This window comes from Streptomyces sp. 17_S59, from assembly GCF_056930295.1.
The window spans coordinates 2,675,001-3,581,740 of the sequence record NZ_JBXOWD010000001.1 but is presented as its reverse complement, the minus strand read 5'-3'; the positions used below and the strand labels follow the sequence as shown (position 1 = coordinate 3,581,740).

Here is a 906,740-nt window from a genome sequence, read left to right as displayed (position 1 = left end):
GCATCTCGTCCCGGCCGACGGGGTCGAGGCCGTTGGTGGGCTCGTCCAGGAGCACCAGGCGGGGGTCGTGTACCAGCGCCTGGGCCAGCTTGACCCGCTGCTTCATTCCGGTGGAGTAACCGCCCATGGGGCGGTACCGCTCCTCGTAGAGCCCCACGTGGCGCAGGGTGTCCGCGGTCCGCTCGCGGGCGGCGGTGGGCGGCAGGCCGGACATGCGCGCCATGTGCACGACGAACTCCGTCGCCGACACGTCGGGCGGCAGGCAGTCGTGCTCGGGCATGTAGCCGACCTGCTCGCGGATCCTCGCGCCCTCGGTGGCCACGTCCAGGCCGAGCACGGCGGCGCGGCCCTCGCTGGCCGGGGAGAGGCCGAGAAGGATCTTGATCAGCGTGGACTTGCCCGCTCCGTTGGCACCCACCAGACCGGTGACTCCGGGGGTGATGTCGACGGAGAGCCGGTCCAGGGCGGTCACCCGGGGGAACCGCTTGCTGAGACTTTCGGTAGCGATCACAGTCACGCCTTCGACGGTAGTTGCGCGTCCCATGACAGTCGTCAGACCAGATGGCTGGTTGTGTGTAGTCCTCGGGTCTGACACCCCCGTAAGGGCACCCCGCAGGGGAGGACGAACTCGGGAGGACGAACTCTTGACGCAGCCGTCGATCATTGTCACATTCATTGCTGTCAACTTGGGGATGTGGCCCAGAGGTTGGCTTTCACCTGGTTTCTCCTGATGGTCGGAGGCGGCATGGCAGGCGCGGGGACCGGTCCGGGGACCGACGGCGAACTGCGCGGGTTCCGGGAGGTGCAGCGGCTCGCCTACGACTGCGCGGAAGCGGTCGCCGCGCAGCTCGCACCCGGCGTGACCGAGCGCGAGGCGGCACGGATGCAGCGGGACTGGCTCCGCGGGCACGGGGTGCGGGACTGGTTCCACCTGCCCTTCGCCTGGTTCGGCGACCGCACGGCCTTCACGGGCTTCCGGATACCGCTCCAGTTCTTCCCCACCGGACGGAGGCTCGAGCCGGGGATGCCGTTCATCCTCGACATGGCCCCCGTGCACCGGGGCTTCACCGCCGACATCGGCTACTCGGGGAGCCTCGGCCCCAACCCGCTGCACGACCGGCTCATGACGGACCTCGCGGACCACAGGGACCTGATCCTCCGCGAGGTGCGCGAGCGCCGCCCGCTGCGGGAGATCTACGAGGACGTGGAACGGCTCATGGTGCGCCAGGGCTACGTCAACCGGCACCGCGCGTATCCCTTCGGTGTCATCGCCCACAAGGTGGGGCGAGCCCGGGAGCGCCGCTGGTCGCCCCACCTCTTCGGGTTCGGCACCCAGGCCCTCAAGGGGCTGGCCTCCGATGCCCTGCGCGGCCACCGCGAGGGCTGGTCGCCGCTGTGGAGCCCGCACCGCTTCTCCGACCACCCGCCGCAGCCAGGGCTGTGGGCGGTGGAGCCCCACCTGGGCTTCCGCGGCACGGGCGCGAAGTTCGAGGAGCTGCTGGTGGTGACCGACTCCCGGGACCCCGAGGAGAGCGCGTTCTGGCTGGACGACGACCTGCCGCACGTGCGGCGCAGACAGCAGCACCGGCAGAGGGAGAAGGAGATCGCATGAGCACGGGCGGCACGGGGATCGAGGGCGCCCGCGAGCGCCGGGTCCGGACGGGCGGGATCGAGCTGTGCGTGGCCGAGCTGGGCGACACCGCGAACCCCACGGTGCTGCTGCTGCACGGCTACCCGGACACCAAGGAGGTCTGGGCCGAGGTGGCCCGGCGGCTGGCGGACCGCTTCCACGTGGTCCTCTACGACGTGCGCGGCCACGGCCGCTCCACGGCGCCCCGCCCGCTGCGCGGCGGCTTCACCCTGGAGAAGCTGACGGACGACTTCCTGGCGGTGGCTGACGCGGTGAGCCCTGACGCCCCGGTCCACCTGATCGGCCACGACTGGGGGTCGGTGCAGGGCTGGGAGTTCGTCACGGTCGGGCGCACCGAGGGCCGCGTCGCCTCGTTCACCTCCGTTTCCGGGCCTTCGCTCGACCACTTCGGGCACTGGATCAAGCAGCGGATGGCCCGGCCCACACCACGCCGGGTGGCCCAGCTCCTCGGCCAGGGCACCCGCTCCTGGTACGTGTACGCGCTGCACACCCCCGCTCTGCCGGAGGCCTTCTGGCGCGGTCCGCTCGGCAGACGGTGGCCGACCATGGTGGAGCGGTCGGAGAAGCTGCCCCGCAGGGCTCCCGGCCTCCCCGGCGGCTACCCGACGGCTTCCCTGCCGGACGACGCCGCGCACGGCGCCTGGCTCTACCGCGACAACGTACGGGCCAGGATGCGCAACCCCCGCACGGACGCCTACGCCCATGTGCCCGTGCAGCTGATCACCCCCACCGGCGACGTCTTCCTGTCCGAGCGGCTCTACGACGACCTGGAGCGCTGGGCCCCGCAGCTGCTGCGGCGGACCCTGTCCGCCAAGCACTGGGTGCCGAGGACCCGGCCCGACCAACTGGCTTCCTGGATCACGGAGTTCGTCACTACCCAGGAGGCCGCGCGGCAGGAGGGCATCCCCGCGCGCACCGCCGCGGGCACCGGTCGGCACGCGCCGTGGTTCGGCGGCCGGCTGGTCCTGGTGACCGGTGCGGGCAGCGGCATCGGCCGGGCGACCGCGTTCGCCTTCGCAGAGGCCGGGGCGCGGGTCGTGGCGGTCGACCGGGATGCGGAGAGCGCGGCGCGCACGGCCGAGCTGGCCCGGCTCATCGGTGCGGCGGACGCCTGGGGCGAGTGCTGCGACGTCTCTGACGAGCAGGCGATGGAGAAGCTGGCCGCCCGCGTGGCCGCCGAGTACGGCGTGGTCGACGTGCTGGTCAACAATGCGGGCATCGGCGTGTCGGGCACGTTCATGGACACCACCGTCGAGGACTGGCGCAACGTCCTCGACGTCAATCTGTGGGGCGTCCTGCACGGGTGCCGGATCTTCGGCAGGCAGATGGCCGAGCGCGGGCAGGGCGGCCACATCGTCAACACCGCGTCCGCTGCCGCGTTCCAGCCCTCCAAGGCGCTGACCGCCTACAGCACCTCCAAGGCGGCCGTGCTGATGCTGAGCGAGTGCCTGCGCGCCGAACTCGCCGAACGGGGCATCGGGGTCAGCGCGATCTGCCCCGGCATCGTCAACACCGGGATCACCGCCACCACCCGGTTCACGGGCGTCCCGGAGGAGGAAGAGCAGCGCCGCCGCGACCGGGCGGTGCGGCTGTACGGCAAGCGCAACTACCCGCCGGAGAAGGTCGCCGAGGCGATCCTGGACGCCGTGGTCAACGACCGGGCCGTGGTGCCGGTGACCCCCGAGGCGCACGTCATGCGCTTCGTATCCCGCTTCGCTCCCCGGCTGACGCGCGCCCTCGCCCGGACCGACCTCCCGTTGTAAGCCGCCGCCGCGCGCGGAGCGGAATCCGCACGGCGAAGAGGAGTACCCATGAACCACGAGTACAGGACCGACGAGCACAGGTCTGATGAACACAAGCCCGATGAACACAAGCCTGATGGACGCAAGTCCGACGAGTACAAGAGCCAAGGGAAACGCCGCCCCCAGGATCACGAACACCGAATAGCCCCCCGCCGCGTGTCGTTCGACTGGGACGAGACGCCCCTGCACTGGATACCGGGCGAGCCCGTCGCCACCCATGTCATCAACGTCCTGCACCTCCTGCTGCCTGCCGGGGAGCGGTGGTTCGTCAAGGTCTTCAAACAGGCCCTTCCGCTCGTCACCGACGAGGCCCTGCGGAAGGACGTCAAGGGCTTCATGGGGCAGGAGGCCACCCACAGCGTCCAGCACTCCTATGTGCTGACCCACCTCGCCGAACAGGGCCTCGGCACCGCCCCCTACATCCGGCACGTGGAGTTCCTCTTCGACGTGCTGCTCGGCGAGCAGCCCCCGTTCGGTCTGCCCCTGACCGAACGCGAGTGGCTGCGCTTCCGGCTGTCCCTGATCGCCGCGATCGAACAGTTCACGGCCGTGCTGGGCAACTGGGTGCTGCACGCCGAGGGCCTCGACCGTGCCGACCCCGACCCCGTGATGCTCGACCTGCTCCGCTGGCACGGGGCCGAGGAGGTCGAACACCGCGCGGTGGCCTTCGACATGTACGAACACTGCGGCGGCGACGATCCGGGGCGCTACGCCCGCCGCGTCCTCGGCATGGCGGTCACGGCCCCGGTGCTGGTGTACCTGTGGGCCTGGGGCACGGCCTATCTGCTCCGGCACGACCCCTGGCCGGCGGGCCGGCTGCGCTACTCGCTGCGCGAGCACAACCGGGCCGTGGCGAAGGGCCTCCTGCCCACCTGGCGCGAGCTGGGCTCGGCCGTACCGCGCTACCTCCGGCGGTCGTACCATCCTTCGCAGGAGGGGTCGCTGCGAAAAGCCGTCGACTACCTGGCGACCTCGCCCGCGGCGCGCGCCGCGGCGGGCGCCCTGGGCCGCGCGGCCATCTCGTAAGGAGCGACCTTGTCCGACACCCTGCCCGGCGCCAGGCCCGGCTCCCCTCCCCCCGTCGAGTACCGGATCGAGGACCTGGCCCACCACAGCGGCGCCACGGTCCGCACGATCCGCGCCTACCAGGACCGCGGGCTGCTGCCGAAGCCGGAGCGGCGCGGCCGGGCCAACGTCTACCGGGAGACCCACCTCGCCCGGCTCCGCCAGATCGCCGGCCTCCTGGACCGCGGCTACACCCTGGCCAGCATCAAGGAGCTGCTGGACGCCTGGGACACCGGCCGCGGCCTCGGCGGGGTGCTGGGCCTGGTCGCCGAGGTCGACGGGCCGTGGACCGACGAGCAGTCCGGCCGCATCACCCGTGCCGAGCTGGACGTGAAGTTCGGCGGCACCTCGGACGACGAGGCGGTCGAGGACGCCGTGGAACTCGGCATACTCGTGCGCCTGCCCACCTCGCCGGAGGCATTCCTCGTGCCCAGCCCGCAGGAACTGGCCGTCGCCGCGGAACTCCACGCCGCCGGGGTGCCGCTCCCCGCCATCTCAGCCCACCTGCGCGAACTCCGCGCCCAGGTGGAACACATCGCCGCCCGCTTCCTCGACTTCACCACCGAACACGTCTTCCATCAGTACTTCGACCATCCCCCCACCGACGAGGAGGCCGCGGAGGCCGCCTCACTGGTACGCCGGCTGCGCCCGCTCGCCCAGCAGACCGTCGACGCCGAACTGGCCCGCGCCATGCGCACGCTGGCCACGCGCTACCTCCGCCAGCACCTGGGCGAGGCCGTGGACCTGCCCCCCGGGGAATCCCCGGCACCCGCCCTCGAGCACGTGGCGCTTCCCACCGGAACGGTCCGGGCCGTCCGGGAGCTGGTCGGCCCCGAGCACACCGGGGCGTTCATCACGGCGGCCGCCGAGCGCGAGGTCCGGGCCCGCACCATGGACGGGCTCGTGGCCCGGCGCTGAGAGCGGGGCTCCTCAGCGGCTCCTCAGCGGTCGGCCAGCCAGTTGCCGTGGAAGCCGTAGGGCACGCGCTGCGGCAGATGTATGACGGCAACCGGCGGCGCCGCGAGGTCACCGGCGTCGAGTATGACGAGGTCGCTCCTGTCCGTGGCGGCGTCATAGACGTAGGTCAGCAGCCATCCGGGGCCGCCGGGCCTGTCGTCGGCGGGGGCGAAGGCCGCCTCGGCGGGCGTCCGGCCGGGCCCGAACACATGGCGGGCGACGGAGCCCGTCTCCAGGTCGTAGCGGATCAGCTCGCCGGGCACGGGACCCGTATTCGGCTGCTCCGCGACCGTGACATGGCCGTGGCGGGCCGCATGCCCGGCCAGCCGGTCGTCGATGCGCGGGAACTCGCAGGGCCGGTCATCGAGTTGTTCCTCGGTCACGGTGCCCCTGGTCAGGTTCAGGGTCCAGCGCCACAGCGAGGGGAGTGCCGGGCCCAGCTCGCTGCCGCCGTAGAAGTGCGGGTAGCGGATGACGTGGAGCACGATGCGCTCGCCATTGGCATCGCTCTCGTCGTAGGCGTTGAGGGCGTGGAAGACGTAGCAGGGCTCTATCGGCAACCACCGGACTTCGCCGAAGGGGTCGTCGCGCCGCAGCACGCCCAGCCGCGCGCCGTAGTCGGGATCCCATGCGTACGGCATCCCACCCTGGCGCTCCGGGTCGAAGACGACGGGCAGGTCCATGAAGACGACGTGGCCGGCGGTGAGATGGAAGTCGTGCATCATCGTGTGCGCGGGGACGTCGATGGGCCTGCTGACGGTCAACTCCCCGTTGGCGTCCGCCCGGTGGTAGGTCAGGTAGGGCGGAGTGAGCCCACCGTATCCGAAGAAGTGCAGCTCGCCCGTGGCGGGACAGGTCTTGGGGTGGGCGGTCATCGGCATGGCCAGCCTCCCGGCGAAGTCGTACGGCCCGACCGTCTCCAGCTCGCGGCCGGACCGGAGGTCCAGCTCGTACGGCAGGGACGACTCGACCAGCGCGAGCGTGCGCCCCGCGTGCCGGACCACATGGGTGTTGGCACGCGCCGCGGTGAGGTCGCGGTTGCCCTCGTCGTCGTATGCACGGGCGCCGTGCGTGAACGTCGTCGTACGGACCCAGCGATTGCGGTAGGCCGTGGCGCGACCGCCCTCGAGGCGGACCCCGTGGACCATGCCGTCGCCGAAGAACCAGTGCTCGGAGGCGGCGTCGTGCGGGTTGGGCCCGTTGCGCAGGTACCAGCCGCTGAGTTCGGGCGGGACGGCTCCGGTGACCGGGAGTTCGTACGCGGTCAGTTCCTCGGTGACGGGAGCGAAGTTTCCGGCGAGGTGGCCGGGTGTGGCTGTCATCGGACCTCTACCTCCTGCGGTGCTTCGGGGACTTGGATTCGGTGGTTTCGGCGGCTCTGCGCTACCGGTCGGCCTGGGCCATACGGGCGCGGACGCGGTCGGGGTAACGGGAGGTGAAGGCGGCGGGCAGTACGAACCCCGCGACCTGGACCGGTACGGAGACCCCGCTGCCGAGGTGCGCCACGGAGACCGCGCCCAGGGCCGCGGCAGTCAGCGTGAAGGCGGCGGCCCACACCGAGGTGATCACCACGTTGGTGCGGCGGAAGACGGGGTGGTTCCAGACCTCGGGCGGCGCCTGGCGCTTGGCGATTCCGGTGGTGAAGGGCCGGCCGATGAGCAGCGTGCCCCAGGCGGTGAGGGCGAGCCAGCCGAGCGACATCGCGCCGTTGTAGCCACGCAGCCCGCTGTGCGGAAGGGCGAAGGCCACGGCCGCGAGGGCGGCGAAGTAGACGACCGTGCTGCACTCCAGGATCAGCGACTCGGCGGAAACCCCCGCCGAGCGGTCCTTGATCAGCAGCGCGATGGCTATGACGAGCGCGGTCACCGCGCCCCACTGCCAGCCGACCGAGGACACGATCGCGAAGGCGATCCAGGGGAGGAAACCGCGCAGGTAACTCATGAGATGCCTCCTCGGCAATCGGTCGGTGTTCTCCGGTCGGCCGCCCCGACCGCCGCGCCGACATTCCAACTGTGACATGTCGAAGTTAGAAGGTTCAGCATTGACGTGTCAAGAGTGGAATGTAGAGTGGGGGCATGAGCCTGAGACACGCGATGCTGGGCCTGCTGGCCGAGCGCCCCGCCAGCGGATACGACCTGATGAAGGTGTTCGAGTCCTCGCTGGCCAACGTCTGGTCGGCCACTCAGAGCCAGGTCTACGGAGAGCTGGGCAAGCTCACCAAGGCCGGGCTGCTCGAGGTCACCGCGGAGGGCCCGCGCGGCCGCAAGGAGTACGCGATCACCGAGGAGGGCCTGGCCGAGCTGCGTCGCTGGCTCTCCGAGACCCGGCCGGAGTTCGTGCGGCGCAGCGAGGCCATGCTGCGCGTCTTCTTCCTCGACCTCCTCACCCCGCTGGAGGCGGTCACCTACCTCACCACCGAGGCCGAGCGCGCCGCGGGCCGACGCGCCGCGCTGCAGGAGGTGGAGAAGAGCGTCGAGTGGGACGACCACCCGCTGTCGTCCAACGGCCGTCTGGCCCTGGAGTACGGCCTACGCGTCACGGCCATGTACGAGGAGTGGGCCCGCTGGGCCGCCGAGCAGGTCGCGGCCAGGGGCACGGCCCAGGGCACGGAGGGGTCCGAGGACCGCGCGCAGGACCGGCAGGAGAGCTGACGGTCCGCCTCTGTGCCCCCTGGCTCAACGGCGCTGTCCGCCCAGGCCCGGCGCTCCCCAGACCGGGAACCAGCGGCTCAGGTCCTCCTCGATCCGCAGGTCGTCCCCCAGCAGGGCCCGCACCTGCAGTTCAAGCCCGTTGTCCCGCTTGTCCCCACCGCCCGGCAGCGGTGCGAACGGATAAAAGGTGCCGCGCTTGTAGAGGTAGACGAGCGCCAGCGAGCGCCGGTGCTCCCTGTCCTGGAAGCCCATCAACGAACAGAGCAGCTGAGGGCCGAAGCCGCCGTCCTGGAGCAGGGTGTTCACCGCGTGCATGTCGTTGACCAGGGCCGCCGTGTCGTCCGCGGGCTGCCGGGCGAGCAGCCAGGTGTAGCCGTAGGAGTCCCGGCTGAACTCCACGGGCAGCCCGCCCCGCTCCGTGTCCGCGTCCAGCAGGGCCCGTACGTCCTGCTGGAGCCGGTCGAACGCGCCGCCCTCCACGCTCGCGAAGCACACCGAGCCGAGGCCCGTCGGCCCGAGGCCGGCGCCCGCCTGGAGAGTGAGCGCCGCGGACGGCAGGGCGAAGAGCTGATCGAGGTCCGGGCGCACCGGCTTGGTGCGGCCGAGGATGATGTCCAGGAGGCGGCCCATCATGCGCGCCCCAGCTGTGCCGCTATCCGGCCCAGCTGCTCCAGGCGCTGCTCCAGCGTCGGGTGCGACGACAGCAGCCTGTTCACGCTGTCCTTGGAGAAGGCGGGCGCGAAGTAGAAGGCGTTGAACGGCTCCGCCTGCCGCAGGTCGCGCGTCGGAATCCGCGCCATCTGCCCGGTGACCTTGGTCAGCGCCGACGCCAGCGCCGAGGGCCGGCCCGTCAGGAGCGCGGCCGCGCGGTCGGCGGACAGCTCGCGGTAGCGGGAGAGCATCCGGGTGAGGAGGAAGCTGATCGCATAGACCACCGCGCTGATCAGCGGAATCAGCACCACCAGCACGGCGGTGCTGCTGTCCCGCCCGCCGATGCGGCGCAGCCCGCCCCACAGCCCCACCCGGGTGATGATCCCGGCCAGCACACCCAGGAAGGAGGCGATCGTCATCACCGCGACGTCCCGGTGGGCGACGTGGGACAGCTCGTGGGCCAGCACGCCCTCCAGCTCCTCGGGCTCCAGTCTCCGCAGCAGCCCGGTCGTGGCGCACACCACGGAGTTCCGCTGGTTGCGGCCGGTCGCGAAGGCGTTCGGCACATCGGTGTCGGCGATCGCCACCCGCGGCTTCGGCATGTCGGCCAGCGCGCACAGCCGGTCGACGGCGCCGTGCAGCTCCGGCGCCTCCTCCGGAGTCACCTCGCGGGCTCCCATGCCGAAGGCCGCGATCCGGTCGCTGAACCAGAACTGGGCGACGAACAAGCCGCCCGCGAGCACCAGGATGATCGGCCACGCCCCGCGCAGCAGGGCCACCAGCACGCCCACGAAGACCACGTAGAGCAGCCCGATGAAGAACATCGTGCTCACCATGCGGGTGGTCAGCCCCCGGTCGGGGGTGAATCGGGTGCCTTGCACGGTGCACCTCCAAGGCTCTGCGGACCGGCCCGTGCCCCAGTAGCTGCCTCTGTCCCGATTCTCCCTCGCCGCCCGTCGTCCCGGAGTAAAAGTCCGGCAAGCCCCGGATAGACCCGGCCCAAGACCCGGCCGAAGACCCAGCTGCCGGAGATCCGGACCGGCGCGGTCCCCACCCTGACCGCCGCCGCGGCGGCCACCGAGCGCCTGCGCCTGGGCACCCTCGTGACCTCGGTCAAGCCTCGTTCACCCATCACGGTCTGACCGTAGGTGGGGGTGCACGGCCACTGGGCGTGCGAGTCTCTTCGATGTTCGGGGCCGGCTCCGCCCGGCGGCGCGGGCGGAGCGGGGCTGCCGTTCAGGAGGAGAGGCGGTTCAGAGCTGCGGTGGCGATGCCTTCGACGTCGGTGGGCTGGCTGTTGAGCTCGACGATGGCGACCTTGGTGCCGCTGCGCAGGACCGCGGCCCCGCCGCTGACGCTGCCGTCGCCGTTGTAGGACGGGTACCAGTGGGCGGTGCCGCCGGTGACGGTCAGGGTGTGGGCCGCGCCGTAGTACCAGTGGCCGGCGGGCTCGTCCTGGCAGTCCTCAACGAGCGCGACGAGCTGCTTCTCCCAGGTGTCGGCCGCGGTCCCGGTGGGGGCGCTCGCGGCCGACTCGGTCAGCATGCGGTGGTTGTCGAAGGTCCAGTTCACGGACGCGTACGCGGTGGCCTTGTCCTTGGTCAGGTCGCGCATCGTCGTCTCGCCGGAGCACGCGGACAGCCCCTGGCGTCCGGTCAGCTCAATGGTCGCGCCGACCGGGTTCATGCCCTTCTGGAAGTCCTCGCTCTGGACGAGGTGGGCGGAGCCGAGTCCGGGCGCGGCGACCGCGGTGCGGTGCGGTGCGTTGTGCGCGGCCCCGTCGGCGGTGGCCGACTGGGCGCCGACGACGCCGGCCGTGATCAGTGCGGCGGCGAAGCAGGCCGCGGCGGCGACCCGGTTGCGGCGAACGGACTTCTGCTGGACGGTCTGGTTCTCGGTCATCTGGTCCCCCTACTGGTCGGGACGCCTGCTGCGTCCTCGTACAACCGGGGAGATTCCGCCGGAGGAGGAAAAGTTGGAGCCCTGACCGGCTGTTTCACAGCTGTGACAGAGCGGTCCTGACGACGCGGTCCATCGCGGCCGTCCCCAGGCAGGCATCGACCTCCAGCACCCCGTAGTGGCTGCCGCTGCGCAGCACGGCGATGCCGCCGCAGGGCTCCTTGCCCTCGGGCGCTCTGCCGGTGGTGTTGAGCGATCCCTGGTAGACGCCCATCCAGCGCGCGGTGACGTCCGGGGCGAGCTGCAGCGTCGTGGTCTTTCCGTAGACCCAGTGCCCTGGCGTTTCCTCCTGGCAGGGCACCTGCTCCAGCAGCAGGCGTTCGCTGTAGTTCTGCGCCAGGGAAGGGCTCCGGGCGTCGGCGGCGACCTCGCGGGCGACCTGGCCGCCTCTGTCGCCGCTGTCGCCGGCCACGGTGGGGTCGTCCGGGCTGGTGCGGGGGCTGGTCATCAGTCCGCGGAAGTGGGCACCGGGCCCGCCCAGGGTCTGCTTGAAGGTCTTCTCGCCGGAGCAGGCCGCGTTGGCGTAAGACCCGTCGCCGTACCGGTCGATGACGTGGATCCGCCCGATGCCGACGTCCGGGCTGAACGCCGCGGGTTCCAGCAGGTTCGCGGTCGTCACCGGCCCGGTCGCACCGGTCGGCGAGGCGGAGCCGGAGGCCGAGGGCGCGGGCGTCGGGACGGACCCGCCCGGCGTCGCGAGAGCGGACGCGCCCTGGGATGCTCCGCCGACCGCGGCACCCGACCGCGCTGCCGGGTGCGCGGTAGCGCCGGGGGGCGGTGGCAGGACGAATCGGCCGGTCGCCAGCCCGAGCGCGGCGGCTGCCACCAAGGCGGCAGCGGCGGACCGGAGCCGGACGACGGCGTGGCCGCCGCCCGCCGCGGGACCACCGTTCACAGACTGGTGACCAGGCGCTCGCGCATGAAGCGGCGAGCCTGGTGGATACGGTCCTTGACCGTGCCCAACGGGGCGCCCAGTACCTCGGCCACCTGGACGTAGGTCAGGTCGCCCAGGTCGCGCAGCACGAAGGACTCCACCAGGGTGGGGTGCTGCTGCTCCAGCGCGGCCAGCGCCTCCATCAGGTCGAGCCGGGTTCCGGCGATGACGCTGGTGGTGCGCGGGTCGACGGACTCGGGGAGGTCGGCGTGGCTGTCCTCGGCGCGCCGGCACATCGAGCGGTAGGTGGACCGGGCGGCGTTCGAGGCGATCACCGTCACCCAGCCCAGGAAGGAGCCGCGGCCGCCGTACTCGCCCAGGTGCGTGCTGATGGACAGTAGCGCGTCCTGCGCTGCCTCCTCCGCGTCGGCGTGGTGGGGCAGGAAGCGCGAGCAGCGGCGCAGCACCACCGGCCGCAGCTTGGCCAGCAGGTACTCCATCGACCCCGGGTCCCCCGCCTGAGCAGCCGCCACGAGCCGTTCCAGCTCGCCTTCCTCGAACACCCGGATCCCCCGTTTCGTCCCGCCTGGCACCCCACCCCGTCGAACGGGAGTTCCACACTCCCCCCGACTCCGGCAGAATGCTGCCACATGCGCAAGCTCGGCCGTTACCTCCTCCTGGAGCGGCTCGGAGCCGGCTCCTTCGCCACGGTCTGGAAGGCCTACGATCCGGAGCTCGACACCGAGGTCGCGGTGAAGGTGCTGGCCGAGAACTGGGCCGCGAACGCCGATGTGCGCGAGCGGTTCCTGGCGGAGGCGAGGCTGCTGCGCCGGATCGCCAGCCCGCGGGTGGTCCGGGTGCACGACGTCGGGGTGCAGGAGGACCGGCCCTACTTCGTCATGGACTACGTACGCGGCGGCACCCTGGCGGACCGGGTCGGGCAGTGCGACCCGCAGGAGGCGCTGCGACTGGCCGCGGAGGCGGGCTACGCGGTCCAGGTCCTGCACGAGGCGGGCGTGGTGCACCGCGACGTCAAGCCGTCCAACCTGCTGCTCGCCACCGGCTCTGCGCCCGCCGCGGTGCTGGTGGCGGATCTGGGCAGCGCGAAGCAACTGGCCGACGCATCCGGGCTGACGGTGACCACGGGCACGCCCGCGTACATGGCACCGGAACAGGCCTTCCAGACCGGCGGGTTCGACGGGAGGGCCGACGTGTACGCGCTGGCCGTCGTGGCCTACGAGCTGCTGACCGGGCAGAAGCCGTTCGGCCCGGGCGGACGCGCCACGGCCATGATGACCGACCAGCCGACCGCCTCGACGCTGCCGGCGCTCCCAGCCGGAACGGAGCTCCCACCGAACGTCGCCCTGTTGCTACGGACCGCGATGTCCGTCGAGCCGGCGGACCGACCGCCGACCGCCCAGGCCTTCGCAGACGCGCTGCTGGCTCCGGTCCCGCAGTCCCAGCCCCTGGAAGGCCCCGGGTGGCTGACCCCGCGCGCGGTCTGTCTGGCGTCGGGCACGGTGTTCACGGCGACGACCCTGCTGAGCTGGCTGCAGCGTTGAATCCGACAGGGGGCGGTCCGCACCGGCGGTCGTGTCCTGGAGAGGAACCCGGCCGCAAACGAGTGAAGGATCCTGACCGCTGACGGCTACCGTAGGGTCGGCGGTATGCGACTGAGCACGGTGATCCTGCCCATCCACCGGTGGGGCGAGGGACAGAAGATCTGGCGGCGGGCCGAGGATCTCGGGTTCCACGCCGCGTACACCTATGACCACCTCTCCTGGCGGTCGTTCCGGGACGGGCCGTGGTTCGGTGCGGTCCCCACCCTGACCGCCGCCGCGGCGGCCACCGAGCGCCTGCGCCTGGGCACCCTCGTGACCTCGCCCAACTTCCGGCACCCGGTGACCCTGGCCAAGGACCTGATGTCCCTCGACGACATCTCCGGCGGCCGGATCACCCTCGGAATCGGTGCCGGGACCAATGGCTTCGACGCGACCGCACTCGGCCAGGAGCCCTGGACGCCGCGCGAACGGGCCGACCGCTTCGCGGAGTTCGTCATGCTGCTGGACCGCCTGCTCACCGAGGGCGACGTCAGCCACGAGGGCGACTTCTACTCGGCGAACGAGGCCCGGAACCTCCCCGGCTGCGTCCAGCGGCCCCGCCTCCCCTTCGCGGTCGCGGCCACCGGGCCGCGCGGGCTGAAGCTGGCCGCACGGTACGGCCAGGCGTGGGTGACCACGGGCGACCCCAAGCTCTTCGAGACCGGCACGCCCGAGGAGTCCCGCGCGGCGATCCGCGGGCAGCTCGAGAAGCTGGAGGCGGCCTGCGCGGCAGCCGGCCGGGACGCCGCCGACCTGGACAAGGTCCTGCTCACCGGCTTCACCCCGGACCGGAACCGCCCGCTGGAGTCCCTCGACGCGTTCGTCGACTTCGCGGGGAAGCACTTCGAGCTGGGCTTCACCGAGATCGTCATCCACGCCCCGATCCCGGACTCGGATTTCGCGGCCGACGAGAAGGTCTTCGAGCGCATCGCGACGGAGGCCCTCGGCCAGCTGCGCCCGGGGCGCTGACGAGCCCGGCGGGCCGCCGCACGGCCGTCCGGCGCGCTCCGCAGGGAACGGCCGGAAGAGCCCGAACAGCCCGAACGGCCGGAACAGCTGCAGGCACCCTGCGCTCGGGCCGGCAGTGAGGCCGGATACAGGCGCACGTTTGTACGCCCGTCTCCGGCCCGTGGTCGAGAATGGAAGGGTGACTTCAGCTATCGAGCAGCCCGAGACACCGGCCACCGGCCGGCCAGCCGCCACTCCCCGGCTGATCGCCACCGACCTCGACGGCACCCTGCTGCGCGACGACAAGACCGTCTCCGAGCGCACCGTCGCGGCCCTGGCGGCGGCCGAGGAGGCCGGCATCGAGGTCTTCTTCGTCACCGGCCGCCCGGCACGCTGGATGGACATCGTCGCCGACCACGTGCACGGCCACGGCCTGGCGATCTGCGCCAACGGCGCCGTCGTCGCCGACCTCCACGACGGGGGCCGGTTCATCGAGGTCCGCCCGCTGGCGCCCGCCGCCGCCCTCGCCATCGTCCACGCGGTGCGCGCCGCCGCCCCCGGCGCCGCGTTCGCCGTCGAGCGCACCACGGGCTTCCACTACGAGCCGCAGTACCCGCCCTTCCAGCCCGACCCCGACTCGGTGACCGCACCCGCCGAGGAACTGCTGGACGGCGAGCACGCGGCGGGCGCCGGGCCCATCGTCAAGCTGCTCGCCTTCCACGACGTGCTCGCCCCGGACGAGTTCCTGGAGGTGGCCCGCACGGCGGCCGGCGAGCACGGCTCCTTCACCCGGTCCAGCCCCACGGCGCTGCTGGAGATCAGCGGCCCGGGCGTCAGCAAGGCCAGCACCCTCGCCCAGTGGTGCGCCGACCGCGGCATCACGCGCGACGAGGTGGTGGCCTTCGGCGACATGCCCAACGACCTGGAGATGCTCGGCTGGGCAGGCACCTCGTACGCCATGGCCAACGCGCACCCCGAGGTGCTGGCCGCCACCACGCACCGCACCGCCGGCAACAACGAGGACGGCGTCGCAATGATCATCGAGCAGATCCTACGCGCCCTGCCGTAGCGCCGTCGCGCGGCCGGTCCCGGCATTACAGCCGTACGCCGTGCGTGCGCAGCCACTCCACCGGCTCGACCGCCGAGCCGAACTCCGGGGTCCGGCGGATCTCGAAGTGCAGGTGCGGGCCGGTGGAGTTGCCCGTGGTCCCGGACAGCCCGATCCACTCGCCCGCGCGCACCTGCCGTCCCGGCGCCGTCAGCGGCGCCGCGAGGTGTGCGTACTGCGAGTACCAGCCGTTCTCGTGCCGGACGACCACGCTGATGCCGAAGGGGCCGCCGCACCCCGCCGCCACCACCGTCCCGGCACCCACCGCGCGGACGGGCGAACCCGCGGGGGCGGCGAAGTCCTGCCCGGTGTGGCCGCCGGTCCAGTGCGCTCCGGTGCCGCCGAAACCGGCGGACAGCTCGTACGACACCAGCGGGCGCGTCCAGCCGCCCGGGGAGATCCCCGCCGTGCGGTCCGCGACGCTCTGCCCCTCCCGGAGGTCGCCCAGGTCGCCCAGGTCGACGGGCTCGCAGTGCCCGCTGCGGACGGCGGCCGCGGCCATGCCGTTCAGCTCGCCGCGCGCGCCCGCCAACCGGGCCTCCAGCGCGTGCTCGTCGGAGCGCAGCCGTGCGACGTCCGCCGCGAGGGCGCGCGAGGCGGCGGCGGTCGAGCGCTCGTCCGCCGCCAGCGTGCGGCTCGTGTCGTCGGTCTCGGCCAGCATCCGGCCCAGCCGCTCCCGCCGACCGGTGTCGTCCGCCTGCAGCTCCAGCAGCTCGAAGGGGTCGTCGGAGACCGCCGGGCTGCCCATGGCGGTGAATCCGCCGGTCCGGTACTGCGCCCGTGCGACGGCTCCCGCGTCCTCGTGGAGCACCCCGGCCACCACCTGCTGTCCGCGCAGCTGCCGGTGCAGGCGCTCGGCCTGCTCCTTCCGCTCCTCGGCCGCCCGCAGCCCGCGCTCGTACCGCTGCTGCACCCGCCCCGTCTCCCGGGAGAGCCACAGCACCTCGGAACTGACGTGCGCGAGCCGCCTCTGCGCCCGGACAGCGGCGGAGGGCTCGGCAACGAGAAGAGGTGACACCACCGCACACAGCGCGCACAGCGCACAGAACGCCGCTCCACCGCGCCGGTGCGCCCGGCGCCCGCGCGGGAGCGGACGGCCCGGACGACAACCTGTACGACGAGCTGAACGACGGTCCGAACATCGCAACGTATGTCGCATGGAGGCGAGCCTGGCGCGCGCCGCGCCCCCGCGCGCCCAGGGGCAGCCGTTCGGAGGAAAAGATGCGGCTGGACGGTCGAGAACGCCACCCCGGCGCCACAGACGCGGCGGCCGCTACAGAGGCGCCTCCCACACCACCTTCGTACCGCCCCCGTCCGCGCCGATCCCCGGCCCGTACGAGCTGGAGCCGCCGAGCGACTCGGCCCGTTTGGCGAGGTTCCGCAGCCCGCTGCGGCGGCCCCCCTCCGGAATGCCGACGCCGTCGTCGGCGACGGTCAGCCGGACGCCCTCCCGCCCGTCCGGGAGGACGACCGTCGCGTCGACCAGGACCTCGATGCGGGAGGCCCGGGCGTGCCGGAAGGCGTTGGAGAGCGCCTCGCGGAGGGCTGCGATGAGGTTCTTGCCGGTGCGTTCGCCGACCTTGGCGTCGACCGGCCCGATGAAGCTCGCGGAGGGCTGGAAGCCGAGCGGCACGGCGGCCGTGCCCAGCTCCCGCAGGACGCGCGTCCGCAGCCCCGCGGGCGCCTCCGTGGGCTCCTGCTGAAGCGCGAAGATGGCCGTCCGGATCTCCTGGATAGTCGCGTCCAGTTCGTCGACCGCCTGCCCCATCTTCGTCCGCACCTCCGGCACGACGGCCAGTCGCTGGGCGCTCTCCAGCAGCAGCCCGGTCGCGAACAGCCGCTGGATGACGAGGTCGTGGAGGTCCCGGGCGATCCGGTCGCGGTCCTCGAAGACGGCGAGCCGCTCCCGGTCGCGCTGGGCCTCGGCCAGGACGAGCGCGAGGGCGGCCTGCGCCGCGAACTGCGTGGCCAGGGTGCGCTCGGTCGCGGTGTACTTGCGCGCACCGCGCCGCCGGGGGATGGCCAGCGTGCCCAGCACGCGGTCACCGCTCTTCAGGGGCAGCAGCATGCTCGGGCCGAAGCGCGGGGCCACTTCGGTGATCATGCGGGGGTCGGTGGCGGAGTCGTCGATGAACACCGGTTCACCGGCCAGCAGCCGGTCGACGACCGGACTGTGCGGCGGTATCACCGTCCCCAGCAGCCCCGCGGGATCCTCGGCGGAGACGGCCACCATCTCCAACCCGCCCTCGCCGTCGGGCAGCAGCACGATTCCGGCCGCCGAGTCCGCAAGTCTGCGGGCCTGTTCGGCGACGACCGAGAGCGCGTCCTCGGCGTCGCTGCCCGACAGCAGGGCCGTGGTGACGGCCACCGAACCGTCGATCCAGCGCATGCGCCGGCCGCGTTCCTCGTGCACGCGCGCATTGCCGATCGCGATGCCCGCCTCCGTCGCGAGGATCTTCATCATGTGCAGGTCCGCGATGCCGAACTCGCCCCCGCCGCGCTTCTCGGTGAGGTAGAGGTTGCCGAAGATCTCACCGCCGACGCGGATCGGCACGCTCAGCGCGTGCCGGCCGTCCGGGAAGGCGGCCACGTCCTCGTACTCCTCCTCGGCCGTGCCGTAGGTGATGAAGTCCGACAGCCCCTCGCCGCCGGGGTCGACGACGCCGATGGCGGCGTACGTCGCGTCGGCCAGCTCGGCGGCGGTGCGGGCGATCCGGTCGAGGGTGGTGTGCAGCTCCAGCCCGGTGCCGACCGAGCGCATGGCCTCCAGGAGCTGTGGCACGCGGCCGGTCAGCTCGGTGGAGAGGCCTTGGAGACTGCGCGTGGCCTCCGTGGCGGCGTCCAGCGAGTGCATGGGGCCCGAGGCGGCCGTGGGGTCCTGTGGGGCGGAGGAGCCTGCCGTGGCTGACATGCGTCGAGCCTAATAAGTACCTTTTGCCGTGGAAAGGGTTTTGCGGCCGGTGTCCGCGGCACCTGCCTGGGCCGGCAGCTCCAGGTCGGCCGCGGCCTCCCGCTCCAGCATCCCGCGGAACGGCCCGGGAGCGCTCGCCAGCTCTCCGTACGCCCCTCTCTGCACCACCCGCCCCCGCTCCAGCACGATTACTTCGTCGACTTCGGCCAACGCTGTGAGCCGGTGTGTGATCAGTACGGTGGTACGGCCCTCGGTGGCCCTCAGCAGGTCGGCGGTCAGCGCGTCGGCCGTGGCGAGGTCGAGGTGCTCGGCAGGCTCGTCCAGCACCAGCACGGGGAAGTCCGCGAGCAGCGCCCGGGCCAGGGCCAGCCGCTGCCGCTGACCACCGGACATGCGCGCCCCGTGCTCGCCGACCAGCGTGTCCAGCCCCTGCGGCAGCCCGTCCACCCACTCCAGGAGACGGGCGGCGCGCAGGGCACCGCGCAGCTCCTCGTCCGCCGCGCCCGGGCGGGCCAGACGCAGGTTCTCCCGCAGCGAGCTGTCGAAGATGTGCGCGTCCTGGGCGCACAGCCCCACCAGCCGCCGCACCGCGTCGCCGTCCATCCCGGCCGCGTCCTCGCCACCGAGCGTGTACGAGCCCGACTCGGCGTCCACGAACCGCAACAGCGCCTGCGCGAGCGTGGTCTTGCCCGATCCCGACGCCCCCACCACGGCGACCCGGCGCCCCGCCGTCAGCTCCAGCCCGACCCCGTCCAGGGCCGCTGCCGGACGCCCCGCGTACCGCACCGTCAGGTCCGTCACCCGCAGCGGGAACGGCGACTCCGGCGCGGGCCGCGAACCGTCCCGTACGGGCAGGGGCGCGTCCAGCACCTCGTACACCCGCTCCGCCGAGCGCCGGACACGCTGCCGGTACTGCACCGCGAGCGGAATTCCTGCCACCGCCTCGAAGGCGGCGAGCGGCAGGAGCACCACCACCGCCAGCCACACGCCCCCGAGCCGGCCGTCGTGCACGGCCCCGACCCCCGCCCGGGCCGTCGCGGCCACGGTCAGCCCGCAGGCCAGGGCCGACAGCCCGGCGCCGAGCGCCGTGGCCGCGGCGGCGCGCCGGGCGATCCCGGTGAGCGCGGCGTCGGTCCGGCGCAGCCGCGCCAGCCTCGCGGGCAGCGCACCGGCGACCGTCAGCTCGGCCGTACCCGCCAGCAGTTCGACCACATGAGCCGACAACTCCCCGCGCACCGGCGCCAGTTGCCGCTCCGCACGCCGCGCGAACGCCGCCGACAGCACGGCCGCACCCGGCCCCGCGATCAACAGCCCTACGGCCAGGGCCGCGCCCGCCTCCGGCACCAGCCAGGCGGTGAAGCCCACCGAGGCCGCACCGACGAGCACGGCCGAGCCGAGCGGCAGCAGCCAGCGCAGGAAGTAGTCCTGAAGCGCGTCCACGTCGGCGACCAGGCGGGAGAGCAGATCACCGCGGCGGACGTCCCGCAGCCCGGCCGGGGCGAGCCGCTCCAGCCGGCGGTAGACCGACACCCGCAGCCCGGCCAGGACGCGCAGCACGGCATCGTGCGAGACCAGGCGCTCGGCATAGCGGAAGACGGAACGACCGATGCCGAAGGCCCGCGTGGCGGTGACGGCGACCATCAGGTACAGCACGGGGGGCTGCTGCGAGGCCCGCGAGATGAGCCACCCGGAAACGGCCATCAGCCCGACGGCACTCCCCAGGGCCAGCGCGCCCAGCAGCAGCGAGAGGGCGAACCGGGACCACCACGGACGCCCCGCGGCCCGCACGCGGGCCAGCACCCCCGCGCTGCGCCCGGCGGCAGAACCGCCCGCCTGCCCGGCACTCGGAACGTCATGGGGCACGTTCGCGGCAGCAGCTTGCACTTCCGGGTGAACGGGCGGGAGTGAGGGAGGAACACCCGGCCCGGAGGGCCTGGGCGCCCCCAGCCGCACCACCCGGTCCGCCACGGCGAGCAGCGCCGGGCGATGCACCACCAGCACCACGGTGCGCCCGGCCGCCAGCCGCCGCACGGCCGCCACCACGGCGGCCTCGGTCTCCCCGTCGAGATTCGCCGTCGGCTCGTCGAGCAGCAGCACCGGCCGGTCGGCCAGGAACGCCCGGGCCAGGGCGAGCCGTTGCCGCTGCCCGGCGGAGAGCCCGCTTCCGTCCTCGCCGAGGCGAGTGTCAGTGCCGTGCGGCAGCATGGAGACGAACTCGAGCGCCCCGGCAGCCCGCAGTGCCTCCCGCACCTGTGCGTCCGTGGCGTCCGGCCGGGCCAGCCGTACGTTCTCGGCGACCGTCCCGGTGAAGAGATGGGGCCGTTGCGGGACCCAGGCCAGCTGGTCCCGCCAGCTTTCGGGGGAGAGCGATGACAGATCCGTGCCACCGACCGACACCCGCCCGCTCGTGGGCCGTTCGAGGCCCAGCAGCACGTTCAGCAGGGTCGACTTCCCGGCCCCGCTGGGCCCGGTCACCGCGACCGTCTCGCCCGCCCGCACCTCGAAGGAGGTCTCGGCGAGGGACGGCCCGGTCCGGCCCGCGTGCCGCACCACCAGCCGGTCCACGGTGAGCGCCGCGCTCCGGGCGTCCGGGGCCGGGAGCGTGCCCGCGGGGGCGGGCTCGGTCTCCAGCACCGCGAAGACCTCGTCGGCGGCCGCCAGCCCCTCGGCCGCCGCGTGGTACTGCGCGCCCACCTGGCGCAGCGGCAGATAGGCCTCGGGCGCGAGGACGAGCACCATCAGGCCCGTGTACAGGTCGAGTTCACCGTGCACGAGCCGCATGCCGATGCCGACGGCCACGAGCGCGACCGACACGGTCGACAGCAGCTCCAGCGCGAAGGAGGAGAGGAAGGCCAGCCGAAGAGTCCGCAGCGTGGCCCGCCGGTAGTCGGCGGTGATGGCGCGGATCGACTCGGCCTGCGCCTTGGCCCGGCCGAAGACCTTGAGCGTGGGCAGTCCGGCGACGACGTCGAGGAAGTGCCCGGAGAGCCGGGACAGCAGCCGCCACTGCCGGTCCATCCGGGACTGGGTGGCCCAGCCGATGAGGGCCATGAAGAGGGGGACGAGGGGAAGGGTGAGGACGATGACGAGCGCCGAGAGCCAGTCGGCGGAGACGATACGGGCGAGGACGGCGACGGGCACCACGGCCGCCAGCCCGAGTTGGGGCAGATAGCGGGCGAAGTAGCCGTCCAGCGCGTCCACTCCGCGCGTGGCGAGGCCGGTCAGCTCACCGGTGCCGCGCGCGCCGGGCCCGAGCCGCACGGCGTGCGCCAGCAGCCGGGTGCGCAGCTGGGACTTGACCGCCGCGCTCGCGCGGTGCGCGGCCAGCTCGGTGAGCCAGGACACCGCCGCCCGGCCCACGGCCACGGCGGCCAGCAGCGCCAGGGGCACGGCCAGGCCGGCGGTGGTGCGCCCGTCCTGGAAGGCCCCGGTCACCACCTCGGCGATCAGCATCGCCTGGGCGACGACCAGGGCCGCCCCCGCCAGCCCCAGGGCGACGGAGGCGGCCAGGAAGAAGCGGGTTGCGGAGGCGTACCTCAGCAGCCGGGGGTCGACGGGCTTCACCGGGCTGTCCTCGCCGTCCTCAGTGCGCGGCCGGGATGTGCTGGGTGCCGATCCGCTTGCGGAACACCCAGTAGGTCCAGGCCTGGTAGGCCAGGATCAGGGGGGTCATGAAGCCCGCGACCCAGGTCATGATCCTCAGCGTGTAGGGGCTGGAGGCCGAGTCGGCCACGGTGAGGCTCCACGCCGGGTCGGTCGAGGAGGGCATCACGTCGGGGAAGAGCGCGAGGAACACCATGGCGAAGGCGGCCGCGACCGCCGCTCCCGACAGGGCGAACGCCCAGCCCTCACGCCCGGCCCGGTTGAGGGCGAGCGCCACGAGCAGGGCCGCCACCGCGACGACCGTCGCGGGCAGGCTGCGGCCGTTGCCGGAGTCCGCCTGCGTCCAGGACAGGAAGCCGGCGGCGAGCACGAGGGCCGCCAGGCCGTACCAGGTGGCGTGGGCCCGGGCCCGGTGGCGGATGTCGCCGGCGGTCTTGAGCGCGGCGAACACCGCGCCGTGGAAGGTGAAGAGCACGAGGGTGAAGAGGCCGCCCAGCAGGGCGTAGGGGTGCAGCAGGTCCAGCACGCTGCCGGTGAAGTTCTTGTCCGCCCCGATCGGCACCCCGCGCACCATGTTGGCGAAGGCGACACCCCAGAGGAAGGCGGGGATCAGCGAGCACCAGAAGATCGCGCGCTCCCAGTTCCGCTGCCAGCGCTCCTCACTGCGCTTGTGGCGGTACTCGAAGGCGACGCCACGCACGATCAGGCAGCCGAGGATCACGAGCAACGGCAGGTAGAAACCGCTGAAGAGGGTGGCGTACCAGTCGGGGAAGGCGGCGAAGGTGGCACCGGCCGCGGTGATCAGCCAGACCTCGTTGCCGTCCCAGACGGGGCCGATCGTGTTGATCAGCACACGGCGTTCGGTGCGGTCCCTGGCCAGCGTCCTGGTCAGGACGCCGATGCCGAAGTCGAAGCCCTCGAGGAAGAAGTAGCCGATCCACAGGACGGCGATGAGCAGGAACCAGAAGTCGTGGAGGTGCATGGTCGGGTTCTCCGTTCCGCCGCGTCAGTAGGCGAACGTCATCGGCTTGTCGGCGTCCTCGGGCTGTTCGGCGGCACCGGCTCCGCCGGTCGGCAGCCGCAGCCTGGGGTCCTTCGCGGGCGGCTGCTCGTCGGTGTCCGGGCCGGCCTTGGCGTACTTCACCAGGAGCTTCACCTCGACCACGGCGAGCACGGCGTACAGCAGCGTGAAGAACGACATCGAGGCGAGGACTTCGCCCTGGCTCACGCCGGGCGAGACCGCGTCGCCGGTCTTCATCAGCCCGTACACCACCCAGGGCTGGCGGCCCATCTCGGTGAAGATCCAGCCGAAGGAGTTGGCGAGGAGCGGGAAGCCCATGGTCAGGATGCCGATGCGCCACGACCACATGGTGAGGAAGGGGCTCATCTCCCGGGTGCGGGTGAGCATCAGCCGCGGGATCTCGCCGTCGGCCGCCCGGTACTCGGGGGCCAGCCAGAGCTTTCTGCGGGTGGTCCACAGCCCGATGAGGCCGGCGACGAAGGAGGTCATCCCGAAGCCGATCATGAGGCGGAAGCCCCAGAAGGTCATGAAGATGCTGGGGATGTAGTCCTTCGGGTCGCCCCCGTACCGCGCGGCCTCCATGGCGGCGATGTCGTTGATGCCGGGGACGGGGTCGGAGAAGTTGTTGTGCGCGAGGAAGGAGAGCAGGCCGGGAACCTCTATCTCGACGCTGTTGTGCCCCTTCGACACGTCGCCGACCGCGAAGACCGAGAACGGCGCGGGCGCCTGGGTGTCCCACAGGGCCTCGGCGGCGGCCATCTTCATCGGCTGCTGCTCGAACATCACCTTGCCCAGCTCGTCACCGTTGATCGCCGTGCCCAGACCCGCGATCACCGCCACGACCAGCCCGACGCGCAGCGAGGTGAGCATCGCCGGGATCTGCTTCCGCTGCTTCTCGCCCAGTTCCTCGCCCCTGATCTGCTTGCGCTTGGCGCGCCAGAGGTGGAAGGAGGCGATGCCCACGACGAAGGCGGCGCCCGTGAGGAAGGCGGCGGTCAGCGTGTGGAAGACCACGACCAGGGTGGTGTTCTGGGTGAGTACGGCCCAGATGTCCGTGAGGTGGGCCTTGCCGGTGGCCTTGTCGATCGAGTAGCCGGTCGGATGCTGCATCCAGGAGTTGGCGGCCAGGATGAAGTACGAGGAGAGGATGGTGCCCACGGCCACGATCCAGATGCACGCGCAGTGGAGCTTCTTGGGGAGCTTGTCCCAGCCGAAGATCCACAGCCCGATGAAGGTGGACTCGAAGAAGAAGGCCAGCAGCGCCTCCATCGCGAGCGGGGCGCCGAAGACGTCACCGACGAAGCGCGAGTAGTCCGACCAGTTCATGCCGAACTGGAACTCCTGGACGAGGCCCGTGACCACGCCCATCGCGATGTTGATGAGGAAGAGCTTTCCCCAGAACTTCGTCGCGTGGAAGTACTTCTCCTTGGCCGTGCGGACCCAGGCCGTCTCCAGGCCGGCCGTGATCGCGGCAAGGCTGATCGTGAGCGGTACGAAGAGGAAGTGGTAGACGGTCGTGATACCGAACTGCCACCGTGCGAGCGTCTCCGGAGCCAGGGCCAGATTCACCGGGTCTCTCCTTGCCTCTTGCGTCGCCGGTGGCGCATGCCGCCGACGTTATGCCCTTGTATGCCCCAGTTAAAGCAGGACATAAAGGCGAGCTTGTGAACGCGTTCACATTCACAAGCAATTATGGCCCACCCACTTTTCGGACAAGCAGCCGGGGTACCCCATTGGACCCTTGCGCGCCCTGGTAAGCCCCGCAACGCAAAGCGCCCCGTACCCCGGAGAAGGGGTACGGGGCGCTCGCCGGGCGGATGACCGGCCCGGCGACAGCTCTCCTGTGGCTGCTACGGCTGCTACGGCTGCTACAGCTCCTTGCGGAACTCCTCGGCAGCCCGCAGGAACAGGTCGTTCGCCTCGGTCTCCCCGATCGTCACCCGCACGCCCTCCGGGAACGGCCGGACGACCACGCCCGCCCGCTCGCATGCAGCCGCGAAGTCCTGCGAACGCTCCCCCAGCGGCAGCCAGACGAAGTTGGCCTGCGAATCCGGCACCGACCAGCCCTGCCCGGCCAGCGCCTCCAGCACCCGCGTACGCTCCGCCACCAGCGCGTCCACCCGCTCGCGCAGCGCCTCCTCGCTGCGCAGCGAAGCCACCGCCGCGTCCTGCGCGACCTGGCTCACGCCGAACGGCACGGCCGTCTTGCGCAGCGCCGCCGCCACCGGCTCGTGCGCGATCGCGAAGCCGATCCGCAGGCCGGCCAGCCCGTACGCCTTGGAGAACGTCCGCAGCACACAGACGTTGGGACGGTCCCGGTAGAGGTCGATGCCGTTCGGGACGGACTCGTCGCGGATGAACTCCAGGTAGGCCTCGTCGAGCACCACCAGTACGTCGGAGGGCACGCGGTCCAGGAAGGACTCCAGCTCGGCCCGGCGTACGACCGTACCGGTGGGGTTGTTGGGGTTGCAGACGAAGATCAGCCGGGTCCGGTCGGTGATCGCGGCGAGCATCGCATCGAGGTCGTGCACATGGTCCTCGGTCAGCGGGACCTGCACGGGAGTGGCGCCGGAGACCTGGGTGATGATCGGGTACGCCTCGAAGGAGCGCCAGGCGTAGATCACCTCGTCGCCCGGCCCCGCCGTCGCCTGCACCAGCTGCTGGGCGACGCCGACCGAGCCGGTGCCGGTGGCCAGGTGGGAGACCGGCACGTCGAAGTGCTCGGCCAGCTCGGCCATCAGCCCGGTGCAGGCCATGTCGGGGTAGCGGTTGAGGGAGGCGGCGGCGCCCACCGCACTCTCCAGCACGCCGGGCAGCGGCGGATACGGGTTCTCGTTGGAGGACAGCTTGTAGGCGACCGGGCCACCGGTCGCGGCCGGCTTGCCGGGCTTGTAGGTAGGCACGCCGTCCAGCGCAGCACGCAGCTTCGGGGTCTTCTCGGTCACCGCGGGTCCTCCTCCACCTGTTGCTTGAATACTGCACACCTTATGAGGATTGACCGGGGCGGCGTCCAGAGTTTCGAGGGCGCTCCTCATTTCTCCGCGCGCCCTGGCGGACGCCGTGGCGCGCATCCCCCGTGAAGGTGAGTTGAGACCTCTTCGAGACCTGGACCAGTCACGAGGTGCGGATATGCCGGAGAGCCACGGTCCCCTGCGCCTCCCGTCAACTGCCTGTGTTTCCAAGGTCATTATCGGAAATCCAGGCCGCAGAAACGTGCCTGTCAACAGTCAAATGCGGTGCCCTGCCAAAGGACCAACCGAGCCCTACTATCGGCTCGCCATGACAGCAGCAGGGAAGCATCAGGTGAGCCGGGCGGATCCGTCCCGCAAGGGCAGCCGGCAGGGGCGGGCGGGCATCCGGGACGTTGCCGCCGCCGCCGGGGTTTCGATCACGACCGTCTCCGACGCGCTCAACGGCAAGGGCCGGCTACCGGACGCGACCCGCCGCCACGTCCGCGAGGTCGCCGACCGGCTGGGCTATCGCCCGTCCGCCGCGGCCCGCACCCTCCGTACGGGCAAGTCGGGGCTCATCGGCCTCACGGTGACCACATACGGGGATGAACCTTTCACCTTCACCGAGTTCGCCTACTTCGCCGAGATGGCCAGGGCCGCCACCTCCGCCGCCCTCGCCCGCGGCTACGCCCTCGTCATCCTGCCCGCCACCTCCCGGCACGACGTGTGGTCGAACGTGGCCCTCGACGGCACCGTGGTCGTCGACCCCTCGGACCACGACCCCGTCGTCTCCGACCTGGTCCGCCAGGGCATTCCGGTGGTCTCCGACGGGCGGCCGGCCGGCACCCTGCCCGTGACGGCCTGGGTCGACAACGACCACGAGGCCGCCGTCCTGGGCATCCTCGACCACCTCGCCGCCGCCGGGGCCCGCCGCATCGGCCTGCTCACCGGCACCACCACCGACACCTACACCCGGCTCTCCACCACCGCCTACCTCCAGTGGTGCGAGCGCATCGGCCAGGATCCGGTGTACGAGGAGTACCCCGCCCACGACCCGTGCGCCGGCGCCGTGGCCGCCGACCGGCTGCTGGCCCGCCCCGACCGGCCCGACGCCGTCTACGGCCTCTTCGACCCCAACGGCACCGACCTGCTCGCCGCGGCCCGCCGCTACGGTCTGCGCGTCCCCGACGACCTGCTGCTCGTCTGCTGCAGCGAGTCCACGGTCTACGCCACCACCGAGCCGCCGATCACCACCCTCTCGCTCAAGCCGCGCCGCATCGGCACCGCCGTCGTCCAGCTGCTGATCGACGCCATCGAGGGCCTGGACACCGGCCGCCCGGTGGAACAGGTCATACCCACCGAACTGATCGTGCGCACCTCCTCGGAGAGACGCCCGCCGCGGACGGCCGTCAGCGCACCCCGCGGCCCGGCCGCCACCTGACCCGTCCCACGGCCGCCCGGGACCACCCCGCCCCGCAGGACGCGCCCGACCCGCGTCAACCGGGGGTGAACCCACATCCGGCGCACGGGGAGGCGCGACATGAGCCGACGAGAGCCCCCAGCAGGCGGCTGACCGGCGCGAACGGCTCATTTAACGGCTCATTTGGGGAGAAATGACCGGCGATCCCGGCCTCCCGCCCCGATTCACCGCCCCTGGTGCGTCACAAGCCGCGACGGTCATTCCTATGATGGGCGCACGACACCACGGACCGCCGTCGACCAGGCAAGGTCCACAAGGTGCACGGCGGCGCGATGGTGGAGGGGTCGATGACTCAGGGGGCCGGTCAGGGACCTGCGGCACGGACCACGGCGGCGATGCCGCCCTTCCCCGGGTACGCCGCGCCCCCGCCCATGCCCGGATACGGGCACCCCGCCCCGCCCGCGGAGCCGGAGGCCGTCCGCCCCCGCCCCGAGTACCCCGAGGGCTACACCCCGACCGAGCGCGACCTGCCGGTCATCGTCCGCAGCGCGCCGCAGCCCGTGCCCCAGGACGTGCCCACCGTCGAGCTGACCCCCATCGTCGCCCCCCAGCCGCACCCCGCGCCCACGCCCACGCCCGCCGGCCCCGGACCGCTCTACGTGGTCGGCGACGTGCACGGCTACCTGGACGAGCTGCACCAGGCGCTGTTCGACCAGGGCCTCATCGACGCAAACGGATCCTGGGCCGCGGGCAACGCCCGGCTGTGGTTCCTCGGCGACTTCACGGACCGCGGTCCGGACGGCGTCGGCGTGATCGACCTGGTCATGCGGCTGTCCGCCGAGGCCGCCGCGGCCGGGGGCTACTGCAAGGCCCTCATGGGCAACCACGAGCTGCTGCTCATCGGCGCCAAGCGGTTCGCCGACACGCCGGTCAACTCCGGGGCGGGCACCGCCTCCTTCCAGGCCGCCTGGCTGCTCAACGGCGGCCAGCGCACCGACATGGAGCGCCTGGAGGACCACCACCTCCAGTGGATGTCGCGGCTCGACGCGATCGCCGAGGAGGACGGGCACCTGCTCGTGCACTCCGACACCACCGCCTACCTCGAGTACGGCGACTCCATCGAGGCCGTCAACGACGCCGTCACCGAGGCGCTCCAGCGCAACGACCCGGACGAGTGCTGGGACCTCTTCCGCAAGTTCACCAAGCGGTTCGCCTTCCGCGACGAGGACACCGGCCCGGGGGCGGTGCGGGAGCTGCTCCAGGTCTACGGCGGCCGGCGCATCGTGCACGGCCACAGCCCCATCCCCTACCTCCTGGGCGAGGTGGGCACCGAGGACGCGGACGGCGAGGCCGGCACGCCGCTGGTGGACGGCCCGCACCTGTACGCCGACGGACTGGCGCTCGCGATGGACGGCGGGGTCACGATGGCCGGAAAGCTCCTGGTCGTGCAACTTCCCCCGGCCGTCTGAGGGTTCACCGGGGCGATCCACGGGCAGATGAGAGGTTCCACCGTCGCGGGGTAATTCGCAAAACACGCTGTCACCCCGCGCCGGTGCGGCTCTACCATCGGCTTATCCGTAGCAGGCTCTCCTCCGTTTCCGCCCACCCGCCGGTGCCAGCCGGCACCAGGCCCTACGGAGCATCGGGGGATGCACATGAACAGCGCTCCGCACCTGCTGGCCGAGGACCGCCCGGAATTCGAGCGGGTTCTCGACCAGGCGTTGCGTGCCGCGAACCATGACCCGGAACTCGCCGCCTCGATAGGACGGCGGCTCACTACCGAACAGCTGCGCACCATGGCGCTCAGCGCCATGACCGCCATCTCCGCCTGCGCGACGGCGGAATACGAGGATTTCGTCACGGCCCGCGAGGAGCTGCGCACCCGGTCGGCCACCGACCGCCCCAGGACGCCCGGCAGCGGCTTCCCTTCCGGTGACGGCGGTGAGGGGCACGGCATGCCCTCCCCCGCCGCCACAGCCGTCGGGCTCACCGAGGAGCGCGGCGCGGGCGCGGGCGCGGTGCTGGCCGTCCTGGCGCCGGTGCTGGCCGGGATCGCCGCCCTGCTCTTCCTTCTGATCGGCTATGTCATGCGTACGGTCGGGGCGAGCGAGCCCGCGGCCGATTCGATGATCACCGTCGGCTGGTGGTTCGCCGGCTTCACGGCGGCCGGGGTGCTGGCCGCCACGGCGGCCATGCTGCTCACGGCGCTGCGCAACGGCCGGGAGCCGGAGGAGGTGCCGCCCGCCGACCCGCTGGCCGACGAGGCGTCCCGGGCCCGGGACGTCTGGCGGCAGGCGCTGCTGGACCGCGGCGTGCGCCCGTTCCTCCGCGAGGCATTGGCCAACGGATCGGCCGCGCCCCGGCGCCCGTACGTCGCCGAGCAGCACGACGGCCCCGGCCGCACGCCTCACCTGGGCTACTCCCGTCCCGGCTTCTCCAGCCCGGACGAGAACGCCTCCTCGTCCGCCCGCACGGGCTTCACCAGCCCGGACTACACCAGTCCGGAATTCGGCAGCCCGGATCACCGGCCCGATCAGGGCCGGTGATCCGGGCTCCGCAGGTCAGTCCACTCAGTCCACGACGGGCAGATAGACCCGGTTGCCGGCAGCGGCGAATTCCTCGGACTTGCGGGCCATTCCGGCTGCCACGTCCGCCGCATCCGCGGTGTCCGTCGCGAGATCGCCACCGTGCTCGCGGCGGATGTCCTGCGAAATCTTCATCGAGCAGAACTTGGGCCCGCACATCGAGCAGAAGTGCGCCGTCTTCGCGGGCTCGGCCGGCAGCGTCTCGTCGTGGAAGGCGCGTGCCGTGTCCGGGTCGAGGGCCAGGTTGAACTGGTCCTCCCAGCGGAATTCGAAACGCGCGTCGGACAGCGCGTCGTCCCACTCCTGGGCGCCCGGGTGGCCCTTGGCCAGATCCGCCGCATGGGCGGCGATCTTGTAGGTGATGACGCCGGTCTTGACGTCGTCGCGGTCCGGCAGGCCCAGGTGCTCCTTGGGCGTGACGTAGCAGAGCATCGCCGTGCCCCACCAGGCGATCATCGCGGCGCCGATGCCGGAGGTGATGTGGTCGTACGCGGGCGCGACGTCCGTCGTGAGCGGGCCGAGCGTGTAGAACGGCGCCTCCTCGCAGATCTCCTGCTGGAGGTCGATGTTCTCCTTGATCTTGTGCATCGGGACGTGGCCCGGGCCCTCGATCATCGTCTGCACGTGGTGGCTCTTGGCGATCGTGTTCAGCTCGCCGAGGGTCCTCAGCTCCGCGAACTGCGCCTCGTCGTTGGCGTCCGCGATCGAGCCCGGGCGCAGGCCGTCACCGAGGGAGAACGTGACGTCGTACGAGGCGAGGATCTCGCACAGCTCCTCGAAGTTCTCGTAGAGGAACGACTCCTTGTGGTGCGCCAGGCACCACGCGGCCATGATCGAGCCGCCGCGCGAGACGATGCCGGTCTTGCGGCGGGCGGTCAGCGGCACGTAGCGCAGCAGCACGCCGGCGTGGACGGTCATGTAGTCGACGCCCTGCTCGGCCTGCTCGATGACCGTGTCCTTGTAGATCTCCCAGGTCAGCTCCTCGGCCTTGCCGTCGACCTTCTCCAGGGCCTGGTAGAGGGGCACGGTGCCGATGGGGACGGGGGAGTTGCGCAGCACCCACTCGCGGGTGGTGTGGATGTTGCGGCCGGTGGAGAGGTCCATGACCGTGTCGGCGCCCCAGCGGGTCGCCCAGGTCATCTTCTCCACCTCCTCCTCGATGGAGGAGGTGACGGCGGAGTTGCCGATGTTGGCGTTCACCTTGACCAGGAACTTCTTACCGATGATCATCGGCTCGATCTCCGGGTGGTTCACGTTCGCCGGCAGCACGGCGCGCCCCGCCGCGATCTCCTCGCGGACGGTCTCGGGCGAGACGTTCTCACGGAGGGCCACGTACTCCATCTCCGCGGTGATCTCTCCGCGGCGGGCGTACGCGAGCTGGGTGACCGCGGCGCCGTCGCGGCCCCGGCGGGGCTGGCGCGGACGGCCCGGGAAGACCGCGTCGAGGTTCCTCAGGCCGCCGCGCGGCGAGGTGTGCTTGATGCCGTCGTCCTCCGGGCGCAGGGGACGTCCGGCGTACTCCTCCGTGTCTCCGCGGCCGATGATCCAGTTCTCCCGCAGCGGCACGAGGCCGCGCCGGACGTCGGTCTCCACGGTCGGGTCGGTGTACGGGCCGGACGTGTCGTACAGGCGTACGTCCTGCCCGTTGGTGAGGTGCACTCGGCGCACCGGGACCCGCAGGTCCGGCCGCGATCCCGTCACATAGTCCTTGTGCCAGCCGATCCGCTCGGCGGACAGACCGGTGGACATGCGTGCATCCTGCGAGGTCATGAGACCAGAACTCCCTACGCCGGCATTACCCGGTAACAGGTTCGGCGGTCGACGCAGCGGCTTCCGTACGTCCGTACGGAGGTCAGCGCCCTCTCAGCCCGGTGCTCCGAGCTCCCGCGATTGCAAAGGTGGCACCACGCTAGCGCCTGCGCCGGAGAGAGGGCCAGGGGGGCTTGGCATCATCTGGGGGTGACCCGCACCGACCCCCCGCCCCGCACCGCACCGTCCCATGATCATCCCCATGGGCATTCCCCTGAGCCTGCGCACAGCCATGCGCACGGCCACTCCCACGGCCATTCGCATGCTCACGGCCACGGCCCCGCGGCCCCCGTCTCCAACCGGCTCCGCAAGGTGATCGCGGCCGTGCTCATCCCGTTCGCCGTGGCGGTGCTGGCCGGCCTCGTCGTTCTCTGGCCCGGCGGTGCGCCGCCGCACCGGCACTCGGGGCTGGGGCTCGACCAGCAGCGGGAGTCGGGCCGGGTGGTGCAGGTCGAGGAGATCGACTGTGCCAAGGTCGGCGCCCAGCCCCCGCAGCAGCCCCCGCAGCAGGGGGGCCTGCCGCCCGCCAAGCAGGGGCCGTGCGAGAAGGCCACGGTGGAGGTGGCGTCGGGACCGGACAAGGGGCAGACGTTCCCCGAGATCGTGCGCCCGGACTCCTCGCGCCGCTACGACGTGGGCGAGAAGGTGGTCCTGGCCTACGCCCCGAAGGCCCCGGAGAACCTGCGCTACTCGGTCACGGACGTGGACCGGACCATGCCGATGGCGCTGCTCGCCGCGGTGTTCGCGCTCGCGGTGGTGGCCGTGGGACGGCTGCGCGGGCTCTTCGCGCTGGTGGCGCTGGCCATCAGCTTCGGCGTGCTGACGCTCTTCATCCTCCCGGCGATCCTCCAGGGCTCGGACCCGCTGCTGGTCGCGGTGGTGGGCGGCAGCGCGATCATGCTGATAGCGCTGTACATGTGCCACGGGCTCAACGCCCGTACGTCCGTGGCGGTGCTGGGCACGCTCACCTCCCTGCTGGTCATCGGGCTGCTCGGCGCGCTGTTCACCGTCTGGGCACGGCTGACGGGCAACACGGACGACCAGACGGGCCTCGTGCACGGCCTCTACCCGGAGATCGAGATCAGGGGCCTGCTGCTGGCCGGGATCATCATCGGCTCGCTGGGCGTGCTCGACGACGTGACGGTGACGCAGACGTCGGCGGTCTGGGAGCTGAAGGAGGCCGATCCGACGGCGAATTGGCGGAAACTGTACGGTTCCGCGATGCGGATCGGCCGGGACCACATCGCGTCCGTGGTGAACACGCTGGTCATGGCGTACGCGGGCGCCTCGCTGCCGTTGCTGCTGCTGTTCACGATCGCGGACAGCGGGGTGGGAGCGGTGGCGACCAGCGAGATCGTCGCGGAGGAGATCGTACGGACGCTGGTGGGCAGCATCGGCCTGGTGGCCTCGGTGCCGGTAACGACCTTCCTGGCGGCGCTCGTTGTCAGTGCCGACCGGCACAATACGAAGACCGGGAGTGCCGGGAGGACCGGGAGCAGGCGGGGCGGCCGGCGCCGCCGTGCCAAGTGACCGGGCACGGACGGCATACGGACGGTGCTTGCGGTACGGACGGGGCGGGCCGGATTCGGGAGACGGGGGGGGCTGCCGTGGTCGGGGAGCTGGGCAGAGTGACGGGGACGATCGGCCCGGGGCTGGTCGGCGAGGTGATGGTGCGCGTGCGGGGCGGCGCGGAGGCGTTCCTGGCGTACGCGGCGGAGGCGGGCGAGCGCATAGAGCGGGGCACCGTGGTGACGGTCGTGGAGTATCTGCCGCCGCGCACGGTGTATGTGGCTGCCGTGTACGGCTGATGGGGCATGGCCGGTTCCGGGCTGCTGATTCCGGCCTTCCACGTTCAAGATCGGCGCGAGGGGGTAACAGCGTTTCACCCAGGCACACCTGGGCGCACACTTCTTGATCGAACGGGCCCTCGCGGCCCGCAAAGGGGGCGTGACGCATGGTCATTGGCATCGTGGCGGGGGTCGTTCTCGTCGCGGTCGCGATCCTGGTCGGGCTGTTCAAGCTCATGTGGCGGGTCGCGGAGCCCAACGAGGCGCTGATCATCTCCGGATCCAAGCACCGTACGGACGGCTTGGAGGAGGGGATGGGGTTCCGGATCGTCACGGGGCGGGGGACGCTCGTGCTGCCCGGGGTGCAGGCGGTGCGCAAGTTGTCACTGGACCTCAACGAGGCCGATCTCAACGTGGATTGCGTGACCAAACAGGGCATTCCGCTCAAAGTTCATGGCGTGGTCATATTCAAGGTCGGGGACGACTTCGTGTCCATCGCCAACGCCGCCCGCCGCTTCCTCGACCAGCAGAAGTTCATGGGCGACCGCGTACACAACGTCTTCGCCGGTCATCTGCGGTCGATCGTCGGCGGGTTGACCGTCGAGGACATGATCCGCGACCGGGAGCGGCTGACCGGTGAGACCCGGGCCGCCTCGGGCACGGAGATGGAGAAGCTGGGCCTGATCATCGACTCCCTCCAGATCCACGAGATCCAGGACCCCACCGGCTACATCAAGAACCTCTCCGCCCCGCACGCGGCAGCCGTGCACCGGGACGCGCGGATCGCCCAGGCGGAGGCGGACCGGCTGGCCACCGAGGCCGAGCAGCAGGCCGCCGCGCGGATGGCGGAGGCGCAGCGCGACAGCGCGATCCTCCAGGCCGGCTACCAGGCGGAGCGGGACAGCGCGGCCGCCAAGGCCCGCCAGGCCGGCCCGCTGGCGGACGCCGCGGCCCAGCAGGAGGTCGTGGTCCAGGAGACGCGGGTGGCCGAGCTGGCCGCGCAGCGGCGGGAGCAGCAGCTCCAGGCGGACGTCCGCAAGCCTGCGGACGCGGCGGCGTACGAGAAGCGGACGCTCGCGGAGGCGGAGCGCGACGCCCGCATCTCCGCGGCCCAGGCGAAGGCGAGGGAGACCGAGCTGGCGGCCGCCGCCGAGGCGACCCGCGTGAAGACGGCCGCAGCCGCCGAGGCGGAGGCCACCAAGGCACGCGGCACCGCCGCGGCGGAGGCGACCCGGGCGACCGGCGAGGCCGAGGCCGCGGCGGCGCAGGCGAAGGGTCTGGCGACGGCCGAGGCGGCCAGGGCGCAGGGTCTTGCCGAGGCCGAGGCGATCAAGGCACGGGCGGCGGCGCTGGCGGAGAACCAGGACGCGGTCGTCGCCCAGCAACTCGCCGAGAACTGGCCCGAGATCGTCCGGGCAGGGGCTCAGGCTTTCGGAAGCGTGGATCACATGGTGCTGCTGAACGGGGCGGACGGCATGTCCGACCTGTTCGCAAAGGCCCTGACGATGGGGGGTACGGGTCTGGGACTGGCACGGCAGCTGCTCGCGGCCATGGGGACGCCCGACGGGCCGGGCCCGGGCGCGCACGGCGGCGGCAGCGACGGCGCCACCGGCAAGGGCGGCGGAGGGACGGGCAACGACCGGGACGGCCGCAGCGGCGGTCCGGGGGTCCGGGTTCCGGCGGCCACGTCGCAGGGCACGGCCCCGCGCACCGAGCGGGTGCCGATCGAGGAGGACGGCGGCATGCCGGGCCCGGGGGCGCGCTAACCGGCGTTCTGCCCTTCCGGGTTGCCGGCGAGGATGCTGTCGAGAGCCGCGGCGAGGTCGTAGTCGAGGTCCGCGACGGTGTGCTCCTCGCCGAGCGGGGCGACGCGGTCGGTGCGGTCGAGGAAGGCCACCAGAGGGGCGGCCCCGGCCCGGAACAACGCCCCTTCGCCGCCCACTTGCAGCCGGATGAACACGTCCGACAGGTGCTGCGCCGAGGCGGGGGCGATGTGCACATCGCCCTCGCCGGAGGGCTGGCTCAGCCCGTCCAGCAGCAGCTCCCGGGCGAAGGCCCAGGTCACCGGGGCGTCGCCGGGAAGGTGGAAGGTGAACTTCACCGCGTAGGGGTCGCTGCTGTCGTAGCCCAGCTCCACCGGGATCCGGAAGGACAGCTCCTCGGAGACGAGGAACGTCATGACCACTTCTGCCTGAACTGTGTCGCGCATCGCCCAATGCCCCGTCTTCGTCGGTTTGGCAGGGATTGAAGCCTGATGGCCCCAATGACGCCATAGTCTGACAAGAACGCCCGGTGGATCACAAGGAGTGATTTTCCCGTTACTCATGGAGACCGAGGGTGAGCATACGAGTTCTCCGACTCTGGAGCGTAGCGACTCGGCTACTCACTGGAGTCGTAACGTGGGATTTGATGGCACGGACCGGCCGAGAACTGGCCAAAGTGGCCCTAGCGGACACGGATTACCGAAGAGGACTGGGCAGATCGCCCTCAGGTTGACGGAGAAAAGTTGACGAGGGAGATAACTCCTCGCCTTCCGCTTCGTTGAGTTGACCGAGCGGACACCGGCCGGTGGCGTGGGCGACGTCGCCTGCCGGTGGGGCGTTCCCGGGCGTCCCCCGCCGCCCGGGTCGACCGGCCCTACCAGTCGCCCCTCGACGACGAGGACGACGTGAACTTCTTGACGACGAAGATCAGGCCACCGACGAGCACCGCCAGCAGCAGTGCCTTGAAGAGCAGGCCGACGACAAAGCCGAGCACGCTCATGATGAGGCTGCCGAATACCACCAGCACGAGAACCGGCACGGCAATCCACTTCACCCACCACGGCAGTCCTGCGAATATCCCCTTCTCAACCATGTCGACCCCTGCTCTCCGCTTCGCGCGCACTCTCGCGCGCCCTTGTCACGTCATGGCCCGGTGCCGCCGGGGGCGCTCGACGCACCCTGCTTCCCGTGCCGCCCGGAGCGGAATGCCCCGGCCTGCTCTCGATGCTAGGGCGGACAGGCACGCCGATGGGGCTCGCAAAGCCCCCGTCCACCCCTGAGCGTCCCCCTACGGGATCCCGGGGTGCGACCCTCAGCTCTCGGGCGGAGAGAAGACCACCAGCACCCGGAGGTCCTCGCTGATGTGGTGGAACCGGTGGACCACTCCGGCCGGCACGTACACCACGCTCCCCCGGCCGACCTGCGTGGTCTCCTCGCCGACCGTGATCGCCGCCCGGCCGCTGACCACTACGTAGACCTCGTCCTGGGCATGCGGGCCCTGGGGGTCGGCGTCGCCGGCGTCCAGCGCGTACAGCCCGACGGACATGTTCCGCTCGCGCAGGAACTGCAGGTACGCGCCCTCGTTCGCGGCACGCTCCGCCTCCAGCTCGTCCAGCCGGAACGCCTTCATGGGTCGTCACTCCTCGCCTCGGCGACCGCGCCGGCCGCGCTCGTCTGCAACGATCTCACCATGAAGAATTTCGTAGTCAAGACGATCGCCAACGCGGCGGCCCTGGCGGTCGCCATTTGGCTGCTCAAGGGCATCACACTGTCCGGCGAGAACACCGCCCGCAAGGTGGTCACGCTCTTCCTCGTCGCGCTCGTCTTCGGCGCGGTCAACTTCATCGTCAAGCCGGTCGTGAAGCTGCTGTCGTTCCCGCTCTTCATCCTGACCCTCGGCCTGATCACGCTGGTGATCAACGCGCTGATGCTGCTGCTGACCTCCTGGCTGGCGGGGAAGCTCGACCTCGCCTTCCATGTGGACGGCTTCTGGTCCGCGTTCGTCGGCGGCGTGATCATCTCGATCGTGGCCTGGGCGATGCATGTGATCCTGCCGGACGAGAAGGACTGACCGGGAGCCCACGACACCAGCGGCGCCAGGGACAGGAGGGGGGCGGCCGGGCCGGCACGGGAGGACGGCTCGAGCCTCCCCCCTCTTGGCTCGAGCCGTCGCAGTTCCCCGCGCGCCGCACCGCTGCGCGAAACCGCTACGCGAAGAACCGTGCGAACAAGGCTAGTTGACTTAGCGTCAGTGTCCAATCACGCTGGCAGCACAGCCCTATCGACTTATTTATGGTTCCCCTACCATCGGTGACGGAAAGCAGGGGGAGAAATTATGGATCTGGCCCTTTTACGCACATTCGTCACGGTGCACCGGGCCGGTTCCTTCACCCGGGCCGCCGCGCTCCTCGGGCTCTCCCAGCCCGCCGTCACCAGCCAGATCAGGACGCTGGAGCGGCAGCTGGGGCGCCCCCTCTTCCTCCGGCAGGCCCGCGGGGTTCTGCCCACCACCATCGGCGACGAACTCGCCCACAGGATCGCCCCGCACGTGGACGCCCTGCTGGAGATCGCCGAGGCCGATCTCGACGACCAGTGGGCCACCCGCACCCTGCACCTCGCCGGGCCGCCCGAGTTCACCGCCCTGCGCGCCCTGCCCGCCCTGACCCCGCTGATCGCCCAGGGGCTGACCGTGCGCGCCGCCCACGGCGTGGCGGAGGAACTCTTCGAGGGCCTCGCCGACGGCCGGCACGACCTCGTCATCACCACGTCCCGCCCGCGGGGCCGGCTGCTCACCGCCACCCCGCTCTGCGACGAGGAGCACGTCCTGATCGGGGCGCCGCGCTGGGCGGCCCGGCTGGGCGGCGCGGCCGTCGTCCGCGACAAGGGGGTCCCGGCCCTGGAGCACCTGCCGGTGGTCGAGGTCCACGAGAGCCTGCCGCTCGTCACCCGCTACTGGGCCGCCGTCTTCGACTCCAAGCCGCTGGCCACCGGCAGCGTCGTCGTCCCCGACCTGCGCGCCGTGCTCGCCTGCGTCGCCGCCGGAGCGGGCATCGGCGTGCTGCCCCGCTACCTCTGCGGCGACGCCCTCGACACCGGCGAGGTGGTGGACCTGCTGGACCCGCCCGTACCGCCGCTGCGCACGTACTTCCTCGTCGTACGCGCCGGGAGTCTCGCCCTTCCGCATTTGGCGCGGGCGCACGAGTGGCTGTTGCGTGCTGCCGTTTCCTGGTGAGAAGGGGTTTCACCGAGGTACTCGCGCGGCAGATGTCCCGTATGACCGAACGGCCAGTGGTCAAACGCACCGCCCGCGCCATCCTGCTCGACGGCGAGTCCGGGGCCGGCCCCCTCGAGATGATCCTCATCAAGCGCACCAAGCCCGGCGAGGACCCGTACTGGATCACCCCCGGCGGCGGGGTCGAGCCCGAGGACTCGACCGTCGTCGCGGCGCTCCACCGCGAGGTCGACGAGGAACTGGGCGCGAAGGTCGTCGACGTGGTGCCCGCCTTCGTCGACACCGTCTCGCACTCCCTGCACCACGCCGCGCACGGCGTGAAGGTCCAGCACTTCTTCGTCTGCCGGCTGGCGTCCATGGACCTCTCGCGGCGCCACGGCCCGGAGGTGGACGATCCGGTGGGGACGTACGAAGTGGTGCGCATCCCCTTCACCAGAGCGGGCATCGCCTCGGTGACCGTGGTCCCGCCCTCCTTGCGGGACTACCTCGGCGCGAACATCGAGGGCGTCCGGGCGCTGCTGGCGGCCGATCTGGGCTGAGGGGTCATTGCACGGGCGCACGTCCGCGGTGGCCCGCCGCGGCGCCGAAGAAGTCGCCACCCTTGCGTCCGGTGTCGTCCGTTCCCCAGGCGCGGCCGTCCTCGTCCCGGCCGCGGGAGACCTTGCGCAGATGCGGAATGTGCTTGGCGCAGTGGATGTACGCCTCCTCGACGGTGACCTCCACCCACACCACGGCCCGGCGGCCCGGGACCTCTTCCCGGGGCAGGCCGGGGTGGACCGCCCGCAGGACCGTGTCGTCGACGAGCCGGGCCCGGCCGTTGATGTGCAGGCCGATGCGGTCCCCGCAGAAGTCGATCAGCAGGATGCCGACGTGCGGGTTCTCCTCGATGTTGCCCAGGCTGGCGAGGACGCCGTTGCCGCGGTACTCCGGGTAGGCGAGCGTGCGGTCGTCCAGCACGCGCAGGAAGCCGGGCGGACCGGCCCGGAAGGTGCTGTCGCACGCGCCGTGCCGGTCGGCGGTGGCCAGGAAGAACATCTCCTGGCGGGCCACGAACTCCCGCATGCGGGCGTTGACATGGGAGAGCACCTGCTCGTCGTAGAACCTCTGCGCGCGAGCGTCCGTGCCGAGCCGCTGCTGGAGGAGGTGCTCCCCGTCGCTGCCGGGCTGCCCCGGTCGCCAGTACCCGGTGGTGTGTTCCGCCGCCGGGTCGCCGTGCTCCACCGTCGTCATCGAACCTCCCTGCTCGGGTTCCGTCAGCTCCGTCCGGCCGGCTCGTCCTGCGCAGCCGGTGCAGGCAGTTCGTCGATCGGGTCGTGCCTGATGCGGTGGGCCGGCATGCCGGTGCCGACCAGCACGTCCACCCCGCTGCGGATCATTCCGGGCGGCCCGGAGAGGTAGGCGTCGCAGGCGTGCCAGGGCCCGTGGCGGCGGACGACCTCGGGAAGGCGGCCGCCGAGCCCGAGGGTCGGCCCGTCGGAGACGACCGGGCGGACCTCCAGCCAGGAATGCGACTTCTGGAGCCGCAGCAGGGTGTCGATGTCGTAGAGGTCGTCATGGTGACGGGCGCCGTAGAAGACCTCGACGGGGCGGCTGCGGCCGTGCCGGGCGACGTCCTCGATCAGCGCCTCGATGGGCGCGATGCCGGTGCCGCCGCCGAGGCACAGCATGCCGTCCTCGGTGGTGTGGTCGACGGTCAGGGAACCGGCGGGCGGGCCGAGCCGGATCACGTCGCCGGGACGGGCGCGGTGGACGAGGGACCGGGACACCCAGCCCGCGGGCACGGCCTTGACGTGGAAGGACAGCAGCCCGTCCGCGCGGGGCGCGCAGGAGAAGGAGTAGTTGCGCCATATGCGGGGCCACCAGGGGGTCTCCACGCTCGTGTACTGCCCGGCGACGAAGGGGTAGGGCCGGTCGGGCCGCACCGTCACGACGGCGACGTCGGGGGTGCGCTGCTCGTGGGAGACGACCTCGGCGTGCCACCAGGCGGGGGACGTCTGCGCGTCCTGGGCGGCGGCGTCGATCATGATCTGGGAGATCGCGGAGTACACCCGCACCCACGCGGCCTGCGTCTCCTCGTTCCACGAGTCCGTGGCGTAGCGGGAGAGGGCATCGATCAGGCACTCGCCGACGGCCGGGTAATGCGCGGGCTCGGTGCCGTACTTGCGGTGGCCGCGGCCCAGCCGGGAGAGGTACTCGGTGAGCACGGCGGGGTCGTCGGCGTGCCGGGCGGCGGTCAGCAGGGCCTTGAAGAGCCGGTCGCGCTGGGTGTCCATGGCCGGGGGGAAGAGGGCGCGCAGCTCCGGGTTCCGCAGGAAGAGCAGCGCGTAGAAGTACGAGGTGGCCTTGTCGGCGATCGGCTCGATCTCGCCCAGGGTGCGGCGGATCAGGACGGCGTCGGGGGAGGGGGCGCCGGAGGAGGGGGCGGAGGCGGCCGTGGCGGGGGCCGCCTCCACGGGTAAGGCACCGGCTTGCGGCCGGGCGGTGGCCGCTTCCGTTTCCGTCGACGGCTCGGCCGGGCGCCGGTGCTCGGGCTCCCCGGCCTCGTGGCGTCCCCGGTGCCGTTCGTACGCCAGAGGCCGCCAGCGGTGCCCCGGGGACGGCCGGGGGGACGGTTCCGCCCCGGGGGGCGCGGGCCGGTCGGGGCGTGCGGCTCCCTCCGACGGGGCGAACCACACCCAGTCGGCCTCTTTGCCGGACGTACCTCCGTCGGCCGACGGGGTGGTCGGAGCGTTCATCGTTGCCTCGCCGCTCTGATGGTGAGTCGCGGTTCCCGGGGTTCCCGGACGCGCAGCATTCCACCGTCTGTGCGCGCCTCGGTGAATTTGTGCGAAGTCCCGGTGAAGAGAGGCGAGTTGCAGCTATCCTGGCCGACTCGGCACACCCCGGACCGGCGTACGAGGAACAAGCCGGCGATCGGCCGACTACACCTGACTGCCGACCAGTTCGTACGCCTCGCGCAGATCGCGGCCGTTGTATGCGTGCGAGGCGATGTCCCGCACGTGGTGGTCTGCGTTCACCGCGACCGACACCGGGACGACGGCGAACAGCCGGGCGTCCGACATCGAGTCGCCGTAGGCCACGCAGTCGGCCCGGGTCAGCCCGAACCGGGCACAGAGTTCGTCCGCGATCCGCACCTTCGCCGAGGCGTCCAGGATCCCCGCCGGGTCCACCGGATCCCGGAACGGCACCGAAGGCCAGCGCGAGCCGTGGGCCGCGTCGGCGCCCCAGTCCAGCAGGCGTTCCACGAAGAAGGACGGGGACAGCGAGATCACGGCGCACCGCTCGCCCCTCGCCCGGATCTCCGCCCAGACGTCCCGGATGCCGGCCAGCCAGGGGGCGCCCTCGAAGGCTGCCGTCACCTGTGCCTCGGTCAGCTCCCCCCACAGCTCCATCGCCAGTTCGGCGAAGCGCGGGGGCGTCAGCCCCCCGGCCGCGAAGGCCCGCTCCAGCTCGCCGATCTCGGGCTCCAGCCCCATCTGGCGGGATATCTCGACAGCGGCGGCCGAGCCGTGGATCAGCGTCCCGTCGAGGTCGAACAAGTGCAGTCTGCTCATGAGGACCGAGCGTAGGCGCCCTCCTCCGAACCGGCATCGGCCACCACGGTGGACCCGGCCGCGCCACGGGACCGTGCCCGCTCCCGGTGCGCCTTCTGCCGGCAGGCCCCGCCGCAGTACCGGGCGGGCCGCCCCGTACGCGCGGCGGCGACCGGCCCGCCGCACACGGCGCAGGCGGTTTCGTTACGCCTCACGACCGGATTCCGGGGCAGTTTCGTCACGCGCCGCCCCGGCCGGAGGCTGTCGCACGCAAGCGCCGTCATCCGCCCCGGAGCCACTCCGGGGGCGCGTCGCTGCTCCATCGACAGGCACCCGAGGAGCAGGGCCATCACGTCGTCGATGGTGACGTCCTTCCTTACCGCGTCGGCCTGTTGGGCCCGCTCGAGCAGCACGCGCAGGGCCGCCCGGAAGTCCTCCTCGACGCCGGGAGAGGGCTCGAAACTGCCCTCCAGTGCATCGCACAGCCCCTTGTTCCGCACGGACAGCCGCACCACCGCCGCCAGGAAGCGGAAGAACACCTCTCCCGGCTTCTCCGTGGTCGCCAACTCCCGTGCCGTATCCGTGAAGAGCTGCACCCGGTCCGCGACCGTCGCCCTGAACAGGGCTTCCTTGGACGGGAAATGGCGGTACACCGTGCCCGGGCCGACGCCCGCCCGGCGTGCGATCTCCCCCAGCGGAACCGCCAACCCGACTTCCTCGAAGGCGGATCGGGCCGCCTGCATCACCAGTACGCGATTGCGCCGCGCATCGGCACGGAGCGCGGAGGACGCCTGCCTGGGCACCGACGGTTGCCTGGACTGGGCCATGCGTGGACGCCTCCGGGAGCCGGATCGGGAAACGGAGTATGAGTTCCGATTCTATCCGCGCACGTGAGCGAGGGGCCGCGCCGCCATACCGGTAAAAACTTCCCAATTCCATAAACCAGTAAGAGAAGGCGCCAAAAGCACTTGAAGGAAACAAAAAGGCCGTCATCGGCGCCAAAAGCACCGATGACGGCCCGAAGTGACCGCCCTCTCCGGCGGTTCAGCCGGTCAGCACGGCGTCCCACGCCTCGCCCGCGGCCGGAACGGCCCCGTCCGGCGCCAGGAGCGGCACACCCAGGGCGCGCAGGCCCTCTCCGAGCGCCTCCACCGTGGCCAGTACGACCTCGCGGTCCGCGTCGAGCCCGTAGTGATTGACCCGGATCATCTCCTTGGCGAGCGACCCGCCCGCCGCCTGTACGGGCACGGAGGCATCGGCAGCCAGGGCCGCCGCCACGACGTCCCGCGCATCCGTGCCGTCCGGCGCCCGCAGCGTGGTGGCCACGGGCGCGGCGTCCTGGTCACGGACGACGTACGGGGCTACTCCGCCCAATGCCCGGGCGCCCGCGCGCATGGCCGCCGCGGCGGCACGGTGCCGGGCGATGACGTTGTCCAGGCCGTCCCGCTCGATCCGGTCCGCGGCCTGCTCCAGGGCCAGCATCTCCAGCTGCGCCGGAGCGTGCGGCAGGACGGCGCGGCCGGCGTCGATCCAGCGCTCCTTCCAGTCCAGCAGGGACAGGTACGAGCGGCGGGGCGCCTGCTCGTTGGCGGCGATCCGCTCCCAGGCGCGGGCGCTGACCGAGACGGCCGACACGCCCGCCGGACCCGCCATCGCCTTCTGGCCGCCGATGACGCACAGGTCGACGCCCCACTCGTCGGTGAGCAGCGGTTCGGCGCCGACGGACGCGACCGCGTCCAGCATCAGCAGGGCACCGTGCGCACGGACGACCTCGCCGATCGCGGCCACGGGGTTGGTGTTGCCGGTGGCGGCCTCGGCGTGGACCAGGCTGACGAAGTCGATCGCCGGGTTCGCACGCAGCGCCTCGGCGACCTGCTCCGGGGTGACCGCGCCGCTGAACGGCGCGGTCACCGTGACCACTTCCGCCCCGCAGGACCGCAGCCAGCCGCCGAAGGTCTCGCCGTACGGCCCGGTGATGATGTTGAGCGCCGTGCTGCCGGGCCGCACGGCCGAGCGGATGCAGGCTTCCAGGGGCAGGAGCGCCTCCCCCTGCATCGCGACGACGGTCTCGCGGGTGCGCATCAGCGCCGCGACCTTGTCCTCGATGCGGGCGAAGTGACCCGCGCCGAGGGGCGCGAGGTCGAGCAGGTCCGGTGCGGTGTTCGCAGTCACGGTGCCTTCCAGGTGTGTCGCGCCGGAGTCCGGCGCCGCCGATCTCCCGTCGACTCTACGTCTGCCCCCGGCACAGACCGACCATCCGACTAACGCCAGCCGCCCGTGTCGACCCCGCCCGGCACGGCGTCCCCGCGCTCGTACGGCTCACGGGTCAGGACGAACGTGCCGATGTCCAGGTGGCTCACCGTCCCGTCCCCGTTCCGCACGACCTTGAGGGTCTCCCCCGCGTAGTAGTCGTCGAGCCCGGTCCAGGTGCCGTCCGCCTCCGCACGGAAGCGTGCCGCGCGTCCCCGCCCGCCGAGCGGCGACAGGTCCAGCCCCCTGTCGGCGCCCAGCCGCAGGGCGAACGGGGCCGCGCCCCAGTACCAGGGCCCGGTCAGCTCCAGCAGCGCCGGATCGGCGCCCTCGAGCGGACGCCACGGCTCCGGGATCCTGGGCTCGTACTGCGCGACCGTCGTCACGAGGTCGGCCGCCACCGCACCCACCGTGGCGAGGGACGTGAGGTTGCCGAGCACCACGGCCCCGACCCCGTCCGCCGGACTGATCCACAGCGTCCCCCCGAAGCCCGGCATGGATCCGGTGTGCCCGCAGAAGAACCGGCCGCCCCGGCGGGCCAGCTGCATCCCGAGGCCGTAGCCCTCCGACCAGTCCGAAGCCTTGGGCTCGGTCTGCGGGGCCCGCATCTCCGCCACCGTGCCCGCCTTGAGCACCCGGTCGTCACCGTTCATCAGGAACGCCGCGAAACGGCAGAGATCGGCGGGCGTCGACCACAGCTGTCCGGCCGGCGCCATCCGCCCGGTGTCCACCGCGGGCTCCGGAAGGAGCACGTCCGCCCACGGGTGCACAGCCCAGCCCTGCGCATGCGGTGCCGCGGGCGCGAGCGTCGTGCGGTTCATGCCGAGCGGCTCCAGCACCTCACGCCGCAGCACGTCGTACCAGCCCTCCCCGCGCACGCGCTCGACGAGCGCGCCGAGGAGCGCGAAGCCGGGGTTGGAGTAGTGGTGGACGCGCCCCGGGGCGTGGATCTGAGGGTTCTCGCCGAAGATGTCGGGGAGTTCGGGGCGCAGGGACCCTTCCGTGCGCTCCCACCACGGGCCGCGCGCCTCCGCCGCCAGCCCGGACGTGTGCGAGAGGAGCTGGGCGATGGTCGCCCCGCCGCCCTCGGGCGTGTCCAGGTGCTTGCCGAGCGGCTCGTCCAGGTCGATCAGCCCTTCGTCGCGCAGCCGCATGACCAGGACGGCGACGAAGGTCTTGGTGATCGACCCGATCCGGTACTGCGTGTCGGCGCCGGGCGCGGCGCCGCCCACCTCACCCCACCCGGCGGACCACACCATGCGGCCGTCCCGCATCACCGCCCCCGCCAGGGAGGGCGTGCGCCCCTCCACCTGGCCGGTGGCGAGCCGGTGCAGCAGGGCGCGTCGGGTGCTGGGCAGCAGTTCGGCGAACTGCGGGGCTTCGGCGGACGTTCCGGCCGCCGTCGCGGCTTCGTACGGAGGGGTCATGGCCGTACCGTAGCCACGGTCGTGGCCACCGGCACTCCTTTATCGGGGCCGCCGCAGCGGTCCGTCAGGTCTGCGCCATGTCCACGAAGCGTGAGTAGTGGCCCTGGAAGGCCACCGTGATCGTGGCCGTGGGGCCGTTACGGTGCTTGCCGACGATGATGTCCGCCTCGCCCGCGCGGGGCGACTCCTTCTCGTACGCGTCCTCGCGGTGGAGCAGGATGACCATGTCGGCGTCCTGCTCGATGGAGCCCGACTCACGCAGGTCGGAGACCATCGGCTTCTTGTCCGTGCGCTGCTCGGGGCCACGGTTCAGCTGGGACAGCGCGATGACCGGCAGCTCCAGCTCCTTGGCCAGCAGCTTGAGGTTACGGGACATGTCCGAGACCTCCTGCTGGCGGCTCTCGGCCCGCTTGGAGCCACCGGACTGCATCAGCTGGAGGTAGTCGATGATGACCAGCTTGAGGTCGCTGCGCTGCTTCAGCCGGCGGCACTTGGCGCGGATCTCCATCATCGACAGGTTCGGCGAGTCGTCGATGTACAGCGGGGCCTGCGAGACGTCGGGCATCCGGCGCGCCAGCCGCGTCCAGTCGTCGTCGGTCATGGAGCCGGACCGCATGTGGTGCAGGGCCACGCGCGCCTCGGCGGACAGCAGGCGCATCGCGATCTCGTTGCGCCCCATTTCGAGGGAGAAGATCACGCTCGGCATGTTGTGCTTGATCGAGCAGGCCCGCGCGAAGTCCAGGGCCAGCGTGCTCTTTCCCATCGCGGGACGGGCCGCGATGACGATCATCTGGCCCGGGTGGAGGCCGTTCGTCAGCGCGTCGAGGTCGGTGAAGCCGGTCGGGACGCCCGTCATCTCGCCGCTGCGCGAGCCGATGGCCTCGATCTCGTCGAGGGCGCCTTCCATGATGTCGCCGAGCGGGAGGTAGTCCTCGCTGGTCCGCTGCTCGGTGACGGCGTAGACCTCGGCCTGGGCCTTGTTGACGATGTCGTCGACGTCGCCGTCGGCCGCGTATCCCATCTGCGTGATGCGCGTGCCGGCCTCGACGAGGCGGCGGAGCACCGCGCGCTCGTGGACGATCTCGGCGTAGTACTCGGCGTTGGCGGCGGTGGGGACCGACTGGACCAGGGTGTGCAGATAGGCCGCACCGCCGACGCGGGTGATCTCACCGCGCTTGGTCAGCTCGGCCGCGACCGTGATGGGGTCGGCGGGCTCGCCCTTGGCGTAGAGGTCGAGGATGGCCTGGTAGATCGTCTCGTGCGCCGGGCGGTAGAAGTCCTGGCCCTTGAGGACCTCCACGACGTCGGCGATGGCGTCCTTCGACAGCAGCATGCCGCCGAGGACGGACTGCTCGGCGTCGAGGTCCTGCGGCGGGACGCGCTCGAAGCCGCCGCGGTCCCAGGAGCCGCCCTCGTCGCCCTCGCGGTCGTGCTGCTCGCCCCGGCCCCTGCCGTCGCCGCGGCGGGCACGGGAGAAGGGGAGCCGGTCGCCCGGGCCGGCGTCGGCCCAGGGGTCGTCCATGGGCTCGGGAACGCTCACCCGGGCCACCTCCTCCCGTCCGCGACGCGGACCTCGCCGTGCCCTCTTTCTTACGGCACGGCTCTGACAAATAGGCCGCCCGGCTCCGGTCCTCGTACGTCGGGTTCGCGGCGGGTGCGGGTCGATCTCTCGGGGTCCGCGGGGACGGGAACGCGACGGAAAACAGGCGGCGGGCGCCGGTCCACGGTAGGCCCGCGGGCACCGTCAGCCAATCTGGTTATCCACAGGGGGTGTGGACGAGCGGCCCCAGTCTGTGGAGAACCCCCCGGATCCTGTGCACGACACGGGGGAAAGCGCTGTGGACAAACACACAATCACCCCGAGCACACTGCCCTGACCTGCACGTTTGTCGTCCACCGGCTGTTGAGGAGAAAAACTTTCCAGGCCGGGCGGAGATCGCGACAAACGGCACAGAGAAGATCACACACAACGCCACCGGGTAAGGGGCTTAAGCTGGAAGCACTGATTACCTGTGGAAGATTGGACGGGCACGGTGACCCAGGCCCCCGCGCACGCCTCACAACGCGCGCCGCACAGCGCGCCGAACAGCGCCCGGCAGCACGACCGCGAGATCATCGCGCTCGCCGTGCCCGCCTTCGGCGCCCTCGTCGCCGAGCCCCTCTTCGTGATGGCCGACAGCGCCGTCGTGGGCCACCTCGGCACCCCCCAGCTCGCCGGGCTGGGCATCGCCGCGGCCCTCCTCACGACCGCCGTCAGCGTGTTCGTCTTCCTGGCGTACGCCACCACCGCCGCCGTCGCCCGCAGGGTCGGCGCGGGGGACCTCCAGGCCGCCATCAGGCAGGGCATGGACGGCATCTGGCTGGCGCTGATACTCGGGGCGGCCGTGACCGCCACCGTGCTGCCCACCGCACCCGCGCTCGTCGACCTGTTCGGCGCCTCCTCCACCGCGGCACCGTACGCCACCACGTACCTGCGCGTCAGCGCCCTGGGCATACCCGCCATGCTCGTCGTGCTCGCCGCCACCGGCGTGCTGCGCGGTCTCCAGGACACCAGGACCCCGCTGTACGTGGCCGTCGGCGGCTTCACCGCCAACGGCGCGCTCAACGCCGCCCTTGTCTACGGCGCCGGGCTGGGCATCGCCGGGTCGGCCTGGGGCACCGTGCTAGCCCAGTGGGCCATGGCCGCCGTCTACCTCGCCGTCGTCGTCCGGGGGGCGCGCCGGCACGGCGCCACCCTGCGGCCCGACGCCGCCGGCATCCGGGCCTGCGCCCAGGCGGGCGTGCCGCTGCTGGTACGCACGCTCTCGCTGCGGGCGGTGCTGATGATCGCCACCGCGGTCGCGGCCCGGCTCGGCGACACGGAGATCGCCGCGCACCAGATCGTCCTGACCCTGTGGAGCCTGCTGGCCTTCGCGCTGGACGCGATAGCCATCGCCGGGCAGGCGATCATAGGCCGCTACCTGGGTGCCGGGGACTCCGACGGGGCCCGGGCGGTGTGCCGCCGCATGGTGCAGTGGGGCATCGCGTCGGGCGTGGTGCTGGGGGCGCTGGTGGTGGCCGCGAGGCCGCTGTTCATTCCCCTGTTCACCGCCGACGGCTCGGTGCGCGACGCGCTGCTGCCCGCCCTGCTGGTGGTGGCCCTGGGGCAGCCCGTCGCGGGGGTCGTCTTCGTGCTGGACGGGGTGCTCATGGGCGCCGGGGACGGCCCGTACCTCGCCTGGGCGATGCTGCTGGTCCTGGCCGTCTTCGCACCCGTCGCGCTGCTCGTGCCGAGCCTGGGCGGCGGGCTGACGGCGCTGTGGTGGGCGATGACGCTGATGATGGCGGTCCGGATGGTGACCCTGTGGCTGCGGACGCGCTCCGGTCGCTGGATCGTCACCGGAGCGGTGCGTTCCTGACGCCCCGGCCTGCAGGAGGCCCTGACGGCCCCGGTGCCGGAAACGGCGAGAGGGCCGCACCCCCGAAGGAGTGCGGCCCTCTCTGGGCTTTGCCGAGCGCAGCGATTACGCGGCGACGACCTCGATGCCGAGCTTGGCAACGACGTCGGCGTGCAGACGCACGGACACCTGGTGCGCGCCCAGGGTCTTGATGGGCGAACCCAGCTCGACGCGGCGCTTGTCGACCTCGGGACCACCGGACGACTTGATCGCGGAGGCGACGTCGGCCTGGGTCACGGAGCCGAACAGGCGGCCGGCCTCGCCGGCGCGGACGGCAAGGCGGACCTTGACGCCCTCGAGCTGGCCCTTGACCTCGTTGGCCTGCTCGATCGTCGCGATCTCGCGGATCTTGCGAGCGCGGCGGATCTGAGCGACGTCCTGCTCGCCACCCTTGGTCCAGCGGATCGCGAAACCGCGCGGGACCAGGTAGTTGCGGGCGTAGCCGTCCTTGACGTCCACGACGTCGCCGGCGATGCCGAGGCCGGAGACCTCGTGGGTGAGGATGATCTTCATTATTCGGTCACCCTTCCCTTATCGCGCGGACGAGGTGTAGGGCAGCAGCGCCATCTCACGGCTGTTCTTCACGGCCGTGGCGACATCACGCTGGTGCTGGGTGCAGTTGCCGGTCACGCGACGGGCACGGATCTTGCCGCGGTCGGAAATGAACTTCCGCAGCATGTTCGTGTCCTTGTAGTCCACGTAAGCGGTCTTGTCCTTGCAGAATGCGCAGACCTTCTTCTTGGGCTTGCGCGGCGGGGGCTTCGCCATTGTCTTATCTCCTGTGAATCAAGAAGTTTGTGTGCTGTCGCCCTCGGGTCTTCGCAGACCCGGGCCCGCGAGGGCCTAGAAGGGCGGCTCGTCGGAGTAGCCGCCGCCGGAGTTGCCGGAGCCGCCGCCCCAGCCGCCTCCGCCGCCGCCCGGCTGGTTGCCGGACGGAGCACCGGTCGCCCAGGGGTCGTCGGCGGGAGCCCCGCCGCCCTGCTGGCCGCCGGGACCGGAGCCCCAGCCACCACCCTGGCCACCGTTGCCGCCGCCATAGCCACCCTGGCCACCGCGACCCGCGGTCTTGGTGACCTTCGCCGTGGCGTTCTTCAGGCTGGCGCCGACCTCTTCGACGTCGAGCTCGTAGACCGTGCGCTTGACGCCCTCGCGGTCCTCGTAGGACCGCTGCTTCAGACGGCCCTGCACGATGACGCGCATGCCGCGCTGGAGCGACTCGGCGACGTTCTCCGCCGCCTGCCGCCACACCGAGCACGTGAGGAAGAGGCTCTCGCCGTCCTTCCACTCGTTGGTCTGGCGGTCGAAGGTGCGGGGAGTGGACGCGACGCGGAACTTCGCGACCGCCGCACCGGACGGGGTGAAGCGCAGCTCGGGGTCGTCGACAAGATTGCCGACGACCGTGATGACGGTCTCGCCTGCCATGGATGAACCTCTCGGCGGGTGTTACTGCTGGCTGCTTGCTACTCGTGGAGTTGCAGCCCGATTACCTCTGAACCGCTGGGATTCAGTGGGTCTCGGGACGGAGGACCTTGGTCCGGAGGACCGACTCGTTCAGGTTCATCTGGCGGTCGAGCTCCTTGACGACCGCAGGCTCGGCCTGCAGGTCGATGACCGAGTAGATGCCCTCGGGCTTCTTCTTGATCTCGTAAGCGAGACGACGACGGCCCCAGGTGTCGACCTTCTCGACCTTTCCGTTGCCCTCACGGACGACGGAGAGGAAGTTCTCGATCAGCGGGGAGACAGCGCGCTCCTCGAGATCGGGGTCGAGGATGACCATCACCTCGTAGTGACGCATGTGGAACCCACCTCCTTTGGACTCAGCGGCCACGGTCGATCCGTGGCAGGAGGGTCGTGATGCGTGAACAACGGTATCGGCCGACACTGACAATCAGCGGAGAGTCCCTGGGTTGCCCCTGGGACCGAAGCTGGGTCTGGGCAGACACCGGTGCAGACCGTACAGAGTACCCGCTCTTCGATGTGCGGTTGAAATCGGGCGGCCCGCCCCCGCACAGTGGACGCAACGGGTGTGACCGGCGCCATAACGCGCCGCGTGCCTTCAGGAGGTGCCCCCATGACACAGGCAGCACGGCAACCGCACGGGCTCAGGGCTCTGATCAGCGGAGTGCTGAACAGCGACGGGAAGCCCCACCCCGTCGAGAACACTTTCGTCGCCGTGACGGTCGTGCTCGGTGCGCTCGCATTCGTCTCCTCGGCCTTCTCCAACCTCCACCTGCTCAGCTCGTGGAGCGGCCTGGTGGGCGTCCTCAGCGGGGCCTGGGGCCAGTTCATCTCGGCCACCACGGGAGAACGCTTCCTGCTGATCATCGGGCTCGGAGCCTCGGCGATCGGCTTCTTCCTGGGCATGGCGCACGGCGGGCTCTTCGGAGGTGTGATCGGATAACGGGCCGTACGCCCAAACGGGGCGCTCCCCTGTCGCAGTAGGCTTCGGCGCGAGAGCCGGAGCCCCGACCATGGGGACACACCTGCCGAGGAGCGCCCCGCATGAGCCTGACCCTGAGGACAATCAGCCGAGAGCAGCATCTGGCATACATCCAGAGCCTGCCCGCGGCCAGTCACATGCAGGTGCCGGGATGGGCCGACGTGAAGGCCGAGTGGCGCTCGGAGAGCCTGGGCTGGTTCGACAAGACGGGCCAGCTGGTCGGCGCGGGCCTGGTGCTCTACCGCCAGCTCCCCAAGATCAAGCGCTACCTGGCCTACCTGCCCGAGGGCCCGGTCATCAACTGGTACGCCCCGAACCTGCGCGACTGGCTGGAGCCCATGCTGGCCCACCTCAAGCAGCAGGGCGCCTTCTCCGTGAAGATGGGCCCGCCGGTGGTCATCCGCCGCTGGGACGCCGACGCGATCAAGAAGGGCATCGCCGACCCCGACGCCAAGCGCCTGCGTGACGTCGAGGCCACCTTCATCGAGCCGCGCGCCTTCGAGGTCGCCGACCAGCTGCGCCGCATGGGCTGGCAGCAGGGCGAGGACGGCGGTGCGGGCTTCGGCGACGTCCAGCCGCGCTACGTCTTCCAGGTGCCGCTGGAGAACCGTTCCCTGGAGGACGTCCACAAGGGCTTCAACCAGCTGTGGCGGCGCAACATCAAGAAGGCCGAGAAGGCCGGCGTCGAGGTCGTCCAGGGCGGTTACGAGGACCTGGCCACCTGGCAGCACCTCTACGAGATCACCGCCGAGCGCGACAAGTTCCGCCCGCGCCCGCTGAGCTACTTCCAGCGCATGTGGACGGCCCTCAACTCCGAGGACCCCAACCGCATGCGGCTGTACTTCGCCGTGCACGAGGGCGAGGCCGTCGCCGCCGCGACGATGCTGATCGTCGGCGGGCACGTCTGGTACTCCTACGGCGCCTCCGCCAACCACAAGCGCGAGGTCCGGCCGTCCAACGCCATGCAGTGGCGGATGCTGCGCGACGCCTACGCCCTGGGCGCCAGCGTCTACGACCTGCGCGGCATCGGCGACTCGCTGGAGGAGAGCGACCACCTGTTCGGCCTGATCCAGTTCAAGGTCGGCACGGGCGGCCAGGCGGCCGAATACCTCGGCGAGTGGGACTTCCCGCTCAACAAGCTGCTGCACAAGGCCCTGGACATGTACATGTCCAGGCGCTGATCCAACAGCTTCATCCACACTCAGGGAAAGGTTCCGGGACCGGCCATGGCGCTCACGCTCTATGTCGACACCGCGCGCTGGCGGGCACACCAGCAGTCCGTCATCCAGCAGTTTCCGGGGATCATCCCCGTCTGCAAGGGCAACGGCTACGGCTTCGGCCATGAGCGCCTGGCCGAAGAGGTCACGCGCATGGGCGCGGACATCCTCGCCGTCGGCACCACCTACGAAGCGGCCCGGATCAAGGACTTCTTCAGCGGCGACCTGCTGGTGCTGACGCCCTTCCGGCTGGGCGAGGAGCCCGTACCGCTGCCGGACCGGGCCATCCGGTCCGTCTCCTCGGTGGAGGGCGTGCGCGGCCTGGTGGGCGCCCGCGTCGTCGTCGAGGTCATGAGCAGCATGAAGCGGCACGGCATCAGCGAGGAGGACCTCCCCAAGCTGCATGCCGCCATCGAGGACGTGCGCCTGGAGGGCTTCGCCATACACCTCCCGCTCGACCACACGGACGGCATCAGCGGCGTCGACGAGGTCGCCGCCTGGATGGAGCGGCTGCGCAACGCCCGTCTGCCACTGCACACGATGTTCGTCAGCCACCTCAAGGCCGATGAACTGGCCCAGCTGCAGCATCAGTTCCCGCAGACCCGCTTCCGCGCCCGCATCGGTACGCGGCTGTGGCTCGGCGACCACGACGCGACTCAGTACCGCGGCGCGGTCCTGGACGTCACGCCCGTCTCCAAGGGCGACCGCTTCGGCTACCGACAGCAGAAGGCCGCCGGCGACGGCTACTTGGTCGTGGTGGCCGGCGGCACCTCGCACGGCGTCGGACTGGAGGCGCCGAAGGCGCTGCACGGCATGATGCCGCGCGCCAAGGGCGTCGCCCGGGCCGGTCTGGCCACGATGAACCGCAACCTCTCGCCGTTCGTCTGGGCGGGCAAGCAGCGCTGGTTCGCGGAGCCCCCGCACATGCAGGTCTCGATCCTGTTCGTGCCGTCGGACGCCCCCGCCCCTCAGGTCGGCGACGAGCTGGTGGCCCATCTGCGGCACACCACCACGCAGTTCGACCGCATCGTCGACCACTGATCAACCCCCGTTCGAACCGGGGCGGGGAACCGTGACTACACGGTGCGGTTCCCCGTGCCCCACTGGACGCGCATGCCCTCCGAAGGCGCCGCCTGCCGCTCCCGGCGGGCGGCACCGAGGACGAATATGTCCGGCGCCCCGTCCAGAACACCCCCGGAGGGGTCGTCCGAGCCGTCCCGGCGCACGACGTCCCGCTCGGGCAGCAGGATGTCCCGCACGACCAGCGCGCACAGGTACAGCGTCCCCAGCAGGTGGACGACGATGGCCAGTTGGTACCCCTCGGGCGGCAGCCCCTGGTGCTTGTCGCCGCTTCCCGTGTAGGCCAGGTAGAACCAGATGCCCAGGAAGTACAGGACCTCGCAGGTCTGCCAGACCAGGAAGTCGCGCCACTTCGGACGGGCCAGCGCCGCGAGCGGGACGAGCCACAGCACGTACTGCGGCGAATAGACCTTGTTCACGAGGATGAACAGGGCCACCACCAGGAAGGCCAGCTGCGCGAAGCGCGGCCGCCTGGGGGCGCACAGCCCGAGGGCTCCTATGCCCAGACAGCCGAGGACCATCAGCAGCGTCGCATAGGTGTTGGCGTCGTCCAGCGGGTTGCCCGTGCGCTGTGAGATGAAGAGCCAGACCGACCCGAAGTCGACCGGCCGGTCCTTGCTGAAGTTGTAGAACTTCGCCCAGCCCTCGCGGATGTGGAAGCCGGTGGCGTCGTGCGTGAACATCACCGGCAGGTTCACCACCAGCCACGCCCCCACGGCGCCGCCCGCCGCGGCCAGGAAGGCCCGCAGGCGCCCGGCTCGCAGGCACAGCACGAACAGCGGCCCCAGGAGCAGAGCGGGATAGAGCTTGGCCGCGGCGGCCAGGCCGATCAGCACGCCCGCCGGGACCGCCCGCCCCCGCGTCCACATCAGCATCGCGGCGGCGGTCAGGGCGACGGCGAAGAGGTCCCAGTTGATGGTGGCGGTGAGCGCGAAGGCCGGGGCGAGGGCCACCAGCAGTGCATCCCACGGCCGGCGCCGGTGCGTACGGGCGACGCACACGGCGATCACCGCCGTGCAGACCAGCAGCATCCCGGCGTTGACGAACCAGTACGCCTGCTCACGGTGCTGGAGCGTGCCGCCGCCCGGTGTGAGCAGCGCGGCGATCTCCATGAACAGGCCGGTCAGGACCGGGTACTCGAGGTAGTCCATGCCGCCCGAGACGGACTGCGGGATCTTGTCGAAGTAGGGGAGGAGGCCCTGGTCGAAGCCCCGCCCGCTGTACAGGTGCGGGATGTCGGAGTAGCAGGCGTGCGTGTACTGCGTGGTGGCGCCGAAGAACCAGCCGTGGTCGTAGCACGGGAGCTTCTGCACCATCCCGAGCGCGAACATCCCGATGGCCACCAGCGCGACCACGCGCACCGGCGTCCACCAGCTCACCCCGAGCAGCGCACGCCGCCCCACCGGCCCGCCGATGAGCTCGCTGCCGGCGGCCGCCACCCCGTCCTCGAGGGTGGGCCGTACAAGCTGGTCGTCCCGCACGCTCCTCATGCCCACATCCTGCCGTACGTGCCGCGAGCCCGCCGGAGCCTGTGGACAACGACGAGGGCCGCCCCGCGCGGATGCGGGACGGCCCTCGAAAAGCCGTGCTCAGACGACCTGTGCCGGATTCATCGGATCATCAGCCCTGTGGGCCGCCGAAGAGCCCGCCACCACCCGGAGGACGCCGGGTCTGCATGGGTGTCGGGGACTCGACCGGGTCGCCGGTGGGTCCACCCGTGGCGCCTTGATCAGTGCCGCCGTTCTTGCCGCCGCCGTGCTTGCACTTGGGGTCGAACAGCCCGCAGTCCCTGCTGGGCGACGGCGAGGCGGACGGGGACTTCGACGGCGAGGGGGAGGCCGACGGCGAGGCCGCGGGCGAGGCCGAAGGCGAGGGAACCGCGCTGGGGGAGGGACTGGCGCCGTCCCCGAAGACCTTCTCGCCGATCGGCTGAGGCGCGTCGAACTGGAGAACCGGCTGCCCCTTGAGGGCCTTGCCCATGTAGTCGGCCCAGATCTCCGCCGGGAACGACGCACCGTGGATCGTGGGCTTGCCGCCCACGCCGCGCATCGACAGGAACTCCTGCTTCTTGGCGTTGGGGTCGACGCGGTACATGCCGATGGCCGTGGACAGCTGGGGGGTGTAGCCCGCGAACCAGGCGGAGCGGTTGCCGTCGGTCGTACCGGTCTTGCCCGCCACCGGACGGTCTCCGAGCTGCGCCGAGGTGCCGGTGCCCGCCTGGACGACGGTCTTCAGGACGTCGGTGACGTTGTTCGCCACGTTGGCGTCGAAGGCCTGGGCGGTCTTCTCCTCGTGCTCGAAGGCCGTCTTTCCGTCCTTCTCGACCTTCTCGACCGAGTAGGGGTCCGCTTGCTTGCCGCTGGCCGCGAACGTCGCGTAGGCGCCCGCCAGCCGGATCGCGCTGGGCGCCGAGGTGCCCAGGGAGAAGGTGGGGGTGAGCGAGGCGAGCTGGTCCTTGTCGAGACCCGCCTTGAGCGCGGCCTGCTTCACCAGGTCCGTCCCGACGTCCATGCCGAGCTGGATGTAGGGCGTGTTCACCGAGAACTGCATGGCGGTGCGGAGGCTGATGGGCCCCTTGTCCTCGTCACCGTCGTTCTTCTGGTGCCACTCGCTGCCGTCCGTGTCGTGCCAGACCGCGCCGGTGTACGTCCGCAGCGTCACCTTGTTGTTGCCGTTGTAGATGCTCTCCGGCGAGACGAGCGTGCGCTGGCTGTCGCTCTGCTGCTCCCCGAGCTTGGGGTTGCGCTTGCCGTGCGACATCGCGGCCGCCAGGACGAAGGGCTTGAACGTGGAGCCGACCTGGACACCGGTGTAGTCGGCGTTGTTGGTGAAGTGCTCCAGGGCGTTCTCGCCGCCGTAGATGGCCACGAGCTTGCCCGTCTTGGGCTCCACCGAGGCGCCGCCGAACTGCACGAACTGGTCGACGGGGCGCACATCCGGCTTGATGTTCGCCTTGCGCACCTCCTCGACCGACTGCGACAGCGCGTCCACCTTGTCCCGGTCGAACGTGGTGTAGATCTGATAGCCGCCCTTGTCCAGCTCGGCCTTGCTGATCTTGGAGTGGGCGATGATGTAGTTGTCGGCGAGGTCGGTGAGATAGCCGATCTGGCCGGCCCGGTTCGTCGCGGGCTTCGGCTTCTGCGGCATCGGGAAGCCCTGCTGGACCCACTTGTCGCGCTCGGGCGCCTCCATGCGGCCGACCTGGACCTCGCGGTCCAGCGTCCACTTCCACCGGTCCGTCGCGCGCTTGAGGTTCTTCTCCGGGGTCGCCGCCGGCCCCTGGCCACCGTACGGGTCGTAGAGGTTGGGGCCGTTCAGCGTCGCTGCCAGGAAGGCGCCCTCGCTCGCCGTCAGCTGGGTGCAGTCCTTGTCGAAGTACGCGCGGGCCGCGGCCTGGATGCCGTACGCACCACGTCCGTAGTAGGCGGTGTTGAGGTAACCGGCGAGAATATCCCTCTTGTCCTGGGTGGCGCCGACCTTTATGGAGATGAGCAGTTCGGTGGCCTTGCGCTTGAGCGTCTGTTCCTGGCTCAGATAGGTGTTCTTCACGAACTGCTGGGTGATGGTCGAGCCGCTCTGGGTCTCACCGCCCTGCGCCATCTTCACGACCGCGCGCGCGATGCCCATCGGGTCGACGCCCCAGTCCTTCTCGAAACTGGCGTTTTCGGCGGAGATCACCGCACTCTGCATCGACTTGGGGATCTGCGCGTACTGCACGATCTGCCGGTTGAGATTGCCGCCGCCCGCGACGACCATCTGTTTGCCGTCGGCCCAGTAGTAAACGTTCTTCTGGACGACCGACGCCTTCTGGGCGCTCGGCACCTGGACCACGGCCAGCGCCACGCCCACGGTGCCGATGATCAGCCCCACGAAGGAGATGCACAGGCCCGCGACCAGCTTCCAGGACGGTATCCAGCGCCGTACGCCGGTCTTGCCCGCCCGCGGGTAGTCGATGAAGCGCTTGGCCGCCGGGCGGCCGTTGTCCCTGCGCCCCCGGCCGCCGGGGCCGGCCTCGGGCGTACGTCTCCGGCCGGCACCGGGCCCGCCGCGCTGGGAGGCGCGGCGGGACTCGGTGCGGCTGCCGTAGCGGTTTTCCTCACCTCGGCTTCGCCCCGGGGCGCTGCTGGGCGACGCGGCGCGGCGGCCGGGCGCCGGCTGCTGGGACCCGCGACGGGCTGCGGCTCGACCGCCCCCTTGGGGTGGTGGCGGCTTGCGGCGGTGCTCGCTCATCGAACGGTTACTCCTCGGGCAGGCGCTATCGCCTGACAGCGGCAGGTGGCTTGCGTTCCCCCCGACGTGCGGTCCGGCTGTCCCCCTGAACGACGGGCCGCACTGCATACGGGACGAGGACGCCCGACGACGTCACCCGGTTCCCAGTGGTCTGCATGCCGCACAGACTACGCACGGCCAAATCCCGCCCACTGCGGATGTTCACTCCAAATCAGGCCTGTTGTGTCCCACGAATCGGTGATGTGACCTCGTTCACCGTGCCTCCCCTTGTCGACTCGGGACGCCCGTTCTATCGTCTGGATGTATCGAGTCGATACATCAGCTCAGTACATCAGCTCGGCACAACGGCACGGCATAAGGGACCAATAAGAATTAGGGATCACAAGGACTAGGCTGTGGGGGACAAGGAGGCGAAACATGAGCAGACGCTCCGGCATCCTCGAGTTCGCCGTCCTCGGCCTGCTCCGCGAGTCCCCGATGCACGGCTACGAGCTGAGGAAGCGTTTGAACACCTCGCTCGGCGTGTTCCGTGCGTTCAGCTACGGCACCCTCTACCCCTGTCTGAAGTCCCTGGTGGCGAACGGATGGCTGGTCGAGGAGCCCGGGAGCGCTCCGGAGGACGCCCGTGCGGCGTCCCTGGCCGGGCGGCGGGCGAAGATCGTCTACCGCCTGACGGCAGAGGGCAAGGAGCATTTCGAGGAGCTGCTCGCCCACACCGGCCCGGACACGTGGGAGGACGAGCACTTCGCCGCCCGCTTCGCGTTCTTCGGGCAGACCTCACGGGACGTGCGGATGCGGGTGCTGGAAGGCCGCCGCAGCCGTCTGGAAGAGCGCCTCGAGAAGATGCGCGCCTCCTTGGCCCGTACCCGGGAGCGCCTGGACGACTACACCCTCGAACTTCAGCGACACGGCATGGAGTCCGTGGAGCGCGAGGTCCGCTGGCTGAACGAGCTGATCGAGAGCGAGCGGGCCGGGCGTGACAAACGCAACGGCCCGGACCAGTGAGTCCTGCACTTGGGCAGGGCTTCGTCGAGTACTAACAGGGAGCAACCGGAATGGGTTCGGTTCGCGTAGCGATCGTCGGTGTGGGCAACTGCGCCGCCTCGCTGGTGCAGGGCGTCGAGTACTACAAGGACGCCGACCCGAACGGCCGCGTGCCGGGTCTGATGCACGTGCAGTTCGGCGACTACCACGTGCGTGACGTCGAGTTCGTGGCCGCCTTCGACGTCGACGCGAAGAAGGTCGGTCTCGACCTCGCCGACGCCATCGGTGCCAGCGAGAACAACACCATCAAGATCTGCGACGTGCCGGCGACCGGCGTCACCGTCCAGCGCGGCCACACCCTCGACGGCCTGGGCAAGTACTACCGCCAGACCATCGAGGAGTCCGCCGAGGCCCCCGTCGACGTCGTCCAGGTCCTCAAGGACAAGCAGGTCGACGTCCTGGTCTGCTACCTGCCGGTCGGCTCCGAGGACGCCGCCAAGTACTACGCGCAGTGCGCCATCGACGCCAAGGTCGCCTTCGTCAACGCCCTCCCGGTCTTCATCGCCGGCACCAAGGAGTGGGCGGACAAGTTCACCGAGGCGGGCGTCCCGATCGTCGGCGACGACATCAAGTCGCAGGTCGGCGCCACCATCACGCACCGCGTGATGGCCAAGCTGTTCGAGGACCGGGGCGTCATCCTGGACCGCACGATGCAGCTGAACGTCGGCGGCAACATGGACTTCAAGAACATGCTCGAGCGTGAGCGCCTGGAGTCCAAGAAGATCTCCAAGACGCAGGCCGTCACCTCCCAGATCCCCGACCGCGACCTGGGCGAGAAGAACGTCCACATCGGCCCGTCGGACTACGTGGCCTGGCTGGACGACCGCAAGTGGGCCTACGTGCGCCTCGAGGGCCGCGCGTTCGGCGACGTCCCGCTGAACCTGGAGTACAAGCTCGAGGTCTGGGACTCCCCGAACTCCGCCGGCGTCATCATCGACGCCGTGCGCGCCGCGAAGATCGCCAAGGACCGCGGCATCGGCGGCCCGATCCTCTCCGCTTCCTCGTACTTCATGAAGTCGCCGCCGGTGCAGTACTTCGACGACGAGGCTCGTGAGAACGTCGAGAAGTTCATCAAGGGCGAGGTCGAGCGCTAAACCCCGCGCCGCACAGAGCCTTTCGCGCACCCATGGGTCCCCGGGCAAATCCGCCCGGGGACCCATGTGCTGTGTGAGGCTGGACCGTATGCCAGTTGTGCGTGATCTTCGCATCCTGCTCCGCCTGCGGGATTTCCGCCGCCTCCTGGCAGTCCGGCTCCTCTCCCAGGCAGCCGACGGCGTCTACCAGGTCGCCCTCGCCACCCACGTCGTCTTCTCCCCCGAGAAACAGGCGTCCCCCGCGGCCATCGCCTCCGCCATGGCCGTGCTGCTCCTGCCGTACTCCCTCCTGGGGCCCTTTGCAGGCGTCCTGCTCGACCGCTGGCGCCGCCGCCAAGTGCTGCTCCACGGCAACCTCCTGCGCGCGGGCCTCGCCGCCGTCACGGCACTGCTCGTCGTCGGCCGCGTGCCCGACTGGCTCTTCTACGTCTCCGCGCTGTCCGTCACCGCCGTCAACCGCTTCGTGCTCGCCGGGCTCTCGGCCGCCCTGCCCCGCGTCGTCGACTCGCCCGAGCGCCTGGTGATGGCCAACTCCCTCTCCCCGACCGCCGGCACGCTCGCGGCGACCGCGGGCGGCGGCCTCGCCTTCGCCGTCCGCCTCGCCGTCCCCGAGGGCACGGCCGCATCCGACGCCTGGGTCGTGCTCGTCGGTGCCGTCCTGTACCTGTGCGCCGGCCTGTGCTCGCTGCGCATGCCCGCAGGTCTCCTGGGCCCCGACGCTGCAGCCCCCACGGCCCGGGTGCGCACGGCCCTCGCGGTCGCCACCCGCGGCCTGGCCGACGGGCTGCGGCATCTGGCGGAACGCCGCGTCGCCGCCTGTGCGTTGACGGCAATGGCTCTGATGCGTTTCTGCTACGGGGCGCTGACGGTCACCCTGCTGATGCTCTGCCGGTACGCGTGGGCGGGCGGCCGCTCCGGCGGACTGGCACTGCTCGGCTACGCCGTCGCCGCCTCGGGGGCGGGGTTCTTCGCGGCGGCCGTGGTGACTCCGTGGGCGGTCGCCCGGCTGGGGCGGTTGGGCTGGATGACGGCCTGTGCGACGACCGCGGCAGTGCTCGAACCCGCCCTGGGCCTGCCCTTCGAGCCCGTCCCCATGCTGGTCGCCGCCTTCGTCCTGGGACTCACCACCCAGGGCGCCAAGATCGCTACGGACACGGTGGTCCAGCAAGCAATCGACGACGGATTCCGGGGCCGGGTCTTCTCGCTCTACGACGTCCTGTTCAACGTGGCGTTCGTGGGCGCGGCCGGAGTGGCGGCCGTCATGCTGCCACCGGACGGGCGGTCCGCCGCACTGGTCATAACGATTGCCGTGATCTACGCGGCAATTGCTGGCGCTTTGGCCTGTTTTAAACGTCGATAAGTGTCACATCAAGGCCACAGGATTTCCATGAACTGCAGAAATGTCATGGACACCGGATACCTTACGGGCTGCATTCAAACCCGATCACGCTCTTCCACGGGGGTCTCCTTGTCCACTCCGCCGCCCAACCAGAACCCGTACGGCCCGCAGGGCGGCGCACCGTACCCCCCGCAGCCGGGCCCGTACGGCCAGCAGCCCGGACCGTACGCCCAGCAGCCCCAAGCCCCCTACGGCCAGCCGGCTCCCGGCCCTTACGGCCAGCCCGGCCCCTACCAGGGCGCACCGGTGCCGCCGCCGGCCCCGAAGCGCTCCTTCAAGAAGATATTCCGGAACATCGTGGTGCCGATCGTCGGCCTCATCGTCATCGTGGGCGGCTGGCTGTTCAACAAGAGCGACGACACCACCAAGCTCGCGGTCGGCGACTGCCTGCAGAACACCGGCACGGACAACAAGCCGGAGATCAAGAAGCTCGACTGCACGGACAGCAAGGCGAGCTTCAAGGTGCTGAAGAAGGTGGACGGCTCCACGCTGTACACCCTGGCCTGCCAGAACGTCGAGGGCACCACTGCTGCGCTCACCTGGAAGGAGCGCTCCAACCGGTTCACGCTCTGCCTGGGCGACAACAAGAAGTAAGGGCTCCCGAGCGGCCCGAAAGCGCCGAGGGGCGGTGTTTCACGTGAAACACCGCCCCTCGGCGCTTTCTCCGCGTGATGTTTCACGTGAAACATCACCCTCAGCGCATCAGCCCTGCTGCGCCGCCCACCACTCCTTGAGCGCGGCCACGGCGGCATCCCGTCCCATCGGGCCGTGCTCGAGCCGCAGCTCCAGCATGTGCTTGTACGCCATGCCGACCTCCGGACCCGGCCGGATGCCCAGGACTTCCATGATCTCGTTGCCGTCCAGGTCCGGGCGGATCGAGTCCAGCTCCTCCTGCTCCTTCAGCCGGGCGATGCGCTCCTCAAGCCCGTCATAGGCGCGGGACAGCGCATTCGCCTTGCGCTTGTTCCGCGTCGTGCAGTCGGATCGCGTCAGCTTGTGCAGCCGGTCCAGCAGCGGCCCGGCGTCACGCACATAACGGCGCACGGCCGAGTCGGTCCACTCGCCGGTCCCGTAGCCGTGGAAGCGCAGGTGCAGCTCGACCAGCTTGGAAACGTCCTTCACCAGGTCGTTCGAGTACTTGAGCTTGGTCATCCGCGACTTGGTCATCTTGGCGCCGACCACCTCGTGGTGGTGGAAGGAGACCCGGCCGTCCTTCTCGAACCGCCGCGTCCTCGGCTTCCCGATGTCGTGCAGCAGGGCCGCCAGGCGCAGCACCAGGTCCGGCCCGCCTCCCGGCTGGTCACGAGGGGCTTCGAGGGCCATGGCCTGCTCGAGGACGATCAGCGTGTGGTCGTAGACGTCCTTGTGCCGGTGGTGCTCGTCGCGCTCCAGCCGGAGGGCCGGCAGCTCCGGCAGGACGAGGGCGGCGAGCCCGGTGTCGACGAGAAGCTTGAGGCCCTTGCGGGGGCAGTCCGAGAGGATCAGCTTGTTCAACTCGTCACGGACCCGCTCGGCCGAGACGATCTCGAGGCGGTCGGCCATGTCGGTCATCGCGGCCACGACCTCGGGCGCGACCTCGAAGTCCAGCTGCGCGGCGAAGCGCGCGGCGCGCATCATGCGCAGCGGGTCGTCGGAGAAGGACTCCTGGGGGGTGCCCGGGGTGCGCAGAACGCGCGCGGCCAGGTCCTCCAGGCCGTTGTGGGGGTCGACGAACTGCTTCTCCGGCAGCACGACGGCCATCGCGTTGACCGTGAAGTCCCGGCGGACCAGGTCCTCCTCGATGGAGTTGCCGTAGGAGACCTCGGGCTTCCGCGAGGTCCGGTCGTACGCTTCCGACCGGTACGTCGTGATCTCGATGTCGAAGTCCGACTTGCGGCACCCCACGGTGCCGAAGGCGATGCCGACCTCCCAGACGGCGTCCGCCCACGGCCGGACGATCTTCAGTACCTCGTCCGGACGAGCGTCGGTGGTGAAATCCAGATCGTTGCCGAGTCGGCCGAGCAGCGCATCCCGTACCGAGCCGCCGACCAGGGCGAGCGTGTGTCCGGCGTCCCGGAAGCGGCGAGCGAGGTCGTCGGCCACGGGGGACACCCGCAGAAGCTCGCTCACGGCGCGTCGCTGCACCTGGCTCAGCTCGTTGGTCGACGACGGGGTGTGGCTGTCATTGTTGGCGTTCGGCACAACAGAAGAGGGTACGTGCCCGCGCGCGGGAGGGCCTCCTCGTTATGGGGCGCTTTCCGACAGCTGCCCCAAAGCAGGCGCAGCCCGGACAACGGCCCTCGGTGACGATCTTGTAGTGCGGTCCGCAGCACTTCGCCACAGCGGGCCTCGTTACCATTCGGGGACGCACCATCCGACGACCAGTGACGACGACGAGGGACGGGCGAGCGCGTGGCCGAGGCGGCAGAGTTCCAGGAGGCCTTCCGGGGGACAACGCCCACTTCCGGCTGCCGGTGGTACCGGCACACCGCAATCCTGCTGGCCGGAGTGCTGGTGTTCCTCGGCCTGGTGCAGCTGCCCGCGGCACCGGCAGCGCACGCGGAGCCGGACGAGTCGTCCGCCTCGCGCTCGGTCGGGGTCTCTGTCGACACGGTGACCCCCGTCGCCCCGAAGCAGGACGACACGCTCACCATCTCCGGCAAGGTGACCAACACCGGAAAGTCGACGGTCAGCGACGCCCACGTGGGACTGCGGGTGGGCCCGCAGATCAGCACGCGCAGCGACATCGACGACGTGGCCGACCGGAGCCCCTTCTCCCCGGGCACCGACGGGTCCGAGGTGGGCGGGAACCACTCCCAGAAGATCGACAAACTGCCTCCGGGCATCAGCCGGGACTTCCTCCTGACCGTGCCGGTCAAGGACCTCTCACTGGGCAAGGACGGCATCTACCAGCTCGGCGTCACCCTGTCCGGGCAGACGCCCGACCAGCCGTACGAGCGGGTGCTGGGGATCCGCCGGACCCTGCTCCCCTGGCAGCCGTCCGCTGCCGAGGGCAAGAAGACCCAGCTGACCTTCCTGTGGCCGCTGATCTCGGCCACCCACCTCACCGCGCGCACCGAGTCCGACCAGCAGCAGACGCCGATCTTCCCCAACGACGACCTGGCCGCCGAGCTGGCGCCGGGCGGCCGGCTCCAGCAGATGGTGGCCCTCGGCAAGGGGCTGCCGATCACCTGGGTCATCGACCCGGACCTGCTCGCCACGGTCGAGGCCATGACCAAGAGCTACCGGGTGAGCGGCCCGAACGGACAGAACACCCCCGGGCGGGGCCAGGCGGTCGCCAAGCAGTGGCTCAGCCAGCTCCAGGCCGCCGTGGCGGGCCACCAGGTGGTGGCCCTGCCCTTCGGCGACCCCGACATCGCCTCGCTCGCCCACCAGGGCAAGGACGTCTCCGGCACGCTCAGCCACCTGCAGTCCGCCACGGAGCTGTCCTCGACCACCGTGGACACCATCCTCGGCGTGAAGCCGCGCACGGACTTCGCCTGGCCGGCCGACGGCGCGGTGGACTCCTCGATCGTGGACGTGGCCACCTCGGCCGGTGCCCACAACGTCATCGCCCGCAGCGACAGCCTCCATGAGACCGGCGGAACTTCCTACGCCCCCACCGCGGCCCGCCAGATCGGCGGCGGCAACACCGCGATCGTGGCGGACGCGCGGCTCTCCACCGCCTTCCAGGGCGATCTGGTCCGCGCCGACGACTCCTCGCTCGCCGTGCAGCGCTTCCTCGCCCAGAGCCTCATGATCAACAAGCAGGCCCCGGAGAACGAGCGCAGCATCGTCGTCGCACCGCAGCGCATGCCCACGGCCGGCCAGGCGCAGGCGATGGCGGAAGCCCTCAGGGGACTGTCGGACGGCCGCTGGACGCAGCCCCTGGACCTGGGCGACGCGGCCAGGTTCCAGCCCGATCCCGCCGCCAACCAGCAGGTGCCCGGCCCCGGCTCCTACCCCGACTCGCTGCGCGCGCAGGAGCTGACCACCGAGGCGTTCGAGGCGATCCAGAAGACCCAGAGCACCCTCGACAGCTTCAAAGTGATCCTCACCGCCCAGGACCGCGTGGTCACCCCGTTCGGCAGCGCGATCATGCGCGAGATGTCCACGTCGTGGCGCGGCAACCCGCGGGGAGCCGCGGCGTTCCGCGACGCCGTGCAGTCCTACCTGGATCAGCTCACCCGCCGGGTGCACCTGATCAAGAAGTCCGACGCGACCCTCTCGGGACGCAGCGCGACGATCCCGGTGACCGTGCAGAACGACCTGCTCCAGGGGGTCCACGGGCTGCGACTGGTCCTCACCTCGATCCAGCCGAACCGCCTCAAGATCGACGCCGCTCAGCCGGTGGAGATCGCGGGCGGCCGGTCGCAGTCGGTGAAGTTCGAGACCCGGGCAAATGCCAACGGTCCGGTACAGGTGACGGCACAGCTCTACACCGATGACGGCCAGCCCTACGGTGAGAAGATCACCTTCACTGTGCATGTCACCTCCATCACCCCTATGGTTCTGCTCGTCATCGCCGGTGGGGTCCTCCTCCTGGTCCTCGCGGGACTGCGCATCTACCTCCAGCGCAAGCGGGCCGCCGCTCGCAAAGCAGCAGGTGGCGAGGGTGAAGCGGAAGACGGCGGAAACCCGGGCACAGGCGGTGGCTCCGGCGACGACAAGCCCGAGCAGCCGGGTGATCCGGCGCCGGAAACCGGCGCACGAAACGGTGGCCAGTCCGGCTCAGGTGAGAAAGTGGAACATTGACGTGTGGTGGGGCCGGCTGGCCGCGGACGATGAGGTGGGGTAGCGATGAACGCGCCGTACGACGGTGACCGCGGTCAGGGCGCGGGCGGTGAGCAGCAGCGGGACCAGCACCCGCCGGTGCCGCCTGCTCCGGCGCCCCCCGGCGCCCCCCTGACCGGTCCGTACCCTCCGGCGCCGGGCATGCCGGAGCAGGGGCCGTACGCCCGTGACCCGTACCTCCGCGACGCATACGCGTCCGACCCGTACCCCGCGCAGGCCCCGTCCGCCCAGGACCCGGTGACCGACGCCCGGTACGACCTGACGGCACCGCCCACGCAGCCCTACCAGCAGGCGCCGGCCAACCAGTACGCCTCCGATCCCCGGATGTGGGCGACGGCACAGGCACCGCGTGCCGAGCAGGCCCCGCCCGCATACGGCGAGGAGGACGCGACCCAGCTCATGAGCGTGGGCGGATTCGGCGAGCAGCCGACCGCCGCGCCCGGGGGGCAGCCCCGCGACGCCTTCGCCCACCTGTACCGCGACCAGCAGCAGCCGTACGAGCCCCAGCGCCCGGCCGGCCAGCAGATCCCGGCTCCCGGGCAGTACCGCTCCCCCGTGCCGCCCCCGCAGCCGCCCGCGGCCGAGCCCGCTCCCGAGCAGGAGCCCGCGGCCGCGGAGCCGGCGAAGGGCGGCGGCCGGGCGGCCGGCCTCCTGAAGTCGAGCGCGCTGATGGCGGCGGGCACCCTCGTCTCGCGCGTCCTGGGCTTCGGCCGGAACCTCGTCATGGCGGCGGCTATCGGCGTCGGCACGCTCAACGACGACTACCAGGTCGCCAACGTCCTGCCGACGATGATCTACATCCTCGTGGGCGGCGGCGCCCTGAACGCCGTCTTCATCCCGCAGCTGGTCCGCTCGATGAAGAACGACGAGGACGGCGGCGAGGCCTACGCCAACCGGCTCCTCACCCTCGTCGTCGTGCTGCTGGCGGGCGTCACCACCGTCTGTGTGCTGGGAGCACCGCTCTTCATCCAGGCGATGTCGCCAACCATCGCCGGGGACCCGGACCGGATGGACGTGGCGGTCGCGTTCGCCCGCTACTGCCTGCCCACGATGTTCTTCATGGGCGTGCACGTGGTCCTGGGTCAGATCCTCAACGCCCGGGGCAGGTTCGGCGCGATGATGTGGACCCCGGTCCTCAACAACATCATCATCATCGCCACCTTCGGCGCCTTCATCTGGGCCTTCGGCCCCTTCAGCGACAGCAAGGTCAGCGCCGCCACCATCACGCCCGAGGGCGTGCGGCTGCTGGGCATCGGCACCCTGCTGGGCCTGGTCGTCCAGGCGCTGGCGATGTTCCCCTACCTGCGCGACGCGGGCTTCCGGATCCGGCCCCGCTTCGACTGGCGGGGGCAGGGCCTCGGCAAGGCCGCCGGCCTCGCCAAGTGGACGTTCTTCTTCGTGCTCGCCAACCAGCTCAGCATGGTGGTGGTCACGCAGCTCGCCACCAAGGCCGGCGCGGTGGCCGAGAAGGCCAACCACACCGGCACCGGCATCGCCGCCTACAACTTCGCGCTCCAGCTCTGGCAGATGCCGCAGGCCATCATCACCGTTTCGGTGATGACCGCCGTGCTGCCCCGGATCTCGCGCGCCGCCCATGACGGGGACGTCTCGGCCGTCCGCGACGACCTCTCCCACGGGCTGCGCACCTCGGCCGTTGCGATCGTGCCCTGCGCCTTCGCCTTCGTCGCGCTCGGCGTGCCCATGTGCACGCTGATGTTCTCGGGCGGCTCGGGCACGGAGGGTGCCACCAACATCGGTTTCATCCTGATGGCCTTCGGCCTCGGTCTGATCCCGTTCTCCGCCCAGTACGTCATCCTGCGCGGGTTCTACGCCTACGAGGACACTCGCACCCCCTTCTACAACACGCTGATCGTCTCCGCCGTCTTCGCGGCGGCCGCCGGGGTGAGCTACCTGGTGCTGCCCGCCCGCTGGGCCGTCGCCGGCATGGCCGCTTCCTACGGCCTCGGCTACGCCGTCGGCGTCGGCGTGGCCTGGCGCCGGCTGCGCACGCGGCTGGGCGGCGACCTGGACGGCTCGCACGTCATCCGCACCTACGCCCGCCTGGGCGGCGCATGCGTCCCCGCGGCGCTGATCGGCGGAGCCGTCGCTTACGGAATCGGTCAGGTTCTGGGCAGCGGCGTCATCGGATCGCTCGCCGCCCTGGTGGGTGGTGGACTGATCCTGATCGCCGTCTTCTACATCGCCGCGAAGCGGATGCGGATCGAGGAGCTGACCGCCATGGTCGGTATGGTTCGGGGCCGACTGGGGCGCTGACCGGAGCACAACCATCGCCCGCCGCCGCGTGTCGTGCATAGCGTCGGACTGTGGGCACAATTGTCTTGGCTGTGGACAGCGTGCAACGGATGGGGAGGCAGGAGCGACGGTGGCGGAACGGAGCACGACTGCCGTCGACGTGGCCGACAACAGCGGCGACAAGCCGCTGACCGCCGAGGCGGGCCGGGCCACGACCGACGGGGCCGAGGCCGACCGGAAGGCCGGCAAGCAGAAGGAGACGAAGCGCGCGGAGAGCGAAAGCCCCGCGCGCGACGCACAACCGCCCGAGCTGCACAGCGGTCACAAGCTCGCCAGAAGGTACCGCCTGGAGGAGTGCGTCACCCGTCTGGAGGGATTCAGCAGCTGGCGTGCCGTCGACGAGAAGCTGCGTCGCGCCGTCGGGGTCCACCTGCTGCCCGCCGACCATCCACGGGCCCGCCCGGTGCTCGCCGCCGCGCGCTCCGCGGCCCTGCTCGGCGACCCGCGCTTCGTCCAGGTCCTCGACGCGGTCGAGGAGAACGACCTCGTCTACGTCGTCCACGAGTGGCTGCCCGACGCCACCGAGCTGTCGGCCACCCTGGCCTCCGGCCCGCTGGAGCCGCACGACGCCTACCAGCTCGTCAGCCAGGTCTCCCAGGCCATGGCCGCCGCCCACCGCGAGGGCCTCGCCCACCTGCGCCTCAACCCCGGCTCCGTCCTGCGCACCGAGACCGGCCAGTACCGCATCCGCGGTCTCGCCGTGATGGCGGCGCTCCGGGGGATCACCTCCGACCGCCCCCAGCGGACGGACACCGAGGCCATCGGTGCGCTCCTGTACGCCGCGCTCACCCAGCGCTGGCCGTACGAGGGCAACGCCCACGGTCTGTCCGGCCTGCCGAAGGGCGTCGGGCTGATCGCACCCGACCAGGTCCGCGCCGGGGTCCACCGGGGCCTGTCCGAGCTGGCCATGCGCGCGCTCGTCAACGACGGTGCGACCGCATCCCGTCAGGAGAAGCCCTGCGCGACTCCGGAGGAGCTGGCCAAGGCGGTCGCCGCGATGCCGCGCATCCGGCCCCCGGAGTCCGCGTACGCCACGCCGCCGGCCTACCCCCGCGTCCAGCCCGGCCCCCGGGGCGTCGGCCCCGCCCAGCCCCTCCCGGCCGTCCCGCCGCCCCCGCTCCAGAGCCGCACGGGCAGGGCGCTCAAGTGGACCGTCTCCGCCATTCTCATCGCCGCGCTGGGCCTGGGGAGTTGGCAGCTGGCGGATACGCTGCTGAAGGACGGGGAGCCGGACGAAACGCCGCGGTCACAGTCGTCGGGGGACGATGCGCCGACGAAGGCCGAGAGCAAGCCCGTTGAGATCAAGGGCGGCACGGAATACGCACCGGACGGCAGTCCGCAGCACCCGGAGCTGGTGAAGGACAGCTACGACCACGACACTCGGACCGCTTGGCGTTCGCGGTCATTCGATGACGGACCCAAGCTCACTCCGTACAAGGAAGGCTTCGGGATCGTCTACGACCTCGGCACCGCAAAGATGATCGACAGCGCTTCCGTGCAGCTGCAGTACGAGGGCGACCACACCGCCATGACGTTCTACGCGGCCGACTCGCCCAGCCAATCGCTCAAGTCGATGAAAAAGCTGACGACTGTGAAGACGTCCGCCAATGCCGCGAAGGCGTCCTGGAAGCCGACACAAGCACGCTACGTCCTTGTGTGGATCACCGAGGCGCCCTACTCCGGAGCCGCCAACTACAGCGGAGCCGGCTACAAGCAGGGCATCACCGAAGTGGAATTCACCGGCTGACCGCGAGGTCACCGCGTCACTCAGGGGGAGGGCTCGACGTTGGACGACGTCACGCGTGGCCGCGCCAGCGACGCCGAGCTTCTCTCGATGCACCTCGACGGTGACCCCGACGCCTTCGGCGAGATCGTGCGGCGGCACCGCGACCGGCTGTGGGCGGTGGCGCTGCGGACGCTGGGGGACCGGGAAGAGGCTGCCGACGCCGTTCAGGACGCGCTGGTCTCCGCCTATCGGGCCGCCCACACCTTCCGTGGGCAGTCGGCGGTCACCACCTGGCTGCACCGCATCACCGTCAATGCCTGCCTGGACCGGGCCCGCAAGGCCGCCTCGCGGCGGACCGCACCCCTCGCCGAGACCGAGCGGCTCGAGCAGCTCCTCGAGCCCCATGAGTCGGCCGCCGCTCCCGCCGAGCGGGGGGATCTGCACCGGGAGCTGATCCGGGCCCTGGGCAAGCTGCCGCCGGATCAGCGTGCCGCTCTCGTGCTCGTCGACATGCAGGGCTATCCCGTCGCCGAGGCGGCCAGAATGCTGGACGTCCCGACCGGCACCGTGAAGAGCCGGTGCGCCAGAGGCCGGGCACGGCTGCTGCCCATGCTCACCCATCTGCGCCCGGACGGCAGGGGTAGCCCACCTATGGACAGGGAAAGGAACCGGTCGCAGGGGACGTCCGTCCCACCACCGGCAGGACAGAGCGACGCAGATCCAGTGAAGGGCGGAGGTGGGCGAGCGTGACTTCGAGGACCGGCACGGATGGGCACCCGGAGGTCGCGGAGATTTCCGCCCTCACCGAGGGCATCCTCCCCCCCTCGCGCACGGCGGACGTACGCGAGCATCTGGAGGACTGCGAGCTGTGCGAAGACGTACGGACGTCGCTGGACGAAATCCGGGGGCTGCTCGGCACGCTTCCCGGACCGGTCCGGATGCCGGCGGATGTCGCGGAACGCATCGACGCCGCTCTGGCAGCGGAGGCGCTTCTCGACGCAACCGCGCCCGAGGCGGATCCTCATGCTGGTGTTTCACGTGAAACGACGGCTGTTTCACGTGAAATCGCGGGGGAGGACGCCGCGCCCGAGCCTGTTTCACGTGAAACAGGAACCCGCGACGCCCGCCCCGCAGGCCACCCGCGAGCTGCAACGGGCCCCGGCCGCCGCACGCCCGCCGCGCAGAGTCCGCACTCCCGGCGTCGCAAGCGCTGGCCCCGGGCGCTGCTCGGCACCGCCTGCGCCGCCGCTGTGATCGGCGTCGGCGGCTTCTTCCTGCAATCAGGCGACGACGGGGGCACCCGCGCGGGCTCGCCCGATGCGGACAGGAGCGAGTCGGCCTACTCCCCTCTCGCCTCCGGAAATCTGAAGGCGCGCGTCCACGATCTTCTGCAGGGCTCGAAGACAGCCGAGTCCCGGGGGATGAGTGCCCAGAACTCCCCGGAGACGACGCTGCGCGACTTCGGCAGCACGCCCCCGGCCTGTGTCCGGCAGGGCATCGGCCGCTCGGAGATGCCGTTGGCCACCCAGCAGGAGAAATACAAAGGAGAGGACGCCTATCTGATCGTCCTCCCCAATGCCGCCGACACCACGCTCGTCGATGCTTACGTCGTCTCTTCCGCCTGCGAAAGCAGTTCCCCCTCCGCCAAGGGAAAGATCCTGCTGACTCAGACTCTGCCGCGTTCCTGAACGGTCACACGCCGTGCTGTCGGCACCCGAGGGAATGCTCGCCCCGTAGGATCCGTTGGGTGGGGTGAGACCCAGCAAGGACCCAGACAGCTGTCGGCAGAGACAAGGAAGACACCCGTGAGCGACGTCCGCAACGTGATCATCATCGGCTCCGGGCCCGCGGGCTATACGGCCGCGCTCTACACCGCCCGTGCCTCCCTGAAGCCTCTGGTCTTCGAGGGCGCCGTGACCGCCGGTGGTGCGCTGATGAACACCACCGACGTGGAGAACTTCCCCGGGTTCCGCGAAGGGATCATGGGCCCGGACCTGATGGACAACATGCGCGCCCAGGCCGAGCGTTTCGGCGCCGAGCTGATCCCGGACGACGTCGTCGCCGTCGACCTGAGCGACGAGATCAAGACCGTCACCGACTCCGCCGGCACCGTCCACCGTGCCAAGGCCGTGATCGTCACCACCGGCTCCCAGCACCGCAAGCTGGGGCTGCCGCGTGAGGACGAGCTCTCCGGCCGCGGTGTCTCCTGGTGCGCCACGTGCGACGGGTTCTTCTTCAAGGACCAGGACATCGCCGTCGTCGGCGGTGGCGACACCGCGATGGAGGAGGCCACCTTCCTCTCGCGCTTCGCCAAGTCCGTCACCGTCGTGCACCGCCGTGACGCCCTGCGGGCGAGCAAGGCGATGCAGGAGCGCGCCTTCGCCGACCCGAAGATCTCCTTCGTGTGGGACAGCGAGGTCGCCGAGGTCCACGGCGAGAACAAGCTCTCCGGTCTCACCCTCCGCAACCTCAAGACCGGCGAGACCTCCGAGCTGCCGGTGACCGGTCTGTTCATCGCCATCGGGCACGACCCGCGCACCGAGCTGTTCAAGGGACAGCTGGAGCTGGACGACGAGGGCTACCTGAAGGTGCAGGCCCCGTCCACCCGGACCAACCTCACCGGTGTGTTCGCCGCCGGTGACGTCGTGGACCACACCTACCGCCAGGCGATCACCGCCGCCGGTACGGGCTGCTCCGCCGCTCTGGACGCCGAGCGCTACCTCGCCTCGCTCGCCGACGGCGAGAGCGTCCGGGAGCCCGAGAAGACCCCCTGATCCTCCCTGCCCCACGCACCGAAAGATTCAAGGAGACCGCAATGGCTCTCAAGGCCGTGACCGACGCATCCTTCGACGAGGACGTCCTCAAGAGCGACAAGCCCGTACTGGTGGACTTCTGGGCCGACTGGTGCGGCCCGTGCCGCCAGATCGCCCCCTCCCTCGAGGCGATCGCCAAGGAGTACGGCGAGAAGATCGAGATCGTCAAGCTGAACATCGACCAGAACCCGGCCACGGCCGCGAAGTACGGCGTCATGTCGATCCCGACGCTCAACGTCTACAAGGGTGGCGAGGTCGTCCAGACCATCGTCGGTGCCAAGCCCAAGGCCGCCCTCGAGCGCGAGCTGAGCAACTTCATCCACGCGTAAGCACCGCAGCGCGAGAGCGACAAGCAAGCGCTGTTTCACGTGAAACAGCGCAACGGGCCCGCCCCTCACCGAGGGGCGGGCCCGTTTCGTATCTCCTGCTACAGCGCCTAGAGGGGCCTCAGCGCCGGTTCCTTCTGAACCGCGCCCAGCAGCCGATCCAGTGCCAGCTCGACATCCTCCTTCCAGGAGAGCGTCGACTTCAGCTCCAGCCGAAGGCGGGGATAGCGCGGATGCGGCCGCACGGTCTTGAAGCCCACCGCCAGCAGATGATCGGCCGGCAGCACACAGGCCGGGTCCTTCCAGCGTGCATCGCCGAATGCCTCGATGGCCTTGAAACCGCGCCGGAGCACGTCCTTGGCCACGGTCTGCACCATCATCCGGCCCAGCCCCTGTCCCTGATAGGCAGGAGCCAGCCATGCGGTCATCAGCTGCACGGCATCCGCAGCCACCGGGCTCGTGGGAAAGGCCGTCGAACGGGGCACATAGGCGGGCGGCGCGTACAGCACAAAGCCCACGGGCACCTCATCGACATACACCAGCCGACCGCAGGAGCCCCACTCCAGCAGGACCGCTGAAATCCATGCCTCTTTCTCCAGCTCCGGGCGGCCGGCCCTCAGCGCGGCCTCGCCGCTGACGGGGTCCAGCTCCCAGAAGACACAGGCGCGGCAGCGCTTGGGGAGGTCGGGGAGGTTGTCGAGAGTGAGCGGTACGAGCCGACGACCCATGCAGTCAGTACCTCGCTTCCATCGCGCGCCGCGTTCCGGGCGGCGCTCAACGTACTGCGTTCCCTGAGAAGACTGCCGACGAATCCGCCGACTGCTCCCAGGCTCAAGCCCGCTGCCACCAGTCCGGTCCGGCTCACCGTTCGCATGGCGCCGCCCCTCCGTGAACTGAGTCCAACGTGGATGTGCCATACCCCAACGCATCGTATCCGCACGTCGATTGGGCCGATAGCTCGACAAGGCAAAGGGCGGGTTGTGTCCCACGCAAGGTTTCACGTGAAACTCAACCCGCCCGAAGCATTGATTGCCCGGTGAATTACCCGGCGTCTTCCTCGTCCCCCGCGGAGAGCTTCTGCTCCAGGACCCTTCCCTCACCCGGGGCGAGCGTGCTCAGGATCCGCTCCAGATCGTCCATCGAGGCGAACTCGACCACGATCTTCCCCTTCTTCTGACCGAGGTCGACCTTCACCCTGGTCTCGAAGCGGTCCGACAGCCGCGACGCGAGATCGGTCAGCGCCGGAGAGATCCGCGCGCCGGCCCGGGGGCTCTTGGACTTCCCTGCCTTGGGCCGCGAACCCATCAGCGTCACGATCTCTTCCACCGAACGCACCGAGAGACCCTCGGCCACAATGCGGCGGGCGAGCTCGTCCTGTTCGTCGGATTCGTTGACGGAGAGCAGGGCACGGGCATGTCCAGCGGAAAGGACACCGGCAGCGACCCGCTTCTGCACGGCCGGCGACAGCTTCAGCAGCCGCAGCGTGTTGGAGACCTGGGGGCGGGAGCGCCCGATCCGGTCCGCCAGCTCGTCATGCGTGCAGTTGAAGTCCTTGAGCAGCTGGTCGTAGGCCGCAGCCTCCTCCAGCGGGTTCAGCTGGGCTCGGTGCAGATTCTCCAGCAGGGCGTCCAGCAGAAGCTTCTCGTCGTCGGTCGCCCGGACAATGGCGGGGATCTTCTCCAGTCCGGCCTCGCGGCAAGCACGCCAGCGGCGCTCGCCCATGATCAGCTCATAGCGCTCCGGCGTGAGCTGCCGCACGACGACGGGCTGGAGAAGGCCGACCTCACGGATGGAGGTGACCAGCTCGGCCAGGGCGTCCACGTCGAAGACCTCGCGCGGCTGCCGAGGATTGGGAGTGATCGAGTCCAGGGGCAGCTCCGCGAAGTGGGCACCGGCGGCCTCCCCCGTGTACGGCGCCGCAGACTCCACACCCCGCATGCCGTCCACGGCATCCGTTTCACGTGAATCGGGCTCGTGGAATCCGGCCTCTGGCGAAACAATGGCGTCTTCCATGGGGAGCGTGGTGACCTTGGACACGGCCACGCCTCGTTCCGGCGTCATCACCGGAACCGCGGTAGGGGACGTCACACCGGCACCGACCGCCGGTCCACCCTTGTCCGACGCCTTCGGCGCCGGCGGGATCAGCGCACCGAGCCCCCGGCCCAGTCCTCTACGTCGCTCACTCACTGCAGCCCCTCCGCCATGCTGTGCTGGTCTTGCTGTTGCTGATGACCCACGGTGTGGGCCGCCGTGCCGTCGTAGTGCACGCCCACCCCCCGTAGTGCCATTTCCCGGGCGGCCTCCAGGTAGGACAGAGCGCCACTGGAACCCGGATCATAGGTAAGAACTGTCTGCCCATAGCTGGGCGCTTCGGAGATGCGGACCGAGCGCGGGATGCTCGTTCTCAGCACCTCATGACCGAAGTGGCTGCGCACCTCCTCAGCCACCTGCGAGGCGAGCCGCGTCCGGCCGTCGTACATCGTCAGCAGAATCGTCGAGACATGAAGCTTGGGGTTCAGGTGACCCCGTACCAGCTCGACATTGCGCAGCAGCTGGCCCAGCCCCTCCAGCGCGTAGTACTCGCACTGGATGGGGATCAGCACCTCGGCACCGGCGACAAGGGCATTGACCGTCAGCAGGCCGAGCGACGGCGGGCAGTCGATGAGGATGTAGTCCAGCGGCTGCTCGTATGCCTTGATCGCCCGGTCCAGCCGGCTTTCCCGGGCCACGAGCGAGACCAGCTCGATCTCGGCGCCCGCCAGGTCGATGGTGGCGGGGGCGCAGAAGAGGCCCTCCACATCGGTGACCGGCTGCACCACGTCGGAGAGCTGCTTGTTGTCGACGAGGACGTCATAGATGGACGGCACCTCGGCGTGGTGGTCGATGCCCAGCGCCGTCGAGGCATTGCCCTGCGGGTCGAGGTCGATGACCAGCACCCGGTTGCCGTGGAGAGCCAGTGACGCAGCCAGATTGACGGTGGTCGTGGTCTTGCCGACGCCGCCCTTCTGGTTGGCGACGACCATCACCCGGGTCTGCTCCGGGCGAGGCATCGGCGGTGGCGGCGTTTCACGTGAAACGATCTCGCCAGGGGTCAGGGGACCAGGGACAGCCACCGGCTGGGAGTCGGAGGGGCGGGGGCCGGGGACCGGGTCGGTCATCGGCCCCGCGGTATTGGCGTCGGACCGCAAGGATTCACTCTCCTCGACATCAGGCTCGCAATGGACAGAGCCTGCCATGCTTTCGGGGTCGTGAACCAGCGAGGCCCGTTCTCCTGTGGATGAATCGCGTGGGCCTGTGGATGAATCCGCTTCCTCGACCGGGTGACGGCCACCCGGCACGGAAGCGGCAGCGGTGGCCGCGCGACCGCGGCCGAGGATTCCATGCAGCAGGGAGCGACGTTTCACGTGAAACACGATGCATGGCACACGCCGCTACCCGACCGCGACACTCCGTTATGGATAGTTTTGCCAGCTTGTATGGAGCATGGCGAGGCGTGTCTCAGCGCCGACGGCGGGAACGGCTCACCCGGGCGGCCTTCGCCCGCTTGGCCGCGAAGCGCACGCCGCCCGGGCTCTCCCCGACCTCGACCCGCACCACGGTGGACATCGGATCCACAACGCCCTCGCCGACCTGGAGCACCGAGGTGTGGACAACCCCGAGCTTGCTCAGTGCGGCCCGGGCACTCTTCAGCTCTTCCTCCGCGGTGTCGCCCTTGAGAGCCAGCATCTCGCCGTAGGGACGCAGCAGCGGCACGCCCCAGCTCGCCAGCCGGTCCAGCGGCGCCACGGCCCGCGCGGTGACGACATGCACGGGATCGATCTTGCCGAGCATCTCCTCGGCGCGGCCACGGACGACGGTGACATGGTCCAGGCCGAGCAGTTCCACGACCTCCTGGAGGAACGTGGTGCGGCGCAGCAGCGGCTCCAGCAGGGTGATCTGCAGATCAGGCCGGACCAGGGCGAGCGGGATGCCGGGCAGGCCGGCTCCCGAGCCCACATCGCACACCGAGACCCCGTCGGGCACGGCCTCGGAGAGCACCGCGCAGTTCAGCAGGTGGCGTTCCCAGAGCCGGGGGACCTCACGGGGGCCGATCAGCCCACGCTTCACTCCCGCGTCGGCGAGCAGCTCCGCGTAGCGGACGGCCTCCGGAAAGCGGTCACCGAATACCGCCCGTGCCGCCGGGGGCGCCGGGGGAAGCTCCGCTGCCTCTTCCACGGGGAACCGTCCTTCCGTACATCATTGTCTGAAAGCGTCTGGATGCGTCTGCGGGCGTCCGGCAGCAGGTGGAGCAAGCGGTCGGAACAAGCAGTTAAAGCACGAGATAAAGCACGGTGTCAGAGTCTGAATATCAGCCTGACAAGGATCGGCCCCGCCTGCGAGCAGACGGGGCCGTACACACCTGGAAGTGCGACCGGGGGTCAGGCCGGGAGTACGACCACTCGGCGCTGGGGCTCCTCGCCCTCGGACTCGCTGCGCAGGCCCGCGGCGGCCACCGCGTCGTGGACGACCTTGCGCTCGAAGGGCGTCATCGGGTCCAGCTTGACCGGCTGGCCGGTGTTCTTGGCCTCCGTAGCGGCCTTCGCACCCAGCCCGGCCAGCTCGCGGCGCTTGCGCGCCCGGAAGCCGGCGATGTCGAGCATCAGACGGCTGCGGTCACCGGTCTCCCGGTTCACGGCCAGCCGGGTCAGCTCCTGGAGCGCCTCCAGCACCTCACCGTCGCGGCCCACCAGCTTCTGCAGGTCACGGCTGGTGGCGTCGTCGCTGATGATCGACACCGAGGCGCGGTCGGCCTCGACGTCCATGTCGATGTCACCGTCGAGGTCGGCGATGTCCAGCAGCCCCTCGAGGTAGTCGGCCGCGATCTCGCCTTCCTGCTCCAGGCGGGACAGGGTGTCAGTGCCCTCGGCGACTGCCTCGGTCTGACTCTGCGTGTCCGTCACAGTGGACTCCTTCATCACTTCTTGGACGGGTGCGACGGGCGCTTGGGCCGCTGCGGGCCGCCCTTGCGCTGCCCGGACTTGGCGCGGGAGGAACCACCGGCCTGCTGGGACGTGTCGTCACCGGGCTCCGGCTTCTCCAGGGTGGTCTTCTCGGAGTCGGCCGTGGCCCGGGAGTGGCCGGTCGTGGACCGCTTGGACTTGGTCTGGCGCTTCGGCTGCTGACGGGCCGCACGGGCGGCCTCGGCCGCCTTCTTCGCCTCGACCTCGGCCGGCTCCTCCTTCAGCTTGCCCTTGGCACGCAGCCGCTCCTGGCGCTGCTTGTAGGCGAGGCTGCCCGGGGTGGGGTTACGCCGGATGACGTACATCTGCTGGCCCAGGGTCCACACGTTGGTGGTCAGCCAGTAGACCAGGACACCGACCGGGAAGTTGATGCCGAAGACGGCGAACATGATCGGGAAGACGTACATCAGCATCTTCTGCTGCTGCATGAACGGCGTCTTCACCGTGAGGTCGACGTTCTTCGTCATCAGCTGGCGCTGCGTGTAGAACTGCGACAGCGACATCAGGACGATCATGACGACCGTGACGACCCGGACGTCGGTGAGCGAGGCGCCCAGGGACTCCACCTTCGAGGCCGAGTCCAGGAACTTCACGGACAGCGGGGCGCCGAAGATGTGTGCCTGACGCGCGCTGTCGAGCAGCGACTTGTCGATGACGCCGACCGTCTTGCCCTGCGCGATGTGGTTCAGGACCTGGTACAGCGAGATGAAGAACGGCGACTGGGCCAGGATCGGGAGACAGCTCGAGAGAGGGTTGGTGCCCGTCTCCTTGTAGAGCTTCATCATCTCTTCGGACTGGCGCTGCTTGTCGCTCTTGTAGCGCTCCTGGATCGCCTTCATCTTCGGCTGGAGCGCCTGCATGTTCCGCGTCGCCTTGATCTGCTTCACGAAGAGCGGGATCAGGCAGATACGGATCAGAACCACCAGCGAGACGATGGACAGACCCCACGCCCAGCCGCTGTTCTTGTCGAAGACAAGGCTGTACAGCGAATGGAACTGGACGATGATCCAGGAAACGGCGGTATAGAGAGGACCGAGGATCGTGTCCACGAATCAGGCTCCTTGGGCGTTGGGCTGAGTCTCGGGCTGTGCGGCGGACCCCTGGACGGGGTTCCCACCCAGTCGGCTCCTCAGCCGCTGGTGCCAGACCGGACGCTTCCGGGGAGGGACGTGATCGACGCCACCGAGCGACCACGGGTTGCAGCGCAGGATGCGCCAGGCGGTCAGTACCGTGCCTTTGACCGCGCCGTGCACATTGATGGCCGTGTACCCATAGTGCGAGCACGACGGGTAGTACTTGCAGACCGGGCCCAGCAGCGGGCTGATGGTCCACTGGTAGAGCTTGATCAACCACAGCAGCGGGTACTTCACTGTGCGCTCCCTCCCGGGGGACCGGGGTTCCGGGGGTCACCCCCCGGGGGATTGCTTCGCGGCGCCCCTCCCAGCAGCCGCTGCAGTGCGGTGTCGAGGTCGCGGGCCAGCTGCCCGTGGTCCGCCTCGCCCGCGCCCGGCAGGGCTCGCACCACCATCAGGCTACCGGCGGGCAGCTGATCCAGCCGGTCACGCACCAGGTGGCGCAGCCGTCGCTTGACCAGGTTGCGGACGACGGCACCGCCCACGGCCTTGCTCACGACGAAACCCGCACGCACCGAGGGAGCGTTCCCCCCAGGTGTGTGCGGGTCCGTTGTACCGCTGCGTAGGTGGACGACGAGGAGCGGGCGCCCGGCCCTGCGTCCTCGGCGAACCGCGGTCGCGAAGTCCTCGCGCCGCCTCAGCCGAGACTCGGAAGGCAGCACGTCATGGACCTTGACGTCAGGCTGGTCAGGCCGACAGGCGGGCGCGACCCTTGCCACGGCGGGACGCGAGGATCGCGCGGCCGGCACGGGTACGCATGCGCAGGCGGAAGCCGTGGGTCTTCGCGCGACGGCGGTTGTTCGGCTGGAAGGTGCGCTTGCTCACTCGGGGGCTCCAGAAATGAATCGGGTGATGGCGGTACATCGCCTGGCTGTCACCGTGCGCCCACGAGGAGACTCGCAATACGCCCAAGTGCACCGCTTCATGATCGCGAACCCGGAAGGCCCGCGATCTTTGCCCATCGGAGGCAGGCGGCAGCAGCCATCGACAACTCGACCTGGTCACGGTACGCGCCGTTACGCCATCCGGTCAAACCGGCAGCGCACCCGGCATACACCGTAGCCTCCCCGGGCCCGGGACGACGCCAGGGCGCGCCTCGTGGCACATTTGTACACACCCTGTGGACAACGACTTGAACCGCACACCTCGCCCTGACTACCGTGACTGAACTCCGAATCCTTCCCGCCCGTCCCGAGAACCACACATTCGTGGGACTCCGGGGCACCCCCCGTGACTGAGAGAGCGTGCCCTGTGGCTGACCTGCCCGCCGATCTTGCCGCAGTGTGGCCGCGCGTACTCGAACAGCTCCTGGGCGAGGGGCGCGGCGGCGTGGAGAGCAAGGACGAGCACTGGATCAGGCGCTGCCAGCCCCTTGCGCTGGTGGCCGACACGGCACTGCTGGCCGTGCCGAACGAGTTCGCCAAGGGCGTACTCGAGGGCCGGCTCGCGCCGATCGTGAGCGAGACCCTGAGCCGCGAGTGCGGCCGCCCCATCCGGATCGCGATCACGGTCGACGACTCGGCGGGCGAGTCCCCGGCCCCGCAGCCCCAGGAGAGCCGCCAGCCCACCACCCACACGGGGGGACAGGGCCGCGATGCCCGCGACACGTACGAGGGCTACGAGAACCACGGCGGCTACGAGGCCCGGGAGGGCTACGGCCGTCCGTCCCCCGGCGACGAGCTGCCGAGCGTGCGGCCCGCCTACCCGGACTACCAGCCCCAGCGCTCCGAGCCGGGCGCCTGGCCGCGCCACTCGGCGCCGTCGGGCCCGTCCGTGCCCGACCGGGGCGACTACAGCTGGCAGCAGCCGCGCCTGGGCGCCTTCGCCGAGGGCGAGCGCGACCCCTACGCCTCGCAGTACGAGCAGCAGCCGGACTACCGCGCTCCGGAGCGACCGGAGCGCATGCCGTACGAGCAGCAGCAGCGCCGCGAGCTGCCCGAGCCGCCCGCCCGCGGCGGATCGGGTTCGGGCGGCGGCACCGCTGCGCCGACCGGTGGCGGTGGCGGTGAGCCGACGGCGCGGCTGAACCCGAAGTACCTCTTCGACACCTTCGTCATCGGCGCGTCCAACCGCTTCGCGCACGCGGCCGCCGTGGCGGTCGCCGAGGCGCCGGCCAAGGCGTACAACCCGCTGTTCATCTACGGCGAGTCGGGACTGGGCAAGACCCACCTGCTGCACGCCATCGGGCACTACGCACGCAGCCTCTACCCGGGCACGCGCGTGCGCTATGTCAGCTCCGAGGAGTTCACGAACGAGTTCATCAACTCCATCCGCGACGGCAAGGCGGACGCGTTCCGCAAGCGCTACCGCGACATGGACATCCTGCTGGTCGACGACATCCAGTTCCTGGCGAGCAAGGAGTCGACGCAGGAGGAGTTCTTCCACACGTTCAACACCCTGCACAACGCCAACAAGCAGATCGTCCTCTCCTCGGACCGGCCGCCCAAGCAGCTGGTGACCCTGGAGGACCGGCTCCGCAACCGCTTCGAGTGGGGGCTGATCACGGACGTCCAGCCGCCGGAGCTGGAGACACGGATCGCGATCCTCCGGAAGAAGGCGGTCCAGGAGCAGCTCAACGCCCCGCCGGAGGTCCTGGAGTTCATCGCCTCCCGCATCTCGCGCAACATCCGCGAGCTGGAGGGCGCGCTGATCCGGGTGACGGCGTTCGCGAGCCTCAACCGCCAGCCGGTGGACCTCGGGCTCACGGAGATCGTCCTCAAGGACCTCATCCCCGGCGGCGAGGACGCCTCGCCGGAGATCACGGCGACCGCCATCATGGCGGCCACGGCCGACTACTTCGGCCACACCGTGGAGGACCTGTGCGGAGCCTCGCGCAGCCGGGTGCTGGTGACGGCCCGGCAGATCGCGATGTACCTCTGCCGCGAGCTGACGGACCTGTCGCTGCCGAAGATCGGCGCGCAGTTCGGCGGCCGCGACCACACGACCGTCATGCACGCCGACCGCAAGATCCGTGCGCTGATGGCCGAGCGGCGGTCCATCTACAACCAGGTGACCGAGCTGACGAACCGCATCAAGAACGGCTGACGAGCGGGTCGGCAGGGCTTGTGAAGACCCGTCCGAGGGCGCTTCGGGACGCTTCCCGAAGCGCCCTTCGGCGTTCCGGGAGGCGTCCGGGATGCCGTCGAGAGCCTGTCGAGAGGCCGTCAAGAGGCCTGTGCACGGCCGTCGCGAGGGTGCCGGACGGCCCTCGGGAGGCGGTCGGGAGGCCGTCCGACGCCCGGCGCGTGTCCCCAACTCGTCCCCAGCCTGTTCGAATGAGGTCGCTGAGCTGCGGGTTCTCCACAGATTCGGGCCGGAACCGCCGTCCACACCCTGGGGACCCGGGAAGTTATCCAGATGATGTCCACAGACCGGGCTGTTGATATGCCATCAGGCGAGGTCAGCGGGGTGTGGATTTGTGGCCGACGGGATTCCACAACCTGTGGACGGACAAGATGACCGCGGGGCCCGCGAGCGTTGTCCACCGGCCGCCCACAGGAGGACCGGTCTTATACACAGCCTTTCCACATGGCTGTCCACTGTTCGGCAAGGAAACGCCCGAGGTCACCGCACCGAGTGAAAGGCGTCACACCAACGCGCCGGGTTGGGCTGTGGGCAACGTGGGTAAAGCTGGGGACAGGCCTGGGGAGAAGTGCGCCCTGCCTGTGCACCGGGTGTGCAGAACTTTTCGTGCTCCACAGACCACCCCGGTTTTCCACGGCCCCCGCCCACAGGCCCGGTGGACAAAAAATCTGCTCTGACCTGCGCAAAGGCAGTTTTCCACGGTTTCCACAGGCCCTACTACTACGACCACAGAGATCAAGCAGGGAACTCGTTTCGAAGTGGGTCCTGTGCACAACTCGGCCGCGGGCCGCGCCACGCCCCGGACCTCGACTTGACCGCCAGCCGCACCGACTGTCAGCGGTGTGCGTCAGACTGGTCTCCGGCGCCTGTCGCCGACGAAGAAGCCAGCAGGGCGAGCCAGCAACAAGCAGGAGGCGGTTCCGGTGAAGATCCGGGTGGAGCGCGATGTACTCGCGGAGGCAGTGGCCTGGGCGGCCCGCAGCCTCCCGGCCCGTCCGCCGGTACCGGTCCTCGCGGGCCTGCTGCTGAAGGCGGAGGACGGCTCCCTGAGCCTCTCCGGCTTCGACTACGAGGTCTCCGCCCGCGTCTCGGTCGAGGCGGACGTGGAGGAGGACGGCACCGTCCTCGTCTCCGGCCGTCTGCTCGCCGACATCTGCCGCGCACTTCCCAACAGGCCTGTGGAAATTTCCACCGACGGTGTGCGCGTGACCGTGGTCTGCGGTTCCTCGCGATTCACACTCCACACACTGCCTGTGGAGGAATACCCGGCGCTGCCCCAGATGCCGACGGCCACGGGCACGGTCCCGGCCGAGGTCTTCGCCTCGGCGGTCGCCCAGGTGGCCATCGCCGCCGGCCGCGACGACACGCTGCCGGTGCTCACCGGTGTACGCATCGAGATCGAGGGCGACACCGTCACGCTGGCCTCCACCGACCGCTACCGCTTCGCGGTCCGCGAGTTCATGTGGAAGCCCGAGACCCCGGACACCTCCGCGGTCGCCCTGGTGCCCGCCAAGACGCTGCTGGACACCGCCAAGTCCCTCAGCGGCGGCGACACGGTCTCGCTCGCGCTCAGCGGCTCGGGCGCCGGTGAGGGCCTCATCGGCTTCGAGGGCGCCGGCCGCCGGACGACCACCCGCCTGCTCGAGGGCGACCTGCCGAAGTACCGCACGCTCTTCCCAACCGAGTTCAACTCCGTCGCGGTGATCGAGACCGCCCCGTTCGTCGAGGCCGTCAAGCGCGTCGCGCTGGTCGCCGAGCGGAACACCCCGGTCCGGCTCAGCTTCGAGCAGGGTGTGCTCATCCTGGAGGCCGGTTCCAGCGACGATGCACAGGCTGTGGAAAGGGTCGACGCCCAGCTCGAGGGCGACGACATCTCGATCGCGTTCAACCCCGGCTTCCTGCTCGAGGGCCTCTCCGCGATCGACTCGCCCGTGGCGCAGCTGTCCTTCACGACGTCCACGAAGCCCGCGCTGCTCAGCGGCAAGCCCGCGGTCGACGCGGAGGCGGACGAGGCGTACAAGTACCTGATCATGCCGGTGCGGCTGTCCGGCTGATGATCCGGCGGGGCTCCGCCCCGGTGGCCTGCGGCTGGGAGCGCGAGGGTCGTCCCTCGCAATGACGCAGCATGCCGGTGCGGCTGTCCGGCTGACGATCCCCGCAGGCTCCGTGGGCCGGAGTGGGGGCGCCCATCCTTTGAGCGCCCCCGCCCCACAGGTGTGCGGCCGCCCTCCGGCGTAGGCTCGGACTCAGGTACGAACCGCAATCACGGCATAAAGGATCACCCATGGAGCTCGGTCTCGTCGGTCTCGGCAAGATGGGCGGCAACATGCGCGAGCGCATCCGCCGCGCAGGCCACACCGTCATCGGATACGACCGCAACCCGGACCTCGCGGATGTCCACAGCCTGAAGGAGCTTGTGGATTCCCTCAAGGGACCGCGCGTCGTGTGGGTCATGGTCCCGGCGGGCGCCGCGACCCAGTCCACCATCGACGAGCTGGCCGAGCTGCTGTCCCCCGGCGACCTCGTCGTCGACGGCGGCAACTCCCGCTGGACGGACGACGAGAAGCACGCCGAGGAGCTGGCGGCCAAGGGCATCGGCTTCGTCGACTGCGGTGTCTCCGGTGGTGTCTGGGGCCTGGAGAACGGCTACGCCCTGATGTACGGCGGCGCCGCCGAGCACGTGGCGATGGTCCAGCCGGTCTTCGACGCGCTCAAGCCCGAGGGCGAGTTCGGCTCGGTCCACGCGGGCAAGGTCGGCGCGGGCCACTTCGCCAAGATGGTCCACAACGGCATCGAGTACGCCATGATGCAGGCCTACGCCGAGGGCTGGGAGCTGCTGGAGAAGGTCGACTCCGTCACCGACGTGCGCGAGGTCTTCCGCAGCTGGCAGGAGGGCACGGTCATCCGCTCCTGGCTGCTCGACCTGGCCGTCAACGCCCTGGACGAGGACGAGCACCTCGACAAGCTGCGCGGCTTCGCCTCCGACTCCGGCGAGGGCCGCTGGACCGTCGAGGCGGCGATCGACAACGCCGTGCCGCTCCCCGCGATCACGGCGTCCCTCTTCGCGCGCTTCGCCTCCCGCCAGGAGGACTCCCCGCAGATGAAGATGATCGCCGCGCTGCGCAACCAGTTCGGCGGCCACGCCGTCGAGACCAAGAAGTAACACCCAGCAGCCGGGGGAGGTCGGCTCGCCACCTATGCACGTATCGCATCTGTCGCTGGCCGACTTCCGCTCGTACGCCCGGGCCGAGGTCCCGCTCGACCCGGGCGTCACGGCCTTCGTGGGCCCCAACGGCCAGGGCAAGACCAATCTCGTCGAGGCGGTCGGCTATCTGGCCACGCTCGGCAGCCACCGGGTCTCCTCCGACGCACCCCTGGTGCGTATGGGGGCCGAGCGGGCGATCATCCGCGCGGCGGTGGTGCAGGGCGACCGCCGGCAGCTGGTGGAGCTGGAGCTGAACCCGGGCCGGGCCAACCGCGCCCGGATCAACCGGTCGTCCCAGGTCCGGCCGCGTGACGTGCTGGGCATCGTCCGCACGGTGCTGTTCGCCCCGGAGGACCTGGCGCTGGTCAAGGGCGACCCCGGGGAGCGCCGCCGCTTCCTGGACGAGCTGATCACCGCGCGTTCCCCCCGGATGGCAGGGGTGCGCTCCGACTACGACCGCGTCCTCAAGCAGCGCAACACCCTGCTGAAGTCCGCGGCGATGGCCCGCCGCCACGGCGGCCGGGGCATGGACCTCTCCACCCTCGACGTCTGGGACCAGCACCTGGCCCGGGCCGGCGCCGAGCTCATGGCCCACCGGCTGGACCTGATCGCCACCCTCGCGCCGCTGGCGGACAAGGCGTACGAGCAGCTGGCGCCCGGCGGCGGCCCGCTCGGCCTCGACTACCGCGGCCCGGCCGGCCTCGAGGGCGTCCATACCCGCGAGGAGCTGTACGAGGTGCTCATCGGCGCGCTGGGCGAGGCCCGCAAGCAGGAGATCGAGCGCGGCGTCACGCTGGTCGGCCCGCACCGCGACGACCTGCTGCTCAGGCTCGGGGAGCTGCCCGCCAAGGGCTACGCGAGCCACGGCGAGTCCTGGTCGTACGCCCTCGCCCTCCGCCTGGCCTCGTACGACCTGCTCCGTTCGGAGGGCAACGAGCCGGTGCTGGTGCTGGACGACGTCTTCGCGGAGCTGGACGCCCGGCGCCGGGAGCGGCTGGCGGAGATGGTCGCGCCGGGCGAGCAGGTGCTGGTGACGGCGGCCGTGGACGACGACGTCCCGGGAGTGCTGACGGGCGCCCGGTACGCGGTGTCGGAGGGCACGGTCGAGCGCGTATGACCGAGCAGCACGGCGCGCCGCGCCCCGCACCCGAGCCTCCCCCAGCCTCCGGCCGGGAGGTGCCCCCAGGAGTGGATCTGGCCCGGGTGGCGCTGCGCGCCGCCAAGGAGCAGGCGCGGGCGCGTGGCAACGCCGCCCAGCAGAAGAAGCAGGCGCGCCGCGGCGGCCTGCGCTCCGGCGCGCGCGCGGACGGGCGCGACCCGCTGCCGCTGGGCACCGCGATCAACCGGCTGATCACCGAGCGCGGGTGGGAGACGCCTGCGGCGGTCGGCGGGGTGATGGGCCGCTGGCCGCAGATGGTCGGCCCGGAGGTGGCGCTCCACTGTGTGCCGCAGAAGTACGACGAGGACGCGCGGGTGCTGACCGTGCAGTGCGACTCGACCGCCTGGGCGACCCAGCTGCGGCTGCTGGCGCCTCAGCTGGTGGCCCGGCTGAACACGGATCTCGGCCAGGGCGCGGTGAAGACGATCAAGGTGCTGGGGCCGGGCGGCTCCGGGCGCCGGTACGGGCCGCTGCGCGCCCCCGGGAGCACCGGGCCGGGCGACACCTACGGGTGAGTCTTGGGCCCCGGTTGACCGGAGCTTGACCAGGTGGTGACGCGAGTGGCGCCCGGGTGGCCTGAGACTCCGCTCACGGTAGCGGGTGGTTGACAGCCGGAAGCGCTGAGTGCCGCTGTGAGCCTCTTGGAGCCCGGGCCCACATATAGGGAGTCGGCTGATGCCGGTTCAGGGCGGCACATGGGGACTCAGGCGCCGCCAAACCCCCATTCATGTCAGTGCCACCGGTACACTGGTAGTAATCCCGCCGGATCGCGGGAGTCGTCGACCAACACTGAACGACGCAGCCGCTTCTGCCTGCCCCGGAAAACCCCGCTGCAGCAGGAATGGCCTGTGCTGTGCCAGAAAGGGCGCTTCGTGGCCGATTCCGGCAACCCCAACGAGAACACCACCCCCTCCGAGGCCGTGGGCGCCGCATCGGGCGCCCCTGGCGGTGAGACGTCGTACGACGCCAGTGCGATCACCGTGCTGGAGGGCCTGGACGCGGTCCGCAAGCGGCCCGGCATGTACATCGGCTCCACCGGCGAGCGAGGCCTGCACCACCTGGTGTACGAGGTCGTCGACAACTCCGTGGACGAGGCACTGGCCGGCCACGCGGACACCATCGACGTGACGATCCTGTCCGACGGCGGCGTGCGCGTCGTCGACAACGGCCGTGGCATCCCGGTCGGCATCGTCCCCTCCGAGGGCAAGCCCGCCGTCGAGGTCGTGCTGACGGTGCTGCACGCGGGCGGCAAGTTCGGTGGCGGCGGCTATGCCGTCTCCGGCGGTCTGCACGGCGTCGGCGTCTCCGTCGTGAACGCGCTGTCGTCGCGCGTCGCGGTCGAGGTCAGGACCGACGGCTACCGCTGGACCCAGGACTACAAGCTCGGTGCCCCCACCGCCCCGCTGCAGCAGAACGAGGCGACCGCCGAGACCGGCACCTCCGTCACCTTCTGGGCCGACGGCGACATCTTCGAGACCACCGAGTACTCCTTCGAGACGCTCTCGCGGCGCTTCCAGGAGATGGCCTTCCTCAACAAGGGCCTGACCCTCTCGCTGACCGACGAGCGCCCGGCCCACGTGGACGAGGAGGGCAAGCCCCTCTCCGTCCGCTACCACTACGAGGGCGGCATCTCCGACTTCGTCCTCTACCTCAACTCGCGCAAGGGCGAGGCCGTTCACCCCTCGGTGATCGCGTTCGAGGCCGAGGACAAGGAGCGGATGCTCTCCCTCGAGATCGCGATGCAGTGGAACACCCAGTACAGCGAGGGTGTCTACAGCTTCGCCAACATCATCCACACCCATGAGGGCGGTACCCACGAGGAGGGCTTCCGCGCCGCGCTGACCTCGCTGATCAACAAGTACGCGCGCGACAAGAAGCTGCTCCGCGAGAAGGACGACAACCTCACGGGCGACGACATCCGCGAGGGCCTGACCGCGATCATCTCGGTCAAGCTGAGCGAGCCGCAGTTCGAGGGCCAGACCAAGACCAAGCTGGGCAACACGGAGGCGAAGACCTTCGTCCAGAAGGCGGTCTACGAGGAGCTCAACGACTGGCTGGACCGCAACCCCAACGAGGCCGCGGACATCATCCGCAAGTCCATCCAGGCGGCCACCGCCCGTGTGGCGGCCCGCAAGGCGCGCGACCTCACCCGCCGCAAGGGCCTGCTGGAGACGGCCTCGCTGCCCGGCAAGCTCTCCGACTGCCAGTCGAACGAGCCGGCCAAGTGCGAGATCTTCATCGTCGAGGGTGACTCCGCCGGCGGCTCGGCCAAGTCCGGCCGCAACCCGCAGTACCAGGCGATCCTCCCGATCCGAGGCAAGATCCTCAACGTCGAGAAGGCCCGCGTCGACAAGATCCTCCAGAACCAGGAGATCCAGGCGCTCATCTCGGCCTTCGGCACCGGCGTGCACGAGGACTTCGACATCTCGAAGCTCCGGTACCACAAGATCATTCTGATGGCGGACGCCGACGTCGACGGCCAGCACATCAACACCCTGCTGCTCACCTTCCTCTTCCGCTTTATGAGGCCGCTGGTCGAGGCCGGGCACGTCTACCTCTCCCGTCCCCCGCTCTACAAGATCAAGTGGGGCAAGGACGACTTCGAGTACGCGTACTCCGACCGCGAGCGCGACGCCCTCATCCAGCTCGGCCGGGAGAACGGCAAGCGGGTCAGGGACGACTCGGTCCAGCGCTTCAAGGGTCTCGGCGAGATGAACGCCGAGGAGCTGCGCGTCACCACCATGGACGTCGACCACCGTGTGCTCGGCCAGGTCACCCTGGACGACGCCGCGCAGGCGGACGACCTGTTCTCGGTGCTCATGGGCGAGGACGTCGAGGCACGGCGCTCCTTCATCCAGCGCAACGCCAAGGACGTCCGCTTCCTCGACATCTGAGCCTGTCGGCCACTCGAAACAGCCGCAGCGCGAAAGGACTTTGAACAGCAATGGCCGACGAGACCCCTGAGACTCCCACCGCTCCCGTCCCCGAGGTCACGCCCGAGGGCGCCCCGGCGCCCCTGGAGGGCGTGGGCATGCGTGTCGAGCCCGTCGGGCTCGAGACGGAGATGCAGCGCTCGTACCTCGACTACGCGATGAGCGTCATCGTCTCGCGTGCGCTCCCCGACGTCCGCGACGGCCTCAAGCCGGTGCACCGCCGCGTGCTCTACGCGATGTACGACGGCGGCTACCGGCCCGAGAAGGGCTTCTACAAGTGCGCCCGCGTCGTCGGTGACGTCATGGGTACGTACCACCCGCACGGCGACGCCTCCATCTACGACGCCCTCGTCCGCCTCGCCCAGCCCTGGGCCATGCGGATGCCGCTGGTGGACTCCAACGGCAACTTCGGCTCCCCGGGCAACGACCCGGCCGCCGCCATGCGCTACACCGAGTGCAAGATGGCGCCGCTGTCGATGGAGATGGTCCGGGACATCGACGAGGAGACCGTCGACTTCCAGGACAACTACGACGGCCGCAACCAGGAGCCGACGGTCCTGCCGTCGCGCATCCCCAACCTGCTGGTGAACGGCTCCGCCGGTATCGCCGTCGGCATGGCCACCAACATCCCGCCGCACAACCTGCGCGAGGTGGCCGAGGGCGCCCAGTGGTTCCTGGCCAACCCCGAGGCATCCGCCGAGGAGCTGCTGGACGCGCTCGTCGAGCGGATCAAGGGCCCCGACTTCCCGACCGGCGCCCTCGTGGTGGGCCGCAAGGGCATCGAGGAGGCCTACCGCACCGGCCGTGGCTCGATCACCATGCGTGCCGTCGTCGAGGTCGAGGAGATCCAGAACCGCCAGTGCCTGGTGGTCACCGAGCTGCCCTACCAGGTCAACCCGGACAACCTCGCGCAGAAGATCGCCGACCTGGTGAAGGACGGCAGGATCGGCGGCATCGCCGACGTCCGTGACGAGACCTCCTCGCGCACGGGGCAGCGTCTGGTGATCGTCCTCAAGCGGGACGCGGTCGCCAAGGTCGTCCTCAACAACCTCTACAAGCACACCGACCTCCAGACGAACTTCGGCGCCAACATGCTGGCGCTGGTCGACGGCGTGCCGCGCACCCTCTCGCTGGACGCGTTCATCCGCAACTGGGTGACGCACCAGATCGAGGTCATCGTCCGGCGCACCCGCTTCCGCCTGCGCAAGGCGGAGGAGCGCGCCCACATCCTGCGCGGTCTGCTCAAGGCCCTGGACGCCATCGACGAGGTCATCGCGCTCATCCGGCGCAGCGACACCGTCGACGTCGCCCGCACGGGCCTGATGGGCCTGCTGCAGATCGACGAGGTCCAGGCCAACGCCATCCTCGAGATGCAGCTGCGCCGCCTGGCCGCCCTGGAGCGCCAGAAGATCACCGCCGAGCACGACGAGCTGCAGGCGAAGATCAACGAGTACAACGCCATCCTGGCCTCCCCGGAGCGGCAGCGCGGCATCATCAGCGAGGAACTGACCGCCATCGTCGAGAAGTTCGGCGAGGACCGGCGCTCCCAGCTGGTGCCCTTCGAAGGCGACATGTCCATCGAGGACCTGATCGCCGAGGAGGACATCGTCGTCACGATCACCCGCAGTGGCTACGTCAAGCGCACCAAGACCGAGGACTACCGCTCGCAGAAGCGCGGCGGCAAGGGCGTGCGGGGCACGAAGCTGAGGGAAGACGACATCGTCGACCACTTCTTCGTCTCCACCACCCACCACTGGCTGCTGTTCTTCACCAACAAGGGCCGGGTCTACCGGGCCAAGGCGTACGAGCTGCCGGACGCCGGCCGGGACGCGCGCGGCCAGCACGTGGCCAACCTGCTGGCCTTCCAGCCGGACGAGAAGATCGCCCAGATCCTCGCCATCCGCGACTACGAGGCGGCGCCGTACCTGGTGCTGGCCACCAAGTCCGGCCTGGTGAAGAAGACCTCGCTCAAGGACTACGACTCGCCGCGCTCCGGCGGTGTCATCGCCATCAATCTCCGGGAGACCGAGAGCGGTGCCGAGGACGAGCTGATCGGCGCCGAGCTGGTCTCCGCCGCGGACGACCTGCTGCTGATCAGCAAGAAGGCCCAGTCCATCCGGTTCACCGCATCGGATGAGGCGCTCCGGCCCATGGGCCGTGCCACGTCCGGTGTCAAGGGCATGAGCTTCCGCGAGGGCGACGAGCTGCTCTCGATGAACGTGGTCCGGCCCGGTACGTACGTCTTCACCGCGACCGACGGCGGTTACGCCAAGCGGTCGAACGTCGACGAGTACCGCGTCCAGGGTCGAGGCGGCCTCGGCATCAAGGCCGCCAAGATCGTGGAGGACCGCGGTTCGCTGGTCGGTGCCCTGGTGGTGGACGAGAGCGACGAGATCCTCGCGATCACCCTCGGCGGTGGCGTGATCCGCACCCGGGTCGCCGAAGTCCGTGAAACCGGCCGTGACACCATGGGCGTCCAACTGATCAACCTGGGCAAGCGCGATGCCGTCGTCGGCATCGCCCGGAACGCCGAGGCCGGTCGCGAGGCTGAGGGTGTCGACGAGTTGGCCGACGCAGCCGAGGACGACCGGTCCGAAGCCGCCGAAGGCGTCGCGCCCCCGGTCGAGGACACCGAGGAGTAAGTCGTGAGTCGAGCCACGGGCACCGCCAGCGGCGGTGCGGGTGCCAAGCGGCGGGAATCCGCCCGGCCCGCCGCCGACAAGACAGGTGCCCGTGGCTCGACTGCCGACGGTACGGCCGATGAGGGGAGTGCCGGCCCGGGGGGCAGCGGCACCAGGCCCGCAGGCAGGGGGAAAACCATGACGGAGACCCGAGGTCCGCAGCCCTACCACCCGCCGAAGGCGTACGAGCCTCCGGCGCAGCGTTCCGGTTCCGATTCCGATTCCGATTCCGACTCCGGTACCGGTTCCGAGCAGGGCGACGCGGAGACCCCGGGCAAGGGGGACGGCAAGCCCGGCAAGGCCGGTGCGGCCGACCGGGCCGAGAAGGCCGCCGGTACCGACAAGACCGGCAAGGCCGGTAAGGCCGGCAAGCCCGCCAAGGGGGCCCCGGCAGGCGAGCGGGTCGCGGAGCGGGCCGGGGCGGACGACGCCCGCAAGCCCCGTCCCGAGGTCCGTACGGGCCCGCGCACGCGCATGGCGCGGCTGCGGGTGGCCAAGGCCGACCCGTGGTCGGTGATGAAGGTCAGCTTCATGCTCTCGCTGGCGCTGGGCATCTGCACGATCGTGGCCGCGACCGTGCTGTGGACGGTTCTGGACGCCATGGGCGTCTTCTCGGCCGTGGGCGGCACCATCAGCGACGCCACGGGCTCCGAGGGCGGCGGCTTCGACCTGGAGTCCTTCCTGTCGCTGCCGAACGTCCTGCTGTTCACGTCGGTCATCGCCGTGATCGACGTGGTGCTGGCGACGGCTCTGGCGACGCTGGGGGCCTTCGTCTACAACCTCTCCGCCGGGTTCGTGGGCGGTGTGGAGCTGACTCTCGCCGAGGACGAATAGCGGCTCCGGTGCCCTGGGGCCCGGACGATTTTGGGACTGGGCCCCAAGTGCGCTAATCTTTCGGTGTCGCGAGGGGCTATAGCTCAGACGGTTAGAGCGCTTCCCTGATAAGGAAGAGGCCACAGGTTCAAGTCCTGTTAGCCCCACCGAGACGATCGGCCCGGACGGAATTATCCGTCCGGGCCGATTGCTTTTGGGAGTTCACGTCCTCGTGCACCTCCCGGCCGGACGGACGAGGTGATCGCGGACGGCCGGACGGACGGCTGGGCAGACGACCGGACAGTCGATCGGACAGGCGACCGGATACAGGTCACCGATCGGTATCGGCCGGTGTGTATCATCGGCCACCAGAGGTCCCCTTACGTCAAGGAAAGACGAGGTCGCGCGGTGAAGAAGCTGCTCCTGGTCGCACTGGCCGCCATCGGCGGGCTCCTCGTGTACCGGCAGATCCAGGCGGATCGCGCCGAGCAGGACCTGTGGACGGAGGCGACCGACTCCGTGCCCGCAGGTTCGGGTGTGTGAGCCCCGGCGAGTCGAAGACAAGAACTGACGCGGGACCCCGGCCGCAGAGCGGCCGGGGTCCCGTTTTTGATTGCAGTCGCAAATAAAATGATTGCGAACGTGAACTGCTTCACGTTCCGGCGCCGGTCGGCCCGGCTCAGCCGACGCTGAGCGCCCACACCCCCACCGTCAGGCACAGCAGCGCCAGGACCAGCACCGGCACGACGACCTTCGCGGGCGGCCCCGGACGCCTCCGGACGGCCGGCGGAGGAGGTGTGGCGGGTGCCCGCCCTGGCGGCCCGGGAAGGGCCCCGGGGGCGGGCCGAGGGGCCGTGTACGGGCGTGTGGGCGGGTAGTTGGGGCGCGGCGGTGCCGGGGGCGTGTGCTCCGGCCCCGTGCCCGGCCGGGGCGCCGGGGGTGGCGGCAGGGGTTCCGTTCCGGGTTCCGGTTCGGGCCGCTGCGGTTCGGGGCCGGCCGGGCCGAAGCCCGGCGGCAGAGGGCCCAGCTGGTCGAAGACCTCGATGCGCTCCTCGTCGGCGGCCGGTTCGCCCAGCAGCTCCACGGCCGCCGCCAGGGCCTTCCGCGCCCCCGTGGCCGTACGGAAGCGGACGGCCGGATCCGGGTGCAGCAGGTGGGCGACGACCTCCCAGAGCGGCTCCGGCACCTCCTCGGGCGGGCCGGGCACGCCCTGCGCCGGGAATCGCTCGACGAGCGCCTCGGCGTCCGGTTTCCGCCCGGTGAGCAGATACAGCGCCACCAGGCCGGCGGCGAAGAGGTCGGCGGGGAAGTCGGGTTCCTCGCCGAGTAATTGCTCCGGCGCGAAGTAACCCGGCGTGCCCATCACGAAGTTGGTTTCGGTCAGCCGCGGCTCGCCCTTGCGCATGGCGATGCCGAAATCCGAGAGCCGTAAATGCGGCCGCCCCGTACCGGTCACCTCCAAAAGGAGGTTGGCGGGCTTGATGTCGCGGTGCACGACGCCCTCGGCGTGCACGGCGGTGAGCCCGGAGAGCAGCTGGTCGAGCAGGACGCACACGAAATGCGGGGGCAACGGACCGTAGTCGCCGATGAGATGGGCCAGCGAGCCGCCGCCCACCATCTCCATGGTGAACAGCACCTTGTCGTCGTCCGCCGCCCAGTTCATCGGCGCCAGCACGTGGGGGTGGTCGATGCGCAGCGCCTGCTCGCGGACGAACCTCAGCAGCGTGTGGGCGTCGCTCTGCTGGAGCACCTTGGCCGCCACGTAGCGCCGGCGGCGCCGGTCCCAGGCCCGCCAGACGGCGCCCGCCCCGCCCCGCGCGATCGGGTCCACCAGCTCGTACCGCCCGGCGAAGACCTCGCCCATGGCGCTCGCGTCACCCCCGTCCCGGCCGGCCGCACCGCGGCACCCGTCAGTTCTGGTGCGCCTCGTAGTGGGCGACCGCCTCGGCGGTCCGGCCGGCGCCGTACACCCGGAGGAACTCGGCCAGTTCGGGGTGGGTGGGGGCGAGGGTGTCGGCGGCCTCGATGATGTCCCCGGCGCCCGCCACCGAGCGCAGCAGGGACTGGATCTCGCGCACCACCCGGCGGACGGTCGGGGCGCCGCTGCTGGCCGTGGTCTGGGTGGAGTTGAGGACCGACCCGCCCGAACTCTTCTTGACCTCCTCCATGCGCTCGGCGGCCTCGGCGGCGCTCACGGTGCCGTCCGCGACCTGGCTGGACAGCTCCTGGAGCGCCTGCACCCGCTGCACCACGGCGGGGTTGCCGATCTTCGCGCGCTGACCGCTCATCAGCTGGGAGAGCATGGGTGCGGAGAGGCCCAGGACGGAGGCGAGGCGGGCCTGGTTGAGGCCGAGGTCGTCGATGAGACGGCGGAACAGGGCGCCCAGCGGCTCCCCGTACCAGCTGCGCTGCAGTTCCCGTGCGCGGGCGGTGGCTTCCTGCTGTGCTGCGTCCATCTCGCTCTCCCCTTCGCTTCGCTGCAGCGAATCTTGCGGTGCATCCTACGGAGAGTGGTGGCACCCGGCGATACCCGGTCGGGAAACACTGCCGGTACCGGGTAGTCTGGTCCCCGACGGGGCCTTAGCTCAGTTGGTAGAGCGCTGTCTTTGCATGGCAGATGTCAGGGGTTCGACTCCCCTAGGCTCCACAGAGGAAACCCCTCCGACCTGCGGAAACGCAGTCGGAGGGGTTTTTCGTGCACCCGCGTGGCGGGACCGGGCCGGTCAGGGGCGGTCGTTGTCCCCCTCGGGAGCGGCTTCCGTGTCCGCCCGGTCCTGCTTGGCCTGGACCTCCGGGTCGAGGGCGGCGTCGGCGCTGCCGTCGACGGCGGACAGGTGGGCGCGGTCGCCGGGCTCGGTGGCCTCCGGAGGCTCGACGAGCCAGTCCGGGTTGGCCTGCTTGTCCCACCACTTCCATGCCGCGAAGGCGCCGCCCGCGAGCAGTCCCAGCACGGCGAGGCGCTTGGCCGCCCGCCCTGCCCGGCAGCGGCGGTTCCGCTTCCGGGCGAGCTTCTCGACGTCCGCGGCGGAGACCTGGCCGCGCAGCGCGGCGAGGGCGACCGTGCCCCGGGCGAGGGCCTCGTCCCGCACCGGCTCGGCGGCGGCGCGGGCCCGGACGGCCGCCTGGTCGAGCTTGGGCGGCAGGGCCTCGCGGGCGTGGGCGATCCGGGGCTGCAGATGGGTGTCGTACTGCGTGCGGGCCTGGTGGGCGGCCTCGACGACCTTGGGGGCCAGCCGTTCCCGGGCTTCGTGCGCATAGTGCACGGCACTGTCCCTGGCCGTGCCGGCGTAGGGCCCCACCACCTCCACGGCGTGGCGCACGCTGTCCTTCGCGGTGCTGGTCGCGGCGCGCACGCTGTCCTTGCGGGTCACGAGAACCTCCTCCTCGGTGGCATATGGTTTGTCGCCTTTCCACCCATTGGAAAATCATGCCTTCGGATGGGCGGTCCGGCATGTGCGAGCGGGCATCCGGGTCAAAGGGGAGCTTCGGTCGACGATGCCACGGCTCGCCGCCGTGCGCGGAGCTTTGCCGACTACTCGTGGGGTACCGCTCGTGCGAGGATCGGTAGCCGTCAGTGAACACTATGGAAGGTAGATCGTGGCCGAGCAGCTGTACGCCACCCTGAAGACCAACCAAGGCGACATCGAGATCCGGCTCTTCCCGGACCACGCCCCGAAGACGGTGAAGAACTTCGTCGAACTTGCCAAGGGCGAGCGCGAGTGGGTCAACCCGGAGACGGGCGCGAAGACCACGGACAAGCTGTACGACGGCACGATCTTCCACCGTGTCATCGAGGGTTTCATGATCCAGGGCGGTGACCCGCTGGGCAACGGCACCGGCGGCCCGGGCTACAAGTTCGCCGACGAGTTCCACCCGGACCTCGCCTTCACCAAGCCCTACCTGCTGGCCATGGCCAACGCCGGCCCGGGCACCAACGGCTCGCAGTTCTTCATCACCGTCTCCCCGACCGCCTGGCTGACGGGCAAGCACACCATCTTCGGCGAGGTCACCAACGACGCCTCGAAGAAGGTCGTCGACGCCATCGCGACCACCGCGACCAACCCGCGCAACGACCGCCCGGTGAACGACGTCGTCATCGAGTCCGTCGTCGTCGAGATCCGCTGACGATCCGGTCCCACGGGAACCCAGCGCCCCGCCCGTCCGTATGACGGGCGGGGCGGCGTCGTGCCGACACGGCACACCGGGCCCCTGAACGGGCGAGGGGAGAGCATGAACGACCAGGCTGTCTGCTGCTACCGGCACCCGGACCGGGAGACCGGCATCCGCTGCACCCGCTGCGAGCGTCCGATCTGCCCGGACTGCATGGTCAGTGCCTCGGTCGGCTTCCAGTGCCCGGAGTGCGTGAGCAGCGGTTCGGGCACCGGGCATCCGCCGCACGCCTCCGCGCCGCGCACCATCGCGGGCAGCGCCCATGTGCACGACCCGCGCCTGGTGACCAAGGTCCTGCTGGGGGTGAACATCGCCCTGTGGTTCGCCGTGCTGGCCACGGGCGACAGCCTGGTGGAGGCCCTGGAGCTGTTCGGGCGGGCGTCCCTGTCGGACTTCGGCCCGCTGGAGGGCGTCGCCGAGGGGCAGTGGTACCGCCTGCTGACGGCGACCTTCCTGCATCAGGCGCCGATGCACATCGCCTTCAACATGCTCTCGCTGTGGTGGCTCGGCCCGCCGCTGGAGGCTGCCCTCGGCCGCGTCCGCTACCTGGCGCTCTATCTGCTCTCCGGCCTCGGCGGCAGCGCCCTGACCTATCTCGTCGCCGCCCCGAACCAGCCCTCGCTGGGCGCCTCCGGCGCGATCTTCGGTCTGCTGGGGGCCACGGCGGTGCTGATGCGCCGGCTGAACTACGACATGCGGCCGGTCATCGCGCTGCTCGTGCTCAACCTGATCTTCACCTTCACGTGGGCCAACATCGCCTGGCAGGCCCACGTCGGCGGCCTGGTGGTGGGCACGGTGGTGGCGTACGGGATGGTGCACGCCCCGCGGGACAAGCGCGTGCTCGTCCAGCGCCTCACCTGTGCGGCGGCGCTGCTGGTGATCGCCGCCGTGGTGCTCGTACGGACGATGCAGCTCTCCTGAGCCCGGCCTTCCCGGGGCACGTCACCCACATCGGTGGGTGCACAGGTTGTCCACAACGGGTGCCGGATCTTGTGCACGCTGTGGGGAACATGTGTTCAAAGCCTGCGCGGGCCCTCTGAGCTGCGTTTCTGCAGGAAAGAGCCGGTGTGGCCGTGGATACGCAGCGCTTGCGGTCAGTCACACCGGTGTCAACTTCCCGGAGGTTATCCACAGATCTTCTGAGTTTTCCCCACTGTGGACGAGGGTGTGGATAACTCCCCGGAAAGTCTGGGCCCGAGCTTTGCTCAGGGTTGACGGGCGGGTGCCCCTACTTCCACTGCGTGGAGACCACGAAGCCCGCCGCGATGAAGCCGAAGCCCACCACGATGTTCCAGTTGTGCAGGGCCTGCACGGGCATGTCGCCGCTGGTCACGTAGAAGATGACGATCCAGGCCAGCCCGATCAGGAACATCGCCAGCATCAGCGGCGCCACCCAGCGGCGCCCGGTGTCCAGCTTCAGGTTCTGCTGCTTCACCGGCGGCGGTGTGAAGTCGTCTTTCTTGCGGATCCGTGACTTCGGCACGAGGGAACTCTCTCCTGTCGATGCGCTGCGTGACCGCGCTGGGCTGTAAGGGGGCTGGTCGGCCGGGCTGGGGAGCGATGGGAACGCTTCCTTCCCCCGGGCGTCCGTTAGCGTAGTGCTTCCGCGGCGTGGGAGAGGATAAGGGTACGGTGAGCAATTCGGCGGACTCCACCAGAGAACCCGTCCGGCGGTTCCGTCCCGCGCGGCTGCTGACCGGTGGGGTCTTCGCGCTCGCCGGCCTCATCTTCTGGATGAGCTTCAACACGGCCCAGGGCACCAACATCCGCACCGACGCCTCCATGCTGCGGCTGTCGGACCTCATCCAGGAGCGCAGCCACAAGAACGGCGAGCTGGAGGACGGCGCCGCGGCGGTCCGCGCCGAGGTCGACGCCCTGGCCCGGCGCGACAACGGCAATACGGCCGCCGAGGACAAGAGGCTCACCGCCCTCGAGAACGCCGCAGGCACCAAGAAGCTCGGCGGCCCCGGCCTCACTGTCACCCTCACCGACGCCCCGCCCAACGCCACTGCGAAGATTCCCGGCGTCCCCCAGCCCCAGCCCAACGACCTCGTCATCCACCAGCAGGACCTCCAGGCCGTCGTCAACGCCCTGTGGAAGGGCGGCGCCCAGGGCATCGAGGTCATGGACCAGCGGCTGATCTCCACCAGCGCGGTCCGCTGCGTCGGCAACACCCTCATCCTCCAGGGCCGCGTCTACTCCCCGCCCTACAAGATCACCGCCGTCGGGGACCGCGGCGCCCTGCGCAAGGCCATGGACGCCTCCCCGGCGATCCAGAACTACCTCCAGTACGTGGCCGCGTACGGGCTCGGCTGGAAAGTCGACCAGCACGACACCGTGACTCTGCCGGGCTACTCCGGCACAGTGGATCTCCACTACGCCAAGCCCGTGGGATGACGCCCGGGAGGGGGCCGGCCGGTGCGGTTACGACTCGTCGTCCGAACGCTCACCGAACTCTGCCTCACCATCGGCACGTTGATCGTCCTCTTCGTCGTCTACCTCCTGTTCTGGACCGGCATCCGCGCCGACCGGGCGATGGACGGCGAGATCGACCACCTCCGCGACCAGTGGGCCTCCGGGGCCCTCGCCGGGCCGCCCGCGCCCGGCGGCCCCGCCCCGCCCGCCGCCGACGGCCCTGACACGGCCGCGGGGCCGGGCCCGGACGCCCCGCGGGGCACAGACCGCCCGGCCCCGCCCCCAGGCGCGCAACCGGCGCCCGGCGCGGCCTCCCCCGCCCCTCCCGCTACCGGCTACCGGCCCGGCGCGCCCTTCGCCGTCATGTACGTCCCCCGCCTCGGCTCCGGCTGGGCCAAGCCCGTCCTCCAGGGCACCGGGACCGAGCTGCTCAAGAAGGGCCTGGGCCACTACGAGCGCACCGCCGGGCCCGGCGAGACGGGCAACTTCGCGGTCGCCGGCCACCGCCGCACCTACGGTGACCCGTTCAAGGACCTCGACGAGCTGCGCCCCGGCGACGCCGTGGTGCTCACGGACGGGACCACCTGGTTCACGTACCGGGTCGACACCCGGCCGTACCGGACGCTGCCCACGGACACCGCAGTGCTCGATCCCGTGCCCGCCGCGGCCGGTTACCGCGGACCCGGCCGCTATCTGACGCTCACGACCTGCGACCCGGAGTGGGGCCACAGCCACCGGCTGATCGTCTGGGCGCACCTGGAGGACACCCGTCCGGCGGCGGAAGGCAAGCCGAAGGCTTTGCTCGGCTGAGCCCCACGCCACGGTGCCGACCCGTAGTCTGGTGCTGGAAAAAATGACCAATTCATCGTCGAGTGGGTAGAGCATGTACGTCTGGATCTGGCGTCATCTGCCGGGCAACGCATGGGCGAAGGCGCTGATCTCGCTCCTGCTCGTGCTGGCGATCGTCTACGTCCTCTTCCAGTACGTCTTTCCGTGGGCGGAACCGCTGCTGCCGTTCAACGATGTGACGGTGGACAACGGCATGCCGGCCGGCGGCGGAATGGCGGTAACCCAGTGAGTGCGCGCATCCTCGTCGTGGACAACTACGACAGCTTCGTCTTCAACCTCGTCCAGTACCTCTACCAGCTCGGCGCCGAGTGCGAGGTCCGGCGCAACGACGAGGTGGAGACCTCCCACGCCCAGGACGGCTTCGACGGCGTCCTCCTGTCCCCCGGGCCAGGGGCGCCCGAACAGGCCGGTGTCTGCATCGACATGGTGCGCCACTGCGCGAACACCGGGGTGCCCGTCTTCGGCGTGTGCCTCGGCATGCAGTCGATGGCTGTTGCGTACGGCGGGGTGGTCGACCGGGCGCCCGAGCTGCTGCACGGCAAGACCTCGCAGGTGGTCCACGAGGGCAAGGGGGTCTTCAACGGCCTTCCGTCGCCCTTCACGGCCACCCGCTACCACTCCCTGGCCGTGGAGAGGGCCGGCTGGCCGGACGAGCTGGAGATCACCGCCTGGACCGACACGGGCATCGCCATGGGCCTGCGCCACCGCGACCTGCCGGTGGAGGGCGTGCAGTTCCACCCGGAGTCGGTGCTCACCGAGTGGGGGCACCGGATGCTCGCCAACTGGCTCGTCGCCTGCGGTGACATGGGGGCGGTGGAGAGGTCGGCCGGGCTCGCCCCGGTCGTCGGCAAGGCCGGGGCGTGACCGCACTCCGGCCCGAACAGCTTTCGCGGCCGTCCGCCGGGGACGTCTTCCCGGCGGGGCGGCCGCACCCGTCCGAGCCCCTCCCGCCCGCCGCGCCGACGCACCGCGGCAGCGGATTCGTGTCGCAGCCGCTGCCTCCCGAGCGGCGGCCGGCCGAGGATGACGCGACCATGTCCCTGCGCCGGGTCGAGCCCGCGCCGCCCGTCGTGACCGGGGGGCGTGCGGAGCGCCGCCGCGCCGCTCAGCGCGCCGCGCGCGCCCGCAGGGAGAGCATCGGAGTGGTCGTCAGCCGCCTGGTGGGCGAGCTGTTCATCACGCTGGGCGTCGTGATGCTGCTGTTCGTCGCCTACCAGCTGTGGTGGACGAACGTCATAGCCCACCGGCAGGCGGGCGGCGCCGCCAAGAGCCTCCAGCACAGCTGGGACAACGGCGGCGGCGCGGACCGGGACGCGGGGGCCTTCTCGCCCGGCCAGGGCTTCGCGATCATCTACATCCCCAAGCTGGACGTGAAGGCGCCGATCGCCCAGGGCATCGGCAAGCACAGCGTGCTGGACCGCGGCATGGTCGGCCACTACTCCGAGGGAGCGCTGAAGACGGCGATGCCCTGGGACAAGGAGGGCAACTTCGCGCTGGCCGGGCACCGCAACACCCACGGCGAGCCGTTCCGCTACGTCAACCAGCTGAAACCCGGCGACAAGATCGTTGTCGAGACGCAGAGCACGTTCTACACCTATGAGATGACGAGCCGTCTGGACCAGACGTCCCCGGCGAACGTGCGGGTCATCGAGCCCGTACCGCCCGGCTCCGGTTTCACCGGCCCCGGTCGGTACATCACACTGACCACCTGCACCCCGGAGTTCACCAGTACGTACCGGATGATCGTGTGGGGCAAGATGGTCGACGAGCGCCCCCGGAGCAAGGGGAAGCCGGACGCGCTCGTCGACTGAGACACGCAAGAACAGCGAAGCGGGGTACGAACGTCCGTGGAACGGCCCGACCGCGTACGGGGGCGTATCGCCGCCATCGTCAGCGTCATAGGCGAACTGCTCATCACCGCGGGTGTGATCCTGGCCCTCTTCGTCGTCTACTCCCTGTGGTGGACGAACGTCCTCGCCGACCGCGAGGCGAAGAAGCAGGGCAACCACGTCCGCGACAACTGGGCCAGGTCCGGGACGAAGCCCACCGGGCCGGGCGCCCTGGACACCAAGGACGGCATCGGCTTCCTGCACGTACCGGCGATGCGGAACGGCGAGGTGCTGGTCAAGCCGGGCACCGGCACCAAGGTCCTCAACGAGGGCGTCGCGGGCTTCTACCGCGACCCGGTGAAGGCCGGCATGCCCTGGGACAAGGAGGGCAACTTCACGCTCGCCGCGCACCGCGACGGACACGGCGCGAAGTTCCACAACATCGACAAGATCAAGACGGGTGACGCGGTCGTCTTCGAGACCCGCGACGTCTGGTACGTCTACAAGGTCTACGCCGAGCTGAAGCAGACCTCGCGCTACAACGTCGACGTGCTGGACGCCGTGCCGAAGGAGTCCGGGAAGACCGTGCCGGGCCGCTATCTGACGCTCACCACCTGCACGCCCGTCTACACCTCCGACTACCGCTACATCGTCTGGGCGGAGCTGGAGCGCGAGGAGAAGGTCGACGCCCAGCGCACTCCGCCGAAGGAGCTGCGCTGACGCCGCAGGAGGCGGGCTGTGCGCACGACGAAGCCCCGGTGGCCACGGGATGTGGCCGCCGGGGCTTTCGTCATGCGCTGGGGCCGCTCAGTGCTTGCGGCCGCCGATCAGGTTGCCGCCGAAGAAGCCGCCGCCGTCCTGACCGCCGGTCTGGCCGGTGGTGTCGCCGCCCGGACCGGCGTTGGAGCCGCCCGGCACCCCGCCCAGGGTGGTGAGGTTGACCGGGGTGTCCCTGTTGAGCTGGGTGCCGGGCTGCGGGTCGCTCGCCAGCACCAGGGCGTTGTCGTCCTGCGGGCCGTTGATGGTGCCGACCTTCAGACCGGCGTCGGTCAGGGCCTTCTTGGCGTCCTTGAGTTTCTGCTGGAGCACCATGGGCACCGCGGTCTTCTGCGGCGCGCCCTTGGAGACGAAGAGCGTCACCGTGGAGTTGGCCCTGGCGGAGGTGTTGCCGTCGGGGCTCTGCCGGGAGACGGTGCCCGCCGGCTGGGTGGAGTCCTCGTCCTCCCGCTTCACGTCGAAGCCGAGGTCGGTGAGCTGCTTCTTGGCGGTGTCGAAGGGCTGGCCGACCACGGACGGGACGGTCTTGCTGGCCGGGGCCGCGGCGACCGTCAGCGTGATCTCCGTGCCCTTCTCGGCCATGGAGCCCGCCTCCGGGTCCTGGCTGAGCACCAGGCCCGGGGAGGAGGTGGACTCCTGCTGCTTCTGCTTGTAGGAGAAGCCCTGCTTCTCCAGCGCCGCCTTGGCCTCGTCGAACTTCAGGCCGGTGACGTCCGGGACCTTGAGCTGCGCGGCCCCCTCGGACAGGGTCACCTTGACGTCGCCGCCCCGGCCCACCTTGCCCCCGGCCTCCGGGTCCTGGGTGCAGATCTTGTTCTTGGGCACGCCGTCGCAGGGCTTGGTGCCGCTCTGCACGACCTTGAAGTCGCCGTTCTCCCCGAGCTTCTGGGCGTCGGCGAGCGTCTGGCCCTTCAGACTGGGCACCTTCACCTGGGAGTTGTCGGCGCCGCCGCCGAACAGCGACTTGCCGATGAAGATGGCGCCGACGAGCACCAGGATGCCCGCGACGACCAGCAGGATCGTCGAGAGGTTGCTCTTCTTGCCGCCCTGCCCGCGGCGGCCACCGCGGCCGGAGCCGTCGTCGTAGCCGCCGTAGCCACCGCCATAACCGCCGTCGGAGACCGGCGGCATCATCGACGTCTGGCCGACGGCGCCCGCGTGGTCCTGCGGGCGCAGCATGGTGGTCGGCTGGTCCTCGGAGCCGTAGCCCACGACGCCCATGGAGGCGGTGGCGGCGACGGGCTGGCCCTCCAGGGCCGCCTCGATGTCGGCGCGCATCTCGTCGGCCGACTGGTAGCGGTAGTCCGGGTCCTTGGTCAGCGCCTTGAGGACGATGGCGTCGATCTCGGGCGTGATCTCGGGTTCGTAGGTGCTCGGCGGGTTCGGCTCCTCCCGCACGTGCTGATAGGCGACGGCCACCGGCGAGTCGCCGATGAACGGGGGCCGGACCGTCAGCAGCTCGTAGAGCAGGCAGCCCGTGGAGTAGAGGTCGGAACGCGCGTCGACCTGCTCGCCCTTGGCCTGCTCGGGCGAGAGGTACTGGGCGGTGCCGATGACGGCCGCGGTCTGGGTCATGGTCATGCCGGCGTCGCCCATCGCGCGGGCGATGCCGAAGTCCATCACCTTGACTGTGCCGGTGCGGGTCAGCATGACGTTGGCCGGCTTGATGTCGCGGTGGACGATGCCGGCCCGGTGGGAGTACTCCAGCGCCTGGAGGACGCCGATGGTCATCTCCAGCGACCGCTCGGGCAGCAGCTTCCGCCCGGAGTGCAGCAGCTCGCGCAGGGTGGACCCGTCGACGTACTCCATGACGATGTACGGGATCGAGACCCCGTCCACGTAGTCCTCGCCGGTGTCGTACACGGCGACGATCGACGGGTGGTTGAGCGAGGCGGCCGACTGGGCCTCACGGCGGAACCGGGCCTGGAAGGACGGGTCGCGGGCGAGGTCCACCCGCAGCGTCTTCACGGCGACGGTGCGGCCGAGCCGGGTGTCGTGCGCGAGGTAGACCTCGGCCATGCCACCGCGGCCGAGCACCGAGCCCAGCTCGTACCGGCCGCCGAGGCGACGCGGCTCTTCCATAGCTCCAGCCCTTCCGTGTTCCTGACCTCACCGGCGTGGGTCCGGCGGTGTGCTGTCCGGCATACCGTACCCGGCGTGCCGTTCCCCTTCGGGGCGCCACCGGCACCCGATATACGACCGGTATCGACGGATGCGGCGTTCGACTGCGGAGAGTGAGCCGGGTCACTTCTCCGAGTGGATCACCGCTTCCATGACGCTCTTCGCGATGGGGGCGGCCAGCCGGCCACCGGCGATGTCGTCGCGGTCGGTGTCCGAACCCTCGATCACCACCGCCACGGCGACCGGGGAGCCGTCACCGGTCTTCGCGTAGGAGATGAACCAGGCGTAGGGGTTGCCGCTGTTGTCGACACCGTTCTGGGCGGTACCGGTCTTTCCCCCCACCTTGACGCCGTCGATCTTGGCGCTGGTTCCGGTGCCGCTCTCGACCACCGTCTCCATGATGCTCTGCAGCTTCTGCGCGTTCTCCGCGGTGAGCGGCTGGCTCATCTGCTTGGGCTGGTGGGTCTCGATGACGTTCAGGTTCGGCGCGCGCAGCTTGTCGACCATGTACGGCTCCATGAGCTTGCCGTTGTTGGCGACGGCCGCGGCCACCATGGCCATCTGCAGCGGGGTGGCGCGGTTGGACGCCTGGCCGATGCCGGCCATGGCGTTCTGCGGGCGGTTGTCCTTGGGGAAGACGGAGGGAACGGCGCGCACCGGGGTGTCGATCGGCTTGTTGAAGCCGAACTTCTCGGCCTCCTCCATCATCTTCTTGTTGCCCAGGTCGGCGCTGACCTTGCCGAAGACGGAGTTGCAGGAGATCCGCAGCGCCTCGCGCAGCGGGACGTCCTTGCACTGGATCCTGCCTTCGTTCTTCAGCTCGACGCCCGCGGTGTCGGGCAGCATCCACGGCACCGGGGAGTCGGTCTTGGAGTCGACGTCCTTGTAGAGGCCGTTCTCCAGCGCGGCGGCGGCGGTGACGACCTTGAACGTGGAGCCCGGCGGGTAGGTCTGCTTGAGCGCCCGGTTGAGCATGGGCTTGTTCTTGTCGTCGTTGAGATCCTTCCAGGCCTTGCTGTCCCGGGCGCCGGAGATCCGCGAGGGGTCGTACGACGGCGTGGAGGCCAGGGCCAGGATCTTGCCCGTGCGCGGGTCGAGGGCGGCGACCGCGCCCTTCTTGTCGCCGAGGCCCTTGAAGGCGGCTTCCTGCGCCTTGGCGTTGAGGGTGGTGATCACGTCACCGCCCTTCTTGCCCTTGCCGGTGATCATGTCGATCGTCCGGTTGAAGAACAGCCGGTCGTCGTCGCCTGTGAGGACCTTGTCCTCGAGCTTCTCGATCTGGTTGGCGCCGAAGACCTGCGAGGAGTAGCCCGTGACCGGGGCCCACATCTCGCCGTTCTTGTAGGTGCGCTTGTACTTGTAGTCGATGCCGCCGGTCTCCTGGGAGCCGGTGATCTCCTGGCCGTCGACGATGATGTTGCCGCGGGGCTGGCTGTAACGGGCGATGTCGACGCGGTGGTTGTACTTGCTGGTCTTGAGTTCGTCGGCCTGGACGAACTGGAGCCAGTTGTCGCGGATCATCAGGGCCAGGACGAGCAGACCACAGAAGATCGCGATCCGGCGCACGGGCTTGTTCACGGGCGGACCACCTGGGTCATCTCGGCGTCGGGGGACGGGGCGGGGGCCGGGGCCGGACGGCGGGCGGTGTCGCTGATCTTGAGGAGGATCGCGACGAGGGCCCAGTTGGCGAGCACGGACGAACCGCCGTACGCCATGAACGGCATGGTCATACCGGTCAGCGGGATGAGGCCCATCACACCGCCGGCGACGACGAAGACCTGGATGGCGAAGGCGCCGGACAGACCGACGGCGAGCAGCTTGCCGAAGGGGTCGCGGGCGGCCAGGGCGGTCCGTACGCCGCGCTCCACGATCAGGCCGTAGACGAGCAGGACGGCCATGATGCCGGCCAGGCCCAGCTCCTCGCCGACCGTGCCGAGGATGAAGTCGGAGTTGGCGGCGAAGCCGATCAGGTCGGAGTTGCCCTGGCCCCAGCCGGAGCCGAAGACACCGCCGGAGCCGAAGGCCATCAGCGCCTGGCCGATCTGCTCGGTGCCCTTGTGCGTCTCGAACACGGCGAAGGGGTCCAGCCAGGCGTCGACGCGCTCCTGCACGTGGTGCTCGAAGGAGGCGACGCCGACGGCACCCGCCGCCGACATCAGCAGACCGAAGACGATCCAGCTGGTGCGCTCCGTCGCGACGTAGAGCATCACGACGAACATGCCGAAGAACAGCAGCGAGGTACCGAGGTCGGTCTCGAAGACCAGAATGAGGATGGAGAACGCCCAGACGGCCAGGATGGGACCGAGGTCGCGGCCGCGCGGCAGGTACATGCCCATGAAGCGGCGGCTGGCCAGGGCCAGGGCGTCCCGCTTCACCATCAGATAGCCCGCGAAGAAGACCGCGAGGACGATCTTCGCGAACTCACCGGGCTGGAGGGAGCCCAGGCCCGGGATGGTGATCCAGATGCGGGCACCGAACTTCGCGGGGAAGAACATCGGCGCGATCAGCAGGACCAGCGCCACGACCATGGAGATGTAGGTGTAGCGCTGCAGGACGCGGTGGTCCTTGAGAAAGATCACAACGGCCACGAAGAGCGCGATGCCCAGGGCCGAGTAGAGCAGCTGGTTGGGCGCCGAGGGGACGAACTTGAACCCCTGGTTCTTGGCGAGCTGGGCGAGCCGCGGCGACTGGTCGAGCCGCCAGATGAGGATCAGGCCCAGCCCGTTGAGGAGCGTGGCCAGCGGCAGCAGCAGCGGGTCGGCGTACTTGGCGAACTTGCGGACCACCAGGTGGCCGACGCCGGCCAGCAGGCCGAGGCCGATCCCGTAGCCGAGCAGCCCGGAGGGCAGCTCTCCTTCGAGGGCGAGGCCCACGTTGGCGTAGGCGAAGCACGGGATGAACACGGCGAAGGCCAGCAGCGCGAGTTCCGTGTTGCGCCTGCTCGGCGGGCCCACGGTGCTGATCGTCGTGGTGTTGTTCGGCATGGGTGAAATGGCTGACATGGCTGTGGTGGCCCCTACGGCTGCACTATGGAGTGTTGCTGCACTGCTGGACCAACTTCTGCTCTTCCTCGCTGAGGGTGGGGCCCGGTGCCGGAGTGGCCTGGGTGGCGGTGTTCTTGGCGGCACCCGAGACGCGGTCGCCGGCCTGCTTCTCGTTCTCCCGCTTCTGCTGCTCGGCCTTCTGCCGCTCCGCGTCCTTCTTGCACGCGGCGGCCTGCTTGCCCAGTTCCTCGGCCTTCTTCTCGGCCGCATCACGGCTGCCGACCGCGATCGTGTCGACGACACGGCTGCGCTGGTCGACGGGGAGGTACTTGAGTTCGATCTCGGGGTGGTCCTTGGCGAGCTTGCTGAGGCTCACCCACGCCAGGTCCTGGTTGATGCCCTGGTAGACGGCCACGTGGTCGTTGTCCTTGGCGCCCACGTAGTACTGCGTCTGGGTCCAGGCGTAGCCCGCGTAGCCGCCGCCGGCGATGACGCCCAGCACCATCGCGATGATCAGCGACCGCTTGAGCCACTTGCCCTTGGGCCGGGCCTTGACGAAGTCCTCGTCGGTGAACGGCCCGAAGCCGCCGGCGTCCGGCATGCCGCCCAGGGCCGGGTCGCCGCTGCCGGGCGGGCCGAAGCCGCCGGGGGCGCCGTTCTGCGGGGGCACGGGCCGGTTGGCGCGGCCCAGCTCGGCGGCGCGGCCGGCCGGGGTCTGCATGGCGCCGTTGTCGTTGATGTGCAGCTGGTTCTCGGCCACCGCACCGACGATCACCGGCGTGTCGTTGAACTGCCCGGCGACGGTGTCCCCGCCGTCGACGTCGAGGACGTCGGCCACGATGCAGGTGATGTTGTCCGGGCCACCGCCGCGCAGGGCGAGCTGGATCAGCTCCTGCACGGTCTCGTGCGGACCCTGGTAGCTGCCGAGCGTCTCCTCCATCGTCTGGTGGCTGACGACGCCGGAGAGCCCGTCGGAGCAGATCAGATAGCGGTCGCCGGCCCGCACTTCGCGGATGGAGAGGTCCGGCTCCACGTGGTCGCCGCTGCCCAGCGCGCGCATCAGCAGGGAGCGCTGCGGGTGGGTGGTGGCCTCTTCCTCGGTGATGCGGCCCTCGTCGACCAGCCGCTGCACCCAGGTGTGGTCCTGGGTGATCTGGGTCAGCACGCCGTCGCGCAGCAGGTAGGCGCGCGAGTCGCCGACGTGCACGAGGCCGAGCCGCTGCCCGGTCCACAGCAGGGCGGTGAGCGTGGTGCCCATGCCCTCCAGCTGCGGGTCCTCCTCGACCATGAGGCGCAGCTGGTCGTTGGCACGCTGCACGGCAGTGCCGAGCGAGGTGAGGATGTCGGAGCCCGGGACGTCGTCGTCGAGCTGGACGAGGGTGGAGATCACCTCGGAGGAGGCGACCTCGCCCGCGGCCTGGCCGCCCATGCCGTCGGCGATGGCGAGCAGGCGGGGGCCGGCGTAACCCGAGTCCTCGTTGCCCTCCCGGATCATGCCCTTGTGGGATCCGGCGGCGAAGCGCAGTGAAAGACTCATGCGCACCTCGCCTGTCGGCTCCGGGTACAGCCCCTTCCCAGCCACGCTGCCCACCCTCCGGTCGTCATGGTCCTACTACTTCCGCAGCTCGATGACGGTCTTGCCGATGCGGATCGGCGCGCCGAGCGGGATCGGGGTCGGGGTGGTCAGCCGGGTCCGGTCGAGATAGGTGCCGTTGGTCGACCCCAGGTCCTCGACGATCCACTGACCGTCGCGGTCGGGGTAGATCCTGGCATGCCTGCTGGAGGCGTAGTCGTCGTCCAGCACGATCGTGGAGTCGTGGGCACGGCCCAGTGAGATGGTCTGGCCCTGGAGGGCCACCGTGGTCCCGGTGAGGGTGCCTTCCGAGACCACCAGCTTGGTGGGGGCGCCGCGGCGGCCCCGGTCGGCACGGCGGCCGCCGGACTGCTGCTGGCGCTGCTGCGGAGGAGCGGCCTGCGGCGCGCGCTGCGCCTGACCCGCGGCGGCCCCGCGGCGGGAGCCGCGCTGGGTCACGCGGGTGCCGAAGAGATCGCTGCGGATGACCTGGACGGCCACGATGACGAACAGCCACAGTACGGCGAGGAAACCCAACCGCATGACCGTGAGGGTCAGCTCTGACATTGCCCCCGCTTCACCCTTCGGCTTGCCGATAAACGATGGTGGTGCTGCCCACGACGATGCGTGAGCCGTCGCGGAGCGTAGCGCGCGTGGTGTGCTGTCCGTCCACCACGATGCCGTTGGTCGACCCCAGGTCCTGGATCGTCGCGGGGGTGCCGACCCGGATTTCGCAGTGCCGGCGGGAGACGCCGGGGTCGTCGATGCGTACGTCCGCTTCGGTGCTGCGGCCCAGTACGAGGGTGGGCCGCGAGATCTGGTGACGGGTGCCGTTGATCTCGATCCAGCGGCGCGTCTGGGTGCCCGGCACCGCTCCCGGACCCGGTCCGGGGCCGCCCGTGCGGGGCAGGGGACGGACGCCGGGGGGCGGGGAGCTGGGCATGGGCGGCGCGCTCGCGGGGCGCGCCGGGTAGCCGGCGCCGTGGGTGACGGCACCGGGGGCGCCCGGCATCGCCGCGCGCTGGGCGTGCGGGTCCTGCGACTCGCTGGCGGCCAGGGTGCGGCTGCGCACCCGGTACAGACCGGTGTCGAGGTCGTCGGCCTTCTCCAGGTGGACCTTGATGGACCCCATGAAGGTGTACCGCTGCTGCTTGGCGTAGTCGCGGACCATGCCCGACAGCTCGTCGCCGAGCTGGCCGGAGTACGGGCTGAGGCGCTCGTAGTCCGGGGCGCTCAGCTCCACGATGAAGTCGTTGGGGACGACGGTCCGGTCGCGGTTCCAGATCGTGGCGTTGTTGTCGCACTCCCGCTGGAGTGCTCCTGCGATCTCGACCGGCTGCACCTCGGACTTGAACACCTTGGCGAAGGTGCCGTTCACGAGACCCTCGAGTCGCTGCTCGAAGCGCTTCAGTACTCCCACGGGGCACCTCCTTCCCTCAGTGACGTCTCTGATGCTCAGTGTCGTTCCTGATACTGCTTACTGATCGTATCCACGCGTCGGGAAAACGGCTGGTTCCCCTTCGGCGGCAGGAGTGACGAGTGTCGCCCTCGCCGGGCCGCACGTCGTCGCGGTCCCTTCCCCGTCGCCGCACTACGGATCGTAGAGGCGGCTCCGAGTCAGTGTCCCGAAGTCAGTGTCCCGCAACCGGAGCGGTCCCCGCGGCCCCTCGGAGGGCGGCCGGGGACGACGGGTGTGAACACACCCTCCAGGGCGTGCTAATGTTCTGGGTGTCGGAAGGCGAACGGACGAAAACCGGGCGGAAACGCCGGGGGATCGGATGAAAACCGGAAGACGCACCCATGCGCGGGTGGCGGAATAGGCAGACGCGCTGGATTCAGGTTCCAGTGCCCGCAAGGGCGTGGGGGTTCAACTCCCCCCTCGCGCACCATGAGGTACGAAACGGACCTCTCCGAGGTGACATAAGTCACTGCGGAGGGGTCCGTTTCGCTATGTGCCCACACAAGCTCACTGGCCCCGGTGGCCCGGCGGGTCGCTCCCGGCCCGCCCGGGAACGAGCGGGCGGGCCGGGAGCGATCGGCTCAGAGGCCGGGCGGGCGGTGGAAGCCGCCGAGGAGTCGGCCCAGGTGGGCCGCGAAGGCCGTGACGGTGCGGTCGTGCAGGTGGGGGCCGATGATCTGGATGCCCACGGGCAGGCCCTCGGGCGTGCTGCCCGCCGGGACCACGGCCGACGGCAGGGCGGCCAGGCCCGCGAGGTTGGCCCAGGCGGACTGGTCCCAGTACGGGCGGCTCCCGCCGTTCACGGTGATGGTGCGGGCGCCGGCGTTCGGGCTGTGGTCGTGGGGGATCGCCGCGGTCGGGGTGACCGGGCACAGCAGCACGTCGTGGGTCTCGAAGTACGCCGCCCAGCGGGCGCGCAGCTGCGCGCGCTTCTCCTCCGCGAAGTGCCAGTCGCGCAGGCGCTGGGTGATGCCGCGCAGGAACAGCGCGCCCGGGGAGCCGTCGTCGGCGGGCAGCCGGTCCGCGGCGCCGCAGGCCCGCTCGTAGTCCTCGTCCGTCCAGCCGACGCTGCCGACGCCCAGCAGCATCCGCTGGAAGAGGTCGCTCGACTCGGCGAAGCCGACGGGGCGCGTCACCGGGTCCAGGTCGGCCCCGGCGGCCTTGAGCGCGGCCACGGCGGCGTCCAGGACGGTGGCCACGGAGCCGTCGACGGGGCAGTGCGGGTCGTCGAGCCAGACCCCGGTCCGGAAGCCGGCCAGGGTCGTGGCGCGGGGGGCGGGCAACCGCAGGCGCCAGGCGGCGGCCTGCTCGTCGGCGGGCCCGGCCAGCACGTCCAGCCCGAGTTCGAGGTCCTCGGCGGTGCGCCCGAGCGGACCGGCCACGGACATGTCGCTGCTGGTCAGCCAGCCGGGCGCACGGGGGATGTGACCGCGCATGGGGACGATGCCGTAGGAGGGCCGCAGCGTGTACACGCCGCAGTAGGCGGCCGGGAGGCGGAGCGATCCGGCGAGGTCGCTGCCGAGTTCGAGGCCGGTGAACCCCGCGGCGACGGCGACTGCGGAGCCGCCCGACGAGCCGCCCGGCGTACGGCCGTGGTCCCAGGGGTTGTTGGTGGTGCCGAAGACGGGATTGTGGGTCTGCACGTCGCGGGCGAGCGTGGGCACGTTGGTCTTGCCGAAGACGATCGCGCCCGCCGCGCGCAGCCGGGCGACGGGGACCGCGTCGTGCGCGGGCAGGTGGTCGGCCAGGTCCTCGGCGCCCGCGGTCGTCCGCAGGCCGGCGGTCTCGAAGGTGTCCTTGACCGTCATGGGCAGGCCGTGGAGCGGGCCCAGGCTCTCGCCCCGGGCGGCGGCCTCGTCCGCCGCCGCGGCCTGTGCGCGGGCGCGCTCCGGGTCGAGGGTGACGACGGCGTTGACGGCCGGGTTCAGCCGCTCGACGCGGGACAGGAAGTGGTCGAGCAGCTCGACGCTGGAGAGTTCGCGGCGGCGCAGCGCGGCCACGAGTCGGCCCGCTGGCCAGAAGGCCGGGTCGGCATCGCCGGCGGGCGCGGGGGAGGCCGCGCCGGGGGCGTCGTCGGGAGCTGCTTCGTGCGGGGAAGGCATGGCTATCTCCGGGGGTTTCCGTCGGATACGGACTCGGGTGCCGACTCGGCTGCGGAACCCGTCGAGGGCTCCGCCGTCGGCTCGGGAGCGGGTACGGGCTCCGGTGTGCGCCGTGGTGCGCGCGCGGGGGCGGGCACGGACGCGGGCTTGTGGTGGGGGTGGTGCAGGGCGGCCTCGGCTGCGATCGGGGAGCCGGTGAAGGCCCGGGTGACCTTGACCAGGCGGGCCGTCTCCGCGGCGAGGCCGGAGTGCTCGGCGGCCGGTGCCGGGGCCGGGGGCGGGGGCGGGGTGGGAGCGGCGGCCGCGGCGGTGCCCGGGGCCTGTTCCCGGGCGCGGAGCGCGGATCTGAGCTGTGCCGCTTCCACGGTCGCCGTGATGTCCTCCGGGGACAGGCCGGCCGCCCGGCCCAGGCGCTCCACGGCCTCCGTGACCGCGGGGTCGACGTGGCTGCGCAGCGCGAGCTGCCCGTCGCGGATCTCGATGACCCGGCGGTAGAGGTGGAAGTCCGGGCTGCGCAGCGCAAACCTTTCGGAGAACGCCGAGGAGGGCGGCTCCAGGGCGATTTCCGGCGCGACCCGGTAGAGGGCGCGCCACAGGGGGTGCAGGCGGTAGTAGTCGAGGCTGTTCCGGTACCACTGGTGAGCCCGGCTCAGATACGGCCCCCACCCCGGCAGGGTCCAGCCGATGATGGAGAGCAGGGCACCGACGTCGCCGAAGGTCCAGGCGTACTCGCCCCATTTGTAGAGGTCGAGATCGAGCAGATTGCCGATGGTGTTCGCGGCCCGGATGACGCTGAACATCAGGGTGAACCAGCAGCCGACCGCCGTGACGTGCAGTCCGCGCTTGAGCCAGGGATGGCTGCAGATCTTCGCGTAGCGCCTGCACAGATATCCGGTCTCCACCTGGCCGAAGGTGTACATGGCGAGGTAGAGCAGCAAATAGATCGCGTGATACTTCTCGCCGATGTGCCGGAGCACGAAATCCTTGGGGTGCTGCGTCTGCGCGTTCATCAGGAAGAACAGGACGACGAGCGCGGCCATCACGAGCGCGGCCGCCAGCATGCGCCCGGCGGCCGTACGCCGGGCTTTCTCCGGAGGGTGGACCCAGTAGGCGAGCAGCACCTGCTGGCCCACGATGAGGGCCATCACACAGCACTGGGCCAGCAGGGCGGCGACATTGGGGAGGCCGAGTAACCGGTCGATGCGCACCCATATCGGCGGGATCGAGATGACGAAGCTCAGCAGCGAGAAGCCGAGCACCGAGCAGAGGGCGACGAGGGCCGGATCGCGCGGCGAACCGCGCAGGTGCCGCGCTTTGTAGAGCAGGCCGGTGAGGGCGAAGAAGGCACAGACGCTGTGCAGGGTCGAATTCATTCCTTGTTCCTGGGCCGGTGCAGCAGGGAACGCTCCACCCTTTCGACGACCGCGGCCTCGGCGCACGGGACCGGAGGCTCGCTTTGCGGGGAACTTCTGACCGCCTTCTTGAGGATCAACGAGGCGATCAGCTCGGCCTCTTGTTCCTCCAGCGCGCTGTAATGGGTCCGGCTCAGCACCCGTTCGATCAATTCCGGTGAGAGGGTGGGCATGACCAGCCGCGACGTCTCGAGACTCGTGACCGTGGCGGCATTGTGGTCGCACAGCAGATGGCCCAGTTCGTGGGCGATGATGTGTTCCTGGTGGAGCGTGCTCGTGCGCTCCTCGTAGAAGATGTAGTCGACGTCCGCCGCGGAAATCCACAGCCCGGAGGGCGTGCCGGGCGCCATCGCCATCGGCTCCAGGTGGATGGGCCGGCCGTTCCGCTCGGCGATGTGACGGGCCAGCGCCCGCACGTCGAAGGGGCTCGGTATGTCGAGCCCGCGCACGATGGCGGTGCAGCGGCGGTGCAGGTTCCTACGACTCATGTGCCCTCCCCAGCACCCGGCCAACCCCGCTGCGCAGTGGCTCCCGGCGCCGTCTGCGTGACAAGAGCGTAACCTTCTGCGCCACTGCGCGATGCCCCATTCCGCCTGGTACGTACCGATGGGGGGCCGGGGCGGGGCTCCGCTGTCAGCGGATGGCGGTACCTTCGGGGGCAGTTGACGTCTGTGCAAGGCGCGCCGTGGTGAAGGGGGAGGTGGCGCCGCGATGTCGCGACTGCCGTACGTACCGGGGTTCGCCCGGCCGGTGGCCGAGGGTGTCGGCCGCAAGGGGGCCAGGGCGGCCGGGAAGGCCCTGCGCGAGAGCGTGCCCCGCTCGGCGCACGGCGACTGGAAGCCGGACGCCGGGCGGCCCGGCGCCGTGGAGACCGTGCAGGCGTCCAACGCCGGGCGGCTGCCGGAGCTGACTCCCATACGGGTGGGCCGGATGGCGGCCTCGCCCTTCGCCTTCCTGCGCGGCTCGGCCGGGCTCATGGGGTACGACCTGGCGGGCACGGCCGTCACGGGCGTCGGCGCCCAGCTGTGCGGTGACGCGCACGCGGCCAACTTCGGGCTCTACGGCGACGCCCGCGGCGAACTGATCATCGACCTCAACGACTTCGACGAGACCCTGTACGGGCCCTGGGAGTGGGACGTCAAGCGCCTCGCCGCCTCGCTGGTGCTGGCCGGGCGGGAGACCGGGGCGGACGAGGACGCCTGCCGTGCGGCCGCGCGGGACGCGGTGGGTGCCTACCGGCACACCATGCGGCTGCTGGCCCGGATGCCGGTGGTCGAGGCGTGGAACGCCATCGCCGACGAGGAGCTGGTCTCCCACGCCGACGCCCACCAGCTGGTGGGCACGCTGGAGCGCGTCGTCGAGAAGGCCCGGCGGAACACCTCCGCGCGCTTCGCGGCGAAGGCCACCGAGCGGGACGGCGAGGGCGGCCGCAGGTTCCTGGACGCCCCTCCGGTGCTGCGCCGCATACCCGAGCGGGAGGCCGCCGCGGTCGCCGCGGCGCTGGGCGAGTACCTGGGCACGCTGCCGCCGGAGCTGCTGCCGCTGCTGGCGCGGTACGAGGTGCAGGACGTGGCGTTCCGGGTGGTGGGCACCGGGAGCGTCGGCCTGCGCTCGTACGTGGTGCTGCTGCTCGACCACCGGGGCGAGCCGCTGGTGCTCCAGGTGAAGGAGGCCCGGGCCTCGGTGCTGCTGCCCTATGCGGAAAAGGCGGGCTTCGAGGCGCCGGCGGCCGGGCACGAGGGGCGGCGCGTGGTGCTCGGGCAGAAGTCGATGCAGGTCGTCAGCGATGTCCTGCTGGGCTGGACGACGGCCGAGGGGCGGTCGTACCAGGTCCGGCAGTTCCGCAATCGCAAGGGCAGCGTGGACCCGGCGGCCCTGGCCCCCGACGAGATGGACGACTACGGCCGGATGACGGGCGCCTTGCTGGCCCGCGCCCATGCGCACAGCGCGGACCCGCTGCTCATCAGCGGCTACTGCGGCAAGAACGAGGAGCTGGACGAGGCCGTGGCCGCGTTCGCGGTGAGTTACGCGGACCGCACGGAGCGGGACCACGCGGAGCTGCTCGCCGCAGTGCGCGGTGGCCGGATAGCGGCGGAACTGGGGGTCTAGAAGGACACCCGGGTGGCGGGCCTGCCGGAACCGGTGCCCCGGGCCGGCGGCCACCTCGTACCCTTGGCCGGGTGACGAATCCGGAAGCCGAAATTTCCGACGAGCCGCACGCGGAGGAGCCCGGCACCGAGCGCCTCGCGGCGGCCGTGCGGGCCGCCGAGCAGGCGCTGATCGAGTTCGAGATAGCGGTGGAGACCTTCCGCGTGGAGGTGGAGAACTTCTCCCGCCTCCACCACGAGCGGCTCGGCCCGATGTACGCCCGGCTCGACGAGCTGGAGGCGCGGATCGCGGAGGCGGTCGCGGCGCGCACGGGCGACCCCGAGGACCTGCGGCGGGCGCGCGAGGCGCGCTCGCTGGTGCAGCCCCTGCCGGGAGCGGAGGAGCTGCTCGGCGGCTGGCTGGACGAGCAGGGCTTCTCGCCCGAGGCGGCCGCCATGCTGACCGGGAAACCGGTGAGCCCGCCCAAGCGGGTGCGGCCCAGCGACGAGGCCCGCCGGGCCTATCGCGAGCTGGTCCGCAAGGCCCACCCGGACCTGGCCCTGGACGAGCCGGACCGGCTGCGGCGCGAGGACTTCATCGTGCGGGTCAACGCCGCGTACGGCGACGGGGACGAGGCGCGGCTGCGCGCGCTGGCCGAGGAGTGGGCGGCGGGCCCGGCCCCGGCCGAGCCCCGGCCGAGCCGCAGCGAGGAGCTGTACGCGCGCCTGGAGTGGCTGGCCCGGCGCAAGGAGCTGCTGTCCGTGGTGGCCGCCGACCTGGAGTCGTCCGCGATCGGCGCCATGATCAAGATGGCTCCGGAGGACCCGGACGGGCTGCTGACGGAGATCGCCGACGGGCTGCTGGCGCAGATCGCCGAGCGTGAGGCGCAGCTGGCCGGACTGCTCGGCGGCGCCGGATAGCGGACGTCGGGTAGCGTCGGAGGCATGCATTTTGGTTCCGGTATCCCCACGGTCGGCGTCGACACCCTCTCGTCCGACGATTTCCTGCTGGACGTGCGCGAGGACGACGAGTGGCGGGCGGGGCACGCCGAGGGCGCGCTGCACATCCCGATGAGCGAGTTCGTCGCGCGCTTCGGCGAGTTGACGGAGAAGGCGCCCGACGGCGGCCGGATCAACGTCATCTGCCGTTCCGGCGGCCGCTCCGCGCAGGTCACGGCCTACCTGGTGCAGCAGGGCCTGGACGCGGCCAATGTGGCCGGCGGCATGCAGGACTGGGCGGCCAGCGGCCGCCCGGTGACGGCCGAGGGCGGCGCTCCCGGCGCCGTGATCTAGGGAGTCTGCTTCAGGCCGGAGGGTGGGCGGCCAGCAGGTCGCCCAGGGCCTCCACATGCGCGGCCGCCGGGCCGAGGGACAGCTCCAGCTGCTTGGCCCAGGCGTGATAGCGGTGCAGGGCGTATTCGGTGTCCGCGCCGAAGCCGCCGTGGAGGTGGTGGGCGGTCTGGACGACCCGGCGCACGCCCTCCGAGGCCCAGACCTTGGCCACGGCGATGTCGGCGGCCGCCGGCAGGGCATCACCGGCCGCACCGCCGGACTCGATGCGCCAGGCGGCCTGCCAGAGCGTGGCCTCCATCGCCCGCAGGTCGATGTAGCGGTCGGCCGACTGGACGGCCACCGCCTGGAAGGTGGCGAGCGGGAAGCCGAACTGCTCCCGCTTGCTCGTGTACGCGCTCGTCATCGCAGCCGCGGCCTCGCCGAGGCCGAGTGCCAGGGCGCAGGTGCCGGTCGTCAGCAGTGCGCGCAGCTCCTCCCAGGCCCCGTCGGCGGTGATCACTTCGCCGCTTCCGGCGCGCACCGAGTCCAGGTGCACTTCCGCCTGGCGCTCGCCGCTGGTGGAGACCTGGTCGGCGAGGCGGATGCCGGGGCAGTCGCGGGGGACCAGGGCAAGGACGGGACGGTCCTGCCCGGAGCGGGCGGGCAGCAGGATCCGGTCGGCGGTGCGGGCCCAGGGCACGGCGGTCTGCATCCCGTCGAGGAGCCAGCCGTCGCCGTCGGGGCGGGCGGTCACGGCCCGCTCGGCCGCGTCGTGGCCGGTGCGGCCGTGGGCGGCCACGGTGACGACGAGGTCGCCCCGGCCGATGCCCGGCAGCAGCGGCTGTATGCCGGCGCCGCCGTGGGTGCCCAGGGTGCGGGCGGCGGCGCTGTGCTCCAGCAGGGGGACGCGGGCCAGGACCCGCCCGGCCTCCCGCAGGACCAGGCACAGGGCGATGGGCCCGAGCCCGGCGCCGCCGTGCGCGGCCGGGAGCAGGAGGCTCAGCAGGTCGGCTGCGGCGAGCCGGCGCCACAGCGGGCGGTCGAAGTCCTCGGCGACCGCACCGGGGACGAGGGCCGGGCTGGGCACCCCGTCGGGGGCGACCCCGGCGAAGACCGCCTCGGCCGCCTCGGCGGCGGCCTGCTGCTCCTCGGTGAAGGCGAAGTCCACGGCCCGCCCCTTCCATCTCTGGGCGATTGACTGACGGATTAGCTGACGATCCGTCAAGTTAGATGAGATGGTGCCAATGGGGAACAGTGGCGGCCGTGTTCGGCGTGCGGGTGTGTCAGCGGTCGAAGTCCAGCTCCACCTGCTCGGTGACCGGATGGGACTGGCAGGCCAGTACATATCCGGCGGCCAACTCCTCCTGCTCCAGCGCGAAGTTGCGGTCCATTCGCACCTCGCCCGACACCAGGAACGCCCGGCACGTCCCGCACACCCCGCCCTTGCACGCATAGGGCGCGTCGGAGCGGTTGCGCAGCACCGTCTCCAGGAGTGGCTCGCCGTCCTGCACCGGCCAAGTGCCGCTGCGGCCGTCGAGCTTGGCGGTGACCGTGCTGTGGGCCGGGGCCTGGGCGGTCACGCGGCCGGAGACGGCGTCCGCCGGTATCTCCTCGGCGTGGAAGATCTCCTCGTGGATCCGGTCCCGGCCGACACCGAGCCCGCGCAGCGCCTTCTCGGCACCCCGCACCAGACCGTGGGGGCCGCACAGGTACCAGCCGTCGACGCTCTCGACCCGGAGCAGCGCGGGCAGCAGCTGCCGCAGCCGCTGCTCGCCGAGCCGCCCGGACGCCGGGCCCGCGTCCTGCTCCTCGCGGGAGAGGGTCTGGACCAGCTGAAGCCGGTCGGGGTAGCGGTCCTTGAGGTCGGCGACCTCGTCCAGGAACATCGTCGACGCCGTGGTGCGGTCGCTGCGCACGAGGCAGAAGCGGGCTTCCGGCTCCCGGGCGAGCAGGGTGGCGACCATGGACAGGACGGGCGTGATCCCGCTGCCGCCGACGATCGCGGCGAAGTGCCCGGGGCGCGGCTCCAGCACGAACCGCCCGGCCGGGGCCATGACCTCGACGCTGTCCCCCGCTGCCAGTTCCTTGAGCGCATAGGTCGAGAACGCGCCCCCGTCCACCAGCCGCACCCCCACCCGCAGCGTCTCGGGCCCCTCGGGGCCGGTCGCGGGGCCGCAGATGGAGTACGTGCGGCGTATCTCGGCGCCGTCCAGGGTGCGGCGCAGGGCCAGGTGCTGGCCGGGGGCGTGCCGGAACTCCGTGCGCAGCTCGGGGGGCACGGCGAGGGTCACGGCGACCGAGTCGTCGGTGAGCGGTTCGACGGCCGTCACCCGGAGCGGGTGGAAGGCGCCATGACGGGCCGCTGCCATCTACAACTCCTTGAAGTGGTCGAAGGGTTCGCGGCATGCCTCGCAGCGGCGCAGGGCCTTGCAGGCGGTGGAGGAGAAGCGGCTGAGCAGCGTGGTGTCGGCGGAGCCGCAGTGGGGGCACCGCACCGGTTCGGCCGCGGCGGCCGTCCGGGTGGGGCCGAGCTGCACTTCCACCGGGCCCGGGGCCTGCGGGCCGTGGCGCGGGGGCGCTATGCCGGACTCGGCGAGCTTCCGGCGGCCCTCGTCCGTGATGTCGTCCGTGGACCAGGCGGGGGCCAGCACGGTCCGGACGGAGACCTCCTGCTGCCCGTGCTCCCGGAGCACCCGCTCGATGTCCGCCGACATCGCCTCCACGGCGGGACAGCCGGTGTAGGTGGGGGTCAGCTCGACCTCCACCCTGCCGGGGCCGGTGACGTGCAGGCCGCGCAGCACGCCCAGCTCGGCCAGGGTGAGGACCGGCAGCTCGGGGTCGGGGACGGCTCCGGCCAGTGTGCGGAGTTCCTCCTCGAGGGGGGTGGGCCCCGTGGGCGTGGTCACCATGTCGCCCCCGGGTGGCTGCGGTGCAGGTGCTGCATCTCCGCGAGCATCCGCCCGAACGGCTCGGTGTGGACGCCCTGTCGGCCCGCGCCCGCCGCCCACGCCCCGGCCTGCGGGCCTTCGGGGAGGGTGAGCGTGGCGTCGGCCACCACGTCCGTCACCCGGGCGAGCCAGCCGTCCCGCAGCGCGGCCCAGTCCACGGACAGGCCCTCGACGGGTTCGAACAGCTCGCCGGTGTACCGCCACAGCGCGTCCAGGGCGCGCTGCATCCGGCCGTGGCTCTCCTCGGTGCCGTCGCCGAGCCGCAGGGTCCAGTGCTCGGCGTGGTCGCGGTGGTAGTCGACCTCCTTGACGGCCTTCGCGGCCAGCGGCGCCAGCGGCCCGTCCCCGGCGGCCAGTTGCCCGTAGAGCAGGTGCTGGTAGACGGAGAAGTACAACTGGCGGGCGATGGTGTGGGCGAAGTCGCCGTTGGGCTGCTCGACGAGCTGGACGTTGCGGAACGCACGCTCCTCGCGCAGGTAGGCCAGCTCGTCCTCGTCGCCGATGAGGGAGAGCAGCGTGCGGGCCTGGCCGAGCAGGTCGAGGGCGATGTTGGCGAGCGCGACCTCCTCCTCCAGGACGGGGGCGTGCCCGGCCCACTCGCCGAGCCGGTGGGAGAGCACGAGCGCGTCGTCGCCGAGAGCGAGTGCGGCGGTCACAGGTGGCGCACCCCCTCGGGAATGTCGTAGAAGGTCGGGTGGCGGTAGGCCTTGTCGGCGGCGGGCTCGAAGAAGGGGTCCTTCTCGTCCGGCGAGGAGGCGGTGACGTACGCGGAGGGCACCACCCAGATGGAGACGCCCTCGGAGCGCCGGGTGTAGAGGTCGCGGGCGTTGCGCAGGGCCATCTCGGCGTCGGGCGCGTGCAGGCTGCCGGCGTGGGTGTGCGAGAGCCCGCGCCTGCTCCGGACGAACACTTCCCACAGCGGCCAGTCGGTGCCGGTCATGCCTTTGCCTCCCCGTGTCCGGCGGTGTGCTTGGTGGCGTACGCGGCCGCCGCCTCGCGTACCCAGGCGCCCTGTTCGTGGGCCCTCCTGCGCTGGCCGAGGCGCTGGTCGTTGCAGGGGCCGTTGCCGCGCAGTACGTCGTGGAACTCGTCCCAGTCGATGGGGCCGAAGTCGTAGTGCCCGCGCTCCTCGTTCCAGCGCAGGTCGGGGTCGGGGAGGGTGAGTCCCAGCGACTCGGCCTGGGGGACGCAGATGTCCACGAAGCGCTGGCGCAGCTCGTCGTTGGAGTGCCGCTTGATCTTCCAGGCCATGGACTGGGCGGAGTGCGCCGATTCGTCGTCGGGCGGGCCGAACATCATCAGGGACGGCCACCACCAGCGGTCCACCGCGTCCTGCGCCATCGCGTGCTGGGCCGCCGTGCCCCGGCTGAGGGTGAGGAGGAGTTCGTAGCCCTGGCGCTGGTGGAAGGACTCCTCCTTGCAGATGCGGATCATGGCGCGGGCGTAGGGCCCGTAGGAGCAGCGGCAGAGCGGCACCTGGTTGGTGATGGCAGCGCCGTCCACCAGCCAGCCGATGGCGCCCACGTCGGCCCAGGTCAGGGTGGGGTAGTTGAAGATCGAGGAGTAGCGCTGGCGGCCCGCGTGCAGCTTGTCGAGCAGCTCGTCGCGGCCGGTGCCCAGGGTCTCGGCGGCGCTGTAGAGGTACAGGCCGTGGCCCGCTTCGTCCTGCACCTTGGCCATCAGGATCGCCTTGCGGCGCAGCGAGGGCGCCCGGGTGATCCAGTTGGCCTCCGGCTGCATGCCGATGATCTCGGAGTGGGCGTGCTGGGCGATCTGCCGGACGAGGGTGGCGCGGTAGGCGTCGGGCATCCAGTCGCGTGGCTCGACGCGCTCGTCCGCGGCCACCGTGGCGTCGAACGCCGTCTCCAGTGCTTTGTCCGGCGCCGCTGTTTCCGGCGCGGTCGTCGTCATGCCGTGGCCCCCTCGCTCTGGGCGAATCCCAACCGACCGATCGTTCGGTTCAATGGTGGGCCGGGTCCGGAGAGGTGTCAAGCCTGTGGATAACCGTGGGTGGCTGGGCCTCGTGGGGCGTCATCGGTACCGTTCGGGTGCACGCGGGCGCACGGAGGCGCACACGAGGGCGGCACGGCTGCGCGCGGACGCGGCACGGCGCCGGGGGACCGGCACGGCATCGGGAGACGGGGCGGGGCATGGAGAAGGACACGGGGCACGAGCGGACCGGCGGCGATGCCGGGCTCTTCGAGCTGTCCCTCCCCGCGCGCCTGGTCGTCGCCGCGGGCATCGCCGTGGTCACCCTGGCCACGGCCGTGCACCTGACGATGATGTTCCTGCACGTGGCACCGCCGAACACGGTCAGCAAGCGGCACGCGGCGGCCATCGACGACTACGTGTACCCGGAGTTCGAGCAGAACTGGAAGTTCTTCGCGCCCAACCCCCTTCAGCAGAACATCGCCGTCCAGGCGCGCGCCGAGCTGCGCGGCCCCGACGGCCGGACCGCCGTCACCGCCTGGACGGACCTGTCGGCCCGGGACGGCGCCGACATCCTCCACAACCCCCTCCCCAGCCACACCCGGCAGAACGAACTGCGCCGCGCCTGGGACTTCTACACCGCCAACCACGACGCCCAGGAGCGGCCCAGCGGACTGCGCGGGCGCCTGTCCGAGCAGTACATCCGGCGCATCGTCGTATCCCGCCTGGGCGCGGAGCGGGAGGGCCGGCCGGTCGGCCGGGTGCAAGTGCGCTCCGCGGCCACGCCCATCGCCCCGCCGCCCTGGAGCGACGAGAAGATCGAGGCCAAGCCGGTGTACCGGGTGCTGGACTGGTGGCCGGTCACCACCGCCGACCTCACGGAGGCGAGGAACCGATGATCGACACTCTTTCCCGCGGGCTCGCCCGCGTCACCGGAGCCTCCCTCGGCCCGTACCAGACGGCCGTCGTCCGGATCGGGCTCTCCTTCACCTGGCTCTGCTACCTGCTGCGCGAGTGGCCCAACCGCCATGAGCTGTACGGCCCCGACGCGCCCTGGAGCTGGGGCATGGCCCGGGAGCTGACCACCGACAACCACGCCTTCACCGCGCTGATGTGGTCGGACAGCCCACTGTGGTTCGAGGCCGTCTACGGGCTCGCCATGGTCTCCGCGGCGCTGCTGATGCTCGGGTGGCGCACCCGGACCGTGTCGGTGCTCTCCATGGTCGCCGTGCTCTCGCTGCAGAACCGCAGCGTCTTCATCGGGGACGGCGGCGACAACGTCATCCATCTGATGGCGCTCTATCTGGTGCTCACACGCTGCGGGCAGGTCTGGTCCCTCGACGCGCGGCGTGCGGCCCGGCACGAGGCGCGGCGCGGGAGCGACGGCGCCGGGCCCGGTGCCGCGCCCGGTGCCGACGTGACCGGCATCGTGCTCTGGGCGGTGTGCGGCCTCTCCCTGGCCGCCGCGCAGATCCTCTGCGACACCGGAATGTCGTGGACGGCCGAGGGCCCGCTGCCCGGCATCGGCTGGGCGACCGCCCTCTGGGGGCTGTGGCTGGTCCAGGCCCTGTGGTGGGCGGTGCGGCGGTACGCTCCCGGCGAGCCCCGGACCGTCCTGGACGCCCTGGCCCATCTGGCGCACAACGCCGCCCTGTTGGTCATCATGGCGGAGGTCTGCCTGATCTACGCGACCGCCGGCTGGTACAAGATCCAGGGCAGCCGCTGGCAGGACGGCACCGCGCTCTACTACCCGATGCACATCGACTACTTCTCGCCGTGGCCCTGGCTCTCCCACGCCCTGGCCGCCAGTGGAACTCTTGTGCTGCTGCTCAGCTACGGCACGGTGGCCGTGCAGGTCGCCTTCCCCTTCACGCTGCTCAACCGGCGGGCGAAGAACATCCTGCTGCCGCTGATGATGGCCGAGCACCTGGGGATCGCGGTCATGCTGGGGCTGCCCTTCTTCTCCCTCGCGATGATCGTCACGGATGCGGTCTTTCTGCCCACCTCCTTCCTGCTCCGCCTGGGCGCCCTTGCCGGGTGTGCCCGCGACCGGCTGCTCCCCCGCCGGGCGGGCGCCGTCCCGGCCCAGCGGCGGGAGGAGCCCGCCGGGCGCGGCAGCCTGGTCGGCTGACCGGTGGTCTCCTCCCGCCGCGTCGGTCCGCGGGCCACGTAGGCTGCCGGTCATGGAAGCCGGCACCGAGGACGCAGCAGGAACCGCCGTACGGCACTGGGGTGAGCGGGCCCCCGACGCCGTGCTGCTCGACGGCTTCCATGCGCTCAAGCACGCCCTGCGCTTCGGGGCGGTCGTCCGCCCCGCGCTGACCAGCGACAAGGCCGCCGCGCTGGCGCTTGCGGCCGAGCTGGCCGAGGACCTGACGGACGTCCTCGACCGGCTGCTGGTGGAGGTGCCCGCGCAGACGCTGCGCGAGCTGGTGCCCCGGGTGCACCCCACGGGCGTGGCCGCGCTGGCGGACCGGCCCAGCCGGACGGCGAACCTCGACACCCTGTCCCGGGCGCCCAGGACGGCGCCCGTCGTCGTCCTGGACAACCCCCGCAACCTCGGCAACATCGGTGCGGTGGTCCGTCTCGCCGCGGGCTTCGGGGCCACGGGCGTGGTCACCACCGGGGACATGGATCCCTGGCATCCCAATGCCGTGCGGTCCGGGGCCGGGCTGCACTATGCGACGGCGGTCGAGCGGCTGCCGCTGGAGGAGCTGCCGGTGGGGCCGCTCTATGTGCTGGATCCGGAGGGTGACGACATTCGGTCCGTGGTCCTGCCCGACGATGCGTTGATCGCTTTTGGGTCGGAGAGGCATGGGATCTCGGCCGAGTTGAGGGAGAGGGCGACCCGGTTGGTCGCCCTTCCCATGCGGCCGCAGGTTTCCAGCTACAACCTGGCGACCAGCGTTGCCATGGCGCTGTTCCACTGGGGTGGGCCGGGCGGGTGCTGATCGGGTGATCGTGGGTGGGCGGGGTTTCCAGTCCTCCTCAAACGCCGGACGGGCTGGATATCAGGCCTCCCGGCGTACCTCCACCACCCTGAAGCGCGTTGCCACGAAGGCGCTGTCGCACAGGACCGCGTTGGCTGCCGGGTTGCCGCCCGAGCCGTGGAAGTCGGAGAAGGCCGCCGTCTGGTTGACGTACACGCCGCCCGTGAGGTTCAGGGACAGCTGGGCGCACTCCTCCAGGCAGGCCTCCTCGATCAGGCGCTCGGCCTCCGCGGACGTCGTGTAGGCGCCGACCGTCATCGCGCCCTTCTCACGGACCGTGCGCCGCAGCAGCTCCACGGCGTCCGCCGTGGAGTCGACGGCCACCGCGAACGACACGGGGCCGAAGCACTCGGAGAAGTAGGCCGCCTCGGAGTCGGGCTTGGCGCCGTCCAGCTTCACGATCACCGGCGTGCGGACCGTGGCCCCGGGGAAGTCGGGGTTGGCCACCGTCCGGGAGGCGAGGGCGACTTCGCCGAGCTGGGCGGCGGCGTCGATGCGGGCCTTCACCTGGTCGTTGACGATGGCGCCGAGGAGGGCGTTGGCCCGGGCGTCGTCGCCCAGCAGCTTCTCCACGGCAGTGGACAGGTCGGCCACCACCTCGTCGTACGACTTGTGGCCGGCGTCGGTCCCGATGCCCTCACGCGGGATGAGGAGGTTCTGCGGGGTGGTGCACATCTGGCCGCTGTAGAGGGACAGCGAGAAGGCGATGTTGGAGAGCATGCCCTTGTAGTCGCCGGTGGAGTCGACGACGATCGTGTTGACCCCGGCCTTCTCCGTGAAGACCTGTGCCTGGCGGGCGTGGGACTCCAGCCAGTCGCCGAACGCGGTGGAGCCGGTGTAGTCGATGATGCGGATCTCCGGGCGCACGGCCAGGGACTTGGCGATGCCCTCGCCGTCCCGCTCGGCGGCCAGGGCGACCAGGTCGGGGGAGAAACCGGCCTCGCCCAGCACCTCGCGCGCGATGCGCACGGTCAGCGCGAGCGGCAGCACCGCGCGCGGATGGGGCTTGACCAGCACGGCGTTGCCAGTGGCGAGGGAGGCGAAGAGGCCGGGGTAGCCGTTCCAGGTGGGGAAGGTGTTGCAGCCGATGAGCAGTGAGATGCCGCGCGGTACGGCCGTGAACTCCTTGCCCAGCTTCAGGGGATCGCGCTTGCCCTGTGGCTTCACCCACTCCGCGGACTCCGGGGCGGCGGTGGTCTGCTCGGCCAGGGCGTAGACCACGGCCTCCAGGCCGCGGTCCTGGGCGTGCGGGCCGCCGGCCTGGAACGCCATCATGTACGCCTGGCCGCTGGTGTGCATGACCGCGTGCGCGAACTCGTGCGTACGGGCGTTGATCCGGGCCAGGATCTCCGCGCAGACCGCGGCGCGCGCCAGGGGCCCGGCCTTGCGCCAGGCGGGCATGGCCGCGCGCATGGCGGGCAGCAGCACGTCGGCATCCGCGTGCGGATACTCGACGCCCAGCTCCGGGCCGTAGGGCGAGACCTCCGAGCCCGCCCAGCCGTCCGTCCCCGGCTGGTCCAGCTCGAAGCGCTTGCCGCGCAGGGCCTCGAACGCCGCCTGCCCCTGCGCCGCGTCCAGGCTGCCGGGGACGCCGTCGGGGCCGTAGGCCTTCGGGTGCTCGGGGTGCGGGGACCAGTAGGCACGCGTGCGGATGGCGTCCAGGGCCTGGTCGAGGGTGGGGCGGTGCTTCTCGATCAGCTGGGCGGTGGTGAGTCCGGCGGTCACGTCAGACCAACTCCTCGTCGAGCGGGGCTCCGATACGGGGGACCAGATGCACCCCCGATGGATACAGTAACCGAACGATCGGTCGGGACAAGGGGGCCCGGCGAACCTGTGGACAACGCATCGGGGAGGATCACTGCCATGACCGCAATCGACCCGGCCCGCACCGTCGCCGTCGTCGGCACCGGCACCATGGGCCAGGGCATCGCCCAGGTCGCCCTCGTCGCGGGGCACCTCGTACGGCTGTACGACGCGGTGCCCGGCCGTGCGGAGGAGGCGGCCCGGGCGATCGCCGCCCGGCTCGGCCGCCTGGTGGACAAGGGCAGGCTCGACGCGGTCGGCCGGGACGCCGCTCTGGCCCGTCTGCGGCCTGCCGCGCGGCTCGCCGAACTCGCCGACTCCGCGCTCGTCATCGAAGCGATTGTGGAGCGGCTCGACGTCAAACAGAAGCTCTTCGCAGAGCTGGAACCGGCCGTTGGTGACGACTGCCTGCTCGCCACCAACACCTCGTCCCTGTCGGTGACCGCCGTCGCCGGCACCCTGCGCCTGCCCGGCCGCTTCGTCGGCCTGCACTTCTTCAACCCGGCCCCGCTGCTCCCCCTCGTCGAGGTGGTCCGCGGCCACGCCACCGACGACGCGGCCGCCGAGCGGGCCCGGGCCACGGTCGCGGCCTGGGGCAAGACCCCGGTGAGCTGCGCCGACACCCCGGGCTTCATCGTCAACCGGCTCGCCCGGCCCTTCTACGCCGAGGCCTTCCGCGTGTACGAGGAGCGCGGCGCCGACCCGGCCACCATCGACGCCGTGCTGCGGGAGAGCGGCGGCTTCGCGATGGGCCCGTTCGAGCTGACCGACCTCATCGGCCAGGATGTGAACAACTCCGTCACCCATTCGGTGTACGAGGCGTTCTTCCACGACCCGAAGTTCACGCCCTCGTTCGCCCAGGGGCAGCTGGTGCGGGCCGGGCTGCTCGGGCGCAAGAGCGGGCGCGGCTGGTTCACGTACGGGGAGGGCGCCGAGCCGCCCGCGCCGAGCACCGCCGAGCCGTGCCCGCCGCCCGCCGAGATCGCCTGGCACGCCAAGGCGCCCCGGGCCTGCGCCCCGCTGCGCGCGATGATCGAGGAAGCGGGCATCAAGATCGTCCGGGACCGTACGCCCTGCGCGTCCGACTGGTACATCGGCCTCCCCGGCGGCGCGCTGCTCACGCTCACGGGCGGGGAGGCGGCCACCCCCGAGAACGGGGGGCCGTACATCTACTTCGACCTGGCCCTCGACTACCGCAGCTGCACCCGCATCGCCCTCGCCCCCTCCGAGAAGGCCTCCGCGGCGGACGTGCAGGCCGCCGTCGGCCTGTTCCAGGCGCTCGGCAAGGAGGCCAGCGTCATCGGGGACGTCCCCGGCCTGATCGTCGCCCGTACGGTCGCGATGCTCGTCGACTTCGCCGAGGACGCCGCCGGCCGGGGCGTGGCGAGCCGCGAGGACATCGACACCGCCATGCGACTGGGCGTGAACTACCCGCGCGGGCCGCTCGAGTGGGGCGAGGAGCTCGGCCTCGACTGGGTGCGGAACACGCTGTGGGGCCTGGCCCAGGACTACCCCGGCGGCCGCTACGAGCCGTCCCTGTCCCTCCGCCGCCGTGCGGCCGTCAAGGAGAGCCTGCTGTAATCATGACCATGGCCAAGCGCGACACCTACACGCCCGAATCGCTGCTCGCGGTCGCCGTCAAGGTGTTCAACGAGCGGGGCTACGACGGCACCTCGATGGAGCACCTCTCCAAGGCCGCCGGCATCTCCAAGTCCTCGATCTACCACCACGTCAAGGGCAAGGAGGAGCTGCTCAGGCTGGCGATAAGCCGTGCGCTCGACGGGCTCTTCGCGGTGCTGGGCGAGCCGGGCGCCACCGAGGGCCGGGCGATCGACCGGCTGGAGCACGTCATCCGGCGGACGGTCGAGGTGCTGATCGCCGAGCTGCCCCACGTGACGCTGCTGCTGCGGGTCCGGGGCAACACGGACACCGAGCGCTGGGCCATGGAGCGCCGCCGCGAGTTCGACCACCAGGTGGCCGAGCTGCTGAAGGAGGCCGCAGCCGACGGCGACCTCCGCGGGGACGTGGACGTACGGCTCGCGACCCGGCTGCTCTTCGGGATGATCAACTCGGTGGCGGAGTGGTACCGGCCGGAGCGGGCGGGTGCCGCCACCAGCGAGGAGGTCGCGGACGCCGTGATCCTCACGGCTCTGGCGGGGCTCAGGGCGCGGCAGCCGTGAGGGCCGCGCGCCCCGAACTCAGTCGTGCTTGAGGTCCGTCTCCTCGAAGACCAGCAGCGTCCGGGTGCTCAGCACCTCGTCGATCGCCTGGATGCGGCTGAGCACCAGCTCCCGCAGGGCGCGGTTGTCCCTGGTGTGGACCAGTAGCAGGACGTCGAAGTCCCCGCTGACCAGGGCGATGTGGGCGGCGCCCGGCAGTTCCCGGAGCTTCTCGCGGACCGTGCGCCAGGAGTTCTGGACGATCTTCATCGTGATGTACGCCGACGCGCCGTGCCCCGCCCGCTCCTGGTCTATGCGGGCGCCGAAGCCGCGTATGACGCCGTCGTCGATGAGGCGGTTGATGCGCGCGTAGGCGTTGGCCCGCGAGACGTGTACCTGCTCGGCGACGGACCGTATCGAGGCCCGGCCGTCGGCCTGGAGCATGCGCAGGATCGAGCGGTCGATCTCGTCGAGCGGGCGCGCGGGCGGTCTGCCGCCCGAGGTGGCCATCTGTTCGTCCGCCATACCGCCCTGCCTCCCCTTCATGGACGTCCTGTCCATATCTCAAGTTGTGGAGAACCGTTTGTCCACAGGCTCGGGCCGCCTGTAGCCAAAAAGTGCCGACGACCGAACAATCGGTAGGGAGAGCGCAGGACGCTTTCAGGTCAAGCTCGTCCCAAGAGGAGGTGCTCGCCATGACGGTTCTGGAGCAGCCCGGCTCGTACCGGCCCACCCCGCCCCCGGCCTGGCAACCCCGTACCGACCCCGCCCCGCTGCTGCCCGACGCGGAGCCGTACCGCCTCCTCGGCACGGACGGCGCGGCGGCCCTCGACCCGCAGCTGCTCCTGCGGCTCCACGGCCAGCTCGTGCGCGGCCGGCGCTACAACACCCAGGCCACCAACCTGACCCGGCAGGGCCGCCTCGCCGTCTACCCCTCCTCCACCGGGCAGGAGGCCTGCCAGGTCGGCGCCGCCCTGGCGCTCGAGGAGCGCGACTGGCTCTTCCCGAGCTACCGCGACACCCTGGCCGCCGTCGTGCGCGGGCTGGACCCGGTGCAGGCCCTGACCCTGCTGCGCGGGGACTGGCACACCGGCTACGACCCCCACGAGCACCGCGTGGCACCCCTGTGCACCCCCCTGGCCACCCAGCTCCCGCACGCGGTCGGGCTCGCGCACGCCGCGCGGCTCAAGGGCGACGACATCGTCGCGCTCGCCATGGTCGGCGACGGCGGCACCAGCGAGGGCGACTTCCACGAAGCGCTCAACTTCGCCGCCGTCTGGCGGGCCCCCGTCGTCTTCCTTGTGCAGAACAACGGCTTCGCCATCTCCGTCCCCCTGGCCAAACAGACCGCCGCGCCCTCCCTGGCCCACAAGGCCGTCGGCTACGGAATGCCCGGCCGCCTGGTCGACGGCAACGACGTGGCGGCCGTCCACCAGGTGCTCTCCGAGGCCGTGCACCGGGCCCGGGCCGGCGGCGGCCCCACGCTGGTGGAGGCCGTCACCTACCGCATCGATGCCCACACCAACGCCGACGATGCCACCCGCTACCGCAGCGACGCCGAGGTCGAGGCCTGGCGCGCACACGACCCCATCGCCCTGCTGGAGCGCGAGCTGACCGCCCGGGGCCTGCTGGACGACGGGGCGATACAGGCGGCACGGGACGTCGCCGAGCGGATGGCCGCCGATCTGCGCGAGCGCATGAACCAGGATCCCGTGCTCGATCCGATGGAACTGTTCTCACATGTTTACGCCGAGCAGACTGCCCAACTGCGCGAGCAAGCAGCACAATTGCGTGCTGAGCTGACCGCCGCAGGGGAGTTCCCGGCCGTCCGTGAGGCCGGCCCCCAGGAAGGAAGGCAGCGATGACCACCGCGGCTGTCGGGACCGCCCGCAAGCCCGCCACGATGGCCCAGGCCCTCTGCCGGGCGATGCGCGACGCCATGGCCGACGACCCCACCGTCCACGTCCTCGGCGAGGACGTCGGCACGGCCGGCGGCGTCTTCCGGATCACCGACGGACTGGCCAAGGAGTTCGGCGAGGACCGCTGCACGGACACCCCGCTGGCCGAGGCGGGCATCCTGGGCACGGCCGTCGGCATGGCCATGTACGGGCTGCGGCCCGTCGTGGAGATGCAGTTCGACGCCTTCGCCTACCCCGCCTTCGAGCAACTGGTCAGCCACGTCTCCCGGATGCGCAACCGCACCCGGGGAGCCATGCCCATGCCGATCACCGTCCGGGTGCCCTACGGCGGCGGCATCGGCGGCGTCGAGCACCACAGCGACTCCTCCGAGGCCTACTACATGGCCACCCCGGGCCTCCACGTCGTCGCCCCGGCGACCGTCGCCGACGCCTACGGACTGCTGCGCGCCGCGATCGCCTCCGACGACCCCGTGATCGTCCTGGAGCCCAAGCGGCTGTACTGGTCCAAGGCCGACTGGGACCCCGAACACCCCGACCCCGTGCCCGGCATCGGGCGCGCGGTCGTCCGCCGCCCCGGCTCCTCCGCGACGCTCGTCACCTACGGGCCCGCCCTGCCGGTCTGCATGGAGGCGGCCGAGGCGGCCGTCGCCGAGGGGTGGGACCTGGAGGTCGTCGACCTGCGCAGCCTGGTGCCGTTCGACGACGAGACCGTCTGCGCGTCCGTGCGCCGGACCGGCCGGGCCGTCGTCGTCCACGAGGCGACGGGCTTCGGCGGGCCGGGCGGGGAGATCGCCGCCCGCATCACCGAGCGCTGCTTCCACCACCTGGAGGCCCCCGTGCTGCGGGTCGCCGGGTTCGACATCCCCTATCCGCCCCCGATGCTGGAGAAGCACCATCTGCCCGGCGTGGACCGGGTGCTGGACGCGGTGGCCAGGCTCCAGTGGGAAGCCGGCTGGACCGCCACCGATCACGAGACCGCCGCCGAATACGAGAGTGGTGCGCGCTGATGGCCGTGGTGCGCGAATTCACGCTGCCGGACCTGGGCGAAGGCCTCACCGAGGCCCAGGTCGTCCGCTGGCTGGTGAGCGTCGGCGACGTGGTCGCCGTCGACCAGCCCGTCGTCGAGGTCGAGACCGCGAAGGCGATGGTCGAAGTTCCCTGCCCCTACGGGGGCGTGGTCACCGCCCGCTTCGGCGAGGAGGGCGAGGAGCTGCCCGTCGGCGCCCCGCTGCTGACCGTCGCGGTGGGCGAGCAGCAGCCCGCCGCGCCCGGGCCCGCCGACGACGCCGAGGGCTCCGGCAACGTCCTCGTCGGCTACGGCACCCAGGCGCCCATGGCGCGCCGCCGCCGGGTGCGCCCCCAGGAGCGCGAGACGGGCCGGCCCGCGGAGGCGTCCCCTGCGGCCGCGTCCATAGCCGTCATCTCCCCGCTCGTGCGGCGGCTCGCCCGTGAGCGCGGCGTGGACCTCAGCCGGGTGCGCGGCACGGGCCCGGACGGGCTGATCAACAGGGCGGACGTGGAGGGGGCGGCGGCCGCCGCCGCGGCAGCCTCGGCGCCGCCGGTGGCCGGGCCCGTGCACGCCGCGCATGCCGCCCAGGCTGCGGCCACGGCCCGGACGGCGCAGGCCGCGCGCCCCGCGACCCGCCCCGAGCTGCCCCGGACCGGCCGCCGCACGGGCAACGGGCGGCGCACCGCCGCCGGGCTGCGCGTACCGCTGCGCGGGGTGCGGGGCGTGGTGGCGGAGAAGCTCAGCCGCAGCCGCCGGGAGATCCCCGACGCGACGTGCTGGGTGGACGCGGACGCCACGGAGCTGCTGGCCGCCCGCAGGGCCATGAACGCCTCCGGCGGCGCCAAGGTCTCCCTGCTCGCCCTCCTGGCCCGCATCTGCACGGCGGCCCTGGCGAAGTACCCGGAGCTGAACGCGACCGTCGACACCGACGCGCAGGAGATCGTCACCCTGCCCGACGTCCACCTGGGCTTCGCGGCCCAGACCGACCGCGGCCTGGTCGTCCCCGTCGTGCGCGACGCCAACGCGCGCAACGCGGTCGAGCTGTCCGTGGAGATGGCCCGGCTCACGGAGTCCGCGCGGGCGGGCAAGCTCAGCCCGGCCGAGCTGACGGGCGGCACGTTCACCCTCAACAACTACGGGGTGTTCGGGGTCGACGGCTCCACGCCGATCATCAACCACCCCGAGGCGGCCATGCTCGGCGTGGGCCGGATATCCCCCAAGCCGTGGGTGCACGAGGGGGAGTTGGCGGTGCGGCAGGTGGTGCAGCTGTCGTTCACGTTCGACCACCGGGTGTGCGACGGCGGGACGGCCGGGGGATTCCTGCGGTACGTCGCGGACTGCGTGGAGCAGCCGGCGGTGCTCCTGCGGACGGTCTGAGGGCAGGCTGAGGCGTTCTACGGATGGCGGTCCGAGGGCGGTCCGCGGGCGGTCCGGCCGGGTGGCCCGGCCCGCCCGGCGCCGTCCCCCCTCATACTCGACCCGTGAGCGAATACGACGCGGTGGTGCTCGCCGGAGGCACTGCACGGCGGCTCGGCGGGGCCGACAAGCCCGGGCTGACCGTCGGCGGCCGGGCCCTGCTCGACCGGGTGCTCGGCGCCTGCGCCGACGCCTCGCGGACCGTGGTGGTCGGGCCGCGCCGGGCCACCGCCCGCCCGGTCGTCTGGGCCCGTGAGGACCCCCCGGGCGGGGGCCCCCTCGCCGGGCTCGGCGCCGGGCTGCGCGGCGTCTCCGCCGGGCACGTGCTGGTCCTCTCCGCGGACCTGCCCTTCCTGGAGCCCGCGGTCGTCCGGGCCCTCCTCCGCGCCGTGAGCGGCCCGGACGGGGCCGAGGGCGCCGTGCTCACCGACCCGGACGGCAGGGACCAGCCGCTGGTCGCCGCCTACCGGGCCGAACCGCTCCGCCGCGAGCTGGGACTGCTCGTCGCCGAGCACGGCACCCTCACCGGCCTGCCGGTGCGCCTGCTCACCGCCGGGCTGTCGCCGGCCCGGGTCCACCACCCCACCGCCTCCTTCGACTGCGACACCTGGCAGGACATCGGCACGGCCCGCGCGATCGTCAGGGACGATAGGAGCGTGCTGGATGAATGGATTTCCGCGGTCAAGGCCGAACTGGGCATCGACCTCGACGTCGACACGGCCGGGCTGCTCGACCTCGCGCGCGATGCCGCCCACGGGGTGGCCCGCCCCGCCGCCCCCCTGACGACCTTCCTCGTGGGATACGCCGCGGCGCAGCGCGGCGGCGGCCCCGAGGCCGTCGCCCGGGCCGCCCGCGAGGCGGTGGCCCTGGCCGCGCGCTGGGCGGCCGAGGAGGCCGAGCGCGACCGGAAGTCCGACGGTCTGTCATGACGGACCACCACGGCCCGAGGAGCCACGGAGACCACAGGGACTGCGCAGACCACGGAGACCACAGGGACCGCGCGGACCGCGGAGACCACGCGGACCACAGGGGCCGCAGCGAATCCAGGGACCACGACGCCGACGCCGCACTCGACCGCGCCACGGACGAGGCCCTGGCGCTGTTCGCCGACGACCGCGCGGCACGCCGGAGCGCGGCCCGCCCCGCCGCCGGCCGTCCGCCCGCCGCCCGCACCGGCGGCGGGTACTTCCCCTTCGACTCCCCCTTCGACTTCGCCGAGGACCCCTTCGCGCCCCGCCCGCCCGCGCGGATCCCCCGGCCGTCGGCCGGACCCGACAGCCCGGAGGAGACGGCGGTGACCAGAGTCCGGCAGCCGGTGCGGAGGCCGGACGAGCCGCCCGCCACCCCCTGGCACACCGCCCGTCGCACCGCCGCCCGCGCGGCCGAGCCCCTCCCCCCGCGCGAGCACCCCCTCGGCGAGACCCTCGGACACCTCCTCGCCGCGCCCCTCGGGGCGCTCACCGACCTGCCGGCCTTCGACACCTCCGCCATGGACGGCTGGGCCGTCTCCGGCCCCGGCCCCTGGCGGCTGCCCGGCGACGGCGCCGTGGACGGCCCCGGCATCCTCGCCGGTCACGCCGCCGGTACCCCGCTCCGCGACGGCGAGGCCGTCCGCATCGCCACCGGCGCCCGCGTGCCCCCCGGCGCCACCGCCGTTCTGCGCAGCGAGCACGGCACCGTCCGGCCCGACGGCGAGCTGTACGCGAGCCGGCACCTCGTCCAGGGCCAGGACATCCGCCCCCGGGGCCAGGAGTGCCGCGCCGGGGACGAGCTGCTGCCGGCCGGGACCGCCGTCACCCCCGCGGTGCTGGGCCTGGCCGCCGCCCTCGGCCACGACGGGCTGCACGTCGTCCCCCGCCCCCGGGTCGAGGTCCTCGTGCTCGGCGACGAGCTGCTCCACGACGGCCTGCCCCGCGACGGCCGCATCCGCGACGCCCTCGGCCCGATGCTCGCCCCCTGGCTGAGCGCGCTCGGCGCCGACGTGACCGCCACGCGGCCGCTCGGCGACGACGCCGGGGCGCTCCGGAGCGCCCTGGAGGAATCCGACGCCGACGTCGTTCTCACGACCGGCGGCACCGCCGCGGGCCCCGTCGACCACGTCCACCCCATCCTGCGGGCGCTCGGCGCCGAGCTGCTGGTCGACGGCGTGGCCGTGCGCCCGGGCCACCCCATGCTGCTGGCCCGCCTGGCCCCCGGCCGGCACCTGGTCGGGCTGCCCGGCAACCCGCTGGCCGCCGTCGCCGGGCTGCTGACCCTCGCCGAGCCCCTGCTGCGGACGCTTGCGGGCCGTCCCGTGCCCGCCCTCCCGCGCGCCGTGCTCAGCGAGGCCGTGCCCGGCCACCTCACCCTCACCCGGCTCGTCCCCGTGGCCCGCGAGGACCGCGGCCGGGTCCGCCCGCTGCGCTTCCACGGCCCCGCCATGCTGCGCGGCCTCGCGGCCGCCGACGCGCTGGCCGTCGTCCCGCCCGGCGGTACGGACCGGGGCGGGCGGGCCGAGGTCCTGCCCCTGCCCCGGCGGGCCGCGGCCCCGGGCGGCGCCCCGTGAAGCTGCCCCCGCACGACGCCGCCGCGCACGGCGCCCGCTCCGAGGCCGAGTACCGGGTCCTGCTGCCCCGCTACACCGTGCCGCCGATACGGCAGGTGGGCCGCAGGCTCCTCATGGCGCTGCTGGTCATGGTCGCCACGGTGGGCATCGTCTACGCCGACCGCGGGGGCTACCACGACAACGCCGACAACGACGTCGGCTTCCTCGACGCCGTCTACTACGCCACCGTCACCCTCTCCACCACCGGATACGGCGACATCGTCCCGTACAGCGACAGCGCGCGGCTGACGAACGTGCTGCTCGTGACGCCCCTCCGTGTCCTCTTCCTGATCATCCTGGTCGGCACCACCCTCGAGGTCCTCACCGAGCGCACCCGCGAGCAGTGGCGCATCGCCAGGTGGAGGTCCGCCTTGCGCGAGCACACCGTCGTCGTCGGCTTCGGCACCAAGGGCCGGTCCGCCGTGCAGACCATCGTCGGTCCCCACGCCCCGGCCAGGGAGCGGGAGAAGGTCGTCGTGGTCGACCCGGACCCCAAGGTCGTGGAGTCGGCCACCGCGCAGGGCTACGCGGGCGTCATCGGCGACGCCACCCGCAGTGATGTGCTGCTGCGTGCCGAGGTCCAGAAGGCCCGTCAGATCATCGTGGCCACCCAGCGGGACGATACGGCCGTGCTCGTCACGCTGACCGCCCGCCAGCTCAACCGCGGCGCGAAGATCGTGGCGGCGGTGCGGGAGGAGGAGAACGCGCCCCTGCTGCGGCAGTCCGGCGCCGACTCGGTGATCACCAGCGCCAGCGCGGCGGGCCGGCTGCTGGGCCTGTCCGTGCTCAGCACCGGGGCCGGCACGGTCATGGAGGACCTCATCCAGCAGGGCAGCGGCCTCGACCTCGTCGAGCGGCCGGTCGTCAAGTCCGAGGTGGGGCACGGCGTGCGGGAGACGGACGACCTGGTCGTCTCCGTCCTGCGCGGCCACCGGCTGCTCGGCTACGACGATCCGGAGGCGAGCCCGCTCAAGGCCACGGACCGCGTGATCACGATCGTGCGGGCGCGGCCGGTGGCCGCCGAGGAGTGAGCGCCGCCGGGTGGTGAGCAGGGCCCGCGGGCGAGCGGTTCCCGCGCGTGCCCGGGGAATTCCGGCTTCCCGGGGGTAGTTTCGCTGGCATGCATGCGATCACCATTCCCGTACCCGGCGGACCCGAGGCCCTGGTGTGGGCCGAGGTCGCCGACCCCGTCCCCGGCAGCGGAGAGGTCCTCGTCGAGGTCGCGGCCAGCGGCGTCAACCGCGCCGACCTGCTGCAACGGCAGGGCTTCTACGACCCGCCGCCCGGCGCCTCGCCCTACCCGGGGCTGGAGGTCTCCGGCCGGATCGCGGCGCTCGGGCCCGGGGTGAGCGGCTGGGCGGTGGGCGACGAGGTGTGCGCACTGCTGAGCGGCGGCGGGTACGCGGAGAAGGTCTGCGTGCCGACCGGGCAGCTGCTGCCCGTGCCCGACGGCATGGACCTGGTCTCTGCGGCCGCGCTGCCCGAAGTCACCGCCACCGTCTGGTCGAACGTGTTCATGATCGCCCACCTGCGGCCGGGGGAGACGTTCCTGGTGCACGGCGGCGGCAGCGGGATCGGCACCATGGCCGTGCAGCTGGCGAAGGCGGTGGGCGCGCGGGTCGCGGTCACGGCGGGCGGCCCGGAGAAGCTGGAGCGCTGCCGCGAGCTGGGCGCGGACATCCTCATCGACTACCGCCGGCAGGACTTCGTCGAGGAACTGCACAAGGTGACGGGCGGCATCGGGGCGGACGTCATCCTCGACATCGTCGGGGCGAAGTACCTCGACCGGAACATCGACGCCCTGGCCGTCAACGGCCGCCTCGCCGTCATCGGCCTCCAGGGCGGGCGCAAGGGCGAGCTGGACCTGGGCAAGCTGCTCGCGAAGCGGGGCGCGGTCACGGCGACCACGCTGCGCTCCCGGTCGTCCGCGGAGAAGGCGGCGATCGTGGCCGCCGTGCGGGAGCACGTCTGGCCGCTGATCGCCGGCGGGCGGGTGCGGGCGGTGGTCGACCGCACCCTGCCGATGACGGAGGCGGCGGCTGCGCACCGGGTGGTGGAGGACAGCACGCATGTGGGGAAGGTGCTGCTGACCACCTGAGGGCTCTCTGCGTTCCGAGGGCTCTCTGCGTCGTGCCGAGGTTGTGCCGGGTCACTCTTCCGGCCGCTCAGCGCGCTTCGGGGCGGGGCGCGTGTGAGGGTTGGGGTGTCCGTGGGGGGTGACTCTTGCGGAGGATGGCGACGACATGGGCGGCGGTGGGTCTCTGGGCGGATCGGCGCTGGCGGCGGTGGTGACCGTGCTGATGGCGCCCTGGCCGGCGGCGCGGGCCGAGGAGCCGGGGCCCACGCCGCCGGGCCCGCCGCCGCCGGTCGCGGCGACCACCTCCACGACGGTGTTCCCCTCCCTGCCGCCCTCGCCGGGCGCCGGGCAGCTCGCCGGGACCGTGGCCGGGGAGGGCCGCAGGCACCCGGGACGGGACGCGGAGCCGCCGTCCGCGGGGGCCGCCCCGGCGGACGGGCCCCGGCCGGGGGCCAAGCCGCGGGGGCCTCGGCGGCCGCCGGGCGGGCCGGTGCCGCGGGATGACGGTGCGGGGGAGGAGGCGGACGGGTCGGAGGAGGCGGACAGGCCGTACGGGCCGTACGGGGCCGAGGGGACGCCGCCGGTTTCCTCCCGTGGGCCGCGGCCCGGGCTCGGCGGGGCTGCGGCGGTGCCGGTGCCGGGGCGGCGGGGGGCGGCGCGGCGGGCGGTGGGGGGTTCGGGGCGGGTGATGCGTGTGCTTCCGCTGGGGACGGGGATGGCGTTGACGGGGTTGGGGCTGGGGTTCTTTGCGTTGCGGTTGCGGCGGCGGTGAGTGGGGTTCTTTCCCCGATCCCGCCCCTTCCCGAAACCGGGGGCAAGCCCCCGGCCCCCCCGGCCCTCGCGCTCCGCGCGGGGGCAAGGCTCGGGGGCTCCGCCCCCGGACCCCCGCTCCTCAAACGCCGGAGGGGCTGAAATTGCCCCCCGGAACGGGGGCCTGGGGGCGAAGCCCCCAGTTCTCTCATGGGGTCTGGGGCGCAGCCCCAGTCTCGGGAAGGGGCGGGGTGGGGAAGGAAACGGCCCGTTCCGGGGCGGTTGTGCGCTCCCCCGCGCTTCGTGCGCCCCCTGGGGTGGATCAGGCGTGTACGGGGGCATCAACGGGGGGAAATCACTTGTGCGAGAGAATGGCGGCATGGATATGCCGAGGAATGAACGGTCGCAGGAGAGCCCGCACATCCTGGTCGTAGGGCCGGACGGCATGGCTCTCGGCAGCGCCAGCCCCGGCGGCGGGGAGGGCGAGGATGAGCCGCGCGAGGTCCCGGTGACGGAGATGGTGGAACAGCCCGCCAAGGTCATGCGCATCGGCAGCATGATCAAGCAGCTGCTCGAGGAAGTGAGGGCGGCTCCCCTCGACGAGGCGAGCCGGGTCCGGCTCAAGGAGATCCACCACAGCTCCGTCAGGGAGCTGGAGGACGGCCTCGCGCCCGAGCTGGTGGAGGAGCTGGAGCGTCTCTCCCTGCCCTTCACCGACGAGACGGTGCCCACCGAGGCCGAACTGCGCATCGCACAGGCCCAGTTGGTCGGGTGGCTGGAAGGGCTCTTCCACGGCATCCAGACCACGCTGTTCGCCCAGCAGATGGCCGCCCGGGCCCAGTTGGAGCAGATGCGCCGGGCGCTGCCGGCCGGCGTGATGGGTGACGACGAGGGCGAGGGCCACCAGCACGGCGGAGCGCGCTCGGGTCCGTACCTGTAGGCCCGCACGGCCCCGTACGGCCACGTACGACAGAACGGAAAGGCCTGTTGCCCCCGCTTCCGGTGGGGGCAACAGGCCTTTCCGCTGTCAATCCGATTACGAGGCCGGGTCGCCCGTCGACACCGTCAGGACGAACATCTGGCTCGGCGACTTCGGGTCGAACGGGTCGTTCGCGTCCGGGGTCTGGCTCATCACCGTGCCCTGGCCCCAGGTGTTCTCGCTCACCGGGTCGATCCGGTACTTCCAGCCCGCGGCCTGGAGGCACTCCTTCACGGAGTCGACGTACATGTAGCGGAAGTCGGGCGCGCTCTTCTTCGTCTTGTCGTTGTAGACGTCGTAGGCCTTGGTGCACTTCTCCTTGTCGATGGTCTTCGACTTGTCGCCGTCCTTGTGCTTGGCCTTCGTGCCCGAGCCGCCCGTGCCGCCCGCGCTGCCGTCGCCCGTGCCGCCGGAGGTGACCGCTCCGCCGCCACCCGGGTTGGCCGTGGCAGGGGGCGTGGAGGGCTTGTTGTCGGCCTTGTCGTTCGAGGAGCCGCCGTTGAGGGCGATCGCGGCTATGACGCCGATGACGGCCAGCACGGCGACGACGGCCGAGCCGATCAGCACCGGCTTGTTGCCCTTGCCGCCGGACCCGCCGGACCCGCCGGAGCCGGCCGCGGGCGTGGCGTACGGCGGGGTGCTCGGGCCGCTCTGGTAGGCCGGGGGCGGGGGCGGGGTCTGGTAGCCCACCGGGCCGGGCGGCGGCGTGGAGGGCCCGTAACCGCCGTTGTACGGGCTCTGGACGGTCTGCTGGGGCTGGTAGGGCGTCTGGATGCCCTGGGGGCCCGGCGCGTGCGCCTGGGAGCCGTCCAGGGGCGGGAAGACGGTCGAGCCCACTCCGGCGCCGTTGCTCGGCATCGGCGCGCCCGCGACGATGGTGGGCGCGGGCGCGGCCTGCGCCGTGGAGGCCACCCGTGCGCACTCGTCGCGCATGGCCTCGGCGCTCGGGAAGCGCTCGTTCGGGTTCTTCTTCAGCGCCCGGGCCACCAGCGCGTCGACGGCCGGCGGGATCGAGCGGTTGATCGTGGAGGGCGCGACCGGCTCCTCCTGGACGTGCGCGTAGGCGATGGCCAGCGGCGAGTCCGCGTCGAACGGCAGCCGGCCGGTGAGCAGCTCGAAGAGCATGATGCCGACCGAGTACAGGTCGGACCGGGCGTCCACGCCGCGGCCCAGCGCCTGCTCCGGCGAGAGGTACTGCGGGGTGCCGACGACCATGCCGGTCTGGGTCATCGAGGTGACGCCGGACTGCATGGCGCGGGCGATGCCGAAGTCCATGACCTTGACCACGCCGCGCTTGGTCATCATCACGTTGCCGGGCTTGATGTCGCGGTGGACCAGGCCCATCTCGTGGCTGACCTCGAGCGCGGCCAGCACGTCCGCCGTGATCTTGAGCGCCTTGTCGGCGGGCATCGCGCCGTACCGGGCGACGTCCTCGTCCAGCACCGAGCGCAGCGGGCGGCCCTCGACGTACTCCATGACGATGTACGGCATCGTCGAGCCGTCTATCTCGTCCTCGCCGGTGTCGAAGACGGAGACGATGTTGGTGTGGGTGAGCTTGGCCACGGACTGGGCCTCGCGGCGGAACCGCTCGCGGAAGGACGCCTCGCGGCCCAGCTCGGTGTGCAGGGTCTTGATCGCGACGTGCCGGTCGAGGACCGTGTCGTGGGCCAGGTGCACGGAGGCCATGCCGCCCTCGCCGAGCAGGTCGCGCAGCTGGTAGCGGCCGCCGCCGACCGATCGTCCCGTGTAGCGGCCCTGTGCGCCGTCCTGGCTCATCGTGTTGCTTCCCCCTCGGCGCACTGCCTGGCGTACTGATCCAGCTCGCAGCCGGTCCGGCTCATCGCTCTGATCCAGCTGTTCTTCGTCGTATCCCGGCCAAGTCTGCCCCAGGTCCGGGGCACGTCAAGCCGCGTGCCCGTTCCGTGACCGGATGCGCGACAAGCCGTCACGGGATTTGCCTTGCTCGTACCGGTACGGGTTTGATAGCCGGTCCATCCCGGACCGGGGCGCGGTGCAAAGCCTGTAGCGTGCCCTAGAGGAAGACAGCTTTCTCGAGTTACCCCGCGCAACGCCCCCCACGCGAAGCGGCCAGACACGACGGCGAGGACTGATGGCACAGACGCAGAGCGCCCAGGGTCCATCCGACCCTGACGCCAACGGGGGCGGTATGCCCGATGTGCCGGAAATGTGGGGTAACGGCGGTCTGGTCGGAGACGGCCGCTACCGCCTGACCCACCGGCTGGGCCGCGGCGGCATGGCCGAGGTCTTCGCCGCCGAGGACGTGCGCCTGGGGCGCACGGTCGCCGTGAAGCTGCTGAGAGCCGACCTCGCCGAGGACCCGGTCTCCAAGGCCCGCTTCACCCGCGAGGCACAGTCCGTGGCCGGCCTGAACCACCACGCCGTGGTCGCCGTCTACGACTCCGGCGAGGACACCGTCGGCCGCAACGTCGTGCCGTACATCGTGATGGAGCTGGTCGAGGGCCGCACCATCCGCGATCTGCTGCTCAACGCCGAGGCACCGCCGCCCGAGCAGGCCCTGATCATCGTCTCCGGGGTGCTGGAGGCGCTGGCCTACAGCCACCAGCACGGCATCGTGCACCGCGACATCAAGCCCGCGAACGTGATCATCACCAACACGGGCGCCGTCAAGGTCATGGACTTCGGCATCGCCCGCGCCCTGCACGGCGCGGCGTCCACCATGACCCAGACCGGCATGGTCATGGGCACCCCGCAGTACCTCTCCCCGGAGCAGGCCCTCGGCAAGACCGTGGACGCCCGTTCCGACCTCTACGCGACCGGCTGCCTGCTCTACGAACTGCTGGCGCTGCGCCCGCCGTTCACCGGTGAGACGCCGCTCTCGGTCGTCTACCAGCACGTCCAGGACATCGCCGTGCCGCCGTCCCAGGTGCGGGAGAACGTCCCGCCGGAGCTGGACGGGCTGGTGATGCGCTCCCTGGCCAAGGACCCGGACGACCGGTTCCAGAGCGCCGAGGAGATGCGCGGGCTGGTCCAGTACGCGCTCCAGATGCTGCACGACGCGGGCAGCCACACCGGCCAGTGGGACACCGGCCCGATCGACCACGCCACCGCTGCCACCCAGGTCATCGGCGGCATGGGGGCGGGCATGGGCGCCACCACGGCCATGCCGCACCCGCAGCACGGCTCCACCTCGCAGCAGCCGATCCTGCCGCCCCGCCGGAACGACGGTGGCTTCGACGGCGGCGGCCGCGGCGCCGGGAGCGGCGGCGGCAAGAGCAAGCTGTGGCTGGTCGCCGTGCTCGCGGTGGTCGCAGTCGTGCTGGGCGGTTACTTCGTGCTCAACAACAAGAACACCGGCAACGCCAAGGACTCGCAGAACAACCCGAAGAGCGAGCAGAAGAGCAGCGCGCCCAGCAGCACCCCGAGCAGCACGCCCAGCAAGTCGCCGTCCAAGCACACCGGTCCCTCGGCCGGCCAGGGCGGCGACCAGGGCAGCGACAGCAACGAGGGTGACGGGTCCGACTGGTCGCGCACGCCCTCCGGCGAGTCCTCCAAGCGCGGCAGCCACTCCAAGCCGCCGACCGCGAACCCGTCGGGCGAGCCCTCGGGCCCGCCCCAGCCCTCCACGGACCCGACGAGCAAGCCGTCGAGCGACAACAAGCCGCCGACGCAGGGCCCGCCGCCCACCGGTGGCACCACCGTCAACGGCTCCGAGGGCGGCACCACCAAGGGCACCACGGGCGGCTGACAAGCCTGCTGCACTACCGGGGCCCGGTCCGTCACGGACCGGGCCCCGCTCCGTTTTCCGGCGGCCTTCCGGTCAGTCCGTGAAGGCGGCCCGCACGGCCTCGTACGAGCCCGTCCACCACACCGACAGCGCCGCCGACGCCGGGAAGCCGGGGTCGGCGCGGTGGTCGCCCAGCTGGTAGCGCCAGCGCAGCATCCAGAAGTCGTTGAGCCGCTCCCACCACACGCGGTGCACGGCCGCCCCCAGCTCCGCCGCGTCCGCGCCGGTCGCCGTGCGGTAGGCGCGGGCGTACGGGCGCACCTTCGCGAGGTCCAGCGTGCCGTCGGGGCGCAGGAAGAAGATCACGGCGGCCCGTACCGCCTCCTCGGCGCGCGGCTGGACGCCCAGCCGGTCCCAGTCGACGATCGCGGCGGGCTCGCCGCCCCGGTAGAGCAGGTTGAGCGGGTGGAAGTCGCCGTGCACCCAGCCCCGGGCGGGGATGGCGGCCGCGGGCGGGCGGCGGTGGGCGTGCCGCTCCAGCAGCGCGCGGCGCTCCACCAGGCGGTGCTCGGCCAGCTCGTCGAAGGCGTCGCGGGGGCGCCGGCGCAGGATGCCCAGCAGCTCCTCGATGAGGGCGAAGGTGTCCTCGGGGTCGGCCGCCGCGTCCGGGGCCGGGCCGGGGCCCTCGGCGGCCCCCTCGGGGCCGTCCATGACCTCGTCCAGGCAGGTGTGGACGTGGCCCAGGAGCGCGCCGAGGCGGCGGGACTGGGCGGCGGTCAGCTCGCCACCGTCGCGGTGCCGCCCGTCGATCCACGGGTGGAGGGCGTAGCAGCGGCCGCCGAGGACGGTGACGGTGTTGCCCTCCGTGTCCGGCACGGGCGGGGCGACGGGCAGGCCCATGGCCTCCAGACGCCGGGTCACCCTGTGCTGGCGGGTGATGGCCTCGTGGTCGCCGTCGAGGTGGTGCTTGAGGAAGAAGCGGCCCCTGGTGGTGGAGAGGCGGTAGCCGCGGTTCAGCAGCCCCTCGGTCAGGGTCTCGCAGGTCACGGGCTCGCCGACGCGGTCGTAGCGGTCCAGGAGCGAGCACAGGGTGCCGCTGTCCGGTGGGGCGTGGGTGACAAGTGAGCGCGGCACGCCCCAAATGTTAGTTCACGCAGAGTGCGCGGCCCGTCGCGCGGGTACGCCTTCGAGGTGGTGCAAGGTGATGAACTGGGGTTCTATGCACAGGTATTCGGGGACGAAGGGGGTGTCGTCCGCCGAGTGCGGGGCCCGGCCGAAGAGTTCCAGTTCCTCGGGGCCGGGCGTGAAGGTCCGTGCCGTGCCGACGAATTGCACGGTCCAGACGGACTCGTCGCCCTCCTCGCGCTCCGCGAGGTTGTCCGCGCCGTAGGCCACGACGCTGCCGTCGCACGCCCGGGCGTAACCGAAGCCGCCGTGCAGCCGCAGCAGCACCTTGCCGTCGCGCACGATGTGCCGGGCGACGGTGACGAAGGGGAGCGCGCGCAGGCTCACGGAGATCCTGCCGTAGGGCGTGCTGCCGAGCAGTTCGAGTGCTCGGAATTCCTCGTACGACGCGGAGTGCGTGGCGGTCGTCGAGGACGCGGGCGAAGCGGAAGGCATGGACATCACTCTGCACGGTGGCCGGGCGGCCACGTAGGGGCACCCGCCCCTGATCGGAGGGACGTAAGTCCTCCGTATCGGGGCGAGGACGAAACGGCCGGGGTCAGCGCTTTTCCGCCTGGAGGCGGGCCACATACGCCGCCGCCTGGGAGCGGCGTTCCATGCCGAGCTTGGAGAGCAGGCTGGAGACGTAGTTCTTGATGGTCTTCTCGGCGAGGTGCAGCCGCTCGCCGATGGCGCGGTTGGTCAGGCCCTCGCCGATCAGGTCGAGGATGCGGCGCTCCTGATCGGTGAGGGAGGCGAGCCGGTCGTCGCCACGGGAGCCCTTTCCGGCGCGCAGCCGTTCCAGCACGCGGGCGGTCGCCACCGGGTCCAGCAGGGATTTCCCGGCCGCGACGTCCCGTACCGCGGAGAGCAGCTCATTGCCGCGAATGGCCTTGAGGACATAGCCCGCGGCGCCCGCCATGATGGCGTCGAAGAGCGCTTCGTCATCGGCGTAGGAGGTGAGCATCAGGCATTTGATGCTCTCGTCCTGTGAACGGATCTCACGGCATACTTCGACTCCACTGCCATCCGGAAGACGAACATCCAGTACGGCGACGTCGGGCCGGGTGGCGGGAATACGGACCAGTGCATCCGCCGCGGTGCCGGCCTCCCCGACGACTTCGATGTCGGCCTCGGAGGAGAGCAACTCGTGGACGCCGCGACGTACGACTTCATGGTCGTCGAGCAGAAATACCGTGATTTTTCCCTGTTCGCGCACGCTGCCAGTCTCACACATCGACTCTTCCCCTGCTCTTGTCCTCCGGGATAACGTGCCCCCGTTCCGGCGGCCCGCAAGGCGCTGACCAGTGGATTGGCACCCGCATTGACCCGGCTTTGACGATTTACTTGGAAATCCAAGCAAAATCGCAGGTCAGGCGGGGTTTCGCAGGAATGCCCCCCACTGGGTAACGTGCATATTGCAGGCCATTCGCCGGGGCACCTGTCACGCCCGGTTCCGGCCTCGGCACACCCACCCCGTGTGCCGTCGGGGATCGAGCGAGCCTCTCTCCGCCTCACGGCGGAGGGACCCCCTCTGGCCGCCGGCGACCCCGGGGGCCGGACAGACGGAGGAGCACACGTGACCGTGGACAGCACTGCCGCGCGCAAGCCGCGACGCAGCAGCAAGCGCGCCGGCGCCAAGAAGGCAGCCGGTGAGCCCGAACTCGTACAGCTGCTGACGCCGGAAGGCGAACGGGTCGAGCACCCCGACTACTCCATCGACCTGTCGCCCGAGGAACTGCGGGGCCTGTACCGGGACATGGTGCTGACCCGCCGCTTCGACGGCGAGGCGACCACCCTCCAGCGCCAGGGCGAACTGGGGCTGTGGGCCTCGCTGCTGGGTCAGGAGGCCGCCCAGATCGGCTCCGGCCGGGCGACCCGCGACGACGACTACGTCTTCCCGACCTACCGCGAGCACGGCGTGGCGTGGTGCCGCGGGGTCGACCCCACCAACCTGCTGGGCATGTTCCGCGGCGTGAACCACGGCGGCTGGGACCCCAACGAGAACAACTTCCACCTCTACACGATCGTCATCGGCTCGCAGGCGCTGCACGCCACCGGCTACGCCATGGGCGTGGCCAAGGACGGCGCGGACTCCGCCGTCATCGCCTACTTCGGCGACGGCGCCTCCAGCCAGGGCGACGTGGCCGAGGCCTTCACCTTCGCGGCCGTCTACAACGCGCCCGTCGTGTTCTTCTGCCAGAACAACCAGTGGGCGATCTCCGAGCCCACCGAGCGGCAGACCCGCGTCCCCCTCTACCAGCGCGCCCAGGGCTACGGCTTCCCCGGCGTCCGGGTCGACGGCAACGACGTGCTGGCCGTGCTGGCCGTCACCAAGGCCGCCCTGGACCGTGCCCGCAACGGCGAGGGCCCGATGCTGATCGAGGCGTTCACCTACCGCATGGGCGCCCACACCACCTCCGACGACCCCACGCGCTACCGCCGCGACGAGGAGCGGGAGCTGTGGGAGGCCAAGGACCCGATCCTGCGCCTGCGCACCCTGCTGGAGCGGGAGGGCTGGGCGGACGAGGCATTCTTCGCCGGGCTGGAGAAGGAGAGCGACGCGCTGGCCAAGCGGGTACGGGACACCGTGCGCACCATGCCCGACCCCGACGACATGGCGATCTTCGAGCACACCTACGCCGACGGGCACGCGCTCGTCGACGAGGAGCGGGCACAGTTCGCCGCGTACCAGGCTTCGTTCGCAGAGGAGACCAAGTAGTCATGGGCATCGAGAAGCTCACGATCGCCAAGGCGATCAACGCCTCCCTGCGGACCGCCCTGGAGACCGACCCCAAGGTCCTCGTCATGGGCGAGGACGTGGGCAAGCTGGGCGGCGTCTTCCGGGTCACCGACGGGCTCCAGAAGGACTTCGGCGAGGACCGGGTCATCGACACCCCGCTCGCCGAGTCCGGCATCGTCGGCACGGCCATCGGCCTGGCGCTGCGGGGCTACCGGCCGGTCGTGGAGATCCAGTTCGACGGCTTCGTCTTCCCGGCGTACGACCAGATCGTCACCCAGCTCGCTAAGATGCACGCCCGGGCGCTCGGCAAGGTCAAGATGCCGGTCGTCATCCGCATCCCCTACGGCGGTGCCATCGGCGCCGTCGAGCACCACAGCGAGTCCCCCGAGGCGCTGTTCGCGCACGTCGCGGGCCTGAAGGTGGTCTCCCCGTCGAACGCCGCCGACGCCTACTGGATGCTCCAGCAGGCCATCCAGAGCGACGACCCGGTGATCTACTTCGAGCCCAAGCGCCGCTACCACGACCGCGCCGAGGTCGACACCGCCGCGATCCCGGGCCCGCTGCACGCCGCCCGCACCGTCCGCGAGGGCACGGACCTGACGCTGGTCGCGTACGGGCCGATGGTCAAGACCTGCCTGGAGGCCGCCGCGGCGGCCGCGGAAGAGGGCAAGTCGCTGGAGGTCCTGGACCTGCGGTCGGTCTCGCCCATCGACTTCGACGCGATCCAGCGGTCCGTGGAGAAGACCGGCCGGCTGGTCGTCGTCCACGAGGCCCCCGTGTTCTTCGGCTCGGGCGCCGAGATCGCCGCCCGGATCACCGAGCGCTGCTTCTACCACCTGGAGGCCCCCGTCCTGCGGGTCGGCGGCTACCACGCGCCCTACCCGCCGTCCCGGCTGGAGGACGAGTACCTGCCCGGCCTGGACCGGGTGCTCGACTCCGTCGACCGCGCGCTGGCGTACTAGGGACCGAGGAGAGTCGTGACGATGACAAGCACCGCCAACACCGGCCAGCGGTTCCGCGAGTTCAAGATGCCCGACGTGGGCGAGGGGCTCACCGAGGCCGAGATCCTCAAGTGGTACGTGAACGCCGGCGACACCGTCACCGACGGGCAGGTGGTCTGCGAGGTCGAGACCGCGAAGGCGGCCGTGGAGCTGCCGATCCCCTTCGACGGCGTGGTGCACGAGCTGCGCTTCCCCGAGGGCACGACGGTGGACGTCGGCCAGGTGATCATCTCCGTGGACACCGACCCCGGGGCGGGCCCGGCGGCACAGGCCCCCGCGGCCGCGCAGGCCCCGGCCGCCGCCGAGGAGCCCGAGCCGGAGCAGCAGGGCCGCCAGGCCGTGCTGGTCGGCTACGGCGCCGCGCCGTCCTCGACGAAGCGGCGCGCGCGGAAGGCGCCCGTCACCGCGGGCAAGCCGCCCGTGGCCGCCGCGCTCCAGGCCGAGCTGAACGGCCGCCCGGCCGCGGCGGCGCCTGCGGCGCCCGTGGCGCCCGCTCCGGCCGCCGTGCCCGCTCCGGCCGCGCCCGCCGCCGCACGGCCGCTGGCCAAGCCCCCCGTGCGCAAGCTCGCCAAGGACCTGGGCGTCGACCTGGCGACGGTCGCCCCCACCGGTGCGGGCGGCGTCGTGACGCGCGACGACGTCCATGCCGCGGCGAACGCGCTGGTGGCCGTGGAGGCCCCGACCGCCCCGGCCGCCGTCACGCCCGCCGCCGAGGCGCCCGTGCCCGCGCCCGCACGGGAGACCCGCATCCCCGTCAAGGGCGTCCGCAAGGCCACCGCCCAGGCCATGGTGGCCAGCGCCTTCACCGCGCCGCACGTCACGGAGTTCGTCACCGTCGACGTGACGCGCACGATGAAGCTCGTGCAGAAGCTCAAGGACGACCCGGACATGGCCGGGCTGCGCGTCAACCCGCTGCTGATCGTCGCCAAGGCCCTGCTCGTGGCGATCAGGCGGAACCCGGACGTCAACGCCGCCTGGGACGAGGCCAACCAGGAGATCGTCCGCAAGGACTACGTGAACCTGGGCATCGCCGCCGCCACCCCGCGCGGACTGATCGTCCCGAACATCAAGGAGGCCCAGGCCAAGACGCTCCCCGAGCTGTCGCAGGCGCTGGCCGGGCTGGTGGCCACCGCCCGCGAGGGGAGGACGAGCCCGGCGGACATGACCGGCGGCACGGTGACGATCACCAACGTGGGCGTCTTCGGCGTGGACACGGGCACGCCCATCCTCAACCCCGGCGAGTCCGCGATCCTGGCCTTCGGCGCGATCAAGCTCCAGCCGTGGGTGCACAAGGGCAAGGTCAAGCCGCGTCACGTCACCACCCTGGCGCTCTCCTTCGACCACCGCCTCGTCGACGGCGAGCTGGGCTCGAAGGTCCTGGCCGACATCGCGGCGGTGCTGGAGAACCCCCAGCGGCTGATCACCTGGGGCTGACGTACGACAAGGGCAGAGGGCCCGTACAGTCTCTCCTCACCCCCCTCCAGCGAGGAGAGCGGCTGTACGGGCCCTCTGCCCTTTGTGCAGAGCGGCCTACGGGCACCACCTTGACAGCGGGTGGAATGGCCCGTGCTGGGCAATTTACTTAAGATTGACCGACACTTGCAGTGTCGGAATTGGAGGATCCGGTGGATCGCGCGGATCGCCACGACGGCGAATCCATCAGCCGCCTGCTCCGTGCCTGGCGCGCGAGGGTCGACGCCAGGACCGTGCCCGAGCTGCGCTACGTCTTCCCCCGGCCGGGCCGGCGGCTCTCGCAGAAGCACGTCGCCCGCATGACCGGGGTGAGCGAGGGCTGGTACCGCGCCCTGGAGGCGGGCCGGCGGCAGGACTTCTCCGAGAGCTTCCTGCTGCGCGTCGCGCAGGCGCTGCGGCTGAGCGACGCCGAGACGCTGACGCTCTTCCTCGCCGTGTGCGGCCGAAGACCCCCGGGGCCCGGCCGGGACCGGTCCGATCTGCCGCAGGGCGTGAAGGCGCTGCTGGAGCAGCAGACCTCCTACCCGGCCTACCTCTCCGACGTGGCCTGGAACGTCATCGCGGCCAACTCCCTCATGGGCGAGTGGTTTCCCTGGGTGCTCCGCCCCCGCCCCAACCTGATGCGCTGGACCCTCCTCCACCCCGAGGCCCGCGAGCAGATGCTCGACTGGGACGACACCTGCGCCCGCACCTACCTCGCCATGCTCCGCGTCGCCACCAACAGCAACCCCGGCAACGAGGAACTCCGCTCCCTCGTACAGGAGATCCTGGAGTCCGACGCCGACTGCCGCCGCATATGGGCCGAGGAACACGACGTGGTGGAGCACCGCGACGGCCACGTCTTCCGGCTGCGCCTGCCGTACCACGGCCATGTGGAGACGCGGGTGACCAGCCATGTGCTGCTGCCCATACAGCGCCCGGACCTGCGGTTCGTCTTCATCACCCCGGCGGAGGGCTGGGCGGGGGTGCCTGGGTAGCCTCGGGCCCCGAGTCCGAAAAGCCTCGGTGAGGCAGACCAACGGGGAGAGGCACTGATGGGGGACAAGGACGAGCATGGGCACCACGAATTGCCGAAACCGTTCCTGCTGCCGGCCGGTCCGGGCCAGCAGGGTTTCGCTCCGGCGCCCGGGAGCACGCTCAGCAGATTCGACCCGAATCTCTACGATCCCTACGCGCCGCCGCGGCTGAGCCAGAACCTTCCCGGCCTGTGCCCGGCCAGGCCGGACCTGAAGATCGAGCCCAAGGTCCTGACCGACGCATCCGGAAAGGCGGGCGAGATACGCACGGCATTCGCCGACCCCGCCGCGTCGCTGGAGGAGCCCACGCAGACGGCGAAGCGCGGTCTCGACGGGCTGGCCACGAAGAAGGCCCTGGAGACCATGCACCACCAGTGGGAGAAGCAGGCCGGCACGGTGGCGGCCTGGCTCGACAACATCGCGCAGAGCCTTCAGCTCGCCGCCAATGACTACTCCCGCACCAACCACGGCATCAAGGACTACTTCAAGAATCCCGGAGGCGGTTCCTGATGCCTTCCTTCTACCAAGAGCTGATGAAGGCCGACTTCTCCGGGCTGGAGGGTCTGGCGGGGAAGTGGGAAGAGGTCCACGGGAAGATCAACGGTCTTCCGGGGCGGATCCTCGACGAGGTGCTCAAGCCGCTGCGCGACAAGGGCTACTGGGAAGGCGCGGCGGCCCCGTACGCCTGGACCCAGATCGACGACATGCAGCGCCAGGTGGAGTCCGCGGCCAAGGTGGCGGAGGCCGTCGGCAAGGTGATCAAGGACGGCGCGGGCCAGCTGAAGTCCGTGCAGAAGGAACTGAAGGACGCGGTCGACCGCATCGGGAAGCAGAAGGGCTTCTCGGTGGACAACGAGGGAAAGGTCTCCTACACGGGAGAGATCGGTCCCGACACGCAGAAGAACGTCGACCACGCCCAGGACGAGATCATCGAAATCCTCAAGCGGGCCATTCTCGTGGACGAGAACCTGTCGACGAGCATGATGGCCGACGTCGGCGTCGACACCTGGTTCAACGGCAAGCCGCAGCTGACCGACATCAGCCACACGGGCACGCTGAGCATCGGCGAGTACAACGCGATCGGCCTCGCCCTCAAGGACAAGGACCCGCACCCCGACCGCGACAGCCAGAGCCCCTACGGCATCGGCTGGGACTGGGCCACGGGAGAGGGCCCGAAGGACCGGGACTACACCGCCGGCGACAAGCTGACGGAGCTGATCCGCAACAGCAAGAGCATGGGGGACATCCGCAACCAGACCCTGGACCAGTGGCAGAAGGGCGAGGGCACGGGCAGCATTCCCTTCTCCATTGCCAAGGGCGGCAAGTGGAATGCCATGAAGAAGCTGTTCACCGAGGACCTCCCGGCCATCGCCACCGGCGACGACGCCAAGCTCGGTGAGGCGTTCATGGGCTCGTACAACCTCGACTACGAGGTGAAGGGCACCGACAGCGACGGATCGACGATCGTGGAGTACTCGATCAAAAACACCACGAGCGTGGCGTCGCTGCTGCATTACGTCGGCTACGGGAAATGGCTGGAGAACCTGAACCCGGACTCGGGTCCGGGGTCGAATGTGTCGCAGAACGTCGTCTGGACCGAGAAGATCCCCCCTCATGGCAAGCCTCATGACAAGTAAAGACGGAAAGCTCCGGGCGGTCCGCCGGTTCCTGTTCGGATCGAAGCGGCGGATCCTGCTCTCCTCGCTGGTGCTCGCACCGGTCGTCCTCGTGGCCGCCGTGGCGGGCTACGTGGCCGCCTCCGGGCCGGTCGCGTGTCCGCGCCCGGCCGACGAGGTCGCCGGCTCCGAGCTCGCGGGCTCCTACGAGGGACCGAACGGCATGGAGATACGGCTCCGGGGCGTGGCGACCGACGGCGCCAAGGGGGCGTTCGCGGTGAAGGACTGGCGCTACGAGAAGTCCTACCGCGACAAGCGCGGGGCGCGCTTCGACGGATCCGGCGAGTGGCGGCTGACGACGCCGGTCCCGGGTGCGAAGGGCATGCGGCTGGAGCTGGACTTCACCGACGCGCCGGACGCATCCCCGTCGGTTCCCCTGAAGCACTTCACGCTCGGCCGTGACGGCGACGACCTGGTGCTGTTCCAGGAGACCGACCCGGACAACTGCCCGGAGGTCGTCCTGCGGCGCACCGGCAGCTGACGCACCCACAGGAGGAGTCCCGGATCGTGGACCGGGGCTCCTCGCGCGGAGCTGTTGTATCTATCCTGTGCGCATGCCTTCCGCCCCCGCCGTCCGTGCCAGCAGACCCCCCGCCGCCGAGCGCGTGTACGCGCACGTCAAGGACGCCGTACTGCAACGGCACTACGAGGGCGGCACGCTCCTCACCGAAGGCGATCTGGCCGAGGCCGTCGGGGTGTCCCGGACGCCCGTCCGCGAGGCGCTGCTGCGGCTCGAGGGCGAGGGGCTGCTCAAGCTCTACCCGAAGAAGGGGGCGCTCGTGCTGGCCGTGTCCGCACAGGAGGTCGCGGATGTGGTGGAGACCCGGCTGCTGGTGGAGAAGTACGCGGCCGCCAAGGCCGTGCCCGCGGCGCCGGGGCTCATCGCCCGCCTGGAGGAACTCGTCGACGACATGCGGCGCCAGGCCGGGGCCGGCGACCTGGCCGCCGTCTCCCTGAGCGACCGCGCCTTCCACGCCGAGATCGTGCGCAGCGTGGGCAACCGGATCCTGTCCAGCCTCTACGAGCAGCTCCGCGACCGCCAGTTGCGCATGGGCGTGGCCGTGATGCACGCCCACCCCGACCGCATCGCCAAGAACATCGCCGAGCACACCGAGATCCTCGAGGCGCTGCGTTCCGGGGACGCCGGGGCCGCCACCGCCGTCGTCGAACGGCACGTCGGCTGGGTGCGCAACCTGGCCCGGGGGGACATCCGATGAGTCCGGGGGCACGAGCACTGCCCGGCGACCCGCCCGGCGGCCCGCGGGCCGTGGCCGTGTGGGGGACCGGCGTCGCGGTCTACTTCGTGGCGATCATCTTCCGCACCAGCCTGGGCGTCGCCGGCATCGACGCTGCCGAGCGCTTCCACATCAGCGCCTCCGCCCTGTCCACCTTCTCCATACTCCAGTTGCTCGTCTACGCGGGCATGCAGATACCCGTCGGCCTGATGGTCGACCGGCTGGGCACCAGGAAGGTGCTGGCCCTGGGCGTGGTCCTGTTCACCGCCGGCCAGTTCGGCTTCGCGCTCTCGCACTCCTACGGCACCGCGCTCGCCTGCCGGGCGCTGCTCGGCTGCGGCGACGCCATGACGTTCATCAGCGTGCTGCGCCTGGGCGCGCGCTGGTTCCCCGCCCGCACCGGGCCGATGATCGCCCAGGTGGCGGCGCTGTTCGGGATGGCGGGCAACCTCGTCTCGACGGTCGTGCTGGCCCGGCTGCTGCACGACCACGGCTGGACGGCCACCTTCGCGGGCAGCGCCGGGGCCGGCGTGGTCGTGCTCGTCCTGCTGCTGGCCTTCCTCCAGGACCACCCGGAGGGCTTCGCGCCGGCTCCCGGCCCCCGTTCCGGCAACGGCTCCGTCGGCCGGCAGATCGCGCTGGCCTGGCGCGAGCCCGGCACCCGGCTGGGCCTGTGGGTGCACTTCACCACCCAGTTCCCCGCGATGGTGTTCCTGCTGCTGTGGGGGATGCCGTTCCTGGTGGAGTCCCAGGGGCTGTCCCGCGGCACGGCCGGGTCGCTGCTGACGCTGGTGGTCCTGGTGAACATGGCCGTCGGCCTCGTCTACGGGCAGGTCATCGGCCGGCACCACGCGGCCCGGCTGCCGCTCGCCCTGGGCACCCTCGCGGCCACCGCCCTGACCTGGGCGGCGGCCATCGGCTGGCCCGGCACCCACGCACCCATGTGGCTGCTGGTCACGCTGTGCGCGGTACTGGGGGCCTGCGGCCCGGCCTCGATGATCGGGTTCGACTTCGCCCGGCCCGCCAACCCGCCCGAGCGGCAGGGCACCGCCTCCGGCATCGTCAACATGGGCGGCTTCATCGCCTCCATCACCACGCTGCTGGCCGTCGGCGTGCTGCTGGACGCCACCGGCGACGACTACGGGGCCGCGTTCGCCTCGGTGTTCGTCCTCCAGGCGCTGGGGCTCTCGCAGATCCTGCGGCTGCGCGGCCGGGCGCAGCGGCGGGAGCGGGAGCGGATCGTGGCGTCGCGGGTGGAGACCGTGCACGTACCGGAGCCCGCCCGCACGGATCTGACGTAGAGTCAGGAAAAGGTCGGGAGGCAGTCGCGTCAGGGCGTGACGGCGAACTCCCGCAGGATCGCCCCCGCCAGCTCCCGGTCCCCCTCCACCTTGATCCGGGCGGCCATCGTCTCCGGCCGCACCCGGCCGCACGCCAGCCGGGCGAACGCCTCCCAGTCCAGCGCGAACGTCACCGTCGGGCCCAGCGAGACGCTGCCGTCGATGGTGCCCTTGCCCTGCGGCCCCACCCGCACCGTCCGCATGAACTCCAGCGGCCCGTGCACGTCGAAGACGACCGTGGAGCCCGGCCGCGCCCCGGCGTCCCGCGCCACCACCTTGGGCAGCGCCCCCAGCAGGAAGTCCCGGGTCAGGTGCGCGGCGGGCGAGTCGAGGTTCCCCGGGACACCCAGCGCGCGGCGCAGGTCCTGCTCGTGCGTCCACACGTCGAAGGCCCGGAGCGTGAGCGTGCGTTCGAGCGTCTGCTCGTTGGCGCTGCCCAGCGGCCAGCGGACCGGCGTCTGCGGCGACCGCGTCTCGTTGCGCAGCTGACGGCACCGCCGGATGATCGTGTACTCCAGCTCGGAGGTCATCTCCAGGGCCGTGTGGCAGCGCCGCACGTCGACCTGCACCTCGATGTAGCGCGAGAACTCGTCGGTGACGTGGCGCAGATCGCGCGGCAGCGTGTGAATCGGCCTTGGTTCGCCCAGCATTTCGCACTCGACGCCGATGATGTGCGAGACCACGTCCCGCACGGACCACCCCGGGCACTCCGTGGCCCGGTTCCAGTCGCTCTCGGCGAGGGGTTTCACCAACTCGTTGACGGATTCGACGGAGTGGGTCCAGGCGTCGATGGCGGGCTGAAGGCTGGGATGGACTGTCACGGGCGGATCCCTCGGGCGGTGCTGAGCGGCGGTTGCGTGCGAGGCAGGGCTGTCTGGGCTCTCCGCAGTTAAGTTACGCTGCGGACGGTCGCCGTGGCAGAGGTTTCGGGTGAGGGATGCGGAGAGTGGTGGTACCGTGCGCGCTTCTTTGATCCAGTTCGAAGTGAACCCGTTCGAGACCGTGGACGCCCGCCGGGAGCGTGCCGCCCGGCTGGTGCGGGAGCAGCGGGGCAGCGATCTGGTGGTGCTCCCGGAGCTGTGGACCGTGGGCGCCTTCGCGTACGAGTCCTTCGCCCCCGAGGCGGAACCGCTGGCCGGGCCGACGGCCGCGGCCATGGGGGACGCCGCGCGGGACGCGGGCGTCTGGCTGCACGCCGGCTCGGTGGTCGAGCGCGACGAGCAGGGCGCCCTCTTCAACACCTCGCTCGTGTTCTCCCCGGACGGCGAACTCGTCCGCAGCTACCGGAAGATCCACCGCTTCGGCTTCGACAAGGGCGAGGCGGTCCTGATGAGCGCGGGCGACGAGCCCGTCACGGTGCCCCTGCCGGAGGCCGTGGTGGGCCTGGCGACCTGCTACGACCTGCGCTTCCCGGAGCTGTTCCGGGCCCTGGTCGACGCGGGCGCCCAGGTCTTCGCCGTACCGGCCGGGTGGCCCGAGCAGCGGCGCGGGCACTGGACGCTGCTCGCCCGGGCGCGGGCCGTCGAGAACCAGGCGTACGTCCTCGCCTGCGGCACCGCGGGCACCCACGCGGGCGTGCCGCAGGCCGGGCACAGCATCGTGGTCGACCCCTGGGGCGACGTCCTCGCCGAGGCGGGGCCGGACGAGGAGGTCCTGACCGTGGAGCTGGACCTGGCGCGGCTGGCCAGGACCCGCGAGGAGTTCCCGGCGCTGAAGGACCGCGTCCTCGGCGTCCCCGGCCGCTGAGGCCGTTGTGAACGCCGTGTGACGGCTCCCCGCCGGGGGAATGCCGTGCCGGACGCATGTTGTTGGATGGGGGCATGGCACCCCGAGCACGCGTCCGCGCCCCCGAACTCGCCGGAAAGGGCGGCTGGCTGAACACCGGCGGCACCGCCCTGTCCCTCGCCGATCTGCGGGGACGCATCGTCGTCCTCGACTTCTGGACGTTCTGCTGCGTCAACTGCCTGCACGTCCTCGACGAGCTGCGCGAGCTGGAGGAGAAGCACCGCGACACCCTGGTGATCATCGGGGTGCACTCGCCGAAGTTCGTGCACGAGGCCGACCACCAGGCCGTCGTCGACGCCGTCGAGCGGTACGGGGTGCACCACCCGGTCCTGGACGATCCCGAGCTGGCGACCTGGAAGCAGTACGCGGTGCGGGCCTGGCCGACCCTGGTCGTGATCGACCCCGAGGGCTACGTCGTCGCCCAGCACGCGGGCGAGGGCCACGCCCACGCCATCGCGAAGCTGGTGGAGGAGCTGGAGGCCGAGCACGGCGCCAAGGGGACGCTGCGGCGCGGATGGGGGTACCGCCCATGCCGTCAAGGCAATGGGGGAGGGCCCTACGTGCCGCCGGAGCCGGTCGCCACCGACCTGCGCTTCCCCGGCAAGGCGCTGCTCCTGCCCTCCGGGAACTTCCTGGTCTCCGACTCCACCCGGCACCAGCTGGTGGAGCTGGCGGCGGACGGCGAGACCGTCGTGCGCCGCATCGGCACCGGCGAGCGCGGCTTCACGGACGCGCCCGCGAGCTTCAGCGAGCCGCAGGGCCTGGCACTGCTGCCCGACGGCAAGGTGATCGTCGCCGACACGGTCAACCACGCGCTGCGCACGTACGACCCGGGGACCGGCGCCGTGGAGACCGTCGCGGGCACCGGCCGCCAGTGGTGGCAGGGCTCGCTGACCAGCGGTCCGGCCCGCGAGGTGGACCTCTCCTCCCCCTGGGACGTGGCCTGGTTCGCGGACCGGGTGTGGATCGCGATGGCGGGCGTGCACCAGCTGTGGACGTACGACCCCGAGAGCGGGGCGGTCGCGGTGGGGGCCGGGACGACCAACGAGGGGCTGGTGGACGGCCCCGCGGACGAGGCGTGGTTCGCCCAGCCGTCCGGGCTCGCGGCGGCCGGGGAGCGGCTCTGGCTCGCCGACTCCGAGACCTCCGCGCTGCGCTGGGTGGATCCCGACGGATCCGTCCACACCGCCGTCGGCTCCGGGCTCTTCGACTTCGGCCACCGGGACGGGGACGCCGCCCAGGCGCTGTTCCAGCACCCGCTGGGCGTCACCGCCCTGCCCGACGGCTCCGTCGCCGTCTCGGACACCTACAACCACGCGCTGCGCCGCTACGACCCGGCGTCCGGCGAGGTGACGACCCTGGCCACCGACCTGCGGGAGCCGTCCGACGCGGTGCTCGCGGGCGAGGACATCGTCGTGGTCGAGTCCGCCCGGCACCGGCTGACGCGGCTGCGGCTGCCGGAGGAGGCGGTGCGGGTCGAGTCCGTGGCCCACCGCACGCAGCGCGAGGCGACGGAGATCGGCCCCGGGAAGCTGCTCCTGGACGTGGTGTTCCAGGCCCCCGAGGGCCAGAAGCTCGACACCCGCTACGGCCCGTCGACGCGGCTGCTGGTCGGCTCGACGCCGCCGGAACTCCTTGCGGAGGGGGCGGGGCAGGGGACGGAGCTGCGGCGGGAGCTGGTGCTGGCGTCCGGCGTCGTGGAGGGGGTGCTGCACGTGTCGGCGATGGCGGCGTCGTGCGACGACGATCCGGCGAACGAGTACCCGGCGTGCCATGTGCACCAGCAGGACTGGGGAGTTCCGGTGCGGGTGGTGGCGGGGGGTGCGGGGCGCTTGCCGCTGGTACTGGCGGGGCTGGACGCGTAGGGGCGCCTGCGGCGGGCCTCACCCCGCCCCGCCCCTTCCCGGCTGTATCGATTTGCGGCTCCGCCGCGTGGGGGGGGCAAGCCCCCGGACCCCCGGATCGGGGGGCAGTTTCAGCCCCTCCGGCGTTTGAGGAGCGGGGGCCCGGGGGCAGAGCCCCCGAAGCTTTGGCCCCCGCGCGCAGCGCGAGGGGCCCAGGGGCCCGGGGGCTTGCCCCCGGTTACGGGAAGGGGCGGGGTGGGGAAAAGAACCCCCTACCCCCTCAGCGCATCCGCCTCGCTCCCCACCCAGTACGTCGTCCGCGCCGCATCGTCCACGCGCAGCTTCCCGCCCGGCAGCTGCGGCATCGACGGGTCGCCCGACAGCGGGTCCCCGCCCGGCGTCTGGAAGCCGATGGACAGCTGCTTGACGTCGCGGGCCTGGCCGCCCGATCCGTCCGCGGCCACCGTCAGCAGGCCGGCGTAGGCCGCCTTCCCGGGAGCCAGCTTCACCTTCTCCTTCGGCTTGCTGTCCTCGCTCACCCCGGACGTGGCCTGGTCCTCGTCGAAGCGGACGAACGGGAAGCCGTAGGCCGTGCACGGGCTGCCGGAGGTGTTGGTGGCCACCAGGAGCACGTGGTTGGCGGGCGACTTCACCTCCCGGGCCTCGACCTTGACCGAACCGGGCGCACAGGCGTCGCCCTTGTCCTGCGGCTTGCCGTCGCCCTCGACGTCGCCCTCCGCGTCGCCCCCGTCCGCCGCACCGCTCCCGTTGTTCCCGTCGCTCTGCGCCGCGGCCGGCTTGGCCTCCTTGTCGGCCTCCCCGCCACTGCCGCAGGCGGTGAGGGTGAGGGCGGCCACGGCGGTGAGCACGGCGGCGGCGGTCCGCAGGGTACGGGTGGTCATGAGGATTCCCCCGGTGGGACGTTGAGTGGTGATGACGGGCACAGGGGGGCTGTATATCAGCCTTCGAGGAAGGCCGTGAGCGCGGCGGCGAGCAGGTGCGGGTCGTCGGCACCGCACAGCTCGCGCGCGGAGTGCATGGACAGGATGGGCACGCCGATGTCGACCGTGGCGATGCCGTGCCGCGCGGCGGTGATGGGGCCGATGGTGGTGCCGCAGGGCACGGCGTTGTTGGAGACGAAGTGCTGCCAGGGCACGCCCGCCCGCTCGCACGCGGCGGCGAAGACGGCCCGGCCGCTGCCGTCCGTGGCGTACCGCTGGTTGACGTTGACCTTGAGGATGGGGCCGCCGTTGGGCATCGGGTGGTGCCCCGGGTCGTGGCGCTCGGCGTAGTTGGGGTGCACGGCGTGGCCGGTGTCGGAGGACAGGCACACGGTGCCGGCGAAGGCGCGGGCCTTGTCCTCGAACGTGCCGCCGCGGGCGAAGACCGAGCGCTCCAGGACGTTGCCGAGCAGCGGGCCCTCGGCGCCGGTGTCGGACTGGCTGCCGTTCTCCTCGTGGTCGAAGGCGGCCAGCACCGGGATGCAGGGCAGGCTCGCGGAGGCCGACGCGGCGACGAGCGCGGCGATGCCGGCGTGCACGGACAGCAGGTTGTCCATGCGCGGACCGGCCACCAGCTCGCGGTCGCGGCCGAGGTAGGCGGGCGGCTCGACGCTGTGCAGCATCAGGTCCCAGCCGCTGATCTCGTCGGCGGCGACGCCGGTCTCCTCGGCCACGAAGCGGATCAGGTCGCCCTGGCCGACCTCGCCCAGGCCCCAGAGGGGCGTCATGTGACGCTGCTTGTCGAGCTTGAGCCCGTCCTGGTTGACCCCGCGGTCCAGGTGGATCGCGAGCTGCGGCACGCGCATCAGCGGGCGGTCGACGTTGACCAGGCGGTGGCTGCCGTCCCGCAGGGTGATCCGGCCGGAGAGGCCCAGGTCGCGGTCCAGCCAGGTGTTGAGGAGGGTGCCGCCGTACAGCTCGACGGCGACCTGCCGCCAGCCGTGCGCACCGGTGTCCGGCAGCGGCTTGATGCGCAGGTTGGGGGAGTCGGTGTGCGCTCCGACGATCCGGAACGGGCTGGCGGCGGTGGCCCCTTCCGGGACGAACCAGGCGATGACGGCACCGCCGCGCCGTACGTACTTGCCGCCGGCCTGTCCGTCCCAGGCGTCGGTCTCCGCGACTTCGCGGAAGCCCGCCTTCTCCAGCCGCTCCGCGGTGTTGGCCACCGCGTGGTAGGGCGAGGGACTGACGGCGAGGAAGGACATCATGTCGTCGGTGTGGCCGCGGTCGAAGCGGTGCGCAGAGCTCATGGCCTCAGGATAAGGATCAGGGCAAGAGCCGGACGGGCCTTTTCACGTCCGGCTCTTGCCCTGTGCTGCTCGGGGAGCGGCTGCCTCGGAAGGTTGCTTCCGAGGTTCTTTACAAGGTTCCTCGGTAGGTTCCTCGGAAGGTTCCTTAGAAGGCGGCCTCGTCCAGCTCCATCAGCGACTGGTCGACGCCCTCGGCCAGCGCGCGCTCGACGGCCAGGGCCGGCAGCACGGTGCGGGCGAAGAACTTCGCGGCCGCGATCTTGCCCGTGTAGAAGGCCTTGTCCTTGGCGGACGCGGTCGGCAGCTTCTCGGCCGCCACGGCCGCGCCCTTGAGGAGCAGGTAGGCGACGACGACGTCACCGGAGGCCATCAGCAGGCGGGTGGTGTTCAGGCCCACCTTGTAGATGGACTTGACGTCCTTCTCGGTGGCGGCGAGGTCGGTCAGCATCGCGCCGACGATCCCCTCCAGGTCCACCGCGGCCTTGGCGAGCTGGTCGCGGGCGTCGGCCAGGTCCTCGCCGCCGGCGGCCTCGGCGAGGAACTTCTTGATCTCCTCGGAGAGGGTGGTCAGCGCCTGGCCCTGGTCGCGGACGATCTTCCGGAAGAAGAAGTCCTGGCCCTGGATGGCCGTGGTGCCCTCGTAGAGGGTGTCGATCTTGGAGTCCCGGATGTACTGCTCGATCGGGTACTCCTGCAGGTAGCCGGAGCCGCCGAAGGTCTGCAGCGACTGGGCCAGCAGCTCGTAGGACTTCTCCGAGCCGTAGCCCTTGACGATCGGCAGGAGCAGGTCGTTGAGGCCGTGCAGGGCCTTGGCGTCCTCGCCCGCGGCCTCCTTGACGACGATCTCGTCCTGGACGGTGGCGGTGTAGAGGACCAGGGCGCGCATGCCCTCCGCGTACGCCTTCTGCGTCATCAGCGAGCGGCGCACGTCGGGGTGGTGGGTGATGGTGACCTTGGGCGCGCTCTTGTCCATGAAGTTCGCCAGGTCCGGGCCCTGCACGCGCTCCTTGGCGTACTCCAGCGCGTTGAGGTAGCCGGTGGAGAGGGTGGCGATGGCCTTCGTGCCGACCATCATCCGGGCGAACTCGATGATCATGAACATCTGGCGGATGCCGTCGTGCTTGTCACCGATGAGCCAGCCCTTGGCGGGGTGCTTGTCGCCGAAGGTCATCTCGCAGGTGTTGGAGGCCTTCAGGCCCATCTTGTGCTCGACGTTGGTGGCGTAGACGCCGTTGCGCTCGCCCAGCTCGCCGGTCTCGAAGTCGAACTCGTACTTCGGCACGAGGAAGAGGGACAGGCCCTTGGTGCCCGGGCCGGCGCCCTCGGGGCGGGCGAGGACGTAGTGGAGGATGTTCTCCGCCATGTCGTGCTCACCCGAGGTGATGAAGCGCTTCACGCCCTCGATGTGCCAGGAGCCGTCCTCCTGCTGGACGGCCTTGGTGCGGCCGGCGCCCACGTCCGAGCCGGCGTCGGGCTCGGTGAGGACCATGGTGGAGCCCCACTGCTTCTCCACCGCGAGCTTCGCGATGTGCTTCTGCTGCTCGGTGCCCTCGTCGAAGAGGATGCCCGCGAAGGCGGGGCCCGAGGAGTACATCCAGACGGCCGGGTTCGAGCCCAGGATCGACTCGGCGTACGCCCAGATCAGGGAGCGCGGCGAGGTGGTGCCGCCGATCTCCTCCGGGATGCCCAGACGCCACCACTCGGCGTCCATGTACGCCTGGTAGCTCTTCTTGAACGAGTCGGGGACCGGCGCCGTGTTGGTCTCGGGGTCGAAGACCGGCGGGTTGCGGTCGGTGTCCGCGAAGGACTCGGCCAGCTCGTTCTCCGACAGCCGGGTGATCTCCGCGAGGATGCTCTTCGCGGTCTCGACGTCCATCTCCGCGAACGGGCCGGAGCCGTACGCCTTGTCGCGGCCGAGGACCTCGAAGAGGTTGAACTCGATGTCGCGAAGATTCGACTTGTAGTGGCCCATGACAGACGGCTCCGTAGGTGACGGGAGGGCGATCCTCTGTGCGTACCGGTCAGTAATCAGCATGATGCTACCCGCCGGTAATAAGGCGCAAGACCTGTTCGGCCAACTGTGACCCTTGCGACCCTCTACTCTTTGGGCCATGTACGGCTACGACCAGAACGCGGCACAGCAGGGTTACGCTCCTCCCCAGCAGCCCGGCGGCTACGGGGAGCAGCCGCTGTATCCGGAGCCGTCGCCCCCGTCGCTGGCCGACGCGGTACGCGCCTTCACGACGGGTCAGATGGCCGCCGAGGACTTCCAGACGATCTTCGCGGGTTCCAAGGTCTACTGTCCACGGGGGGAGACCCCGGGTTTTCTGGCTCTTCACAACACCCAGCAGCCGGTTATCCCGATGTTCACCTCCCTGAAGGAACTGCGCCGGTACGCGGGCAAGGAGTCCAAGTACTTCGTGATCACCGGGGCGGAGGTGATCGACCTGCTGCCGACGGGCTACGGCTTCGTGCTGGACATGGAGGGCGACCACCGCATGGTCTTCGACGCGAAGTCGGTGGAGCAGATGGTGGACTTCGCGATGCGCCGGATGTACGGCTGACCGCAGCTCTCCCGCCTACTGCGTGGCGCGTTCGTACAGCCGCTTCACGCCGTCGCCGAAGTACGTGCTGTACGACGTCTCGTCGTCCCCGCCCTCGTCCTTGCCGCCCAGCACGCCCGCGACCGTGCCCAGCCCCGTGGCCGGGTCCACGTCCGTGAGGAACGGGCTGCCGCTGGTCCCGTTCGGCAGCCCCGCGCAGTCGAAGCGCAGCTGCGTCTCGCTCTCGCTCTCCGTCGTGTTCTGGCAGCCGAGCGGGCGTTCGCCGTCGCTGGGGTAGCCCAGCACCCGGGCGGCGGTGCGGCGCGGCGGGTCGAAGCGGATGCGCTCCGCGCCCGTGACGCGCTCGATCGGGGTGTCCTCCGCCTCCCCGTCCGGGTCCGCCGGGCGCACGTGCACGAAGGCCACGTCGTGGTCGGGGTCGCGGTCCTCCGCCCACTCCGGGTCGATGTCGACGGCGGTCGGCACCCACACCCCGTACGGCGCCTCGCCGTCCTTGTAGCCCGGTGCGAACGCGAGGTCCGTCCGGAAGCCGCCGATGTACACGCAGTGCGCGGCCGTGACGATCAGGTCGCCCTTCGGGCTGTGCACGACGCTCGCCGTGCAGCCGTGCCCCGGCTCGCCCCGCCCGGTGTAGAACAGCGGCCCCACCGCGGCCGACGGCGGTGCCTCCGCAGCGACCAGCGGGTTCGACGGGGGCAGCGCGTCGGTGCGGGACCCCTGGGCCACGGGGGCCGCCTGCGGCCGGGGCGGGCTCGTGGTCCGTATCGCCGAGCGCATCGCGGCCGCGGCCTCGTCGCCCAGCCCCTTGGGCTGCTTGTAGTGCCCGGAGGAGTCGCCGTCCGCCAGTGGGGAGTCCGCCGCCGGGCCGACGTTCGCCACGACCAGGCCGGCGGCGGCCAGGGCGAGCAGGGCGACGACGGCGGTGAGGGCGACCGGACCGGGGCCGCCGCGTCTCGGGCTCTTCCGGCTCTTCGGGTGGCTCTTCGGGCGCATTGATCAAGTGTCCACCCTTGGCCCGGAATCTCGCGCTCCGAGGCCGGGGACGAGCCCGGGAATGGAATCGGCATTGCAGGTTGTTCAGTGTTCAACTAAATTGGAACAGAACGAGCCGAGGAGGCCGAGATGCCCGCAGTGACCGTCGAGAACCCGCTGACTCTGCCGCGCGTGGCCGCGCCCACCGAGGGTGTGCGGCGGCCGGTGCTGTACGTCGGCACCGCCCCGAGCGGATTCGAGGGCGAGGGCTTCCCCGTCCGCCGCGCCTTCGCGGGGATCAACTACCGGTACCTCGACCCGTTCATCATGATGGACCAGATGGGTGAGGTGGAGTACGCGCCGGGCGAGCCCAAGGGCACCCCCTGGCACCCCCACCGCGGCTTCGAGACCGTCACCTACCTGATCGACGGCACCTTCGTGCACCAGGACTCGCACGGGGGCGGCGGCACGATCACGGACGGTGACACCCAGTGGATGACGGCGGGCTCCGGTCTGCTGCACATCGAGGCCCCGCCGGAGTCGCTCGTCGTCAGCGGCGGGCTCTTCCACGGCCTCCAGCTGTGGGTGAACCTGCCGAAGGCGGACAAGATGCTGCCGCCGCGCTACCAGGACATCGGCAGCGGGAAGGTCCGGCTGCTCACCTCCCCCGACGGCGGCGCGCTGCTGCGGGTGATCGCGGGCGAGATCGACGGCCACCGGGGGCCGGGCATCACCCACACGCCCATCACGATGGCCCACGTCTCCCTCAGCCCCGGCGCCGAGCTGACCCTCCCCTGGCGGGCCGACTTCAACGCCCTGGCGTACGCGCTCGCCGGGCGCGGCTCCGCCGGAGACGGGCAGCGGCCGTTCCGCATGGGCCAGACGGTGGTCTTCGGCGACGGCGACTCGCTGACGATCAGGGCGGACGGGACGCAGGAGTCCCGCAGCCCCAACTTCGAGGTCGTCCTGCTGGGCGGACTGCCGATCCGGGAGCCCATGCGGCACTACGGGCCGTTCGTGATGAACACGGACGCCGAGCTTGCGCAGGCGTTCGAGGACTTCCAGGCGGGACGGCTGGGGACGATACCCGCGACCTGACGGGCGGGACGGGGCCGGCGGCGGCCGGCCCCGTGCCCGAGTGGTCCCGGGCCTCCGGCGGGCGCACGGTGGAAAGGAAGGCACACCGAACCGACTCCTCCGGGAACGCGGGAACGGAGGCCACAGCCATGCCGATCAACCCCTACGGAGTGCTGGTGGGCCGTGCCACCGGCAAGCAGCGCGAGGGAAGCACGGACAAGCCGCACTACGAGATCTTCCTCGCCGACGCCCACGGCGCCCAGTACCGCGCCGCCGTGAACGTCCTGTCCGACACGGCCCCGAACCAGGTGCTCTACCTGGCGGACGACGACTTCCGTCATCCGGTGACGCAGCTCCTCCCGGCCGCGGGCAGCGGGTGGACGAGCATCCCCTCGCAGGCCGGGACGGGCGCCCTGGACTACGTCCGCGGCAACCTGTTCGACCCTTCCCTGATGCGTCCGCTGCCGCCCGACCTCCCGGGCGTGGACAACGATCTGGCCGACTTCCTCGACCACTACGTGGAACGCGCGATCGCCGACCCCACGGTGGCCGTCTACTGCTTCGGCGAGCACTTCCCCAAGCCCTCCGTGCTCCGCAGGCTCTTCCGCCTCCTGGTCGGCCGGGCCGCCCACGGCGGCGGTGGCGGCGGTGGTGGCGTGGGCGTCCACGACATCCACATGAACCAGGGCAACGGCCAGAAGCACCGCCCCGACGACGGCGTGTGGCAGGACGGCGGGCTGCTGTTCCACCTGCCGGCCGAGCAGCGCTGGGTGGGGATCTTCCTGGCCTTCCAGTCGCAGTCCTGGCACACCGACGACACCACCGGGCACAGCATCGGCGGGGCACCCCGGCTCGGGGAGGCCGCGGCGCCGCTGCGCATCGTCGCCGCCCGGATCGGCACCCCGGGAAGGGCCGCGGACGCCGAGTCCGTCACCTTGATCAACGCCTCGCCCGAGCCCGTCGACATGGGAGGCTGGCGGCTCGCCGACGGACAGGGACACGTCCTTCCGCTGCCCGCGCAGGCCCTGGCGTCCGGGACCACGGTCACCGTCGCGGGCGGCAACGGATTCCGGCTCGGCCGGCAGGGCGGGGCGGTCAGCCTCCTCGATCCGGCGGGGCTCAAGGTGCACGGGGTCGCCTACACCGGTGAGCAGGCCCGGCAGGCGGGGTGGACGACGACCTTCTGAGGCCGCTGGGTTCTTCCGAGGGCCGCTACGTGACCCCCTCGAACGTCACCGCCGCGCCCGGCGGCGCCTCGTGCAGCTCGAACCAGATGTTCTTGCCCTCGCCGCGCGGGTCCACCCCCCACGCCTCGGCGAGCATCTCCAGCAGCACCAGGCCGCGGCCCGACGAGGCCATCTCGCCGGGATGGCGGCGGTGCGGCAGCTCGTCGCTGCCGTCGGCCACGTCGACGCGCACGCAGCGGGTCCCGCGCTCGCCCGATATCTCGGCGATGAACAGCGCGTCCCCGTCCGTGTGCACCAGCACGTTCGTGACGATCTCGGAGACCATCAGCACGGCCGAGTCGGTCTGTTCCGGGTCCGGCCAGTCGTGCATCAGCTCGCGTATCTGCTGCCGGGCCTCCGCGATGCGCTCGGGCTCGGCCTGGGCGATGGTCATGACCGTGCGGCGCGGCGGGTGCAGGACGGCCGGGGCCACCCCGGCCGCCGGGGCCGGCAGCTCCCGGTGCAGGAGCAGCAGGGCGATGTCGTCCTCGCGCCGGTCGATGAGGGGGCCGGTGGTGTAGTGCGAGGGCGGGCCGTGGACGGCCTGGACGAGGGCGTCGGCGAGGTGCTCCAGGGAGTCCTCGTCCTCCTCCGCGAGCGGATGCCCCTCGACGACCTCGCGCAGCCGGGCCCAGCCGGTCTCCAGGTCGTGGCCGCCGGTCTCGATCAGGCCGTCGGTGCAGACCAGCATCGTCTCGCCGGGCTCCAGGACGAGCCGGGTGGTGGGGTAGTCGGTGTCCGGGACGATCCCCAGCGGCAGGCCACCCGCCGTGGGGCGGACGAGCATGGTGCCGTCGCTGAGCCGGATGGCCGGGTCCGGGTGGCCCGCGCGGGCGATCACCAGTGCCCCGCTGGAGGGCGAGGCCTCGATGTAGAGGCAGGTGGCGAAGCGCTGGTCGGCGGCGTCCTCGGAGCCCTCGTCCCCGTTGATGCCCGCCAGGAAGCGGGAGGCGCGGGAGAGCACCGCGTCGGGATGGTGCCCCTCGGAGGCGTACGCGCGCAGCGCGATCCGCAGCTGGCCCATGAGCCCGGCGGCCCGTACGTCGTGGCCCTGGACGTCCCCGATGACCAGGGCGATCCTTCCTCCCCCAGAGGCTTCGCCCTGGGAGGTACCCCCAGGCAGCGGGATCATGTCGTACCAGTCGCCGCCCACCTCCAGGCCGCCGCCGGTCGGCACGTACCGCGCCGCGACCTTCATGCCCGGGACGTCGGGCCGGACGGTGGGCATCATCGAGCGCTGGAGGCCCACGGTCAGCTCGCGCTCGGACTCGTGGAGGCTGGCCCGGCCCAGCGCCTGGGCCAGCATCCGGGCCACCGTGGTGAGCACCGAGCGCTCGTCGGGGGTGAAGGCGACCGGGACGCTGAAGCCCGCCATCCACGCCCCTATGGTCTGCCCCGCGTTGATCAGCGGCAGGAAGGCCCAGGACTTGCGGCCGAAGCGGGCCACCTTGGGATAGACCTCGGGGAAGCGGCGGTCGTAGTCCTCGGGGGAGGGGAGGTAGACCGCCCGGCCGGTGCGGATGACCTCGGAGGCCGGAGCGCCGGCGTCCATGGGCTGGTCCATGAAGTCCGCCAGGTCGCCGGGCTCGTAGCCGTGCATGCCGATGAGCCTGACCCGGCCCGCCTCGCCCGCGAAGACGGCCAGCCCCGAGGGCTCGAAGCCCGGCATCGACAGCGTGGCGGCCACCCGCAGCACCTCGGAGGTCGAGCGCGCCTCGGCCAGCGCCCGCCCGGCGTCCAGCAGGAACGCCTCGCGGTTGCGCCGCCAGTCGCCGGTGACGGCCGTGCGCGAGGCGGAGGTGCCGGGCTGCGGCTCGGGGACCTCCTCAAGGGTGCCGACCAGCCGGGAGGACTCCCCGTGCCCGTGGGGCCTGGCGCGGGTGCGCACGGTCCGCAGCACCCGGCCCGCCTCGTCCACGACGCGCATCCGGGCCTCGGCCAGGGTGCCCTCGGCCGCCGCGAGCCGGATGATGCCCTGGACCTCCACCCAGTCCACCGCGTGGAAGCGGGCGCGCGCGGCGGACTCGGACAGCTCCACCGGCTCGGCGGGCAGCCCCAGCAGCCGGGCGGCCTCCGCGTCGAAGGAATAGGTGCGCGAGGCGTCGTTCCAGTGCCACAGGCCGGTGGAGACGGCGGCCAGTACGTCCTCTGTGCGCATTGCCCCACTTTATGCAGGTCTGTCCCTTCGGGACCACCGATGGTATGCGCGGGCAGTACCCTTACGTGGTGCTGTATGCACGCTGACGCGGTGTGCTGGGCAGCACGGCCACTCTCGATCTGACCGATCAAAGCCTTCGACCACGACTTGGATGAACGATGCATCGTTACCGGTCCCACACCTGCGGCGAGCTCCGTGCGGCTGACGTCGACACCGACGTGCGACTGAGTGGCTGGCTGCACAATCGTCGCGATCTGGGCGGCATCCTCTTCATCGACCTGCGCGACCACCACGGCATCACCCAGCTGGTGGCCCGCCCCGGCACCCCGGCGAACGAGGCGCTGAGCCACCTCACCAAGGAGACCGTCGTCCGCGTGGACGGCAAGGTCGCCAGCCGCGGCACCGAGAACGTCAACCCCGACCTGCCCACCGGTGAGATCGAGGTCGAGGTCACCGAGGTGGAGGTGCTGGGCGCCGCCGAGCAGATCCCCTTCACCATCAACGCCGAGGACGGGGTGAACGAGGAGCGCCGCCTGGAGTACCGCTTCCTCGACCTGCGCCGCGAGCGCATGCACCGCAACATCCTGCTGCGCTCGGCCGTCATCGCCGCCATCCGCCGGAAGATGACCGGCCTCGGCTTCAACGAGCTGGCCACCCCGATCCTGTCCGCCACCTCCCCCGAGGGCGCGCGCGACTTCCTGGTGCCCTCGCGCCTGCACGCCGGCAAGTTCTACGCGCTGCCGCAGGCCCCGCAGCAGTTCAAGCAGCTGCTGATGATCGCGGGCTTCGACCGCTACTTCCAGATCGCGCCCTGCTTCCGCGACGAGGACGCCCGCGCCGACCGCTCGCCGGGCGAGTTCTACCAGCTCGACATGGAGATGTCCTTCGTCGAGCAGGAGGACGTCTTCCAGGTGATCGAGAAGGTCATGACCGAGCTCTTCGAGGAGTTCGGCAACGGCCGCCACGTCACCTCCCCCTTCCCGCGCATCCCCTTCCGCGAGGCGATGCTGAAGTACGGCTCCGACAAGCCGGACCTGCGCGCCAAGCTGGAGCTGAACGACGTCACCGACGTCTTCGAGGGCTCGGAGTTCAAGGCGTTCGCCGGCAAGCACGTCCGCGCCCTGGCCGTGCCGGCCGTGCAGGACCAGCCGCGCAAGTTCTTCGACGGCCTCGGCGACTTCGCGGTCGAGCAGGGCGCCAAGGGCCTGGCCTGGATCCGCGTCGGCGAGGGCGGCCAGCTGACCGGCCCGATCGCCAAGTTCCTCACCGAGGAGAACGTCAAGGCCCTCACCGAGCGCCTCGGCCTGGAGGCCGGCCACGCCGTCTTCTTCGGCGCGGGCGAGTTCGACGAGGTCTCCAAGATCATGGGCGCCGTGCGCGTCGAGGCCGCCAAGCGGGCCGGCCAGTTCGAGGAGAACGTCTTCCGGTTCTGCTGGATCGTCGACTTCCCGATGTTCGAGAAGAACGAGGACACCGGGCAGATCGAGTTCTCCCACAACCCGTTCTCCATGCCGCAGGGCGGCCTGGACGCCCTCAACACGATGGACCCGCTGGACATCCTCGCCTGGCAGTACGACATCGTCTGCAACGGCGTCGAGCTGTCCTCCGGCGCCATCCGGAACCACGAGCCCGACGTCATGTACCGGGCCTTCGAGATCGCCGGTTACTCGAAGGAGGACGTCGAGCGCGAGTTCGGCGGCATGCTGCGCGCGTTCAAGTTCGGCGCCCCGCCGCACGGCGGCATCGCCCCGGGCGTCGACCGCATGGTCATGCTGCTGGCCGACGAGCCGAACATCCGCGAGACCATCGCCTTCCCGCTCAACGGCAACGCGCAGGACCTGCTGATGGGCGCGCCCAGCGAGGTCGACGACGCCCGCCTGAAGGAACTGCACCTGAGCATCTACAAGGGCCCGGCGAAGGCGACGCCGTACAAGCCGACGAAGTAGAGCTGGGCAACAACGCAAAGGGCGGGGCCCGGGACCATCACGGTCCCGGGCCCCGCCCTTTCGCGTCGGCCGTTCCGGTCGTTCCGGCTCAGAATCCGGTCTCGCCGTCGGTCAGTTCGCGCAGCAGGTCGGCGTGCCCGTTGTGCCGGGCGTACTCCTGGGCCATGTGAAGGTAGATCCAGCGCAGCGAGACCTGCTTGCCCCGCCACTCCCCGGTGGCGTCGAGCGACAGCGATGCCGCGTGGGCGTCGGCGAGCGCGGTCTCCTCGCGCCAGGCGGCCAGCGCCGCGGAGAGCGTCGCGTCGGCGGGGACGTCGAATCCCTCGTCCTTCGGGCTAGACGTCGGCACGTCCTTGTCCAGCACCGTGCGGAACCAGTGCTTCTCGACCTTGGTCAGATGCCGGACGAGCCCCAGCAGGCACATCCCGGACGGCGGCGCGGCGGCGGTGCGGGCCTGCTCGTCAGTGAGGCCCGCGCACTTGTGGGCGAGGGTGGCCCGCTGGAAGGCCAGCCAGCTCTCCAGCATGGTGCGTTCGTCGGAGAGCGGCGAGGGCAGGGTCCGGCCGCCCGGGAGCGCCGGTATCGGGCTCGCGCCCTTCTCGTCGTCGGTCATCGCATCGGACATGCCATCAGGCTTACACAAGAGCCGTGGCCATGGGCAGTCGAGGACAGCAACCTGCAGCGTTGTGCACGGCCCGGGACAGCCGGCCCGGCGTCAGCCGGTGCGCCCACAGCACGGAGCGCACTCCGTACTCGGCCACGGCCATCAGCTCGGTCTCGCCCAGCTCCTCGGCCACCACGACCAGCGGCGCCCGGTCGGCCCGGGACAGCCGCCGCAGGGTGCCCGGGGCGTCCTCGTCGTGCCGTCCCATGAGCAGGACGTCGACGGCCGGGACCTCGCCGCCGCGGACCACGTGCACCCCGGGGAGGGCACGCAGCTGCCGGACGATGCGGTGCCGGCCCACCTCGTCGCCGGCGTGGACGGTCACGGTGATGCGTTTGCTTGCGGTGATGCGATGCTCGAACACTGCTCTTCCTCGTCTCCCCCATGGACCAACGCGTTCATGCTGGCGGGACGGGCTCAACGAACGATTGCCGATCGATCAACGCGAACGGCGCGGGGCCCGGGACCGTCGTACGGTCCCGGGCCCCGCGGGCACGGTCGTGCAGTGTCCTGCCGGTGTCCTACGCCTCCGCGTCGGTGCCGCCGAAGCGCTCGCGGTACGCGGCCAGGTCGTCCTCGGTGATCTTCGCGAACAGCACCGGGGGCACCGTGAAGGCCGTGCCGGCGGGGACGAACTCCAGGGAGGCGGCCTCCTCGCCGGTCACCCACGTGCGGGTGTCGTCGGCGAGCGCGAACGCCGAGCGCATGGCGGCCGCGGAGGCCGGGATGAACGGCTCGGACACCACCGAGTAGAGGTGGATGAGGTTCATCGCGGTGCGCAGGGTCAGCGCGGCGCCGTCCGGGTTGGTCTTGATCTCCAGCCAGGGGGCCTTGGTCTCCAGGTAGGAGTTGCCCGCGCTCCACAGCGCGCGCAGCGCCTGGGCGGCCTTGCGGAACTGCAGGGCCTCCATGTGCTCCTCGTACTCCTGGAGCAGCCGGGCGATCTCGCGGCCCAGGTCGGCCTCGGCCTCGCCCGCCTCGCTGCCGGCCGGGACCTCGTCCCCGAAGCGCTTGCGGGAGAAGGACAGCACGCGGTTGACGAAGTTGCCGAGCACGTCGGCGAGGTCCTTGTTCACCGTGGCCGAGAACAGCTCCCAGGTGAAGGACGTGTCGTCGGACTCGGGGGCGTTCGCCATCAGGAAGTAGCGCCAGTAGTCGGCGGGCAGCAGCTCCAGGGCGGCGTCGGTGAAGATGCCGAGCTTCTGCGAGGTGGAGAACTTGCCGCCGTAGTACGTCAGCCAGTTGAAGGCCTTGACGTAGTCGACCTTCTTCCAGGGCTCACGGGTGCCCAGCTCGGTGGCCGGGAACATCACCGTGTGGAAGGGGACGTTGTCCTTGGCCATGAACTGGGTGTAGCGGACGTCCGTGGCCTCGTACCACCAGGACTTCCAGTCGCGGCTCTCCGGGCTCTGGTCCGCCCACTCCTTCGTCGCGCCGATGTACTCGATCGGGGCGTCGAACCAGACGTAGAAGACCTTGCCCTCGGCCGCCAGCTCCGGCCAGGTGTCGGCCGGGACCGGGACGCCCCAGTCCAGGTCGCGCGTGATGGCGCGGTCGTGCAGGCCCTCGGTCAGCCACTTGCGGGCGATGGAGGAGGCCAGCACCGGCCAGTCCTTGCCGTGCTCGTCGATCCACGCCTCGACCTCGCCGGCCAGCTTGGACTGGAGCAGGAAGAGGTGCTTGGTCTCGCGCACCTCCAGGTCGCTGCTGCCGCTGATCGCCGAGCGCGCGTCGATCAGGTCGACCGGGTCGAGGACCCGGGTGCAGTTCTCGCACTGGTCGCCGCGCGCCTTGTCGTAGCCGCAGTGCGGGCAGGTGCCGACGATGTAGCGGTCGGGCAGGAAGCGGCCGTCGGCGAGCGAGTACACCTGGCGGATCGACCGCTCCTCGATGAACCCGTTCTTCTGCAGCTGCCGCGCGAAGTGCTGGGTGATCTCCCGGTTTTCGGCGGAGGAGCTGCGGCCGAAGTAGTCGAAGGACATCCCGAAGCCCTCGTAGATCGCCTTCTGCGCATCGTGCTGCTGGGCGCAGTACGCGCCGACCGGCAGCCCCGCCTCCTTGGCGGCCAGCTCGGCGGGGGTGCCGTGCTCGTCGGTGGCGCAGATGTACAGCGTCTCGCGGCCGGTCTGGCGCAGGAAGCGGGCGTACACGTCCGCCGGGAGCATGGACCCCACCATGTTGCCCAGGTGCTTGATCCCGTTGATATAGGGAAGGGCGCTGGTGATGAGGTGTCGAGCCATTGCGGCTGCTCCCTGGTAGAGGTGTATGCGGTGTGGGTGCACCTTTAGCGTATCCGAGGGCCAGGGGCGTACCGCGCGGCGTTTATTGCGGCGATGTCAATGCTTCCGGGGGCCGCGGCAGGTGTGATCACGGCCGCATCCAGGCCCGCCAGGGCCTGCTGATCACCTCCCGGTAGGTGTGGTGCGAGGGGTTCCGCCCGGCGTGCTGGAACGTCCAGCTCTGGGCCCGTCCCGCGTCCTCGCCGACCGCGGAGGTCTCCCCGCACACGGCGCACTCCATGGCGTAGGTGATCGGCTCCGCGTCGGGCTCCCGGTCGGGGGCGAGCGTCCAGGTGCCGAACAGGAAGACCGTTCGCGCGGTCACGGCCGCCCCCCGGCCTCGGCCGCCGCATCCTGCGGCGGATCGGCTTGCCGCACGTGCTCGGGAGGGCAGTTCCACTCCAGGCCGCCGCGCGGTGGTCGTAGCTGTACGTAACCGGCGTGGTGGTCCATGACTTGTCCGAGCCGGCCGGTGCGGGTGTCGATTGCGTACGTCCCGCGGGCGGGAGCCGGGAGCTGTGGGGGGATTTCGGTGCTCACCCTTCTAAGAGTGCCCACTCAGACGCGAACTGATCGGTTCCGCGGCGCATACGGAGGGTGATATCGGGCGGGCCCGGATGACTCCCGGGTGCACCGCCCGTAAGCCGCTCAGAACTCGTACCGCAGGAGCCGCGCGAAGTCCCACCCCCCGGGCATGCGCGCCATCACCCACATGCCCAACTGCCCTGCTGGGGACAGCCGGTCCCGGCCCGGCAGGTCGGTGGCCCGCAGCACGTCGGTGCAGCGCAGCCCGGGGTGCCAGCCCTCCAGCTCGCGCGGGTCGTCGACGGCCCAGTGGAGGGTGGCCCCGGCGCGGCGCACGGGGGTCACCAGCTTCTGCATCCTGATCCCCAGGCCGGTGAAGCAGTCGAAGAGCAGCTGTCCGTGCGGGAACCGCCCGGTGATCCCCTGCACCAGCTGCCTGCCGTCCTCCTTGTGCAGGTACATCGACAGGCCCTCGAAGACGGCGGCGACGGGCCGGTCGGCGGGCACCCCGCCGAGCCAGGCGCCGTCGGTGACGGAGGTGCCGACGGTCCGGTAGTCGCCGGCGGGCCGGGGGAGCAGCCGTTCCCGCAGCTCCACGACCTCGGGGTAGTCGACGTCCACCCAGCGCACCCCCGGCCCCGGCGCGAGCCGGTGCACGCGGGCGTCCAGGCCGCACGCCAGGTGCAGCACGGTGGCCTCCCGGTGGTCCGCGAGGAACTCCCGCGTCCAGTCGTCCAGGAGCCGGGCCCGCATCGCGACGGCGGCGGCGTTGCCCCGGGTGATCCCGGTGCGGCGGAAGTCGTAATCGATGCGCAAGACGGTCCCGGCGGCCAGCGGGTCGCCGAGGACGGGGTCCGGGGAGCGGCTGTCGAGCGCCCGCCCGTAGAGAGTGGCCAGCATGGTCTCGGGGGCGCCTCGGAGAGCGACCGTTTCGCGGGCGTCCGACCGGTTTGCGCGGTCCATGGATCCACGCTACTGCGGTCAACGGAGACATTTGCGAAACATCGGTGAAGGTAGACCCGCATTCTGGAAGGAAGGGGGCGTGCCGGACGAGAGGAACGCGGACACCATGCGAGTGCTTGTCGCCGAGGACGAAGAGGTACTGGCCGAACTGGTCGCCACCGGGCTGCGCCGGGCGGGCTTCGCCGTCGACACGGTCTACAGCGGCGATGCCGCCCTCGCCTATCTGGGGCTGCACGACTACGACGTGGTCGTCCTCGACCGCGACCTGCCCCGCGTGCACGGCGACGACGTCACCCGGCGCCTCGTCGCCTCCGGCTCCCGGACCCGCATCCTGATGCTCACCGCCGCCGGCTCCATGGAGGACCGGGTCGCGGGGCTGGACCTGGGGGCGGACGACTACCTGCCCAAGCCCTTCGAATTCCCCGAGCTGGTCTCGCGCGTGCGGGCACTGCGGCGGCGCAGCGCCCGGCCCGCGTCCCCGCTGCTGGAGAAGGCCGGGCTGCGGCTGGACACCGTGCGGCGGACGGCCGAGCGGGACGGGCGGGAGCTGGACCTGTCGCCCAAGGAGTTCGCCGTGCTCCAGATCCTGCTGGAGGCGGACGGCGCGGTCGTCAGCGCCGAGGAGCTGCTGGAGCGGGCCTGGGACGCCCACGCCGACCCGTTCACCGGCGCCGTGCGCGTGGCGATGAGCAAGCTGCGCGGCAAGCTCGGCGAACCACAGCTGATCCGCACCGTGCAGGGCGTCGGGTACGCCCTGTGAGGCGGCCTGTCCTCGCCGCCCGCACCCGGATCGCCGTCGCCTTCGGGGCGCTCTTCCTGCTGCTGGGCGGGGGCCTGCTGACCGTCGTCAACGTCCTGTCGCGGGCGGGCACGCAGGAGCAGGCCACCAGACTCGCGCGGACGGCCGTGCCGGTGGAGATGGTGCGGCCGGGGGAGCCCGTGGCGGTGACCACCCTGGTCCGGCTCTCCGGCGACGTCAGCGAAGCCGCCTCCCACGAGCTGGTGTTCTGGTCGGCCGTGGCGCTCCTGGGCACCGCGCTGCTCGCGCTCGGCGTGGGCTGGTGGACGGCCGGGCTCTTCCTGCGGCCGGTGCAGGACGTGCTGGACAGCCAGCGGCGGTTCATCGCCAACGCCTCGCACGAGCTGCGTACCCCGCTGGCCACCCAGCGGGCCGCCATCCAGGTCGGCCTGGAGGGCAGCCCGTCCGCCGCGGAACTCGCCCGTACGAAGGCGACGCTGCTGAAGGCGAACCGCCGGACCGAGCGGCTGATCGACGGCCTGCTGCTGCTCGCCCGCAGCGAGCGCGGCCTCGACCGGCGCGAACGCCTCGACCTGGCCGAGGTGGTGGCCGAGGAGGTGGCCGCCGTGACCGAACGGGCCGGGCGGGAGGGCGTGCGGCTCTCCGTGCACCCCTCGCCCTGCCCGCTCACCGGCAGCCGCGTGCTGCTCGCACAGCTCACCGGGAACCTCCTGCGCAACGCCGTCGGCTACAACCACCGGGGCGGGGTGGTGGAGGTGAGCGTGCACCCGGGACGGCAGTCGGTCTTCCTGACGGTCGCCAACACCGGTCCGGTCGTGCCCGCGAGCGAGATCGGCACGCTTTTCGAGCCCTTCCGGCGGGGGAGCGGGCGGGAGCGGCTCGGCGGCGGCTCCGGGCTGGGGCTGTCCATCGTGCGGTCGATCGCCCGGGCCCACGGGGGGACGGCGAAGGCCGCCCCCCGGTCCGGGGGCGGCCTCCGTGTGGTGGTCGAACTGCCGCGCGGGGAGCGGCCGGCCGGCTAACGGACGATTCCGGCGGCCCGCGCCTCCGCCAGCCACTCGGGGAACTCCACCATCAGTTCCCTGTACAGCTCGCCGTCCGGCAGCAGCCGCGGCTCGCGGCCGGCGTGGAAGAAGCCGGCGTTGTCGACGACGCGCTTCTCCGGCACCGGCAGGTCGTCCAGCTTCCGCAGGAAGTCGAAGCCCTTGCCCTCCGGGTCGCCGAAGCCGACGAACTGCCAGAAGATCGGCAGCTTCGCGGCCTCGCACAGCGCCCGCTCGGCGGCGGGCTTGCTGTAGGGGGCGCCGTCGGTCTGGAAGATGACGAAGGCCGGGTCGGCCGAGCCCGACTTCTTGTAGTGGTCGACGACGGCCTCGATGGCCCAGTGGTAGTTGGTGCGGCCCATGTGGCCGTAGGACTCGTGGAGTTCCTGGATGCGGCCCCGGTAGTCGGTCAGGTCGAGTTCGGCGGTGCCGTCGACGTCCGTGGAGAAGAAGACGACGGGGACGACGCCGTCGTCGTCGAAGTTGGCCGCCAGGCCCAGCGCCTGCTCGGCGAGGTGCTGGACGGTGCCGTCCTTGTAGTAGGTGCGCATGGAGCCGGAGCGGTCGAGCACCAGGTAGACGGCTGCCCGCTGCCCGGCCAGGCCCTGTTTGGCCAGCGAGACGCCCGCCGACTCGTAGAGGCCGACCAGCCCGGGCGCGGTCTCGCGCACCTTCTCCAGGCTGATCGCGGCGGCTCCGGCGGCTGCCGGTGCGTCCTCGAACGCGGGCGAGGGCTCGGGCTTGGGGCCCGGGGGCGGCTCCGGGACGGGGTGGGGCTCGGGCCGCGGCGCGGGCTCCGGCTCGGGCACCGGCTTGGGCTCGGGCATCGGGGTCGGCTGCGGCTCGGGTTCCGGGACCGGTTCGGGGCGCGGCGGGCCGGGGGTGGGGATGGGGCCGAGCGGGCCGGGGTCGGGGACGGTCGGACCGACGCGGTCGGCGGTCTCGGCGGTCGGCTGGGCGGGGACGGACACGGCGGCCGGGGCGGTGCCCGCGGCGCTGTCGGGTCCCGCGCTCTGCTGGGGAAGGCTCGGTTCGTCGCGCCCGGCTGTTTTCGAGCGGCCGAAAGCGTTCCGCAGCAGACTCCGAATGCCCATGGGGAATTTGTCCTTCATGTCTCTCGGTGTTATTGATTGTCCGTACTGCGGGGAAAAGTCCCCGGGCTTGACGACTACGTAAGGCTAGCCGTCAAGTCCGGTCCAGGGTGTTCACACCCGACACGCCGTGGGGCGCGTGTCCCCGTCGCGCAGTCGTACGCCGTCCGCCTTCCGGGCAAGGAAGGGTTCGGCCGGACTCCACTTGTGTGTCGCCTGTCCTTCACCGGGCGCGGGGAACCGCCTTGCGCGGGGAATCACCGGTGTTTCGCGCACGGGTTCGGCTCGGGGGCCTTCGTTCCGCTTGTGTTTCGGGGCCGGGAACGCCGGGGGAAGCGCAGGACACGGAGAGGACAAGAGCAGGGCAATAAATGAGTCCAGGGCAACCCTCTCCGCCCCTTCCCGCCTCTTTATCGGTGAGTATTACCGGACCGAACACGAGTACCCACCACGGGGGCAGGGAGTTGAGAGGCGCATGGGCCTGACCAGCCGGTCACTCTTGTACACGGTGGTTTTCGCGGCCGTGTTGTGCATCGGGCTCACGGTGTGGGTCTGGCCGCGCCTGGCCGGGCGTGGTGTGCTGCCCGTGCTGGGACGACTGGGCTCGATCCTGACGACCCAGTTGGCGATCATGGCGGCGCTGTTGCTCGCGGTGAATTCCTGGGGCGAGTTCTACGGAACCTGGAATCAGTTGCTCGGACGCGTTGACAAGGCCCCCGTCAACGTGAATGAGATGGGCAAGGGCGGGCCGTACGCCACGGTCGGCGGCACGAAGGACGGGCTGGTGCAGCCCGCCGGTCCGCAGGGCCTCGACAAAGTAGGCGGAATTCCGCACGGCGCGGCCGACAAGGAGGGCAAGGTCCAGTCGGTCCGCATCATCGGCACCCGCTCCCGGGCGGTCAACCCGGCATTCGTGTATCTGCCGCCGCAGTACTTCCAGAAGCAGTACGAGCGTCACCGCTTTCCCGTGATGGTCGTGATCAGCGGTTATCCGGGCGGCATCATGAATCTCGCCCAGCACCTCCAGGTGCCGCAGACCGCGGGCAAGCTCCTGGCGGAGAACAAGATGCAGCCGACGGTCATCGTGATGGTCCGGCCCACCATCGCGCCGCCCCGCGACACCGAGTGCGTGGACGTGCCGGACGGCCCGCAGGCCGAGACCTTCTTCACCAAGGACCTGCCGGACGCGCTCAGGAGCACCTACCGGGTCGGCCACGACCCGAGCGCCTGGGGCGTCCTCGGCTACTCCTCCGGCGGCACCTGCGCCCTCCAGCTCGCGATGCGCCAGCCGGACGTCTACCCGGCCGCCGCCGCCCTCTCCGGCGACTACAAGGTCGGCAACGACCTCACCACCGGCAACCTCTTCGGCAGCGGGGCGCAGGCGAAGCAGAAGCAGCACGAGCACGACCTGATCTGGCGGCTCCAGAACATGCCCGTCCCGCGCGTCAACGTGCTGGTGACCAGCAGCAAGAAGGGCGAGAAGAACTACGGCGAGACGGAGAAGTTCCTCAAGGCCGTCAAGGAGCCCATGACCGCGTCGTCGATCATCCTGCCGGAGGGCAGCCACCACTTCACGACCTGGCGGCGGGAGATCGGGCCGGTCCTGGAGTGGATGAGCCAGCAGCTCACCTTCCCGCAGGACACCGCGGACAAGCCCAAGGAGCCGGAGAAGAAGCCGGCGGACAAGCAGGACACGCAGGGCGACGGCACCACGCAGGACGGGCAGCCCGCGGTCTCCCCCGCACCCGCATCCCCCTCTCCCTCGTCCTCTCCCTCCCCCGAGGCATCGGCCTCCGAGGAGCCGAAGGACGAGTGAGCGCCCGGGCAACCGTGGGGAGCTACCCCGGGCCGCCCGTCAGCTGCTCCCCCAGCCACCCGAAGGCCGCCGGATACAGCGTGATCCACGTGCCGTAGTTGTGGCCCCCGGAGGCGAGCAGCATCGTCTTCAGCCGGGCGCGGCTGCCCGCCGCCTCCCGCTGGAACTCCTCGATGTAGCGCGGCGGACTGTCCCGGTCCTGCCGCGAGGTCGCCAGGAACAGCCCGACGTCGGAGGCGGTGTGCCGCACCAGCCGCGTCGGGCTGTTCTGCGCCCGCAGGGCCGGGTCGCTGAGCGCGCCGCCCTCGCCGTTGAGGGGGTCCGGGTCGAGCGCCGCCCCGGCCGCGAAGACCCGGGGGTACTGCAGCGGCAGCTTCGCCGCGCAGAAGCCGCCGGTGGAGATGCCCAGCACGCCCCACGACCTGGGCGCGGGGCCGGTGCGGAAGTGGTCGCGGATCAGCTCGGGCACGTCCGAGGAGAGCCAGGTGGCGACCTTGCGGTCGCGGACGTCGGAGCAGTCGGTGTCCACGCCGCCCGGGTTGATGATCGGCACGGCGAGGATGAACGGGCGCGTGGCCCCGCTCCTGAGCAGCCGTTCGTAGGCGTCGGGCATCCGTCCCTGCTCCACCCAGGACTGCGGCGAGCCGGGGACGCCGTGCAGCAGCACCACCACGGGGAACGCGGTGTGCCGGTACCGGGGGTCGCGGTACTGCGGCGGGGTCCAGACCATGACCTGGCCGGAGAGCCCGGAGCGGGAGCCGTGGAAGTACGTCTCCTGCATGCCGTTGTCGCCGCGGATGAACTTGGCGCGCTGGGCGGGCGGGCCGGGCATCGCCACCGGCCCGGTCTCGCCGGTCCGGCCGAGCAGGTCGTTCCAGGAGGCGTAGAGCCCGTAACTGGTGTTGATCCACACCGCGACCACGCAGATCGCGGTCGCCTGGCAGAGCGCGATGAGCAGCACCCGGGCCGGCCAGCGCACGGCCGGCGGCCCCGGGACCCTCGCCCAGAGGAGCAGGGTGGCGAGGACGGCCAGCACGCACAGCGCGATGAGCAGAGCGAAGAACCCGGTTCCGGTGAGACTCATCCCGCGGGCGCTCCCTCGGCTCGACGACCCGGCGTCTGCAGACGCAGCAGACCCTAACGAGCAGCGGAGGAAGGCGCTCCGGAGATGCGGCCGGCCCATGCTTTCGGGTCAGGCCCGCCCTGCGGGTCAGGCCGCGACGACGTCGCGGAGGGCCCCGGCCCGCTCGGCGAGGGTGCAGGTGAAGACCGGTTCGCCGGCCTGGGCGCCCGTCACCTCCACCGTTACCCCATCGGGCGACCGGCCGTCCGCGACGGTGACGTCGATCGTGGTGGGGCCGTCCAGCTCCGCGTACCGGTGGAAGGTGACGGCGACGGAGGACAGCCGCACGGCGCGGGGGCGCAGGGCCGCGAACGCGGCCTGGCGGGCGGCCTCCACGAGGACCATGCCCGGGATGTGGTCGTCGGGGTGGTCGAAGAGTATGGGGTGGTTCAGATCGGGGCAGACCACCCAGCCGCCGTCGCGGCCGGCCGGCGAGAGCACGACGTCGAGGGGCAGCTCCCGGCCCACCTCGGCGGCGCCCGCCCGGACCGGGGGGAACCAGTCGGGCACGGGACCGGCGGTGCTGCCGCGGGTGCCGCGCATCCGGCGGTAGAGCGCGGGCGGGACGCAGGTGAACCGGCCGCCGCCGGTGGCGACGGGCCGCCCGTCGCGGTGGATGGTGATGTCCATGCGGAAGGCGAAGCGCCGCTCCCGGCCGTCCAGGACCTGGCAGGAGGCGGTGATGCCCAGGTCGGTGGGGGTGCGCCCGATGGAGAGCTGCTCGTCGTGGACGGCGAATTCCATTTCCTGCATCAGGAAACGGTGCCCTATCGGTACATTCAATTCCGTATGGGCCAGGAACAGGCCGACCTGACGTATCGTTTCCGCGGCCAGCAGCGGGTCGTGCCGGGTGCCCCCGTCCGAGCAGAAGAAGGTGTGGGCACGGGGCCACTGGGCGGAGAGCCTGAAATGGGTGTCGTCCACTCCGGTGCAGCCGGTCAGAAAGACCTCGGCGACGGCCGCGCGGTGGACGAACTCCTTGGGCACCGTGCTGGTCAGGGCGGGCCGGACGGCTGGCGGGTGCGGCGCCGCGATCCCATTCGCGATGGCTGACTGATGCACCGAACTCTCCATCAAAGCCGAAGTGAGCCAGAGGTCAAGGAACATGAGAAATCTTGTCTTAATCTAAGATAATGGCTGGCCGGTTTTCTTCAAGGCCGGGAGGCAAGGATCACGGCACCGAGCAGTGATCCCGCACGGTGACCGATTGGAGACTGATGCAGCACCAGTCCTGCCCCATCGTCCTGGACCCGACCGGGCGCGACGTCCGCGGCGAGGCCGCCCGGCTGGCCGCCACGGGGCCGGCGGTCCGGGTCGAACTCCCGGGCGGTGTGGCCGCCTGGGCGATCACGAGTCATGAGCTGGCCGAGCGCCTGATGCTCGACCCCCGCGTCTCCAAGGACGCCTACCGGCACTGGCCCGCCTGGCGGGACGGGGAGTTGGACGACAGCTGGCCGCTGGCCATGTGGGTCTCGGTGCAGAACATGCTCACGGCCTACGGCGACGAGCACCGCCGCCTGCGCAAGCTGGTGGCCAAGGCCTTCACCGCGCGCCGCACGGCCGCGCTCCGGCCGCGCGTCGAATGGCACGTGGCCCGGCTGGTCGACCGGCTGGCCGCGCTCCCGGCGGATGAACCGGTCGATATCCGCGCCGAATTCGCCTTTCCGCTGCCCATCCAGGTGATCTGCGAAATGCTCGGCATTCCGGAGGACGTCCAGGGCGATCTGCACCGCGTCATCGACACCACCTTCCGTACCTCGGTCACTCCCGAGGAGGCGATGGCCAATCAAATCGAGCTGTACGAACTGCTGTCCGGGCTGATCGAGTCCAAGCGGTCGGCTCCCTCAGCTGATATGACGGGTGATCTGATCGCAGCCCGGGACGATGCCGAGGGGCAGTTGAGCGAGAAGGAACTCGTCGACACCCTGCTCCTGATCATCGGCGCCGGGCACGAGACCACCGTCAACCTCATCGAGCAGGCGGTGCTCGCGCTGCTGACCCATCCCGAGCAGCTGGCGCGGGTGCGGGCCGGCGAGGCGTCCTGGGACGACGTGGTCGAGGAGACGCTACGCGCCCGGGGGCCGGTGGCCAACATCCCGATGCGGTTCGCGATCGAGGACATCCGGGCCGGGGATCAGCTGATAGCCGCCGGTGACGCGATTCTGATCTCCGTGACCGCCGCCGGGCTCGACCGTGATCAACACGGTGACGACGCCGATCGATTCGACCTTTTCCGGACCACTCGCCGCGATCACCTTGCTTTCGGGCACGGGGTGCACCACTGCATCGGCGCCCCGCTCGCCCGGCTGGAGGCATCACTCGCTCTGGAGGCTCTTTTCAGCCGATTCCCCGAACTCTCGCTGGCCGTACCGGCGGCGGAACTCGAACCGCTGGAGTCCTTTATCTCGCACGGGCACCGGCGACTTCCGGTCATCCTGGGACCCGGCAGAAACGATTAGCCGAATTACGCCCTTCGCGCTTGCGACTGGGTCAGTCCGAGAATGACCGGACGGGTAACATGCGTCGCGTTCGGTTTGGTTTCAGTGGAGGGGGCTTCCCCTCCGGCCCGGCGCGAAGTCGCCACTGCCGGAGGGCGGGAGCAGGACGACATATCTGGAGGTCGCGGATGGCGCAGCAGGAGCGCGGTATCAGAACTCGCCGGGCAGCGCTGGAAGCGGCCGCGGTGCTCTTCGCCGAGCGCGGCTACGAAGCGTGCACGATCTCCGAGATCCTCGCCCTGGCCGGGCTGACCAAGGGCGCGCTGTACTTCCACTTCGACTCCAAGGAGGCCCTGGCCCGCGGGGTGCTCGAGGAGCAGGTGTCCGTGGAGTGGGTGGCCGAACAGACCACCAAGCTCCAGGAGTGGGTGGACGTGGGCATGGCCCTCGCCCACCGGCTGCCGGAGGAGCCCCTGCTGCGGGCCGGCGCCCGGCTGGCCACGGACCCGCAGATGCAGAAGCTGGTCAGCGCGGGCCCGTGGGCCACCTGGAGCGAGGTCTCCTCCCAGCTGCTGAGGGAGGCCAAGGAGCGGGGCGAGGTGCTGCCGCACGTCGAGCCGGAGACCACCGCGCGCTTCGTGATCAGCGCCTGGACCGGCGTCCTGCTGGTCTCGCAGGTGACCACGGGCCTGGCCGACCTGGAGGAGCAGATCTCCGTCCTCTTCCGGCACATCCTGCCGGCGCTTGCCACGCCCGCGATCCTCGTCCAGCTCGACACCTCCCCGGACCGGGGCTCCCGGGTCGTCGCCGAGGGCCGCCGCCGCCGCGAGGCCGAGGCCGCCGAGGCCGCCGCAGCGGTGGGCTGAGCCCCGTACCGGGCCTCCGGCGGACCCTGCTTCCGCTTTCCTTGCTCCCGCTTTGCGGCATGAGTCATGATCGCGCCATGAACAGCAGCCAGCAGGGAATGCTCTCGGGCAAGACGGTGATGATCACCGGTGCCTCCAGTGGAATCGGTGCCGCCGCGGCCCGTCTCTTCAGCGCCGAAGGGGCAGCGGTCGTCCTGCTGGCCCGCCGCGGCAACTTGCTCGAGGACCTCGTCGCCGAGCTGAAGGCCGCGGGCGGCGCGGCCGTCGCCGTGACCGGCGACGTCACGGTGTCCGCCGACGCGGCCCGCGCGGTGGACGTCGCGGTGGAGACGTTCGGCCGGCTCGACGGCGCGTTCAACAACGCGGGCTGGGGCACGGCACGCGAGCCCATGCACCTCACGGACGACGCGGTCTTCGACGCCATCATGGACGTCAACGTGCGCGGCGTATGGAACTGCATCAAGCACCAGATACCCGCGATGCTCGAGAACGGCGGCGGCTCGATCGTCAACACCTCCAGCACGGCGGGCCTGGTGGACCCCGTGGTGCCCTCGGCCGCCTACGTCGTCGCCAAGCACGCGGTGATCGGCCTGACCAAGGCCGCGGCCGGCGACTACGGTGCCCAGGGCATCCGCGTCAACGCCCTCGCCGTCGGCGTGACCCGCACCGAGCTGATGCAGGCGGGCTTCGACGCCAACCCGGGCGTCGAGCAGTTCCTGACCGGCGGCTCCATGCTGCCCCGCGTGGCGGAGCCGGTGGAGATCGCCCAGGCCGCCGCATGGCTTCTCGCGGACCGCTCCTCCTTCGTCACCGGCGCCACCGTGCCGGTCGACGGCGGGTTCACCGCCAAGTGAGCGCCCGGGTCCTGGTCACGGGCGCGAGCGGCACGGTGGGCCGGGCGACAGCCCGGCTGCTGGCCGAACGGGGCCGTGCCGTACGGCTGCTGGGCCGCGACGCCGCACGCCTCCCGGGACCGGGACCCGGCATCGAGCCGGTCACGGGGGACTTCGCCGACCTCGATTCCCTGCGGTCGGCGATGGCGGGCATCCACGCGGTGCTGGTCGTGACGGCCGACCCCCGCGAGCCCGGCCACGACGCCAACGTGGTGCGCGCGGCCCGCGAGGCCGGCGTGCGCCACCTGGTCAAACTCTCCGCGCTGGCGGTCACCGACCCCGGCGCCCAGGACCTCATCACGCGCCGGCAGCGCGCCGCCGAGGAGGGCGTCCGGGCCTCCGGCCTGGACTGGACCCTGCTGCGCCCCCGGGCCTTCATGACCAACACGCTGTCCTGGGCCGAAGGCATCAGGGCGAAGGGCGTGGTGCACGCCCGGCCCGCCGACGCCCCCAACGCCTGTGTGGACCCCCGGGACATCGCCGAGGTGGCGGCCCGGGTGCTGACCGAGCCCGGCCACGCGGGGCAGGCGTACGCCCTGACCGGCCCCGCCGCGGTGACGGCACGTCAGCAGACCGCGTTCCTGGCCGAAGCACTGGGGCGCCCGCTGACCCTCGTCGAGCCCGCTCCCGAGCAGCTGCGCCGCGCGGCCGAGGCCCGCTACGGGCCGGAGATCGCCCAGGCGCTCCTGGAGAGCGCCGAGCGGCAGGCCGCCGGGGCGAAGGGCCGGGTGGACCCGACCGCCGAGCGGCTGCTGGGCCGCCCGGCCCGGTCCTACGGCGAGTGGGCCCGCGAGCACGTCGCCCTCTTCACCGCCCCCGGGAACTGACCCCGGGAACTGTCCGGCCGGTCCGGGGTCTGTTTCGGCTTCCGGCGAGGGGCGTTAAAAAACCGCAGGAGCGGTCCGCCAGCGCGGAGGACCGCCGGGCGGCGCAGTCACGCCGACGGGCGACCGGGCAACCCTTCCGGGTGATACCGGCCGTCATTCCCGCGCTGACCGGGTCATTCGCCCGGCACCGTCGAGTCGATGATCTCCAGCGCCACGTCGAGCAGCATGGCGCGCCTGACCTCCGGGTCGATGTGCAGCGCGTCCAGGGTGAAGGCGCCGAAGTGGACCGTCAGCATGGCGCTGGAGAGCCGGACCTTGGTCTCCGGCGACTGGTCCTCGCCGGTCAGCAGCAGCTCGGTGAAGGTCTTGACGCGGTTCACGAGCGTCTCGCCGATGCTCAGCTCGCGCAGCGTCGCCTGGTTCTCCAGCAGGATGTGGTAGATCGGCGCGGCCTCGGTCAGGGCCGTGCTGTAGCGGCGCAGCAGCTCCCGCTTGGTCTCCAGGGTGGACGGCTGGCTACGGCCCCAGGCGATCAGCTCGTCGACCGGTTCCCCGAGCCGCTCGGAGAGCGCGCCGAGGATGTCCTCCTTGGTCTTGAAGTGGTAGTACAGGGCCGCCTTCGTCACCCCCAGCTCCTCGGCGATCTCCCGTAGCGAGGTCTTCTCGTAACCGCGGGATACGAAGAGGTCGAGGGCCGTCTTCTGAATGCGCTCGCGGGTGTTGCTCCTGCGAGCCCTGGGGGTGCTGGCCATGCTCTGTCTCCCGCTTTCCGTCTTCCGTCGCGAACCGGCCGCCCGGGCCCGGAGCCGCGTCGCTCCGGGCCGCCCGCGGCCCCCCTTGTCCATGTTCCGCACGCATAACTAGCCCGTCGGCAAGTTAGTTCCGGGTCGGGCCCCCGATCACGTTAGGGCGGCGGGGCCCTTTGTGCAGACGACCGCCCGTCTTGGAGGGCGATCCTCGGGGGCAATACCGTACTTGACGCCCGGCAAGTCCGTGCATAATCTTCCGGCTACGCTGACTGGCCAGGCGGCCAGTACGGAAACCCGAACCGGACCGAGGGGATGGTGGGCGTCGACATGGCACGACACGTTGCTGCCGCAATCGACTTTTACGCCTACGCCGCACACGACGACTCCACCGCGGGCGGCTCCGCGACGGGCACCGGCACGGTGGCCGGCAGTACCGCGGAGGGGTCCATGCCGGCGGTCTTCGAGGGGCTGAGCGTCCCGATACGCACCGCGGCCTCGCTGCTGGGGCTCTCGCCGTGGACCATCGCGCATCTGATAGAGCGTGGGGAACTGCGCAGCGAGCGTGGCGGGCAGTACCGCTATGTCACCCTGACCAGCATTTTTTCTTATCGGCGAAACACTCGATAATTTCCTTCTGGTCGATGCCGTCCGCACTGGCTCGAATGAGTGAAAGCTCGGAACTTCCGGAATGGGTCGGAGTTATTCAGAACGCTTTCTCAGTGGGGGCGCTACTCGATCGAAAGGCAATACCGTGCTCAAGCAGGTTCTCACCACGGCGGCCGTGACCGCTTCCGCGGTCGGCGCCATCGCCTCTCCCGCGATGGCCATCGGCAACGACCAGGACGTCCTGAACGCCAACGGTGCCAAGACCGGTTACGGCAACACGCACACGGACGGCAAGGAAAGCCCGCAGATGAGCCTCATCCAGGGCACGCTCAACAAGCCCTGCCTGGGCATCGGGAAGATCAACATCCAGTCCGTGATCGCCCTGCTCAACATCGGCGTCCAGGACATCCCGATCCTCACGTCGCAGCAGCAGCAGCAGTGCACCGACAACTCCACGATCAACGACGGTGACGACCCGCTGTCGCACATCCTGGACGAGATCCCGATCCTGTCGGGCAACGGCTCCGGAAACTCCGAGCACGAGTTCGTGCACGGGCAGGTGGAGGAGCACGGTCACTGACCGGCCCGGGCCGAACATTCGGGAAAATCCCCCTGCGGCGGGTGTGCGGGACCCGCTGCGGGGGGATTTCCGTGTGCCTGCCGGGGCGGTTGCAGTCTCCCTATTTATTCTGATAGCGCCGCCGGATGGGGCCGAACGAATGAAGCCCGATAACCTTCCGAGGGTGCCCCGGGTTAGGCAGACAGTTCTTGGAATTCGTCGACCCGGAGCGAAGGAACCACTGTGATCAAAAAGGTTGTGGCCGCGACCGCGCTGGCATTCTCCGCCGTCGGCGCCACCGCGGGACCCGCCCTGGCGGCGGGTGACGGAAGGGACGTCGCCAACGCGAACGGCGCTGCCCAGATGTACGGCAACACCTGGACCGGCGGCTATATGAGCCCGCAGATGGGGCTGATCAACGGTTCGCTCAACAAGCCGTGCATCGCCATCGGGAAGCTGGGCGCCCAGTCGATCGTCGGCCTGCTGAACATCGGCCTGCAGGACATCCCGATCCTGTCCTCGCAGCAGCAGCAGATGTGCACCGAGAACTCCACGATCAACGACGGCGACGATCCGCTGTCGCACATCCTCGACGACATCCCGATCCTGTCCGGAAACGGCTCCGGCAACGGGGACCTGATCGACGAGGTGAACGACTGGCGGCACCACGAGCACCACGAGCACCACCACCGCGGACACGACGAGGACCGCGGACACCACGAGGGCCACTGACCCCGGCTCGCCGACCGGCGCTACCGGTGAACAGGAGCCGCCCCCGGCGATCCCGGGGGCGGCTCTTCGTGCGCCGTACGCGGCTCAGCTCTCGTAGTAGACGGTGAGCACGGCGCCCCCGGCCGTCACGCGGCGCCCGCCGAGCCGTTCCCCGCTGCGCAGCTCCCGCAGGCATTCGCGGAACATGTCCATTTCCTCGCCGGTCAGCACGGCGGCCGCCAGGTCGAGGAGTTCGGCGACGCTCCGATCGGTGAGCACGTCGGGCAGTTCGCCGGAGAGCAGCACCACGGACTCCCCGGTGCGCCCCCGTACGACGGCGTTGGACGTCGAGCCACCACTGACAACGAGCACTCATTCCCCCTGGCTTTGGCAGGTCGAGACGATAGCCGGGAAGGGGCATGATCCTGGGCCGGACGGGAATATTCACCGGATTCAACTGCTCCGGGAACCGGTGGCGCGGGGGCGGCGTCCGCATACGAACCGCCGTGTGCGCAGGGCCTGTTCAGCGCGTCCGGTCGTCGTCCTTGGGGGCGCGCTCGAGGAGTGACTCCACCAGGGCCGCGACATGTCTGCGGTCGTCCGCCGACAGCCGCTGGACACTGGCGATCAGCAGGTCGACCTCGGGGTCCGGGCGGTCGGCGGGCTCGTCCTCGGCCGTCGGGTAGAGGTGGATCCCACAGGTCTCGGCGGCGGCCCGCCGGACGGTGTCCAGCGGGATGTCGAGCCCGCGGGACAGGCCCTCGAGCGTCGACGGCTGGGGCATGCGCACCAGGCGGTCGGTGGTGGCCAGGTGGTGCACGGTCGAGCGGGGGATGCCGCCGCGGCGGGCGACGTCCCCGTAGGACCACCCCTGCTGGTCGAGGCGCTGTCTGATGATCTGCTGCAGTGCGTTGGCCACTGACGGTCGCTTCCTGCTCTCGGCTGGCTCGGGCGCGCTCGGGTGGAACCGATTCTACGGGGGCGGTTCCCGGGAACGGCTTGCGCGGTGCCGGTGGACGCCACTACTGTCCAATCTCGTTGGACAGCTCGTCCGACCGCATCGGACGCGGGCCGGGGGGTCCTGCCCGTGCCGCCGGCGCTCTTCATGAACCACCGAACCACCGTCCCGGAGGGGGAAACCCATGCTCGACATGCACGAGATGGAAGCCGAGTCCGCCGAACTGCTGCCCGGCCGTGAGGCCCTCGGGAAGCTGAAGTTCAGCTTCACCCGCACCACCAACGTCACCAAGCACGTCGCCCATGTCTCGGCACACAACTCCTCGGTGGCGCTGAACGTCTGCTCGCCGGAGGCCGTGGCCCAGTCGTCCGCCACCCAGGCGATCGCCATCCAGCAGTAGCCGGTCCCGGCATCCGTCCGTCGCATACCCAGATCCGAAAGGCATAGCCATGAGCATGAACCCGCGTGAGCTCGACGCCGAGTCCGCCGAACTGCTGCCCGGCCGTGAGGCCCTCGGGAAGCTGAAGTTCAGCTTCACCCGCACCACCAACGTCACCAAGCACATCGCCCACGTCTCGGCGCACAACGAGTCGCTGGCCGTCAACGACAACTCGCCCTTCGCGGTCGCGCAGTCCGAGGCCACCCAGGCGATCTCCATCAAGCAGTAGGCCTGGCCCACACGCTCGGCGGGCCGCGCTCAGGGGAAGGCGCGGCCCGCCGACAGGGGGGACAGTGCGGTTTCGTCGAGGGGGAGGAACCAGATGACGGTGGTCGGAGACCACGAGGCCGGCCGCAGCCGCCATCGCACAACCGACGAGACCGCCACGCTTCGCACCGGCAGTGTGCTCGCCGACATCCGGACAGGGGACGTCGGCGCTCCGGTGCCGGGGCTCGGAGGCTTCCCGTACGCCGAACCGGCGGTGTACGGGGACGGGGAGTCCGAGACCCTGAAGCTGCCCGTCGTACGGCAGCCCGTACCGCCGTCGCAGTCCGAAGCGGAGGGCCGCGTCCCACGGCTCGGCGCCGGACTGCGGCTGCACGGCGAGTACCAGGGCTCGGGATTCACCGAGCCCAAGTACATCGCCCGCCGTGGCGACGGTCAGGTGGTGCAGCTGTCCCGCCTGCTCCACCTGGTCGCCTCCGCCATCGACGGCACCCGCGACATGCGGGCCGTCGCCCGCGAGGTGAGCCTCGGCTACGGGCGTGAAGTCAGCGCCGACAACATCGCCTACCTGGTCGAGAACAAGCTCGAACCGCTCGGCATCACCGTGCCGCACGGTCAGGAGAGCGACGAAGTGACGGGCCCGCGCAGCGACTTGCTGCTCGGGCTCAAGGGCCATCGCGTCATCTTCAACGAGCGGCGGGTGGCCGTCATCGCCCGTGCGCTGGCCTGGCTGCACCGGCCGCCCGTGGTGGCGGTCGTCCTTGCGCTCGCCGCCGCCATGGACATCTGGCTGTTCGGCATCCACGGCGCCATGACGCCCGTGCTCCGGGTCCTCGACCAGCCCCTGCTGCTGCTCGTGGTCTTCGGGCTCACCGTGGCCTCGCTGGTCTTCCACGAGTTCGGGCACGCCTCGGCGTGCAGATACGACGGCGCCCATCCCGGCTGTATCGGCTGCGGCCTCTTCCTGATCTGGCCGTCGATGTACACGGACGTCACCGACGTCTACCGGATCGGCCGCGCCGGGCGGCTGCGCACCGACCTCGGCGGCGTCTACTTCAACGTCGTCTTCATGCTGCTGCTGACCGGCGCGTACTTCGCCACCGGTCAGCCCTTCCTGCTGTGTGCCGTCTACCTCGGCCACTTCGAGGTGCTGGAACAGCTGATGCCCGCCGTCCGGCTCGACGGCTACTTCATCCTCGGCGACCTCGCCGGGGTCCCGGACCTCTACGGCAAGATCAAACCGATCCTGCTCAGCATGGTCCCCGGCCGGCGGCCCGACCCGGCCGTCGCCGAACTCAAGCGCAGGACCCGGGTGATCGTCACCTCCTGGGTGCTGACCATGGTCCCGCTGCTGGCCGCGGAGCTGTTCTACGCGCTGTGGAACCTGCCCCGTCTCGTGGCCACCGGGGTGCGCTCGCTCACCCTCCAACTCATCGGCACCTACGAGGCGTTCGCCGACGGGGAGCTGCTGAGCGGGCTCGCCGGTGTGCTCGGCAGCCTCATGCTCGTCTGCCCGCTGGCCGGCATGACCTATCTGTCCGTCCGGCTCAGCGGACGCCTCGGCCGCAACGCGCTGCGCTACACGGCCGGGCGGCCGCGGCTGCGCATCGGGCTGGCGGCGGGGCTCACCGTGGTGGCCGCGGCGCTGGGCTTCGCCTGGCTCAGCGGAGTCACGCCCAAGCCGCTGCCGCCCAAGCCGCCCATCGCGCCCATCCTCCAGCCCCACGTGCCCACGGTGCTGCCGCCCGAGCCCACCACTCGTCCGACGCTGCCCGGCCACGAACCGGTCCGGGGCTCCATGCCCGGGGTGTGGACCCCGGACGGCGCGCAGCCCCCCGTCTCCCCGCTGCCCTGGCGCACCCCGCCGCCCGCCCCCGGGCTGCCCAGCCCAGCCCCGCCGATCGCCGCCCCCGCCTCGCCTGCGGCGGCCCCACCGGACCCGCACGGCCCGGCCCCGAAGCCCACGGCCGCCGCCCCGGCGCCCAGCCCCGCCGCGCCGCTGCCGCCCGCCACGGCGGCCCCGACTTCCCCGCCCAAGCCGGCGCCCACCGGCACCGCCGCGCATCCGTCGGCCGTGCCCCCGACGAGCCCGGCCCCGGCCCCGTCCGCGGTCACCTCCCCGCCCGTGGCGGCCACCACGGCCCCGGCGCCCACCGCCCCGGCGGCCGCTCCGTCCGCAACACGCTGAGAACCACCAGGAGACCCTTGTGAACCTGCACATCTCCCGTAACTTCCTGCGCCTGGGACTGCTCGCCGCCGGCCTCGCCGCGGCCGCCACCGCCGGCCCGGCCCAGGCCTCCGAGGGCATCGCCGTCACCCACGACGACGTCCGGACCCTTGCCAACCACCGCCACCACACCTCGTACAGCGACAGCTTCACCGTCCACCAGTTCGGCACCGTCTCGGGCGCCCGGGTCGGTAACGAGGCCATCGCCACCTCCGCCGGGTGCACCGCCGACGACGCCTGCCGCTCGGTGGCCCTGTCCTTCCAGATCGTCACCCTCGCGGGCGATCACGTGCACCTCACCGCCGTCAACGACGGCCGCGCCCGCAACGAGCACTGCACCGGCTGCCAGACCCTCGCGGGCGCCTACCAGTTCGTCGTCTCCACCCCCCGGCCCACCCGCCTCACCCCGTCGGCCCAGCACCGGCTCGCCGACATCCACCGCCGGCTGGACGCCCTCACCCGCTCCGGCATCCCCGCCACCGACCTCAAGCAGCGGGCCGACGCCCTGGCCGCCGAGGTCAAGGAAGTGCTGGCCGACCCGTCCTCGACGACCGCCGCGGCCTCCACCCGGCCGGAGGTCACGGTGCACCGTCATCTGGAGGGGTGGTCGGGGCGCTGAGCGGCGCGCTTCGCGCGGGGGCGGCGGGATAATCGCGGCCATGCCGCCCGAGTCCGTCATCTCCGTCCGGTCGGGGCCGAGCCCCTTCGGCCCCGACCGCGAGACCGCCGCGTGAACTTTTCCGAACTGCAGTGCCGACTGCTCGCCGACGTGCTCGACGTGGGTTCGCCCTACCCACTGGTCCTGACCGGCGGCCATGCGGTACGGGTGCACGGCCTGGTGGACCGCTGGAGCGACGACCTGGACCTCGCCACGGACACCCAGGCGCCGATGAGCGACATCGTCCAGGCCCTGCGCACCGGGCTGGAGGCCCGCGGCTGGCAGGTCGAGGAGGTGGAGTCCGCACCGCTGTCGGCCCGCTTCGCGGTCACCGATCCGGTGCTCGACGCGCACTGCGAGGTCGACGTCCTCAAAGAGACGATGTGGCGCCCGGCCCTGGACACGAAGTACGGGCCGGTGCTCGCCGTGGAGGACTTGGTGGGCACCAAGATGCGCGCCCTCGTCGGCCGGGGGCTGGCCCGGGACCTCATCGACATCCGTGCCGCGTCCGATCGCTGGTCCCGCGCCGAGCTGGAGGAGTACGGGCGACGTCACGCCTGGGACGAGTTCGACCTCGCAGACCTGCAGGCACGGCTCGGCGGCGCCGAGTGGATCGACGACCGCGAGTTCGCCGCCTACGGCCTCGACGATGACGAGATCGCCGATCTGCGGCGCTGGGCCCAGGAGTGGGCCGACGACATCGGCGAGCGGCTCGCCGAGGAGGCGCCGTACGAGGACGAGGGCGAGAACGAGGAGTAGCCGCCCTCCAAGGAAGCAAGGGATCCGGCCCGCCCGGGATCAATCCGACACTCCCCGCCAAATCACGCGTTATTCAGCCGGACGCGTGGAAGATGGGGGCATCGTGCCAGAGATGGCGTCATTTGCGGTAATTGTCGGATAAAGGGGCAGGCCGGGGCGCGCTGCCCACCAGGTTCCGGGAGCGCGGCGCATGACCAGTACGCAACACACCCCTGCAGCCGGGCCGGGTGCCGGCGCTCCGCCGTCGAAGGGCGAGCGGCTCGCGACCTGGGCCGACGGCCGGGTCGGGATCTACTCGCTCGCCAAGGCGAACCTCCGGAAGATCTTTCCCGACCACTGGTCCTTCATGCTGGGCGAGGTCGCGCTCTACTCCTTCCTGATCATCATCCTGACCGGCGTCTATCTGACGCTGTTCTTCAAGCCGAGCATGAACGAGGTCGTCTACCACGGCAGGTACACGCCGCTGAACGGCCTCCTGATGTCGGACGCCTACAAGTCGACCCTGGACATCAGCTTCGACATCCGGGGCGGACTGCTGATCCGTCAGCTGCACCACTGGGCTGCGCTCGTCTTCATCATGGCGATGCTGGTGCACATGATGCGCGTCTTCTTCACGGGCGCCTTCCGGAAGCCGCGCGAACTCAACTGGCTGTTCGGCGCCGGGCTGTTGATCCTCGGCATGTTCGACGGGTTCATGGGCTACTCGCTCCCCGACGACCTGCTGTCCGGCACCGGCATCCGGTTCATGGAGGGCGCGATCCTGTCGCTGCCGATCGTCGGCACGTACATCGTGATGTTCCTGTTCGGCGGGGAGTACCCCGGCTCGATCTGGGTGCCGCGGCTCTTCACCGTCCACGTGCTGCTGATCCCCGGCATCATGGTGGGCCTGCTGGCGGCCCACCTGATCCTGGTCTTCTACCACAAGCACACCCAGGGCTTCGGGCCCGGCAGGAACAACAAGAACGTGGTGGGCATGCCCCTGATGCCCGTCTACATGGCGAAGGCGGGCGGCTTCTTCTTCCTCGTCTCGGGCATCCTCGCCGTCTTCTCCGCCATCGCGCAGGTCAACCCGATCTGGTCGTACGGGCCCTACCGGCCCGACGAGGTGACCACCGACGCACAGCCCGACTGGTACATGGGCTACTCGGAGGGCCTGATCCGCGTGATGCCGGGCTGGGAGGTCGACTTCGCGGGGCACACCCTGGTGCTCGGGGTGCTCATCCCGCTGATGATCTTCCCGCTGATCCTGCTCGCCCTGTGGTGCTACCCCTTTTTCGAGGCGTGGCTCACCGGGGACAGGCGTGAGCACCACATCACCGAGCGCCCCCGCAACAACCCCACACGCACCGCGTTCGGCGCGGCCTGGATCTCCGAGTACGCGCTGCTGCTGGTGGGCGGCGGCAACGACCTGTTCGCGACGCACTTCCACCTGTCGCTCAACGCGATCACCTGGATGGTGCGGATCGGCTTCTTCGTGCTGCCCGTCCTGGTCTTCGTCATCACCAAGAGGTGGTGCCTCGGCCTCCAGCACCGCGACCGGGAGAAGGTCCTGCACGGGCGCGAGTCCGGCATCATCACGCGCATGCCGCACGGCGAATACGTGGAGATCCACGAGCCGTTGCCGCAGGAGGACATGTACTACTTCACCGCGCACGAGCAACCCGCGCCCCTCGCGTTGGCGCCGGAGGTGGACGAGCACGGCACCCGGCGGCAGATCACCTGGTCGGAGCGGATGCGCACCCGCCTGTCGGGAGCCTTCTTCGGCCCGGGCGGCCAGATTGCCAAGCCGACCGCGGAGGAGTACCGGGAGGCCGTCGAGGCCCATCCGCACGAGGCCGAGGTACAGGCGGTCGCCGAGGGCCACCACTGACCTGCCGGTCACCTCGCACAGGGCGGTTCCACCGGTGAGATATCTGGCCCGACTGGGCATCCGCTCCCCGCTGCTCGGCGGGGGCGGGCGGCCCTATCCGTACGGACTGCTGGTGCCGGTGGCCCGCGTGGCCACCGCGGCGGCCGCCGACGAGATCCGCGCGTTCCTCGACACCTGCGGGATCCGGTCCACGGTCGCCCCCTGCCCCCGGCGCCGCCGCCCGGCCGGCCCGCCCTGGCGGCTCCAGGTGCTGGTCTTCCCGGACGACGCCGGGCGGGCCAGGCGGCTCGTCAACGACTGGACGCTGCCGGTGTCCGGGGGCGGCCCGGACGGCGCATGACCCCCCGGTCCCCGGACCGGGGGGTCGTCTCGCGGTGGGGTCAGCGGTGGAGCGCGTTCAGCACCGCCTCGCCCCGGACGCGCTCACCCGTGGCGTTGGGGTGCAGCGGCAGGGTGGGCGCATGGGGGAGGAGTCCTTCGATCCAGGGGTCGGCCGAGCAGCTGTCGTGTCCGGTCGTGGGGGTGAGCGTGTCGACGTACGTGGCACCACCCGCGGCCGCGGCCGAGGCGACCGTGTCGTTGAGCCGGTCGACGACCGAGCGCAGGTACGTCAGATCGCCGCTGGTGACCGGCAGTTTGCCGAGGCACTGCTTCGGGTCGTCCGGTATCACCGACGGGTAGCCGACGACCAGCACCTTGGCCCCGGGCGCCTTGGCGTGGATCCGCCGTAGGGCGTCGGTGAGCTTCGGCGTGACGGCGTCCAGCCGCTTGGCGAGGGTGTCCCCGTAGAAGTCGTGGCAGGGGGAGCCGAGGGGTTTGGTCGCCGAGAGGGTCGAGCAGGCGACCACGACGTCGACGAAGCCGAGGTCCGAGGTGCCGAGGTTGTTGCCGCCGGCGGTGAGGGTGACCAGTCCGGTGTCCGCGCCGACGGCGTCCAGCTGGGGCCGGTTGACGGGGATCCCGGCGTCGGTCTGCACGGCGGTGAGGGCCTCCGCCTTCGCCCCGGCGCAGGACGCGTCCGTATACGACGCGGAGGCCAGGGAGGCGGCGACGACGTGGCTGTAGCTGTGGTCGGAGCGCAGGCAGAGACCCCCGGTGGACAGGGGGATCCCGGAGCCCGCGGCGAAGGAGTCCCCGAGCGCCACGTACGACGTGCCGCGGCCGGTGCCGGCCGGGGCCTGCCCGGTGGCGTGGGCGGGGGTGGTCACGGTGGTGAGGGCGGTGGCGAGGAGAGCGCAGCCGGCCAGGGATGGCAGCCAAGTCCTGGTGGTGGTGTGGGGGTTGACGCCCTTGGTGCTCTTGTCGCTTGTCGATGCGGCTCTGGGCACGGTTTCTCCTGAGGAGGGGGGCGAGGTGGAACAGGACTGCGATACCGGCCGGTAACGTTCCCGTTATCGTGGCGGCCCGCCGCCCCGCGGGCCATGTGCCGGGGCACAGCAATCGCGGGGTGCTGCTTGTCCCTGTGCACAACACCGCTCGGCGCGGGCGCCTTTGTAACCTGCGGGTCATGAGCCGAACTCCGATTCCACCGGCCGAGGTCGCCCCCGTCGCGGCCGAGCTGCTGGGCCGCGCACGGGAGTTGGGCGAGCGCATGGCCCGCCGCATCCGTGCCGAGGTGGCCTACTACGGCAGCGGGGACCGCATCCCCCTGGAGGAACTGGGCGCTTCCTGCCGGCGCAATGCCGAGCTGGTCCTGGGGCAGCTGGCCGACGGCCGGGTCACCGACATGGCGCCGGCCCGGGACACGGGCTGCGAGCGCGCCCGCCGGGGAGTGCCGCTGGGCGAGCTGCTGCACGCCTACCGCATCGGGTCCGAGTTCCTGTGGTCCGAGCTGGCCGAGGCCGTCCGGGGCGCGCAGGGCGTGACCGTCGACACCGTCGCGTCACTGGCCGCGTGGTGGGTGAACGAGGGGCTCGCCGCGGCGGCCGGCGACGCCTACCGCGAGGAGGCGTCCGAGCTGCTGCTCCAGCGCGAGCGCGAGCGCTCCGTGCTGGTCGAGGCCCTGTTCACGGGCCTGCTCGCGGACCGCACCACGCTCTGGGAGGCCGCCGACGTGCTCGGCCTGCCCGCGGAGGGGCCGTTCGTCGTGGTGGCGGCCGAGGTGCCCGCGCCGGGCCGGGAGGCGCTGCCGGGCATCGAGTCCCGGCTGCTGGCCGAGCAGGCGCACTCGGCCTGGCGGCTGCTGCCGGACCTCCAGGTCGGCGTGGTCGCGGTGCGGCACCCGGGCGGCGAGGAGGCGGCCCTGCGCGTCCTGGGCCGGGCGGCGGTCGGTGCCCGGGTGGGCGTCAGCCCCCGGTACGAGGCGCTCCAGGACACGCCCCGGGCCCTGCGCCTCGCGCGCCTCGCCCTGGCCGGGCTGCACGGGCGGGCGAGTGGCGTGGCCCGCTTCGACGACAGCCCGGTCGCCCTGCTGGTGGCCGCCTCGCCGGACGAGGCCGGGCGCATCGCCCGGACGGTCTTCGGGCGCGTGCTGGAGCTCCCGCCGGGCGAGCGGGCCCGGCTGCTGGAGACGCTGGAGCACTGGTTCGCGGCCCGCGGTTCGGCGGCCGAGGCGGCGGGGCTGCTGTACTGCCACCGCAACACCGTCCGCTACCGGCTGCGGCGGCTGGAGGACCTCACCGGCCGCTCCCTGCGGGACCCGGCCGCCGTGGCCGACCTCGCCGTGGCCCTGCGGGCGCTGCGGCTGCTGCGTTGAAGTTCACGCTGAGCATCTGCTCCAGGAGTCGTCGGCACCGGCGGGCACGGCCAGCAGCCCGATGAGTGCGGCGGCTCCCAGCAGGACGGCGGTGACAGGGCGCATGGCATGCCTTTCGGGAAAGGACAGTTGGGTCCCGTCCGGTCTGCCCAGGTCGGCGCACCGGCATGCGCCCGTCACCCGTATGTGAGCGCCGAATCGATCCTCTGCCCCGGCGGTGGAAGTTGCGCTTCCGTCACGGACGTCACCGCGCCGCCGCGGGAACGCATCAGGGGCGTCCGCAGGGGGGACGTGGCCCTTCTGACATGGCCGCGCCGTCCGTACTGTTCCGTTCAAAGATCAACTTCACCGAACGGGGGAGACATCCAAGTGCTCAAGAGATATACAGCCAAGGCAGGCCTCGTGCTCGGCACGGCCGCCCTGGTCGCCGGGGGACTCGGCGGCACGGCCAACGCGGCCGAGGACGCGGACTACGTCGGCTACGGCAACACCACCCGGGGCTCCGCGGTCTGGTGCGTTCAGCACCAGCTCAACAGCTACGCGGCCCAGGTCGGCCACGCCCAGGTCTCCGAGGACGGCGTGTGGGGCCCGCGGACCGCCGACCAGGTGCGGTGGTTCCAGCAGACCTTCTACGACACGTGGGACAACGCCGACGGCATCGTCGGCCCGTCCACCGGCAACAACCTGCTGCGCTACGGCGACCAGTACTACGGCGGCATGAACGGCTACTGCTCCGCCCTGATCCCGAGCGACTCGCGACTCCCCGGCAAGTACGTCTCCACCCGCCTGGACTGACGGGCCGCGCCCGGGACGGGCGGCCCGGCCGTTTGGGGGCGGCCGGCCCGTGGGCTCCCGGGTGCGTGAGAAGCAGCCATGTGAAAAGCAGCAGAGCCGGTCTCCGCGAGGTGCGGAGACCGGCTCTGGCCGAGTCTTTCAAAAGAGCGGGCGACGAGAATCGAACTCGCGCTCTGAGCTTGGGAAGCTCATGTTCTACCATTAAACTACGCCCGCGCGAAGGGACCCGTTGGGGTCTCGCATCGTCGCACACTCTACCCCATCGAAGGCCCCCGGTGTACTCGCCGTGGTGGCCTTCTCGTCGTGTGAGGGGGGTGTGGGGGCCGCGGGATGCGGGCGCGGGGTGCGGGAGTTGGGGCGTACCGTGGGGCGCGGCAATCGGCGCGGGGGCTTGTCGGGGTGCCGCATTCAAGCTGGCCCAATGCATCCCCTAATGTGGCTTTTGTCTTTTATGTCGTGCCGGAGGCACGCATTCAGTAGGACCTGGGGAAAGGGAGCTCTATGGAGCGCACCGTCGTTCGTTGTGCCGAGGGGCACGTGTTCAGCACCGCTTCGTTCCCGATGCAGAACCTCGGCGCCGGCCGGATCGGTCCGGGACGGCTGCTGCGCTGCCCGCGCTGCGCACGGCTGCGGCATTCGGTGCCCGTGGAGTCGCAGAAGCGATGAGCCCGGTGCGGGCCCGGTCCGCAGCCGGTCCGGGCCCGCGTTGTCAGGTTGTCCGTCTTCTCCGCGTACCATCGAGGCGTGCTTCTCTCAGACAAGGACATCCGGGCCGAGATCGATTCCGGCCGAGTCCGGATCGACCCGTACGACGAATCGATGGTCCAGCCGTCGAGCATCGATGTGCGCCTCGACCGCTACTTCAGGGTGTTCGAGAACCACCGGTACCCGCACATCGATCCCGCGGTCGAGCAGGCGGACCTCACGCGCGAGGTGGTGCCGGAGGGCGACGAGGCGTTCATCCTGCACCCGGGCGAGTTCGTGCTGGCCTCGACGTACGAGGTGATCACCCTCCCCGACGACGTCGCCTCGCGGCTGGAGGGCAAGTCCAGCCTCGGCCGGCTCGGTCTGCTGACGCACTCCACGGCGGGCTTCATCGACCCGGGCTTCTCCGGCCACGTGACGCTGGAGCTGTCGAACATGGCCACGCTGCCGATCAAGCTGTGGCCGGGGATGAAGATCGGCCAGCTGTGCATGTTCCGGCTGACCTCCCCCGTCGAGCATCCTTACGGGTCCGCGAAGCACGGTTCCCGCTATCAGGGCCAGCGCGGGCCGACGCCCTCGCGGTCCTTCCAGAATTTCCACCGCACGCAGGTCTGACCGTACGCAGGTCGGACGGACCAGGGAACAGGGCGAAGAGCAAGTGAGCGAGATCCGCGAGAACCTGACCTACCCGATCTTCGGGCAGGCCATCCGTGAGCTGGCACAGACCATCGCGGACGACGGCTACGAGCCGGACATCATCCTGTCGATCGCCCGTGGCGGCGTCTTCGTCGCGGGCGGCCTCGCCTACGCGCTGGACTGCAAGAACATCCACCTGGTGAACGTCGAGTTCTACACCGGTGTGGGCTCCACGCTGGAGATGCCGGTCATGCTGGCCCCGGTGCCGAACGCGATCGACTTCTCCAACAAGAAGGTCCTCATCGCGGACGACGTCGCCGACACCGGCAAGACGCTCAAGCTGGTGCACGACTTCTGCCTGGAGCACGTTGCCGAGGTGCGCAGCGCGGTGATCTACGAGAAGCCGCAGTCGCTGGTCAAGTGCGAGTACGTGTGGAAGCGCACCGACGACTGGATCAACTTCCCGTGGAGCGTCGAGCCCCCGGTGGTGCAGCGCGAGGGCCAGATCCTCGACGCCTGATCCCGCTCCGCAAGCACGGAAAAGCCCTGGTCCCCGCCATCGTGGCGGGGACCAGGGCTTTTCCGTGGCCGGTGCCGCGCGTCCGCTACAGCGTGCCCAGCTTGATCAGCGACAGCAGCGCCACCAGCTGGATGGCCGACGCCCCGAGTGCCCTCGGCCACGGCAGGTCGTGCGACTTGCTCACCATCGAGGTCAGCAGCGCGCCGCCCGCGATCCAGGTGGCCCAGCCGACCACCTGGACGGCCGTGCTGTCGCCGCCCAGGAACATCGCGAGGAACAGCCGGGGCGCGTCCGTGAGCGACATGATCAGCATGGACAGGCCGATCGTCGGCTGCCATATGCCGTCGCCGCCCAGCTGCCGGGCCAGGGTGTGGGTGACCGCGCCGAGGATCAGCCCGGCGAGCACCACGATCACCCCGGTGACCAGCACGGCGGGCAGGGCGTCGGTGAGGGAGGCGTGCAGTACGTCCTTGCGGGCCTTGTCGAAGCCGAAGACGGCGAGCAGGCCGTAGACGAAGGTGACGATCAGCGCCGGGGCCCACACCTGGTGGTCGCGCATCTGCCAGAAGGTGGCCGACGGGCGCAGCACGATGCCGCTCAGCAGGTCCTTCCAGTGCAGCCGCGGGCCGGGCGGCGGTGCCGGCGCGGCGGGGGCGCCGTCGTACGGGCCGTCGTACGAGCCGTAGGCGTCGGGCGCCTCGCCGATGCTGAACTGCTGGGTGCGGCCGGGGTCGCCCGAGGGGCCGCCGTGGTACGGGTCCCGGGCGCCGCCGGGGCCGTACTGGGTGGGCTGCCCGTACTGCCCGTAGCCGGGCTGGGGCTGCGGACGGCCGCCGTCGAAGTACTCCGGCCCGTCGTACCCGCCCGGCTGCTGCTGCCACTGCTGCTGCCCGCCGCCGTGCCCGCCGGGGTACCCGGGCGCACCGCCCTGACCGCCGTAGGGCGCCTGCTGTCCTTGCCGCGCGGAACCGGGGCCCTGGTCGTCCCGTCCGCGTCCCATCCTGAATCCAGCCACGCCTTCGAACGTACCCGTTCCGGGGAGGTCCGGAAGCCAGGCCCGGGTACCGGGGCCCGCCTTTGCGGCTGAGCTGTGACATCCCCTAGGGGGGAGTTCAGGGTGCCGGGGGTGTTTGGGGCCGGGAGTGGCGCAGACGGTTCACGCGCCCACGACGACGGCCGGGCCCCGCGAGTGGTCGCGGGGCCCGGCCGTGTGTCCTTGCGCTGACGGTTACTTCACCGGCTCGGGGTCCGGCTCCGGTGCGTTCGCCGTCTCGCCGTCACCGTTGTTCTCCGGGTCCACCGGGGTCTTGACCGACTCCAGCAGAAGCTGGGCGACGTCGACGACCTGGATGGATTCCTTGGCCTTGCCGCTGTTCTTCTTGCCGTTGACGGAGTCCGTCAGCATGACGAGGCAGAAGGGGCAGGCGGTGGAGACGATGTCGGGGTTGAGCGACAGTGCCTCGTCGACGCGCTCGTCGTTGATGCGCTTGCCGATGCGCTCTTCCATCCACATGCGGGCACCGCCGGCGCCACAGCAGAAGCCGCGCTCCTTGTGACGGTGCATCTCCTCGTTCCGCAGGCCCGGCACCTTGGCGATGATCTCGCGCGGCGGGGTGTAGACCTTGTTGTGGCGGCCCAGGTAGCAGGGGTCGTGATAGGTGATCAGACCCTCGACCGGGGTGACGGGGATCAGCTTGCCCTCGTCGATGAGGTGCTGGAGCAGCTGCGTGTGGTGGATGACCTCGAACTCGCCGCCCAGCTGGGGGTACTCGTTCGCGATCGTGTTGAAGCAGTGCGGGCAGGTCGCGACGATCTTCTTCTTGGACTTCGGCTTCTTCGTGGACTCGTCCTCGGAGTCCTCGCCGAAGGCCATGTTCAGCATCTCGACGTTCTGCTGGCCGAGCTGCTGGAAGAGGAACTCGTTGCCCAGGCGGCGGGCCGAGTCGCCGGTGCAGGCCTCCTCGCCGCCCATGATGGCGAACTTCACGCCCGCCATGTGCAGCAGCTCCGCGAAGGCCTTGGTGGTCTTCTTGGCGCGGTCCTCCAGGGCGCCGGCGCAGCCGACCCAGTAGAGGTAGTCGACCTCGGTGAGGTCCTCGACGTCCTTGCCGACGACGGGGACGGGGAAGTCGACCTCCTTGGTCCACTGCAGGCGCTGCTTCTTGGCCAGGCCCCAGGGGTTGCCCTTCTTCTCCAGGTTCTTGAGCATCGTGCCCGCCTCGGACGGGAAGGCGCTCTCGATCATGACCTGGTAGCGGCGCATGTCGACGATGTGGTCGACGTGCTCGATGTCGACCGGGCACTGCTCGACGCAGGCGCCGCAGGTGGTGCAGGACCACAGGACGTCCGGGTCGATGACGCCGTTCTCCTCCAGCGTGCCGATCAGCGGCCGCTCCGCCTCGGCCAGGGCCGCGGCGGGGACGTTCTTCAGCTGCTCCGCACTGGCCTTCTCCTCGCCCTCCATGGTCTTGCCGCCACCCGCGAGGAGGTACGGGGCCTTGGCGTGGGAGTGGTCGCGCAGCGCCATGATGAGCAGCTTCGGCGACAGCGGCTTGCCGGTGTTCCAGGCGGGGCACTGGGACTGGCAGCGGCCGCACTCGGTGCAGGTGGAGAAGTCCAGCAGGCCCTTCCACGAGAAGTGCTCGATCTGCGAGACGCCGAACTGGTCGTCCTCGCCCGGGTCCTCGAAGTCGATCGGCTTGCCGGCGCTGTACATCGGCGGCAGGGCACCCAGCGCCACGTCGCCGCTGGACTCGCGCTTGAACCAGATGTTCGGGAACGCGAGGAAGCGGTGCCACGCCACGCTCATGTCGATGTTCAGGCTGATGGTGATCGCCCAGATCGTCGTCACGCCGAGCTTGATCATCGCGGCGAGGTAGGTGAGGTTCTGGAGCGTCCCGGTGCTCAGTCCGCGGAAGGCGGCGACCAGCGGGTACGAGGCGAAGTACGCGGCCTCGTAGTGGTCGACGTGCTGGAAGGCGCCCTCCAGGCCCCGCAGGGTCATGATCGCGGCGCCGATGATGAGGACGACGTACTCGACGAAGTACGCCTGCCAGGCGGTGGAGCCCGCGAAGCGCGACTTGCGGCCCGCCCGGGAGGGCAGGTTCAGCAGGCGGATCACGATCAGCACGGCGATGCCGAGGGTCGTCCCGAGCGCGATGAACTCGGTGTAGAGCTCGTACGGCAGCCAGTCGCCGATGATCGGCAGCATCCAGTCGGCCTTGAAGAGCTGGCCGTAGGCGTTGACGATCGTCAGCCCGAGCGTGAGGAAGCCGACGGCCACGAACCAGTGGGCGACGCCGACGACCCCCCACTTGTTCATGCGGGTGTGGCCGACGAACTCCTTGCCCACGGTGATCGTGCGCTTGACGGGCTCGTCGGTGCGGGTGCCGGCCGGGACCTTGGCGCCGAGCATGAAGTAACGGATGAACTGCACGGCGGCCCGCCCGACCAGCGCGGCGGCGACCACTGTGAGGACCAGCGACACGATGATCGCGGCGAGTTGCATGGTGGGGCTCCTCGTCCCTGCGAGAGCTGGTGGAGAGCGAACTATTGAGGATTACTAAGCAGTAACTTATCGGGTCCTCGCCGAGATTACCCAGGATTCAGCGGCCCAAGAACCCGACCGGCCGGTGATCTGTGTCGCGCAGGCAACCCTTCGCCGCCCCTCCCTGTCCGCGAATGAACGTAAGACTGACATAAAAGTTGAGCGGGTCCGACTCAGGTCTGTTGACAGGTTTGGATCGGTACTGCACCCTTGAGTCTGTTCCACTCAAGTCAGCTGGAGGAATCGACATGGCACGTGCGGTCGGCATCGACCTGGGTACGACGAACTCCGTCGTCAGTGTTCTCGAGGGCGGTGAGCCCACCGTCATCACCAACGCCGAGGGCGCCAGGACCACGCCGTCCGTCGTCGCCTTCGCCAAGAACGGCGAGGTGCTGGTCGGCGAGGTCGCCAAGCGCCAGGCCGTGACCAACGTCGACAGGACCATCCGGTCGGTCAAGCGCCACATGGGCACCGACTGGAAGATCAACCTGGACGGCAAGGACTTCAACCCCCAGCAGATCTCCGCCTTCATCCTGCAGAAGCTGAAGCGGGACGCCGAGGCGTACCTGGGTGAGAAGGTCACGGACGCGGTCATCACCGTCCCGGCTTACTTCAACGACTCCGAGCGCCAGGCCACCAAGGAGGCCGGCGAGATCGCGGGTCTGAACGTCCTGCGCATCGTCAACGAGCCCACCGCGGCCGCCCTGGCCTACGGTCTCGACAAGGACGACCAGACCATTCTCGTCTTCGACCTCGGTGGCGGCACCTTCGACGTCTCGCTGCTGGAGATCGGCGACGGCGTCGTCGAGGTCAAGGCCACCAACGGTGACAACCACCTCGGTGGTGACGACTGGGACCAGCGCGTCGTCGACTACCTGGTCAAGCAGTTCGCCAACGGCCACGGCGTCGACCTGTCCAAGGACAAGATGGCGCTCCAGCGTCTGCGCGAGGCCGCCGAGAAGGCGAAGATCGAGCTGTCCTCCTCCACGGAGACCACGATCAACCTGCCGTACATCACGGCGTCCGCCGAGGGCCCGCTGCACCTGGACGAGAAGCTCACCCGCGCCCAGTTCCAGCAGCTGACCGCGGACCTGCTCGAGCGCTGCAAGACCCCGTTCCACAACGTCATCAAGGACGCGGGCATCGCCCTGGGCGAGATCGACCACGTGGTCCTGGTCGGCGGCTCCACCCGCATGCCCGCCGTCGCCGAGCTCGTCAAGGAGCTGACCGGCGGCCGCGAGGCCAACAAGGGCGTCAACCCGGACGAGGTCGTCGCCATCGGCGCCGCCCTGCAGGCCGGTGTCCTCAAGGGTGAGGTCAAGGACGTCCTGCTCCTCGACGTGACCCCGCTGTCCCTCGGCATCGAGACCAAGGGCGGCATCATGACCAAGCTGATCGAGCGCAACACCACGATCCCGACCAAGCGGTCCGAGATCTTCACGACGGCCGAGGACAACCAGCCGTCCGTGCAGATCCAGGTCTACCAGGGCGAGCGCGAGATCGCGGCGTACAACAAGAAGCTCGGCATGTTCGAGCTGACCGGCCTCCCGCCGGCCCCGCGCGGCGTCCCGCAGATCGAGGTCGCCTTCGACATCGACGCCAACGGCATCATGCACGTGACCGCCAAGGACCTGGGCACGGGCAAGGAGCAGAAGATGACCGTCACCGGCGGCTCCTCGCTGCCGAAGGACGAGGTCGACCGCATGCGCCAGGAGGCCGAGCAGTACGCGGAGGAGGACCACAAGCGCCGCGAGGCCGCCGAGACCCGCAACCAGGGCGAGCAGCTCGTCTACCAGACGGAGAAGTTCCTCAAGGACAACGAGGACAAGGTCCCGGCCGAGGTGAAGACCGAGGTCGAGACGGCCGTCGCCGAGCTGAAGGAGAAGCTCAAGGGCGAGGACTCGGCCGAGATCCGCACCGCGACCGAGAAGGTCGCCGCGGTCAGCCAGAAGCTGGGCCAGGCCATGTACGCCGACGCCCAGGCCGCGCAGGGCGCTGCCGCCGGTGCCGGTGCTGCGGGCCAGCAGGCCAAGGCCGAGGACGACGTCGTGGACGCCGAGATCGTGGACGACGAGAAGCCGAAGGGTGGTGCGTCGGCGTGACGGAGGAGACCCCGGGCTTCGACGACAACGAGAAGCCTGAAGGCCCCTCCGACGCCACCACCCCCGACGACGCGGCAAAGGCCGCCGGGTCCGCCGACAAGGCGGGCCCGGCCGGTCCGGCCCAGACGGGCGAGGAACTCGTCGAGGTAGGCCTCCAGGCACAGCTGGACCAGGCCCAGGCTGCGCTCAACGAGCGCACCGCGGACCTCCAGCGGCTCCAGGCCGAGTACCAGAACTACCGTCGCCGCGTGGAGCGGGACCGGGCCACGGTCAAGGAGATCGCCGTCGCGAACCTCCTGTCCGAGCTGCTCGCGACGCTCGACGACATCGGCCGCGCCCGTGACCACGGCGAGCTGGTCGGCGGCTTCAAGTCCGTCGCCGAGTCGCTGGAGACGGTCGTGGCCAAGATGGGCCTGCAGCAGTTCGGCAAGGAGGGCGAGCCCTTCGACCCGCTGGTGCACGAGGCCCTGATGCACAGCTACGCGCCCGACGTCACCGAGACCACGTGCGTGCAGATTCTGCAGCCGGGGTACCGGATCGGCGAGCGTACGATCCGCCCGGCGCGGGTCGCCGTCGCCGAGCCGCAGCCGGGCGCGAGCCCGAAGGCGGAAGAGGCGTCGGACGAGGAGAGCGCCGGCCCCGAAGAGGGCTGACGCCATGGCTGACCGGAAGGACCGGGAGGAGGGACGTCGGGGATGAGCCTGAGCAGGGACTTGCTGGAGAAGGACCTCTACAAGGTCCTCGGCGTGCCCAAGGACGCCACCGAGGCGGAGATCAAGAAGGCGTACCGGAAGCTCGCCCGCGAGTTCCATCCGGACGCCAACAAGGGCGACGCCTCGGCCGAGGAGCGCTTCAAGGAGATCTCCGAGGCGAATGACGTCCTGGCCGACTCCAAGCGCCGCAAGGAGTACGACGAGGCGCGCGCCCTGTTCGGCAACGGCGGCTTCCGTCCGGGGCCGGGCGGCGGCGGGTCCTTCAACTTCGACCTGGGCGACCTCTTCGGGGGCGCCCAGGGCGGAGCCGGGGCCGGGGCCGGCGGCTTCGGCGGGGGCCTGGGCGACGTCTTCGGCGGTCTCTTCAACCGGGGTGCGGGCACCCGCACCCAGCCGCGGCGCGGCCAGGACATCGAGTCCGAGGTGACGCTCAGCTTCGCCGAGGCGGTGGAGGGCGCCACCGTGCCCCTGCGCATGTCCTCCTCGGCGGCCTGCAAGGCGTGCTCGGGCACGGGCGACAAAAACGGTACGCCTCGGGTCTGCCCGACCTGCGTCGGCACCGGCCAGGTATCCCGCGGGGCGGGCGGCGGCTTCTCGCTGACCGACCCCTGCCCCGACTGCCGGGGCCGCGGGCTCATCCCCGAGAACCCCTGCGACGTCTGCCACGGCAGCGGGCGCGCCAAGTCCTCCCGCACCATGCAGGTCCGCATCCCGGCCGGCGTCTCCGACGGGCAGCGGATCCGGCTGCGCGGCAAGGGTGCACCGGGCGAGCGCGGCGGGCCCAGCGGCGACCTCTACGTCGTCGTGCACGTCGGCTCGCACCCGGTCTTCGGGCGCAAGGACGACAACCTCACCGTCACCGTGCCCGTCACCTTCGTGGAGGCGGCGCTCGGCGGCGAGGTCCGGGTGCCCACGCTGGGCGGCCCGCCGGTCACCCTCAAGCTGCCGCCGGGCACGCCCAACGGCCGGACGATGCGGGCCCGGGGCAAGGGCGCCGTGCGCAAGGACGGCACCCGCGGCGACCTCCTCGTGACGGTCGAGGTGGCCGTGCCCACGGACCTGGGCGACAAGGCCCGGGAGGCCCTGGAGACCTATCGCGAGGCCACGGCGGGTGAGGACCCGCGGGCGGAGTTGTTCGAAGCCGCGAAGGGAGCGTGACCCCCATGGAAGGCGCCGGACGCCGACGCAATCCGTACTACGAGCTGACCGACGAGTCGCCGGTCTACGTCATCTCGGTCGCGGCCCAGCTGTCGGGTCTGCACCCGCAGACCCTGCGGCAGTACGACCGCCTCGGCCTGGTCTCCCCCGACCGCACGGCCGGGCGCGGCCGGCGCTACTCGGCACGCGACATCGAGCTGCTCCGCCAGGTGCAGCAGCTGAGCCAGGACGAGGGCATCAACCTGGCCGGCATCAAGCGCATCATCGAGCTGGAGAACCAGGTGGCCGCGCTCAAGGCGCGCGTCGCCGAGCTGCAGGCCTCGGTGGAGGGCGCGGCCACGGCCATGCGCCAGGCGGAGGCCGCCGTCCACGCCTCGTACCGCCGGGATCTGGTCCCGTACCAGGACGTCCAGCAGGCGAGCGCGCTGGTGGTGTGGCGGCCCAAGCGGGAGCAGAAGAAGCACTGAGGCCGCGGCCCGCGGGACGACGAAGGCCCGTCACCCACCCGGGTGGCGGGCCTTCGCGCTGCCGGAGGCGCCGGCGCGCCGGGGGATCGGCTAGGGGATCACCACGTCCAGGGCCATGTCGACGGCCTCTCCGGCGAACTCCCGCCACACAGCCGCCGCGCCCGTGCCGAACGCGGCGGCGAGTGCGTAGCCGAGGGCGGCGTCGCGGGGGCCGACGGGTGCGTCCTTGTGCCAGTCGGCGCTCACGACGCCGTTGCCCGGGCAGGTGAACTCCCCGAGCACGCGGTCGTCCTTCAGCAGCCGGCTCTTCTTCTTCGTGCAGGGCACGAGCCGGTACACGGCATCCGGGCACTGGACGTCGACCGTGTAGGAGCGGCGGGTCAGGCGGGCCTTGTGCGGCAGGACGGTGGCGGGGGTGCCGTCCACGGTGACGGCGAGCCGCTTGGGGTCGCGGGTGCCGATGGGGACGGAGTCCACGCGCTTGCCGCCCGTGCGGCGCAGGGTGACCGTCGGGACGGCCGGGCCGGACACGGCGAGGTGGCCGGCGTCGTGGTCGAACCGGACGGCTAAGGGGCCGTACAGGGAGTCGTCGGTCAACGTCGTTCCTCTCAGCCGCGGCCCAGCGCCCGTGTCACCGTGATCTCTATCAGGACGCGGTCCGGGTTCGCCGAGGGCACCCGCCCGTACCGCTCCGCGTAGCGGCGTACGGCATCGGCCACCGCGTCCGCCTCCGTGCGGACGGCGGCGCGGCCCTCGAGCGTGGCCCAGCGCTTGCCCTGGTGCTGGGCGACCGCGACCCGGGCGCCGCCCGGGCCGGCGGCCTGGACGTTGGCGACCTTGCGGCTGCTCTTGTTGCAGATGACCCGCGCGGTGCGGGTGGCCGGGTCGTAGGTGACGCCGACGGGCACGACGTGCGGGGAGCCGTCGGGGCGCAGGGTGGTGAGCGTGCAGATGTGCCGCTCCTGCCAGAAGGCGAGGTAGGCGGGGTCGAGGTCGTCGAGGTCGTGGGCCATGCCGGTCAGGTTAGGTCAGTGCCGCCGCCGAGGGGCGCGGTCCCCCGGGGCGTCGGACCATGGTCGAAGCGGGGGGTCCCGTACTTTTCGGGCGGAGGGGCTGCGTCCCCAGGGTTGAGTGGAATAGACTCAACTTATTGCAGGTTGCCTCAAGCAAGACCGGCATATGAGCACTGTGAGCACGAGGAGGAGCCCGACGCCGTGGATGCCGAGCTGACCAACAAGAGCCGGGAGGCGCTGAGCGCCGCCAACGACCGGGCCGTGTCGGCCGGGCACGCCGATATGACGCCCGCCCACCTGCTGCTGGCCCTGCTCGCCGGGCAGGACAACGAGAACGTGATGGACCTCCTGGCCGCCGTCGAGGCCGATGCCGCCGCCCTGCGGTCGGGGGCCGAGCGGCTGCTGGCGGGGCTGCCGAGCGTGCAGGGATCCACCGTGGCGCCGCCGCAGCCCAACCGGGAACTGATGGCGGTCCTCGCGGACGCCGCCGAGCGGGCCCGCGAGCTGGGCGACGAGTACCTCTCCACCGAGCACCTGCTCATGGGCCTCGCCGCAAAGGGCGGGCGCACCGGCGAGCTGCTGGACCAGCAGGGCGCCTCCGCCCGGAAGCTGCTCGCCGCCTTCGAGAAGGTGCGCGGCGGCCAGCGGGTGACCACGCCGGACCCGGAGGGCACGTACAAGGCGCTGGAGAAGTTCGGCACGGACTTCACGGCCGCGGCCAGGGACGGCAAGCTCGACCCCGTCATCGGGCGGGACCACGAGATCCGCCGCGTGGTGCAGGTCCTCTCCCGGCGGACGAAGAACAACCCCGTGCTCATCGGCGAGCCCGGCGTCGGCAAGACGGCCGTCGTCGAGGGGCTCGCCCAGCGGATAGTGAAGGGCGACGTCCCCGAGTCGCTGAAGAACAAGCGGCTGGTCGCGCTCGACCTCGGCGCGATGGTCGCGGGCGCGAAGTACCGGGGCGAGTTCGAGGAGCGGCTGAAGACGGTCCTTGCCGAGATCAAGGCCAGCGACGGCCAGATCATCACCTTCATCGACGAGCTGCACACCGTCGTGGGCGCCGGGGCCGGCGGTGACTCCGCCATGGACGCCGGGAACATGCTCAAGCCCATGCTCGCCCGCGGCGAGCTGCGCATGGTCGGCGCGACCACGCTCGACGAGTACCGCGAGCGGATCGAGAAGGACCCCGCCCTGGAGCGCCGCTTCCAGCAGGTCATGGTCGCCGAGCCCTCCGTGGAGGACACGATCGCGATCCTCCGCGGCCTCAAGGGGCGCTACGAGGCCCACCACAAGGTGCAGATCGCGGACTCGGCGCTGGTCGCCGCCGCCACCCTCTCCGACCGCTACATCACCTCCCGCTTCCTGCCCGACAAGGCCATCGACCTGGTCGACGAGGCCGCCTCCCGGCTGCGCATGGAGATCGACTCCTCGCCCGTGGAGATCGACGAGCTGCAGCGCGCGGTGGACCGGCTGAAGATGGAGGAGCTGGCCCTGCGCAACGAGTCCGACGAGGCCGCCAAGGAGCGGCTCGCCAAGCTGCGCCGCGACCTCGCCGACAAGGAGGAGGAGCTGCGCGGTCTCACCGCCCGCTGGGAGAAGGAGAAGCAGTCCCTCAACCGGGTCGGCGAGCTGAAGGAGCGCCTCGACGACCTGCGCGTCCAGGCCGAGCGCGCCCAGCGCGACGGCGACTTCGACACCGCCTCCAAGCTGCTCTACGGCGAGATCCCCGGCGTGGAGCGGGAGCTGGAGGAGGCCGCCCGGGCGGAGGCCGAGGCCGAGCAGGAGGCCGCGGCCAAAGACCTCATGGTCAAGGAGGAGGTCGGGCCGGACGACATCGCCGACGTCGTCGCCTCCTGGACGGGCATCCCCGCCGGCCGCCTGCTGGAGGGCGAGACGCAGAAGCTGCTGCGCATGGAGGACGAGCTGGGCAAGCGGCTGATCGGGCAGGCCGAGGCGGTCCGGGCCGTGTCCGACGCGGTGCGGCGCTCGCGGGCCGGGATCGCCGACCCCGACCGGCCGACGGGCTCGTTCCTCTTCCTCGGCCCGACCGGCGTCGGCAAGACCGAGCTGGCCAAGGCGCTCGCCGACTTCCTCTTCGACGACGAGCGGGCCATGGTCCGCATCGACATGAGCGAGTACAGCGAGAAGCACTCCGTCGCCCGGCTGGTCGGCGCCCCGCCCGGCTACGTCGGTTACGAGGAGGGCGGCCAGCTGACCGAGGCGGTGCGCCGCCGCCCGTACACCGTGGTGCTGCTGGACGAGGTGGAGAAGGCCCACCACGAGGTCTTCGACATCCTGCTCCAGGTCCTGGACGACGGCCGGCTCACCGACGGCCAGGGGCGGACGGTCGACTTCCGCAACACCATCCTCATCCTGACCTCCAACCTCGGCTCGACCTTCCTGGTCGACCCGCTGCTGAAGGAGGAGCAGAAGAAGGAGCGGGTCCTGGAGACGGTCCGGGCCGCCTTCCGCCCGGAGTTCCTCAACCGGCTGGACGACGTGGTGGTCTTCCACCCGCTCGGCACCGAGCAGCTGGAGCGGATCGCCCGTATTCAGATCGGCCATCTCCAGCGCCGCCTCGCCGACCGCCGGCTCACCCTGGAGGTCACGGACGCGGCCCTGGCCTGGCTGGCCACGCTGGGCCACGCCCCGGAGGCGGAGGGCGGCGCCGCGCCGGACCTCAGCTACGGCGCCCGGCCGCTGCGCCGCCTCGTCCAGACCGCCATCGGCGATCAGCTGGCCCGGGCGATCCTGGCCGGGGAGGTCCGCGACGGCGACACGGTCCGCGTGGACCGGGTGCCCGGCCCTGGCGAGGGCCTGTCGGTCACGGCGGCCGAGAAGCAGCCCGCCTGAGCGGTCGGCCTCCGGGAGGCGGCACACGGCTCCCAGAGGCCCGTCGCACGGGGCGGCAACCGGCCCAAGCGGGTCCCCGGGCGGATCACCTCTGCGCGAGGGGGTTGCGGCCCGGGGGCCGGTGTGAGGGAGGATGGCCGCATACCGTACGAAGGGAAGAACCGGTGAGCATCGACCCGTCCTCGATTCCGAATTTCGGGGGCCAGCCCGAACCGCAGCCTGAGGCGGGCCCGACCGGCCCCGTCATCCCCGACCAGGACCTGGTCAAGCAGCTCCTCGAGCAGATGGAGCTGAAATACGTGGTGGACGACGAGGGCGACCTCGCCGCCCCGTGGGAGCAGTTCCGCACGTACTTCATGTTCCGCGGCGAGGAGGAGCAGCAGGTCTTCTCGGTGCGGACGTTCTACGACCGTCCGCACGGCATCGACGAGAAGACCAAGCTTCTCGAGGTCATCGACGACTGGAACCGCCGCACCCTGTGGCCCAAGGTCTACACCCACACCCACGACGACGGCACCGTCCGCCTGATCGGCGAGGCCCAGATGCTGATCGGCGTCGGGGTGTCGCTGGAGCACTTCGTGTCCAGCACCGTCAGCTGGGTGCGGGCCTCGATCGAGTTCGACAAGTGGCTGGTCGAGCAGCTGGGCCTGGAGGCCGAGATCGAGGGCGACGGCGAGGACAAGCCGGACGACGAGGCATAAGGCCTGCCCGGGTCCCCCGCGGGACTCACATCGGGACCCTGGCCACCGTCAGCAGGTACGTCCCGTAGAAGAACGACAGCCCGGCCAGCGCACCCGCCGTCACGGCGACCGTGCGCGGCCGGGCTTTCGCCATCGCCAGCGCCGCCGGGAGCAGCAGCGGGAAGGCCGGCAGCAGGAAGCGCGGCTTGGAGGCGAAGTAGCTGGAGCCGCCCACCGCGATGACCGTCAGCACCAGCGTGTACACCAGCAGCACGGCCGGCGGGCGGTCCAGGACCAGGCAGACCAGCGCCACCAGGGCCACGCCGAGGACCCACACCGTCGCGTAGTACGCCAGCGAGTCGTGCGCGGTGATCAGGTGGCGGACGAACCGCAGCGCGTCCAGCCCGAAGTCGAAGCGCGAGCCCCACAGCCGCTGCACGTGGAAGTAGCCGAGCGGCCCGCCCCCCGAGTGGATCCCGGCCCACAGCACATAGCCGGCCCAGCCCAGCGGCGCCACGGCCGCGCCCGTCCACACCCGCCAGTCCCGGCGGGCCTGGGGGTCCCGCCACAGCGTGAGCGCGGCCGTACCGCAGACGGCCGCCGCCACGGCGATGGCGTTGGGCCGGGAGAGCCCGGCCAGCAGGGCCAGCCCCCCGGCCCACAGCCGCCGCCCCGTGAGCACGGCGTAGAGGGCCCACGCGGCGAGGGCGGTCATCAGGGACTCCGTGTACGCCATGGTCTGCACGATCGCGTGCGGCAGCAGCCCCCACAGCAGCACCAGCAGCGTCCCCACCCGGCGGCCGTGCAGCCGCTCGCCCACCGCGTAGATGCCCCAGGCCGCGGCGCCGGCCGAGAACCAGGCGACGAGCAGGCCCGCGCTGACGACGGTCAGCGGCAGCACGGTGGCCACGGCCCGCACCAGCCCGGGGAAGAGCGGGAAGAACGCCAGGTCGTTGAAGATCACCCCGCGGGTGGTGGGCGAGGGCAGGATCAGCCCGTAGCCGTGGCGGGCGATGCCCGCGTACCAGATGCCGTCCCAGAGGTGGCCCAGCAGCGTGCGCGGGTGCTTGCCGATCCACCAGGCCCAGGCGGCCATGGCCGTCATGCCGGTCAGCCGTGCGGCGGCGTACAGACCCAGCGCGGGCAGGGCCCGGCGCAGTGCCTCCCGTACCCGGTCCACGCGGCCGGAGGGCCGGCGGGAGCCCGGGGCGCGGCGGGGCTCGGGGGTGCGTAGCGGCGCTGCGTCGCTGTGAACGGCCGGTCCGGCGGACACGGGGCACCTCCGGTGCTGGTACGGGGCACTTCGGGACTGCTAACCGACGATGCGGCCCCCGTCTCGCGCGCGCGGCAAGGAACGCCCGGAAGCCACGCGGCTTCCACCCGCTCGGGCGCACGCCGGAGTGCGTCCGGGCGCCCGGACGGCCGGTGGAGCGGTTCCGTGCGCGCACGGCGCGACCCCGCCTAAGGTGAGCCCGATCGGCTGAACTGATGGTGGACAGAGGGGAAGGCGGGAGCGGGGATGACCAGCGGAGAGTGGGGCCCGGCGGCGCGGGTGCGGGGGATGGGCACCTCGGTCTTCACGGAGATGACCGAGCTGGCGCGCAGCACGGGGGCGGTCAACCTGGGGCAGGGGGTGCCCGAGCTGGACGGGCCCGCCCCGCTGCTGCGGGAGGCGGCGGAGGCGGTGCTCGGGGGCGCCAACCAGTACCCGCCCGCCTACGGCTTCCCGGCGCTGCGCGAGGCCGTCGCGGAGCACCAGCGCCGCCGGTACGGGCTGGACTACGTGCCGCAGGGCGAGGTGCTGGTGACCACGGGGGCCACCGAGGCGCTGGCGGCGGCGCTGCTGGCGCTGTGCGACCCGGGGGACGAGGTGATCGCCTTCGACCCCTGCTACGACGCCTATCCGGCCGGGGCCCGGCTGGCGGGCGCCCGGCTGGTGCCCGTGCCGCTGGCGGAGGACGCGACCGCCGAGGGGTCGGGCTTCGTGCTGGACGCGGACGCGCTGCGGGCCGCCGTCACCCCGCGCACCCGGGTCCTGCTGCTCAACACCCCGCACAATCCCACCGGCAAGGTGTTCACGGCCGCGGAGCTGGCCGAGGTGGCGGAGGTCTGCCGGGAGCACGACCTGACGGTGGTGACCGACGAGGTGTACGAGCACCTGGTCTACGACGGCGGGGTGCACCGGACCATCGCCGCTCTGCCGGGGATGCGGGAGCGGACGCTCACGATCTCCTCGGCGGGCAAGACCTTCAACGTCACCGGCTGGAAGGTGGGCTGGGTGTGCGGGCCGGTGCGGCTGGTGGGGGCGGTGGCGGCGGCGAAGCAGTTCCTCACCTACGCCTCGGGGACGCCGTACCAGGAGGCGCTCGCGCGGGCACTGGGGGGCGTGGAGGAGTGGGCCGCAGAGCTGCGGCGGACGCTGCGGCGCAACCGGGACCTGCTGAGCGAGGGGCTTGCGCGGGCCGGTTTGCGGCCCTATCGCGCGGAAGCCGGTTATTTCGTACAGGCCGACATCCGCGCGTGGGGGCACTCGGACGGCGTGCGATTCTGCCGTGAACTCCCTTTGCGCGCCGGGGTGGTGGCCATTCCCACATCCGCCTTCATGTTGCGCCCGGACGCCCCGTCCTATCTGGTGCGTTTCTCCTTCTGCAAGACCGAGAAGTCGGTGACGGAGGCCGTGGAGAAGCTCGTAAGCGCGGCCTGAACAGCGGACTTGCAAGCGGCTCATGCTTGACCGCATATGCGTCCGGCGGATGTTCGGTATCCGCCGGACGCCGGTCTGTTGAACATTTGAACTGTATGGCCCTCGCGTGGATGGAAAGTTGCAGATGATGGGTAAAACCGCTGTGGGCGCCGCTCATTCGTGATTCCCTCTCTTTCAGAGCCACGTTGAGAGACAACTCCTCGGAATCCCCTGAAGTCCGGAATCGCATCCACCGGTACGGCGCGGTCCGCCGGTATGGAACGAACGGAAGAACGGAGCCAGGAGCCTCGAATGTGGGCATGAGCCGGCGCACTCGAAAGGAAGCCCACCCTCCTGGGAGCGGGCCGGCCCACCCTCCACTGCCGCTCGCGGAGCCGACCCATGCTCACCACCCTCAAGACCACCTACACCGATACCCGCGCCGCCGACCTCGCCTGGTGTCTGGGGAAGGACCCCCTCCCGGCCCTGGCGGTCCTCGACCTCCGACTCGAGGGCGCGGCCGTGCAGTTGCGCCTGCTGGGCGCCTCTCACCAGGTCATACTCGAAGAGGAGAGCGGAGTCTGCTCGGAGACGGTCGCCTGCATACCCGGCAGCCAGACCCCGCTGCCCCTCGGCGTGGCCAAGCGCGTCGGCGCCTGGGAGTACGAGTTCGCCGCCCGCGTCGAGACCCTCTCGCGCTGCTCCTTCGCAGGCCGGGCACAGGAGTTGCTGGCCCTGGTCGCCGAGCACCCGCAGGGCCTGGCCGGAACGTTTCCCGGCAGCCCGCACGCGTTCACCGCGCTCCTCGCCCAGCGCTGCGACGGCCAGGTCGGCTGGCGCACCTGGCACGCGTATCCCCAGGAGGGACGGCTGGTCGCCACCCGGACCCGGGTCGGCGTCAGAGCGGCTGCGCCCCTCTGACGGTCACCCAGAGGCATGAGCATTAAACCCGTGTGGGTGACAAGGGGGTGCTGGCTCGTGACGTAGCGTTCCGGCATGGTCCCCCGCCCGGTCTCGGCGCGGCTGCCCGTACCGGCCGGGCTCGGCCGCCTCCTCGTTCTCGGCACGGTCTTCGTCTGCGCCGCCTGCGGGCTGGTGTACGAGCTGGAACTGGTCGCCCTGGCCTCCTACTTGATCGGCGACTCCGTCACCCAGGCGTCCGTCGTCCTCTCCGTGATGGTCTTCGCCATGGGCGTCGGCTCGCTGCTCGCCAAGCGCCTGCGCGGCCGGGCGGCGCTCGGCTTCGCCGCGGTCGAGGCGGTGCTCGCGCTGACCGGCGGCATGTCCGCCATGGCGCTCTACGCCTGCTTCGCCTGGTACGGGCAGGCCCGCCCGGCCCTGGTGGGCTTCTCGCTGGCGATCGGGGTGCTGACCGGGGCCGAGGTGCCGCTGCTGATGACCCTCATCCAGCGCATCCGCCGCCAGGACGCGGGCGGTGCGGTCGCGGACCTCTTCGCCGCCGACTACGTGGGTGCGCTGGTCGGCGGGCTCGCCTTCCCCTTCCTGCTGCTGCCCGTGCTGGGGCAGCTGACGGGCGCCCTGCTGACCGGGGCGATCAACGCCGTGGCGGGCGGGGCGCTGGTGCTCTGGCTCTTCCGCCGCGACCTGAGCGCCCGGGCGCGCTGGCTGCTCATCGCCGCCAACGCCCTGGTGCTGGTGCTGCTGGCCGTCTGCTCGGTGCTCACCGGCCCGTTCGAGCGGGCGGCGCGGCAGGCCGTGTACGGGGCGGACGTCCGGGTGGCCGTGCAGACGGACGTGCAGGAGGTCGTGCTCACCGGGGGCGGGGGGAGCGGGCAGCCGCTCTCCCTCTTCCTGGACGGGCGGCTGAGGGTCAGCGGGGGCGACGCGTTCCGCTACCACGAGGCGCTCGTCCACCCCGCCATGGCCGGCCCGCACCGCCGGGTTCTCGTCCTCGGCGGCGGCGACGGCCTCGCCGTGCGCGAGGTGCTGCGCTACGCGGACGTCGCCTCGGTGACCGTCGTCGAGCAGGACGCCGCCGTGCTGCGGCTGGCCCGCACCGACCGGGACCTCATGGCCCTCAACGGCGACGCCTACCGGGACCCGCGCGTCCGGGTCGTCGCCGCGGACGCGTTCGACTGGCTGCGCTCGCCGCACGGCCAGCTCGAGGGCCCGTACGACGTGGTGATCTCCGACCTGCCCGACCCCGGCGTCACCCCCAGCGCCAAGCTCTACTCTCAGGAGTTCTACGGGCTGGTGACCCGCTTCCTCGCCCCCGGCGGGCGCATGGCCGTCCACGGCGGCGATCTCGGCACCCGCCCGCACACGTTCTGGACCGTGGACGCCACGGTCCGCTCCGTGGGGCTGCACACCGCGCCCTACCGGGTCCTGACCGGGCCCGGCCACGGGGGCCGCCAGGAGGGCTGGGGCCTGCTGCTGGCTTCCCGCACGCCTGTGGTGCTGCGGCTGCCCGCCGTGCGGCCGGAGCTGCAGTCCCTGACGCCGGCGCGGCTGCGGGCGGACGGCCGGGCCGCGGACCGGTGCCGGCGGCAGGGGCTGCTGCCGTCGACGCTGATGCACCCCCGCTACGGGGAGCCCTGACGCCCCGCGGCCGGATCCCCGTGCCGGCAGCTGCGGCGGAAGGCGCCCGGGGACAGGCCCTCGCGCTGCTGGAAGAACTTCGAGAAGTTGGCGGCGTCGTCGAAGCCCAGGTGCTCGGTGATCCGGGCGGCGGGCAGGTCGCTGTGCGCGAGCAGCCGCTTGGCCTCCAGCATGATCCGGCAGTCGAGGAACTCCTTGGCCCCCACCCCGGCCGCCGCCTGCGTGGCGCGCGAGAGCGTGCGCGGCGAGTAGCCGAGCGCACGGGCGTAGTCGGCGACCCGGTGGCAGGTGGCGAAGTCCCGCTCGACGGCCGCGCGGAAGCGGAGGAACGGCTCGGCGGGCGCGGGGACCGGGCTGCCCGCCGGGACGGCGAGGTGGGTCAGGCGCAGCACCAGGACGGACAGCAGGTGCCGCAGGACGTCCGCGTGGATGCCCGCCGGGAGCGCGGTGCTGCCGGTGCGGTAGTCGGTGGCCAGGTGCCGCACGGCGCAGAAGACGGCCTCCCGGTCCGCGCCCACCGGCTGCCACAGCACCGGCCGGAAGGGGGCGTCGGCCATGGCCGCCTCACTCGTGCCTCTTGGCAGGAAGCCGGGCTGTACGAGGACGACGGTGCCTTCGATCCCGGCGACCTCGCCGAAGCGCTGGACCTGTCCGGGGCGGACCCACAGGAGGGAGCCCGGCCCGAGGGGGAGGTCCGTGAAGTCCACGGTGTGCACGGCGGACCCGGAGTCGACGGCGACGATCTGGTGGAAGCGCAGCCGCTGGGGCGTGGCCAGCAGCCCCTCGGGCGCGCGCTCGCGCAGCTCGGCGAGCGTCATCACCTCCACGCCCGCGGGGGCGCCGGGCGGGGCCGCGTAGCCGAGGTCGAGGATCTCGGTGCCGCCATCGGGGCCGTCATGTCGCTTTTTCACCATACGGAGACGCGAGCCTACCTCGTCGGGCACGGGCGCCGGGCTTAGCGTGGAGAACTGGTACGGACCGGCGGATTCCCGCCGCCAACTGCGGTTTCAAGGAGACACCCCCATGGCCAAGATCGCCCTCTTCGGCGCCACCGGAACGATCGGCAGCCGCGTCCTGCGCGAGGCGCTGGACCGCGGTCACCAGGTCACGGCGGTGGTCCGCGACCCCGCGAAGCTCACGGAGCAGCACCCCGCCCTCACGGTCACGACCGGCGACGTCCTCGACCCGGCGTCGGTCGCGTCGGCCGCCCGGGGCCAGGACGTCGTGGTCAGCGCGGTCGGCGGCGGGGACGGGCCCGGCCACGTCGCCACCATCGAGCCGTCCGCGAAGTCGCTGGTCGCGGGCCTGCGGACGCTGGGCGACGGGGCCCCGCGGCTGATCGCGGTGGGTGGCGCGGGCTCGCTGCGCACGCCCGACGGCAAGCAGGTGTGGGACGCCGAGGGCATCCCGGAGTTCCTCCTGCAGATCATGCACGCGCACGGTGACGCGCTGGACTTCTACCGCTCGGTGGGCGACGTGCGCTGGACCAACCTCAGCCCCGCCGGGCAGATCGCGCCCGGCGAGCGCACCGGTACGTACCGCACGGCGCTCGAGGACCTGGTCGTGGACGCGGAGGGCAACAGCCGGATCTCCGCCGAGGACTACGCGGTGGCGCTGATCGACGAGATCGAGACGCCGAAGCACGTGGGTGAGCGCTTCACGGTCGGATACTGACCATCTTCTGACGGAAAGTTCGATCGGATTCGACCGGGGCGGCACCCGTGCGGGGCACGGTGGGTAGGCTCGCTTGCTATGGAGCATGAGGTGTTCGTTCCGTTTCCCGTCGGTGCGGTGCGGCGGGTGCTCAGCGACCCTGCGCGCGTGGCCCGGTGCGTTCCCGGTCTTCAGCAGGACGCTTCCGCCGGCGCCGCGCTCTCGGGGCGTCTGCGGCTGCGCATCGGCGGTTCCACGATCACCTACCGGGGGGCGCTGAAGCTGACCGAGCGGGACGGCTCCTACGAGCTGTCCGGCGAGGGCACGGAGGCGCGGGGCACCGGCACGGTGACGCTCGCGGTGAGCGCGCTGCCGGAGGAGACGCCGGGCGGCACCCGGCTGTGCTGCCACGGCACCGTCGGCAGCGCCGGGCGGCTCGCCGAGTTCGATGCGAAGACGGCGGAGTCGGCGGCGCGGCGGCTGCTGGACCGGTTTGCGGCGGCGCTGGTGGAGGAGCTGCGGGAGGATGCGACTGCTTCTGCCTCCGCCTCTGCTTCCGCCTCGTCCTCCGCCTCCGGCGAGGGTGACGACGATCTGGAGGGCTTCGACGACCTCGGGCCCGAGGCCGAGGGCGACGTCGACGGCGGCTTCACGGCTGCGGAGGCGGCTCTGGAGGACGCCGGCCTGGACGCGGACGGGGAGCCCCCGGCCGAGGCGGCGCATGCCCGCCGCACGATGATCGGGCGCAGCGCGGAAGAGGTGGACCATGCGCCGCCGCGCGGGCGCTATGCGCCGGTTCCGGCGCCGGAGACGGCGACCGGTACCGCCACCCTTCGCTGGGCGGCGCCGGCTGCGGCTCTTGCGCTGGCGGGTGCGGTGGTGGTCTCGCGGGTGCTGCGGCGACGGCGCTGAGCAGTCGACCGGGCGGGGTGGGTTCGGCACCGCCGGTCAGGCCGGTGGGGGTTGCGCGCCGCTGCGGCGGAGTTGGATTCCCCGATCCCGCCCCTTCCCGAAACCGGGGGCAAGCCCCCAGACCCCGCCGGTTGCGCCCACCCGGGGTCTGGGGCGGAGCCCCGGTTTCGGGAAGGGGCGGGATCGGGGAAACACTCTCCGCCGCGACGGCGCGCAACCCCCGCGCGCCGGGTCCGGCGGCAGGAAATGCCGCCGCAATCGGCAGGTATGCCCAGGCCACAGGCCCTATCGTCAAAGCGTGAGCGATGACGTGACGAAGGACCGCGGCCCCGCGCCGCAGACACACGCGCAGGACGTACGCCTGGCGGCCGGGGACGCCGAGCTGACCCTGTCCCCCCGCAACGGCTGCCGCCTCTCCAGCCTCCGGATCGCCGGCATGGAGCTGCTCCGCCAGGGCCCCCGCTACGGCGCCTTCCCCATGGTCCCCTGGTGCGGCCGCATCGAACTCGGCCGCTTCCGCAACGGCGGCGACACCCACCAGATGCCCATCAACTCCGCGCCCCACGCCATTCACGGCACGGGCCGGGACACCGCCTGGCGCACCGCCCGCACGGACGGCCGCAGCGCCGCCTTCACCTACGACCTCGCCGACCCCTGGCCGTACCCCGGCCGCGTCACCCAGCTGGCCGAGCTGACCGAGGATTCCCTCACCCTCACCATGGGCGTCGAGACCTATGGCGACTCCTTCCCGGCGCAGGCCGGCTGGCACCCCTGGTTCCTGCGCAACCTCGGCGCCGGCAAGGACGTGGAGATCGACTTCAGCCCGGACTGGCAGGAGGAGCGCGGTGAGAACCACCTCCCCACCGGCCGCCGGATCGACCCGCGCCCCGGCCCCTGGGACGACTGCTTCGGGATGCCCGACGGCGTCGACGTCACGCTGACCTGGCCCGGTGCGCTGGAGCTGAAGGTCGCCAGCCGGGCCGAGTGGGTCGTGGTCTACGACGAGCAGCCGGAGGCCGTCTGTGTCGAGCCGCAGTCCGGTCCGCCGAACGGGCTCAACACCCGTCCGCGCCTCGTCACCCCCATCGACCCCCTGGAAATCTCCACGACGTGGACCTGGCGGACCCTGGCCTAAGCTCGTGGCCATGACGGATGCGCGTGACGCCCTGCTTCAGCAGATCAAGGACAAGGCCGTGGTTCACGGCAAGGTGACCCTCTCCTCCGGCAAGGAGGCCGACTACTACATCGACCTGCGCCGGATCACCCTGGACGCCGAGGCCGCGCCGCTGGTCGGCCAGGTGATGCTGGACGCCACCGCGGACCTGGACTTCGACGCGGTGGGCGGCCTGACCCTCGGCGCCGACCCGGTCGCCACCTCGATGCTGCACGCCGCCGCGGCGCGCGGCCGCAAGCTGGACGCGTTCGTCGTCCGCAAGGCCCAGAAGACCCACGGCATGCAGCGCCGGATCGAGGGCCCGGAGATCAAGGGCCGCCGCGTCCTGGTCGTCGAGGACACCTCCACCACCGGCGGCTCCCCGCTGACGGCCGTGGAGGCCGCCCGCGAGGCCGGTGCCGAGGTCGTCGCCGTTGCGACGATCGTCGACCGCGGTGCCGAGCAGGCGATCCAGGACGCCGGGCTGCGCTACATCACCGGCTATTCCCTGGGTGACCTCGGTCTGGCCTGACGGGGCTTGCTGGCCTGACCTGCTGTTTTGCCGATGGCGTCGATGGAGGGCGCGTGGTTTCACGTGAAACCACGCGCCCTTCTCATATGAGCGCCGCAATCCTCATGTGGAGTAATTCGGAGAGTCTGGAAGGATGGGGTCGACGATGACCGTCGCCCCCTAGGTCAGGGCCCCGAATTACGCCCGTACCCGCACATCACAAGGAGCGGACAGATGCCCATCGCAACCCCCGAGGTCTACAACGAGATGCTCGACCGGGCGAAGGCAGGCAAGTTCGCCTACCCGGCCATCAATGTGACCTCGACGCAGACTCTGCACGCCGCGCTGCGCGGTTTCGCCGAGGCGGAGAGCGACGGCATCATCCAGATCTCCACCGGTGGTGCGGAGTTCCTGGGCGGCCAGTACAGCAAGGACATGGTCTCGGGCGCCGTTGCGCTGGCCGAGTTCGCGCACGTCGTCGCCAAGAAGTACCCGGTGAACATCGCGCTCCACACCGACCACTGCCCGAAGGACAAGCTGGACGGCTACGTCCGCCCGCTGCTGGCCATCTCGCAGGAGCGCGTCGCCAACGGCCAGAACCCGCTGTTCCAGTCCCACATGTGGGACGGCTCCGCCGAGAAGCTCGACGAGAACCTGGCCATCGCCAAGGAGCTGCTCGCCGAGGCCGTGAAGGCGAAGATCATCCTCGAGGTCGAGATCACCCCGACCGGTGGCGAGGAGGACGGCGTCTCCCACGAGATCAACGACGACCTGTACACCACCGTCGCCGACGTCGAGAAGACCGCCGAGGCGCTGGGCCTGGGCGAGAAGGGCCGCTACCTGCTGGCCGCCTCCTTCGGCAACGTCCACGGCGTCTACAAGCCGGGCAACGTCGTGCTGCGCCCCGAGCTGCTCCGTGAGCTGCAGGACGGCATCGCCGCCAAGCACGGCAAGGCCGACCCGTTCGACTTCGTCTTCCACGGCGGCTCCGGCTCCACGGAGGAGGAGATCCGCACCGCGCTGGAGAACGGCGTCGTGAAGATGAACCTCGACACCGACACCCAGTACGCCTTCACCCGTCCGGTGGCGGCCCACATGTTCAGCAACTACGACGGCGTCCTGAAGGTCGACGGCGAGGTGGGCGACAAGAAGGCCTACGACCCGCGCACCTGGGGCAAGCTGGCCGAGGCGAGCATGGCCGGGCGCGTCACCAAGGCCTGCGCCGACCTGCGCTCCACCGGCACCAAGCTGAAGTAACCAGCAGCCGTGGCGAGGGGCCCGGCACCGTCCGTACGAACGGACGGCGCCGGGCCCCTCGCGCATGTCCGTCGCATGTCCGTCGGCTGCCCCTCGCACGTTCCGTGCATGTCCCTCGTATGGCCGGGGCGGTCCCCGCGAGGGATGATCCGGTCATGAGCGACTCCGCTCCGGACCCCGGACGGGTCTCCCGCCCGGCGGCGGCAGGGCCGGGCGGCGCACTGGGCGACGGTACGCCCGCGGCGCGCCTGGGCACCCCCACCGGGCGCTGGGTCCTGCTGACGGCCGTCCTCGGGTCCGGCATGGCCATGCTCGACAGCACCGTCGTCAACGTGGCCCTGCCCCACATCGGCCGCGACCTCAACGCCGACCTGGCCGTCCTCCAGTGGACGGTCAACGCCTACATGCTCACCCTCGCCGGGCTGATCCTGCTGGGCGGGGCGCTGGGGGACCGGTACGGACGGCGCAAGGTGTTCGTGCTCGGCGTGGTGTGGTTCGCACTCGCATCGTTGCTGTGCGGGGTGGCGCCGAACGCCGGAGTGCTGATCGCCGCGCGGGCGCTGCAGGGCGTCGGCGGGGCGCTGCTCACCCCCGGCTCGCTCGCGCTGATCCAGTCCGTCTTCCACCCGGACGACCGGGCGGGCGCGGTGGGCGCATGGTCCGGGCTGGGCGGCGTCGCCTCGGCCGTCGGCCCGTTCGTGGGCGGCTGGCTGGTGGACGGACCCGGCTGGCGCTGGGTGTTCCTGATCAATCTGCCGCTGGCGGCGATCTGCGTCCCCGTCGCGCTCCGGTACGTGCCGGAGACGAGCGACCCCGCCGCGCACGGCCGCTTCGACGCCCTGGGCGCGGCCCTGGGCGCGCTCGCGCTCGGCGCGGTGACCTACGCCCTCATCGCGGCGCCCGACCAGGGCGCCTCCCCCCGGGTGATCGTCCCGGCGGTGCTGGGCGTGCTCCTGGGCGTTGCATTCGTGTACGTGGAGGGGCGGCGGGCCGAGCCGATGATGCCGCTCGGGATCTTCCGGATCCGGCTGTTCTCGTCGATCAACCTCGTGACGTTCTTCGTCTACGCGGCCTTCAGCGGCTTCTTCTTCCTCTCGGTCCTCCAGCTCCAGGTGGTCGTGCGGTGGTCCGCCCTGGTGGCCGGCACGGCGCTGCTGCCCACGACCGTGCTCATGCTGCTGCTGTCCGCCCGCTCGGGGCGGGTCGCGCAGCGCATCGGGCCGCGCATTCCGCTGACCGTGGGCCCGCTGCTGTGCGCGGCCGGGATGCTGCTGATGGCCCGGGTCGGGGCGGGGGCCGTGTACGGGCGGGACGTGCTGCCCGGGCTCGTCGTGCTGGGGCTGGGGATGGTGGTGCTGGTGGCGCCGCTGACCGCGACGGTCCTCGCCTCGGTGGACGTCGCCCGGGCGGGCCTGGCCAGCGGCATCAACAACGCCGCGGCGCGGGCGGCGGGCCTGATCGCGGTGGCGGCGCTGCCGCTGGCGGCGGGGATGGGCCCGGACGCGTACCGGGATCCCGCGATGTTCTCGGCGGCGTTCACGCGGGCGATGGTGATGAGCGCGGGGCTGCTGGTGGTCGGGGCCGTGCTGGCCTGGGTGACCGTGCGCGAGCCGCGGCGCCCGGTCTGCCACCCGGAGTGCGAGTACCACTGCGGGGTGTCGGCCCCGCCGCTGGACCCCGGCGACGTGTGAGCGCGCTCCCGCGGGACCTCCGGGAAAGATCCACCCCATGGCCTGGGGCACCCGGCCGCGCTGCGGCAGACTGGAGGCCATGGCCATTCACGAGAACCTGCTCGGGGGACCGCCCCCGACCCACCTGCCCGACGACCCCGAGCCGCGCGAGCTGCTCGCCTCCGGGGCGGCCCCCGCCGAGGTCGCCGCCAAGTACCCGGCGTCCTCGCTCGCCTGGGCGCAGCTCGCGGACGAGGCGTTCGAGGCCGGCCGGGTCGTCGAGTCGTACGCCTACGCCCGCACCGGCTACCACCGGGGCCTCGACGCGCTGCGCCGCAGCGGGTGGAAGGGTCACGGCCCGGTGCCGTTCGAGCACGAGCCCAACCGCGGCTTCCTGCGGGCCCTGCACGCCCTCGCGCGCGCCGCGCAGGCGATCGGCGAGCAGGAGGAGTACGAGCGCTGCTCGACGTTCCTGCGCGACAGCTCCCCGACGGCCGCCAACACGCTGGGCTGAGCCGCAGCACGAGCACGAGCACGGACCGGAACGCCCCGCCGCATCGGCGGGGCGTTCCGATTGTCCGCGGGACCTTGCCGCGAGCGGCTGCCGCGACGCATGATGCGCGCAGGGGACCGGGGCTCCGATGCCGACAGGAAGGGGCGGACCGCTACCCGGGAGCACGCACGAGGAGTACGCGATGCCGCGTCCGCAGCCACCCCTGCCCCCAGCCGCCGTCCACGGCCCCGGCCGTCCGGAGACCGCAACGGCCGCAGCGACCGCAATGGCCGCAGTGGCCGCAACGGTCACCGTGGTTCCGCCGGTCACGCCGACCGCGCCGGCCGCATCGGTCACGCCGGCCGTCACGGCCCCGAAGCTCGACTTCCAGGGCACGACCCCGTACGAGGACTACGTCCGGGCCTCGGTCCTGTCCCAGCTCCAGGAGACCCGCTCGGGCGACCCCGGCGAGATGGTCTTCCTCGTCACCACCCAGGTGATGGAGCTGTGGTTCGTCGTCATCCTGCACGAGTGGCAGACCGCCGCGCAGGCCCTGCGCCGGGACGACCTGCCGGTCGCGATGGCCGCGCTCAAGCGCTCCACGTACGAGCTGGCGGCGCTCAACGCCTCCTGGGAGCCCCTCGCGCACCTGACGCCCGCCCAGTTCAACGCCTACCGATCCGCGCTCGGCGAGGCGTCCGGCTTCCAGTCGGCGACCTACCGCCGGATGGAGTTCCTGCTGGGCGACAAGTCCCGCGCCATGCTGGTCCCCTACCAGGGCGCGCCGCGCTTCCACGCGGAGCTGGAGCGGGCGCTCCACGAGCCGGGCCTGTACGACGACGTGCTGCGCTGGCTCGCCCGCCGCGGCCACGCGATACCCGGGTCCGTGCTCGACCGCGACGTCTCCGAGCGGTACGCCGCCGACCCGGCGGTCGAGGAAGTCTGGCAGCGCGTCTACTCGGGCGACCAGCACAGCGACGAGTGCCGCCTGGGCGAGGCCCTCACCGAGGTCGCGGAGCTGGTGTGGCGCTGGCGCAACGACCACCTCGTCGCCACGCGCAGAGCGATGGGGGCCAAGGTGGGCTCGGGCGGCTCGTCCGGGGTGGCGTGGCTGGAGAAGCGCGCGGCGAAGAACGTCTTCCCCGAGCTGTGGACGGCGCGCAGCCATGTCTGAGACGCCCGGGACGACCGCACTCGCGGCCGAGGCACTGGCCCTCGACGCCGCCGACGGACTCCGCGCCAAGCGCGAGGAGTTCGTCCTGGACGATGCCGACGGAACGGACGCCGCCGAGGGCACCGTCTATCTCGACGGCAACTCCCTCGGGGCCCTGCCCCGCGCCGTCCCCGGGCGCCTCGCCGACGTCGTCGGCCGGGAGTGGGGGCGGCTGCGCATCCGGTCCTGGACCGAGTCCGGCTGGTGGACCGCGCCCGAGCGGGTCGGCGACCGGATCGGTCGGCTCGTCGGGGCCGCACCCGGGCAGGTCGTGGCCGGCGACTCCACAAGCATCAACGTCTTCAAGGCGGTTGTGGCCGGGGTCCGCCTCGCCGGCCCGGCGGAGAGCGGCCGCGACGAGATCCTCGTCGACGCGGCGACGTTCCCGACCGACGGCTACATCGCCGAGTCCGCGGCCCGCATGACGGGCTGCCGGATCCGCGCCGTCGACGCCGCGGACATGGCCGGCGCCGTCGGGCCGCGCACCGCGGTGGCCCTCGTCAACCACGTCGACTACCGCACCGGGCGCCTCCACGACCTCCCCGGCACGACCGCCGCCGTGCACGAGGCGGGGGCCCGGGTCGTCTGGGACCTGTGCCACAGCGCGGGCGCGCTGCCCGTCGAGCTGGACGCGCACGGCGTGGACCTCGCGGTCGGCTGCACCTACAAGTACCTCAACGGCGGCCCCGGTTCGCCCGCGTACCTGTACGTGCGCGGCGAACTCCAGCCCCGCTTCGACTCCCCGCTGCCGGGGTGGAACTCCCACGCCGACCCCTTCGGCATGGCCCCCGCCTACGCCCCCGCCGACGGCGCCGTCCGCGGCCGCGTCGGCACGCCGGACATCCTCTCCCTGCTCGCCCTGGACTCCGCCCTGGACGTATGGGAGGGCGTCGACATCACCGCCGTACGGGCCAAGAGCCTCGCCCTCACCGACTTCTTCCTGCGCTGCGTGGACGCGTACGTGCCGGAGGGGCGGGTGGAGTCCGTGACGCCGGACGCCCACGACGAGCGCGGCAGCCAGGTCTCGCTGCGGTGCGCCGAGGCGGGCGAGGTCATGGCGGAGCTGATCCGCCGGGGCGTCGTCGGCGACTTCCGCCGCCCGGACGTGCTGCGCTTCGGCTTCACCCCGCTCTACACGGGCTTCGCGGACGCGGAGCGGGCGGCGCGGGTGCTGGCGGAGGTCCTGGCGGAGGTCCCGGCGCCGTGACCGTGCCGGACCGCACGGTGGCCTACGGACCGCATCCCAGCCAGGTCGTCGACTTCTACCTGCCGCGGGGCGGTGGCACCGCCGCCCGGACGCGGGTGACGCTGCTGCACGGCGGCTTCTGGCGCGAGACGTACGACCGCGAGCACCTGGTGCCGCTGGCGGTGGCGCTGGCGGCGGAGGGGTTCGAGGTCGCGCTGGCGGAGTACCGCCGGGTGGGCGGGGGCGGCGGCTGGCCGTCGACCTTCGACGACGTCGTACGGGCCGTACGGACGGCTGCCCCGGGTGCCGGCCGGCACGTCCTCGTCGGGCACTCGGCCGGCGGCCACCTGGCGCTGTGGGCGGCGTCCTCGCCGGCGGCCGCGGGCATCGGCGTCGACCGGGTCGTGGCCGTCGCACCCGTGGCGGACCTGGCGCGGGCGCGGACGCTGGGGCTGAGCGCGGGGGCGGTGGGCGAGCTGGTCGCCCCGGCGGACGAGTCCCACGCCGACCCGATGCGGCTGCTGCCGCCGCGGGTGCCGGTGGTGCTGCTGCACGGGACGGCGGACGAGGACGTTCCGGTGGCCCTGTCCGCGGCGTACGCGGAGGCGGCGCGGGCGGCGGGGGCGGAGGCGGAACTCCACGTGCTGGAGGGGGCGGGCCACTTCGAGCCGGTCACTCCGGGGACGGGGGAGTGCGCGGTGCTGACGGCTGCGGTGGGCCCGCGTAGTACTTGAGACGGACCCCCGGATATCCACATCCGCGCGGACGACAGCACCCGCCCGCCCTGCCTACGGTTGATGCCGTGAACGACACCCTCCGCACCGAGCGCCACCTCGCCCAGAGCGGCCTCGCACGCCTCCGTGAGGACCTCTTCAGCGACCCGTTCGCGTTCCGCCCGCTGCCGCCGCTGGCGCCGACGCACCTGTTGGTGCGCGCCTTCCCGCGGTCCGCGGCGCGGTACGCGCGGTGGCTGCCGCACGGCGTCCTCGTCGGCTTCACGGGCCTGGTCATGCTCGCGCTGCTCGATCTCGGCGGCATCCCGTACGGCGCGTTCGCGGCGCTGTTCACCGGCGTGCCGATGCTGCTCACGCTGGTCCGGCCGGTGGCCGCCTGGTGGCTGTCCGCCGCCGCGGTCTTCGTCGACGGCATCGGCCTGTACCCCCTCGGCTCCGGCGGTGCGGCGCTCTTCGGGCACCTTCTCGTGATGGTGCTCGTCGCGCTGCGCACCCGGCCCCGCGTGGCCGCCGAGATGTGGCTGCTGACCGGCCTGCTGAGCGTGTTCCTGATGTTCTTCGACCGCGCCGTCCGCGGCAGCGACTACATCGGCTCCGGCCTCTTCCAGCTGCTGGCCCTGTCCGGGATCGTCCTCTTCGCGGTCACCGCCACGCGCAGCCTGCGCGAGTCGAAGCAGCAGGTCGCCGCGCAGGCGGCCGTCACCGAGGTGGAGCGGTCGCGGCGGACGGTGCTGGAGGAGCGGACCACGATCGCCCGCGAGCTGCACGACGTGGTCGCCCACCACATGTCCGTGGTCGCGATCCAGGCCGAGGCCGCGCCCTACCGGGTCGCGGACACCCCGCCGGAGCTGGCCGCCGCCTTCGCCACGATCCGGGAGAACGCCGTGGCCGCCCTCACCGAGCTGCGCCGCGTGCTGGGCGTCGTGCGGTCCGAGAACCCGGACGCGTTCGGCCCGGCCGAGCCCGAGGCGCCGCAGCCGACGCTCGCGGACCTGGGCGGGCTGCTGGCGAACGTCCGCGAGGCCGGGCTGCACGTCGAGCAGGTCACCACCGGCGCCGTGCGCCCGCTGCCGCAGGGCGTGGAGCTGTCCGCGTACCGGATCGTGCAGGAGGCGCTCAGCAACGTGCTGCGGCACGCGCCCGGGGCCTCGGCCCGGGTGGAGATCGGCTACGTGCTCGGCGGGCTCGGCCTGCGCATCGTCAACGACCGCCCGGACCGGCTGGCCAAGCCCTCCCCGGGCGCGGGCCACGGCGTGCTGGGCATGCGGGAGCGGGTGTCGATGCTCGGCGGCGGGATGACGGCGGAGGCCACCGCGGAGGGCGGCTTCGAGGTCGTGGCCTTCCTGCCGGTGCCGGCCGAGGAGGCGGCCGCGTGACCATCAGGGTGCTGATCGTGGACGACCAGATGATGGTCCGCGAGGGTTTCTCCGTGCTCCTCAACGCGCAGCCCGACATCGAGGTGATCGGGGAGGCGGTGGACGGCCGTCAGGCCGTCGAGAAGGTCGCGGAGCTGTGCCCCGACGTCGTCCTCATGGACATCCGCATGCCGGGGATGAACGGCCTGGAGGCGACCCGCGAGATCGTCGCGGCCGACGCGGAGGCGAAGGTGCTGGTGCTGACCACCTTCGACCTGGACGAGTACGTGTACCAGGCGCTGCGCGCCGGGGCGAGCGGCTTCCTGCTCAAGGACGCGTCCGCGCGGCAGCTCGCCGACGGGGTGCGGGTGGTGGCGGACGGGGAGGCGCTGCTGGCGCCGACGGTCACCAAGCGGCTGATCCAGGAGTTCTCGCGGCTGGGCGCGCCGAAGGCGCCGACGCAGGAGCGGGTCGGGGACCTGACCGAGCGGGAGACGGAGGTGCTGGTCCTGGTCGCGCAGGGGCGCTCGAACGCGGAGATCGCGGGGCGTCTGGTGGTGGCGGAGTCGACGGTGAAGACGCACGTGAGCCGGATCCTGGTGAAGCTCGGCCTGCGGGACCGCACGCAGGCGGCGGTCTTCGCGTACGAGGCCGGCCTGGTGACGCCGGGGGGTTAGGGGGCTCTTTCCCCACCCCGCCCCTTCCCGAAAGTCCTCAAACGCCGGACGGGCTGAAAAATCAGCCCGTCCGCCCCCGGACCGGGGGTCCGGGGGCGGAGCCCCCGAGTCCTGCCCCCGCGCGCAGCGCGAGGGGCCCGGGGGCCTGGGGGCTTGCCCCCAGTTTCGGGAAGGGGCGGGGTGGGGAAAGAACCCCGCCCCCTACCCCCGCGGGAGCGTCAGCCGCCACGCCTCCCCCCGCGCCGTCCACGTCCGCGTCCGCACCGGCCCCCGGATCCGGTTGTCCGCCCGGTAGCGGAAGTCCGGGCCCGAGACCGTCACCGTGCGCGCCCTGGCCCGCAGGGGTTCGTCGCCCGTGCGGTGCTGGATCACCACCTCGGCCATGCCGTCCACCGCCGACACCGCGACACGCCCGACGGGCCGGTCGAGGTCCGCCAGCAGCACCCCGTCCGCCTCGACCCGCAGCCGCGTGCACGCGGGCAGCGTGTGCGGATGGCGGCCGGCGGGGCCGGAGAGCAGGGTCAGCGCGGTGCGGGCCGTCCGCGCGGCGGGCGACCACCACGGCTGGTGGCCCCCGGCGGAGGCCCGGGCGGACACCGGGGCCGGGGCCGCGGCGGGCGCGGCCGCCGGGCCACCCCGCCCGCCGCCACCGCCGCCGCCCCCCGCGGGCACCCAGAGCCCGCCCAGCACCACCCCGTCGCTGTCGTCGGACAGCAGCCCCAGCCGCCGCTCCGCGCCGTCCAGGACGGCCCTGGCGGCCGCCACGGCCCCCAGCGGGACGCCCAGGACCCGGGCCACCGACACCGTGGGGAGCGCCCCGACCGGCACCCACGCCAGGGGCGCCTCGGCCAGCTCCCGGCGCCGGTACAGCAGGCCGACGACGCGCAGCAGGGCGCGGTCGTCCCCGATCACGACGGTGCGGCGGCGGCCGCGTCTGACGACGGCCCGCGCCACTTCCTCCGGCCCGTTCGGGAGGCAGATTTTCGCCACCGATCCGGCGCACAGGACGTCCTTCGCGATCCGTGTGGATTCGCCGTCCACCCGCCTGGCGACAGGGTCGATGACGACGAGCAGCTGCCGTCCGGCGGGGTCTGCAGCCGACACCTTCGTCCTTCCTCAGGTAATCTCTCGGTGCAAGAGCCCCTGTCGCTGTTGCGTCAGGGGCTTCGTCTATCCGGGGCACCGGTTCGACGGCTCCAGCAGTGGTGAAGGCCCGTATCGTGCGGGCTTCCGCCACCTGTGCACGTTGGACATGCCCCGCCCGGAAGGGGTGTACGCCTGTGCCCGCACTTGTGCTGCTCGGTGCTCAGTGGGGTGACGAGGGCAAGGGAAAGGCCACCGACCTGCTCGGTGGATCCGTTGACTATGTGGTGCGCTACCAAGGTGGCAACAACGCCGGCCACACGGTCGTCGTCGGCGACCAGAAATACGCGCTCCACCTTCTCCCTTCCGGAATCCTCTCGCCGGGGTGCACCCCGGTGATCGGCAACGGTGTCGTCGTCGACCCGGCGGTCCTGCTCTCCGAGCTGAGCGGGCTGAACGAGCGCGGCGTCGACACGTCCAAGCTGCTCATCAGCGGTAACGCGCACCTGATCACGCCCTACAACGTCACCCTCGACAAGGTGGGCGAGCGCTTCCTCGGCAAGCGCAAGATCGGCACCACCGGCCGCGGCATCGGCCCGACCTACGCCGACAAGATCAACCGCGTGGGCATCCGGGTCCAGGACCTCTACGACGAGTCGATCCTGACCCAGAAGGTCGAGGCGGCCCTGGAGCTGAAGAACCAGCTCCTGGCGAAGCTCTACAACCGCCGCGCCATCGAATCCGGCAAGATCGTCGAGGAGCTGCTGGGCTACGCCGAGCAGATCAGGCCGTTCGTCGCCGACACCACGCTGATCCTGAACAACGCCATCGACGAGGGCAAGGTCGTCCTCTTCGAGGGCGGCCAGGGCACCCTGCTGGACGTCGACCACGGCACGTACCCCTTCGTCACCTCCTCGAACCCGACCGCGGGCGGCGCCTGCACGGGCGCGGGCGTGGGCCCGACGAAGATCAACCGCGTGATCGGCATCCTCAAGGCGTACACGACCCGCGTGGGCGCCGGTCCGTTCCCGACCGAGCTGTTCGACGAGGACGGCGACAAGCTCCGCACCATCGGCGGCGAGCGCGGTGTGACCACCGGCCGCGACCGCCGCTGCGGCTGGTTCGACGCGGTCATCGCCCGCTACGCGACCCGCGTCAATGGCCTGACGGACTTCTTCCTCACCAAGCTCGACGTGCTGACCGGCTGGGAGCAGATCCCGGTCTGCGTCGCGTACGAGATCGACGGCAAGCGCGTCGAGGAACTGCCCTACAGCCAGACCGACTTCCACCACGCGAAGCCGGTCTACGAGATGCTGCCGGGCTGGTCCGAGGACATCTCGAAGGCCAAGACCTTCGCCGAGCTGCCGAAGAACGCCCAGGCGTACGTGAAGGCGCTGGAGGAGATGTCGGGCGCCCCGATCTCCGCGATCGGCGTCGGCCCGGGCCGTGACGAGACGATCGAGATCAACTCGTTCCTGTCGTAAGCGGCACGCGCACTACATGCGCACCAGCCGAAGGCGCCCCGATGGCATGAAGCCGTCGGGGCGCCTTCGCGTTCAGCCGGCCCCGTTCAGCCGGTCCTGCTGTAGACCAGCGACGCGTCCCTGGTGCCCGAGTCGGTGAAGTCGCGCCGCATCCGCCCGTCCGGCAGCAGGACCAGTTCGGAGGCGGAGCCGGGCTGGCAGGCCGAGGCGGGCTGGGCCCGGGTGACGGCGGAGGGGCCGAGGTGCATCGTCGTCGTGCCCCCGACCGTGTCGTCGTCGCTGCCGGTCGCGGACCATTGGCAGCTGTAGGAGCTGCCGTCGTCGAGGGTGCCGCCGCCCTGGATGGTGACCTGGACGACCTGGCCCTTCCGGATGGTGATGGTGCGGCTGCTGGAGCCCGAGCCGGTGGTGAAGCCGGACTGCCAGGTGCCGAGGAAGACGGAGCCCGCTCCGCCCTGCGGCGGGGTCGGGAGGGCCGGCGTGGGCGTCGGCGCCGGGTTCGCCCCCGGAGCCGGGGCCGGCGGTGTGGTGCTCGCCCCCGGGGCCGTGGCGGGGCCGACCGGGGCCGAGGGGGTGCCGGCGGGGGAGGCGGCCGCGCCCCGGCCCTCGTCGCTCGTCTGCCGGTTGAGCAGGAACACCGTCCCGCCGCCCGCCAGCAGCCCGGCGACCACGACGGCGGCCACGATGTAGGGCGTGCGCGAACGCTGCGGCGGCGCGGGCGCGGGCACGAGGACGACGGGCTGGTACGGGCTGGTGCCGTACGGGCCGGGTGCGGGGGCGGCCGGGGGCAGGGGCTGCGACGCGGCGGGCACGGGCACGGTGACGGTCGGCGGCTCGGGCGGCGGGGCGTCGCGGGGCGGGTCGACGACCGTGGTGGGGGTCCCGGCGGGCCGGGGTATGGGCTCGGCGGCGGCCGCCGCGGGCTCCTCCTCCGCGTTCAGCAGCCGCACCGCGTGCCGGGCCAGCTGTGCGACGAGGCCGCCGGGCAGCCAGGGCTCGCCGGTGCGCAGCCCGGCCAGCTCGTCCGCGACGCCGCTGCGGGCCAGGACCTGCTCGGTCGTGGGCCGCTCGGCGGGGGCCTTGGCGAGGCACGCGGAGATCAACGGCTGCAGCGCCTCCGGCACTTCGGCGAGGTCGGGCTCCTCCTCGACGATGCGGTACATCAGCGCGTGGACGCCGCTGTCGGCCGTGCCGAAGGGCATCCGGCCGGTGGCCGCGTAGGCCAGCACCGAGCCGAGGCAGAAGACGTCGCTGGCGGGCGTGACCTTGCCGCCGCGCACCTGCTCGGGCGACATGAAGCCCGGCGAGCCGACGGCCGCGCCGGTCCGGGTGAGACCGCCGTCCGTGACGTCCCCCATTGCCTGAACGGCATGGGTGGTACCCCCACCCAGCGCGCGGGCGATGCCGAAGTCGATGACGCGCGGGCCGTCGAGGGTGACCAGCACGTTGGACGGCTTGAGGTCGCGGTGGACGATCCCGGCGGCGTGGACGTCCTGCAGGGCGCGGGCGAGCCCGGCGGCGAGGATGCGCACCGACCGCTCGGGCAGCGGCCCGTGGTCGTGGCCGACGACCTCGCGCAGCGAGGGCCCGGCGATGTAGCCGGTGGCGACCCAGGGCACCGCGGCCTCGGTGTCGGCGTCCAGGACCGGCGCGGTCCACTCCCCGCCGACCTGCCGGGCGGCCCGCACCTCGTGCCGGAAGCGGCGCCGGAACTCCTCCTGCCCGGCCAGCTCCGGCTGGATCAGCTTGACGGCGACCGTGCGTCCGCGTTCGGAACGGGCGAGGTAGACCCGCCCCATGCCTCCCGCGCCCAGCCGGCCCAGCAGCCGGTACGCCCCGAGTGTCCGTGGATCCTCCGGCGACAGACGTTCCATGCCGGGCGCTCCTTCCCCCATGTTTCCTGGCCGGAGAATAGCGGCACGGCAAAGGGCCGGGTATCCGCACGGAGGAAGTGCGGTCCCCGGCCCTCCAGGGGGGCCGCCGGGCCGGCCCGGCGGGCTGCGGCGTCGGACGGTCGGACGTCAACCGGTCGGGCGGTCAGACGGGAATGATGTTCTCCGCCTGCGGGCCCTTCTGGCCCTGGGCGATGTCGAAGGTGACCTTCTGCCCCTGCTGGAGTTCCCGGTACCCCTGGGTGGCGATGTTGGAGTAATGGGCGAAGACGTCGGCGCCACCGCCGTCCTGCTGAATGAACCCGAATCCCTTTTCCGAGTTGAACCACTTCACGGTGCCGCTGGCCAAGACGATCTCCTCGATGGGGTCGTACGGCGGAAATTCCGTACGCCGTGGAAAACGCAAGTGCGCCCGAGGTCACCTGCCTTCGGGCGCACATGACAAATGGATCCCAAACTGCAACTGCAAATTGACCGTAGCAGCGCAAATGCCATCGAACGGGGATTTCCTGTACGGCGATTTGCAGGCCCGGGCGCGGTACGGGCCCGCCCCACCCGGCACTGTGTCGGCGGCCCCGGCGAGCGGGCGACACAGTGCCGGTGTCGGGCGCGGGGCCGCACTTCCTAGGCTCGGCGCAGTCCGTCCGCCGCCCCGGCCCGTTCCGCGCCCGGCCCGTTCCGACAGAGGTCACGCCCGTGAGCACGCAGCCCCCGCCCTCCGACGCCGCGGCCGTCAAGGCCGCCGACCGCGCGCACGTCTTCCACTCCTGGTCCGCGCAGGCCCTCATCGATCCGCTCGCCGTCGCGGGGGCCGAGGGCTCCTACTTCTGGGACTACGACGGCAACCGCTACCTCGACTTCTCCTCTCAGCTGGTCAACACCAACATCGGCCACCAGCACCCCAAGGTCGTGGCCGCGATCCAGGAGCAGGCGGCGCGGCTGTGCACCATCGCGCCGGGCTTCGCCGTGGACGTCCGCTCCGAGGCCGCGCGGCTGATCGCCGAGCGCACCCCCGGCGACCTCGACAAGGTCTTCTTCACGAACGGCGGCGCCGAGGCGGTCGAGAACGCCGTCCGCATGGCCCGGCTGCACACCGGCCGTCCCAAGGTGCTCAGCGCCTACCGCTCGTACCACGGCGCGACCGCCGCGGCCATCAACCTGACCGGCGACCCGCGCCGCTGGCCCTCCGACACCGCCTCCGCGGGCGTCGTGCACTTCTGGGCGCCCTTCCTCTACCGCTCGCCCTTCCACGCGGAGAACGAGCAGCAGGAGTGCGAGCGCGCGCTGCAGCACCTCGAGGACACCATCGCCTTCGAGGGCCCGCAGACGATCGCCGCGATCGTCCTGGAGACCGTGCCCGGCACGGCCGGGATCATGGTGCCGCCGCCCGGCTACCTCCCGGGCGTCCGGGAGCTCTGCGACCGGCACGGCATCGTCTTCGTGCTGGACGAGGTCATGGCGGGCTTCGGGCGCACGGGCCGCTGGTTCGCCGCCGAGCACTTCGGCGTCACGCCCGACCTGCTGACCTTCGCCAAGGGCGTCAACTCCGGCTATGTACCGCTCGGCGGCGTCGCGATCTCCGCCGAGATCGCCGCGACCTTCGACCGGCGCCCCTACCCGGGCGGGCTCACCTACTCCGGCCATCCGCTCGCCTGCGCCTCGGCGGTGGCGACGATCAACGCGATGGAGGAGGAGAGCATCGTCTGGAACGCGGCCCGCATCGGCGAGCAGGTCCTGGGCCCGGGCCTGCGCGAACTCGCCGAGCGCCACCCGTCGGTGGGCGAGGTGCGCGGCCTGGGCGCGTTCTGGGCGGTGGAGCTGGTGCGCGACCGGGCCACGCGGGAGCCGCTGGTGCCGTACGCGGCCTCGGGCGAGGCGAACGCCCCCATGGCGGACTTCACCGCGGCCTGCAGGGCGGCGGGCCTCTGGCCGTTCGTGAACATGAACCGCACACACGTCGCCCCGCCCTGCACGATCACGGCCCCGGAGGCGAAGGAGGGCCTGGCGGCCCTGGACGAGGCACTGACGGCGGCGGACGCGCACGTGGCCTAGGCCCTGTCGTCAAAATCCCGCCTGCCCCGCGGCGCTATTTTGACGACAGGGCCTGGGGGCCGGGGCGCCCGCGCCCCCGCCCCCTGTCACCGATCAGGTAGCGTTCCCCTGCCCGTGCGCACGGTCATATTGCTCAGCCACGGCCCTCGCTTATCGTTGCGGGGGCCGTTCGCATGCCAGGCGTGCGGCGGTCACGGAAGGGGACCACGAAGACCATGCCCGGCAGCGAGCCTGTCAAGCGCACGACCCTGCGCTCACAGATCGCCGACGCCCTGCGCGAGGAGGTGATCGCGGGGCGGCTCCCGGCGGGACGGCAGTTCACCGTCAAGGAGATCGCCGAACAGTACGGAGTCTCGGCCACCCCCGTCCGCGAGGCCCTGCTGGACCTGTGCGCGCAGGGGCTGCTGGACGTGGAGCTGCACAAGGGCTACCGGGTGCGCGAGTTTTCGTACGCGGACTTCCGGGACATGGTCGAGGCCCGCACCCTGATCGTCGAGGGCATGTTCCGCCGCTCCGCGGAGCGCGCGCTGCTGGCGGCGACGCCGGAGTCGCTGGGCTCGGTGCGGCGCCGGGCGGAGGAGGCCTCGCGGGCCGCGCTCGCCGGGGACCTCGACATCCTCATCGGCTACGACCTCCGGTTCTGGCGGGAGATGGCCGGCCTGGTGGGCAACCCGTACATATCCGACTTCCTGGACCGGGTGCGGGTGCAGAGCTGGGTCTTCACAGTGCCGCTGCTGCGGGCGCTGAGCGATCTGCGCGGGCGGCTGTGGCACCGCCACACCGAGCTGGTCGAGGCCATAGCCCGCCGGGACGTGGAGTGGGCGCAGCGCGTCGTCGCCGCCTACAACGCCCACACGCTGGCCCTGATCGACGAGCTGACCCGGCGGACGCCCCAGGCACCGGCACCGGCACCCGCGCCGGACGCAGCCCCGGACTCGGACCCGGACGCCGCCCCGGGCCGGGACATTTGACACACCCGGTCTTTGCCCGACGTTGATCTGCCATTGATCGACAGCTGACCGAATAGGGTCGATCTCGCTCCTTGTCGTCGACAAACGGATCGTGATGTCAAAAACCCAGCCGTCGGAGACGCCCATGGCAACCGATGCCGGAACCCTCGACCTCACGGTGGTCGTGCCGGCGTACAACGAGGAGGACCGGCTCGCCCCCACGCTCGCGGCGATCCGCGACCACCTCGGCGCCCGGGAGGGAACCGACTGGGAAGTGATCGTCGTCGACGACGGCTCGACCGACGGCACGGCGGCCGTCGCCGAGGCCGCGGCCGGGGACGAGCCCCGCATCCGCCTGCTGCGCACCCCCGCCAACCGCGGCAAGGGCCACGCCGTGCGCACCGGCGTGCTCGACTCGCGCGGCCGCCGCGTACTGATCACCGACGCCGACCTGGCCACCCCCATCGAGGAACTGGCCCTGCTGGAGGAGCGGCTGGACGCGGGCGCCACCGCCGCCGTGGGCTCGCGCGCCCTGCCCGGCTCGCGCATCGCCGTGCGCCAGCACGTGCTCCGCGAGTTCCTCGGCCGCCTGGGCTCCCGGCTGATACGCGCGGCGGCGGTGCCCGGCATACGCGACACTCAGTGCGGCTTCAAGCTCTTCGACGGCGGCAAGGTGCGCAGCGCCTTCGCCGGCTCCCGGCTGGACGGCTGGAGCTTCGACGTCGAGATCCTGCGCTTCTTCCACCAGAAGGACTGGGAGGTCGCCGAGGTGCCGGTCCGCTGGGCCCATCAGCCGGGCTCCAAGATCCGCCCGCTCGCCTACCCCACCGTCCTCGCCGATCTCATACGCATACGCTGGCGCGCGCTGCGGCCCGTACAGCTGCTCATACCCGCGCTCTTCCTCTTCTCGTCCTTCCTGCTGTACGCCGGGCTGTGGGGCAGCCCGGCCCACCGCTACCTCGTCGACTCGGGCTCCGACCAGCAGCAGTGGGAGTGGTTCTTCGCGGTCACCGCGGACAACGTCGCCCACCTCCGGAATCCGCTCTTCAGCGATCTGCAGAACTTCCCGCTGGGCGTGAACCTCATGGCGAACACCGCCATGCTGGGCCTCTCCGTCCCGCTCACGCCCGTCACGCTCGCCTTCGGCCCCCAGGTCACCTGGGTGCTGGTGCTGACCGGCGGGCTTGCCGCCACCGCCTGGTGCTGGTACCGGCTGCTCGCCCGGTGGTTCGTGCGCTCCCGATGGGCCGCGGCGCTGGGCGGCGCGTTCTGCGCCTTCGCGCCGCCGATGGTCTCGCACGGCGTCGCACACCCCAACTTCGCGGTGCTCTTCATGATGCCGCTGATCATCGACCGGGCGCTGCGGCTGTGCGAGGGGAAGCGCCCCACGCGCGATGCCGTCGTCCTCGGCCTCTTCCTCGCCTACCAGGTCTTCCTCGGCGAGGAGGCGCTGCTGCTGGCCGCGACCGGCCTCCTCCTCTTCGCCTTCGGCTACGCCGTGGCCGCCCCGGACGTCGCCCGGGCCCTGACCAGGCCGCTGCTGCGGGGCCTCGGCATCGCCGCGCTCGTCGCCGTGCCGCTGGTGGCCGTCCCCCTGATCTGGCAGTTCCACGGCCCGCAGAGCTACCGCAGCGTGCTGCACGGGCAGGTCGGCAACCACCCCATGGCCCTGCTGGAGTTCGCCACCCGGTCGCTGGCCGGCGACGACGGGATCGCCGCGTCGCTGTCCCTCAACCGGACCGAGGAGAACGCCTTCTTCGGCTGGCCGCTCGTCGCCCTCGCCGTCGCCCTGGTGAGGTATCTGCGCGACCAGCCGCGCGTGCGCGCCCTGGGCTTCACCGCGCTGGCCGCGGCCGTCCTCTCCCTCGGCCAGAACATCCCGCTGCTCGGCACGGACAAGACCCTGCCCGGCCCCTGGCGCCTCGTCGCGCACATGCCGTTCTACGAGTCGGTCATCGAATCCCGCGTGTCCATGGTCTGCGTGCCCGCGCTGGGCATCCTGCTCGCCCTGGCCTGCGACCGGCTGGCCGTCCGGCGCGCCCGCAGCGAGCGCGAGGCATCGCGGCGGCTGCTCGGCTGGGCCGCCCTCGCCGTGGCGCTCGTCCCGCTGGTCCCGACGCCGTACCGGACCGTCGAACGGACTCCCGTGCCCGCGTTCTTCGCGGACGGCGGCTGGCGCGACTACGTACGGCCCGGCCACTCGCTGGTGCCCGTGCCGGTGCCCGGCCCCTCCGACGCCGCCGCCCTCGGCTGGCAGATCGAGGACGACCTGGGCTTCGCCTTCCCCGGCGGCTACTTCAACGGGCCGTGGGGGCCGGACCGCATCGGCATCTACGGGCCCCAGCCGCGCCCCACCTCCGACTTGCTGAACAAGGTCCGCGAGACCGGCGAGGTCCCCGCCGTCGGACCCCAGCAGCGCCGCGAGTTCCACGGGGACCTCGACTTCTGGCGCGCGGACGCGCTCGTCCTGCCCGCCCGGCACGAGAAGGCCGCTCCGTTGCGCGAGGCGGTCACCCGGCTGGTGGGGAGTCCGCCGAAGCGCGTGGATGACACGTGGGTGTGGGACGTGCGCGGGGAGAGTTGACGATGTCCGTCGCGGCTGTATGACAACCGGCTGAGCGGCACTACTCTGGCCCGACCATCGCATGAAACGGCCCACACGAGAGTGAGTTCACGTGGCGTGTGATCTCTGGCTAGTGCCCCTTGTCGATGTGCTGTGCCACAGTCCCGAGAACCCCTTCGCCGAGGAAATCGCCGCGTACGACAAGGCGCTCGGCGCGGCCGGGCTGCCCCCGGTGCCCGTCTTCGGCTACATGCCCGGCCTCTCGGGGGACGTCGCACCGGTCGCGGGCTTCGACTACGACGCCCTGCACTTCCTGCGCCGCGCCTACCTGCTGAACCTGTGCGGGCTGCCCGTCGCCCCCGTCGACGAACTCGGCGGCGACTACGAGCAGTTGCTGGAGATGTTCGAGGCGACGGCCAAGGAGTCGCACCTGGTGTGGCACTACGACCACGCCGGGGCGTACGTTCCGGTGGACTTCGCGCACCCGCTCTCCAGCGACGAACTGCTGGAGGGCGGCGGCCCGTTGGGTTCCAGCCACGGCCTGCTGCGCGAACTCGACGCGGTGGCCCCGGTGCTGGGCATCGACCCGGTCAACCCCCCGGCGCCCCCCGCCGCCCCCGACCGCCCCACGGCCCTGAACGAAAGGGCGGCCCCCGGCCCGGCCGACGACAGCCCTTTCGCAAGAGAACGCCACGTCTGGCTGGGCCTCCACGCAGCAGCAACAAGAAGCCTGGGTCAAGGCTCAATGATCGTCTTCAGCTGAGCCGCGCTGTCTGGTTGTGGGCAATCGTTCCGCAGGGCGGAACGGGTGGGCACAACCAGACAGCGCACCCGCACCGACCCGGGGGTCTGGGGCGAAGCCCCAGTTTCGGGAAGGGGCGGGATCGGGGAAACAACCCCCAAGGCACCCCTACCGCGGAGACTCCGGCGGCCTCTGCCGAGGCATATTCGGTCGAGTCCCCGGCGGCATCGGAAACCGCCCCACCGGCCCCGCATCCCCCCGCGGCCCCCAAGCCACAAGCGACTGCGTCAGCAACGGCGCAGGCCCCGCCCGGAACTCCACCATCCAGTCCGCCGTCTCGGCCCGCACCAGCTCCGACACGTCCTCGGAGAAGCGCCGCAGCACCGTGAGACAGCGCTCCGCCGCCTCACTGGCCGTCCCCTCCGTCGGCCCCAGCACCTCGCGCACGCACTCCGACGCCCAGTCGAACTGCAGCGCCTCCAGCCGCCGTTGCACCGCCTGCGCCGTGGCCACGGCCCGCATCCAGCCGGACGTCAGCCCGAAGTACCGGTCGCAGGCCACGCACGCCACCGCGCCCAGCAGCGCGAGAAACGCCCAGGCCGAGCCGGTGCGCAGCACCTTGGTCAGCTCCAGCAGCGGCAGCGCGGCGCCGACCACGGCACAGAACGCGGCCCCGATCCGCAGCCCGCGCGCCCAGCGGCGCTTCCAGGCGCGGTCGGTCAGATACCAGTCGGCCAGCTTCAGCGCACCGCCCTCGACCCATCTGTACAGCTCGTCCAGCCGCTCGGCGGGCTCTCCCCAGTCGCCGAGCGGGAAGGTCCGGCCGCGCAGGTCATCCCGGAGCTTCCCGTCCTGCTCCCTCGGGAGCCCCTCGGGTTGCATCTCAGGCTGGCTCACCCCTGCACTCCCTCTCCGCCGCATGTGCGCCATGTGCGTTAACCGTGATCGCAGCCTCCTTACTACCGCCGAACGGTTGGCGTTGGGCACATGATCCGGCCTTTTCCGTCCGTAAGTGCAGCGGGATCAGGTATAGGTGCCCTTCGATGCCCACCCGAAAGAGTGAGTGCCCGCCGGGGCATGGACGCTGTAGGGGCGCGGAAACGTTCTGACGAGAGGGTTCCCGGGAGGCCCCACGAAGGCTCCGCAGAGTGGCCCAGGGCGGCTCCGCAGAGGCCCCGAGAAGGCTCCCGGCCGCCGCACCGAGAGGTTCCTACGAGTCTCCCCCTGCCCCCGAGTCGTACTGATCCACAAGACGGGCAATAGAGTGACCCCCGTGAAGGTCCTCGTCATCGGCGGCGGCGCCCGCGAACACGCCCTGTGCCGCTCCCTGTCCCTCGACCCCGACGTCACCGCGCTGCACTGCGCCCCCGGCAACGCCGGGATCGCGGAGATCGCCGAGACGCACTCCGTGGACGCGCTGGACGGCGCGGCCGTCACCGCGCTGGCCGAGTCGCTGGGCGCGGACCTCGTGGTCGTCGGCCCGGAGGCGCCGCTGGTCGCGGGCGTGGCCGACGCGCTGCGGGCGGCCGGCATCCCCGTCTTCGGCCCGTCGGCGGAGGCGGCCCGGCTGGAGGGCTCGAAGGCGTTCGCCAAGGACGTCATGGCCTCCGCGAACGTCCCCACCGCCCGCAGCTACGTCTGCACCACCCCGGCCGAGGTCGACGAGGCGCTGGACGCCTTCGGTCCCCCGTACGTGGTCAAGGACGACGGCCTGGCGGCCGGCAAGGGTGTCGTGGTCACCTCCGACCTGGCCGCGGCCCGCGAGCACGCGCTCGGCTGCGACCGCGTGGTGATCGAGGAGTTCCTGGACGGCCCCGAGGTCTCCCTCTTCGCGATCACCGACGGCGAGACCGTCCTGCCGCTGCGGCCCGCCCAGGACTTCAAGCGCGCCCTGGACGCCGACGAGGGCCCCAACACCGGTGGCATGGGCGCGTACTCCCCGCTGCCCTGGGCCGACCCCAAGCTGGTCGACGAGGTGCTGGAGACCGTGCTCCAGCCCACCGTGGACGAGCTGCGCCGCCGCGGCACGCCCTTCTCCGGGCTGCTCTACGCGGGCCTGGCGATCACCTCGCGCGGTGTGCGGGTCATCGAGTTCAACGCGCGCTTCGGCGACCCCGAGACCCAGGTGGTGCTGGCCCGGCTGCGCACCCCGCTCGCGAGTGTCCTGCTGAACGCCGCCACCGGCAACCTCGCGGCCGAGCCCCCGCTGCGCTGGAACGACGAGGCCGCCGTGACCGTCGTCATCGCCTCCCACAACTACCCGGACACCCCCCGCACGGGCGATGTGATCGAGGGCCTGGCGGACGCGGCCGGGGTGACCGGGGCGTACGTGCTCCACGCGGGCACGAAGCAGAACTCCGAGGGCCGCGTGGTCAGCGCGGGCGGGCGGGTGCTCTCCGTGACGGCCACGGGCGAGGACCTGGCCACCGCCCGGGAGCGCGCGTACGAGGCGGTCTCCCGCATCCGGCTGGACGGCTCCCACCACCGCACGGACATCGCGGCGAAGGCGGCGGCGTCGGCGGCCTCGGCCTGAGCCGACCGACCCTGCCGGCGGGCGGACCCCCGGTCATCCCTTCCCGCAGAGGCTTTGCCCAAAGCCATTCCATCGGGTGACCACTTCGCCAACCGGCTGACGCGCGCCCCACCCCCAACTATGGTGCGGCGCAGGTCGGCGGCCGCGTGGCTGACCCGTCGGCTCAACCGGCCCACCGGCATTGCGATGTCAGAGGCCGGTGCCACAGTGGGGGAGGTAAGGCAACGCACCTCGGCAGAGCACTGACAGGCAACTGGGGGTGATCGGTCTCGTGGCAGGTCCGGAAGCAGGCGTGCTGACCGCGCGCACCCGAGCCCTCGCCGTGCTGCGCGTCCGCAGCGCCGGCCTGGCCGTCGCCATGGTGCCGGCCGCCGCAGCCGTGGTGCTGGCGGCCGGCTCCGCCATGGGGCGGATCCCGGACGGCTCCGTCTGGGGCGTCGTCCGCCCCGCCGTGACCGCCCTCGCCGTGCTCGCCCTGCTGCTGGCGGCCGCCGTCGCCATGGTGGTCGCCCGGGCCCGCCCGGCCCTCAGCCCCACCGTGCCGATCCCGGAGGAGACGGCGCCCGACCTCTACCGCCTGGTCCGCGACCTCGCCGACCGGCTGGACGTCCCGGCGCCCTCCGCCATGGCCCTCACCCCCGACTGCGACAGCTGGCTCGAGGACCGTACGCACCCGGCGCACGCCCCGCCGCGCGAGGGCCTGTTCACGCGCCGCCGCGCCGACGGGGCGGCGCCCGTGCTGGTGATCGGCTCGCCGTTCCTGTGGTGGATGCGCGTCGCCGAGCTGCGCGCCCTGCTGGCCCCGGTGGTGGCGGGCACGGGCCCGGCCGCCCACCCCGACATAGCGGCCGCCCGGCGCTTCGTCCGGGGTCTGGACGCCGCCGTGGCCGTGGCCGCCGGGCGGCCGCTGCTGGGCTTCGTCGGCTGGGCGGCCCGGCTGCTGCTGCGCTCCTGCCGCGACCACGCGGCCGAGATGGAGCGCGGGGTCGCCGCGGCCGCCTCCGAGCGTGCCCAGGCGGTGGACTACGGGCTGCGGATCGTCGCCCAGGAGCAGGTCGGCCTCGCCTACGCCGGCTGGGACCGGCTGCTGAACCGGGTCGCGCTGCCCGCCTGGCGGATGGGCCGCTGGCCCTCCCGGCTGGACGCGGGCGTCGTCTCCGCGCTCACCGAGCTGTCCCGCCGCGACCGGCTGGCGGAAGGCTTCGCCTCCCGGCTGGGCGAGCGGCCCGCCTGCGACCTCCTGGAGGAACCCGGCCTCATCGACGAGGCCGCCTCCCTGCTCGCCGCCCGGCTCTTCCACGGCGGCCCCTGCGAGCCCGGCCCCGACTGGTCCCCCGTCGCCTGGAGCCAGTACCCGGAGGAGGTCGTGGACCGTAAGTGGCGGCTGGAGGCCGCCCGGCTGCACCGCGTCCTCGACGACATCGCCGCGACGGGCGCGGCGCCCGGCGCCCTGCCCGGCCCCGCTCCGGACGCCCCCGCCGCCCCCACGGTCGCCAGGGTCCTGGAGCGCCTCACCGGCCCGGCCGGCGGCGGGGTGGGGGAGGAGCTGGAGGTGCGGCTGAGCGCCGAAGTGGCGCGCGAGGCGGCCCGGGAGGAGCGGGCGGCCAGGCGGGGGCTGTTCGCCGCTGTCGGCGGCTCCTGGGTCGACGGGCTCGCGCCGCTGTTCCCGCTCCAGCCGCCGCGGAGCGGCCGGGAGCTGCTCACCGACCACGTCACGGCCATGGTGTGCTGCGCGGCCGTGGACACCGCCGGGGCCGCCCCCGGCCTGGACTGGCTGGACGGCCCGGCGCTGCTCGTCGGCGGCGCCCGGCGCGCCGGCCTCGCCCGCTCGGTCCTCAGCCTCATCGAGGACGGGGACGGCGAGCCGCTGCGCGCCTGGCTCGGCGAGGTGGGCGTGCGCCCGGAGAAGCCGGTCCGGCTGGGGTGACGGACGGGCGCCGCACCGCCCTCACGGAGCGTGATGCGGTCACGCTGCGTAGAGGCCGAGCCATCACTTTCGGGGAATTTCCCGACGAACGGCGACGAGCCGGGCGTGCCGTGTGATCTGCTGGGGATCCGCTGGGAAACCGAATGGGTATCCGGGTGCCAGGGGAGGGAGCGCACATGGGGATGGACCAGATCCGCCGCTGGGAGTCCGGGGCACTCGCACACGCCGTGTCGGACCCCTTCGGGCAGGGCCCGCTGCCCTGGCTCCGCGGCGACGAGTACTACTTCGACGACACCGGCCAGATCATCCCCTGGTACGTGGACCCGGTGGCCGCCGCTCCCCCCTTGCCCGGGCGGCACAGGGGCGCCCCCGTGGCCCTGCGGGTCCCGCCGCCCCGCAGACCCGGCCCCCGCACCGCCGACGACGTCCACTGCCAGATCAAGGGCTTCGCCACCCACAGCGCCGTCGCCCCCGGCGAGTCCATCGACTTCCGGATCACCGTGGACCCGCCGCAGCAGTTCGGCGTGGACGTCTACCGCATCGGCCACTACGGCGGCGTGGGCGCCGCCAAGACCACCAGCAGCCCCCGGCTGTCCGGCATCGTCCAGCCGCCGCCGCTCGTCTTCGACCGCACCGTCTCCTGCCACCACTGGTGGCTCTCCTGGCGGCTGCCGATCCCCTCCTTCTGGAGCACCGGCGCCTATGTGGCCGTCCTGACCACCGCCGACGGCTACCGCAGCCACATCCCGTTCACCGTCCGCGACGCCGCCCCCGCCGACCTGCTGCTCGTCCTCCCCGACATCACCTGGCAGGCCTACAACCTCTACCCCGAGGACGGCCGCACGGGCGCCAGCCTCTACCACGCCTGGGACGCCGACGGCCGGCTCCTCGGCGAGGAGGGCGCCGCCACCACGGTCTCCTTCGACCGCCCCTACGCGGGCGCGGGCCTGCCCCTGCACGTGGGCCACGCCTACGACTTCATCCGCTGGGCCGAGCGCTACGGCTACGGCCTCGCCTACGCCGAGACCCGCGACCTGCACGCCGGGCGAATCGATCCGGCACGCTACCGCGGCATGGTCTTCCCGGGGCACGACGAGTACTGGTCGCCCGCCATGCGCCGGGCCGTCGAGGACGCCCGGGACCACGGCACGTCACTGGTGTTCCTCTCCGCCAACACCATGTACTGGCAGGTGGAGCTGGCCCCCTCGCCCGCCGGCCCCGACCACCTGCTCACCTGCCGGAAACGCCGGGGCCCCGGCCGCTCCGCGCTCTGGCGCGACGCCTCGCCCCCCGAGCAGCAGCTGCTCGGCATCCAGTACGCGGGCCGGGTGCCCGAGCCCGCCCCCATGGTCGTCCGCAACGCCGACCACTGGCTGTGGGAGGCCACCGGCGCCGGCGAGGGCGACGAGCTGCCCGGCCTGGTCGCCGGCGAGGCCGACCGCTACTTCCCCCGCACGGCCCTGCCCGAGCACACGCGCCGCATCCTGCTCGCCCACTCCCCGTACGAGGACGGCGAGGGCATCCGGCGCCACCAGGAGACCTCCCTCTACCGCGCCCCCAGCGGCGCCCTGGTCTTCGCCTCCGGCACCTTCGCCTGGTCCCCGGCCCTGGACCGGCCCGGCCACGTGGACTCCCGCATCCAGCGCGCCACGGCCAATCTCCTGGACCGCATCTGCAAGCGGGTCTGACAAGCGGGTCCGACCCCCTGCCCGGGCTTCCTCCGCCGGTACGGCAGAATCGAGGTGTTTGGACAAACCACCGGGAGGACGCGTGTCCGGATTCGTCGAGAAGCCCAAGCCCGTCGAGGTGCCGGGCCTTGTGCATCTGCACACGGGCAAGGTCCGCGACCTCTACCGCGACGAGGCCGGCCGGCTCGTCATGGTCGCCAGCGATCGCATGTCCGCGTACGACTGGGTGCTGCCGACGGAGATCCCCGACAAGGGCCGCATCCTCACCCAGCTCTCCCTCTGGTGGTTCGAGCACCTCGCGGACCTGGTCCCCCACCACGTCATCTCCACCGAACTGCCCGCCGGGGCCCCCGCCGACTGGGCCGGCCGCACGCTGATCTGCCGCTCCCTGGACATGGTCCCGGTGGAGTGCGTGGCCCGCGGCTACCTCACGGGCTCGGGCCTCGCCGAGTACGAGCAGACGCGCACCGTCTGCGGCCTCGCCCTCCCCGAGGGCCTGGTCGACGGCTCCGAGCTGCCCTCCCCGATCTTCACCCCCGCGACCAAGGCCGAGGTCGGCGAGCACGACGAGAACGTCGCCTACGAGGAGGTCGCCCGGCAGGTCGGCGCCGAGACCGCGGCGCTGCTGCGCCAGACGACCCTCGCGGTCTACGGCCGGGCCCGCGACATCGCCCGGGACCGCGGCATCATCCTCGCCGACACGAAGTTCGAATTCGGCTTCGCCGACGGCGACCTCGTCCTCGCGGACGAGGTCCTGACCCCCGACTCCTCCCGCTTCTGGCCCGCCGACGAGTGGCAGCCGGGCCGCACCCAGCCGTCCTTCGACAAGCAGTTCGTCCGCAACTGGCTGTCGTCGAAGGAATCGGGCTGGGACCGCACGGGCGACACCCCGCCGCCGGCGCTCCCGGAAGAAATCGTGGACCGCACGCGAGCGAAGTACGCGGAAGCGTACGAACGCCTGACGGGCCAGCTCTGGTCCTGAGTCGGGGGGTTTCTTCCCCACCCCGCCCCTTCCCGCTGTATCCGATATGCGGCTCCGCCGCAGGGCGGGGGCTCCGCCCCTGGACCCCCGCTCCTCAAACGCCGGAGAGGCTGGATTTGCCCCCCCCGAGCTTCGCCCCCGCGCGCAGCGCGAGGGGCCCGGGGGCCAGGGGGCGGAGCCCCCAGTTCTCTCTTGGGGTCTGGGGCGCAGCCCCAGTTTCGGGAAGGGGCGGGATCGGGGAATCACCCCCCCCAACAACCACCCGCACCCTAAGAGCCCTCTCAGACAACGTCTGCCATCGTGGGGAGCCGGCACGATCACCCACCCCCGCCCCCCGGAGCGCAGCGCCATGCCCGAAACGCCCGTCCTCGTCGTGGACGACGACCCCGACGTAAGGGCGGCCGTGGTCGACGGCCTGACCGTCGAGGGCTACACCGTCCGCTCCGCCGCCGACGGCCTCGCCGCCCTCTCCGCCGTCGCCGCCGCCCCACCCGCCGCCATCGTCCTCGACCTCGCCATGCCCGTGCTCGACGGCCTCGCCGTCTGCCGCCGCCTCCGCGAGCTGGGCGACCGCACCCCCGTGCTCGTCCTCACCGCCCGGGACGCCGTGTCCGACCGCGTCGCGGGCCTGGACGCCGGGGCCGACGACTACCTCGTCAAACCCTTCGCCCTCGACGAGCTGCTGGCCCGGCTGCGCGCCCTGCTCCGCCGCGCGGCCCCGGCCGAACCCGTCGGCGGCCCGGCGGACTTGGCCTTCGCCGACCTCACCGTGGACCCCGTCACCCGCACCGGGGAACGCGCGGGCGTCGACCTCGAGTTCACCCGCACCGAATTCGCACTGCTGGAGGTGTTCCTGCGCCACCCGGGCCAGGTACTGGCCCGCGAGGTCATCCAGGAGCGCGTCTGGGGCGCCGACTTCGGCCCGGAGTCCAACTCCCTCGCCGTCTACATCGGCTACCTCCGCCGCAAGCTGGAGGCGGGCGGCGCCTCCCGCCTCGTCCACACGGTGCACGGCATCGGCTACCGCCTGGCGGAACGGTGAACCCGCCGGAGGCGGAGCGAAAGGAGCAAGAACAAAAGGAGCAAGAACAAAAGGAGCAAGAACAAAAGCCGGGACGCCTCGGCCTCCGCCGCAAACCCCTCCGCGCCCGCCTCGCCCTGATCACCTCCGCCGCCGTCGCCTTCGTCGCCCTCGGCGTCCTCGCCGCCGCGTTCGTCGTCATCCGCTACGAACTCGTCCGCCAGCTCGACCTCCAGCTCAAACAGCAGGCCCAGCTCATCGCCCAGCAGACCCGCGGCGGCACCGACACCGGCGTCCTCGGCGACGAGTGCGTCTGGCGGGCCGCACCCGCCTGTGCCCAGATCGTCCGCGCCGACCCGGCCGCACCGGGCCGACAAGGCCTGGTGCTGCCCGTGACGGGCGCCACGCGCCGCGTTGCGGCCGGCACCCTCGGCGCGTTCTACAGCGACATCACCCACGACGGCCACCCGATGCGCATGTTCACCACCCCGGTGCCGGGCAAGGACGGCCGCGCCCTCCAGGTCGCGGCCCGTTCGGACGCCGTCGACCAGGGAGTGCGCCAGGCCGGCTGGTACCTGGGTGCCGTCGGCGCCGTGGGCGTCCTGCTCGCCGCCGCGCTCGGCTACCTCGCCTCGCGCACCTCGCTGCGCCCCGTCACCCGGCTCACCGCCACCGCCGAGCGCATCGCCGCCACCCGCGACCCGGCCCACCGCATCGAGCTGCCCCGGTACGGGAAAAGGGGGGAGCACCGCCAGGACGAGATCACCCGCCTCGCAGCCAGCTTCAACACCATGCTCGGCGAGCTGGAGGAGGCCGTCGCCGCCCAGCGCCGCCTGGTCGCCGACGCCTCCCACGAGCTGCGCACCCCGCTCACCGCACTCCGCACCAACGCCGAGCTGCTGGCCCGCGCGGAGCGGCTCTCCCCGGCCCAGCGCGCCCGCGCCGCCGAGGCCCTGGGACGGCAGCTGCGCGAAGTGACCGGCATGGTCAACGACCTCATCGAGCTGGCCCGGGACGAGGAGCCGCAGCCGCTCGTCGAACAGGTGCGGCTCGATCTCCTCGCCGAGCGCTGTGCGGCGGCCGCGCGCGGGCACTGGCCCGGCACGGTGTTCACCACGGATGTGATCGAGGCCACGGTTCCGGGCGTACCCGCCCGGCTCGCCCGGCTGCTGTCCAACCTCCTGGACAACGCGGCCAAGTTCAGCCCGGCCGGCGGTCTGGTGGAGGTGCACCTGGCGCGCACGGAAAGCTCGCTCGACCTCACCGTGCGCGACCACGGCCCCGGCATCGCGGCCGAGGACCTGCCGCACGTCTTCGACCGGTTCTACCGCTCCCGCCAGGCCCGCGCCCTGCCCGGCTCCGGCCTGGGCCTCGCCATGGCCCGCCAGATCGCCCGCGCCCACGGCGCCCGGCTGACCGCGGAGCAGGCCGGGACGGGCGGCGCCCGCTTCCGCCTGAGCTTTCCGGACCGAGGCTTTCGGGACCGAGGCTTTCCGGGCTGAAGCGCGAGCAGGAACGCAGAAGGCCCCGGTCGTTCCCGACCGGGGCCTTCTTTCCTTGAGCGGACGACGAGGCTCGAACTCGCGACCTCAACCTTGGCAAGGTTGCGCTCTACCAACTGAGCTACGTCCGCATGTGCGCCGCTCTTCCGTGCGGTGCGAGTACCACTATAGCCAACGCCGAGCCCCTCCGATGACACCCTCGGGCTCAAACGGGGCAAAGGTGACGACGGTCACATCTTTCGCGCAGGGTGGCCGGCCGGGTAGCTGTGCAGGGAAACGCAGAAGGCCCCGGTCGTTCCCGACCGGGGCCTTCTTTCTCTGAGCGGACGACGAGGCTCGAACTCGCGACCTCAACCTTGGCAAGGTTGCGCTCTACCAACTGAGCTACGTCCGCATTGCCTCCGACCGGCTTTCACCGGGCGGCGCGAGCACCACTCTACCTGATCCACAGCAGTGGTCGGTAAGTGATGAGAGCGGGTGACAGGAATCGCACACTGCGCCTCCCCCTTGGAAAGGGGGCGCTCTACTACTGAGCTACACCCGCAGGTCGACCGCCGGATCCACTGACGTGGACGGCAGACGAACAGAGCGGGTGACAGGAATCGCACACTGCGCCTCCCCCTTGGAAAGGGGGCGCTCTACTACTGAGCTACACCCGCGCGTCCACCCAGACGATCCACAGTTGTGGATCGCTGGACGGTCAGAGCGGGTGACAGGAATCGCACACTGCGCCTCCCCCTTGGAAAGGGGGCGCTCTACTACTGAGCTACACCCGCATGACCCCGAAGTTCCGGCCGGTTTCCCGGCGTTGCCCCTCGGCGTGATCCAGACTCTAGCTGATCACCCGGGGCGGTTGGCAAATCCGATGATCGGCAGGCCGCGACCGGATGCCGGCCGCGGCCCCTGGCGGGTGGCGGAGACGAGCGTCAGAGGGGAGCGGGGGCGCTCACCCCGCGGCGTTGAACGCCTCGTAGACCTTCTTCGGGATCCGGCCGCGGGGCGGCACCTCCATGCCGTGCGAGCGCGCCCACGCGCGCACCGCCGCCGGGTCGGGCGCCACGGCCGTCCGGCGGTAGGCCTTGCCCGAGCGGGACTGCTTGCGACCGGCCTCCAGGTAAGGCGCGAAGACCTCTCGCAGTTTCTTCGCATTGGCAGAGTTCAGGTCGATCTCGTACGACTTGCCGTCGATCCCGAAGATGACGGTCTCCGCGGCTTCCCCGCCCTCGATGTCGTCGGAGAGTGTGACCACTACGCGCTGCGCCACGGAAATCGGTCCTTTCGGCCAGTTCACCGCGTTGACCTGCGGTGATGTGAGGTTTGCGGTTGTTCTCGGTCAATACATATTCATTTGTACAGCAAAGGACTATGCGTCGTGGGGCCCAGTTAATTCCGTCCCCCCGCCCCTTTGCAATCAGGACGGTGCGATCCCCAGCTCTTTTTTCCGGAATTTTCCCGGGGTGGCCCGCGGCCCCGGCTCCGTAAACCCGGAGGATAAGCCCAGCATATCTATGCGCGTAGATTTTTGGGGACTGTACTCTGGCCGTACCGCTTCAGCTCACGCACCACACACCGGGAGTGCCAGTGGCACGCGTCGTAGTCGACGTCATGCTCAAGCCGGAGATCCTCGACCCGCAGGGCCAGGCGGTGCAGCGCGCGCTGCCACGCCTGGGTTTCGAGGGGATCGCCGACGTCCGTCAGGGCAAGCGCTTTGAACTCGAGGTGGAGGGTCCGGTGGACGACGCCGCCCTCGCCCGAATCCACGAGATGGCGGAAACGTTTCTCGCCAACACCGTGATCGAGGACTTCACCGTGCGAGTGGACTCGTGACCGCACGCGTAGGAGTCGTCACCTTCCCCGGCACCCTGGACGACCGCGACACCCAGCGCGCCGTCCGCATCGCCGGGCTCGAGCCCGTGCCGCTCTGGCACCGCGACAAGGACCTCAAGCAGGTCGACGCCGTGGTCCTGCCCGGCGGCTTCTCCTACGGCGACTACCTGCGGGCGGGGGCGATCTCCCGCTTCTCGCCGGTGATGGAGACCGTCATCGGGCAGGCGAAGGCGGGCATGCCCGTCCTCGGCATCTGCAACGGCTTCCAGGTGCTCACCGAGACCCACCTGCTGCCCGGCGCGATGCTGCGCAACAACCACCTGCACTTCGTCTGCCGCGACCAGAAGCTCCGTGTGGAGAACGCGGACACCGCCTGGACCACCGACTACGCAGCGGGCCAGGAGATCTCCATCCCGCTGAAGAACATCGACGGCCGCTACGTGGCCGACGAGCGCACCCTGGACGAGCTGGAGGCCGAGGGCCGCGTCGCCTTCCGCTACCTGGACGGCAACCCCAACGGCTCGCTCCGCGACATCGCGGGCATCACCAACGCCGCCGGCAATGTCGTCGGCCTGATGCCGCACCCCGAGCACGCGGTGGAGCCGCTCGTCGGCACCGGCCGCACGGACGGCCTCGGATTCTTCACCTCGATCCTGAAGAAGCTGGTCGCATGAGCGTCGCACGTGCGGCCGCCCAGCCGCAGACGAATACGAAAGCCGCACCTCTGCGCCGCACGGGCGGAGAAGCGAAGAATGTAGGTGCCGCATGACTCTCGACACCGTCAAGCACGCCGCCGAGACCCCGGACGACGCCCAGCCCTGGGCCGAACTCGGGCTCAAGGAGGACGAGTACGCGCGCATCCGCGAGATCCTCGGCCGCCGCCCGACCGGCGCCGAACTCGCCATGTACTCCGTCATGTGGTCGGAGCACTGCTCGTACAAGTCCAGCAAGGTCCACCTCCGCCAGTTCGGCGAGAAGGCCCCGGAGAACGACGCCCTGCTCGTCGGCATCGGCGAGAACGCCGGCGTCGTCGACGTCGGCCAGGGCTACGCGGTCACCTTCAAGGTCGAGTCGCACAACCACCCCTCGTACATCGAGCCCTACCAGGGCGCGGCCACGGGCGTGGGCGGCATCGTCCGCGACATCCTCGCGATGGGCGCCCGCCCGGTCGCCGTCATGGACCCGCTGCGCTTCGGCGCCGCCGACCACCCCGACACCAAGCGCGTCCTGCCGGGCGTGGTCGCGGGCATCGGCGGCTACGGCAACTGCCTGGGCCTGCCCAACATCGGCGGCGAGGTCGTCTTCGACGCCTGCTACCAGGGCAACCCGCTGGTCAACGCCCTGTGCGTGGGCGTGATGAAGCACGAGGACATCCACCTCGCGAAGGCGTCCGGCGCGGGCAACAAGGTCATCCTGTACGGCGCCCGCACGGGCGGCGACGGCATCGGCGGCGTCTCGGTCCTCGCCTCCGAGACCTTCGACGACTCGAAGCCGACGAAGCGCCCCGCCGTCCAGGTCGGCGACCCCTTCCAGGAGAAGCTCCTCATCGAGTGCACCCTGGAGGTCTTCCGCGAGGACCTGGTCGACGGCATCCAGGACCTCGGCGGCGCCGGTCTCTCCTGCGCCACCAGCGAGCTGGCCAGCGCCGGCTCCGGCGGCATGCGCGTCGAGCTGGACCGTGTGCCGCTGCGCGACGCGACGCTCTCGCCCGAGGAGATCCTCATGAGCGAGTCGCAGGAGCGCATGTGCGCGATCGTCGAGCCCGGCAAGGTCGACCGCTTCCTCGAGATCTGCGAGAAGTGGGACGTCATCGCCACCGTCATCGGTGAGGTCACCGACGGCGAGCGGCTGGAGATCTTCTGGCACGGCGAGCAGATCGTGGACGTGCCGCCGCGCACCGTCGCCCACGAGGGCCCGGTGTACGAGCGCCCGTACGCCCGTCCGGACTGGCAGGACGACCTCCAGGCCGACGACGCGAACAAGCTGGCCCGCCCGGAGACCGCCGAGGAGCTGCGTGCGCAGGTCCTGAAGGTGATCTCCTCCCCGAACCAGGCCTCCAAGTCCTGGATCACGGACCAGTACGACCGCTTCGTCCAGGGCAACACGGTCCTCGCCCAGCCCGAGGACTCCGGCATGGTCCGCGTCGACGAGGACACCAACCTCGGTGTCGCCGTCTCGACGGACGGCAACGGCCGGTACGCCAAGCTCGACCCGTATGCGGGCGCGCAGCTCGCGCTGGCGGAGTCGTACCGCAACGTCGCCGCGACCGGCGCCCGGCCGCTGGCGATCTCCAACTGCCTCAACTTCGGCTCGCCGGAGGACCCGGCGGTCATGTGGCAGTTCGCCGAGGCCACGCGCGGCCTGGCGGACGGCTGCCTGGCCCTGGGCACGCCGGTGACCGGCGGCAACGTGTCGCTGTACAACCAGACGGGCGAGACGGCCATCCACCCGACCCCGGTCGTCGCGGTCCTCGGCGTCATCGACGACGTCAACCGCCGTACGCCGATGGCGTTCTCGGACGAGGGCCACCTGCTCTACGTGCTCGGTGACACCAAGGAGGAGCTGGGTGGTTCGGCCTGGTCCCAGGTGATCCACGACCACCTCGGCGGGCTGCCGCCGGCCGTGGACCTGGACCGCGAGAAGCTGCTTGCCGAGATCCTGATCGCCGCCTCGCGCGACGGCATGATCGACGCGGCGCACGACCTCTCGGACGGCGGCCTGATCCAGGCCCTGGCGGAGTCGTGCCTGCGCGGCGGCAAGGGCGCCCGGATCGTCGTACCGGAAGGGACGGACCCCTTCGTCTTCCTGTTCTCGGAGTCCGCGGGCCGCGCGATCGTGGCCGTGCCGCGCAGCGAGGAGCTGCGCTTCACGGACATGTGCGGGGCACGGGGCCTGCCGGCGACGCGGATCGGCGTGGTGGACGGCGAATCGATCGACATCCAGGGCCAGTTCGAGATCCCCCTGCCGGAACTCCGCACGACCCACGAGTCGACGATCCCGGCGTTGCTGGCGTAAGCGGGGTCCGGGGGCAGAGCCCCCGAATCTCGCCCCGCGCGCAGCGCGAGGGGCCCGGGGTGCAGGGGGCTGCGCCCCCTGCACCCCGCCCGGGGGTCCGGGGGCGGAGCCCCCGCCCTGCGGCGGAGCCGCATATCGGATGCTGCGGGAAGGGGCGGGGTTGGGGAAAGATCCCCCCATGGCACCCCGCACCCGCACCTACAACCACCCCAGAACCCGCACCGCCCTCACCACCCAGCTCCACAACATCCGCACCGCCCTGACCCCCCTCCCCGAAGACCAGCTCGCCCTCCCCGCCCGCGAGTTGATCACCCGCATCACCCAAACCGTTGCCGCGGTCAACCGTGCCCTCGAGCAACCCGCTCCTCCCGCACGGGAGATCACCCTCACCGAGTGGCCGGCAGTGGTGTCAGCCATGCCCGCAGAGCCGCCGGCGGAAGCGGACGAAGAAGCGGCAGCAGCCCCCCTGGCCCTGCTCGACCGCGTAGCGGCCCGCTTCGCCGAACTCACCACCACCGCACCGCCGGACCGCCTCCTCGCCACCCCCACCGGCGCGATGCGACTGGACGATTTCCTGGTCACCCGCTGTGCCGTGCTCATCGCCCACACGGACGACCTCGCCACCGCCCTCGGCGCCGAGATCCCTTACGACCGCCAGGCGTTGGCCACCGCCACCCGGCTGCTCGCCGACGCGCTGGCCGCCAAGGCCCCCGGCGGCTCGGTCGAGGTGCGTATTCCGCCGTTCGCCGTGGTGCAGTGCGTGGCGGGGCCGCGGCACACCCGCGGCACGCCCCCGAATGTCGTGGAGACCGATCCGTTGACCTGGATTCGCCTTGCCACGGGCCGTACGGAGTGGTCCGCGGCCCTCGACGCAGCCGCCGTCACGGCGAGTGGCGAGCGCGCGGATCTTTCGGGGCAACTTCCCTTGCTCGGCTGAGGGAAAGCCGGGAGAAGCCGGGAGAAGGCCGTTAAGACCTAGGTCATTAAGGCCAATACGAAAACCGGGAGATCGGTGATTCGCTGTGTGTGTCACGTGGCTGTGCGTGGTGTGAGGCATCACCGGTCGTCCCCGGTTCGGATGAACCTCATCCCTGCCATAGACTCAAGGTGTGCCTCGTGGTGACGGACGACTCAACCACGACCTGCTTCCCGGCGAAAAGGGCCCCCAGGACGCTTGTGGCGTCTTCGGTGTCTGGGCTCCGGGTGAAGAGGTCGCAAAACTCACCTATTTCGGGCTGTATGCGCTGCAGCACCGTGGACAGGAGTCCGCGGGCATCGCGGTGAGCAACGGCTCCCAGATCCTCGTTTTCAAGGACATGGGACTGGTGTCCCAGGTCTTCGACGAAACTTCCCTGGGCTCTCTCCAGGGCCATATCGCGGTCGGTCACGCCCGCTACTCCACCACCGGAGCCTCGGTGTGGGAGAACGCGCAGCCGACCTTCCGCGCGACCGCCAACGGCTCCATCGCGCTGGGCCACAACGGCAACCTGGTCAACACGGCCGAGCTGGCCGAGCTGGTCGCCGCCCTCCCCCGGGAGAACGGCCGGGCCACCCAGGTCGCGGCGACCAACGACACCGACCTGGTCACCGCCCTGCTCGCGGGCCAGACGGACGACGACGGCAAGCCGCTCACGGTCGAGCAGGCCGCCGCCAAGGTCCTGCCGGTCGTCAAGGGCGCCTTCTCCCTCGTGTTCATGGACGAGCACACGCTCTATGCCGCCCGTGACCCGCAGGGCATCCGCCCGCTGGTGCTGGGCCGCCTGGAGCGCGGCTGGGTGGTGGCCTCCGAGACGGCCGCCCTCGACATCTGCGGCGCCTCCTTCGTCCGCGAGATCGAGCCCGGCGAGATGATCGCCATCGATGAGGACGGGCTGCGTACCTCCCGCTTCGCCGAGGCGAAGCCGCGCGGCTGCATCTTCGAGTACGTGTACCTCGCCCGCCCCGACACCGACATCGCGGGCCGCAACGTCTACCTCTCCCGCGTGGAGATGGGCCGCCGGCTGGCCGCCGAGGCCCCGGTGGACGCCGACCTGGTGATAGCGACCCCGGAGTCCGGCACGCCCGCCGCCGTGGGCTACGCCGAGGCCAGCGGCATCCCGTACGGCACGGGCCTGGTCAAGAACAGCTACGTCGGCCGGACCTTCATCCAGCCCAGCCAGACCATCCGCCAGCTCGGCATCCGGCTCAAGCTCAACCCGCTCAAGGAAGTGATCAGGGGCAAGCGCCTGGTGGTCGTCGACGACTCGATCGTCCGCGGCAACACCCAGCGCGCGCTCGTCCGGATGCTCCGCGAGGCCGGTGCGGCCGAGGTCCACGTGCGGATCTCCTCCCCGCCCGTGAAGTGGCCGTGCTTCTTCGGCATCGACTTCGCCACCCGCGCCGAGCTGATCGCCAACGGCATGACGGTCGAGGAGATCGGCAAGTCGCTGGGCGCGGACTCCCTCGCCTACATCTCCCTCGACGGCATGATCGAGGCGACCACCATCGCCAAGCCCAACCTCTGCCGGGCGTGCTTCGACGGCGAGTACCCGATGGAGCTGCCCGATCCCCAGCTGCTCGGCAAGCAGCTGCTGGAGACGGAGCTGGCCGGCGGCGCCGATGCCGCCGATGCCCTGCGCCGCCCGTGACGGCCTGCAGCCCCGTAGTCCCCGTAGTTACGAACGACACGAAAGATCTCAAGATGTCCTCAGCGTCCTCTGAGACTGCCAGTGCCGAAGGCGGCGCCAGCTACGCAAGCGCGGGCGTCGACATCGAGGCGGGCGACCGCGCCGTCGAGCTGATGAAGGAGTGGGTCAAGAAGGCCACCCGCCCCGAGGTCGTCGGTGGCCTCGGCGGTTTCGCCGGCCTCTTCGACGCCAGTGCCCTCAAGCGTTACGAGCGCCCGCTGCTCGCCTCCGCGACGGACGGCGTCGGCACCAAGGTCGACATCGCCCGCCGCATGGGCGTCTACGACACCATCGGCCACGACCTCGTCGGCATGGTCGTCGACGACCTGGTGGTCTGCGGCGCCGAGCCGCTGTTCATGACCGACTACATCTGCGTCGGCAAGGTCTACCCGGACCGCGTCGCCGCCATCGTCAAGGGCATCGCCGAGGGCTGCGTCCTCGCGGGCTGCGCCCTGGTCGGCGGGGAGACCGCCGAGCACCCGGGCCTGCTCGGCGCGGACGAGTTCGATGTGGCCGGCGCCGGTACGGGCGTGGTCGAGGCCGACCGGCTGCTGGGCGCGGATCGCATCCGCAAGGGTGACGCGGTCATCGCGATGGCCTCGTCCGGACTTCACTCGAATGGGTACTCGCTGGTTCGCCATGTGCTCTTCGACCGGGCCGGCTGGGAGCTGGACCGGGAGGTTCCGGAGTTCGGCCGCACCCTGGGCGAGGAGCTGCTGGAGCCGACGAGGATCTACTCGCTGGACTGCCTGGCCCTCACCCGTACGGCGGAGGTGCACGCCTTCTCGCACATCACCGGCGGCGGGCTGGCCAACAACCTGGCCCGGGTGATCCCGGACGGGCTGCACGCGGCCGTCGACCGCTCGACCTGGGCGCCGGGCGCGGTCTTCGACCTGGTGGGGAAGCTCGGCGGCGTCGAGCGGCTCGAGCTGGAGAAGACCCTGAACATGGGCGTCGGCATGATGGCCGTCGTGCCGCAGGAGTCCGTGGACGTGGCGCTGGCGACCTTCGCCGACCGGGGCGTGGACGCCTGGGTCGCGGGGGAGATCACCGAGCGCGGCGGGCACGCCGAGGCCGTGGCCTTGAACGGTGACTACGCGAGCTGATCGAGGGGGGTCCGGTTGTGGGCAGGCGTTCCGCAGGGCGGAACGGGTGGGCACAACCGGACCACCGGCCCGCACCCGCACGACGGCCTCAGCTACGCGCAGCGACCTGCACGGCCCAGCTCAGCGCCAGCGTGCACGCAGCACAGAACCCGGCCCGGGGCGAAGCCCCGGACCGGGTCGGTGAAAGTCAACGCGTCAAGCGCGGCGACGGTACGCGGACTGGTCGGAGACCTGCTCGTCCTCGTCCTCGTCCTCGTTGTAACGCGCCGCGTACTGAGCGTACGGGTCGTCCTCCAGCTCGTCCTCGAGCGGCTCGCTGTTCGGCGGCTGCTTCGTCGACGGCTGCGTTGCGCCCAGCTCATTGGCCAGACGTGAGAGGTCGGTCCCGCCGCTGTTGTACTTCAGCTGGCGGGCGACCTTTGTCTGCTTGGCCTTGGCCCGGCCGCGCCCCATGGCTCGACCCCCTCATTGACGGGGCTCGACGGCCCCAGAGTCTTGACACGCGTTCACGTTCATGAGTCAGAGCGGACCCCTGTGGGAGGGTGTCCGGCCTGTAGAGCTTCAACGGTACCTGCTTCCGCGGCCATACGGTACGTCGCCCGCATGACGTGCCACGCAGCCGGGCCCGCAAGGGGCCCAGTACTCGCTGGTCAGCTGCGATTTTAACGTGTCCTGGACGCCGACCCGCCGAGGGGTGGTGAGAGATCTCTCGTTCACCACCTCCCGGCGGTGCGTCTGTGGGGACCGCTGTGCGGATGCCGTGCACCCGCCCGGGTGACACAACGGCCGGGCGGGTTGACGGAAGGTGACCGTCGTGACGGATTACCGGGGGGCCGGGACCACCGCCCTGGCCTCGGCCATGCGCTGCTCGGCGAGCCGGTCGGCCGCGGCGGCCGGCGGGATGCCGTCCGCCTTCGCCCGCTCGAATATGGCCAAAGTGGTGTCGAAGATCTTGGTCGCCTTGGCCTTCGCCCGGTCGAAGTCGAAACCGTGCAGCTCGTCGGCGACCTGGATCACACCACCCGCGTTCACCAGGTAGTCGGGGGCGTAGAGGATGCCCCGGTCGGCCAGGTCCTTCTCGACGCCGGGGTGGGCGAGCTGGTTGTTCGCGGCGCCGCAGACCACGGTCGCGGTCAGCGCGGCCACCGTCCCGTCGTTCAGGGCGCCGCCCAGCGCGCAGGGGGCGTAGACGTCCAGCGGGGTGCGGACCAGCACGTCCGCGTCGGCGACCGCGGTGACCTGCGGGTGCCGGGCGGTGATCCGCGCGACGGCCTCGGCCCGCACGTCCGTGATCACGACCTCCGCGCCGTCCTCGACGAGGTGCTGGACGAGGTGGTGGCCCACCTTCCCGACGCCCGCGATGCCCACCCGGCGGCCGCGCAGCGTCGGCTCGCCCCACTGGGTCTGCGCGGCGGCCCGCATGCCCTGGAAGACGCCGAAGGCGGTGAGCACCGAGGAGTCGCCGGCCCCGCCGTTCTCGGGGGAGCGGCCGGTGGTCCAGCGGTTCTCGCGGGCGATGACGTCCATGTCCTGGACGTAGGTGCCGACGTCGCAGGCGGTGACGTAGCGGCCGCCGAGGGAGGCCACGAAGCGACCGTAGGCAAGCAGCAGCTGTTCGGTCTTGATCGAATCGGGATCGCCGATGATCACGGCCTTTCCGCCACCGTGGTCGAGGCCCGCCAGGGCGTTCTTGTACGACATGCCGCGCGACAGGTTCAGCGCGTCCAGCACCGCCTCCTCCTCGGAGGGGTACGGGTAGAAGCGGGTACCGCCGAGGGCCGGGCCCAGGGCGGTGGAGTGGAGGGCGATGACGGCCTTGAGGCCGGTCTCGCGGTCCTGGCAGAGCACGACCTGCTCGTGGCCGCCCTGGTCCGATCGGAACAGGGTCTGCAGCACGCCGTCGGCGGCGCCGGTGGTGGGACGTACGTCAGTCACGGTGGTGACTCCATATGTCGCGGAGGTCGCCCTCCCGGGGGTGGTGGAGGGCCGGTTGCCCAAGAGGGTAAGACCTGCCGGGCCCGCTGACCGGTCCCGTGCCGAGGATCACTCTCCCGTGCTCCGGCGCCATGGGACGATTTGGACAGGGCGGGGAGGGGCGGCCGCAACTCCCCGGTGGAGTCCTCCTGCTTGAGGGAGCGAGCGTGGGCCTGGCGTCGTCGGTGACCGTCCCGTACGCGGCATACCTGCGGGTCTACGAGCCGCTGGGCGCGTTCCCCGAGCCCGAGCGCACGCACTGGGCCCGCTACGCCCGCCGGGAGGACCTCCCCGGGGCTCAGGACGAACTCCGACGCTCGCTGGCGGACTTGCTGCCCACCCCGCCCGTGCCCGTGCCGGTGCACGAGAGCGCCGACGCGTTCGTCGCGGTCGTGGACGGCGTCGTGTGCGTCTGCCCCTGGCGGACCCGGCTGCGCGGCTGGCTGGCGCTGGAGGAGCTGGCCGAGCGCTTCCCGGCGCCGGTGCTGGACGCGGTGCTGCCGCCGGTGGTGCGCCGCCAGGCCGAGGCGGACTACGCCCGCTGGCTGGAGCGGAACCCGGACGCCCGGCCGTGGATCAGGACCGCCACCTGGCAGGTCCCGCTGCGCTGGTTCGTGCTCTTCTCCGACGAGGAGCGCGAGTACGGCAAGGGGGACGCCGCCCGCCCGGGCACGGAGCCGCTGCTGCTGCGCTACCGGACGCCGATGGTCCAGGCCCGGCGCAGGGTGGCCCGCGGGCTGCGTACACTCCGGGACGCCATCGAGGAGGGTCCGCTGATCGACGGACTGGTGGAGGTGGGCAAGTGGCTGGAAGAGTTCCACCCGCGCTCGCTGGTGGAGCTGGACTACGGCGGACTTGTGCATATGGTTCCGGAGGCACAGCTGGCCGAGGACCACTCCGCGGCCGACACCGCGGAGGGGCTGGCCGCGCTGCGGGCCGGTGACGGTGCGCGGGCGGGGGCGGCCTACGAGCGGCTGACGGAGCGTTGGCGGACCATCAGGGACCGGCAGTTCGCGAACTGAGGGTCGCCCGGACGGGTGGTGCCGGGACCTAGGTCCTGATCCGGGCTATTGCGGCAACCGTGACCTATCGCACTTACGTCAGGTCTTGCGCCCATCACCAATCCTCGTGGCAAAATAGGACAAGGAGTCCGGGAAGGGCTCCTTCCGCCCAAGTAAGGGCGGATAGATCGGTATTGCACTCCTTGGCGGGCCTGGTGACCCCTGATCTCTTTGATCCCGCTGTGACTGATCGTCACGGTGGCGTGACTGTCCGCTATGGCATGGTGAGTCGGCTTCCGTCGAGGTTGAACACCTGAGAGGGCAATTCCATCGGTTTGGCCGACGTGGCTGGACAGATGGTGTAGTTGTAGTGCCGAGGACAAGCCGTTCGTCCTATAACCGACTCGGCCCGCGTCCGCCATTTCGGGCAACGTGGGTCAAGGTGCAGAATTTAGAGGAAAGAACCGACGCGATGTTCGGTTCTCCCGAGGAGGCCGCTCATGACCGCTCGCACCCCTGATGCCGAGCCGCTGCTGACCCCGGCTGAGGTTGCCACGATGTTCCGCGTTGACCCCAAGACGGTCACCCGCTGGGCCAAGGCAGGCAAGCTCACGTCCATCCGTACGCTCGGAGGACACCGGCGTTACCGCGAGGCAGAGGTCCGCGCACTGCTGGCGGGTATTCCGCAGCAGCGCAGCGAGGCCTGAACAACCGAATAACCGGGTGATTTCCGGGGCCCCCAACCCGGCGACCGCCCAAGCAGAGCTCAACAGCTCCACAAGCAGCAAACGACGGGATGCCTGCCCCAACAGGCGTCGAGCCCACCGACTTGGGCGAGTGTCGTCGATCGCGCTGGACTCCGCCGGGTCCAGCGCGATCTTTTTATGCCCGGCGGCGGTCCGGGCGGCCGGCCTGCCGGTCGCACCCGGGCGGTCCGGGGTGGCGCCGGCGCGGGCTTCGGGCCGTCCTCCGGGACGGTGCAATTGCACATATTAAATTGACTGGGCGTAGGGAGGGGGTAAGTTCCCTCACTCCGGCAAGACTTTCGGTGAGCCCCGTCACAGTGCAACGTGCTTGTCGCTCAGCGTGCCCGTGGGGTAAAGGGCTTGCGCGGCCGTAGCGGCGGCCGACTGCCGCCCCGCCGACCGGCGTTGCTCACCTCGCCGGGGCTCCCTCGCCCGGTGCGGCGCCCCGGCGGCGCTCCCGGAGCGCGGGGAACGGCTGCACCTCGCCCCCGGCCTCCTGGACGAGGCGCAGGAGCCGGTGACAGACCGCGCAGTGCCGGGTCAGGTGCCGGTAGCCGACCGCGGCGGAGAGGTGGGCACGCAGCAGCGCCCGCGTCTCATGCCGGATGCTCTCGGTCCGCTTGTCGTCGGTCCGGGTGGTCGTCGTCATGAAGCGCAGCACCTCCCACTGACTGGGTACCCCTGGCACGTGTCGCAGTCAAGGTGCATGCGCGAAGGCCCGGATCCGTTAACCGGATCCGGGCCTTCGTTCACTGCGGTCCTGACGGGATTTGAACCCGCGGCCTCCACCTTGACAGGGTGGCGAGCACTCCAAACTGCTCCACAGGACCTTGCTTGCTTTCCCGCTCTCGCGGGGCTGCGAAGCAAGACTCTACAGCAGGTCAGGGGGTGCGGTCGAACTCGATCGACGAGACCTGGAGCACACCCCCCCGCCACCCGCTAGGGCGCCAGCTGGTCGATGGCCTTCACGATCCGCTTGTCCGAGACCGGGTAGGCCGTGCCGAGCGCGTGGGCGAAGTAGCTCACCCGGAGTTCCTCGATCATCCAGCGGATCTCCAGGGCCTCCTGGGGCACCGGACGCCCCTTGGGGAACTGCTCCAGCAGCCACGCGTACTCGTCCTGCATCTCGTGCACCTTCGCCATGCGGGACCGGTCCCGCTCGGCGTTGGTGGGCAGCTGGGTGAGCCGCCGGTCCACGGCCACGAGGTAGCGCAGCAGGTCCGGGAGCCGGCGGACGCCGTGGGCGGTGACGAAGCCCGGCTTGATCAGTCCGGCCAGCTGCTCCTTGACGTCGGTGAGGGACGGCACCAGCACCAGGCTGGTGGTCGCCTTCAGCCGGCGCTCGCACGCCTGCCAGGCGGCCAGCACCTCCTGCACCCTGCGGATCGCGTCCAGCGTCGCGTCCACGATGTCGGCGCGCACCGCGTCGAAGAGTTTGCGGAAGGACTCCTCGTCCCAGGCCGGGCCGCCGTGCGCCGCGATCAGCTTGTCCGCCGCGCCGGAGACGCAGTCCTCGAAGAGGGCCTGCACCGAGCCGTGCGGATTCCGCGACAGGGCGAGCTTCTGCTGGTTGCCGAGCTTGTCCTGGGCGAATTTCGCCGGGTTGGACGGCAGGTTGAGCAGGATGAGCCGGCGGGTGCCGCGCCACATCGCCTCACGCTGCTCCGGCTCGGTGTCGAAGAGCCGTACGGCGACGGACGCGCCCTCGTCGACGAGCGCCGGGTACGCCTTGACGGGCTGGCCCGCGCGCCGCGTCTCGAAGGTGCGGGGCAGAGTGCCGACGGTCCACTGGGTCAGCCCCGAGCGCTGCTCGGGCCCGGCCGTGCCGGACGACTCGGCGGCCTTCTCGAAGGCCTTGGTGATCGCGGCCTGCGTCTTCGGCTTGAGCCGGAGCCGCAGCGCCTCCAGGTCCTTGTCCTCGGCGATCTTGCGCTTGCGCTCGTCGACCACCCGGAAGGTGATCTTCAGGTGGTCCGGGACCTTGCCCAGGTCGAAGTCCTCGGCCTCCATCCGCACGGCCGTCATCCGGTGCAGCCCGCGGGCCAGGGCGGCCGTCAGGGGCTCCTGGAGGGGTACCGCACCGTCCAGGAACCGCTGGGCGAAGTTCGGCGCCGGGACGCAGTTGCGGCGGATCGGCTTGGGGAGCGACCGGATCAGCTCCGTGACCAGGTCCTCGCGCAGCCCGGGGATCTGCCAGTCGAAGCCCTCGGCGGAGACCTGGTTGAGCACCTGGAGCGGGATGTGGACGGTCACACCGTCCGCGTCCGCACCCGGCTCGAACTGGTACGTCACCTTGAACTTCAGCCGGCCCTGCCGCCAGGAGTCCGGGTAGTCGGCCTTGGTGACCGCCTCGGCGTTCTCGTTGATGAGCATGGAGTGCTCGAAATTGAGCAACTCCGGCTCTTCGCGTCGCTTGTGCTTCCACCAGGAGTCGAAATGCGCCCCGGAAACGACGTGTTCGGGCAGCCGCTGGTCGTAGAAGTCGAAGAGCGTCTCGTCGTCGACCAGGATGTCCCGGCGCCGCGCCCGGTGTTCCAGCTCCTCGACCTCGCCGAGCAGCTTGCGGTTGTCGTGGAAGAACTGATGGTGCGTCCGCCAGTCGCCCTCGACGAGCGCATTGCGGATGAACAGCTCACGGCTGGTCTCCGGGTCGATCCGCCCGTAGTTGACCTTCCGCTGCGTCACGATCGGCACGCCGTAGAGCGTCACCCGCTCGTAGGCCATCACCGCCGCCTGCTTCTGCTCCCAGTGCGGCTCGCTGTACGTGCGCTTCACCAGGTGCTGCGCGAGCGGCTCGATCCACTCCGGGTCGATACGGGCGTTGACGCGCGCCCACAGCCGGGAGGTCTCCACCAGCTCCGCCGACATCACCCAGCGCGGCGGCTTCTTGAACAGCGCCGACCCGGGGAAGACCGCGAACTTGGCGCTCCGCGCTCCCACGAACTCGTTGTTCTTCTCGGTGTCCTTGAGCCCGATGTGCGACAGCAGACCGGCCAGCAGCGACTGGTGCACGCGCTCCGGCGCGGCCTCCTCCTCGGCGAGGTGGATGCCCATGGTCTTGGCGACCGTACGCAGCTGGTAGTAGATGTCCTGCCACTCGCGTATGCGCAGGTAGTTCAGGAACTCCGACTTGCACATGCGGCGGAAGGCGGAGGACGACAGCGTCTTCTGCTGCTCGCGGATGTAGCGCCAGAGGTTGAGGAAGGCGAGGAAGTCGCTCGTCTCGTCCTTGAACCGGGCATGCTGCTGATCGGCCTGCGCCTGCTTGTCCGAGGGCCGCTCGCGCGGGTCCTGGATCGACAGCGCGGCCGCGATGACCATGACCTCGCGGACGCAGCCGTTGCGGTCGGCCTCCAGCACCATCCGGGCCAGCCGGGGGTCCACGGGCAGCTGCGAGAGCTTGCGGCCCAGCGGGGTGAGCCGCTTCTTCGGATCCTTCTGCTGGGGGTCGATCGCCCCCAGCTCCTGGAGCAGGTCGACGCCGTCCTTGATGTTGCGCCGGTCCGGCGGGTCGATGAAGGGGAACTTCTCGATGTCGCCGAGCCCGGCCGCCGTCATCTGCAGGATGACCGACGCCAGGTTCGTCCGGAGGATCTCGGCGTCCGTGAACTCCGGCCGCGCGAGGAAGTCGTCCTCCGAGTACAGCCGGATGCAGATGCCGTCGCTGGTACGGCCGCAGCGGCCCTTGCGCTGGTTGGCGCTGGCCTGCGAGACCGGCTCGATCGGCAGCCGCTGGACCTTGGTGCGGTGGCTGTAGCGGGAGATGCGGGCGAAGCCGGGGTCGATCACGTACTTGATGCCGGGGACGGTCAGGGACGTCTCGGCGACGTTCGTGGCGAGGACGATCCGGCGCCCGGTGTGCCGCTGGAAGACGCGGTGCTGCTCGGCGTGGGACAGGCGTGCGTAGAGCGGCAGGACCTCGGTGAACCTGTACTTGCGCTTCTCCAGCGCGTCCGCCGTGTCCCGGATCTCCCGCTCGCCGGAGAGGAAGACCAGGATGTCCCCGGGGCCCTCCTTCTGCAGCTCGTCGACGGCCTCGCAGATCGCGGTGATCTGGTCGCGGTCGGAGTCGTCCCCGCCCTCCTCCAGCAGCGGGCGGTAGCGGACCTCCACCGGGTACGTACGGCCCGAGACCTCGATGATGGGCGCGTCGCCGAAGTGGCGGGAGAAGCGCTCGGGGTCGATCGTCGCGGAGGTGATGACGACCTTGAGGTCGGGGCGCCGGGGGAGCAGCCGGGCGAGGTAGCCCAGCAGGAAGTCGATGTTGAGGCTGCGCTCGTGGGCCTCGTCGATGATGATCGTGTCGTACTGGCGCAGCTCGCGGTCCGTCTGGATCTCGGCGAGCAGGATGCCGTCGGTCATCAGCTTGACCATGGTGGTGCCGCCGACCTGGTCGGTGAAGCGGACCTTCCAGCCGACCGCCTCGCCCAGCGGCGTCCGCAGCTCCTCGGCCACCCGCTCGGCCACCGTGCGGGCGGCGATCCGGCGGGGCTGGGTGTGCCCGATGAGGCCCCGGACGCCCCGGCCCAGCTCCATGCAGATCTTGGGGATCTGGGTGGTCTTGCCGGAGCCGGTCTCACCGGCGACGATCACGACCTGGTGGTCGCGTATCGCCTCGAGGATGGTGTCCTTCTTCTGGCTGACCGGCAACTGCTCCGGATAGCTCACCACGGGCGCGGCGGCGCGCCGGTCCGCGACGCGCAGCTCGGCGGTGCCGACCTCCGCCGCGATCTCGGCCAGCACGGCCTCGCGGGCCTCGGGCTTGCGGATGCGGCGCGCACCGTCGAGCCGCCGCCCCAGCCGCTGCGCATCGCGCAGCATCAGCTCGGGCAGGCGGGCGGCGAGGCCGTCGAAGGTGGCGGGGGCGGCAGGCTGCGTAGACATACGGGGTCCAGGATCGCACCACGCGCCACGAAGCGGCGAACGCATTTGAGGGCTGTGGCGCCCTCGCCCTCCGGCGGGCGGGGCGGGTCCGGCGGTGCCGAACCGGGCGTGCCCGGGAAAAACACTGAGCCCCCCGTCCGAGGACGGGGGGCTCACCGTGGCTGGGGCCGGGGTCGAACCGGCGACCTTCCGCTTTTCAGGCGGACGCTCGTACCAACTGAGCTACCCAGCCACGCGATCTTCGAGAGATCGCAGCGGTCCTGACGGGATTTGAACCCGCGGCCTCCACCTTGACAGGGTGGCGAGCACTCCAAACTGCTCCACAGGACCAAGCTGTGTGCGAGCACTAGTCTCGCACAGGGTATTGCGTGCCCCCAACGGGATTCGAACCCGTGCTACCGCCTTGAAAGGGCGGCGTCCTGGGCCACTAGACGATGAGGGCTGTATGGCCCACCTTGTCGCTTCGCAGCGCCTCGGGGACGTGAGAAGCATATGGGATGCAGGGAGGGATCGCCAAAACGGTTTGCCGGAGGCCCTCGCCCGGCCCGCCCGGAAGGCCCCGGTGCCGGACAATGGCCGCGTGCTGGAGATGACGCGCGAGGACTTCGAGGAACTGGTCGCCGAGGGCCTGGACCGGATCCCGCAGGAGCTGACACGGCTGATGGACAACGTCGCCGTGTTCGTCGAGGACGAGCCGCCGGCGAGCGACCCGGAGCTGCTCGGGCTCTACGAGGGCACGCCGCTGACCGAGCGCGGCGAGTGGTACGCCGGGGTGCTGCCGGACCGGATCACGATCTACCGGGGACCGACGCTGCGAATGTGCGCCACGCGGGACGAGGTCGTGGCCGAGGTCGAGGTGACCGTCGTGCACGAGGTCGCCCACCACTTCGGCATCGACGACGCGCGACTGCACGCGCTCGGCTACGGGTGAGGCACCGCCGGGACACCCCCAGGGCGGGGCCGGTGACCGGTGACGGGCGGTGGCTGACCGCTGCGGAGTGGTGTGCGACCGGGTCGGTCCACGGATGACCGATGGCTGACCGGCGGCCGCCCGGCGTGTCCTGGGCGGGGCGGGGTCAGTTGGGCAGGTCGCCTGTTCCCCTGCACGAGCACTCCTAAGGCGGTCCCTCCCATGCGCGCAAGGTCAGCGCACGCGGCATCCACCAGCCGCATTCCGGCGGTCACCCGTATCGCGGCCGTGGCCGTCGTCACCCTCGCCCTCGGCGGGTGCATGAGCGTGAGCGACCCGGGACGGCCCGCTCCCTCGGGCTCGGGCCGGCAGCGCGAGACCGGGGCGCAGCCGGACGGTGGGCTGCAGCTGCCGGGCGGCCGCGTGGGCCGGGCGGCGGACGGGAAGGCGGCCAAGGGCGGCGCGAGCGGGAGCCCGGCGGTCAAGGGCGGGCACGGGGAGAGCGCCTCGGCCTCGCCGTCCGCCGACGCCGGGGCCTCGCCCTCGGCCGGACGCGCGGGCAAGCCGAGCGCGCAGCCGAAGCCGCCGAACGGCGGCGGGCCGGGCACCTCGGCGGCGCCGGGCAGGCCCTCGGCCTCGCCGCGCCCGCCCGCCCAGTCGTCCAGCGCGCCGGCCCAGCCGTCGTCGCCCTCGCAGACGCCGGGCTCGCCCTCCCCGCCGGCACCGCAGCCCGGACCCCAGGCGGGCTCGGCTTCCTAGAGCGCGTCCTGGAGCGCATCCTGGTGAATGTGGCGCGGGCCATGCGGGACCGGCTTGCGCTGCCGGGGTCGGAGTGCGTATGGTGGTAGATCGTTTGATCCCATTTGCCCGGCGCCTGACAGAAGCGCGCCGTGTGGCGCGTTCCTTACCTTGCCGTGGCTGACCGCATCGAGGCGGTCATTTGTGAAGCCGACACGGAGCTTGGGCGCGTGCCGAAACTCCGGAAGGTTTCGCATTTCGCATGTCCATTTCCACTGAGCAGACCGTCATGCCCGCCGCCGACGAGATGATCGTCGACGCTGCCGAGGCTGCCGCCGTCACCGAGTCCGTCGACACCGTCGAGTCCGCCGAGACCGTCTCCGAGCCTGCCGCGCCGGAGATCACCTTCGGTGACCTGGGCCTGGACGACGCGATCGTCCGCAAGCTCGCCCAGAACGGCGTGACCACCCCCTTCCCGATCCAGGCCGCGACCATCCCGGACGCCCTGGCCGGCAAGGACATCCTCGGCCGTGGCCGCACCGGCTCCGGCAAGACCCTCTCCTTCGGCCTGCCGCTGCTGTCCACCCTGGCCGGCGGCCACACCGAGAAGAAGCGCCCCCGCGGCCTGATCCTCACCCCGACCCGCGAGCTGGCGATGCAGGTCGCCGACGCCCTCCAGCCGTACGGTGACGTGCTCGGCCTGAAGATGAAGGTTGTCTGCGGCGGTACGTCCATGGGCAACCAGATCTACGCCCTGGAGCGCGGCGTCGACATCCTCGTCGCCACCCCGGGCCGCCTGCGCGACATCATCGACCGCGGCGCCGCCTCGCTCGACAAGGTCCAGGTCGCCGTCCTCGACGAGGCCGACCAGATGGCCGACATGGGCTTCCTGCCCGAGGTCACCGAGATCCTCGACCAGGTGCCGACCGGCGGCCAGCGCCTGCTGTTCTCCGCGACGCTCGAGAACGAGATCGACACCCTGGTCAAGCGCTACCTGGTCGACCCGATCACGCACGAGGTCGACCCCTCCGCCGGTGCCGTCACGACCATGACCCACCACGTCCTCGTCGTGAAGCCGAAGGACAAGGCGCCGGTCACGGCCGCCATCGCCGCCCGCAAGGGCCGCACCATCATCTTCGTCCGCACCCAGATGGGCGCCGACCGCGTCGCGGAGCAGCTGCTCGACGCCGGTGTCCGCGCGGACGCGCTGCACGGCGGCATGACCCAGGGCGCCCGTACCCGCGTCCTGGAGGACTTCAAGGGCGGCCGTGTGAACGTCCTGGTCGCCACCGACGTCGCCGCCCGCGGCATCCACGTCGACGGCATCGACCTGGTCCTGAACGTCGACCCGGCCGGTGACCACAAGGACTACCTGCACCGCTCGGGCCGCACCGCCCGCGCCGGCCAGTCCGGCACGGTCGTCTCCCTGGCCCTGCCGCACCAGCGCAAGCAGATCTTCCGCCTGATGGAGGACGCGGGCGTCGACGCCTCGCGCCACATCGTCGGCGGTGCCGGCGCCTTCGACGAGGACGTCGCCCGCATCACGGGTGCCCGCTGCCTGACCGAGGTCCAGGCCGACTCCGCGGCCAACGCCGCCAAGCAGGCCGAGCGTGACCTGCAGGACCTGACCCGCCAGCTCGAGCGCGCCCAGCGCCGTGCGACGGAGCTGCGCGAGGAGGCCGACCGCCTGCTCGCCCGCGCCGCCCGCGAGCGCGGCGAGGACCCCGAGGCCGCGGTGGCCGCCGCCGCCGAGGAGGCCCAGGCCGAGGCCGCTGCCGCCGCGAAGGCGGAGGAGGAGCGCGCCGCCGCCCAGGCCGTCCCGGCCCAGCGCACCGCGCCCGCGAACGAGCGCCGCGACGAGCGGGGCAACTTCGACCGCCGCGGCGGCGACCGCGGTGGCTTCCGTCGTGACGACCGCGAGGACCGCGGTGGCGACCGTGGCGGCTTCCGCCGCGACGACCGTCGCGATGACCGTGGTGGCTTCCGTCGTGACGACCGTCCGTCCGGTGGTTTCCGTCGTGACGACCGCGAGGGCGGTTTCCGTCGCGACGACCGTCGTGACGACCGCGGTGGCTTCCGTCGCGAGGACCGCGGCGGCGACCGTGGTGGCTTCCGTCGTGACGACCGTCCGACCGGCGGCTTCCGCCGCGACGACCGTCGCGATGACCGTGGTGGCTTCCGTCGTGACGACCGCCCGTCCGGTGGCTTCCGTCGTGACGACCGCGAGGACCGCGGCGGCGACCGCGGTGGTTTCCGTCGTGACGACCGTGGCGGCGACCGTGGTGGCTTCCGTCGTGACGACCGTCCGACCGGCGGCTTCCGCCGCGACGACCGTCCCTCCGGCGGCTACCGCTCGGCCGGCGGCGACCGTCCGTTCAACCGCGACCGCCGCGACGACCACCGTCCCTCGGGCGGCGGCTTCCGCTCCGGCAGCAGCGACCGCCCGTACGGCCGTCGTGACGACCACCGCGGTGGGAACTCCTCCTTCGACCGCCGCGCCGACAAGCCGCGCTGGAAGCGCAACGGCTGATAGCAACGGCTGATACACACAGCTGATCTGAGGGCCCGTACGGCGTTTCGACGCCGTACGGGCCCTCGCGCATCGCACCCTGTGCGACCACTTGAGCCATAAGGACTCGGGCTCCGGCGGTCGGCCGGGCTATGCTGCGGTGTGCGGGCCGTTAGCTCAATTGGCAGAGCAGTGGACTTTTAATCCATTGGTTGTGGGTTCGAGTCCCACACGGCCTACCGCCCGGGGCCCGGGCCGGATCCGTTCCGGCCCGGGCCTCTTCGTGTCCCGGGTGTCTCTGCGGGGTCTCTCCGGCCGTGCCGGGAGCGTGTACGGGCGCCGGTGTCGCGGTATCGCGCCCCGGTTCCCCCGGTCTTCCCTCCGCCACGCCACGCCGTCCGGGATCCGGTCGGTGTCCGGGGGCGGGCGATAGCGTGTCGGTCGGGAGCGGGGCCGCCGGTTGGGCTCCAGGGTCCTCTGGCCAGCGGCCGGTGCCGCCCCGTTCCCGCCTCTTGCGCGCGTCCTGCGCGCCCTACGCGGTGATCTTCGTGACCTGACCCGCGCCGACCGTGCGGCCGCCCTCGCGAATGGCGAACTTCAGGCCCTCCTCCATCGCGATCGGCTGGATCAGCTTGACCGACATCGTCGTGTTGTCGCCCGGCATGACCATCTCCTTGTCCTCGGGGAGGGTCACGACGCCGGTCACGTCGGTCGTGCGGAAGTAGAACTGCGGGCGGTAGTTGTTGAAGAAGGGCGTGTGCCGGCCGCCCTCGTCCTTGGAGAGGATGTAGGCCTGCCCCTCGAACTCGGTGTGCGGGGTGACCGTGCCGGGCTTGATGATGCACTGGCCGCGCTCGACGTCCTCGCGCTTGATGCCGCGGAGCAGCAGGCCGACGTTCTCGCCCGCCTGGCCCTCGTCGAGGAGCTTGCGGAACATCTCGATGCCGGTGACCGTCGTGGTCGTCTTCTCCGGGTGGATGCCGATGATGTCGACGGTCTCGTTGACGCGGAGGACACCGCGCTCGATGCGGCCGGTCACGACCGTGCCGCGGCCGGTGATGGTGAAGACGTCCTCGATCGGCATCAGGAACGGCTTGTCGACGTCACGCTTGGGCTCCGGGATGGCCTCGTCCACCGCCTTCATGAGCTCCAGGACGGACTTGCCCCACTTCTCGTCGCCTTCCAGCGCCTTGAGCGCCGAGACCTTGACGACCGGGGTGTTGTCGCCGTCGAACTCGTACTCGTTGAGCAGCTCCCGGACCTCCAGCTCGACGAGTTCCAGGATCTCCTCGTCGTCCACCATGTCGGCCTTGTTGAGCGCGACGACGATGTAGGGGACGCCGACCTGGCGGGCCAGGAGGACGTGCTCCTTGGTCTGCGGCATCGGACCGTCGGTCGCGGCGACCACGAGGATCGCGCCGTCCATCTGGGCGGCACCGGTGATCATGTTCTTGATGTAGTCCGCGTGGCCCGGGCAGTCGACGTGCGCATAGTGCCGGTTCTCGGTCTGGTACTCGACGTGGGCGATCGAGATGGTGATGCCGCGCTGGCGCTCCTCGGGCGCCTTGTCGATGTTCTCGAACGCCGAGACCTCGTTGAGGTCCGGGTACGCGTCGTGGAGCACCTTGGTGATCGCCGCGGTGAGCGTCGTCTTGCCGTGGTCGATGTGACCGATGGTGCCGATGTTGACGTGCGGTTTCGTCCGCTCGAACTTCGCCTTCGCCACTTGGAGCCTCCTGTTCCGCGTCCTTGATGCTTGATGTCGACATCGCGCTCGCGCGCCTGACACGAGCAGACCCGTGGATACGCGGAGCAATGCTTCCGTCACTCTATGTCGATGAAGCCTCAAGAGGCGCGCGCCACGTCCCCGGATGGCGGAGCGGGCCGTCAACCCCGGGCGCACGGTCGCGGGCCCGCCCGCTGCGCCGGGCGTCCGGGAGGGCCCGGGTCCGGGTCGGCTCGCCCCGCGCACCGCCCGTGCGCGGTCGGTCCCGGCGCGGGTCCGCCGGATGCCGTCGTCCCCCTGCCAGTTGGTGAAAACCCCGCCCCCGCCCCGTGTTCACGCCGCTACGGTAAGTGCGCGGGGTGGGTGTCGGGTGTGACGAGGCCGGGAGGTCGACAGGCATGGCGATGAGGCGAACGGGCGGGGGCGAGGGCGGGAGCACGGGCCGTGGCGAGCCGGACGGCCTCGACGGCCGCGAGCCCACGCCCGCCGAGCACGTCGAGGAGCTGCTGAAACGGGCCCAGAACGGCTTCGAGATCGGCGAACGCGTGCTGGACCGGCTGTGCACCGCGCTGATGCACCAGGCCGAGCTGCGCTCGTACCGCCAGCGCAACGACGAGCGGCGGCCCCTGCGCTGCAACACCTACCGGCACATCTTCCTGCTCGCCGACGGCAGCAGCCTGGTGCTCTACGAGCTGGAGCACGACACCGGCCCGCAGGAGCGCTTCCTGTACGAGCTGTACACCCACGAGGACGCGCTGGACGCCGCCGAGCGCCGGGTGCACGAGCGGATCGGCGGCGGTGGCATCGGCCCGGGCAGCGAGGCCGAGGAGCTGCCGGCCTGGCTGGCCGAGGAGCTGCTGCTGGCCATGGGCCCGACCCGGCCGCGCAGGGAGTACGTCTCCGAGGCCTCGCCCGACCACGCCCGGCGGCTCCTGCGCCGGGCCGAGAACGCGGACGGGCCCGGGGAGGTGGTGCGCGAGCTGCTCCAGGGGGCGCTCGGCCACCACATCGCGCTGATCACCAAGCCCAGGCGCCGGGGCGCGGGCCGGGACGCCACGTGGTGCCGCTTCTACGAGCACGCGTTCCTGCTGGAGGGCGGCGGCGAGGTCAGCCTGTGGGAGCTGGAGCACAACATGACGGCCGACGGCCGGCTCGTCTGCGAGGTCTACCTGGACGAGACGGAGGCGGAGGTGGCCGCGGACCGGCATGCCCGCGCGCAGGGCGTGGAGTTATAGGGCCGAGCGGGAGAGGCGGGGGAGGGGAAACAGAGGGAAACAGAGGGAAACAGGGGCACCGGGGGCGCGAAGGGGTTGGGGCGGGCCGCGCTGTATGCTACGGTTGTTCGAGTTGCAGTTGTGGTACCCATGAACTCGTGTGCGCCTCGGTTATGTAGCCGGTGGCGCATTTTTGTTTGCGCCGGTCTCTTCCGGTCTGGCGGTGTGGGTCCACGCCATTCACTAAGGAGACTGACATGGCGACTGGCACCGTGAAGTGGTTCAACTCGGAAAAGGGCTTCGGCTTCATCGAGCAGGACGGCGGCGGCCCCGACGTCTTCGCCCACTACTCGAACATCACCTCCAACGGCTTCCGTGAGCTGTTCGAGGGCCAGAAGGTGTCCTTCGACGTCGCGCAGGGCCCGAAGGGTCTGCAGGCGGAGAACATCACCACCATCTGACGAACCGATGCTCCCGATGGGGCCCGCACCACTGGTGCGGGCCCCATTGTCACGCCCGTCCACACCGAGCCCGTCCGCATCCAACCGAGCCTGTCCGCACCCAGGGGGCTTGGCACCCGTCGAGGGAAGGTCCCCAATGACTCGCTCTGCCGCACGTCCCGATGGCTCCGGTCGCCGCCCCGACGGATCAGGGCGCCCCAGCCGCGCCTCCCGCCCCTCCCGCGCGCCCCGCAACCAGGGCTCGCCCCGCAACCAGGCCCCTTCGGGCCCCGCGCGCCGCAGGCCCGCCGCGCCCCAGGGCGGTGAGTTCGAGGTCCCGGTCACCACGACGCCGGCGCTGCCGCCCGTCGACTCCTTCGCCGCGATGGACATGCCCGCGGCCCTGCTCTCCACCCTGACCCGGGAGGGCGTCACCGAGCCCTTCCCGATCCAGGCGGCCACCCTCCCCAACTCCCTCGCCGGCCGCGACGTCCTCGGCCGCGGCCGTACGGGCTCCGGCAAGACCCTCGCCTTCGGCCTGGCGCTCCTGGCCCGCACCGCGGGCCGACGGGCCGAGCCCGGGCGCCCGCTCGCGCTCGTGCTCGTCCCCACACGGGAACTGGCCCAGCAGGTCACCGACTCCCTCGCCCCGTACGCGTCCGCCGTCAACCTGCGGACCGCCACCGTCGTCGGCGGCATGTCCATCGGCCGGCAGGCCCAGACCCTCGCGCGCGGCGCGGAGGTCCTGGTCGCCACGCCGGGCCGGCTCGCGGACCTCATCCAGCGCGGCGACTGCAAGCTCGGCGACGTGACGATCACGGTCCTGGACGAGGCCGACCAGATGGCCGACATGGGCTTCCTGCCGCAGGTCACCCGGCTGCTCGACCAGGTCGCCCCGGACGGCCAGCGGATGCTGTTCTCCGCGACCCTCGACCGCAACGTCGACCGGCTCGTGCGCCGCTTCCTCAGCGACCCGGTGACGCACTCCGTCGACGCCTCGGTGGGCGCGGTCGTCACGATGGACCACCACCTGCTGCACGTCGCGGACATGGACGCGAAGAAGGACACGGTCACGCGCATCGCGGCCCGCGCCGGGCGCGTGATCATGTTCGTGGACACCAAGCGGGGCGCCGACCGCCTGGTCAAGCGGCTGCTGTCGCAGGGCGTACGGGCGGCGGCGCTGCACGGCGGCAAGAGCCAGCCGCAGCGCAACCGGGTGCTCGACCAGTTCCGTACGGACCAGGTCACGGCCCTGATCGCGACGAACGTGGCGGCGCGCGGCATCCACATCGACGGCCTGGACCTGGTCGTCAACATAGACCCGCCGGTCGACCACAAGGACTACCTGCACCGGGGCGGCCGCACGGCACGGGCGGGCGAGTCGGGAACGGTCGTCACGCTCGTACTGCCGGAAGAGCGGCGTGAGATGAGCCGGATGATGGCCACGGCGCAGATCACCCCGAACACGGCCCGGGTCCACCCGGAGGACCCGGAACTGGCCCGCATCACGGGCGCCCGCGAGCCGAGCGGAATCCCGGTGACGATCGCACCTCCGCCCCAGCCGCAGCCGAAGCAGAAGACGAAGCCGAACGCGATCTCGAAGCGCACGGACACCCCGTCCCGCTCCCGCCGCCGGCCGCGCCCGGGCGCCCAGCAGCCGGACGCCCCGCGCAGCGAGGGCACCCAGGCGCGCCGTCGGCGCCCCCGCCGCCCCTCGTCGAACAACGGCTGAGCCAACGCCGGACGGGCTGGAAAATCCAGCCCGTCCGGCGCTTGAGGACCGGGGGTCCGGGGGCGGAGCCCCCGGTTACGGGAAGGGGCGGGGTGGGGAAAGACCGCCGGAGGCCGACCCGCCCCCACCGCCCCACCGCCCCGCCACCCACCCCCGTACCGTCCGTATTCATCCGCATGCAGAGCCATAACAACTGACGAACGCTCAGTTCGCACGAACTGCAAAGACTCCCCAAGAGCGTTGTGGATTCACGCTTTCGGCTTGGATTTCGGCCGCCGTGTCTATTAACGTTCGATAACGCAGCGCGGTTGTTGTCACCGCCGCAAGGGGCGGCGCCGTGCGCCTTCGCCGAATCCCGTCGGTGGAACCGGGGAACCACACTCTGGGGTGAGTCGGGCCGCACGCCGGCCCGTAGGGGACCTTCCTGCTCCGAACCCGTCAGCTAACCCGGTAGGCGAGTAGGAAGGAAAGGAGTGCGCCTCCGTGGCGTCCAACATGCCTGCTGACGACGGCAGTTCGTACGACCCCCTGTATGACCCCTCGTACGCCCCCTCCGAGGAGACCGCGGCCCCGGCCGGCCGGGGCCGGCACCGCGTGGTGAAGCAGCGCGGCGGCACGATGGCCCGCAGCGGTGCGGTGCTGGGCGTGGGCATGATCGCGGCCGTCGGCGCGGGCGGAATGGCGAGCGCCCAGGAGCGGCAGGCGGCGCCGATATCCGTGCCCGATCTGGCGCAGAAGATTCCGGGAGTCGGCTCGCTGATAGGCGGCGAGGAGAACGGGCATTCGGATTCCGCCGCGCAGGGCGCAGCAGCGGACGGGACGGCCGTCGTCCGGGACACGGCGGATGCGGGCGAGGCCCTGCGCAACCGGATCCTCCAGCAGGCGGAGCACCAGCAGGCCGCGGCCGACCGGGCCGCGGAGGAGGGCGAGCTGCACGCGGCGGCGGAGCGGCAGCGGCAGGCCGCGGCGGAAAGAGTCGAGGCCCACAAGGCGGAGCAGGCGCAAGCGCAGCAGGCGCAGCAGGCGGAAGCAGCGGCAGCGGAGGCCCGGCAGGAGCAGGCCGGGCACGGACAGACCCACCCCGCGGCGGGAGCGGCAGCCGAAAAGCCCTCGGCCGCCGGGGAGTCCGGGGCGGAGGACGCCTCCGAGGGCGCGTCCAGGACCTCCGCGTCCGGCTCGTACGTCCTCCCCGTGGCCTCGTACACCCTCACCGCGGGCTTCGGCCAGGCCGGGAACATGTGGTCCGCGAACCACACCGGCGAGGACTTCGCGGCCCCGACCGGCACCCCCGTGAAGGCGGTGTCCGGCGGCACGGTCACCCAGGCGGGCTGGGCGGGCGCGTACGGCTACCGGATCGTACTGACGCTCGACGACGGCACCGAGGTCTGGTACTGCCACCTGTCGTCGATGGTCATCACCTCGGGCCAGGTCGGCACCGGCACCGTCATCGGCCGGGTCGGCGCGACCGGCAACGTCACGGGCCCCCACCTGCACCTGGAGGTGCGGCCGGGCGGCGGCTCGCCGGTGGACCCGCTGCCCTGGCTGCGGGCGCGAGGACTCCAGCCGTAAGGGCCGTCCGGCCGTAAGGGCAGCTGTAAGAGGAGCCGCCCGGTCGTAGGAGCCGTCCACTCGTATGAGCGCTCCCGTCCCGGGACGGCTCCTGCAACCGCAGCGAGGCAGTCGGGCGACAATCGCATAAGTCGTCCTATTAGCCCTGATTCCCGTGAATGTTCTGAGTTCGATCGGGAAATCAGAGAACGTGACGACGACTGCGAGGACGATCACCACGTCCGTGCCCGCCCGCCTGGACCGGCTCCCCTGGTCCCGGTGGCACTGGACCGTGGTGATCGGACTCGGCACGGTGTGGGTCCTCGACGGCCTCGAAGTCACCGTCGTCGGCAACATCGCCGGCCGCCTCTCCGAGCGGGGCAGCGGCCTGCCCATCACCTCGGGCGGCGTGACGGGCCTCGCCGCGGCGCTGTACGTGGCCGGGGCCTGCTCCGGAGCGCTGTTCTTCGGGCGGCTGACGGACCTGTTCGGCCGCAAGAAGCTCTTCATGGTCACGCTCGCCGTCTACCTGACGGCCACCGCGCTGACCGCGCTGTCCTACTCCTCCTGGTGGTTCTTCGCCTTCCGCTTCTTTACGGGCTTCGGCATCGGCGGGGAGTACGCGGCCATCAACTCCGCGATCGACGAGCTGATCCCGGCCGCCTACCGGGGCCGCGTCGACCTGATCATCAACGGCAGCTTCTGGCTGGGCGCCATCGCGGGCTCGCTGCTGTCGATACTGATGCTCGACACGAGCATCTTTGCGAAGGACGTCGGCTGGCGGCTGACGTTCGGGCTCGGCGTCGTCCTGGGGCTGGTCATCCTGTTCGTACGCCGCCATGTGCCGGAGAGTCCGCGCTGGCTCTTCATCCACGGCCGGGGAGAGGAAGCCGAATCGCTCGTCACCGCGATCGAGCAGCGCGTCACGGCGGAGCGGAAGACCGCGCTCCCGCCGGCCAAAGGGCGCTTCGCCATCCGCCAGCGCAAGAGCTTCGGCTTCCGCGACATCGCGCGCACGGTCTTCTCCGACTACCGGCGGCGGGCCGTGCTCGGGCTGGCGCTCTTCATCGGCCAGGCGTTCCTCTACAACGCGATCACCTTCGGCTTCGGCGCGATCCTCACCCGCTTCTTCGGGGTCTCCACTTCCCGTACCGGCTACTTCTTCGCGGTAATAGCGGTGGGCAACTTCCTCGGCCCGCTCTTCCTGGGGAAGCTCTTCGACACGCTCGGCCGCCGCATCATGATCTCCTCGACCTATCTGCTGGCCGGGTTGCTGCTGTTCGGCACGGCCTGGCTCTTCGGCGCCGGGCACCTGAACGCCGTCACGCTCACCGCGTGCTGGGCGGTTGTGCTGTTCTTCGCCTCCGCGGGCGCGAGCAGCGCGTACCTCACCGTCTCCGAGATCTTCCCGATGGAGACCCGGGCGATGGCCATCGCCTTCTTCTATGCGGTGGGCACGGCGGCGGGCGGCATCAGCGGCCCGCTGCTCTTCGCCTCGCTCACGAAGAGCGGGGTCGTCATGGACACGGTCCTGGCCTTCGACATCGGCGCGGCCCTGATGTGCGTGGGCGGCGTGGTGGCGGCCTTCCTGGCGGTGCGGGCGGAGGGCCGCTCGCTGGAGGACATCGCGGCACCGCTGTCCGTGGGGCCCGGCCCCCCGGAACCCCTGCCGGCCCCGGCGCCGGCGGAATGAGGAATCCCAGGTCTCGCGTGACGGCCGAGGCGGACGAGGCAAGCAAGGCAGACGAGGTAAGCGAGGCGGACGAGGCAAGCGAGCCGGAATAGCAACTACGTTACGTGCGTTGACGTATGTCATGGCTGACAATCACCGCAAGATCGGCAAGCTCACGGTCCACCCGCTGAACCTCGGCGGCAACGTCTTCGGTTGGACGGCGGACGAGAAGCAGTCCTTCGCCGTCCTGGACGCCTACGCCGAGGCGGGTGGCAACTTCATCGACACCGCCGACGTGTACTCGGCCTGGGCACCCGGCCACAAGGGCGGCGAGTCCGAGACCGTCATCGGCAACTGGCTGGCGGCGCGCGGCAATCGCGCCGACATCGTCGTCGCGACGAAGGTCGGCCACGGCTTCCCGGAGCACCGTGGCCTGGCGCCCGCCACCGTCAAGGAGGACGTCGAGGCGTCCCTGCGCCGCCTGCGCACGGACTACATCGACCTCTACTACACGCACGTGGACGACACGTCCGTGCCGGTGGAGGAGATCATCACGACGCTGGACGGCCTGGTGAAGGAGGGCAAGGTCCGCGAGATCGCGGCCTCCAACATCTCGCCCGAGCGGCTTGCGGCCTCGCTCGAGTTCTCCGACGCCGCGGGCCTGGCGAAGTACGTGGCGATCCAGCCCCACTACAACCTGGTCTCGCGCGACACGTACGAGGGTGAACTGGCGGACGTGGCCGCCCGCCACGGCCTGGCCGCGATTCCGTACTTCGCGCTGGCGTCGGGCTTCCTGACGGGCAAGTACCGCCCGGGCACGACGGTGGAGAGCGCGCGTTCCGGTGGCGCCGCGAAGTACCTGGAGGAGGATCGGGGCCTGAAGGTCCTGGCCGCCCTGGACGAGGTGGCGGCCGCGCACGACGCCGAGATCGCCACGGTGGCCCTGGCCTGGCTGGCGGATCGGCCGACGGTGGCGACGCCGCTGGCGAGCGCCCGCACGGTGGAGCAGCTGCCGGCGCTGCTGGCGGTCGCGGACCTGAAGCTGACGGAGGCGGAGCTGGCGCGGCTGACGGAGGCGTCGGCGTAAGGGCGTAGTGCTGTAACGCTTCTTCGGGCTGACGCGCTGACAGACTTGCGGGCGTACGGACACACGGGGGTCCGTACGCCCGCAATTTGCTGCGTCGTACTGGTTACTGCTTCCGCTCGACGGCCCAGGAGGCGAGCGCCACCCCACCGGCCACGGTGAAGACGGACGGCCAGGCCCCGATCTTCTTGGCGAGCGGATGCGATCCGGCGAAGGCGGCGACGTAGAGCCCCGTCAGCGCGGCGGCGGCCCCGGCCCCGGCCCGCTCGTGCCACTGCCGGGCGGCCACGGCCCCGGCGGCGGCGAGGGCGATCCCGCCCAGCGGCCGCTTCTTCGTCCAGCGGGCGATGCCGTAACCGCCGACGAGCCCGCTCGCGGCGATCAGGGACGCAGGAACCTCTGCTGTTGCCGCCATGGCCGCAACCTCCGCATCAAAGAGTCGTTGATCTCGGTCCCAAGCTACGCCGCGGCCGCACGGCTACGCCGTTCGGCTGCGCCTGCCTGGCGGGGGGCGCGCGGGCACCGAAGGATGCTGCGTACAAGTGATCCACGACGCCGGGCGGCAAGCGGCAGCCCAGTCAGGAGACACGGTGGACGGCGGCCCGGAGAACAAGGACAGCGCTGCGCCCGAGCGCGACGGTCGCGCACGGCTGACCGGGGCCATCGCCCAGTGGTGGTACCGCAGGTCCGTCACGCACCGGCGGTTCGTCGTGGCGGGCGTCTGCCTGGCCGTGGGCGCGGTCGGCCTCGGCGGGCTGGCGACGGTGGAGGGCATCAGGCTCTCGGGCGAGGCGTGCGACACCAAGCCGACGGGGGCCGTCGCGGAGGACGACAAGCTGGAGTTCACCGTCCCCTCCGGCCTCATGCCGGACCCGCAGTTCGCCGGGCAGAAGGCGTACCTGCAGGTGCACCGTGTACGGCCGGCGTACGAGCACGGCAGGTGTGACCAGACGCCCGCGCGGGCCGCGGTGCTGATCCACGGCCGTACGGTCCCCGGACCGCCGGTCTTCGACCTGAAGGGCATGGACCAGAGCAACAACAAGCTCAGCCTGCAGGACGCGCTCGCCCGGGCGGGCATCGACACCTTCGTGCCGGATTTGCTCGGCTACGGGAAGTCCACGCGCTTCGACCACGGCCTGGACGACCCGCACAACGCGAGCCTCAGGGGCTATGCCGCGAATGGCAGCTGCCCCTATCCGGAGGGCTGCGACCGCACCCACAACCCGGTCTTCCCGCTGGACCAGCAGGGCACGAAACTCTCGGTCAACCCGCTCGATCACAAGCGCTACAGCCACTCCAGCAAGGTGCGCTTCGCAGGCACCGACACCTGGGTCCGCGACATCCGCCAGGTCATCGACTACGCCATCAAGAAGGCCAAGCCGAAGGACGGCAAGGTGACGCTCCTCGGCTACTCGCTGGGGGGAAACCGCGTCGGCCGCACGCTCTACGCGGCCAACCCCAACCCCCAGCTGCCCGGCAGCGCGGGCACGATCGCGAAGGTCAACCGCGTGGTCTTCCTGTCGTCGATCTTCGGCGGCCCGACCGAGGAACCGCCGGCACCGAAACCGCCGGGAGGCTACGTCTCCTTCCCGCTCACGCTCACCAGCCACCAGGAAATGAACGACGGCTGGAAGCTGGCGCAGGGGACGAGCGAGCAGGACTGCCCCGGCCACATCGTGTACCGCAGCCAGAGCGACACGTGGGACGCGAGCATGAAGGAGGACGGCGCAGGCAAGGACTGGGGCGGCACCGACCCCCACAACCCGACCGGCCTCAACCGCTCGCCGACCTTCACCACGTACGGCTGGAACGCGGACGTCGCGAAGCAGCTGACGCCGCCGACGCTGGTCGTCCAGGGAGCCGACGACGGCGTCCTGCCGGTGTCGAACTCGACCTCGATCTACAACGCGCTCCCGGCGGCGATGAACAACAAACTGCTGGTGCAGATCAAGTGCGCGAGCCATTCACTGGTGGTCGAGGGCTGCACGGGCAAGCGCTGCATGCCCCCGAACGGGGGAACGGCCTACGGCCAGGAGCCCGACACGCCCTGGGCAGGGCCGCACGCGACGCTCAAGGCGGCGCTGATCGAGTGGGTCACGAAGGGGACGTTCAACGGGGCGTGGAGCGGCAAGTACACGGTGGACAAGAGCGGGGTGGCGCATCAGATGACGAGCTGACTGGTGGGCACGGCTGAATGAGTACGCGTACTCATGGCGTTGTCAGTGCCGACCGCAATACTGACGTCCGTTCAGTTGTACGAGGAACGGTCGTGATGAGGGTGGGGGCAGAGCCATGTCCGGCTGGGACATACGGCCGCAGGTTGTGGGCACGGCATTAGGCAGGGCCGCGGAAGCAGCGGGCAAGTTCGAGGGGGAGATCGGGGCGTACGGCACGCACCTGGAGGGTGCGTCGACGTCGGCGGGGACGGTGGCCGAGGGGGCGGCGCCCAGCAGTGAGGCGGTCGGCCCGGTGGGGGCGGCGCTGCGGGAGTTCATGGAGGGCACGCTCCAGGACCTGCTGTACCTGCCGGCCCGCGCGGCCAAGTCGATCAATGGCGCGCACGACGCGACGCAGGCGTACCTCGACGGCGACGTGCAGATGGCGGCGGACGCCCAGCGGAAGGCCGCCGAGGCCCCGGACATGACGGCGCTCCTGAAGAGGGGCGCCGGGAAGTGATCGATTTAGGCCGAATACCGCAGTACACGGGAAACCTCGAGAAGCTCGAAGCGGAAGCCGCCGCCCTGAAGACGACGGCCTCGGAGATCCGCAGGACGGGCGCGGACGTCCACAGCGCCTTCCAGGGCGCGGCGGCGGGCTACAAGGCCCCCGAGGCGGATCAGCTCTTCGCGACCACGCTCCCTGTCAGCAAGGGGGCGGACGAGTTCGCGAAGAAGCTGGAGACGGTCGGCGGCGCGCTGTCGGGCTTCGTGCATGAGGCGCGCCCGATCGTGAAGCGCCTGGAGCAGCTGCGCCGGGAGGCGGCGAAGTTCGTCAATTCGGTCGGCTGGCACGAGGATTGGCGCAAGGACCAGGGCAAGGTCGAGGAGAACGAGCGCCTGATCCACGAGTTCGGCGCGGCCTGGGCGGCCTTCCAGGACGTCGAGCGCACGACGGCTGACAAGATCACGGCCTTGGTGAAGGGCGGCACGCACTTCATCCCGGACGACGGCTCTCACAAGCCGGGCATGTACGGCTTCACGGCCGCGGACGTGAAGGACGCGAAGAAGACGCCGTGGGGCACGGTGGAGGGCCGCAAGTACGACGGCCTGGAGGCGGCCTGGCACTGGACGAGCAGCCAGGTAACGGGCTTCACGAAGGGCTTCTTCGTCGACGGGGTGTGGAACAACCTCGTGGGCCTGAAGAACATGGTCAACTTCACCGACCCGGACACATTCAAGAAGACGTGGGGCCAGATAGCCGCCGTCGGCGGCGGCATCAGCGCGTACATCATGACTCCGGAGGAGTGGCTGCTGTCGAAGGCGACCGGCCACCCGATGGACCACAGCCAGGACGACCAGAAGAGGGCGCTCAAGCAGTTCGGCAAGTCCTTCGTCGCCTGGGACGAGTGGAGCAAGAACCCCGCGCAGGCGGCGGGCACGGTGGCGTTCAACGGCCTGACGCTTGGTGCCGGGGCATTCCTCAAGGCGGGCAGGGCGGGCGCGGGCGCCAAGCTGAGCGCGGGCGCAGAGGCACTGACGGCGCTGGGCCAGGCGGGCCGGCTGGCCGACCCGATGACGTACATCGGCAAGGCGGCGGGGGTGACCCGCGTGAAGGTCGGCGACCTTGTGACGGGTCTGAAGAACGTCCACTTCGGCGAAACCAGCTTCAGTGCGCCAGGGCGCGGGAGCGTCGCTCATGACGGCTCGGTGCGGGTGCCGTACGAGGACGGGAAGACGGCGGTCTTCGGGACGGACGGGAGCATCACGTTCGAGGACGGGCGGGTGAGCGCGCGGGGGCCGGAGGAGGGGGCGGCTCAGCATCAGCAGCCTGCACAAGTTTCAGCCGGTACGGACAACCGCGCATTCGCCCATGTCGGTGGCGGTACTGCTGACAACGCGGGAGGGCATGCAGGGGCAAGCAGCGCGGACGATTCCGTAGGTCACCTCAAACCTCATGCAAGCCATGAACCGACAGGGCCTGCTTCGGGCGGCGGTGGCTTCGGTAGCCATGGGCATGAGCCCCCCTCGGGATTCCAGGGCAGCGGACCCGAACACGAGTCAGGTGACGTGGGCGTTGACCACTCGGCCGGGCCCGGTGAATCCTCTGGTGCTCAGCGCGCGCATGGGCCGCGACCCGAACTCACCCCCGAGGAGCGCACGAACCATTGGGAACACCTCGCTGAGGTGCAGAAGCGAAGCGAGGCAGAATTCGAGCACCTACAGTGGGACCCCGACCATAAGGGGAAGACGACAGATGTTTCCCGGGACGAAGCCCGGGTCGGTCTGGACCTCCGTGAGCAAGGGCGTCTTCCGGCAGACCTCCGCCGCCCTGATGAAGCCAACATGGGGGATTTCTACTCTCCTAGCACTGGTGAATACTATGAGATGAAGGGTGTGCACTCGGATTGGCCGCCGTTTAACTTCCAAAAGGACAAGTCGAAGCCGTTCGGAGGGGCTTACAATCCCGCCAACAATGGTGCCTATGTGCGGAAGATCCAGAAGATCATCGAGAAGGACCAGATCGCGATCCTCGACGTGCGTAATGCAAACCAGGCGGCCATCGACGATCTCGTGCAGATAGTTGAAAAGAATGGATGGGGAGACCGTGTCATCTGGTACCCGTGAGAACTGGTTCCCTCGGGCGCTCCCCGAGGATCACGAAGCTGCGGCTCGCCTCCGCGAATGGGCAGTGTCATCGGAGGAGTCCCTTGACGCCAACTGGCTCGACCTGCGAGGCGCGGACCTCTCCGGTGGAACGTTCCCGGCGTCTTGGTTCACGGGTGCCACTCTGTCCGAAGTGGTGTTGGTGAAAGCGGACTTCTATCAGAGCCATTTCGAGTCCGCAGACCTCTCGGGGGCGGATCTCACGGCCGCTGACCTCGGTCGAACCGTCTTGGACGAGGCCAATCTCCGCGGCACTCGACTTGATCGGGCCGACCTCGGAAGCGCCGAGCTGTACGCAACCGATGCCAGCTCTGCCAGCTTCCGCGGCGCGAATCTCCCGGGTGCGATGTTCCTGGACACGGACCTTCGGGGCGCTGATCTCACAGATGCAGTTGTTCGTGACACCTCGTTTGAGGTGAAGATCGATGAGAACACAGTGGTTCGCGGTTTGACCGGAACTGTTTTCGGCCCGGCAGAGATCTATGGCCCTGATTCCGTGCAGAAGCTTGGCGGGGCAGATCTGGAGCGGCTGCTGAACAGTCGAGGGGCGCACGTTGAAGTCCTCAGGCCGAGGCGATAGCTCGGTCTTGTGGGTCTCAGGCCGACGGAATGTCTAGGCGACAGGCAATCCGCGGGTCGCACTCGGTTTCACGCGGGTCATCACTGACAACTGACGGCATTTCCTGAAAGGTAACTGCATGAACCAGTACCAGCAGCCACCGCATGACCCCTACGGCTACGGGCCGTACCAGCAGCAGTTATACCCGCCGCCCTACATACCCCCGCGTCCCGGCCCACCTGAGCAGGCACTCGCCGATCAGGGCACACGGCTCGGCGCCAGGGTCCTCGACATGGTCTTCGTCATAATTGGGGCAATCGCCCTGCAGCTTGTCGCCGGGCTGCCCGTACTCGCGCTGACTGGCAGCGAAGGACAGGCCACGCCGGCCGCCCTCGTGGCAGCGCTCGCCGCTGTCGTTCTCTATGAGCCTCTGATGAACTACAAGTACGGGGCCACGCTCGGCAAGCGCATCTGTGGCCTGAGGGTCGCACGCGTCTCGGACGGGCAGAACCTTTCACTTGGCGCTGCATTCGGGCGATGGCTCTTCGCGTTCTTCCTCGGGTTGATCCCGCTTGCCGGCTTGTTCAACGTGCTGTCCTGCCTTTGGGACAAGCCGTTCCGCCAGTGCTTCCACGACAGGGTGGCAGGCAGCGTGGTCGTCAGGCGGAACGTATAGCGGTCGGTGGCTGACCTGTCCAACGGTGCGGCCACCGATGACGCAGGCGCGCCGCGACCATCGATCCCCGACTACTGCCCCACCCTCCCGTCGATCCGCTCGCGCAGCAGATCCGCATGCCCGTTGTGCCGGGCGTACTCCTCCACCATGTGCACCAGCACCCCACGCAGCGAGAGCGCCCCGAAACCGGGGACGTCGCACGTGATGTCGAGGCTCGGCGTCTCGGCGACGAACCGTTCCGCGAATGCGACCTCGTCCCGCCACGTCTTCCACGCCTCGGCGACGACCTCGGGATCGGCCACGGCCCCGTCGAAGTCACCGTCGGGGTCGGCGTCGGAGCAGAAGTGGAACGGCACGTCCTGCCCGTCCAGCCGCCGCCGGAACCACACCCGCTCCACCTCGGCCATGTGCCGCACCAGCCCCAGCAACGACATGGTGGACGGCTCCACAGCGCGCCGAGCCAATTGCTCGGCGTCGAGTCCGGAGCACTTCAGCTCCAGCGTCATCCGCTGAGACCGCAGGAACTCGACGAGCGTGCCCCGCTCGTCATGAGCCTGAGGTCGGGGCCCGCCTTGCCGTGGATCTTCCGCGGGTGCGAGGAAGACGTCGGCTCTCCTGGTCGACTTGTCCATGACGGCAACCTTGGGCGATGGGGGAGGGATCCACAAGGGCCTGTGCCGAAGGCGGCGGGTTCAGCGGCCCGCGCGAGCCAGGGATCGCAACTGCGAGACGCGGGCGTGCACTTCGCTGCTGGCAGACTCGAGTAGGTCGTCGTCCTGAAGAACGCCACCTCGGCACGTACGACAGAGCCCGCCCGGCAGCGCTTCGGCCCGGCCAGGGCGGCCGCAGCCGGTGCATTCCAAGATGCGGCGCGGTGCGGACGTGAACGTGGCAGGGGGAGGCTCGGGCGGCATCCTGTCGGTGAGCCTCTTGCGGGTGAATGCGCCGGGGCAGTGGATGACGTCGGGGAGCCCGGAGGTGAGGTTCCGGACGAGGTCGGCTGGTGCGATGCCACGCGCGATCCACTCGGCGGCGAGTTCTTCGAGGGCGGCGCACTCGGCGGCGGAGAGGACGAGGCGGGGATCCGTACGCCCCAGGGAGGCGAGGGCTTCGTAGGCGGCGGAGCGGGTGGGACGCGGGGACGGGCTCTGGACGGGAGGGCTCGCGGGGGCGGGAGCCGCGGCGGGTTCCGCCCCCGCCACCGGTACGTCCCCGCGGAGGAACGCATCCCACCAGGCGTCACTGCGCGCGGCACGGGAGAAGTACGTGCGCGTGACCATCTGCGTGCGCCCGTCACCGATGGGCTCCCGGATACGACGCAGGTAGCCGGCCTCGGAGAGCGCATTGAGGGCCTTGCCCACGGCCTGCTGCCCGTAGGCGGGCTGCTCCTTGGCGAGGGTCTTGATGTCGACGGCGGCACCTTCGGGAAGCCGGTCGATGTGGGCGGCGAGGTAGGCCTCGCGTGCGGGGAGATGCGCGAAGTCATCCCGGCTGCGGGGAGGTTGGTCGGGCGCGGAACGCTTGCCGTATCCGGGCGCGGCCATGGGGGCGGGGGTAAGCTTGGCGTCAGCCACGAGATCGCCTCATGATCTTGGTGGTCAGACCCCGGCTCTGGTGTTGGCGCACCGGCCGGGGTTGTTTGTTGTGGCGCACGCTACACGGCGACAGCGGTTCGTGGCGACTCGGTTGCGGAAAGTCACTCGCGTGTGCATGCGCGGGAGTTGGGAGGGAGGGTGGGTTCTCACCCACCTCCCATTCCTCAGATAAGGCGCTCGGGCCTCGACGCCCGAATCCCGAAGCTTGGGCTTCGGACGCGTAACCGGTGAAGATGCGGTCCCGGTGCGAGTCAGGATCTGGTGTCTGTCCGGAGCCCGAGTCTCGGGTAGATCACCGGATGAGCTGTGCCCTCAAACGTTCCGAAGTAGAGAACTGCTGAGGATGGTGCGACAAGGCGGCCTCGACGGACACTTCCTCCAGCCGAGGGCGTCAGCCTCAGGGCTTAGGCCGTCGTCTATCAAAGCTCCTGGCAGGCGCGCTCCATGACCAGTGCCGACGCATCGACGTCCAGCGCCTGCGCGCACAGATATTCGAACGCCGACTTATAGCGCTCCAGCTCCTGTGGTTTCCACATGAACAGGCCTCCGCAGAGGACGTCCAGGTATACAACATCGAGAGACGGGTGCGAGCCTCGCAGGATCAGAAAGCTGATTGCGGCAGCAGCGTGTGCTCCTGTGGTGAATGGAAGGATCTGAACGGTGATGTGAGGCAAGTCGGCGCATTCCAGAAGGTGATGAAGCTGCTCGCGCATCGTGGCCTTGCCGCCGACGACACGTCGAATCACCGCTTCGTCGATCACCGCATGGACGCGAGAAGGGTCGTCCCGCTTCAACAACTCCTGCCGCCGCATGCGGATGTCGACCATGTGCTCTACTGCTTGGCTGGACCAGTTCACCTCCGAAGCTCGGTAAACCGCCTCCGCGTAGGCCCGCGTCTGCAGTAGGCCGGGTACGTACATACAGGCGAAGTGGTCCTCCTGCACCACTTCGTCATCGACGGTCAGTATGAGGTTCGTGGGCCCGGGGATGGGCTCGGTCAGCGATCGCCACCAGCCTTGGCTCTTACTCGCCTGGGTCAGCTCGACAGGGGGAGCCGGCTTCATGTGGACCTCCTCGGCGAAGTGCCTCTTCCGCAATCGGACTTTCGCGCGCAGGAGGGGCTGAGAGGACGGCAGCGTCCAGTCGGTCTCGGCGGCGCGAAAACCCTCACTGCTTCACTTCTCGGAACAGCTACGCGCGTCGTTGCTGTCTCGTAGCTCAAACCACACGGCCTTGCCGACGATGTCGAGTCCTTCCCAGACCAGGGCCATGCCTGCATCGGATGTGAGGCTCTTGATGAGCATCAGCCCTCTACCGTGCTCGTCGTCTGGCCGGGCAAGGCGTAGATAGGGGCGCCTGTTTGGTTCGTTGTCCAGTACGGCGACGATGACGCGCGCGATCCCAACACTGACCTCCAGGGAGATAGCTGACCCCCGAGCGTGCTGCACGACATTCGTGACGAGATCCGACACGCAGGTACGGGCGTTGTCGATCAGCGAAGGATGTCCGGTGGCGTCGAGTACGGCCGCGATGAAGTCGCGGTTCAGTCGGGGCGCCAACGGGGTCGCGGGGGTCGCGAGTTGGTACGACTCGGTGGGCCCGATGTCCGGCACGAAGCGTCGGCTGGTGAGCGTGGGCGTACGCATGGACTTGCCTCCTGGTGAGGTCGGTCGCGGATCTTCGCGCTCACTGTCGTCCGTGAGTCGGCTACTGCCCTGGTGATCACCAACTCGCCTGCCGACAGCCGCACTTCCGGCCTTCCGGCGTGCGGTACGGCGTGCCAGGACCATAGGGGCATACATCCCCCGGGGCAAGGTTCCCTCGCCAGGTTCACCCGTGAGTAGACCGAGGGGTTGGCCGCGCGGCACACTCTGAGTCACATGAGGAGGTGACATGCCACCGAGGGACACCCCCACGGCCCGACAGGCGCGTTTGGGCGCTGAGCTGCGGAAACTGCGTGAACGCGCGGGTAAGGCTGCACGCGAGGCAGCTGCGTTACTCGGAACGGATCAGGCGAAAATCAGCATGATGGAGGCCGGGCGGCGCGGGATCAGCGAGGTCCGCATCCGCCGTCTCGCAGCCTTTTACTCGTGCGACGACACTGCCCTCATCGAGGCATTGTGTGAGATCGCACGCGAGCATCGAGGGCAGTTTTGGTGGGACGAGTACCGCGGCATTCTGCCGCCCTCGTTCTTGGACGTGGCAGAGCTGGAGCACCACGCCGCCTACCTGCGCACGCTACACATGCTCGTGGTCCCAGGGGTATTTCAGACCCGCTCTTACGCGCAGGCCATATTTGGCAGCGGTCTCTCAACTGAGGAACTCGAAGCACGCGTCGACATGCGTACACGGCGTGGGCGGATCTTCGAGAGGGAAACTCCACCAACGTACGAAGCCGTTATTCACGAAGCTGCTTTGAGGATGCGCTACGGCGGGCGCAAGGTGGCAAAGGGTCAGCTAAAGCGCCTGTTGGAGGTGGCTGACTGGCCGACTGTCACTCTGCGCATCATCCCCTTTGCGCTCGAGGAAATCACCGGGCACGCACAATCCATGCTCTACGCGGGCGGCGGCGTGCCACAGCTGGACACCGTCCAGATCGACACGCCCTTTGGGGGTAGGTTCGTGGATTCTGAAGTTCAGCTCAAGAGGTACCGAGACCTTCTTGAGGTGGTCGAAGAGGTGGCTCTGGACACGGTGAAGTCGAGAGCCCTGATCAGCCAAGTGGCGCAAGAGATGTGAGACTTAGCGGCATGACATCAGAATTTCATTGGAAGAAGTCCTCGTACTCAACTAGCGGAGCCGAATGCCTCGAAGTCGCGCAGGTTTCGGGTGGCTTGGCCATACGTGAAAGCGACGAGCCCGGCGTAGTGATATCTGTCAGCCACGCCGGACTAAGGTCACTCTTGAGAAGTGCCAAGGTAGACGGTTTCGGCCGTTAGCTTGGCTAGCTGGCCGCGATGGCGGAGTACGTCCACACGTCGGCCGGCATCTCATGCTTGAGCTGCCACACGATGCCCATGGGATTGCTCCCCTCGTGTGATACGTACTCGGCCGGACCGAGGAACATCCATGGTTGGGGGCCGCCTATGTCCGTCTTCTTGTATCGGCGGACGAACAGGAAGATGTCGGACCCTTGCTCCCTGTGCTTCTGATACCGCATGCCTGTGGGTGAAGTACTGGAGGTCTGGTTCTGAGACTCCCAGTGGAAGAGCTTGGGGCTCCTTGCGTAGTCCTTGTAGCGGGTCTCGGGGGAGAAGTCCTTGGCATCCTTCTCCAAGGTGATCAACAAGGCATCGACCTTCACCGACTCGCACCACTTCACCCCCTCGCGGAAGTGGCCCGGCAGGAAGCCGTCGACGTTTGCCTGTCCCAGAGCTGGGAGGATCTCCTCCCGGCTGTACGAGGCATGGATGGTCAAGGGAACGCCAGCATGGCGTCCCAACAGTGGCACCGGTAGGTGTTCGGTGTGCTCGAGGTTGTAGCTCAGGACCTGACGAAGCTCGCTTCGCAGCGACTCCTGCTCCGCGAGTGCCTTAAACCCTTCAGCGTACGATGCGAACCCGCCCCCAAGGGGCCACAGCGAGAAGAACAGCATGCGAGCGTAAGCCTGTTCCTGTTCGCTGAGGGAGTCGTAGGTCGGTGCCTCGTCCTCCAACATTCGGCTATACGCTGCCACGCGCGTCGGATCATCGACGTGGAGGAAGGCAGAGACGCGCTTAAGCAGTGCTTCTTCGCCAGTGGGGCCCGTGGCGGGAAGGAGGCCAGACCTGCGCAGTAGTCGGGTCCAAGAGTTGTTAGAGCGATAGAGCTCCTTGAGCTCTCGCTGGCTCTCGTGGAGGAAGCCTGCCAGCTTTGGCTGGGCGTACGTGCTGACCTCTCGGGCAAGCTGCGTGACATTGACGCTGATCTGGCTCTTGATGTTGTCCAGGATCCGCTTCTTGGATACTCGATCCAAGACGATCTGGCAGCCCGATGGAAGCAGGGGGAAGTCTTGCTCCAGGTTGTCGACCAAACGCTTGCGGGTGAAGTTGGTCAGTGCTCGGAACTGCTCCTCGAAGCGGAACTCCTTTCGGTGCTGGCCGATGAAGTCGAGCACGGTCAGCACTGCCTTGTCCGGAGTGCGGCGCAGTCCACGGCCGAGCTGCTGGAGGAACACGGTGGCGCTCGACGTCGGCCTGAGCAGCAGAAGGGTGTCCACGTCGGGGATGTCCAGGCCCTCGTTGAACAGGTCTACTGAGAAGAGCGCTTGGATCTTGCCATCCCGCAACTCGGTCAGAGCCTGAGCCCGTTCGGCTGGCGGCGTGGTGCCATCAAGAGACTTCGCACTGAGGCCGGCTTGCCGGAAGAAGTCGGCCATGAAGCGGGCGTGGGCAACGCTCACGCAGAAGCCCAGCGCCCGCATCTTGGCTGGATCGGTGACCTTGTCTTGCACGGCCTTGACGACGAGGCGGGCCCGGGCGTGGTTACCGGTCACGAGCTTGTCGAGTTCATCGATGGCGTAGGACCCGCGCTTCCAGGTCAAGCCCTCCATGTCCACGTTGTCGGCGATGCCGAAGTAGTGGAACGGGCTGAGGAGATCATTCTCCAGCGCCTCCCAGAGCCGCATCTCTGCTGCGATACGACCGTCGAAGAACTCGTCCTGGACGTTCTGCCCGTCCATCCGCTCAGGGGTAGCGGTGAGCCCAAGCAGCTCCATCGGTTCAAAGTGATCAATGATGCGGCGGTACGTGGGCGAGACACCGTGGTGGAACTCGTCGATGACGATCACATCAAAGTGATCCGGAGCGAGCTTTTCGACGGCCTTTGCGTTGAGGGACTGGACGCTGGCGAAGACGTGGTTCCAGTCGTCTGGCACCTGTCCACCAACCGACAGCTCTCCGAAGTTCGCGTCGACCAGGACGTCCTGGTAGGTGCGGAGTGACTGCTTGAGGATCTCTTGTCGGTGTGCGACGAAGAGCAGCTTGAGGTCTCGGTCTGGATGCTTCCTCCGAAGCGCCCTGTAGTCGAGAGCTGCCATCACGGTCTTACCGGTTCCGGTTGCAGCGACGAGGAGGTTCCGGTGACGGCCGTGGATCTCTCGCTCGATCTCGAGCCGCTCCAACATGTCCTTCTGGTGAGGGAACGGCCGCACCTCCAGCCCGGACAAGCTGAGCGTTGTGGTGTCACCTCGCTGGTCCCCTCCAGCCTGTCGGAGGGCAGCCTCGAGACGCTCACCGTCCCTCTCGGGCTCGTAGGACTCGAATGCGGCCTCACTCCAGTAGGAGTCGAATGTGGCCTCGAACTTCTTGAGCACGGCTGGGGTCGCTACGGAGGACAGCCGAACGTTCCACTCCAGGCCGTCTAGGAGCGCGGCTCGGGAGAGGTTGGAGCTGCCGACGTAAGCGGTGTCGTATCCGCTGTTCCTGCGGAAAAGCCATGCCTTCGCATGAAGTCGCGTTGACCGCAGCTCGTAGTTGACCTTGACCTCGGCGTTGAACTCCTTGACTAGGCGGTCCAGCGCCTTGCGTTCCGTAGCGCCGATGTAGGTCGTGGTGATGACGCGGATGGGCACGCCACGGGCCGCAGCTGCTTTGAGTGACTCTTCAAGGACCCGCAAGCCGTGCCACTTCACGAAGGCGCAGAGCAGATCAACGCGGTCGGCGGTTGCAAGCTCGGCACGCAGCTCAAACCCGAGGTTCGGGTCTTCGGGAGAGTTGGTGAGAAGCGCTGTATCGGACAGGGGCGTTGCAGGTCGGATGGCATATGCGCCCGGGGCCTCCTCCTCGGCGATGGCAAGCAACTGCCGTGGGCCGTCGGCGATCACCTCCACCCACTGCTTGGCCCCATCAATGCTGCTCATGGACTCGAGGATGTGATTGGCCGCAAAGACCTGCTCGTCTGCAGAAAGGGAGGCCAGTATCCGTTGGACCGTGTCGGCGATGTGGCGTGCGAGCACATGGGGCGAAGACTGAGGGCCGACCTTCTGGTCGATGGCCTTCCAGCCGTTGGAGGCCAGCTCCTGGAGGTGTTGCTCCAGGCGTGAGGTGATCAGCCGCTCGTACAAGCCCAGTACTGGTGCTGAGCGCTCGCCCATGATTGTGGCCCCCTCGTCTCCCTGTCGATGGATGTGTTGTACCAGCGAGGTGTGACACCGACTGGGCTTGTCTGGTGGGACTCGCGCTAGGGAGATGGATGCCTGTCCGAAAACGATCTGCGACTGACCTGTATTGATCACTCGTGGCTAATCTCTGGCCATGGATATGCGTGGTCTGCTCATCGCCATAGCTGAGTCGTACGACAAGGGCCTGGGCACTGGGGAAGAGGTTGTTGCTCAGAACCTGTTGCGCGAGGCCAAGAAGACTCTCGCCCCACTCATGCCGAAGGGGTTCAAGGCCGTGGGGCAGGGAGGAAGCGGAGGAGCAGCCGAGACTCCCTGGATTGGGGTGCTCGATCCAAAGATCACTGACGACCCGAAGTCCGGGCTCTACCTTGCCTACATCTTCGCGGCAGACCTCAAGACGGTCACGCTCACCCTTCAGCAGGGGGTGACGAACCTGCCTGACGGCTTGGGTCGGGGGAAGGCACGACGCGACTACCTACAGACTCAGGCGGCAGCACTGTTCAGGGCGCTTCCGGCAGATCAGGTAGCTGGGTGGGATGTTCGTCCGAGCTTCAAGAGCAAGCTTTGGCGGCCTCTCTCGTACGAGGCCGCGAGCGTAGCGGCGCGGCGCTATGAGATCGGCGCCATGCCGAGCGAGGCCACGCTGTGTGAGGACCTGTGGCACTTGGCCGGACTGCTTCGGCAGGCAGCTCTTGTGGCGAAGACCCTTTGGCTGGATGAGGTCCCCGAGGAACTTCCCGTGGAGTACGCACCCAAGACACACACCAAGAGCAAGCGGCGCACAGGCTTTCACCCGAAGGACAGCAGCGACTACCTGGCTCAGATCCCCGAGCGGACGATCACGAAAACGCGTGATCACGAGGATCTGGTCAACCGTTTTGAGGCATACGTGAGGGCTCGAGGGTTCGAGACCGCTACAGAGCACCCCAAAGACCTTGTGCTGCGGAAGGGCGAAGGCGAGGAACAGCAGGAGTGGCTGGTGGAGGCCAAGACCGTCAAGGACTCCAAGCCGACTTTCGCAGTACGGGACGCTGTGGGACAGCTGTTTGAGTACAGCTACTTCTACTACGAGGAGGGCGCGAAACCCCACCGTGTTGGACTCTTTACTGAGGACATCAAGTACTTCGCCGCGTACTTGGAGTCTCTGAGCATCGCTTCGGTTTGGATGACTGCTGATGGCTGGGCGGGTTCTCCCTCCGCAGTCTCCGCCGGACTGGTCGACTGACGGAACGGCTGCGCCCGCTGAGCAAGCGCAGCCCTGCTGTCAGCGATGCCGCCCCGGCCCCATCTGCCACCCCGCCCCCGGCACCGCCGGAGCCTGCCCCGCCCCCGGATACCCCTGCCCCGGCACCCCATACGGCCCCTGCCCCGGAACCGGGAACGCCCCATACCCGGCGTACCCCGCATAGCCGCCGTACCCCGCCTGCATCGGCACCCCCACCACCCGCGCCGGCATCGCCGCCACCGCGCCTGCCAGGGCCGGCTGGGCCACGTCCTTGCGTTGCCAGAGGTGGTGGAGCAGCTCCTGCTCCCGCGCCGTGAAGTGCGGGTCCGGCGTGCCGCGGTATGCGCGCTGGCGGAGGAAGGCCAGGGACGTCGCGTAGGAGATGTACTCCGCCACCGTGCGTGCCGCCGCCTGGCCGCCCGTGCGGCGGGCCAGGTCGCGGGCTATGCCCCGGGTGCGCATCGAGGAGAGCGCGATCGGCTCCGGCGGGGTGAGCCAGCCGGCCGCCTGGTAGGCGGGGAGCTGGGTGCGGAGGGTGCGGAGTTCGTTCTGGCGGGACCAGATCGTCAGCCACGTCAGGACGCCGAAGACCGGGACCATGAAGAGGGCGTAGACCGCCAGGAAGCCCAGGCCGCCGAGCGACGCCGAGCCGTTCCAGATGCCGTGCAGGAGCATCGCCGTGAGGAGCGCCACCACCGGGGTGACGAAGCGGAGGACCCGGCGCCGGGGCGGCAGCGTTGCCGCGATGCCGAAGCCCAGGCCCGTCATCGACGTGAAGAGCGGGTGCGCGAACGGGGACATCAGGACGCGGACGAAGAACGTGCCCGCCGTCATCGTCGGCAGGCCGTCGTAGCCGAAGTCCTGGTCGGACGCGTAGGCGTTGCCCAGGTAGAGGATGTTCTCCGTGAAGGCGAAGCCGGTGGCCGTGATTCCGGCGACCACGACGCCGTCGACTATGCCGTTGAAGTCGCGCCGCCGGAAGAGATAGAGGAGGAGCACCGCCGCGGCCTTGCCGCTCTCCTCCACCACCGGTGCCACGAAGGTCGCGCCCCACGCGGAGGGGTCCGTGCCCTTCGACACCTCGATGGTGGTGATCAGCCACTTCGTCGCGTAGCCGTTCGCGAGCAGGGCCACGAGCGTGGCCGCACACGCGCCCCAGGCGAACGCGAAGATCAGGTTCCGCCAGGGCTTCGGCTCGACCCGGTCCATCCAGCGGAACGCGGCTATGAGCAGCGGTACGGGCAGCACGGCGAGCCCCAGGCCCACCAGGAAGCCCTCGGTGCCCGTCTGCTCGCGGACGAGCGCGAGGATGATCAGGCCGCAGAGGGCGAGCAGCAGGAAGACACCGCCGACCCGCACCGCCTTGTTGTCCCAGAGGGTGTCCCACAGGGCACGGCGCGGCTTGTAGTGCGCGAACGTCGGCGGTATCGGCGGCTGGTGCTGAGGCAGCGGCGGTGAGTCATGCACCTGCTGACCTTAACCAAGGGGTGGCGGAGCGGGCGGCCGCTTTCCGCCCGCCTTGCCATGACCTGGCCGGACCTGGCCGGTTACGCCGCCCGACGGAACATCAGGTCGTGGACCACATGGCCCTTGTCCAGGCCCTGGCCCTCGAACCGCGTCAGCGGGCGGAAGTCCGGGCGCGGGGCGTAGCCGCCGTCGGCCTGGGTGTTCTCGAAGCCCGGCGCGGCCGAGAGCACTTCGAGCATCTGCTCGGCGTACGGCTCCCAGTCGGTGGCGCAGTGCAGCACGCCGCCCGGCGCCAGGCGCGTCACGGCGAGGGCCAGGAACTCCGGCTGGATCAGACGGCGCTTGTGGTGGCGCTTCTTGGGCCAGGGGTCCGGGAAGAAGACGCGGATCCCGGCGAGGGAGTCAGGGGCGAGCATCTCGCGGAGCAGGATGATCGCGTCGCCGTTCGCCACGCGGACGTTCGTCAGGCCGTTGCGCTCGGCGAGGTTCAGCAGGTTGCCCTGGCCGGGGGTGTGCACGTCGCAGGCGAGGATGCCGGTGCCGGGGTCGGCGGCCGCCATCTGCGCCGTGGCCTCGCCCATGCCGAAGCCGATCTCCAGCACGACCGGCAGCGCCGGGTCGCCGAACAGCTCGCCCAGGTCGAGGCGGCTCAGGCCGTCGACGTCCAGGCCCCACTGCGGCCACAGGCGGCGGATCGCGTCACCCTGGCCGGGCGTGACCCGGCTGCGCCGCGGCTGGAACGAGCGGATGCGGCGCTCGTGGTGCGAGCCGGCCGGATCCGGCGCGGGTCCGTCGGGGAACATCGGTTCCCGCCGGGCACGGGCAGGAGCCGGGACCGTTACGGACGCCGGGGCGGCGACGGGCGTGGTGGAGGCGAGGTTCTCGGACACAGTTTCTCCAGTCTACGGGCGGTCGGCGGAAGCGGTGGGCGGCGGGAAACCTCCCTGGTCACGTGGGGTGCTTCCGCCGAACGGGTGAGCCCCCGGGGCGGCCGGGGACCCTGTCCGCCGATCCGGTGATCAGTGCTGCCGCGGGCGTGGTGGCCCCGCCCCTCGCACTCCACCGCTCATACGATCTTCACGGCCCGGCCTGCCCAGGGTGGAGAACACCCCCCGACTCCCTCCCGTGCGACGGAAACCTCTCATGCGACTGAGCCCCCGAACCAGCTCCCGCTCCCCCTTCCGCTTCCGCTTCTTCGCCCTCCTCACCGCCGCGCTGACGATCAGCGCGACGCTGCTCGCCGGCTGCACCCCGCACCCGGACCGGAACGACGGCGACCGGTCCCGCCGCCACGCCGACGGCGCCGCTCCCGTCAGGCCCGCGGCCGCCCGTCCCGGCCATCACGCCCATCCCGGCCATCCTGCTCACGACGAGTGGCGCCTGGTCTGGTCGGACGAGTTCAAGGGCCCTGCCCGGCGCCGCCCCGACCGGGCCAAATGGACCTTCGAACGAGGTGGCGAGCCCAAGTGGGGCAACCACGAGTGGGAGTACTACACCGACCGGATCGGCAACGCCTCCCTCGACGGCCACGGCAATCTCGTCATCACCGCCCGTCACGAACGGCTGCGCGGCATGAGGTGCGGCGTCGGGCCCTGTGACATCACCTCGGCCTGGATGACCACCAAGGGCCGGTTCGCCCGGACCTACGGGCGCTTCGAGGCGCGGATCAGGATCCCCCGGGGACAGGGGATGTGGCCCGCCTTCTGGATGCTCGGCGCGAACATCGACCGCGTGGCCTGGCCCAACAACGGCGAGATCGACATCATGGAGGCCCTCGGCCGGCAGCCGGGCGTGGTCCACGGCACCGTCCACGGCCCCGGCTACGTCGCCCAGGGCATCGAACGGCACACCAGCCTCCCCCGGGGCGGCAGCCTCACCGACGGCTTCCACACCTACCGCGTCGACTGGATGCCCGACAAGGTCGTCTGGTACCTGGACGGGAAGGCCTACGGATCCGCCTGCCACGGCCAGCTCCGGCACGATCAGAAGTGGGTGTTCGATCACCCCCACTACCTGCTGCTCAACCTGGCGGTCGGCGGCGACTGGCCCGGCCCGCCCGACCGGAGCACGCCCTTCCCCGCACGCATGCTCGTCGACTACGTGCGCGTCTACGCCCACGACCACTGATACAGCTGATACGACTGATACGGCCGGTGATGCCGGTCGTATCTCACCCCAGCCCCGCCAGCACCCTCCGTGCCACCTCCCGGCCGATCGGCAGCGACGCCGTGGCCGCCGGCGACGGCGCGTTCAGCACGTGCACCATCCCCGGCGACTCCGCGAACAGGAAGTCGTCCACCAGCGTCCCGTCCTTCAGCACCGCCTGGGCCCGCACCCCGGACGGCGCCGGTATCAGATCCTCCGGCGCCACATCCGGCAGCAGCCGCCGCACCGCCTCCGTGAAGAGGCCCTTGGACAGCGAGCGCCGCAGCTCGCCCGCCCCGTACCGCCAGTGGCGCGCGGCCATCCGCCACGCGCCCGGGAACGCCGCCGTCCACGCCAGCTCGCCCGGCCGCACGGCCCGGCGCTCGTACCCCTCCCGCGCCAGCGCGGGCACCGCATTCGGCCCCAGGTGCACCCGGCCGTCGATGCCCCGGGTCAGATGGACCCCCAGGAACGGGAACGCCGGGTCCGGCACCGGATAGACCAGGCCCCGCACCAGGTCCGTACGGTCGGCGGCCAGCTCGAAGTACTCCCCCCGGAACGGGACGATCCGCATGCCCGGGTCGTCCCCCGCCAGCCGCGCAACGCGGTCGCTGTGCAGCCCGGCGCAGTTCACCAGCGCCCGGGCGCGCAGCACCTCCCCCCGCACCGTGCGCACCGCGACGGCCGGCCCCCGCCGCCCGATGATCCGCACCTCCGCCCCGTACCGCACCGAGGCACCGGCCTCCTCCGCCAGCCGCGCCAGGCGCTCCGCCACCGCGCCGAAGTCGCACACCCCCGTCGTCCCGACGTGGATGGCGGCGATGCCCCGCACGTTCGGCTCGAACTCGGCTATCTGCGCCCGGCCCAGCTCCCGCACCGGGATGCCGTTCTCCCGGCCGCGCTGGACGAGGGCGTGCAGCCTCGGCAGCTCCGCCCGCTCCGTGGCGACGATCAGCTTGCCCGTCACCTCGTGCGGCAGGCCGTGCTCGGCGCAGAACTCCACCATCTCCGCGGCCCCGCGCACCGCGAACCGCGCCTTGTACGAACCCGGGCGGTAGTAGATCCCGCTGTGGATCACGCCGCTGTTGCGGCCCGTCTGGTGCCGGGCCGGGCCCGCTTCCTTCTCCAGGACGATCACGCGCAGGTGCGGTGCGGCGCGCGTGAGGGCGTACGCCGTCGACAGGCCGACGATGCCGCCCCCGACGATCAGCACGTCGCAGTCGTAGCCGCACGGATTCAGCGCCTCACCACCCACAGGACCAATCATGGCGTGTGCCACTGACAATGGGGCGCCACATGGTCATCTACGTGGGGGTTCGGGGGCGGGTGCCGGGTGCCGGGTGCCGGGTGCCGGGTGCCGGGTGCCGGTGCGGGGTGCCGGGTGTCGGTGGGTGCGGCCTCCGGCGGTCATTCCCCACCCCGCCCCTTCCCGAAACTGGGGCTCCGCCCCAGACCCCGGTCCTCAAACGCCGGACGGGCTGAGTTCTACGCCGGAGCCACCAGTAACGGCCTCGCCCGTTCCCTCAGCTCCACCACCCTCGGCTCGTTCCCGTACGGCTCCAGCCTGTGCAGCAGATCGCGTACGTACTCGGTCGTACGGGCCGACGAGATGCGGCCCGCCACCTCCACCGCCCGCGCGCCCGCCGCGCATGCCGCGTCCAGGTTGCCCGACTCCAGCTCGGCCACCGCCGACACCACCAGCCGCAGCCCGTGCGAGCGTACGAACTCCTCCGTCGGCCGGGCCAGCGCCTGCTCCGTGAAGCGCTGTACCTGCCGCGGCATCCGCAGGTCGCGGTAGCACTCGGCGGCGTCGGCCGCGAACCGCTCATGGGTGTAGAAGTCCAGCCAGGACGGGTCCGCATCGCCCGGACGGGCCCGCTCCAGCCAGCCCTCGGCCGCCTTGAGCGCCGCGCCGCAGGCCGGTGCGTCCCCCGCCTTCGCCTGGGCGCGGGCCTCGACCAGCCGGAAGAAGCTCATCGTGCGGGCCGTCGCCAGGCCGCGGTTGCGCTCCAGGGCCGCCTGGGCCAGGTCCACGCCCTCGTCCGCATAGCCGCGGTAGGTCGCCTGCAGGCTCATCGACGCCAGCACGTACCCGCCCAGCGGCACGTCCGCCGCCGCCCGGGCCAGCCGCAGCGCCTGGATGTAGTAGCGCTGGGCAGCCTCCTGCTGGCCCGTGTCGAAGGCCATCCAGCCCGCCAGGCGCGTCAGTTCGGCCGTCGCCCCGAACAGGGCGCGCCCCACCTCGTCGCTGTACGAGGCCAGGAGCAGCGGCGCCGCGTCGACCCGCAGGCACTCCGGCACCATCGACGAACGCCAGTCGCCGCCGCCGTACTTGGAGTCCCAGCGGCGGGCGTCGTCGGCGGCCTCCCGCAGCTTCGTCACATCGCTGTGGCCGACGCGCTGCGGTAAACCGCAGTCCGGGCCGGCGCCGTTGGCGGTGCCGTTGGTGGTGCCGGCAGAAGGGCTGTCGGCGGGGGCGGGCGCGGGGGCGGGCGGCGTCACGGCTTCCCTGGCCACCTGCTGCGGCTCGCGGGCGACCGAGCTGTCCGCGGGCGATATCAGCCACCGGGAGGCCGGAGTCGAGTACGCGCTGACCGAGAAGGAACCGGCCAGGCTCTGCCAGATGCCCCCGCCGCCGCGCCGACCGGCGAGATCCAGCCGGTACAACTCCGTCGCCGACCGCACCGCCTGGCCGACATCGCGCGGAAAGGAGAGCCCCACCTCCGGCGCCGGATCGGCGTCCGCGAGCCCGATCTCGTGCAGCGGCACCGGGCGGCCGAGCTTCGCCGCTATCGCCGCCGCGATCAGATGGGGCGCCGCGCCCTGCGGCACCATGCCCTTGGAGACCCAGCGCGCAACGGACGTCTTGTCGTAGCGAAGTGTCAATCCACGCTGCGCACCGAGGTCGTTGACCCTGCGCGCGAGACCGGCGTTGCTGATCCCTGCGAGGGCGAGGACAGTGCCCAGCTTTTCGTTCGGTCCGCGTGGCTCCCTGGACATGCGCACCCCTCGGCAACACGACGCGCGCCCCGGCATAGGCACGAGGCATTCGTAAACCCAGCGTAGTTCGCCGCATCCCGACCGTTAAGAGGTGATGTCCCGGATGGCGAGATTCTGGCCCGTATGTGCGTGCATTGAGGGGCACGTGCTCCGGTTGTGTGTGGCAGTGCGCCCGCCGTGCGCTCTGCCCGCGCCCGTGGCAGGGGCGGTTCCATGGAGGGGCGTGGGTTGGCCCGCTGTACTGGATCCAGTGGGCTGGGGGAAGCCGCCGCCTTATTCCCCGCGGGTGGCGGAACGGTCCGGGAGGTGGCTCGCGCCTCCCGGACCGTGACACCGTTAGCGGGAGTGCCGCCCCCAAACCCTCTACCGGTCCCCGATAAACGGACTCCCGGATTTTGGCCGAATCCGGCCGCAGAGCGCCTCCGGGGACAAGCGGGGTCGATCATTCACCGGTTTTGCCCCGGCGAGCATTTGCTGCCACCCTTGTCCCTTCCTTTGCCCGGCTTACCGGTCGGCATTTCTGACGAAACGACACTTCTCGGCTCCGAACAGCGAGTTGAAGTGACAGATGCAACCAATGTGTTGCCTGTCGGATGTCGCAACCGGCCGCTCGCTGTGCATGATGACTGCTGCTACTGCTACCTGTTGGTTGTCCACAGCCTGTGGAGGCGGCAATGCGCTGGTTGGTGGGATGGAGCCGCGCCTCCACCGGGAACGCCCCGCACCACGACGCCGGCGAAGGCCCCGCCGGCCCCGACGGCGGCACCGTCCACCCGGTCGGCGCCCGGCTCCTGTGGGGCGACCTCGCACCCCTGTGGGCCGTCGGCGACTGGCGCCCCGACGAAGTCCGCGTCATCCACGCCGACCCCACCACCCGCCTCGCCGTCCTCGGCCGCTGCGGCGCCGACGACCACGCCCTGCGCGGCGGCCTGCTCGCCGCCCGCGGCGGCGCCCTCCGCCACCTCACCGCCTGGCCCGGCAGCTACACCGCCGTCGCCCAGGTCGGCCGCCGGGTCACCGTCGTCGGCGACCTCGCCGGCGCCCGGCCCGTCTTCCACACCGCCTGGTCCGGCGGCACCGCCTACGCCACCGCCGCCCTCCCGCTCGCCGACCTCGTCGAGGCCCAGCTCGACATCGGCCACCTCGCCGCACTCCTCGCCTGCCCCGACACGCCCGAGGCCCTCGGCGACAGCACCCCCTACGCAGGCGTACGGCGCATCCCGCCCGGCCACGCCCTCGTCCTCCGCGACGGCGCCCGCGACATCGCCGGCTACGAGCCCACCGCCTCCCTCGCCGTCGCAGGCCCCCAACTCGACGCCGCCCAGGCCGTGGACGGCGTACGGGACGCCCTCGTCGAGGCCGTACGCACTCGCCTCGCCGCCCCCCGCCACGCCCCGGCCTACGACCCCGGCCCTGTACCCGGCACGGGCTCTGCCCACCGGCGCGCCGCCCGCGGCGGACCCGCCCCCGGCATCGGCGCCGACCTCTCCGGCGGCAGCGCCTCCGGCACCCTGGCCCTCCTCGCCGCGGGCCTCCCCGGCCTGCCCGGCACCCCCTACGGACTCGGCACCGGCGCGGGGGAGCGGCTGCTCGCCGTCACCTTCAACGACCTCGCCACCGGCAGCCTCACCAGCGGCGGCAGCCGGGCCCGCGAATCCGAACTCGAACGCGCCCGCGCCCTCGCCTCCGGACCGCGCCTCCACCACGTCATCGTCGCGGCGGGCGCCGAAGCCCTCCCGTACGCCGGCCTCGACGACGGGCCGCTGACCGACGAACCCGGACCCGCCATCGTCACCGCCGCCCGGCACCGGCGGCGGCTCGCCGCGGGCGGCGCCGACCACCTCGTCGGCCACGGCGCCCGGCAGGTCCTCGACGCCCACCCGGCCCGCCTCGCCGACCTGCTGATGGACCGCCGACGGCGCCACCTGCTGCGGCCCGTCTCCGCCCTGGCCCGCGCCGACGGCGGCCCGGCACACCCGCTGTCCGTGCCCTTCACCGTCTACCGGGCCGCCCGGCGGCTCGCCCGCACCACTCACCGGGAAGGACTGGAGGCAGCCGCGGCCGCACTGCTGCGGGCCGCGCCGCACCTCGACGCGGCGGCCGCCCCGGCGACCGGCGCCGTCGACGCCTCGCTGGCCGCGCTCACCTGGTGCCGGCCCGGACCCGCCGCACGCTGGCTCACGGGCGAGGCGCTTGCTGAAGTATCGGTTCGCCTCCAAGGCGCCGCAGTACGGCCGCCCCTGGGCCCGCTGTGCCGCCCCGGCGAGGGGCGCGCCGCCGCCGCACTCATCCGGCACGCGGCCGACCACCGCGTCTTCGAACAGGCCACCGAGGTGCGCGGCCAGCGCCTCCACACCCCCTTCTTCGACAACCAGGTCGTACGCGCCTGCCGTGCCCTCCCCGAGGCGCTCCGCGTCCAACCAGGGGCGCGCGCCTCCGTACTGCGCGCCGTGCTCGCCGGTACGGGCATCCGCGAACTGCCGCCCGGCTGGGGCGCCACGACTCACGCCTCGCACGCGGCGGCGGCCCGGGCCGGACTGACCACGTCCATGGGCCTCCTGCTGGACCTTTTCACCAGGCCCCTGCTCGCCGACGCGGGCCTGATCGAGGCCCACGTCGTCCGCGGAGCGCTGCGCGCGGCGGCACAGGGGGAGCCGGTACCACTGGACGGCCTCGCGGAACTGGTCGCCACGGAGATCTGGCTCAGGCGCCTGCTAGCCCGCCGCGGCACGTGCTGGACGGGCTCGGCGGCCCCGCGCTGCCGGGCAGTGGCGGGCGGGGTGATGCCGCGGCCGAGCCTGTGAGCCGTCCTCTGCCCGTGAGCCGTCCTCTCAGCGGCCCGGCCCGCAGGTGATGCGGGCCAGCGCCCAGTCCGCCACCGCCATGCGGTCCAGCGTGCTCCTCGGCTCCACCACCAGGCGCAGCGTCTTCCGGCCCGCCAGCGGCACGTGCACCGGCACCGGCGCCCGGCTGCCCCGGACCGCGGGAGAGGACCACAGCCGCTCCCCGTCCCCGAAGACGGAGAACCGCACCGTGCCGAGGCCCAGGGTCATGTCGTCGACGCCCGCCAGCGCGTCGTAGGCGGTGCAGGAACGATTCAAGCCGATCGTCACGGACGACGACGCGTGGACGCTCACCCCGTACCCGTACGACTCGCCGCCGATCCGCATCCCGTACCGCTGCCACAGCCAACTGCCGCCGCTCAGCCGGATCTCCGGCTCGGTGCCGTCGCCCTGGATGCCGAACTCCAGCTCGTTGAGCCGGTAGACACCCGACGGCCGCGGGGACGGACTGCGCTGGGGCTTCGCCGTCGACGGCTTGGCGTGCACCGGCCCGGTCGTGGAGGCCGGCCGGGAGGAGGAGTGGGAAACGGGCCGGGAAGCCTCCGGTGACACCGGCCGCCCGGCCGACGGAAGCGCTGCCGCTCGTGCCGTCGGCTCCCCGGCCTCTTCGGCCGGTGTCGGCGTGAGCGTCGGCGCGGTCGACACCGACGGCCGCGGCGAGAGCGACTGCACCACCAGGGCGGGGCGCGTGGCCGGGGCCGACGAGCGCACCCTGCTCGGCCTGGTCCTGGTCACCGATGACGGGGCCGCCTTCGCCTCGGCCCGCGGCTTCTCCGGCGGAGCCGCGGAATTGCCCGTCAGCACATAGGCGACGGCTGCTCCTGCCGCGGCCACCACCCCCGCCGCGAAACCGGCCTTCGCGGGGAACCCCAGACCTCGGCTCAGACGGAGGGGCGGGGGTGGGGGAGAGGTGGGGGCAGGGGCAGGGGCAGAGGTGGGGGGCGGGGAGGCGCTTGGACTGCCACTCGCTGCGGGGGCCCCTCCCCCCACCCCCTCCCCAGCCCCCGCCCCCACCGCAGCACCGGCACCGGCCCCGGCTCCGGCACCGGCCGCCATCCCCGTCGTGGCCTTGACCGACCACCCGGCCGCGAACCAGCCGATCACCGCCGTCGGCAGCAGCGCACGCAGCCGCGCGTTGACGTCCGCGACCTCGAGCGCCGCAGTACGGCACCGCGCACAGCTCTCCAGGTGCTTGCGCATGCCCCGCTCGGCACGCGTCCGCAGCCTGCCGCGCGCATACGCCCCCAGCCGGTCCGCATAGAGCGCGCACTCACCGCCCGACGTCAGCGACGTACTGACGTGGGCCTGCAAATACGCCTGCTTCAGCCCCTCCCTCGCCCGGTGCGCCAGCACCGCCGTCGCATTGGCGCTCAACCCCAGCAGCGGAGCGACCTCGCTCGGCGACTCCTCCTCGACGGTGGTGTGCCAGAGCACCGTCTGCCACCGCTCCGGCAGACTGCGGAAGGCCTGCACGGCCAGGGACTCCTCCGCCTCCTGCATGGCCCGGACATCCGCGCCCAGGTTGAGCGTGTCGTCCTCGGCATTGACCGAAGCCGACACCGCCGACGAGGCGAACACGGCGAAGTCCTCGACCAGGTGCTCCCTCTTCGCCGTCTTCCCCCACACCGCCGCCACCCGCCGCACGGTGGTCAGCAGATACGCCCGCACCGCCGAGTCCGGCCCGGCGCCGGACTGGACCGCCTGCAGCGTGCGCGCGAAGACCTCGTTGGTCAGGTCCTCGGCCGTGTGCTGGTCCCAGCAGCAACTGCGCGCATACCGGCGGACCGCGGCCGCATGCCTCCGGTACAGCTCCTCGTAGGCGTCGTCGTCGGTACCGCCACGCATACGGGCGACCAGCTCGAGGTCCGACGGCGGCCCGTCCGCCGCAGCCCCGCCCGCGTCACTCCGCACACCATCGCGCACACCGGCATCATCAGTCCGCGCATCGGCGTCCGTACAGGGGTCGGCAGCCGGTCCATGCGCGCCCTCGACGGCCGGTTCGGCGGCGGTCCCGGAACCGGAGGCCAGTTCGTGCCGGGTCGGGAGGCGCACTCCGGTCGCCTCCCACTTGCCCGCCCGCTGCTGCGGAACCCCGGCATCGGAGACACCCCGCCACAGCTCCAGGGCGCCGGCATCCGAATCCCGGGCCCAGCCGGCACCGGCACCGGCACCGGACCCGGAGCCGCTTCCGGCCCCGGCCTCGGAACCGTCCCCGGCAAGAGAACCCGAAACGGTCGGGCTTCCCTGGCCGGGCACGGTGCACATTGGCGGAGGTTCGTCCGCCTCCTCGCTTCTTCGCGGTTCTTCCCGCCCGTCAACTCCCATAGCGGAGGCTCCCCGTAGACGCCGCACATGTCGGCACACTCGAATTGTGAGCAGCGTCGCACACAGGAACGCGTCTGGGTCACTTCGGCAACTGCAACCACTCGTCCGGGTCTTGTTCACACCCCGGAGCACTACGGGTCACTCGAATGGGAAAGGCTTTCCGAACGCGCGCCCCCCTTCCGACTATTGGCCGCTCGCGAAGAAATGCAGGAGCGGAGTAGGAGTAGCGGAGTATCTGGAGAAGCAGCCAGCCGACGAGCCGATGAACCGACAGGCGAACCAAGAACCGAGCGGTGAGCGATGAGCGGTGAACGCCCGATGAACGGTGAACGGCCGGCGGGCCGGTGAATGGTGAAGGTCTATCGGACGGCTGGATCTCCGGAGAACCGGAGATCCAGCACCGGAGAACTACTTGCCCGGGCGCGAACGCAGCCCTTCGAGCAGGATGTCCAGCAGCCGCGAGGATGCCGCCGCCTGCTGTGCGGCATCCGGCAGCGAAGGCGCCGCCGTCGCTATCACCAGCAGCACATCGGCGACCGTCACATCCGCACGCAGCTCACCCGCCGACCGGGCCCGCTCGACGAGCCGGCCCACGACCTCGAGCAGCGCCGCCGCTCCCGCGTCGTCACGCTCCTCGACCACCGTCGGCCGCTGCTCGACGAGCCGCAGCTCGTGCAGCTGGCCCGCGGCGACCGGCTGCCGCTGCTGCGGCACCCGCGCCCGGTCCTGGACCTGCGCCCGCTCCCGGCTCTCCTCGGACTCCACGTCGACGCCGACCCGCAGCACCTGCGGCGGCAGCAGCCGGCCCGCGCCCGAGGCCACCGACGTGCGGAGGAACCGCGACAGCGCCGACCACGGCTCGTCCTCCTGCCCGAGCGCCGTCCGGGCCTGCTCGGTCAGGCGTGCGGTCTCCTCCTCGGCTATCCGGCGGACCAGCACGTCCTTGCTGGGGAAGCGGCGGTACACCGTCCCCACGCCCACCCGGGCCCGGCGCGCCACGTCCTCCATCGGCGCCCCGTACCCCAGCTCGCCGAAGACCTCGCGAGCCGCCCGCAGTACGTGTTCGAGATTGCGCTGAGCATCCACGCGCAACGGCGTATTACGACCGCCGACGCCGTCGGCCGTCGCGACAGCAGCAGACCAATGAGTGCTCTGAATGTGCATACGTTCCCCCGGTTATGACGTCTCCCCCCGGAGACTCCCCGCCCTGACTGCCGGGGCGTGTCTCGTCACCCCGACGGAGTACGAACATAGTTGAGCCCAGGTCAAGAAAGAAGGGGGTAGCTCCGCACAGGCCATCCCCGATTGGAGTACTGGCCCGATCTCCTTTGATTCTGCACCACCGCACCACCCCGACGCACCCGCCCTGACCTGCGTTCCTTCCTCCCGGAACAGTGGCTTCGCCGTGGAGGGATCAGCTCCGTCGCCAGTCATACATTTCGCAGGGCCTGTGGACAAACCACCGAAGGCGAGGCGTCATGGGAAGGAGGAGTGCCGCAACGCGACGACGATGCCCGATGACGCCCGATGACGTGAGGGGCGACGCGAGGAGGAAGTGGCCTTGGTGAACGAACCGGCGCGCCGGGACCGGGAGGCACAGGAGAGGCGGCAGGGGCACCGCGCGGAGCAGGCCCAGGAGCGGGCCGGAGCAGACCGGCAGCAGGCAGGGGCGCAGCCGCAGGGGCGGCCGCGGGAGGAAGCGGAAGGCGCCCGGACGCAGGACGGAAGCAGCAGTGCCCCAGGCGGCGCGGGCAAGCCGTTCCCCACCCGCATCCTCGTCGTCGGCGGCGGCTGCGTCGGCCTGTTCGCCTCCCTGCACCTCCAGCGCAAGCTCAAGCGCGACGAGGCCGAGATCATGGTGATCTGCCCCGAGCCGTACATGACCTACCAGCCCTTCCTGCCCGAGGCCGCAGCCGGCTCGATCAACCCCCGCCACGTCGTCGTCCCCCTCCGCCGCACCCTGGACAAGTGCGATGTCGTCGTCGGCGAGGTCACGGCCGTCGACCACGCCAAGCGCACGGCCACCGTGAAGACCCTCGCCACCGAGGAGGAGGGCACCGGCGCGATCCTCGTCCACTACGACGAGCTGATCCTCGCCCCCGGCTCCGTCTCGCGCACCCTTCCCGTCCCCGGCCTCGCCGACTACGGCATCGGCTTCAAGAGCGTCGAGGAGGCCATCGGCCTGCGCAACCACGTCCTCGAACAGATGGACATCGCCTCCTCCACCCGTGACCCCGAGGTGCGCGACGCCGCCCTGACCTTCGTCTTCGTCGGCGGCGGCTACGCAGGCGTGGAAGCCCTCGCCGAGCTGGAGGACATGGCCCGCTACGCCGCGCGGTACTACCACAACATCGAGCCCACCGACCTGAAATTCATCCTCGTGGAGGCCAGCAACCGCATCCTTCCCGAAGTCGGTGAGGAGATGGGCCGCTACACGATCCGCGAACTGCGCGGCCGCAACATCGACGTACGCCTCGACACCCGCCTGGACTCGTGCGAGAACCGTGTCGCCGTGCTCAGCGACGGCTCGCGCTTCCCGACCCGTACGCTCGTGTGGACCGCGGGCGTCAAGCCCCATCCCGTCCTCGCCGCCACCGACCTGCCGCTCGACGAGCGCGGCAGGGTCAAGTGCACCGCGGCCCTGCGCGTCGACGGGGTCGAGCACGCATGGGCGGCCGGGGACGCCGCGGCCGTGCCGGACCTCACCGCCAACGGCGCCTCCCGGGCCGGAGACGCCAAAGACGCCGGAGACGCCGGGGGCGCGACCGGCGAACTGTGCGCCCCCAACTCGCAGCACGCCGTCCGCCAGGCCAAGGTCCTCGCCCACAACGTCCTCGCCTCGCTGCGCGGCCGGGAACTCCGCGACTACCGGCACAAGTACATCGGATCCGTCGCCTCGCTGGGCGTCCACAAGGGCGTTGCGCACGTCTACGGCAAGAAGCTCAAGGGCTATCCCGCGTGGTTCATGCACCGCGCCTACCACCTCGGCAGACTGCCCACCTTCAACCGGAAGGCGCGCGTTCTTGCCGAATGGACCATCGCCGGACTGTTCAAACGTGAGATCGTCTCGCTCGGCTCGCTGGAAAACCCCCGGGCCGAATTCGAACTTGCGGCGGGTACGGGACGCCATCCCGAGGCGAGTTGAAGCAGGTCACAGGCGTACGCCGGAGCGGGGAACTCCCCCGCAGGGCACGGCGTCTGACGGATGTCAGTCCGGTCGGCCACACTGGACGTGTGACCATGGGTGGGCTGGTATCTGCGAAGAGTAACAATCATGAGGATTCGGACGTTTGCTGCACTTCCCCGGGGCCCGGTCCCCGCACCGCCCACCGCGGCCCCGCGCCGGGCACGCGGTCCAGCCGCCCCACGTCGCCGAGCTGATCCGGAACGACTCCGCGAGGTAATCCTCAGTGAACTTCACCCGCTGGAGCGCCCGGCTCCCCGGAACACAGCGCCGAGCAGCGGCGCGCGCCGACCGCACGTCCGCCGGTTCCGCGCAGGCCCAGGCAGGCCCCGGCTCCGTGCCCGCCGCCCGCGCCGGGAGCAGCCCCGCCGCCGACGCCGAAGCGGAGCCCGTCCCGGGCCTCGACGCGCTGTCCGTCCACGACATCCTCGGCCAGGTCCCGGCCCTCGTCGCCGTCGTCTACGGGCCCGACCACCGCATCGCCTATGTCAACGACGCCTACGCCGCCCTCTTCGGCCCCCGCACCCCCGGCGCACCCGCCCGCACCGCCCTCCCCGAGCTGCAGGAACTCGGCCTGCTGCCCCTGATGGACCAGGTCCTGCGCAGCGGCAGGCCCCGCACCGTCAAATCCCGCCGCGTCTCCGTGCCCGCACCCCCGAGCACGGGGACGGGTGCGGCCGGTGAGCCCGACCCCCGGATCCGGCACGGCTACTACACCTTCACCTGCTCCCCGCTCGAGGTCGGAGAGGGCCCGGACAGCCGGCGCGGCGTTCTCGTCTTCGCCGCCGACGTCACCGACCAGGTCGAAGCCGCCGAGCGGCTGCGGGCCAGCGAACGCCGCCAGCGGGAGGCGGCCGTCACTCTCCAGCGCAGTCTGCTGCCCCAGGAGCTGGAGCAGCCCGACGACCTCCGCGTCGCCGCCACCTACCAGCCCGGCGGCAAGGACACCGCCGTCGGCGGCGACTGGTACGACGTCATCACCCTCGGCGCCGGACGCACCGCCCTGGTCATCGGCGACGTCATGGGCCGCGGCGTGCGCGCGGCCGCCGTCATGGGCCAGCTCCGCACGGCCGTACGGGCCTACGCGCGCCTCGACCTCCCGCCCCACGAGGTCCTCCAGCTCCTCGACGGCCTCGCCGCCGAGATCGACGCGACACAGATCGCCACGTGCGTCTACGCCGTCCACGACCCCAACGAGGGCCGCCTCGTCTACGCCTCGGCAGGGCACCTGCCCATCCTCGTCCGCGACCCCGACGGCACCGTCCGCCGCGCCGCCGAACCCACCGGCCCCCCGCTCGGCACCGGCGGCTGGCTGCACACCTCCGGCAGTCTGCCCCTCGGCCCCGGCTCTAGCGCCGTCCTCTATACGGACGGCCTGGTCGAGCGGCGCGACGAGGACATCGACGAGGGCGTCGCCGCCCTCGAGCGCGCCTTCGCCGGCGCCACGGGCTCGCCCCAGGTCATGTGCGACCGGCTCATCCGAGCCCTCGGCGTGACCCAGGAGCACGACGACGACGTCGCCGTCCTCGTCCTCCAGCACCCCGCCCGTACGGGCCACGACGCCGAGCTGTTCCACAACGCCGCGCTGGAACTGCTCGGCGGGGTCGAGGCCGCGCCCCGCGCCAGGGCCTTCGCCTCGGGCGTGCTGGCCAGCTGGCGCTTTTCCCCCGAACTCCACGACCTCGGCGTCCTGGCCGCGAGCGAGCTGGTGGCCAACTCCCTCCAGCACGGCACGCCACCCATGCGGCTCCGGCTGCGCCGCACCGACCGCCGGCTGATCATCGAGGTCACCGACGGGGACGACCACCTTCCGCGGCGGCGCCGGGCGGAGCCGGCGGACGAGGCCGGGCGGGGCATCTCGATCATCGCCACCATCGCCTCGTCGTGGGGGTCGCGACGGACGCCGGGCGGCGGGAAAGCGGTGTGGTGCGAGTTTGCGCTGCCGGTCGGGCACGGGTGACGGTCAGGCCGCCACGGGTATCCGCTTGTCGGCGTCGGCCACCGGCCGGCGCGGCTTCGCGGTGAGCGGGTTGTCCTGCGTCGCAGTGAGACGGCGGCCCAGGCGCAGCGCCAGCACGGAGATGCCCAGCGAGCAGCCGACCAGCACGACGATGTACGCCGTGTACATCCCCGCACCGGCCATCAGACCGCCGGCCGCCGGGCCCACCGCCAGCGCCAGCTGCTTCACGAGCGCGAAAGCGGAGTTGTACTGACCCACCAGCCGTGCCGGTGCCAGGTCCGCCACCAGCGGAGCCATCGTCGGCGACAGCATCGACTCGCCGATGCCGAACAGCGCATAGGTGGAGATCAGCAGCGCCATCGCCACACCGTGCGCCCCCTGCATCAGACCGGAGACCCCCGCCGCGATCCAGGCCGCGGCCCATATGAGCCCGACGAGCGCGACGACCCGGCTGCGCCGACGCCGCTCCACCAGCTTGAGCACCACGAACTGCGCCACGACGATCGTCAGGGTGTTCGCCGCCAGGGCGATGCCGAGCGTCGCGGGCGAGATCTTGGTGACCTCGACGGCGAACGCCGCCAGACCCGACTCGAACTGTCCGTAGCAGGCGAAGAACATCACGAAGCCCAGCACGCACAGCTGGACCATGGCCCGGTCCCCGAGCAGCGCGCGCCACCGGCCGCCCGCATCGGGGTCGGTCGGGAAGGCGTCCTCGACCTTGGGCGCCCGGGGCAGCCGCACGGTCGCGACCGCAGCGCCCAGCACCAGGAACATCACCGACTCGATCGCGAAGAGCCGCACAAAGCTCGACGGGGACGAGGTGTCCACCAGCTGGCCGCCGAGCAGGCCGCCCACACCCATGCCGAGGTTGTTCAGGAAGAACTGCATGGCGAAGGCGCGCGACCGGGTCGTCGTGGTCGAGCACCACACGATCATCGTGGCGAGGGACGGCTGGATGACCGCTATACCCGCGCCGAGCGCAGCGGCGGCCGCGACGACCAGCGGCTGGCTGCTCGCCAGCCCGAGGCCCATGGAGCCGACGGCGGCGGCGACCGTACCCGCGATGGCAACAGGCAGCGGACCCCGCCGGTCGATCACCCGACCGATGAAGGGCAGCACGACGAGCGCGGCCACGGCGAAGGTGGCAAGCACGATCCCCGCCGTGCTCGCCCCCAGGCCCCGCACCTGCGCCACATAGACGAACAGGAACGGAACCGTGAAGCCGTTGCCGAACGCGCTCAGCGCGTTGCCCAACTGGATCCGGCGCAGCGCTGCGCCCATCGCGGTGGTCACACTCACCCCTCAAGCTTGAAGACTTCGACCCTAAACTTCGAAGCTAAAGAGTACATGGCGAAGGGCTTTAGCGCGAATCATTTCTGTCATACTGCAGCCCATGCCTGACACCCCCGAGCGCGCCGAGCCGAGCCTCGAAGAGCAGATCGCCGTCTACCAGCGCGAGTTCCAGGGCCTGGATCCGCAGGTGGAGCGCGTGGTCTCGGCCCTCAGCCGCCTCAACCGGCGCATGAACGTCGCGTACGGGCGCCAGACCGCCGAGCTGGGCATCAGCAACGCGGAGTGGGAGGTCCTCAAGGCCCTCGTGCTCACCGGCGAGCCCTACTGCCTCGGCCCCGGCGACCTCGCCAAGCGCCTCGGCCTCACCCCCGCCGCCATGACCCACCGCATCGACCGCATGGTCGGGGAGGGCCTCGTCACGCGCGAGCGGGACGAGAGCAACCGCGTGCGCGTCATCGTCGGGATTACAGAGGAAGGGCGCGCGAAGTGGCTGGAGGGCCTGCGCATGGCCACCGTCTTCGAAGAGGAGCTGCTCCAGGACCTCTCCGGTGACGAACGCGGACGGCTCGGCGAGATGCTCACCCGCCTGCTCCGCCGCGTGGAGGAGACCCAGCCGGACGCCGGCGGACGGCTCAGCGACCTCGACTGAGGGGCGCCCCGACGCGAGTTGACACGGGTGAGGCCGATGCGTAATGTTCTCCGGGTTGTCGCAGAGCCGTCAGGTTTCTGGGGCAGCACTTCGAGCCGCTCGGCGGCGTCCACTGCTTGCACGGCCCTGGAACGGGATGAATTTCGGCATGCCGGAATTCGGATCGTGACTCCGATTAGGAGTCGCCGGGGAAATCCGCTAAAGTAGTGATCACGCCGGAAGGCGCGAAACAAACCCCGCTCCAACAGGGGGCCGGAAACGGAATTCGGACCGGAAACGGAACGGAAAACGGATCTGGTAAGGTTGGAAACAATGAAGGGAAGCGCCCGGAGGAAAGCCCCAGTGAATGTCACTGCGGGTGAGTACAAAGGAAGCGTCCGTTCCTTGAGAACTCAACAGCGTGCCAAAAGTCAACGCCAGATATGTTGACACCCCGTCCATCTCGATGGATGAGGTTCCTTTAAAAGTCCTGCCGGGTCCGTATCGGATCGGGTAGGCGATTACACAGCGAGGACGCTGTGAACGGCCGGGCTTATTCCGCCTGGCTGTTCCGCTCAACGCGAGTGTGACCGGCAGTTTTTAATTAAACGCAGCCCGGTAAACATTCACGGAGAGTTTGATCCTGGCTCAGGACGAACGCTGGCGGCGTGCTTAACACATGCAAGTCGAACGATGAAGCCCTTCGGGGTGGATTAGTGGCGAACGGGTGAGTAACACGTGGGCAATCTGCCCTGCACTCTGGGACAAGCCCTGGAAACGGGGTCTAATACCGGATACGACCTGCCGAGGCATCTTGGCGGGTGGAAAGCTCCGGCGGTGCAGGATGAGCCCGCGGCCTATCAGCTTGTTGGTGGGGTGATGGCCTACCAAGGCGACGACGGGTAGCCGGCCTGAGAGGGCGACCGGCCACACTGGGACTGAGACACGGCCCAGACTCCTACGGGAGGCAGCAGTGGGGAATATTGCACAATGGGCGAAAGCCTGATGCAGCGACGCCGCGTGAGGGATGACGGCCTTCGGGTTGTAAACCTCTTTCAGCAGGGAAGAAGCGAAAGTGACGGTACCTGCAGAAGAAGCGCCGGCTAACTACGTGCCAGCAGCCGCGGTAATACGTAGGGCGCAAGCGTTGTCCGGAATTATTGGGCGTAAAGAGCTCGTAGGCGGCTTGTCGCGTCGGATGTGAAAGCCCGGGGCTTAACCCCGGGTCTGCATTCGATACGGGCAGGCTAGAGTTCGGTAGGGGAGATCGGAATTCCTGGTGTAGCGGTGAAATGCGCAGATATCAGGAGGAACACCGGTGGCGAAGGCGGATCTCTGGGCCGATACTGACGCTGAGGAGCGAAAGCGTGGGGAGCGAACAGGATTAGATACCCTGGTAGTCCACGCCGTAAACGTTGGGCACTAGGTGTGGGCGACATTCCACGTCGTCCGTGCCGCAGCTAACGCATTAAGTGCCCCGCCTGGGGAGTACGGCCGCAAGGCTAAAACTCAAAGGAATTGACGGGGGCCCGCACAAGCAGCGGAGCATGTGGCTTAATTCGACGCAACGCGAAGAACCTTACCAAGGCTTGACATACACCGGAAAGCGCTAGAGATAGTGCCCCCCTTGTGGTCGGTGTACAGGTGGTGCATGGCTGTCGTCAGCTCGTGTCGTGAGATGTTGGGTTAAGTCCCGCAACGAGCGCAACCCTTGTTCTGTGTTGCCAGCATGCCTTTCGGGGTGATGGGGACTCACAGGAGACTGCCGGGGTCAACTCGGAGGAAGGTGGGGACGACGTCAAGTCATCATGCCCCTTATGTCTTGGGCTGCACACGTGCTACAATGGCCGGTACAATGAGCTGCGATACCGCGAGGTGGAGCGAATCTCAAAAAGCCGGTCTCAGTTCGGATTGGGGTCTGCAACTCGACCCCATGAAGTTGGAGTTGCTAGTAATCGCAGATCAGCATTGCTGCGGTGAATACGTTCCCGGGCCTTGTACACACCGCCCGTCACGTCACGAAAGTCGGTAACACCCGAAGCCGGTGGCCCAACCCTTGTGGAGGGAGCCGTCGAAGGTGGGACTGGCGATTGGGACGAAGTCGTAACAAGGTAGCCGTACCGGAAGGTGCGGCTGGATCACCTCCTTTCTAAGGAGCACATAGCCGGCTGCAAGCGAATGTCTTGCACGGTTGCTCATGGGTGGAACGTTGACTATTCGGCACAGTTCAGGATCTCCCTGTTAGTACTGCTTCGGCGTGGAACACAGTGGGGTGAGTGGCTGGGCCGGGCACGCTGTTGGGTATCTGAGGGTGCGAGCGTTGCTCGAGCCTTCGCGATGCCGGCCCCGGTGAAGCTCTGCAGCAGCAGGGTGTGACGGGTGGCTGGTCGTTGCTTGAGAACTGCACAGTGGACGCGAGCATCTGTGGCCAAGTTTTTAAGGGCGCACGGTGGATGCCTTGGCACCAGGAACCGATGAAGGACGTGGGAGGCCGCGATAGGCCCCGGGGAGCTGTCAACCGAGCTGTGATCCGGGGGTGTCCGAATGGGGAAACCCGGCAGTCGTCATGGGCTGTCACCCGCTGCTGAACACATAGGCAGTGTGGAGGGAACGCGGGGAAGTGAAACATCTCAGTACCCGCAGGAAGAGAAAACAACCGTGATTCCGGGAGTAGTGGCGAGCGAAACCGGATGAGGCCAAACCGTATGTGTGTGATACCCGGCAGGGGTTGCGCATGCGGGGTTGTGGGATCTCTCTTTCATGGTCTGCCGGCCATGAGACGAGTCAGAAACCGTTGATGTAGGCGAAGGACATGCGAAAGGTCCGGCGTAGAGGGTAAGACCCCCGTAGCTGAAACATTAGCGGCTCGTTTGAGAGACACCCAAGTAGCACGGGGCCCGAGAAATCCCGTGTGAATCTGGCGGGACCACCCGCTAAGCCTAAATATTCCCTGGTGACCGATAGCGGATAGTACCGTGAGGGAATGGTGAAAAGTACCGCGGGAGCGGAGTGAAATAGTACCTGAAACCGTGTGCCTACAAGCCGTGGGAGCGTCGCCGTCAAGCTTGCTTGGCGGTCGTGACTGCGTGCCTTTTGAAGAATGAGCCTGCGAGTTTGCGGTATGTTGCGAGGTTAACCCGTGTGGGGAAGCCGTAGCGAAAGCGAGTCCGAATAGGGCGTTTGAGTAGCGTGCCCAAGACCCGAAGCGGAGTGATCTAGCCATGGGCAGGTTGAAGCGGAGGTAAGACTTCGTGGAGGACCGAACCCACCAGGGTTGAAAACCTGGGGGATGACCTGTGGTTAGGGGTGAAAGGCCAATCAAACTCCGTGATAGCTGGTTCTCCCCGAAATGCATTTAGGTGCAGCGTCGTGTGTTTCTTGCCGGAGGTAGAGCACTGGATAGGCGATGGGCCCTACCGGGTTACTGACCTTAGCCAAACTCCGAATGCCGGTAAGTGAGAGCGCGGCAGTGAGACTGTGGGGGATAAGCTCCATGGTCGAGAGGGAAACAGCCCAGAGCATCGACTAAGGCCCCTAAGCGTACGCTAAGTGGGAAAGGATGTGGAGTCGCAGAGACAACCAGGAGGTTGGCTTAGAAGCAGCCACCCTTGAAAGAGTGCGTAATAGCTCACTGGTCAAGTGATTCCGCGCCGACAATGTAGCGGGGCTCAAGCGTACCGCCGAAGTCGTGTCATTCACACAACAGCCTCAACGGGTGTGTGGATGGGTAGGGGAGCGTCGTGTGCCGGGTGAAGCAGCCGTGGAAACGAGTTGTGGACGGTTCACGAGTGAGAATGCAGGCATGAGTAGCGATACACACGTGGGAAACGTGTGCGCCGATTGACTAAGGGTTCCTGGGTCAAGCTGATCTGCCCAGGGTAAGTCGGGACCTAAGGCGAGGCCGACAGGCGTAGTCGATGGACAACCGGTTGATATTCCGGTACCCGCTTTGAAACGCCCAATATCGAATCAGGCGATGCTAAGTCCGTGAAGCCGCCCTGGATCCTTCGGGTGAAGGGGAGTGGTGGAGCCGACGGACCAGACTTGTAGTAGGTAAGCGATGGGGTGACGCAGGAAGGTAGTCCAGCCCGGGCGGTGGTTGTCCCGGGGTAAGGGTGTAGGGCGTTGTGTAGGCAAATCCGCACAACATGCAGCCTGAGACCTGATGCCGAGCCGATTGTGGTGAAGTGGATGATCCTATGCTGTCGAGAAAAGCCTCTAGCGAGTTTCATGGCGGCCCGTACCCTAAACCGACTCAGGTGGTCAGGTAGAGAATACCGAGGCGTTCGGGTGAACTATGGTTAAGGAACTCGGCAAAATGCCCCCGTAACTTCGGGAGAAGGGGGGCCATTCCTGGTGATAGCACTTGCTGCTTGAGCTGGGGGTGGCCGCAGAGACCAGCGAGAAGCGACTGTTTACTAAAAACACAGGTCCGTGCGAAGCCGTAAGGCGATGTATACGGACTGACGCCTGCCCGGTGCTGGAACGTTAAGGGGACCGGTTAGCTCTGTTTCGACGGGGCGAAGCTGAGAACTTAAGCGCCAGTAAACGGCGGTGGTAACTATAACCATCCTAAGGTAGCGAAATTCCTTGTCGGGTAAGTTCCGACCTGCACGAATGGCGTAACGACTTCTCGACTGTCTCAACCATAGGCCCGGTGAAATTGCACTACGAGTAAAGATGCTCGTTTCGCGCAGCAGGACGGAAAGACCCCGGGACCTTTACTACAGCTTGATATTGGTGTTCGGTTCGGCTTGTGTAGGATAGGTGGGAGACTGTGAAGCATGCACGCCAGTGTGTGTGGAGTCGTCGTTGAAATACCACTCTGGTCGTGCTGGATGTCTAACCTGGGTCCGTGATCCGGATCAGGGACAGTGTCTGGTGGGTAGTTTAACTGGGGCGGTTGCCTCCTAAAGGGTAACGGAGGCGCCCAAAGGTTCCCTCAGCCTGGTTGGCAATCAGGTGTTGAGTGTAAGTGCACAAGGGAGCTTGACTGTGAGACCGACGGGTCGAGCAGGGACGAAAGTCGGGACTAGTGATCCGGCGGTGGCTTGTGGAAGCGCCGTCGCTCAACGGATAAAAGGTACCCCGGGGATAACAGGCTGATCTTCCCCAAGAGTCCATATCGACGGGATGGTTTGGCACCTCGATGTCGGCTCGTCGCATCCTGGGGCTGGAGTCGGTCCCAAGGGTTGGGCTGTTCGCCCATTAAAGCGGTACGCGAGCTGGGTTTAGAACGTCGTGAGACAGTTCGGTCCCTATCCGCTGTGCGCGTAGGAGTCTTGAGAAGGGCTGTCCCTAGTACGAGAGGACCGGGACGGACGAACCTCTGGTGTGCCAGTTGTCCTGCCAAGGGCATGGCTGGTTGGCTACGTTCGGGAGGGATAACCGCTGAAAGCATCTAAGCGGGAAGCCTGCTTCGAGATGAGGACTCCCACCCACTTGATGGGGTAAGGCTCCCAGTAGACGACTGGGTTGATAGGCCAGGTGTGGAAGACCGGTAACGGTTGGAGCTGACTGGTACTAATAGGCCGAGGGCTTGTCCTCAGTTGCTCGCGTCCACTGTGTAGGTTCTGAAGTAACGACCGTTGAGTCATGCTCCGGTTGGTTAACTTCATAGTGTTTCGGTGGTCATAGCGTTAGGGAAACGCCCGGTTACATTCCGAACCCGGAAGCTAAGCCTTTCAGCGCCGATGGTACTGCAGGGGGGACCCTGTGGGAGAGTAGGACGCCGCCGAACAAATTGTGAGAGAAAGCCCTGGCAGGGATTACCTGCCGGGGCTTTCTTGCGTTCTACGCCTTTTAAACCGCTACCACTTGGCCGCTGGCTTCGCCGTCCCCGTTCTCGTCTCCCGTTCCGTGCTGCCGAAGCTGTCCGTTCCGCTCCGCCCAGCCGAGCAGTGCGGTGTGGCATGCGCGGTCCATCTGCCGCAGAGCGGTGAGGTCGAGTTCCACTTCCCGTCCCTGCCGGGCAAGGCCGTCCAGATCGTCGAGCAGCTTGGGCAGCCGCAGGAAGTTGGCGTTGCCGATCACTCGGGCGCGGAGAGTGCCGTCGGGCCTCGTGACTGCCTCGACGTGTACGTGCGAGGTCTCCCAGGCCGCCTTCACCACTGCCGCCAACAGCCCGATGACCACGCCCTCGAAGAGATTCGTGACCACGATGGCCACGGTGGTCGTCACCAGCACCGCGACCTCGCCCCGGTGTTCCCGCCACAGCGGGCCCAGTTCCTTTCCGGGCAGCAGCTTCCAGCCGGCGTGGACGAGGACGCCGGCCAGCGCCGCCACCGGGATGAGTTCCAGGGACCAGGGCAGGAGCGTCGCGAAGACCAGCAGCCACACTCCGTGCAGTACCCGCGAGGCCTTCGTCCGGGCACCGGCCTGCACATTGGCGGCGCTGCGGACGATCACGGCGGTCATGGGGAGCGCGCCGAGCGCTCCGCACACGGTGTTGCCCGCGCCCTGGGCGATGAGTTCCTTGTTGTAGTCCGTGCGGGGGCCGTCGTGCAGCCGGTCGGCAGCGATCGCGCTGAACAGCGATTCCGCGGATGCCATGAGCGCGAAGGCGAGCACCGTCCCCAGCACTCCGAACTCGCTCAGCCGCGCGAAGTCGCCGCCGCTCGGTGGCTGAACGGCATCGAGGATGCCCCGTACCCGGATCCGCTCGACCGGAAGGTGCAGCACCGCCACCGCGGTCGTCGCCAGTGCGACCGCCGCGAGGGGCCCGGGTACCAGCCGGGCACCCCACCGCCAGCGGGGCCACAGCACCAGGACGACCGCGGTGCCCGCGCCCACCGCGACTGCGGAGAGCGCGTCCGGCGAGGCGAGCGTGTCGGTGAACAGCGTGACCAGCCCGCCCAGCTTCTCCAGACCCCCGGCGGGCGCATCCGCGTCGGCCAGGACGTACAGCTGGCCGGCGATCAGGACGACGCCGATTCCCGCAAGCATGCCCTGCACCACCGCGACGGAGATGGCGCGGAACCAGCGGCCCAGCCGCAGCAGCCCCATGGCCACCTGGAGGAGCCCGGCGGTGAGGACGAGCACGCCCAGCGCCCTGAGCCCGTACTCCCGCACCGCCTCGTAGACCAGCACGGTCAGTCCCGCGGCCGGACCGCTGACCTGCAGGCTGCTGCCCGGCAGCAGTCCGGTGAGGAGCCCGCCGACGATGCCGGTGACCAGCCCCAGTTCCACCGGTACGCCGGAGGCCACGGCGATGCCGACCGACAGCGGCACGGCTATGAGGAAGACGACGAGCGAGGCGGTGAAGTCGGCACGGACGTTGGCCAGCAGACGATGTCGCAGGTCAACTCGGGTGACTGCCTTGAGGACATGGCGGAAGAGGGCCTTTTGGTTCTGCATGAGGATTGCCTCCAGCGAGCCAGGGCGCGCGCAGCGATGCGATGAGGATCGTTGCCAGACAGGTGGAGTCCGGAGAGGTGGAGTCCGGAGAGGTGGAGTCCGGAGAGGTGGAGTCCGGAGAGGTGGAGTCCGGGGAGGTGAGGTCCGGGGAGGTGGATTCCGGACACGTGGAGTCCGACAGGTGGAGTGGAGTCGGTGATCGGTGCGGAGTGAGTGACACGCGAGAGCGCAGCGGCAGAGGAGAACCGACGCCGTCGTCCCCCTGCGGCGCCGTGCCGTTAATCACCTGACCATATTTTGGCCAAGTGGCGCCGAGATTCGTTGAGTTGATCTGTAACCAGCATGTAAACGAGGGGCTGCGGTCAGGGGCCTGGGATGACGGATGGGGCCGGAGGCGCACCAGGGAATCCCGAGACGTGGACAGCCGCGCCGACCGACCCGTACGGGGTGCAAAGATGGCCGGTACGCGGAGGGGCCCGTACCGTTGCCCCGCCCCTTGAAGCCCAGCGCAGCGAAAAGGTGAGCCCGTGGCCCAGAAAGTCGCCGTCCTCGGCACCGGAAAGATCGGCGAAGCGCTGCTCAGCGGCATGATCCGGGCCGGCTGGTCGGCCGGCGACCTGATGTGCACCGCCCGCCGCGCAGAGCGCGCCGAGGCGCTCCGTACCCGCTACGGCGTCGAGGTGGTCAGCAACACCGAGGCCGCCAAGGCCGCCGACACCCTCATCCTGGCCGTCAAGCCGCAGGACATGGCGGCCCTGCTCGAAGAGCTGGCCCCGCACCTGCCCGTCGAGCGGCTGGTCATCAGCGCGGCGGCCGGCATCCCCACGACCTTCTTCGAGGAGAGGCTCGCCCCCGGCACCCCCGTCGTGCGCGTCATGCCGAACACCCCCGTCCTCGTCGACGAGGGGATGTCCGTCATCTCCGCCGGCACCCACGCCACCGAGGAACATCTCCTCCGCGCCGAGGCGATCTTCAAGCCGGTGGGGAAGACCCTGCGCGTCCCCGAGTCGCAGCAGGACGCGGCGACCGCGCTCTCGGGCTCCGGCCCGGCGTACTTCTACTACCTCGTCGAAGCCATGACCGACGCGGGAATCCTGCTGGGCCTGCCCCGCGACAAGGCCCACGACCTCATCGTCCAGGCCGCCATCGGAGCCGCGGTCATGCTCCGCGACAGCGGTGAGCACCCGGTCAAGCTCCGCGAGGCGGTCACCTCACCGGCAGGCACCACCATCAGCGCCGTCCGGGAGCTGGAGAAGCACGGCGTGCGCCACGCCCTCATCGCTGCCCTCGAGGCCGCCCGCGACCGCAGCCGCGAGCTGGCCTCCGGCAACGGCTGAGGGCACAGCGGGCAAGGGCACAGCGGACAAGACAGCTGCGCGCGGGCGCGGTCAGCCCGTCAGCGAGGCGGTGCTCACCACCTTCGCGAAGCCGCCCGCGTGCAGATTGGTCGCGGTCGCCAGGGACAGCTCGTCGGCCGTGAGGATCCGGCCGTCCGGGCCGGCCGCGTCGAAGGTGTGCGTCGCGTCGATCGGCACGATCACGTCGTAGCCGAGGTTGCCGCCCATGCGGGCCGTGGTGTCCACGCACCAGTTGGTCATGATGCCCGCCACGACGATCTGCCGTATCCCGGCCGCGTCCAGCCAGCTCCGCAGGTCCGGAGTGCCGATGAAGGCCGAGTTCACCGTCTTGGTGAGCAGCAGCTCGGGGCCCGTCCCCTTGCCGCGGCGCTGCTCCACGAAGTCCTGGAAGTCGTTCCCCTTCTGACCCGGGCGCAGCGGCGAGTCCGGCTTGGGCGAGTCGTGCCGTACGAAGACGACCGGCCGGCCCGCCGCCTGCCAGGTGTCGACGAGCGAGGCGATGTTCTCCTCGGCGGCGGGGTTGTTGCGGGGCGGGAAGGCCGGGTCGTGCCAGCCCTTCTGCACGTCGATGACGATGAGCGCGGTGTTCTGTGTGATCTCCATGCCCATGATCCTGCTGGCGCGGCACGGCTGCGGACAGTGGCAGGACAGACCATGTTCGATGGATTAGTGCCACGGGTGCCGGGCGGTCCGGAGATGTACCGGGGAGGGAGGCCGGTGCACCATGTCGGTCATGCAACCTGTGCAATCAGTGCAGCCCGTGCAATCAGTGCAGCCCGTGCAATCAGTGCAGCCCGTGCAACCAGCGCAGCCCGTGCAGTCCATACAGCCCGTGCGGCAGCGCATCGCCCTCGTCGCCTTTCCGGGCATACGGGCCTTCGACGTCGCCGTCATCGCCGAGGTCTGGGGAGTCGACCGCACCGGACGCGGCGCCCCGCCCTTCGAACTCCGCCGCTGTGCCCCGGACCGGGCGCCCGTGGAGATGCCCGGCGGCCTCACCCTCGCCCCCGACCGGGACCTGGACTGGCTGGCCACCGCCGATCTGATCGTCGTCCCCGGCGTCGACGACCACCTGGCCCCGGTACCGGAGCCCGTACTGGACGCGCTGCGGAACGCGCACCGGGCCGGCATCCCCGTCGCCTCGCTGTGCGGGGGCGCCTTCGTCCTCGCACAGTCCGGACTGCTCGACGGGCGGCGTGCCGTCACCCACTGGAACCTCACCACTCTGCTGTCCGCCGTACACCCAGCCGTCGAGGTCGTCCCGGATGCCCTCTTCGTCGAGGACGGCGGCGTCTGGACGGCAGCGGGCGTCGCCGCGGGCATCGACCTCTGTCTCCACCTGGTCCGCACCGCCCACGGCGCCGAGGCGGCGGCAACCATCGCCCGCTCGATGGTCACCGCCCCCTTCCGCACCGGAACGCAGGCCCAGTTCATCGAACACCCCGCACCGACCGGCGCCGACCACGGCGCCTCGGACGCCCTCGCGTCCGTACGGGAGCGGGCGCTCCGCCGGCTGGCCGAGCCGCTGACCGTCGCCGACCTGGCCGGCTGGGCCGGCATGTCCCCGCGCTCCTTCGCCCGTCACTTCACGGCGAGCACGGGGACCACACCGATCCAGTGGCTCCTCGACCAGCGCATCGCCGCAGCACAGCAGCTCCTGGAGCGGACCGCCCTGCCCATGCCCGAGATCGCCAGGCGCTGCGGCTTCGGCAGCGAGGTCACCATGCGCCAGCACTTCGCGGCCCGCCTCGCCACCAGCCCCCGCGACTACCGCCGGGCCTTCCGCGCGGCGGGTTGATGCGGGCCGCCGCGCAGTGGACCAGGCGGGCGCGCGAAGGGCTTCCTCACATCGGGGGCAGCAGGCCGATGGCCCGGTACGCCGCGTCGACCGTCGGCCGGGCGAGCCCCCGCGCACGCTCGGCACCGGCCCTCAGCACCTCGTCCACATAACCGGGATCGGCACACAGCTCGGCATGCCGATCCTGGATCGGCCGCAGCACCTCCACCACGGCCTCGGCCGCGTCCTTCTTCAACGCGCCGTACGAGCTGTAGCGCGCGGCAAGCTCCGCCGGTTTGTCCTCGCCGCCCGTGCACGCCGCCAGGATCTCCAGCAGGTTCGCGACACCGGGCTGCGCCTCCCGGTCGTACGCGACCTCGGTCCCGCTGTCGGTCACCGCACGCATGACTTTCTTCCGCGCGACGTCCGGCTCGTCGAGGAGATAGACGATGCCGGACGTCTCCACGTGCGACTTCCCCATCTTGGACGTGGGGTCCTGGAGGTCCATGACCCTGGCCGCCACGGTCGGGAGCACGGCCCGGGGGACCGTGAACGTACGCCCGTACCGCTGGTTGAAGCGCACCGCCAGGTCCCGGGTGAGTTCCACGTGCTGCGCCTGGTCGTCACCCACGGGAACCTCGTCCGCCCCATAGGCGAGGATGTCCGCGGCCATCAGCACGGGATAGGTGAGCAGCGAGAGCCGGACGCTCCCGCCCGTGGCACGTTCCCGCGCGGACTTCTCCTTGTACTGGATCATCCGCCGCATCTCGCCGTCCGTGGCCGTGCACTCGAGGAGATAGGAGAGGCGCGTGTGCTCGTCGACGTGACTCTGTACGAACAGGGTGCAGCGGGCCGGGTCCAGCCCCGCGGCCAGCAGCAGCGTCGCGGCCTGCCGGCTCAGCCTCCGTACACGAGCGGGGTCGTGGTCGACGGTCAGCGCGTGCAGGTCGACGACGCAGAAGAGGGCGTCGGCGCGGTGCTGGTCCGTTTCCACCCACTGGCGTACGGCCCCGAGGTAGTTGCCCAGCGTCAGGTGGCCGGTGGGCTTGATGCCGCTGAAGATCCGGGTCATCGGTGGTGCACTCCTTGGAGTCGGGACCACCGCCCGGACAGCAAAACGGCCGCCGAGGCGGCGGCCGCTGGTGCATGCGCAGGTCTCGGGCCGCCTGTCAGGCGGCCCACCACTCCTGGGTGCGCGCATGCTTGGTCACAGGACGACGGTAGCCCGTCAAACCCGCTTGCGCCACGGGTTTGATGCGTCTTACAGGAGCGTGTAGAGTTCTTCGAGTTGCCACGGCGCCCGGATGGGTGACGGGGCAGCACTTCGAGCCGCTCGGCGGCGTCCACTGCTTGCACGGCCCTGGAACGGGATGAATTTCGGCATGCCGGAATTCGGATCGTGACTCCGATTAGGAGTCACCGGGGAAATCCGCTAAAGTAGTGATCACGCCGGAAGGCGCGAAACAAACCCCGCTCCAACAGGGGGCCGGAAACGGAATTCGGACCGGAAACGGAACGGAAAACGGATCTGGTAAGGTTGGAAACAACGAAGGGAAGCGCCCGGAGGAAAGCCCCAGTGAATGTCACTGCGGGTGAGTACAAAGGAAGCGTCCGTTCCTTGAGAACTCAACAGCGTGCCAAAAGTCAACGCCAGATATGTTGACACCCCGTCCATCTCGATGGATGAGGTTCCTTTAAAAGTCCTGCCGGGTCCGTATCGGATCGGGTAGGCGATTACACAGCGAGGACGCTGTGAACGGCCGGGCTTATTCCGCCTGGCTGTTCCGCTCAACGCGAGTGTGACCGGCAGTTTTTAATTAAACGCAGCCCGGTAAACATTCACGGAGAGTTTGATCCTGGCTCAGGACGAACGCTGGCGGCGTGCTTAACACATGCAAGTCGAACGATGAAGCCCTTCGGGGTGGATTAGTGGCGAACGGGTGAGTAACACGTGGGCAATCTGCCCTGCACTCTGGGACAAGCCCTGGAAACGGGGTCTAATACCGGATACGACCTGCCGAGGCATCTTGGCGGGTGGAAAGCTCCGGCGGTGCAGGATGAGCCCGCGGCCTATCAGCTTGTTGGTGGGGTGATGGCCTACCAAGGCGACGACGGGTAGCCGGCCTGAGAGGGCGACCGGCCACACTGGGACTGAGACACGGCCCAGACTCCTACGGGAGGCAGCAGTGGGGAATATTGCACAATGGGCGAAAGCCTGATGCAGCGACGCCGCGTGAGGGATGACGGCCTTCGGGTTGTAAACCTCTTTCAGCAGGGAAGAAGCGAAAGTGACGGTACCTGCAGAAGAAGCGCCGGCTAACTACGTGCCAGCAGCCGCGGTAATACGTAGGGCGCAAGCGTTGTCCGGAATTATTGGGCGTAAAGAGCTCGTAGGCGGCTTGTCGCGTCGGATGTGAAAGCCCGGGGCTTAACCCCGGGTCTGCATTCGATACGGGCAGGCTAGAGTTCGGTAGGGGAGATCGGAATTCCTGGTGTAGCGGTGAAATGCGCAGATATCAGGAGGAACACCGGTGGCGAAGGCGGATCTCTGGGCCGATACTGACGCTGAGGAGCGAAAGCGTGGGGAGCGAACAGGATTAGATACCCTGGTAGTCCACGCCGTAAACGTTGGGCACTAGGTGTGGGCGACATTCCACGTCGTCCGTGCCGCAGCTAACGCATTAAGTGCCCCGCCTGGGGAGTACGGCCGCAAGGCTAAAACTCAAAGGAATTGACGGGGGCCCGCACAAGCAGCGGAGCATGTGGCTTAATTCGACGCAACGCGAAGAACCTTACCAAGGCTTGACATACACCGGAAAGCGCTAGAGATAGTGCCCCCCTTGTGGTCGGTGTACAGGTGGTGCATGGCTGTCGTCAGCTCGTGTCGTGAGATGTTGGGTTAAGTCCCGCAACGAGCGCAACCCTTGTTCTGTGTTGCCAGCATGCCTTTCGGGGTGATGGGGACTCACAGGAGACTGCCGGGGTCAACTCGGAGGAAGGTGGGGACGACGTCAAGTCATCATGCCCCTTATGTCTTGGGCTGCACACGTGCTACAATGGCCGGTACAATGAGCTGCGATACCGCGAGGTGGAGCGAATCTCAAAAAGCCGGTCTCAGTTCGGATTGGGGTCTGCAACTCGACCCCATGAAGTTGGAGTTGCTAGTAATCGCAGATCAGCATTGCTGCGGTGAATACGTTCCCGGGCCTTGTACACACCGCCCGTCACGTCACGAAAGTCGGTAACACCCGAAGCCGGTGGCCCAACCCTTGTGGAGGGAGCCGTCGAAGGTGGGACTGGCGATTGGGACGAAGTCGTAACAAGGTAGCCGTACCGGAAGGTGCGGCTGGATCACCTCCTTTCTAAGGAGCACATAGCCGGCTGCAAGCGAATGTCTTGCACGGTTGCTCATGGGTGGAACGTTGACTATTCGGCACAGTTCAGGATCTCCCTGTTAGTACTGCTTCGGCGTGGAACACAGTGGGGTGAGTGGCTGGGCCGGGCACGCTGTTGGGTATCTGAGGGTGCGAGCGTTGCTCGAACCTTCGCGATGCCGGCCCCAGTGAACTCCGGTCTGCTGATCGGGGGTGATGGGTGGCTGGTCGTTGCTTGAGAACTGCACAGTGGACGCGAGCATCTGTGGCCAAGTTTTTAAGGGCGCACGGTGGATGCCTTGGCACCAGGAACCGATGAAGGACGTGGGAGGCCGCGATAGGCCCCGGGGAGCTGTCAACCGAGCTGTGATCCGGGGGTGTCCGAATGGGGAAACCCGGCAGTCGTCATGGGCTGTCACCCGCTGCTGAACACATAGGCAGTGTGGAGGGAACGCGGGGAAGTGAAACATCTCAGTACCCGCAGGAAGAGAAAACAACCGTGATTCCGGGAGTAGTGGCGAGCGAAACCGGATGAGGCCAAACCGTATGTGTGTGATACCCGGCAGGGGTTGCGCATGCGGGGTTGTGGGATCTCTCTTTCATGGTCTGCCGGCCATGAGACGAGTCAGAAACCGTTGATGTAGGCGAAGGACATGCGAAAGGTCCGGCGTAGAGGGTAAGACCCCCGTAGCTGAAACATTAGCGGCTCGTTTGAGAGACACCCAAGTAGCACGGGGCCCGAGAAATCCCGTGTGAATCTGGCGGGACCACCCGCTAAGCCTAAATATTCCCTGGTGACCGATAGCGGATAGTACCGTGAGGGAATGGTGAAAAGTACCGCGGGAGCGGAGTGAAATAGTACCTGAAACCGTGTGCCTACAAGCCGTGGGAGCGTCGCCGTCAAGCTTGCTTGGCGGTCGTGACTGCGTGCCTTTTGAAGAATGAGCCTGCGAGTTTGCGGTATGTTGCGAGGTTAACCCGTGTGGGGAAGCCGTAGCGAAAGCGAGTCCGAACAGGGCGTTTGAGTAGCGTGCCCAAGACCCGAAGCGGAGTGATCTAGCCATGGGCAGGTTGAAGCGGAGGTAAGACTTCGTGGAGGACCGAACCCACCAGGGTTGAAAACCTGGGGGATGACCTGTGGTTAGGGGTGAAAGGCCAATCAAACTCCGTGATAGCTGGTTCTCCCCGAAATGCATTTAGGTGCAGCGTCGTGTGTTTCTTGCCGGAGGTAGAGCACTGGATAGGCGATGGGCCCTACCGGGTTACTGACCTTAGCCAAACTCCGAATGCCGGTAAGTGAGAGCGCGGCAGTGAGACTGTGGGGGATAAGCTCCATGGTCGAGAGGGAAACAGCCCAGAGCATCGACTAAGGCCCCTAAGCGTACGCTAAGTGGGAAAGGATGTGGAGTCGCAGAGACAACCAGGAGGTTGGCTTAGAAGCAGCCACCCTTGAAAGAGTGCGTAATAGCTCACTGGTCAAGTGATTCCGCGCCGACAATGTAGCGGGGCTCAAGCGTACCGCCGAAGTCGTGTCATTCACACAACAGCCTCAACGGGTGTGTGGATGGGTAGGGGAGCGTCGTGTGCCGGGTGAAGCAGCCGTGGAAACGAGTTGTGGACGGTTCACGAGTGAGAATGCAGGCATGAGTAGCGATACACACGTGGGAAACGTGTGCGCCGATTGACTAAGGGTTCCTGGGTCAAGCTGATCTGCCCAGGGTAAGTCGGGACCTAAGGCGAGGCCGACAGGCGTAGTCGATGGACAACCGGTTGATATTCCGGTACCCGCTTTGAAACGCCCAATATCGAATCAGGCGATGCTAAGTCCGTGAAGCCGCCCTGGATCCTTCGGGTGAAGGGGAGTGGTGGAGCCGACGGACCAGACTTGTAGTAGGTAAGCGATGGGGTGACGCAGGAAGGTAGTCCAGCCCGGGCGGTGGTTGTCCCGGGGTAAGGGTGTAGGGCGTTGTGTAGGCAAATCCGCACAACATGCAGCCTGAGACCTGATGCCGAGCCGATTGTGGTGAAGTGGATGATCCTATGCTGTCGAGAAAAGCCTCTAGCGAGTTTCATGGCGGCCCGTACCCTAAACCGACTCAGGTGGTCAGGTAGAGAATACCGAGGCGTTCGGGTGAACTATGGTTAAGGAACTCGGCAAAATGCCCCCGTAACTTCGGGAGAAGGGGGGCCATTCCTGGTGATAGCACTTGCTGCTTGAGCTGGGGGTGGCCGCAGAGACCAGCGAGAAGCGACTGTTTACTAAAAACACAGGTCCGTGCGAAGCCGTAAGGCGATGTATACGGACTGACGCCTGCCCGGTGCTGGAACGTTAAGGGGACCGGTTAGCTCTGTTTCGACGGGGCGAAGCTGAGAACTTAAGCGCCAGTAAACGGCGGTGGTAACTATAACCATCCTAAGGTAGCGAAATTCCTTGTCGGGTAAGTTCCGACCTGCACGAATGGCGTAACGACTTCTCGACTGTCTCAACCATAGGCCCGGTGAAATTGCACTACGAGTAAAGATGCTCGTTTCGCGCAGCAGGACGGAAAGACCCCGGGACCTTTACTACAGCTTGATATTGGTGTTCGGTTCGGCTTGTGTAGGATAGGTGGGAGACTGTGAAGCATGCACGCCAGTGTGTGTGGAGTCGTCGTTGAAATACCACTCTGGTCGTGCTGGATGTCTAACCTGGGTCCGTGATCCGGATCAGGGACAGTGTCTGGTGGGTAGTTTAACTGGGGCGGTTGCCTCCTAAAGGGTAACGGAGGCGCCCAAAGGTTCCCTCAGCCTGGTTGGCAATCAGGTGTTGAGTGTAAGTGCACAAGGGAGCTTGACTGTGAGACCGACGGGTCGAGCAGGGACGAAAGTCGGGACTAGTGATCCGGCGGTGGCTTGTGGAAGCGCCGTCGCTCAACGGATAAAAGGTACCCCGGGGATAACAGGCTGATCTTCCCCAAGAGTCCATATCGACGGGATGGTTTGGCACCTCGATGTCGGCTCGTCGCATCCTGGGGCTGGAGTCGGTCCCAAGGGTTGGGCTGTTCGCCCATTAAAGCGGTACGCGAGCTGGGTTTAGAACGTCGTGAGACAGTTCGGTCCCTATCCGCTGTGCGCGTAGGAGTCTTGAGAAGGGCTGTCCCTAGTACGAGAGGACCGGGACGGACGAACCTCTGGTGTGCCAGTTGTCCTGCCAAGGGCATGGCTGGTTGGCTACGTTCGGGAGGGATAACCGCTGAAAGCATCTAAGCGGGAAGCCTGCTTCGAGATGAGGACTCCCACCCACTTGATGGGGTAAGGCTCCCAGTAGACGACTGGGTTGATAGGCCAGGTGTGGAAGACCGGTAACGGTTGGAGCTGACTGGTACTAATAGGCCGAGGGCTTGTCCTCAGTTGCTCGCGTCCACTGTGTAGGTTCTGAAGTAACGACCGTTGAGTCATGCTCCGGTTGGTTAACTTCATAGTGTTTCGGTGGTCATAGCGTTAGGGAAACGCCCGGTTACATTCCGAACCCGGAAGCTAAGCCTTTCAGCGCCGATGGTACTGCAGGGGGGACCCTGTGGGAGAGTAGGACGCCGCCGAACAAATTTTGATAGCCGTAGGCCCCGAGTCGATGTCAATTCGACTCGGGGCCTACGGCTTTTTTGCGTTTACCGATAGCGTGGCGCCATGAGCGGTCGCGCACAGCTGATGTGGGACGAGGCGGTAACCGGGTACGACTTCGGCTCCGGGCATCCCATGGACCCCGTACGCCTCTCTCTGACCATGAGCCTGGTCGAGGCGTACGGGCTGGACCAGGCGCTGCGTACCGTCGCCGCACCCCCGGCCGGTGAGTCCACGCTCCGCCTGGTGCACCGCCCGGATTACATCGCCGCCGTGCGGGCCGCGTCCGCCGACCCGAAGTCGGCCGACATGGCGTACGGCCTCGGCACCCCGGACGACCCGGCATTCGCCGGCATGCACGATGCGGCGGCGCTGATTGCGGGGCAATCAGTGGCCGCGGCGGAGGCGCTCTGGCGCGGCGACGCGCTGCACGCGGTGAACTTCGCCGGCGGGCTCCACCATGCGATGCCGGGGAGCGCTTCCGGCTTCTGCGTGTACAACGACCCCGCCCTCGCGATCGCCCGGCTGCTCGAGCTGGGTGCCGAGCGGATCGCGTACGTCGATGTGGACGTGCACCACGGGGACGGCGTCCAGGCGGCGTTCTGGACGGACCCCAGGGTGCTGACGATCTCGCTGCACGAGCACCCGCGGACGCTCTTCCCGCAGACCGGCTGGCCGGAGGAGACGGGCGGACCGGGGGCGGAGGGCAGCGCGGTGAACGTGGCCCTGCCCGCCGGGACGGGCGACGCCGGGTGGCTGCGGGCATTCCACGCCGTCGTGCCCGAGCTGCTGTCCGCCTTCCGGCCGCAGGTGCTGGTGACGCAGCACGGCGCCGACACGCACTTCGAGGATCCGCTGGCCCATCTGGCCGTCTCCCTGGACGCCCAGCGCCTGGTGGCCGAGGCCTGCCATGCGCTGGCCCACGAGCACGCCGAGGGGCGCTGGCTCGCTCTTGGGGGTGGTGGGTATGCGGTGACGGACGTTGTCCCTCGTTCGTGGACTCATTTGGTGGGCATCGCGGCGGGGCGGCCGGTGGATCCGGAGTCGAAGGTGCCGGAGGAGTGGCGGAGCGAAGTGTTCCGGCGTACGCGGGAGTTGGGGCCGCTGCGGATGACGGACGGGGTGGTGGTGCCGGAGTGGCGGGACTTCTCGGTGTCCGGGTACGACCCTGCCGATCGGCTCGATCAGGCGGTGCTTGCCGCCCGGCGGGCGGTGTTTCCGGCGCACGGGCTCCTGCCGTAGGGGCCTGAACGGGGTTTTCCCCCACCCCGCCCCTTCCCGTAACTGGGGGCTCCGCCCCCAGACCCCCGGTCCTCAAACGCCGGACGGGCTGAATTTGCCCCCGCCGCCTGCAAGCATCGGCCCGTGGACACCGCTGACGCCCTCCGCGCGCATCTGATCGCCACCCGCATCGCCGGGACCGTAGCCACGCCCAGGGAGCGGAGCCTGACCCGGTACCGGATGTTCGCGGCCGGGGATCCCCGGGTGACGCTCGGTCTGGAGCCTGAATACGACTGGCGTTTCGGGGACTTGTTGCATCTGATGGGTCATAAGTGTGGAGTTTCGGCCGATCCCAGGGAAACTTCCGGGCAGGATGTGATCGATCCGGACCGTACGATCGCGGCACTCAATGCCTTCGCCGACCGGCTGGCGACGGTGGCCGCGACGGGGGCGCCGGTGCTGCTCGGGACCGGCCACCCGCACCGACTCCTGGGCTTCTACGCCGGGTTGGCCGCCGGTCTGTCGGCGGCGGGATGCGGTGTCCTCACCCCGGCGCAGGGTCGAAGTGTCGACATAACGACCCGGTTTGGCGTACGCACCTACAACCTTGACTACGTCCGAGGAGTCGCGATGGTGCGCGAACCCGGCGCGCGGACCACCGGAAGTGAGCCGGGCGCGCATACGCATTCTCCGCTCCCGGTTCGCGTCGTGCTGGCGGCCGCGGCGGACGCCGGCGAGGCCCTGCCGGCCTTGGTCATCGGGGACCACGGATGGGTCTGCGGGGCAGGTCAACTGGGCATTGAGGCCATTGGGCTGGCCGACTCGGACGACCCGGCGCCGTTCGTCGGAGAGGCGGAGGGGCGGGTGTCCGTCGCCGTTCCGCTTGATGACACTGTGCGGTCTGATTACTACCGACCGCTTACTCGCTATGTACTCAATCGAGCGTGTCTGTCACAGTAGGCGGCCGATGGCTGCTCCTCTTCCCCACTCGCATCACCCGCCCCTAACCTGGGGAGTGAGCGCGCAGCGACGAGGAGTCACCGGAGGGGAAGCCGGTGCGCGTCATGTGCGGAAGGTTCAGGTGTGTCATGGCTGCTGGCGAAAGGCCTCTCAACGAGGTCGTGTTCCTTACCGTGGCGGAAGTTGCCGCGGTGATGCGTGTGTCCAAGATGACCGTGTACCGCTTGGTGCACAGTGGTCATCTGCCGGCGATCCGGGTGGGCAGGTCGTTCCGGGTCCCAGAGCAAGCGGTGCACGAGTACCTCCGAGAGTCCTACGTGGGGGTGGAAACAGCCTGACGGGGGCCCTGGATTACGCTGATCGCCCGGTGCCGGGTAGGCTGGCCCGATGTAGGTCGTGTGGGCTCGGACGCCCCGCACCGAGTGAATCGATGTAAGCGAGGGTAGTCGTGGGCTCTGTTATCAAGAAGCGGCGCAAGCGGATGGCCAAGAAGAAGCACCGCAAGCTGCTCAAGCGCACGCGTGTTCAGCGTCGCAACAAGAAGTAAGCAGCGCCGCTGTGCTCAACCCGCAGCCCTCTCACCGTCCTGGTGGGAGGGCTGCGGTGCGTTGCGGTGAGTGAACCCCTCGCTACGGCTTGAAATGTCGCCCGGTCCGTCCGGCGGTCATCACAGTGCAACAACGACCCGCTACGGTGGCCGCCACAGGGCACCGCCCGGCGAGCGCACCACTCGCCGGGTGCGGGTGGGAAGGAAGGCGCTGATCTTGGGCAAGGTCGTGCTCGTCACCGGAGTCGCACGGCAACTCGGCGGCCGGTTCGTCCGCCGCATCCAGCGCGAGCCCGACGTGGACCGAGTCATCGGGGTGGACGCAGTGCCACCCGAGCACCACCTCGGCGGGGCCGAATTCATACGGGCGGACATCCGCCACTGCACGATCGGCAGGGTCCTGGCGAGCGAGTCCGTCGACACGGTCGTCCACATGGACGTCAACGGGACCCCTCTGGGCAAGCGGGGCAGCCGGGCCACGGTCAAGGAGACCAACGTCATCGGCACCATGCAGCTGCTCGGCGCCTGCCAGAAGACGCCCTCGGTCAAGCGGCTGGTGGTGAAGTCCAGCACCAACGTCTACGGCTCCGCGCCCCGCGACCCCGCCGTGTTCACCGAGTCCACGCCGCCGAAGTCGCTGCCCAGCGGTGGCTTCGCCAAGGACGTCGTCGAGGTCGAGGGGTATGTGCGGGGCTTCGCCCGCCGCCGGCCCGACGTGGCGGTGTGCGTGCTGCGGTTCGCGAACATTCTCGGACCGTGTGCCGATTCGCCGCTCGCGGAGTACTTCTCGCTGCCCGCGCTGCCCACGGTCCTCGGCTTCGACCCCCGCCTGCAGTTCGTCCACGAGGACGACGCGATCGAGGTGCTGCGGATCGCCACGGGCGAGCCGGCCAGGGGCACGCTCAACAGCGGCACGTTCAACATCGCGGGGGACGGCGTCCTGCTGCTCTCCCAGGCCGCCAGACGCCTCGGGCGCCCCACCCTCCCCTTCTTCCTGCCGACCGTCACCTGGGTCGGCACCGCCCTGCGGTCCGTCGGTGCTCTGGACTTCTCGCCCGAGCAGATCCGGCTCCTCACCCACGGCCGGGTCGTCCAGACCACGCAGATGCGCGAGACCCTGGGCTTCCACCCCCGCTACACCACCTCCGATGCCTTCGCGGACTACGCCCGCAGCCGTGGCGCCGGGCTGCTGCCGCCCGAGACCCTCGCCCGTACCGTCGACCGGATCGCCGCGCTGATGCCTGCCGGCCGCGGCCAGAACTGAGGAGCGCACGCACCATGGCCGATGCGAAGGTCATTCCGTTCGGCGAGGAGCCCCGCGCCAAGCGGCGGGCCAAGCGCCCGGGTCCGGGCCGGGCGAACCGGGCGCCGGCACCGCTCGCGCCCGTACCGCCGCAGCGCGACGAGGAGCGGGCGCGGCTGCCCGCCGAGGCGGTCCCGGAGCGGGCGCCGGATGCCCCGGTGCGGGCCGGTGGCGAGGGCGGCTGGGAGCGGAAGGTGGCCCGCGGGCTGAACTTCCTCCGGCGGCGGATCACCGGCGAGTACGAGGTCGACGACTTCGGCTACGACCGGGAACTCACCGATCAGGTGATCATGTCGATCCTGCGGCCCTTCAAGGAGAAGTACTTCCGGGTCGAGGTGAAGGGCATCGAGAACATCCCGGACAAGGGGGCGGCGCTGATCGTCGCCAACCACTCCGGCACCCTGCCGGTCGACGGCCTGATGCTCCAGGTCGCGGTGCACGACCACCACCCGGCGGGCCGCAATGTGCGGATGCTCGCCGCGGACCTCGTCTTCGTCCTGCCGCTGATCAACGAGCTGTCCCGGAAGCTCGGGCACACGCTCGCCTGTGCCGAGGACGCGGCGAAGCTGCTGGAGCGGGGCGAGGTGGTGGGGGTGATGCCGGAGGGCTTCAAGGGGATCGGGAAGCCGTTCGCCGAGCGGTACAAGCTCCAGCGCTTCGGGCGGGGCGGCTTCGTCCAGACGGCACTGCGTGCCGGGGCGCCGATCGTGCCGTGCTCGATCGTCGGGGCGGAGGAGATCTACCCGATGCTCGGCAACTCCAGGACCGCGGCGCGGCTGCTGGGCTTTCCGTACTTCCCGCTGACGCCCACCTTCCCCTGGCTCGGCCCGCTGGGGCTGCTGCCGCTGCCGACGAAGTGGACGATCCAGTTCGGGGAGCCGATCCCCACGGACAGCTATCCGCCGGAGGCGGCGGACGATCCGATGCTGATGTTCAACCTGACCGACCAGGTCCGGGAAACGATTCAGCACACGCTCTACAAGCTGCTGGTGCAGCGGCGGTCGGTGTTCTTCTGACCCCACGGAGTTCTTCCGTCCCCACAGACGAAACAGCGAGGACGAGACAGTGAGAGGGAGGGGCCGCAACGGCCCCTCCCTCTCACTGTGCCCGGTGGGTGCCGGGCGGCTACGGCTTCTCGTCCTCGCTGTGGATGCCGAGGCCCGGGAGGATGTCCGGGAGCAGCGGCGGGATGACGACGTCCGGCTTGCCGGAGGGCTTGCCGTCCCTGCCGTGGGCCCGGTCCTGCGGTGACCCCTCGCTGCTGGGCGGGGGCTGGAGCAGGCCCGTGCCGCCGAGGAGGCCCTCGTGCTCGTCGCGGGCGCTCGGGGAGGACTGGGAGGGCTTGCCCGTGGGGCGCTTGCCGTCGATCGTGGCGGGCGCCTGGGGGGAGGGGGCGGAGCGGCCGCTGCTGCCGGGGGAGCTGCGCGGGGCCGTGCCCGTGCGGTCCGGGGAGCCGTGCTTGCCGTTGCTGTCGTGGAGCAGGTTCCGCAGCGGCTCGACGTCATCGTCTATGGCGACGAAGACCGAGTTGACCTTGTCGCCGACGTCGGTCAGCTGGGAGGGGAGCTTGCCGCGCAGCTGGCTCCAGCCCTCGCGATGCGAGGAGGCGAAGGAGGACAGCAGGCGCATGGCGCCGAGCGAGCCGTCGCGCTCGTAGACGCCGCGCAGCAGCCGGTGGCCCTCCGACGCGTCGTGGCTCATGCCGGAGAGGGTCTTGCGGATCTCGGTCATGGACTCGAGGTCGAGCGGGCCGGAGCGGCCGCGCTCCATCAGCCGCCGGGCCTCCTGGAGCCTGGTCGAGGCCTGGCCGAGGAGCAGCTCGCCCTTGGCGGAGTCGCCGTCGGCCATGCCGAGCCTGAGGTCCTCCATGCCGCGCTTGACCGGGTACAGGGTGTCCCCGGGGAGGGCGTTGGAGCTGGCCGCGGCCACACCGCCGAAGGCGCCGGCCGCCACCCCCACCGTGAGCCCGCCGGCCGCGAGCCCCTTGGACCAGCGGGAGCGCGGCCTGAGCCGGCTCAGCGGGCTCAGCCGGTGGGCTCCCCGGCCGGGGACCGCGCCCGTGCGCGGCTCGGGCACGGTGGGGCTTCCGGCGAAGTGGGCCTCCATGGCGGCGATCAACTGCGCCCGCTGCACGGTTTTGACCTCGGGGTCCAGCTCGGGTGCCGGCAGTGCGCCGAGCCCGTGTGCGAGGGCCAGCAACTGCCCCTGCTCGGTGTCCTGCACCGATGGTCCGGACTGGGCGGCCGCAGCACCCTGGACTTCCTGGTCCTCCAGGGCCTGGGCGAAGGCGTTCGCCCGCCGGTGCGCCGATACGTTCGCGATCACAGGCGGCACCTCCTCTCGTCATGACGGTCGACTCCCCAGGGCAACTGAAGGGTTGCACGCCTTGAGGGCATCCACTCGATCGAGTGAGTGAATACGGGCATGACGCGACATGCGGGAAGTCTGCATCCCGGACAACGAGCGGCGCGGCAGTCGGGTTACGCGGCCGGAGCGAGGTGGCCGCCGGTGAGTGAAAGACGGCGTGAAGTCGGCGGACGGTCAGCGGGCATCGTCCGGAAGGAGTCTTGCGAGGGTGCGCACGGCCCGGTACTGGAGGGTCTTGATGGCGCCCTCGTTCTTCCCCATCACCCGGGCCGTCTCCGCCACGGAGAGGCCCTGGAGGAAGCGCAGGGTGACGCACTCCTGCTGCTGGGGGTTGAGCTTGCGCACCGCCTCCAACAGGGCGGCGTTGGAAAGGGATTCGAGGACGGAGTCCTCCGGGCTGCGCTCGACCTCGTTGGCGTCGAGCATCTCTCCCGTGGTCACTTCCAGCCGGAACCTTGACGACTTGAAGTGGTCCGCGACGAGGTTGCGGGCGATGGTCACCAGCCAGGCGCCGAAGTCGCGGCCCTGCCAGGTGAAGGTGCCGATGCGGCGGAGGGCGCGCAGGAACGTCTCGCTGGTGAGGTCCTCCGCCGTGGCCCGGCCGCCCACGCGGTAGTAGATGTAGCGGTAGACGGTGTCGGCGTACTGGTCGTAGAGGCGGCCGAAGGCATCGGCCTCGCCCGCCTGGGCCCGCTCGACCAGGTCGAGCATGCGGGCGCTGTCGCTGTCGGCGCTGGGGCGGCGGGTCGTGGGGGCGGACGTAGCGGACGTGCCTGCGGCTGCCCCGCGGCGGGCGCGTCTGCCGACGGCCGCACCGCTCTCCGCGAGGGCGTAGCAGGGGCCGGCCGGGCCGACCGCCGCGGCGGGGCCGAGCGTGGCGAGGGCGGGGACGGCGTACGCGGTGGGGACGAAGCCGCGCAGACGGTCGAGGACCGCTGCGCGCAGCGTAGCCAGGCCCGAGGCGTCAACCCCGACGTGTGGGTACACGGGACTCCCAGAGGCAGAGCTTCCATCACGTGCAGTGCGGGACCGTTCACTCGTCGTAGGGACAAGCGGGTACCGGCTTGCGTCTGAGGAGAATAACCCTTCGTACAGGCAGCGCTACACCGAGTTGCTCAAATCATCGTTTCCGTTCGATCTCCGGTCGGTTGGTGGCCGATCAAATATCGAACTGGGAACGGAAGTTGACCGGATTTGCCGATGGTGTGGCCGATTGGGCAGCGTGTTGTGGCAATCCGGACACGACAGGACTGCGCGGGGCCATGTGGGGGTATGACAACAGGATTGCCTGTGCGGCGTGACCGGTTACCGGCTGTGGCGAGGAGGCGCGCCGGAGATGTCGCCCGTTCCGGTGATGAGGGTGTGCCCGCGCGTGCACCCGCGCGGCCGGGCGCGGCCCCGCGGCGGACGCCGGGCCGCGGGCCGGTGAAAACCGTCGCCCGACAGGGCCTAGCGGCGGCGCCGGTGCAGCGCGATCGCGGCGGCCGCGCCGCCCGCCAGTGCGCCCAGCCCGGCCGCCGCCGGGATGCCGATCTTGGCCGCCTTGCGGCCCGTGCGGTAGTCGCGCAGCCGCCAGTCGTGCTCGCGCGCGTGCTTGCGCAGCCGCGCGTCGGGGTTGATCGCGTGCGGGTGGCCGACGAGCGACAGCATGGGGATGTCGTTGGCGGAGTCGCTGTACGCCGCGCAGCGGGACAGGTCCAGGCCCTCGGCGGCGGCCAGCGCCCGGACCGCCTCGGCCTTGGACGGGCCGTGCAGCAGCTCGCCGACCAGCTTGCCGGTGTAGACGCCGCCGACGGACTCGGCGACCGTGCCCAGCGCGCCCGTCAGGCCGAGCCGGCGGGCGATGATCGTCGCGGTCTCGATCGGCGCGGCCGTCACCAGCCACACCTTCTGCCCGGCGTCCAGGTGGGCCTGGGCGAGGGCGCGGGTGCCGGGCCAGATGCGCTCGGCCATGTACTCGTCGTAGATCTCCTCGCCGACGGTCATCAGCTCGGAGACCCGGTGGCCCTTGACGATGGAGAGGACCTTGTCGCGCGCTTCCTGGATGTGCTCGGGGTCCTCGATCCCGGCCAGCCGGAACCAGGTCTGCTGCCAGGCGAAGCGCACCAGCTCGCGCTTGCGGAAGAAGTGCCGTTTGTAGAGGCCGCGGCCGAAGTGGAACATGGCGGCGCCCTGCATGACCGTGTTGTCGAGGTCGAAGAAGGCGGCGGCGCGCACGTCGCCGGCCACCGGGAACTCCGGCTCCGGGGGAGGTGCCTCGCCGGGGGCACCGACCGGGGGAGTCTCCTTCTCCCGGTCCTCCTGAACGGACTTGCGGGCTGCCTCCGCGGCGGCCTCGCCTGCCAGCACGCTGCGTGCCGTGGCGGAGCGCCTGCGGTGGGAGAGCCATCCGAGTGCGGCCATGCGGCGAGCATAGCCAGTTTGTTCGGGGTAACCGGAGTCGGGACGATGCGATGGCGTGAACACTGCGCGTCTGCGCGGTTACCCTCCGGACGCCCGCATTCCGCCCGGCCCCGCAATTCGGCCCGCCCCGGGGCTCCGGGCGGCTAGCCGCCCAGGGCCTTGCGGAGCCGGTCCGGGTTCACCCGCCAGAAGTCGTGCTGGGCGCCGTCGACGAGGACGACCGGAATCTGCTCCCAGTACTTCCGGTACAGCTCCTCGTCCTCGTTGATGTCCTTCTTCTCCCAGCGGGCGCCCAGCTCCGCGCAGACCTCGGCGATCACGGTCTCGGCGGCGTCGCACAGGTGGCAGCCGGGCTTGCCGATCAGTGTGACCACGCTGTCGGCGGGGTTCTTGCGGGCGCCGCGGCGCAGGAGGGGGCTCATGAGGGCCATTGTGCCGGGCCCGCGCAGTTGCGCGGAGGACGGGTTTGGATGCCTGAGTCGACTACCATCGTGGGCGTTTTGCAGGCATCCGGGGTTTTGGCGGTGAGGAGTGGCGGCCATGTCCTCATCGATGGGCTCGTCGACACGCCCATGGTGCGGAAGTGACAGGTGTGACAGTCGCGGCACCTCGGCGGATGGTTCCCGCATCGGCCCGAATCGCCGCGTGACACCCATCACTTTGCCGGGGCAAAACGGACACCATCTTTGTGCACGCGTTCACAAAGGCATAGCCTGCGTTCGACAGGGCGGTTCTGGGACAAGGCGCTGCCCGCAGCCCCGCTCTACCCGCAGGAGCACCGTGGCAACTGGCCGAACTCACCGACCGGCGACCCGAAGCCGAGGGATTCCCGAGGCCACCGTCGCCCGGCTACCGCTGTATCTGCGCGCGCTGACCGCGCTCTCCGAGCGCTCGGTCCCCACGGTCTCCTCCGAGGAACTGGCAGCCGCGGCGGGGGTCAATTCCGCCAAGCTCCGCAAGGACTTCAGCTACCTCGGCTCGTACGGCACCCGCGGTGTCGGCTACGACGTCGAGTACCTCGTGTACCAGATCTCGCGGGAACTCGGCCTGACCCAGGACTGGCCCGTCGTCATCGTCGGTATCGGCAACCTCGGCGCCGCCCTGGCCAACTACGGCGGCTTCGCCTCCCGCGGCTTCCGCGTCGCGGCCCTGATCGACGCCGACCCCGCCATGGCGGGCAAGCAGGTCGCCGGGCTGCCCGTGCGGCACACCGACGAACTCGAGTCGATCATCCGTGACAACGGCGTCTCCATCGGCGTCATCGCCACCCCGGCCGGCGCCGCGCAGCAGGTCTGCGACCGGCTGGTCTCCGCCGGTGTCACCTCGATCCTGAACTTCGCGCCGACCGTGCTCTCCGTGCCCGAGGGCGTGGACGTGCGCAAGGTCGACCTCTCCATCGAGCTGCAGATCCTCGCCTTCCACGAGCAGCGCAAGGCCGGCGAGGAGACCGGGCAGCCCGCCTCCGTCACCACGCCGCGCCCGGACGCGCCGGCCCGTGCGGCCGCGGGCGGCGGGAAGGGACCGGACGGGGACGTCCCCGCCGTGATGCCGGCATGAGCCTCCTGGTCGTCGGCCTCAGCCACCGCAGCGCCCCGGTGAGCGTGCTGGAGCGGGCCGCCCTCTCGGCGCAGGCCCGCGCCGGGCTGGTGCACGCCGCCCTGGCCGCCGAGCCCGCCACCGAGGCGGCGGTGCTGGCCACCTGCAACCGCATCGAGCTGTACGCCGACGTGGACAAGTTCCACGCCGGTGTCGCCGAGCTGTCCACGCTGCTCGCCCGGTACACGGGCGTGGCGCTGGAAGAGCTCACTCCGTATCTCTATGTGCACTACGAGGACCGGGCCGTCCACCACCTCTTCTCGGTGGCGTGCGGGCTGGACTCGATGGTCGTGGGCGAGGGCCAGATCCTCGGCCAGATCAAGGACGCGCTGGCCGTCGGGCAGGAGCTGCACACCGCCGGGCGGCTGCTGAACGACCTCTTCCAGCAGGCCCTGCGGGTCGGTAAGCGCGCCCACAGCGAGACCGGCATCGACAAGGCGGGCCAGTCGCTGGTCACCTTCGGCCTGGAGCAGCTCGCGGACGGCACCCCCGTCGCGGACTGGGCGGCGGGCAAGCGGGCCCTGGTGATCGGCGCCGGGTCGATGTCCTCGCTCGCGGCGGCCACCCTCGCGCGCGCGGGCGTGGCGCACGTCGCCGTCGCCAACCGCACCCTGGCGCGGGCCGAGCGGCTCGTCGAGATCCTCTCCGAGCCGGGCACTCCGGGCGCGGCCGGCGGGCTTACGGCCTCGGCCGTGGAGATGGACGCCCTCGCGGACGAGCTGGCCCTCGCCGACGTCGTGGTGAGCTGCACGGGCGCCGCGGGCCTGGTCCTGACGGCCGACGCCGTACGGGCCGCGCTGGACGCGCGCGGGGCCGACGCCGGTGCGCAGGTGCGCCTGGCCCTGCTCGACCTCGCCATGCCGCGGGACGTCGACGCCGCCGTGCACCGCCTGGCGGGCGCCCGGCTCGTCGACATCGAGACCCTCGCCGAAGCGGCCGCCGACGCGCCCATGGCCGCCGACGTCGACCAGGTGCGGGCCATCGTCTCCGCCGAGGTCGCCTCCTTCGGCGCCGCCCAGCGCGCCGCGCACATCACGCCCACCGTGGTGGCCCTGCGGACCATGGCCGCCGACGTCGTGGCGGGCGAGATGGCGCGCCTCAACGGCCGGCTGCCCGGCCTCGACGACAAGCAGCGCGCGGAGATCACGCAGACCGTGCGCCGCGTCGTCGACAAGCTCCTGCACGCGCCCACCGTGCGGGTCAAGGAGCTGGCCTCCACCCCCGGCGGCGCCGGCTACGCCGACGCGCTCCGGGAACTCTTCGACCTCGACCCGCAGGCGGTCGCCGCCGTCAGCCGGGCGGACATGCGGCAGGACCGCACCGACGCACCACGGGAGTCGGCATGAACGACACCACCACTGAGCAGCGCCCGCTGCGGCTGGGCACCCGCCGCAGCAAGCTGGCCATGGCCCAGTCCGGGCAGGTGGCCGAGGCCGTGCGGCGGGTCACCGGCCGCCCGGTCGAGCTGATCGAGATCACCACGTACGGCGACGTCTCGCGCGAGGCCCTTGCGCAGATCGGCGGCACCGGTGTGTTCGTCTCCGCGCTGCGCGACGCGCTGCTCGCGGGGGAGATCGACTTCGCCGTGCACTCGCTGAAGGACCTGCCGACCACCCAGCCGGACGACCTGGCGCTCGCCGCGATCCCGCTCCGCGAGGACCCGCGCGACGTGCTGGTCGCCCGCGACGGGCTCACCTTCGAGGAGCTGCCCGAGGGCGCGAAGGTCGGGACGGGCTCGCCGCGCCGCATGGCGCAGCTGAACGCCTGGGCGCGGACGCTGGGCCGGCGCATCGAGACCGTGCCGATCCGCGGCAACATCGACACCCGCATCGGGTTCGTCGAGAAGGGCGAGCTGGACGCCGTGGTGCTGGCCGCCGCGGGCCTCAACCGCATCGGCCGGGCCGACGTGGTGAGCCAGCTCCTGGAGCCCGACACCGTTTTGCCCGCCCCCGGCCAGGGGGCCCTGGCGATCGAGTGCGCGTTGACCAACGCACCGCTCGCCGCCGCGCTCGCCGAACTCGACGACCCGCGCACGCGGGCCGCCGTGACGGCCGAGCGTTCCCTGCTCGCCGCCCTGGAGGCCGGCTGCAGTGCCCCTGTGGGCGCGCTGGCCGACTTCTTGGCCGTCGGGCAGGCTGTCACCGAAATGCGCCTGCGCGGCGTCGTCGGCACGACCGACGGCTCCACGCTGGTGCAGCTGTCCACCACCGGTCCCGTACCCGCCTCCACCGAGGACGCCCTGGCGCTCGGCCGCGAACTCGCCGCCGAGATGCTCGACAAGGGTGCGGCCGGTCTTATGGGGGAGCGAGCACATTGAACCCCACCGCCCCGAACCAGCCCGCGCAGGGACACGTCACCTTCCTGGGTGCCGGCCCCGGAGACCCGGGACTGCTGACGCTGCGCGCCGTCGAGGCACTGGCGGCCGCGGACGTCCTGATCGCCGATCCGCAGGTGCTCGACGTGGTGCGCACACATGCGCGCGCCACTGTGGACATGCCTGCGCATGCGGTTGCTGACGAGACATCAAAGTCCGCCGACATCCCCGTACTCAGGGACACGGCCAATCTTGTCATGACGGCCGCGCGCAGCGGCAAGCGGGTCGTCCGTGCGGTGCTGGGCGACCCCGGCCTCGACGGCAACGCCGCCGACGAGATGCTGGCCTGCGCCGACAACGGCATCGCCTTCGAGGTGGTGCCGGGCGTCGCCACGGCCGTCGGCGTGCCCGCGTACGCCGGTGTGCCCCTGCGCGACGGCAAGGGCGGCGACGTGCGCTTCGTCGACGCCCGCACGGCCACGCCGGTCTGCTGGACCGAGGCCGGCACGAGCGAGGCGACCACCGTCGTCTCGACCACGCTGGACTCCGTCGTCGCGGCCGCCGCCGAGCTGGTCTCGGGCGGCCGCAAGCCCGACACCCCGGTGAGCGTCACGGCCGCCGGCACCACCACTCGCCAGCGCACCTGGACCGCCACCCTGGGCACCCTCCAGCAGACGCTGAAGGCCGCCAAGGTGCTGCCCGCCGCCGACGGCGCGCAGCCGGTGATAGCCGTGGTCGGCGAGCGCAGCGACGCAGCCCGGCGCGACCGCCTCTCGTGGTTCGAGTCCAAGCCGCTGTTCGGCTGGAACGTGCTCGTGCCGCGCACCAAGGAGCAGGCCGCCTCGCTCTCCGACCAGCTCCGCTCGTACGGCGCCGTGCCCAGCGAGGTGCCGACCATCGCCGTCGAGCCGCCGCGCACCCCGCAGCAGATGGAGCGCGCGGTCAAGGGCCTGGTCACCGGCCGCTACGAGTGGATCGCCTTCACTTCCGTGAACGCCGTCAAGGCGGTGCGCGAGAAGTTCGAGGAGTACGGGCTCGACGCGCGCGCCTTCGCGGGCATCAAGGTCGCGGCCGTCGGCGAGCAGACCGCGAAGTCCCTGGTCGAGTTCGGCGTGAAGCCGGACCTGGTGCCCAGCGGCGAGCAGTCGGCCGCGGGCCTGCTGGAGGACTGGCCGCCCTACGACCCGGTCTTCGACCCGATCGACCGCGTCTTCCTGCCGCGCGCCGACATCGCCACCGAGACCCTGGTGGCCGGCCTGATCGAGCTGGGCTGGGAGGTCGACGACGTCACGGCGTACCGCACCGTGCGCGCCTCGCCGCCGCCGGCCGAGACCCGGGAGGCGATCAAGGGCGGCGGCTTCGACGCCGTGCTGTTCACCTCCTCCTCCACCGTGCGGAACCTCGTCGGCATCGCCGGCAAGCCGCACAACGTCACCGTCATCGCCTGCATCGGCCCGGCCACCGCGAAGACCGCGGAGGAGCACGGCCTGCGGGTGGACGTGCTGTCGCCCGAGCCCTCGGTGCACAAGCTCGCCGAGGCGCTCGCGGAGTTCGGGGCGGCGCGGCGCGATGCCGCGCTGGAGGCCGGGGACCCGGTCACCCGCCCGAGCGAGCGACGGCCCGGATCGCGCAGAAGGGCACGGAGTTGAGTACTGCGTACGGCACTTTCCCGGGGTCCCGCCCCCGGCGTCTTCGCACCACCCCGGCCATGCGCCGCATGGTCGCCGAGACCCGGCTGCACCCGGCCGACCTGATCCTGCCCGCCTTCGTGCGGGAGGGCATCGCCGAGCCGGTGCCGATCTCCGCCATGCCGGGGGTCGTCCAGCACACCCGCGACACCCTGCGGAAGGCCGCGGTCGAGGCGCTGGAGGCGGGCGTCTCCGGGATCATGCTGTTCGGCGTGCCCGAGGACGCCAAGAAGGACGCCCTCGGCACCGCCGGCACCGACCCGGACGGCATCCTCCAGGTCGCCATCCGGGACGTGAAGGCCGAGGTCGGCGACGAGCTGGTGATCATGTCCGACCTGTGTCTGGACGAGTACACCGACCACGGCCACTGCGGGGTCCTCGACGCCGCGGGCCGGGTCGACAACGACGCGACGCTGGAGCGCTACGCCGAGATGGCGCAGGTCCAGGCCGACGCGGGCGTCCATGTCGTGGGCCCCAGCGGCATGATGGACGGTCAGGTCGGCGTCGTCCGCGACGCCCTCGACCAGACCGGCCACGAGGACGTCTCGATCCTCGCCTACACCGCCAAGTACGCCTCCGCCTTCTACGGCCCCTTCCGCGAGGCCGTCGGCTCCTCGCTGCAGGGCGACCGCAAGACGTACCAGCAGGACCCGGCCAACACCCGCGAGTCGCTGCGCGAGCTGGCGCTGGACCTGGCCGAGGGCGCCGACATGGTGATGGTCAAGCCCGCGCTGCCCTACCTCGACATCCTCGCCGAGGTCGCCAAGGCGGTGGACGTGCCGGTGGCCGCGTACCAGATCTCCGGCGAGTACGCGATGGTCGAGGCGGCGGCCGAGAAGGGCTGGATCGACCGCGACCGCGCCATCATGGAGACCCTCACCGGCATCAAGCGCGCCGGGGCGGACATGATCCTCACCTACTGGGCGACGGAGGTCGCACGGCAGCTGTGAGCAACGCGCCCCAGGGCGCGTCCGTGACGCACCGCGACGGCGGCGTCCCCCGGCCACCAGGCCGCGGGGGCGCCGCCGTCGGCGTTCCGGAACCTCCGCGCTCGTGCGAGTCCGTCGCGTTTGCGCTGCTCACGCAATGAGCGTGGTTGTCTTCACGATCGTCACCCACACAGGTCGAGTCTCGGCGAAATGACAGAGGCGACGTGTAAGCGCTCCAAGCATGGTTACGGTGTGTGTCAGGTCGCTTACGCTACGGAGGCGTGCATGAGTCATGACCCCGAAATCACGGACGACTGGGAGTACACGCTCCAGGTCCCCTCGGATCCCATGGCGCCCTGCATCGCGCGCCGCACGCTCCGCACCATCTTCGAGGAGCACGGCTTCCTGGAACTGGCCGACACCGCCGAGCTGCTGACCTCGGAGCTGGTCACCAACGCCTACCGGTACTCCGACGGCCCGGCCTCCGTGCGCGTCAAGCGCGAGGGGGACCGGGTCCGGGTCGCCGTGTGGGACACCAACCCCCGGCTCCCCGCCCTCGACGGCGTCGCGCTGCCGGAGGCCGAGGCCGACGGCGCCGAGCGCGGCCGGGGGCTCGGGCTCGTCCAGTGGTGCGCCGACAGCTGGGGCGGGTTCGCCCTGCGCGACCAGCCGCAGGGGCTGGTCGGCAAGCTCATCTGGTTCGAGCTGGGGGCGAGCGCGGGGTGAGGGCTAGAGCTTCTCGGGGGTGCGGATACCGAGGAGCGCCATGCCCTGGTGCAGCGTGCGGGCCGTGAGGTCGCACAGGAAGAGGCGGTTCTCCACCATCGTCGCGCCGCCCTCGGCCTTGATCACCGGGCACTGGTCGTAGAACGTCGTGAAGTGCGAGGAGAGCTGGTAGAGGTAGGCGGCCAGCTTGTGCGGCTCGTAGGAGGCCGCGACATCGTGCACCGTCTCGCCGAACTGGTCCAGGTGCAGGCCGAGCGCACGCTCCGCCGGGGCCAGCGGCAGCTCCGGGTGCGCGACGGGCCGGGCGTCGCCGGCCCGGCGCAGGATGGAGCGGATACGGGCATAGGCGTACTGGAGGTAGACCGAGGTGTCGCCGTTGAGGGACACCATCTGGTCGAGGTCGAACTTGTAGTCGCGGGCCGCCGAGGTGGACAGGTCGGCGTACTTCACGGCGCCGATGCCCACGTACCGGCCGTTCTCGGTGATCTCCTGCTCGGTCAGGCCCACCTTCTCGGCCTTCTCGCGCACCACGTCCGTGGCCCGCGCGATCGCCTCGTCCAGCAGGTCCACCAGGCGGACGGTCTCGCCCTCACGGGTCTTGAACGGCTTGCCGTCCTTGCCCAGCACCGTGCCGAAGGCCAGCTGCACCGCGTGCACGCCGTCGTTCAGCCAGCCCATCCGGCGGGCCGTCTCGAAGACCATCTTGAAGTGCAGCGCCTGCCGGGCGTCGACCACGTACAGCAAGGTGTCGGCCTTGAGGTTCTGCACCCGGTCCCGGATCGCCGACAGGTCGGTGGCCGCGTAGCCGAAGCCGCCGTCCGACTTCTGCACGATCAGCGGTACCGGCTTGCCGTCCGGGCCCTTCACATCGTCGAAGAAGACGCAGAGCGCGCCCTCCGAGCGGACCGCGACGCCGGCCTCCTCCAGCAGCTTGCAGGTCTCCGTGAGCATGTGGTTGTAGCCGGACTCGCCGACCACGTTCTCGTCGCGGATGTCCATGTCGAGCTTGCCGAAGACCGAGTAGAAGTAGATCTTCGACTCGTCCACGAACCGCTGCCACAGGGCGAGGGTCTGCTCGTCCCCGGCCTGGAGGTCCACCACCCGGCGGCGCGAGCGCTCCTTGAACTCCGCGTCCGCGTCGAACAGGGCACGCGCGGCCTTGTACAGGCGGTTCAGGTTGGACATGGCCTCTTCGCCGGAGGTCTCGTCCTTGTGGTCCAGCTCGTGCGGGTGCTCCAGCAGGTACTGGATGAGCATGCCGAACTGGGTGCCCCAGTCGCCGATGTGGTGGCGGCTGATCACCTTCTCGCCCGTGAACTCCAGGATCTTGACGGCCGCGTCGCCGATCACCGCCGAGCGCAGGTGGCCGACGTGCATCTCCTTGGCCACGTTCGGCTGGGCCCAGTCGATGACCGTGGTGCCCGGCTTCTCCGCGAGCGGCACGCCGAGGCGCTCGTCCGCGCCGCGGGCCGCCAGGGTGCTCGTGATCGCCTCGTCGGAGACGGTGATGTTGAGGAAGCCGGGGCCGGAGACCTCGACCTCCTTGATCACGTCACCGGTCGGCAGGCCTTCGACGACCTTCGCCGCCAGCTCGCGCGGGTTGCCCTTGAGCTTCTTCGCCAGCGCCAGCATGCCGTTGGCCTGGAAGTCCGCCCGGTCGCTTCGTCGCAGCAGCGGGTCGGCGGAGCCGGCCTCCGGCAGGGCTGCCGAGAGGGCGTCCGCGATGCGCTGGTCGAGCGTGGAAGCGAGGGAGGGAACCGAAGCCATGGAAAGGTGCCATTCCGGTAGGCGGCATTTTCGACATCCCGAGTATCCCATGCGCCTATCACAGTCCCACCGGGATTTCGCCGCAGGGCGGGCAACCCCGGAGCCCCGCCTTCCGTCTGGGACAATGGTCATGCCAGGACCGTAAGGAAGGAAGTGCCGTGGCTCAGGCTCAGAGCACCGAGGCCGACTGGGTCTCCCGTTTCGCCGACGAGGTCATCGCCGAAGGTGAGCGCCGCGCCCCCGGCAAACCGATCGTCGTCGCCTCGGGCCTGTCGCCCTCCGGCCCGATCCACCTCGGCAACCTCCGCGAGGTCATGACCCCGCACCTGGTCGCCGACGAGATCCGCCGCCGCGGCCACGAGTGCGTCCACGTCCTCTCCTGGGACGACTACGACCGGTACCGCAAGGTCCCGGCCGGTGTCGACGCCTCCTGGGCCGAGCACATCGGCAAGCCGCTGACGGCTGTCCCGGCCCCGCCCGGCAGCCCCTACGGCAGCTGGGCCGAGCACTTCAAGGCCGCCATGATCGAGGCCCTGGACGAGCTGGGCATCGAGTACCGCGGAATCAGCCAGACCGAGCAGTACACCTCCGGCGCCTACCGCGAGCAGATCCTGCACGCGATGAAGCACCGCAACGACATCGACGCGATCCTCGCGCAGTACCGCACCAAGGCCAAGCCCGCCAAGAAGGCCCAGAAGCCGGTCGACGAGGCCGAGCTGGAGGCCGCCGAGGGCTCGGGCGCCGCCGCCGAGGACGACGGCAGCGCGGGCGGTGCGGGCTACTACCCGTACAAGCCGTACTGCACCGTCTGCAACAAGGACCTCACCACGGTCACGGCGTACGACGACGAGACCACCGAGCTGTCCTACAGCTGCACCTGCGGGCACTCCGAGACCGTCCTGCTCAAGGAGTTCGACCACGGCAAGCTGGTCTGGAAGGTCGACTGGCCCATGCGCTGGGCCTACGAGGGCGTGATCTTCGAGCCGTCCGGCGTCGACCACTCCTCGCCGGGCTCCTCCTTCCAGGTCGGCGGCCAGATCGTCGGCCCGATCTTCGGCGGCGAGCAGCCCATCGGCCCGATGTACGCCTTCGTCGGCATCAGCGGCATGGCCAAGATGTCCTCCTCCAAGGGCGGCGTCCCCACCCCCGGCGACGCCCTCCAGATCATGGAGGCCCCGCTGCTGCGCTGGCTCTACGCCCGCCGCAGGCCCAACCAGTCCTTCAAGATCGCCTTCGACCAGGAGATCCAGCGGCTCTACGACGAGTGGGACAAGCTCGCCGCCAAGGTCGCCGACGGCACCGTGCTGCCCGCCGACGCCGCCGCCTACAGCCGCGCCGTCCGCACGGCCGCCGGTGAGCTGCCGGCCACGCCGCGCCCGCTGCCCTACCGCACGCTCGCCTCGGTCGTCGACATCACCGCCGGCCACGACGAGCAGACCCTGCGCATCCTGAGCGACCTCGACCCCGAGAACCCGGTCACCTCGCTCGACGAGTGCCGCCCGCGCCTCGGCAAGGCCGAGCACTGGATCAACACCCAGGTCCCGGCCGAGTCCCGCACGGTCGTCCGCGCCGAGCCCGACACCGAGCACCTCGCCGCGCTCGACGAGCAGGCCCGCGAGTCCCTGCGGCTGCTCCTGGACGGCCTCGACGAGCACTGGTCGCTGGACGGCCTGACCACGCTCGTCTACGGCGTCCCCAAGGTCCTGGCCGGGCTCGAGCCCGACGCCAAGCCCACGCCGGAGCTGAAGGTCAAGCAGCGCGAGTTCTTCGCCCTGCTCTACCAGCTGCTCGTCGGCCGGGACACCGGCCCCCGCCTGCCCACGCTGCTGCTCGCGGTCGGCGCGGACCGGGTGCGCAAGCTGCTCGCGGCGTAGCACCGTACGCGGAAAGGGCCGCGGCCCGGTGATCACTCACCGGGCCGCGGCCCTTTCGCCTATGCGTATGCGTTTGCGTTTCGCGTCAGTGCTTGTTCGCCGCCGCGACCGCGCCGGCGATCTCCTTGGCCGCGTCCTGCGCGCTCTTCTTCAGGTCGTCGGCGTTGGGCGTCTTCGCGCCCTCGTAGCCCGCGCCGCTGTACTTCACGGTGATCACGACGTTCCCGGTGCGGGCGAGGACGGTCTCGTTCTTGAAGTCGTTGTCGTCCTTCTTGGAGTCCGAGCTCACCACGCTGGCGGCCTCGGCGACGCCGTCGGCCGTCTCCGTCTTCGCGTTCTGGGCGCCGTCCGCCGTCGTCGCGGCCTTCGTCTGCTTCGTCAGGTAGTCCTGTGCGCGCTTCTCGCCGGAGCCCTGCGTCGGGTCCGGGGAGAACCGCTTCAGCGAGACCGTCAGGGCGCGGAACTGGAGGTCCTTGACGTCGTCGTCCTTCAGACCGCTCCAGATGCAGCTCGCCGACTCGTTGGTGTCGGCGGCCGGCAGGGCCTTGCCCTCCTTCTTCTCCGCCTTCGGCACCATGGCGTCGATCGTCTTCTCCGAGAGCGTCTTGCAGACCTCGGGGAGCTTGGCGAACGTCGCCGCCTTCATCGAAGGAGTGGCGCTGGGCGCCGCGGACTGCGCGGCCGAGGGCTTGGCCGACTCCTTCTTCTTCGAGCCGCCCTCGTCCGAGGAGCAGCCGGTGGCGACGAGCATCACCGGTACTGCGGCGCAGGCGAGGATTCGGGCGAGTCGCGGGGCTGTACGTCGGTGCATGGGTCCTTCGCTCATTCGATGGGGGGATGTGCGGGGCCGGCGGCAACGTCGGGGGGCGGCCGCGCCTACCGGCACGGTACGCGGCCCGCACCCGGCGGCGGCCGAAAACGGGCCGGTACTCGCCGGGCTAGTTGCCGAAGTGCCCCGCATCCAGCTCACGGGCCAGGCCCTGGGCCTTGCCCTGCAGGTCCTGGCTGCCGGGCACGTGCTGCTTGTCGGTCGTCCACTGGTCGTAGGCGATGGTGACCAGCACGTTCGACGAGCGGAAGACCACCGTCACGTCGCGGTGCACGCCCGAGGCGGTGCCCACGAGCTTGTCGTCCACGAAGGCGTCGTCGCCCAGGTCGTCCAGCGTCCGCGGAGCCAGCTTGGGGTCCGTGGACGCCGGCGCCGAGGGGGCCACCGTGGCGTCCGCCCCCAGCTGGGGGCCCGGGCCCGGGTCGTTCCTGGCGGTGGCGCTCGGCGAGGGGCTCGCGGAGGGGTTGGCCGAGGGCTTGGCGCTCGCGGAGGGCGCGGCGACCGGGATGTGCGCCGCGCCCGCCAGGCGCCCGTACAGCTCCTCCGCCCGGGCCTCGTCGCTCACGCCCGGCTGGTACGACACCACGCGCTCGAAGTCCACGGTCAGGTGCCGGGTGCCGTTGGGCGTCTCCAGCTTCCAGCGGCAACCGACCCGCCGGTCGGTGTCGTAGGTGAGGGCCGCCTGCCCCCGCAGGAGCTTCTCGGCCTCCGCCTTGTCGCCGCCGCCCGCGCCGGGCAGCATCCGCCGCACGGTGTCCCGGCCGACGTAGCCGCAGGGCTCGGGGAGGCTGTGGTACTTGCCGGGCTGGGCCGCCGGGACCGAGGTGCCGGCCTGGCCCGCCTTGGCATCGATGCCGTTGCCGCCGGATCCGCCGCCCCCGCTGCACGCGGTGAGCCCCGCCGACAGCGCCACCGCGGCCAGTGCGGCTGCCGGTACGTACGCCCTTCGCTGCACCGTCCGTGGCTCCCTTCGCCCGAAAACTGGTTGCCGCCGCTGGTCGGTGGCTGACCACAATGTCTACCGCACGCGCTGCCGCGTCTGCCGTCCCCCTGTCGTGGATGGGCAGCTTGTTCCGGCTTTTTGCGTATTAATGTTTTTCGGGGGAATGAGGAAGGTATGTCCTACGTCGAGGTGCCCGGTGCCCGGGTCCCGATCCGCATGTGGGCGGACCCGGCGGCGGTCGAGCCCGTGGCGATGCAGCAGCTGCGGAACGTCTCCACGCTGCCCTGGATCGAGGGTCTGGCCGTGATGCCGGACGTCCACTTCGGCAAGGGGGCCACGGTCGGCTCGGTGATCGCCATGCGGGGCGCGGTGTGCCCGGCGGCGGTGGGCGTCGACATCGGCTGCGGCATGTCGGCGGTGAAGACCTCGCTGACCGCCAACGACCTGCCCGGTGATCTCTCGCGCCTGCGGTCGAAGATCGAGGAAGCGATCCCGGTGGGCTTCTCGATGCATGACGACCCCGTCGACCCGCGGCGGCTGCACGGCCTGCCGACGGCGGGGTGGGACGACTTCTGGCGGCGGTTCGACGGGGTCGCGGAGACGGTGAAGTTCCGGGAGAGCCGGGCGCTGAAGCAGATGGGATCGCTCGGCGGCGGAAACCACTTCATCGAGTTCTGCCTCGACGAGGAGGGCGCGGTCTGGCTGATGCTCCACTCCGGCTCCCGCAACATCGGCAAGGAACTGGCCGAGCACCACATAGGCGTGGCCCGCAAGCTCTCCCACAACCAGAACCTGGTCGACCGCGACCTGGCCGTCTTCATCGCCGGCACCCCGCAGATGCAGGCCTACCGGCACGACCTGTTCTGGGCCCAGGAGTACGCGCGGCACAACCGCGAGATCATGATGGCCCTGTACCAGGACGTGGTCCGCAGGGAGTTCAAGAAGGCCAACGTGACCTTCGCGCCCGTCATCTCCTGCCACCACAACTACGTGGCCGAGGAGACCTACGAGGGCGTGGACCTGCTGGTCACCCGCAAGGGCGCGATCCGCGCGGGCGGCGGCGAGTTCGGGATCATCCCGGGCTCGATGGGCACCGGCTCGTACATCGTCCGCGGCCTGGGCAACGAGGCCTCGTTCAACTCCGCCTCGCACGGCGCCGGCCGCCGGATGAGCCGGAACAAGGCCAAGAAGCTCTTCACCGCCCACGACCTGGCGGAGCAGACGCGGGGCGTGGAGTGCCGCAAGGACCGCGGCGTGGTGGACGAGATCCCGGCGGCCTACAAGCCGATCGAGCAGGTCATGGACCAGCAGCAGGACCTCGTCGCGGTCGTGGCGAAGCTCAAGCAGATCGTCTGCGTCAAGGGCTGAGCCCGCGGGCCGGGCGCGGGCCTACGCGCCCTGCTCGCGGTCCTGCGGGTACCAGCGCAGCTCGACCGTGTTGCCGTCCGGGTCGCTGATGTAGACCGACTCGGCGTTCCCGCGGGCGCCGAAGTTGGTGTACGGGCCGCGGACGGGGCCGAGGGCGCCGGAGTCGATCATGCTCTGCCAGTCCAGCGGCTCGACGACGAGGCAGAGGTGGTCGACGTTGGACTCGCCGCGCTCGCGTTCGACCAGGTCGATGATCGTGGTGGGGGAGACGCGGACCGAGGGGAAGGGCACCTCGCCCGCGCGCCACTCCGCCACGCGGACCGGCTCCAGGCCGAGCGGCCCGCAGTAGAAGTCCAGGGCGCGCTCGGCGTCGGAGACGTTGAGCACCAGGTGGTCGAAGGCGATGACGCGCACGGGTTCCCCCTTGGTCCGGCATGTTCCGTTCGTGTGCAAGGCCGCCCCGGAGAGCGGCCTCGTACATGAACCTAGCGCCGGATGATCAATTCCGCATCGGTCGTTGGTCCTGGTACTCCGGGCGGGCCCGGGGCTCAGCCCTCGCGGTGGACCTTGTAGTTCGAGGCCTGGGCGCGGGGGCGGACGACCAGCAGGTCGATGTTGACGTGCGGCGGGCGGCTGACGGCCCAGGTGACCGTGTCGGCGATGTCCTCGGCGGTGAGCGGCTCGGCGACGCCCGTGTAGACGGCGGCGGCCTTGTCCCGGTCGCCGCGGAAGCGGGTGAGGGCGAACTCGTCTGTCCGCACCATGCCGGGGGCGATCTCGATCACGCGCACCGGCTCGCCGCACAGCTCCAGGCGCAGGGTCTCGGCGATGACGTGGGCGCCGTGCTTGGCCGCGACGTAGCCGCCGCCCCCCTCGTAGGTGGCGAGCCCGGCGGTGGAGGACATCACGACCACGGTGCCCTCGGCCTCGACGAGGCGGGGGAGCAGGGCCTGGGTCATGTGGAGCACGCCGAGCACGTTGACCTCGTACATCGTGCGCCAGTCCGCGGGGTCGGCGGTGGCGACGGGTTCGGTGCCCAGGGCGCCGCCCGCGTTGTTGACCAGGACGTCCACGCGGCCGAGGCCCGCGGCGAAGGCGTCGACGGCGGCGCGGTCGGTGACGTCGAGCGGGTGGTGAACAGCCTGGTGGCCCGCGGCGGCCAGCTCCTCGGCCAGGGCCTTGATGCGGTCCTCGCGGCGGGCGGTGAGCACGACGCGGTATCCGGCGGCGGCCAGCTGCCGGGCGGTCGCGGCGCCGATGCCGCTGCTCGCGCCGGTGACGACTGCGGTGCGGGTGCTCATGGGGCCTCCAGGGGGGTGCGGGCGTGATCTTCCCGCAGGATAAGCCGCCCCGGCGCCCCGGGGGGAAGGGCTCGGGGCACCCCCCTAGGGGGTGTCTGATGGATCTCCGCGGCGTCGCGACGCCCGGCACGCGCCCCCAAGCTCTCGGCTTCGCTCGAGCAGGGAGGTGCCCCCTTCGGCGCACCGGCCGAAAGCCCAAGTACGCCCAGTACGAGGGCTTCCGGCCGGCACGCCGAGAGCACGCACCGGACGCCGCTCCCTCCCCGCGGAGATCCATCAGACACCCCCTAGCGGCCCCTCGGCACGTACATGATCACGGCGACCCCGGCCAGGCAGATCAGCGCGCCGAGCACGTCGTAGCGGTCGGGCCGGTAGCCGTCGGCGACCATGCCCCAGGCGAGCGAGCCCGCCACGAAGACGCCGCCGTACGCGGCGAGGATCCGGCCGAAGTGCGCGTCCGGCTGGAGCGTGGCGACGAAGCCGTACGCCCCCAGGGCCGCGATCCCGGCGACGATCCACGGCCAGCCGCGCCCCTGCCCGGAATAGCTGCCCCGAACGCCCTGCCAGACGAGCCAGGCGCCGCCGATCTCCAGGACGGCGGCGAGCAGGAACAGGGCGACGGAGCGGAGGTTGAGCATGGCTGCCAGGCTATGCGGTCCGGCTCACCGCGCGCCCTTACGGCCAGACCAGGCAGTACGGCTGGTGGCCGGCCTCGTGCAGGCGGTGCGAGAAGTCCTGCCACTCGTGCAGCAGCCGGTAGACGTCGAAGGCGTCGCGCGGGCCGCCCCGGTCGGGCACCGTCGACCAGATGAAGGCCGCCGCGCCCACCGACTCCTCCCCGATGCCCCGCAGCGGGTCGACCACGGTCATGGGGAGCTTGACCACCGCGTAGTCGGGGTGGAGGACGACCAGCTCGAGCGGCGGCACCTTGTGCAGGGGTATGCCCTCGATGCCCGTGAGCACCATGGCGGCGACGGTCTCGGGCTTGATCTTGGTGAACATGCCGCCCATGCCCAGCTCGTCACCGCCCAGTTCCTCGGGGCGCATGGAGATGGGGACGCGGGCAGCGGTCGCTCCGTTCGGTGCCCCGAAGTACTTGTAGGTCACCCCCACCCGGCCACTCCTGCTCACGCTGCTCTGTTCGCCATGTTCGGCACGCCGGTGCCGTCCTCGCCGGTCCTGGTGGGCGCGCTCGGGACCCAGGTCGTCGGTGCCCTCGCCCAGTCCGCCACCGCGATGCATATCTCCACCTGACCGCATTTTTAGGCAGCAGAGCCCCCGCCGCGCAACCCGATCATCGTCCCAGAGACCTCCCCCGTGCGGAGCGCGTGAAACGCCCGGACACGACTGCGCGGAGGGCTCTGAGACCATGGCTAGCGTGAGCTACCCATATGAAGCCCCATTGTCGCAGTCTCTCTTCGACCGCGCGGCGGCCGTGACGCCCGGTGGCGTGAACTCTCCGGTGCGCGCGTTCCGTGCCGTGGGAGGTACTCCCCGGTTCATGGTGTCCGGTCAGGGTCCGTACCTCACGGACGCGGATGGCCGGGAGTATGTGGACCTCGTGTGCTCGTGGGGACCGATGATTCTCGGCCATTCCCACCCGGAGGTCCTCGCGGCCGTGCAGGAGGCCGTCGCGCGCGGCACCTCCTTCGGCACGCCCGGTGAGGGCGAGGTCGCCCTGGCCGAGGAGATCGTCGCCCGGGTGGAGCCGGTCGAGCAGGTGCGCCTGGTGTCCTCGGGCACCGAGGCGACCATGTCCGCGATCCGGCTGGCGCGCGGCTTCACCGGCCGCGCCAAGGTGATCAAGTTCGCGGGCTGCTACCACGGGCACGTGGACGCGCTGCTGGCCGCGGCCGGCTCGGGTGTGGCGACCTTCGGGCTGCCGGACACGCCGGGCGTCACGGGCGCGCAGGCCGGTGACACGATCGTGCTCCCCTACAACGACCTGGAGGCGGTGCACGCCGCCTTCCACGCGCACCCGGGCGAGATCGCCTGTGTGATCACGGAGGCGTCGCCGGGCAACATGGGCGTGGTCCCGCCGCTGCCGGGCTTCAACGAGGGTCTGAAGACGGCCTGTGCGCAGAACGGCGCGCTGTTCATCTCCGACGAGGTCATGACGGGCTTCCGGGTCTCGAAGGCCGGCTGGTACGGGATCGACGGCGTCAAGCCGGACCTGATGACCTTCGGCAAGGTCATGGGCGGCGGCTTCCCGGCCGCGGCCTTCGGCGGCCGCGCCGACGTGATGGCGCACCTGGCTCCCGCGGGCCCCGTCTATCAGGCGGGCACCCTCTCCGGTAACCCGGTGGCCACGGCCGCGGGCCTGGCGCAGCTGCGGCTGCTGGACGACGCGGCGTACGCGAAGGTGAACGCGGTCTCCGAGGAGATCCGCGGCCTGGTGACCGGGGCGCTGGCCGGGGCGGGCGTGGCCCACCGGCTCCAGACGGCCGGGAACATGTTCTCGGTGTTCTTCACCGAGTCCGAGGTCACGGACTACGAGAAGGCCAAGGCGCAGGAGGCGTTCCGCTTCAATGCGTTCTTCCACTCGATGCTGTCGCAGGGGGTGTACCTGCCCCCGTCGGCCTTCGAGTCGTGGTTCGTCTCGACGGCGCACGACGCGGCGGCGGTGGAGCGGATCGCGGCGGCGCTGCCGGCTGCGGCCCGGGCGGCGGCCGGGGCGACGGAGGAGGGCAAGTGAGCAAGGGCAGTGACATCACCGTCGTCCACCTGATGCGCCACGGCGAGGTGCACAACCCGGAGGGCGTGCTCTACGGGCGCCGGTCCGGCTACCACCTCTCCGACCTGGGCCGGCAGATGGCGGACCGGGTGGCCGAGCACCTGGCCGACCGGGACGTGACGTACGTGGTCTCCTCGCCGCTGGAGCGGGCGCAGGAGACGGCGACGCCCATCGCCAAGGCGCACGGCCTGGACCTGGCGACGGACGAGCGGCTGATCGAGGCGGCCAACGTCTTCGAGGGCAAGACCTTCGGGGTCGGCGACGGCGCGCTGCGGAAGCCGGCGAACTGGAAGCACCTGACGAACCCGTTCCGTCCCTCCTGGGGCGAGCCGTACGTCGAGCAGGTCGTGCGGATGATCCAGGCCCTGGACGCGGCGAAGGACGCGGCGCGCGGCCACGAGGCGGTGTGCGTGAGCCACCAGCTGCCGATCTGGATCGTGCGGAGCTTCGTGGAGAAGCGCCGGCTGTGGCACGACCCGCGGAAGCGGCAGTGCACGCTGGCCAGCCTGACGTCGTTCACCTACCGCGGCGACAAGATCGTCTCGGTGGGGTACAGCGAGCCCGCCCGGGATCTGGTGCCGGCTCACCTGCTGGCCGGCGCGAAGCCGGTGAAGGGCGGCGCCAAGGCGTTCGGGGCCTGAGCCCCGCCCCGCGTCCGCGCGCTCGCGCCGGTTCCCTACCGGTCGGGCCATCAAAACACCCATATAGACCGGGAAAACAGCGCAACCGTCGTAATCCGCCGCGCCCCCATCCTCAATGTCCATTTATATGGACGGCGTATGGTATGGGGGCGCGAGTGCGGATGGAGCCGACATGCGCGACAGCACAGGCGGCATGAGCCGTCGCAGCCTGATCGGGATGGGCCTGGGCGCGGGAGCGGCCGCCGCCCTCGGCGCCGTCGCAGGCTGCTCGGACACCACCTCCACCCTGCTCACCGGCGGCGGGCCGGGCCGCCCCAAGGGCAGGCCGAGCGCGGAGGCGAAGGCCAGGGCCAGGCTGATCGGCGACGGTTCCACGGCCGACACCGGGCCGCAGCCGAACCAGCCGGAGAAGCCCGTGCCGCTGGAGCCGGGCGAGAAGCCGCCGCAGTTCGTGATCTTCTCCTGGGACGGGGCGGGCGAGGTGGGCAACGGCCTCTTCCCCCGGTTCCGCAAGCTCGCCCGGGACCACGGCGCCCGGATGACGTTCTTCCTCTCCGGGCTCTACCTGCTGCCGGAGTCCAGGCAGCGGCTCTACGACCCGCCGAACAACCCGCGCGGCGCCTCCGACATCGGCTACCTTTCCGACGAACACATCCGGTCGACCCTGCAGAACCTGCGCGCGGCCTGGCTGGAGGGCCACGAGGTCGGCACCCACTTCAACGGCCACTTCTGCTCGGGGCAGGGCTCGGTCGCCCACTGGACGCCCGAGGACTGGCAGTCCGAGATCGAGCAGGCCGTCTCCTTCGTCACCCGGTGGCGCACCCACACCGGATTCAAGGACCTGGAGCCGCTGCCCTTCGACTACCGCAAGGAATTGATCGGCGGCCGCACGCCCTGCCTGCTCAATCAGGACGGCCTGCTGCCGACCGCCCGGAAACTCGGCTGGCGGTACGACGCGAGTTCCTCCGGAGGGGAACAGGTGTGGCCCAGGAAAAGGCACGGACTGTGGGATCTGCCGCTGCAGCAGATGCCCTTTCCGGGCCACTCCTTCGAGGTCCTTTCCATGGACTACAACATTCTCGCCAATCAGTCGAAGAACACGACGCGGGGAGTGCCGTCCCGCTATGCGGGCTGGCGCCGGCAGGCCACCGAGTCCTACATCGCGGGTTTCGACCGGGCGTACGAGACGAACAGGGCGCCCTTCTTCATCGGCAACCACTTCGAGGAGTGGAACGGCGGCATCTATATGGATGCCGTGGAAGAGGCGTTCAAATACATCGCCGACGACAAGCGCAAGGACGTCCGCGTGGTGTCCTTCCGGCAGTTCGTCGACTGGCTGGACGTGCAGACCCCGGCGGTGCTCTCCGGGCTACGCGGCCTCGACGTGGGCGAGAAATGGCGGGGCAGGCCCGGCGTCGGCCGGCCGGGCCCCCGGCGCGAGACCCCCACCGGGCCGCGCGGCGAGGTGCCCGTCGGGCCGAAGGTCGGCGAGGTGCCCACGGGTCCGCGGGGGGCCGATGTGCCCACCGCGCCCGCGGGCAATGGGCCCGACGACTCCGAGGGGGTTGCGGAAGATCCCTAAACCGCCCATGCGAAACTTTTCACATGAGTGCCAGTCACGACTGCCGACGCCACCCTGCACGCCGTCGTACCACCGTGCCGGCCGCCATTGCCGCCGTCCTCGGGGCACTGACGCTGACCGCGTGCAGTTCCGGGAACAACAACTCCGGAGGGGGCGGGCAGACCCAGTTCGTCCAGGGCACGGGCGGAGTGGACGTCGTCAAGGAGCGCAGCGGCCGGAAGGACGCGCCGGACCTCTCCGGCAAGACCCTGGACGGCAAGGAACTCGACGTCGCCAAGGAGCACAAGGGCAAGATCGTCGTCCTTAACGTCTGGGGCTCCTGGTGCTCGCCCTGCCGCGCCGAGGCCAAGAACCTGGTCAAGGTCGCCAACGACTACAAGGACAAGGGCGTGCAGTTCGTCGGGCTCGACACCCGCGACCCCGACCCGGCCCCCGCTCTGGCCTTCGAGAAGGAATTCAACGTTCCGTACCCGAGCCTCTACGACAACTCGGGCGCGCTGCTGCTGAGCTTCCCCAAGGGCAGCCTCAACCCGCAGTCCATCCCCTCGACGGTCTTCATCGACCGCGACGGGAAGATCGCCGCCCGCGCGATCAAGGCGCTGAGCGAGGACGAGCTGCGCAAGACGCTCGACCCGCTGGTCGCGGAGAAGTGACCCCGTGATCGCCGGGACCCCCGCGACCGCCCACGCGGTCACCGCCCTCGCCGCCGCGAGCGACCCCAACCAGACCGTCCTCACAGGCGCGCTGCTGCTGGCCCTGCCCGTGGCGGTGCTCGGCGGGCTCGTCTCCTTCTTCTCGCCCTGCGTCCTGCCGCTCGTGCCCGGCTATCTCTCGTACGTCACGGGCGTCAGCGGCGCGGACCTCGCGGAGGCCAAGCGGGGCCGGATGGTCGCCGGGTCCTCCCTCTTCGTGCTCGGCTTCTCCGCCGTCTTCGTCTCCTTCGGGGCGTTCTTCGGGTTCTTCGGCAACACCCTGCTGGAGTACAAGGAGACGATCTCCACGGTGCTGGGCGTGCTGACGATCGTGCTGGGCCTGGCCTTCATGGGGCTGCTGAGCCGGTTCGGGCAGCGCGAGTTCCGCTTCCACACCAGGCCCGCGATGGGGCTGGCGGGCGCCCCGCTGCTGGGCGTGCTCTTCGGCCTCGGCTGGGCGCCCTGCGTCGGGCCGACCCTCGCCGCCGTGCAGTCCCTCTCCTTCAACCAGGCGAGCGCGGGCCGGGGGGCCCTGCTGACGGTCGCCTACTGCGCCGGCCTCGGCCTGCCGTTCGTCCTCGCCGCGGTCGCCTTCCGGCGCGCGCTCGGCGCGTTCGGCTGGGTCAAGCGGCACTATGCGTGGGTCATGCGGATCGGCGGCGGGATGCTTGTCGTCGTCGGCGTGCTCCTGGTGACCGGGCTGTGGGACAGCATGGTCGCTGACCTGCAGACCTGGACCCAAAAGAACTTCACCCCGGGGATCTGAGACATGGACAGGACGAAGGGCTCCGCCGACACCTCGGCGAGCCGCACCGGCCCCGAGGGCCCCGACGACGACGCTGCCGCGGGAGCGGACGCCGCCGGCAGCCCGGAGGCCGCGGACGCGGCCGGCCTGGCCGCCGCCGGCTCGGACCTGTCCACGGCTCCCGCCGAGGACCGCGAGCAGGCGGTGCCCGGCTCCTTCGGCGGCATGCGCAAGCCCGGCGTGCTCGGCCGGCTGGCCTGGTCCTGCCGCGAGGCGTTCGGCTGGGTCCGCTGGTTCTGGCGCCAGCTGACCTCCATGCGGGTCGCGCTGCTCCTGCTCTTCCTGCTCTCCCTCGCCACGATCCCCGGCTCGCTCGTCCCGCAGACCAGCGTGGACGCGCTCAAGGTCCAGCAGTGGCAGGAGAAGCACGGGACCCTCACCCCGTACTACGAGAAGCTCGGGCTCTTCCACGTCTACAGCTCGGTGTGGTTCTCCGCGATCTACATCCTGCTGTTCGTCTCGCTGATCGGCTGCATCGTCCCGCGCACCTGGCAGTTCGTCGGCCAGCTGCGCGGCCGCCCGCCGGCCGCGCCCCGCAACCTCACCCGGATGCCCGCCCACGCCACCTGGCGCACCGAGGCCACGCCGGAGCAGGTGCTGGCGGCGGCGGAGAAGCTGCTCCGGCGGCGGCGCTTCCGCACCGAGGCGGCCGGTGACTCGGTCGGCGCCGAGAAGGGCTACCTCCGCGAGGCCGGCAACCTCCTCTTCCACGTCTCCCTGATCGTGCTGCTGGTGGCCTTCGCCTCCGGCCAGCTGTGGAAGTCCGAGGGCGGCTCGCTGATCGTCGAGGGCGGCAGTTTCTCGAACACGCTCACCCAGTACGACGACTTCAAGGCCGGGTCGCTGTTCAGCCCCGACGACCTCGACCGGTTCCGCTTCCGGCTCGACAGCTTCTCCGGGACGTACGAGCGCACCGGCCCCCAGAAGGGCACCCCGCGCGACTACGCCGCCCACATCACTTACTGGGGCACGCCCGACGCGGAACCCAAGAAGACCACCGTCAAGGTCAACGAGCCGCTGGAGGTCGCCGGCTCGAAGGTCTACCTGATCGGCCACGGCTACGCGCCGATCGTCACCGTCCGCGACGGCCAGGGCAACATCGCCCACCGGGGCCCGATGCCCGCGCTGCCGCTGGACAGCAACGTCACCGAGACGACCGTCCTGAAGGTGCCGGACTACAAGGACAAGAACGGCAACGACGACGACCTCGGCTTCAAGGGCAACTTCGTGCCCACCCTGGACCTGCGGACCGGGACGATGTTCTCCCAGTTCCCGGCCCTCGACAATCCCCGCCTCGTGCTGACCGCCTACCACGGCAACCTCGGCGTCGACTCCGGCGTGCCGCAGAGCGTCTACCAGCTCGACGTGTCCAGGATGAAGCAGTTCACGGACCAGGACGGCAAGAAGTTCGCCGAGATCCTCAAGGTCGGCGACACCATGACGCTGCCGGACGGTGCGGGCACGCTGCACTTCGACGGCATCAAGCAGTGGGCGACCTTCCAGGTCTCGCAGAAGCCGGGCAACGAGCTGGCCCTGACCGGCGCCGTCGCCGCCCTGCTCGGCCTGGCCGGCTCGCTGTTCATCCAGCGCCGCCGGGTCTGGGTGCGCGCCGTCCAGGGCGCGGACGGGCGCACGGTCGTGGAGCTGGCCGGCCTCGGCCGCAGCGAGTCCGCCCGGCTGCCCGAGGAGCTGGCCGGCCTCGCCGCCGCCCTCCAGCCCGACGCACCGACCGCCGCCGCGACTGCCGCCGTGGACGACCCGGCAGACGCCTCCGCAGGCGAGCCCACCGACAACGGAGACCCCGACACCGAAGCCTCCGACCCCGCCGAACCGTCCGAAGGAGCGCGCGCGTGACACTCGCCGCCGCAACCAACGAGAACCTGGCCCACATCAGCAATGTGCTGATCTATTCGGCCATGGCCGTCTACACCCTCGCCTTCCTCGCGCACATCGCCGAGTGGGTCTTCGGCAGCCGCAGCGCCGTCGGCCGCACCGCGGCCGCGATCACCACGGAGGCAGCGGCCTCCTCCGTGACCGTCACGGTCAAGAAGCAGGCGCAGGGCGGCGGTACGGCCGTCCTGGAGCGGCCCCAGGTCGTCACCCGCTCCGCCCCCGGCACCCGCGACGTCCCCGACGGCCCCGGGGCCGCGGGCACCAGCGAGAAGGGCGACCTGTACGGCCGGATCGCCGTCTCCCTCACGGTGCTGGCGTTCGCCCTGCACGTGGGCGGGGTGCTCTCCCGGGCACTGTCCGTGCAGCGGGCGCCGTGGGGCAACATGTACGAGTTCTCCACGACCTTCGCCATGGTCGCGGTCGGCGTCTACCTGGGCCTGCTCCTCGCGAAGAAGAACATCCGCTGGCTGGGCCTGCCGCTGACCACGACGATCCTCCTCGACCTGGGCCTCGCGGTCTCCGTCCTGTACACCGACAGCGACCAGCTGGTCCCGGCCCTCCACTCGTACTGGCTGTGGATCCACGTCTCCTGCGCGATCCTGTCCGGCGCGGCGCTGTACGTGGGTGCGGTGTCGACGTTCTTCTACCTCTTCCGCGACCGCTACGAGGTGCGGCTGGCGGAGGGGCGTGAGGGGGGTGCGCTGGACAACGTGCTGTCGCGGCTGCCCTCGGCCGCCACGCTCGACAAGTTCGCGTACCGCATCAATGCGACCGTGTTCCCGCTGTGGACCTTCACGATCATCGCGGGTGCGATCTGGGCCGAGGCGGCGTGGGGCCGCTACTGGGGCTGGGACCCGAAGGAGGTCTGGTCCTTCATCACGTGGGTGGCCTATGCGTGCTACCTCCACGCGCGGGCGACGGCGGGCTGGAAGGGCCGCAAGGCCGCCTACCTGGCCCTGCTGGCCTTCGCCTGCTACCTGTTCAACTACTACGGCGTGAACATCCTGCTGAGCGGCAAGCACTCGTACGCGGGGGTGTGAGCCCCGCTCCTCAAGCGCCGGCGGGCTGATTTTCAGCCCGTCCGGCGCTTGAGGACTTTCGGGAAGGGGCGGGGTGGGGGAAGAAACCCCTACCGCCGCGGCCGCGTCCCCGGCTCCTGCGGGGGCACGTGCTGCGACCTGCCCGGGAACTTCGGTTTCGGGAGGTGGCCGACCTCCCACTCCGCCTGCTCCAGCTCCCGCTCCGTGTCCACGGACAGCTGCGGCGGCTTCTGCGCCGCGCTCCCGAAACCGAACGCCGACGTCAGGTCGCCGAACGCGCGCCGCCGCCAGCCGCTGATGTTCGGCTCCCGGACGCCCGTCCACCGCTCCAGGAAGCGCAGCGCCGAGGTGTGGTCGAACGCCTCGCCCGCGGCCCAGCCGCCCACCGTCCACGGCGAGACGATGATGCACGGCACGCGGAAGCCCGCGCCGATGGGCAGGCCCTGCACGAACTCGTCCTTCGTCCCCGGGGGTGCCACCGGCGGTGCCACGTGATCGAAGAGGCCGTCGTTCTCGTCGTAATTGAGGATGAAGACGGTCTTCTGCCAGACCTCCGGGTTCTCCGCGATCGCCTCGATCTTCTTCGCCACGAAGTCCGCCCCGGCCGCCGGCAGGTAGTCCGGGTGCTCGGACTGCCCGGCCGTCGGCATGATCCAGGAGACGGCCGGCAGCCGGTCGTTGCGGGCGTCGTCCTCGAAGGTGCCCTCGGGGAGCCGGGGCATCGCCCGGTCGTACAGCGGATCGCCGGGGCGGGCGTTCTGGAAGGTGCGGAAGTACTCCAGCATGTTGCAGCCGTAGTTGTCCGTCTGCTGGTACACGCGCCAGCTGATGCCCGCCGCCTGGAGCCGCTCGGCGTAGGTGGTCCAGCGGTAGGGCGAGGGGACGGTGTTGTCGATGACGGGGCCGCCGAGGGTGCCGGAGGGGTCGATGGTGCCGGTCATCCAGTAGAGGCGGTTGGGCCAGGTGGGGCCGAAGACCGAGCAGAAGTAGTTGTCGCAGATGGTGAACGCCTCGGCGAGGGCGAACTGGAACGGGATGTCCTCGCGGGTGTGGTAGCCCATCACGTACGGGCCGTTCGCCCCGTCCGCCTTGCGGTGCGCGGGCAGCCAGCGGTCCATCTTCCCGCCGTTCCAGGCCTCGTGCTGCACGGCCCACGCGTGGCTGGTCGAGGGGATGGCCTGCGCGCTGGTGGTGCGGGTGTCGAGGTGGAAGGGCAGCAGGTAGCCGGCCGGGTTCACGGTGTCGGGCTGGTGGAAGACCGTACGGCCGCCGGGCAGCCGCAGGGCGTCGGGGTCGGCGAAGCCGCGTACGCCCTTGAGGGTGCCGAAGTAGTGGTCGAACGAGCGGTTCTCCTGCATCAGCAGGACCACGTGCTTGATGTCGCTCAGCGAGCCGCGCGGGGCCGGTCCGGCCGCCACCGCGCGCTGCACGCTCGGCGGCAGCAGCGACAGGGCCGCCGCGCCGGCGGCCGCGCCCACGGCCGAGCCGAGGAGTCTGCGCCGGGTCATGCCGGGGCCGTGCGCGCCCGGTCTGTGGGTGTCGGGTCCGCTCATGACTGTCCCTCCCTGGAGTCGCGTGCGGGCACAGTGTGACCGCTACGACTCTCGCGGCGCGTGAGCGTCAGGGGGAGGGTGCAAGCAGTGAACAAGCCGTCAAATGGCCGTGAAGAAGGGCTGGTTGAGCCGATAATCGGTCTCGTGGGGCGCTGTGCGTCACCCGTTGGGGACGGCTGGTTCGACCGTACGGCGGGCAGCCGTACGTACGATCAGTTCACCGGACCGGCCGGGCCGCTGCCGCCCTTGTCGTCCGGCCGCAGCGAGCGGAGGAACTCCGGATTGTCGTCCGGCGCCACCCAGCGCTGCCCGCCGCCGGCCGCGCCCCGCCCTCCCCCATTGCCGAAAGCATGGGAGGTGCCCCCATCGCGCGAACCCGCGGCCGCGCGCGGGCGGCCCGCGATCAGCCAGGCCACCGGGCCGACCAGGACCTCGCCGAAGAGCAGGATGACGAACACCCAGGCGATCTTCGGCAGCCCCCGCACCTCCTCCTCGGGGGTGTTGAGGCAGTCGACGAAGGCGTAGATCCACAACGCCAGGATCAGCAGGAACGGCAGATACCTGAGCATGGCGACGGCCCCCGGAGTACGGCGTTTCGGGCCGCAGGGCGGCCCCGTGACGGGTCCAGCGTAGTGCGTGCTCGATACTGGAACGCATGGCTTACGACGATCTTCGCTCCTTCCTGCGGGCCCTGGAGCGCGATGGCGATCTCAAGCGCATCAAGGCCGAAGTCGACCCGTACCTGGAAATCGGGGAGATCGTCGACAGAGTGAACAAGGCGGGCGGCCCCGCGCTGCTCTTCGAGAACGTCAAGGGCGCGGCCATGCCGCTCGCCATGAACGTGTTCGGCACCGACCGCCGGCTCCTCAAGGCGCTCGGGCTGAAGTCCTACGACGAGATCAGCGAGAAGATCGGCGGGCTGCTCAAGCCGGAGCTGCCGCAGGGCTTCGTCGGCATGCGCGAGGCCTTCGGCAAGCTGGGTGCGATGGCGCACGTGCCGCCGAGGAAGGTCAAGGAGGCCCCCGTCCAGGAGGTGGTCCTCACCGGCGACGACGTGGACCTGGAGCAGCTGCCGGCGCTCTTCACCTGGCCCGAGGACGGCGGCTCCTTCTTCAACCTCGGCCTCACCCACACCAAGCACCCCGAGACCGGCGTCCGCAACCTCGGCCTCTACCGCCTCCAGCGCCACGACAAGCGCACCATCGGCATGCACTGGCAGATCCACAAGGACAGCCGCAACCACTACCAGGTGGCCGCCAAGCGCGGTGAGCGGCTGCCCGTCGCCATCGCCTTCGGCTGCCCGCCGGCCGTGACGTACGCCTCCACGGCGCCGCTGCCGGGCGACATCGACGAATACCTCTTCGCAGGCTTCGTCCAGGGCAAGCGGATCGAGATGGTCGACTGCAAGACGGTGCCGCTCCAGGTGCCCGCGCAGGCCGAGGTGGTGCTGGAGGGCTGGCTGGAGCCCGGGAAGATGCTGCCGGAGGGCCCGTTCGGCGACCACACGGGCTTCTACACGCCGCAGGAGGACTTCCCGGCGCTGACCATCGACTGCGTGACGATGCGCAGCCGGCCGCTGCTCCAGTCGATCGTCGTCGGCCGGCCGCCGACGGAGGACGGCCCGCTGGGCCGGGCCACGGAGCGGTTCTTCCTCCCCCTCCTCAAGATCATCGTGCCGGACATCGTGGACTACCACCTGCCCGAGTCCGGCGGCTTCCACAACTGCGCGATCGTCTCGATCGAGAAGAAGTACCCGAAGCACGCGCAGAAGGTCATGCACGCCATCTGGGGCGCGCACATGATGTCGCTGACCAAGCTGATCATCGTGGTGGACGCGGACTGCGACGTCCACGACCTGCACGAGGTGTCCTGGCGGGCCCTCGGCAACACGGACTACGCGCGGGACCTCACCGTCGTCGAGGGCCCGGTCGACCACCTCGACCACGCCTCGTACCAGCAGTTCTGGGGCGGCAAGGCGGGCATCGACGCGACCGCGAAGTGGCCCGAGGAGGGCTACACCCGCGACGGCGGCTGGCCGCACATGGTCGAGTCGGACCCGGAGGTTGCCATTCGGGTGACTGAGCGCTGGAAGGAGTACGGGCTGTGAGTGGAGAGGCGATCCTGGGCGGGGGCAGCGCGGAGCCGAGTAGTCCCCGCACAGGCGGGGGTGTCTCGGCCTTCCTTCGCCTGGTCCTCATCGAGCACTCGGTCTTCGCGCTGCCCTTCGCCTACATCGCCTCGCTGACGGCGATGTTCCAGGAGGACAAGAACATCCACTGGGTGCGGCTGCTGCTGGTCACCGTCGCCATGGTGGGGCTGCGCACGTTCGCGATGGCCTGCAACCGCGTCATCGACCGCGAGATCGACGCCCGCAACCCGCGCACGGCGGGGCGGGAGCTGGTCACGGGCGCGGTGTCGGTGCGCTCGGCGTGGACCGGGGCGGCGGTGGCCGTGGCCTTCTTCCTCGGCGCCGCCGCGCTGCTGAACCCGCTGTGCCTGGCGCTCGCGCCGATCGCCGTGATCCCGATGGTGGTCTATCCGTACGGGAAGCGCTTCACCGACTTCCCGCACGCGATCCTGGGCCTCGCCCAGGCCATGGCCCCGGTGGGGGCCTGGCTCGCGGTGACGGGGGAGTGGTCCTGGGAGGCGGTGATACTGGGCCTCGCCGTGGGCGTCTGGATCGGCGGCTTCGACCTGATCTACGCCTGCCAGGACGTGGAGTCCGACCGGGCGAACGGGGTGAAGTCCACGCCGGCCCGCTTCGGCATCCCGGCCTCGCTGTACGGCGCGCGCGTCTGCCACGCCGTCACCACGGCGCTGCTGGTCTGGTACGCGCTGGTCACCGGCGCCGGGGCGTTCTTCTGGATCGGGCTGGCGGTCGTCGCGGGCGCGTTCCTGTACGAGCACACGATCGTCAAGCCGCGCGATCTCTCCCGGCTCAACCGCGCGTTCTTCACCGTCAATGGCTTCGTCGGCATCGCGCTCTTCGTGTGCACCCTGCTCGACCTGCTGGTGCGCGGCCTGACCGTCTGAGAGGGCGGCACGTCGCGTACGTGCGTACGGAAAAGGGGCGGTCCCACCGGGAGGTGGGGCCGCCCCTTTTCCGTGGGGCCGGGGCCGGCGGGCCGAGGGGGCGCGGGGCGCCCCGTCGGCCCGTTCCGCCGTTCCGTCAGTCCTTGTCCCGGCCGGCGCCCATGGCGAACATGGCCGCGCCCATGATGTCCTGCGGCTTCAGCTCCTGCGCGCCGGACGGGGCCTCGACCTTGGCGGCGTCGGACTTGAAGGTGATGCTGACCGGCAGGTCGCCCTTGGCCTTCTTGTCGAACTGGGAGAGGTCCAGAGTCAGGCCGGCGAGCATGCCGTCCTTGATCGCCACGTCGAACGTGACGTTCTGCTCCTTCTTGTTCTCCATCTCCTTGAGGTCCTGGTCCAGCTTGTCGAGCTTGCCGGCCTTGTCGCCGAGCTTGTCCTTCAGCGGCTTGAGGCCCTCGGTGATGTCCTTGGCGACCTTCTTGGCGGGGACGGTGGCCTTGACGTGGTCGACGCCGTTCTTCTTGCCTGCGTCCTTGACCTCGGCGTTGTCCGTGAGGGCGCGCTGCAGGACCTCGTAGACCTGCTTCTGCGTCTTCGGGTCCGGCTTCGGGGTCTTGCTGTCGCCGCCGCTCTTGTCCATGGACTTGGAGAACTCTTCGAAGGTGGCGGGATCGATGCTGATCCACTCGCCCTTCAGAGCGCTCTTGACGGCGGCCAGCGACGAGGGCAGCTGGTCCGACTCGTTGATGAGCTTCTGGAATGCCTTGTCGTCGGAGCCGGCCGACTTGCCCTTCTTGGCCTGCCGCTTCTCGACGAAGGAGGACAGCTCCTTGAAGTCCATGCGGAAGTAGGGCTTGTTGTCGACCTGACGGGCCTCGAACAGCGGCTTGTCGCCGGTCAGCTTGAACTGGACGCCGTACTTGAAGCTCTTGTCGTCGGCCTCGGCGTCCTTGAGCGCCTTGTCCGAGCCGAAGGAGTAGGTGAGCTTCATGCCGGCGAGCATGTCGGCGTCCTCGCGGGTGAAGTCCTTCTCACCCTGCATCGCCTTGAATATCTGGTCCGCGTTGGCGTCGAAGCCGATCTCGGTGGAGAGCGTCTTCTGCTTGCCGAGCTTGTCGAATGCGCCCTTGACCTTGGCAGCCGGGCTGAGGCTGTCGCTCGGGTCACAGGCGGTGGACGCCGCGGCGACGAGGGCCACGACTCCGGCAGCGGCCAGGGCCTTTCGCTTGCTGTAGATGATGTGCTCCCCCGTAGACGGTTCTTGGCAAAAGATAACTAAAGTCCAGAAAGATCGATCGTGTCAAAGTCCTTTTGCGAAAGCTTGATGCGATAAGGCGACACGTGATGCACAAAATGCGTCACCCAGCTGCGTCACCCTGCCGAGCCGTGCGGCCGGGCCTCCGGTGAAGGGCTGCGGATAGGCTCGGGGCGTGGCGCAGTACGAAGACACAACGCGACGCCGGCCGTGGGTGGTCGGCGTCTCCGGCGCGTCCGGAACCCCGTACGCCGCCGCCGTGCTGCGCGGGCTGCTCGCCGCGGGCGAGGCCGTGGACCTGGTGGTGAGCCGCGCGGCGCGGCTGACGCTGCTGGACGAGACCGGCATCCGGTTCCGCGACGGGCACTGGCAGGAGGACCTGCGGAGCTGGCTGGCGCTGGGCGCGGACGGCAAGCCGCACGCCTTCGGCGAGGCGGACACGGCGGACGTGCGGTACTGGGCGGCCGGCGACCTGGCGGCCGGGCCGTCCTCGGGCTCGTACCCCGCAAAGGGGATGATCATCGTCCCGGCGAGCACGGCGAGCGTGGCCGGAGTGGCGCTCGGGCTGTCGAAGGATCTGCTGCAACGGGTGGCGAGCGTGACGCTCAAGGAGCGGCGACCGTTGATCGTCGCGGTGCGGGAGACGCCGCTCAGCGGTCAGACGCTCAGGCAGCTGGTGGCGCTCGACGATGCGGGAGCCGTGGTGCTGCCCGCTTCGCCGGCGTTCTATGCGGGGGCGACGCACATCCAGGATCTGGTGGACTTCGTCGCCGGGCGGGCGCTGGACGCGGCAGGGGTGCCGCACCGGTTGTACCGCCGGTGGGAGGGAGAGCTCGGTGGTGCGAGCAGCTCTCGCCGGGAGGGCTAGCGCTTCTTCGCGCGCGCGATGCGGATCTTCGCGGCGCGGCGCGGCTCGGGGGACTGATGGGCACGCGAGCGGTTGGCCAGGTCCTGGAGCTCGCGCATACGGGCGTAGGCCATCTCGATCGAGTACACGGGTGCTTCACTCCTGAGAGATCGAAGGATCGTCGTTGATTCGCTGATCTGGTGAAAGATTTGCGGGGTCTAGAGCCCCACATGCCTTAGATTCTACACGTAAACCGGCGAGTTCGCTGATTATTGAAAGGTGCCAGGCAATGGACGCGGTGGACAGGCAGCTCATCCAGGCCCTGCGGGAGAACGGCCGGGCCTCGTACGCGGAGCTGGGCAGGCTTGTGGGCCTGTCCGGACCGAGCGTCACGGACCGGATCAACCGCCTGGAGGCGGCCGGCGTCATCACCGGCTACCGGGCGACCGTCAACGCCGCGTCGCTGGGCCTCGGCGTCACGGCCCTGATCGGCATTCAGCTCTCGGACGCCGCCGACCACGAGGACGTGGCGCGCCGCCTCCGCGACCTGGAGGAGATCGAGGACTGCTGGTTCATCGCCGGTGACGACTCCTACATGCTCAAGGTCCGCGTCGGCGACGTCGACGGCCTCGAGCGCACCATCCGCCGGCTCTCCGGCACCAAGGGCGTCAGCCGCACCCGCACCACGATCGTGCTCTCCACCAAGTGGGAGAACAGGGTCGGCGAGCTGCCCGAAGACGTCTGAAACCGGGGGAGTACGCTCGAAGCGGTCAGCAGCCAAGGCATCAGGAGAGGCGGGCGCACCCATGGACGCTGGGCTCAAGCGCGAGCTCGAGGAGAAGGTCTACGCAGGGGAGCGGCTCACCCGCGAGGACGGCATCGCCCTCTACGAGTCCGACGACCTGGCGTGGCTCGGCGGCCTGGCGCATCACGTCCGCACGCAGAAGAACGGCGACGTCGTCCACTTCAATGTGAACCGGCATCTGAACATGACGAATGTGTGCACGGCGTCGTGTGCGTACTGCTCGTTCCAGCGGAAGCCGGGTGAGAAGGATGCGTACACGATGCGCATCGAGGAGGCCGTGCGGCTGGCGAAGGCCATGGAGAGCGAGAACCTCACCGAGCTGCACATCGTCAACGGCCTGCACCCCACACTGCCGTGGCGCTACTACCCTCGCTCGCTGCGGGCGTTGAAGGAGGCGTTGCCGAACGTCTCGCTGAAGGCGTTCACGGCGACGGAGATCAAGCACTTCGAGAAGATCTCGGGTCTGCCGGCGGACGAGATCCTCGACGAGCTGATCGACGCGGGTCTGGAGTCGCTGACCGGTGGTGGTGCGGAGATCTTCGACTGGGAGGTGCGTCAGCACATCGTCGACCATGACACCCACTGGGAGGACTGGTCGCGGATCCACCGCCTGGCTCATTCGAAGGGTTTGAAGGGTCCGTGCACGATGCTGTACGGGCACATCGAGGAGCCGCGTCACCGGGTGGACCATGTGCTGCGGCTGCGTGAGCTGCAGGACGAGACGGGCGGTTTCCACGTCTTCATTCCGCTGCGGTACCAGCACGACTTCGTGGACATGAAGGACGGCAAGGTCCGTAACCGGCTGCAGGCGCGGACGACGATGGCGTCGGGTGTCGAGGCGCTGAAGACCTTCGCGGTCTCGCGGCTGCTGTTCGACAATGTGCCGCATGTGAAGGTGTTCTGGGTGATGCACGGGATCCAGACGGCGCAGCTGGCGTTGCAGCACGGTGCGGACGACATGGACGGCTCGGTCGTCGAGTACAAGATCACGCATGACGCGGACAACTACGGCACGCCGAACAAGCTGACCCGTGACGATCTGCTGGACCTGATCCGGGATGCGGGTTTCCGCCCTGTGGAGCGGAACACGCGGTACGAGGTCATCCGTGAGTTCCCGGGTCCGGACGCGTCCCTGCGCGAGTCGCCCCAGCCCATGCGGGTGTGACGCACGCACGCATGACCCACGGCCTGGCTCGTGCTTGACTGGAAGCGACCATTTCGGTTGCCGTTGAGAAGAAGGTCCCGCCCGTGAGTAGCCAGAAGTACGCCTCGCTCCGTTACACAGCCCTGCGTATCGGCTTGCTCGTCGCATGCTTCGCGGTGGTGTGGGTGCTCTGCTACGCGCACCTCATCCCGATCGGGGTCGGCGGCTCGAACATCTTCTGGATGGTGCTGCTGGCGCTGATCCTCTCCGCGCCGCTGAGCTTCGCGCTGCTGCGCAAGCAGCGGGACGCCATGGCCGAGCAGATCGCCGGGCGCGTGGACCGGGCGAAGGAGCGCTTCGCCGCCAGCGCGGGCCAGGAGGACTGACGGCCGGGGAGGGAGCGAGGCGACGGAAAAATCGCCCGTACCGCCCCGTAGGGGTGTAATCCTCCTCACATAACTTCGAAGCCCCATCGCGGAATACCCCTTCCGTGGTGGGGCTTCGGCGTGTCCGCGCCCTGAGAACCCAAAGAATTCCTATGGGTACCTCAAAGCTCAGGTGTTAACGTGTTCGACATGAAGACAGCAGCAGCGCCTCGATCCCCCATGAGCCCCGTGCTCGTGGCGCGCCTGCACGTCGATCTTTGCCGCCGTGTGTCCGCGGCCTGTCGCCGCCGCTGATGTGACGCCCCGCCTCTTCCCAGGCGTCCCGCGGCCGGAGAGCCCGCATGCCCGGACCTCCTCGGTGCCCCGGCGCCTCTTCCTGACTTGAGCCCGTTCCCGGAGATCCCGTTGTCCTCATCCCCGATGCCCACTGCATCCCGCACGTTCCGCATACCCAAGGTCCCGTTCTGGGCCCAGATCCTGCTCGGCCTGGTGGTCGGCGCCCTGCTCGGCTGGGCCGCCAAGAGCGGTGACATCCACTGGCTGCAGACCACCCTCGACAAGATCGGCGGCATCTTCGTCCAGCTGCTGATGGTCGTGGTGGCCCCGCTGGTCTTCTTCGCCATCCTGGTGTCGATCACCAATCTGCGGAATGTCTCCAACGCCGCCCGGCTGGCCACCCGCACCCTGCTCTGGTTCATGATCACCTCGCTGATCGCGGTCGTCATCGGCCTGGCGATCGGCCTGCTCACCGACCCGGGCGCGGGCACCGGCCTGACCGCCGCGGACGGCGCCGAGCCCAAGAAGCACGGCTCCTGGCTGGACTTCCTGACCGGCATCATCCCGACCGACGTCGTCACGCCGTTCACCCAACTCAACGTCCTCCAGATCGTCTTCATGGCCGCCGTCGCGGGCGTCGCGGTGCTCCAGGTGGGCGAGAAGGCCCAGCCGCTGCTCACCCTCAGCGAGTCCGTGCTGGAGCTGCTCCAGAAGGTCCTGTGGTGGGTCATCCGGCTCGCCCCGCTGGGCAGCCTCGGCCTGGTCGGCAAGGCCATCTACAAGTACGGCTGGGGCCTGATCAGCAAGTACGCGACGTTCACCGCGGACATCTACGTCGGCTGCGCCATCGTGCTGTTCGTCGTCTACCCGCTGCTGCTGGCCACGGTCGCCAAGGTCAACCCGCTGCGGTTCTTCAAGGGCGCCTGGCCCGCGATCCAGCTGGCCTTCGTCTCCCGCTCCTCCGTCGGCACCATGCCGCTGACCCAGAAGGTCACCGAGCGCCTGGGCGTGCCGAAGGAGTACGCCTCCTTCGCCGTGCCGTTCGGCTCGACGACCAAGATGGACGGCTGCGCCTCGATCTACCCGGCCATCGCCGCCATCTTCGTTGCGCAGGTCTTCGACGTGCACCTGGAGGTCAAGGACTACGTCCTGATCGCCTTCGTCTCCGTCATCGGCTCCGCCGCCACGGCCGGCCTGACGGGCGCGACCGTGATGCTGACCCTGACGCTCTCGACGCTGGGCCTGCCCATGGCGGGCGTGGGCCTGCTGCTGGCGATCGACCCGATCGTGGACATGATGAGGACTGCCACGAACGTTGCTGGCCAGTCGGTCATCCCGATCCTGGTCGCCTCCCGCGAGAACATCCTGGACCGCGAGGCGTACGACACCGCCGACGGCTCGAAGCTGGAGGCGGAGCCGCAGCGGGTAGCGGTGGCGGCGTAGCCCGCAGCCGCAGGGCCGGTGCCCCTGGCCGCCGTTGGGCGTGACCGGGGGCGTCGGCGTGTGCAGGCGAGTGCCTGCTCCGCGGTCACGACCGGAGGAGCAGTACCGCCAGGTCCATGTCGGCGTGGATTCCGACCTCGTCCAGTAGTCGTTCGTCCGAGCGGAGCCGGTGCTCGTCGGCCCACTGGGTGCCCATGTCGTGGAAGACGCGACTGCTCTTCCGGTCGATCAGCACCCACTGGCTGCCGTAGGTCCAGGGCCGCACGTGATCGCGAAGGGCATTCCAGAGCACTTCCAGCAGACGGGGCACCGTTGCGGTTTCAGTCAGGGCGAATTCCACCCGGTGGCCCTGGAAGGCCGGGTGGGCCAAGCTGAGATCGACGGTGAGCATCCGTCTGGCGATGCCCTCGTGCGCGCTGGCGATGGCCTGGTTCACCAGTTGTTTCACCTGCTCGGGGGTAGCCGTGTCGGAGAGGAAGGAAGGCAGCACGGTCTGCAGCGTGTCCCGCACGACCGAATCGAGCAGTTCGGCGTTTCCTGCGGACCCCCTCCGCATCCCGTCGACGTAGGTCGTGACGGATATGTGTTCCGGGAAGTCGCCCGGGGCGTAGAGCACTTCCGGCTTCTTCCACAGGATGGTGAAGAACGCCCCGGACACCAGGACCGGGAACGTGACCGCGAACGTTGCGAGCACGCCCTGGACCCACCCGTCCGACTGGGCGGCGGCGATGCCGACCGTCGTCTCGGACAGGCCGAGGAACAGGGAGATGATCCACAGAGGGTTGAGCACCCGTGGCGGGGCGCTCGTCGGTGCGTTCCGTTCGCTCGGCATCCCCCGAGGATGGCAGCGGGCGGCTGCGTCGCGGCCGGAAATCGGGGAAAGCGTGCACGCCCGGTGCTCGGTGCAGGGGCCCGGTTCCGCACCGCCGACGTCGTGTCGGCTTGATCCGGGGCCTTGACGTCCCTCCTCCCTGTGATATTACCTGCCGGTAATGTGACGGGGGGGAGGGATTTTTGTCGTGAATGTCGTGAGTGCAGCACGGACCCCGGAGCCGCAGGCCCGGCGGAAGGGCCGCGGCGGGAAGAGCGGCGGCGGCAAGGTGCGGCGGATGCCGCGGGAGGTGCGCGAGCGTCAGATGCTCGATGCCGCCGTGGAGGTCTTCGCCCGGCGCGGCTACCGGGCGGCCTCGATGGACGAGATCGCCGAGCTGGCCGGGGCGTCGAAGCCCTTGGTCTACCTCTATCTGAACTCGAAGGAAGACCTCTTCAGCGCATGCATCCGGCGGGAGGCCGAGGCGCTGATGGGTGCGATGCGGGGCGCCGTGGATCCGGCCGCGCCCGCCGAGAGCCGGTTGTGGAACGGGCTGCGGGCCTTCTTCGCGCACACGGCCGACCACCCCGCCGGCTGGGCGGTGCTGAGCTGCCAGGCCCGTACGCACGGGGAGCCGTTCGCCGTCGTGGTGGCGGAGATGCGGGCGGAGATCGTCGGGCTCGTCACCCGGCTCATCGCCGAGGCGGCCGAGGAATCCGCCGACCGACAGGGGGCGATTCTCGGCCAGGAAGTGTCCGGCCTCGCGCATGCGCTGGTGGGGGCCGCCGAGTCGCTCGCCGGGTGGGCCAACGAGTGCACGGGGGCCGTTCCTTCCGCGAAGGAGACGGCGGCGACGCTGATGAACGTCGCGTGGGTGGGGCTGGAGAACCTCATGAACGGGCAGCGGTGGACGGCCACCGCTGCCCGTTCATGACTCCCCTCCTGTCATCCCCCGTCACCTCCTGCCGGCGTCCGCGCCGCGGCGCCGCGAGAGCGCTGCGGCGCGCCGGCGAGCCACGCCGTTCCGGGCGCCGGAAGGGCTGGACGCGGTCTGGAGGGCGTGGTCCGCTAGGCGTACCTTTGCGGCCAGGGATTTACCGCTCAGTAATGTGCCGGGTCATCGCCACAACCGCTTCGTGGGTCTCGCATGTGGGTCTGGAACAGGAGCCGCACGTGTCCGTACCGCACAGTCCCGCCCCGCCCCTGCCGGTCCCGCCCCGCACGACCGCCGTCGCCGGCGTCGTCCGCGAGGCGTCCGTGCCGGCCCTCGCCCCGCCCGTCTACTGGGGCTCGCTCGGCGACCTGCCGTTCGACAACGCCGCCGCCGCGCCCGCCGACGTCGTCCTGGGCCGCAAACAGCCCGACGGGCTCTGGCGGGACGTCACCGCCGCCCGCTTCGCCGTCGAGGTGACGTCCGTCGCCAAGGGCCTGATCGCACACGGGCTGCAGCCCGGGGACCGGCTCGCGATCATGGCCCGCACCTGTTACGAGTGGACGCTGCTGGACTTCGCGGCCTGGGCCGCGGGGCTGGTCACCGTCCCCGTCTACCCCACCTCCTCCGCCCTCCAGGTCGGCTGGATCCTGCGGGACTCCGGTGCGGCCGCGTGCGTCGTCGAGACGCACGAGCAGGCCCGGCTCGTCCGCGCGCAGCGCACGGAGCTGCCGGGCCTCGCGCACCTGTGGCGGCTCGACGCCGGGGCCGTCGGGCGGCTCTGCGCCACCGGCCGCTCCCTGCCGCAGGACGCCGTGGCCGAGCGGCGCGCCGCCCGCACTCCGGACGACATCGCCACCCTCATCTACACCTCCGGCACCACGGGCCGCCCCAAGGGCTGCGTCCTCACCCATGCCAATTTCTTCTCCGAGGTCGACAACGCGACCGAGCTGCTGCATCCCGTCTTCCAGGCCGCGAGCAAGGAGCCCGCGTCCACGCTGCTCTTCCTGCCGCTCTCGCACGTCCTCGGCCGGATGACCGCGGTCGGCTGCCTGCGGGCGCGGGTGCGCCTGGGGCACGCCCCGACCACCAAACCCGACGAACTCCGCGCGGATCTCGAGGGGTTCCGGCCCACGTTCCTGCTCGCCATCCCCTACGTCCTGGAGAAGGTCTACAACACCGGCCGGGCCACCGCCGAGCGGCTGGGCCGCGCTGCCGCCTACGACCGGGCGGCGCAGGTGGCCGCCCGGTACGGGGAGGCGCGGACCGCCCGGCTGCACGGCGCCGGACCCGGACCGGGCCTCCGGCTGCGCGCCGCCCACGCCCTGTACGAGCCGCTGGTCTACCGCCGCATACGGGCCGCCCTCGGCGGCCGGGTCCGCTACGTCCTCAGCGGCGGCTCCCCGCTCGGGCGGCGCCTGGCCGCCTTCTACACGGGGGCGGGGATCGAGGTCTTCGAGGGCTACGGACTCACCGAGACCACGGCCGCCGCCACCCTCACCCCGCCGCTCCGGCCCCGCCTGGGCACGGTCGGCTGGCCGCTGCCGGGCGGGGCGGTCCGGATCGCCGGCGACGGCGAGGTGCTGCTGCGCGGCGGGCACGTCTTCGCCGGGTACTGGGACGGGGAGAAGGGACGGCCGGTGCCGGCGGACGAGTGGTTCGCCACGGGCGACCTGGGGGCGCTGGACGCCGACGGCTACCTCACCATCACGGGCCGCAAGAAGGAGCTGATCGTCACCTCGGGCGGCAAGAACGTCGCCCCGGCGCCGCTCGAGGACGCGCTGCGGGCGCATCCGCTCGTCGACCAGTGCGTGGTCGTCGGCGACAACCGCCCGTACGTGGCCGCGCTGATCACGCTGGACGAGGAGGGGCTCGGGCACTGGCAGCGGATGCACGACATGGAGGACGTGCCGCCGGAGGAACTCGTCCGCGACAAGGGCCTGCTGCTCGACCTTCAGGAGGCGGTGGACGGGGTCAACGCGATGGTGTCGCGGGCGGAGTCGATCCGGCGGTTTGCGGTGTTGGCGGTGCGGTTCACGGAGGAGTCGGGGTACTTGACGCCTTCGCTGAAGCTGCGGCGGGAGGCGATCGGACGGGACTTCGGGGAGGCGATAGAAGGGTTGTACGGGGGGTGACCGGCGGGGGCCCGATCCCGCCCCTCGCGCTGCGCGCGGGCAGGGCTTCCGGGGCTCTGCCCCCGGACGCCGGCGCTGTCTCCGCCCGGCGCGGGGCCGCAGTCCCCGCGAATGAATGAACATCGCGCGAAGAATTTCGGTGCGGCGTACGAACATCGATAATTCGGATGATCCCGAAGGCGATGAACAACTGCTCGCGCGAGTTCTGTGCGACTGCCGCATGCGCGCCGCCGCGGCCGCTCGGAATTTCCGGGGAAACCGGGGCTCCGGGGAAAGGCGCAGATCCGCGAGCCCTTGCGATGATCGCGAAAAGGCAGGAGCCCCGCCTCCGCAGAAGCGGAAGGCAGGGCTCCTTAAAGATCGGACTCCGGCGAGCCGGAGTCCGGAAATCACGCCGGGGTGACGTTCTCCGCCTGGGGGCCCTTCGGACCCTGGGTGACGTCGAACGTGACCGTCTGGTTCTCCTCGAGGGAGCGGAAGCCAGAGGCGTTGATCGCGGAGTAGTGGACAAAGACGTCGGGGCCCCCGCCGTCCTGGGCGATGAAGCCAAAGCCCTTTTCAGCGTTGAACCACTTCACGGTTCCGGTAGCCATAAAGCCCTCCTTGGGCCAAAGGGTTGCCCTGCTCCAGAACCTGCGAGAAGTCTGAAAACTACAAAAGCCTGCGGGTCACATGCTCCGCAGGCTCTGTACTGCAAGGGAAACCAAACTGCAACTTGCGGCGAGCCTAGCACGCCAAGTTCTCGCGGGGAAGGAGTTGAAGATCACGCCCAAGGTGGGTTTTCGCCGCCTGGCGGGAGGAAAAGATACGGGGTCGGGCACCCTCCGGGGGCACCCCGCGCGGGCACCGCCGGAGCCCCGGGGCTAGCCTCCGGATGTGGACAATTCAGCCTCATACGGAGCGACCGCCGCCCAGGCCGGAGCCACCGCCGCGGCAGCGGCCCCGCTCCGCAGCCGCCCGCGCGTCGGCCACATCCAGTTCCTCAACTGTGTGCCCCTCTACTGGGGCCTCGCCCGTACCGGCTCGCTGCTCGACCTGGACCTCACCAAGGACACCCCCGAGAAGCTCAGCCAGCAGCTCGTCGAGGGTGATCTGGACATCGCCCCGATCACCCTCGTCGAGTTCCTGAAGCACGCCGATCAGCTCGTCGCCCTGCCGGACATCGCGGTGGGCTGCGACGGCCCGGTCATGTCCTGCGTGATCGTCTCGCAGCTGCCCCTGGAGCAGCTGGACGGGGCACGGGTCGCGCTGGGCTCCACCTCGCGCACCTCGGTCAGGCTGGCGCAGCTGCTGCTGGCCGAGCGGTACGGGGTCCGGCCCGACTACTACACGTGCCCGCCCGACCTCGGGGCAATGATGCAGGAGGCGGACGCCGCCGTGCTGATCGGGGACGCCGCGCTGCGGGCCTCGCTGCACGACGCCCCCCGGCTCGGCCTCCGGGTCCACGACCTGGGGCAGATGTGGAAGGACTGGACGGGCCTGCCGTTCGTCTTCGCCGTGTGGGCCGCGCGCCGCGACTACCTGGCCCGCGAGCCCCGGATCGTCGCCGAGGTGCACGAGGCGTTCCTGGCCTCCCGGGACCTGTCCTTGGCGGAGGTCGGCAAGGTGGCCGAGCAGGCGGCCCGCTGGGAGGCCTTCGACGCCGGGCTGCTGGAGCGCTACTTCACCACGCTGGACTTCCGCTTCGGCCCGGCCCAGCTGGCGGGCGTCGCCGAGTTCGCCCGCCGCACCGGCCCCACCACGGGCTTCCCCGCCGACGTGCGGGTGGAGCTGCTGGAGCGCTGACCGGACGGCGCTGCGGCCCGGAGAAAGCCCGGGTGGAAGCCCCGGAGAACGCCCCGGAGGAAGCCCCCCGGAGAACGCCGGAGCCCCGGCCCCCCTTGCGGGGACCGGGGCTCTCCCGGAGCGGTGTGACGCGGGGCGGGATCAGGAGGAGGGCGTGGGGCCTTCCATGACGTCACTGATCCACTTGATGCTGCTGTTGCCCATGCCCTTCACGTAGGTCTTGGCGTCGTGCTTGCCGCCCTGGATGACCTCGAGATGGGTATGGATGGGGCCCTTGTTGCCGTAGGTGGCGATGTATTTGTCGACGTGCTGCCGGGTGATGGCCGCCTCGTTCGTGCCGTACTGGAACGCGATGTAGACGTCCTTGTCCTTGCCCTTGGACTTGGCGTCGATCATCCGCTGCGACAGCACCTCCGGGTTGTTCTCCTTCATCTCCGCCTCGTGGCCCTTCCACAGCGGGGAGTCCGGGACGATGTCCGGACCGGAGGCGATGACGGCCTTGAACTTGTCCGGGTGCTTCATGACGGCCTTGAAGCCCGCGAAGCCGCCGGACGAGGAACCCATGAACGCCCAGCCGTCGCGCGACTTCAGCGTGCGGAAGTTCTGCTTGATCAGGTCCGGGACGTCCTCGGTCAGCCAGGTGCCCATCTTCGGCTGGTTCGGGATGTCACTGCCGTCGTAGTAGTACTTCTCGTCCGGGTTGAGGACCGGCATGGCCAGGATGAAGGGCAGGCTCTTGCCCTCCTCGGACCACTTGGCGATGCTCGCCTCCAGGCCGAGGTCGGTGCCCATCCAGTAGTTGTTCGGGTAGCCGGGGCCGCCGGGCAGCGAGATCAGGACGGGGAAGCCGCTCTTGGCGTACTTCGGGTCCTTGTACTGCTTGGGCGCCCAGACCCACACCTTGCCCTTGAAACCGGACTTCTTGCCGTCCAGGGTCGTGACGCCGATCTCGGTGCCGTCGCCGAGCGTGTTGGCGTTCTTGAACTGGGCCGCCGGGCCCGTCGGCATCAGCGTCTTGGAGTCGGCGGGCTCCGCCTCGGCACCGCCGGCCTGGCCGCCGCCCTTGTTGTCGCCCTGGCCGAAGCTGACCGGGTCGCCCTTCTTGGAGAAGGGGCCGATCTCGAAGTACTTCAGGGCACCGCCGGTGAGCAGGCCGAGTATGGCTATGGACGCCGCCACGATCACCCACCGCTTGGTCCGGCGGTTCCGCTGCCGCCCCTCGGCCTGGTAGGTGCCGTCGGGGTGGTAGTCGTCGTAGCCACCACCGTGCGGGGGGTAGTCGCCCTGGGGCGGGTAGCCGCCCTGGGGCTGCTGGTAGCTCGTGGCGGTCGGGTAACCGCCACGTGGCTGCTGGTAGTCCCCACCGGGTTGCCCGTAGCCGCCGTGCGGCGGGTAACCCCCGTTGGGTGAGTGCGTCATCGCGTCGCTCCGGACGATGATGTTGCCCCGAAGGACATGACGGATTTCGTTCCGTCCTAGTGGATGAGCAAACCCGCCTGCCGGGTTCCTGGGGAACCCCGTGAATTGAGTCATAAGATCGAAAAATCGAGATCGGAAGACTCGCCCAGGGGGCATTAAAGGACCCAATTCCGCCATTGTTCGCGGAAGCGGCGGCCGGGTCCGCAGGCGGGCGTACCGGGCCGGGCGCAGGCCCGCCGGGGCCCCTCGCGTAGGCTGGCCCGGTAGACGAACACCCCCTCCGAAGGGACGCCCGGTGACCGAGAACGCCGACCTTCAGTCCGTCCTCGACCGCGCCGCCGCGGGTGGCCGGATCACCCCGGAGGAGGCGCTCGAGCTGTACCGGTCGGCGCCGTTGCACGCGCTGGGCGCGGCCGCGGATGCCGCGCGCCGTCGCCGTTGCGCCGGTACGGAGCACATTGCGACGTACATCATCGAGCGGAACATCAATTACACGAACGCGTGTGTGACGGCGTGTAAGTTCTGTGCGTTCTATGCGCCGCCGAAGAGTGAGAAGGTGTGGACGCGTCCGCTGGAGGACATTCTGCGCCGGTGTGCGGAGACGGTGGAGCTGGGTGGCACGCAGGTGATGTTCCAGGGTGGTCATCATCCCGACTACGGGGTGGAGTACTACGAGGAGCACTTTGCGGCGATCAAGCGGGAGTTCCCGCAGCTGGTGATTCATTCGCTGGGTGCGTCCGAGGTGGAGCACATGGCGCGGATCTCGGGTGTCTCTGCGGAGGAGGCGATCCGCCGTATCCATGCTGCGGGTCTGGATTCGTTTGCGGGTGCGGGTGCGGAGCTGCTGCCGGAGCGTCCGCGGAAGGCGATCGCGCCGCTGAAGGAGTCGGGTGAGCGCTGGCTGGAGATCATGGAGCTGGCGCACAAGCTGGGCGTGGAGTCCACGTCCACGATGCTGATGGGCACGGGCGAGACCAATGCGGAGCGGATCGAGCATCTGCGGATGATCCGTGATGTGCAGGACCGCACGGGCGGCTTCCGTGCGTTCATTCCGTACACGTACCAGCCGGAGAACAACCATCTCAAGGGCCGTACGCAGGCGACGATCTTCGAGTACTTGCGGATGATCGCGATTGCGCGGCTGTTCCTGGACAATGTGGCGCACATCCAGGGTTCCTGGCTGACGGTGGGCAAGGAGGCCGGGCAGCTGTCGCTGCACTACGGTGCGGATGATCTGGGTTCGATCATGCTGGAGGAGAACGTGGTCTCCTCGGCGGGTGCGAAGCACCGCTCGAACCGGATGGAGATCATCGACCTGATCCGCAAGGCCGGCCGGGTGCCCGCCCAGCGCGCCACCACCTACGAGCACCTGGTGGTGCACGAGGACCCGGCGAACGACCCGGTGGACGACCGTGTGGTCTCGCACATCTCGTCCACGGCCATCGAGGGCGGTACCGCCCACCCCGAACTGAAGATCATCCAGGCGAGCTGACCCCTTGCTCACGCTGCACGCCGCCGATCTGCTGCTGACCGCCTCCGGCGCGGACCCCGTGCCCGGCGGTGCCGTGGCGGTGGACGGCGACACGGTCGTGGCGATCGGCCCGTACGAGGCCGTGGCCGCGGAGTTCCCCGGGGCGCGGGTGCGCCGCTGGCCCGGCGTGCTCACCCCCGGGCTGCGCCAGTGGTACGGCAAGTGGCTGCTGGAGCGCGTCTACCACCCCGATCCGCGCGAGTACGACGAGCTGGGCGACCGGCCGCTGACGGGGGAGCGCCTGGCGGCGCTCGAGATGACCGAGGCCCGCCGGGCGGGCAGCGTCCGCCGCGGCATCCAGCTGATGCTCCGGCACGGCACCACGGCGGTGGCCATCGGCTGCCTCGACGATCCGCAGGTCTACCGCGCCCTCGCCCGCTCCGGGCTGACGACGGTCTCCATCGCGTGGCAGCCGGGCGTCGTCAAGCCCGGCGAGCCCGATCCGGACCCGCTGAAGAGCGCCTACGACCTGGCGGGCGCCGTCGCGGCGCCGCTGACCGTCGGCGCGCGGGCGGACCTGGCGGTCTTCGACGTGCCCGACGAGGCGGCGCTCCTGGAGGCCGGCGCGGGCACGTGCGTCGCCACGGTGCTGGCGGGGCGGCTGGTCCACCGGCGGCGCTGAGGCGCGCCGGGCGCGGTGGCCGTCCCCGTCCAAAGCCCCTTGCGGGCCGTGGTGAAGAATGGGATCCGTGACCCGAGCCTCCCTGGACAAGCAGCCGCACGAAGTCGCCGCGATGTTCGACGCCGTGGCGGCGAAGTACGACCTGACCAACGACGTGATCTCGCTCGGCCAGGCGCGCCTGTGGCGCAGGGCCGTCGCGCAGGCCGTGGCCGCGCGCCCCGGGGAGAAGGTCCTGGACCTCGCGGCCGGCACGGGCACCTCCTCGCTGCCCTTCAGCGCCGACGGCGCGTACGTCGTGCCGTGCGACTTCTCGATCGGGATGCTGAGCGAGGGCAAGAAGCGCCACCCCTGGCTGCCGCTGACCGCCGGTGACGCGACGCGGCTGCCCTTCGCGGACGGCGTCTTCGACGCCGTCACCATCTCCTTCGGTCTGCGCAACGTCCAGGACACCGACGCCGCGCTGCGCGAGCTGCTGCGCGTGACGAAGCCGGGCGGGCGCGTGGTGATCTGCGAGTTCAGCCACCCCACGTGGGCGCCGTTCCGCACGGTCTACACCGAGTACCTGATGCGCGCGCTGCCGCCGATCGCCCGGACGGTGTGCAGCAGCCCGGACGCCTACGTCTACCTCGCCGAGTCCATCCGCACCTGGCCGGACCAGCCCGCGCTCGCGGCGCGGCTCCAGCAGGCGGGCTGGGCCGAGGTGGCGTGGCGCAACCTCACGGGCGGCATCGTGACGCTGCACCGCGGGACCAAGCCCGCGAGCTGAGGCACAGGGGGCGAAGCCGGCGCGCGTTCCGATCGTTGTCATGGCCAGGTTCTCCGAGGTCGGTACGATCTTGATCCTTACGCCGTCCTGACCTCGTGCAAAACCGCCCCGGAGGCGCCCTGTGCCGTCCTTCTGTCCTGCCTGTGGCACCGCGTTCGCCCCGGACGCGCGCTTCTGCATGAAGTGCGGGAAGGGGCGGCCCGACACCGGCCCGGCCGGGGAAGAGGCGGCGGAGGAGATACCGGCCGGGAAGGCCGGGGCGGCGGTGACCGTCCCCGCCATGCCGTCCACCGCGCCGCCGCCCCCGCCACCGGCCCGCCCGCCGCTGCCGGGCGCCCCGCCCGCGTACGCGCCGGGCGCACCGGGTGCCGTACCCGCCCCGCCCTCGCCCGCCGCGCTGTTCGTGCGCCGTGCCTTCACCGGCGACTGGGTGGGCTCGGCCATGGCGGCCCTGTGGCCGACGGTGCTGTTGCTCGTCCTCGCGCTCGGGCTGTCGCTGGCGTCCTTCGACGACTACGGCCGCCTCGAAGTCACCTCCTGGTCCGACCGCTTCCAGGTCGTCACCGCGCTCCTCCTCCAGGGGCTCGGCGGCACCCTGGACGTCCAGACGCGCAGCAGCGGCCTGTTCTCGCTGTTCATGACGGGCAACGGCTCGGTGTCCGTGTGGCCGCTGACCGTCACCGCCCTGTGGGCGGGGGCCGTGGTCCTCGGCGCCAGGCGGCTGCGCCGCACGCGGCCGCTCGGCGCGGGCGGCGGCGCGGAGGCCGCGCTGCGGGTCGCGCTGCTGTCCGGCGCGGCGGTGCTGGTCCTCGGCCTGATCGGGCAGCCGGAGGTCGAGATCGTGTCGGTCTCGACGACTCCCGTGCTCGCCGGGCTGTTCTCCTGCGTGCTGGCCGGCGTGGTGAGCGGCGCGGTGCTGTGCCGGGACGCACTGTCCGTACGCCTGGGCGCCGGCGCGCAGTTGGCCGTACGGGCGTGGGGCACTGCCCTGCGCGCCCTGGGGATCTCGGTCGTGCTGTGCGGTCTGATCGCGTTCGTCGCCCTCGCGGCGAACCAGGACAAGGTGGGCGAGTGGACGTGGGCGGGGTCGATCCCGGTCCTCGTCAACCTCGGTCTGATGGGCCTCGGTCTGTCCTGGGGCGCGGGCGTCGAGGCCTCGTCCACCGAGCGCGACTTCCACAAGAGCAGCACCTTCGGCCTGTCCGAGCTGGGGCACGCGGCCGGCGACTGGGCCCAGGCCGGTGCCCTGGGCGTGGGCCTGGTGTGCGCGCTCGTCCTGGCCGTGCTGACGGTGCGGCGCTCGGCGAGCCGCGCGGAGCAGGTGCTGTCGGGCGTGTTCTTCCTGGCGGCGGTCTGGCTGTCGGCGTTCGTCTCCGGTGCGGCGATGGAGATGTCGACGGGCTCGTCCTTCACCCACAACCCGCGCACCACGGACGCCTCGGTGGGGACGAACGCGGGCGAGCTGCTGCTGTTCGGGCTGCTGTGGACGGCGGGGGCGCTGCTGCTGGCCGCGCTGGCCGGGCCGCGGGGCGGTGCCGGTGGTACGGGCAGTACGGGCGGTACGGGAGGTGCGGGCGGCACGGGTGCGGTGACGCCCGTACCGCCGATGCCGCAGTCGGCGCCGGGAGTTGCACCTGCGGCGCCGGTCGTGCCGCCCGCCCCGGTCACGCCTCCCGCGCCTCCCGCACAGGCCATGCCGGCCGTGCCGCCCACCGCCCCTGTCGTCATCGCGCCGTCGCCGTCGCCGTCGCCGTCGCTGTCCCCGGCTCCGGACCGCGGCCCCGGCCGGGCCCCGGGCCGGGCGGTGAGCTGGGTGGCGATCGGCCTGGCCGCGTTCCTCGTGGGCGGGGTGGCCACGGGCGGCGTGCTGCTGATGCAGAAGAGCGACCACAAGGACGGCGGTGCCGACGCCAAGCACGGCGAGCCGGTCGCCGTGGGCAGCCGCGCCCCCTCGGCCGACACCGACCGGGGCAGCGCCGGACCGTCCGGCTCCGGCTCCCCGGCGCCCGACCGGGATCCGGCGGGGTCCGCCTCCCCGGCCCCGGCGACGCCCGCCCCGAGCCGCCCCGACCACATCACGATCCCGGACCGGGCCAAGGCCCAGCCGCCTGAGGGCTACGAGCGGATGACCTCACCCGAGGGCTTCACGCTCGCAGTGCCCCAGGGCTGGCACCGCGTGAACAAGGGCAGCGGCCAGATCGACTACGCGGGCCCCACGGGCCTGGCGCACCTGCGCGTCGGCATCGTCCAGCACACCGGCAAGTCCTCGTACGACAACTTCCAGGAGATGGAGAAGGTCGTCTCGCAGCAGGAGGGCTACAAGCGGCTCCGGATGATCCCGAACACCTTCCAGGGCAGGCCGGGCGCGCTGTGGGAGTGGACCCGCACCGAGAAGGGCACGGGCCGTGTCATCCACGCGATCGACGAGGCGTACGTGGACGAGTACGGCACCGAGTTCGCGATCCTCTACGAGGACCGGGACGAGTACTGGTCCGTCGTCGGCAAGACCTTCGACACGGCCCTGGAGCACTGGTGGTCGGGTCCGATCGACTTCGACTGACGTCCTGAGCGGAAGGGCACCGGCAGCCGGGCCCTTCCGCTGACGGGCCCGGGGACCCGGCTCATAGACTCGGCGTCGACCAAGTCCTAGCCGAATGGGAGAGCCGACTGTGACCGAGTCCCCAACCGAACACAGTGCCGACGTGATCGTGGTCGGTGCCGGTCCCGCCGGCTCGACCACGGCGTACTACCTGGCCAAGGCCGGCCTGGACGTCCTCCTGCTGGAGAAGACGGCCTTCCCGCGCGAGAAGGTCTGCGGCGACGGCCTCACCCCGCGGGCCACCAAGCAGCTCGTGGCGATGGGCATCGACGTCTCGGAGGAGGCGGGCTGGCTGCGCAACAAGGGCCTGCGCATCATCGGCGGCGGCGTCCGCCTCCAGCTCGACTGGCCGGACCTGGCCTCGTACCCGGACTACGGACTCGTCCGCAAGCGCGACGACTTCGACGAGCAGCTCGCCCGGCAGGCCGAGAAGGCGGGTGCCCGGCTGTACGAGCGCTGCAACGTCGGCGCACCGATCGTCGACGAGCGCACGGGCCACATCACGGGCGTGCACGCGAAGCTCGGCGACGAGAAGGCCCCGGCCGCCTTCCACGCCCCGCTCGTGGTCGCGGCCGACGGCAACTCCTCCCGGCTGTCGCTCGGCATGGGCCTGCACCGCCGCACGGACCGCCCGATGGGCGTGGCCGTCCGCACGTACTTCACCTCGCCCCGCCACGACGACGACTACCTGGAGTCCTGGCTGGAGCTGTGGGACCGGCGCGGCCCGGGCCCGGACCGGCTGCTGCCCGGCTACGGCTGGATCTTCGGCATGGGCGACGGCACGAGCAACGTCGGGCTCGGCGTCCTCAACACCTCCGAGTCCTTCAAGGAGCTGGACTGGCGCGAGGTGCTCAAGGCGTGGTGCGCCTCGATGCCCGAGGACTGGGGCTACACCCCGGAGAACATGACCGGCCCCATCCGGGGCGCGGCCCTGCCCATGGCCCTCAACCGGCAGCCGCACTACACCCGCGGCCTGCTGCTGGTGGGCGACGCGGGCGGCCTGGTCAACCCCTTCAACGGCGAGGGCATCGCCTACGCCATGGAGTCGGGCCAGATCGCCGCCGACGTCATCGTCCAGGCCCACGCCCGCGCCTCCCACGCACAGCGCGAACTGGTCCTGCACCGTTACCCGAAGGTCCTCAAGGAAACCTACGGCGGCTACTACACGCTGGGCCGCGCCTTCGTGAAGCTCATCAGCAACCCGAAGGTCATGAAGCTCGCCTCCCAGCGCGGCCTGTCGCATCCGCTGCTGATGAAGTTCACGCTCAAGATGCTCGCGAACCTGACCGAGCCGACGGGCGGCGACGCGATCGACCGCATCATCAACGGGCTGAGCAAGGTGGCGCCCAAGTCGTAGGCATGTCGTGAGATGCCGCGGCCGAGCGGAGAGTTTCACCCTTTCGGGTGGCTTTCGAGCGGTTTCGGCGGGTTGGCTTTACGGAAGGAACTGAGGGAGTCGTCCAACGGCTCTTCCGTGATCCTTCTTGTCAGGGGAAGGCCCCGCCATGGCTGTGAGCTACGCCCGCGACATCCGCCCGATGTTCACCGCCATGGACATCGATCACATGAGGGAATTCGGCGTTCTCCTGGACGACTTCGGCTTCATGTCCGTCCCGGCGAACGCGGAGAACGTCTTCGACCAGGTCTCCACCGGCTCGATGCCGCCGCCGGACAGCGGCGAGCCCCCATGGGCGCCCGCCCAGGTCCAGCTTCTCCGCAGCTGGATCGACGGCGGCCTTCAGCCGTAGCCGGGGCCCGCCTCACTCCCCGGCTACCCCCGCCCGTTGTGCGCCGACCCGTGCACAGCGGGCGGTCCCTCGGGGCCGGGCGTGCCCTCAGCCCTCCAGGTGCCCCAGGACGGACCGCATCGCGCGCTCCACGGCCCGGCGCGTCTCCTCGGTGTGGTCGACCGTCTCGAAGCCGTGGTGGCCGAGCGGCACGTCGATCACCTCGACGTCGGCCTCGCACTCCTTCGCGGCGGTCAGGAACTCCTCGACCGTTGCCGCGATCGCGGGCATCTCCAGCTCCACCCGGGTCAGCACGATCGGCAGCCGCCCCGCCGTGCGCACCGCGGCCGCCGGGTGGAACCGTTCGTCGGCGAGCCCCCAGTTGGGCAGCGGCGCGAGGATGGGATAGGTCGCCGCCACACAGCGCAGCCAGGACGGCGGCGCCGCGAGCCAGTCCGCCGACAGCAGCCCGCCCGCGGAGAGGAACCACAGCGCCACCCGCTCGCCGTCCACGCGCGGGTCGGCGCGCACCAGCTCGACCGCTGCTGCGACGTCCTCGGCGGCACCCCCGTAACCGTCGATGTCGTGCAGCCGGTGGTCGAGTGTCACGCCGACCGCGCCCAGGCTCGCCGCGTACCGGCCGTAGCCGACGAAGGTGGCCCAGTCCCGCGGCGTCGGCCGGGCCCCGGCGGGCACCGGCCCGCCGTGCACGAAGATCACCGCGGGGCGGGGCCGGTCGGCATCGGGCAGGTAGAGGTCGACGTGGCCCACCCGTTCGCGGGGCCGCTCCGGCACGTCCAGGAGGAAGGTGCGGCGGTCCGGGGGCTCCTCCGCCGTCAGCCGTTGCCCCTCTCCCGCGGCGGCCCGGAGCAGCGCCTCGGCCAGCTCGCCGGGGGCGGACAGCATCGGCCAGTGCCCGGTGGCGAGTTCGAAGAAGGTGATCCGGCGGTCGACGAGCGCCTGGAAGCGGGGGTCGCCGAGCCCCGCCAGGTTCTCGACCAGGGCGATGGTCGACCCGTTGGCGGTGCAGAGGACGCCGGTCGCCGGTATCCGGAGAACCGCCTCCGGGATCCGGAGCGGCTGCGTGAGCGTGCCCGTCGGCTGCGGTGCGGCCAGCCGGGTCAGGCGGTCCAGCGCGTCCGCCGGGACGCCCTGGGTGCTGCCCCAGCGCTGCCACTCGCCGAGCGCGGGCGGGGGGACCGGCCCGCCGTCCGCCGTCTCCCCGATCCGCGCCGCCCCGTCCGGCAGCGAGGCGAGCGCCGGCTCCCCGTCCTGGGGCAGACCGGAGTCCAGGTAGACGATCCGGGCCGTCCGCTCCGGGCGCAGGCCGGCCGCGCCGAGCGCCGGGTGGATGCCGTAGCAGTGGCCCACGAGCACCACCTCGGGTGCGGTCACCCCGTCGATCGCCTCCACCACGTCCCGGACGTGGGCCTCCAGGCCGGTCTCCGGTCCCGCAGGGCGGGCGCCGTCCCCCATGCCCGTGAGCGTCACCGGATGCACCTCGGCCCCCGACTCCCGCAGCCGGGCGGCCACGTCCTCCCAGACCCAGCCGCCCGTGTGGGCGCCCGGCACCAGCACGAATGCCGTCATGTGCGTCTCCTTCGCATGCCTCGGTCCGCAGGCCCGGCCCGCCGGGCCGTGCTTGCTCGCCGGTAGGCTAGGAACTCCCCCTGAGGGAGGTTCAAGTCGTGGCCGGTGACGGCAGTTGGAGCATCGGCGAACTCGCCGAGCGTGCGGGAGCCACCGTCAAGACGGTCCGCTTCTACTCGGACCGCGGCCTGCTGCCCGAGGCGTCCCGCAGCGCCGGGGGACACCGCCGGTACGGGCCCGAGGCGCTGGACCGGCTGCGGCTGATCCGCTCGCTGCGCACGCTCGACCTCCCGGTGCCGGACGTCAGCCGGGTCCTGGAAGGGGAGGACGACCTGGAGGACCTCGTCGCGGGCCGGCTGCAGCAGCTCGGCTCGCGGCTGACCGCCCTGCGCTGGCAGGAGGCGGCCCTCCGGCTGCTCCAGGGCTGCACCGCCGAGGAGCGCGCCGAGCGGCTGAGCCTGATCGGCGCCATGACCGTCCCGCCCAGCACGGCCCCGATGATGCGCTTCTGGCGGCTCTGGCTGCCCCCGCGAATGCCGGCCCGGGTGCTCTCCGGCGTCCTCGACCAGGCGGTCCCGCAGCCCCCCGACGACCCGACCCCGGCCCAGGCCCTGGCCTTCGCCCGGCTGCACGCCCTCGTCTCCGGCCCCTGCACCTCCGGCCTCGACCGATACCAGCCCGCCGCGCACCAGGCATGCCTCGGCTACCGTCCGGCCGTGCTCTACGACGGCCTCCACGAGGCCTTCGCGCTGGCGGCGCGGGAGCTGCGGGCCCGGCGGCCGCCGCGCGAGGGCGAGGCGCTCGACTGCTTCGTGGCCGTCTACGCCCGCTCCTGCGGAGCGCGCGACACCCCGGACTTCCGCCGCACACTCGACGCCCAACTCGCCGCGGCCCCCCGGATCGACGACTACTGGCAGCTCGCCGCCCAGCTCTTCGGCCCCTCGCACACCACCGCGGGCGCCGCCCACGACTGGCTTCACGCCGCCCTGGGCGCGCAGCTCCGTGCAGCGGGCGACCGGGCCGTGCCCGCCTGAGGGGCCCGGCCGGAGGCTCTGCCGGAATCACCCCTTTGTGTGGCCGGTGCGTTGCCTGCCTTACGGTTTTTCGGGGGAGGTATCCCAATGGTCCGTTATGTAGGCAACGGGCCCGGAAACACCCCCGTACGAAGGGAATTGGCAGATGCCGCACCCCCAATGGCTCCCCCGGATCACCTGCACCCCGCACCCCCGCGTGGTCCGCCTCGCGGTCGTGGCCGCGGTGCTCTCGCTGCCCGCCGCCGGGCTCGTGGCGGCGGCTGCCGCGTCCCCCGGGCGCGCCATCACCACGTGCACGGTCAACGGCGCCGACGTCACCGGGACGGCCATCGACGGGACCCCGCAGAACGACACGATCATCTGCAACGACGTCCCCGCCGACACCGTCATCGAGGGCCGGGGCGGCAACGACACGATCACCCTCACCGGGCACGTGGACGGACAGGTCCGGGCCGGGGACGGCGACGACCACGTCACGCTCGCCGAGACCGGCGTGCTGGAGGGGAGCCTCGACGGGCAGGCGGGCGTCGACACCATGGACGTCAAGGGCATGATGACGAGCACGGGGGCGGTCCGCGGCGGCCCGGGCGACGACAGCATTCACGTGGCCGACAACCGCGGCACCGTCGACGGCGGCGAGGGCAGGAACACCTGCACCGTCGACAAGGGCAACGCCCCCCTCAACTGCTCGCGGTGACAGGCCCCTTGGCCGCGCCCTAGCCGACCCCGTTGAGCAGCGCCTGGCCCAGCGGCGTCAGCGTGTGGTGCACCGACGGGCCCGTGCGCCGCGTGGCGACCAGGCCCGCCTCGCGCAGCACCGTCGCGTGCTCGCTGGCCGAGGCCGGGGAGACGCCCGCGCGCCGGGCGAGCTGGTTGGTGCTGCCGCCCGCGGCCGCCGCGTCGAGGACGCGGGCGCGGGTCCGCCCGAGCAGCGCGACGAGCTGGGAGAACTGGCCCCGGTCCGGCGGGGTCAGCACCGACTGGTAGGTGGTCAGCTCGAGGGCCACCGGATAGCGCAGCTCCAGCGGCCCGCCCGCGATCTCGTCCTCCGGGCTGTCGCCGCGGATGGTCGTGGTGGTCTGGAAGAACGTGGGGATGAGCAGCAGACCGCGCCCGTGCAGCCGGATGTCCGCGTCCCAGCGGCAGATCTTGTGCAGGACGGGCGGCTCCCAGCGCAGGCTCGGGTGGAGCGTGGCGAGCAGCTGCTCCACGCCCTGCTCGGCGCTGATCCTCGCCCGGCGGGTGCGGTCGGCCTGGACGCAGGCGGTGATCTGCGACCAGTAGGGCGCGAGGGCGGTGTCGTAGTAGGAGTGGAACGCCTGGCCGACGACCTGCGCCGCCTCGGTGTCGCCGGTGTGCAGCGCCGTGAACCAGTCGGGCACGGACGGCCGGAACTCCTCGGCCACGGCCAGCTCCGACGCCCAGACGCAGGACGGCAGGTCCCAGGTGGCCTGGAGGCTCTCCGCCAGCGAGGCCGCGCCCTGGATCCTGACGAACGCCTCGGGGAGGTATCCGCCCAGACCGGGCGGCGCCAGCTCGAACAGCGGGCGGACCGCCGGGGTGAGCCCGCGGCGCGTGCGCTGGCGCCAGCCGTCGAGGGCGATTCCGCCCTGGCCGGAACTCTGCAGCAGTGGAAGGCTGAGCGTCGCCTCCGCCAGTGGGTCAGGGGCGGGGGACAGACGCACCCGCCCGAGGTCCTCGGGGCCGAAATGGATGCGTATCGCCATGGCCCGAACGTAACCCGCCACAGCGAGGGAAGACTACGCGCTTCCGGACATCTTCACCCCTTCGTGCGCCCGAATTCGACCCGGGCCGAAGGGGTTTGTGCGAAGGGGGTCAGGAGTCGCAGACTCCAGGTACCGGCACGGGGGATCCGGGCGCCCAGGCAAGTACGGGGGTGGGCACCCGGGTGCAAGCCCGCGTCAGCGGGTGGCCGGTGTACGGGGGGAACGGGGGAAACACGGGGGATACGGGGGAGAACGGGGGGAAGCGGGGGAAACCGAAGGGCCGCCGTTCCGAGCGGGGGAAGCGGCGGCCCTTCGGGCTGTCCGTGCTGCGCGGCTCGCGCAGCCGGGTGGGGTCCGGCGTCAGAGGACGCGGACGGCACCCGTCGGCGGGGAGTAGCTGAGGTCGCGCTCGACGATGCCCGTGCTGGGGTTCTGGGCACCGATGAACTTGCCGCCGCCGATGTAGACGGCGACGTGGTACGCGCTGCCGGCGGAGCCCCAGTAGAGGACGTCGCCGACCTGGAGGTTGCCGAGGCCCACCTGGGTGCCGGCCGTCGACTGGTCCTGGGAGACACGCGGCAGGTCGATGCCGATCTGGCTGTACGCGGCCATGACCAGGCCGGAGCAGTCGTAGGCGGACGGGCCGGTGGAGCCCATCACATACGCCTTGCCGACCTGGGCCTGGAGGAAGGAGACCAGGGTGGCGGCGTTGCCCGTCGCGGCAGTCGACTTGGTGCTGACGGTGCCGAGCGAGGTGCGGTCGGAGCTGCGGGAGGCGCGGGCCTCCTCCGCCTGGCGCTGCTTCTTGGCCTCGGCCTCGGCGGCCTTGCGCTCCGCCTCGGCCTTGCGCTCGGCCTCTTCCTTGACCTTCTTGGCGTCGGTCCGGGCCTGGCTGACCGCCTCGTCCACGTGCGCGCTGATCTGGTAGTCGTCCGCCGTCTGCTGCGTGGCGGCCGCGCTCTGCGCAATGGAGTCGCCGAGCGCCGCGTTGAACGCGGGCATCTCCGCGGTCGCCTCGGCGGGCTTCTCGGCGGCGCTGGCGGACGCCGAACCGGCGCCGGCCACGGCCAGGGTGCTGAGGACGCCACCGGCAACACCCGTGCGGACGACCCAGGACTGGGTCGCGCTGCGGCGAGGCTTCCGGTGGCTGGTTATGTGCGCGTTCGGGGACATGGGACAACGGACTACCAGTACGCGCATGTCGAGTTCAAGAAGGGTGACGTGCGCCACATCTGACGTGAACATGCTCAGAATGTGCGCTTTTTGATCACGGGCGGGTCACGGCGTCAATGCGCCCCGATGGCTCGATCAGGCGCCTCAGCACGGCGTTTGACCCTGACTGACGCTCCGGCAGGCGTCTTATCACCTTTACGGTCCGCGCGTCGAGGCTACCCAGCAAAACCGGACGCCGAACCTCTCGGCGCGTGGCGCAACTCACGCAACGCCCATCCCGTCCGCGTACTCGTGAAGGAAAGCGCGGAGCGACCGTGCGGCGGGGGCGGCCGGCCCGCCGACGGGTGTCGCCTCAGCGAGTGGCGTTCCTTTACCAGTTGACGGACGATCACACCAATTTGCTTGAACATCGCATGGCTTGATAATGGATCACCGCCTCCGACCAGCGCTTCCCCCTCCGAATGTCACCTCTGGTGATCACTCGACCGCTTCGCGTGTGAAGATCACCGCTCATCCGACTTAATGATCCTTCGTCAGGTGGCAGAGATCACAAACACGGTGACGTACGCCGTGTCGCAGATCACAGACCGACGGGCATAGGATGCAGTCGACCCGGGCTTGTGAACTGCCTCACATGTTGGCGATCTTCGCGGCGTCCGCGCGGCGCCCGCCCGCACGAGGCGGAGCGCCCGCCGCCGGGTCCGGTCAGCCAGCAGTCAGCGTCGACAGACTGGAAGGAGCGAGGAGCGGTGAACGCCTATGCGCCCATCCTCGTACTGGGAGCCCTCGGTGCAGGCTTCGCGATCTTCTCCGTGGTCATGGCATCGCTCGTCGGGCCCAAGCGCTACAACCGCGCCAAGCTCGAGGCCTACGAGTGCGGCATCGAGCCCACCCCGCATCCGGCCGGCGGCGGGCGCTTTCCGATCAAGTACTACCTGACGGCGATGCTCTTCATCGTCTTCGACATCGAGGTCGTCTTCCTCTACCCCTGGGCGGTCACCTTCGACTCCCTCGGGCTGTTCGGGCTCGTGGAGATGCTCCTCTTCGTGCTCACCGTCTTCGTCGCGTACGCCTATGTGTGGCGGCGCGGCGGCCTGGACTGGGACTGATTGAAGGGGGCACTGCGCATGGGACTCGAGGAGAAGCTGCCCAGCGGCTTCCTGCTGACCACCGTCGAACAGGCCGCGGGCTGGGTGCGCAAGGCGTCCGTCTTCCCCGCGACCTTCGGCCTGGCCTGCTGCGCCATCGAGATGATGACCGCCGGCGCCGGCCGCTACGACATGGCCCGCTTCGGCATGGAGGTCTTCCGGGGCTCGCCCCGGCAGGCCGATCTGATGATCGTGGCCGGGCGGGTCAGCCAGAAGATGGCGCCCGTCCTGCGGCAGGTCTACGACCAGATGCCCAACCCCAAGTGGGTGATCTCGATGGGCGTCTGCGCGTCGACGGGCGGCATGTTCAACAACTACGCGATCGTGCAGGGCGTCGACCACATCGTGCCGGTCGACATCTATCTGCCCGGCTGTCCGCCCCGCCCCGAGATGCTGCTCGACGCGATCATCAAGCTCCACAAGAAGATCCAGCACGAGAAGCTCGGCGTGCAGCGCGAGGAGGCGGAGCGCGAGGCGGAGCGGGCCGCGCTGAAGGCCCTGCCGCTCATCGAGATGAAGGGGCTGCTCCAGTGACCGAGCCCAAGCCCGACGGCCCGCTCCCCAAGGGCCCCAACGGCGTCAACCCCGACAAGGACCTCGACGCCCAGCGCCTCCCCGGCCAGCGCCTCGACCACGGCGAGGTCATCGACGTCCGGCACGGCATGTTCGGCGCCCGGAACGGCGGCGACACCACCGGCTACGGACGGCTCGTCAGAACCGTACGGCTGCCGGGCGAGGCCGCCCGCCCGTACGGCGGCTGGTTCGACGAGGTGGCGGACGAGCTGGAGGGCGCCCTCGAGGAGCAGGGGCTGCTGCCGCAGAACGCCATCGAGAAGACCGTCGTCGACCGCGGCGAGCTGACCTTCCACATCGCCCGGGAGCACCTGCCGCGCGTCGCCCGCACCCTGCGCGACGAGCCCGCCCTCCGCTTCGAGCTGTGCACGGGCGTCAGCGGCGTGCACCTCCCCGGCGACAAGGGGCGCGAGCTGCACGCGGTCTACCACCTGCGCTCGATCACCCACAACCGGCTGGTCCGGCTGGAGGTGAGCGCCCCGGACGGCGACCCGCACATCCCGTCGGTCGTCGAGGTCTACCCGACCAACGACTGGCACGAGCGGGAGACCTACGACTTCTTCGGGATCGTCTTCGACGGCCATCCGGCGCTCACCCGGATCATGATGCCCGACGACTGGCAGGGCTTCCCGCAGCGCAAGGACTACCCCCTCGGCGGCATCCCCGTCGAGTACAAGGGCGCCCAGATCCCGGCTCCGGACCAGCGGAGGTCCTACTCCTGATGGCGACACCCGGCACCGGCCCCCGCGAGACCACCGAGGGCACCGTCTACACCGTCACCGGCGGCGACTGGGACGAGATCACCGCCGCCGCCGAGCAGGCCGACGACGAGCGCATCGTCGTCAACATGGGCCCCCAGCACCCCTCCACCCACGGGGTGCTCCGGCTGATCCTGGAGATCGACGGCGAGACGGTCACCGAGGCGCGCTGCGGCATCGGCTACCTCCACACCGGCATCGAGAAGAACCTCGAATTCCGGAACTGGACCCAGGGCACCACCTTCGTCACGCGCATGGACTACCTGACGCCGTTCTTCAACGAGACGGCGTACTGCCTGGGCGTCGAGAAGCTCCTGGGCATCGAGGACCAGATCCCCGACCGGGCCTCCGTCGTCCGGGTCATGCTCATGGAGCTGAACCGCATCTCCTCCCACCTGGTGGCCATCGCCACCGGCGGCATGGAGCTGGGCGCCACCACGATCATGATCTACGGCTTCCGGGACCGCGAACTCGTCCTCGACATCTTCGAGCTGATCACCGGCCTGCGTATGAACCACGCCTACGTACGGCCGGGCGGGCTCGCCCAGGACCTGCCGCCCGGCGCGGTGGACCAGGTGCGCGAGTTCGTGAAGAAGATGCGCCGGAACCTCCCCGAGTACGACAAGCTCGCCACGGGGAACCCCATCTTCAAGGGCCGCTTGCAGCACATCGGCCACCTCGACCTCACCGGCTGCATGGCCCTCGGCATCACCGGGCCCATACTGCGCGCCACCGGCCTGCCGCACGACCTGCGCAAGGCCCAGCCCTACTGCGGCTACGAGAACTACGACTTCGAGGTCGCGACCGCCGACACATGCGACGCCTACGGCCGGTTCCTGATCCGGATCGAGGAGATGCGCCAGTCGCTGCGCATCGTCGAGCAGTGCCTGGACCGGCTCCAGCCCGGGCCGGTCATGGTCGCCGACAAGAAGATCGCCTGGCCCGCGCAGCTGGCCCTCGGCCCGGACGGGCTCGGCAACTCCCTCGATCACATCAAGAAGATCATGGGCACCTCGATGGAGGCCCTGATCCACCACTTCAAGCTGGTGACCGAGGGCTTCCGGGTGCCGCCCGGCCAGGCTTACACGGCCGTGGAGTCCCCCAAGGGGGAGCTGGGCGTGCACATGGTCAGCGACGGCGGCACCCGCCCCTACCGGGTCCACTTCCGCGACCCGTCCTTCACCAACCTCCAGTCGGTGGCGGCGATGTGCGAAGGCGGCATGGTCGCCGACGTGATCGTCGCTGTTGCATCGATCGATCCTGTGATGGGAGGCGTGGACCGGTGAGCGTCGCACGCGCGGCCGCCGGGCTGCAGAAGACCGCGAAAGCCGCACCTCTGCGCCGCGCGGGCGGAGAAGCGAAGGAGCAAAGGTGAGCGATGTCGACCTGGGGATGCCTCAGCTCCCCGCCCCGGACTACCCCGCCGACGTGCGCGCCCGGCTGGAGGCGGACGCCAAGGAGGTGATCGCCCGCTATCCCGACAGCCGCAGCGCCCTGCTGCCGCTGCTGCACCTGGTGCAGGCCGAGGAGGGGCACGTCTCCCGCACCGGCATCCGCTTCTGCGCCGGGCTGCTCGGCCTCACCACCGCCGAGGCCACCGCGGTCGCCACCTTCTACACCATGTACCGGCGCAGGCCGGGCGGCGACTACCAGGTGGGCGTCTGCACCAACACCCTGTGCGCGGTGCTGGGCGGCGACGCGATCTTCGACGCGCTCAAGCAGCACCTGGGCGTCGGCAACGGCGAGACCACCGCCGACGGCAAGGTCACCCTGGAGCACATCGAGTGCAACGCGGCCTGCGACTACGCCCCCGTGGTGATGGTCAACTGGGAGTTCTTCGACAACCAGACCGTCGAGAGCGCCGTCGCGCTCGTCGACGAGCTGCGCGCCGGCCGCCCCGTCAGCCCCACGCGCGGCGCCCCCCTGTGCACCTACCGGGAGACGGCCCGCATCCTGGCGGGCTTCCCCGACGAGCGGCCGGGCGCGGTCGAGGCGAGCGGCGGCGCCGGACCCGCCTCGCTGGCCGGGCTGCGGCTGGCCAGGGGCGAGGGCGGCCCGGCCCGGGTCGGGCCCCCGCGGGCGGCCCCCGCCCCGGACGCCGGTGACGAGCCGCAGCAGACACCCGAGGAGGGGGAGGGATGACCATGGCGCCAGCCATCCACGAGACCAGCCCCGAGAAGCTGCTCTCCCCGGTCCTCAGCGCCTTCTGGGACGAGCCCCGTTCCTGGACGCTGGAGACCTACCTCCGGCACGAGGGATACCAGGGCCTGCGCAAGGCCCTCGCCATGACGCCCGACGACGTCATCGGCTACGTCAAGGACTCAGGTCTGCGCGGCCGCGGCGGCGCCGGCTTCCCGACCGGGATGAAGTGGCAGTTCATCCCGCAGGGCGACGGCAAGCCGCACTACCTCGTCGTCAACGCCGACGAGTCCGAGCCCGGTACCTGCAAGGACATCCCCCTTCTCTTCGCCAACCCCCACTCCCTCGTCGAGGGAATGGTGATCGCCTGCTACGCGATCCGCTCCGACCGCGCCTTCATCTATCTGCGCGGCGAGACCGTCCCCGTGCTGCGCCGCCTGCACGAGGCCGTGCGCGAGGCGTACGCGGCGGGCTACCTCGGCCGGAACATCCTGGGCAGCGGGCTCGACCTCGACGTCACCGTGCACGCGGGGGCGGGCGCCTACATCTGCGGCGAGGAGACGGCCCTGCTCGACTCGCTCGAGGGCCGCCGCGGCCAGCCCCGGCTGCGCCCCCCCTTCCCCGCGGTCGCCGGCCTCTACGCCTGCCCCACTGTGGTGAACAACGTCGAGTCCATCGCCTCGGTTCCCGCGATCCTCAACAAGGGCAAGGACTGGTTCCGTTCGATGGGCAGCGAGAAGTCCCCGGGCTTCACGCTGTACTCACTCAGCGGCCACGTCGCCAACCCCGGCCAGTACGAGGCCCCGCTGGGCATCACGCTGGGCCAGCTGCTGGGCATGAGCGGCGGCATGCGCCCCGGCCACCGGCTCAAGTTCTGGACGCCCGGCGGTTCTTCGACCCCGCTGCTGACCGACGAGCACCTGGACGTGCCGCTCGACTACGAGGCCGTGGGCGCCGCCGGATCGATGCTCGGCACCAAGGCGCTCCAGTGCTTCGACGAGACGACGTGCGTCGTGCGCGCCGTCACGCGCTGGACCGAGTTCTACGCCCACGAGTCCTGCGGCAAGTGCACGCCCTGCCGCGAAGGCACCCACTGGCTCGTCCAGTTGATGCGCGACATCGAGGCGGGCCGGGGCCGCATGACCGACCTCGACAAGATCAACGACATTGCAGACAACATCAACGGCAAGTCCTTCTGCGCCCTCGGCGACGGCGCGGCGAGCCCGATCTTCTCCTCGCTGAAGTACTTCCGCGCCGAGTACGAGCAGCACGTCAAGGGCAAGGGCTGCCCCTTCGACCCCGCCAAGTCGACGGTGTGGGCCGACGGTCCCGCCAACAACCAGCACGCTCACCTGGGGGTGAACGCATGACAGTCGCCACGTCCGCCCCCTCCGGAGGAGGGAACGCGGCCGTACCGCCGGAGGACCTGGTGTCCGTCACCATCGACGGCATCCAGATCTCCGTGCCGAAGGGCACGCTCGTCATCCGGGCGGCCGAGCTGCTGGGCATCGAGATCCCGCGCTTCTGCGACCACCCCCTGCTGGACCCGGCCGGCGCCTGCCGCCAGTGCATCGTCGAGGTCGAGGGCCAGCGCAAGCCGATGGCGTCCTGCACGATCACCTGCACGGACGGCATGGTGGTGAAGACCCAGCTCACCTCCCCCGTGGCCGAGAAGGCGCAGCGCGGCGTGATGGAGCTGCTGCTGATCAACCACCCGCTCGACTGCCCGGTCTGCGACAAGGGCGGCGAGTGCCCCCTGCAGAACCAGGCCATGAGCGCCGGGCAGGCCGAGTCCCGCTTCGAGGGCCGCAAGCGCACCTACGAGAAGCCGATCGCGATCTCCCCGCAGATCCTGCTGGACCGCGAGCGGTGCGTGCTCTGCGCGCGCTGCACCCGCTTCTCCGCCGAGATCGCGGGCGACCCCATGATCGACCTGCTGGAGCGCGGCGCGCTGGAGCAGGTGGGCACGGGCGAGGGCGAGCCCTTCCTGTCCTACTTCTCCGGGAACACCATCCAGATCTGCCCGGTGGGGGCGCTGACCTCGGCGGCGTACCGATTCCGCGCCCGGCCCTTCGACCTCGTCTCCTCGCCGTCGGTGTGCGAGCACTGCGCGGGCGGCTGCGCCCTGCGCACGGACCACCGGCGCGGCAAGGTGATGCGCCGGCTGGCCGCGGAGGACCCGGAGGTCAACGAGGAGTGGGTGTGCGACAAGGGGCGCTTCGCGTTCCGCTACGCCCAGCGGCCGGAGCGACTGGAGACCCCGCTCGTGCGGAACGAGGAGGGCGTGCTGGAGCCGGCCAGCTGGCCGGACGCGCTGGCGGCGGCGGCCGGCGGGCTGGCGGCGGCGCGCGGCCGGGCCGGGGTGCTCGCGGGCGGGCGGCTCACGGTCGAGGACGCGTACGCCTACGCCAAGTTCGCGCGGGTCGCCCTCGACACGCACGACGTGGACTTCCGGGCGCGGGTGCACAGCGGTGAGGAGGCGGACTTCCTCGCCGCGCGCGTGGCCGGCCGCGGCCGGGACATCGACGGTACGGGCGTCACGTACACGGCACTCGAACAGGCCCCGGCGGTGCTGCTGGTGGGCATCGAGGCCGAAGAGGAGGCGCCCGGCGTCTTCCTGCGGCTGCGCAAGGCCTGGCGCAAGCGCGGACAGCGCGTCTTCGCGCTGGCCACGCACGCCACCCCGGGCCTGGCCAAGGCCGGCGGCACGCTGCTGCCCGCCGCACCCGGCACGGAGACCGAGTGGCTGCGGGCGCTGGCCGGTTCCTCGGGGCTGGACGCGACCGGCCGGGCCACGGCCGAGGCGCTGCGCGCCGAGGGCGCGGTGATCGTCGTCGGCGAGCGGCTGGCAGGCGTGCCGGGGGCGCTCACGGCGGCCGCGACGACGGCCGACGCCACGGGCGCGGCGCTGGTGTGGATCCCGCGCCGGGCGGGCGAGCGCGGGGCGCTGGAGGCGGGCGCCCTGCCCGGGCTGCTGCCCGGCGGGCGGCCCGCCACGGACCCGCGGGCCCGCGAGGAGACGGCCACGGCCTGGGGCCTGCCCGAACTGCCGTGCAGCCCCGGGCGGGACACCGGTCAGATCGTCGAGGCGGCGGCCACCGGGGAGCTGGGCGCCCTGCTCGTGGGCGGGGTGGAGGTCGCGGACCTCCCGGACCCGGCGCGGGCCCGGGAGGCGCTGGCCGCGGTCGGCTTCCTGGTGAGCCTCGAACAGCGGCCGAGCGAGGTGACGGACCGGGCGGACGTGGTGCTGCCGGTCGCCGCGGCCGTGGAGAAGTCCGGCACGTTCCTCAACTGGGAGGGCCGGGCACGGCCGTTCGAGGCCGCGCTCAAGCCCGACCAGCTGCTGAGGCGGCACGTCCTGCCGGACGGCCGGGTGCTGGACATGCTCGCCGACGCGATGGACGTGCGGCTGGGGCTGCCCGATGTCCCGGCGGCGCGCGCCGAGTTGGCGCGGCTGGGCCGGTGGCGCGGCGAGCGGGCCGCCGATCCGGCGGAGCCCGGCCGGCCGCTGCCCCGCCCCGAGCCGGGCGAGGCGGTGCTCGCGGGGCACCGGATGCTGCTCGACCTCGGCCGGCTCCAGGACGGCGACGACGCGCTGGCCGGCACCCGTCACCCGGTGCTCGCCCGCGTCTCGGCGGCCACGGCCGCCGAGGCCGGGGTGGCCGAGGGCGACGTCCTCGCCGTGACCGGGCCCGCGGGCACGGTCCGGCTGCCGCTGCGGATCACCCCGATGCCGGACCGCGTGGTGTGGCTGCCGCTGAACTCGGCCGGCGGCGGCGCCGTCTCCGGCCTCGGGGCGCGGCCGGGAGAGCTGGTACGGATCGGGGCGGCGGCCGCGGCGGACGCCGGGCCCGAGGGACCGGAGGTGCGCTCGTGAGCCCTGCACTGCGGCAACTGGCCGCGGAGGACTTGTCGGTGTTCGGCGGGGACCCGTGGTGGCTGGTCGTCATCAAGGCGGTCTTCTGCTTCGCCTTCCTCATGCTGACCGTGCTCTTCTCGATCGTCTGGGAGCGCAAGGTCGTCGCCTGGATGCAGCTGCGCATCGGCCCCAACCGGCACGGCCCCTGGGGCCTGCTGCAGTCGCTGGCCGACGGCGTCAAGCTGATGCTGAAGGAGGACGTGGTCGTCCGGCGCGCCGACAAGGTCGTCTACGTCCTCGCGCCGATCGTCGCCGCGATCCCGGCCTTCATGGCCATCGCGGTGATCCCCTTCGGCCCGGCGGACAACGAGGTCTCGGTCTTCGGCCACCGCACGACGATGCAGCTCACCGACCTGCCGATCGCGGTCCTCTACATCCTCGCGGTCGCCTCGGTCGGCATCTACGGCATCGTGCTGGCGGGCTGGTCGTCCGGCTCGACCTATCCGCTGCTGGGCGGGCTGCGCTCCTGCGCGCAGATGATCTCGTACGAGATCGCGATGGGCGCGGCCTTCGCCTCGGTCTTCCTCTACTCCGGCTCCATGTCCACCTCGACGATCGTCGAGGCCCAGCACGACCGCTGGTACGTGGTGCTGCTGCCGGTGTCCTTCCTCGTCTACATCGCCACGATGGTGGGCGAGACCAACCGGGCCCCCTTCGACATGCCGGAGTCCGAGGGCGACCTGGTCGGCGGCTTCAACACCGAGTACTCGTCCATCAAGTTCGCGATGTTCATGCTCGCCGAGTACGTGAACATGGTGACGGTCTCGGCGGTCGCGACCACCCTGTTCCTGGGCGGCTGGCGGGCCCCGTACCCCGTCTCCTCCTTCTGGGAGGGGGCGAACCACGGCTGGTGGCCGATGGCGTGGTTCGTCATCAAGGTGCAGCTGCTGCTGTTCTTCTTCATCTGGCTGCGCGGCACGCTGCCCCGGGTGCGCTACGACCAGCTGATGAAGCTGGGCTGGAAGGTGCTCATCCCGGTCTCGGTGGTGTGGCTGATGCTCGTCGCCACGGTGCGCGCCCTGCGGAACGAGAACTACGACTTCCAGGACATCGTGCTGTACGTCGGCGGCGCGGTGCTGGCGATCCTCCTGCTGTCGCTGGTGGCCGACGTCCTGCGCGGCCGCCGGGACGGCGAGGCCGCGGCGGAGGCGGCCGAGGGCCCCGGGCCCGAGTTCGACCCGATGGCGGGCGGCTTCCCCGTGCCGCCGCTGCCCGGCCAGACCCTGCCCCCGGTGCCGCGCCGCGGCCCGCGCGGGGGCCGGGAGCTGATTGTCAGTGGCGGGGTGGATACTCAGCGTGACGGAAAGGAGGCGGACGGCGGTGCCTGACGAGTCTTCCCGGGGGGACGCCCCCCGGACCCCCTGGCAGAATCCCGTGGCCGGCTTCGGTGTGACCTTCAAGGCCATGTTCAAGAAGCGGCTGACCGAGCAGTACCCGGAGTACAAGAAGCACACCGCACCGCGCTTCCACGGCCGTCACCAGCTCAACCGCCACCCCGACGGCCTGGAGAAGTGCATCGGCTGCGAGCTGTGCGCCTGGGCCTGCCCGGCCGATGCGATCTACGTCGAGGGCGCGGACAACACCGACGAGGAGCGCTACTCCCCAGGCGAGCGCTACGGCCGCGTCTACCAGATCAACTACCTGCGCTGCATCCTGTGCGGCCTGTGCGTCGAGGCCTGCCCGACCCGGGCCCTGACCATGACCAACGAGTACGAACTGGCCGACGCCAGCCGGGAATCGCTGATCTATACGAAGGAGCAGCTGCTCGCGGGGCTCGAGGAGGGCATGGTCGACACCCCGCACGCCATCTTCCCCGGCATGACCGAACAGGACTACTACCGGGGGCTGGTGACCGGCGCCGCACCGGGAACGGCCCGCCAAGTGGCCGTCTCCAAAGGCGAGAAGCCGGAGGAGAACCACACGGAGGAGGTGGAGGCATGAGCGGTCTCGCCGCCGCCTCGACGACGTCGACGGGCGAGGCGGTCCAGTTCTGGCTGCTGGCCGTCGTCGCGACGGCCGGGGCGCTGGGCACGGTGCTGATGAAGAAGGCGGTGCACAGCGCCCTGTCGCTCGCCGGGACGATGATCGTCCTGGCGGTCTTCTACCTGGCCAACGGCGCGTACTTCCTGGGCATCGTGCAGATCGTCGTCTACACGGGCGCGATCATGATGCTGTTCCTGTTCGTGGTGATGCTGGTGGGCGTCACGGCCGCCGACTCGCTGCGCGAGACGATCCGGGGCCAGCGGTGGCTCGCCGGGCTGTGCGTGCTGGGCTTCGGCATCCTGCTGATGGCGGGCATCGGCAACGCCTCGCTGCGCGACTTCGACGGGCTCGGCCAGGCCAACTCGGCCGGGAACGTCCAGGGGTTGGCCTCCCTGCTGTTCACCAAGTACGTCTTCGCCTTCGAGATCACCGGCGCCCTGCTCATCACCGCGGCCGTGGGGGCCATGGTCCTCACCCACCGCGAGCGCACCGAGCGCGCCGCCACTCAGCGCGAGCTGTCCGAGCAGCGCGTCCGCAGCGGCAAGCAGCTGCCCCCGCTCCCCGCGCCCGGCGTCTACGCCCGGCACAACGCGGTCGACGTCCCCGCCCTGCTGCCCGACGGCACCCCGGCCGAGCTGAGCGTCAACGCCACGCTGCGCGCCCGGGGCCAGATCCGCGACGTCTCGGGCGAGGCGCTCGCCGACCTGGCGGCGCTGGAGCAGCGGTCGCAGGAGTGGCTGGAGCGCGACAAGGGGCGTACGGAGGAGGGTGCCAAGTGAATCCCGTCAACTACCTCTATCTGGCTGCCCTGTTGTTCACCATCGGCGCCGCCGGTGTGCTCATCCGCCGGAATGCGATCGTCATCTTCATGTGCGTCGAGCTGATGCTGAACGCCTGCAACCTGGCGTTCGTCACCTTCTCCCGGATGCACGGCAACCTCGACGGCCAGATCATCGCCTTCTTCACGATGGTCGTGGCCGCCGCCGAGGTCGTCATCGGCCTCGCGATCATCGTGACGATCTTCCGCTCCCGCCACTCGGCCTCGGTCGACGACGCCAGCCTGCTGAAGCTGTAAGGGGATCGCAGACGTGGAGAATCTCATCGGACTGCTCGTCCTGGCGCCCCTGCTGGGCGCGGGCGTGCTGCTCTGCGGCGGCCGCCGGCTCGACCGCGGCGGGCCGTGGCTCGGCACCCTGTGCGCGGCCGTGTCCTTCGTCCTCGGCGTGGTGCTCTTCGCCGACATGCTGGGCCGCGGCGCCGAGGACCGCGAGCTGGGCGTGACCGTCTTCAGCTGGGTGCCCGTCGGCGGCTTCCGCGCGGATGTGGGCTTCCAGCTGGACCAGTTGTCGATGACCTTCGTGCTGCTGATCACGGGCGTGGGCTCGCTCATCCACCTCTACTCGGTCGGCTACATGGCCCGCGACGAGCGGAAGCGGCGCTTCTTCGGTTTTCTCAACCTCTTCCTCGCCGCGATGCTGCTGCTGGTCCTCGCCGACAACTACCTGCTGCTGTACGTCGGTTGGGAGGGCGTCGGCCTCGCCTCGTACCTGCTGATCGGCTTCTGGCAGCACAAGCCGAGCGCGGCCACGGCGGCCAAGAAGGCGTTCATCGTCAACCGCGTCGGCGACGTCGGGCTGTCGATCGCCGTGATGCTGATGTTCACGACCTTCGGGACCTTCGCCTTCGGGCCCGTGCTGAAGCACGCGGAGCAGGCGGGCGAGGGCAAGCTGACCGCCATCGGGCTCGTCCTCCTGCTGGCCGCCTGCGGAAAGTCGGCCCAGGTCCCGCTCCAGAGCTGGCTCGGGGACGCGATGGAGGGTCCGACGCCGGTCTCCGCGCTCATCCACGCGGCGACGATGGTGACCGCCGGGGTGTATCTGATCACCCGGTCCGGGGCGATCTTCGACGCGGCGCCCGACGCGCAGACCGCGGTCGTCACGGTGGGCGCGGTGACGCTCCTCTTCGGTGCGATCGTCGGTTGCGCCAAGGACGACATCAAGAAGGCCCTCGCGGGCTCGACGATGTCCCAGATCGGCTACATGGTCCTCGCGGCCGGGCTGGGGCCGATCGGCTACGTCTTCGCGATCATGCACCTGGTCACCCACGGCTTCTTCAAGGCCGGCCTCTTCCTCGGGGCGGGCTCGGTGATGCACGGCATGAACGACGAGGTCGACATGCGGCGTTACGGCGGGCTGCGGTCGTACATGCCCGTCACCTTCGTCACCTTCGGCCTGGGCTACCTGGCCATCATCGGCTTCCCCGGGCTGTCCGGCTTCTTCTCCAAGGACAAGATCATCGAGGCGGCCTTCGCCAAGGGCGGCACCGAGGGCTGGATCCTGGGCGGGGCGGCCCTGCTGGGCGCGGCCATCACGGCGTACTACATGACGCGGGTGATGCTGCTGACGTTCTTCGGCGAGAAGCGCTGGCAGCCCGACGAAAGCGGCGAGCTGCCCCACCCGCACGAGTCGCCCAAGGTCATGACCATCCCGATGATCATTCTCGCGGTCGGATCGGTCCTCGCGGGCGGGCTGTTCAGCATCAACGACGCCTTCCTCAAGTGGCTGGAGCCCGTCACCGGGCACGCCGAGGGCAACTCCCCGGTCACCGCCGTCCAGGTCACCGCGGCCACCATGGTCGTCCTGGTCGTCGGCGTCGCGCTCGCCTGGTCGCAGTACGGGCGCAGGCCCGTGCCCGTCACGGCCCCGCGCGGCGGGGTGCTCGTGCGCATCGCCCGCCGGGACCTGCTCCAGGACGACTTCAACCACATCGTGCTGGTGCGCGGCGGCGAGCACCTCACCCGCAGCCTGGTCTACGTCGACCACACCCTGGTCGACGGCGTGGTCAACGGAACCGCCGCCGCCATGGGCGGGCTGTCGGGCCGGATGCGCAGGCTCCAGAACGGCTTCGCGCGCTCGTACGCGGTCTCGATGTTCGGCGGTGCGGCGGTGCTCATCGCCGCGACCCTGCTGATGAGGGCGGTCTAGTCATGTCATTTCCCCTCCTGACGGTCACGGCCGCGGTGCCCGCCGCCGGCGCGGTCGCCACGGCCGCCGTGCCCGCCGCGCGGCGCACCGCCGCCAAGTGGCTCGCGCTGTGCTGCTCGCTCGCCACGCTGGTGCTCGCGGGCGTCCAGCTCGTGCGCTTCGACCCGGACGCGACCGGCCCCTTCCAGCTCACCGAGTCGCACGCGTGGATCGCGGACTTCGGGGTGCGGTACTCGCTGGGCGTGGACGGCATCTCGGTGGTGCTGATCGCCCTGACCGCGCTGCTGGTCCCGTTCGTGATCCTCGCCGGCTGGCACGACGCGGACCCGCTGGAGACGGCTTCCTCGCGGTGGCGGCCCACGCAGGGCTTCTTCGCGCTGATCCTGATGGTCGAGGCGATGGTGGTGATCGCCTTCGAGGCCACCGACGTCTTCCTCTTCTACATCTTCTTCGAGGCCATGCTCGTCCCGATGTACTTCCTCATCGGCGGCTTCGGCGACCGGGCGGGGGAGCGCGGCGAGGCGGAGACGGCGGCCCAGCGCTCGTACGCCGCGGTGAAGTTCCTGCTCTACAACCTCGTCGGCGGCCTGATCATGCTCGCCGCCGTCATCGGGCTGTACGCGGTCACCGCCCACCAGCTCGGCCAGGGCACCTTCTCCCTCCAGGAGATCGTGCAGGCGCGGGCGGCCGGGAAGCTGGAGTTCGCCACCAGCACCGAACGGTGGCTGTTCCTGGGCTTCTTCTTCGCGTTCGCCGTCAAGGCGCCGCTGTGGCCGCTGCACACCTGGCTGCCCAACGCGATGGGCGAGGCCACGTCCCCCGTGGCCGTGCTGATCACGGCGGTGGTCGACAAGGTCGGCACGTTCGCGATGCTCCGCTTCTGCCTCCAGCTCTTCCCGGAGGCGTCCAAGTGGGCCACGCCGGTGATCCTCGTGCTGTCGCTGATCAGCATCCTGTACGGGGCGCTGCTGGCCGTCGGGCAGCGGGACATCAAGCGGCTGATCGCCTACGCCTCGATCTCGCACTTCGGCTTCATCATCCTGGGCATCTTCGCCATGACCACCCAGGGCCAGGGCGGCGCCACGCTCTACATGGTCAACCACGGGCTCTCCACGGCCGCGTTGATGCTGGTCGCGGGCTTCCTGATCTCCCGGCGCGGCTCCCGGCTCATCGCCGACTACGGCGGGGTGCAGAAGGTGGCGCCGCTCCTCGCCGGGACGTTCCTGGTCGGCGGTCTGGCCACGCTGTCGCTGCCGGGGCTCGCGCCCTTCGTCTCCGAATTCCTGGTCCTGGTCGGCACGTTCACCCGCTATCCGGCCGTCGGTGTGATCGCGGCCGCCGGGATCGTCCTCACCGCGCTGTACGTCCTCGTGCTCTACCAGCGCACCATGACCGGTCCGGTGGCCGAGCCGGTGCGGGGCATGCCGGACCTCAAGGTGCGCGAACTGGCGGTCGTCGCACCGCTGATCGCCCTGCTGCTGTTCCTCGGCATCTACCCCAAGCCCGTGACGCGCATCCTCGACCCGGCGGTCGAGCACACCATGTCGCAGGTCCACAGGACCGACCCCGAGCCCAAAGTGCATGTGAACGATGTGGAGGCCGCGAAGTGAGTCACGCAGCATCCGTCCACAGCCTGTGGACACTCGCCGCGGCCGAGGCACCCAGGAAGATCCCCGGCCCCCACATCGAGTACGCCCAGCTGTCGCCGACACTCATCGTGCTCGGCGCCGCGCTCGTGGGCGTCCTCGTCGAGGCGTTCCTGCCGCGCCGCGCCCGCTACCACGCCCAGCTCCTGCTGACCGTCGTCGCCCTGGCCGCCGCCTTCGCCGCCGTGATCGCCCTCGCCGCGGGCGGCTACGGCACCGGCAAGGCGCACGTGGCGGCCATGGGGGCGGTCGCCGTCGACGGGCCGGCGCTGTTCCTGGAGGGCACCGTCCTGCTCGTCGGGCTGATCGCGGTGCTCACCTTCGCCGAGCGCCGGCTGGACCCCGCCGCGCACGGGCGGCCGGTCGACTCCTTCACCGCGCAGGCGGCCGCCGTGCCGGGCGGGGACGCCGAGCGGAAGGCGGTCGCGGCGGGCCTGACGACCACCGAGGTCTTCCCGGTCCTGCTGTTCGCGATCGGCGGGATGCTGGTCTTCCCCGCCGCCGACGACCTGCTGACCCTCTTCATCGCCCTCGAGGTCTTCTCGCTGCCGCTGTACGTGCTGTGCGCGCTGGCCCGGCGCCACCGGCTGGTCTCGCAGGAGGCCGCGGTCAAGTACTTCCTGCTGGGCGCCTTCTCCTCCGCCTTCCTGCTGTTCGGGGTAGCGCTGCTGTACGGGTACGCCGGCACCGTCACCTACTCGGGCATCGCCGAGGTGATCAGCGGCACCACGCGGACGGTCGACCCGGCGCTCGCGGCCACCACGGGCAATGACGCGCTGCTGCTGATCGGCGGGGCGATGGTGCTGATGGGGCTGCTGTTCAAGGTGGGTGCGGTGCCGTTCCACATGTGGACGCCGGACGTCTACCAGGGCGCCCCGACGCCGGTCACCGGCTTCATGGCGGCCGCCACGAAGGTCGCCGCCTTCGGCGCGCTGCTGCGGCTGCTGTACGTGGCCCTGCCGGGCATGCGCTGGGACTGGCGGCCGGTGATGTGGGGCGTCGCCATCGTCACGATGCTGGTGGGCGCGATCGTGGCCGTCACCCAGACCGATGTGAAGCGGCTGCTGGCCTACTCCTCCATCGCCCACGGCGGCTTCATCCTCGCGGGCGTCATCGCCGTCACCCCCGACGGGGTCTCCTCCGTCCTCTTCTACCTGGGTGCGTACTCATTCGTCACGCTGGGCGCCTTCGCCGTGGTGACGCTGGTGCGGGACGCGGGCGGGGAGGCGACGCACCTGTCCAAGTGGGCCGGGCTGGGGCGCCGTTCGCCGCTCGTGGCGGCGGTGTTCGCGGTCTTCCTGCTGGCCTTCGCCGGCATTCCGCTGACGAGCGGGTTCGCGGGGAAGTTCGCGGTGTTCAAGGCGGCGGCGCAGGGCGGGGCGGCGCCGCTGGTCGTGGTGGGTGTGCTGTCCTCGGCGATCGCCGCGTTCTTCTACATCCGGGTGATCGTGCTGATGTTCTTCAGCGAGCCGAAGGCGGAGGGGCCGACGGTGGCGGTGCCGAGTCCGCTGACCTCGACGGCCATTGCGGTCGGGGTGGCGGTGACGCTGGTGCTCGGTGTGGCGCCGCAGTACTTCCTGGATCTGGCGGGGCAGGCGGGGGTGTTCGTGCGGTAGCCGCTGACGCTGCTTGCGGGTTTCCGGCGCCCCGCCGATTGTCTCGGCGGGGCGCCGGTGTGCCGGTGTGCCGGTGTCAGTGCTTCGGCATCTCCGGCATTCCCGGCATGCCGGGGACGACCTTGCCGTCTCCGCCCACGGTCTTGTTGAGGACGTCCTCCTTGCCGGAGGCCCAGGACACCGTGAGGCTCTTGCCGTCGAAGCTCTTGACGGTGCCCTTGCTGTACGCGGTGCTGTTGTCCTGGCAGTGCGTCATGGTGAGGGTGACCGGCTGCGAGGCGTCGCTGACGGTGCCGGAGCAGGCGGTCTTTCCGGCGCTGAGCATCACCATGTTGCCGGAGAAGGAGAGGATGAGCAGGCTGTCGTCCGTCAGCTTGCCCTTGGACCAGCCGCCCTTGAGGTCGGCGGTCTTGACGGTGCCGCCGGCGGCGGGGGCGGTGGATGCGCCGCCCGGGGCGTTGCCCGCGGGGGCGTCCTGAGAGGGGGACTGGGCCGGGGCCGAGGCGTCGGCCTTCTTGCCGCCGTCGCTGCTCTTGCTGCAACCGGTCATCAGTACAGCGGCGATGAGCGCCGCCCCCGTGATCTGTACTGCCTTGCGCACGTGTGCCCTTTTCTGTGTGCGGTGGTTTTGGACACGTCAAGCTAGCAGGGTGGGGTGGGGCTTTCTCTTCCCCGATCCCGCCCCTTCCCGAAACTGGGGCTTCGCCCCAGACCCCGGATAAAGAACTGGGGGGCTTCGCCCCCCAGACCCCCGGTTCGGGGCAATTTCAGCCCCTCCGGCGTTTGAGGAGCGGGGGTCCGGGGGCGGAGCCCCCGGTTTCGGGAAGGGGCGGGATCGGGGAAAACAACCGCTAACCCCCGCCGTCCGCCGCCCTGTCCTGTCGGACGTTGCGGTAGACCGCCATCGCCGTCCACTGCTCCCGCATCGCCTGCCGCATCGCGCGCCGCGCCGTGCGGCCCTCCCGGCGTGGGCAGAGGCGCCCGTCGATGCCCGTCGCCGCCGCCAGCCCGGCCAGGGCCCGGCTGCGCGGGTCGGGGAAGCCCGCGCGCAGGGCCGCGTCGAAGCGGTGGCGCACCTCCGCCGAGTGGGCCACCGGGCCCGCCGGGTAGCGCCGGTACGGGAACACCCCGATGAACCTGCGCTGTTCGACCCGCAACGCCCCGCGCCCCACCAGCCTCTTCAGCCACCCGTCGATCAGGTGCCTACCGGCCCGGCGCACCCAGCCCCGCGTGCGCGGGACGAGGCGCGGGTACTTCTTGCCGGCCATCGGCAGGCTCACCAGGGCGGCGGCCAGCAGCGGGTCCCCGGGCGGGAACGCGCCGGTCGCCACCGCGCGCCCGCCCTCCTCCGCCACGTGGCCGAGCAGTTCCAGCTCGGCCAGCACCGCCCCGGCCACGCCGTACGCCAGGAAGCGGCCGTCGCACAGCCTCCGCCCGGACACCGGTTCGTGTGCGAGCAGCAGCAGCTCCTCCGGCAGGGACAGGCCGGAGGGGGCCGGGTTCATGCCCGGCGTGCCGGAACGACGCGTCCGGTGACCTCGCCGAGGCCGATCCGGGCGCCGCCGGGGCCCGGTGCCCAGGCGGTGAGGGTGACCATGTCGCCGTCGGCCAGCCAGGGGCCCTTGCCCTGGGTCAGCTCCAGCAGGCAGCCCAGCTGGTCGGGCTCGGGTCCGCTGACCGTGCCGGAGGCGTAGAGGTCCCCGGTGCGCAGTGACGCGCCGTTGACGGTCATATGGGCCAGCTGCTGGGCGGCCGTCCAGTACATGGCGGAGAACGGCGGCCGGGAGACCGTCTCCCCGTTGATGTCCACCTCGATGCGCAGGTCGATGCCGCCGGGCTCGGCGTCCGCGTCGTCGAGGTAGGGCAGCAGCGGGTAGGTGCGCTCCGGGGGCGCCGTGCGCGCCTCGTCGAAGGCGTCCAGGGGAGTGATCCAGGCGGACACCGAGGTGGCGAAGGACTTGCCGAGGAACGGGCCGAGCGGCACGTACTCCCACGCCTGGATGTCGCGCGCCGACCAGTCGTTGACGAGGCAGACGCCGAACACGTGCTCGCGGAAGTCCGCCAGCGGCACGGGGGTGTTCGCCGGGGCCGGGGCGCCGACCACGAAGCCCACCTCGGCCTCGATGTCCAGGCGCAGGCAGGGCCCGAACGAAGGAGCCTCGTCCGCGGGCGCCTTGCGCTGGCCCTGCGGGCGCACGATGTCGGTGCCCGAGACCACGACCGTGCCCGCCCGCCCGTGGTAACCGATGGGCAGGTGCTTCCAGTTGGGCGTGAGGGGATCGGCGCCGGGGCGGAAGATGCGGCCCACGTTGGTGGCGTGGTGCTCGCTCGCGTAGAAGTCGACGTAGTCCGCCACCTCGAACGGCAGGTGCAGCGTCACCTCGGCGAGCGGGTGGAAGTGCGGCCCGTCCAGCCAGCCGCGGACCTCGGCGCGCACGGCCTGCCACACGGGCCGGCCCGCGGCCAGCAGCGGGTTGAGGGTGGGCGCGGCCAGCAGGTGCGCATGGGCGGAGCCGGCGTCCGCGGCGGCCGCGGCGGCGTCCAGGACGTATGCGCCGTAGCGCACGCCGACTCGGGGGCGGTCGGGCGCGTCCGGGGTGGTGAAGATGCCGTACGGGAGGGTGTCCGCGCCGAAGGGGTCGCCTTCGGGCAGCTCACGGGGGTGGTGCTGGGGCATGGGACGCTGCCTCGCCTTCTCCTGAACAGTGGAACTGCGGGAACTGCGGAACTGCTGGAACGCGCTCCTTGGGGGCGATCACACATTAGTTGCTGGCGGGGGATGGGCAAGGGGTCTCCGAGGCTCACCCAGGCTCTCCGACACATGTCCGACCGCTGGCTAAAGGGAGGGCAATGTCCGGTAACTCCTTGCTGGAGGCGGCGATTCCGAAGTAGCGTCCTAAGTCGGGTCACACACAGTGGGGGGCCGCTGAGGCTGGGTGGCCGAGGGGGGTGCTGGTGGCGAGCAGGAGCGCGCCGGTGGCGGCGGACCGGTCCGTGCCCGGGCTGATTGTGAAGATCGGCGACTATCCCCTGCACCACGGAGGGGTCGGGGCCATCCGGAGCCTGGGCCGGCTGGGTGTCCCGATGTACGCCATCACCGAGGACAGATGGACTCCCGCCGCCCTCTCCCGCTATCTGCACACCGGCTTCGTCTGGCCGACGACGGGCAAGGAGCGCGGCGAGGAGCTGGTCGCGGGCCTGCTGCGGATCGGCGCGAAGATCGGCCGTCCGGCGGTGCTCATCCCCACCGACGAGGAGGCGGCCGTGCTGATCGCCGAGCACGCCGGGGAGCTGGCGGGCTCCTTCCTCTTCCCCCCGGTGGAGCGCGGCCTGCCGCGCAGGCTGGCCAGCAAGCAGGGGCTGCACGAGCTGTGCGTGGAGCACGGGGTGCCCTCGCCGGCGACGCTCTTCCCGGCCTCGTACGAGGAGATCGAGAAGTACGCCTCGGTCGCCGCGTTCCCGCTGGTGGCCAAGAACCGCGAGGCGTTCGAACGGCGGCGCCGCCCGGCCGTGCACGGCACCACCCGCATCCGCGGGCCGCGCGAACTGCTGGAGCTGGCGCGCGACTGGGGGCCCGCGCCGGGGGTGATCCTCCAGGAGTACCTGCCGCGCGAGGAGGCCGAGGACTGGATCGTTCACGCCTACTTCGACGCCGAGAGCACCCCGCTGGCGATGTTCACGGGCGTCAAGGTGCGCTCCTGGCCGCCGCACGCCGGGATGACGGCCAACGCCTACATCGTGGACAACCCCGAACTCGCCGCCATGGCCGCCCAGTTCATCAAGCAGATCGGCTTCTGCGGGATCATCGACCTGGACTGGCGCTTCGACCGGCGCGACGGGCGCTACAAGCTGCTGGACTTCAACCCGCGCATGGGTGCCCAGTTCCGCATGTTCGAGAACGAGGCGGGCATAGACGTCGTCCGGGCCCAGCACCTCGACCTCACCGGGCGGCGGGTGCCCGAGGGCGAGCAGCTCGCGGGCCGACGCTTCATCGTGGAGAACATCGACCTGCCCGCCCTCGCCGCCTACCGCCGCAGCGGCTACACGACCCCGCACGCGCCCACCCGCGCGAGCGGCACGGAACTGGCCTGGGCCGCCCGTGACGACATGAAGCCCTTCTTCACCATGCTCGCCCGGTTCGTCCGGCCGGGCGCCCGGCATTTGTGGCAGCTGTGGCGCTCCAGGCGCCGCGCGGCCGCGGCCGCCGCGGCTGCCGCGTCCGCCGCCGAGTGACGGGCCGCACCGCACCAGCCTGTGCAACGTTCCCAGTAGCAACGCCCTGGGAGGGGACTCGTGACACTGCCCGTAGCCGTCATCGGGGCCGGACCGTTCGGCCTCTCGACCGCAGCCCACCTGAAGGCGCGCCATGTGCCGACCCGCGTCTTCGGCTCGCCCATGGTGAGCTGGCGCGAGCACATGCCCGCCGGGATGCTGCTGAAATCCACCCCCCCGGCCTCCAATATCGACGCGCCCCAGCCCGGCCACACCCTCTTCGACTTCTGCCAGGACGTGGGCGAGCGGCGGTACGAGTCGGACTGGGAGCTGATCCCGGTCGAGGTCTTCGCCCGCTACGGGCTGTGGTTCCAGCAGCGGCTGGTGCCCGCGCTGGAGAAGGAGCGCGTGGTGTCCGTGGAGCGCCGGAACTCCGGCGGGGGCTTCGAGCTGAAGCTGGACTCCGGGGAGCAGTTCGCCGCGCGGGCCGTGGTGGTCGCCACCGGCCTCAGCGGCCTGGCCCGGCTGCCCGCCGAGCTGGCGGCGGCCGTGCCGGACGGGCCCTCGGCGAGCGGGCCCGTTTCGCACAGCTCCCAGCACCGCGACCTGTCCGGCTTCGCCGGGCGGCACGTGGTGGTGGTCGGTGCCGGGCAGTCGGCGCTGGAGACCGCGGCGCTGCTGGCCGAGGCGGGGGCCGCGACGGTGCGGATCGTCGCGCGGCGGCGGGGCGCTGTGCGGTTCGGGGCGGCGCCGGACGGGCAGTCGCCGCTGAAGCCCGACACGCCGTTCGGGCGGGCCTGGTCGCTGTACGCCTTCTCGTACCACGCGGACGGCTTCCGCATGCTGCCGCCGCCGGCCCGGCAGTACCTGGTGCGCCATGTGCTGGGCCCGCTGGGCGCGTGGTGGCTGCGGGACCGCTTCGTGGGGCGGGTGCAGGTCACGGAGGGCAAGCGGATCGTCCGGGCCCGGGTGGAGTCGGGGCAGCCGGTGCTGACGCTCTCCGGGGAGGGGCCCGCGGGCGCGGAGAGCGAGCTGCGCGCCGACCATGTGATCGCCGCCACCGGCTACCACGTGGACGTCGCCGCCATGGACTTCCTCGGTCCCGGGCTGCGCACCCGCCTCGCAGTGGCCGCGGGCGGGCCCCGGCTGGGCCCGGGCTACCGCTCCTCGGTGCCGGGCCTCTTCTTCACGGGGCTGCCGGCGGCGGCGAGCTTCGGGCCGGTGATGCGGTTCGTGTGCGGGACGGAGTATGCGTCGCCGCGGTTGGCGAAGGCGGTGGCGGCGGTATAGGGGGGTGACGGCCGGTTCGGCACCGCCGGGCCGGGCGGTGGGGGTTGCGCGCCGTCGCGGCGGAGATTTGTTCCCCGATCCCGCCCCTTCCCGAAACCGGGGCTCCGCCCCGGACCCCGGGGTCTGGGGACTTCGCCCCAGTTTCGGGAAGGGGCGGGTACGGGGAATCCCTCCCCGCCGCGACGGCGCGTAACCCCCATCGTGGTGTCCGGCGGTGCCGAACTCACGGCACCCGGACCCAAAGGAAAGGCGCAGTGCGAACACGCGGCGACGAGCCATCGAAGGGACAGGCGCCCACGGTGATCGACAGCCGACCGGATACGCTGACTTTTGGTGAAGACAGCGACACATCGACAATCCCCGTGTTCGCAGGCAGACAGGAGTACCCCTCGTGACCGTCGTCGGGCCTTTTGGGCTGAGCGTGCGGGACCAGGCTCTTGAAGCCGATGTCCAGGCCGGGTTGGCCGCTGTCGAGGAGGGCCTCCTGGAGGCCACCAAGAGCGGTGTGCCGTTCATCACCGAGGCCGCCCAGCACCTCGTACAGGCCGGAGGCAAGCGGTTCCGCCCGCTGCTCGTGATGCTCGCCGCGCAGTTCGGCGACCCGTACGCCCCGGGCGTGGTCCCCTCCGCCGTGGTCGTCGAGCTGACCCACCTGGCCACGCTCTACCACGACGACGTCATGGACGAGGCCGACGTGCGGCGCGGCGTGGACAGCGCCAACGCCCGCTGGGGCAACTCCGTGGCCGTCCTCACCGGCGACTTCCTCTTCTCGCGCGCCTCCCGGATCCTCGCCGACCTGGGCCCGGAGGCCGTCCGTATCCAGGCCGAGGCGTTCGAACGCCTGGTCACCGGGCAGATCCTGGAGACCGCCGGACCGCGTGACGGGCGCGACCCGATCGAGCACTACCTGGACGTGGTCGCGGGCAAGACCGGCTCGCTGATCGCCGTGTCCGGCCGCTACGGGGCCATGATGTCCGGCGCCGACGAGCAGGTCGTCGAGATCCTCACCCATTACGGGGAGCGGCTGGGCGTCGCCTTCCAGCTCGCCGACGACGTGCTCGACATCGCCAGCGCCTCCCACGAGTCCGGCAAGACCCCGGGCACCGACCTGCGCGAGGGCATCCCCACGCTGCCCGTGCTGCACCTGCGGGCGCGCGCCGCGGCCACCGGCTCGCCGGAGGACCTGGAGCTGTGCGAGATGCTCGCCGGCGACCTCAGCGACGACGCCCTGCTCGCCGAGGTGCTGCGCAGGCTGCGCGTCCACCCCGCCCTGGAGCAGGCGCGGCGCGACACGATCCGGTTCGCCCAGGAGGCGCGCGCGACGCTGGCGCCGCTGCCCGAGTGCGCCGCGAAGGCCGCGCTCGAGGCGCTGTGCGAGACGGTGGTGCACCGGGCCGGCTGAGGCCAGGCCGAGCCCCGGCCGAGTCCCGGTCGCGGATCCGACGGACCCTCAGCCGCCCGGGGGTCCGTTCTCGGGGTGTGTCATACCCAAGACGTACGGGGAGTTGATCCCGTCGGCTGACGACCGACGTGGTGCCGGTTTGGTGGAATCGAAGGTGTCTTCCCCGGGGGAATCCCCGGACCACCGCGCCTCCACCGAGCGGTCGGGCCACAATGAGCCTAGGTGTGGGCGAGTGCACGACGCGACAGACCGCCGCCGACGACGGAGGTAGAGCACATGGCACGGATCCAACCGACACCGGGCACGGACGGGACGGGCGAGGGCGCCGCACCGGCCCCCGGCCCGGGCCGCCGCAAGGCCCTTCGCTATGCGGTACCGGTCGCGGTGGCCGGCGTCGCGGCGGCGACGATCGGCATCGGGTCGGCCCTCGCCAGCACCGCCGACCCGGACCTGCCGAAGATCAGCGCGCAGGACCTCATAGCCAAGATCGCCGCATCGGACGCCCAGCAGCTCTCCGGCACGGTCAAGGTCAGCACCGACCTGGGGCTGCCCTCCCTGCCGTCGGGCTTCTCCCTCGGCACCGAGGGCGGCAAGGGCGGCCACGGCGACGGGAAGGACGGCTCGGCCGCCTCCCCGGAGTCCAAGCTCACCGAACTGGCCTCCGGCACCCACACCCTGCGCATCGCCGCGGACGGCCCCGACAAGCAGCGCCTGTCCATCATCGAGCGCACCGCCGAGTACAGCGTCGTCCACAACGGCGACCAGGTGTGGGCGTACGACAGCGCCAGCAACACGGCCTACCACTCCAAGGCCCCGCAGGAGCAGCGCGACAAGGCCCGCGGCGGCAAGCCCGAGGCGCCGAAGGACCTCGCCGCCGCCTCGCCCCAGGAGCTGGCCAAGAAGGTCCTGGCCGCCGCGGACGACACGACGGCGGTCGCCGTGGACGGCACGGCCAAGGTGGCCGGCCGGGACGCCTACCAGCTGACGCTCAAGCCCAAGCAGGACGACACCACGGTGGGCGCGATCCGGATCGCGGTGGACGCGAAGAACGGCGTGCCGCTGAAGTTCACGCTCACCCCGAAGAGCGGCGGCAAGGCGGTCGTGGACGCCGCCTTCACCAAGGTGGACTTCGGCAAGCCGGGCGCGGACACCTTCGCCTTCACCCCGCCCAAGGGCGTCAAGGTGACGGAGGACGACGGCAAGGAGCGGGGCGACCGCGACCACAAGGGCAAGCTGCCCGAGGGCCTCGGCATCCCCGGCGGCGACACCTCCGGTGCGAACGTGATCGGCAAGGGCTGGGACGCGATCGCCGTGTTCAAGGGCGACCAGGGCCAGGGCCAGGGGCCCGTCACGGGCAAGGGCAAGAGCCACGGCCAGGGCGACGGCAAGGGCACTGACAAGGGCTCCGACAAGGGTGCCAAGGACGCCGAGAGGCTGCTCGACAGCGTCGGCTCCAAGGTGACCGGCGACTTCGGTTCCGGCCGGGTGTTCAGCACCCGTATCGTCAATGCCCTGATGACGGACGACGGCAAGGTCTACGTCGGCGCGGTCTCCAAGGACGCGCTGGTCAAGGCCGCCAACGCGGCGAAGTAACGCGCGCCGGGGGCAGGGACTGGGGGAAGCGTGATGGGAGAGCCGTCCGCCGCCGGGGAGCCGGTGATCGCCACGCGCGCGCTCACCAAGCGCTACGGCGGCGGGCAGCTCGCCGTCGACGGGCTCGACCTCGCCGTGCCGCGCGGCAGCGTCTTCGGCTTCCTCGGCCCCAACGGCTCCGGCAAGACCACCACCATCCGCATGCTGATGGGGCTGATCGAGCCCACCTCGGGCAGCGCCCGGGTGCTGGGCGAGGAGATGCCCCGGGCCGGGCGGCGGGTTCTGCCCCGGGTGGGCGCCCTCATCGAGGGCCCCGCCCTCTACGCCTTCCTGACCGGCCGTGACAACCTCGTACGGTTCGACGCCGCCGACCCGACGGCCGATCCCCGCACCCGCGCGGCCCGGGTCGACGAGGCCCTGGACCGGGTGGGGCTGTCGGCCGCGGCGGGCAAGAAGGCCCGTGCGTACTCCCTCGGCATGAAGCAGCGGCTCGGCCTGGCCGCCGCCCTGCTCCGCCCGCGCGAACTGCTCGTCCTGGACGAGCCGACGAACGGCCTCGACCCGCAGGGCATGCGCGAGATCCGCGCCCTGGTGCGCGGGCTGGCCGCGGAGGGCACGACCGTCTTCCTCTCCTCCCACCTCCTCGACGAGATCGAGCAGGTCTGCACCCATGCCGCCGTCATGTCCCGCGGCCGGCTCCTCGCCCAGGGCACGGTCGGCGAGCTGGCCTCCTCGGTCCGGGGGCGGCTGGCCGTCACCACCCCCGACACGGCGGACGCCGTGCGCGTCCTGAAGGAGCACGGAGTGACCGACCTCGTGGCCGAGGACGACCGCCTCACCGGCGAGCTGCCGGCCGGCGGCGACCCGGTGGACCTCGCCGACCTCAACGCCGCGCTCGTCGGGGCCGGGGTGCGCGTCCGGGCCTTCGGCACCCGGCGGGCCTCGCTGGAGGACGCCTTCGTGGCACTCACCGGGGAGGGGTTCGATGTCGCAGGCTGAGACGGCGGCGCCGGGGGCGGTCGGCCCGGCCGGGCGGTGGCGGCTGTCGCTCTTCCGCAGCGAGGTCGGCACCACGTTCCGGCGGTGGCGGACGATCGTGCTGCTCGGCGTGCTCGCGCTGGTGCCGGTGCTGGTCGGGATCGCCGTGAAGGCCGAGACGGGCGACGACGGCTCGGTCGGCCGGGGCGGCAGCGGGCCCGCCTTCATCAGCCAGGTCAGCAACAACGGCCTCTTCCTGGTCTTCACCTCCCTCGCCACGACCCTGCCGTTCTTCCTGCCGATGGCGGTCGGGGTGATCGCCGGGGACTCGATCGCCGGCGAGGCGAACTCCGGCACCCTGCGCTATCTCCTGGTCGCCCCCGCCGGGCGGACCCGGCTGCTCCTCGTCAAGTTCGCCACCACGGTGGCCTTCTGCTTCGCGGCCACGCTGGTCGTCGCCGCGTCGGCGCTGGCGGTCGGCGCGCTGCTCTTCCCGGTCGGCGAGGTGACGCTGATCAGCGGCACGACGGTGTCCTTCGGGGAGGGCCTGCTGCGGGCGCTGCTGATCGCGGCGGTGGTGGCGGTGTCGCTGACGGGCATCGCGGCGCTGGGGCTGTTCGTCTCGACGCTGACGAGCAGCGGGGTGGCGGCGATGGCCACGACGGTGGGGCTGCTGATCACGGTGCAGATCCTGGATCAGTTTCCGCAGCTCAGTGCGGTGCAGCCGTATCTGTTTCCGCACTACTGGCTGAGTTTTGCGGATGTGTTGCGGGAGCCGGTGTACTGGGATCAGCTGGTGCGGGATGTGGGGCTGCAGGGGTTGTACGTGGCGGTGTTCGGGTCGGCGGCGTGGGCGCGGTTCACGTCGCGGGACGTGACGGTGTGAGCTTTCCCTGATCCTGCTGGACGGGCTGAAAAATCAGCCCGTCCAGCAGGTGGGGGACTAGAACGTCAGCTTCCAGCTCGCCACATGGCCCGTGTCCTGCGGAGCCACGTCCTGGACGCGCAGCTTCCACGTGCCGTTCGCCGGCTCCGCCGACGCGTTGACCGTGAACGTCTGCGTCACGTCCGCCGCCGAGTCGTTCGCGTCCGAGTCCTTCAGCCGGTACGACTTCCCGCTCGGGCCGATCAGGTCCACGACCAGGTCACCCCGGTACGTGTGCTTGATGTCCACCGCCACCTTCAGCGCCGACGGCGCATTGCCGGAGAGCCCGGTCACCGCAATGGGTGATTCGACGGCCGCCCCCGCGTCGGGGATGTCCACCTGCGCCTTGCTCTCGAAGACCGTGCCGCCCGGCGGCGTCGTGGAGCCGCCGCCGCTCAGCGTCCAGATCGCGTAGGCGATGGCATCGCTGTTGTTCTTGAGCGCGGAGTCACTGATGTTCGCCGAGGTGTCGCACGAGCGGTGGTAGCAGCGGTCGAACGCCTGGCCCTGCGTGCCGCCCCACTTCTGCGCCTGGGCGGCGGACTTGATGTAGTCGGCACCGCTGAACAGCCCGCCCACGGGTATGCCCGCGTTCTGGAAGGGCGCGTGGTCCGAGCGGCCGTCGCCCTCGGTGTCCACCTCGGTGGCGATGTTCTTCCCGGCGAAGTAGTTCTCGAAGAGGGCTTCGAGCGGCTGGTCGTAGCCGTAGACGAAGTAGCCGGGGTTCGGCGAGCCGATCATGTCGAAGTTCAGATAGCCGTCGATCTTTGACCGCTCGGCGGCGGACAGCTTGCCGACGTAGTTCTGCGAGCCGACCATGCCCAGCTCCTCGGCACCCCACCAGCCGAACCGCAGGTGCTTGCCGGGCTTGTAGCCCTCGCGGGCCACGGAGAGGGCGACTTCGAGGATCCCGGCCGTTCCGGAGCCGTCGTCGTTGATGCCGGGCCCGGCGGAGACCGAGTCGAGGTGCGCACCGGCGAAGACGACGTGGTCGGTGTCGCCGCCGGGCCAGTCGGCTATGAGGTTGTAGCCGGTCGAGCCGTTCGAGGTGAACTGCTGGACGGTGGTGGTGTACCCGGCGGCGTCCAGCTTGCCCTTCACATAGTCGAGGGACGCTTTGTAGCCGCTGCGGCCGTGGGCGCGGTTGCCACCGTTGGCGTTGGCTATGGACTGCAGCTGGTTGAGGTGCGCCTTGACGTTGGCGACGGGGATGTCCGGCACACCGGACTTGGTGCCCTTGACGGCACTCGTGGCGCCCGCAGCGCTCGCGGCACTCGCGGCGGTGGGAACCGCGTGCGCCGGAAGCGAGGAGACGCCGAGCAGGGCGGTGGTGACGGCCGCGCCGGACGCCAGCAGGGCGGCGGCGCGGCTTCTTCGGGGCAGGGTTGGTCCGTTGAGTTCAGGCATGGGGGGCTCCCAACTCCATTTGACGTGGCCATGATGCTGGGCGCCCCCTGATGGAGCGTCAAGGGCGGTTTCAGGACGCCGATCACCGGTTTCCGGATATAGGGCGCCTGTTCACCCCCGCTGAACTGTGGTTTCCGATGCCTGAGTGGCAATTGTGTTTTCTGTGTTGCCGCCCTCCCCGGCCTGCTCAACTGCAGTCTGCTCAACTGCCCGCTCCTGCGCCGCCACCAGCTCCGCCCGGGACTGCCGCGCCGTACGCAGCGCGTCCCAGGTGAGCGCGGCCAGCGCGAGCCACACCAGCGCGAAGCCCGCCCACCGCTCGGCCGGCATCGCCTCGTGGAAGACCAGCAGCCCCAGGGCGAACTGGAAGACCGGCGCGAGGTACTGGAGCATGCCGAGCACCGACAGCGGCAGCCGCACGGCCGCCGCGCCGAAGGAGACCAGCGGGACGGCGGTGATCACGCCGGTGCCCATCAGGAGCAGCGCGTGGCCGGTGCCCTCGGAGGCGAACGTCGAGCCGCCCCGCGCGCCGAGGAAGAGCAGGACGCCGAGCGCGGGCAGGAACTGCACGGCCGTCTCGACGGCCATCGACTCCAGGCCGCCCAGCCCGACCTTCTTCTTCACCAGGCTGTAGGTGCTGAACGTCGCGGCGATCGCGAGCGCGATCCACGGCGGCTTGCCGTAGCCGACGGCCAGCACGACGACGGCCGCCAGGCCGACGCCCACCGCCGCCCACTGCGCGGGGCGCAGCCGCTCGCGCAGCACGAGGACGCCGAGGGCGATCGTGGCGAGGGGGTTGATGAAGTAGCCCAGGGACGTCTCCACGACGTGCCCGGCGTTCACGGCCCAGATGTAGACCCACCAGTTCGCCGAGATGACGAGCGCGCCGAGCGCCGCCGTCCCGAGCCGCTTCGGCTGCCGCAGCAGCGGGCGTATCCAGCCCCAGCGCCGCGTCACCACCAGCACGGCGGCCACCGTGGCCAGCGACCACACCATCCGGTGGGCGAGGATCTCGAGCGCCCCCGCCGGTTCCAGCAAGGGCCAGTACAGGGGGAAGAGCCCCCAGATCGCATAGGCGGCTACGCCGCACACCAGTCCTGTCCGGGTGTCGCTTCCCGGCTTCTGCGGCTCCACGTTCTACCTCCGGTGCACTGCGCTGTGGGGGACTTTGCGAAGGTAGCGCCGCATGCGGCGGTGTGTCATACCCGTCTCGCGTGACGGTCATGACATTGCTCCCGTCCGGGGCCCGGGTTCCTACGACACCGCCTCGCCGCGGGCCGCGCGCAGTCGCTCGATCGCGCGGGTCACGTCCAGCGGCAGGATCGTCACCGCCACGTTCGGCAGCTGCTCCAGCACCTTGGCCATCTCCTCCGCCGTCTGCCGGTGCAGCAGCCGGCCCAGCGGGCTGGAGTACGTGCGACGGGGGATCAGCAGCGTCAGGGCCGTGGTGCCGTCGGCCGTCGTGCGGGCCGCCAGGTCCGCCACCGTGTGGCGGAGGCGGCGGTCCGGGCAGTCCACCAGCTCCAGCGGCACCGTCGTGCCCGAGTGCTCGTCCCAGCGGGCGGCCAGCCGCCGCGCCCGCTCCTCGTCGATCACGAAGTGCAGCGCCCGCACCTCGTCCGGCCGCAGCTCGTGCGCATAGCGCAGGGCCTTGACGGTGGCGAGGTCGAGGCTGTCGACGAGGACGTACACCAGGTGCCGCCGCCAGCGCGGCCGGTCCGTGGTGAACGCCGCGACGTTCTCCAGGGCCTCGGCCTCCTCCCGGTACTCGCGGTTGATGCGGATCAGCGCCCACACGCCGAGCGGGAAGACGACCACGACCAGCCAGGCCCCCTCCGTGAACTTGGTGATCGCGAAGATCACCACCACCAGGGCCGAGGCCACGGCCGAGGCGAGGTTCACGCCGATCCGCCAATGGCTCTCGCGGCGCCGCCAGTAGTGGGCCGCCATTCCGGCACCGGCCATGGTGAACCCGGTGAAGACGCCGATGGCGTAGAGCGCGACGAGTTTGTCGACGCTGGCGCGCGTCACCAGCAGCAGCGCCAGCGATACGACCGTGAGGCAGATGATGCCGTTGGAGAAGGCGAGGCGGTGGCCGCGCCGCATCAGCTGCCGGGGCAGGAAGCGGTCCTGGGCGACGAAGCTGGCGAGGAAGGGGAAGCCGGTGAAGGGCGTGTTGGCGCCCGTGTAGAGGATGAGGGCCGTGGCGAGCTGGACGTACACGAGCCCGGCCGTGCCCGCCCAGCTGCTGCCGAAGACCAGCCGGGCCTCCTGCGCGATGACGGTCGGGTTGCCGTCCGCGTAGGGAATGGCGTGGGTGTAGTGGGCCAGCGTGGAGACGCCGAGGACCATCGTGCCCAGGGCACAGCTCATGACCGTCAGGGTGCGCCGTGCGTTCCTGCCCTGGGGCTTGCGGAACGCGGAGACGCTGTTGGAGATCGCCTCCAGGCCGGTCAGCGAGGAGCCGCCGTTGGCGAAGGACCGCAGCACCATGAAGAGCGAGGCCCCGTACAGCCAGCCGTGGCCCCCGGAGCCCAGCGGCATGGCCCCCGCCGCGTGCACGTCCGCATGCGGGAGGCCGCCGGTCAGCGCCCGTACCAGGCCCACGACCAGCATCGCGGCGACCGCGAGCATGAAGAGGTAGGCGGGCAGGGCGAAGGCGCGGCCCGCCTCCCGGATGCCGCGCAGATTGCCGTACATCAGGATCACCACCACGCCCACGGTGATGGGGAGCTTGAGGTGGTCGATGCCGGTGTAGCCGTCCGCGGTGAGGTGGGCGAGGGAGATCAGGGCGTCCGTGCCCGCGGCCGTCTGCACGGCGACGGTGACGATGTAGTCGACGAGCAGCGCCACGGCCGCCACCTGGGCGATCCGCGGCCCGAAGTTCTCCCGGGCCACGACGTACGAGCCGCCCGCACGGGTGTAGACGGAGACGACGTCGCGGTAGGAGAGCGTCAGCAGCAGCAGGACGAACAGGATCGCGCCGGTCACCGGCAACAGCAGGGTGAACGCGCCGAGCCCGGCGACGGGCACCAGGATGCGCAGTATCTCCTCGCTGCCGTACGCGGTCGAGGACATGCAGTCGGAGGCGAGGACGCCGAGCGCCATCGGGTTGGAGAGCTTCTCGTGCGGGAGCTGCTTCGTGACCAGCGGCGGCCCGAGGAGCAGGCTTTTGAGCCGGTAGGCGAGCCGGTCGCGGATGACGGGCGGAGTCGCTTCGGAGGCAGCGGGGTCGGCCATGTCCATATGACAACGGGTGCCCGGCCCGAGGGGCCGTCAGACTCCCCGGCCGGACACCCGAATCGGGTGCCCGGCCGGGGCGGAACGGACGGCGGCGGAACCGGCGGCGGATCAGCCGACGACGGTCCAGGTGTCGTTGCCCGCCAGCAGGGCGGAGAGGTCGCCCTTGCCCCGCTGCTCGACGGCCGTCTCCAGCTGTTCGGCCATCTGGGTGTCGTACACCGGTCGCTCGACGTCGCGGAAGACGCCGATCGGGGTGTGGTGGAGGGTGTCCGGGTCGGCGAGCCGGGAGAGGGCGAAGGCGGTGGTCGGGGACGCGGCGTGCGCGTCGTGGACCAGGAGGTCCGCCTCGTTCTCAGGGGTGACGGCGACGACCTTCAGATCACCGGTGGCCCGGTCGCGGACGACGCCCTTGGCGCCCTCGGCGCCGAAGCGGACGGGCTCGCCGTGCTGGAGGCGGATGACCGCCTCCTGGGCCTGTTCCTTGTCCTTCAGTGCCTCGAAGGCGCCGTCGTTGAAGATGTTGCAGTTCTGGTAGATCTCCACCAGCGCGGTGCCGGGGTGGGCGGCCGCGGCGCGCAGCACCTCGGTGAGGTGCTTGCGGTCGGAGTCGACGGTGCGGGCCACGAAGGACGCCTCGGCGCCGAGGGCGAGCGAGATCGGGTTGAACGGGGCGTCCAGGGAGCCCATCGGCGTGGACTTGGTGACCTTGCCGACCTCGGAGGTGGGGCTGTACTGGCCCTTGGTGAGCCCGTAGATCCGGTTGTTGAACAGCAGGATCTTCAGGTTCACATTGCGACGCAGGGCGTGGATGAGGTGGTTGCCGCCGATGGAGAGGGCGTCGCCGTCGCCCGTGACGACCCAGACGGACAGGTCGCGGCGGCTGGTGGCCAGGCCGGTAGCGATGGCGGGGGCGCGGCCGTGGATGGAGTGCATCCCGTAGGTGTTCATGTAGTACGGGAAGCGGGAGGAGCAGCCGATGCCGGAGACGAAGACGACGTTCTCGCGGGCGAGGCCCAGTTCGGGCATGAAGCCCTGGACGGCGGCGAGGATGGCGTAGTCGCCGCAGCCGGGGCACCAGCGCACTTCCTGGTCGGACTTGAAGTCCTTGGCCGAGAGCACGGCGTCCGCCTTGGGCACCAGGGAGAGTGCCTCAGTCATCGATGGCCTCCTTCAGCACGGTCGCGAGCTGCTCGGCCTTGAAGGGCATGCCGCTCACCTGGGTGTGGGAGCGGATGTCGGTCAGGTACCGGGCCCGCAGGAGGGTGGCGAGCTGGCCGAGGTTCATCTCGGGGACGACCACCTTGTCGAAACGGCCGAGCACCTCGCCGAGGTTGGCCGGGAACGGGTTGAGGTGGCGCAGGTGCGCCTGGGCGATGCGGCCGCCGCCCGCCCGTACGCGGCGCACCGCGGCCGTGATCGGGCCGTAGGTAGAGCCCCAGCCGAGCACGAGGGTGCGGGCCTCGCCGGAGGGGTCGTCGACCTCGGCGTCGGGGACGGCGATGCCGTCGGTCTTGGCCTGGCGGGTACGGACCATGTGGTCGTGGTTGGCCGGGTCGTAGGAGATGTTGCCCGTGCCGTCCTGCTTCTCGATGCCGCCGATGCGGTGCTCCAGGCCGGGCGTGCCGGGCACGGCCCAGGGCCGGGCCAGCGTCTCGGGGTCGCGCTTGTAGGGCCAGAAGACCTCGGTGCCGTCGGCCAGGGTGTGGTTGGTGCCGGTGGCGAACTGCACGCGCAGGTCGGGCAGTTCGTCGGTCTCGGGGACGCGCCAGGGCTCCGAGCCGTTGGCCAGGTAGCCGTCCGAGAGCAGGAACACCGGCGTCCGGTAGGTCAGGGCGATCCGGGCGGCGTCCAGCGCGGCGTCGAAGCAGTCGGCCGGGGTGCGCGGGGCGACGACCGGGACGGGGGCCTCGCCGTTGCGCCCGTACATCGCCTGGAGCAGGTCCGCCTGCTCGGTCTTGGTGGGCAGGCCCGTGGACGGGCCGCCGCGCTGGATGTCCACGATCAGCAGCGGCAGTTCCAGCGAGACCGCGAGACCGATGGTCTCCGACTTCAGCGCCACGCCCGGACCCGAGGTCGTGGTCACCGCCAGCGCCCCGCCGAATGCCGCGCCCAGCGCCGCGCCGATGCCCGCGATCTCGTCCTCGGCCTGGAAGGTGCGCACGCCGAAGTTCTTGTGCTTCGAAAGCTCGTGGAGGATGTCCGAGGCCGGGGTGATCGGGTACGAGCCGAGGTACAGCGGCAGGTCCGCCTGGCGGGAGGCGGCGATCAGCCCGTACGACAGCGCCAGGTTCCCGGAGATGTTGCGGTAGGTGCCCGGCGGGAAGGCGGAGGTGGCCGGGGCCACTTCGTAGGAGACGGCGAAGTCCTCCGTCGTCTCGCCGAAGTTCCAGCCCGCCCGGAAGGCCGCCACGTTCGCCTCGGCGATGTGCGGCTGCTTCGCGAACTTCTTCCGCAGGAACGCCTCGGTGCTCTCCGTCGGCCGGTGGTACATCCACGACAGCAGGCCCAGCGCGAACATGTTCTTGCTGCGCCCGGCCTCCTTGCGGGAGAGGCCGTACTCCTTGAGCGCCTCGATGGTGAGCGTGGTCAGCGGCACCGGGTGCAGGTGATAGGCGTCCAGCGAGCCGTCCTCCAGCGGGGAGGTCTCGTAACCCACCTTCGCCATCGGGCGCTTGGTGAACTCGTCGGTGTTCACGATGATCTCGGCGCCGTGCGGCACATCGCCGATGTTCGCCTTCAGCGCGGCCGGGTTCATCGCCACCAGCACGTTCGGGGCGTCGCCCGGCGTGAGGATGTCGTGGTCGGCGAAGTGCAGCTGGAACGACGAGACACCCGGAAGCGTGCCGGCGGGGGCCCGGATCTCCGCGGGGAAGTTCGGCAGCGTCGACAGGTCGTTGCCGAACGACGCGGTCTCCGAAGTAAACCGGTCACCCGTGAGCTGCATGCCGTCACCGGAGTCACCTGCGAAACGGATGATGACCCGGTCCAGCCGGCGCACCTCCTTGGCGCCGTGGGCGCCTTCGGCCCCGTTCGCGGGGGCGCGCTGTTCGGCGAGGCGCTCCCGAACCGGGCTCTCGCCACGCTGTTCGGCTGGATCGGCCTGTCCGGCCGGGCTGCTGACCTGGCTGGTCACTGCTTCGGACCTCCCTCGTGGCGGCGCCGCGCATTCGGTGGCGCCGACCGGCGTTCCCTCGGCCATCGTACGTGGGGGAGGAGGGCAATCCCTGGATGGGCCAATGATTTGGCAGCACCAGGACAGCAGGCAGTGTTTGACGTGCGGCGAGGAGGCGAAACCCGGCCGGTTCCGGCCTTCCCCGCCGTGCGCGTCAGGGAGTTCCAGGAACTAGGAGCGCAGGTAGGTGAGCACCGCCAGCACGCGCCGGTGGTCGCCCTCGCTGGGCGACAGGCCCAGCTTGAGGAAGATGTTGCTGACGTGCTTCTCCACCGCCCCGTCGCTGACCACCAGCTGCCTGGCGATGGCGGAGTTCGTCCGCCCTTCGGCCATCAGGCCCAGGACCTCCCGCTCGCGCGGGGTGAGCCCGGCCAGCACGTCCTGCTTCCGGCTGCGGCCCAGCAACTGGGCGACGACCTCGGGGTCCAGGGCGGTGCCGCCCCGGGCCACGCGGACCACCGCGTCCACGAACTCGCGGACCTCGGCCACCCGGTCCTTCAGCAGATAGCCGACGCCCCGGCTGCTGCCGGCCAGCAGCTCCGTCGCGTACTGCTCCTCGACGTACTGCGAGAACACCAGCACGCCCAGCTCGGGGTGGTCCCGGCGCAGCCGCACCGCGGCCCGTACGCCCTCGTCGGTGTGGGTCGGGGGCATCCGCACGTCGGCGACCACGACGTCCGGCAGGGCGTTCTCACCGGCCAGCTCCGTGACGGACTTGATCAGCGCCTCCGCGTCGCCGACGCCCGCGACGACCTCGAGCCCGCGGTCGGTCAGCAGCCGGGTCAGGCCCTCCCGCAGCAGCACCGAGTCCTCGGCGATGACCACGCGCACCCTGTCCTCCACGATCACGATTCTCCGGCCCCCCTGGCGGCACCGCCGCCCGCATCCGACGTACGAACCCTTCCGAACAACTCTCCCAGCATTGCAGCTTCCGGCCCCGGGGCGGGGTGCCCCGGGGCCGGAAGGAAGGGTGCACGTCGTGCACGGTGGCGTCAGGAGCGCCAGGGCAGCTCCGCCGTGATCGTGGTCGGGCCGCCGGCCGGCGAGTCGACGACCAGCAGTCCGTCGACGGAGTCCAGCCGCTCGGCGAGCCCGGCCAGTCCGCTGCCGGCGGCGGTCGAGGCGCCGCCGCGGCCGTCGTCCTGCACCTGGAGCATCAGCCGGTCCTCCGAGCGCCACATCTCCACGCGCGCGGTCCGGGCGCCGCTGTGCTTGCTGATGTTCTGGAGCAGTTCCGAGACGGTGAAGTAGGCGATGCCCTCGATGGCGGCGGCCGGGCGGGCCGGGAGGTCCACCTCCGTCGTCACCGGCACGGTGCAGCGGGCGGCCAGGGCCGACAGGGCCGGGCCGAGTCCGCGGTCGGTGAGGATGGCGGGGTGGATGCCGCGGGCGAGGTCGCGCAGTTCCTGGAGGGCGAGCTTCACCTCGCCGTGGGCCTCGTCGACCATGTGCGCCGCGGCCTTCGGGTCCTCCCTGAGCTTCTCCTTGGCCAGGCCCAGGTCCATGGCGAGGGCGACGAGGCGGGCCTGGGCGCCGTCGTGGAGGTCGCGCTCGATGCGGCGCAGGTCGGCGGCGGCGGTGTCCACGACCACGCCCCGGTCCTCCTCCAGCTCCCACACCCGGGCCGCCAGCCGGGAGGGGCCCAGCAGGCCCGTCACCAGCAGCCGGTCCACGTGGGCCAGAGCCCGGATCACCCACGGGGTGATCAGCACCAGCACCAGGCCGACGGCGCAGACGACGGCTATCTCGAGGGAGCTGTCGAGGTACCAGGTGCGGCCGTGACCGTCGTCGAAGACCATCATGCCCGGCTGGTCGGTGTACGTCGGCAGCGTCCACTGCCACAGCGGGTAGAGGAACAACGCCCAGCTGACGGACCACAGGACCACGGCGAGCACGAAGGAGAAGAGCGCCCACGGGAAGTACAGCACCATGTAGAGCAGGTGCCGCCAGGACGTCCCGCTCTTGAGCAGCGCCCCCACCCAGGGCATCAGCCCGCCGCGGTCGCGGTTCTTCCCGCGGGGGCGTACGGGCTCGGGCTCCGCCACGTCGAGGCGCAGCAGCGCGCGGGCACGGGCGCGCTCCAGGATGCCCAGCCCGCGCGCCCCGGCGAGGGTGGCGGCCAGGAGCGGGACGCCCAGGAAGGTGATCAGCAGTCCGGCGCTCGCCGAGGTCATCGTGACGGCGTAGGAGAACGTGAACGTCGCGATGGGCAGGCCGGTCAGCAGGTGGAGGAACTCCCGCCAGGTGCGCCCCTCCAGGGGCGCGCGCAGCACGGCCGGCATCCGGTGCGCCGGGGGTCCGTAGTCGATGGCCATGTCCTCGTTCCTCGTCGTCGGCTGGGCTTCTCCTTGTGCCCCAAGCCTCCCGTGGCGGCGGCCCCGGAACCATGCGGCAGGTCGGTGTCCTCGTGGTGGGGCTGGCCCTACCTCCCCGCCTCCCGCTTGCGCCACGGCAGTTCCGCGGTGATCGTGGTCGGCCCGCCGGCGGGAGAGTCGACCGCCAGCAGCCCGTCCACCGAACCCAGCCGCTCGGCGAGCCCGGCCAGGCCGCTGCCCTTGGCGGTGGAGGCGCCGCCGCGGCCGTCGTCCCACACCTGGAGCAGCAGCCGGTCGTCCGCCCGCCACACCTCCACCCGGGCCCCCGACGCCCCGCTGTGCTTGCTGATGTTCTGGAGCAGCTCGGACGCCGTGAAGTAGGCGATGCCCTCGATGGCCGCGGCCGGGCGGGCCGGCAGGTCCGCCGTGACCTTCACCGGCACGGTGCAGCGCGCCGCCACCGACGACAGGGCCGGGCCCAGTCCGCGGTCGGTGAGGATCGCGGGGTGGATGCCGCGAGCGAGGTCGCGCAGCTCCTGGAGGGCGAGCTTCACCTCGCCGTGGGCCTCGTCCACCATCTGCGCCGCCGCCTCCGGATCCTCCAGCAGCTTCTCCTTGGCCAGGCCGAGCCCCATGGCGAGGGCGACGAGGCGGGCCTGGGCGCCGTCGTGCAGGTCGCGCTCGATGCGGCGCAGGTCGGCGGCGGCGGTGTCCACGACCACCCCGCGGTCCTGCTCCAGCTCCGCCACCCGGCGCTCCAGCTCGCTCGACGGGCACAGCAGGCCCCGGACCATCGCCCGGTCGGCGTGCGTCAGCAGCCGGGCGAGGTGGCCCAGCAGTGGCCAGAGGACGAACAGGGAGACGAGGGTGACGGAGAAAGTGAGAACGCCCCATGGCAGTCGTATGAACGAATACAGGGTGCTGCGCCAGGCCACCGGGTCCTTGAGCGTGGCCCACATCCAGGGGAAGAAGCCCCGGTCCGTGCGGTGCCCGGCGAGCGGGCTCGGCTCGTCGATCCGCACACCCAGCAGGGCGCGCGCCCGGCGGCGCTCCAGCCGGCCCAGCACCCGCGCACCCATCAGGCCCGCGGCCAGCAGTGGCAGGCCCACCACGGTGATCGACAGCGCGACGCCCACGTACAGCCAGATCGACACGTAGACGAAGCCGATGATCCCCTCGGGGAGGTTCAGGAGGAGGTGGCAGACCTCCCGCCAGGTCCGGCCGTCGAAGGCGAGGCGGGGCGGAGGCAGTAGTTCCGCTTCTTTCCCGCCGGGGGCGGCGTCACAGGCGGACTCACGGGTGGTGCTGCTGGCGCTCATACGGCAAGCCTGCCCCGCGCCCGGGGCCTGTCGCCATGGGGGTCACGGGGGCCGACGGGTAGGGATATCCCTACCTCTGGCGAGACAGGGCTGCCTTACCCGGCGCCTACAGGGCCTAGACTCGCGTGCGTACAGATCGTCGAACAAACAGGACAGGGAGCGAGGGGCGACCGTGCGCACCAATGGCGCCGATGTCCGGCTCGCGGCGGACTACTTCCACGCCTACTCGGTCGTGGGGCTGCTCGCCGTCGTCGGCGTGCTCTTCGTCGCCGTGGCGTTCGGGGCGGGACGACTGCTGCGGCCCGTGGTGCCGACGCCGGAGAAGCTGCTGACGTACGAGTGCGGCGTCGACCCCGTCGGCGAGGGCTGGGCCCACACCCAGGTCCGCTACTACGTCTACGCCTTCCTGTACGTGATCTTCGCCGTGGACTCGATCTTCCTGTTCCCCTGGGCGACGGTGTTCGCCGCGCCGGGCTTCGGCGGCGCGACGCTCGTGGAGATGTTCGTCTTCCTCGGCTTCCTCGCCGTTGGCCTGTTGTACGCATGGAAGAAGGGCGTCCTGGAATGGGCGTGACACCCCCGGTCGACCTGCCCGAGCCCCGCCGGCTCGGCCCGCTGGCCCGCCTGGCCCCCGAGCCCATGAAGGTCGTCCTGAACTGGGGCCGCCGCTACAGCCTGTGGGTCTTCAACTTCGGGCTGGCCTGCTGCGCGATCGAGTTCATCGCCGCGTCCATGGCCCGGCACGACTTCATCCGCCTGGGCGTCATCCCCTTCGCGCCGGGCCCGCGCCAGGCCGACCTCATGATCGTCTCCGGCACGGTGACGGACAAGATGGCGCCGGCCGTGAAGCGGCTGTACGAGCAGATGCCCGAGCCCAAGTACGTGATCTCCTTCGGCGCCTGCTCGAACTGCGGCGGCCCCTACTGGGACTCGTACTCGGTGACCAAGGGCGTCGACCAGATCATCCCCGTGGACGTCTACGTGCCGGGCTGCCCGCCGCGGCCGGAGGCGCTGCTCCAGGGCATCATCAAGCTTCAGGAGAAGATCGCCGAGGAGTCGCTGGGCGAGCGGTACGCCTCCGGCGGGCGCGGCCCCTCCGCCGCCGCCCTGCGCAGCGGCCTGGTGACCCCGCCGCAGGCGCCCTCGGCGCCGGGGGAGACGGACCGATGAGCGAGCCGACGGAGCCGGGGACCACCGGCGCGGAGCCGGCCGTGGGCTGGCTGCCGGGCCCCGCCACCGAGCTGTTCGGCGCGGACGCGACGGCCGAGGAGGCGTACGGCCTGCTGACGGTCGACGTCCCCGCGGAGCGGTGGACCGCCGCGCTCGAAGCGGCCCGCGACCGTCTCGGCTGCACCTTCTTCGACTGGCTGAGCGCGGTCGACGAGCCCGGCACGGGCTTCCGCGTCTGCGCGCACGTCGCCGCGCTCCCCGGCGGGGGCGCGGGCACGCGGCGCCTGCTGCTGCGCACCACCGTGCCGCACGGGGCCGCCGTGCTGCCCAGCGCGGTGGGCGTCTACTCCGGTGCGGCGTGGCACGAGCGCGAGACGCACGAGATGTTCGGCATCGACTTCCCGGGCCACCCGCACCTGATCCCGCTGCTGCTGCCCGACGGCTTCGAGGGCCACCCGCTGCGCAAGGACTTCGTGCTGGCGGCCCGCGTGGTGAAGGCGTGGCCGGGTGCGAAGGAGCCGGGCGAGGCGGCGGAGGGCGGCCCGAAGCGCCGCCAGATGCTGCCCCCCGGCGTGCCCGACCCCAACGAGTGGGGCCCCCTCAAGGGCCAGCTCCCCCCGGCCCCGGCCCGCCCGGCCCGCACCCCCCGCGCGGCAGGCGCCGCAGGCGCCGACCGCCCCGCTCGCCGCACGCGCAGCGTGACGGAGGGCTCGGCGAGCCAGGCGCCGGAGGCGGCGCCTGCGCCGCGGCGTGCGCGTAGTGCTGCCGAGGGCTCGGCGAGCCAGGCGGCGGAAGGTGCGGCTCCTGCGCCGCGGCGTGCGCGTAGTGCGGCCGACGGTTCGGCGAGCCAGGCGGCGGAGGGCGCGGCACCCGCGCCGCGGCGCGCTCGCAGTGCGGCCGATGGCTCGGCGAGCCAGGCGGCGGCGGGGGCTCCCCCTCGCCGTACCCGCAGCGCGGGCGAGGGCTCCGCGAGCCAGCAGGCCGAGGGGGCTGCTCCCCGCAGCGCCGACGAGGGCTCGGCCGCCCAGCCGCCCGCCCCCAGCGAGCCCTGGCGCACCCGGCCCCGGCCGGCCCCGCGCTCGTCCGACGCCCCGTGGCACCACGCCCGGCCGGCCTTCGAAGAGCCGTCGGCCCCGGAGCCCGAGCCGACCGAGGGCGAAGCCGGGCCCACGCCGGGTGCAGACCACGAACCCTCCGGCGGTGCCGGGCCCGCTTCTTCCCGCCGCGACGGCGAGGAGCCCCCGCGGCGGAGCCCGGCGGTGCCGGACTCACCGGAGCGCGAGACTCCCGGCGAAGCCGGGGACGGCGCCGCCCGGACGCCGGGTACGGACCAGGAGACCCCCGGCGAAGCCGGGCGCCCCGGGAACGGGCCCGCCGAGAACGACACGAACCCCGCCGGAGGCGACCCCGCATGAGCAGCAGCGACACTCTCGACGTCGTCCTGCGTCTCGTGGGCGTGTTCGTCGCCTTCGTCGTGCTGCCGCTCGTCCTCGGGCAGACCGAGCACAAGGTCATGGCCCATATGCAGGGGCGCCTCGGGCCCATGTACGCCGGTGGCTTCCACGGGTGGGCGCAGCTCGTCGCGGACGGCGTGAAGTTCGCGCAGAAGGAGGACGTCGTACCCGCGAACGCGGACCGGCGCATCTTCCAGCTCGCCCCCGCCGTGGCGCTGCTGCCCTATCTGCTCGTCCTGCTGGCCATCCCGGTCGGCCCCGGCAACGCCGTCGGCCAGTTCATCGACGCGGGCATCTTCTTCGTGCTCGCCGTCATGGGCGTGGGCGTCCTCGGCTCGCTGATGGCGGGCTGGGCGTCGGCCAACAAGTTCTCCCTGCTGGGCGGCCTCCGCACGGCCGCGCAGCTGCTGGCGTACGAGCTGCCGATGCTGCTCGCGGCGGCGTCCGTCGCGATGGCGGCGGGCACGGTCTCGCTGCCCGGCATCGTCGAGGCCTTCCACTGGTGGTGGGTGCCCTGGCAGATCGTCGGCGGCCTGGTCTTCTTCACGGCCGGGCTCGCCGAGCTGCAACGGCCGCCGTTCGACATGCCGGTCGCCGACTCGGAGATCATCTTCGGTGCGTACACCGAGTACACCGGCCTGCGCTTCGCGATGTTCCTGCTCGCCGAGTACGCGGGCATCGTGGTGCTCTGCGGGCTGACGACCGTGCTCTTCCTCGGCGGCTGGCACGGCCCCTTCGGGGCCGACGGGCTCGGCTGGCTGTGGACGCTCCTCAAGACCCTGGTCCTGGCCTTCGTCGTGATGTGGCTGCGCGTGACCTATCCCCGGCTGCGCGAGGACCAGCTCCAGAAGCTGGCCTGGACCGTGCTCATCCCGCTCGCCCTCGCGCAGATCGCGCTGACCGGAATCGTGAAGGTGGTGATCCGGTAGTGGGCATCCCCGGCTCCGGCCTCGCCAAGGGGCTGGCCGTCACGCTCCGCACGATGACCCGTCGCTCGGTCACCGCGCAGTACCCCGACGTCCAGCCCGAGCTGCCGCCCCGCACGCGCGGCGTCATCGGGCTGTTCGAGGAGAACTGCACGGTGTGCATGCTGTGCGCGCGCGAGTGCCCGGACTGGTGCATCTACATCGACTCCCACAAGGAGACGGTGCCCGCGGCCGTCCCGGGCGGGCGCGAGCGCAGCCGGAACGTCCTCGACCGCTTCGCGATCGACTTCTCGCTGTGCATGTACTGCGGCATCTGCATCGAGGTGTGCCCGTTCGACGCGCTGTTCTGGTCGCCGGAGTTCGAGTACGCCGAGACCGACATCCAGGACCTCGTCCACGAGCGGGACAAGCTCCGCGAGTGGATGTGGACCGTGCCGGAGCCGCCCGCGCTCGACCCGGCCGCCGAGGAGCCCAAGGAGATCGCGGCGGCCCGCAAGACGGCCGAGAAGCTGGCCGCCCAGCAGGAGCAGGCGGCACAGCAGGAGCAGCAGGAGCAGCAGGAGCAGCAGGAGCAGGAGGGAGAGGCGTGACCGGCACCGGAATCACCACCACCGCCGCGCAAGCGGCGCACGCGGCGCACGGCTTCCTCTCCACTTCCGGGGTCGAGGTCCTCTTCCTCCTCGTCGGCGTCGTGACCCTCGGTGCCGCCGCCGTCTCCGTCACCACCAAGCAGCTGGTGCACGCCGCCCTGTGGCTGGTCGTGGCCCTCGGCGGGCTCGCCGTGGAGTACCTGCTGCTGACCGCGGAGTTCATCGCCTGGGTACAGGTGCTGATCTACGTCGGCTCCGTCGTGGTGCTCCTCCTCTTCGGGCTCATGCTCACCAAGGCCCCCATCGGCCGCTCCCCGGACGCCGACTCGGGCAACCGCTGGGCCGCCCTGGCCGTGGCCGTCGCCGCGGCGGCTGCACTCGTCTGGGTGGTCGTGGACGCGTTCCGCACGACCTGGATCGACCTGCGCGGCTCGCCGCAGGGCACCACCGCGGTCTCCGGGGAGATCCTCTTCCGGCACTGGGTGCTGCCCTTCGAGGCACTGTCCGTCCTGCTGCTCGCCGCACTGGTCGGCGCGATCGTCCTGTCCCGCAAGGGACGCGCGGAAGCGGAAGACGCGGAAGGGGAGCAGCGCTGATGCATCTCGTCTACCCGGCCGTCCTGGCCGCCCTCCTCTTCTGCGTGGGCCTCTACGGTGTGCTCGCCCGGCGCAACGCGATCCTCGTCCTGATGGCCGTCGAGCTGATGCTCAACGCCGTCAACCTCAATCTCGTCGCCTTCGACGTGTGGCTGCGCGACACGCTCCACGCGGGCCAGGCGCTCACCCTCTTCACCATCGCCATCGCCGCCGCCGAGATCGGCATCGGCCTGGCGATCGTCCTGCTCGTGTACCGCAACCGCGGCACCGCCGACATCGACCGCCTCCGCGACCTGCGCGAGGACGCGGACGACGAGGGCACGGACGGCCCCGAACGACCGGCAGACCGCGACGAGAAGGCTGAGGCCGCCGCGTGACGACCACGACCACCGCCGTCCTCGTCCCCCTGCTGCCCTTCCTCGGCGCCCTCGCGGGCCTGCTGACGGGCCGCACCGCACCCGGCTTCGTCCGGCCCCTCGCCGTGCTGCCGACCGCCGTGTCCGCCGTGCTCGCGGGCGTCGTGGCCTGGCGGCAGGGCGGGGGCGGCGCGGGCGAGGCCCTCGACGCCGCCGTCCGGCTCACCCCGACCGGCTCCGTGCCGATCGACCTCGCCCTGCACCTCGACGGCTTCGCCGTGCTGGTCGCCGCGCTCGTCGGCCTCGTGGCGACCTGCGTGCAGCTGTACTCCACGGCCTATCTGCGCGACGACCCCCGCTACCCCTCCTACGCGGCGCTGGTCTCCCTCTTCACCTCGGCGATGCTGCTCGTCGTCTACTCCGGCGACCTGATGGTGCTGCTGGTCGGCTGGGAGGTCATGGGCATCTGCTCGTACTTCCTGGTCGGCCACTACTGGGAGACCGAGGCCGCCCGGGCCGCCTCCCTCAAGGCGTTCCTGGTCACCAAGCTCGGCGACGTCCCCTTCCTGATCGGGATCTTCGCGCTGGCCGCCGACGCCGGAACGTTCCGGATCAACGGCATCCTCTCCGCCGCCGTCGCCGGGGACATCACCCACCCCACGCTCGTCGCGCTGCTGCTCCTCGCCGGGGTCGCGGGCAAGTCGGCGCAGTTCCCGCTGCACACCTGGCTGCCCGACGCGATGGCGGGCCCCACCCCGGTGTCCGCGCTGATCCACGCCGCGACGATGGTCGCGGCCGGCGTCTACTTCGTCGCCCGGCTCCTCCCCGTCTTCGCCGCCTCGGCGGCGGCCCTGGTCGTGCTGGCCGTGATGGCCGCGGTCACGATGATCGGCTCGGCCCTCGCCGCCCTCGCCCAGGACGACATCAAGCGCGTGCTCGCCTACTCGACCGTCGGCCAGCTCGGCTACATGACCGGCGCGCTGGCCGTCGGCGACCGCGGGGCCGCCGTCTTCCACCTCATCTCGCACGGTGCGTTCAAGGCCCTCCTCTTCCTCGCGGCCGGCGTGGTCATCCACGCCGCCGGCACCAACTCGCTCGCCGCGATGTCCCGCATGAACGGCCTCGCCCGGCGCGTCCCCGACGCCTACTGGACGATGACCGTCGCCCTGCTCGCGCTCGCCGCCGTCCCCCCGTTCAGCGGCTTCTTCTCCAAGGAGGCCGTCCTCGGCGCGGCCGAGCACGCGGCCACCGGCCACGCGCACGGCGTCCCGGGCGCCGCGGGATGGACCGTGCTGATCGCCGGCCTGGTCACCGCCCTCCTCACCGCCGGCTACGCCACCCGCCTGTGGCTCCTGGCCTTCCACGGCAAGGGCGCCGAGGCCGCCGACCACGGCCGGGAGCCGCTCGCCATGAACGGCGTGCTGTGGGTCCTCTTCGTGCCCACCGCCGCCCTCGGCCTGGCCACCTGGTCCCTCCCCGACTGGTTCGACGGGCACTCGCTCGCCCCCGGCCTCACCACCTCCGTGCTCTCCACCGGCGGCGCCCTGATCGGCGCCCTTGTGACGTACGCGGCCTGGCGCCGCACCGCCGCCCTGGCCGCGGGCGCCCCTCTCGGCGCCGTCGCCGCCGACCCGGACGCGGCCCCCGCCGTCTCCGAGATCGAGGCCATCGCCAGCCACGAGCGGGCCTACGGAACCGTCGCCGCCGCCCCGGACCCCGGCGACCCGGGCAGGCTGCTGCTCGGCCCCCTGCACCGCCACGCGGCCACCGGCTTCCACCTCGACGCCGTGTACTCCGCACTCCTCGTCCGGCCCGTGCGGGGCGCCGCCCGGCTCGCGCGCTTCCTCGACCGCGAGGTCGTCGACGCGTACGTGCGCGGCGCCGGCACCGCCCCCCGCCTGCTCGGCGCGGCCGTCCGCCGGGCCCAGACCGGCAATGTGCAGACCTACCTCGGCGCGCTGCTCGCCGGCTCCGTCGTGCTGGCCGTCGCCGCCGTCCTCGTCGCCACCGGAGCCTGACAGTGAGTCACAGCGTCATGCAGATCCTCCTCGCTGCGATCGTCGTCCTCCCCCTCGTCGGAGCCGTCGCCGCGCTCTTCCCGGCCCCGCCCGGCCTCAAGGGCCGCAGCCCCGAGCAGGCCGTGCTCCGGCACGGCGTCACCGTCACCGGCGCCGTGCTCGCCCTGGCCGTGGCCCTCGCCGCGGGCTTCGACCACGACCGGCCCGCCCGCATGCAGGCGACCACCGACATCAGCTGGATCCCGGCCCTCGGCATCCGCATCCACCTGGGCGTGGACGGCATCTCGCTCCCCCTGCTCGTCCTGACCGCGCTGCTGACCTTCCTCTGCGCGCTCTACAGCTACTTCAACATGCCGTCGGGCCCGTCCCCCAAGGCATTCGTGGCGCTGCTGCTGCTCCTCGAGGGCGGCACCCTCGCGACCTTCGCCGTCCTCGACCTGATGCTGTTCTTCCTCGCCTTCGAGACCGTCCTCGTGCCGATGTACTTCCTCATCGCGCGCTGGGGCGGCGCGGACCGCGAGCGCTCCGCCTGGCGCTTCATCCTCTACACGCTGCTCGGCTCCGTCGTGATGCTGCTCGGCCTCCTCCTCGTCGGGATCAAGGGCGGCACCTTCGACATGGTGGCACTCGCCACTGACAACGGGTCGAAGCTGAGCCACACCACCCAGCTCGTCGCGGTCCTGGCCATCGGCATCGGACTGGCCGTCAAGGCCCCGATGTGGCCGCTGCACAGCTGGCTGCCCGACGCCCACACCGCCGCCCCGACCGCCGGCTCGGTGCTCCTCGCGGGCGTGCTGCTGAAGATGGGCACGTACGGGTTCGTCCGCATCGTCCTGCCCGTCGCCCCGGACGGCGCGCACACCTTCGCGCCCTACCTCGCCGCCTTTGCGGCCGTCGGCATCGTCTACGGGTCCCTGGTCTGTCTCGCCCTCGCCCGCAGCGGGGCCAGGGGCGACCTCAAGCGGCTGATCGCCTACTCCTCCGTCGGCCACATGGGCTTCGTGCTCCTGGGCATCGCCACGCTGACCCCGACCGGAGTGAACGGGGCGCTGTTCGCCAACATCGCCCACGGCCTCATCACCGGCCTCCTCTTCTTCCTCGTCGGCGCCCTCAAGGACCGCTACGGCACCAGCGACCTCGACAGCCTCTCCGGCACCACCGGCGCCGCCCTCTACGGCAGGGCCCCGCGCCTCGGCGGCCTGCTGGCCTTCGGCGCGGTCGCCTCGCTCGGGCTGCCCGGGCTCGCCGGGTTCTGGGGCGAGATGCTCGCGATGTTCGCCTCCTTCCGCCCCGCCGACGGCCTCAGCCGCCCCGCGTTCCTCGTCTTCATGGCCCTGGCCGGCCTCGGCACCCTGCTGACGGCCGCGTACCTGCTGGTCGTGGTCCGCCGGGTGTGCATGGGCAGCGACGGCGAGGAGTCCCTGAAGCCCGGCCAGCTGCCCCCGGCGGCGCTCGGGGCCGGGCAGGCCACCGCCCTCGCGGACGTCCAGGCGTACGAATTCGCCGCGTGGACCCCGCTCGTCGCCCTCACCGTTCTCGCCGGACTCTGGCCCGCGGCCCTCCTCGGCCTCAGCGACCCGGCCGTTCAGCAGCTTCTTGCAGGAGGCAAGTGATGGGCTCCCTGGTCCAGTCCGTCGACTGGCTCGCCATCGCCCCGCCCACCGTCACGGCCGTCGTGGCGCTGGTCGTCCTGGTCGCCGATCTCTTCCTCCCCGAGGAGCGGAAGCCCCTCCTGGGGACGGTCGCCATCGGCGGCCTGGTGCTCGCCGGGCTCTCCCTGCTGCCGCTGCTGGACGGCGACCGCTCGACGTTCTGCCTCACCGGGCCCGGCACCGGCACCGGCCACGCGTGCAGCTACACAGCGGACCACTTCACGCTCGTCGTCCAGTTCCTGGTGCTCGGCGGGGCCCTGCTGACCGCGCTGCTGTCCGTCAGCGCGATCGCCGACTTCAAACTCCCCGCGGGCGAGTTCTGGTTCCTGCTGCTGTCCTCGGCCTCCGGCGCCGCGCTGCTGCCCGCCTCCCGGGACCTCGCGACCCTCGTCGTGGCCCTCGAAGTGGCCTCCCTGCCCGCCTTCGCCCTCGTCGGCCTCCGGCGCGGCGACCGCCGCTCCGCCGAGGCGGCGCTGAAGTTCTTCCTGTCCTCCGTCACCGCGACGGCGGTCACGCTGCTCGGCGTCAGCTTCGTCTACGCGGCCACCGGCACCCTGCACCTGACCCGGATCGCGGACGGCCTCACCCACGTGGACCCGCGCCTTCAGGTCCTCGCCGAGGCGGGCGTGGCCCTCACGCTCGTCGGCTTCGCCTTCAAGACCGCGGCCGCGCCCTTCCACTTCTGGGTGCCCGACACCTATGTGGGCGCGCCCCTGCCGGTCGCCGCGTATCTGTCGGTCGTCGGCAAGGCGGTCGGCTTCGCCGGCCTCATCCTGGTGACCGTCGTCGCCTTCCCGTCGTACGCGGACGTGTGGGGCCCGGCGCTCGCCGTGCTCGCCGCCCTCACCATGACCGCCGGCAACGTCGCCGCGCTCCGCCAGCGCCCCGACCGCCGGCACAGCGCCGTCCGGCTGCTGGCCTGGTCCTCGGTCGGCCAGGCGGGCTATCTGCTCGTCCCCATCGCGGCCGCCGGCTACGCCCACGACCCGGCGCGCGCCATCGGCTCCACCGTCGCCTACGCGCTGATGTACGCGGCCGTGAACCTCGGCGCCTTCGCGGTCGCCGCGCTGGTGGCCCGCACCGCCCCGGACAACCGGATCATCGACTACCGCGGCCTCTGGGCCCGCCGCCCGCTCCCCGCCCTCGCCCTGGGCTTCTTCCTGCTCTGCCTGGCGGGCCTGCCGCCGGGCGTCATCGGCCTCTTCGCGAAGGTCACCGTCTTCTCGGTGGCGGTCGACGCGGGCCTGGGCTGGCTGGCCGTGGTCATGGCCGTCAACGTCGTGATCGCCCTCTTCTACTACCTCCAGTGGACGGCCGTCCTCTTCCGCGGCGGCCCGGAGACCACCGGGCCCGCCGCCCGGATCCCGGCCCCCCTGTCGGCGGCCATCGCCCTGGCCACCGTCCTCGGCGTGGCCCTCTCGGGCGCCCCGCAGCTCGTCCTCCGCTTCGCCTCCCAGGCGCTGCTCTAGGGGGCGTCCGACGGCCCCGCGGGCGGCACCACCAGCGCCTTCACCCGAACGGCGGGCCGTCCGCCCGCGTGCACAAGGGAACTAGCGGCCTCCGTCTGGCGTTGACCAGTTCGAAAGGTTCCACTGGTGAGGACTGGTGAGGTCCCACTGGTTCAAGGGTTCCCCTGCCGCACCGCTTGGAGGGCGTACCGTGCACCGCCGGCACAACGGGCTCAGGACTGCCGTGCTCCTCGGGGGGCTGTCCGCGCTCATCATCGTCATCGGCAGCTTCTTCGGTCGCGCCGGCCTGGTGATCGCCGTCCTGGTGGCGCTCGGCACCAACGCCTACGCCTACTGGAACAGCGACAAGCTCGCCCTGCGCGCGATGCGGGCCCGCCCGGTCAGCGAGTTCGAGGCCCCCCAGCTCTACCGGATGGTGCGCGAGCTGTCCACGGCCGCCCGCCAGCCCATGCCCCGGCTCTACATCTCCCCGACGGAGGCCCCCAACGCCTTCGCCACCGGCCGCAACCCGCGCAACGCCGCCGTCTGCTGCACGGACGGCATCCTGCGCCTCCTCGACGAGCGCGAGCTGCGCGGCGTCATCGGCCACGAGCTGAGCCACGTCTACAACCGCGACATCCTCATCTCCTCCGTCGCGGGCGCGCTCGCCTCGGTGGTGATGTTCCTGGTCAACTTCGCCTGGCTGATCCCCGTCGGCCGCTCCGACGACGACGAGGGCCCCGGCATCGTCGGCATGATCATGATCATGCTGCTGGGCCCCATCGCGGCCTCCCTCATCCAGCTCGCCGTCAGCCGCTCCCGCGAGTACGAGGCCGACGCCTCCGGCGCCCGGCTCACCGGCGACCCCCTCGCCCTGGCCTCCGCCCTCCGCAAGCTGGAGGCGGGCACCCAGCGGCTGCCCCTCCCGCCGGAGCCCCGCCTCGAGACGGCCAGCCACATGATGATCGCGAACCCGTTCCGGCCGGGGGAGGGCATGTCCAAGCTCTTCTCCACGCACCCGCCGATGGGGGAGCGGATCGCACGCCTGGAGCGGATGGCGGGCCCCGGCCACCTCGGCTAGCCCCGGCACGCCTGCTGATAGGTGCCGTCGAGGACGCCACCGCCCTCCTTCGTCACCTGGGGGAGGCCGTCCCCGTCGGCGCACTCCATGACGTCGTTGCCGGCCGGCACGGCCGAATGGGCCTCGCTGGGCGCGCTCACGGCGGCGACCGCCACTACCGCGACCGCCAGCCCTGCGATTCGGTACCTGAGCATGGGACTCCTCGTCCTGTCCGCGGGGTGGGTCAAGGCCACCTTGAGCGGACGCGGCAGGGCGCCGCACGCCGGGCCGGTCCGTCCGTGGCCGCGCCCGTCCCCCTAGGGGGGATGTCAGGGTCCCCACCTGCGGCGGAGCGCAACCCGGCGCGGAGGCCCCGGCGTCTTACTGGCCGGAGAACCGGTCGAGTGGGAGGCTGTTAAACATGAGGTTCATCCTGAACATAATCTGGCTGGTCCTCTGTGGATTCTGGATGGCCATCGGCTATGTCGTCGCGGGCCTGATCTGCTGCCTGCTCATCATCACGATCCCCTTTGGCATCGCCGCATTCCGTATCGCAGGCTTCGCCCTGTGGCCCTTCGGCCGCACCACGGTCGAACGGCGCGACGCGGGCGCCGGATCGCTCATCGGCAACGTCATCTGGTTCGTCTTCGCGGGCTGGTGGCTGGCGCTGGGCCACATCTTCACCGGCATCGCGCTCTGCGTGACGATCATCGGAATCCCGCTGGGCATCGCCAACTTCAAGCTGATCCCGATCTCGCTGATGCCGCTCGGCCGCGAAATCGTGCCCACGGACCGGCCGTTCGCCACGCGGTGATTCCCGCAGGTGCACAACTCCCCTACGGAGCACGCGAATAGCCGAAGAGGGCGCGTCAGGAGTGGTGAAAACCGCTCCTGACGCGCCCTCTTCGCGTCTTTGCCGCCCGGGCCCCGGAGGGCTAGCGGTAGTTGACGAACTGGAGTGCGAAGTCCAGGTCCTTGCCCTTCAGCAGGGCGATGATGGCCTGCAGGTCGTCACGGCTCTTCGAGGAGACGCGCAGCTCGTCGCCCTGCACCTGCGCCTTGACGCCCTTCGGGCCCTCGTCGCGGATGATCTTGGCGACCTTCTTCGCGTTCTCCTGGGAGATCCCCTCCTGGATGGAGGCGAAGATCTTGTACTCCTTGCCGGACAGCTGCGGCTCGCCGGCCTCCAGGGCCTTGAGCGAGATGCCGCGCTTGATCAGCTTGGACTGGAAGATGTCCAGGACCGCCTTGACCCGGTCCTCGCCGTTGGCGCGCATCTCGATCTTCTCGCCCGACCAGGCGATGGAGGCGTCGGTGCCCTTGAAGTCGTAGCGCGTGGAGATCTCCTTGGCGGCCTGGTTGAGGGCGTTGTCGACCTCCTGCCGCTCGACCTTCGAGACGATGTCGAAACTGGAGTCGGCCATATTGAGTTGGCTCCTCGTACGTAGATCCATCAGGGGTGCGGCCGGGGGGCCGCCTCGCCAGCCTAGTCATCCGGGGCCCGACCGGGCTGCTGTGAACCGAGTGGCGGACCACCCCAGGTCATCGGGTATGGTTTACGTCGTTGCCAAGGAGCAGCTCGAAAGAGCGACCGAGGCGACCACCCATGGCGGTGTGCCCGAGTGGCCAATGGGAGCGGACTGTAAATCCGTCGGCTTAGCCTACCCAGGTTCGAATCCTGGCGCCGCCACGGAACGAGGCCCCTGACCTGCAAAGGTCAGGGGCTTCTTTCGTTTCCGCGGCGATGGGGGACGGGGGCGGGATCAGCCCGCGAGGGCCTTCACCGCCTCCCCGACGGGCGTATCGCCGCCGATCAGCTCCAGCGTCAGGCCGACGCTGCCCCGCTCGTCCTCCAGCAGCGCGGCCAGCACCGCCGCCACGTCGTCCCGGCTGACGTCGCCCCGCCCGGTCGAGCCCGCCGAGAGCGTCACCAGGCCCGTGCCCGGCTCGTCCGTGAGCCGGCCCGGCCGCAGGACGGTCCAGTCCAGGCCCGCCCGGGCCCGTACGTCCGCGTCGGCCGCGCCCTTGGCGCGCAGATAGGCCGCGAAGACCGGGTCGGTGCCCTCCGGCGGCTCGCGGTCGGCGCCCATGGACGACACCACGACGAACCGCCGCACGCCCGCCGCCTCCGCCGCGTCCGCGAAGAGCACCGCGGCCGCGTGGTCGACGGTCTCCTTGCGGGCGGCCCCGCTGCCGGGCCCCGCGCCCGCCGCGAAGACCGCGGCGTCGGCGCTCTCCAGATGCCTGGCCACGTCCGCGACCGAGGCGGCCTCCAGGTCGCACACGACGGGCTCGGCGCCCGCCGCCAGCAGGTCTCCCGCCTGCTCCGGGCGGCGGATCATCCCCGCCACCTCGTCACCGCGCGCAGCGAGCAGCCGCTCCAGCCGCAGCGCGATCTGTCCGTGTCCTCCAGCGATGACAATGCGCATGACGCGACCGTACGCCCGCACTCACCGCTCGGGATCGCCGCCGCGCGGCGACTGCCGGGGAAGGTCCAGGGCCACCGTGGCCTGGACGTCCCCGTACTCCCGCACCGCGCTGGTGCGGGCCACCACCCGCCCCCGGTGCACCACCAGCCTGCTGTAGCCCAGCGACAGGACCCCCGCGATCGGGCCGCCCCGCACCGCCAGCAGCTCCGCCGGGAACCCGGCCTCCACCCGCACCTCCGGCAGGCCCATCGCCGCCCGCACCTCGCCGCTCACCGCCTCGTACGCACCCTCCGGACTCAACTCGCCCCGCGCGGCCAGCAGGAAGGCCGCCTCCAGGGGGTCCCCGCGCCCCACGGGGGCCGCCGCGTCGCGCAGCGAGCCGCTGCCCGCGGCCACCCGCACCCCCGTCTCCCGCAGCAGCCGCACCGGCACGCCCCAGGCGCCCCGCGAGGCGCAGCAGTCGCCCTGGGGCAGGCACACCACCGTCACCCCGGCGGCCGCCAACTGCTGCCCCGCACGCACCGCCTGGTCGTGCGGCAGCCGGGCCAGGCCCCCGCAGGGGCCCAGCGCGACCCCGGGCCGCAGCCCGCCGGCCATGGCGGCCAGCCGGCCCAGCCGGGCCGGGTCGTCCGCGTCCGTGTGCAGGTCGACGCTGCAGCCGTACTCGGCCGCGACCCCCAGCACCGCCTCGGCGTAGCCCGTCGGGTCCGGGTCCAGGTCGGGGCAGCCGCCGACGACGGTGGCGCCCATCTTCACCGCGTCCCGCAGCATGGCCAGCCCGTCGGCCCCCGCGATCCCGGTCAGCAGCCGGGGCACCGCCACCGCGCTCAGCTCCGTGAACCCCCTGAGCGCCCGCCGGGCCTGGAGCACCGCCTCCAGGGAGCGGAGCCCCTGCACGTCCCCGATCCGCACGTGCGAGCGCACCGCGGTCGCGCCGTGGCCCAGTTGGAGCAGGGCGGCCTCGGTCGCGCGCCGCTGGACGTCCTCCACGCCGTAGGGGACCGGGCCGGCGAGGTCCGCGGTGAGCGCGGTGTCGACGTGTGCGTGCGGCTCGGCGGGCGCGGGCAGCAGCAGATAGCCGCTGAGGTCCACCCGCGGGCCGGGGGCGAGGCTGCCCGCCGTGCCGACGGCCTCGATGCGGCCGCCGCTGAGGCGTACGTCCACGGTGCGCCCGTCCGCGAGGTGGGCGCCGCAGAGGACCAGGGCGCCGTCGCCCGGCGGGGCGGCGTCGGGGTTTCTGGCGGGCTGCGGCTGGCTGTCGGGCATCGCGCACCTCCGGGGCATGATCGCGCACCGTGGTCCGAGCGTAGGACGCGTACGAAGCCGGTTCGTGCAGGCGGCGAATAGTCGTACCGGCGCGGTCCGCGAGCCCCGTGGGGAAGGGCGGTCCGGGGGCCGCCGGATACGGATTTCACCTTCGGCGGCAGACCGTGTAATGTCTTCCTCGCTCGCCCCAATAGCTCAGTCGGCAGAGCGTCTCCATGGTAAGGAGAAGGTCAACGGTTCGATTCCGTTTTGGGGCTCTGGTGTAAGAGGTTGTTTCCCCACCCTCGGGTGGGGAAAGAGCCTTGCGCATCAAAGCGGCGTAGCTCAGTCGGTAGAGCAAGCGGCTCATAATCGCTGTGTCACCGGTTCAAGTCCGGTCGCCGCTACACACAGTAGCCGATTGTGGGGTCGGTCCTCCGATCGGCTACTCTTTTCTGCGTTGAATCCGTCCATCCGTCAAGGAGCACTCACGTGGCTGCCACCGACGTCCGCCCGAAGATCACGCTGGCCTGCGTGGAGTGCAAGGAGCGGAACTACATCACCAAGAAGAACCGGCGCAACGACCCGGACCGTCTTGAGATGAAGAAGCACTGCCCTCGCTGCAACGCCCACACGGCGCACCGCGAGACGCGCTAAGCGCACAGCAACGCCCATGAGGCCGTCCCCGACTTCGGGGGCGGCCTCATGGCGTATCCGAATCACAGTTCATCCAGATCGCAGTCCACTCAGGAGGTGCCGAGCCGATGGCGCTCGACCAGTCCTTCGTCGGACGGACCTATCCGGCAACCGACCCGTACGAGGTCGGCCGGGAGAAGATCCGCGAATTCGCCGAGGCCATCGGCGATGCCAATCCGGCGTACACCGACCCCGAGGTCGCCAAGTCCCTCGGCCACCCCGATGTGATCGCCCCGCCGACTTTTGTGTTCGCGATCACTTTCAAGGCCGCCGGTGTGGTCATCCGCGACCCCCAGCTGGGTCTGGACTACGACCGCGTGGTGCACGGCGACCAGAAGTTCGCCTACACCCGGCCGGTCCGTGCGGGCGACCGGCTGACGGTCACCTCCACGATCGAGTCGATCAAGTCCCTCGCGGGCAATGACGTCCTGTCCGTCCGTGGCGAGGTCCACGACGAGCACGGCGAGCACGTCGTGACCGCGCACACGATGCTGGTGGCGCGCGCCGCCGAGGAGGCGTGATGGCCGCCAAGATCTCCTATGCCGACGTCGAGCAGGGCACCGAGCTGCCCGCGCAGTCCTTCCCGGTGACCCGCGCGACGCTGGTCCAGTACGCGGGCGCCTCCGGCGACTTCAACCCGATCCACTGGAACGAGAAGTTCGCCAAGGAGGTCGGCCTCCCCGACGTCATCGCGCACGGCATGTTCACCATGGCCGAGGCGATCCGCGTCGTCACCGACTGGGCGGGCGACCCGGCGGCGGTCCTCGAGTACGGCGTGCGGTTCACCAAGCCGGTCGTGGTCCCGAACGACGACGAGGGCGCGGTCATCGAGGTGGCCGCCAAGGTCGGGGCCAAGCTGGACGACGAGGCCCGCACCGTCCGCGTGGACCTGGTGGCGCAGAGCGACGGCCGCAAGGTGCTGGGCATGGCCAAAGCGGTGGTCAAGCTCGCCTGACGGCGGAGGGCGGCTCGCTCCGGCGGGCCGCCCCGCTTTCTCCCTTGACTACTTAGTAAGCAGCCACTAACTTTCTCTCCATGGTCAGGATGAGCGCCGAGGAGCGGCGTGAGAGCGTCGTCAGGGCGGCGATCGCGGAGTTCGCGCGCGGTGGCTACAACGGCACCTCCACGGAGGTGATCGCCCGCCGTGTGGGCGTCTCGCAGCCGTACCTCTTCCGTCTCTTCCCCGGCAAGCGGGCCATCTTCCTGGCCGCCGCCAACGGCTGTCTGGCCGAGGTCCGCGCCGTCTTCACGGAGGCCGCGAAGGACGTGCCGCCGGAGGGCGTCCTGCATGCCATGGGGGATGCGTACGGGGAGCTGATCGCCCGCAACCCCGACGTGCTGCTGATGCTCCTCCAGATCTGTGTCGCGGTGGCGTCCGCCGAGGCCTCGGGCGACGAGGAGTTCGGCCACGAGGTCCGGGCGGGCTGGACCGAGCTGTGGGACCAGATCGTCCTGACCCTGGGGGCGGACCAGGGGGAGGCCGCCAAGTTCATGGCCTTCGGCATGCTGATCAACACCCTCGTCTCGCTCGGCTTCCCGGCCGACCACCGCGTGTGGGCGGCGCTGGACACGGCCAAGCGCGAAGAGCGCGAAGAGCACGAAGAGGGGGACGGGCGCGAAGGGGCGTAGGGGCCCGGCCCGCCCGGCCCCGTATCCCTGCCCGTACCACCCGTACCCGTACCCGTACCCGCCTTGTATCCGGTAGCGGCCGGCGCCGCTCCATATCCGGCAAAGTTAGTGATCAATAAATAAACTTGGGGGAAAGCAGAATGAACCACCGCGCCCTATGGGCCCTGCTGATCACCAGCGTGGCCGGCTTCATGGCCGCCCTCGACAACCTCGTCGTCACCACCGCCCTGCCCTCGATCCGCAAGGACCTCGGCGGCGGCCTGGAAGACCTCGAGTGGACCGTGAACGCCTACACGCTCACCTTCGCCGTGCTGCTCATGTTCGGCGCGGCGCTCGGCGACCGCTTCGGCCGCCGCAGGCTCTTCATCACAGGTGTGGCGATCTTCACCGCGGCCTCCGCCGCCGCCGCGCTGGCACCCGGCATAGGCGCCCTCGTCGCCGCCCGGGCCGTCCAGGGCACCGGCGCCGCGATCATGATGCCGCTGACCCTCACCCTGCTCACCGCGGCGGTCCCGGCCGAGCGCCGCGGCATGGCGTACGGGATCAAGGGCGCGGTCGACGGCCTGGCCGTGGCCGGCGGACCGCTCATCGGCGGCACGCTCACCGAGCACATCTCCTGGCAGTGGATCTTCTGGCTGAACGTCCCGCTCGGCCTGCTGCTGATCCCGCTGGCCCGGCTGCGCCTCGCCGAGTCCCGCGGCCCGGGCGCCCGCCTGGACGCCGCGGGCACGCTGCTGGTCAGCGGCGGCCTCTTCGGCGTCGTCTACGGCCTGGTCAACGCCAAGTCCCACGGCTGGACCAGCACCACCGTCCTCACCAGCCTCGCCGTCGGCCTGGCGCTCCTCGGCGGCTTCGTCCACCACGGCATCCGCAACAAGAACCCGATGCTGCCCATGCGGCTCTTCCGCAGCCGCACCTTCAGCGCGATCAACTCCGCGAGCCTGCTCATGTTCTTCGGCATGTTCGGCTCGATCTTCCTGCTCAGCCAGTTCCTCCAGGGCGTGCTCGGTTACTCGCCCACCGAGGCCGGCCTGCGCATGCTCCCCTGGACCGCCATGCCGATGATCGCCGCGCCGCTCTCCGGGATCCTCGCCGACCGCTTCGGCGGCCGGCCCGTCGCCGCCGCCGGCCTGGCCCTCCAGGCCTTGGGCCTGGCTCTCTTCGCGCTGGTCCTCGACACCGGCGTCTCCTACACCGCCCAGCTCCCGGCCCTGATCGCCAGCGGCTTCGGCATGGGCCTGTTCTTCGCCCCGGCCGCCAAGCTCGTGATGGCCGGCGTGGGCCCCGCCGAACAGGGCATGGCCTCCGGGGCCAACAACGCCCTCCGCGAGGTGGGCGGCTCCCTCGGCGTCGCCGTGCTGAGCACGGTCTTCTCGACCGCGGGCGGCTACGGGACCCCCGCCCGCTTCGTCGACGGCACCACCCCGGCCCTCTGGGTGGGCGCGGCCGTGGTGGCCGCCGCCACGGTGGCGGCGCTGCTGCTCCCGCGCGGCCGGGCCGGGGAACAGCGCTCCGCCGCGGAGCCGGACCGCATCCCCGCGGGCGTCTGACGACCGCCCCCGTACCCTTGTGCCCGTGCAGGAACGACACGACGCCCCCCTCGCCCCCCTGACCACCTTCCGCCTCGGCGGCCCCGCGACCCGGCTGATCACGGCCGTCACCGACGCCGAAGTGATCGACGCGGTCCGCGAGGCCGACGCCGCGGGCACGCCGCTGCTGATCATCGGCGGTGGCAGCAACCTGGTCATCTCCGACAAGGGCTTCGACGGCACGGCCCTGCGCATCGCGACGACCGGCGTCGAGCTGCGCGGCACGACGCTCGAGCTGGCGGCCGGCGAGAACTGGTCCGACGCGGTCGCCCGCACGGTCGAGGCCGGGCTCGCCGGCGTCGAGTGCCTCGCCGGCATCCCCGGCTCCGCCGGTGCGACGCCGATCCAGAACGTCGGCGCGTACGGCCAGGAGGTCGCGCAGACGATCACGGAGGTCGTCGCGTACGACCGCCGGGCCGGGGAGACGGTGACGCTCACCAACGCGGAGTGCGGGTTCTCCTACCGGCACAGCCGCTTCAAGGCGGACCCCGCGCGCTACGTGGTGCTGCGGGTCCGCTTCGAGCTGGAGGACGCGGGCGGGCTCTCCGCGCCGCTGCGGTACCCCGAGACGGCCCGGGTGCTCGGCGTCGAGGCCGGGGACCGCGTGCCGGTCGGGCAGGCCCGGGAGACGGTGCTCAAGCTGCGGGCGGGCAAGGGGATGGTCCTCGACGCGGAGGACCACGACACGTGGTCGGCCGGGTCGTTCTTCACCAACCCGATCCTCAGCGCGGCCCAGCACGAGGCGTTCCTGGCCCGCGCGGCCGAGCGGCTCGGGGCGGACGTCGTGCCGCCCGCGTTCCCGGCCGGGGACGGCAAGGTCAAGACGTCGGCCGCGTGGCTGATCGACAAGGCCGGCTTCACCAAGGGCTACGGCACCGGGCCCGCGCGGATCTCCGGCAAGCACACGCTCGCCCTCACGAACCGGGGCGGGGCCACGACGGAGGACCTCCTGGCCCTCGCCCGCGAGGTCCGTGACGGGGTCCGCGAGGCGTTCGGCGTGACGCTGGTGAACGAACCGGTGACGGTGGGCGTGAGCCTGTAGGGGGTGTTTGTTCCCCGGTCCCGCCCCTTCCCGAAACTGGGGGCAAGCCCCCAGCCCCCCGTGACCGCGCTGCGCGCGGTCGTCCTCAAACGCCGGACGGGCTGATTTTCAGCCCCTCCGGCGTTTGAGGAGCGGGGGTCCGCAGCGCGCTCAGCCCCGCAGCCATTCGTCGATGCCCAGCAGCAGCTTCTGCCGTGCCTCCGCCGGGGCCCGGGAGGCCCGGATCGACTGGCGGGCCAGTTCCGCCAGCTCCTCGTCCGTGAAGCCGTGGTGCTCGCGGGCCAGCTCGTACTGCGCCGCCAGGCGGGAGCCGAACAGGAGGGGGTCGTCCGCGCCCAGGGCTATCGGCACGCCCGCCTCGTACAGCGTCCGCAGCGGCACGTCGGCCGGCTTCTCGTAGACGCCCAGGGCGACGTTCGACGAGGGGCAGACCTCGCACGTCACGCCGCGGTCGGCGAGCTTCCGCAGCAGCCGCGGGTCCTCCGCGGCGCGCACACCGTGGCCGATGCGGGCCGCGTGGAGGTCGTCCAGGCAGTCGCGGACGCTGCTCGGCCCCGACAGCTCCCCGCCGTGCGGCGCGGCCAGCAGGCCGCCCTCGCGGGCGATCTCGAAGGCGCGGTCGAAGTCACGGGCGAGCCCGCGCCGCTCGTCGTTGGAGAGGCCGAAGCCGACCACGCCGCGGTCGGCGTAGCGGACGGCGAGCCGCGCCAGCGTACGGGCGTCCAGGGGGTGCTTCATGCGGTTGGCGGCCACGAGCACCCGTATCCCCAGGCCCGTCTCCCGCGAGGCGTCGTCCACCGCGTCGAGGATGATCTCCAGGGCCGGGATCAGACCGCCCAGGCGGGGCGCGTACGAGGTCGGGTCGACCTGGATCTCCAGCCACCCGGAGCCGTCCCGGACGTCCTCCTCCGCGGCCTCGCGCACCAGCCGCCGGATGTCCTCCGGAGCGCGGAGGCAGGAGCGCGCGATGTCGTACAGCCGCTGGAAGCGGAACCAGCCGCGCTCGTCCGTCGCCCGGAGCTTCGGGGGCTCGCCGCTGCTCAGCGCCTCGGGCAGGTGCACGCCGTACTTGTCGGCCAGCTCCAGCAGGGTCGAGGGACGCATGGACCCGGTGAAGTGCAGGTGCAGATGGGCCTTCGGCAGCAGTCGGACGTCGCGAACGTTCTCCATCCCAGGATCTTGCCGTACCGGCCGGTCGACCGGAAGGGCCTTTCCCTGAACGTGGGCCGGACCGAAAACGAATACGGGCCCCCGGCGGCGGCCGGGAGCCCGTATCCGGAATGCGGCGGGAGGCGCTTACGCCGTGGCCTCCGCCAGCAGCTTCTGCATCCGGGAGACGCCCTCGACGAGGTCCTCGTCACCCAGCGCGTACGACAGCCGCAGGTAGCCCGGCGTGCCGAAGGCCTCGCCCGGGACGACCGCGACCTCGGCCTCGTCCAGGATCAGCGCGGCCAGCTCCACGGAGGTCTGCGGACGCTTGCCGCGGATCTCCTTGCCGAGCAGCTCCTTGACCGACGGGTAGGCGTAGAACGCGCCCTCCGGCTCGGGGCAGAAGACGCCCTCGATCTCGTTGAGCATCCGGACGATCGTGCGCCGGCGGCGGTCGAAGGCGACCTTCATCTCCTCGACGGCCTTCAGGTCGCCGGAGACGGCGGCCAGGGCCGCGACCTGGGCGACGTTGGACACGTTGGACGTGGCGTGCGACTGGAGGTTGGTCGCGGCCTTCACCACGTCCTGCGGGCCGATGACCCACCCCACGCGCCAGCCCGTCATCGCGTACGTCTTGGCGACGCCGTTGACCACGATGCACTTGTCGCGCAGCTCGGGCACGACGACCGGCAGCGAGGAGAACTCCGCGTCGCCGTAGACCAGGTGCTCGTAGATCTCGTCCGTCAGCACCCACAGGCCGTGCTCGGCGGCCCAGCGGCCGACGGCCTCGACCTGCTCGCGCGAGTAGACCGCGCCGGTGGGGTTCGAGGGGGAGACGAACAGCAGGACCTTGGTGCGCTCGGTGCGGGCGGCCTCCAGCTGCTCGACGGAGACGCGGTAGCCCGTCGTCTCGTCGGCGACGACCTCCACCGGGACGCCGCCCGCGAGCCGGATGGACTCGGGGTAGGTGGTCCAGTACGGGGCCGGGACGATGACCTCGTCGCCCGGGTCGAGGATCGCGGCGAAGGCCTCGTAGATGGCCTGCTTGCCGCCGTTGGTGACGAGCACCTGGGAGGCCTCGACCTCGTAGCCGGAGTCGCGCTTGGTCTTCGCGGCGATGGCGGCCTTCAGCTCGGGGAGGCCGCCGGCCGGCGTGTAGCGGTGGTACTTCGGGTTGCGGCAGGCCTCCACCGCGGCCTCGACGATGTAGTCGGGCGTGGGGAAGTCCGGCTCGCCCGCGCCGAAGCCGATCACGGGGCGCCCGGCGGCCTTGAGGGCCTTGGCCTTCGCATCCACCGCGAGCGTGGCGGACTCGGAGATCGAACCGATGCGGGCGGACACCCGGCGCTCGGTGGGGGAGGACTGTACGGGAGGAGTCGCAGCGGTCATACACGCATCGTCGCAGACCCGCCGGGTGCCGGGCACATGCCTTTCCCGCATGCGCCATTCGTCGGGCCGACGGCCCGGGAAAGGCCCGTTCCAGAGCCCCGGAAACGGGCCCGCCGGGACCGTTGCGCCCATAGCTGTTCGACGACGGCCCCAGGACCACGTACACTCATGCGTCGTTGGCCCTCACCGGCCGATCCGCCCGGGGCGTGCACGCCGTGCTTCCGGCCGGATGCGGTACGTTGGGGAACCACAAAGGGTCGTAGCTCAATTGGTAGAGCACTGGTCTCCAAAACCAGCGGTTGGGGGTTCAAGTCCCTTCGGCCCTGCTACACGCATCGTCACCAGGGTGCGTGCGTGCGTACGTAATGAAGTGCACCGCCGTGCGGCTCATCCGGGCGCCGTACGGCCACGACCCGGATTCAGGTGAGGACGTAGTGACGGAAGCCCTTGGCTCCACCGCGACGCCTGAGAGCGGTCGTCCCGAGGACGAGGTGGCCAAGAAGGGCCGCCGCGGCGGGAAGCGCGCCAAGAAGGGCCCCCTGGGCCGGCTCGCGCTGTTCTACCGCCAGGTTGTCGCGGAGCTGCGCAAGGTCGTCTGGCCCTCCCGGAACCAGCTGTCGACGTACACCACAGTGGTGATCGTCTTCGTCGTCATCGTCATTGGTCTGGTGACCGTGATTGACTATGGGTTCAACCAGGCCGTCAAGTACGTCTTCGGCTGAACCGCTGAACAAGCGCGTCAGAGGCGGTCTCCACGGAGAACCGCCTTCTCGCGCGTTCCACCCCTTGAAGACCAGGAAGAAGCAGCCACGTGTCTGACCCGAACCTGAACGACGCCGCGGAGCCCGTCGCGGCGGAGAACGCTGACGAGGCTGTCTCGGCCGAGGTCCAGGGCGACGACACCGCGCAGGAGATCGTCGAGAACGCCGACGGCGTGGACGAGTTCGATGCGCAGGAAGCCGCCGCCGGCGAGCCGGCCGAGCAGGCAGCCCTGCACGTCGAGGGCGACGAGGCCGCCGAGGCGGAAGAGGCCGAGGCCGAGGCCGCCGAGGAGGAGACCGCCGCTCCCGACCCGGTCGCCGCGCTCCGCGAGGAGCTGCGTGGTCTGCCCGGCGAGTGGTACGTCATCCACACCTACGCCGGCTACGAGAACCGCGTGAAGACCAACCTCGAGCAGCGCGCCGTCTCGCTGAACGTGGAGGACTACATCTTCCAGGCCGAGGTGCCGCAGGAAGAGGTCGTCCAGATCAAGAACGGCGACCGCCGCACCGTCCGCCAGAACAAGCTGCCCGGCTACGTCCTGGTGCGCATGGACCTGACCAACGAGTCGTGGGGCGTCGTCCGCAACACGCCTGGCGTCACCGGCTTCGTGGGCAACGCCTACGACCCGTACCCGCTGACCCTGGACGAGATCGTCAAGATGCTCGCCCCGGAGGCCGAGGCCAAGGCCGCCAAGGAGGCCGCCGAGGCCGAGGGCCGCCCGGCCCCGGCCCGCAAGGTCGAGGTCCAGGTGCTGGACTTCGAGGTCGGCGACTCGGTCACGGTCACGGACGGCCCGTTCGCGACCCTCCAGGCCACGATCAACGAGATCAACGCCGACTCGAAGAAGGTCAAGGGCCTCGTCGAGATCTTCGGCCGCGAGACCCCGGTCGAGCTGAGCTTCGACCAGATCCAGAAGAACTGACCTCTTCCGGATCTCTGCCGATCTCATTCGAGAACACGCTTCGAGCAGGTCAGACGGGCTTTCGCAGCCTGTCTGACCTGCTCGGTTTTTAGCCCGGCCACGTTACCCGCTATCGTGGTGCGGTATGCCTGCGCGCAGTGTGCGTATGGCAAAAAAACTCTCACTAGGACCCGGAGAGAGCAATGCCTCCCAAGAAGAAGAAGGTCACGGGGCTTATCAAGCTCCAGATCCAGGCCGGCGCCGCCAACCCGGCTCCGCCGGTCGGCCCCGCGCTGGGTCAGCACGGCGTCAACATCATGGAGTTCTGCAAGGCCTACAACGCCGCGACCGAGTCGCAGCGTGGCATGGTCGTGCCGGTGGAGATCACGGTCTACGAGGACCGTTCCTTCACCTTCATCACCAAGACTCCGCCGGCCGCCAAGCTGATCCTGAAGGCCGCGGGCATCGAGAAGGGCTCCGGCGAGCCGCACAAGACCAAGGTCGCGAAGCTGACGCGCGAGCAGGTCCGCGAGATCGCCACCACCAAGATGCCCGACCTGAACGCCAACGACCTGGACGCCGCCGAGAAGATCATCGCCGGCACCGCCCGTTCCATGGGCGTCACGGTCGAGGGCTGATCAGCTCCCGTCTGACCCCTCAGTGGCAGGGCCGAGCGCTGGCCCGGACCACGACTCCACGCTCAACCTTTCAGGAGCAGAAGTGAAGCGCAGCAAGACTCTCCGCGCTGCGGACGCCAAGGTCGAGAAGGAGCGTCTGTACGCTCCCCTCGAGGCGGTCCGTCTCGCCAAGGAGACCTCCTCCGTCAAGTTCGACGCGACCGTCGAGGTTGCCTTCCGCCTGGGCGTCGACCCGCGCAAGGCCGACCAGATGGTCCGCGGCACCGTGAACCTTCCGCACGGCACCGGTAAGACCGCCCGGGTCCTGGTCTTCGCGACCGGCGACCGTGCCGAGGCCGCGCGTGCCGCCGGCGCCGACATCGTCGGTGCCGACGAGCTGATCGACGAGGTCGCCAAGGGCCGTCTGGACTTCGACGCCGTCGTCGCGACCCCGGAGCTCATGGGCAAGGTCGGCCGCCTCGGCCGCGTGCTCGGCCCCCGTGGTCTGATGCCGAACCCGAAGACCGGCACGGTCACCCCGGACACGGCCAAGGCCGTGACCGACATCAAGGGCGGCAAGATCGAGTTCCGCGTCGACAAGCACTCGAACCTGCACTTCATCATCGGCAAGGTCTCCTTCGACGAGACCAAGCTGGTGGAGAACTACGCCGCGGCGCTGGAGGAGATCCTCCGTCTGAAGCCGTCCGCCGCCAAGGGCCGCTACATCAAGAAGGCGACCCTGACCACCACGATGGGCCCGGGCATCGCCCTGGACTCCAACCGCACCCGCAACCTCCTCGTCGAGGAGGAGGCCGTCTGAGGACGGTCTGACGGGCGCGTAGTGGCGCTCTGAGCAGCACGGGCCGGGCCCCGCACCTCTTTCGAAGGTGCGGGGCCCGGCTCGATTTGCATCCGTGTGCACCTGTCGCGTAATCTCCTGGGGAAGCCAAAGACCGCTGGTCGTTGCCGTGCCCCCATCCGGAGGCGTGGTGGCCGAAGGATCCGCTAGCTGCGGGCGACCTGCGCAGGTGACTGTGGTTTGCACTCCCGTACAGGCGCAAGGAAATTGCGTCCGCATGGTCGAGTCACGCCCCGAGCGCCTGCGCCGGGGCGTTTCGTTTTGCCCAGGTCCCTTCTCGCGCCTATGCGGTCCGTATCACCCGGAAGGAGGCCGAGGCTCATGGCGACGTCCGCCAAGGCCGCCGCGGTTGCCGAGCTGACGGACAAGTTCCGTAGCTCCAATGCCGCTGTGCTGACCGAGTACCGCGGTCTCACCGTGGCGCAGCTCAAGACGCTGCGCCGTTCGCTCGGTGAGAACGCCCAGTACGCCGTGGTGAAGAACACGCTGACCAAGATCGCGGCCGAAGAGGCCGGGTTCCAGCTCGACGCCCAGCTTTTCGCTGGTCCGACGGCTGTCGCCTTCGTCACCGGTGACCCGGTGGAGTCGGCGAAGGGTCTCCGTGACTTCGCCAAGGACAACCCCAACCTGATCATCAAGGGCGGTGTCCTTGATGGCAAGGCGCTGTCCGCCGATGAGATCAAGAAGCTTGCGGACCTCGAGTCCCGCGAGGTTCTGCTCAGCAAGCTGGCCGGTGCCATGAAGGGCAAGCAGTCTCAGGCTGCCGCGCTCTTCCAGGCGCTGCCGTCGAAGCTCGTCCGCACCGTGGACGCGCTGCGCGCCAAGCAGGCCGAGCAGGGCGGTGCCGAGTAATTCGGCTCGCGCATTGATCAGCGCTGCCTGAACGCGCTGGTCGCAGCGGGCCGCACGCCCGCCTACATGTACATCCGGCACCTGCCGATTTAGTGGAAGGACCCGCCATCATGGCGAAGCTCACCAAGGACGAGCTGCTCGCGCAGTTCGAGGAGATGACCCTCATCGAGCTCTCCGAGTTCGTCTCCGCCTTCGAGGAGAAGTTCGACGTCACCGCTGCCGCCCCGGCCGCCGTCGTCGCCGCCCCGGGCGTCGTTGCCGCCGAGGCCGTCGAGGAGAAGGACGAGTTCGACGTCATCCTCACCGCCGCCGGTGACAAGAAGATCCAGGTCATCAAGGTCGTGCGTGAGCTGACCTCCCTGGGCCTGAAGGAGGCCAAGGACCTCGTCGACGGCACCCCGAAGCCGGTCCTCGAGAAGGTCGCCAAGGACGCCGCGGAGAAGGCCGCCGAGGCCCTCAAGGGCGCCGGCGCCTCCGTCGAGGTCAAGTAACACCTCCCGGAGTCTGCCGACTCCTCTGACATACGTCAGCAACTCAAGGGCGATCACCCATGCGGGTGGTCGCCCTTGGGCGTTCCCGGGACGGATGCGCGCAGCGGCTCCCGGGGGCGAGTATGGTGATCTTCGTTGCTCCGCGGAGGCGACGACCCGCTCCCAGCAGGGCGGCAGGCCGCTCCGACCGGCCGCCGGGGGCCCAGGGGCCTTGACGAACGGCACGTCGCGCGCGATTCTCAGGACGCGTCCTCGACGCAGCGCCACATCGATCCACCGGCCGAGGCATGGATCGAAGGCGGAGTGGGAAGTATCGTCATGCGCTTCCGGCGCGTCGCTCGCGCCGGGTGGTCGCCAGGCGATGGAGGAACAACAGGATCCCGGAGGGAGAGATTGGTATCGCACCGGTCTCCGGAAATCCGCTCTGGACATCAGTGGGCCAAGTGGCTACACTGACCCTTTGCGCTGCCTGTTAGCTGCTCCCTGCCCGTCACCAGGGGCATGCCCACTCTCCAGTACAGCTGATGGAAACCCCCTGACCTGGGATTTCTCTCATAAGTCCGGAGTGGGACCGGTACGCGCGTAGTGAGTCCGAGCCCTCGGAAGGACCCCCTCTTGGCCGCCTCGCGCAACGCCTCGACCGCCAATACGAACACCGGCGCCAGCACCGCCCCGCTGCGCATCTCCTTTGCGAAGATCAAGGAGCCTCTCGAGGTTCCCAACCTCCTTGCGCTGCAGACCGAGAGCTTCGACTGGCTGCTCGGCAATGCCGCCTGGAAGGCTCGCGTCGAGGCTGCGCTGGAAAGTGGTCAGGACGTCCCCACCAAGTCCGGTCTGGAGGAGATCTTCGAGGAGATCTCCCCGATCGAGGACTTCAGCGGGTCGATGTCGCTGACTTTCCGTGACCACCGCTTCGAGCCCCCGAAGAACTCGATCGACGAGTGCAAGGAGCGCGACTTCACGTACGCGGCCCCGCTCTTCGTCACGGCCGAGTTCACCAACAACGAGACCGGCGAGATCAAGTCCCAGACGGTCTTCATGGGCGACTTCCCGCTCATGACGCCCAAGGGCACCTTCTGCATCAACGGCACCGAGCGTGTCGTCGTCTCGCAGCTGGTCCGTTCGCCCGGTGTCTACTTCGACTCCTCCATCGACAAGACGTCCGACAAGGACATCTTCACGGCCAAGATCATCCCGTCCCGGGGTGCCTGGCTGGAGATGGAGGTCGACAAGCGCGACATGGTCGGTGTCCGCATCGACCGCAAGCGCAAGCAGTCCGTCACCGTCCTCCTGAAGGCCCTCGGCTGGACCACCGAGCAGATCCTCGAGGAGTTCGGCGAGTACGAGTCCATGCGCGCCACCCTGGAGAAGGACCACACCCAGGGCCAGGACGACGCGCTGCTCGACATCTACCGCAAGCTGCGTCCGGGCGAGCCGCCGACCCGCGAGGCCGCGCAGACGCTGCTCGAGAACCTCTACTTCAACCCGAAGCGCTACGACCTCGCGAAGGTCGGCCGCTACAAGGTCAACAAGAAGCTGGGCGCGGACGCCCCGCTCGATGCCGGTGTGCTGACCGTCGACGATGTCATCGCGACGATCAAGTACCTGGTGAAGCTGCACGCCGGTGAGCAGGAGACGGTCGGCGAGAGCGGCCGCTCCATCGTCATCGAGGCCGATGACATCGACCACTTCGGCAACCGTCGTCTGCGCAACGTCGGCGAGCTCATCCAGAACCAGGTCCGCACCGGTCTGGCCCGTATGGAGCGCGTCGTCCGCGAGCGGATGACCACCCAGGACGTCGAGGCGATCACGCCGCAGACCCTGATCAACATCCGGCCGGTCGTCGCCTCCATCAAGGAGTTCTTCGGCACCAGCCAGCTGTCCCAGTTCATGGACCAGACCAACCCGCTGTCGGGTCTGACCCACAAGCGCCGTCTGTCGGCGCTGGGTCCGGGTGGTCTCTCCCGTGAGCGGGCCGGCTTCGAGGTCCGAGACGTTCACCCGTCGCACTACGGCCGCATGTGCCCGATCGAGACGCCTGAAGGCCCGAACATCGGTCTGATCGGCTCGCTCGCCTCCTACGGCCGGATCAACGCGTTCGGTTTCGTCGAGACCCCGTACCGCAAGGTCGTCGACGGCGTCGTCACCGACGAGGTCGACTACCTGACCGCCGACGAGGAAGACCGCTTCGTCATCGCCCAGGCGAACGCCCCCCTCACCGAGGACATGCGTTACGCCGAGTCCCGCGTGCTGGTCCGCCGCCGTGGCGGCGAGATCGACTACATCCCGGGCGATGAGGTCGACTACATGGACGTCTCGCCGCGCCAGATGGTGTCGGTCGCGACCGCCATGATCCCGTTCCTCGAGCACGACGACGCCAACCGCGCGCTCATGGGATCGAACATGATGCGCCAGGCCGTTCCGCTGATCAAGGCGGAGTCGCCGCTGGTCGGCACCGGCATGGAGTACCGCTGTGCGGTCGACGCCGGCGACGTCATCAAGGCCGAGAAGGACGGTGTCGTCCAGGAGGTCTCCGCCGACTACGTGACGGTGGCCAACGACGACGGCACGTACAACACGTACCGGGTCGCCAAGTTCTCCCGCTCCAACCAGGGCACGTCCTTCAACCAGAAGGTCGTCGTGGACGAGGGCGCCCGCGTGGTGTCCGGCCAGGTGCTCGCCGACGGTCCGTCCACGGACGAGGGCGAGATGGCGCTCGGCAAGAACCTGCTCGTGGCGTTCATGCCGTGGGAGGGCCACAACTACGAGGACGCGATCATCCTGTCGCAGCGCCTCGTCCAGGACGACGTCCTCTCCTCGATCCACATCGAGGAGCACGAGGTCGACGCCCGTGACACCAAGCTGGGCCCCGAGGAGATCACCCGGGACATCCCGAACGTCTCCGAGGAGGTCCTCGCCGACCTCGACGAGCGCGGCATCATCCGCATCGGTGCCGAGGTCGTGGCCGGCGACATCCTGGTCGGCAAGGTCACCCCGAAGGGTGAGACCGAGCTGACGCCGGAGGAGCGCCTGCTCCGCGCGATCTTCGGTGAGAAGGCCCGTGAGGTCCGTGACACCTCGCTCAAGGTCCCGCACGGCGAGATCGGCAAGGTCATCGGCGTCCGCGTCTTCGACCGCGAGGAGGGCGACGAGCTGCCGCCGGGCGTGAACCAGCTGGTCCGCGTCTACGTCGCGCAGAAGCGCAAGATCACCGACGGTGACAAGCTTGCCGGCCGTCACGGCAACAAGGGTGTCATCTCCAAGATCCTCCCGGTCGAGGACATGCCGTTCCTCGAGGACGGCACCCCGGTCGACATCATCCTCAACCCGCTCGGTGTCCCGTCCCGAATGAACCCGGGACAGGTCCTCGAGATCCACCTCGGCTGGCTCGCCAGCCAGGGCTGGAAGGTCGAGGGCGACGAGGACTGGATGAAGCGGCTCCAGGCGATCGGCGCCGACGTCGTCGCCCCGGGCACCAACGTCGCGACCCCGGTCTTCGACGGTGCCCGCGAGGACGAGCTGGCCGGTCTGTTCGAGCACACCGTCCCGAACCGCGACGGCGAGCGCATGGTGCTCCCGTCCGGCAAGGCCCGGCTGTTCGACGGCCGCTCCGGCGAGCCGTTCCCGGACCCGATCTCGGTCGGGTACATGTACATCCTCAAGCTGCACCACCTGGTCGACGACAAGCTGCACGCCCGTTCGACCGGTCCGTACTCCATGATCACCCAGCAGCCGCTGGGTGGTAAGGCTCAGTTCGGTGGCCAGCGCTTCGGTGAGATGGAGGTGTGGGCGCTGGAGGCTTATGGCGCCGCGTACGCCCTCCAGGAGCTGCTGACCATCAAGTCCGACGACGTCACCGGCCGCGTGAAGGTCTACGAGGCGATCGTCAAGGGCGAGAACATCCCCGAGCCCGGCATCCCCGAGTCCTTCAAGGTGCTCATCAAGGAGATGCAGTCCCTCTGCCTCAACGTGGAGGTGCTGTCCTCGGACGGCATGTCCATCGAGATGCGGGACACCGACGAGGACGTCTTCCGCGCGGCGGAGGAGCTCGGTATCGACCTGTCCCGGCGCGAGCCGAGCAGCGTCGAAGAGGTCTGACGGGTCTGGGCGGGGGTTCCGACCCCGGAACCCCCGCCCGTCCCCGGACCCCCAGACCACTGATGTAGAGCCCATAAATCGCTAACGCGAGGGGCACGACCCTGAAAGAGGGATTGACGAACAGTGCTCGACGTCAACTTCTTCGACGAGCTGCGGATCGGCCTGGCGACCGCGGACGACATTCGGACCTGGTCCCACGGTGAGGTCAAGAAGCCGGAGACCATCAACTACCGCACCCTGAAGCCCGAAAAGGACGGACTCTTCTGCGAGAAGATCTTCGGCCCCACCCGGGACTGGGAGTGCTACTGCGGCAAGTACAAGCGTGTCCGCTTCAAGGGCATCATCTGTGAGCGCTGTGGCGTCGAGGTCACGCGCGCCAAGGTGCGCCGTGAGCGGATGGGCCACATCGAGCTTGCCGCCCCTGTCACCCACATCTGGTACTTCAAGGGCGTTCCGTCGCGCCTGGGCTACCTGCTGGACCTGGCCCCGAAGGACCTCGAGAAGGTCATCTACTTCGCCGCCTACATGATCACGTGGGTGGACGAGGAGCGCCGCACGCGCGACCTGCCCTCGCTGGAGGCCCATGTCTCCGTCGAGCGCCAGCAGGTCGAGCAGCGCCGCGACGCCGACCTGGAGGCCCGCGCCAAGAAGCTCGAGGCCGACCTGGCCGAGCTGGAGGCCGAGGGCGCCAAGGCCGACGTGCGCCGCAAGGTGCGCGAGGGCGCCGAGCGTGAGATGAAGCAGCTGCGCGACCGCGCGCAGCGCGAGATCGACCGCCTCGACGAGGTCTGGAACCGCTTCAAGAACCTCAAGGTCCAGGACCTCGAGGGCGACGAGCTGCTCTACCGCGAGCTGCGCGACCGCTTCGGCACCTACTTCATGGGTGCGATGGGCGCCGCCGCGCTGCAGAAGCGCCTGGAGTCCTTCGACCTGGACGAGGAGGCCGAGCGCCTCCGCGAGATCATCCGGACCGGCAAGGGCCAGAAGAAGACCCGTGCGCTCAAGCGCCTCAAGGTCGTCTCCGCCTTCCTGCAGACCCGCAACAGCCCCAGCGGCATGGTGCTGGACTGCATCCCCGTGATCCCGCCGGACCTGCGTCCGATGGTGCAGCTGGACGGTGGCCGCTTCGCGACCTCCGACCTGAACGACCTGTACCGCCGTGTGATCAACCGCAACAACCGTCTGAAGCGTCTGCTCGACCTCGGTGCCCCCGAGATCATCGTGAACAACGAGAAGCGGATGCTCCAGGAGGCGGTCGACGCCCTCTTCGACAACGGCCGTCGTGGTCGCCCGGTCACGGGCCCCGGCAACCGTCCGCTGAAGTCCCTCAGCGACATGCTGAAGGGTAAGCAGGGTCGCTTCCGTCAGAACCTGCTCGGTAAGCGTGTCGACTACTCGGCCCGTTCCGTCATCGTCGTCGGCCCGCAGCTCAAGCTGCACCAGTGCGGTCTGCCCAAGGCCATGGCGCTGGAGCTGTTCAAGCCGTTCGTGATGAAGCGCCTGGTCGACCTGAACCACGCGCAGAACATCAAGTCGGCCAAGCGCATGGTCGAGCGTGGCCGCACCGTGGTGTACGACGTCCTCGAAGAGGTCATCGCCGAGCACCCGGTGCTGCTGAACCGTGCGCCCACGCTGCACCGCCTCGGCATCCAGGCCTTCGAGCCGCAGCTGGTCGAGGGCAAGGCCATCCAGATCCACCCGCTCGTCTGCACCGCGTTCAACGCGGACTTCGACGGTGACCAGATGGCCGTCCACCTGCCGCTCTCCGCGGAGGCGCAGGCCGAGGCCCGCATCCTGATGCTGTCCTCGAACAACATCCTCAAGCCGGCCGACGGCCGTCCGGTCACCATGCCGACCCAGGACATGGTGCTCGGTCTGTTCTTCCTCACCACCGACGAGGAAGAGCGCAAGGTCATCGGTGAGGGCCGGTCCTTCGGCTCGGTCGCCGAGGCGATCATGGCGTTCGACGCCCGTGAGCTGTCGCTCCAGGCGAAGGTCGACATCCGCTTCCCGATCGGCACCGTTCCGCCGCGTGGCTGGACCCCGCCGGTCGACGTGGACGGCGACGCCGAGACCACCTGGCAGCAGGGCGACAGCTTCCGTCTGCGCACCACCCTGGGCCGCGCGCTCTTCAACGAGCTGCTGCCCGAGGACTACCCGTTCGTCGACTACTCGGTGGGCAAGAAGCAGCTCTCCGAGATCGTCAACGACCTCGCCGAGCGCTACCCCAAGGTCATCGTGGCGGCGACGCTCGACAACCTGAAGGCGGCCGGCTTCCACTGGGCGACCCGTTCCGGCGTCACCGTGGCCATCTCCGACGTCGTGGTCCCCGAGGCCAAGAAGGAGATCGTCGCGGGCTACGAGGCCCAGGACGAGAAGGTCCAGAAGCAGTACGAGCGCGGTCTGATCACCAAGGACGAGCGCACGCAGGAACTGATCGCGATCTGGACCAAGGCGACCAACGAGGTTGCCGAGGCGATGAACGCGAACTTCCCCAAGACGAACCCCATCTTCATGATGGTTGACTCGGGTGCCCGAGGAAACATGATGCAGATGCGGCAGATCGCCGGTATGCGTGGTCTGGTGTCGAACGCGAAGAACGAGACCATTCCGCGACCCATTAAGGCGTCGTTCCGTGAGGGTCTCTCCGTGCTGGAGTACTTCATCTCCACCCACGGTGCCCGTAAGGGTCTCGCGGACACCGCCCTCCGTACCGCCGACTCGGGTTACCTGACCCGTCGTCTCGTGGACGTCTCCCAGGACGTGATCATCCGCGAGGAGGACTGCGGCACCGACCGCGGCCTCAAGCTGCAGATCGCCTCCAAGGGCGAGGACGGCGTCCTGCGCAAGGCCGACGACGTCGAGACCAGCGTCTACGCCCGCATGCTGGCGGAGGACGTGGTCGTCGACGGCAAGGTCATCGCGCCGGCCAACGTCGACCTCGGTGACGTGCTCATCGACCAGCTCGTCGCCCACGGCGTCGAGACGGTCAAGACCCGTTCGGTCCTCACCTGTGAGTCCGCGGTCGGCACCTGTGCCTACTGCTACGGCCGCTCGCTGGCGACCGGCAAGCTGGTGGACATCGGTGAGGCGGTCGGCATCATCGCCGCCCAGTCCATCGGTGAGCCCGGTACCCAGCTGACGATGCGTACCTTCCACACCGGTGGTGTGGCCGGTGACGACATCACCCAGGGTCTGCCCCGTGTCGTCGAGCTCTTCGAGGCCCGTACCCCGAAGGGTGTCGCCCCGATCTCCGAGGCCGCCGGCCGCGTGCGGATCGAGGAGACCGAGAAGACCAAGAAGATCGTCGTCACTCCGGACGACGGCTCCGACGAGACCGCGTTCGCGATCTCGAAGCGAGCCCGTCTGCTGGTCAGCGAGGGCGAGCACGTCGAGGTGGGCCAGAAGCTCACCGTGGGTGCCACCAACCCGCACGACGTCCTGCGCATCCTCGGCCAGCGCGCCGTCCAGGTCCACCTGGTCGGCGAGGTCCAGAAGGTCTACAACTCGCAGGGTGTGTCGATCCACGACAAGCACATCGAGATCATCATCCGGCAGATGCTCCGCCGCGTGACGATCATCGAGTCCGGCGACGCCGAGCTGCTGCCGGGCGAGCTCGTGGAGCGCTCGCGCTTCGAGTCCGAGAACCGTCGTGTGGTCACCGAGGGCGGTCACCCCGCCTCCGGCCGTCCGCAGCTGATGGGTATCACCAAGGCCTCGCTGGCGACGGAGTCCTGGCTGTCGGCCGCCTCCTTCCAGGAGACGACCCGAGTCCTGACGGATGCGGCGATCAACGCCAAGTCCGACTCGCTCATCGGCCTCAAGGAGAACGTCATCATCGGTAAGCTCATCCCGGCCGGTACGGGTCTGTCCCGCTACCGCAACATCCGGGTGGAGCCCACCGAGGAGGCCAAGGCCGCGATGTACTCGGCCGTCGGTTACGACGACATCGACTACTCGCCCTTCGGCACCGGCTCCGGCCAGGCGGTTCCGCTGGAGGACTACGACTACGGTCCGTACAACCAGTAAGCACCTGGTTCGCTCGTCAGGGCGGTCACCCTTCGGGGTGGCCGCCCTGCGGCGTTTCGGCAGGGCGGCCTGGGCCGCGCAGGGCCGGGCCTCCGGGGGAGTGGCGGTCCGGGGCCGCGGGATCCGTCCACAGGAGGCCGTGGGCGGCTGTGGCGCCCGTCGGCTATGGGGTACTCGATGACTTGCATGGTCGGCACCATCGCGCAGGAAAAAGTGAGAGTTCGCTTACGTCGTCAGGGTTGCTCCGTGCGCGCTCGCGGCCCTCGTGCGCAGTGCGGGAGTGGGCGCGCCCGACCGGCGAACAGCAGGTCGAAGCAGGTCGAAGCCCCTGCGGCGGGGGACGGACGCCCGCTCGTGCGCCCGCGCAGGCGCCCCCGCCGTGCCCATACGCCCGGAGTGTGGGACGCTGAACCGGGACAAAATGCCGCAGGTCGGGGCGTCCACCGCGTGTGTATTTGTTTTGACCGCAGCCCATGCGGTAGGTACGCTCTGACCTTGTGCCTGGGGTGTCCCCGGGCTCTCGTGCGTGCCTTCAGACCGCACGGGAGGTCCGGACCGGGCGGTTCTCGCCGCATCGGAGACACCGAAATCTGCACCATTCCGCCTCCGGCGGGGGTCTGCAGTCTTCGACACGCCCGACCTCGTGGGTCGGTCGCAGTTCCGGGTTAGTTTTATCGTGATCGGCACACAGAAACCGGAGAAACGGTGCCTACGATCCAGCAGCTGGTCCGGAAGGGCCGGCAGGACAAGGTCGAGAAGAACAAGACGCCCGCACTCGAGGGTTCGCCCCAGCGCCGTGGCGTCTGCACGCGTGTTTTCACGACCACCCCGAAGAAGCCGAACTCGGCGCTCCGTAAGGTCGCGCGTGTGCGTCTGACCTCCGGCATCGAGGTCACCGCTTACATTCCGGGTGAGGGCCACAACCTGCAGGAGCACTCCATCGTGCTCGTGCGCGGTGGCCGCGTGAAGGACCTGCCGGGTGTTCGCTACAAGATCATCCGCGGTTCCCTCGACACGCAGGGCGTCAAGAACCGTAAGCAGGCTCGCAGCCGCTACGGCGCCAAGAAGGAGAAGTAAGAATGCCTCGTAAGGGCCCCGCCCCGAAGCGCCCGGTCATCATCGACCCGGTTTACGGCTCCCCCCTGGTGACGTCGCTGATCAACAAGATCCTCCTGCACGGCAAGCGCTCCACCGCCGAGCGCATCGTGTACGGCGCCATGGAGGGTCTGCGCGAGAAGACCGGCAACGACCCGGTCATCACCCTCAAGCGCGCCCTCGAGAACGTGAAGCCGGCTCTCGAGGTCAAGTCCCGCCGCGTCGGTGGCGCCACCTACCAGGTGCCGGTCGAGGTCCGTCCGGGCCGCGCCTCCACCCTGGCGCTGCGCTGGCTGGTCGGTTACTCCCGCGCCCGTCGCGAGAAGACCATGACCGAGCGCCTCATGAACGAGCTGCTGGACGCCTCGAACGGCCTCGGCGCTTCGGTCAAGAAGCGCGAGGACACGCACAAGATGGCCGAGTCCAACAAGGCCTTCGCGCACTACCGCTGGTAGTCGCAACCCCCATCGAGAACCGAGAGAAGACTGAGCCATATGGCCACCACTTCGCTTGACCTGGCCAAGGTCCGCAACATCGGGATCATGGCCCACATCGACGCGGGCAAGACGACCACCACCGAGCGCATCCTCTTCTACACCGGTGTTTCCTACAAGATCGGTGAAGTCCACGACGGCGCTGCCACGATGGACTGGATGGAGCAGGAGCAGGAGCGCGGCATCACGATCACGTCTGCCGCGACGACCTGCCACTGGCCGCTCGAGAACGTCGATCACACGATCAACATCATCGACACCCCGGGTCACGTCGACTTCACCGTCGAGGTGGAGCGCTCCCTGCGCGTGCTCGACGGTGCCGTGACCGTGTTCGACGGTGTCGCCGGTGTCGAGCCGCAGTCCGAGACGGTGTGGCGTCAGGCCGACCGTTACGGCGTGCCGCGCATCTGCTTCGTCAACAAGCTGGACCGCACGGGTGCCGAGTTCCACCGCTGCGTCGACATGATCGTCGACCGCCTGGGTGCTCAGCCGCTGGTCATGCAGCTCCCGATCGGTGCCGAGGCCAACTTCCAGGGCGTCATCGACCTCGTTCGCATGAAGGCTCTGGTCTGGTCCGCCGAGGCCGCCAAGGGTGAGATGTACGACGTCGTCGACATCCCCGACACGCACGTTGAGGCCGCCGAGGAGTGGCACAACAAGCTGGTCGAGGCCGTCGCCGAGAACGACGAAGAGATCATGGAGCTCTTCCTCGAGGGCCAGGAGCCCTCCGAGGAGCAGCTGATGGCCGCGATCCGTCGCATCACCATCGAGTCCGGCCGCACCACCGAGGGCACCACGGTGACCCCGGTGTTCTGCGGTACCGCGTTCAAGAACAAGGGCGTCCAGCCCCTGCTCGACGCGGTCGTGCGCTACCTCCCCTCGCCGCTCGACATCGAGGCCATCGAGGGCCACGCCGTCAACAACGCGGACGAGGTCGTCAAGCGCAAGCCGTCCGACGAGGAGCCCCTCGCGGCGCTGGCGTTCAAGATCATGAGCGACCCGCACCTCGGCAAGCTCACCTTCGTCCGCGTGTACTCCGGCCGCCTGGAGTCTGGATCTCAGGTCCAGAACTCCGTCAAGGGCAAGAAGGAGCGCATCGGCAAGATCTACCGCATGCACGCCAACAAGCGTGAGGAGATCGAGTCGGTGGGCGCCGGCGACATCGTCGCCGTCATGGGCCTGAAGCAGACCACGACCGGCGAGACGCTCTGCGACGCCGGCAGCCCGGTCATCCTCGAGTCCATGGACTTCCCGGCGCCGGTCATCCAGGTCGCCATCGAGCCCAAGTCCAAGGGCGACCAGGAGAAGCTGGGTGTCGCCATCCAGCGTCTGGCCGAGGAGGACCCGTCCTTCCAGGTCCACACGGACGAGGAGACGGGCCAGACCATCATCGCGGGTATGGGCGAGCTGCACCTCGAGGTGCTGGTCGACCGTATGAAGCGTGAGTTCAAGGTCGAGGCCAACGTCGGCAAGCCGCAGGTCGCGTACCGCGAGACGATCCGCAAGGCCGTCGAGCGCATCGACTACACGCACAAGAAGCAGACTGGTGGTTCCGGCCAGTTCGCCAAGGTGCAGATCGCGGTCGAGCCCCTCGAGGGCGACGGCTACGAGTTCGAGAACAAGGTCACCGGTGGCCGCATCCCGCGGGAGTACATCCCGTCCGTGGACGCGGGCTGCCAGGAGGCCATGGAGTTCGGCGTGCTGGCCGGCTACCCGCTGACCGGCGTCAAGGTGACGCTGCTCGACGGTGCCTACCACGACGTCGACTCCTCCGAGCTCGCGTTCAAGATCGCCGGTTCCATGGCGTTCAAGGAGGGTGCCCGCAAGGCGTCCCCCGCCCTGCTCGAGCCGATGATGGCCGTCGAGGTCACCACGCCCGAGGACTACATGGGTGACGTGATCGGCGACATCAACTCCCGCCGTGGCCAGATCCAGGCCATGGAGGACCGGGCCGGCGCCAAGGTCGTCAAGGGCCTGGTGCCGCTGTCGGAGATGTTCGGCTACGTCGGAGACCTCCGCAGCAAGACCTCGGGTCGCGCAAGCTACTCGATGCAGTTCGACTCCTACGCCGAGGTTCCGCGGAACGTCGCCGAGGAGATCATCGCGAAGGCCAAGGGCGAGTAACCCACTCCCGTCTCGACGGGTGTGGCACACACCTTAGGCTTGACACCGGCTGTCGGGGCATTCCGTCACAAATCATGGCGGTCTGCCCCGGCGGGCGGCTTCCCAGCAAAGATCCCTGGCGCCGACCGAAATTCAGGCGTACAGAACCACTCCACAGGAGGACCCCAGTGGCGAAGGCGAAGTTCGAGCGGACTAAGCCGCACGTCAACATCGGCACCATCGGTCACGTCGACCACGGTAAGACGACCCTTACCGCGGCGATCACCAAGGTGCTGCACGACGCGTACCCGGACCTGAACCCCTTCACGCCGTTCGACGAGATCGACAAGGCGCCCGAGGAGCGTCAGCGCGGTATCACGATCTCGATCGCTCACGTTGAGTACCAGACCGAGTCGCGTCACTACGCCCACGTCGACTGCCCGGGTCACGCGGACTACATCAAGAACATGATCACCGGTGCCGCCCAGATGGACGGCGCGATCCTCGTGGTCGCCGCGACCGACGGTCCGATGCCGCAGACCAAGGAGCACGTGCTCCTGGCCCGCCAGTCCGGCGTTCCGTACATCGTTGTCGCCCTGAACAAGGCCGACATGGTGGACGACGAGGAGATCCTGGAGCTCGTCGAGCTCGAGGTCCGTGAGCTCCTCAACGAGTACGAGTTCAACGGCGACGACGCTCCGGTCGTCCGCGTCTCCGCGCTGAAGGCGCTGGAGGGCGACAAGGAGTGGGGCGAGAAGCTCCTCGGCCTGATGGCCGCCGTCGACGAGAACATCCCGCAGCCCGAGCGTGACGTCGACAAGCCGTTCCTGATGCCGATCGAGGACGTCTTCACGATCACCGGTCGTGGCACCGTCGTCACCGGTCGTATCGAGCGTGGTGTCCTCAAGGTCAACGAGACCGTCGACATCATCGGCATCAAGACCGAGAAGACCTCCACCACGGTCACCGGTATCGAGATGTTCCGCAAGCTGCTCGACGAGGGCCAGGCCGGTGAGAACGTCGGTCTGCTGCTCCGCGGCATCAAGCGCGAGGACGTCGAGCGCGGCCAGTGCATCATCAAGCCGGGTTCGGTCACCCCGCACACCGAGTTCGAGGCCACGGCCTACATCCTCTCCAAGGACGAGGGTGGCCGTCACACCCCGTTCTTCAACAACTACCGTCCGCAGTTCTACTTCCGTACGACTGACGTGACCGGTGTTGTGACCCTCAAGGAGGGCACGGAGATGGTCATGCCCGGCGACAACGCCGAGATGTCCGTCTCCCTGATCCAGCCCGTCGCCATGGAGGAGGGCCTGCGCTTCACCATCCGTGAGGGCGGCCGCACCGTCGGCGCCGGCCAGGTCACCAAGATCAACAAGTAAGTCCGCTTGCTTGACGGTCTGACCTGACGGTCGACAAGAGGGCCCGCACACCGCGAGGTGTGCGGGCCCTCTTGCATGTCCGGGCGGCGCCGGCCGCCTCGCAGTGCGGGTGCCGGCCGGCCCTCGCGGTGCGGTGCCGGCCGCCGTCGCGGTGCTACGCGCTCGGCTGCGGCAGGATCTGCCGCAGCAGCCCCTTGGGGTGGCCCCGGCGCTTCCACTCCCGCGGGTAGCCGATCGAGACCTCCTCGAAGCGCACCCCGTCGTGCCAGGTCGTCCGGGGGATGTGCAGGTGCCCGTAGACGGCCGCGGCCGTGGTGAACCGGCGGTGCCAGTCCGCGGTCAGGGTGGTCCCGCACCACTGGGCGAACTCCGGGTAGTACAGGACGTCCGTGGGCTCGCGCACCAGCGGCCAGTGGCTGACCAGCACCAGCGGCACGGCCGGGTCGTGCGCGGCCAGCCGGGCCTCCGTCGCGGCGATCCGGGCCCGGCACCAGTCGTCGATGCCCTCGTGGGGATCGGGGTGCAGCAGGTACTCGTCCGTGCACACGACGCCCGCCTCGCGGGCCTGGGCCAGCGACTCCTCCTTGGTGCGGGCGGTCGGCGTGCGGAACGAGTAGTCGTACAGCGTGAACAGGGGCGCCACCGCGGCCGGTCCGCCCGGCCCGTCCCAGACCGGCCAGGGGTCCTCCGGCGTCACCACGCCCAGGCCCCGGCACAGCTCCACCAGCCGCTCGTAGCGGGCCTCGCCGCGCAGGGTGACCGGGTCGCCGGAGGGGGTCCACAGCTCGTGGTTGCCCGGCGCCCAGATCACCTTGGCGAACCGGCCGGAGAGCAGCTTGAGGGTGCGCTCGACGTCGGCGAAGACCTCCGCCACGTCGCCCGCGACGATGAGCCAGTCCTCGTCGGTGGTGGGACGCAGTGATTCGGTGATGGGCACGTTCTCGGACATGCCGGTGTGCAGATCGCTGACGGCGAGGAGCCGTCGGCCGGTGCCAGACGATTTCGGCTGCATCGGATCCCAACTCGCGGGCGGCTATTGGTCGTGCGTCGTACGGAACTTACGGTAGGCCCCGGCGCCCGGCGCACGGCCGGCGTGCACTTGCTCACGGGGGAGACGGCATGCCGGACGCGGAGTACACCTACAGCAGCACCTGGCGGGCCGAGCCTCTTCCCGGGGGCGGCGGCGGGAGTGCGGCGGCCGGCCCGGCCGGCCCCGTGCTGATCGTGTACGCGCCCGCCGGGCGCCCTCTCGCCGACGCGCTCGCGGCGCTGCACTCCGGCGACGAGGTCGTCCGCGTGGAACTGGGTGCGGGGGAGCGGGAGTTGTCCGCGAGCGGTTCGGAATCGGTCGTTCCGAGGACGGTCTACTTCCTCGGCGGGCTGCGGGAGGGCACGGACGACGGCGGGCCGGACGCCCTGGAGGCGGCCGAGGAGACCGGCGTACTGGCCCTGTTCCGGTGCGCCCGGCAGCTCGTCGTCCCGGTCGCCGCCACGCGCGAGGTGGACTGGCGGATCGTCACCAACGACGTCTGGGCGGTGGCGGGCGAGCCGCCCGTCAACCCGTGGGCGGCATCGCTGGCGGGCTTCGCGACGGTGCTGGAGAGCGAGCACCGGAGGTGGACCGCGCCGGTCGTCGACCTGGGCCTCGGAGGCCGGCTCCCGGCCCCCGGCAGCGAGTGCTGGCACCGGCTCGCGGCCCTGGTGGCCGCGGAGCCGCGGGCGCGTGGTGTGCGTGCCGCCCACCGCGGGGGCGTCCGCCACGTCCACGCCCTCGCTCCCGTGGCCCTTCCCGGCCCCGGACCCGGGGTGCCGCGGCTGCGGAGCGGCGGCACGTATGTGATCGCCGGCGGCGCGGGCGGGATCGGCCTGGAGACGGCCCGCTTCCTGGTCCGCGAGCACGGTGCCCGGGTGGCCCTGCTCGGCCGCTCCGCGCTGGACGAGGACGGCCGCGCCCGGATCGCCGCCGTCGATTTCGGCCCCGGCGACGGCTCGCAGCTGATGTACGTACGGGCCGACGCCGCCGACCCCGCGTCCCTGCGCGGCGCCCTGGCCGCCGTCCACGAGCGCTTCGGCCCCGTGCACGGCGTGATCCACTCGGCACTGGACCTCGCACCGGGGCTGATCCGCCACCTCGACGAGGCGGAGCTGCGGCGGAGCCTGGCGGCGAAGACGCGGCTGAGCGTGGCCCTGGCCGAGGTCTTCCGGGCGGAGCCCCTCGACTTTCTGCTCTTCTACTCCTCCGCGCAGGGCTTCCTGGGGGACGCGGGGCTGGCGGGCTATGTGGCGGGGTCGGTGTTCCAGGACGCCTATGCCGCCTTCTTGGACCGGCGCCTGCCGTGTGCGGTGCGGGTGATCGACTGGGGGTGGTGGGGGACGGTGGGGGCGGCGGCCCGGGATGCGGGGGTGCGGGCGCGGGCGGAGAAGCAGGGGTTCCGGTCCATTGCGCCGGGGGAGGGGTTCGGGGTGGTGCGGGGGGTGCTGGACGGGGAGCGGGTGCAGGTGCTGGCGGTGCCGGCGGAGGAGCGGCTGCGGCGGAGGCTGGGGGTGTAGGGGGGCGCCTGCGGCGGGCTATTCCCCACCCCGCCCCTTCCCGGCTGTATCGATTTGCGGCTCCGCCGCGTGGGGGGGCTCTGCCCCCCGGACCCCCGGTCCTCAAACTCCCCCAGCTACCGCTGGGAGGTGCCCCCAGACGGGCTGATTTTTCGGCCGTTCAGCAGGTCCTGGCCCAGCGCGCTCAGCGTGTGATACGCCCGCCCGTTCGCCCGATGCGTCGTGATCAGCCCGGCGTCCCGCAGCACCGACGCATGATGGCTCGCCGTAGCCATCGCGATCCGTACCCGCCGCGCCAGCTCGCTCGTCGTGCAGCCCCGCGCCGTCGCCTCCAGCACCTCCGCCCGGGTGCGGCCCAGCAGAGCGGCCAGGGGCGACTCGCCGCGGCCGTGCACGTCGAGCAGCCACGCCGGGTCGTGGACGATCGGGTACACCAGCACCGGCGGCAGGTCCCGGTCCCGCAGCACGGTGGGGGTGCGCCAGCAGAAGAACGAGGGCACCAGGCGCAGGCCGCGGCCCTCCAGGTGGAGGTCGTCGTCGCTGCCGGGCACCGCGACCTCCAGCACCGGGGGGTTCCAGCGCACCGCCGGGTGCAGGGTGGCCAGCAGCCGCTCGCCGCCGTGGGCCAGGAAGGCGCGGGCGCGCAGCGCCCGGTCCGCGTCGATGTGCTCGCGGAGCTTGTCGAGGTACGGGGCCACGGCGGCGTCGTGGAAGGCGGTGATGCCGTCGGCGAGGCCGTGCAGGGTGCCGCTGCCGCCCTCGGCGAGGGTGCGCACGTACGACAGGTCGCGGCGGCCGGGGGCGAGCTGCTCCAGCTCCAGCCGCAGGCGCTGCTTCGGCAGGGACAGCACGGTCTCCAGGCCGTGCGCCAGCCCGTCGGCGGCCTCCGGCGGGGTGAGGAAGTCGGGCGAGTAGCCCCGCGGCGGTGCCAGGGTCAGCAGCCTGCGCATCGGGTCGGTGAGCCGCGGCCGGAGCCGGTTGCGCCACTCGCTGAAGACCAGCGGCGCCTGGCCCGTCTGGACCATGTGGGCGGCCAGCAGCGTCTCCCACAGGATGTCGGGCTCTGCGGCCAGCCGGATGCGGCCCAAGTCGGCGCCGGTGAAGTGAATGCGCACTCTCTTGCCCTGCCCCCTGTGGCTCGGCTTGAACGTGCGGGTCCGGTCAGACCCCGGAGCCGGGCTCCGGGCGCCAGAGCCACGGGGTGGCGTCCGGGCCCATGCCCGCCGCGCAGGGCCGCCGGTCGGCGTCCGCCGTCAGCGAGGCCGTGCCGACCGGCACGTAGTCGCGGGGCGGGCGCACGGGGGAGCCGCCGCTCTCGGCGTCGGTCAGCTGTATCCGGCCCTGGAGGTCGCGGCCCAGCACCGCCAGGACGTCCTTGCCGCCGCGCCGGGGCAGGGTGGCCGCGGCGAGCGCGCCGTAGCCGCCGAAGCCGCGCAGCCCGGCGCCCGCGGTCCGCTCGGTGCCGGGGCCGCCGGCGGCGAGCCGGTAGCCGGCGGGCTCCGCGGCGGCGGGCTCGCGGTAGACGACGGTGAGCGCGCCGTCCGGGCCGAGGGCGGCGCCCGCGGCGTCGCCGCCGGGGCCGGGCAGGCCGTCCAGCGGCATGTGGCGGACCGGCTTGCCGGGGGCCTCCTGGCTCCAGTGGTGGAGGGTGTCCCGGCCGGCGGCGAAGACGTGGACGCGGTCCTGCCCGTCCAGGGCCACGGTCAGGCCCTCCTGGATCTCCTGCCCGTGCAGGCTCTGCCACTTCCCCCAGCTGCCGTCGGGCTCCCGGACCCGGGCGGAGAGGCCCTTGCCGGCGTTGCGGACGAAGAGGTGGACCCGCCCGTCGGAGGTGGCCACGGCGGCGGGCACGCCCACGCGGCGGCCGCGCTCCGCCTTGTGCTCGGGGTTGCCCAGGCTCGTCCAGGCCCGGAAGGCGCCGCCCGGGGTGTGCTGCTCGCGGACGACGATCTCGCGGGTGTCGCCCCGGCCCTGGCCCTGCAGCCCGGAGAAGCGCAGGCCGAACAGCAGCCGGTGGCCCTTGGCGTCCTTGACCGAGGCCAGGACGGGGGCCAGCGGGCCGCCGCCGAGGTTCTGCGGCGCGCCCCAGCGGCCGCTGCCGGCGGCGGTCTCCTGCCAGCGCACGGCCTGCAGGCCGAGCACGCCGTAGGCCTCCAGGCGGCCCGTGTGGTCGGCCTCGGCCACCACGGCGGCGCCGGGGTGGCGGTAGTGGGTGGAGCGGATCCAGCCCTTGCGGTTCTTCAGCGGGCGGTCGCCGCCCTGTCCGTAGTCGCCGCAGCCGGAGGGGTTGCCGCACTTCCAGTCGGGGGCGCCGCCGTACGCCTCGACCAGGCGGTGCTTCTCGTCGACGATCTCGGTGGGGAGATTGTGCGGCCAGCGCTGGTTGTAGTAGCCGCGGAAGGCGGTGGTGACGAAGGGCGGCGAGTGGCCTTCGCGCTGGGTGGTGGCCACCCACTGGGAGAGGGCCTTCCAGGTGAAGAGGGCCGTGGGGGTGTGGTCGCGGTGGTCCGAGCACGCCCCGTAGTCGTTGTCCTTGGGGTGGGTGGCGTCGTGGACCTGGTAGTCGGGGTCGGGGTCCATGGTGTGGACCACGGTCGGCCGGTACTTGTCCATGATCGCGACCAGGGTGTTGACGAGCGTCTCGTGCCGGTAGGTGGTGACCGAGGTGCAGGGGGAGCCGGTGGCGACCATGCTCTGCATCGCCGCGTACGGGCGCTCCCACAGGTGCGGCAGCCGGGTCTGGCCGGCCGAGAGCATGGCGATGTTGAGGAAGATCAGCCGGGCGCCGAGCCTGCCGTTGGTCAGCTCGTTGGTCTCGGCCCTCACCCCGCCCGGCAGCTCCAGCACGGACTTGCGCCACTCGGTGAACCGGTCCTTGCCCAGCAGCTCGGCGTAGGCCTGGCGCAGCCCCTGGTGGCGGGCGGAGGAGTAGGCGGCCTTGTCGGGCACGGCCTCGGGCATGCCCGGGATCCAGTTCTGCCCGATGGCCTCGCCGGCGGTGACGTAGACGGAGACGACGGGGACGCCGGAGAGCACGATGCGGCGGCCGTCGGGGTTCATGAAGTAGAGGTCGTCGTCGGGGTGCGCCATCACCTGGAGCAGCAGGGGGTCCCCGGGGGCGTTGAACGACAGCGTGGCGCCGGGACTCACGGCCGGCGCCGGGCCGGGCGCGGACGACCGTCCCGGGCCGCCGCTGCACCCGGCCGCGCCGGCGGCGGTGGCGGCGGCGATACCGGCGAGTACGGACCGGCGTGACACGCTCCGGCGCTGTGCGATGTTCACCTATGTGACTCCGTCCCGTCCTGGCACGCGCAGTCCCCGGGCTGCCCCGGATGTGATAGGTGACGAGCGGGGCCTCCCAGGGGTTGCCCGAGCCGCGACAAAGCCCGCTGAGGAGTGAACGGCGTGACGCCGGTCTCTCTTCGTATCCCTTCGTGACCATACTGTCCTGTATGTCGGCGGGGTGGTTTGACAACTGAGCCGCCCGGGGTACGGTCTTTGGCTTCGATTGGCGCCTCTTCCGGACCGTATGGCACACTGTTCAGGTTGCTCGGTTGAGTGCCGATGCTGCGCGCCTCCCGCCGGGAGGACTGGAAGCGAGTCCCGCAGTACTCGTCGCCTCATGCTTTACATCGAGAGGTGTAGAGGCGGAAGTACGGGAATCTTCCGGGAAGTGCCAGCGGGGCCCCAGCCAGGCACTCGGTGGGTGTCTTTCCCCCACAACCCCCTTCACCAGGGATTCTCCTTTTGGGAGAGCTGCTGGAAGGGGCGCGACACGCCCGACCGCGTGGGTCGGAGGTGGAGCGGGGAAGGGCGGCGTCTCCGGCCGTTTCGGCATTTCCGGACCGACGCAGCCGGCCGAGTTCCAGAGCGTTACGAGAGACAGGACTACGAAGTAGCCATGGCGGGACAGAAGATCCGCATCCGGCTCAAGGCCTACGACCACGAGGTCATCGACTCCTCGGCGAAGAAGATCGTCGAGACGGTGACCCGCACTGGTGCGTCGGTCGCGGGCCCGGTGCCGCTGCCCACTGAGAAGAACGTGTACTGCGTCATCAAGTCGCCGCACAAGTACAAGGACTCGCGCGAGCACTTCGAGATGCGCACGCACAAGCGCCTCATCGACATCCTCGACCCCACGCCGAAGACGGTTGACTCGCTGATGCGTCTCGACCTGCCGGCTGGCGTCGACATCGAGATCAAGCTCTGAGGTGACGCGCGAGATGGCTAAGCAGATCAAGGGCGTCCTGGGCGAGAAGCTCGGCATGACGCAGGTCTGGGACGAGAACAACCGTGTCGTCCCGGTCACCGTCGTCAAGGCCGGCCCCTGCGTCGTGACGCAGGTCCGCACCAACGACGCCGACGGCTACGAGTCGGTCCAGATCGCCTTCGGCGAGATCGACCCGCGCAAGGTGAACAAGCCCCTGAAGGGCCACTTCGCCAAGGCCGACGTGACCCCCCGCCGCCACCTGGTGGAGATCCGCACCTCCGACGCCGCCGAGTACACCCTCGGCCAGGAGATCACCGCGGACGTGTTCGAGTCCGGCGTCAAGGTTGACGTCACGGGCAAGAGCAAGGGCAAGGGCTTCGCCGGTGTCATGAAGCGCCACAACTTCCGTGGCCTCGGCGCCGGGCACGGCACCCAGCGCAAGCACCGCTCCCCCGGTTCCATCGGTGGCTGTGCCACCCCGGGCCGTGTGTTCAAGGGCCTCCGCATGGCGGGCCGCATGGGCAACGAGCGGGTCACCACCCAGAACCTGACCGTCCACGCCGTTGACGCGGAGAAGGGCCTGCTCCTGATCAAGGGCGCGGTTCCTGGTCCGAACGGCGGCCTCGTCCTGGTCCGTACCGCGGCCAAGGGGGCCTGAGGTAACCGATGAGCACCATTGACATCCTTTCGCCGGCAGGCGACAAGGCCGGGACCGTCGAGCTCCCCGCGGAGATCTTCGACGCCAAGGTCAGCGTTCCGCTGATCCACCAGGTCGTCGTCGCGCAGCTGGCCGCTGCCCGTCAGGGCACGCACAAGACCAAGACCCGTGGCGAGGTCCGCGGCGGTGGCCGTAAGCCTTACCGCCAGAAGGGCACCGGTCGCGCCCGTCAGGGTTCGACCCGCGCGCCGCAGTTCGCCGGTGGTGGCGTCGTGCACGGTCCCGTGCCGCGCGACTACTCGCAGCGCACCCCCAAGAAGATGAAGGCCGCCGCCCTGCGCGGTGCCCTCACCGACCGGGCGCGCCACAGCCGCATCCACGTCGTCTCCGGCGTGGTCGACGGCGCGGTGTCCACCAAGGCCGCCAAGGGCCTGTTCGGCAAGATCACCGAGCGCAAGAACGTGCTCCTGGTCGTCGAGCGCTCCGACGAGGCCGCGTGGCTGTCCGCCCGCAACCTGCCCCAGGTCCACATCCTGGAGCCGGGCCAGCTGAACACGTACGACGTGCTCGTCTCCGACGACGTGGTCTTCACCCAGGCCGCTTTCGAGTCCTTCGTGTCTGGCCCCAAGGCCGTTGAGACCGAAGGGAGCGAGGCCTGATGACTGAGGCCGTCGTCACCAGCAAGACGTTCTCGGACCCGCGCGACCTCCTGGTCAAGCCGGTCGTCTCCGAGAAGAGCTACGCGCTGCTGGACGAGAACAAGTACACGTTCATCGTCGACCCGCGCGCCAACAAGACCCAGATCAAGCAGGCCGTCGAGGCGGTCTTCTCGGTCAAGGTCACCGGGGTCAACACGATCAACCGTCAGGGTAAGCGCAAGCGCACCAAGACCGGTTTCGGCAAGCGCGCCAACACCAAGCGCGCCATCGTGACCCTCGCCGAGGGCGACCGTATCGACATCTTCGGCGGCCCGGTCTCCTAACGGAGTTCCGAGTCGTCCGATATCGGACGAGGACTGAAAAATGGGTATCCGCAAGTACAAGCCGACGACTCCGGGCCGTCGTGGCTCCAGCGTCGCCGACTTTGTCGAGATCACGCGGTCCACGCCGGAGAAGTCGCTGGTCCGCCCGCTGCACAGCAAGGGCGGCCGTAACAACGCCGGTCGTGTGACCGTTCGCCACCAGGGCGGTGGCCACAAGCGCGCCTACCGTGTGATCGACTTCCGTCGTCACGACAAGGACGGCGTGCCGGCCAAGGTCGCTCACATCGAGTACGACCCCAACCGCACTGCGCGCATCGCGCTGCTCCACTACGTGGACGGCGAGAAGCGCTACATCATCGCTCCCCGCGGCCTCGGCCAGGGTGACCGGGTTGAGAACGGCCCCGGGGCCGACATCAAGCCGGGCAACAACCTGCCGCTCCGCAACATCCCGGTGGGTACGACCATCCACGCCATCGAGCTGCGGCCCGGCGGCGGTGCGAAGATCGCCCGCTCGGCCGGTTCCTCCGTGCAGCTGCTGGCGAAGGAGGGCACCATGGCCCACCTGCGCATGCCGTCCGGTGAGATCCGCCTGGTCGACGTCCGCTGCCGCGCCACCGTCGGCGAGGTCGGCAACGCCGAGCAGTCGAACATCAACTGGGGCAAGGCCGGCCGTATGCGCTGGAAGGGCGTCCGCCCGACCGTCCGCGGTGTCGCGATGAACCCGGTCGACCACCCGCACGGTGGTGGTGAGGGCAAGACCTCCGGTGGTCGCCACCCGGTCTCCCCCTGGGGTCAGAAGGAGGGTCGTACTCGTTCTCCCAAGAAGGCGAGCAACAAGTACATCGTCCGCCGCCGCAAGACGAACAAGAAGCGCTAGGAGCGGGTTTAGATGCCGCGTAGTCTCAAGAAGGGACCCTTCGTCGACGGCCACCTCATCAAGAAGGTGGACGCTCAGAACGAAGCTGGTACCAAGAACGTCATCAAGACCTGGTCCCGTCGCTCCATGATCGTGCCGGCCATGCTCGGCCACACGCTCGCGGTGCACAACGGCAAGACGCACGTCCCGGTGTTCGTCACCGAGTCGATGGTCGGCCACAAGCTCGGCGAGTTCTCGCCGACCCGCACCTTCCGCGGCCACGTCAAGGACGACCGCAAGTCGAAGCGCCGCTAAGGCGGGGTGTGAACGACTATGACTGACACCGAAGGGACAACCATGGAAGCCAGGGCCCAGGCGCGGTACATCCGCGTCACGCCCATGAAGGCCCGCCGCGTGGTGGACCTCATCCGTGGCATGGACGCCACGGAGGCTCAGGCGGTCCTGCGTTTCGCCCCGCAGGCCGCGAGCGTGCCGGTGGGCAAGGTGCTGGACAGCGCCATTGCCAACGCCGCGCACAACTACGACCACACGGACGCCTCCTCGCTGTACATCAGCGAGGCGTACGTCGACGAGGGCCCGACCCTGAAGCGGTTCCGTCCGCGCGCCCAGGGCCGTGCCTACCGGATCCGCAAGCGGACCAGCCACATCACCGTGGTCGTCAGCAGCAAGGAAGGAACCCGGTAATGGGCCAGAAGGTTAACCCGCACGGGTTCCGGCTCGGCATCACCACGGACTTCAAGTCCCGCTGGTACGCCGACAAGCTGTACAAGGACTACGTCAAGGAAGACGTTGCCATTCGTCGCATGATGACGAAGGGCATGGAGCGCGCCGGTATCTCGAAGGTTGAGATCGAGCGCACCCGCGACCGCGTCCGCGTTGACATCCACACCGCTCGTCCGGGCATCGTCATCGGCCGCCGCGGCGCCGAGGCCGACCGCATCCGCGGCGAGCTGGAGAAGCTGACCGGCAAGCAGGTCCAGCTGAACATCCTCGAGGTCAAGAACCCCGAGGTCGACGCTCAGCTGGTGGCCCAGGCCGTCGCCGAGCAGCTGTCCTCCCGCGTCTCCTTCCGTCGCGCCATGCGCAAGAGCATGCAGTCGACGATGAAGGCCGGCGCCAAGGGCATCAAGATCCAGTGCGGTGGCCGTCTCGGCGGCGCCGAGATGTCCCGCTCGGAGTTCTACCGCGAGGGCCGTGTGCCCCTGCACACGCTCCGCGCGAACGTCGACTACGGCTTCTTCGAGGCCAAGACCACCTTCGGCCGCATCGGCGTGAAGGTCTGGATCTACAAGGGCGACGTCAAGAACATCGCCGAGGTCCGCGCCGAGAACGCTGCCGCTCGTGCGGGCAACCGCCCGTCGCGTGGCGCCGGCGACCGCCCGGCCCGTGGTGGCCGTGGTGGCGAGCGTGGCGGCCGCGGCCGCAAGCCGCAGCAGGCTGCCGAGGCCCCCAAGGCCGAGGCCACCGCTGCTCCGGCTGAGACCACCGGAACGGAGGCCTGACCGACATGCTGATCCCTCGCAGGGTCAAGCACCGCAAGCAGCACCACCCCAAGCGGAACGGCATGGCCAAGGGTGGCACCGAGCTCGCCTTCGGTGAGTACGGCATCCAGGCCCTGACCCCGGCCTATGTGACGAACCGGCAGATCGAGTCCGCTCGTATCGCCATGACCCGTCACATCAAGCGTGGCGGCAAGGTGTGGATCAACATCTACCCGGACCGTCCGCTGACGAAGAAGCCGGCCGAGACCCGCATGGGTTCCGGTAAGGGTTCCCCGGAGTGGTGGATCGCGAACGTCAAGCCCGGTCGGGTGATGTTCGAGCTGTCCTTCCCGAACGAAAAGGTTGCTAAGGAGGCGCTGACCCGCGCCGCCCACAAGCTTCCGATGAAGTGCCGCATTGTTCGGCGCGAGGCAGGTGAGTCGTGATGGCCGCTGGTATCAAGGCGACCGAGCTGCGCGAGCTCAACGACGAGGACCTCGTCGCGAAGCTCCGTGAGGCCAAGGAAGAGCTGTTCAACCTCCGCTTCCAGGCGGCGACCGGACAGCTCGAGAACCACGGTCGGCTCAAGTCCGTCCGTAAGGACATCGCCCGGATCTACACCCTGATGCGCGAGCGTGAGCTGGGCATCGAGACGGTGGAGAACGCCTGATGAGCGAGAAGAACGTGACTGAGAAGACCGAGCGCGGCTTCCGCAAGACCCGTGAGGGTCTGGTCGTCAGCGACAAGATGGACAAGACCGTCGTCGTCGCCGTCGAGGACCGTGTCAAGCACGCGCTGTACGGCAAGGTCATCCGCCGTACCAACAAGCTCAAGGCGCACGACGAGCAGAACGCTGCCGGTGTCGGCGACCGCGTCCTCCTGATGGAGACCCGGCCGCTGTCCGCCACCAAGCGCTGGCGCGTCGTCGAGATCCTCGAGAAGGCCAAGTAATTACCTGAGGGGTTTTCCCTCAGGTCAGTTCCGCCAGGCTCGGCGGGGGCCTCAGCAATGAGGCCCCCGCCGGGAACCGGCAGACGATCAGGAGATAGACGTGATCCAGCAGGAGTCGCGACTTCGCGTCGCCGACAACACTGGTGCCAAGGAGATCCTTTGCATCCGTGTTCTCGGTGGCTCGGGTCGCCGCTACGCGGGCATCGGTGACGTCATCGTCGCCACCGTGAAGGACGCGATCCCCGGCGGCAACGTGAAGAAGGGTGACGTCGTCAAGGCCGTCATCGTTCGCACCGTCAAGGAGCGCCGCCGTCCGGACGGCTCGTACATCCGCTTCGACGAGAACGCGGCCGTCGTCCTCAAGAACGACGGTGACCCCCGCGGCACCCGTATTTTCGGCCCCGTGGGCCGAGAGCTGCGCGAGAAGAAGTTCATGAAGATCGTCTCGCTCGCGCCGGAGGTGCTGTAAGCATGAAGATCAAGAAGGGCGACCTGGTTCAGGTCATCACCGGCAAGGACAAGGGCAAGCAGGGCAAGGTCATTCAGGCCATGCCGGCTGAGGACCGTGTTCTCGTCGAGGGTGTCAACCGGGTCAAGAAGCACACCAAGGCCGGCCAGACCGCCCGTGGTTCCAAGACCGGCGGCATCGTGACGACCGAGGCCCCCATCCACGTCAGCAACGTTCAGCTGATCGTGGAGAAGGACGGCAACAAGGTTGTGACCCGCGTCGGTTACCGCTTCGACGAGAACGGCAACAAGATCCGCGTTGCCAAGCGGACGGGTGAGGACATCTGATGGCTACCACTCCGCGTCTCAAGACGAAGTACCGCGAGGAGATCACGGGCAAGCTGCGTGAGGAGTTCTCCTACGAGAACGTCATGCAGGTTCCCGGCCTCACCAAGATCGTGGTCAACATGGGTGTGGGCGACGCCGCCCGCGACTCCAAGCTGATCGAGGGCGCCATCCGCGACCTCACCACGATCACCGGCCAGAAGCCCGCCGTCACCAAGGCTCGCAAGTCCATCGCGCAGTTCAAGCTGCGTGAGGGCCAGCCGATCGGCGCCCACGTCACCCTCCGTGGCGACCGCATGTGGGAGTTCCTGGACCGCACCCTGTCGCTCGCGCTGCCGCGCATCCGCGACTTCCGTGGTCTGTCCCCGAAGCAGTTCGACGGTCGGGGCAACTACACCTTCGGTCTCACGGAGCAGGTCATGTTCCACGAGATCGACCAGGACAAGATCGACCGCGTCCGGGGTATGGACATCACCGTGGTGACCACGGCGACCAACGACGACGAGGGCCGCGCCCTCCTTCGTCACCTCGGCTTCCCCTTCAAGGAGGCGTGACCGAGATGGCGAAGAAGTCTCTGATCGCTAAGGCTGCGCGCAAGCCGAAGTTCTCGGTTCGTGCGTACACCCGCTGCAACCGCTGCGGCCGCCCGCACTCCGTGTACCGCAAGTTCGGCCTCTGCCGCGTGTGCCTTCGTGAGATGGCTCACCGTGGCGAGCTGCCGGGCGTGACCAAGAGCTCCTGGTAACAACCCACTTGGGTTGACCAGGGCTCTCGGTAAGCATCAAGGACGGTGGGGCCCGACCCGACACTCACGTAGAGTTGAAGGGTTGGGCGCCCGCCGCCCATGACCGTCTTACTACGCCGTAGGTCCCCGCGCCGCACCCGTCCCGACGATGTTCGGGGAGAGGGATGGCGCAGATAGGAAACCCCGGCGAGAGAGGCCGAAGGCCAAACATGACCATGACCGATCCGATCGCAGACATGCTGACCCGTCTGCGGAACGCGAACTCGGCTTACCACGACTCCGTGGCGATGCCCCACAGCAAGATCAAGGCGCACATCGCCGAGATCCTGCAGCAGGAGGGCTACATCGCCGGCTGGAAGGTCGAGGACGCTGAGGTCGGCAAGAAGCTTGTCGTCGACCTGAAGTTCGGGCCGAACCGCGAGCGCTCCATCGCCGGCATCAAGCGCATCTCGAAGCCGGGCCTGCGGGTCTACGCAAAGTCCACCAACCTGCCGAAGGTCCTCGGCGGCCTGGGCGTGGCGATCATCTCCACGTCCCACGGTCTCCTGACCGGCCAGCAGGCGCAGAAGAAGGGCGTGGGTGGGGAAGTCCTCGCCTACGTCTGGTAACGGGAACAGGAAGGTAAGGCTATGTCGCGTATTGGCAAGCAGCCCGTCCAGGTTCCCGCCGGCGTGGACGTCACCATCGATGGCCGTACGGTCGAGGTGAAGGGTCCCAAGGGCACCCTGACCCACACCGTGGCCGCCCCCATCGAGGTCGCGAAGGCTGAGGACGGCACCGTTGTCGTCACCCGCCCGAACGACGAGCGTCAGAACAAGGCCCTGCACGGCCTTTCCCGCACGCTGGTGGCGAACATGATCACCGGCGTGACCCAGGGCTACGTGAAGAAGCTCGAGATCAGCGGTGTCGGTTACCGCGTGGCCGCGAAGGGCTCCAACCTGGAGTTCTCCCTCGGCTACAGCCACCCGATCCTGATCGAGGCGCCCGAGGGCATCTCCTTCAAGGTCGAGACCCCGACCAAGTTCTCGGTCGAGGGCATCGACAAGCAGAAGGTCGGCGAGGTCGCCGCGAACATCCGCAAGCTGCGGAAGCCCGACCCGTACAAGGCCAAGGGTGTCAAGTACGAGGGCGAAGTCATCCGCCGCAAGGTCGGAAAGGCGGGTAAGTAAGCCATGGCATACGGTGTGAAGATCGCCAAGGGCGACGCGTACAAGCGCGCTGCCAAGGCCCGCCGCCACATCCGTATCCGGAAGAACATCTCCGGTACGGAGGAGCGTCCGCGTCTCGTCGTGACGCGTTCCAACCGTGGCATCACCGCCCAGGTCATCGACGACATCAAGGGTCACACCCTGGCGTCGGCGTCGCACCTGGACGCGTCGATCCGTGGTGGCGAGGGCGACAAGAGCGCCCAGGCCAAGAAGGTCGGCGCCCTGGTTGCCGAGCGTGCCAAGGCCGCCGGTGTCGAGGCCGTCGTGTTCGACCGCGGTGGCAACAAGTACGCCGGGCGCATTGCCGCTCTGGCTGACGCCGCCCGCGAAGCCGGGCTGAAGTTCTAAGCCCCGGTTCCGGAGCTAGCGGACGTAACAGAGAGAGGTAATTCCAATGGCTGGACCCCAGCGCCGCGGTGGCGGCGCCGGTGGCGGCGAGCGGCGGGACCGGAAGGGCCGTGACGGTGGCGCTGCCGCCGAGAAGACCGCGTACGTTGAGCGCGTAGTCGCGATCAACCGCGTCGCCAAGGTTGTCAAGGGTGGCCGTCGCTTCAGCTTCACCGCGCTGGTCGTGGTGGGTGACGGCGAGGGCACCGTGGGTGTCGGTTACGGCAAGGCCAAGGAAGTTCCCGCGGCCATCGCCAAGGGCGTGGAAGAGGCCAAGAAGAACTTCTTCCGTGTCCCCCGCATCGCGGGCACCATCCCCCACCCGATCCAGGGTGAGAAGGCGGCCGGTGTCGTTCTGCTCAAGCCCGCCACCCCCGGTACCGGTGTTATCGCCGGTGGCCCGGTGCGTGCGGTGCTCGAGTGCGCCGGCATCCACGACATCCTGTCGAAGTCGCTCGGTTCGTCGAACCCGATCAACATCGTGCACGCCACGGTGGAGGCGCTCAAGGGCCTGCAGCGGCCCGAGGAGATCGCCGCCCGTCGTGGTCTGCCGCTCGAGGACGTCGCCCCCGCCGCTCTGCTGCGGGCGCGTGCAGGGGTGAGCGCGTAATGGCTCGTCTCAAGGTCACGCAGGTCAAGTCCTACATCGGCAGCAAGCAGAACCACCGCGACACCCTGCGTTCGCTCGGGCTCAAGCGCCTGAACGACGTGGTTGTCAAGGAGGACCGCCCCGAGATCCGCGGCATGGTGCACACCGTCCGCCACCTCGTGACGGTCGAGGAGGTCGACTGACATGGCGGAGCAGAACCCGCTGAAGGTCCACAACCTCCGTCCCGCCCCGGGCGCCAAGACCGCCAAGACCCGTGTCGGTCGTGGTGAGGCGTCGAAGGGTAAGACGGCTGGTCGCGGTACCAAGGGTACGAAGGCCCGTTACCAGGTTCCGGAGCGCTTCGAGGGTGGCCAGATGCCGCTCCACATGCGCCTCCCGAAGCTGAAGGGCTTCAAGAACCCCGCCCACAAGCAGTTCCAGGTCGTGAACCTGGACAAGCTGGCCGCGCTCTACCCGCAGGGTGGCGAGGTCACGGTGGCCGACCTGGTCGCCAAGGGCGCTGTTCGCAAGAACGAGCTCGTCAAGGTCCTTGGCCAGGGCGAGATCTCCGTGGCGCTGCAGGTGACGGTCGACGCCGTCTCCTCCTCCGCCCAGGAGAAGATCACCGCCGCCGGCGGTACCGTCACCGAACTCATCTGAGTCCGTTGATCTGACAACCGGGGATGTCCCAACAGGGGCATCCCCGGTTGGTCGTTCCAAGGGGGGCAGGTACGCCGGTAAGGTGGCGTGCACTGTTGTATACCCAGGGGGCTCCTGCCCCCGGTCCGCGCGGCCGGTGGCCGTACGGGCTTGACACCTACCTATTCGTCGAACCTCAAGACCGTCACCTCTCACGCAGCCACGTGGGAGGCGCAGGAGGCACCGTGCTCACCGCGTTCGCCCGGGCGTTCAAAACGCCCGACCTGCGCAAGAAGCTGCTGTTCACGCTGGGCATCATGGTGCTCTTCCGGCTGGGGGCCCATGTGCCCGTGCCAGGAGTCGACTACCGCAATGTCCAGACGTGCATGGACCAGTCGAAGAGTGGGCAGGGCCTTTTCGGCCTCGTGAACATGTTCAGCGGTGGTGCGCTGCTGCAGATCACGATCTTCGCGCTCGGGATCATGCCGTACATCACGGCGAGCATCATCCTGCAGCTGCTCACCGTCGTCATTCCGCGCCTGGAGGCCCTCAAGAAGGAGGGTCAGGCCGGACAGTCCAAGATCACGCAGTACACGCGCTATCTGACCGTCGCTCTCGCGGTGCTCCAGGGCACCGGCCTGGTGGCCACCGCTCGCAGCGGTGCGCTGTTCGGCGGCTGCACGGTCGGAAACCAGATCGTCCCCAACCAGTCGATCTTCACCACGATCACCATGGTCGTCACCATGACCGCGGGTACGTCGATCATCATGTGGCTCGGTGAGCTGATCACCGACCGCGGCATCGGCAACGGCATGTCGATCCTGATGTTCACGTCCATCGCGGCCGGCTTCCCGAGCGCCCTCTGGGGCATCAAGCTGCAGGGCAAGCTCATGGGCGGCTGGCTGGAGTTCAGCCTGGTGATCCTCTGCGGTCTGGCCATGGTCGCGCTCGTGGTCTTCGTGGAGCAGGCCCAGCGCCGGATCCCCGTGCAGTACGCGAAGCGCATGATCGGTCGCCGTTCCTACGGTGGTACGTCGACGTACATCCCGCTCAAGGTGAACCAGGCCGGCGTGATCCCGGTCATCTTCGCCTCGTCGCTGCTCTACATCCCGGCCCTGCTGGTGCAGTTCACCGGCTCCAAGGCGGGGTGGGCGACCTGGGTGCAGGCCAACCTGGTCAAGGGTGACCACCCGGTCTACATCGTCACGTACTTCCTGCTGATCGTCTTCTTCGCGTTCTTCTATGTCGCCATCTCCTTCAACCCCGAAGAAGTTGCCGACAATATGAAGAAGTATGGTGGATTCATCCCGGGCATCCGGGCCGGCCGCCCCACGGCCGAGTACCTGAGCTATGTGCTGAACCGCATCACGTGGCCGGGCTCGCTCTACCTGGGTCTGATCGCCCTGGTGCCCACCGTGGCACTGGTCACACTCAACGCAAACCAGAACTTCCCGTTCGGTGGAACCAGCATCCTGATCATCGTGGGTGTCGGTCTTGAGACTGTGAAGCAGATCGAGAGCCAGCTTCAGCAGCGCAACTACGAAGGGTTCCTCCGCTGATGCGAATCGTCCTCGTCGGGCCGCCCGGCGCCGGCAAGGGTACGCAGGCCGCGTACCTCGCCAAGAACCTCGCGATCCCGCACATCTCCACGGGCGACCTCTTCCGGGCGAACATCAGCCAGGGCACGCCGCTGGGCCAGAAGGCCCAGGAGTACATGCGCGCCGGCCAGCTCGTGCCGGACGAGGTCACCATCGGGATGGCCAAGGACCGCATGCAGCAGGAGGACGCCGCCCATGGCTTCCTGCTGGACGGCTTCCCCCGCAACCTCGCCCAGGCCAAGGCGCTGGACGAGTCCCTGGAGGCCGACGGCCTGAAGCTGGACGCCGTCCTGGACCTGGAGGTCCCGGAGGACGAGGTGGTCAAGCGGATCGCCGGCCGCCGGATGTGCCGCAAGGACAGCAGCCACATCTTCCACGCGATCTACAACCCGCCGGCCGCGGAGGGTGTCTGCGACACCTGCGGCGGCGAGCTGTACCAGCGCGAGGACGACAGCGAGGAGACCGTCCGCAAGCGCCTGGAGGTCTACCACAGCGAGACCGAGCCGATCATCGACTACTACAAGGCCCAGGGCCTGGTGGTGACGATCTCGGCCCTCGGCAAGGTCGCCGAGGTCACCCAGCGTGCGATGGAGGCCCTGCCCTCCCGCGACGCGTCCTGACACAGGCTGTAAACGGCCGCGATGCCCCCCTGGGCGTCGCGGCCGTAGTGTTGTCCGAGCAATATCCGACGTCCTAGCCAGGAAGGCCCCCCATGGTCGAGATCAAGACCCCGGAGCAGATCGCGAAGATGCGCGAGGCGGGGCTGGTCGTCGCCGCCATCCACGCGGCCACCCGGGAGGCCGCGGTGCCCGGTGCCACCACCAAGGACCTCGACGACGTGGCCCGCAAGGTGCTGGCGGAGCACGGCGCCAAGTCGAACTTCCTCGGCTACGGCGGCTTCCCCGCCACGATCTGCACCTCGGTGAACGAGGTCGTCGTCCACGGCATCCCGGACACCGAGACCGTCCTCAAGGACGGCGACATCATCTCCATCGACGCCGGCGCCATCGTGGACGGCTGGCACGCCGACGCGGCCTTCACGGCCTTCGTGGGCGGCGGTCACGCTCCGGAGCTGCACGAGCTGTCCCGGGTGACCGAGGAGTCCCTGTGGGCCGGCATCGCGGCGATGAAGAAGGGCAACCGCCTCGTCGACATCTCCAGGGCCATCGAGGGCTACATCCGCCGCCAGCCCCGCCCGGCCTCCGGGAAGTACGGGATCATCGAGGACTACGGCGGCCATGGCATCGGCACCGAGATGCACATGGACCCCCACCTGCTGAACTACGTCTCCCGCAAGCGCGGCAAGGGCCCCAAGCTCGTCCCCGGCTTCTGCCTGGCCATCGAGCCCATGGTGAGCCTGGGCACGGCCCGCACGCACGTGCTGGAGGACGACTGGACGGTCCTCACGGACGACATGACCTGGTCCTCCCACTGGGAGCACTCCATCGCCCTCACGGAGGAGGGACCGCTGGTCCTCACCGCCGTGGACGGCGGCCGCGCCAAGCTGGCGGAGTACGGCGTGACGGCCGCTCCGGACCCCCTGGCGTAGCGGGTCGTACGGACGACGTAAGGATCTTTACGCCGGGGCACGACACCTGGATTAGTCTTTCCGGTTGCCCTGACGTAGACTGATGCGTCGGCTCTCGTGTATCCGCATGCCTGTGCTCCAAATAGGTAATCGGATCATCGAAGCCGATCAAGGTAGCCGATTCGAAAGGCGAAGCGTGGCCAAGAAGCAAGGTGCCATCGAGATCGAGGGCACCGTGATCGAGTCTCTGCCGAACGCAATGTTCAAGGTGGAGCTCCAGAACGGTCACAAGGTCCTCGCGCACATCAGCGGCAAGATGCGTATGCACTACATCCGCATCCTTCCGGATGACCGGGTCGTCGTGGAGCTCTCCCCGTATGACCTGACGCGCGGACGGATCGTCTACCGCTACAAGTAGATCTTGCCCGCACCCCGCTCCCGGGGTGGTGGCACTGACCCGGAGAACCTCACATCCCATGAAGGTCAAGCCGAGCGTCAAGAAGATCTGCGACAAGTGCAAGGTGATCCGCCGCCACGGCCGGGTCATGGTCATCTGCGACAACCTGCGCCACAAGCAGCGCCAGGGCTGACGCAGAACCTGCACTCCGCAGTTTCTTCGCGCGACGCGAGCAACATGTTCATACGCAGGGCCCGTCCCTCTCTGTGATGGAGGGCGACACCCCCGGTCGGAGGCCGGGGACCCGGCCGGTACCACTGCTTCCAAGAAGCGGTCGGCCGTCGGGGATGGCCCTGTGGAAGACCTCCGAGAATCAACTGGAGCCATTCAATGGCACGCGTTTCCGGTGTTGACATCCCGCGCGAAAAGCGCGTGGAGGTCGCCCTGACCTACGTGTTCGGCATCGGCCGGACCCTTTCCCAGCAGACGCTGGCCGCCACCGGCGTGAACCCGAACACCCGCGTTCGCGACCTCTCCGAGGAGGAGCTCGTCGCGATCCGCGAGTACGTGGACGCCAACATCAAGACCGAGGGTGACCTCCGTCGCGAGGTTCAGGCCGACATCCGCCGCAAGGTCGAGATCGGCTGCTACCAGGGTCTGCGCCACCGCCGCGGCCTGCCGGTCCACGGTCAGCGCACCAGCACGAACGCTCGTACCCGCAAGGGCCCGCGTCGCGCCATCGCCGGCAAGAAGAAGCCGGGCAAGAAGTAGTCCGCAGCGGACGCTCGTCAGCGGTCTTCGCTGTAGGACCGACCACCTCCCGTAGGAGTTATAGATGCCCCCCAAGGGTCGTCAGGGCGCTGCCAAGAAGGTGCGCCGCAAGGAAAAGAAGAACGTCGCTCACGGCCACGCGCACATCAAGAGCACGTTCAACAACACCATCGTTTCGATCACCGACCCCACGGGCAACGTGATCTCCTGGGCCTCCGCCGGCCACGTCGGCTTCAAGGGCTCGCGCAAGTCCACCCCGTTCGCCGCGCAGATGGCCGCCGAGTCGGCCGCCCGCCGCGCGCAGGAGCACGGCATGCGCAAGGTTGACGTCTTCGTCAAGGGCCCGGGCTCCGGTCGCGAGACCGCCATCCGTTCGCTCCAGGCGACGGGCCTCGAGGTCGGCTCCATCCAGGACGTCACCCCGACCCCGCACAACGGCTGCCGCCCGCCGAAGCGCCGCCGCGTCTGACGCAGCGCGCCGCTTCGCAGCGGTTTTCACGGGCGGTACGGCCTTTCCGGACGTACCGCCCGTACCCTTGTAGTACTCAGGGCATCAAATAGTGGGTGCCCATGACTGAAGGATTCCTCGCATGCTGATCGCTCAGCGCCCCTCGCTGACCGAAGAGGTTGTCGACGAGTTCCGCTCCCGGTTCGTCATCGAGCCGCTGGAGCCGGGCTTCGGCTACACCCTCGGCAACTCCCTGCGTCGTACGCTCCTCTCCTCGATCCCGGGTGCGGCGGTCACGTCCATCCGCATCGACGGTGTCCTGCACGAGTTCACCACCGTGCCGGGCGTCAAGGAGGACGTCACCGACCTCATCCTGAACATCAAGCAGCTGGTCGTCTCCTCGGAGCACGACGAGCCGGTCGTGATGTACCTGCGCAAGCAGGGCCCGGGTCTGGTCACCGCCGCGGACATCGCCCCGCCGGCCGGTGTCGAGGTGCACAACCCCGACCTGGTCCTGGCGACCCTGAACGCCAAGGGCAAGCTGGAGATGGAGCTGACCGTCGAGCGCGGTCGCGGCTACGTCTCCGCCGTCCAGAACAAGCAGGTGGGCCAGGAGATCGGCCGCATTCCGGTCGACTCCATCTACTCGCCGGTTCTGAAGGTCACCTACAAGGTCGAGGCGACCCGTGTCGAGCAGCGCACCGACTTCGACAAGCTGATCGTCGACGTCGAGACCAAGCAGGCCATGCGCCCGCGCGACGCCATGGCGTCCGCCGGCAAGACCCTGGTCGAGCTGTTCGGCCTGGCCCGCGAGCTGAACATCGACGCCGAGGGCATCGACATGGGCCCGTCCCCGACGGACGCCGCCCTGGCCGCCGACCTGGCGCTGCCCATCGAGGAGCTGGAGCTCACGGTCCGCTCCTACAACTGCCTCAAGCGCGAGGGCATCCACTCCGTGGGTGAGCTCGTCGCCCGCTCCGAGGCCGACCTGCTCGACATCCGCAACTTCGGTGCGAAGTCGATCGACGAGGTCAAGGCGAAGCTGGCCGGCATGGGCCTGGCCCTCAAGGACAGCCCGCCCGGATTCGACCCGACCGCTGCGGCCGACGCCTTTGGCGCCGACGACGACGCGGATGCCGGGTTCGTCGAGACCGAGCAGTATTAAGAGCTCGGGACCGATCGCCGGTTCCTGGGTGCGGGTGTGCTGTGGCTGAGCGCGCAGTTCCCCGCGCCCCTTCCGGGCGCCCCTTCGGGGCTGCCCGGATCTTCGACGGGCAACCGCCCGCTCGGATACTGACTCCGGTACCTGGTACGGCCGGGGCAGACACCTAGGAGAAACACCATGCCGCGTCCGACCAAGGGTGCCCGTCTGGGCGGCGGTGCCGCGCACGAGAAGCTGATGCTGGCGAACCTCGCCAAGTCGCTCTTCGAGCACGGCCGCATCACGACGACCGAGGCCAAGGCCCGCCGCCTGCGTCCGGTCGCGGAGCGCCTGATCACCAAGGCGAAGAAGGGCGACATCCACAACCGTCGCCAGGTGCTGCAGACGATCACCGACAAGGGCATCGTCCACACCCTCTTCACCGAGATCGCTCCGCGCTTCGCCGAGCGTCCGGGTGGTTACACCCGCATCACCAAGATCGGCAACCGTCGTGGCGACAACGCCCCGATGGCCGTGATCGAGCTGGTCGAGGGCGAGATCGCCAAGAAGGCGACCGTTGCCGAGGCCGAGGCCGCCACCAAGCGTGCGGTCAAGGAGTCCGAGGCTGCTGCCGAGGCTCCGGCCGAGGAGTCCAAGGACGCCTGACGCATCTGATGCGTGCACGGACGGGCCCGCCCCCGGTTTCGGGGGCGGGCCCGTTCCGCTTTTTCTGAGAGGAAGCTCTGGGTGAGTGACGAGGTGGAGTCCGGCTACGTGCGGGTCCGGCTGGACCTGTCGTACGACGGCAAGGAATTCTCCGGCTGGGCCAAGCAGCGCGAGGGCCAGCGCACGGTGCAGGGGGAGCTGGAGGACGCGATCCGGACCGTGACCCGGTCCGGGGAGACGTACGAGCTGACGGTCGCCGGCCGTACGGACGCCGGGGTGCACGCCCGTGGGCAGGTCGCGCATGTCGATCTTCCGGCGGAGGTTTGGGCCGAGCACGAGGACAAACTGTTGCGCCGGCTGGCGGGGCGGCTGTCGCACGACGTCCGGGTGTGGCGTGCGGCCGAGGCTCCTGCCGGTTTCAACGCGCGCTTCTCGGCGATCTGGCGGCGGTACGCGTACCGGGTGGTCGACCACCCGGGCGGGGTCGATCCGCTGTTGCGGGGTCATGTCCTGTGGCACGACTGGCCGTTGGACGTGGACGCGATGAACGAGGCGTCGCGTGCGCTGCTGGGGGAGCACGACTTCGCTGCGTACTGCAAGCGGCGCGAGGGCGCGACGACGATCCGTACGCTTCAGCAGCTGAGCTGGGAGCGGGATGCGTCGGGCATCGTCACGGCGACGGTGAAGGCGGACGCCTTCTGCCACAACATGGTGCGCTCGCTGGTGGGTGCGCTGCTGTTCGTGGGCGACGGGCACCGGCCGGTGGACTGGCCGGGGAAGGTGCTGGGGGCCGGGGTGCGGGATTCGGCGGTGCACGTGGTGCGGCCGCACGGGCTGACGCTGGAGGAGGTCGGGTATCCGGCGGACTCGGAGCTGGCGGCGCGGAATCGGGCGGCGCGGAATATGCGGACGTTGCCGGGCGGGGCGATTTCGGGCTGCTGCTAGGGGGTGGGCCCTGCGGGGGCCTTTCCCCTACCCGCCCCTTCCCGTAACCGGGGGCTCTGCCCCCGGACCCCCGGTCCTCAAACTCCCCCAGCTACCGCTGGGAGGTGCCCCCGGACGGGCTGAAATTCAGCCCGTCCGGCGTTTGAGGACCGGGGGCCGACCAACCGTCAGGCGTCCTCCGTCGCCGGCATGTTGACCGCCAGGTCGCTCGACATCGTGAAGTACGGGTGGACGCCCGCCACCGTCGGGTAGATGTCCGTCTTGTTGCGGTCCACGATGTCGCCCACCAGCCGGCCGAGCTTGATCGGCGCCGCCCCCGGCGCCAGTCGCAGGGCCAGGTCCCAGGTCGTGCTCTCGTTGCCGCCGCGCAGCGCGCGCAGTTGCTCGTACGGCACCGTCACGCGGAAGGATTCCGCGTCCACGACCTCGACGTCGGCCGTCAGCTCGGACGCGGTCTCGCCGCGCGGCGTGCCGACCAGCACGGGGTTGCTGCTGTCCGTGAACTCCGTGCCGTACAGCCGTCCCTCGACCGTGAATTCCTCGCCGGTCACCTTGACCGACCGCGCCTCGGCGTGCGAGTCCCGGTGCCAGGCGCGCAGCGCGAGGTAGCCGTCGACGGTGGGGTAGGGCACCCACCAGGTGAAGGGGGAGCCCGGGAGGGGCTGGAGTTCCACCAGGCCGCGGCCCTCCGCGAGGTGGGAGACCACGCGGCGGCGGGCCTTGTCGTCGGCCCGTACGACGTGCAGGTCCCAGCGGCCCTCGCCCAGCCGCAGCTCGGCGCGCTTGAGTACGGCCGTCCACGGGCCCTTGCCGTCCGCGGCGGGCACGAGCGGGACGGCGACTGGCTTGCCCTCCTTGCGGCGGGTGACGGTCAGGGACAGCTTCTCGCCGGTCACGCCCCTGCGCTGCACCAGGACGTGGATGTCGCCGTTGGCGTCGATGCGGCAGGACGCCACAGGGCGCAGCGGCTTCTGTACGACGATGTCCTTGAGCACCGTCTTGACCGGCGGCTTCGTGGCCTTGGCCACGGGGCGGCGGCGCAGCGGGCGGACGATCCGGCCGACGGTGCGGCGCAGCCGCTTGGCGAGCGGCAGCGGGCGGGCCGCCTTCACCGTCTTGACGGCGGCGGCCTCGGGCCGGTCGGCCGTGCGGGGGCCGCCGAGGGAGTCGATCAGCTCCAGGTAGGCGTCGGCGATGTTCTCGGGGGAGTAGCGCTTCGCGGACTCGCGGGCGGCGGCGCCCATGGTGCGGCGCAGCTCGTCGTCCTGGATGAGCTTGAGCAGGCCCTCCGCGATGGCGTCGCTGTCGCCGACGGGGACGAGCAGGCCGTCCTTGCCGTCGGTGATGATCTCGCCGGGGCCGTGCGGGCAGTCGGTGGCGACGACGGGCACGCCGCAGCCCATGGCCTCGACGATCGTCATGCCGAAGGACTCCTCGCGGGAGGTCACGGCGGCGACGGAGCCCTTGGCCCACTCGGTCTCGATGGGGGAGTGGGCGCCCATGAGGGTGACGGTGTCGTTGAGGCGCAGCCGGTCGATCTGGGCGCGCAGCTTGGCCTGCTCGGGGCCGCGGCCGTAGATGCGCAGCTTCCAGTCGGGGCGGGCGGCGGCGACGGTGGCCCAGGCGGTGACGAGCAGGTCGTACCGCTTGACGGGGATGAGGCGGCCGGCGGCGACGACGAGCTTGGCGCTGCCGTCGGAGGGCTCGACCTCGGACGGGGGGCAGCCGTTGGGCAGGCAGACGATCTTCGTCTTGACGTCCGGGAACTGCTCCCGGTGGGTACGGGCGTCGGCCTCGGAGACGGTGGTGTGCGCGTCGAGGTGCGGGATGGACGCGTCCTGGTAGGCGCGGATGGTCGGCTCGTGGGTGCCGTAGATCCGGTGCTCCTGGCCGATGCGCAGGTAGCGGTCCTTGCCGAACTCCGCGAGGTACATCACCAGGCCGGGGCGGGTGGCGACGACCACGTCGGCGTCGGTCCGGTCGAGGTGCTCGGCGACGCGCCGGTCGGTGAGCGCGTTGAAGTGCGCGCCCTTGGCCTCGACCGGGGGGATGTACTGGCTGTCCTGCGTCAGGAGCGCATTGTCGCGGTCGGCGCCCTTCTCGGCGCGCTGGTCGATGAGGTTGACCAGCTTCACCTTGGGGTTCAGGGGGAGCTTGGGCTTGTCGCCGGTCCTCATGGTGGACACGATCTCGACGTCGTGCCGCGCGGCGAGGGCGCTCGCGACGTTGAACGTGGATCGGATGGTGCCGCCGATGCCGTAGGCGTTCTGCAAAAGGAAAGAGATCTTCATGGCGGTGTGTGGTGCACGACGCGCTGTGTGCGTCGCGTCCGTCCTTCCCCCTGGCCTGGGTGGTCTCCGGGTCGTCCCCTGCTGATCGGCCTGACGTTCGGTTGCGCAGTCCGATCCGTCGGTTAAGACCGTTGGGAGGGATTTCGGTTGCCTCCGCAGCCTACATTGTGGCGTGGGTCACGTCGCAAGACGGCCGAGGGGCCCGGGGAGGGCGCTCGGTGGGTGCTGGGAGGCGGGAATCGTGAAGGCGCTGGTGACGGGAGCGGCCGTGGTCGCGGTGCTGGGAGGAACGGCCGGCTGCGGCCTGGTGCCCGGCGGCGGGGGCGACCGGGCGGTCGAGGGCAAGGACGAGCCGCGGGAGGAGCACCGGGTGGTGCGGGTGTTCTCCAGCGGGCGGCTGAGACACGCGCAGCTGAGCGCCCGGGAGGTGCCCGGCTTCCTGGTGGAGCGGGCCTCCCCGGGCAGCGCCGGGGCCGGGGTGCCCGGCTCGGACCGCCGGCCCTGCCTGCCCCTGGTGACGGCCCTGGGCTCCCGGCCGTGGCCCGAGCCCGCGGAGTCGGTGGTCAACACCTTCTCCCGGGCCACACCGGAGCAGGGCTTCGAGGGCCTGATGGGCACGCTCCGGCTCTCCGCCTACGAGGACGGCGGCGCGGCGGCCACGCTGCGGGGGCTGCGCTCGGCCGTCGGGGCCTGCGGGGACGGCTTCCTGATGACGACCGGCGAGGGCCAGCGGCAGGAGTTCGCCGCGGTACGGGCCCTGCCGGCGCCCCGGCTGGGGGACGAGGCGGTGGCGTACCGCCTGGTCAACGCGGCGGAGCGGGCGCCGAGCATGGTCGCGGTGGTGCGGACCGGGGAGGTGCTCACGATGCTCTTCGTGACGAACCTCGCCGACCCGGACGCCGTGGAGATCCCCGAGCGGCTGCTGTCGGCCCAGGTCGCGAAGGTGCTCCGGCTGGCGGGGGCGGTACGGCCGCTCCAGGCGCCGCCGCCGCTGCACGCGGGCCCGGGGCCGGGCCCCGCCGAGCGCGGCGAGGCGGGGGACAACGAGGGGGCGGAGTGAGCGGGCCGGCCCGTACCGCCGTCAGCTCTTCTGGGCCGAGGTCGAGGACTTGGGCGGCGCAGGCTTGGGCGCGGCGGCCTCCGAGGCCTGGGCGGCGCCGCGGGCCATGATCCGGCGGAAGGTGTAGCCGGAGACGTCCCGCCCCGCGCCGAGGGCCTTGGTGTCGTCGGACGGGACGCCGGAGCCGTTGGCGTAGCCGGCGACGGTGAAGTAGGCGTAGCGCCCCTCGGCGTTCGCGGTCAGCCGGCAGGCGGTGCCGCGGCAGAAGGCGGTGCCGTCCTCGCCCGGGAGGGCGGCGATGTTGCCGGTGGACTGCTCCTTCGCGTTGTCGGCCGCGCTCTTGTCGTCGAAGACGGCGACGCCGACGGTGACGGCCACCCCGTCCCGTACATAGGTGGCGCGCATCAGCTGGCGGCAGCCGTTGGCGGTGAGGACCTGGCCCAGGCCGCCCTGGGCGGCGGAGGCGCAGTCGGCGGTGTCGTCCATGGCCACCCGCTGGTACTGGCGCTTGTCCAGGGAGGGCTTGGAGTGCGGGAAGAAGGTCTTCGCCGAGAGCGGCGCCTTGTCCTTGTCCGCGCTGGCTATGAACTCCCGCGGGTCCGGCGGGGGCGGCGGCGCGACCTGCGAGAACGTCGGTTCCGGGGCGCTCGGCGAGGCGCTGGGCAGCTTCTCGGCGGCGGGCAGCGACTTGTCGTCCTTGCCCGACTTGACCACGGCCGTGGCCACGATCGCGGCGATCGCACCGGTGGCCAGCACACCGCCGCCGATCATCAGCCACTTGCGGCGGCGGGCGCGCGTGGCGCCGTCGTCGGCGAGCGCGTCCCAGTCGGGGGTGGCGGAACCCTGCTGCTGCGCCCAGGGCGCCGGGGCGGCGGGGGGCATCGGGGACGCCGGGGGCGGGCCCCACTGGGGAGCGGACGGCTGAGAATCCCCCGGGGCCCCGTGCGGCCCTCCCTGCCCAAAGCTCATGCCGTGCATCGTAAACCGGTTGGTCCCGGCCGGGGGAGCCGAGAGAATCCGTCTCATGGGACACGTCGAAGCCGCACATCTCGAGTACTTCCTCCCCGACGGGAGGGCGCTGCTCGGCGATGTCTCGTTCCGGGTCGGGGAGGGCGCCTCGGTCGCCCTGGTCGGGGCGAACGGCGCGGGCAAGACGACGCTGCTGCGGCTGATCGCGGGGGAGCTGCAGCCGCACGGCGGCTCGGTCTCCGTCACCGGCGGGCTCGGGGTGATGCCCCAGTTCGTGGGCTCCGTGCGGGACGACCGTACGGTCCGTGACCTGCTGGTCTCCGTGGCGCAGCCGCGCATCCGGCAGGCCGCGAAGGCGGTCGACGAGGCCGAGCACAGGCTGGGGGTCCGGGGGTGTCCCCCGGAAAAGCACAGCATGACGGTCGACGACGAGGCCGCGCAGATGGCCTATGCGCAGGCGCTGAGCGACTGGGCCGAGGCGCGCGGCTACGAGGCCGAGACCGTGTGGGACATGTGCACGATGGCCGCGCTCGGCGTCCCGTACGAGAAGGCCCAGTGGCGCCAGGTGCGCACCCTCTCCGGCGGCGAGCAGAAGCGCCTGGTCCTGGAGGCGCTGCTGCGCGGCACGGACGAGGTGCTGCTGCTCGACGAGCCGGACAACTATCTCGACGTCCCCGGCAAGCGCTGGCTGGAGGAGCGGCTGCGCGAGACGCGGAAAACGGTGCTCTTCGTCTCCCACGACCGCGAGCTGCTGGCCCGCTCCGCCGAGAAGATCATCAGCGTCGAACCGGGCCCGGCGGGCAGCGACGTCTGGGTGCACGGCGGCGGCTTCGGCACGTACCACGAGGCCCGCAAGGAGCGCTTCGCGCGCTTCGAGGAGCTGCGCCGGCGCTGGGACGAGAAGCACGCCCAGCTGAAGAAGCTGGTGATCACGCTGCGGCAGGCGGCGGCGGTCAGCCACGAGATGGCCTCCCGCTACGCCGCGGCCCAGACCCGGCTGCGGAAGTTCGAGGAGGCCGGCCCGCCGCCGGAGCCCCCGCGCGAGCAGGACATCCGGATGCGGCTGCGGGGCGGGCGCACGGGCGTGCGTGCCGTGACGTGCGCCGGGCTGGAGCTGACCGGCTTGATGAAGCCGTTCGACCTGGAGGTCTTCTACGGCGAGCGGGTCGCGGTGCTGGGCTCGAACGGCTCGGGCAAGTCCCACTTCCTCCGCCTCCTGGCCGGGGAGAGCAGCGTGGCGCACACGGGCGAGTGGAAGCTGGGCGCGCGCGTCGTGCCCGGGCACTTCGCGCAGACGCACGCCCACCCGGAGCTGCTGGGCCGCACGCTCGTGGACATCCTGTGGACGGAGCACGCCAAGGACCGGGGCGGCGCGATGTCGGCGCTGCGCCGCTACGAGCTGGAGCGGCAGGGTGACCAGCTCTTCGAGAAGCTGTCGGGCGGCCAGCAGGCGCGCTTCCAGATCCTGCTCCTGGAGCTGGCGGGCACCACCGCGCTGCTGCTCGACGAGCCGACGGACAACCTGGACCTGGAGAGCGCGGAGGCCCTCCAGGAGGGGCTGGAGGCGTACGAGGGGACGGTGCTGGCGGTGACGCACGACCGCTGGTTCGCCCGTTCCTTCGACCGCTTCCTCGTCTTCGGGGCGGACGGGCGGGTGCGGGAGGTGCCGGAGCCGGTGTGGGACGAGGGGCGCGTGGCCAGGCGGCGGTGACCAGGGTCCGGCCGGGGGTCCGGGGGTTGTCCCCCGGGGGGAATGCGGCATCTTTTGACCCGCATGGGTGGCGCCCGGTACTCTACGAGTTCGTTATGCGTATTGGCTTGGTCGTTCTCACGCGAGGGGCCCTTACGCTTGTCCACCAGGCCGGGAGCCGGTGGCCGGCACACGGGTTGCGTCCCCGCGGTGCGGCCAAGGCCGGCGAACGTCCGGGGTGGACCGTGTCAGGACCCACTCACTGAAGAAGCGAAGGCTACGACCGTGCGTACGTTCAGCCCCAAGCCCGGCGATGTCCAGCGCCAGTGGCACATCATCGACGCGCAGGACGTCGTCCTGGGCCGTCTGGCCTCCCAGGCCGCCTCCCTGCTGCGCGGCAAGCACAAGCCTGTGTACGCCCCGCACATGGACATGGGTGACTTCGTCGTCATCATCAACGCCGACAAGGTGCACCTGTCCGGCAACAAGAAGACCCAGAAGATGGCCTACCGCCACTCCGGCTTCCCGGGTGGTCTGCGCTCCGTCCGTTACGACGAGCTGCTCGACAAGAACCCCGAGAAGGCCGTCGAGAAGGCGATCAAGGGCATGCTGCCCAAGAACTCCCTCGGCCGTCAGATGCTCTCGAAGCTGAAGGTGTACTCGGGCTCCGAGCACCCGCACGCCGCGCAGCAGCCGGTTCCGTTCGAGATCACCCAGGTCAAGCAGGGCTAAGTCCCGGCCACCGCCGAACCAGAAAGTCTGAGGAGAACCAGTGGCTGAGACCACCGCCGAGATGCCGCTCGAGGGCGTCGAGGAGTACACCAGCGAGACCGAGGTCGTCGAGTCGGAGTACACCTCCGAGTCCCTCGCGTCCCGCTTCGGCGACCCGCAGCCGGCCGCCGGCCTGGGCCGTCGCAAGAACGCCATCGCCCGCGTCCGGATCGTTCCGGGCTCCGGCAAGTGGAAGATCAACGGTCGCACCCTTGAGGACTACTTCCCCAACAAGGTGCACCAGCAGGAAGTCAACGAGCCCTTCAAGGTGCTCGAGCTCGACGACCGCTACGACGTCATCGCCCGCATCTCGGGTGGCGGCGTCTCCGGCCAGGCCGGCGCCCTGCGCCTGGGCGTGGCCCGCGCGCTGAACGAGGCGGACGTGGACAACAACCGCGGCCCGCTGAAGAAGGCCGGCTTCCTGAAGCGCGACGACCGTGCGGTCGAGCGCAAGAAGGCCGGTCTGAAGAAGGCCCGCAAGGCTCCGCAGTACAGCAAGCGCTAATCACGCGGCTGCTTCGCTGCACTGCCCGAACGCCCCGGTCGGCACGCTTTGTCGTGCTGCCGGGGCGTTCGGCCATTGACGGCCCGGCGCGTATCCGGTGAAACCTCGGTGAAACCGCTGTATCCGGTCCATGCGTGCGTATACACGGCAGAGCTGGATACCCGGACCGGTACGGCCTTGTGTCTGTGGCCGTCCGTGGCCGCCCGTGGCAGCCCGTGGTCGTCCATGCAGCTCTCGAACTCGACACCTCATCTTCTGGGGCCGTGCACGGCCCCGCCCCGCTTTTTCGGAGGACACCAGTGGGACGACTCTTCGGTACGGACGGTGTGCGCGGTGTCGCCAACGCCGACCTGACGGCGGAGCTTGCGCTCGGCCTGTCGGTCGCGGCGGCACATGTGCTCGCCGAGGCGGGTACGTTCGAGGGCCATCGCCCCGTGGCGGTGGTCGGCCGTGATCCGCGGGCGTCCGGGGAGTTCCTGGAGGCCGCCGTGGTGGCCGGGCTGGCCAGCGCGGGCGTGGACGTCCTGCGCGTGGGCGTGCTGCCCACGCCGGCCGTCGCCTACCTGACGGGCGCGCTCGGCGCGGACCTCGGCGTGATGCTCTCCGCCAGCCACAACGCGATGCCCGACAACGGCATCAAGTTCTTCGCCCGCGGCGGCCACAAGCTCGCCGACGAGCTGGAGGACCGCATCGAGCGGACCTACCGGGCCCACGCCTCCGGCGAGCCCTGGGACCGCCCGACCGGGGCCGGCGTCGGCCGCGTCCGCGACTACGACCAGGGCTTCGACAACTACGTCGCGCACCTGATCGGCGTCCTGCCGAACCGCCTCGACGGTCTCAAGGTCGTCATCGACGGCGCCCACGGCGCGGCCTCCCGCGTCTCCCCGGAGGCCTTCTCCCGGGCCGGCGCCGAGGTCGTCACCATCGGCACCGAGCCGGACGGCCTCAACATCAACCACGAGTGCGGCTCCACCCACCTGGACAAGCTGCGCGTGGCCGTGGTCGAGCACGGCGCCGACCTGGGCGTCGCCCACGACGGCGACGCCGACCGCTGCCTCGCCGTGGACGCCGAGGGCAACGAGGTCGACGGCGACCAGATCCTCGCCGTGCTGGCCCTCGCGATGCGCGAGGCGGGCTCGCTGCGCAAGAACACCGTGGTCGCGACGGTGATGTCGAACCTGGGCTTCAAGCTGGCCATGGAGCGCGAGGGCGTCGAGCTGGTCCAGACCTCGGTCGGCGACCGCTACGTCCTGGAGGAGATGAAGGCCAACGGCTTCGCCCTGGGCGGCGAGCAGTCCGGCCACGTCATCGTCCTCGACCACGCCACGACCGGCGACGGCACGCTGACCGGCCTGATGCTGGCCGCCCGCGTGGCTGCCACGGGGCGTTCGCTGGCGGAGCTGGTCGGCGTGATGGAGCGCCTGCCGCAGGTCCTCATCAACGTCCGTGACGTCGACAAGTCCCGCGTCGGCTCGTCGGCGGAGCTGGCCGACGCGGTCAACGCGGCGGAGCGGGAGCTGGGGGCGACGGGGCGGGTGCTTCTCCGGTCGTCCGGTACGGAGCCGCTGGTGCGGGTGATGGTGGAGGCGGCGGACATCGAGCAGGCGCGGGCCGTCGCGCAGCGGCTGGCGGACGTGGTGAAGTCGGAGCTGGGGTAGGTCATTCCCCGATCCCGCCCCTTCCCGGCTGTATCGATTTGCGGCTCCGCCGCGTGGGGGGGCTCTGCCCCCGGACCCCCGCTCCTCAAACGCCGGAGGGGCTGAAATTGGGGTCCGGGGCGCAGCCCCAGTTTCGGGAAGGGGCGGGTAGGGGAAAGCCCCGCAGGGCCCCCGCCGAGCCCACCCCTAAAGCTTCCGCAGCGACAGGCGCTGGACCTTGTGGTCCGCCCCCTTGCGGAGGATCAGGTTCGCCCGCCCCCGCGTCGGCGCCACATTCTCCAGCAGATTCGGCCTGTTGATGGTCCGCCAGTTCCGCTGCGCATACTCCAGCGCCTCCTCCTCCGACACCTCCGTGTACCGCCGGAAGAACGACTCCGGGTCCTGGAACGCCGTGGCCCGCAGCTTCCTGAACCGCTCGTAGTACCAGCGCTCGATGTCCTCCGCCCGCGCGTCCACGTACACGCTGAAGTCGAAGAAGTCGGCCAGCCCCACCCGTGTGCGCCCGTCCTTGCCCGGCAGCGCCGGCTGCAGGACGTTGAGCCCCTCGATGATCAGGATGTCGGGGCGGCGCACGGTCAGCCGCTCGTCCGGCACGATGTCGTAGATGAGGTGGGAGTAGACGGGCGCGGACACCTCGTCCTTGCCGGCCTTCACGTCCGCGACGAAGCGCGTCAGCGCACGCCGGTCGTAGGACTCGGGGAATCCTTTCCGCGACATCAGGCCGCGCCGGGTCAGCTCCGCGTTGGGCAGCAGGAAGCCGTCCGTGGTGACCAGCTCCACGCGCGGGTGCTCGGGCCAGCGCGCGAGCAGCGCCCGCAGCAGCCGGGCCGTGGTCGACTTGCCGACCGCGACGCTGCCGGCGACTCCTATGACGAAGGGCGTGCCGCGCTGGGCCCCCTTCTCGCCGAGGAAGGTGTTGAGCGCGCCGCGCAGGCTGCCGGTGGCGCCGACATAGAGGTTGAGCAGCCGGGACAGCGGCAGGTAGATGTCGCGGACCTCGTCCAGGTCGATGACGTCGCCGAGGCCGCGCAGCCGCTCCACCTCCTCGGCGGTCAGCGGCAGCGGCGTGTTCTCGCGCAGGGCGCTCCACTCCGTGCGAGTGAGGTCGACGAAGAGGGACGAGTCCGCGCGGCGGCGTTGCTGCTGCGGCTGGTCGGTGGAGGTCGGCACGGGCCCATTCTGCGCGGGCGGGGCGGGGAGATCACGCCGGGGGTGCCGTTTGCCCGGTGTCGCGAAGCCCTCGGCGAGCCCCCGGGTGAGGTCTCTGCCGGTGTCGTTTTTGATCACTGCCGGGCGGAATGGCGGTGACGCACGGGGGTGGTGGGACGCCAGTGGGTGAAGTTCCGGCCAGGGGCTGTACCTACTCGCGGGTCAGTACTAGGTTCCTGCCTCCCCCACACCAGCACGAGGTACCCGTGTTCGTCTTCCGTCTCGTCCTCCGCGTCGCGCGGCGGTGCGTACGCCTCCGACTGGCCCCGGTCCTGGGCCGGGTCCGCGCCCGGGCGGCGCGGGACGCCGTCTTCGCCGACCGCGTGCGGGGCGACCTCGCCGCGGAGCTGCCGGACGAGGACATCGGCCAGGACCTCGACGACTGCCTGGACCGCTACGTCCTCGGCAGCAAGCCGCGCTGCGAGGAGGTCGAGTACCTGGAGCTGGTGCAGGAGGCCATCGACCGCATCGAGCGCGGCCGCTGAGCCGGAGCGCCGGAGCCGGCGAACCGGCCCGGGGCAGAGCCCCGGAACCGGCCCTGGCCCCGATCCCGGGGCCGTACGCTGCACTCCATGTGCGGAATCGTTGGCTATGTGGGCGGGCAGAGCGCCCTCGATGTCGTATTGGCGGGGCTGCGGCGGCTGGAGTACCGCGGCTATGACTCGGCGGGGGTCGCGGTGCCGGCCGACGGCGGGCTGGCCGCGGCGAAGAAGGCGGGCAAGCTCGCCAATCTGGAGAAGGAGCTGGCCGACCGGCCGCTGCCGTCCGGCGCGACGGGCATCGGCCACACGCGCTGGGCCACGCACGGCGGCCCGACGGACGCCAACGCGCACCCCCACCTCGACAACCCGGGGCGCGTCGCGGTCGTGCACAACGGCATCATCGAGAACTTCGCCGAGCTGCGGGCCGAGCTGGCCGAGCGGGGCCACGCCCTGGCCTCGGAGACGGACACCGAGGTCGTCGCCCACCTGCTCTCCGAGTCCTTCTCCTCCTGCGGCGACCTCGCCGAGGCCATGCGGCAGGTGTGCCGCCGTCTCGACGGCGCCTTCACGCTCGTGGCCGTGCACGCGGACGAGCCGGACGTGGTCGTGGGCGCGCGGCGCAACTCCCCGCTGGTGGTCGGCGTCGGCGACGGCGAGAACTTCCTCGCCTCGGATGTCGCCGCCTTCATCGCCCACACGAGGGAAGCGATCGAGCTGGGCCAGGACCAGGTCGTCGAGCTGCGCCGGGACGGCGTCACGGTCACCGGCTTCGACGGCACGCCCGCGGACGACACCGTGCGCGCGTACCACGTGGACTGGGACGCCTCGGCGGCCGAGAAGGGCGGCTACGACTACTTCATGCTGAAGGAGATCGCCGAGCAGCCGAAGGCGGTCGCCGACACGCTGCTGGGCCGGATCGACGCGGCGGGCTCGCTGTCGCTGGACGAGGTCCGGATCCCGGCGTCCGTGCTCCGCGAGGTCGACAAGGTCGTCATCGTGGCGTGCGGCACGGCCTACCACGCCGGTCTGATCGCCAAGTACGCCATCGAGCACTGGACGCGCATCCCCTGCGAGACGGAGCTGGCGAGCGAGTTCCGCTACCGCGACCCGATCCTCGACCAGCGGACGCTCGTCATCGCCATCAGCCAGTCCGGCGAGACGATGGACACGCTGATGGCCCTGCGCCACGCGCGCGAGCAGGGCGCGAAGGTCCTGGCCATCTGCAACACGAACGGCTCGACGATCCCCCGCGAGTCGGACGCGGTCCTGTACACCCACGCGGGCCCGGAGGTGGCCGTCGCGTCGACGAAGGCGTTCCTGACCCAGCTGGTGGCCTGCTACCTCGTGGCGCTGTACCTGGGGCAGGTGCGGGGCACGAAGTGGGGCGACGAGATCCTCTCGGTGATCCGCGACCTGTCGCAGATCGCGGCCGAGGTGGAGGAGGTCCTGGAGACCATGGAGCCGGTCCGGGAGCTGGCCCGCTCCCTGGCCGACAAGAACACGGTCCTCTTCCTGGGCCGCCACGTGGGCTACCCCGTGGCCCTGGAGGGCGCGCTCAAGCTCAAGGAACTCGCCTACATGCACGCGGAGGGCTTTGCGGCGGGCGAGCTGAAGCACGGCCCGATCGCGCTGATCGAGAAGGACGTGCCGGTGGTCGTGGTCGTCCCGTCGCCGCGCGGTCGCTCGGTCCTGCACGACAAGATCGTCTCCAACATCCAGGAGATCCGCGCCCGGGGTGCCCGGACGATCGTCATCGCCGAGCGCGGCGACGAGGCCGTCCGCCCGTACGCGGACCACCTCATCGAGATCCCCCCGACCCCGGTGCTCCTCCAGCCGCTGGTGGCCACCGTCCCGCTCCAGGTCTTCGCCTGCGAACTCGCAACGGCGCGGGGCAACGAGGTCGACCAGCCGCGGAACCTGGCGAAGTCGGTGACGGTCGAGTGATCGTCGGAGTCGGGATCGACGTCGCGGAGATCGACCGCTTCGGCGCCGCGCTCCAGCGGACCCCGGGCATGGCCGCCCGCCTGTTCGTGGAGCGCGAGCTGTACCTGCCGAGCGGGGAGCGCCGCGGCACCGCCTCGCTGGCGGCCCGCTTCGCCGCCAAGGAGGCCCTGGCGAAGGCGCTCGGGGCGCCGCCCGGGCTGCTCTGGACGGACGCCGAGATCGTGACGGAGGGCAGCGGCCGGCCGCGCCTCGAGGTCACGGGCACGGTGGCCGACCGTGCGGCGGCACTGGGCGTACGGAACTGGCACGTCTCGCTGAGCCACGACGCGGGGGTGGCCTCGGCGGTGGTGGTGGCGGAGGCGTAGGGGCGGGGCGGGGCCGGGCCGGAAGGCGTGCGGCCCCGGGTGGGGCCGCACGCCGTTGTCACTTCTTTTCCCGGAAGGCCGCCATGACCTCGTCCAGCATGGCGGTGACGTGCTCCTCGACCGCCGTCTTGTCGAGGCCGAGGCCCGAGAGCACGCCCGTGCCGTTCTCGAGTTCCAGCAGGGCCAGCAGGATGTGCTCCGTGCCGATGTAGTTGTGGCCCAGGCGCAGGGCCTCGCGGAAGGTGAGTTCCAGGGCCTTCTGCGCGCCGGGGGAGTACGGGATGAGGTCGGGCAGTTCGGTGCCGGACGCCGGGGGCAGGGCGGCCGCCGCGGCCTCGAGGACGGCGTCGCGCGAGACGTCCTGTGCCGCTATCGCCTTCGCGGCGAGGCCGTCCGGCTCGTGGAGGAGGCCGAGCACCAGGTGCTCGGGGTGGATCCGGTCGTTGCCCGCCGCGCGGGCCTCGTTCTGCGAGGCCATCGCGACGTTCTTCGCCCGCGGAGTGAAGCGGCCGAAGCCCTGGGAGGGGTCGAGGTCGAAGGTGTCGGACTCCTTGGTGACGAAGCGCTTCTGGGCTGCCTGCCTGGTGACGCCCATGCTCCTGCCGATGTCCGTCCAGGAGGCGCCGGAGCGCCTGGCCTGGTCCACGAAGTGGCCGATGAGGTGGTCGGCCACGTCGCCGAGGTGGTCGGCCGCGACTACGGCGTCCGTCAGCTGTTCGAGGGGTTCGGCGTGTACCGCCTTGATGGCCGCGATCAGATCGTCGAGCCGGACGGGGTTCGTCATGCGTACTGGATCTGCCATGTGTCAACCGTAGGTTGCGCTCCCGAGGGGTGTCAACCACGAGTTGACAGTCTTCGGGTTCTGGTCCCGGGGTAGCAAGTGAGCGCCCTGCCCGGACTCCTGGGCTCCTAGACTCCGGTCATGACGGCACAGGCAGCAGATTCCGCAGATTCCGTAGCGCCCGTTTCAGCATCCGTTTCAGCGTCCGTTTCAGCTTCCGCATCCCTGGCCGTCGGCCAGCGGTCGCTGGCCGATCCGTCCATCGGGTATCCGCTCCGGCCGCCGCTGACCCGTGGCTGCCCCCGCACCGCCACCGACGACCTGGTCTACCCCGTCGAGGTGGACTACGCCTACGACCGGGTGCGCCCCGATCTCTTCGCGCCGCAGGCCGCGGCCTCCCGCAGCGCCGGGCTGGAGCGCTGGGCCCCGCTGCTGCCGCCGCTGACCGCGCCCGGGCTCGGCGAGGGGCACACGCCGCTCGTCGGCATCGGCGACGGCGTCTACGTCAAGGACGAGTCCCGCAACCCCACGTGGAGCCACAAGGACCGGCTCAACCGCTGCACGGTCAGCGCCGCCGTCGGCAGCGGCGCGGCCGGGATCGTGGTGGCTTCCTCCGGCAACCACGGCGCGTCCGCGGCGGCCTTCGCGGCGCGCGCGGGCATCGGCTGCGTGGTGCTCGCCAGCGCGGGGATGCCGTCGGCCGTCGACGCCTTCCTCAACGCGTACGGCGCACTCGTCCTGCCCGTGCCGGAAGCCGAACGCTGGCCGCTGATGCGGCAGATCGTCGACCGCATCGGCCTGCACCCGGTCAGCAACCTCACCCCGACGCACACGGGGCACGCCTACGGGCCCGAGGGCTACAAGACCATCGCGTACGAGATCTTCACCGAGATCGGCGTGCCGTCGGCCGTGTTCGTGCCCAGCGGCTACGGCGAGTGCCTCTTCGGCGTCTGGAAGGGCTTCGCCGAGCTGAAGCGGCTGGGGCTCGCGGACCGGGTGCCGCGGATGTACGGCTGCGAACCGGCCGCCGGCGGGCCCCTCGCCGCGGCCCTCCGCCAGGACCGTCCTGCGGTCACGGTCGCTGCCGGGGAGACCGACGCGTACGCGATCGACTGCACGGTCGGCGGCTACCGCGGTGTGCTCGCCGTCAAGGAGAGCGGCGGCGAGGCCCTGCTCGTCGGCGACGAGCAGATGCGGGCCGCCCAGGACGAGCTGGCCCGCCTGGGGATCTGGGCCGAACTGTCCGCCGCGGCCGGGCTGGCCGGGCTGCGCAGCCGCGGCGCCGGGGCGGTGGAGGGGCCCGTGGTGTGCGTCTCCACGTCCAGCGGCTTCAAGGACCGGGCGGTCGGCACCCGGCGCTCCGACGTGATGGAGCCGACCTGGGACGAGACGTACCGCCGGCTGCGGGCCGCGGGCTTGGCGGGCTGAGCGCTCGCTCCGGTCCGGCCTCCGGTGCGGCGGAAATGGGGCCGGCGGTGGAGTGGCTGATCGCCGCCCTGTGCTCCGCCGCCGGCCACCCCCTAGGGCACTCAGCCCTTGGCGCTTGCCGCCGTGTGCAGGAGGTCCGCCAGCTCCTGGGGCGCCGAGAACATCGGCCAGTGCCCCGTGGCCATGTCGTAGCGGCGCCACGGCGCCCGGGTCAGGAACTCCAGGCCCGGAACGCCCGCATCCAGCGCGGTCCTGAGGTTGTGACAGGTGATCAGCACCTGGTCCACCTCGGGGCCCGCCCCGGTGGGAGCGGGCAGCGCCTGCTCGTACGTGCCGAACGGCTGGGCGGCGGAACGGGCGGCGATCGTGTCGAGCTGCTCCGCGTCGAGCCCGGCCAGCGCCCCCTCGTCGCTGAAGGTCTCCCACGGCAGGAACGGCAGGCGCCAGCCGTCGCCGCGCTCGGCGACCTCCCGGCGCATCAGGTCGGCCTTGTCCGGCGGGATCAGGTCGAGCACGCACTTGCCCTCGGGGAAGGGAGCGCTGTCGAGGTAGACCACGCGCTCCAGCCGCTCCCCGAGCCGGGCGGAGGCGCCGTGCGCGGGCGCGCCCGCGTAGCTGTGCGCGACCAGGGTAACGCCGTGCAGGTCGTGCTCCTCGACGTAGGAGGTGATGTCGCCGATGTGCGTCTCCAGGTCGGTCTCCGGCGACCCCTGCTCCGCGCGTTCGCCGAGGCCCGTCAGGGACAGCGGATGCACCTGGTGGCCGCGCTCGCGCAGCCCGGCGACGGTCTCCTCCCAGGCCCAGGCGCCCAGCCAGGCGCCCGGGACCAGTACGAATACGGACATGGGTGTCCCCTCTCCCACCGGCTCCCCCTGCGGAGAGCTGCTCGGTTCCCCTTGATTCAGTGAAACACCTTGCCCGCAGAAGCGCGTGACATATTGTCTGAGCGTCGGCTGGGACGGCAGGGAGAGGGACGTGCACCCGGCGAGGGAACGCATCGCGGCCGTGTTCGGGCGGAACAGCCAGGGGAGCGGTTATCTGCTGACGCCGAACGTGGTGCTGACGGCCGCGCACGTGGTGGGCGACTGCGACGCGCCCTGGGCGATCGTGCCGGGCGGCACCGGCCGGGTCCGCTGCCGGGTGGTGTGGGCGCGGGACGACAACCGGCGCTGCGACGCCGCGCTGCTCCTCGCCGAGCGGGACCTGGTGGGGGAGGAGGCCGCCGCCGCGTTCGAGCCGCTGGTCTGGGGCCGCTCCTACGACCTGCGGGCCTGGCCGGGAGCGCAGGCCGTGGGGTTTCCGGACGTCCAGCGGGACGCAGACGGGGAGTTGGACACCGAGCAGGTGCTCGGCGTGCTCAAGCCCGGCAGCAACGTCATCAGCGGGCGGCACGTGCTCGACAGCGACCACGGGGCCCCGGAGCCGCCCGGGGACGGCGGCACGCCGTGGGCGGGGATGTCCGGCGCCGCCGTCTTCGTGGAGGGGCTGCTGGCGGGCGTGGTCTGCGCGGACCCCGGCGGCTGGCGGCACGGCCGGCTGACGGTGACGCCCTCCGCGGCGCTCTGGGCGGACTTCAGATTCCTCCAGGAGTGCCTGCTGGCGGGCCACAAGCCCGAGTCGCGCTCGCTGGCCTCGCCGCGCCAGCTCGAACTGCTGGAATTCGAACGGCGGTTACGCGACTACGTCGTTGCCAAGTCCGGCGAGCTGACCATCATCGGCCTCACCCTGTCGGACGGCGACGGCGAGACCTGGCCGCTCGACGCCGCGTATCTCAGCCTGGAGCTGACGGGCGGGGCCCGGCCCCCGGTCGCGGAGGGCTTCGGGCTGCCCGGCGGCGACGCCGTCGCCCGGTCGGTGCCGTCGCCGCAGCGGGCCGAGGAGGCGCTGGCCGGGCACAAGCGGGTGCTGCTGCGGGGCGCGGCCGGATCGGGGAAGACCACACTGCTCCAGTGGCTGGCCACGATCACGGCACGCGGTGATCTGCCGCCCGGACTGGGCCACTTGAGCGGCTGCGTACCGCTGATGCTGCCGCTGCGGACGCTCATCCGGCGGGGCGAGCTGCCGCAGCCGGAGGAGTTCCTGGCCTCGGTGGCCGGCCCGCTGGCCGGGCTGCCCGCGGCGCAGGGCTGGGCGACGGCCCGGCTGGGCGAGGGCACGGCCCTGCTGCTCGTCGACGGCGTGGACGAGGTGCCCGAGGCCGACCGGCGCCGCACGCTCACCTGGCTCAAGGACCTGCTGGCCGCCTACCCCGACGCCCGTTGCGTGATCACGACCCGGCCCTCGGCGGTCCGGGAGGGCTGGCTCTCGGACGCGGGCTTCGCGGAGCTGGAGCTGCTGCCGATGAGCCGGAGCGACGTACTGGCGTTCATCGAGCGCTGGCACGACGCGGCGGGGCAGCGCCACGACAATCAACTCCGCACCTTCTGCGAGGCCCTGAGCACGGCCGTCGTCGCCAAGCGCGACCTGGGCCGCCTGGCCACCAACCCCCTGATGTGCGCACTGATCTGCGCCCTCAACCGCGCCCGCCGCGGATACCTGCCGCACGGCCGCATGGAGCTGTACCGCGCGGCACTGGACCTCCTGCTCATCCGGCGGGACCGCGAGCGGGAGATCGTGGTCGGCCTGGAGGGCCCGGAGCTGGAACAGGCGCAGACCGCGCTGCTCCAGAAGATCGCCTACTGGCTGATCCGCAACGGCCGTTCGGAGATCGAATGGCACAAGGCCGTGGAAATCCTGGAACGCGCGCTGCCGGCGATGCCGGCGGTGGCGGCGCGGGGCAGCGCGGAGCAGATCCTCCGCCACCTGGTGGTCCGCAGCGGCCTGCTCCGCCAGCCGACCAGCGGCACGCTCGACTTCATCCACCGCACCTTCCAGGACTACCTGGGCGCGCAGGCGGCGGTGGACGACTGGGACTTCGACGTACTGGTCAACCATGCCCACGACGACCAGTGGGAGGACGTCCTGCGCATGGCAGTGGGCCACGCCCCGCCACGGGCGAGGGCGGAGCTGCTGGGGATGCTCCTGGAGCGGGGAGAGAAGGAGGAGACCCACCGGGCCCGTCTCCATCTGCTGGCGGCGGCGTGCCTCGAGCATGCGACGGAGCTGGACCGGGAGGTGCGGACGCGGGTGGAGGCGGCTGCGGGGGAGTTGGTGCCGCCGCGGGATGTGGAGTCGGCCAAGGAGCTGGCGCGGGCGGGGAATGTGGTGCTGGATCTGCTGCCGGGGCCGGAGGGGCTGAGTGACGAGGTGGCTCATGCTGTGGTCGTCACGGCGACGACAGTCGCGGATGAGCAGGCGATACCGCTGCTGGCGCGGTACGCGGACCACCCGTCGCTGAAGGTCCGGGCACAGCTGGCGTGGGCCTGGGAACGCTTCGACACACAGCAGTACGCACAGGTGGTGATCGGCCGACTGGTCTACGAGAGCCTGGGCGAAGGCAGGCTCGAGTTCGTGGTGACGTCGAGCGAGGAGGTCGCGGCGCTCAAGCAGCTGGGAGGCAGGCCACGGATCCAGATCCGGGTGCCGCTGACCGCGGCGGACGTCGCCGAGCTGGACACCCCGGTCCTGACGGGCCTGAGCGTCCACTCCTACGACCCGTCCCAGGAACTGCTGCTGCCGTCCGGGCTCACCTACCTGAACATGATGGGCGACGACACCGGCGCGGTCCGGCTGGCCGGACTGCGTCACCACGCCCGCCTTGAGGTGGTCTTCCTCAACTGCCCCAACGCAGACCTGCGGAAGTACGGCCTGGAGACGCTTCCCCGGCTGAGGCATCTGGCCTGTCGGTCGATGGACCTGAGGTCGTTCGTCAAGGTCGCTCCCATGCCCCAGGTGAAGGAACTCTCCCTGAGCGGGCCGAGGGGTTTGGCCGGGCTGGCCCATGTGCCGGACGTCTTTCCGGGGCTCGAGTTGCTCACCGTCTTCGCCGGCAGGTTGCAGAGCGGGAGCGAGCCGCTCGACCTGGCGCACCTGCGGGGCATGGGATCGCTGAGGACGGTGAGGACCCGCTACCGCGGCCCGGTCGTCAACCGGGCAGCACTGGAGGGCGACTGCGAACTGGACATTGCGCCGCCACCCGAGCCGTGAGGCTTCGCCTCCGTGCGCGGGTGGGTGCACCTCGGGCCGTTACCGCGACGCCTCCGTGATCCGCCGGTCGATCTCCGCGTCCAGCCTCGCCTCCTCCTCCGGGCTCGGGTCGTAGCCGTTCCACTCGCGCAGCAACCGCCGCACATGTGCGTCTCGTTCGGCAGGGTCGGTCGGGAGGTCCGCATCAGCCATGGTTCCGCTCCCCTCGGCTCGCCCGGAACCTACCGGCGCACGCCCCCTCCCCGCCCCGGAAGCCGACAGACGTCACCCCGCCACCACATCCAGCCAAACCCCCCGCAGCTCCTCCGCCACCCCCACCGCCGTGATCGGCGCCTCGCCCAGCCGCCGGGCCGCCAGGCCGTGCAGGTACGCCCCCGCCGAGGCGGCGTCCCGGCCCTGCAGGCCCGCTGCCAGCAGCGAGCCCGTCAGGCCCGAGAGGACGTCGCCGCTGCCTGCCGTCGCCAGCCACGGGGTTCCCGTCGGGTTCACCCGTACCGGGTGGCCCGTCCGGGCTACCAGGGTCGTCGAGCCCTTCAGGAGGGCCGTCACGCCGAAGCGCTCCGCCAGTTCCCTTGCCGCCGCCAGGCGGGACGACTCGACCTCCTCGCGGGTCAGGCCCAGCAGCGCCGCCGCCTCCCCGGCGTGCGGGGTGAGGACCGTGGGGGCCCGGCGGGCCCGTACGGCCTGGGCGTCCAGGAAGCGCAGGCCGTCCGCGTCCACCAAGACCGGGACGTCGGAGGTGAGGACGTCCACCAGCGCCTGGCGGGCCTCCGGGCCGTCGCCCAGGCCGGGGCCGACCACCCACGCCTGCACCCGGCCCGCCTTCGCGGGCGGGCCCGCCGTCACCAGGGTCTCCGGGAAGCGTGCGATCACCGCGTCCACCGCCGGGCCCGCGTAGCGGACCGCGCCCGCGCCGCCGCTCAGGGCGCCCGCCACGGCCAGCACCGCGGCGCCCGGATAGCGGGCCGAGCCGGCCACCACGCCGACCACGCCCCGCCGGTACTTGTCGCTCTCGGCGTCCGGGCGGGGCAGCAGCGCCGCCACGTCCGCGTGCTGGAGCGCCTCCACGTCGGGCGTGTCCGGCAGCCAGGGCCCCAGCCCGATGTCCACCGGGCGCAGCGCCCCCGCGTACTCGCGTGCCGGGTCGACGAGGAGGCCCGGCTTGTACGTGCCGAAGGTCACCGTCGCGTCCGCCCGCACCGCGGCCCCCCGCACCTCGCCGGTGTCCGCGTCGACGCCGCTCGGCAGGTCGACGGCCACGATCGGCGCGCCCGCGTCCTCCGCGGCCCGGACCAGGGCCTCCGCGTCGGGCCGCAGGCCGCCCTTGCCGCCGATCCCGACGATGCCGTCGACCACCAGGTGCGCCCGCCGCACCGCCGCCTCGCCGTCCGGGCCGGCCACGGCCCGCCCGCCGGCCGCCCGCAGCGCCCGCAGCCCGCCCCCGTGCGCCCGCTCCGGCGCCAGGAGCACCGCCGTCACCCCGGTGCCGCGCCGCGCCAGCCGGGCGCCCGCGTACAGGGCGTCGCCGCCGTTGTCCCCGCTGCCCACCAGGAGCGCCACCCGGGCCCCGTACACCCGGCGTCCGAGCAGGTCGGCGCAGGCGGCGGCCAGCCCGGCGGCGGCGCGCTGCATCAGGGCGCCCTCGGGGAGCCGGGCCATGAGGGCCTGCTCCGCGGCCCGTACCGTGTCGACGCTGTAGCCAGTCCTCATGGGCCCAGCCTTCCCCACCGGCCCCGGATGTGACACCCGTGGGACACCACCCCGGGCCGTGGCCTGAGACACTGACGGGGATGAGTGAGACACCGATGCGCGCCCGAGCCGTGGTCGACCTGGCCGCCCTGCGGGCCAACGTACGTGCTCTGCGGGCTCGCGCCCCCCGGGCTCGGCTGATGGCCGTCGTGAAGGCCAATGCGTACGGGCACGGGGCGGTGCCCTGCGCCCGGGCGGCCCGGCAGGCCGGGGCGGAGTGGATCGGCACGGCCACCCCGGAGGAGGCGCTGGCGCTGCGCGCCGCGGGCGACACGGGCCGGCTGATGTGCTGGCTGTGGACGCCCGGCGGGCCCTGGCGGGAGGCCGTGGAGGCCGGCATCGACGTCTCCGTGAGCGGGCTGTGGGGCATCGACGAGGTCACCGAGGCCGTACGGGCCTGTGGTCGGCCCGCCCGCGTCCAGCTGAAGATCGACACGGGCCTGGGCCGCAACGGCTGCCAGCCGGGCGACTGGGAAGAGCTGGTCGCCGCCGCCCGCGAGGCGGAGCGCGCCGGGCTGATCACGGTCACGGGCGTGTGGTCGCACTTCGCCTGCGCGGACGAGCCGGGCCACCCCTCCATCCGGGCCCAGCTGGACGCCTTCAAGGAGGCCGTGGCCCACGCCGAGAGCCGGGGGCTGACCCCCGAGGTCCGGCACATCGCCAACTCCCCGGCCATGCTGACGCTCCCCGAGACCCACTTCGACCTGGTACGGACCGGGGTGGCGGTCTACGGCATATCCCCGGCCCCCGAGCTGGGCACCCCGGAGGAGCTGGGGCTCCGGCCGGTCATGACGCTGTCCGCGGCCCTGGCCTCGGTCAAGCGGGTGCCGGGCGGCCACGGCGTCTCGTACGGCCTCACGTACACGACGCCCGGCGAGACGACCCTCGCGCTCGTGCCCGTCGGCTACGCGGACGGCATCCCGCGCGCCGCCTCCGGCACCGGCCCGGTGCTGGTGGGGGGCAAGTGGCACACGGTGGCGGGGCGGGTCGCGATGGACCAGTTTGTGGTCGATCTGGGCGGCGACTCCGCGCAGGTCGGTGACGAGGTACTGCTGTTCGGCCCGGGTGACCGGGGCGAGCCGACGGCCGAGGACTGGGCGCGGGCGACCGGAACCATCGCCTATGAGGTGGTGACGCGCATCTCCGCGCGTGTGCCACGCGTCTATGTCGGAGAGGTAACCGGGGAAGTAACCGGAGAAGACCGGGAAAGCCACACCGAGAGCACCGGAAGCGACGACACGGGGGACGTGTAATGAGCGAGGGCGGCGCCGACAGTACGGGCACGGGAGTCACGGGAGTCTCGGGAGTCACGCGCATCGGGGCGGCCGCCTGGCGGCGCGGCGCGGGCGTCGCCGGAGCCGCGGTCGGGGTGGTCGCCGCCGGAGCCGCGGTCGGCGTGGCCGTCGAGCGGCTCACCGTGGGCCGCGGCATGCGCCGCAAGGCCCGGCTCGCCCTGGACGCGTCCGGCCCGTACGGGACGCTGCGCGGCAGGCCGGGCACGGCCACGGCCGAGGACGGCACCGAGCTGTACTACGAGGTGGACGAGGTCCAGGACGCCGGGGAGGCCGCGTCCGGCGGCCGCGTCTCCCGGCTCTTCGGGCGCCGGGCCGCGCCGCCCGTCACGGTCGTTTTCAGCCACGGCTACTGCCTCAGCCAGGACTCCTGGCACTTCCAGCGCGCCGCCCTGCGCGGCTCCGTGCGCACCGTCTTCTGGGACCAGCGCAGCCACGGCCGCTCCGGGCGCGGCAGGAACCGGGACGAGGGCGCGCCGGTCAGCGTCGACATGCTCGGCCGCGACCTCAAGGCCGTCATCGACGCCGCCGCCCCCGAGGGGCCGCTGGTGTTGGTGGGGCACTCGATGGGCGGCATGACGACCATGGCGCTGGCCGCCCAGTTCCCCGAGCTGATCGCCGAGCGCGTCGTCGGCGCGGCCTTCGTCTGCACCTCCTCGGGCAGGCTCTCCGAGGTGACGTACGGGCTTCCGGCCGCCGGGATGAACGTGATCCGGCGGGCCGTCTTCCCGGGCGCGTTCAAGCTGATGACGGCCCAGACCGAGCTGGTGGAGAAGGGCCGCCGGGCGACCGCCGACTTCATCGGCGGGATCGTCAAGCGCTACTCGTTCGGGTCGAAGGACGTGGACCCGGGGGTGGCCCGGTTCGCCGAGCGGCTGATCGAGGCGACGCCGGTGGACGTGGTCGCCGAGTTCTACCGGGTGTTCGACGAGCACGACAAGCGGGCGGCGCTGGCCGCCTTCGAGGGCCGTCCGGTGCTCGTCCTCGCGGGCGAGAAGGACATGGTCATCCCGGCCTCGCACAGCGAGGCCATCGCCGCGGCGCTGCCCGGGGCCGGGCTGGTGATCGTGCCCGGCACCGGGCACATGGTGATGCTGGAGCAGCCGGGCACGGTCGACGCGCACCTGGCCGAGCTGCTGGTGGCGGCCGGTGCCGAGGACGCGGGGGCGGTCCTGCGGCGGTGCGAGGGCCGTGCCGCCGGGGCGCAGCCGGGCAGCTGAGCCCCGTACCATCGGCGGATATGAACGCCCTGGACGACACCCCCGCCGCCCCGCTCGCACAGCTCACCGTCAAGTCCGCCGAGGACATGCGGGAGTTGGGCCGCAGGCTGGCGGCGCTGCTGCGCCCCGGCGACCTGGTGCTGCTCTCCGGCGAGCTGGGCGCGGGCAAGACCACGCTCACCCGGGGGCTGGGCGAGGGGCTCGGCGTGCGCGGCGCCGTGACCTCCCCCACGTTCGTCATCGCCCGGGTGCACCCGCCGCTGGGCGGGGGCCCCGCCCTGGTCCACGTCGACGCCTACCGGCTCTCGGGCGGGCTGGACGAGATGGAGGACCTGGACCTGGACGTCTCGCTGCCGGAGTCGGTGATCGTGGTGGAGTGGGGCGACGGCAAGGTCGAGGACCTGTCGGAGGACCGGCTCCGGGTCGTCATCGAGCGCGCGGTGGGGGAGGACGCACCGGCCGACGAGGCGGACGACGTCCGCACGGTGACGGTGACGGGCATCGGCGAGCGCTGGGCGGGGACGGACTTCGGGGCGCTGGGCTGAAATTCAGCCCGTCCGGCGTTTGAGGACCGGGGGTCCGGGGGCAGAGCCCCCGAGCCTCGCCTCGCGCACAGCGCGAGGGCTTGGGGGGCCGGGGGCTCTGCCCCCGGTTTCGGGAAGGGGCGGGACTGGGGAGAAACCACGTCCCGACAGTCCGTCGGCAAGATGTTGCGCCCGCGGCACCCCCCGTGGTCACATGGAGTGCGGAGACTCGGTTAGGTCTGCCTAACTAACCTGACAGGAGGCATTCATGTCGCCCCAAGAGCCGCCCCCTGCCACCCCGGTGAGCCGCCCCGAGCAGCAGTCGCAGTCGCTGCCCCAGTCGCCCCTGTCCATGCGCGATCTCCTCGCCGCCTGCGCCGCCGCAGAAGCCGTCTCCACCCCGCCCGCGGAGCCCGCCGCACCGGCGGAGGGGCCGGACGACGGGCCCGAGCCCCCGGAGGCCGGTCAGGCCGCCCGTGACGCGGCCTGACCCGGAGCCCGACGCCCGGGCTTAGCCCGAACGGGTGAGTCCTACGGAACGACCACGATCTTCGTGCCGTTCACCGCGAACTCCCACATCGCCCGGCCGTCCGCCGGCTTCTCCCGGATCGCCCCGGTCTTCTTCCCCGACGCCGGATCCGGCGAGGAGCCGTCCACCGCCGCGCTGAAGCCGAAGACGATCCCGGTCGCGTCCCGGTGGAAGATCACCACGTGCTCGACCGGCACCCCGTCCGAGCCGGTGATCGTCGCCGTGCGCGAGGTCACCGTGTAGTTCCCCGGCGGCGCGGGCACCGTGCTGGGCGCCACCTCGAAGGTCCGGGTGGCCTTGCCGTCGGCCCCCACCAGCCACACGCGCTTCTGCCCGAGCGCATAGACGACCCGCAGGCCCGCGCCGGAGCCCTCCGGCAGTGCGTCCGGGCTCTTGGCCTGGTCCTTGCCCGCCGCGTCGCCGGACGCGCCCTTGCCGCCGGCGTCCTTGCCCTGCTCCTTGCCCCGCGAGGCGTGCGCGGCAGGGCGGTCGGGCGCGGCGTCCGCCTGGTAGGCCAGGAAACCGACCCCCGCCAGCGCCGCCGCGGTGAGGGCGGCCACGATGGCTCCCGAACTGCTGCGTGCCACGCTGCGCACCCCTTCGTCCTCAGTCCTGCCGGCTACCCGCTCGTACGGCTTTGCGGCTGACCGTAGCACCCGGGCGTGCCCCCGCCGCGCCCCCGGCGGTGACCGGTGCGCGCACCGGACGCCCCATGGCGCGCCGTAGGCTTGTCACGTGCTGTTGCTCGCTCTGGATACCGCCACCCCCGCCGTCACCGTCGCCCTCCACGACGGCGACTCCGTCGTCGCCGAGTCCCACCAGGTCGACGCCCGTCGGCACGGCGAACTGCTGCTGCCCGCCGTGGACCGGGTGCTCGGCGAGGCGGGCACCACGCTCGACGCCGTGACCGGGATCGTCGTGGGCGTCGGCCCGGGCCCGTACACCGGCCTGCGCGTCGGCATCGTCACCGCCGCCACCTTCGGCGCCGCGCTCTCCGTCCCCGTCCACGGCCTGTGCACGCTGGACGGCATCGCGTACGCGGCCGGGCAGGCCGGGCTGGAGGGCGAGTTCGTGGTTGCGACGGACGCCCGCCGCAAGGAGGTGTACTGGGCGCGCTACACCGACGCCCGCACCCGCCTGACCGAGCCCGCCGTGGACCGCCCGGCGGAGATCGCCGAGCAGGTCGCCGGGCTCACCGCCGTCGGTGCGGGCGCCGTGCTCTACCCCGGCTCCTTCACGGACGTACGGGCCGACCTCCCGCAGCACCAGTCGGCGGCCGCGCTGGCCGCGCTCGCCGCGGAGAAGCTGCGGACGGGCGGGGAGTTCCTCCCGGACCAACCGCTGTACCTGCGCCGCCCGGACGCCCAGGTGCCCGCCAACTACAAGGTGGTCACACCCAAGTGACCGGGGCAGCCACCGCGGTGGGGATCCGCGAAATGCGCTGGTGGGACATCGGGCCGGTGCTGGAGCTGGAGCGCGCCCTCTTCCCGCACGACGCGTGGTCCAAGGGCCTCTTCTGGTCCGAGCTGGCGCACGCGCGCGGTGCGAAGGCCAACCGCCGCTACATCGTCGCGGAGACCGCCGCGGGCGACGAGGGCGAGGAGGGGGCGGGCCGCATCGTCGGCTACGCGGGCCTCGCCGCCATCGACCGCACGGGCGACGTCCAGACCATCGCCGTGGACCGCGAGCACTGGAGCACCGGCCTCGGCGCCCGGCTCCTCACCGAACTGCTGTCGACCGCCACCGCCTTCGAGTGCCAGGAGGTGCTGCTGGAGGTGCGCGTCGACAACACCCGCGCCCAGCGCCTCTACGAGCGCTTCGGCTTCGAGCCCGTGGGCGTGCGCCGCGGCTACTACCAGCCCGGCAACGTCGACGCGCTCGTCATGCGCCTCACCGACCCCACCATCGCAGTGCAAGGAATCACCCATGGCTCGCAAGGCTGACGAACCCCTCGTCCTCGGCATCGAGACCTCGTGCGACGAGACCGGCGTCGGCATCGTCCGCGGCCACACGCTGCTCGCCGACGCGGTCGCGTCCAGCGTCGACGAGCACGCCCGCTTCGGCGGGGTGGTCCCGGAGGTCGCCAGCCGGGCGCACCTGGAGGCCATGGTGCCCACGATCCAGCGTGCGCTGAAGGAGGCGGGGGTGAGCGCGAACGACCTGGACGGCATCGCGGTCACCGCGGGCCCCGGCCTCGCGGGCGCCCTGCTCGTCGGCGTCTCGGCGGCCAAGGCCTACGCCTACGCGCTGGGCAAGCCCCTCTACGGCGTCAACCACCTCGCCTCGCACATCTGCGTGGACCAGCTCGAGCACGGCGCGCTGCCCGAGCCGACGATGGCCCTGCTGGTCAGCGGCGGCCACTCGTCCCTGCTGCTGGCCCCGGACATCACCGCGGACGTCCGCCCGCTCGGCTCGACCATCGACGACGCGGCGGGCGAGGCCTTCGACAAGATCGCCCGGGTGCTGAACCTCGGCTTCCCCGGCGGCCCGGTCATCGACCGCTACGCCCGCGAGGGCGACCCGGACGCCATCCGCTTCCCGCGCGGCCTCACCGGCCCCCGCGACCCCATATACGACTTCTCCTTCTCCGGCCTCAAGACGGCCGTGGCCCGCTGGATCGAGGCCAAGCGCGCCGCGGGCGAGGACGTCCCGGTGGCGGACGTCGCGGCCTCCTTCCAGGAGGCGGTGGTGGACGTCCTGACCCGCAAGGCCGTCCGCGCCTGCAAGGACCACGGCGTCGACCACCTGATGATCGGCGGCGGCGTCGCGGCCAACACCCGCCTGCGCGCCATGGCCGAGCGCCGCTGCGAGGACGCGGGCATCACGCTGCGCGTGCCGCGCCCCAAGCTGTGCACGGACAACGGCGCGATGGTCGCCGCCCTCGGCGCCGAGATGGTGGCCCGCGGCCGCGCGGCGTCCTCGTGGGACCTGTCGGCGGACTCCTCGCTGCCGGTGACGGAGGCGCACGTGCCGGGCCACGACCATGACCACGACCACGGCGATAGGCACGGCCACGGCCACAATCACGACCACGTGCACGAGATGAGCAAGCAGAACCTCTACGAGTGAGGAGACTGCGGGCTAGGCGGGCCGCCCCAGCAGCATCGCCGGGGCGCCCGCGACGCGCGTCAGCACGATCACGCAGGAGTCCGGCCCCTCGAGCTTGAGCTTCCTGCGCAGCTCCTCGGGCTCGACCGCCGACCCCCGCTTCTTGATCACCGCCACGCCGATCCCGCGCTCCCGCACGATCGCCTTCAGCTTCTTCAGATTGAAGGGCAGCACGTCGGTGATCTCGTACGCCGACGCGTAGGGCGTCTCGCGCAGCTCGTCGCTCGTCACGTACGCGATCGTCTCGTCGATCAGCCCACCGTCGGCGAGCCCCGCCGCGACCTCGGCCACCAGGTGGGCGCGGATCACCGCGCCGTCGGGCTCGTAGAGGTAGCGGCCCACGGGGCGTACGGCCGGGTCGGGCAGGCCCTGCCCGGTCAGGGTGGCGCCCTCGGGCAGCAGCGTCGCCCGCCGCGCCCCGGGCTCCGTGCCGAACCACAGCACGGCCTCCTTCACATCGCCCCCGTCGGAGATCCACTCCGCCTCGGCGTCGTCGGGTACGGCCTCGTGGGGCACCCCCGGGGCGATCTTCAGGGCTGCGCGCGGGGCGGTGCGTGCCGCCCCGATCGCCCACGACAGCGGCGGCGAGTACGCCTCCGGGTCGAAGATCCGGCCCCGCCCGCCGCGCCGCGCCGGGTCGACGAACACAGCGTCGTACGAGGAGGCGTCGACCTCCGTCACATCGGCGCAGCGCACCTCGATGAGGTCGGACAGGCCCAGGGCCTCGGCGTTGGCACGGGCGACCTCGCAGGTCAGCGGGTCACGGTCGACGGCCAGGACCGAGATCCCGGCCCGCGCGAGGGCGATCGCGTCGCCGCCGTTGCCGCAGCACAGGTCGGCCAGGCGGCGCACCCCGAGCGCGGCGAACCGCTGCGCGCGGTGGGCCGCGACGGACGCGCGCGTGGCCTGCTCCACGCCGTTCGGGGTGAAGAACATGCGGTACGCGTCCTCCGCACCGAACTTCGCGACCGCCCGCTGCCGCAGCCGGGCCTGCCCGAGCGCCGCCGAGACCAGCTCGGCGGGGTGGTCGCGGCGCAGCCGGGTGGCCGTGGCGAGCTCCCGGGAGGGGTCGTAGTCGCGCAGGCCGTCGAGGAGGGCGCGGCCCTCGTCGGTGAGGAGCGCGGTGAAGGCGTCGGTCGCGGCGTCGGTCGTGGCGTCGTTCTCTTCGGGCACGTGCTCCATTCTCTCCTGCGCTCTCTTGCGGGCCGGCGCCCCACGCGGTGGACTGCCCTGGTGACGACGGTCGAGAAACGCACCCTGTACCTGGTCTGCTGCGCCGCCGCACCGGCCGTGCGCGTCGGCACCGGGGTCCGTGCCGCGCAGGCCGCTGGCTGGGACGTGTGCCTGGTCCTCACGCCCTACGCGCACCGCTGGCTGGAGGCCGAGGTACCGGCCCTCCGCGAGCTGACGGGCCACCCCGTGCGGCACGAGTACAAGCTCCCGGGCCAGCCGGACGTGCTGCCGCCGCCGGACGCGATCCTGGTCGCGCCCGCCACGTTCAACACGCTCAACAAGTGGGCCGCGGGCATCTCCGACACCCTGGCCCTGGGCCTGATCACCGAGGCGATCGGCCTGCGTCTGCCCATGGTCGCCCTACCCCACCTGGGCGCAGCCCAGGCCGCCCATCCGGCCCTGGCCGGCAGCGTGGCGTTCCTGCGGAAGGCGGGCGTGACGGTGCTGCTGGGGGAGGGGGAGGGGGCGTACGACCCGGAAGGGGGCGACAGGGTGGAGACGTACCCGTGGGCGGCGGCGGTGGCGGCGCTGGGTGCCGGGGGTGCCGAGGGGTTTTCTCCCCCACCCCGCCCCTTCCCGTAACCGGGGCTGCGCCCCGGCCCCCAAGTCCCCCCTCCGGGGGAAGGGAGCGGGGGCTGCGCTCCCTGCCCCCGCGGGCCCCTCGCGCTGCGCGCGGGGGCAAGGCTCGGCTACGCGGATCCGGCAGGGCCACGAAGGCCCCCTCGTGCTGCGGGGGGGGGGGCAAGGCTCGGGGGCTGCGCCTCCCGGTACCCGGCCCGTCGCGCTTCGCGCGCGGCGGGAGTCGGGGCTTCGCCCCGCAGACTCCCGTTACGGGGCAAGTCCCGGGCCCCCGGGGCAGGGAGCGGGGCTACGCCCCCTGCCACCGTGCGGGGGCAATTTCAGCCCCTCCGGCGTTTGAGGAGCGGGGGTCCGGGGGCGGAGCCCCCGGGTTTTGCCCCGCGCGCAGCGCGAGGGGTTGGGGCCACGGCCCCCGTTTCGCCCCCCCCCGAAATCCCCCCCGCAGCGCGAGGGGCCCGGGGCCTGGGGGCGCAGCCCTCAGTTTCGGGAAGGGGCGGGATCGGGGAAAGAAACCGCCCCCTCGCGCCCCCCAGCGCGAGTCTCGAACGCATGGACAAGAATCGTCCATGTGAGCCCGAACGCCCCCGCCCGCCGCGCGCACCGCACCGTCACCGCCGCCGCCCTCGCCTCCGTCACCGCCCTCCTGGCCGGCATCCTCACCGGATGCTCGGGCTCCTCCGGCGGCAGCCCCGAAAAGCCGCACAAGGCGGCCTCCGCGGCGCCCACGGCCGGGGCCGCGCAGTCCCGGTCCCAGTCCCCGTCGCCCGACGACTCGTACCGCCACTGGGGCCTCGACAAGCCCCTCGCCGCACCCCCGCCCCCGCCCGCCAAGAAGCTCACCGACGGGTTCACGAGCGGCAGTACCCCGCAGGTCGTCCGGCGGATACCCACCCAGGACAAGGTCGTCTTCGTGACCTTCGACGACGGGGCCGAGAAGGACCCGGAGTTCGTGAAGATGGCGAAGGACCTCAAGCTGCCGTTCACGATGTTCCTCACCGACAGCATCGCCCGCGCCGGCCGCGGCTACGGCTACTTCGACCAGCTCCGCGCCCTCGGCAACGGCATCGACAACCACACCCTCACCCACCCCAACCTCCGCACCCTCTCCGCCGACGCCCAGCGGCACGAGATATGCGGGGACCAGGACGCCCTGGAGAAGCGTCTCGGCAGCAAGCCCGCCCTGTTCCGGCCGCCCTACGGCAACTACAACGACCAGACCCTGGCGGCGGCCGGCAGCTGCGGGATCCGCGCGGTCGTGTTGTGGGAGGCCACGATGCAGATCAACGACATGCGTTACGCGGAGGGCGAGAAGCTGCGCCCCGGCGACATCATCCTCGCCCACTTCCGCGGTCCGGAGGAGCTGAAGGGCACCTCGATGACCCGCATGGTCACCAATATGCTGCGCAGCATCCAGGCCCAGGGCTTCACCGTCGCCCGCCTGGAGGACTACGTCTGAGACCGGCGCCGAGGCCCGGGCCCGAGTGCTGCGATCAAGATCCGGGAGCGCGCCGAGGACTACGTCCCGCCCCGCGGGGTATGCACGCTCCGCCGCGCGCTGAATTGGCACTCCGCTTGACCGAGTGCTAACCGCGTCATAGTCTCGGCTTCGTTGGCACTCTCCACCGGTGAGTGCCAAACACGGCGACGGGCAGATCCGGCACCCGCGACGACGGATCCACCAGGTCGCCACCTCAGACAGTTAACCCCGTGAGATCTCCGAAGGGGGAGGTCGGATCGTGACGACCGCCAGCTCCAAGGTTGCCATCAAGCCGCTCGAGGACCGCATTGTGGTCCAGCCGCTCGACGCCGAGCAGACCACGGCCTCTGGCCTGGTCATCCCGGACACCGCGAAGGAGAAGCCCCAGGAGGGCGTCGTCCTGGCCGTGGGCCCGGGCCGCTTCGAGGACGGCAACCGCCTGCCGCTCGACGTCCAGGTCGGCGACGTCGTGCTGTACAGCAAGTACGGCGGCACCGAGGTGAAGTACAACGGCGAGGAGTACCTCGTCCTCTCGGCTCGCGACGTCCTCGCGATCATCGAGAAGTAATTCACCCGAGCTTTCGAGCACAAGGCATCGAGCCTTCGAAGCTTCTGTTCTGCGCCCCTGGTACCCGCGTCCACTTCAGCCGGGCGCCCGGGGCGCAGTTCGTTTGAGAGAGATCGCGAGGATACGTAACCCATGGCCAAGACTCTGAAGTTCGACGAGGACGCCCGGCGCGCGCTCGAGCGCGGCGTCAACAAGCTCGCCGACACCGTGAAGGTCACCATCGGCCCCAAGGGCCGCAACGTCGTCATCGACAAGAAGTTCGGTGCCCCGACCATCACCAACGACGGTGTCACCATCGCGCGCGAGATCGAGCTCGACGATGCGTACGAGAACCTGGGCGCCCAGCTCGTCAAGGAGGTGGCGACCAAGACCAACGACATCGCGGGTGACGGCACCACCACCGCCACGGTGCTGGCCCAGGCGCTGGTCCGCGAGGGTCTGCGCAACGTCGCCGCCGGTGCCTCCCCGGCCGCCCTGAAGAAGGGCATCGACGCCGCCGTCAAGGCGATCTCGGACGACCTGCTGGCGACCGCCCGCCCGATCGACTCCAAGACCGACATCGCCGCCGTCGCCGCGCTGTCCGCGCAGGACAAGCAGGTCGGCGAGCTGATCGCCGAGGCGATGGACAAGGTCGGCAAGGACGGTGTCATCACCGTCGAGGAGTCCAACACCTTCGGCCTGGAGCTGGACTTCACCGAGGGCATGGCCTTCGACAAGGGTTACCTCTCGCCGTACATGGTGTCCGACCAGGAGCGCATGGAGGCCGTCCTCGACGACCCCTACATCCTGATCCACCAGGGCAAGATCTCCTCGATCCAGGACCTGCTGCCGCTGCTGGAGAAGGTCATCCAGGCCGGTGGCTCCAAGCCGCTGCTGATCATCGCCGAGGACGTCGAGGGCGAGGCCCTGTCGACCCTGGTCGTCAACAAGATCCGCGGCACCTTCAACGCCGTCGCCGTCAAGGCGCCCGGCTTCGGTGACCGCCGCAAGGCGATGCTCGGCGACATGGCCACCCTCACCGGTGCCACCGTCATCGCCGAGGAGGTCGGCCTCAAGCTCGAGCAGGCCGGTCTGGACGTGCTGGGCACCGCCCGCCGCGTGACCGTCACCAAGGACGACACGACCATCGTCGACGGCGGCGGCAACTCCGAGGACGTCGCGGGCCGCGTCGCCCAGATCAAGGCCGAGATCGAGACCACCGACTCGGACTGGGACCGCGAGAAGCTCCAGGAGCGCCTCGCCAAGCTCGCCGGCGGCGTCTGCGTGATCCGCGTGGGTGCGGCCACCGAGGTCGAGCTGAAGGAGAAGAAGCACCGTCTGGAGGACGCCATCTCCGCGACCCGCGCCGCGGTCGAGGAGGGCATCGTCTCCGGTGGTGGCTCCGCGCTCGTCCACGCCGCCAAGGTGCTGGACGGCGGTCTGGACAAGGAGGGTGACGAGGCCACCGGTGTCTCCGTCGTCCGCCGCGCCGTCGTCGAGCCGCTGCGCTGGATCGCCGAGAACGCCGGCCTCGAGGGCTACGTCATCACCTCCAAGGTGGCGGAGCTGGAGAAGGGCCAGGGCTTCAACGCCGCGACCGGCGAGTACGGCGACCTGGTGAAGGCCGGCGTCATCGACCCGGTCAAGGTCACCCGCTCGGCGCTGGAGAACGCCGCGTCCATCGCCTCCCTGCTGCTCACGACCGAGACCCTGGTCGTCGAGAAGAAGGAAGAGGAGGCCGCCGAGGCCGGTCACGGCCACGGTCACGGCCACGCGCACTGACGCCTGACGCGCCTGACGCCTGACGCGCCCGGAGCCCGGCCCTCCCCCCAGGGGAGGCGCCGGGCTCCGGCCGTTTCCGGATCGTCGGTCGGGCCCGTCGGTAGGGCCCGTCAGTCCGGATCGTCAGTACGACGCGTCAGTCAGTACAACGCGTCAGTACGAAGCATCATTACGAAGCGTCAGTTCGGGCCGAACCTGCGCCCCGTCGTGGCGCTCGCGCGCGAGACCGCCCGGCGCGGCGCCAGCTTCATCAGGCCGGTCAGCGCCTTGTAACGGGGATCCGGGACGGAGAGCGACTTGCCGCGCGCCAGGTCCTTCAGCGCCGCCTCCACCAGCTTGTCCGCGTCCAGCCACATCCAGCCGGGCACGTTGTCCACCCCCATGCCGGCCCGCTGGTGGAACTCCGTGCGGACGAATCCCGGGCACAGCGCCATGAGCCGCACCCCGCTGCCCGCCAGATCCCGCGCCGCGCCCTGCGTGAACTGCACCACCCACGCCTTGCTCGCCCCGTACGTGCCGCGCGGCACGAAGGCGGCCACGGAGGCGACGTTGACGACCCCACCGCGTCTGCGCTCGCGCATGCTCGCCGCCGCGGCCGACGTCAGCCGCAGCACCGCCTCGCAGTGCACCTTGAGCATCGTCAGCTCGTCGGCCATCGGGACCTCGAGGTAGCGGCCGCGGTTGCCGAAACCGGCGTTGTTGACCAGCAGATCCACCGGGTTCTTGCGGTCCGCGAGACGGGCCTCGACGGCCGCGATGCCCTCCTCCTCCGACAGGTCGGCGCGGAGCACCTCCACCTCCACCCGGTGGCGGTCGTGGAGTTCGGTCGCCTGTTCGCTCAGCCGCTTCTCGTCGCGGGCCACGATGACCAGATCGTGTCCCTCGGCCGCCAGCCGCCGTGCGAAGGCCGCGCCGATGCCGGCCGTGGCTCCCGTGATCAGTGCAGTCGTCATACGGGAACGTTAGTGCCCGGCGCCGCCCGGTGAAGTCCGTCCCACCCCTCCGGTCGCTCCTCCGGGGGCTGTGCGGACGCCTTCTGACGCTCTCCGTACGCCTCGGCCTTCTCCCGCAGCCGCGCGGGCAGCGCGTCCCCGGCCGCCAGCAGGCCGGGCAGCAGGTCCCGTTCGGTCGTCAGGGCCCGGAAGGCGACGGAGATGCTGACCTCGTGACCGGGGCGGTGGACGACCGCGATGGGGTCTCCTGCCCGTATTTGCCCGGGTTCGAGGACGCGCAGATACGCGCCCGGCGCCGCCTCCTGGGTGAACCTGCGTACCCAGCCCTGCTCGCCCAGCCAGTCGGCGAAGGTGCGGCAGGGGACGCGCGGCGCGGTGACCTCGAGCAGCAGATCCGTACCTATGCGCCAACGCTCGCCGATGCGCGCGCCGTTGACATCCAGTCCGCTGGTGGTGAGGTTCTCCCCGAACGAGCCGTTGGGCAGGGCGCGGCCCAGCTCCCGCTCCCAGCGGTCGAGGTCCTCGCGCGCGAAGGCGTACACCGCCTGATCGTCGCCGCCGTGGTGGCGGAGGTTGAGGATGGTGTCGCCGGCCACGCCGCTGCCGGCCGTGCCCGCGGGGCCGGGGCTCGCCACGGCCACCGGCCCGTCGACCGGGCGCTTGTCGATGCCCGTGTCGAGGCCGTCGGTGAACGCGCCCGCCGTGCCCGCGCGGTCGTCGGCCGTGCGGGGGCGGCCGGCATTGACGGAGATCAGGTGCATGGGTCGAGGGTAGTCGCCGGATCTCAAAGCGGCGAGCGATTATTTCGCGCCCGCTCCAAGGTGGGCTTATGCTCGGCATATGATCGAGGCTCGTCATCTCAGGGTGCTGCGCGCCGTCGCCGCCACCGGTTCCTTCTCCGCCGCGGCCCGCGAGCTGGGCTGCACCCAGCCCGCCGTCAGCCAGCAGATGAAGGCCCTGGAGCAGTCCACGGGCACGCCGCTGCTGGTGCGCACGGGCCGGGAGATGCGGCTGACCGAGGCGGGCGAGGCCCTGGTGCGGCACGCCACCGGAATCCTGGCCGGGCTGACCGCCGCCGAGGAGGAGATCGCGGCGATCGCCGGGCTGCGCGCGGGCCGGGTGCGGCTCGTCTCCTTCCCCAGCGGCAGCTCCACGCTGGTGCCGACCGCGCTCGCGGAGATGCGGGCCGCCCACCCGGGCACCCAGATCTCCCTGGTCGAGGCCGAGCCGCCGCGCTCGGTGGAGATGCTGCGCGAGGGCGACTGCGAGATCGCGCTGGCCTTCCGCTACCCCGACGTGCGCGGCGCGGACCCGGCCGCCGCCGCGGAGTGGGACGACCTGGTCGTACGGCCGCTGCTGACGGACCGGCTCATCGGTGTGGTGCCCGAGGGGCACCGGCTGGCCGGGGCGGAGCGGATCGGGATCGGCGAGCTGGAGCTGGAGCCGTGGATCGCGGGCTGCCCGCGCTGCCGGCGGCACCTGGTGGAGGTCTGCGAGAGCGCGGGCTTCACGCCGCGCATCGACTTCGCGACGGACGACTACGTGGCGGTGTTCGGGCTGGTGGGCGCGGGGCTCGGGGTGGCCGTGATGCCCGAGCTGGCGCTGGAGTCGGTGCGGCCCAAGGGGGCGCGGACGGTGCCGGTGGAGCCGGTCGTGCAGCGCGAGATCGTGGCGCTCACGCTTCCGGACCTGGCCCGGGTGCCGGCGGTCGGGGCCATGCTGGACCGGCTCGCGGAGGCGGCGCGCCGCTGAGCGGGAGACCCCCGGGCCCCCGGGGCCCGCAGGGCGGGGGACCCCCGGGCGGAGCGTGCTGCGCAGGGGTGCGACGGCGCGCGGGGGGCGCGGGCGGGGATCCGGCGGGGTCGGTCAAAACGTTTCTTCAACCGTGCACGAAGCGACCGGGGCGCTCAGGCGGTCATCGCGCCCGCGCCCGCGCCGCTCGCGGAGATGGCCCGGTGCCGGGCACGCCCCATGAGTTCCTCGCGTTCGTCCTCGGTGAGGCCGCCCCACACGCCGTAGGGCTCCCGCACCGCCAGCGCGTGCGCCGCGCACTCGGCGCGTACCGGGCAGCGCATGCACACCTCCTTCGCGGAGGTCTCGCGGGCGCTGCGGGCGGCGCCGCGCTCACCCTCGGGGTGGAAGAAGAGAGAGCTGTCGACCCCTCGGCACGCCGCCAGGAGCTGCCAGTCCCAGAGGTCGGCGTTGGGACCGGGAAGGCGGGAGAAATCTGCCATTGCTTGTCCCCTCGAAGCGATGCGAATCGATACGAAGCGTCGAAGCGTTCCGTGCGGTGCCCAGGTCCGCACGTCTGCTATCTGAGCAGATGAAAATATGACTCATTGCGAATCTAGCCACAGATGGCAGCAAATGGGAAGAAAAACAGGTCCGACTGGGCAAATGGGGCATAGCTTGGCCGGTGGAGCGGGCGCCCCCTGTGCGCCCTGCTCCGTGTCCGCGCCCTCACGTAGAGTGCCGAACACGGCCGACCGAGCCCGTAACTCTTTCGGGTGACCGTCGTTGAGAGTGCGGAGGCGGTTGACGCGTGAAGCAGTCGGGCGGGTGGCAGGTGCCCGAGCGTCGTCGACCGCACAGGTGACGATCAGTACCAGCCTCTGGAGGCTCAAGGTGACGCGCATCAGCTGCGGAGGGCGGCCATGACATCCGTCCTCGTCTGCGACGACTCCCCGCTTGCCCGAGAAGCGCTCCGTCGCGCGGTGGCGACCGTGCCCGGCGTCGAGCGCGTGACGACGGCGGCCAACGGCGAGGAAGTCCTCCGCCGCTGGGGCGCCGATCGTTCGGACCTCATTCTGATGGACGTACGCATGCCCGGCCTCGGCGGTGTGGAGACCGTGCGCCGGCTGCTGTCCGCCGACCCCGGCGCCCGCATCATCATGCTCACCGTGGCCGAGGACCTGGACGGGGTCGCGCTCGCGGTCGCCGCCGGGGCGCGCGGCTATCTGCACAAGGACGCCTCCCGCGCCGAGCTGCGGGCCACCGTGACCCAGGCGCTCGCCGACCCCACGTGGCGGCTCGCCCCGCGGCGGCTGCGGTCGGCGGAGATGGGCGCCGCGCCCACGCTCACCGCCCGGGAGATCCAGGTGCTCGAGGGCATGAGCCACGGCCGGTCCAACGCGGAGATCGGCCGGGAGCTGTTCCTCTCGGAGGACACCGTCAAGACCCACGCCCGCCGGCTGTTCAAGAAGCTGGGCGCCTCGGACCGGGCGCACGCGGTGGCGCTCGGCTTCCGCTGGGGTCTGGTCCGCTAGGCACGACCGGGGCAGCTCGGGCGGCGTGACCGTGCAGCGAAGCGGGGGACCGAGGGACCCCGCCCGCCGGGGAGCGGGCGGGGCGGAGCGTTGTGCGCCCCGGTGCGGCGGTCGCCGCTTCCGGCCCCGCTGCACGTTTCCCGCGCGCTGCCGCATCCTTGGAGTATGGAGTTCCTCGGGGACGGCTCGGGCAGGCGTGATGGGAGGGCGCGGGACATGACCGCCGGCGCACCCGCTCATAACGCTTCGGTGCACAACTACGGATGCGGTGCCGCGGAGGATGCGGCGCCAAGGCACCATGGACCGATGCGCGACGACGACACGACAGCCATTGGCGCGCTCGTCGCCCGCGCCGTCGAGGGTGACCGGCGGGCCACTCACGACCTGCTCGCCCTGGTGCACCCGCTCGCCCTGCGCTACTGCCGCACACGGCTGTCGCGACTTCCGGGCGACGCCCGCCACTTCGTCGACGACCTGGCCCAGGAGGTCTGCCTCGCGGTGCTGTGCGCGCTGCCGCGCTACCGCGACACGGGGCGGCCCTTCGAGGCGTTCGTCGTGGCCATCGCCGCGCACAAGGTCGCCGACCTGCAGCGCGCCGCCATGCGCCATCCGGGCAGCACGGCCGTGCCCTCCGACGAGATGCCGGAGCAGCCCGACGACTCCCTCGGCCCGGAGGAGCGCGCGCTCCTCAGCAGCGATGCGGAGTGGGCCAAGAAACTGCTCGCCAGCCTTCCGGAGAACCAGCGGGAGCTGCTGCTGCTGCGCGTCGCCGTGGGGCTGACGGCGGAGGAGACCGGACAGATGCTGGGCATGTCGCCCGGCGCCGTGCGGGTCGCCCAGCACCGGGCGCTCAGCCGGCTGCGGGCGCTCGCCGAGCAGTGAGCACCAAGCGAACACAAGGAGGCATGCCGTGTCCTCGGCGTTCCCAGGGCCCGTCGGCAGCCCCTCTTGTGCGAATCTCCAAGTGACGAGTGACTCAGTCGTCGTGGAATGGGACACCCGTGACGGCCGTTAGCATGGGAGTCCTCGCCGAGGCAAGACCATTTGGGAAGGTGTCATGACTGACAACGTCGACGGAATGCCCGGGAAATTCGCGATGCTCGGTCTGACATATGACGACGTCCTGCTGCTGCCGGGCGCCTCCGAGGTCCTGCCGAACGCCGTGGACACCTCGTCCCGGGTCTCGCGCAACGTCCGGGTCAACATCCCGCTGCTGTCCGCCGCCATGGACAAGGTGACCGAGGCGCGCATGGCGATCGCCATGGCCCGCCAGGGCGGCGCGGGCGTGCTGCACCGCAATCTCTCCATCGAGGACCAGGCCAACCAGGTCGACCTGGTCAAGCGCTCGGAGTCCGGCATGGTCTCCGACCCGATCACCGTCCGCCCGGACGCCACCCTCGCCGACGCGGACGCGCTCTGCGCCAAGTTCCGCATCAGCGGTGTGCCGGTCACCGACGCGGCGGGCAAGCTGCTCGGCATCGTCACCAACCGCGACATGGCCTTCGAGCTGGACCGCCGCCGCGCGGTGCGCGAGATCATGACCCCCATGCCGCTGGTCACGGGCAAGGTGGGCATCTCCGGCGAGGACGCGATCGAGCTGCTCCGCCGCCACAAGATCGAGAAGCTGCCGTTGGTGGACGACGCCGGCGTGCTCAAGGGCCTGATCACGGTCAAGGACTTCGTCAAGGCCGAGAAGTACCCGAACGCCGCCAAGGACTCCGAGGGCCGCCTGGTCGTCGGTGCCGCGGTCGGCGTCGGCGACGAGGCCTACGAGCGCGCCCAGGCCCTTGTCGAGGCCGGTGCCGACTTCCTGGTCGTCGACAGCGCCCACGGCCACAGCCGGGGCATCCTCGACATGATCGCCAAGGTCAAGTCCAACATCAACGTCGACGTCGTCGGCGGCAACGTCGCCACCCGCGACGGTGCCCAGGCGCTGATCGACGCGGGCGTGGACGGCGTCAAGGTCGGCGTCGGCCCCGGCTCCATCTGCACCACCCGCGTCGTCGCCGGCATCGGCGTCCCGCAGGTCACGGCCATCTACGAGGCCGCCCAGGCGTGCCACGCGGCGGGTGTGCCGCTGATCGGCGACGGCGGCCTGCAGTACTCCGGCGACATCGCCAAGGCGATCGCCGCCGGTGCCGACACGGTGATGCTCGGCTCGCTGCTGGCGGGCTGCGAGGAGTCGCCGGGCGAGATGGTCTTCATCAACGGCAAGCAGTTCAAGTCCTACCGGGGCATGGGCTCCCTGGGCGCGATGCAGTCGCGCGGCCAGGCCCGCTCGTTCTCGAAGGACCGCTACTTCCAGGACAACGTCCTCTCCGAGGACAAGCTGGTGCCCGAGGGCATCGAGGGCCAGGTCCCCTACCGGGGCCCGCTGGCCTCGGTCGCCCACCAGCTCATCGGCGGCCTGCGCGCCTCCATGGGCTACGTCGGCTCGGCGGACATCCAGGAGCTGAAGGACAAGGGCCGCTTCGTCCGCATCACCTCGGCGGGCCTGAAGGAGAGCCACCCGCACGACATCCAGATGACCGTGGAAGCGCCTAACTACTCCCGCCGGTAGTAGTACGTGTTTCAAGAAGCCCGCGGCAGTACAGGCCGCGGGCTTCGCCGCGTCGGGGATACTGGAACGCGGCAGACGTAGAAGGAAAGGCCACAAACGTGACTGAGATCGAGATCGGGCGCGGCAAGCGCGGCCGCCGGGCGTACGCATTCGACGACATCGCCGTCGTCCCGAGTCGCCGTACCCGCGACCCGAAGGAGGTCTCGATCGCCTGGCAGATCGACGCCTACCGCTTCGAGCTGCCGTTCCTGGCCGCCCCGATGGACTCGGTCGTCTCGCCCGAGACCGCCATCCGCATCGGCGAGCTGGGCGGCCTCGGCGTGCTGAACCTCGAGGGTCTGTGGACCCGCTACGAGGACCCGGAGCCGCTGCTGGCCGAGATCGCCGAGCTGGACGAGCACGCCGCGACCCGGCGCATGCAGGAGATCTACGCCGCTCCGATCAAGGAGGAGCTGATCGGGCAGCGCATCAAGGAGGTCCGCGACTCCGGTGTCGTGACCGCCGCCGCGCTCTCCCCGCAGCGCACCGCGCAGTTCTCCAAGGCCGTCGTGGACGCCGGCGTGGACATCTTCGTGATCCGCGGTACGACCGTCTCCGCCGAGCACGTCTCCGGCGCCGCCGAGCCGCTGAACCTCAAGCAGTTCATCTACGAGCTGGACGTGCCGGTGATCGTGGGCGGCTGCGCCACCTACACCGCCGCGCTGCACCTGATGCGCACGGGCGCGGCCGGTGTCCTCGTCGGCTTCGGCGGCGGCGCCGCGCACACCACCCGCAACGTCCTGGGCATCCAGGTCCCGATGGCCACCGCGGTCGCCGACGTGGCCGCCGCCCGCCGGGACTACATGGACGAGTCCGGCGGCCGCTACGTCCACGTCATCGCGGACGGCGGCGTGGGCTGGTCCGGCGACCTGCCGAAGGCCATCGCCTGCGGTGCCGACGCCGTGATGATGGGCTCCCCGCTCGCGCGCGCCACCGACGCGCCGGGCCGCGGCCACCACTGGGGCATGGAGGCCGTCCACGAGGACGTGCCGCGCGGCAAGCGCATGAACCTGGGTGCGGTCGGCACCACCGAGGAGATCCTCCTCGGCCCCTCGCACACCCCGGACGGTTCCATGAACTTCTTCGGCGCGCTGCGCCGGGCCATGGCGACCACGGGCTACAGCGAGCTGAAGGAGTTCCAGCGCGTCGAGGTGACGGTCGCCCCGTCGCAGCACGACAAGCGCTGACGCAGCTTCTCCGGGGCCCGGTCCGCCGTCAGGCGGGCCGGGCCCTTTGTGTCCCCGTCAGCTCCGTATAAGGGTTCGGCTATAGGGAATACTGGCGACTTATGGCGCAAAGCAAGTCGTTCAGCGGCAGGGACATGGGCATCGACCTCGGCACCGCGAACACGCTGGTGTACGTACGGGGGAAGGGGGTGGTGCTCAACGAGCCATCAGTCGTCGCCGTCAACGCCGAGGACGGCAGCGTGCTCTCGGTGGGCTTCGAGGCCAAGGAGACCATCGGCCGGACCCCTTCGAACATCGTCGCGATACGCCCGCTGCGCGACGGCGTCATAGCCGACTTCGAGGTGGCCGAGCGGATGCTGCGGCACTTCATCAAGAAGGTCATGGGCAACCGCCGCTTCTCCCGGCCGCGCGTCGTGGTCTGTGTGCCGTCCGGCATCACGGGCGTCGAACGCCGTGCCGTCATCGAGGCCGCGGCCCGGGCGGGCGCCCGGCAGGTGCACCTGGTCGAGGAGCCGATGGCGGCGGCGATCGGCGCGGGCCTGCCGGTCAGCGAGCCCACCGGCTGCATGGTCGTCGACATCGGCGGCGGCACGACCGAGGTCGCGGTGATCTCGCTGGGCGGGATCGTCACCGCGCGCTCGGTGCGGACGGCGGGCGACGCGATGGACGCGGCCATCATGTCGTACATCAAGAAGGAGTACGCCCTGGCCATCGGCGAGCGCACGGCCGAGGAGCTGAAGATGAGCATCGGCTCCGCCTCGCGCACCGGCTACTGGTCGGCCTCCGGGCTCTCGGCCCTGTCCAAGCAGCAGGAGCGGAACGGGGATTCGGCGGCGGTCGCCGACTCGGAGGAGACCCAGGGCCTGCGGCCCGGGGACCGCTGCACGATCCGCGGCCGGGACCAGGTCAGCGGGCTGCCCAAGACCCTGGAGCTGACGGCGGACGAGATCCGGCAGGCGCTGGCCGAGCCGGTGGACGCCATCGTCATGGCGGTGCGCCAGACGCTCGACGAGACGCCGCCGGAGCTGTCCGGCGACATCATGGACCGCGGCATCGTCCTCACCGGCGGCGGTGCGCTGCTGCGCGGCCTGGACGTGCGGCTCAGCTCGGAACTCGACATCCCGGTGCTGGTCGCCGACGACCCGCTGGACTGCGTGGCCGTGGGCACCGGGCGCTGCGTGGAGGACTTCTCCTCGCTCCGCACCGTCCTCGACGCCCAGCCGCGAATGCTGTCGACGGGGCGGCTGTAGGCCCGTAGACCCGTAGGCCCGTACGCCGGGACCGGCGCCGTTACAGCCGGTGCGTCGCGACGGCGGGGCTCGCGCCCCGGGTGTCCAGCAGCAGCTGCGCCTTGACCGCGAGCCCCTGCATGTCGTACGTGCGGTGGTGCTGGAGAAGCACCGTCAGGTCGGCAGCGGCCGCCGCCTCGTACAGGCCGTCGGCGCGCGGCACCGGCTGGCCGAGGACGCGCCACTGCGGCACATGGGGGTCGTGGTAGCTGAGCTGGGCGCCCATCTCCACCAGCCGGGCGGCGATCTCGCGGGCGGGCGAGCCCTCCTCGTCCCCGACGTCGGCCTTGTAGCTGACGCCCAGCAGCAGGACGCGGGCGCCGCGCGCCGACTTGCCGTGCTCGTTGAGGAGCATGGCGCAGCGCTGGACGACGTAGCGCGGCATCCGCCCGTTGATCTCCTGGGCCAGTTCCACCATGCGCAGCGGATAGCCGAGGCTGCGGCCCTTGTAGGAGAGGTAGTTGGGGTCGAGGGGCACCCCGTAGCCGCCCACGCCGGGGCCGGGGCGGAACGCCTGGAAGCCGAAGGGCTTGGTCTCCGCGCAGCGCACGACGTCCCAGAGGTCGACGCCGATGTCGTGGCAGAAGACCGCCATCTCGTTGGCGAGCGCGATGTTGACGTGCCGGTAGTTGGTCTCCAGGACCTTGACGGCCTCGGCCTCGCGCAGGCCGCGGGCGCGGACGACCTTCTCGCAGATGCGCCCGTAGAAGGCGGCGGCCGCCTCCGTGCAGGCGGGGGTGAGGCCGCCGATGACCCTGGGGGTGTTGGCGAAGCCGTGGCGGCGGTTGCCGGGGTCGATGCGGCTGGGGGAGTAGGCGAGGTGGAAGTCGCGGCCGGCACGCAGCCCCGAGCCCTCCTCGAGGAGGGGCCGCAGGTACTCCTCCGTGGTGCCGGGGTAGACGGCCGACTCCAGGAGCACGGTGGTGTGCGGGCGCAGCCGGGACGCCAGCACCCGGGCGGCGTCGCCGATGGCCGTCAGATCCAGGGCACGGTCCTCGCCCAGCCGGGTGGGCACGCAGATCACGGCCGTGCGGACCCGGCCCAGCTCGGCGTCCTCGGTCGTGGCGCGGAAGCCGGCCGAGAGCATCCGGCGGATCCCGGCGGCGGTGAGGGAGCCGTCGCCGCCCTCGGCGGGCAGGTGGCCGGCCCGGAGCGCGGCGACGACGCGGGCATCGGTGTCGTAGCCGACGGTCGGGATGGCGGCCGCGGCGGCGGCCTGCGCCAGGGGAAGGCCGAAGGGGCCGAGGCCGATGACGGCGAGGTCTGCGGGCATGGCGGGATGCGGTCCTTCCCGGAGGGGATTTCCGGCGGGGATCGGCCGTTACATAAGGTTAGGCGGATATATGACTGTTATGCGGTATTGCCGCGGCCGTGGCCTGGGAGGTTGTCCGGACCCGCCGTCCGGTCCGTCGTACGGTCCGCCGCCCGGGCCCCGGCGCCGGAGGCGGCCCGGCCGCTGCGGCGAGCCCGGTTCCGGCACGGCCGAAGCGGCCGTTCTGGGGCAGCATCGGAGGAGGACGGGTTCCGTACGGCGCGGCGCGGGCGAGCTGCGCGGCCGGAGCGGGCGTGCCGGTCCGGCGGCGACGGGCCACCGGCAGCGGCGGCGACAGCGGTCAGGCGGGAGGCAGTGGTGAGGACGGCGACACTCGGGCCGGCCGAGCGCGGCGAAGCGCTCGCCCGGATGGCGGATCGGGAACTGGACATCCTCGTGGTCGGCGGCGGCGTGGTCGGCGCGGGCACCGCGCTGGACGCGGCCACCCGCGGCCTCGCGACCGGCCTCGTCGAGGCCCGGGACTGGGCCGCGGGCACCTCCAGCCGCTCCAGCAAGCTCATCCACGGCGGGCTGCGCTACCTGGAGATGCTCGACTTCGCCCTCGTCCGCGAGGCCCTCAAGGAGCGCGGGCTGCTGCTCCAGCGGCTGGCCCCGCACCTGGTCAGGCCGGTGCCCTTCCTCTACCCGCTCCAGCACAGAGGCTGGGAGCGCTGCTACGCGGGCGCGGGCGTGGCGCTCTACGACGCGATGTCCGTCTCCTCCGGGCACGGGCGGGGGCTGCCGGTCCACCGCCACCTCAGCCGCCGCCGCGCGCTGCGGGTCGCGCCCTGCCTGCGCAAGGACGCCCTGATCGGCGCCCTCCAGTACTACGACGCCCAGATGGACGACGCCCGCTACGTGACCACCCTCGTGCGCACGGCCGCCGCCTACGGCGCCGACGTCGCCAACCGGGCGCGGGTGGTGGGCTTCCTGCGCGAGGGCGAGCGCGTGGTCGGCGCCCGCGTGCGCGACCTCGAGCAGGGCGGAGAGTTCGAGATCCGCGCCCGGCAGGTCGTCAACGCCACAGGGGTGTGGACGGACGACACCCAGGGGCTCATCGCCGAGCGCGGTCAGTTCCACGTACGGGCCTCGAAGGGCATCCACCTGGTCGTGCCCAAGGACCGCATCCACTCCACCACCGGGCTCATCCTGCGCACCGAGAAGAGCGTGCTGTTCGTGATCCCCTGGGGCAGACACTGGATCATCGGCACCACGGACACGGACTGGGACCTGGACAAGGCCCACCCGGCGGCCTCCAGCGCCGACATCGACTACCTGCTGGAGCACGTGAACTCGGTCCTCTCGGTGCCGCTGACCCGGGCCGACGTGCAGGGCGTCTACGCCGGGCTGCGCCCGCTGCTGGCCGGGGAGTCGGACGCGACCAGCAAGCTCTCGCGCGAGCACACCGTGGCCCACCCGGTGCCGGGCCTGGTGGTCGTGGCGGGCGGCAAGTACACCACGTACCGGGTGATGGCGAAGGACGCCGTGGACGAGGCGGTGCACGGCCTCTCCCAGCGGGTGGCGGACTGCGTCACCGAGGATGTGCCGCTGGTCGGCGCGGAGGGCTACCGGGCGATGTGGAACGGGCGCGCCCGGCTCGCCCTGCGCACCGGCCTGCACGTGGCCCGCGTCGAACACCTGCTCAACCGGTACGGGTCGCTGATCGACGAGGTGCTGGCCTACGTCGTCGCCGACCCGTCGATGGGCGAGCCGCTCGCGGCCGCCGAGGACTACCTGCGGGCGGAAATCGTCTATGCCGCCTCGCACGAGGGGGCGCGACACCTGGACGACGTGCTCACGCGCCGGACGAGGATCTCGATCGAGACCTTCGACCGGGGTACGCGCAGCGCCCGCGAGGCGGCCGGGCTGATCGCCCCGATCCTGGGCTGGGACGCCGCGCAGGTCGACAAGGAGGTCGAGCACTACGAGAAGCGCGTGGAGGCGGAGCGCGAATCACAGCTCCAGCCCGATGACCTGACGGCGGATGCGGCACGGCTGGGGGCACCGGAGATCCAGCCGCTCTAGGGGGTGTCCGGCCCGCCGGCCCCCCGGCGCTCAGCCCGTCCGGCGCGGCGTGCAGAACTCCGCTCGCAGGAGCCTCGCTTCGGCCCGGGCGGGAAGACGCGCGTCGCTGTTGGCCCGGTAGCTGACCACGTGTCGGCCGTCCGGGGTGCCCAGCGTCTGGACGTACGAGCCGTTGATCTCGCCGTTGTGGCCCCACACGGTGCGTCGGCAGGGCAGCCGCACGGGGAACAGCCCCATGCCGTAGCGGCCGCCCGAGGCCGAGGTGTCGCGCATGGCCCGCAGCTCCGCCGGGGGCAGCAGCTCGCCGCCGAGCAGGGCGGCGAAGAAGCGGTTGAGGTCGGGGAGCGTGGAGACCAGCTCGCCCGCGGCGCCCGCCGCGGAGGGGTTGAGGTCGGTGACGTCGGTGATGCGGGGCGCCCGGCCGCGGCCCGGGCCCCGGACGACTGTGCTGTAGGCGCGGCCGTGCGGGCGCGGGAGCGAGGTGCGGGTGCCGGGAAAGCTGGTGCCTGTGAGGTGCAAGGGGTCGATGACGCGCCGTTCGGCCTCGGCGGCGTAGGAGTGGCCGGTGACCTGACGGATGGCCATACCAAGGAGTAGGTAATCGGTGTTGGAGTAGCGGTAGCCCGCTCCGGGCGGCCCGTACGGAGGGTGCGCCAGGGCCGTCCGCACCAGCGCTTCGGGGGAGTGGGACTCGAAGCGGTGCGCGGCGGAGCCCGGGCCGAGGAAGCGTCCGAAGAAGGCGCTGTCGTCGGTGTAGGAGAACAGCCCGCTGGTGTGGGTGAGGAGTTGGCGGACCGTGACCGTCCGCCCGCCGGGCCGGGCGTCGAGGGCGGCCGCGGTCGGGGGCGGGAGGTGTGCGGTGACCGGATCGTCCGGGTTCAGCCGGTGCTCGGCCACGAGCTGGAGGACGACGGTGGCGAGGACGGTCTTGGTGATGCTCCCCGCGCGGAAGCGGTCCGTGGGGCGGATACGACGGCCGGTACGCACATCGGCCACCCCCGCGGTGCTGAACCGGGGCGACCCGTGAGCATCTTGTGACAGCTCGGCGGCCCCTGGAACCGTGCGCTCCGAAACCATGTCCTGTAGAACTGAGGAGCGGGCGACGACGCCGCCGCATGCCGTCGTCACCGATGCCGTCAGGGCGCAGCATGCTGCGGTCAGAGCCGCGGTGAGGCGCGGGAGGGCGATACGCGTCGGCATGCGCCCATCATCCATGGGCTCTCGGACCCTGGCCTTCCACCGGTCCGCGGATGAGAGACAATGGTGGCTCTGCCAGGGTCGGTTGGTCGCAGAGCTGATTGCCAGAGGGGACGCATGTCGGAGGCGGAGCAGACGCAGGGCACGACAGGGCGCCTCCTCGCCGGGCGATACCGCCTCGGGGGCGTCCTCGGGCGTGGTGGCATGGGCACGGTCTGGCGGGCGACCGACGAGACCCTGGGGCGCACGGTCGCGGTCAAGGAGCTGCGCTTCCCCGCGAACATCGACGAGGACGAGAAGCGTCGCCTCATCACCCGCACGCTGCGCGAGGCGAAGGCGATCGCCCGCATCCGCAGCGCGGGCGCGGTGACCGTCTACGACGTCGTGCACGAGGACGACCGCCCGTGGATCGTCATGGAGCTGATCGAGGGCCGCTCGCTCGCCGATGTCATCCGCGAGGACGGGCCGCTCAAGTGGCGCAGAGCCGCCGAGGTCGGCCTGGCCGTTCTCGACGTGCTGCGCGCGGCGCACCGCGAGGGCATCCTGCACCGCGACGTGAAGCCCTCGAACGTGCTCATCGCGGACGACGGCCGTGTCGTCCTCACCGACTTCGGCATCGCACAGGTCGAGGGCGACCCCTCGGTCACCTCGACCGGCATGCTCGTCGGCGCGCCCTCGTACATATCCCCCGAACGGGCACGTGGTCAGAAGCCCGGCCCCCCGGCCGACCTGTGGTCGCTGGGCGGTCTGCTGTACGCGGCCGTCGAGGGCATGCCCCCGTACGACAAGGGGTCGGCCATCGCGACCCTCACCGCCGTCATGACCGAGCCGCTGGGCCCGCCGAAGAACGCGGGTCCGCTGGAGGGTGTCATGTACGGGCTGTTGGCCAAGGACCCGCAGAAGCGGCTGGACGAGGCGGGCGCGCGCGCCCTGCTGACGGACGCCGTCAACGCCCCGGACGAGCGCCTGCCGAGGGCACCCGAGCCCACGCCGGACCTGGAGGCCACCCAGGCCATCGCCATGCCGACCCTGCCGAACATCCCGTCCGTGTCCGACAAGCGGTCCCGGTCGGCGGCCGCGCCGTCGGCCGGTGCGGGTGCGACCGGTGGGGCGGGCGGGGCGAAGCCGTCCGCCAACTCGTCGTACAAGGCGAAGAGGAGCAGCTTCGGCAGCAGCGGCGCCGGCGCGCGGTCGTCGGCGCCCTCCTCGTCCTCTTCGCCCTCTTCGGCCTCGCGTTCCTCCTCGGCGTCGGCGCGCTTCTCGGCGGGCGCCGCCCCGCGGCCGACGGACGCCCCCACCGAGCGGACCCGTGGCTCCTTCCGGCCGCTGCGCGACGTGACTCCGGCCGGCTCGTCGCAGTCGGAAGGGCTGGGACAGCCCGTGAAGCTGCGCGTGGGAAGCGTCGCCGCGGGCGCCCGGGGCGGCCGTGGCATGCGGACCGGCACCTACGGCCGCGCCTCGATCACGGACGTCGTGCCGCGCCGGGTGCTGCTCATCGCCGCCGTCGTGGTCGTCCTCGCGGTCGTCGGCACGGTGCTCGCGCTCACGCTGAGCGGCGGTGGCAAGGACGCCGACGGCAAGGGCGGTTCCTCCCCCTCGCACAAGAAGGCGGCAGTGTCCGCCACCGTGCCGGCAGGGCGGTAAGGGCGCCGCACCCCGCTCCTTCCCCCCTCTGGCCCCCTTCCGGGGAGGGCAGGGGGAGCACGGGGAGGCGCACGGAGGCATACCGCGCGGCGTGCCGGGGACGTACTGAGCCGTACGGGCCCGAAGGGGCGGGTTCGGCACGTATCGTGAGTCGTCGAGGACCGTACGCAGCCGCAATGGGCAGTTGAATGACCGGCTTTGACGGTTGTTCGGCCGTTGGTGGTGCATCGCACGATTGGGCGGATCGCACGATTGGGGAGGCGTTGTGGACGACTACGCGGGCCGAGTGCTCGCCGACCGCTACCGTCTGCCACTGCCTCCGTCCGAGGCGTTCGAACTCGTCGAGACGCGGGCCTTCGACACCTACAGCGGTCAGGAGGTCCTCGTCCGGCAGATCCCCCTGCCGGAGGTCGTGGACGCCGAAGTCGTGGGCGACGACGGCCCGCACGGGCCCGGAGGCCGTGGTCCCGCGGCCGGTGGCCGGGAGCCGGGCGGCGCCCGGAGCACGGTCCAGGGAGCCGGTGACCCGGCGGTGCGCCGCGCCCTGGCGGCCGCCACCGCCGCCGCGCAGGTCCCCGACCATCCCCGGCTCGACCAGGTCTTCCACGTCTTCGCCGAGGCGGGCAGCCTCTGGATCATCAGCGAGCTGGTCTCCGCCCGCCCGCTCGCCGCCCTTCTCGCCGAGCGCACCCTGTCGCCCCACCGTGCGGCCGAGGTGGCCGCCGACGTCCTCACCGCCCTCCGGGCCCTGCATGCGCAGGGCTGGACCCACCGCAACATCACCGCCCGCACGGTCCTCATCTGTGACGACGGCCGGGCCATCCTCACGGGTCTGGCGGCCGGTGCCGCGGAGGAGGCGCTCTGCGGATACGACCCGGTCCCTAGGAGGACGGGGCGGCAGAGCGGATCCGCGCAGCCCCCGGGCGGCACCGTCGGCGGGCCGGGCACCGCGGGCCGCGCGGCTGTGCCCCCCGCCCGCGCCGCCGGGCAGACAGCCCGGCCCGGCGCGGCCGGCCGGGTGCCCGGACAGGGCGGCCCTGCATCTCCCGCCGCCGGGCGCGCGGGCGGAGTGCCGCCGCAGGGCGGGCCGGCGTACCGGGACCAGCAAGCCGCGGGCGGACTCCCGCGCCAGGGCACCGGCGGTGAGCGCGACGAGTCGCGCAACGCCCGCGCGCTGCGATCCGGGGCGATCGCCGCCTATCACGCGGCCGCCCGGGCCGCCGCCCGCGCGGCGGCCGAGGCCGCCTCCGGCCCCTCGACCGGGGCGTCCACCTGGGGCGGCGGCAGCGCTGCCAGCGGCAGGGCGCCCGCGCCCGAGTCCACCCCGCCGTGGAGCGCGGACGCCCTGGTGCACGGCACCGGCAGCCCCTCCGGCCGTCCGGAGCCGCCCGCCGCGGACGCCGCCCGGGGCGCCGCGCCCGGCCCGAACGGCTCCGGTGCCTCCGGCACGCCGGGCCGGGCCGCGGCCGAGCCCCCGGCGGCCGCTGCTGCCGGGGCCGCTCCCGGCACCCGGGGCTCCTCGGAGAGCTGGGGCCACACGGCCGTCGCAGGCGGCGCCCTCGCCGCCGAACGGGCCCGGCAGGCGCGCATGGTCGTGGTGGGCGCCGTCACCGAGCGCTGGGCACCCGAGCAGGCCTGGCCGGTGCAGGAGAACTGGCAGCTCGCACCGCCCGTCGGGCCCGCGGCGGACCTGTGGGCCCTGGGCGCCCTGCTCTTCCGCGTCGTGCAGGGGCACGCCCCCTACCCGGAGGACAGCACCGCCGAACTCGTCCAGCTGGTCTGCGCCGAGCCGCCCGCCTACGCCGAGGAGTGCGGCGCCCTGCGGCCCGTCGTCGAGTCGCTGATGCGCAAGGACCCCGCCGAGCGCCCCGAGTTCGAGGAACTGCGCGGCTGGCTCCGTTCCCTCATCCGGTCCGCGCCGGAGCCCGACCTCGGCAGCCGCACGGTCACCGTGCCGTCGATCGGGGCCCCCGCGCCCGCCGACGTCCGGCGGCTTCCGGTGGTCCGGCGGCGCGGCGAGCTGGTGCGCCGCAGGCTCGGGCGCACGGCCGCCCGGTCCGCCGGGCCGGTGCCGGCCTCCGCGCACGGCCGCCACAAGAGAACGGCCAAGGAGCCCGCCGGAGCCGGGCAGGGGCACGAGCACAGCGGATTCCACAGCACGGGACACCTCCAGGAGCAGCGGGTGCGCACCGCGCCCTCCCCGCACCGGCTCGGCAGGCTGCTGCTCGGGCTGATCCTGCTCGCCCTCATCGGTGCCGTGCTCTACGCGCTCCTGTTCATGCCGCGTGCCGACGAGAGCGCCGGACGGACCTCGTCGGACCGTACCGGCGCCGCCGGAGCGCTCAGTGCCGACCCCGGACGGTCGGGCGTCGCCGGACGCATGGGCCAGACGTCCGCCTCCGGCACGCAGGACGACGTGAGTCAGGAGCCCGGGGACGTCGCCAAGGGCTTCACCCTGCGCAAGGACCCCAAGGGCTTCACGGTGGCGGTCGCCAAGGACTGGCTGCGCCGCGGCGAGAACGAGCGCGGCCAGGTCGTCTACGTCGGCGGCGACTACGAGCTGATCGTGGTGCCGGGCCGCGACAAGGTGTCCGAGTTCGGCGCGGACCCCATGGCCTACCAGCAGGACAAGGAGCCGGAACTGGCCCCCTACCGCTCCTCGACCTGGTCGGGCGCCTCGGGCCTGCGCCGCATCGACGTGGGCGGGACGGCGACGGCGGAGGGCACGTTCAACTGGAACGACAGCAGCGGCCGCCAGGTCTATGTGCGCAACGCGGCGATGCTCCTGGACGGCGGCTATCACCTCGTGCAGGTGAGGGGCCCGATGGACGAACAGCGCTCGGTGGACACCTTCTTCGAGCAGGCGACGGCCACCTACCGGGCCCACGGCTGAGGCTCCGTCCCCTTCGGTGGCGCGCGCGGCTCAGTCGGCGAACCGCTCGCGCAGCTTGTGCTTGAGGACCTTGCGGAGCGTGTCGCCGCGCGGCAGCGCGTCCACGACCTCGAGCTGCTCGGGCACCTTGTGCACGGCCAGTCCCGTCGCCAGCAGGTGGGCGGCCACGCTCTCCAGGGTGAGCGGGGCGGCTCCCGCGGGCTGCTGGACGACGGCGCAGACCCGCTCTCCCCGCGCCCGGTCCGGCAGGCCGATGACGGCGACGTCCGCCACGCCCGGGTGGCTCTGCAGCAGGTGCTCGATCTCCTGGGCCGAGATGTTCTCCCCTTTGCGGATGATGACGTCCTTCGCCCGGCCGGTCAGCACGAGGTGTCCGTCCTCGGTGAGGTGGCCCAGATCGCCGGTGAGGAGAAAGCCGTCGGCGTCGAATGCCTCGGCGGTCCGGAGCGGATCGAGGTAGCCCCGGCAGACGGCCTCCCCGCGCAGCCGTATCTCCCCGTCGGTGCCGGCGGGCACCGGCTCGCCGTCCTGTCCGACGACACGGATCTCCATGCAGGCCGCCGGCCGCCCGGCAGTGGTGGCGAGTATCGAAGCCGGGTCCGCCGGATCCCCCATGGTGATCACCGGCGCCTCGGTCATGCCGTAGCCGTGGGCGAGCCGGCAGCCCAGCCCGCGGACCACCTCGTGATACAGCGCCGGGGGCAGCGGCGCTCCGCCGCCCGCCAGGAGCCGGAGCGTGGGGATCAGCCTGCGGGTGGGGTCCTTGCGCTGTTCGGCGAGGAACATCGAGTAGAAGGCGGTGGAGCCGCCTGCCACGGTGACGCGGTTCCGGCGGTAGGCGCCGAGGGAGCCGGGGAGGGCGAAGTGCTCCACGAGCAGGGCCGGGAAGCCGCACAGGAGGGCCATCACCGTGTAGTCGGGCCCGGCCACGTGCGCGTAGGGGAACGCCATGGAGCCGACGTCGTCCGGGGTGAGGGCGAGGGCCTCGGCCAGGCAGGCGCCCGAGGCGAGGAGGCTGCGGTCCGTGTGCAGGGCGCCCTTCGGGTCGGAGGTCGTGCCGGACGTCCAGTAGATCCAGCGGATGTCCGTGCCGTCGGCGGGCGGAGGCGGCAGAGCGGCGGTGCTGGCCTCCGGGAGGGCGTCGTAGGCGTTGAACACCAGCGGAGGCGTGGGTACCGACAGGGCGAGGCGGCGGGCCATCGCCATGTGGTCGAAGCCGCGCCAGACTCGCGGCACTGCGAAGAACTCGGCGTTCGTGGCGCGCAGTACGTGACCGGTCTCCCGGTCGCGGCAGGCCGGGATGACGGGCGACTGCACGGCGCCGAGGCGGGCCAGGGCCAGGCTGAGGACGACCGTCTCGATGCGCGTCGGCAGCTGCCAGACGACGCGGCTCCCGGACCGCACGCCGAGTGTGTGCAGCCAGGCGGCGACCCCTTCCGCCCGCGCACGCAAGCCCTCGAAGGTCAGCCGGCGGTCGGCGCCGACCTTGCCGTCGTGTTCGTCGGCCTGGATGAGGGCCGGGGCGCCGGGCGTGAGCGCGGTACGGCGGTCGAGCAGCTCCCACAGCGTGCGTGAACCCGCCAGTTCCTGTGCGATACCGGTCGGCATGCGGCCCCCCTCGCAGTGCAGTCGGTCGGGCGACTGATTGACCGTCAAGTCCGCCCGGAGCGTAGGGCGCCACGCCTTGTCGGTCCAGGGGGCCGGGGCTAGCCTCGGAGGCATATATCTGACGGAGCGTCAGAAGATGGGCCGGGAGAAGGAGCCCTCATGGACCTGCCCCTCATCGTCAGCGTCGACGACCATGTGATCGAGCCCGCCCATCTCTTCGAGGCCTGGCTGCCCGCCAAGTACCGTGATCGCGGGCCGCGCCCGCTGACCCACGGCATCGGGGAACTGGAGTACAGCGGCGGGAAGTACCGCTTCGCCATGGACCCGGACGGCCCGCCCACCGACTGGTGGATCTACGAAGACCTCCGGTTCCCGTACAAGCGCACCATCGCCGCCGTGGGCTTCGACCGCGACGAGATGACCCTCGAAGGCATCACCCGGGCCGAGATGCGGCCCGGCTGCTGGGACCCCGCCGAGCGGCTGAAGGACATGGACCTCAACCACGTGGAGGCGTCCCTCTGCTTCCCGACCTTTCCGCGCTTCTGCGGGCAGACCTTCGCCGAGGCGCACGACAAGGAGGTCGCCCTGGCGTGTGTGCGGGCCTACAACGACTGGATGGTCGAGGAGTGGTGCGGCGACAGCGGCGGCAGGCTCGTCCCGCTGTGCATCGTGCCGCTGTGGGACGTCGGCCTCGCAGCCGCGGAGATCCGGCGGAACGCCGCCCGTGGCGTGCGGGCCGTGACCTTCAGCGAACTGCCCACCCACCTGGGCCTGCCCAGCATCCACAGCGGCTACTGGGATCCCTTCTTCGCCGTCTGCCAGGAGACGGACACGGTCGTCAACATGCACATCGGCTCGTCCTCGCAGATGCCCGCCGCCTCGCCCGACGCCCCCACCGCCGTACAGGCGACGCTGTCCTTCAACAACGCCATGACGTCGATGGCCGACTTCCTCTTCAGCGGCGTCCTCGTGCGCTTCCCCCGCCTGAAACTCGCCTACAGCGAGGGGCAGATGGGCTGGATCCCCTACATCCTGGAGCGCGCCGACGACGTGTGGCGCGAGCACCGTGCCTGGGGAGGCGTCCGCGACCTTATCCCCGAGCCGCCCTCCACGTACTACTACCGGCAGATCTTCTGCTGTTTCTTCCGCGACAAACACGGAATGGCGTCACTCGACGAGGTGGGCCGCGACAACGCCACCTTCGAGACGGACTATCCCCATGTCGACTCCACCTTCCCCCACACCAGGCAGGTGGCCCTCGCGCACATGCGCGGCGTGGACGACGAGACCGTCCACAAGATCATGCGGGGCAATGCGATCCGGATGCTCGGCCTGGATCCGGACCCGTGGCAGGAGCGGGGCGGCCATGCGGGCAAGGGGACGGGCGGGGGTCCGGTCCCGGGGCGCGGCGGCACGGACGCGTGACGCCGATGGACCTCACCTTCACACAGGAAGAGGAAGACTTCCGGCGCCGCCTGCGCGCCTGGCTCCGGACGACGCTGCCGGGCCTGCCGGCCAAGCCGTCGCCACACGACTGGCCCGCTCGCCGGGCCTACGACTGTGCCTGGCAACGCGCCCTCCACGACGCCGGATACGCGGGCCTGCACTGGCCCGCCGACGCCGGCGGACGGGGCGCCACCCCCACACAGCACCTGATCTTCCTGGAGGAGACCGAACGCGCGGGCGCTCCCTACGTGGGTGCCAACTTCGTCGGCCTCCTGCACGCGGGCCCCACCATCGCCGCCGAGGGCACTGCCGCCCAGCGGGCCCGCTGGCTGCCGCCGATCCTGCGCGGCGACGAGGTGTGGTGCCAGGGCTTCTCCGAACCGGAAGCGGGCTCCGACCTCGCCTCCCTGCGTACCCGCGCGGTACGGGACGGAGACTCCTACGTCGTCACCGGCAGCAAGGTCTGGACCTCGCACGCCGAGATCGCCGACTGGTGCGAACTGCTCGTCCGTACCGACCCCTCGGCCACCGGCCACCGGGGCATCTCGTGGCTGGCCATGCCCATGGACGCCCCCGGGGTCACCGTCCGCCCGCTGCGCACCCTCGCCGGTTCCACGGAGTTCGCCGAGGTCTTCCTCGACGAGGTGCGGGTGCCGCTCTCCCACCGCGTGGGAGCGGAGAACGACGGCTGGCGGGTCAGCATGGTCACCCTCTCCTTCGAGCGCGGCACCGCTTTCGCCGGGGAGGTCGTCGCCTGCCGTCGCACCCTGGGGCAACTGGCCCGTACGGCAAAGGAGAACGGGACCTGGGAAGACCCCGTCCTGCGCCGTCGACTGGGGCGGCTCAGTGCCGAATTCGGGGCGCTGTGGCGGCTGGTGCAATGGAACGTCAGCGAGGCGCAGGGCTCCTTGCAGGGCGGTGGGGACGGGGTGCCCGGAGTCGGCGGCTCGGTCTTCAAGTTGCGTTATTCCCAGGCGCGGCAGGACCTCTTCGAGGCCGCTGCCTCGGTTCTCGGCGCCGGCTCGCTGGACGCCGATCACGAATGGAACGCCGAGCGGCTCTCCTCCCTCGCGTACACCATTGCCGCCGGTACCTCCCAGATCCAGCAGAACATCATTGCCGAGCGCATCCTCGGCCTTCCCCGAGGGCGGTGAGGGGCGACCATGGATTTCCGGCCGAGTGCGGACCAGCGGGCGTTGCGCAGGACAATGCGCGACATCATGACCGCCCGCTTTCCCCGGGAGCGGCTGCGGACGCTCGTGGATGCCGGTGGCCCGGACGGGAGCGTCGACCGCTCGCTCTGGCGGGAGTTGGGGAAAGCGGGAGTCTTTTCCCTGCACCTGCCCGAGAAGGAAGGCGGTGCCGGACTGGGGCCGGCCGAGGCGGTGGTGGTCTTCGAGGAGGCGGGCCGGGCCCTGCTGCCCGGGCCGCTGGTCGCCACCCATCTCGCGGCCGGTCCGGTACCCGGAGCGGCCGAGGGCGAGGCGGTGGTGACGGCCCTGGACGGCCCCGGCATGGTCGAGCACCTGGCCGCCGCCGATGCGGTCCTGCTGATCGACGGGTCGGCTCCCCGCCTGCTGCGAACGGCCGGGGGCGCGGGCCCCCGCGAGCTGGCCGCCGAACCCGTACGGTCGGTCGACCCGACGACACCCCTGCACCGCGTACGGCGCGTGCCACGGAATGCGGGCACCCCCATGGGGCCGTCCCCGGTCGGCCTCCGGGACGCGTCCCGCCTGCGCCTGGAGGCGGTCCTGCTGACGGCCGCCCAGCAACTCGGCACAGCGTCCCGGACTCTGGAGATGGCCGTCTTGCATGCGAAGAGCCGGGTGCAGTTCGGGCGCCCGATCGGAGCGTTCCAGGCGGTGCAACACCTCTGTGCGCGCATGCTCGTCCGTACGGAACTCGCACGAAGTAGCGTCTATGCCGCATCATTGACAATGACGCCGAGTGATATCTACGGGGCGAAACTGCTCGCGGATGAGGCTGCTGCCCGAAATGCCCGTGACTGTTTGCAACTGCATGGCGGCCTGGGTTTCACCTGGGACGCGGATGTCCATCTGCATCTGAAGCGGGCTTGGGTGAGGCTCGAACAATGGCGGACAACTGCGGAGGTCGAGGAGGCCCTGGCCACCGCCCTCCTGCGCGGGCCGGAAAATTGCTCGGCGTAAATCGCGAACTGTGCGAGTGGCGTTGCGTAATCGATGTGGGTGAAATGCGGGCTTGTATCCGAAAAATGATCACGATGCGTCGATATCGAGTTGTGCTCTTGGCGTTACTTGTCACAGGGCGGAGTCGGGACTCCCCTCGGGTACTCTCCCTTGCGTGCGAGTAGTTCAGTGGCGCAACAAAACTGCTGTTGCCCAAGTGGCTGTGGTGGGTGCGGGAATGCCTCTTGTTCGCACCGGAGCGGGGCGCCGAAAGCCCCGGTGTTCGAGCCCCTGCGGCGCGCGTCGCACAGTATGCAGCACGCATACTCCTTTGCGCCGGAATATGCCCGAAGCGCTTGTTGGGGTAACGGAACGTCAACCATGCTGTCTCGGAGGGAGATCACGGATCGTGACTCCCCAGAGACGCGAGGCGTTGTGTCCGCCGGTTCGGATGGTGTGAGCGGTGCAGGTGCTTCAGATGCAGATGGAGGTCGGGGCCGACCCCGCGGAAGTGGGCCGGGCTCGCAGGTGGGCGCGTTCGCGGCTCGCCGGGTCCGGGATAGGGGTCGACGAGCCCCTGGCCGAGACGCTGATCCTGCTGATCTCCGAATTGGTCACCAACGCCGTGGTGCACACGGGCTGTCCGGCCGTGCTGCGGATGCTCTTCCCGGGTGCGGGGGCCGCGGGCGCCATGGCCGGGGGGTGTCCGGGCACCGTCCGTGTCGAGGTGGCCGACGTCAGCACCTGTCCGCCCATGCGGCGGTGTGCCGAGGGTGACGACACCGGCGGTCGCGGCCTCGAACTGGTCGACGGTCTCGCCGACCGCTGGGGCTGGCACCGCGAGGGTGCCGGCAAGCGCATCTGGTGCGAAATCGATCGCGGGGACCAGCTCTGGGGTAGTGCTTTTGAGCCACAACACGCCGCGACAAATCGGGCGTAATCGACAAAGTCCAGACCAGGTGTTGACGTGAAGTGTTCACGTGATCACCCTTGGATGCAGCGATTCGTTGCGAGGGGACGTCGAGAGGCCCGTGTGACCGGGGCTGCCTTGGCGAGTACGGGTCGCGATCCGGCGCGACAACAGGGCTCAGGCGCCGGAGCTGGGTGGCGGCGCACGGTGCCGTGCTCGGGGTGCGCATCTGTGCGCCGCCGCCCGCCCGCCTTTTCGTTCAGAGGATCGCCACCGGGGCCACCGGCGTCCCCGTCCCGCCGACGAACGGCTCCGGCATGGCGGCCAGCAGAAACGCGTAACGCCCTGCCTCGGCGCACGCTTCGGAGAGTCCTTCGAGGTTCCAGTTCTGCCCCTGCGGCATGCCCATCTCCACGAGATGGAGTGCGTGCACGCCCATCCAGAGGCCCTCGATCTCCGGCGGGAAGATCTCGAAGGTGAGGGTGTCGTTGGCGACCGCGGCCACGTCCCTGGTGTGGAACCACTCGGGGGTGTGGATCGAGAGCCCGGGAGAGGGGAAGGCGTACGCCTGTTTGTCGCCCGCCAGATACTGCTGAATCTGGCCGGTTCGTACGAGCACGATGTCGCCGGACCGCACAGTGGTGCCTGCCAGTTCCTCGGCCGCCTCCAAGTCGTCGGGGGTGACGGCGTGATCGCCGTCCAGCCGGTCCACGCCGCGGGCTCGCGCCACGTCCAGGAGCACTCCGCGCGAGACGATGTGCCCTGCCTTCTCGACTCCGCTGAAGGCGGCCCGCCCGTGGCTCGTGATCGAGTCCGCCGGACGGCCGTTGTAGATCCGGCCGCTGTGCGAGACGTGGCAGAGGCCGTCCCAGTGGGTGCCCGCCTGAAGGCCCATGGCCACGGTGTCGTCGCTGGTGGCGACGGTTCCCGGCCCGAACATCTCCAGGTTGATCGCGACCATCGTGTGCAGCGGGTTGACCCGGCCGGGGATCGCTCCGGTCTGCACCCCGTCCTGCGAAAGGGGCAGGGCGAGGGGGATGCGCCGTCCGTCTGCGACGGTCCCGACGGCGGCGCGCACGACCTCGTCGGTGATGAGGTTGAGTGTTCCGATCTCGTCACCCTCGCCCCAACGGCCCCAGTTGTTAACTCGCTTGGCGATCTCGTGGAACTCGGCCGGCAGTGGCATCGGGATCCCTCCCCGGATCGTGGCGACGTGTGGGCCGCCCGCATGCGTCCACGCTCTTGTGTTCGGGCCCACTCTGCCCCAAAAATCTAACGGACCGTCAGAAAGTGCGGGAAGGGGGCGCGCCATGGGGAAGTTCTTGGCCGGGAAGGTGGTCGCCGTCACCGGGGCCGGCCGGGGCATCGGCCGGGCGGTGGCCCTGGCCTCCGCCGCGGAAGGAGCCAAGGTCGTCGTCAACGACTACGGCGTGTCCGTCCAGGGCGACGAGCCGACGAGCGAGGTCGCCACGGCCGTGGCCAAGGAGATCGAGGCGAACGGCGGTGAGGCGATCCCTGTCGCCGACGACGTCTCGACCATGGCCGGCGGCCGGCACGTGGTCGACACCGCGCTCGCCCGCTACGGACGTCTCGACGGAGTGGTCTGCGTCGCGGGAATCCTCCGCGAGCGCATGCTCTTCAACATGACCGAGGAGGAATGGGACCCGGTCGTGGCCACGCACCTGAAGGGCACCTTCACCGTCTTCCGCGCCGCCTCCGCGGTGATGCGACAGCAAGGAAGCGGCACCCTCATCGGCTTCACCAGCGGCAACCACCAGGGCAGCGTCTCCCAGGCCAACTACGCGGCCGCCAAGGGCGGCATCATCTCCCTGGTCCGCAGCGCGGCACTGGGCCTGCACAAATACGGTGTCACCGCGAACTGCGTGGCGCCCGTCGCCCGTACCAGGATGTCCGCCCAGGTACCGGTGGAACTCAAGGAGATCGGCGACCCGGAGGACGTGGCCCCCCTCGTCGTCTACCTGCTCAGCGAGCGCGCCCAGCAGGAGGGCATCACCGGGCAGGTCTACACCGTCGCGGGCCCCAAGATCGCGGTCTGGGCCCAGCCGCGCGAACTGCGCGCCGCCTACGCCGAGGGCCGCTGGACCCCGGAGCGCATCGCCGATCTCCTTCCGGGGACGGTCGGCACCGATCCGATGCCCTTGCTCGACAGGCTCCGGACGATGGCCGAGGCGGCCGCCTCCGGCCGGCGCCCCAACGCCTGACACCGCTGCGGCAGAGGAGCCGACATGGACTTCGCATTCGGGCCGGAGGACGAGGCCCTGCGCCGGGAGGCCAGGACCTGGCTGGCCGAGCACCTCCCCGGTGAAGCCCACCGCACCCCCGGCCGGGCCTGGGAACGTGAACTGGGCACCGGCGGATGGATCGGCCTCGGCTGGCCCCGCGCCCGCGGCAGCTACGGCAATCGCACCACGACACTGACCGGACAGGTCGTCTGGGCGGAGGAGTACGCACGCTCCCAGGCCCCCGCCCGCATCGGCCACCTGGGCGAGAACCTCCTGGCCCCCACCCTCCTCGCCCACGGCGACGAGGCACAGCGCGCACGCTTCCTCCCCGCCATCGCCGGCGGCAAGGAACTCTGGTGCCAGGGCTACAGCGAGCCCGGCGCGGGATCCGACCTCGCCGCCGTACGGACCACCGCCGTCCGGACCGGCGGAGGCCGCACCTACCGGATCACCGGGCGGAAGATCTGGACCTCCCTCGCCCACGAGGCCGACTGGTGTTTCGTCCTGGCCCGCACCACCGAGGGATCCCACCGGCACCAAGGTCTCTCCTTCCTGCTCGTGCCGATGGACCAGCCGGGCCGGATCGAGGTCCGGCCCATCCGGCAGATGTGGGGATCCGCAGACTTCAACGAGGTGCTGTTCGACGGCGCCGAGGCCCGCGCCGAGCACCTCGTCGGCGGCGAGGGCAATGGCTGGCGCGTCGCCATGGGGCTCCTCGCACGGGAGCGCGGAGTCTCCACGCTCGTCCAGCAGATCGGCTTCGCGGCCGAGCTGGCCCGGGTCGTCCGCCTCGCAACGGAGACCGGTGCCGCAGCGGAGCCGGTGCTCAGGGACCGGCTCGTACGGCAGTGGGCCGAACTCCAGACGATGCGCTGGAACGCCCTGCGGACTCTGGGGACATCGGACGACCCCGGGGCGCCCAGCGTCGCCAAACTGCTGTGGGGCGGCTGGCACAAACGCCTCGGTGAACTGGCGATGCAGGTGCGCGGCGCCCCCGCCGCCCTGGGACCGGACGACTGGCACGCCGACAGGCCGTACCGACTGGACGCCCTGCAACGCCTGTTCCTCTTCAGCCGAGCCGGCACCATCTACGGCGGCTCGGACGAGATCCAGCGCAACATCATCGCCGAGCGCGTCCTCGGCCTGCCGAAGGAGCAGCGGCCATGACGGCGTACGGGCACTGGATCGCCGGCGCCTGGCGCGCGCCGGGAAAAGGGCATTATCCAGTTGTCAATCCGGCGACCGAACAGGTCGTCGGGGAGGCCCCGGAGTCGACTCCCGCCGAAGTCGCCGACGCCGTGACCGCCGCGCGTGCCGCGCAGGACGGCTGGTTCCGTACAGATCCGCGCGAGCGCGCGGCAGTGCTCGACCGGATTGCCGGTCTGCTCATGGAGCGGAAGGGCGAACTCGTACCCCTCGTCCAGGCCGAGACGGGCGCGACGATGCGCGTCGCCTCGGCCATGCAGGTGCCCGTGGCGGCGGAACGCTTCCGGCGCTATGCGCGCGGTGCGCTGGAACCCGGCACGATCCCGCTCCCGCCGCAGCCCGTCGCGTCCGGCCCGCTCGCCCCCGGCGGCCTGATCGGCGCCGCCGCGGTGCGCCGCCCCGTGGGCGTCGTCGGCTGCATCACCTCCTACAACTTCCCGGTGGTCAATCTCGCGGGCAAGGTCGCCCCCGCCCTGGCCATGGGCAATGCGGTGGTCGTCAAACCGGCACCGCAGGACCCGCTGTGCTGTCTCGAACTGGGCCCGCTCTTCCGGGAAGCCGGCCTCCCGGACGGTGTGTTCAACGTGGTCACCGGCTCGGGCCCGGGCGCGGGCGAGGCACTGGTGGCCCACCCCGGTGTCGACATGGTCAGCTTCACCGGCTCCACAGCCGTGGGGAGGAAGATCGCCGAAACCGCGGGGAGGTCGATGAAGCGCACCCTGTTGGAGCTGGGCGGCAAGGGCGCGGCCATCGTCCTGGGGGACGCCGACGTCAAGGCGTTCGAGTCGGCGATCGGGGCGGTCGGTTCGGTCTGGTCCTTCCACAGCGGGCAGATCTGCACGGCGCCGACCCGCGTGCTCGTCCATCGATCGCTGTACGAGCAGGCCGTCGCTGCCCTCAAAGACTACGCTGAGTCACTGACAATCGGGGACCCTGTGGAAAACTCCACGATCGTGGGCCCGGTGATCTCCGCCGCGCACCGCGACCGCGTCGAGGTGTACATCGCGGGAGCCCGGAGCGAAGGGGCCCGGATCGTCACCGGAGGCACCCGCCCCCGCATCCGGCCCGGCTTCTACGTCGCCCCCACCCTCATCGCCGACGTCACGCCCAACATGACCGTCGCCCGCGAGGAGGTCTTCGGCCCCGTCGTCGCCGCCATCCCCTTCGCCGACGAGGACGAAGCGGTGCGGATCGCCAACGGCACCCCGTACGGCCTCCACGACTACGTCTTCAGCGCCGACACCAGCCGCGCCTGGGCCCTCGCCGCCCGGCTGCGCAGCGGGAACGTCGGCATCAACACCTGCCAGCGGCACCCCGAGACGCCCTTCGGCGGGTTCAAGGAGAGCGGTATCGGCCGTGACGGGGGCTCCTTCGCGCTGCACGCGTACAGCGAACTCCAGTCGGTCGTCTGGCCGTCCTGACCACCTGGCACCTGCCAACCACCGGCTGTCGGAGAGGACCACCACCCATGCGAGGCGTCATCTTCGACGGCAAGCGGACGCACGTCGTCGACGACCTGGAACTCCGAGCGCCCGGCCCGGGCGAGGTGCTCGTCGCCGTGGCCGCCGCGGGCCTGTGCCACAGCGACCTGTCGGTCATCGACGGCACCATTCCGCATCCCGTCCCCGTGGTGCTCGGCCACGAGGGGGCGGGCGTGGTCGAGGAGGTCGGCCCGGGCGTCGGCCACCTCGCGCCCGGGGACCGGGTGGCGCTGTCCACCGTGGCCAACTGCGGGGCCTGCCCCGACTGTCACCGCGGCAGGCCGACGATGTGCCGCACCTCCATCGGCAGGCCCGGCCGGCCGTTCACCCGGCGCGGGGAGCGGCTCCACCAGTTCGCGGCCACCTCGGCCTTCGCGGAACGCGCGCTCGTCAAGGCCGTCCAGGCGGTCAGGATCCCCGAAGACGTCCCCCTGACCTCCGCGGCCGTGATCGGTTGCAGCGTGCTCACCGGAGTCGGCGCGGTCCTCAACCGGGCGAGGGTGCGCCCGGGGGATTCCGTGCTCGTCATCGGCGCGGGCGGCGTCGGGCTCAACGTCCTTCAGGGGGCGAGGCTCGCCGGCGCGTCGGCCGTCGTCGCGGTCGACGCGGACCCCGCGAAGGAGTCCCGGGCCCGGACGTTCGGCGCCACCCATTTCGTCGACGCCTCGGCCGTCCCCGACGTCCCGTCCGCCGTGCGGGAGTTCCTCCCGTCCGGCGCCGACCACGCCTTCGAGTGCGTCGGCGACGTCCGCCTCGTGCGGCAGGCCGTCGACCTCCTCGGCCGCCGCGGCCAGGCGGTGCTGCTCGGTGTGCCGCCCGTCCGGGCGGAGGCGTCCTTCCGTGTCTCGTCCCTGTACCTCGACAAGTCCATCCTCGGCTGCCGATACGGCTCCTCCCGTCCACAGCACGACATCGCGCTGTACGCGCGGCTGTACGGCGAAGGACGGCTGCTGCTGGACGAGCTGGTCACCGGCGTCCACCCGGTCGAGGAATTCGGTCGTGCGGTCGAGGACGCGCACAACCCGACCGCTGCCCGCAGCGTCTTCTCGTTCGAACGGTGACCCGGAACCGACCGGTGATCCGGGACCTGCCGCTCCTCATGTGATCCCTGTCGGAGGCCTTGCGCCGTCCGTCGTCTGCGTGTGGGGTGGGCTCACGGCTCCTGCCGTCCGGGCAGCCCCTGCTCTCAGGCGAAGTACGACCATTCGGTAAGAATGGTCGCCTGGTCGGCCGGCGTCGGTGCGGTGGTGTGTCCAGGCCTCGTCGTCGGTGTGGACCGGTGGGCCGAGTGCGGTCTCGGACCTTCCGCAGCGGAACCTCTCGGCCTCTGGGGGAATCATTCTTGGAGAGAGGGGCTGATATGGCACAGCAGGCTGAGCCGGACGCGATACCGGACGAGGCGGCGAAGGGCGCCGTACCCGAGGAGCCCCGGGGGCTCCCGCAGCGGGTGATGCACGGCGACGGCTTCGGCGCCGCGTTCTGCGCGTCCATGGGCGCCCTCTGCGGCGAGGCTGTCATCGCCGGGACGGCCGCCGTGCTCGTCCTCCTCTCGCGCGAGCACGACGGGATGCCCAAGGGCCCCGTCATGATCACTGCCGTGGTGCTCGTCGCCCTGCTTCTCACTGTGCTGATCAGCGGCTTCGTCACGGCGGCCACCGTCATGCCCGCGCTCGGTCTGGCCCGGTGGGCGTCGCGGCGCCGGTGGCACGGCGACGGCTGGCTGTGGACCGCCGGTGCCGTGCCCGTCGTCTCGGCGGCGACGGTGATCGTGTTCGGTGCCGTGGCCGCGCTGGGCAGCCTCTCCCTCGCCCGGCCGCTCAGCTACCTCATCTGGTGGGGTTCCCTCACGGTCGGGCTGCTGCCCGCCGCGCTCGTCGGCCGGGTGGCCGCCCGCCGGGTCCGCGAAGGCCGTTCCGGCAGCGTGGCCCGCCGGGTGACGACCGTCGGCACCGTGGCGTGGCTGACCGTCGGCTCGCTGGGCGCGGGAGCGTACGCGGCCGGGCTGGCGAAGGTGTACGAGCCGCCGCGCCTGACCAAGGCGGACTTCACCGGCACGTGGACCGACGGGCGTGGCGGAACGGTCAAGCTCGACGAGGACGGCGCCGCGGTCGCCAACGGGCTCGACAATTTCACCTGGGACGGCACGGGCAAGGACAAGCCGAAGGACTGCGACGGGTCCGGCACGTGGGCGCCGCTGAAGGACGGCGGCCGGGTGCAGGGCGTCTCGCTGCGGATCAACTCCTGCGAACTCTCGCGCGACTGGAGCGTCATCGGCACGGAGCGGGAGCCGCAGATCTTCCACGAGATCGGGAAGCCGGGCTCCGGCAAGCGCTACGTCCTGACCAAGGTGGTCAAGCACAAGAAGAAGTAGGCACGGCTGCCGCACCTTGCCGGGCGCTCCGGAGCCGGAGCGACCGGCAACGGACGTTCAGGAGCCGTGTGTGCCGAACGCGTCGAACGTGCCGAAGGCGCCCCGGTGGAAGAGCAGCGGACCGGGGCCCGCAGCGCCCTTGTCGGTCCCCAGCGCCTCCACGCGGCCCACGACCACGAGATGGTCTCCGCCGGTGTGGACGGCGTGGATCGTGCAGTCGATCCAGGCCGGTACGCCCTTCAGCCTCGGAGACCCGGTGACCGGGGCCGGTTCATGAGGGACGCCCGCGAACTTGTCGGCCGTTTGCGAACTTCGGACGGCGAAACCTTCGCAGAGCGATTTCTGCCCGGATCCCAGGACGTTGACGCAGAAGACCCCGGCGCGGGCGATCTGCGGCCAGGAGGTGGACGTACGGGCCACCATGAAAACGACCAGCGGTGGTTCGAGGGACAGCGAGGCGAACGACTGGCAGGCGAAGCCCGCCGGAGGCCTCCCCTCCGCCCCGGGAGCCGTGACGACGGTGATCCCGCTGGCGAAGTGGCCCAGAACATCACGGAACTCGCGCGGCGTCGGCTGAGGCGCTTCGTCCGCCCGTACGGCCCGAAGGTGCGGGCGGGGCACGGGAGGCTCGGGTGGCGCAGCAGTCGTCGTCGACCCCACCGATCGCAGGTGGCGCACGGCCACGGCCGCCATTCCGGCGTGTCCCATCATGTGACCCATTGAAGCTGACGGTCAGTCAGATTGAAAGGGCCGTGCGCCCCCGCCCGGGCCGTGGAGCCGACCGTCGCTCCGCCGCGTGGCGGCGGCCCGTCCCTCCGGCCGCCGCTCACCTTCCCCGGAACTGCGGGCCGCGGCGCTCCAGGAATGCCGTGATGCCCTCGGCTGCGTCCCCCGTCGCCATGTTGATCTCCTGGGCGGCCGCTTCGGCGGCGAATGAGGCCGCGCGGTCGGCCTCGAGCGAGGCGTTGATCAGCTGTTTCGTCAGCGCGAGAGCCCGGGTCGGCCCCTGCGCGAGCCGGTCGGCCCACTCCTGGGCGGCCCCGGCCAGCTCCTCCTCCGCCACCACCCTGTTGACCAGGCCGATGCGTTCCGCCTCGGCGGCGGACAGCGCGTCGCCGAAGAACAGCAGCTCCTTCGCCCGCCGCGGCCCCACGAGGCGCGGCAGCAGGTACGCCCCGCCCCCGTCCGGCACCAGGCCCCGGCGCACGAAGACCTCGATGAACCGCGCCGGTTCCGCCGCCAGGACCAGGTCGCAGGCCAGTGCCAGGTGCGCCCCGAGGCCGGCCGCGGTGCCGTTCACGGCGGCGATCACGGGCTTCTCGCAGTCCAGCACCGCTGCCACGAGCCGCTGGGCGCCCTCCCGGAGCGTCCGCGCCACATCGCCAGGAACCCGCTCGGAGGGCGGGGTGCGCCCGGCCGCGCGCAGATCGGCGCCCGCGCAGAAGCCCTTGCCGGCACCGGTGATCACCACGGCTCGGACGCCCGGGGCGGCGGATGCCGCGCAAAGCTTGGAAATCAGGCGTTCCCGCTGGTCAGGGGTGATGGCATTGAGTGCGTGCGGGCGGTTGATGGTGATCCACGAGACCCCGTTGTCAGTGGTGTGCAGTACCAATGAGTCATCGGCTTCGGCAGGTTCGGCGGACCCGTCCGGTTCGCCGTGCCCACCAAGCGCTTCGGTGGTTCCACGGGGGGAGTGGATCATGGGGGATCTCCTTGTTCTGCGGTCGGCTGTACGGAGGGCCGCGGGCTCGCCGGCCGGGGGCGGCGTGCCGCTCGTACGGACCGGTTCAGCGGCAGAAGGCGAGGGCGTCGAGGGCCACCGCGCCCTGCCCCTGCTCCAGTACGACCAGCGGGTTGATGTCCAGCTCGGCGATTCCGTCGCCCAGTTCCAGGGCCATGCGCTGGACGCGCAGCACGGTCTCCACGAGGGCGTCCACGTCGGCCGGGGGAGCCCCCCGGACACCGCCGAGGAGGGCGCGCCCGCGCAGCTCGTCGAGCATGCTCCGGGCCTGGTCCTCGCCGAACGGCGGTACGCGCACGGCGGTGTCGTCCAGCACCTCCACCAGCACCCCGCCCAGGCCCGCGGTCACGGTGGGCCCGAAGAGGGGGTCGTGGGTGATGCCGACGGCCATCTCGACTCCGTGCCCCACAAGTTGGCAGACCAGGATGCCGTCCAGGGGCAGCTCCTCGTAGCGGGCGATGTCGGTCAGCTCGCGATAGGCGTCGCGGACCTGGCTGGCGGAGGTCAGCCCGATCTTGACCAGGCCCAGCTCCGACTTGTGGGCCAGCTGCGGGCCGGACGCCTTCATGACGACCGGGTAGCCGACCTGGGCGGCCGAGCGCACGGCTGCCGCCGCACTGGTCACCAGCTGTTCGCGGGGCACGCGTATGCCGTACGCGCGCAGGAGCTGTTTGGCCGCGTGCTCGCTGAGCTGCTCGCCCGGGCGGAGCAGTGCCTGCGCCTTGTGCGCGGACGGGGAGAGGGAGCGGGGCGCGCCGTCGAAGGGGGAGCGGTATCCGGTGGTGAAGCGGTGGTGGTCGAGCCAGGCGCGGACGGCGGTGACGCAGTTGGCGAAGGTGCGGAAGGTGGCGACGCGCGAGGAGCCGAGCAGGGTCCTGCGATAGGCGTCCTCGGTGCCCACCGGGGAGCCCCAGACGACGCAGATCAGCTTGTCCGTCTCTTCCGCCGCGTCCACGAGGTCCTGCGCGAGCTTGTCGCTCAGCGGCGGGAAGGGGCCGGTGATCGGGCAGACGAGCACGCCGACGGACGGATCGGCCAGGACGGCGTCGATGATCCGGCGGCCGCGCCGGTCGCCCACCGGGTGGCCGCCGCTGTCGACGGGGTTGGCGACGCTCAGGTACTCGGGGATCCACGTGTGCAGCTCGCTCTGCTTGGCGGCGGAGAGGACGGGGATCTCCAGCCCGGCGGCGGTGGCCAGATCGGCGAAGTGGGCGCCCGTGCCACCGGAGATCGAATACACGGCGACGCCGGTGGCCCGGGGCGGGCGGGCGCGGGCGAGCAGGGCCGAGGTGTCCTGGAGTTCGTCCAGGCCGTCGACGCGGATCACGCCGAACTGCCGCATGGCCGCGTCCACCACGTCGTCCGCGCCGGTCAGCTTGCCGGTATGGGAGGCGGCGGTGCGGGCGCCGGTCTCGGTCCGGCCGACCTTCACGGCGACGACCGGCACCTTGTTCCGGGCCGCCCGGTCCGCGGCCAGCAGGAAGGCACGGCCGTCCTTGAGCCCTTCCATATATGCGGCGATGGCCCCGACCTCCGGCCGGGTGGCGAAGTAGGAGATGAAGTCGGCGCACTCCAGATCCGCCTCGTTGCCGGTCGGGGCCCAGTGGGAGAGCCGGATGCCCAGCTCCTGGAGGGCGAAGAGCGGGCGGCCCTGGTGGCCCGACTGGGTGATCAGGGCGATGGCCGGGCCGTCCAGGTCGTCCCGGAAATGCTCGAAGGTGTTGAGGTTGGTGTTGGGGCCGAGCAGGCGGGTGCCGCTGTCCCGGACGGCGGCGGCGAGCCGGGCCTGGGCCGCGGCGCCCTCCGGTCCGGTCTCCGCGAAGCCCGAGGCGAAGACGACGGCGAACTTGACCTTGCAGTCGGAGAGTTCCTCGAGGACGGGGGCCGGGTCGCCGACGAGGAGGACGGCGAGGTCGATCTCTTCGGGGAGGTCGCGGACGGAGGGGTGACAGGGGAGGCCGAATACGGTCGTGCGGGTGGGGTGGACGGGGTGGATGCGGGCGCCGACGCGCTGGGCCCAGGAGACGAGCCGGCGGGTGATCCCGGTGTTGGGGCGGCCCTCCGTCTCGGAGGCGCCGATGACGGCCACGCTCTCGGGGCGGAAGAACCGGTCCAGGTCGGGGACGTCGGCATGGAGGGGGCGCCCGCTGACGTCCGTGTCGCGGGTATCGGTGGCCGTGCCGTGGACGGCGGGGCCCGGACGCTCGCCGCAGGCGACCACACGGGCCGGGCGGGAGGTGGTGGTGAGGGAGCCGTGAGTCGATCCAAGCATCGTTCTCGCCCACTCCTGCTCGATGGCCGATAGGCTGACGCGGAGTCAGGTTACCGATCTGACAAGCCGTCAGGAATGGGCCGTGCGGTTTGCTGTACGCCGGAACGCCTGGGAGGGGTGATCCTCATGAGAGGGCTGCCGAGCTGTGATGAGCCGGAGACGGACGACTTCAGCCGGCCGTACTGGGACGCGGCGGCCGAGGGGGGACTCCTGATACGCCGCTGCCGCGCGGCGGGGTGCGGCAAGGCCCACCACTATCCGCGCGAGCACTGCCCGCGCTGCTGGAGCACGGACGTCGTGTGGGAGCGGGCGAGCGGCCGGGCCACGCTCTACACCTGGTCCGTCGTGCACCGGAACGACCTGCCGCCCTTCGACGCCCGTCTTCCCTACACCGCCGCTGTGGTCGACCTCGAGGAGGGCCCGCGCATGATGACCGAGGTGATCGAGTGCCATGAGAACGCGCTGCGGATAGGGATGCCCCTGAGGGTGGCGTTCCGGGGTCATGCCGAAGGGCGGGGAGGCGGGGCGGGGGCGTTCGTCGTTCCGGTGTTCCGGCCGGAGTGACGCGCTCGGCGGCGCCCGCCAGGGGGTGCGGGGGAGAGCGTCGGGCAGTGTCGCCGCGGTGTCATGAGCGGCCCAGGACCACCGTCCCCGACGAGCAGAACCAGCCGCCCGTTCCCGAGGCCACGGCGAGCTGCGGAAGGCTGCCGTCCGGCCGGCGCACCTGGCGGCCCTCCTCCGCCTCGCCGCGGAGCTGGCGGACCGCCTCGACCAGGAGGAAGAGGCCCCGCATGCCGGGGTGACAGGCCGAGAGGCCGCCGCCGTCCGTGTTGACGGGGAGGGCCCCGGCGGTCGTCAGCCGTCCCTTCTCCGCGAACGCGCCGCCCTCGCCCTTGGCGCAGAAGCCCAGGTCCTCCAGCGTCACGAGCGTCATGTAGGTGAAGGCGTCGTACAGCTCGGCCACATCGATCTCCCGAGGGGTGACCCCGGCCCGTTCGAAGGCGAGCCGCCCCGAGACCGCGGCCGGAGTGACCGTGAAGTCCTCCCACTCGGACAGGGCGGAGTGGGAGACGGCGGTGCCGGTGCCCAGCACCCATACGGGGGGCTTCGCCGCGTGGGCCGCGTACTCCTCCGCGGCCAGCAGGACCGCGCAGCCGCCGTCGGAGCGCACACAGCAGTGGAGCTTGGTGAAGGGGTCGGCGATCACCGGGCTGCCGAGGACGTCGTCGACAGTGAGGGGGGTGCGGTACAGGGCGTGCGGGTTGTGGGCCGCGTTGGCGCGGGCCTGGACGGCGATCCCGGCCAGCTGCTCCAGGGTGGTGCCGTACTGGTGCATGTGGCGGCGGGCGGCCATCGCGTACTTGGCGACGAGGGTGTGGCCGTAGGGGGCCTCGAACTGTGCCGGTCCGCGGGTGCCGAAGGAGAGCTGGGAGGTCCTGCGCCCGGCCCGGATGTCGGCGCGGGCGGTGGAGCCGTAGACCAGGAGCACGGCGTCGGCGTGGCCCGCGGCGATGGCGTCGGCGGCGTGGGCGGCCATGACTTCCCAGGTCGAGCCGCCGACGGAGGTCGAGTCCACCCAGGTGGGCCGCAGCCCGAGGTACTCCGCGACCTCGACGGGGGCGAGGGTGCCCAGCCCGGCGGAGGCGAAGCCGTCGACGACGTCCCGGTCGAGGCCCGAGTCGGCGAGGGCGCGGCGGGCGGCCTGCGCGTGCAGGGCATAGGGGGTGACGGAGTCGAGACGACCGCAGTCCGCGAGGGCGACGCCGACGACAGCGGCCTTGCGCTTGCCTGGAGTCATGAAGCTGACGGTACATCAGATAGGGGGTGGGAAAGTGGCGTTGGGCGACCTACCATGACGGCCCGTCGGAAACGGGAGGAGCCCCGATGGACGCCGCGCTCAGCGAGGAGCAGCACGGGATCCGGCGCACCCTGCGCGAGCTGCTGCGCAAACGCTCCGGCCCGGATGCGGTCCGGGCGGCGGTGCGGACCCCCGCGGGCCACGACGGCGAGCTGTGGCGGTGCCTCGCCGAGGAGCTGGGGCTGCCGGGGCTGGCCGTGCCGCAGCAGTACGGCGGCGTGGGGTGCGGGCCCACCGAGCTGGCCCTGGCGGCCGAGGAGACCGGGCGCGCCCTGCTGCCGTCCCCCCTGCTGCCGACCGCGGCGCTCACGGCCCCGCTCGTCGCCGCCCTCGGCACGCCCGGGCAGCGCGCGGACCTGCTGCCGCGCCTGGTCTCCGGCGAGCTGACGGGAGCCCTGGCGCTGCCCGGCGGCACGCTGTCCACGGCGCTCGCCCTGACCGGTCCGGACGACGGCGAATGGGCCGGGGGCGGCCGGGCGGGCGGCGTGCAGGCGCGGTGCACCGACGACGGCTGGCGGCTCTACGGAGAGGCCCGGCAGGTCCTCGACGGGCACGGCGCGGGCCTGCTGCTCGTCGCCGCGCACACCGGCGGCTACGTCCGCGGCCGCACGCTGCTCTTCGCCGTGCGGCCGGAAGGGGCGCGCGGCGTGACCCGGACCCGGCTGACCGCCCTGGACGAGACGCGGCCCCAGGCCCGCATCGAGCTGCGGGACGTACGGGCGGAGCCGCTGGGCACGGGCGGCGGCGACGTCCGGGGCGGGCTGGCGGCGCTCGGCGCCGGAGTGGCCGCGGTGCTGGCGGCGGAGGCGGTGGGAGCGGCGGACCGGGCGCTCGAGCGCACGGTGGAGTACGTACGCGTGCGGGAGCAGTTCGGCAGGCCGATCGGCTCCTTCCAGGCCGTCAAGCACCGGCTGGCGGACCTGTACGTCGCGGTGCAGGCGGCCCGTTCGGCGGCGTACTACGCCGCATGGGCCGCAGGAGGCGGGCAGCCGGCGGCGGAGGCCGGGGCGGTCGGCGGCCTCGCGCTGGCGCAGGCGCTGGAGGCGGCCCGGGTGGTCACGTCGGAGGCGATCCAGTTGCACGGAGGTATCGGGGTGACGTGGGAGCACGATGTGCAGCTGTACTTCAAACGGGCGGCGTCGGACGAGCTGCTGTTCGGACCCGTGCACGGGTTGCGAGCCCGGGCCGCTGAGACGGCCGGACTGTTTGCGGCGTCAGGCGAGCGGGAAGCGGTGGTGCTGTGATGGCCGCCGTCGAGCGCCTGGTGCAGAGGATTTCCACGACCCGCTCGTTCGCAAGGGTCGCGCCGCACTGCGTGCCGGCGCTCGACCGCGCCGTGCACCGGCTGACGGGCGGCAGGGTGCTGCTGAGCGCGCGCATGCTCCCGGGGGCCGTGCTGACGTCGACGGGGGCGAAGAGCGGACTTCCCCGGCGGGCGCCGCTCGCGTGCCTGCCGGTGGAGGGTGCGGACGACGCCTGGTTCCTCGTCGGCAGCAACTTCGGCAGGCCCGGCCACCCTGCGTGGACCGGCAACCTCCTGGCGCACCCGGACGCGGAGATCAGCTGGCAGGGGCGGGACGTTCCGGTGCGGGCGCGGCTGCTGCGCGGCGCCGAGCGGCAGGCGGCATGGGAGGCGGCACTCCGGCGCTGGCCGCCGTACGCGCGCTACCAGGAGCGGGTGGAGCGGGAGATCCGGATCTTCCGGCTGGACCGCCGCTAGGGGGCGGTGGCCGGGGAGGGCGGGCGGCGTCCGCCGCGCCGCAGTGTGCCGCGGCGGGCCGTCCGGGGCCGAGCCCGGGCGGCCCGCCGCTGCGATGACAGGACGTGCGAGGGGTGTGCGGTTGTGTCGCCGTGCGGCGTAAGGGAGTTACTTCGTCGGCTTCTTGCCGGTGATGCCCAGGTGCACCAGCAGCGCGAGGTTGGGCTTGAGTTCGGCCTGCTTGACGCCCCAGCTCTGGAAGCCCTTCTGGTGCGAGGCCACCGCCGCGAGCATCGCGACGAGCGAGCCGGCCACGGCTGCCGGGTTGACGTCCTTGTCGATCTTGCCCTTGGACTGGAGTTCCTTCACGGAGTCCGTGAGGGAGTTGGTGACGGCGTTGAGGATCTTCATGCGGATCTTGTAGAACCGCTTGTCGCCTTCGGCCGCTCCCAGGTCGACGACGCGCAGGATCGCGTCGTGCTTGCGCCAGAAGCCCAGGAAGCCGTCGACGAGTTCCTCGGCCGCCTGCCAGCCGGAGCGGCCGACCCACGAGCGTCCGGCGACCAGTCCGGTGAGACTCGCGCCTTCCTTCGCCATCTCCTCGGCGATTTCGAGGACGGCGCCCTCGACGTCGGGAAAGTACTGGTAGAAGGTCGCGGGCGAGGTTCCGGCCCTGCGGGCGACGTCGATGACCTTGACGTCGCGATAGGGCGAGGAGCTGAGCATTTCACTGAGGCAGTCGAGCAGCTTCTGCCGCGTCGCCTGGCCGCGCCGACCGGCCACGCGGCCGTCGACGGTGCGTACTTGTCCTGTCATGCCGTCAGCTTACCGAGGGGTGATCGGAGCGCGATTCGGCCGCATGCAAATGGGGGCGGGGGTGCACGGTGGTGTGAAAGCGCAGGTCAGAGGGGTTGGGAGGGGGTGGAAAGAGAGTTGGAGTGGATTGGCCCGTACCGGTGAATTGTCCTATCAACAAGCTGTGGACAACGGCCGCCACTCACATGCTTCACACGTTGTCCACAGCCCGCGCGGGATGCGTCAACCCCCTATACCGTGACAGCCGTGGCACGCCGTCGGAGCACGGAAGGAGCCGGACCAATGAGCACTGCCGAGGACGGATTCCCCGAGGGCACACCCTGCTGGGCGGACGTCATGCTGCCCGACGTGGAGGCGGGCAAGCGCTTCTACGGTGAACTCCTCGGCTGGTCCTTCCGGGACAGCGGCGCCGAGTACGGCCACTACACCCAGGCGTTCCACGAGGGAAGGAACGTGGCGGCGCTCGCGCCCAAGCCGGACGGCCGCATGCCGACGGCCTGGTCCGTCTACTTCGCCACCGCCGACGCGCAGGCCGTGGCGGAGCGGATCCGGGCGGCGGGCGGGCAGGTCGTCAGCGGGCCGATGACCGTCGGTCCGTTCGGCACGATGCTGATGGCGGCGGACCCCGGCGGGGCGGTCTTCGGGGTCTGGCAGGCGGGCAGCCATCAGGGGTTCGAGCTGCGGGGCGAGCCGGGCTCGTACGGCTGGACCGAGGTGCACACCTGGGACCCGAAGGCGGTCGACCCCTTCTACGAGGCGGTCTTCGGATTCGTCACCCATGACGTGAGCGAGGAGGCGGGTACCGAGTTCGCCATCTGGACCCCGTCCGGACTGCCGGACACGCCGGAGAACGCGGTCGCGGGCCGGGCCGTCATGGGCGACCGGTTCCCGCGGGAGATGCCCGCCCACTTCCTCGTCTACTTCGTGGTCGAGGACTGCGACGCCGTGGTGCGCGAGGCCGCCCGGCTGCGCGGGCGGATCCGCCGGGAGCCCCGGGACACGCCGTACGGGCGCCTGGCGGTGCTCGCCGACGACCAGGGGGCCGACTTCGCGGTCATCGACGTCTCGCAGCCCGAGCGGAGGCAGGGCGCGTCCTGACCGGCGGGGGATCCGGAGGGCGGGGGAGGGACGGTGCCGGCGGGCCGGGCTGCTGGGGTGATGCGGCGAGTTGCGCCATATGTGGGCATATTGCCTCATATGGCGGAGACACGGCGAAGCGTGCCCCGAGTTCGCAACCGCGGGCTTCGCCAGGAAGAATCGGGGTGCGTCCCCCGGGATAAATTCGCGGTGAGACGCTGCACGGGGCTGAAACTCTTCAAGCCCCCACGGGGAGGTGGCAGGTCAGTGGTGGAGCAGCTTACGCAGCACGACCCGAGACGGATCGGCCCGTTCGAGGTGCTCGGCCGACTCGGCGCCGGCGGCATGGGGCTGGTCTATCTCGCCCGCTCGGCGTCCGGCCGGCGAGTGGCGATCAAGACGGTGCGGACGGAGCTGGCGGAGGACCAGCTCTTCCGGGTGCGCTTCACCCGTGAGGTGGAAGCGGCCCGTGCGGTCAGCGGCTTCTACACCGCCGCCGTCGTCGACGCGGACCCCAGGGCGGCCGTGCCCTGGCTGGCCACCGCGTACGTGCCCGCGCCCTCGCTGGAGGAGATCGTCACCGACTGCGGCCCGCTGCCCGCCCAGGCCGTGCGCTGGCTGGCCGCCGGCATCGCGGAGGCGCTGCAGTCCATCCACGGCGCGGGGCTGGTGCACCGCGACCTGAAGCCGTCGAACGTGCTCGTCGTCGAGGACGGCCCGAGGGTCATCGACTTCGGCATCGCCTCCGGCGTGTCCAACACCAGGCTGACGATGACCAACGTCGCGGTCGGCACGCCCGCGTACATGTCGCCCGAGCAGGCCAGGGACTCCCGCAGCGTCACCGGTGCCAGCGACATCTTCTCCCTCGGGTCCACGCTCGTCTTCGCGGCGACCGGGCACGCCCCGTTCCACGGCGCCAACCCGGTCGAGACCGTGTTCATGCTGCTGCGCGAAGGCCCCGACCTGAGCGGCCTGCCGGACGAGCTGCGCCCCCTCATCGAGTCCTGCATGCAGATGGCCGCCGAGAACCGGCCCAGCCCGGCCGATCTCCAGGCCCAGCTCGCCCCGCACCTGTTCGCCTCCGGCGGCGACGACAGCGGCACGGCATCGGCGTGGCTGCCGGACAACGCGGTCTCCCTGATCGAGCAGCGCCGGGCCGGGCACCGCCCCTCGCCCGGCGGAGCCGCCGGGAGCGGCCGCGGCCGCTCGGGCGTCCCGCCGCGGCCCGCCCAGCCGCCCTCGCCCGAGCCCTCGAACGCCCCCGGCACGCCGGGCTGGGGCAACGGCGCCCACGCGGCCGACGCCGCCCGCTCCGGCGTCGTCGGCGCCCCCGACCCGCGTGGCGGCCTGAGCGGCCCGCACAGCGTGCGCACGGGCGCCGCCGCGGGCGGCGGGCACGGCCGGCACGCGGGAGCGCCTGCCGCCCCGGCGCCCGACGGCACGGTACGGCTGGCGGGCTCGCAGGTGCCCATCGGGCCCGGGCCGCGCGTCGCCGACACCCGCGAGTCGTACGACCGGACGGGCGTCGGGGCCACCACGGGCTGGGTCCGTCCCCCCGCCGGGGCCTCGGCCGCGGCCCTGCCCGGGCAGCCTCCCGCCCCGGTCCCCGCCCCCGTCCTCGCGCCGTCCCCGGACGCCGCCCCCAATGCCCAGGCCGACCAGGGGCGTTGGCGGCCGTGGCGGTTCCGGATGTCCAACGACGTCTGGGGCACCCCGGTCGTCGCCGGAGACCTGCTCTATGTCACCTCGTTCGAGGTCCACGCGCTCGACGTGGCCAGCGGGCGGCGGCAGTTCAAGACCCGCGACGTGGCGTGGGCGATGGCCGTCGCCGACGGCCGCATACACGCCTCCGACGGGCCCACGCTGTACGCGCTCGACGCCTCCGACGGCACGGAGCGCTGGCGGCTCGCCACGGACGGCTGGGTCTACTCCCTCAAGGCCGACCGGGGCACGATCGTCACGGGCACGCGCGGCGGCGGCGTCCAGGCGTGGGAGGCCTCCGGCGGCGAGCTGCTGTGGGAGATGAGCGGCGCCCAGACCGACTTCGAGACGCCCGACTGCGGTCCGTTCGTCCAGGACGGCACGGTGTACGTGTGGGCCGACGCACGGCTGCGCGCCCTCGACGCCCGCACGGGCGCGGAGCGCTGGTCGTACCCCGTGGGCGACGCGGCGTCGTGCGGCGGCGTTCCGGTGCGCCTGCTGGCGGCGCCGGACGGGGCCGTCTACGTCACCGCGGGCACGCGCGTGCTCGCCATCGACGCGGCGCGCGGGGACGTGCGCTGGCGGTTCGAGGCCCCGGCCGTGTTCCTGAGCCCGCCCGCGTTCGCCCCCGGGCCCGCCGTGACGGGCGGCGGCGTCTACGTCGCCGACTACCTGGGCACCGTGTACGCCCTGGACGCGGCGACCGGCCGCGACCGCTGGCGCATCGCCACCGAGGCCCGGCAGTCGGCCGAGCCGGTGCTGGTCGTTGCGGGCTCCGTGCACCTGGGCAGCGGCGGCGCGCTGTACACGCTGGACGCGGTCACGGGCACGCCCAAGTGGCGCTTCGCGGCGGGCGGCGACATCATCGGCGGCCCCGTGGTGGCCGACGGCCGGATCCACTTCGGCTCCGCGGACCACTGCCTCTACACGGTGGACGCGGCGGGCGGCCAGCTGCGCTGGAAGCTCGCCACGGGCGGCGAGATCACGGGCTCCCCGGTGGCGGCGGCCGGCGTGGTCTACGCGTGCAGCAAGGACCGCTGCGTCTACGCGCTGGACGCGGCCAAGGGCACGGGCGCTCAGCGCACGCGGTAGTCGCGGCCGCGCGTGCCGAACAGCTCCGCCTGGGCGGCGGGGGGAAGGCTGCCCAGGGAGATCAGGTGCGGGGCCAGCGCCAGCGCGTGCTGCCGGGCGGCCTCCCGGGTCGCCCACAGGGCGCGCACCGTGCCCTGCACCGGCTCGGTCGGGTACGAGGCGATGACGGCCGCGGCGCGCAGGGCCGCGGCGGTGGCCCCGCCCGGCGGCGTCAGCTCGGAGACGAGGCCGGTCTCGTAGGCGCGCCGTGCGGAGATGCGCTCGGCCGTGCCCATCAGCGCCATCCGCGCGACCTCGCCGAACGGCATGCGCTGGGCCATGAGGACGGTCTCGTACGCGCTGACCATGCCGTAGGACGTGTGCGGATCGAAGAACGCAGCGTTCTCGGAGGCGACCACGAACTCCGCCTCGCCCAGCAGGTAGAACGCCCCGCCGCAGGCCATGCCGCCGACCGCCGCGACGACGGGCTTCCACAGGTCCGCGGTCTTGGGGCCGATGCCCAGCAGCGGATCGTCCATGGAATAGGGGGAGTTCGGCTGGGGGACGGCGGCCGAGCGGTCGATGCCCGTACAGAACGCCTGATCCCCGGCGCCGGTCAGCACGACCGCCCGTACGGAGTCGTCGAAGCGGAACTCCCGCCACGCGCCAGTGAGTTCGGCCGCCATGGTCAGGTCGATGGCGTTGTGCCGCCCGGGCCGGTCGAGGGTGACGAGCGCGACGCCGTCCGGCTGTTTCTCCACGCGGACGGTCACGGCCGCTCCAGCAGCCAGCGGGGCACGGTGACCCCGGGGGCGATCTCGGCGAAGACGGCCCTGACGGGGGCCCCGATCCGCAGCAGGCAGGGGTCGACGGAGTTCAGGGCGGCGTCGGGGGCGGCCACCACATTGCCGACGAGGCGGATGCCCGGCGCGTCGGCGAGTTCCACGACGGCGACGTTGTAGGGGGCCTGCTCGGCATAGCCGGGCAGGAGGGGCGGGTGCGGCAGGACGTACGACCAGATGCGGCCGCGCCCCGACATCCGGCGCCACTCGTCGTCGAAGGACTGGCAGCGCGGGCAGCAGGGCCGGGGCGGGAAACGGGGCTCGCGGCAGCCGGCGCAGAACTGAATGCGCAGCTCACCGTGGGCGGCGAAGTCCCAGAACGGCTGCCCGTCGGCGTCCGGCACGGGCAGCAGGAGGCCGTTGTCAGTGGTACCCCTCATCATGGAGGACATGAGCGCTCAACTCCTCAGCAGCAGTGCCGATGTGGGGACGCCCTCCCCTGCCGTGACCAGGCAGGTCGTGGCGCCCGGCACCTGCGCCGTGGAGGTGCCGCGAAGCTGTCTGACCCCTTCGTTGATGAGGTTGAAGCCATGGACGTAGGCCTCGCTGAGACCGCCCCCGGCCGTGTTGAGCGGGAGCCGGCCGCCGAGTTCGAGCGCACCTTCCTCCGTGAAGGCCGCACCCTCGCCGCGTCCGCAGAAGCCATAGCCTTCGAGAGAGAGCGGGATCAGCGAGGTGAACGCGTCGTAGATCTGGGCGACATCGACGTCCTCGGGCCCGAAGTCGGCGGATTTCCAGAGCTGTCGGGCGGCGGTCCACGAGGGGCCCGCCAGCGGGTCCTCGGCCCAGTAGTTGACCATGCCGTGGTGCTGGGCGGGGAGGCCCTGGGCGGCGGAGTGGACGTAGACGGGCGGGCGCCGGCAGTCGCGGGCGCGCTCGGCGGGCACGAGCACGCAGGCCAGCGCGCCGTCCGTCTCCAGGCAGTTGTCGAAGAGGCAGAGGGGCTCGCTGATCCAGCGTGCGGACAGATACGCCTCGCGGGTCAGCGGCCGGTCGCGCATCATCGCGGCGGGGTTCCGGTGGGCGTGGTTGCGGCAGGCCAGGGCCACGTTGAAGAAGTGGTCGCGGGTGGCTCCGTACTTGTGCATATAGCGGCGGGCCAGCATGGCGATCTCGTCGACGGGACGCAGGAGTCCATAGGGCCGCGTCCACTGGGCGGGAGTGGGGAGTTGGGCCCGGGTGTCGCGCCAGGGCCGCGGGCCGGAGCCGCGCTTGCGTGACCGCCAGGCGACGCCGACGGTCGCCCGGCCCGTGGTGAGGGCGGCGGCCAGGTGGGCCACGGTCGCGCAGGAACCGCCGCCGCCGTAGCCGACGCGGGAGAAGAAGGTCACGTCGCCGGCGCCGATCGCCTTGGCGACCTCGACCTCGTCGGTCTCCTCCATGGTGTAGGAGGCGAAGGCGTCCACTTGGGAGGGGTGGATGCCGGCGTCGTCCAGTGCGGCGAGGATCGCGCGACAGGCCAGAGCTTTCTCGGGTTCGGGGAGTTGACGTGCAAAGGGGGTCTGACCGATGCCGACGATCGCGGTGGTGTCCTTGAGCGTTGCCGTCATCGCCACCTCCGTGCTGCCGGTGCTGACAGCGCGGAAGGCTATCGCTAATCTGACGTGGAGTCAGCTGGCGCCGAGGGGTCCGGATCGTTCGGCGGGCCGGGCGGCCCGGGCGGGCCCGGCGAGCGGGGCGGGGCGCCGGCCGGGTGTGGGGGAGGGCGTCGGATGCGCGGTGACCTGGAGTTCGGCTCGATACCCCGGCTGGTCCGCAGCGCCGCGGAGCGGTACGCCGAGCGCGAGGCCGTGGTCGAGGGACGGATCAGGATCACCTTCCGGCAGCTCGGCGAGCGCGTCGAGCGGTCCGCCCGCGCGTGCGTCGCCGCCGGTGTGGAGCCGGGCGACCGGGTGGCCGTCTGGGCCCCGAACACCCTGGACTGGATCGTCTCGGCCCTGGGAGCGGTCACTGCGGGCGCGGTGCTGGTGCCCGTCAACACCCGCTTCAAGGGCGCGGAGGCGGTGGCGCTGCTGGCACGCACCCGCGCCAGGCTGCTCTTCGTCACGGGCACCTTCCTCGGCACCTCGTACGTCGCCGCCCTGCGCAGTGCGGCCGGGCACCGGCCGTCCGGGGCGGCCGCAGCCGTGGATCCGGCGGAGGGCTTGTCCGGACCGCTGCCCGGGCTGCCGCACCTGCGGGACGTGGTCGTCCTCGCCGACGACGCGCCCGCCGACTTCCGTACGTGGCAGGAGTTCCTCGCCGCTGGGGAGGCCGTGCCCGACCGGGCCGTACGGGCACGGGTCGATGCCGTGGCGCCCGAGGCGGCCTCGGACGTCATCTTCACCTCGGGCACCACGGGCGAGCCCAAGGGAGCCGTCATCACCCACGCCCAGACCCTGCGCACCTTCGGCGTCTGGAGCGAGCTGGCAGGACTGCGGGAAGGAGACCGCTATCTGATCGTCAACCCGTTCTTCCACACCTTCGGCTACAAGGCGGGCGTCATCGCCTGTCTGATGCGGGGGGCGACGATGGTCCCGCAGCCCGTCTTCGATCCGGAGGCCGTGCTGGCCCGCATGGTGGCGGAGCGCATCTCCGTGCTGCCCGGTCCGCCCACCCTGCACCAGGCGATCCTGGACCACCCGGCCCGGGCGGCGTACGACCTGTCGCCGCTGCGCGTGGTCGTGACGGGGGCGGCCATGGTGCCCCGGCGGCTGGTCGAGCGGCTGCGGGGCGAGCTGGGCGTCGCCACCGTGCTCACGGCCTACGGCATGAGCGAGGCCACCGGGGTCGTCACCATGTGCCGGCGCGACGATCCGCCGGAGGTCGTCAGCGGCACCTCGGGGCGGGCCGTCCCGGACACCGAGGTCGAGGTGGTGGACGCGGACGGGGCGGCGCTGCCGGCCGGTGTGCCGGGCGAGATCCTGGTGCGCGGTCCCCAGGTGATGTCGGGGTACTTCGAGGACCCCGAGGCCACGGCGCGGGTGATCGACGCCGAGGGCCGGCTGCACACCGGGGACGTGGGGGTGCTGGACGCCGCCGGGAACCTGCGGGTCACCGATCGGCTGAAGGACATGTTCGTCGTCGGCGGCTTCAACGCCTACCCGGCGGAGATAGAGCAGCTGCTGGGGCGGCATCCGGGGATCGCCGAGGTGGCGGTCGTCGGGGTGCCGGACGCCCGGCTGGGCGAGGTCGGGAAGGCGTTCGCGGTGCGCCGGGAGGGGCCGGGGGCCGGTCCTGCGCTCACGGCCGAGGGCCTGATCGCCTGGGCGCGCCGGGAGATGGCCAACTACAAGGTGCCGCGCGAGGTGCAGTTCGTGCGGGAGCTGCCGCGCAACGCCTCGGGCAAGGTGCTCAAGAGGCTGCTGCGCGAGCGCGCCCCGTCCGAGCAGTCCGAGTAGTCCGAGTGTCCGAGTGGTCGGGCCGTCCGAGCAGGGCGCCCGCGCAAGGAGAGACGGCCACCGGGTACGTGTTCCCGGGTGAGCCGTGGCCGGCGGTGTGGGGATGCCGGCCACGGCCGCGTCGGCCGGGTCAGCCGAAGTTCAGGGTCTCGCCCGTGCTGTGGTCGTCGGCGCCGCCGTTCGGGTGGTCGAAGATGCCGGTGGAGTGGTCGTCGAGGATCTTCACGACGGCGGTCGGGGCCTTGAAGGACTCGATGCCGGTCGAGTGGTCGTCGGCGAGTGCCGGTGCCGCGCCGATGACGGCCACGGCCGCGACGAGGCCTGCTACGGCAATCACCTTGGCGCTGCGGGCCGCGGTGCGTTTCGTCGTCGTGAGGTTCATTGCCACTCCTCTGTTAAGGGGGTTGTGGTGCGTGGGTCGGTGGTGCGTGTGGTGCCGTGGTGGTCAGTGCTCCTGTGCCGTCCGGCGGACCGGGTCCGGCACGGGCTGCGGCGGAATGCCCGTGGGTTTCCGCACCAGCCATGGGGGCCGGTGCCGGCGGCTCCCCCTCCGTGCCGTCGACACCGGCCCCTTCGGTCCCCCGCTGATGGCCCCGTTGGACGTGCAGGACGTGCAGGACGTGCTCAGGAATTGCTCAGGGACGTGCTGGAGCAGCCAGGACGTCCCTGTCGGACTGTGCTGTGCGTCCCGGTGGGTGCCCCCACCGGCCGGATCCGTTTGTTCCCCCGTGAATCCCCCGTGGATCCCCCGTGGATCCCTTGTACTTCCCCCGTGCTTCCCCCGTGGATCCCTGTATTTCCCCCGTGCCCTGTTTCCCCCGTCGGATCCGGGCCGGTCACCGCACCGGGACCGTTCTCACCGGCCGCCGCCGGGCGTCTGTTCCGGGAGCTTCCGGCCGATGTGTGGCGGAAGCTCCCGACGCAGCGTCAGCAGCAGCCCGAGCGGCCTGTCAGAAGGGCTTCTCGGTCGTGGGGTGGTCGTCCATCAGGACGAGCGCTTCGGAGCCGGTGGGGTGGTCGTCCATCGGCTTGAGCTTGTTCGCCACGAGCGGCTTGGTGCCGGTCGGGTGGTCGTCCTGAGGCGTTGCCACGACGGAACCGAGCTTCTTCTCGTCGCTCATGTTGTTCATCTCCCCGTTGAGTAGTGCGAGTCGGTTGGGCTTGAGGGGACTGCAGAACCCGCCCGGCGACTCCCCCGAAGACCGCCGGACGGGCACATTGGGGCTGGTTCACCCCCGAGGTGAGGCCTCACCTACGACCCGCCTGCCCCCCGACGCGACGGATCGACATTCATCAGATTGACGGACAACGATAAACGATCGATGAACGGGCACGTGACAGGGCTGTTCGGCCCTGGCGCGAACGCCCCGGAGCGCCCCCGCAAGGCTCCGAAGAGCCCCCGAGGCAGCCTCCCCGAGGCAGCCCGGAGCAGGCCCTGGGCAGGATGGAGACGAGTGCCGGAATGCCGGAACGGCCCGCCGGACGGTCCCGAACGGCCCGCTAGGCGGCCGCAACCGGCGCCAGCAGCACCCGCACCTCGGCCGCCTCGGAGGAGCCCAGCTGCTCGAAGATGGCCACCGCCTCCGCCCAGCAGGCGTTCGCCCGGCCCCGCTGGCCCAGCTCGTCCAGGGAGCGGCCGAGCACGGTCAGGATGTTCCCGCGCCGCCTGTCGCCGCCGATGGTGCGCAGCTGCGCCAGCGCCTGTTCGGAGCAGGCCGCCGCCTGGGCGGGCCGGCCGTCGGCGAGGTGCACCTCCGCCATGCGGAAGACCGTCATGCCCTCCCACAGCGGCTGCCGGTTGTCGCGGAAGATCAGCATGGCCTCGTCCAGCCGGCGCAGGGCGTCGTCGTACCGCCCGGCCTTGGTGAGCGCCAGGGCGTAGGCGTAGAGCCCGTTGGCCAGCCGCCACGAGACGTTGAGCTTGCGGTAGAGCGCCAGGGCCCGTTCGGCCAGGTGCACGGCCGACTGCACGCGCCCGGTGTCGAGGTGCACCCGGGAGAGGTTGCTCAGGGCGCTGGCCTCGCCGGGCCGGTTGCCGTCGGCGCGGAAGGCGTTCAGCGCCTGGTTGACGTACGCCTCGGCGTCCTCGTAGCGGTGCCGGTAGAAGGCGGTGATGCCGCGGTTGTTGGCGGCGTAGCAGCAGGGGATGGGGTCCTCGTAGGCCTGCCCGAGCACGACGGCCAGGCGCGCCTGCTCGTCGGCCTGGTCGAAGCGGTCCGTCCAGTTGTAGACGTGGGTCAGCACGGTCCGCGCCCGCCCCTCGGCCCGGCCGTCGCCGGCGGCCTGCGCCGCGGCGAGCAGGGACGTGGCAGCCAGCTCGTACTGGCGGGAGTTGGCGCCGGACTCGGCCAGGTCCTTGGCGGCGAGCAGCAGGTCCACGGCGCGCCGCAGTGTGTCGCCGCTGGAGTCGGAGTGCTGGCGTACGCACGCCAGCAGGCAGCCGGCCTCGGCGTACAGCCAGTCGCCGGCCGCCGCGCGGTCGGTGAAGGAGAGGCCGGGGTGGGTGGTGGGCGTCAGGTGGGCGAGCAGCTGGTCGCCGGGGCGCTCCAGGACGTAGACCCCCGCCGCGGTGGCGAGGTAGAAGTCGAGCAGCCGGGACAGTGCGGCCTCCCGCTCGGCGGGCGGGAGTTCGTCGCGCTCGGCGCAGGAACGCGCGTAGAGGCGCAGGAGGTCGTGGTACCGGTAGCGGCCCGGTGCGGCGGATTCCAGGAGTGAGGTGTCGACCAGGGACTCCAGCAGCTCCTCGGTGGCGTCGAGGTCCAGGTCGAGCACGGCGGCCGCGGCGGCGAGCGAGATGTCGGGGCCGTCGGGCAGGCCGAGGAGGCGGAAGGCGCGGGCCTGGGCGGGCTCCAGCTGGCCGTAGCCGAGTTCGAAGCTGGCCTTGACGGCGAGGTCGCCGGCGCGCAGCTCGTCCAGCCGGCGGCGCTCGTCGGCGAGCTTGCTGGCCAGCACGGAGACGGTCCAGGTGCGCCGGGCGGCCAGCCGGGAGGCGGCGATGCGGATGGCCAGCGGCAGGAAGCCGCAGGCGGCGACGACGTCCATGGCGGCGTCGCGCTCCGCGTCGACCCGCTCCTCGCCGACGATGCGGGTGAACAGGACGAGCGCCTCGTCGGGGCTCATCACGTCGAGGTCGACGAGGTGGGCGCCGGCCAGGCCGACCATCCGGGCGCGGCTGGTGACGAGCGCGGCGCAGCCCTCGTTGCCCGGCAGCAGCGGGCGGACCTGGGCGGCGTCCCGGGCGTTGTCCAGCAGGGCGAGCACGCGCCGCCCGTCGAGGGTGGAGCGGAAGAGGGCGCTCCGCTCCACGACCCCGTCCGGGATCGCGGAGTCGGGAATGCCCAGGGCCCGCAGGAAGGACCCCAGGACGGCCTCCGGCTCGGCGACGACCGGGCCGGTGCCCTGGAGGTCCACGTAGAGCTGGCCGTCGGGGAAGTGGTGCCGGGCGGCGTGCGCGACGTGCACGGCGAGGGTGGTCTTGCCGACGCCGCCGATGCCCGCGACGGCGGAGACGGCCATGATGCGGCCCTCGGCCGTGGCGAGCTGCTCGCTCAGCTCGCTGACGAACGCGGTGCGGCCGGTGAAGTCGGAGACCGTCGCCGGGAGCTGGGCGGGCCGGACGAAGGAGGGACCGGCGGCGGGCCGGTCGGCCGGGGCCGGGTGGGCGTTGAGGTCCGTGTCGGCGTTGAGGATGCGCTGCTGGAGCTCGGACAGCTCGGGGCAGGGGTCCACGCCCAGCTCGTCGGCGAGCAGCCGCCGGGTGTCGGCGTAGACGGCGAGGGCCTCGGCCTGGCGGCCGCTGCGGTAGAGGGCGAGCATCAGCAGCTCGCGCAGCCGCTCGCGCAGCGGGTGGGCGGCGGTCAGGGCGGTCAGCTCGGAGACCGCCTCGGCGTGGCAGCCGACCTCGAGGTCGACGTCGAGCCGGGTCTCCACCAGGCCGAGCCGCCACTCCTCCAGGCGGGCGCGCTGGGTCTCGGCGTACGGGCCGGACAGGCCGGCCAGGGGCTCGCCGTCCCAGAGGTCGAGCGCCTCGTTCATCAGCTCGCGGGCGCGGCAGCGGTCGCCCGCGCCGCGGGCCTTGTCGGCCTCGGCGGCCAGCCGCTCGGCCCGGTCGATGTCGAGGCAGTCGATGCCGACCCGGATCGCATAGCCGCCGGCCTCGCTGACCAGGGCGTCGGCGTCGGGCCCGAAGGCCTTGCGCAGCCGGGAGGCGTAGGTGCGCAGCGCGGCCAGGGCCGCGTGCGGGGGCTCGTCGCCCCAGAGGGCGTCGACGAGTTCGGCCGCGGTGGCGGTGCGTCCGCCGCGCAGCAGCAGAGCGGCGAGCAGGGCCCGCTGCTGGGGTGATCCGGTGTGGAGCGGTTCCTCGCCGCGCCAGGCGCGGACGGGCCCGAGCACGGTGAAGCGCAGCTGCCGCCCGTGCCCTGTGTCCCCGGTCATCGTGACCCCCTGCCTGTCCTGCTCGGTCGCACCGGTCAGTCTGCCTTGTTCCGGGCCCCGGCGTCAGCAGGGGTCCGGCCCTCTCCGCAAGGCGTGCCAAGGGCCGTCCGCCCCCTTTACTGACGCTCCGTCAGATCGGCGCTAACGTGTCGGCCATGGCGAGCTTCCCCAAGATAATCTCGGTGGACGATCACGTGGTGGAGCCCTCCGACGTCTGGTGCAGCCGGTTACCGGCGAAATTCCACGGTGCCGGGCCGCGCGTCGTGCGGGCCCCGGTGAAGGAGATGACCTTCGCCGGCGGGCGTTTCGCACCCGTCATGGGCGCCCCGGGCGACGACGGCCCCCCGGCGGACTGGTGGGTCTATGAGGATTTGTGCCGTCCGCTGACGCGGCTGGATACCGCCGTCGGATGCTCCAGGGATGAGATCCGGCTGGAGGGGATCACCTACGAACGCATGCGGCCGGGCTCGTACAGCGTGCCCGAGCGGCTGGCGGACATGGACCTCAACCACGTCCAGTCCGCGCTCTGCTTCCCGACCTTCCCGCGCTTCTGCGGCCAGACCTTCGCCGAGGCCGCCGACCGCGAGCTGGCCCTGCTGTGCGTACGGGCCTACAACGACTGGATGGCCGAGGAGTGGTGCGGCCCCGCGGCGCACGGTCGGCTGATCCCGCTCGGCATCGTGCCGCTGTGGGACGCGGATCTCGCCGCGGACGAGGTGCGGCGCAACGCCGCCCGCGGCGTGCGCGCGGTGTGCTTCTCCGAGATCCCGCCCCACCTGGGCCTGCCGTCCGTCCACGGCGACGGGTGGGACCCCTTCCTGTGCGCCTGCGAGGAGACCGGGACCGTCGTCGCGATGCACATCGGCTCCTCCTCGCGCATGCCGTCGACCTCGGCCGACGCGCCGCCCGCCGTCGGCTCGGTGCTCACCTTCGCCAACTGCTGCTTCTCGCTGGCCGACTGGCTGATGTCCGGCAAACTGGACCGCTTCCCCGGGCTGCGCCTGATGTACGCCGAGGGGCAGATCGGCTGGATTCCGTACATCCTGGAGCGCGCGGACACCACATGGCGGGAGAACCGCGGCTGGGGCGGGGTCGCGGACAAGGTGCTGCGCCCGCCGTCGGAGGCGTTCGCGGAGCACGTCTTCGGCTGCTTCTTCGACGATCCCACCGGGCTGCGCAACCTCGACGCCATCGGCGCGGGCAACGTGCTCTACGAGACCGACTACCCGCACTCCGACTCCACCTGGCCCCGGTCGCGGCAGGTCGCCGAGGAGCAGATGGCGCACCTGGCGCCGGAGGTGGTGGAGCGCATCGTGCGGGGCAACGCCATCGAGCTGCTGGGCCTCACGCCCGACGGGCTGTGGGCGGGCTCTTGACGCCTTCGGGGGCCGGTGCCAGAGTCGCCTCGACCCTTAGCTGACGGAGCGTCAGAAGAGCTCGGAAAAGCTACGTCAGAAAACCTCGGACGACGGGCGGTGGCCTCCGTGGAATTCGGGATCTTCGTGCAGGGTTACGTACCGGCGAGCCGCACGCGCGCCGATCCCCGGGCCGAGCACCACGCCCTGATGGAGGACGTCGCCTACGTCGTCCAGGCCGACAAGTCGGGCTTCAAGTACGCATGGGCCACCGAGCACCACTTCCTGGAGGAGTACTCCCACCTCTCCGCCAACGAGGTCTTCCTCGGCTACCTCGCCCACGCCACCGAGCGCATCCACCTGGGCGCCGGCATCTTCAACCCGCTGCCGCCGGTCAACCACCCGGCGAAGGTCGCCGAGAAGGCCGCCATGCTCGACCACCTCTCCGGCGGCCGCTTCGAGTTCGGCACCGGCCGGGGCGCGGGCAGCCACGAGATCCTGGCCTTCCTGCCGGGCATCACCGACATGAACGCCACCAAGGAGATCTGGGAAGAGACGATCGCCGAGTTCCCGAGGATGTGGCTGGAGGACGAGTACCGGGGCTTCCGCGGCAAGCACTGGTCCCTGCCGCCCCGCAAGGTGCTGCCCAAGCCGTACGGCCCCTCCCACCCCGCCATGTGGTACGCCGCCGGGTCGCCCTCCTCGTACGCGATGGCGGGGCGGAAGGGGCTGGGGGTGCTCGGCTTCAGCGTGCAGAAGGTCTCCGACATGGAGTGGGTCGTCGACTCCTACAAGACCGCGGTCAAGGAGGCCGAGGCCGTCGGGGCCTTCGTCAACGACAACGTGATGGTCACCTCCACCGCCATCTGCGCCGAGACGCACGACAAGGCCGTGGAGATCGCGGCGGCGGGCCGTCTCAACTACCTCCAGTCGCTGGTCTTCCGCTATCACGACACCTTCCCGCGGCCCGAGGGCATCCCCAGGTGGCCCGAGCTGCTGCCCGAGTACACCGCGGAGATCATCGAGCTGCTCATCGCCGAGGAGCTGCTGATCTGCGGCGACCCGGACGAGGTCCTGCGGCAGTGCAAGCGCTGGGAGCAGGCCGGGGCCGACCAGCTCGTCTTCGGGCTGCCGGTCGGCATCCCCCGGGAGGAGACGATGACCACGCTCCGGCTCATCGGCGAGCACGTCATCCCGAAGATCGACACCGATCCGGTCCACCGCACGACGCGCTTCCGCCAGGCCGCGGCCCGCGCCTGAGGCGCGGCGCGCCCCCGCACGCCGGGGCGGCGCCTCCCGGGTCGCCGCCCCGGCCCCCTGCTCGTATGCGCCTTCGTACGCGCCCTGGTACGCGCCCGTGCGCCGGAACGCCGAGGAGAGGACCCGACCGTGCTGGACCACCTCATCCGCCGCGCCACCGTCGTCGACGGCACGGGACGGCCCTCGTACGTCGCGGACGTCGGCATCCGGGACGGGCGGATCGCGGTCGTCGACCGCGCACCGGCCGGGGTGAAGGCGGGCGGCCGGCTCGGCGAGCGGGCGCGCACCGAGGAGGACGCGCACGGACTCGTCCTCGCGCCCGGCTTCGTCGACCCGCACACCCACTACGACGCCCAGCTCTTCTGGGACCCCTGCGCCACGCCGTCGATGAGCCACGGCGTCACCACCGTCGTCGGCGGCAACTGCGGCTTCACCCTCGCGCCCCTCGACCCCGCGCGGCCCGCCGACGCGGACTACACACGGCGGATGATGAGCAAGGTCGAGGGCATGTCCCTGGCCGCCCTGGAGGAGGGCGCGCCCTGGACCTGGTCCTCCTTCGGCGACTACCTGGACGCCCTGGAGGGCCGGATCGGCGTCAACGCGGGCTTCATGGTGGGCCACTGCGCACTGCGCCGCCACGCCATGGGGCCGGACGCGATCGGGGGCACGCCCGGCGAGGACCAGCTGCGGCGGATGCTGGCACTGCTGCACGAGGCCATGGACGCCGGGGCCTGGGGGCTCTCCACCACCCAGTCGGCCACGCACTCGGACGGCGACGGCAACCCCGTGGCCTCCCGGCACGCCCTCCCCGGCGAACTGCTCGCCCTCGCCCGGGCGGTCGGCGAGCACGAGGGCACCCAGCTGGAGGCCATCGTGGCCGGGTGCCTGGACCGGTTCACCGAGGAGGAGTCCGAACTCCTCATCCGGATGAGCGTCGCCGCCGGACGCCCCCTGAACTGGAACGTCCTGACCATCGAGTCGGCCGCCCCCGAGCGCGTGCCGCACCAGCTCGCCACGAGCGAGCGCGCCCGGGCGGCCGGCGGCCGGATCGTGGCCCTGACCATGCCGGTCCTCACACCCATGAACATGTCACTGGGCACCTTCTGCGCGCTGAACCTCCTCCCGGGCTGGGGGGACGTCCTCGGCCTGCCCGTACCGGAGCGCATCGCGCGGCTGCGCGACCCCGGGGTGCGGGCCGGGCTGCTGCGCGCCGCGGCGAGCCCGGAGGCCGCGGGCTTCCAGCGGCTGACCGCCTTCGACCGTTACGTCATCGGCGACACCTATGCCGAGGAGAACGACGGCCTCACCGGCCGCGTCGTCCGGGACATCGCCGCCGAGCGCGGCACCGACCCCTTCGCCACGCTCGTCGACATCTGCGCCGCGGACGGGCTGCGGACGGTCCTGTGGCCGACGCCCACCGACGACGACCCCGCCAGCTGGGAGCTGCGCCGCCGCGCCTGGGACCACGAGGACGTGCTGCTCGGCGGCTCGGACGCGGGGGCCCACCTGGACCGGATGTGCGGGGCGCCCTATGCGACGCGGTTCCTGGGGGACTGCCTGCGGGGCCGGGGGCTGGTGTCGCTGGAGCGGGCGGTGCGGATGCTGACGGACGACCCGGCCCGGCTCTTCGGCCTGCGCGGGCGCGGCCGGATCGCCGAGGGCTGGTGGGCCGACCTGGTGCTCTTCGACCCGGAGCGGATCGATGCGGGCGCGGCCAGGCTGGTCCACGACCTGCCGGGGGACGGGCCGCGGCTGGACGCGCGGGCGGTGGGGGTGGTGAGCGTGCGGGTGAACGGCGTGGAGACGGTCCGGCACGACGTGCTGACGGGGGCGGTGCCGGGGCGGGTGCTGCGGTCGGGGCGGGACACGGAGACGGTGGGGACGGGCGGGACGGGGTGGACCGGGCGGGTGGGCCGCGCGGGAAAATTTTGAACCGGGGCAAAAGGGGCGGGGCTGCGATTCCCGTAGTGGAGAGGGAGGCGGGACGACGCCCAGTGTTACCGGACGTAACCCGCCCATCGCCTGTGTTTGCAAGGTCAACAGGCTTGGTTGATGGCCAAGTTCAAGGACCGGCGTCCGGATGCTCATCCCCCGGATGCGGATACAGCAGGACTTAGCGTCCTGGCCATGGTTCAGGTACAGCCGCGGCCAGGGGCCGGAGACACGGTAATGGGCGTCGCGGGCCGCGACGCCGGGGAAGTGCGCGCCAAGGGCCTGAGCGGCAATTCCGTCGGCCTGCTGGGCAGCGCCGTCATAGGGATCTCCACCGTCGCGCCCGTCTACTGCCTGACGTCCACCCTCGGCCCGACCGCCGGCCAGGTCGGGGTGCACATGCCCGCCGTCTTTCTCGCGGGCTTCCTCCCGATGCTGCTGGTCGCTTTCGCCTACCGCGAGCTGAACAGCGCGATCCCCGACTGCGGTACGTCCTTCACGTGGACGGTGCGGGCCTTCGGTCCCCGTGTCGGCTGGCTGTGCGGCTGGGGACTGGTCATCGCGACCATCATCGTGCTGTCGAACCTGGCGGGCGTCGCGACGTCCTTCTTCTACCTGTTGCTGGGCGAACTCACGGGGAGCGATGCGGTTGCGGCCCTGGACGGCGACCGCACCACCCATGTCCTGACCTGCCTGGCCTTCATCGCGATCGCGACGGCCGTGAGCTACCGCGGGATGACGGCCACCAAGGGCGTGCAGTACGCGCTGGTCGCGCTCCAACTGGTCGTCCTGGCCGTGTTTATCGCGATGGCGATCACCAAGGCCCGTTCGGGCGGCCTCGCCGGCTCCGTCGCCTTCTCCTGGACGTGGCTGAACCCCTTCGGCGTGGAGTCCTTCAGCGCCTTCACGGCCGGGCTCTCGCTCTCCATCTTCATGTACTGGGGCTGGGACGCGTGCCTCACCGTCAACGAGGAGACGGAGGGCAGCGCCAGGACCCCGGGCCGGGCCGCGCTGCTGGCCATGGTGGTGCTCGTCGGCTCGTACCTGCTGACCGCGGTCGCGGCCCAGATGTTCGCGGGCGTGGGGGACAAGGGCACCGGCCTGGGCAACCCCGAGACCGCCGACAACGTCTTCGCGGCCCTGGCCGATCCCGTCCTGGGCACGGCCCTCGGCGTCCTGCTGTTCGTGGCGGTCCTGGCCTCCGCGGCGGCGAGCCTGCAGACCACGTTTCTGCCGGTGGCACGGACCGTACTGGCGATGAGCACGTACCGGGCCCTGCCGCCGTCCTTCGCCCGCATCCACCCGCGTTTCAAATCCCCGGGCCGGGCAACGGTCGCGGCCGGAGTGGCCACGGGCGTCTTCTACGCGGTCATGAGCTTCCTCAGCCGGAACGTGCTGATCGACACGGTCTATGCGCTCGGTTTGATGATCTGCTTCTACTACTCGATCACGGCGTTCGCGTGTGTCTGGTTCTTCCGCGGCGAGCTGAGCAAGTCGTTGCGCAATGCGTGTTTGAAGGGTGTGTTCCCGCTAACGGGCGGAGTGCTGCTGGCGGCGGTCTTCTGCAAGACGCTGTACGACATGTGGGATCCGTCGTACGGGACGGGGAGTTCGGTGTTCGGCGTCGGCTCGGTCTTCGTGATCGGGGTGGGGCTGCTCCTGCTCGGCGCGGTGCTGATGCTGGTGATGCAGCGCCGCAGCCCGGCGTTCTTCCGCGGGGAGGTACCGGCGGCGGAGGAGTGACGCTGCTTGTCGGCTCGTCAGCGCAGTGCCGTGGCCCGCTTGGGCGCCCAGCGCCCGGGGTTGAGCAGCTCGTCGGCGCCGACGTTGCCGATCATCCGGCGCAGGACGGAGAGCGCGGCCACGTACTCCTCGTCCGTGATCCCGGCGTGGATCTCCTGACGGACCTTGACCACCACCTCGAAGATCCGCTCCTTGGCCTCCCGCCCGGCGTCGGTGAGCAGGAACCGGTCGTCGCCCCCGTCCGTCACCCAGCCTCGGGCGAGGAGGGAGTCGAGGGCGCGGTCGATCTCGTCGGGCCCCTCGTCGAGGGTCGTGGCGAGGACGTCCCGCGCCTCCTGGCGGGTCAGGCCGCCGTCGACGACCGCGATGCGGTTGAGGACCCACCACTGCGGCTGCGAGACATCGACCTGGGCCATGGCCGAGCGGATGTGCCGGATGACGGCCTTGTGCACGGCCCAGCTCCAGTATCCGATGGGCTGCCCGGCCAGGTTGGTGCCGTCGGACTTCGGGGTTTCCAGTTTTGTGTTCTGCGTGTTCTGGGTCGCGTTCTGCGTCGTCGTCATGCCGTTGACGGTAGGACCTCAAGCGCGCTTGAGATCAAGAGTGCTGCCCGTCACAAGTGCCTCTGCGGGCTGGGAGTTCTCTCCGCGTGCAAGACCGGTGGCCTCGCTGGAAGGTGCCCGAACCGGGATGGATGCCCCAGTGGTCTCCCGCACGGGGTGAACTTCTCGGATTTCGCGCGAAGTTGGTGCGATCGTGCCTATAGAGTCGCGCCAGTGACGCCTTGACGTGCCCGTCTGTCCGGGAGTCTGCGGCCGGTCGGCCATCCCCTCCGGGGAGCCTGACTGGGGCGCGGCACCCGGTTCGCCGGGAGCGGCCGCGCCCATGGCCGGGCTCTCCGACTGGAGAGCCCGACCGCTGTGGGCCACGCCCACCTGGAAGAACGGCGCATGAATTGGGCCGTCACTGCAAGAAGAAGGATCGTGCTCCCTCAAGGGGCCTGCTCCGCTGGCTGCTCCATCTCATCGTCGCCATAGTGGCGGCGATAGTGAAGGCGGTCGTTCAGCGGTGGCTGGAGGTGAGGCACATGTTGTAGGCCCCCGCCAAACAAACTGGCGGGGGATCTACAACATTGATCCTTCCGAAGAAGCCCGTCACCACGCCCCTGGTGGCGGGTTTCGCGATGTCGCGCGAGCGCCTCTGGCTGATGCGCCCCCGCAGGTCCCGGCCGGGGATGTACATCGTGTCTGCAGCGTATCGCCCGAGGGCGGCGTCATCCAGCGGAAACGGTCAACCCGAGTGCGGGTCGGTACGCCGCGCAACCCTGCCCCTCCGCCATGCGGCCGACCCCACCGGATCGAGGTTTCCAGGTCCCGGTGGGCCGCGAACTGGTCGGGCGCGACGCCCCGTTAAAGAACGGGGGAGAGAACCGATACCAACCCAACCCGGCGCGTGTCACTCCATCAGGTGATAGCCGTGGCAGACCGGGCGAACGGCGCGGTACGGTCGCGCCAACAACCCCAAAACAGACGACGGCCCCCGGTGGGACTGGCATCCCGGCCGAGGGCCTGATCATCCAGGAAGCGACACCTTCCCAATGACTGACACGCAGTCTAGCGGCGCGCACGCCTCCGCGCGTGCCGAGACGCCGCGAGCCGGAGTGCACCACATCCGGTACCGGCACAAGTCCCACTTCACCGTCGTCGGCAACCACCTCGCTCAGCACCCCGACCTGTCATTCGTCGCGATCGGCATCGGCGTCCACGTGCAGTCGCTCCCCGACGGTGCGACCGTCGCCATCAAGGACCTCGCCCGCCTCCACCACGAAGGCGAGATCGCCATTGCCCGCGGGCTCAGGGAGCTTGAGGAAGCGGGCTACTTGGAGCGTGAACGGGTCCGGATCGAGGGTGGCCGGGTCGTGACCGTGACCCGCTGGTACGAGTATCCCGGCGCTCCCGACCCGGACAAGCGCGTCGACATCGTCAAGCCGCGCCCCGAGCCCGAGCCTGCGCCCGAACGCCCCTCCGAGCCCCCGCAGCCGCTGCCGCCCGTCGACGAACCCGCCGCCGAGCTGCTCGCCGGGCTGCGCCGCCGCGATCCCAGGCTGCTCCTGTCCGAGAAGGACGTCCGCTGCCTCGCGCCCGCCGTCCGTGCCTGGCTCGACCGGGGCGTGGGGCCCGCGCAGATCGTGCGCACGGTGACGGCTGATCTCCCGATCGACCCCATTGCCTGGCCCGCCCGGCTGCTCGCCTACCGCCTCGCGAACTGGCTGCCGCCCGCGTTGCCGGCCGGGAGGCCGGTCGAGCCGGAGCCTGAACGGCCGTTGCCGTTCCAGACGTGTGACGGCTGCGAACGGGCCTTCCGGTCGGACGGGCCGGGGCGGTGCCGGGATTGCCGCGAGGTGGCGGTGGCGTAGCGGTCGTCAGTACTGGCCGAGGCGGCCTGACTGGATCCCGCGGACGAACGACGTCCAGCTGGCGGTCGGCACCATGAAGGCGGGGCCGTTCTTCCGCTTCGAGTCGCGGACGGCCACGTGCGCGGGCAGGGGCGCGACGGAGATACAACCCGCGCCCATTTGCTCGTCACTGTAAGAGGACTTGAACCATATGCCTTCGGCAGCCAGCTCAAGTGCTCTCGCCTGTGCGTTAGGCATCATCGATCTCTCTTGCCAGTCGGTGAAGGAAGTCTGCCGTCTTCACTGGCGCCAGGGCGCCTTCGCGCATCGCGTCGAACTTCCGTGTGTACTTCCAGACTTCACGCTGCTTGTCTGACACCGTCAAGACCGGCGGGCTGTCCTGTGCTACTACGGGTTCGTAGCCAGGCTCGAAGTCCAGGAGTGTGAAGCTGTCGCTGGTGCGGTACGTGGGGAGACTCTGCGGAATGATCTGGACAGTCACGTGATCGAGTGAAGCCAGCTTCTCGATCTCTTCGTACTGTTCGCGCATGATGGCGGGACTTCCGATCACGCGCCGAAGTGCCGCCTCATCCAGGATGACGCGAAGCTCAATCGGATCGGTCTTGTGAAGGAGTTCTTTCCGCGTCATGCGCAGGGCTACGTTCGTCTCGACGAATTCGGTTGTTCGTTCATCCACTGGCTTGGCTGCCATGAACATGGCCCGCGCGTAATTCTCCGTCTGCAGCAGCGCGAAGACGACCTGAGGGTGCCATGCGCGCATCGAGACGGCGTCTGATTCGAGTCCGATGTACAGCAGCTGTCCAGAAGGAAGGACGTTTTGGTACGGGCGGTACCACCCGGCGCTGAGCGATTCGCGGTGGAGCATCAGGATGTGCTCGCGATCTTTTCGATCGGTGACACCGTAGAAGTCGAGCAGGTCTTCGAGGTCCCGCACGCGCGGCAGCTGGTTGTGTCCGGACTCGACCCGATTGATCTTGGTGTCCGAGCTTTCGATGGCGTCTGCCGCCTCCTTGGTTGTGATGCCTTTCCTCTCTCGCAGGCGTCGGAGTTCCTTGCCCAGTTCCCTCCGGCGGAACGTTGGACCACGTCGTGCTGCCACTGTTGAGCCCTTCTGAAGCTGTACCCCTCGGCGTGCCTCTGTACCGCTTCGACGCTTCCCTGTTGGTGCTCGCCATGCGCCTGTTGCCCCTTGAGCGAGGCCAGTTGACAGTCTTCCAGCTTCAGTTCCCGTCGGTGGCGGCCATGCCCGGATCCGTCATATGCCATTTTTCCCGAGTTCCTCGGTGCAGCTTGCGGCGAAAGAATTGGCTGCGCGACCGTGGTTGAGCCAGCAGGTCCAACCGGCTGGAACCCCACCCACCCCCCCAAGGACCCGCCATGCCCTTCTTCCCCCGAACCGCCAACATCGGCCGCTTCGCCACCGAGCCGCCGCGGCCCATCGGCCCGATCGAAGACGTGATCCGCGAAGCCACCGCGATGGAACGCCGCCTGCCCACGCCCGAGCGGGCAAAGGCCGTGACCACCCGACTCCGCGCGTATATCCAAGCGGTGGCCTACGACGTCGAGGCCGCGGCCCTTACCCGGCCCCCGGAAGACCCGGCGCGTCAGGACGCGCTCGCAGTGGTCAAGGAAGCCCGCCACCGGCTGGGGCTCGGCCCCGGTGACGGCTACGCCTCGGCGATCACCTTCGCCAGAAGCCTCGGGCGCGCAGCCGAAGACCTCCTCCACCACCAGCGGCAGCTGCAACCTAAGGGAGACGGCGGCCACGTTGTCGCCATGGCCGGAACGGGAGGCCCGCGCGTCCTGGTCCTGCCCCCGACCGAAACCTGTCCCGCGTGCCTCGGGTTCGTCAAAGAGCGCCATGAGGCAGAGCTGTCGCAGGACTGGGCCGGAATGCGGCGAGCCAACACCTACCTCGCCGATCACCGTCTCTCAGTCCACTGAAATCGGCATAATGTGGAGCCTGAGACCGTCCGCCCCTACAGCTTCATGAACATGGCGCGACAGGAAGGGCTCGAAATGTTCGAGCGAAGCCGGATGCGCGATGCCGAAGACTCCGCGTTCGGCGTAAGTATCCAAAGTGTCCGTGTATATATCCACGCACGTATCCGTGAAATGAAGCCGGGGCCGCGCAGACTGGGCAAGAGCCCCTTCGTTCAGGGGATCGGTTATTCGGCCGGGGCGGCCATGGGCTACCTTCCCGTCGCCGCGGCGTTCGGTGCCATCGCCACCCGGGCCGGGATGCCCCTGTGGCTGTCCGTTCTGATGTCTGCCTGGGTCTACGCGGGCGCCGCGCAGATGGCCGGCCTGCAGGCCCTCGCCCTGGGACAGCCTCCCCTGCTGGCCGCGCTGGGCATGCTCGTGGTCAATCTGCGGCACGTGCCCATGAGTCTCGCGGTGGCTCCGATCTTCCACCGGGTCGGTGAGCGGAACCGGTTGCACCCCTTGGCCCTCGGCCAGACCCTCACCGACGAAGCCTTCGCCCTGGACCTGCAGCGGCCCGGTGCGCCGGTCGGCTTCTACTACGGAATCCATGTGTCGTGCTGGGTCGCCTGGGTCGCGGGAACGGCGTGCGGGGCCGCCGTGGGGCCGGTCATTCCCGAGAGCTGGACGGCGTTCGCCCTTCCCGCGCTGTTCATCGCGCTGGCTGTCGACGCACTGAGATCCATCGAGCTCAGGCACCGGACGTGGGTGACCGTCGCGGGAGTGGTGATCGTCCTCGCCGCCCACCCGGCCGGGCCGTTCGCGGAGTTGGTGGCGATGGTCGCGACGGCCGTGCTGCTGGCAGCGGCGGACCGCCGCTGGAATCTGGCGACGACAGCCGACGCAGCCGGTCCCGACGGGCAGGAGTGAGATCACGTGGACACGATCGGGGTCCTGACGGCCGTCCTCCTCACGGGGCTCGGCACCTGCCTGATGCGGCTCGCCGGGACCACGTCCCTGAGCCACCGGCTGACCGGAACCGGATGGATGCGGCAAGTCCCCCTTGCCGTACTGCTCGTTCTGGCGATCACTTCGGTGGTCGGGAAAGAGCTGGTGATGCCCCCGCCTGCCGCGATGCTCGGCACCGTCGTGGTCGTGGCCGCCGCCGTCCGGCGTACACCGCTGCTGATCAGCGTGCTCGCCGGATGCCTGGTGTATGTGATCGTCAATGACCTCTGGCCGCACTGGTGACGCCAATTGGGTTGAATGGCACGTGTTCTATTGGGACCGCTCCGGAACCCGAGGACCATGAGGAATCATGGACGCTTCTCGATGTCGGGACGGAATTCCGGTCGATCGTACGGCGGTACGGTGCGGCCATGAACGCGGGCATGTCGCCGATTCGCTTTTCCACGGCGGGGGATACGCCACTGCGGCCAGCCGCCGGATCTTCTGTGACGTGTGCCGTCTGCAGCGGTGGCTCCAGGTCGAGGTCGCACTGGCCGCGAGCCAGGAGAAACTCGGGATGGTCTCCCGGGGTACCGCCGAGCAGGTGGCCCGGGCCTGCGAACCGGGCCGTATCGATCTCGCCTCCCTCGCCCCCGAGTTCCGGCGCACCGGGCACTCGCTGGTGCCGTTGCTGCGCGGCCTCGAAGCGGCCTGCGGGGACGGTGCGGGGGAGATGATCCACCTGGGCGCCACCACTCAGGACATCCAGGACACGGCGCAGTCCCTGGAGATGAGGGACGTGCTGGACGAGGTGGAGTCCGGCATCGCCGCCCTGGTGGAGCGCCTGAGCGAGCTGGCCGAACGGCACCGGTGCAGCCTGATGGTGGGGCGTACGCACGGTCAGCCGGCGCTCCCGACCACCTTCGGGCTGAAGGTGGCGGGCTGGCTCGACGAGCTGGTCCGCCATGGCGGACGACTGGCGCAGATGCGGGAACGGGTGCTGGTCGCGCAGCTGTGCGGCGGGGTAGGAACCATGGCCGGCTTCGGCGGGCGGGGGCGCGAGCTGCTGGCCGTCTTCGCCGGGCAGCTGGGACTCGGCGTGCCCGTGGTCGGGTGGCACGTCGCCCGCGACCGTGTGGCGGAGTTCGGCACCACCCTGGCCATGGTCGCCGGGACGCTGGCCCGGATCGCCGACGAGATCCGGGTCCTTTCGCGGCCGGAGATCGGCGAGGTGTCCGAGGGCTGGTCGTACGGACGGGTGGGCAGCAGCACCATGCCGCACAAGCGCAATCCCGAGCGCTCCGCGCAGGTCGTGCTGCTGGCCCGGCTGGCCAGGTCCAATGCCGCGCTCGCCATGGAGTGCATGGTGCAGGAGCACGAACGCGACTCCCGTGCCCTGCGGATGGAATGGGTCGCGGTCGCCGACGTCTCGCACTACACCCTGGCCGCTCTGGGCATCCTCGGTGAGGTCCTGGCCGGACTGGAGGTGCACGGCAACCGGATGGCCGAGCACGCCCGCGCATCGGCCGAGTCCATCTGCACCGAGGCAGTGATGCTGTCCCTGGCGGGAGCCATCGGCCGGCAGAGCGCGCACACGCTGGTGTACGAGGCCAGCCAGCGCGCCCGCAGCGACGACCGCTCGCTGCGCGTCTGCCTTCTGGAGCGCGAGGACGTCAGCTCCCGGATCTCGGCCACCGAGCTGGACGAACTGCTGGACCCCGCCCGTTACGTGGGAGAGTCCCCGGAGTTGACCGACAGATCGGTACGCGAGGCACGGCTCTGGCTGGCGGCCGCACGGGAATCGTCCGGCAAACGGCGATCCGCCGACTCGGCGGAAGCAGAAGGAGCGCCGTCATGACGGAGCTGCTGCGCTTCGACGGTGATCGTGCGACCGAAGCCGACGTCGAGGCGCACACCCCGGAGATGCTGATGCAGCGGGAGCACGTGCGGCGGCAGCTCGCGCTCGCCCCCGGGGACCACGTCCTGGACGTCGGCTGCGGGCCCGGCTATCTCACCTCGGAGATCGCGGACCGGGTCGGCCCGGACGGCAAGGTCTGCGGCATCGACATCAGCGAGTCCATGCTGGCGCTGGCGCGCCGGCGGTGTGCGACCCCCGACGGACGGGTGCGCCTGGGGCTCGGGCGCTGCGAGGAGATCCCGTTTCCGGACGCGACGTTCGACGCGGCGGTCTCGGTACAGGTCTACGAGTACGTCGAGGACATCGGGCGGGCACTGGCGGAACTCCACCGCGTGCTGCGGCCGGGCGGCCGCGCCGTGATCCTGGACACCGACTGGGACTCACTGGTGTGGCACTCCTCCGACCGTCCCCGGATGCGCCGGATCCTGGAGCTGTGGGACGACCATGTGGCCCATCCCCGACTCCCGCAACGGCTCGGACCGATGCTCCGCGAGGCCGGTTTCCACGAGGAGAGCCTGACCACGCTGACGTTCCTCAACCGTGCATGTCACCGGCAGGCCTACAGCCACTGGCAGATCGGATTCATCGAGGCGTTCCTGGCGGGCCACCCCGGGGCCGATCCGGAGCAGACCACGGCGTGGAGCCGGGAGCTGCGGGAGCTGGCCGCGGCCGGGCGGTACTTCTTCAGCCTGGGGCGCTACGTGTTCACCGTGGTACGTCCCGGGGCCTGAGGGACACCGGAAGCGGCCGGGCCGTCAGCCGCGGACGCGCTCGAACTCGCGCAGGAAGCCGGCCAGCGCCCGGACGCCGTCCTCGGGCATGCCGTTGTAGACCGACGCCCGTACTCCGCCGACAGTGCGGTGCCCGGCGAGGCCCAGGAGGCCCTCCGCATGGGCACGCGCCAGGAAGGCGTCCGTGAGCGACTCGTCGGCGAGCCGGAAGACGACGTTCGTGACCGAGCGGTGGTCGGGGTGCGCCGTGGGACGGTAGAAGCCCGAACGGTCGAGTTCCCGGTAGAGCAGGCGTGCCTTCGCGAGATTCGTCCTCTCGACCGCGGCGAGGCCGCCCTGGTCCCGGACCCACTCCAGGACGAGGGACATCACGAACACGGCGAAGGTGTTGGGGGTGTTGTCGAGCGAACCGGTCCCGGCGTAGACCGCGTAGTCCAGGAGCCGCGGAGTCTGCGGCAGGGCATGGCCGAGCAGGTCGTCCCGGACGATCACCAGGGCCGCACTCGACGGGCCGAGGTTCTTCTGGAACCCGGCGTAGGTGATGCCGAACCGTGTGTGGTCCAGCCGCCGGGAGAGGATGTCGCTGGTGGCGTCCACCACCAGCGGAGCCGGGCAGTTCTCCGGGAAGTCGTTCCACCGGGTGCCGTACACGGTGTTGTTGCTGGTCAGGTGGAGGAATGCGGCCTGCGCGGGGCAGTCCCCGGGGGCCACCTCGGGGATACGGTCGAAACCGGTGGGCTCGCTGGTGGCGACGGTCAGGGCGGTGCCGTAGCGGGCCCCCTCCCGCAGCGCCTGCCGGGCGAACAGGCCGGTCACGACGTAACCGGCCGTGCGGGCCGGGGACCGCCCGATCAGGTTGAGCGGGACGGCGGCGCACTGCATGCGGGCGCCGCCGTGCACGAAGAGCAGGTGGTAGTCGTCCGGGAGCCCGCACAGCCGGCGGAACAGGGCGGTGGTGGTCCCGAGGACCTCGGCGAACCTGCGGCTCTTGTGGCTGATCTCGATGATCGATGCACCGTCCCCGGCATGCGCCCCGAACTCCTCGCGTATCCGCCGGGCCACGGCCCGGGGCAGTGTCGCGGGTCCCGCGCAGAAGTTGTACGCCCGCCGTGACGGCGGGGTGGCGGGAGCGGGGCGCGGTGTCACCTCAGCACATCCTCAGTTTCTCCAGGAACGCCTCGATTCCCTCGGTGCGCACGCACGCGACGGCGTCGGTCGCCGGACTCGTGCGGTCGCGGAGGCGCCGGGCCAGTGGCGTCAGCTCGTCGGCCGGTGCGACGGGCTCCCGGTGCAGTGATGCGGACGCCAGGTCGAGGGCCTGGCGGCCCCATGCGACGAGGGGGACTCCTGCGACGCCGGCCTGCCAGCCGAGGGTCTGGACCTCGGCAGCCGCGGTCCGGGCGTCCTCGAGCGTCCAGCCGCCGAACAGGTCCCGGCACCGTTCGATGTCGCCGAGCCAGCCCAGCAGCATCGCCAGCCAGGAGAAGGTCTCCGCCCGGTCCATCGTCGGCAGGTGGCGGATCTCGACGAAGGTCCCCCGCCCGCCGTCGCGGAGCACCGCCTCGGGGCGGCCGGCGGCCACGGCGCGGAGGATCTCCTCGACGGTGCAGGATTCGTCGAGCTGCAGCCTCACCCGCACCGCGGGCCAGTAGAAGACCAGGCCGGTGGCCAGGTCGGCCGGGGTGCAGCGGAGGGAGCACTTGACGCCGTTCATGTCGACGAAATCGGCATCACCGGCCGCCGCGAACTGCGCGGTGGTCAACTCCCGGTCCACCGGGCTGTAGATCATGCCCTCGCGGTCGATCTCGAAGATCGGCAGTGACCATGCCTGCTGCATGTAGTCGGCCGGACTGCCGTACAGGCGGCGGGGGAAGTGCAGCCGGTGGGCGAAGAACGGGTTGGAATCGGCCAGTTCCATGTACCCGCGCAGGCGCAGCGAGTACCAGGGCTGCACCCTGCCTCCGAAGACAGCCGAGTTGGCGCCCCACGCGTAGAGCAGCGGGGTCATCTTGATCAGCGTGTTGCAGACGTCGACCACGCGGGGCAGCGGTACGTCGACGTTGAACTGGACGGCCGCGAAGCCCGGCCAGGCATCGGCGGCATAGTGCCCCGGGTGGCGTTCGGCCTGGGCCAGCCACAGCTTGTAGTGGGCCTTGTCCGCCAGGTACGGGCCCCCGAGGGTCTCGGTGATCACCTGGCAGCCGTGGGCCAGGGGCGACAGGCCCTCGGCCTTCATGGCGGGGAGGACCAGCGAGTCGAGGGCTTCGTTCCACGCCGTCTTGGCCGGGGCGAAGCCCTCCTCCGGGGGCAGGGCCATTTCCACCGTGCAGATGCCGTAGTCGTTCCCCACGGCCAGGGTCCCGTTGCTTCTCCGCGCCGTGGCGCCGACGAGCGTTCCGCTGGTGGCGTCGTGGTACGCGGTGAAGTCCGGCCGCCCGGCGATCCGCCGGAACAGCGCCTGCACCGCTTTGCTGTCGGCGGCCTCCCCCAGACGGTCGACCACCGGCAGCTCGGATTCGATACCGATCTTCATGACCCAGCCCTCACACGCGGCGGCGATGACGCTGGAAACGCTAGAGGCAGATTCCGGCCACCGCTCGACGCCGGGAGAGGATTAACGCTTTGTAGTGATTTCAATACCGTCGCCCACTGCCAGTGTCTGGCTCTGGGCATCCGGCACCAGGCCGACGTGCCGCCGGTACCGGGCGATGACCTCGGCGTTCTTCCGGGGAACCAGGATGTTGTCGGCCACCACCAGGCCGCCCGTCCGCAGCGCCGGCCAGCAGGCGTCGAAGTCCCGTACGTAGAGTTCCTTCCAATGGTCCAGCAGCACGAGATCCACCGGGCCGGGGAGGCCGGGCAGCAGCGTCGGCGCCTCGACCGTGGTCAGCTCGACCACCGCGTCCAGACCCGCTGCCGCCACATTGGCCCGCTGCTCGGCCTGCTTCGCGGTGTCGGGCTCGATGGAGTGGAGGCGTCCGCCGGTCGCCCGCACCGCCTCGGCGAGCCACAGTGTGGAGTAGCCGACCGAGCCGCCGATCTCCACGACCGTCCGGGCGCCGGTCGCCCGCACCAGGGTGTTCAGCAGCAGGCCGACCTCGGGACCGACGTCCAGCATGAAGGAGCCGGCCCGGTCGCGCAGTGCACTGCCGCCTGCGGTGCGCAACGCCTCCAGCTCGGCCTGTTCCTTGCGGGAACGCGCCTCCAGCTCGCGCAGCACGGACAGGAACCGGGGGTCGGTCTCCGGGCCTGTCGGCCGCATCACGTGATCCCGAAGAATCGGCGGGCGTTGTCGCACAGGAGCTTGCGCTTCACCGATTCCCCGATGTCGCCCCGGTCGGTCAGCGAGGTGACGGCGCCGGGGAACTTGGCGTCGAAGTGCGGGAAGTCGCTGGCGAACAGCAGGTTCTCCTCGAGGCCCTGCTCGATCAGCATGGGCAGCAGCGGGTCCTCCGGTTCGATCCCGAGGTAGCACTGGCGCTTGAAGTAGGTGCTGGGCCGCTCGGGCAGCGGAGGCCGGTCCTTGGCGAACTGCTCGACGTGGTCGTCCATCCGGTTCAGCCAGAACGGCGCCCACCCGGCACCGCTCTCCATGAAGGCGAAGTTCAGACCGGGGAACCGCTCCATGACCCCACCCGTGATGAGCAGCATCACCGCGGTCATGTGCTCGAAGGTGTGGCTGACCAGGTGGCCCTGCATGGTGTCGTGGGTGCGCTCGGTGCCGATGCGGGGGATGCGGGCGACGCCGAAGCCTTCGTGGAAGCAGACCGCGATGCCGTTGCGTTCGCAGAACTCCCAGAGGGCCTCGTACACCGGGTCGTCGACGTTGGTGCCGGCCACCGTGTTGGGGCGGAGGATGACCGTGCGGACGCCCTGGTCCAGCATCCGGCGCGCCTCTTCCACGGCCAGGACCACGTCGTGCTGCGGCAGGGCGGCCACCGCGTACAGACGGGTGCGGTCCTCGGCGCAGTAGGAGAGGGCCCAGTCGTTGTACGTCTTGACGATCTCGTACGCGAAGGCGGAGCTGCGCAGGGCCGGGAGCAGGCCGAGCACCTTGGACGGGAAGACGTACGCGAGGGTGATCCCCTCCCGGTCCATGGCGGCGAGCCGGTCCTGCGGTTCGAGGCCGCCGCGGCGGAGCGCACCGAGCACCTCCAGCGTGGCCGGGTCGTCGTGCATCCAGCTGCCCGGCGTGTACGTGGCTCCCTGGGTGCTGCCGAACCAGGCGGCCTGGATGGGGCGGCCGTGGAAGGTCGGTGCGGGTTGCTCGATGACCCGCCCTTCCGCGGTCAGCGTGCCGTCCTGATACCTGGGCATCCACGGGGCGTACTTCTCCGGGAGCCTTCCCCGCCACCAGGCGTCGGAGTCGGGAAGCACGATGTGACTGTCGGCGTCGACGACGGGGTACTCGCCCTGGCTGACCATATGCGGCTCCTTGTGTGGCTCCTTCGAGGCCGGGCTGTGAGGCTCCGGACACCGGAAAGACCAGCGGAGTCGCAAAGCCTCATTCAGGAGGCTGCCCGCACACGGTGCGCAACTACACAGAGTTGTTGCACTCGTTGGAGGTGTGCCGGGGCGCATACCCGGCGCACGGCGGCCGTCCTCATCCGGAGCGGTCCCGTCCGAGGAAGACCGGATTCGTCATCGCCGCCATCGCCCCCGGGAGCCCTGAGCCCGCCGTCGGCGCATGCCGCACTTCCGCCCGTACGTACGCCGCGTACGACGCCGTCGTGCGCCACTCCACCACCCCGGAGCCCGAGTCCGGCAGGGGCGTTTCGTACAGGCGGCCCTGGTCCGTGACGAACGATGCCGAGCAGCCCGGCGTCCCGGACACCTCCAGGCGTACCGTCACCTCCGCGTCGCGGTCGACCCTCAGCCGTTCGCCGATGCCCGCGTGTTCGCCGTGGCCGCCGGTCGCGGTGAAGGAGAGGTGGACGGCCGAGGATTCCGCGATCCAGCTGTGGCCCGCCCTGATGCCCGTCAGCAGGGCGTCGCGGGACAGGTCGTCCGCCAGGACGACCGTCTGCGGCAGGCCCACCACCTGCGGCTCGCGGTGGGCGTCGCTGTTGCCCATGGCAGGCAGCCAGCGCCTGTCCCCGTGGGCCGATGCGACCAGCATTGCGTCCCACGCCGCCACGGCCATCTCGTCGTCCGGGGTGTACGGGCCGTTCCACACCTCCACCGCGTCGGCCTCGTCGAAGCCGAACTTCCAGTTGCAGCCGACGCAGGTCCCGTACGGATGCGCCGGGACGACCAGTCCGCCCGTTTGCCGGATTCTGCGCGCGAAACGTCCGAAGGCGTCGTCTCTCGCGCGGTAGCGCCAGTCGATGAACGCGCCCGGGTCCGTGCCGAGGGCCACGACGTGGCCGTTGCGCGTCGTCACTTCCTCGCCCGTGAGGATGAGCAGGTCGTCGCCCCACAGGCCCTGCCACGCGCCGTGCGAGGAGGTGGTGTTGTGCTCCGTCGTGGTGATCCAGTCGAGCCCGGCGGCCCGTGCCGCCGCGGCGATCTGTGCCGGGGTGCGCAGGCCGTCGGAGTAGACGCTGTGCAGGTGGTTGTCGCCCCGGTACCAGGCCCGGCCCCGGCCGCGGGCGCGCTGCGGCGGGTACACCGGCTTCGGCGTGGCGCCCTGGCGGCCGTAGCGCAGGGTGACCGTGACCTCGTACGCCAGGCCCTGCGGGGCCACCGTGTACGGGCCGAGGACGATGTGCCAGGTGCCGGGGCGGACGGGGCCGGCCAGATAGCCCGGCGTGGCCCGTTCGGCGCTGATGGCGAACTCCGTGCGGGCGCCGCCCGACCAGCCGCGGAAGCCCCGGCCGCCCAGCTCGGTGCCGCGCTCGTCGAAGATGCCGATGTCGCAGGTGTTGCCCTGGGTGCCCGGCGGCACGGTGGGCCGGTCGTAGCTGTAGGAGACGGCGATCTCGCGGACGCCGCGCGGTACTTCCACGGGGAGGTGGACGAAGTCCGGCGCACCGGCCGGGAGCCGGCCGGTGACCTTGCGGGTCTCTTCGCCGTCGGTTCTCTCGGGCCCGTCGGCGTGGGCGAAACTCACGCCTTCGAGCGTAAGCACACTCGTGGCTCCTGCGATAGCCGTCATTTTGAGTACGTTCCGCCGGTGCAGCATGTCGGTCCCCTCGCGTGGCCGGTCGGTTGCCGGGTCGGTGCCGATCGGTGTCGGATCGGTGCCGGGTGGTTCCGCAGTGCCCTGGGACATCCTTGTACGCCCGGGAGATGTACGCCCGGGATACGGTCTGCGAAAAGCGGCCCCGCAGGGCATACCGTGGGTCACACGCGACGACGGAGGTGCCCCCGCATGCGCATCGCCACCACGGTCTTCCTCACCGACGAGACCATCAGCCCCGTCCGGCTGGCCCGGGAGCTGGAGCAGCGCGGCTTCGCCGGGCTCTATCTGCCCCAGCACACGCACATTCCGGTCAGCCGCGCCACCCCGGCCCCGGCCGGCGATCCGCTGCCCCCCGAGTACGGACGGGCGTTCGATCCGTTCGTCGCGCTGGCGCAGGCCGCGGCGGTGACCCACCGGATCGAGATCGGCACGGGCGTGACGCTGGTGGCCCAGCACGATCCGGTCGTCCTCGCCAAGCAGGTCGCCACGCTGGACTTCCTCAGCGACGGCCGGTTCACCTTCGGCATCGGCTTCGGCTGGAACGTGGAGGAGGGCGCCGACCACGGCGTGGAGTGGCGGACGCGCCGCGCGCTGGTGCGCGACCGGATGGCCCTGATGCGTGCCCTGTGGGCCCCGGAACCGACGGCGTACGAGGGGGAATTCGCCTCCGTCCAGGCCAGCTGGGCCCACCCCAAGCCGCTCCGGCCGCCGCGCGAGCGCAAGGACGCGGAGCCGCTGCGGGGGCCGCGCACCCTGATCGGCGGCGCGGCCGGGCCGAAGCTCTTCGCGCACGTCGCGGAGTACGCGGACGGCTGGATGCCGGTGGGCGGCAGCGGCCTGCGGGAGACGCTGCCCGAGCTGCGCCGGGCGTGGACGGAAGCGGGCCGTCCGGGCGAGCCGGAGGTCGTGCCGTACGCCGTGCACCCCTCGGCGGGCAAGCTCGCGCACTACGCCGACCTGGGCATCGAGGAGGTCGTGGTGGGGCTGCCGTCGGCGCCGGAGTCGGAGGTGCTGCGGGCGCTGGACGCGCATGCGGAGTTCCTGTAGAGCCGCAGGTGGGGGTGGCGGGGCAGGCGTTGCGGAGGCGGCCTCCGTATGACGTGACGAGAGGCACACGGACCTGTCCGTTCCGCTCCCTGGCGCTCCCGGCATCCGCTCGTATGCTCGGACAATGACTTCGAGCGCGCCCCGACCCGAGCCGTCAGCCCCGACTGCCAACGCCATGCGCCGCGCGCTCAAAAGAGCCCGTGACGGCGTTGCGCTCGACGTCGCCGAGGCGGCCGTCCTGCTCCGGGCGCGCGGTGACGACCTCGTGGACCTGTGCGCCTCCGCGGCCCGGGTGCGCGACGCCGGTCTGGAGGCCGCGGGGCGGCCCGGCGTCATCACCTACTCGAAGAGCGTCTTCATCCCGCTCACCCGCCTCTGCCGCGACAAGTGCCACTACTGCACCTTCGCCACCGTCCCCGGCAAGCTCCGCCGCGCGGGCCAGGGGATGTTCATGTCCCCGGACGAAGTGCTGGACATCGCCCGCCGCGGTGCCGCGCTGGGCTGCAAGGAAGCCCTGATCACCCTCGGCGACAAGCCCGAGGACCGCTGGCCCGAGGCCCGCGAGTGGCTGGACGCCCACGGCTACGACGACACCATCGCGTACGTCCGCGCCGTCTCGATCCGCATCCTGGAGGAGACGGGGCTGCTGCCCCACCTCAATCCGGGCGTCATGACCTGGACGGACTTCCAGCGCCTCAAGCCGGTGTCGCCCTCCATGGGGCTGATGCTCGAGACCACGTCCCAGCGGCTGTGGAGCGAGCCGGGCATGCCGCACCACGGCTCGCCCGACAAGGAGCCCGCCGTCCGCCTGCGCCACCTGGAGGACGCGGGCCGCAGCTCCGTTCCCCTCACCAGCGGACTCCTGATCGGGATCGGGGAGACGCCCGAGGAGCGCGCCGAGTCGCTGTTCGCGCTGCGCCGCGTCTCCCGCGCCTACCACGGCATCCAGGAACTGATCATCCAGAACTTCCGCGCCAAGTCGGACACGGCCATGCGCCGGATGCCGGACGCGACCCTCGACGACCTGGTCGCCACCGTCGCCGTCGCCCGGCACATCATGGGCCCCTCCGGCTGCCTCCAGGCGCCGCCGAACCTGGTGGACGACGAGTACGCGCGGCTCATCGGTGCCGGCATCGACGACTGGGGCGGCGTCTCCCCGATCACTCCCGACCACGTCAACCCCGAACGCCCCTGGCCGCAGATCGAGGAACTCGCCGAGCGCTCCGCCGCCGCGGGCTTCCGGCTGAAGGAACGCCTCGCCGTCTACCCGGAGTTCGTGCTGCGCGGCGAGCCCTGGCTGGACCCGCGCATCATGCCGCACGTCGGCGCGCTGGCCGACCCGGAGACGGGCCTGGCGCGCGAGGACGCCGTGGTGACGGGACGCCCCTGGCAGGAGCCCGAGGAGGTGTTCGTCCCCACCGGCCGCACGGAGCTGCACCGCACCATCGACACCGAGGGCCGCACCGCCGACCGGCGCGACGACTTCGACGAGGTGTACGGCGACTGGGCCGCCCTGCGCGAGGCCGCGGCGCCCGGCATGGCCCCCGAGCGCATCGACGGCGACGTGCGCGAGGCCCTGAAGCAGGCCGCCGACGACCCGACGCGGCTGACGGACGGCCAGGCGCTCGCCCTGCTGCACGCCGACGGCCCGGCGCTCGACGCGCTGTGCGGGATCGCCGACGAGCTGCGGCGGGCGACGGTGGGCGACGACGTCACCTACATCGTCACCCGGAACATCAACTTCACCAACGTCTGCTACACCGGCTGCCGCTTCTGCGCCTTCGCCCAGCGGCGCACCGACGCCGACGCCTTCACGCTCTCGCTCGAGCAGGTCGCCGACCGCGCCCAGCAGGCGTGGGAGGTCGGCGCGGTCGAGGTGTGCATGCAGGGCGGCATCCACCCCGATCTGCCGGGGACGGCCTACTTCGACATCGCCCGGGCGGTCAAGGAGCGCGTCCCGGGCATGCACGTGCACGCCTTCTCGCCGATGGAGGTCGTCAACGGCGCGACGCGCACGGGGATGTCGACCCGCGAGTGGCTGACCGCCGCCAAGGAGGCCGGGCTCGACTCCATCCCGGGCACGGCCGCGGAGATCCTGGACGACGAGGTCCGCTGGGTGCTCACCAAGGGCAAGCTGCCCACGGCCACCTGGATCGAGGTCGTGAAGACGGCGCACGAGCTGGGCGTCCGCTCCTCCTCCACGATGATGTACGGGCATGTGGACCAGCCCCGCCACTGGCTGGGGCATCTGCGGCTGCTCGCGGAGATCCAGCAGGCCGCATTGTCCAAAAACGTGGGCGGTTTCACCGAGTTCGTCACCCTCCCCTTCATCCACACCAACGCCCCCGTGTACCTGGCGGGCATCGCCCGCCCCGGGCCCACGATGCGGGACAACCGCGCGGTCACGGCGATGGCCCGGCTGCTGCTCCACCCGTATATCACCAATATCCAGACGAGCTGGGTCAAGCTGGGCACCGAGGGCGCGGCCGAGATGCTCCGCTCGGGCGCCAACGACCTGGGCGGCACGCTGATGGAGGAGACCATCTCCCGCATGGCGGGCTCCTCGTACGGCTCGTACCGCTCCATCCAGGACCTCGTCGCGATAGCGGAGGCGGCGGGGCGGCCGGCGCGGGCGCGCACGACCCTGTACGGGGAGGTCCCGGCGGACCGTCAGCAGGCGGCGCTCGCCTCGGACGGGCACCTGCCGGAGCTGCTGCCGGTCCTGGACAACGGCTGAGGGGAACGCTGAGAGAACGGTTCGCGCGAGCGGAATCCGTACAAGTGTTGCCGATCTGTCGCCTGGCCCCGATCGGGCGGCGACAGACCGCGCATAGGGTGTTCCGCATGTCTTGGCCCCAGAACCCTCAGCAGCCCCAGCAGCCCCATCCGGGGCAGCCGCCCCAGAGCCCCATGCCGCAGGGCGGCTTCGGGCAGGCTCCCGCGTGGGGCCCGAACGGCGCCGGGCATGCCCAGCCCACCGCGATCGACCAGCCGGCGGTGCAGCTGCCGGCCGCCCCGCCGCAGGCGCCGAACGCCGGTGCCCACGCCCAGCCGACGGTCTTCGCCCAGCCCGCCGTGCAGCCGCCTGCCGGCGCTGCGGTGCCGCCGCCCCCGCCCCCGCCGCCGGGCGGTTCCCCGCTGCCGCCGCCCCCGCCGCCGGGTGCCTGGACGGCGCCCGCCCCGGCTGCGGCGCCCGTTCCGGCGCCCGGCGGCGGGGGCGGCAAGAACAAGACGCTGCTCGCCGTCGTCGGTGGCGTCGTGGCACTGGCCGTCCTCGGCGGCGGTGCGTTCTTCCTGCTCAAGGGCGGGGACGACAAGAAGACCGACAAGGCCGGCGGCACCGGCAAGGCGTCGGCCGCACCGGCCCAGCCGGGGCAGCAGTCCGCCGCTCCCGAGGCCGCCAACGGCGGCTCGGCCCCCTCGGGCGACCAGGCCGCGCCCGCCGGCTGGCAGACGCAGAAGAGCGACGAGCACAACTTCTCGTACGCCGTCCCGGCCCAGAGCGAGCAGTGGAAGCTCTTCCCGCCGGACACGATGGTCGGGTACAGCGAGAACGGCAAGCTGCAGGTCACCATGCGCGCCACGGCCAACTTCCACGAGGGCGGCTGTGCCTCGAACCCCAACCCCAACTCGATGGGCGAGGCGGGCAAGGGCCAGCTCGCCACGGTCGGCACGACCGGCGGCGGCAGGGACGGCAGCCTCCAGGAGAACGCCCGCAACTGGGCGGGCAACTGGGGCGTCTTCGCCTACGGCGGCCTGAGCAACAAGCCGAAGATCGAGGTCAGCGACGCCACGCCGTGGAACCACAACGGCATCGAGGGCTACACCGCCACCGCCAAGGTCACCATCGCCAACCGCGCCAGCGACTGCGTGCCGCCCACGGCGATCGTGAAGAGCATCGCCCAGAAGCTGCCGGACGGCACCTTCCACGGCTGGCTGATCTACGCCGACCAGGGCGTGCCCAACGCCCTCACGCCGGACCAGATCGACAAGATCATGAACACGGTCCGCCCCGCGAAGAAGCCGGGTGCCTGACCTCGCCTGATCGGAGGTGCAACGGAGCCCTCTCGGCCGGGGACGGGGGACCGGCGAGAGGGCTCTGCGCGGGGAAGACGGCGCTCGGTCAGAGCGCGTGAACGGCGCTGTCGACGGTCGCCACGAACGAGGACCACGCCTCCGGGGTGAAGGCGAGGGCCGGTCCCTGCGGGTCCTTGGAGTCACGGACCGCGATGGACTGGGGAAGCGGGGATGCGACCTCCACGCAGTCGCCGTTGGCCAGCGAGTGCGAGGACTTCCGCCAGGTGGTCTTTCCCTGCTGAATTGCCATGATTACTCCGATGGGTATCGTCTGATCACAACGCCGGTTTCCCGAGGTGCGATCGACGTTACGCGCCAACATCACCTGATGAACGGGGCGTTCACTCGACCGGATGGGATGTTCCTTGCACCTCTTCCCGCGGGGCGGGGAGAGGTGTACCGTTCCGCCTCCTCCGGCCGACGGGCCGTCCGCCTCAGTCCTCGCCCCTCGCCCAGTCCTCGGCGACCCGGAGGATGAACCGCCGCGAGTCCTCCGCGTTCAACGCCTGCATTCGCAAATGCTCGTACATCACGCTGTACGCCTGGACGTCATTCGGCTTCTCCAGGTAGAGGTCGCTGGTGATCCCCTCCAGATAGACCGTGCTGGCGTCCTGCGGGTCGTGGAATTCCAGAATGGAGAATTTGCCGTACATGCCGGGATGTGCTCCCACGGCATACGGCAGCACCTGCACGGTAATGTGCGGCTGGAGGCTGAACTCCACCAGATGTTCCATCTGTTCGCGCATGATGGCATTGCTGCCGACGATGCGCCGCAGCGCCGACTCGTCGATGACCGCCCACAGCCGCAGGGGATTCTCCGCGTCGGTGATGCGTTCCTGGCGCCGCATGCGCACTTGGACGCGCCTTTCGACGTCCGACGCCGTGGCTTCCGGCCACGATCCCTCGGTCACGGCGCTCGCGTAGTTCGGCGTCTGCAGCAGCCCCGGAACGAGCGAGGCCTCGTACACGCGCAAGGACGCGGCATCGGTCTCCAGGCCGATGTAAACGCTGTACGGGATATCGCCGAACGCGTGCCACCAGCCCTGCTGGCGCGACTCCTTGGCCATCTGCATCAGGGAATCGACGATGCGGTGGTCCTCGACCCCGTACACGCTGCACAGATCGCGGACATCGCGCTGACTGATGCTGCGGCGGCCGTTCTCCAGGCGGCTGATCTTCGATTGCGAGACCAGTAGCCGCTCGGCCACCTCTTCGGCTGTCATGCCCTTGAGTTCGCGGAGCTTGCGAAGCTCCTGCCCCAATCGGCGTCGCCTTACGGTGGGGTTGACACTGGACGCCACGGGACGCACCTCCGGCTCCGTCATGCTGCTGTTCTCCTGGCTCCGCAGCCTGCCACCACCGGCCGGGGCGGCGCTGGAAAATGCTTACACCAAGTCCGTTTACGGGTCATGGGACTTGTCCGCAAGTACCTGCTAGTTACCAGCAGGTGGCAAGGCGCCGCGCGCACGGGCGGCGGGCCGCGCGCCGTCCGGGACGGTGCGGCCCGCCGCCCCGCGCGCTGCTGCGGCTCCCGGACCGGGCCCTGGGGGCTGCGGTGCGTTCGTCGGAGCGGAGGGTGGTGCGGGTTGTGGTGCCGGTGGTGCTTACGGGCGTGTGAGTCGGTGCGTCCGCACGCCTCGTTGCTCTCGGTAGCCGAACCGTTTCACGAGGCGCCCGCGCGCGCCATGACGCCATGGCGGTGGGTCGTCGGCCGTCCCGAGGGCGACACGGCCACCACGGCCGTCTCGGCCGAGGGCCTGACTGCGGCCGTACGGCGCCCCGCTGCACCGCCGCTGCCTCCCGAGCCGGCTCCGGCGGGGGCCCGCCGGGGCTGTGCGGCGGCGCCGTTCTGCACGTCCAGCACGGCGTGCGCGACGAGACCGCCCATCGGGTCGTGCCTGATCAGGTCCCGGAGCCTCGAGCGCGAGGACCGGCCTTCGTTGCCCGGGTAGAGGTGCTTGCCGAGCCCGACCGCGTGGGCCAGGGCGGCGAGCGCCGCGGTCCGCGGGTCCGGCGGCACGCCGGTGCGGATCGCGCTGTCCAGCCGGGCCCTGATCTCCCGGCTGATGGCCGTGTCCGTCGCCTGGTAGCGGGTGGTCGGCAGTACCCCGCACATCTGACCGGCCACGGCATGCACCATGCCGCACCGCTCCAGGTGCGTGAGATACGTCTGACGCAGCCCCAGGCGGGGCCCGCCGATCCAGTGGACGGCCCGCACCGGGCTGCCGCGGCGTCGCAGCAGTTCGAGCGCGGTGTCCAGGGTCGGATCTCCTGTCGGCCGCGGATGGACCACGGCGATACGATCCCCGTCTGGGGCTATCCGTCCGGCCAGAGCCAGCTCTACCAGCTGGGCTCCGGCGAGACCGAGGTCGAGCGACTGCGGCTGCGCCGTGGTACCCGTGGCCGGGTCCAGGGCGAGCAGCAGAAGCTCCTCCGGAATTGTTCTGCGGCTCCTGCCCATCCATGCCTCCCCGCGTGGATGAGTGACAGGGTGACCCCTCTCACATTGGTCTGTCGAGAGTGCGTGGTGGCTTCGGGTGGGAACCGGTAGGTATGTCGTCTCGTCTTGCACGTGGGTGAAGCCGGACGAGGCTCTTTGACGGTGCCGTCACACGATGGCGGGACATCGGCAGAGGACACTGGTAACCGGTTAGTCGGTTGACGCATTCGGTCAGCGGAAATTCGAGGAGGCATCGGTGGCGGGCGAGTCCCCCGACAAGTCGGAGCAGCGTAAGTCGTCGGGGGAGACGGCTGGCAGCGAACGTGACCCCAGGCTCAGTGTCGCCCGGGCGGCGGAGCCGGCGCCGTCGGCTTCGAAGAGCGCGGCGGTTTCGGCCCCTGAGGGCCCGGAGGGGGACGCGGACACGGATGCCCCCGAGGGGCGTACGGCGGACCGCTCCACGGCCGTTTTCCGGCCCGTACGGCCCAAGGAGGCTGCCGACGGGGACGGCGCACGGACGGATGAGAAGCCGGACGCAAAGCCGGACGCAAAGCCGGCCGCGAAGACGGACGTGAAGACGGACGTGAAGACCGGCACGAAGACCGACCCGCGGTCCGGTTCCGGAACTGACGCGGAGACAGCCGCCGAGGCGGGCGCCGAGAAGGGCGACGCTGCCGATGCGAATGCAAAGCGGACGCCTGCGGCCGGGGCCGGGAAGGACATCTCGTCCATCGTGTCCGGCGGCGACGCCCGGCTGAAGGCGGCCGTGGCCGCGTGGGTGGCCGGTGACGGCGAGGACGACGGGGCGAAGGACGAGCCCAAGGCGGAGACCGCCGCCGACGGTGGCTCGAAGAAGCCTGCCGATGCTCCTGTCGACCGGGCGACGGCTGTGTTCAAGGCCGTGACTCCGAGCGCCGACGAGAAGCCCAGTGCCGCCCCGAAGGGCGAGGGCGCGGCCAACCCTGCCGACGGCGGCGCGAAGAAGCCCGCTGCTCCCGTCGACCGGGCGACCGCGGTGTTCAAGACCGTGCGCCCGAACCAGGACAAGGCGGCGGACGAGAAGGCGGACGCCAAAGCCGCCGACAAGCCCGCCGCCCACCAGGCGACCGCCGCCTTCGGGACCGTGCGCCCCAAGGCGGGCGCCCCCGGAGCCGATGCCAAGGCCGATGCCCGCAAGCCCGCCGGGAGCGCGTCCGCCGACCAGCCGACCGAGCTGCTCAAGGCGCCGCCCCCGCCGCCCGCCAAGCCGGAGCGCCCGAGCCAGTTCGTCCCGCTGAAGAAGGACGGGGCCCCGGCTGCCACGCCGGGCACCGCCACGCCGGGCACCGCGAAGCCCGAGGCCGCCAAGCCGGGTGCGGGCAAGCCCGCCATCCCGGTCTCGGTCACGCCCCCGAAGACCCCCGCGGCCCCCGCGGGCGCGGAGGAGACCAAGCAGACCCCGTTCCCGGGCAAGCCGGGCGCCGCCGGGGCGGCCGCGCCGCCCGCCGCGCCGCTGGACCTGCTGGCGCAGCTGACGAACACGCCTCCGCCGGCGCCGACCCCGATGCGCACGGCCCTGCGCCGCGTGAAGATCTGGACGCCGCTGGTGGCGCTCCTCGTGATCGTCTTCGTGGTGGTCCAGGCGTTCCGCCCGCTGCCCGACCCGAAGCTCGCGCTCGCCGGCAAGTCGTCCTTCACCTTCGACGGCGCCGCCCCGTCCCTGCCCTGGCCCACGGAGGGCCAGGCGATCGTGGACGTCGACGGGCTCGGCCGGGTCGGCTCGTACGGCGAGATGAAGCCGCTCCCCATCGGCAGTGTGGCCAAGGTGATGACCACGTATCTCATCCTGCGCGACCACCCTCTGAAGAAGGGTGACAACGGGCAGATGATCGACGTCGACCAGAAGGCGGAGGACGACTTCGTCAACGGCGACAAGGAGAACGAGTCGGTCGTCGAGGTGCACAAGGGGCAGAAGATCTCCGAGAAAGAGGCCCTGGAAGCCGTCATGCTGCCGTCCGCGAACAACGTCGCGCGGCTGCTCGCCCGCTGGGACGCCGGCTCCGAGGAGGCGTTCATCAAGAAGATGAACGACACCGCCAAGGAGTTCGGCATGACGAACACCACCTACACCGACGCCAGCGGTCTCATGGAGACCACCGTCAGCACGGCCGAGGACCAGGTGAAGCTGGGCAAGAAGGCGATGCAGGATCCGGTTTTCCGGGAGATCTCCAAGGCGACCCAGTACAGCTCCACGACGGCCTCCGGGTCGAGCAGCCGCGAGGCGTACCAGAAGACGCAGCGGAACTTCAACAAGCTCGTCCCGGCGTTCGGCGTCGTCGGCATCAAGACCGGTTCCACGACCAAGGCCGGAGGCAATCTGCTCTTCGCCGCCGAGAAGAAGGTCGGCGACTCCACGCAGCTGATCATCGGCGCGGTCTTCGGGCAGCACAAGAGCCCGATCATCGACACCGCCACCGACTACAGCAAGCAGCTCATCCTGGCGACGGGCAAGTCGCTGACCACCGGCACCGTCGTGAAGAAGGGCGACGTCGTCGGCCACGTCGACGACGGCCTCGGCGGCGCGACCCCGGTCGTCGCGGCCAAGGACCTGACCGTGGCCGGCTGGCCCGGCCTCAAGGTCGACCTGAAGCTCGTCGCCAAGGACAAGACCGTCCCGCACACGGCGAAGGCCGGCGCCGAGATCGGCTACTTGTCCGTGGGTGGGGGCACCGGTGAGATCAAGGTTCCGGTGACGCTCCAGAAGGCCCTGGCCGAGCCGTCTTTCGGGGCGAAGCTGACGCGCCTGGGCTGAGGCCCGGGCCGATGACCGGAGGCGGGGGCTCCTGTTCTGTACACGTACGGCACAGGAGCCTTCGCGCGCGGGCCCCCGCGCAAGTGGCGTGTTAGCGTCGCGGGGTTTGTGCGCATCGCTCCGAGCATGCGTGAAGATGGGGGAGGAGACGACCTCAGGGGGAAGACGGGGAGAGCCGCAGTGACCACCGTGGACCCGGCGCGGGCCGGACAGCCGCAGCCGGACGAGCCGAGCCGAGAGGGCGGCGGCAGCAGGCCGGCAGGGGCCGGCAGGGGCGGGAGGCCCGGCTGGCGGCGTCCCTCCTGGGCGCTCAAGCCGGACCACCGGCGCCGCGGCCGGTACGCGGCGCTGACCGGGACCGTCGCCGTCACCCTCTTCGTGGCGGCGGTGCTGCACATGCTCTGGTTCTGGCTGTTCGCCAACAGCGGCGGCGACCTCGCCGCCCAGGACGCCTGGGCGGAGTTCGCGCTCCAGCACCCGTCCTCGGCGTACAACCTCGCCTGGTACGGAGGCATGCACCCGGTCTCGTACAGCGTCATCTCGCCGTACCTCATGGCCCTGCTGGGTGTGCGCAGCACGATGATGATCGCCGGGACCATCTCGGCCGGACTGATCGCGCTGCTGCTCGTGCGCAGCCGGGCGGTGACGCGCCCGCTGTGGCCCGCCCTCTACGGCACGTTCGCACTGACCTGCAACGCGATATCGGGACGGGTGACGTTCGGGCTCGGCACGATGTTCGGGCTCGCGGCGGTGGCGGCGGTCTTCGCCTGGCCCGCGCGGTGGCGCGCGGAGCGCAAGTACCGCTGGGGACGGGCCGTGCTGGCCGCGGTCATGGCGGGGCTCGCCACGGCCTCCAGCCCGGTCGCGGGCCTGTTCGTGGGCGTCGTCGCGGCCGCCCTGTGGCTGAGCAGGCGGCGTCCGGCGGCCTATGCGCTGGGTCTGACGCCGGTGCTGGTGGTGGCGCTGTCGGCGTGGCTGTTCCCGTTCTCGGGGCAGCAGCCGATGGAGTTCGTGTCGGCGATCCTGCCGCTGATCATGGGGCTCGCCGGCGTGCTGTTCACGCCCAGGTCGTGGCGGACGGTCCGGATCGTGTCGGGGGTGTACGTCCTCGGCGTGCTGCTGGTCTGGCTCATTCCGTCCCAGATCGGTACGAACATCTCCCGGCTCGGCATGGTCTTCGGCGGTGTGGTGCTGGTCGCCGCGATGACGGAGCTGGGGCGGCCGGAGAAGTGGTCCCAGCTGTGGCCGGAGCTGTGGCAGTCGGTCAGGGCGCCCGTCGCGGCCGCCCGGGCGGGCAGCCCGGTCCGGGCCTGGGGCCTCACCGCCCTCGCCGTGGTGACCGTCACCGCCTGGCAGACCGCCAACTCCGTCAGCGACATCGTGCACACCACTCCCGCCGCCTCCTGGGCGCGCGAGCTGGCGCCCCTGGTGGACCGGCTCCAGAAGGTGGACGCCGCGCACGGCCGCGTCGAGGTCGTACCGGCCCGCAGCCACCGCGAGGCCTCCGCGCTGGCCCCCTACGTGAACCTGGCACGCGGCTGGAACCGGCAGGCGGACCGGGAGCGGAACCCCCTCTTCTATGAGGACGGCCTGCTGTCCCCCGCCAGCTACCGCACCTGGCTCAGCCGCTGGGCGGTGCACTACGTGGTGCTGCCGATGGGCGAGCCCGACAAGGCGGCCGTCGCCGAGGCCAAGCTGGTCGGCGAGGGGCAGCCGTATCTGCGCGAGGTGTGGTCCGACAGCAACTGGCGGCTGTACGAGGTGAAGGACCCGACCCCGCTGGCCGAGCTCCCGGGGACGGTGGAGCGCGTGGACGCCGACCGGCTGACGATCACCGTGCAGTCCGCGGGCGTGGTGCGCGTCCGCATCCCGTACTCGCCGTGGCTGGCGCTGGTCGACGACCGGGGCAGGCCCATCCAGCCGCCGAAGGGCGGCCCGCACGGCGAGCCGCCGGTCAACGTCAACGGCTGTCTGACGAAGCAGGTGCAGCCCGCGACGAAGGACGGTGAGCCGGAGGACGACTGGACGCTGCTGCGCGCGCCGCGCCCCGGGACGTACCGCATCGCCTCGCCGTACAAGCTGCCGCGGGGTACGGGCTGTCCGGACGACCTGGCGGAGTGAGCCGGGCTCCGGAGGGAGAACCGTCGAACGGGTGACCGGGAGTAGTCCTCCGGTCACCCGTTCGCCATATCCGGGGCGGCGGGCCGGACGATCTCGCCCCACCCGGCATGACCTGCCCATTCGGCCCCGACCGGGGGCGTTCCCGGCCCCCGGGACGAGGGGCCGCCGGGGTGCGGGTCACCCGCGGGGCGGTTTCGCTCGGCAGTGAGGAGCGCGGAATCCCGACTCCTGCCGTGGCACATCGGAGTGCCCGCGTCCGCGCTCACGGAGGAAGCATGCGTACTGCACGAGTGCTCACCGGGACGGCGGTGACCATAACCGCGCTCGGCCTGTGGAGCGCCCCCGCGCTCGCCGACGGGGGCTTCGGGAAGCTGGACATCAGCCCGGCCCGGGTCCAGCCGGGCGAGACGGTCACGGTGAACACCTCTGCGTGCGGCCCGCAGGGCCATGCCACGGGCGACGCCAGCGCGGTGGGCGGGCCCGCCTCGTTCGAACTCAAGCCCGGCGCGGGCAAGGAGGTCGTGGCCGGCGAGTTCAAGATCCCCGACTCGGCCAAGCCCGGTACGTACGGCATCGGCGCCAAGTGCGACGACGGCAAGGAGGCCGCCGGCGACGTGATGGTCGGCAAGGGCTCGGGCGCCTCGTCCACGATGCCCGCCTCCGCCATGCCGAGCATGATGCCGAGCATGTCGATGACGCCCGGCATGTCGATGATGCCGAGCATGTCGGCCAAGCCTCCCAAGGGCGGCATGAAGACCGGTTTCGGCGGTACGAGCGAGAACTCCGGCACGGCCGAGATCGTGGCCGGGGCGACCGTGCTGGCCGCCGCGATCGGTGCGGGCGCCTGGTTCCTGCGCCGCCGCGGCGACGACCGCGCCTGACCGCGGGACGTCCCGGTGCGGGCCGGTCCGCCCCTCGGCCCCCGGGCGCGCACCTGGCGCCCGGGGCCCGGGGACGGCCGTCTGGCGAGGGCCTCCCTGCGGGGCGCGGGGACGTGCCGGTGCCACGGGCCGTACGGCCCGGGCCCGCGCCGCCCGGGTGCCGGCCGTGGCACTGCCCGGGCCGAGGCCCGCCGCCGGGCCGTGCTCGCCGCGGTGCTCGCGGCCGCGCTGCTGGCGGGCAGCTGGCTGATCGAGCGCGGCGCGAAGGATCAGGAGCCGCCCCCGCAGCCCTCCCCGGCCGAGGCGCTCCTGGGCGGGCCCCGCGACGAGCGGGCCGTGCCGCCGCTGCCCCCCGCCGTGCCCACGCGCATCCGGATACCGGCCATCGGGGTCGACGCGCCGCTGGCGCCCCTCGGCCTGCTGTCCGACGAGACCCTCGCCAGCCCGCCGGAGGCGGACGGCAACCTGGCGGGCTGGTACGCGGACGGCACCCCGCCCGGCTCCGCGGGCACCGCGGTCGTCGCCGGGCACGTCGACACCGAGAGCGGCCCGGCGGTCTTCTACCGGCTCGGCGCCCTGAAGAAGGGGCACGAGGTGGAGCTGGCGCGCGCGGACGGCCGCACCGCCGTCTTCGCCGTCGACGCCGTCGAGGTGTACGACCGGGCGGACTTCCCGTCGGCGAAGGTGTACGGGGCCTCGCAGCGGGCCGAGCTGCGGGTGATCACCTGTGGCGGCGGCTTCTCGCAGGAGGCCGACGCCTACCTCGGGAACGTGGTCGTCTACGCCCACCTCGCGGGCGTGCGGCAGCCGCCGCAGGTGTTTCAGCAGGCGCGGACGGGCCGGGCGGACCGGGCGGACCGGGCCCGGGAGCGGCCCGCGCCCGCCGACTGGGCCTCCGCTTCCCGCGCCCATGCCGCGAGCCCGGCGACGAAGCCCGCGCGGTCGCGCGGCGACAGGCTGTCGAGCGCCCGCAGCAGCGGCCCGCAGCGCAGGGCGATGAACACCTCCACGGCCGGCCGGTAGGCGTCCGCGATGACCACGAGCGTCCGGCGGCGGTTCGCCGGGTCCTCGCGCCGCTCGACCAGCCCGGCCCGGCTCAGTGCGCCGACCAGTTCGCTCACCGTCGACAGCGACAGCCGCATGCGGCGCGCCAGCTCGCTCACGGCCAGCGGCTCCTCGGCCAGCAGCTGCGGCAGCACCGCGCCGTGCCGGGCCGTGAGCCCGTTGGCGTCGAAGACCGCGCGCAGCCGGTCTGGCATGTCGGCGACGGCCTGGCGGAAGTACGGCGAGATGAGCGGGACGAGGCCCGTGACCTCGGTCTCCTCGGGGGTGGGGAGCCGGTGTTCCCCGGGCTCTGCGGCATGCGGCATACTCCGAGTCTAGATGCTTCGTATATCCAAACCATTCTGGAATCCGAACTCTGGACAAGGGGACACCCATGCCTGCCACCGGTTATCGGGACGCCGTCAACGACGCGCTGGAGCGCCTGGACGACCTGGGATACGAGCGCGGCGCCGGCGCCGACCTCGCCAACCACGGCCCGATGGGCGCCGAAGCCCTCGCCGCCCTCGGCCACGGCGACCAGGTCGCCGCCTGGGTCGAGGGCTACCGCACCGCCATGCCCCACCACGAGGTGCCCGCACCGCGCTTCGCCCTCGACCCCGCCGATGCGTCCTCCTGGCGCCCCGCGCTCGGCGACTTCTCCCGGGCGGGCGACTGGGAGGCGCTCTTCCGGCGCGAACTCGCCGAAGCCCCCTGGCGTGACGTGCTCGCCTGCTGGTGGCCCCGGCTGCTGCCCGGCATGCTCGCGGGCCTGACCCACGGAACGATCCGCACCGCCCACGCCGTGCGCTCCCTCGCCGCCACCCCCGGGCCCACCCCGGCCCAGCTGACCGAACTCGCCAGGGGAATGGCCTACTGGGCCGCCCGCTTCGCCCACCTCCCCGGCGAGGTCCGCATGCGCGGCACGCACGACCTCGCGGCCGCCGTGGCCGCGCTGCCCCGCACGCCCCACTCCGGCGAGCGGCGCGGCCGGGCCGCGGCCGGGTACCGGCTGGCGCACCTGGGCGAACTCCCGGGCTACACCGAGGCGCTCGACGCGCTCGCCCCGGCCCCCGAGGGCCGTACCCAGTGGCTGCTCAGCGAGATGACGACCGAGTTCGCGGGCGTCTACACCGGCCACCCGGAGATCTTCGCCGTTCCCCTCATCCACGCCGTGACCGCCCCGGCCGCGGTCCGGCTGGTGCTGCCGCACCTGCCCGCCGAGCTGCACGAGCCGAGCCTGGCCGCGCTCTGGCACGTGCACACCGCGCTGCTGCTGGCCTTCACCGAGCACCGGGGCGGCGAGGCCGGCGCGGCCCGGGAGGCGGCCGAGGCGGAGGGCGAGCTGCCGCCCTTCGACGAACTCGTCGCCCGGGCCGTGGAGCACGGCGACGAGCACGTCCTCAAATTCACCGAGGCCTGCCGGCGCGAGCACACGCTGCGCCCCGACCCCCGCTACGCGGCGGCCGCCCTGACCGCACAGCAGCGCATCAAGCCGAGGCGGCCCCGGGGGTCTGCGCGGCGGTCTCTGCAGCCGACGCAGTGAACTCGGCGGCCGCCGCGATCCCCGACAGCACGTCGAGGATGGGCTGCCCGTACTTGGCCAGCTTGCTCTCGCCGACGCCGCCGACCGACGACAGCTGATCGAGGTCGCCCGGCAGCGCCGTGGCGATCTCCCTCAGCGTGGCGTCGTGGAAGATCACATAGGCCGGTACGCCCTGTTCGCGCGCGGTCGCCGCCCGCCAGGCGCGCAGCTCCTCGAAGACCGGGACCGCCGCCTCGGGCAGATCGGCGGCGGGCGCGGAGCGCTTGCCGGACTTCGCGGCACCTTCGCCCCGCGCGCCCTTCGCGGACCGGGCGGGCTTCTCCGGCTCGCGGCGCAGCATCACCTGGCGCCGCGAGCCGAGCACGTCACCGCTGGTCTCGGTCAGCACGAGCGTGCCGAAGTCGCCCTCCACCGCCAGCAGGCCCTGCGCCAGCAACTGCCGTACCACACCGCGCCATTCGGCCATCGACAGCTCCGTGCCGATGCCGAAGACGGACAGGGCGTCGTGGTCGAACTGGATGACCTTCGCGGTCTTCTTGCCCAGCAGGATGTCGATGATCTGCCCCGCGCCGAACTTCTGCCGCCGCTCCCGGGCCAGCCGGAACACCGCGGACAGGAACTTCTGCGCGGCGATCGTGCCGTCCCACGTGGTGGGCGGCGTCAGACAGGTGTCGCAGTTGCCGCACGCCGCGCTCTGCTGGCCGAAGTAGGCGAGCAGCTGCACCCGGCGGCACTCGACCGTCTCGCACAGCGCCAGCATCGACTCCAGGTGGGCGGCGAGCCGGCGGCGGTGGGCGTCGTCGCCCTCCGAGCCGTCGATCATCTTGCGCTGCTGGACCACGTCCTGGAGCCCGTACGCCAGCCAGGCCGTCGACGGCAGGCCGTCGCGCCCGGCGCGGCCGGTCTCCTGGTAGTAGCCCTCGACGGACTTCGGCAGGTCGAGGTGGGCGACGAAGCGCACGTCCGGCTTGTCGATGCCCATGCCGAAGGCGATGGTGGCCACCATGACGATGCCGTCCTCGCGCAGGAACCGCGACTGGTTGGCGGCGCGCGTCGCCGCGTCGAGCCCCGCGTGGTACGGCAGGGCCTCGACGCCGTGCTGCGCCAGGAACGCCGCGGTGTCCTCGACGCCCTTGCGGGACAGGCAGTAGACGACGCCTGCCTCGCCCGCGTGCTCGGTGCGCAGCAGCTCCAGCAGCTGCTTCCGCGGGTCGTTCTTGGGCGCGATGCGGTACTGGATGTTGGGGCGGTCGAAGCTGGCGACGAAGTGCCGGGCCCCGCCCAGGTTCAGCCGTGCCGCGATCTCCCTGCGCGTCGCGTCCGTGGCCGTCGCGGTCAGCGCGATGCGCGGCACGTCCGGCCAGCGCTCGTGCAGGGCGGACAGGGCCAGGTAGTCGGGCCGGAAGTCGTGGCCCCACTGGGCCACGCAGTGCGCCTCGTCGATGGCGAAGAGCGAGATCTTGCCCCGGTCGAGCAGCCGCAGCGTGGCCTCCACGCGCAGCCGCTCGGGCGCCAGGTAGAGCAGGTCCAGCTCGCCCGCGAGGAACTCGGCCTCCACCATGCGGCGTTCGTCGAGGTCCTGCGTGGAGTTCAGGAAGCCGGCCCGCACGCCGAGCGCGCGCAGCGCGTCGACCTGGTCCTGCATGAGCGCGATCAGCGGCGAGACCACCACGCCGACCCCGGGTCTGACGAGCGCGGGGATCTGGTAGCACAGCGACTTGCCGCCACCGGTCGGCATCAGGACGAGCGCGTCGCCGCCGCCGGCGACATGCTCGATGATCTCTTCCTGATCGCCGCGGAACGCGTCGTAACCGAAGACGCGCCGCAGGCAGCGCAGGGCGTCGCTCGGCTCCTGGAGGGTCTCTGCGGTATCGGCCATTCACAAAGTCTATGAGCCGCGAGCGGCGGCCATGGGCGCCTGTGGACAACCGGCCGCCGGACGAGGCGAGATGATCAAGCCACCTCGATCCCGTACTCCTGCACCAGCGCCTCCAGGCCCCCGGCGTACCCCCGTCCGCCGATCACGAAGTCCCAGTCGCCGCTCGCCCGCCGCCGGAAGGAGCCCAGCACCAGCGCGGTCTCGCCGGGCCGCCCGTCCGAGACCTCCAGCTGCCCCAGCTCCGCGCCGGAGGCGTCGGCGAGGCGGAGCCGGGCGTCGGTGAACTGCGCGAGGTCCGCCTCCGGATCGACCTCCGGGTCTATGGCCGCGACCAGCACCAGCCGGTCGGCGGCGGCCGGCAGCTCCTCGAAGGCGACGCGCAGCGCGGCCTTGTCGGTGAGGGTGGGCTCCAGCGACCGGACGGAGCCGTCGGGGGTGCGGGGGTTGTTGTAGAAGACGAAGTGATCGTCGCTGAGGACCCGGTCGCCGTCGCAGACCAGGGCGCACACGTCGAGGGCGACCCGGCCGGACCAGGACATGCCCAGCACGTTGTGGGTCTCGGGCCGGTCCTCACCGGAGGACGCCGACTGGCCACCACCCCGGGCCGTACGCGGCGCCCCGCCGCCGAGCCGGCCGCGCAGCCCGTGCTGGGCCAGCAGGTCCACCAGCTCCTCGCCGGAGACGAGCGTCAGCGGCTTGCCGTTGGCGAAGGCGTACGACCCCGGGCCGAACCCGGAGGTCGTCACCAGCACCCCCTTGTTGGCCCCCGCGCCCTGCACCGTGCCGTACAGGTCGCGCACGGCGGTCGGCGGCACCGTCTTCCGGTACCGCTTGACCTGCACGATGATCCGGCCGCCGCTGATCGGGTCGGGGTCCAGGGCCTCGACGTCCACGCCGCCGTCGTTGGAGCGGGTGGTCATCACCGCCCGCATGCCGCGCGCCCGGAACAGCTCGGCGACCAGCTCCTCGAACTCGATGGGGTCCATCTCGAACAGGTCCGGGTCGTCACCGCCGCCGTGGGAGACCACCCCGCGCCCGACGTCGCCCGGCACCCGTCCCGGGCGGACGGCGGCGAGCTGGTCGGGCCGGGCGGACAGCTGCCCGCCGAGGCCGTCGGCGAGGCAGTCGACCGCGCTGACCTGCTCCAGGCGCAGGCCCGAGAAGACGGACCGGCCCACCGTCACCGAGGCCAGGACGATCTGCGCGCGGTGCCCGGTGGCCGGGTCGTGGTCGTCGACGAAGCCGTTGAGTGCGACGGACTCCAGGATCCCGAACTCGTCGGCCGCGAACAGCTCGCGCACCGCCAGCAGCACGCACTGCGCCAGCACGTCCCGGTAGGCGCTCCGGCGCTGGGTGACGGGCCGGGCCGTCTCCTTCTCCTCGTCCGCCGTCGGCATGTACCGCACCGACTTGATCTCGGGGACGACGTCGAAGCCGGGCAGCTCCCAGTCGAGGACGAGCTGCCGGGCGCCGGGGTCGTAGGCGGCGGCTATCTGGTGCGGGAACTCGTCCGGCCAGGCGGTGGAGGCGTAGAGCGCGGCGGAGAAGTACTCCACCACGGCGTCCGGGTCCCCCTCGCGCAGCGCGGCGACCATCTCGCCGATGCCGGCGTTGTGCCGCCGGACGTCCGCGAGCGCGGCCTCGGCCCACTGGTCGTACTGCTGCCGGTAGGCCGCCAGCTGCTGCTGCCGCTGCGCCTCGGCGGACCGGGCGGCGTGCAGGTCGTGCTCGTACTGCGCGCGGTTGCCGAAGCCGCGGTAGGAGTTAGGGTCCGGCACGGGCACCGGCTGCCCCAGGTGGCCGGGGTTGAACGGCTCCAGCCGCTCGGGCCGCTCCAGCGCGCTCGTCCGGAAGCCCGGCGCCCCGCACCCGGCGACCAGCAGGCCCTCCAGCGCCGCCATCCGCGCGTCCAGCTCCTCCGTGCGCCGGCGCGCCTCGGCCTCGCGCGCCTGCCGGTACGCCTGGCGCCGTTCGCGGTCCTGGCGCGCCAGGTCCCGCTCGTGCGCGCGCTGCTGCCGTTCCTGCTCGCGCTGCTGCTGCGCCAACGCCCGCTGCCGGGCCTCCTGCTGGCGCTGCTGCTGGCGCTGCGCCTCGGCCCATATGCCCATCAGTCCACTGGAGCGGCGGCTCATCCGGATTCATGCCCTCCCCCCGAGACACAGCCGGCGTCCCGGAACCTCGCGCGCTTGCCGGTGCGGTGACCAGCGGGTACGGAGGAATTTTAGGCCGTGCCCGGGCCGCCGGAGGCAGGGAGCTGACGGGGCGTCCGACGGGGCGTGGGGCCGGTGCGCACCGTGTGCGCGTACCGCCCCGGCGCGACGCCGACGATCCGCTTGAAGTTCCTCGTCAGGTGCGACTGGTCGCAGAAGCCCGTGCTGACCGCGACCGTGCGCGGAGGCTGCCCCTCCAGCAGCAGGCGCCGCGCCCGGTCCACCCGGCGGGCGGTCAGGTACTGGTGGGGTGCGATGCCGAACTCGCGGCTGAAGGCGCGCACGAGATGCGTGGGGTGCGCGTGCAGCAGGGCGGACGCCTCCTGGAGCGTCAGGCCCTGGAGCACGCGCTCGTTGAGGAGGTCGCGCAGGCGGTGCGCCAGCCGGCTCTGGTCGGGGCGGGGGAGCGGCGGGGGGACCCGGCGGCCCAGGTGGGACAGCAGCCGGTCGCAGATCATGGCGAGGCGGCTCTCCGCCTCCAGGTTCTCGCCGTGCTCGGCGAGCACCACGTGCAGTTGGTGGATCCGGCGGCGTAACAGGGGGTCGTCCAGCTCGGGACTGTCCACCGCGCGCCCTATGTGCTCCTCGCCCAGGAGGTCCGCGTCCAGGTACAGGACCCGCTTGCGGAAGCCCTGCGGCGTGACCGGGCAGCCGTTGTGGGGGACATGCGGGGGGAGGAGCGTCACCAGGTCGCTCAGCGCGCCGTGCTCGTGGCGGTCCAGGTCGTAGCGGACCATGCCGTCGTCGACGATCAGGAGCGTCCATGTGTCGTGCGCGTGCATGGGGTAGACGTGATCGGTGAAGTGGGCGTGGAAGACCTCCGCGACCCCTGCGACCGCCGGGCGCCACGCCGTGATGTCAGGGCCGGCAACCATGCAAAGATCGTACAAGACCTGCGCTGTTGTGCCGGGACACAATCCGGTCCATGGAAACCGAGAACGCGCCCGTCCGCTTCGACACCAAGATTGCCGTACTGCTCCGCGACGACCTGCACACCTGGCAGCGCCTCAACGTCACGGCCTTCCTGGTCAGCGGCCTCGGCACGCTCGTACCCGAGGTGATCGGCGAGCCCTACGGCGACGCCGACGGCACCGAGTACCTGCCGATGTTCCGGCAGCCGGTGCTCGTCTTCGAGGGCTCCAAGGAGCTTCTGACGACCGCTCACGGCCGTGCCCTGGGCCGTGCGCTCCCGGTCTCCGTGTTCACGTCCGACCTGTTCACGACCAACAACGACCGCGACAACCGCGCTGCCGTCCGCGCCGTCGGCAAGGACCAGCTCGACCTCGTGGGGATGGCCGTCTACGGGCCCCGCAACGGCGTCGACAAGGTGCTCAAGGGCGCCACGATGCACCCCTGACCCGACGACCCGGGAGAGGAAGCGAGTCAGCGTGTCCGAGACGACCGAGCAGCGACGCGATCCCGTCGACGCCTACTTCTACCTGCTGGCCACCATGGCCTTCTTCGGCAGCGCCTTCACCAGCTCCAAGGTGGTCGTCGGCCATGTACCCCACCAGGTCGCGGCGGCCCTGCGCTTCGGCGGCGGGGCGGTCGTCCTGCTGCTGATCCTCGCCGTCGCGGGGCGGGGCGGCCGGGCCGGGGCGTTCTCCTGGCGGGAGGCCCTGCGGGCCGGACTCGTCGGCCTGCTGGGCGTGTTCGCGTACAACCTCTTCTTCTTCTGGGGGCTGTCGCTCGCCCCTTCCATCGACGGCAGCATCATCGTCCCGGTGCTCAGCCCCGTCCTCACCACCGGTGCGCTCCTGGTCATGGGCAAGGAGACGGCGTCGGGCCCGCGCATCGCCGGGCTGGTGCTCGGCGTGGCGGGCGCGGTCGTCTTCTTCCTCGGCATCGGGGACGCGGGCGGCGGGGTCAGCGGCAAGCGCCTGACCGGCGACTTCGTCTACCTCCTCGGCGCCGCCGCCTGGGCCGCCTACAGCATCACCTCCAAGAAGGTCCTGGCCGGCGTGCAGCCGCTGCGCGCCACCACCTACGGCACGGTCGCGGGCTCGCTGGGGCTGGTGGCCCTGGCCGTGCCGTCCGCGTCCGACGTCGACTGGGGCGGCCTCTCGGGCGGCGTCTGGGCCAATGTGGTGTACCTGGCGATCGGGCCCACTGCCATCGCCTACCTCTGCTTCTACCGGGGGCTGCGCAGCGTGAGCCCCTCGACGGCCACGGTCGTGATGTTCGCGGTGCCGGTCTTCGGGGTCACCAGCTCGGTGATCTTCCTCGACGAGTCGTTCACCGCGATCCAGGTCGTGGGCGGGCTGGTCATGGTCGCCGGGGCCCTGCTCGCCGTGACGCAGGGACGCTTCCTGCGCCGGTTCGTACCCGGGAAGGGCGAGCAGCCCACGGCCCCGGTCGCGCCGGAGCCGGCCGCGGCTGCCGCCGCCTCTCCCCGGGAGCCGAGGACGAACTGACCGGCACGCACGCGGATTCCTCACCCCGCACCCGTTGCACCCCCGCACCCGCGGACTCGGGCGGGCGAGCTTCCCCCCGGGCTCGCCGTGCGCCCTCCCCGCCCGGACGACCTCGGCGCGCTCAACGGCCGCTCTCGACGCCGAGGTCGTCCGGGCTCGTCTGCGGCGCGACCCGGGCGTGCCGGACGAGCACTTTGACGAAGCTGGTGACGGTCGGGCCGGGGGAGGCCGTGGTGTAGACGAACAGCGGGCGCTGAACCGGTGGTTCCGGGCGCAGGATCCGGCCATGGAAGTGCGGGGGGACGACGTAGGTCGGCACGAGGGTGGGACCCAGGCCGGACGCGGCCAGCAGGGGCGCGGCGACGGTCTGCTCGGTGCGGACGGCCGTCCGTGGCGTGAAACCGGCGGCTCCGCACGCCTCGTTGAGCACCCTGCTCAGGGCGTTCGCCGGGGCGAAGTGCACCCACGCCCGGTCGGCGAGGGCCGCCAGGGGCACGCCCGGTCCGGGGTGCGCGGCCGCCACGGGATCGTCGGGCGGCAGGACCAGGACGAACTCGGCCACGCCGAGCAGCTGCCGGTCGCCCGGCCACCGGTCGCTCAGGGGACCCACGGCGACGTCCGCCCGGCCCTCGGCGAGGGCGGTCATCAGCTCCTCGGCATGGCGGAATTCGGCCAGGCGCACCTCCACCGCCGGGTTGCCCCCGTGCCAGGCGCTGAGCACGGGCGGGAGGACTCCGAAGCTGATCGAGTCCAGGGTGGCCAGCCGCAGTTCGCCGCCGAGCCCGTCCGCCGCGGAGGCGGCGGCGAGGCGGATCCGGTCGGCCTCGGCGAGCGTCGCGAGGGCGTGGGGGTGTATCGCCCGCCCCAGTGCGGTCAGCCGCAGGGGGCGGGCGTCCCGTTCGACGAGCGGTCCGCCGCAGAACCGCTCCAGTGCCTGGAGCTGGCGCGACAGGGCCGGTTGGGAGATGTGCAGGCGCCGTGCGGCGCGCGTGAAGGAGCCTTCCTCCACGATCGTGATCATGTATTGCAGCTGCCGCAGGGTCACCATGATCAAAAGGTATACGTCCATACCAAATAAGCCTTGGACTGGAAGTCTGGCTTCCGGCAGGGTCGTGCTGTCAGCGGCGAAGACCGTCCCCACCTGGACGGCAGACTCGGCGCAGAGGCCCACCAGTTGCCTTGCGAGCTGACGTTGCGCACCGCACCGCCGTACCGCCGTACTGCCCGCACCGCCGCACCGTCCTCGCTCCACCCGGCCCGCCCGTCCGGCGGCGCCGTTTCCTCCGCGCTTCTCGTGCCCCGGCTTCCGGCCCCTTTTCCGGGCTCTCCCGGATTCCGCGGGCCGGCAATGACGCCGGGACGCTTCGCCCTTCTCATCGGCTCGAATCCGTTCTGTCCGGTGGCCTTCCCCGGCCACGTCCCCCGGACATGTCTCCCGCAGAGATTTCGAAGGTTGGCGCGCGTATGCCTGTTGCAGAATTCCGGGTTCTCGGTCCCCTCGAGTTATCGATCGCCGGGCAGCGGCTCCCGCTGCGCGGTGTGAAACAGCAGATCGTCCTCGGTGCCCTCCTGCTGGCCAACGGGCGGCGGGTGTCCCTGTCCCGGCTGGCCGACATCGTCTGGGAGCAGCGGCCGCCCGTCACCGCGCGCAAACAGATCCGCAATGCCGTCTCGGAACTCAGGACCCTCCTGAACCCCACCGGCGCCGCCATCGCCCCCGAAGCCGACGGCTACCGGCTGGACATCGCCGGTGCCGCACTCGACCTGCGCACCTTCCAGGAGCACGGCGCACAGGCGCGCCGCCACCTCGACCAGGGCAGACCCGTCCAGGCCGCCGAGGAGTTACGCGCGGCCCTCGCCCTCTGGCGCGGGCCGGTCCTGTCCGGACTGGACCGGCCGGGGCTCCGGGCACAGGCGGCCGGCCTGGACGAACAGCGGCTGACCGTCCTGGAGGAGTGCGTCGAGCTGGAACTGGCGGGCGGCAGGCACACCGCACTGATCGGCGAGCTGACGGCGGCGGTGGCCGAAAACCCGCTGCGCGAACGGCTGGTGGGCCAGCTGGTCCGCGCTCTCTACCGCTCCGGCGCCCGCGCCCGCGCCTTCGCCGTCTACGAACGGACCCGCCGCGACCTGGCGGAGACCCTCGGCCTCGACCCCGGTCCCGAACTGCAGGAACTCCACCAGCAGATGCTGGCCGACGACACGCCCGCCCTCGCGGCGGCGGCAACGCCGCCGCCGGTCACGGCCGAAGCCCCCTCCCCGCACTCGGCGCCGCGTCTGCCGCCGTCCCCCCTCCGCGGCAACCTCCCCGCGGACCTGCCCCACTTCACCGGCCGCGCCGACGTCCTCCGGCAGCTGCTGGCCGCCGGGACCGACGGCACCACCTCCGTCGCCCTCGTCGAGGGGATGCCCGGCGTGGGCAAGACCGCCTTCGCCGTGCACGCCGCCCACCGGCTCGCACCCCACTACCCCGACGGGTGCCTCTTCCTCGACCTGCACGGCCACACCACCGGTGCGGTGCCCCTGACCCCGGCCGCCGCGCTGGCACGGGCGCTGCGGACCGCGGGCGTACGGGCGGACGGGCACGCCGGTGCCGACGGTCCCGCGGCGGCGTGGCGCGCCTGGCTCGCGGGGCGCCGCGTGCTGCTCGTCCTCGACAACGTGGCGAGCACCGACCAGATCCGGCCGCTGCTGACCGACGGTCCCGGCGCCCTGACGGTCGTCACCAGCCGCCGCAGCCTCACCGGACTGCCCGCGGCCCGCCCGCACTTCCTGGAGCCCCTCCCGGACGACGAGGCGCGGCGGCTGTTCCGCCGCCTGGCCGGCGACCGGCTCCGGAGTGCCGACGGGGCCGATCCGGGCGGGGCCGAGGACCTGGACGGAGTGCTGCGGCACTGCGGCCACCACCCCCTCGCCGTCTCCGCCGCCGTGGCCCGGCTGCGCCACCGCCCCACCTGGTCCGTCGGCTACCTCGCCGGACGCCTCGCCGACCCCGGCCGCCGGCTCGCCGAGCTGCGGGCCGAGGACGGCGGCGTGTCCTCCCGCATCGACCTCTCCTACACCCGGCTCCACCCCGACCAGCAGCGGCTGCTGCGGCTGCTCGGCCTCGTGGTCACCCAGGTGGTGAACGCCCCCAGCGCCGCGGCCCTGGCCGGGCTGCCGGTGCCGCGCACCGAGGAACTGCTGGAGGAGCTGGTGGACGAGCACCTCCTCCAGCAGCCGGAGGCGGGCCACTACCGCGTGCACGGCCTCGTCCAGGCCTACTGCGCCCAGCTGTGCCGCGAGATCGACACGCCCGAGGACCGGGAGACGGCCCTGAAGGGCCTGCACGACTTCTACATGGACCGGCAGCTGATCCTCTCCTACGCCGGCGACCTCTGCGACCCCTGCCACTTCTGAGCCGTTCCGGCAGACGTTCCGAGCCGGTTCCGGCGGGCGGGCGTCGCTGCTTTCCCTTCCTCATCAGTGAGTTCTTCATCAGTGAGCTCTTCCCACCCTCCATGGATTCTCGAGGAATGACATGACCGGGCACCTCGTTACGGACTTCTTCATCGCCCTGGCCATCGCGCTGGCCGCCGCCCAGGCGTGCGGTGCGGCCGCCCGGCGGATCGGCCAGCCGCCGGTGGTCGGCGAGATCTTCGCCGGGATCCTGGCCAGCCCCACCGTGCTGACGGTCTCGGGGAGCCAGGCCATCGTCCCGGGCACGGTGCGGCCCCTGCTGGAGGGGCTGGCCAACATCGGGCTGGCCATCTTCATGTTCACCGTCGGATACGAGATCGACTTCGCCCTGCTGCGCGGCCGCAAGCGGGCCGCGCTGACCCTGGCGGCGGGCTCGGTCACCGTCCCGCTGACGGCCGGCGCGCTGATGGCGCTCCCGCTGGCGAAGCAGTACGCGCCGGGGGACCGCACCGGCTTCGTGCTCTTCCTCGGCGTCGCCATGTCGGTGACCGCCTTTCCCGTGCTGGCGCGGATCCTCACCGACCGGGGGCTCAACCGGCGCCCGCTGGGCGGGATCACGCTGGCCGCGGCGGCGGTGGGCGACCTCGTGGCGTGGATCTGCCTGGCCGGGGTGGTCGCGTTCTGCGGCGCGTCGGGGCAGTGGCGGGTCATGCTCCTGCCCGTCTACGCCGGGGCGCTGTGGTTCCTGGTGCGCCCGCTGTTCCGGTGGCTGTCGGGCGGCGGCGACGGCGGCGGTGCGCGGGAGGCCGCACGGGACGACGCGCCGCCCGCCGCACTGTTCCCGGCCCTGACCGTGGCGCTGATGCTGTCCTGCGCCGCCACCGAGTGGATGGGCGTGCACTTCATCTTCGGGGCCTTCGCGCTCGGCGCCACCATGCCGAAGGCGGGGACCGAGCGGATGCGGGCCCGGCTCGTCGGGCAACTGGAGAGCGCGGGCTCGCACTTCCTGCTGCCGCTGTACTTCATCGTCGCGGGCACCAAGGTGGACCTCTCCGGCTTCGACTCCGCGACGCTCGGCACGCTCGTGGCCGTGATCGCGGTGGCCGTGGCGTCCAAGGCGGCGGGCGCCTACCTGGGGGCGCGGGCCTCCGGCACCGGGCACCGGGCCGCGCTGCCGGTCGCGGTGCTGATGAACACGCGCGGCCTGACCGAGATCGTCATCGTCACGGTGGGCCTGCAGATGCACCTCATCGACGAGCGCTTCTACTCCATCATGATCGTGATGGCGGTGGTCACCACGGCCATGACCGGCCCCCTGCTCAACCTGGTCCGGGAGGACGCACGGGACGCGGCCGGAGCGCCCGCTGCCGCCAAAGCCGACGGAAAGCCGCAGGTCCCGGCCGTGCGGGAGCGCACCGAGGACGCATCGGTGACGAGCCGGGGATGACCCGGGGACGGCGCGGGGACGGGGCCCGGCGCACGGGGACCGGACGGGGCCCGGCCGGGGACGGAGCGAGGACGGGCCGCCATACGTTCGTCCCGTCACCGACCAAGTGGGCCGCCCCGACAGGCGGCAACCGCGGGCATCCCGCCCGACCACCAGGGAGGCAGGAATGCCCCAGATCCCTCCGTCCCCGCTCGCCGGCTCCCGGCTGCGCACGCCCTCGGGCCCGTCCCGCGCCGACCAGCCGTGGTGGAACACCCAGCGCGCGTCCGCGATGCCCGTCGCCCGTTACGTCCGCACCGAGCCCCGGCTGCCGGAGGCGCCCGCCGAGCGCCTCTGGCCCGCCCGGCGGCTGGAGCGCGCACCCCTGTGGGCCTCGGTCGACCTGCGGGACGGCAACCAGGCGCTCGCCAACCCCATGGACACCGCCCGCAAGGGCCGGATGTTCGACCTCCTGGTCCGGATGGGCTTCAAGGAGATCGAGATCGGCTACCCCTCGGCCAGCGACGCGGACTTCTCCTTCGTGCGCGAGCTGATCACCCGGGACCGCATCCCCGACGACGTCACCGTCTCCGTCTTCACCCCCGCCCGCCCCGAGCTGATCGAGCGCACCTTCGAGGCCATCGAGGGAGCGGACCGGGCCGTGGTGCACCTGTGCCACGCGACGGCGTGCCTGTGGCGCGAGGTGGTCTTCTCCATGACGCCCGCGGAAGTGGAGCGCATGGCCGTCTCCTCCGCCGAGCACGTGGCCCGGCTGGCCGACGCCGCCAAGGGTGCGCGCCTGCGGTTCGAGTACTCGCCCGAGACGTTCAACGTCACGGAGCCGGAGTTCGCCCTGGCGCTGTCCAACACCGTGGCGGCCGTGTGGGACGCGTCCCCCGACCGCCCGGTCACGCTCAACCTGCCGACCACGGTCGAGACGGACAGCCCCAACGTCTTCGCAGACCAGGTCGAATGGATGCACCGGAACCTGGACAACCGGGAGTCGATCATCCTCTCGGTGCACCCGCACAACGACCGCGGCACCGCCGTGGCCTCCGGCGAACTCGCCCTGATGGCGGGCGCGGACCGGGTCGAGGGCACGCTCTTCGGCAACGGCGAGCGGACCGGCAACGTCTGCCTGGCGACCATGGCGCTCAACCTCTTCGCCCAGGGCGTCGACCCCCAGCTCGACTTCTCGGACATCGACGAGATCCGCGCCACCGTCGAGCACTGCAACCAGATCCCCGTGCACACCCGCCACCCCTACGCGGGCGACCTGGTGTACACCGCCTTCTCCGGCACCCACCAGGACGCCATCGCCAAGGGCCTCGCCGCCATCGACGCGCAGGCGCGCGCGGCCGGCACCGCGCCGGGGGAGGTCCGCTGGGACGTGCCCTACCTGCCGATCGACCCGAAGGACGTCGGGCGCACCTACGAGTCCGTGGTGCGGGTCAACAGCCAGTCGGGCAAGGGCGGCATCGCGCACATCCTCAAGAGCGTGTACGGCCTGGACGTGCCGCGCGGCCTGCGGGTGGAGCTGGCGCGCCTGGTGCAGAAGGTCGCCGACGCGGAGGGCATCGAGCTGACCTCCCGCGACCTGTGGGCGGTCTTCCACCGCGAGTACGTCGAGCAGGGTTCACCGGCCCTGCTGCTGAAGGAGTTCCGCACGGAGGCCGACGGCGCGGACCGGATCCGGATCCTGGCCTCGATCGTCCGGGAGGACGGCAGCGAGACGCAGGCGGAGGGCCGGGGCGCCGGAGCCGCCGGGGCCTTCGCGGCCGCGCTGGCCTCCGTCCTCGGCTCCGAGGTGAGCCTGACCGCCGTGTCGCACCACGCGCTGGCGGACGCCCACGGCGAGCGCACCGCGGCCTACGCGGAGGTGAGCGTGGCCGGAACCACCGCGCACGGGGCCGGACTCGAGCCCGCACGCGAGACGGCGCAGGTGCACTCCGTGCTCTCCGCGGTCAACCGGGCGCTCGCGGCGGCCCGGTAGCCCGGACCGCCCCCGGACCGGACGGGTCCCCCCGACAGCTTCCCGGCAGCTTCCCTTCCCGACCTTCCCGAGGCGGAGATGGATTTCGCATTCGTTGAGACGCCGAAAGACGCAGAGCGCGACTGCTTCGTGTACACCGCGCGGAGCGCGCTCGACTTCCACAGCATCGCGCGGATCCGGGCGACGGCGCACCAGGACCTGTTCGGTCACGTCCTGGCCGGGCAGGACGACCGCGACGACGCCTACGTACCGCACACGGTGCACGTGCTGGCCATGATCGACGGAGATGTGGTGGCCGCCGCCGAGCTGGTGGTCGACTCCCCGCTGGGACTTCCGGTCGACGCGCGGGGCGTGCTGCCCGGTGCGCTGCGCAAGAACCGGCGGGTGGCGCAGTTCCGGCGCTTCGTCCTGCTGGACGCCTGCCGCGGCAGCGGGCCGTGGCCCGAGCTGCCGTTCGGTGTGGTGGGCGGGATGGTGAAGGCCTGCCTCCAGTGGAGCGTCGTCAACGACATGAGCCACGTCGTGGCGGACGTCGCCGACCGGAGCGCGGTGCCCCCGCTGAAGCGCCTCGGCTTCACCCCGCTGGCGACCGGGACGCCGCAGGCGGGGGCCGGTGACCCGGCGCCGCTGCTGCTGCGGGTGACCGAGCTGGTCTCCCGGTCCTTCCGGTCGGCCCAGCCCTTCTACCGCTACCTCATGGAGTACGACGAAAGCGTCCTTGTCGAGAATTTTCGCCCCACCCTGGCCTGGCCCCTGCCGTCGCCGCCGGTGCTCGTGCCGGAGAGGACCTTCTGAATGACCCTGAACGGTTTGTGCGCGCCGCTCCCCGAGGACACGGCCGTACATCGCGTCTTCGAGTCCCACGCCCACCGCAACCCGCTCGGCACCGCCCTCACCTGCGGTGAGGAGCAACTGAGCTACGCGGAACTCAACACCCGGGCCAACCGGTTCGCCCACCACCTGCTCTCGCTGGGCGTGGGCCGGGGCGCCGTCGTCGGCGTGTGCCTGGACCGCACGCCGGAGCTGATGACCGCCATCCTGGGCATCCTCAAGTCCGGTGCCGCGTACGCGCCGCTCGACCCCACGTACCCGCGGGAGCGTCTCCAGCTGATGCTCTCCAACCTCGACCAGCTCGAACTCACCGTGGTGTCGCCCGCCACGCAGGATCTCGTGGGGCACACGCACACCAAGGTGCTCGACATCGAGGCCCTCGCACCCCGCCTCGCCGACCTCCCGGCCACGGACCCGCAGACCGACGTCACCGGCGACGACCTCTGCTACGCGGTCTTCACCTCGGGCTCCACCGGCACCCCCAAGGCCGTCGCCGTCCGCCACGAGGGCTGGTACAACCTGCTCCACTGGCTGGCCCTGGAGTACGAGCTGGACGAGCGGTCGAGCAGCCTGAGCGTCAGCTCCTTCGGCTTCGACATCAGCCAACGCGGCCTGATGGCCCCGCTGTTCACGGGCGCCGCGCTGCACCTGCTGCCGAGCCGCAGCTTCGACGTGAGCATGGCCTACCGGCTCATTGCCCGGCACGGGGTGCGCACGCTGCACTGCGCGCCCAGCACCCTCTACCTGCTCATCGAGCGGGACCTGGCCGAGGCGGCGAAGGCCGCGAAGGCGGCGGGTGCCGAGGGGCCGGCCCGGGGCGGCGCCCTCACGGGCGTCGACTACGTCTTCATCGGCGGCGAGCCCCTGTCGACGCCGCGCGTCGAGGAGTGGGCCACCCTGGAGGGCAACACCTGCACCCTCCTGCACCAGTACGGCGTGGCCGAGTGCACGGACGTGGCCTCCTCGTACCCCCTCCACGACTACCCGCGCTACCGCACGGGCGCCACCCCGGTGGGCCGGCCCGTGTACAACACCGCGATCCGCCTGATGGAGGAGGCGGCGGACGGCGGTCTCACGGAGGTCCCCGACGGGGAGACCGGCGAGATCTGCATCTCCGGCACCAGCGTCGGCGCCGGATACCTCAACGCCTCGCCCGCCGACCTGCGGCGCTTCACCACGGTGCGGATCGACGGCGAGCCCGTACGGCTCTACCGGACCGGCGACCGCGGCTACGCCACGGAGTCCGGGGACCTCGTGGTGGTCGGCCGGGTCGACGCCCAGGTGAAGATCCGCGGCATGCGCATCGACCTCGGCGACGTCGAGCACGGGGTGCGGGCCAACGCCCGGGTCGAGGACGTCGCCGTGCTGGCCCCGCCCGGCCCCGACGGCGAGGCGCGCCTGGTCGCCTTCGTCATCCCCGCCGCCGGCCGGGACCCCTTCGACGCCCGCGCGCTCCGTGCCGAACTGCTCGGCTCCCTGCCGCGGAACATGGTGCCGCAGGAGGTCGTCGAGCTGGGCGCCTTTCCCCTGAACCCCAACGGCAAGGTCGACCGCAAGGCACTCGCCGCCTCGGTCGCCGCCCCCACCACACCAGCCCACTGACCACGCTTCCACCGATCAGAGGAGTGACTCCAGCGTGACCACCAGCCAGCGACCCGCACCGGCCGCCCAGATCTCCGCCAACGCGGTCGTGCCCGAGGACATCAAGGCCGACATCGAGCAGTTCGGCCGGGACGGCTTCATCGGCCCGATCAAGCTGTACGAGCCCGAGGAGGCGGCCGAGCTGATCCGCGAGATCCGGATCAACAACCACGTCACCGACCGGGCGCTGTACAAGAACAGCGTCAACTACGACCGCCACTTCGACATCCCGCAGCTCACGCGGCACATCACCCACCCGACCATCATCAAGTACCTCAACGCGATCCTGGGCCCGGACGTCCTGTGCTGGCGCACCGAGTGGTTCCCCAAGTTCCCGGGCGCGAAGGCCACGGAGTGGCACCAGGTCCGCGACTACAGCTACGCGAATGGCAAGCCGCAGCTGCTGCCGACCGAGTCGGAGTGGAACGCCTTCATCGACATCACGGTGTGGACCTGCTTCACGCCTGCGACGAAGGACCGCGCCTGCATGAAGTTCGTCCGCGGCTCCCAGCGTGACTGGATCTTCGACGAGCACAAGGCGACGCAGACCGGCCGCGACGACTTCGACGTCCAGCACGCGGACACCGGCTTCTTCGGCTACGACTTCGCGGACTTCGCGATCGACCCGGACTGGGAGCCGCGCCCCGAGGACGTGGTGGAGCTGGAGATGCAGCCGGGCGAGGCGGTCATCTTCACGGCCTCCTGCGTGCACGGCTCCACGCCCAACCTCACCGAGCGCGAGACGCGCTTCGCGATCGCGGGCCGCTATGTGCCGACACACGTGCGGGTCTACCCCGGCCAGGACTCCTTCTCGGCGCACGGTGCCACCTTCGACCTGGCCGAGTACGGCAGCGTGCTCGTCTCCGGCGAGAACAAGTTCGACCACAACCGGATCCGCACGGAGAACAACCACGGCGAGCAGTTCCCCGTGCGCACCGACTTCAACTGACCAGAGCCATCGATACGCATCGATACGAAAGGACCGCAAGGTGATCGCAGAACGGATCCACGCCATCTGGAGCCGTGAGCTCAAGCTGGAGAGCTTCTCCGACGAGGACGACTTCTTCGAGCTGGGCGGGCACTCGCTGATCATGACGAAGATCCAGCAGGCGCTGAACGACGAACTGGGCGTCGACGTCCCGATGGACGAGCTGTTCCGCAAGTCGACGGTCGCGGCCATCGCGGCACACGTCGAATCCCTCCAGAAGGTCTCGTAGGGACCTCCCGGAACCCGTGGCGCCGGGCCGAAGCGGCCCGGCCCGGCGCCACGGCGCACCACGACCACCGGAACCGGACACAGGACCCGGGACCGGCCCTCACCTGCCGAACCTGTCGACCGTCGGAAACGGGGAACCCACCGATGCAGCTTTCCACCTGGGGGACGAGCATGTCCCGCCTGTCCGGCATCCGCAGCATCATGGACGACATCGCCACCACGGTCGGCGAGCCGTCGGCCGGCCCGTGGTGCAACCTCAGCCCCGGCAACCCGGCGATGATCCCGGAGGTCGTCGACACCTGGCGCCGCCTCGCCGAGGAGAGCATGCGGGAGGACTTCTTCGGCGCGGGCGGCCAGTACGGCCCCTCGCGCGGGACGAACAAGCTGGTCGACGCCATCGTCCGGTACTTCGGCGCGGCGTACGGCTGGGCGATCGGCCCCGAGAACGTCCTGGTCGGGCCCGGCAGCCAGATGCTCGCCTTCATGGCGGTGAACGCCTTCACCGGACCCGTGCCCGGGGCGGACGGCAGCCGGCGGCTGGTGCTCCCCTGCGTGCCCGACTACACCGGCTACCAGGGCCTGAGCATCGCCGAGGACGGCATCGCCGGCGTGGAGCCCGTGGTGACGACCGGGGACGCCGGGACGGACGACGCGCGCCTCTTCCGCTACGCGGTGGACCTGCCCGCCGTGCGCCGCGCGACGGCCGCGGGCGGCGGCGCGATGCTGCTCTCCAGCCCGAGCAACCCGACCGGCCGCAGCCTCGACGCCGCCGAGCTGGACGGCCTCGTCGCCATCGCCGCCGAGCGCGACATCCCGCTGATCGTCGACCACGCCTACGGGCAGCCCTTCCCCGGTGTCGTCGACACACCGCTGACGCCCGTCCTCCACCCCAACGTCATCAACTGCTTCACGTTCTCCAAGGCAGGCATGCCGGGCGAGCGCATCGGCTTCGCCATCGGCCCGGCGGAGGCGATCGACGCCCTGGTGTCCTTCACCGCCAACGCCGCGCTCCACGCGCCCCAGCTCATGCAGAACGCGGCGGCCCGCGCCCTGGACACCGGGGACATCGACGTGCTGACCACCAAGGTCATCAAGCCGTACTACCGGGCCAAGCGCCGCCTCGCCGAGGAGCTGCTGCACGAGCACCTGCCGGAGACGGTCGACTGGCGGCTGCACCGCAGCGACGGCGGCATGTTCTGCTGGCTGTGGATCGACCACGACTGGTTCGACGACCTCGTCGCCTACCGCGAACTCAAGCGGAAGGGCGTCTTCATAGTGCCGGGACGCCACTTCTTCGTCCCCCCGCTCACCACTCCCTTCCTCGCGGGCCACGGCACGCGCTGCGTGCGGCTGAGCCTGAGCGGCACGGAAGAGGTCATCACGGAGGGCATCGCACGGCTCGGCGCGATGCTGGCGGAACAGCAGCGCGCGGCGGCCTGACCACCGCCCCTGCCGGCAAGGACCGAAGAAGGACTGAAAGGACCCCCACCATGGCCAAGCGATCGTGGCTGCGCCGCCACGCCGCCCACGGCGGCGACCCCGCGGTCGCCCGTCTCGTGTGCTTCCCCCACGCGGGCGGCACGGCCGCCGGCTTCCAGGGCTGGCCCGCCCTGCTGCCCCCGGGGACCGAGACGATCGTCGTGCAGTACCCCGGCCGGCAGGAGCGGATGTCCGAGCCCTGCATCGAGGACATGACGGAGATGGCCGACCGCGTGGCCGAGGAGCTGCGCCCCTTCCTCGACCTGCCGCTGACGCTCTTCGGCCACAGCATGGGCTCGGGCGTGGCGTACGAGGTGGCGCGGCGGCTGGAGCGGGACCACGGTGTGACCGCGACCCGCCTCTTCGTCTCCGCCCGGACGGCCCCCCACCACGTGCACGGCGAGAAGCGGCACCTGCTGCCGGACGAGGAGCTGATCGCCTCGATGCGCCGGCTCGGCGGCCCCGACGCGGAGGTCTACGACCACCCCCAGCTGCTGCCCCTGATCCTCCCGCCGCTCCGGGCCGACCTCCGCCTCCTGGACGCCTACCGGCCCGCCCGCTCCGAGCTGTCCCGCCTCCGGGCCCCGGTCACGGCCTGCGGCGGCGACAGCGACCACACCTGCCCCACGGCCGACCTGAGCCTGTGGGAGGAACTGACCACGGTGGGCTGCGAGGTTCAGGTGTATCCGGGCGGGCATCACTTCCTGCGCACCAACGAGGCAGATGTGGTTGGTGTGGTTGCCAAACACCTGAGGAGAGACTGACTGATGGCCCGTCCCGACACCGTGGTGAACCTGGCGGAGAAGCTCGCGCCGATCGACGCCTACTGGTCGCCGAAGACCGTGATGGAGGTGAACGGCCTGGAGCTGAAGGTCTCCAAGTTCAAGGGCGAGTTCGTCTGGCACAGCCACACCGAGGGCGACGAGATGTTCCTCGTCCTGCGCGGCAGCCTCACCATCGAACTCCGCGGCCGCGAGAGCGTCCACCTGGGCCCCGGCGAGATGTTCGTGGTCCCGAAGGGCGTCGAGCACCGCCCGGTCACCCCGGAGGGCTGCGACGTGGTGCTCCTCGACCCGGAGGGAGCGCTCAACACCGGCGAGGTGGAGAGCGAGCTGACCCGCGGGCACGAGTGGGGGTGAGACGCCCGGCGACCGTCGCCTTCGCGCCAACCTCCCGGGCCCCCGTCCCGTGACTGCCGCTTTTTGCCCGGTGGTTATAGCCTGCGCCTCGCTCGGCGCCCGGTCCGCCGGGTGCCGAGCGGTACGACTCCTGGTCCACGCACTTCCACCAGTCGACGAAGACTCGGACGAAGACGTAGGGGGACACATGAAGTCGCGCTTCCGCCTGCCGGGCATCCTGACGGCAGTCGCCGCACTGCTGCTCTCATCGGGCGTGACGGCCGCCGCATCCGCGGCCTCGCCGCAGGACACCGCACAGGCCGCCGCGAAGTCGGCGAGACCGGGCCCGAACCGGGCCGACGACTACCAGTGGATCCGCAACGCCAACAGCGGCGACTGCCTGGCGGTGCCGGGTGCCAGCACGCAGAACGGCATCGGGCTCATCCAGTGGGGCTGCGGCACCTGGCCCGACCACTACTGGCAGTTCGAGTACGCCTTCAGCAGCGGCGGGCTCGCCTACTACCACGTACGGAACTGGAACAGCCAGCAGTGCCTGGCCGTCCCGGGCGCCAGCACGACGCCCGGCACCCAGGTGATCCAGTGGCCCTGCGGCGACTGGAAGGACCACTACTGGGGCATCCGCTACACCAACAACGGCAAGCAACTGGTGAACTGGAACAGCGGCCAGTGCCTGGCCATCCCCGGCGCCAGCACGACGCAGGGCGAGAAGGTCATCCAGTGGCCGTGCGGCACCTGGCCGGACCACTACTGGCAGTTCTGACGCACGGGTGAACGGGCGTGCCCCGCAGGGTCGTTCCTGCGGGGCACGGTCGCATCAGCGCCTCACGACCATGGCTCAATAGCCCCTCTCCCAATGATCCGCGCCGCCGACTACCGTGCCTCGGCGCGGGGGGTCATCCGGGGCAAGGGGGATCACTGGCATGTTCTATTACGTGTTCAAGACCGTGGTGCTGGTACCGCTGCTGAAGTGGCTCTTCCGGCCGCGGGTCGAGGGGCTGAAGCACCTGCCGCAGACGGGCGCGGCGATCATCGCCGGCAATCATCTGTCGTTCTCGGACCACTTCATGATGCCGGTCATGGTCAAGCGCCGGATCACGTTCCTCGCGAAGATGGAGTACTTCACGGGGCGCGGGCTCAAGGGACGGCTGACGGCTGCGTTCTTCCGCGGCATCGGCGGGATACCGGTGGACCGGTCGGGCCGGGAGGCGGCGCAGGCCGCGGTCGACACGGCGCTGGGAGTGCTGGACAGGGGCGAGCTGCTGGGCATCTACCCGGAGGGGACGCGCTCGCACGACGGACGGCTGTACAAGGGCAAGGTCGGGGTGGCGGAGATGGCGCTCCGGTCGGGCGCGCCCGTCATACCCTGCGCGATGATCGGTACGTTCGAGGCGCAGCCTGCGGGTCGGCGGCTGCCGCGCCTCGTGCCGATCACGATCCGCTTCGGGGAGCCGCTGGACTTCTCCCGGTACGAGGGCATGCACGACCACCGCGCGGTGCTGCGGGCCGTCACGGACGAGATCATGTACGCGATCCTCAAGCTCTCGGAGCAGGAGTACGTCGACACGTACGCCGCCGAGGCCAAGGCGTCGGCGCAGGCCACACCCCCGGCCGTCGGCCGCGGCGACTCCGTGCGCGGCGACTCTGTGCGCGGCGCGCGCCCTGCGGCGGCTTGAGGACGGGCGCTCCGGGCACTCCGGACGCGAATTGCACGCCCCTGCACCCGGCGGGACGCTGGACGGGGGAGGTCCGGAGCCCCGCGAGGGAATGTCATGGAAAGCGCCAGGGACAGCATCATGGACACCACCACTCCGGAGTCCGCCGCTCTGGAGGCGATGAGCACCGCCCTGCGCGGGCCCGTCACGGGGCCGCACGACCCCGGCTACGACGAGGCCCGCACGGTCTACAACGCCATGGTCGACAAGCATCCGGGCGCCGTCGTGCGCTGCTCGGACGCCGCCGACGTGATGGCCGCCTTGACCTTCGTCCGCGAGCACGGCCTGGAACCGGCCGTCCGCGGCGGCGGGCACAGCGGCCCCGGCCTCTGCCTGGTGAACGGCGGCGTCACGCTCGACCTGTCGCCGATGCGCTGGGTGCGCGTGGACCCCGGGGCCCGCACCGCCCAGGTCGGCGGCGGCACCCTGCTCGCCGACCTCGACCACGCCACGCACGCCTTCGGGCTGGCCACGCCCGCCGGCATCGTGTCGACGACGGGCGTCGGCGGGCTGGCGCTGGGCGGCGGTCACGGCTACCTCACCCGCAAGTACGGGCTGACCGCCGACAACCTGCTCTCCGCCGACGTCGTGCTGGCCGACGGGAGCTTCGTCACCGCGAACGAGACCGATCACCACGACCTGTTCTGGGCGCTGCGCGGGGGCGGCGGCAACTTCGGGGTCGTCACCTCCTTCACCTTCCGGCTGCACCCGGTGCACACCGTCGGCGCCGCCGTCACCCTGTGGCCCCTCGACCGCATGCGCGCGGTGCTGACCTGGTACCGCGACTTCATCCGGCAGGCTTCCCACGACCTGTACGGCTTCTTCGCGATCCTCACCGTGCCGCCCGCACCGCCGTTCCCCGAGGAGATCCACGGACAGAAGATGTGCGGCGTGGTGTGGTGCCACACCGGCGACGACCGGACCTCCCTGGAGGAGGTCTTCGCCCCGGTGGACGAACCCGCCCCGCCCGCCTTCCACTTCGCGGCCCCGATGCCCTACCCGGCCCTCCAGGGCATGTTCGACGAGCTGCTCCCGGCCGGGCTCCAGTGGTACTGGCGCGGCGCCTTCTTCGACCGCATCACGGACGAGGCCGTCGACGTGCACCTCGACCACGCGCGGAAGCTCCCCAGCGCGCTCTCGACCATGCACCTGTACCCGGTCGACGGCGCCGCCCACCGCCTCGACGCGGAGGACACCGCCTGGAGCTACCGGGACGCCGCCTGGTCCGGGGTCATCGCCGGGATCGACCCCGACCCGGCCAACGCCGGGGCGCTGAAACGGTGGTGCGTGGACTACTGGGAGGCATTGCAGCCGCACTCCATGGGCGGCGCGTACGTGAACTTCATCGGCCAGGGCGAGGGCGAAGGCCGGGTCCGGGCGACGTACCGCGACAACTACGAGCGCCTCGCGCGCATCAAGCGGACCTACGACCCGGACAACCTCTTCCGGGCCAACCAGAACATCAAGCCGGCGCCGCACACAGGCACGCGCACGTAGACATACGACAGCCCCCGGCGCTCCACACCGCTCCCCGAGCCTTCGGTCGTCGCCGTCGGCTCCGTTTCGATGTGTGCCCTTCCGGGGGCCTAGCCAGTTTGCCGAGATGTGGGTCACTCGGATCGATGGACGTCTCCACCGAGGGGTGCGGCTCTCACCGGTTGTCTGGTGTACCCACTAGCTTCCCTCTTATGTGCCCATTTGTCCATAGTCAAGATGAAAAACCAGGACGAATCCGGTCTGTCGCCATCCGCTCACACAGCGCTCACGCATCCGGTGCAGTGATGAATGCCGGGGGTGGGGCCACCCCCACCCCCGGTGTCCACCGACCGGTGGAGGGCAAGTACAACCGGCCGATGCTGTCGGGCGCCGGGCCTCTCCGGCGAGGCTCTTCGTATGAGAGAGCTACCTGTGCGCGCCGCCCGCTGGAGCGCCCTGCACCCCTGGCGCGCGATCACCGGATGGCTGGTGTTCGTGGTGCTGTGCCTGGGCCTCGGCGCCGGGGTCGGCACCCGCAACGCCACCACCGAGGACTACCGGGTCGGCGAGGCCGGCCGGGCCGAGGCAATGGCCTCCGAAGGGCACCTGCAGCGCAAGCCCACCGAGCAGGTTCTGGTCTCGGCCCGGTCCGGTGCCGTGGACCGGCCGGCCGCCGAGGCCGCCGCGCGGGACGTCGCCGCCCGGATGGCGAAGCTGCCCGAGGTCGAGAGCGTGGCCGCGCCGCGCACCGCCCGCGACGGACAGGTCATCATGGTCGACGTCACCATGCGGGGGCCTGAGTTGGAGGCCCGTAAGCATGTCGATCCGCTGCGGGCACAGACCGCGGCGGCGCAGCGGAGCCATCCCGGTCTGCTGGTGGAGGAGACCGGTGGCCCCTCCACCAGCAAGGGCGTGGACGCTCAGCGCGGCGATGACCTGGCGCTCTCCGAGGCGATCACCCTGCCCGCCACCCTGATCACCCTGCTGCTGGCGTTCGGCTCTCTCGTGATGGCCACCGTGCCGCTGCTGCTGGCGATTTCATCGATCGCCGCGGCCATGGGCCTGTCCATGGCGGCCTCGCACCTTTCCCCCGACGCCGGGGTCGGCACCAACGTCATCATTCTGATCGGCCTCGCGGTGGGCGTCGACTACACGCTCTTCTACCTCAAGCGGGAACGGGAGGAACGGGCGCGCTCCGGCGGTCGGCTCGGCCCCGAGGCGGTGGTGGAACTGGCCGCGGTGACCTCGGGACGCGCGGTCGTGGTCTCCGGGCTCGCGGTGGTCGTCTCGACGGCCACGCTGTATCTGGCCTCCGACGTCATCTTCTCCTCGCTGGCGACCGGCACCATCGTCGTCGTCCTGGTCGCCGTGGCCAGTTCGCTGACGGTACTGCCCGCGCTGCTGGTCAAGGCCGGGCAGCGGGCGGAGCGCCGGGCGGCCCGCCGGGCGGGTGGTACGCGCCGGCCGAGGATCCGCCGGGCGCGGCGGATGCGGACGGGCGGGACCGGCCGGGTGTGGGCGGCGCTGACCCGCCCCGCGAGCAACCGTCCGGTACTCACCCTGTGCGTCTCCGTGCTGCTCCTGCTGGGCCTGGCCGCCCCGCTGGCGGGGCTGAAGCTGGTCGAGATGAGCCGCGACACCCACTCGCGCGCCATCCCCGCGATGCGGACGTACGACCGGCTGAACGCGGCCTTCCCCGAGCACCGGGTCCTGCATCAGGTCGTGGTCCGCGCCCGGCCGGACCGCGCCGGTGACGTGGCCGCCGCGCTCCGGGAACTCGGGCGCCGCACGCAGACCGACCCGCTGTTCACCGGCCGGCCCGGGCTGCGTACGTCGGACGACCACCGCATCAGCGTGCTGGAGCTGTCCGTCCCGTATCCGGGGAACTCCGACGAGGCGCGGCGGTCCCTCGCCCACCTCCGGAACGACTACCTGCCCGCAACCGTCGGCCGGATACCCGGCGCCGAGGCCGGGGTGACCGGCGACGTCGCCCGGACCACCGACTACCCCGCCCACCAGACCGCCAAGCTGCCGCTGGTCATCGGCGCCCTGCTGCTGGTCACCTTCGTCATGACGACGCTGGCGTTTCGCTCGGTGGTGCTCGGGCTGCTCGGCGTCGTGCTCAACCTGCTCTCCGCCGCGGGCGCGCTGGGGCTGCTGGTCCTGGTCTTCCAGGGCACCTGGGCCGAGGGCCTGCTGGGCTTCCACTCCACCGGATCGATCGGCTCCCGGGTACCGCTGTTCCTGTTCGTGATCCTCTTCGGACTGTCGATGGACTATCAGGTGTTCGTGGTCAGCCGGATCAGGGAGGCCGTCCTGAGCGGCATACCGACACGCAAGGCCGTGGTCGACGGGATCGGCAGCTCCGCGGCGGTGGTGACCAGCGCCGCGGTGGTGATGGTGACGGTCTTCGCCAGCTTCGTCTTCCTGCACATCATCGAGATGAAGCAGATCGGTTTCGTGCTGGCGGCGGCCGTGCTGCTGGACGCCTTCGTCATCCGGATCATGGTGCTGCCGGCGGCCATGACGCTGCTCGGCGAGGCGAGCTGGTGGCCCTCGCGCGGAGTGCCGCGCACGCAGCAGTCCGCGGTGGCGGCGGTCCACGTAGGTTGATCACCATGATCACGTGGTCGAGGGCCGAACACAGCCTGAACTCCTGGCGCCCCAACTCCCTCAGCGGCCCGGCCCTCGGCCGCCCCGCCAACCCGTTCTGGGCCCGCACCCTGCGCCGGTGGAACGCGGTCTGCTGGGTCCTGTTCGGCGCACTCTTCGCCGGTCTCGCCCTGACCGAGAGCCAGGGCGGGCGGACGTACGCGGCGCTGGTACTGCTGGGTTGTGTGACGCTCAGCTATGCGGTCCTCCAACGCTTCCCCGGCAATCCCGTCCTGCGCCCGTACACCTATCTGTCGGTGCTGGTCCTGGCGCTCGGCGGGAGCGCGTACGTCTGGAGCGGCTATGCGGCGCTGTTCATCGTGACGCTGCCGCACTTCTGGCTGTTCGGCCGGACGGTGAGGGCCTCGCTGGTCTTCACCGGGCTCGCCACCGTCTCCACGCTGACCGGGAGCTGGCTGCGGAAGGGCTGGAGCGCGGAGTTCCTCGGTTCCACGCTCGTCTCCACGCTCATCGTGGTCGCCGCCAGCGTCCTGATCGGGCTGTGGATCCATGCGGTCGTGGAGCAGAGCGGTGAACGTGCCCGGCTGATCGAGGAGTTGGAGCGGACCCAGGCGCGGCTGTCCGAGGCCCACCAGCGCCAGGGCGCCGCCGACGAGCGCGAGCGGATGGCGCGGGAGATCCACGACACGCTCGCGCAGGGCTTCGCGTCCATCATCGTCCTGGCCGAAGCGGCCCGGGCGGGACTGGCCACCGATCCGGACCGGAGCGCCCAGCAGCTGCGGTCGATCGAGAGCACGGCACGCGAGAACCTCGCCGAGGCGCGCGAACTGGTCGGCTCCGGGCAGCAGAGCCGGGCGGCCGCGGGCACGGTGGCGCAGACGCTGCGCCGGACCCTGGACCGGTTCGCGGAGGACACCGGGCTCACCGTCGATGCGGAACTGGCCGACCCGGAGTGCGACCAGCAGACCAGGATCGCGTTGCTGCGCTGCTTGCAGGAGTCGCTGGCCAATGTGCGCAAGCATGCCGCGGCCTCCACGGTGAGCGTGGTGCTGGCGCGGCAGCCGTTCGGCGTCGAGCTGGAAATCACCGATGACGGAAGAGGGTTCGTGGTCGGGGAGGCACCGGGGTTCGGCCTCGACGGGATGCGCAAGCGCCTCGCCGAGCTGGGCGGACAGCTCACCGTCACCAGCTCGGTCGGCGACGGCACCCGTGTGCTCACGATGATTCCCATGATTCCGGCAGAGTCGATTCCCACGAAGTCGACTCCCCGGGAACGGAAGGTGACGGCATGACCAGTGGAACGACCCGCGGAACGCTTCGCGTCATCGTGGTCGACGATCATTCGGTGATGCGCGCCGGCGTCATCGCCCTGCTCGCCGCCGAGCCGGGCATCGAGATCGTCGGCGAGGCGGCCGACGGCCGCGCGGCACTCGGACTCGTCGACCAATACGCGCCCGACGTCGCCCTGGTCGACCTGCGGATGCCGGTACTCGACGGGGTCGCGACCACGACCGAGATCGTCGCCCGGCACCCGCGGACCCGGGTACTGATCCTGACGACGTACGACACGGACGCGGACATCGAGCGCGGGGTCGAGGCCGGTGCCATCGGATATCTGCTCAAGGACACCACCCGCGAGCAACTGGCCGACGCCATCCGGGCGGCGGCCCGCGGTGAGACGGTGCTCGCCCCGCGGGTGGCCGAGAGACTCGTCGCCAAGATGCGCCAGCCCGCGCCGGTGCCGCTCACCGCCCGGGAGGCCGATGTGCTGAACGCGGTCGCCGACGGGCTCACCAACGCCGAGATAGGCAAGCGGCTGGTCATCGCCGAGGCCACCGTGAAGACCCATCTGCTGCGGCTCTTCGCCAAGCTCGACGTCAATGACCGCACCCGCGCGGTTGTCGTCGCCCTGGAGCGCGGCCTCCTGCACCGCACGCCCTAGAGATCGTTTCGACGGCGGGGGAGACCGTCGGCAGAACGGGGCCGAACGGAGAAGGCCCAGGGCGGAGACTGCTCCGACCTGGGCCTTCGCGCCGTTGGCGCTGGTGATGCACGTGCCCCCGGGCAGATTCGAACTGCCGACACCCGCTTTAGGAGGGTGGTCGGTGATCAGCGGTGTTGACCTGCGGGTTCAGGCCCTGGGCGGGAAGCGCCGACTCGACCTGTCGGGCGCCGTGGTTCCCTGCTGTTCCCCGCTCGATCTGGCACAGGTGTGGCACGGGCCCACGTGCAGCCGGACGGCCCGCTACGACGGTGGCGCGCTGAGCGGAGCGCCCATGACGGGCTGAGCCACAGCGCGGCAGCAGCTGCTCCCCACCAGCCCAGGACGGTGGAAGGTCTCCTCATGCGCCTGCATCCGTGACGGCGCGAGTACGGCGCTCACTCCCCACGGCCGCCACAGGCTGCGAGCCGATCCTGCACCGCCCACCCTCCTCCCGTAGCCAGCCGTTTTTCATGGCCTCCACGCATGGGCGGACGGCGTACTCGGCGAGGCCATCCCAAGGGTTGCCGTCTGGGCCGCCCTGGGGTGCGCTGGCCGACTTGTGAGGGTGGCGGAGCGGCTTTGGCCGGTGGCCTGCCCGGTCTGGGGTCGAGCATGGGCAGGGGGCCATACGCTGGTCGGCGACTCGGGCAGGCTTGCCCCCTGCCCGCAATTGGCCCGAGTGGCCCCCTGGTCTTGCTCGACGCGGGACCCGGACCGGGGAGGTGGGTAAAGCGGCGGAGCCGCCCGGCCCGTCGACGGTCGGCGTTCGTCTCATCTGGCCCTGGCTTCGTCGCCCGGGGGCGTGCGGTGGGCGGCGGCCGCGCCGAGCGGGGCGAAGACAGGAGCGCGGGCGGGGCCGCAGCCCGGCCGCGCGCCCGGCGGAGCGATAGCGGAGCCGGGTGCCTTGATGAAGTAGAGAAAGTTTGACCGCGCTTGGCCGGGGCGGCTCGCTGCTGGCCGGGGCTCCCCGTGCCGGGAGTCTGGTCGGCGTACGTGAGATCAGGTGACGTGTCGGCCGTTATGCGTCAGAGCCTGGGGCCTGCCTGTCAGTCGGCGGGCGAAGCGAAGCAGACGGCCTCTGTTCGCTGGCCGTCACCGTAGGCGTGGGAGGCAATTCCGATTTTCTGCCAGCCGAGACGCCCGTATAGACGGATGGCTGCCGTGTCTTTAGCCATCACATCGAGCACTAGACGAAGATTGCATTCCCGAGCGTAATCGGCGGCCACTCTCATGAGGCGCTCACCAACGGAACGGTTCCGTGCTTCACGTATCACAAACAGGCGAGCGAGGACCGCTACGCGTTCTTCAGGTTCCCGCGTTAGGCACCGATAGAGCGCAACCGCCTCTTCGCCGTTAGGTCGACTGATTGCGACATGGCCAATGACCTGATCCGAAAGTTCGGCCACCCAAGCCTGAATAACACCGGGAGGGGTAAGCCATTCACGGGGATTAGAAACACCTTCGACCGGATATCCGTCACTGCGGTGTACGGACACGAGAGCTTTCGCAGCCCCATCGATATCACTATCCCGGCGGAATCGGATTACTGGATCCACGACCATGCAATTCCCTTCACCCGCAAATTTTTCCCTCGTGGATTTCGACTACTGGACGGGAAATTCGTAGAGAAGTCCGGTTAGGTCGGCGCGATGAACGTAGCGAGATACTTCGAACGGCACTTGGTCCTGGTCAAGGCTGGTGTGCAGCACTTCAAGCACTGGGATGCCAGAGGAGAGGCAGAGCTGTGACGCTTCTTCTGGGCTTGGCATGCGCGCCGTGATCTCGTCGCGGCCGGAAGTCATCACATGGCCCAGCTCTTCAAGGCGTCCGTAAATCCCATTCGGACCAGTCTTGGGCTGCATAAGTCTAGTGCCCTGAGCTTCTTCCCATCGCAGGTAGGTGGAAACAATCTGCACAGGCTCATCGTCAGCGTAATAGTGGTTTTCTCGGTGAACAACGCTTTCCTCATCCGAAGACACCAAGAGGCGTTCCGCGATATCCGGTGGCGGGACTTCACGAGAGATGCTAGCCACCTCAATTCGCGCCGTTTTGCCTTGACGCTGCGCCTCAAGCCGAAAGGGAGTGAGTCCAGTTGCACGGTTCGCGATCGAATATCGATCGCTGCCGAACCGAAAGAGCCGCTGCGGTTCGCGTACGAAGACTCCTCGACCGTGCTCGGCGACGACGAGCCCCTGTTCGGCGAGGAGGCGAACAGCCTCGCGCGCAGTGTTCCGCGCCGTCTCGTACTGCTGGGCAAGGGCCCGTTCTGAGGGCAGTTTGTCACCCGGCCCGAGGGTCCCGTCCAAGATCTTGCGTCGCAGATCCTCTGCAATGCGCCTGCTCGGGAGCCCTTCCTGTCCGGCTTCAGGGGTCGTCATGGGGTCAGCATACAAGTGGCCCAAGCCAGTTGCTTGACCCTCGCCGCGCGGCGTGCTCTACTGGCTTAAGCCAGCACTGGCTCAAGCCAGTTTCTTTGCGGGGCGGTGCTCTGCCCGCCAACGAGATCCACCGCCCCTTCATCGAAGGGAGAACGCCAAGTGTTCAGTCGGTCCAAGGGTCAGGACGGCAACGGTGACGATGTCGCGCGAGTGGTCAAGCACAAGGAGAAGACAGTGTCTGAGGCAACCGTCTCTGACCGGCGGGGGACGCGCTCGGTCAGGGGTCGGTATGAGGCCCGGTGCGATGAGGACGGCTACAGCCTGACTGGCCTGAGGAAAAAGGACGCCGAGGCGTTCGCAGAGATCCATGATCACGAGCGCCACGGTCGCCGGTAACCGATCCGTTTTGAGCCGGGGTGCCTAGGATCCGCCACCTCTCGGTTGAAGGCCGTCGTTGCTCGTGACCGGCCGATCTCGCACTTTCAGAACTCACTGATCCGAACTAAGTGAAGGAGCGGCGCTCATGCGTCAGATCCCCGTGGACACGTCGCAGATGACGGTGATGTTGATTCAGCCGCCGGAGCCGAAGGTGAAGAACCGGGAGACCGGGGAGATCGCTCAGGACCGGACCACGGGCAAGACCCTGTTCAACGTGAACGTTGCCGTGATCGTGGACGGCAAGCCGGATGCGGTGACGATCGTGGTCGCTGAGGACGGCATCACTCCGGACCTGCTCCCGGGTATGCCGGTGACGTTCGCTGGTCTGGTGGCTCGGCCGTGGGAGACGAGCAATGGGCATGGCATCACCTACCGGGCGGCTGCGGTCATGGCGGCGGTGCCGGTTGTCGCCTCCAACGGCAAGGGCTGAGCGCGATGACCGCCGCGGATGTTGCCGGGCTGATCGGCTTAGCCCTGGTCGCTGCTGGTCTGGTGGTGCTGCGTCGGCAGCGTCCGACGTGGTACTGGCTCAGTGTCGGCGCGGTGGTCGCGCTGGTGCGGCTCAAGGTCACCTACCGCTCGGTGATGGAGGCCTGCGGGCTGACGGAGCGGCCGACCCGGTTACGGCTGTGGTGGTCCAAGGTGACGCACCAGGAGCCCGCGCGGGTGGTGCCGCGGCTGCGGCGGGTGAGGGTTACCCGGTCGGGTCTGGTCCTGCACATCAGGATGTGCCCGGGGCAGGAAGTGCACGATTTCGTGGTGGCCTCGCAGCGGCTGAAGCACTCGTGGCGGGCCCACGGCGTGTACGTGCGGTCGTTCAAGCCGGGGTGGCTGGAGATCCGGCTGATTGCCTACGACGTGCTGAACCGGGTCGTCATGCCGGGCAAGCTTCCCGGGGGGCTGTTGAAAGTGCCTGTGGCCCTGCGCGCTGATGCGCTGCCTCATGTGCGGGATTTCCGCAGGACGCCTCACGAACTGGTCATCGGTGCCACTGAGTCGGGGAAGTCCGTGTACCTGCGGGGCCTGGTCAAGGAGCTTGCGCCGCAGCCGGTCGCCCTGGTGGGCGTCGACTGTAAATGGGGAGTGGAGTTCTCTCCCTTCGCCCCGCGCCTGTCGGCCCTGGCGTGCACGCCGGAAGAAGCGGCCGTTCTGCTCGACGTCCTCGTCGGTGAGATGACCGACCGGTACGACCTGATCCGGGCCGCGCAGCAACTCGACCCCGACACGCCCTTCGAGGAGATCACTTCCGATATCTGGGGCCTGCCCGAGGACATACGTCCCGCGCCCCTGATCCTGGTCGTCGATGAAGTCGCCGAACTCTTCCTCGTGGCGACATCGGCGGACGAGAAACGCCGGGATCACATGGTCACTCAGCTGATCCGCTACGTGCAGCTCGGCCGTGCCGCCGGGATGTACAGCGAAATCTGTGGCCAGCGTTTCGGCTCCGAACTCGGCAAGGGCGCAACGACCTTGCGTGCCCAGCTCTCGGGCCGTGTCTCGCACCGGGTCAATGACGAGGGCTCCGCGAAAATGGCCCTCGCCGACATCAGTACCAATGCCGTCATGGCAGCCACCTCGATTCCCGAGGACCGCCCCGGGCAGGCCGTGGCCGGTGACTCCTCCGGCGGCTGGACGATCATCCGCAGCCCCTTCACCAGCCTGCACGACGCCATGACGGCCTGCATTGAGCACGCCGGGATGACACCGGACATCCCCGCCCTGGCCCCCTTCCGGCCGGACACCGCACCCGTGTCCAAGGAAGCTCCGGCCCCGGCTCTCGAAGCCATCTGACTCACTCCGCCCCACGGTCGGCGCGACCGTCTCGCGCCAGGTCCCTACCCCACCCATGCCTGAAACCGGGCACCCTAGGAGGTTCCAGCAATGTCCCGACGTACCGACGATTACGACCGCAGTGCTCGCATCACCCGCGATGCGTGCGACTACGCGGAGCGTGATGGTGCAGACCCGGAGTTTGCCGGCGTGCTGCTGGGGTCGATGGTCGAGCAAGGCCGACGTGAGGACCGGGGCGAGTACCCGCCCAAGGGGCACGACTACCCGGGCCGGGAGCGGTGAGCGCCATGCCCGCATACGACCCTGAAGCCTGGTCGGCTGACGATCTGCTCCACTGCCACCTGGCCAACCATGTGGGCGAATACCTCTGTGACCCCGGGCACGACGCAGAGTTCGGATCGGTCCTCTACTCCGCCATCGGCGCCGAATTCACGGCCAAGGAATGTGGTGTGTACCCGCCTGAGGGCCACGACTACCCCCGTCAGGAGCGGTGACCGCCATGGCAGTGCGTAAGACGGCCCGGCGGAAGTCCTCGGCCAAGACCTGCCGGGACTGCACCGGGGGCTGGGTCCTGGAGACCGTCAAGGTCGGCGCCCGCAAGAAGAAGTCGACTGACAACCAGCAGGAAGCCCTGTGCCCGACCTGCTTCGGCACGGGTGAAGTCCTCGACGACTGACCCTTCGGGGCCGGGCGGCACCGATATCCCCCCGCCCGGCCCCACCCACCGCGAGATTCCTGGAAGGAGGAATGTGCGATGACCCGGCTGCCCCGGCGCGACCCGGTACTCGTGCAAGCGGTGATAGCTGGTGCTCTGTCCTTCGCCCACCTCCACGAGATTGCCCAAGCTGCCGGGCAGGACGGCTGGAAGGGCTGGGCCTACCCGGTCTCTGTCGATCTGCTCTTGGTCGCTGCATGGCGCCGCCTGCGCTCCGGCAACGGCGTACGGCTGGCCTGGGCCTGGTTCCTGATCGCCCTGACCGCCTCGCTCGGCGCGAACGTCGCCACCGCCGGATTCCTCGACCTGACCCACCCACCGGCATGGCTGCGAATGCTCGTCGCGGGCTGGCCCGCCGCCGCGTTCCTCGGCGGAACCCTCCTCGCCCACACCCCGCACACCACCCCTGCGGACACCGCCCCGGAAACCGCAGCCACTGCACCTGAAGTGCCTCCCGCGGACGTTCCTGCGCCCGTCCTCCCCACTGTGGTGGAGGTGCCGCTCGAGACCGAGCCGGTAGCACCGCCGCCTGCGGTGCAGGAGCTGAAGACAGCCCCGGTGTCTTCCGCGCCGCCGCCGGTCGTGGCTCCGGCCGCGCTCGTCGAACACGCCCGGAAGATCGCCACCGCCTACCAGGCCACTGCCGGGCGTCCGATCGACACCGAAACCCTGCGCGCCCGCCTCGGCGTCCCCGCGCCCATGGCCGACGCTATCGCCGCCCAACTCGCCTGACAGACAAGGAGAAGATCCATGCGCGAATCGACCCGGCGTGCTCTGGAGCGGGCCGCCGAACTCACCCGGCAGGGCCGCCTGACGGACGCCATGGCCACCGCTGAGCCGGTGGTCCGCGCCGCCGACATGGACGAGTCCGCCGAGATCGGCCAGTGGCTCACCGACCACGCTGGCGACTTCACCCGGGAGCCGTGAGACGCCATGGCCCGCATGCGCTTCTGGGACCGCGACCGCATCGGAAAGGTCGAGATCGGCACCCACCTCGACCGCCTTGGACGTACAGCTCACGTGGCTGCCTGCACCGCCCCGGGCTGTGACTGGTCGGCCGACTACCTCAGCCGCGCCGCCGCCGAAATCGCCGCCAAAACCCACCGTTGCGACCCTCGCTAGAAGCAGGAGGACACCGTGAACATTCCGCTCTGGCTCGCCGTCGCCGTCATCGCCTACCTCGGGATCAAGCTCACCCGAGTACCGCCGTGGATGGTCGCGGTCCTCCTCATCGGCGGTTTCCTTCTCGCCAACAGCTTCCTGGGTGGCCCGATCGCATCCGGCATCAACGGCGGTGCCTCCGTCCTCGGCGGCTCCAAGTAACCCAACCGGAAAGGAGAACCCTCATGCTCCGCCCGCAGGTACCCGTAAACCCCTTGCCAACCCAGGTCGTCGCCCCGGCCCCCGAGGCGCCCGGCGACGTGCAGCCCGCCACGTCGGTGGTTCCGGTGGTCTGTCAGCACGCTCAGCCGCCCGCAGTGCCTGCCCGTGGGGGTGTGCAGCTGTCGGCCGGGGCCACGGTCGCCGCCATCGGCGCGGGCACGCTCGCGGTCCTCGTCGTCGGCGCGGTCCTGGTCGGCATGTTCCTCGCCATCTCCATCACGGCCGTCTCGCTCGCCGTCGTCGCCGTGGTCGTGCGCTCGGTGCTCAACGGCCAGAACACCAAGAAGTAAGCGGTCCCCGGGGCGGCCTGACACCGCCAAGTATCCGCCGCCCCAGGGACCGGAACCCCTTCACCTCAACCAGCAAAGGGAGAACCCCATCATGCCTCAGCACGACCACGCCTTAGCCAGGAACTGCGGCCACTGCGGCGGCTTCCCAACGGTCGCCGTCACCACCGGCCGCCGCACCTCATCCGGGCACCGCGAGATCGTCACGGCCACCTGCCCCGCCTGCCGCGGTACTGGCACCAGCAAGACCAGGCCCGTCCTCGTAACGGCCGGGAGGTGAGCTGCCGTGGCTGACCTGCCCCTCATTCCCGCTGGGCCTGGCATGCCGTGGCATCACGTGCGTGCCCTGGCCCTGTGGCTCGACTCCCACAACGGCACCGGACCGGAAGAAATCGCACTGCGGCTCCTCAAGCTGACTGAAGAAGCAGGGGAGGTAGCCCAGTCCTACACAGGGATGCGCGGCCAGAACCCCCGCAAGGGCATCACCCACACCCGTGAGGACGTCGCCACCGAGCTGTGTGACGTGGCCCTGAGCGCGCTGGTCGCCTTGTGCACCTTCACCGACGATCCGGCCGCCTTCTTCGCGGCGGCGGTACGCACCTGCCGGGAACGGGTCACCCCCTCTCCGGCTGGCAACCACCTGTTCGTTGAGGGCCGGGAGGTGGCCCGGTGAAGGATCCGACTCCGGACCAGCCCGGCATCCGCATCTCGGCACCCCCCGTCTACAGCGACCACGACGACCCGGCCCGCTGGTCCACTCGCACGGCTGAAGCCCCAACGGCCGCCTACGCCTGCTCCTGCGGACGGACTGGCCATGCCACCGGTACCAGCAAGGTTCAAGACCTCGTCAGCGAGTACGGCGAGCACAGCGCCACCTGCGAAGGGCGGTGACTCGGTGTCCCTCCTGGACTGGCGCGACTCCAAGCATTTCGACCACAGCGGCGACCAGCCGTGCGTGTGCTGCGGCAAGCCGACCCCCTTGCGCTCCGACCGCAACAAGCCCGTCCACAAGGTCTGCGCTGAGGAATGGCTGGACGCCCACCCCCGCGACGAGAAGAACGGAGGAAACCGGTGAACACCAACGTGCGCGTGCTGACCGTGCCGCAGCCCTGGGCTAGCTGCATCGCCTACGGCACCAAGCGGATCCACAACAGCGCCCAGCCGACCGACCACCGCGGCCCCGTCCTCGTCCACGCCGGGCACGGCACCGACACCCGGGCGTGGAACCAGCCCCTGACCCGGCCGTTCCTGCGCCGCCCTCTGGCGACGTCCGCGGTCGTGGCCGTGGCCTTGTTGGAGGACTGCCACCTCGATGACGGCTACTGCACCCTGTGGTCCCTGCGCGGCCGGTGGCACTGGCGCCTCACCCAGGTGATCACCCTGCCCCGTCCGGTGCCCTGGCACGGCGGCGCCGACTGGCTGTGGACCCCGCCTGTGCCCCTGCTGACCAACCCCCGCATCGCCGAAGCGCTGGGGGAGGTGACCGCGTAATGGGCCTGTTCAGCCGCAAGGACCGGGACACGGAGCTGGACGAGATGAGGATCCAGCAGGCCAAGAATGACAGCAGCGACCGGCAATGGGCCGCCTACGCCCACGACAAGATTGGCTGCCCCGACCAGGCGAGGGACAAGCGTCGGGGTGCCTCTTCCGGAGCATCCTGCGAGGAAGCCAACACCCCCCGGCGGGGGCGTCGTCGGTGACTCCTGTGACCGTCTCCCCGGCCGCCGTCGCTGATGTGGCGGCGGCCCTGGGCGCCGACCCCCTGCCCCTGGCCGACCTGCTGCGCGTCGCAACCGACCCCGGCTTCCACCGCTGGCAAGACCAGATCCGCCGCACCGGAGGCTGCACCGACCCCATCCACCTGCGCGGCTGGACGATCACCAAGGACCGCACCACCGGCAAGGTCCTGCACCAGTACAGCACCGACACCGAGCCCGGCGGACGGCTGCGCATCGCCTGCGGCAACCGCCGCGCCTCCCGCTGCCCCTCCTGCGCCTGGCTCTACGCCGGAGACACCTACCACCTCATCCGCGCCGGACTCGTCGGCGACGAGCACAAGAACATTCCCACCACGGTCCGCGAACGGCCCCGGGTCTTCGTCACCCTCACCGCACCCTCCTTCGGCCCCGTCCACAACCAACCCGCAACCGGCCGCTGCCGCTGCGGCACCCACCACCACGACACCGACCCCGCACTCGGCACCCCACTCGACCCAGGCACCTACGACTACGGCGCCGCTGTGCTGTTCAACAACTGCGCGGGTGAGTTGTGGGCCCGCTTCACCCGCCGCCTCCGCCGCGAGATCGCCCTGCGCGCCGGACTCACCCAACGCGAATTCCCCGCCTTTCTGCGCGTCTCCTTCGGCAAGGTCGCCGAATTCCAGAAGCGCGGCGCCGTCCACTTCCACGCCGTCATCCGGCTCGACGGCCCACAGGACGACCCCGACGACGTTCCCGCCTGGGCCACCCTCGACCTGCTCACCGACGCGATTCGCGCCGCCGTCACCCACCCGTACACCAGCATCGAGATCCCACCCAACGACGACGCAGGCTTCCCCGGCTGGTGCCTGCGCTGGGGCACCCAGCTCGACATCCGCCCCATCCAAGCCTTCGACACCGGCCACGACATCAGTGAGCAGGCCGTGGCCTCCTACGTCGCCAAGTACGCCACCAAAGCCGCCGAAACCACTGGCACCCTCGACCGCCGCATCGGCGAACTCGCCGAACTCGACCGCCACACCATCCCCGACCACACCCGCCGACTCATCCAAGCCTGCTGGGACCTCGACCAGTGCTACCCCGCCCGTCGGCTCTGGGCCTGGGCCCACATGCTCGGCTTCCGCGGCCACTTCTCCACCAAATCCCGCGACTACTCCACCACCCTCGGAGCCCTCCGCCAGACCCGCGCCGACTACCGAGCCACCCAGCAACGCCACGCCCTCGGCCTGCCCGACGACGACCCCGATACCACGCTCGTCCTCGCCGACTGGCACTACGCCGGACACGGCCACACCCCCGGCGAATCCGCCCTCGCTGCCGCCATCGCTGACGGCATCCGCACCAACCGCGAAACCGCCCGCGAAGCACAGGCGGACCACGACGACCCCGAAAGGTGGTGACCGATGGACCGACTTCTCACCGTGCAGGAAGTTGCCGAAGCGCTCGGCACGACCGTGCGCTTCCCTCGCAGGCTCATCGAAGAGCGCCGGATCACCTTCGTGAAGGTGGGTCGGCACGTCCGCATCCCCGAGAGCGCCGTCCGCGACTTCATCGACGTCCACACGGTGCAGTCGATGGGCCGTCCTCGCGCGTACTTGCGGAGGGCTGCCTGATGCCCAACAAGCAGGGCAGACGTCGCCGGTTCGGCTCCGTCCGTCAACTCAAGTCCGGCCGCTGGCAGGCTCGGTACCGCGACCCCGGCACAGGGCAGTTACGCAGCGCTGAGGAGACGTACGCCACCAAGACGGATGCTGAGGTGACACTGACCCACATCGAAGCAGACATCACCCGTGGCCAGTGGTCTGATCCCGGCGCGGGCATGGTCCAGTTCGGTGAATACGCCGCTGCGTGGCTCAAAGATCGTGAGCTTGCCGACCGTACCCGGGAGCGCCACGAGGCGGTGATCCGCCTGCATCTGCTGCCCACGTTCAGCGCTCGGCCGCTGTCCTCGATCACGACGACTCAGGTCCGATCATGGCGCACGGCGTGCTTGAAGCGGACTGGTAAGCCGACCGTGGTCAAGGCGTACCAGATCATGCGCGCGATCCTGAACACGGCCGTTGATGATGAACTCATCCGGCGCAACCCCTGCCGGATCAAGGGCGCTGACCGGTACGACGTGCCCGAACGGCCTGTGCTGACCGTCGAGGAGGTCTATACCGTTGCCGACGCGATCGCCCCGCGCTACCGCCTGCTCGTCCTCCTTGCGGCCTTCACAGGCTTGCGCTTCGGCGAACTGGCCTCCCTGCGCCGCCGGGACATCGACACGGCGAACGCCGCTCTCAGCGTCCGGCGCTCACAGGCGGAGATGCAGACGGGCTCGCTCTTCGACAAGGCGCCCAAGTCCGGCGCCGGAATCCGGCCCGTGGCCTTTCCGACCGAACTCGTTCCGGATGTGGAACAGCATCTCGACCGCTTCGCCGGAACGGGCAAGGACGGTCACGTGTTCATCGGCCCCCAGGGTGGACGGCTGCGGCGAAGCAACTTCCGCGATGACTGGATCACTGCGCGGAGAAAGGCGGGCATCACCGCCGACGTTCATTTCCACGACCTGCGGCACACCGGAAACACCCTTGCTGCGTCCGGCGCAAGCCTGCGCGAGCTGATGACCAGGATGGGGCACAGCACACCCCGCGCCGCACTGATCTATCAGCACATGGTCAACGGCCGCGACCGGGAGATCGCCGACCGGCTTGGCGCAGCGATCCGAAAGACGCGGGGCGACGTGGAGACCTAGCGCTATCTGGCACATGTGTGGCACGGCCGCGATCATGCCGAAGGGCCAGTCCGGAGGATCAAGCCTCCTGACTGGCCCTTTTTCGTGTGCCCCCGGGCAGATTCGAACTGCCGACACCCGCTTTAGGAGAGCGGTGCTCTATCCCCTGAGCTACGGAGGCGGGGCAGGCGTCAGTGTAGCGGGTGCCGTCGCGCGGGCGGCAGGGTACCTGGAGGCGGGGGACGGGCGTCAGGCGGGCAGGAGCGGCAGGCCCGGGACGGGGGCGGGGCGGCGGGTCACCGAGACGCGCCAGCTGCCGCCGGGTCCCCGGCCCAGGACCGTGATGGTCACGCCCGCGGCCCGGCAGCTCTGGCCCGTCCGGTAGGGCGCGTCGGTCAGCGGGGTGCTGACGTTGGGGTCCTTGGTGTAGCAGCCGGAGCTGTGCGGGGTGGCGTCGGAGGTGCGGACGGGGCCCGCGCCGGAGGGGAGGTCGCTCGCGACCGTCGTGATCAGGACGCCGGGGCGGCAGACCGCGTGGTCCAGGGGGCCGGGGGCGCGGGCCTCCAGGGTGATGGCCCGGGTGCGGGAGAGGGGGACGACGGCCAGTTTGGGGCCGCCCCGCACCGAGGTGGGGGACAGGGTGAAGGTGTGCGTCCCGGGCCGGGCGAGGCAGTGCACCTGGGACGGGGCGAGCCAGCCCAGCTTCCACTTGTGCCAGGCCAGGAAGTCGTTCGAGGGGCCCCAGTCCTCGTCCATGGGATCCCAGTGGCCCACCGGGTTGCGCCGCCCGTAGTAGAGGTCGGGCAGGCCGAAGCTGTGGGCGTTCTCGTGGGCCAGGACCCGGTACGGGCTGTCGCCGGTCTGGCGGCTCCAGATGAACGTCAGGTTCTGGACGGGGGCGCCGCCCCGGGCGCGCAGGCCGGTCGGTGCGCCCGCGAACGTCACCGAGCGGACGTCCCGCGTTGCCGGAGGGCCGGCGTTCGGCGCGGCCAGCACGTTGATCAGGTCGAAGCGCCGGAGGTCCACCTTCCCGTCCACCGCCGCGAGGATCTCCCGGGTGAGCGCGTGGTAGCCGGAGTTCCGGTCGGGGCCGAAGGGCGCGCCGCGCGTGATGCCGTACGAGCGGTACGGGCGGGACATCCGGATCCAGCGCGGCACGGGGGTGGAGCGGTAGTCCAGCCGCCCGTACGAGCTGGTCCGGTAGTAGTCGGCGACCGCCGGGAAGAACTCGGCGTACCGCTCGCGCGGGGTGATCCGGGCCGGGGCGTCGGGGAAGTCGATGAAGAAGGCGACCGCCCGCACCCGCCCGCTCGACCTGGCGTAGCCGCGCGGCGTCCGGGTGCCCTCGGACACGTTGCGGGTGAGGGTGCGCAGGGCGCAGGGGCCGGCCGGGCGGAAGGCGGCCGCCGCGTCCTCGGCCTGCGACGGGGCCGGGGCGGCGAGGGCGAGGGTGGCGAGTGCCGCGGCCGCGACCGCGGCGGTCAGGGTTCTCGTCACGGCCCGCCACCTCCGCTGTGTGCCGCTGCGCTGCTCTCCGTGCTCGCCTTTCTGTGCTCACCCTCCGTCGTTGCGCGCCCGTGCGCGCTCCGGGCTGCGGCAGATGGGGGTGGGTGACGCAGGTCACATTCCCGGCGGGAAATATCCGGGGACGGTCTCCCCGTTTAGTCGGGTGTCTTCAGCAAACGGGGACCTTCTCCCCGCTTGCCTCCGCTGTCCCGCTACTCGAGGAGAGCCCGTCGTGGCCGCAGCAGCACAACCCCGCCTCCGCGCAGACGCCCTGCGCAACCGGGAGCGGATCATCGCGGCGGCCCGGGAAGCGCTCGTCGAGCACGGGGCCGAGTCCTCGTTCGATGAAATCGCTCGACGTGCCGGCGTCGGCAATGCCACGCTGTACCGGCACTTCGCGGACCGCCGCGAGCTGATCCACCACGTCACCCTGTCCGTCATGGACCGCATCGCGGACCGTGCCGAGACGCTGCGAACCGAGGAATCCGATGTTTTCCTGGCGCTGAGGCGCTTCGTCCATGCGGCTGCGGACGAGCGCATCGGAGCGCTGTGCCCGCTCCTCGCCGACGGCGGCCTCGGGAGGGACCACCCCGACCAGGTCCAGGCGCGTGAACGGCTCGAGAAGGCCGTCGAGGCGCTCCTGGACGATGCCCGCGAGGCCGGGAAGCTGCGCACCGACATCGGCATCGGCGATCTGATGGTCGCCATCACCCAGCTGACCAGACCGCTGCCGGACAGCGGCTGCGCCGACTTCGGCCAGTTCGTGCACCGGCATCTGCAGCTGTTCCTGGACGGGCTGATGACCCCGGCCCGGTCCCGGCTCCCGGGATCGCCCGCGACGCTGGAGGACCTGCGCAGACAGGCCACCGGTGAAGCGGGAGCCGAACCGCCCGCATCCCCCGCCGCATTGCCCCACCAGTAGTCCGAACGCCCGGCCCCCAGCGGCCGGTTCCGATCGGCCGGTCACGGCCGGTCGGTTCCGTTCGTCCAGTTCTGTTCGTCTCCAAGCCCTAGGCAGGCCCCACCCATGCCGGAAAACATCACCTCACCGGACCCCAGGCGCTGGAAAGCGCTCATATTCATCGCCCTCGCCCAGCTGATGGTCGTCCTCGACGCGACCATCGTGAACATCGCCCTGCCCTCCGCGCAGGAGGCCCTGCACATCTCCGAGGCCAACAAGCAGTGGGTCATCACGGCCTACGCGCTGGCCTTCGGCGGGCTCCTGCTCTTCGGCGGCCGCCTGGCCGACCTGTGGGGGCGCAAGCGGACCTTCATCGTCGGTCTCGTCGGCTTCGCCGTGGCCTCCGCCCTGGGCGGTGCCGCGGCCAATACTCCGATGCTGCTGGGCGCCCGCGCGCTTCAGGGCGTCTTCGGCGCGCTGCTCGCGCCGTCCGCCCTCTCGCTGCTCGCGGTGATGTTCACCGAGGCGAAGGAGCGCGCCAAGGCGTTCGGCATCTTCGGCGCCATCGCCGGTGGCGGCGGCGCGGTCGGCCTGATCCTCGGCGGTGTGCTCACCGAGTACATGAACTGGCGCTGGACGTTCTTCGTGAACATCCCCTTCGCCGTCGTCGCCGCGGCCGGTGCCGTCGCCGTGATCCGCGAGCCGGCCGAGGGCCGCAACTCCTCCCGCCTCGACATCCCCGGCGTCGTCCTGGCCACCCTCGGCCTGGTCTCGCTGGTCTACGGCTTCACCCGCGCCGACTCGGACGGCTGGACGGCCGGCTGGACGCTCGGCCTGTTCGCCGCCGCCGCGGTGCTGCTCGGCGCCTTCGTCCTCGTCGAGTCCAGGGTCGCGGCCCCGCTGCTGCCCCTGCGCGTGGTGACCGACCGGAACCGGGCCGGCGTCTACGCCTCGCTGGGGCTCGCCGTCATCGGCATGTTCGGCCTGTTCCTCTTCCTCACCTTCTATCTGCAGATCGTCAAGGGCTACAGCCCCGTCAGCACGGGCCTGGCCTTCCTCCCGATGATCGCGGGCATGATCACCGGCTCGACGCAGATCGGCACCCGGCTGATGACCCGCGTCGCACCGCGGCTGCTGATGGGCCCGGGCTTCCTGCTCGCCGCCGTCGGCATGCTGATGCTGACGCAGATCGACTTGGACACGTCCTACCCGACGCTGATCCTGCCCGCGTTCCTGCTGCTCGGCCTCGGCATGGGCACGGCCTTCATGCCCGCCATGAGCCTGGCCACGCAGGGCGTGCAGCCGCGCGACGCCGGTGTCGCCTCCGCGATGGTCAACACCTCGCAGCAGGTCGGCGGTGCGATCGGCACGGCCCTGCTCAACACGATCGCCAGCAGCGCCGCGACCTCGTACGCCAAGTCGCACCTGACGGACGGCGCCCCGGTGAAGGTGCTCAAGGTCCAGTCGATGGTGCACGGCTACTCCACCGCCATCTGGTGGGCGGTCGGCATCCTCGCCCTGGCCTCGGCCATCGCGGCCACCCTCATCAACACCGGTCCCCAGGGCGGTCCCGCCGCCTCCGGTGACGGCGAGGAGGGGGCGATCGCCGAGGACGCCGTTCCCGTGATGGTCCACTGAGGCCCTGAGGCCCTGAGGCCCTGAGGTTCTGAGGCCGCGAGGCCCTGAGGTCCGGTACATCCGGTCCGCCCGCCGTGGAGACCGAAGGCCCCCGCCGGTTCGCCCGGCGGGGGCCTTCGTACGTCCTCGTGGCCGTGCGGCTCAGCGCAGCCAGGGCAGGTCCGCCCCCTCCGGCTGGAGGCCCGCGGCGATGGTCCGGCACATCTCGCCGAACTGCCCGGCCTGTTCCGGCGTCAGCCGGTCGAAGATCGCAGCCCGCACCGCCGCCACATGGCCCGGCGCCGAGGCGTGCAGCATCTCGAAGCCCTCGTCGGTGAGGACGGCCAGCTGGCCGCGCTTGTCCGACGGGCACTCCTCGCGCCGCACCCAGCCGTTCCGCTCCAGCCGGGCGATGGCGTGCGAGAGCCGGGAGCGGGTGATCTTCGCGTGCTGGGCGAGTTCCGTCATCCGCATCCGGCGGCGCGGCGCGTCGGAGAGCTGCACCAGCAGCCCGTAGTAGACGTGCGGCATCCCGGCGTCTCGCTGGAGCTGCCGGTCCAGATAGTCCTCCAGGAGCGTGGAGGCGTGCATGTACGCCCGCCAGGTGTCCTGCTCCTCATCGGTGAGCCAGCGGGGCTCGGCAGCGGCCTCGGGGGCCTCCGCGGCCTCGGCGCTCTCCGCGGGTGGGTTCTTCATGGCATCCACTGTTTCACTCGCGCGCCCGCCGATCTTCCCGGGAGGTCGATGCTTGAACTTTAAATAATGCCGGAGTAAGGTCTCTTGTTACAAGCTTGAGATTTCAAGTAAATCGGGGCAAGTGAAACGAGGAGTGTCATGCAGGCCGTCGCCGATCCCCGCCCGGCTCCCCAGGGGCGCATGCCCGCCCTCTACCTCTCGCACGGCGCCCCGCCCCTCGCGGACGACCCCGTGTGGCCCGGCCAGCTCGCCGCCTGGTCCGCCGAGCTGCCCCGGCCCACGGCGATCCTGATGGTCTCCGCGCACTGGGAGGAGGCCCCGCTCGCGCTGGGCGCCACCGAGACCGTGCCGCTGGTGTACGACTTCTGGGGTTTCCCCGAGCACTACTACGCGGTGCGGTACGCGGCCCCCGGCGCCCCGGACCTCGCCGAACGCGTGCGCAAGACGCTGCGCCGCGCCGGTATGCCCGTCCAGGACATGCCCGACCGCGGGCTCGACCACGGCGCGTACGTACCGCTCGTCGAGATGTATCCCGGCGCCGGCATACCCGTGCTGCAGATGTCGCTGCCCACGCTCGACCCGCAGCGGCTGCTCGCGATCGGGCGCAGGCTCGCGCCGCTGCGCGACGAGGGCGTGCTGATCGTCGGCAGCGGCTTCTTCACCCACAACCTCGCCGCGCTGCGGCACGCGGGATCCGGGCCGCCGGCGTGGTCGGCGGAGTTCGACGCGTGGGGGCGCGAGGCGCTGGAGGCGAACGACGTCGACGCGCTGCTGGACTTCGGGAACAAGTCCCCGGCGGCCCGCCTGGCCCACCCGCGCACCGAGCACTTCGCCCCGCTCTTCGTCACCCTGGGCGCCGCGGAGGGCGAACTCCGCACGCAGCGCAGCGTGATCGACGGCTTCTGGATGGGGCTGGCCAAGCGCTCGGTGCAGTTCGGGTAGCAGCCGACGCCGGGGGAGGGGCGTCAGTGCTCGTGCCAGTAGAAGACGTAGTACGAGGCCAGGGCCAGGCCGACCCCGAAGGCCAGCCCCATCCCCGACGCCTTCAGCACCGAGACGTGCGTGAGGCTGTACAGAAAGCCGATGCTGATGCCCAGCAGCGAGCCGAACGAGGCGGCCCGCACCTCGGCGATCATCCTGCGCCGCTGGCGGATCAGCACGATGCCGAGCCCCGTCGAGACGAGCGCGGCGACGAGCCCCAGCAGCCACCCCTGGGGTTCGCCGAAGCCGTTCTCGTGCGAGAGGAAGACCGCGTACAGGCCGAGGACGACCCCGAGCGTGACGGGCACCGCCCAGGTCGCCCGGGAGGCGCCGCCCGCGTGCTGGAGGTGGGTGCCGCGGGCGACCGGGCCCGGGCCCTCGTGGGCGTAGTGCCGTCCCGGCATGATCGAGTGCGTGGGCATGACGGGCTCCTCTCACTCATCCCCGTCCCACCAGGGCACACCCGCCCCGGGGCGCGGGCAACTCGATCAACTCGCCGCGGGGGCGGGGGTGATCACCGGCCCACGGGCCGCTCGTAGTGCGTCACGTCCCAGTACCGCCCGAACTTCCGCCCCACCTCGCGGAACGTGCCGACGGGCGTGAAGCCGAACCGCAGATGCAGGGCCGCGGAGGCGGGGTTCGGCTCGGCCACGCTCGCGTACGCGCGGTGCACGTCCTCGCCCTCCAGCGCGGCGAACAGCGCCTCGTACAGCAGCCCGCCGATCCCGCGCCCCGTCGCGCCGGGCGCGCAGTAGACCGAGACCTCGACGGACGTGCGGTAGGCCGCCCGGGCGCGGAACGGGCTGCTGGTCGCGTACCCCAGAATCCGGCCTTCCGGGCGTTCGCCCCCTTCCTGGGCAACCAGAAGCCGGTGCGGGCCGTCTTCGGAGTAGGAGAGCAGCCAAGGGCGACGCTCCTCCTGTGTGAACGGGGCGACGTCGAATGTGATGGCCGTCTCACGGACGTAGTGGTTGTAGATCGCCGTGAGCTGCTCCAGGTCGGCCTCGGTACCCGGTCTGACCTGCACTTCCATCGGCTCGATCACCCTGCCTCCCCGCTGTGTGGCCGGACAGGGTACTGCATGATCACAAAAGAGAAGACGCCTCCGGGGAATTCTGTCCGAATTACGGTCGTTCTTTCCTTCGGACGGGGCGCCCGGCCCGGGGGTCTCGCTCCATCCCGCGACCGTCTCATCGCAAGGGAGTACGCATGGCAACCCGTGCCGTCGCCCGTCGTCAGACCACTGCCCGGCAGGCAGTGCCCGACGAGGCCAGCAGTGTTCGCGCCGCAGGCGGGGAGATCGCCGATCGCGACCTGGTCGGCATGTACCTCGACGAGATCGCGCGTACGCCCCTGCTCGACGCCGCCAAGGAGGTCGAGCTGTCGCAGACCATCGAGGCGGGCGTCTACGCCCGGCAGATACTGGACGGCCTCGAGGAGGCCGGTGCCGGGGCGGGCAAGGCTTCCCGCGAGGAGCTGGAGGCGATAGCCGCCGAGGGTGCGCACGCCAAGGACGTCTTCATCAAGTCCAACCTCCGCCTCGTCGTCGCGGTGGCCCGGCGGTACCCGCGCAGCGGGCTGCCCCTCCTCGACCTGATCCAGGAGGGCAACGCCGGTCTCGTCCGCGCCGTCGAGAAGTTCGACTACACCAAGGGCTTCAAGTTCTCCACGTACGCGACGTGGTGGATCCGCCAGGCCATCACCCGGTCCATCGCCGACCAGTCCCGTACGATCCGGCTCCCCGTCCACCTGGTCGAGGAACTCGGCCGGATCCGGCGGGTGCAGCGCGAGTTCAACCGGGAGAACGGCCGCGAGCCCGAACACGCCGAGATCGCCGCCGAGTTGGGCACCACGCCCGAGCGGGTCGGCGACGTGCTCGACTGGGCCCGCGACCCGGTGAGCCTGAACATGTCCGTGGACGACGAGGGCGAGACCCAGTTCGGCGATCTGCTGGAGGACACCTCCGCGATCTCGCCGGAGCAGTCGGTCATCGCCCTGCTGCGCAGCGAGGAGCTGGAGAGCCTCATCGGCCGCCTCGACCACCGCACCGCGTCGATCATCAAGGCGCGCTACGGCATCGACGACGGGCGCGAGCGCACGCTCACGGAGGTCGGCAAGCAGCACGGGCTGACCCGGGAGCGGATCCGGCAGATCGAGAAGCACGCGCTCCTCGAGCTGAAGAAGATGGCTCACGACACCGGGTTCGACGCGGCGGCCTAATAGGGCATAACCTGGGCATTACCCAATAGACCGGGCCCCGGCGCCTCCCCCCTTGCGCCGGGGCCCTTTGGTGTCCGCCGGGCCACGGGCTCAGCCGGCCGCCGCGCGGCCGAGGCGGTCGCCCAGCTCCCGCAGGCGCTCCACCAGCACCGCCGGCTCGTGCACCGCGAACTCGCAGTCCACCATGGCCAGCCGGAACGCCACCCACTCCACGGGGTCGGACGTCATGACGTCCAGCCGGCTGGTGTCCCCGTCCCCGTCGCCGGCCACCGGGGTGCCGAGCCACTTCGGCAGCCGGGCCGTGACGGCCTCCGCCGGGGCGGAGAACGTCACCACCAGCCGGTACGCCGGCTGGAGCCCGGCCATCGAGCGGCTCAGGAACTCCGCCGCGTCCGCCGCGGGCAGCTCCCGCGGGGCGAACCGCGCGCCCGTGGCGAACGGCTCGCTCACCCGGTCCACCCGGAAGGTGCGCCAGTCGTCCCGGTCCAGGTCGTACGCGACCAGGTACCACCGCCGCCCCGTGCTGACCAGCCGGTTCGGCTCGACGAGCCGCTTCGTCTCCGTGCCGTCGCCCTTGCGGTAGGCGAAGCGGAGGCGCTCGTGGCCGGTCGCGGCGGCGGCCATGACGGTGAGCGTCCGGGGGTCGACAGTCGCCCCGTCGCCGCTCGCGAGCGGTATCGTTGCAGCTTGAAGTGCCGAGACCCGGTGCCGCAGCCGGGACGGGAGCACCTGCTCCAGCTTGGCCAGGGCCCGCACCGACGCCTCCTCGATTCCCTCGACGGCGTGCCCCGCGCCCGCGCGCAGCCCGACGGCGATCGCCACGGCCTCCTCGTCGTCCAGGACGAGCGGCGGCAGCGCCGCCCCGGCCGCGAGCCGGTACCCGCCCTCCGCGCCCTTCGTCGCCTGCACCGGGTAGCCGAGGTCGCGGAGCCGCTCGATGTCCCGCCGGATCGTGCGCGCACTCACGCGGAGCCGCTCGGCCAGCTCGCTGCCGGGCCACTCGCGGGGGGTCTGGAGGAGCGACAGCAAATTCAGGAGACGTGCCGGGGTGTCGGTCATACGATCAAGGGTCGCACCGATCTAGGACAAAACCTGGCCTATTAGGGGGTTAGCTTCTTCTCCGGCCCGGCGCTCAGCGCCCGGCCCGGCATCCGAACCCGGTGCCCGAACCGGTGCCCACTGAACGACATGGAAGGCAGTACGTCTGTGACCACCGCAGCGACCACCGATCCGCCCGCCGAGGCAGCCGCCGACCGCCGCCGCTGGCTGGCGCTCGCCGTGGTGATGACCGCGTCCTTCATGGACCTGGTCGACGTCACCATCGTCAACATCGCCATGCCCAGCATCCGCCAGGACATCGGCGCCTCCTTCAGCATCCTCCAGTGGATCACCGAGGGGTACGCGCTCGCCTTCGCGGCCGGGCTCATCACGGGCGGCCGGCTCGGCGACATCTACGGCCGCAAGCGGATATTCCTGCTCGGCATGGGCGGGTTCACCCTCGCCTCGATGCTCTGCGGCATCGTCGGCGACCCCCACCTGCTGGTCGCCGCGCGCGTGCTCCAGGGGGCGATGGCGTCGCTCATGGTGCCGCAGGTGCTGGCGATCGTCCACGCCACGTTCCCCGCGCACGAGCGGGGCAAGGTCTTCGGCATGTTCGGCGCCGTGGTCGGCCTGGGCGCCGTCTCGGGGCCGATCCTGGGCGCGCTGCTGACCCAGTGGAACCTCTTCGGGCTGGAATGGCGGCCGATCTTCCTCGTCAACCTGCCGGTCGGCATCGCGGGCCTCCTCCTCGGCCGCATGTACATCTCCGAGTCCAAGGCCCCCAAGGCGCTCAAGCTCGACCTGGTCGGCATGGTGCTGGTCACCGGCGGCGTGCTGATGCTGCTCTACCCGCTGACCCAGGGCCGTGAGCTGGGCTGGCCGCTGTGGGGTTACCTGTGCATGGCCGGCAGTGTGCTCGTCTTCGCCGCCTTCGTGGCGTACGAGCGCTTCAAGGCCCGCAAGGACGGCTCGCCGCTGGTCGAGCTGTCGCTGTTCGGGGTCAAGAGCTTCGCGGGCGGCATCGGCGTGCAGACCGCCTTCGGCATCGCCTGCGGCATCTTCTTCCTCATCTGGACCCTGTACATGCAGATCGGCCTGGGCTGGAGCGCGCTGAAGGCCGGCCTGACCGGCATCCCGTTCTCCGTCGCCGTCTCGGCGGCCGCGGGCATGTCCGTGCAGAAGCTCGTCCCGAAGTTCGGGCGCAAGGTGCTCCAGGCCGGTGCGGTGGCCATGGCGAGCGGCGTCCTGCTCTACATCTGGGAGTCCTCGTACTTCGGCACGGACATCCAGCCCTGGCAGATGGCGCTTCCGCTGGTCGTGATGGGCATCGGCATGGGCCTGATCGTCGCCCCGCTCACCGAGAGCATCCTCGCCGAGGTGCCGCGCGAGCACTCCGGTTCGGCGTCCGGGCTCATCAGCACCACCCAGCAGCTCGGCAACGCGATCGGGCTGGGCCTGGTGTCCGTCGTCTTCTTCGACGCGCTGGACGAGGGCAAGGTGGCCCGGGGGCGCGCGGGCGAGGCGTTCGGCGAGGCGTTCCGGCACGGCATGTGGTGGGTCGCGGGCGTGCTGGGCCTGGTCCTGGCGCTGATGTTCGCGCTGCCGCGCAAGGCGAAGCCGGCCGCGGGCGCCGAGGCGGCCGGAGCCGAGGACGAGGCCGCGCAGGAGCAGGAGGCCGTCGCGGCGGTGTAGGACGCCGCCGACCCCGCACCGGGACGATTTGCCGTACGCCGGGCCCCATCCGCATCGCGGGTGGGGCCCGGCGGCGTTTCAGGGCAAGGGCACCGCCGGTCCGGGGCGAGGGGGATCCGGGGCGAGGGGGATTCGGAGGGGGATTTGACGGAGATGATCTCCGGCATCATCATTCCACTAACACGTTAGTGAAACGAGGTGGACGGTGATCGCCTTTCGCGTCGAGCGACGCAGCGGTGTCGCCACCTACCTGCAACTCGTCCACCAGGTGAAACAGGCACTCCGCCTGGGCTTCCTGGAGCCCGGGGACCGGCTGCCGACCGCCCGCGAGGTCGTCGCCGCCCTCGCCGTCAACCCCAACACCGTGCTGCGCGCCTACCGGGAGCTGGAGCGGGAGGGGCTGGTCGAACCGCGGCCCGGGCAGGGCACGTTCGTGACGGCCTCGCTGTCCCGGGCCGCCGCTGGGGCCGGATCGCCGCTCCGCGCCGAGGCCGCCGCCTGGGTGGCCCGGGCGCGCGCGGCCGGGCTGGAGCGGGAGGACGCCGAGGCCATCGTCGCCGCCGCTCTGGACGAGCGTTTCCCCTTGTCACCGACACCGCGGTCAATGGAGGAAGAGACGTGACCGAACCGAAGGCCGCTGCAGCCGCAGCACTGACCGCGACGGGGCTCGGACGGCAGTTCGGCAGCGGATGGGCGTTGCGCGACTGCGACTTCACGCTGCCCGCCGGCCGGACGACGGCCCTCGTCGGGCCCAACGGAGCGGGCAAGAGCACCCTGTTCCACCTGGCGACGGGCCTGCTGCGGCCCACCGCGGGCGAACTCCGGGTCTTCGGCGCCGCCCCCGGGGACCCCGAGGCCCGCCGCCGCACCGCTCTGCTGGCCCAGGACAAGCCGCTGTACCCGCGCTTCACCGTGGCCGACACGCTGCGCTTCGGGCGCGAGCTGAATCCTTCCTGCTGGGACGCGGCGGCTGCCGAGCGCATCGTCAGGTCCGGCGGTCTGGCCCTGGACGCCCAGGTCGGCACGCTGTCGCCCGGCCAGTGCACCCGGGTCGCCCTGGCCCTGGCCCTGGGCAAGCGGCCCGAACTACTGCTGCTGGACGAGCCGCTGGCCGATCTCGATCCGCTCGTGCGCATCGAGGTGATGGGCCTGATCATGGCCGAGGCGGCCGAGCGCGAGATCACCGTCGTGCTGTCCTCGCACATCCTGTCCGAGCTGGAGAACGTCTGCGACCACGTGCTGCTGCTCAAGAACGGCGGCGTCCGGCTCACGGGCGACGCGCAGCAACTGTGCGAGGAGCACCTCCGGCTCACCGGGCGCGCCGACGAGTCCGCCCCCGACGGGCTGCCGCCCTCCATCGACCGCTCGGCCGTCGTGGAGTCCGCCGTCACCGGCCGCCAGGTCACCGCGCTCGTCCGGCACGCCGGGCCCGTCGGCGACCGGTGGCTCACCGAAACCCCCACCCTGGAAGACCTGTTGCTCGCCTACCTGCGCTCGGACGGCACCACCGGCAGCGGCTCCTCGGAGGCCGCCGCGTGAGGGGCACCCTGTGGCTGGCCTGGCGCCAGCAGCGCGCGACGATCGCCGCCGGTGCGGCGCTGCTCGTCCTCTGTGCGCTCTGGGTCGCGTACCGGCGGGCGGACATGACGGCCTTCATCAGCGATCACCACATCGTGGTCGAGGCGTGCAAGGGCTGGAACGGCGACTGCGACGGCGTTCCCGCCCGGCGCCTGCTCGCCGACAACTCCGACGCCATCCGTGCCCTCGGCAGCCTGAGCACCGCCCTGCCCGTGCTCATCGGCATCTTCTGGGGCGCGCCCCTGCTCGGGCGCGAGCTGGAGAACGGCACGGCCAAGCTCGCGCTCACCCAAGACGTGGGCGTCGGCCGGTGGTTCGCCGTCCGCTTCGCCCTGGCCGCCGTGTGCGCGGTCGTCGGCTCGGCGGTGCTCGCGGCGCTGGTCGCGTGGTGGTGGTCGCCGATGTCCAACATGCTGGAGGGCCCGTACTGGCACGACGGCTTCATCTTCAACGCCACCGGCCCGGCGGCCGTCGCCTGCGCACTCTTCGGGCTCGCGGTCGGCACGGCCGCCGGCCTGCTGACCCGGCGCACGACGGCTGCGATGGGGGTCGCGCTGGCGGTGACCGGCGGCGTCCGCTTCCTGCTGAACTACGTCCGGTCGGACTGGATCGCCCCCACCGCCCGGGTGACCCCGGGCATGACACCGAAGACGCCGGTGGGCAGCGCCTGGTCGACGGGCCGGTTCGGCTACCTGGACGCCTCCGGCCGGGAGTACTCCATCGACCACTACTGCCAGACCTCGGGCGAGGCGCTGCGGCAGTGCATGGCCGAGAACGGCTTCGTCGCCCGCTACCACAAGGTCTGGCCGGCCCGTGACTTCTGGGCCTTCCAGTGGATCGAGACGGCTCTCTTCCTGGGCGCCGCGGCCGCGCTGGTCGCGCTCACGTATGCGGTGCTGCGGCGGCGGCCGCTCTGACGCGGCGGTCTCGGCCCCGGTCTCGGTTGTTGCGGTCCCAGCTGCTGTGGCCTCGGCTGCTGTGGCTGTGGCCTCAGCTTTCGTACAGCTCGCGGTACGACGGGAAGACGCCCCCCGGGCCGTCCACGCTCTCGGCGGCGAGGACGGCCTTGACCACCGACCGGGTGAGCACGTCCGCCCCGGCGGCCAGGATCTCGTTGACGGCCCCGACCGCGAAGTCCGCGCTGTTCGGCAGGGATTGCTCCACCGGCAGCGGGCGCTCCCCGGTGGCCAGGGCGAAGACCGTGTCGCCGTCGCTCATCAGGTGCACGGGCCGCACGGCGCGTGCCAGGCCGTCGTGCGCGGCGCCCGCGAGCTTCTGCGCCTGGGCGCGGGTGAGGGCGGCATCGGTGGCGACCACCGCGAGGGTGGTGTTCAGCGGCGGGTGCGCGGACGCCGTCCAGCGCTTCACGGACTCCAGGCGCGCGGCCTCCAGGGTCTCCTGGGCGGCCCGGTGCCGTTCCGGCACGGGGTAGTCGATCCGGCCGCCCTCGTACAGCCGCCCGTACAGCGCGCCCGTCGCCGGATCGACCACCGAGCCCGCCGCGTTGACCGCGGCGAGAGCGGCCACGGTCACGCCCGAGGGCAGGACGACGCTGGCCGTGCCGATGCCGCCCTTGAGCCCGCCGGCCACGGCGCCGGTGCCCGCGCCCACGTTGCCCTGAGGGACCGGGGCGCCGGGCCGGGTGCCGGCCGCCGCCTCGGCCGCCGCCCTGCCGAGGGCGGCGTCGGGGCGGGCCCGCCAGTCGCCGCCGCGGCCCAGGTCGAAGAGGGCGGCCGCCGGGACGACCGGCACCACCTGCTCCGGCTCCGGGCCGACGCGGAAACCGCGGCCCGCGTCCTCCAGCCAGGCCGTCACCCCGGACGCGGCGTCCAGGCCGAAGGCGCTGCCGCCCGTGAGTACGAGGGCCTCGACTCGCTGGACGAGGTTGTGGGGGGCCAGGGCGTCGGTCTCGCGGGTGCCCGGGCCGCCGCCGCGGACGTCCACGGCCGAGACGGCGCCGCCGGTGGGGGTGAGGACGACTGTTGTTCCGGTGAGGGATCCGGGGGTGGGGTGTTGGGCGTGGCCCACGCGGAGTCCTTGGACGTCGGTGAGGGCGTCCTGGGGGCCGGGGCCGAGGGCGGGGGTGGGGACGGGGTGTGTGCGGGTGGTGTCCATGGGGGGTTTCTTTCCCCTACCCCGCCCCTTCCCGAAACTGGGGGCTCTGCCCCCAGACCCCCGGTCCTCAAACGCCGGACGGGCTGTTTTGGCTTCCCCGCACCGACAGCGTTACCCCAATCGTCACCGTCGCCGCGCTTACCAAACCCGCCAGCAGCACCGCCGCGTGGCCTGCGAACGTGCAGGACAGGACTGCCAGGGACGAGACGGGGAGGGTCAGCTGCTGGGACAGGCCGCGTTTGTAGTGGCGGGAGTGGATCAGCCAGACCGTGAGCATGAAGAGTGCCGCCGGGACCGTCACCGCGCTCGCCGCCGCGACGGTCGAGACATGGGCCTTGCCGGTGCTCTCCTCGACCGCCACTTCGATGCCCGCGCCGATCGCGGCGGCCGAACCGAAGATCAGGTAGTGGCCGTAACCCCACAGGAACGCCTGGCGGTTGGAGGCCAGGTGCAGATGGATCGGCGCCGCGAAGTAGATCCAGTAGGCGGCGAAGATCAGCAGCAGGCCCCCGGCGGCGATCGGCAGGAGGTCGCCCACCGCCTCGTGCTCGTCCGCCGCCGACTGGACCGCAACCGTGGCCGCCGCGACCGTCTCGCCCAGCACGATGATGGTGAACAGGCCGTACCGCTCGGCGATGTGGTGCGGGTGCCAGGCCGTGGGCTCGCTCAGCTCGGCGTACACGGGCACGGACATCTCCAGGGGGCCCATCACCAGGAAGACCCAGGGCTTGGCGCCGCCGGGCAGGAGCAGCAGGCCCAGCCAGCCGATCTGGCAGAGGCAGACGCCGACCGCGTACCGCAGCGCGGTGCGGCGCTCCGCGCCCGTGGTGGCATGCGCGGCACGCAGCCACTGCGACACGAGCGCCAGCCGCATCACCAGGTAGCCGAACCAGACCATGGCGAAGTCGCCGGCGGTGAACGCGCGGGGGACGCCCGCGGCGAGGATCAGCACTCCGGCGATCTGGATCAGCGTCACCACGCGGTACAGCACGTCGTCCGTGTCGTAGGCGGAGGAGAACCAGCTGAAGTTGACCCACGCCCACCAGATCGCGAAGAACGTCATCAGGTAGCCGGGCACGCCGTGTTCCGGATGGCCCTCGGCGAGGGAGTGGACCAGCTGCCGGCCCGCCTGGGCGACCGCGACCACGAAGCACAGGTCGAAGAAGAGCTCCAGCGGCGTGGCGGTGCGGTGTGCCTCGTCCCGGCCGCGCGGGCTCATCCGGCGCAGCACGCCGGAGGGCCGGGCGGGGGGCGAGTCCTCGCTCATACGGCGATTGTCGCCGGGCGGCCTGGCGACCGCCCGGCGAAGACCTCCGTCGGAGTCCGTACCCTGGATGCATGAGCACCGCCCCCGAGCCCGCACCCCGGCGCAAGCCCGCCGCGCTGATCTTCGACGACCCGCTGTCGCAGCAGTCCTCGGACGACACCGACCGCGGCTGGGGCGAGCGCCCGACGGCCGGCGACGGCAACGACAGCGCCGCCGACCTGGCGCGTTTCCTGGACGAGAAGCCGCCCCACCACATCTGAGGCCCGCCGGGCCCCGGGACGACAGGGCCTAGCGCTGGGCGGGGACGGAGTCCGTGCCCGGGCCGCGGCGCTGCTCGATGAGGGTGTCGCGGATCTGGGCGAGCAGCTCGATCTCCGTCGGCTCGGCGGGCTTGGTCTCCGCCGGGGACTTGGCCGCCTGCCGGTCCTGCCAGCGCTTCATGGGCAGCAGCATCAGGAAGTAGACCACCGCGGCCGTGATCAGGAAGGTCATCGAGGCGCTGAGCACCGCGCCCCACTGGATGAAGACGCCCTTGGTCACCTCGCCCGCCGCGTTCCTGGCGCAGGGGCCCTTGATGCAGGCGGCGTAGCGGTCCAGGTCCTTGGTGCCGAAGGCGCCCACGATCGGGTTGATCACGCCCTTGACCACAGAGTTCACGATGTTGGTGAACGCCGCGCCGATGACGACGGCGACAGCGAGGTCGATGACGTTGCCCCGCATCAGGAATGCCTTGAAGCCGCCAAGGACCCCTGTTTTCTTCTCGCTCACCGAACAGCCTCTCTCTGCGCGCACCTGTCATGGAATGGTCGATCCCATAACATACGAGATATTCAGTCCGGTGTGTCCAATTCGCTGACACGATCAGACCACCCGCCAGTGCGCCAGCGCGGCCGAGCACGCCGTGCCCGCCCCGGCCGCCGCGACGACCCCGGCCGTCACCAGCCGCCGCCACCGCCCGTGCCGTCTCCGCCGCCCCACCCGCACCGGGGCGAACATCGGCACCCCGCACCCGGGAGGCGCCCAGGAGCGCGGAACGGAGCCACCGGCAGGAGCAGCCGGCAAGCCCCGGAGATCCGGGAGATCCGGGAAAAGGGACAACGGAACCACCGCCCATCGTGGGGAGTCTCGAAGCGACGCTCCCCACGATCCCGGCTTCCGGCGGATCCTGCCGGGGCCTGTGGACTACCCCCGGGTTGTGGAAAACCCGGTCACCCTCGCTTACGGCAGTTCGATCCCCAGGTCCCACCCGTCATGCGCATGCGTGCACAGGCAGTCCCGGTCCTCGGTCTTCGGCAGCGCCGCCACCGCGTCGAAGAGCACCTCGCGCAGCCGGGCCACGTTCTCCCCGAAGACCCGCAGCACCTCCTCGTGCGTGACGCCCTCGCCCGTCTCGGCGCCCGCGTCCAGGTCCGTGACCAGCGACATGGAGGTGTAGCAGAGCCCCAGCTCACGGGCGAGGACCGCTTCCGGGTGCCCGGTCATGCCGACCACCGACCAGCCCTGCGCGGCGTGCCAGCGGGACTCGGCGCGGGTCGAGAAGCGCGGGCCCTCGACCACCACCATCGTGCCGCCGTCCACCGGCTCCCAGCCGCGGCCGCGGGCCGCCGCCAGCGCCACCGCGCGCCCGGCCGGGCAGTACGGGTCGGCGAACGACAGGTGCACCACCTCCGGAACCGTGCCGTCCGGCAGCGGCTCCCCGTCGAAGAAGGTCTGGGCGCGGGACTTCGTGCGGTCCACCAGCTGGTCCGGGACGAGCAGCGTCCCCGGCCCGTACTCCGCCTGCAGCCCGCCCACCGCGCAGGGGCCCAGCACCTGGCGGATGCCGAGCGAGCGCAGCGCCCAGAGGTTGGCCCGGTAGTTGATGCGGTGCGGCGGAAGGTGGTGGCCCCGGCCGTGCCGGGGGAGGAAGGCGACCTTGCGGCCGCCCAGCTCGCCGAGGAAGAGCGAGTCGCTGGGGTCCCCGTAGGGGGTCTTCACCGTGATCTCGGTCACGTCGTCCAGGAAGGAGTAGAACCCCGACCCGCCGATGACGCCTATCTCCGCTGTGGGTGCAGTCATGTGATCACCCTAGCCCGGCCCCTGCAAGCACGCCGGGGCCCGCCACCTCCGGGGGAGGTGGCGGGCCCCGGTGAGAGAAAAGCGTTCGCCCGGCTCGGCTGCTCAGGCGGCCGAGCTGCTGCTCGAGGAGGTCGAGGTGCTCGACGACGAGGACGACGAAGACGTCGAGGACGAAGAGGACGTCGACGAGGACGTGGACGAAGACGTCGAGGACTTCGCCGCCGGGCTGCTGCTGGACGACGAGCCGCGGCTGTCGTTCCGGTAGAAGCCGGAGCCCTTGAAGACGATGCCGACCGCAGAGAACACCTTCTTCAGGCGTCCGTCGCACTGGGGGCACACGGTCAGGGCGTCATCGGTGAACTTCTGCACCGCCTCGAGGCCCTCGCCGCACTCGGTGCACTGGTACTGGTAAGTCGGCACTTGTGTTCCTCCTGGCACTCTCACTCAATGAGTGCTAACGACGCTCAATAGTGCAGTATTCCGGTCCGTCAGTCCACCGAAACGGGCTCACGGTGACCGACCCCACGTGCCGCGACGACCGACTCGCCCGTCGGCGTCAGCGCCTTGCGCAGGCCCAGCAGGACCACCAGCGCCAGGGCCGTGCCGCCCAGCGGCACCAGGAATCCGGTGCTCGCGCCGTGGGCGTCGATCAGCCGGCCGCCCACGGTGGCGCCCGCCGCCTGGCCCAGGCCGACCGCGCCGGTCAGCCAGGTGAACGCCTCGGTGCGGGCGCCCGCCGGGACGAGCCGCTCGACCAGCGTGTAGCCGGTGATCAGCGAGGGCGCGATGCACAGGCCCACGAACAGGCCCGCGGCGCCCAGCAGCGGCAGCGCGTGCGCGGCCCACAGCGGGGTGGTGGCCAGGACCAGCAGCGGGTAGGCGGTCAGCAGCCGGCGCTGCGGGCTGGACTTCCAGGCGACGGCGCCGCAGACGATGCCCGCGATCATGTTGCCGGCCGCGAAGGTGCCGTACATCAGGCCGTTGAGGCCCGGCTCGCCCAGTTCCTTGGTGAAGGCGGTCATCGACACCTGCATGCCGCCGAAGACCGTGCCGATGCCGAGCATGGTGATCGCCAGCACCCGCACGCCCGGCACGGACAGCGCGGAGGCGGTCTTCCCGCCGTCGGCGGCGCCCGCGGCGGCCGTACGGCTCGCGGCGGGCTGGGTGCGCCGCTGGGAGGCGAACAGCAGACCGCCGACCAGCGTCAGCGCGGCCTCGGCGATCAGCCCGGCCGCCGGGTGGACGCCGGTGCACAGCGCGGTGGCCAGCACCGGGCCGATCACGAAGGTGAACTCGTCGGTGACCGACTCGAAGGCGGCCGCCGTCGGCATCAGCGGCGAGCCCTCCAGCTTCGCCGCCCAGCGGGCCCGGACCATGGGGCCGATCTGCGGGGTCGACGCACCGGCCGGCACGGCCGCCACGAGCAGGGCCCACAGGGGGGCGTGCGACAGCGCGAGCGCCGTCAGCAGCGAGATCGCGGCGGCGTGCACGACGACGCCGGGGATGAGCACGGTGGCCTGTCCGAAGCGGTCCGCGAGCTTGCCGCTCAGCGGGGCGAACAGGGCCATGGCCACGCCCGCCGTCGCCGAGACGGTGCCCGCGGTGCCGTACGAGCCGGTGGTGTCGTTGACCAGCAGCAGGATGCCGATCGTCAGCATCGCGAACGGCTGGCGTGCCAGGAAGCCGGGGAGCAGGAAGGACAGCGCGCCGCGTGTACGCAGCAGGCTGCCGTATCCGGCACGGGCCCCGGTGGTGTCGTTGACCGTGGCTGCCACGGTCCGGCCTTTCCGCCGCCTGGTAGCACGCCCCGGACGGGATCACCGCACGGAGCGCGCCGAGAGCTGTCCTCTCGCGCAGGACCGTGGTAGATGCCAATCCGGCCGCCTGGTGACCGAAAGGTGTCACGCGGCCGCGGCCGCCGTGCGGTCGCGCCAGCCCTGCATCAGGCAGAGTTGGTTCGGTATGTCAGTAAAGGTTCGCAAGCGAACACTACGTAGTCATAGTTCTCACTACGTGAGCGAATAGCTTACTTAACCTACTTCCTCTTTACCAGACCCCTCTTTGCCTTCCGCTTTGCCACCGCACTCTCCGGGGCCGGCGGGGGCGCCCCCAGCCAGCCCGCGAGCTTGCCGCCCCCGGCGACGGCGCGCAGCCGCCGCTCGGCCGCGTCGCGCACCGGGTCGGTGGCCACCACCAGCAGCTCGTCCCCGTGCCGCAGCACGGTCGAGGGCCCCGGCACGAAGCTCGCGCCGTCCCGCACGATCAGGGTGACGGCCGCTCCCGCGGGCAGCCGCAGCTCGCTCACCTCGACGCCGTGCATCCTCGAGTCGTCCGGGACGGAGACGGACAGCAGGTGCCCGCGCAGCCGCTCCAGCGGCGCCGACTCGATGCCCAGGTCCTTGGCCTCCTCGCCCTCGCCCAGCTCCAGCCGGCGGGCCAGCCAGGGCAGCGTCGGGCCCTGCACCAGGGTGTAGACGATCACCAGCACGAAGACGATGTTGAAGATCCGGCGGCTGTCGGCGACCCCGGCCACCATGGGGATGGTGGCCAGCACGATGGGCACGGCCCCGCGCAGCCCGGCCCAGGACAGCAGGACCTTCTCCCGCCAGGGCGTGCGGAACGGCGCGGTGCTCAGCACGACCGACACCGGGCGGGCCACCACCGTGAGCACCAGCCCCACCACCAGCGCGGGGACGATGTCGCCGCCCAGCTCGTGCGGGGTCACCAGCAGGCCGAGCAGGACGAACATGCCGATCTGGGCGATCCATCCGAGCCCCTCGGCGAAGCCCCGGGTGGCGGGCCAGTGCGGCAGCTTGGCGTTGCCGAGGATCAGCGCCGCGAGGTAGACCGCGAGGAAGCCGGAGCCGTGGGAGAGCGCGCCGCCCGCGTAGGCGACGGTCGCGATGGCCATCACGGCGATCGGGTAGAGGCCGGAGGCGGGCAGCGCCACGTGCCGCAGGCCGTACGCGCCGAGCATGCCGACGGCCAGGCCGACGGCCGCGCCGATGGCCAGCTCCAGGGCGATCCGGCCGAGGAGCACGTACCAGTGGTCGACCGGGCCCGCGGCCGAGAAGGCGACGACGAGGATGACGACGGGGGCGTCGTTGAAGCCGGACTCGGCCTCCAGAACGCCCGTCAGACGGCCGGGGAGCGGCACGTTGCGCAGGACGGAGAAGACGGCCGCCGCGTCCGTGGAGGACACCACCGCGCCGATGATGAGGGCCTGCCGCCAGTCGACGCCCGCCAGGTAGTGGGCCGCCGCGGCGGTGACGCCCACGCTCACCGCGACGCCGAAGGTGGAGAGGACGGCCGCGGCCGGCAGGGCGGGTCTGATTTCGTGCCACTTGGTGCCGAGACCGCCCTCGGCCAGGATGACGACAAGTGCCGCGTAGCCGATGACCTGGGTCAGGCCGACGTCGTTGAACGAGACGCCGATGCCGTCCTGGCCGATGGCCACGCCGATGCCCAGATAGACGAGCAGGCTCGGGAGCCCGCTGCGCGAGGAGACCCGGACTGCCGCCACCGCGACGAGCAGAACGAGCGAGCAGATCAGCAGGAGTTCGTTGAGGTGGTGGACAGTCAGGGGCCGATCCCTTCGGTGAGGAGGTCTTCCACGAGGTCTTCCACGGTGTTCACAGTCGTCTGTGTCGTCTTCGCAGTGGCAGCCGGAACGTTCCTCCCATCCCCAATAAGTTCATTTCCTCATCTAATATTTTACGGGTTCTTGACGCCTGTCCCGTCCACGACGACCGTGGCGTTGCCCGCGGCGGCGGCTCCCGCACGGCACCGCGTCGGGGCGCTGTGCGCCCTGCGCCTATGGTTGCTTCCAGCATTCAGGACCACCCTGCCCCTCTAAGGACAGCGATGCCCGCCAACAAATCCGGCCCCGGCAAGAAGAAGAAGGGGCGACGCGCCCGCCTGCTCGTGATCACTTTCGTGCTGCTGCTCGTGGCGGGCGTCGCCTTCGGCTCGTACTGGAGTGTGAGCACCGTCCGCGCCTCCTTCCCGGAGACCGACGGCACCCTCCGCCTCGAGGGCCTGTCCGGGCAGGTGAAGGTGGTGCGCGACGACTACGGCATTCCCCAGGTCTACGCGGACAGCGCCGAGGACCTCTTCCGCGCCCAGGGCTTCGTCCAGGCACAGGACCGATTCTGGGAGATGGACGTCCGCCGTCATCTGACGGCGGGACGGCTCTCCGAGATGTTCGGCTCCGGACAGGTCGAGAGCGACGCCTTCCTGCGGACCATGGGCTGGCGCAAGGTCGCGCAGCAGGAGTACGACACCAAGCTCTCCGCGACCTCCAAGAAGTACCTCCAGGCCTATGCCGACGGCGTCAACGCCTACCTCAAGGACCACAAGGGCAAGTCGCTGTCCGTCGAGTACGCGGCCCTGGAGTTCGAGAACGACTACAAGCCCGAGCCCTGGACCCCGGTCGACTCCGTCGCCTGGCTCAAGGCCATGGCCTGGGACCTGCGCGGCAACATGCGCGACGAGATCGACCGCTCCCTGGCCGCCTCGCGGCTGACCCCCCAGCAGATCGAGGACCTGTACCCGGCGTACCCGTACGACCGGAACAAGCCGATCGTCGAGGGCGGCTCGGTCGACTCCGCCACCAAGGCCTTCGACCCCGGCAAGAGCACGCAGAGCGGCACTGCCGGGACCTCCGGCCGCGCCGCGGGCGGTGCGGGCGCGGCCGGCGGGCTGCGCAGCAGCCTGTCCGCGCTGTCGAGCAGCCTGGAGAAGGTCCCGGCGCTGCTCGGCCCGAGCGGCAACGGCATCGGCTCCAACTCCTGGGTCGTCTCCGGTCAGTACACGACCACCGGCAAGCCGCTGCTGGCCAACGACCCGCACCTCGCGCCGCAGATGCCCTCGCTCTGGTACCAGATGGGCCTGCACTGCACCAAGACCGGGCCGCAGTGCCCGTTCGACGTGGCCGGTTACACCTTCTCCGGCATGCCGGGCGTCGTCATCGGCCACAACCAGGACATCGCCTGGGGCATGACCAACCTCGGCGCCGACGTCTCCGACCTCTACCTGGAGAAGGTCACCGCCGACACCTACCTCTACGACGGCAAGCAGGTCCCCTTCACCACCCGCAAGGAGACCATCAAGGTCGCGGGCGAGAAGAGCCGCGAGATCACCGTGCGCGAGACCAAGGAAAGCGGCCCGATCGTCTCGGACCGCAACGACCAGCTGCTCAAGGTCGGTGCGAAGGCGCCCGTCAAGGACCCCGCCCCCGACCGCGGCGAGGGCTACGCGGTGGCGCTGCGCTGGACGGCGCTCCAGCCCGGCAAGACGATGGACGCCGTCTTCGAGCTGAACCAGGCGAACGACTTCGCCTCCTTCCGCAAGGCGGCCGGCGACTTCGACGTCCCCTCGCAGAACCTGATCTACGCCGACACCAAGGGCAACATCGGCTACCAGGCCCCGGGCCGCATCCCGGTCCGCGGCAAGGGCAAGGGCGACGACGGGGACCAGACCGCGGCCACCGGCCAGGCCGGCGCCCAGAACCAGGCCGACGGCAAGAACGGCGCCAAGAACGACAACAAGGACAACAAGTCCGACGCGCAGACCGCCCCGGTCGCCGACGGCCGCTACCCGGCCCCCGGCTGGGACCCCGCCTACCAGTGGACCGGCTGGGTGCCGCAGTCCGCGCTGCCGTGGGACTACAACCCCAAGCGCGGCTACATCGTCACCGCCAACCAGGCCGTCACGGACAAGAAGTACCCCTACCTGCTCACCGAGGACTGGGGCTACGGCGCCCGCAGCCAGCGGATAAGCGACCTCATCCAGTCGAAGATCAAGGACGGGGGGAAGATCTCGACGGACGACATGCAGAAGATGCAGATGGACGACACCAGCGAGATCGCCAAGCTGCTGGTCCCCTACCTGCTGAAGATCGACGTCAAGGGCGCCAACGAGCGCGAGACCAAGTACGTCCGCGAGGCGCAGAACCTGCTCAAGGACTGGGACTACAAGCAGGACGCCGACTCGTCCGCCGCCGCGTACTTCAACGCGGTCTGGCGCAACGTCCTCAAGCTGGCCTTCGGCAACAAGCTCCCCAAGGAGCTGCGGGTCAAGGACCAGTGCCTGCGGGTGCGCCCGGTCGACGGCTCGGCCCCGCAGGAGGACCTGGACGGCAACACCCGCTTCGTCGTGGAGTGCGGCGAGCGCGACCCCGACGCGGCGCAGCCGGACGGCGGCGACCGCTGGTTCGAGGTCGTCCGCACCATCCTCGACAAGCCCGACAACGACTGGTGGAAGACCAGCGGCACCCGCTCCAACGCCAACCCGGGCGCCCGCAACCGCGACGAGCTGCTGGCCATGGCCATGAAGGACGCCCGCTGGGAGCTGACCTCCAAGCTCGGCAAGGACGTCACGCAGTGGAGCTGGGGCCGCCTGCACCAGCTGAACCTGAAGAACCAGACCCTCGGCAAGGACGGCCCCGGCATCGTCCGCTGGATGCTCAACCGCGGCCCGTGGAACCTGGCCGGCGGCGAGGCGGCGGTCAACGCCGCGGGCTGGAACGCGGCCGGCGGCTACGACGTGGTCTGGGTGCCGTCGATGCGGATGGTGGTCAACCTCGACGATCTCGACAAGTCGCGGTGGATCAACCTCACCGGCGCCTCCGGTCACGCGTACAACGCCCACTACTACGACCAGACCGACAAGTGGGCCAAGGGCGAGCTGCTGCCGTGGGCCTTCGGCCCGGACGCGGTCGAGAAGTCGAAGGACGCCGTCCTGACGCTCAAGCCGTAGCCGTAGGGGCGGCGGCTAAGGGCCGAAGCGGCGCACCCCGCCAGGGGTGACCACCGCGTGCACGGGGTGGTCGTGCGGTTCCTCCGGGACCCGCGCGACCACCTCGTCGTCGTAGAGGAGCACCACCCGCGCGGGATCGGCGCCCGCGCGGTCCAGGCGGGCCAGGACGCGGTCGTACGAGCCGCCGCCGCGGCCCAGCCGCAGGCCCCGGCCGTCCACGGCCAGCCCGGGCAGGAGCACCGCGTCGGCGGCCGTCACCGCGTCGGGGCCGAGCCGCTCGCCGTCCGGCTCCAGCAGGCCCTTGGCCGCCCGTACGAGGTGGTCCGGGCCCCGGTAGAGTCCCCAGTCGAGATCGTTGTCGGGCAGCAGGACGGGCAGCAGCACCCGCACGCCCCGCGCGCGCAGCGCGTCCAGCAGCGCACGGGTGCCCGGCTCGCTGCCCACGGAGACGTACGCGGCCACGGTCGCCGCCCCCGCCAGCTCGGGCAGCTCGAGGGCGCGGCAGGCCAGCGCCGCCTCTGCCGCCTCGATGTCATCCGAGGTCAACCCGGACCTCACGGCGAGGAGGGCACGCCGCAACTCCGCCTTCGTACCGTCGTACTTGATCATTGCTCCTACAAACGTGCCGTCTCGGGGCATACTCAGCGGAGTCACATCTTCCGCCCAGACCCAACGGATAGTGTTCGGCCCATGACTCTTTCGCGTCCCAGGATCACCAAGGCTGTCATCCCTGCCGCCGGGCTGGGAACCCGCTTCCTCCCGGCCACCAAGGCGACGCCCAAGGAGATGCTGCCGGTCGTCGACAAGCCGGCGATCCAGTACGTCGTGGAAGAGGCGGTGCAGGCGGGCCTGTCGGACGTCCTGATGATCACGGGCCGGAACAAGCGCCCGCTCGAGGACCACTTCGACCGGAACTACGAGCTGGAGGAGGCCCTGCGCCGCAAGGGCGACGAGTCCCGGCTCGCCAAGGTCCAGGAGTCCAGCGACCTCGCCACCATGCACTACGTCCGCCAGGGTGACCCCCGCGGCCTCGGCCACGCCGTCCTGTGCGCGGCCCCGCACGTGGGCAATGAGCCCTTCGCGGTGCTCCTGGGCGACGACCTCATCGACGAGCGCGACCCGCTGCTCTCCTACATGGTCGACGTCCAGCGGGTGCACGGCGGCAGCGTGATCGCCCTCATGGAGGTCGACCCCGCCCAGATCGGCCTCTACGGCTGCGCGGCCGTCAAGCCCACCGACACCGAGAACGTGGTCGAGGTCACGGGTCTGGTCGAGAAGCCCGACCCCGCCGAGGCGCCCAGCAACTACGCCGTCATCGGCCGCTACGTCCTCGACCCGGCCATCTTCGACGTGCTGCGCGAGACCCGGCCGGGCCGCGGCGGCGAGATCCAGCTCACCGACGCCCTCCAGGCCCTCGCCGCCGAGCCCGCCCTCGGCGGGCCCGTGCACGGCGTGGTCTTCACCGGCCGCCGCTATGACACCGGGGACCGTGGCGACTATCTCCGTGCCATTGTCAGACTGGCATGCGAACGTGAAGACCTCGGGCCCGACTTCCGGGCCTGGCTTCGGAGTTACGTCACCGAGGAGATGTAGCGCTTTGAGCAGCAGCACGGGCGGCGCCGGCACGGCCACGGAGCAGGACCGGGACCGCCTCTGGTCGGTCGACGAGCACCTGGACGACATCCTCGGAAAGGTCCGCCCGCTGGAGCCGATCGAGCTGCAACTGCTCGACGCCCAGGGCTGCGTGCTGGTGGAGGACGTCACCGTCCCCGCCGCCCTGCCACCCTTCGACAACAGCTCCATGGACGGCTATGCCGTCCGGGTCGCCGACGTCCGGGGCGCGAGCGAGGAGTTCCCGGCGGTGCTGACGGTCGTCGGCGACATCGCGGCAGGCAGCGGCGAGCTGCCCGCCGTGGGCCCCGGCGAGGCGGTCCGCATCATGACCGGCGCCCCGCTGCCGCCCGGCGCCGAGGCCGTCGTCCCCGTGGAGTGGACCGACGGCGGGACGGGCGGCGGCCCCGCCACCACCATGGCCGGCCCGCACGGCGCCCCCGGCGGCTCCGGCGAGGTCCGGGTCCACCGCCCCGCCACCGCCCGCGCCCACGTCCGCGACCGCGGCAGCGACGTCCGCGCCGGCGAGCTGGCGCTGAGCGCCGGCACGGTCCTCGGCCCCGCCCAGATCGGCCTCCTCGCCGCCATCGGCTGCGCCACCGTGACGGTGCGGCCGCGCCCGCGCGTCGTCGTCCTGTCGACCGGCAGCGAGCTGGTGCCGCCCGGCCAGAGCCTCGCCGCCGGGCAGATCCACGAGTCCAACAGCTTCATGCTCACCGCCTGCGCCCGGCAGGCCGGGGCCATCGCCTACCGCGTCGGCGCCGTCGACGACGACGCGGAGACCCTCCGGGCCACCCTGGAGGACCAGCTCGTCCGCGCCGATGCCGTGGTCACCAGCGGAGGCGTCAGCGTCGGCGCGTACGACGTGGTCAAGGAGACCCTCTCCGGGCTCAGCGGGGAGGAGGGCAGCGTCTCCTTCCGCCGGCTCGCCATGCAGCCCGGCAAGCCCCAGGGCTTCGGCCGCATCGGCCCCGACCGCACGCCGCTCTTCGCCCTGCCGGGCAACCCCGTCAGCTCGTACGTCTCCTTCGAGCTGTTCGTACGGCCCGCCATCCGCGCCCTCATGGGGCTGGATCCGGCCGACCGCGCCCCCGTGCGGGCCGTCTGCCGGAACGGGGTGGAGTCCTCGCCCGAAGGACGCCGCCAGTACCTGCGCGGGCACTACGCGGACGGGGCCGTCAGCACGGTCGGCGGGGCCGGATCGCACCTGGTCGGCGCCCTCGCCCGGGCCAACGCCCTGATCGTCGTCCCCGAGGACGTCACCTCCGTCGTACCGGGCGCGGAAGTCGACGTGCTCGTTCTCGACTGACCGGCCGCCGGGCCGGGTACGGTGGCTGCCCACAGGACCGACCGGGAGAACGATGAGCAGCGCCCAGGAGCAGCAGGAGCACCTCACGCATCTCGACGACGCGGGTGCGGCCCGCATGGTCGACGTCTCGGCCAAGGAGGTCACCACCCGCACCGCGCGGGCGAGCGGCCGGGTGCTGGTCTCGCCGCGCGTCGTGGAGCTGCTGCGCGGTGCGGGCATGCCCAAGGGGGACGCCCTCGCCACCGCCCGGATCGCCGGGATCATGGGCGCCAAGCGCACGCCCGACCTCGTGCCGCTCTGCCACCCGCTCGCCCTGTCCGGCGTCAAGGTCGACCTGACCGTCGAGGACGACGCCGTGGCCGTCGCCGCCACGGTGCGGACCACGGACCGGACGGGCGTGGAGATGGAGGCCCTGACGGCCGTCACGGTCGCCGCCCTGACCGTCGTCGACATGGTCAAGGCCGTGGACAAGGGCGCGGTCATCACGGACGTCCGGGTCGAGGAGAAGACGGGCGGCAAGTCCGGGGACTACGTGCGCTCCGCGCGGGAAGCGGGCGGGGCGTGAGCCCGGCGGCCCCCGGCCCGTACCGCGCGCTGGTCGTCACGGCCTCCAACCGTGCCGCCGCGGGCGTGTACGAGGACCGGGGCGGGCCCTTGCTCGCGGCCGGGCTGGCGGAGATGGGCTTCGCCGTCGACGGCCCCCGTGTCGTCCCCGACGGCGACCCCGTCGAGCAGGCGCTGCGCGAGGCCGTCGCTGCCTCGTACGACGTCGTGCTCACCACCGGGGGCACGGGCATCTCGCCCACCGACCGCACCCCCGAGGCCACCCGCCAGGTGCTCGACTACGAGATCCCGGGGATCCCCGAGGCCCTGCGGGCGGAGGGCCTGGCGAAGGTGCCCACGGCGGCGCTCTCCCGGGGGACGGCCGGGGTGGCCGGGCGGACGCTGATCGTCAATCTGCCGGGCTCGACGGGCGGGGTCCGCGACGGGCTGGCGGTGCTGGGACGGCTGCTGGTGCACGCGGTCGAGCAGCTGCACGGCGGTGATCACGCGCGGCCCGGGGGCGGCCCGGCCCGGCCGGGCAGCGCACCGGGCGACGGGAATCCCGGACCGGACGCGGACCGGTCGCAACCGGCGGGAGGACGGAGCTGAGCGCCACCTGGCCGGTCGAGCTGGCGGACGGCGATGTCGCCCTGCGCCCCATAAGGCTGCGCGACCAGCGCACCTGGCGCGAGGTCAACCGGCGCAACCGCGAGTGGCTGCGCCCCTGGGAGGCGACCGTGCCGCCGCCCCCGCCGGGCGGCCCCGTCATCCGGCGCCCCACCTACCGGCAGATGGTCCGCCACCTGCGGGCCGAGGCGCACGCCGGGCGGATGATGCCGTTCGTGATCGAGTACCGGGGCCAGCTGGTCGGCCAGCTGACCGTGGCGGGGATCACCTGGGGCTCCATGTGCTCCGCCCACATCGGCTACTGGGTGGACGAGGCCGTGGCCGGCCGGGGCGTGATGCCGACGGCCGTGGCGCTCGTCGTCGACCACTGCTTCCTCGCGCTCGGGCTGCACCGCGTCGAGGTGTGCATCCGCCCCGAGAACCTGCCCAGCCGCCGGGTCGTGGAGAAACTCGGATTCCGCGAGGAAGGGCTGCGCCCGCGCTATCTGCACATCGACGGCGCCTGGCGCGATCACCTGGTCTACGCGCTCACCGCGGACGAGGTCCCGGAGGGGCTGCTGGCCCGCTGGCACCGGTCCCGGTCGGTCGAGGGACCGGGCGCTCCAAAGAAATAAAATAAACGTTCGAAATCGACTGTCAATTGACGGTATTCGCAGGGTTTCGGTCTCGACAATCACAAAAAAAGTTCGAGTTATCAGCCGGATCGTGCGACACACCGCGCCAATTGGCGGAATCATCCGCGTGTACCCCTCTACCGTGTGAGGCGTGAGCAGCAGCGGCCTGATCTACGCAGTCATCGTCGGGGCCTGGGCCGCCTACTTGGTGCCGATGTGGCTCCGTAGGCAGGACGAGCTCAACGAAGCCCGTCCGACGGAACGCTTCAGCACGGCCATCCGGTTGCTGTCCGGACGGGCGGGCATGGAGCGCCGTTACGCCAAGGACCTCGAAGGGCGTACCGCCGAGGTTCCGGCCCTCACCGAGCCGGAGCCCCGGGCGCCCGAGCCGGACGCCGTGACCGAAGCGGTCGACGTCCGGACCTTCGGCGTGCCCGCGCCGGGCTCCCCGGCCGCGGCGGACCCCGGCTCCGCGCCCCCGCCGCCCGCGGCGCAGGCGCCGACCGTGCCCGCCCAGGGCGCCGCGCAGACGGCCGCCGAGCGGGCCCGCCGCTCCAAGGCGCTCGCCCGCCGCCGGCGGACCACGGTGCTGCTCTTCCTGGCCTTCACGCTCGGCGCGGTCGTGGCCGGCGTCGGCGGTCTCGCCTTCCTGTGGGCCCCGGGCATCCCGGCCGCGCTGCTCAGCGCGTACATCTGCTACCTGCGGATCCAGGAGCGGCGGCGCTTCGCCTTCACCATGGACCAGCGCCGGGCCGAGCTGGCCGCGCAGCGGCTCCGCGAGGGCCGCGGCCGTGCCCGCCAGGCGGCCCCGGAGGACGCGTCCGCCGCGGCCGACACCGTTGTCCACCGCCCCGCGGCCGCGGCGGCGGGCCTCTCCGCCCACGGCTCCGCCCGCAGTGCGGGCCGCCGCGCCCTCGTCGAGCAGACCGATCACGCCGAGTGGGTCGACCAGCAGCGCGACCGCGGCGCGGGCGAGGGCTGGGAGCCCGTGCCGGTCCCGCTGCCCACGTACGTCTCCGCCCCGGTGGCCCCGCGTGCGACGGGCGGCGCCGACCTCGGCGCCCCGGACGCCTGGAGCTCCGCCCGCTCCAGCACCGCCGAGCCGGCCGACGGCCGCAAGGCCCCCGCCGAGGAGCGCCGTCCCGCCCGCGCCCGCCGCCGCCCCCGCGAGCGCGGCCGCACCCCGCTCTTCGACCAGTACGCCGACGACGGCCGCCCCCGCGCGGCCAACGAGTGATCCCGCCGCGCCCCCTCGGCGGCCCCGGCCGCTGACCAGCGGGGAGCGGATTTCCGGGCACCCGGATGGAGGTGCTAGAGTTTCACTCGTTGCAAGGGCCTGTGGCGCAGTCCGGTAGCGCACCTCGTTCGCATCGAGGGGGTCAGGGGTTCAAATCCCCTCAGGTCCACCCAAGTAACGACGTTAGAACCCCGTTCTCCCGCGTGGAGGGCGGGGTTCGATGTTTCCCAGGGCAGTGACCCGTTGGGGCGTTGGATGTAATCCCAGGGCGCGGGGTGTGGCGCCGGGGTGCCATCTCGCGGCACGGGGACGACCGGTGTGGTGCCCGTCACGCTCGCACCGTCGATCTTCGCGCTCGCAGTCCGATCGTCACCGAGCAGCCGAGCAAACCGATCCTTCAGATCAGCCGCCATCACCTTGTCCTCGGTGATCCAGAAGCAGGTGAAGACGGCTTGGTTGAGCTGTCGGCGGATCTCTGGTGGTGCGCTTAGGTACAGCCGATGAGCGTCGGCGCACAGCAGTAGGACCTCGTCCACGCTGCGCATCACAGCCTCGCTCTCCACCTGACAACGCTCAATCGCTTGGTTGGCGCCGGCTAGGTCGCGAGTGATGCGCTCCTGCTCGGACTTGAACAAGTCCAGCGGGATGGCATCGGCGTAGCGGGCCTCCAGCAGCTTCTGCCGCTGGTTGTGCAGCTCCTGGACCCGCCGCTGCTGACGCTCCAGCTCTGAAGCGTTCTGGGCCTGTTGGCGAGCCAGCTCGGCGGCCACCTTCTGCCGGATCTCGGCGATCTGGTGCTCGGTCAGCTGGACACGACGCCACCAGTCGGCGACCGCCGCCTCCACGACCTCGATCAGTACCGCGGATTGGGTGCAGTTCTTCTGCTTGGCTCTCCCCAGGCAGTAGAAGTACGGGTAGATGGTGCCCCAGCGGTTGCGGCTGTTGGACACCCCCAGCCGAGCCCGGCACTGTCCGCAGAACACCGAGCCCTTCAGGTAGTGCGGGTGCTTCTGCGTCTTCTCCCGGGACAAGGCTCGACCGATGCGTACGGCCTGCACCCGCTCGAAGACCTCCACCGAGATCAGGGCCGGATGCCGCCCCTCGTACTCGACCCCCTCGAAGCTGACGAAGCCGATGTAGTAGCGGTTGCAGAGCATCTTGTCGATGTGCTGCACGCTCACCGGCCGGGTCGGCCGCTTGGCCGTAGCCGGTATCCGCAGACCCCGCTGCTCCAGCTCGTCTTGCAGCTGGCTCATCGTCCAGTCGCCCGTGGCATAAGCCTCGAACATCCACTGGATGAGCGGTGACCGCTCCGGATCGACTGCGACAGTCCGTACCTCGCGTCCGTCGATACGTTCCCGGACGTTCAGATACCCGAGCGGTGCCAGCCCCGGCGTACCACCAGCCTTGGCTTTCTGGCGCATGCCCTTCTTGGCTTCTTCGGCCAGGTTCGAGGAGTAGAACTCCGCGATGGTGGCCATGATGCCGTGCAGGAGTTTGCCGGAAGGCGTCTGGTCGATGTTCTCCGTCGAGGACACCAGCTGTGCCCCGGCCTGCCTGATGGCCAGCGTGATGGCCACGTCGTCCTCACGAGACCGGGCCAGGCGATCCACCTTGTGCACGATGACGTACGAGATCCGACCCACCAGCCGCAGGAAGTCCAGCATGGCCTGAAGGTCTGGACGGTCAGCCGTCTTGGCCGACTCGCCCTGGTCGATGAACTCGGCCACGATGACCGCGCCCAATCGCTCCGCAGTCCGCTGGTTGGCTTCGCGTTGGGCCGGAATCGAGTAGCCCTCGGCGTTGTAGTCCACCTCGGCCTGAGCCGCGGTGGACACCCGCAAGTAGCTAACGGCCAACTTCGTACCGTCAGGTAGTTGTTCAAAGAAATCGATACCGTCGGGCGTTCCGATGAGGAGGCGCACGAGAATAGACCTTTCTGTGTGAAGGGAAGTTGAAAGAACATGAGGCGAGGATGTGGAACATCTCGCGACTCCTTTGGTTGGGAGTTGAGGGAGAGGAGTTATAATTAGGCAGGAGGGGCGCGGTAAGGGCGGCATGATCCGCGTGCGATAGAGCAGCTGGGCTTATGCAGAGCAACCGCGCTTTGCGGAGTCGGGCGATAGGTACGCACGAGGCGCCTACGGGCAGAGGTCGAAGTCTCGTGATGCTGATCGCTAGCCGCGACAGCTACGCAGCCAATTAGCCACTTCCGCTTGAAGTCATCTGCCGCCAACCTCACAGAGGCGAGGCGGTCATGTGGGCCAAAAGACGCAGAGCTTTTAAGCAGGGTGTCCTGGGTTCGAGTCCCAGTGGGCCCTCCAAATATGAACGTTGTAACCCTGTCCATGAAATTCTTCGTTGACGGTTCTTTGTGGTGGCAACGCGCCAGGACGCCGACAAACTCAGACGAACGCGCACCGCTAACAGGCTTCTGCCGACAATACATACCCCCACCGTCCAAGCGTTGCCGCAACAAACCTTCCACCCGCGACAAAGCCTCTCGCTTACCCTCCAAATCCCCATGCTGGTAAATCTCCTGAGTCACCGAAACATTTGAGTGTCCAAGAATCAGCTGTGCATCCCGAGCCTGAACGCCGAGCGTTTTTAGCAACGTTGCAGCTGTATGCCTGACATGATGCACCGTGATTACTCTCAACCCGTGCCTATTGCAGATACGTTGAAACGACCTCACAAAGTTCTTCGGATCAACAGGCAACCCAGTCCGGCTGGTGAACACCAAGCCTCCAAGCAAGCCCGCAGGGCTTGTTTGGCATTGGCCTGCCTCCCACATGGCTCTAACCACAGCCATAGGCTCTTCCTGACGTTCCTGCCAAGCCAGTAACACCTCACGAGCCATCGGAATCAGTGGCAAGTCACGTCGCCCAGCTCGGGTCTTCACCGAGCCCGTCTCCAAGCTCCCACCAATACGCTGGAGCTGCTGACGAACCCGTATCACTCCGTACTCAAAGTCCACATCCTCCCAACGCAGCCCCAGAACCTCACCACGGCGTAAGCCGTACAGAACCAGAAGTACAAACGCCGGATACAGAAGATGGTCTCTGGCAGCTTCCAGAAACCTCGTGGCCTCGTCAGCCGTCCACGGCTGGATATCTTTCCGCTCCCAAGTCGGCAGCTCCAGCAGACGCGCCACATTGCGGCTAACAAGTTCTTCCCGCAGAGCTCGGCTCAAAGCCGAGCTCAACACCGACCGCATAATCTGCACCTTGCGCACCGAGTGACCAGCAGCCAACTGCTCGTTGACAAACATCTGCACAACCGGCACAGACAGCCGCCTCAGCGGATACGTGCCCAGCTTCGGCTTCAAGTGCAGCCGGATAGTTGCCTCGTACTGCTCATAGGTCTTCGGCCGGCGATTCACCCGAACCACCTGCTCCAGCCAGTAGTCGAGGTACTCGCCCAGCTTCCAATCCCGATCCGGCACCGGAATACCCTGCCGAGCCTGCAACTTGGCATCCAACAGCTTGTCATGAGCTTCCTGCCTCGTCTTGCCATACATCCGCAGCCTCTTCCTGACCCCACTCGTCGTCAGAAAGTAAGCCGCAGCCTCATACCTCCCATCCTTCCTGCGGTAAATGCTCCCCTCGCCATTTGCACCCCGAGCCATCTCAACAAGACTCCTCAGCCCGCAAACGCTCAACCAGCGCCTGCACAGCCCTCGCAGGCACAAACCGACGAGCCCCAATCTTTATCGTCTCCAGGCGTCGGGACCGAATCAGCTGGTACAACGTCCACTTGCTGACCCTCAGCTCTAAAGCAGCCTCAGGCACAGTCAATAGAATCGGGGAGTGGGAAACCTCCGCATAATCAACAGCTCCACTCATACACTGGAACTCCCGCAAAGCGCAGCCTGCGACAAACCCACGCCATAACTACGCCGCGTATACCCGCGCCAACGCCTGTCTCCGCCCGAACCTGACAGCCCCACCTGCCGCAGTCGAGTCCTAAGCAAAGACTCCGAAACCTCAAACAAACTCGCAAGCTCCGTGACATCCTGCGTTTGTTCGTGCCAGGCGTGCCTGAGCCATGCCTTCGGCACCAGCATGCAGCCGGCAAAGTAGTCAGCACTGCGCTCTGCCTGTCGAGGCGGTTCCACGTAAACATCCCGCCTCCACCCGGGATACAAAGCCTCCCTGAGCGGGTCATCCAAAATGTGCTTAACCTCGTGAGCCAAAGACGCCCGAGACCGCCACACACTCTCGTCCTCGTTCAGAGTGATCAGCCAGTGATCCCCCCTCCAAACCGAGCAGGCCGACACCGGCATCCCAGCTCGTACCTCCAGCTGAATACCCTCCAGCTCCAGAAGCAGCTCCACATCCACCGGCGGCTTAATAATCCCGAGCAACCTCAGCAGCCTGGCCGCCTGACGTTCACTCACCGTTCTGTCTTCGCTTGGTGTCAACGGACGACCCATCATGCCGAGCGCCCCCATAGGCACCAACCCTCGAACCTCACCAAGCACTTTCTCTGTCTCTCTATCCATAGATTCCCTTCCAATTTCAGTCATACGTTTATGAACTCCTCAGGCGGAGGCCAACTATCATCAATCTCGTCATCATCCAGACGACTAACCCGCCTTCGATCCAGTTCAGTCCTCTCCATCACCCCATGCTGATGCCTAAACACCGCGAAGTAAGCATTAATCCTGTCTGCTGCTTCTTGACTCATCACGTACTTCGCTCGCATATACGGCATGAAGCTTGGTAACGTGCCTGGCGGCATATATCCCGCCAGTGCAAACAAGTCCTCCAGCTTGACCTGTAGAGCCGGAGCCAGACGTTGCAGCGTCTCCGGAGAGGGATGTTTAAACTCTCCTCGCTCCAGGCGAGACAGGTACGACTTATGCACCTGCAACTCGGCCGCCACCCGCTGGATTGAAAGCCCCAACCCCTCCCGAGCCTGCTTTAAATAACTTCCCAGTCCCGAAGGGTCTGGTTTCTTCTTGTCTTCGACGTCGCTCATGTGTAACCCTCCTTTCAATTAACGTCGCTGTCCGCATTATGAAGCGTCACATAAGATTTGGGAACGGTAGAAATAACAACGAGGTAAATTACCTCTGTTGTGGTTCACCCTTAAAAGGAAGAAAACGCGCCGCCTATTCTTGACTGGCCGCCCTGACCAGTTCCGCAGCGGCCTGCTCATGCACAACCACCCGAAACAACTCCCCGGCAGGGTCTGGCAGATCAACGATGAGCTTCTTCACGGCGACGGCTCGTGCCTCGCTGAGCACCGTCACCAGCACCCGCGGCACGACGTCGCCGGGCCCCACCTGACCGTGATGCACGAACTCGACGTACACCCTGAGCTTGCGTTTCATCGTCGGCAAGCTCTCCGTCGAGCGATCGACCTCAACCCACCAGTGATCCAGCCAACCCTCGACCGAGAGCAGCAAGTAGGCGTCTGGTTTCAGGAGTCCGCCGCGGCCGTCTGGCCACCAAGAGGGCGGCTCGGCATCGAAGTTCGACAGCTTGAAGTTGCTCGTAGGCTCGATCTCGCGCAGCTGCACGTACAGCTCGCTGACCGCCAAGGTGTGCAGCACGAAGCGTTCACCGGGTGCCCCCGGCCGGCGAGCGGGACCTGCTTCGGCTTCCAGGTGTTCGCGCAGCTGCATCAGCTTCTGCCCGGCAGTGTCCAGGGCGTAGACCAGACCGGCCGAGCCAGCTCGCGCCCCGCCGATGCGTCGTTCCAGCGGCATCAACAGCCGCCAGTCCACCAGCCGAGCCAGGCACCGCCAACGCACCACCGAGCGACTGCGCCCACTGAGCCCGGTGAAGTGCAGCCGCTCCAGCTGTTGGCCGGTGACAAGACGCAGCCGATTGACCGTCTCCACGATGGCCCAGTCGCGGTCAGAACACCGCTCCTGGAGCCACCCGACGTGAGCCTCCCGAACCCGATGCGGGCTACCTCCCCACGTCATGCTGAATCTCCGGAAAAGAGAAAGCATTTCGGCGTCGCTACCAGCCTGAAAACGGCACTGACCACTGAGTTCCGAGCATCGAGGTCTGCACCGACACCAACATCGAAGCCAACACCACACGTACGGCTCATGGTTGGTCGCTCCGGAGCGTGCGGCCGATGCGCCCCGTGCCGGGCCGCCCGGCCTCGACCCGCGTGCGCAGGGCCGACTCGATGTCTTCGCGCTTCACGCCGTAGCGATCACGGCTGAGCTGAAACAGCTCTCGGCCGTCGCGGATGGGCTCTTCGAGTTGGAAGGTGGCACCGGTGACCGGAGTCAGAGTCTGACCGTTGACGCATGGCCGCATGGCGATCTCGTAGCGGGCCAGGTTCTGGAGGTCGGTGGCGGTCAGCGGCGCAAAGCGCCGCTCCAACAGCTTCGCGTCCTCGTACTCCACGGCGAAGCTGATCTGCGTGCGCGCCGTCCCCAACACGGCGGCCTTCACCGACTCCGGTAGCTGACTTAGGTACTGCCCGGCCAGATGAACGCCCATGCCGAGGCCTCGGGCCTGGCTGAGCATGTCGTCCAGCGGCACCGGCAGCCGCACGATGTCGGCCGCCTCGTCGAGGTAGACGAACACCGGGTGCCGCTTGTCGGGCGGCACTGCGGCCCGCGCCATGCAGGCGCTCCACAAGCTGTGCACCAGCAAGGCCCCCAGCAAGTTCGCCGTGTCGCTGCCGATCGCTCCCTTGGCCAGGGATACCAGCACCACCGAGCGCCGGTGGAAGATGTTGTTCAGGTTGAGCCCGTGGCTCTGGCCCAGCAGCAGGCGCGTCGAGCTCCGGTGGGTGAAGGCGTCGATCTTGTTGCAGACCGGCGCCACCGCCTGCGCCACTTCGCCCGGCGACAAGCCCTCGAACCAGTGCCAGAACTCGCGGATATGGTCGGGCAAGGTCGGCTGCCTTACGACCAAGTGGCGAAAGGCAGGCTGGGTCAACAGCGGCACTGCCTCGCACAGGGTGAAGGCCGAGCCGTCCGCCGCCCGGGTGCTGGTCAAGGTCGCCAGCACCGCCCGCATGATCTGATCCGAGCGCGGGCCCCACGAGTCGGCCCACAGGCTCTTGAAGATGTGCAAGACGCCATCGGCGGCCAACTCGCGAGCCTGCTCGTCGCGCCAGTTCGGTACAGCGATGGGGTTGAAGCCGATGGCCCGGTCGCGAGCACTGGGATCGAGGACCAGCACCCGCTCCGCTTCCTCGTCGGTCAGCCGTGCACAGATCTGCTCGATGAGGTCGCCCTTGGGGTCGGAGGCGAAGACTCCATGGCCAGCTCGGATGTCCTGGAGGATCATCCGCGACAGCAACTCGCTCTTGCCGGAACCGGTGGGTCCCAGGAGGAAGCTGTGGCGGAGCCGATCGTCGGTCTTCAGCGCCAAGGTGCGCTGCTCCATGCCCGGCAGGTTGGAACGGCCGACCACCAGGCCGCGGGACGGGAGGCTCGGAGACGGAGGCAGCTGGCGACTGCCGCCGAAACTGAGCCCCGGCACCTGCACTGAGCCGAAGGGGACGGCTACCAGACCCAGCGCCTCGCGCACGTTCAGCTGGCAGGGCCAGGCCACCAGCGGTAGCGACCGTGCGGAGACGCGCGAGGCGACTATCTCCGAGGGCAGCCACCGCCGGATCACCGACACATCGGGCGTAGCCAACACCTGGAAGGCGCTGGTCAGCCTGTTCACCAGGTTCGTGGCCCGGCCTGCGCTCGACGCCGAGATGGCCACCCGGCCGACGGTGTTGAAGATCGGCAGGCTGCCGTACTTCAGCTGCCAGGCGCGCTGTTCCTCGGGGGAGGCCTTGGCACCGAGCTTCGTGGGGCGGCTTCCGGACAGCGTCCAGGCGACGCGGACGACTTCGCCTCGGACCAGCGGCTGCAACAACGACAAGGCGGCGCTGACCGAGGCTTCGGCTCGATCGGCGCCGAGAGGATGAACCCGGCTGGTGAGACGGTACTCGGCAGCCAGCTGTACGGCGGGCTTGTCCTTCAGGAAGTCCGGCGCCTCGCGGGTGACGACGCCGGGCAGGGCGCTGCGCAACTGCGAGAGGACAGGCGTGGCCATCGACTGCGGCATCAAGAGGAAGTGGGTGATGCCCCTCTCTGTGGCTACTACCTCCAGGACGACGGGACGTCGCCGGGTGGCCGGCGCCAAGGTGCTGAGCCAGGCGACGACGGCTTGGTCGTCGAGACCGCGGGGGAACCGCAGCTCGAAGGCCACCAAGGACTCGGCCCAGGCCTGGTTGTTGAGCCAGTGGATGGTCAGCAGCAGCCCGATGATGACGACACCGCCGGCCGTGATGAGGATGAGGAGCTGCATCACGCGGGCTCCTCTTGGTCGTGGCGATCGGGGACGAGCTCTGCGTGAGCGTCTGCGACGTGCGCGTCGTCCTCGGCCTGGCGCAGGCGGTACAGAGCCAGGGCCACCAGAGCTCGCGCCAGCGTCTCCGTGTCTCGGAACTCCCGCTCCTCCCCGATTACTCGGATCTCTCTGTCATGTGGCATGAACGCATAGGCCTCCAGTTTGGTTAGTGATGTTCGTGGTCAAGGCGTAGCCCAGGGGCTACGCATGGAGAAGGGGGCCGTCCGCAGCGCGGTGGCCCCCTTCTATTGATGGAGCGCAACCCGGTCTCTGGTCAAGCTGTTGAGCTCATTTCACAGCACCCTTGACCTACCAACGTCGTCGCCAGATCCGGACAGCTAGCCAGCAAACCGCTGTCAGCACAAGTGCCGTTACCACGTACACCAGGTACGGCTCCAAAGGCCTCAATACCTGCGTCAGGACCGGAACCACCAACCATGGGCCGTACAGGATCACCAAGATCCACACCAGCCACTTGCGAGGGATGTGTTTGAGCAAGCTCACCTCCGTTTCTGAACCTCGGTTGTAGAGAAGGGGGGGGAGCGCCTGCGCTCCCCCCCTCGGATGGTCGTCAGACTGAGTCATCTCCCGTCGGTATGTAGTCCTCGCCCGCCGTCGAGTTGCGGAACTGGTCCATGTCGAGCAGCTCGCGAACCAGACGCTGCTTCGATTCAGCGCGCTGCTCGCGCTCCACGTCGCTGAGGGTCAGGAAGGCATCCAGCAACCGCCAGCGCGCTTCGAGAGCGGCCTTCCACAGCTCGTTCGGTACCTGCTTCATCGCCGTCCTCCTCGACGTGAACAAACACAGCAGCAACAGATCGGCTGCTGCTCCCGCAGCCACTGGACATAGCGGCCTACGTAGTAGGCGACCACTACAGTGATCACCAGCCACAAGATTTCCAAAGCTATTGCCCCTTGATGTTGTCGTCCTGGTCACGGTGGCGCTGTTCCTTGTCCTCGCGCTCCAGCCACTCCTGACGGAGCCGTTCGCGGAGTTCTCGAAGTTCCCTGTAACGGCGGCGGATTTGATGCTGCTCACGCCTGCGCATGCGTCGATTGCGGTTGTTTCTGGGCATAGTTATCCCGTCTTCGGAATTGGAGGGTTTTTGACTTGCGAATCCGGTGGTGCCGGCTGGGGGTTTTGGTGGCGGCCCGGAGGCCGCCACCAAGAACGAGCTACGTGTCTTCGCGCCGGAACTTGTCGGCCTCTTGCCGCATAAGCTCCCGGGCGACCCAAGCCGCGGCGTCAAGCCGAGAGATGGCGATCAGCGATTCCATCTCTATCTCGGCGGCCTCATTGTTGATCGGCGGTTCTTCGCAGAAGGCGTACCGGCCCAGCAGGAAAGCGAAGATGAAGCCGCCGATGATGAACAGCCAGATGCCGTTATTCATCACGCGACCTCGCGTCCTGGCGGATGGCTCCCAGCGCCTCGCGAGTGAACTGCTCCAGCGTCAGTCGGAACTCCTGCTCACGCTCGTGCATCGAGGCCTCCATGGCCTCCATGCCCTTCTCCAGGGCGACTTCACGAGCCGATGTCTTCCGACGAGCCAGCTTCCACCCGAGCAGACCGCCGGCTGCGAAGGCAGCCACCGTGTACAAGGCCAGACTGAGGCTCAACGGTGGCCTCCAAGACGGGAGATCTCGCCCGCCGCCAGAGCGGCGTACTGGTCGAGGATCGCCCGGTAGCGGGCTTCTCCGAGGGGCGCGAGCCGAATGAGGCGTTCCTCTTCTGCCGAGAGGTCGGCGAGGTGAGCCAGTCCGGTGCGAGTCACATCGGCCGCGGCCCGCAGGCGGGTCTCGGTGACGTAGGCCTCCGACCGGGCTTCAGCCGCTCGTACGACGCCACGGGCGGCAGCGCGAGCGACTTCGGCGTTCATCTCACGACGGGTGCGTGAGGTGAGGGGAGCGGATTCGTTTCCGAGCGCCGCTTCGGAGAGGCGGCGCAGGATTTCGGACATAGTTCTCCTGTTCTTTTTGAGGGCACACTGTGGAGTTCTCAAGGTGCTATGAGCCGACAAGTCTTCGACCTGCTGCGATCTTTAATAGACGGTTCCGATCGATTTCGGCAAATCTCAGACAACACCAAACAAGCGGGCTAGGTTTGTTTGCCGATCGCCAAACAGCACCAAACGGGGGGCCCGTGAGCACTGGCAGGTCAAAGAAGCCACCACAGGGGCCGGCGCACGAGGCTCTTGGTAGATGGCTGCGAGATCTGAGGAAGAGCCGCAAGAAGACACTGCGCGGTGTTGATTCCTGTAATCACGGCGATCTATCGCAGTACGAGAATGGCCTGGATCTGCCAACGGAAGAGAAGCTCAGCCGGATTATTGATGAGCTAGGCGGGGATCACAGCAAGGCCAGGGGGCTGCTCAACGCTGCCATTAAAGAGAAGAAGAGTCTGAAGCGTTCGCCGAACGGGGAGATGGCTGAGGCACAGGACGGGACTGTTATTGTGGAGACGTACATAAGGCCGAACGGCTCGGCAGAGGTGCTCAGCCCTGAACCGTACGATCCCAATGCACCCTGGCCTAATTCGCGTTTCCGCATCGTAGAATCCGAAAATATCTACTACGTTAACGCCGACAGGATAATCTACAAGGGCGAACGTAGGCGCCTCATCGAAGCCAAAGAACCCGGGCTCCAAATCTATCGGTGGAGTTCCGTCGACTCGCCTGCCGACTTGAGGCTGAGGCGAATTGTGGTAGGCGTTTATGATCCGATCAAGGTCGATCGGGTTGAGCATTGCGCCCCTAATGGCTTCAGCTGGTATTTCAGGCTTCCGGAGCCATTGGAGAAGGGTGAGAGATTCGAACTGAAAATTCTCAAGCAGATTGAAGCAGAGGGTTACTGTAATCCTTGGGTGTCCTCCAAAGGTAGCGATGTTGAAAAACGCCAGATCACAGTGATTTTTGAAGGGGTCCATCCTGGACGCGTCTGGTGGTTCGCCAACTTGCCCTTCAGCGCTTCTCCTGCCACGTCGTTCTCCGAAGAAACTCGTCTAGGCTTGGGCAGAGAAGGTGGCTACTTCCACAATTTTAACGACCCGTCTGCGGGTCGGGTAGTGGGTGTGGCATGGGATTGGGAGTACTAGATTCGGCGTGGCGTTAAAGTCTAGACATAATCTACAAGGCGTGTTATAACTAAATGGTCACATTTCGTTTCCCCCTCCCATCTATTGGGTTGGACTGCCTGCCCATTCGCGCAACTGGCAAGCAGTCCAACCCGGACAAGTCGCGGAGGAAGAAAAATGGAGCAAGACGCCCAGGCAGTGAATGCACCAGCTCCGCCGAAGTGGTGGTCAACCGACAGGTACACTCGAGGTCGTTGCAGCCTTTTCAAGCACAGCGTGGATATCGACCTTCTCTGGGATGGCGTCCAAATCCGGTATCAGGGTCATGGTGATTGCATCGTGGCCTGGAGTTCTGAAGTCGGTTTGTCGGCCAGTGGTGTGTTTTCTTGCGGCAAGGATATTGGTTCGCGTAAGTTCACCCCGGATGAAACGCGGTGCGCCTTCGGCCTCGCTGATTCTCCGATGTCTCTGGACGGCCAGAAACTTGCCAAAGAGCTTGGTGTCACCTGTGCCGAGCCGTATAAGTATGCCCGCCAGGGGCCATACTTGATCCTCCCAGACGCAAGCAACATCAGGTCTGTACGTCTGGAGATCACTCCCGAGGTTCGGGAAGCAGTGAGCCAGCTCCTTAACCGCTGACCGGATCCATCGGTCACTCTGGCCGTTCCTGCCTCAAGAGGCAGGAACGGCTGCAACCTCAAGTCAACCAAGCGCCCCGCAACCCAAGTTGGTTGCGGGGCGTCTTCTTTTGCCGAACTTGCGACCGCCGGTCCCGAGGCTGTTGTCGCACTTCTTGCGAACGCCAAGACGGCGGCCCAGTGGAGCCCTCACCGTCACAGCGACAGGGAGTCACTGTCTCCCATCCGCTGTCCGCTCTACCCCCCAAACCCCCCACCCCGCACCTGCGTTATGAACCCCTCCCACCCCTCCTCCGTAAACCTCAACACCTCTCCCCCCGTGCCCTTGCTGTCCCGTACAGCCCTCCCACCCCCCGAAATCGGAGCCACCTCCACACAATTGTCCTGCTGCCCGCTGAACGTGGACTTCACGAAATGTCCCACAATGCCCTGGGGGGTGGTCATGATGTGCTTCCTCTGTCTGCCGATTCCATCTCTTGACTCACGCTCTGAATGAGCGTCAGCGAGTCAGCCGGGCTCAAAGCTCCAGCCCTCAGGTTGTCGAAAGCATCTGAAAAGGCTTCCAGTTGACCCGCCTGATCCATGAACAACGTCCCGGTCAGGTTGGCCACGCAAGCAACACTTGGCTCAATCTCCGGGAAGTCGAACAACACGAACGAGCTCTGCACCCCGGCATGAGCTCCCGCACCAAACGGCAACACCTGGAGCGTGATGTTCGACCGCTCCGTCAGCTCCCCCAGGTGCTGCAACTGCGCAATCATCACCTTGCAGCCACCAACCCGCTGCCGAATCGCCCCCTCAGCCACGATCATCCACAGCTTCGGCGGACGCTTCCGCTCCAGGATCGCCTGTCTCTCCAGACGCACCTTGATCAACGAGTCCACGTGCCCCGGCGGCAAGACCGCCGGCCCGGCCGTGACGATGTGCCTGGTGTAGTCCGGCGTCTGCGCCAGCCCCGGAATCACCATGCCCTCGAACGTCCGGATGCTGCTCGCTTGCCCCTCCAGAGCGATGAAGTCCCGGTACTCCCGCGGCAAAGCATCCTGGTACGCAATCCACCAGCCGCGAGTTCGGGACTCCCGGGCGGCCTCGACGAAGGCCGCCACCTGGCCCTCGTCCGTCACGCCGTACAGCGCCAGCATCGCCTTCAAGTCGGTCCGCGATACGCGGACCTCCCCCGACTCAATCCGGCTGATCTTGCTCTGCGAGAAGCCCAGTTCCTCCGCCACCTGATCAGCCGTCAAAGTCGCCTTCCGGCGCAATTGCCGCAGATCAGACCCCAGTCGACGGCTCCTGATCGTCTGTCCCATCGCTCTCCTTACCTACGCCTGTCAGTCTGCCCCGGAACCAGGTCCAGGGCCAGCATCCGCATCTGCATACATGCAGATCGGGTATTGCAGATCGCCAACCCAGCACGGTACGGTAGCGCACCATGGTCACGAACCGCACCCGAAGGGTGACGGTACGTGATCTTGTTCTCTCCGCGAAAGCGGCCCATTTCCCCCCTGGGCACCCGCGTTCATGCACCGTGAGGTGATCGTGAAGAACACCAAGCAGACCTACGGCTTCCCCTGCGGCAAACAGACCCCCTGCTGCGCCCGCAAAGCCGTCCGTCAGTCGGTTCTCGACTGGGGCCTCCCCGAAGAGACAGCCAACACCGCCGAGCTCCTCGTCAGCGAGCTCGTCACCAACGCCGTCATCCACGCCAAAGGCAGCCAACTCTGCATCGTCATCTGCCGAGTTGGCTCCAAGTGCCTCACCGTCATCGTCGTCGATGACGGACACGGCGTCCCAGAGGCCCGCCAAAGCGCGGACACCGCGACCAACGGTCGCGGCCTCCTCCTCATCGACTGCCTCTCTGACAGCTGGGGCGTCTACAACCTGTCCCGCGGCAAGGCCATCTACTTCCGGCTCAACCTCGAACTGCTCCCGAGCGCCTGACAGTTGAAACCGAGCCAAAGGAGATCCGCATGAGTCAGCCCCCCGGCACCACCCCGGGCCTGCGCGTACCGCTGACTCGTGCGGACAGCGTTTCCTACCTCTTGCACTTCGGACCTGACGCTGAACGAGTCGAGCTCGTCACCACCGCCCAGCTCATGACCCTTCTCATCGAGGTCGCCGAAGCCCTCGGCCTGGCCGTCACCGTCCGGCCGCGCACGCAGTGAACGACCAACAGCTCGACACACCCCTCTCGCAGACCACGGACCCCGCCCCCATGGACCTGTTTCCCGAACTCCCCGGCGCCATCTGCGTCAGCTACCAACAGTCCGCCGTCGGCGACGACCAGCCGCTGACGCGCCTCGACCGTGCCGAGTTCGACACCCCCGGCCAAGCCATCCGCTGGCTTCGTCGCCAAGTCCGAGCGGCCGTTCCCGAGCTCGAACCCGCCGCCCGCACCATCATCTACGCCTGGCTGGGCGATCACATCGCCTACCGACGAGCCGTCAACGGCCTGGCCCGTGGTGAGAACTTCCTCTTGCACTTGCAGACGCCGGGGTCGAGTTTGCTGATGGTGGCGGAGTGGCGTGGGGGGAGGGAGCATCGGTAACGCCCCACCCAGCTCAATTCGCACACCCGATCACGTCACGATCTCGTACGTCGCAGCCCGGTAACCAACCTTCTGAACTGGCCTGTTCACGGGCAACGGCTCGCCATGCTTGCTCCCCTCGAACCACGTTCGCCGGGAGACCATCATGCTCACCACGATGCGCACCACCGCCAGCCTGATCACGGCGGGCTTGCTGCTGGCCTCGACCATCACCGCGACGGCTGCTGAGGCCGCCACCTGCGCTCACCACACCACCGGCGTCTGCAAGGCGAACAGCCGGCATCCCCGTGGAGCCACCGCCCAGTGCAAGGACAAGAGCTACTGGTACGGCGCTCGGTTCAGTGGGACTTGTTCGCACCATCGGGGGGTGAGGTATTGGTACAAGTAGAGGTTGAGATCTGCGTGGGTGACAACGACGCCCTCAGTGCCGCGCACGTCGTAGCCGTGCGCGGCTCTTCTCAAGCCACCCCGCCCGCCTCACCAACCTCATCACATCCCCATCCGGCCCCGTCTCCCTGAGCTCCAAGATCGGGAACGTGCAGCACACCAGCACGCTGTTGATCGTGCCGCTCTTGCGAAAGGCCTGCGTGGCCTCGTCAAACGGCTCCTTGGAATGGACCTGCGGGGGAGTCGCCAAAGACTCCACGTGGCCCCCGAAGTTGAGTCCCAAGTACCAGTGCTGGTACCCACCTGGATTCCCCCACCAGTGGCTCTCCCAGTAGCTGTACCTCCGGGCACCGACCCACCCGAGATGCTCGCGCATGCTGCCACTCGGCACCTCCGCGAAGCGGCTGCGTCCCAGCTTGATCCAAAGGTTGTCAGCCTCCGGCCCGATCTGGATCTTCGGTGTGAAGCCCCAGCAAGCCGTCGTCAGCGAGTACGCCACCACCCGCTCATCCTCCGACCACGTCACCAAGAAGCCGTCACGGTGCAGCTGCCAGACGCGGCTGATCACTTCGACCTCCCGCCGGCGCATCGGGTAACGGCGCAGCCCTCGCCGTTCCTCGAGGTAGTAACCCGTGGTCTTGTCTTCGAACAGCGGCTTGCCGAACAACTCCTCCACGGCCTCCGGGCGCATGCGCACCGCGAGGCTCAAGAAGTTTCGCCGCCATCGCCGCCTGCGACCGATCGTCGTCTTCAGCCACCAGGTATAGGCCAGCGAGCCCAGCGTCGCGGTGGAGGCGGCCAAGGGCACTGGCTTCATCATGTCGAGCAGCTGGAACGAGAACATCACGCCGCAGAGTCTCCGGCCCCCGGGTAGACCGCGGTGCGTTTGCCTGAAGACTGTCACACGGAAGAGCGGCCGCTCTACGCCTCGGCCGGCCCTTCCGGCCCCTCCGGCGCCTTCAGCCCCCGCATGAGCTCCGCCGGATCGATCTTCAACCCCTCGGCCAGCTTCAGGATGTTGTGCAGCGAGATGTTCCGCCGCCCGCGTTCCACCTGGCCGACGAACGTCCAGTGCAGCCCGCAGTCATGGGCAAGAGCCTCTTGGCTCTTGCCCAGCTCGTTCCGGCGATCGCGGACCCGCGACCCGAACGTCTGAGCTGCGTCTGAGATGGGCTGTTTTGGCTTTGACATGGCAGCCCAAGTGCATGCGTCCCAAGCCTAAAGATCCAGAGACGATAAATCCCATGACTTTGAGTCCCATGACCATGCGTCCTGCTAGGCTGCGGACGCAGCCCCGGGCGAACCCCCGGAGCCGAGCCGTATATATACGTGCGCGGACTCCCCGGGATCGGCCGGCGGCCAGGTGATCTCTAGTGAAAGAGGTGAACCCCATGACGCAGTTCAACTTCAGCCGCGGTGGCGGCGGGGGCGGCGGCACCGGCGGCGGATCGCAGCAGGCGTCCAAGCCGAAGCCCAAGGGGAGCCCGTACTCGACTCTGTGAGACCCAAGCAGCCCCGGCCCCCGGAAGGGGGACCGGGGCTGCTGCCTGCCCCAGGAAAACGGTCAAACCTTGCTTTGACCTGCGGGTTCTATATAATTGATCTTGAATATGCACGGCCCGCTGGAACGCCTCTACCGCACCAAGCTCACGCTGCTCGCCACCGTCTCCACGGTCGTCGGGGTTGCTCTTCTGGCGCTCGGGCACTGGGCCAAAGATCAGGCAGGGTCATTGATCACCAACCTGCCGATCACCGACCTCGGCTCAGCCCTCTTCACCACCGGCCTGATCGTCATCTTCTTCACGTACCTCGACAAGGCTGATGCCGAAGAGCGAGCCAACGAGCGTCTCCGCCGCGTCCTGGCCGAAGAAGCTCCCGCCATCCGTGATGCCGTGGTCGATGGCTTCGCCTTCGCGCCCGACTCCCTGACCAGCGTGGCGTCACCGGGGACGCTCGATCGGATCATCGAAAACTGCCTGGCCATCCAACTGGGTGACCGAGACCTGGCCACTGAGGTCTACACCGATCTCCGCGAACAAGTCGTTCGAGCTCCAGAGCGTTGGCACGACGCCCGAGCTGTGATCGAACTGACCCCCTGGAAGCCGGGTCCCACCTCTGGGGCGGGCTCGATGTTCGTGGCCACCATCCGCTGGGAGTACCGCACCATCCCCAGCAGCTCCGTGCTGCGCTTCGCCTGCGTCTCCGACCTCGAGGAGTACCGCGAGCTCCTCCATGATCCGGCCTTCACCATCGCCTGGTACTTCGAGCCGATCGCTGGTTTGGACGGAGCCTCTCCCGAAGCCTTCGAGCTGGCACAAGTCACCGTTGACGGCCAGCAGCGGCCGATGCGTCGCACATCGAAGCGCGGCAGCCAGGTCTACACCGCCAACCTCGGTGACAACGTCGTCACCGACCAACGGGAGGTGACCATTTCTTACATCTACCACACCGCGGTGCAGCAGAACGGGCACCTCATCCATCTCGACCTGGCCAGGCCGACCAAGGGCTTCAAGGCTGAACTTCGCTACGGAGACGCCGGCATCCGGAACCTGAACGTGCTGGACTACATCGCTGGAGCTGAGCAACCGCGGATCACCCAACTACCTACATCAGACCCAACACCCTCCATAGAAGTCAGCTTTGACGGTTGGGTGTTTCCGAAGGGTGGGGTGGGGTTTGTGTGGGTGTTGGATGATGAGATGAAAAAGCCAGGCGTAGAGGCCCGCCGAGCGGCGGGCCGTGGCCAAAAATGATCGAAACTAATCATCTTTAATCACCCGTACGTGATCTTCCAGCCGGTGGGTACAATCCCTTCGCTCGCATTCGAGAGTGTGGACTGCCAAAGAACTCGAGGTCGATGTGGCTTACCGGAACAAGACCTACGTCGCGTTCGCCAGCGAGGACATCAAGTACTACTACCTGATGAAAGCCTGGCGCGACAACGAGGACATCGACTTCGACTTCTTTGATGCGCACGACATTAATACGGCGCTGGATACGAGTCAGCCAGAGACGATCCGACGCCGACTCGGCGAGCGGCTCTCGAACACTAAGCAGACCGTGGTTCTCCTGAGTGACACCACTAAGCCGAAGGCTGCTAGGAAATCGAGTTTCCTCTACTACGAGATCGAAGCCATCAAGCGACGTAACCTGCCAGTGGTGTTTGTGAACCTCGACCAGTCTCGGACGACCCAGTCATCAAAAATCCCGGCCACATTGACCGACCACTACTCGATCAGTGTGTCTTTCCAGCCGGCCATCATCAGGTACGCGCTCGATGACTACGTCGAATCCTTCCAGAAGAACTCGACTGCGGCGGACCCGAAGTCCGGGCCGTACCACTACAAGAAGCACGTCTACACCGGCCTCGGTCTGTAGAGATGAGGCACAGCCTCGCCGTGCTGTTCGGTACGCGGCGCGGAACCTCACTGCTTCTACGGAACGCACTGGCCGCCTTCGGTGTTGTGACAGGCATGTTCCAGATCGGGCTGGCTCTGTGGCCGGAGGCTCGCCCCTCCGGTGACAACCGCTGGCCTGCTCTAATCGTGTTGGTGACCGCAGCACTTCTCTTCGGAATCATCAAGGCTTGGCCAGGACATAAGGTAAGTCGGATCTTCAACCGGCCGGACATTAAAATACGTGTCGAGATAGGCGATCTTTTTAACCAGGACTCCCACCTCATAGTGGGCTTTAGCGATACCTTCGACACTGACACAACCAACGGGGTGGTCATCAGCGAATCCAGTGTGCAGGGGCAGTTCCTGAAGCGTATCTACAACCAGGACCTAACCAGGCTTGATGCGGAACTCGCTTCGGCGCTGGCCGGGAAAGTTGCTGAGGCTACCGAGACACGCACAGACAAGAGCATCGGGAAGCTCGAACGCTACCCAATTGGAACAGTGGCTGCACTCGGCAATCCAACAAAGCACTTCTTTTGCGTTGCTTACAGCAAGATGCAGAACAACCTGATCGCTAGCTCCAATGTGGATTTTCTATGGCAGAGCCTTGGCGCAGCTTGGGAAGCCGTCTACCTTCATGGTCAGCAAAAGCCTGTCTCGATCCCAGTCGTAGGATCTGAGCTAGCGCGGGTCAGCTGCCTTGACCGAGAGAGCCTCCTCAAAATGATCCTGCTGTCCTTCGTGGCCCGCTCTCGACAAAGTCTGGTCAGCAAAGAACTGCGGGTCATAATCCACCCGAAGGACTACCACCACATCAACATGCTTGAGGTGGAAGCTTTTTTGCGGACGTTGTGAGACGGAGGGGCGACTGCCGGACGTTTCGCCGGCTTGGCTTCACCCTCGGCAGCCGGGCTACTCAGACTCTTCTTCCCGAACAGCACCCGGATGGTGTTGCGGCGAGCCGACGCCTCGCGCTCGATCTCTGAAGTACGAGGCGCCACAAGGGTGGTGGCATACGACGACCTGAACACCCGTGCGACTACCGGACGGTTCACCTAGATCGACCACGGATGAACGCCGTGACCATCACTTCCCAACATCACAAACCGCGACTGTGAGCTCGAACTCCCGGTGGCCCAGGGCGAGTTGTGATCATGGGGGCGGGGAGTGTAGAGAAGGTGGAGATGTCAGGGGGAAGAGGGTGGTAGACACGCTCAAGGGGGAGCGGCCCAGCAGGGCACTGCCCCACTCGGCCACCCGGTGGCCCTACTGCTGCTTCAGCTTCTCTGCTGGCACTTCTGGTATTGGGTCAGCTCGCACGCTTACATAACGCCATACCTTAGGAGAAACATCCCGAGACGGCGAGCGCATACCGCCAACAGGGGAAACAATGACGGATAAGCGGATGCCAGCTTTATAGCCATTGATGCCGCAATCGCCAGTTCGTTCCGGATCGCAACTCAAATCGTCCGAAGGCTCCACAAGCTCGTAACCCTCCTGCTTGACAAACTCCCTCAAAACCTTGACTTCCGAACCTTTCTCCATCGGCACCCACCAACTCCTATTGACCTCGGGGCAGGTAGTGTCAAATCCGCACGATAATGGCGTGTACTCGATTAATTCTTCGCCATTGTTGTATGGTGGCGCCCACTCCACACCACCCCGCGGCGCTATAAAATCTCGCCTGAATTGCTCCACTGGAGCATCGACCTTCGAAAAGTTAATCTTCACCGGGATATCTGCAACCACGTATAACCCAGCTAGCACCAGCAATGCCACGACCCAACGCTTGCGCTTCGATCGTTTCGCTAAGGCCTTGCCCGCCTTTTGGATTGGACTTGATGCTGTGGTCAACATGGAATATTTTCTCGCTTAGTCAAGATTTACTATATAACACCAAGCCCCGTTCTCCAATCCCTAAGAAATATCCACCCCTGAAGGCTGCGCCAAACCCCTTCAGGGCTCTTGTATATTCAGGCACCTTCTGTTAATTTACTTTCAGGTTTGCTCCAAGTTAAAGGCTTGTTGAGCATTCCCGGCACCTTACATCCCCGTCGAAGCGCGAGACGAAAGACAGGCGGAGCAAGTTGCGAGTAAAGCGAATTCTCTCAGCGGCTATGGCTGCTGCTGGGCTAGCATCGGCTATCACGGTCATGGGGCCGGTGAGCGCCGCGCAGGCTGATCCGATGCCCTGTGCCAGCGTGCTGGCTATCTTCGGGCGCGGTGCGGACTGGCACCCATGGGGATCACCTCGCGATTTTGAGACATCCGAGGCGTACGCCTTCCATGCGCAGCTCAGGGCCGATCTTCCCGGCGTCAGCCTCCTGGATGCCAACATCGGCAACCTCGACAACGACAACCACCTCGAGTCCAACGAGTACCCGGCTACGCAGAGCGTGCGATTCGCACCAGGCTGGAATTACTTCAAAAGTGTTGAGGTCGGAACTGCCGAGCTCGTTGACTTCATGAAGAAGCGCACCGCCAAGTGCCAGCGAGAGATTTACGCACTAGGCGGCTACTCTGAAGGCGCTGATGTCATCGGTGCGGCGCTCCCGCAACTACCGCATGAGATCAGGGAGCGTATCGCACACGTCGCCTTCATAGGTGATACCAAGTTTGACCCAGGGAATCCCGGCGCTCGCCTTCTCGGTTCCAAGCCTCGATGGGTGCGGGGTGACGAGCTAGGATTTGTATCCGGGAAATCCAAGGTTGAATATCAGGGGAGCTTCCTTGGTTCTCGCATCCCCTACATACCTTCCGACATGGAAGACCGTGTAGGCAGCTGGTGCGACAGAGGAGACTGGCTCTGCACCGGCTCGGTATGGAGGGAGAATCTTGGCAAGATTGACTTTAAAGCCGGGACGCACCACGACGGCACATACGAGCGCAGGTGGATGCACGATATTGCCTGGGAGACCGCCCAAGCTATCCTCCACAAACTCTCCGCCACCTCCCCCCCGCTCAACGCTAAGAACGGCTCCCTCCTCACCACCGAACAAGGCCACATGTACGTCCTGGCCGGAGGATCAGCCTTCTGGTTCAACAAGAACGACTCTGGCCAACTGAGGGACTACCAAAACCAGAGCAGGCAACTCACCGGCACGGCTGATCCCATCCCGGTCTCCCTGGACGTCATCCGTGGCATCGAAGCCAACCGAGATGGAAGCGGAAACCTATCCCCCGGCTCCCACATGCCCACCGACAACACCTGGCTCCGTGATCGGTCCGGTGCCCAGTACCTCATCAAGTACCAGCACCCCTTCCCGATCGGCTCGCCCGAGGAGGTCGTAGACCTCGGCGGGCGAGACAAGGCCATCCTGGTTCCGGCTGGGATTGCAGATCTTCAGACCCACGCCCCGCAGTGGGTCCCCGGCGATCAGCTTCAGTTCCACGGCAACGGTGCCGTCTTCCAGTTCACCGACACCGGCCACCCGGTAGGCAGCGTCGCCACCCGCGACTGCATCTACGCCACCACTGACCGAGCAGTCACCCCCATGCCCGCCAGCGCTCGGAGTCTGTTTCCGACCAACTCCCAGCCTGCCACTTGCGACTTCCCGCATGGCATGTGGCTCCGGGCCGATACCACCAACCGCCAGCTCCAGGTCCTCTACGGCGCCGGCAACCTGGTGACCGATCCAAACGAGGTAGTCAAGCTCGGCGGCGAGGGCCAAGCCCGCTCCGTCTCCGAGGAGACCTTCAACGGTCTCCTCGCCCGCGGCATGGACGTTCCCAACGCCCACCTCTTCCAGGCAGCCGGTAGCCCCGACGTCTACCAAACCTGGACCAACCAGCTGGAACACGTCGGGGGCCCCGGTGTCCGGGATTGCCTGGCTCTACGCAACCATGCCGTGGTCGAGAACGTGCCCCAGAGCTTCATCAACCGCCTGCCCAAGGGACACGACGCCACCTGCGTCATGCCAGACGGTCGCTTCTGGTTCGACACTGGCAGCAACACCAAGCAGCAGTACATGAGCGTCTACGGCGGCGCCTTCCAGGTCACCTCCGCCGAGCTCGACGAGCTCGACGCGAAGAACCGCGCCGAACCGCTCAGCCACAACGGCTCTGTGTTCCTCGAGCGGCAGAACCAGTTCATCAACTTCCCAAAGGGCGAGCTCTTCAAAGCCGCCGGTGACCCGAACGTCTGGCAGACCTGGGACGACCAACTGCACCACGTGGCCGGCCCCGGTGTTCGGGATTGTCTCAAGGCTCGAGACCAGCGTGACGTCAAGGTCGTCCCCCAAGACCTCATCAACCGGATGAGGCTGATGGGCAAGATCAGCTCCTCTGACGCCACCTGCGTTCTGCCCGACAACTTCTGGTTCAAGGACACCAACAACAAGCAGTACGTCACCCGCTTCGGCGGTGCCTTCCAGGTCACCATCGACGAGGTGAAGACCCTCAACGGCCCCAACCAGCCCGTGTCCATGGGTCACGAGGGCGTAGACCTGCAGGAGCGTCAGAACGACTTCGTCGTTCCTGACGACCTCCTCCTGGAGGCAGCTGGTGACCCGAACGTCTGGTACGTGAAGAACAACCAACTGCACCACGTCAACAGCCCGCTGGCTCGTGATGCCTTGATGACCATCCACGGCCAGACCGTTCAGAGAGTCCCCCAGGACTTCATCAACCGCATGCGAGCCCTCGGTCGTATCGCCAATGATGCGACCTACAGCCTCGACAACAGCCTCGTCATCGCCCCTGACCACACGAGCGTCAGCTACATCAGAGGCGGTCAGCGGCAACCAGTCCAGAACCCCAGCATCCGAGACTGCCTGAAGAGTAGGGGTGCCCGGGTCAGCGGTACGGGAGATCCGCTTCCCACCACCGAGCTCGTCCTGAACTCCTTCCCAACCGGGCCGGCAGCGACGTGTAGCTGACACCAGTGCTCTCGCTGCTCGGGCGGATGTGAACGATCAACCGGTTCCAGGTAACACCAGGAACCAAAAAGCCCGGGTCTTTCCCTGAACATAGGGGAAGGACCCGGGCTGCTTTATTTCTTAGCGAGATTTGCGGGGTGGAGAGCAGCGCGCTGCTCTCCACCCCCTTGTTCACCGTCCCCGGCGCCTACGCCTTACGACCCGCCTCCACCTTCACGCGCCGTACGCTTCGCAGGCTTCGCATCGGTCGATGCCGAGTCGGTAGCCGCGCTGTTCGGACCGCCAGGGCCGAACAGCGCCTGGATGGCGTTGCGACGAGCCGCCGCCTCGCGCTCGATCGCCTCGAGCGCCTCCGCGGCACGCTTGGTGAAGTCCTCCTCGGTCTGGTGGTGCGTGACGTACAGCTCCACCGCCGCGCGGATGGCATCGGTCAGGTTCAGCCCGTTGAGCTGGGCAACCAGGGCGAACTGGGCATGCAGATCGTCGGGGAGCTTGATCCCCAGCGTCTTCACGCCACCGTTCTTGGGCTCCGTCGTCATGACAGATCTCCTCGGTGTGGTGCGGCTGGCCATCCCGCCTGGGATGACGACAACAGCCGCAGGCCACCGACGAGCTACGCCGCGTCTGTGCCCGCCCTCTTCCGCCTGGCGACTTGAAGCCGCTCCTCCGCCATGGCGGCGAACCTCGGGTTGAGCTCAATGCCGATCCAGTCCCGCTGATGCTCCTCGGCTGCGAGGGCCGTCGTCCCCGAGCCCAGGAACGGATCAAGCACCACCCCAGGACGCCCTTCGGCCTCGCAGCGGCAGACCGGACCCAGCAGCCCCGTGGCCAACCGCCGCCGGCTGTGGTCCTCGAGCCCTCGTTGCCAAGCTCGACCACACGCCGAGCAGACTCGCTCTGGACAGGTGGCCAGCAATGGTCGCTCCACCAAGTTCCTCGGGAAGACCGCGAAGTGAGCCCCGCGGTAGCCGGCCGTGGCCAGACTCCAGACATCGCCCGGGTTCTTGCCCAAGGGATGCCCGGCCAGCCCTGCCGCCTTCAGCTTGCCGAGGCCCCCGTTGTCGCTGACTGGACGCCCCGACTGGCGAGCACCGCTCGGCGGATACGTCCGGTCTGGGTTCCCCGTCGTCTGCCGACTGGTGGTCACCAGCGGCTGCCGGATGGCGTCGAGGTTGAAGAAGTACGAGTGGGAGCGCACGAAGAAGTAGACGTACTCATGGGCCGTCGTCAGTCGGTCACCAATCGACGAGGGCATCGGATTGGCCTTGGCCCACACCACCGTGTTGCGCAACACCCAGCCATCGGCGCACAGCGCCATGGCCACCCGAGCTGGGCCCAGCAGCAGACTCTTCGGGACGGCTCCCTCGCGTACGTGCCGTGAGTACCCGTCACCGAGGTTCAGCCACAGCGACCCTGACGGGCGTAGCACCTGGGCCAATTCCCGGCAGACCTCACGTAGATCCTGAGCCCAGGCATCAACCGAGGATTCGGCTCCGAGTTGGCCAGCATGCCCGTAGTCCCGGACGCCGAAGTAGGGCGGGCTGGTGATGATGCAGTCGATGGACGATGAGGGCAGCTGACGCAGCTGCTCGTGGACGTCGCCGAGGAGGATGGTGTTGAGGGGTAAGGGGGCGTCTGGGCCGAGCACAGCGGCTGGCTCAGGGACGCATTTAAGATCACCGCCCGTTTTGGGTGTAGATGAGTTCATAAAGATTGGTTCTCCGAGGATTAGGTAGGTATGTGCAGCTGAAGAGCTGCAAGTGAGTTGGGGTGCCTCGGCGCGCGCAGCGCCGAGGCGTTCGTGACCAAGTGGCAGTCAGCCTGGTTCAGCTGACACCTGGGGCTGAAGGGTCACGAGCAACGCTTGGCCCCAGGGCGGTGACGGCCCGAACGCGTTCGCGCCGCCGGAACGGGCCCCTTCAGGATGCGTCCGTCCGGTCACTCTCTGTATGCTGCCGGACGTATCGCATGAGGGACGGGTTCAAATTGGGGCCCCTCAGGTCCACAACACACGGTTCCCGTACCGGAATGGGAGCCAGATCAAGATCCCGTCCGATCGTCAGATCGGGCGGGATCTTGGCGTTTTTGTGGCTTCGGTGTTTCGGGGCCTCGGCGTTGTTCCGGCTCTCCGTTGTGCGGGCGCTGATGGTTTTACGGGCGCTGATGGCGGATCAGGACTTGGTACGGACTACCACCCGTTCTGTGAGGCAGATCATGTTTCCCGCGGTAGGGAAACGGTTCTGCGGGTGTCTGCGGGCGTGGCACGATCTTGCAGATCGCTACTTGCGAGTAATCGCGACGGACCGGCGATCACAGCTCTTCCCGTTGTCGTGTGATGCGGCCCCAGAGGCCGACTGCCTCCGGGTCGCCCCCACCTCACGCTCCTGAGGACTCAACTTTGCGCAATACCACCAGGTATGCCGTTTTACCGGTACTGACCGCCGCGTCCCTGCTCGTCGTCACCGGCTGTGCGGGTTCCGGCAATTCCTCCGCTGACAAGGCCGTCGACGCCGAGCCGGTGGCCGCCACGGCCCCGCAGCTCGCCGTGGCGGCGGCACCGGCCGGGGCAGCTGCTCCCAGCGCGGTGGCGAGCCCGTCCGACGGCTCCGGCGCCAAGGCCCCCGGCGGGCCCAAGGCGGCCAAGTCGTCGCTGAAGGTCGCCTCCTTCGACAAGAGCAGCGGACGGGCCGTCATATCCGGGCCCTCCGGGGCTCCCAAGAAGGGCAAGGGCGTCGCGCCCCAGCCCAAGCAGGCGAACGTGGCCGTCGGCGACGTCATCGCCAGCGCCCCTGCGCCCGGCGCCCCCCACGGCGTCCTCGCCAAGGTCACCCAGGTGCTCGGCAAGAACGAGCAGGGCACCGAGGTGAACACCGCGCCCGCCACCCTCGATGCGCTGCTCGGCGACTCCGAGGCCAAGGGCAAGGTCCCGGTCGACCCGTCCACCGTCAAGGTGGAGCCGCTCCTCAAGGGCGTCAACGTCTCCTGGACGAAGCCCAACGGGGTGCAGGTCGGCCCGAAGGGCGCCAAGGTGCCGCTGGGCAGCCTGCGGCTGGACGTGGGGACCTCCATCCCCACGCCGCCGGGTTCCCCGGTGACGGCCGAGGCGTCCGCCGCGGGCTATGTGCAGCTCGCCCCCGAGGTCGACTTCTCGTACGACGGGAAGGGGCTGGGCGGCCGTGGCCCCGGCACCGCCTCGCTGGAGCTGTCCGGCGACTGGTCCTCCCAGTGGGAGCTGAAGGGCCAGGCGGCGGCCACGACCGCGGACAAGCCGGTGAAGCTGCCGTTCGCCAAGCTGCACGCCGACCCGGTCATCCAGGTCGGGCCCGTGCCGGTCGTGGTCAACCTCGACCTCACCTGCTACCTCCAGGTGGACGCGGAGGGCAAGCTCAGCGTCGACGTCAAGCAGGACCTGAAGGGCGACTTCCGGGTCGGCGGGGCGTACACGTGGGGCAAGGGCTGGACGCCCGTTGCCAAGTCCGAGATGAAGGCCAGCCCGGTGCGGGCGACGGCCTCTGCCTCGGGCAAGGTCAAGGCCGCGCTGGGTGCGGAGGCCTCCGTGGGCCTCTACGGTGCCGTCGGTGTCAGCGCCAACCTCTCGCCCTACCTGCGGGCCGAGGGCGAGGGGACGGCCACGGCCGCCACGGACGGGACCGCTTCCGCCTCCGGCAAGTGGGGGGCTTATGGCGGTGTCGATCTGACGGGTGCGTTGCAGGCGCAGCTGAAGATCTTCGGTACGCCGTTGTTCGAGCGGCGGATTCCGTTCGACCTCGTGCACAAGGAGTGGAAGCTCGGCGGGGGAGAGGGGACCGTCAAGCGGGGTTCGTAGGGCGCCCATTGGGGTGGGCGGGGTGGGGTTTCTTTTCCCCTGCCCCGCCCCTTCCCGGCTCTATCTGATGTGCGGCTCCGCCGCGTGAGGGGGCTCTGCCCCCAGACCCCCGGTCCTCAAACGCCGGACGGGCTGGATATTCCGGCCTGTCCGGCGTACCAGTACCAGCGCCACCACGCCGCCGATCACGCCCAGCGCCCCCGACACCAGGAACGCGTCCCGCAGGCCGGATGCGAAGGCCGTGCGTATCAACTCCTCGACCGCGCCCCGCCGTCCGGCGTCCGCGTGGGCTATAACCGCCCCGGCCTGGCCGCCCGCCAGTGCGTCCGCGAGGCCCTCGGAGCCGTGGTCGCGCAGGGAGGCGGTCATCCCGGCGTGGAAGACCACGCCCAGGACCGCGATGCCCAGCGCATTGCCCAGCTGCCGTGCCGTGTTGACGGCTCCGCTCGCCATTCCGCCGCGCTCCGGCCCCACGGCACCCATCGCCGTGGACGCCAGGACCGGCGTCGCCAGCCCCACGCCGATGCCCGTCACCGCGAGCCCCGGGACCAGCACCGTCCAGGTCGAACCGGCCCCCACCAGGGCCTGGAGGAACGCCCCGGCGCCGATCAGCAGCATCCCCAGGCCGATCGTCAGACGCGGCGAGACGCCCTGGAGGAAGCGGCCCGCGAGCGATGCCACCACGAACGTCGCCCCGCTCATCGGCAGGCACACGAGCCCGGCCGTCACCGGTCCCATGCCCCGCACCGACTGGAGCCACAGCGAGGTGTAGGCCAGGTAGGAGAAGGCGGCCACGGACAGCAGCACTGCGGTGATCATGAGGCCGGAGAACGAGCCCCGCCGGAAGAGCGCGAGATCCAGCATGGGTTCCTCGCGGCGCAGTTCGATCGCGACGAACGCGGCCAGGGCCAGCGCGGCGACGCCGAACAGCCCCAGGGTGGTGGCGGAGGACCAGCCGTAATCGGTGCCCTTGATCAGCGCGTACGTCAGCGAGCCCGCCGCGAGCGTGAAGGCGGCCATGCCCGGCAGGTCCATGCGCCGCCCCGGCCCGGCGCCCGGCACGGGGACGAACCGCAGCGTCATGGCGATGGCGAGCACGCTGACGGGCAGGTTCACGAAGAAGATCCAGCGCCAGTCCAGGTACTCGGTGAGCAGGCCGCCCAGGACCGGGCCGGCCGCCGAGGCGGCTCCGCTGACCGCACCCCAGGCGCCGAAGGCGATGCCCCGGTCGCGGCCCTGGTAGATGCCGCCGAGCATGGCCGTGGTCGTCGCGAGCATGGCCGCCCCGCCGACCCCCTGCACGCCGCGGAAGGCGATCAGGGCCGTCGGCCCGGTCGCCAGGCCGCACGCCAGCGAGGCGAGCGCGAAGACCGCCAGCCCGGCCGCGTACACCCGGCGGTGGCCGAGCCGGTCGGCCAGCGAGCCGGTACCCAGCAGGAGCGCCGCCAGCGCCAGCGCGTAGACGTCCATCACCCACTGGAGGTCCGCGAACGAGGTGTGCAGGCCACGGGCCATGTCGGGCAGCGCCACGACGACGATGGTGACGTCCAGCAGCAGCATGAACGTCCCCAGGCATACCGCGACGAGCGGCAGCCATTTGCGCATCGGAACCTCCTGGGTTCGTTCGACAGGTGTTGCGAGCGGCCGGGCACGCGGCTCTCCGGGTAATGGAGGGGACCCGGAGAGCCGCTTCCCCCGCCCGGACGAAACTCCCATCGGGGAGGCGGATAGCGGAAACCAGGGGCGGGATGGTGGTGGAATTCCATGCTTGCTGGCCATGCCATGATGGAAAACATGGATGATCAGGAATTCGATCTGCTGGACCGGCAGTTGGTCCAGGCCCTGATGCTCGACGGCCGGGCGCCCTTCAGCCGCCTCGCCGCCGTCCTCGGGGTCACCGACCAGACCGTGATCCGCCGCTACCGCCGGCTGCGCACGACGGGGCTGCTCCGGGTCCTCGGGATGCCGGTGGGCGAGCGCGTCGGCCTGTACGAGTCGCGGCTGCGCATCCAGTGCGCCCCGGGCGCCGCGGTACCGCTCGCCGACGCCCTGGCCCGCCGCCCCGACATCGGCTGGGTCAAGATCTACGCCGGCGGCGCCGAGGTCGGCTGCGTGGTCCGCGCGCGGAACTCCGACGACCGCGACGCGCTGCTGCTCCAGAAGCTCCCGCGCACCCAGCAGGTCACGGGCGTCTCCGCACAGAGCCTGCTGCACACCTACACCATTGGCCCGGGCGGCTGGCCGGGTGACGATGCGCTCGGCCCGGAGCAGATCGAGGCGCTGCGGCGGCCCTGGCCGGCGGCCGGGGACATCGTCCGGCTCGACGCGGGGGACCACGCGATGCTGGCCGTCCTCGCCCGGGACGGGCGGGCGTCCTACACGGAACTCGCCAAGGCCGCCGACCGGTCGGAGTCGACCGTCCGCCGCCGCATGGAGCACCTGATGGAGTGCGGGGCGCTCTCCTTCGACGTGGAGATCCTGCCCGTCCACTTCGGCTACGAGACCGAGGCGGCCCTGTCCGCCACCGTCGCCGCGCACGACCTCGCCGAGGTGGGCCGCGCCCTCGCCGGGCACCCGGAGGTCCCCTGGGCCGCGGCGACGACCGGCACCAGCAACCTGGTGGCGACGGTGGTCTGCCGCAACCTCAACGCCCTCTACACCTATATGACGGAGCGGATCGGCGCGCTGAAGGCCGTCCAGCAGCTGGAGGTCGTGCCGGTGCTCCGGTACGTCAAGCGGGCCGGTCTGCTCACGGACGGCAGGCGGCTGTTCGACCCGCCGTCCCCGGGCTGACCCGGCCCGCCGAGGCTTATGCCGCTCCGAAGACCGCCGTCACCGGCGCATGGTCGCTCCACCGCTCGGCGTGCGAAGCCGCCCGCTCCACCCGGGCCTTGAGCGCCCGCGCCGCCAGGCCCGGCGTGGCGACGAGGTAGTCGATGCGCCAGCCGGAGTCGTTGTCGAAGGCGCGGCCTCGGTAGGACCACCACGAGTACGGGCCCTCGACGCCGGGGTGGAGGGTACGGACGACGTCCACGTACTCCTCGAAGACCTCGGTGAGCCAGGCGCGCTCCTCGGGCAGGAAGCCTGCGCTCTTGCGGTTGGCCTTCCAGTTCTTGAGGTCGGCCTCGGTGTGGGCGATGTTCCAGTCGCCGCAGACCAGGACCTCGCGGCCGGCCTCGGCCGCGCGGGCCTTCAGCCCGGTCAGGTACGGGAGGAACTCCGCCATGAAGCGCTCCTTCTCGTCCTGGCGCTCCGTGCCGACCTCGCCCGAGGGGAGGTAGAGGCTGGCCACGGTCACCCCCGGGAGGTCGGCCTCCACATAGCGGCCGCTGCCGTCGAACTCCGCCGACCCGAATCCGATGCGCACCGCGTCCGGCTCCCGCCGGGAGTAGAGGGACACGCCCGCCCGGCCCTTCGCCGCCGCCGGGGCGTGCACGACGTGCCAGCCCTCGGGCTCCCGGACCTCGTCGGGGAGCTGGTGGGCCTCGGCGCGCACTTCCTGGAGGCAGACGACGTCGGCCTCGGTCTGCGCCAGCCACTCCACGAAGCCCTTCTTGGCCGCGGCGCGCAGTCCATTCACATTTGCGGTGGTAACGGTCAGCATCCGGGCACGATACCCACTCCCGCCACCCCCTGCCGACCGGCGCCCGGCTGCCCGTACCATCCCGGGAATGGAGATCGTGCCGGTCGCCTACGACCATCCCGACGCCGTAAAGCTCAACGACCGGGTGCAGTTGGAGTACGCCGCGCGGTACGGCGGCGAGGGCGACATGACCCCCATGGACCCGGTGCAGTTCGCCCCGCCGCGTGGCCTGTATCTCATCGTGTACGACGCGGGGGGCGTGCCGGTGGCCACGGGGGGCTGGCGTTCAATGGAGCGGGACTCTGAAGGAGGGGCGGGGTACGCGGACGGGGACGCCGAGCTGAAGCGGATGTACGTGGTGCCGGAGGCGCGCGGGCACGGGCTGGCGCGGCGGATCCTGGCGGTGCTGGAGGACAGTGCGCGGCAGGCGGGGCGGAGGCGGATGGTGCTGGAGACGGGCGACAAGCAGCCCGAGGCCATAGAGCTGTACACGTCCAGCGGCTATGCGCCCGCGGTGCCGAAGTTCGGGATCTACCGCACGTACGAGAGCAGCCGCTGCTTCGCCAAGCCGCTGGGGGAGCGGGGCCAGGGCTAGGGTTTCGCGCTGCCGCCGTGGCCCGCCGCGATCGCCGCTTCGACCTCCGCCCGCACCTTCTCCGCCGGGTAGCGCCGCACCTCGCCGAACGGCGCGAGGATGCGGTCCACCGTGTCGTGGCTCTCCTCGCGGACCTCGGCCATCAGCACCGTGCTGCCCGGCGGCACCTCGGCCGCCAGCATCTCCAGGGCCGCGCTGGAGGCGGTGGCCGCGCGGATGTCGTGCGCTCCGCCGATCAGGCCGCCGGCCCCGAAGCCGATCAGTACGCCGAGCGGGCCGCCGAGGATGCCCAGGAGGCCGCCGAGCAGGCCGCCCATGGCGAAGGCGGGGGCCGTGCCGGTGTTGTCCGCGGCGTCGGGGAAGTCCAGGGCGCCCTCCGCGTCCCGCGCGATCACCGCGCCCTCGCGCAGGGTGATGTCGCCGTCGGCGTGGGCCTGGCGCAGGGCGTCGAGCGCCCGGTGGCCCTTCCGCGGGCTGTCGGCGTTGAGGAACAGGACGTTGTCGTTCACGCCTTCCACTCTCGGTCCTGTGCCCCGGCCGCGCACGCAGAGGGTGTCCAATGGGAGGGCGCTGGTCTTAGGGGGTGTCCGGTGGGGCCGCCCGTACCGCGTCCGTGAGGTCCAGCGTGGCCTCGGCCCCGCCGTCCGGCGGGTTGGCGAAGGTCAGCCGGGCGCCCAGCACCCGTGCCTGGCCCGCCGCGATCGTCAGCCCCAGGCCCAGCCCGGCGCCCGAGCCCGAGCGGAACCGCTGCGGGCCGCCCGCCAGCAGCGTTGCCGGGAAGCCGGGGCCCCGGTCGCGGACCCGTATCAGCCCGCCGTCGACCTCGACGGCGACCGGGGCCGAGCCGTGCCGGAAGGCGTTGGAGACGAGGTTGGCGAGTATCCGCTCGACGCGCCGGGCGTCCGTCTCGACCGGGCAGTCCCGCACCACGCGCACTTCCACCGGCTCCTGCCCGGGGGCCGCCGCCGCCCGCACGGCCCGGCGGGTCAGCGCGCCCAGCTCCCGGACGTCCGTGTCGGCGCGCTCGGCGTGCCCGTCGAGGCGGGCCACCTCCAGGACGTCCTCCATGAGCGAGCGCACCCGCAGGGCCCGGTCCCGGACCATCTCGGACGGGCGGCCGGGCGGGAGCAGTTCGGCGGCGGCGACCAGACCGGCGACCGGGGTGCGCAGCTCGTGCGAGATGTTGGCGGTGACCTCGCGCTCGGCCTGGAGGCGGGCGGCGAGGGCGTCGGCCATGCTGTTGACGGCGTGGGTGAGCCGGGCGATCTCGTCCCTGCCGCCCCGGGGCCGGAGCCGGGCGCTCAGGTCGCCGTCGGCGATGCGCTCGGCGGTGCGGGCGGAGGCGTCGATGCGGCGGCCGACCACGGTCGCCAGTGCCACGCCGACGAGGCCCGCGAAGCCGGTGCCCAGCCCGCCGGCCAGCCAGAGGATCTCGTCGAGCCTGTCGAGGTCGGCGGCCTGGCGGGCGTAGGAGTGCTTGAGGACGACGACGTCGGTGCCGGACCGGGTGGCCCCCCACAGGACGGGCTCGGGGCCGGAGCGGTCCAGGTAGGTGGCGCGCCTGCCCTGTTCGGCGGCACGGCGCAGGGGCGCGGGCATCCGGTGCGGGTTGAGCAGCACGCGCGGCCGGTCGACCCCGGCGGCGTGGTCCTCGGCGGCCGCGACGACCCGCTGGTCCAGGGCGTCGCGGGCGGTGTCGAGCTGGGTGCGGGCGGTGCGGTGGTGGACGACGAGGCCGATGAGGACGGCGACCAGCGCGGCGGTGGCGGTGATCGCCACGCCGATCTTCGTGCGCAGTCCCATGGGCTGAAGTCTCCTCGGGGGCCGGGTGCCCGCTGTTCGGTCGTCGCTTCGGTCAGCGCTCGGGAACGTGAAGCCGCAGGTCGCGCAGCTCGTCGTGCTGACGGGGCGGCAGCCCGGACGCCTCGGCCGTGGCCCGGCCGTAGTAGGCGGAACGATCCTGCCGGACCAGTCCGGCGAGGGTGAGCCTGACCTCGTACGGCTTGTCCCGGCAGGCCGGCTCGCACCAGCTGCCGGACAGCTCGCCGGTCGCCTCGGCCGTCGGGCCGCCCCAGCTCTCCCAGCGCAGACCGGAGAACCGGACGGATCCGCCGACCACCAAGGACGCGGGGCGGCGCAGCGGGGGTTGACCGGCGCCCTCGCTCACATAGACGGGACCGGGGGTGGCCGCGGGGCTCTGGGCGGGCCCGGCGATCTTGAGGCCCCCGGGGTCGGCGCAGCCGCACAGCAGCCCGCTCAGCAGTCCGAGGGCGAGGGCCACGGCGCCGAGTGTCGCGGTGAGTGGTCGCACGGGGTTCCTCATGCCGGTGGGACGGGAGACGGGGCAGGTGACGGGGCGGGGCGGGCGGGCCCGGTCGGGCGGTTCGGACGGTTCGGACAGGCGGGAAGGTGCTGGTGACGGGGCGTGCCGGTGCGGCCATTCGTGCCAAATGTAACCGGCGTGGCCGGTTCGCTGCCCGTGCCCTTGACCGATTCCCGACGGCGGCTCGTAGGATCACCGCGCTCCAGTGGTCCGGACCGGTCAGTCGCCGCAGCGCAACGGTGGAGGTCACGCATGCACATCGCCCGTCGCACGCTGCTCGGCGCGCTCGCCGGGACCGCCGCGCTCGGCACGGCCGGAGCGTCCGCCGCGGGGGCCGCCCCCGCCGCTCCGGGTGGCGCCGCGGCCGCGGCGCTGGCCCGGCTGCTGCCCCGCCACCGCGACCAGGTCGTCTTCCGGAGACTTCCCCGCCGGGACGGCCGCGACGCCTTCCGGGTGTCCGGGCAGGCCGGCCGCCTCACGGTCGAGGGCAGCACCCCGGCGGTCCAGCTCACCGGCTTCCACCGGTACCTCAGACACGTGGCGCACGCCCACTTCTCCTGGTGCGGCGAGCAGACCGGCGCCCTGCCCGACCGCCTCCCCGGCGTGCGCACCCCGCTGGCGGGGACGTCGAACGCCGTGCACCGCTTCGCGCTCAACGACACCAACGACGGCTACACCGGCCCGTACCGCGGCTGGGACCACTGGGAACGCGAGATCGACGTCCTGGCCCTGCACGGCTTCAACGAGGTGCTGGTGTACGCGGGGGCGGACGCCGTCTACCACCGGACCTTTATCGAACACGGTTACAGCGACGCGGAACTCCGCCGGTGGGTTCCCGGCCCCGCGCACCAGCCGTGGTGGCTGATGCAGAACATGGCCTCGTACGGCGGCCCCGTCTCCCGCGAGCTGCTCGACCGGCGTACCGCGCTCGCGCAGCGGATCGTCCGCAGGCTCCGCGAGCTGGGCATGACGCCCGTCCTCCCCGGCTACTACGGCACCGTGCCGCCCGGCTTCGACCGGCGGAACCGGGGCGCCCGGACCGTCCCCCAGGGCGACTGGGGCGGCTTCGCCCGCCCCGACTGGCTCGACCCGCGCACCCCGCACTTCGCCCGGGTCGCCCGGACCTTCTACCGGGTGCAGCAGGAGCTGTACGGGCCGACGCCGATGTACAAGATGGACCTGCTGCACGAGGGCGGCACCCCCGGCGACGTACCGGTCGGCGACGCCGCCCGGGCCGTGGAGAAGGCGCTGCGCACCGCGCACCCGGGCGCCGTCTGGGCCATCCTCGGCTGGCAGCACAACCCCCGGCGGGAGATCGTCGACGCCGTCGACCGCTCCCGGATGCTGGTCCTCGACGGCGTCTCCGACCACTACCCGGACGCCGTGGACCGCGAGGCGGACTGGGGCGGCACGCCCTATGCCTTCGGCACCATCTGGAACTTCGGCGGCCACACCGTCCTGGGCGCCAACGCCCCCGACTGGGCCGAGCTGTACCACCGCTGGCGGACCAAGGAGGGCAGTGCCCTGAGCGGCATCGCCCTCATGCCCGAGGCCGGCGACAACAACCCCGCCGCCCTGGCGCTCTTCGGCGACCTCGCCTGGACGGACGAACGGATCGACCTCCGGGACTGGTTCGAGCGGTGGCCCGGCTACCGCTACGGTGCCGCGGACCCCGACGCCGTACGCGCCTGGGACGTCCTGCGCCGCACCGCCTACGGCACCACGCGCGCCGACGGCTGGAGCGAGCAGGCCGACGGCCTCTTCGGCGCCCGCCCCGACCTGGCGGTCAACCGGGCCGCCGCGTGGTCGCCCCGCAAACTGCGCTACGACGCGGCCGAGTTCGACAAGGCGCTGCCCGCGCTGCTGGCCGTGGCGCCCGGGCTGCGCGACAGCTCCGCGTACCGGCGCGACCTCCTCGACGTGGCCCGCCAGTCCGTCGCCAACCGCAGCCGGCTGCTGCTGCCGCGCATCAAGGCCGCGTACGAGGCCGGGGACCGGGCCCGCTTCGGCGAACTCACGCGGCAGTGGCTCGACTGGATGTCCCTGCTGGAGGAGCTGGCCGGCACCGACGAGCAGCACCTGCTGGGCCGCTGGCTCGCCGACGCCCGCGCCTGGGGCGCCACCCCCGAGGAGCGCGACCGCCTGGCGGCCGACGCCCTCTCCCTGCTGACGGTCTGGGGCCCGCGCGCCTCGGCCGACGGCGGCAAGCTGCACGACTATGCGAACCGGGAGTGGGCGGGGCTGGTGGGGGGCCTGTACCGGTTGCGCTGGACGACGTATTTCGCGGAGCTGGATGCGGCGTTGGGGGAGGGGAGGCGGGCGCGGGCGATCGACTGGTACGGGGTGGAGGAGCGGTGGATGAGGCGGCCGCCGGCGGTGCGGGCGCGGCCGGCGGGGGATGTGGTGCGGCTGGCCCGGACGGTGGCGTCGCGGTTGTGAGGGGGGTTTCCTTCCCCGCCCCGCCCCTTCCCGCTGTATCCGATATGCGGCTCCGCCGCAGGGCGGGGGCTCCGCCCCCGGACCCCCGGGGGGTGAGCGAGCGGGGGCTGCGCCCCCTGCACCCCCGGCCCCTCGCGCTGCGCGCGGGGGCAAATCCAGCCCCTCCGGCGTTTGAGGAGCGGGGGGCCGGGGGCGGAGCCCCCGAGCCTTGCCCCCGCGCGGAGCGCGAGGGGCTCAGGGGGCGCAGCCCCCCACGCGGCGGAGCCGCAAATCAGACACAGCCGGGAAGGGGCGGGGTGGGGGAATCAACCCTTCGCGCCATCGCCAGCCCCACCTCCGTCTCCACCACCGCCCTCGCCAGCGGCCGCAGCCGGGCCAGAGTCTCCGCCGCCTCGTCCGGCGGGACGTGGTCGCGGACCAGGGACGTGAACGTTTCCGCCAGTGCGTCCGCGTGGGCGCGGACCGTGCGGGCCGCGGCGAGGACCGCGGCCAGCGGTATGCCGGTGCGGACCAGCGCCGTCGAGGCCTCCAGCAGGCGGCGGCTGACGTGGACGATCTCGTCCCCGTCCACGGCCAGGTAGCCGATGTCGAGGGCCGCGGCGAGGTTCTCGGGGGTGACCTCGCCCGCGAAGCGGTCGGCCAGCTCCTCGGGCGTGAGCCGGATCGCGGTCTCCTCGGACCAGGAGGCGGCGCCCAGGAGTTCGCCGACGTCCCGGCCGCACTCGAAGGCGGCCAGCAACTCCGCTATGCCGCCCAGCGTGTGGCCCCGCTCCAGCATGGCCGCGATCGTGCGCAGCCGGGCCAGGTGGTGGCCGTCGTACCAGGCGATGCGGCCCTCGCGGCGCGGCGGCGGGATGAGCTTGCGCTCGCGGTAGTAGCGGAGCGTGCGGACGGTGATGCCCGCCTCCGCGGCCAGTTCCGCCATCCGGTACTCGCGTTCCCCGTCGTCCGTCACGCCGGAAGCCTACGCGTGACTCGCGGTAACTTCCTTGCCCCGGGCCCCTATCGCCGCACCCCGGCCCTGCCCTACCCTCCCATCGTGCCAGTAATCACTGGCGCGTTCGGGCGCGCAGCGCGCACTCGGGGAGTGGAGGCGGCATGGTCGGACAGCACGTACGCGTGGCGGTGATCGGCGCCGGGTTCGGCGGGCTGGGCGCGGCCGTGCGGCTGCGCCGCGAGGGCATCACCGACTTCGTCGTCCTGGAGCGCGCGGACGCCATCGGCGGCACCTGGCGGGACAACACCTACCCCGGCTGCGCCTGCGACGTGCCGTCCCACCTCTACTCGTTCTCCTTCGCCCCCAACCCCGAGTGGCCGCGCAACTTCTCCGGCCAGCCGCACATCCGCGCCTACCTGGAGCGGGTCGCGGACACCTTCGGCCTCCGGCCGCACCTCCGCTTCGGCTGCGAGGTGGAGGCGCTGCGGTGGGACGCCGGGCAGCTGCACTGGGAGATCCGCACCGCGGGCGGCGACTGGACCGCGGAGGTCGTCGTCTCCGCCACCGGACCGCTGTCCGAGCCCAGCATCCCGGACGTCCCGGGCCTCGCCGGCTTCCCCGGCAAGGTCTTCCACTCCGCCCGCTGGGACCACGGCTGCGATCTGCGCGGCAAGCGCCTCGCCGTGGTCGGCACGGGCGCCTCGGCCATCCAGTTCGTGCCCGTCGTCCAGCCCGAGGTCGCCCGGCTGACGCTCTTCCAGCGCACCCCGCCCTGGGTGCTGCCCCGCGCGGACCGCGAGATCACGGCCTGCGAGCGCTGGCTGCACTCCAGGCTGCCGTCCACCCGGGCGCTGCGGCGCGGACTGCTGTGGTGCGTCAGGGAGTTGCAGGTCGGCCTGTTCACCAAGTGGCCGGACCGGCTCGGCATGGTGGAGTGCGTGGCCACGGCCCATATGCGCAAGGCGGTCGGCGACCCCGTGCTGCGTGCCAAGCTGACGCCCGGCTACCGCATCGGCTGCAAGCGCATCCTGCTCTCCAACGACTACTACCCCGCCCTCGCCCGCCCCAATGTGGACGTCGTCGCCTCCGGCCTCGCCGAGGTGCGCGGCTCCACGCTGGTCGCCGCCGACGGCACCGAGGCGGAGGCCGACGCCATCGTCTTCGGCACCGGCTTCCGGGTGACCGACATGCCGATCGCCCAGCGCGTGACGGGCGTCCGGGGGACGACGCTCGCCGAGGAGTGGAAGGAAGGCGGCATGGCCGCCCTGCGCGGCGCCAGCGTCGCCGGATTCCCCAACTTCCTCACCATCATCGGTCCCAACACCGGCCTGGGGAACAGCTCGATGATCCTCATCATCGAGTCCCAGCTGAACTACCTGGTGGACTACCTCCGCCAGCTCTCCTCCCTCGGCCGCCGGGCCGCGCTCGACGCCCGCCCCTCGGCCGTACGGGCCTGGAACCGGCGGCTCCAGCAGCGGCTGGGCCGCTCGGTCTGGAACACCGGATGCACCAGCTGGTACCTGGACGAGCACGGCCGCAACACCACCGTCTGGCCCGGCAGCACGGCCGAGTTCCGCAAGGTCACCCGGCGCGTGGACCTGGCCGAGTACCAGGTGCTGAGGGCGCCCCGGGTGCGTACGGCCGCGGTCGCGGGGGCCGCGCGATGAGGCGGCGCACGAGCCTGGGCGGGCAGGTCGCCGTCGTCACCGGGGCCGCGCGCGGCGTCGGCGCGTCGCTGGCCCGCAAGCTGGCCGCGCGCGGGGCGCGCGTGGCCCTGGTGGGGCTGGAGCCCGAGGAGCTGCGCCGCGTCGCCGGGACGCTGCGCACGGACGCCGCCCACTGGCACGCCGACGTCACCGACCACGAGGCGATGACCGCGGTGGCGGCGCAGGTCAAGGCGCACTTCGGCAGGGTGGATGTCGTCGTCGCCAACGCCGGTGTGGCCGCGGGCGGTCCGCTGGACGGCTCCGACCCGGACGCCTGGCGGCGCGTCGTCGAGGTCAACCTGATCGGGAGCGCCGTCACGGGCCGCGCCTTCCTGCCCGCGCTCGCCGAGAGCCGGGGCTATCTGCTCCAGATCGCCTCCTTTGCGGCGCTCGCCCCGGCACCGCTGATGACCGCCTACTGCGCGTCGAAGGCGGGCGCCGAGGCGTATGCGCACAGCCTGCGCGCCGAGGTCGCCCACCGCGGCGTGCGGGTCGGGGTCGGCTATCTGAGCTGGACCGACACCGACATGGTGCGCGGGGCCGACGAGAACGAGGTGATGCGCGAGCTGCGGCGGCGGCTGCCGTGGCCCGCCAACCGCACCCATCCGCTGGGCCCGGCGGTCGACCGGCTGGTGGCGGGCATCGAGCGCCGCTCGGCGCACGTCTACGGGCAGGTGTGGCTGCGGGCCGCCCAGCCGCTGCGCGCCGCGCTGCCGGGCGTCGTCGCGCTGGGCGGGCCGCGCGAGATGCGCCGCGTCGCGGACCGGCTGGGCGGGCTGCGCCAGGGGCTGGTGGGCGCGGGCGGGGCGGCCGACACCAGGGCGCGCACGGAGCGTCACTGATCGAAATGCGAGGTCATGCCCGGCATGTGAGGCTTGTCGCGGCCCACCATCCCGGTCTCCCCTAGGAGTGAACACGTATGGGCAGCAAGAACCAGCCGCAGGGCAGCAAGTCCCAGCAGCCGCAGGGCAAAGCCCAGCAGGCGAAACAACAGGCCCAGCAGGCGAAGGAGCAGGCCCAGCAGCGCGGCCAGCAGGCGCAGAACCCCAAACAGCAGGCCAAGCAGCAGCAACAGCAGCAGCAACAGCGCCAGCAGCAACAGCAGGGCCGTCAGCAGTCGATCGACGACATCCAGGACGAGCTGGACGACCGTCTCTGACGTTCGCCAGACCCCCTGTTCCGTGACACGGCGAGGGGCGCGCCCGGCAGCAGGGCGCGCCCCTCGCCCGTGCGTTCCCTCTGCGCATCAGCCGCGCGGCGGCAGCTTCGGGCGCCGCAGGTCCGGCACGTCCGAGTAGTCCGGCGGCTCCGCCGCCCCGTGCTGCTCCAGCAGGTCCAGCGCCAGCCGCACCGCGTCGTCCAGCTGCTTGTGGCGGCCCTCTGCCCAGTCCAGCGGAGTGCGGTCGACCGCGATGTCCGGCTCGACGCCGCGGTTCTCCACGCCCCAGCCGTACGCGTCGAACCACGCGGCGTTCATGGGCACGGTGATCGAGGTGCCGTCGGCGAGGCGGTGCCGCCCGGTCATGCCGACGACGCCGCCCCAGGTGCGCAGGCCCACGACCGGGCCGATGCCCTGGAGCCGGAACGCGGCAGTGATCATGTCGCCGTCGGAGGACGTCATCTCGTCGGCGATGGCGACGACCGGCCCGCGCGGGGCGTTGCTCGCGTACGACACCGGCAGGGCGTCGCGCGTGAGGTCCCAGCCGATGATGGTGCGGGTGAGCTTCTCGACGACCAGTTCGCTGATGTTGCCGCCCGCGTTGCCGCGCACGTCGACGATGAGCGCCGGGCGCGACATCTCCATGCGCAGGTCGCGGTTGAACTGGGCCCAGCCCGAGCCGCCCATGTCGGGGATGTGCAGATAGCCGCACTTGCCGCCGCTCAGCTCGCGGACGACCGCGCGGCGCTTGGCCACCCAGTCGTGGTAGCGCAGCGGCCGCTCGTCGACGAGGGGGACGACGGCCACCCGGCGCGGGTGCCCGTCCGGCTCGGGCGGGCGGAAGGCCAGTTCCACGGTCGTGCCGCCCGCGGCCGCGAGCAGCGGGTACGGGCCGGCGACCGGATCGACCGGGCGGCCGTCGACGTGGGTGAGCGTCCAGCCGTCGCGGATGCCCGAACCGGCCAGCGGGGAGCGGGCCCTGGAGTCGGAGAACTCGCCGGGCAGGATCCGCCGGACGGTCCAGGAGCCGTCCTTCTGGTGCGTGAAGTTGGCGCCCAGCAGGCCGATGGCCCGCTGGTAGTGGGGCGGGCCCTCGTTGCGGCGGGCGGGGGTGACGTACGCGTGCGAGGTGCCCAGCTCGCCGAGGACCTCGCGCAGCAGGTCGGCGAACTCGTCGGGCGAGGCGACGCGTTCGACCAGCGGCCGGTACTGCGCCAGCACCCCGTCCCAGTCGACGCCGCACATGCCGGGCTCCCAGAAGTAGGCGCGCACGATCCGGCCCGCCTCGGCGTAGGCCTGGCGCCACTCGGCGGTCGGGTCGACCTCGTGCTGGATGCGCCGCATGTCGACGAAGACGGTCGAGTCGGCGTCGGCGGGGTCGGTGGCGGGCACCACCCGCAGGTCGCCCTCGTCGTTGACGACGAGCCGGGTGCCGTCGCCGCTGACCGCGTACCAGTCGAGGGAGGAGGTGAGTTCCGTGCGCTTGGCCTTCGCCAGGTCGAAGTGCTCCAGCGTGGGGCGGCCGGAGACGTCGGCCGGGTTGGCGAAGGTCTCGCCGAGCGCACCGGAGATCGGCCAGCGCAGCCACACCAGGCCGCCGCCGTGCACCGGGTGGAGGGAGGAGTACTTCGAGGCGGTCACCGGGAACGGCGTCACCCGGCTCTCCAGCCCCTCGACCTCCACCGTCACCGCGCCCTCGACGTCCCCGGTGTCGTCCCGGTCGAGCCCGCCGCCCGCCGGGCGCCCCTCGATGGTCAGGGCGAACGGCGAGGGGGTGGCCGAGGACAGCGGCACCAGGTACGGGCGGCAGCCCAGCGGGAAGGACAGGTCGCCGGTGTGCACGTCGTAGACCGGGTCGAAGCCGCGCCAGGAGAGGAACGCCAGATAGCGGCCGTCGCGGGTGAAGACCGGCTGCTCGTCCTCGAAGCGGCCGTTGGTGACGTCCACGACCAGCCCGTCCGCGAGCCGGGCCACCTTGATCTGCCGCAGCGAGCGGCCGATGCCGGGGTGCGACCAGGTCAGCCACTCGGAGTCGGGGGAGAAGGCCAGGTCCCGCACGGGCCCGTTGGCGGACCGGATCAGCTCGGTGACCTCCCCGTCCCCCTCCGCCGAGGAGTCCACCAGCAGCAGCCGCCCGTCGTGCGCGGCGACGGCCAGCCGCCCGCCGTCCGGCGCGGAGAGCAGCTCGTGCACCCGGCCGATCCGGCCCGCGGCCAGCCTGCGCGGCCCGGACGGACCGGCGGCGCGCGGCAGTTGGGCGATCTCGATGGCGTCCTCGCCCTCGGCGTCCGTCACATAGGCCACCCGGCCGGTCGAGCCCAGCATCTCCGGCAGCCGCACCCGCACGCCCGGGGTGTCGGCGATGGCGCGGGCCGGGCCGTCGCGGTGGGTCAGCCAGTAGAGGCTGCCGCGCACCCCGACCGCGCTGGCCCGCCCGGTGCCGTCCACGGCCAGCGCGTCGACGTTCCGGGCGGCCTGCACCTGGTACGCGCGCCGCCCGGCGCGCGGCCCGCCGAGGCGGACGTCCAGCCGGCGCGGCAGGGCGCCCGGGCCGAAGTCCTCGACCAGCCACAGCTCGCCCGCGCACTGGTAGACCACCCGGGAGCCGTCGGTGGCGGCGTGCCGGGCGTAGAAGTCCGCGTGGTCGGTGTGGCGGCGCAGGTCGGAGCCGTCGGGCAGGCAGGAGTAGAGGTTGCCGACGCCCTCGTGGTCGGAGAGGAAGGCGATGCGGTCGCCGACGAACATCGCCGAGTCCAGATGGCCCGGCAGGTCCGGCACCAGCCGGTCGAAGCGCTCGCACTGGAGCCACAGCCGCCCGGTGGCCCCGCCCCGGTAGCGCTTCCAGGAGGCCGGCTCGTGCGGGGGCTTGCCGGCGAGCAGCAGGGTGCGGTGCTCCCCGTTCGCGTCGCTCATCGCGATGTCGGACACCGGGCCCCAGGGCAGCCGCAGGCCGGGGCTGCCGTCGGTGGGCAGGCGATAGGCCCAGGAGAAGTACGAGAAGGGCTGGCCGTGCGAGGACACGGCGAGGATGTCGTGGCCGCCGTTGCGGTCGGAACGCGCCCAGCCGCAGACGCGGGTGTCGGTGCTGCCCCAGTAGCTGAGCCGGCGGGCGGGGCCGCCGGCGACCGGGGCCAGGTGGATCTCGGGATCCAGGCTGCGCCAGCTGGTGAAGGCGATGTGCTGCCCGTCGGGGGAGAAGCGGGGGTGCCCGGCGCGGGTCCGGTCGACGGTCAGCCGCCAGGCCCGCCCGGCCTCGGCCCCGGCGGCGGGCAGCGGGGCCAGCCAGAGGTCGTCCTCCGCGACGAAGCAGAGCAGATCGCCGTGGAGATGGGGGAAGCGGATGTAGGCATCGCTCACCCCATCCATGGTCTCGGCCTTCTCGATCACCGGCAACTCGGTCAGGCGCCATCGACGCCATCGACGCCATCGGCACCATCGGCGCCGTCCGTGACGGAGAACACCATCGAAACGAACCCGTTTCGAACCCGATTCGCTTCGAACGGTCTTACGCTCGTACTCGGACAGTACGAAACCGTTTCGTACGACGTCGCGCGAAGGGAGGCCCGGTATGCCGACGGAACCACCCAAGCCGCCGGTGCGCCGCACCCGGCTGACCCCCGAGCGCGAGGCCGAGCTGTACGAGGCGGTGCTCGCACTGCTGCGCGAGGTCGGCTACGACGCCCTGACCATGGACGCCGTGGCCGCGCGCACGCACGCCAGCAAGGCCACCCTCTACCGCCAGTGGAAGGGCAAGCCGGAGCTGGTGGCGAGCGCCCTGCGGCACAACAAGCCGGTCAGCCTGGCGGACGTCGACACCGGCACGGTGCGCGGCGACCTCCGGACGATGGTGTGCCACGCCGACGAGGAACGGATGGCGGAGGACGCCGCCCTCATGCGGGGGCTCCACCGCGCGATCCACGAAAGTCCGGACCTCAAGCGGGCGCTGCGCGAACTGCTCATCGAGCCCGAGATCGCCGCGCTCGAGGCGATGCTCGCGCGGGCCGTCGACCGGGGCGAGATCGTGCCGGGCAATCCCGCGCTCGCCTTCGTCGCGCACGCGATGATCGGGGCGTTCATCGCCCGTCCGCTGGTCGAGGAACGGCCCGTGGACGGCGAATACCTCGCCCGCTACATCGACGCCGTGATCCTCCCCGCCCTCGGCGTCGCATGAACAGTTCATGCGCGTGAACGGTTCACCCGCCTCTCACTTAGCCCCCCACCCAGGCTCCACCTGACGCGTCCGCTCCCGTCGGGCTGGTTCCCACACCCAGTTCCTTTCGTAATCCGACCCGACGGGAGCACAACTCCTCGTGGCCACGTTCCTTTACAGACTCGGCCGGCTCGCCTTCCGGCGCCGCTGGTACGTCGCCCTCACCTGGGTGCTGCTGCTGGTGCTCGCCGGTGCGGGCGCCGCCGCGTCCAAGCCCGCCAACGACAACTTCTCCATACCGGGCACGGAGGCGCAGCACGCCTTCGACCTGCTCGAAAAGCGCAACCCCGCCATGAAGGCGGACGGCGCCAACGCCCGCCTGGTCTTCAAGGCCCCCGAGGGCCGGCGCGTCGACGACCCCAAGAACAAGGCTGCGATCGAGAAGGTCGTCGGCGAGCTGACGGGCCCGCAGGTGGCCTCCGCCGCCGACCCCTTCGCCGGCAACGCCGTCAGCAAGGACGGCACGATCGCGTACGCGTCCGTCACGTACAAGGTCAAGTCCAACGAGCTGACCGACGACGCGCGCAAGACGCTGAAGGACGCCGCCCAGCACGGGCGGGACGCGGGCCTGACCGTGGAGACGGGCGGCAGCGCCCTCCAGTCCATGCCCGAGGGCGGATCCAGCGAGATCATCGGCATCGCCATCTCGGCGGTCGTGCTCCTGATCACCTTCGGCTCGCTGGTCGCCGCCGGGCTGCCCCTGCTGACCGCGATCATCGGCGTCGGCATCGGCGTCTCCTCGATCGCCGCGCTCGCGTCCACGCTGGACCTGGGCAACAACACCTCGACCCTGGCGACGATGATCGGCCTCGCGGTCGGCATCGACTACGCCCTGTTCATCGTCTCCCGCTACCGCGCCGAGATAGCCGAGGGCCGGGAGCCCGAGGAGGCGGCCGGCCGGGCGGTCGGCACGGCCGGCTCGGCGGTGGTCTTCGCCGGTCTGACGGTCGTCATCGCGCTCGCCGGGCTCGCGGTCGTCAACATCCCCATGCTGACGAAGATGGGCCTGGCCGCCGCCGGCACGGTCGCGGTCGCGGTGGTCATCGCCCTGACCCTGATACCGGCGCTGCTGGGCATCGCGGGCCGGAAGGTGCTGGCCCGCAAGGTCCGCAAGGCCGGGGGCGTCCCGGAGGCCGGGGGCAAGCCCAACATGGGCACCCGGTGGGCGCGCTTCGTGCTGCGCCGCCCGGTGATGGTGCTGCTCGCCGGTGTGATCGGGCTGGGCGCGGTCGCCGTGCCCGCCGGCTCCCTGATGCTGGGCCTGCCCGACGAGGGCGCGCAGCCCAAGAACACCACCCAGCGCAAGGCGTACGACCTGCTGACCGAGGGCTTCGGCCCCGGCTTCAACGGGCCCCTGCTGCTGGTCGTCGACGCGGCCGGCAGCAAGGACCCGGAGGGCGCCGCGCAGACCGTCGCCGACACGGTCAAGGGCCTGGACAACGTGGCCGCCGTCGTTCCGGCCCGGTTCAACGAGGCCAAGGACACCGCGACGATCACCGTCGTGCCGAAGTCCAAGCCCAGTGGCACCGAGACCGAGGACCTCGTCCACGCCATCCGCGGCAAGGGCTCGTCCATCACCTCGGAGACCGGCGCCAAGGTGCTGGTCACCGGCTCGACGGCGATGAACATCGACGTCTCGCAGAAGCTGAACGACGCGCTGCTGCCCTACCTGGCGCTCGTCGTCGGTCTGGCCTTCCTGCTGCTGATGGTCGTCTTCCGGTCGGTGCTGGTGCCGCTCAAGGCCGCGCTCGGCTTCCTGCTGTCGGTGGTCGCCGCGCTCGGCGCCGTCGTCGCGGTCTTCCAGTGGGGCTGGCTGGGCTCGCTCTTCGGGGTCGAGGAGACCGGGCCGATCATGAGCATGATGCCGATCTTCATGGTGGGCGTCGTGTTCGGTCTCGCGATGGACTACGAGGTCTTCCTCGTGACCCGGATGCGGGAGGCGTACGTGCACGGTGAGCGGCCGGGCGAGGCGATCGTCACGGGCTTCCGGCACGGGGCCCGGGTGGTGACCGCCGCCGCGGTCATCATGATCAGCGTCTTCGCGGGCTTCATCGGCTCCTCGGAATCGATGATCAAGATGATCGGCTTCGGCCTGGCCATCGCGGTCTTCTTCGACGCGTTCGTGGTCCGGATGGCCATCGTCCCGGCGGTGCTGGCCCTGCTCGGCAAGGCGGCCTGGTGGCTGCCGGGGTGGCTGGGCAAGGTGCTGCCGAATGTGGACGTGGAGGGGGAGGGTCTGCGCAGGAGCCTGGCGGCTCCGGTGCGCGATTCCGACGAGGACCGGGAACCGGTCGGGGTCTGAGCCGCGCTGCTCTCGATCCGGCGGTGCCGGCCCACTTCGGTGGGCTCGGCACCGCCGGACTGCTTTGTACGTGGCTGATCGCCGCTGCGGCGGGTTGAGATTCCCCGATCCCGCCCCTTCCCGAAACTGGGGGCAAGCCCCCAGGCCCCCGGTTCGGGAAGGGGCGGGGTGGGGGAAAGATCACCCGTCCGCACCCCTACGTGGCGTACGCCATGAATTCGCCATGAATGGGAACCGCCGGCCCTCGTGCCGGCGTTTTTACTGGTCCACGCAATGTGGACGCGATCGGGGGGCGCGTGTGACGGAAAGGGCTCCGCGTTGAACCTGCTCGATCTGCTCCTGATGCTGGTCGTCCTCGCCTTTGCCGCCTCCGGCTACCGCCGCGGCCTGATCGCCAGCGCCATCCTGCTGGCCGGCTTCCTCGGCGGTGCGGTGCTCGGCGTCTGGGCCCTGCCCGACGCCCTGGAGCCCTTCGAGGCCGGGACCTCCATGGCGGCGGTGGTCGCCGTGCTGGTCGTCCTCATACCCGCCGCCATCGGGCACGCCCTGGCGGGCCGGCTCGCCTGGCGGCTGCGGCGCAGGATGACCTGGGCCCCGGTGCGGGGCATCGACGGCGTGGGCGGCGCGGCCGTCAACTCGCTGGCGGTGCTGCTCGTCGGCTGGGTGGCCGCGAGCGTGCTCGTATCGGCGAACTCTCCGCTGCTCACCCGGCAGATCAAGGACTCGGCGCTGCTGAACGCGGTGCAGAAGTCGATGCCCGAGCAGGCGCCCACCTGGTTCAGCCGGACGACGGACGCGCTGACGGGCGCGGGCTTCCCGCAGGTGTTCAACCCCTTCGAGAACGAGCCCGCCACCAGCGTCCCGCGCCCCTCCGGCGACGCGGTCACCGGCGCCGCGACGGCCGCGGCCCGCAGGAGCGTCGTCAAGGTCGAGGGCGTCGCGGACGTGGGCGGCGGGCGGCGCGGGCAGGAGGGCAGCGGCTTCGTCTACGCCCACGAGCACGTGATGACCAACGCCCATGTGGTGGCGGGGGTCGACGACCCCACCGTGCGCGTCGGCGGCGTGGGCCGCTCGTACCGGGCGAAGGTCGTGCTCTTCGACCCGAAGTCCGACGTGGCCGTCCTCGACGTGCCCGGCATGGACGCGCCCGTCCTGCCCTTCGACAAGACCGCGAAGCGCGGGGACGCGGCGGTCGTCGCGGGCTTCCCGGAGAACGGCGGGCTCGACCTGCGCGCCGCCGTCGTCGCCAACGAGGTCCGGGCCAAGGGCCAGGACATCTACGGCGACGGCGTCACGACGCGCGAGGTCTACTCGGTCCGCTCCACGGTCCGCCCGGGCAACTCCGGCGGCCCGCTGCTGACTCCTTCCGGGAAGGTGTACGGCGTGGTCTTCGCACGCTCCACGGCCGATGCGGAGACCGGCTACGCGCTGACGGCCGACCAGGTCGCCCGGGCCGCGGAGCGCGCGGCACACGCGACCACACCGGTGAGCACGGGGAGCCGGGCGGCGCTCTGAGCGCTGCTCCTCAAGGCGGTGAGCCCGTTCTCCGCCCGATTCACAGCCGCCCCCGCCGCAGCGCCCCCCGCAGCCCCACATTGGCGATCAGGATTCCGCCGTCCACCGGCAGCGTGACGCCCGTGATCCAGGCCGCGTCCTGCGAGGCCAGGAACGCCACCGCCGCCGCCACGTCCTCCGGGCGGCCCACGCGGCCCAGTGGGTAGTGCGCGGCCGCCCGTTCCAACGACGCCTCCCAGCCGTCCCAGTTGGGCGTGCGCACCGTGCCCGGTGCGATCAGGTTGACCCGTACGCCCCGTGGTGCGCACTGGCCGGCCAGGGTGCGGGTCAGGCTCGCCAGGCCCGCCTTCGCCGCGCTGTAGGCGTGGTTGCCGAAGTCCTGCTCGCCGTTGACCGAGCCGATGTTCACCACCGCGCCCCTCCCGCCCGCGGCCGCCAGGTGCGGCATCGCGGCGCGTACGCAGCGGAAGGCGCCGGTCAGGGTGACGTCCAGGTCGTGGGCCCACGCCACGTCCTCGTGGTCCTCCACCAGCGCAGGGTCCGGGTGGCAGGAATGCGCGTTGTTGACCAGCACGTCCAGTCGGCCGAAGCGCTCGGCCGCGAAGGCCACCGCGGCCTCGACCGCCGCCCGGTCGCCGACGTCGCACGGCACGGACTCGGCGGCGAGGCCCTCCGTGCGCAGGGCCGCCGCGGTCTTTGCCGCGCGCTCCCCCTCCAGGTCGGTGACGAGCACCTGTGCGCCCTCCGACGCCAGACGGCGCGCCGTGGCCGCGCCGATGCCGCGCCCGGCGCCCGTGATCAGCGCCGCGTATCCCTCGAAGCGTGCCGCTGCCATGCGGCCAGCCCTACCCCGCCAGGGACTTCGCAACCGCCCGGACGAGCGCCTGGGCACGCGGATCGGCCGTCACGTTCTTCTGCAGGCCGTTGGTGACGTAGCCGAAGGAGATCCCCGACTCGGGGTCGGCAAAGGCCAGCGAGCCGCCGCGGCCGGGGTGGCCGAACGAGCCGGGGGCCAGCAGCGGGGAGGCCGGGCCGTGGAGCATGTAGCCCAGGCCGAAGCGGGTGTTGACGACCAGGACGCGGTCGGGGCCCGCCGACTCCTCCGTGCGGGCCAGGGTCAGGGTCGCGGGGGCGAAGAGGCGGCGGCCGCCGTCCACGACGCCGATGAGGGAGGCGTAGAAGCGGGCCAGCGCGTCGGCGGTGGCGATGCCCGCCGAGGCGGGCAGCTGGGCGGCCCGGTAGGCGGGGGCGTTCTCGTCGGGGGCGGGGTCGATCGCGGCGAAGGCGCGGCGGGTCAGCGACTCGGGGTCGCGGTAGGCGTCGGCGACCGACGCCTTGGGGCGCACCCGCAGCCCGCCCGAGGCCGGGGCGGCCGGCGGCGCGACCTCGGCCACCCGGCCCACCCGGCCCTGCTCTGCCTCCGGCAGGCCTATCCACAGGTCCAGGCCGAGCGGCCCGGATATCTCCTCGGCCACCCAGGTGCCCAGGGACCGCCCGGTGACGCGCCCGACCAGCTCGCCGAGCAGCCAGCTGTAGGTCTGGGCGTGGTAGCCGTGGTCCGTGCCCGGCTCCCACGCGGGCGCCTGCGCGGCCATGGCCCGCGGGCCGCTCACGCCGTCGATCGCCTGCTCCGGGGTGAGCGGGGTGTCCAGCGCGGGCAGCCCGGCGCGGTGCGCCAGCAGGTGCCGGACGAGCACCCGTTCCTTGCCGTTCGCCTTGAACTCGGGCCAGTACGTGCCCACCGGCGCGTCCAGGTCCACCTGCCCGCGCTGGTGCAGCAGCAGCGGCACCGCGGCGGCCACGCCCTTGGTGGCCGAGCGGACGATCTGTGCGGTGCCGCGCTGCCAGGGCTCCGCACCGCCGTCGCCGTCCCGGGAGCCGCCCCACAGGTCGACGACCTTGCGCCCGTCCCGGTAGACGGCCACGGCCGCGCCGCGCTCGCCGCGCCGTGCGAAGTTGTCCGCGAAGGCGTTCCGGACCGGTTCGAAACCGTCCGCCACCGCGCCCTGGACGTCCACCACTGCTGACCGCTCCCACCGTGCCGAGCACCTACAAATCCATCCACCATGGTGCAACGTGCCCGTGGGTGCTCCTGACCAGGGGGGTCATCCCCGCGCGGCCACCGACCGGGGGTCGAAGCCGAACGGCAGCTCCAGGCGGTGGGCCCGCATCAGGGCGTCGTCGCAGAGCAGCTCCCGGGTGGGGCCGTCGGCCGCGATGACGCCGTCGCTGAGCACCACGGACCGCTCGCACAGCTCCAGCGCGTACGGCAGGTCGTGCGTGACCATCAGCACGGTCACGTCCAGGGAGCGCAGGATGTCGGCCAGCTCGCGGCGGGAGGCGGGGTCGAGGTTGGAGGAGGGCTCGTCGAGGACGAGGATCTCGGGCTCCATGGCCAGCACGGTGGCCACCGCCACCCGCCGCCGCTGTCCGAAGGAGAGGTGGTGCGGGGGACGGTCCGCGAAGCCGGACATGCCGACGCGCTCCAGGGCCCGGTCCACGCACGCCGCGAGCTCCGCGCCGCGCAGCCCGGCCGTCGCGGGGCCGAAGGCGACGTCCTCCCGGACCGTGGGCATGAACAGCTGGTCGTCCGGGTCCTGGAAGACGATCCCGACCCGGCGCCGGACCTCGGCGAGGTTCCGCTTCTCCACGGGCAGCCCGGCGACCCGCACCGAGCCCGCGCCGCCGCCGAGGATCCCGTTGAGGTGGAGGACGAGCGTGGTCTTCCCGGCGCCGTTGGGGCCGAGCAGGGCGACGCGCTCCCCGCGCCCCACGGTCAGGTCCACGCCGAAGAGGGCCTGGTGGCCGTCGGGGTAGGCGAAGGCCAGCCCGGAGACGTCCAGGGAGGGCGGGGGCATCGTCATGTCGGCGTCCATCGGGGCGGGGGCCATCGGGCCGGGGGCCATGGGGTCGCGGTCCATCCGGTCGGCGTCCATCAGGTCAGGGTCCATCCGGTCAGGCAGACCGCGAGTGCGGCCAGCGGCAGCGCGGCCGCGTACGCCCACTGCGCACGCGTCGCCGTCACCTCGTCGATCACGGGCATCGTCCCCGCGTAGCCCCGGCTGACCATCGCCAGGTGGACGCGCTCCCCGCGCTCGTACGAGCGGATGAACAGCGCCCCTGCGGATGTGGCCAGCACCCCCCAGTGCCGTACGCCGCGCGCCGTGAAGCCGCGTGACTCGCGGGCGATGCGCATGCGCCGCATCTCGTCCGTGATCACGTCCCCGTAGCGGATCATGAAGGACGCGATCTGGACCAGCAGCGGGGGCATCCGCAGCCGCTGGAGCCCGAGCAGCAGCGCGCGCAGCTCGGTCGTCGAGGCCAGCAGCACCGAGGCGGCGACGCCCAGCGTGCCCTTGGCCAGGATGTTCCAGGCCCCCCACAGGCCGGACTCGCTGAGCGACAGGCCCAGGACGTGCACCCGCTCGCCCTGCGCCACGAACGGCATCAGCAGCGCGAAGGCCACGAACGGCACCTCGATCAGCAGCCGCCGCAGCAGGAAGGCGGCCGGCACCCGGGCCGCGCCCGCGACCGCCGCCAGCAGCAGCGCGTACAGCCCGAAGGCCCAGACCGCCTCGCGCGGCGTGGAGACCACGGCCAGCACGAAGCAGAAGACGGCCGCGATCTTGCAGTGCGGGGGGAGGGCATGGACGGGCGAGTGCCCGTGCCGGTAGAGCCGGTGTGCGTGTCCTGCACCCATGTCAGACGGCCGCCTCGGCGTCGGCCTGGGCGCGGGTGCGTCGGCGGCGCACGGCCACGAAGACGCCCGTCCCCACGGCCAGCGTCGCGCCCACGCCGATCACCCCGGCCAGGCCGCCCGAGAGGCGGGCGTCCGAGACGTCCTCGACCTGGTAGTCCGCGAGCGGGGAGTCCTTGGCGGCGTGCTCCTTGGTCTTGCGGTCGATGCCCTTGTCGTGGGCGACCTTCTCCAGGCCGTCGGGGCTGGTGGAGGCGTAGAAGCTGACGAAGCCGGCGAGGACGACGGCGGCGGCCAGGCCGACGGCGCCGATGCGCCGGGTCGAGCGCGGGGCGGCCGGCGCGGCCCCCGGCACCGTCTCCGGCGCGATCACCGTGCCGTCCGGCCGCCGCAGCTCCAGCGGCTTCGCCAGGCCCCGGGCGCCGTGCACCAGGTCGGGCCGTACGGCGATCACGGCGCCCACCGTCAGGGCGGTGATCACCGCCTCGCCGATGCCGATGAGGACGTGCACGCCGACCATCGCCGTGAAGACCTTGCCGATCGGCACGTCGGTCGTGCCGCCCAGCGCGTAGATCAGCGTGAACGCGCAGGCCGCCGCCGGTACGGACAGCAGCGCGGCGACGAAGGCGGCGGCGGTCACGGAGGAGCGGCGGCGGGGCAGCACCTTCACCAGCAGCCGGAAGAGGGCGTAGGCGACGACCGTCGTGGTCACCGCCATGTCGCTGATGTTCACGCCGAGCGCGGTGAGCCCGCCGTCCGCGAACAGCACGCCCTGCATCAGCAGCACCACGGAGATGCAGAGGACCCCGGTGCAGGGGCCCACGAGTATCGCCGCGAGCGCCCCGCCCAGCAGATGGCCGCTCGTCCCGGCCGCGACGGGGAAGTTCAGCATCTGCACGGCGAAGATGAAGGCCGCCACCAGCCCGGCGAGCGGCGCGGTCTTCTCGTCCAGTTCCCGCCGCGCCCCGCGCAGGCCGACGGCGACGGCGGCCGCGGCGACGGCCCCCGTGGCCAGGGACACCGGGGCGTTGACGAACCCGTCGGGCACATGCATGACGGGACTCCCTCCGAATCGCGCGGCTGAATTCGTTCGTTCGATCGTGAACCGCTCGATGATAGGGCGGCGCTGCGAAAAGCTCGCAAGAGCGTGCGGAATGCGACTGCGCGCCCCTTGCTCGGGGTCTCCGCCCCCTTGCGGCCAAGCGGGCTAATTCATATCAAGAGCCGCATACAGTCCATTTTTCGGTCAACTCTGCAGGGCGGCCATGCCATGTCGGCGGAGCCACCGAAGGAGGTCCCATGCGTTCGCAGGACATACCCGTGCGCCGGTGCCGGCGGCCGATCCTCGTGTCCGTCCTCACTGCCGCCGGACTGCTGGCGACGGCCCCCGGCAGCGTCGCCCAGCCCCAGTCCCCGCCCGGAACGGACCACGTCCGGCACCGGTCCGGCGCCCACCGGCCGGCGGACTACGAGGAGACCGACTGCGAGGGCCCGACGGAGGAGGAGGGGGACGTGTACTCGACGGCTCCCAAGACCACGCCTCCCCAGAACACCCCCGCCAGGGACCCGAAGACTCCGCAGGATGCAAAGAAAGACCCGAAGAAGGATCCGAGGAAGGACCCGGAGAAGGACACGGAGGACAAGGCCCGCAGGGCGCACAAGGCCCGCAAGGCCCGCAGGGCCCACGGGACCCACAAGGCCCAGGCCGCCACGACGGCGAGCATCGGCAGCCTCGGTCACGGCCTCCCGACGAGGTGGCCGCGGAACCTCCCCGACCGCGACGACGCCGTGCGCATGCTGGACGACCTGAGGGTCGAGTCCTTCAACGACAAGGGCTACGAGCGCAAGCAGTTCGGCGGCGCGGCCTGCTGGGCCAGGCACGGCGTCGACAGGTGCACCACCCGTGAGATCGCCCTCAAGTTCCAGTCCGATGTTCCGGCCACGCTCGACGGCAAGTGCCGGGTCACCGGCGGCCAGTGGCACAGCGAGTACGACAACAGGACGATGGCCGACCCGCTGCACGTCGACATCGACCACATCGTCCCGCTGCGCAACGCATGGGGCTCCGGGGCGCGCGACTGGTCGCCCCGCAAGCGCCTGGAGTTCGCCAACGACCTGACCGCCTCGCCGCAGTTGATCGCGGTGTCCACCTGGAGCAATCGCCGCAAGGGCGACAAGGGCCCGGACAAGTGGCTGCCGAAGGACAAGACCGCCCAGTGCTTCTACAGCCAGGCATGGGTCGCAGTGAAGGACTACTACGGGCTCAGCGTCACCCGGGCGGAGAAGGAGAAGCTGGAGGACGTGCTGGACGGGTGCGAGCCCGGGAAGCCGGAGGCGAACGGGCCCGGAAGGCCGGACAGGTACGGGCCCGGGAAACCGGACGGGAACGGGCACGGGAACGGCGGCCAGTGACACTCCCCGGCCGCAGCGCCGCGCGGCCCCGTGCGGCGCCCCCGGGACTCTCACAGGCTCGTTCCCTACGATGGCGCGGTGAGCAGTGACACCGCGACGCAAGCCCGGCCGGGCCCGACGACAGCCGAGCAGCCGCCCCTCTGGCAGCGCAGACTGCGCCGGTTCGGCTTCGCCGGGCGGGTGGCGCAGGAGGACGTGCGCGAGCGGCTCGTGCCGCCGTATCCGGAGCCGGGTACCCGGCTCTGGGCGGCCATGGGGGCCCGGCCCGCCGTGGCGCAGGCGCTCGCGCGGTCCACCGGGTGGGCCGGGCCGCTCGTGGTGGCGCTGTTCGCGGGGCTGATCCGGTTCTGGAATCTCGGCAGCCCCAAGGCCGTCATATTCGACGAGACGTACTACGCCAAGGACGCCTGGGCCCTGTGGAAGTACGGCTACGAGGTCAACTGGCCCAAGGAGGCCAACGACCAGATCGTCGCCGGGCACAGCGAGGTCGCCGACACGGCCGCGTACGTCGTCCACCCGCCCGTCGGCAAGTGGGTCATCGGCATCGGCGAGTGGCTGCACGGGCTGACGCCCTACGGCTGGCGCTTCATGGTGGCGCTGCTCGGCACGCTGTCGGTGCTGATGCTGTGCCGCATCGGGCGGCGGCTGTTCCGGTCCACGTTCCTGGGGTGCGTCGCGGGGCTGCTCCTCGCCGTGGACGGGCTGCACTACGTCATGAGCCGGACGTCACTGCTCGACACGGTGCTGATGTTCTTCGTGCTGGCCGCCTTCGGCTGTCTGCTCGTCGACCGCGACAAGGTGCGGGCGCGGCTCGCCGCCGGGCTGCCGGAGCGGGAGGACGGCACCGCCCTGCCCGACCCCGCGGCGGGGGACGGGACGCGGCTGGGCCTGCGGCCCTGGCGGCTGGCCGCCGGGGTGCTGCTGGGGCTCGCGGTCGCCACGAAGTGGAACGGTGCCGTCTTCCTCGCCGCGTTCGGGCTGATGACCGTCCTGTGGGACATCGGCTCGCGGCGCCTGGCCGGCGCCCGGCGGGCGTGGCTCTCGACGCTGCGGCGCGACGTGCCCTGGGCGTTCCTGTCCACCGTGCCCGTGGCGCTGGGCGTGTACCTCGCCTCCTGGACCGGCTGGTTCGTCAACAGCGGCACGTACGACAAGACGACGGGCTGGCAGCACAGCGGCTACTTCCGGCACTGGGCGGAGACCGAGGGCGGCTACAGCGCGGACGGCTTCCTCGCCGGGATCCTCAACCCGCTGCGCAGCCTGTGGCACTACGAGCAGCAGGTGTGGGAGTTCAACACCAACCTCACCTCGCCGCACACCTATCAGTCCAACCCCTGGAGCTGGCTGGTCCAGTCGCGCCCGGTCTCGTACTTCTACGAGTCCCCGCAGCCCGGCCAGGACGGCTGCCCGGCGGACGCGGCGGGCAAGTGCGCCCGCGAGGTGCTCGCGCTGGGCACTCCGCTGCTGTGGTGGGCGGCCTGCTTCGCGGTGCTGTACCTGCTCTACCGGTGGGCGTTCCGGCGCGACTGGCGGGCGGGCGCGGTGCTGTGCGGGGTCGCGGCGGGCTACCTGCCGTGGTTCCTGTACCAGGAGCGGACGATTTTCGTCTTCTACGCGGTCGTCTTCGTGCCCTTCCTGTGCCTGGCCGTGGCCATGCTGATCGGGGCGGTCCTCGGGCCCCGGGGGTCCTCGGAGCGGCGCCGGGTCGTGGGCGCGGTCGGCGCGGGCACCCTCGTCCTGCTCATCGTCTGGAACTTCATCTACTTCTTCCCGATCTACACCGGGCAGGCGATCCCCATGGACGCCTGGCGGAACCGGATGTGGTTCGACACCTGGATCTGATGCTTATTCAGGTCGGCCGACGGAACGAAAGGTTCAGGTTCAGGCCAACTTTCTGCATGTGTCACTCCTGTCCCGTAGAGTGCCATCCGTGGTTTTAATCAGGTGATTAAAACCGGGGAGGGGGACAGGGGAACATGCGCACTGGTGTGAAGATCGCGACCGGGACCGTCGCCGCTGCGCTGGCAGGAGCCGCCGGGCTCGGGCTCTACAACCTGGTGGACGCCGTCGCGGGCGACAGCGGCTCGGGCACGCACAGCCAGGCCGCGGCCGTGCCGACCGGGCCGCCGACCGCGGACGAGACCGAGCGGACCGCCCGCGACTTCCTCGCCGCGTGGGCGGCGGGTGACACCGAGAAGGCCGCGGGCCTCACCGACAACGCCACCGCCGCCACCGCCGCGCTCACCGGTTACCGGGAACGGGCGCACGTCGAGAAGGTGGCCTTCAAGCAGGGCCCCGCCACGGGCGCCAGGGTGCCGTTCTCCGTCACCGCCGAGGTCGTCCTCGGCAAGCAGCGCTCCACCTGGACGTACGACTCCTCGCTCGCCGTCGTGCGCGGCCGGACCAACGGCCACCCGCTCGTCGACTGGCAGCCCTCCGTCGTCCACCCGGACCTCGCCCAGGGCCAGTCCCTGCACACCGGCGTCACCAAGACGCCCGAGATCACCGCCGTCGACCGCGACGGCAACGAGCTGACCGACCGGGACCACCCCTCGCTCGCGGCCGTCCTGCCGGAGCTGCGCAAGCGGTTCGGCGAGAAGGCGGGCGGCGAGCCCGGCGTGGAGGTGACCGCCCAGGGCGCCGACGGCACCGCCGCGAAGACCCTGTACGTGGTCTCCAAGGGCACCCCCGGCAAGCTCCGGACCACCATCGACGCCGCCGTCCAGCGCGCCGCCGAGGCCGCCGTGGCCCGGCACGCCGACGCCTCCGTGGTGGCCGTGAAGCCCAGCACCGGCGAGATCCTCGCCATCGCCAACGCCAAGAAGACCGAGTTCAACCCGGCGGTCTCCGGGCAGACCGCCCCGGGCTCCACGATGAAGATCGTCACGTCGGCCCTGCTCCTGGAGCAGGGCAAGGCCACCCCGGGCAAGCCGCTGCCCTGCCCCAAGACCGCCACGTACGGCATGACCTTCCACAACGTGGAGCACAGCGAGAACCCCGGCGCGACCTTCGCCCAGGACTTCGCGGCCTCCTGCAACACTGCGTTCGTCTCCCTCGCCGGCCAGCTCCCCGACGGCGCGCTCGCCGCCGAGGCGCAGGACGTCTTCGGCCTCGGCCTGGACTGGAAGACCGGCATTGCGACCTTCGACGGCCGGGTGCCCGCGGACGGCGGGGCGGGCAAGGCCGCCGCGATGATCGGGCAGGGCAGGGTGCAGATGAGCCCGCTCAACATGGCCTCGGTCGCCGCGACCGTGCGCACGGGGTCGTTCCGCCAGCCGTACCTCGTCGACCCGTCCGTCGACGGGCGGCAGCTGGCGAAGGCCGCCCGGCCGCTGCCGGCGGGCGTCGCCCAGGACCTGCGGTCGATGATGCGGCTCACGGCCGTCTCCGGCACCGGGGCCAAGGCGATGTCCGGGCTCGGCGGGGACATCGGCGCCAAGACCGGCTCGGCCGAGATGGACGGCCAGACCTCGCCCAACGGCTGGTTCACCGCCTACCGGGACGACATCGCGGCCGCCGCGGTCGTCCCCCAGGGCGGGCACGGCGGCGACTCGGCCGGGCCGATCGTGGCGGCGGTGCTGCGGGCGCGGTGACCGCCGGGGCGGCATCACCCCGGGTTCCCCGGGGTGACGGATCCGACATCGCGTTGCCCCTGCAACCGGCGCTAGCGTCGCGGGACATGAGCCTCCTCGTCCTCGCGTCCATATCCACGGGCACCACGGGCCGCGCCGCGCGCGGGTGCCCCGCATGACCCCGCTGGTCGCCGCCGCGGTCCTCATCGCCGCCGTCACCCACGCCAGTTGGAACGCCATCGCCCACGGCATCAAGGACCAGCTCCTGGCCTTCACCCTGGTGGGCGGCGGCGGTGCCGCCTGCGGGCTGGTGCTGCTGCCCTTCGCCCCGGCCCCCGCCGCCGGGGCGTGGCCGTACCTGCTCGCCTCCGTGCTGCTGCACATCGCCTACCAGGCCCTGCTCATGCGGTCGTTCGCGCTCGGCGACTTCGGGCAGATGTACCCGATCGCCCGGGGCACGGCGCCGCTCGTCGTCACCGTCCTCGCGGCGGTCTTCGCCGGGGAGCTGCCCGGCGGCGGGCAGCTGGCGGGCGTCGCGGTCGCCTCGGCCGGCCTGGTCGGCCTCGCCGTGTGGGGCATCCGGGGCTCGGGCCGGCGTCCCGACTGGGCCGCGATCGGCGCGGCGGGGGCCACCGGGCTGTCCATCGCCTCGTACACGGTCGTCGACGGCCTGGGCGTACGGGCGGCCGGCTCCTCGCTCGGCTACATCGGCTGGCTGATGGTCCTGGAGGGGCTGGCGATCCCGGCCTGGGCGATCGCGTCCCGGCGCGGCGACTTCCTCGCGCAGATCCGCCCGTTCGCGGTGCGCGGGCTGCTCGGGGGGCTGCTGTCCGCCTTCGCCTACGGGCTGGTGCTGTGGGCCCAGACGAAGGCCGAGCTGGCCCCCGTCGCGGCGCTGCGCGAGTCCTCCATCATCGTGGGCGCCGCGATCGGGGCGGTCTTCATGAAGGAGCGCTTCGGGGCGCCGCGGATCGCGGCGGCGGGGCTGATGGTGCTGGGGATCGGGCTGATGCTGCACGCGGGGTGACGGCGCGGCGGCCGCGCGGGCGCGTCCCCTGACGCGCGGCCGGGATTCCGGTATCCGTTGCGAATGCGCATTCGTCATGCCCTTGATGCCCTCGGCGCCGCCGCCGGGACCGTCGTGCTGACCGCGGCCCCGACCGCGCCCGCAACCGCCGCCGGCCCCGGTCCCGCCCCGGCCCCGCCGGCCAACAAGCTGGCCATCGACCGCACCGGCTTTCTCGCCCCGGACGGCACCGTCACGCTGACCGGCACCTATCGCTGCACCCTCGACAGGCCGGACGGAGTCGTCTTCGTCGGCAGCAATGTCCGGCAGGGAGTCCGCACCGAAGGCGTCGGCGGTTCCACGGCCACCTGCGACGGCGCGGAACACCGCTGGCGGAATTCGGGACGGCTGTATCGGAGCGGAATCCGAACGGGCGCCGCGCGGGCGGACGGGACACTGATGCAGTTCCGGAAGGACAAGAGCGGGATTCCGATTCCGCGTTTTCTGGCGGTCGCGGACTGGACGGAAATCACGCTCGTGGCAGGCCCGTAGTCCCGGACGGGGGACGGGCCGGGGACGGCCGGGAATCCGCCTCCCGCCCCGCCCTGCGAGGATGGAAGCGTGACTGGAACGCTCGTACTCGCAGGAACCCCCATCGGTGACGTCGCCGACGCACCCCCGCGGCTCGCCGCCGAGCTGGCCGCCGCCGAGGTGATCGCGGCCGAGGACACCCGCCGGCTGCGCCGGCTGACCCAGGCCCTGGGGGTGCACACCACCGGGCGGGTGGTCTCGTACTTCGAGGCCAACGAGTCGGCCCGGACGCCCGAGCTGGTCGAGGCCCTGGTCGGCGGGGCACGGGTGCTGCTGGTGACGGACGCCGGCATGCCGTCCGTGTCCGACCCCGGGTACCGGCTGGTGGCCGCCGCCGTCGAGCGCGGGGTCAGGGTCACGGCCGTGCCGGGCCCCTCGGCGGTGCTCACCGCGCTGGCCGTGTCGGGGCTGCCGGTCGACCGGTTCTGCTTCGAGGGCTTCCTGCCGCGCAAGGCGGGCGAGCGCCTCGGCCGGCTCCGCGAAGTGGCCGAAGAACGACGCACCCTGGTCTACTTCGAGGCCCCGCACCGCCTTGACGACACGCTCGCGGCCATGGCCGAGGTGTTCGGCGCCGACCGCCGCGCCGCGGTCTGCCGGGAGCTGACCAAGACGTACGAGGAGGTCCGGCGCGGCCCCCTGAAGGAGCTGGCCGCCTGGGCCGCCGAGGGGGTGCGCGGCGAGATCACGATCGTCGTCGAGGGCGCTCCCGAGCGCGGCCCGGAGGAGCTGGACGCCGCCGAGCTGGTCCGCCGCGTCAAGATCAGGGAGGACACGGGGGAGCGGCGCAAGGAAGCCATTGCAGCCGTGGCGGCCGAAACAGGCCTACCCAAGCGCGACGTGTTCGATGCGGTCGTAGCGGCAAAAAATGCCGCACAGCAGGTCTCACCATAAGGTAAAGGGCTAACCTGAAAAGCAAAGCTTGGGCCTGGCAGCCGGTGCCTTCGGGCATGAAGCCGCCAAGTTTGTCCCAATTAGCGGGTCAGGCTGCTGCGCCATCGCCGAGATGGGCGTTCCCTGGTTGTGGGACGTCCGGTCCCGGAGACACTTGTCCAACGGGCAAGAGGAGCTGCCATGAGCGAGACCGCGGGAACCACGAGCGGTGTCCAGCCCGAAAGGCTGACGCGTACTGTCACCGAACAGAACGCGGCGGCCTTCGAAACGGCCCACGAGTCCTACTCCTTCGCATGCATGCGGTGCGGGCACGGCTGGGAGCAGTCGTACGAAATACGGCACCATGTGGACGCGAAGGGTCAGCCCTTCGTGACCTACTACACGGACGGCGAGCGCGTGCCGTCCCCACTGACGCGCCCGACCTGCTCGAACTGCGGTGAGCACGTGGTGCGCATCATGCGCTCGGGCCAGGTGTCCGTGATCGCGGACGCCCTGCACCTGCACGGGAACTCGATCGTGCCCCAGGCCACGGCGGGACCCCTGCAGAACGGCGGCCCGCACGAGGAGCACGAGGCCCGGCACCACCACTGGCACCTCGCGGACCTGCTCAGGCCCTTCCACCGGAAGTGAGCCCCGCGGCACGCGATCTCTAGAATCGCGCCCATGGCGGCAACAGCATCGAACAGCGGCCCGGCCGGCGGCGGGCGGAAGAAGGACGACCACAAGGACGCCCCTCCGCCGCTCCCGGCCCCGCTGGCAGTGCCCGTGGCCGATTCCCACACCCATCTGGACATGCAGTCCGGTCCAGTGGAGGACATCCTGGCCAAGGCGGCGTCCGTGGGCGTCACGACCGTCGTCCAGGTGGGCTGCGACCTGGCCGGGTCCCGCTGGGCGGCGGAGACCGCGGCAGCGCACGAGGCCGTCTGGGCCACCGTGGCCCTGCACCCGAACGAGGCCCCCCGCATCGTCTTCGGCGACCCCGACGGCTGGTCCCGGCAAGGCGTCCGCGAGCCGGGCGGCGACGCCGCCCTCGACGCCGCCCTCGACGAGATCGACCGGCTCGCGGGCCTGCCGCAGGTCCGCGGCGTCGGCGAGACCGGCCTGGACTTCTTCCGCACCGGCCCCGAGGGCACGGCCGCCCAGGAGCGGTCCTTCCGGCGTCACATCGACATCGCCAAGCGGCACGGCAAGGCGCTGGTCATCCACGACCGCGACGCCCACGACGACGTGCTGCGGGTGCTGGCCGAGGAGGGCGCGCCCGAGACGGTCGTCTTCCACTGCTACTCCGGCGACGCCGACATGGCCAAGGTCTGCGCCGACGCGGGCTACTACATGTCGTTCGCCGGAAACGTCACCTTCAAGAACGCCCAGCACCTGCGCGACGCCCTCGCCGTCGCCCCCCTCGACCGGATCCTCGTCGAGACCGACGCGCCCTTCCTGACGCCCGCCCCGTATCGCGGACGGCCCAACGCGCCCTACCTCATTCCGGTCACTTTGCGGGCGATGGCCGGAGTGCGCGGCATCGACGAGGACGCTCTGGCCACGGCGGTAGCCGCGAATACCGCACGCGCCTTCGGGTACTGACGCCCGGATAACGCGACACCGTGTGACGATCCGACTTTGGAGGGTGACCGCCGCTCCGCTACAGTCCCGCACCTAGCCGGACCAGTGGAGTGTCGTGAGTCATGCACCGGGCAGCCAGCACGCTGCACCCCGCGCCGCGACGGGAGCACCGTCGTACGACCCGTACGCGCCCCGCGATCCGTACGGGTCGCCCGAGTCGTACGCGCTCCACGAGCCGTACGAGACCTATGAGTCCTACGAGCCGTCTGCGCCCCACCAGCCCCACCAGCACCCCTCGGCCGATCCCGGCGCCCCGCACGCCCTGTACGAGGCGTACGAGTCCTACGAGCCCTTCGGGCAGCCCCAGCTGCCCCGGCAGGCGTCGGGTCCCGGCAGCCACGGGCTGCCGACCGTGACCGGCCCCGGCGCCGAGGCGCCGGAGGCGGCCGGTGCGGGTGCGTCCACGGACGACGGGCCCGCGGACGCCCCCGCGACCGGCGGCCGCGCCGCCACCCGCCGGGCGGCGGCCGCCGCGAGCGGCCGCAAGCGCTCCACCGTCCGCCCGGCCGCCCGGGGCGCCCGCCCCGCCCCCCGGGAGCGGGCCGAGTCGCTGCGCCGCCTGCTGCCGCAGGCCCTCGTCGTGGCCTTCCTCGCGGGCGGCACCTCCGCCTTCCTCGCCGGCGACAAGTCCGTGCAGCTCAGCGTGGACGGCAAGCCCCGCACCCTGCACACCTTCGCCGACGACGTGCGGGAGCTGCTGGAGGAGGAGGGCATGGCCGTGGGCGAGCACGACATCGTGGCCCCCGGCCCCCGGCACGACCTGGCCTCCGGCGACCGGGTGATCGTCCGCTACGGGCGCCCCGTCACCCTCACCCTCGACGGGGAGCGCCGCCAGGTGTGGACGACGGCCCGCACCGTCGACGGTGCCCTGCGCCAGCTCGGCGTGCGCGCCGAGGGCGCCTACCTCTCCGCCTCCCGCTCCGAGTCCATCGGCCGCAGGGGCCTCGACCTGGACGTGCGCACCGAGCGCAGCATCACCTTCATGGCCGACGGGCGCGAGCGCACCATCCGCACCAACGCCGCCACCGTCCGCGAGGCCCTCGACCAGGCCGGCATCAGCCTGCGCGGCCAGGACACCACCTCGGTCGACCCCGACAGCTTCCCCCGCGAGGGCCAGACGATCTCCATCATGCGGATCACCGCCGACGAGGAGGTCCGGGAGGAGCCCATCGACTACGCCACCGAGCGGCACGACGACCCCACCCTCTACAAGGGCACCGAGGTCGTCGCCCAGCGCGGTGAGAAGGGCGTCCAGCGGGTCACCTACGCGCTGCGGACCGTCAACGGCGTCAAGCAGAAGCCCCGGAAGATCTCCTCAGAGGTCGTCAAGCAGCCCCGCACCGAGATCATCAGGGTGGGCACCAAGCCCCGCCCCACCACCGTGCAGGGCGCCGAGGGCCTCAACTGGGAGAGCCTCGCCCAGTGCGAGGCGGGCGGGCGGCCCGACGCCGTCGACCCCTCCGGCACCTACGGCGGGCTGTACCAGTTCGACACCCGCACCTGGCACTCCCTGGGCGGTGGCGGCCGCCCCCAGGACGCCTCGTCCGCCGAGCAGACCTTCCGGGCCAAGAAGCTGTACATCAGCCGGGGGGCGAGCCCGTGGCCCGTGTGCGGCCGTAAACTTCACGGGTGAGCTCCAGCCCCAGCACAGACGAGTCCGGCGCCCTGCTCGGCCCGGCCGACATCCGCGAACTGGCCGCCGCCCTCGGGGTCCGCCCCACCAAGCAGCGCGGCCAGAACTTCGTGATCGACGCCAACACGGTCCGGCGCATCGTGCGGACCGCCGAGGTGCGGCCCGACGACGTGGTCGTCGAGGTCGGACCAGGGCTGGGGTCGCTGACCCTCGCCCTGCTGGAGGCGGCCGACCGGGTCACCGCCGTCGAGATCGACGACGTCCTGGCCGCCGCCCTGCCCTCGACCATCGCCAAGCGGCTGCCCGGCCGCGCCGACCGCTTCGCGCTGGTGCACAGCGACGCCATGCACGTGCAGGAGCTGCCCGGCCCGGCGCCCACCGCGCTGGTCGCGAACCTGCCCTACAACGTCGCCGTGCCCGTGCTGCTGCACATGCTGGACCGCTTCCCCAGCATCGAGCGCACCCTGGTCATGGTCCAGGCCGAGGTCGCCGACCGGCTCGCCGCGCAGCCCGGCAACAAGGTCTACGGCGTGCCCTCGGTCAAGGCCAACTGGTACGCCGAGGTCAAGCGGGCCGGGGCCATCGGCCGCAACGTCTTCTGGCCCGCGCCCAACGTCGACTCGGGCCTGGTCTCCCTGGTCCGGCGGACGGAGCCGATCGAGACGACGGCCACCAAGGCCGAGGTCTTCGCCGTCGTCGACGCCGCCTTCGCCCAGCGCCGCAAGACGCTGCGCGCCGCGCTCGCCGGCTGGGCGGGGTCCGCGGCGGCGGCCGAGGCCGCCCTGGTCGCGGCGGGCATCTCCCCGCAGGCCCGCGGCGAGTCGCTGACCGTGCACGAGTTCGCCGCGATCGCCGAGCAGAAGGGCGCCGCCCAGTGACCGGTTCCGTCACCGTCCGCGTCCCCGCGAAGGTCAACGTCCAGCTGGCCGTAGGTGGATTGCGGCCCGACGGCTTCCACGACCTGGCCAACGTCTTCCTCGCGGTCGGCCTGTACGACGAGGTCACGGTCCGCCCCGCGGACGGGCTGACCGTCACCTGCTCCGGGCCGGACGCCGCCCAGGTGCCCCTGGACCGCAGCAACCTCGCGGCCCGCGCCGCGCTCGCCCTCGCGGCGCGGTACGGGCGGGACGCGAACGTCCACATCCACATCGACAAGGACATCCCCGTCGCCGGCGGCATGGCGGGCGGCAGCGCCGACGGGGCCGGCGCCCTGCTCGCCTGCGACGCCCTCTGGGGCACGGGCGCCCCGCGTGAGGAACTGCTGGAGATCTGCGCCGAGCTGGGCAGCGATGTGCCGTTCAGCCTGGTCGGCGGGGCCGCGCTGGGGCGGGGCCGTGGCGAGCTGCTGACCCCGCTCGAGGTCGGGGGCACCTTCCACTGGGTGTTCGCCGTCGCCGACGGCGGGCTGTCCACGCCCGCCGTGTACGCGGAGTGCGACCGCCTGCGGGTCGTGTCCGGTACGGGGGCGGGGGCGGCGGACGTCCCCTCGCCGGAGGCCTCGGCGGCCCTGCTGGACGCGCTGCGCACGGGCGACGCGGCGGCCCTGGCCGCGGCCGTCTCCAACGACCTCCAGGCCGCGGCCGTCTCCCTGCGGCCGTCGCTGGCCGCGACGCTGGCGGCGGGGACGGAGGCCGGGGCACTGGCCGCGATGGTCTCGGGGTCCGGGCCGACGACGGCGTTCCTGGTCGCGGGCCCGGCGGAAGCCGAGAAGACGGCCGACGCGCTGGCGGCTTCCGGCACGTGCCGGGTGGTGCGGGTGGCGTCGGGGCCGGTGCCGGGGGCGACGGTGCTCTGAGGGGGGTGCCTCCGGCGGTTCTTTCCCCACCCCGCCCCTTCCCGAACTGGGGCTGCGCCCCAGACCCCGGGACCGCGCTTCGCGCGCCACGCGGCGGAGCCGCAAATAGAGCGCAGCCTCAAACGCCGGACGGGCTGAATTTCAGCCCGTCTGGGGGCACCTCCTGGGGGCACCCCCAGCGGTAGCTGGGGGAGGTAGCTGGGGGAGTTTGAGGACCGGGGGTCCGGGGGCGGAGCCCCCGCCCTGCGGCGGAGCCGCATATCGGATACAGCGGGAAGGGGCGGGATTGGGGAAAGAAACCCTCCCCGCCCCGCCTCCCACCGGCGTGGGATCCTGGAGAGGACCCCACCGAGCAAGGAGCGGAATGGCAGCCAACCTGGTCAACCTGGAAGCCGTCGACAAGGTGTACGGCACCCGTACCCTCCTCGACGGCATCTCCCTCGGCGTCAACGAGGGCGACCGGATCGGCGTCGTCGGCCGCAACGGCGACGGCAAGACCACCCTCATCCGCATCCTCGCCAAGCTGGAGGAGGCCGACAAGGGCCGCGTGACCCACGCCGGTCACCTGCGCCTCGGCGTGCTCACCCAGCACGACTCCCTGGACCCGGCCGCGACCGTGCGGCACGAGGTCCTCGGCGACATGGCCGACCACGAGTGGGCGGGCAACGCCAAGATCCGCGACGTGCTGACCGGGCTGTTCGGCGGGCTCGACCTGCCGGCCTTCCCGCAGGGCCTGGACACCGTGATCGGCCCGCTCTCGGGTGGCGAGCGCCGCCGGATCGCCCTCGCCAAGCTGCTGATCGCCGAGCAGGACCTCGTCGTCCTCGACGAGCCCACCAACCACCTCGACGTCGAGGGCATCTCCTGGCTGGCCGGCCACCTGCGGGCCCGCCGCTCGGCGCTGGTGTGCGTCACGCACGACCGGTGGTTCCTGGACCAGGTCTGCACCCGCATGTGGGACGTGCAGCGCGGCGCGGTCCACGAGTACGAGGGCGGCTACAGCGACTACGTCTTCGCACGCGCCGAGCGCGAGCGCATCGCCGCCTCCGAGGAGGCCAAGCGGCAGAACCTGGTCCGCAAGGAGCTGGCCTGGCTGCGCCGCGGCGCCCCCGCCCGCACCAGTAAGCCGCGGTTCCGTATCGAGGCCGCCAACGAGCTGATCGCCGACGTGCCGCCGCCGCGCGACAGCGCCGAGCTGATGAAGTTCGCCGGCTCCCGGCTCGGCAAGACCGTCTTCGACCTGGAGAACGTCACCGTCCAGGCCGGTCCCAAGACCCTGATCGAGCACCTGACCTGGCAGTTGGGCCCGGGCGACCGGATCGGCCTCGTCGGCGTCAACGGCGCGGGCAAGACCTCGCTGCTGCGCACGCTCGCCGAGGCGGCCCGCTCGCAGGGCGACAAGCAGCCCGCGGCGGGCAAGGTCGTGGTCGGCAAGACCGTCAAGCTGGCCTACCTCTCGCAGGAGGTCGCCGAACTCGACCCCGCCAAGCGGGTCCTGGAGGCCGTGCAGCAGGTGCGCGACCGGGTGGACCTGGGCAAGGGCCGGGAGATGACGGCGGGGCAGCTGTGCGAGAAGTTCGGCTTCACCAAGGAGAAGCAGTGGACGCCCGTCGGCGACCTCTCCGGCGGTGAGCGGCGCCGGCTCCAGCTCCTGCGGCTGCTGATGGACGAGCCCAACGTCCTCTTCCTGGACGAGCCGACGAACGACCTCGACATCGAGACGCTCACTCAGCTGGAGGACCTGCTCGACGGCTGGCCCGGCTCGATGGTCGTCATCAGCCACGACCGGTACTTCGTCGAGCGCACCACGGACCGGGTGTTCGCGCTGCTCGGCGACCGCTTCCTGCGGATGCTGCCGCGCGGCCTGGACGAGTACCTGGAGCGCCGCCAGAAGGTGATCGAGGCCGCCGCGCCCGTCGCCGCCGCCCCCGCCCCGGCCGCCGTGAAGGCCAAGCCGGCCGCGGACGCCCGCGCGGCGAAGAAGGAACTCCAGAAGATCGAGCGCCGCCTGGACCGCATCAGCGAGCAGGAGGCCAAGCTCCACGAGCGGATCGCCGGGCAGGCCACGGACTTCGAGGCCGTCGCCAAGCTCGACGCCGAGCTGCGGGAACTGGCGGGCGAGCGCGACGAGCTGGAGATGCGCTGGCTCGAACTGGCCGAGGACGCCTGACCGTACGGACCCCCTGGGGGCGTAATGCGGCGCAACAGTCTCGTCACGGGCCGGTCTCAGGTGGTGGATACGTCCTGAGATCGGCCCGTGGGCCGTCGGAACCGGGTGGTAGAAAGAACACTCGCTCGCCTGCCGCACAATGGCGGGATTCATGCGACTGCAAGCCCTGGTCCGCGCGTAAAGAGGAAAGCTGATGTCACAGCCGCCCCAGCCACCCCAGCCACCGCAGGGCCCGCCGGTCCCGCCGGTTCCGCCGGGCGGAGGCTTCGGCGCGCCACAGGACCCTCCGCCCGGCTTCGGCACCCCGCCGCCCGCCCAGCCCCCGCAGCCCCAGGGCACGCCGGGCTTCGGCGCACCGCAGAACCCGACCCCGACGGCCGTGGTGCCGCAGATGCCGCCCCCGCCGGGGGGCGCCCCCGCCACTCCGCCGCCCCCGCCGGGCGCCCCGGCGACCCCGCCGCCCCCCGCGGGCGGTTACGGCTACCCGGCGCAGCCGCCCGCGGCCGACATGCCCACCCAGGCCTTCGGCGCGGCCACCCCGCCGCCCGGCGCCCCCGTCACCCCGCCGCCCCCGCCGGGTGGTTACGGCTACCCGGCGCAGCCCCAGTACCCCGGCGCCCCGGCCCCGGGCGGCTACGGCGCGCCTTCCGCGGGCGCGGGCTTCGGCGGTCAGCCCGGACAGGGCGGTCCGGCCAAGAAGCGCACGGCCGTCGTCATCAGCGCCGCCGTGGCGCTCGTGCTCGCCGTCGGCGGCGGCGTCTGGTTCGCCACCAAGGGCGGCGACGGCAAGAAGGACGAGGCGAAGAACAGCTCCGGCAAGGACGGCAAGGACACCGGCACGCAGGGCGGCGGTGGCGGCGGCAAGGCGCCGAAGACCATCGACGGCAAGATGCTGTTCGGCGTCGAGCAGCCCAAGGTCGACGACCTCGTCTCGGTCAAGGGCATGTGGGCCACCGACAAGGTCTTCGCCAAGGTCGACGTCTACAAGATCGTCGGCTACGGCCTGTCCGGCGGCCAGAAGTGGGAGATCCCGCTCGACGGCGAGATCTGCTGGGCGTCCAAGCAGGTCACGGACGACGGCAGGACTGCCGTGCTGTTCAAGGACGCGAAGCCCGACGCCGACCACAAGTTCGGCGGCAGCTGCACCCAGGTCGCGGTGCTCGACCTGAACAACGGCAAGAAGCTCTGGCAGAAGACCGCCAAGGCCGGTGACTCGGACGTCCGCTTCGACGAGGTCACCGTCGGCGGCGGCACCGTGGCGGCGGGCGGCACCAGCGGCGGCGCCGCATGGTCCCTGGCCGACGGCAAGGAGCTGTGGAAGCCCAAGCCCGGCGACGACTGCCGTGACGACGGCTACGGCGGCGGCTCCAAGCTCGTCGCCGTGCGCCGCTGCGGCGACTACTCGCGCCCCCAGATGCAGGTGCAGACCCTCAACCCGGAGACGGGCGCGGTCAAGTCCGTCTTCAAGGTGCCGCCGGGCCTGAACTACGTCCACATCGCGTCCACCGACCCGCTGGTCATCGCGGTCGACGCGGGTGACTCCAGCGGCAGCGCGGCCTCCGACTTCATGGTGCTGGACGACAGCGCCAAGGAGGGCAAGCTGCGCAGCAAGGTCTCCACGGAGAACGGCAAGTTCACGCCGAAGTGCCCCGCGACCGACGTCGAGGGCTGCATGAAGCTGGCCGTCACCAAGGACACGCTCTACCTGCCCAACGAGGAGCACCAGAGCGGCAACGCCCAGGAGGTCGGCCGGGTCAACGAGATCGTCGCCTTCGACCTGGCCAGCGGCCAGACCAAGGGCAAGACCGACGGCGTCCCCGGCTCCACGCTGGTGCCGCTGGGCACGGACAAGGACGGCTACGCGATCGGCTACCAGGAGCCCACCTACAAGTCGGGCGGCCAGGTGATCCGGATCGATCCGAAGACGTACAAGTCCGATGTGCTGCTGAAGAATCCGGCCGAGACGTCCGAGGCCGAGCGGGCCCTCTCGCCCGAGATCCAGGGCGGTCTGTGGGCGCAGAACCGGCTCTTCCTGGGCGGCAGTTTCGCGAACAAGCCCAGTTCGTTCTCCATGGGCAAGCAGTATCTGGCGCTGATCTTCGGAGGCAGCTGATAATGATCGTTTGAGGTGCGCTCGGCGCCTCATCCCTGCCGTATCCCTGTCCGTCGCGCGTACATGCCTGAACGATCCGTTTCAGTCTCGAAGTACACGTGATTGGCAGGGATTTCGGCATTCCGGGGGACTTCTCACCGGTAAGGGGCGCGGAACGTCGAACAAGCGTGTAGCTTCCCGAGCAAGAGGGTGCCGGGGAGACGTGCGCGGGCGACACCGGGCGGCAGCGGGGCGACAGGGGGGAAGCGCATGGGCGTACGGCTCATGGTGGTCGACGACCATCGTCTGCTGGCCGAGGCGCTCGCCTCGGCGTTGAAGTTGCGGGGCCACCGCGTGCTGGCCGCGGCGGCGCCCAGCGCCGGGGCGGCGGAGCTGGTGATCAGCCGCGCGCCGGAGGTGTGCCTGCTGGGCACGGCCACCCCGGCCGAGCCGGGGGCCTTCGACCCGGTCGTCCGGATCAAGCGGGAGCGCCCGCAGGTCGCCGTCGTGGTGCTGGGCCCGGTGCCCAGCCCGCTGGGCATCGCGGCCGCCTTCGCCGCGGGCGCCTCCGGCTACGTACGGCACAACGAGCGCATCGAGGGCGTCGAGCGCGCCATGATGAAGGCCCGGGCGGGCGAGGCCGCGGTGGACCCGCAGCTGCTCCAGGGCTCCTTCGCCGAGCTGCTCAACCCCGCCGCCCAGCCGGACGACGAGGGCGCCCGGCTGCTCCAGCTGCTGACCCCCCGCGAGGTGGAGGTGCTGGTCCGGGTGGCCGAGGGCGAGGACACCCGGCTGATCGCAGCGGGCATGGGGATAGCGCCCAGCACGGCCCGCACCCACGTCCAGCGCGTCCTGATGAAGCTCGGCGTGGGCTCGCGGCTGGAGGCGGCGGCCCTGGCCGCCCGCACCGGGCTGCTGGAGCGGGCCGCGGGCGCTAGCGTTCCCCGGCAGGCGGCGGGTCCGCAGGCGGGCGGGCCGGGGCGGCCGGGCGCAGGGTGAGCCAGAGGAGGAAGAAGCCGCCGAGGGCGAGCATGCCCAGCCCGGTCCACAGGTTGATGTTGATGCCCTCGGCCTTCCTCAGGTCCTCGTCGTCCGCCGTCAGGCCCGCCACGGTCACGATGACGCCGTAGACGGTGAACAGGCCGCCGATGACCCGGCGTACGTCGAACAGCCGGGCGGCGGTGGCCGGTCGCGGTTCCCCGCCCCCGCCCCCGTCCCCGGACGGGCCGGGCTCGTGCTGGTGCCGGTCGTTCATGAAGGGCTCCTCGAAAGAACGGTCGTCGAAAGCGCAGGTCGCCGACAGAACGGGTCAGAGGGAGAAGGGCACGTAGCAGGCGGCGGCGAGGACCAGCGCGCCCCAGCCCAGCAGCGCCGGCCTGCGGTACCAGGCGTCCTCGCCCTCGTCCGGGGCAGCCCCGGGGGCGGGCAGGGTGCCGTGGACCAGGCCCCGCAGCTCCTCGGCGGGCCTGGGCCGGGTCAGGGGCGTCACCGCGGCCATCACCAGCGCCGAGACGCCGAACGCCACGATCGAGGAGACGAAGTTGGCGCCCTGGTCCGAGGGGATGCCGATGACGTGCTGCTTGTACAGCCAGAAGTAGTTCGCCATCGCCGCGACCGTTCCCGACAGCAGCCCCCAGAAGCCCGCGGCGGGTGTGGTGCGCCGCCAGAACATCCCGATGAGGAAGACGGCGAAGAGCGGCACGTTGAAGAACGAGAACAGCGTCTGGAGGTAGTTCATGATGTTGCCGAAGGACGAGGCGATGAAGGCCGTGCCCATCCCCGCCAGCACCCCGAGCACGGTCACCACCCGCCCGGTGGCCACGGAGGCCGCGCCCTCGTCGCCGCGGCGGGCGTAGCGGGCCCAGATGTCCCAGCTGACCACGGTGTTGAAGGACGAGACGTTGGCAGCCATGCCCGCCATGAAGGCGGCCAGCAGGCCGGTGACGGCGAGGCCCAGCACCCCGTTGGGCAGCAGGTCGCGCATCAGCACCGGGATCGCGTCGTTGTAGCTCAGCCCGCTGCCCGCCTTGCCCAGGGCCGGTTCCATGGCAGCGGCCAGCAGGCCGGGCAGCACCACGACGAGGGGGATGAGGAGCTTGGGGAAGGCCGCGATGAGCGGGGTCCGCCGCGCGGCGCCCAGGCTCCTGGCGGACAGGGCGCGCTGCACCTCCGCGAAGTTGGTGGTCCAGTAGCCGAAGCTCATCACGAAGCCGAGGCCCAGCACGATGGTCAGCCAGTTGGCGCCCAGCGGGTTGGCGTGGCCGATGCCCGTGCCGCCCCAGGCGCTGAGGAAGTCGTCGCCGTGGGCGGCGGTGAGCGAGTCCGACAGGCCGCGCCGGCCGCCGACGTGCTTCAGGCCGACGACCGTCAGCGGGATCAGCGCGGCCAGGATCACGAAGAACTGGAGCACCTCGTTGAAGATCGCCGACGAGAGGCCGCCGAGCGTGATGTAGGCCAGCACGAAGAAGCCCGCGACGACGATCGCCACCCACTGCGGCCAGCCCAGCAGCGCCTGGAGCACGAGCGCCATGGCGTAGAGGTTGACGCCCGCGATCAGCACGGACGACACGGCGAAGATGACCGAGGAGAGCAGGTGCGAGGCCGGTCCGAAGCGGTGCAGCAGGAACTCGGGGACGGACCTGACCTTCGACGAGTAGTAGAAGGGCATCATCACCAGGCCCAGGAAGACCATGGCCGGTATCGCGCCGATCCAGTACCAGTGCACGGTGTACGCGCCGTACTGTGCGCCGTTGGCGGCCATGCCCAGGATCTCGGTGGCGCCCAGGTTCGCGGCGACGAAGGCGAGACCGGTGACCCAGGCGGGCAGGGACCGCCCGGAGAGGAAGAAGTCCAGACCGGTGCGGACGGACCGGCGGGCCGCGAGGCCGATGCCCAGGACCACCGCGAAGTAGATCGCCAGGATCGTGTAGTCGAGTGCGTTGACGGGGAGCCGGAGTCCCTCGGCCAGACAGCGCATGGGTCACCTCATTCCTTGGTCGGAACTGCAGGCAACGTACGCGTTGTTGATTGGAATCTGAACGCTTTTGTTGAAGCTCTTTGTTCGAGTGCGGTGTTGGCGGGTATGAGTGCCCGTGATGCGTTGTGTTCGGTTGTGTGTGACGGTGTGCGAGGAGGGCCAAGTGAAGAAGACGGCCACCCGGCTCGCGGACGGCCGTGAGCTGCTCTACTACGACACGCGCGACGACGCCGTGCGCGACACCGCCGACCGGCGGCCGCTGCCCCCGCGCGGCAGCGTGAGCGAGATCCGCCGCGATCCCCTCCTCGGCGACAGCGTCGCCGTCGCCTCCCACCGCCAGTCCCGCATCCACCACCCGCCCCCCGACGAGTGCCCCCTGTGCCCCTCCCGCGACGGCCGGCTCACCGAAATCCCCGCCGCCGACTACGAAGTGGCCGTCTTCGAGAACCGCTTCCCCGCCCTCGCCGACGACACCGGCCGCTGCGAGGTCGTCTGCTTCACCGCCGACCACCACGCCTCCTTCGCCGACCTCGACGACGAGCGCGCCGCACTCGTCCTCGCCGCCTGGACCGACCGCACCGCCGAGCTGGCCGCGCTGCCCGCCGTCGAGCAGGTCTTCTGCTTCGAGAACCGCGGCCACGAGATCGGCGTCACCCTCGGCCACCCCCACGGCCAGATCTACGCCTACCCCTTCGTCACCCCGCGCACCGGGCGGATGCTCGACTCGGCCGCCGCCCACCAGCGGCGGACCGGCGGCCGCAACCTCTTCGACGACACCGTGGCCGCCGAGCGCACCGACGGCCGCCGCATCGTCCTCGAGGGCGAGCACTGGCTCGCCTTCGTGCCCTACGCCGCGCACTGGCCGTACGAGGTCCACCTCTACCCGCGCCGCCGGGTGCCCGACCTGCTCGCGCTCGACGACCCGGCACGCACAGAGTTCCCACAGGTCTACCTGGAACTCTTGCGTCGCTTCGATCGGATCTTCGGCCCCGGCATGCCCCCGACCCCCTACGTCTCCGCCTGGCACCAGGCGCCCTTCCGCCACCCCCACAGGAGTGAATTCGCCCTCCACCTCGAGCTCTTCACCATCCGCCGTACTCCCGGCAAGCTGAAGTTCCTCGCGGGTTCGGAGTCCGGCATGAACGTGTTCATCAACGATGTGCCGCCCGAGGCGGCGGCCGAGCGACTGCGAGAGGCAGCGAGCACATGAACGGCAAGAACTGCCTGGTCACGGGCGGTGCGGGATACGTCGGCAGCGTCGTCGCGGCCCACCTGCTGGCCGCCGGGCACACGGTGACCGTCCTTGACGACCTCTCCACCGGCCACCGCGACGGCGTGCCCGAGGGCGCCCGCTTCATCGAGGGGCGCGTCCAGGACGCCGCCCGGTGGCTCGACGGCTCGTACGACGCCGTCCTCCACTTCGCCGCCTTCTCACAGGTCGGGCAGTCGGTCGCCGACCCCGAGGCGTACTGGCGGAACAACGTCGGCGGCACGCTCGAGCTGCTCGCCGCCATGCGCGGCGCGGGCGTCCGCACGCTCGTCTTCTCCTCCACCGCCGCCACCTACGGCGAGCCCGCCACCGTCCCCGTCACCGAGGACGCCCCCACCGAGCCCACCAACCCCTACGGCGCCACCAAGCTCGCCGTCGACCACATGATCGCCGGTGAGTGCGCGGCCCACGGCCTGGCCGCCGTCTCCCTGCGCTACTTCAACGTCGCGGGCGCGTACGGGCGTTACGGCGAGCGGCACGCCCCCGAGTCGCACCTCATCCCGCTCGTGCTCCAGGTCGCCCTCGGCGAGCGCGAGGCGATCTCCGTGTACGGCGAGGACTACCCGACCCCGGACGGCACCTGCGTCCGCGACTACATCCACGTCGCCGACCTCGCCGAGGCCCATCTGCTGGCCCTCGGCGCCGCGCGGCCCGGCGAGCACCTGATCTGCAACCTCGGCAACGGCAACGGCTTCTCCGTCCGGGAGGTCGTCGAGACCGTCCGCAAGGTGACCGGCCACTCCGTTCCGGAGGCCGCCGCCCCGCGCCGGGCCGGCGACCCGGCCGTGCTGGTCGCCTCCGCCGAGCGGGCGAGGAAGCTGCTCGGCTGGCAGCCGCGCCGTCCCGACCTGGCCGGAATCGTCGAGGACGCCTGGGAGTTCGCCCGCCGGGGCGAGGCCCGTCGTTGAGCGCCGAGCGGGCCGCCGCGGCGTTCCGGGCCGTCTACGGCCTTGACTGCGAGGGGGTCTGGGCGGCGCCCGGCCGGGTCAATCTGATCGGCGAGTACACCGACTTCAACGACGGCCTCGTGATGCCGCTCGCGCTGCCCCGCCTGACCTGGGTGGCGGCCCGGGCCCGCTCCGACGGGCGGCTGCGCCTGCACTCGGCGGCGGAGCCGGGCGGCGTCGTCGAGCCGGCCCCGGCGGGCGGTGCGGTGCGCGGTTGGGCGGCCTATCCGGCGGGTGTGCACCGGGCGCTGCGCGAGGCGGGGCATGCGGTGGCCGGGGCGGACGTGCACGTGGAGAGCGAGGTGCCGGTGGGGGCGGGGCTCTCGTCCTCCGCCGCGCTGGAGGTCGCCACCGCCCTCGCCCTGGACGGGCTGTACGGGCTCGGGCTCGACCGGCCGGAGCTGGCCCGGCTGGCGCAGCGCGCCGAGAACGCGTTCGTCGGCGTGCCGTGCGGGATCATGGACCAGACCGCGGCCGCGTGCTGTGTGGCGGGGCACGCGCTGTATCTGGACACGCGCGATCTCACCCGGCGGCAGATCCCCTTCGACCCGGCGGCGTCGGGCCTTCGGCTGTTGGTCGTCGACACGCGGGTCAAACATGCGCTGGGGGAAGGCGAGTATGCGCGGCGGCGCGCGGGCTGCGAGGCGGCGGCGCGGGCGCTGGGGGTGCGCGCCCTGCGGGATGTGGAGGCGGGGCAACTGGACGCTGCGCTGGCCGACTTGAGGGGTGCTGCGGAGCCCCTGCGTCCGCTGGTGCGGCATGTGGTCACCGAGAACCGTCGGGTGGTGCGGGTGGCGGAGCTGCTGCTGGTGGGTGAGGTGCGGGCCGTGGGGCCGCTGCTTACCGTGGGGCACGTGTCGCTGCGGGACGACTTCGGCGTCTCCTGCCCGGAGCTGGACCTGGTGGTCGAGTCGGCGCTGGGGGCGGGGGCGCTGGGTGCGCGGATGACGGGGGGTGGCTTCGGGGGGTCGGCGGTGGTGCTGGTGGAGGAGGGGCACGCGGCCGGGGTGGGGGATGCGGTGACGGGGGCGTTCGCGGCTGCGGGGTACCGGGTGCCGGGGGTGTTCGAGGCGGTGGCGGCTGCGGGTGGTGGGCGGGTGGACTTTTCCCCGATCCCGGTCGTTCACCGCCTCAATACTGAACAGAAAGCTCACCATAAACACCCGGGTCAGGCAGTTTTGCCATTCGCCCTCCGGCGCCGGACCCCGCCCGTACTCTGATGCACAGCGCCGGTGGGGGCCGACGCTGATCAGGGGGCGAGACAGGCAGGTACGACGCCCGGGGTGGGGTGGTTGTCAGGGCACGGCGGCGGCCGTGCGCGTGTGGCGGCCCCAGGTCCGGGCGCCGTACCCGCACTGACCTCGCCTGCCGGGAACATGGGGGTGGTTGTGGCACGTATTCGGGTATTGGTGGTCGACGACCACCGCATCTTCGCCGAGTCGCTCGCCGCCGCCCTCGCGGCCGAGCAGGACGTGGACGTCTCGGCAGCCGGCAGCGGGCCGGCGGCGCTGCGCGCGCTGGAGCGCGCGGCGGGGGAGGGGCGGCGCTTCGACGTCCTGCTGATCGACGCCGACCTCGGCGCCGCGGCCGGGGCCGGCGGGGCGGACGGACAGCTGCCGGGGCAGCTCAGGGGGCCGGGCCAGGACGGCCCGGGCCCGGGCGAGGGCACGGTGGACGGCATCTCGCTGGTCTCCCGGGTCCGCGCGGGCCACCCCGGCGTGCGGACGGTGGTGCTGGCCGAGCGCGACGAGCCGCGGCGGGCCGCGGCCGCGCTCCAGGCGGGCGCGGGCGGCTGGGTCGCCAAGGACTGTTCGCTCTCCCGCCTGCTGGCGGTGATACGCGGCGTGCTGCGGGACGAGACCCACCTGCCGCCCGCCCTGCTGACGGGCGTTCTGCGGGAGCTGACGGCCGCGCGCAAGCACCGCACCGAGAGCGAGCGGCTGGTGGAGTCGCTGACTCCGCGCGAGCGCGAGGTGCTGCGCTGCATGGTGGCCGGGCTGGGCCGCAAGGCCGTCGCCGAGCGGCTCTACCTCTCCCCGCACACGGTCCGCACGCACATGCAGAACGTGCTGGGCAAGCTGGGCGTGCACTCCACGCTGGCCGCCGTGGCGCTGGCCCGGCGGGCCGGGGTGGGGCCGGTGGACCTAACCGGGGACGTTGTCGAACGGGGCGGTCAACTGGCGTAGCAGCCGGGCCAGTTCGGCCCGCTGGGCCGGGGAGAGCTCGGCGAGGATCGCGCGCTCCTGCGCGAGCAGCCCGGCGAGTGCCTGGTCGGCCCGGTCCCGGCCCTCGGCCGTGAGGCGGACGAGCACGCCGCGCCGGTCGTTGGGGTCGGGCTCGCGCTCGACCAGGTCCTTCTTGGCGAGCCGGTCGATGCGGTTGGTCATGGTGCCCGAGGTGACCAGGGTCTGGGTGAGCAGCTGCCCGGGGGAGAGCTGGTAGGGGGCCCCGGCGCGGCGCAGCGCGGTGAGGACGTCGAACTCCCAGGGCTCCAGCCCGTGCTCGGCGAAGGCGATCCGCCGGGCCCGGTCCAGGTGGCGGGCGAGCCTGGAGACGCGACTGAGCACTTCGAGTGGTTCCACGTCGAGGTCGGGGCGCTCTCGGCGCCACGCCGCGACCAGCCGATCGACCTCGTCCTCCATGGGATCAGTGTAGTTGGTCTGTCGACATGAAGTCTCTTGACGTCAAGATACTTCGGCGGGGATGCTGGAGGTGCGCCCCGACGCAGGGAGACACCGCCATGCAGCACGCACCCGACTGGGACCCCCAGCAGTACCTCCGTCACTCCGGCCACCGGACCCGCCCCTTCGAGGACCTGCTCGCCCGCATTCCCCGGCTGCCGGGCCGGGGCCGCCGCCCCGCCCGCATCGCCGACCTCGGCTGCGGCGCGGGCAATGTCACCGCCCTGCTCGCCGAGCGCTGGCGGGACGCCCGCATCACCGGCTACGACAACTCCGCCCCGATGCTCGCCGAGGCCGACGCCTACGCCGGGCGGACCCTCGGCGGCGGGCGCATCGACTTCGCCCGCGCCGACCTGACGGACTGGGCCCCGGACCCCGCCGAGCCCTTCGACCTGATCGTCTCCAACGCCGCCCTCCAGTGGGTGCCGGGCCACGCCGAGGCCTTCCCGGCCTGGCTGGCCGGCCTGGCCGCCGGAGGCACGTTTGCCTTCCAGGTTCCGGGGAACGGCGACGCCCCCAGCCATGCGCTGCTGCGGGAGCTGTGCGCGTCGGCGCGCTGGCGCGACCGCCTCGGCGAGGCGGGGCGGCGCCGCGTCGAGATCCTCGAACCCGCGGAGTACCTGGCGCGGCTCACGGCGCTCGGGTGCGAGGTCGACGCGTGGGAGACGACCTACGCCCATCTGCTGCCCGGCGAGGACCCCGTCCTCGACTGGGTCAAGGGCACGGGCCTGCGGTCGGCGCTGACCGGCCTCGCGGGCGATGCGGCGGCCACGGAGGCGTTCCTCGCCGAGTACGGGGCGCTGCTGCGCGAGGCGTATCCGGCGGGGCCGGACGGCACGGTCTTTCCGTTCCGGCGGGTCTTCGTGGTGGCCCGCAAGCGGGGGTGACGGCCGGTTCGGCACCGCCGGGCCGGGCGGTGGGGGTTGCGCGCCGTCGCGGCGGGTTTTCCTTCCCCAGTCCCGCCCCTTCCCGAAACCGGGGCTCTGCCCCGGACCTCGGGGGGGCTGGGGGCTTCGCCCCCAGTTTCGGGAAGGGGCGGGACTGGGGAACAACTTCCGCCGCAACGGCGATCAGCCACGATGGTGGCATTCGGCGGTGCCGGACCGGCGGTCACCCCCGAACGGCCTGCACCCCCGCGCCCTCAGGAGCGCCGGTGGCCCACCAGGCGGGGCTTGGGCTCCAGGCCGTCCAGCCCGTGCCAGGCCAGGTTCACCAGGTGCGCCGCCACCTCCGCCTTCTTCGGCTTGCGGACGTCCAGCCACCACTGGCCGGTCAGGGCGACCATTCCGACGAGGGCCTGGGCGTAGAGCGGGGCGAGCTTCGGGTCGAAGCCGCGGGCCTTGAACTCCAGGCCCAGGATGTCCTCGACCTGGGTCGCGATGTCGCTGATCAGCGAGGCGAAGGTACCCGTCGACTGGGCGACGGGCGAGTCGCGGACGAGGATGCGGAAGCCGTCCGTATACGTCTCGATGTAGTCGAGGAGTGCGAACGCCGCCTGTTCGAGGAGTTCGCGCGGATGGCCCGCGGTGAGGGCGCCGGTCACCATGTTCAGCAGCTGCCGCATCTCGCGGTCCACGACCACCGCGTACAGCCCCTCCTTGCCGCCGAAGTGCTCGTACACCACCGGCTTGGAGACCCCGGCCTTGGCCGCGATCTCCTCCACCGACGTGCCCTCGAACCCCCGCTCGGCGAAGAGTGTGCGACCGATGTCCAGCAGCTGCTCACGGCGCTCCGCGCCGGTCATCCTTACCCGGCGCGGCCGGGAGCGCCGGGCCCCGGAGGGCCCGGGCAGGTCTTTCTTGCCAGGGGTATTGCTGTCGATCGCCACGCCCTCAATCATGCCGCCTGCGCGGCACCCTCCTCGTCCCGGGACTTCCCGGCGGGCTTCCGCCGGGACTCGATACGGCTCTCGTTCGGCCAGCGCACGTCGTACGCCCAGCCCGCCTTCTCGAACCAGCGGATGAGGCGGGCGCTGGAGTCCAGCTGGCCCTTCAGCACGCCGTGCCGCGCCGACGTCGGGTCGGCGTGGTGCAGGTTGTGCCAGGACTCGCCGCACGACAGTACGGCCAGCCACCACACGTTGCCCGAGCGGTCCCGCGACTTGAACGGGCGCTTGCCCACGGCGTGGCAGATCGAGTTGATCGACCACGTCACATGGTGCAGCAGCGCCACCCGGACCAGGGAACCCCAGAAGAACGCCGACAGCGCGCCCTGCCACGACCACGTCACCAGGCCGCCGACGAACGGGGGGATCAGCAGCGAGACCGTCGTCCACAGCACGAACTGCCGGGAGACCGCGCGAATGGCCGGGTCCTTGATCAGGTCCGGGGCGTACTTCTCCTGAGGTGTCTGCTCCTCGTCGAACATCCAGCCGATGTGGGCCCACCACAGCCCCTTCATCAGCGCCGGCACGGTCTCGCCGTACCGCCAGGGGGAGTGCGGGTCGCCCTCGGCGTCCGAGAACTTGTGGTGCTTGCGGTGGTCCGCCACCCAGCGCACCACCGGCCCCTCCACCGCCAGCGAACCCATGACCGCCAGCACGATCCGCAGCGGCCGCTTGGCCTTGAACGAGCCGTGCGTGAAGTAGCGGTGGAAGCCGATCGTGATGCCGTGGCAGCCGATGTAGTACATCGCCACCATCAGCCCCAGATCCAGCCAGCTCACCCCCCAGCCCCAGGCCAGCGGGACGGCGGCGAGCAGCGCGACGAACGGGACGACGATGAACAGCATCAGGGTGATCTGCTCGACCGACCTGCGCTGCTCACCGCCCAGCGTGGCGGAGGGGAGTGGGGTCTCCTGGGCCTTCGGCGCATCTTCGAGCACGTCGGGGCTTGCAGTCATGGGTTCCCTCATGGGGTTCGGAGCATGGTCACGGTTCCTACGGTTCCGTAACCTACGGCCTCGTAAGTATGGCAGGGCCCGAGCAGTGGGCAAGAGGGCTGCGGACGGCCGCGCGTCGGGCGGACACCTATGCTGGGGGCGTCGGACAGCGCGGTCCGCCCCCCTCCAGACGTGCTCGGAAACTCTGCAAGGAGCTGCACCTGTGAGCAGTGCCGACAAGACCAACGCCGCCCTGCGCGCCGACATCCGCCGCCTCGGTGACCTCCTGGGCGAAACCCTGGTCCGCCAGGAGGGTGACGAGCTCCTCGACCTCGTCGAGCGCGTGCGGGCCCTGACCCGCACCGACGGCGACGCCGCCGCCGAGCTGCTGAGTGCCACCGACCCGGAGACCGCGGCCAAGCTCGTCCGGGCCTTCTCCACCTACTTCCACCTGGCCAACGTCACCGAGCAGGTGCACCGCGGCCGGGAGCTGCGCGCCAAGCGCGACGCCGAGGGCTCGATCCTCGCCCGCACCGCCGACCAGCTGAAGGACGCCGACCCCGAGCACCTGCGGCAGACCGTCGAGAACCTCGGGGTGCGCCCCGTCTTCACGGCCCACCCGACCGAGGCCGCCCGGCGCAGCGTCCTCAACAAGCTCCGCCGCGTCGCCGAACTCCTCGACGCACCGGACACCGGCAGCGGCGACAAGCGCCGCACCGACCTGCGCCTCGCCGAGAACATCGACCTGCTCTGGCAGACCGACGAGCTGCGCGTCGCCCGCCCCGAGCCCACCGACGAGGCCCGCAACGCCATCTACTACCTCGACGAGCTGCACGTCGGCGCCGTCGGCGACGTCCTGGAGGACCTGGCCGCGGAGCTGGACCGCGTCGGCGTCGAGCTGCCCGCGGCCACCCGCCCGCTGACCTTCGGCACCTGGATCGGCGGCGACCGCGACGGCAACCCCAACGTCACCCCGCAGGTCACCTGGGACGTGCTGATACTGCAGCACGAGCACGGCATCACCGACGCCCTCGAACTCGTCGACGAGCTGCGCGGCGCCCTCTCCAACTCCATCCGCAACAGCGGCGCCACCGAGGAGCTGCTCACCTCCCTCCAGCGCGACCTCGAACTGCTGCCCGAGATCAGCCCGCGCTACAAGCGGCTCAACGCCGAGGAGCCCTACCGGCTCAAGGCCACCTGCATCCGCCAGAAGCTCGTCAACACCCGCGAGCGGCTCGCCCGCGACACCCCCCACCAGGAGGGCCGCGACTACCTGGGCACCGGCGAACTCCTCGCCGACCTCCAGCTCATCCAGGACTCGCTGCGCGCCCACCGCGGCCGGCTCATCGCCGACGGCCGCCTGGAGCGCGCCCTGCGCACCCTCGCCGCCTTCGGCCTCCACCTCGCCACCATGGACGTCCGCGAGCACGCCGACGCCCACCACCACGCCCTCGGCCAGCTCTTCGACCGGCTGGGCGAGGAGTCCTGGCGCTACGCCGACATGCCCCGCGACTACCGCCGCCGGCTGCTCGCCAAGGAACTGCGCTCCCGCCGTCCCCTGGCCCCCAGCCCGGCGCCCCTGGACGCGGCCGGCGCCAAGACCCTCGGCGTCTTCCACACCGTCCGCGAGGCCCTGGAGAAGTTCGGGCCCGAGGTCGTCGAGTCCTACATCATCTCCATGTGCCAGGGCGCCGACGACGTCCTCGCCGCCGCCGTGCTCGCTCGCGAGGCCGGCCTCGTCGACCTCCACGCCGGCTGGGCCAGGATCGGCATCGTGCCGCTGCTGGAGACCACAGACGAGCTGAAGGAGGCCGACCGCCTCCTCGACGAGATGCTCGCCGACCCCTCCTACCGGCGCCTCGTCGCCCTCCGCGGCGACGTCCAGGAGGTCATGCTCGGCTACTCCGACTCGTCCAAGTTCGGCGGCATCACCACCTCCCAGTGGGAGATCCACCGCGCCCAGCGGCGCCTGCGCGACGTCGCCCACCGCTACGGCGTGCGGCTGCGGCTCTTCCACGGCCGCGGCGGCACCGTCGGCCGCGGCGGCGGCCCCACCCACGACGCGATCCTCGCCCAGCCCTGGGGCACCCTGGAGGGCGAGATCAAGGTCACCGAGCAGGGCGAGGTCATCTCCGACAAGTACCTCATCCCGGCCCTCGCCCGGGAGAACCTCGAACTGACCGTCGCCGCCACCCTCCAGGCGTCCGCCCTGCACACGGCGCCCCGCCAGTCCGACGAGGCCCTCGCCCGCTGGGACGCCGCCATGGACACCGTCTCGGACGCCGCGCACGGCGCCTACCGCAGGCTGGTGGAGGACCCGGACCTCCCGGCGTACTTCTTCGCCTCCACCCCCGTCGACCAGCTCGCCGAACTCCACCTCGGCTCGCGCCCCTCGCGCCGCCCCGACTCCGGTGCCGGGCTCGACGGACTGCGCGCCATCCCCTGGGTGTTCGGCTGGACCCAGTCCCGGCAGATCGTGCCCGGCTGGTTCGGCGTCGGCTCCGGCCTCAAGGCCGCGCGCGAGGCCGGGCTCGACACCGTCCTGGACGAGATGCACGAGCACTGGCACTTCTTCCAGAACTTCCTCTCCAACGTCGAGATGACGCTGGCCAAGACCGATCTGCGCATCGCCGCGCACTATGTGGACACGCTCGTGCCGGATGAGCTGAAGCACGTCTTCGACGTCATCCGGGAGGAGCACGCGCTGACCGTGCGGGAGGTGCTGCGGATCACGGGGGAGGACGAGCTGCTGGCGGCGAGCCCGGTGCTGCAGCAGACGTTCCGCGTGCGGGACGCGTATCTGGACCCGATCTCGTATCTGCAGGTGACGCTGCTGGACCGGCAGCGGCGCGCGGCGGAGCGGGGCGAGGCCCCGGACCCGTTGCTGGGGCGGGCGCTGCTGCTGACGGTCAACGGCGTTGCCGCGGGGCTGCGCAACACGGGCTGAGGCGGTGAGTTTCTTTCCCCCACCCCGCCCCTTCCCGAAACTGGGGGGCTTCGCCCCCCAGACCCCCGGTTCGGGGTACGAATCCAGCCCCTCTGGGGGCACCTCCCAGCGGTAGCTGGGGGAGTTTGAGGAGCGGGGGTCCGGGGGCGGAGCCCCCGGTTACGGGAAGGGGCGGGGTGGGGAAAGGAACCCCCTACGAGTTGTACGTGCTCTGCGCCCGCTCCAGGCCGTCCACGATCAGCGATTCCACCGCATCCGCCGCCCGGTCCACCTGGTAGTCCAGATCCTTGCGCTCGGCCGACGAGAAGTCCTTGAGGACGAAGTCCGCAACCTGCATCCGGCCGGGCGGCCGGCCGATCCCGAAGCGGACGCGGCAGTAGTCCGGCCCCAGCGACTTCGTGATCGACTTCAGGCCGTTGTGGCCGTTGTCGCCGCCGCCCAGCTTCAGCCGCAGCGTCCCGTAGTCGATGTCCAGCTCGTCGTGGACCACGACGATCCGCTCCGTCGGCACCTTGTAGAAGTCGCGCAGCGCGGTCGTCGGGCCGCCCGACACGTTCATGAACGACATCGGCTTCGCCACCACCACCCGGCGGCTGGAGAGGCCGGGCGCGCCCAGCCGTCCCTCGACCACCTGGGCCCGCGACTTGTGCGCCTTGAACTTGCCGCCCATCCGCTCCGCGAGCAGGTCCGCGACCATGAAGCCCACGTTGTGGCGGTTGCCCGCGTACTCGCCGCCCGGGTTGCCCAGGCCCACGATCAGCCAGGGGCTGGAGTCGTCCGTCATCCGCATATCTCCTTCATACGCCGACCGCCGCCCCGCTCCAGTGGAGCAGGGCGGCGGTCGGAATGAAAATCGAGAAGCCCTGGGAGGCCGAGGCTCAGGCCTCGGTGCCCTCGGCCGGGGCGGCCTCGGCCTGGCCCGCGACGACGTGCAGGACGACGGCGTCGGCGTCGACGGCCAGCGCGACACCGGCCGGCAGGGCGATGTCCTTGGCCAGGACGGAGGCACCGGCCTCCAGGCCCGCGATGGAGACGGTGATGCTCTCCGGGATGTGGGTGGCCTCGGCCTCGACCGGCAGCGCGGTCAGGGTGTGCTCGAGCAGGTTGCCGCCCGGGGCCAGCTCGCCCTCGGTGTGGACCGGGACCTCGACGGTGACCTTCTCGCCGCGCTTGACGACCAGCAGGTCGACGTGCTCGAGGAAGCCCTTGAGCGCGTCACGCTGGACCTGCTTGGGGATGACCAGCTCGTTGCGGCCCTCGATGTCCAGGGAGAGCAGGACGTTCGGGGTCTTCAGCGCCATCATCAGGTCGTGGCCCGGCAGGGACACGTGGACCGGCTCGGAGCCGTGGCCGTAGACGACACCCGGAACCTGGTGGGCGCGACGGATGCGGCGGGCGGCGCCCTTGCCGAAGTCGGTGCGGACGGCAGCGGCGAGCGTGATCTCGGCCATGGTGCACTCCTCGTGAACAGTTGTGGTGGACGGTTACCCGGCCCACGACAGGCCTGCTACGAAGAGCGCGTCGATAACGGACCGCCGCACCGAACAGTGCGGCCTCCCTCGCCGAGCAACTCGAGGAGTCTACCCGGCGGGGAGGCCGCCCAGAAATCGATCAGTGCGAGCGCCGCAGCTGCATGATCGTTACAGCAGTGGCGCGGTCACACCGGAGCCGGCTAGCCCAGCTCGTCGAAGAGGCTCGTCACCGAACCGTCCTCGAACACCTCGCGCACCGCGCGGGCGATCGTCGGCGCGATCGACAGCACCGTGATCTTGTCCAGCTCCAGCTCGTTCGGCGTCGGCAGCGTGTTCGTGAACACGAACTCGCTCACCTTCGAGTTCTTCAGGCGGTCCGCCGCCGGGCCCGACAGCACACCGTGCGTGGCGGTCACGATGACGTCCTCGGCGCCGTGCGCGAACAGCGCGTCGGCCGCCGCGCAGATCGTGCCACCGGTGTCGATCATGTCGTCGACCAGGACGCAGACGCGGCCCTTCACGTCACCCACGACCTCGTGGACGGTGACCTGGTTCGCCACATCCTTGTCGCGGCGCTTGTGCACGATCGCCAGCGGGGCGCCGAGGCGGTCGCACCAGCGGTCGGCAACGCGCACGCGGCCGGCGTCCGGGGAGACGACCGTGAGCTTGTCGCGGTCGACCTTCGCGCCCACGTAGTCGGCCAGGATCGGCAGCGCGAACAGGTGGTCCACCGGGCCGTCGAAGAAGCCCTGGATCTGGTCCGTGTGCAGGTCCACCGTCAGGAGGCGGTCCGCGCCGGCCGTCTTCATCAGGTCCGCGATCAGGCGGGCCGAGATCGGCTCACGGCCGCGGTGCTTCTTGTCCTGACGGGCGTAGCCGTAGAACGGCAGGATCACGGTGATGCTCCGGGCGGAGGCCCGCTTCAGAGCATCGATCATGATCAGCTGCTCCATCACCCACTTGTTGATGGGAGCCGTGTGGCTCTGCATCAGGAAGCAGTCGGCGCCACGCGCCGACTCCTGGAAGCGGACGTAGATCTCGCCGTTGGCGAAGTCGAAGGCCTTGGTCGGGACCAGGCCGACGCCCAGCTGGTGCGCGACCTCCTCGGCAAGCTCGGGGTGGGCGCGGCCGGAGAAGAGCATGAGCTTCTTCTCGCCGGTCGTCTTGATCCCGGTCACAGCACAGTCTCCTTGGATGTCGCTTTGTGTGCGCTTATCACGGTACGCCCCGCACGGCGTGCCGGTGTCACGGTCACTGCTCGCCGTCGGTGTCCCGACGAGCAGCGGAAGCGGCCTGAGCGGCCGCACTGCCCGGGCGCTTGCGCGCCACCCAGCCCTCGATATTCCGCTGCTGACCACGAGCGACAGCCAGCGAACCCGGGGGCACATCCTTGGTGATGACCGAGCCGGCGGCGGTGTACGCGCCGTCCCCGATCGTGACCGGAGCCACAAACATGTTGTCCGATCCGGTCCGGCAGTGCGAGCCGATCGTCGTGTGGTGCTTGCTCACGCCGTCGTAGTTCACAAAGACGCTCGCCGCGCCGATGTTGGTGTACTCGCCGATGGTCGCGTCGCCCACGTACGACAGATGCGGCACCTTGGTGCCCTCGCCGATCTCGGCGTTCTTCATCTCGACGTAGGCGCCCGCCTTGGACTTCGGGCCGAGCTTGGTGCCCGGCCGCAGGTAGGCGAACGGGCCCACGACGGCGCCCGCCCCGATCAGGGCCGAGTCGGCGACGGTGTTGTCGACCCGGGCGCCCGCGCCCACGGAGGTGTCCTTGAGGCGGGTGTTGGGGCCCACCTCGGAGCCCGTGGCCAGGTGCGTCGCGCCCAGCAGCTGGGTGCCCGGGTGCACGAGCGCGTCCGGCTCGAAGGTGACCGTCACGTCCACCCACGTGGTGGCCGGGTCCACGACCGTCACGCCGCTCATCATCGCGGTGTGCAGCAGCCGCTCGTTCAGCAGCTTGCGGGCCTCGGCCAGCTGGACGCGGTTGTTGATGCCCAGGATCTCCCGGTGGTCGCCCGCCACGGCGGCGCCCACCCGGTGCCCCGCCTCGCGCAGGATGCCGAGGACGTCCGTCAGGTACTCCTCGCCCTGGCTGTTGTCCGTGCGCACCTTGCCCAGCGCGTCCGTGAGCAGCTGGGCGTCGAAGGCGAACACCCCGGAGTTGATCTCGCGGATGGCGCGCTGCTCGTCCGTGGCGTCCTTGTGCTCCACGATCGCGGTCACGGCGCCCGTCGCGGCGTCGCGCACGATGCGGCCGTAGCCGGTGGAGTCGGGCACCTCGGCGGTGAGCACCGTCACGGCGTTGCCGTCGGCGGCGTGGGTGCCGGAGAGGCGCTTGAGGGTCTCGCCGGTGAGCAGCGGGGTGTCGCCGCAGACGACCACGACGGTGCCGTCGAGGACGATGCCGCTGTCGGACAGCTCCTCCAGGCCCATGCGGACCGCGTGCCCGGTGCCGTTCTGCTCGTGCTGCACGGCGGTGCGGACGCCCGGGTCGATCTCGGCGAGGTGGGCGGAGACCTGCTCACGGGCGTGCCCGACGATGACGACGAGGTGCTCCGGGGCCAGCTCGCGGGCGGCGGCGACGACGTGCCCGACGAGGGAGCGGCCGGAGATCGCGTGCAGGACCTTGGGGGTGGCCGACTTCATGCGGGTGCCCTCACCCGCTGCGAGGACGACGACGGCTGCCGGGCGGTTGGCGCTCACGGGTGTGCCCTTCGGCTTCGAGGGGGTGGACACCCGCAGGATACCGGGGCGTAAGGGGGGTGAAACGCGGAAGGGTCCTGACCTGGGAGGTCAGAACCCTTGCCCATGGGCCCGGACGGCCATGGGAGTGCCCTCCGGCAGCGGCTCCCGGGGAAGGAATCGAACCCTCATTCAATGAACCAAAATCATTTGTCCTGCCATTAGACGACCCGGGATGGATCGTGCGTTATGTCCGATTTACTTGATCGGTCATGCACGCAGGGAACACTATGCCGTAACACCGGCCTTCGATGCGACGGTACGAGTCCGCGCACTTGAGGACTTGGATCACACGGAGGTTGCGCAAGGCCAGGGGCTTCGCTCCCCGTCGAAACCTCGGTGTGCCGCCGTCCGCACCGGAAATCCGATGGCGCCCGCCCGTAGTCTGGGTGGTATGACCACAACGGGGGCAATCGCGGACGTGGGCGCGCGGGGCGCGCCCACGGGGCCGTGGTGGTGGGTGCGGCGGCGGAGCATGGTGCTGGACGTGGTGCTGGCGCTCGTGTCCGCCCTGGAGTGCGTGCCGGAGGGGATGTCCTTCGCACGCGAGGCGGGGCTGCCGGAGGCGCTGGGCGGCCTGCTCGGGGTACCGGTCGGGGCGTCGCTGGTGCTGCGGCGGCGGTGGCCGGTCGCGGTGGTGCTGGTGTCGATCGCGGTCACCCCCGCGGAGATGGGCTTCCTACTGGGCGTCGTGGCGCTGTACACGCTGGCGGCCTCCGAGGTGCCGCGGCGGCTGATCGCGGTGCTCGCGGGGGCGTCGCTGATGGCGACGCTGATAGTGACGGTCGTGCGCTTCCAGAAGGACATGGCGCAGGACGGCTATCACCCCGGGCCGTGGGTGATGACGGCCTTCTCCGTGGTGATGGCGCTGGGGCTGACCGCACCGCCGGTGCTCATGGGGCTGTACGTCGGCGCGAGACGGCGGCTGGTCGAGAGCCTGCGGGAGCGGGCCGACGGGCTGGAGCGGGAGCTGTCGCTGCTGGCGGACCGGGCCGAGGAGCGGGCCGAGTGGGCCCGCAACGAGGAGCGCACGCGCATCGCGCGGGAGATGCACGACGTGGTGGCGCACCGGGTGTCGCTGATGGTGGTGCACGCGGCGGCGCTCCAGGCGGTGGCGTCGAAGGACCCGGAGAAGGCGGCGAAGAACGCGGCCCTGGTGGGCGACATGGGCCGGCAGGCGCTGACGGAGCTGCGCGAGATGCTCGGCGTGCTGCGCACGACTCCCGAGGATGCGGGGCGGCCGGTGGCCGGGGTGGGGTCGGCGGTGGATTCGGAGCGGCTCGCGGCGGTGGCGGTGGCCGCCTCGGCGCGGGTGTCGGACCGGGCCGCGGCCGCGGAGCCGGTGGGTTCCGGCGGTGCCGGGGAGGGCCCGAGCCTGAGCGGCCTGGAGGACCTGGTCGGGCAGTCGCGGCAGGCGGGCATGGTCGTGGAGCTGTCGGTGCAGGGCGAGGAGCGCTCCTATGCGCCGCCGGTGGAGAGCACGGCCTACCGCGTGGTGCAGGAGGCGCTCACCAATGTGCACAAGCACGCGCCGGGCGCGAAGGCGGTGGTGCGCCTGGCGCACCGTGCGGGGGAGGTGGCGCTCCAGGTGGAGAACGGCCCGTCGGACGGCGGCGTGGACACGGGCCTGCCGAGCGGCGGGAACGGACTGGTCGGCATGCGGGAGCGGGTGGCCGCGCTGGGCGGGGTGTTTGTGTCGGGGCCGACGGATGCGGGCGGTTTCCGTGTGTCGGCGGTGATTCCGGACGCGCGGGCCGCGTAGGGCGGCTTCGCCGCCCGGGACCACGGGCCTTGTGCCGCCGCCCCACGGGACCACGCGCGCTGCGGGGCGCGGGCGCGTACGTACCGGGCCTGTGAGCCGGGGCCCGTGGCCCCGAGGTCAGCGGGCCGTGGCCGCGCCCGCGGAGAGGCGGGAGGGGCGGGTGCCGGTGACCAGGGCGCCGATCGCGTGATCGATGTCGGAACCGAGGTACCAGTCCCCGGTGTGGTCGAGGCTGTAGACCCGGCCGTGGGTGTCGATGGCGAGGAGGGCCTGGCCGTCCAGCTCCTGGCCGAGGGGGCAGACGTCCGCGCCGAGCGCCCGGCCGAGGTCGGCGACGGTGCGGGCGAGGTGCAGGCCGTGCAGGGGGTCGATGTGGAACGGCGTGGGCGCGATGTGTCGGCCGGGGCCGGGCGGGGTGATGGCGAGCCCGCCGAACTCGGCCCAGGCCTCGACGGCGGCGGGGAAGACGGTGTGCCGGTGCCCCGCGGGGGAGACATGGGCGCGGAGGGCGTCGGCCCAGTTCTCGGCGGCCTTGATGTCCCAGCGGCCGGGCTGCCAGCCCGCTTCGCGCAGGGCGGCGTCGACGGCGACGGGGAAACGGGTGGCGGCGGTGCGGTCGAATGCGCGCATGGGTGGTGGTCAGTTCCTGCCGTTGGTCGGGGCGGCGGGGTCGACGGTGCGGACGCCGAAGTGGGCGAGGAGAGCGGTGCAGGAGCGGCACGGCGGGGCGTAGCCGCCGTGCCGGGGGTCGCCCTCCTCACGGATGTGACGGGCGGTGAGCTTGGCCTGCTTGAGGGCGCGGCGGGCCTCGCCGTGGGTGAGGGGTTTGCGGGAGGCGCGTTTGCTGCGGCCGGCCTCGTGGGCCGTGAGGTAGCGGGTGAGGAGGACGGCCTCGGGACACCGGCCGGTGAAGCGCTCGCGGCGGTCGCTGGTGAGGGTGTCCAGGAAGTCCTGGACCAGCGGGTGGAGTCTGGGGGGCTGGTCGGACTTGCCGGCGGTGCAGGTGAGGGTCTCGCCGCGGACGGAGAGGGCGGCGGCGACGGCGGGCAGGATGCCGTCGCGGCGGTGCAGCAGCGCAGGCGGGCGCTCGGCGTCCTCGGTGGAACTCCAGGTGAGCCGGGGGTCGCCGGATGCGGTCCCGTCGGCGTGCCGTTCCTGAGTCGTGTGCATGGCGGTGTCTTCCCTCCCGTGCAATCCCCCTGTTGCGGGGATCAGCCTGCCAAATGGGGTGGCGGGTGTGAAAGGCAGGTCGGCGTTGCGTGTGGCTGGTGTGTCGGTTGGTTGCTTCGGTGTCGCGAGTGGAGTGCGGGTGGGCGCTCCGGAGTCGAGAGAACTGCGGGGTGCCGCGGTCGATCTTGGATGATCTTGGAGCCGTACGCATCTGCAAGCGTTCGCGCGGTACGGTCGGGGCCCCGTCTTGCGGCACCGCATAGGCTGTGGCCCACGCACAGGACACAGTCAGCAGTCAGCAGGGGGCTTCCGCCATGACGACAGGTCGGCTCGGGCTGGGCGCGCCTCCCGGCCCCCAGGCCGGAGAACAGGCCGCGCCGCCGAACGCCGCCTACGCCGGGCAGGTCGTGCACTTCCCGGACCCGGTCCGGCGCGGTCGCCATCCCAAGGGCGTGCGCGTCGACGACGAGGGCCGTCCGGACTTCTCGCCCTACGCTCGGGCGGCGGCGGAGATCGCCGAGCCGCCGGAGGGGTTCGGCGTGGACGAGCTGCGGCTGACCGACTACGTGTCGGCCAACGCCGCGCAGCACGCCGCCGGGCACGAGCTGTGGGCGAGCCTGCCGCCGGTCGCGACGCCGCACGGCTGGACCTGGCACCACGTGGCCGGCACACGCCGGCTGGAGCTGATCCCGGCCGAGGTCAAGGCACTGCTGCGGCACCACGGCGGACTGGCCACGGCCGCCGTGGACCAGGAGAAGCGGGGCACGCGCCCGCTCCAGGAGACCCGCCCGGTCCACTTCGCGCTGCCGCAGCGGGACCTGGCGGTGACGGAGGAACAGGTCCAGGGCGTCGAGGAGGACCTCGGCTACCGGCTGCCCGGCGCGTACCGGGCGTTCCTGAAGGCGGCGGGCGGCTGTGCGCCCGTGGGCGCCGCGCTCGACGCGGAGCTGGGGCTCCTGCTCGACCAGCCCTTCTTCACGGTGCGGGACGAGGCGGCGGTCAACGACCTCGTCTACGTCAACAAGTGCCTGCGCGACCACTTCACCAAGGACTACCTGGGCGTCGGCTTCGTGCAGGGCGGTGTGCTGGCGGTCAAGGTCAAGGGCGAGGCGATCGGTTCGGTCTGGTTCTGCCCGTACGACGACGCCCGTGACCGCGACGGCTGGACGGTGCAGGAGAGGGTGGAGCGGCTGCTGCTGCCCTGTGGTGAGGACTTCGACGCGTTCCTGTCGCGCCTGGCGGGCGGTCCGCCGGAGCTGGAAACGGTGGCGAACCTGATGGTGGACGGCGGTTTCGCGTACGCCGTCCCGGTGGAGGGGTGAGCACGCGATGGTGACGTTCGCGCAGGCGCAGGAGCGCGCGGAGCGCTGGGTCAACGGCGATGTGCCGGCGTACCTCCAACGCGAGGTGCGGGTGCGGGAGTTCGACCTGGGCTTCGTCTGCTGGGCGGAGGACCGGGAGGACGGTCCCTCGGGCGACGGCTCCCGGCTGCGGCTGGTGGTCGCCCGGGACAGCGGTGAGACGACGCTGTGGCCGGGGCTGCCGGTGGGCGAGGTGATCCGGCGGTACGAGGAGGAGTACGGGTCCGTGGAGGAACCGGAACCGGAGGCGAAGGCGACGCCGCCGCGGCGCGTGGACCTGGAGGCGACGTCGTTCCTGCTGAGTCCGCCGCAGTGGCTGCAGGACGCGGCGGACGCGATGGGCATCCCCGACCGCAGGTCCGGTTCCGCTGCCGAGCCCTCGGCCGGCGGCGGGAAGGCTGCCGAGGAGGCCGGTGCCGCGGCTGCGGCTGCGGGCGCGACTTCCGGCGACGGTGCTGCGGCCGGTGCTGCCCCTGCGGAAGCACCTTCGGCTCCTGCACCTGCACCTGCACCTGCCCCGGCTCCCGTTCCGGCCCCGGTCCTCGCCCCGGCCCCCGCCCCGGCTCCTGCTCCTTCGCCTGAGCCCGCGGCCGCGGCTTCGCCCGTGCCTTCGCCCAGTGCGTTCCCCGAGGCTCCGGCGGACGGGCCCGCCGCCGCCGAACCGTGGGCGGGTGCCGATGTGGTGGCGGACGACGACGACCGTTCCGTCGGCCTGCCCGCCACGGTGCTGGCACCGGCCCTGTCCGGCTCGGACCTGGACGACGCCCCGCCGCCGGCCGGCCGCTCGGAGGCCAGGACCGAACTGATGCCGAAGGGCAGCGCCCTGCCCCGCACGACGGTCGCCCCGGCGCTCGCCGCCCCCGGCGCCCCGGCGGACGGCCCCGCCGCCCCGCCGACCGCCCCGCCGACCGCTCCTCAGGGCGCCCCGCAGGGCGGGTACGTGCGCACGCAGCTGGTCTCCCAGCTGGACGAGGCCAGCCTCGGCGCGGGCCTCCCCCCGGGCCTCGCGGCACCGGGCACGCCGGGTGCACCGGGTGCCCCTGCCGCACCCGCCGTCCCCGGCGCCCCGCAGGTTCCGCCTGCCCCGCCCGTCCCGGGTGCCCCCGGCATGCCTCCGGCCCCCGGCGCCCAGGCCGCGCCCGGTGCCCCCGGTCAGCCGCCCGTCCCCGGTGCTCCGGGTGCGCCCGGAGCCGCCCCCGCACCCGGGGTTCCTGCTGCTCCCGGTCAGCCGCCCGTCCCCGGCGCCGCCCAGGCGGGCGCGCCGGGCATGCCGCACGCTCCCGGTGCCCCCGGCGTCCCGGGTCAGCCGCCGCAGGCGCCTGCCGCCCCCGGCGGGGCGCACGCCGCCGCCACCATGCTCGCGGGCCCCGCAGGCCCCGGTACCCCTCCGCCGCCGCAGGCCCCCGGCCTGCCCGGTGCCCCGCAGGCACCTGCCCAGCCGCAGGCGCCCGGCACCCCCGGTGGCGGGGTGCACGCGGCGGCCACCATGCTCGCCGGGCCCGCAGGCCCCGGCGCGCCCCCGCCGCCGCAGGCGCCGGCCGCCCCCCAGGGCTACGGCTACCCCCCGACCGGGCTGCCCACCGTCGGGCCGGGCTACATGGCCGTACTCCGGTACCGCGCCCAGGACGGGTCCGAGCAGCAGATCATCCGGCGCAGCGCGCCGGGCACCCCGCACCCCGAGTGGCAGATCCTGCACGAGCTGCGCGCCATGAACGTGCCGCCGCAGCAAGTGCTGGAGCTGCACACCGAGTTGGAGTCCTGCGACCTGCCGGGCGGCTACTGCGCGCGCATGATCCGGGAGACCTGGCCGCAGGTGCGGATCAGCCACACCGCCGGGTACGGGCGGGACCACGCCACCCGGCAGCAGGGCGTGCGCCACCTCGTGGAGCACCAGGGCGAGCTGCACCAGGTCGCGGACGGGCCCGCGCGCCCGGCGCCGAACCGGGTGCCGCTGCCGCACCCGGGCCAGCTGCACCCGGCGCCGCCGGTCGGCCCGGACGTGATCGGGCGGGAGCTGACCGAGGCGTTCGGTCCGCAGGGCGTCTTCCGGTTCGACCAGCGCGCGGTGTCGCGGCAGGGCGTGCCGGAGGTGGTCGCGCAGACGCTCGTGTGGGCGGGGCTGCCGGCGGACTTCGGTCCGTTCTTCTGGGCACAGGCTCAGCCGGGCCGTCCGGTGCCGACGCTGGCGGAGCTGGCCGCGGAGCGGCGCGTGCAGCCGGCGTCGGACGCGGGTTCGTACCTCGTGATGGGCAGCGACTACGGCCGTCAGCTGTGCGTGCAGTACGGCACCGCGCACATCGTGGCCGTGCCCGCCGAGGCCGGGCCGGGCGGGCAGCCCGTGCCGCCGCAGTTCGTCAACACGAGCCTTCCCCAGTTCGTACGCTCTTTGGCGCTGCTCGGCAAGATGTGGCGGTGGCGCTACGGGCTCACGCCCGAGCAGGCAGGGCGCTGGACCGTGGACTTTCAGGAGCAGCTGGCCTCGCTGGACCCGGCGGCGCTGGCGTCGCCGGAGAACTGGTGGGCGGTGCTGCTGGAGCAGATGTGGGACGGTCTCTTCTAGCGGCCGGTCGGCGGAGACGTGCACGCGCGGACGGCGCCGGGCGCCCGGCGCCGCGGAGTGTCGCGTCGAGGGCGCTCCGCCCGTCCGGGAATGATGGATGCCGGGCCGCGTCGCGCACCGGATTTCCGGATATGAGGGGCTACAAGGATGAGTTCATCGGTGTCTCCTGACGGTTTCGCTGTGGTACGGGGCCGGGGGTACCGGCCCGAGCAGGTGGACCGCGCGCTGGCGGAGTTCGCCCGTCAGCGGGATACCGCCTGGGAGCGGGCGGCGCGGCTCACGGTCCTCGCGCGCGAGATGGAGGACGAGGTACGGCGCCTCGGCCAGGTCGTCGCGAAGCTTCCCCCGCAGACGTACGAGACCCTCGGGCCGCGGGCCCAGGGGCTGGTGACGACGGCCGAGCTGGAGGCGGCAGGGCTGCGCGAGCGCACGGAGGCCGAGGCGGCGGAGCTTCAGGAGTCCGTCGGGGCGTACACGCGCGGGCTGCGGGACGCGGCGCACGAGTACTCGGTGGCGGTGCGGGCCGAGGCGGAGGAGTGGGCGCGGCAGGCGCGGCTGGCCGCGCAGACCGTGGCCGACGACCTGCGGGCGACGGCGCGGCAGGAGTCGGTGGAGCGGCGCGAGGACTCGCTGGCGGCGCTGAAGGAGATGCGCCAGCGCACCGCCATGACCCTGGCCGAGCAGGAGAAGGAGCACGCGGAGCGCTGGGACGCGGCGGGCCGGGAGATCGCGGAGCGCGAGGCGGCGATGGACGCGCGCGTGGCGGCGCTGGAGGAGTACGCCCGTACGGCGCTGGGCGAGGCGCGGCGGCACTACGCGGACACCGAGGAGGCCGCGCGGCACGGGCAGGAGGACGCCGAGGCGCAGGCGGCGGCGGTCATCGCGCAGGCCCGGGTGCGGGAGGAGCGGATCGCCCGGGACACCGAGCGGGTGCTGCGGGAGCACGAGGAGCGGCGCGAGGAGCTGCGGTCCCACATGGCACATGTGCGGCACAGCCTGGCGGCCCTGACGGGCAAGCCGGTGGCGGAGGACGCGGACACGCCCTGAGGGGTGTCCGGCGGGTGACCGGGCGCCCGTCCCGCCCGGTCCCGGTGGGGAACGGGCAGGACGGGCGCTGCGGTTACTTGACGGCGGGCTTCGCCGGGGTGGCGGGAGCGGTCGGCGTGGCCGGGGCGGTCGGGGTGCCCGGGGTAGCCGGGGCCGCCTCGACGGTGAGCGCCAGCATGAGCGTCACGCCGTCGTCCGTGGTGAGCCGGAGGACGTACGTGCCGGGCTGGTCGTCGGTGAACAGCTCCGGCAGCGTGACCAGTCCGTCCTTGTCGGCCTTGGCGAGGGCGAGCGTGCGCACCGGCTTGCCGTCGGCGTCCTTGAAGTAGGGACCGGCCTTGGCGGGGTCCTTGCCCTCCGTGGTGAGCACGGTGGCCGTGATCGCGGTGCCCGCGACGGGCTTGTCCTTGCCGAGCGCCCTGACCCGGATCTTCTCGGCGAAGGCGCCGTTCGCCCTGGCCTTCAGCGGGGTGCTGCCCACGCGGGCGATGGTGTCCGCGTGCGGGGCGGGCTTGACGGCGGCGGCGAAGTCGACGGGGGCGATCTTCGCGCCGTCCTTGCCCTCGACCGTGGCGCGCACGGTGAACGTGCCCGCCTTGTCGCCTGCGTGCAGCTCCGGCGCGGTGGCCGTGCCGTCCCCGGCGGTCTGCACGGTGACGGTGCGGGTGTCGCCGTCGAAGCGGGCTGCGGTCTCCAGGCCGATGACCTCGAAGCGGACGCGGGTGCCGGCCGGGGCGGGCTTGCCGTCGCGGTCCAGGGCCCGTACGCGCAGCCGGCCGTCGAAGGACTCGCCCGCCGTGGCCTCCAGCTGCTGGCCGCCGACGCGGTCGAGACGGGTGACGGGGGCGGGCGGGTTGGGCTTGGTGTCGCCGCCGTTGTCGCCACCGCCGGGCTTGCCGGGGTTGTCCGGCTTGCTGGGGTCGGTGGGGCGGCTGGGCTTGCCTGAATTGCCGGAATCACCCGGCTTGTTGGGCTCCGAGGGCTTGGTGTTGCCCGGGTGGCCGGTCGAACCGGAGTTGCCGGATCCGCCGGAGTTGCCCGTGCCGCTGCCGCTGCCGCTGCCGCTGCCGCTGCCGCTGCCGCTGCCGCTGCCGCGACCGCTCGGTGCGGACGGGGTCGGGGACGACGGCGGCGTGGGCAGCGGGGTCGTGCCCGACGGGCGCGGAATGGCCGGGACCTCGGGCAACTGGCTGGCGTCGATGCCCTGGTACTTGCGCATCCAGGCGAGCACGGCGTTGACGTACTCGCGCGACTGGTTGTAGCTGAGGACGGCCTTGTCGAGGTCGCCGGGGTTGTTCAGGTCCTTGCCGCCCGCGCACAGGTAGCGGGCGGTGCCGGCCGCGGCGTCGAAGATGTTGTTGGGGTCGCTGACGCCGTCGCCGTTGCCGTCGGCGCCGTAGCTCTCCCACGTGGAGGGGATGAACTGGGTGGGGCCGACGGCCCGGTCGTACTCCTTGTCGCCGTCCCAGCGGCCGCCGTCGGTGTCCGGGACGGTGGCGAACTGGCCGCCCGTCAGCCGGGGTCCGAGGATCGGTCTCAGCGTCCGGCCGTCCGGCTGGAGCCCGTAGGACACGGCGTGCTCGGACTCGACCTTGCCGATGCCCGCGATGAGCTGCCACGGGATGTGGCAGGCGGGGTAGCGCTCCTTGGCGAGCTTCTCGGCGTTCCGGTAGGCGGCCAGGGCGGTGGCCGGGATGCCCAGGACCTCGCCGTCGCGGGTGTCGCCGGGCGTCGCGCCGGGCGCCGGGGTGGTGCCCGGGCGCGGAACGAGGTCGGGGAGGGTCAGGTTGGGGACGCCGTGCGGTCGGCTCTGCGGGTTGTCGGGGCCGGGGGAGGGGTCGTCACCGGCGGAGTTCCGCGGCGGGCTGGCGCCCACGGCGGCCGTGGTCAGGCTTGCGACGAGCAGAGCAGCACACAGTCCCTGGCGGGAGACGCTGGCAGCGCGAGTTCGAAGTATCTTCACGAAGGCTGCTTCCTTGGGAGACCGGCGGCCGTACGAAGGGGGTCGCACGCACAGCCCCCCTCAGCCTGTTAGACCCGAACACTAATTCCCTCTGGCCCCAATTGTCTTGCCCGAGGACGGGCTTCACCGATTCTTCGCGGGCCGTTACCCCTCAAGAGTCGTTTTGTCCGTCGATGTGCGTACGGCGTGCGTAGCCGACCCCGAGGCCCGGTGGGTCCGCGGCGGGGGATCCCCTAGGGGTTCCTCCGTACCTTCTCCTACTCGCGGTTCGTACCGCAGCAGGAGGAACGACCCTCACGCGGTGCATACATTCTTGAGGGCGGCCGGGGGGTCGGAGGTGGGGGCAGCCCCACCCCGAAGACACGGACGGGCACCATCGCCGTCACCGCCGCACTCCAGCAGGCTTGAATGCGCCGCACAACAAGCGGGCAGAGCAGGCAAAGCGCAAGAAAGAGGAGCAATAACCGTGGCTACGGCTGTATCGATTCCCGTGACCGGGGGCAGCGGAGGTCATGCGGCCGTCGCCGCGAGGGCGCGGCAAGTCGTCAAGGCGTACGGGTCCGGGGAGACCCGCGTCGTCGCGCTCGACCACGTCGACGTGGACATCGCCCGCGGGCAGTTCACGGCCATCATGGGTCCGTCCGGCTCCGGCAAGTCGACGCTGATGCACTGCCTGGCGGGGCTCGACACCGTCACCTCGGGGCAGATATTCATCGACGAGACCGAGATCACCGGCCTCAAGGACAAGAAGCTCACGCAGCTGCGCCGGGACCGGATCGGCTTCATCTTCCAGGCGTTCAACCTGCTGCCGACGCTCAACGCCATCGAGAACATCACGCTCCCGATGGACATCGCCGGCCGCAAGCCCGACCAGGGGTGGCTGGACCGCGTCGTGGAGACCGTCGGTCTCTCCGGGCGCCTCAAGCACCGCCCCAACCAGCTCTCCGGCGGCCAGCAGCAGCGCGTGGCCGTGGCCCGCGCCCTCGCCGCCCGGCCCGAGATCATCTTCGGTGACGAGCCGACCGGAAACCTCGACTCGCGCGCGGGCGCCGAGGTGCTGGGCTTCCTCCGGCGCTCGGTGGACGAACTGGGGCAGACCATCGTCATGGTGACGCACGACGCCGTCGCCGCCTCCTACGCCGACCGCGTCCTCTACCTCGCGGACGGCCGGATCGTGGACGAGATGTACGAGCCGACCGCCGAGGCCGTCTTCGAGCGCATGAAGAACTTCGACGCCCGGGGCCGGGTGTCGTGACCGTCCTCAAGACCTCCCTGCGCAACTTCCTCGCGCACAAGGGCCGCATGGCCCTCTCCGCGGTGGCGGTGTTCCTGTCGGTGGCCTTCGTGTGCGGCACGCTGGTGTTCACCGACACGATGACCGCGACCTTCGACAAGCTCTTCGCGTCCACCGCCTCCGACGTCAGCGTCGCCCCCGTGAAGAACGACGACGCCCAGGAGACCGGCAGGCCGCAGACCCTCCCGGCGTCCCTCCAGGACCGGCTCGCCAAGGTGACGGGCGTCGCCAAGGTCGAGCCGCACGCCAACAGCCAGCAGATCACCGCCGCCAAGGCGGGGAACAAGAGCATCAGCCCCACGTCCGGCGCCCCCACCGTGGGCGTCAACTGGGGCGAGAGCGCCAAGAAGTCCGTCGAGATCACCAGCGGCCACGAGCCGCACGGTGCGTCCGAGGTCGTCCTGGACGCCGACACCGCCCGCAAGCACGACCTGAAGACGGGCGACAAGCTCCGCGTCATGGCGGCCCCGGGCGACTTCTCCGTGACGATCGTCGGCCTCGCCACGTACAAGACCACCAACCCCGGTGCGGCGGTCCTCTACTTCGACACCCCGACCGCGCAGACCAGGCTGCTCGGCACCGACAGCGGGTTCAGCAACTTCGGCCTGACCGCCGCCTCGGGCGTCAGCAACGAGCAGCTGAAGAAGAACGTCACCGCGGCCATCGGCACGGACTACACCGTGCACACCGCCGCCGAGACCAAGGCCGAGAACAAGAAGACCATCGGCTCCTTCCTGGACGTCATGAAGTACGCGCTGCTCGGCTTCGCCGGCATCGCCCTGCTCGTCGGCATCTTCCTGATCGTCAACACCTTCTCCATGCTGGTCGCCCAGCGCACCCGGGAGATCGGCCTGATGCGGGCCATCGGCGCCAGCCGCAGCCAGGTCAACCGGTCGGTGCGGGTGGAGGCCCTGCTGCTCGGCGTCGTCGGCTCCGTCCTGGGCATCGGCGGCGGCATCGCGCTGGCCGTCGGCCTGATGAAGCTCATGGGCTCCATGGGCATGAACCTCGACACCTCCGAGCTGACCATCAAGGCCACCACGCCCCTGGTCGGCCTGCTGATCGGCGTCCTGGTCACGCTGCTGGCCGCCTACCTGCCCGCCCGCCGGGCCGGGAAGATCTCCCCGATGTCGGCGCTGCGCGAGGCGGGCAACCCCGCTGACGGCAAGGCCGGCAAGGTGCGGACCGCCATCGGTCTGGTGCTCTCCGTCGCCGGTGCGGGCGCGCTGCTGGCCGCCGCGAACGCGGACGACGCCAAGGCGGGCTCGGGGATGCTGGGCCTGGGCGTGCTGCTGAGCCTGATCGGCTTCGTGGTCGTCGGCCCGCTGCTCGCAGGCTTCATGGTCCGCGGGATCAGCGTGATCGTGCTGCGGCTCTTCGGCCCGGTCGGCCGGCTCGCCGAGCGCAACGCCCTGCGCAACCCGCGCCGTACGGGCGCCACGGCCTCGGCCCTGATGATCGGCCTCGCGCTGGTCGCCGCCCTGTCGGTGGTGGGCTCGTCCATGGTCGCCTCGGCCACGGACCAGCTCGACAAGTCGGTGGGCGCGGACTTCATCATCCAGAACGAGAACGGGCAGCCGCTCAGCGCCGCGCAGAGCAAGGCCGTCCGGTCGGCGGGCGACGTCGCGCACTTCACCCCGATCACGACCGTCAACGCCAAGCTCACCCTCCCCGACGGCAAGACCGTCAAGGAAGGCCTCAACGCCTCCGAGGCCACCTACGGCGAGGACCTGATCACGGAGACGGTGCAGGGCAAGTTCGCGGACGTCTGGGGCAAGGACGCCATGTCCGTGCCGGAGGGCTTCGCCAAGGACCACGGCATCAAGCTCGGGGACAAGCTCACCGTCGCGATGTTCGACGGCCGCACGGCCGGACTCCGGGTGAAGGCCATCACCTCGGACGACACCAGCATCAACAAGGGCGGGATGTTCCTCGCCCTGGACACCGCCCGGCAGTACCTGCCGGCCGACAAGATGCCGCTGGACATGCTGGTGCTGGTCAAGGCCGCCGACGGCAAGGCGAAGGAGGCCGCCGCCTCCCTCAAGGCCGCGGTCGCCGACTACCCGCAGCTCAAGGTCCGGGACCAGGCCGACTACAAGGAGCTGATCAAGGACCAGGTCGGCCAGCTGCTCAACATGATCTACGGCCTGCTGGCCCTGGCGATCATCGTGGCGGTCCTGGGCGTCGTGAACACCCTCGCCCTGTCGGTCGTCGAGCGGACCCGCGAGATCGGCCTGCTGCGCGCCATCGGCCTCTCGCGCCGCCAGCTGCGCCGCATGATCCGCATGGAGTCGGTGGTCATCGCCCTCTTCGGCGCCCTGCTGGGCCTCGGCCTGGGCATGGCGTGGGGCACGGCCGCGCAGAAGCTGCTGGCCACGCAGGGGCTGGGCGTGCTGGACATCCCGTGGCCGACGATCGGCTCGGTCTTCGTCGGGGCGGCGGTGGTGGGACTGCTCGCCGCGCTGGTCCCGGCGTTCCGGGCGGGACGGATGAACGTCCTGAACGCGATCGCGACGGACTGACGTCCACGGGGCCGACCCGGCCCGGGCCCGCCACGGGGGTGCGGGCCCGGGCCGGGTCGCGTCACTGGGGTCCGGGGGCAGAGCCCCCGGTTTCGGGAAGGGGCGGGTACGGGGAACAAACTCCCGCCGCAACGGCGAGCAGCCCCCACCGGGGAATCCGGCGGTGCCGAACCCACCCCGCCCCCTGGCGGCGGCCCCCGCCCCCCTGGCGGCGGCCCCCGCCCCCCTGGCGGCGGCCCCCGGCCGCCCACGCAGTGGACCGGCGGGTGTCGGCCCGCCGTCGTAGTCTGGAGGCCCCCGGCCCGTACGCACCACACGCGCCGGGCGATCTTCGTTGTCCACTGTCCGGGACGGGATGCCCTTCATGAGCCTGCACGGTCTGCTCGACGCCGTCGTCAACGATCCGGCGCTCGCCGAAGCGGTGAAGGCCGCGGGTGACGGCAACCGGCCGCACGTCGACCTGGTCGGGCCGCCGGCCGCCCGCCCGTTCGCCATCGCCGCCCTCGCCCGCGACGCGGGCCGCCCCGTGCTGGCCGTCACGGCCACCGGCCGGGAGGCCGAGGACCTGGCGGCGGCGCTGCGCTCACTGATGCCCGCAGGCCTCGAGAACGCAGTGGTCGACTACCCGGCCTGGGAGACGCTGCCCCACGAGCGGCTCTCCCCGCGCTCGGACACCGTCGGCCGCCGGCTCGCCGTGCTGCGCCGGCTCGCGCACCCCAGCAAGGACGACCCGGCCGCCGGTCCCGTCAGCGTCGTCGTGGCCCCCGTGCGGTCCGTGCTCCAGCCGCAGGTGAAGGGGCTGGGCGACCTGGAGCCGGTCAGCCTGCGGGCCGGGCGGAGCGCCGACCTCGAAGAGATCGTGGACGCCCTGGCCGCCGCCGCGTACGCGCGCGTCGAACTGGTCGAGAAGCGCGGCGAGTTCGCGGTGCGCGGCGGCATCCTCGATGTGTTCCCCCCGACCGAGGAGCACCCGCTGCGCATCGAGTTCTGGGGCGACGACGTCGAGGAGATCCGCTACTTCAAGGTCGCCGACCAGCGCTCGCTCGAGGTCGCCGAGCACGGCCTGTGGGCCCCGCCCTGCCGCGAGCTGCTGCTCACGGAGAGCGTGCGGGAGCGGGCCGCGGCGCTCGCCGAGGACCACCCCGAGCTGGGCGAGCTGCTCGGCAAGATCGCCGAGGGCATCGCGGTCGAGGGCATGGAGTCCCTCGCCCCCGTGCTGGTGGACGACATGGAGCTGCTGCTCGACGTGCTGCCGGCCGGCAGCATGGCGGTCGTCTGCGACCCGGAGCGGGTGCGGACGCGGGCCGCGGACCTCGTCGCCACGAGCCAGGAGTTCCTCCAGGCGTCCTGGGCGGCCACGGCCGGCGGCGGCGAGGCGCCCATCGACGTGGACGCCGCCTCCCTGTGGGGCATCGCCGACGTCCGCGACCGGGCCCGCGAGCTGGGCATGATGTGGTGGTCCGTCAGCCCCTTCGCCGCGGGCGAGGAAGACCTCGACGGCGACACCCTCAAGCTCGGCATGCACGCGCCCGAGACCTACCGCGGCGACACCGCCCGCGCCCTGGCCGACACCAAGGGCTGGATCGCCGACGGCTGGCGGACGGTGTTCGTCACCGAGGGCCACGGCCCCGCGGCCCGCACGGCCGAGGTGCTCGGCGGCGAGGGCATCCCGGCCCGCCTGGACGCGGACCCGGCCGAGCTGTCCCCGTCGGTCGTGCACGTCTGCTGTGCCTCCCTCGACAGCGGCTTCGTCGACCCCGGCCTGAAGGTCGCCGTGCTGACCGAGGCCGATCTGACCGGCCAGAAGTCCGCCAGCAAGGACCTGGGCCGGATGCCGGTCCGCCGCCGCAAGACCATCGACCCGCTGACCCTGCAGGCCGGCGACTACATCGTCCACGAGCAGCACGGCGTCGGCCGCTACCTGGAGATGGTCCAGCGCACCGTCCAGGGCGCCACCCGCGAGTACCTGCTGGTGGAGTACGCGCCCGCCAAGCGCGGCCAGCCCGGCGACCGCCTCTACATCCCCACCGACCAGCTGGAGCAGGTCACCAAGTACGTCGGCGGCGAGGCGCCCACCCTGCACCGGCTCGGCGGCGCGGACTGGACGAAGACCAAGGCGCGCGCCAAGAAGGCCGTCAAGGAGATCGCCGCCGACCTGATCAAGCTGTACTCCGCCCGGATGGCCGCCCCCGGCCACTCCTTCGGCCCGGACACCCCCTGGCAGCGGGAGCTGGAGGACGCCTTCCCCTACGCGGAGACGCCCGACCAGCTCACCACCATCGCCGAGGTCAAGGAGGACATGGAGAAGTCCGTCCCCATGGACCGCCTGGTCTGCGGCGACGTCGGCTACGGCAAGACGGAGATCGCGGTCCGCGCGGCCTTCAAGGCGGTGCAGGACGGCAAGCAGGTGGCGGTGCTCGTGCCCACCACCCTCCTCGTCCAGCAGCACTTCGGCACGTTCTCCGAGCGGTACTCGCAGTTCCCCGTCGTGGTGAAGGCGCTGTCCCGGTTCCAGACGGACGCCGAGGCCAAGGCCGTGCTGGAGGGGCTGCGCGAGGGCTCCGTCGACATCGTCATCGGCACCCACCGGCTCTTCTCGTCCGAGACGAAGTTCAAGGACCTGGGCCTGGTCATCGTCGACGAGGAGCAGCGCTTCGGCGTCGAGCACAAGGAGCAGCTGAAGAAGCTGCGCGCCAACGTCGACGTGCTGACGATGTCCGCGACGCCCATCCCGCGCACCCTGGAGATGGCGGTGACCGGCATCCGCGAGATGTCGACGATCACCACGCCGCCGGAGGAGCGGCACCCGGTGCTGACCTTCGTCGGCCCGTACGACCAGAAGCAGATCGGCGCCGCGATCCGCCGCGAGCTGCTGCGCGAGGGCCAGGTCTTCTACATCCACAACCGTGTGGAGTCCATCGACCGGGCGGCTGCGCGGCTGCGTGAGTTCGTGCCCGAGGCGCGGATCGCGACGGCGCACGGACAGATGTCGGAGTCGGCGCTGGAGCAGGTCGTGGTCGACTTCTGGGAGAAGAAGTTCGACGTGCTGGTCTCGACGACGATCGTCGAGTCGGGCATCGACATCTCCAACGCCAACACCCTCATCGTCGAGCGGGGCGACAACTTCGGCCTGTCGCAGCTCCACCAGCTGCGCGGCCGGGTGGGCCGCAGCCGCGAGCGCGGCTACGCCTACTTCCTCTACCCGCCGGAGAAGCCGCTCACCGAGACCGCGCACGAGCGGCTGGCCACCATCGCCCAGCACACGGAGATGGGCGCGGGCATGTACGTGGCGATGAAGGACCTGGAGATCCGCGGCGCGGGCAACCTCCTCGGCGGCGAGCAGTCCGGACACATCGCGGGCGTCGGCTTCGACCTCTACATCCGCATGGTGGGCGAGGCGGTGGCCGACTACCGGGCCTCGGTCGAGGGCGGGGAATCGCCAGGAGAGGGGGCGCCGGAGGCGCCGCTCGAGGTGAAGATCGAGCTGCCCGTCGACGCGCACGTCCCGCACGACTACGCGCCGGGCGAGCGGCTGCGCCTCCAGGCCTACCGGGCCATCGCCTCGGCCAACTCCGAGGAGGACGTCAAGGCCGTCCGCGAGGAGCTGACCGACCGCTACGGCAAGCTGCCGGAGCCGGTGGAGAACCTGCTGCTGGTGGCCGGGCTGCGCATGCTCGCCCGGGCGTGCGGCGTCTCGGACATCACCCTCCAGGGCACCAATGTGCGCTTCGGCCCGGTGGAGCTGCGGGAGTCGCAGGAGCTGCGCCTCAAGCGGCTGTACCCGCGCACGGTCATGAAGCCCGCCACCCAGCAGATCCTGGTGCCGCGCCCGGCGACCCGCCCGATCGGCGGCAAGCCGCTGGTCGGCCGGGAACTGCTGGCGTGGACGGGGGAGTTCCTCACCACGATCCTGGGCTGATCGCCCTCAGGGGGTGTCCGGCCCGCCCGGGCACCCCCTGAGCCGCGGTCACTGCACGCGCTGGAGCACGGTGTACCCGCCTCCGGAGCCGAGGAAGGCGTACCGGGCCTCGGGGTGCATCCGGTGCGCCTCGGCGATCAGGTCGGCGGTGCTCTTGCCGGGGTCCGTGTGCTGGGCGATGTAGTCCGGGTCGATGCCGCGCGTGTCGCCTGTCCAGAAGACGCGGCAGCGGTTGACGAGCCTGCTTATCGGGCCGACGTCCGCCTCGACGGTGGAGTGGTCGGGGATGCGGTCGAGGAGCCGCTCGGCGGCCCGGACGCCCTGGGGTATCCGGTAGGTCTCGGGCAGAGTGAGGCTGTAGACGGGCAGGGAGGCGCTGAGCGCGAGGGCCGCTGCGACGACGGCCGTGGGCAGTCCCCGGGCATACGTCCTCAGCCAGGGGCGGCTGCTGTGCCCGGCGCCGGAGAGGGCGTCGGTCAGGGCGATGAAGACGATGGGCATGAGCACGGCGTTGTAGTGCCAGTCGGTGCCCCAGTAGTGGTCGTCGTGGGAGGCGAACCGCCAGCCCAGGGTGGGCAGCGCCGCGATCAGCACGGGTGAGCGCAGGGCGAGCAGGCCGGTGGTGGGCAGCAGGATCCACAGCAGGGTGCGCAGCGCGGTGTCGAGGGGGATGACCGGGGCGGGGCCCTGGCCGCCGTCGATCTTGTTCCAGTAGTCGTAGGAGCCGCCGTTGTTGAAGCCCGGGATGATGACGCCGAGGGCCAGGGCGGTGGCGGCGAGCCCGAAGGCCACCAGCCCGGCGGCCAGTACGGCGGCCCGCGGCTGCCGCCCGGCTCCGCGCAGACGGACCAGTATCAGCACGCCGATGGCGGCGGCCGTGACCCCCAGGTCCTCCTTGACCAGGACGAGCGGTGCCGCCCAGCACACCGCCGCCCGCCAGCGCCGGGCCACCACCGCCTCCAGGGAGAAGGCGAGCAGCGGCATCGCGAAGGCGATCTCGTGGAAGTCGAAGTCGACGGCCCGCTGCACTCCCCACGACAGGCCGTAGGCGGCTCCGACGGCGAGGCCCCGCCCTCGCCCGAGCAGCCGGGCGGCGAGCCGGGTGACGGGCACGGCCGAGAGGGCGAACAGCGCAGCCTGCACGACGAGCAGGGTCAGGGGGCCGGGGAAGACCCGGTATACGGGGGCGATCAGTGCGGTGACGGGGCTGAAGTGATCCCCGAGGATGTTGGTGCCGGGCCCCTTGAGGTCCGCTATGGGCGCCCGGAGCCGTGCGTATCCCTGTATGGCCTGTTCGAAGATGCCCAGGTCCCAGGACATGGTCAGCATCCGTCGGTGCCGGCAGACCGACAGTGCCGTGTAGAGCAGGAAGAGGACGCCGCTCAGCCAGTACGGGTCCAGCCGCGGTGCGCGCAGCCGTGCTGCCCAGGTGTGCTTCTCGAGCGGGGCCGCGGTCGCGCTCCGGCCCGATGCCGAAACGTCGGCTGTGGCCGAGTCCATGGGTGGTCCTCTCCTCCTGTGGGGCCAGGGGCCCGCTGCGGCGGCTCCCGCACCGCTGCGGGGGGCCTGCCGGACGTCCGGCTTCCCGACCTGGAGACGAGTGCCCGCGTCATCCGGTTCAGCCGGTTTTCTTCCAATCGGTGCATCCGCTGGTCTTGAAGTATCCGTCCTGGGCGCTGATGGTCACGACTCCGTTGCCCGTGCCGACCCGCGGCCCCCGGCGCCCCCGCCCGCTGCCCGGGACTTCGAAAGCCTCCCGGACGATCCCGGCACACCCTGCAGTGGCTGGGCCAGGTGATGGCCTGAACCGTCCGGACGGGGGAGTTCCGGATCGCCGTACACATCGCAACACCCCAGGAATCGTTGGGCGAATCAGTGGCCTCGGCCATCGGGACTCCCTACCATCGATCACCGCAGGTCGATGACACGATCTTCGCCGGGAGGCTTCATGTTCCGCCGCAGGACAGCGCTCTCCGTCTCCAGCTCCGCCGCACTGCTCGCCGCGGTGCCCCTGCTCACCGGGTGCGGATCCACCCCGCATCCGGGGGCCGCCGCCGTCGTGGGCAAGGACCGGATCACCGTCTCCGAGCTGCAGAGCCAGGTGAAGGACGTGCGGGAGGCGCAGCGCTCGTCCCCGCAGGCGCAGCAACTGCTGGCCAACAGCGCCCGGCTGGGCCAGGACACCCTCATCCGGCTCATCCAGGACCGCATCGTGGAGAAGGCGGGCCGGGACCACGGCGTGACCGTCACCCGCCGCGAGACGCAGGAGCAGCGCGCCCAGGTGGAGCAGGCCAACGGCGGTCCGGAGGCCACGGAGGCGAGGTTCCTCGCACTCGGCATCGCCCCCGACCAGATCGACCGGGCCCTGACCATGGACCTCGTCCACACCAAGCTCAACAGCAAGCTGGGCACCGCCCGCGCCAACGAGGTCCTGAAGCAGACCTCCGAGGCCCTGCACGTCGACGTCAACCCGCGCTACGGCACCTGGGACGCCACCCGCGGCACGGCCCGCACCCTGACGGAGCCCTGGCTGCGGCCCGACGCCCCGCCCGTCCCCGGTCAGCCGGCCTGAGCCGGGCCGCACGCGGTCGCCTAGGCTCGACCACGTGAACGACTCCGCCACCGACTCCACAACCGGCCACGGCTCCGGCACCGACTCCCGGGGCCGCATCGTCCTCCTCACCACCAGCCACCGGGTCGCCCCGGGCCTGCTGTCCTGGCCCGCCTGGCAGACCCTGCGCGGCGCCGACCGGGTGGTGTGCGCCGACGCCGGCCACCCGCAGCTGCCGTATCTGCGGGAGGCCGGCGTCGTGGTCGAGCATGCGGCGCCCACCGCCCGCGAGCTGGTCGACTACTGCGCCGCGGAGCAGCGCACCGCCGTGGTGCTCACCTCCGCCGAGGGCGAGTCGGCCCTCACCGACGGCCTCGCCCGGCTGGCCGGCTCGGGCCGCGAGTCGATGCCGGCGCTGGAGCTGCTCCCCGGCTCGTACGACCTGCCCGGCGCCCGCCTGCTGGACCTGGTGCAGGTCATGGACCGGATCCGGGCCGACTGCCCGTGGAGCGGCATCCGCACCCACGAGGACCTGGCCAAGTACGGGCTGGAGGAGACGTACGAGCTGCTGGAGGCGATCGAGACCGGCGACCGGGAGGCCCTGCGGGAGGAGCTGGGCGACGTCCTGCTCCAGGTCGTCTTCCACGCCCGCATCGCCCAGGACGACCCGGACGAGCCGTTCTCCGTCGACGACGTCGCGGGCACCATCGTCGACAAGCTCATCCACCGCCACCCGCACGTCTTCGGCGAGGAGACCGCCGAGACGCCCGAGGACGTCAAGGAGCACTGGCTGCGGAAGAAGGCGGCCGAGAAGCGGCGCGCCTCGGTGACCGAGGGCGTCCCCCTCGGCCAGCCCGCCCTGGCCCTCGCGGCCAAGCTCGCCTCCCGGGTCCGCACCGAGGGCCTGGACGTCGCCCTTCCGGCCGGGGACGGCGTGGGCTACGAGCTGCTCGCCCTGGCCGTACGGGCGGAGGCGGCCGGCGTCGAGCCGGAGACGGCCCTGCGTGCCGCCGCCCGCACCTACCGCGATGCGATCCGGGCCGCGGAAGCGGAGCGCAACGCGTAGGACCGCGCAGGACGTGGGAGACGCGGGAGGGGAAAGGAAGCGGAACGGGGGCGGGACGGGGACGGAGCGCCCTCACCCGTTCGGCCCAGCGGCGGTCTTGACAGGGCGGCCGACGGGTACCCGAGATCCATGCGCATTCAGCACCTGGGTCTCGCCCTCCCCGCCTACCTCGGCGGCATCGCACCCTTCATCGTCGGCCTCTTCGTGGTCGCCATCCTGATCGCCGCCGTGGTCTTCGGACGCAGGTGGCGGGACGACGAGCCGCCCCCGCCCAGCCAGCCGCAGCGGCGCTCGGGCGCGTGGGAGACGCCGGTGGAACACCGGACCGGGCCCGAGACGCCCGACCACGGTCCGGGCCACGCCCACGACGAGGAGTCGGTCGGCTACGTCACCCAGCACCACGAGTCGGACGAGATGGAGACGGAGGCCAACGGGGAGCGCCGCCTTCCGCACGAGATGCGGAACCCGGGCGCCCACCCCGAGGAGCTGACCGACGAGCAGAAGAAGTGGAGCCCCGGGGGCAGCGGCTCCTTCGGCAGCGGGGGCAGCGGGCGCCACTGAGCGCTCCGTGGGAAGCGGAGTGCGTCGTCTGCAGGCCGGTGGTGGCTGGTCGCGCAGTTCCCCGCGCCCCTTCGGGGCGCTCCCCGCCCCACTCGGTAGCGTCGGGGCGTGCACGAGAACCACACGCCCCCCGCCCCACCCCTCTTCACCTGGGAATTCGCCGCCGACCCCTACCCCGCGTACGCCTGGCTGCGCGAGCACGCCCCCGTGCACCGCACCGCGCTGCCCAGCGGTGTCGAGGCCTGGCTCGTCACCCGCTACGCCGACGCCCGGCAGGCGCTCGCCGACCAGCGGCTGTCGAAGAACCCCGTGCACCACGCCGAGAGCGCCCACGGCAAGGGCAAGGTCGGCATCCCCGGGGAGCGCAGCGCGAACCTGATGACGCACCTGCTCAACATCGACCCCCCGGACCACACCCGGCTGCGCCGCCTGGTCTCCAAGGCGTTCACCCCGCGCCGGGTGGCGGAGTTCGCGCCCCGGGTGCAGGAGCTGACCGACCAGCTCATCGGCACGATTTTGAATAAGCAGGGCGCCGAGAAGGGGGAGGCGGACCTCATCCACGAGTTCGCCTTTCCCCTCCCCATCTACGCCATCTGCGACATGCTCGGCGTCCCGGCCGAGGACCAGGACGACTTCCGCGACTGGGCGGGGATGATGATCCGCCACGGCGGCGGGCCGCGCGGTGGAGTGGCCCGCTCCGTCAAGAAGATGCGGACGTACCTCGCGGAACTGATCAACCGAAAGCGGGAGGATCCCGGGGAAGACCTCATTTCCGGACTGATCAGGGCGAGCGACCACGGCGAGCACCTCACCGAGAACGAGGCCGCGGCCATGGCCTTCATCCTCTTGTTCGCCGGTTTTGAAACAACTGTGAACCTGATCGGTAACGGAACCTATGCGCTCCTGCGCCATCCGGAGCAGCGCGAGCGCCTCCAGCGGGCGCTCGCGGAGGGCGACGAGAGCCTGCTGGCGACCGGTGTGGAGGAACTCCTGCGCTACGACGGGCCGGTGGAGCTGGCCACGTGGCGGTTCGCGACCCAGGACCTCACCCTGGGCGGGCAGCGCATCGCCGAGGGCGACCCCGTGCTCGTCGTCCTCGCCGCCGCCGACCGCGACCCGGCGCGCTTCGCCGACCCCGACACCCTCGACCTGGCCAGGCGCGACAACCAGCACCTCGGCTACGGGCACGGCATCCACTACTGTCTGGGCGCACCACTGGCGCGCCTGGAAGGGCAGACGGCGCTCGCGACGCTGCTGCGCCGGCTGCCCGATCTGCGGCTCGCGGCCGACCCCGACGACCTGCGCTGGCGCGGCGGACTCATCATGCGCGGACTGCGCACGCTGCCGGTCGCGTTCACGCCCGAGCGCCCCGGATCCACTATCAGATGACCTCGCGCCGGCCTATGTGATCTCCGCGTGACCTCCGCTACACCGGCTTGTGACCCTCGGGGGTCGTCGCTATGTTCGACGACCACATCAGCCGCCACACGAGAGGCCCTCACATGCGCTCCGGCTCCGGTAGACATCGCCGCCCCCGCCAGGTACCCGCCATCGTGCTCGCAGCGGGGGTGACGGGCGCGAGCATCGCCATGCCGCTGCTCGCGGCCACCGGCGCCAGCGCCGCGGACACGGGGACCTGGGACCACGTCGCCCAGTGCGAGACCGGGGGCATGTGGAGCGCCAACTCGGGCAACGGCTCCTACGGCGGGCTCCAGCTCACCCAGGACGTGTGGGAGCAGAACGGCGGCCTGGCCTACGCGCCGCGCCCGGACCTGGCCAGCCGCGCCCAGCAGATCGCCGTCGCGGAGCGGGTGCTTCAGGGGCAGGGCCCGGAGGCCTGGCAGGGCTGCGCGTCCGGTGCGGGGCTGACCAAGGATCAGCCGGTGGCCGAGGTGAACCCGGGCGGCGGCGAGTCGACCGTGCCGGACGGGCCCTCGAAGCCCGTGTCCGAGCGGCCGACGTCGGTCACGCCGGAGCACGGGACCTCCACGCCGACCTCCCCGGCGCACAAGGGAGGCAAGGGCGGCAACGGCACCCCGTCGGGTGCGCCGTCCGGGACCTCCACGCCGTCGCCCTCCACGTCGCAGACGCCCGGCGCATCCACTTCGCCGTCCTCGTCGCCCTCCTCGTCCTCGTCCTCGTCCCCGTCCGCCTCGCCGTCCTCGCCCGGTTCTTCCGCGAGCCCCTCCACGAGCCCCTCCACGAGCCCCTCCTCGTCCGCCCCGGCGACAGGCTCTCCGGACGCGCCGGACGGGAAGCACCGCAAGGACCCCTCCGGCGACCCCTCGGGCACCCCCGTGGACCCGGCGTCCGCCACCCCGCAGTCGCCTGACGGAGCGTCCACCGAGCCCGGCACCGGCAGGCACCGCGCCGAGCCCTCGCGCTCCGGCGACGCGCAGCACGCCTCGCGCGGCGGCGAGGACGCCCGTACGGACCTGTCGGCCGGTGCGGGCGACTACACGGTGCGCCCCGGTGACAACCTGTCAGTCATAGCGGAGGAGCACTCCGTTGCCGGTGGCTGGCAGACGCTCTATCAGAAGAACAACAAAACTGTCGGAAGCGATCCGGACCTCATCAAGCCTGGTCAGCGGCTCGATGTCCGTAAGTAGCAGGGAGGTTCGGGGCGAATGTCCGTTCCAGTCGAAAGTGAGACATGGGTCTCGTTCGGTTGGGGCTGGAGTGAGTTCGTCCGTTCGCTTCAAACCCCGCCTCACCTGCGGAAATGATCGGTTCCCACGAGTAACTTCCGGCAACCGTGGCCGAAAAGTGGGGTTTGAACACGCCGCCTGACTGTGTTTAACGTCGTCACCGCTCGCCACCGCGAGCACCACGGCCGCACGCCGAATCCTGCCGGCGGCCGGGGGAGTCGTCGCGCAAGCGCCGTAGGCAGGAGCGGGGGAACCAAGGTAGGGCGCCGGATCCGGTCCCACGGCCAGTGGCCTGGGGAGCGGGACGGCTTGGGGTGAAGCCCGGTGCACAACACCGGGCCGGGCAGACTCACGGTCCGAACCCGACAGCTCACCTCGTAGGCGTCGGTGAGGAAAACGACTCATGTCCAAGGGCAAGCACCGTCGTCCGTCCAAGGCCGTCCGCATCGTCGCGCTCGCCGGCGTCACCGGCGCAGCGGTCGCAGCCCCTCTGATGGTCGCGACCTCCGCCCACGCCGCCTCCGTCGACCAGTGGGACAAGGTCGCCCAGTGCGAGTCCACTGGCAACTGGCACATCAACACCGGCAACGGCTACTACGGCGGCCTGCAGTTCGCGCAGGACTCCTGGGTCGCCGCGGGCGGTACCCAGTACGCCCCGCGCGCCGACCTGGCCACCAAGGCCCAGCAGATCGCCACCGCCGAGCGCCTGCTCGCCATGCAGGGCCCGGGCGCCTGGGGCTGCGCCGGCGCGGGCAGCCTGAGCAAGGGCGGCGCGAAGGCCGACGTGGACACCTCGGGCTCCGGCTCCGTGTCGAAGAAGTCCTCGAAGTCCTCCTCGCACGGCAGCTCCACCACGAGCCACGCCGACCGCAGCCAGCGCTCCACCGCGCCGAAGCACGCCAAGCCGGCCCAGGAGGCGGACGAGCAGGCCGACGAGACCCCGGCGCCGAAGCAGCGCGCGCCGAAGCACGCCGCCCCGCAGACCGTGCAGAAGGGCGACGGCAACTACGAGGTCAAGGAAGGCGACACCCTCTCCAAGATCGCTGAGACCCAGCAGATCAAGGGCGGCTGGGAGAAGCTGTACGACCTCAACAAGAACATCGTCGCCAACGCGGACACCATCTACCCGGGTCAGATGCTGCACACCAGCTGATCGCGTCCGGTCCTCGCCCTCCGCCCCGAGCACGGGCGAGGACCGGTGCACGACCGACGGGTGAGCGGCCTCCGCCGCGACGCCGCTCATGCGCGGGACCGCCCCGCTCCGATGCGCCTTCCCCCCGAGCCGCATCGGAGCGGGGCTCCGTCGTTCCCGGGCGGTTTTTCCGTTGAGCGAACAGACGGGCTGTTCATCCCGCGATCTCGGCGTTTGTGCTGTTTTTTCAGATTTTCCGGCCCGGTTGCGCGGTCCGCGGGCGGGGGCAGCCTCCCGGGCCCGTTAGGCTCGTGCTGCAGAACTCCAGACACACACGAAGGAGACCCTCGTGCCGTCCATCGACGTCGTCGTAGCTCGCGAGATCCTCGACTCGCGAGGCAACCCCACGGTCGAGGTCGAGGTCGGCCTCGACGACGGCTCCACGGGCCGTGCCGCCGTGCCGTCCGGCGCCTCCACCGGTGCCTTCGAGGCCATCGAGCTGCGTGACGGCGACCCGGAGCGCTACCTCGGCAAGGGCGTCGAGAAGGCCGTCCTCGCCGTCATCGAGCAGATCGGCCCGGAGCTGGTCGGCTACGACGCCACCGAGCAGCGCCTGATCGACCAGGCCATGTTCGACCTGGACGCCACCGACAACAAGGGCTCGCTGGGCGCCAACGCCATCCTGGGCGTCTCCCTCGCCGTCGCGCACGCCGCCTCCGAGGCGTCCGACCTGCCGCTCTTCCGCTACCTCGGCGGCCCGAACGCGCACCTGCTGCCCGTTCCGATGATGAACATCCTGAACGGCGGCTCGCACGCCGACTCCAACGTGGACATCCAGGAGTTCATGATCGCCCCGATCGGCGCGGAGTCCTTCTCCGAGGCCCTGCGCTGGGGCACCGAGGTCTACCACACCCTCAAGAAGGTGCTGAAGGGCCGCGGCCTGTCCACCGGCCTCGGCGACGAGGGCGGCTTCGCCCCGAACCTGGGCTCCAACCGCGAGGCCCTCGACCTCATCCTCGAGGCCATCAAGGAGGCCGGCTACACCCCCGGCCAGGACATCGCGCTGGCGCTGGACGTCGCCGCCTCCGAGTTCTACAAGGACGGCGTCTACACGTTCGAGGGCCAGGACCGCACCGCCGCCCAGATGACCGAGTACTACGCCGAGCTGGTCGAGGCGTACCCGCTGGTCTCCATCGAGGACCCGCTGTTCGAGGACGACTGGGCCGGCTGGAAGACCATCACCGACAAGCTCGGCGACAAGGTCCAGCTCGTCGGCGACGACCTGTTCGTCACCAACCCCGAGCGCCTCGCCAAGGGCATCGAGGAGGGCACCGCCAACGCCCTGCTGGTCAAGGTCAACCAGATCGGCTCGCTGACCGAGACCCTCGACGCCGTCGAGATGGCCCAGCGCAGCGGCTTCAAGTGCATGATGTCCCACCGCTCCGGCGAGACCGAGGACGTCACCATCGCCGACCTGGCCGTCGCCACCAACTGCGGCCAGATCAAGACCGGCGCCCCGGCCCGCTCCGAGCGCGTCGCCAAGTACAACCAGCTGCTGCGCATCGAGGAGATCCTCGACGACGCCGCGGTGTACGCCGGCCGCAGCGCCTTCCCGCGGTTTCGCTCTGCGAACCAGTAAGTACTGCAAGGGCTGACGTCGTCAAGGGCCGACTCCCCAGGGGCTGACCTCCCTTAGGGTCTGACCCCCGCCAGTCGCCGTACGTCCCCGGCCGCGGTCCCGTACCGTGTCCGGGGACGTACGTTCGTAAGGACCGAAGGGGAGGCGACGTGGGCGCGGACCGGTTCTCCACCGCGACCAGGCTCAAGGCGCTGGGCACGGCGCTGGTGCACGGGTCCGGCGCCGCCCGGGTCTACCGCGCCCGGCCGCCGCGCCGCAGCCGGCTCACGGGCCGCGCGGCGCTCCTCGCCCTGGTCGTCTGCTCGCTCGTGGTGGCCCTCGCCTACCCGATGCGGCAGTGGGTCACCCAGCGCTCGGACATCGCCGACCAGCGGCGCCAGACCGAGCACGCCCGCGAGCAGGTGAAGCGGCTGCGCGACGAGAAGGCCCGCCTTGAGGACCCGGCGTACGTGGAGCAGCAGGCGCGCGAGCACCTGCACTACGTGCGCCCCGGCGAGACGGGCTACAGCGTGGTGGACGGCAGCGGGGACGCCAAGCGGCCCAAGGACCAGGGAGCCGGCGACCGCCCCTGGTACAGCAACCTCTGGGACGGCGTGGACACTTCCGACGGCCACGGCTGATCGGCTGATCCGGTCCGTACATCTTTCGACAAGACCTTCCGACGAGCACGAGCGAGCACATGGACACCCCTCCCCCGAAGACCGAGCCCACCGCGCCGACCGAGGCGGACATCGCCGCGTTCAAGGAGCAGCTGGGCCGCCCGCCGCGCGGACTGCGGGCCATCGCCCACCGCTGCCCCTGCGGCAACCCGGACGTCGTCGAGACCGCGCCGCGGCTGGAGGACGGCACGCCCTTCCCGACGCTGTACTACCTGACGTGCCCGCGGGCCGCCTCCGCGATCGGGACGCTCGAGGCGGAGGGGGTCATGAAGGAGATGACCGCCCGTCTGGAGTCGGACCCGGAGCTGGCCGCGGCGTACCGGGCGGCGCACGAGGACTACATCCGGCGGCGGGACGCCATCGAGGTGCTGGAGGGGTTCCCCAGCGCGGGCGGCATGCCGGACCGGGTGAAGTGCCTGCACGTGCTCGTCGGGCACTCGCTGGCCGCGGGCCCGGGCGTCAACCCGCTGGGGGACGAGGCGATCGCGATGCTGCCGGAGTGGTGGCGCAAGGGGCCGTGCGTGACGCCGTGCGCAACGGAGACGGAGACGGAGGCAGAGACCTCATGACCCGCGTCGCCGCGATCGACTGCGGTACCAATTCCATCCGTCTGCTCGTCGCCGACGCCGACCCGGACACCGGTGAGCTGGTCGAGCTGGACCGGCGGATGACGATCGTGCGGCTCGGCCAGGGGGTGGACCGCACCGGGCGGCTGGCTCCCGAGGCGCTGGAGCGCACCTTCGCCGCGTGCCGGGAGTTCGCGGAGGTCATCCGCGAACTCAAGGCCGAGCGCACCCGGTTCGTCGCCACCTCCGCCTCGCGCGACGCGAAGAACCGCGAGGACTTCGTGCGCGGCGTGGTGGAGATCCTGGGCGTGGAGCCCGAGGTCATCACCGGCGACCAGGAGGCGGAGTTCTCCTTCACCGGGGCCACCCGGGAGCTGACCGGGCGGGACGACCTGGCGAAGCCGTTCCTGGTCGTGGACATCGGCGGCGGCTCGACGGAGTTCGTGCTCGGCGAGGAGCACGTGCGGGCCGCGCGCAGCGTGGACGTCGGCTGCGTGCGGATGACGGAGCGTCATCTCGTGGTGGACGGCGAGGTCACCGACCCTCCGGCGGCGGAGCAGATCGCGGCGATACGGGCCGACGTCGAGGCCGCGCTGGACCTCGCCGAGCAGACCGTTCCGCTCACCGAGGCCCGCACGCTCGTGGGGCTGGCCGGCTCGGTCACCACGGTCGCGGCGATCGCCCTGGGGCTGGAGGAGTACGACTGGTCGGTCATCCACCACTCGCGGATCTCCCTCGACACGGTCCGCGAGATCACCGGCAGGCTGCTGTCGTCCACGCACGAGCAGCGCGCGGCGATTCCCGTGATGCACCCCGGGCGGGTCGATGTGATTGCCGCCGGGGCGCTCGTCCTGCAGTGCGTGATGGAGCGGACGGGGGCCCGGGAGGTCGTCGTGAGCGAGCACGACATCCTGGACGGCATTGCCTGGAGCATCGCCTGAGGGGGTCCGAAAGGCCCTTGTGAAGGGCCGATCGGGGCCCTGTCGAAGAAAGTTCGTGAAATCCTTCACATGAAAAACCGGGCCCGGGATCGCGGAATGTGTGCTTCAGGGCCCCATCCGGGGGTCCCGGGGGCCCGGTAGCCGGAAACCGTCCGCTTTCGTGCGTCTTAAAGAAACGCTTATGCGCGGGGTCGACCCCGGGTGGTCCAGTCGTCGCACTCGACACAAGGCCAGTTCAGCGGGGGTGGTGAACGCCTGCCGGGTGGATCTGGTTCCCTTCCGGGGGTATGGCGTCGATCACGGGGCGGCGGAGTGTAGCAGACAGGTCCCGGTCTCTTGTGAAGGGGCTCACGAGCACCCCGTGGGGGAGTGCTGGATACTCGAAACATGAGCACCACGGAGCGTCCACGGATCCTCGTAGTAGGCGGTGGGTACGTCGGCCTGTACGCGGCACAGCGCATCCTCAAGAAGATGCGCTACGGCGAGGCGACCGTCACGGTCGTCGACCCGCGCTCGTACATGACGTACCAGCCCTTCCTTCCCGAAGCTGCCGCCGGCAGCATCTCCCCTCGCCACGTCGTGGTGCCCCTGCGACGCGTGCTCCCCAAGGCGGAGGTCCTCACCGGCCGCGTCACCGGCATCGACCAGGACCGCAAGGTCGCCACGGTCGCGCCGATCGTCGGCGAGTCCTACGAGCTGCCCTTCGACTACCTGGTCATCGCGCTCGGCGCGGTCTCCCGCACCTTCCCGATCCCCGGCCTCGCCGAGAACGGCATCGGCATGAAGGGCATCGAGGAGGCCATCGGCCTGCGCAACCACGTTCTCGAGCAGCTCGACAAGGCTGCCTCGACCAAGGACGAGGAGATCCGCCGCAAGGCGCTCACCTTCGTCTTCATCGGCGGTGGCTTCGCGGGTGCGGAGACCATCGGCGAGGTCGAGGACATGGCCCGCGACGCCGCCAAGTACTACCCCAATGTGAAGCGCGAGGACATGCGCTTCATCCTCGTCGACGCGGCGGACAAGATCCTCCCCGAGGTCGGTCCGAAGCTCGGCGAGTACGGCAAGCAGCACCTGGAGAGCCGGGGCGTCGAGATCTACCTCTCGACCTCCATGGACTCCTGCGTCGACGGCCACGTCGTGCTGAAGAACGGCCTCGAGGTCGACTCCAACACGATCGTGTGGACCGCGGGCGTCAAGCCCAACCCGGTGCTGTCCCGTTACGGGCTGCCGCTGGGCCCGCGCGGTCACGTCGACACCTCCGAGACCCTCCAGGTCCAGGGCACCGACTACATCTGGGCCGCGGGCGACAACGCCCAGGTCCCGGACGTCGTCGGCCGCAAGGCGGGCAACGAGAACGCCTGGTGCCCGCCGAACGCCCAGCACGCGCTGCGCCAGGCCAAGGTCCTCGCCGACAACGTCCTCTCCGGGATGCGCGGCTTCCCGCAGAAGACCTACTCGCACGCCAACAAGGGTGCGGTGGCGGGCCTCGGCCTCCACAAGGGCGTGGCGATGATCGTCATGGGCAAGATGAAGATCAAGCTCAAGGGCCGTCTCGCCTGGTACATGCACCGTGGCTACCACGGCATGGCCATGCCGACCTGGAACCGGAAGATCCGTGTCTTTGCGGACTGGACCCTGGGTCTGTTCCTCAAGCGCGAGCTGGTCTCCCTGCGCGCCATGGAGAACCCGCGCGAGGAGTTCTACGAGGCCGCCAAGCCGGCCCCGGTCGCGACGGACAAGGCCGAGAAGGCCAAGGCCTCCTGACCTCCGGTCACAGCAGTTCCGTCCGAAGGGCGTCCACCAATCCGTGGGGTGGGCGCCCTTCGGCGTGCTCTGCGCCGGGTGGAGCGCCCCGCTCCGGCGGGGGCGGAGCGGTTTTTGCGGGAAGGACTACTGCACGACCCGTTGGTGTTCAGATGTCAGGTACAGCTACTTCCTGACACATCATCATGGAGGTGTGCCGACATGGCCGATGCCGCCCGACGGCTCAGCACGCTGGCGGAACGGGCGCTGGGCGCCCCGCTGCCCGTCCGGATCCGCGCCTGGGACCGCAGCGAGGCCGGCCCCCCGGGCGCCCCCGTCCTGATCGTCAGGCGCCGCCGGGCGCTGCGCAGGCTGCTGTGGAAGCCGGGCGAGCTGGGCCTGGCCCGGGCCTGGGTGGCCGGGGACGTCGACGTCGAGGGCGACCTCTACCGGGCCCTCGACCTGCTCGCCGGCAGCCTCTGGGGGCGCGGTGAGGGGCAGGGCCGCCGCTCGGGTCCGGCCGTCCTCCTGGCCGTGCTCCGCGACCCCGGGCTGCGGGCCGCGGGCCGCGAGCTGCTCCGGCTCGCCGCTCCCTGGGTGCCGCCCGTGCCGCCCCGCGAGGAGGCCCGCGCCGCCGGCGCCGGCCCGCTGCACACGCTGCGCCGCGACAAGCAGGCCATCAGCCACCACTACGACGTCGGAAACGCCTTCTACCAGCGCGTCCTGGGCCCGTCGATGGTCTACTCCTGCGCCTACTGGGCCGGTCCCGGCGCAACGCTCGAGGAGGCCCAGCGGGACAAGCTCGATCTCGTCTGCCGGAAGCTGGCCCTCGGGCCCGGACAGCGGCTGCTGGACGTCGGCTGCGGCTGGGGCTCCATGGTGCTGCACGCCGCCCGCGAGTACGGGGTGAGCGCGGTCGGCGTCACTCTCTCCGAGGAGCAGGCCGCGTACGCCCGCAAGCGCATCGCGGAGGCCGGGCTGGCGGACCGCATCGAGGTGCGGGTGCAGGACTACCGCGAGATCGCGGACGGGCCGTTCGACGCCATCGCCTCCCTCGGCATGGCCGAGCACGTGGGCTCCGAGCGCTACGCCGAGTACGCCGCCGGCCTGTACGGGCTGCTGGTGCCCGGCGGGCGGCTGCTGAACCACCAGATCGCGCGCCGCCCGATGCGGGACGAGGAGGCCTACCGGGTCGACGAGTTCATCGACCGCTACGTCTTCCCCGACGGTGAGCTGGCGCCCGTCGGACGGACCGTCGGGCAGCTGGAGGAGGCCGGGTTCGAGGTCCGGGACGTCGAGGCGCTGCGCGAGCACTACGCGCTGACGCTGCGCTCCTGGGTGGCCAACCTGGAGGCGCACTGGGACGAGGCCGTGCGGCTCACCTCCCCGGGCCGGGCCCGGGTGTGGCGGCTCTACATGGCCGCCTCCGCGCTGTCCTTCGAGCGCAACCGCATCGGCGTCAACCAGGTGCTGGCGGTCCGCACGGCGGAGTCCGGCGAGTCGGCGCTGCCGCTGCGCACCCGCGACTGGCGCTCGGACGGCTGAGAAGACGGCTGGGAAAAGGGCCGGGCCCCACGGCTGTTGCCGCGGGGCCCGGCCCCTTCCGTGTTCCGGCGAAGCTACTCGGCCTTGATGGCCGACAGCATGTTGAGCTTGGCCGCCCGCCGGGCCGGCCACAGCGCGGCCAGCATGCCGACCACGGCGGCGAGCAGCAGGAAGATGCCCATCCGGCCCCAGGGGAGCACCAGCTCGTAGGTGCTGAGGCTCTTCTTGATGAGGTCGCCCGCGGCCCAGCCGAAGAACACGCCCAGGCCCACGCCCAGCACGCCGCCGAAGAGCGAGATCACCAGCGACTCCAGGCGCACCATCCGCTTGATGCCCTTGCGGTCCAGGCCGATGGCACGCAGCATGCCGATCTCCTGCTGCCGCTCGAAGACGGACATCGCCAGGGTGTTGATGACGCCGAGGACGGCGACGATCACGGCCATGGCCAGCAGGCCGTAGAGCATGTTCAGCAGCAGGTTGATGAGCTTGGCGATGCCGTCGGAGACGTCCTGCTTGTCCTCGACCTGGATGGCGGGGTTGTCGCCGAGGGCCTTGCGGAGCTTGTCCTTGGTGGCGTCGCTCGCACCGCTCTTGGTCTTGACCATCACCTGGGCGTCGGCGATCTCGCTCTGGTGCGGGGCGAGGCCCGCGGCGTCGACCATGATGCCGCGCGTCAGGGCGTTGCCCTTGAAGATGCCGGAGACCGTGAGGGTGCCCTGCTTGCCGTCCTCGTAGGTGACGGTGAAGGACGAGCCGAGCTTCCAGTGGTGGCTCTCGGCGGTCTTGTCGTCGACGACGGCCTTGCCGGCGGAGAGCCCGGCGAACGAGCCGGCCGTGAACCCGGGCTTGGACAGCTGCCCGATGGTCTTGCCGTTGACGCCCGAGAGGATCTCGTGGTCGCCGTCGATGCGGGCGGGGGAGGTGCGCACCGGGCTGGTGGCGGTGACGTCCGGCTGCTCGGCGAGCTTCTTCTCCACGTCCGGGGACAGCGGGGTGAGGCTGGCCATGGAGACGATGTAGTCGGCCTTGAGGGAGTCCGTGGCCATCTTGTCGACGGCCTTGGAGACGCTGCCCGCGATCACGGTCAGGCCGGTGATCAGGGTGAGGCCGATCATCAGCGCGGAGGCGGTCGCGGCGGTGCGGCGCGGGTTGCGGACCGCGTTCTGCCGGGCGAGCTTGCCGGGCATGCCGAACCCGCGCAGGAGCGGCGCCGCGGCGGCGATCACCGGGCGGGACAGCAGCGGGGTCAGCACGAAGACGCCGACGAGGACCAGCGCGGCACCGGCGCCCATCGTGCTGGAGCCGGACGCGGTCAGGGTGAGGGCGGCACCGATGGCGGCGATGGCGCCGCCGATGGAGTTGCGGACGACCAGCGACTTGGTGGTGGCGACGGCGTGCACGCTGTTCATCGCGGCGACCGGCGGGATCTTCGCGGCGCGGCGGCCGGGCAGCCAGGCGGCGAGCATGGTGATGACGATGCCGACGGCCAGCGAGGTGATGATCGTGTCCGGCGAGACCACCAGCGGGCCGTCGGGGACGGCGGAGCCGGTGCTGTTGATCAGGCTCCGCAGCCCGGCGCCGATGCCGATGCCCGAGGCCAGGCCGACGACGCCGGCGACGGAGCCCACGACGAACGCCTCGATGAGCACCGAGCGGGTGACCTGGCGGCGGCTGGCGCCGACGGCGCGCAGCAGGGCCAGTTCCTTGGTGCGCTGGGCGACCAGCATGGTGAAGGTGTTGGCGATGATGAAGATGCCGACGAAGAGCGAGATACCGGCGAAGGCCAGCATGACGGTGCGCATGCCGTCCGTGCCCCGGGCTATGGCGTCGGCCTGGTCGTCGGCGAGCTGCTGACCGGTGGTGGCCTCGGTGTCCTTGGGCAGGATCTTCTCGAGTGAGGCCTTCAGGGCGGCCTGGGAGGTGCCGGGCGCGGCCTTCACGTCGATCTCGCCGAACTCGCCGGGCTTGCCGTAGAGCTTCTGCGCGGTGGGGGTGTCGAAGAGCGCGAGGCTGCCGCCCGCCGAGACGTTGCCGTCGTCGGTGGTGAAGATGCCGGTGACCTTCTGCTCCAGCACCGGGCCGTCGACGGATATCCGGACGGTGTCGCCCACCTTGTAGCCCGCGCGGTCGGCGGTCTTGGCGTCCAGGGCGATCTCGCCCGTGGCCTTGGGCGCGCGGCCGTTCTTCATCGGGTAGCGGGGGTCCTTGCCGTCCGCGCCCGGGTAGTAGTTGGCGCCGGAGGACGAGAAGCCGTCGCCCACGAGCTTGCCGTGCTTGTCGGCGATGGCGGCGAAGCCGCTGACCGAGCCGGTGGCGGAGGCGGCGCCGGGCACCTTGGCGGCCTGGTCGAGCAGCTGCTGGGACAGCCGGGGGACCGCGCCCGGGTTGCCCTTGTCGCGGTCCTCCTTGTGGGGCTGGACGGCGACGTCGACGCCGGTGAAGCCCTTGGCGGAGCTCTTCTTGTAGGCGTCGGAGACGGTCGAGGTGAAGACGAGGGTGCCGGAGACGAAGGCCACGCCGAGCATCACGGCGAGCACGGTCATCAGCAGCCTGGCCTTGTGCGCGAGCACATTGCGCAGTGCGGTACGGAGCATCGGTGTCAGTCCTGGGACGAGTGGCTGGCGAGGGGGCGGCTGCCGGTCAGCTGACGCGGCCCTTGGCGTCGAAGCGCTTCATCCGGTCGAGGACGGCGTCGGCGGTGGGCTCGTACATCTCGTCGACGATGCGGCCGTCGGCGAGGAAGACGACGCGGTCGGCGTAGGAGGCCGCGACCGGGTCGTGGGTGACCATGACGACGGTCTGGCCCAGCTCGCGCACCGAGTTGCGCAGGAAGCCCAGGACCTCGGCGCCGGAGCGGGAGTCCAGGTTTCCGGTCGGCTCGTCGGCGAACATGATCTCGGGGCGGCCGGCCAGGGCGCGGGCGACGGCCACGCGCTGCTGCTGGCCGCCGGAGAGCTGGTTGGGGCGGTGCTTGAGGCGCCCGGACAGGCCGACGGTGTCCACGACCGTGTCCAGCCACTGCTTGTCGGGCTTGCGGCCGGCGATGTCCATCGGGAGCGTGATGTTCTCGATGGCGTTGAGCGTCGGCAGCAGGTTGAACGCCTGGAAGATGAAGCCGATCTTGTCGCGGCGCAGCTGGGTGAGCTTCTTGTCGTTGAGCGCGGTCAGCTCGGTGTCGCCGATGCGGGCCGAGCCGCCGGAGACGGTGTCGAGGCCGGCCATGCAGTGCATCAGCGTCGACTTGCCGGAGCCGGAGGGGCCCATGATCGCGGTGAACTCCGCCTGGCGGAAGTCCACGGACACCGCGTCCAGGGCGACCACCTGGGTCTCGCCCTGTCCGTAGACCTTGGTGAGATCCGTGGCGCGGGCTGCCACCGCGGTGGCGCGGGCGGCGGTCTGGGCGCCGAAGGGGGTGGTGGTCACGGTGGAGCACTCCTGTCGGGGCGGTAGCAGGGGACGTACTCCATGGTGCTTCGGGCGATCGGGCCCGGGATCAGCCCCAGCTCCGGTTCCCGGGACAGTCTCCGGAGGTATGCGGCAGGGGGGTGGTCATCCCTGGGTAGGAGACCGCCCCTTACCGAGAGCGATGAGATTGCGACAAATCCGTTCCGGCCCGGGCCGGGCCGACGGGCGGGGGACAGCGGGGGAGATCGGCCCCTGGCATGTGCCAGTGGTGTCATCCATGCGCTGATGACTGCTCAGTTGCCAATAAAATAAGACAACCTCGGGTCACCGTTCCGCTGTTTGGGGGGCGCTCCCCGGCTAGGCTCGTCCTGCTCTCCGAGGGGGAGGCCAGTCCGCCTCTTGCTGTGCTGCCCGAGAGCCCCCGCCCGGATGGTGGAATGCAGACACGGCGAGCTTAAACCTCGCTGGCCCTTGGGGCCGTGCCGGTTCAAGTCCGGCTCCGGGCACGTCGTGCGTCTCAGTGTTCTCCCGCGGGCGGCTGACGGTCCCCGGGCACAGGTACGGGGCCGTCCCCGGCCCCCGTCCGCAGCCGCTGCGGGGCCGTTCCGCCCGCGAGGTCGAACAGCTGCTTGAGGGCGGAGAACGCCTCCGCCCGGTCCACCAGGCCGTCAAGGCTGTGCAGGGTGTTCACGCCGACGCCGCTGCCGAAGACGAGCGCCGCCAGGCTCTTCGCGTCCGGCAGTCCCGGGGCGCGCTCCGTGAGCCGCTCCAGATAGCCGACCCACACCCGGCGCGTGCGCTCGTACCCCCGCACATAGGCGTCCCGCAGGGCTCCCGGTGCGCCCGTGACCTCCGGCAGGACCGTGGCGAACACGCGTCCGCACGGGGCGTCGACCACGCTGAGGTGCGCGTCCACGAGGGCGTCGAAGGAGAGCGGGCCGGACTCCGGCAGCAGCCGGCGGTACTCCTCCTCGGCTGCGCGGAAGGCGCCCTCGATCACCTCGACGATCAGGCCCTCCTTGGAGCCGAAGTGCCAGGCGACCGAGCCGCGGCTGATGCCCGCGCGCTCCGCGACGGCCTGCACGGACGCGGCCCGCGGTCCCGCCTCGGCCACCAGCTCCGTCGCCGCCTCGAGCAGTCTGCGGCGGCTCTCCCGTGCGGATTCCTCGCGACGACCGGCCATGCGGGCGATTGTCCCACGGAGTGTCCCACGGGGCACAGGGTCACCGGAGCGACCGCGTCCCCCGGGACGTGCCGGAAAGCCCGCGATACCGATCACGACCGAAGCCTTGACGGCCTGTGTCGGCCGTTCAACGATTGGACCACCGTCCAGTCAATCGCGGGTGAGCCGGGCCCGGAGCCTTGGATGCCCTGGCGCCTTGACCCGTGCACCGCAGAAGTGGCGGTACCGGTTCCGCCGCGAGTCCGTTCCTCCCACTCCTCGCTACAACCGCTCGACCTCTCCTGCATCACATATCCAGCGCTTCTGTCCCGAGCCGCCCACTCCACGAGGGGAGACGCCATGCGCCTGGTCACGTTCGAGAGGAAGAACCAACCGGACCGGCCCCGTGCCGGAGTGCTCCTGGACGAGGACGCGACCGTCCTCGACCTCGCCGCCGCCGCTCCCGGCGACGCGGCCTTCACCTCCCTCCAGGCCCTGATCGAAGCCGGCGAGGGCGCCCTCGACCGGGCGCGCGGGCTGTGCGACCGGCGCCCCGGCGGCGCCCTGCTCGACCGGGACGGCGTCCGGCTGCTGGCACCCCTGCCCCGACCGGCCCGGCTGCGCGACTGCGGGCTGTTCATCGCCCACCTCGAGTCGGGACTGCGGGAGCTGGCCCGGCGCCAGGCCGCCGCGGCCGCGGACCCCGCCGCCGAGTTCGACCGGCTGATGGCCGGCGGGCGCTTCGACCTCAGCCCGCTGTTCCGCGAGCGCGTCATGTACTACGTGGCCGACCACCTGGCCGTCAGCGGGCCCGAGGACGAGATCAGCGCGCCCTCGGGCTCGACGGAGCTGGACTTCGAGCTGGAATTCGCCGCCGTGGTGGGGCGCACGGGCCGGGACGTGAAGCCCGCCGAGGCCCACGAGTACGTCTTCGGCTACACGGTCTTCAACGACTGGAGCGCCCGGGACCTCCAGGCCGTGCTGATGCGGGCGGGCGTGGGCCCCTGCGAGGGCAAAGACTTCGCGGGCTCGAACACGCTCGGGCCGTGCATCGTCACCCGGGACGAGCTGACCGACCCGTACCACCTCACCATGACGGCCCGCGTCAACGGCGAGGAGTGGTCGCGCGGTGGCACGGACGGCATGGAGCACAGCTTCGAGGACGCCGTGGTGCACCTCAGCCGGGAGCAGGCGGTGCACCCCGGCGACGTCATCGGCTCCGGCACCGTGCCCTCCGGAACCGGCTTCGACCTGGGTCGGCACCTGCAGGACGGGGACGTGGTCGAGCTGGAGGTCGAGGGGATCGGGATCCTGCGGAACACCGTCCGCGTGCCCTCGGCCGCCGCGGACGCGGGCCGGTCATGAGCGACGTGTACGTGCTCGGCGTGGGCCGCACCGCCTACGGCAGGTTCCCGGACCTCTCCGTCGGCACGCTCGCGGGCGAGGCCCTCGCGCTGTGCCTCGCGGACGCCGGGGCCGGGCCGGCGGACGTCGGCGCGGTGTTCTTCGCCAACGCCACCCAGGGCGTCCTGGAGGGCCAGCACCTGATCCGCGGCCAGGTGGCGCTGCGCGCCGCGGGAATCGAGGGGATCCCCGTCCACAACGTGGAGAACGCCTGCGCGAGCGGCGCCACCGCGCTCCACCTGGCGGCCACCGCCGTCCGGGCGGGGGAGACGGACGTGGCCCTCGCCCTCGGCGCCGAGAAGATGTACGGCGCCGACGAGCACCGCATGGGCGAGGCGTTCCGGGGCGGCCTGGACGCGGCCCGCTGGGAGGCGGAGCTGAAGGCCCTGCGGGAGGCCGCCGGGGCCGCGGCGCCCCCGGGCGGCCGGCGCTCGGTGTTCATGGACGTCTACGCCGCCCTCGCCGCCCACTACCGGCGCCGCCACCCCTCCTGCACCCCGCGCGCCCTGGCCGCGGTCACCGCCAAGAACCGCCGGCACGGCTCCCTCAACCCCAGGGCGGCGCGCCGGGATCCGCTCACCGCCGACGAGGTGCTGGCCGCGCGCGAGATCGTGGCACCGCTGACGCTCCCCATGTGCGCGCCCATCGGCGACGGCGCCGCTGCGGCCCTCGTCTGCTCCCCGGCGGCGGCCCGCCGGCTGGGCGCCCGGCGGGCCGTGCGGATCCGGGCGAGCGTGGTCGCCTCGGGCACGGGCCGGTCCCTCGACGACGAGGCGCGGCAGATCACCCGCCGCGCCTCGGCCACCGCCTACGAGCGTGCGGGGCTCGGGCCCGCCGACGTCTCGCTCGCCGAGGTCCACGACGCGACGGCGGTCGGCGAGGTCCTCCAGCTGGAGGCCCTGGGGCTGGTGCCGCCCGGCGACGGCGCGCACGCCGCCGAGCGGGGCGACACGGCGCTCGGCGGCCGCCTCCCGGTGAACACCTCGGGCGGCCTGGAGTGCAACGGCCATCCGATCGGGGCCACCGGCATCGGGCAGGTGCACGAGCTGGTCACCCAGCTGCGGGGCGAGGCCGGGGACCGGCAGGCGCCCGGCGTGCGCATCGGGCTGGCCGAGAACGGCGGGGGCTTCCTGGGCTTCGAGGAGGCGGCCGCGGCCGTCGTCGTCCTGGAGGCGCCCGCGGCGGGGAGGGCCGGATGAACATCGCGGCCCTGCTGCACCGGGCCGCCGCCCGGACCCCGGACGCCCCCGCGGTGTGCGAGGGGAGCACCGTCCTGCGCGACTACCGCGAACTGGCCGGCCGGGCACGGGCCGTGGGCGCCGCGCTGCTCGGCGAGTACGGCCTGCGCCCCGGCGACCGGGTCGCGCTGGCCATGCGCAACACGCCGTACTACCCGGAGATCCTTTTCGGCGTGTGGTGGGCCGGGCTGGTGGCGACTCCGGTGAACGCCCGCCTCCACCCGAAGGAGTTCGCCCAGCAGACCGAGGACTGCACGGCGGCGCTGTGCGTGGCCACGGACGAACTCGTGGGCCCGTTACGGGAACAGGGCCTGGGCGCGACCGCGCTCGTGGCGGCGGCGGAGCTGACGGAGGCGGCGGAACGGGCGGCGCCGGGCCCCGGCGGGCCCCCGGCCGCGGCGGGCCCCGGCGACCCGGCGTGGCTGTTCTACACGAGCGGCACCACCGGCCATCCCAAGGGGGCGACGCTCACCCACGGCAATCTGGCCGCGGCCACGGACAGTGCACTCACCGACCTCGGCACGGGCGTCGACGCGTCGCTGCTGCACATCGCGCCCCTGTCGCACGCGGGCGGGCTGTTCGGGCTGGCCTACACCGCCCGGTCCCGGGCCCAGCTGTTCCCCCGGGGCGGCGTGGTGGACGCGGACACCCTGGGCGAAGTGCTGCGGGCCTTCGGCCCGGTGGCGTTCTTCGCGGTGCCGACCATCCTGCGCCGGCTGCTCGACCCGGGGCTGCTCCCCGACGACCTGGTCCCGGGCGTGCACCGCATCCTCTACGGCGGGGCGCCGATGTACCGCGAGGACCTGGAGAAGGTCATCGCGCGCTTCGGCGCCGGGCGGCTGTGGCAGGGGTACGGGCAGGGCGAGACGCCGGGCACGATCTCGCACCTGCGGCCGGAGGACCACCGGGGTGGCGCCCCCGGGGCCCTGGGCCGGCGACTGGAGAGCGTCGGCCGGGCACGTACCGGTGTCGAGCTGCGCGTCGTGGGGCCGGACGGCTCCGACGTGCCGCCCGGGACCACCGGCGAGGTGATCGTCAGGGGTGCCACCGTGATGGCGGGCTACTGGAACAACCCCGAGGCCACCGCGCACACGCTGCGCGGCGGCTGGCTGCACACCGGCGACCTGGGGCGCCTCGACGCGGACGGCTTCCTCACCCTGGTCGACCGGGCCAAGGACCTGATCATCGCCGGTGGGTCCAACATCTACCCGCGCGAGGTGGAGGAGGTGCTGCTGCGCCACCCCTCGGTCGCGGAGTCCGCCGTCGTCGGCGCCGCCGACCCCGAGTGGGGGGAGCTGCCCGTCGCCTTCGTGGTCCCGGCGGAGGGGAGCGGGGAGCACCCCGACCTGGCCGCCGAGCTGGAGCGCCACTGCCTTGCGCACCTGGCGCGCTTCAAGCGGCCGCGCCGCTTCGCGTTCGTGGCCGCGCTGCCCAGGAACTCCAACGGGAAGGTCCTCAAGACCGAACTGCGGGGACTGATCGGCCGGTCCCCGGACGCCACATCCTGACTGAGCGTCAGCTGAACTCGGAGAGAAGCTGAGACGAGATGAGCCGCATCGTCGACCTCACATCCCCCATCGACCCCCGTGACCTCGAACTCATCCCCAAGGACATGCCAGACCTCGCCCTGGTGGTGGCCCCCGAGGTCGACTACCAGACGCACGACGGGTGGGGCCTGGACTTCATGGTCGCCTCCTTCGGGTGCGACCCCGGCGACCTCCCCGGACGGGAGGGCCCGGCCGGAGAGGTGATGCGCGAGATCAGCACCCACTGCGGGACCCATGTGGACGCCCCGCTGCACAGCGGCCGGATGTGCGAGGGCCGTCCGGCGCGCAGCATCAGCGACATCGCGCTGGAGGAGCTGTTCCGGCCCGGCATGGTGCTGGACGTCCGCCCCTGGGTGAAACCGGCGGAGGCCATTCCGGTCGAGGCGCTCAAGCAGGCGATCGCGGCCGTGGGCCGGGACGTCGAGGAGGGGGACGCCGTCCTCATCCGCACCGGCCAGGAGCGCTACTCCCTGGGCGAGCCGGGCTACTTCGCCTACCCCGGCATGTCCGGCGAGGGCACCCGCTACCTCACCGGCCTGGGGGCCACGGTCCTGGGCACGGACGCCATCGGCTGGGACCGCCCGATCCCCGCGATGCGCAAGGCGTTCCAGGAGACCGGCGACCCCCGGCACATCTGGGACGGGCACTACGCGATCCAGGACAAGGAGGCGCTGATCGTCCAGCAGCTGGTGAACCTGGGCGCGCTGCCCCCGACCGGGTTCACGGTCGGCTTCTTCCCGCTGAAGCTCACCGGGACGAGCGCGGCGCCCGCCCGGGTGGTCGCCTTCGTCGACGACGGCTCCTGAGCGGGAACGCCGTGCGGGGCCGGGCGCACCCGGCCCCGCACGGGCGGATCACGACGCGAGGGTGGCCTGCGGCTCCTTGCCGGGGGCCGGGGCGCCGGCTGCGGCGGCGGCCGCCTTGGCCTGCTCGCGGCGGCTGCCGATCACGAACATCGCGAGTCCGGCGACCAGCCAGCAGGACAGCACGATCAGGGCGTGCGAGCTGCCGGAGCCGTCGAAGAAGGCGACCGAGCGCAGCAGGGTGCCGCCCGCGCCCGGCGGAAGGTACTGGCCGAAGGCGCCCCAGGGGGCGGGCAGCCACTCCGGGCCGCCGGTCAGCCCGGACAGCGGGTTGCCCAGGAGGATCATCATGGCCGCGCCCAGGCCGATGCCGGGCCCGCCCAGCACGGCCCGCAGGCCCATGATGGTCACGCAGGTGGCGGCCGTGCTGAAGGCGACGGTCAGGGAGATCATCGCGTAGCTGCCGTCGGTGATGCCGAAGCCGTACTTCAGCAGGGCGCTGAGCGCGAAGCCGGCGAGGACCGAGAAGCCGAGCGCGGTGGCGCCCTGCTGGGCCGGGACGCGCAGCAGGGTCAGGATCAGCAGCGCGGCGAGGTAGCCGCCGAGCACCAGCGGCAGCGCGCCGGACGCGAGGCCCACGCCGTTGGGGTCGTCCTCCGTGGGCGGGTAGAGGTCCTTGACCTGCACGGGGGAGTTGGCGGTGGCCGGGTCGAGGGAACGGGCCAGGTTGCGCAGCGCCACGGCGACCGTCGGGCTGGCCTTGGTGGCGATCAGGACCTCGGGCTTGGCCCCCGGCGTGCTGCCGAGGACCACCGCGCCGTAGACCTTGCGGTCGTCGATCCGCTCGCGGGCGGTGTCGGCGTCGGCGACCTTCTTGACGCTGAAGGCGCCGGGCTTGGCCTCCTCCAGCTGCGCGGCGACCTTGTCGGCGGCGGCCTCGGGGCCCGCGACGGCGATCGGCACCTTGTGCGGGCCGGAGTTGACGGCCGGTAACGCGAAGGCGGTGAGCATGGCCGCGAGCAGGGCGGTGAGGGCGACGATCAGGACCGGGACCTTGCGCCAGCCCGCCGCCGCAGCGGCGGCGGGATCGGTACTGGCAGGCGTACGGGACATGGCGGTGACTCTCTCTGTGTGCGTAGGGGCTCTCTGTGCGTACGTCAGAGGTCGACGCGGACGCTCTGCATCGCCTGCTGCACGACCTCCCGGACGGGGGTGCCGGAGCCGCTGGTCACCCAGTGCTCGAAGCTGAGCCGGGTCGTGGTGATGGCGAGCGTGGCCGCCAGCCGTGGGTAGAGGTCCCGCTCGGGGTCGGTGCCGGTGCGCCGGGCGATCTCGGCGGCCAGGGTGGCGGCCATCGACGCCTCGAACCGGAGCTGTTCGGCGGCCAGCTGGGAATGGGCGATCGCCAGCCGGGCGCGCAGCAGGACGGACGGCTCGAAGTCGGGCTCGGCCTGCAGGGTTTCGACGAGCGCGTGGGTCAGGGCCTCCCACAGCGGCTCCTCGGCCGGCCGGGCGCGCAGCGCCTCCCGGGCGCGCTCGGCCCGTTCGGTGCCGGTGGCCATGACGGCCTCCTCCTTGCTGGAGAAGTAGTTGTTGAAGGTGCGGGCCGAGACCCCGGCCGCGGCCGCGATGTCCTCCACGCGCACGGCCTCCCAGCCGCGCTCCGCGGCCAGTCGCAGTGCCGCCAGGCCCAGTGCCGTCCGGGTGGACTGCTTCTTGCGCTCCCGGAGTCCGGGGCCGGAGGCGCCCTTCTGTGCTGTGCCCATGGCGGTCACAGTACAGAAAGTGCGTGCCGCGCAGAATTGCGCACCGCGCAAAAATAGCCAGGCCCCCGCGGTGGCGAGGTACCGTGCCCCGGCGGGGAATCGGCGGACGGGAGGGGCGGCGTAGCTGATCAGGGGGCCGGAAGGGCGCCGGACAGGGATGTGCCGCGGGGTGGTTCACCGGCCATTTGGCCGAATATCAACTGCCCGGAAACAGTTGTTCATTGACGGAGTTACGCTACGGTCTGTAGCGTAACTCCTGGCGGTCCGTGAATGCGGGGGAGGCGCGAGTTGTAGGGAGGCAAGGGTTTTCGGCCGTCTCTGCGCATCCTTTCCCGGTTTCTTGCCAACCCCTTGAGATTGCGTGCGCAGCTCGCCGTTCTTGGACGGGATTCAGCGAACTCACTGGGGCGTGCATGCGTATTCCCAATTCTCTCTACGTGGTCCCCGACGTATCCGACCGGGGCATTCCCACGGAACCGCCGGACGGTTCCGGCGCGGTGGACGGCGAAATCGACCAGGTGCTGTCGCAGATGCGATCTCTGATCGAATCCGTCGTGAACAACAGTCAAATTCGCACGCTGGAGGACTCGACCCTCGCGGACATCGACGACAGGTCCGTGGCCGCCGGTGCGCTCAACCGCATCGTGGCCCAGGCCAAGTCCTCGGTGAACATCCACATACCCAACACCCGCGATGCGCTCCTGATGGTGGGCTCGGCGCTGAGCGCCCTCGCCGCCCGCCGGACGGAGGGCACCCGGGTCCAGATCCTCGCGCCGCCCGAGTCGGCCGCCGACCAGCGCCTGGCCGAACTCGCCGGCCTCGTCGACGAGGTGGAGATCCGGCTCGCCCCCGGGGTGCACTACGCCACCGTCGTCGTCGACCAGCGCGTCGCCCTCGTCCGGTCCGGCGAGCCCGGCAGGGACACCGAGGCGTCGGTGGTCCGCGCCCCGGGGGTGGTGGGGGCGCTGCACGACATCATGCTGACGGCATGGCACCGCGCCGCCCCGCTGACGCGATATCAGCAGTTGCACGAGTGCCTCCGCCAGGACTCCGGGGTGCGCATCCTGCGCATGCTCGGCGAGGGCTACACCGACGACGTGGCCGCCCGCGAACTCGAGATCTCCGTACGCACCTACCGCAGGCGGGTCGCCGACATCATGCGCCTGCTGGGCGCGCGCTCCCGCTTCCAGGCAGGGGTCTACGCCGCCGGCATCGGGCTGTTACGGACGTGAGTCCCGACCGTGTCGGCCGCGTCACACCGAGTCAGGAACCTGTCAGCGGCGCCCTCGCTTTTCAGCCGCTCCGGGGGCGCCGCGGCAATTACCGGACGGCCTCTTGAACATCCCTTGCGCGTATTCCAGAGTCGGAGACCGACCCCGCGCAGGCCCACTGCCGCGCGATTTCCCCTCCGATGCAAGGAAGTCACGTACATCATGGGCGAATACGACCCCGTGCGGCCTGCACCGATCGCGATCGTGGGAATCGGATGCCGGGTGCCCGGCGCCGACGGACCCGAGGCCTTCTGGAAACTCCTGATGGACGAGGCCTGTTCGGTCGAGGACGTGCCGCCGACCCGATTCGGCCGGCCGTACCAGATTCCCGGGGCACGCGTGCGCTCCGGACTGCTCGACGACGTGGACCTGTTCGACGCCGAATACTTCGGGATTTCCCCGAGGGAGGCGGCGGGCATGGACCCCCAGCAGCGGCTCTTCATGGAGACCGTCTGGGAGGCCCTGGAGGACGCCGGCCAGGACACCGCCAAGCTGGCCGGGACCCGCACCGGGGTCTACGTCGGCACCACCGCCGTGCACTACTGGGAGCTGCAGCAGTCCGTCGGGGCGCCCGACATCCACGCCTCGCTCGGCGCCGGCTCCCGCTCCACCACCACCGGCCGGGTCTCCTTCGCCCTGGACGTGACCGGCCCGGGCATCTCCGTCGACACCGCCTGCTCCTCCTCCCTGACCGCCATCGCGCTCGCCTGCCAGAGCCTGGAGTCCGGCGAGTCCACCCTGGCCATCGCGGGCGGCTCCCAGCTGCTGCTGACCAGCACCGAGAACCACGGCTTCGTCGACGCCAACGTCTTCGCGGACAACTGCCGGTTCGGCGACGCCTCCGCCTCGGGCTTCGTCTTCAGCGAGGGCGTCGGGGCGGTCCTCCTCAAGCCGCTGGACCGCGCCCTCGCGGACGGCGACCCCATCCGCGCGGTCATCCGCGGCTGGGGCATGAACAACGACGGTGCCGGCAGCGACACCATGATCAACCCCGCGCTCAGCGGCCAGCAGCAGATGCTGCAGCTGGCCTACGACCACGCCGGGATCCCGGTGGCCGAGGTGGACTACATCGAGTGCCACGGCACCGGCACCCGCGCCGGAGACCCCGTCGAACTCGGCGCGATCACCTCCGTCATGGCAGCCGAGCGCCCCGCGGGGCAGCCGCTGTACGTCGGCTCGGTCAAGAGCAACATCGGGCACACCGGCTCCGCCGCCGGCGTCCTCGGGCTGATCAAGACCGTGATGGCCCTCCAGCACCGCACGATCCCCCGCAGCCTGCACGTCACCGAGCGCACCTCGTCGGTCGACTGGGACGGCGCGCATGTCGACATCCCGCACGCCGGTGCCGTGCCGCTGACGGACCGCCGGCGGACGCTGACCGCCGGAGTGAGCGGCTTCGGCGTCTCCGGCACCAACGTGCACCTGGTGCTCACCGAGGCCGGGCCCGCCGGGAGCGCCGAGGAGCCCGCCGCGGGCCCGGAGAGCGGCGCCGAGCACCTGCTGACGCTCTCCGCCGCCTCCCCCGAGGCCCTGCGGCAGCGGGCCCGGGATCTCGCCGGCCACCTCGGCCCCGACGGCGCCGGCCGCTCCGCGGACCTCGCCGACCTCTGCCACACCGCCGCCACCCGCCGCGTCCACAACGACTGCAGGCTCTCCGTCGTCGGCGACAGCCACGACGCCCTGGCCGCCCGGCTGCGCGAGGCCCTGGACGAGGACGGCGAGACGGGCTACGCGGGCAGCCCCCGGGTCGCCTTCGTCTTCTCCGGCCACGGCTCGCAGTGGATCGGCATGGCCCGCGAACTCATGGACGCCTCCCCGGCGTTCAGCGCCGCGCTCATCCGCTGCGACGAGGCCGTCCGTGCCGAGACCGGCTGGTCCGTCATCGACCGCCTCACCGACGGCACCGACCTGCGCTCCGAGACCGTCGCCGTCGTCCACCCCGTGCTCTGGGCCGTCCAGGTCTCCCTCGCCGAGACCTGGCGGGCCTGGGGAGTCGAGCCGGACGTGGTCATCGGGCACAGCATGGGCGAGTCCGCGGCCGCCTGCGTGGCGGGCGCCCTCGACCTGGCCGACGCCGCGGCCGTGGTCTGCCGCCGCGCCCGGCTGATCCGCGACCGCGTGGCCGGCCAGGGCACCATGTCGGTGGCCGCCCTGACCGCCGCCGACGCCGAGCGGCTCATCGCCGACCTCGCCGTCGACGTCTCCGTCGCGGCCAGCAACGGCCCGCGCACCACCGTCCTGGCCGGCGAGGTCGAGGGCATCGAGAAGATCAAGGCCGAGCTGGACGCCCGCGACGTCTTCTGCCGCATCATGAAGGCCGAGGCCGCCTCGCACTGCGCCAAGATGGAACCGCTGCTCGGCGAACTCGCCGAGGAACTGCGGGACATCGAGCCGCACGCCGGCCGGGTGCCGCTGCGCTCCACGGTCACCGGCGAGCTGGTGGACGGAGCCGGGCTCGACGCCTCGTACTGGGTCCGCAACATCCGCGGCCGCGTCCACTTCCACGAGGCTGTGCTCACCACCGCCGCCGAGGCCGAGACCGTCTTCATCGAGATCAGCCCGCACCCCGTGCTGTCCGGCGCGGTCAAGGACACCCTGGAGGACGCCGGCCTGCCCGGCGCCGCCATCGGCTCGCTCCTGCGCGAGGAGCCCGAGCGCGAGACCCTGCTGACCCACCTGGGCAAGGCGTACGAGGCCGGGGTCGCCGTCGACTGGAACAAGCTTCACGGCAGCGGCCGCTGCGTGCCCCTGCCCGCCTACCCCTGGCAGCGCGAGAGCTACTGGGTGGAGGACCTCGACGCGCTGCCGCAGACCCACGAGTTCCGGCTGGACGAGCCCGGCTCGCCGTTCGTCACCGCGGACCCGGCCGGCGGACCGGCCGTGGTGCACGGGCCCGAGTTCACGGAGGCGGTCCGGGCCGCGGCCGCCCGCACCGCGGGCACCGAGGCGGTGCGGCTGACCGGCGCCGACATCGGGGAGCCGCTGCTGGTGCACCCCGGGGAGCAGCCCGTGCTGCGGGTCGTCCTGACCCCCGAGGCCGAGGACCGGACCTGGCGGTTCGAACTCACCAGCCGGCCCGCACCGGGCCAGGGCGAGTGGACCGGGCGCGCCTCTGGCACCGTCACCGCCCTGCCCGGCGCCGACGCCGCGCCCGCGCCGCTCGAGGACGTCCTGGGCCGGTGCACCGAGCGCCTGGACGCCGCGGAGTTCTACCGCCGCACCGACCCGGGCGGCATGCTCCCGCGCCTCCTGGAGGAGGTCCGGATCGGGCAGGGCGAGGCCGTCGCCCGGCTGCGCCGCCCCGCGGGGCTGGAGCCGCGCCCCGGCCACCCGGTGCACCCCCGGCTGGTGGGGGCGGCCTACCAGCCCGGCCTGGCGCTGGTGGCCGACCCGTCGCTGCTGGAGCCGCGCATCACCGGGTTCCTGGTGTCCGGCCCGGCGACGGAGGAGCTGTGGACCACGTGCCGGATCACGCAGGACGCGGCGGGCGGGCTCGCCCTGGACGTCGCCCTCTTCGACGCGGACCGGCAGGTCGTCGCCGAGGCCAAGGGCATGCCGATACGTCGCCGGACCGGCGAGAAGACCGAGGAAGACAAGGTGAACGCGACCATGGCGGCTGAGCACACGAGAGCGGCGGAGCCGGAGGAGCGCCGGGACCGCGCCACGACCGCCCCCGCGGACCAGGGCGTCGAGCTGACCGGCGAGCTGCGGCTGACCGACCCGGCCAGCGGCTTCGTGATCGAGCTGCGGGGCAGCCTGCGCATCGCCACGGGCGGACTCGGACAGGCGGCGGCCGCCCCGGCCCCCGCCGCCCCGGCCCGGGAGACGGCCCCCGCGCCGCTCGCGGCACCCGCCGCGGCCCCGGTGGCCCCCGTCCCCGCCCCGGCCGCCGCGCAGCCCGCCGCCGCTCCCGTCGCGGCCGCCCCCGAGGCGCCCGCCGCCGACGACGACCGGCCGCTCGCCGACCGCGTGGCGCAGCACGTCGCCGAGGTGCTCGGGATGCGCGTCACCCGGCTCGACGTCAACAAGCCCTTCAGCCGGCTCGGCATGGACTCGCTGATGGCCACCGAGCTGCGCAAGCGCCTGGAGCGGGAGCTGGGCGTCCCGGTTCCCGTCGCCCGTCTGGCCCGCGGCACCAGCACCGCGTCCCTGGCCCGGGAACTCGCGACCGCGACCGCCGCCTGACGCAACACGCACGGCCGCGCGGCGCACCGCAGCACCGCGCGGCACCCGACCACTGCCGCAGAACGACGGGGGTCACATCATGTGGAGGAAGAGTTGACCAAGGACCTGTACGACATCGGCCAGATGCCGCCCCTGGGCGAGGTGCCCGCGCGCATGCACGCGTCGGTCATCCGCCCGGAGCGGTACGGCCCGCCGGAGCAGGGCTTCGCCATGGAGGTCGTGGACGTGCCGAAGGTCGGCCGCGGCCAGGTGCTCGTCTACGTCATGGCCGCGGGGATCAACTACAACAACGTCTGGGCCTCCCTCGGCTACCCCTACGACGTCGTCGCCGCCCGCCGCAAGAAGGGCGAGCCCGAGAACTTCCACATCGGCGGGTCCGAGGGATCGGGCATCGTCTGGGCCGTGGGCGAGGGCGTCACGTCCGTGTCCGTCGGCGACGAGGTGATGCTCTCGGGCTGCACCTGGGACGAGACCGCCCAGGACATCCGGCTCGGCGCCGACCCCATGACCTCGGCCACCCAGACCGCCTGGGGGTACGAGACCAACTTCGGCACCTTCGCGCAGTACGCCCTGGTGTCCGACTACCAGTGCCACCCCAAGCCCGCCAACCTGTCCTGGGAGGAGGCGGCCTGCTTCCTGCTGACGGGAGCCACCGCCTACCGGCAGCTGTGCGGCTGGGCCCCGCACACCGTGGAGCCCGGCGACCCGGTGCTGATCTGGGGCGGCGCGGGCGGCCTCGGCTCGATGGCGATCCAGATCACCCGCATCCGCGGCGGCATCCCCGTCGCCGTGGTCTCCGACGACGAGCGCGGCAAGTTCTGCCTGGAGCTCGGCGCGGAGGGCTACATCAACCGCAACGACTTCGACCACTGGGGCCGGCTCCCCGACACCACGGACGGCGCGGCCATGGCGAAGTGGATGAAGGGCGCCCGCGCCTTCGGCAACAGGTTCTGGGAGATCATCGGTGAGCGCCGGTCGCCGAGGATCGTGCTCGAGCACAGCGGCCAGAACACCATCCCCACCTCGATGTACCTGTGCGACACCGCGGGCATGGTGGTCATCTGCGGCGGCACGACCGGCTACAACGCCGACGTGGACCTGCGCTTCCTGTGGATGCGGCAGAAGCGCCTCCAGGGCTCCCACTTCGCCAACCTCAAGCAGTGCCGCCAGGTGATCGAGCTGGCCGCGAGCAAGAAGCTCGACCCCTGCCTCTCCTGGGTCGGCGACTTCGAGGAGACCGGCCGGGCGCACCAGCTCATGCACGAGAACAAGCACCCCTCGGGCAACATGGCCGTGCGCGTGAACGCCCTCAAGGGCTGACCTCGGCCGACGGCGGTCAGGGCCGGACGGCGGCGTCCCCGGGGCGCCGCCATCCGGCCCGCAGTCGTTTGCAGGGCGGAACCGACCACCTCAGGATTGCGTTGTCAGGTAGGGGATGCACGGGCAAAAAGATCGTCCCGAAGCAGGAGAGCCATTCTTTTGCCTACCTATTACCCTTAGCGGCAAGGCCGCGCAGGGTGGCCATGGAGGAGTGAGATGAGGAGCAGCAACCCGGTCTTCTCGCGACGGGGGTTCAGCCGCGACAACGGCTACGCGGGCTTCGGCGCGGGGCCGCAGGCCGGGGCCGCCAACCCTTACGCGACGAACCCGTACGCCGACAACCCGTACGCCCAGCCCACGAACCCGTACGCGGGGAACCCGTACGCGCAGGACGCGCAGGGCGCGCCGTACGTCCAGCAGCGCTACCCGCAGGCGCCCGCCCAGGCGGGCCGCATGACGATGGACGACGTCGTCGCGCGCAGCGCCATCACGCTGGGCGCCGTGATCGTCGCCGCGGGCCTCGCCTGGGCGCTGGACCTGCCCGTGGCCCTCGGCTTCGGCGCGGGCCTCGTGGCGATGGTGCTCGGCCTCGTCCAGTCGTTCAAGGCCAAGCCGGCCCCGGCCCTGATCCTGGCGTACGCGGTCTTCGAGGGTCTCTTCCTCGGCGTCCTCAGCCAGGCGTACAACGACATCGCGCGCGGCGCCCCGATGCAGGCCGTGCTGGGCACGATGGCCGTCTTCGCGGGTGTGCTCATCGCCTACCGCACCCGGATCATCCGGGTCGACCAGCGGTTCACGCGCTTCGTGGTCGGCGCCGCGATCGGCTTCATCCTGCTGATGGCCGCGAACGCCCTGTTCGCCGTCTTCGGCGGCGGTGACGGCCTCGGCTTCCGCAGCGGCGGCCTGGGCATCGCCGTGGGCGTCGTGGGCGTGCTGCTGGGTGCGGCCTTCCTGGCGCTGGACTTCAAGCAGATCGAGGACGGCGTGCGGTACGGCGCCCCCCGTGAGGAGTCCTGGCTGGCCGCCTTCGGTCTGACGCTGTCGCTGGTGTGGATCTACACGGAGATCCTCCGGATCATCGCGATCCTCAACCAGGACTGACGTCCGCGAGCACCACAGGGCCCGGGAAGGCACCGCCTTCCCGGGCCCTGTGCCGTTCTGCCGGACCGCCGTCCGGGCGGGGCCTCACCCCAGCTTGCGCGCGGCCCGTCGGAGGTCGTATTCGTGGACGATCGCCTTGGCGTGGCCGTACGCGAGGTCGTGCGCTCCGCGCAGCCAGCTGACCTTCTCCTCGAAGCGGACGAGGGAGGGGCCTTCGTCGACCGTGCGCAGCCATTCGGAGACTTCACGGCCGGTGCATTGGGGGATCCGGGAGAGCAGGTTCCGGTGGGTCTCGTCGGAGAAGACGTGGGACATCGGCGCCTCCGGACGCGTCGAATGATGGTCCTTCATGTCACCGTGCCCGAGTGTTCAGCCATTGGCAACAGTCGGTCGGCGGCGCATAGGCTCGTGGCGTGGATGATGTGACGCCTCTGCTGGATGCCGTGGACAGCTTCGCCGACCGACTGCGGGCCCTGCCCCAGTCCCGACTGAGCCGGGGTGCGGCCGCGGAAGCGCTGGCCCTGGCCAGAGAGTTGTCCGGGTGGACGCAGCGGATCGAGGAGCCGGGACGCGCGGAGCCCCGGGAGATGCCCGACGCGGGCATGTTCGCGGTGGCCGACCAAGTGGCGGTGGCCGGCCATGATTTGGCCGAAGCCCTGGCCTCCGGGGAGCCGGTTCCGGCCGGATTCGGCACGCCGGAAGCGGTGGCCCTGGTGGAGGAGGCGGCGCGCCGCGCGGGCCTGTAAGCCCTACAGCGAGGCGATCACCCGGTCGGCCAGCACGTACAGGGAGCCGGAAGCGCAGCGGAACGTCAGCGCGTACGCCCCGGCGACCCCGGAACCGCCCAGCAGCACGGGCGCGTCCCCGCCCCGCAGCGCCTCCGCGAGCCGCTCCGAGGTCTCCCGGTGGCCGGGCGTCATACAGACGGTCGTGCCGTCGGCGAAGACGTACACATCGAGCGTCCCCAGCGGCCCGGGCCGCACGTCCGCCAGCGGAATCTCCGCATCCGCCAGCTCCGCGAGCCGCTCCACGGTGCGCTCGTGGTCGTCGGCGACGGACGCCGGGGTGAAGTCGGGGTGCGAGGGGTGGCGCCGCCGCGCGGCGGCCAGCTCGGGGGAGTCCGCGGCCTCCGACTCGAGGTCGGCCGCGGCTTCCGCGGCGGCGATCGGGTCGAAACCGGCGAAGTCGGCCTGGCGGGGCAGGAAGAGACCGCCGTACGGGCCCTCGACGAGCGACTCGTCGCCCAGCCCGGGCAGCCCGCCCAGCACGGACGGCGCATCGGCGGCACCGGCCAGGTCCCGGGCCTCCTGGGCGGCCCAGAACGCACGGGCCTCGGCCAGCTCCCGCTCGCGCTCCTCGGCGAGCGCGTCGGCGACGGCGGCGCGTATCTCGGACAGCTCCGCGACGGGGGCGGAACGGGCAGGGGGCACCGCGGCACGGTGCTCCTCGCGGGCCTCGGTGGCCGCCGCGAGGTCGGCACGCAGGGCGGTGATCTGCCGGCGCAGACCGCGAGTGCTGTACAGGGCGGCGGCGCCCGCGGCCGTGGCGGCACCCGCGGCCAGCAGCAGGGCAAGGGACATGGCGCTCACTGACGTACTCCCGGTTGCTATGGATCCCCCGAATTCCTACCTCAGCTTCGCGCACGTCTCCGGCGGCCCCCAGTGCAAAACGTCGTGAACCGGACGGGACTTAGGGCCCGGACGTTGTACCTTCAACCACTCTGACCTGGGGAAACGAATCTCCCCCGGGATGTTGGTCACATCCTGGGGGAGATTGGGTCACGTTTCGGCAAGGTGGCCGGATGATGCTGCGGGCAGATGCCACCCGACCACTAAAAGCGGGATTTGCTCAGCTCAGCCGCTCAGCTCAGCCGCTCGTGCTTGTGGTCGCGCTGAGCTTCGCCTCCGCTGCGGGCAGGTGCCGCCTTCGTGCCTCAGGCGACCCCTACCCTCCGCTGCGGCTCAGCTCATCCGCTCGATGACCATGGCCATGCCCTGCCCACCGCCGACGCACATGGTCTCCAGCCCGAACTGCTTGTCGTGGAACTGGAGAGAGTTGATCAGCGTGCCGGTGATCCGTGCGCCCGTCATGCCGAAGGGGTGGCCCACCGCGATCGCGCCGCCGTTGACGTTGAGCTTGTCGATGTCGATGCCCAGGTCCCGGTAGGAGGGGATGACCTGGGCCGCGAAGGCCTCGTTGATCTCGACCAGGTCGATGTCGCCGATGGTCAGCCCGGCCCGCCGCAGCGCCTGCTTGCTGGCCTCCACGGGCCCGAGGCCCATGATCTCGGGGGAGAGCGCCGAGACGCCCGTCGAGACGATCCGGGCCAGCGGGGTCAGGCCCAGCTCCCGCGCCTTGGTGTCGGACATGATCACCACGGCGGCGGCGCCGTCGTTGAGCGGGCAGCAGTTGGCCGCTGTGATCAGGCCGTCCGGACGGAAGGCGGGCTTGAGGCCCTGGACGCCTTCCAGGGTCACGCCCGCGCGCGGGCCGTCGTCCTTGGCGACGACCGTGCCGTCGGGCAGCGTCACCGGGGTGATCTCGCGCTCCCAGAAGCCCTTCTCGATGGCCTCCTCGGCGAGGTTCTGCGACCGCACGCCGAACTCGTCCATGTCCTGGCGGGTGACGCCCTTGAGGCGGGCCAGATTCTCGGCGGTCTGGCCCATCGCGATGTACGCGTCCGGGATCAGGCCGTCCTCGCGCGGGTCGTGCCAGCCCTCGCCGCCCTGCTCGGCGCGGGCGGCCGTGCGGGCCTCGGCGTCGGCGAAGAGGGGGTTGTGGGTGCCGGGGATCCCGTCCGAGGAGCCGTTGACCGAGCGGGAGACCATCTCCACGCCCGCCGAGATGAAGACGTCGCCCTCGCCCGCCTTGATCGCGTGCAGTGCCATCCGCGAGGTCTGCAGCGAGGAGGCGCAGTAGCGGGTGATCGTGGTGGCGGGCAGGTGGTCCATGCCCATCTGCACGGCCACGATGCGGGCGAGGTTGTGGCCCTGCTCGCCGCCGGGCATGCCGCAGCCGAGCATCAGGTCGTCGATCTCGCGCGGGTCCAGCGCCGGGATCCTGGCGAGCGCGGCCTGGATGATCGTGGCGGTGAGGTCGTCGGGCCGCAGCTCCTTGAGGGAGCCCTTGAAGGCGCGGCCGATGGGGGAGCGGGCGGTCGAGACGATGACGGCTTCGGGCATCACGGCTCCAGGGGCACGAGTTGGCTGGACTCTCCGGGAAGTTACCCGCAAGTACGCTCGTGGTCACGGGCTCGTGGCTGTGACGAGGGACTCTTTCCCACGGTACGGCCCTGGCTGGGGCCTGTGCGGTGACTTGGTGCCCGGTACCGGGGTTGCCGGGGTGGGTGCAGGCCGTCGTTCCGGTTGTGCCCACCCTCCCCCATTGCCTGAACGGCATGGGAGGTACCCCCATCGCCTGGGGGCACCTCCCAGCGGTAGCTGGGGGAGGAACGATTGCCCACAACCTGACTGCGGCGCGATTGCCCACCGGCGGGAGGGGCCCGTCCCACCCCGGCCCCGCACGGAACCACGGACCCGCACCACAGGACCCGCGCCACAGACAGTCACGCCCCCGCGGCGTCAGCCCGCTCCGCGCCGGAGGACGGAGGCTCCGCCTCCGAGCCCGCCGCAGCAGACGGTGGCAGGCGGCGGCGCTTGCGGTGCTTGAGGAGGGCCCAGCGGCCGCGTGCCGCCGTGACCTCCGTGCCGCCTTCCGCCGCGGCCGCCGCGGCCGCGCGGGCGACCGGCAGTATGCCCTCGCGCCGAGCCGCGTCCGGGCGTTCCTCTTCCTCCGGCCACAGGCCCAGCACCGCGCACAGCGTGGGCAGCACGGCCATGGCCGCGGTGGCGTATCCCTCCGCCGACGGGTGGTAGTTGTCGGGCCCGAACAGCTCCCGCGGGTTCGCCGCGAACTCGGGCCCCAGCAGATCGCCCAGCGAGACCGTGCGCCCGCCCGCCGCAAGTACGCCGATGGTCTGGGCGGCCGCCAGCTGACGGCTCAGCCGCCGCGCCAGCCACCGCAGCGGCTGGTAGACGGGCTCGATCGTGCCGAGGTCGGGGCAGGTGCCCACGACGACCTCGCAGCCGGCGTCCCGCAGTCTGCTCACCGCCTCGGACAGCAGCCGCACGGAGCGGGCGAAGGGCACCCGGTGGGTGACGTCGTTGGCGCCGATCATGATCACGCAGACGTCGGGGGCCCGCTCGGGATCCGAGAGGATCTGGGTGACCTGCCGCTCCAGGTCGTACGACTGCGCGCCGGAGAGCGCGACGTTGTGCAGGACGACGGGCCGCTCGGCGACGGCGGCGAGGCCGGTCGCCAGCAGGGCGCCGGGGGTCTGCCGCGGCCGGTGCACGCCCTGCCCGGCGGCCGTGGAGTCGCCGAGGACGCCCAGCACCAGCGGTTCGCGGCCCGGGCGGTGCACGAAGGCCGAGCCGTAGCGGCCGTCGGCGTGCGGCGGGGTGCCGCCGGCCCCGCCGACCACCCGCCTGGCCAGCGCGACCTCGGTGAGCAGCACCCCGAGCGCCGCCCCGCCCAGCAGGCCGACCCCGCCGCCTCCGTACGCCGCCGCGGCCGCGATCCGCCGCGCGGCCCTCGCCCTCGACATGGACATCGACCGGCCTCCTCCGCGCCACGAAAGCGCCACGAAACCCGCTGCAATCCGTTTTACAAACGCTTCATAAAAGCTTCACGAACCTCGCGCTCCCTTGCCACTGCGCGCTATCAGCAGGTTGCCCCGGCGGCAGGGGTGTGCAACGCGCCATTGGTGCGGTCGGATGCGCTCTAGGCTGGCCGTATGGGTACGCGACGACGCTAGTACCCCCGACCGCGGAGATCACCGTGCAGTATCACGATTCGATGATTGAGCTCGTTGGCAACACCCCGCTCGTGAAGCTCAACAGTGTGACCGAAGGAATTCAGGCCACCGTGCTCGCGAAGGTCGAGTACTTCAACCCCGGCGGTTCCGTGAAGGACCGCATCGCCGTGCGGATGATCGAGGCGGCCGAGAAGTCGGGCGAGCTGAAGCCCGGTGGCACGATCGTGGAGCCGACGTCCGGCAACACGGGCGTGGGTCTGGCGATCGTGGCCCAGCAGAAGGGCTACAAGTGCATCTTCGTGTGCCCGGACAAGGTCTCCCAGGACAAGATCAACGTGCTGCGGGCGTACGGGGCAGAGGTCGTCGTCTGCCCGACCGCGGTCGCCCCGGAGCACCCGGACTCCTACTACAACGTGTCCGACCGGCTGGTCCGCGAGACCCCCAACGCCTGGAAGCCGGACCAGTACAGCAACCCCAACAACCCCCTCTCGCACTACTACTCCACCGGCCCCGAGCTCTGGGAGCAGACGGAGGGGAAGATCACCCACTTCGTCGCGGGCGTGGGCACCGGCGGCACGATCAGCGGCACCGGCCGTTACCTCAAGGAGGTCAGTGACGGCCGGGTGCAGGTCATCGGCTCCGACCCCGAGGGCTCGGTCTACAGCGGCGGTTCCGGCCGGCCGTACCTGATCGAGGGCGTGGGCGAGGACTTCTGGCCCAGCTGCTACGACGGCACGGTGACCGACGAGATCATCGCGGTCTCCGACAAGGACGCCTTCCAGATGACCCGCCGCCTGGCCAGGGAGGAGGGCCTGCTGGTCGGCGGCTCCTGCGGCATGGCCGTGGTGAGCGCGCTGGAGGTCGCCAAGCGGCTCGGCCCGGAGGACGTGGTGGTCGTGCTGCTGCCGGACAGCGGCCGCGGCTACCTGAGCAAGATCTTCAACGACGAGTGGATGGCCGACTACGGCTTCCTGGAGGAGGCCGGCGACTCCGCGCGCGTCGGCGACGTGCTGCACCGCAAGGACGGCGACCTGCCCTCGCTGGTGCACATGCACCCGGAGGAGACGGTGGGTCAGGCCATCGAGGTGCTCCGCGAGTACGGCGTCTCGCAGATGCCCATCGTCAAGCCGGGCGCGGGGCACCCCGACGTGATGGCCGCCGAGGTCGTCGGCTCGGTCGTCGAACGCGACCTGCTGGACGCGCTCTTCGCGCAGCGCGCCTCGCTCCACGACCCGCTGGAGAAGCACATGAGCCTGCCGCTGCCGCAGGTCGGCTCCGGCGAGCCGGTCGCGGACCTGATGGCCGTGCTGGGCGACGCCGATGCGGCGATCGTGCTCGTCGAGGGCAAGCCGAAGGGCGTGGTGAGCCGTCAGGACCTGCTGGCGTTCCTGGCGGAGGAGAACGGCGGCAAGTAAGCCGCAAGCAGGCAGCAAGCAGGCGGCACGGGGGCGGCAAGCGACGGGCGCCGCCCGCCCGTTCCGCCACCGCACGGCCAACTGCCCGCCTATAAAAGGTACGTATGTGTCACGTGCGCGCAGCACGGACTTAACACGGGCTCGGCATAGTGAGGGGTGCCGGTGAGGGGGGTTCCCTCCCGGACCGGCATCCCAGCGCGGCGGCAGGACCTCCGGAGCGGCTCCCGGACCCCGGCCGTCCGGATGTGGCCCGGCACCCGGGCCGCATCCTCCGTGGGGGCCGTCGTCGTCCCGACCGCGGCTCCGGCCGAGGTGCGGCGGCCCCCGCGAAGCGCTTTCTCAGTCGTCGTAACGGCCGTCCTGCTTGCGGCGCTGCCACGGCGCGCCGCCCGCCGCATGGGCGACGTTGACCCCGACGATCCCGGCCCAGGCCACCAGCAGGCCCGGCAGGTGCGCGTTGACCGCGCCGATCGCCGAGAGCGGGATGGCCAGCACCATGGAGACCGCGGCGAAGCCGAAGCGCTCGCCGAAGGTGCCCGGGCCCGGCTCGCCGGGGCGGCGCGGCAGGGCGCCCCGGGCGGCGCTCATCTGCCGCTCGGCGAGGTGCCGGCGGACCTGCCGCTCGGCGGTGGCGGCCACCTTCTCGTCCATGCGGTGCTCGACCTTCTCCAGGAACGAGTCGATCAACTCCGCCTCGTACTCGGCACCCAGCTCCTTGCGGGTCTGCAGGGTGGCGTCGAGGTCCTTCTTCAGCTCGGGGTCGCGGGCCGTCATGCGGGCAACGGTACGGTCAAGGGGGCCCGTTGTCGCTGGGGCCAGCACCCGTATCCGCAGAGGGGGTGCCCCCCGATGCCGGTGGGCGCCCGTGGAAGGAGCAGTTCCGTGCCCGAACCCCTGCTGTCGTCTCTTGCCGCGCCCGACGCCCGTGACCGCCCGGACGCGCTGACCGTCGCCGGGCGGTCCTGCTCCCGGGAGGAACTGCTGGGCGCCGCGGGCGCGGTGGCGTCCCGGATCGCCGGGGCGGCCTCGGTGGCGGTGCGCGCCGAGGCGACGCCCGAGACGGTCGCCGCCGTGGTCGGCGGGTTGCTCGCGGGCGTCCCGGTGGTGCCGCTGCCGCCGGACGCCGGCCCCGCCGAGCGCGAGCACATCCTGCGCGACTCCGGCGCCGAGCTGGTGCTGGGCGAGGACGTGCCGGTGGACCTGGGGGAGAAGGGCGAGTGGTCCGGGCCCGAGGCCGGCCCCGGGGCGACCGCGTTCGTGCTCTACACCTCCGGCACGACCGGGGCCCCCAAGGGCGCGCTCATCCCCCGCGGCGCGGTCGCCGCGGGCCTGGACGGGGTCGCCGATGCCTGGCGGTGGACGGCCGAGGACACCCTCGTGCACGGGCTGCCGCTCTTCCATGTGCACGGCCTGGTGCTGGGGGTGCTGGGCGCGCTGCGCACCGGCTGCCGCCTGGTGCACACGGGCCGCCCGACCCCGGAGGCGTACGCGGCCGCGGGCGGCAGCCTGTACTTCGGGGTGCCGACCGTGTGGTCCCGCGTGGTGCGCGACCACTCCGCGGCGCGGGCGCTCGCCGGGGCCCGGCTGCTGGTGTCGGGCAGTGCGGCGCTGCCTGCGCCCGTCTTCCGGGACCTGGAGGCGCTCACGGGACAGCGGCCCGTGGAGCGGTACGGCATGACCGAAACCCTGATCACCGTCTCCACCCGGGCCGACGGCGAGCGCCGCCAGGGCTCGGTGGGGCTGCCGCTGCCGGGGGTGCGGACCCGGGTGGTGGAGACCGGCGAGGAGGGCGGCATCGGCGAGCTGGAGGTGTCCGGGCCGACGCTGTTCGCCGGTTACCTGGGCCGCCCGGAGGCGACGGCGGCCGCGTACACGGCCGACGGCTGGTTCCGCACGGGCGACATCGCGGCGATCGAGGAGGACGGCACCCACCGCATCGTGGGCCGCGCCTCGACCGACCTGATCAAGTCCGGGGGCTACCGCATCGGCGCGGGCGAGGTCGAGAACGCGCTGCTGGACCACCCGGCGGTGAGCGAGGCGGCGGTCGTCGGGCTGCCGCACGAGGACCTGGGGCAGGAGATCGTCGCCTATGTGGTGGCCGACGGGGTGAGCGAGCAGGCCCTGATCGACTTCGTGGCCGGTCACCTGTCCGTGCACAAGCGGCCGCGCCGCATCCGCTTCATGGAGGCGCTGCCGCGCAACGCGATGGGCAAGCCGCAGAAGAAGCTCCTGCCGCCGCTGTAGACGTCTCTCCGTCCCGTACCCTGCATAATTTCATGCAGGGTACGGGTGGAATGAATGGTCGGGGACGAATGACCGAGGAGGGCCGATGAGCGGGACCGGCAGCGAACCGGAAGCCACCGCGCGGCTTCAGAAGCTCTTCGAGGGGCACCGGCTGACGCCCACCCAGCGCCGCATCGCCCACTGCATGGTGCGGCGCGCGGCGGACGCGCCGTTCCTGTCGAGCGTGGAGCTGGCCGAGCTGGCCGGGGTCAGCCAGCCGTCCGTGACCCGCTTCGCGGTGGCCCTCGGCTTCGACGGCTACCCGGCGCTGCGCAGGCACCTGCGCGAGGTCGCCCCCGCCGCGGAGAAGCCCGGCGAGGGCTCGTACAACGAGTACCAGCAGGCCGTCCAGGCCGAGATCGACAACCTCCGCCACCTCGCCTCGCTGCTCGCCGACCCGGCCCCCGTGGCCCGCGCCGGCCGACTGCTGGCCGCCTCCCGCCCGCTGCCCGTCCTCGGCCTGCGGGCCGCGGCCGCCCAGGCCGCGGGCTTCGGCTACTTCGCCCGCAAGGTCCACCCCGACGTGCGGCTGCTCGTCGAGGGCGGCACGCTGCTCGCCGACCGCATCGACGGGGCCGTACGGGCCGGGGCGAGCGCGCTGCTGTGCTTCGCGCTGCCGCGGCATCCGCGCGAGGTGGTCGAGGCGCTGGAGTACGCGCAGGGCGCGGGACTGACGGTGGTCACCGTCGCCGACTCCACGTTCGCGCCGGTCGCCCGGCACAGTGATCTGCTGCTGCCGGCCGCGGTGGGCACGGGTCTGGCCTTCGACACGGCGTGTGCGCCGATGCTGCTGGGGCGGGTGCTGCTGGAGGCGATGTGCGATGCATTGCCGGATGCGCAGGCGCGGTTGGAGGAGTTCGACGCCAAGGCGGCGGTGCGGGGCCTGTTCGCGGAGTGAGGCGGAGCGAGGCGGAGTGAGGTCCTCCGGTCCCGCCGCGCCCAGTGGGTATGACTGGGTATGACTCCTGAGAGCAGGGGTCTCCGGAGCCCCTGGCCGTTCTCAGCTCGCACTCAGAATCGTCGGCTACGGTGCCGCGTGCGAGTCCAGGAACGAGGAGGTCTGACGTGGGGCGCGGGGCTTATGCGCTGGCGCGGGTGGCCGTGATCGTCCGTGCGCCCGCCCGGTGGCTGTGGTGGCTCGGCGTGCTGGCCGCGGGCATCGGGTTGCCGGTGCCGGGGCTCACGGGGCGCAGGATCGGACTGGCGGCGGGCGCGGTGCTGTTCGTCGCCGCGGCGGCCGTGGCCTTCGTGGCGCGGCGCAGACGCTATGCGGAGCTGGCGCGGGGAGCGTCGCGGGCCGGCCGGTCCGTCTTCCTCCAGGACCGCGCCGTGACCATACGGAACTGGCGCCGGTCCCGTCGCTGGTGGCTCCTCGTCGCTTTCCTCGCCGCGGTGGGCTCCTCCTTCGCGGTGCCCGCCGCGGCCGGCCTGGCCATGGCCGGTCCGGCCGTCGGCCTCTGGGCGAAGGCCCTGTGGCTGGGCAGGCTGGAGAGCCGGGAGGGGGCCCTGCTGTGGGTCCGTCCCGAGTGGGTGAAGGGCAGCCCGGCGGGTGCGTCCGTACGCGGCTATCTGACGACCGGTCCCGGCGCGGGCGACGCCCTGCCCGGCGGCGCCAGGCGCAGGGGCGCCTGAGCGCTCCGCTGGAAGTGCCGTGCCGGGTCGTCGATCGACCGCGGCGCCGTCGTGGCCGGTCGCGCAGTTCCCCGCGCCCCTTCGGGGCGCTGCCGAACCGCAGTGGACTTCGCCCGACCTGCTCAGGCGTGTCCGGCGCGGCAGCGGTCAGCGGAGCGCGCTGAGCCCGCCCGCGTGTGCGGCGCCGCTCTCGGCGACCAGCTCGGCGAGGGCCTGCGGGGGCCGCACGGTGGCGAAGCGGACGCCGTTGTCCTCGTCGTCCTCTCCTTCGCTCTGTTGGCCGCAGGCGTAGCCGTAAACCCCCGGCCGGGGGAGCGTGTTGTACGCGAAGTGGTTCGAGAAGTAGTACGCGCCCGTGTCGAGCAGGGCGACGTGGTCCCCGGCGTCGATGCGGGGCAGCGGCCGGTTCACCGCGACGAGGTCGCCCGCGAAGCAGCACGGGCCCGCGACGTCCTGCGGCACCGACCCGGCCTCCTTGGGCAGCCCCCGGGCGTCGTACACCGCCACCCGCAGCGGCCAGGACGCGGGAGCGAACACGGTCCGCACCGCCACCTGGGCGCCCGCGTGCGTCACCGCGATCCGGCGGCCCCCGGACGTCTTGGTGTACTCCACCCGGGCCAGGATCATCCCGCTCTTGGCGAGCAGCGAGCGCCCGAACTCCGTCACCAGGCCGTAGCGCCCGTCGAACAGACCCGGTACGGCCGCCGCGAGCAGCTGCGCGTACTCGCGGTGCGTGGGGGTCGCCTTGTCGGAGGCGAAGTTGACGGGCAGTCCGCCGCCGATGTCGACGGTGCGGATCTGCTGCCGTCCGACGGTCCGGTTGACCTCCTCCGCCAGTTCGTACGCGTCGCGGACGCCTTCGGCCAGCAGCTCCAGGGGGCAGCCCTGCGAGCCCACGTGGGCGTGGATCCCGGTCAGCCACGGCCGCTCGGCGTAGGCGCGCACGAGCCAATCGCGCGCCCCCTCGTCGCGCAGGGGCACGCCGAACTTGGACGTGCCGGTGGCGGTGCTGAGCGCGCCGATGCTGCCGCAGCCGACCTGGGGGTTGACGCGCAGCCCGAGGCGCGAGGCGGTGGGGGCGCTGCCGGCGCTGCCGACCAGGGCGTCCAGCCGGGCCAGCTCCTCCCTGCTGTCGGCGTTGACCGCGAGGCCCAGCGCGAGGGCCGTGCGCAGCTCGCCGGGGGTCTTGGCGGGCGAGTCCAGCACGATGCGCTCCGGCGGCACGCCGGCGGCGCGGGCCAGGGCCAGCTCTCCGGGGCTCGCCACCTCGCAGCCGAACCCTTCGTCGGCGAGCAGCCGCAGCACGGGCACGAGGGGCGCGGCCTTCACGGCGAAGGCGTGGTCGACGGTGCGGGCGCCGGTGTCCGCGAACGCGGTGCGCAGGGCGGTGGCGGCGGTGCGGATGCCCGGCACGTCGAGGAGGCCTGCCACGGGGTGGTCCGGCGTCACGATGCCCTGCTGCACGGCGGCGCGCGCGGCGCGGTCGCGCCGGTGGCGCGGGCTTGCGGGCTGCTCTTCGAGGGCCATGTGCCTACTCCACCACTGCGGGGTGGGGTGTGCCACGGGGAGGGCGGGGGTGGGATTCCCTGATCCCGCCCCTTCCCGCTGTATCCGATTTGCGGCTCCGCCGCAGGGCGGGGCTCCGCCCCGGACCCCGGGGTCTGGGGGCTTGCCCCCAGTTTCGGGAAGGGGCGGGTACGGGGAACAAACTCCCGCCGCAACGGCGATCAGCCACCGGCTGCGTACCCGGCGGTGCCGAACCCACCTCCGCCCCGCCCTGTTGACCCGCCCACCACGCGGCGGCTAGCTTCGCGGCCGTCTCTGGGGAACGGCGGTGCGACGCATGCGCGTTCTACGGGAAGGCGTCGACGTCGTGGTCGTCGGCGGCGGAATCATCGGCGCAGCCTGCGCGGAGGCACTGGCACGGCGCGGGGTCCGGCTGCTCGTCCTCGACCGCGGCCCGACCACCGGCGGGGCCACCGCCTGCGGCGAGGGCCGCCTGCTGGTCTCCGACCGGCCCCCCGGCCCCGGCCTCGCCCTCGCCCGGGCCTCCCTGCGCCGCTGGCCCGTCCTGCTCGCCGCCCTGCGCGAGGAACTCGGCCCCCGCGCCGCCTGCGAGTACGAGCCGCGGGGCGGCCTGGCCGTCGCCACCGGCGAGGACGAGGCCGCGGCCCTGCGGGAGTTCGCGGCCGCCCAGCGCGCGGCGGGCGTCGACGCCAGGGAACTCCCGCCCGGCGCGGCGGCCGCGTACGAGCCCTGCCTCACGCCCGGGGTCCGGGCCGTCGTGCACTACCCGGAGGACGCCCGGGTCCAGCCCGTGCTCGCGGCGACCGCCCTGCTCGCGGCCGTGCGGGCGCGCGGCGGGGAGGTCCGCACCGGGGTGGAGGTGCTCGGCGTGGAGACCGGCGCGGACGGCTGGGTCGTGGGCGTGCGCACCGACCGGGGCCAAGTGCCCTGCGGGGCGGTCGTCAACGCGTGCGGCCCGTGGGCCGAGGCCTTCGCCGCGCTGGCCCGCGCACCCCTGCCGGTGCCGCGTCGGCACGGCACGGTGCTGGTCACCGCGCCCCTGCCGGCGGGCACGGTCAGGCACACCGTGTACGGCAGGGCGTACGGCGCCGGCGGCGCGAAGGCCGGACTCCGCACGGTGATCACGGTCGGGGCGACCCCGGCCGGCACGCTGCTGATCGGGCCGGGCCGGCCGCGGGCCGGGCCCTCCGGGGCGCTGCACGGCGAGGCGCTGCGGGGGCTCGCGCGCGGGGCCGTGGCGCTGCTGCCGGTGCTGGCGGACGTCCCGGTCGTGCGCGCGTACGGCGGCTTCCTCCCGTGCACCCCCGACGGCCTTCCCGTGATCGGCGAGGATCCGCGCCGCCCCGGCCTGTGGCACGCGGCCGGCCACGCGGGCGCGGGCGCCGGCCTCGCCGCCGCGACCGGCGAACTCCTCGCGCAGCTGTTCACGGGGGAGCCGCCGCTGCTGGACCCGGCGCCCTACCGGGTCGACCGCCCGGGGCTAGGGGGTGCCTGATGGGCCAGCACAGGCACCCCCTAGCCCTCGGAGAGGAGAACGCATGCCCCTGACCGTGCACGTCGACGGCGTGCCGCACCTGGCCCGGCCGGGCCAGACGGTGGCGGCGCTGCTGCTGGCCGCCGGCCGCCCGTCCTGGCGCACCACGCGTGACGGCGGCCGCCCGCGCGGCGTCTTCTGCGGCATCGGGGTCTGTCACGACTGCCTGGTCGTGGTCAACGGCCTGCCCGACGTCCGCGCCTGCCTGCGCGAGCTGTCCGACGGCGACCGCATCGAGACCCAGCACGGCCCGCGCCTGCCCGCTCCGGGACCGGAACGGCAGCCGGAGCCGGAATCCGAGCCGGAGCCCGAACCGGGCCCGCCCGGCCCCCGGGGCCGCCCGTGAGCGCGCCTCCGCGCGTCGTCGTGATCGGCGCCGGCCCCGCCGGGGTGGCGGCCGCCCTCGCCGCGGCGCGCGCCGGGGTGCGCGTGGTGCTCGTCGACGGCGCGCCCCGCGTGGGCGGCCCGTACCGGCAGCAGCCGCACACCGGACCGCACTCCTCCCGCGCGCACCCGCTGGAGCGCGCGGTCACCGCGCAACCGCGCATCGAGCACCTGGCGTGCGCCACCGTCTGGGCCCTGGAGCCGGGACCCCGGCCCGGCAGCCACCTCGTGCGCTTCCAGCAGGGCCCCGCCGACGCCGCCGGGCGCGGCGTCCGCACGCTCCGCGCCGATGCGCTGGTCCTGTGCCCGGGCGCGTACGACCGGGTGCTGCCGTTCCCCGGCTGGGACCTGCCGGGGGTCGTCACGGCGGGCGCCGCGCTGGCGCTGGCGAAGGGCCAGCGCACGGCGGTCGGACGGCAGGTCGTGGTGTCGGGCACGGGCCCGTTCCTGCTGCCGGTGGCCTCCGCCCTGCTGGGCGCGGGGGCGCGGGTGGCGGGGGTGTACGAGGCCGGGAATCCGTCCCGCAGGCTGCGCACCTCCGTGGCGGCGCTGCGCGACGGCGGCCCCGGCAGGCTCGCCGAACTCGGCTCGTACACCGCCGAACTGGCCCGGCACGGCGTGCCCCACCGCTTCCGCCGGGCGGTGGTCGCCGCGCACGGCGACGACCGGCTGGAGGCCGTCACCGTCGCCCGGCTCGACGCGCGGTGGCGGATCGTCGACGGCACCGAGCGGGTGATCGGACCGGTGGACGCCCTCTGCGTCGGCCACGGCCGCACCCCCCGGCTCGAACTGCCCCTCGCCGCAGGCTGCCTGGTCCGCGGCGGCCGCGTCGTGACCGGCCCCCGCCTGGCCACCTCCGTGCCCGGGGTGTACGCGGCCGGTGACGTCACCGGCGCCGCGGAGGCGGCGGCCGCCGCGGCGGAGGGCGAACTGGCGGGGCTGGCGGCGGCCGCCGGACTGACTGGTACGCCCCCCGACCCGGCGCGCACGGCGGCCGCCGAGGCGCGCGTCCGGTCCGGGCGCCGTCTGTCGGCCGCGCTCGCGGCGGCCTACCCGCCGGGGGACGGCTGGCACACCTGGCTCCGTGAGGACACGCTCGTCTGCCGGTGCGAGGAGGTGACGTACGGGCAGCTGCGCGAGGCCGTCCTGGGGCGCGGGGCCGACGGCGTCCGCTCCCTGAGGCTCACCTGCCGGGTGGGGCTCGGCCCCTGCCAGGGGCGGATCTGCGGGCGCAATGCGGCCGACCTCGCCGCGGGCCTGCTCGGCGCCCCGCTCGCCGACCCGGAGGCGTTCGACCGCCGCCCGCTCGCCCATCCGGTCCGGCTGGCGGACCTGGCCGCTGCCGAAGACCGGGCGGAGGACGGCGCCACGCCACCTGTTGACTAGCACTATTCACGCCCCCCAGACTGTGCAGTGTTCTATTCAAGCTGTGTTCTTCAGGCAAGAACGTGGGAGAACGAGCCAGGGAGGCAGGGCCCATGTCAGGACCGCGACCCGTGCGAGCGCCGCGAGGCACCGAGCTGAGCGCCCGGGGATGGCAGCAGGAAGCCGCGCTGCGGATGCTCCAGAACAACCTGGACCCGGAGGTCGCCGAGCACCCCGACAAGCTCGTCGTCTACGGCGGCACGGGCAAGGCCGCCCGCGACTGGAACTCCTTCGACGCCATGGTCCGCACCCTGCGCACGCTCAAGCAGGACGAGACCATGCTGGTGCAGTCCGGCCGCCCGGTGGGCGTGATGCAGACGCACGAGTGGGCGCCGCGCGTCCTCATCGCCAACTCCAACCTGGTCGGCGACTGGGCCAACTGGGAGGAGTTCCGGCGGCTGGAGGCCCTCGGCCTCACCATGTACGGGCAGATGACCGCCGGCTCGTGGATCTACATCGGCACCCAGGGCATCCTCCAGGGCACGTACGAGACCTTCGCGGCCGTCGCGGCGAAGAAGTTCGGCGGGACGCTGGCCGGGACGATCACCCTGACCGCCGGCCTCGGCGGCATGGGCGGCGCCCAGCCGCTCGCCGTCACCATGAACGACGGCGTCGCGATCTGCATCGACTGCGACCCGCGCGCCATCGAGCGCCGCATCGAGCACCGCTACCTGGACGTCAAGGCCGGCTCGCTCGACCACGCGCTCCAGCTCGCCGTCGAGGCGCGGGACGCCCGGCGCCCGCTGTCCATCGGCGTCCTCGGCAACGCCGCCGAGCTGGTGCCGCAGCTGCTCGCCATGAACGCCCCCATCGACATCGTGACGGACCAGACCTCCGCCCACGACCCCCTCGCGTACCTCCCGCTCGGCGTCGCCTTCGAGGACATGGCCTCCTACGCCGCCGAGAAGCCGGCCGACTTCACGCTCCGGGCGCGCGAGTCGATGGCGCGTCACGTGGAGGCCATGGTCGGCTTCCAGGACGCGGGCGCCGAGGTCTTCGACTACGGCAACTCCATCCGGGGCGAGGCCCAGCTCGCGGGCTACACCCGCGCCTTCGACTTCCCCGGCTTCGTACCGGCCTACATCCGCCCCCTCTTCTGCGAGGGCAAGGGCCCCTTCCGCTGGGCGGCCCTGTCCGGCGACCCGAAGGACATCGCGGCCACCGACCGCGCCATCCTCGACCTCTTCCCCGAGAACGAGTCCCTCGCGCGCTGGATCAAGATGGCCGGCGAGCGCGTGCACTTCCAGGGCCTCCCGGCCCGTATCTGCTGGCTCGGCTACGGCGAGCGCGACCGTGCGGGCGAGCGCTTCAACGACATGGTCGCGAGCGGCGAGCTGTCCGCCCCGATCGTCATCGGCCGCGACCACCTCGACTGCGGCTCCGTCGCCTCGCCCTACCGCGAGACGGAGGCGATGCTGGACGGCTCCGACGCGATCGCGGACTGGCCGCTGCTCAACGCGATGGTGAACGTCGCCTCGGGCGCCTCCTGGGTCTCCCTGCACCATGGCGGCGGCGTGGGCATGGGCCGCTCCATCCACGCGGGTCAGGTGACGGTGGCCGACGGCACGGCGCTGGCGGGCGAGAAGATCCGCCGCGTCCTGACGAACGACCCGGGCATGGGCGTCATCCGGCATGTCGACGCCGGGTACGACATCGCGGAGTCGGTCGCCGGCGAGCGCGGGGTACGCATCCCGATGCGGGAGGGTGACGGCGCGTGAGCGGCGCTGTCCCCGTTCCGGGGAAGAATCAGCCCGTCCGGCGTTTGAGGACCGGGGGTCCGGGGGCGGAGCCCCCAGTTTCGGGAAGGGGCGGGGCGGGGGAAAATCCCGCCTCCTTCCACGAGATGTGGCGCGACCTCCTGCCCATCGGGCGGAACCCCGAAAGCGCCGGATACCGCCGCTTCGCCTGGACCGGCGCCGACGCCGACTGCCGGTCCTGGTTCCGCGCCCAGGCCGAGTCCCGCGGCCTGGCCTACGAGACCGACCGCAACGGCAACCAGTGGGCCTGGCTCGGCGACCCCACCGCCGGCGACGCCGTCGTGACGGGCTCCCACCTGGACTCCGTCCCCGACGGCGGCGCCTTCGACGGCCCCCTCGGCGTCGTCTCCTCCTTCGCCGCCCTCGACGAACTCCGGGCCCGCGGCGCCCGGCCGACCCGCCCCCTCGCCGTCGTCAACTTCGGCGACGAGGAGGGCGCCCGCTTCGGCCTGGCCTGCGTCGGCTCGCGCCTGACCGCCGGACAGCTCACCCGCGACAAGGCCCACGCCCTCCTGGACGCCGAGGGGATCTCCCTCGCCCGGGCCATGGAGCGCGCCGGGTACGACCCGGAGGCCATCGGCCCCGACCCCGAACGCCTCGCCCGCATCGGCGCGTTCGTCGAGCTGCACGTGGAGCAGGGCCGCGCCCTCGCGGACACCGAGCACCCCGTGGGCGTCGCCTCCGCCATCTGGCCGCACGGCCGCTGGCGGTTCGACTTCCACGGCGAGGCCAACCACGCCGGCACCACCCGCATCGAGGACCGTCGCGATCCGATGCTGACCTACGCCAACACCGTGCTGGCCGCCCGCAAGAAGGCCCACCTCGCCGGCGCCCTGGCCACCTTCGGGAAGGTCGGCGTCGAGCCGAACGGCGTCAATGCCATCGCCTCCCTCGTGCGCGGCTGGCTGGACTCCCGCGCGGCCGACGAGGAGACCCTGGCGGCCGTCGTCGCCGAGATCGAGCGGGCGGCCGTCGAGCGCGGCAGCCGCGACGGAGTGGAGGTCCGGGTCACCCGCGAGTCCTTCACCCCCGTCGTGGAGTTCGCCCACGGCCTCCGCGACGAGCTGGCCGAACTCCTGGGCGGCGCCCCCGTGCTGCCCACGGGCGCCGGACACGACGCCGGGATCCTGTCCGGGGTGATCCCCACTGCCATGCTGTTCGTACGGAACCCCACCGGCGTCTCCCACTCGCCCGCCGAGACGGCGGCCGAGGACGACTGCCTGGCCGGGGTGACCGCACTCGCCGACGTACTGGAGGGCCTCGCGTGCAGGTGACCTACTGGGCCGAGCACGCGTGGCTCGGCACCCGCGTCGAGCCGGGCGTGGCCGTCGACGTCGCGGACGGCGTGATCACGGCCGTCCGCACGGGCGTCGCCACGCCCCCGCCCGGCGCGGAGACCCTGCGGGGGCTGACCCTGCCGGGGCTCGCGAACGCCCATTCCCATTGCTTCCACCGAGCCCTGCGCGGTGTCGTGCAGGCGGCACCCGGCTCAGCCCTTCCAGGGCTGGCAAACGCCCACAGCCACGCTGGATCACCCCCGCCCGCGCGGGGAACGAGCCAGGTGCCGGATTCATTCTGGACCTGGCGGGAGGTCATGTACGGCGTAGCCGACACGCTCACCCCCGAGAGTTACTTCGCCCTGGCCCGCGCCGCCTACGCCGAGATGGCCCTCACCGGCATCACCTGCGTGGGCGAGTTCCACTACCTCCACCACGCCCCCGGCGGCACCCCCTACGCCGACCCCAACGCCATGGGCGAGGCCCTCATGGCGGCCGCCGCCGAAGCCGGCATCCGCATCACCCTCCTCGACACCGCCTACTTCTCCGCGGGCTTCGGGGAGCCCCCCAACCACCACCAGCTCCGCTTCTCCGACGGCACGGCCGACGCCTGGGCCGAGCGCGCCGAGGCGCTCAAGCCCGCGGACCACGCCCGCATCGGCGCGGCCGTGCACTCCGTGCGCGCCGTGCCCGCGGACCAGCTGGCCACCGTCGCCGACTGGGCGCGGGACCGCGAGGCCCCCCTCCACGTCCACCTGTCCGAGCAGACCGCCGAGAACGACGCCTGCCTCGCGGCGCACGGCTGCACCCCCACCCGGCTGCTGGCCGACCACGGCGTGCTCGGCCCGCGCACCTCCGCGGTGCACGCCACGCACCTCACCGACGAGGACATCGCCCTCCTCGGCGGCGCGGCCTCGACCATCTGCATGTGCCCGACCACCGAGCGGGACCTCGCCGACGGCATCGGCCCCGCGGTCCGGCTCCAGCAGGCGGGCAGCCCGCTCTCCCTGGGCAGCGACAGCCACGCCGTCATCGACCTGTTCGAAGAGGCCCGGGCCATGGAGCTGGACGAGCGGCTGCGCACCCGCACCCGCGGCCACTGGACGGCGGCCGCCCTGCTGCGCGCCGCCACCGCCGACGGTCACGCCTCCCTCGGCTGGTCCGACGCGGGCCGCATCGAGCCGGGCGCGCTCGCCGACTTCACGACCGTCGCACTGGACTCCGTGCGTACCGCGGGCCCGCCGCCGCGACTGGGCGCCGAGACGGCCGTATTCGCCGCGACGGGCGCGGACGTCCGCCACACCGTGGTCGGCGGCCGGCAGGTCGTACGGGACGGGGTGCACCAGCTCGTAGCGGACGTGCCCCGGGCCCTGGCCGACTCCATCGCCGCCCTGCGCGGCTGACGCCGAGGACCGGAGTAAGCATGAGCACGGCAATCATCAACATCAGCAGTCTCGTCACCAACGACCCCTCCCTCGGCGAAGGCCCCCTCGGCCTGATCCAGGACGCGGCGGTCGTCATCGACGGCGACCGCATCGCCTGGATCGGTGAGTCCAGCAAAGCACCCGCCACTGACAACGCCGTCGACGCGGCGGGCCGGGCAGCCCTCCCCGGCTTCGTTGACTCCCACTCCCACCTGGTCTTCGCGGGCGACCGCACCGCCGAGTTCAACGCCCGGATGTCCGGCCGCAGCTACAGCGCGGGCGGCATCCGCACCACGGTGGCCGCGACCCGCGCCGCGACGGACGAGGAGCTGGAGGCCAACCTCCTGCGCTACCTCCGCGAGGCCCTCCGCCAGGGCACCACCACCCTGGAGACCAAGTCCGGCTACGGACTGACCACCCACGACGAGGCCCGCGCCCTGCGCATCGCCGCCGCGCACACGGACGAGGTCACCTACCTCGGCGCGCACATCGTGGCCCCGGAGTTCGCCAACGACCCCGCGGCCTATGTCGCCCTCGTCACCGGCGAGATGCTCGACGCCTGCGCCCCGCACGCCCGCTGGGTCGACGTCTTCTGCGAGAAGGGCGCCTTCGACGGCGACCAGGCCCGCGCGGTCCTCGAGGCGGGCGCGCGGCGCGGCCTGGTTCCCCGCGTCCACGCCAACCAGCTGGGGCACGGGCCGGGCGTCCAGCTCGCGGTGGAGACCGGCGCGGCCTCCGCCGACCACTGCACCCACCTCACCGACGCCGACGTGGACGCGCTCGCCAGCGGCTCGACCGTGGCCACGCTCCTGCCCGGCGCCGAGTTCTCCACCCGCGCCCAGTGGCCGGACGCCCGCCGCCTCCTGGACGCGGGCGTCACAGTCGCCCTCTCCACGGACTGCAATCCGGGCTCGTCCTTCACCAGTTCCATGCCCTTCTGCATTGCGCTGGCCGTACGGGACATGGGCATGACCCCCGACGAGGCCGTCTGGTCCGCCACCGCGGGCGGTGCCGCGGCGCTTCGCCGCACCGACATCGGCCGCCTCGCCCCGGGCACCCGCGCCGACCTCGCCCTCCTGGACGCGCCCAGCCACGTCCACCTCGCCTACCGGCCGGGCGTGCCGCTCGTCTCGGCGGTCTGGCAGCGGGGCGCCCGCGCGCTCTGACCCCCTCGAACACACTGCGCCGCACGGGAGAAGTCCCGTGCGGCACACAGTGTGGTGATCCCTGATCCCGGCGGCTTCCGCAGCGGCCGGCTACTCCTCGCTCAGCAGCCCTCGCCGCAACCGCACCAGGGTGCGCGACAGCAGCCGTGAGACGTGCATCTGCGATATGCCCAGCTCTTCGCCGATCTCCGACTGCGTCATGTTCGCCACGAAGCGGAGGGAGAGGATTCGGCGGTCGCGCTGGGGGAGTTCGGCGATCAGCGGCTTGAGGGACTCCACGTACTCGATGCCTTCGAGGCTGTGGTCCTCGTAGCCGATGCGGTCCGAGAGCGCGCCCTCGGTGTCGTCCTCGTCGGCCTGGGCGTCCAGCGAGCTGGCGGTGTACGCGTTGCTCGCGGTCATGCCCTCGAGCACCTCGTCCTCGGGGATGCCCAGGCGCTCGGCGAGTTCGGCGACGGTGGGCGAGCGGTCGAGCCGCTGGGCCAGCTCGTCGCCCGCCCTGGCCAGGTCGAGGCGGAGTTCCTGCAGGCGGCGCGGCACGCGCACCGACCAACTGGTGTCGCGGAAGAAGCGCTTGATCTCACCGATGATCGTCGGCAGCGCGAAGGTGGGGAACTCGACGCCGCGAGTCAGCTCGAAGCGGTCGATGGCCTTGATGAGGCCGATGGTGCCCACCTGGATGATGTCCTCCATCGGCTCGCTGCGGGAGCGGAACCGGGTGGCCGCGAACTTCACCAGCGCGAGGTTGAGTTCGACCAGGGTGTTGCGGACGTACGCGTATTCGTGCGTGCCCTCCTCGAGCGAGCCGAGGCGGGCGAAGAGTGTCTTGGACAGCGCACGCGCGTCGACGGGTCCCACTTCGTCGAACGGGGGGATCTCCGGGAGCCCGGCGAGGCCGGGGGCGCTGTGCGGAGTGCTGTCGGGGGTGAACTGGTGCGGGATCGCCGACGAAGCGGCCTCGCCGGGCTCCGGGGCGTCCGGAACGGCTGCGAAGTGCTGTTCGTCGAGCCGGGGTGACATGGTCTCCTCCATCATTCTCGGCATATGGCTGCCGATGCCGTGACCCTTTTGCTGCGGTTTGCGGCGCCTCCGAAGCCGTCGTGGTGGATGTGTCCCTTCTAGCCCTACCGGTCTTTGCCGTCCCGTGGCAAGTGATGTATGTCCCAGTCTGTCCGTATATGACGGAACTTCGGCTTCCACAGGGGCGTAAGGGAGGCGTAGGGTTTTCCTGCGCCACGCGGGCACATCACAAAGGCACGAAGGGAAGCGCATGGATCGCGGGATGGTCGGCAACGCGAGCCGGGGCCGGCTCCATGTGGGCGTCCGGCGCCATGGTGCGAGTTCGGTCGTGTCGCCGGAGGGTGAGCTGGATCACCACACGGCGGAGCTGCTGCGCGAACCGCTCGAGGGCTGTGTCCGCGAGGGCGACGCGCGCGTGGTCGTCGACTGCTCGAAGCTGGAGTTCTGCGACTCCACCGGGCTGAACGTGCTGCTGGGCGCCCGGCTGAAGGCCGAGGCCGCGGGTGGCGCGATTCACCTCGCCGCGATGACGCCCGTCGTCGCCCGGGTCTTCGAGATCACGGGCGCGGGAGCCGTCTTCACCGTGCACGACACGCTCGACTCGGCGCTCGCCGACTGAGCCGGTCGAAGAGCCGCCGAAGAATCGAAGAATCTCCGTTGCCTGTGTCACAGGCCCCGCGCCGGATCCGTGGGTGTTCTCACGTATTCGCCGGGCAGGAGACCCGCTGAATCCGTTGCATGTGTCCGTGTTCCAACCGGTGAATCGGTGAGGTGAAGCGCTGATGAGCACCACCCGGGCGTGCCCCCCGCCGGACGACCCCGGTCCGGAGTCGGGGGGCGGTGCCTCGGCCGGCTCTCCACAGACCGGCGGGCAGGCCCGCCGGCTGCGCCTGGTCGGGGTCGGCGGCGCCGTTCCGCTCGCCCGCGACTTCACCCGGCAGGCGCTCCACGACTGGGGCTGGCTGCCCGCCCTGACGGCCGACCACCGGGCGGCCGCGGAGGACGTGCTGCTGGTCGTGTCCGAACTGGTCACCAATGCGTGCCTGCACGCCGACGGCCCCGAGGAGCTGAGGGTCAGTCGCACCGGCAAGGTGCTGCGGCTCGAGGTGTCCGACCTCGGCGCCGGCACGCCCGCCCCGCGCACCCCGCACCGGGCCGGGCGGCCCGGCGGGCACGGCATGTTCATCGTGCAGCGGCTCTGCCTCGACTGGGGGGTCGTCCGGCACGAGGGCGTGGCCGGCAAGACGGTCTGGGCGGAGCTGGCCGGTCCGTCGTAGCGGACCGGCGGCCGGAATCAGCGCGGCGCGTTCTCGGCCTTCCCTCTCCACGGTCCCGGGCGTACCTTCGGCGTCCGATCTGATGTGTCGTCAGTAACTTTCGGCTGCGGCACCGGACGAGAGGGGAACCCCAGGTGTCCCGCACTCCACGCCATCCCGTGCGCCGCCGCGGCGCGCTCGCGGTCTCGGCGGCTCTGGCCGGGGGCACGATTCTGCTGGCCGCCCCGGCCGCGCACGCCGACACCGTCGACGTCAACTACCACTGCAAGACCCCCATCGGGGACAAGAGCGCCGTCTCGCCCATCGACATCAAGGCCGCACAGAGCGGTGACGCGTACAAGCTCACGATGTCCTTCCAGAAGGGCGTCTCCTCCAGCCCCGTCGAACTCGGCAAGGGCGCAATGAAGCCGAGTGCCGTGATCAAGCTCGGCGGCGCCGACTCCGGTACGGTCGCGGTCTCCGGACCCGCCAACGACGAGCCGATACCCGCCAACACCCCCATCAAGATCAACGACTTGTCGGGCACGTACACGCCCAAGAAGAGCGGTCAGGTCACCTTCACCGCCTCCACCCTCACGATCCTCGCCCTGGGCACCACGACCACCTGCGAGCCCACCAACAACCCCAAGCCCTCCCTCACCCTCGACGTCAAGGGCCCGGGCGGCTCGACGGGCGGCGGCTCCACCGGTGGCTCGACCGGTGGTTCGACCGGCGGCGACACCGCGGGCTCGACGGGCGGCTCGACCGGCGGTTCCACTGGCGGTTCGACGGGCGGCTCGACCGGCGGTTCGACGGGCGGCTCCACCGCGGGCTCGACAGGCGGCTCGTCCTCCACCGGCGGTTCGTCCACCGGCGGCTCGTCCTCCACCGGCGGCGGCCAGCTGCCGCAGACCGGGCCCTCGGACTCCGCCGTCGCCCTCGGCACCCTCGGCGGCACCGTGCTCCTCACGGGCATCGCAGGCACCCTCTGGCTCACCCGGAGGCGCCGCACCACCGGCTGACCCCGTGTACGCCCACCCCCCCAGGGAGCCGCCGATGACGCCTCGCCCGTCGCGTACGCCACGGCCGCCCGCGCTCGCCGCGGCGGCGCTGGCCGCCTCCGCCGTCCTGCCGCCCGCCGTGCCCGCGGCCGCCGCCGAGGCCCCGCCCTGGACCGCAGGGCCCGCGGGCGGCCGGACCGGGCAGGGACCGGCGGCGGGGGACCGGGCCGCCTTCTACCTGGAAGGCGTGCCCGGCACGGTGTTCCGGGACAAGCTCTCGGTCGTCAACCCCGGCGGGCGCCCGCAGACCGTCGAGCTGCACGGCACCGGCCCCTGGATCTCCCTCGCCGCGCGGCGCGTGGACGTGCCGCCCCGCACCCGCGCCGACGTCCCCCTGACCGTGACCGTCCCGGCGGGGGCGGCGCCGGGCGACCACTCCGCGGCGGTCGAGGCGACGGGGGCCGGACGGCTGGTGCGGGTGCCCATGGCCGTACGGGTCGGCGGGCCGAGGCTCTCGGCGCTCTCGGTGGAGCAGGTGCGGGTGACGGGCTCGGGCGGCGGCACGGTGATCCACTACGCACTGGTCAACCGGGGCAACACCGCCCTGGCCCCGCGGCTGACGATCCGCGCCGAGGGGCTCTTCGGCGAGGTCCTGCGGCCCACCCCGGCCGCCGCGCCCGCCGAGCTGCCGCCGGGCCGGACCGTGCGGCTCAGCCGGCGGTGGCCGGGCGCCCCGCGGCTGGACCGGGTCAGGGTCAGCGTCAGCGCCACGGCGCAGGACGGCACCCGTGCCGCCGCGTCCGGCTCCTACGCGCCGCTGCCCTGGCTCCTGCCCGCCCTGGGCGGGGCGGCCGCTCTGGCCGCGGCAGGCACGGCGGCGCGGCTGGTGCGCCGCCGGAGGGCGCGCCCGTGAGGGCCGGGGCACCGGCCCGGGTGTGGCCCGCCGTCCTGGCGGCCCTGCTCGTCCTGCTGCCGACGGCTTCCCCCGCGGCGGCCGCAGGGAAGGCCGCGGACGTCCCCACCGCCGCCGTCGACCGCCCCGACGCCCCCAAGGGCGGCAGCGTCACCGTGACCGGCCGCGGCTGGCGGCCCCGCACCCTGCTCACCCTGCTCGTCTGCGGCCAGAACATGACCGGCGGCACCAACGACTGCGCCAACGCCGACGGCCGGACCGTCACCACGGCCGCCGACGGCACCTTCCGCAGCGGCATCCCGGTCGCCGAGCCCCCCAAGCCGTGCCCCTGCGTCGTCCACGTGGCGACCGTCACGGGCGACCCGGCGGCCGCCGACGCCCCGCTCGTCATCACGGGCCATCCGTCCGCCCCGCTGCCGCAGCAGACCGGCGGCGAGCGGCTCAGCGTGCTCGACGCCCGGCTGGAGGGCTCAAGCGGGCTGCTGACGTGGTTCGGCGCACCTCCCGGCCGCCGGCTCGTGGTGACGGTCGCCAACCTGGGGACGGGCCCGGCGAAGGACCCGGTCTTCCGGCTGGGCGTCGCGCACGGCGTGCTCGCCCCGTCCTGGGAGGACCGCCCCTGGCGCGGCACGGTGGCCGCCGGGCACAAGGAGCGGGTCTCGCTGGACGTGGAGCTGGCGGCAGGCGCGTACGGCGACTACCTGGTGTCGCTGAAGTACGGCGACAAGGTGCTCGTCGAGCAGCCGTGGGACGTGAGCAGGCCCTGGGGGGTGACGCTGTTCTGGATCCTGCTGGCCACGGTCGTACCGCTGGCGGTCTTCCGCGCCGGGATGGCAGTCGTCGACCGCCTGTGGCCGCGGCGCCCGGCCGCGCCCGCGGCACGGGCCCCCGGGGCGGAGGGGCCGCCGGTGCTGCCCTGGTTCGTCCCGGGGGACGGTCCCGGATCCGCGCCGCCCCCGTGACCGCCCGCCCGGCACGGCCGGGAACGCGCGAAGGCCCCCGGCGCGCCATGCGCCGGGGGCCTTCGTACGTGAGGCGAGGGGAACGTCAGTGGACGTCGCCCATCAGGCCCTCGATCTTCTTGCGGGACATCCACACCGCGACGCCCGCGAGGGTCGCGGCCGCGGCCTGTCCGATGATCACGCCGGTGCCGTCCAGGTCCACCTTGGCGGTGGCCAGCAGGGTCATGATGCAGTCACCGGCGGTGACGGCGAGGAACCACACGCCCAGCATCTGGCTGGCGTACTTCTGCGGCGCCATCTTCGTGGTGAGCGACAGGCCCACCGGGGACAGGCACAGCTCGCCCATCGTCTGGATCATGTAGATGGCCAGCAGCCACGCGGGGCTGACCGTCTTGCCGCCCTCGGCCATGCCCATCGGGACGGCGAAGACGAAGAACGAGGCACCGATGAGGACCATCGCCATGGCGAACTTCACCGTGGTGCTGGGCTCGCGGTTGCGCCTGGCCAGCGACACCCACATGAAGGCGAAGACCGGGGCCAGCGCCATGACCCAGAGCGGGTTGACCGACTGGAACCAGGTGGACGGGAAGTGGATGCCGAAGACGTTGTCGGCGGTCTTCGTCTCGGCGAAGGTCGACATCGTCGAGCCGGCCTGGTCGAAGATCATCCAGAAGACGGCGGCGGCGACGAAGAACCAGATGTAGCCGCTGACCTTGGTCTGCTCGACCGGGGTGAGGTCCTTGTCGCGCTTGATGCGCGCCAGGACCGTGATCGGGACGATCAGACCCACCAGGGCGATCGGGACCAGCGCCCAGTTGATGGTGAAGTGACCGGTGCCACCGACGACGCCGTAGAAGACGGCCGCGACGCCGAGCCACAGCAGGGCCTTCATGAGGGTCGCCTTGCGCTCCTCGGCCGTCAGCGGCTTGGGGACGACGCTGCTCTTCGGGTCGAGGTGGCGGGTGCCCCACAGGAAGAACAGCAGACCCAGCGCCATACCGGCGGCGGCGATGCCGAAGCCCAGGTGCCAGTTGACCTCCTGGCCGACGGTACCGATGACCAGCGGGGCGGCGAAGGCACCGATGTTGATGCCGATGTAGAAGACCGTGAAGCCACCGTCGCGGCGCGGGTCCGTCGGGCCGTCGTAGAGGTGGCCGACCATCGTGGAGATGTTGGACTTCAGCAGACCCGAGCCGATCGCCACCAGCGCCAGGCCGGCGAAGAAGGTCGGCTTGCCGGGGATGGCCAGGGCCAGGTGACCGGCCATGATCGTGCTGGCCGCGATGGTGACCGTCTTGCGCGGTCCCCAGACGCGGTCGCCGAACCAGCCGCCGGGCATGGCGAGCAGGTACACCATGGCGACGTAGACGGAGTAGATGGCCACCGAGTCGGCCTTGAGCATCTCCAGGCCGCCGCCCTGGCTCCCCGGCTTGGCATCGGGGCCGCCGGAGATCAGGTAGACGACGAGCAGAGCCCGCATGCCGTAGTAGGAGAAGCGCTCCCACATCTCGGTCATGAAGAGCGGGGCCAGGCCGAAGGGGTGGCCGAAGAAGGTCCTGCCGCCGCGCTCCGGAGAGGTCTTCTCCTGAGCGGCCGCGTCCTTCGTCAGGCTGGACGCCATGGTCATTCCTAGGGGTTCTCGGGACGCGCGGTGGAGCAAGGGAGCGCCCGGGTGGGGGTTGGCCGGCACCGGGTACCGCACCGCCCGCCCCCATGCCCGAGGGGTTCGGTCCCTCGGACGAGGGGCCGGCAGGACGGCCGTACACCGGGATCCACGCCCCCGCGCACCTTCGCGCGGCGGACCCGGCCGACAGGTCATTCACTCTGTATCAGGTCCGGGGTGTCCGGCCCTGCGCACAAAAGAAACCTCCGGCGCGTCGGAGATGCCGAAGGTCCCTCGGTAGTGCTACAGACGTCCGGTCACCATACGGCACACCCTGGCCGGATAAGGAGGGTGTTGAGACATGGATCACAGGTGACCCTGGAACCGATCACACATATTCGAAGGTGATAGCACTTTCGGTGAAGTGTTGCCGCAGGTAGCCCCGAGGACACCTCTGACGTGCGCCCGAGCGGACTACCATCACTCCATGACCCGAGTACTGCTCGCCGAGGATGACGCTTCCATCTCGGAGCCGCTCGCACGCGCTCTGCGCCGCGAAGGGTACGAGGTGGAGGTACGCGAAGACGGTCCGACGGCGCTGGACGCCGGCCTCCAGGGAGGTGTGGACCTGCTCGTCCTCGACCTCGGGCTGCCCGGCATGGACGGACTGGAGGTCTGCCGCCGGCTGCGCACCGAGGGCCACGGTTTCCCCGTGCTGGTGCTGACCGCCCGCGCGGACGAGGTGGACACCGTCGTCGGTCTGGACGCCGGCGCCGACGACTACGTCACCAAGCCCTTCCGGCTGGCCGAGCTGCTCGCCCGGGTACGGGCCCTGCTGCGGCGCGGCACCGTCGAGTCCCACCAGCAGCCTCCGGCCACCCATGGCGTCCGCATCGACGTCGAGTCGCACCGCGCCTGGATGGGCGACGAGGAACTCCAGCTCACCGCGAAGGAATTCGACCTCCTCCGGGTGCTGGTGCGCGACGCGGGCCGGGTCGTCACCCGCGACCAGCTGATGCGCGAGGTGTGGGACACCACCTGGTGGTCCTCCACCAAGACCCTCGACATGCACATCTCGTGGCTGCGGAAGAAGCTCGGCGACGACGCCGCGAACCCGCGTTACATCGCCACCGTCCGTGGCGTGGGCTTCCGCTTCGAGAAGAGCTGACCCTCCGGCCCCGGGGCAGGTCCCGGCCTGCCGGGCCCGCCGGGCCGCCCACGTACCACCCCGCCCGGAGGACACCGTGCGCCGCCGACTCATCAACTCCACGCTTGCCGTCGTGCTCGTCGTGATCGCCGTCTTCGGCATCTCGCTCGTCATCGTCGAGACCCGCACCATCGAGAGCAGCGCCCAGGAGAGCGTGCAGTCCGAGGCCGTCCGCCTGGTCAGCATCGTCGACAGCCGGCTGGTCGGCGGCGAGCGGGTGGAGTCGGGGGTGCTGCAGGAGCAGATCACCCCCGAGCGGTACGCCCGCATCGACATCCCCGGCCGGGCCGCCATCGAGATCGGCACCCGGCCCGAGGGCGGCGTCATCACGGCGACCCAGAAGGGCGAGCAGGGCGAGACCGTGCACGTGGAGGAGTCCCGCTCCACGGTCAGCCGCGAGGTAGGCCGCACCCTGCTGGTGATCCTCACCGTGGCCCTGCTGGCCGTCGTCGCGGCCGTGTTCCTGGCCGTCCGTCAGGCCAACCGGCTCACCGCGCCCCTCACCGACCTCGCCGAGACCGCCGAGAAGCTGGGCTCCGGCGACCCCCGGCCCCGCCACCGCCGCTACGGCGTCCCCGAGCTGGACCGGGTCGCGGACGTGCTGGACTCGAGCGCCGAGCGCATCGCCCGGATGCTGACGGCCGAGCGGCGGCTGGCCGCCGACGCCTCGCACCAGCTGCGGACGCCGCTGACCGCACTGTCCATGCGGCTGGAGGAGATCACGCTCACCGACGACCCGGAGACGGTCAAGGAGGAGGCGACGATCGCCCTCACCCAGGTGGAGCGGCTCACCGACGTCGTCCAGCGGCTGCTGACGAACTCCCGCGACCCGCAGACCGGTTCCGCGGTCACCTTCGACCTCGACGAGGTCATCAAGCAGCAGATCGAGGAGTGGCGGCCCGCCGCCCGGGCCGTGGGCCGGGCCCTGGTGACCTCCGGCAAGCCGGGTCTGCGGGCCGTGGGCACCCCCGGCGCGGTCTCCCAGGTGCTGGCCACGCTGATCGAGAACTCGCTGATGCACGGGGACGGGACGGTCGCGTTGCGCACCCGCGTCACCGGCAACCAGGCCGTCGTGGAGGTCTCCGACGAGGGGCCCGGTGTGCCGGTGGACCTGGGCTCACGGGTCTTCGAGCGCACGGTCAGCGGGCGCAACTCCACGGGGCTGGGGCTGGCGGTCGCCCGCGACCTGGCCGAGGCGGACGGGGGACGGCTGGAGCTGCTGCAGCAGCACCCGCCGGTGTTCGCCCTGTTCCTCAGCCGGGGAGCGGACCTCTCGGACGGCTGAGGCCGGAGGGGCTCGGAGGACGGAGCGGACGCCCGGGTCACTTGCGCGCGTGCACGCGCCCGTCGGCTCCGGCCGCGGCATCCGCCTCGGCCAGGAACGATTCGGCGGTCTCGACGGCCGCGCGGGCCGGAAGCGCACGGAACACCCACGTTCTGTAGGACCAGAAGCGGAAGACCGTGCCGAGGCCGAGCCCGATGACGTTCTTGGCGATGTTGTTCGCGAGCGGGGACGTGAAGCCGAGGCCGTAGTACGAGATCGCCAGGATCCCGTTCTCGATGACCATGCCGACTCCGCTGAACAGCAGGAACAGGGTCAGTTCGCGGCTGCGCCGGTTCTTGTCGGTGTCACGGTAGGTCCAGTAGCGGTTGCCGATGTAGTTGGTGGCGATCGCGACGGCGGTCGCGATGACACCGGAGCGGACGACGGCCAGGTGGAACTCGTGCCGGCAGAGGTTGAAGACGATGAAGTTGACCACGAATCCGATGGCGCCCACGGCGCCGAACTTCGCGATTTCGCGGGCCAGCCGCTCCAGCCGGGAACGCACTGTGCGCCGTTGAGTCATGCCGTTCATGCTAACCAGCGGGCCGCGCCCGCAACCTGGAGAGTCGGTTAACGGTCGGCCAACGCACGCTTTTCGGTCCTTATCGGCCAGACGTCCACGGCCTTTCGGACAGAAGATCCGCTTCTCCTTGCTTGGAGGATCGTCCAGTGACGGACGGAGTGGTTCGTGCGTACGGATACTCTGGGGGCGTGACGTTCCCGGTAGTCGGCATGGTCGGCGGCGGCCAGCTCGCCCGTATGACCCACGAGGCGGGCATCCCCCTCGGCATCAGGTTCAAGCTGCTCAGCGATACTCCGCAGGACTCGGCGGCCCAGGTGGTGAGCGAGGTCGTCATCGGCGACCACCGCGACCTGGACACCCTTCGTGCCTTCGCACAAGGCTGCGACGTGATCACCTTCGATCACGAGCATGTGCCCACCGAGCACCTGCGGGCCCTGGAGGCGGACGGAATTCCCGTCCGCCCGGGGCCCGACGCCTTGGTGCACGCCCAGGACAAGGGCGTGATGCGGGCGAAGCTCGACGAGATCGGGGTGCCCTGCCCACGGCACCGCATCGTCGAGGATCCCGCGGACGTCGAGCGCTTCGCGGCGGAGACCGACGGCTTCCCCGTCGTCCTGAAGACGGTGCGCGGCGGCTACGACGGCAAGGGCGTCTGGGTCGTGCGCGACGCGAAGGAGGCCGCCGAGCCGTTCCGCGCGGGCGTGCCCGTACTCGCCGAGGAGAAGGTCGACTTCGTCCGCGAGCTGGCGGCCAACGTCGTCCGCTCCCCGCACGGCCAGGCCGTCTCCTACCCCGTCGTGGAGTCGGTCCAGGTGGACGGCATCTGCGACACCGTCATCGCCCCCGCGCCCGAGCTGTCCGGGGAACTCTCCGCACACGCCCAGCAGCTGGCGCTGAAGATCGCCAAGGAGCTGGGCGTGGTGGGCCACCTCGCCGTGGAGCTGTTCGAGACGCGCGACGGGCGGGTGCTCGTCAACGAGCTGGCCATGCGGCCCCACAACTCCGGCCACTGGACCCAGGACGGCGCGATCACCTCGCAGTTCGCCAACCACGTCCGCGCCGTGCTCGACCTGCCGCTCGGCGACCCGCGCCCGCGCGCCAAGTGGACCGTCATGGCCAATGTGCTCGGCGGCGACTACCCCGACATGTACTCCGCGTACCTTCATTGCATGGCCCGCGACCCTGGCCTGAAGATCCATATGTACGGCAAGGACGTCAAGCCCGGCCGCAAGGTCGGACACGTCAACACCTACGGCGACGACCTGGAGGACGTGCTGGAGCGCGCCCGCCACGCCGCCGGATACCTGCGAGGAACGATCACCGAATGACCAGCTCTCCCCTGGTGGGCATCGTCATGGGCTCCGACTCCGACTGGCCCGTGATGGAAGCCGCGGCCAAGGCCCTGGACGAGTTCGAGATCCCCTACGAGGCCGACGTCGTCTCCGCGCACCGGATGCCGCGCGAAATGGTCGCGTACGGGGAGGAGGCGGCCGGCCGCGGGCTCAAGGCGATCATCGCGGGCGCGGGCGGCGCCGCCCACCTGCCCGGGATGCTGGCCTCGGTCACCCCGCTGCCGGTGATCGGGGTGCCGGTGCCGCTGAAGTACCTGGACGGCATGGACTCCCTGCTGTCCATCGTGCAGATGCCCGCCGGGGTGCCGGTCGCCACGGTGTCCGTCGCGGGCGCCCGCAACGCCGGCCTGCTGGCCGTGCGGATGCTCGCCGCGCACGACGCCGGACTGATGGAGCGGATGCGCAAGTTCCAGGACGAGCTGAACGAGCAGGCCACCGAGAAGGGCAGGCGGCTGCGCGCCAGGACCGAGGGCGCCACGGGCTTCGGATTCGGGAAGTGAGCGGAGTGAGCGGAGCGAACGACGTGACCCCCGACCACCTGTCCCGCGCCCGCGAACTCCTCACCGCGCACCCGGTCGTGGACGGTCACAACGACCTCCCCTGGGCGCTGCGCGAGCAGGTCCGCTACGACCTCGACCGGCGCGACATCGCCACCGACCAGAGCGCCGACCTCCACACCGACCTGCCGCGGCTGCGCGCGGGCGGGGTGGGGGCCCAGTTCTGGTCCGTGTACGTCCGTACGGACATGTCCGGGGACGAGGCCGTCAGCGCGACCCTCGAGCAGATCGACATCGTGCGGCAGCTCGTCGACCGCTACCCGGCCGACCTGCGGCTCGCCCTCACCGCCGACGACATGGAGACGGCGCGCACCGAGGGCCGCATCGCCTCGCTCATGGGTGCCGAGGGCGGCCACAGCATCAACTGCTCGCTGGCCACGCTGCGCGCCCTGCACCGGCTGGGCGTCCGCTATATGACGCTCACCCACAACGACAACATCCCGTGGGCCGACTCGGCGACCGACGAGCCCGCGGCGGGCGGACTGACGCGCTTCGGCGAGGAGGTCGTCCGCGAGATGAACCGCATCGGCATGCTCGTCGACCTCTCCCACGTCTCGGCCGGCACCATGCGGGACGCGCTGCGGGTCACCGAGGCGCCGGTGATCTTCTCGCACTCCTCCGCGCGTGCGGTCTGCGACCATCCGCGCAACGTGCCCGACGACGTGCTGGGCGCGCTCGCCGCGAACGGGGGCGTGGCCATGGCCACGTTCGTACCGAAGTTCATCCTGCCCGAGGCGATCGCGTGGACGCGGGCCGCGGACGCGAACATGCGGGCCAACGGCCTGCACCCGCTGGACACCACGGCCGTGGGCATGGCCGTGCACCGCACCTTCGAGGCCGCGAACCCGCGGCCGCGGGCCACGGTCGCGACGGTCGCGGACCACCTCGACCACATGCGCGAGGCCGCCGGCATCGACCACATCGGCATCGGCGGCGACTACGACGGCACGGCCTTCACCCCCGAGGGCCTGTCCGACGTGGCCGGCTACCCCAACCTCGTCGCCGAACTGCTGCGGCGGGGCTGGTCGGAGGACGACCTGGCGAAGCTGACGTGGCGGAATGCGGTGCGGGTGCTGCGCGATGCGGAAGGGGTGGCGCGGGAGCTGTCCGCGACGCGCGGCCCGTCGATCGCCACGATCGGTCAGCTGGACGGCTGAGGCCCCCTGGTCCTCAAACGCCGGACGGGCTGAAATTCAGCCCGTCCGGCGTTTGAGGACTTTCGGGAAGGGGCGGGGTGGGGAAAAACTACGCCCGCGGACGCCCCAGCGCCCGGAACGTCCAGCCCGCCTCCCGCCACGCCGCCGCGTCCAGCGCATTGCGCCCGTCCAGCACATGCCGCTCCGCCACGGCCTCCCCCAGCACCGCCGGGTCCAGCTCACGGAACTCCGCCCACTCCGTCAGGTGCAGCACCACATGCGCCCCCCGGCACGCCTCCACCGCGCTTTCCGCATAGGCCAGCGTCGGGAAGACCCGGCGCGCGTTGTCCATGCCCTTGGGGTCGTAGACGGTCACCTGGCCGCCCTGGAGGTGGATCTGCCCGGCGACGTTCAGCGCGGGCGAATCCCGCACGTCGTCCGAGTCCGGCTTGAACGTCGCGCCCAGCACCGCCACCCGCCGGCCGAGGAAGCCGCCGCCCACGGCCTCCCGGGCCAGCTCGACCATGTGCGCGCGGCGGCGCATGTTGATGGAGTCGACCTCGCGGAGGAAGGTCAGCGCCTGGTCGGCGCCCAGCTCCCCGGCGCGGGCCATGAAGGCGCGGATGTCCTTCGGCAGGCAGCCGCCGCCGAAGCCGATGCCGGCCCGCAGGAACTTCTTGCCGATGCGCTCGTCGTGGCCGATGGCCTCCGCCAGCTTCACCACATCGCCGTCGGCGGCCTCGCAGACCTCGGCCATGGCGTTGATGAAGGAGATCTTCGTGGCGAGGAAGGAGTTGGCGGCGGTCTTGACCAGCTCCGCGGTCGGGTAGTCGGCGACCACGAACGGCGAGCCCTCCGCGATCGGCGTCGCGTACACCTCGCGCAGCAGCTTCTCGCCGCGCTCGCCGCCGACGCCCACCACGATGCGGTCGGGGTGCAGGGTGTCCTGCACGGCGAAGCCCTCGCGCAGGAACTCCGGGTTCCAGGCCAGCTCCACGTCCGCGCCCGCCGGGGCCAGCCCGGCGAGGAGCCCGGCGAGCCGGGCCGCGCTGCCGACCGGCACGGTCGACTTGCCGACGACCAGCGCGGGGCGGCGCAGCTGCGGGGCCAGCGAGGTGAAGGCGCTCTCGACGTAGGACATGTCGCAGGCGTACTCGCCGTGCTTCTGCGGGGTGTTCACACAGACGAAGTGGACGTCGCCGAACTCGCCGACCTCCTCCCAGGAGGTCGTGAAGCGCAGCCGCCCGGTGGAGCCCTCGATCCCGGCGACGTGCTTGCGCAGCAGCTCCTCGAGCCCCGGCTCGTACATCGGGACCTCGCCGCGCGAGAGGGTCTCGATCTTCTCGGGCACCACGTCCAGGCCCAGCACCTCGAAGCCCAGCTCCGCCATGGCCGCGGCGTGGGTGGCACCGAGGTATCCGGTGCCGATCACGGTGATCTTGAGGGCCATGCGGTGCTCCAGGTGCTGACGGGCCGGATTGCGTTGCCCGAGCATAGTCGGGGCCCGGCCGGGAAAGGATTCCGGAAGATCGCCGGTCCGGGGGGACCCGGCGGAGACGCGGGGGAGAGCTGGGGAGAAAAGGGGAGAAGGGGAGGGACCGGCGGCGGGCCGCTGTCGGCTAACTCACGTATCCCCGCGCGGAGCACGCCCCTAGAATCGTGGTTACTAAACGGTAGTTAACTCTCTGGGAGTACGCCTTGGCGGGAAACAAGGACTTCGACCTGTACCGGCCGTCCGAGGAGCACGACGAGCTCCGCAAGGTCGTGCGCTCGCTCGCCGAGGCGAAGATCGCGCCGTTCGCCGCCGAGGTGGACGAGGAGGGCCGCTTCCCGCAGGAGGCCCTCGACGCGCTCGTCGCGGCCGACCTGCACGCCGTGCACGTCCCCGAGCAGTTCGGCGGCGCCGGTGCCGACGCGCTCGCCACGGTGATCGTCATCGAGGAGGTGGCCCGCGTCTGCGCCTCCTCCTCCCTGATCCCCGCCGTCAACAAGCTCGGCTCGCTGCCGGTCGTCCTCTCCGGCTCCGAGGAGCTGAAGAAGCGGTACCTGGGCCCGCTCGCCAAGGGCGACGCGATGTTCTCGTACTGCCTCAGCGAGCCCGACGCGGGCTCCGACGCCGCAGGCATGAAGACCAAGGCCGTGCGCGACGGCGACCACTACGTCCTCAACGGCGTCAAGCGCTGGATCACCAACGCGGGCGTCAGCGAGTACTACACGGTCATGGCCGTCACCGACCCGGAGAAGCGCTCCAAGGGCATCTCCGCCTTCGTCGTGGAGAAGTCCGACGAGGGCGTCTCCTTCGGCGCTCCGGAGAAGAAGCTCGGCATCAAGGGCTCCCCGACCCGCGAGGTCTACCTCGACAACGTCCGCATCCCCGCCGACCGCATGATCGGCGAGGAGGGCACCGGCTTCGCCACCGCGATGAAGACCCTGGACCACACCCGCATCACCATCGCGGCCCAGGCCCTCGGCATCGCCCAGGGCGCCCTGGACTACGCCAAGGGCTACGTCCAGGAGCGCAAGCAGTTCGGCAAGCCGATCGCCGACTTCCAGGGCATCCAGTTCATGCTGGCCGACATGGCCATGAAGCTGGAGGCCGCCCGCCAGCTCACGTACGCGGCCGCTGCGAAGTCCGAGCGTGTCGACGGCGACCTCACCTTCTTCGGCGCCGCCGCCAAGTGCTACGCCTCCGACGCCGCCATGGAGATCACCACGGACGCCGTCCAGCTCCTGGGCGGTTACGGCTACACCCGCGACTACCCGGTCGAGCGCATGATGCGCGACGCGAAGATCACGCAGATCTACGAGGGCACCAACCAGGTCCAGCGGATCGTCATGGCCCGCAACCTCCCGTAGGGCGCACCCCGTGACCACGGCCCCCCGGCGGCGTCCGGCCGGGGGGCCGTTCGCGTTTCCCGGTGGCGGGCCGCGGCCCGGCGGGTGAAGGTGGTCGGGGGATTCCTAACCGCCAGGGAGGCTCGCGTCATGCCCGAGGTGACCAAACCGTACGTGCCCGGCACGCCGTGCTGGGTGGACCTCGTGGTCCCGGACCAGCGGGAGGCCCTGGACTTCTACCGGGACCTGTTCGGCTGGCAGGGCGAGCCCGGCCCCCCGGAGACCGGGGGCTACGCGGTGTGCAGCCTGAACGGGAAGGCCGTGGCGGGGATCATGACCTCGATGGCCCAGGAGGGCGGCTCCAAGCCGCCGCCCGCGTGGACCACCTACCTGGCCGTCGCCGCCGCGGACGACACCGTACGGGCCATCGAGCAGCACGGCGGCACGGTGCTGTTCGAGCCGACGGACGTGCTGAACATCGGCCGCATGGCCATCGTGGCCGACTCGACGGGCGCGGTGTTCGGGCTGTGGCAGGCCAAGGATTTCTTCGGCGCGCAGGTCGTCAACGAGCCGGGCTCGGTGGTGTGGAACGAGCTGAACACCGGCGACACCAAGACCGCCGGCACCTTCTACGAGGCCGCCCTCGGCATCACCAGCAGCCCCATGGAGGAAATGCCGGACTACCTCGCCCTGAAGGTGGCGGACCGGGTGGTGGGCGGCATGCAGGGCCTGGAGAAGTCCCCGCCCGGATCGCCCGCCCACTGGTTGACGTACTTCTCCGTCGACGACACCGACAGCACCGTGGACGCGCTGATCCGGGCCAACGGCTCGGTGATCAAGCCGCCGTCCGACATGGCGGCCGGGCGGACGGCCGTGGTCCAGGACCCGCAGGGTGCCGTCTTCGCGCTCATCGACGCGACCGGACCGGAGCCCGCGCAGCAGGCCGCCTGAGCCGGGCGGCCCCGGCGGCCCCGGCGGTCCGCCCGCGTCACTGCTCGGCGCTGATCTTCTCGTCCTTCTTCAGCTGCTCGAAGAGCTGCTTCGACTTGGCCGGGTCCCACTTCACCGCCACGCCGTCGCTGCGCGTCGGCAGGTTCGGGTTGGAGATCGGCACGGTCAGCTGCCGGCCGTCGCCGCCCGTGACGCCCTTCATGGCCCAGAACATCGAGGCCAGGTCCCACAGCTCCATGTCCTTGTCGACGATGAGCGTGTCGAGGCCCGAGCCGATGACGGGGTAGAGCCGGAAGGGGTTGAGGACCGTCGAGGGCGAGGCGGCCTGCTTGGCGAGCGTGTTCAGGAACTTCTGCTGGTTGCGCATCCGGCCCAGGTCCTGGTCGGCCTCCTGGTGGCGCTGGCGCACGAAGGCCAGCGACTGGACGCCGTTCAGGGTCTGGCAGCCGGCCTTGAAGTCCGCGCCCGAGTCCCGGTCCTTGACGGGCTTGTCCAGGCACATCTCCACGCCGCCCAGCGAGTCGACCAGATTGCGGAAGCCGCCGAAGCCGATCTCCGCGTAGTGGTCGATGTGCAGGCCGGTGTTGTACTCGACGGTGCGCACCAGCAGCTCGGCGCCGCCGTCCGAGTACGCCTGGTTGAGCTTGTGGGTGGAGGCCGGGAACTGCTTGCCGGACTTCTGGCCGGTGAACGCGGGGATGGTGACGTACGAGTCCCGGGGCAGGCTGAGCATCGTGGTGCCGTTGTCGCCGGTGTGCAGGATCATCATCGAGTCGGTGCGCTTGCCGTCCGCCGACCCGGTGTGCATCTCCTGCTTGTCCTGGTCCGAGAGGCCCTCGCGGCTGTCCGAGCCGACGATCAGGTAATTGGTGCCGCTGCCGGCCGGGGGCCGGTCCTGGACCTTGCCGAGGTCCACCTCGCGGCGCAGCTTGCCGTCGGCCCAGAAGTAGGTGCTGACGGACACCACCAGCAGCACGGCGACGAAGGCGATCAGCCCGATCTTGATCCGCTTGCCCCAGTTGGGCGCGGAGGCGCGCGGGGCGCGGACGCCGCCGCGCGGGCCGCCGGGGCCGCCGGGACCACCCGGTCCGCCGGGCCCCGCGGGGGTGCCGCCGGGGCCGTAGACCCGGCCCGTGTTGTAACCGTCGTCGTAGCCGCTGTCGGGACGGCCGTCGTGGTGCTCCGGGGCGTCGTAGCCCTGGGACGGCTGGTACTGCTGGGGCGGCCGGTACTGCTGGGGCGGGGCGGGCCGCCGCACATGCGGCATGGCGCGCGCGCCCTCCGGCTCGGCGCCGGTGCTGCCGCGCCCGTACCGCTCGCGACGGTCTTCGGTCCGCCCCTGGGGCCACTCGTTCATGGCATCGAGTGTGCCTGCCGTCGCCCGGAGACCCGAAGGGGCGGGGAGTGCTGTTGCAGAGCTGATGCAAATCCTCCCCCGGGGCCGGCCGCGCATACAGTGGTGGACATGACCACTCAGGACCGGAGCCCGGAGGCCGGGATACCCGGCAAGCCCACGTCGGCTTCCCGCACGACGCTCTCCCACATCATGACCGGCAGCGACACCAATCTGCTGGGCACCGTGCACGGCGGTGTGATCATGAAACTCGTGGACGACGTCGCGGGCGCCGTGGCCGGCCGGCACTCCGGCGGCCCCGCGGTCACCGCCTCGATGGACGAGATGGCCTTTCTGGAGCCCGTCCGGGTGGGCGATCTCGTTCATGTGAAGGCCCAGGTGAACTGGACCGGGCGGTCCTCCATGGAGGTCGGCGTGCGGGTGCTCGCCGAGCGGTGGAACGAGTCGACGCCCGCCGTCCAGGTCGGCAGCGCCTATCTCGTCTTCGCCGCCGTCGACGAGAACGGCAAGCCCCGGCAGGTGCCCCCGGTGCTCCCGGAGACCGAGAAGGACCGGCGGCGCTACCAGGAGGCCCAGATCCGGCGCACGCACCGGCTGGCCCGGCGCCGCGCGATCACGGAGCTGCGGAAGAACCGCGCCGCCGAGGGCATCGAGGACTGACCGCCACCGGCGGTGCGCCCCAGGGGGTGCGGTCAGGCCCGCTCCGGGCAGATCGCCTGGTCACCCGTGGTGACCGGGATGTTCCCGTGCCGCGGCGAGGCATCCTTGGCCTGCACCGGGTGGACCTTGGCGAGGTCCGTGCCCACGATCACCTTCATCAGCGGCCCCTGCCCCGGCACCGGCCGCAGCTCGGCGTCCGGCAGCGCGGCGGCCAGTGAGCGGACGGAGCGGTCCCAGCGGGGGTCGTAGCTGATCACGGTGCGCGGGGCCACGGGCGCCGGGGCGTCGGCGGGGGTGCCGGTGGTCGCGAAGCCGGTGGCGCGCAGCGCGTCGTCGGTCGCGCGGGCGAGGCCGTCGTGCCCGGTGCCGTTGAGGACCTGGACCCGGACCTGCTGGGGCGCCACGTCGACGGTCGTGGGCGGCTGCTCGTGGGGCTTGGCGTCCTGCGCCGCGCCCGGGGCCTCCTCGGCCGGCGGCTCCTCGTTGACGGGGTGGTCCTCGCGCAGGGCCCGGAAGAGCTTGCCGGCCGCGGCCTCGTCCCACTTCACGGTCGAGCCGACGTGCGGTACGGGGAAGTCGGTGACGGCGATCGGCACGGAGGCGAACTCCGCCGAGGCGGGGGTGAGCTTCCGCATCGCATTGCCCAGCTCCACCAGCTGGTCGGTGCCGAAGCCCCGGTCGGCGCGGACCGAGTCGAGCACGGCCGAGGCGACCCTGCGGAACGTCACCGGGTTCAGCAGCACCTTGCCGTCGGCCGCCTTGTGCATGAGCGAGGCGAGGAACCGCTGCTGCCGCTGCATCCGGCCCAGGTCGGCGGCGCCGTCGAGGTGGCGGGAGCGTACGTACTGCAGCGCCCGGCCCCCGTCGAGGGTGGTGGTGCCCGCGGGCAGGTCGAGTCCGGAGTAGGCGTCCTTGAGCGGGCGCACGGTGCACACCGGCACCCCGCCCACGGCGTCGACCGTCTTCATGAAGCTGGTGAAGTCGACCTCCAGATAGTGGTCGACGTGCACCCCCGTGAGCTGCTCGACGGCCCGTACGGTCAGGGCGGGGCCGCCCTCGGCGTAGGCGGCGTTGAGCTTCTGGGGGTGGGCCGGGCGGATCCGGCCGGTCTCGTCCGGGTGCTCGGGGATCTCGGTGTAGGTGTCGCGGGGGAGGCTGACCACGGTGGCCCGGCGGCGGTCGGCGGAGAGGTGGGCCAGCATCACCGTGTCGGTGCAGTGACAGGGCGTGCCGCCCAGGTGGTAGTGCCTGCGCTCGTACTCGGTGATCTTGTCGCGCCCGTCGGTGCCCACGAGCAGGACGTTCATGCCCTTGCCGCCGCCGGGCCGGTTCGACAGGCCGCCGAAGGGGTCGACCCGGCCGATGCCGCCCTCGATGCCGTAGACGACCGCGTGCCCGATCCCGCCGGTGCCCAGCACGACCACCGCGGCGCCCGTGGCCAGCCGCATTCCCCAGCGCGGGCGGCGCGGGTGGCGGTGACGGCTCCGGATCGGGCGGGGGGAGCGGGCCGGTGCGGTCACTTCGAGACCTCCGCGACGATGTTCCCGGGCAAAGCGGTGGGCGAGGCGGCATCACGGTAGGCCCATACGATGAACTGTCCGCGGCCCCACGCCGTCCGGCGGGGCCCCGCCACCCGGCCGGGGCGGAACCGTGTCCCCCATTGGCGGTAACGTGACCGGGGGGATCGGCCGGGCAGCCGAAGCTGCCCGAGCAGCCGAACCCGCCGAACCCGCCGAACAAGCCGAGTCAGCCGTCCGCCGGAGGGGGCTCCCGGCCCCCGTACCACCGAGGAACCATGCCCGATCAGCAGCCGCCAGCCGTTTCCGTGATCATGCCGGTGCTCAATGAAGAGCGGCATCTGCGCACCTCCGTGCGGCACATCCTGGAGCAGGAGTATGCCGGTGAGCTGGAGGTGGTCATTGCACTCGGCCCCTCCACCGACCGCACCGACGAGATCGCCGCGGAGCTGGTCCGGGAGGACTCCCGGGTGCATACCGTGCCGAATCCGACCGGTCGCACCCCTGCCGCACTGAACGCGGCGATCAAGGCATCACGTCACCCGATCGTGGTACGCGTCGACGGCCACGGCATGCTCTCCCCTAATTACATCGCGACCGCCGTGCGGCTCCTCGACGAGACGGGCGCGCAGAACGTGGGCGGCATCATGCACGCCGAGGGCGAGAACGACTGGGAGAAGGCCGTCGCCGCCGCCATGACCTCGAAGATCGGGGTGGGCAACGCGGCCTTCCACACGGGCGGCGCGGCCGCCCCGGCGGACACCGTGTACCTGGGCGTCTTCCGCCGTGAGGCCCTGGAGCAGCAGGGCGGGTACAACGAGGAGTTCATCCGCGCCCAGGACTGGGAGCTGAACTTCCGCATCCGCGAGGCCGGCGGGCTGATCTGGTTCTCGCCGGAGCTGAGGGTCTCGTACCGGCCGCGGCCGAACATCAAGGCCCTGGCCAAGCAGTACAAGGACTACGGGCGCTGGCGCCACGTCGTCGCCCGCTACCACCAGGGCTCGATCAACCTGCGCTACCTTGCCCCGCCGACCGCCGTGGTCGCCATCGCGGCGGGCGTGGCCGTCGGTGCCGCGGTCACGCCGTGGGGCTTGGTGATCCCGGCGGGTTATCTGGCGGCCATCGCGGCGGGCTCGGTGCCGGCGGGGAAGGGGCTGCCGGTGGGGGCGCGGCTGCGGATTCCTGTGGCGCTGGCGACGATGCACATGTCGTGGGGGTTCGGCTTCCTGACGAGCCCGCGGGCGCTGGCGAAGAAGGTCATCGCGAGCCGGCGGCCGGCGGTGACGCGGTAGGGGGGCGGGGTGGGGCGGCCTGCGGCGCCTTTCCCCACCCCGCCCCTTCCCGTAACCGGGGGCTCCGCCCCCGGACCCCCGCTCCTCAAACGCCGGAGGGGCTGAGTTTGCCCCCGGCAGCTAGAACCGGTTCAGCGGGTTCACCTTCATGCACGCCGACTGGTCGTCGCCGTTGAGCGGATCCGCGCTCTCCGGTGCCTTGTTGTCGTCGGCCTTCGGCTTGCCGGACGGCTCCGGCTTCGCCGAAGCGTCCGGCTTCGCGGACGCGTCCGGCGCCGGGGAAGCCCCCTCGGCGTCCTCCGCCTTCGGGTACGTCGTCCCCTTCCGCCAGTCCCCGCCCACGACCAGCGTGATCTGCTGCACCTCCGGGGAGTGCCGCACCGCGCTCTCCGGCAGGCCGAGGGCCTGGGCCACCGCCATCGCGTCGGCCCGCTGCGCGGCCCGCGGGTAGGTGATCGTGGTGTCCGCCTGCGCCCGCGGCGTGGAGTCCGCGGTGGCCTTGGCGAAGCCCTGCTTGACCAGGAACGCGGCGATGTCGGCACCCCGGCCGGTGACCGGCGGCGCCACCACCGTGCCGGTGCCGTTGTAGACCGTGACCGCGATGTTCTGCTTGGGCGCGGCGGGCGCCGTCGGCGCCTGGGCCTTGTCGTCCTTCTTCTTGTCCTTGCCGTCCAGCGCGATGTCGTTGCGGACGAGCGAGAAGAGCTTGTCGGCGTCGCCGGGCTTGGGGATCACATGGGCGTCCGGGTCCTGCGGGTCGGTGGCCCACGGCATGGTCGTCATGGTGATCCGGCCCGACGGCACCCGCTTGATGTCGTTGGCCAGGTCGTACAGCTTCTTGACCGAGCCGAGGTCCTTGTCGACGGTGAGGGCCTTGGTGGCCGCCTCGGCGAGGCCGGTGAGCTGGGCCGGGTCGGAGAGCTTGGTGCCGCCCTTCAGCTGACGGGCCATCGCGTTCATGTAGAGGTGCTGGGCGTGGGTGCGGCCGATGTCGCTGCCGTCCTCGAAGCCGTGCCGGGTGCGCAGCCACTGGAGGGCCTGTTCGCCCTTGACCGTGTGGGTGCCCTTGGGCAGCCGCAGGCCCGACTTGCTGTCGTAGACGTTGGCGTCGACGCAGACCGGGACGCCGCCGACCGCATCGGCCATGCTCACCACGCCGGAGAAGTCGATCATCATGAAGTGGTCGATGGGGATGCCGGTCAGCTCTTCCCAGGTGGCCACGGTGCAGCCGGGACCGCCGTTGGCCAGGCTGGTGTTGATGATCTGACGGTTGGTCTCCTTGTAGACCTTCCCGCCGTCGGGGTCGGTGCACTTGGGGATCGTCACCCGGGTGTCGCGGGGCACGCTGACGACCGACATGTTGGAGCGGTCGGCCGAGACGTGCACCAGCATCTGGACGTCGGCGAGCGCCGGGCGGTCGGCGTCGTCGCGGGCGCCGCCCAGATCCTGGTTCTCCTTGCTGGCCCGGCTGTCGGAGCCCAGCAGCAGGATGTTCAGCGGCCGCTGGCCGTCGGCGTTGGCGGCGCTGCGGTCGAGTTGCTTGTCGCCGAGGTTGAGCTTGTTCTTCTTGATGTTGTCGTTGAGGTGCTGGTAGTAGAACCAGCCCACGCCCGCGACCCCGAGCACGAGGATCGCGAGCCCGAGCGCGGTCCAGCGGACTATTCGCAGGATCCGGCGGCGGCGCGGTCTGCTGCCGCTGCCGCCGGATATGGATGCGGAGCCGGTGCGGGGGGCGGGGACGGAGCCAGATCCCGATCCCGATTCGGATCCCGATCCGGATTCGGCTCCGGACTCGGATCCCTCGGGCTCCTCGGAGCCCTTGGCTTGTCCGGAGTCCTTCTCGTCCTCCGCCGGCTTGCCGGGCTTGCCGGCCCGTTCTCCCCGCACGCCGCTGCTGTGCCGCATCGGGCCTCCCCCTGAAATGAGTGCGCGTCCGGCCCGATGGGCAGGCGTGTCGTCCTTGAATGAGTGCTACTGCGTAATGAGATGCGAAAGCCCGTGCTCAGGGTTCACTTGGCGCAGATGTTCTCGTCGTCCGCTTCGACCTTCTGAATGCCTTCCGGGGCCTTCTGCGGTGCGTTGACCGGAGTTCCGGCGGCCTTGAAGTCCGCGCCGAGCGTCAGCGTCATCTCCGCCGTGGGCGCCGCGGGCGTCGTGGACTGCTTGAGGGCGTCGGCGTCGAGCCCCATCTCGTCCGCGAGGCGGCGCGCCTGGTCGGCCTGGTTGGGGGCGAACTCCAGGACCGTCTTGTCCACCTTCTTGCCCCCGGGGGCGTTGCCGCCGTTGCTGGAGCGGGCCATGCCCTTGGAGTTCTGCATCCAGGCGACGGTCTCCTGCGCGGCGCCCATCCGGCCGCTGCCGTTGAGCACCTTGACCCGCACGGTCGCGGGCTCGGCCCGCGGGCCCTGGAGCAGCGCCGCCTGCTTGGCGTCCGCCTCCTCCTGGGCCTTCTTCTCCTTCGCCTTCACCTCGGTGAGGGACACGTCCTGACGGACCATGGCGAACAGCGGCTCGGCCTTGGGCTTGTCCAGGATGACCGTCTTGTGCACCTTGCCGTCGGCGGGGTTGTCAAGGACCGGGACGGTGGCGAAGGTGATGTTCTTCAGGTTCACCTTGCTCATTTCCTTGGCCAGGCTGGTCAGCTTGGACACGGATCCTATGCCGGTGTCGACGGTGAGCGAGTTGGTCGCGGCGTCACCGAGGTCGTAGAGCTTCTTGGGGTTGGAGAGGGTGTCGCCGGACTTCATCTTCCGGATCATCGAGCTGAGGAACTGCTGCTGGAGCTTGATGCGGTCCAGGTCGCTCTCGAAGCCGACGCTGTGCCGGGTGCGGACGAACGCCAGCGCGTCCTCGCCCTGGATCTCGTGCCGGCCCTTGCTCAGCTTGAGGTGCGACTTGGGGTCGTTGATGTCCTTGCCCAGGCACACCTCGACGCCGCCGACCGCCGTGGACAGCTTCTTGACGGCGTTGAAGTCGGCCATCATGAAGTGGGTGACCTTCAGGCCGGTCAGCTGCTCGACGGTGCGCCAGGTGCAGCCGGGGTCGCGGTCCTCCTGGCCCAGGCTCTCGTTGAAGCGGACGCCCTTGGAGCCGCGGATGGTTTTGGTCTTGCCGTCCGTCTTGGTGGGGCAGTCCGGGATGTCCGTGATCATGTCGCGCGGGATGGACAGCGCGGTGGCGTTCGACCGGTCCTCGGAGACGTGGAACAGCAGCGTGGTGTCGGCGTGGCCGACGCTGCCGTCGTCGCCGTAGCCGGTGTTGCCCTCGCCGGAGCGCTTGTCGGTGCCGATGACGAGGATGTTCACCGGGCCCTTGACGACGGCGTCGTTGTTGATGCCGACGTCGACCTTGTCGATGTTGTTGTTGAAGTGCTGGTAGAGCAGGTACGCGCCGACCGAGCCGCCGACGAGCACGAAGGCCAGCGTGCCGCCTGTCCAGAGCAGCACCTTCTTCTTCGTGGACTTCTTCGGTTTCGGCTTGCGGCGCCCCGCGGCGGCCGCCTTGGTCCCGCCGGGCCGGCGCCCGCCCGCACCGGGGCGCTGTCCGGGCACGGGACGGCCGTCACCGGAGCGGGGCCTGGGCCGGGGCGTGCTGCCCTGCTTGCCCACGGAGGCCTCGCCGGCTGCGCGCGAAGTCGCGGCGGAAGGGCGGCCGGGAGCCGCCGGGGACGGGGCCCCCTGTTCCAGGCGCAGCTCGTAGCTGCCGGTTTCGGGGTCGAAAACCCACTGGTCGGCGGGGTCGATGCCACCCGCCCGCCCACGGCCTTGCGCGTCCACGGTCGCTTGAATCCTCCGTCGGTGCCACGCGGCGCCTGCCCCCAGAGGCGCTCGATCACGTCGTCTGTGCGCGCGGTCAACCCGGCCGTGCGCACCGGATCGCTCACACTATCCGCCCAGTTCAGCGCCACGCGACGCCGGTGACAAATTGCACTCCCCTACAACTGGGCAATCTGCCCAATCCCTTCGCGGAGAAGAATGCCGTGCCGGGCCGAGTCGGCCACCGGGGCAGGAAGGTGATCGTACCTTTTGGTGACTTGGCGGCTATGTTGCCGTTTCAATCACAGACACCGCGGGCCGCCGTCGTGCCCTGGTAGGTCGGCGGCGTGGTGGGCAGTGCGGAGGGCGAGGGCGCGGCCGACGGGGGCGTCCAGGAAGGCGCGGCGGGGGACGCCCAGGGCGACGCCGTGGGGGGAGCCCGGAAGGATGCCGCGGGGGACGCCACGGATTCCGGTACGACAGGATCGGCCGGAGCCTCCGGGGTCGCCTCGCCGTCCGCCTCCGGATCCCGGCCCCGCGGTTTGCCGTCTGCGGGCCGGACGTTCGCGCTCACTGTCACCGGCCGGTCCATGCGCAGCTGCTGGAAGAGCTGGTCCGCGTCCGGCTGCACCAGTTCGTCGCGATTGGCGTTGTACGCGTACGGCTTGCGTGGCACCGTCAGGAACTGCACGTGTTCGGTGGGGATGTTCCGCACGGTGCGCACCAGGTCGTACATCTTCCTGAGCGAGTCCAGCCCGGCGTCCGTGGTGAGCGACTTGGTGGCCGCATCGAGCACGGGGTAGAGCCGTGCGGGGTTGAGCAGCACTCCGTCGCTGTGCATCTCCCGGAAGAGCGCGGCCAGGAACGCCTGCTGTCGCCCCATCCGCTCGGTGTCGCTGCCGCCGCCGATGCTGTAGCGGGCGCGTACGTACCCCAGGGCCTGTTCTCCGTGCAGCACCTGACGGCCCGCAGGCAGGTGCAGGCGCGCCTCGCGGTCGTCGATCGGCTTCTTCAGGCACAGCTCGACGCCGTCCACCGCGTCCACGAGCCGCTTGAACCCCATGAAGTCCAGGACGATGTGATGGTCGATGCGGATGTTGGTGATGCCCTCGACGGTGCGGATCGTGCAGGCGGTGCCCGCCAGCTCGTAGGCCCAGTTGAACTGGGCGAAGCGCTCGTTGGTGTAGGTGCCGTCGGGCTTGCGGCAGCTGGGGATCTTCGCCATCAGGTCGCGGGGGAGGCTCACCGCGGTCGCGCTGTTCCGGTTGGCGGCCACGTGCAGCAGGATCGTGGTGTCCGAGCGCTGGCTGCCGCTGTCCTCGCCGTACTGGCCGTTGCCGGAGCCGCTGCGGGTGTCGGAGCCGATGATGAGGATGTTCTGGGCGCCGGCCACCAGTGCGCTGGGGCGCTGCTTCTCCCAGCGGGCCAGTTCCTCGGCGGTCTCCGTGTCGGTGGTGATGTTGCTGTTCAGCTGCTCGTAGAGGAACCAGCCGACCCCGGCGACCAGGAGCAGCAGCAGCGCGAAGCCCAGGGCCAGGGCGCGCAGCCAGCGGCTGCGGCGGCTGCGCCGCCGCCGGGGCGTGCCGGCCCTGCCGCCCGGCCTCTTGCCGAAGAGGCCGGGCCGCCGGTCGGGCGTGCCCGGGCGGTCGTTCACGGCTGCGCTGCGTCCCTCCTCCGCGGAGTCGGCTTCGTACGCACGTACTGCCGATCATCGCGCGGATCCCGGCGGACGGCAGCGTCAGAGGGCCGTCACGGTGACGCGCTCGCTCTCCCGGCGCTTGTCGAGGCCGTCTTCGGGGAGCCGGTCGAGGTGGCGGCAGAGCACCACGGACGCGCCGCCCGCGAGCGGGGCGAAGAGCCCGGCGGAGAGCCCTTCCCAGCTGTCGTAGGGCAGGCCGGACAGCATGCGTGAGCCGTCGGCCAGCCCGTACCGGGCGGCGTCGGCGCGCGCCCGCTCGACCACCTGCGCGCCCGTCAGCTCCAGGCCGTCCACGACGAGCGCGGGGGCGTCCGGGTCCACCGGGGCGTACGGGGCGAACCGGTCGCCCTGGCTCGGCACCTCGACGGCGTAGTCGGCGAACCCGGCCGGGGGCTGCGGGAAGCGGCCGCCCAGGGGGCGCAGGGCCAGCGCGATGCGCTCGCCCGGGCAGGCGCGCGCCTGCTCCAGCCCGTCCGGCCCGCTGACCACCAGGTCGGCGGCGGCCGGGTCGCCGCCGATCTCGGCCGTGACCCCGGTGGAGGAACAGGCGAGCAACCAGACGGCGGTCTGCCAGTGGGCCGGGAGGAGCAGCGCGAGGCGGTCCCCGGGCTCGGCGGCGAGGTCGCCCTGCAGCAGATTGGCGGTCTTCGCCACCCAATTGGCGAAGGTGGCCACGGACAGTTCCACGCGTTCGCCGGTGGCGTCGTCGTAGAAGGTCACGAGCGGGCGGGCCGGGTCCGCGGCGAGCGCGGAACGCAGCAGGTCGGCAGGGGTGCGATCGGTGGCGTTCATCGGCGTCAGACTACGCCGGGGCGGTGCTGACGGTCAGTCGGAAAGGGGCTCCGCAGGGGCCCGTGGGGCCGACTCGCCGTCAGGTCATCAATGGACAGATATGTAATGATATGACCAGTATTTCTGGCATGCGTGGAAACTTTGTCTTCCCGGCCGCCGTCACCGCCTGTGCCGCCGCACTGACCCTGCCCTTCCTCGCCACCCCGTCCGGAGCCATCGCCTCGGCGCCCCCCTCCGCGGCCCCCTCGGCACCCCCCTCCGTCTCCGCGCCCGCCCAGAGCGCCCCGTCCCGCACCGTGCCCGGCACGACGCACTCCCTGCCGCTCGGCGTGGTCGGCCACCGTCTCGACCCGAGCGGCGAGGACGGTGCCGAACGGGGCCTGCCCGCACAGGAGGTCGAGCCGTTCTCGCTGGTCGGCATCGTCTGGGACGACGCCGGCGCGGAGCTGCGGGGCCGCGCCCAGGTCCGCACCCGGGCGACCGGCACCGGCACCTGGTCGGACTGGCGGGACCTCCAGACGCACGACGACGACCGCCCCGACGAGGACTCGCCCGAGGCCCTCGACGGCAGCCTGCGCGGCTCCACCGCGCCCCTGTGGGTCGGCGCCTCGGACGCCGTGCAGGTCCGGGTCAGGCCGGAGCAGGAGACCACCGCGGGCGAGAACCCGGGCGAGAAGCCGAACGAGAAGCCGAACGAGAAGCCGAGCGGGAACCGCAGCGCCGCCCTGCCGTCCGGCCTGCGCGTGGAACTCGTCGACCCGGGCACCGGCCCGGCACCGGCAACGGCAGCGGCACCGGCCCGGAAACGGGCGGGCACGCCCGTACCCACGCCGTCCCCGCTGCCCGTGCCCGTATCCCTGCCCGTCGACGAGGAGACGGCCGCCTCGGCCGCCAACGCCCCGCTGGCCCCGCTGGGCGCGACGGAGATCCCCGCCCTGGCCAGGCCGGACTCCGCACGGGACGTGGCGGCCACCCGCATCGACGAGCTGGCCGAAGCCGACGACCACCTCCCGGCGGACGACCGGGAGCGCCCCGGCGACCCCGAGGTCCACGACCCGGACGGCGACGGCACCACCGAAGCCGACGACGACACCGTGGACGTCCTGGAGCCCGGGCGCTACGTCGGCCCGCGGCCCCGCATCGTCACCCGGGCCGGCTGGGGCGCCGACGAATCGCTGCGCGAGCGCGGCTTCGTGTACACCGGCGCCGTACGGGCGGCGTTCGTCCACCACACCGCCTCGGGCAACGACTACAGCTGCTCGCAGGCCGCCTCCGTCGTCCGCGGTATCTACCGCTATCACGTGGTGAGCAGCGGCTGGCGGGACATCGGGTACAACTTCCTCGTCGACAAGTGCGGCACCGTCTACGAGGGCCGGGCAGGCGGTGTGGCGAAACCCGTGAAGGGCGCCCATACTCTCGGTTTCAACACCAACAGCATGGGGATCGCTGTGCTCGGGTCCTTCGGGAAGTCCAACCCGTCCTACGCCGCGGTGGACGCCGTGGCCACCCTCACCTCGTGGAAGCTCGGTCTCTACGACGTCAACCCGCTCGGCACCGCGTCCCTGGTCTCCGGCGGCGGCAACCTCTACAAGAAGGGCACCAGGGTCAGGCTCAAGGCCATCTCGGGACACCGCGACGGCTACGCCACCGAATGCCCGGGCGACAGGCTCTACAACCGGCTCGGCACCGCCCGCTCCACGGCCGCCCGGCTCCAGGGCCGCTGACCTGGGGCGGGGCGCCGCGCACGTTCTGCATACACTAGGCCGCCGATCACGGCCCGGCCCCAGCAGGAAGCAGAGACGACAGGTGACAGAAGCGATCCTCCTGGTCGGGGGCAAGGGAACCAGGCTGCGCCCGCTCACGGTGCACACGCCCAAGCCGATGGTCCCGGCGGCCGGCGTCCCCTTCCTCACCCACCAGCTCGCGCGCGCCCGCGCCGCCGGGGTCGAGCACATCGTGCTCGCCACCTCCTACCTCGCCGAGGTCTTCGAGCCGTACTTCGGCGACGGCTCCGCCCTCGGCCTCCACCTGGAGTACGTCACCGAGGTGGAGCCCCTGGGCACGGGCGGGGCCATCCGGAACGTGGCCTCCCGGCTCCACTCGGGCCCGGACGAGCCGGTCCTGATCTTCAACGGGGACATCCTGACGGGCCTGGACATCGAGGCCCTGGTGGAGACCCACCGCTCGACGAGCGCGGACGTCTCCCTCCACCTCACCCGCGTCGAGGACCCGAGGGCCTTCGGCCTCGTGCCCACCGACCCCACCGGCCGCGTCACGGCGTTCCTGGAGAAGCCCCAGACGCCCGAGGAGATCGTCACCGACCAGATCAACGCGGGCGCGTACGTCTTCAACCGCTCGGTGATCGACACGATCCCGGCCGGCCGCCCCGTCTCCGTGGAGCGCGAGACCTTCCCCGGCCTGCTGGCCGCGGGCGCCCATCTCCAGGGCATGGTCGACTCCACGTACTGGCTGGACCTGGGCACCCCGCAGGCATTCGTGCGCGGCTCCGCCGACCTGGTCCTGGGCCGCGCCCCGTCCCCGGCGGTCCCCGGCCGCTGCGGCGACCGGCTCGTCCTCGACGGCGCCGACGTGGCCCCGGACGCCAAGCTCATGGGCGGCACGGTGGTGGGCGCGGGCGCCCGCATCGAGCCGGGCGCCCGGGTGGACGGCAGCACCGTCCTCGACGGCGCGGTGATCGAGGCGGGCGCCCGCGTCCGCGACTCCCTCGTCGGGGCCGGGGCCCGCATCGGCGCCCGCACGGTCCTGGACGGGGCGGTCATCGGCGACCGCGCACGGGTCGGCAGCGACAACGAACTCCGCTCGGGCGTCCGCATCTGGTGCGACGCGCACATCCCGGACGGGGCGGTCCGTTTCTCGTCGGACCAGTAAGGGCGCTTACCCTGGCCGGATGGCCATCCGAACGTGGGCCCCGCCGGGCCCGTACGACCTGGGGCGCACGCTGGGCGTCCTGGCGCGCGGCCCCGGCGACCCCGCGTACCGGGTGGATGCGGACGGCTCGGTCTGGCGCGCCAGCCGCACCCCGGAGGGGCCCGGCACGCTCCACCTGACCGCCCGCGCGGGCGGGGTCGAGGCCGAGGCGTGGGGCCCCGGGGCGGACTGGCTCCTGGACCGGCTCCCCGCGCTCCTCGGCGCGGACGACGACCCCGGCGCGTTCACCCCCCGGCACCGCCTCGTGCAGGAGGCCCACCGCCGCAACCCCGGCCTCCGGCTGGCCCGCACCGGGCTGGTCCTGGAGTCGCTGATCCCCTCGATCCTCGAGCAGAAGGTCACCAGCGACGAGGCGTACCGGGCCTGGCGCCTGCTCCTGACGCGCCACGGCGAGCCCGCGCCGGGCCCGGCGCCCCGCATGCGGGTCATGCCGGACCCCCGCGGCTGGGCCCTCATCCCCTCCTGGGAATGGCACAAGGCGGGCGTGGACGCCAAGCGCTCGGCGACGATCCTGCGGGTGGTGCGCGTTGCTGCCCGCCTGGAGGAGGCGGCGGCGATGGACGACGCGCGGGCGTCGGCGCGCCTGCAGGCGGTGGCGGGCATCGGGCCGTGGACGGCGGCGGAGACGCTGCAGCGGAGCAACGGTTCTGCGGATGCGGTGACCGTGGGGGATCTGCACCTGCCGCGCATTGTCGGCTATGCGCTGACGGGCGTGCGGGACACGGACGACGAGGGCATGCTCGGCCTGTTGGCCCCCTACGCGGGCCAACGCCACCGGGCGTGCCGCCTCATCCTGCTGAGCGGGGTTGTCCCGCCCCGACGGGCGCCGCGCTTCGCGGTGCGGGACTTCACGCGGATGTAGGGGCCCTGCGGGGCTTTCCCCTACCCGCCCCTTCCCGAACTGGGGCTTTGCCCCAGACCCCGGGACCGCGCTTCGCGCGGCCGCGCGGCGGAGCCGCACATCCGGCGTTTGAGGACCGGGGGTCCGGGGGCGGAGCCCCCGGTTTCGGGAAGGGGCGGGGTGGGGAAAGGCGCCGCAGGCCCCCTACCGCACCACCACGAACTGCTCCGCATCACGCGCCGCCCGCGTCGGCGCGGGCGCCGCCGCCCGCCCCACCGCAACCGCCCCCATCGGGTCCCACCCCTCCGGCAGCCCCAGCACATCCCGCACCACATCACGGCAGAACATCGTCGAGGACACCCACGCCGACCCCAGCCGCTCGCTCGCCAGCGTGACCAGGAAGTTCTGCACGGCCGCCCCCGCCGCCACCACGAACATCTCCCGCTCCGCGGCCGACCGCCGCGCGTCCGGATACGTGTGGGAGCCGTCCATCACCAGGCACGGCACCACCAGGTACGGCGCCTTCCGCAGGACGTCGCCCCGGCGCACCCGGCGCGCGATGCTCTCCTCCGAGCGCCCGTCCGCCCGCAGGTCCGCGACCCAGGCGTCCCGCATGGCGTCGAGCAGCCGGGTGCGCGACTCGGCCGACTCCAGCAGGACGAAGCGCCAGGGCGTCGTGTGGTGCGGCGCAGGCGCGGTGACGGCCGCCGCGACGGCCCGCCGCACGGCGCCCGGGTCCACCGGGTCGTCGGTGAACTCCCGCACGGTCCGCCGCAGGGTCACCGCTTCCCGCACCGCCTCCGAGGTCCCCAGCCGGAACATGTCGTCCGCGGCGGACCGCACCAGCTCGCGCGCACCCCGGTCGTCCGCATCCGCGCGCACCACGTGCGACAGGCCCCGCACCACGGCCACCGGCAGCCCGCCGGACTTGCCCTTCGCGAGGTCCCCGGCGGCGGCCAGCTCGTCGGCGGTGGCGACGACGGTGGCGACGAGCGGGTTGCCGTACGCGTCCACGCCGCCGCGCAGGTCGTCCGCGACCCGCACCCCCGCCGCACCGATGGCGAAGTCCGTGACCCCGCTGCGCCACGGGCGCCCGGCGGTGTCGGTGACGACGATGCCGACGTCCACGCCCAGCGCGTCCCGCAGGCCCTCCCGGAGCCGCCGGGCGGAGGCATCCGGGTCCTCGGGCAGCAGCAGTACCGTCCCGGCCTCGGTGTTGGACGCGTCGACCCCGGCCGCGGCCATGACCAGCCCCAGCCGGTTCTCCACGATGCGCAGCGTGCCGCGGCGCGCGACGACCCGTACGGTCTCGGCGTCGATCGCGGCCTCGCGGTCGTCCGCCCGCAGAATCCTTCCCTCGGCCTTGCTGACGATCTTCGAGGTGACGAGGAGGACATCGCCGTCGGCCAGGCCCTGCGCCCCCTCGGCCGTGACCGCGGCGACGACGAGCTTCACCAGGTCGTCCCCGGGCCGCACCTCGGGGATGCCGGGCAGAGCCCAGACCCGGTACCCCGGCGCCGCGCTCACGCCCGTACCTCCTCGGCCAGGGCCAGCGCCTCGCGGGCCATCGCCGCGGTCGCCTCCGCGTCGGTCATCATCAGCGGCACCGCACGGCAGTGGATCCCCGCCGCCTCGACCTCGCCGACGGCCGCCGCGTCCACGGAGTCGACGAGCCATCCGTCCAGCAGCCCGGACCCGTAGTGGCGGGCGACGGCGGCGGCCGTCGACTCGACGCCGACGGCGGCGAGGACCTTGTCGGCCATGCCGCGCACGGGCGAGCCGCCGACGATGGGGGAGAGCCCGACCACCGGCGCCGCGCCGTCGGTCACGGCCTCCCGGATCCCGGGCACCGCGAGGATCGTGCCGACGCTGACCACGGGGTTGGACGGCGGGAAGAGCACGACGTCCGCGTTCGCGAGGGCCTCCAGCACCCCGGGCGCGGGCTTCGCCTGCTCGGCCCCCACCGGGATGATCGCGTGGGCGGGCACGGAGGCCCGCAGCCGCACCCAGTACTCCTGGAAGTGCACGGCCCGGCGCGCGCCGTCCCCGCCGTCCGGGTCGTCGATCAGCACGTGCGTCTCGATCCGGTCGTCGCTCATCGGCAGCAGCCGGACGCCCGGCTGCCACCGCGCGCACAGCGCCTCCGTGACGGCGCTGAGCGGGTAGCCGGCGCCGAGCATCTGCGTGCGGACGATGTGGGTGGCGAAGTCGCGGTCGCCGAGCCCGAACCACTCGGGCCCGACCCCGTAGGCCGCCAGCTCCTCCTTCACGGCGAAGGTCTCCCCGGCCCGGCCCCAGCCCTGCTCCTCGTGGATGCCGCCGCCGAGGGTGTACATCACGGTGTCGAGGTCGGGACAGACCTTGAGGCCGAACAGATGGATGTCGTCACCGGTGTTGCCGATGACGGTGATCTCCGCGTCGGGAGCTGCTGCCTTGAGCCCGCGGAGGAAGCGGGCGCCGCCGATACCGCCGGCCAGAACCACAATGCGCTGCATGGCTGCAGTCTGTCAGCCGCCGGCTACGGGGCTGAAGAGCGGTCCTGCTCCTGCGCTGCCTATTGCGTCGCCTACTGCGCCGCCGTGGGAACGGAGGCCCGGACCGCGCAGCCGCTCGGCTTGTGCATCGGCATCTCGGTCAGCCCGGGGAAGTAGACGTGCAGGCTGACGGCGGGCTCCAGCGAGTCGTTGACGACCTCGTGGGCGTAGCCGGGCGCGAAGACGCGCTGGGCGCCGGCCCCCAGCGTGCGCCGCCCGCCCTGCGCCGGGCGCTCCGACAGCTCGCCCCGCAGCACGGTCAGCACGCCGGAGGAGCGGCCGTGGTCGTGCAGCCCGCTGCCCTGGCCGGGCACCCAGCTGAGCAGCCACACCTCGTAGCCGGGGCCGGTGTGCAGCCGGTGGTACCAGCGGCTGAGGGCGTCGTAGCGGACGAGCGGGGCCCAGGCGTCGGTGTCGGCGGCGACGGCACGGGCCAGGCCGGCGAATTCGGCGACGGTGGTGGGGTGGGCGGGGGGCGGCGGCATCAGGTGCGGGATGGCGAGCGGGTCGCCGGCGATCTGGACGTCGCTGTTCATGGGCGGGGTTCCTCGGCGGAAGGTACGCGGAAGGTACGCGGAGGCACCAAGCTCCGGCGAAGCGGCCGGTGCCGGGCGCAAAAAGGGCGTGGTGCGGAGTGGTGCGGAGAAGTCAGCTGGAGCGGAGCGGTCGTCGACGCATCAACAGCTGGAACAGCGACAGCGAGCCTGAACAGCACAGCGGGACCCGAAAGCACGGGTCAGGCTGAGGCTTCCCATGGCGACGGCCAGGGGCAGGGAGGTCGCGGACATGCGCACAAGGAGACCGGCTGGACGCCGCCCGTGTCAACTGGATGTCTGTTTTGGTGGCAATATCTCACTCTTCCGGTTACAGAGTGCTGTGGAACGTTTGCGCACCGGGGTGTGCGGACATCCGCGCAGCGATCGGCCCCGTAAACATGGGGTCGCGAGTGGGTCCCGTGTGTGCGAATGCGGCGCAGGCGTGACGTGCGTGCAGGTATCGCGCAGATGTGCGTGCAGACGTGCGTGGCAGGCATGCCTGCAGGCGTGCGTGCAACGGAATCGCCGCGCGTGACGTCACTCCCTGGAGAAGGGGGAGACGGGGCGCTTGTGGCGAGTGGGGGATGTGTCCACTCTTGTGGTGGTTTGGCAACTTTACGCTCGCCCTTGGTTCCGCAGAGTGAATAAGGGGCCCAATAGCAGATCCCGGCTTGACTGCCCCGGATCGGCACACTTGTAATTTCACTCGTGTCGTTCTGCCGCACCTGACAGCGGCAGCACACGGGGACGCAATGACAGACGAGGGGCGCACATGACCGAGCTGTTCCAGCAACTGCTGGTCGAGGAGGCGGACGAGGAGCTCGGCTGGCAGGAGCGCGCGTTGTGCGCTCAGACCGACCCCGAGTCCTTCTTCCCCGAAAAGGGCGGATCCACACGTGAGGCGAAGAAAGTCTGCCTTGCCTGTGAAGTCCGTTCCGAGTGCCTTGAATACGCCCTCGCAAACGACGAACGCTTCGGTATCTGGGGCGGTCTGTCCGAGCGCGAGCGCCGCCGCCTCAAGAAGGCCGCGGTCTGAGACCGGCGTCACGATCTGACGAGATGTCTTGTCCAGGGCCACTCAAGGGGACTGAGGGACTGTCCGCTCCACCCACCCCCACAGCGCGATTCATACCGCACGGTCCGCCTCTCGCGCCCCGCAAGCGAGAGGCGGACCGCTGTGTTCACAGCCACTAGGGTGGGGGCCCGTCCGGGACGTACCGACGCCCTCCCGGCGCGCTGCGCCCCTCAAGGGGTCCCGCGCCCTCCGGAGCGGCGCTCACACGTCCACTGCAGTCTCCACTGAACCGGGGCCCGCACCTGCCATGTTCGACCCCACCACCCCCGCGCTGCCCGCGTTCCCCCGCCACGTCGTCACCGCCGTGCTCGTCGCCCACGACGGCGCCCGCTGGCTGCCCGACGCCCTCTCCGGCCTGCTGGGCCAGGAACGGCCCGTGCAGTACGCCGTCGCCGCCGACACCGGCAGCGCCGACGACTCCCGCCGGCTGCTCGCCGAGGCCCTCGGCGCCGAGCGCGTCCTGCACCTCGCCCGCCGGGCCGGCTTCGGCACGGCCGTGGACGAGGCCGTCCGCAGCGCACCGGTGCAGACCGCCGACGACCTGCCCTACCTCAGGCGCTCCAGCGGCTGGGACCCCGTCGGCCGCACCTGGGCCGAGGAACCCGACGGCCAGGGCCGCGCCGACCTGGAGCCCGTCCAGTGGCTGTGGCTGCTGCACGACGACTGCGCCCCGGAGCCCGGCGCCCTGCACGAGTTGCTGCGCGTCGCCGACGCCGAGCCGGATGCCGCCGTCGTCGGGCCCAAGCTCCGCAGCTGGTACGACCGCAGGCAGCTGCTGGAGGTGGGCGTCTCCATCGCCCGCAGCGGCCGCCGCTGGACCGGCCTCGAGCGGCGCGAGCAGGACCAGGGCCAGCACGACCAGGTGCGGTCCGTGCTGTCCGTCTCCACCGCCGGCATGCTCGTCCGCCGCGACGTGTGGGAGCAGCTCGGCGGCTTCGACGCCCGGCTGCCGCTGATGCGCGACGACGTCGACCTGTGCTGGCGCGCCCAGGCCGCCGGGTACCGGGTGCTCGTTGCCCCCGACGCGGTCCTGCGGCACGCCGAGGCCGCCTCCCGCGAGCGCCGCCCCGTCGACTGCGCCGGCCGCAGGCCCACCGACCCGCACCGCGTCGACAAGGCCGGCGCCGTCTACACCCTGCTGGCCAACACCCGCCGCGGGCTCCTGCCGTACGTCATGCTCCGGCTCGTCCTCGGCACCCTGTTGCGCACCCTCGGCTACCTCGTCGGCAAGGCCCCCGGACAGGCGCTCGACGAATTCACCGGCTTCGTCGGCGTCCTCCTGCGCCCCGGCCGCATCCGCGCGGCGCGCAAGAGAAGGGCCGCGCCGTCCGTCCCCACGAGCGACCTGCGCCCCCTCTTCCCGCCGCCCGGCGCAACCGTGCGCGCCACCCTCGAACAGCTCGCGGGCCACTTCGGCGGCCGGGCGGACGACGGGCTCTCCTCCGCCGGTCGCCACGGAGCCGTCGAGTCCGGGCCGGGCGGGGACGACGCCGATTACCTGGACGTCGAGCAGTTCGCCCGGCTCAAGCGCATCGCCCGCAAGCCCGCCCCGGTCCTCTTCGCGCTCCTCCTGCTCGTCTCGGCCGTCGCCTGCCGCGGCCTGTTCGGCGGCGGCGCGCTCTCCGGCGGCGCCCTGCTGCCCGTGCCCGACCACGTCTCCGCCCTGTGGGCCGCCTACACCGGCGGCTGGCACCCGGTGGGGGTCGGCACCACCGAGGGCGCGCCGCCGTACGTGGCGGTGCTCGCGGCGCTGGCCACGCTCCTCCTCGGCTCGACCGGCCTCACGCTCACGCTGCTGCTGGTCTGCTCGGTGCCGCTGGCCGGGCTCGCCGCCTACTTCGCCTCGCGCCCGCTGGTGTCCTCCCGGGTGCTGCGCGCCTGGGCGAGCGTCGCCTACGCCTTCCTGCCCGCCGTCACCGGCGCGCTGGCCACCGGCCGGCTGGGCACGGCGGTGCTGGCCGTCCTGCTGCCGCTCATGGCGCGCGCCGCCGTCGCGGCCGGTGGCCTGCGCGCCCCCGACGCGCGCCCCTCCTGGCGGGCCTGCTGGGCGTACGCGCTGCTGCTGACCGTGGCGACCGCCTTCACCCCGGTGGTGTGGCCGCTCGCCGCGGTGCTGGGCGCCGGCGTGCTGGTGCTGCGCTGTGTGCAGGGCGGCGCCGGGCGGCTCGCCGTGCACGGGCCGCGGCTGCTCGCCGTGACGAGCACCCCGCTGCTCGTCCTGGCCCCCTGGTCGCTCGGGCTGTTCACCGACCCCCGCCGCTTCCTCGCCGAGGCCGGGCTGGACCGCGGGCACGGTTCCGCCTCCGCGCTCCAGCTGCTGACGGGCGACCCGGGCGGCCCCAAGACCTTCGGCATGCTGCTGCTGACCGGCGTGGTGCTGGCCGCGCTGGCCGCCCTGCTGCGCGAGGACCGGCAGCTCGCGGTGCGCGCCGCATGGGCGGTGGCCCTCGCCGGGCTGCTCTGCGCCGTGCTCGCCAACGGCCGGTCCTGGGCCGGGCCCGCCACCCTCGTCTACGGCCTGGCCCTGATCGCGGCCGCCGCCGTGGGCGCCGAGGGCGCCCGGGAGCGGGTCGCGGCCCGCAGCTTCGGCTGGCGGCAGCCCGTCGCCGGCCTGATCGCCGTCGCCGCCGGGGCGGCCCCGCTGGTCGCGGCCGTCACCTGGACGGTCTCCGGCGCGCGCGGCCCGCTGGAGCGGCGCGACGCGGCGCAGGTCCCGGCGTTCGTCGCCGAGGAGGCCGGCACCCGCGACCAGGCCCGGACCCTGGTCCTGGGCGGGGACTCCGGGCGCGTTGGCTATGTGCTGGTCAGGGGCTCGGGCGCGCGGTTGGGCGATGCCGAGACCACGGCCGCGGCGGGGCGGGACAAGCGGCTCGACGCCGTGGTCGCCAACCTCGTCGCGGGCTCCGGCGCCGACCAGGCGGGCCGGCTGGGCGACTACGCCGTCGGCTACGTCCTCGTGCGCGACAGCGCCCCCCGCCAGATGTCCCGGACCCTGGACGCCACCCCCGGCCTCACCCGGCTCAGCCAGGAGGACCGCAGCTCGCTGTGGCGGGTCGACCGGCAGGTCGCCCGGGTGACGATCGTCAGCGGAACGTCCCGGAAGGACGGGGCGGACGGCGGGAGCGCCGTGCCGGTGCCCGTCGCCGCCGGTCCGGTCACGGCGCACACGAAGATCCCGGGCGGACCGGCCGGACGGGTGCTGCGGCTCGCCGACAAGGCCGCGCCCGGCTGGCGGGCCACGCTCGACGGCAAGGCGCTCAAGGCCGTCACCGTCGACGGCTGGGCGCAGGGCTTCGAGCTGCCCGCCGCGGGCGGGAAGCTGGCGCTGACGTACGAGACGCCGGTGGGCCGCACGGTGTGGCTGTGGGCCCAGGGGCTGCTGGCGCTGGTCCTGGTGGTGCTTGCGCTGCCCGGCCGCCGCCGCGAGGTCGACGACGACCTCCCGGAGGCCGCCGCGCCCGCCGCGGGCCCGCAGCCCGCCGCGCCGGAAGCGCCGGGGGAGGGCCGCCGGGCCCGCAGACTGCGGGCGGCCGCCGGGGCCGAGGCCGGGGCCAAGGTGCCGGAGCAGGCCGCTCCGCCCGCGCCCCCGGCCGATCCGTACGAGGCGGCCCCGTACGGCGCGCCCTACGAGGAGCCCACCGCACCCGACGCCGATCCCTACGCGGCCGTACCGCACCAGCAGCAGTACGGCCAGTGGGAACAGGGGGACACGGGAGGGTACGGAAGCCACCCGGGGTACGACGCCTACGCGGCGCAGCAGCCGTACCAGGAGGCCGGCCACGACGCCGCCTCCGGCTACGACGGCTCGTACGAGCAGCACCAGCAGCAGGGCCAGTACCCCGGCGCGTACGGTCACGACGGCACCGGCCACGACGGCGGGTACCCGGCCGACCCCTACCCCGGCGGCGCGTACGACCCGTACGGCTACGGCCCGCAGCAGCACTACGACAACCAGCCCCACCGTGACGGGAGCCAGCAGCAGTGAAGCGCACCACCCTGTCCCTGTTCGCCGCCACGGCCGCACTCGCCGTCGTCACGGGCGTGGCCGCGCTCAACCCGCCCTCGGGAGGCGGCTCGGGCACGGGCGCGCGGACGGCGGCGCGGCAGCCGGTGCAGCGGTCCACGCTGGTGTGCCCGGTGCCGACGACCTCGGACGTGGCCGACACGGCCTACACGGCGTTCACGCCGCCCTCGAAGGGCGGCGCCGCGAAGGCCGCCGCGGCGGATCTGATGCCCGCGGGCGGCTCGGTGAAGGCCGACCCCAAGAAGGACGCCAAGGACGGCAAGGACGGCAAGAAGGGTCCGGAGAAGAAGAGCGAGGCCCCGGACCCCGGCAAGCCCGTCCTCTCCCTCAAGGATCCCGGCAAGCCCGTCACCGCCACCACGGACCGCTCCGACGCCCCCGCCCTCATCGGCACCGCGGACGGCCCCCTCGCCCCCGGCTGGTCCGTGCAGCAGACCACGACCGTGAGCGCGGGCAGCGGCCGCGGGCTGCACGGCACCGGCTGCGCGGCGCCCGACACCTCCTTCTGGTTCCCGGGCGCGAGCACCGCCAAGGGCCGCCAGGACTACGTCCACCTGACCAATCCGGACAACGCCGCGGCCGTCGTCGACCTGGAGCTGTACGGCCCGAGCGGCCGGATCAAGTCGGCCACGGGAGAGGGCGTCGGCGTGCCGGCCCGCTCCACGGTTGCGGTGCTGCTGTCGACCCTGACGGACACCCCGGCCGACGACCTCACCGTGCACGTGGCGGCGCGCTCCGGCCGGGTCGGGGCGGCCGTGCAGGCCTCCGACGAGAAGCTCGGCGGCGACTGGCTGCCGCCCTCCGCCGAGACGGGATCCGAGCTGGTGCTGCCGGGCATCCCCGCGGACGCCACCTCCGTACGCCTCGTCGCCTTCGCGACGGGGACGGACGACGCCGACGTCAAGCTGCGGTTCGCCGGGGCGAACAGCGCGATCACCCCGGCGGGGCACGAGTCCCTGCACATCAAGAGCGGCATGACGGCCGCCGTGGACCTTGGCGACGTCGCCAAGGGGGAGGCGGGCTCCCTGCTCTTGACCGCCGGGCGCGGCAGCGCCCCGGTCGTCGCCGCGGTGCGCGTCACCCGGGGCAAGGACGACAAGCAGGAGACGGCGTTCATCGCCGCCACGCCCGCGATCGAGGGGCGGGGCACGGTCGCCGACAACCGCGACAAGGGCAGCACGCTGTCCCTGGTGGCCCCGGGCAAGGACGCCCAGGTGCGGGTCACGGCGTCGGCGGGCAGCGAGGGCGGCAGCCCGGTCACCAAGACCTATACCGTCAAGGGCGGCACCACGCTGGCCGTGGAGCCGCCACAGCCGGACGGCGGCAAGGGCGCCTACGCGCTGACGGTGGAGAAGGTCTCCGGCGGCCCGGTGCACGCCTCCCGGATGCTCGCGCTGCCGAAGGACGGCGTCCCGATGTTCACGATCCAGCCGCTTCCGGACGACCGGTCGACGGTGGCCGTGCCGGAGGCGGATCAGGACCTGTCCCTGCTGAACGACTGAGCCGGGCACCCCCCGGCCGGTCCCGCGGTCAGTCCTGCCCGTACCGCGGATCCACCGATTCGGGTGCAAGACCGAGGAGTTCGGCGACCTGCTCGACCACCACTTCGTGGACGAGCAGAGCACGCTCGTCACGCGTCTTGGCGCGGATTTCCACCGGACGGCGGTAGACGACGATCCGGTCGGGCTCCTCGCCGTGCGCGGCGACGTAGCGGCCGAGGGGCACCGTCTCGCCGTCGAAGAGGGCCTCCAGAGTGTCCCGGGCGCCGCCGCCCGCGTCGGCCGGCTCCGGCACGTCGCGGACGACGAAATCCACCGCCGCCAGCTGCGGCCAGCGCCTTTCGAGCCGTTCCGCGGAGTCCTGCACGAGGTCGACGAACGCCTCGGCCCGGCTGGCGGACAGGGGCACCTGCGGGGGAGCGACGGGTCCGCGCATGCCGCGTCCGTGGCGGTCGCGGTGACGCGGTCGCGGTCCGGTCGGGCCGGGGGCGCCCCCGGGGCCGGCTGGGGGAGGTACGGGGCTGTCCATCACTGCCGAGGGTATCCGCCGTCCGGCCCTGTGCACGCGGTAGTGGGGCATCTCCCGGCATGTCGCTCGTTGAACGTTCCGGTCATCTATGCGATCAATTACAGCCACCTGCCGGACCGGCCCTCGCATCCCGAATGACACTATGTGTACCTGGTGATGACAGATTTCTTCGTTGCCGAGCGTGCCGCACCCCGGGTCCACACAGGGCCACCAGGCCGTTCGGGAACGGCGTCCACCGGACGAACCGGGACGACACGGAGGAGTGAGCCGGGGGTGAGTCGTCGCGGCCCGCTCAAGAGTGCGGTACCGTCCAACCTCGTGAGCCCTGTACGTCGCTGTTCGCGCACCGCGTGCGGCCGCCCGGCCGTCGCGACGCTGACGTACGTCTACGCCGATTCGACCGCCGTCCTCGGCCCGCTCGCCACCTACGCCGAACCCCACTGCTACGACCTCTGCGCCGAGCACTCCGAGCGGCTGACCGCCCCGCGCGGCTGGGAGGTCGTCCGCCTCGCCGTGGCGGACGGCCCGGCCCGCCCCAGCGGCGACGACCTCGAGGCGCTCGCCAACGCCGTGCGCGAGGCCGCCCGCCCGCAGGAGCGCCCCGCCGCACCCGGCGCGGTCACGCCGAACGCCCGCGGGGCCGACCCGATGGAGGTCGCCCGCCGAGGCCACCTCAGGGTGCTGCGCTCGCCGGACTCCTGACGGCCCGTCCTCGGCGGTGGCCGGAGGGCCGGTGGGCGGCAGGTAGGTTTGTTGTCCCGTACCGGACTCCAGGAGGGGTTGGCTGTGGCTGATCTGTCGCAGATCGTGAAGGCGTACGACGTGCGCGGCGTGGTGCCCGACCAGTGGGACGAGTCACTGGCCGAGCTGTTCGGTGCTGCCTTCGCCCAGGTGACCGCCGCCGGTGCGATCGTGGTCGGCCATGACATGCGCCCCTCCTCGCCCGGCCTGTCCCGCGCCTTCGCGCGCGGCGCGGCGGCCCGCGGCGTGGACGTCACCGAGATCGGGCTCTGCTCGACCGACCAGCTCTACTTCGCCAGCGGCCAACTGGGCCTGCCCGGCGCGATGTTCACCGCCAGCCACAACCCCGCGCAGTACAACGGCATCAAGATGTGCCGCGCGGGCGCGGCCCCCGTCGGCCAGGACACCGGACTCGCCGAGATCCGCGCCCTCGTGGAGGAGTGGTCCGGGAGCGGTGCGCCCGCCCCGGCCGAGGTGCCCGGGACCGTCACGCAGCAGGACGTCCTCGCGGACTACGCCGCCCACCTGCGCTCCCTGGTGGACCTGGAGCGGATCCGCCCGCTGAAGGTCGTCGTGGACGCGGGCAACGGCATGGGCGGCCACACCGTCCCCACCGTCTTCGACGGGCTGCCCATCGACCTCGTCCCCATGTACTTCGAGCTGGACGGCACGTTCCCCAATCACGAGGCCAACCCGCTCGACTCGAAGAACATCGTCGACCTCCAGGACAAGGTCCGCGAAACGGGCGCGGACCTCGGCCTCGCCTTCGACGGCGACGCGGACCGCTGCTTCGTCGTCGACGAGCGCGGCGAGCCCGTGTCCCCCTCCGCGATCACCGCACTGGTGGCCGCCCGGGAGCTGGCCAAGCACCCCGGCGGGACGATCATCCACAACCTGATCACCTCCTGGTCGGTGCCGGAGGTCGTCGCGGAGCACGGCGGCAAGGCCGAGCGCACGCGCGTGGGGCACTCCTTCATCAAGCAGGAGATGGCCCGCACCGGCGCGATCTTCGGCGGCGAGCACTCCGCGCACTACTACTTCCGCGATTTCTGGAACGCCGACACCGGCATGCTGGCCGCCCTGCACGTGCTGGCGGCCCTCGGCGGTCAGGCGGGCACGCTGTCCGACCTCGTCCGGGAGTACGACCGCTACGCCGCCTCCGGCGAGATCAACAGCACCGTGGCCGACCAGGCGGACCGCATGGCGGCCGTCAGGGCCGCGTACGAGGGCCTGGAGAACGCCCGGCTGGACGAGCTGGACGGCCTGACGGTCACCACCCCCGACTGGTGGTTCAACCTCCGCGCGTCGAACACGGAGCCTCTGCTGCGCCTGAACGTGGAAGCACGCGACGAGGCGACGGTGACAAGGCTCCGCGACGAGGTCCTGGCGATCGTACGGGCGTGATCTTCGGCCTGTCCGGGCGCCGATTCAGCCCGTCCGGCGTTTGAGGACCGGGGGTCTGGGGGCAGAGCCCCCCACGCGGCGGAGCCGCAAATCGGTACAGCCGGGAAGGGGCGGGATCGGGGAAAGGAACCCCCGCCCACGCCCAAGCAGCGGCACACCGCCCCCACCCGCCCCCGCAAAAGGCTTACGCTGACCCCGAAGACCCGCACACCCCGAAGGGAAACCCCATGCCGCTCGAAGCCGGCCTCCTGGAGATCCTCGCCTGCCCGGCGTGCCACGCCCCCCTCCGCGACGAGACCGCCTCCGAGGACACCCCCGAGCTGGTGTGCGAGGGCCAGAGCTGCGGCCTGGCCTACCCGGTCCGCGACGGCATCCCCGTCCTCCTCGTCGACGAGGCCCGCCGCCCCGCCTGAGCCGGAAGCCCCGGAATGCCGCCAGGCAACCCGTACGTCCCGCCGATCGGAGGCTGAACAACGGTGTTCGACGAGTCGCTCCTCGATGACCCCGACGGCCTCTCCCGCGCCGACCTCCACGGCCTGCTCCGCGGCGCCGCCGAATCCGGCGCCCGGGTCCGCACGGCAGTCCGCAATGCCGGCGAGGCGGGGGTCGGGGCCCTCAAGCCGGACGGCCGCCCGCGCGCCGTCCTCGTCGCGGGCCCCGGACCGGCGGGCGGCTCCACCGCCGGCCTGCTCGTCGCCCTCGCGGGGGAGACCTGCCCCGTCACCCTGATCCGCCCGTCGGGCGTGGCCCCCGCCCCGGGGGCCCTGCGCTGGACGCTCCCGGGCTGGACGGGCCCGCTCGACCTGCTGCTCGTCGCCAGCCCGGACGGCACGGAACCGGGCCTCGCCCTCCTCCTCGAACAGGCGTACAGGCGCGGCTGCTCCGTGGTCACCGTCACCCCGGCCGGCTCCCCGCTCGCCGACGCCACCGCCCAGGTCCGCGGCCTGGCGATCCCGCTGACCACTACTCCGTACGAGACCGCCATGGCGAGCGACGAGCCGGCGAACGGCGAGTCCGCGGCCGTCCTGCCCTCCGGCCCCGGCACGCTCTGGTCGCTGCTCACCCCGCTGCTCGTGCTCGCCGACCGCATCGGCCTGACCGAGGCCCCGCCCGCCGCCCTGCAGGCGCTGGCCGACCGGCTCGACCGGATCGCCGAGCGCTGCGGCCCCGCGATCGCCACCTACAGCAACCCGGCCAAGACACTCGCCGCCGAGCTGGCGGACACCCTCCCGCTCATCTGGACCGAGGGCGAGCTCGCGGCCGCGGCGGGCCGCCGCTTCGCCACCGTCCTCGCCGCGCTCGCCGGCCGCCCCGCGCTGGCCGCCGAGCTGCCCGAGGCGCTCACCGCGCACAGCGCCCTGCTGGCCGGGGACTTCGCGGCCGGGGCCGACCCCGAGGACTTCTTCCGGGACCGGGTCGAGGCACCGGAGGCGTTGCAGCTGCACGCCCGCGTCGTCCTGCTCCGCGAGCGCGAACCGGACGTCACCTCGCCCGCGTCCGCCGCCCGGGAACTCGCCCTCCACCGCGAGACCCCCGTCAGCGAGCTGGAGGCGACCGAGGGCTGCAGCCCCCTGGAAACCGCCGCCGAACTGCTGGCCATCACGGATTTCGCCGCCGTATACCTGGCGCTCGCCTCCAGCCCGTAACCAGCCCGTAAGCCGGGCAGGGCCGATCGCCGCCGTGCCCCGGGCCCCACCCCGCCGGCGCCGGGTCTTCGCTCCGACAGTCAGGAACCGCCCCCCATGGACCGCCTCGTCAACACCGTGCGCCCCTACGCCTGGGGCTCCACCACCGCGATCCCCGAGCTGCTCGGCACCCCGCCCACGGGCGAGCCCCAGGCGGAGCTGTGGATGGGCGCCCACCCCGGGGCGCCCTCCCGGATCGACCGCGGCGGCGGCCCGGTCCCGCTCGGCGAGGCGATCGCCGCCGACCCGGAGGGCGAGCTGGGCGCGGAGACGGTGCGCCGCTTCGGCCCCCGGCTGCCGTTCCTGTTCAAGGTGCTGGCCGCCGCCGACCCGCTGTCCCTCCAGGTCCACCCCGACCGGGACCAGGCCGCGGAGGGCTACGCGCGCGAGGAGGCGAGCGGCGTCCCCGCCGGCGCCCCGCACCGCAACTACAAGGACGCCGGCCACAAGCCCGAGCTGATCTGCGCGCTGACGCCGTTCGAGGGCCTGTGCGGCTTCCGCGCCCCCGACGCCACCGCCGACCTGCTGGCCGCCCTCGACGTCGACGCCCTCAAGCCCTACGTGGACCTCCTGCACGCCCACCCCGAGGACGCCGCCCTGCGCGAGGTCCTCACCGCCGTCCTCACCGCCGACCGCACCGCCATGGCGGAGACGGTGACGGCCACGGCGGCCGCCGCCGAGCGGCTCGCCGGGGGCACCGGCCCGCACCGGGCCGCGTACGCCGCCTGCGCCTCCCTCGCCCGGCACTACCCCGGCGACCCCGGCGTCATCGCCGCCATGCTCCTCAACCACGTGCGCCTCCAGCCGGGCGAGGCCCTCTACCTGGGCGCCGGGGTGCCGCACGCCTACCTCGAGGGCCTCGGCGTCGAGATCATGGCCAACTCCGACAACGTGCTGCGCTGCGGCCTGACCCCCAAGCACGTGGACGTCCCCGAACTGCTCCGGGTCGTCCGCTTCGAGGCCACGCCCCCCGGCGTGCTGCGCCCCGAGGCCGACGTCGACGGGGCGGAGGTGTACGAGACCCCGGCCCCGGAGTTCCGGCTCTCCCGGCACGTCCTCGCCGCGGGCGCCGCCCCCCGCCCGCTGACCGCCGAGGGCCCGCAGATCCTGCTGTGCGTCGCGGGCACGGTCGTGCTGCGGGGCGAGGACGGCGCCGAACTCCCCCTCGCACGCGGCGAGTCCGCCTTCGCCCGGGCGGGCGAGCGCATCACGCTCGGCGGCGCGGGCACGGTCTTCCGCGCGACGGTGGGCGACAATGACGGACCGTGACCCGAGGGAGCCGCGCGGAAGGGACACCCCGCACCCATGAGTGCAGCAGGCGGAACCAAGGCCATCGTCGCGGCGCTGGGCGCCAACCTGGCCATCGCCGCGGCGAAGTTCGCCGCGTTCGCGTTCAGCGGCTCGTCGTCGATGCTCGCCGAGGGCGTGCACTCGGTCGCCGACTCCGGCAACCAGGCGCTCCTGCTGCTCGGCGGCAGGAAGGCCCGGCGCAAGGCGAGCGAGGAGCACCCCTTCGGCTACGGCCGCGAGCGCTACATCTACGGCTTCCTCGTCTCCATCGTGCTCTTCACGGTCGGCGGCGTTTTCGCGCTCTACGAGGGCTACGAGAAGATCAGGGAACCGCACGAGCTGGAGCACTGGTACTGGCCGGTCGGCGTGCTCGTCTTCGCGGTCGTCGCCGAGGGCGTCTCCTTCCGCACGGCCGTCAAGGAGTCGAACGAGCTGCGGGGCACACAGTCCTGGGGCTCCTTCATCCGCACCGCCAAGGCCCCCGAGCTGCCGGTGGTCCTGCTCGAGGACTTCGGAGCACTGGTCGGCCTCGTCCTCGCCCTCGGCGGCGTCGGCCTGACGCTCGCCACGGGCGACGCGGTCTGGGACGGCATCGGCACCATGTGCATCGGCGCGCTGCTGGTGCTGATCGCGCTGGTGCTGGCCGCCGAGACCAAGTCCCTCCTGCTGGGCGAGGCCGCCGGACCGGAGCAGGTCGCGAGGATCCGCGAGGCGGCGGTGGACGGCAAGTCGGTCACCGCCGTTATCCACATGCGCACGCTCCACCTGGGCCCGGAGGAACTCCTGGTCGCCGCGAAGATCGCGGTCCCCGCAGGCGACACGGCGGCCCAGGTGGCCCGCGCGATCGACGAGGCGGAGGCCCGCATCCGCGAGGCAGTCCCGATCGCCAGGGTGATCTACCTGGAACCGGACATCTACAGCGAGGAAGCAGCAGCGGCAGGCGAAGACCCGGCAGCAACACCGGGCGGCAATTTCAGCCCGTCCGGCGTTTGAGGACCGGGGGTCCGGGGGCGGAGCCCCCCCCCCACACGGCGGAGCCGCAAATCGATACAGCCGGGAAGGGGCGGGACAGGGGAAAGAACCCCCCACCCACCTACCCGACCTCCCCCAACACCCGCATCACCGCCCCCACATCCCCCGCCCCCAGCAACCGCTCCCGGAACCCCGAGTCGAGCAACTTCCGCGCCAGCAGCGCAAGAAGCCGCAGATGCTCGTCCGCCGCCCCGGCCTCCGGCACCGCGATCATGAAGACGAGCCGGGCCCGCGTGCCGTCCAGGGAGCCCCACTCGACCCCCTCGGCGGACCGGGCGAACCCGACGACCGGTGCCGAGACCGCCGCCGTCTTCGCATGCGGGATCGCGATCCCGTCACCGAGCCCCGTTGTGCCCAGCTCCTCCCGCGTGAGCACGGCCGCGACGAGCGCGTCCACATCCGTCACCCTTCCGGTGCGGGCCAGCACCTCGGCCAGCTCCCGGATGGCCTGCTCCTTGTGCCTTGCGGCAAGCTCCGACTCAACGGTCCGCTCGGTCAGATACCCGGACAGCACCTCGGGCTCCGGGGCGGGCCCCGGCGCGGGCCCGGCCGGTACGGGCACCGGGGCGGCCACCCGGGCCGGAGCCCCCGCCCCCACGGCCATCAGCGTCACCGTGGCGACCCCCGTGACAACCGCCCCGATGGCGATCGCGACGAAGAACATCGGCACCCCGGCCACCGCCCCCAGCACCGCAACGACCGGCCCGCCATGCGGCACACGGTCCCCGACCGCCGCGAGCCCCGCCACCGCCCCCGCGACCGCTCCGCCCAGCATGTTCGCGGGAATCACCCTCGCCGGCCGCGCCGCAGCGAACGGGATCGCCCCCTCGGTGATGCCGAAGAAGCCCATGAACAGCGCCGCGAGCCCCGTCTCCCGCTCCTGCTCGGTGAACAGGCCGCGCCGCAGCAGCGTGGCCAGCCCCTGCCCGAGCGGCGGCACCGGAATGGCCGCCGCGCACATGCCCATGACCGCCGGATTCCCGGCGACCAGCCCCGCCCCGAAGAGGAAGGCCGTCTTATTGACCGGACCACCCATGTCGAAGGCGATCATCAGCCCGAGAAGCGCACCCAGCAGCGCGGCACTGGCACCCGTCAGCCCGCCCAGCCACGAGGTGAGGTGCTCGAAGACCCACGAGATCGGCCTGCCGATCACATAGATGAAGAACAGGCCGAGCGAGGTCGTGGCCACGACGGGGATCACGATGATCGGCATGACGGGCCGTACGAACCGGGGCACCCGGACCTTCTTGATCCACAGCACCAGGTAGCCCGCGAGGAAGCCGGTCACGATCGCCCCGATGAAGCCCGCACCCGCCTTGCTGCCGTAGAGCTCACCGGTGTTGGCGATCCACCCGCCGACGACCCCCGGCGCCAGCGCCGGCCGGTCGCCGATGGCGTAGGCGATATAGCCGGACAGGATCGGGATCATCAGCTTGAAGCCGATGGAGCCGATGTCGTTGACGGACCGCCAGAAGGAGTTGTCGATGACGATCCCGTCGGGGGTGGTGTGACCCCCCAGCGCCAGGGACACCGCGATCAGCAGGCCGCCGACGACGACGAACGGGATCATGTACGAGACGCCGTTCATGAGCGCCTTGTAGACGACGCTCCGCCCCCCGCCGCCACGACGGCCGCCACCGCCGCCCGGGCCCACGGCCGCGACCCCTCCGCCGGGCCCCTCGTACACCGGCGCGCTCTGCACCCGTGCGATCAACTGCTCGGGATGGTGAATGCCCTCGGCGACTCCGACGACCAGCACCCGCTTGCCGGCGAAGCGGCTGCGGTCGACGTCCTTGTCGGCGGCGATGATGATGCCGTCGGCCTCCCTGACATCGTTGTCGGACAGGACGTTCTCCGCCCCGATCGACCCCTGCGTCTCCACCTTGATCTCGTGCCCGAGCGCCTCGGCGGCCTGCACCAGCTTCTCGGCCGCCATATAAGTGTGCGCGATGCCGGTCGGACAGGCGGTCACGGCAAGCAATCTGAGCCGGTGTCCGCCCGCTCCCGGGCTCGAGGGGGCACCGGGCCCGGCCGAACGCGTCACGTGATCTCTCCTCACAGCTCGTCGCGGCCCGCAGCGCACGGACGCCGCCACCGCGCCCGCGCCTTCGCGCCTCTCCGCATCCTGCAGCACCGATGCCCACTCGGACAGGTGGGACGGGACGGGCGCGTCCGGAATCTGTCGGTCCGCCAACGCGGCGGTCCGCCCACCGGCCGCCGGGGCAGCAATGCCTGCAACTGGGGCTGGGGTTCGGCCGGGGGCCCGGTGTAGATTCGGCACCAGAGCCAGACGTCGCTGCTGATGGCGGTCGGGCGGCCCGCACTGACGGACCGGCCGAGGGAGAGAGGGCCTCCGACGGACTGCGCTGCGGCCAGGGGACCAGTGTGCGACCGACCGTGTCCACGCTGACCGACCGCGTGCACAGCCGTACGTATCACTCCCGCTCGCCCCCCAGGAGGAGCAGCCGTATGACTACCACCACCGGCCAGGACTTCAAGGTCGCCGACCTCTCGCTGGCGGCCTTCGGCCGCAAGGAGATCACCCTCGCCGAGCACGAGATGCCTGGCCTGATGGCGATCCGCAAGGAGTACGCGGAGGCGCAGCCGCTGGCGGGCGCCCGCATCACCGGCTCCCTGCACATGACCGTGCAGACGGCCGTCCTCATCGAGACCCTGGTCGCGCTGGGCGCCAAGGTGCGCTGGGCGTCCTGCAACATCTTCTCCACCCAGGACCACGCGGCCGCCGCCATCGCGGTGGGCCCCGAGGGCACCCCCGAGAACCCGCAGGGCATCCCCGTCTTCGCCTGGAAGGGCGAGACGCTGGAGGAGTACTGGTGGTGCACGGAGCAGGCGCTGACCTGGCCCGGCTCGCCCACCGGCGGCCCGAACATGATCCTGGACGACGGCGGTGACGCCACGCTCCTGGTGCACAAGGGCGTGGAGTTCGAGAAGGCCGGCGCGGCCCCGGACCCGGCCACGGCCGACAGCGAGGAGTACGCCCAGATCCTCACCCTCCTCAACCGCACGCTCGCCGAGAACCCGCAGAAGTGGACCCAGCTGGCGTCCGAGATCCGCGGCGTCACCGAGGAGACCACCACGGGCGTGCACCGCCTGTACGAGATGCAGCAGGCCGGCACGCTGCTCTTCCCCGCGATCAACGTGAACGACGCGGTGACCAAGTCGAAGTTCGACAACAAGTACGGCTGCCGCCACTCCCTCGTCGACGGCATCAACCGCGCCACCGACGTCCTCATCGGCGGCAAGGTCGCGGTCGTCTGCGGCTACGGCGACGTGGGCAAGGGCTGCGCCGAGTCGCTGCGCGGCCAGGGCGCCCGGGTGATCGTCACCGAGATCGATCCGATCTGCGCGCTCCAGGCGGCGATGGACGGCTTCCAGGTCACCACGCTCGACGAGGTCGTCGAGACGGCCGACATCTTCATCACCACGACGGGCAACCGGGACATCATCATGGCCCCGGACATGGCCAAGATGAAGCACCAGGCCATCGTCGGCAACATCGGCCACTTCGACAACGAGATCGACATGGCCGGCCTCGCCAAGATCCCCGGCATCGTGAAGGACGAGGTCAAGCCGCAGGTCCACACCTGGACCTTCCCCGACGGCAAGGTCCTCATCGTCCTGTCCGAGGGCCGTCTGCTGAACCTGGGCAACGCCACCGGCCACCCGTCCTTCGTGATGTCCAACTCCTTCGCGGACCAGACCCTGGCCCAGATCGAGCTGTTCACGAAGCCCGAGTCCTACCCGACCGACGTCTACGTCCTGCCCAAGCACCTGGACGAGAAGGTCGCCCGGCTCCACCTCGACGCCCTCGGCGTCAAGCTCACCACGCTCCGCCCCGAGCAGGCGGCGTACATCGGCGTGCAGGTCGACGGCCCGTACAAGCCGGACCACTACCGCTACTGACACCGCCACCGCTGCCGTCACTGCCCACGCCACCCGCCACTGCAGCCGGCAGAAGCACGACAGCTGGTAGAAGTAGGACAGGCCCCCGCCCCCACGGCGGGGGCCTGTCCCATTCCCGTCAAGGACGCCACCACCATGCCCCGCGGCCGCTACTCGCTCCACGACCCCCACGATCACTCCCCCCTCGGCGACGAGACCTTCCATTGCGCCACCGGCCCCTCCGGCTGGCGCTACGTCTCGCAGCTCACCTCCCCGGCCGGCACCCCCGCCGGCTCGGTCGACCTCGCCATCGACGACCTCGGCCGCCCCATCCGCCTCCAGCTCCGCAGCGCCGACTGGCAGGTACGGGGCGCCGCCCTCGAAGGCGTCACCTGGGTCCGCACCGACCCCACCGGCGAGCACGCCACGGAAGGTAACGTCCGCGCCCACACCTTCACGGGCGCCTCCCCCGCCTTCTACGTGGCCACGGCCCGCCTGCTCCGCCTCACCCCCGGCGGCCCGGCCGCCCGGCTGCGCCTCGTCTCCTTCACCGCACCCGTCCTCGCCCCCCTCACCGTCGACCAGTCCTGGGCACTGGTCGACAGGACAGCGCACACCACTGACAACGGGGTGCTGGACGTGGACGAGTACCAGGTCAGCGCCCTGGACACGGGGGAGCGGCACACGGTCCACATCGCCGGGGACGTGGTGCTGTCGGCCCCCGGCATCGAGCTGGAGGACCTCGACACCCCGCCGTCGTCCTTCGGATGAGCGTTTGGGGAGGTCAGGCGGTGGTGGCGCGTGCGCACAGCCCCGCCGGACCTGGTACTGTTCTCTTCACCCCACAAAGACCGTTGACACGGGATGAGTGGGGAGGTAGATTCGAACGGTTGCGACGGAGGGGCTACCCCCTCGGCAACTGGTAGTATCTGACCAGCTTCGGCCAGTGAATAGAATTCATAGAGCGAAGCGCTTCGACTCCTTTCAGGAACGGAAAGCCGATGTAAGTCGGCCGGAAAGATTCTGATAGAGTCGGAACTCCCGCCAACGGGGTCCGGAAACGGAATTCGAACCGGCAGCTTCTTTTAGAAGCGAAGGAACGGAAAACGGATCTGGTAAGGTTGGAAACACCGAAGGGAAGCGCCCGGAGGAAAGCCCCAGTGAATGTCACTGCGGGTGAGTACAAAGGAAGCGTCCGTTCCTTGAGAACTCAACAGCGTGCCAAAAGTCAACGCCAGATATGTTGACACCCCGTCCATCTCGATGGATGAGGTTCCTTTAAAAGTCCTGCCGGGTCCGTATCGGATCGGGTAGGCGATTACACAGCGAGGACGCTGTGAACGGCCGGGCTTATTCCGCCTGGCTGTTCCGCTCAACGCGAGTGTGACCGGCAGTTTTTAATTAAACGCAGCCCGGTAAACATTCACGGAGAGTTTGATCCTGGCTCAGGACGAACGCTGGCGGCGTGCTTAACACATGCAAGTCGAACGATGAAGCCCTTCGGGGTGGATTAGTGGCGAACGGGTGAGTAACACGTGGGCAATCTGCCCTGCACTCTGGGACAAGCCCTGGAAACGGGGTCTAATACCGGATATGACCTTCGGAGGCATCTCTGAAGGTGGAAAGCTCCGGCGGTGCAGGATGAGCCCGCGGCCTATCAGCTTGTTGGTGGGGTGATGGCCTACCAAGGCGACGACGGGTAGC

The 906,740-nt window shown here is 71.2% G+C and carries 794 protein-coding genes, 22 tRNA genes, 7 rRNA genes, 7 pseudogenes and 2 riboswitches (2 of these 832 cut by a window edge); of the genes and pseudogenes, 530 read left to right on the top strand and 300 right to left on the bottom strand.

Annotated features, from left to right (window positions below):
• Positions 1 to 544: the 5' portion of an ABC transporter ATP-binding protein gene (locus AC1Z4A_RS15935; protein WP_483679523.1), read on the bottom strand. 467 nt of this gene lie to the left of the window's left edge; the window shows 544 of its 1,011 coding nt (coding positions 1-544); its start codon is at positions 542 to 544; its stop codon lies beyond the left edge, outside the window.
• A gap of 201 nt (positions 545 to 745) precedes the next feature.
• On the opposite strand from AC1Z4A_RS15935, the gene AC1Z4A_RS15930 reads away from it, so the two are divergent.
• The 4 genes from AC1Z4A_RS15930 (at position 746) to AC1Z4A_RS15915 (ending at position 5,436) form a co-directional block, all read left to right on the top strand.
• Positions 746 to 1,612 (top strand): M24 family metallopeptidase, encoded by an 867-nt coding sequence (locus tag AC1Z4A_RS15930; protein WP_483679521.1) that lies wholly within the window; start codon positions 746 to 748, stop codon positions 1,610 to 1,612.
• Positions 1,609 to 3,414, top strand: a complete 1,806-nt coding sequence (locus tag AC1Z4A_RS15925) for an SDR family oxidoreductase (RefSeq protein ID WP_483679519.1) — start codon at positions 1,609 to 1,611, stop codon at positions 3,412 to 3,414. Before AC1Z4A_RS15930 ends, AC1Z4A_RS15925 begins: the two co-directional genes overlap by 4 nt.
• Positions 3,415 to 3,609: 195 nt before the next feature.
• On the top strand, positions 3,610 to 4,479 hold the full coding sequence (locus AC1Z4A_RS15920; RefSeq protein WP_483679517.1) for a metal-dependent hydrolase: 870 nt from the start codon (positions 3,610 to 3,612) through the stop codon (positions 4,477 to 4,479).
• Between the two features lie 9 nt (positions 4,480 to 4,488).
• Positions 4,489 to 5,436, top strand: a complete 948-nt coding sequence (locus AC1Z4A_RS15915) for a MerR family transcriptional regulator (protein WP_483679515.1) — start codon at positions 4,489 to 4,491, stop codon at positions 5,434 to 5,436.
• 23 nt (positions 5,437 to 5,459) lie between these two features.
• Here the strand turns inward: AC1Z4A_RS15915 and AC1Z4A_RS15910 are convergent, their stop codons facing one another.
• Entirely contained in the window at positions 5,460 to 6,797 is a 1,338-nt protein-coding gene (locus tag AC1Z4A_RS15910) for a carotenoid oxygenase family protein (RefSeq protein WP_483679514.1), read from the bottom strand.
• Between the two features lie 61 nt (positions 6,798 to 6,858).
• Positions 6,859 to 7,416 (bottom strand): hypothetical protein, encoded by a 558-nt coding sequence (locus tag AC1Z4A_RS15905; RefSeq protein ID WP_483679512.1) that lies wholly within the window; start codon positions 7,414 to 7,416, stop codon positions 6,859 to 6,861.
• A 134-nt stretch (positions 7,417 to 7,550) separates the two neighbouring features.
• Here AC1Z4A_RS15905 and AC1Z4A_RS15900 point away from each other — a divergent pair, with 134 nt between their 5' ends.
• A complete protein-coding gene (locus AC1Z4A_RS15900; protein WP_483679510.1) occupies positions 7,551 to 8,126 on the top strand; it encodes a PadR family transcriptional regulator in 576 nt (191 codons plus the stop codon).
• Between the two features lie 24 nt (positions 8,127 to 8,150).
• Here AC1Z4A_RS15900 and pspAB read toward each other — a convergent pair whose 3' ends face one another.
• On the bottom strand, positions 8,151 to 8,756 hold the full coding sequence (gene pspAB / locus AC1Z4A_RS15895) for a PspA-associated protein PspAB (protein ID WP_483683609.1): 606 nt from the start codon (positions 8,754 to 8,756) through the stop codon (positions 8,151 to 8,153).
• Entirely contained in the window at positions 8,756 to 9,658 is a 903-nt protein-coding gene (gene htpX, locus AC1Z4A_RS15890; protein ID WP_483679509.1) for a zinc metalloprotease HtpX, read from the bottom strand. The genes pspAB and htpX (AC1Z4A_RS15890) overlap by 1 nt, the downstream gene beginning before the upstream one ends.
• A gap of 159 nt (positions 9,659 to 9,817) precedes the next feature.
• Between htpX (AC1Z4A_RS15890) and AC1Z4A_RS15885 the strand changes: the two are divergent.
• Positions 9,818 to 9,916: pseudogene (locus tag AC1Z4A_RS15885) on the top strand (LLM class flavin-dependent oxidoreductase); the annotation flags it as partial.
• Positions 9,917 to 10,013: 97 nt separating this feature from the next.
• Here the strand turns inward: AC1Z4A_RS15885 and AC1Z4A_RS15880 are convergent.
• From AC1Z4A_RS15880 to AC1Z4A_RS15870, 3 genes are all read right to left on the bottom strand, one after another.
• The gene (locus AC1Z4A_RS15880) at positions 10,014 to 10,679 is read right to left on the bottom strand and encodes a hypothetical protein (RefSeq protein ID WP_483679508.1); all 666 of its coding nucleotides are present in this window, start codon (positions 10,677 to 10,679) and stop codon (positions 10,014 to 10,016) included.
• Between the two features lie 94 nt (positions 10,680 to 10,773).
• Complete coding sequence (locus AC1Z4A_RS15875; RefSeq protein WP_483679507.1) at positions 10,774 to 11,631, bottom strand: hypothetical protein; 858 nt, start codon at positions 11,629 to 11,631, stop codon at positions 10,774 to 10,776.
• Complete coding sequence (locus tag AC1Z4A_RS15870; RefSeq protein ID WP_483679506.1) at positions 11,628 to 12,173, bottom strand: RNA polymerase sigma factor; 546 nt, start codon at positions 12,171 to 12,173, stop codon at positions 11,628 to 11,630. The genes AC1Z4A_RS15875 and AC1Z4A_RS15870 overlap by 4 nt, the downstream gene beginning before the upstream one ends.
• Positions 12,174 to 12,260: 87 nt before the next feature.
• Between AC1Z4A_RS15870 and AC1Z4A_RS15865 the strand changes: the two genes are divergently transcribed.
• From AC1Z4A_RS15865 to AC1Z4A_RS15855, 3 genes are all read left to right on the top strand, one after another.
• The gene (locus AC1Z4A_RS15865) at positions 12,261 to 13,172 is read left to right on the top strand and encodes a serine/threonine-protein kinase (RefSeq protein ID WP_483679505.1); all 912 of its coding nucleotides are present in this window, start codon (positions 12,261 to 12,263) and stop codon (positions 13,170 to 13,172) included.
• A gap of 105 nt (positions 13,173 to 13,277) precedes the next feature.
• Entirely contained in the window at positions 13,278 to 14,180 is a 903-nt protein-coding gene (locus tag AC1Z4A_RS15860; RefSeq protein ID WP_483679504.1) for an LLM class flavin-dependent oxidoreductase, read from the top strand.
• A 178-nt stretch (positions 14,181 to 14,358) separates the two neighbouring features.
• On the top strand, positions 14,359 to 15,228 hold the full coding sequence (locus tag AC1Z4A_RS15855; protein WP_483679503.1) for a Cof-type HAD-IIB family hydrolase: 870 nt from the start codon (positions 14,359 to 14,361) through the stop codon (positions 15,226 to 15,228).
• 25 nt (positions 15,229 to 15,253) lie between these two features.
• Here AC1Z4A_RS15855 and AC1Z4A_RS15850 read toward each other — a convergent pair whose 3' ends face one another.
• The 6 genes from AC1Z4A_RS15850 to hisC all read right to left on the bottom strand — a co-directional run bounded on the left by AC1Z4A_RS15850 (position 15,254) and on the right by hisC (position 25,747).
• A complete protein-coding gene (locus AC1Z4A_RS15850; protein WP_483679502.1) occupies positions 15,254 to 16,288 on the bottom strand; it encodes a M23 family metallopeptidase in 1,035 nt (344 codons plus the stop codon).
• Between the two features lie 252 nt (positions 16,289 to 16,540).
• Positions 16,541 to 18,178: a GAF domain-containing sensor histidine kinase gene (locus tag AC1Z4A_RS15845; protein ID WP_483679500.1), complete on the bottom strand. Its 1,638-nt coding sequence runs from the start codon at positions 18,176 to 18,178 to the stop codon at positions 16,541 to 16,543.
• A gap of 9 nt (positions 18,179 to 18,187) precedes the next feature.
• Entirely contained in the window at positions 18,188 to 21,742 is a 3,555-nt protein-coding gene (gene cydD, locus AC1Z4A_RS15840) for a thiol reductant ABC exporter subunit CydD (protein ID WP_483679498.1), read from the bottom strand.
• A 19-nt stretch (positions 21,743 to 21,761) separates the two neighbouring features.
• Positions 21,762 to 22,763, bottom strand: coding sequence for a cytochrome d ubiquinol oxidase subunit II (gene cydB, locus AC1Z4A_RS15835; RefSeq protein ID WP_483679496.1), 1,002 nt, complete (start codon positions 22,761 to 22,763; stop codon positions 21,762 to 21,764).
• Positions 22,764 to 22,787: 24 nt separating this feature from the next.
• Entirely contained in the window at positions 22,788 to 24,371 is a 1,584-nt protein-coding gene (locus tag AC1Z4A_RS15830; RefSeq protein ID WP_483679494.1) for a cytochrome ubiquinol oxidase subunit I, read from the bottom strand.
• A 299-nt stretch (positions 24,372 to 24,670) separates the two neighbouring features.
• The gene (gene hisC / locus AC1Z4A_RS15825; protein ID WP_483679492.1) at positions 24,671 to 25,747 is read right to left on the bottom strand and encodes a histidinol-phosphate transaminase; all 1,077 of its coding nucleotides are present in this window, start codon (positions 25,745 to 25,747) and stop codon (positions 24,671 to 24,673) included.
• Positions 25,748 to 26,081: 334 nt separating this feature from the next.
• Between hisC and AC1Z4A_RS15820 the strand changes: the two genes are divergently transcribed.
• The 3 genes from AC1Z4A_RS15820 (at position 26,082) to AC1Z4A_RS15810 (ending at position 29,719) form a co-directional block, all read left to right on the top strand.
• Entirely contained in the window at positions 26,082 to 27,194 is a 1,113-nt protein-coding gene (locus AC1Z4A_RS15820; protein WP_483679491.1) for a LacI family DNA-binding transcriptional regulator, read from the top strand.
• A gap of 326 nt (positions 27,195 to 27,520) precedes the next feature.
• The gene (locus tag AC1Z4A_RS15815; protein WP_483679489.1) at positions 27,521 to 28,642 is read left to right on the top strand and encodes a metallophosphoesterase; all 1,122 of its coding nucleotides are present in this window, start codon (positions 27,521 to 27,523) and stop codon (positions 28,640 to 28,642) included.
• 186 nt (positions 28,643 to 28,828) lie between these two features.
• A complete protein-coding gene (locus AC1Z4A_RS15810; protein ID WP_483679486.1) occupies positions 28,829 to 29,719 on the top strand; it encodes a hypothetical protein in 891 nt (296 codons plus the stop codon).
• Positions 29,720 to 29,743: 24 nt separating this feature from the next.
• Here AC1Z4A_RS15810 and thiC read toward each other — a convergent pair whose 3' ends face one another.
• Entirely contained in the window at positions 29,744 to 31,528 is a 1,785-nt protein-coding gene (thiC, locus tag AC1Z4A_RS15805; RefSeq protein ID WP_483679484.1) for a phosphomethylpyrimidine synthase ThiC, read from the bottom strand.
• Positions 31,529 to 31,711: 183 nt separating this feature from the next.
• Here thiC and AC1Z4A_RS15800 point away from each other — a divergent pair, with 183 nt between their 5' ends.
• From AC1Z4A_RS15800 to AC1Z4A_RS15790, 3 genes are all read left to right on the top strand, one after another.
• Positions 31,712 to 33,097, top strand: a complete 1,386-nt coding sequence (locus AC1Z4A_RS15800; protein WP_483683608.1) for a YibE/F family protein — start codon at positions 31,712 to 31,714, stop codon at positions 33,095 to 33,097.
• Between the two features lie 77 nt (positions 33,098 to 33,174).
• Positions 33,175 to 33,375: a hypothetical protein gene (locus tag AC1Z4A_RS15795; RefSeq protein ID WP_483679482.1), complete on the top strand. Its 201-nt coding sequence runs from the start codon at positions 33,175 to 33,177 to the stop codon at positions 33,373 to 33,375.
• A gap of 146 nt (positions 33,376 to 33,521) precedes the next feature.
• A complete protein-coding gene (locus AC1Z4A_RS15790; RefSeq protein ID WP_483679481.1) occupies positions 33,522 to 35,120 on the top strand; it encodes an SPFH domain-containing protein in 1,599 nt (532 codons plus the stop codon).
• Here AC1Z4A_RS15790 and AC1Z4A_RS15785 read toward each other — a convergent pair.
• From AC1Z4A_RS15785 to AC1Z4A_RS15775, 3 genes are all read right to left on the bottom strand, one after another.
• Positions 35,117 to 35,563 carry an SsgA family sporulation/cell division regulator gene (locus AC1Z4A_RS15785; RefSeq protein WP_483679479.1) on the bottom strand — a complete coding sequence of 149 codons (447 nt, stop codon included), beginning with the start codon at positions 35,561 to 35,563 and terminating at the stop codon, positions 35,117 to 35,119. The two genes, AC1Z4A_RS15790 and AC1Z4A_RS15785, sit on opposite strands and share 4 nt — an antisense overlap.
• A gap of 428 nt (positions 35,564 to 35,991) precedes the next feature.
• A complete protein-coding gene (locus tag AC1Z4A_RS15780; RefSeq protein ID WP_483679478.1) occupies positions 35,992 to 36,210 on the bottom strand; it encodes a DUF5326 family protein in 219 nt (72 codons plus the stop codon).
• Positions 36,211 to 36,429: 219 nt separating this feature from the next.
• A complete protein-coding gene (locus AC1Z4A_RS15775) occupies positions 36,430 to 36,747 on the bottom strand; it encodes a cupin domain-containing protein (protein ID WP_483679476.1) in 318 nt (105 codons plus the stop codon).
• 60 nt (positions 36,748 to 36,807) lie between these two features.
• Here AC1Z4A_RS15775 and AC1Z4A_RS15770 point away from each other — a divergent pair, with 60 nt between their 5' ends.
• The 3 genes from AC1Z4A_RS15770 to AC1Z4A_RS15760 all read left to right on the top strand — a co-directional run bounded on the left by AC1Z4A_RS15770 (position 36,808) and on the right by AC1Z4A_RS15760 (position 38,888).
• Positions 36,808 to 37,188 (top strand): phage holin family protein, encoded by a 381-nt coding sequence (locus AC1Z4A_RS15770; RefSeq protein WP_483679474.1) that lies wholly within the window; start codon positions 36,808 to 36,810, stop codon positions 37,186 to 37,188.
• Between the two features lie 264 nt (positions 37,189 to 37,452).
• Entirely contained in the window at positions 37,453 to 38,349 is an 897-nt protein-coding gene (locus tag AC1Z4A_RS15765) for a LysR family transcriptional regulator (protein WP_483679472.1), read from the top strand.
• 41 nt (positions 38,350 to 38,390) lie between these two features.
• Entirely contained in the window at positions 38,391 to 38,888 is a 498-nt protein-coding gene (locus AC1Z4A_RS15760; protein ID WP_483679471.1) for an NUDIX hydrolase, read from the top strand.
• 4 nt (positions 38,889 to 38,892) lie between these two features.
• On the opposite strand, the gene AC1Z4A_RS15755 is transcribed toward AC1Z4A_RS15760, so the two are convergent.
• From AC1Z4A_RS15755 to dnaB, 7 genes are all read right to left on the bottom strand, one after another.
• A complete protein-coding gene (locus AC1Z4A_RS15755) occupies positions 38,893 to 39,579 on the bottom strand; it encodes a pyridoxamine 5'-phosphate oxidase family protein (protein ID WP_483679469.1) in 687 nt (228 codons plus the stop codon).
• A gap of 23 nt (positions 39,580 to 39,602) precedes the next feature.
• Positions 39,603 to 41,084, bottom strand: a complete 1,482-nt coding sequence (locus AC1Z4A_RS15750) for a globin domain-containing protein (protein WP_483679467.1) — start codon at positions 41,082 to 41,084, stop codon at positions 39,603 to 39,605.
• A 186-nt stretch (positions 41,085 to 41,270) separates the two neighbouring features.
• A complete protein-coding gene (locus AC1Z4A_RS15745) occupies positions 41,271 to 41,903 on the bottom strand; it encodes an HAD family hydrolase (RefSeq protein ID WP_483679465.1) in 633 nt (210 codons plus the stop codon).
• Positions 41,900 to 42,709, bottom strand: a complete 810-nt coding sequence (locus AC1Z4A_RS15740) for a TetR/AcrR family transcriptional regulator (protein WP_483679463.1) — start codon at positions 42,707 to 42,709, stop codon at positions 41,900 to 41,902. The genes AC1Z4A_RS15745 and AC1Z4A_RS15740 overlap by 4 nt, the downstream gene beginning before the upstream one ends.
• Positions 42,710 to 42,926: 217 nt before the next feature.
• Positions 42,927 to 44,054 carry a pyridoxal-phosphate-dependent aminotransferase family protein gene (locus AC1Z4A_RS15735; protein WP_483679461.1) on the bottom strand — a complete coding sequence of 376 codons (1,128 nt, stop codon included), beginning with the start codon at positions 44,052 to 44,054 and terminating at the stop codon, positions 42,927 to 42,929.
• Between the two features lie 89 nt (positions 44,055 to 44,143).
• The gene (locus AC1Z4A_RS15730; RefSeq protein ID WP_483679460.1) at positions 44,144 to 45,559 is read right to left on the bottom strand and encodes a serine hydrolase domain-containing protein; all 1,416 of its coding nucleotides are present in this window, start codon (positions 45,557 to 45,559) and stop codon (positions 44,144 to 44,146) included.
• Positions 45,560 to 45,623: 64 nt separating this feature from the next.
• Positions 45,624 to 47,099: a replicative DNA helicase gene (gene dnaB, locus AC1Z4A_RS15725; protein ID WP_483679458.1), complete on the bottom strand. Its 1,476-nt coding sequence runs from the start codon at positions 47,097 to 47,099 to the stop codon at positions 45,624 to 45,626.
• Positions 47,100 to 47,592: 493 nt separating this feature from the next.
• Between dnaB and AC1Z4A_RS15720 the strand changes: the two genes are divergently transcribed.
• On the top strand, positions 47,593 to 48,957 hold the full coding sequence (locus AC1Z4A_RS15720) for an MATE family efflux transporter (protein WP_483683607.1): 1,365 nt from the start codon (positions 47,593 to 47,595) through the stop codon (positions 48,955 to 48,957).
• A gap of 105 nt (positions 48,958 to 49,062) precedes the next feature.
• On the opposite strand, the gene rplI is transcribed toward AC1Z4A_RS15720, so the two are convergent.
• The 4 genes from rplI to rpsF all read right to left on the bottom strand — a co-directional run bounded on the left by rplI (position 49,063) and on the right by rpsF (position 50,791).
• Entirely contained in the window at positions 49,063 to 49,509 is a 447-nt protein-coding gene (rplI, locus tag AC1Z4A_RS15715; protein WP_483679457.1) for a 50S ribosomal protein L9, read from the bottom strand.
• An 18-nt stretch (positions 49,510 to 49,527) separates the two neighbouring features.
• A complete protein-coding gene (rpsR, locus tag AC1Z4A_RS15710) occupies positions 49,528 to 49,764 on the bottom strand; it encodes a 30S ribosomal protein S18 (protein ID WP_004950692.1) in 237 nt (78 codons plus the stop codon).
• A gap of 75 nt (positions 49,765 to 49,839) precedes the next feature.
• Positions 49,840 to 50,418: a single-stranded DNA-binding protein gene (locus AC1Z4A_RS15705; RefSeq protein WP_483679455.1), complete on the bottom strand. Its 579-nt coding sequence runs from the start codon at positions 50,416 to 50,418 to the stop codon at positions 49,840 to 49,842.
• An 82-nt stretch (positions 50,419 to 50,500) separates the two neighbouring features.
• Positions 50,501 to 50,791 (bottom strand): 30S ribosomal protein S6, encoded by a 291-nt coding sequence (gene rpsF, locus AC1Z4A_RS15700; RefSeq protein WP_004950685.1) that lies wholly within the window; start codon positions 50,789 to 50,791, stop codon positions 50,501 to 50,503.
• A 276-nt stretch (positions 50,792 to 51,067) separates the two neighbouring features.
• Here rpsF and AC1Z4A_RS15695 point away from each other — a divergent pair, with 276 nt between their 5' ends.
• The 3 genes from AC1Z4A_RS15695 to AC1Z4A_RS15685 all read left to right on the top strand — a co-directional run bounded on the left by AC1Z4A_RS15695 (position 51,068) and on the right by AC1Z4A_RS15685 (position 53,694).
• Positions 51,068 to 51,397: a hypothetical protein gene (locus AC1Z4A_RS15695; protein ID WP_483679448.1), complete on the top strand. Its 330-nt coding sequence runs from the start codon at positions 51,068 to 51,070 to the stop codon at positions 51,395 to 51,397.
• Positions 51,398 to 51,498: 101 nt separating this feature from the next.
• Complete coding sequence (locus AC1Z4A_RS15690) at positions 51,499 to 52,617, top strand: lipid II:glycine glycyltransferase FemX (protein WP_483679447.1); 1,119 nt, start codon at positions 51,499 to 51,501, stop codon at positions 52,615 to 52,617.
• Between the two features lie 45 nt (positions 52,618 to 52,662).
• Positions 52,663 to 53,694: an alanine racemase gene (locus AC1Z4A_RS15685; RefSeq protein ID WP_483679446.1), complete on the top strand. Its 1,032-nt coding sequence runs from the start codon at positions 52,663 to 52,665 to the stop codon at positions 53,692 to 53,694.
• A gap of 35 nt (positions 53,695 to 53,729) precedes the next feature.
• Here the strand turns inward: AC1Z4A_RS15685 and AC1Z4A_RS15680 are convergent, their stop codons facing one another.
• Together AC1Z4A_RS15680 and AC1Z4A_RS15675 are read right to left on the bottom strand one after the other, a co-directional pair.
• Positions 53,730 to 55,223 carry a glycosyltransferase family 87 protein gene (locus tag AC1Z4A_RS15680; protein WP_483679444.1) on the bottom strand — a complete coding sequence of 498 codons (1,494 nt, stop codon included), beginning with the start codon at positions 55,221 to 55,223 and terminating at the stop codon, positions 53,730 to 53,732.
• A 130-nt stretch (positions 55,224 to 55,353) separates the two neighbouring features.
• Positions 55,354 to 57,963 carry a transglycosylase domain-containing protein gene (locus AC1Z4A_RS15675; RefSeq protein WP_483679442.1) on the bottom strand — a complete coding sequence of 870 codons (2,610 nt, stop codon included), beginning with the start codon at positions 57,961 to 57,963 and terminating at the stop codon, positions 55,354 to 55,356.
• Between the two features lie 417 nt (positions 57,964 to 58,380).
• On the opposite strand from AC1Z4A_RS15675, the gene AC1Z4A_RS15670 reads away from it, so the two are divergent.
• From AC1Z4A_RS15670 to AC1Z4A_RS15655, 4 genes are all read left to right on the top strand, one after another.
• Positions 58,381 to 58,968: a PadR family transcriptional regulator gene (locus AC1Z4A_RS15670; RefSeq protein ID WP_099199952.1), complete on the top strand. Its 588-nt coding sequence runs from the start codon at positions 58,381 to 58,383 to the stop codon at positions 58,966 to 58,968.
• 50 nt (positions 58,969 to 59,018) lie between these two features.
• Complete coding sequence (locus tag AC1Z4A_RS15665) at positions 59,019 to 60,101, top strand: inositol-3-phosphate synthase (protein WP_483679440.1); 1,083 nt, start codon at positions 59,019 to 59,021, stop codon at positions 60,099 to 60,101.
• 88 nt (positions 60,102 to 60,189) lie between these two features.
• Positions 60,190 to 61,461, top strand: a complete 1,272-nt coding sequence (locus tag AC1Z4A_RS15660) for an MFS transporter (protein ID WP_483679438.1) — start codon at positions 60,190 to 60,192, stop codon at positions 61,459 to 61,461.
• Positions 61,462 to 61,569: 108 nt separating this feature from the next.
• Positions 61,570 to 62,094, top strand: a complete 525-nt coding sequence (locus tag AC1Z4A_RS15655; protein WP_483679436.1) for an LppU/SCO3897 family protein — start codon at positions 61,570 to 61,572, stop codon at positions 62,092 to 62,094.
• Positions 62,095 to 62,202: 108 nt separating this feature from the next.
• Here the strand turns inward: AC1Z4A_RS15655 and AC1Z4A_RS15650 are convergent, their stop codons facing one another.
• Entirely contained in the window at positions 62,203 to 63,681 is a 1,479-nt protein-coding gene (locus AC1Z4A_RS15650; RefSeq protein WP_483679434.1) for a CCA tRNA nucleotidyltransferase, read from the bottom strand.
• A 210-nt stretch (positions 63,682 to 63,891) separates the two neighbouring features.
• Between AC1Z4A_RS15650 and AC1Z4A_RS15645 the strand changes: the two genes are divergently transcribed.
• The 7 genes from AC1Z4A_RS15645 to trxA all read left to right on the top strand — a co-directional run bounded on the left by AC1Z4A_RS15645 (position 63,892) and on the right by trxA (position 73,454).
• Positions 63,892 to 66,234, top strand: coding sequence for a DUF6049 family protein (locus AC1Z4A_RS15645; protein ID WP_483679432.1), 2,343 nt, complete (start codon positions 63,892 to 63,894; stop codon positions 66,232 to 66,234).
• 45 nt (positions 66,235 to 66,279) lie between these two features.
• The gene (gene murJ / locus AC1Z4A_RS15640) at positions 66,280 to 68,547 is read left to right on the top strand and encodes a murein biosynthesis integral membrane protein MurJ (RefSeq protein ID WP_483679431.1); all 2,268 of its coding nucleotides are present in this window, start codon (positions 66,280 to 66,282) and stop codon (positions 68,545 to 68,547) included.
• Between the two features lie 109 nt (positions 68,548 to 68,656).
• Positions 68,657 to 70,333: a protein kinase family protein gene (locus tag AC1Z4A_RS15635; RefSeq protein WP_483679429.1), complete on the top strand. Its 1,677-nt coding sequence runs from the start codon at positions 68,657 to 68,659 to the stop codon at positions 70,331 to 70,333.
• A gap of 39 nt (positions 70,334 to 70,372) precedes the next feature.
• Positions 70,373 to 71,062: an RNA polymerase sigma factor SigM gene (gene sigM / locus AC1Z4A_RS15630; RefSeq protein WP_483679428.1), complete on the top strand. Its 690-nt coding sequence runs from the start codon at positions 70,373 to 70,375 to the stop codon at positions 71,060 to 71,062.
• Positions 71,059 to 72,000 (top strand): hypothetical protein, encoded by a 942-nt coding sequence (locus AC1Z4A_RS15625; RefSeq protein WP_483679427.1) that lies wholly within the window; start codon positions 71,059 to 71,061, stop codon positions 71,998 to 72,000. Before sigM ends, AC1Z4A_RS15625 begins: the two co-directional genes overlap by 4 nt.
• A gap of 117 nt (positions 72,001 to 72,117) precedes the next feature.
• Positions 72,118 to 73,086 carry a thioredoxin-disulfide reductase gene (gene trxB, locus AC1Z4A_RS15620; protein WP_483679425.1) on the top strand — a complete coding sequence of 323 codons (969 nt, stop codon included), beginning with the start codon at positions 72,118 to 72,120 and terminating at the stop codon, positions 73,084 to 73,086.
• Positions 73,087 to 73,127: 41 nt separating this feature from the next.
• On the top strand, positions 73,128 to 73,454 hold the full coding sequence (trxA, locus tag AC1Z4A_RS15615; protein ID WP_483679424.1) for a thioredoxin: 327 nt from the start codon (positions 73,128 to 73,130) through the stop codon (positions 73,452 to 73,454).
• 107 nt (positions 73,455 to 73,561) lie between these two features.
• On the opposite strand, the gene AC1Z4A_RS15610 is transcribed toward trxA, so the two are convergent.
• The 9 genes from AC1Z4A_RS15610 to rpmH form a co-directional block, all read right to left on the bottom strand.
• Entirely contained in the window at positions 73,562 to 74,179 is a 618-nt protein-coding gene (locus tag AC1Z4A_RS15610) for a GNAT family N-acetyltransferase (protein WP_483679422.1), read from the bottom strand.
• A 313-nt stretch (positions 74,180 to 74,492) separates the two neighbouring features.
• Complete coding sequence (locus AC1Z4A_RS15605; protein WP_483679420.1) at positions 74,493 to 75,638, bottom strand: ParB/RepB/Spo0J family partition protein; 1,146 nt, start codon at positions 75,636 to 75,638, stop codon at positions 74,493 to 74,495.
• Complete coding sequence (locus tag AC1Z4A_RS15600) at positions 75,635 to 76,687, bottom strand: ParA family protein (protein ID WP_483683606.1); 1,053 nt, start codon at positions 76,685 to 76,687, stop codon at positions 75,635 to 75,637. The genes AC1Z4A_RS15605 and AC1Z4A_RS15600 overlap by 4 nt, the downstream gene beginning before the upstream one ends.
• 262 nt (positions 76,688 to 76,949) lie before the next feature.
• Positions 76,950 to 77,666 carry a 16S rRNA (guanine(527)-N(7))-methyltransferase RsmG gene (gene rsmG, locus AC1Z4A_RS15595; protein ID WP_483679418.1) on the bottom strand — a complete coding sequence of 239 codons (717 nt, stop codon included), beginning with the start codon at positions 77,664 to 77,666 and terminating at the stop codon, positions 76,950 to 76,952.
• A gap of 203 nt (positions 77,667 to 77,869) precedes the next feature.
• Positions 77,870 to 78,406, bottom strand: coding sequence for a Jag family protein (locus AC1Z4A_RS15590; RefSeq protein WP_483679416.1), 537 nt, complete (start codon positions 78,404 to 78,406; stop codon positions 77,870 to 77,872).
• A complete protein-coding gene (yidC, locus tag AC1Z4A_RS15585; protein ID WP_483679414.1) occupies positions 78,406 to 79,500 on the bottom strand; it encodes a membrane protein insertase YidC in 1,095 nt (364 codons plus the stop codon). Before yidC ends, AC1Z4A_RS15590 begins: the two co-directional genes overlap by 1 nt.
• Positions 79,501 to 79,503: 3 nt before the next feature.
• Positions 79,504 to 79,821: a membrane protein insertion efficiency factor YidD gene (gene yidD, locus AC1Z4A_RS15580; protein WP_483679413.1), complete on the bottom strand. Its 318-nt coding sequence runs from the start codon at positions 79,819 to 79,821 to the stop codon at positions 79,504 to 79,506.
• Entirely contained in the window at positions 79,818 to 80,246 is a 429-nt protein-coding gene (rnpA, locus tag AC1Z4A_RS15575) for a ribonuclease P protein component (protein ID WP_483679412.1), read from the bottom strand. Before rnpA ends, yidD begins: the two co-directional genes overlap by 4 nt.
• A 25-nt stretch (positions 80,247 to 80,271) precedes the next feature.
• A complete protein-coding gene (rpmH, locus tag AC1Z4A_RS15570; protein WP_003949374.1) occupies positions 80,272 to 80,409 on the bottom strand; it encodes a 50S ribosomal protein L34 in 138 nt (45 codons plus the stop codon).
• 426 nt (positions 80,410 to 80,835) lie between these two features.
• Here rpmH and dnaA point away from each other — a divergent pair, with 426 nt between their 5' ends.
• The 10 genes from dnaA (at position 80,836) to AC1Z4A_RS15520 (ending at position 94,002) form a co-directional block, all read left to right on the top strand.
• On the top strand, positions 80,836 to 82,629 hold the full coding sequence (gene dnaA, locus AC1Z4A_RS15565) for a chromosomal replication initiator protein DnaA (protein ID WP_483679407.1): 1,794 nt from the start codon (positions 80,836 to 80,838) through the stop codon (positions 82,627 to 82,629).
• A gap of 962 nt (positions 82,630 to 83,591) precedes the next feature.
• Positions 83,592 to 84,722: a DNA polymerase III subunit beta gene (gene dnaN, locus AC1Z4A_RS15560; protein ID WP_483679406.1), complete on the top strand. Its 1,131-nt coding sequence runs from the start codon at positions 83,592 to 83,594 to the stop codon at positions 84,720 to 84,722.
• A 230-nt stretch (positions 84,723 to 84,952) separates the two neighbouring features.
• Positions 84,953 to 85,831: a phosphogluconate dehydrogenase (NAD(+)-dependent, decarboxylating) gene (gene gnd, locus AC1Z4A_RS15555; protein WP_483679404.1), complete on the top strand. Its 879-nt coding sequence runs from the start codon at positions 84,953 to 84,955 to the stop codon at positions 85,829 to 85,831.
• A gap of 34 nt (positions 85,832 to 85,865) precedes the next feature.
• The gene (gene recF / locus AC1Z4A_RS15550; RefSeq protein WP_483679403.1) at positions 85,866 to 86,990 is read left to right on the top strand and encodes a DNA replication/repair protein RecF; all 1,125 of its coding nucleotides are present in this window, start codon (positions 85,866 to 85,868) and stop codon (positions 86,988 to 86,990) included.
• Positions 86,987 to 87,547 carry a DciA family protein gene (locus tag AC1Z4A_RS15545; protein ID WP_483679402.1) on the top strand — a complete coding sequence of 187 codons (561 nt, stop codon included), beginning with the start codon at positions 86,987 to 86,989 and terminating at the stop codon, positions 87,545 to 87,547. Before recF ends, AC1Z4A_RS15545 begins: the two co-directional genes overlap by 4 nt.
• Before the next feature lie 333 nt (positions 87,548 to 87,880).
• Complete coding sequence (gyrB, locus tag AC1Z4A_RS15540; RefSeq protein WP_483679401.1) at positions 87,881 to 89,926, top strand: DNA topoisomerase (ATP-hydrolyzing) subunit B; 2,046 nt, start codon at positions 87,881 to 87,883, stop codon at positions 89,924 to 89,926.
• A gap of 50 nt (positions 89,927 to 89,976) precedes the next feature.
• A complete protein-coding gene (gene gyrA, locus AC1Z4A_RS15535) occupies positions 89,977 to 92,607 on the top strand; it encodes a DNA gyrase subunit A (protein WP_483679399.1) in 2,631 nt (876 codons plus the stop codon).
• A 177-nt stretch (positions 92,608 to 92,784) separates the two neighbouring features.
• A complete protein-coding gene (locus AC1Z4A_RS15530) occupies positions 92,785 to 93,480 on the top strand; it encodes a DUF3566 domain-containing protein (protein ID WP_483679398.1) in 696 nt (231 codons plus the stop codon).
• A gap of 72 nt (positions 93,481 to 93,552) precedes the next feature.
• A tRNA-Ile gene (locus AC1Z4A_RS15525) sits at positions 93,553 to 93,626 on the top strand.
• Between the two features lie 241 nt (positions 93,627 to 93,867).
• On the top strand, positions 93,868 to 94,002 hold the full coding sequence (locus AC1Z4A_RS15520) for a DLW-39 family protein (protein WP_003958712.1): 135 nt from the start codon (positions 93,868 to 93,870) through the stop codon (positions 94,000 to 94,002).
• 136 nt (positions 94,003 to 94,138) lie between these two features.
• On the opposite strand, the gene AC1Z4A_RS15515 is transcribed toward AC1Z4A_RS15520, so the two are convergent.
• Entirely contained in the window at positions 94,139 to 95,323 is a 1,185-nt protein-coding gene (locus AC1Z4A_RS15515) for a serine/threonine-protein kinase (RefSeq protein WP_483679381.1), read from the bottom strand.
• 46 nt (positions 95,324 to 95,369) lie between these two features.
• Entirely contained in the window at positions 95,370 to 95,915 is a 546-nt protein-coding gene (locus AC1Z4A_RS15510) for a helix-turn-helix domain-containing protein (RefSeq protein WP_483679380.1), read from the bottom strand.
• A gap of 118 nt (positions 95,916 to 96,033) precedes the next feature.
• Between AC1Z4A_RS15510 and AC1Z4A_RS15505 the strand changes: the two genes are divergently transcribed.
• Positions 96,034 to 96,106 (top strand) — tRNA-Ala (locus tag AC1Z4A_RS15505).
• Between the two features lie 76 nt (positions 96,107 to 96,182).
• On the opposite strand, the gene AC1Z4A_RS15500 is transcribed toward AC1Z4A_RS15505, so the two are convergent.
• Positions 96,183 to 96,830, bottom strand: coding sequence for a DUF5324 family protein (locus AC1Z4A_RS15500; RefSeq protein ID WP_483679378.1), 648 nt, complete (start codon positions 96,828 to 96,830; stop codon positions 96,183 to 96,185).
• A 226-nt stretch (positions 96,831 to 97,056) separates the two neighbouring features.
• Here AC1Z4A_RS15500 and AC1Z4A_RS15495 point away from each other — a divergent pair, with 226 nt between their 5' ends.
• Together AC1Z4A_RS15495 and AC1Z4A_RS15490 are read left to right on the top strand one after the other, a co-directional pair.
• Positions 97,057 to 97,584 (top strand): peptidylprolyl isomerase, encoded by a 528-nt coding sequence (locus tag AC1Z4A_RS15495; protein ID WP_483679377.1) that lies wholly within the window; start codon positions 97,057 to 97,059, stop codon positions 97,582 to 97,584.
• A gap of 105 nt (positions 97,585 to 97,689) precedes the next feature.
• Positions 97,690 to 98,550 (top strand): rhomboid family intramembrane serine protease, encoded by an 861-nt coding sequence (locus AC1Z4A_RS15490; protein ID WP_483679376.1) that lies wholly within the window; start codon positions 97,690 to 97,692, stop codon positions 98,548 to 98,550.
• 307 nt (positions 98,551 to 98,857) lie between these two features.
• Here the strand turns inward: AC1Z4A_RS15490 and crgA are convergent, their stop codons facing one another.
• On the bottom strand, positions 98,858 to 99,112 hold the full coding sequence (gene crgA, locus AC1Z4A_RS15485; RefSeq protein ID WP_483679374.1) for a cell division protein CrgA: 255 nt from the start codon (positions 99,110 to 99,112) through the stop codon (positions 98,858 to 98,860).
• 149 nt (positions 99,113 to 99,261) lie between these two features.
• Here crgA and AC1Z4A_RS15480 point away from each other — a divergent pair, with 149 nt between their 5' ends.
• From AC1Z4A_RS15480 to AC1Z4A_RS15455, 6 genes are all read left to right on the top strand, one after another.
• Positions 99,262 to 100,026 carry a DUF881 domain-containing protein gene (locus AC1Z4A_RS15480; RefSeq protein ID WP_483679373.1) on the top strand — a complete coding sequence of 255 codons (765 nt, stop codon included), beginning with the start codon at positions 99,262 to 99,264 and terminating at the stop codon, positions 100,024 to 100,026.
• 21 nt (positions 100,027 to 100,047) lie between these two features.
• Positions 100,048 to 100,854 (top strand): class E sortase, encoded by an 807-nt coding sequence (locus tag AC1Z4A_RS15475; protein WP_483679371.1) that lies wholly within the window; start codon positions 100,048 to 100,050, stop codon positions 100,852 to 100,854.
• A 73-nt stretch (positions 100,855 to 100,927) separates the two neighbouring features.
• Entirely contained in the window at positions 100,928 to 101,122 is a 195-nt protein-coding gene (locus tag AC1Z4A_RS15470; RefSeq protein WP_483679369.1) for a hypothetical protein, read from the top strand.
• Positions 101,119 to 101,757 (top strand): aminodeoxychorismate/anthranilate synthase component II, encoded by a 639-nt coding sequence (locus AC1Z4A_RS15465; protein WP_483679368.1) that lies wholly within the window; start codon positions 101,119 to 101,121, stop codon positions 101,755 to 101,757. Before AC1Z4A_RS15470 ends, AC1Z4A_RS15465 begins: the two co-directional genes overlap by 4 nt.
• The gene (locus AC1Z4A_RS15460) at positions 101,754 to 102,704 is read left to right on the top strand and encodes a class E sortase (protein ID WP_483679365.1); all 951 of its coding nucleotides are present in this window, start codon (positions 101,754 to 101,756) and stop codon (positions 102,702 to 102,704) included. Before AC1Z4A_RS15465 ends, AC1Z4A_RS15460 begins: the two co-directional genes overlap by 4 nt.
• A gap of 36 nt (positions 102,705 to 102,740) precedes the next feature.
• Positions 102,741 to 103,442, top strand: coding sequence for a class E sortase (locus AC1Z4A_RS15455; RefSeq protein ID WP_483679363.1), 702 nt, complete (start codon positions 102,741 to 102,743; stop codon positions 103,440 to 103,442).
• 87 nt (positions 103,443 to 103,529) lie between these two features.
• On the opposite strand, the gene pknB is transcribed toward AC1Z4A_RS15455, so the two are convergent.
• The 6 genes from pknB to AC1Z4A_RS15425 form a co-directional block, all read right to left on the bottom strand.
• Positions 103,530 to 105,581 (bottom strand): Stk1 family PASTA domain-containing Ser/Thr kinase, encoded by a 2,052-nt coding sequence (pknB, locus tag AC1Z4A_RS15450; RefSeq protein WP_483679362.1) that lies wholly within the window; start codon positions 105,579 to 105,581, stop codon positions 103,530 to 103,532.
• Between the two features lie 162 nt (positions 105,582 to 105,743).
• Positions 105,744 to 107,198, bottom strand: coding sequence for a peptidoglycan D,D-transpeptidase FtsI family protein (locus AC1Z4A_RS15445; protein ID WP_483679360.1), 1,455 nt, complete (start codon positions 107,196 to 107,198; stop codon positions 105,744 to 105,746).
• Positions 107,195 to 108,622 (bottom strand): FtsW/RodA/SpoVE family cell cycle protein, encoded by a 1,428-nt coding sequence (locus AC1Z4A_RS15440; protein ID WP_483679359.1) that lies wholly within the window; start codon positions 108,620 to 108,622, stop codon positions 107,195 to 107,197. The genes AC1Z4A_RS15445 and AC1Z4A_RS15440 overlap by 4 nt, the downstream gene beginning before the upstream one ends.
• A gap of 25 nt (positions 108,623 to 108,647) precedes the next feature.
• The gene (locus tag AC1Z4A_RS15435; RefSeq protein ID WP_483679357.1) at positions 108,648 to 110,141 is read right to left on the bottom strand and encodes a PP2C family protein-serine/threonine phosphatase; all 1,494 of its coding nucleotides are present in this window, start codon (positions 110,139 to 110,141) and stop codon (positions 108,648 to 108,650) included.
• A 75-nt stretch (positions 110,142 to 110,216) separates the two neighbouring features.
• Positions 110,217 to 110,744 carry an FHA domain-containing protein FhaB/FipA gene (locus AC1Z4A_RS15430; RefSeq protein WP_483679356.1) on the bottom strand — a complete coding sequence of 176 codons (528 nt, stop codon included), beginning with the start codon at positions 110,742 to 110,744 and terminating at the stop codon, positions 110,217 to 110,219.
• Positions 110,745 to 110,754: 10 nt separating this feature from the next.
• Complete coding sequence (locus tag AC1Z4A_RS15425; protein WP_483679354.1) at positions 110,755 to 111,597, bottom strand: FhaA domain-containing protein; 843 nt, start codon at positions 111,595 to 111,597, stop codon at positions 110,755 to 110,757.
• Positions 111,598 to 111,979: 382 nt separating this feature from the next.
• On the opposite strand from AC1Z4A_RS15425, the gene AC1Z4A_RS15420 reads away from it, so the two are divergent.
• Positions 111,980 to 112,066, top strand: a tRNA-Leu gene (locus AC1Z4A_RS15420).
• Between the two features lie 151 nt (positions 112,067 to 112,217).
• On the opposite strand, the gene AC1Z4A_RS15415 is transcribed toward AC1Z4A_RS15420, so the two are convergent.
• Genes AC1Z4A_RS15415 through AC1Z4A_RS15405 form a run of 3 tightly spaced genes read right to left on the bottom strand, consistent with a single transcriptional unit; the run spans position 112,218 to position 115,638 of the window.
• Complete coding sequence (locus AC1Z4A_RS15415) at positions 112,218 to 113,738, bottom strand: amidase (protein WP_483679353.1); 1,521 nt, start codon at positions 113,736 to 113,738, stop codon at positions 112,218 to 112,220.
• Between the two features lie 2 nt (positions 113,739 to 113,740).
• Positions 113,741 to 115,111, bottom strand: a complete 1,371-nt coding sequence (locus tag AC1Z4A_RS15410; protein WP_483679352.1) for an MAB_1171c family putative transporter — start codon at positions 115,109 to 115,111, stop codon at positions 113,741 to 113,743.
• The gene (locus AC1Z4A_RS15405) at positions 115,108 to 115,638 is read right to left on the bottom strand and encodes a hypothetical protein (protein WP_483679351.1); all 531 of its coding nucleotides are present in this window, start codon (positions 115,636 to 115,638) and stop codon (positions 115,108 to 115,110) included. The genes AC1Z4A_RS15410 and AC1Z4A_RS15405 overlap by 4 nt, the downstream gene beginning before the upstream one ends.
• A gap of 223 nt (positions 115,639 to 115,861) precedes the next feature.
• On the opposite strand from AC1Z4A_RS15405, the pseudogene AC1Z4A_RS15400 reads away from it, so the two are divergent.
• From AC1Z4A_RS15400 to AC1Z4A_RS15390, 3 genes and pseudogenes are all read left to right on the top strand, one after another.
• Positions 115,862 to 117,157 (top strand): annotated as a pseudogene (locus AC1Z4A_RS15400) (DUF2252 domain-containing protein); the annotation flags it as partial.
• Positions 117,124 to 118,158 carry a hypothetical protein gene (locus AC1Z4A_RS15395; protein ID WP_483683605.1) on the top strand — a complete coding sequence of 345 codons (1,035 nt, stop codon included), beginning with the start codon at positions 117,124 to 117,126 and terminating at the stop codon, positions 118,156 to 118,158. The pseudogene AC1Z4A_RS15400 and the gene AC1Z4A_RS15395, both read left to right, overlap by 34 nt.
• 24 nt (positions 118,159 to 118,182) lie before the next feature.
• Positions 118,183 to 118,530 carry a rhodanese-like domain-containing protein gene (locus tag AC1Z4A_RS15390; protein WP_483679350.1) on the top strand — a complete coding sequence of 116 codons (348 nt, stop codon included), beginning with the start codon at positions 118,183 to 118,185 and terminating at the stop codon, positions 118,528 to 118,530.
• A 10-nt stretch (positions 118,531 to 118,540) separates the two neighbouring features.
• On the opposite strand, the gene AC1Z4A_RS15385 is transcribed toward AC1Z4A_RS15390, so the two are convergent.
• From AC1Z4A_RS15385 to paaA, 6 genes are all read right to left on the bottom strand, one after another.
• The gene (locus tag AC1Z4A_RS15385; protein ID WP_483679349.1) at positions 118,541 to 119,677 is read right to left on the bottom strand and encodes an acyl-CoA dehydrogenase family protein; all 1,137 of its coding nucleotides are present in this window, start codon (positions 119,675 to 119,677) and stop codon (positions 118,541 to 118,543) included.
• Between the two features lie 115 nt (positions 119,678 to 119,792).
• Complete coding sequence (locus AC1Z4A_RS15380) at positions 119,793 to 120,878, bottom strand: 2Fe-2S iron-sulfur cluster-binding protein (protein ID WP_483679348.1); 1,086 nt, start codon at positions 120,876 to 120,878, stop codon at positions 119,793 to 119,795.
• Complete coding sequence (gene paaD, locus AC1Z4A_RS15375; protein WP_483679347.1) at positions 120,879 to 121,418, bottom strand: 1,2-phenylacetyl-CoA epoxidase subunit PaaD; 540 nt, start codon at positions 121,416 to 121,418, stop codon at positions 120,879 to 120,881.
• Entirely contained in the window at positions 121,412 to 122,113 is a 702-nt protein-coding gene (paaC, locus tag AC1Z4A_RS15370; RefSeq protein WP_483679343.1) for a 1,2-phenylacetyl-CoA epoxidase subunit PaaC, read from the bottom strand. The genes paaD and paaC overlap by 7 nt, the downstream gene beginning before the upstream one ends.
• On the bottom strand, positions 122,110 to 122,397 hold the full coding sequence (gene paaB, locus AC1Z4A_RS15365) for a 1,2-phenylacetyl-CoA epoxidase subunit PaaB (protein WP_483679341.1): 288 nt from the start codon (positions 122,395 to 122,397) through the stop codon (positions 122,110 to 122,112). The genes paaC and paaB overlap by 4 nt, the downstream gene beginning before the upstream one ends.
• Positions 122,394 to 123,368: a 1,2-phenylacetyl-CoA epoxidase subunit PaaA gene (gene paaA / locus AC1Z4A_RS15360; protein WP_483679340.1), complete on the bottom strand. Its 975-nt coding sequence runs from the start codon at positions 123,366 to 123,368 to the stop codon at positions 122,394 to 122,396. The genes paaB and paaA overlap by 4 nt, the downstream gene beginning before the upstream one ends.
• A 239-nt stretch (positions 123,369 to 123,607) precedes the next feature.
• Between paaA and AC1Z4A_RS15355 the strand changes: the two genes are divergently transcribed.
• From AC1Z4A_RS15355 to AC1Z4A_RS15345, 3 genes are read left to right on the top strand one after another with little or no spacing between them, the layout of a single operon-like run.
• On the top strand, positions 123,608 to 124,285 hold the full coding sequence (locus AC1Z4A_RS15355; RefSeq protein WP_483679338.1) for a DUF5819 family protein: 678 nt from the start codon (positions 123,608 to 123,610) through the stop codon (positions 124,283 to 124,285).
• Positions 124,282 to 125,517, top strand: a complete 1,236-nt coding sequence (locus tag AC1Z4A_RS15350; RefSeq protein WP_483679337.1) for an HTTM domain-containing protein — start codon at positions 124,282 to 124,284, stop codon at positions 125,515 to 125,517. Before AC1Z4A_RS15355 ends, AC1Z4A_RS15350 begins: the two co-directional genes overlap by 4 nt.
• 52 nt (positions 125,518 to 125,569) lie before the next feature.
• The gene (locus tag AC1Z4A_RS15345) at positions 125,570 to 126,337 is read left to right on the top strand and encodes a TrmH family RNA methyltransferase (protein ID WP_483679336.1); all 768 of its coding nucleotides are present in this window, start codon (positions 125,570 to 125,572) and stop codon (positions 126,335 to 126,337) included.
• A gap of 60 nt (positions 126,338 to 126,397) precedes the next feature.
• Here the strand turns inward: AC1Z4A_RS15345 and paaN are convergent, their stop codons facing one another.
• Entirely contained in the window at positions 126,398 to 128,101 is a 1,704-nt protein-coding gene (paaN, locus tag AC1Z4A_RS15340; RefSeq protein WP_483679335.1) for a phenylacetic acid degradation protein PaaN, read from the bottom strand.
• Between the two features lie 138 nt (positions 128,102 to 128,239).
• On the opposite strand from paaN, the gene AC1Z4A_RS15335 reads away from it, so the two are divergent.
• Positions 128,240 to 129,760, top strand: a complete 1,521-nt coding sequence (locus tag AC1Z4A_RS15335) for a 3-hydroxyacyl-CoA dehydrogenase (RefSeq protein WP_483679334.1) — start codon at positions 128,240 to 128,242, stop codon at positions 129,758 to 129,760.
• Between the two features lie 2 nt (positions 129,761 to 129,762).
• Positions 129,763 to 130,359, top strand: a complete 597-nt coding sequence (locus tag AC1Z4A_RS15330) for a TetR/AcrR family transcriptional regulator (RefSeq protein WP_483679333.1) — start codon at positions 129,763 to 129,765, stop codon at positions 130,357 to 130,359.
• 18 nt (positions 130,360 to 130,377) lie between these two features.
• Here AC1Z4A_RS15330 and AC1Z4A_RS15325 read toward each other — a convergent pair whose 3' ends face one another.
• The gene (locus tag AC1Z4A_RS15325) at positions 130,378 to 130,863 is read right to left on the bottom strand and encodes an Lrp/AsnC family transcriptional regulator (protein WP_483679331.1); all 486 of its coding nucleotides are present in this window, start codon (positions 130,861 to 130,863) and stop codon (positions 130,378 to 130,380) included.
• A 170-nt stretch (positions 130,864 to 131,033) separates the two neighbouring features.
• Here AC1Z4A_RS15325 and pdhA (AC1Z4A_RS15320) point away from each other — a divergent pair, with 170 nt between their 5' ends.
• The 9 genes from pdhA (AC1Z4A_RS15320) to AC1Z4A_RS15280 all read left to right on the top strand — a co-directional run bounded on the left by pdhA (AC1Z4A_RS15320) (position 131,034) and on the right by AC1Z4A_RS15280 (position 141,033).
• On the top strand, positions 131,034 to 132,203 hold the full coding sequence (pdhA, locus tag AC1Z4A_RS15320; RefSeq protein WP_483679330.1) for a pyruvate dehydrogenase (acetyl-transferring) E1 component subunit alpha: 1,170 nt from the start codon (positions 131,034 to 131,036) through the stop codon (positions 132,201 to 132,203).
• A complete protein-coding gene (locus AC1Z4A_RS15315) occupies positions 132,200 to 133,264 on the top strand; it encodes an alpha-ketoacid dehydrogenase subunit beta (RefSeq protein ID WP_483679329.1) in 1,065 nt (354 codons plus the stop codon). Before pdhA (AC1Z4A_RS15320) ends, AC1Z4A_RS15315 begins: the two co-directional genes overlap by 4 nt.
• A complete protein-coding gene (locus AC1Z4A_RS15310; RefSeq protein ID WP_483679328.1) occupies positions 133,264 to 134,643 on the top strand; it encodes a dihydrolipoamide acetyltransferase family protein in 1,380 nt (459 codons plus the stop codon). The genes AC1Z4A_RS15315 and AC1Z4A_RS15310 overlap by 1 nt, the downstream gene beginning before the upstream one ends.
• Positions 134,644 to 134,666: 23 nt before the next feature.
• The gene (locus tag AC1Z4A_RS15305) at positions 134,667 to 135,611 is read left to right on the top strand and encodes an NTP transferase domain-containing protein (protein WP_483679326.1); all 945 of its coding nucleotides are present in this window, start codon (positions 134,667 to 134,669) and stop codon (positions 135,609 to 135,611) included.
• Positions 135,608 to 137,227 carry a molybdopterin molybdotransferase MoeA gene (locus AC1Z4A_RS15300; protein ID WP_483679325.1) on the top strand — a complete coding sequence of 540 codons (1,620 nt, stop codon included), beginning with the start codon at positions 135,608 to 135,610 and terminating at the stop codon, positions 137,225 to 137,227. Before AC1Z4A_RS15305 ends, AC1Z4A_RS15300 begins: the two co-directional genes overlap by 4 nt.
• Positions 137,224 to 138,297: a potassium channel family protein gene (locus tag AC1Z4A_RS15295; RefSeq protein WP_483679324.1), complete on the top strand. Its 1,074-nt coding sequence runs from the start codon at positions 137,224 to 137,226 to the stop codon at positions 138,295 to 138,297. Before AC1Z4A_RS15300 ends, AC1Z4A_RS15295 begins: the two co-directional genes overlap by 4 nt.
• Before the next feature lie 89 nt (positions 138,298 to 138,386).
• Positions 138,387 to 139,364, top strand: a complete 978-nt coding sequence (locus AC1Z4A_RS15290) for an NAD(P)H-quinone oxidoreductase (RefSeq protein ID WP_483679322.1) — start codon at positions 138,387 to 138,389, stop codon at positions 139,362 to 139,364.
• A gap of 118 nt (positions 139,365 to 139,482) precedes the next feature.
• Positions 139,483 to 140,115 carry a hypothetical protein gene (locus tag AC1Z4A_RS15285; RefSeq protein WP_483679321.1) on the top strand — a complete coding sequence of 211 codons (633 nt, stop codon included), beginning with the start codon at positions 139,483 to 139,485 and terminating at the stop codon, positions 140,113 to 140,115.
• 357 nt (positions 140,116 to 140,472) lie between these two features.
• Positions 140,473 to 141,033 (top strand): bacterial proteasome activator family protein, encoded by a 561-nt coding sequence (locus tag AC1Z4A_RS15280; protein ID WP_483679319.1) that lies wholly within the window; start codon positions 140,473 to 140,475, stop codon positions 141,031 to 141,033.
• A gap of 96 nt (positions 141,034 to 141,129) precedes the next feature.
• Here AC1Z4A_RS15280 and AC1Z4A_RS15275 read toward each other — a convergent pair whose 3' ends face one another.
• Positions 141,130 to 142,848 carry a protein kinase domain-containing protein gene (locus AC1Z4A_RS15275; protein WP_483679318.1) on the bottom strand — a complete coding sequence of 573 codons (1,719 nt, stop codon included), beginning with the start codon at positions 142,846 to 142,848 and terminating at the stop codon, positions 141,130 to 141,132.
• Between the two features lie 334 nt (positions 142,849 to 143,182).
• On the opposite strand from AC1Z4A_RS15275, the gene AC1Z4A_RS15270 reads away from it, so the two are divergent.
• Positions 143,183 to 144,799 carry a protein kinase domain-containing protein gene (locus AC1Z4A_RS15270; protein WP_483679317.1) on the top strand — a complete coding sequence of 539 codons (1,617 nt, stop codon included), beginning with the start codon at positions 143,183 to 143,185 and terminating at the stop codon, positions 144,797 to 144,799.
• Positions 144,800 to 144,871: 72 nt separating this feature from the next.
• Here the strand turns inward: AC1Z4A_RS15270 and AC1Z4A_RS15265 are convergent, their stop codons facing one another.
• From AC1Z4A_RS15265 to AC1Z4A_RS15255, 3 genes are all read right to left on the bottom strand, one after another.
• Positions 144,872 to 145,912 (bottom strand): phosphotransferase, encoded by a 1,041-nt coding sequence (locus AC1Z4A_RS15265; RefSeq protein WP_483679316.1) that lies wholly within the window; start codon positions 145,910 to 145,912, stop codon positions 144,872 to 144,874.
• Positions 145,913 to 145,927: 15 nt separating this feature from the next.
• On the bottom strand, positions 145,928 to 146,398 hold the full coding sequence (locus AC1Z4A_RS15260) for a pyridoxamine 5'-phosphate oxidase family protein (RefSeq protein WP_483679314.1): 471 nt from the start codon (positions 146,396 to 146,398) through the stop codon (positions 145,928 to 145,930).
• 103 nt (positions 146,399 to 146,501) lie between these two features.
• Positions 146,502 to 147,161: a response regulator gene (locus AC1Z4A_RS15255; RefSeq protein WP_483683604.1), complete on the bottom strand. Its 660-nt coding sequence runs from the start codon at positions 147,159 to 147,161 to the stop codon at positions 146,502 to 146,504.
• Positions 147,162 to 147,521: 360 nt separating this feature from the next.
• On the opposite strand from AC1Z4A_RS15255, the gene pdhA (AC1Z4A_RS15250) reads away from it, so the two are divergent.
• The 9 genes from pdhA (AC1Z4A_RS15250) (at position 147,522) to AC1Z4A_RS15210 (ending at position 156,387) form a co-directional block, all read left to right on the top strand.
• Positions 147,522 to 148,664 carry a pyruvate dehydrogenase (acetyl-transferring) E1 component subunit alpha gene (pdhA, locus tag AC1Z4A_RS15250; RefSeq protein WP_483679312.1) on the top strand — a complete coding sequence of 381 codons (1,143 nt, stop codon included), beginning with the start codon at positions 147,522 to 147,524 and terminating at the stop codon, positions 148,662 to 148,664.
• Between the two features lie 2 nt (positions 148,665 to 148,666).
• Positions 148,667 to 149,647, top strand: a complete 981-nt coding sequence (locus tag AC1Z4A_RS15245; protein ID WP_483679311.1) for an alpha-ketoacid dehydrogenase subunit beta — start codon at positions 148,667 to 148,669, stop codon at positions 149,645 to 149,647.
• A 21-nt stretch (positions 149,648 to 149,668) separates the two neighbouring features.
• Entirely contained in the window at positions 149,669 to 151,120 is a 1,452-nt protein-coding gene (locus tag AC1Z4A_RS15240; RefSeq protein ID WP_483679308.1) for a dihydrolipoamide acetyltransferase family protein, read from the top strand.
• Positions 151,121 to 151,311: 191 nt separating this feature from the next.
• Positions 151,312 to 152,136, top strand: a complete 825-nt coding sequence (locus AC1Z4A_RS15235) for a helix-turn-helix transcriptional regulator (protein WP_483679307.1) — start codon at positions 151,312 to 151,314, stop codon at positions 152,134 to 152,136.
• Positions 152,137 to 152,193: 57 nt separating this feature from the next.
• Complete coding sequence (locus AC1Z4A_RS15230; RefSeq protein WP_483679306.1) at positions 152,194 to 152,685, top strand: hypothetical protein; 492 nt, start codon at positions 152,194 to 152,196, stop codon at positions 152,683 to 152,685.
• Complete coding sequence (locus AC1Z4A_RS15225; RefSeq protein ID WP_483679305.1) at positions 152,685 to 153,812, top strand: hypothetical protein; 1,128 nt, start codon at positions 152,685 to 152,687, stop codon at positions 153,810 to 153,812. Before AC1Z4A_RS15230 ends, AC1Z4A_RS15225 begins: the two co-directional genes overlap by 1 nt.
• Positions 153,802 to 154,332, top strand: a complete 531-nt coding sequence (locus AC1Z4A_RS15220) for a hypothetical protein (RefSeq protein ID WP_483679304.1) — start codon at positions 153,802 to 153,804, stop codon at positions 154,330 to 154,332. Before AC1Z4A_RS15225 ends, AC1Z4A_RS15220 begins: the two co-directional genes overlap by 11 nt.
• 73 nt (positions 154,333 to 154,405) lie before the next feature.
• Entirely contained in the window at positions 154,406 to 155,068 is a 663-nt protein-coding gene (locus AC1Z4A_RS15215; protein WP_483679303.1) for a GntR family transcriptional regulator, read from the top strand.
• Positions 155,065 to 156,387 (top strand): MFS transporter, encoded by a 1,323-nt coding sequence (locus AC1Z4A_RS15210; RefSeq protein ID WP_483679302.1) that lies wholly within the window; start codon positions 155,065 to 155,067, stop codon positions 156,385 to 156,387. Before AC1Z4A_RS15215 ends, AC1Z4A_RS15210 begins: the two co-directional genes overlap by 4 nt.
• Positions 156,388 to 156,416: 29 nt before the next feature.
• Here the strand turns inward: AC1Z4A_RS15210 and AC1Z4A_RS15205 are convergent, their stop codons facing one another.
• Positions 156,417 to 157,247, bottom strand: a complete 831-nt coding sequence (locus tag AC1Z4A_RS15205; RefSeq protein WP_483679300.1) for a maleylpyruvate isomerase family mycothiol-dependent enzyme — start codon at positions 157,245 to 157,247, stop codon at positions 156,417 to 156,419.
• Positions 157,248 to 157,383: 136 nt separating this feature from the next.
• Between AC1Z4A_RS15205 and AC1Z4A_RS15200 the strand changes: the two genes are divergently transcribed.
• Both AC1Z4A_RS15200 and AC1Z4A_RS15195 read left to right on the top strand, forming a co-directional pair.
• A complete protein-coding gene (locus AC1Z4A_RS15200) occupies positions 157,384 to 158,172 on the top strand; it encodes a carbon-nitrogen family hydrolase (RefSeq protein ID WP_483679298.1) in 789 nt (262 codons plus the stop codon).
• Positions 158,173 to 158,246: 74 nt separating this feature from the next.
• The gene (locus AC1Z4A_RS15195) at positions 158,247 to 160,076 is read left to right on the top strand and encodes an NHL domain-containing thioredoxin family protein (RefSeq protein ID WP_483679296.1); all 1,830 of its coding nucleotides are present in this window, start codon (positions 158,247 to 158,249) and stop codon (positions 160,074 to 160,076) included.
• 251 nt (positions 160,077 to 160,327) lie between these two features.
• Here AC1Z4A_RS15195 and AC1Z4A_RS15190 read toward each other — a convergent pair whose 3' ends face one another.
• The 3 genes from AC1Z4A_RS15190 to AC1Z4A_RS15180 all read right to left on the bottom strand — a co-directional run bounded on the left by AC1Z4A_RS15190 (position 160,328) and on the right by AC1Z4A_RS15180 (position 164,278).
• The gene (locus AC1Z4A_RS15190) at positions 160,328 to 160,957 is read right to left on the bottom strand and encodes a DUF4232 domain-containing protein (protein ID WP_483679295.1); all 630 of its coding nucleotides are present in this window, start codon (positions 160,955 to 160,957) and stop codon (positions 160,328 to 160,330) included.
• Between the two features lie 56 nt (positions 160,958 to 161,013).
• Entirely contained in the window at positions 161,014 to 162,306 is a 1,293-nt protein-coding gene (locus AC1Z4A_RS15185) for a M18 family aminopeptidase (protein WP_483679291.1), read from the bottom strand.
• Between the two features lie 145 nt (positions 162,307 to 162,451).
• On the bottom strand, positions 162,452 to 164,278 hold the full coding sequence (locus AC1Z4A_RS15180; RefSeq protein ID WP_483679290.1) for an acyl-CoA dehydrogenase: 1,827 nt from the start codon (positions 164,276 to 164,278) through the stop codon (positions 162,452 to 162,454).
• Between the two features lie 139 nt (positions 164,279 to 164,417).
• Between AC1Z4A_RS15180 and AC1Z4A_RS15175 the strand changes: the two genes are divergently transcribed.
• Positions 164,418 to 164,870 carry an SseB family protein gene (locus AC1Z4A_RS15175; RefSeq protein WP_483679288.1) on the top strand — a complete coding sequence of 151 codons (453 nt, stop codon included), beginning with the start codon at positions 164,418 to 164,420 and terminating at the stop codon, positions 164,868 to 164,870.
• 15 nt (positions 164,871 to 164,885) lie between these two features.
• On the opposite strand, the gene AC1Z4A_RS15170 is transcribed toward AC1Z4A_RS15175, so the two are convergent.
• Positions 164,886 to 165,863, bottom strand: a complete 978-nt coding sequence (locus AC1Z4A_RS15170; RefSeq protein WP_483679286.1) for a trypsin-like serine peptidase — start codon at positions 165,861 to 165,863, stop codon at positions 164,886 to 164,888.
• Between the two features lie 129 nt (positions 165,864 to 165,992).
• Between AC1Z4A_RS15170 and AC1Z4A_RS15165 the strand changes: the two genes are divergently transcribed.
• On the top strand, positions 165,993 to 166,940 hold the full coding sequence (locus tag AC1Z4A_RS15165) for a pirin family protein (RefSeq protein ID WP_483679284.1): 948 nt from the start codon (positions 165,993 to 165,995) through the stop codon (positions 166,938 to 166,940).
• A gap of 128 nt (positions 166,941 to 167,068) precedes the next feature.
• The gene (locus tag AC1Z4A_RS15160) at positions 167,069 to 168,106 is read left to right on the top strand and encodes a DUF2278 family protein (protein ID WP_483679281.1); all 1,038 of its coding nucleotides are present in this window, start codon (positions 167,069 to 167,071) and stop codon (positions 168,104 to 168,106) included.
• A gap of 25 nt (positions 168,107 to 168,131) precedes the next feature.
• Here AC1Z4A_RS15160 and AC1Z4A_RS15155 read toward each other — a convergent pair whose 3' ends face one another.
• A complete protein-coding gene (locus AC1Z4A_RS15155; RefSeq protein WP_483679280.1) occupies positions 168,132 to 170,303 on the bottom strand; it encodes an ATP-binding SpoIIE family protein phosphatase in 2,172 nt (723 codons plus the stop codon).
• Positions 170,304 to 170,461: 158 nt separating this feature from the next.
• On the opposite strand from AC1Z4A_RS15155, the gene aspS reads away from it, so the two are divergent.
• Positions 170,462 to 172,249 carry an aspartate--tRNA ligase gene (gene aspS, locus AC1Z4A_RS15150; RefSeq protein WP_483679279.1) on the top strand — a complete coding sequence of 596 codons (1,788 nt, stop codon included), beginning with the start codon at positions 170,462 to 170,464 and terminating at the stop codon, positions 172,247 to 172,249.
• A gap of 88 nt (positions 172,250 to 172,337) precedes the next feature.
• On the opposite strand, the gene AC1Z4A_RS15145 is transcribed toward aspS, so the two are convergent.
• From AC1Z4A_RS15145 to AC1Z4A_RS15120, 6 genes are all read right to left on the bottom strand, one after another.
• On the bottom strand, positions 172,338 to 172,874 hold the full coding sequence (locus AC1Z4A_RS15145) for a DinB family protein (protein WP_483679278.1): 537 nt from the start codon (positions 172,872 to 172,874) through the stop codon (positions 172,338 to 172,340).
• Between the two features lie 10 nt (positions 172,875 to 172,884).
• On the bottom strand, positions 172,885 to 173,277 hold the full coding sequence (locus AC1Z4A_RS15140) for a DNA-binding response regulator (RefSeq protein ID WP_483679277.1): 393 nt from the start codon (positions 173,275 to 173,277) through the stop codon (positions 172,885 to 172,887).
• Positions 173,278 to 173,434: 157 nt separating this feature from the next.
• The gene (gene metG / locus AC1Z4A_RS15135) at positions 173,435 to 175,153 is read right to left on the bottom strand and encodes a methionine--tRNA ligase (RefSeq protein ID WP_483679276.1); all 1,719 of its coding nucleotides are present in this window, start codon (positions 175,151 to 175,153) and stop codon (positions 173,435 to 173,437) included.
• Between the two features lie 127 nt (positions 175,154 to 175,280).
• The gene (locus tag AC1Z4A_RS15130) at positions 175,281 to 175,517 is read right to left on the bottom strand and encodes a DUF7848 domain-containing protein (protein WP_483679274.1); all 237 of its coding nucleotides are present in this window, start codon (positions 175,515 to 175,517) and stop codon (positions 175,281 to 175,283) included.
• On the bottom strand, positions 175,514 to 175,732 hold the full coding sequence (locus tag AC1Z4A_RS15125; protein ID WP_483679272.1) for a hypothetical protein: 219 nt from the start codon (positions 175,730 to 175,732) through the stop codon (positions 175,514 to 175,516). The genes AC1Z4A_RS15130 and AC1Z4A_RS15125 overlap by 4 nt, the downstream gene beginning before the upstream one ends.
• Before the next feature lie 108 nt (positions 175,733 to 175,840).
• Positions 175,841 to 176,680, bottom strand: coding sequence for a class I SAM-dependent methyltransferase (locus tag AC1Z4A_RS15120; RefSeq protein ID WP_483679270.1), 840 nt, complete (start codon positions 176,678 to 176,680; stop codon positions 175,841 to 175,843).
• 106 nt (positions 176,681 to 176,786) lie between these two features.
• Here AC1Z4A_RS15120 and AC1Z4A_RS15115 point away from each other — a divergent pair, with 106 nt between their 5' ends.
• Both AC1Z4A_RS15115 and AC1Z4A_RS15110 read left to right on the top strand, forming a co-directional pair.
• The gene (locus AC1Z4A_RS15115; RefSeq protein WP_483683603.1) at positions 176,787 to 177,440 is read left to right on the top strand and encodes a response regulator transcription factor; all 654 of its coding nucleotides are present in this window, start codon (positions 176,787 to 176,789) and stop codon (positions 177,438 to 177,440) included.
• Positions 177,437 to 178,462, top strand: coding sequence for a sensor histidine kinase (locus AC1Z4A_RS15110; protein WP_483679268.1), 1,026 nt, complete (start codon positions 177,437 to 177,439; stop codon positions 178,460 to 178,462). Before AC1Z4A_RS15115 ends, AC1Z4A_RS15110 begins: the two co-directional genes overlap by 4 nt.
• Here AC1Z4A_RS15110 and AC1Z4A_RS15105 read toward each other — a convergent pair.
• Positions 178,459 to 179,577: a vWA domain-containing protein gene (locus AC1Z4A_RS15105; protein ID WP_483679266.1), complete on the bottom strand. Its 1,119-nt coding sequence runs from the start codon at positions 179,575 to 179,577 to the stop codon at positions 178,459 to 178,461. The two genes, AC1Z4A_RS15110 and AC1Z4A_RS15105, sit on opposite strands and share 4 nt — an antisense overlap.
• Positions 179,578 to 180,049: 472 nt before the next feature.
• Between AC1Z4A_RS15105 and AC1Z4A_RS15100 the strand changes: the two genes are divergently transcribed.
• Positions 180,050 to 181,390, top strand: a complete 1,341-nt coding sequence (locus tag AC1Z4A_RS15100) for an alpha/beta hydrolase (protein ID WP_483679264.1) — start codon at positions 180,050 to 180,052, stop codon at positions 181,388 to 181,390.
• A gap of 22 nt (positions 181,391 to 181,412) precedes the next feature.
• Here AC1Z4A_RS15100 and AC1Z4A_RS15095 read toward each other — a convergent pair whose 3' ends face one another.
• On the bottom strand, positions 181,413 to 182,474 hold the full coding sequence (locus AC1Z4A_RS15095) for an alpha/beta hydrolase (protein ID WP_483679262.1): 1,062 nt from the start codon (positions 182,472 to 182,474) through the stop codon (positions 181,413 to 181,415).
• A gap of 126 nt (positions 182,475 to 182,600) precedes the next feature.
• Positions 182,601 to 183,575, bottom strand: coding sequence for a ScbA/BarX family gamma-butyrolactone biosynthesis protein (locus AC1Z4A_RS15090; protein WP_483679260.1), 975 nt, complete (start codon positions 183,573 to 183,575; stop codon positions 182,601 to 182,603).
• A gap of 155 nt (positions 183,576 to 183,730) precedes the next feature.
• On the opposite strand from AC1Z4A_RS15090, the gene AC1Z4A_RS15085 reads away from it, so the two are divergent.
• From AC1Z4A_RS15085 to AC1Z4A_RS15070, 4 genes are all read left to right on the top strand, one after another.
• Complete coding sequence (locus AC1Z4A_RS15085; RefSeq protein WP_483683602.1) at positions 183,731 to 184,972, top strand: cytochrome P450 family protein; 1,242 nt, start codon at positions 183,731 to 183,733, stop codon at positions 184,970 to 184,972.
• A 167-nt stretch (positions 184,973 to 185,139) separates the two neighbouring features.
• A complete protein-coding gene (locus tag AC1Z4A_RS15080; protein WP_483679258.1) occupies positions 185,140 to 185,817 on the top strand; it encodes a ScbR family autoregulator-binding transcription factor in 678 nt (225 codons plus the stop codon).
• A gap of 77 nt (positions 185,818 to 185,894) precedes the next feature.
• Entirely contained in the window at positions 185,895 to 186,671 is a 777-nt protein-coding gene (locus tag AC1Z4A_RS15075; RefSeq protein WP_483679256.1) for an SDR family NAD(P)-dependent oxidoreductase, read from the top strand.
• Complete coding sequence (locus AC1Z4A_RS15070) at positions 186,668 to 187,537, top strand: NAD(P)H-binding protein (protein ID WP_483679255.1); 870 nt, start codon at positions 186,668 to 186,670, stop codon at positions 187,535 to 187,537. The genes AC1Z4A_RS15075 and AC1Z4A_RS15070 overlap by 4 nt, the downstream gene beginning before the upstream one ends.
• Positions 187,538 to 187,710: 173 nt before the next feature.
• Here the strand turns inward: AC1Z4A_RS15070 and AC1Z4A_RS15065 are convergent, their stop codons facing one another.
• Positions 187,711 to 188,289: a TetR/AcrR family transcriptional regulator gene (locus tag AC1Z4A_RS15065; protein ID WP_483679253.1), complete on the bottom strand. Its 579-nt coding sequence runs from the start codon at positions 188,287 to 188,289 to the stop codon at positions 187,711 to 187,713.
• A gap of 324 nt (positions 188,290 to 188,613) precedes the next feature.
• Between AC1Z4A_RS15065 and AC1Z4A_RS15060 the strand changes: the two genes are divergently transcribed.
• The 3 genes and pseudogenes from AC1Z4A_RS15060 to AC1Z4A_RS15050 all read left to right on the top strand — a co-directional run.
• The gene (locus AC1Z4A_RS15060; protein WP_483679251.1) at positions 188,614 to 188,913 is read left to right on the top strand and encodes a hypothetical protein; all 300 of its coding nucleotides are present in this window, start codon (positions 188,614 to 188,616) and stop codon (positions 188,911 to 188,913) included.
• Positions 188,914 to 189,037: 124 nt separating this feature from the next.
• Positions 189,038 to 189,472 carry a rodlin gene (locus AC1Z4A_RS15055; RefSeq protein WP_483679250.1) on the top strand — a complete coding sequence of 145 codons (435 nt, stop codon included), beginning with the start codon at positions 189,038 to 189,040 and terminating at the stop codon, positions 189,470 to 189,472.
• Positions 189,473 to 189,694: 222 nt separating this feature from the next.
• Positions 189,695 to 190,081 (top strand): annotated as a pseudogene (locus AC1Z4A_RS15050) (rodlin); the annotation flags it as partial.
• A gap of 186 nt (positions 190,082 to 190,267) precedes the next feature.
• On the opposite strand, the gene AC1Z4A_RS15045 reads toward AC1Z4A_RS15050, so the two are convergent.
• Both AC1Z4A_RS15045 and AC1Z4A_RS15040 read right to left on the bottom strand, forming a co-directional pair.
• Positions 190,268 to 190,534, bottom strand: coding sequence for a hypothetical protein (locus AC1Z4A_RS15045; RefSeq protein WP_483679248.1), 267 nt, complete (start codon positions 190,532 to 190,534; stop codon positions 190,268 to 190,270).
• Between the two features lie 151 nt (positions 190,535 to 190,685).
• Entirely contained in the window at positions 190,686 to 191,081 is a 396-nt protein-coding gene (locus AC1Z4A_RS15040; protein WP_483679246.1) for a helix-turn-helix domain-containing protein, read from the bottom strand.
• A 223-nt stretch (positions 191,082 to 191,304) separates the two neighbouring features.
• Here AC1Z4A_RS15040 and AC1Z4A_RS15035 point away from each other — a divergent pair, with 223 nt between their 5' ends.
• The 7 genes from AC1Z4A_RS15035 (at position 191,305) to AC1Z4A_RS15005 (ending at position 197,638) form a co-directional block, all read left to right on the top strand.
• Positions 191,305 to 191,520 carry a hypothetical protein gene (locus AC1Z4A_RS15035; RefSeq protein WP_483679245.1) on the top strand — a complete coding sequence of 72 codons (216 nt, stop codon included), beginning with the start codon at positions 191,305 to 191,307 and terminating at the stop codon, positions 191,518 to 191,520.
• 49 nt (positions 191,521 to 191,569) lie between these two features.
• Positions 191,570 to 191,788, top strand: a complete 219-nt coding sequence (locus tag AC1Z4A_RS15030) for a hypothetical protein (protein ID WP_483679243.1) — start codon at positions 191,570 to 191,572, stop codon at positions 191,786 to 191,788.
• Positions 191,789 to 191,881: 93 nt separating this feature from the next.
• Entirely contained in the window at positions 191,882 to 193,972 is a 2,091-nt protein-coding gene (locus tag AC1Z4A_RS15025) for a hypothetical protein (protein ID WP_483679241.1), read from the top strand.
• 19 nt (positions 193,973 to 193,991) lie between these two features.
• Positions 193,992 to 194,630 carry a hypothetical protein gene (locus tag AC1Z4A_RS15020; RefSeq protein WP_483679239.1) on the top strand — a complete coding sequence of 213 codons (639 nt, stop codon included), beginning with the start codon at positions 193,992 to 193,994 and terminating at the stop codon, positions 194,628 to 194,630.
• A gap of 111 nt (positions 194,631 to 194,741) precedes the next feature.
• On the top strand, positions 194,742 to 195,428 hold the full coding sequence (locus AC1Z4A_RS15015; RefSeq protein ID WP_483679237.1) for a nucleotidyl transferase AbiEii/AbiGii toxin family protein: 687 nt from the start codon (positions 194,742 to 194,744) through the stop codon (positions 195,426 to 195,428).
• A gap of 190 nt (positions 195,429 to 195,618) precedes the next feature.
• Positions 195,619 to 197,298: a cytochrome bc1 complex cytochrome b subunit gene (gene qcrB, locus AC1Z4A_RS15010; RefSeq protein WP_483679236.1), complete on the top strand. Its 1,680-nt coding sequence runs from the start codon at positions 195,619 to 195,621 to the stop codon at positions 197,296 to 197,298.
• Between the two features lie 34 nt (positions 197,299 to 197,332).
• Positions 197,333 to 197,638 (top strand): hypothetical protein, encoded by a 306-nt coding sequence (locus AC1Z4A_RS15005; RefSeq protein ID WP_483679235.1) that lies wholly within the window; start codon positions 197,333 to 197,335, stop codon positions 197,636 to 197,638.
• Positions 197,639 to 197,678: 40 nt separating this feature from the next.
• On the opposite strand, the gene AC1Z4A_RS15000 is transcribed toward AC1Z4A_RS15005, so the two are convergent.
• Positions 197,679 to 198,626, bottom strand: a complete 948-nt coding sequence (locus tag AC1Z4A_RS15000) for an SGNH/GDSL hydrolase family protein (protein WP_483679233.1) — start codon at positions 198,624 to 198,626, stop codon at positions 197,679 to 197,681.
• A gap of 179 nt (positions 198,627 to 198,805) precedes the next feature.
• On the opposite strand from AC1Z4A_RS15000, the gene AC1Z4A_RS14995 reads away from it, so the two are divergent.
• Both AC1Z4A_RS14995 and AC1Z4A_RS14990 read left to right on the top strand, forming a co-directional pair.
• Complete coding sequence (locus AC1Z4A_RS14995; RefSeq protein WP_483679231.1) at positions 198,806 to 199,993, top strand: PucR family transcriptional regulator; 1,188 nt, start codon at positions 198,806 to 198,808, stop codon at positions 199,991 to 199,993.
• Positions 199,994 to 200,362: 369 nt separating this feature from the next.
• On the top strand, positions 200,363 to 200,788 hold the full coding sequence (locus AC1Z4A_RS14990) for a peptidoglycan-binding domain-containing protein (protein WP_483679229.1): 426 nt from the start codon (positions 200,363 to 200,365) through the stop codon (positions 200,786 to 200,788).
• Between the two features lie 145 nt (positions 200,789 to 200,933).
• Here AC1Z4A_RS14990 and AC1Z4A_RS14985 read toward each other — a convergent pair.
• Positions 200,934 to 201,004 (bottom strand) — tRNA-Gly (locus tag AC1Z4A_RS14985).
• Between the two features lie 285 nt (positions 201,005 to 201,289).
• Between AC1Z4A_RS14985 and AC1Z4A_RS14980 the strand changes: the two genes are divergently transcribed.
• The 3 genes from AC1Z4A_RS14980 to AC1Z4A_RS14970 all read left to right on the top strand — a co-directional run bounded on the left by AC1Z4A_RS14980 (position 201,290) and on the right by AC1Z4A_RS14970 (position 202,649).
• The gene (locus tag AC1Z4A_RS14980; protein WP_483679227.1) at positions 201,290 to 201,454 is read left to right on the top strand and encodes a hypothetical protein; all 165 of its coding nucleotides are present in this window, start codon (positions 201,290 to 201,292) and stop codon (positions 201,452 to 201,454) included.
• Positions 201,455 to 201,532: 78 nt separating this feature from the next.
• Positions 201,533 to 202,108: a dCTP deaminase gene (dcd, locus tag AC1Z4A_RS14975; protein ID WP_483679226.1), complete on the top strand. Its 576-nt coding sequence runs from the start codon at positions 201,533 to 201,535 to the stop codon at positions 202,106 to 202,108.
• A 43-nt stretch (positions 202,109 to 202,151) separates the two neighbouring features.
• A complete protein-coding gene (locus AC1Z4A_RS14970; RefSeq protein ID WP_483679224.1) occupies positions 202,152 to 202,649 on the top strand; it encodes a phosphoribosyltransferase in 498 nt (165 codons plus the stop codon).
• 85 nt (positions 202,650 to 202,734) lie between these two features.
• Here the strand turns inward: AC1Z4A_RS14970 and AC1Z4A_RS14965 are convergent, their stop codons facing one another.
• Together AC1Z4A_RS14965 and AC1Z4A_RS14960 are read right to left on the bottom strand one after the other, a co-directional pair.
• Positions 202,735 to 203,649, bottom strand: a complete 915-nt coding sequence (locus tag AC1Z4A_RS14965; protein ID WP_483683601.1) for a Yip1 family protein — start codon at positions 203,647 to 203,649, stop codon at positions 202,735 to 202,737.
• Between the two features lie 228 nt (positions 203,650 to 203,877).
• A complete protein-coding gene (locus tag AC1Z4A_RS14960; RefSeq protein ID WP_483679222.1) occupies positions 203,878 to 206,157 on the bottom strand; it encodes a (Fe-S)-binding protein in 2,280 nt (759 codons plus the stop codon).
• Positions 206,158 to 206,444: 287 nt separating this feature from the next.
• Here AC1Z4A_RS14960 and dnaK point away from each other — a divergent pair, with 287 nt between their 5' ends.
• The 4 genes from dnaK to AC1Z4A_RS14940 are packed head-to-tail and all read left to right on the top strand — an operon-like array spanning position 206,445 to position 210,636.
• Positions 206,445 to 208,298, top strand: coding sequence for a molecular chaperone DnaK (dnaK, locus tag AC1Z4A_RS14955; protein ID WP_483679220.1), 1,854 nt, complete (start codon positions 206,445 to 206,447; stop codon positions 208,296 to 208,298).
• Positions 208,295 to 208,951 (top strand): nucleotide exchange factor GrpE, encoded by a 657-nt coding sequence (gene grpE, locus AC1Z4A_RS14950; RefSeq protein ID WP_483679218.1) that lies wholly within the window; start codon positions 208,295 to 208,297, stop codon positions 208,949 to 208,951. The genes dnaK and grpE overlap by 4 nt, the downstream gene beginning before the upstream one ends.
• A gap of 42 nt (positions 208,952 to 208,993) precedes the next feature.
• Positions 208,994 to 210,169: a molecular chaperone DnaJ gene (gene dnaJ, locus AC1Z4A_RS14945; protein ID WP_483679216.1), complete on the top strand. Its 1,176-nt coding sequence runs from the start codon at positions 208,994 to 208,996 to the stop codon at positions 210,167 to 210,169.
• A gap of 5 nt (positions 210,170 to 210,174) precedes the next feature.
• Complete coding sequence (locus AC1Z4A_RS14940; protein ID WP_483679214.1) at positions 210,175 to 210,636, top strand: heat shock protein transcriptional repressor HspR; 462 nt, start codon at positions 210,175 to 210,177, stop codon at positions 210,634 to 210,636.
• 90 nt (positions 210,637 to 210,726) lie between these two features.
• On the opposite strand, the gene AC1Z4A_RS14935 is transcribed toward AC1Z4A_RS14940, so the two are convergent.
• Both AC1Z4A_RS14935 and AC1Z4A_RS14930 read right to left on the bottom strand, forming a co-directional pair.
• Complete coding sequence (locus tag AC1Z4A_RS14935; protein ID WP_483679213.1) at positions 210,727 to 211,233, bottom strand: hypothetical protein; 507 nt, start codon at positions 211,231 to 211,233, stop codon at positions 210,727 to 210,729.
• Between the two features lie 11 nt (positions 211,234 to 211,244).
• Positions 211,245 to 211,649: a pyridoxamine 5'-phosphate oxidase family protein gene (locus AC1Z4A_RS14930; protein WP_483679212.1), complete on the bottom strand. Its 405-nt coding sequence runs from the start codon at positions 211,647 to 211,649 to the stop codon at positions 211,245 to 211,247.
• Between the two features lie 201 nt (positions 211,650 to 211,850).
• Between AC1Z4A_RS14930 and clpB the strand changes: the two genes are divergently transcribed.
• Positions 211,851 to 214,502, top strand: a complete 2,652-nt coding sequence (gene clpB / locus AC1Z4A_RS14925; RefSeq protein WP_483679210.1) for an ATP-dependent chaperone ClpB — start codon at positions 211,851 to 211,853, stop codon at positions 214,500 to 214,502.
• Between the two features lie 164 nt (positions 214,503 to 214,666).
• Positions 214,667 to 215,203 (top strand): YbjN domain-containing protein, encoded by a 537-nt coding sequence (locus tag AC1Z4A_RS14920; protein ID WP_483679208.1) that lies wholly within the window; start codon positions 214,667 to 214,669, stop codon positions 215,201 to 215,203.
• A 25-nt stretch (positions 215,204 to 215,228) separates the two neighbouring features.
• Here the strand turns inward: AC1Z4A_RS14920 and AC1Z4A_RS14915 are convergent, their stop codons facing one another.
• Complete coding sequence (locus AC1Z4A_RS14915) at positions 215,229 to 216,455, bottom strand: hypothetical protein (protein ID WP_483679207.1); 1,227 nt, start codon at positions 216,453 to 216,455, stop codon at positions 215,229 to 215,231.
• Positions 216,456 to 216,701: 246 nt separating this feature from the next.
• Between AC1Z4A_RS14915 and AC1Z4A_RS14910 the strand changes: the two genes are divergently transcribed.
• The 3 genes from AC1Z4A_RS14910 to AC1Z4A_RS14900 all read left to right on the top strand — a co-directional run bounded on the left by AC1Z4A_RS14910 (position 216,702) and on the right by AC1Z4A_RS14900 (position 220,424).
• Positions 216,702 to 217,886: an aminotransferase class I/II-fold pyridoxal phosphate-dependent enzyme gene (locus AC1Z4A_RS14910; RefSeq protein ID WP_483679206.1), complete on the top strand. Its 1,185-nt coding sequence runs from the start codon at positions 216,702 to 216,704 to the stop codon at positions 217,884 to 217,886.
• 381 nt (positions 217,887 to 218,267) lie between these two features.
• Positions 218,268 to 218,786, top strand: a complete 519-nt coding sequence (locus AC1Z4A_RS14905) for a DUF2617 family protein (protein WP_483679204.1) — start codon at positions 218,268 to 218,270, stop codon at positions 218,784 to 218,786.
• Between the two features lie 75 nt (positions 218,787 to 218,861).
• Positions 218,862 to 220,424 (top strand): polyamine aminopropyltransferase, encoded by a 1,563-nt coding sequence (locus AC1Z4A_RS14900; protein ID WP_483679202.1) that lies wholly within the window; start codon positions 218,862 to 218,864, stop codon positions 220,422 to 220,424.
• Here the strand turns inward: AC1Z4A_RS14900 and AC1Z4A_RS14895 are convergent.
• Positions 220,409 to 221,338 carry a helix-turn-helix domain-containing protein gene (locus AC1Z4A_RS14895; RefSeq protein WP_483679200.1) on the bottom strand — a complete coding sequence of 310 codons (930 nt, stop codon included), beginning with the start codon at positions 221,336 to 221,338 and terminating at the stop codon, positions 220,409 to 220,411. The two genes, AC1Z4A_RS14900 and AC1Z4A_RS14895, sit on opposite strands and share 16 nt — an antisense overlap.
• 109 nt (positions 221,339 to 221,447) lie before the next feature.
• Between AC1Z4A_RS14895 and AC1Z4A_RS14890 the strand changes: the two genes are divergently transcribed.
• The 12 genes from AC1Z4A_RS14890 to AC1Z4A_RS14835 all read left to right on the top strand — a co-directional run bounded on the left by AC1Z4A_RS14890 (position 221,448) and on the right by AC1Z4A_RS14835 (position 233,238).
• On the top strand, positions 221,448 to 222,098 hold the full coding sequence (locus AC1Z4A_RS14890; RefSeq protein WP_483679198.1) for an NAD(P)-dependent oxidoreductase: 651 nt from the start codon (positions 221,448 to 221,450) through the stop codon (positions 222,096 to 222,098).
• A 78-nt stretch (positions 222,099 to 222,176) separates the two neighbouring features.
• Positions 222,177 to 222,989, top strand: coding sequence for an SRPBCC domain-containing protein (locus AC1Z4A_RS14885; protein ID WP_483679196.1), 813 nt, complete (start codon positions 222,177 to 222,179; stop codon positions 222,987 to 222,989).
• 298 nt (positions 222,990 to 223,287) lie between these two features.
• Positions 223,288 to 224,124 (top strand): aldose epimerase family protein, encoded by an 837-nt coding sequence (locus AC1Z4A_RS14880; protein ID WP_483679194.1) that lies wholly within the window; start codon positions 223,288 to 223,290, stop codon positions 224,122 to 224,124.
• Between the two features lie 10 nt (positions 224,125 to 224,134).
• The gene (pyrE, locus tag AC1Z4A_RS14875) at positions 224,135 to 224,674 is read left to right on the top strand and encodes an orotate phosphoribosyltransferase (protein ID WP_483679193.1); all 540 of its coding nucleotides are present in this window, start codon (positions 224,135 to 224,137) and stop codon (positions 224,672 to 224,674) included.
• 213 nt (positions 224,675 to 224,887) lie between these two features.
• A complete protein-coding gene (fbaA, locus tag AC1Z4A_RS14870; protein ID WP_483679190.1) occupies positions 224,888 to 225,910 on the top strand; it encodes a class II fructose-bisphosphate aldolase in 1,023 nt (340 codons plus the stop codon).
• A 155-nt stretch (positions 225,911 to 226,065) separates the two neighbouring features.
• On the top strand, positions 226,066 to 227,601 hold the full coding sequence (locus AC1Z4A_RS14865; protein ID WP_483679189.1) for an MFS transporter: 1,536 nt from the start codon (positions 226,066 to 226,068) through the stop codon (positions 227,599 to 227,601).
• Positions 227,602 to 227,680: 79 nt separating this feature from the next.
• Positions 227,681 to 228,094, top strand: coding sequence for a DUF3151 domain-containing protein (locus tag AC1Z4A_RS14860; protein ID WP_436782555.1), 414 nt, complete (start codon positions 227,681 to 227,683; stop codon positions 228,092 to 228,094).
• Positions 228,095 to 228,359: 265 nt separating this feature from the next.
• Positions 228,360 to 229,247, top strand: coding sequence for a tryptophan 2,3-dioxygenase family protein (locus AC1Z4A_RS14855; protein ID WP_483683600.1), 888 nt, complete (start codon positions 228,360 to 228,362; stop codon positions 229,245 to 229,247).
• The gene (kynU, locus tag AC1Z4A_RS14850; RefSeq protein WP_483679188.1) at positions 229,240 to 230,493 is read left to right on the top strand and encodes a kynureninase; all 1,254 of its coding nucleotides are present in this window, start codon (positions 229,240 to 229,242) and stop codon (positions 230,491 to 230,493) included. The genes AC1Z4A_RS14855 and kynU overlap by 8 nt, the downstream gene beginning before the upstream one ends.
• Complete coding sequence (locus tag AC1Z4A_RS14845; RefSeq protein ID WP_483679187.1) at positions 230,490 to 231,206, top strand: alpha/beta hydrolase; 717 nt, start codon at positions 230,490 to 230,492, stop codon at positions 231,204 to 231,206. The genes kynU and AC1Z4A_RS14845 overlap by 4 nt, the downstream gene beginning before the upstream one ends.
• Positions 231,207 to 231,274: 68 nt before the next feature.
• Complete coding sequence (locus tag AC1Z4A_RS14840) at positions 231,275 to 232,582, top strand: sensor histidine kinase (RefSeq protein WP_483679186.1); 1,308 nt, start codon at positions 231,275 to 231,277, stop codon at positions 232,580 to 232,582.
• The gene (locus AC1Z4A_RS14835) at positions 232,579 to 233,238 is read left to right on the top strand and encodes a response regulator (RefSeq protein WP_483679184.1); all 660 of its coding nucleotides are present in this window, start codon (positions 232,579 to 232,581) and stop codon (positions 233,236 to 233,238) included. Before AC1Z4A_RS14840 ends, AC1Z4A_RS14835 begins: the two co-directional genes overlap by 4 nt.
• A gap of 201 nt (positions 233,239 to 233,439) precedes the next feature.
• Here the strand turns inward: AC1Z4A_RS14835 and AC1Z4A_RS14830 are convergent, their stop codons facing one another.
• Complete coding sequence (locus tag AC1Z4A_RS14830; RefSeq protein WP_483679182.1) at positions 233,440 to 234,342, bottom strand: diacylglycerol kinase; 903 nt, start codon at positions 234,340 to 234,342, stop codon at positions 233,440 to 233,442.
• A gap of 176 nt (positions 234,343 to 234,518) precedes the next feature.
• Here AC1Z4A_RS14830 and AC1Z4A_RS14825 point away from each other — a divergent pair, with 176 nt between their 5' ends.
• A complete protein-coding gene (locus AC1Z4A_RS14825; RefSeq protein ID WP_483679180.1) occupies positions 234,519 to 235,805 on the top strand; it encodes an adenylosuccinate synthase in 1,287 nt (428 codons plus the stop codon).
• Between the two features lie 86 nt (positions 235,806 to 235,891).
• Here the strand turns inward: AC1Z4A_RS14825 and AC1Z4A_RS14820 are convergent, their stop codons facing one another.
• Both AC1Z4A_RS14820 and AC1Z4A_RS14815 read right to left on the bottom strand, forming a co-directional pair.
• Positions 235,892 to 237,679: a serine/threonine-protein kinase gene (locus AC1Z4A_RS14820; protein WP_483679177.1), complete on the bottom strand. Its 1,788-nt coding sequence runs from the start codon at positions 237,677 to 237,679 to the stop codon at positions 235,892 to 235,894.
• A 163-nt stretch (positions 237,680 to 237,842) separates the two neighbouring features.
• Positions 237,843 to 238,046, bottom strand: a complete 204-nt coding sequence (locus tag AC1Z4A_RS14815; protein ID WP_483679174.1) for a cold-shock protein — start codon at positions 238,044 to 238,046, stop codon at positions 237,843 to 237,845.
• Positions 238,047 to 238,393: 347 nt separating this feature from the next.
• Between AC1Z4A_RS14815 and AC1Z4A_RS14810 the strand changes: the two genes are divergently transcribed.
• The 4 genes from AC1Z4A_RS14810 (at position 238,394) to AC1Z4A_RS14795 (ending at position 244,025) form a co-directional block, all read left to right on the top strand.
• Complete coding sequence (locus AC1Z4A_RS14810; RefSeq protein ID WP_483679172.1) at positions 238,394 to 239,749, top strand: aminotransferase class III-fold pyridoxal phosphate-dependent enzyme; 1,356 nt, start codon at positions 238,394 to 238,396, stop codon at positions 239,747 to 239,749.
• A 215-nt stretch (positions 239,750 to 239,964) separates the two neighbouring features.
• Positions 239,965 to 240,720, top strand: a complete 756-nt coding sequence (locus AC1Z4A_RS14805; RefSeq protein ID WP_483679169.1) for a GntR family transcriptional regulator — start codon at positions 239,965 to 239,967, stop codon at positions 240,718 to 240,720.
• A gap of 124 nt (positions 240,721 to 240,844) precedes the next feature.
• A complete protein-coding gene (locus AC1Z4A_RS14800) occupies positions 240,845 to 243,283 on the top strand; it encodes a glycosyltransferase (RefSeq protein WP_483679167.1) in 2,439 nt (812 codons plus the stop codon).
• Between the two features lie 91 nt (positions 243,284 to 243,374).
• Positions 243,375 to 244,025 (top strand): hypothetical protein, encoded by a 651-nt coding sequence (locus AC1Z4A_RS14795; protein WP_483679165.1) that lies wholly within the window; start codon positions 243,375 to 243,377, stop codon positions 244,023 to 244,025.
• A 147-nt stretch (positions 244,026 to 244,172) separates the two neighbouring features.
• Here AC1Z4A_RS14795 and AC1Z4A_RS14790 read toward each other — a convergent pair whose 3' ends face one another.
• The gene (locus AC1Z4A_RS14790) at positions 244,173 to 244,886 is read right to left on the bottom strand and encodes an SLATT domain-containing protein (protein ID WP_483683599.1); all 714 of its coding nucleotides are present in this window, start codon (positions 244,884 to 244,886) and stop codon (positions 244,173 to 244,175) included.
• A gap of 391 nt (positions 244,887 to 245,277) precedes the next feature.
• On the opposite strand from AC1Z4A_RS14790, the gene purD reads away from it, so the two are divergent.
• The 6 genes from purD to AC1Z4A_RS14760 all read left to right on the top strand — a co-directional run bounded on the left by purD (position 245,278) and on the right by AC1Z4A_RS14760 (position 253,657).
• On the top strand, positions 245,278 to 246,537 hold the full coding sequence (purD, locus tag AC1Z4A_RS14785; protein ID WP_483679163.1) for a phosphoribosylamine--glycine ligase: 1,260 nt from the start codon (positions 245,278 to 245,280) through the stop codon (positions 246,535 to 246,537).
• A 259-nt stretch (positions 246,538 to 246,796) separates the two neighbouring features.
• Positions 246,797 to 248,464 carry a hypothetical protein gene (locus AC1Z4A_RS14780; RefSeq protein ID WP_483679161.1) on the top strand — a complete coding sequence of 556 codons (1,668 nt, stop codon included), beginning with the start codon at positions 246,797 to 246,799 and terminating at the stop codon, positions 248,462 to 248,464.
• A 176-nt stretch (positions 248,465 to 248,640) separates the two neighbouring features.
• Positions 248,641 to 250,152, top strand: a complete 1,512-nt coding sequence (locus AC1Z4A_RS14775; protein ID WP_483679160.1) for a N,N-dimethylformamidase beta subunit family domain-containing protein — start codon at positions 248,641 to 248,643, stop codon at positions 250,150 to 250,152.
• An 82-nt stretch (positions 250,153 to 250,234) separates the two neighbouring features.
• The gene (locus AC1Z4A_RS14770) at positions 250,235 to 251,134 is read left to right on the top strand and encodes a phosphoribosylaminoimidazolesuccinocarboxamide synthase (protein WP_483679158.1); all 900 of its coding nucleotides are present in this window, start codon (positions 250,235 to 250,237) and stop codon (positions 251,132 to 251,134) included.
• 349 nt (positions 251,135 to 251,483) lie between these two features.
• Entirely contained in the window at positions 251,484 to 252,176 is a 693-nt protein-coding gene (locus AC1Z4A_RS14765) for a response regulator transcription factor (protein WP_483679156.1), read from the top strand.
• A gap of 116 nt (positions 252,177 to 252,292) precedes the next feature.
• Positions 252,293 to 253,657, top strand: coding sequence for a HAMP domain-containing sensor histidine kinase (locus AC1Z4A_RS14760; RefSeq protein ID WP_483683598.1), 1,365 nt, complete (start codon positions 252,293 to 252,295; stop codon positions 253,655 to 253,657).
• A 58-nt stretch (positions 253,658 to 253,715) separates the two neighbouring features.
• Here the strand turns inward: AC1Z4A_RS14760 and AC1Z4A_RS14755 are convergent.
• From AC1Z4A_RS14755 to AC1Z4A_RS14730, 6 genes are all read right to left on the bottom strand, one after another.
• Positions 253,716 to 253,788: transfer RNA gene (locus AC1Z4A_RS14755), tRNA-Gly, on the bottom strand.
• A gap of 190 nt (positions 253,789 to 253,978) precedes the next feature.
• Positions 253,979 to 254,051 (bottom strand) — tRNA-Gly (locus tag AC1Z4A_RS14750).
• A gap of 78 nt (positions 254,052 to 254,129) precedes the next feature.
• Positions 254,130 to 254,201 (bottom strand) — tRNA-Gly (locus tag AC1Z4A_RS14745).
• A gap of 43 nt (positions 254,202 to 254,244) precedes the next feature.
• A tRNA-Gly gene (locus tag AC1Z4A_RS14740) sits at positions 254,245 to 254,316 on the bottom strand.
• Positions 254,317 to 254,361: 45 nt separating this feature from the next.
• Positions 254,362 to 254,433 (bottom strand) — tRNA-Gly (locus AC1Z4A_RS14735).
• 170 nt (positions 254,434 to 254,603) lie between these two features.
• On the bottom strand, positions 254,604 to 254,921 hold the full coding sequence (locus tag AC1Z4A_RS14730) for a histone-like nucleoid-structuring protein Lsr2 (protein WP_483679155.1): 318 nt from the start codon (positions 254,919 to 254,921) through the stop codon (positions 254,604 to 254,606).
• A 317-nt stretch (positions 254,922 to 255,238) separates the two neighbouring features.
• On the opposite strand from AC1Z4A_RS14730, the gene purS reads away from it, so the two are divergent.
• From purS to purM, 6 genes are all read left to right on the top strand, one after another.
• Complete coding sequence (purS, locus tag AC1Z4A_RS14725; protein ID WP_006604673.1) at positions 255,239 to 255,484, top strand: phosphoribosylformylglycinamidine synthase subunit PurS; 246 nt, start codon at positions 255,239 to 255,241, stop codon at positions 255,482 to 255,484.
• Positions 255,481 to 256,158 carry a phosphoribosylformylglycinamidine synthase subunit PurQ gene (gene purQ / locus AC1Z4A_RS14720; protein WP_483679152.1) on the top strand — a complete coding sequence of 226 codons (678 nt, stop codon included), beginning with the start codon at positions 255,481 to 255,483 and terminating at the stop codon, positions 256,156 to 256,158. Before purS ends, purQ begins: the two co-directional genes overlap by 4 nt.
• A 91-nt stretch (positions 256,159 to 256,249) precedes the next feature.
• Positions 256,250 to 258,499: a phosphoribosylformylglycinamidine synthase subunit PurL gene (gene purL, locus AC1Z4A_RS14715; protein ID WP_483679151.1), complete on the top strand. Its 2,250-nt coding sequence runs from the start codon at positions 256,250 to 256,252 to the stop codon at positions 258,497 to 258,499.
• A gap of 178 nt (positions 258,500 to 258,677) precedes the next feature.
• Positions 258,678 to 259,436: a sterol carrier family protein gene (locus AC1Z4A_RS14710; protein WP_483679150.1), complete on the top strand. Its 759-nt coding sequence runs from the start codon at positions 258,678 to 258,680 to the stop codon at positions 259,434 to 259,436.
• 172 nt (positions 259,437 to 259,608) lie between these two features.
• On the top strand, positions 259,609 to 261,126 hold the full coding sequence (gene purF / locus AC1Z4A_RS14705) for an amidophosphoribosyltransferase (protein ID WP_483679149.1): 1,518 nt from the start codon (positions 259,609 to 259,611) through the stop codon (positions 261,124 to 261,126).
• Between the two features lie 53 nt (positions 261,127 to 261,179).
• Positions 261,180 to 262,271 (top strand): phosphoribosylformylglycinamidine cyclo-ligase, encoded by a 1,092-nt coding sequence (purM, locus tag AC1Z4A_RS14700; protein WP_483679148.1) that lies wholly within the window; start codon positions 261,180 to 261,182, stop codon positions 262,269 to 262,271.
• Positions 262,272 to 262,466: 195 nt separating this feature from the next.
• On the opposite strand, the gene AC1Z4A_RS14695 is transcribed toward purM, so the two are convergent.
• Positions 262,467 to 262,724 (bottom strand): DUF3073 domain-containing protein, encoded by a 258-nt coding sequence (locus tag AC1Z4A_RS14695; protein ID WP_483679146.1) that lies wholly within the window; start codon positions 262,722 to 262,724, stop codon positions 262,467 to 262,469.
• 369 nt (positions 262,725 to 263,093) lie between these two features.
• Positions 263,094 to 264,206 carry a Leu/Phe/Val dehydrogenase gene (locus AC1Z4A_RS14690; RefSeq protein WP_483679144.1) on the bottom strand — a complete coding sequence of 371 codons (1,113 nt, stop codon included), beginning with the start codon at positions 264,204 to 264,206 and terminating at the stop codon, positions 263,094 to 263,096.
• Positions 264,207 to 264,412: 206 nt separating this feature from the next.
• Here AC1Z4A_RS14690 and AC1Z4A_RS14685 point away from each other — a divergent pair, with 206 nt between their 5' ends.
• The gene (locus AC1Z4A_RS14685) at positions 264,413 to 265,267 is read left to right on the top strand and encodes a DUF8083 family protein (protein WP_483679141.1); all 855 of its coding nucleotides are present in this window, start codon (positions 264,413 to 264,415) and stop codon (positions 265,265 to 265,267) included.
• 479 nt (positions 265,268 to 265,746) lie between these two features.
• A complete protein-coding gene (gene bldC / locus AC1Z4A_RS14680; protein ID WP_003949541.1) occupies positions 265,747 to 265,953 on the top strand; it encodes a developmental transcriptional regulator BldC in 207 nt (68 codons plus the stop codon).
• 448 nt (positions 265,954 to 266,401) lie between these two features.
• Here bldC and AC1Z4A_RS14675 read toward each other — a convergent pair whose 3' ends face one another.
• The 6 genes from AC1Z4A_RS14675 to AC1Z4A_RS14650 form a co-directional block, all read right to left on the bottom strand.
• The gene (locus AC1Z4A_RS14675) at positions 266,402 to 266,641 is read right to left on the bottom strand and encodes a DUF6274 family protein (protein WP_483679077.1); all 240 of its coding nucleotides are present in this window, start codon (positions 266,639 to 266,641) and stop codon (positions 266,402 to 266,404) included.
• Positions 266,642 to 266,747: 106 nt separating this feature from the next.
• A tRNA-Asp gene (locus AC1Z4A_RS14670) sits at positions 266,748 to 266,822 on the bottom strand.
• Positions 266,823 to 266,931: 109 nt separating this feature from the next.
• Positions 266,932 to 270,876 carry an ATP-dependent RNA helicase HrpA gene (gene hrpA / locus AC1Z4A_RS14665; RefSeq protein WP_483679075.1) on the bottom strand — a complete coding sequence of 1,315 codons (3,945 nt, stop codon included), beginning with the start codon at positions 270,874 to 270,876 and terminating at the stop codon, positions 266,932 to 266,934.
• A gap of 158 nt (positions 270,877 to 271,034) precedes the next feature.
• Positions 271,035 to 271,108, bottom strand: a tRNA-Phe gene (locus AC1Z4A_RS14660).
• Between the two features lie 23 nt (positions 271,109 to 271,131).
• Positions 271,132 to 271,206 (bottom strand) — tRNA-Asp (locus AC1Z4A_RS14655).
• 39 nt (positions 271,207 to 271,245) lie between these two features.
• A tRNA-Glu gene (locus AC1Z4A_RS14650) sits at positions 271,246 to 271,318 on the bottom strand.
• Positions 271,319 to 271,456: 138 nt separating this feature from the next.
• On the opposite strand from AC1Z4A_RS14650, the gene AC1Z4A_RS14645 reads away from it, so the two are divergent.
• The 4 genes from AC1Z4A_RS14645 to AC1Z4A_RS14630 all read left to right on the top strand — a co-directional run bounded on the left by AC1Z4A_RS14645 (position 271,457) and on the right by AC1Z4A_RS14630 (position 275,272).
• The gene (locus AC1Z4A_RS14645; protein ID WP_483679073.1) at positions 271,457 to 271,807 is read left to right on the top strand and encodes a metallopeptidase family protein; all 351 of its coding nucleotides are present in this window, start codon (positions 271,457 to 271,459) and stop codon (positions 271,805 to 271,807) included.
• Positions 271,808 to 272,008: 201 nt separating this feature from the next.
• On the top strand, positions 272,009 to 272,545 hold the full coding sequence (locus AC1Z4A_RS14640) for a hypothetical protein (RefSeq protein WP_483679072.1): 537 nt from the start codon (positions 272,009 to 272,011) through the stop codon (positions 272,543 to 272,545).
• 241 nt (positions 272,546 to 272,786) lie between these two features.
• Positions 272,787 to 275,054: a DEAD/DEAH box helicase gene (locus AC1Z4A_RS14635; RefSeq protein ID WP_483679071.1), complete on the top strand. Its 2,268-nt coding sequence runs from the start codon at positions 272,787 to 272,789 to the stop codon at positions 275,052 to 275,054.
• Positions 275,055 to 275,199: 145 nt separating this feature from the next.
• A tRNA-Lys gene (locus AC1Z4A_RS14630) sits at positions 275,200 to 275,272 on the top strand.
• 293 nt (positions 275,273 to 275,565) lie between these two features.
• Here the strand turns inward: AC1Z4A_RS14630 and tuf (AC1Z4A_RS14625) are convergent.
• The gene (gene tuf / locus AC1Z4A_RS14625) at positions 275,566 to 276,759 is read right to left on the bottom strand and encodes an elongation factor Tu (RefSeq protein ID WP_483679070.1); all 1,194 of its coding nucleotides are present in this window, start codon (positions 276,757 to 276,759) and stop codon (positions 275,566 to 275,568) included.
• Between the two features lie 398 nt (positions 276,760 to 277,157).
• Here tuf (AC1Z4A_RS14625) and AC1Z4A_RS14620 point away from each other — a divergent pair, with 398 nt between their 5' ends.
• From AC1Z4A_RS14620 to AC1Z4A_RS14595, 6 genes are all read left to right on the top strand, one after another.
• Positions 277,158 to 277,994, top strand: a complete 837-nt coding sequence (locus AC1Z4A_RS14620; RefSeq protein WP_483679069.1) for a DUF6227 family protein — start codon at positions 277,158 to 277,160, stop codon at positions 277,992 to 277,994.
• Between the two features lie 236 nt (positions 277,995 to 278,230).
• Positions 278,231 to 278,434 carry a cold-shock protein gene (locus tag AC1Z4A_RS14615; RefSeq protein WP_483679068.1) on the top strand — a complete coding sequence of 68 codons (204 nt, stop codon included), beginning with the start codon at positions 278,231 to 278,233 and terminating at the stop codon, positions 278,432 to 278,434.
• A 136-nt stretch (positions 278,435 to 278,570) separates the two neighbouring features.
• Entirely contained in the window at positions 278,571 to 280,145 is a 1,575-nt protein-coding gene (locus tag AC1Z4A_RS14610) for a DEAD/DEAH box helicase (RefSeq protein WP_483679066.1), read from the top strand.
• A gap of 336 nt (positions 280,146 to 280,481) precedes the next feature.
• A riboswitch (cyclic di-AMP (ydaO/yuaA leader) is annotated at positions 280,482 to 280,617 on the top strand.
• Between the two features lie 11 nt (positions 280,618 to 280,628).
• Positions 280,629 to 281,714, top strand: a complete 1,086-nt coding sequence (locus AC1Z4A_RS14605; RefSeq protein WP_483679064.1) for a M23 family metallopeptidase — start codon at positions 280,629 to 280,631, stop codon at positions 281,712 to 281,714.
• A 190-nt stretch (positions 281,715 to 281,904) separates the two neighbouring features.
• Positions 281,905 to 283,386: an MFS transporter gene (locus AC1Z4A_RS14600; RefSeq protein ID WP_483679062.1), complete on the top strand. Its 1,482-nt coding sequence runs from the start codon at positions 281,905 to 281,907 to the stop codon at positions 283,384 to 283,386.
• 121 nt (positions 283,387 to 283,507) lie between these two features.
• Positions 283,508 to 284,452 (top strand): aldo/keto reductase, encoded by a 945-nt coding sequence (locus AC1Z4A_RS14595; RefSeq protein ID WP_483679058.1) that lies wholly within the window; start codon positions 283,508 to 283,510, stop codon positions 284,450 to 284,452.
• 103 nt (positions 284,453 to 284,555) lie between these two features.
• Here AC1Z4A_RS14595 and AC1Z4A_RS14590 read toward each other — a convergent pair whose 3' ends face one another.
• Positions 284,556 to 284,864, bottom strand: coding sequence for a hypothetical protein (locus AC1Z4A_RS14590; protein WP_483679055.1), 309 nt, complete (start codon positions 284,862 to 284,864; stop codon positions 284,556 to 284,558).
• 127 nt (positions 284,865 to 284,991) lie between these two features.
• Between AC1Z4A_RS14590 and AC1Z4A_RS14585 the strand changes: the two genes are divergently transcribed.
• The 5 genes from AC1Z4A_RS14585 to AC1Z4A_RS14565 all read left to right on the top strand — a co-directional run bounded on the left by AC1Z4A_RS14585 (position 284,992) and on the right by AC1Z4A_RS14565 (position 290,507).
• Complete coding sequence (locus tag AC1Z4A_RS14585) at positions 284,992 to 286,626, top strand: alpha/beta fold hydrolase (protein ID WP_483679053.1); 1,635 nt, start codon at positions 284,992 to 284,994, stop codon at positions 286,624 to 286,626.
• A gap of 115 nt (positions 286,627 to 286,741) precedes the next feature.
• Entirely contained in the window at positions 286,742 to 287,125 is a 384-nt protein-coding gene (locus tag AC1Z4A_RS14580) for a DUF6507 family protein (RefSeq protein ID WP_483679051.1), read from the top strand.
• The gene (locus AC1Z4A_RS14575; protein WP_483679049.1) at positions 287,122 to 289,233 is read left to right on the top strand and encodes a hypothetical protein; all 2,112 of its coding nucleotides are present in this window, start codon (positions 287,122 to 287,124) and stop codon (positions 289,231 to 289,233) included. The genes AC1Z4A_RS14580 and AC1Z4A_RS14575 overlap by 4 nt, the downstream gene beginning before the upstream one ends.
• Positions 289,199 to 289,852, top strand: a complete 654-nt coding sequence (locus AC1Z4A_RS14570) for a pentapeptide repeat-containing protein (protein ID WP_483679045.1) — start codon at positions 289,199 to 289,201, stop codon at positions 289,850 to 289,852. The genes AC1Z4A_RS14575 and AC1Z4A_RS14570 overlap by 35 nt, the downstream gene beginning before the upstream one ends.
• 118 nt (positions 289,853 to 289,970) lie before the next feature.
• Entirely contained in the window at positions 289,971 to 290,507 is a 537-nt protein-coding gene (locus tag AC1Z4A_RS14565; protein WP_483679042.1) for an RDD family protein, read from the top strand.
• A 71-nt stretch (positions 290,508 to 290,578) separates the two neighbouring features.
• On the opposite strand, the gene AC1Z4A_RS14560 is transcribed toward AC1Z4A_RS14565, so the two are convergent.
• From AC1Z4A_RS14560 to AC1Z4A_RS14545, 4 genes are all read right to left on the bottom strand, one after another.
• Positions 290,579 to 291,139: a DinB family protein gene (locus AC1Z4A_RS14560; RefSeq protein ID WP_483679038.1), complete on the bottom strand. Its 561-nt coding sequence runs from the start codon at positions 291,137 to 291,139 to the stop codon at positions 290,579 to 290,581.
• Positions 291,140 to 291,199: 60 nt separating this feature from the next.
• Positions 291,200 to 292,081, bottom strand: a complete 882-nt coding sequence (locus tag AC1Z4A_RS14555; protein WP_483679035.1) for a hypothetical protein — start codon at positions 292,079 to 292,081, stop codon at positions 291,200 to 291,202.
• 440 nt (positions 292,082 to 292,521) lie between these two features.
• On the bottom strand, positions 292,522 to 293,166 hold the full coding sequence (locus AC1Z4A_RS14550; protein ID WP_483679033.1) for a DUF5753 domain-containing protein: 645 nt from the start codon (positions 293,164 to 293,166) through the stop codon (positions 292,522 to 292,524).
• Between the two features lie 111 nt (positions 293,167 to 293,277).
• Positions 293,278 to 293,748: an ATP-binding protein gene (locus AC1Z4A_RS14545; protein WP_483679031.1), complete on the bottom strand. Its 471-nt coding sequence runs from the start codon at positions 293,746 to 293,748 to the stop codon at positions 293,278 to 293,280.
• 247 nt (positions 293,749 to 293,995) lie between these two features.
• Between AC1Z4A_RS14545 and AC1Z4A_RS14540 the strand changes: the two genes are divergently transcribed.
• Positions 293,996 to 294,841, top strand: a complete 846-nt coding sequence (locus AC1Z4A_RS14540) for a helix-turn-helix domain-containing protein (protein ID WP_483679029.1) — start codon at positions 293,996 to 293,998, stop codon at positions 294,839 to 294,841.
• Between the two features lie 11 nt (positions 294,842 to 294,852).
• A complete protein-coding gene (locus tag AC1Z4A_RS14535; RefSeq protein WP_483679026.1) occupies positions 294,853 to 295,041 on the top strand; it encodes a DUF397 domain-containing protein in 189 nt (62 codons plus the stop codon).
• Between the two features lie 5 nt (positions 295,042 to 295,046).
• Here AC1Z4A_RS14535 and AC1Z4A_RS14530 read toward each other — a convergent pair whose 3' ends face one another.
• Positions 295,047 to 298,175: a DEAD/DEAH box helicase gene (locus tag AC1Z4A_RS14530; protein WP_483679023.1), complete on the bottom strand. Its 3,129-nt coding sequence runs from the start codon at positions 298,173 to 298,175 to the stop codon at positions 295,047 to 295,049.
• A 160-nt stretch (positions 298,176 to 298,335) separates the two neighbouring features.
• Between AC1Z4A_RS14530 and AC1Z4A_RS14525 the strand changes: the two genes are divergently transcribed.
• Positions 298,336 to 299,427: an MrcB family domain-containing protein gene (locus AC1Z4A_RS14525; protein ID WP_483679021.1), complete on the top strand. Its 1,092-nt coding sequence runs from the start codon at positions 298,336 to 298,338 to the stop codon at positions 299,425 to 299,427.
• Positions 299,428 to 299,466: 39 nt separating this feature from the next.
• Here AC1Z4A_RS14525 and AC1Z4A_RS14520 read toward each other — a convergent pair whose 3' ends face one another.
• Together AC1Z4A_RS14520 and trmB are read right to left on the bottom strand one after the other, a co-directional pair.
• Entirely contained in the window at positions 299,467 to 300,894 is a 1,428-nt protein-coding gene (locus AC1Z4A_RS14520; RefSeq protein WP_483679018.1) for a PrsW family intramembrane metalloprotease, read from the bottom strand.
• An 80-nt stretch (positions 300,895 to 300,974) separates the two neighbouring features.
• The gene (gene trmB, locus AC1Z4A_RS14515) at positions 300,975 to 301,784 is read right to left on the bottom strand and encodes a tRNA (guanosine(46)-N7)-methyltransferase TrmB (RefSeq protein ID WP_483679016.1); all 810 of its coding nucleotides are present in this window, start codon (positions 301,782 to 301,784) and stop codon (positions 300,975 to 300,977) included.
• A gap of 253 nt (positions 301,785 to 302,037) precedes the next feature.
• Between trmB and AC1Z4A_RS14510 the strand changes: the two genes are divergently transcribed.
• The gene (locus tag AC1Z4A_RS14510; RefSeq protein WP_483679014.1) at positions 302,038 to 303,021 is read left to right on the top strand and encodes a glycoside hydrolase family 16 protein; all 984 of its coding nucleotides are present in this window, start codon (positions 302,038 to 302,040) and stop codon (positions 303,019 to 303,021) included.
• A 43-nt stretch (positions 303,022 to 303,064) separates the two neighbouring features.
• On the opposite strand, the gene lhgO is transcribed toward AC1Z4A_RS14510, so the two are convergent.
• Together lhgO and AC1Z4A_RS14500 are read right to left on the bottom strand one after the other, a co-directional pair.
• Complete coding sequence (gene lhgO, locus AC1Z4A_RS14505) at positions 303,065 to 304,294, bottom strand: L-2-hydroxyglutarate oxidase (RefSeq protein ID WP_483679012.1); 1,230 nt, start codon at positions 304,292 to 304,294, stop codon at positions 303,065 to 303,067.
• A gap of 230 nt (positions 304,295 to 304,524) precedes the next feature.
• Positions 304,525 to 306,039 carry an NsdA family TPR-like regulatory protein gene (locus tag AC1Z4A_RS14500; protein ID WP_483679009.1) on the bottom strand — a complete coding sequence of 505 codons (1,515 nt, stop codon included), beginning with the start codon at positions 306,037 to 306,039 and terminating at the stop codon, positions 304,525 to 304,527.
• Positions 306,040 to 306,713: 674 nt separating this feature from the next.
• Here AC1Z4A_RS14500 and AC1Z4A_RS14495 point away from each other — a divergent pair.
• Positions 306,714 to 308,843, top strand: a complete 2,130-nt coding sequence (locus AC1Z4A_RS14495) for an asparagine synthase-related protein (protein ID WP_483679007.1) — start codon at positions 306,714 to 306,716, stop codon at positions 308,841 to 308,843.
• Positions 308,844 to 308,870: 27 nt separating this feature from the next.
• Here the strand turns inward: AC1Z4A_RS14495 and AC1Z4A_RS14490 are convergent, their stop codons facing one another.
• Both AC1Z4A_RS14490 and AC1Z4A_RS14485 read right to left on the bottom strand, forming a co-directional pair.
• Positions 308,871 to 311,147, bottom strand: coding sequence for a sigma-70 family RNA polymerase sigma factor (locus AC1Z4A_RS14490; protein ID WP_483679005.1), 2,277 nt, complete (start codon positions 311,145 to 311,147; stop codon positions 308,871 to 308,873).
• A gap of 468 nt (positions 311,148 to 311,615) precedes the next feature.
• Entirely contained in the window at positions 311,616 to 312,371 is a 756-nt protein-coding gene (locus tag AC1Z4A_RS14485) for a TetR/AcrR family transcriptional regulator (RefSeq protein WP_483679003.1), read from the bottom strand.
• A 607-nt stretch (positions 312,372 to 312,978) separates the two neighbouring features.
• On the opposite strand from AC1Z4A_RS14485, the gene AC1Z4A_RS14480 reads away from it, so the two are divergent.
• Both AC1Z4A_RS14480 and AC1Z4A_RS14475 read left to right on the top strand, forming a co-directional pair.
• Positions 312,979 to 314,352 carry an NAD(P)/FAD-dependent oxidoreductase gene (locus AC1Z4A_RS14480; RefSeq protein WP_483683597.1) on the top strand — a complete coding sequence of 458 codons (1,374 nt, stop codon included), beginning with the start codon at positions 312,979 to 312,981 and terminating at the stop codon, positions 314,350 to 314,352.
• A gap of 265 nt (positions 314,353 to 314,617) precedes the next feature.
• Positions 314,618 to 316,351 (top strand): ATP-binding SpoIIE family protein phosphatase, encoded by a 1,734-nt coding sequence (locus AC1Z4A_RS14475; RefSeq protein WP_483679001.1) that lies wholly within the window; start codon positions 314,618 to 314,620, stop codon positions 316,349 to 316,351.
• 3 nt (positions 316,352 to 316,354) lie between these two features.
• Here AC1Z4A_RS14475 and AC1Z4A_RS14470 read toward each other — a convergent pair whose 3' ends face one another.
• On the bottom strand, positions 316,355 to 317,644 hold the full coding sequence (locus AC1Z4A_RS14470; RefSeq protein ID WP_483683596.1) for an MFS transporter: 1,290 nt from the start codon (positions 317,642 to 317,644) through the stop codon (positions 316,355 to 316,357).
• Positions 317,645 to 317,744: 100 nt separating this feature from the next.
• On the opposite strand from AC1Z4A_RS14470, the gene AC1Z4A_RS14465 reads away from it, so the two are divergent.
• From AC1Z4A_RS14465 to rrf (AC1Z4A_RS14450), 4 genes are all read left to right on the top strand, one after another.
• On the top strand, positions 317,745 to 318,293 hold the full coding sequence (locus tag AC1Z4A_RS14465) for a MarR family winged helix-turn-helix transcriptional regulator (RefSeq protein ID WP_483678999.1): 549 nt from the start codon (positions 317,745 to 317,747) through the stop codon (positions 318,291 to 318,293).
• A gap of 604 nt (positions 318,294 to 318,897) precedes the next feature.
• Positions 318,898 to 320,421: ribosomal RNA gene (locus AC1Z4A_RS14460) — 16S ribosomal RNA — on the top strand.
• Positions 320,422 to 320,698: 277 nt separating this feature from the next.
• Positions 320,699 to 323,819: ribosomal RNA gene (locus AC1Z4A_RS14455) — 23S ribosomal RNA — on the top strand.
• 76 nt (positions 323,820 to 323,895) lie between these two features.
• Positions 323,896 to 324,012, top strand: a 5S ribosomal RNA gene (gene rrf / locus AC1Z4A_RS14450).
• The 16S, 23S and 5S rRNA genes sit together here, the layout of an rRNA operon.
• Positions 324,013 to 324,074: 62 nt before the next feature.
• On the opposite strand, the gene AC1Z4A_RS14445 is transcribed toward rrf (AC1Z4A_RS14450), so the two are convergent.
• Positions 324,075 to 325,628: a SulP family inorganic anion transporter gene (locus tag AC1Z4A_RS14445; RefSeq protein ID WP_483678997.1), complete on the bottom strand. Its 1,554-nt coding sequence runs from the start codon at positions 325,626 to 325,628 to the stop codon at positions 324,075 to 324,077.
• 527 nt (positions 325,629 to 326,155) lie between these two features.
• Between AC1Z4A_RS14445 and proC the strand changes: the two genes are divergently transcribed.
• The gene (proC, locus tag AC1Z4A_RS14440; protein WP_483678995.1) at positions 326,156 to 326,965 is read left to right on the top strand and encodes a pyrroline-5-carboxylate reductase; all 810 of its coding nucleotides are present in this window, start codon (positions 326,156 to 326,158) and stop codon (positions 326,963 to 326,965) included.
• 51 nt (positions 326,966 to 327,016) lie between these two features.
• On the opposite strand, the gene AC1Z4A_RS14435 is transcribed toward proC, so the two are convergent.
• Positions 327,017 to 327,589 carry a cysteine hydrolase family protein gene (locus AC1Z4A_RS14435; RefSeq protein WP_483678993.1) on the bottom strand — a complete coding sequence of 191 codons (573 nt, stop codon included), beginning with the start codon at positions 327,587 to 327,589 and terminating at the stop codon, positions 327,017 to 327,019.
• A 211-nt stretch (positions 327,590 to 327,800) separates the two neighbouring features.
• Here AC1Z4A_RS14435 and AC1Z4A_RS14430 point away from each other — a divergent pair, with 211 nt between their 5' ends.
• Positions 327,801 to 328,784, top strand: coding sequence for a GlxA family transcriptional regulator (locus AC1Z4A_RS14430; RefSeq protein ID WP_483678991.1), 984 nt, complete (start codon positions 327,801 to 327,803; stop codon positions 328,782 to 328,784).
• 46 nt (positions 328,785 to 328,830) lie between these two features.
• Here AC1Z4A_RS14430 and trpS read toward each other — a convergent pair whose 3' ends face one another.
• Positions 328,831 to 329,835 carry a tryptophan--tRNA ligase gene (gene trpS / locus AC1Z4A_RS14425; RefSeq protein WP_483678988.1) on the bottom strand — a complete coding sequence of 335 codons (1,005 nt, stop codon included), beginning with the start codon at positions 329,833 to 329,835 and terminating at the stop codon, positions 328,831 to 328,833.
• Between the two features lie 766 nt (positions 329,836 to 330,601).
• On the opposite strand from trpS, the gene AC1Z4A_RS14420 reads away from it, so the two are divergent.
• The 9 genes from AC1Z4A_RS14420 to AC1Z4A_RS14380 all read left to right on the top strand — a co-directional run bounded on the left by AC1Z4A_RS14420 (position 330,602) and on the right by AC1Z4A_RS14380 (position 340,784).
• A 16S ribosomal RNA gene (locus AC1Z4A_RS14420) occupies positions 330,602 to 332,125 on the top strand.
• 279 nt (positions 332,126 to 332,404) lie between these two features.
• Positions 332,405 to 335,525: ribosomal RNA gene (locus tag AC1Z4A_RS14415) — 23S ribosomal RNA — on the top strand.
• Between the two features lie 76 nt (positions 335,526 to 335,601).
• Positions 335,602 to 335,718, top strand: a 5S ribosomal RNA gene (rrf, locus tag AC1Z4A_RS14410).
• 85 nt (positions 335,719 to 335,803) lie between these two features.
• Positions 335,804 to 336,979, top strand: coding sequence for an acetoin utilization protein AcuC (locus AC1Z4A_RS14405; RefSeq protein WP_483678986.1), 1,176 nt, complete (start codon positions 335,804 to 335,806; stop codon positions 336,977 to 336,979).
• Positions 336,980 to 337,102: 123 nt separating this feature from the next.
• Positions 337,103 to 337,918 carry a phosphatase gene (locus tag AC1Z4A_RS14400; RefSeq protein ID WP_483678984.1) on the top strand — a complete coding sequence of 272 codons (816 nt, stop codon included), beginning with the start codon at positions 337,103 to 337,105 and terminating at the stop codon, positions 337,916 to 337,918.
• Positions 337,919 to 338,046: 128 nt separating this feature from the next.
• Entirely contained in the window at positions 338,047 to 338,256 is a 210-nt protein-coding gene (locus AC1Z4A_RS14395) for a helix-turn-helix domain-containing protein (RefSeq protein ID WP_067299677.1), read from the top strand.
• Between the two features lie 110 nt (positions 338,257 to 338,366).
• Positions 338,367 to 338,465 carry a 30S ribosomal protein bS22 gene (locus AC1Z4A_RS14390; protein WP_003948845.1) on the top strand — a complete coding sequence of 33 codons (99 nt, stop codon included), beginning with the start codon at positions 338,367 to 338,369 and terminating at the stop codon, positions 338,463 to 338,465.
• Positions 338,466 to 338,682: 217 nt separating this feature from the next.
• On the top strand, positions 338,683 to 339,729 hold the full coding sequence (locus AC1Z4A_RS14385) for an NAD-dependent epimerase/dehydratase family protein (RefSeq protein WP_483678940.1): 1,047 nt from the start codon (positions 338,683 to 338,685) through the stop codon (positions 339,727 to 339,729).
• 14 nt (positions 339,730 to 339,743) lie between these two features.
• A complete protein-coding gene (locus AC1Z4A_RS14380; RefSeq protein WP_483678939.1) occupies positions 339,744 to 340,784 on the top strand; it encodes a lysophospholipid acyltransferase family protein in 1,041 nt (346 codons plus the stop codon).
• 109 nt (positions 340,785 to 340,893) lie between these two features.
• On the opposite strand, the gene AC1Z4A_RS14375 is transcribed toward AC1Z4A_RS14380, so the two are convergent.
• The 4 genes from AC1Z4A_RS14375 to AC1Z4A_RS14360 form a co-directional block, all read right to left on the bottom strand.
• Positions 340,894 to 342,093: a DUF5667 domain-containing protein gene (locus tag AC1Z4A_RS14375; protein ID WP_483678938.1), complete on the bottom strand. Its 1,200-nt coding sequence runs from the start codon at positions 342,091 to 342,093 to the stop codon at positions 340,894 to 340,896.
• A gap of 216 nt (positions 342,094 to 342,309) precedes the next feature.
• Positions 342,310 to 343,122 carry an ECF subfamily RNA polymerase sigma factor, BldN family gene (locus AC1Z4A_RS14370; RefSeq protein ID WP_483678937.1) on the bottom strand — a complete coding sequence of 271 codons (813 nt, stop codon included), beginning with the start codon at positions 343,120 to 343,122 and terminating at the stop codon, positions 342,310 to 342,312.
• 462 nt (positions 343,123 to 343,584) lie between these two features.
• On the bottom strand, positions 343,585 to 344,538 hold the full coding sequence (locus AC1Z4A_RS14365; protein WP_483678936.1) for an HAD family hydrolase: 954 nt from the start codon (positions 344,536 to 344,538) through the stop codon (positions 343,585 to 343,587).
• A gap of 143 nt (positions 344,539 to 344,681) precedes the next feature.
• The gene (locus AC1Z4A_RS14360) at positions 344,682 to 344,960 is read right to left on the bottom strand and encodes a glutaredoxin family protein (RefSeq protein ID WP_483678934.1); all 279 of its coding nucleotides are present in this window, start codon (positions 344,958 to 344,960) and stop codon (positions 344,682 to 344,684) included.
• A 358-nt stretch (positions 344,961 to 345,318) separates the two neighbouring features.
• On the opposite strand from AC1Z4A_RS14360, the gene AC1Z4A_RS14355 reads away from it, so the two are divergent.
• From AC1Z4A_RS14355 to AC1Z4A_RS14330, 6 genes are all read left to right on the top strand, one after another.
• Positions 345,319 to 346,095: a redox-sensing transcriptional repressor Rex gene (locus AC1Z4A_RS14355; protein ID WP_483678933.1), complete on the top strand. Its 777-nt coding sequence runs from the start codon at positions 345,319 to 345,321 to the stop codon at positions 346,093 to 346,095.
• On the top strand, positions 346,092 to 347,480 hold the full coding sequence (locus AC1Z4A_RS14350) for a glutamyl-tRNA reductase (RefSeq protein ID WP_483678932.1): 1,389 nt from the start codon (positions 346,092 to 346,094) through the stop codon (positions 347,478 to 347,480). The genes AC1Z4A_RS14355 and AC1Z4A_RS14350 overlap by 4 nt, the downstream gene beginning before the upstream one ends.
• Entirely contained in the window at positions 347,477 to 348,451 is a 975-nt protein-coding gene (hemC, locus tag AC1Z4A_RS14345; RefSeq protein WP_483678931.1) for a hydroxymethylbilane synthase, read from the top strand. Before AC1Z4A_RS14350 ends, hemC begins: the two co-directional genes overlap by 4 nt.
• Positions 348,448 to 350,097, top strand: coding sequence for a bifunctional uroporphyrinogen-III C-methyltransferase/uroporphyrinogen-III synthase (locus AC1Z4A_RS14340; RefSeq protein WP_483678930.1), 1,650 nt, complete (start codon positions 348,448 to 348,450; stop codon positions 350,095 to 350,097). Before hemC ends, AC1Z4A_RS14340 begins: the two co-directional genes overlap by 4 nt.
• A complete protein-coding gene (hemB, locus tag AC1Z4A_RS14335) occupies positions 350,094 to 351,086 on the top strand; it encodes a porphobilinogen synthase (protein ID WP_483678929.1) in 993 nt (330 codons plus the stop codon). Before AC1Z4A_RS14340 ends, hemB begins: the two co-directional genes overlap by 4 nt.
• A gap of 264 nt (positions 351,087 to 351,350) precedes the next feature.
• Complete coding sequence (locus tag AC1Z4A_RS14330) at positions 351,351 to 351,791, top strand: ATP-binding protein (protein WP_483678928.1); 441 nt, start codon at positions 351,351 to 351,353, stop codon at positions 351,789 to 351,791.
• A 3-nt stretch (positions 351,792 to 351,794) separates the two neighbouring features.
• Here the strand turns inward: AC1Z4A_RS14330 and argS are convergent, their stop codons facing one another.
• Complete coding sequence (argS, locus tag AC1Z4A_RS14325; RefSeq protein WP_483678927.1) at positions 351,795 to 353,558, bottom strand: arginine--tRNA ligase; 1,764 nt, start codon at positions 353,556 to 353,558, stop codon at positions 351,795 to 351,797.
• 158 nt (positions 353,559 to 353,716) lie between these two features.
• Here argS and lysS point away from each other — a divergent pair, with 158 nt between their 5' ends.
• On the top strand, positions 353,717 to 355,432 hold the full coding sequence (gene lysS / locus AC1Z4A_RS14320) for a lysine--tRNA ligase (RefSeq protein WP_483678926.1): 1,716 nt from the start codon (positions 353,717 to 353,719) through the stop codon (positions 355,430 to 355,432).
• Positions 355,433 to 355,517: 85 nt separating this feature from the next.
• Here the strand turns inward: lysS and AC1Z4A_RS14315 are convergent, their stop codons facing one another.
• Both AC1Z4A_RS14315 and AC1Z4A_RS14310 read right to left on the bottom strand, forming a co-directional pair.
• Complete coding sequence (locus tag AC1Z4A_RS14315) at positions 355,518 to 356,243, bottom strand: hypothetical protein (RefSeq protein ID WP_483678925.1); 726 nt, start codon at positions 356,241 to 356,243, stop codon at positions 355,518 to 355,520.
• A 127-nt stretch (positions 356,244 to 356,370) separates the two neighbouring features.
• On the bottom strand, positions 356,371 to 357,216 hold the full coding sequence (locus tag AC1Z4A_RS14310; RefSeq protein ID WP_483678924.1) for a hypothetical protein: 846 nt from the start codon (positions 357,214 to 357,216) through the stop codon (positions 356,371 to 356,373).
• Between the two features lie 162 nt (positions 357,217 to 357,378).
• Between AC1Z4A_RS14310 and AC1Z4A_RS14305 the strand changes: the two genes are divergently transcribed.
• Positions 357,379 to 358,572 carry an RtcB family protein gene (locus AC1Z4A_RS14305; protein ID WP_483678923.1) on the top strand — a complete coding sequence of 398 codons (1,194 nt, stop codon included), beginning with the start codon at positions 357,379 to 357,381 and terminating at the stop codon, positions 358,570 to 358,572.
• 21 nt (positions 358,573 to 358,593) lie between these two features.
• Here the strand turns inward: AC1Z4A_RS14305 and AC1Z4A_RS14300 are convergent, their stop codons facing one another.
• The 4 genes from AC1Z4A_RS14300 to AC1Z4A_RS14285 form a co-directional block, all read right to left on the bottom strand.
• Complete coding sequence (locus AC1Z4A_RS14300) at positions 358,594 to 358,986, bottom strand: VOC family protein (RefSeq protein ID WP_483678922.1); 393 nt, start codon at positions 358,984 to 358,986, stop codon at positions 358,594 to 358,596.
• A gap of 134 nt (positions 358,987 to 359,120) precedes the next feature.
• Positions 359,121 to 359,873 (bottom strand): SDR family NAD(P)-dependent oxidoreductase, encoded by a 753-nt coding sequence (locus AC1Z4A_RS14295; RefSeq protein WP_483678921.1) that lies wholly within the window; start codon positions 359,871 to 359,873, stop codon positions 359,121 to 359,123.
• A gap of 287 nt (positions 359,874 to 360,160) precedes the next feature.
• Complete coding sequence (locus tag AC1Z4A_RS14290) at positions 360,161 to 360,511, bottom strand: YnfA family protein (protein WP_483678920.1); 351 nt, start codon at positions 360,509 to 360,511, stop codon at positions 360,161 to 360,163.
• Between the two features lie 37 nt (positions 360,512 to 360,548).
• Entirely contained in the window at positions 360,549 to 361,004 is a 456-nt protein-coding gene (locus AC1Z4A_RS14285) for a hypothetical protein (RefSeq protein WP_483678918.1), read from the bottom strand.
• A 238-nt stretch (positions 361,005 to 361,242) separates the two neighbouring features.
• On the opposite strand from AC1Z4A_RS14285, the gene hemL reads away from it, so the two are divergent.
• The 7 genes from hemL (at position 361,243) to ccsB (ending at position 369,260) form a co-directional block, all read left to right on the top strand.
• The gene (gene hemL, locus AC1Z4A_RS14280) at positions 361,243 to 362,568 is read left to right on the top strand and encodes a glutamate-1-semialdehyde 2,1-aminomutase (protein ID WP_483678917.1); all 1,326 of its coding nucleotides are present in this window, start codon (positions 361,243 to 361,245) and stop codon (positions 362,566 to 362,568) included.
• 32 nt (positions 362,569 to 362,600) lie between these two features.
• Positions 362,601 to 363,248: a histidine phosphatase family protein gene (locus tag AC1Z4A_RS14275; protein WP_483683595.1), complete on the top strand. Its 648-nt coding sequence runs from the start codon at positions 362,601 to 362,603 to the stop codon at positions 363,246 to 363,248.
• Positions 363,249 to 363,420: 172 nt separating this feature from the next.
• Complete coding sequence (locus tag AC1Z4A_RS14270) at positions 363,421 to 364,830, top strand: polysaccharide deacetylase family protein (protein WP_483678915.1); 1,410 nt, start codon at positions 363,421 to 363,423, stop codon at positions 364,828 to 364,830.
• A 23-nt stretch (positions 364,831 to 364,853) separates the two neighbouring features.
• Positions 364,854 to 365,483 carry a TlpA family protein disulfide reductase gene (locus AC1Z4A_RS14265; protein WP_483678911.1) on the top strand — a complete coding sequence of 210 codons (630 nt, stop codon included), beginning with the start codon at positions 364,854 to 364,856 and terminating at the stop codon, positions 365,481 to 365,483.
• A gap of 4 nt (positions 365,484 to 365,487) precedes the next feature.
• Positions 365,488 to 366,288 carry a cytochrome c biogenesis CcdA family protein gene (locus AC1Z4A_RS14260; RefSeq protein ID WP_483678909.1) on the top strand — a complete coding sequence of 267 codons (801 nt, stop codon included), beginning with the start codon at positions 365,488 to 365,490 and terminating at the stop codon, positions 366,286 to 366,288.
• A gap of 3 nt (positions 366,289 to 366,291) precedes the next feature.
• A complete protein-coding gene (gene resB / locus AC1Z4A_RS14255; protein WP_483678907.1) occupies positions 366,292 to 368,181 on the top strand; it encodes a cytochrome c biogenesis protein ResB in 1,890 nt (629 codons plus the stop codon).
• Complete coding sequence (gene ccsB, locus AC1Z4A_RS14250) at positions 368,178 to 369,260, top strand: c-type cytochrome biogenesis protein CcsB (protein WP_483678904.1); 1,083 nt, start codon at positions 368,178 to 368,180, stop codon at positions 369,258 to 369,260. Before resB ends, ccsB begins: the two co-directional genes overlap by 4 nt.
• Positions 369,261 to 369,349: 89 nt before the next feature.
• Here ccsB and AC1Z4A_RS14245 read toward each other — a convergent pair whose 3' ends face one another.
• Positions 369,350 to 370,768, bottom strand: coding sequence for an alkaline phosphatase family protein (locus AC1Z4A_RS14245; RefSeq protein ID WP_483683594.1), 1,419 nt, complete (start codon positions 370,766 to 370,768; stop codon positions 369,350 to 369,352).
• 257 nt (positions 370,769 to 371,025) lie between these two features.
• Entirely contained in the window at positions 371,026 to 371,382 is a 357-nt protein-coding gene (locus AC1Z4A_RS14240) for a PLD nuclease N-terminal domain-containing protein (RefSeq protein ID WP_483678902.1), read from the bottom strand.
• Positions 371,383 to 371,468: 86 nt separating this feature from the next.
• Between AC1Z4A_RS14240 and AC1Z4A_RS14235 the strand changes: the two genes are divergently transcribed.
• Both AC1Z4A_RS14235 and mqnP read left to right on the top strand, forming a co-directional pair.
• Complete coding sequence (locus tag AC1Z4A_RS14235; RefSeq protein ID WP_483678899.1) at positions 371,469 to 372,920, top strand: menaquinone biosynthesis decarboxylase; 1,452 nt, start codon at positions 371,469 to 371,471, stop codon at positions 372,918 to 372,920.
• A 14-nt stretch (positions 372,921 to 372,934) separates the two neighbouring features.
• Positions 372,935 to 373,846 carry a menaquinone biosynthesis prenyltransferase MqnP gene (gene mqnP / locus AC1Z4A_RS14230; protein WP_483683593.1) on the top strand — a complete coding sequence of 304 codons (912 nt, stop codon included), beginning with the start codon at positions 372,935 to 372,937 and terminating at the stop codon, positions 373,844 to 373,846.
• A gap of 136 nt (positions 373,847 to 373,982) precedes the next feature.
• Here mqnP and AC1Z4A_RS14225 read toward each other — a convergent pair whose 3' ends face one another.
• Positions 373,983 to 375,044 (bottom strand): hypothetical protein, encoded by a 1,062-nt coding sequence (locus AC1Z4A_RS14225; protein ID WP_483678896.1) that lies wholly within the window; start codon positions 375,042 to 375,044, stop codon positions 373,983 to 373,985.
• A 232-nt stretch (positions 375,045 to 375,276) separates the two neighbouring features.
• Between AC1Z4A_RS14225 and AC1Z4A_RS14220 the strand changes: the two genes are divergently transcribed.
• Positions 375,277 to 375,969, top strand: coding sequence for a UbiX family flavin prenyltransferase (locus tag AC1Z4A_RS14220; protein ID WP_483678894.1), 693 nt, complete (start codon positions 375,277 to 375,279; stop codon positions 375,967 to 375,969).
• Here AC1Z4A_RS14220 and AC1Z4A_RS14215 read toward each other — a convergent pair.
• A complete protein-coding gene (locus AC1Z4A_RS14215; protein ID WP_483678892.1) occupies positions 375,966 to 376,097 on the bottom strand; it encodes a hypothetical protein in 132 nt (43 codons plus the stop codon). The genes AC1Z4A_RS14220 and AC1Z4A_RS14215 overlap by 4 nt on opposite strands.
• A gap of 140 nt (positions 376,098 to 376,237) precedes the next feature.
• Here AC1Z4A_RS14215 and AC1Z4A_RS14210 point away from each other — a divergent pair, with 140 nt between their 5' ends.
• From AC1Z4A_RS14210 to AC1Z4A_RS14195, 4 genes are all read left to right on the top strand, one after another.
• Positions 376,238 to 376,693 carry an Lrp/AsnC family transcriptional regulator gene (locus AC1Z4A_RS14210; protein WP_126914801.1) on the top strand — a complete coding sequence of 152 codons (456 nt, stop codon included), beginning with the start codon at positions 376,238 to 376,240 and terminating at the stop codon, positions 376,691 to 376,693.
• Positions 376,694 to 376,754: 61 nt separating this feature from the next.
• Positions 376,755 to 377,918 carry an aminofutalosine synthase MqnE gene (gene mqnE, locus AC1Z4A_RS14205; RefSeq protein WP_483678889.1) on the top strand — a complete coding sequence of 388 codons (1,164 nt, stop codon included), beginning with the start codon at positions 376,755 to 376,757 and terminating at the stop codon, positions 377,916 to 377,918.
• Positions 377,919 to 378,001: 83 nt separating this feature from the next.
• Positions 378,002 to 378,283, top strand: a complete 282-nt coding sequence (locus AC1Z4A_RS14200) for a DUF4229 domain-containing protein (RefSeq protein ID WP_483678886.1) — start codon at positions 378,002 to 378,004, stop codon at positions 378,281 to 378,283.
• Positions 378,284 to 378,703: 420 nt separating this feature from the next.
• Positions 378,704 to 380,002 (top strand): dicarboxylate/amino acid:cation symporter, encoded by a 1,299-nt coding sequence (locus tag AC1Z4A_RS14195; protein ID WP_483678883.1) that lies wholly within the window; start codon positions 378,704 to 378,706, stop codon positions 380,000 to 380,002.
• An 85-nt stretch (positions 380,003 to 380,087) separates the two neighbouring features.
• On the opposite strand, the gene AC1Z4A_RS14190 is transcribed toward AC1Z4A_RS14195, so the two are convergent.
• Positions 380,088 to 380,834, bottom strand: a complete 747-nt coding sequence (locus AC1Z4A_RS14190; protein WP_483678881.1) for a hypothetical protein — start codon at positions 380,832 to 380,834, stop codon at positions 380,088 to 380,090.
• Positions 380,835 to 381,111: 277 nt separating this feature from the next.
• Between AC1Z4A_RS14190 and AC1Z4A_RS14185 the strand changes: the two genes are divergently transcribed.
• Positions 381,112 to 381,747, top strand: coding sequence for a TetR/AcrR family transcriptional regulator (locus tag AC1Z4A_RS14185; protein ID WP_483683592.1), 636 nt, complete (start codon positions 381,112 to 381,114; stop codon positions 381,745 to 381,747).
• Between the two features lie 239 nt (positions 381,748 to 381,986).
• The gene (locus tag AC1Z4A_RS14180) at positions 381,987 to 383,879 is read left to right on the top strand and encodes an AMP-dependent synthetase/ligase (RefSeq protein WP_483678878.1); all 1,893 of its coding nucleotides are present in this window, start codon (positions 381,987 to 381,989) and stop codon (positions 383,877 to 383,879) included.
• Positions 383,880 to 384,268: 389 nt separating this feature from the next.
• On the opposite strand, the gene AC1Z4A_RS14175 is transcribed toward AC1Z4A_RS14180, so the two are convergent.
• Complete coding sequence (locus AC1Z4A_RS14175) at positions 384,269 to 384,472, bottom strand: cold-shock protein (RefSeq protein WP_030620150.1); 204 nt, start codon at positions 384,470 to 384,472, stop codon at positions 384,269 to 384,271.
• Positions 384,473 to 384,851: 379 nt separating this feature from the next.
• Here AC1Z4A_RS14175 and AC1Z4A_RS14170 point away from each other — a divergent pair, with 379 nt between their 5' ends.
• Positions 384,852 to 385,664, top strand: coding sequence for a menaquinone biosynthetic enzyme MqnA/MqnD family protein (locus AC1Z4A_RS14170; protein WP_483683591.1), 813 nt, complete (start codon positions 384,852 to 384,854; stop codon positions 385,662 to 385,664).
• Between the two features lie 141 nt (positions 385,665 to 385,805).
• Here the strand turns inward: AC1Z4A_RS14170 and AC1Z4A_RS14165 are convergent, their stop codons facing one another.
• The gene (locus tag AC1Z4A_RS14165; RefSeq protein ID WP_483678875.1) at positions 385,806 to 387,083 is read right to left on the bottom strand and encodes an alpha/beta hydrolase; all 1,278 of its coding nucleotides are present in this window, start codon (positions 387,081 to 387,083) and stop codon (positions 385,806 to 385,808) included.
• A gap of 295 nt (positions 387,084 to 387,378) precedes the next feature.
• On the opposite strand from AC1Z4A_RS14165, the gene mqnC reads away from it, so the two are divergent.
• The 6 genes from mqnC (at position 387,379) to AC1Z4A_RS14135 (ending at position 394,349) form a co-directional block, all read left to right on the top strand.
• Positions 387,379 to 388,575 carry a cyclic dehypoxanthinyl futalosine synthase gene (gene mqnC / locus AC1Z4A_RS14160; RefSeq protein WP_483678872.1) on the top strand — a complete coding sequence of 399 codons (1,197 nt, stop codon included), beginning with the start codon at positions 387,379 to 387,381 and terminating at the stop codon, positions 388,573 to 388,575.
• A gap of 4 nt (positions 388,576 to 388,579) precedes the next feature.
• Positions 388,580 to 389,236 carry an imidazolonepropionase-like domain-containing protein gene (locus AC1Z4A_RS14155; protein WP_483678870.1) on the top strand — a complete coding sequence of 219 codons (657 nt, stop codon included), beginning with the start codon at positions 388,580 to 388,582 and terminating at the stop codon, positions 389,234 to 389,236.
• 67 nt (positions 389,237 to 389,303) lie between these two features.
• Positions 389,304 to 390,002 (top strand): demethylmenaquinone methyltransferase, encoded by a 699-nt coding sequence (locus AC1Z4A_RS14150; protein WP_483678867.1) that lies wholly within the window; start codon positions 389,304 to 389,306, stop codon positions 390,000 to 390,002.
• A gap of 178 nt (positions 390,003 to 390,180) precedes the next feature.
• Positions 390,181 to 392,562 carry a hypothetical protein gene (locus AC1Z4A_RS14145; protein WP_483678865.1) on the top strand — a complete coding sequence of 794 codons (2,382 nt, stop codon included), beginning with the start codon at positions 390,181 to 390,183 and terminating at the stop codon, positions 392,560 to 392,562.
• Between the two features lie 109 nt (positions 392,563 to 392,671).
• Positions 392,672 to 393,958, top strand: a complete 1,287-nt coding sequence (locus AC1Z4A_RS14140; protein ID WP_483678863.1) for a geranylgeranyl reductase family protein — start codon at positions 392,672 to 392,674, stop codon at positions 393,956 to 393,958.
• A gap of 148 nt (positions 393,959 to 394,106) precedes the next feature.
• Positions 394,107 to 394,349, top strand: a complete 243-nt coding sequence (locus tag AC1Z4A_RS14135; RefSeq protein ID WP_483678862.1) for a hypothetical protein — start codon at positions 394,107 to 394,109, stop codon at positions 394,347 to 394,349.
• Positions 394,350 to 394,436: 87 nt separating this feature from the next.
• Here AC1Z4A_RS14135 and AC1Z4A_RS14130 read toward each other — a convergent pair whose 3' ends face one another.
• Entirely contained in the window at positions 394,437 to 395,918 is a 1,482-nt protein-coding gene (locus AC1Z4A_RS14130) for an alpha/beta hydrolase (RefSeq protein ID WP_483678861.1), read from the bottom strand.
• Between the two features lie 98 nt (positions 395,919 to 396,016).
• Between AC1Z4A_RS14130 and AC1Z4A_RS14125 the strand changes: the two genes are divergently transcribed.
• Complete coding sequence (locus AC1Z4A_RS14125; protein WP_483678859.1) at positions 396,017 to 396,952, top strand: helix-turn-helix domain-containing protein; 936 nt, start codon at positions 396,017 to 396,019, stop codon at positions 396,950 to 396,952.
• 145 nt (positions 396,953 to 397,097) lie between these two features.
• Positions 397,098 to 397,649, top strand: coding sequence for a hypothetical protein (locus tag AC1Z4A_RS14120; protein ID WP_483678857.1), 552 nt, complete (start codon positions 397,098 to 397,100; stop codon positions 397,647 to 397,649).
• A gap of 19 nt (positions 397,650 to 397,668) precedes the next feature.
• On the opposite strand, the gene AC1Z4A_RS14115 is transcribed toward AC1Z4A_RS14120, so the two are convergent.
• Together AC1Z4A_RS14115 and AC1Z4A_RS14110 are read right to left on the bottom strand one after the other, a co-directional pair.
• Complete coding sequence (locus AC1Z4A_RS14115) at positions 397,669 to 398,679, bottom strand: ArsR/SmtB family transcription factor (protein ID WP_483678854.1); 1,011 nt, start codon at positions 398,677 to 398,679, stop codon at positions 397,669 to 397,671.
• Positions 398,680 to 399,039: 360 nt separating this feature from the next.
• The gene (locus tag AC1Z4A_RS14110) at positions 399,040 to 399,852 is read right to left on the bottom strand and encodes a C40 family peptidase (protein WP_483683590.1); all 813 of its coding nucleotides are present in this window, start codon (positions 399,850 to 399,852) and stop codon (positions 399,040 to 399,042) included.
• A gap of 749 nt (positions 399,853 to 400,601) precedes the next feature.
• On the opposite strand from AC1Z4A_RS14110, the gene AC1Z4A_RS14105 reads away from it, so the two are divergent.
• The 14 genes from AC1Z4A_RS14105 (at position 400,602) to nuoN (ending at position 416,618) form a co-directional block, all read left to right on the top strand.
• Positions 400,602 to 400,961, top strand: a complete 360-nt coding sequence (locus tag AC1Z4A_RS14105) for an NADH-quinone oxidoreductase subunit A (RefSeq protein ID WP_483678852.1) — start codon at positions 400,602 to 400,604, stop codon at positions 400,959 to 400,961.
• Between the two features lie 18 nt (positions 400,962 to 400,979).
• Positions 400,980 to 401,534, top strand: a complete 555-nt coding sequence (locus tag AC1Z4A_RS14100; RefSeq protein WP_483678850.1) for a NuoB/complex I 20 kDa subunit family protein — start codon at positions 400,980 to 400,982, stop codon at positions 401,532 to 401,534.
• Positions 401,531 to 402,295 carry an NADH-quinone oxidoreductase subunit C gene (locus tag AC1Z4A_RS14095; RefSeq protein WP_483678848.1) on the top strand — a complete coding sequence of 255 codons (765 nt, stop codon included), beginning with the start codon at positions 401,531 to 401,533 and terminating at the stop codon, positions 402,293 to 402,295. The genes AC1Z4A_RS14100 and AC1Z4A_RS14095 overlap by 4 nt, the downstream gene beginning before the upstream one ends.
• Positions 402,295 to 403,617 (top strand): NADH-quinone oxidoreductase subunit D, encoded by a 1,323-nt coding sequence (locus AC1Z4A_RS14090; protein WP_483678846.1) that lies wholly within the window; start codon positions 402,295 to 402,297, stop codon positions 403,615 to 403,617. The genes AC1Z4A_RS14095 and AC1Z4A_RS14090 overlap by 1 nt, the downstream gene beginning before the upstream one ends.
• Positions 403,618 to 403,723: 106 nt before the next feature.
• Positions 403,724 to 404,473 carry an NADH-quinone oxidoreductase subunit NuoE gene (nuoE, locus tag AC1Z4A_RS14085; RefSeq protein WP_483683589.1) on the top strand — a complete coding sequence of 250 codons (750 nt, stop codon included), beginning with the start codon at positions 403,724 to 403,726 and terminating at the stop codon, positions 404,471 to 404,473.
• Positions 404,470 to 405,840 carry an NADH-quinone oxidoreductase subunit NuoF gene (nuoF, locus tag AC1Z4A_RS14080; RefSeq protein WP_483678845.1) on the top strand — a complete coding sequence of 457 codons (1,371 nt, stop codon included), beginning with the start codon at positions 404,470 to 404,472 and terminating at the stop codon, positions 405,838 to 405,840. The genes nuoE and nuoF overlap by 4 nt, the downstream gene beginning before the upstream one ends.
• Entirely contained in the window at positions 405,837 to 408,347 is a 2,511-nt protein-coding gene (locus tag AC1Z4A_RS14075; RefSeq protein ID WP_483678844.1) for an NADH-quinone oxidoreductase subunit G, read from the top strand. The genes nuoF and AC1Z4A_RS14075 overlap by 4 nt, the downstream gene beginning before the upstream one ends.
• Complete coding sequence (gene nuoH / locus AC1Z4A_RS14070; protein ID WP_483678842.1) at positions 408,344 to 409,717, top strand: NADH-quinone oxidoreductase subunit NuoH; 1,374 nt, start codon at positions 408,344 to 408,346, stop codon at positions 409,715 to 409,717. Before AC1Z4A_RS14075 ends, nuoH begins: the two co-directional genes overlap by 4 nt.
• Positions 409,710 to 410,330 carry an NADH-quinone oxidoreductase subunit NuoI gene (gene nuoI / locus AC1Z4A_RS14065; RefSeq protein WP_483678840.1) on the top strand — a complete coding sequence of 207 codons (621 nt, stop codon included), beginning with the start codon at positions 409,710 to 409,712 and terminating at the stop codon, positions 410,328 to 410,330. The genes nuoH and nuoI overlap by 8 nt, the downstream gene beginning before the upstream one ends.
• Entirely contained in the window at positions 410,327 to 411,151 is an 825-nt protein-coding gene (locus tag AC1Z4A_RS14060) for an NADH-quinone oxidoreductase subunit J (RefSeq protein WP_483678837.1), read from the top strand. The genes nuoI and AC1Z4A_RS14060 overlap by 4 nt, the downstream gene beginning before the upstream one ends.
• A complete protein-coding gene (gene nuoK, locus AC1Z4A_RS14055) occupies positions 411,148 to 411,447 on the top strand; it encodes an NADH-quinone oxidoreductase subunit NuoK (RefSeq protein WP_483678834.1) in 300 nt (99 codons plus the stop codon). Before AC1Z4A_RS14060 ends, nuoK (AC1Z4A_RS14055) begins: the two co-directional genes overlap by 4 nt.
• Before the next feature lie 13 nt (positions 411,448 to 411,460).
• Positions 411,461 to 413,356: an NADH-quinone oxidoreductase subunit L gene (gene nuoL / locus AC1Z4A_RS14050; protein WP_483678832.1), complete on the top strand. Its 1,896-nt coding sequence runs from the start codon at positions 411,461 to 411,463 to the stop codon at positions 413,354 to 413,356.
• Positions 413,357 to 413,358: 2 nt separating this feature from the next.
• The gene (locus AC1Z4A_RS14045; protein WP_483678830.1) at positions 413,359 to 414,966 is read left to right on the top strand and encodes an NADH-quinone oxidoreductase subunit M; all 1,608 of its coding nucleotides are present in this window, start codon (positions 413,359 to 413,361) and stop codon (positions 414,964 to 414,966) included.
• On the top strand, positions 414,963 to 416,618 hold the full coding sequence (nuoN, locus tag AC1Z4A_RS14040) for an NADH-quinone oxidoreductase subunit NuoN (protein ID WP_483678829.1): 1,656 nt from the start codon (positions 414,963 to 414,965) through the stop codon (positions 416,616 to 416,618). Before AC1Z4A_RS14045 ends, nuoN begins: the two co-directional genes overlap by 4 nt.
• Before the next feature lie 76 nt (positions 416,619 to 416,694).
• On the opposite strand, the gene AC1Z4A_RS14035 is transcribed toward nuoN, so the two are convergent.
• The 3 genes from AC1Z4A_RS14035 to fahA all read right to left on the bottom strand — a co-directional run bounded on the left by AC1Z4A_RS14035 (position 416,695) and on the right by fahA (position 419,295).
• Positions 416,695 to 417,219 (bottom strand): hypothetical protein, encoded by a 525-nt coding sequence (locus tag AC1Z4A_RS14035; RefSeq protein WP_483678827.1) that lies wholly within the window; start codon positions 417,217 to 417,219, stop codon positions 416,695 to 416,697.
• A 250-nt stretch (positions 417,220 to 417,469) separates the two neighbouring features.
• Entirely contained in the window at positions 417,470 to 418,123 is a 654-nt protein-coding gene (locus tag AC1Z4A_RS14030) for a GOLPH3/VPS74 family protein (RefSeq protein ID WP_483678826.1), read from the bottom strand.
• On the bottom strand, positions 418,120 to 419,295 hold the full coding sequence (gene fahA, locus AC1Z4A_RS14025) for a fumarylacetoacetase (RefSeq protein ID WP_483678824.1): 1,176 nt from the start codon (positions 419,293 to 419,295) through the stop codon (positions 418,120 to 418,122). Before fahA ends, AC1Z4A_RS14030 begins: the two co-directional genes overlap by 4 nt.
• A gap of 275 nt (positions 419,296 to 419,570) precedes the next feature.
• Here fahA and AC1Z4A_RS14020 point away from each other — a divergent pair, with 275 nt between their 5' ends.
• From AC1Z4A_RS14020 to AC1Z4A_RS13995, 6 genes are all read left to right on the top strand, one after another.
• Positions 419,571 to 420,851: a carboxylate--amine ligase gene (locus tag AC1Z4A_RS14020; RefSeq protein WP_483683588.1), complete on the top strand. Its 1,281-nt coding sequence runs from the start codon at positions 419,571 to 419,573 to the stop codon at positions 420,849 to 420,851.
• Positions 420,852 to 420,911: 60 nt separating this feature from the next.
• A complete protein-coding gene (locus AC1Z4A_RS14015; protein WP_483678822.1) occupies positions 420,912 to 422,120 on the top strand; it encodes an FAD-dependent oxidoreductase in 1,209 nt (402 codons plus the stop codon).
• Positions 422,121 to 422,511: 391 nt separating this feature from the next.
• A complete protein-coding gene (locus AC1Z4A_RS14010) occupies positions 422,512 to 423,522 on the top strand; it encodes a polyprenyl synthetase family protein (RefSeq protein WP_483678821.1) in 1,011 nt (336 codons plus the stop codon).
• Between the two features lie 276 nt (positions 423,523 to 423,798).
• Positions 423,799 to 425,115: a LolA family protein gene (locus tag AC1Z4A_RS14005; protein WP_483678820.1), complete on the top strand. Its 1,317-nt coding sequence runs from the start codon at positions 423,799 to 423,801 to the stop codon at positions 425,113 to 425,115.
• Between the two features lie 33 nt (positions 425,116 to 425,148).
• Positions 425,149 to 426,114 (top strand): ABC transporter ATP-binding protein, encoded by a 966-nt coding sequence (locus AC1Z4A_RS14000; protein ID WP_483678819.1) that lies wholly within the window; start codon positions 425,149 to 425,151, stop codon positions 426,112 to 426,114.
• Positions 426,101 to 426,979 carry an ABC transporter permease gene (locus AC1Z4A_RS13995; RefSeq protein ID WP_483678817.1) on the top strand — a complete coding sequence of 293 codons (879 nt, stop codon included), beginning with the start codon at positions 426,101 to 426,103 and terminating at the stop codon, positions 426,977 to 426,979. The genes AC1Z4A_RS14000 and AC1Z4A_RS13995 overlap by 14 nt, the downstream gene beginning before the upstream one ends.
• A 57-nt stretch (positions 426,980 to 427,036) precedes the next feature.
• Here the strand turns inward: AC1Z4A_RS13995 and AC1Z4A_RS13990 are convergent, their stop codons facing one another.
• The 8 genes from AC1Z4A_RS13990 to AC1Z4A_RS13955 all read right to left on the bottom strand — a co-directional run bounded on the left by AC1Z4A_RS13990 (position 427,037) and on the right by AC1Z4A_RS13955 (position 438,474).
• Positions 427,037 to 428,425: a M28 family metallopeptidase gene (locus AC1Z4A_RS13990; RefSeq protein WP_483678816.1), complete on the bottom strand. Its 1,389-nt coding sequence runs from the start codon at positions 428,423 to 428,425 to the stop codon at positions 427,037 to 427,039.
• Between the two features lie 111 nt (positions 428,426 to 428,536).
• A complete protein-coding gene (gene rarD, locus AC1Z4A_RS13985; protein ID WP_483678815.1) occupies positions 428,537 to 429,559 on the bottom strand; it encodes an EamA family transporter RarD in 1,023 nt (340 codons plus the stop codon).
• 120 nt (positions 429,560 to 429,679) lie between these two features.
• Positions 429,680 to 431,665, bottom strand: a complete 1,986-nt coding sequence (locus AC1Z4A_RS13980) for an APC family permease (protein WP_483678813.1) — start codon at positions 431,663 to 431,665, stop codon at positions 429,680 to 429,682.
• Between the two features lie 111 nt (positions 431,666 to 431,776).
• The gene (locus tag AC1Z4A_RS13975) at positions 431,777 to 432,826 is read right to left on the bottom strand and encodes a 2-oxoacid:ferredoxin oxidoreductase subunit beta (protein WP_483678812.1); all 1,050 of its coding nucleotides are present in this window, start codon (positions 432,824 to 432,826) and stop codon (positions 431,777 to 431,779) included.
• Positions 432,819 to 434,801, bottom strand: coding sequence for a 2-oxoacid:acceptor oxidoreductase subunit alpha (locus AC1Z4A_RS13970; RefSeq protein ID WP_483678809.1), 1,983 nt, complete (start codon positions 434,799 to 434,801; stop codon positions 432,819 to 432,821). Before AC1Z4A_RS13970 ends, AC1Z4A_RS13975 begins: the two co-directional genes overlap by 8 nt.
• Positions 434,802 to 435,011: 210 nt before the next feature.
• Entirely contained in the window at positions 435,012 to 435,671 is a 660-nt protein-coding gene (locus AC1Z4A_RS13965) for a LuxR C-terminal-related transcriptional regulator (RefSeq protein WP_483683587.1), read from the bottom strand.
• A gap of 161 nt (positions 435,672 to 435,832) precedes the next feature.
• The gene (locus AC1Z4A_RS13960) at positions 435,833 to 437,155 is read right to left on the bottom strand and encodes a sensor histidine kinase (protein ID WP_483678807.1); all 1,323 of its coding nucleotides are present in this window, start codon (positions 437,153 to 437,155) and stop codon (positions 435,833 to 435,835) included.
• Positions 437,156 to 437,262: 107 nt separating this feature from the next.
• The gene (locus AC1Z4A_RS13955) at positions 437,263 to 438,474 is read right to left on the bottom strand and encodes a sensor histidine kinase (protein WP_483678805.1); all 1,212 of its coding nucleotides are present in this window, start codon (positions 438,472 to 438,474) and stop codon (positions 437,263 to 437,265) included.
• A gap of 172 nt (positions 438,475 to 438,646) precedes the next feature.
• Here AC1Z4A_RS13955 and AC1Z4A_RS13950 point away from each other — a divergent pair, with 172 nt between their 5' ends.
• The 11 genes from AC1Z4A_RS13950 to htpX (AC1Z4A_RS13900) all read left to right on the top strand — a co-directional run bounded on the left by AC1Z4A_RS13950 (position 438,647) and on the right by htpX (AC1Z4A_RS13900) (position 449,765).
• On the top strand, positions 438,647 to 439,048 hold the full coding sequence (locus AC1Z4A_RS13950) for an NADH-quinone oxidoreductase subunit A (protein ID WP_483678803.1): 402 nt from the start codon (positions 438,647 to 438,649) through the stop codon (positions 439,046 to 439,048).
• Positions 439,039 to 439,644 carry an NADH-quinone oxidoreductase subunit B gene (locus tag AC1Z4A_RS13945; protein ID WP_483678801.1) on the top strand — a complete coding sequence of 202 codons (606 nt, stop codon included), beginning with the start codon at positions 439,039 to 439,041 and terminating at the stop codon, positions 439,642 to 439,644. Before AC1Z4A_RS13950 ends, AC1Z4A_RS13945 begins: the two co-directional genes overlap by 10 nt.
• Positions 439,641 to 441,059, top strand: coding sequence for an NADH-quinone oxidoreductase subunit C (locus AC1Z4A_RS13940; RefSeq protein WP_483678799.1), 1,419 nt, complete (start codon positions 439,641 to 439,643; stop codon positions 441,057 to 441,059). The genes AC1Z4A_RS13945 and AC1Z4A_RS13940 overlap by 4 nt, the downstream gene beginning before the upstream one ends.
• Positions 441,056 to 442,027, top strand: coding sequence for a complex I subunit 1/NuoH family protein (locus tag AC1Z4A_RS13935; protein ID WP_483678796.1), 972 nt, complete (start codon positions 441,056 to 441,058; stop codon positions 442,025 to 442,027). The genes AC1Z4A_RS13940 and AC1Z4A_RS13935 overlap by 4 nt, the downstream gene beginning before the upstream one ends.
• A gap of 53 nt (positions 442,028 to 442,080) precedes the next feature.
• Positions 442,081 to 442,614: a NuoI/complex I 23 kDa subunit family protein gene (locus AC1Z4A_RS13930; protein ID WP_483683586.1), complete on the top strand. Its 534-nt coding sequence runs from the start codon at positions 442,081 to 442,083 to the stop codon at positions 442,612 to 442,614.
• Positions 442,611 to 443,210 carry an NADH-quinone oxidoreductase subunit J family protein gene (locus AC1Z4A_RS13925; protein ID WP_483678795.1) on the top strand — a complete coding sequence of 200 codons (600 nt, stop codon included), beginning with the start codon at positions 442,611 to 442,613 and terminating at the stop codon, positions 443,208 to 443,210. The genes AC1Z4A_RS13930 and AC1Z4A_RS13925 overlap by 4 nt, the downstream gene beginning before the upstream one ends.
• The gene (nuoK, locus tag AC1Z4A_RS13920) at positions 443,210 to 443,587 is read left to right on the top strand and encodes an NADH-quinone oxidoreductase subunit NuoK (RefSeq protein WP_483678794.1); all 378 of its coding nucleotides are present in this window, start codon (positions 443,210 to 443,212) and stop codon (positions 443,585 to 443,587) included. The genes AC1Z4A_RS13925 and nuoK (AC1Z4A_RS13920) overlap by 1 nt, the downstream gene beginning before the upstream one ends.
• Positions 443,584 to 445,584 carry an NADH-quinone oxidoreductase subunit 5 family protein gene (locus tag AC1Z4A_RS13915; RefSeq protein ID WP_483678793.1) on the top strand — a complete coding sequence of 667 codons (2,001 nt, stop codon included), beginning with the start codon at positions 443,584 to 443,586 and terminating at the stop codon, positions 445,582 to 445,584. Before nuoK (AC1Z4A_RS13920) ends, AC1Z4A_RS13915 begins: the two co-directional genes overlap by 4 nt.
• A 17-nt stretch (positions 445,585 to 445,601) precedes the next feature.
• The gene (locus tag AC1Z4A_RS13910) at positions 445,602 to 447,197 is read left to right on the top strand and encodes a complex I subunit 4 family protein (RefSeq protein ID WP_483683585.1); all 1,596 of its coding nucleotides are present in this window, start codon (positions 445,602 to 445,604) and stop codon (positions 447,195 to 447,197) included.
• Positions 447,197 to 448,705, top strand: coding sequence for an NADH-quinone oxidoreductase subunit N (locus tag AC1Z4A_RS13905; protein ID WP_483678792.1), 1,509 nt, complete (start codon positions 447,197 to 447,199; stop codon positions 448,703 to 448,705). The genes AC1Z4A_RS13910 and AC1Z4A_RS13905 overlap by 1 nt, the downstream gene beginning before the upstream one ends.
• Positions 448,706 to 448,895: 190 nt before the next feature.
• Entirely contained in the window at positions 448,896 to 449,765 is an 870-nt protein-coding gene (gene htpX / locus AC1Z4A_RS13900) for a zinc metalloprotease HtpX (protein ID WP_483678791.1), read from the top strand.
• On the opposite strand, the gene AC1Z4A_RS13895 is transcribed toward htpX (AC1Z4A_RS13900), so the two are convergent.
• Positions 449,762 to 449,959 carry a hypothetical protein gene (locus AC1Z4A_RS13895; protein WP_483678790.1) on the bottom strand — a complete coding sequence of 66 codons (198 nt, stop codon included), beginning with the start codon at positions 449,957 to 449,959 and terminating at the stop codon, positions 449,762 to 449,764. The two genes, htpX (AC1Z4A_RS13900) and AC1Z4A_RS13895, sit on opposite strands and share 4 nt — an antisense overlap.
• Before the next feature lie 206 nt (positions 449,960 to 450,165).
• Between AC1Z4A_RS13895 and AC1Z4A_RS13890 the strand changes: the two genes are divergently transcribed.
• Positions 450,166 to 450,558 carry a YccF domain-containing protein gene (locus tag AC1Z4A_RS13890; RefSeq protein ID WP_483678789.1) on the top strand — a complete coding sequence of 131 codons (393 nt, stop codon included), beginning with the start codon at positions 450,166 to 450,168 and terminating at the stop codon, positions 450,556 to 450,558.
• Positions 450,559 to 450,679: 121 nt separating this feature from the next.
• Here AC1Z4A_RS13890 and AC1Z4A_RS13885 read toward each other — a convergent pair whose 3' ends face one another.
• The gene (locus AC1Z4A_RS13885) at positions 450,680 to 451,168 is read right to left on the bottom strand and encodes a YajQ family cyclic di-GMP-binding protein (RefSeq protein WP_483678788.1); all 489 of its coding nucleotides are present in this window, start codon (positions 451,166 to 451,168) and stop codon (positions 450,680 to 450,682) included.
• 184 nt (positions 451,169 to 451,352) lie between these two features.
• Between AC1Z4A_RS13885 and AC1Z4A_RS13880 the strand changes: the two genes are divergently transcribed.
• Positions 451,353 to 451,434 (top strand) — tRNA-Tyr (locus tag AC1Z4A_RS13880).
• A gap of 73 nt (positions 451,435 to 451,507) precedes the next feature.
• On the opposite strand, the gene AC1Z4A_RS13875 is transcribed toward AC1Z4A_RS13880, so the two are convergent.
• Positions 451,508 to 452,173, bottom strand: coding sequence for an NAD(P)H-binding protein (locus tag AC1Z4A_RS13875; RefSeq protein ID WP_483678787.1), 666 nt, complete (start codon positions 452,171 to 452,173; stop codon positions 451,508 to 451,510).
• Positions 452,174 to 452,194: 21 nt separating this feature from the next.
• The gene (locus AC1Z4A_RS13870) at positions 452,195 to 453,439 is read right to left on the bottom strand and encodes an amidohydrolase family protein (protein WP_483678786.1); all 1,245 of its coding nucleotides are present in this window, start codon (positions 453,437 to 453,439) and stop codon (positions 452,195 to 452,197) included.
• A gap of 184 nt (positions 453,440 to 453,623) precedes the next feature.
• On the opposite strand from AC1Z4A_RS13870, the gene AC1Z4A_RS13865 reads away from it, so the two are divergent.
• The 8 genes from AC1Z4A_RS13865 to AC1Z4A_RS13830 all read left to right on the top strand — a co-directional run bounded on the left by AC1Z4A_RS13865 (position 453,624) and on the right by AC1Z4A_RS13830 (position 458,374).
• Positions 453,624 to 453,696 (top strand) — tRNA-Thr (locus AC1Z4A_RS13865).
• 56 nt (positions 453,697 to 453,752) lie between these two features.
• A tRNA-Met gene (locus tag AC1Z4A_RS13860) sits at positions 453,753 to 453,825 on the top strand.
• Between the two features lie 85 nt (positions 453,826 to 453,910).
• A complete protein-coding gene (rpmG, locus tag AC1Z4A_RS13855; RefSeq protein WP_004571794.1) occupies positions 453,911 to 454,075 on the top strand; it encodes a 50S ribosomal protein L33 in 165 nt (54 codons plus the stop codon).
• A 107-nt stretch (positions 454,076 to 454,182) separates the two neighbouring features.
• On the top strand, positions 454,183 to 454,635 hold the full coding sequence (locus AC1Z4A_RS13850) for an FAS1-like dehydratase domain-containing protein (protein ID WP_483678783.1): 453 nt from the start codon (positions 454,183 to 454,185) through the stop codon (positions 454,633 to 454,635).
• Positions 454,635 to 455,069 (top strand): MaoC family dehydratase, encoded by a 435-nt coding sequence (locus AC1Z4A_RS13845; RefSeq protein ID WP_483678781.1) that lies wholly within the window; start codon positions 454,635 to 454,637, stop codon positions 455,067 to 455,069. The genes AC1Z4A_RS13850 and AC1Z4A_RS13845 overlap by 1 nt, the downstream gene beginning before the upstream one ends.
• Positions 455,070 to 455,149: 80 nt before the next feature.
• Entirely contained in the window at positions 455,150 to 455,743 is a 594-nt protein-coding gene (locus AC1Z4A_RS13840; RefSeq protein WP_483678778.1) for a TetR/AcrR family transcriptional regulator, read from the top strand.
• A 140-nt stretch (positions 455,744 to 455,883) separates the two neighbouring features.
• Positions 455,884 to 457,293, top strand: a complete 1,410-nt coding sequence (locus tag AC1Z4A_RS13835; RefSeq protein WP_483678776.1) for a DHA2 family efflux MFS transporter permease subunit — start codon at positions 455,884 to 455,886, stop codon at positions 457,291 to 457,293.
• 25 nt (positions 457,294 to 457,318) lie between these two features.
• A complete protein-coding gene (locus AC1Z4A_RS13830) occupies positions 457,319 to 458,374 on the top strand; it encodes a UDP-N-acetylmuramate dehydrogenase (protein WP_483678774.1) in 1,056 nt (351 codons plus the stop codon).
• Positions 458,375 to 458,524: 150 nt separating this feature from the next.
• On the opposite strand, the gene AC1Z4A_RS13825 is transcribed toward AC1Z4A_RS13830, so the two are convergent.
• Positions 458,525 to 459,544 (bottom strand): adenosine deaminase, encoded by a 1,020-nt coding sequence (locus tag AC1Z4A_RS13825; RefSeq protein ID WP_483678770.1) that lies wholly within the window; start codon positions 459,542 to 459,544, stop codon positions 458,525 to 458,527.
• Positions 459,545 to 459,670: 126 nt separating this feature from the next.
• The gene (locus AC1Z4A_RS13820; protein WP_483678768.1) at positions 459,671 to 460,912 is read right to left on the bottom strand and encodes a pyridoxal phosphate-dependent aminotransferase; all 1,242 of its coding nucleotides are present in this window, start codon (positions 460,910 to 460,912) and stop codon (positions 459,671 to 459,673) included.
• Between the two features lie 253 nt (positions 460,913 to 461,165).
• Between AC1Z4A_RS13820 and AC1Z4A_RS13815 the strand changes: the two genes are divergently transcribed.
• The 13 genes from AC1Z4A_RS13815 to tuf (AC1Z4A_RS13755) all read left to right on the top strand — a co-directional run bounded on the left by AC1Z4A_RS13815 (position 461,166) and on the right by tuf (AC1Z4A_RS13755) (position 478,595).
• A tRNA-Trp gene (locus AC1Z4A_RS13815) sits at positions 461,166 to 461,238 on the top strand.
• A gap of 108 nt (positions 461,239 to 461,346) precedes the next feature.
• Positions 461,347 to 461,634, top strand: coding sequence for a preprotein translocase subunit SecE (gene secE / locus AC1Z4A_RS13810; RefSeq protein WP_483678766.1), 288 nt, complete (start codon positions 461,347 to 461,349; stop codon positions 461,632 to 461,634).
• 89 nt (positions 461,635 to 461,723) lie between these two features.
• Positions 461,724 to 462,596 (top strand): transcription termination/antitermination protein NusG, encoded by an 873-nt coding sequence (gene nusG / locus AC1Z4A_RS13805; RefSeq protein ID WP_483678765.1) that lies wholly within the window; start codon positions 461,724 to 461,726, stop codon positions 462,594 to 462,596.
• Positions 462,597 to 462,778: 182 nt separating this feature from the next.
• A complete protein-coding gene (gene rplK / locus AC1Z4A_RS13800) occupies positions 462,779 to 463,213 on the top strand; it encodes a 50S ribosomal protein L11 (protein ID WP_483678763.1) in 435 nt (144 codons plus the stop codon).
• Positions 463,214 to 463,295: 82 nt separating this feature from the next.
• The gene (gene rplA / locus AC1Z4A_RS13795) at positions 463,296 to 464,012 is read left to right on the top strand and encodes a 50S ribosomal protein L1 (protein WP_483678762.1); all 717 of its coding nucleotides are present in this window, start codon (positions 463,296 to 463,298) and stop codon (positions 464,010 to 464,012) included.
• 360 nt (positions 464,013 to 464,372) lie between these two features.
• The gene (gene rplJ / locus AC1Z4A_RS13790; protein ID WP_483678761.1) at positions 464,373 to 464,903 is read left to right on the top strand and encodes a 50S ribosomal protein L10; all 531 of its coding nucleotides are present in this window, start codon (positions 464,373 to 464,375) and stop codon (positions 464,901 to 464,903) included.
• Positions 464,904 to 465,013: 110 nt separating this feature from the next.
• Positions 465,014 to 465,394 carry a 50S ribosomal protein L7/L12 gene (rplL, locus tag AC1Z4A_RS13785; protein WP_483678760.1) on the top strand — a complete coding sequence of 127 codons (381 nt, stop codon included), beginning with the start codon at positions 465,014 to 465,016 and terminating at the stop codon, positions 465,392 to 465,394.
• A 615-nt stretch (positions 465,395 to 466,009) separates the two neighbouring features.
• The gene (rpoB, locus tag AC1Z4A_RS13780; RefSeq protein ID WP_483678759.1) at positions 466,010 to 469,492 is read left to right on the top strand and encodes a DNA-directed RNA polymerase subunit beta; all 3,483 of its coding nucleotides are present in this window, start codon (positions 466,010 to 466,012) and stop codon (positions 469,490 to 469,492) included.
• A gap of 123 nt (positions 469,493 to 469,615) precedes the next feature.
• Complete coding sequence (locus tag AC1Z4A_RS13775) at positions 469,616 to 473,521, top strand: DNA-directed RNA polymerase subunit beta' (protein ID WP_483678758.1); 3,906 nt, start codon at positions 469,616 to 469,618, stop codon at positions 473,519 to 473,521.
• Positions 473,522 to 474,226: 705 nt separating this feature from the next.
• Positions 474,227 to 474,598, top strand: coding sequence for a 30S ribosomal protein S12 (gene rpsL / locus AC1Z4A_RS13770; protein ID WP_003948652.1), 372 nt, complete (start codon positions 474,227 to 474,229; stop codon positions 474,596 to 474,598).
• Between the two features lie 2 nt (positions 474,599 to 474,600).
• Positions 474,601 to 475,071 carry a 30S ribosomal protein S7 gene (gene rpsG / locus AC1Z4A_RS13765; RefSeq protein WP_004950419.1) on the top strand — a complete coding sequence of 157 codons (471 nt, stop codon included), beginning with the start codon at positions 474,601 to 474,603 and terminating at the stop codon, positions 475,069 to 475,071.
• A 39-nt stretch (positions 475,072 to 475,110) separates the two neighbouring features.
• On the top strand, positions 475,111 to 477,234 hold the full coding sequence (fusA, locus tag AC1Z4A_RS13760) for an elongation factor G (RefSeq protein WP_483678750.1): 2,124 nt from the start codon (positions 475,111 to 475,113) through the stop codon (positions 477,232 to 477,234).
• Positions 477,235 to 477,401: 167 nt separating this feature from the next.
• The gene (gene tuf / locus AC1Z4A_RS13755) at positions 477,402 to 478,595 is read left to right on the top strand and encodes an elongation factor Tu (protein ID WP_483678748.1); all 1,194 of its coding nucleotides are present in this window, start codon (positions 477,402 to 477,404) and stop codon (positions 478,593 to 478,595) included.
• A 154-nt stretch (positions 478,596 to 478,749) separates the two neighbouring features.
• On the opposite strand, the gene AC1Z4A_RS13750 is transcribed toward tuf (AC1Z4A_RS13755), so the two are convergent.
• Positions 478,750 to 479,607, bottom strand: a complete 858-nt coding sequence (locus tag AC1Z4A_RS13750) for a metallophosphoesterase family protein (protein ID WP_483678746.1) — start codon at positions 479,605 to 479,607, stop codon at positions 478,750 to 478,752.
• 107 nt (positions 479,608 to 479,714) lie between these two features.
• Here AC1Z4A_RS13750 and AC1Z4A_RS13745 point away from each other — a divergent pair, with 107 nt between their 5' ends.
• Positions 479,715 to 481,145 (top strand): SDR family NAD(P)-dependent oxidoreductase, encoded by a 1,431-nt coding sequence (locus AC1Z4A_RS13745; RefSeq protein WP_483678745.1) that lies wholly within the window; start codon positions 479,715 to 479,717, stop codon positions 481,143 to 481,145.
• A 116-nt stretch (positions 481,146 to 481,261) separates the two neighbouring features.
• On the opposite strand, the gene AC1Z4A_RS13740 is transcribed toward AC1Z4A_RS13745, so the two are convergent.
• Complete coding sequence (locus AC1Z4A_RS13740; RefSeq protein WP_483678743.1) at positions 481,262 to 482,260, bottom strand: ArsR/SmtB family transcription factor; 999 nt, start codon at positions 482,258 to 482,260, stop codon at positions 481,262 to 481,264.
• Between the two features lie 46 nt (positions 482,261 to 482,306).
• Positions 482,307 to 484,427, bottom strand: coding sequence for a PIG-L family deacetylase (locus tag AC1Z4A_RS13735; RefSeq protein WP_483678741.1), 2,121 nt, complete (start codon positions 484,425 to 484,427; stop codon positions 482,307 to 482,309).
• Between the two features lie 619 nt (positions 484,428 to 485,046).
• Between AC1Z4A_RS13735 and rpsJ the strand changes: the two genes are divergently transcribed.
• The 31 genes from rpsJ (at position 485,047) to truA (ending at position 502,158) form a co-directional block, all read left to right on the top strand.
• Complete coding sequence (gene rpsJ, locus AC1Z4A_RS13730; RefSeq protein ID WP_003948644.1) at positions 485,047 to 485,355, top strand: 30S ribosomal protein S10; 309 nt, start codon at positions 485,047 to 485,049, stop codon at positions 485,353 to 485,355.
• A gap of 13 nt (positions 485,356 to 485,368) precedes the next feature.
• Positions 485,369 to 486,013 carry a 50S ribosomal protein L3 gene (gene rplC, locus AC1Z4A_RS13725; RefSeq protein WP_199892305.1) on the top strand — a complete coding sequence of 215 codons (645 nt, stop codon included), beginning with the start codon at positions 485,369 to 485,371 and terminating at the stop codon, positions 486,011 to 486,013.
• Positions 486,014 to 486,021: 8 nt separating this feature from the next.
• Positions 486,022 to 486,672: a 50S ribosomal protein L4 gene (gene rplD, locus AC1Z4A_RS13720; RefSeq protein WP_483678731.1), complete on the top strand. Its 651-nt coding sequence runs from the start codon at positions 486,022 to 486,024 to the stop codon at positions 486,670 to 486,672.
• The gene (gene rplW / locus AC1Z4A_RS13715) at positions 486,672 to 486,995 is read left to right on the top strand and encodes a 50S ribosomal protein L23 (RefSeq protein ID WP_058046827.1); all 324 of its coding nucleotides are present in this window, start codon (positions 486,672 to 486,674) and stop codon (positions 486,993 to 486,995) included. The genes rplD and rplW overlap by 1 nt, the downstream gene beginning before the upstream one ends.
• Before the next feature lie 40 nt (positions 486,996 to 487,035).
• The gene (gene rplB, locus AC1Z4A_RS13710) at positions 487,036 to 487,872 is read left to right on the top strand and encodes a 50S ribosomal protein L2 (RefSeq protein WP_483678729.1); all 837 of its coding nucleotides are present in this window, start codon (positions 487,036 to 487,038) and stop codon (positions 487,870 to 487,872) included.
• 12 nt (positions 487,873 to 487,884) lie between these two features.
• Complete coding sequence (gene rpsS / locus AC1Z4A_RS13705; protein ID WP_004950443.1) at positions 487,885 to 488,166, top strand: 30S ribosomal protein S19; 282 nt, start codon at positions 487,885 to 487,887, stop codon at positions 488,164 to 488,166.
• A gap of 42 nt (positions 488,167 to 488,208) precedes the next feature.
• A complete protein-coding gene (rplV, locus tag AC1Z4A_RS13700) occupies positions 488,209 to 488,556 on the top strand; it encodes a 50S ribosomal protein L22 (RefSeq protein WP_030685471.1) in 348 nt (115 codons plus the stop codon).
• Positions 488,556 to 489,374 carry a 30S ribosomal protein S3 gene (gene rpsC, locus AC1Z4A_RS13695; protein WP_483678728.1) on the top strand — a complete coding sequence of 273 codons (819 nt, stop codon included), beginning with the start codon at positions 488,556 to 488,558 and terminating at the stop codon, positions 489,372 to 489,374. The genes rplV and rpsC overlap by 1 nt, the downstream gene beginning before the upstream one ends.
• Before the next feature lie 5 nt (positions 489,375 to 489,379).
• Complete coding sequence (gene rplP / locus AC1Z4A_RS13690) at positions 489,380 to 489,799, top strand: 50S ribosomal protein L16 (RefSeq protein WP_030368409.1); 420 nt, start codon at positions 489,380 to 489,382, stop codon at positions 489,797 to 489,799.
• Positions 489,799 to 490,023, top strand: coding sequence for a 50S ribosomal protein L29 (rpmC, locus tag AC1Z4A_RS13685; RefSeq protein WP_483678727.1), 225 nt, complete (start codon positions 489,799 to 489,801; stop codon positions 490,021 to 490,023). The genes rplP and rpmC overlap by 1 nt, the downstream gene beginning before the upstream one ends.
• Positions 490,023 to 490,304: a 30S ribosomal protein S17 gene (rpsQ, locus tag AC1Z4A_RS13680; protein WP_109281737.1), complete on the top strand. Its 282-nt coding sequence runs from the start codon at positions 490,023 to 490,025 to the stop codon at positions 490,302 to 490,304. The genes rpmC and rpsQ overlap by 1 nt, the downstream gene beginning before the upstream one ends.
• Before the next feature lie 100 nt (positions 490,305 to 490,404).
• A complete protein-coding gene (gene rplN / locus AC1Z4A_RS13675) occupies positions 490,405 to 490,773 on the top strand; it encodes a 50S ribosomal protein L14 (RefSeq protein ID WP_099199421.1) in 369 nt (122 codons plus the stop codon).
• 2 nt (positions 490,774 to 490,775) lie between these two features.
• Positions 490,776 to 491,099 carry a 50S ribosomal protein L24 gene (gene rplX / locus AC1Z4A_RS13670; RefSeq protein ID WP_483678726.1) on the top strand — a complete coding sequence of 108 codons (324 nt, stop codon included), beginning with the start codon at positions 490,776 to 490,778 and terminating at the stop codon, positions 491,097 to 491,099.
• A complete protein-coding gene (rplE, locus tag AC1Z4A_RS13665; RefSeq protein ID WP_483678725.1) occupies positions 491,099 to 491,650 on the top strand; it encodes a 50S ribosomal protein L5 in 552 nt (183 codons plus the stop codon). The genes rplX and rplE overlap by 1 nt, the downstream gene beginning before the upstream one ends.
• Positions 491,651 to 491,655: 5 nt before the next feature.
• Positions 491,656 to 491,841: a type Z 30S ribosomal protein S14 gene (locus AC1Z4A_RS13660; RefSeq protein WP_004946670.1), complete on the top strand. Its 186-nt coding sequence runs from the start codon at positions 491,656 to 491,658 to the stop codon at positions 491,839 to 491,841.
• A gap of 209 nt (positions 491,842 to 492,050) precedes the next feature.
• Complete coding sequence (rpsH, locus tag AC1Z4A_RS13655; RefSeq protein WP_483678724.1) at positions 492,051 to 492,449, top strand: 30S ribosomal protein S8; 399 nt, start codon at positions 492,051 to 492,053, stop codon at positions 492,447 to 492,449.
• Positions 492,450 to 492,470: 21 nt separating this feature from the next.
• Entirely contained in the window at positions 492,471 to 493,010 is a 540-nt protein-coding gene (rplF, locus tag AC1Z4A_RS13650) for a 50S ribosomal protein L6 (RefSeq protein ID WP_483678722.1), read from the top strand.
• A 3-nt stretch (positions 493,011 to 493,013) separates the two neighbouring features.
• Positions 493,014 to 493,397 carry a 50S ribosomal protein L18 gene (rplR, locus tag AC1Z4A_RS13645; protein WP_483678721.1) on the top strand — a complete coding sequence of 128 codons (384 nt, stop codon included), beginning with the start codon at positions 493,014 to 493,016 and terminating at the stop codon, positions 493,395 to 493,397.
• A gap of 46 nt (positions 493,398 to 493,443) precedes the next feature.
• Positions 493,444 to 494,046 carry a 30S ribosomal protein S5 gene (gene rpsE, locus AC1Z4A_RS13640; RefSeq protein WP_171082774.1) on the top strand — a complete coding sequence of 201 codons (603 nt, stop codon included), beginning with the start codon at positions 493,444 to 493,446 and terminating at the stop codon, positions 494,044 to 494,046.
• The gene (rpmD, locus tag AC1Z4A_RS13635) at positions 494,046 to 494,228 is read left to right on the top strand and encodes a 50S ribosomal protein L30 (protein WP_018558884.1); all 183 of its coding nucleotides are present in this window, start codon (positions 494,046 to 494,048) and stop codon (positions 494,226 to 494,228) included. The genes rpsE and rpmD overlap by 1 nt, the downstream gene beginning before the upstream one ends.
• A gap of 1 nt (position 494,229) precedes the next feature.
• Positions 494,230 to 494,685 (top strand): 50S ribosomal protein L15, encoded by a 456-nt coding sequence (gene rplO / locus AC1Z4A_RS13630; protein WP_483678719.1) that lies wholly within the window; start codon positions 494,230 to 494,232, stop codon positions 494,683 to 494,685.
• A 224-nt stretch (positions 494,686 to 494,909) separates the two neighbouring features.
• Positions 494,910 to 496,223, top strand: coding sequence for a preprotein translocase subunit SecY (gene secY / locus AC1Z4A_RS13625; RefSeq protein WP_483678718.1), 1,314 nt, complete (start codon positions 494,910 to 494,912; stop codon positions 496,221 to 496,223).
• Entirely contained in the window at positions 496,223 to 496,882 is a 660-nt protein-coding gene (locus tag AC1Z4A_RS13620) for an adenylate kinase (protein ID WP_483678717.1), read from the top strand. Before secY ends, AC1Z4A_RS13620 begins: the two co-directional genes overlap by 1 nt.
• Positions 496,883 to 496,974: 92 nt before the next feature.
• Positions 496,975 to 497,811 carry a type I methionyl aminopeptidase gene (map, locus tag AC1Z4A_RS13615; protein ID WP_483678714.1) on the top strand — a complete coding sequence of 279 codons (837 nt, stop codon included), beginning with the start codon at positions 496,975 to 496,977 and terminating at the stop codon, positions 497,809 to 497,811.
• A gap of 175 nt (positions 497,812 to 497,986) precedes the next feature.
• A complete protein-coding gene (infA, locus tag AC1Z4A_RS13610) occupies positions 497,987 to 498,208 on the top strand; it encodes a translation initiation factor IF-1 (RefSeq protein WP_003956442.1) in 222 nt (73 codons plus the stop codon).
• A gap of 58 nt (positions 498,209 to 498,266) precedes the next feature.
• Positions 498,267 to 498,380, top strand: a complete 114-nt coding sequence (gene rpmJ, locus AC1Z4A_RS13605; RefSeq protein ID WP_003956441.1) for a 50S ribosomal protein L36 — start codon at positions 498,267 to 498,269, stop codon at positions 498,378 to 498,380.
• Between the two features lie 197 nt (positions 498,381 to 498,577).
• The gene (rpsM, locus tag AC1Z4A_RS13600) at positions 498,578 to 498,958 is read left to right on the top strand and encodes a 30S ribosomal protein S13 (RefSeq protein WP_483678703.1); all 381 of its coding nucleotides are present in this window, start codon (positions 498,578 to 498,580) and stop codon (positions 498,956 to 498,958) included.
• A gap of 64 nt (positions 498,959 to 499,022) precedes the next feature.
• Complete coding sequence (gene rpsK / locus AC1Z4A_RS13595; RefSeq protein WP_003948617.1) at positions 499,023 to 499,427, top strand: 30S ribosomal protein S11; 405 nt, start codon at positions 499,023 to 499,025, stop codon at positions 499,425 to 499,427.
• A 121-nt stretch (positions 499,428 to 499,548) separates the two neighbouring features.
• On the top strand, positions 499,549 to 500,571 hold the full coding sequence (locus tag AC1Z4A_RS13590; RefSeq protein WP_004946635.1) for a DNA-directed RNA polymerase subunit alpha: 1,023 nt from the start codon (positions 499,549 to 499,551) through the stop codon (positions 500,569 to 500,571).
• A gap of 177 nt (positions 500,572 to 500,748) precedes the next feature.
• The gene (gene rplQ, locus AC1Z4A_RS13585; RefSeq protein WP_086567272.1) at positions 500,749 to 501,213 is read left to right on the top strand and encodes a 50S ribosomal protein L17; all 465 of its coding nucleotides are present in this window, start codon (positions 500,749 to 500,751) and stop codon (positions 501,211 to 501,213) included.
• Positions 501,214 to 501,294: 81 nt separating this feature from the next.
• The gene (gene truA, locus AC1Z4A_RS13580; protein WP_483678697.1) at positions 501,295 to 502,158 is read left to right on the top strand and encodes a tRNA pseudouridine(38-40) synthase TruA; all 864 of its coding nucleotides are present in this window, start codon (positions 501,295 to 501,297) and stop codon (positions 502,156 to 502,158) included.
• A gap of 167 nt (positions 502,159 to 502,325) precedes the next feature.
• On the opposite strand, the gene AC1Z4A_RS13575 is transcribed toward truA, so the two are convergent.
• Positions 502,326 to 504,449: a glycosyltransferase family 4 protein gene (locus AC1Z4A_RS13575; protein ID WP_483678695.1), complete on the bottom strand. Its 2,124-nt coding sequence runs from the start codon at positions 504,447 to 504,449 to the stop codon at positions 502,326 to 502,328.
• A 241-nt stretch (positions 504,450 to 504,690) separates the two neighbouring features.
• On the opposite strand from AC1Z4A_RS13575, the gene AC1Z4A_RS13570 reads away from it, so the two are divergent.
• Positions 504,691 to 505,509 (top strand): hypothetical protein, encoded by an 819-nt coding sequence (locus AC1Z4A_RS13570; protein WP_483678693.1) that lies wholly within the window; start codon positions 504,691 to 504,693, stop codon positions 505,507 to 505,509.
• 21 nt (positions 505,510 to 505,530) lie between these two features.
• Here AC1Z4A_RS13570 and AC1Z4A_RS13565 read toward each other — a convergent pair whose 3' ends face one another.
• Entirely contained in the window at positions 505,531 to 506,478 is a 948-nt protein-coding gene (locus tag AC1Z4A_RS13565) for a hypothetical protein (protein WP_483678691.1), read from the bottom strand.
• A 55-nt stretch (positions 506,479 to 506,533) separates the two neighbouring features.
• Between AC1Z4A_RS13565 and AC1Z4A_RS13560 the strand changes: the two genes are divergently transcribed.
• The 4 genes from AC1Z4A_RS13560 (at position 506,534) to glmM (ending at position 511,102) form a co-directional block, all read left to right on the top strand.
• A complete protein-coding gene (locus AC1Z4A_RS13560; protein ID WP_483678688.1) occupies positions 506,534 to 508,189 on the top strand; it encodes an ABC-F family ATP-binding cassette domain-containing protein in 1,656 nt (551 codons plus the stop codon).
• 264 nt (positions 508,190 to 508,453) lie between these two features.
• The gene (gene rplM, locus AC1Z4A_RS13555) at positions 508,454 to 508,900 is read left to right on the top strand and encodes a 50S ribosomal protein L13 (RefSeq protein ID WP_189454739.1); all 447 of its coding nucleotides are present in this window, start codon (positions 508,454 to 508,456) and stop codon (positions 508,898 to 508,900) included.
• Between the two features lie 40 nt (positions 508,901 to 508,940).
• Positions 508,941 to 509,444, top strand: coding sequence for a 30S ribosomal protein S9 (rpsI, locus tag AC1Z4A_RS13550; RefSeq protein WP_483678686.1), 504 nt, complete (start codon positions 508,941 to 508,943; stop codon positions 509,442 to 509,444).
• A gap of 299 nt (positions 509,445 to 509,743) precedes the next feature.
• Positions 509,744 to 511,102, top strand: a complete 1,359-nt coding sequence (gene glmM, locus AC1Z4A_RS13545) for a phosphoglucosamine mutase (RefSeq protein ID WP_483678684.1) — start codon at positions 509,744 to 509,746, stop codon at positions 511,100 to 511,102.
• 186 nt (positions 511,103 to 511,288) lie between these two features.
• Here the strand turns inward: glmM and coaA are convergent, their stop codons facing one another.
• Positions 511,289 to 512,272, bottom strand: coding sequence for a type I pantothenate kinase (gene coaA, locus AC1Z4A_RS13540; protein ID WP_483678682.1), 984 nt, complete (start codon positions 512,270 to 512,272; stop codon positions 511,289 to 511,291).
• A 245-nt stretch (positions 512,273 to 512,517) separates the two neighbouring features.
• On the opposite strand from coaA, the gene AC1Z4A_RS13535 reads away from it, so the two are divergent.
• The 3 genes from AC1Z4A_RS13535 (at position 512,518) to AC1Z4A_RS13525 (ending at position 515,102) form a co-directional block, all read left to right on the top strand.
• Positions 512,518 to 512,796: a hypothetical protein gene (locus AC1Z4A_RS13535; RefSeq protein ID WP_483678680.1), complete on the top strand. Its 279-nt coding sequence runs from the start codon at positions 512,518 to 512,520 to the stop codon at positions 512,794 to 512,796.
• A gap of 87 nt (positions 512,797 to 512,883) precedes the next feature.
• On the top strand, positions 512,884 to 514,737 hold the full coding sequence (gene glmS / locus AC1Z4A_RS13530; RefSeq protein ID WP_483678679.1) for a glutamine--fructose-6-phosphate transaminase (isomerizing): 1,854 nt from the start codon (positions 512,884 to 512,886) through the stop codon (positions 514,735 to 514,737).
• On the top strand, positions 514,734 to 515,102 hold the full coding sequence (locus tag AC1Z4A_RS13525; RefSeq protein ID WP_483678677.1) for a holo-ACP synthase: 369 nt from the start codon (positions 514,734 to 514,736) through the stop codon (positions 515,100 to 515,102). Before glmS ends, AC1Z4A_RS13525 begins: the two co-directional genes overlap by 4 nt.
• A gap of 58 nt (positions 515,103 to 515,160) precedes the next feature.
• Here AC1Z4A_RS13525 and AC1Z4A_RS13520 read toward each other — a convergent pair whose 3' ends face one another.
• Entirely contained in the window at positions 515,161 to 515,904 is a 744-nt protein-coding gene (locus AC1Z4A_RS13520) for a Clp protease N-terminal domain-containing protein (protein WP_483678675.1), read from the bottom strand.
• Between the two features lie 120 nt (positions 515,905 to 516,024).
• Between AC1Z4A_RS13520 and AC1Z4A_RS13515 the strand changes: the two genes are divergently transcribed.
• Positions 516,025 to 517,311, top strand: coding sequence for a threonine synthase (locus AC1Z4A_RS13515; protein ID WP_483678673.1), 1,287 nt, complete (start codon positions 516,025 to 516,027; stop codon positions 517,309 to 517,311).
• Between the two features lie 101 nt (positions 517,312 to 517,412).
• Here the strand turns inward: AC1Z4A_RS13515 and AC1Z4A_RS13510 are convergent, their stop codons facing one another.
• On the bottom strand, positions 517,413 to 518,156 hold the full coding sequence (locus AC1Z4A_RS13510; RefSeq protein WP_483678672.1) for an alpha/beta fold hydrolase: 744 nt from the start codon (positions 518,154 to 518,156) through the stop codon (positions 517,413 to 517,415).
• 130 nt (positions 518,157 to 518,286) lie between these two features.
• Between AC1Z4A_RS13510 and AC1Z4A_RS13505 the strand changes: the two genes are divergently transcribed.
• Positions 518,287 to 521,397 carry an NACHT domain-containing protein gene (locus AC1Z4A_RS13505; protein ID WP_483678671.1) on the top strand — a complete coding sequence of 1,037 codons (3,111 nt, stop codon included), beginning with the start codon at positions 518,287 to 518,289 and terminating at the stop codon, positions 521,395 to 521,397.
• A 39-nt stretch (positions 521,398 to 521,436) separates the two neighbouring features.
• Here the strand turns inward: AC1Z4A_RS13505 and AC1Z4A_RS13500 are convergent, their stop codons facing one another.
• Together AC1Z4A_RS13500 and AC1Z4A_RS13495 are read right to left on the bottom strand one after the other, a co-directional pair.
• Positions 521,437 to 521,589 carry a hypothetical protein gene (locus AC1Z4A_RS13500; RefSeq protein ID WP_483678670.1) on the bottom strand — a complete coding sequence of 51 codons (153 nt, stop codon included), beginning with the start codon at positions 521,587 to 521,589 and terminating at the stop codon, positions 521,437 to 521,439.
• Between the two features lie 72 nt (positions 521,590 to 521,661).
• Entirely contained in the window at positions 521,662 to 523,107 is a 1,446-nt protein-coding gene (locus AC1Z4A_RS13495) for an NAD(P)H-hydrate dehydratase (protein ID WP_483678669.1), read from the bottom strand.
• An 80-nt stretch (positions 523,108 to 523,187) separates the two neighbouring features.
• Here AC1Z4A_RS13495 and alr point away from each other — a divergent pair, with 80 nt between their 5' ends.
• From alr to AC1Z4A_RS13475, 4 genes are all read left to right on the top strand, one after another.
• Complete coding sequence (gene alr, locus AC1Z4A_RS13490; protein ID WP_483678668.1) at positions 523,188 to 524,399, top strand: alanine racemase; 1,212 nt, start codon at positions 523,188 to 523,190, stop codon at positions 524,397 to 524,399.
• Positions 524,399 to 525,658, top strand: coding sequence for an alpha/beta fold hydrolase (locus AC1Z4A_RS13485; RefSeq protein ID WP_483678667.1), 1,260 nt, complete (start codon positions 524,399 to 524,401; stop codon positions 525,656 to 525,658). The genes alr and AC1Z4A_RS13485 overlap by 1 nt, the downstream gene beginning before the upstream one ends.
• 20 nt (positions 525,659 to 525,678) lie before the next feature.
• Positions 525,679 to 526,203, top strand: coding sequence for a tRNA (adenosine(37)-N6)-threonylcarbamoyltransferase complex ATPase subunit type 1 TsaE (gene tsaE, locus AC1Z4A_RS13480; protein WP_483678666.1), 525 nt, complete (start codon positions 525,679 to 525,681; stop codon positions 526,201 to 526,203).
• Positions 526,204 to 526,450: 247 nt separating this feature from the next.
• The gene (locus tag AC1Z4A_RS13475) at positions 526,451 to 526,672 is read left to right on the top strand and encodes a hypothetical protein (protein WP_483678665.1); all 222 of its coding nucleotides are present in this window, start codon (positions 526,451 to 526,453) and stop codon (positions 526,670 to 526,672) included.
• Positions 526,673 to 526,713: 41 nt separating this feature from the next.
• Here the strand turns inward: AC1Z4A_RS13475 and AC1Z4A_RS13470 are convergent, their stop codons facing one another.
• Entirely contained in the window at positions 526,714 to 527,298 is a 585-nt protein-coding gene (locus AC1Z4A_RS13470; protein WP_483678663.1) for a hypothetical protein, read from the bottom strand.
• A 148-nt stretch (positions 527,299 to 527,446) separates the two neighbouring features.
• On the opposite strand from AC1Z4A_RS13470, the gene tsaB reads away from it, so the two are divergent.
• Genes tsaB through tsaD form a run of 3 tightly spaced genes read left to right on the top strand, consistent with a single transcriptional unit; the run spans position 527,447 to position 529,780 of the window.
• Entirely contained in the window at positions 527,447 to 528,115 is a 669-nt protein-coding gene (tsaB, locus tag AC1Z4A_RS13465; protein WP_483678662.1) for a tRNA (adenosine(37)-N6)-threonylcarbamoyltransferase complex dimerization subunit type 1 TsaB, read from the top strand.
• A 32-nt stretch (positions 528,116 to 528,147) separates the two neighbouring features.
• Positions 528,148 to 528,654, top strand: coding sequence for a ribosomal protein S18-alanine N-acetyltransferase (gene rimI, locus AC1Z4A_RS13460; RefSeq protein ID WP_483683584.1), 507 nt, complete (start codon positions 528,148 to 528,150; stop codon positions 528,652 to 528,654).
• A complete protein-coding gene (gene tsaD, locus AC1Z4A_RS13455; protein ID WP_483678661.1) occupies positions 528,638 to 529,780 on the top strand; it encodes a tRNA (adenosine(37)-N6)-threonylcarbamoyltransferase complex transferase subunit TsaD in 1,143 nt (380 codons plus the stop codon). The genes rimI and tsaD overlap by 17 nt, the downstream gene beginning before the upstream one ends.
• Positions 529,781 to 529,792: 12 nt before the next feature.
• On the opposite strand, the gene AC1Z4A_RS13450 is transcribed toward tsaD, so the two are convergent.
• On the bottom strand, positions 529,793 to 531,001 hold the full coding sequence (locus AC1Z4A_RS13450) for a THUMP-like domain-containing protein (RefSeq protein WP_483678659.1): 1,209 nt from the start codon (positions 530,999 to 531,001) through the stop codon (positions 529,793 to 529,795).
• A 51-nt stretch (positions 531,002 to 531,052) separates the two neighbouring features.
• On the opposite strand from AC1Z4A_RS13450, the gene AC1Z4A_RS13445 reads away from it, so the two are divergent.
• The 4 genes from AC1Z4A_RS13445 (at position 531,053) to groL (ending at position 535,437) form a co-directional block, all read left to right on the top strand.
• The gene (locus AC1Z4A_RS13445; protein WP_483678657.1) at positions 531,053 to 531,634 is read left to right on the top strand and encodes a flavoprotein; all 582 of its coding nucleotides are present in this window, start codon (positions 531,053 to 531,055) and stop codon (positions 531,632 to 531,634) included.
• Between the two features lie 565 nt (positions 531,635 to 532,199).
• Complete coding sequence (locus AC1Z4A_RS13440) at positions 532,200 to 533,087, top strand: polysaccharide deacetylase family protein (RefSeq protein ID WP_483678656.1); 888 nt, start codon at positions 532,200 to 532,202, stop codon at positions 533,085 to 533,087.
• Positions 533,088 to 533,367: 280 nt separating this feature from the next.
• Complete coding sequence (gene groES / locus AC1Z4A_RS13435) at positions 533,368 to 533,676, top strand: co-chaperone GroES (protein ID WP_336008224.1); 309 nt, start codon at positions 533,368 to 533,370, stop codon at positions 533,674 to 533,676.
• A 132-nt stretch (positions 533,677 to 533,808) separates the two neighbouring features.
• Positions 533,809 to 535,437, top strand: coding sequence for a chaperonin GroEL (groL, locus tag AC1Z4A_RS13430; protein ID WP_483678655.1), 1,629 nt, complete (start codon positions 533,809 to 533,811; stop codon positions 535,435 to 535,437).
• A 179-nt stretch (positions 535,438 to 535,616) separates the two neighbouring features.
• Here groL and AC1Z4A_RS13425 read toward each other — a convergent pair whose 3' ends face one another.
• On the bottom strand, positions 535,617 to 536,390 hold the full coding sequence (locus tag AC1Z4A_RS13425) for an SDR family NAD(P)-dependent oxidoreductase (RefSeq protein WP_483678654.1): 774 nt from the start codon (positions 536,388 to 536,390) through the stop codon (positions 535,617 to 535,619).
• Complete coding sequence (locus tag AC1Z4A_RS13420; RefSeq protein WP_483678653.1) at positions 536,387 to 537,151, bottom strand: MOSC domain-containing protein; 765 nt, start codon at positions 537,149 to 537,151, stop codon at positions 536,387 to 536,389. Before AC1Z4A_RS13420 ends, AC1Z4A_RS13425 begins: the two co-directional genes overlap by 4 nt.
• Before the next feature lie 79 nt (positions 537,152 to 537,230).
• Here AC1Z4A_RS13420 and AC1Z4A_RS13415 point away from each other — a divergent pair, with 79 nt between their 5' ends.
• Positions 537,231 to 538,142: a LysR family transcriptional regulator gene (locus AC1Z4A_RS13415; RefSeq protein ID WP_483678651.1), complete on the top strand. Its 912-nt coding sequence runs from the start codon at positions 537,231 to 537,233 to the stop codon at positions 538,140 to 538,142.
• A gap of 155 nt (positions 538,143 to 538,297) precedes the next feature.
• On the opposite strand, the gene AC1Z4A_RS13410 is transcribed toward AC1Z4A_RS13415, so the two are convergent.
• Positions 538,298 to 538,624: a WhiB family transcriptional regulator gene (locus AC1Z4A_RS13410; protein WP_483678650.1), complete on the bottom strand. Its 327-nt coding sequence runs from the start codon at positions 538,622 to 538,624 to the stop codon at positions 538,298 to 538,300.
• A 420-nt stretch (positions 538,625 to 539,044) separates the two neighbouring features.
• Here AC1Z4A_RS13410 and AC1Z4A_RS13405 point away from each other — a divergent pair, with 420 nt between their 5' ends.
• From AC1Z4A_RS13405 to AC1Z4A_RS13385, 5 genes are all read left to right on the top strand, one after another.
• Positions 539,045 to 539,656, top strand: a complete 612-nt coding sequence (locus AC1Z4A_RS13405; protein WP_003948568.1) for a response regulator transcription factor — start codon at positions 539,045 to 539,047, stop codon at positions 539,654 to 539,656.
• 306 nt (positions 539,657 to 539,962) lie between these two features.
• A complete protein-coding gene (locus tag AC1Z4A_RS13400) occupies positions 539,963 to 540,538 on the top strand; it encodes a sigma-70 family RNA polymerase sigma factor (protein ID WP_483678611.1) in 576 nt (191 codons plus the stop codon).
• Positions 540,539 to 540,713: 175 nt separating this feature from the next.
• On the top strand, positions 540,714 to 542,216 hold the full coding sequence (gene guaB, locus AC1Z4A_RS13395) for an IMP dehydrogenase (protein WP_483678609.1): 1,503 nt from the start codon (positions 540,714 to 540,716) through the stop codon (positions 542,214 to 542,216).
• A gap of 98 nt (positions 542,217 to 542,314) precedes the next feature.
• Complete coding sequence (locus tag AC1Z4A_RS13390) at positions 542,315 to 543,442, top strand: GuaB3 family IMP dehydrogenase-related protein (protein WP_483678608.1); 1,128 nt, start codon at positions 542,315 to 542,317, stop codon at positions 543,440 to 543,442.
• Positions 543,443 to 543,543: 101 nt separating this feature from the next.
• The gene (locus AC1Z4A_RS13385; protein ID WP_483678607.1) at positions 543,544 to 544,692 is read left to right on the top strand and encodes a rod shape-determining protein; all 1,149 of its coding nucleotides are present in this window, start codon (positions 543,544 to 543,546) and stop codon (positions 544,690 to 544,692) included.
• A gap of 40 nt (positions 544,693 to 544,732) precedes the next feature.
• On the opposite strand, the gene AC1Z4A_RS13380 is transcribed toward AC1Z4A_RS13385, so the two are convergent.
• Complete coding sequence (locus AC1Z4A_RS13380) at positions 544,733 to 546,004, bottom strand: nucleotide sugar dehydrogenase (protein ID WP_483678603.1); 1,272 nt, start codon at positions 546,002 to 546,004, stop codon at positions 544,733 to 544,735.
• A 357-nt stretch (positions 546,005 to 546,361) separates the two neighbouring features.
• Here AC1Z4A_RS13380 and AC1Z4A_RS13375 point away from each other — a divergent pair, with 357 nt between their 5' ends.
• Positions 546,362 to 548,068 carry a glycerol-3-phosphate dehydrogenase/oxidase gene (locus AC1Z4A_RS13375; RefSeq protein WP_483678601.1) on the top strand — a complete coding sequence of 569 codons (1,707 nt, stop codon included), beginning with the start codon at positions 546,362 to 546,364 and terminating at the stop codon, positions 548,066 to 548,068.
• Positions 548,069 to 548,098: 30 nt separating this feature from the next.
• On the opposite strand, the gene AC1Z4A_RS13370 is transcribed toward AC1Z4A_RS13375, so the two are convergent.
• Positions 548,099 to 549,268, bottom strand: a complete 1,170-nt coding sequence (locus AC1Z4A_RS13370; protein ID WP_483678600.1) for a serine hydrolase domain-containing protein — start codon at positions 549,266 to 549,268, stop codon at positions 548,099 to 548,101.
• 114 nt (positions 549,269 to 549,382) lie between these two features.
• Between AC1Z4A_RS13370 and AC1Z4A_RS13365 the strand changes: the two are divergent.
• Both AC1Z4A_RS13365 and AC1Z4A_RS13360 read left to right on the top strand, forming a co-directional pair.
• A pseudogene (locus AC1Z4A_RS13365) lies at positions 549,383 to 550,888 on the top strand (serine/threonine-protein kinase); the annotation flags it as partial.
• A gap of 286 nt (positions 550,889 to 551,174) precedes the next feature.
• A complete protein-coding gene (locus tag AC1Z4A_RS13360) occupies positions 551,175 to 553,802 on the top strand; it encodes a protein kinase (protein ID WP_483678598.1) in 2,628 nt (875 codons plus the stop codon).
• Between the two features lie 30 nt (positions 553,803 to 553,832).
• Here the strand turns inward: AC1Z4A_RS13360 and AC1Z4A_RS13355 are convergent, their stop codons facing one another.
• Positions 553,833 to 555,410, bottom strand: coding sequence for a class I adenylate-forming enzyme family protein (locus tag AC1Z4A_RS13355; protein ID WP_483678594.1), 1,578 nt, complete (start codon positions 555,408 to 555,410; stop codon positions 553,833 to 553,835).
• Positions 555,411 to 555,569: 159 nt separating this feature from the next.
• Here AC1Z4A_RS13355 and AC1Z4A_RS13350 point away from each other — a divergent pair, with 159 nt between their 5' ends.
• From AC1Z4A_RS13350 to AC1Z4A_RS13335, 4 genes are all read left to right on the top strand, one after another.
• Positions 555,570 to 556,835, top strand: a complete 1,266-nt coding sequence (locus AC1Z4A_RS13350) for an amidohydrolase family protein (RefSeq protein ID WP_483678590.1) — start codon at positions 555,570 to 555,572, stop codon at positions 556,833 to 556,835.
• A gap of 5 nt (positions 556,836 to 556,840) precedes the next feature.
• Positions 556,841 to 558,010, top strand: a complete 1,170-nt coding sequence (locus tag AC1Z4A_RS13345; protein ID WP_483678587.1) for an acyl-CoA dehydrogenase family protein — start codon at positions 556,841 to 556,843, stop codon at positions 558,008 to 558,010.
• A gap of 9 nt (positions 558,011 to 558,019) precedes the next feature.
• On the top strand, positions 558,020 to 559,024 hold the full coding sequence (locus AC1Z4A_RS13340) for an acyl-CoA dehydrogenase family protein (protein WP_483678586.1): 1,005 nt from the start codon (positions 558,020 to 558,022) through the stop codon (positions 559,022 to 559,024).
• Positions 559,025 to 559,466: 442 nt separating this feature from the next.
• On the top strand, positions 559,467 to 559,943 hold the full coding sequence (locus tag AC1Z4A_RS13335) for an ATP-binding protein (protein ID WP_483678584.1): 477 nt from the start codon (positions 559,467 to 559,469) through the stop codon (positions 559,941 to 559,943).
• Positions 559,944 to 560,172: 229 nt separating this feature from the next.
• Here AC1Z4A_RS13335 and AC1Z4A_RS13330 read toward each other — a convergent pair whose 3' ends face one another.
• Positions 560,173 to 561,099, bottom strand: coding sequence for a cyclase family protein (locus tag AC1Z4A_RS13330; protein WP_483678583.1), 927 nt, complete (start codon positions 561,097 to 561,099; stop codon positions 560,173 to 560,175).
• A gap of 124 nt (positions 561,100 to 561,223) precedes the next feature.
• Between AC1Z4A_RS13330 and AC1Z4A_RS13325 the strand changes: the two genes are divergently transcribed.
• From AC1Z4A_RS13325 to AC1Z4A_RS13305, 5 genes are all read left to right on the top strand, one after another.
• Positions 561,224 to 562,135, top strand: a complete 912-nt coding sequence (locus tag AC1Z4A_RS13325; protein WP_483678582.1) for an SDR family NAD(P)-dependent oxidoreductase — start codon at positions 561,224 to 561,226, stop codon at positions 562,133 to 562,135.
• A 24-nt stretch (positions 562,136 to 562,159) separates the two neighbouring features.
• Positions 562,160 to 563,323 (top strand): acyl-CoA dehydrogenase family protein, encoded by a 1,164-nt coding sequence (locus tag AC1Z4A_RS13320; protein WP_483678581.1) that lies wholly within the window; start codon positions 562,160 to 562,162, stop codon positions 563,321 to 563,323.
• Entirely contained in the window at positions 563,320 to 564,783 is a 1,464-nt protein-coding gene (locus tag AC1Z4A_RS13315) for an aldehyde dehydrogenase family protein (RefSeq protein ID WP_483678580.1), read from the top strand. The genes AC1Z4A_RS13320 and AC1Z4A_RS13315 overlap by 4 nt, the downstream gene beginning before the upstream one ends.
• 47 nt (positions 564,784 to 564,830) lie before the next feature.
• Positions 564,831 to 565,904: a Zn-dependent alcohol dehydrogenase gene (locus AC1Z4A_RS13310; RefSeq protein ID WP_483678578.1), complete on the top strand. Its 1,074-nt coding sequence runs from the start codon at positions 564,831 to 564,833 to the stop codon at positions 565,902 to 565,904.
• Between the two features lie 299 nt (positions 565,905 to 566,203).
• The gene (locus AC1Z4A_RS13305) at positions 566,204 to 567,214 is read left to right on the top strand and encodes a hypothetical protein (RefSeq protein WP_483678576.1); all 1,011 of its coding nucleotides are present in this window, start codon (positions 566,204 to 566,206) and stop codon (positions 567,212 to 567,214) included.
• Positions 567,215 to 567,271: 57 nt separating this feature from the next.
• On the opposite strand, the gene AC1Z4A_RS13300 is transcribed toward AC1Z4A_RS13305, so the two are convergent.
• From AC1Z4A_RS13300 to AC1Z4A_RS13290, 3 genes are all read right to left on the bottom strand, one after another.
• A complete protein-coding gene (locus AC1Z4A_RS13300; protein ID WP_483678574.1) occupies positions 567,272 to 567,934 on the bottom strand; it encodes a flavin reductase family protein in 663 nt (220 codons plus the stop codon).
• A gap of 106 nt (positions 567,935 to 568,040) precedes the next feature.
• On the bottom strand, positions 568,041 to 568,916 hold the full coding sequence (locus tag AC1Z4A_RS13295) for an enoyl-CoA hydratase/isomerase family protein (RefSeq protein ID WP_483678572.1): 876 nt from the start codon (positions 568,914 to 568,916) through the stop codon (positions 568,041 to 568,043).
• An 85-nt stretch (positions 568,917 to 569,001) separates the two neighbouring features.
• The gene (locus AC1Z4A_RS13290; protein WP_483678569.1) at positions 569,002 to 571,227 is read right to left on the bottom strand and encodes an acetate--CoA ligase family protein; all 2,226 of its coding nucleotides are present in this window, start codon (positions 571,225 to 571,227) and stop codon (positions 569,002 to 569,004) included.
• 126 nt (positions 571,228 to 571,353) lie between these two features.
• Here AC1Z4A_RS13290 and AC1Z4A_RS13285 point away from each other — a divergent pair, with 126 nt between their 5' ends.
• Positions 571,354 to 571,791, top strand: coding sequence for a Zn-ribbon domain-containing OB-fold protein (locus AC1Z4A_RS13285; RefSeq protein WP_483678566.1), 438 nt, complete (start codon positions 571,354 to 571,356; stop codon positions 571,789 to 571,791).
• A gap of 61 nt (positions 571,792 to 571,852) precedes the next feature.
• Here the strand turns inward: AC1Z4A_RS13285 and AC1Z4A_RS13280 are convergent, their stop codons facing one another.
• Positions 571,853 to 573,025, bottom strand: coding sequence for a thiolase C-terminal domain-containing protein (locus AC1Z4A_RS13280; protein WP_483678563.1), 1,173 nt, complete (start codon positions 573,023 to 573,025; stop codon positions 571,853 to 571,855).
• An 86-nt stretch (positions 573,026 to 573,111) separates the two neighbouring features.
• On the opposite strand from AC1Z4A_RS13280, the gene AC1Z4A_RS13275 reads away from it, so the two are divergent.
• Together AC1Z4A_RS13275 and AC1Z4A_RS13270 are read left to right on the top strand one after the other, a co-directional pair.
• The gene (locus AC1Z4A_RS13275; RefSeq protein WP_483678561.1) at positions 573,112 to 574,329 is read left to right on the top strand and encodes an acyl-CoA dehydrogenase family protein; all 1,218 of its coding nucleotides are present in this window, start codon (positions 573,112 to 573,114) and stop codon (positions 574,327 to 574,329) included.
• The gene (locus AC1Z4A_RS13270; RefSeq protein ID WP_483678560.1) at positions 574,329 to 574,805 is read left to right on the top strand and encodes a nitroreductase family deazaflavin-dependent oxidoreductase; all 477 of its coding nucleotides are present in this window, start codon (positions 574,329 to 574,331) and stop codon (positions 574,803 to 574,805) included. Before AC1Z4A_RS13275 ends, AC1Z4A_RS13270 begins: the two co-directional genes overlap by 1 nt.
• Before the next feature lie 147 nt (positions 574,806 to 574,952).
• On the opposite strand, the gene AC1Z4A_RS13265 is transcribed toward AC1Z4A_RS13270, so the two are convergent.
• Positions 574,953 to 575,600 (bottom strand): TetR/AcrR family transcriptional regulator, encoded by a 648-nt coding sequence (locus tag AC1Z4A_RS13265; RefSeq protein ID WP_483678558.1) that lies wholly within the window; start codon positions 575,598 to 575,600, stop codon positions 574,953 to 574,955.
• A 282-nt stretch (positions 575,601 to 575,882) separates the two neighbouring features.
• On the opposite strand from AC1Z4A_RS13265, the gene kbpA reads away from it, so the two are divergent.
• The gene (gene kbpA, locus AC1Z4A_RS13260; RefSeq protein WP_483678555.1) at positions 575,883 to 576,698 is read left to right on the top strand and encodes an AfsK-binding protein KbpA; all 816 of its coding nucleotides are present in this window, start codon (positions 575,883 to 575,885) and stop codon (positions 576,696 to 576,698) included.
• A gap of 246 nt (positions 576,699 to 576,944) precedes the next feature.
• Complete coding sequence (gene afsK / locus AC1Z4A_RS13255; protein WP_483678553.1) at positions 576,945 to 579,470, top strand: protein serine/threonine kinase AfsK; 2,526 nt, start codon at positions 576,945 to 576,947, stop codon at positions 579,468 to 579,470.
• Here the strand turns inward: afsK and AC1Z4A_RS13250 are convergent.
• From AC1Z4A_RS13250 to AC1Z4A_RS13240, 3 genes are read right to left on the bottom strand one after another with little or no spacing between them, the layout of a single operon-like run.
• On the bottom strand, positions 579,455 to 580,222 hold the full coding sequence (locus AC1Z4A_RS13250; RefSeq protein WP_483678551.1) for an enoyl-CoA hydratase/isomerase family protein: 768 nt from the start codon (positions 580,220 to 580,222) through the stop codon (positions 579,455 to 579,457). The two genes, afsK and AC1Z4A_RS13250, sit on opposite strands and share 16 nt — an antisense overlap.
• Complete coding sequence (locus AC1Z4A_RS13245; RefSeq protein WP_483678549.1) at positions 580,219 to 580,683, bottom strand: Zn-ribbon domain-containing OB-fold protein; 465 nt, start codon at positions 580,681 to 580,683, stop codon at positions 580,219 to 580,221. The genes AC1Z4A_RS13250 and AC1Z4A_RS13245 overlap by 4 nt, the downstream gene beginning before the upstream one ends.
• Positions 580,684 to 580,689: 6 nt before the next feature.
• Complete coding sequence (locus AC1Z4A_RS13240; RefSeq protein WP_483678547.1) at positions 580,690 to 581,841, bottom strand: lipid-transfer protein; 1,152 nt, start codon at positions 581,839 to 581,841, stop codon at positions 580,690 to 580,692.
• Between the two features lie 162 nt (positions 581,842 to 582,003).
• Between AC1Z4A_RS13240 and AC1Z4A_RS13235 the strand changes: the two genes are divergently transcribed.
• Positions 582,004 to 583,671, top strand: a complete 1,668-nt coding sequence (locus AC1Z4A_RS13235) for a FadD3 family acyl-CoA ligase (protein WP_483678545.1) — start codon at positions 582,004 to 582,006, stop codon at positions 583,669 to 583,671.
• A 130-nt stretch (positions 583,672 to 583,801) separates the two neighbouring features.
• Here the strand turns inward: AC1Z4A_RS13235 and AC1Z4A_RS13230 are convergent, their stop codons facing one another.
• The 3 genes from AC1Z4A_RS13230 to afsR form a co-directional block, all read right to left on the bottom strand.
• Entirely contained in the window at positions 583,802 to 584,053 is a 252-nt protein-coding gene (locus tag AC1Z4A_RS13230; protein ID WP_483678544.1) for a hypothetical protein, read from the bottom strand.
• A gap of 568 nt (positions 584,054 to 584,621) precedes the next feature.
• The gene (locus tag AC1Z4A_RS13225; RefSeq protein ID WP_483678542.1) at positions 584,622 to 584,792 is read right to left on the bottom strand and encodes a hypothetical protein; all 171 of its coding nucleotides are present in this window, start codon (positions 584,790 to 584,792) and stop codon (positions 584,622 to 584,624) included.
• Between the two features lie 379 nt (positions 584,793 to 585,171).
• Complete coding sequence (afsR, locus tag AC1Z4A_RS13220; RefSeq protein WP_483678540.1) at positions 585,172 to 588,105, bottom strand: SARP-family global regulator AfsR; 2,934 nt, start codon at positions 588,103 to 588,105, stop codon at positions 585,172 to 585,174.
• A 155-nt stretch (positions 588,106 to 588,260) separates the two neighbouring features.
• On the opposite strand from afsR, the gene AC1Z4A_RS13215 reads away from it, so the two are divergent.
• From AC1Z4A_RS13215 to AC1Z4A_RS13200, 4 genes are all read left to right on the top strand, one after another.
• Positions 588,261 to 589,481 carry an amidohydrolase family protein gene (locus AC1Z4A_RS13215; RefSeq protein WP_483678539.1) on the top strand — a complete coding sequence of 407 codons (1,221 nt, stop codon included), beginning with the start codon at positions 588,261 to 588,263 and terminating at the stop codon, positions 589,479 to 589,481.
• Between the two features lie 108 nt (positions 589,482 to 589,589).
• Positions 589,590 to 590,720 (top strand): LLM class flavin-dependent oxidoreductase, encoded by a 1,131-nt coding sequence (locus tag AC1Z4A_RS13210; RefSeq protein ID WP_483678537.1) that lies wholly within the window; start codon positions 589,590 to 589,592, stop codon positions 590,718 to 590,720.
• A gap of 129 nt (positions 590,721 to 590,849) precedes the next feature.
• A complete protein-coding gene (locus AC1Z4A_RS13205) occupies positions 590,850 to 592,652 on the top strand; it encodes an N-acyl-D-amino-acid deacylase family protein (protein WP_483678535.1) in 1,803 nt (600 codons plus the stop codon).
• Positions 592,653 to 592,847: 195 nt separating this feature from the next.
• A complete protein-coding gene (locus AC1Z4A_RS13200) occupies positions 592,848 to 594,395 on the top strand; it encodes an APC family permease (RefSeq protein ID WP_483678534.1) in 1,548 nt (515 codons plus the stop codon).
• Positions 594,396 to 594,412: 17 nt separating this feature from the next.
• On the opposite strand, the gene AC1Z4A_RS13195 is transcribed toward AC1Z4A_RS13200, so the two are convergent.
• Positions 594,413 to 594,958, bottom strand: a complete 546-nt coding sequence (locus tag AC1Z4A_RS13195) for a MarR family winged helix-turn-helix transcriptional regulator (RefSeq protein ID WP_483678533.1) — start codon at positions 594,956 to 594,958, stop codon at positions 594,413 to 594,415.
• A gap of 1,034 nt (positions 594,959 to 595,992) precedes the next feature.
• Between AC1Z4A_RS13195 and AC1Z4A_RS13190 the strand changes: the two genes are divergently transcribed.
• Positions 595,993 to 596,811 carry a helix-turn-helix domain-containing protein gene (locus AC1Z4A_RS13190; RefSeq protein ID WP_483678532.1) on the top strand — a complete coding sequence of 273 codons (819 nt, stop codon included), beginning with the start codon at positions 595,993 to 595,995 and terminating at the stop codon, positions 596,809 to 596,811.
• A gap of 6 nt (positions 596,812 to 596,817) precedes the next feature.
• On the opposite strand, the gene AC1Z4A_RS13185 is transcribed toward AC1Z4A_RS13190, so the two are convergent.
• Positions 596,818 to 597,048 (bottom strand): DUF397 domain-containing protein, encoded by a 231-nt coding sequence (locus AC1Z4A_RS13185; RefSeq protein ID WP_483678530.1) that lies wholly within the window; start codon positions 597,046 to 597,048, stop codon positions 596,818 to 596,820.
• On the bottom strand, positions 597,041 to 597,910 hold the full coding sequence (locus tag AC1Z4A_RS13180) for a helix-turn-helix domain-containing protein (protein WP_483678529.1): 870 nt from the start codon (positions 597,908 to 597,910) through the stop codon (positions 597,041 to 597,043). Before AC1Z4A_RS13180 ends, AC1Z4A_RS13185 begins: the two co-directional genes overlap by 8 nt.
• Positions 597,911 to 598,188: 278 nt before the next feature.
• Here AC1Z4A_RS13180 and AC1Z4A_RS13175 point away from each other — a divergent pair, with 278 nt between their 5' ends.
• The 5 genes from AC1Z4A_RS13175 (at position 598,189) to AC1Z4A_RS13155 (ending at position 602,331) form a co-directional block, all read left to right on the top strand.
• A complete protein-coding gene (locus AC1Z4A_RS13175) occupies positions 598,189 to 598,755 on the top strand; it encodes a DUF6415 family natural product biosynthesis protein (protein ID WP_483678527.1) in 567 nt (188 codons plus the stop codon).
• Between the two features lie 12 nt (positions 598,756 to 598,767).
• Positions 598,768 to 599,664 (top strand): AzlC family ABC transporter permease, encoded by an 897-nt coding sequence (locus tag AC1Z4A_RS13170; protein WP_483678525.1) that lies wholly within the window; start codon positions 598,768 to 598,770, stop codon positions 599,662 to 599,664.
• Between the two features lie 6 nt (positions 599,665 to 599,670).
• On the top strand, positions 599,671 to 599,985 hold the full coding sequence (locus AC1Z4A_RS13165; protein ID WP_483678523.1) for an AzlD domain-containing protein: 315 nt from the start codon (positions 599,671 to 599,673) through the stop codon (positions 599,983 to 599,985).
• A 67-nt stretch (positions 599,986 to 600,052) separates the two neighbouring features.
• Positions 600,053 to 601,540, top strand: a complete 1,488-nt coding sequence (locus tag AC1Z4A_RS13160) for a class-II fumarase/aspartase family protein (RefSeq protein ID WP_483678521.1) — start codon at positions 600,053 to 600,055, stop codon at positions 601,538 to 601,540.
• Positions 601,537 to 602,331: a methyltransferase domain-containing protein gene (locus AC1Z4A_RS13155; RefSeq protein ID WP_483678520.1), complete on the top strand. Its 795-nt coding sequence runs from the start codon at positions 601,537 to 601,539 to the stop codon at positions 602,329 to 602,331. The genes AC1Z4A_RS13160 and AC1Z4A_RS13155 overlap by 4 nt, the downstream gene beginning before the upstream one ends.
• A 24-nt stretch (positions 602,332 to 602,355) precedes the next feature.
• Here the strand turns inward: AC1Z4A_RS13155 and serC are convergent, their stop codons facing one another.
• From serC to AC1Z4A_RS13130, 5 genes are all read right to left on the bottom strand, one after another.
• Positions 602,356 to 603,477: a 3-phosphoserine/phosphohydroxythreonine transaminase gene (gene serC / locus AC1Z4A_RS13150; protein WP_483678518.1), complete on the bottom strand. Its 1,122-nt coding sequence runs from the start codon at positions 603,475 to 603,477 to the stop codon at positions 602,356 to 602,358.
• A gap of 1 nt (position 603,478) precedes the next feature.
• A complete protein-coding gene (locus AC1Z4A_RS13145; protein ID WP_483678516.1) occupies positions 603,479 to 604,864 on the bottom strand; it encodes a glutamate-cysteine ligase family protein in 1,386 nt (461 codons plus the stop codon).
• An 81-nt stretch (positions 604,865 to 604,945) separates the two neighbouring features.
• Complete coding sequence (locus AC1Z4A_RS13140; RefSeq protein ID WP_483678514.1) at positions 604,946 to 605,593, bottom strand: O-methyltransferase; 648 nt, start codon at positions 605,591 to 605,593, stop codon at positions 604,946 to 604,948.
• Entirely contained in the window at positions 605,593 to 606,756 is a 1,164-nt protein-coding gene (locus tag AC1Z4A_RS13135; protein ID WP_483678512.1) for an amidohydrolase family protein, read from the bottom strand. Before AC1Z4A_RS13135 ends, AC1Z4A_RS13140 begins: the two co-directional genes overlap by 1 nt.
• Before the next feature lie 178 nt (positions 606,757 to 606,934).
• Entirely contained in the window at positions 606,935 to 608,455 is a 1,521-nt protein-coding gene (locus tag AC1Z4A_RS13130; protein ID WP_483678511.1) for a CehA/McbA family metallohydrolase, read from the bottom strand.
• A 189-nt stretch (positions 608,456 to 608,644) separates the two neighbouring features.
• On the opposite strand from AC1Z4A_RS13130, the gene AC1Z4A_RS13125 reads away from it, so the two are divergent.
• From AC1Z4A_RS13125 to AC1Z4A_RS13115, 3 genes are all read left to right on the top strand, one after another.
• On the top strand, positions 608,645 to 609,502 hold the full coding sequence (locus tag AC1Z4A_RS13125) for a TIGR03619 family F420-dependent LLM class oxidoreductase (protein ID WP_483678510.1): 858 nt from the start codon (positions 608,645 to 608,647) through the stop codon (positions 609,500 to 609,502).
• A gap of 124 nt (positions 609,503 to 609,626) precedes the next feature.
• Positions 609,627 to 612,239 (top strand): bifunctional FO biosynthesis protein CofGH, encoded by a 2,613-nt coding sequence (locus tag AC1Z4A_RS13120; RefSeq protein ID WP_483678508.1) that lies wholly within the window; start codon positions 609,627 to 609,629, stop codon positions 612,237 to 612,239.
• Positions 612,240 to 612,346: 107 nt separating this feature from the next.
• Entirely contained in the window at positions 612,347 to 613,537 is a 1,191-nt protein-coding gene (locus AC1Z4A_RS13115; RefSeq protein WP_483678506.1) for a DUF8017 domain-containing protein, read from the top strand.
• Positions 613,538 to 613,625: 88 nt separating this feature from the next.
• Here the strand turns inward: AC1Z4A_RS13115 and AC1Z4A_RS13110 are convergent, their stop codons facing one another.
• The 3 genes from AC1Z4A_RS13110 to AC1Z4A_RS13100 form a co-directional block, all read right to left on the bottom strand.
• Positions 613,626 to 613,829 carry a DUF397 domain-containing protein gene (locus AC1Z4A_RS13110; protein ID WP_483678505.1) on the bottom strand — a complete coding sequence of 68 codons (204 nt, stop codon included), beginning with the start codon at positions 613,827 to 613,829 and terminating at the stop codon, positions 613,626 to 613,628.
• A gap of 184 nt (positions 613,830 to 614,013) precedes the next feature.
• Positions 614,014 to 614,880, bottom strand: coding sequence for a helix-turn-helix domain-containing protein (locus AC1Z4A_RS13105; protein WP_483683583.1), 867 nt, complete (start codon positions 614,878 to 614,880; stop codon positions 614,014 to 614,016).
• A gap of 362 nt (positions 614,881 to 615,242) precedes the next feature.
• Positions 615,243 to 616,040 (bottom strand): GOLPH3/VPS74 family protein, encoded by a 798-nt coding sequence (locus AC1Z4A_RS13100; protein WP_483678503.1) that lies wholly within the window; start codon positions 616,038 to 616,040, stop codon positions 615,243 to 615,245.
• A 235-nt stretch (positions 616,041 to 616,275) separates the two neighbouring features.
• On the opposite strand from AC1Z4A_RS13100, the gene AC1Z4A_RS13095 reads away from it, so the two are divergent.
• The 4 genes and pseudogenes from AC1Z4A_RS13095 to AC1Z4A_RS13080 all read left to right on the top strand — a co-directional run.
• Positions 616,276 to 618,810 carry a D-alanyl-D-alanine carboxypeptidase gene (locus AC1Z4A_RS13095; RefSeq protein ID WP_483678501.1) on the top strand — a complete coding sequence of 845 codons (2,535 nt, stop codon included), beginning with the start codon at positions 616,276 to 616,278 and terminating at the stop codon, positions 618,808 to 618,810.
• 180 nt (positions 618,811 to 618,990) lie between these two features.
• Positions 618,991 to 620,931 (top strand): MFS transporter, encoded by a 1,941-nt coding sequence (locus AC1Z4A_RS13090; RefSeq protein WP_483678499.1) that lies wholly within the window; start codon positions 618,991 to 618,993, stop codon positions 620,929 to 620,931.
• A gap of 275 nt (positions 620,932 to 621,206) precedes the next feature.
• The gene (locus tag AC1Z4A_RS13085) at positions 621,207 to 621,812 is read left to right on the top strand and encodes a hypothetical protein (protein WP_483678497.1); all 606 of its coding nucleotides are present in this window, start codon (positions 621,207 to 621,209) and stop codon (positions 621,810 to 621,812) included.
• 201 nt (positions 621,813 to 622,013) lie between these two features.
• Positions 622,014 to 622,616, top strand: a pseudogene (locus AC1Z4A_RS13080) (class F sortase); the annotation flags it as partial.
• Positions 622,617 to 622,633: 17 nt separating this feature from the next.
• Here AC1Z4A_RS13080 and AC1Z4A_RS13075 read toward each other — a convergent pair.
• Positions 622,634 to 623,182 (bottom strand): MarR family winged helix-turn-helix transcriptional regulator, encoded by a 549-nt coding sequence (locus tag AC1Z4A_RS13075; protein WP_483678495.1) that lies wholly within the window; start codon positions 623,180 to 623,182, stop codon positions 622,634 to 622,636.
• Between the two features lie 68 nt (positions 623,183 to 623,250).
• Here AC1Z4A_RS13075 and AC1Z4A_RS13070 point away from each other — a divergent pair, with 68 nt between their 5' ends.
• The gene (locus tag AC1Z4A_RS13070; protein WP_483678493.1) at positions 623,251 to 624,399 is read left to right on the top strand and encodes a questin oxidase family protein; all 1,149 of its coding nucleotides are present in this window, start codon (positions 623,251 to 623,253) and stop codon (positions 624,397 to 624,399) included.
• Here the strand turns inward: AC1Z4A_RS13070 and recQ are convergent.
• From recQ to AC1Z4A_RS13055, 3 genes are all read right to left on the bottom strand, one after another.
• Positions 624,344 to 626,278, bottom strand: a complete 1,935-nt coding sequence (recQ, locus tag AC1Z4A_RS13065; RefSeq protein ID WP_483678491.1) for a DNA helicase RecQ — start codon at positions 626,276 to 626,278, stop codon at positions 624,344 to 624,346. The genes AC1Z4A_RS13070 and recQ overlap by 56 nt on opposite strands.
• A 74-nt stretch (positions 626,279 to 626,352) precedes the next feature.
• Positions 626,353 to 628,410 carry a restriction endonuclease gene (locus AC1Z4A_RS13060; protein WP_483678488.1) on the bottom strand — a complete coding sequence of 686 codons (2,058 nt, stop codon included), beginning with the start codon at positions 628,408 to 628,410 and terminating at the stop codon, positions 626,353 to 626,355.
• A gap of 89 nt (positions 628,411 to 628,499) precedes the next feature.
• Positions 628,500 to 629,363 (bottom strand): helix-turn-helix transcriptional regulator, encoded by an 864-nt coding sequence (locus AC1Z4A_RS13055; RefSeq protein ID WP_483678485.1) that lies wholly within the window; start codon positions 629,361 to 629,363, stop codon positions 628,500 to 628,502.
• Between the two features lie 50 nt (positions 629,364 to 629,413).
• Here AC1Z4A_RS13055 and AC1Z4A_RS13050 point away from each other — a divergent pair, with 50 nt between their 5' ends.
• Together AC1Z4A_RS13050 and AC1Z4A_RS13045 are read left to right on the top strand one after the other, a co-directional pair.
• Positions 629,414 to 629,845, top strand: a complete 432-nt coding sequence (locus AC1Z4A_RS13050) for a DUF2000 family protein (RefSeq protein ID WP_483678482.1) — start codon at positions 629,414 to 629,416, stop codon at positions 629,843 to 629,845.
• 31 nt (positions 629,846 to 629,876) lie between these two features.
• Positions 629,877 to 630,902: a DMT family transporter gene (locus AC1Z4A_RS13045; RefSeq protein ID WP_483678479.1), complete on the top strand. Its 1,026-nt coding sequence runs from the start codon at positions 629,877 to 629,879 to the stop codon at positions 630,900 to 630,902.
• A gap of 121 nt (positions 630,903 to 631,023) precedes the next feature.
• Here AC1Z4A_RS13045 and AC1Z4A_RS13040 read toward each other — a convergent pair whose 3' ends face one another.
• Entirely contained in the window at positions 631,024 to 631,971 is a 948-nt protein-coding gene (locus tag AC1Z4A_RS13040; RefSeq protein WP_483678477.1) for a LysR family transcriptional regulator, read from the bottom strand.
• Positions 631,972 to 632,366: 395 nt separating this feature from the next.
• Here AC1Z4A_RS13040 and AC1Z4A_RS13035 point away from each other — a divergent pair, with 395 nt between their 5' ends.
• From AC1Z4A_RS13035 to AC1Z4A_RS12955, 17 genes are all read left to right on the top strand, one after another.
• Positions 632,367 to 634,301, top strand: a complete 1,935-nt coding sequence (locus tag AC1Z4A_RS13035; RefSeq protein ID WP_483678475.1) for an AfsR/SARP family transcriptional regulator — start codon at positions 632,367 to 632,369, stop codon at positions 634,299 to 634,301.
• Positions 634,302 to 634,422: 121 nt separating this feature from the next.
• Positions 634,423 to 635,748: a cation:proton antiporter gene (locus AC1Z4A_RS13030; RefSeq protein WP_483678471.1), complete on the top strand. Its 1,326-nt coding sequence runs from the start codon at positions 634,423 to 634,425 to the stop codon at positions 635,746 to 635,748.
• Between the two features lie 166 nt (positions 635,749 to 635,914).
• Positions 635,915 to 637,720: a 2-isopropylmalate synthase gene (locus AC1Z4A_RS13025; protein WP_483678469.1), complete on the top strand. Its 1,806-nt coding sequence runs from the start codon at positions 635,915 to 635,917 to the stop codon at positions 637,718 to 637,720.
• A 129-nt stretch (positions 637,721 to 637,849) separates the two neighbouring features.
• Complete coding sequence (locus tag AC1Z4A_RS13020; protein ID WP_483678467.1) at positions 637,850 to 638,515, top strand: GNAT family N-acetyltransferase; 666 nt, start codon at positions 637,850 to 637,852, stop codon at positions 638,513 to 638,515.
• Positions 638,516 to 640,153 carry an amino acid adenylation domain-containing protein gene (locus AC1Z4A_RS13015; RefSeq protein ID WP_483678465.1) on the top strand — a complete coding sequence of 546 codons (1,638 nt, stop codon included), beginning with the start codon at positions 638,516 to 638,518 and terminating at the stop codon, positions 640,151 to 640,153.
• Between the two features lie 34 nt (positions 640,154 to 640,187).
• The gene (locus tag AC1Z4A_RS13010) at positions 640,188 to 641,141 is read left to right on the top strand and encodes a chlorinating enzyme (RefSeq protein ID WP_483678463.1); all 954 of its coding nucleotides are present in this window, start codon (positions 640,188 to 640,190) and stop codon (positions 641,139 to 641,141) included.
• A 40-nt stretch (positions 641,142 to 641,181) separates the two neighbouring features.
• Positions 641,182 to 641,409 carry a phosphopantetheine-binding protein gene (locus AC1Z4A_RS13005; RefSeq protein ID WP_483678462.1) on the top strand — a complete coding sequence of 76 codons (228 nt, stop codon included), beginning with the start codon at positions 641,182 to 641,184 and terminating at the stop codon, positions 641,407 to 641,409.
• Positions 641,410 to 641,552: 143 nt separating this feature from the next.
• On the top strand, positions 641,553 to 642,848 hold the full coding sequence (locus tag AC1Z4A_RS13000; protein WP_483678460.1) for an aminotransferase class I/II-fold pyridoxal phosphate-dependent enzyme: 1,296 nt from the start codon (positions 641,553 to 641,555) through the stop codon (positions 642,846 to 642,848).
• Between the two features lie 50 nt (positions 642,849 to 642,898).
• Positions 642,899 to 643,651, top strand: coding sequence for a thioesterase II family protein (locus AC1Z4A_RS12995; protein WP_483678458.1), 753 nt, complete (start codon positions 642,899 to 642,901; stop codon positions 643,649 to 643,651).
• Between the two features lie 3 nt (positions 643,652 to 643,654).
• Positions 643,655 to 644,026, top strand: a complete 372-nt coding sequence (locus AC1Z4A_RS12990) for a cupin domain-containing protein (protein WP_483678457.1) — start codon at positions 643,655 to 643,657, stop codon at positions 644,024 to 644,026.
• A 187-nt stretch (positions 644,027 to 644,213) separates the two neighbouring features.
• Positions 644,214 to 644,786 carry an RICIN domain-containing protein gene (locus AC1Z4A_RS12985; RefSeq protein WP_483678456.1) on the top strand — a complete coding sequence of 191 codons (573 nt, stop codon included), beginning with the start codon at positions 644,214 to 644,216 and terminating at the stop codon, positions 644,784 to 644,786.
• A 160-nt stretch (positions 644,787 to 644,946) separates the two neighbouring features.
• On the top strand, positions 644,947 to 645,699 hold the full coding sequence (locus AC1Z4A_RS12980; protein WP_483678455.1) for a lysophospholipid acyltransferase family protein: 753 nt from the start codon (positions 644,947 to 644,949) through the stop codon (positions 645,697 to 645,699).
• 96 nt (positions 645,700 to 645,795) lie between these two features.
• Positions 645,796 to 647,235: an FAD-binding oxidoreductase gene (locus AC1Z4A_RS12975; RefSeq protein ID WP_483678453.1), complete on the top strand. Its 1,440-nt coding sequence runs from the start codon at positions 645,796 to 645,798 to the stop codon at positions 647,233 to 647,235.
• 396 nt (positions 647,236 to 647,631) lie between these two features.
• The gene (locus tag AC1Z4A_RS12970; protein WP_483678451.1) at positions 647,632 to 649,827 is read left to right on the top strand and encodes an MMPL family transporter; all 2,196 of its coding nucleotides are present in this window, start codon (positions 647,632 to 647,634) and stop codon (positions 649,825 to 649,827) included.
• A gap of 5 nt (positions 649,828 to 649,832) precedes the next feature.
• Positions 649,833 to 651,119, top strand: a complete 1,287-nt coding sequence (locus AC1Z4A_RS12965) for a sensor histidine kinase (RefSeq protein WP_483678449.1) — start codon at positions 649,833 to 649,835, stop codon at positions 651,117 to 651,119.
• Positions 651,116 to 651,769 (top strand): response regulator, encoded by a 654-nt coding sequence (locus AC1Z4A_RS12960; RefSeq protein WP_483678448.1) that lies wholly within the window; start codon positions 651,116 to 651,118, stop codon positions 651,767 to 651,769. Before AC1Z4A_RS12965 ends, AC1Z4A_RS12960 begins: the two co-directional genes overlap by 4 nt.
• A gap of 163 nt (positions 651,770 to 651,932) precedes the next feature.
• A complete protein-coding gene (locus AC1Z4A_RS12955; protein ID WP_483678445.1) occupies positions 651,933 to 652,115 on the top strand; it encodes a hypothetical protein in 183 nt (60 codons plus the stop codon).
• 742 nt (positions 652,116 to 652,857) lie between these two features.
• Here AC1Z4A_RS12955 and AC1Z4A_RS12950 read toward each other — a convergent pair.
• Both AC1Z4A_RS12950 and AC1Z4A_RS12945 read right to left on the bottom strand, forming a co-directional pair.
• Positions 652,858 to 653,373 carry a GNAT family N-acetyltransferase gene (locus AC1Z4A_RS12950; protein WP_483678442.1) on the bottom strand — a complete coding sequence of 172 codons (516 nt, stop codon included), beginning with the start codon at positions 653,371 to 653,373 and terminating at the stop codon, positions 652,858 to 652,860.
• 42 nt (positions 653,374 to 653,415) lie between these two features.
• Positions 653,416 to 654,189: a GntR family transcriptional regulator gene (locus tag AC1Z4A_RS12945; protein ID WP_483678440.1), complete on the bottom strand. Its 774-nt coding sequence runs from the start codon at positions 654,187 to 654,189 to the stop codon at positions 653,416 to 653,418.
• Between the two features lie 523 nt (positions 654,190 to 654,712).
• On the opposite strand from AC1Z4A_RS12945, the gene AC1Z4A_RS12940 reads away from it, so the two are divergent.
• From AC1Z4A_RS12940 to AC1Z4A_RS12855, 18 genes are all read left to right on the top strand, one after another.
• Entirely contained in the window at positions 654,713 to 655,057 is a 345-nt protein-coding gene (locus tag AC1Z4A_RS12940; RefSeq protein ID WP_483678438.1) for an SCO3933 family regulatory protein, read from the top strand.
• Between the two features lie 5 nt (positions 655,058 to 655,062).
• Complete coding sequence (locus tag AC1Z4A_RS12935) at positions 655,063 to 656,418, top strand: FtsK/SpoIIIE domain-containing protein (RefSeq protein WP_483678436.1); 1,356 nt, start codon at positions 655,063 to 655,065, stop codon at positions 656,416 to 656,418.
• A 90-nt stretch (positions 656,419 to 656,508) separates the two neighbouring features.
• On the top strand, positions 656,509 to 656,700 hold the full coding sequence (locus tag AC1Z4A_RS12930; protein ID WP_483678435.1) for a hypothetical protein: 192 nt from the start codon (positions 656,509 to 656,511) through the stop codon (positions 656,698 to 656,700).
• Positions 656,701 to 656,705: 5 nt separating this feature from the next.
• Positions 656,706 to 656,912, top strand: a complete 207-nt coding sequence (locus tag AC1Z4A_RS12925; protein ID WP_483678433.1) for a hypothetical protein — start codon at positions 656,706 to 656,708, stop codon at positions 656,910 to 656,912.
• Positions 656,913 to 656,917: 5 nt separating this feature from the next.
• Positions 656,918 to 657,094, top strand: a complete 177-nt coding sequence (locus tag AC1Z4A_RS12920; RefSeq protein WP_483678432.1) for a hypothetical protein — start codon at positions 656,918 to 656,920, stop codon at positions 657,092 to 657,094.
• A 78-nt stretch (positions 657,095 to 657,172) separates the two neighbouring features.
• A complete protein-coding gene (locus AC1Z4A_RS12915) occupies positions 657,173 to 657,865 on the top strand; it encodes a DUF2637 domain-containing protein (protein ID WP_483678431.1) in 693 nt (230 codons plus the stop codon).
• 18 nt (positions 657,866 to 657,883) lie between these two features.
• Positions 657,884 to 658,060, top strand: a complete 177-nt coding sequence (locus AC1Z4A_RS12910; RefSeq protein ID WP_483678429.1) for a hypothetical protein — start codon at positions 657,884 to 657,886, stop codon at positions 658,058 to 658,060.
• A gap of 15 nt (positions 658,061 to 658,075) precedes the next feature.
• Positions 658,076 to 658,255, top strand: a complete 180-nt coding sequence (locus AC1Z4A_RS12905; protein ID WP_483678427.1) for a mobile element transfer protein — start codon at positions 658,076 to 658,078, stop codon at positions 658,253 to 658,255.
• Between the two features lie 15 nt (positions 658,256 to 658,270).
• Positions 658,271 to 658,456: a hypothetical protein gene (locus AC1Z4A_RS12900; RefSeq protein WP_483678425.1), complete on the top strand. Its 186-nt coding sequence runs from the start codon at positions 658,271 to 658,273 to the stop codon at positions 658,454 to 658,456.
• Between the two features lie 23 nt (positions 658,457 to 658,479).
• A complete protein-coding gene (locus AC1Z4A_RS12895; protein WP_483678424.1) occupies positions 658,480 to 658,806 on the top strand; it encodes a SpdD-like protein in 327 nt (108 codons plus the stop codon).
• 91 nt (positions 658,807 to 658,897) lie between these two features.
• Positions 658,898 to 659,083 (top strand): hypothetical protein, encoded by a 186-nt coding sequence (locus tag AC1Z4A_RS12890; protein ID WP_483678422.1) that lies wholly within the window; start codon positions 658,898 to 658,900, stop codon positions 659,081 to 659,083.
• A 42-nt stretch (positions 659,084 to 659,125) separates the two neighbouring features.
• Positions 659,126 to 659,476, top strand: a complete 351-nt coding sequence (locus AC1Z4A_RS12885) for a MazG-like family protein (RefSeq protein ID WP_483678419.1) — start codon at positions 659,126 to 659,128, stop codon at positions 659,474 to 659,476.
• Positions 659,473 to 659,694 carry a hypothetical protein gene (locus tag AC1Z4A_RS12880; RefSeq protein ID WP_483678418.1) on the top strand — a complete coding sequence of 74 codons (222 nt, stop codon included), beginning with the start codon at positions 659,473 to 659,475 and terminating at the stop codon, positions 659,692 to 659,694. The genes AC1Z4A_RS12885 and AC1Z4A_RS12880 overlap by 4 nt, the downstream gene beginning before the upstream one ends.
• A gap of 4 nt (positions 659,695 to 659,698) precedes the next feature.
• The gene (locus tag AC1Z4A_RS12875; protein ID WP_483678417.1) at positions 659,699 to 659,878 is read left to right on the top strand and encodes a hypothetical protein; all 180 of its coding nucleotides are present in this window, start codon (positions 659,699 to 659,701) and stop codon (positions 659,876 to 659,878) included.
• Complete coding sequence (locus tag AC1Z4A_RS12870; protein ID WP_483678416.1) at positions 659,875 to 660,294, top strand: hypothetical protein; 420 nt, start codon at positions 659,875 to 659,877, stop codon at positions 660,292 to 660,294. Before AC1Z4A_RS12875 ends, AC1Z4A_RS12870 begins: the two co-directional genes overlap by 4 nt.
• A gap of 205 nt (positions 660,295 to 660,499) precedes the next feature.
• Positions 660,500 to 661,921: a replication initiator protein RepSA gene (gene repSA / locus AC1Z4A_RS12865; RefSeq protein ID WP_483678415.1), complete on the top strand. Its 1,422-nt coding sequence runs from the start codon at positions 660,500 to 660,502 to the stop codon at positions 661,919 to 661,921.
• Between the two features lie 3 nt (positions 661,922 to 661,924).
• Complete coding sequence (locus tag AC1Z4A_RS12860) at positions 661,925 to 662,134, top strand: excisionase family DNA-binding protein (protein WP_483678414.1); 210 nt, start codon at positions 661,925 to 661,927, stop codon at positions 662,132 to 662,134.
• The gene (locus tag AC1Z4A_RS12855) at positions 662,134 to 663,258 is read left to right on the top strand and encodes a tyrosine-type recombinase/integrase (protein WP_483678413.1); all 1,125 of its coding nucleotides are present in this window, start codon (positions 662,134 to 662,136) and stop codon (positions 663,256 to 663,258) included. Before AC1Z4A_RS12860 ends, AC1Z4A_RS12855 begins: the two co-directional genes overlap by 1 nt.
• Before the next feature lie 87 nt (positions 663,259 to 663,345).
• On the opposite strand, the gene AC1Z4A_RS12850 is transcribed toward AC1Z4A_RS12855, so the two are convergent.
• A tRNA-Arg gene (locus tag AC1Z4A_RS12850) sits at positions 663,346 to 663,418 on the bottom strand.
• A gap of 68 nt (positions 663,419 to 663,486) precedes the next feature.
• Positions 663,487 to 664,734, bottom strand: coding sequence for a M6 family metalloprotease domain-containing protein (locus AC1Z4A_RS12845; protein WP_483678411.1), 1,248 nt, complete (start codon positions 664,732 to 664,734; stop codon positions 663,487 to 663,489).
• A 241-nt stretch (positions 664,735 to 664,975) separates the two neighbouring features.
• On the opposite strand from AC1Z4A_RS12845, the gene AC1Z4A_RS12840 reads away from it, so the two are divergent.
• The gene (locus AC1Z4A_RS12840) at positions 664,976 to 665,665 is read left to right on the top strand and encodes a TetR/AcrR family transcriptional regulator (RefSeq protein ID WP_483678409.1); all 690 of its coding nucleotides are present in this window, start codon (positions 664,976 to 664,978) and stop codon (positions 665,663 to 665,665) included.
• Between the two features lie 105 nt (positions 665,666 to 665,770).
• Positions 665,771 to 667,282 carry an MFS transporter gene (locus AC1Z4A_RS12835; protein WP_483678408.1) on the top strand — a complete coding sequence of 504 codons (1,512 nt, stop codon included), beginning with the start codon at positions 665,771 to 665,773 and terminating at the stop codon, positions 667,280 to 667,282.
• Positions 667,283 to 667,423: 141 nt separating this feature from the next.
• Here the strand turns inward: AC1Z4A_RS12835 and AC1Z4A_RS12830 are convergent, their stop codons facing one another.
• Complete coding sequence (locus AC1Z4A_RS12830; RefSeq protein WP_483678407.1) at positions 667,424 to 667,957, bottom strand: MarR family winged helix-turn-helix transcriptional regulator; 534 nt, start codon at positions 667,955 to 667,957, stop codon at positions 667,424 to 667,426.
• 138 nt (positions 667,958 to 668,095) lie between these two features.
• Here AC1Z4A_RS12830 and AC1Z4A_RS12825 point away from each other — a divergent pair, with 138 nt between their 5' ends.
• A complete protein-coding gene (locus AC1Z4A_RS12825) occupies positions 668,096 to 668,899 on the top strand; it encodes a dioxygenase family protein (protein WP_483678405.1) in 804 nt (267 codons plus the stop codon).
• A 23-nt stretch (positions 668,900 to 668,922) separates the two neighbouring features.
• Here AC1Z4A_RS12825 and AC1Z4A_RS12820 read toward each other — a convergent pair whose 3' ends face one another.
• Positions 668,923 to 669,360 carry a hypothetical protein gene (locus AC1Z4A_RS12820; protein WP_483678402.1) on the bottom strand — a complete coding sequence of 146 codons (438 nt, stop codon included), beginning with the start codon at positions 669,358 to 669,360 and terminating at the stop codon, positions 668,923 to 668,925.
• 92 nt (positions 669,361 to 669,452) lie between these two features.
• Positions 669,453 to 669,971, bottom strand: coding sequence for an N-acetyltransferase family protein (locus AC1Z4A_RS12815; protein ID WP_483683582.1), 519 nt, complete (start codon positions 669,969 to 669,971; stop codon positions 669,453 to 669,455).
• A 176-nt stretch (positions 669,972 to 670,147) separates the two neighbouring features.
• On the opposite strand from AC1Z4A_RS12815, the gene AC1Z4A_RS12810 reads away from it, so the two are divergent.
• Positions 670,148 to 671,158 carry a sigma-70 family RNA polymerase sigma factor gene (locus AC1Z4A_RS12810; protein WP_483678400.1) on the top strand — a complete coding sequence of 337 codons (1,011 nt, stop codon included), beginning with the start codon at positions 670,148 to 670,150 and terminating at the stop codon, positions 671,156 to 671,158.
• A gap of 90 nt (positions 671,159 to 671,248) precedes the next feature.
• On the opposite strand, the gene AC1Z4A_RS12805 is transcribed toward AC1Z4A_RS12810, so the two are convergent.
• A complete protein-coding gene (locus tag AC1Z4A_RS12805; protein ID WP_483678397.1) occupies positions 671,249 to 672,217 on the bottom strand; it encodes a helix-turn-helix transcriptional regulator in 969 nt (322 codons plus the stop codon).
• Positions 672,218 to 672,346: 129 nt separating this feature from the next.
• On the opposite strand from AC1Z4A_RS12805, the gene AC1Z4A_RS12800 reads away from it, so the two are divergent.
• From AC1Z4A_RS12800 to AC1Z4A_RS12785, 4 genes are all read left to right on the top strand, one after another.
• Complete coding sequence (locus tag AC1Z4A_RS12800; protein ID WP_483678395.1) at positions 672,347 to 673,891, top strand: MFS transporter; 1,545 nt, start codon at positions 672,347 to 672,349, stop codon at positions 673,889 to 673,891.
• Positions 673,892 to 674,096: 205 nt separating this feature from the next.
• Positions 674,097 to 674,513 (top strand): GntR family transcriptional regulator, encoded by a 417-nt coding sequence (locus AC1Z4A_RS12795; RefSeq protein WP_483678391.1) that lies wholly within the window; start codon positions 674,097 to 674,099, stop codon positions 674,511 to 674,513.
• Complete coding sequence (locus tag AC1Z4A_RS12790; protein WP_483678389.1) at positions 674,510 to 675,430, top strand: ATP-binding cassette domain-containing protein; 921 nt, start codon at positions 674,510 to 674,512, stop codon at positions 675,428 to 675,430. Before AC1Z4A_RS12795 ends, AC1Z4A_RS12790 begins: the two co-directional genes overlap by 4 nt.
• Entirely contained in the window at positions 675,427 to 676,386 is a 960-nt protein-coding gene (locus AC1Z4A_RS12785; RefSeq protein ID WP_483678387.1) for a transporter, read from the top strand. The genes AC1Z4A_RS12790 and AC1Z4A_RS12785 overlap by 4 nt, the downstream gene beginning before the upstream one ends.
• 73 nt (positions 676,387 to 676,459) lie before the next feature.
• On the opposite strand, the gene AC1Z4A_RS12780 is transcribed toward AC1Z4A_RS12785, so the two are convergent.
• Both AC1Z4A_RS12780 and AC1Z4A_RS12775 read right to left on the bottom strand, forming a co-directional pair.
• On the bottom strand, positions 676,460 to 677,584 hold the full coding sequence (locus tag AC1Z4A_RS12780; protein WP_483678385.1) for a P1 family peptidase: 1,125 nt from the start codon (positions 677,582 to 677,584) through the stop codon (positions 676,460 to 676,462).
• A gap of 67 nt (positions 677,585 to 677,651) precedes the next feature.
• Positions 677,652 to 678,851: a low temperature requirement protein A gene (locus tag AC1Z4A_RS12775; protein WP_483678383.1), complete on the bottom strand. Its 1,200-nt coding sequence runs from the start codon at positions 678,849 to 678,851 to the stop codon at positions 677,652 to 677,654.
• A 71-nt stretch (positions 678,852 to 678,922) separates the two neighbouring features.
• Here AC1Z4A_RS12775 and AC1Z4A_RS12770 point away from each other — a divergent pair, with 71 nt between their 5' ends.
• Positions 678,923 to 679,111 (top strand): hypothetical protein, encoded by a 189-nt coding sequence (locus tag AC1Z4A_RS12770; RefSeq protein ID WP_483678380.1) that lies wholly within the window; start codon positions 678,923 to 678,925, stop codon positions 679,109 to 679,111.
• Between the two features lie 28 nt (positions 679,112 to 679,139).
• On the opposite strand, the gene mscL is transcribed toward AC1Z4A_RS12770, so the two are convergent.
• The 6 genes from mscL to AC1Z4A_RS12740 all read right to left on the bottom strand — a co-directional run bounded on the left by mscL (position 679,140) and on the right by AC1Z4A_RS12740 (position 684,492).
• Positions 679,140 to 679,619, bottom strand: a complete 480-nt coding sequence (gene mscL / locus AC1Z4A_RS12765; RefSeq protein ID WP_483678378.1) for a large conductance mechanosensitive channel protein MscL — start codon at positions 679,617 to 679,619, stop codon at positions 679,140 to 679,142.
• A 93-nt stretch (positions 679,620 to 679,712) separates the two neighbouring features.
• The gene (locus AC1Z4A_RS12760; protein ID WP_483678374.1) at positions 679,713 to 679,847 is read right to left on the bottom strand and encodes a hypothetical protein; all 135 of its coding nucleotides are present in this window, start codon (positions 679,845 to 679,847) and stop codon (positions 679,713 to 679,715) included.
• A 222-nt stretch (positions 679,848 to 680,069) separates the two neighbouring features.
• A complete protein-coding gene (locus tag AC1Z4A_RS12755; RefSeq protein WP_483678371.1) occupies positions 680,070 to 680,909 on the bottom strand; it encodes an S-methyl-5'-thioadenosine phosphorylase in 840 nt (279 codons plus the stop codon).
• Positions 680,910 to 681,011: 102 nt separating this feature from the next.
• Positions 681,012 to 681,329 (bottom strand): FmdB family zinc ribbon protein, encoded by a 318-nt coding sequence (locus AC1Z4A_RS12750; protein ID WP_483678368.1) that lies wholly within the window; start codon positions 681,327 to 681,329, stop codon positions 681,012 to 681,014.
• Between the two features lie 68 nt (positions 681,330 to 681,397).
• The gene (locus AC1Z4A_RS12745; protein WP_483678366.1) at positions 681,398 to 682,684 is read right to left on the bottom strand and encodes an MFS transporter; all 1,287 of its coding nucleotides are present in this window, start codon (positions 682,682 to 682,684) and stop codon (positions 681,398 to 681,400) included.
• A 260-nt stretch (positions 682,685 to 682,944) separates the two neighbouring features.
• Positions 682,945 to 684,492, bottom strand: coding sequence for a potassium/proton antiporter (locus AC1Z4A_RS12740; RefSeq protein WP_483683581.1), 1,548 nt, complete (start codon positions 684,490 to 684,492; stop codon positions 682,945 to 682,947).
• 281 nt (positions 684,493 to 684,773) lie between these two features.
• Here AC1Z4A_RS12740 and AC1Z4A_RS12735 point away from each other — a divergent pair, with 281 nt between their 5' ends.
• Positions 684,774 to 687,668, top strand: a complete 2,895-nt coding sequence (locus AC1Z4A_RS12735) for a penicillin acylase family protein (RefSeq protein ID WP_483678363.1) — start codon at positions 684,774 to 684,776, stop codon at positions 687,666 to 687,668.
• Between the two features lie 15 nt (positions 687,669 to 687,683).
• Here the strand turns inward: AC1Z4A_RS12735 and AC1Z4A_RS12730 are convergent, their stop codons facing one another.
• Positions 687,684 to 688,277, bottom strand: a complete 594-nt coding sequence (locus AC1Z4A_RS12730) for a 5-formyltetrahydrofolate cyclo-ligase (protein ID WP_483678361.1) — start codon at positions 688,275 to 688,277, stop codon at positions 687,684 to 687,686.
• Positions 688,278 to 688,358: 81 nt separating this feature from the next.
• Between AC1Z4A_RS12730 and galU the strand changes: the two genes are divergently transcribed.
• The 7 genes from galU (at position 688,359) to AC1Z4A_RS12695 (ending at position 693,778) form a co-directional block, all read left to right on the top strand.
• Complete coding sequence (gene galU / locus AC1Z4A_RS12725) at positions 688,359 to 689,261, top strand: UTP--glucose-1-phosphate uridylyltransferase GalU (RefSeq protein ID WP_483678359.1); 903 nt, start codon at positions 688,359 to 688,361, stop codon at positions 689,259 to 689,261.
• A 4-nt stretch (positions 689,262 to 689,265) separates the two neighbouring features.
• Positions 689,266 to 690,588, top strand: coding sequence for a molybdotransferase-like divisome protein Glp (gene glp, locus AC1Z4A_RS12720; protein WP_483678356.1), 1,323 nt, complete (start codon positions 689,266 to 689,268; stop codon positions 690,586 to 690,588).
• A 52-nt stretch (positions 690,589 to 690,640) separates the two neighbouring features.
• Complete coding sequence (gene moaC / locus AC1Z4A_RS12715) at positions 690,641 to 691,153, top strand: cyclic pyranopterin monophosphate synthase MoaC (protein WP_483678353.1); 513 nt, start codon at positions 690,641 to 690,643, stop codon at positions 691,151 to 691,153.
• Positions 691,150 to 691,740, top strand: a complete 591-nt coding sequence (locus AC1Z4A_RS12710) for a MogA/MoaB family molybdenum cofactor biosynthesis protein (RefSeq protein ID WP_483678351.1) — start codon at positions 691,150 to 691,152, stop codon at positions 691,738 to 691,740. Before moaC ends, AC1Z4A_RS12710 begins: the two co-directional genes overlap by 4 nt.
• Complete coding sequence (locus tag AC1Z4A_RS12705) at positions 691,737 to 692,372, top strand: GNAT family N-acetyltransferase (RefSeq protein WP_483683580.1); 636 nt, start codon at positions 691,737 to 691,739, stop codon at positions 692,370 to 692,372. Before AC1Z4A_RS12710 ends, AC1Z4A_RS12705 begins: the two co-directional genes overlap by 4 nt.
• 151 nt (positions 692,373 to 692,523) lie before the next feature.
• Complete coding sequence (sepX, locus tag AC1Z4A_RS12700; RefSeq protein ID WP_483678348.1) at positions 692,524 to 693,609, top strand: divisome protein SepX/GlpR; 1,086 nt, start codon at positions 692,524 to 692,526, stop codon at positions 693,607 to 693,609.
• Between the two features lie 95 nt (positions 693,610 to 693,704).
• Positions 693,705 to 693,778 (top strand) — tRNA-Ala (locus AC1Z4A_RS12695).
• 661 nt (positions 693,779 to 694,439) lie between these two features.
• Here the strand turns inward: AC1Z4A_RS12695 and AC1Z4A_RS12690 are convergent.
• From AC1Z4A_RS12690 to AC1Z4A_RS12635, 12 genes and pseudogenes are all read right to left on the bottom strand, one after another.
• A pseudogene (locus AC1Z4A_RS12690) lies at positions 694,440 to 695,669 on the bottom strand (recombinase family protein); the annotation flags it as partial.
• The gene (locus AC1Z4A_RS12685) at positions 695,639 to 697,129 is read right to left on the bottom strand and encodes a tyrosine-type recombinase/integrase (protein ID WP_483678346.1); all 1,491 of its coding nucleotides are present in this window, start codon (positions 697,127 to 697,129) and stop codon (positions 695,639 to 695,641) included. The gene AC1Z4A_RS12685 and the pseudogene AC1Z4A_RS12690, both read right to left, overlap by 31 nt.
• A 109-nt stretch (positions 697,130 to 697,238) precedes the next feature.
• Positions 697,239 to 697,454, bottom strand: a complete 216-nt coding sequence (locus tag AC1Z4A_RS12680) for a helix-turn-helix domain-containing protein (protein ID WP_483678344.1) — start codon at positions 697,452 to 697,454, stop codon at positions 697,239 to 697,241.
• A complete protein-coding gene (locus tag AC1Z4A_RS12675) occupies positions 697,451 to 697,894 on the bottom strand; it encodes an ImmA/IrrE family metallo-endopeptidase (protein ID WP_483683579.1) in 444 nt (147 codons plus the stop codon). Before AC1Z4A_RS12675 ends, AC1Z4A_RS12680 begins: the two co-directional genes overlap by 4 nt.
• Positions 697,895 to 698,133: 239 nt before the next feature.
• Complete coding sequence (locus AC1Z4A_RS12670) at positions 698,134 to 698,592, bottom strand: helix-turn-helix domain-containing protein (protein WP_483678342.1); 459 nt, start codon at positions 698,590 to 698,592, stop codon at positions 698,134 to 698,136.
• A gap of 133 nt (positions 698,593 to 698,725) precedes the next feature.
• Positions 698,726 to 699,460, bottom strand: coding sequence for a replication-relaxation family protein (locus AC1Z4A_RS12665; protein WP_483678338.1), 735 nt, complete (start codon positions 699,458 to 699,460; stop codon positions 698,726 to 698,728).
• Between the two features lie 214 nt (positions 699,461 to 699,674).
• Positions 699,675 to 701,894 carry a type IV secretory system conjugative DNA transfer family protein gene (locus AC1Z4A_RS12660; protein ID WP_483683578.1) on the bottom strand — a complete coding sequence of 740 codons (2,220 nt, stop codon included), beginning with the start codon at positions 701,892 to 701,894 and terminating at the stop codon, positions 699,675 to 699,677.
• Between the two features lie 613 nt (positions 701,895 to 702,507).
• Positions 702,508 to 702,714: a hypothetical protein gene (locus AC1Z4A_RS12655; protein ID WP_483678335.1), complete on the bottom strand. Its 207-nt coding sequence runs from the start codon at positions 702,712 to 702,714 to the stop codon at positions 702,508 to 702,510.
• Between the two features lie 127 nt (positions 702,715 to 702,841).
• On the bottom strand, positions 702,842 to 702,985 hold the full coding sequence (locus AC1Z4A_RS12650; protein WP_483678333.1) for a hypothetical protein: 144 nt from the start codon (positions 702,983 to 702,985) through the stop codon (positions 702,842 to 702,844).
• Between the two features lie 127 nt (positions 702,986 to 703,112).
• Positions 703,113 to 703,328, bottom strand: coding sequence for a hypothetical protein (locus AC1Z4A_RS12645; RefSeq protein WP_483678331.1), 216 nt, complete (start codon positions 703,326 to 703,328; stop codon positions 703,113 to 703,115).
• The gene (locus tag AC1Z4A_RS12640) at positions 703,321 to 703,554 is read right to left on the bottom strand and encodes a hypothetical protein (protein ID WP_483678328.1); all 234 of its coding nucleotides are present in this window, start codon (positions 703,552 to 703,554) and stop codon (positions 703,321 to 703,323) included. The genes AC1Z4A_RS12645 and AC1Z4A_RS12640 overlap by 8 nt, the downstream gene beginning before the upstream one ends.
• Complete coding sequence (locus AC1Z4A_RS12635) at positions 703,551 to 703,895, bottom strand: hypothetical protein (RefSeq protein WP_483678326.1); 345 nt, start codon at positions 703,893 to 703,895, stop codon at positions 703,551 to 703,553. Before AC1Z4A_RS12635 ends, AC1Z4A_RS12640 begins: the two co-directional genes overlap by 4 nt.
• 182 nt (positions 703,896 to 704,077) lie before the next feature.
• Between AC1Z4A_RS12635 and AC1Z4A_RS12630 the strand changes: the two genes are divergently transcribed.
• Together AC1Z4A_RS12630 and AC1Z4A_RS12625 are read left to right on the top strand one after the other, a co-directional pair.
• Entirely contained in the window at positions 704,078 to 705,028 is a 951-nt protein-coding gene (locus tag AC1Z4A_RS12630; RefSeq protein ID WP_483678324.1) for a helix-turn-helix domain-containing protein, read from the top strand.
• 156 nt (positions 705,029 to 705,184) lie between these two features.
• Positions 705,185 to 705,646, top strand: coding sequence for a hypothetical protein (locus AC1Z4A_RS12625; RefSeq protein WP_483678319.1), 462 nt, complete (start codon positions 705,185 to 705,187; stop codon positions 705,644 to 705,646).
• A 236-nt stretch (positions 705,647 to 705,882) separates the two neighbouring features.
• Here the strand turns inward: AC1Z4A_RS12625 and AC1Z4A_RS12620 are convergent, their stop codons facing one another.
• Entirely contained in the window at positions 705,883 to 706,089 is a 207-nt protein-coding gene (locus AC1Z4A_RS12620; RefSeq protein ID WP_483678317.1) for a DUF397 domain-containing protein, read from the bottom strand.
• Entirely contained in the window at positions 706,086 to 706,955 is an 870-nt protein-coding gene (locus AC1Z4A_RS12615; RefSeq protein ID WP_483678314.1) for a helix-turn-helix domain-containing protein, read from the bottom strand. Before AC1Z4A_RS12615 ends, AC1Z4A_RS12620 begins: the two co-directional genes overlap by 4 nt.
• 229 nt (positions 706,956 to 707,184) lie before the next feature.
• Between AC1Z4A_RS12615 and AC1Z4A_RS12610 the strand changes: the two genes are divergently transcribed.
• From AC1Z4A_RS12610 to AC1Z4A_RS12600, 3 genes are read left to right on the top strand one after another with little or no spacing between them, the layout of a single operon-like run.
• Complete coding sequence (locus AC1Z4A_RS12610; RefSeq protein ID WP_483678312.1) at positions 707,185 to 707,586, top strand: ATP-binding protein; 402 nt, start codon at positions 707,185 to 707,187, stop codon at positions 707,584 to 707,586.
• Between the two features lie 29 nt (positions 707,587 to 707,615).
• A complete protein-coding gene (locus tag AC1Z4A_RS12605; RefSeq protein WP_483678310.1) occupies positions 707,616 to 707,810 on the top strand; it encodes a hypothetical protein in 195 nt (64 codons plus the stop codon).
• A gap of 50 nt (positions 707,811 to 707,860) precedes the next feature.
• Complete coding sequence (locus AC1Z4A_RS12600; RefSeq protein ID WP_483678308.1) at positions 707,861 to 708,193, top strand: hypothetical protein; 333 nt, start codon at positions 707,861 to 707,863, stop codon at positions 708,191 to 708,193.
• Positions 708,194 to 708,223: 30 nt separating this feature from the next.
• On the opposite strand, the gene AC1Z4A_RS12595 is transcribed toward AC1Z4A_RS12600, so the two are convergent.
• Positions 708,224 to 708,430: a hypothetical protein gene (locus AC1Z4A_RS12595; protein WP_483683797.1), complete on the bottom strand. Its 207-nt coding sequence runs from the start codon at positions 708,428 to 708,430 to the stop codon at positions 708,224 to 708,226.
• Between AC1Z4A_RS12595 and AC1Z4A_RS12590 the strand changes: the two genes are divergently transcribed.
• The gene (locus AC1Z4A_RS12590) at positions 708,339 to 708,581 is read left to right on the top strand and encodes a DUF3761 domain-containing protein (RefSeq protein WP_483678306.1); all 243 of its coding nucleotides are present in this window, start codon (positions 708,339 to 708,341) and stop codon (positions 708,579 to 708,581) included. The genes AC1Z4A_RS12595 and AC1Z4A_RS12590 overlap by 92 nt on opposite strands.
• Positions 708,582 to 708,614: 33 nt before the next feature.
• On the opposite strand, the gene AC1Z4A_RS12585 is transcribed toward AC1Z4A_RS12590, so the two are convergent.
• Together AC1Z4A_RS12585 and AC1Z4A_RS12580 are read right to left on the bottom strand one after the other, a co-directional pair.
• Positions 708,615 to 709,424: an ETEC_3214 domain-containing protein gene (locus AC1Z4A_RS12585; protein WP_483683577.1), complete on the bottom strand. Its 810-nt coding sequence runs from the start codon at positions 709,422 to 709,424 to the stop codon at positions 708,615 to 708,617.
• A gap of 77 nt (positions 709,425 to 709,501) precedes the next feature.
• Positions 709,502 to 709,771, bottom strand: coding sequence for a helix-turn-helix domain-containing protein (locus AC1Z4A_RS12580; protein WP_483678304.1), 270 nt, complete (start codon positions 709,769 to 709,771; stop codon positions 709,502 to 709,504).
• A gap of 419 nt (positions 709,772 to 710,190) precedes the next feature.
• Between AC1Z4A_RS12580 and AC1Z4A_RS12575 the strand changes: the two genes are divergently transcribed.
• The 3 genes from AC1Z4A_RS12575 (at position 710,191) to AC1Z4A_RS12565 (ending at position 712,833) form a co-directional block, all read left to right on the top strand.
• Positions 710,191 to 711,333 carry a hypothetical protein gene (locus tag AC1Z4A_RS12575; RefSeq protein ID WP_483678302.1) on the top strand — a complete coding sequence of 381 codons (1,143 nt, stop codon included), beginning with the start codon at positions 710,191 to 710,193 and terminating at the stop codon, positions 711,331 to 711,333.
• Between the two features lie 76 nt (positions 711,334 to 711,409).
• The gene (locus AC1Z4A_RS12570) at positions 711,410 to 711,958 is read left to right on the top strand and encodes a TIR domain-containing protein (RefSeq protein ID WP_483678299.1); all 549 of its coding nucleotides are present in this window, start codon (positions 711,410 to 711,412) and stop codon (positions 711,956 to 711,958) included.
• Positions 711,959 to 711,978: 20 nt separating this feature from the next.
• The gene (locus AC1Z4A_RS12565) at positions 711,979 to 712,833 is read left to right on the top strand and encodes a macro domain-containing protein (protein WP_483678296.1); all 855 of its coding nucleotides are present in this window, start codon (positions 711,979 to 711,981) and stop codon (positions 712,831 to 712,833) included.
• A 411-nt stretch (positions 712,834 to 713,244) separates the two neighbouring features.
• Here AC1Z4A_RS12565 and AC1Z4A_RS12560 read toward each other — a convergent pair whose 3' ends face one another.
• Positions 713,245 to 713,835, bottom strand: a complete 591-nt coding sequence (locus tag AC1Z4A_RS12560) for a hypothetical protein (protein ID WP_483678294.1) — start codon at positions 713,833 to 713,835, stop codon at positions 713,245 to 713,247.
• 305 nt (positions 713,836 to 714,140) lie between these two features.
• Here AC1Z4A_RS12560 and AC1Z4A_RS12555 point away from each other — a divergent pair, with 305 nt between their 5' ends.
• The gene (locus tag AC1Z4A_RS12555) at positions 714,141 to 716,855 is read left to right on the top strand and encodes a cutinase family protein (protein ID WP_483678292.1); all 2,715 of its coding nucleotides are present in this window, start codon (positions 714,141 to 714,143) and stop codon (positions 716,853 to 716,855) included.
• A 194-nt stretch (positions 716,856 to 717,049) separates the two neighbouring features.
• On the opposite strand, the gene AC1Z4A_RS12550 is transcribed toward AC1Z4A_RS12555, so the two are convergent.
• Positions 717,050 to 717,394 carry a ribbon-helix-helix domain-containing protein gene (locus tag AC1Z4A_RS12550; protein WP_483678290.1) on the bottom strand — a complete coding sequence of 115 codons (345 nt, stop codon included), beginning with the start codon at positions 717,392 to 717,394 and terminating at the stop codon, positions 717,050 to 717,052.
• A gap of 74 nt (positions 717,395 to 717,468) precedes the next feature.
• Positions 717,469 to 718,503: a DNA methyltransferase gene (locus tag AC1Z4A_RS12545; protein ID WP_483678287.1), complete on the bottom strand. Its 1,035-nt coding sequence runs from the start codon at positions 718,501 to 718,503 to the stop codon at positions 717,469 to 717,471.
• A gap of 750 nt (positions 718,504 to 719,253) precedes the next feature.
• Here AC1Z4A_RS12545 and AC1Z4A_RS12540 point away from each other — a divergent pair.
• Entirely contained in the window at positions 719,254 to 720,681 is a 1,428-nt protein-coding gene (locus AC1Z4A_RS12540) for a hypothetical protein (RefSeq protein ID WP_483678285.1), read from the top strand.
• A gap of 60 nt (positions 720,682 to 720,741) precedes the next feature.
• On the opposite strand, the gene AC1Z4A_RS12535 is transcribed toward AC1Z4A_RS12540, so the two are convergent.
• The gene (locus AC1Z4A_RS12535) at positions 720,742 to 722,286 is read right to left on the bottom strand and encodes an MFS transporter (RefSeq protein WP_483678281.1); all 1,545 of its coding nucleotides are present in this window, start codon (positions 722,284 to 722,286) and stop codon (positions 720,742 to 720,744) included.
• Between the two features lie 189 nt (positions 722,287 to 722,475).
• Here AC1Z4A_RS12535 and AC1Z4A_RS12530 point away from each other — a divergent pair, with 189 nt between their 5' ends.
• On the top strand, positions 722,476 to 723,474 hold the full coding sequence (locus AC1Z4A_RS12530; RefSeq protein WP_483678279.1) for an Lrp/AsnC family transcriptional regulator: 999 nt from the start codon (positions 722,476 to 722,478) through the stop codon (positions 723,472 to 723,474).
• 16 nt (positions 723,475 to 723,490) lie between these two features.
• Here the strand turns inward: AC1Z4A_RS12530 and AC1Z4A_RS12525 are convergent, their stop codons facing one another.
• Positions 723,491 to 724,285, bottom strand: a complete 795-nt coding sequence (locus AC1Z4A_RS12525) for an exodeoxyribonuclease III (RefSeq protein ID WP_483678275.1) — start codon at positions 724,283 to 724,285, stop codon at positions 723,491 to 723,493.
• A 67-nt stretch (positions 724,286 to 724,352) separates the two neighbouring features.
• Between AC1Z4A_RS12525 and AC1Z4A_RS12520 the strand changes: the two genes are divergently transcribed.
• The gene (locus tag AC1Z4A_RS12520; RefSeq protein ID WP_483678273.1) at positions 724,353 to 724,859 is read left to right on the top strand and encodes a GNAT family N-acetyltransferase; all 507 of its coding nucleotides are present in this window, start codon (positions 724,353 to 724,355) and stop codon (positions 724,857 to 724,859) included.
• On the opposite strand, the gene AC1Z4A_RS12515 is transcribed toward AC1Z4A_RS12520, so the two are convergent.
• From AC1Z4A_RS12515 to AC1Z4A_RS12505, 3 genes are all read right to left on the bottom strand, one after another.
• A complete protein-coding gene (locus AC1Z4A_RS12515; protein WP_483678270.1) occupies positions 724,856 to 725,368 on the bottom strand; it encodes a DUF1269 domain-containing protein in 513 nt (170 codons plus the stop codon). The genes AC1Z4A_RS12520 and AC1Z4A_RS12515 overlap by 4 nt on opposite strands.
• Positions 725,369 to 725,435: 67 nt before the next feature.
• On the bottom strand, positions 725,436 to 726,662 hold the full coding sequence (locus AC1Z4A_RS12510) for an ATP-binding protein (protein ID WP_483678268.1): 1,227 nt from the start codon (positions 726,660 to 726,662) through the stop codon (positions 725,436 to 725,438).
• Between the two features lie 52 nt (positions 726,663 to 726,714).
• Positions 726,715 to 727,170: a hypothetical protein gene (locus tag AC1Z4A_RS12505; protein ID WP_483678265.1), complete on the bottom strand. Its 456-nt coding sequence runs from the start codon at positions 727,168 to 727,170 to the stop codon at positions 726,715 to 726,717.
• A 264-nt stretch (positions 727,171 to 727,434) separates the two neighbouring features.
• Here AC1Z4A_RS12505 and AC1Z4A_RS12500 point away from each other — a divergent pair, with 264 nt between their 5' ends.
• Positions 727,435 to 729,621, top strand: coding sequence for an alpha-N-acetylglucosaminidase (locus tag AC1Z4A_RS12500; protein WP_483678262.1), 2,187 nt, complete (start codon positions 727,435 to 727,437; stop codon positions 729,619 to 729,621).
• Positions 729,622 to 729,892: 271 nt separating this feature from the next.
• Here AC1Z4A_RS12500 and AC1Z4A_RS12495 read toward each other — a convergent pair whose 3' ends face one another.
• Complete coding sequence (locus AC1Z4A_RS12495; protein WP_483683576.1) at positions 729,893 to 730,546, bottom strand: MerR family transcriptional regulator; 654 nt, start codon at positions 730,544 to 730,546, stop codon at positions 729,893 to 729,895.
• Positions 730,547 to 730,719: 173 nt separating this feature from the next.
• On the opposite strand from AC1Z4A_RS12495, the gene AC1Z4A_RS12490 reads away from it, so the two are divergent.
• The 3 genes from AC1Z4A_RS12490 (at position 730,720) to AC1Z4A_RS12480 (ending at position 733,423) form a co-directional block, all read left to right on the top strand.
• A complete protein-coding gene (locus AC1Z4A_RS12490) occupies positions 730,720 to 732,225 on the top strand; it encodes a flavin-containing monooxygenase (RefSeq protein WP_483678260.1) in 1,506 nt (501 codons plus the stop codon).
• The gene (locus AC1Z4A_RS12485) at positions 732,222 to 733,106 is read left to right on the top strand and encodes an SDR family oxidoreductase (RefSeq protein WP_483678257.1); all 885 of its coding nucleotides are present in this window, start codon (positions 732,222 to 732,224) and stop codon (positions 733,104 to 733,106) included. Before AC1Z4A_RS12490 ends, AC1Z4A_RS12485 begins: the two co-directional genes overlap by 4 nt.
• A gap of 77 nt (positions 733,107 to 733,183) precedes the next feature.
• On the top strand, positions 733,184 to 733,423 hold the full coding sequence (locus AC1Z4A_RS12480) for a hypothetical protein (protein ID WP_483678253.1): 240 nt from the start codon (positions 733,184 to 733,186) through the stop codon (positions 733,421 to 733,423).
• Between the two features lie 87 nt (positions 733,424 to 733,510).
• On the opposite strand, the gene AC1Z4A_RS12475 is transcribed toward AC1Z4A_RS12480, so the two are convergent.
• Positions 733,511 to 736,789, bottom strand: a complete 3,279-nt coding sequence (locus AC1Z4A_RS12475; protein WP_483683575.1) for a S41 family peptidase — start codon at positions 736,787 to 736,789, stop codon at positions 733,511 to 733,513.
• A 229-nt stretch (positions 736,790 to 737,018) separates the two neighbouring features.
• On the opposite strand from AC1Z4A_RS12475, the gene AC1Z4A_RS12470 reads away from it, so the two are divergent.
• From AC1Z4A_RS12470 to AC1Z4A_RS12460, 3 genes are all read left to right on the top strand, one after another.
• The gene (locus AC1Z4A_RS12470) at positions 737,019 to 737,594 is read left to right on the top strand and encodes a TetR/AcrR family transcriptional regulator (RefSeq protein WP_483683574.1); all 576 of its coding nucleotides are present in this window, start codon (positions 737,019 to 737,021) and stop codon (positions 737,592 to 737,594) included.
• Positions 737,595 to 737,733: 139 nt separating this feature from the next.
• The gene (locus tag AC1Z4A_RS12465) at positions 737,734 to 739,935 is read left to right on the top strand and encodes an MMPL family transporter (RefSeq protein WP_483678250.1); all 2,202 of its coding nucleotides are present in this window, start codon (positions 737,734 to 737,736) and stop codon (positions 739,933 to 739,935) included.
• A gap of 318 nt (positions 739,936 to 740,253) precedes the next feature.
• Positions 740,254 to 741,450, top strand: coding sequence for a MarP family serine protease (locus tag AC1Z4A_RS12460; protein WP_483678248.1), 1,197 nt, complete (start codon positions 740,254 to 740,256; stop codon positions 741,448 to 741,450).
• Positions 741,451 to 741,490: 40 nt separating this feature from the next.
• Here the strand turns inward: AC1Z4A_RS12460 and AC1Z4A_RS12455 are convergent, their stop codons facing one another.
• The 5 genes from AC1Z4A_RS12455 to AC1Z4A_RS12435 form a co-directional block, all read right to left on the bottom strand.
• On the bottom strand, positions 741,491 to 742,285 hold the full coding sequence (locus tag AC1Z4A_RS12455; RefSeq protein ID WP_483678245.1) for an SDR family NAD(P)-dependent oxidoreductase: 795 nt from the start codon (positions 742,283 to 742,285) through the stop codon (positions 741,491 to 741,493).
• Between the two features lie 10 nt (positions 742,286 to 742,295).
• Positions 742,296 to 743,471 (bottom strand): serine hydrolase domain-containing protein, encoded by a 1,176-nt coding sequence (locus AC1Z4A_RS12450; protein ID WP_483678241.1) that lies wholly within the window; start codon positions 743,469 to 743,471, stop codon positions 742,296 to 742,298.
• A gap of 84 nt (positions 743,472 to 743,555) precedes the next feature.
• Entirely contained in the window at positions 743,556 to 744,308 is a 753-nt protein-coding gene (locus tag AC1Z4A_RS12445) for an energy-coupling factor ABC transporter ATP-binding protein (RefSeq protein ID WP_483683573.1), read from the bottom strand.
• Between the two features lie 77 nt (positions 744,309 to 744,385).
• The gene (gene cbiQ, locus AC1Z4A_RS12440; RefSeq protein WP_483678238.1) at positions 744,386 to 745,150 is read right to left on the bottom strand and encodes a cobalt ECF transporter T component CbiQ; all 765 of its coding nucleotides are present in this window, start codon (positions 745,148 to 745,150) and stop codon (positions 744,386 to 744,388) included.
• 1 nt (position 745,151) lies between these two features.
• The gene (locus AC1Z4A_RS12435; protein ID WP_483678236.1) at positions 745,152 to 746,201 is read right to left on the bottom strand and encodes an energy-coupling factor ABC transporter permease; all 1,050 of its coding nucleotides are present in this window, start codon (positions 746,199 to 746,201) and stop codon (positions 745,152 to 745,154) included.
• A gap of 245 nt (positions 746,202 to 746,446) precedes the next feature.
• On the opposite strand from AC1Z4A_RS12435, the gene AC1Z4A_RS12430 reads away from it, so the two are divergent.
• The 14 genes from AC1Z4A_RS12430 (at position 746,447) to AC1Z4A_RS12365 (ending at position 763,931) form a co-directional block, all read left to right on the top strand.
• Entirely contained in the window at positions 746,447 to 747,559 is a 1,113-nt protein-coding gene (locus tag AC1Z4A_RS12430; protein WP_483678235.1) for an HNH endonuclease family protein, read from the top strand.
• Between the two features lie 78 nt (positions 747,560 to 747,637).
• On the top strand, positions 747,638 to 749,401 hold the full coding sequence (locus tag AC1Z4A_RS12425; protein WP_483678234.1) for a dolichyl-phosphate-mannose--protein mannosyltransferase: 1,764 nt from the start codon (positions 747,638 to 747,640) through the stop codon (positions 749,399 to 749,401).
• 134 nt (positions 749,402 to 749,535) lie between these two features.
• Complete coding sequence (locus AC1Z4A_RS12420; protein ID WP_483678233.1) at positions 749,536 to 751,152, top strand: penicillin-binding transpeptidase domain-containing protein; 1,617 nt, start codon at positions 749,536 to 749,538, stop codon at positions 751,150 to 751,152.
• A gap of 154 nt (positions 751,153 to 751,306) precedes the next feature.
• On the top strand, positions 751,307 to 752,158 hold the full coding sequence (locus AC1Z4A_RS12415; RefSeq protein ID WP_483678232.1) for an EamA family transporter: 852 nt from the start codon (positions 751,307 to 751,309) through the stop codon (positions 752,156 to 752,158).
• A gap of 63 nt (positions 752,159 to 752,221) precedes the next feature.
• Positions 752,222 to 752,689 (top strand): DUF6299 family protein, encoded by a 468-nt coding sequence (locus tag AC1Z4A_RS12410; protein ID WP_483678230.1) that lies wholly within the window; start codon positions 752,222 to 752,224, stop codon positions 752,687 to 752,689.
• A 69-nt stretch (positions 752,690 to 752,758) separates the two neighbouring features.
• Positions 752,759 to 753,619 carry a 16S rRNA (cytidine(1402)-2'-O)-methyltransferase gene (gene rsmI, locus AC1Z4A_RS12405; RefSeq protein ID WP_483678228.1) on the top strand — a complete coding sequence of 287 codons (861 nt, stop codon included), beginning with the start codon at positions 752,759 to 752,761 and terminating at the stop codon, positions 753,617 to 753,619.
• Positions 753,620 to 753,799: 180 nt separating this feature from the next.
• Positions 753,800 to 754,249, top strand: coding sequence for a hypothetical protein (locus AC1Z4A_RS12400; protein ID WP_483678226.1), 450 nt, complete (start codon positions 753,800 to 753,802; stop codon positions 754,247 to 754,249).
• Between the two features lie 33 nt (positions 754,250 to 754,282).
• Positions 754,283 to 755,203 (top strand): TatD family hydrolase, encoded by a 921-nt coding sequence (locus AC1Z4A_RS12395; protein WP_483678225.1) that lies wholly within the window; start codon positions 754,283 to 754,285, stop codon positions 755,201 to 755,203.
• Between the two features lie 94 nt (positions 755,204 to 755,297).
• Entirely contained in the window at positions 755,298 to 756,875 is a 1,578-nt protein-coding gene (locus AC1Z4A_RS12390) for a ubiquitin-like domain-containing protein (protein WP_483678224.1), read from the top strand.
• The gene (gene rsmA, locus AC1Z4A_RS12385; RefSeq protein WP_483678221.1) at positions 756,872 to 757,753 is read left to right on the top strand and encodes a 16S rRNA (adenine(1518)-N(6)/adenine(1519)-N(6))-dimethyltransferase RsmA; all 882 of its coding nucleotides are present in this window, start codon (positions 756,872 to 756,874) and stop codon (positions 757,751 to 757,753) included. Before AC1Z4A_RS12390 ends, rsmA begins: the two co-directional genes overlap by 4 nt.
• Positions 757,750 to 758,670, top strand: a complete 921-nt coding sequence (locus AC1Z4A_RS12380; protein ID WP_483678219.1) for a 4-(cytidine 5'-diphospho)-2-C-methyl-D-erythritol kinase — start codon at positions 757,750 to 757,752, stop codon at positions 758,668 to 758,670. The genes rsmA and AC1Z4A_RS12380 overlap by 4 nt, the downstream gene beginning before the upstream one ends.
• A gap of 364 nt (positions 758,671 to 759,034) precedes the next feature.
• On the top strand, positions 759,035 to 760,840 hold the full coding sequence (locus tag AC1Z4A_RS12375) for an ABC-F family ATP-binding cassette domain-containing protein (protein ID WP_483678217.1): 1,806 nt from the start codon (positions 759,035 to 759,037) through the stop codon (positions 760,838 to 760,840).
• A 193-nt stretch (positions 760,841 to 761,033) separates the two neighbouring features.
• Positions 761,034 to 762,953 carry a hypothetical protein gene (locus AC1Z4A_RS12370; protein WP_483678215.1) on the top strand — a complete coding sequence of 640 codons (1,920 nt, stop codon included), beginning with the start codon at positions 761,034 to 761,036 and terminating at the stop codon, positions 762,951 to 762,953.
• A 249-nt stretch (positions 762,954 to 763,202) separates the two neighbouring features.
• Positions 763,203 to 763,931 (top strand): response regulator transcription factor, encoded by a 729-nt coding sequence (locus AC1Z4A_RS12365; protein WP_483678214.1) that lies wholly within the window; start codon positions 763,203 to 763,205, stop codon positions 763,929 to 763,931.
• On the opposite strand, the gene AC1Z4A_RS12360 is transcribed toward AC1Z4A_RS12365, so the two are convergent.
• Positions 763,867 to 764,187 carry a hypothetical protein gene (locus AC1Z4A_RS12360; protein WP_483678212.1) on the bottom strand — a complete coding sequence of 107 codons (321 nt, stop codon included), beginning with the start codon at positions 764,185 to 764,187 and terminating at the stop codon, positions 763,867 to 763,869. The two genes, AC1Z4A_RS12365 and AC1Z4A_RS12360, sit on opposite strands and share 65 nt — an antisense overlap.
• A gap of 54 nt (positions 764,188 to 764,241) precedes the next feature.
• A complete protein-coding gene (locus AC1Z4A_RS12355; RefSeq protein WP_483678211.1) occupies positions 764,242 to 765,909 on the bottom strand; it encodes a sodium:solute symporter family protein in 1,668 nt (555 codons plus the stop codon).
• A 163-nt stretch (positions 765,910 to 766,072) separates the two neighbouring features.
• Here AC1Z4A_RS12355 and galT point away from each other — a divergent pair, with 163 nt between their 5' ends.
• The 4 genes from galT (at position 766,073) to AC1Z4A_RS12335 (ending at position 770,312) form a co-directional block, all read left to right on the top strand.
• Complete coding sequence (gene galT / locus AC1Z4A_RS12350) at positions 766,073 to 767,119, top strand: galactose-1-phosphate uridylyltransferase (RefSeq protein WP_483678210.1); 1,047 nt, start codon at positions 766,073 to 766,075, stop codon at positions 767,117 to 767,119.
• Positions 767,116 to 768,087: a UDP-glucose 4-epimerase GalE gene (gene galE, locus AC1Z4A_RS12345; protein ID WP_483678209.1), complete on the top strand. Its 972-nt coding sequence runs from the start codon at positions 767,116 to 767,118 to the stop codon at positions 768,085 to 768,087. Before galT ends, galE begins: the two co-directional genes overlap by 4 nt.
• Positions 768,084 to 769,346, top strand: a complete 1,263-nt coding sequence (gene galK, locus AC1Z4A_RS12340; RefSeq protein WP_483678208.1) for a galactokinase — start codon at positions 768,084 to 768,086, stop codon at positions 769,344 to 769,346. The genes galE and galK overlap by 4 nt, the downstream gene beginning before the upstream one ends.
• 168 nt (positions 769,347 to 769,514) lie before the next feature.
• Entirely contained in the window at positions 769,515 to 770,312 is a 798-nt protein-coding gene (locus tag AC1Z4A_RS12335) for a response regulator transcription factor (protein ID WP_483678207.1), read from the top strand.
• On the opposite strand, the gene AC1Z4A_RS12330 is transcribed toward AC1Z4A_RS12335, so the two are convergent.
• Positions 770,271 to 770,768, bottom strand: coding sequence for a MarR family winged helix-turn-helix transcriptional regulator (locus AC1Z4A_RS12330; protein ID WP_483678205.1), 498 nt, complete (start codon positions 770,766 to 770,768; stop codon positions 770,271 to 770,273). The genes AC1Z4A_RS12335 and AC1Z4A_RS12330 overlap by 42 nt on opposite strands.
• A gap of 98 nt (positions 770,769 to 770,866) precedes the next feature.
• Between AC1Z4A_RS12330 and AC1Z4A_RS12325 the strand changes: the two genes are divergently transcribed.
• Positions 770,867 to 771,694: a trans-aconitate 2-methyltransferase gene (locus AC1Z4A_RS12325; RefSeq protein WP_483678203.1), complete on the top strand. Its 828-nt coding sequence runs from the start codon at positions 770,867 to 770,869 to the stop codon at positions 771,692 to 771,694.
• 254 nt (positions 771,695 to 771,948) lie between these two features.
• On the opposite strand, the gene AC1Z4A_RS12320 is transcribed toward AC1Z4A_RS12325, so the two are convergent.
• Both AC1Z4A_RS12320 and AC1Z4A_RS12315 read right to left on the bottom strand, forming a co-directional pair.
• Positions 771,949 to 772,647, bottom strand: coding sequence for a TetR/AcrR family transcriptional regulator (locus AC1Z4A_RS12320; RefSeq protein WP_483678202.1), 699 nt, complete (start codon positions 772,645 to 772,647; stop codon positions 771,949 to 771,951).
• Complete coding sequence (locus tag AC1Z4A_RS12315; RefSeq protein WP_483678201.1) at positions 772,644 to 773,648, bottom strand: acyl-CoA desaturase; 1,005 nt, start codon at positions 773,646 to 773,648, stop codon at positions 772,644 to 772,646. The genes AC1Z4A_RS12320 and AC1Z4A_RS12315 overlap by 4 nt, the downstream gene beginning before the upstream one ends.
• Before the next feature lie 202 nt (positions 773,649 to 773,850).
• Here AC1Z4A_RS12315 and ppc point away from each other — a divergent pair, with 202 nt between their 5' ends.
• Positions 773,851 to 776,574, top strand: a complete 2,724-nt coding sequence (gene ppc, locus AC1Z4A_RS12310; RefSeq protein WP_483678200.1) for a phosphoenolpyruvate carboxylase — start codon at positions 773,851 to 773,853, stop codon at positions 776,572 to 776,574.
• A 193-nt stretch (positions 776,575 to 776,767) separates the two neighbouring features.
• Here the strand turns inward: ppc and pth are convergent, their stop codons facing one another.
• The 5 genes from pth to AC1Z4A_RS12285 all read right to left on the bottom strand — a co-directional run bounded on the left by pth (position 776,768) and on the right by AC1Z4A_RS12285 (position 780,970).
• Positions 776,768 to 777,358: an aminoacyl-tRNA hydrolase gene (pth, locus tag AC1Z4A_RS12305; RefSeq protein WP_483678199.1), complete on the bottom strand. Its 591-nt coding sequence runs from the start codon at positions 777,356 to 777,358 to the stop codon at positions 776,768 to 776,770.
• Between the two features lie 94 nt (positions 777,359 to 777,452).
• The gene (locus tag AC1Z4A_RS12300; protein ID WP_483678197.1) at positions 777,453 to 778,025 is read right to left on the bottom strand and encodes a 50S ribosomal protein L25/general stress protein Ctc; all 573 of its coding nucleotides are present in this window, start codon (positions 778,023 to 778,025) and stop codon (positions 777,453 to 777,455) included.
• Between the two features lie 221 nt (positions 778,026 to 778,246).
• Positions 778,247 to 779,224, bottom strand: a complete 978-nt coding sequence (locus AC1Z4A_RS12295) for a ribose-phosphate diphosphokinase (protein ID WP_229356662.1) — start codon at positions 779,222 to 779,224, stop codon at positions 778,247 to 778,249.
• A gap of 73 nt (positions 779,225 to 779,297) precedes the next feature.
• Positions 779,298 to 780,755, bottom strand: coding sequence for a bifunctional UDP-N-acetylglucosamine diphosphorylase/glucosamine-1-phosphate N-acetyltransferase GlmU (gene glmU / locus AC1Z4A_RS12290; RefSeq protein ID WP_483678195.1), 1,458 nt, complete (start codon positions 780,753 to 780,755; stop codon positions 779,298 to 779,300).
• Positions 780,756 to 780,899: 144 nt separating this feature from the next.
• Positions 780,900 to 780,970 (bottom strand) — tRNA-Gln (locus tag AC1Z4A_RS12285).
• A gap of 218 nt (positions 780,971 to 781,188) precedes the next feature.
• Here AC1Z4A_RS12285 and AC1Z4A_RS12280 point away from each other — a divergent pair.
• Positions 781,189 to 782,556, top strand: a complete 1,368-nt coding sequence (locus AC1Z4A_RS12280) for a sensor histidine kinase (RefSeq protein WP_483678194.1) — start codon at positions 781,189 to 781,191, stop codon at positions 782,554 to 782,556.
• Between the two features lie 117 nt (positions 782,557 to 782,673).
• Here AC1Z4A_RS12280 and AC1Z4A_RS12275 read toward each other — a convergent pair whose 3' ends face one another.
• Both AC1Z4A_RS12275 and AC1Z4A_RS12270 read right to left on the bottom strand, forming a co-directional pair.
• Positions 782,674 to 783,186 carry an SUKH-3 domain-containing protein gene (locus AC1Z4A_RS12275; RefSeq protein ID WP_483678192.1) on the bottom strand — a complete coding sequence of 171 codons (513 nt, stop codon included), beginning with the start codon at positions 783,184 to 783,186 and terminating at the stop codon, positions 782,674 to 782,676.
• A gap of 9 nt (positions 783,187 to 783,195) precedes the next feature.
• Positions 783,196 to 783,726 (bottom strand): YwqJ-related putative deaminase, encoded by a 531-nt coding sequence (locus tag AC1Z4A_RS12270; protein WP_483678191.1) that lies wholly within the window; start codon positions 783,724 to 783,726, stop codon positions 783,196 to 783,198.
• A gap of 314 nt (positions 783,727 to 784,040) precedes the next feature.
• Between AC1Z4A_RS12270 and AC1Z4A_RS12265 the strand changes: the two genes are divergently transcribed.
• The 3 genes from AC1Z4A_RS12265 to AC1Z4A_RS12255 all read left to right on the top strand — a co-directional run bounded on the left by AC1Z4A_RS12265 (position 784,041) and on the right by AC1Z4A_RS12255 (position 788,694).
• On the top strand, positions 784,041 to 785,048 hold the full coding sequence (locus tag AC1Z4A_RS12265) for an SMI1/KNR4 family protein (protein ID WP_483678190.1): 1,008 nt from the start codon (positions 784,041 to 784,043) through the stop codon (positions 785,046 to 785,048).
• Positions 785,049 to 785,055: 7 nt separating this feature from the next.
• Positions 785,056 to 787,647, top strand: coding sequence for an SUKH-4 family immunity protein (locus tag AC1Z4A_RS12260; RefSeq protein ID WP_483678188.1), 2,592 nt, complete (start codon positions 785,056 to 785,058; stop codon positions 787,645 to 787,647).
• A gap of 147 nt (positions 787,648 to 787,794) precedes the next feature.
• Entirely contained in the window at positions 787,795 to 788,694 is a 900-nt protein-coding gene (locus AC1Z4A_RS12255) for a cellulose-binding protein (RefSeq protein ID WP_483678185.1), read from the top strand.
• A gap of 73 nt (positions 788,695 to 788,767) precedes the next feature.
• On the opposite strand, the gene AC1Z4A_RS12250 is transcribed toward AC1Z4A_RS12255, so the two are convergent.
• Positions 788,768 to 790,657, bottom strand: coding sequence for a lytic murein transglycosylase (locus AC1Z4A_RS12250; RefSeq protein ID WP_483678183.1), 1,890 nt, complete (start codon positions 790,655 to 790,657; stop codon positions 788,768 to 788,770).
• A gap of 466 nt (positions 790,658 to 791,123) precedes the next feature.
• Here AC1Z4A_RS12250 and AC1Z4A_RS12245 point away from each other — a divergent pair, with 466 nt between their 5' ends.
• From AC1Z4A_RS12245 to mfd, 3 genes are all read left to right on the top strand, one after another.
• Complete coding sequence (locus tag AC1Z4A_RS12245; protein ID WP_483678181.1) at positions 791,124 to 791,912, top strand: ABC transporter ATP-binding protein; 789 nt, start codon at positions 791,124 to 791,126, stop codon at positions 791,910 to 791,912.
• Positions 791,909 to 794,473, top strand: a complete 2,565-nt coding sequence (locus AC1Z4A_RS12240; RefSeq protein ID WP_483678178.1) for an ABC transporter permease — start codon at positions 791,909 to 791,911, stop codon at positions 794,471 to 794,473. Before AC1Z4A_RS12245 ends, AC1Z4A_RS12240 begins: the two co-directional genes overlap by 4 nt.
• A 364-nt stretch (positions 794,474 to 794,837) precedes the next feature.
• Positions 794,838 to 798,392, top strand: coding sequence for a transcription-repair coupling factor (gene mfd / locus AC1Z4A_RS12235; protein WP_483678177.1), 3,555 nt, complete (start codon positions 794,838 to 794,840; stop codon positions 798,390 to 798,392).
• A 48-nt stretch (positions 798,393 to 798,440) separates the two neighbouring features.
• Here the strand turns inward: mfd and AC1Z4A_RS12230 are convergent, their stop codons facing one another.
• Entirely contained in the window at positions 798,441 to 799,892 is a 1,452-nt protein-coding gene (locus tag AC1Z4A_RS12230; protein WP_483678176.1) for a DUF2079 domain-containing protein, read from the bottom strand.
• A gap of 448 nt (positions 799,893 to 800,340) precedes the next feature.
• Here AC1Z4A_RS12230 and AC1Z4A_RS12225 point away from each other — a divergent pair, with 448 nt between their 5' ends.
• The 12 genes from AC1Z4A_RS12225 (at position 800,341) to AC1Z4A_RS12170 (ending at position 813,443) form a co-directional block, all read left to right on the top strand.
• Entirely contained in the window at positions 800,341 to 800,964 is a 624-nt protein-coding gene (locus AC1Z4A_RS12225; protein WP_483678175.1) for a SurA N-terminal domain-containing protein, read from the top strand.
• A 34-nt stretch (positions 800,965 to 800,998) separates the two neighbouring features.
• Positions 800,999 to 802,009 carry a nucleoside triphosphate pyrophosphohydrolase gene (locus AC1Z4A_RS12220; protein ID WP_483678174.1) on the top strand — a complete coding sequence of 337 codons (1,011 nt, stop codon included), beginning with the start codon at positions 800,999 to 801,001 and terminating at the stop codon, positions 802,007 to 802,009.
• A 129-nt stretch (positions 802,010 to 802,138) separates the two neighbouring features.
• A complete protein-coding gene (locus AC1Z4A_RS12215) occupies positions 802,139 to 802,570 on the top strand; it encodes a DUF6479 family protein (protein ID WP_483678173.1) in 432 nt (143 codons plus the stop codon).
• 108 nt (positions 802,571 to 802,678) lie between these two features.
• Complete coding sequence (locus AC1Z4A_RS12210) at positions 802,679 to 803,959, top strand: cytochrome P450 family protein (RefSeq protein ID WP_483678172.1); 1,281 nt, start codon at positions 802,679 to 802,681, stop codon at positions 803,957 to 803,959.
• 164 nt (positions 803,960 to 804,123) lie between these two features.
• A complete protein-coding gene (locus AC1Z4A_RS12205; protein WP_483678170.1) occupies positions 804,124 to 805,179 on the top strand; it encodes a transglycosylase family protein in 1,056 nt (351 codons plus the stop codon).
• 259 nt (positions 805,180 to 805,438) lie between these two features.
• Positions 805,439 to 805,617, top strand: a riboswitch (cyclic di-AMP (ydaO/yuaA leader).
• A gap of 4 nt (positions 805,618 to 805,621) precedes the next feature.
• A complete protein-coding gene (locus AC1Z4A_RS12200) occupies positions 805,622 to 806,371 on the top strand; it encodes a transglycosylase family protein (RefSeq protein WP_483678168.1) in 750 nt (249 codons plus the stop codon).
• A 328-nt stretch (positions 806,372 to 806,699) separates the two neighbouring features.
• The gene (eno, locus tag AC1Z4A_RS12195; RefSeq protein WP_483678166.1) at positions 806,700 to 807,989 is read left to right on the top strand and encodes a phosphopyruvate hydratase; all 1,290 of its coding nucleotides are present in this window, start codon (positions 806,700 to 806,702) and stop codon (positions 807,987 to 807,989) included.
• Positions 807,990 to 808,138: 149 nt separating this feature from the next.
• Positions 808,139 to 808,609 carry an FtsB family cell division protein gene (locus AC1Z4A_RS12190; RefSeq protein ID WP_483678164.1) on the top strand — a complete coding sequence of 157 codons (471 nt, stop codon included), beginning with the start codon at positions 808,139 to 808,141 and terminating at the stop codon, positions 808,607 to 808,609.
• A 59-nt stretch (positions 808,610 to 808,668) separates the two neighbouring features.
• Complete coding sequence (locus tag AC1Z4A_RS12185) at positions 808,669 to 809,217, top strand: DUF501 domain-containing protein (protein ID WP_483678163.1); 549 nt, start codon at positions 808,669 to 808,671, stop codon at positions 809,215 to 809,217.
• Positions 809,214 to 810,155 carry a Ppx/GppA phosphatase family protein gene (locus AC1Z4A_RS12180; RefSeq protein ID WP_483678162.1) on the top strand — a complete coding sequence of 314 codons (942 nt, stop codon included), beginning with the start codon at positions 809,214 to 809,216 and terminating at the stop codon, positions 810,153 to 810,155. The genes AC1Z4A_RS12185 and AC1Z4A_RS12180 overlap by 4 nt, the downstream gene beginning before the upstream one ends.
• Before the next feature lie 387 nt (positions 810,156 to 810,542).
• The gene (locus AC1Z4A_RS12175) at positions 810,543 to 811,919 is read left to right on the top strand and encodes an NAD(P)/FAD-dependent oxidoreductase (RefSeq protein WP_483678160.1); all 1,377 of its coding nucleotides are present in this window, start codon (positions 810,543 to 810,545) and stop codon (positions 811,917 to 811,919) included.
• A 201-nt stretch (positions 811,920 to 812,120) separates the two neighbouring features.
• Complete coding sequence (locus AC1Z4A_RS12170) at positions 812,121 to 813,443, top strand: class I SAM-dependent methyltransferase (RefSeq protein ID WP_483678158.1); 1,323 nt, start codon at positions 812,121 to 812,123, stop codon at positions 813,441 to 813,443.
• 74 nt (positions 813,444 to 813,517) lie between these two features.
• Here the strand turns inward: AC1Z4A_RS12170 and AC1Z4A_RS12165 are convergent, their stop codons facing one another.
• Both AC1Z4A_RS12165 and AC1Z4A_RS12160 read right to left on the bottom strand, forming a co-directional pair.
• Positions 813,518 to 816,037, bottom strand: coding sequence for an ABC transporter permease (locus AC1Z4A_RS12165; protein WP_483678157.1), 2,520 nt, complete (start codon positions 816,035 to 816,037; stop codon positions 813,518 to 813,520).
• A gap of 46 nt (positions 816,038 to 816,083) precedes the next feature.
• A complete protein-coding gene (locus AC1Z4A_RS12160) occupies positions 816,084 to 816,866 on the bottom strand; it encodes an ABC transporter ATP-binding protein (protein ID WP_483678155.1) in 783 nt (260 codons plus the stop codon).
• Between the two features lie 405 nt (positions 816,867 to 817,271).
• Between AC1Z4A_RS12160 and AC1Z4A_RS12155 the strand changes: the two genes are divergently transcribed.
• Positions 817,272 to 817,354 (top strand) — tRNA-Leu (locus tag AC1Z4A_RS12155).
• Positions 817,355 to 817,365: 11 nt separating this feature from the next.
• Here AC1Z4A_RS12155 and AC1Z4A_RS12150 read toward each other — a convergent pair.
• A complete protein-coding gene (locus tag AC1Z4A_RS12150; RefSeq protein ID WP_483678154.1) occupies positions 817,366 to 818,031 on the bottom strand; it encodes a TetR/AcrR family transcriptional regulator in 666 nt (221 codons plus the stop codon).
• A gap of 339 nt (positions 818,032 to 818,370) precedes the next feature.
• On the opposite strand from AC1Z4A_RS12150, the gene AC1Z4A_RS12145 reads away from it, so the two are divergent.
• From AC1Z4A_RS12145 to AC1Z4A_RS12130, 4 genes are read left to right on the top strand one after another with little or no spacing between them, the layout of a single operon-like run.
• Complete coding sequence (locus AC1Z4A_RS12145; protein ID WP_483678153.1) at positions 818,371 to 819,375, top strand: fumarylacetoacetate hydrolase family protein; 1,005 nt, start codon at positions 818,371 to 818,373, stop codon at positions 819,373 to 819,375.
• Positions 819,372 to 820,613 (top strand): thiolase family protein, encoded by a 1,242-nt coding sequence (locus AC1Z4A_RS12140; RefSeq protein WP_483678151.1) that lies wholly within the window; start codon positions 819,372 to 819,374, stop codon positions 820,611 to 820,613. Before AC1Z4A_RS12145 ends, AC1Z4A_RS12140 begins: the two co-directional genes overlap by 4 nt.
• Positions 820,610 to 822,160 carry an AMP-binding protein gene (locus AC1Z4A_RS12135; protein ID WP_483678150.1) on the top strand — a complete coding sequence of 517 codons (1,551 nt, stop codon included), beginning with the start codon at positions 820,610 to 820,612 and terminating at the stop codon, positions 822,158 to 822,160. Before AC1Z4A_RS12140 ends, AC1Z4A_RS12135 begins: the two co-directional genes overlap by 4 nt.
• 38 nt (positions 822,161 to 822,198) lie before the next feature.
• Complete coding sequence (locus tag AC1Z4A_RS12130) at positions 822,199 to 823,005, top strand: cyclase family protein (protein ID WP_483678148.1); 807 nt, start codon at positions 822,199 to 822,201, stop codon at positions 823,003 to 823,005.
• Between the two features lie 48 nt (positions 823,006 to 823,053).
• On the opposite strand, the gene AC1Z4A_RS12125 is transcribed toward AC1Z4A_RS12130, so the two are convergent.
• Complete coding sequence (locus tag AC1Z4A_RS12125; protein WP_483678147.1) at positions 823,054 to 824,115, bottom strand: hypothetical protein; 1,062 nt, start codon at positions 824,113 to 824,115, stop codon at positions 823,054 to 823,056.
• Positions 824,116 to 824,159: 44 nt separating this feature from the next.
• Positions 824,160 to 824,768, bottom strand: a complete 609-nt coding sequence (locus AC1Z4A_RS12120) for a TetR/AcrR family transcriptional regulator (protein WP_483678145.1) — start codon at positions 824,766 to 824,768, stop codon at positions 824,160 to 824,162.
• A gap of 413 nt (positions 824,769 to 825,181) precedes the next feature.
• On the opposite strand from AC1Z4A_RS12120, the gene AC1Z4A_RS12115 reads away from it, so the two are divergent.
• The 4 genes from AC1Z4A_RS12115 to AC1Z4A_RS12100 all read left to right on the top strand — a co-directional run bounded on the left by AC1Z4A_RS12115 (position 825,182) and on the right by AC1Z4A_RS12100 (position 832,645).
• Entirely contained in the window at positions 825,182 to 826,000 is an 819-nt protein-coding gene (locus AC1Z4A_RS12115; RefSeq protein WP_483678143.1) for a helix-turn-helix transcriptional regulator, read from the top strand.
• A 201-nt stretch (positions 826,001 to 826,201) separates the two neighbouring features.
• Positions 826,202 to 830,224, top strand: coding sequence for a type I polyketide synthase (locus tag AC1Z4A_RS12110; RefSeq protein WP_483678139.1), 4,023 nt, complete (start codon positions 826,202 to 826,204; stop codon positions 830,222 to 830,224).
• 93 nt (positions 830,225 to 830,317) lie between these two features.
• A complete protein-coding gene (gene ccrA / locus AC1Z4A_RS12105; protein WP_483678137.1) occupies positions 830,318 to 831,544 on the top strand; it encodes a crotonyl-CoA carboxylase/reductase in 1,227 nt (408 codons plus the stop codon).
• Positions 831,545 to 831,760: 216 nt separating this feature from the next.
• Positions 831,761 to 832,645 (top strand): Bax inhibitor-1/YccA family protein, encoded by an 885-nt coding sequence (locus AC1Z4A_RS12100; protein WP_483678135.1) that lies wholly within the window; start codon positions 831,761 to 831,763, stop codon positions 832,643 to 832,645.
• An 84-nt stretch (positions 832,646 to 832,729) separates the two neighbouring features.
• Here AC1Z4A_RS12100 and AC1Z4A_RS12095 read toward each other — a convergent pair whose 3' ends face one another.
• Positions 832,730 to 832,960, bottom strand: a complete 231-nt coding sequence (locus AC1Z4A_RS12095) for a DUF4287 domain-containing protein (RefSeq protein WP_483683572.1) — start codon at positions 832,958 to 832,960, stop codon at positions 832,730 to 832,732.
• 98 nt (positions 832,961 to 833,058) lie between these two features.
• Here AC1Z4A_RS12095 and AC1Z4A_RS12090 point away from each other — a divergent pair, with 98 nt between their 5' ends.
• A complete protein-coding gene (locus AC1Z4A_RS12090) occupies positions 833,059 to 833,391 on the top strand; it encodes a hypothetical protein (protein WP_483678134.1) in 333 nt (110 codons plus the stop codon).
• A 3-nt stretch (positions 833,392 to 833,394) separates the two neighbouring features.
• Here AC1Z4A_RS12090 and AC1Z4A_RS12085 read toward each other — a convergent pair whose 3' ends face one another.
• The 3 genes from AC1Z4A_RS12085 to AC1Z4A_RS12075 form a co-directional block, all read right to left on the bottom strand.
• Positions 833,395 to 834,234 (bottom strand): hypothetical protein, encoded by an 840-nt coding sequence (locus AC1Z4A_RS12085; protein ID WP_483678132.1) that lies wholly within the window; start codon positions 834,232 to 834,234, stop codon positions 833,395 to 833,397.
• 372 nt (positions 834,235 to 834,606) lie between these two features.
• A complete protein-coding gene (locus tag AC1Z4A_RS12080) occupies positions 834,607 to 835,827 on the bottom strand; it encodes an acetyl-CoA C-acetyltransferase (RefSeq protein ID WP_483678130.1) in 1,221 nt (406 codons plus the stop codon).
• Positions 835,828 to 836,210: 383 nt separating this feature from the next.
• Positions 836,211 to 837,257 carry an SGNH/GDSL hydrolase family protein gene (locus AC1Z4A_RS12075; protein WP_483678126.1) on the bottom strand — a complete coding sequence of 349 codons (1,047 nt, stop codon included), beginning with the start codon at positions 837,255 to 837,257 and terminating at the stop codon, positions 836,211 to 836,213.
• A 227-nt stretch (positions 837,258 to 837,484) separates the two neighbouring features.
• Here AC1Z4A_RS12075 and AC1Z4A_RS12070 point away from each other — a divergent pair, with 227 nt between their 5' ends.
• On the top strand, positions 837,485 to 838,876 hold the full coding sequence (locus AC1Z4A_RS12070) for a cystathionine beta-synthase (protein WP_483678123.1): 1,392 nt from the start codon (positions 837,485 to 837,487) through the stop codon (positions 838,874 to 838,876).
• Between the two features lie 339 nt (positions 838,877 to 839,215).
• On the opposite strand, the gene AC1Z4A_RS12065 is transcribed toward AC1Z4A_RS12070, so the two are convergent.
• Positions 839,216 to 839,650 (bottom strand): hypothetical protein, encoded by a 435-nt coding sequence (locus AC1Z4A_RS12065; RefSeq protein WP_483678121.1) that lies wholly within the window; start codon positions 839,648 to 839,650, stop codon positions 839,216 to 839,218.
• A 108-nt stretch (positions 839,651 to 839,758) separates the two neighbouring features.
• On the opposite strand from AC1Z4A_RS12065, the gene AC1Z4A_RS12060 reads away from it, so the two are divergent.
• The 3 genes from AC1Z4A_RS12060 to AC1Z4A_RS12050 all read left to right on the top strand — a co-directional run bounded on the left by AC1Z4A_RS12060 (position 839,759) and on the right by AC1Z4A_RS12050 (position 842,791).
• Entirely contained in the window at positions 839,759 to 841,120 is a 1,362-nt protein-coding gene (locus AC1Z4A_RS12060; RefSeq protein WP_483678119.1) for an acyl-CoA synthetase, read from the top strand.
• Positions 841,121 to 841,205: 85 nt separating this feature from the next.
• Positions 841,206 to 842,057, top strand: a complete 852-nt coding sequence (locus tag AC1Z4A_RS12055) for a MurR/RpiR family transcriptional regulator (RefSeq protein WP_483678118.1) — start codon at positions 841,206 to 841,208, stop codon at positions 842,055 to 842,057.
• Between the two features lie 167 nt (positions 842,058 to 842,224).
• Positions 842,225 to 842,791, top strand: coding sequence for a hypothetical protein (locus AC1Z4A_RS12050; protein ID WP_483678116.1), 567 nt, complete (start codon positions 842,225 to 842,227; stop codon positions 842,789 to 842,791).
• 147 nt (positions 842,792 to 842,938) lie between these two features.
• Here AC1Z4A_RS12050 and AC1Z4A_RS12045 read toward each other — a convergent pair whose 3' ends face one another.
• Positions 842,939 to 844,318 carry a type III PLP-dependent enzyme domain-containing protein gene (locus AC1Z4A_RS12045; RefSeq protein ID WP_483678114.1) on the bottom strand — a complete coding sequence of 460 codons (1,380 nt, stop codon included), beginning with the start codon at positions 844,316 to 844,318 and terminating at the stop codon, positions 842,939 to 842,941.
• Positions 844,319 to 844,634: 316 nt separating this feature from the next.
• Between AC1Z4A_RS12045 and AC1Z4A_RS12040 the strand changes: the two genes are divergently transcribed.
• From AC1Z4A_RS12040 to hutI, 7 genes and pseudogenes are all read left to right on the top strand, one after another.
• Positions 844,635 to 845,813 carry an NAD(P)/FAD-dependent oxidoreductase gene (locus tag AC1Z4A_RS12040; RefSeq protein ID WP_483678112.1) on the top strand — a complete coding sequence of 393 codons (1,179 nt, stop codon included), beginning with the start codon at positions 844,635 to 844,637 and terminating at the stop codon, positions 845,811 to 845,813.
• Positions 845,814 to 845,856: 43 nt separating this feature from the next.
• Positions 845,857 to 846,102 (top strand): annotated as a pseudogene (locus AC1Z4A_RS12035) ((2Fe-2S)-binding protein); the annotation flags it as partial.
• 92 nt (positions 846,103 to 846,194) lie between these two features.
• Complete coding sequence (locus tag AC1Z4A_RS12030) at positions 846,195 to 847,622, top strand: FAD-dependent oxidoreductase (RefSeq protein WP_483678111.1); 1,428 nt, start codon at positions 846,195 to 846,197, stop codon at positions 847,620 to 847,622.
• Between the two features lie 92 nt (positions 847,623 to 847,714).
• On the top strand, positions 847,715 to 849,379 hold the full coding sequence (gene hutU, locus AC1Z4A_RS12025) for a urocanate hydratase (RefSeq protein ID WP_483678109.1): 1,665 nt from the start codon (positions 847,715 to 847,717) through the stop codon (positions 849,377 to 849,379).
• Positions 849,380 to 849,504: 125 nt separating this feature from the next.
• Positions 849,505 to 850,692, top strand: coding sequence for an allantoate amidohydrolase (locus AC1Z4A_RS12020; protein WP_483678106.1), 1,188 nt, complete (start codon positions 849,505 to 849,507; stop codon positions 850,690 to 850,692).
• Positions 850,683 to 852,098: a formimidoylglutamate deiminase gene (locus AC1Z4A_RS12015; RefSeq protein WP_483678104.1), complete on the top strand. Its 1,416-nt coding sequence runs from the start codon at positions 850,683 to 850,685 to the stop codon at positions 852,096 to 852,098. Before AC1Z4A_RS12020 ends, AC1Z4A_RS12015 begins: the two co-directional genes overlap by 10 nt.
• A gap of 20 nt (positions 852,099 to 852,118) precedes the next feature.
• Entirely contained in the window at positions 852,119 to 853,285 is a 1,167-nt protein-coding gene (gene hutI / locus AC1Z4A_RS12010) for an imidazolonepropionase (protein WP_483678102.1), read from the top strand.
• Positions 853,286 to 853,375: 90 nt separating this feature from the next.
• Here hutI and AC1Z4A_RS12005 read toward each other — a convergent pair whose 3' ends face one another.
• The gene (locus AC1Z4A_RS12005; RefSeq protein ID WP_483678100.1) at positions 853,376 to 854,305 is read right to left on the bottom strand and encodes an RNA polymerase sigma factor SigF; all 930 of its coding nucleotides are present in this window, start codon (positions 854,303 to 854,305) and stop codon (positions 853,376 to 853,378) included.
• 250 nt (positions 854,306 to 854,555) lie between these two features.
• Between AC1Z4A_RS12005 and AC1Z4A_RS12000 the strand changes: the two genes are divergently transcribed.
• The 5 genes from AC1Z4A_RS12000 to AC1Z4A_RS11980 all read left to right on the top strand — a co-directional run bounded on the left by AC1Z4A_RS12000 (position 854,556) and on the right by AC1Z4A_RS11980 (position 858,437).
• Positions 854,556 to 854,924: an STAS domain-containing protein gene (locus tag AC1Z4A_RS12000; RefSeq protein WP_483678098.1), complete on the top strand. Its 369-nt coding sequence runs from the start codon at positions 854,556 to 854,558 to the stop codon at positions 854,922 to 854,924.
• A 163-nt stretch (positions 854,925 to 855,087) separates the two neighbouring features.
• Positions 855,088 to 855,582 (top strand): ATP-binding protein, encoded by a 495-nt coding sequence (locus AC1Z4A_RS11995; RefSeq protein ID WP_483678096.1) that lies wholly within the window; start codon positions 855,088 to 855,090, stop codon positions 855,580 to 855,582.
• Between the two features lie 134 nt (positions 855,583 to 855,716).
• The gene (locus AC1Z4A_RS11990; protein WP_483678094.1) at positions 855,717 to 856,583 is read left to right on the top strand and encodes an LPXTG cell wall anchor domain-containing protein; all 867 of its coding nucleotides are present in this window, start codon (positions 855,717 to 855,719) and stop codon (positions 856,581 to 856,583) included.
• Between the two features lie 34 nt (positions 856,584 to 856,617).
• Complete coding sequence (locus AC1Z4A_RS11985) at positions 856,618 to 857,475, top strand: COG1470 family protein (protein ID WP_483678091.1); 858 nt, start codon at positions 856,618 to 856,620, stop codon at positions 857,473 to 857,475.
• Positions 857,472 to 858,437: a hypothetical protein gene (locus AC1Z4A_RS11980; protein ID WP_483678090.1), complete on the top strand. Its 966-nt coding sequence runs from the start codon at positions 857,472 to 857,474 to the stop codon at positions 858,435 to 858,437. The genes AC1Z4A_RS11985 and AC1Z4A_RS11980 overlap by 4 nt, the downstream gene beginning before the upstream one ends.
• A gap of 85 nt (positions 858,438 to 858,522) precedes the next feature.
• Here the strand turns inward: AC1Z4A_RS11980 and AC1Z4A_RS11975 are convergent, their stop codons facing one another.
• Positions 858,523 to 860,058, bottom strand: a complete 1,536-nt coding sequence (locus AC1Z4A_RS11975) for a peptide MFS transporter (RefSeq protein WP_483678088.1) — start codon at positions 860,056 to 860,058, stop codon at positions 858,523 to 858,525.
• A gap of 469 nt (positions 860,059 to 860,527) precedes the next feature.
• On the opposite strand from AC1Z4A_RS11975, the gene AC1Z4A_RS11970 reads away from it, so the two are divergent.
• Together AC1Z4A_RS11970 and AC1Z4A_RS11965 are read left to right on the top strand one after the other, a co-directional pair.
• Entirely contained in the window at positions 860,528 to 861,208 is a 681-nt protein-coding gene (locus tag AC1Z4A_RS11970) for a response regulator transcription factor (protein ID WP_483678086.1), read from the top strand.
• A gap of 76 nt (positions 861,209 to 861,284) precedes the next feature.
• Entirely contained in the window at positions 861,285 to 862,532 is a 1,248-nt protein-coding gene (locus tag AC1Z4A_RS11965; RefSeq protein ID WP_483678084.1) for an ATP-binding protein, read from the top strand.
• Positions 862,533 to 862,569: 37 nt separating this feature from the next.
• On the opposite strand, the gene AC1Z4A_RS11960 is transcribed toward AC1Z4A_RS11965, so the two are convergent.
• Positions 862,570 to 863,094 (bottom strand): GtrA family protein, encoded by a 525-nt coding sequence (locus AC1Z4A_RS11960; protein WP_483678082.1) that lies wholly within the window; start codon positions 863,092 to 863,094, stop codon positions 862,570 to 862,572.
• A 209-nt stretch (positions 863,095 to 863,303) separates the two neighbouring features.
• Here AC1Z4A_RS11960 and AC1Z4A_RS11955 point away from each other — a divergent pair, with 209 nt between their 5' ends.
• The 3 genes from AC1Z4A_RS11955 to AC1Z4A_RS11945 are packed head-to-tail and all read left to right on the top strand — an operon-like array spanning position 863,304 to position 866,160.
• The gene (locus tag AC1Z4A_RS11955) at positions 863,304 to 864,422 is read left to right on the top strand and encodes a 5-(carboxyamino)imidazole ribonucleotide synthase (RefSeq protein WP_483683571.1); all 1,119 of its coding nucleotides are present in this window, start codon (positions 863,304 to 863,306) and stop codon (positions 864,420 to 864,422) included.
• Positions 864,419 to 864,946, top strand: coding sequence for a 5-(carboxyamino)imidazole ribonucleotide mutase (gene purE, locus AC1Z4A_RS11950; protein WP_483678080.1), 528 nt, complete (start codon positions 864,419 to 864,421; stop codon positions 864,944 to 864,946). Before AC1Z4A_RS11955 ends, purE begins: the two co-directional genes overlap by 4 nt.
• Positions 864,947 to 864,951: 5 nt before the next feature.
• Positions 864,952 to 866,160 carry a dipeptidase gene (locus AC1Z4A_RS11945; RefSeq protein ID WP_483678078.1) on the top strand — a complete coding sequence of 403 codons (1,209 nt, stop codon included), beginning with the start codon at positions 864,952 to 864,954 and terminating at the stop codon, positions 866,158 to 866,160.
• Between the two features lie 88 nt (positions 866,161 to 866,248).
• Here AC1Z4A_RS11945 and AC1Z4A_RS11940 read toward each other — a convergent pair whose 3' ends face one another.
• Positions 866,249 to 867,589, bottom strand: coding sequence for a UDP-glucose dehydrogenase family protein (locus tag AC1Z4A_RS11940; protein ID WP_483678076.1), 1,341 nt, complete (start codon positions 867,587 to 867,589; stop codon positions 866,249 to 866,251).
• 248 nt (positions 867,590 to 867,837) lie between these two features.
• Between AC1Z4A_RS11940 and AC1Z4A_RS11935 the strand changes: the two genes are divergently transcribed.
• Together AC1Z4A_RS11935 and AC1Z4A_RS11930 are read left to right on the top strand one after the other, a co-directional pair.
• Positions 867,838 to 868,995, top strand: coding sequence for an acyl-CoA dehydrogenase family protein (locus AC1Z4A_RS11935; RefSeq protein WP_483678073.1), 1,158 nt, complete (start codon positions 867,838 to 867,840; stop codon positions 868,993 to 868,995).
• A 129-nt stretch (positions 868,996 to 869,124) separates the two neighbouring features.
• Positions 869,125 to 869,925: a VOC family protein gene (locus AC1Z4A_RS11930; protein WP_483678071.1), complete on the top strand. Its 801-nt coding sequence runs from the start codon at positions 869,125 to 869,127 to the stop codon at positions 869,923 to 869,925.
• A 37-nt stretch (positions 869,926 to 869,962) separates the two neighbouring features.
• Here AC1Z4A_RS11930 and AC1Z4A_RS11925 read toward each other — a convergent pair whose 3' ends face one another.
• Positions 869,963 to 871,282 (bottom strand): LCP family protein, encoded by a 1,320-nt coding sequence (locus tag AC1Z4A_RS11925; RefSeq protein WP_483678069.1) that lies wholly within the window; start codon positions 871,280 to 871,282, stop codon positions 869,963 to 869,965.
• A 108-nt stretch (positions 871,283 to 871,390) separates the two neighbouring features.
• Here AC1Z4A_RS11925 and AC1Z4A_RS11920 point away from each other — a divergent pair, with 108 nt between their 5' ends.
• On the top strand, positions 871,391 to 871,939 hold the full coding sequence (locus AC1Z4A_RS11920) for an acyl-CoA thioesterase (protein WP_483678067.1): 549 nt from the start codon (positions 871,391 to 871,393) through the stop codon (positions 871,937 to 871,939).
• A gap of 32 nt (positions 871,940 to 871,971) precedes the next feature.
• On the opposite strand, the gene AC1Z4A_RS11915 is transcribed toward AC1Z4A_RS11920, so the two are convergent.
• Positions 871,972 to 873,459 carry an LCP family protein gene (locus AC1Z4A_RS11915; protein ID WP_483678065.1) on the bottom strand — a complete coding sequence of 496 codons (1,488 nt, stop codon included), beginning with the start codon at positions 873,457 to 873,459 and terminating at the stop codon, positions 871,972 to 871,974.
• 275 nt (positions 873,460 to 873,734) lie between these two features.
• On the opposite strand from AC1Z4A_RS11915, the gene AC1Z4A_RS11910 reads away from it, so the two are divergent.
• Positions 873,735 to 874,748, top strand: a complete 1,014-nt coding sequence (locus tag AC1Z4A_RS11910; RefSeq protein WP_483678063.1) for a glycosyltransferase family 2 protein — start codon at positions 873,735 to 873,737, stop codon at positions 874,746 to 874,748.
• A gap of 120 nt (positions 874,749 to 874,868) precedes the next feature.
• On the opposite strand, the gene AC1Z4A_RS11905 is transcribed toward AC1Z4A_RS11910, so the two are convergent.
• The 4 genes from AC1Z4A_RS11905 to AC1Z4A_RS11890 all read right to left on the bottom strand — a co-directional run bounded on the left by AC1Z4A_RS11905 (position 874,869) and on the right by AC1Z4A_RS11890 (position 880,994).
• Positions 874,869 to 876,653, bottom strand: coding sequence for an LCP family protein (locus AC1Z4A_RS11905; protein WP_483678061.1), 1,785 nt, complete (start codon positions 876,651 to 876,653; stop codon positions 874,869 to 874,871).
• A 104-nt stretch (positions 876,654 to 876,757) separates the two neighbouring features.
• Positions 876,758 to 878,524 carry an LCP family protein gene (locus tag AC1Z4A_RS11900; protein WP_483678059.1) on the bottom strand — a complete coding sequence of 589 codons (1,767 nt, stop codon included), beginning with the start codon at positions 878,522 to 878,524 and terminating at the stop codon, positions 876,758 to 876,760.
• 277 nt (positions 878,525 to 878,801) lie between these two features.
• A complete protein-coding gene (locus tag AC1Z4A_RS11895) occupies positions 878,802 to 880,157 on the bottom strand; it encodes an LCP family protein (protein ID WP_483678057.1) in 1,356 nt (451 codons plus the stop codon).
• Between the two features lie 84 nt (positions 880,158 to 880,241).
• Positions 880,242 to 880,994: a TIGR03089 family protein gene (locus AC1Z4A_RS11890; protein ID WP_483678055.1), complete on the bottom strand. Its 753-nt coding sequence runs from the start codon at positions 880,992 to 880,994 to the stop codon at positions 880,242 to 880,244.
• A gap of 128 nt (positions 880,995 to 881,122) precedes the next feature.
• Here AC1Z4A_RS11890 and AC1Z4A_RS11885 point away from each other — a divergent pair, with 128 nt between their 5' ends.
• The 3 genes from AC1Z4A_RS11885 (at position 881,123) to AC1Z4A_RS11875 (ending at position 884,805) form a co-directional block, all read left to right on the top strand.
• Complete coding sequence (locus tag AC1Z4A_RS11885; protein ID WP_483678053.1) at positions 881,123 to 882,718, top strand: peptidoglycan recognition protein family protein; 1,596 nt, start codon at positions 881,123 to 881,125, stop codon at positions 882,716 to 882,718.
• A gap of 82 nt (positions 882,719 to 882,800) precedes the next feature.
• On the top strand, positions 882,801 to 883,883 hold the full coding sequence (gene manB / locus AC1Z4A_RS11880; protein ID WP_483678051.1) for a mannose-1-phosphate guanylyltransferase: 1,083 nt from the start codon (positions 882,801 to 882,803) through the stop codon (positions 883,881 to 883,883).
• A gap of 19 nt (positions 883,884 to 883,902) precedes the next feature.
• Positions 883,903 to 884,805: a DNA-3-methyladenine glycosylase family protein gene (locus tag AC1Z4A_RS11875; protein WP_483678049.1), complete on the top strand. Its 903-nt coding sequence runs from the start codon at positions 883,903 to 883,905 to the stop codon at positions 884,803 to 884,805.
• 183 nt (positions 884,806 to 884,988) lie between these two features.
• Here AC1Z4A_RS11875 and AC1Z4A_RS11870 read toward each other — a convergent pair whose 3' ends face one another.
• The 3 genes from AC1Z4A_RS11870 to AC1Z4A_RS11860 all read right to left on the bottom strand — a co-directional run bounded on the left by AC1Z4A_RS11870 (position 884,989) and on the right by AC1Z4A_RS11860 (position 887,854).
• Entirely contained in the window at positions 884,989 to 886,311 is a 1,323-nt protein-coding gene (locus tag AC1Z4A_RS11870; protein WP_483678047.1) for a coenzyme F420-0:L-glutamate ligase, read from the bottom strand.
• A complete protein-coding gene (cofD, locus tag AC1Z4A_RS11865) occupies positions 886,308 to 887,279 on the bottom strand; it encodes a 2-phospho-L-lactate transferase (RefSeq protein WP_483678045.1) in 972 nt (323 codons plus the stop codon). The genes AC1Z4A_RS11870 and cofD overlap by 4 nt, the downstream gene beginning before the upstream one ends.
• Positions 887,280 to 887,350: 71 nt before the next feature.
• Positions 887,351 to 887,854 carry a cysteine dioxygenase gene (locus AC1Z4A_RS11860; RefSeq protein ID WP_483678043.1) on the bottom strand — a complete coding sequence of 168 codons (504 nt, stop codon included), beginning with the start codon at positions 887,852 to 887,854 and terminating at the stop codon, positions 887,351 to 887,353.
• A gap of 772 nt (positions 887,855 to 888,626) precedes the next feature.
• On the opposite strand from AC1Z4A_RS11860, the gene AC1Z4A_RS11855 reads away from it, so the two are divergent.
• The 3 genes from AC1Z4A_RS11855 to AC1Z4A_RS11845 all read left to right on the top strand — a co-directional run bounded on the left by AC1Z4A_RS11855 (position 888,627) and on the right by AC1Z4A_RS11845 (position 894,455).
• The gene (locus tag AC1Z4A_RS11855; protein WP_004952403.1) at positions 888,627 to 888,890 is read left to right on the top strand and encodes a WhiB family transcriptional regulator; all 264 of its coding nucleotides are present in this window, start codon (positions 888,627 to 888,629) and stop codon (positions 888,888 to 888,890) included.
• Positions 888,891 to 889,176: 286 nt separating this feature from the next.
• Complete coding sequence (locus AC1Z4A_RS11850; RefSeq protein WP_483678035.1) at positions 889,177 to 892,914, top strand: glycosyltransferase family 2 protein; 3,738 nt, start codon at positions 889,177 to 889,179, stop codon at positions 892,912 to 892,914.
• Complete coding sequence (locus tag AC1Z4A_RS11845) at positions 892,911 to 894,455, top strand: DUF5719 family protein (RefSeq protein ID WP_483678033.1); 1,545 nt, start codon at positions 892,911 to 892,913, stop codon at positions 894,453 to 894,455. Before AC1Z4A_RS11850 ends, AC1Z4A_RS11845 begins: the two co-directional genes overlap by 4 nt.
• Before the next feature lie 28 nt (positions 894,456 to 894,483).
• Here AC1Z4A_RS11845 and AC1Z4A_RS11840 read toward each other — a convergent pair whose 3' ends face one another.
• Positions 894,484 to 894,981 carry a metallopeptidase family protein gene (locus AC1Z4A_RS11840; protein WP_483678031.1) on the bottom strand — a complete coding sequence of 166 codons (498 nt, stop codon included), beginning with the start codon at positions 894,979 to 894,981 and terminating at the stop codon, positions 894,484 to 894,486.
• A gap of 273 nt (positions 894,982 to 895,254) precedes the next feature.
• Here AC1Z4A_RS11840 and AC1Z4A_RS11835 point away from each other — a divergent pair, with 273 nt between their 5' ends.
• The 6 genes from AC1Z4A_RS11835 (at position 895,255) to AC1Z4A_RS11810 (ending at position 901,094) form a co-directional block, all read left to right on the top strand.
• Entirely contained in the window at positions 895,255 to 895,683 is a 429-nt protein-coding gene (locus AC1Z4A_RS11835; protein ID WP_483678029.1) for a DUF3499 domain-containing protein, read from the top strand.
• Between the two features lie 84 nt (positions 895,684 to 895,767).
• The gene (locus AC1Z4A_RS11830; RefSeq protein ID WP_483678027.1) at positions 895,768 to 897,126 is read left to right on the top strand and encodes a phosphomannomutase/phosphoglucomutase; all 1,359 of its coding nucleotides are present in this window, start codon (positions 895,768 to 895,770) and stop codon (positions 897,124 to 897,126) included.
• A 227-nt stretch (positions 897,127 to 897,353) separates the two neighbouring features.
• Complete coding sequence (locus tag AC1Z4A_RS11825) at positions 897,354 to 897,539, top strand: Trm112 family protein (RefSeq protein ID WP_483678025.1); 186 nt, start codon at positions 897,354 to 897,356, stop codon at positions 897,537 to 897,539.
• Positions 897,540 to 897,602: 63 nt separating this feature from the next.
• A complete protein-coding gene (locus tag AC1Z4A_RS11820) occupies positions 897,603 to 898,772 on the top strand; it encodes an SIS domain-containing protein (protein ID WP_483678023.1) in 1,170 nt (389 codons plus the stop codon).
• A gap of 96 nt (positions 898,773 to 898,868) precedes the next feature.
• Positions 898,869 to 900,080: a mannose-6-phosphate isomerase, class I gene (manA, locus tag AC1Z4A_RS11815; protein ID WP_483678021.1), complete on the top strand. Its 1,212-nt coding sequence runs from the start codon at positions 898,869 to 898,871 to the stop codon at positions 900,078 to 900,080.
• A gap of 36 nt (positions 900,081 to 900,116) precedes the next feature.
• Complete coding sequence (locus AC1Z4A_RS11810) at positions 900,117 to 901,094, top strand: cation diffusion facilitator family transporter (protein ID WP_483678019.1); 978 nt, start codon at positions 900,117 to 900,119, stop codon at positions 901,092 to 901,094.
• Positions 901,095 to 901,194: 100 nt separating this feature from the next.
• On the opposite strand, the gene AC1Z4A_RS11805 is transcribed toward AC1Z4A_RS11810, so the two are convergent.
• Entirely contained in the window at positions 901,195 to 903,177 is a 1,983-nt protein-coding gene (locus AC1Z4A_RS11805; protein WP_483678017.1) for a fructose-specific PTS transporter subunit EIIC, read from the bottom strand.
• 425 nt (positions 903,178 to 903,602) lie between these two features.
• Between AC1Z4A_RS11805 and ahcY the strand changes: the two genes are divergently transcribed.
• From ahcY to AC1Z4A_RS11790, 3 genes are all read left to right on the top strand, one after another.
• Positions 903,603 to 905,057, top strand: coding sequence for an adenosylhomocysteinase (ahcY, locus tag AC1Z4A_RS11800; RefSeq protein ID WP_483678015.1), 1,455 nt, complete (start codon positions 903,603 to 903,605; stop codon positions 905,055 to 905,057).
• A gap of 135 nt (positions 905,058 to 905,192) precedes the next feature.
• Positions 905,193 to 905,807, top strand: a complete 615-nt coding sequence (locus AC1Z4A_RS11795; protein WP_483678013.1) for a hypothetical protein — start codon at positions 905,193 to 905,195, stop codon at positions 905,805 to 905,807.
• Positions 905,808 to 906,458: 651 nt separating this feature from the next.
• Positions 906,459 to 906,740, top strand: a 16S ribosomal RNA gene (locus AC1Z4A_RS11790); it runs 1,242 nt beyond the window's last position.

Bases quoted from the DNA above. Each gene is read 5' to 3' on its own strand.
- rpsE (WP_171082774.1), top strand. From the start codon at position 493,444: ATGGCTGGACCCCAGCGCCGCGGTGGCGGCGCCGGTGGCGGCGAGCGG.
- AC1Z4A_RS12510 (WP_483678268.1), bottom strand. From the start codon at position 726,662: ATGGGACTGCGCACGAAGATCGGCGTGGCGATCACCGCCACCGCCGCG.
- AC1Z4A_RS15845 (WP_483679500.1), bottom strand. From the start codon at position 18,178: ATGTCAGCCACGGCAGGCTCCTCCGCCCCACAGGACCCCACGGCCGCC.
- AC1Z4A_RS15105 (WP_483679266.1), bottom strand. From the start codon at position 179,577: ATGGGCATTCGGAGTCTGCTGCGGAACGCTTTCGGCCGCTCGAAAACA.
- AC1Z4A_RS14380 (WP_483678939.1), top strand. From the start codon at position 339,744: ATGGCCGATGCGAAGGTCATTCCGTTCGGCGAGGAGCCCCGCGCCAAG.
- AC1Z4A_RS12080 (WP_483678130.1), bottom strand. From the start codon at position 835,827: ATGCCCGAAGCCGTCATCGTCTCGACCGCCCGCTCCCCCATCGGCCGC.
- AC1Z4A_RS13850 (WP_483678783.1), top strand. From the start codon at position 454,183: ATGGCGCTCGACCAGTCCTTCGTCGGACGGACCTATCCGGCAACCGAC.
- rplB (WP_483678729.1), top strand. From the start codon at position 487,036: ATGGGTATCCGCAAGTACAAGCCGACGACTCCGGGCCGTCGTGGCTCC.
- AC1Z4A_RS15030 (WP_483679243.1), top strand. From the start codon at position 191,570: ATGAGCATGAACCCGCGTGAGCTCGACGCCGAGTCCGCCGAACTGCTG.
- AC1Z4A_RS13560 (WP_483678688.1), top strand. From the start codon at position 506,534: ATGGGACACGTCGAAGCCGCACATCTCGAGTACTTCCTCCCCGACGGG.
- tsaE (WP_483678666.1), top strand. From the start codon at position 525,679: ATGAACGCCCTGGACGACACCCCCGCCGCCCCGCTCGCACAGCTCACC.
- AC1Z4A_RS13130 (WP_483678511.1), bottom strand. From the start codon at position 608,455: ATGCTGCACCGGCGGAACGTACTCAAAATGACGGCTATCGCAGGAGCC.
- AC1Z4A_RS11795 (WP_483678013.1), top strand. From the start codon at position 905,193: ATGCCCCGCGGCCGCTACTCGCTCCACGACCCCCACGATCACTCCCCC.
- AC1Z4A_RS13115 (WP_483678506.1), top strand. From the start codon at position 612,347: ATGTCTTGGCCCCAGAACCCTCAGCAGCCCCAGCAGCCCCATCCGGGG.
- AC1Z4A_RS14315 (WP_483678925.1), bottom strand. From the start codon at position 356,243: ATGCACCGACGTACAGCCCCGCGACTCGCCCGAATCCTCGCCTGCGCC.
- AC1Z4A_RS15165 (WP_483679284.1), top strand. From the start codon at position 165,993: ATGCCCGCAGTGACCGTCGAGAACCCGCTGACTCTGCCGCGCGTGGCC.
- AC1Z4A_RS15225 (WP_483679305.1), top strand. From the start codon at position 152,685: ATGCCTTCCTTCTACCAAGAGCTGATGAAGGCCGACTTCTCCGGGCTG.
- nuoE (WP_483683589.1), top strand. From the start codon at position 403,724: ATGCCTCAGCTCCCCGCCCCGGACTACCCCGCCGACGTGCGCGCCCGG.
- AC1Z4A_RS15390 (WP_483679350.1), top strand. From the start codon at position 118,183: ATGCATTTTGGTTCCGGTATCCCCACGGTCGGCGTCGACACCCTCTCG.
- AC1Z4A_RS12655 (WP_483678335.1), bottom strand. From the start codon at position 702,714: ATGAAGCAGGTACCGAACGAGCTGTGGAAGGCCGCTCTCGAAGCGCGC.
- AC1Z4A_RS13190 (WP_483678532.1), top strand. From the start codon at position 595,993: ATGACTGACACGCAGTCTAGCGGCGCGCACGCCTCCGCGCGTGCCGAG.
- AC1Z4A_RS12915 (WP_483678431.1), top strand. From the start codon at position 657,173: ATGACCCGGCTGCCCCGGCGCGACCCGGTACTCGTGCAAGCGGTGATA.
- AC1Z4A_RS14305 (WP_483678923.1), top strand. From the start codon at position 357,379: ATGTCCTACGTCGAGGTGCCCGGTGCCCGGGTCCCGATCCGCATGTGG.
- AC1Z4A_RS14890 (WP_483679198.1), top strand. From the start codon at position 221,448: ATGGCCAAGATCGCCCTCTTCGGCGCCACCGGAACGATCGGCAGCCGC.
- AC1Z4A_RS14540 (WP_483679029.1), top strand. From the start codon at position 293,996: ATGCCACCGAGGGACACCCCCACGGCCCGACAGGCGCGTTTGGGCGCT.
- AC1Z4A_RS15440 (WP_483679359.1), bottom strand. From the start codon at position 108,622: ATGTCAGCCATTTCACCCATGCCGAACAACACCACGACGATCAGCACC.
- AC1Z4A_RS12175 (WP_483678160.1), top strand. From the start codon at position 810,543: ATGAGCACCACGGAGCGTCCACGGATCCTCGTAGTAGGCGGTGGGTAC.
- AC1Z4A_RS13935 (WP_483678796.1), top strand. From the start codon at position 441,056: ATGAGCAGCAGCGACACTCTCGACGTCGTCCTGCGTCTCGTGGGCGTG.
- AC1Z4A_RS14405 (WP_483678986.1), top strand. From the start codon at position 335,804: ATGAGCGGTCGCGCACAGCTGATGTGGGACGAGGCGGTAACCGGGTAC.
- AC1Z4A_RS15545 (WP_483679402.1), top strand. From the start codon at position 86,987: ATGACCGAGCAGCACGGCGCGCCGCGCCCCGCACCCGAGCCTCCCCCA.
- AC1Z4A_RS13235 (WP_483678545.1), top strand. From the start codon at position 582,004: ATGCGCGGTGACCTGGAGTTCGGCTCGATACCCCGGCTGGTCCGCAGC.
- AC1Z4A_RS13145 (WP_483678516.1), bottom strand. From the start codon at position 604,864: ATGAAGATCGGTATCGAATCCGAGCTGCCGGTGGTCGACCGTCTGGGG.
- AC1Z4A_RS12645 (WP_483678331.1), bottom strand. From the start codon at position 703,328: ATGAATAACGGCATCTGGCTGTTCATCATCGGCGGCTTCATCTTCGCT.
- pdhA (WP_483679330.1), top strand. From the start codon at position 131,034: ATGACGGTTCTGGAGCAGCCCGGCTCGTACCGGCCCACCCCGCCCCCG.
- cydB (WP_483679496.1), bottom strand. From the start codon at position 22,763: ATGCACCTCCACGACTTCTGGTTCCTGCTCATCGCCGTCCTGTGGATC.
- AC1Z4A_RS15670 (WP_099199952.1), top strand. From the start codon at position 58,381: ATGAGCAGACGCTCCGGCATCCTCGAGTTCGCCGTCCTCGGCCTGCTC.
- AC1Z4A_RS12930 (WP_483678435.1), top strand. From the start codon at position 656,509: ATGTCCCGACGTACCGACGATTACGACCGCAGTGCTCGCATCACCCGC.
- AC1Z4A_RS15190 (WP_483679295.1), bottom strand. From the start codon at position 160,957: ATGACCACCCGTACCCTGCGGACCGCCGCCGCCGTGCTCACCGCCGTG.
- AC1Z4A_RS13140 (WP_483678514.1), bottom strand. From the start codon at position 605,593: ATGCGGCCGACAGGCCCGGAGACCGACCCCCGGTTCCTGTCCGTGCTG.
- AC1Z4A_RS13895 (WP_483678790.1), bottom strand. From the start codon at position 449,959: ATGCTCAGGTACCGAATCGCAGGGCTGGCGGTCGCGGTAGTGGCGGTC.
- AC1Z4A_RS12680 (WP_483678344.1), bottom strand. From the start codon at position 697,454: ATGAGTGGAGCTGTTGATTATGCGGAGGTTTCCCACTCCCCGATTCTA.
- rplO (WP_483678719.1), top strand. From the start codon at position 494,230: ATGGCGGAGCAGAACCCGCTGAAGGTCCACAACCTCCGTCCCGCCCCG.
- AC1Z4A_RS13125 (WP_483678510.1), top strand. From the start codon at position 608,645: ATGCGCATCGCCACCACGGTCTTCCTCACCGACGAGACCATCAGCCCC.
- AC1Z4A_RS14190 (WP_483678881.1), bottom strand. From the start codon at position 380,834: ATGCCGAGCGAACGGAACGCACCGACGAGCGCCCCGCCACGGGTGCTC.
- AC1Z4A_RS13350 (WP_483678590.1), top strand. From the start codon at position 555,570: ATGGACCTGCCCCTCATCGTCAGCGTCGACGACCATGTGATCGAGCCC.
- AC1Z4A_RS13070 (WP_483678493.1), top strand. From the start codon at position 623,251: ATGCCTGCCACCGGTTATCGGGACGCCGTCAACGACGCGCTGGAGCGC.
- AC1Z4A_RS12820 (WP_483678402.1), bottom strand. From the start codon at position 669,360: ATGCCCACGCACTCGATCATGCCGGGACGGCACTACGCCCACGAGGGC.
- AC1Z4A_RS15175 (WP_483679288.1), top strand. From the start codon at position 164,418: ATGTACGGCTACGACCAGAACGCGGCACAGCAGGGTTACGCTCCTCCC.
- AC1Z4A_RS12375 (WP_483678217.1), top strand. From the start codon at position 759,035: ATGGCAGCCAACCTGGTCAACCTGGAAGCCGTCGACAAGGTGTACGGC.
- AC1Z4A_RS14995 (WP_483679231.1), top strand. From the start codon at position 198,806: ATGAGCCGAACTCCGATTCCACCGGCCGAGGTCGCCCCCGTCGCGGCC.
- AC1Z4A_RS12625 (WP_483678319.1), top strand. From the start codon at position 705,185: ATGGAGCAAGACGCCCAGGCAGTGAATGCACCAGCTCCGCCGAAGTGG.
- AC1Z4A_RS12600 (WP_483678308.1), top strand. From the start codon at position 707,861: ATGGACCTGTTTCCCGAACTCCCCGGCGCCATCTGCGTCAGCTACCAA.
- AC1Z4A_RS12525 (WP_483678275.1), bottom strand. From the start codon at position 724,285: ATGCTGACCGTTACCACCGCAAATGTGAATGGACTGCGCGCCGCGGCC.
- AC1Z4A_RS15790 (WP_483679481.1), top strand. From the start codon at position 33,522: ATGGTCATTGGCATCGTGGCGGGGGTCGTTCTCGTCGCGGTCGCGATC.
- AC1Z4A_RS15160 (WP_483679281.1), top strand. From the start codon at position 167,069: ATGCCGATCAACCCCTACGGAGTGCTGGTGGGCCGTGCCACCGGCAAG.
- AC1Z4A_RS12970 (WP_483678451.1), top strand. From the start codon at position 647,632: ATGAGAGAGCTACCTGTGCGCGCCGCCCGCTGGAGCGCCCTGCACCCC.
- AC1Z4A_RS11925 (WP_483678069.1), bottom strand. From the start codon at position 871,282: ATGAACGAGTGGCCCCAGGGGCGGACCGAAGACCGTCGCGAGCGGTAC.
- AC1Z4A_RS11905 (WP_483678061.1), bottom strand. From the start codon at position 876,653: ATGCGGCACAGCAGCGGCGTGCGGGGAGAACGGGCCGGCAAGCCCGGC.
- AC1Z4A_RS12635 (WP_483678326.1), bottom strand. From the start codon at position 703,895: ATGTCCGAAATCCTGCGCCGCCTCTCCGAAGCGGCGCTCGGAAACGAA.
- AC1Z4A_RS15180 (WP_483679290.1), bottom strand. From the start codon at position 164,278: ATGGGCCACTACAAGTCGAATCTTCGCGACATCGAGTTCAACCTCTTC.
- AC1Z4A_RS14395 (WP_067299677.1), top strand. From the start codon at position 338,047: ATGGCTGCTGGCGAAAGGCCTCTCAACGAGGTCGTGTTCCTTACCGTG.
- rpsS (WP_004950443.1), top strand. From the start codon at position 487,885: ATGCCGCGTAGTCTCAAGAAGGGACCCTTCGTCGACGGCCACCTCATC.
- AC1Z4A_RS13160 (WP_483678521.1), top strand. From the start codon at position 600,053: ATGGACGCTTCTCGATGTCGGGACGGAATTCCGGTCGATCGTACGGCG.
- AC1Z4A_RS14545 (WP_483679031.1), bottom strand. From the start codon at position 293,748: ATGCGTACGCCCACGCTCACCAGCCGACGCTTCGTGCCGGACATCGGG.
- AC1Z4A_RS13930 (WP_483683586.1), top strand. From the start codon at position 442,081: ATGACCCGTCGCTCGGTCACCGCGCAGTACCCCGACGTCCAGCCCGAG.
- AC1Z4A_RS12020 (WP_483678106.1), top strand. From the start codon at position 849,505: ATGTGGCGCGACCTCCTGCCCATCGGGCGGAACCCCGAAAGCGCCGGA.
- rpsJ (WP_003948644.1), top strand. From the start codon at position 485,047: ATGGCGGGACAGAAGATCCGCATCCGGCTCAAGGCCTACGACCACGAG.
- rplC (WP_199892305.1), top strand. From the start codon at position 485,369: ATGGCTAAGCAGATCAAGGGCGTCCTGGGCGAGAAGCTCGGCATGACG.
- AC1Z4A_RS12355 (WP_483678211.1), bottom strand. From the start codon at position 765,909: ATGCGCTGTCTGGCCGAGGGACTCCGGCTCCCCGTCAACGCACTCGAC.
- AC1Z4A_RS13345 (WP_483678587.1), top strand. From the start codon at position 556,841: ATGGACCTCACCTTCACACAGGAAGAGGAAGACTTCCGGCGCCGCCTG.
- AC1Z4A_RS14980 (WP_483679227.1), top strand. From the start codon at position 201,290: ATGGAGCGCACCGTCGTTCGTTGTGCCGAGGGGCACGTGTTCAGCACC.
- AC1Z4A_RS15880 (WP_483679508.1), bottom strand. From the start codon at position 10,679: ATGACCGAGAACCAGACCGTCCAGCAGAAGTCCGTTCGCCGCAACCGG.
- AC1Z4A_RS14820 (WP_483679177.1), bottom strand. From the start codon at position 237,679: ATGGAACGTCTGTCGCCGGAGGATCCACGGACACTCGGGGCGTACCGG.
- AC1Z4A_RS11960 (WP_483678082.1), bottom strand. From the start codon at position 863,094: ATGACTCAACGGCGCACAGTGCGTTCCCGGCTGGAGCGGCTGGCCCGC.
- AC1Z4A_RS12920 (WP_483678432.1), top strand. From the start codon at position 656,918: ATGGCAGTGCGTAAGACGGCCCGGCGGAAGTCCTCGGCCAAGACCTGC.
- AC1Z4A_RS15210 (WP_483679302.1), top strand. From the start codon at position 155,065: ATGAGTCCGGGGGCACGAGCACTGCCCGGCGACCCGCCCGGCGGCCCG.
- AC1Z4A_RS12410 (WP_483678230.1), top strand. From the start codon at position 752,222: ATGCGCATTCGTCATGCCCTTGATGCCCTCGGCGCCGCCGCCGGGACC.
- AC1Z4A_RS13870 (WP_483678786.1), bottom strand. From the start codon at position 453,439: ATGCCCGACAGCCAGCCGCAGCCCGCCAGAAACCCCGACGCCGCCCCG.
- AC1Z4A_RS12045 (WP_483678114.1), bottom strand. From the start codon at position 844,318: ATGGCCCTCGAAGAGCAGCCCGCAAGCCCGCGCCACCGGCGCGACCGC.
- alr (WP_483678668.1), top strand. From the start codon at position 523,188: ATGAGTGAGACACCGATGCGCGCCCGAGCCGTGGTCGACCTGGCCGCC.
- kbpA (WP_483678555.1), top strand. From the start codon at position 575,883: ATGAGCACTGCCGAGGACGGATTCCCCGAGGGCACACCCTGCTGGGCG.
- AC1Z4A_RS12890 (WP_483678422.1), top strand. From the start codon at position 658,898: ATGCCTCAGCACGACCACGCCTTAGCCAGGAACTGCGGCCACTGCGGC.
- AC1Z4A_RS14185 (WP_483683592.1), top strand. From the start codon at position 381,112: ATGCCGCGGGAGGTGCGCGAGCGTCAGATGCTCGATGCCGCCGTGGAG.
- rplK (WP_483678763.1), top strand. From the start codon at position 462,779: ATGCCTCCCAAGAAGAAGAAGGTCACGGGGCTTATCAAGCTCCAGATC.
- AC1Z4A_RS15765 (WP_483679472.1), top strand. From the start codon at position 37,453: ATGGATCTGGCCCTTTTACGCACATTCGTCACGGTGCACCGGGCCGGT.
- AC1Z4A_RS14235 (WP_483678899.1), top strand. From the start codon at position 371,469: ATGGCTTACGACGATCTTCGCTCCTTCCTGCGGGCCCTGGAGCGCGAT.
- AC1Z4A_RS12055 (WP_483678118.1), top strand. From the start codon at position 841,206: ATGAGCGGGACCGGCAGCGAACCGGAAGCCACCGCGCGGCTTCAGAAG.
- mfd (WP_483678177.1), top strand. From the start codon at position 794,838: ATGAGCCTGCACGGTCTGCTCGACGCCGTCGTCAACGATCCGGCGCTC.
- AC1Z4A_RS12315 (WP_483678201.1), bottom strand. From the start codon at position 773,648: ATGACTGCAAGCCCCGACGTGCTCGAAGATGCGCCGAAGGCCCAGGAG.
- nuoF (WP_483678845.1), top strand. From the start codon at position 404,470: ATGACCATGGCGCCAGCCATCCACGAGACCAGCCCCGAGAAGCTGCTC.
- AC1Z4A_RS14615 (WP_483679068.1), top strand. From the start codon at position 278,231: ATGGCGACTGGCACCGTGAAGTGGTTCAACTCGGAAAAGGGCTTCGGC.
- AC1Z4A_RS12580 (WP_483678304.1), bottom strand. From the start codon at position 709,771: ATGTCAAAGCCAAAACAGCCCATCTCAGACGCAGCTCAGACGTTCGGG.
- AC1Z4A_RS13405 (WP_003948568.1), top strand. From the start codon at position 539,045: ATGACATCCGTCCTCGTCTGCGACGACTCCCCGCTTGCCCGAGAAGCG.
- rplX (WP_483678726.1), top strand. From the start codon at position 490,776: ATGAAGATCAAGAAGGGCGACCTGGTTCAGGTCATCACCGGCAAGGAC.
- AC1Z4A_RS15515 (WP_483679381.1), bottom strand. From the start codon at position 95,323: ATGGGCGAGGTCTTCGCCGGGCGGTACGAGCTGGTGGACCCGATCGCG.
- AC1Z4A_RS14275 (WP_483683595.1), top strand. From the start codon at position 362,601: ATGCGCCACGGCGAGGTGCACAACCCGGAGGGCGTGCTCTACGGGCGC.
- AC1Z4A_RS11885 (WP_483678053.1), top strand. From the start codon at position 881,123: ATGCGTGGAAACTTTGTCTTCCCGGCCGCCGTCACCGCCTGTGCCGCC.
- AC1Z4A_RS13275 (WP_483678561.1), top strand. From the start codon at position 573,112: ATGGACGCCGCGCTCAGCGAGGAGCAGCACGGGATCCGGCGCACCCTG.
- AC1Z4A_RS14775 (WP_483679160.1), top strand. From the start codon at position 248,641: ATGGGGATGGACCAGATCCGCCGCTGGGAGTCCGGGGCACTCGCACAC.
- AC1Z4A_RS13060 (WP_483678488.1), bottom strand. From the start codon at position 628,410: ATGAGCCGCCGCTCCAGTGGACTGATGGGCATATGGGCCGAGGCGCAG.
- AC1Z4A_RS12990 (WP_483678457.1), top strand. From the start codon at position 643,655: ATGGCCCGTCCCGACACCGTGGTGAACCTGGCGGAGAAGCTCGCGCCG.
- AC1Z4A_RS15435 (WP_483679357.1), bottom strand. From the start codon at position 110,141: ATGAGTCTTTCACTGCGCTTCGCCGCCGGATCCCACAAGGGCATGATC.
- AC1Z4A_RS14865 (WP_483679189.1), top strand. From the start codon at position 226,066: ATGAGCGACTCCGCTCCGGACCCCGGACGGGTCTCCCGCCCGGCGGCG.
- AC1Z4A_RS15080 (WP_483679258.1), top strand. From the start codon at position 185,140: ATGGCGCAGCAGGAGCGCGGTATCAGAACTCGCCGGGCAGCGCTGGAA.
- rpsR (WP_004950692.1), bottom strand. From the start codon at position 49,764: ATGGCGAAGCCCCCGCCGCGCAAGCCCAAGAAGAAGGTCTGCGCATTC.
- pyrE (WP_483679193.1), top strand. From the start codon at position 224,135: ATGACGGATGCGCGTGACGCCCTGCTTCAGCAGATCAAGGACAAGGCC.
- AC1Z4A_RS14120 (WP_483678857.1), top strand. From the start codon at position 397,098: ATGCCGCACCCCCAATGGCTCCCCCGGATCACCTGCACCCCGCACCCC.
- AC1Z4A_RS15665 (WP_483679440.1), top strand. From the start codon at position 59,019: ATGGGTTCGGTTCGCGTAGCGATCGTCGGTGTGGGCAACTGCGCCGCC.
- AC1Z4A_RS14860 (WP_436782555.1), top strand. From the start codon at position 227,681: ATGGCCATTCACGAGAACCTGCTCGGGGGACCGCCCCCGACCCACCTG.
- AC1Z4A_RS12975 (WP_483678453.1), top strand. From the start codon at position 645,796: ATGGAAAGCGCCAGGGACAGCATCATGGACACCACCACTCCGGAGTCC.
- AC1Z4A_RS14940 (WP_483679214.1), top strand. From the start codon at position 210,175: ATGGAAGGCGCCGGACGCCGACGCAATCCGTACTACGAGCTGACCGAC.
- AC1Z4A_RS15405 (WP_483679351.1), bottom strand. From the start codon at position 115,638: ATGAGTCGTAGGAACCTGCACCGCCGCTGCACCGCCATCGTGCGCGGG.
- AC1Z4A_RS15115 (WP_483683603.1), top strand. From the start codon at position 176,787: ATGCGAGTGCTTGTCGCCGAGGACGAAGAGGTACTGGCCGAACTGGTC.
- AC1Z4A_RS13225 (WP_483678542.1), bottom strand. From the start codon at position 584,792: ATGAGCGACGAGAAGAAGCTCGGTTCCGTCGTGGCAACGCCTCAGGAC.
- AC1Z4A_RS14060 (WP_483678837.1), top strand. From the start codon at position 410,327: ATGAGCGGTCTCGCCGCCGCCTCGACGACGTCGACGGGCGAGGCGGTC.
- AC1Z4A_RS15270 (WP_483679317.1), top strand. From the start codon at position 143,183: ATGGCACAGACGCAGAGCGCCCAGGGTCCATCCGACCCTGACGCCAAC.
- purL (WP_483679151.1), top strand. From the start codon at position 256,250: ATGACTCTCGACACCGTCAAGCACGCCGCCGAGACCCCGGACGACGCC.
- AC1Z4A_RS12925 (WP_483678433.1), top strand. From the start codon at position 656,706: ATGCCCGCATACGACCCTGAAGCCTGGTCGGCTGACGATCTGCTCCAC.
- AC1Z4A_RS12985 (WP_483678456.1), top strand. From the start codon at position 644,214: ATGAAGTCGCGCTTCCGCCTGCCGGGCATCCTGACGGCAGTCGCCGCA.
- AC1Z4A_RS12860 (WP_483678414.1), top strand. From the start codon at position 661,925: ATGGACCGACTTCTCACCGTGCAGGAAGTTGCCGAAGCGCTCGGCACG.
- AC1Z4A_RS14895 (WP_483679200.1), bottom strand. From the start codon at position 221,338: ATGGTGAAAAAGCGACATGACGGCCCCGATGGCGGCACCGAGATCCTC.
- AC1Z4A_RS13035 (WP_483678475.1), top strand. From the start codon at position 632,367: ATGCCTGTTGCAGAATTCCGGGTTCTCGGTCCCCTCGAGTTATCGATC.
- AC1Z4A_RS14330 (WP_483678928.1), top strand. From the start codon at position 351,351: ATGAGTCATGACCCCGAAATCACGGACGACTGGGAGTACACGCTCCAG.
- AC1Z4A_RS12255 (WP_483678185.1), top strand. From the start codon at position 787,795: ATGAGTTCATCGGTGTCTCCTGACGGTTTCGCTGTGGTACGGGGCCGG.
- AC1Z4A_RS15325 (WP_483679331.1), bottom strand. From the start codon at position 130,863: ATGGCGGACGAACAGATGGCCACCTCGGGCGGCAGACCGCCCGCGCGC.
- AC1Z4A_RS12445 (WP_483683573.1), bottom strand. From the start codon at position 744,308: ATGCCCCCGCCCTCCCTGGACGTCTCCGGGCTGGCCTTCGCCTACCCC.
- AC1Z4A_RS12495 (WP_483683576.1), bottom strand. From the start codon at position 730,546: ATGGCGGAACTGGCCGCGGAGGCGGGCATCACCGTCCGCACGCTCCGC.
- AC1Z4A_RS14495 (WP_483679007.1), top strand. From the start codon at position 306,714: ATGCGCTGGTTGGTGGGATGGAGCCGCGCCTCCACCGGGAACGCCCCG.
- AC1Z4A_RS15660 (WP_483679438.1), top strand. From the start codon at position 60,190: ATGCCAGTTGTGCGTGATCTTCGCATCCTGCTCCGCCTGCGGGATTTC.
- hrpA (WP_483679075.1), bottom strand. From the start codon at position 270,876: ATGTCTACGCAGCCTGCCGCCCCCGCCACCTTCGACGGCCTCGCCGCC.
- rpmC (WP_483678727.1), top strand. From the start codon at position 489,799: ATGGCCGCTGGTATCAAGGCGACCGAGCTGCGCGAGCTCAACGACGAG.
- AC1Z4A_RS15910 (WP_483679514.1), bottom strand. From the start codon at position 6,797: ATGACAGCCACACCCGGCCACCTCGCCGGAAACTTCGCTCCCGTCACC.
- AC1Z4A_RS14620 (WP_483679069.1), top strand. From the start codon at position 277,158: ATGGCGATGAGGCGAACGGGCGGGGGCGAGGGCGGGAGCACGGGCCGT.
- AC1Z4A_RS15430 (WP_483679356.1), bottom strand. From the start codon at position 110,744: ATGTCAGAGCTGACCCTCACGGTCATGCGGTTGGGTTTCCTCGCCGTA.
- galU (WP_483678359.1), top strand. From the start codon at position 688,359: ATGACTCTTTCGCGTCCCAGGATCACCAAGGCTGTCATCCCTGCCGCC.
- AC1Z4A_RS15590 (WP_483679416.1), bottom strand. From the start codon at position 78,406: ATGAAGGAGTCCACTGTGACGGACACGCAGAGTCAGACCGAGGCAGTC.
- AC1Z4A_RS12815 (WP_483683582.1), bottom strand. From the start codon at position 669,971: ATGGAAGTGCAGGTCAGACCGGGTACCGAGGCCGACCTGGAGCAGCTC.
- AC1Z4A_RS14550 (WP_483679033.1), bottom strand. From the start codon at position 293,166: ATGAAGCCGGCTCCCCCTGTCGAGCTGACCCAGGCGAGTAAGAGCCAA.
- AC1Z4A_RS13135 (WP_483678512.1), bottom strand. From the start codon at position 606,756: ATGGTCAGCCAGGGCGAGTACCCCGTCGTCGACGCCGACAGTCACATC.
- thiC (WP_483679484.1), bottom strand. From the start codon at position 31,528: ATGACCTCGCAGGATGCACGCATGTCCACCGGTCTGTCCGCCGAGCGG.
- AC1Z4A_RS14805 (WP_483679169.1), top strand. From the start codon at position 239,965: ATGCCCGGCAGCGAGCCTGTCAAGCGCACGACCCTGCGCTCACAGATC.
- AC1Z4A_RS12420 (WP_483678233.1), top strand. From the start codon at position 749,536: ATGCGCACTGGTGTGAAGATCGCGACCGGGACCGTCGCCGCTGCGCTG.
- AC1Z4A_RS11860 (WP_483678043.1), bottom strand. From the start codon at position 887,854: ATGAACAGCGACGTCCAGATCGCCGGCGACCCGCTCGCCATCCCGCAC.
- dnaK (WP_483679220.1), top strand. From the start codon at position 206,445: ATGGCACGTGCGGTCGGCATCGACCTGGGTACGACGAACTCCGTCGTC.
- AC1Z4A_RS15335 (WP_483679334.1), top strand. From the start codon at position 128,240: ATGACCGCAATCGACCCGGCCCGCACCGTCGCCGTCGTCGGCACCGGC.
- AC1Z4A_RS13325 (WP_483678582.1), top strand. From the start codon at position 561,224: ATGGGGAAGTTCTTGGCCGGGAAGGTGGTCGCCGTCACCGGGGCCGGC.
- AC1Z4A_RS15075 (WP_483679256.1), top strand. From the start codon at position 185,895: ATGAACAGCAGCCAGCAGGGAATGCTCTCGGGCAAGACGGTGATGATC.
- AC1Z4A_RS14245 (WP_483683594.1), bottom strand. From the start codon at position 370,768: ATGACCCGGCGCAGACTCCTCGGCTCGGCCGTGGGCGCGGCCGCCGGC.
- AC1Z4A_RS13050 (WP_483678482.1), top strand. From the start codon at position 629,414: ATGGAAACCGAGAACGCGCCCGTCCGCTTCGACACCAAGATTGCCGTA.
- AC1Z4A_RS13475 (WP_483678665.1), top strand. From the start codon at position 526,451: ATGTCGCCCCAAGAGCCGCCCCCTGCCACCCCGGTGAGCCGCCCCGAG.
- AC1Z4A_RS12480 (WP_483678253.1), top strand. From the start codon at position 733,184: ATGGGCAGCAAGAACCAGCCGCAGGGCAGCAAGTCCCAGCAGCCGCAG.
- AC1Z4A_RS14910 (WP_483679206.1), top strand. From the start codon at position 216,702: ATGACCAGCGGAGAGTGGGGCCCGGCGGCGCGGGTGCGGGGGATGGGC.
- AC1Z4A_RS13055 (WP_483678485.1), bottom strand. From the start codon at position 629,363: ATGGTTGCCGGCCCTGACATCACGGCGTGGCGCCCGGCGGTCGCAGGG.
- AC1Z4A_RS12150 (WP_483678154.1), bottom strand. From the start codon at position 818,031: ATGGCCGGTCGTCGCGAGGAATCCGCACGGGAGAGCCGCCGCAGACTG.
- AC1Z4A_RS12415 (WP_483678232.1), top strand. From the start codon at position 751,307: ATGACCCCGCTGGTCGCCGCCGCGGTCCTCATCGCCGCCGTCACCCAC.
- AC1Z4A_RS12225 (WP_483678175.1), top strand. From the start codon at position 800,341: ATGTTCCGCCGCAGGACAGCGCTCTCCGTCTCCAGCTCCGCCGCACTG.
- AC1Z4A_RS15780 (WP_483679478.1), bottom strand. From the start codon at position 36,210: ATGGTTGAGAAGGGGATATTCGCAGGACTGCCGTGGTGGGTGAAGTGG.
- AC1Z4A_RS12805 (WP_483678397.1), bottom strand. From the start codon at position 672,217: ATGACCGACACCCCGGCACGTCTCCTGAATTTGCTGTCGCTCCTCCAG.
- AC1Z4A_RS15470 (WP_483679369.1), top strand. From the start codon at position 100,928: ATGTACGTCTGGATCTGGCGTCATCTGCCGGGCAACGCATGGGCGAAG.
- AC1Z4A_RS15510 (WP_483679380.1), bottom strand. From the start codon at position 95,915: ATGGACGCAGCACAGCAGGAAGCCACCGCCCGCGCACGGGAACTGCAG.
- AC1Z4A_RS14565 (WP_483679042.1), top strand. From the start codon at position 289,971: ATGAACCAGTACCAGCAGCCACCGCATGACCCCTACGGCTACGGGCCG.
- AC1Z4A_RS14965 (WP_483683601.1), bottom strand. From the start codon at position 203,649: ATGGGACGCGGACGGGACGACCAGGGCCCCGGTTCCGCGCGGCAAGGA.
- AC1Z4A_RS11995 (WP_483678096.1), top strand. From the start codon at position 855,088: ATGAGCACCACCCGGGCGTGCCCCCCGCCGGACGACCCCGGTCCGGAG.
- AC1Z4A_RS12945 (WP_483678440.1), bottom strand. From the start codon at position 654,189: ATGACGACCCCTGAAGCCGGACAGGAAGGGCTCCCGAGCAGGCGCATT.
- argS (WP_483678927.1), bottom strand. From the start codon at position 353,558: ATGGCTTCGGTTCCCTCCCTCGCTTCCACGCTCGACCAGCGCATCGCG.
- AC1Z4A_RS12260 (WP_483678188.1), top strand. From the start codon at position 785,056: ATGGTGACGTTCGCGCAGGCGCAGGAGCGCGCGGAGCGCTGGGTCAAC.
- AC1Z4A_RS15820 (WP_483679491.1), top strand. From the start codon at position 26,082: ATGACAGCAGCAGGGAAGCATCAGGTGAGCCGGGCGGATCCGTCCCGC.
- AC1Z4A_RS14490 (WP_483679005.1), bottom strand. From the start codon at position 311,147: ATGTGCACCGTGCCCGGCCAGGGAAGCCCGACCGTTTCGGGTTCTCTT.
- AC1Z4A_RS12005 (WP_483678100.1), bottom strand. From the start codon at position 854,305: ATGTCACCCCGGCTCGACGAACAGCACTTCGCAGCCGTTCCGGACGCC.
- galE (WP_483678209.1), top strand. From the start codon at position 767,116: ATGAACGGCAAGAACTGCCTGGTCACGGGCGGTGCGGGATACGTCGGC.
- AC1Z4A_RS15355 (WP_483679338.1), top strand. From the start codon at position 123,608: ATGGAGAAGGACACGGGGCACGAGCGGACCGGCGGCGATGCCGGGCTC.
- AC1Z4A_RS12735 (WP_483678363.1), top strand. From the start codon at position 684,774: ATGCCCGCCAACAAATCCGGCCCCGGCAAGAAGAAGAAGGGGCGACGC.
- AC1Z4A_RS15810 (WP_483679486.1), top strand. From the start codon at position 28,829: ATGAACAGCGCTCCGCACCTGCTGGCCGAGGACCGCCCGGAATTCGAG.
- AC1Z4A_RS13510 (WP_483678672.1), bottom strand. From the start codon at position 518,156: ATGTCCGTATTCGTACTGGTCCCGGGCGCCTGGCTGGGCGCCTGGGCC.
- AC1Z4A_RS11970 (WP_483678086.1), top strand. From the start codon at position 860,528: ATGACCCGAGTACTGCTCGCCGAGGATGACGCTTCCATCTCGGAGCCG.
- AC1Z4A_RS12000 (WP_483678098.1), top strand. From the start codon at position 854,556: ATGGATCGCGGGATGGTCGGCAACGCGAGCCGGGGCCGGCTCCATGTG.
- AC1Z4A_RS11940 (WP_483678076.1), bottom strand. From the start codon at position 867,589: ATGGCCCTCAAGATCACCGTGATCGGCACCGGATACCTCGGTGCCACC.
- AC1Z4A_RS12280 (WP_483678194.1), top strand. From the start codon at position 781,189: ATGACCACAACGGGGGCAATCGCGGACGTGGGCGCGCGGGGCGCGCCC.
- AC1Z4A_RS14580 (WP_483679051.1), top strand. From the start codon at position 286,742: ATGTCCGGCTGGGACATACGGCCGCAGGTTGTGGGCACGGCATTAGGC.
- AC1Z4A_RS12830 (WP_483678407.1), bottom strand. From the start codon at position 667,957: ATGAAGAACCCACCCGCGGAGAGCGCCGAGGCCGCGGAGGCCCCCGAG.
- kynU (WP_483679188.1), top strand. From the start codon at position 229,240: ATGTCTGAGACGCCCGGGACGACCGCACTCGCGGCCGAGGCACTGGCC.
- paaD (WP_483679347.1), bottom strand. From the start codon at position 121,418: ATGGTGACCACGCCCACGGGGCCCACCCCCCTCGAGGAGGAACTCCGC.
- AC1Z4A_RS14210 (WP_126914801.1), top strand. From the start codon at position 376,238: ATGGACGCGGTGGACAGGCAGCTCATCCAGGCCCTGCGGGAGAACGGC.
- AC1Z4A_RS15185 (WP_483679291.1), bottom strand. From the start codon at position 162,306: ATGAGCTCTGCGCACCGCTTCGACCGCGGCCACACCGACGACATGATG.
- AC1Z4A_RS15900 (WP_483679510.1), top strand. From the start codon at position 7,551: ATGAGCCTGAGACACGCGATGCTGGGCCTGCTGGCCGAGCGCCCCGCC.
- AC1Z4A_RS13370 (WP_483678600.1), bottom strand. From the start codon at position 549,268: ATGCCGACGCGTATCGCCCTCCCGCGCCTCACCGCGGCTCTGACCGCA.
- tsaD (WP_483678661.1), top strand. From the start codon at position 528,638: ATGGCTCGCAAGGCTGACGAACCCCTCGTCCTCGGCATCGAGACCTCG.
- AC1Z4A_RS13245 (WP_483678549.1), bottom strand. From the start codon at position 580,683: ATGTCCTCCATGATGAGGGGTACCACTGACAACGGCCTCCTGCTGCCC.
- AC1Z4A_RS13195 (WP_483678533.1), bottom strand. From the start codon at position 594,958: ATGACGACGACGCAGAACGCGACCCAGAACACGCAGAACACAAAACTG.
- AC1Z4A_RS14090 (WP_483678846.1), top strand. From the start codon at position 402,295: ATGGCGACACCCGGCACCGGCCCCCGCGAGACCACCGAGGGCACCGTC.
- AC1Z4A_RS12100 (WP_483678135.1), top strand. From the start codon at position 831,761: ATGAGGAGCAGCAACCCGGTCTTCTCGCGACGGGGGTTCAGCCGCGAC.
- mqnE (WP_483678889.1), top strand. From the start codon at position 376,755: ATGGACGCTGGGCTCAAGCGCGAGCTCGAGGAGAAGGTCTACGCAGGG.
- AC1Z4A_RS12910 (WP_483678429.1), top strand. From the start codon at position 657,884: ATGCGCGAATCGACCCGGCGTGCTCTGGAGCGGGCCGCCGAACTCACC.
- AC1Z4A_RS12775 (WP_483678383.1), bottom strand. From the start codon at position 678,851: ATGAGCGAGGACTCGCCCCCCGCCCGGCCCTCCGGCGTGCTGCGCCGG.
- AC1Z4A_RS13215 (WP_483678539.1), top strand. From the start codon at position 588,261: ATGGCGAGCTTCCCCAAGATAATCTCGGTGGACGATCACGTGGTGGAG.
- AC1Z4A_RS13660 (WP_004946670.1), top strand. From the start codon at position 491,656: ATGGCGAAGAAGTCTCTGATCGCTAAGGCTGCGCGCAAGCCGAAGTTC.
- AC1Z4A_RS13030 (WP_483678471.1), top strand. From the start codon at position 634,423: ATGACCGGGCACCTCGTTACGGACTTCTTCATCGCCCTGGCCATCGCG.
- AC1Z4A_RS15245 (WP_483679311.1), top strand. From the start codon at position 148,667: ATGGGCATCGAGAAGCTCACGATCGCCAAGGCGATCAACGCCTCCCTG.
- AC1Z4A_RS14115 (WP_483678854.1), bottom strand. From the start codon at position 398,679: ATGGCGATACGCATCCATTTCGGCCCCGAGGACCTCGGGCGGGTGCGT.
- rplI (WP_483679457.1), bottom strand. From the start codon at position 49,509: ATGAAGATCATCCTCACCCACGAGGTCTCCGGCCTCGGCATCGCCGGC.
- AC1Z4A_RS12530 (WP_483678279.1), top strand. From the start codon at position 722,476: ATGGATGATCAGGAATTCGATCTGCTGGACCGGCAGTTGGTCCAGGCC.
- AC1Z4A_RS15120 (WP_483679270.1), bottom strand. From the start codon at position 176,680: ATGGACCGCGCAAACCGGTCGGACGCCCGCGAAACGGTCGCTCTCCGA.
- AC1Z4A_RS13960 (WP_483678807.1), bottom strand. From the start codon at position 437,155: ATGGCCATCGACTACGGACCCCCGGCGCACCGGATGCCGGCCGTGCTG.
- AC1Z4A_RS11920 (WP_483678067.1), top strand. From the start codon at position 871,391: ATGACCACTCAGGACCGGAGCCCGGAGGCCGGGATACCCGGCAAGCCC.
- AC1Z4A_RS15240 (WP_483679308.1), top strand. From the start codon at position 149,669: ATGACAAGCACCGCCAACACCGGCCAGCGGTTCCGCGAGTTCAAGATG.
- rpsQ (WP_109281737.1), top strand. From the start codon at position 490,023: ATGAGCGAGAAGAACGTGACTGAGAAGACCGAGCGCGGCTTCCGCAAG.
- AC1Z4A_RS13940 (WP_483678799.1), top strand. From the start codon at position 439,641: ATGAGCGAGCCGACGGAGCCGGGGACCACCGGCGCGGAGCCGGCCGTG.
- AC1Z4A_RS12575 (WP_483678302.1), top strand. From the start codon at position 710,191: ATGCACGGCCCGCTGGAACGCCTCTACCGCACCAAGCTCACGCTGCTC.
- AC1Z4A_RS13975 (WP_483678812.1), bottom strand. From the start codon at position 432,826: ATGACTGAGGCACTCTCCCTGGTGCCCAAGGCGGACGCCGTGCTCTCG.
- purE (WP_483678080.1), top strand. From the start codon at position 864,419: ATGACCAGCTCTCCCCTGGTGGGCATCGTCATGGGCTCCGACTCCGAC.
- glmS (WP_483678679.1), top strand. From the start codon at position 512,884: ATGTGCGGAATCGTTGGCTATGTGGGCGGGCAGAGCGCCCTCGATGTC.
- AC1Z4A_RS14640 (WP_483679072.1), top strand. From the start codon at position 272,009: ATGCGCGCAAGGTCAGCGCACGCGGCATCCACCAGCCGCATTCCGGCG.
- AC1Z4A_RS15680 (WP_483679444.1), bottom strand. From the start codon at position 55,223: ATGAGGAGCGTGCGGGACGACCAGCTTGTACGGCCCACCCTCGAGGAC.
- AC1Z4A_RS15350 (WP_483679337.1), top strand. From the start codon at position 124,282: ATGATCGACACTCTTTCCCGCGGGCTCGCCCGCGTCACCGGAGCCTCC.
- purM (WP_483679148.1), top strand. From the start codon at position 261,180: ATGTCCTCAGCGTCCTCTGAGACTGCCAGTGCCGAAGGCGGCGCCAGC.
- AC1Z4A_RS13120 (WP_483678508.1), top strand. From the start codon at position 609,627: ATGACTTCGAGCGCGCCCCGACCCGAGCCGTCAGCCCCGACTGCCAAC.
- AC1Z4A_RS12115 (WP_483678143.1), top strand. From the start codon at position 825,182: ATGCGTATTCCCAATTCTCTCTACGTGGTCCCCGACGTATCCGACCGG.
- AC1Z4A_RS15750 (WP_483679467.1), bottom strand. From the start codon at position 41,084: ATGAACGCTCCGACCACCCCGTCGGCCGACGGAGGTACGTCCGGCAAA.
- AC1Z4A_RS14790 (WP_483683599.1), bottom strand. From the start codon at position 244,886: ATGCAACCCGAGGGGCTCCCGAGGGAGCAGGACGGGAAGCTCCGGGAT.
- AC1Z4A_RS12130 (WP_483678148.1), top strand. From the start codon at position 822,199: ATGAGCCGCATCGTCGACCTCACATCCCCCATCGACCCCCGTGACCTC.
- AC1Z4A_RS15930 (WP_483679521.1), top strand. From the start codon at position 746: ATGGCAGGCGCGGGGACCGGTCCGGGGACCGACGGCGAACTGCGCGGG.
- AC1Z4A_RS13980 (WP_483678813.1), bottom strand. From the start codon at position 431,665: ATGGCCGACCCCGCTGCCTCCGAAGCGACTCCGCCCGTCATCCGCGAC.
- AC1Z4A_RS14100 (WP_483678850.1), top strand. From the start codon at position 400,980: ATGGGACTCGAGGAGAAGCTGCCCAGCGGCTTCCTGCTGACCACCGTC.
- AC1Z4A_RS11850 (WP_483678035.1), top strand. From the start codon at position 889,177: ATGTTCGACCCCACCACCCCCGCGCTGCCCGCGTTCCCCCGCCACGTC.
- AC1Z4A_RS12940 (WP_483678438.1), top strand. From the start codon at position 654,713: ATGCGTCAGATCCCCGTGGACACGTCGCAGATGACGGTGATGTTGATT.
- AC1Z4A_RS12135 (WP_483678150.1), top strand. From the start codon at position 820,610: ATGAACATCGCGGCCCTGCTGCACCGGGCCGCCGCCCGGACCCCGGAC.
- AC1Z4A_RS12960 (WP_483678448.1), top strand. From the start codon at position 651,116: ATGACCAGTGGAACGACCCGCGGAACGCTTCGCGTCATCGTGGTCGAC.
- AC1Z4A_RS12760 (WP_483678374.1), bottom strand. From the start codon at position 679,847: ATGTTCGCCCCGGTGCGGGTGGGGCGGCGGAGACGGCACGGGCGGTGG.
- AC1Z4A_RS13175 (WP_483678527.1), top strand. From the start codon at position 598,189: ATGCCCTTCTTCCCCCGAACCGCCAACATCGGCCGCTTCGCCACCGAG.
- AC1Z4A_RS12365 (WP_483678214.1), top strand. From the start codon at position 763,203: ATGGGCGTACGGCTCATGGTGGTCGACGACCATCGTCTGCTGGCCGAG.
- AC1Z4A_RS11825 (WP_483678025.1), top strand. From the start codon at position 897,354: ATGCCGCTCGAAGCCGGCCTCCTGGAGATCCTCGCCTGCCCGGCGTGC.
- qcrB (WP_483679236.1), top strand. From the start codon at position 195,619: ATGACCAGTACGCAACACACCCCTGCAGCCGGGCCGGGTGCCGGCGCT.
- rplW (WP_058046827.1), top strand. From the start codon at position 486,672: ATGACTGAGGCCGTCGTCACCAGCAAGACGTTCTCGGACCCGCGCGAC.
- AC1Z4A_RS12615 (WP_483678314.1), bottom strand. From the start codon at position 706,955: ATGGGACAGACGATCAGGAGCCGTCGACTGGGGTCTGATCTGCGGCAA.
- AC1Z4A_RS13885 (WP_483678788.1), bottom strand. From the start codon at position 451,168: ATGGCCGACTCCAGTTTCGACATCGTCTCGAAGGTCGAGCGGCAGGAG.
- rplE (WP_483678725.1), top strand. From the start codon at position 491,099: ATGGCTACCACTCCGCGTCTCAAGACGAAGTACCGCGAGGAGATCACG.
- AC1Z4A_RS14265 (WP_483678911.1), top strand. From the start codon at position 364,854: ATGAGTGCCAGTCACGACTGCCGACGCCACCCTGCACGCCGTCGTACC.
- AC1Z4A_RS15300 (WP_483679325.1), top strand. From the start codon at position 135,608: ATGACGGACCACCACGGCCCGAGGAGCCACGGAGACCACAGGGACTGC.
- AC1Z4A_RS13425 (WP_483678654.1), bottom strand. From the start codon at position 536,390: ATGACGACTGCACTGATCACGGGAGCCACGGCCGGCATCGGCGCGGCC.
- AC1Z4A_RS15775 (WP_483679476.1), bottom strand. From the start codon at position 36,747: ATGAAGGCGTTCCGGCTGGACGAGCTGGAGGCGGAGCGTGCCGCGAAC.
- AC1Z4A_RS12200 (WP_483678168.1), top strand. From the start codon at position 805,622: ATGTCCAAGGGCAAGCACCGTCGTCCGTCCAAGGCCGTCCGCATCGTC.
- AC1Z4A_RS15610 (WP_483679422.1), bottom strand. From the start codon at position 74,179: ATGGGTCGTCGGCTCGTACCGCTCACTCTCGACAACCTCCCCGACCTC.
- AC1Z4A_RS13075 (WP_483678495.1), bottom strand. From the start codon at position 623,182: ATGCCGCATGCCGCAGAGCCCGGGGAACACCGGCTCCCCACCCCCGAG.
- dnaJ (WP_483679216.1), top strand. From the start codon at position 208,994: ATGAGCCTGAGCAGGGACTTGCTGGAGAAGGACCTCTACAAGGTCCTC.
- AC1Z4A_RS12800 (WP_483678395.1), top strand. From the start codon at position 672,347: ATGGAAGGCAGTACGTCTGTGACCACCGCAGCGACCACCGATCCGCCC.
- AC1Z4A_RS15905 (WP_483679512.1), bottom strand. From the start codon at position 7,416: ATGAGTTACCTGCGCGGTTTCCTCCCCTGGATCGCCTTCGCGATCGTG.
- AC1Z4A_RS14695 (WP_483679146.1), bottom strand. From the start codon at position 262,724: ATGGGGCGCGGCCGGGCCAAGGCCAAGCAGACAAAGGTCGCCCGCCAG.
- AC1Z4A_RS15925 (WP_483679519.1), top strand. From the start codon at position 1,609: ATGAGCACGGGCGGCACGGGGATCGAGGGCGCCCGCGAGCGCCGGGTC.
- AC1Z4A_RS14110 (WP_483683590.1), bottom strand. From the start codon at position 399,852: ATGTCCCCGAACGCGCACATAACCAGCCACCGGAAGCCTCGCCGCAGC.
- AC1Z4A_RS13590 (WP_004946635.1), top strand. From the start codon at position 499,549: ATGCTGATCGCTCAGCGCCCCTCGCTGACCGAAGAGGTTGTCGACGAG.
- AC1Z4A_RS12170 (WP_483678158.1), top strand. From the start codon at position 812,121: ATGGCCGATGCCGCCCGACGGCTCAGCACGCTGGCGGAACGGGCGCTG.
- AC1Z4A_RS13100 (WP_483678503.1), bottom strand. From the start codon at position 616,040: ATGGGCAGGAGCCGCAGAACAATTCCGGAGGAGCTTCTGCTGCTCGCC.
- AC1Z4A_RS15330 (WP_483679333.1), top strand. From the start codon at position 129,763: ATGACCATGGCCAAGCGCGACACCTACACGCCCGAATCGCTGCTCGCG.
- AC1Z4A_RS14005 (WP_483678820.1), top strand. From the start codon at position 423,799: ATGGCACGGATCCAACCGACACCGGGCACGGACGGGACGGGCGAGGGC.
- resB (WP_483678907.1), top strand. From the start codon at position 366,292: ATGGACAGGACGAAGGGCTCCGCCGACACCTCGGCGAGCCGCACCGGC.
- AC1Z4A_RS13835 (WP_483678776.1), top strand. From the start codon at position 455,884: ATGAACCACCGCGCCCTATGGGCCCTGCTGATCACCAGCGTGGCCGGC.
- AC1Z4A_RS14135 (WP_483678862.1), top strand. From the start codon at position 394,107: ATGGCTGTGAGCTACGCCCGCGACATCCGCCCGATGTTCACCGCCATG.
- AC1Z4A_RS15035 (WP_483679245.1), top strand. From the start codon at position 191,305: ATGCTCGACATGCACGAGATGGAAGCCGAGTCCGCCGAACTGCTGCCC.
- AC1Z4A_RS12040 (WP_483678112.1), top strand. From the start codon at position 844,635: ATGCGCGTTCTACGGGAAGGCGTCGACGTCGTGGTCGTCGGCGGCGGA.
- AC1Z4A_RS13990 (WP_483678816.1), bottom strand. From the start codon at position 428,425: ATGCCTGAACTCAACGGACCAACCCTGCCCCGAAGAAGCCGCGCCGCC.
- AC1Z4A_RS14510 (WP_483679014.1), top strand. From the start codon at position 302,038: ATGCGACTGAGCCCCCGAACCAGCTCCCGCTCCCCCTTCCGCTTCCGC.
- pth (WP_483678199.1), bottom strand. From the start codon at position 777,358: ATGACGGACGACTCCAGCCCCTGGCTGATCGTGGGCCTGGGCAACCCG.
- AC1Z4A_RS13500 (WP_483678670.1), bottom strand. From the start codon at position 521,589: ATGGCTGATGCGGACCTCCCGACCGACCCTGCCGAACGAGACGCACAT.
- AC1Z4A_RS13280 (WP_483678563.1), bottom strand. From the start codon at position 573,025: ATGACTCCAGGCAAGCGCAAGGCCGCTGTCGTCGGCGTCGCCCTCGCG.
- AC1Z4A_RS15280 (WP_483679319.1), top strand. From the start codon at position 140,473: ATGGATATGCCGAGGAATGAACGGTCGCAGGAGAGCCCGCACATCCTG.
- AC1Z4A_RS12675 (WP_483683579.1), bottom strand. From the start codon at position 697,894: ATGCCGGTGTCGGCCTGCTCGGTTTGGAGGGGGGATCACTGGCTGATC.
- AC1Z4A_RS12500 (WP_483678262.1), top strand. From the start codon at position 727,435: ATGCACATCGCCCGTCGCACGCTGCTCGGCGCGCTCGCCGGGACCGCC.
- rpsH (WP_483678724.1), top strand. From the start codon at position 492,051: ATGACCATGACCGATCCGATCGCAGACATGCTGACCCGTCTGCGGAAC.
- AC1Z4A_RS14435 (WP_483678993.1), bottom strand. From the start codon at position 327,589: ATGGAGATCACACAGAACACCGCGCTCATCGTCATCGACGTGCAGAAG.
- AC1Z4A_RS14675 (WP_483679077.1), bottom strand. From the start codon at position 266,641: ATGACGACGACCACCCGGACCGACGACAAGCGGACCGAGAGCATCCGG.
- AC1Z4A_RS12095 (WP_483683572.1), bottom strand. From the start codon at position 832,960: ATGTCCCACGTCTTCTCCGACGAGACCCACCGGAACCTGCTCTCCCGG.
- AC1Z4A_RS15695 (WP_483679448.1), top strand. From the start codon at position 51,068: ATGACACAGGCAGCACGGCAACCGCACGGGCTCAGGGCTCTGATCAGC.
- paaB (WP_483679341.1), bottom strand. From the start codon at position 122,397: ATGACCGGCACCGACTGGCCGCTGTGGGAAGTGTTCGTCCGGAGCAGG.
- aspS (WP_483679279.1), top strand. From the start codon at position 170,462: ATGCATCGTTACCGGTCCCACACCTGCGGCGAGCTCCGTGCGGCTGAC.
- AC1Z4A_RS14855 (WP_483683600.1), top strand. From the start codon at position 228,360: ATGGCCGCAGTGGCCGCAACGGTCACCGTGGTTCCGCCGGTCACGCCG.
- AC1Z4A_RS12935 (WP_483678436.1), top strand. From the start codon at position 655,063: ATGACCGCCGCGGATGTTGCCGGGCTGATCGGCTTAGCCCTGGTCGCT.
- AC1Z4A_RS14500 (WP_483679009.1), bottom strand. From the start codon at position 306,039: ATGTCCAGGGAGCCACGCGGACCGAACGAAAAGCTGGGCACTGTCCTC.
- AC1Z4A_RS14535 (WP_483679026.1), top strand. From the start codon at position 294,853: ATGACATCAGAATTTCATTGGAAGAAGTCCTCGTACTCAACTAGCGGA.
- AC1Z4A_RS13015 (WP_483678465.1), top strand. From the start codon at position 638,516: ATGACCCTGAACGGTTTGTGCGCGCCGCTCCCCGAGGACACGGCCGTA.
- groL (WP_483678655.1), top strand. From the start codon at position 533,809: ATGGCCAAGACTCTGAAGTTCGACGAGGACGCCCGGCGCGCGCTCGAG.
- AC1Z4A_RS12660 (WP_483683578.1), bottom strand. From the start codon at position 701,894: ATGCAGCTCCTCATCCTCATCACGGCCGGCGGTGTCGTCATCATCGGG.
- AC1Z4A_RS12275 (WP_483678192.1), bottom strand. From the start codon at position 783,186: ATGCGCGCATTCGACCGCACCGCCGCCACCCGTTTCCCCGTCGCCGTC.
- AC1Z4A_RS12905 (WP_483678427.1), top strand. From the start codon at position 658,076: ATGCGCTTCTGGGACCGCGACCGCATCGGAAAGGTCGAGATCGGCACC.
- AC1Z4A_RS12265 (WP_483678190.1), top strand. From the start codon at position 784,041: ATGACGACAGGTCGGCTCGGGCTGGGCGCGCCTCCCGGCCCCCAGGCC.
- AC1Z4A_RS14960 (WP_483679222.1), bottom strand. From the start codon at position 206,157: ATGCAACTCGCCGCGATCATCGTGTCGCTGGTCCTCACAGTGGTCGCC.
- AC1Z4A_RS12110 (WP_483678139.1), top strand. From the start codon at position 826,202: ATGGGCGAATACGACCCCGTGCGGCCTGCACCGATCGCGATCGTGGGA.
- hutI (WP_483678102.1), top strand. From the start codon at position 852,119: ATGAGCACGGCAATCATCAACATCAGCAGTCTCGTCACCAACGACCCC.
- AC1Z4A_RS12395 (WP_483678225.1), top strand. From the start codon at position 754,283: ATGGCGGCAACAGCATCGAACAGCGGCCCGGCCGGCGGCGGGCGGAAG.
- AC1Z4A_RS13875 (WP_483678787.1), bottom strand. From the start codon at position 452,173: ATGCGCATTGTCATCGCTGGAGGACACGGACAGATCGCGCTGCGGCTG.
- AC1Z4A_RS12755 (WP_483678371.1), bottom strand. From the start codon at position 680,909: ATGACTGCACCCACAGCGGAGATAGGCGTCATCGGCGGGTCGGGGTTC.
- rplL (WP_483678760.1), top strand. From the start codon at position 465,014: ATGGCGAAGCTCACCAAGGACGAGCTGCTCGCGCAGTTCGAGGAGATG.
- AC1Z4A_RS13840 (WP_483678778.1), top strand. From the start codon at position 455,150: ATGGTCAGGATGAGCGCCGAGGAGCGGCGTGAGAGCGTCGTCAGGGCG.
- AC1Z4A_RS13200 (WP_483678534.1), top strand. From the start codon at position 592,848: ATGGTTCAGGTACAGCCGCGGCCAGGGGCCGGAGACACGGTAATGGGC.
- AC1Z4A_RS12485 (WP_483678257.1), top strand. From the start codon at position 732,222: ATGAGGCGGCGCACGAGCCTGGGCGGGCAGGTCGCCGTCGTCACCGGG.
- rplP (WP_030368409.1), top strand. From the start codon at position 489,380: ATGCTGATCCCTCGCAGGGTCAAGCACCGCAAGCAGCACCACCCCAAG.
- AC1Z4A_RS12475 (WP_483683575.1), bottom strand. From the start codon at position 736,789: ATGGATGGGGTGAGCGATGCCTACATCCGCTTCCCCCATCTCCACGGC.
- AC1Z4A_RS15415 (WP_483679353.1), bottom strand. From the start codon at position 113,738: ATGCCTTCCCCGCACGAAGCAGCTCCCGACGACGCCCCCGGCGCGGCC.
- AC1Z4A_RS13110 (WP_483678505.1), bottom strand. From the start codon at position 613,829: ATGGCAATTCAGCAGGGAAAGACCACCTGGCGGAAGTCCTCGCACTCG.
- AC1Z4A_RS12125 (WP_483678147.1), bottom strand. From the start codon at position 824,115: ATGTCCCGTACGCCTGCCAGTACCGATCCCGCCGCCGCTGCGGCGGCG.
- AC1Z4A_RS12590 (WP_483678306.1), top strand. From the start codon at position 708,339: ATGCTCACCACGATGCGCACCACCGCCAGCCTGATCACGGCGGGCTTG.
- AC1Z4A_RS13000 (WP_483678460.1), top strand. From the start codon at position 641,553: ATGCAGCTTTCCACCTGGGGGACGAGCATGTCCCGCCTGTCCGGCATC.
- AC1Z4A_RS15305 (WP_483679326.1), top strand. From the start codon at position 134,667: ATGGCGGTCCGAGGGCGGTCCGCGGGCGGTCCGGCCGGGTGGCCCGGC.
- AC1Z4A_RS13825 (WP_483678770.1), bottom strand. From the start codon at position 459,544: ATGGAGAACGTTCGCGACGTCCGACTGCTGCCGAAGGCCCATCTGCAC.
- AC1Z4A_RS13300 (WP_483678574.1), bottom strand. From the start codon at position 567,934: ATGGGTCACATGATGGGACACGCCGGAATGGCGGCCGTGGCCGTGCGC.
- rpsM (WP_483678703.1), top strand. From the start codon at position 498,578: ATGGCACGCGTTTCCGGTGTTGACATCCCGCGCGAAAAGCGCGTGGAG.
- AC1Z4A_RS12145 (WP_483678153.1), top strand. From the start codon at position 818,371: ATGCGCCTGGTCACGTTCGAGAGGAAGAACCAACCGGACCGGCCCCGT.
- AC1Z4A_RS13265 (WP_483678558.1), bottom strand. From the start codon at position 575,600: ATGACAGGACAAGTACGCACCGTCGACGGCCGCGTGGCCGGTCGGCGC.
- AC1Z4A_RS13745 (WP_483678745.1), top strand. From the start codon at position 479,715: ATGCCGGACGCGGAGTACACCTACAGCAGCACCTGGCGGGCCGAGCCT.
- AC1Z4A_RS13400 (WP_483678611.1), top strand. From the start codon at position 539,963: ATGCGCGACGACGACACGACAGCCATTGGCGCGCTCGTCGCCCGCGCC.
- AC1Z4A_RS14595 (WP_483679058.1), top strand. From the start codon at position 283,508: ATGGCTGACAATCACCGCAAGATCGGCAAGCTCACGGTCCACCCGCTG.
- AC1Z4A_RS14635 (WP_483679071.1), top strand. From the start codon at position 272,787: ATGTCCATTTCCACTGAGCAGACCGTCATGCCCGCCGCCGACGAGATG.
- AC1Z4A_RS12825 (WP_483678405.1), top strand. From the start codon at position 668,096: ATGCAGGCCGTCGCCGATCCCCGCCCGGCTCCCCAGGGGCGCATGCCC.
- AC1Z4A_RS14365 (WP_483678936.1), bottom strand. From the start codon at position 344,538: ATGGCCGCACTCGGATGGCTCTCCCACCGCAGGCGCTCCGCCACGGCA.
- AC1Z4A_RS15100 (WP_483679264.1), top strand. From the start codon at position 180,050: ATGGGCCTGACCAGCCGGTCACTCTTGTACACGGTGGTTTTCGCGGCC.
- AC1Z4A_RS12810 (WP_483678400.1), top strand. From the start codon at position 670,148: ATGGCAACCCGTGCCGTCGCCCGTCGTCAGACCACTGCCCGGCAGGCA.
- AC1Z4A_RS12995 (WP_483678458.1), top strand. From the start codon at position 642,899: ATGGCCAAGCGATCGTGGCTGCGCCGCCACGCCGCCCACGGCGGCGAC.
- AC1Z4A_RS12215 (WP_483678173.1), top strand. From the start codon at position 802,139: ATGCGCATTCAGCACCTGGGTCTCGCCCTCCCCGCCTACCTCGGCGGC.
- AC1Z4A_RS12360 (WP_483678212.1), bottom strand. From the start codon at position 764,187: ATGAACGACCGGCACCAGCACGAGCCCGGCCCGTCCGGGGACGGGGGC.
- rpmJ (WP_003956441.1), top strand. From the start codon at position 498,267: ATGAAGGTCAAGCCGAGCGTCAAGAAGATCTGCGACAAGTGCAAGGTG.
- AC1Z4A_RS11975 (WP_483678088.1), bottom strand. From the start codon at position 860,058: ATGGCGTCCAGCCTGACGAAGGACGCGGCCGCTCAGGAGAAGACCTCT.
- AC1Z4A_RS15315 (WP_483679329.1), top strand. From the start codon at position 132,200: ATGACCACCGCGGCTGTCGGGACCGCCCGCAAGCCCGCCACGATGGCC.
- rpsF (WP_004950685.1), bottom strand. From the start codon at position 50,791: ATGCGTCACTACGAGGTGATGGTCATCCTCGACCCCGATCTCGAGGAG.
- rpsG (WP_004950419.1), top strand. From the start codon at position 474,601: ATGCCTCGTAAGGGCCCCGCCCCGAAGCGCCCGGTCATCATCGACCCG.
- AC1Z4A_RS14000 (WP_483678819.1), top strand. From the start codon at position 425,149: ATGGGAGAGCCGTCCGCCGCCGGGGAGCCGGTGATCGCCACGCGCGCG.
- nuoK (WP_483678794.1), top strand. From the start codon at position 443,210: ATGCATCTCGTCTACCCGGCCGTCCTGGCCGCCCTCCTCTTCTGCGTG.
- AC1Z4A_RS11910 (WP_483678063.1), top strand. From the start codon at position 873,735: ATGCCCGATCAGCAGCCGCCAGCCGTTTCCGTGATCATGCCGGTGCTC.
- AC1Z4A_RS13495 (WP_483678669.1), bottom strand. From the start codon at position 523,107: ATGAGGACTGGCTACAGCGTCGACACGGTACGGGCCGCGGAGCAGGCC.
- AC1Z4A_RS15065 (WP_483679253.1), bottom strand. From the start codon at position 188,289: ATGGCCAGCACCCCCAGGGCTCGCAGGAGCAACACCCGCGAGCGCATT.
- AC1Z4A_RS12730 (WP_483678361.1), bottom strand. From the start codon at position 688,277: ATGATCAAGTACGACGGTACGAAGGCGGAGTTGCGGCGTGCCCTCCTC.
- AC1Z4A_RS12370 (WP_483678215.1), top strand. From the start codon at position 761,034: ATGTCACAGCCGCCCCAGCCACCCCAGCCACCGCAGGGCCCGCCGGTC.
- AC1Z4A_RS12140 (WP_483678151.1), top strand. From the start codon at position 819,372: ATGAGCGACGTGTACGTGCTCGGCGTGGGCCGCACCGCCTACGGCAGG.
- AC1Z4A_RS12490 (WP_483678260.1), top strand. From the start codon at position 730,720: ATGGTCGGACAGCACGTACGCGTGGCGGTGATCGGCGCCGGGTTCGGC.
- AC1Z4A_RS12585 (WP_483683577.1), bottom strand. From the start codon at position 709,424: ATGTTCTCGTTCCAGCTGCTCGACATGATGAAGCCAGTGCCCTTGGCC.
- AC1Z4A_RS13040 (WP_483678477.1), bottom strand. From the start codon at position 631,971: ATGGACGTATACCTTTTGATCATGGTGACCCTGCGGCAGCTGCAATAC.
- AC1Z4A_RS15345 (WP_483679336.1), top strand. From the start codon at position 125,570: ATGGAAGCCGGCACCGAGGACGCAGCAGGAACCGCCGTACGGCACTGG.
- AC1Z4A_RS13575 (WP_483678695.1), bottom strand. From the start codon at position 504,449: ATGAAGATCTCTTTCCTTTTGCAGAACGCCTACGGCATCGGCGGCACC.
- AC1Z4A_RS12065 (WP_483678121.1), bottom strand. From the start codon at position 839,650: ATGACGGCCCGCGACCCCGAGCTGAAGAAGGACCTCGACGCCACCCTG.
- AC1Z4A_RS14485 (WP_483679003.1), bottom strand. From the start codon at position 312,371: ATGCACATTCAGAGCACTCATTGGTCTGCTGCTGTCGCGACGGCCGAC.
- gyrA (WP_483679399.1), top strand. From the start codon at position 89,977: ATGGCCGACGAGACCCCTGAGACTCCCACCGCTCCCGTCCCCGAGGTC.
- AC1Z4A_RS13230 (WP_483678544.1), bottom strand. From the start codon at position 584,053: ATGAACCTCACGACGACGAAACGCACCGCGGCCCGCAGCGCCAAGGTG.
- AC1Z4A_RS13890 (WP_483678789.1), top strand. From the start codon at position 450,166: ATGAGGTTCATCCTGAACATAATCTGGCTGGTCCTCTGTGGATTCTGG.
- pspAB (WP_483683609.1), bottom strand. From the start codon at position 8,756: ATGGGCCGCCTCCTGGACATCATCCTCGGCCGCACCAAGCCGGTGCGC.
- AC1Z4A_RS11930 (WP_483678071.1), top strand. From the start codon at position 869,125: ATGCCCGAGGTGACCAAACCGTACGTGCCCGGCACGCCGTGCTGGGTG.
- AC1Z4A_RS13410 (WP_483678650.1), bottom strand. From the start codon at position 538,624: ATGGCAGATTTCTCCCGCCTTCCCGGTCCCAACGCCGACCTCTGGGAC.
- AC1Z4A_RS14270 (WP_483678915.1), top strand. From the start codon at position 363,421: ATGCGCGACAGCACAGGCGGCATGAGCCGTCGCAGCCTGATCGGGATG.
- AC1Z4A_RS11985 (WP_483678091.1), top strand. From the start codon at position 856,618: ATGACGCCTCGCCCGTCGCGTACGCCACGGCCGCCCGCGCTCGCCGCG.
- AC1Z4A_RS15025 (WP_483679241.1), top strand. From the start codon at position 191,882: ATGACGGTGGTCGGAGACCACGAGGCCGGCCGCAGCCGCCATCGCACA.
- AC1Z4A_RS13910 (WP_483683585.1), top strand. From the start codon at position 445,602: ATGCAGATCCTCCTCGCTGCGATCGTCGTCCTCCCCCTCGTCGGAGCC.
- AC1Z4A_RS13240 (WP_483678547.1), bottom strand. From the start codon at position 581,841: ATGACGGCAACGCTCAAGGACACCACCGCGATCGTCGGCATCGGTCAG.
- AC1Z4A_RS13820 (WP_483678768.1), bottom strand. From the start codon at position 460,912: ATGACCGCTGCGACTCCTCCCGTACAGTCCTCCCCCACCGAGCGCCGG.
- AC1Z4A_RS14360 (WP_483678934.1), bottom strand. From the start codon at position 344,960: ATGAGCCCCCTCCTGCGCCGCGGCGCCCGCAAGAACCCCGCCGACAGC.
- AC1Z4A_RS12300 (WP_483678197.1), bottom strand. From the start codon at position 778,025: ATGGCCGAGATCACGCTCGCCGCTGCCGTCCGCACCGACTTCGGCAAG.
- AC1Z4A_RS14800 (WP_483679167.1), top strand. From the start codon at position 240,845: ATGGCAACCGATGCCGGAACCCTCGACCTCACGGTGGTCGTGCCGGCG.
- AC1Z4A_RS15740 (WP_483679463.1), bottom strand. From the start codon at position 42,709: ATGGCCCAGTCCAGGCAACCGTCGGTGCCCAGGCAGGCGTCCTCCGCG.
- AC1Z4A_RS11890 (WP_483678055.1), bottom strand. From the start codon at position 880,994: ATGAACGCCACCGATCGCACCCCTGCCGACCTGCTGCGTTCCGCGCTC.
- gnd (WP_483679404.1), top strand. From the start codon at position 84,953: ATGGAGCTCGGTCTCGTCGGTCTCGGCAAGATGGGCGGCAACATGCGC.
- rimI (WP_483683584.1), top strand. From the start codon at position 528,148: ATGCGCTGGTGGGACATCGGGCCGGTGCTGGAGCTGGAGCGCGCCCTC.
- rplJ (WP_483678761.1), top strand. From the start codon at position 464,373: ATGGCGACGTCCGCCAAGGCCGCCGCGGTTGCCGAGCTGACGGACAAG.
- AC1Z4A_RS12620 (WP_483678317.1), bottom strand. From the start codon at position 706,089: ATGACCACCCCCCAGGGCATTGTGGGACATTTCGTGAAGTCCACGTTC.
- AC1Z4A_RS13295 (WP_483678572.1), bottom strand. From the start codon at position 568,916: ATGATCCACTCCCCCCGTGGAACCACCGAAGCGCTTGGTGGGCACGGC.
- AC1Z4A_RS13155 (WP_483678520.1), top strand. From the start codon at position 601,537: ATGACGGAGCTGCTGCGCTTCGACGGTGATCGTGCGACCGAAGCCGAC.
- trxA (WP_483679424.1), top strand. From the start codon at position 73,128: ATGGCTCTCAAGGCCGTGACCGACGCATCCTTCGACGAGGACGTCCTC.
- AC1Z4A_RS11855 (WP_004952403.1), top strand. From the start codon at position 888,627: ATGACCGAGCTGTTCCAGCAACTGCTGGTCGAGGAGGCGGACGAGGAG.
- AC1Z4A_RS12270 (WP_483678191.1), bottom strand. From the start codon at position 783,726: ATGCACACGACTCAGGAACGGCACGCCGACGGGACCGCATCCGGCGAC.
- AC1Z4A_RS11810 (WP_483678019.1), top strand. From the start codon at position 900,117: ATGAGTGCAGCAGGCGGAACCAAGGCCATCGTCGCGGCGCTGGGCGCC.
- AC1Z4A_RS15290 (WP_483679322.1), top strand. From the start codon at position 138,387: ATGCATGCGATCACCATTCCCGTACCCGGCGGACCCGAGGCCCTGGTG.
- AC1Z4A_RS12120 (WP_483678145.1), bottom strand. From the start codon at position 824,768: ATGGGCACAGCACAGAAGGGCGCCTCCGGCCCCGGACTCCGGGAGCGC.
- AC1Z4A_RS15155 (WP_483679280.1), bottom strand. From the start codon at position 170,303: ATGCGCACAGAGGACGTACTGGCCGCCGTCTCCACCGGCCTGTGGCAC.
- fbaA (WP_483679190.1), top strand. From the start codon at position 224,888: ATGCCCATCGCAACCCCCGAGGTCTACAACGAGATGCTCGACCGGGCG.
- AC1Z4A_RS15310 (WP_483679328.1), top strand. From the start codon at position 133,264: ATGGCCGTGGTGCGCGAATTCACGCTGCCGGACCTGGGCGAAGGCCTC.
- AC1Z4A_RS13845 (WP_483678781.1), top strand. From the start codon at position 454,635: ATGGCCGCCAAGATCTCCTATGCCGACGTCGAGCAGGGCACCGAGCTG.
- hemC (WP_483678931.1), top strand. From the start codon at position 347,477: ATGAACGACACCACCACTGAGCAGCGCCCGCTGCGGCTGGGCACCCGC.
- AC1Z4A_RS13085 (WP_483678497.1), top strand. From the start codon at position 621,207: ATGCGTACTGCACGAGTGCTCACCGGGACGGCGGTGACCATAACCGCG.
- AC1Z4A_RS15215 (WP_483679303.1), top strand. From the start codon at position 154,406: ATGCCTTCCGCCCCCGCCGTCCGTGCCAGCAGACCCCCCGCCGCCGAG.
- AC1Z4A_RS12950 (WP_483678442.1), bottom strand. From the start codon at position 653,373: ATGGTCGTGGATCCAGTAATCCGATTCCGCCGGGATAGTGATATCGAT.
- rplF (WP_483678722.1), top strand. From the start codon at position 492,471: ATGTCGCGTATTGGCAAGCAGCCCGTCCAGGTTCCCGCCGGCGTGGAC.
- moaC (WP_483678353.1), top strand. From the start codon at position 690,641: ATGAGCAGCGCCCAGGAGCAGCAGGAGCACCTCACGCATCTCGACGAC.
- AC1Z4A_RS13305 (WP_483678576.1), top strand. From the start codon at position 566,204: ATGGCACAGCAGGCTGAGCCGGACGCGATACCGGACGAGGCGGCGAAG.
- AC1Z4A_RS14570 (WP_483679045.1), top strand. From the start codon at position 289,199: ATGGATGGGGAGACCGTGTCATCTGGTACCCGTGAGAACTGGTTCCCT.
- AC1Z4A_RS15860 (WP_483679504.1), top strand. From the start codon at position 13,278: ATGCGACTGAGCACGGTGATCCTGCCCATCCACCGGTGGGGCGAGGGA.
- AC1Z4A_RS12180 (WP_483678162.1), top strand. From the start codon at position 809,214: ATGACCCGCGTCGCCGCGATCGACTGCGGTACCAATTCCATCCGTCTG.
- AC1Z4A_RS14290 (WP_483678920.1), bottom strand. From the start codon at position 360,511: ATGCTCAACCTCCGCTCCGTCGCCCTGTTCCTGCTCGCCGCCGTCCTG.
- AC1Z4A_RS15085 (WP_483683602.1), top strand. From the start codon at position 183,731: ATGCAGCACCAGTCCTGCCCCATCGTCCTGGACCCGACCGGGCGCGAC.
- AC1Z4A_RS13380 (WP_483678603.1), bottom strand. From the start codon at position 546,004: ATGCCCGCAGACCTCGCCGTCATCGGCCTCGGCCCCTTCGGCCTTCCC.
- AC1Z4A_RS13520 (WP_483678675.1), bottom strand. From the start codon at position 515,904: ATGGCAGATCCAGTACGCATGACGAACCCCGTCCGGCTCGACGATCTG.
- AC1Z4A_RS15220 (WP_483679304.1), top strand. From the start codon at position 153,802: ATGACAAGTAAAGACGGAAAGCTCCGGGCGGTCCGCCGGTTCCTGTTC.
- AC1Z4A_RS14145 (WP_483678865.1), top strand. From the start codon at position 390,181: ATGAAGTGCGGGAAGGGGCGGCCCGACACCGGCCCGGCCGGGGAAGAG.
- cofD (WP_483678045.1), bottom strand. From the start codon at position 887,279: ATGCAGCGCATTGTGGTTCTGGCCGGCGGTATCGGCGGCGCCCGCTTC.
- bldC (WP_003949541.1), top strand. From the start codon at position 265,747: ATGACCGCTCGCACCCCTGATGCCGAGCCGCTGCTGACCCCGGCTGAG.
- AC1Z4A_RS12770 (WP_483678380.1), top strand. From the start codon at position 678,923: ATGAGCACCGCCCCCGAGCCCGCACCCCGGCGCAAGCCCGCCGCGCTG.
- rplR (WP_483678721.1), top strand. From the start codon at position 493,014: ATGGCATACGGTGTGAAGATCGCCAAGGGCGACGCGTACAAGCGCGCT.
- trpS (WP_483678988.1), bottom strand. From the start codon at position 329,835: ATGACCCGGATCTTCAGCGGCATCAAGCCCACCGGCCACCTGACGCTG.
- AC1Z4A_RS15760 (WP_483679471.1), top strand. From the start codon at position 38,391: ATGACCGAACGGCCAGTGGTCAAACGCACCGCCCGCGCCATCCTGCTC.
- AC1Z4A_RS12650 (WP_483678333.1), bottom strand. From the start codon at position 702,985: ATGCGCAGGCGTGAGCAGCATCAAATCCGCCGCCGTTACAGGGAACTT.
- AC1Z4A_RS13025 (WP_483678469.1), top strand. From the start codon at position 635,915: ATGCCCCAGATCCCTCCGTCCCCGCTCGCCGGCTCCCGGCTGCGCACG.
- AC1Z4A_RS15410 (WP_483679352.1), bottom strand. From the start codon at position 115,111: ATGAATTCGACCCTGCACAGCGTCTGTGCCTTCTTCGCCCTCACCGGC.
- AC1Z4A_RS12535 (WP_483678281.1), bottom strand. From the start codon at position 722,286: ATGCGCAAATGGCTGCCGCTCGTCGCGGTATGCCTGGGGACGTTCATG.
- AC1Z4A_RS13450 (WP_483678659.1), bottom strand. From the start codon at position 531,001: ATGGAGCACGTGCCCGAAGAGAACGACGCCACGACCGACGCCGCGACC.
- AC1Z4A_RS11955 (WP_483683571.1), top strand. From the start codon at position 863,304: ATGGTCGGCGGCGGCCAGCTCGCCCGTATGACCCACGAGGCGGGCATC.
- recQ (WP_483678491.1), bottom strand. From the start codon at position 626,278: ATGGCCGATACCGCAGAGACCCTCCAGGAGCCGAGCGACGCCCTGCGC.
- AC1Z4A_RS13320 (WP_483678581.1), top strand. From the start codon at position 562,160: ATGGACTTCGCATTCGGGCCGGAGGACGAGGCCCTGCGCCGGGAGGCC.
- AC1Z4A_RS12075 (WP_483678126.1), bottom strand. From the start codon at position 837,257: ATGTCCATGTCGAGGGCGAGGGCCGCGCGGCGGATCGCGGCCGCGGCG.
- rpsK (WP_003948617.1), top strand. From the start codon at position 499,023: ATGCCCCCCAAGGGTCGTCAGGGCGCTGCCAAGAAGGTGCGCCGCAAG.
- AC1Z4A_RS15095 (WP_483679262.1), bottom strand. From the start codon at position 182,474: ATGAGTCTCACCGGAACCGGGTTCTTCGCTCTGCTCATCGCGCTGTGC.
- AC1Z4A_RS15490 (WP_483679376.1), top strand. From the start codon at position 97,690: ATGAACGACCAGGCTGTCTGCTGCTACCGGCACCCGGACCGGGAGACC.
- rplD (WP_483678731.1), top strand. From the start codon at position 486,022: ATGAGCACCATTGACATCCTTTCGCCGGCAGGCGACAAGGCCGGGACC.
- AC1Z4A_RS12520 (WP_483678273.1), top strand. From the start codon at position 724,353: ATGGAGATCGTGCCGGTCGCCTACGACCATCCCGACGCCGTAAAGCTC.
- AC1Z4A_RS15770 (WP_483679474.1), top strand. From the start codon at position 36,808: ATGAAGAATTTCGTAGTCAAGACGATCGCCAACGCGGCGGCCCTGGCG.
- AC1Z4A_RS14295 (WP_483678921.1), bottom strand. From the start codon at position 359,873: ATGAGCACCCGCACCGCAGTCGTCACCGGCGCGAGCAGCGGCATCGGC.
- AC1Z4A_RS13750 (WP_483678746.1), bottom strand. From the start codon at position 479,607: ATGCAGCCGAAATCGTCTGGCACCGGCCGACGGCTCCTCGCCGTCAGC.
- AC1Z4A_RS14590 (WP_483679055.1), bottom strand. From the start codon at position 284,864: ATGGCGGCAACAGCAGAGGTTCCTGCGTCCCTGATCGCCGCGAGCGGG.
- rplV (WP_030685471.1), top strand. From the start codon at position 488,209: ATGGAAGCCAGGGCCCAGGCGCGGTACATCCGCGTCACGCCCATGAAG.
- AC1Z4A_RS13310 (WP_483678578.1), top strand. From the start codon at position 564,831: ATGCGAGGCGTCATCTTCGACGGCAAGCGGACGCACGTCGTCGACGAC.
- fahA (WP_483678824.1), bottom strand. From the start codon at position 419,295: ATGCCCCAGCACCACCCCCGTGAGCTGCCCGAAGGCGACCCCTTCGGC.
- AC1Z4A_RS15705 (WP_483679455.1), bottom strand. From the start codon at position 50,418: ATGGCAGGCGAGACCGTCATCACGGTCGTCGGCAATCTTGTCGACGAC.
- AC1Z4A_RS13955 (WP_483678805.1), bottom strand. From the start codon at position 438,474: ATGAGCGCCAGCAGCACCACCCGTGAGTCCGCCTGTGACGCCGCCCCC.
- AC1Z4A_RS13330 (WP_483678583.1), bottom strand. From the start codon at position 561,099: ATGCCACTGCCGGCCGAGTTCCACGAGATCGCCAAGCGAGTTAACAAC.
- cbiQ (WP_483678238.1), bottom strand. From the start codon at position 745,150: ATGGGTGCAGGACACGCACACCGGCTCTACCGGCACGGGCACTCGCCC.
- AC1Z4A_RS12560 (WP_483678294.1), bottom strand. From the start codon at position 713,835: ATGTTGACCACAGCATCAAGTCCAATCCAAAAGGCGGGCAAGGCCTTA.
- AC1Z4A_RS13620 (WP_483678717.1), top strand. From the start codon at position 496,223: ATGCGAATCGTCCTCGTCGGGCCGCCCGGCGCCGGCAAGGGTACGCAG.
- AC1Z4A_RS15815 (WP_483679489.1), top strand. From the start codon at position 27,521: ATGACTCAGGGGGCCGGTCAGGGACCTGCGGCACGGACCACGGCGGCG.
- AC1Z4A_RS14445 (WP_483678997.1), bottom strand. From the start codon at position 325,628: ATGCAGAACCAAAAGGCCCTCTTCCGCCATGTCCTCAAGGCAGTCACC.
- AC1Z4A_RS13290 (WP_483678569.1), bottom strand. From the start codon at position 571,227: ATGCTTGGATCGACTCACGGCTCCCTCACCACCACCTCCCGCCCGGCC.
- AC1Z4A_RS13415 (WP_483678651.1), top strand. From the start codon at position 537,231: ATGATCGAGGCTCGTCATCTCAGGGTGCTGCGCGCCGTCGCCGCCACC.
- AC1Z4A_RS14765 (WP_483679156.1), top strand. From the start codon at position 251,484: ATGCCCGAAACGCCCGTCCTCGTCGTGGACGACGACCCCGACGTAAGG.
- AC1Z4A_RS14710 (WP_483679150.1), top strand. From the start codon at position 258,678: ATGGCACCCCGCACCCGCACCTACAACCACCCCAGAACCCGCACCGCC.
- hemL (WP_483678917.1), top strand. From the start codon at position 361,243: ATGGCTAGCGTGAGCTACCCATATGAAGCCCCATTGTCGCAGTCTCTC.
- AC1Z4A_RS14530 (WP_483679023.1), bottom strand. From the start codon at position 298,175: ATGGGCGAGCGCTCAGCACCAGTACTGGGCTTGTACGAGCGGCTGATC.
- map (WP_483678714.1), top strand. From the start codon at position 496,975: ATGGTCGAGATCAAGACCCCGGAGCAGATCGCGAAGATGCGCGAGGCG.
- rpsC (WP_483678728.1), top strand. From the start codon at position 488,556: ATGGGCCAGAAGGTTAACCCGCACGGGTTCCGGCTCGGCATCACCACG.
- hutU (WP_483678109.1), top strand. From the start codon at position 847,715: ATGTCAGGACCGCGACCCGTGCGAGCGCCGCGAGGCACCGAGCTGAGC.
- AC1Z4A_RS14175 (WP_030620150.1), bottom strand. From the start codon at position 384,472: ATGGCTACCGGAACCGTGAAGTGGTTCAACGCTGAAAAGGGCTTTGGC.
- metG (WP_483679276.1), bottom strand. From the start codon at position 175,153: ATGGCTCGACACCTCATCACCAGCGCCCTTCCCTATATCAACGGGATC.
- AC1Z4A_RS13270 (WP_483678560.1), top strand. From the start codon at position 574,329: ATGGCCGCCGTCGAGCGCCTGGTGCAGAGGATTTCCACGACCCGCTCG.
- fusA (WP_483678750.1), top strand. From the start codon at position 475,111: ATGGCCACCACTTCGCTTGACCTGGCCAAGGTCCGCAACATCGGGATC.
- AC1Z4A_RS15275 (WP_483679318.1), bottom strand. From the start codon at position 142,848: ATGAGCCAGGACGGCGCACAGGGCCGCTACACGGGACGATCGGTCGGC.
- AC1Z4A_RS14130 (WP_483678861.1), bottom strand. From the start codon at position 395,918: ATGACGGCATTCGTGCTGGTGCCGGGCGCCCACACGGGCGGCTGGGTC.
- AC1Z4A_RS12165 (WP_483678157.1), bottom strand. From the start codon at position 816,037: ATGCTCCGTACCGCACTGCGCAATGTGCTCGCGCACAAGGCCAGGCTG.
- AC1Z4A_RS14525 (WP_483679021.1), top strand. From the start codon at position 298,336: ATGGATATGCGTGGTCTGCTCATCGCCATAGCTGAGTCGTACGACAAG.
- manA (WP_483678021.1), top strand. From the start codon at position 898,869: ATGGACCGCCTCGTCAACACCGTGCGCCCCTACGCCTGGGGCTCCACC.
- AC1Z4A_RS12550 (WP_483678290.1), bottom strand. From the start codon at position 717,394: ATGACGACGGAGCCCAAGAACGGTGGCGTGAAGACGCTGGGGATCAAG.
- AC1Z4A_RS15600 (WP_483683606.1), bottom strand. From the start codon at position 76,687: ATGGCAGGCTCTGTCCATTGCGAGCCTGATGTCGAGGAGAGTGAATCC.
- AC1Z4A_RS13905 (WP_483678792.1), top strand. From the start codon at position 447,197: ATGGGCTCCCTGGTCCAGTCCGTCGACTGGCTCGCCATCGCCCCGCCC.
- AC1Z4A_RS15675 (WP_483679442.1), bottom strand. From the start codon at position 57,963: ATGAGCGAGCACCGCCGCAAGCCGCCACCACCCCAAGGGGGCGGTCGA.
- AC1Z4A_RS12605 (WP_483678310.1), top strand. From the start codon at position 707,616: ATGAGTCAGCCCCCCGGCACCACCCCGGGCCTGCGCGTACCGCTGACT.
- AC1Z4A_RS12685 (WP_483678346.1), bottom strand. From the start codon at position 697,129: ATGTATGGCAAGACGAGGCAGGAAGCTCATGACAAGCTGTTGGATGCC.
- AC1Z4A_RS12835 (WP_483678408.1), top strand. From the start codon at position 665,771: ATGCCGGAAAACATCACCTCACCGGACCCCAGGCGCTGGAAAGCGCTC.
- AC1Z4A_RS13315 (WP_483678580.1), top strand. From the start codon at position 563,320: ATGACGGCGTACGGGCACTGGATCGCCGGCGCCTGGCGCGCGCCGGGA.
- rplQ (WP_086567272.1), top strand. From the start codon at position 500,749: ATGCCGCGTCCGACCAAGGGTGCCCGTCTGGGCGGCGGTGCCGCGCAC.
- AC1Z4A_RS11875 (WP_483678049.1), top strand. From the start codon at position 883,903: ATGGCCATCCGAACGTGGGCCCCGCCGGGCCCGTACGACCTGGGGCGC.
- AC1Z4A_RS15755 (WP_483679469.1), bottom strand. From the start codon at position 39,579: ATGACGACGGTGGAGCACGGCGACCCGGCGGCGGAACACACCACCGGG.
- AC1Z4A_RS15195 (WP_483679296.1), top strand. From the start codon at position 158,247: ATGGCACCCCGAGCACGCGTCCGCGCCCCCGAACTCGCCGGAAAGGGC.
- AC1Z4A_RS12455 (WP_483678245.1), bottom strand. From the start codon at position 742,285: ATGGCAGCGGCACGCTTCGAGGGATACGCGGCGCTGATCACGGGCGCC.
- AC1Z4A_RS13340 (WP_483678586.1), top strand. From the start codon at position 558,020: ATGGATTTCCGGCCGAGTGCGGACCAGCGGGCGTTGCGCAGGACAATG.
- AC1Z4A_RS15530 (WP_483679398.1), top strand. From the start codon at position 92,785: ATGACGGAGACCCGAGGTCCGCAGCCCTACCACCCGCCGAAGGCGTAC.
- AC1Z4A_RS13420 (WP_483678653.1), bottom strand. From the start codon at position 537,151: ATGCACCTGATCTCCGTCAATGCCGGCCGCCCCCGCACGGCCGACGAC.
- AC1Z4A_RS12320 (WP_483678202.1), bottom strand. From the start codon at position 772,647: ATGATTGAGGGCGTGGCGATCGACAGCAATACCCCTGGCAAGAAAGAC.
- AC1Z4A_RS12895 (WP_483678424.1), top strand. From the start codon at position 658,480: ATGCTCCGCCCGCAGGTACCCGTAAACCCCTTGCCAACCCAGGTCGTC.
- AC1Z4A_RS14930 (WP_483679212.1), bottom strand. From the start codon at position 211,649: ATGGCCCACGACCTCGACGACCTCGACCCCGCCTACCTCGCCTTCTGG.
- AC1Z4A_RS13565 (WP_483678691.1), bottom strand. From the start codon at position 506,478: ATGAGCTTTGGGCAGGGAGGGCCGCACGGGGCCCCGGGGGATTCTCAG.
- AC1Z4A_RS14195 (WP_483678883.1), top strand. From the start codon at position 378,704: ATGCCCACTGCATCCCGCACGTTCCGCATACCCAAGGTCCCGTTCTGG.
- AC1Z4A_RS12400 (WP_483678226.1), top strand. From the start codon at position 753,800: ATGAGCGAGACCGCGGGAACCACGAGCGGTGTCCAGCCCGAAAGGCTG.
- AC1Z4A_RS13185 (WP_483678530.1), bottom strand. From the start codon at position 597,048: ATGCCTAACGCACAGGCGAGAGCACTTGAGCTGGCTGCCGAAGGCATA.
- AC1Z4A_RS14075 (WP_483678844.1), top strand. From the start codon at position 405,837: ATGACAGTCGCCACGTCCGCCCCCTCCGGAGGAGGGAACGCGGCCGTA.
- afsR (WP_483678540.1), bottom strand. From the start codon at position 588,105: ATGACCGGGGACACAGGGCACGGGCGGCAGCTGCGCTTCACCGTGCTC.
- AC1Z4A_RS15230 (WP_483679306.1), top strand. From the start codon at position 152,194: ATGGGGGACAAGGACGAGCATGGGCACCACGAATTGCCGAAACCGTTC.
- AC1Z4A_RS14030 (WP_483678826.1), bottom strand. From the start codon at position 418,123: ATGAACCCGGCCCCCTCCGGCCTGTCCCTGCCGGAGGAGCTGCTGCTG.
- AC1Z4A_RS14905 (WP_483679204.1), top strand. From the start codon at position 218,268: ATGCTCACCACCCTCAAGACCACCTACACCGATACCCGCGCCGCCGAC.
- AC1Z4A_RS12185 (WP_483678163.1), top strand. From the start codon at position 808,669: ATGGACACCCCTCCCCCGAAGACCGAGCCCACCGCGCCGACCGAGGCG.
- AC1Z4A_RS15170 (WP_483679286.1), bottom strand. From the start codon at position 165,863: ATGCGCCCGAAGAGCCACCCGAAGAGCCGGAAGAGCCCGAGACGCGGC.
- AC1Z4A_RS15730 (WP_483679460.1), bottom strand. From the start codon at position 45,559: ATGACCCCTCCGTACGAAGCCGCGACGGCGGCCGGAACGTCCGCCGAA.
- AC1Z4A_RS15060 (WP_483679251.1), top strand. From the start codon at position 188,614: ATGGCACGACACGTTGCTGCCGCAATCGACTTTTACGCCTACGCCGCA.
- AC1Z4A_RS13485 (WP_483678667.1), top strand. From the start codon at position 524,399: ATGAGCGAGGGCGGCGCCGACAGTACGGGCACGGGAGTCACGGGAGTC.
- AC1Z4A_RS14900 (WP_483679202.1), top strand. From the start codon at position 218,862: ATGGTCCCCCGCCCGGTCTCGGCGCGGCTGCCCGTACCGGCCGGGCTC.
- AC1Z4A_RS12325 (WP_483678203.1), top strand. From the start codon at position 770,867: ATGCAGCACGCACCCGACTGGGACCCCCAGCAGTACCTCCGTCACTCC.
- AC1Z4A_RS13945 (WP_483678801.1), top strand. From the start codon at position 439,039: ATGGGCGTGACACCCCCGGTCGACCTGCCCGAGCCCCGCCGGCTCGGC.
- AC1Z4A_RS11840 (WP_483678031.1), bottom strand. From the start codon at position 894,981: ATGGACAGCCCCGTACCTCCCCCAGCCGGCCCCGGGGGCGCCCCCGGC.
- AC1Z4A_RS12780 (WP_483678385.1), bottom strand. From the start codon at position 677,584: ATGGACACCACCCGCACACACCCCGTCCCCACCCCCGCCCTCGGCCCC.
- AC1Z4A_RS15745 (WP_483679465.1), bottom strand. From the start codon at position 41,903: ATGAGCAGACTGCACTTGTTCGACCTCGACGGGACGCTGATCCACGGC.
- rpmD (WP_018558884.1), top strand. From the start codon at position 494,046: ATGGCTCGTCTCAAGGTCACGCAGGTCAAGTCCTACATCGGCAGCAAG.
- AC1Z4A_RS12980 (WP_483678455.1), top strand. From the start codon at position 644,947: ATGTTCTATTACGTGTTCAAGACCGTGGTGCTGGTACCGCTGCTGAAG.
- recF (WP_483679403.1), top strand. From the start codon at position 85,866: ATGCACGTATCGCATCTGTCGCTGGCCGACTTCCGCTCGTACGCCCGG.
- AC1Z4A_RS15685 (WP_483679446.1), top strand. From the start codon at position 52,663: ATGGCGCTCACGCTCTATGTCGACACCGCGCGCTGGCGGGCACACCAG.
- AC1Z4A_RS14165 (WP_483678875.1), bottom strand. From the start codon at position 387,083: ATGACGCACTCACCCAACGGGGGTTACCCGCCGCACGGCGGCTACGGG.
- AC1Z4A_RS13285 (WP_483678566.1), top strand. From the start codon at position 571,354: ATGAGAGGGCTGCCGAGCTGTGATGAGCCGGAGACGGACGACTTCAGC.
- AC1Z4A_RS14610 (WP_483679066.1), top strand. From the start codon at position 278,571: ATGACTCGCTCTGCCGCACGTCCCGATGGCTCCGGTCGCCGCCCCGAC.
- AC1Z4A_RS12435 (WP_483678236.1), bottom strand. From the start codon at position 746,201: ATGCATGTGCCCGACGGGTTCGTCAACGCCCCGGTGTCCCTGGCCACG.
- paaA (WP_483679340.1), bottom strand. From the start codon at position 123,368: ATGACGACGACCGCGCCGGAAACAGCGGCGCCGGACAAAGCACTGGAG.
- AC1Z4A_RS14045 (WP_483678830.1), top strand. From the start codon at position 413,359: ATGTCATTTCCCCTCCTGACGGTCACGGCCGCGGTGCCCGCCGCCGGC.
- AC1Z4A_RS12965 (WP_483678449.1), top strand. From the start codon at position 649,833: ATGATCACGTGGTCGAGGGCCGAACACAGCCTGAACTCCTGGCGCCCC.
- AC1Z4A_RS15690 (WP_483679447.1), top strand. From the start codon at position 51,499: ATGAGCCTGACCCTGAGGACAATCAGCCGAGAGCAGCATCTGGCATAC.
- AC1Z4A_RS12670 (WP_483678342.1), bottom strand. From the start codon at position 698,592: ATGAGCGACGTCGAAGACAAGAAGAAACCAGACCCTTCGGGACTGGGA.
- AC1Z4A_RS15380 (WP_483679348.1), bottom strand. From the start codon at position 120,878: ATGGCAGCGGCCCGTCATGGCGCCTTCCACCCGCTCCGGGTGACGGCC.
- AC1Z4A_RS12885 (WP_483678419.1), top strand. From the start codon at position 659,126: ATGCCGTGGCATCACGTGCGTGCCCTGGCCCTGTGGCTCGACTCCCAC.
- AC1Z4A_RS12230 (WP_483678176.1), bottom strand. From the start codon at position 799,892: ATGGACTCGGCCACAGCCGACGTTTCGGCATCGGGCCGGAGCGCGACC.
- AC1Z4A_RS14560 (WP_483679038.1), bottom strand. From the start codon at position 291,139: ATGGACAAGTCGACCAGGAGAGCCGACGTCTTCCTCGCACCCGCGGAA.
- AC1Z4A_RS15145 (WP_483679278.1), bottom strand. From the start codon at position 172,874: ATGTCCGATGCGATGACCGACGACGAGAAGGGCGCGAGCCCGATACCG.
- AC1Z4A_RS13995 (WP_483678817.1), top strand. From the start codon at position 426,101: ATGTCGCAGGCTGAGACGGCGGCGCCGGGGGCGGTCGGCCCGGCCGGG.
- AC1Z4A_RS14465 (WP_483678999.1), top strand. From the start codon at position 317,745: ATGCCTGACACCCCCGAGCGCGCCGAGCCGAGCCTCGAAGAGCAGATC.
- AC1Z4A_RS14885 (WP_483679196.1), top strand. From the start codon at position 222,177: ATGGAGCATGAGGTGTTCGTTCCGTTTCCCGTCGGTGCGGTGCGGCGG.
- murJ (WP_483679431.1), top strand. From the start codon at position 66,280: ATGAACGCGCCGTACGACGGTGACCGCGGTCAGGGCGCGGGCGGTGAG.
- AC1Z4A_RS13355 (WP_483678594.1), bottom strand. From the start codon at position 555,410: ATGCCGACCGGTATCGCACAGGAACTGGCGGGTTCACGCACGCTGTGG.
- AC1Z4A_RS15785 (WP_483679479.1), bottom strand. From the start codon at position 35,563: ATGCGCGACACAGTTCAGGCAGAAGTGGTCATGACGTTCCTCGTCTCC.
- AC1Z4A_RS13385 (WP_483678607.1), top strand. From the start codon at position 543,544: ATGGCGCAAAGCAAGTCGTTCAGCGGCAGGGACATGGGCATCGACCTC.
- AC1Z4A_RS12430 (WP_483678235.1), top strand. From the start codon at position 746,447: ATGCGTTCGCAGGACATACCCGTGCGCCGGTGCCGGCGGCCGATCCTC.
- AC1Z4A_RS12330 (WP_483678205.1), bottom strand. From the start codon at position 770,768: ATGGAGGACGAGGTCGATCGGCTGGTCGCGGCGTGGCGCCGAGAGCGC.
- AC1Z4A_RS14240 (WP_483678902.1), bottom strand. From the start codon at position 371,382: ATGCTCAGGTATCTGCCGTTCCTGCTGATCCTGGCGTTGTGGATCTAC.
- ahcY (WP_483678015.1), top strand. From the start codon at position 903,603: ATGACTACCACCACCGGCCAGGACTTCAAGGTCGCCGACCTCTCGCTG.
- AC1Z4A_RS13515 (WP_483678673.1), top strand. From the start codon at position 516,025: ATGACGGCACAGGCAGCAGATTCCGCAGATTCCGTAGCGCCCGTTTCA.
- AC1Z4A_RS15865 (WP_483679505.1), top strand. From the start codon at position 12,261: ATGCGCAAGCTCGGCCGTTACCTCCTCCTGGAGCGGCTCGGAGCCGGC.
- AC1Z4A_RS14350 (WP_483678932.1), top strand. From the start codon at position 346,092: ATGAGCCTCCTGGTCGTCGGCCTCAGCCACCGCAGCGCCCCGGTGAGC.
- AC1Z4A_RS12855 (WP_483678413.1), top strand. From the start codon at position 662,134: ATGCCCAACAAGCAGGGCAGACGTCGCCGGTTCGGCTCCGTCCGTCAA.
- AC1Z4A_RS15260 (WP_483679314.1), bottom strand. From the start codon at position 146,398: ATGCCTTCCGCTTCGCCCGCGTCCTCGACGACCGCCACGCACTCCGCG.
- pknB (WP_483679362.1), bottom strand. From the start codon at position 105,581: ATGGAAGAGCCGCGTCGCCTCGGCGGCCGGTACGAGCTGGGCTCGGTG.
- guaB (WP_483678609.1), top strand. From the start codon at position 540,714: ATGACTGACAACGTCGACGGAATGCCCGGGAAATTCGCGATGCTCGGT.